Genomic DNA, 922,746 nt, shown 5'->3' on the forward strand with positions numbered 1-922,746 from the left:
TGAAATGTTGGGTTAAGTCCCGCAACGAGCGCAACCCTTATCCTTTGTTGCCAGCGGTCCGGCCGGGAACTCAAAGGAGACTGCCAGTGATAAACTGGAGGAAGGTGGGGATGACGTCAAGTCATCATGGCCCTTACGACCAGGGCTACACACGTGCTACAATGGCGCATACAAAGAGAAGCGACCTCGCGAGAGCAAGCGGACCTCATAAAGTGCGTCGTAGTCCGGATTGGAGTCTGCAACTCGACTCCATGAAGTCGGAATCGCTAGTAATCGTGGATCAGAATGCCACGGTGAATACGTTCCCGGGCCTTGTACACACCGCCCGTCACACCATGGGAGTGGGTTGCAAAAGAAGTAGGTAGCTTAACCTTCGGGAGGGCGCTTACCACTTTGTGATTCATGACTGGGGTGAAGTCGTAACAAGGTAACCGTAGGGGAACCTGCGGTTGGATCACCTCCTTACCTTAAAGAAGCGTACTTTGCAGTGCTCACACAGATTGTCTGATGAAAATGAGCAGTAAAACCTCTACAGGCTTGTAGCTCAGGTGGTTAGAGCGCACCCCTGATAAGGGTGAGGTCGGTGGTTCAAGTCCACTCAGGCCTACCAAATTTGCACGGCAAATTTGAAGAGGTTTTAACTACATGTTATGGGGCTATAGCTCAGCTGGGAGAGCGCCTGCTTTGCACGCAGGAGGTCTGCGGTTCGATCCCGCATAGCTCCACCATCTCTGTAGTGATTAAATAAAAAATACTTCAGAGTGTACCTGCAAAGGTTCACTGCGAAGTTTTGCTCTTTAAAAATCTGGATCAAGCTGAAAATTGAAACACTGAACAACGAAAGTTGTTCGTGAGTCTCTCAAATTTTCGCAACTCTGAAGTGAAACATCTTCGGGTTGTGAGGTTAAGCGACTAAGCGTACACGGTGGATGCCCTGGCAGTCAGAGGCGATGAAGGACGTGCTAATCTGCGATAAGCGTCGGTAAGGTGATATGAACCGTTATAACCGGCGATTTCCGAATGGGGAAACCCAGTGTGTTTCGACACACTATCATTAACTGAATCCATAGGTTAATGAGGCGAACCGGGGGAACTGAAACATCTAAGTACCCCGAGGAAAAGAAATCAACCGAGATTCCCCCAGTAGCGGCGAGCGAACGGGGAGCAGCCCAGAGCCTGAATCAGTGTGTGTGTTAGTGGAAGCGTCTGGAAAGGCGCGCGATACAGGGTGACAGCCCCGTACACAAAAATGCACATGCTGTGAGCTCGATGAGTAGGGCGGGACACGTGGTATCCTGTCTGAATATGGGGGGACCATCCTCCAAGGCTAAATACTCCTGACTGACCGATAGTGAACCAGTACCGTGAGGGAAAGGCGAAAAGAACCCCGGCGAGGGGAGTGAAAAAGAACCTGAAACCGTGTACGTACAAGCAGTGGGAGCACGCTTAGGCGTGTGACTGCGTACCTTTTGTATAATGGGTCAGCGACTTATATTCTGTAGCAAGGTTAACCGAATAGGGGAGCCGAAGGGAAACCGAGTCTTAACTGGGCGTTAAGTTGCAGGGTATAGACCCGAAACCCGGTGATCTAGCCATGGGCAGGTTGAAGGTTGGGTAACACTAACTGGAGGACCGAACCGACTAATGTTGAAAAATTAGCGGATGACTTGTGGCTGGGGGTGAAAGGCCAATCAAACCGGGAGATAGCTGGTTCTCCCCGAAAGCTATTTAGGTAGCGCCTCGTGAATTCATCTCCGGGGGTAGAGCACTGTTTCGGCAAGGGGGTCATCCCGACTTACCAACCCGATGCAAACTGCGAATACCGGAGAATGTTATCACGGGAGACACACGGCGGGTGCTAACGTCCGTCGTGAAGAGGGAAACAACCCAGACCGCCAGCTAAGGTCCCAAAGTCATGGTTAAGTGGGAAACGATGTGGGAAGGCCCAGACAGCCAGGATGTTGGCTTAGAAGCAGCCATCATTTAAAGAAAGCGTAATAGCTCACTGGTCGAGTCGGCCTGCGCGGAAGATGTAACGGGGCTAAACCATGCACCGAAGCTGCGGCAGCGACGCTTATGCGTTGTTGGGTAGGGGAGCGTTCTGTAAGCCTGCGAAGGTGTGCTGTGAGGCATGCTGGAGGTATCAGAAGTGCGAATGCTGACATAAGTAACGATAAAGCGGGTGAAAAGCCCGCTCGCCGGAAGACCAAGGGTTCCTGTCCAACGTTAATCGGGGCAGGGTGAGTCGACCCCTAAGGCGAGGCCGAAAGGCGTAGTCGATGGGAAACAGGTTAATATTCCTGTACTTGGTGTTACTGCGAAGGGGGGACGGAGAAGGCTATGTTGGCCGGGCGACGGTTGTCCCGGTTTAAGCGTGTAGGCTGGTTTTCCAGGCAAATCCGGAAAATCAAGGCTGAGGCGTGATGACGAGGCACTACGGTGCTGAAGCAACAAATGCCCTGCTTCCAGGAAAAGCCTCTAAGCATCAGGTAACATCAAATCGTACCCCAAACCGACACAGGTGGTCAGGTAGAGAATACCAAGGCGCTTGAGAGAACTCGGGTGAAGGAACTAGGCAAAATGGTGCCGTAACTTCGGGAGAAGGCACGCTGATATGTAGGTGAGGTCCCTCGCGGATGGAGCTGAAATCAGTCGAAGATACCAGCTGGCTGCAACTGTTTATTAAAAACACAGCACTGTGCAAACACGAAAGTGGACGTATACGGTGTGACGCCTGCCCGGTGCCGGAAGGTTAATTGATGGGGTTAGCGCAAGCGAAGCTCTTGATCGAAGCCCCGGTAAACGGCGGCCGTAACTATAACGGTCCTAAGGTAGCGAAATTCCTTGTCGGGTAAGTTCCGACCTGCACGAATGGCGTAATGATGGCCAGGCTGTCTCCACCCGAGACTCAGTGAAATTGAACTCGCTGTGAAGATGCAGTGTACCCGCGGCAAGACGGAAAGACCCCGTGAACCTTTACTATAGCTTGACACTGAACATTGAGCCTTGATGTGTAGGATAGGTGGGAGGCTTTGAAGTGTGGACGCCAGTCTGCATGGAGCCGACCTTGAAATACCACCCTTTAATGTTTGATGTTCTAACGTTGACCCGTAATCCGGGTTGCGGACAGTGTCTGGTGGGTAGTTTGACTGGGGCGGTCTCCTCCTAAAGAGTAACGGAGGAGCACGAAGGTTGGCTAATCCTGGTCGGACATCAGGAGGTTAGTGCAATGGCATAAGCCAGCTTGACTGCGAGCGTGACGGCGCGAGCAGGTGCGAAAGCAGGTCATAGTGATCCGGTGGTTCTGAATGGAAGGGCCATCGCTCAACGGATAAAAGGTACTCCGGGGATAACAGGCTGATACCGCCCAAGAGTTCATATCGACGGCGGTGTTTGGCACCTCGATGTCGGCTCATCACATCCTGGGGCTGAAGTAGGTCCCAAGGGTATGGCTGTTCGCCATTTAAAGTGGTACGCGAGCTGGGTTTAGAACGTCGTGAGACAGTTCGGTCCCTATCTGCCGTGGGCGCTGGAGAACTGAGGGGGGCTGCTCCTAGTACGAGAGGACCGGAGTGGACGCATCACTGGTGTTCGGGTTGTCATGCCAATGGCACTGCCCGGTAGCTAAATGCGGAAGAGATAAGTGCTGAAAGCATCTAAGCACGAAACTTGCCCCGAGATGAGTTCTCCCTGACCCTTTAAGGGTCCTGAAGGAACGTTGAAGACGACGACGTTGATAGGCCGGGTGTGTAAGCGCAGCGATGCGTTGAGCTAACCGGTACTAATGAACCGTGAGGCTTAACCTTACAACGCCGAAGCTGTTTTGGCGGATGAGAGAAGATTTTCAGCCTGATACAGATTAAATCAGAACGCAGAAGCGGTCTGATAAAACAGAATTTGCCTGGCGGCCGTAGCGCGGTGGTCCCACCTGACCCCATGCCGAACTCAGAAGTGAAACGCCGTAGCGCCGATGGTAGTGTGGGGTCTCCCCATGCGAGAGTAGGGAACTGCCAGGCATCAAATTTAGCGTGCTGATATGGCTCAGTTGGTAGAGCGCACCCTTGGTAAGGGTGAGGTCCCCAGTTCGACTCTGGGTATCAGCACCACTTTTTAGGTTAAAGTTCGGCAGATTAGAAAAGAATTTGTCTGGCGGCAGTAGCGCGGTGGTCCCACCTGACCCCATGCCGAACTCAGAAGTGAAACGCCGTAGCGCCGATGGTAGTGTGGGGTCTCCCCATGCGAGAGTAGGGAACTGCCAGACATCAAATAAAACAAAAGGCTCAGTCGGAAGACTGGGCCTTTTGTTTTATCTGTTGTTTGTCGGTGAACACTCTCCCGAGTAGGACAAATCCGCCGGGAGCGGATTTGAACGTTGCGAAGCAACGGCCCGGAGGGTGGCGGGCAGGACGCCCGCCATAAACTGCCAGACATCAAATCAAGCGAAAGGCCATCCGAAAGGATGGCCTTTTTGCTTTTCGAACTAACATTCAATTAATGGATTACCTGCGATAAAAATGCCCTCGTACGCTCTGATTTAGGATGCGCAAAAAATTCATCAGGTGCAGCTTGCTCCACTATTTCCCCACGATCCATAAAAATTACCCGGTCAGCGACGGTTCGTGCAAACCCCATCTCATGTGTTACACACAACATTGTCATACCCGACTGCGCCAGCCCAATCATCGTATCCAGCACCTCTTTCACCATCTCAGGATCGAGCGCCGACGTTGGCTCATCAAACAACATAATTTTCGGCTTCATACACAGCGAACGCGCAATGGCAACGCGTTGCTGCTGACCACCTGAAATCTGTCCGGGAAACTTATGCGCATGTTCGGCAATTCTCACCCGCTCTAGGTAATGCACCGCCAGATCTTCAGCCTCTTTCTTAGGCATCTTGCGTACCCAAATCGGTGCCAGGGTACAGTTCTGTAAAACGGTCAGATGAGGGAAGAGATTGAAATGCTGAAAGACCATTCCCACTTCCTGCCTGACGCGCTCAATATTGCGGATATCTTCATTAAGTTCGATGCCATCTACCACGATCCGTCCCTGTTGATGTTCTTCCAGATGATTAATACAACGAATGGTTGTCGATTTACCGGAACCTGAAGGGCCACACAGAACGATCCGTTCTCCCGGTTGCACGGTTAAATTTATATTTTTCAAAACATGGAATTGTCCATACCATTTATTGACGTTTTCCAGCGTAATCATCGCGTTAGCAGGTTGCAGTAAAATTTGGCTCATAGTGTCCTCAATGCGGTGTACGCCCGGTGTTAAAACGTTTTTCCAGATACTGGCTATAGCGCGACATGCTGAAACAGAAGATCCAGTAGATCAGCGCGGCGAAAACATACCCTTCCGTCGACATACCCAACCAGGCGGGATCAACGGTTGCCTGCTGAACGCTACTGAAAAGATCGAACAACCCGATAATGATCACCAGGCTGGTATCTTTGAAGAGTGCGATGATGGTATTTACCAGCCCAGGAATTACCAGCTTCAACGCCTGTGGCAGAATAACCAGCCCCTGAGTTTTCCAGTAACCCAACGCCAGCGACTCTGCCGCTTCATATTGCCCTTTAGGCAGCGCCTGTAATCCACCTCGCACGACTTCCGCAACATATGCTGACTGAAACAGGATCACGCCAACCAGCGCGCGGATCAATTTGTCGATACTGGTGCCTTCTGCCATAAACAACGGCAGCATGACCGAAGACATAAACAGAACGGTAATCAGCGGCACGCCGCGCCAGAATTCGATAAAAATGACCGATAAGATACGCACAATCGGCATATGGGAGCGGCGACCTAACGCCAGTAAGATCCCCCACGGTAGCGCCCCCGCAATCCCAACTGATGCAATAATTAAAGTTAGCGTCAGCCCGCCCCATTGCCGGGTTTCAACCCGCTCAAGAGCAAAAAAACCGCCATACATCAGCCACCAGACAATCAGTGGGTAAATCACCGCCCAGGCCGCAATATAGCGACCGCGATGCGGGAGTATTTTCCAGAACATTGGTGCGATCGACACAAGCCCAATCAGTAATGCGAGGTTAATTCGCCAGCGTTGGTCGTGTGGGTAAAGCCCATACATAAACTGACCAAATCGTTCGTGGATGAAGACCCAACAGGCACCGGCTTTTGTGCAGTCGGCACGCGTTGAGCCAACCCAGTTAGCCTGCAAAAATGCCCAGTTCAGCAACGGTGGGATCAGTTCCCACATCAACCATATGCAGCCAATAGTCAGCAGGCTATTGCTCCAGCTGGAGAACAGATTTTTTCGCACCCACACCATCGCGCGGCTTGAGTTATGGCTCGCCGGGCGCGGGGGATGAGACAGCAATACTTTTGTCATCATGACTCCTTAGCGTTCAACGATCGCGATGCGGCGGTTATAGATATTCATCAGCAGCGAGATAGTCAGGCTGATAATCAGATAGACCGACATGGTCATGGCTATCGTCTCGATGGCTTGCCCCGTCTGATTCAGCACGGTGCCGGCAAACAGCGAAACCATATCGGGATAGCCAATAGCGGCGGCAAGAGAGGAGTTTTTGACGATGTTGAGATACTGGCTGGTTAACGGTGGAATAATCACCCGCAATGCCTGGGGAATAATGACCTGGCGTAGCGTAACCGGGTTGGGTAATCCCAGTGACCGAGCCGCTTCATGTTGACCATAAGGCACTGCCTGGATCCCAGCGCGGATAATCTCGGCGATAAATGCAGATGTATAAACCGAAAGTGCCAGCGTTAAGGCTGCCAGTTCAGGAATTAAAACCATCCCGCCGCGGAAGTTAAAGCCTCGTAGGGCTGGGACATCCCAGTGTAGTGCTGCGCCAAAAAGCCATTGCGCCAGTAAAGGCAAACCAATGATCAACACTGCGGCGATCGGCCAGGTGCGGCGCAGTTGTCCGGTCTTTATCTGGTATGTTTTATTAAAGCGGAATAGCCCAACAGAAAGGACTATAGCCATAACAACAGCCAGGATAAACGCAATAAATCCGTCTCCCAGCTGCGGTGACGGAATATAAAGCCCACGATTGCTCAAAAAGGCCAGATCAAACGCGCTCACAGCCTGGCGTGGTCCGGGCAAATTGCGCAACACGGCAAAGTACCAGAAGAAGATTTGCAGCAGCGGGGGAATATTACGGAAGATCTCAATATAAATTGTGGAAAGCTTTCGTAGCAGCCAGTTATCCGAAAGTCTCGCCAGACCGATAAAGAAGCCCAAAACAGAAGCGAACACAATACACAATGCAGAAACCAGTAGCGTATTGAGTAAGCCGACAATAAAAACGCGTCCGTAGGTGTCGCCCTGCTGGTAATCGATCAAATGCTGGACAATACCGAAGCCAGCGCCGCGATCCAGAAAGGCAAAACCTGAAGTAATGCCACGATTATTGAGATTCGTTACAGTGTTGTGAAATAACCAACCAACAATGCCGACAACAGCAACAACGGCAAGGATCTGGAATAACCAGGCGCGAACCGTAGGGTTGGCAAAAGAGAGTGAGCCTTTAACGGTTGAGCGGCGATGAGACATAGAAACCTCGGAAAGCATAACGCTGAAGAGAGCGCCGCCGTAGCGACGCTCGTTACCTCACACCGACTTAACGCACGGGCGGTGCGTACTGAATACCGCCGTTATTCCAGAGATTATTTTGCCCACGTTTAATTTTCAGCGGGCTTTCTGAACCTACGTTACGCTCAAAAATTTCCGAGTAGTTACCCACCTGTTTGATGATGTTATAGGCCCATTTATTATCCAGCTTCAGATCCTTGCCGTAATCGCCTTCTTTACCCAGCAGATGTGCCATATCAGGCGTTGCTGGATTAGCCGCTTTTTCATCGACGTTCTGGGAATTGATGCCCATCTCTTCAGCATTCAGCATGGCGAAAAGCGTCCAGCGTACAATCGAGAACCATTCATCATCGCCACGACGAACTACCGGACCAAGCGGTTCTTTTGAGATAACTTCCGGTAAGACAATCCATTCAGCTGGGTTGCTTAATTTGATGCGCAGGGCATACAGTTGTGATTGATCCGAGGCCAGCGTATCGCAGCGACCAGATTCCAGTGCCTTCGCTGATTCGTCAGAGCGATCGAAAGTCACCGGTGTGTACTTCATATTGTTTGCCTTGAAGTAGTCGGCGACGTTGAGTTCGGTATCAGTACCCGCCTGAATACAGACGGTAGCGCCATCCAGTTCTTTCGCGCTTTTTAGCCCCGCTTTATCGTGCGTCAGGAAGCCAATGCCGTCGTAATAAGTGACGCCGGTAAATGCCATTCCCATCCCGGCATCGCGAGATGAAGTCCAGGTCGTATTACGGGAGAGCAAATCCACCTCCCCTGACTGTAAAGCGGTGAAGCGTTCTTTTGCAGTGAGCGGGGTATATTTCACTTTCGTGTCGTCACCAAATACAGCAGCGGCAACACCACGACAAATATCAACATCAATACCTGAAAACTTACCGTCAGCATCGGCATAAGAGAACCCAGGTAATCCATCACTGATCCCGCATTGCACAAAACCTTTTTTCTGAACGGCATCAAGCGTCGCGCCAGCAGCGCCTGATTTGCAACGGCAAGCAGCACGCTGGCGGCAGCCAGTGTGGCTATCATCATCTTTTTCATAATGCTTCCTGTGAGGCGAAAATTATCGTTATAGGACGTTTGGGAAACGTCTTTTACCTGTCTGTGGCCATCCTCTTATAAGCAAAAGTAGTGCCAGCTTTTGCGCACGATTTCGCGTCGCAATAAGCTGAGTGTAGACAGGAAATAATAAAAACAGCGCCCCGCAATGGTGCGAAAATGAAACATGCGCCACATTTTGGCGCAAAATATTTACGCGTGTTTTACTAAGCAGAATAATGATTGTTAGCGTGAGTATATTTCTGGTGGGAAGTGTGAAAATTAAATTGATGCGTTATTTCGAAAGCAGCGAAATAACGCGATGTAACATGCTAAATCAGCAGGGAATTACCCAGCAGAATATAGCAATATTTTATCTTATGGAGAGATACTGTATCGTTAAAAAGAGCGCGGAACTCCGCGCCCTGTTCAGTTATTTCGATAGAGCGATGATCCCCATCGTCAGGCCAGCAACAGCAGCTGCCCCGCCGGCAATAGCCCCAGCCGTTTCCCAGTTATCCTGAGTCGTGCCTTTCATACAGGTATTGGTGTGAACCAGACGACCCTGATCGTCATAAACCGGAACGCAGGGCGAATCGTGAGCACAGCCCGCCAGCAATGCGGTGAGCAATGCCACAGGAATTAATCTTTTCATGGTGTTACCTCAGTAATAAACGCTAACGCTTAATAAGTTAACTCTCTTATTAACGAGCTGAATGCCATTTTATCACCGGAGGTTATAAATCTTGCGGAATGAATAATGACAAATTATGTGAATTGTAAAAATAGTGAAGGGAGCGGGAACTATAGAAAGCTTTTAAAGAGTGAGCAGAAGAATATCTTATTAATTTTTATGGGTTTCACTGGAAATAATAAAGGCACCCGAAAGCGCCTTTATGTTTCTGATTTATCCTTTAAAGCAACGGCGGATCACCACAAAGAACACCGGTACGAAGAAGATTGCCAGCAACGTTGCAGAGACCATTCCTCCCATTACCCCGATACCCACAGCGTTCTGCGCGCCACTGCCGGCACCGTTACTGATAGCTAGCGGTAATACGCCGAGAATAAAGGCGAGAGAGGTCATCAGGATAGGACGCAGACGCATACGTACTGCCATCAGTGTCGCTTCAACAACACCTTTACCCTCTTTCTCCATGAGATCTTTAGCGAACTCAACGATCAAAATAGCGTTTTTGGCCGACAAGCCAATTGTCGTTAGCAAGCCCACCATAAAGTAGACGTCATTTTTTTGATTAAAGAGTGTCGCCGCCAGCAGCACGCCGACAATCCCTAACGGCACTACCAACATAACCGAGACAGGAATTGACCAGCTTTCATAGAGTGCAGCAAGGCACAGGAAAACAACCACAAAGGAAATTGCTACCAGAGCGGGAGCCTGGTTTCCCGATAAGCGTTCCTGATACGACATACCCGTCCAGTCATAACCAATGCCCGCAGGTAATTTTGACGCAAGGTTTTCCATCAACGCCATGGCATCGCCGGAACTGGTTCCTGGCGCGGCTTCCCCCTGAATCTCCATTGACGGCAGACCGTTGTAGCGTTCCAGTCGCGGAGAGCCATACACCCAATGTGAAGTGGTAAAGGCCGAGAATGGCACCATTTCGCCGTTGGCGCTGCGGACATAAAGTTTATCGACATCTTCTGGCAGCATACGGAATTTGGCATCCGCCTGAACATACAACTTTTTCACGCGGCCACGGTCGATGAAGTCGTTAACGTAAGTCCCACCCAGCGCCGTTGAAATGGTCTGATTGATGTCAGAAAGTGAAACACCTAATGCCTGCGCCTTTTCCTGGTCAACTTCCAGTTTAAACTGCGCGGTGTCTTCCAGGCCATTAGGGCGCACGCTGACTAAGCTGGCAGGATGTTGCGCCGCCATACCAAGCAACTGGTTACGGGCCTGGGTTAGGGCATCGTGACCCAGCCCAGCCTGATCAATTAACTCAAAGTCGAAACCCGTTGCCGTGCCCAGTTCAACAATGGCTGGCATATTGAATGGAATGACAAAACCGTCGCGGATCTTGCCCAATTCCATTTTGGCACGATGGATTACCGCTTCCGCACTGTTTTCGTCACCATTACGCTCTTCCCACGGTTTCAGACTGACGAAGGCCATACCGGCGTTTTGTGCCTGGCCGCTGAAGCTAAAGCCGTTAACCGTAAAGACACTTTCAACGTTCGCTTTCTCGTTCTTCAGATAGTAATCCGTAACTTGATCCAACACTTTTTGCGTCCGCTCTTGCGTCGCGCCAGCGGGTAACTGAATCATGGTCAGAAAGACACCCTGATCCTCTTCAGGTAAGAAGGAAGACGGAAGACGTAAAAACAACACCACCATTCCTGCAACAATCAGCGCATAGATCAGTAAATATCGTCCTGTGGATCCGAGGATTTTGCCGACGCTGTTGGTGTAGTGGTTAACGCTATGATCGAAGGTGGTATTAAACCAACCGAAGAAACCGCCCTTATTTTCGTGATGCTCAGCAGAGACGGGTTTAAGCAGCGTTGCACATAACGCAGGGGTAAGAATCAATGCCACCAGAACAGAAAGCGCCATTGCCGAAACGATGGTGATAGAGAACTGGCGATAAATTGCCCCAGTAGAACCGCCGAAGAATGCCATCGGAATAAATACCGCTGACAGCACCATCGCGATACCCACCAGTGCGCCCTGAATTTGCGACATCGATTTTTCCGTCGCTTCTTTTGGCGGGAGCTTATCCTCCATCATCACGCGCTCGACGTTCTCCACCACCACTATCGCATCATCGACGAGCAGCCCGATGGCAAGCACCATCCCGAACATCGTTAGTGTGTTGATGGAGTAACCAAAAGCGGCGAGGATGGCAAACGTCCCTAACAACACCACGGGTACCGCAATGGTGGGGATCAGCGTTGCTCGCATATTCTGCAAGAACAGATACATCACCAGGAACACCAGCATAATGGCTTCGAACAGCGTTTTTACCACTTCGTGAATAGAAAGCTGGACGAATGGCGTGGTGTCATAAGGGTAGAGAACCTTCATTCCCTGCGGGAAGAATGGCTGTAATTCCGCCAGTTTTGCCTTAATGGCTTTCGCGGTATCGAGAGCATTCGCGCCGGTTGCCAGCTTAATCCCCAGGCCCGCCGCCGGTTTTCCGTTGATACGAGCGATAACGTTATAGTTTTCACCGCCAAGTTCAACCCGTGCGACATCTTTCAGGCGTACCACCGAGCCGTCACTGTTTACGCGCAGGGTCACTTTGCCGAATTCTTCCGGATTTTTAAACCGCGTCTGAGCAATAATCGAGGCGTTCAATTGTTGCCCTGGTAACGCTGGCGTTCCGCCCAACTGTCCGGCAGCGATCTGATCGTTCTGTACCTTCAACTGGTTAATCACATCAACCGGTGTCAGTTTATATTTGTTTAGCAGATCGGCATCCAGCCAGATACGCATCGCATACTGTGCGCCGAAAAGCTGTACGTCACCGACGCCATTCAGACGGCTAAGCGTATCTTTAACGTTAGAGGCCACATAGTCCGAGATATCGTCCTGTGTGGTGCCTGGGTTATCAGAGACAAAGCCCGCCACCATCAAATAGCTGCTACTGGACTTTTCAACACTGATCCCCTGCTGCTGAACCTCCTGCGGCAGCAACGGCGTGGCGAGCTGGAGTTTGTTCTGCACCTGCACTTGCGCGATATCAGGATCGGTCCCGGACTGGAAGGTAAGGGTAATTGTCACGCTACCGGCGGAATCGCTGGTGGAGGACATATACATCAGGTTATCGATACCGTTCATATTCTGTTCGATAACCTGCGTCACCGTATCCTGCACGGTCTGCGCATCAGCGCCCGGATAGTTTGCTGAAACAGAAACCGCAGGCGGTGCAATTGTTGGATACTGAGCGACGGGCAATTGTAGGATCGCCAGTGCGCCCGCCATCATCAGAATAATGGCCAGCACCCATGCAAATATCGGTCGTCGAATAAAAAAGTTTGCCATGTCAGATTACCTTACTTCGATGCAGTATCTGCGGGGGTATCGGTAGTGGCTTTAACCTGCTCTCCCGGACGCGCTTTTTGCAGGCCGCTGACAATGACTTGATCGCCAGATTTCAGTCCTTCACTAATCAACCATTTATCGCCAATCGCCTGACTGGCAACGACAGGGCGCGCTTCAACCTGACTTTTATCGTTAACAATCAGCACGGTTGCATCACCACGCGGTGTGCGGCTAACGCCTTGTTGCGGGATAAGAATGGCGTCAGGTTGGACGCCTTCATCAATCCGTGCACGCACAAACATACCCGGCAAAAGCGTATGTTGCGGGTTAGGGAAGACAGCACGTAGGGTTATGGAGCCGGTGCTTTCATCAACGGTCACATCGGAGAATTGCAGCGTACCTTTCAGGGGATAGGTTTGACCGTTTTCCATGACCAACTCTACGTTGCTGGTGGCGTTTTCCTTATGCAAATTTCCTTGCTCTACGGATTGCTTCAGCCTCATAAAATCGTTGCTGGATTGGGTCACATCAACGTAGATAGGATCGAGCTGCTGGACAGTCGCCAGTTCAGTCGTTTGCCCATTAGTGACAAGAGCGCCTTCGGTCACAGTCGATTTGCCGATACGTCCGCTAATTGGCGCAGTGACTTTGGTATAAGCAAGATTGATGCGAGCGCTTTCGACTGTGGCTTTTGCGGCAATCACGGCGGCATCGGCCTGACGAGCATCAGCAATGGCCTGGTCGTACTCCTGCTGGCTGATGTATTTCGTACCCACGAGCGGAACGTAACGTTTTACCGTCAAATGCGCGATGGCGGCGGCGGCTTCACTTTTCGCCAGTTCGCCTTTCGCGCTGTCATAATTTGCCTGATAGGTCGCGGGATCGATCTGGTACAGGGACTGGCCTGCTTGCACATCGCTGCCTTCAGTGAAATTGCGATTCAGTACGATCCCGCTAACCTGTGGGCGAACTTCGGCTATACGATAAGCATTGGTGCGGCCTGGTAATTCAGTCTTAACTTCTAACGGGGCCGTTTTTACAATATGAACGGTAACCTGCGGTTCACCGACGTGAGCTTTCTCTTCTCCCTTATCGTTACAACCGGCGATTAAAGCCGCGGAGATCAGAATAAAGGAGGGCAGGAGGAAAAACCTGGCATGTTTCGTCATTACTATTCCTCAAAAAACCAAAAGCGCGTTATTTACCCAAAAAGGCAACGCGTTAACTCGCAGAAAGAAAAATACAGTTCGCTATCCTACAAATTATCATTCGTCGATGTAAGGAATAGTTATGAATACAGGCATCTCAAGGCACATAAACACAAAAAAAGATTAATATTCTACTGTTTTATTTTGACGCGGGTTGAAAGAGGCAGAATTAAAACCTCGTAAATTGAAATATATATTGATGTAGTGAATGTATCTTAGGTAAATAATATATATTATTTATTTAACGATTTATAGCAACTCAATATTAGCCTCTCGTATAAATACACATTAGGTGATAGATTAACCTTCGCTATTTTCTCACTCTGTGTCGAATATATTTATTTCCTGAATAATTAATCATGGCAAAAAGAACCAAAGCCGAAGCTCTGAAGACCCGGCAAGAACTGATTGAAACTGCCATCGCCCAGTTTGCGCAGCATGGCGTAAGCAAGACGACGCTCAACGACATTGCCGACGCCGCTAACGTTACGCGTGGCGCTATCTACTGGCACTTCGAAAACAAGACTCAACTGTTTAATGAGATGTGGTTGCAACAGCCTTCATTGCGGGAGTTAATCCAGGAACACTTGACGGCTGGATTAGAGCATGACCCGTTTCAACAATTGCGTGAAAAATTGATTGTCGGCTTGCAATATATTGCCAAAATTCCCCGCCAGCAGGCGTTGCTGAAAATCTTATATCACAAATGTGAATTTAATGATGAGATGCTGGCCGAGGGAGTGATACGCGAAAAGATGGGCTTTAATCCGCAGACTCTCCGCGAAGTATTGCAGGCGTGTCAGCAACAAGGTTGTGTAGCAAATAACCTCGATTTAGATGTTGTGATGATTATTATTGATGGTGCCTTCAGCGGAATTGTTCAAAACTGGTTAATGAATATGGCGGGTTATGATCTTTATAAACAAGCCCCCGCTCTGGTCGATAACGTATTAAGAATGTTCATGCCAGATGAAAACATAACGAAATTAATTCATCAAACGAATGAATTAAGTGTCATGTAAATTCACATTCTGTCCTGAAAATTCAGTTCGTCACAGTTAACCAGTTTTAGTGGATTAACTGAGTTCATATTGCGGCATTTGTCTGTTTCTGTTGCCAGCAGTTCAATCCACTGCATCAGTAAAGTATCAAACAGAAAAACGAAGACAGCGAAAACGACGAGCCACCAATACTTGCGAATCATTACCTGAGCCTGTGCATGTTTAACCAAGTCTGGCAGGAAATATACACGAAATGAATAATCTGAAAACCAGGCTTACACATCCTTTACTTTGTAATGAGATCGGGGTCAACTTCGCTTAACCGGCTTCGTTTTGACAGGTTGCCGGTCTTTCTTTTTTTCACTTTCGCCAGTTCTTCCGCAGAGTAATGCGACGCGACATCCAGCCGTCGAAGCCCCATTTTGATGTACTCGCTGTTGATCTCAATACCAATGAATTTTCGTCCGCTGGCGATGGCTACGGCACCGGTAGTAAAGCTACCAGCAAACGGGTCGAGAACGATATCGCCTGGGTTGGAAGAGGCGAGAATAATGCGTTTCAGTAAGGCTTCCGGTTTTTGCGTCGGGTGGTTTTCATATTCATCCATCAAATAACGCACGCGCGGAAAATCCCAAACGTTACCCGGTACTTTTTGATGATTGTAAGGCTGTGGAGGATTTTTGCGATAATCGATCAACGCGCGCTGCGATCCGGTTTTGGCTTCTACCAGAATAGCATCACCGTTGAATGTGTAGTTCTTTGCGTCTTTCACCATCATCAGGATGGGTTCGTACATGGAGCCGTAGTGTTTTTTCGCCTGCACTCCAGAACTGTCATATGACCAGACGATGCGACTTTTGATGGTAAAAAGCTTGCGGCACTGGAGATCGATAAAGGGCATGTTTTCCGTACTGTTCATGATGTACATGCTGCCCTGCTTTTTCAGAACGCGGTGGCACTCTGCAATCACTTCAAACAGCCAGTCGATAAACAGATCTTCTTTCCAGGCTTCGATCAGACCATCAAAATTTTTACCGATGTTATATGGTGGGTCGGCAAAGATCAGATCGACACTTTCGGCGGGGATCTTTTTAAGTTCGGCAAGCGCATCACCGTGAATAATGGTCTTAGCTTCATTACCAAACCGGGTCGGTTCACATCCTGTTCTCATGGTCACTCCCTTTGTGACACCTATAAAAAAGGCGCTTCCCCATGCCGAGTAGCGCCTTTTTAATCAAGCATTTAGCTAACCTGAATTAGTTCATGCCGTATTTTTTCAATTTTTTACGCAGCGTACCACGGTTGATGCCCATCATCAGCGCAGCACGGGTCTGGTTACCACGGGTGTATTGCATCACCATGTCCAACAGGGGCTGTTCTACTTCAGCCAGTACCAGCTCATAGAGGTCATTCACATCCTGACCATTCAGTTGAGCAAAATAGTTCTTCAGTGCCTGTTTAACCGAGTCACGCAGGGGTTTTTGGGTTACCTGATCCTGAGAGTTAACGGTAGAAACGGTCAGTACGTCAGAATTTACGCGTTGTTCGAACATAGTTCTGTCAGCTCTTTATTTCTGTTTACGCAAAATTTTCGAAGTATGCCTCCAACGCCTCCAGCTGTTCGCTGGCATCCTCAATGGCGTTGAATGTGCGCCGAAACTGGTCATTTGGAGCGTGTTCCTGGAGATACCAGGAAACGTGTTTACGTGCAATTCGGTACCCTTTTGCCGGACCATAAAAGTCATGCAGTTCCCGAACGTGCGCGCAAAGCAAGCGCTTAACCTCTGCCAAAGGCAGCGGGGGCAGCAACTCCCCAGTGTCCAGATAATGCTGGATTTCCCGAAAGATCCAGGGTCTTCCCTGAGCTGCGCGGCCTATCATCAGGGCATCCGCCCCTGTATAGTCGAGCACAGCTCTGGCTTTAAGCGGGTCAGTAATGTCGCCATTCGCGATAACCGGAATGGAAACTTTCTGCTTAACTGCCCGAATACTGTCGTACTCAGCTTCTCCATTGAACAAACAGGCGCGTGTACGGCCATGAATGGTCAGAGCCTGAATGCCACAGTCTTCAGCCAGTTGGGCAATCTCTTCGCAGTTACGGTGTTCCGGTGCCCAGCCGGTGCGAATCTTCAGGGTAACAGGAACGTCCACTGCATTGACGACCTCGGTAAGGATCGATTTAACGACATCCGGGTACTGCAAGAGGGCTGAACCTGCGAGCTTGCGATTCACTTTTTTAGCCGGGCAACCCATATTGATATCAATAATCTGGGCACCGCTTTCCACGTTAATACGTGCTGCATCTGCCATTTCTTTCGGATCGCTACCAGCAATTTGCACGGTGCGAATACCGGGTTCATCAATGTGCACCATCCGTAAACGAGATTTGTCGCTTTCCCAAACCTGTGGGTTAGAAGACATCATCTCGGATACTGTCAATCCGGCTCCCATCTCGTAGCACAACGTCCGAAAAGGTCTGTCTGTAATGCCAGCCATGGGCGCTGCGATCAGGCGATTTCTGAGCTGATATTGTCCGATGCGCATGAGTTAAGAAATGACCATACTGTGACTGCAAGGCGGCGTATATTACGCATTTTTTGCACGAGATGAAAGGCCAAACTTTGACCAATCCTCTGAGATGGATCAAAGAATTGCATTTAAAATGAGCGTGGTGCGATAATTACTCATAAAAATCATCATATTAGAAAATAGTGACTAAAATTTACACTCAAAGAAATTTGAGTAAGTTCTCAATTTTTCTTTATGAATGAAAATTTTGGCACGCAAATTTGCGTAAATAATCGGCAAATTTACGTGCCTTTTGTGAGCTTGCTCGCACTTCGCCCCGCGTCACCCTACGGCGATGCGAAGGTTAATTCTTACGACCGGTAATACGGCACCACTCTTCTTTTTCCACGACCGGGTCCAGTGCGAAGCTATCGGCATAAGCTTCACAAACGCTCTCTGCCTGGCTTGCCAGAATACCGGAAAGGCCCAGCAAACCGCCTGAAACCGGCAGGACGCTGATTAACGGTGCCAGTTCACGTAATGGGCCTGCAAGGATGTTAGCGACCACCACGTCGGCTTTCATTTCTTCTGGCTGATCTTTCGGTAAGTAGAGTTCCAGACGGTCAGAAACGCCATTACGTTCGGCGTTATCGCGGCTGGCCTGAATCGCCTGCGGATCGATATCAATACCAATGGCTTTTGCTGCACCCAGTTTCAGCGCCGCGATCGCCAGAATGCCGGAACCACAGCCAAAGTCGATGACTGTTTTACCGGTTAAATCGAGGCTGTCGAGCCATTGCAGGCACAGAGAGGTGGTTGGATGGGTACCCGTACCAAACGCCAGCCCTGGATCTAACATCACGTTGACGGCGTTTTCGTCCGGCACATCACGCCAGCTAGGGCAGATCCACAGTCGTTCACCAAAGCGCATCGGGTGGAAATTATCCATCCATTCGCGCTCCCAGTCTTTATCTTCTAGTTGTTCGATTTTATGCGCGAAGCCTGCGCCGAGCAGCGGATGGTTTTCCAGAATCGCCACCACGTCGTTCATATCGGTTTCAGCGTCGAACAGACCAATCACATCGGTGTCGCCCCACAGGCGCGTTTCGCCCGGCAGCGGTTCAAATACTGGCGTATCGTGGGTATCCTGAAAAGTGATAGAAACGGCACCCGCTTCCATCAGCGCATCGCTAAGATCTTCCGCGTTCGCGCCGGTGGTGTTCAGTTTCAGTTGGATCCAAGGCATGGCAAAACTCTTTATTTATCAGTAGTCAAAACGGTAGCTTGCGGGACGGATGTACCGAAACGGTTTCCGACCAGGAAAGCCAGCAAACTTAGTAGTAACGAGGGCACGATAGGGTGGAAGCCCAGGTACTGAATATTCAGCGTCGCGAGTACGGCATACAGCACGCCGCCAACGATCATCGCACTTAGCGCGCCTTTGGCGTTGGCGCGTTCCCAGTAAAGACCCAGCACCAGCGGCCACAGGAAAACGGCTTCCAGCCCACCGAAGGCCAACAAATTCAGCCAGATGATCATTTCTGGCGGCTTCCAGGCGGCAAGCAGCAGCAACGCGCCGAGAACTAACGTAATTACCGCCGACATCCGCTTCAGACGCGTCTCGTTTTGCATTTGATCCGGACGGATATTCAGATAGAGATCTTTAATGATCGTAGCGGAACTTTGCAGCAGTTGGGCGTTAATTGTCGACATGATCGCAGCCATCGGTGCAGCCAGGAAGATCCCGGCAGCAAACGGTGGCAGCACTTTTACCATTAACGTTGGGATCACCAGGTCCGGTACGGTGAGATCGGGGATCACCGCCCGACCTAACGCTCCGGCCAGGTGCATACCGAACATCAGAATTGCGACCACAATCGTACCGATGATGATCCCCCGATGTACGGCTTTGCTGTCTTTATAAGAGATACAGCGCACCGCAGTATGCGGCAGGCCAATCACGCCAAAACACACCAGTACCCAGAACGACGTCATAAAGGCAGGCGACAGAATATCGTCAGCGCCTTGTGGCGTAACCAGTTGCGGATCGATGGTTTGCAAGGTCTGTACTGCGTTACTTAAGCCGCCAGCGGCATGTACTACGCCAATAAGCAGCACAACGGTGCCAATCAGCATCACAAGCCCTTGCATGGTGTCGTTCAGCACGCTGGCGCGAAAGCCACCAAAGGCGGTATATAACGCAATGCTGATACCAAAAATCAGCAGCCCGGTTTCATAAGGAATACCCGCCGCGGTTTCCAGCAGGCGCGCACCGCCGATAAACTGCACGGTCATCGCACCAACGAACGCAACCAGCAAACTCAAACTCGCCAGCCACACCAGAAGACGACTCTGGTAGCGGGCAAACAGCATATCGTTCAGCGTCACTGCATTGTAGCGGCGCGCAAGAATCGCAAACTTCTTGCCGAGAATACCGAGTGAAAGCCAGACTGCAGGAAGCTGAATCATCGCCAGCAATACCCAGCCCAGCCCGTATTTATAAGCAGCTCCTGGCCCGCCGATAAACGAACTGGCACTGATATAGGTCGCGGTGAGCGTCATCGCCAGCACAATACCGCCCATAGAGCGGCTGCCGAGGAAATACTCATTAAGGAAGGTGCCGGTGCTCCGTTTACGCATCGCATAAACCGAGATACCGAACACCACCACCAGATAGGCGACCAGCGGTAGAATTACTTCAAGCTGCATCGTCATCCTCCAGTGGGATATCGCGATAGATAAATTTCACCATCGCCCAGCACAGTCCAATAAACAGCAGCGGCGTCAGGATGCAGGCCATCTCAAACCAGCGCGGAAAGCCGGTAAAACCGGGGGCAACGCCAGATAAGTAAGCGGCTACTAACCAAACTGCCAGATACAAAAGGGTCAGCCCCAGCGCCCAGCGCGCCTCTTTATGGGCCTGAACAAAACGAGTGTCCATTTTTTGTCCCTGATGGGTGAAGAAAGCGGGGATTGTACCTTATGGGGGTTGTCGATCCCCAGTAATAAAAAAGGCCGGAAAATCCGGCCTTTTGACGCTTTAGCAGTCTTATTTTTCCTGAAGACCGAGTTTTTTCTCCAGATAGTGGATGTTAGTGCCACCATGCTGGAAGTTCTCGTCATTCATGATGCGGATCTGCAGATCAACGTTGGTTTTGATACCGTCGATGATCAGCTCCTGCAGCGCATTCTTCATGCGGGCAATCGCCACGTCACGGTTTTCACCGTAGCAAATCAGCTTACCGATCATTGAGTCATAGTACGGCGGTACGGTGTAGCCCGCGTAGATATGAGACTCCCAACGTACGCCAAAACCGCCAGGTGCGTGGAAACGGGTGATTTTGCCCGGACTTGGCAGGAAGGTGTTCGGATCTTCGGCGTTGATACGACATTCCACCGCATGGCCGCGAACGTGAACTTCTTCTTGCTTGATCGACAGCGGTTGACCGGCAGCGATACGCAGCTGTTCTTTGATCAGGTCAACGCCGGTGATCATTTCTGTAACCGGGTGTTCTACCTGAATACGGGTGTTCATTTCGATGAAATAGAACTCGCCGTTTTCGAACAGGAACTCGAAAGTACCTGCACCGCGATAGCCGATATCAACACACGCTTTAGCGCAACGTTCGCCGATGTAGCGACGCAGTTCCGGGGTAATGCCCGGTGCTGGCGCTTCTTCGACCACTTTCTGGTGGCGGCGTTGCATGGAGCAGTCACGTTCCGCCAGATAGATAGCGTTGCCCTGACCGTCAGCCAGTACCTGAATCTCGACGTGGCGAGGATTTTCCAGGTATTTCTCCATGTAAACCATATCGTTGCTGAAAGCAGCTTTCGCTTCCGCACGGGTCATGGAGATGGATTGTGCCAGTTCAGCGTCGCCGCGCACTACGCGCATACCGCGACCGCCGCCGCCGCCGGAGGCTTTGATAATCACCGGATAACCAATGCGTTTAGCAATGGCACGGTTTTTATCCATATCGTCGCCCAGCGGGCCGTCAGAACCCGGTACGCAAGGGACGCCCGCTTTTTTCATCGCCGCGATTGCGGATACTTTGTCGCCCATCAGGCGAATGGTTTCTGCTTTCGGGCCAATGAAGATAAAGCCGGAGCGTTCAACCTGCTCGGCAAAGTTGGCGTTCTCGGAGAGGAAGCCGTAACCCGGATGGATTGCTACTGCGCCGGTGATTTCAGCGGCGCTGATGATTGCCGGGATGTTCAGATAACTTTTTACTGACGGAGCAGGGCCAATACAGACCGTTTCATCTGCCAGTAATACGTGTTTTAGATCGCGATCCGCGCTGGAGTGCACAGCGACAGTCTTGATGCCCAGTTCTTTACAGGCACGAAGAATACGCAATGCAATCTCGCCGCGGTTGGCAATAACAATTTTATCCAGCATGTTCGCCTCGTTACTCGATGACGACCAGCGGCTCGTCAAATTCTACCGGTTGTCCACTTTCGACCAGAATTGCTTTCACGGTACCGGATTTGTCCGCTTCGATCTGGTTCATCATTTTCATGGCTTCAACGATGCACAGGGTATCGCCCACGTTGACTTTCTGACCCACTTCGATGAACGCTTTTGCGTCCGGGCTTGGGGTGCGGTAGAAAGTACCAACCATCGGGGAACGTACGATGTGACCACTGATTTCCGCTGCTGCTGGCGCTTCCATGGAAGGAACGGTCGCCGGAGCGGCTGCGTTAGATTGAGCTGGCTGCTGCATCATTGGTGCAGCGTAAGCTTGTTGCATCACAGGGAAACTTGCGGCAGGAGCTGCACGGCTAATGCGTACTGACTCTTCGCCTTCAGAAATTTCCAGTTCGGAGATGCCTGATTCTTCAACCAGCTCGATCAGTTTTTTAATCTTACGAATATCCATGAGTGGGTTCCGTACTCTTTGTTTAGTGTGATTGTGACAGGCGTTTCACCGCCGTCTGTAAAGCGTATGCCCCGACAGCTGTATGCATAGCGATAAATTCCAGCAGGCCGGGACGCCGGTCTATTTTGCCCCAGAGTGTCAATGTTAGACTTGACGGACATTGTGCAGCGATCTGCTGCTATCCTCCGGCAAAAAACAAAATATACCTTCGTTGCGCCAATGTCACCTTTTCCGCAGCGCAAAAACTGCGTCAGGGAGGACGAGGTCGCACATTATAACGATTTCGTAGCAATTGGCAGCTAAATACTGGTCTTATCAGGGAAGATAATCAACAGCTAACATGTAAATAACCTTCAACACCGTGTAATTTGCAACAAGCCGCACAATTCACGAAATTAGCGCCATCATCGACGGAACTTCTTATAACGTAAGGTGAAAAGCTGAAAAGCCAGCCCTGCGAAGATGAGGGGCTGCAATGAGATAATCTTCACAGACCACAAATAATGTAGGGATGCCAGGATCGCGACAAGATAGACGACATTACGCAGCGGTTGCTGGGGATTACCCAATTTTCACTGCATCGTCTGGATAGATGTGAATGCTAAAGCACGCAAAATTAACCGATTGACAATGCTCAGCATTAAATAGGTTCGAGTGATTAATTTGTAGTCAAACAAAATCAGATTATTCACCCCATGGTACCAGAAATAAGTAAGGGGCTAAGCGTAGCGTCGCCCAGGCAAAGCAACATAAACCTAACAGGCGACGGAGGCGTATCAATAATAGCTGTTTAGTGGAGTATCAATGCGCATCAATTTGTGGTCAGTCGAAATCATGACTTTCCAGTTTGGATGATGTTGTATAACTTCCTGACCAAGGTGTTCGACGAAAGCTGTCCGGCTAACCGCTTTTCCCGTTAACCGATTGAATAATGATTTCAAAATGAGTTCCCTCTCTTATTATTCCCTGCTAAATGGTTAGTTAACCTTCACCAGCGTGCGACCCTGGATCTGGTTATTAATGATGGCCTCGGCAAAGTTCGGTGCCTCTGACAGAGATATCTCTTTTGCCGCCTGGGTATAGAATGATTCCGGTAAATCGGCGACCAGTCGCTGCCAGGCTTGTGCGCGGCGTTCTGGTGGCGTCATTACTGAATCCACCCCTTGCAAACGGACATTACGCAGAATAAATGGCATGACCGTGGTTGGCAGAGTAAAACCACCCGCCAGACCACAGGCCGCCACGCAGCCGCCGTAATTCATTTGCGCCAGCACTTTTGCCAGCACTTTGTCGCCAACGGTGTCAATTGCCCCAGCCCAGACTTGTTTTTCCAGAGGACGGGATTCGGCAAACTCATCACGAGGGAGAACACGGCTAGCACCTAAACTTTTCAGATATTCATGGGTACTTTCGCGACCGGAAACGGCAACGACCTGATAACCCAACTTATGCAGCAGCGCCACGGCGGTACTGCCGACGCCACCACTGGCACCCGTCACGACAATCTCCCCGTCCTGCGGGCGAACACCGGCATCTTCCAGCGCCATCACACACAGCATGGCGGTAAAACCGGCAGTACCGATAATCATTGCTTTACGCGCGTCCAGCCCTTGCGGCATGGCAACCAGCCAGTCACCTTTCACTCGCGCCTGCTCCGCCAGCCCACCCCAGTGGTTTTCACCAACGCCCCAGCCAGTGAGTAACACCTCCTGACCGGCATGAAAACGCGGATCTTCGCTGGTGCGTACAGTTCCGGCAAAATCGATCCCAGGAATCATCGGAAAATTACGGATGATTTTTCCCTTACCGGTAATCGCCAGCGCATCTTTATAGTTCAGGCTCGACCAGTGAACATCGACCGTGACATCGCCCTCCGGCAGGCGACTTTCGTCCAGAGTCTGTACTGATGCGAGAGTTTTGCCGTCCTGCTGTTCTAAAAGTAACGCCTGCATAAGTGGTCCTCATGTGCATGATGGATTGGAAAATAATTTCTGAAGACTATACTCGCTAATGGAAAAGCAAAGCCGATGAAGCGCAATAAATTGCGAGATAAATCTGATTTGCTAGTATGCCCGCTTCCTCACTATCGGAGTTAACACAAGGATGAGATTAACGACGAAATTTTCGGCCTTTGTTACGCTGCTCACCGGGTTAACAATTTTTGTGACTTTGCTGGGCTGTTCGCTAAGTTTCTACAACGCCATTCAGTATAAGTTTAGTCATCGCGTTCAGGCGGTGGCGACGGCGATTGATACCCACCTTGTGTCGAATGACTTCAGCGTATTAAGGCCACAAATTACCGAATTAATGATGTCGGCAGATATCGTTCGTGTAGACCTGCTCCATGGTGATAAACAGGTTTATACCCTGGCCAGAAATGGTAGTTATCGTCCAGTTGGCTCCAGCGATCTGTTTCGCGAACTGAGCGTTCCGTTGATAAAGCATCCGGGGATGTCGTTGCGTCTGGTTTATCAGGATCCGATGGGCAACTATTTCCATTCGTTGATGACCACCGCGCCGCTCACGGGGGCGATTGGCTTTATCATTGTTATGCTCTTCCTGGCGGTACGCTGGTTACAACGGCAACTTGCCGGGCAAGAATTGCTGGAAACCCGGGCTACTCGTATCTTAAACGGTGAGCGTGGCTCTAATGTGTTGGGAACCATCTATGAATGGCCGCCCAGAACCAGCAGTGCGCTGGATACGCTGCTTCGTGAAATTCAGAACGCACGCGAACAACACAGCCGTCTTGATACGCTGATCCGCTCTTATGCCGCCCAGGACGTGAAAACCGGCCTCAATAACCGACTCTTTTTCGATAATCAGTTAGCAACGTTACTGGAAGATCAGGAGAAAGTAGGTACCCACGGGATCGTGATGATGATTCGTCTGCCGGATTTCAATATGTTGAGCGATACCTGGGGGCACAGCCAGGTTGAAGAACAGTTCTTCACTCTGACGAATCTGCTGTCGACATTTATGATGCGCTACCCTGGCGCACTGCTGGCGCGTTACCACCGCAGTGATTTTGCTGCGCTGTTACCGCACCGGACGTTAAAAGAGGCAGAGAGCATCGCCGGTCAGTTAATCAAAGCCGTTGATACCTTGCCGAACAATAAAATGCTCGATCGCGACGATATGATCCACATTGGTATCTGCGCCTGGCGTAGTGGTCAGGATACCGAGCAGGTAATGGAACATGCAGAGTCTGCCACGCGTAATGCGGGATTGCAGGGCGGCAATAGCTGGGCTATTTACGATGACTCGTTGCCTGAAAAAGGACGCGGTAATGTTCGCTGGCGTACGCTTATCGAGCAAATGCTCAGTCGCGGCGGCCCGCGCCTTTATCAAAAACCGGCGGTTACTCGCGAAGGTCAGGTTCATCATCGCGAACTCATGTGCCGCATCTTCGATGGTAATGAAGAGGTTAGCTCGGCGGAGTATATGCCGATGGTCTTGCAGTTTGGCTTATCGGAAGAGTATGACCGTCTGCAAATCAGCCGTCTTATTCCACTATTGCGTTACTGGCCAGAGGAAAATCTGGCGATTCAGGTTACCGTTGAGTCGCTGATTCGCCCGCGTTTTCAGCGTTGGCTGCGCGATACGTTAATGCAATGTGAAAAATCACAACGAAAACGCATAATTATTGAACTTGCAGAGGCCGATGTAGGTCAACATATCAGTCGTTTACAACCTGTTATTCGTTTAGTGAATGCTTTAGGGGTACGGGTAGCCGTCAACCAGGCTGGTTTGACGCTGGTAAGTACCAGTTGGATCAAAGAACTTAATGTTGAGTTACTCAAGCTCCATCCGGGGCTGGTCAGAAACATTGAGAAGCGAACGGAGAACCAGCTGCTGGTTCAAAGCCTGGTGGAAGCCTGCTCCGGGACCAGCACCCAGGTTTACGCCACCGGCGTGCGTTCGCGAAGCGAGTGGCAGACCCTGATTCAGCGCGGTGTTACAGGCGGGCAAGGGGATTTTTTCGCGTCCTCACAGCCACTTGATACTAACGTGAAAAAATATTCACAAAGATACTCGGTTTAACCTGCCGTTTAATCCGTTTTCACGTAGAATAATGCGCGCTGCGTCTCATGGGAGTGTGCTTGTCTGCTCGCCAGATTGTTGCAGCACATATGCAGATGAATGACCTTACGCGGTTGCAAACAGGCGAGGAATGCTGCTGATGCATTAAGCCTTTCTGGACTCAGGCAGAGATTTGTAACAAAGGAAACGAACTGCACTAATTTTCACCGTAGCAGATGATTTTTGCGCCTTGTCGCTGCTGCGTGTGGTTGGTAAAGTAAGCGGATTTTCTTTTCCGCCCCAGCTTTCAGGATTATCCCTTAGTATGTTGAAAAAATTTCGTGGCATGTTTTCCAATGACTTGTCCATTGACCTGGGTACTGCGAATACCCTCATTTATGTAAAAGGACAAGGCATCGTATTGAATGAGCCTTCCGTGGTGGCCATTCGTCAGGATCGTGCCGGTTCACCGAAAAGCGTAGCTGCAGTAGGTCATGACGCGAAGCAGATGCTGGGCCGTACGCCGGGCAATATTGCTGCCATTCGCCCAATGAAAGACGGCGTTATCGCCGACTTCTTCGTGACTGAAAAAATGCTCCAGCACTTCATCAAACAAGTGCACAGCAACAGCTTTATGCGTCCAAGCCCGCGCGTTCTGGTTTGTGTGCCGGTTGGCGCGACCCAGGTTGAACGCCGCGCAATTCGTGAATCCGCGCAGGGCGCTGGTGCCCGTGAAGTCTTCCTGATTGAAGAACCGATGGCTGCCGCAATTGGTGCTGGCCTGCCGGTTTCTGAAGCGACCGGTTCTATGGTGGTTGATATCGGTGGTGGTACCACTGAAGTTGCTGTTATCTCCTTGAACGGTGTGGTTTACTCCTCTTCTGTGCGCATTGGTGGTGACCGTTTCGACGAAGCTATCATCAACTATGTGCGTCGTAATTACGGTTCTCTGATCGGTGAAGCCACCGCAGAACGTATCAAGCACGAAATCGGTTCGGCTTATCCGGGCGATGAAGTCCGTGAAATCGAAGTTCGTGGCCGTAACCTGGCAGAAGGTGTTCCACGCGGTTTTACCCTGAACTCCAATGAAATCCTCGAAGCACTGCAGGAACCGCTGACCGGTATTGTGAGCGCGGTAATGGTTGCACTGGAACAGTGCCCGCCGGAACTGGCTTCCGACATCTCCGAGCGCGGCATGGTGCTCACCGGTGGTGGCGCACTGCTGCGTAACCTTGACCGTTTGTTAATGGAAGAAACCGGCATTCCAGTCGTTGTTGCTGAAGACCCGCTGACCTGTGTGGCGCGCGGTGGCGGCAAAGCGCTGGAAATGATCGACATGCACGGCGGCGACCTGTTCAGCGAAGAGTAATCGGATGCAGGCAGGGGAAGTGTCTGTTTACCCTGCCTGGTCTGATACGAGAATACGCATAACTTATGAAGCCAATTTTTAGCCGTGGCCCGTCGCTACAGATTCGCCTTATTCTGGCGGTGCTGGTGGCGCTCGGCATTATTATTGCCGACAGCCGCCTGGGGACGTTCAGTCAAATCCGTACTTATATGGATACCGCCGTCAGTCCTTTCTACTTTGTTTCCAATGCTCCTCGTGAATTGCTGGATGGCGTATCGCAGACGCTGGCCTCGCGTGACCAATTAGAACTTGAAAACCGGGCGTTACGTCAGGAACTGTTGCTGAAAAACAGTGAACTGCTGATGCTTGGACAATACAAACAGGAGAACGCGCGTCTGCGCGAGCTGCTGGGTTCCCCGCTGCGTCAGGATGAGCAGAAAATGGTGACTCAGGTTATCTCCACGGTTAACGATCCTTATAGCGATCAAGTTGTTATCGATAAAGGTAGCGTTAATGGCGTTTATGAAGGCCAGCCGGTCATCAGCGACAAAGGTGTTGTTGGTCAGGTGGTGGCCGTCGCTAAACTGACCAGTCGCGTGCTGCTGATTTGTGATGCGACCCACGCGCTGCCAATCCAGGTGCTGCGCAACGATATCCGCGTAATTGCAGCCGGTAACGGTTGTACGGATGATTTGCAGCTTGAGCATCTGCCGGCGAATACGGATATTCGTGTTGGTGATGTGCTGGTGACTTCCGGTCTGGGCGGTCGTTTCCCGGAAGGCTATCCGGTCGCGGTTGTCTCTTCCGTAAAACTCGATACCCAGCGCGCTTATACTGTGATTCAGGCGCGTCCGACTGCAGGGCTGCAACGTTTGCGTTATCTGCTGCTGCTGTGGGGGGCAGATCGTAACGGCGCTAACCCGATGACGCCGGAAGAGGTGCATCGTGTTGCTAATGAACGTCTGATGCAGATGATGCCGCAGGTATTGCCTTCGCCAGACGCGATGGGGCCAAAGTTACCTGAACCGGCAACGGGGATCGCTCAGCCGACTCCGCAGCAACCGGCGACAGGAAATGCAGCTACTGCGCCTGCTGCGCCGACACAGCCTGCTGCTAATCGCTCTCCACAAAGGGCTACGCCGCCGCAAAGTGGTGCTCAACCGCCTGCGCGTGCGCCGGGAGGGCAATAGTGGCGAGCTATCGTAGCCAGGGACGCTGGGTAATCTGGCTCTCTTTCCTCATTGCGCTGTTGCTGCAAATCATGCCCTGGCCGGATAACCTGATTGTTTTCCGGCCAAACTGGGTGTTACTCATCTTGTTGTATTGGATCCTGGCCTTGCCTCATCGCGTAAATGTGGGCACAGGTTTTGTGATGGGTGCCATACTGGATCTGATCAGCGGCTCGACGCTTGGCGTACGCGTATTGGCGATGAGCATCATTGCTTACCTGGTGGCGCTGAAATACCAGCTTTTCCGCAACCTCGCATTATGGCAGCAGGCGCTGGTCGTCATGTTGCTTTCGCTGGTGGTGGATATTATTGTTTTCTGGGCAGAGTTTTTAGTGATTAACGTCTCTTTCAGACCGGAAGTGTTCTGGAGTAGTGTAGTCAATGGGGTGCTCTGGCCGTGGATTTTCTTGCTGATGCGCAAAGTCCGTCAGCAGTTTGCAGTGCAATAAAGGTTTCTATGACTTCTCTGTATTTAGCTTCCGGTTCTCCGCGTCGTCAGGAGTTACTTGCGCAACTTGGCGTGACCTTTGAACGTATTGTTACGGGCATTGAGGAGCAGCGTCAGCCGCAGGAGAGCGCGCAGCAGTATGTTGTGCGTCTGGCGCGCGAGAAAGCACGGGCAGGTGTCGCGCAAACGGCGAAGGATCTCCCGGTGCTGGGTGCGGATACTATCGTTATCCTGAACGGAGAAGTGCTGGAGAAACCGCGCGACGCAGAGCATGCGGCGCAGATGTTGCGCAAATTATCGGGTCAGACCCATCAGGTGATGACAGCAGTGGCGTTGGCCGACAGCCAGCACATTCTCGATTGCCTGGTGGTCACCGATGTGACTTTCAGAACGTTAACAGACGAAGACATCGCGGGCTATGTCGCCAGCGATGAACCGTTAGATAAAGCAGGTGCATACGGTATTCAGGGGCTGGGTGGCTGTTTTGTCAGGAAGATAAATGGCAGCTATCACGCCGTAGTCGGCTTACCGCTGGTTGAAACGTATGAATTATTAAGTAATTTTAACGCACTGCGTGAGAAAAGGGATAAACATGACGGCTGAATTGTTAGTAAACGTAACGCCTTCGGAAACGCGAGTGGCGTATATTGATGGCGGTATTCTGCAGGAAATTCATATTGAACGTGAGGCGCGACGCGGAATAGTAGGCAATATCTACAAGGGTCGTGTAAGTCGTGTACTTCCGGGTATGCAGGCGGCTTTTGTAGATATTGGGCTGGATAAAGCCGCGTTTCTTCATGCATCCGACATCATGCCGCACACCGAATGTGTGGCGGGTGAAGAACAAAAGCAATTCACGGTGCGCGACATCTCGGAACTGGTTCGTCAGGGGCAAGATCTGATGGTGCAGGTGGTGAAAGATCCGCTTGGCACTAAAGGTGCGCGCCTGACCACCGATATCACGCTCCCTTCTCGCTATCTGGTGTTTATGCCAGGGGCTTCTCACGTTGGGGTTTCCCAACGTATTGAAAGCGAATCAGAACGTGAACGCCTGAAAAAAGTGGTCGCAGAGTATTGCGACGAGCAGGGCGGGTTTATCATCCGTACCGCAGCGGAAGGGGTTGGCGAGGCTGAACTGGCCTCCGATGCCGCTTATCTGAAACGCGTCTGGACCAAAGTTATGGAGCGTAAAAAACGCCCGCAGACCCGTTATCAGCTGTACGGCGAACTGGCGCTGGCGCAGCGTGTTCTGCGTGATTTCGCCGATGCCGAACTGGACCGCATTCGCGTTGACTCACGCCTGACTTACGAAGCGTTACTTGAGTTCACCTCGGAGTACATTCCCGAGATGACAAGCAAGCTGGAGCATTACACAGGACGCCAGCCGATTTTCGATCTCTTTGATGTCGAAAACGAAATCCAGCGAGCGCTGGAACGCAAAGTAGAACTGAAATCCGGTGGTTATCTCATTATCGACCAGACCGAAGCGATGACCACCGTGGACATCAATACCGGAGCGTTTGTCGGTCATCGCAATCTGGACGACACCATTTTCAATACCAATATTGAAGCGACGCAGGCTATCGCTCGCCAGTTACGGTTGCGTAATCTGGGCGGGATTATCATTATTGATTTCATCGATATGAATAATGAAGATCACCGCCGCCGAGTGCTGCACTCGCTGGAGCAGGCGTTGAGCAAAGACCGGGTGAAAACCAGCGTTAATGGTTTTTCGGCGCTGGGGCTGGTGGAGATGACGCGTAAACGCACCCGCGAAAGCATTGAGCACGTACTGTGTAACGAATGCCCAACCTGCCACGGTCGCGGAACGGTGAAAACCGTGGAAACGGTATGCTATGAAATCATGCGCGAGATTGTTCGTGTCCACCATGCTTACGACTCCGACCGTTTCCTGGTCTATGCTTCTCCGGCAGTAGCTGAAGCCTTGAAAGGCGAAGAGTCACACTCGCTGGCGGAAGTGGAAATTTTCGTTGGCAAACAGGTTAAAGTACAAATTGAACCGCTCTATAACCAGGAGCAGTTTGACGTCGTAATGATGTAAACAGATGCTGGGCCGCCATCCGGCAAAGGGTTTTTGAGTCACATTTTTAGCAGACAAGGAGTGACGGGTGAGGCGATTGCCGGGGATTTTACTGCTTACTGGAGCCGCGCTCGTTGTGATCGCTGCCCTGCTGGTTAGCGGCCTGCGTATTGCTTTACCGCATCTTGACGCCTGGCGTCCGGAAATCCTCAACAAAATAGAATCCGCGACTGGCATGCCGGTAGAAGCCAGTCAGCTCTCAGCCAGCTGGCAGAATTTTGGCCCGACGCTTGAAGCACACGACATCCGTGCAGAACTAAAAGATGGCGGCGAATTTTCGGTTAAACGCGTTACTCTGGCGCTGGATGTCTGGCAGAGCCTGTTACATATGCGCTGGCAGTTTCGCGACCTCACTTTCTGGCAGCTGCGCTTTCGCACCAACACTCCTATCACCAGCGGTGGTAGTGATGACAGTCTGGAAGCCAGTCACATCAGCGATCTGTTTCTTCGTCAATTTGACCATTTCGATCTTCGCGACAGTGAAGTCAGTTTCCTGACGCCATCCGGTCAGCGCGCCGAGCTGGCGATCCCACAACTCACCTGGCTGAACGATCCACGTCGACACCGTGCGGAAGGCCTGGTAAGCCTCTCCAGCCTTACCGGACAGCACGGCGTGATGCAGGTGCGCATGGATTTGCGCGATGATGAGGGGTTGTTAAGCAATGGTCGCGTCTGGCTCCAGGCGGATGACATCGACCTGAAGCCGTGGCTCGGTAAATGGATGCAGGACAATATTGCGCTGGAAACGGCACAGTTCTCCCTTGAAGGCTGGATGACGATCGACAAAGGCGATGTAACCGGCGGTGACGTCTGGCTGAAACAGGGCGGTGCCAGCTGGTTGGGCGAGAAGCAAACGCATACGCTGTCGGTGGATAATCTGACCGCGCATATTACGCGTGAAAATCCGGGCTGGCAGTTCTCTATTCCCGATACACGGATCACGATGGACGGCAAACCCTGGCCGAGCGGAGCATTGACGCTGGCCTGGATACCGGAACAGGACGTTGGCGGCAAAGACAATAAACGCAGTGACGAACTCCGGATTCGCGCCAGTAATCTGGAGCTGGCAGGCCTGGAGGGCATACGCCCGCTGGCCGCGAAACTTTCACCTGCACTGGGTGATGTTTGGCGCTCCACACAACCGAGCGGCAAGATTAACACTCTGGCGCTGGATATCCCGCTTCAGGCGGCAGACAAGACCCGTTTTCAGGCATCGTGGAGCGATCTGGCCTGGAAGCAATGGAAATTATTACCGGGTGCGGAACACTTCTCCGGGACGCTTTCCGGCAGCGTTGAAAATGGTTTGCTTACCGCGTCGATGAAGCAGGCAAAGATGCCTTACGAAACGGTATTCCGTGCGCCACTAGAAATCGCCGACGGCCAGGCAACTATAAGCTGGCTGAACAATAACAAAGGTTTCCAGCTGGATGGGCGTAATATTGACGTTAAAGCCAAAGCCGTCCATGCGCGCGGCGGTTTTCGTTACCTGCAACCTGCTAACGATGAACCCTGGCTGGGTATTCTGGCTGGCATCAGTACCGATGATGGTTCACAAGCCTGGCGCTATTTCCCGGAAAACTTGATGGGTAAAGACCTGGTTGATTACTTAAGTGGCGCGATTCAGGGCGGTGAAGCGGATAACGCGACGCTGGTTTATGGTGGCAATCCGCAACTCTTCCCCTATAAACACAACGAAGGTCAGTTTGAAGTGCTGGTGCCGCTGCGCAACGCGAAGTTTGCCTTCCAGCCGGACTGGCCTGCATTAACTAACCTTGATATTGAACTGGACTTTATTAACGACGGTTTATGGATGAAAACCGATGGCGTTAATCTGGGCGGCGTGCGCGCGAGTAATCTTACCGCAGTGATCCCTGACTACTCAAAAGAAAAACTGCTGATTGACGCTGACATTAAAGGTCCGGGTAAAGCCGTTGGCCCTTACTTTGATGAGACACCGCTGAAAGATTCTCTGGGTGCGACCCTGCAAGAACTCCAGCTCGACGGCGATGTGAATGCTCGCTTACATCTTGATATCCCGCTGAACGGCGAACTGGTAACCGCGAAAGGTGAAGTGACGCTGCGTAATAACAGTCTGTTTATCAAACCACTCGACAGCACCCTGAAAAATTTGAGCGGTAAATTCAGCTTTATCAATAGCGATCTGCAAAGTGAACCACTGACAGCAAGCTGGTTTAATCAGCCGTTGAACGTGGATTTTTCCACCAAAGAAGGGGCAAAAGCCTACCAGGTAGCGGTAAACCTCAACGGTAACTGGCAACCGGCGAAAACCGGCGTTCTGCCTGAAGCGGTGAACGAAGCATTGAGTGGCAGCGTGGCGTGGGATGGTAAAGTGGGCATTGATCTGCCTTATCATGCTGGTGCGACCTATAACATAGAGCTGAACGGCGATCTAAAGAATGTGAGCAGTCACTTACCTTCACCGTTAGCCAAACCTGCGGGTGAACCACTAGCGGTAAACGTTAAGGTTGATGGCAATCTCAACAGCTTTGAATTAACCGGACAGGCTGGTGCGGATAATCATTTCAATAGCCGCTGGTTGCTCGGTCAAAAGCTGACGCTCGATCGTGCTATTTGGGCGGCAGACAGTAAAACGCTCCCGCCGTTGCCGGAACAAAGTGGCGTTGAACTCAATATGCCGCCGATGAATGGTGCCGAGTGGCTGGCCCTGTTCCAGAAAGGCGCTGCGGAGAGTGTCGGTGGTGCAGCGAGTTTCCCACAACACATAACGTTACGTACGCCTATGTTGTCACTGGGAAATCAGCAATGGAATAACCTGAGTATTGTTTCGCAACCGACGGCAAATGGCACCCTGGTTGAAGCGCAAGGGCGTGAAATCAACGCCACGCTAGCGATGCGTAATAACGCGCCGTGGCTGGCGAATATCAAATATCTTTATTACAACCCGAGCGTGGCGAAAACTCGTGGTGATTCAACGCCGTCATCACCTTTCCCGACAACGGAGCGCATTAACTTCCGTGGCTGGCCGGACGCCCAAATACGATGCACAGAGTGCTGGTTCTGGGGGCAAAAATTCGGTCGCATTGACAGTGATATCACCATTTCTGGCGATACGTTAACGCTGACCAATGGACTGATTGATACTGGTTTCTCGCGGCTTACTGCCGATGGTGAATGGGTTAATAATCCGGGGAATGAACGTACCTCGCTGAAAGGAAAACTGCGCGGGCAGAAAATTGATGCCGCCGCAGAATTTTTTGGTGTCACGACGCCCATACGCCAGTCGTCATTTAATGTGGATTACGATTTACACTGGCGCAAAGCACCCTGGCAGCCAGATGAAGCGACGTTGAATGGCATCATTCATACTCAACTGGGTAAAGGCGAAATTACCGAAATCAATACCGGACATGCCGGGCAATTGCTGCGCTTATTGAGCGTAGATGCCCTGATGCGTAAGCTGCGTTTTGATTTCAGAGACACTTTTGGCGAAGGGTTCTATTTTGACTCCATTCGCAGCACCGCGTGGATTAAAGACGGCGTTATGCACACCGACGACACGCTGGTGGATGGCCTGGAGGCGGATATCGCCATGAAAGGGTCGGTAAATCTGGTACGTCGCGACCTGAATATGGAAGCGGTTGTCGCACCAGAGATTTCTGCGACGGTGGGCGTGGCTGCGGCTTTTGCGGTTAACCCCATTGTTGGCGCGGCAGTGTTTGCCGCCAGTAAAGTGCTGGGGCCGCTGTGGAGCAAAGTCTCCATTTTGCGCTATCACATTTCGGGTCCGCTGGACGATCCGCAAATCAACGAAGTGTTGCGCCAACCGCGTAAAGAAAAAGCGCAATGATTTGACGAGGGCGCGTAATTGCCCCAATCTCATAGGATAATCGTTGCCAAAGGCCAACGAGCCAGAACATAACCGTAGGTCGGATAGGGCGTTCACGCCGCATCCGGCAGCCGTTGCCTGATGCGACGCTGTGCGTCTTATCAGGCCTACAAACGGAACATAACCGTAGGTCGGATAAGGCGTTTACGCCGCATCCGGCAGCCGTTGCCTGATGCGACGCTGTGCGTCTTATCAGGCCTACAAACGGAACATAACCGTAGGTCGGATAAGGCGTTTACGCCGCATCCGACAGCCGTTGCCTGATGCGACGCTGTGCGTCTTATCAGGCCTACAAACCGGAACATAACCGTAGGCTGGATAGGGCGTTCACGCCGCATCCGGCAGCCGTAAAAAATCCTCTACTGCAGTAACTAACGAGTAGCAAAAACGATGAGTCTTAACCTGGTAAGTGAACAATTGCTAGCGGCGAACGGCCTGAAACATCAGGACTTGTTCGCGATCCTCGGTCAACTGGCCGAACGTCGCCTTGATTATGGCGATCTCTATTTTCAGTCGAGCTATCACGAATCCTGGGTTTTAGAAGACCGCATTATTAAAGATGGTTCTTACAACATCGATCAGGGCGTTGGTGTGCGTGCAATCAGCGGTGAAAAAACCGGATTTGCTTACGCTGACCAAATCAGCCTGCTGGCGCTGGAACAGAGTGCGCAAGCGGCGCGCACCATCGTCCGTGATAGTGGTGATGGTAAAGTACAGACGCTGGGCGCGGTAGAGCATAGCCCGTTGTATACCTCGGTAGATCCGCTGCAAAGCATGAGCCGTGAAGAGAAGCTGGATATCCTGCGTCGCGTCGATAAGGTTGCCCGCGAAGCGGACAAGCGCGTACAGGAAGTGACTGCCAGCCTCAGTGGTGTCTATGAATTAATTTTGGTTGCGGCCACCGACGGCACGCTAGCGGCGGATGTCCGTCCGCTGGTGCGTCTTTCCGTGAGCGTTCTCGTCGAAGAAGATGGCAAACGCGAACGCGGTGCCAGTGGCGGCGGCGGTCGTTTTGGTTATGAATTCTTCCTTGCCGATCTCGACGGCGAAGTCCGTGCGGATGCATGGGCAAAAGAAGCAGTGCGTATGGCGCTGGTCAATCTTTCTGCCGTTGCTGCACCAGCGGGCACCATGCCGGTAGTACTTGGCGCAGGTTGGCCGGGCGTGCTGTTGCATGAAGCGGTTGGTCACGGTCTGGAAGGCGACTTCAACCGCCGTGGCACTTCAGTATTTAGTGGACAGGTCGGGGAGCTGGTGGCTTCAGAACTGTGTACCGTGGTTGATGATGGCACGATGGTCGATCGCCGAGGTTCGGTGGCGATTGATGACGAAGGTACGCCAGGCCAGTACAACGTGCTGATTGAGAACGGCATTCTGAAAGGCTACATGCAGGATAAACTCAACGCGCGTTTGATGGGGATGACGCCGACTGGCAACGGTCGCCGTGAATCCTACGCCCATCTGCCCATGCCGCGTATGACCAACACCTATATGCTGCCGGGTAAATCGACCCCGCAGGAAATTATTGAATCCGTTGAGTACGGTATCTATGCACCGAACTTTGGTGGCGGTCAGGTGGATATCACCTCCGGCAAATTCGTTTTCTCCACTTCAGAAGCATATCTGATTGAAAACGGTAAAGTAACGAAGCCGGTGAAAGGCGCAACGTTGATTGGTTCCGGTATCGAAACCATGCAGCAGATTTCGATGGTTGGCAACGACCTGAAACTGGATAACGGCGTGGGTGTCTGCGGTAAAGAAGGGCAAAGTTTGCCGGTTGGCGTGGGCCAGCCAACGTTGAAAGTCGATAACCTGACTGTTGGCGGTACTGCGTAATAATTTCACTATTTTCAGAAGGATAATTAATCTTTCTACGTGCACGAACGGTCCCCTCGCCCCTTTGGGGTGAGGGTTAGGGTGAGGGGAACCCGTTGGCACAGGTTTGTACAACGTAACAGTACAATATGAATTACTTCTCTTTCCCGCGCCCGTGCATCTCCTGAAACAATTTACCGACCTCAACAAAATAATCCGTCAGCGAGTTGATCACGACCTGTACCTTCAGCGGCAGCTTATCTTTTTCGGTATATAACGCATAAACCGGGCGTGGATCTGACTGGTAACGCGGCAGCAGGATCTCCAGCTCCCCACGATTGATCTCGTTGATCACCCACATCAGCGGCACGTAGGCGATCCCGGCACCCGCCGTCAGCCAGCGCACCAGCGTCATCGGATCATTAGTCACAAATCTTCCTTGTGGGATCAGGCGAGTCGAGATCCCTTCCGGTGCGATCAGTTCAAATTCATTGTCGGGCCGCACGCTGTATTCAAGCCATGAATGACTACTCAAATCGGCGGGTTTTTCCGGTATGCCGTATTGTGTGAGATAGCTTTTCGCGGCGCACACCACCATTGGCATCGCGCCCAGACGGCGGGAAAACAGGCTGGAATCCTGCAACGCGCCGACGCGGATCACCACATCCAGACCGTCGGCAATCAGGTCGGGGGCTGGAATTCCGGTAACCAGATTGACGCTCAAACCTGGGTATTCTTTCAGCATTTTGGCTGTCAGCCCGGCGAGAACATTTTGTGCCATAGTTGAAGAACAGCCAATGCGTAGCGTCCCGATGGGGGTGTTATTGAAGGCATACAGTTGCTCATGAACATCCTGCACTTCATGAAGCATACGACGGCAGCCCTGGTAGTAAATTCTACCGGCTTCGGTCAGGCCAATGCTGCGTGTGCTACGGTTTAACAGCTTTACCTGCAACTCATCTTCCAGTTTTGATACCGTCTGACTGATGGACGAAACGCTCATCTGTAGCTGTCTGGCGGCGGCGGTAAAAGAGCCAAATTCAACTACTTTGGCAAACACCGACATGCGTTTTAGTCGTTCCATTATTCACTCTGACTTAAAAGTGATTTAGATCACATAATATAGATAACAGCATAACAGTTACGCTAATATATTAAATATCAATCTACAGCAATGTTGCTCTCGCCCGGCTTTCCATGCCCTTCTCTGCGGCGACAGATGCTGAAAATAATAACGCCTGCTCTCTCTTTACAACCAAGGTCAACATGAGTCTGTTTCCCGTTATCGTGGTGTTTGGGCTGTCCTTCCCACCGATATTTTTTGAATTGCTTTTATCACTGGCGATTTTCTGGCTGGTGCGCCGGGTACTTGTGCCAACAGGTATCTACGACTTTGTCTGGCATCCGGCGTTGTTCAACACCGCGCTCTATTGCTGCTTGTTTTATTTGATATCGCGACTGTTCGTTTGAGGTTGAAGTGAAAACACTAATAAGAAAATTCTCCCGTACGGCCATCACGGTCGTATTAGTCATTCTGGCCTTCATCGCAATTTTTAATGCCTGGGTCTATTACACCGAATCCCCCTGGACGCGTGACGCGCGCTTTAGCGCTGACGTCGTTGCGATCGCGCCGGACGTTTCTGGACTCATTACCCAGGTGAATGTTCATGATAACCAGCTGGTGAAAAAAGGACAGATACTGTTCACCATCGACCAGCCGCGCTATCAAAAGGCGCTTGAGGAAGCGCAAGCCGATGTTGCTTATTATCAGGTACTGGCACAGGAGAAACGCCAGGAGGCCGGACGTCGTAACCGTCTCGGTGTGCAGGCGATGTCTCGCGAAGAGATCGACCAGGCCAACAACGTACTACAAACGGTTCTGCATCAGTTAGCGAAAGCGCAGGCGACCCGCGATCTGGCAAAACTGGATCTTGAACGCACGGTGATCCGCGCGCCAGCAGATGGCTGGGTGACCAACCTCAACGTCTATACCGGTGAGTTTATTACTCGAGGATCAACGGCGGTTGCGCTGGTGAAACAGAACTCCTTCTATGTACTGGCCTATATGGAAGAAACTAAGCTGGAAGGGGTGCGTCCGGGGTATCGTGCAGAGATCACGCCGCTTGGCAGTAACAAAGTGCTGAAAGGGACTGTTGATAGTGTTGCCGCAGGGGTCACCAACGCCAGCAGCACGCGTGACGACAAAGGGATGGCGACTATAGACTCTAACCTTGAATGGGTGCGTCTTGCGCAACGTGTTCCGGTTCGTATTCGTCTCGACAACCAGCAAGAGAACATCTGGCCTGCGGGCACCACTGCTACAGTGGTGGTCACTGGCAAACAAGATCGCGACGAAAGCCAGGATTCGTTCTTCCGTAAAATGGCCCATCGCCTGCGTGAGTTTGGTTAATCACGATGGGTATTTTCTCCATTGCTAACCAACATATTCGCTTTGCGGTAAAACTGGCGACCGCCATTGTACTGGCGCTGTTTGTTGGCTTTCACTTCCAGCTGGAAACGCCACGCTGGGCGGTACTGACAGCGGCGATTGTTGCCGCCGGTCCGGCCTTTGCTGCGGGAGGTGAACCGTATTCTGGCGCTATTCGCTATCGTGGCTTTTTGCGCATCATCGGCACATTTATTGGCTGTATTGCCGGACTGGTGATCATCATTGCGATGATCCGCGCACCATTATTGATGATTCTGGTGTGCTGTATCTGGGCCGGTTTTTGTACCTGGATATCCTCGCTGGTACGAATAGAAAACTCGTATGCGTGGGGGCTGGCCGGTTATACCGCGCTGATCATTGTGATCACCATTCAGCCGGAACCATTGCTTACGCCGCAGTTTGCCGTCGAACGTTGTAGCGAGATCGTTATCGGTATTGTGTGTGCGATTATGGCGGATTTGCTCTTTTCTCCGCGATCGATCAAACAAGAAGTGGATCGAGAGCTGGAAAGTTTGCTGGTCGCGCAATATCAATTAATGCAACTCTGTATCAAGCATGGCGATGGTGAAGTTGTCGATAAAGCCTGGGGCGACCTGGTGCGACGCACCACGGCGCTACAAGGCATGCGCAGCAACCTGAATATGGAATCTTCCCGCTGGGCGCGGGCCAATCGACGTTTAAAAGCGATCAATACGCTATCGCTGACGCTGATTACCCAATCCTGCGAAACTTATCTTATTCAGAATACGCGCCCGGAATTGATCACTGATACTTTCCGCGAATTTTTTGACACGCCGGTAGAAACCGCGCAGGACGTCCACAAGCAGCTCAAACGCCTGCGGAGAGTTATCGCCTGGACCGGGGAACGGGAAACGCCTGTCACCATTTATAGCTGGGTCGCGGCGGCAACGCGTTATCAGCTTCTCAAGCGCGGCGTTATCAGTAACACAAAAATCAACGCCACCGAAGAAGAGATCCTGCAAGGCGAACCGGAAGTAAAAGTAGAGTCAGCCGAACGTCATCATGCAATGGTTAACTTCTGGCGAACCACACTTTCCTGCATTCTGGGCACGCTTTTCTGGCTGTGGACGGGCTGGACTTCCGGCAGTGGTGCAATGGTGATGATTGCGGTAGTGACGTCACTGGCAATGCGTTTGCCGAATCCACGCATGGTGGCGATCGACTTTATCTACGGGACGCTGGCCGCGCTGCCGTTAGGGCTGCTCTACTTTTTGGTGATTATCCCTAATACCCAACAGAGCATGTTGCTGCTGTGCATTAGCCTGGCAGTGCTGGGATTCTTCCTCGGTATAGAAGTACAGAAACGGCGACTGGGCTCGATGGGGGCACTGGCCAGCACCATAAATATTATCGTGCTGGATAACCCGATGACTTTCCATTTCAGTCAGTTTCTCGACAGCGCATTAGGGCAAATCGTCGGCTGTGTGCTCGCGTTCACCGTTATTTTGCTGGTGCGGGATAAATCGCGCGACAGGACCGGACGTGTACTGCTTAATCAGTTTGTTTCTGCCGCTGTTTCCGCGATGACTACCAATGTGGCACGTCGTAAAGAGAACCACCTCCCGGCACTTTATCAGCAGCTGTTTTTGCTGATGAATAAGTTCCCAGGGGATTTGCCGAAATTTCGCCTGGCGCTGACGATGATTATCGCGCACCAGCGCCTGCGTGATGCACCGATCCCGGTTAACGAGGATTTATCGGCGTTTCACCGACAAATGCGCCGCACAGCAGACCATGTGATATCTGCCCGTAGCGATGATAAACGTCGTCGGTACTTTGGCCAGTTGCTGGAAGAACTGGAAATCTACCAGGAAAAGCTACGCATCTGGCAAGCGCCACCGCAGGTGACGGAACCGGTAAATCGGCTGGCGGGGATGCTCCATAAGTATCAACATGCGTTGACCGATAGTTAAGTCAAAACCGACGCCAAAAGCGTCGGTTTTTTCATGGCTATACTTAGCGATGCACGGCAGAACTCGCCGCGAAACGTGACGGTGGCAACAGATGAATATTTATACCTTTGATTTTGATGAGATTGAGAGTCAGGAGGATTTTTATCGTGACTTTAGCCAAACCTTTGGTCTGGCGAAAGATAAGGTACGCGATCTCGACTCACTATGGGATGTGTTAATGAACGATGTCCTGCCGCTACCACTTGAGATTGAATTTGTTCATCTGGGAGAGAAAACGCGTCGCCGTTTTGGCGCGTTAATATTGCTGTTTGATGAGGCAGAGGAAGAGCTGGAAGGGCATTTGCGTTTTAATGTTCGTCATTAGCGCAAAAAAAAGCCCCCGAACCGGGGGCAATATCGTCGGACAAGACGATGAGGGTTTATTTGTACAGTTCAGCCGTAGCGTGCCAGGTGTCACCGCTACGAGCTTCAGTAATCTGGTAGGCCGTTGCGCCTTTCTCTTCCGCTTTTTTGTTCAGCATTTCACGCATATCCATTGGCGAAGACGCCACACCACTTACGGATACGGTCCCGATTGCTTCACGATTTTGTGCTTGTGCAGCATCAATGGAGTCGGCAGCGAATGCACCGAAAGAGAGAACAGAAAGTACGCTTAATGCAGCAACAGTGGTTTTGATTTTCATGATTTTTACCTCGACATAATCTTTTAGCTGGGCCTTTGTTTCGTGACCCATATCACAAAATCAAGTATACACTAATTATTGAGCTAATTAATACCGCGCTAACTGTTTCAGTTGATACTAAGTGTTAAAAATGTGAATTTTAATAACAAAAAAGAATTAAAAATACGGTTATTTATCGTTAATTCTAGTTTTTTCAATTAGATAATGAATTTTGCATAATGTGCTTTTTTTACCTTATGTATTCATTGTGTGAATGACATGTCGCAGTAAAACGCACTATTCGTTAAATTAATCGCAGGGGAAAGCAGGGGGTTGAGAGGGATAAGCAACATTTTCCCCGCCGTCAGAAACGACGGGGCAGAGATTAAAGCTCCTGGTCGAACAGCTCTAAAATCGCTTCGTACAGGTCTTTGACTGTGAAACCGTTAGCAGGGGTGGTAAAGATGGTGTCATCGCCAGCGATGGTGCCCAGAATACCTTCTGCTTTGCCCAGTGAGTCCAGCAGGCGAGCAATTAACTGCGCCGCGCCAGGGCTGGTATGAATCACGACAACTGCATCGTTGTAGTCGATATCCAGCACCAGATTCTTCAATGGACTGGAGGTGGTTGGTACACCCAGTTCAGCTGGCAGGCAGTAAACCATTTCCATTTTGGCATTGCGTGTACGTACAGCACCAAACTTGGTCAACATCCGCGAGACTTTAGACTGATTAATATTGTCAAAGCCTTGCTCCTGCAACGCGGCGACGATTTCGCCCTGGGAGCTAAATTTCTCTTCTTTAAGTAATGCTTTAAATGCTTTAACTAGTTCTTCTTGCTTAGCCGAGCTTCGCATAAGTCACCCGATATGGTGGTTGATACAACATTATTGTGCATACAGATGAATTTTTATGCAAACAGTCAGCCCTGAAGAAGGCTGAAATAATGTTATGAAAGAGCGGGATTTTATCAAATTTCGTTATTGAGAAACATGCCTGCGTCACGGCATGCAAATTCTGCTTAAAAGTAAATTAATTGTTATCAAATTGATGTTGTTTTGGCTGAACGGTAGGGTATATTGTCACCACCTGTTGGAATGTTGCGCTAATGCATAAGCGACTGTTAATTACGTAAGTTAGGTTCCTGATTACGGCAATTAAATGCATAAACGCTAAACTTGCGTGACTACACATTCTTGAGATGTGGTCATTGTAAACGGCAATTTTGTGGATTAAGGTCGCGGCAGCGGAGCAACATATCTTAGTTTATCAATATAATAAGGAGTTTAGGATGAAAGTCGCAGTCCTCGGCGCTGCTGGCGGTATTGGCCAGGCGCTTGCACTACTGTTAAAAACCCAACTGCCTTCAGGTTCAGAACTCTCTCTGTATGATATCGCTCCAGTGACTCCCGGTGTGGCTGTCGATCTGAGCCATATCCCTACTGCTGTGAAAATCAAAGGTTTTTCTGGTGAAGATGCGACTCCGGCGCTGGAAGGCGCAGATGTCGTTCTTATCTCTGCAGGCGTAGCGCGTAAACCGGGTATGGATCGTTCCGACCTGTTTAACGTTAACGCCGGCATCGTGAAAAACCTGGTACAGCAAGTTGCGAAAACCTGCCCGAAAGCGTGCATTGGTATTATCACTAACCCGGTTAACACCACAGTTGCAATTGCTGCTGAAGTGCTGAAAAAAGCCGGTGTTTATGACAAAAACAAACTGTTCGGCGTTACCACGCTGGATATCATTCGTTCCAACACCTTTGTTGCGGAACTGAAAGGCAAACAGCCAGGCGAAGTTGAAGTGCCGGTTATTGGCGGTCACTCTGGTGTTACCATTCTGCCGCTGCTGTCACAGGTTCCTGGCGTTAGTTTTACCGAGCAGGAAGTGGCTGATCTGACCAAACGCATCCAGAACGCGGGTACTGAAGTGGTTGAAGCGAAGGCCGGTGGCGGGTCTGCAACCCTGTCTATGGGCCAGGCAGCTGCACGTTTTGGTCTGTCTCTGGTTCGTGCACTGCAGGGCGAACAAGGCGTTGTCGAATGTGCCTACGTTGAAGGCGACGGTCAGTACGCCCGTTTCTTCTCTCAACCGCTGCTGCTGGGTAAAAACGGCGTGGAAGAGCGTAAATCTATCGGTACCCTGAGCGCATTTGAACAGAACGCGCTGGAAGGTATGCTGGATACGCTGAAGAAAGATATCGCCCTGGGCGAAGAGTTCGTTAATAAGTAATTGATTAGCGGATAATAAAAAACCGGAGCACAGACTCCGGTTTTTTGTTTTGAGCGCACGACTTAATTGGTTGCCGGATATTCCTGAATGGTGACCTGCAGCGTTAACTGCTTATCATCACGCATCACTACTACAGGGATCACCGAACCAGGGCGAATTTCCGCCACCTGATCCATCGTCTCCAGAGCAGAGATGGCCGGTTTGTTATCCACCGAAATAATCAGATCGTTGACCTGAATACCCGCATTCGCCGCCGGGCCGTCAGGTGACACTTCATTAACCACGATCCCTTGCAGTTGATCTATACCACCGCCCTGCGCGTGCAGTGGTGCGATCTCACGTCCGCCGATACCAATGTAGCCGCGGATCACGCGACCATCGCGGATCAGCTTATCCATAATTTTGGTTGCTAACTGGAAAGGAATCGCAAAGCCGATACCTTCCGGCGTTTCGCCATCGTTACTCTTATCAAACGACAGCGTATTAATGCCCATCAGTTCGCCCAGCGAGTTCACCAGCGCGCCGCCAGAGTTACCGTGGTTAATGGAAGCATCGGTTTGGAGGAAGTTTTGCCGCCCGGTCGGGTTCAGACCGATTCGACCCGTGGCACTAATAATCCCCTGGGTAATGGTCTGCCCGAGGTTGTACGGGTTACCGATCGCCAGTACTACGTCGCCAATGTGCGGTACGCGACGTGCATTAATTGGAATGGTAGGTAAACCGCCAGTGGCATTAATTTTAAGTACCGCCAGATCGGTTAGAGAGTCAGATCCCACCAGCAATGCTTCAAATACACGTCCATCCTGTAAGGCGACGATGATCTGATCGGCGTCGTTGATGACGTGTTTATTGGTGATGATATAACCGCGTTGATCCATGATTACACCGGATCCCAGGGTGCGGATCTCAAGCTGGTTGTGAGAGTTGGTGTTCAAACCACGGTTGTAAACGTTAACCACCGCTGGCGCGGCGCGGCGAACCGCCAGATTATAGCTGGCAGGCGTCTCATCGGTACTGTCAAATTGCGGAGTGGAAAGCGGGTTAAGGCTGCGCAGCGAAGGCATGGCAACCAGCAGAATAGCGCCGACAATTAATCCAATCGCAACGGAACGTAAGAGCTTCACAAACATGATGGAGGCGTCATTAAAAAAGGGAACGGCAGCAGCATACCACGAGTTAACCGGACATCACACGTAAGCCTGATGCCCGGTTTACGACATTAACGCATCAGCAGATAGATGCTTTCATTGCCGCGTACAATTTGCAGGGCGATGATGGCCGGTTTTGCCGCCAGCACTTTACGCATTTCAGCAATCGAGTTCACCCGATCGCGGTTGACGCCAATGATCACATCGTCTTTTTGCAAGCCAGCCTGAGCAGCTGGGCTTCCTTTGACAACTTCATCGATTTTAATACCTTTGCCGCCATCTTTTAGCTGACCATCGCTCAACGTTGCACCTTCCAGCGCTGGCGTGATCATTTCAGCGCTGGCCGACGAAGAGGTGCTGGTATCGAGCGTCACTTCTACTTCCAGTGGTTTGCCGTTACGCAGCAGGCCAAGCTTCACTTTCGTGCCCGGCTCGGTGGTCGCGATACGAGAGCGCAACTCAGCAAAGCTATTCAGCGGTTTGCCGTTGAGGCTGGTAATAATATCGCCCGCTTTGACGCCCGCTTTTGCCGAGCCAGAACCTGGCAACACTTCGCTGACAAACGCGCCACGCTGCACGTCAAGGTTGAAGGCTTTGGCGATATCGGCACTCATCTCGGTGCCTTTGATGCCTAACAAACCGCGTTTGATTTCACCAAAGTCGATAAGCTGCTGCGCCAGTGTTCGCGCCATATTACTGGGGATGGCAAATCCAATCCCGACGCTCCCGCCGCCAGGCGCAAGGATTGCAGTGTTGATGCCAATTAACTCACCGTTAAGGTTTAATAGTGCACCGCCGGAGTTACCGCGGTTAATGGAAGCATCTGTCTGGATAAAGTTTTCCAGACCTTCAAGATTCAACCCGCTGCGGCCTAATGCGGAAACAATGCCAGAGGTGGCGGTTTGCCCAAGGCCAAATGGGTTACCGACCGCTACGGCAAAATCACCGACGCGCAATTTATCGGAGTCGGCAATAGCGATTTGCGTTAATTTGCTCGGGTTTTGAATTTGTAACAGGGCGATATCGCTCTGGTCATCGCTACCAATCAGTTTTGCATCAAACTCGCGCCCATCATTGAGCTGAATACTGATTTTCTGTGCCTGATTAATCACATGGTTGTTGGTCAGCACATAGCCTTTACTGGCGTTGATGATGACACCGGAGCCTAAACCTTCGAAGGGTTGTGCAGGTTGATCCGGTAAATCATCACCAAAAAACTTTTTGAATTCTTCCGGGATTTTCTGTCCCTGACTGGCCGTTCCTTCCACCCGTACGCTCACCACTGCCGGAAGCACTTTTTCCAGCATTGGAGCCAGACTGGGGAGAGGGGCCTGATCGGCAACCTGGCCTGGAATCGACGCGACGGCCTGAAATGACGCCGAGAGAGTTAACCCGACACTTAACGCTAATGCACTCAACAGCTGGGTTTGTTTTTTCATTATTCCTGCTCTCGTACCTGAATGATAAGAAAAGAGATTCAAAACAGTTTGATGTTATTGAATTTTCAGACGGCTAACAATGAGACACCAGATTAAATGATAGTCGGGGAGGGAGAGAAGAGGAGGGCGCAATGGCTGCGCCCGAAAAATAAATTAGTCGCGCTTCGCGCCAGTACGCAGCAGGCCGGATGCGCCTTCAGAATAGTCGCGAGGCATCTGCACCGGTGCCTGATCGTTGCTGGCTTCAGACTCTGCCAGACGATTACGGAACGGGTTTGCTTCAGCAGACAGTTCCGGCAGCAGGCTGCTGGAGCTTTTTGCCATGTGCTGATACAGCTGGCGATAGTCGTGCGCCATGGTATCCAGTAATTCCGCGCTGCGGGCAAAGTGGCTAACCAGCTCTTCGCGATACTCGTCCAGTTCAGCTTTATTCTTTTCCAGTTCGTACTGCAACGCCTGTTGCTGGCGTAGTTTACGATTACCAAAACGCATGGCCACAGCACCAATAATGATGCCGACGACTAACCCAATTAGCGCATATTCCCAGGTCATGAACATCTCCCGTTGTCTTTTGTTTCCGTAGGGTGTTGGCTTCAGGCTCCATGCCTGCGGCTGATTATGCCACTATAACCGTTAATTCCACAGAAGTGGAATCCCGACTGCATATCGCGTAGTGTAGAACGGCCTTTTTTTCGTCAACCGTGAACAACGGCGCACCGATTATTCAAGGAATAACAATAAGATCATGCAAAGCGTTACCCCAACATCGCAATACCTGAAGGCGCTTAATGAAGGCAGCCATCAACCCGACGACGTTCAAAAAGAGGCCGTCAGCCGCCTGGAAATTATTTATCAGGAACTCATCAATAGCACGCCACCAGCCCCCAGGACGAGTGGGCTAATGGCGCGGGTCGGTAAGCTGTGGGGTAAACGCGAAGACACAAAGCATACGCCAGTGCGTGGCTTATATATGTGGGGCGGTGTAGGACGCGGGAAAACCTGGCTGATGGACCTTTTCTATCAAAGCCTGCCGGGAGAGCGGAAACAGCGCCTGCACTTTCACCGTTTTATGCTGCGGGTGCATGAAGAGCTAACTGCCTTACAGGGGCAGACCGATCCGCTGGAAATTATTGCCGATCGCTTTAAAGCCGAAACTGACGTGCTCTGTTTTGACGAATTTTTTGTTTCTGATATTACCGATGCCATGCTACTTGGCGGTCTGATGAAAGCCCTGTTCGCTCGCGGTATTACCCTGGTAGCGACGTCAAATATTCCGCCGGATGAACTTTATCGAAATGGCCTGCAACGTGCGCGTTTTCTGCCTGCAATCGATGCCATTAAACAGCATTGTGATGTAATGAACGTGGACGCTGGTGTTGATTATCGTCTGCGTACACTCACTCAGGCGCATCTGTGGCTTTCGCCACTTCACGATGAAACCCGGGCGCAAATGGATAAACTATGGTTGGCGCTGGCGGGGGGGAAACGAGAAAATTCACCGACGTTAGAAATCAACCATCGGCCATTAGCAACAATGGGCGTCGAGAACCAGACGCTGGCGGTCTCTTTTACTACGCTGTGCGTCGACGCCCGCAGTCAGCATGACTATATTGCGCTCTCACGTCTCTTTCATACGGTCATGTTGTTTGATGTACCAGTTATGACGCGGTTGATGGAGAGCGAAGCGCGGCGCTTTATTGCGCTGGTGGATGAGTTTTACGAGCGCCATGTCAAATTAGTGGTGAGTGCAGAAGTGCCGCTGTATGAAATTTATCAGGGCGATCGGCTGAAGTTTGAGTTCCAGCGTTGCCTGTCACGTCTGCAAGAGATGCAAAGCGAAGAGTATCTGAAGCGCGAGCATTTGGCGGGTTAAAACCTGTCACAAATCACAAAAAGGGGTCGATCTTTGACCCCGACTTCTCTATAATCCTGCGACCCCACGTTACAAGAAAGTTTTTTTCCCAAAACTTTTTGTGTGCTGGCATAGGCTATTCGAAGGGGTAGGTTTGCCGGACTTTGTCGTGTGAACCTCAACAATTGAAGACGTTTGGGTGTTCACCAACGTGTAACTATTTATTGGGTAAGCTTTTAATGAAAACTTTTACAGCTAAACCAGAAACCGTAAAACGCGACTGGTATGTTGTTGACGCGACCGGTAAAACTCTGGGCCGTCTGGCTACTGAACTGGCTCGTCGCCTGCGCGGTAAGCACAAAGCGGAATACACTCCGCACGTAGATACCGGTGATTACATCATCGTTCTGAACGCTGACAAAGTTGCTGTAACCGGCAACAAGCGTACTGACAAAGTGTACTATCACCACACCGGCCACATCGGTGGTATCAAACAAGCGACCTTTGAAGAGATGATTGCTCGCCGTCCTGAGCGTGTGATTGAAATCGCGGTTAAAGGCATGTTGCCAAAAGGCCCGCTGGGTCGTGCTATGTTCCGTAAACTGAAAGTTTACGCGGGTAACGAGCACAACCACGCGGCACAGCAACCGCAAGTTCTTGACATCTAATCGGGATTATAGGCAATGGCTGAAAATCAATACTACGGCACTGGTCGCCGCAAAAGTTCCGCAGCTCGCGTTTTCATCAAACCGGGCAACGGTAAAATCGTAATCAACCAACGTTCTCTGGAACAGTACTTCGGTCGTGAAACTGCCCGCATGGTAGTTCGTCAGCCGCTGGAACTGGTCGACATGGTTGAGAAACTGGACCTGTACATCACCGTTAAAGGTGGTGGTATCTCTGGTCAGGCTGGTGCGATCCGTCACGGTATCACCCGCGCTCTGATGGAATACGACGAGTCCCTGCGTTCTGAACTGCGTAAAGCTGGCTTCGTTACTCGTGACGCTCGTCAGGTTGAACGTAAGAAAGTCGGTCTGCGTAAAGCACGTCGTCGTCCGCAGTTCTCCAAACGTTAATTGGCTTCTGCTCCGGCAGAAAACAATTTTCGAAAAAACCCGCTTCGGCGGGTTTTTTTATAGCTAAAATCTGAATCAGCGTAAAAACTGGAAAGTTGCTTTTTGCTGCCACCTGACAGACAGGTAAAACAAAAACCACATCGCCAATAAGGGACTAAGTCAACTATTTCAGACTAAAGCGCATCTCTTTTTCCCCATTTCCGGCATCGACTCACCACAATGGTCGCAAAATCTGGTAAACTATCATCCAATTTTCTGCCCAAATGTCGGGTATTGCTCATTTTTTGTTTGATTTTCGAACAAAGAGAGTCGTTCCTTATTGGGTAACACAACTTCTGACTGGCCACCTGGTGGCTGGTAGCAGTAAAAATTCTGACTATACCTGGAGGTTTTCATGGCTGTCGCTGCCAACAAACGTTCGGTAATGACGCTGTTTTCCGGTCCTACTGACATCTATAGCCATCAGGTCCGCATTGTGCTGGCTGAGAAAGGTGTAAGTTTCGAGATCGAACACGTGGAAAAGGACAATCCGCCTCAGGATCTGATTGACCTCAACCCGAATCAGAGCGTTCCGACCCTGGTGGATCGTGAGCTGACCCTGTGGGAATCTCGCATCATTATGGAATATCTGGATGAGCGTTTCCCGCATCCGCCACTGATGCCTGTTTACCCGGTAGCTCGCGGTGAAAGCCGTCTGTACATGCATCGCATCGAAAAAGACTGGTACACGCTGATGAACACCATCATCAACGGTTCAGCTTCTGAAGCAGATGCCGCACGTAAGCAACTGCGCGAAGAACTGCTGGCGATTGCGCCGGTCTTCGGTCAGAAGCCGTACTTCCTGAGCGATGAGTTCAGCCTGGTCGATTGCTATCTTGCTCCGCTGCTGTGGCGTCTGCCGCAACTGGGCATCGAGTTCAGCGGCCCGGGTGCGAAAGAGCTGAAAGGCTATATGACCCGCGTCTTTGAGCGTGACTCTTTCCTTGCTTCTTTAACTGAAGCAGAACGTGAAATGCGTCTGGGCCGGAGTTAATCTGTATGGATTTGTCACAGCTAACACCACGTCGTCCCTATCTGCTGCGTGCATTCTATGAGTGGTTGCTGGATAACCAGCTCACGCCGCACCTGGTGGTGGATGTGACGCTCCCTGGCGTGCAGGTTCCTATGGAATATGCGCGTGACGGGCAAATCGTACTCAACATTGCGCCGCGTGCTGTCGGCAATCTGGAACTGGCGAATGATGAGGTGCGCTTTAACGCGCGCTTTGGTGGCATTCCGCGTCAGGTTTCTGTGCCGCTGGCTGCCGTGCTGGCTATCTACGCCCGTGAAAATGGCGCAGGCACGATGTTTGAGCCTGAAGCTGCCTACGATGAAGATACCAGCATCATGAATGATGAAGAGGCATCGGCAGACAACGAAACCGTTATGTCGGTTATTGATGGCGACAAGCCAGATCACGATGATGACACTCATCCTGACGATGAACCTCCGCAGCCACCACGCGGTGGTCGACCGGCATTACGCGTTGTGAAGTAATACAAAACAGGCCCAGGCGGCCTGTTTTGTCTTTTTAATGACTTAATAAAATAGCGTGATTGTGGCAATCATATTCACCACGAAACCGACTGCCATGGGGATCGCTGTCCGCTTCACCACCGCAAAAGGCGAAACGCCTGCAATTCCTGACGTAACGACCACCACCGCAGTAATCGGCGAAACCGCGCGCGCTAGCGTCGTGGCAAAATGCATCGGCATAATCATTACAACCGCTGGTACATGTAGTCCGGCTGCGATATTCGGAATAAGACTGGCAAATGACATAAACGGCGCATTGCCAGAGCCCATCACAATGGCACAAATGGCAATGACCAGCGCCATAATAATCATCACGCCAATACCGCCCAGACCAGAATGCTCCGCCCCCCTGATAACCGCATCGACAGTGCCAATCGTCGTTAAGCCTTTCGCAAATATTTCACCCGCGACCACCAGCGTTACCACGTTGGCAAACTGCGTACCCATGCCGTCAAAAAACGCCTGCACATCGTCCATTGTTTCGCGCAAGTTATGCTTGCGGAAGAACTCAACAAACATCGTCACAGTCAAACTCAGTAACATCACCACCACCAGATGCAGTTCTGACTGCATCAGCCCGACGTGGGCGAGGAACAGCGAGCCGAGCATCAGGATTAACGGCATCACAGGTAAAATGGCGTAATAGAGCGGCGGGACATTATCGAGAGCTTTTTGCTCTGCCTGTTCGTGATTGATATTTTTATCTTTTTTGTCAAAAGCGCGTTGCACGAAAAAGTGGGAGATCGCCACCGAGATAATGACGCAAGAGGCGACCGGAAGCTGGTAGTGGAAGAAGTATGTGGCAATTTTCATTCCCGCTACCTGGGCAGCAAAAATGGAGTTCGTTTCCAGAATCCCCCACTCAATGGACATCGTGGTTGCGATAACTGCCACCGCAGAGAGACGACTTACTCCCAGACTCACCAGCGTCGGAAATAAGGTGACCATCAGCAACATACCCAGACCGGAGGCGCTGGTAATAAACTGCGCCATGATTTGGCCGATGACGTAAGTTGCCGACAGAATAATATACGGCGAGCGAATGAGTTTTAACGGGCGGCTTAACAAGCTCACCATCGCGCGACTGGCCCCTATGCGCTCCATGTAGCGGGCATAACCGCCCACCGCCATAATCGACAGCCCCAATCCGGCAATGCGGTTGGACAGCATGCGCAGGATTTCATTATAAATATCGACGATCAAGTAGCCGCTGCTTTTGGTGGGATCGAGTACACCACCGAACCCTAACCAGACACCGCACATCATCAGGAAGATACCTGCGGCAGCCAGCACCACCTGAGGTTTGTAGTTTTTCAGGATCAAATAGCCCATCGTAATTAATACGATGACAGATATAATTATGCCGAACATTGTTGAACTCCGTGTCAAAAGAAAACGGTCAATCCCATAAACGGCAGATTGAAAACAACGATGTTATATTTTTTGCAAGGCTATTTATGGTGCGGATGTCGTGTTTTTAATTGTAGGTGAGGTGATTTTTCATTAAAAAATATGCGCTTATGATTATTTTGTAAGAACACATTCATAATATTCATAATGCTCGTGAATAGTCTTATAAATAATTCAAACGGGATGTTTTTATCTGCGTTACATTAATTTTTCGCAATAGTTAATTATTCCGTTAATTATGGTAATGATGAGGCACAAAGAGAAAACCCTGCCATTTTCCCCTACTTTCAATCCTGTGATAGGATGTCACTGATGATGTTAATCACACTGACCTTACAGAATGGGCCTTATGAACGCATTTGATTCGCAAACCGAAGATTCTTCACCTGCAATTGGTCGCAACTTGCGTAGCCGCCCGCTGGCGCGTAAAAAACTCTCCGAAATGGTGGAAGAAGAGCTGGAACAGATGATCCGCCGTCGTGAATTTGGCGAAGGTGAACAATTACCGTCTGAACGCGAACTGATGGCGTTCTTTAACGTCGGGCGTCCTTCGGTGCGTGAAGCGCTGGCAGCGTTAAAACGCAAAGGTCTGGTGCAAATAAACAACGGCGAACGCGCTCGCGTCTCGCGTCCTTCTGCGGACACTATCATCGGTGAGCTTTCCGGCATGGCGAAAGATTTCCTTTCTCATCCCGGTGGGATTGCCCATTTCGAACAATTACGTCTGTTCTTTGAATCCAGTCTGGTGCGCTATGCGGCTGAACATGCCACCGATGAGCAAATCGATTTGCTGGCAAAAGCACTGGAAATCAACAGTCAGTCGCTGGATAACAACGCGGCATTCATTCGTTCAGACGTTGATTTCCACCGCGTGCTGGCGGAGATCCCCGGTAACCCAATCTTCATGGCGATCCACGTTGCCCTGCTCGACTGGCTTATTGCCGCACGCCCAACGGTTACCGATCAGGCACTGCACGAACATAACAACGTTAGTTATCAACAGCATATTGCGATCGTTGATGCGATCCGCCGTCATGATCCTGACGAAGCCGATCGTGCGTTGCAATCGCATCTCAACAGCGTCTCTGCTACCTGGCACGCTTTCGGTCAGACCACCAACAAAAAGAAATAATGCCACTTTAGTGAAGCAGATCGCATTATAAGCTTTCTGTATGGGGTGTTGCTTAATTGATCTGGTATAACAGGTATAAAGGTATATCGTTTATCAGACAAGCATCACTTCAGAGGTATTTATGGCAACGAATTTACGTGGCGTAATGGCTGCACTCCTGACTCCTTTTGACCAACAACAAGCACTGGATAAAGCGAGTCTGCGTCGCCTGGTTCAGTTCAATATTCAGCAGGGCATCGACGGTTTATACGTGGGTGGTTCGACCGGCGAGGCCTTTGTACAAAGCCTTTCCGAGCGTGAACAGGTACTGGAAATCGTCGCCGAAGAGGCGAAAGGTAAGATTAAACTCATCGCCCACGTCGGTTGCGTCAGCACCGCCGAAAGCCAACAACTTGCGGCATCGGCTAAACGTTATGGCTTCGATGCCGTCTCCGCCGTCACGCCGTTCTACTATCCTTTCAGCTTTGAAGAACACTGCGATCACTATCGGGCAATTATTGATTCGGCGGATGGTTTGCCGATGGTGGTGTACAACATTCCAGCCCTGAGTGGGGTAAAACTGACCCTGGATCAGATCAACACACTTGTTACATTGCCTGGCGTAGGTGCGCTGAAACAGACCTCTGGCGATCTCTATCAGATGGAGCAGATCCGTCGTGAACATCCTGATCTTGTGCTCTATAACGGTTACGACGAAATCTTCGCCTCTGGTCTGCTGGCGGGCGCTGATGGTGGTATCGGCAGTACCTACAACATCATGGGCTGGCGCTATCAGGGGATCGTTAAGGCGCTGAAAGAAGGCGATATCCAGACCGCGCAGAAACTGCAAACTGAATGCAATAAAGTCATTGATTTACTGATCAAAACGGGCGTATTCCGCGGCCTGAAAACTGTCCTCCATTATATGGATGTCGTTTCTGTGCCGCTGTGCCGCAAACCGTTTGGACCGGTAGATGAAAAATATCTGCCAGAACTGAAGGCGCTGGCCCAGCAGTTGATGCAAGAGCGCGGGTGAGTTGTTTCCCCTCGCTCGCCCCTACCGGGTGAGGGGAAATAAACGCATCTGTACCCTACAATTTTCATACCAAAGCGTGTGGGCATCGCCCACCGCGGGAGACTCACAATGAGTACTACAACCCAGAATATCCCGTGGTATCGCCATCTCAACCGTGCACAATGGCGCGCATTTTCCGCTGCCTGGTTGGGATATCTGCTTGACGGTTTTGATTTCGTTTTAATCGCCCTGGTACTCACCGAAGTACAAGGTGAATTCGGGCTGACGACGGTGCAGGCGGCAAGTCTGATCTCTGCAGCCTTTATCTCTCGCTGGTTCGGCGGCCTGATGCTCGGCGCTATGGGTGACCGCTACGGGCGTCGTCTGGCAATGGTCACCAGCATCGTTCTCTTCTCGGCCGGGACGCTGGCCTGCGGCTTTGCGCCAGGCTACATCACCATGTTTATCGCTCGTCTGGTCATCGGCATGGGGATGGCGGGTGAATACGGTTCCAGCGCCACCTATGTCATTGAAAGCTGGCCAAAACATCTGCGTAACAAAGCCAGTGGTTTTTTGATTTCAGGCTTCTCTGTGGGGGCCGTCGTTGCCGCTCAGGTCTATAGCCTGGTGGTTCCGGTCTGGGGCTGGCGTGCGCTGTTCTTTATCGGCATTTTGCCAATCATCTTTGCTCTCTGGCTGCGTAAAAACATCCCGGAAGCGGAAGACTGGAAAGAGAAACACGCAGGTAAAGCACCAGTACGCACAATGGTGGATATTCTCTACCGTGGTGAACATCGCATTGCCAATATCGTAATGACACTGGCGGCGGCTACTGCGCTGTGGTTCTGCTTCGCCGGTAACCTGCAAAATGCCGCGATCGTCGCTGTTCTTGGGCTGTTATGCGCCGCAATCTTTATCAGCTTTATGGTGCAGAGTGCAGGCAAACGCTGGCCAACGGGCGTAATGCTGATGGTGGTCGTGTTGTTTGCTTTCCTCTACTCATGGCCGATTCAGGCGCTGCTGCCAACGTATCTGAAAACCGATCTGGCTTATAACCCGCATACTGTAGCCAATGTGCTGTTCTTTAGTGGCTTTGGCGCGGCGGTGGGATGCTGCGTAGGTGGCTTCCTCGGTGACTGGCTGGGAACCCGCAAAGCGTACGTTTGTAGCCTGCTGGCCTCGCAGCTGCTGATTATTCCGGTATTTGCGATTGGCGGCGCAAACGTCTGGGTGCTCGGTCTGTTACTGTTCTTCCAGCAAATGCTTGGACAAGGGATCGCCGGGATCTTACCAAAACTGATTGGCGGTTATTTCGATACCGACCAGCGTGCAGCGGGCCTGGGCTTTACCTACAACGTTGGCGCATTGGGCGGTGCACTGGCCCCAATCATCGGCGCGTTGATCGCTCAACGTCTGGATCTGGGTACTGCGCTGGCATCGCTCTCGTTCAGTCTGACGTTCGTGGTGATCCTGCTGATTGGGCTGGATATGCCTTCTCGCGTTCAGCGTTGGTTGCGCCCGGAAGCGTTGCGTACTCATGACGCTATCGACGGTAAACCATTCAGCGGTGCCGTGCCGTTTGGCAGCGCCAAAAACGATTTAGTCAAAACCAAAAGTTAATCCTGTTGCCCGGTCTATGTACCGGGCCTTTCGCTAAGGGAAGATGTATGTCGTTACTTGCACAACTGGATCAAAAAATCGCTGCTAACGGTGGCCTGATTGTCTCCTGCCAGCCGGTTCCGGACAGCCCGCTCGATAAACCCGAAATCGTCGCCGCCATGGCATTAGCGGCAGAACAGGCGGGCGCGGTTGCCATTCGCATTGAAGGTGTGGCAAATCTGCAAGCCACGCGTGCGGTGGTGAGCGTGCCGATTATTGGAATTGTGAAACGCGATCTGGAGGATTCTCCGGTACGCATCACGGCCTATATTGAAGATGTTGATGCGCTGGCGCAGGCGGGCGCGGACATTATCGCCATTGACGGCACCGACCGCCCGCGTCCGGTGCCTGTTGAAACGCTGCTGGCACGTATTCACCATCACGGTTTACTGGCGATGACCGACTGCTCAACGCCGGAAGACGGCCTGGCATGCCAAAAGCTGGGAGCCGAAATTATTGGCACTACGCTTTCTGGCTATACCACGCCTGAAACGCCAGAAGAGCCGGATCTGGCGCTGGTGAAAACGTTGAGCGACGCCGGATGTCGGGTGATTGCCGAAGGGCGTTACAACACGCCTGCTCAGGCGGCGGATGCGATGCGCCACGGCGCGTGGGCGGTGACGGTCGGTTCTGCAATCACGCGTCTTGAGCACATTTGTCAGTGGTACAACACAGCGATGAAAAAGGCGGTGCTATGACCACACTGGCGATTGATATCGGCGGTACTAAACTTGCCGCCGCGCTGATTGGCGCTGACGGGCAGATCCGCGATCGTCGTGAACTTCCTACGCCAGCCAGCCAGACACCAGAAGCCTTGCGTGATGCCTTATCCGCATTAGTCTCTCCGTTGCAAGCTCATGCGCAGCGGGTTGCCATCGCTTCGACCGGGATAATCCGTGACGGCAGCTTGCTGGCGCTTAATCCGCATAATCTTGGTGGATTGCTACACTTTCCGTTAGTCAAAACGCTGGAACAACTTACCAATTTGCCGACCATTGCCATTAACGACGCGCAGGCCGCAGCATGGGCGGAGTTTCAGGCGCTGGATGGCGATATAACCGATATGGTCTTTATCACCGTTTCCACCGGCGTTGGCGGCGGTGTAGTGAGCGGCTGCAAACTGCTTACCGGCCCTGGCGGTCTGGCGGGGCATATCGGGCATACGCTTGCCGATCCACACGGCCCAGTCTGCGGCTGTGGACGCACAGGTTGCGTGGAAGCGATTGCTTCTGGTCGCGGCATTGCAGCGGCAGCGCAGGGGGAGTTGGCTGGCGCGGATGCGAAAACTATTTTCACGCGCGCCGGGCAGGGTGACGAGCAGGCGCAGCAGCTGATTCACCGCTCCGCACGTACGCTTGCAAGGCTGATCGCTGATATTAAAGCCACAACTGATTGCCAGTGCGTGGTGGTCGGTGGCAGCGTTGGTCTGGCAGAAGGGTATCTGGCGCTGGTGGAAACGTATCTGGCGCAGGAGCCAGCGGCATTTCATGTTGATTTACTGGCGGCGCATTACCGCCATGATGCAGGTTTACTTGGGGCTGCGCTGTTGGCCCAGGGAGAAAAATTATGATGATGGGTGAAGTACAGTCATTACCGTCTGCTGGGTTACATCCTGCGTTACAGGACGCGTTAACGCTGGCATTAGCTGCCAGACCGCAAGAAAAAGCGCCGGGTCGTTACGAATTACAGGGCGACAATATCTTTATGAATGTCATGACGTTTAACACTCAATCGCCCGTCGAGAAAAAAGCGGAATTGCACGAGCAATACATTGATATCCAGCTGTTATTAAACGGTGAGGAACGGATTCTGTTTGGCATGGCAGGCACTGCGCGTCAGTGTGAAGAGTTCCACCATGAGGATGATTATCAGCTTTGCAGCACCATTGATAACGAGCAAGCCATCATCTTAAAACCGGGAATGTTCGCCGTGTTTATGCCAGGTGAACCGCATAAACCAGGATGCGTTGTCGGCGAGCCTGGAGAGATTAAAAAGGTTGTGGTGAAGGTTAAGGCTGATTTAATGGCTTAAAACTTAGTTCGTTTTAAAGATTCTGCAGACACTGTCTGCAGAATTCGAAACCGCTGAAATTAACGGCGTCTATAGCCTTCCTCTAGCACCGCCTGTGTTCGAACGAGTTCATCTGCGAGTCGTTTCTCATCAGGTAGTTGCATCTTATATTCGCTTGCCAGAACGGTGTTAGGCAAACCTGCCAGAGCATAATGCGCTTCTCCGGCTCCTTTCTCTGCACAGAGAACCAGACCGATGGGCGGATTTTCATCCGGTAGCGTCCAGTGCTCTTTGGCGTAGTTGAGATACATATTCATCTGTCCGGCATCGCTATAGCTGAATTTGCCCACTTTTAGATCGACGATTAGCAGGCAGCGTAAACGGCGGTGGAAAAACAGCAGATCGACACGAAACCAGTTGTCATCAATGCGTAACCTTCGCTGCCGACCAACAAAGGCAAAATCATCCCCAAGTTCCAGCATGAAATCCATCAGGTGGTTGATCAGCGCCTCCTCAAAATCGGATTCTGAATATTCATCTTTCAATTCCAGAAATTCGAGCACAAAGGGATCGCGTATCGCCTGTTGCGGAAGAATATGCGTCTCGGCAGGAGCGTGTTGTTGCAGCATGGCTGATTTGTCATGTGACAGTAGTGTCCGCTCATAAAACTGGGTCGCAATTTGCCGCTCTAGCTGGCGAACAGACCAGCCACAGCGGAGCGTCTCTTTTTCATAAAAGCTGCGGGCGTCAGCGTTTTTAACGGAAAGTAAACGGACGTAGGTGGACCTGGGCAAGGGGAAAGATTTGGCAGACAGCGTCTGCCAAATCTTTGCCGATGGGAATTCTGCAGACGGTGTCTGCGGAATTCCCAATGGTGTTAATTCGCCAGACATTGTCTGGTGAATTTCAACATGTTGAAAAAAGAGGTAAAAAAGCCTCATTTGGCGTAAGTTTTTTGCAGAGAACCCACGCTTATACCTTAGACATAAATCCTTTGATAGTCGCTTGATTAGCTGCGCACCATACGCAGCCCTGGCCTCGCCACCTTGTTCAAATTCGACAATTCGTCGGCCAATTTCCTGGTACGTCGCGGTCATTAACGCGTTAACGCTACGTACCGTTTCCGTCCGGGCGCTATCGACCAGATGAATAATACCGTCGTGGATTTGCTGGTAGCCTGCTGTGGTTCCTTCTGAGAGCGATTCCATTATCTGTCCCTTTATATGGAGCTAAGTTGAATAATGGAATGAGCTATACTCTGGGGGGTGAGCACTGAACAATTAAGAACAGCGTATTACATTTACTTTCCCCAAGATATGCGAAGAGCTTTCCTGAAACATTAACCGATCGTATAAAACGAATGCCTGATAGTACTCCTGTCCGGCATTGTTATCACAAGTAGACTACGCTTATCACAGCTTTCCCATCAAGTTCGATTTTTTCTGAACCGCCTAAATCATTCGCGATAGATGCGCTCACCTGAAGCGGTATAATGGCGTTCGTTACAGGAGTTGGGGTTGTTTCACCTGGTTTTACAAAGGTGTAATAATAGCTTTGATCGACTGCAAGCGGATAAGCGGTGAGCGTTTGCCATGCTCTTTTTTGCCCTGTTATGACGGCATCTGCACCTGCTATTGATACAGCTAACGTCTGGCTACCATTGCTGGCACTAATGTTGTTGCTATCAATTAACACGGCATAACTACCGATATTTTTATTATCTTTTGTTTTCCCTAAGCCGAATAAGCGCGTTGTCTGGCTAATATAACCTCCGCCATTTAAGGTATATTTTACACCACTCTGACCCCCACTATCTTTTCCGGTGGTCATACTATCCATTCGTGTATCACGAGCGGTAATCGCAATGCCGGTAGCGGATTCGCAAGTTATAGTCATATTAATATTACGTGTTCCAATCTGTGTGTAGTGCTGCGTTGAAAGTCTATTGACTGAATGACTACCGAAGTTAACAACTCCGCCGTTGCTTAGTATTGGAGTACAAGCTGCAGCTTCCAGAGTCACCTTAACGTCAATTGATACTCTATCAGCGGCTTGCGCTGACATGGCAAAAAAGGCACTTCCGGCAATCAGTAATTTTACATTGTTCATTTTGCCTCCACCAGGACCGTCAGATTGCCTGTAATATCTGTCATGTCGGTTAGTTCCCCTTCATCCTTAAAAGCTGGAGCCATTGTCAGTGTGAGGCTAACGCTTTTACCGCTATCAATTACCACTTCTTGACCATTTTGCATAAACACCAGCCAATTATTGGGGGAAGTACTAAGGAAGGTGCGAACAAGTCCCTGATATGAGATCATGTTTGTCATCTGGAGCCATAGAACAGGGTTCATCATGAGTCATCAACTTACCTTCGCCGACAGTGAATTCAGCAGTAAGCGCCGTCAGACCAGAAAAGAGATTTTCTTGTCCCGCATGGAGCAGATTCTGCCATGGCAAAACATGGTGGAAGTCATCGAGCCGTTTTACCCCAAGGCTGGTAATGGCCGGCGACCTTATCCGCTGGAAACCATGCTACGCATTCACTGCATGCAGCATTGGTACAACCTGAGCGATGGCGCGATGGAAGATGCTCTGTACGAAATCGCCTCCATGCGTCTGTTTGCCCGGTTATCCCTGGATAGCGCCTTGCCGGACCGCACCACCATCATGAATTTCCGCCACCTGCTGGAGCAGCATCAACTGGCCCGCCAATTGTTCAAGACCATCAATCGCTGGCTGGCCGAAGCAGGCGTCATGATGACTCAAGGCACCTTGGTCGATGCCACCATCATTGAGGCACCCAGCTCGACCAAGAACAAAGAGCAGCAACGCGATCCGGAGATGCATCAGACCAAGAAAGGCAATCAGTGGCACTTTGGCATGAAGGCCCACATTGGTGTCGATGCCAAGAGTGGCCTGACCCACAGCCTGGTCACCACCGCGGCCAACGAGCATGACCTCAATCAGCTGGGTAATCTGCTGCATGGAGAGGAGCAATTTGTCTCAGCCGATGCCGGCTACCAAGGGGCGCCACAGCGCGAGGAGCTGGCCGAGGTGGATGTGGACTGGCTGATCGCCGAGCGCCCCGGCAAGGTAAGAACCTTGAAACAGCATCCACGCAAGAACAAAACGGCCATCAACATCGAATACATGAAAGCCAGCATCCGGGCCAGGGTGGAGCACCCATTTCGCATCATCAAGCGACAGTTCGGCTTCGTGAAAGCCAGATACAAGGGGTTGCTGAAAAACGATAACCAACTGGCGATGTTATTCACGCTGGCCAACCTGTTTCGGGCGGACCAAATGATACGTCAGTGGGAGAGATCTCACTAAAAACTGGGGATAACGCCTTAAATGGCGAAGAAACGGTCTAAATAGGCTGATTCAAGGCATTTACGGGAGAAAAAATCGGCTCAAACATGAAGAAATGAAATGACTGAGTCAGCCGAGAAGAATTTCCCCGCTTATTCGCACCTTCCCTAATTGATGCTGTTCCTGTGCTGCCCGGATTGTCATTTTTGCCACTGGCTAACGCCAGGTCGAGATTGTTACTACCTGAAAATGCATCGCTGGCGATCAGATTTAATGAACCATTCGGGCCAAATCCAAATCCGTTGTTGGAAATATTAGCGGTATTCAACTGAACACGAATATGAGCGTCCTGATCGCATTGCATTACCAGCGTGATTGTTCTGTCTGCTAATTGTGTTGTTTTACCCCGGTCAACTTGGCGCATGGCAGCACTTCGTTTGCCATAGTCGATATTTTGTATGCTACTGGAGATATTACACTCTGCCTGAGCGGCCATGGCGAAGTTCAGCAGCAGGCATCCTGTTATTATCCGTTTCATTGGCACTCTCCTGTTGCTGTCTCATAGAACACATCTTTTGGTGCATCTTCTGGGAATGTAAGGTGAATACGGCATGATTGCTGCTCATCTTTTATATCTAGCACCATGTCCGGTTTGATGTTATTGAGGAATACAACACCGTCATCCACTGATGTTGTCAGATAGTTGCCTTCACTATCTTCAATCGCAACGCCTCTGGGCAGTTTTTTGCCGTCGGAAAGTGTGATATTGAGTAATGCACGGCGTTGTGTTATCGCACTGAATCCGACTTTCCCTACTGCACCACGGCCTTGTTTGATCATTTTTGTGCCGTTACCGATATCGACATTTTTTGGCAAGCTGGCGGTATCGATCTCAACTCCTGATGTTCGCCACGGCTGGATTGATGGAATGACGGCATTACCCCGAAAATCTGTCCATACTGGGCCTGCCTGAGATGTAATTCTGACACCTGCAATATTGTTATCCATTTTTGCGATGGCGAAAGTGTCATTGATAGTCCACGGTGAAAAGGTCACTCCCTGATCATGTACGGCAATACCACCTGACATCGTACCGTTGTAAGTACGGCTATCACTGCCGCTTGCTCCTGCGGCAAGGCTGACTTGGGTGTAATGGAGATTGGAACTGATACTGCCGTTCAAGCTCGTTTCACGTTCGTCGTGATCTCGTTCAGCATTCACATAGTAGGACATCTCATCTGAGACGACTCCCATGACACCAGTACCATAGTGGGTTTTATGATCGTCATGGCGAGTATACAGTGTGGCGGTGTTTGATCTGCCAAATGGAATACTGATGTTGACGTAGAACAGATCACCATCGTCTTCATTATTTTCTGAAGCACTAAGTTGATGCTGCCAGTTGACGGAAACCGTGGCGTGTTTGAACGCTTTGTTCCAGTTAATATTAAGGTTGCTTGAGTCATTGTCACCGTCGTAACTATATGTTTTATAGCCACTGATGTTGAAACCACCCAGAATGGAGTTAGACCAGTTTAAACCAAGCGCATAAGTGCTTTTAGTCGGATCGGTATAATCATCATCAATCGCTTCAGACAGTTCGCGATAATGGCGATCAGATCGAGTGAGGCTGGTTGTTAGCCCAAGTGAAAATGGGAGATTGTAGTTCGCGTCAAGACGATATTTCTGTCCTTGCAGTGAGTCTTTCGTATCCTGCGATGTACTAATTTGGCTGCTCACTGTTAAATCGGGCAGGGGAACCAGACTCGACCGGATTGATGCCGCCTGATAATTTTCTGCTACGATAACGCCGCCGTTCATTGCACTCCAGCGTGTCAGATTCCATCCGCTCGATGCACTAATTACCCAAGGTGATTCGTCATAGTCATCGTCTACCCGCCCTATCGCGAAGCGATAACCCTGGAAGCTTTCTACATGCTGATTAAACAGGGTGGAGGGAACAATATAGTTGTGCGAACTACCGTCTGTTTCGACAACGGTGACATTAAGATCACTATTACCATTGCGAACAGGTACATCAGGGATAGTGAATGCGCCCGCAGGAACCAGAATGGAATGAATTAAAACTCCTTGTTGACGAATCTCGACACGAGCCTGAGAGGTGTTGGCTATACCAGTAACTTGCACACCACTGCCGCTGGTTTGCAATGCGTTGTCCGGTGCGATTTCGATACCGTAAATACTGGCTCCTTCCAACACGCTATTATTGAGGTTAACTTCACCTGCTCGCATGAGTGTTTTAAGATCTGTAAAGGTACGTTGAAGGTAGGTTGACGAGTTCTGGTTACTGAATGTGCCATTTGTTTGTGTAAGGAACTGATGGCTGCGTAACATCCAGTCATTAATATTAATCCCGCCTTCAAGTGCAGCCTGGGAGTAGTCCGAACTCCCATTAGAAAATTCTGCACGGCTGCTCATCAGAGAGTAGTTTAGCAGCGCAGCTGTTCCACCAGTTGCTGCGTTTGTGAGATCCAACCCTATGGGAATGATCGCCTGTGGTGAAACGATAATATCTAACGCTTCCTGGTTAGGTAATGGTGTGATTGTGGTACCCGGGTAGGACAATATATAGTCGTAACAGCCATTTTTTTCTTCAGAAGGAATTTTTAAACCGGCTTGTTGCAGAAATGCCTGATCAAGACAAATGTCGCCATTTTCATCAAAGCGCGTAGCAATGTTGCCTTTTTTTTCGCCATTTACTGATACTATCAGTGAATATTCACCTGGCAAAAAACGGGCTGAACGGGAAAAATAATGCGATATATTAGGATCTACACCTAGTGATTTTAATGTTTCCCGATCAAAATCAACAGCGGCAATCTCTATACCATCTGCATTGGCTGGGGGAGAAAAGGCAAAACCAATGGTGTAGGCCAGTAACGTTTTTTTTAACATCCTTGTCGCTCCAGGCAAAGTTATTTTAAGTCAGTGACATATTTATTACCGCGATAACCATATCGGCTGGCTGGGTAAAACTCGACTTTTGTATCCGTAGCGTTTGTTAATGCAGTAGTTGTACTGGTGTGTGGTAGAAAATAGGTCTTATTTATAGCCCCCGTTTTTCCTGAAGGGAGCGTTTTAAATTGTAAGGTCATACGAACGACATAATTACTGGGGTTGCTAATCTCAATTTGGTCGCCATTTTTACGCCATTCCAGGAATTTCCAGGTCTCTCGCTCTTCCGGCAGGGAAGCCGGGTGGATCAGTACAGGTAGATCCTGACGAATTGAAACAGTAACTCTGCTGCTCTTGTCATCTTTTGGTGGAATACCTTCGAACGTTACGCGTTTCAGCTCTTCTGATTGCAGAGGAACAGTCGCCTGAAGTAAAAATCGAACCTGTTGTACTTGACCGGCTTCAACACGAATAACGGGCTGAGTCGGGATTAAACGAATTGATTTATTGCTTTCAGGCAAATCAACAATGGTGGTGTAAAGCAATGAAGGATGATCATCTGTATTCTTAATATTAATACTAGCTTCACCACGCTTTTCATCAACCAGCAATACTGATGTTTCAGGAACCATCCCTGTGGCTAAGGTATTCATTGATGTTGTTATAAATACAGTGAATGTAATGTGTCTGAGCATTTAAATTAAAACTCCTGTAATAATGATAAATAACGCAGAAACATATTGTTAATATATGTTATGCACTGTTTGCGATGAGATTGATTAAGACAGACCATGTCATAGGGCATAATCTGTCCGAGTTATAGCTAACTGGTTAATGCGTAAAAATAAAAACTGTATTACAAGTTCTTATAAATACTGAACGCTGATAGTGACGTTACCATCCAGTTTGATCGTTTCATCAGAACCAAGAATAGTATTGTCATTTACCGCAGCATCAATCAGTAACGGGAAGGTGACCGCTGTAATAGCAACAGGTGTCAGTTCCCCTGTTTTTGCAACAGAATAACCGCGCTCGATTGCTGAGCAACTTGTCAGCGAGCAGAATGCGCCATTAGATGAGGCTTTCCATGTGGGGGTCGCTGCTGACCAGTGGTCAGTTTGAATCAGGTCGACAGGAATTTCACCTGTATCGTCCGCCGCGTGAATCCCACCATTAGACCTGTCAATACCAATGGATGCAGCGCCAATTTTTTGTCCATTAGGCGCAGAACCTAAACCAAAGGCGTTTTTCGTTCCCTTCATATCTACGAGAGTATCATAAGCTTTTTCAATATAGGATGTGTCGTTTAACGCTACAATGGTCGACTGACGGTTATCCTTGGAGGTTACAGCAATTAGCGTTGGTGCTGTGCAGGTTATATTTAATGTGCTGTTTTTGCGGCCCAGTTGAACCAGTTTATTACTTTTACCGGTCGGATTCAGCGCACTGTTATGATGTTTCCCATAGTCAACAATGCCGCCGCCCGTAACAACTGGGGTACATGCACCAGGGGTATACTCGCCGATGATAGTTAATTCTGTATCAGTTGAATCTGTTGCCATGGCACTGAATGCTGCAACAGAAAGTGCTGCACAAATAGCAGCTGTTGTGAGGTTCTTTTTGAAAAACATATGAACATATCCTTAATAACAAATTTATTTTTTAAAATAAAAAGCTGAAGCAGTATATATATCTGTTTGTGAATGTAAATAAATAACTCGTTCAGAAATAGCCAACTTGCTGGGATGTATTTATTTAATGAATTTTATAGTTACGATCATGTGAATAATAAGGTGCTGGTGAGGTGGTTTGTGGTGATAATTATTCATTACATGAATGTTTGCGCTGAAAAATAGGAAAATATATAGATAATTAAGGATAATATATTGGTTTTTTATATTCATATTTTGTATATTAATATCGAGACAATTTACATGGAATGAAAAGACTGAATAGCTTGCAGAATCGGTATTGTCAGAGGTGTTAACAAGTAATTGAGACGGATTGTAAATGAGAAATTGCTTGATGTGCTTCACTCATCAGACTTGGTGAACAAAGCACAATTTATTGAAAATTATCCCTATTATAGGAAAGGTCAAACGCTCATGCCGCATTTGCCAGAAAACAACGCGCACTTCGTCAGTAATTTGATTCGCCAGACACAGTCTGGCGAATTCATTGTTACCTCGCTTAAACTTCCAGCCAGTTCATAATACCGTCTGCCGCCTTACGACCTTCGGCAATAGCGGTCACCACCAGATCGGAACCACGGACGATATCGCCGCCAGCAAAGATTTTCGGGTTGCTGGTCTGGAAGGCGTTGTCGCTGCCTTCCGGGGCGATGATGCGGCCTTGTGAATCCAGCTCGACGCTGTGTTTTGCCAGCCATTCCATGTTGTGTGGACGGAAACCAAACGCCATGATCACCGCATCTGCCGGAACGATATGTTCGGAACCTGCAACGATCTCCGCGCGGCGACGGCCTTTGGCGTCCGGTTCGCCCATTTCGGTACGCACCATTTTTACGCCGCTGACTTTGCCGTTACCGTTCACTTCAATACCCAGCGGCTGGACGTTGAATTTGAACTCTACGCCTTCTTCCCGCGCGTTTTTCACTTCGCGGCGGGAACCCGGCATGTTCTCTTCATCACGACGATAGGCACAGGTAACGTGCTTCGCTCCCTGGCGCACGGACGTACGCACGCAGTCCATCGCAGTGTCGCCACCGCCAAGGACCACCACGCGTTTGCCTTCCATGCTGACGAACGGTTCGTCGCGGGTTTCACCAAAGCCCATTAACTGTTTGGTGTTGGCGATGAGGAACGGCAGCGCTGCGTACACGCCATCGGCGTCTTCGTTTTCCAGCCCGCCGCGCATTGACTGATAAGTCCCGACGCCAAGGAACACGGCATCGTAATCACTCAGCAGATCGTCCAGCTGTACGTCGCGGCCCACTTCGGTATTGAGTTTGAATTCAATACCCATGCCGGTGAAGATTTCACGGCGACGCGTCATTACCTCTTTTTCCAGCTTGAAGGCCGGAATACCGAAGGTCAGCAGCCCGCCAATTTCTGGATGACGGTCGAAGACAACGGCTTTTACGCCGTTACGCGTCAGGACATCCGCACACGCCAGACCTGCCGGGCCTGCGCCGATAATCGCCACTTTTTTACCGGTCTGTTTCACACCAGACATATCCGGACGCCAGCCCATCTCGAACGCTTTATCGTTGATATAGCGCTCAATGTTGCCGATGGTCACCGCGCCAAACTCATCGTTCAGAGTGCAGGAACCTTCGCACAGACGGTCTTGCGGGCAGACTCGTCCGCAAACTTCCGGCAGGGTGTTGGTCTGGTGCGACAGTTCCGCCGCTTCAAAAATACGCCCCTCGTTGGCGAGCTTCAGCCAGTTCGGGATGTAGTTGTGTACCGGGCATTTCCACTCGCAGTATGGGTTGCCGCACGACAGGCAGCGGTCAGCCTGCGCTTTGGCCTGGCCTTCGGAAAACGGCTCGTAAATTTCAACAAACTCAATTTTGCGGATCTTCAGCGGTTTCTTTGGCGGATCAACGCGCTGCAGGTCGATAAATTGATAAACATTCTGACTCATTGTTGCTACCCCTTACTGCGCCTGCACGCGCAACTCAGCTGCGCTACGACTACGGTGACCCAGCAGTGCTTTTACATCACTGGACTTCGGTTTAACCAGCGCAAATTTAGTGGCGAAGGTTGACCAGTTCGCCAGAATCTCTTCACCGCGCTGAGAGCCGGTATGCTGCACATGCTCGGTGATAAGACCACGCAGATGCTCTTCATGGATCGCCAGAGCGTCAACGCTTAAGACCTCGACCAGTTCCGGGTTAACGCGTTTGCGGAAATCGCCGCTTTCATCGAGAACGTAAGCGAAACCGCCGGTCATGCCCGCACCGAAGTTAACGCCGGTTTTACCCAGAATGCAGACGATACCACCCGTCATATATTCACAACCGTTGTCGCCAATGCCTTCTACCACGGTGATAGCACCGGAGTTACGCACGCCGAAACGTTCACCCGCGCGGCCTGCGGCATACAGACGACCACCGGTCGCGCCATACAGGCAGGTGTTGCCGATAATGCTTGCTTCATGGCTGCGGAAGGCGGAACCAACCGGAGGACGAATGGCGATTAAGCCGCCCGCCATGCCTTTACCGACATAGTCGTTGGCATCACCGGTCAGGTACAGTTCCACGCCGCCCGCGTTCCACACGCCGAAGCTCTGGCCTGCGGTGCCGTTGAAGTACGCTTTGATAGGATCGGCTGCCAGCCCCTGATCGCCGTGCGTCTGGGCGATATAGCCTGAAAGCGACGCGCCGACAGAACGGTCGGTGTTGCGAATATCGAACCAGAAGGTTTTGCTCTGGCGCTCATCGACAAACGGTTTCGCCTGTTGCAGCAACTGCGCGTTCAGCAGGCCGTTATCAAACGGCGGGTTGTTTTCGGTGCAGTAGAGTGCCTTACCTGGATGCGGTTCGGCAGTCTCCAGCAGCTTCGACAGCGCCAGCTTCTGCTGTTTGGCGGTGAAACCGTCCAGCTCTTTCAGCAGGTCGGTGCGACCAATCAGATCCACCAGACGTGTTACGCCAAGCTGTGCCATCAGCTCGCGGGTTTCACGGGCGATAAACTCAAAGTAATTCGTCACCTTGAATGGCAGGCCGTGATAGTGGTTCTTACGCAGTTTGTCATCCTGAGTTGCTACACCCGTTGCGCAGTTGTTCAGATGGCAAATACGTAGATATTTACAGCCGAGCGCCACCATCGGGCCAGTGCCGAAGCCGAAGCTTTCTGCGCCGAGAATCGCCGCCTTGATGATATCGACACCCGTTTTCAGGCCGCCATCGACCTGCAAACGGATCTTGTGACGCAAGCCGTTAGCAACCAGCGCCTGCTGGGTTTCAACAAGCCCCAGCTCCCACGGACAGCCTGCGTATTTCACCGATGAAAGCGGACTTGCGCCGGTGCCGCCGTCATAGCCTGCGATGGTGATCAAGTCCGCATAAGCTTTTGCCACGCCAGTCGCGATGGTGCCTACTCCCGGTTCGGAAACCAGCTTCACGGAGATCATCGCTTTCGGGTTAACCTGCTTGAGGTCGAAAATGAGCTGCGCTAAGTCCTCGATAGAGTAGATATCGTGGTGCGGCGGCGGGGAGATCAGCGTCACTCCGGGCACCGAATAGCGCAGTTTGGCGATGTAAGGCGTGACTTTATCACCCGGCAACTGACCGCCTTCGCCTGGCTTCGCGCCCTGGGCGACTTTAATCTGAATGACGTCGGCATTGACCAGATACGCCGGAGTAACCCCAAAGCGACCGGAAGCCACCTGCTTGATGCGCGACACTTTGTTGGTGCCGTAGCGCGCCGGGTCTTCGCCGCCTTCACCGGAGTTCGAATTACCGCCGATGCTGTTCATCGCTTCCGCCAGCGCCTCGTGGGCTTCCGGGCTTAACGCGCCGATAGACATCGCGGCGGTATCAAAGCGTTTAAACAGTTCGCTTGCCGGTTCAACATCAGCAATGTTGACCGCGTTTTCACCCGGCGTAATTGCCAGCAGATCGCGCAGCGTGGTTGCCGGACGCTCATTAACCAGCTTCGCGTATTCCTGATAGTCGCTGTACTCGCCGCTTTGTACCGCTTGTTGCAGCGTGCGCACCACGTCCGGGTTGTAGGCGTGGTATTCGCCGCCGTGGACGTATTTCAGCAGACCGCCCTGGCTGATGGGCTTACGCGCCAGCCAGGCACGTTTCGACAGATTCAGCAGATCCTGCTGGAAGTCTTCAAAGCTTGCTCCACCAATGCGGCTGACCGCCCCCTGGAAGCACAGGCCCACTACATCATCGTGTAGACCGACCGCTTCAAACAGTTTCGAGCAGCGGTAAGAGGCGATGGTGGAGATGCCCATTTTGGACATGATTTTGTACAAGCCTTTGTTGATGCCGTTACGGTAGTTGAGCATCACGGTACGATAATCTTTGGCAATCGCATGGGTGTCTACCAGGCGGCCCAGCGTTTCATAGGCAAGGTATGGATAAATAGCCGTCGCGCCGAAGCCCAGCAACACGGCGAAGTGGTGCGGATCGCGGGCGCTGGCGGTTTCGACGATGATGTTGGCATCGCAACGCAGGCTTTGATCGACCAGACGGGTCTGGATCGCGCCAACCGCCATCGGGGCTGGAACCGGCAGGCGATCTTTAGCGATATTCCGGTCGGAGAGCACCAGCAGCACGGTGCCGCTACGTACCATTTTTTCGGCTTTGTCGCACAGCTCTTTGACTGTCGCTTCGAGCGTGGTTTTAGTGACGTCAAAGGTGATATCCAGCGTATCTGCGCGGTAGTGCTCCTCTTTCATCGTCGTGAGCTGTTTGAAATCGGAGTAGAGCAGAATCGGCGATTTAAAGCTTAAACGGTGCGCCTGGCCCTCTGCTTCGCAAAAGACGTTCATTTCACGACCGATACTGGTGGCGAGCGACATAACATGCGCTTCACGCAGCGGGTCGATTGGCGGGTTAGTCACCTGGGCAAACTGCTGGCGGAAGTAGTCGTAAATAATGCGCGGCTGACTGGAGAGCACGGCGAATGGGGTATCATCGCCCATCGAACCGACCGCTTCCTGACCGTTTTCGCCCAGTACGCGAATTACGGAGTCCAGCTCTTCCGCGCTGTAGTTAAACTGTTTCTGGTAGCTGGCAAGCGTGTCGTCGTCCAGTTCGCGGCTACCCACTTCTTCATCGGGCAGATCTTCAAACGGTACCAGTCGGCGGACGTTTTTCTCCATCCACTCTTTATATGGATGGCGGCTTTTCAGATCGTCATCGGTTTCTGCCGAGTGCAGAATACGCCCACTGCGGGTGTCGATAACCATCAGTTCGCCTGGCCCGACGCGGCCTTTTTCGACCACTTCGTCAGGCTGGTAATCCCAGATACCGACTTCAGAGGCGCAGGTGATGAGCTTATCTTTGGTGATGACGTAGCGCGCCGGACGCAGACCGTTACGGTCGAGGTTACAGGCGGCAAAACGACCGTCGGACATCACGATGCCCGCCGGGCCATCCCACGGCTCCATATGCATGGAGTTAAAGTCAAAGAAGGCACGCAGTTCCGGGTCCATATCCGGGTTGTTCTGCCAGGCGGGTGGTACTAATAGACGCATGGCGCGGATGATATCCATCCCGCCTGCCAGCAGCAGTTCCAGCATGTTATCCATCGAACTGGAGTCAGAGCCGGTTTCGTTGACGAACGGTGCGGCGTCGTGCAGGTCAGGGATAAGCGGTGTCTGGAATTTATAAGTACGCGCACGCGCCCATTGGCGGTTACCGGTGATGGTGTTGATTTCACCGTTATGCGCCAGATAGCGGAACGGTTGCGCCAGCGGCCAGCGCGGTACGGTGTTAGTGGAGAAGCGCTGGTGGAACAGGCAAATGGCCGATTCCAGACGCAGGTCCGCAAGATCCAGATAAAAGCGCGGCAGATCCGTCGGCATACACAGACCTTTATAGATGTTCACCAGATTCGACAGGCTACAGACGTAGAAGTCTTTGTCGGCTTCGAGACGCTTTTCAATGCGGCGGCGGGCGATAAACAGACGGCGCTCCATATCGCGTGGACGCCAGCCTGCCGGGGCGTTCACAAAAATTTGCTCAATGCGTGGCAGAGAGGAGAGGGCGATTTCACCCAGCACGCCTTCGTTAGTGGGGACATCACGCCAGCCCACAATCGACAAGGTTTCGCGTTGCAGTTCTTCTTCAACGATGCGGCGTGCGGCAGCGGCGAGTTCAGGATCTTTATTCAGGAAGAGCATCCCGACAGCGTAGTTTTTTGCTAAACGCCAGCCGCGCTCCTGCGCAACGATGCGAAAAAAGCGATCCGGTTTTTGTAACAGCAAGCCGCAACCGTCGCCGGTTTTACCATCGGCGAGAATCGCGCCACGGTGCTGCATGCGGGCCAGTGCGTGTATTGCAGTACGCACTACCTTGTGGCTAGGTTCGCCTTCTATGTGGGCGATCAGGCCGAAACCACAGTTATCCCTCTCAAGGGATTTATCGTACAACATATCGTGAACCTCCCCCAGGCTCTGCGGGAACCCCACTTCCGAACCGCTGCGCACGGGCACAGAAAGAGCGTGGCGACGGGGTTTGCGTGTCATACGCGCGCCTCGCATTCGCCCCCTTGTTGTCCTTTTCGCATCGGTTAATACGGTGAAGAGGGGATCTCAATTACTGCATAAATATGATGAGCAGGCTGCTCATCCAGAAAGCTTCCAGCGGATTTCCAACTTATCGGGAAAGCTGATACAGGTCAAATGGCAAGCTTATTGGTACAGAAATGTGCTTTAGCGCAAAATTCTTTATTAAATGACTGAAATTAAAATGGATTTTATCTTTAAGGCTAAAAGGGAAGTCGTTAGAGAAACAGTCAATTCCTGACTGTCATAAAGGTGTGTTAACCCTTATCCTGCCTTGAACTGACGACAAAACCAGCATTTTATACTGCCTTAATTGGTAATGACGTTTCATGCTACTGTTTTTGCCTAAAATCCATCAGGAGATAAAAAAATCTGACACAAGATAAGCAAAAGTGATTTATGTGATTATGCATGAAATTTCGGTAATTTTGATTGATTATGCAGTTGATAAAAGCAGGCCGGGACGATTGATCCAGGTCATCGCCGAATTGAGCTAAAAATGGCAGGCTTTGGCCTCTTTTCAAGGCGCGGTCTATCAGATTATGCAGTTACAGAAATTAGTCAATATGTTTGGTGGTGATCTCACCCGTCGTTATGGGCAAAAGGTGCATAAGCTGACGCTGCACGGCGGTTTTAGCTGCCCTAACCGTGACGGTACCATCGGGCGTGGTGGCTGCACATTCTGTAATGTTGCCTCGTTTGCCGATGAAGCGCAGCAGCATCGTTCCATTGCCGAGCAACTGGCGCACCAGGCGAATTTAGTTAACCGCGCTAAACGCTATCTGGCCTACTTTCAGGCGTATACCAGCACCTTTGCGGAAGTTCAGGTGCTGCGTTCTATGTATCAGCAGGCGGTGAGCCAGGCCAATATTGTCGGTTTGTGTGTGGGTACCCGCCCGGACTGCGTGCCGGATGCGGTGCTGGATCTGCTTTGCGAATATAAGGACCAGGGTTACGAAGTGTGGCTGGAGCTGGGGCTACAAACCGCCCACGACAAAACACTGCATCGCATCAACCGCGGCCATGATTTTGCCTGTTATCAGCGTACAACCCAGCTGGCACGTCAGCGCGGGCTGAAGGTGTGTTCCCACTTAATTGTCGGCCTGCCTGGCGAAGGGCAGGCTGAATGTTTGCAAACGCTGGAGCGAGTGGTTGAAACCGGCGTGGACGGCATAAAGCTGCATCCGCTGCATATTGTGAAAGGCAGCATTATGGCGAAAGCCTGGGAAGCGGGGCGTTTGAACGGTATTGAACTGGAGGATTACACGCTCACTGCCGGAGAAATGATTCGCCATACGCCACCGGAAGTGATCTACCACCGCATTTCCGCCAGCGCCCGTCGCCCGACGCTGCTTGCTCCGCTGTGGTGCGAAAATCGATGGACGGGAATGGTCGAGCTGGATCGCTATCTGAATGAACATGGCGTACAGGGATCGGCGCTGGGACGTCCGTGGCTACCTCCAACGGAGTAGGTCGTTGAGGGGAATTCCGCATTTCTCACACAATTTATAACGTAACTGTCAGAATTGGGTATTATTGGGGCAGGTTGTCGTGAAGGAATTCCCTAATGAAGCAAATTCGTCTGCTGGCGCAGTATTATGTTGACCTGATGATGAAGTTAGGTCTGGTGCGCTTCTCAATGTTGCTGGCGCTGGCCCTCGTCGTTCTTGCCATTGTGGTACAAATGGCGGTAACCATGGTGCTGCATGGTCAGGTCGAAAGCATTGATGTTATTCGTTCTATCTTCTTTGGTTTGCTGATTACGCCGTGGGCGGTCTACTTTCTATCGGTGGTCGTCGAGCAACTGGAGGAGTCACGACAACGTCTGTCACGGCTGGTGCAAAAACTGGAGGAGATGCGCGAGCGCGATTTGAGCCTCAACGTTCAGTTAAAAGATAATATTGCCCAGCTAAATCAGGAAATTGCCGTTCGTGAAAAAGCGGAAGCAGAACTGCAGGAAACCTTCGGCCAACTGAAAATTGAAATCAAAGAGCGCGAAGAGACACAAATTCAGCTCGAGCAGCAATCCTCATTCTTACGTTCCTTCCTTGATGCTTCACCCGACCTGGTTTTTTATCGTAACGAAGATAAAGAGTTTTCCGGCTGTAACCGCGCGATGGAGCTGCTGACCGGAAAAAGCGAAAAACAACTGGTTCACCTGAAACCTGCTGATGTTTACTCACCGGAAGCCGCCGCAAAAGTCATTGAAACCGATGAAAAAGTGTTCCGTCATAATGTGTCACTGACCTATGAACAGTGGCTGGATTACCCGGACGGGCGCAAAGCCTGCTTTGAAATCCGTAAAGTGCCGTACTACGACCGCGTGGGTAAACGTCACGGTTTGATGGGCTTTGGTCGCGACATTACCGAGCGTAAGCGGTATCAGGATGCGCTTGAACGGGCCAGCCGCGACAAAACGACGTTTATCTCCACCATCAGTCACGAATTGCGTACACCGCTGAACGGTATCGTCGGTCTGAGCCGCATTCTGCTGGATACCGAACTCACCGCCGAGCAGGAAAAATATCTCAAGACCATCCATGTTTCGGCCGTCACGCTGGGGAATATCTTTAACGATATTATCGACATGGATAAGATGGAACGGCGCAAGGTCCAGCTTGATAATCAACCGGTTGATTTCACCAGCTTCCTTGCCGATCTGGAAAATCTCTCCGCATTGCAGGCGCAACAAAAAGGATTGCGCTTTAACCTGGAGCCGACGCTGCCATTACCGCATCAGGTCATTACCGACGGGACGCGTTTACGGCAGATCCTGTGGAACCTCATCAGTAACGCCGTCAAATTCACCCAGCAAGGCCAGGTTACCGTGCGCGTGCGCTACGATGAAGGCGATATGCTGCATTTTGAAGTGGAAGACTCTGGTATCGGCATTCCGCAGGATGAGCTGGATAAAATTTTCGCCATGTATTACCAGGTGAAAGACAGTCATGGCGGTAAACCTGCCACCGGCACCGGTATTGGTCTGGCCGTTTCTCGTCGTCTGGCGAAAAATATGGGCGGCGATATTACGGTTACCAGCGAACAGGGCAAAGGTTCAACCTTTACGTTGACGATCCACGCACCGTCGGTAGCAGAAGAGGTCGATGATGCGTTTGATGAAGACGATATGCCTTTACCGGCGCTGAATGTGCTGCTGGTGGAAGACATTGAACTGAACGTGATTGTTGCGCGTTCTGTGCTGGAAAAATTAGGTAACAGCGTTGATGTCGCCATGACCGGCAAGGCGGCGCTGGAGATGTTTAAACCGGGCGAATACGACCTGGTGTTGCTGGATATTCAGTTGCCAGATATGACCGGGCTGGATATCTCTCGTGAACTGACGAAACGTTATCCGCGCGAGGATTTACCGCCGCTGGTGGCCTTAACCGCTAACGTGCTGAAAGACAAACAAGAGTACCTCAATGCTGGAATGGATGATGTGCTGAGTAAGCCGCTTTCTGTTCCGGCGCTAACCGCGATGATCAAGAAATTCTGGGATACCCAGGATGATGAGGAGAGTACGGTGACGACAGAAGAGAACAGTAAATCAGAAGCATTGCTCGATATTCCCATGCTGGAACAGTATCTCGAACTTGTAGGACCGAAGCTGATCACCGACGGGTTAGCGGTGTTTGAGAAGATGATGCCGGGCTATGTCAGCGTGCTGGAGTCGAATCTGACGGCGCAGGATAAAAAAGGCATTGTTGAGGAAGGACATAAAATTAAAGGTGCGGCGGGGTCAGTGGGGTTACGCCATCTGCAACAGCTGGGTCAGCAAATTCAGTCTCCTGACCTTCCGGCCTGGGAAGATAACGTCGGTGAATGGATTGAAGAGATGAAAGAAGAGTGGCGTCACGACGTAGAAGTGCTGAAAGCGTGGGTGGCAAAAGCCACTAAAAAATGACCCCGGCTAGACCGGGGTGCGCGAATACTGCGCCAACACCAGGGAAATCTTGGCTGCGCCGTAAATTATTATGATGAGTTACAAGGGCACAGCACTGTTTTTCAGGCCGCACGCAGTTAAGATAGCAAAACTTGGTGATGCTGCCAACTTACTGATTTAGTGTATGATGGTGTTTTTGAGGTGCTCCAGTGGCTTCTGTTTCTATCAGCTGTCCCTCCTGTTCAGCTACTGACGGGGTGGTGCGTAACGGCAAAAGCACCGCCGGACATCAGCGCTATCTCTGCTCTCACTGCCGTAAAACATGGCAACTGCAGTTCACTTACACCGCTTCTCAACCCGGTACGCACCAGAAAATCATTGATATGGCCATGAATGGCGTTGGATGCCGGGCAACAGCCCGCATTATGGGCGTTGGCCTCAACACGATTTTACGTCACTTAAAAAACTCAGGCCGCAGTCGGTAACCTCGCGCATACAGCCGGGCAGTGACGTCATCGTCTGCGCGGAAATGGACGAACAGTGGGGCTATGTCGGGGCTAAATCGCGCCAGCGCTGGCTGTTTTACGCGTATGACAGTCTCCGGAAGACGGTTGTTGCGCACGTATTCGGTGAACGCACTATGGCGACGCTGGGGCGTCTTATGAGCCTGCTGTCACCCTTTGACGTGGTGATATGGATGACGGATGGCTGGCCGCTGTATGAATCCCGCCTGAAGGGAAAGCTGCACGTAATCAGCAAGCGATATACGCAGCGAATTGAGCGGCATAACCTGAATCTGAGGCAGCACCTGGCACGGCTGGGACGGAAGTCGCTGTCGTTCTCAAAATCGGTGGAGCTGCATGACAAAGTCATCGGGCATTATCTGAACATAAAACACTATCAATAAGTTGGAGTCATTACCCAAAACTTAAATGATTTGTTACATGAATCAGTTAAATGTGTGATGCGTACCATTTTTATTAAAAAAATTAATGTGTTTCAGTCAATTGCGAAAGGATGATCACAATGAAGAAAATTGGCGTAATTCTGAGCGGATGCGGCGTCTATGACGGTTCTGAAATTCATGAAGCGGTGTTGACGTTGTTAGCTATTTCACGCAGCGGTGCGCAGGCGGTCTGCTTTGCACCGGATAAGCAGCAGGTTGATGTTATCAACCATTTAACTGGCGAAGCGATGACGGAAACGCGCAATGTGCTGATTGAAGCGGCACGAATAACGCGCGGTGAAATCCGTCCTCTGGCCCAGGCCGATGCCGCTGAACTGGATGCGTTGATTGTGCCGGGGGGGTTTGGCGCGGCGAAGAATTTAAGCAATTTTGCCAGTCTTGGTAGCGAATGCACCGTTGACCGTGAATTAAAGGCGCTGGCACAAGCGATGCATCAGGCCGGAAAACCGCTTGGTTTTATGTGTATTGCCCCGGCGATGCTGCCGAAAATTTTCGATTTCCCGCTGCGTTTGACCATCGGTACTGATATCGATACCGCAGAAGTGCTGGAAGAGATGGGCGCGGAGCATGTGCCGTGTCCTGTCGATGATATCGTGGTTGATGAAGACAATAAGATTGTCACCACCCCAGCATATATGCTGGCGCAGAACATTGCAGAAGCGGCGAGCGGCATTGATAAGCTGGTTTCCCGCGTGCTGGTTCTGGCTGAATGAGTAAAAGCCGCTTAACGGTGTTTAGTTTCGTTCGCCGTTTTCTTTTGCGGTTAATGGTTGTCCTCGCCGTTTTCTGGGGCGGGGGCATCGCGTTGTTTAGCGTTGCGCCTGTTCCCTTCTCAGCGGTAATGGTCGAGCGACAGGTCAGCGCCTGGCTGCATGGCAATTTTCGTTACGTGGCACATTCTGACTGGGTCAGTATGGATCAAATCTCGCCGTGGATGGGACTGGCGGTGATTGCCGCAGAAGATCAGAAATTTCCTGAGCACTGGGGCTTTGATGTCGCTTCCATTGAGAAAGCCCTGGCGCACAACGAGCGCAATGAAAACCGTATTCGCGGTGCTTCAACGATTTCTCAACAGACAGCCAAAAATCTCTTTTTATGGGATGGGCGTAGCTGGGTTCGAAAAGGGCTGGAAGCCGGATTAACGCTGGGGATAGAAACGGTCTGGAGCAAAAAGCGTATCCTGACGGTTTACCTGAATATCGCCGAATTTGGCGACGGTGTGTTTGGCGTCGAAGCTGCGGCACAACGTTATTTCCACAAACCCGCGAGCAAACTTACCCGGTCGGAAGCTGCATTACTGGCAGCTGTATTACCTAATCCACTTCGTTTCAAAGTCTCCTCGCCATCGGGCTACGTGCGTAGCCGTCAGGCGTGGATTTTACGGCAGATGTATCAGTTAGGCGGTGAGCCGTTTATGCAACAACACCAGCTGGATTAAGCTTCGCGCGAAGTGAGGGCCAGCGTTTTGCTCTCACGAGGTTGCAGATCTTTCTGCAGGGCAATAGCCAGCGCCGGTTGGGCGATAAATCGTTTCCATAACCGCTCTTGCTTACGCAGACAACACCACTTCGACCAGGTCGCCAGTGGAATCAATGTGCTTTCACCAATGTTGTCGCAGACGACCGGGATAACCTCTGACTCACTGATGCGGTGACAGAGGATATTCTGCGGCTTCAGCGACATCGTCACGATACGGTTATCCTGCAAATAACGCTTCAGCTGTTTCAGTAGCTGGCGCAGTTGTGCAATGTCTTCTTCGTAACGGCATTGTTCAGCAAATTCGGTCAGCGTAATGGAAGGCTTGCCGTCAAAATCTGCAATCACATCGTAGACATAACCGGTTCCGCAATCCGTCTCAACGGTACCGTGATAGCGCGGTATTCCACTCCAGTCTTTTAACCGGCGACCAAGATGCGCGTAGTACTTTAACTCACGGCGGATCTCTTTATCGCCACCATCGCCACGATGGTAGACAATCTTGATACAGCGTTGGGCATCTTCCGGATGCGCATAACATTTCCGATGTCTTCCGGTGCCCAGGGGACTTTGTTCAGATAAGCGAATCATGCCATCTCCTGGAAATATTTTCTGACGATCTCCAGTATGGTCGATTAACTTAAACAAAACCTAAACAATGCCTCTTAAGGTTTTCTTAAGGTTCTTCTGAAAGTGAAAAGCGCACAAAATGTACAAATGACGTTGATTGAGAACGATTTCAGTACGTGATTTTCTTATTGTCGGGGGGAGTTTGAAGGGAGTTGTATGTCAAAGTGATGAAGATTAATCTTCATCAAAACCAGAATTAAAGAGGGCGATAACGGCGGCCAGTGCTTCCTCTTCCTGTGGACCGGTCGCTTCAACTTCAATCTGCCGTCCTTTGGCAGAATCCAACATCAGCAGCGCAATAACGCTGTTGGCTTCAGCCTCGGTGCCTTCGTCATTACGTAAGAGCACTTCAGCGTCAAAACCCTGCATTAATTCAAACAGCTTCATTGCAGGCCGGGCATGCATGCCCAGCTTGTTTGTGATTTCAACAGTTTGCTTGACGGTCATGGTTTACGTTTTTCCAGCGTACGATGGCGTGACTGGACGTTTTTACCGCGCGAGCGGAAGTAGTCTGCCAGTTGCTCTGCAATATACACCGAACGGTGCTTCCCGCCGGTACAACCAATGGCGACCGTCAAGTAGCTACGGTTGTTGGTTTCCAGCATAGGTAACCATAGCTCAAGATAGCTTCGCGTCTGGTAGATAAAATTGTGTACTTCTGTGTGGCGGTCGAGGAACGCGGCGACAGGTTTATCAAGACCTGTCATTGGACGCAGTTTCGGATCCCAGTGCGGGTTCGGCAAGAAGCGCACGTCAAAGACGTAATCTGCATCGATAGGGATACCGTGTTTGAAGCCGAAAGACTCAAAGACCATGGTCAGTTCGCGTTCACGTTTACCCAGCAGACGGGTACGCAGCATTTCAGCCAGCTCGTGAACGGACATTTCTGAGGTATCGACAATCAGATCCGCTCGCGAACGCAGAGGCTCCAGCAAATCGCTTTCTTTGTCGATAGCACTTTCCAGCGACAGGTTTTTGCTGGAAAGCGGATGCAGTCGGCGCGTGTCACTGTAACGACGAATTAAGGTATTACGGTCGGCATCCAGGAACAGGAGTTGCGGTGAGAAAGCGTCAGGCAGGTTACTCATCGCCTGTTCGAATATTTCTGGTGACTCCGGCATATTACGAACATCAATGCTGACGGCGGCAGAAATCTCGCGATCGGCCAGGGTTCGAGCCAGATCGGGTAACAACACTACGGGAAGGTTATCCACGCAGTAAAAACCCATATCTTCCAGCGCACGCAGGGCGACAGATTTACCTGAACCTGAACGTCCGCTGACGATCATCAGTACCATGTACTGTTTCTCCTCACAACGTCTAAAAGAGACATTACCGAATAACTACGCTTCATCCGGAGTACCTTCGGTATCCGTAATGATTTGATACAGCTCTTCATCGCTCTGGGCTGCGCGTAAACGGCGGCAGATGGTTTTGTCCGCCAGACGTTTCGCCACCAGCGACAGAGTATGCAGGTGCGTTTTAGTTTGGTCTGCCGGCACCAGCAGGGCAAAAAGTAAGTCCACCGGTTGGTTGTCGATGGCATCGAAAGCTATAGGCGTTTCGAGCTGAACGAAAACGCCAACGGCGCGCAGAGTATCTTCTTCCAGTTTGCCATGCGGAATGGCAATACCATTGCCGATACCGGTACTGCCCATTTTTTCCCGCGTCAGGATAGCTTCAAAAACCACCTGAGGCGGCAGGCTAAGTTGTTTCGCCGCCAGCTCGCTGATGATTTCCAGGGCGCGTTTTTTGCTCTGACAGTGGACGCGGCTTCGCGTACATTCCCTGTTAAGAACACTGCTAAGCTGTAGAGTTGTATCATTATTTGTCATAATTTCACCTAAGAACCTGCCCACTCAAACAGTGGAACAGGCTCGGAGCATTAACCGTACAAATGGCCCGTTGTGCCGCACAACAGACCGCCATGCACATGCTAATTGCCCGGACAATTAGTGTTGTTTCAGTTTATCTTTATGTTTGGTCAACTGGCGTGCCAGCTTATCAATTAAGCCATCAATGGCAGCGTACATGTCCTGACCTTCCGCGCTGGCATGAATTTCACCACCGTTTACATGCAGTGTTGCATCTGAGGTGTGGGTGACTTTCTCCACTTTCAGAACAACATAGACCTGGTTGATTCGGTCAAAATATTGCTCAAGTTTGGCAAATTTGGCTGTAACAAATTCGCGCAGTGCCTCGGTGATCTCGACGTTATTTCCGGTAATGTTGAGCTGCATAGTGTCTTCCTTATCGGTTGGGTCAAACGAGTTGTTTACGCTGGTTTGACGGCGGAATGGATAAAGACTCTCGGTACTTCGCAACAGTGCGGCGTGCCACCATGATACCTTGTTCCGACAGCAAAGAGGTTAACTTGCTGTCGCTCAACGGTTTCGCTGGGTTTTCCGCCGCGATTAATTTCTTCACCAGCGCACGAATCGCCGTGGAGGAAGCTTCGCCGCCGCCCTCGGTATTGACGTGACTGGAAAAGAAATACTTCAGTTCAAAAATGCCTCGTGGACTATGCAGGTATTTTTGCGTGGTCACGCGAGATATCGTCGATTCATGCATTTCGACAGCCTGGGCGATATCGGCCAGTACCATCGGTTTCATATATTCTTCACCTTGCTCAAAGAAGGCTTGCTGCTGTTCAACGATACAGCGACTCACGCGCAGTAGCGTATCGTTACGGCTTTCCAGACTCTTGATCAACCATTTGGCATCCTGCAGATTGCTGCGGATAAACTGGCTGTCACCATCGTTGCGCGCGTTATTGCACATCGAGGCGTAGTGCTGGTTGATTTGCAGACGCGGAATGCTGTCACTGTTGAGTTCTACCGTCCAGTGACCGTTATGCTTACGCACCAGCACATCTGGAATGACATACTCAGGTTCGCCAGTCTGGATCGACTGCCCGGGGCGCGGATCGAGCGACTGGATCAGATTGACGGCTTCTTTCAGCACATCTTCTTTCAGACGCGTGACGCGCATTAAAGTGCGGAAGTCGTGATTGGCTAACAGATCGAGATGATCGCTAATGATCAGTCTGGCCTCTTCCAGCCACGGCGTGGTCTTATCGAATTGGGAGAGTTGGATCAGCAGACAGTCACGCAGATCTTTTGCCGCCACACCGACCGGATCAAACCGTTGGATCCGCTTAAGGACGGCTTCAACTTCGTCGATGTCGATCTCTTCATCGCCTATACTTTCGAGAATATCTTCCAGCGGGACAGTCAGATAACCGGTTTCATCAACGGCATCGACGATAGAGGTAGCAATAGCGCGGTCAGTGTCGGAAAACGGTGTCAGCTCAACCTGCCACATCAGGTAATCCTGCAAGGTCTGCGTCGTTTCGCCCTGGTAGACCGGCAGCTCGTCGTCAATGTAGTCACCGCTGGTGCCGGATGGTGTACCAGCGGTGTAAATGGTGTCCCAACTGGCATCGAGCGGCAGCTCTTCCGGCATCTCTTTTTGTTCGAGCGCGTCGGCGGTGTCCAGCGTTTCACTGTCTTGCGTTTCGCGGGTGTCGATTTCTTCATGAGTGTCGATTTGCTCAAGCAGCGGATTACTCTCCAGCGCCTGCTGTAGCTCCTGCTGAAGTTCCAGCGTCGACAACTGCAACAGACGAATTGCCTGTTGGAGCTGTGGCGTCATCGCCAGTTGTTGGCTAAGCCTGAGTTGCAAACCTTGCTTCATGTTCAGAATCGTACTCTCCTGCTAAAACGTCGCAAACTTCTACCCTATCAGAGTCTGAAGTCTTCCCCAAGGTATACACGCTTAACGTGTTCGTCTTGTAAGATTTCTGTAGGCGTGCCGTGGGCGATCAAATGCCCCTGACTGACGATATAAGCGCGTTCACAAACCGCCAGTGTTTCACGCACGTTGTGGTCAGTGATCAGCACGCCCAGGCCGCTGTCGCGCAGGTGCTCAATGATGCGTTTAATGTCGATAACCGAGATCGGGTCAACCCCGGCAAACGGTTCGTCGAGCAGAATAAATTTCGGATTCGCAGCCAGTGCGCGGGCAATTTCTACACGGCGACGTTCACCCCCGGAGAGTGACTGCCCCATGCTGTCACGCAGGTGCTCAATGTGAAACTCTTCCATCAGCTCGTTCGCGCGGTCTTCACGTTGTTCAGCAGACAAGTCGTCACGAATTTGCAGTACCGCCATCAGGTTATCGTAAACGCTGAGGCGACGGAAAATGGAGGCTTCCTGTGGCAGATAGCCGATACCGCGGCGCGCGCGTGCATGCAGAGGCAGCAGACTGATATCGTCATCATCAATAATGATGTTGCCCGCATCGCGCGGCACAATGCCTACAACCATGTAGAAAGTGGTGGTCTTACCGGCACCGTTTGGCCCCAGCAGACCGACAATTTCCCCGGAGTTGACGGTCAGGCTGACGTCTTCTACCACGCGACGGCCTTTATAGGCTTTTGCAAGGTTCTTTGCAGTTAATGTTGCCATAACGAATTAATTACCCTTCTTCTGTGCCGGGGTCTGGCCTTTGTTGTTTTTGTCCTGCAGCTGCGACGGCACCAGAACGGTTGTTACGCGCTTGCCTTTGTCGCTGAAAGCCTGCATTTTCTGCTCTTTCACCAGGTAAGTGATCTTATCGCCCTTAATGTTGCTATCGACCTGCTGCAGATAAGCATTACCCGTCAGAACGACAAAATCTTTTGCCAGTTCGTAGTGCATCTGGGAAGCGTGACCTTCAACGGGTTTACCGTTGTCCTGCATCTGGTAGAACGTTGCCGGTTTACCGTAGCCGTCAATCACTTCTTTACCTTGTTCGCCGCCCGGACGGGTAACGACCACTTTGTCGGCATTAATTTTGATGGTGCCCTGGGTGACGATGACATTACCGGTAAAGGTAACCACGTTGCCTTGCATATCAAGAGATTGCTGGTCCGATTCAATGTGGATCGGCTGATCAGTGTCTCCGGTTACGGCAAATGCCGGAATGCTGGCGGCCAGAAGTGAGCTGGCAAGCACAAGATTAAGGCTGAGTTTGTTTGTTTTGAATTTCATAGGATGTTCTAACCTTTTCAATCAGCTCGGCGTTCTTGCTGCGTAAGTTGCCGCGCATTTTCAGACCGCTGGAGTTAAATGTTGTTCCGTATAACGTGACGAGGTCTTCAGAGGTAACATCCTGCGTCACCAGATTGATCTGCGCGTTATCCGTCGTGATTCTGCGAAGTTGAGAGTCTGGCACAAGTGCGTTGACTTCAACGTGTCCATATAAATAGAGCATCCGGTCATTGGTCAGCTTGGCTTTATCTGCTTTTACGGACCATGTCGGGATTTTATCCTTATCAAACGTGGTAAGTACCGGCTGCGTAAACCACGAAACGGCCTGATCGGAATAATATTCAACGTGTTGAGCAATCAATCGATAGCTTAGTGCCCCTTCTGGGTTATAGACGAGCGTGTCCGTATGCTCGCTTTTATAGGTGGGATCATTGTTGTTGACGACCACCTGGGCGGTATCGTCTTTTTCGGCCATATTAATGCCGATCATCACCAGAACCGCCAGTGATAGCACAATGATAACCCAACGTCTGGCTTTACTCATATCGATTGCCCTTTGGCTTCATCCAGTTTGCCCTGCGCCAGGAGTAATAAGTCGCAAACTTCGCGCACTGCGCCACGACCGCCAGCAATGCGCGTCACGTAATCGGCGCGCGGGATCAACAGTGGATGCGCATCGGCCACGGCGACGCTTAAACCCACTTTTTCCATTACCGGCCAGTCGATGAGATCATCGCCGACATAAGCCACATTTTCCGGGGCAATCGCCAGTTTTTCCAGCAGATCGCTAAAGGCGATCAGTTTGTTTGACTGCCCCTGATACAAGTGAGTGATCCCCAATGTGGCACAACGATCTTCTACCAGTTTAGCCTTTCGCCCGGTAATGATAGCGACTTCAATATCAGAGGTGAGCGCACAACGAATGCCATAACCGTCACGAACATTGAACGCTTTCAGCTCTTCGCCATTATTGCCCATATAAATCAGGCCATCTGACAGTACGCCATCGACATCGAGGATCAGCAGACGAATGTTCTCTGCTTTTGCTATAACGTCGGCGCTGACAGGGCCGTAACAGGTCGCAAGCGACGCACCTGCTTTGCTCATTGTTGTTTATCCTTGAATCTTTACACTACGCCTGCACGCAGTAAATCATGCATATGTAACACACCGAGTAAATGGTCGCCATCGGCAACCATCACGGAGGTGATATGGCGGGACTGCATTAAGTTCAGTGCCTCAACGGCCAGAATGCCAGGGCGCACACGTATTCCCCCCGGCGTCATCACATCGGCAATACTTAACTGACGAACATCCACGCCCATATCGAAGACACGGCGTAAATCACCGTCGGTAAAGATGCCTTCAATCATCATATTGTCATCGCAAATGACAGTCATACCAAGATTTTTGCGGGTAACTTCCAGCAACGCGTCACGCAGACTGGCCGTTTTCTTAACATGCGGGATCTCATCGCCCGTATGCATAATATCGTTTACGCGCAGCAGAAGTTTACGACCCAGTGCGCCGCCTGGGTGTGAGAGCGCAAAATCTTCAGCAGTAAAGCCGCGTGCTTTTAACAGCGCGACAGCGAGGGCATCGCCCATAACCAGCGTGGCGGTGGTGCTGCTGGTCGGTGCCAGCCCTAACGGACAGGCTTCTTTCGCTACTTTAACACACAGATGCACATCTGCGGCGCGCGCCATGCTGCTCTCCGGGCGACCGGTGATGCAGATTAACGGTACGTGAAGACGCTTAAGCACTGGAATTAAGGCCGTGATTTCGCTGGATTCACCAGAGTTAGAGATAGCAATCACCACATCCTGTGGGGTAACCATGCCTAAATCACCATGCGCGGCTTCACCAGGATGGACGAAAAATGAAGGTGTACCGGTGCTGGCAAACGTTGCCGCCATTTTTCGCCCAATATGCCCCGATTTTCCCATCCCCATGACGACAACTTTCCCTTTACACCAGAACATCTTTTCACAGGCAAGCGTGAAATTCTGATTGATGTATTGATCAAGCTCCGCCAGGCATTCACGTTCAATCGCCAGGACTTCTTTACCTGCTTGCTGAAAGTCAAAACCCGGTTGTAACTCTACGTGCGACATAATGCGTTTCCAGTTATTCAACGAGTATTGGCGATAACCAGTACAACATCGCCAGCCATACGATAAATCCGCCAGTTAATAATACCCCTACACCACGGCCCGGTTGCGGGGAGCGCCGCCAGCACAGCAACGCAAAAATAATGCTCACCAGCAACATCACGCTGTAGTCACGACTGTACGCCAGTGGATCAATCTCTCCTGGCGTTATCAGCGCGGGTAAACCCAACACGATGACAATATTAAAAATGTTTGCGCCAATGATATTTCCGACAGCAATGTCGTTTTCACCTTTGCGAACCCCCGCTATTGCGGTTGCCAGTTCCGGCAGGCTGGTTCCGATAGCAATTGCCGTCAGACCCATCGTCAACTCGCTGATGGCAAAGTAATTCGCCAGCACCGTGGCGTTATCAACCACCATCCGCGTGGCCACTGGCATGATGATAAGCGCAATGCCGAGCCATAAAAACGCGACGGGCAATCCGCCGTCACGCGGCAGCTCTGCAAGCTGCTCTCTGGTCAGGCTGTCAGTCCCCTGACGTTCAGCCTGACGTGCAAGTTTAACAATGAACAGCAGCCATAGCACAGCCAGAAAGAGGAGAAAGATACCATCGCTGCGACTAAGTTGTCCGTCATAGAGTACGGAACCGGCCACCACGCTGACCAACAACATTAAGGGTAATTCACGGCGTAGAACATCAGAATGGACGGTAAAAGGACGAACCAGCGCAGCCAGACCGAGGATCAGCAATATATTGATAATGTTTGAGCCGAGGGCTGTACCAACGGCTAAATCGCGTTGTTCGTGCAGAGACGCGGCAAGCGAGACGATGACTTCTGGTAACGATGTACCAATACTGACCACCGTCATGCCGATGATCAGCGGCGGGATGCCAAAGGTTCGGCAAAGAATAGACGCGGCAAAAACCAGGCGGTCGGCACTGTAAACGACCAAAAGTAAACCAACAATTAACAGTGCCGTAGCTAAAAGCATCTAACGTCCTTTCTTCAGGTATACTCGCCGGTCCGCTGAAGATTTTCAGAAAGCCGTAACGGATGCTTAATTTTGACTTTATGCGGCTAAAAAGTAAAACAAATGCCAGCTTTCGCTAACCACGGCGGGTAATATTCTGTAAATATGTTGGGTTCAAGGTTAAATTGAGCGCCATGCTTAGAAAATCAACGCAAGACGAAGGGTGAATTATGGAGCAGTCTGTGGCGAATTTAGTCGATATGCGCGATGTCAGTTTTACGCGTGGCAATCGCTGCATCTTCGATAATATTTCCCTGACCGTGCCGCGAGGGAAGATCACGGCGATCATGGGGCCATCGGGCATCGGTAAAACGACGCTACTCCGTCTGATTGGCGGGCAAATCGCACCAGATCATGGTGAGATCCTTTTCGATGGTGAGAATATTCCGGCGATGTCTCGTTCGCGCCTGTATACAGTGCGCAAACGGATGAGCATGTTATTTCAGTCCGGGGCGTTGTTCACTGATATGAACGTATTTGACAACGTCGCCTATCCACTGCGCGAACATACCCAACTTCCCGCGCCATTGTTGCATAGTACGGTGATGATGAAGCTGGAGGCCGTGGGGCTGCGTGGAGCGGCTAAACTAATGCCTTCTGAACTTTCCGGTGGGATGGCGCGGCGTGCAGCGCTGGCGCGTGCGATTGCGCTGGAGCCGGATCTCATCATGTTTGATGAACCTTTTGTTGGGCAAGATCCCATCACCATGGGCGTACTGGTGAAGCTGATTTCTGAGCTGAACAGCGCGCTGGGCGTGACTTGTGTGGTGGTTTCTCACGATGTGCCGGAAGTGTTAAGTATTGCGGATCACGCCTGGATCCTGGCGGACAAAAAAATTGTCGCTCATGGCAGTGCCCAGGCGTTGCAGGCGAATCCTGATCCGCGCGTACGTCAGTTTCTGGACGGGATAGCTGACGGGCCTGTTCCGTTCCGCTATCCTGCCGGCGATTATCACGCTGATCTTTTACCAGGGAGTTAAGCCACTCATGCTGTTAAATGCGCTGGCGTCGCTCGGACATAAAGGGATTAAAACCCTGAGAACGTTCGGGCGGGCCGGGTTAATGTTATTCAATGCGCTGGTCGGCAAACCGGAATTTCGCAAACATGCGCCGCTGCTGGTGCGCCAGCTCTATAATGTCGGCGTCCTGTCGATGCTGATTATTGTGGTTTCTGGCGTGTTCATCGGAATGGTGTTGGGGCTGCAAGGTTATCTGGTTCTGACCACTTATAGTGCGGAAACCAGTCTGGGTATGCTGGTGGCGTTATCGCTACTGCGTGAACTGGGGCCGGTGGTTGCCGCGTTGTTGTTTGCCGGGCGTGCTGGTTCGGCGCTAACCGCAGAAATCGGCCTGATGCGCGCTACAGAGCAACTCTCCAGTATGGAGATGATGGCGGTGGATCCGCTGCGTCGGGTTATTTCTCCCCGTTTCTGGGCTGGGGTTATTTCATTACCACTGTTGACGGTTATTTTCGTCGCCGTGGGGATCTGGGGCGGATCTCTGGTCGGCGTCAGTTGGAAAGGCATTGATAGCGGGTTCTTCTGGTCGGCAATGCAAAATGCCGTCGACTGGCGTATGGATCTGGTCAACTGTCTGATTAAGAGCGTGGTGTTCGCCATCACGGTGACGTGGATTTCGTTGTTTAACGGCTACGACGCCATCCCGACGTCTGCCGGGATTAGCCGGGCAACCACTCGCACCGTTGTCCACTCGTCTCTGGCTGTTCTGGGGCTGGATTTTGTGCTGACCGCATTGATGTTTGGGAATTGAGTTCATGCAAACGAAAAAAAATGAAATTTGGGTGGGTATCTTTTTATTAGCAGCACTGCTGGCGGCGCTGTTTGTTTGCCTGAAGGCGGCGAACGTGACGTCCATACGTACTGAACCGACCTACACGCTTTATGCGACGTTCGATAACATTGGCGGCCTGAAAGCGCGCTCTCCGGTCAGTATTGGTGGCGTTGTTGTGGGTCGGGTGGCGGATATTACGCTGGACCCGAAAACCTATCTGCCGCGCGTAACGCTGGAAATTGAACAACGTTATAACCACATTCCAGATACCAGTTCGCTGAGCATTCGTACTTCCGGCCTGCTGGGGGAACAATATCTGGCATTAAACGTCGGTTTTGAAGACCCGGAACTGGGGACTGCTATCCTGAAGGATGGCGATACAATTCAGGACACTAAGTCTGCGATGGTGCTGGAAGATCTCATTGGTCAGTTCCTTTACGGTAGTAAAGGCGATGACAATAAGAATAGTGGCGATGCGCCAGCTGCTGCGCCAGGTAATAATGAAACCACTGAACCTGTGGGTACAACGAAATAATTTCAGGAGAACCGACGCATGTTTAAACGTTTAATGATGGTCGCTTTGCTGGTGATTGCACCTCTGAGTGCGGCAACCGCGGCAGACCAGACCAATCCGTATAAGCTGATGGACGAGGCGGCGCAGAAAACGTTCGATCGCCTGAAGAATGAGCAACCGCAAATTCGGGCCAACCCGGATTATCTGCGTACCATTGTTGATCAGGAACTGCTGCCATACGTACAGGTGAAATACGCCGGTGCGCTGGTGCTGGGCCAGTATTACAAGAGTGCGACCCCTGCTCAACGTGAAGCCTACTTTGCCGCTTTCCGTGAGTACCTGAAGCAGGCTTACGGTCAGGCGCTGGCGATGTATCACGGTCAAACCTATCAGATTGCGCCAGAACAGCCGCTGGGCGATAAAACCATTGTGCCTATTCGCGTTACCATTATTGACCCGAATGGCCGTCCGCCGGTGCGTCTGGACTTCCAGTGGCGTAAAAACTCCCAGACGGGCAATTGGCAGGCTTACGACATGATTGCTGAAGGCGTCAGTATGATCACCACCAAACAAAACGAGTGGGGAACGCTGCTGCGTACCAAAGGTATCGACGGCCTGACTGCGCAACTGAAATCGATTTCTCAACAGAAAATCACTCTGGAAGAGAAAAAATAATGAGCGAGTCACTGAGCTGGATGCAGACGGGTGACACGCTGGCGTTATCCGGAGAGCTGGATCAGGACGTTTTGCTACCGCTTTGGGAAATGCGTGAGGAAGCGGTGAAGGGGATTACCTGCATCGATCTTAGCCGTGTCTCCCGCGTGGATACGGGGGGACTGGCACTGCTGCTCCATCTTATCGATCTGGCGAAAAAGCAGGGCAACAATGTGACGCTTCAGGGGGTAAACGACAAAGTGTATACCCTGGCGAAATTGTATAATTTGCCTGCTGATGTTCTGCCTCGTTAAATTTTTTCAGGCCGGATATGGCGTTAACCGCCTGTCCGGCAAACCTGCCTGCAAGTCGAGCCTTGTCTGATTTATCAGCGAGGCTTTTTGCTTATTTATGCCAGCGCAACTTTGCTCTAAGATGTTTCGCTGGTTTATTAACTGATGATTGAAGATCCCATGGAAAATAATGAAATTCAGAGCGTGTTGATGAACGCTCTCTCCCTCCAGGAAGTCCACGTTTCCGGCGATGGCAGCCACTTTCAGGTTATTGCCGTGGGTGAGTTGTTTGACGGCATGAGTCGGGTTAAAAAACAGCAGACGGTCTATGGTCCGCTGATGGAATATATTGCGGATAACCGCATTCATGCTGTGTCGATCAAAGCGTATACCCCTGCGGAGTGGGCGCGCGATCGCAAACTGAACGGCTTTTGAGCTATGGGCGATTCGCCGGTAGCGGATATGAATTGTTAACTGAGAACAAACTAAATGGATAAATTTCGTGTTCAGGGGCCAACGAAGCTCCAGGGCGAAGTCACAATTTCCGGCGCTAAAAATGCTGCTCTGCCTATCCTTTTTGCCGCACTACTGGCGGAAGAACCGGTAGAGATCCAGAACGTCCCGAAACTGAAAGACGTCGATACATCAATGAAGCTGCTAAGCCAGCTGGGTGCGAAAGTAGAACGTAATGGTTCTGTGCATATTGATGCCCGCGACGTTAATGTATTCTGCGCACCTTACGATCTGGTTAAAACCATGCGTGCTTCTATCTGGGCGCTGGGGCCGCTGGTAGCGCGCTTTGGTCAGGGGCAAGTTTCACTACCTGGCGGTTGTACGATCGGTGCGCGTCCGGTTGATCTACACATTTCTGGCCTCGAACAATTAGGCGCGACCATCAAACTGGAAGAAGGTTACGTTAAAGCTTCCGTCGATGGTCGTTTGAAAGGTGCACATATCGTGATGGATAAAGTCAGCGTTGGCGCAACGGTGACCATCATGTGTGCTGCAACCCTGGCGGAAGGCACCACGATTATTGAAAACGCAGCGCGTGAACCGGAAATCGTCGATACCGCGAACTTCCTGATTACGCTGGGTGCGAAAATTAGCGGTCAGGGCACCGATCGTATCGTCATCGAAGGTGTGGAACGTTTAGGCGGCGGTGTCTATCGCGTTCTGCCGGATCGTATCGAAACCGGTACTTTCCTGGTGGCGGCGGCGATTTCTCGCGGCAAAATTATCTGCCGTAACGCGCAGCCAGATACTCTCGACGCCGTGCTGGCGAAACTGCGTGACGCTGGAGCGGACATCGAAGTCGGCGAAGACTGGATTAGCCTGGATATGCATGGCAAACGTCCGAAGGCTGTTAACGTACGTACCGCGCCGCATCCGGCATTCCCGACCGATATGCAGGCCCAGTTCACGCTGTTGAACCTGGTGGCAGAAGGGACCGGGTTTATCACCGAAACGGTCTTTGAAAACCGCTTTATGCATGTGCCAGAGCTGAGCCGTATGGGCGCGCACGCCGAAATCGAAAGCAATACCGTTATTTGTCACGGTGTTGAAAAACTTTCTGGCGCACAGGTTATGGCAACCGATCTGCGTGCATCAGCAAGCCTGGTGCTGGCTGGCTGTATTGCGGAAGGGACGACGGTGGTTGATCGTATTTATCACATCGATCGTGGCTACGAACGCATTGAAGACAAACTGCGCGCTTTAGGTGCAAATATTGAGCGTGTGAAAGGCGAATAATCGTCTGAGAGCTGGCAGCCCCGTTCGCGGGGCTACCGCCAGACCACTCATTTTTTCGGTTTAGTGTAGCTACGCATCAACTGCGTTCTGTCGATAAACTCATGGGTCTGCGGATCATGGTAGCGTGATGGCCAGATAACCCAGGGGTCAGTTCCCAGGGCTTTCGCAATAATCATCTCTCCTTTCGGCCATGGGCGCGATAATGCATTCGCCAGCGTTGAGGAACTCAAACCATTTCTGCGAGATTCCGCCGCCATTGACGTTCCCTTCTTGCGCAAACCCGCAATGATGTCAGCGGGATGCCAGTCAATGAAATTACTTTCCATTTTTCCTCACTCCTTAAGTTAGTCGCTTTCATTCAGAACACTTCTTCTGTCGAGCATCACTATACTCCTGATGGCCTATTGCTCTAAAAAGTTCCTGTAAAGAGTGTGAATATTCAGAATATATAAAGATGCACATCCCTATTTTTCAGGTGTTATAGAGCTGAATAAGTGTTTTTATGGAACTTACTGGAACCATCCCGCGCGCTGCGCGGGATGAGGGGAGGGGATTAACGATCGCGTTGAACAGCGATGTGCGCGAGGCCGATGAGTGCTTCTCGCCAAGGGGTGTCCGGGAGCACCTGTAACGCTGCGATGGCTTTGTCTGCTTCTTCCTCGGCACGCTGACGCGTCCATTCAAGAGATCCACAAGCGTTCATTGCTTCCAGAACCGGTTCCAGAAGATGGCGACCGTTACCCTGTTCGATGGCGGTACGGATCATCTGTGCCTGTTCTGGTGTGCCATGATGCATCGCATGCAGCAGCGGCAGCGTCGGTTTACCTTCGTTCAGATCGTCGCCGACATTTTTACCTAACTGTTCGCCATCGGCATTGTAATCGAGTAAATCGTCGATCAACTGGAAAGCAGTGCCGAGATAGCGCCCATAATCCTGCAGGCCTTTCTCCTCCTCCGGCGTACAGCCAGCCAGAATCCCGGAACACTGCGCGGCAGCCTCAAACAGACGCGCGGTTTTGCTATAGATAACGCGCATGTAGTTTTCTTCAGTGATGTCCGGATCGTTAACGTTCATCAGTTGCAGAACTTCACCTTCTGCGATGACGTTTACGGCTTCTGACATGACTTCCAGCACTTTGAGCGAACCGAGGCTGGTCATCATCTGGAAAGCGCGGGTATAAATAAAATCGCCTACCAGCACGCTGGCGGCATTGCCAAATGCGGCGTTGGCGGTAGCTTTACCCCTGCGCATATCTGATTCATCCACAACGTCGTCGTGTAGCAGAGTCGCCGTGTGGATAAACTCGATCAGGGCAGCAATGGTGACATGCGCATTTCCCTCATAGCCAACAGCTCGTGCAGCCAGTACAGCAATCATCGGACGAATACGTTTACCGCCGCCGCTGACGATGTAATAGCCTAACTGATTGATCAGTTGGACGTCGGAATTAAGCTGCTCAAGGATTGCCGCATTAACACCCGCCATATCTTGCGCGGTTAACTCATTGATTTTTTCTAAATTCATCGCAAAAGCCGGGCTTTTCGCCCCGATTACCTTACTGTGAACAAAGGCAACTTAGGGTTTATGGTTAGGAATATAGGGTGATTGTACTGAAAAAATGGCACAGATAAACGTTACCGTACAAGTTGTGTTTTTTTTCTTCGTGTATTGACTGTAGCACTTGTCAAAGGCGTGCGTTTTGCGTAATATTCGCGCCCTATTGTGAATATTTATAGCGCACTCTGAATCATTGAAAAGGTGTGCGCGGAAGCGGAGTTTTATATGTACGCGGTTTTCCAAAGTGGTGGTAAACAACACCGAGTAAGCGAAGGTCAGACCGTTCGCCTGGAAAAGCTGGACATCGCAACTGGCGAAACTGTTGAGTTCGCTGAAGTGCTGATGATCGCAAACGGTGAAGAAGTCAAAATCGGCGTTCCTTTCGTTGATGGCGGCGTAATCAAAGCTGAAGTTGTTGCTCACGGTCGTGGCGAGAAAGTTAAAATCGTTAAGTTTCGTCGTCGTAAACACTATCGTAAGCAGCAGGGCCATCGTCAGTGGTTCACTGATGTGAAAATTACTGGCATCAGCGCCTAAGACCTGAGGAGAGATTTCAAATGGCACATAAAAAGGCTGGCGGCTCCACACGTAACGGTCGCGATTCAGAAGCTAAACGCCTGGGCGTTAAGCGTTTCGGTGGCGAATCCGTTCTGGCGGGTAGCATCATCGTTCGTCAACGTGGTACCAAATTCCACGCTGGCGCTAACGTAGGTTGCGGTCGTGACCACACTCTGTTTGCTAAAGCAGACGGTAAAGTGAAATTCGAAGTTAAAGGCCCGAAAAACCGTAAATTTATCAGCATCGAAGCTGAATAAGTTTTTCGCGTCCCGGTAACGGATGAAAGCCCCGCAACACGTTGCGGGGCTTTTTACATTCGATAACCGGTAAAAATGCGCATGGTGCGACGTTAATCCGCAAATGCGCTTTGCAGGGAATACGGTATGAAGCAGCAGGCAGGCATTGGCATTCTTTTGGCGCTCACCACAGCAATTTGCTGGGGGGCGTTGCCAATCGCAATGAAGCAGGTGCTGGAGGTGATGGAACCTCCGACAATCGTGTTTTACCGTTTCTTGATGGCGAGTATTGGCCTGGGTGCCATTCTTGCGGTGAAGAAGAGGTTGCCGCCATTACGCGTGTTTCGTAAGCCACGCTGGTTGATTTTGTTGGCAGTGGCGACCGCCGGGCTGTTTGGGAACTTCATCCTGTTCAGCTCATCCTTGCAATACCTGAGTCCGACCGCTTCGCAGGTGATTGGGCAACTCTCGCCAGTTGGCATGATGGTTGCCAGCGTATTTATCCTCAAAGAGAAAATGCGCAGCACTCAGGTTGTAGGGGCATTGATGCTCCTGAGCGGCCTGGTGATGTTTTTTAACACCAGTCTGGTCGAGATATTTACAAAGCTCACCGATTACACCTGGGGAGTTATCTTTGGGGTCGGTGCGGCGACGGTTTGGGTGAGTTATGGCGTGGCGCAAAAGGTTTTATTGCGTCGGCTGGCCTCACCGCAGATCCTGTTTTTACTGTACACTTTATGTACAATTGCGCTCTTCCCTCTGGCAAAGCCTGGAGTGATAGCGCAGCTTAGCCACTGGCAGCTCGCATGTTTAATTTTTTGCGGACTGAATACCTTGGTAGGATATGGCGCCCTGGCGGAAGCGATGGCTCGCTGGCAGGCAGCGCAGGTGAGCGCGATCATCACGCTCACCCCACTGTTTACGCTGTTTTTTTCAGATCTTTTATCACTGGCCTGGCCCGATTTCTTCGCCAGACCGATGTTAAACCTTTTAGGTTATCTCGGTGCGTTTGTCGTGGTTGCGGGCGCGATGTATTCCGCCATTGGTCATCGTATTTGGGGCGGATTACGTAAGCATACAACGGTGGTATCGCAACCCCGCGCAGGCGAATGATTTACGGAGAATAAAATGAAGTTTGTTGATGAAGCATCGATTCTGGTCGTTGCAGGTGATGGCGGTAATGGTTGCGTGAGCTTCCGCCGCGAAAAGTATATTCCGAAAGGCGGCCCGGATGGCGGCGACGGCGGTGATGGTGGTGACGTATGGATGGAAGCCGACGAGAACCTGAACACGCTTATCGATTATCGTTTTGAAAAATCTTTCCGTGCAGAGCGCGGTCAGAATGGCGCAAGCCGCGACTGTACCGGTAAGCGCGGTAAAGACGTGACGATTAAAGTGCCGGTAGGTACGCGTGTAATCGACCAGGGTACTGGTGAAACCATGGGCGATATGACCAAACACGGTCAGCGTCTGCTGGTTGCTAAGGGCGGCTGGCACGGTCTGGGCAATACCCGTTTCAAATCGTCCGTTAACCGTACACCGCGGCAGAAAACCAACGGCACGCCGGGCGATAAGCGCGAGCTGCTGCTGGAGCTGATGCTGCTGGCTGACGTCGGTATGTTGGGGATGCCAAACGCGGGTAAATCGACCTTTATTCGTGCGGTATCGGCGGCTAAACCGAAAGTGGCGGATTATCCGTTTACCACTCTGGTGCCAAGTCTGGGTGTGGTACGAATGGACAACGAAAAGAGCTTCGTTGTTGCCGATATTCCAGGACTGATTGAAGGCGCTGCGGAAGGCGCAGGTCTGGGCATTCGCTTCCTGAAGCACCTGGAACGTTGCCGCGTCCTGTTGCACCTCATCGATATCGATCCGATTGACGGCACCGATCCGGTTGAAAACGCGCGTATTATTATCAGCGAGCTGGAAAAATACAGCCAGGATCTGGCGACGAAACCGCGTTGGTTAGTGTTCAACAAGATCGATCTGCTGGATAAGGTAGAAGCCGAAGAGAAAGCGAAAGCGATCGCTGAGGCGCTGGGCTGGGAAGATAAATATTATCTGATCTCTGCGGCGAGTGGACTGGGCGTGAAAGATCTCTGCTGGGATGTGATGACCTTTATCATTGAAAACCCGGTCGTGCAGGCTGAAGAAGCGAAACAGCCAGAGAAAGTCGAATTCATGTGGGATGATTATCATCGCCAGCAGCTTGAAGAGATTGCTGAAGAGGATGATGAAGACTGGGATGACGACTGGGACGAAGACGACGAAGAAGGCGTTGAGTTCATTTACAAGCGTTAATCACTGATGATAAACGCCAAATCAGCCTGATGCGCTACGCTTATCAGGCCTACAAGAGAATTGCAATATGTTGAATTTGCACGATTTTGTAGGCCGGATAAGGCGTTTACGCCGCATCCGGCATAAACAAAGCGCACTTTGTCAATAATCTGAAGCCCCGGCCATGTGCCGGGGTTTCTTTTTGACTAATTGTTCTGATAAATATCTTTATACAAACGGCTTTCAAAACGCACTAACGGAATACGGCGATTACGCTGATCCGCAGGTTCTACTGCATAGCCAGAAAGATATTGCACAAACGCCATTCGTTGCCCGCTCGCTGTGGTAATGAATCCCGCCAGGTTATATACCCCCTGCAACGAACCGGTTTTCGCTGAGACTTTTCCATCCACGCCCGCCTGATGCAGACCTGCACGGTACTGCAAAGAGCCGTCATAGCCCGCCAGCGGCAGCATGGAGATAAAGTTAAGTTCATTGTCGTGTTGGGCAATGTATTGCAGCACCTGCATCATGGTGGCGGGGGCAATCAGGTTATGCCGCGAAAGCCCTGAACCATCGGCAATAATGGTGTTTCCAATATCGACACCGGCTTGCTGGCGCAGGATCTGACGCACGGCGTCCGACCCGGCCCGCCATGTTCCAGGCACATTGAAGCGCGCATGGCCTATCATGCGGAAAACCGTATCGGCGATCATGTTGTCCGACTTTTTCAGCATAATCTTAAGCAGATCGTGCAGCGGGGCCGACTGTTTACTGGCAACTACCGTTCCAGGTTCGTTAACCTGAGTCTGGCGCAGCAGTGTTCCGCTCCAGGTGATACCCGCCTGTTTTAACTCATATTTCAGAATTGCACCGGCATAGCTGGCTCCATCCTGCACGGCAAAAGCCAACGGGAGCGGCTCAGAACGTTGTGGCAGGCATCCCGTCAGCGTAAAGCGGTTCAGGTCGCCTGGCACCACATCCAGTTCGCAGTATTGCGCTTCGGCAGAACCACGGGGGAGGGTGCGTACCTGGCTGAACATCGTAACGGGGTAATAAGATGCCACGCGTATAAAAGCCATATCACCAGGCTTTGGGGCACTGTAGAGCGAGACGGAGAAACAGTTGCGGTCAACTATGGCGGCGGCAGGCGGAGCGCTAAAGCATTGTGTCATGTCATTCCATGGCCAGCCGGGGGCTTTATCGTGGCTGGCGAAAATGGAGGTATCTATCAACACATTGCCATCGATTTGGTTGACGCCAGATTTTTTCAAAGTCGCGACCATATTGCGAATATCCTGACGTTTTAACGTCGGATCGGCACCAAATCGCGCCACTAAGTCACCCTTAAGTACGCCGTTTTCCACATTGCCTTTGGTTTCAAGCGTCGTGGTAAAACGAAAATCGGGGCCGAGTTGAATCAACGCCGCCAGCGCAGTAATCACTTTCTGGGTACTGGCAGGCAGCGCCATCTGCTGACTGTGGTAATCAATAGCGGGGGCCGACGCGCCGACTTTTTGCACCATCAGGGCAAGGTTGGCACCAGCGGGGAGTTGAGTAATGTACTCATCAACATTTGCGGCCTGAACACTGAACGCTATACAGCTGGTCAATCCGATGATAAATCTGGAAAATCGCATAATCTCGCGCTAACAACCTGGAATCGAGCCGTCATACTACGGCGCAACGCCCTATAAAGTAAACGATGACCCTTCGGGAACTTCAGGGTAAAATGACTATCAAAATGTGAATTGTAGCTGACCTGGGACTTGTACCCGGGTCGGTATTTTTTTGCTTCTGGTCCCGGTAAGGAGTTATGCCGGGCAGGCCGAACAGCCGGGGTGGGTGAAGACTTGCCCTATCAGGAATATTCAAGAGGTATAACAAATGCAAGCTATTCCGATGACCTTACGCGGCGCTGAAAAATTACGCGAAGAGCTGGATTTTCTGAAATCTGTGCGCCGTCCTGAAATCATTGCTGCTATCGCGGAAGCGCGTGAGCATGGCGACCTGAAAGAAAACGCCGAATACCACGCAGCTCGTGAACAGCAGGGTTTCTGCGAAGGCCGTATTAAAGACATCGAAGCCAAGCTGTCGAACGCGCAGGTGATTGATGTCACCAAAATGCCCAACAATGGGCGCGTTATTTTTGGTGCTACCGTAACGGTGCTGAATCTGGATTCTGACGAAGAACAGACTTATCGCATCGTTGGCGATGACGAAGCTGACTTTAAACAAAACCTGATTTCTGTAAACTCGCCTATTGCTCGTGGCCTGATCGGCAAAGAAGAAGATGATGTTGTGGTCATCAAAACGCCGGGCGGCGAAGTAGAATTTGAAGTAATTAAGGTGGAATACCTGTAAGAATTACCCAATACTCAAGATGTTGATGTATTGTAAAGAAAGGAAAAAGGCCGCTATGCGGCCTTTTATCAACGAACAGAGCGTGGCATTTTGCTCTCCTGCCTGCGGAAAACCCCTCGTTTTACACAGCAAATGTGTGTAACTTTAGGATAATCTTAGCGTGGCAGCGAGATTTTACGTTCTTTAGTTGGGCGATAAAGCACCAGCGTTTTACCGATGACCTGTACATTACAGGCGCCGGTTTCGCGCACGATAGCTTCCACGATCAAGGTTTTAGTTTCGCGATCTTCGGTGGCGATTTTCACCTTGATGAGTTCATGGTGCTCTAACGCTTGTTCAATCTCGGCCAGCACCCCTTCGGTCAAACCATTACTGCCAAGCAGAACAACTGGCTTGAGCGGATGTGCCAGACCTTTCAGGTGCTGTTTTTGTTTAGTACTCAGATTCATCGTATTTTTTGCTTACGTTGGGATTGAAAACGGGTCATTCTACCGCCATCTCCCATATATCACCAAATAGGCGCGTAAAAATTTACGCAATTGGTTACGATGAGTTATCCCCATGGGAAAGTTAAATGACAGGTAAGAAGCGTTCTGCCAGCTCCAGCCGCTGGCTTCAGGAACACTTTAGCGATAAATATGTTCAACAGGCACAGAAAAAGGGGTTACGTTCCCGTGCCTGGTTTAAACTTGATGAAATACAGCAAAGTGACAAACTCTTTAAACCGGGAATGACGGTTGTCGACCTTGGTGCTGCTCCGGGTGGTTGGTCACAATATGTGGTCACCCAAATTGGCGGCAAAGGCCGCATCATCGCTTGCGATCTTTTACCTATGGATCCTATCGTTGGTGTGGACTTTCTTCAGGGCGATTTTCGTGATGAACTGGTGATGAAAGCACTGCTGGAGCGCGTTGGCGACAGCAAAGTCCAGGTTGTCATGTCCGATATGGCACCAAACATGAGCGGAACACCGGCGGTGGATATCCCCCGTGCCATGTATCTGGTGGAACTGGCGCTAGAAATGTGTCGTGATGTATTAGCGCCAGGTGGCAGTTTTGTAGTGAAGGTGTTCCAGGGCGAAGGTTTCGATGAGTATCTAAGGGAAATTCGCTCCCTGTTTACGAAGGTCAAAGTTCGTAAGCCGGACTCTTCTCGTGCACGTTCGCGGGAAGTGTATATTGTAGCGACCGGGCGTAAACCCTAACCGGGAGATTTCAGACGAAAGTTTGAAAGATGCTGGATATAGAGTATCCTGACGCTGTTTTTAACACAGTTGTAATAAGAGGTTAATCCCTTGAGTGACATGGCGAAAAACCTAATACTCTGGCTGGTCATTGCCGTTGTGCTGATGTCAGTATTCCAGAGCTTTGGGCCCAGCGAGTCTAATGGCCGTAAGGTGGATTACTCTACCTTCCTACAAGAGGTCAATAACGACCAGGTTCGTGAAGCGCGTATCAACGGACGTGAAATCAACGTTACCAAGAAAGATAGTAACCGTTATACCACTTACATTCCGGTTCAGGATCCGAAATTACTGGATAACCTGTTGACCAAGAACGTCAAGGTTGTCGGTGAACCGCCTGAAGAACCAAGCCTGCTGGCTTCTATCTTCATCTCCTGGTTCCCGATGCTGTTGCTGATTGGTGTCTGGATCTTCTTCATGCGTCAAATGCAGGGCGGCGGTGGCAAAGGTGCCATGTCGTTTGGTAAGAGCAAAGCGCGCATGCTGACGGAAGATCAGATCAAAACGACCTTTGCTGACGTTGCGGGCTGCGACGAAGCAAAAGAAGAAGTTGCTGAACTGGTTGAGTATCTGCGCGAGCCGAGCCGCTTCCAGAAACTCGGCGGTAAGATCCCGAAAGGCGTCTTGATGGTCGGTCCTCCGGGTACCGGTAAAACGCTGCTGGCGAAAGCGATTGCAGGCGAAGCGAAAGTTCCGTTCTTTACTATCTCCGGTTCTGACTTCGTAGAAATGTTCGTCGGTGTGGGTGCATCCCGTGTTCGTGACATGTTCGAACAGGCGAAGAAAGCGGCACCGTGCATCATCTTTATCGATGAAATCGACGCCGTAGGCCGCCAGCGTGGCGCTGGTCTGGGCGGTGGTCACGATGAACGTGAACAGACTCTGAACCAGATGCTGGTTGAGATGGATGGCTTCGAAGGTAACGAAGGTATCATCGTTATCGCCGCGACTAACCGTCCGGACGTTCTCGACCCGGCCCTGCTGCGTCCTGGCCGTTTCGACCGTCAGGTTGTGGTCGGCTTGCCAGATGTTCGCGGTCGTGAGCAGATCCTGAAAGTTCACATGCGTCGCGTACCATTGGCACCCGATATCGACGCGGCAATCATTGCCCGTGGTACTCCTGGTTTCTCCGGTGCTGACCTGGCGAACCTGGTGAACGAAGCGGCACTGTTCGCTGCTCGTGGCAACAAACGCGTTGTGTCGATGGTTGAGTTCGAGAAAGCGAAAGACAAAATCATGATGGGTGCGGAACGTCGCTCCATGGTGATGACGGAAGCGCAGAAAGAATCGACGGCTTACCACGAAGCGGGTCATGCGATTATCGGTCGCCTGGTGCCGGAACACGATCCGGTGCACAAAGTGACGATTATCCCACGCGGTCGTGCGCTGGGTGTGACTTTCTTCTTGCCTGAGGGCGACGCAATCAGCGCCAGCCGTCAGAAACTGGAAAGCCAGATTTCTACGCTGTACGGTGGTCGTCTGGCAGAAGAGATCATCTACGGGCCGGAACATGTATCTACCGGTGCGTCCAACGATATTAAAGTTGCGACCAACCTGGCACGTAACATGGTGACTCAGTGGGGCTTCTCTGAGAAATTGGGTCCACTGCTGTACGCGGAAGAAGAAGGTGAAGTGTTCCTCGGCCGTAGCGTAGCGAAAGCGAAACATATGTCCGATGAAACTGCACGTATCATCGACCAGGAAGTGAAAGCACTGATTGAGCGTAACTATAATCGTGCGCGTCAGCTTCTGACCGACAATATGGATATTCTGCATGCGATGAAAGATGCTCTCATGAAATATGAGACTATCGACGCACCGCAGATTGATGACCTGATGGCACGTCGCGATGTACGTCCGCCAGCGGGCTGGGAAGAACCAGGCGCTTCTAACAATTCTGGCGACAATGGTAGTCCAAAGGCTCCTCGTCCGGTTGATGAACCGCGTACGCCGAACCCGGGTAACACCATGTCAGAGCAGTTAGGCGACAAGTAAGTTCCCGCATCAGATGACTGTATTTGTACCGAAAACCCCGGGGCGTGCTCCGGGGTTTTTTCTTATCAATTCATACCAGGGATAACATCATGAAACTCTTTGCCCAGGGTACTTCACTGGACCTTAGCCATCCTCACGTAATGGGGATCCTCAACGTCACGCCTGATTCCTTTTCGGATGGTGGCACGCATAACTCGCTGATAGATGCGGTGAAACATGCGAATCTGATGATCAACGCTGGCGCGACGATCATTGACGTTGGTGGCGAGTCCACGCGCCCAGGGGCGGCGGAAGTTAGCGTTGAAGAAGAGTTGCAACGTGTTATTCCTGTGGTTGAGGCAATTGCTCAACGCTTCGAAGTCTGGATCTCAGTCGATACATCCAAACCAGAAGTCATCCGTGAGTCAGCGAAAGTTGGCGCTCACATTATTAATGATATCCGCTCCCTTTCCGAACCTGGCGCTCTGGAGGCGGCTGCAGAAACCGGTTTACCGGTTTGTCTGATGCATATGCAGGGAAATCCAAAAACCATGCAGGAAGCTCCGAAGTATGACGATGTCTTTGCAGAAGTGAATCGCTACTTTATTGAGCAAATAGCACGTTGCGAGCAGGCGGGTATCGCAAAAGAGAAATTGTTGCTCGACCCCGGATTCGGTTTCGGTAAAAATCTCTCCCATAACTATTCATTACTGGCGCGCCTGGCTGAATTTCACCATTTCAACCTGCCGCTGTTGGTGGGTATGTCACGAAAATCGATGATTGGGCAGCTGCTGAACGTGGGGCCGTCCGAGCGCCTGAGCGGTAGTCTGGCCTGTGCGGTCATTGCCGCAATGCAAGGCGCGCACATCATTCGTGTTCATGACGTCAAAGAAACCGTAGAAGCGATGCGGGTGGTGGAAGCCACTCTGTCTGCAAAGGAAAACAAACGCTATGAGTAATCGTAAATATTTCGGTACCGATGGGATTCGTGGTCGTGTAGGGGATGCGCCGATCACACCTGATTTTGTGCTTAAGCTGGGTTGGGCCGCGGGTAAAGTGCTGGCGCGCCACGGCTCCCGTAAGATTATTATTGGTAAAGACACGCGTATTTCTGGCTATATGCTGGAGTCAGCACTGGAAGCGGGTCTGGCGGCAGCGGGCCTTTCCGCACTCTTCACTGGCCCGATGCCAACACCGGCCGTGGCTTATCTGACGCGTACCTTCCGCGCAGAGGCCGGAATTGTGATATCTGCATCGCATAACCCGTTCTACGATAATGGCATTAAATTCTTCTCTATCGACGGCACCAAACTGCCGGATGCGGTAGAAGAGGCCATCGAAGCGGAAATGGAAAAGGAGATCAGCTGCGTTGATTCGGCAGAACTGGGTAAAGCCAGCCGTATCGTTGATGCCGCGGGTCGCTATATCGAGTTTTGCAAAGCCACGTTCCCGAACGAACTTAGCCTCAGTGAACTGAAGATTGTGGTGGATTGTGCAAACGGTGCGACTTATCACATCGCGCCGAACGTGCTGCGCGAACTGGGGGCGAACGTTATCGCTATCGGTTGTGAGCCAAACGGTGTAAACATCAATGCCGAAGTGGGGGCTACCGACGTTCGCGCGCTCCAGGCTCGTGTGCTGGCTGAAAAAGCGGATCTCGGTATTGCCTTCGACGGCGATGGCGATCGCGTGATTATGGTTGACCATGAAGGCAATAAAGTCGATGGCGATCAGATCATGTATATCATCGCGCGTGAAGGTCTTCGTCAGGGCCAGCTGCGTGGTGGCGCTGTGGGTACATTGATGAGCAACATGGGGCTTGAACTGGCGCTGAAACAGTTAGGAATTCCATTTGCGCGCGCGAAAGTGGGTGACCGCTACGTACTGGAAAAAATGCAGGAGAAAGGCTGGCGTATCGGTGCAGAGAATTCCGGTCATGTGATCCTGCTGGATAAAACTACTACCGGTGACGGCATCGTTGCTGGCTTGCAGGTGCTGGCGGCGATGGCACGTAACCATATGAGCCTGCACGACCTTTGCAGCGGCATGAAAATGTTCCCGCAGATTCTGGTTAACGTACGTTACACCGCAGGTAGCGGCGATCCACTTGAGCATGAGTCAGTTAAAGCCGTGACCGCAGAGGTTGAAGCTGCGCTGGGCAACCGTGGACGCGTGTTGCTGCGTAAATCCGGCACCGAACCGTTAATTCGCGTGATGGTGGAAGGCGAAGACGAAGCGCAGGTGACTGAATTTGCACACCGCATCGCCGATGCAGTAAAAGCCGTTTAAAGCGTTAGATAACTGGCTAAAAAGGCGGCGATTGTCGCCTTTTTTCTCAGCGAACACATCGGTTTTGCTGTTTTTTTCCGCAGTTGATACAATGCGATAAAATTGCCCTTGCGAAGGTCATTCGCTTTGGTTAGTATTCACACCCGCTTCAGTGGGAAAGATTAAAAACTCCCGCTTTATTGGTTGAAGCATTGGTACGCGGCAACTCCGCAAGGAACAGGTTGATTATGTATGAAGCTCTTTTAGTAGTTTTCCTTATTGTGGCAATTGGCCTTGTTGGTCTGATCATGCTGCAGCAAGGTAAAGGCGCTGATATGGGAGCCTCCTTCGGAGCAGGCGCTTCCGCTACGCTGTTTGGTTCAAGTGGTTCTGGTAACTTCATGACCCGCATGACGGCGCTGCTGGCAACGTTATTCTTCATCATCAGTCTGGTGCTGGGTAACATCAATAGCAACAAAACCAATAAAGGTAGCGAATGGGAAAATCTGAGTGCACCGGCGAAAACCGAACAAACTCAGCCAGCTGCTCCGGCTAAGCCGACCAGCGATATCCCGAACTAAAAAGTAGTATCCGTGCCGAGGTGGTGGAATTGGTAGACACGCTACCTTGAGGTGGTAGTGCCCAATAGGGCTTACGGGTTCAAGTCCCGTCCTCGGTACCAAATTCCAGAAAAGAGACGCTGAAAAGCGTCTTTTTTCGTTTTGGTCCTGGTCTGAGGAATGGTTGTCAGGTATCTGTATCTCGTCCAGTTGCTTTACTCGTAGCTGGTACCTTGAAACGATGGTGCCGGTACGCCTTAGTTATAAATTTTTCCCTTCTACTGACATAATTGGCACTTTATTGTGTCAACTCCAGTTCCGGTACGAATACGGATATGTTTACTTCTCGATAAACCATCCTGCTCCTGTCAGTATAACGACTGATGGCTACGTTCTGCGTAATGTTTAGAGACGCATTGATAATGTTATTTAATTACTGAGAACGCAATGGCCGCATCATTTAAAAAGAAAAAACTAACAGTGTTTCGTTCTGATATGGATCAGAGTTGAAAAACATGTCTGATATAAAATTAAACATTGTTGATAATTGTTTATATTGGTTGTGAACTTGGATTTCTGGATGACAGTATTCAACAAATTTGCTAGAACTTTTAAATCTCATTGGTTGTTGTATCTTTGTGTTATTGTTTTTGGTATTACGAACTTAGTCGCTTCTTCCGGAGCGCATATGGTTCAGCGCTTGCTGTTCTTCGTTCTGACCATCCTGGTTGTAAAACGTATATCATCCCTTCCGCTTCGCCTGCTTGTTGCCGCACCATTTGTGTTACTGACTGCGGCAGACATGAGTATTAGCCTCTATTCATGGTGTACCTTTGGTACAACTTTCAATGATGGATTTGCGATTAGTGTGCTCCAGAGTGATCCGGATGAAGTTGTCAAAATGCTGGGGATGTATATCCCTTATCTATGTGCCTTTGCTTTTTTATCCCTTCTTTTTTTGGCAGTAATAATAAAATATGATGTTTCCTTGCCGACAAAAAAAGTGACAGGAATATTATTGCTGATTGTCATTTCGGGCAGTTTATTTTCCGCTTGTCAATTTGCTTATAAAGATGCAAAAAATAAAAAAGCGTTCAGTCCATATATACTAGCGTCGCGATTTGCTACCTATACGCCGTTTTTCAATCTCAACTATTTTGCTTTAGCAGCGAAAGAGCATCAAAGATTACTCTCAATTGCAAACACGGTGCCGTATTTTCAATTATCAGTCAGGGATACAGGTATTGATACCTACGTGTTGATTGTGGGGGAGTCTGTACGTGTCGACAATATGTCTTTGTATGGATATACACGCTCTACGACACCGCAAGTTGAAGCACAAAGAAAACAGATCAAACTGTTTAATCAAGCAATAAGCGGCGCACCTTACACTGCGCTGTCGGTTCCCCTTTCTTTAACTGCTGATTCTGTTTTGAGTCATGACATTCATAATTACCCCGACAACATTATTAATATGGCTAATCAAGCAGGATTTCAGACTTTCTGGCTAAGCTCGCAATCCGCTTTTCGGCAGAATGGTACAGCAGTTACCAGTATCGCCATGCGCGCCATGGAAACAGTTTATGTCAGAGGATTTGATGAATTGTTGTTGCCGCATTTATCGCAAGCATTACAGCAAAATACGCAGCAAAAGAAACTGATTGTTCTTCATTTAAATGGAAGCCATGAACCGGCTTGTAGCGCCTATCCGCAATCCAGCGCCGTGTTTCAACCGCAGGACGATCAGGATGCCTGCTATGACAACTCCATTCATTACACAGATAGTTTGCTAGGTCAGGTTTTTGAATTATTAAAAGATCGCCGCGCCTCGGTCATGTATTTTGCCGACCACGGCCTGGAACGTGACCCTACGAAGAAGAACGTCTATTTTCATGGAGGCAGGGAGGCTAGCCAGCAGGCATATCATGTCCCGATGTTTATCTGGTATAGCCCCGTTCTTGGGGATGGCGTGGATCGCACAACGGAAAACAACATCTTTTCGACAGCTTACAATAATTACCTTATTAATGCGTGGATGGGGGTAACAAAGCCGGAACAGCCGCAAACGCTTGAGGAAGTGATTGCACACTATAAAGGAGACTCACGGGTTGTGGATGCAAACCATGATGTTTTCGATTATGTGATGCTCAGAAAGGAGTTTACAGAGGATAAGCAAGGTAACCCCACCCCTGAAGGGCAGGGTTGATGTCGAATTACTGGCCTTTGTTTTCCAGATTCTCCACCTGCGGCACGCCTGAAGCGGCAGAGGAGGAAAGCAGGCCAGTTTTGGCATAACCGAAAAGTTTCTCGCGGGTATCAGTGATATCCAGGTTACGCATGGTCAATTGACCAATACGATCATCTGGCGAGAACACCGAGTCGCCTTTTTCCATCGTCAGACGCTCTGGCTTGTAGGTCAGGTTCTCTGAGACGGTATTCAGGATTGAATAATCGTTCCCACGGCGCAGCTCCAGGGTAACTTCACCAGTGATCTGGCTGGCAACCCAGCGTTGCAGAGAGTCACGCAGCATCAGCGCCTGGGAGTCAAACCAACGCCCCTGGTACAGCAGACGGCCCAACTGACGACCATGCGCGTGATACTGCTCAATGGTGTCTTCGTTGTGAATACCGGTCAACAGGCGTTCATACGCAATGTGCAGCAGTGCCATCCCCGGAGCTTCGTAAATACCACGGCTTTTCGCTTCGATGATACGGTTTTCAATCTGGTCGCTCATGCCCAGGCCGTGACGACCGCCGATGCGGTTAGCTTCCAGCATCATTTCTACGTCGTCGCTAAAGGTTTTACCGTTCAGCGCCACCGGATGACCTTGTTCAAAGCGTACTGTGACTTCTTCTGCCGGGATCTTCACGCTCTCATCCCAGAATTTCACGCCCATAATCGGGTTGACGATTTTGACGCTGGAGTTGAGGTATTCCAGATCCTTCGCTTCATGCGTTGCACCAAGCATGTTGGAGTCTGTGGAGTAGGCTTTTTCGACAGACATTTTGTAGTCGAAACCGCAGGCAATCATAAATTCAGACATCTCATGACGGCCGCCCAGTTCATCAATAAAGTCAGTATCAAGCCACGGTTTGTAAATCTGCAGTTCAGCATTGGTCAGCAGACCATAACGATAGAAACGTTCGATATCGTTTCCTTTGTAGGTGCTACCGTCACCCCAGATATTCACGCCATCTTCTTTCATCGCAGCAACCAGCATGGTACCAGTCACGGCGCGGCCCAGCGGCGTCGTGTTGAAATAGGTCAGGCCGCCGGTGGTGTTATGAAATGCGCCACACTGAATAGCGGCAATACCTTCGGCCACCAGTTGTTTGCGGCAGTCGATCAGACGTGCGTTCTCCGCGCCGTATTCCATGGCACGACGAGGGATCGCATCATAATCCTCTTCGTCTGGCTGGCCCAGGTTTGCAGTATATGCATAAGGAACCGCTCCCTTTTGTCGCATCCACAGCAGTGCGGCACTGGTGTCCAGACCGCCAGAAAAAGCGATACCAATACGTTGACCTACCGGGAGATGCTTGAGAATCGTCGTCATAAAATAACACCCTGCTTAATTAACTGATGATGAGCCTGGATTTCCGCTCTCACTGAATTTTTATGCAAAATAAATGAGTTTTCATTTAATCATCTTTTATCGGAGACAGGAAGAGTTTAGTGTGTTTTTTGTAAAATAATGCGCTTAAGGGAGAGCAGGAGAAGGCAAAAGTATTCAACAAATGAAAGTGAACTGGATATTCATTCACATGATTAGCAATAAACGTTGACAAAATGTGGCGTGGATCACTATAATGCCTGCAGATTTTACGTCCCGTCTCGGTACACCAAATCCCAGCAGTATTTGCATTTTTTACCCAAAACGAGTAGAATTTGCCACGTTTCAGGCGCGGGGTGGAGCAGCCTGGTAGCTCGTCGGGCTCATAACCCGAAGATCGTCGGTTCAAATCCGGCCCCCGCAACCACTTTCCCTTAGAGTCCTTTTTCAAATATACTGTGAAGACTTCGGCCTTCGTAGTGGGATTTGAAAAAATCCTTCTGGAAAGTGCTCCAGACCGCAGTTGCGGTTATAGGGTTCAGTTATATAAAGCCCCGATTTATCGGGGTTTTTTGTTATCTGACTACAGAATAACTGGGCTTTAGGCCCTTTTTTTATGTCTTGGGGGTGGGCTTGTCCACATTAGAGCAAAAATTAACAGAGATGATTACTGCGCCAGTTGAGGCCCTGGGTTTTGAACTGGTTGGCATCGAATTTATTCGCGGTCGCACATCCACACTGCGCATCTATATTGATAGTGAAGATGGCATCAATGTTGATGATTGTGCTGATGTGAGCCACCAGGTAAGTGCTGTGCTGGATGTTGAAGATCCCATCACCGTTGCTTATAACCTGGAAGTCTCCTCACCGGGTCTCGATCGCCCACTGTTCACGGCTGAACACTACGCCCGTTTTGTCGGAGAAGAGGTGACTCTGGTTCTCCGTATGGCGGTACAAAACCGTCGTAAATGGCAGGGCGTTATCAAAGCGGTAGACGGTGAAATGATCACAGTTACCGTCGAAGGTAAAGATGAAGTGTTCGCGCTGAGTAATATCCAGAAGGCGAACCTGGTTCCCCACTTTTAATAGTCTGGATGAGGTGAAAAGCCCGCGATGAACAAAGAAATTTTGGCTGTAGTTGAAGCCGTATCCAATGAAAAGGCGCTACCTCGCGAGAAGATTTTCGAAGCATTGGAAAGCGCGCTGGCGACAGCAACAAAGAAAAAATATGAACAAGAGATCGACGTCCGCGTACAGATCGATCGCAAAAGCGGTGATTTTGACACTTTCCGTCGCTGGTTAGTTGTTGATGAAGTCACCCAGCCGACCAAGGAAATCACCCTTGAAGCCGCACGTTATGAAGATGAAAGCCTGAACCTGGGCGATTACGTTGAAGATCAGATTGAGTCTGTTACCTTTGACCGTATCACTACCCAGACGGCAAAACAGGTTATCGTGCAGAAAGTGCGTGAAGCCGAACGTGCGATGGTGGTTGATCAGTTCCGTGAACACGAAGGTGAAATCATCACCGGCGTGGTGAAAAAAGTAAACCGCGACAACATCTCTCTGGATCTGGGCAACAACGCTGAAGCCGTGATCCTGCGCGAAGATATGCTGCCGCGTGAAAACTTCCGCCCTGGCGACCGCGTTCGTGGCGTGCTCTATTCCGTTCGCCCGGAAGCGCGTGGCGCGCAACTGTTCGTCACTCGTTCCAAGCCGGAAATGCTGATCGAACTGTTCCGTATTGAAGTGCCAGAAATCGGCGAAGAAGTGATTGAAATTAAAGCAGCGGCTCGCGATCCGGGTTCTCGTGCGAAAATCGCGGTGAAAACCAACGATAAACGTATCGATCCGGTAGGTGCTTGCGTAGGTATGCGTGGCGCGCGTGTTCAGGCGGTGTCTACTGAACTGGGTGGCGAGCGTATCGATATCGTCCTGTGGGATGATAACCCGGCGCAGTTCGTGATTAACGCAATGGCACCGGCAGACGTTGCTTCTATCGTGGTGGATGAAGATAAACACACCATGGATATCGCCGTTGAAGCCGGTAACCTGGCGCAGGCGATTGGCCGTAACGGTCAGAACGTGCGTCTGGCTTCGCAGCTGAGCGGTTGGGAACTCAACGTGATGACCGTTGACGACCTGCAGGCTAAGCATCAGGCGGAAGCGCACGCAGCGATCGACACCTTCACCAAATATCTCGACATCGACGAAGACTTCGCGACTGTTCTGGTAGAAGAAGGCTTCTCGACGCTGGAAGAATTGGCCTATGTGCCGATGAAAGAGCTGTTGGAAATCGAAGGCCTTGATGAGCCGACCGTTGAAGCACTGCGCGAGCGTGCTAAAAATGCACTGGCCACCATTGCACAGGCCCAGGAAGAAAGCCTCGGTGATAACAAACCGGCTGACGATCTGCTGAACCTTGAAGGGGTAGATCGTGATTTGGCATTCAAACTGGCCGCCCGTGGCGTTTGTACGCTGGAAGATCTCGCCGAACAGGGCATTGATGATCTGGCTGATATCGAAGGGTTGACCGACGAAAAAGCCGGAGCACTGATTATGGCTGCCCGTAATATTTGCTGGTTCGGTGACGAAGCGTAATAAACTGTAGCAGGAAGGAACAGCATGACAGATGTAACGATTAAAACGCTGGCCGCAGAGCGACAGACCTCCGTGGAACGCCTGGTACAGCAATTTGCTGATGCAGGTATCCGGAAGTCTGCTGACGACTCTGTGTCTGCACAAGAGAAACAGACTTTGATTGACCACCTGAATCAGAAAAATTCAGGCCCGGACAAATTGACGCTGCAACGTAAAACACGCAGCACCCTTAACATTCCTGGTACCGGTGGAAAAAGCAAATCGGTACAAATCGAAGTCCGCAAGAAACGCACCTTTGTGAAACGCGATCCGCAAGAGGCTGAACGCCTTGCAGCGGAAGAGCAAGCGCAGCGTGAAGCGGAAGAGCAAGCCCGTCGTGAGGCAGAAGAATCGGCTAAACGCGAGGCGCAACAAAAAGCTGAACGTGAGGCCGCAGAACAAGCTAAGCGTGAAGCTGCTGAACAAGCGAAACGTGAAGCTGCGGAAAAAGACAAAGTGAGCAATCAACAAGACGATATGACTAAAAACGCCCAGGCTGAAAAAGCCCGCCGTGAGCAGGAAGCTGCAGAGCTCAAGCGTAAAGCTGAAGAAGAAGCGCGTCGTAAACTCGAAGAAGAAGCACGTCGCGTTGCTGAAGAAGCACGTCGTATGGCGGAAGAAAACAAATGGACTGATAACGCGGAACCGACTGAAGATTCCAGCGATTATCACGTCACTACTTCTCAACATGCTCGCCAGGCAGAAGACGAAAGCGATCGTGAAGTCGAAGGCGGCCGTGGCCGTGGTCGTAACGCGAAAGCAGCGCGTCCGAAGAAAGGCAACAAACACGCTGAATCAAAAGCTGATCGTGAAGAAGCACGCGCAGCAGTACGTGGCGGTAAAGGCGGAAAACGTAAAGGTTCTTCGCTGCAGCAAGGCTTCCAGAAGCCTGCTCAGGCCGTTAACCGTGACGTTGTGATCGGCGAAACTATCACCGTTGGCGAACTGGCGAACAAGATGGCGGTTAAAGGCTCTCAGGTCATCAAAGCGATGATGAAACTGGGCGCAATGGCAACCATCAACCAGGTTATCGATCAGGAAACCGCACAGCTGGTTGCTGAAGAGATGGGCCATAAAGTTATCCTGCGTCGTGAAAACGAGCTGGAAGAGGCGGTAATGAGCGACCGTGACACGGGTGCTGCGGCTGAACCGCGCGCGCCGGTTGTGACCATCATGGGTCACGTTGACCACGGTAAAACCTCTCTGCTGGACTACATTCGTTCAACGAAAGTGGCCTCTGGCGAAGCGGGCGGCATTACCCAGCACATTGGTGCATACCACGTTGAAACTGAAAACGGCATGATCACCTTCCTGGACACCCCGGGGCACGCCGCGTTTACTTCAATGCGTGCTCGTGGTGCGCAGGCAACGGACATCGTAGTCCTGGTTGTTGCTGCCGACGACGGTGTGATGCCGCAGACCATCGAAGCAATCCAGCACGCGAAAGCGGCGCAGGTACCGGTGGTGGTTGCAGTGAACAAGATCGATAAACCAGAAGCTGATCCGGATCGCGTTAAGAACGAACTCTCCCAGTACGGCATCCTGCCGGAAGAGTGGGGCGGTGAAAGCCAGTTCGTACACGTATCTGCGAAAGCGGGTACCGGTATCGATGAACTGCTGGACGCTATCCTGCTGCAGGCGGAAGTTCTGGAGCTGAAAGCGGTACGTAAAGGTATGGCGAGCGGTGCGGTTATCGAATCCTTCCTCGATAAAGGTCGTGGTCCGGTTGCTACCGTTCTGGTACGTGAAGGTACTCTGCACAAGGGCGATATCGTTCTGTGTGGCTTCGAATACGGTCGTGTTCGTGCGATGCGTAACGAACTGGGTCAGGAAGTGCTGGAAGCGGGTCCGTCCATTCCGGTGGAAATCCTCGGCCTGTCCGGCGTACCGGCTGCGGGTGATGAAGTTACCGTTGTACGTGACGAGAAGAAAGCGCGTGAAGTTGCACTCTATCGTCAGGGTAAATTCCGCGAAGTTAAACTGGCGCGTCAGCAGAAATCTAAACTCGAGAACATGTTCGCCAACATGACCGAAGGCGAAGTTCACGAAGTGAATATCGTCCTGAAGGCAGACGTACAGGGTTCTGTCGAAGCGATCTCCGACTCCTTGCTGAAACTGTCTACTGACGAAGTTAAAGTGAAGATCATCGGTTCTGGCGTAGGTGGTATCACCGAAACCGACGCCACCCTGGCTGCGGCGTCCAACGCCATCCTGGTTGGCTTTAACGTACGTGCTGATGCCTCTGCACGTAAAGTGATTGAAGCGGAAAGCCTGGATCTGCGTTACTACTCCGTCATCTATAACCTGATTGACGAAGTGAAAGCGGCGATGAGCGGTATGCTGTCTCCGGAACTGAAACAGCAGATTATCGGTCTGGCGGAAGTTCGTGACGTGTTCAAATCGCCGAAATTTGGTGCCATCGCAGGCTGTATGGTTACCGAAGGTGTGGTTAAACGTCACAACCCGATCCGCGTTCTGCGTGACAACGTGGTTATCTACGAAGGCGAGCTGGAGTCCCTGCGCCGCTTCAAAGATGACGTTAACGAAGTCCGTAACGGTATGGAATGTGGTATCGGCGTTAAGAACTACAACGACGTCCGCACTGGCGATGTGATCGAAGTATTCGAAATCATCGAGATCCAACGTACCATTGCTTAAGGTTTTTAGGGTTCCATGCGGGATAAGGCGTTTACGCTGCATCCGGCATGGATTGCCTGATGTGACGCTGGCGCGTCTTATCAGGTCAACGTGAACAGCCCTTCCACCTGAAATTAATTTTAAAAAGGGGCTAACAGCCCCTTTTTTGTCAGGAGAATTTATTATGGCGAAAGAATTTGGTCGCCCGCAGCGCGTAGCGCAGGAAATGCAAAAAGAGATCGCTCTCATCCTGCAGCGTGAAATTAAAGATCCTCGCCTGGGCATGATGACCACCGTTTCCGGTGTCGAAATGTCTCGCGACCTGGCGTATGCCAAAGTATATGTGACGTTCCTCAACGACAAAGATGAAGACGCGGTTAAAGCGGGCATCAAAGCGTTGCAAGAAGCTTCTGGTTTCATCCGCAGCCTGCTGGGGAAAGCGATGCGCCTGCGTATCGTGCCGGAACTGACCTTCTTCTACGACAACTCTCTGGTTGAAGGGATGCGCATGTCAAACCTGGTGACCAGCGTGGTCAAACATGACGAAGAACGTCGTGTTAACCCGGACGACAGCAAGGAGGACTAATGAGTCGTCCTCGTCGTCGCGGTCGCGACATTAACGGCGTTTTGTTGCTGGATAAACCTCAGGGTATGTCCAGCAACGATGCGCTGCAAAAAGTGAAACGTATATATAACGCCAACCGTGCCGGGCATACCGGTGCGCTGGACCCGCTGGCGACCGGCATGTTGCCGATTTGCCTCGGGGAAGCGACGAAGTTTTCCCAGTATCTGCTGGACTCCGACAAACGCTATCGGGTCATTGCGCGTCTTGGACAGCGTACCGATACTTCTGATGCCGACGGACAGATCGTTGAAGAACGTCCGGTAACCTTTAGCGCAGAGCAGCTGGCAGCGGCACTGGATACTTTCCGTGGCGATATCGAACAGATCCCTTCGATGTATTCAGCACTGAAATATCAGGGCAAAAAACTGTACGAATATGCGCGTCAGGGCATTGAAGTTCCGCGTGAAGCGCGTCCGATTACCGTTTATGAATTGCTGTTTATTCGCCATGAAGGCAATGAGCTGGAGCTGGAAATTCACTGCTCAAAAGGCACTTATATCCGCACCATCATTGATGACCTGGGTGAAAAACTCGGCTGTGGCGCGCATGTTATTTACCTGCGCCGTCTGGCGGTAAGTAAATATCCGGTTGAACGGATGGTGACCCTGGAGCACCTGCGTGAACTTGTTGAGCAAGCTGAACAGCAGGATATTCCAGCCGCGGAGTTACTTGATCCATTACTGATGCCAATGGACAGTCCAGCTTCGGACTATCCGGTGGTGAATCTTCCGTTAACGTCTTCTGTTTACTTCAAAAATGGTAACCCGGTTCGTACATCTGGTGCGCCACTGGAAGGACTGGTTCGCGTCACGGAAGGTGAGAACGGCAAATTTATCGGTATGGGCGAAATTGACGATGAAGGCCGCGTTGCGCCTCGTCGCCTGGTGGTTGAATACCCGGCGTAATGTTAACCGTCTTGCGATAACAGGTCGCTACGAGTAGAATACTGCCGCTTAACGTCGCGTAAATTGTTTAACACTTTGCGTAACGTACACTGGGATCGCTGAATTAGAGATCGGCGTCCTTTCATTCTATATACTTTGGAGTTTTAAAATGTCTCTAAGTACTGAAGCAACAGCTAAAATCGTTTCTGAGTTTGGTCGTGACGCAAACGACACCGGTTCTACCGAAGTTCAGGTAGCACTGCTGACTGCACAGATCAACCACCTGCAGGGCCACTTTGCAGAGCACAAAAAAGATCACCACAGCCGTCGTGGTCTGCTGCGCATGGTTTCTCAGCGTCGTAAACTGCTCGACTACCTGAAACGTAAAGACGTAGCACGTTACACCCAGCTCATCGAGCGCCTGGGTCTGCGTCGCTAATTCTTGCGAGTTTCAGAAAAGGGGGCCTGAGTGGCCCCTTTTTTCAAGCTGACGGCAGCAATTCACTGGAAACTAATGTATTGTTGCTATGAATGATCTTCCGTTGCAGAGGTTCGCGCGGCTAATGAGAGGCTTTACCCACATAGAGCTGGGTTAGGGTTGTCATTAGTCGCGAGGATGCGCAGAAGATCGGGTATTAACACCAGTGCCGTAAGGTACTGTCTAAGAAAGAGAAAGGATATTACATTGCTTAATCCGATCGTTCGTAAATTCCAGTACGGCCAACACACCGTGACTCTGGAAACCGGCATGATGGCTCGTCAGGCTACTGCCGCTGTTATGGTTAGCATGGATGACACCGCGGTATTCGTTACCGTTGTTGGCCAGAAAAAAGCCAAACCAGGTCAGGACTTCTTCCCACTGACCGTTAACTATCAGGAGCGTACCTACGCTGCTGGTCGTATCCCGGGTAGCTTCTTCCGTCGTGAAGGCCGCCCAAGCGAAGGCGAAACCCTGATCGCGCGTCTGATTGACCGCCCGATTCGCCCGCTGTTCCCGGAAGGCTTCGTCAACGAAGTTCAGGTTATCGCCACCGTGGTTTCTGTTAACCCGCAAGTTAACCCGGATATCGTCGCGATGATTGGTGCTTCCGCAGCGCTGTCTCTGTCTGGTATTCCGTTCAATGGCCCGATTGGTGCTGCCCGCGTAGGTTACATCAATGACCAGTACGTACTGAACCCGACTCAGGACGAGCTGAAAGAGAGCAAACTGGATCTGGTTGTTGCCGGTACTGAAGCCGCTGTACTGATGGTTGAATCTGAAGCTCAACTGCTGAGCGAAGACCAGATGCTGGGCGCAGTAGTGTTCGGTCATGAACAACAGCAGGTTGTTATTCAGAACATCAATGAACTGGTGAAAGAAGCCGGTAAACCGCGTTGGGACTGGCAGCCGGAGCCGGTAAACGAAGCGCTAAACGCGCGCGTTGCTGCACTGGCTGAAGCTCGCCTGAGCGATGCTTACCGCATCACCGACAAACAAGAGCGTTATGCGCAGGTTGATGTCATCAAATCTGAAACCATCGCGACGCTGCTTGCTGAAGACGAAACCCTGGACGAAAACGAACTGGGTGAAATTCTGCACGCGATCGAGAAAAACGTTGTTCGTAGCCGCGTACTGGCAGGCGAACCGCGTATCGACGGTCGTGAAAAAGATATGATCCGTGGTCTGGATGTGCGTACTGGCGTGCTGCCGCGTACTCACGGTTCTGCGCTGTTCACCCGTGGTGAAACGCAGGCGCTGGTTACCGCAACGCTGGGTACTGCTCGTGACGCGCAGGTTCTTGATGAACTGATGGGCGAACGTACCGATACCTTCCTGTTCCACTACAACTTCCCTCCGTACTCCGTAGGCGAAACCGGCATGGTCGGTTCTCCGAAGCGTCGTGAAATTGGTCACGGTCGTCTGGCGAAGCGCGGCGTGCTGGCAGTCATGCCGGATATGGACAAATTCCCGTACACCGTACGTGTTGTGTCTGAAATCACTGAATCCAACGGTTCCTCTTCTATGGCTTCCGTGTGCGGCGCGTCTCTGGCGCTGATGGACGCAGGTGTGCCGATCAAAGCTGCCGTTGCGGGTATCGCAATGGGTCTGGTGAAAGAAGGCGACAACTACGTTGTACTGTCTGACATTTTGGGCGACGAAGATCACCTGGGCGATATGGACTTCAAAGTTGCAGGTTCCCGCGACGGTATCTCTGCACTGCAGATGGATATCAAAATTGAAGGTATCACCAAAGAGATCATGCAGGTTGCGCTGAACCAGGCTAAAGGTGCGCGTCTGCATATCCTGGGCGTAATGGAACAGGCGATCAACGCGCCGCGTGGCGATATCTCTGAGTTCGCACCGCGTATCCATACCATCAAGATCAACCCGGACAAGATCAAAGATGTTATCGGTAAAGGCGGTTCTGTAATCCGTGCTCTGACCGAAGAAACTGGCACCACCATCGAAATCGAAGATGACGGTACTGTGAAGATTGCAGCGACCGACGGCGAGAAAGCGAAACATGCTATTCGTCGTATCGAAGAGATCACTGCAGAAATCGAAGTGGGCCGCGTCTACACTGGTAAAGTGACCCGTATCGTTGACTTTGGCGCATTTGTTGCCATCGGCGGCGGTAAAGAAGGTCTGGTCCACATCTCTCAAATCGCTGACAAACGCGTTGAGAAAGTGACCGATTACCTGCAGATGGGTCAGGAAGTACCGGTGAAAGTTCTGGAAGTTGATCGCCAGGGCCGTATCCGTCTGAGCATTAAAGAAGCGACTGAGCAGTCTCAACCTGCTGCAGCACCGGAAGCTCCGGCTGCTGAACAGGGCGAGTAAGGTTGCCATTTGCCCTCCGCTGCGGCGGGGGGCTTTTAACCGGGCAGGACGCCTTGTTAGCAACCGGGAACAGGACGTTCATTCAACCGTGGTCTTCGGGAGTGGGAAATGAAGCCTTTTTTGCGCTGGTGTTTCGTTGCGACAGCACTTACGCTTGCAGGATGCAGTAATACTTCCTGGCGTAAAAGTGAAGTCCTCGCGGTACCATTGCAACCGACTTTACAGCAGGAAGTGATTCTGGCACGTATGGAACAAATCCTTGCCAGTCGGGCTTTAACCGATGACGAACGCGCACAGCTTTTATATGAGCGCGGAGTGTTGTATGATAGTCTCGGTCTGAGGGCATTAGCGCGTAACGATTTTTCGCAAGCGCTGGCAATCCGACCGGATATGCCTGAAGTATTCAATTACTTAGGCATATATTTAACGCAGGCAGGCAATTTTGATGCTGCCTATGAAGCGTTTGATTCTGTACTTGAGCTTGATCCAACTTACAACTACGCGCACTTGAATCGCGGGATCGCATTATATTACGGCGGTCGTGACAAGTTAGCGCAAGATGATCTGCTGGCGTTTTATCAAGACGATCCCAATGATCCTTTCCGTAGTCTGTGGCTTTATCTCGCCGAGCAGAAGCTCGATGAGAAGCAGGCTAAAGAAGTGTTGAAACAGCACTTCGAAAAATCGGATAAGGAACAGTGGGGATGGAACATTGTCGAGTTCTACCTGGGCAACATTAGCGAACAAACGTTAATGGAAAGGCTCAAGGCGGACGCAACGGATAACACCTCGCTCGCTGAGCATCTCAGTGAAACCAACTTCTATTTAGGTAAGTACTACCTAAGTCTGGGGGATTTGGACAGCGCCACGGCACTGTTCAAACTGGCGGTTGCCAACAACGTTCATAACTTTGTTGAGCACCGATACGCATTGTTGGAATTATCGCTCCTGGGCCAGGACCAAGATGACCTGGCAGAATCGGACCAGCAATAGCTGACGTACACATCAGCCCGTAATCTTTTTTGATTGCCATCACCTTAACGGGTGAGGGCGTTGTTGTTCGTTAATACACCTACTTTGAGCCGGTTCACACTTTTCAATGAAAATTGCTGATCAATTTCATGATGAGTTATGTAGACTGGCCGCCATTAATTTTGAGGCACACGTACTACATGGCTGAATTCGAAACCACTTTTGCAGATCTGGGCCTGAAGGCTCCTATCCTTGAAGCCCTTAACGATCTGGGTTACGAAAAACCATCTCCAATTCAGGCAGAGTGTATTCCACATCTGCTGAATGGCCGCGACGTTCTGGGTATGGCCCAGACGGGGAGCGGAAAAACTGCAGCATTCTCTTTACCTCTGTTGCAGAATCTTGATCCTGAGCTGAAAGCACCACAGATTCTGGTGCTGGCACCGACCCGCGAACTGGCGGTACAGGTTGCTGAAGCAATGACGGATTTCTCTAAACACATGCGCGGCGTAAATGTGGTTGCTCTGTACGGCGGCCAGCGTTATGACGTGCAATTACGCGCCCTGCGTCAGGGGCCGCAGATCGTTGTCGGTACTCCGGGCCGTCTGCTGGACCACCTGAAACGTGGCACTCTGGACCTCTCTAAACTGAGCGGTCTGGTTCTGGATGAAGCTGACGAAATGCTGCGCATGGGCTTCATCGAAGACGTTGAAACCATTATGGCGCAGATCCCGGAAGGTCATCAGACCGCTCTGTTCTCTGCAACCATGCCGGAAGCGATTCGTCGCATTACCCGCCGCTTTATGAAAGAGCCGCAGGAAGTGCGCATTCAGTCCAGCGTGACTACCCGTCCTGACATCAGCCAGAGCTACTGGACTGTCTGGGGTATGCGCAAAAACGAAGCACTGGTACGTTTCCTGGAAGCGGAAGATTTTGATGCGGCGATTATCTTCGTTCGTACCAAAAACGCGACTCTGGAAGTGGCTGAAGCTCTTGAGCGTAACGGCTACAACAGCGCCGCGCTGAACGGTGACATGAACCAGGCGCTGCGTGAACAGACACTGGAACGCCTGAAAGATGGTCGTCTGGACATCCTGATTGCGACCGACGTTGCAGCCCGTGGCCTGGACGTTGAGCGTATCAGCCTGGTAGTTAACTACGATATCCCGATGGATTCTGAGTCTTACGTTCACCGTATCGGTCGTACCGGTCGTGCGGGTCGTGCTGGCCGCGCGCTGCTGTTCGTTGAGAACCGCGAGCGTCGTCTGCTGCGCAACATTGAACGTACTATGAAGCTGACTATTCCGGAAGTAGAACTGCCGAACGCAGAACTGCTAGGCAAACGCCGTCTGGAAAAATTCGCCGCTAAAGTACAGCAGCAGCTGGAAAGCAGCGATCTGGATCAATACCGCGCACTGCTGAGCAAAATTCAGCCGACTGCTGAAGGTGAAGAGCTGGATCTCGAAACTCTGGCTGCGGCACTGCTGAAAATGGCACAGGGTGAACGTACTCTGATCGTACCGCCAGATGCGCCGATGCGTCCGAAACGTGAATTCCGTGACCGTGATGACCGTGGTCCGCGCGATCGTAACGACCGTGGCCCGCGTGGTGACCGTGAAGATCGTCCGCGTCGTGAACGTCGTGATGTTGGCGATATGCAGCTGTACCGCATTGAAGTGGGCCGCGATGATGGTGTTGAAGTTCGTCATATCGTTGGTGCGATTGCTAACGAAGGCGACATCAGCAGCCGTTACATTGGTAACATCAAGCTGTTTGCTTCTCACTCCACCATCGAACTGCCGAAAGGTATGCCGGGTGAAGTGCTGCAACACTTTACGCGCACTCGCATTCTCAACAAGCCGATGAACATGCAGTTACTGGGCGATGCACAGCCGCATACTGGCGGTGAGCGTCGTGGCGGTGGTCGTGGTTTCGGTGGCGAACGTCGTGAAGGCGGTCGTAACTTCAGCGGTGAACGCCGTGAAGGTGGCCGTGGTGATGGTCGTCGTTTTAGCGGCGAACGTCGTGAAGGCCGCGCTCCGCGTCGTGATGATTCTACCGGTCGTCGTCGTTTCGGTGGTGATGCGTAATCATCGCTGAACAGCGAACACAATCTGTAAAATAATATATACAGCCCCGATTTTTACCATCGGGGCTTTTTTTCTGTCTTTTGTACTCGTGTACTGGTACAGTGCAATGCATAACAACGCAGTCGCACTATTTTTCACTGGAGAGAAGCCCTCATGGCAACACTAACCACCACCCAAACGTCACCGTCGCTGCTTGGCGGCGTGGTGATTATCGGCGGCACCATTATTGGCGCAGGGATGTTTTCTCTGCCAGTGGTCATGTCCGGGGCGTGGTTTTTCTGGTCAATGGCGGCGCTGATCTTTACCTGGTTCTGTATGCTGCATTCCGGCTTGATGATTCTGGAAGCTAACCTGAATTACAGAATCGGTTCGAGTTTTGACACCATCACCAAAGATTTGCTGGGCAAAGGCTGGAACGTGGTCAACGGCATTTCCATTGCCTTTGTGCTCTATATCCTGACCTATGCCTATATTTCTGCCAGTGGTTCGATTCTGCATCACACCTTCGCAGAGATGTCACTAAACGTCCCGGCACGGGCGGCGGGTTTTGGTTTTGCATTGCTGGTAGCGTTTGTGGTGTGGTTGAGCACTAAAGCCGTCAGTCGCATGACAGCGATTGTGCTGGGGGCGAAAGTCATTACCTTCTTCCTCACCTTTGGTAGCCTGCTGGGGCATGTGCAGCCTGCGACATTGTTCAACGTCGCCGAAAGCAATGCGTCTTATGCACCGTATCTGTTGATGACCCTGCCGTTCTGTCTGGCATCGTTTGGTTATCACGGTAACGTGCCAAGCCTGATGAAGTATTACGGCAAAGATCCGAAAACCATCGTGAAATGTCTGGTGTACGGTACGCTGATGGCGCTGGCGCTGTATACCATCTGGTTGCTGGCGACGATGGGTAACATCCCGCGTCCGGAGTTTATCGGTATTGCAGAGAAGGGCGGTAATATTGATGTGCTGGTACAGGCGTTAAGCGGCGTACTGAACAGCCGTAGTCTGGATCTGCTGCTGGTCGTGTTCTCAAACTTTGCGGTAGCGAGTTCGTTCCTCGGCGTAACGCTGGGTTTGTTTGACTATCTGGCAGATCTGTTTGGTTTCGACGACTCGGCTGTGGGCCGCTTGAAAACGGCATTGCTGACCTTTGCCCCGCCAGTTGTGGGGGGGCTGTTGTTCCCGAACGGATTCCTGTACGCCATTGGTTATGCTGGTTTAGCGGCTACCATCTGGGCGGCAATTGTTCCGGCGCTGTTAGCCCGTGCATCGCGTAAACGCTTTGGCAGCCCGAAATTCCGCGTCTGGGGTGGCAAGCCGATGATTGCGCTGATTCTGGTGTTTGGCGTCGGCAACGCACTGGTGCATATTTTATCGAGCTTTAATTTACTGCCGGTGTATCAGTAATCAGCGGTGCCTTATCCGACATTTCTGCTGCCTACACAATGCCTGATGCGCTTCGCTTATCAGGTCTATGTAGGACAGCGTTGCCAGCTCGGATAAGGCTTCCCGCGTTAAGACACACTATCCCAACAACTCTTCCTTAACATCCATCGCCAGCTCAAACGAATGCAGCCGCGCCTGGTGGTCGAAAATCTGCCCGTTGACCATAATCTCATCGGCGTCGGTTTCGCGCAGGATCGACTGCAAGCCATGACGCACTTTCGCTTTATCACCTACCAACGACATACTCAGCGCCTGCTGCACGCCATACTGCTCAGACGGTGACCAGAACTGATCCATATTTTGAATCGGCGGCGGCAGTTGCCCGGTTTCGCCACGGCGCAGCTTCACAAAGGCTTGCTGCATTGAGGTAAACAGAAATTCAGCGTCGCGGTTGCTGTCGGCGGCGATAATATTGATGCACACCATCGTGTATGGTTTTTCCAGCCGTGCTGACGGTTTGAAGTTGCTGCGATAAAGATGCAGCGCCTGGAACAGCATATCCGGCGCGAAGTGTGAGGCAAACGCAAACGGCAGACCAAGCTGCGCCGCCAGTTGCGCGCTGTAAAGGCTGGAGCCTAACAACCACACGGGGATTTTCTCGCCATAGCCTGGTACCGGGCGCACATGCGGATTGGGATCGCGGGCGTCAAACCAGTCCACCAGCTCCGCCACATCGCGGGGGAAATTATCAATATCGCCGCTCATATGACGACGTAGCGCCATCATTGTCCGTTGGTCACTACCCGGAGCACGACCCAGCCCCAAATCGATTCGCCCCGGATAGAGTGTATTAAGCGTGCCGAACTGTTCTGCAATGACCAACGGTGAGTGGTTAGGCAACATCACGCCGCCAGACCCCAGATGCAGCGTGGTGGTATTCGCCGCCAGATAGCCGATCAATACCGACGTGGCAGCACTGGCAATGCCAGTCATATTGTGGTGTTCTGCCAGCCAGTAGCGATGATAGCCGCGCTTTTCAGCCAGACGGGCGAGATCGAGAGAGTGGGAGAATGCTTCTCGCGCTGAAGAACCTTCGGGAATGGGGGCCAGATCGAGTAGCGAAAACGCAATGGTTTTATCAGTCATAACAGCTCACTTTGTTACCGATTAATCTTTAATACTGCATTAAAGAGTAGTTAAAGTTGTTAACAAAGTGAGCTATTTACTTAGGCTTGCAGCTCCAGTCCTGCCAGCCGCCGCCAGTAGCCGTTACAGTCGCTGTTCGCCGTCAACGGCAGTGGTGCAGCGCCATTTTCATTAGCGCGGAAGGCGTCGAGCATCGCGAAAGTGTCAGTACCCTGCGGTGACAGGCGGACCACATCAACCAGGCCCTGCATGGATGCCAGCTCGTTACCGAGGTTGTAAACGTAGCCGCTCATGGTCTGAATGCCATTGAGTACAAACACTTGTTGGTTTTCCTGCGACAGCACGTTGCGCCCGTTCGGATACTTAATGCAGCAGGTTTCACACTCATCTTTCGGGCGGTCTTCCGAACGCGCGGTAAAGCAGCGGGCGGAGTAGGCCAGCGGCAGATGACCGTAGCTCAGGACTTCCACTTCAAACTGGTTACGAATGCCCAGCTCATCGCACTGATTAAGCAGATTCACCAGCCAGTCGCGGGAAAGCTCCACTGGCATACACCAGCGCATCATGCCCTGTTTGAGCAATATTTTCAGTGTCACCGCGTTGTAGCAGTTCAGCGCGTGCCCGGCGACGAACGGCAGTTTGCGTTCAGCGCACATATTCACCACGCCGAGATCGCTGGCTTCAATCAGAAACTCACCGTTCTCAACATAGCGTTTCAGTTCGCCCAGTTCAGATGATGCCTGCACCAGCGCCAGCGTGGAGAGCACAATCTGCTTACCACTCCCGGCGAGCGATTTTGCCATCTCCAGCCAGTCGCCAACTTTGGTTGCCCGACGCTTGCTGCATACCGCTTCACCAAGATAAATCACGTCGGCGCTGCTGGTGGCGGCCTGCTGATAAAATTCTTCCAGCGTCTCTTTTGGCCAGTACCACAGCACTGGCCCTAAGGAATATTTCATTGCTTTTCTCACTGCCATTTACGGTGATATGCGCCAAGAGTGGTTTGCGTGCCTTCGGACATCGACCCGAGCGTCTCCATCCACGCGCTTTGCGGTACAAAGTTTTGCGGATCGGCCTTACAACGGTCGATAGCCTGACGCCAGACTTTCGCCACCTGGCTGACATACGCCGGGCTACGCTGGCGGCCTTCAATTTTCACCGAAGCAATATTCGCCGCCATTAACTCCGGCAGCAGTTCCAGGGTATTGAGACTGGTTGGTTCTTCCAGCGCGTGATAGCGCTCGCCGTCCACCAGATAACGCCCTTTACATAGCGTCGGATAACCTGCGTTTTCGCCGTCCTGATAACGGTCGATCAGCACTTCGTTCAGGCGGGATTCCAGCCCCTGCGGCGTTTGTTGCCAGCGCACGAAACGGGCCGGAGAACACGCGCCTATGGTGTTGGGCGACTCACCCGTCAGATACGACGACAGATAGCAACGACCTTCCGACATAATGCACAGGCTGCCGAAAGCAAAGACTTCCAGTGGTACAGGTGTGACCCGTGCCAGTTGTTTCACCTGATGAATCGACAACACGCGCGGCAGCACCACGCGAGCAACGTCAAAATGGCGATGATAAAAGTTAATCGCCTCTTCATTGGTCGCCGAAGCCTGCACCGATACGTGGCGCTCAATATGCGGATAACGCTCGGCGGCGTACTCCAGCATGGCGAGGTCGGCGAGGATCAGCGCGTCGGCACCCAGCTGCGCCGCCATATCCACGGCGCGCTGCCAACGGGCGTAACCGTCCGGATGCGCAAAAGTGTTAATCGCGATGTGAAGTTTGCGGCGATGTTGATGGACAAAACTCACCGCTTCCTGCAATTTTTTCTCGGTAAAGTTAAGGCCGGCGAAGTGACGGGCATTGGTATCATCTTTTAGCCCGATATAAACAGCATCTGCGCCGTTTTCGATGGCCGCCTTAAGCGCCGGGAGATTTCCGGCAGGGCAGAGCAGCTCCATAATTTTTCCTGAAGGTTGCGCTATCAAAACGCAAAAATGTTAACGAACTGGGATTTTAGTTAACCTTGCTGCGACAATTTTTGATTTAAGGCAGTTAAAGTTGTATTGGTGGTAGCAGCAATTTCATATGGAATTGTTGATTTATACCGCTATGTTATTTTTCTGATATGGCAAAATAGGATGATTGTTGAAACAGGGAGTAAAACTCGTGTTGGATAAACTGCGTTCCCGTATTGTGCATTTGGGGCCATCTCTGTTGAGTGTACCGGTAAAACTGACGCCATTTGCGCTAAAACGCCAGGTTCTTGAGCAGGTCTTAAGCTGGCAATTCCGCCAGGCGCTGGATGATGGCGAGCTGGAGTTTCTTGAAGGCCGCTGGTTAAGTATTCATGTGCGTGATATTGACCTGCAATGGTTTACCTCGGTGGTGAATGGCAAACTGGTCGTTAGCCAGAACGCGCAAGCTGATGTGAGTTTTAGTGCCGACGCCAGCGATCTGCTGATGATTGCGGCGCGTAAACAAGATCCGGATACGCTCTTCTTCCAGCGTCGGCTGGTGATTGAAGGCGATACGGAGCTGGGGCTGTATGTGAAAAACCTGATGGACGCCATTGAACTGGAGCAAATGCCGAAAGCCTTACGCATGATGCTGCTGCAACTGGCGGATTTTGTTGAGGCGGGAATGAAAACCGCGCCTGAAACCAAACAGACATCGGTAGGTGAACCATGCTAATTCGAGTAGAAATTCCCATTGATGCGCCGGGTATTGATGCCCTGCTGCGTCGCTCATTCGAAAGTGATGCGGAAGCGAAGCTGGTTCACGATCTGCGTGAAGATGGCTTTCTGACGCTGGGGCTGGTGGCGACAGATGACGAAGGTCAGGTCATTGGCTATGTGGCATTTAGTCCGGTTGATGTGCAGGGCGAAGACCTGCAATGGGTCGGCATGGCACCGTTGGCGGTTGATGAAAAATACCGTGGACAGGGGCTGGCACGCCAACTGGTCTATGAAGGACTCGATTCGCTTAATGAGTTCGGCTATGCCGCAGTGGTGACGCTGGGCGATCCGGCGCTGTACAGTCGTTTCGGCTTTGAACTGGCGGCGCATCACGATCTGCGTTGCCGCTGGCCGGGCACTGAAAGCGCCTTCCAGGTACATCGTTTAGCGGATGACGCGCTGAATGGCGTTACCGGCCTGGTTGAGTATCACGAGCATTTCAATCGCTTTTAATCTCCGGGGTTTGCAGACTGCTTAACAGCTCTGCAAACCCTGCGCCTTCCGCTACCAGACGCTCTTTTTGCCGTTTGGTCAGTTGCTTAACGCGATATTCCGCCCGTAACGCCAGCGAACGATCGCCCACTGGCGCGGAAAACACCAGCGTTAGTTCTCCTTTCCCGCGCAGTGCTTTCGCCCCTTTGCCGCTTTGGTGCTGCTGATAGCGGCGTTCGACATCCGTGGTGATCCCGGTATAAAGCTTATTGTCGGCGGTACGGATCAAGTAAAGAAACCAGGGTGTCATCGTCTGCGTCGCATGTTAAGGTCAGGCCCACAGTATAAAAGAGAACAGCAATGGAAACACTCATCGCCATCAGCCGTTGGCTGGCAAAACAACATGTTGTCACTTGGTGTGTGCAGCAGGAAGGGGAACTCTGGTGCGCTAATGCCTTTTATCTTTTTGATGCGCAGAAAGTCGCCTTCTACATTTTGACGGAAGAAAAAACGCGCCACGCGCAGATGAGTGGGCCGCAGGCTGCGGTTGCCGGAACGGTAAACGGTCAGCCGAAAACGGTAGCGTTAATTCGCGGTGTGCAGTTTAAAGGTGAGATCCGCAGGCTGGAAGGTGAGGAAAGCGACCTCGCGCGCAAGGCGTACAATCGTCGCTTTCCGGTTGCCAGAATGCTGTCGGCCCCGGTGTGGGAAATCCGGCTCGATGAAATCAAATTCACCGACAACACGCTGGGCTTTGGTAAAAAAATGATTTGGCTACGCGACTCAGGCACCGAGCAGGCGTAACGCCTCGCGGTTAAACGCTGGCAGATCGTCCGGTGTCCGGCTGGTAACCAGCTGATCTTTATCAACCACGACTTCCTGATCGTAAAATTCCGCGCCCGCATTTTTAACATCAATAATGATCGGTTTAACTGCGGTCAGTTTGCGCCCCCGAATCACATCGGCGCTGATCAGCAACTGCGGGCCGTGACAGATGGCAAACACCGGTTTGCCACTATTCACAAAATCACGGGTAAAGGTGACAAAACGGTTGTCCCCACGCAGATAATCCGGTGAATGGCCGCCCGGTAGCAGCAGGGCATCAAACTCCGCAGGCGTCACTTCATCGATGGATTTATCGATGGTCACGCTGGCTTCTCCTTTTTTGCCTTTCACCGTTTTACCCGCTTGTTTTTCAATGGTAATCACTTCGTGTCCGGCTTTACGGAACTCGTCTGCGGGTGAAGTAAATTCTGAATCCTCAAATTCATCAGTGATTAAAACGGCAATTTTCTTACTCATGCTTCCTCCGCGTTGTTGCATTGGATGAGGCGAATTTCCCACAATCGGGGATAATTACCTCATGGTCTATTAAGCCTGGTGCATGAGCCGTGGAGCGCAAGGCAGACAATTCTGTAAAGGAGCGAAGATGAGTCAGGTACTGATTACAGGCGCAACGGGGCTGGTGGGCGGTCACCTGCTGCGGATGTTGATTAACGAACCGAAAGTTAACGCCATTGCTGCGCCGACGCGACGTCCGTTGGGCGATATGCCCGGGGTGTTTAATCCCCATGATCCGCAACTGAGTGACGCGTTGGCGCAGGTCACCGATCCCATCGACATTGTGTTTTGTTGTCTCGGCACCACGCGGCGAGAAGCGGGGAGCAAAGAGGCGTTTATTCATGCCGATTACACGCTGGTAGTGGATACCGCATTAACCGGGCGGCGACTGGGCGCGCAGCATATGTTGGTAGTCAGTGCGATGGGTGCCAATGCCCACTCGCCGTTTTTCTATAACCGCGTCAAAGGGGAGATGGAAGAAGCATTAATCGCCCAGAACTGGCCGAAATTGACCATTGCTCGCCCGTCGATGTTACTGGGCGATCGTAGCAAACAGCGGATGAACGAAACGCTTTTTGCGCCGCTGTTCCGTTTGTTACCAGGTAACTGGAAATCCATTGATGCGAGAGACGTGGCGCGGGTCATGCTGGCAGAGTCGATGCGGCCTGAGCATGAAGGCGTGACGATTTTAAGCTCTTCAGAATTACGCAAAAGAGCTGAATAATTATTCCCAAGAATTGATAGTGAGCGTAATATTCACGCGCTCAATTATCATAACTTATTCCTGGGGAATGCTATGACTGGTCAGTCTTCATCTCAGGCGGCAACGCCCATTCAGTGGTGGAAACCCGCGCTTTTCTTTCTCGTTGTCATTGCCGGTCTCTGGTATGTGAAATGGGAACCTTACTACGGCAAAGCGTTTACTGCTGCCGAAACCCACAGTATCGGTAAATCTATCCTTGCGCAGGCGGATGCTAACCCATGGCAGGCGGCGTTGGATTACGCGATGATCTATTTCCTCGCGGTATGGAAAGCGGCGGTGCTGGGGGTGATCCTCGGTTCGTTGATTCAGGTGCTGATCCCGCGTGACTGGTTGTTGCGTACGCTTGGGCAATCGCGCTTTCGCGGCACGCTGCTGGGAACGCTGTTTTCGTTGCCGGGCATGATGTGTACCTGCTGTGCGGCTCCGGTCGCGGCGGGAATGCGTCGCCAACAGGTGTCGATGGGCGGTGCGCTGGCATTCTGGATGGGCAATCCGGTGTTAAACCCGGCGACGCTGGTGTTTATGGGCTTTGTCCTCGGCTGGGGTTTTGCGGCGATTCGTCTGGTGGCCGGGCTGGTGATGGTGTTGCTGATTGCGACGCTGGTGCAAAAATGGGTGCGTGAAACACCGCAAACGCAGGCACCGGTCGAAATTGACATACCGGAAGCACAGGGCGGGTTTTTTAGCCGCTGGGGCAGGGCGCTATGGACGCTTTTCTGGAGTACGATCCCGGTTTACATCCTTGCAGTACTGGTGTTGGGTGCCGCTCGCGTCTGGTTATTCCCCCATGCCGATGGTGCTGTCGATAACAGCCTGATGTGGGTGGTGGCGATGGCGGTAGCAGGATGCTTGTTTGTCATTCCCACGGCAGCAGAAATTCCGATTGTACAAACGATGATGCTGGCAGGTATGGGAACCGCTCCGGCGCTGGCATTGTTGATGACGCTCCCGGCAGTGAGTTTGCCGTCACTGATTATGCTGCGCAAAGCGTTCCCGGCGAAAGCCTTATGGCTGACAGGGGCGATGGTGGCAGTGTCTGGTGTGATTGTCGGCGGGCTGGCGCTGTTGTTCTGATTTGAGGGAAAACATGTCGGATGCGGCGTAAACGCCTTATCTGACCTACGGTTTGTATCGTTGTAGGCCTGATAAGACGCGGCAAGCGTCGCATCAGGCATTACAAGGGGCTGCTATTTAATAAACGTAAACGCCGTAGTTACCCGCTTCACGCCGCTCACCCGGCTGGCAATATCTGCCGCCGCTTTCGCTTCACGTTCAGTCACCAGCCCCATCAGGAACACTTCACCGTTTTCGGTGGTCACTTTCACGTTGGACGATTTCACCAGGTCGCTGGTTAAGAGCTGCGAACGCACTTTGGTGGTGATCCACGTATCGTTAGATGCTTCGCCCAGACCAATCGGCTGGCCCTGACGAATCTCGTTATACACTTCGTTGGCACCGTCTACGCCCATAGCAATCTGTTTGGCGCGAGCCGAAAGTTCAGCATTTGGTGACTGCCCAACCAGCAGCACTTTGCCCTGATAGGCCGTTACATTAATGCGCGCTTCTTTCTTAATCTGTTCGTCTTTCGACAATGCGCTGTTCACGCGCACTTCCAGGGTACCATCGTCCACCTGGGTGCCGACACTGCGTGGGTCAGTTGCGGCTTTGGTACCCACAGCAGCGGTACCCACTACGGCAGCGGCAACACAACCTTGCAACAGCAGCGCGGAAATAAGGACTGCGATTGGCGATAATGCCTTCATGTATTCTCCTTAATCATCCTGGTGAGGGAAAAGCGTGTTATCGATCAGATCGCACAGGCAATTTACCGTCAGCATATGCATTTCCTGAATGCGAGCACTACGATGCGAAGGAATGCGGATCTCCACATCCTGTGGCCCTAACAAACCTGCAAGTTCGCCGCCGTCATAGCCGGTCAATGCCACAATGGTCATATCACGCGTAACGGCGGCTTCAACTGCTTTAACAATATCGCGGCTGTTGCCACGGGTGGAAATGGCTAACAATACATCTCCCGCATGACCCAGCGCCCGCACCTGTTTTGCATACACTTCATCATGTAAGCGATCGTTGGCAATCGCCGTTAAGACAACATTATCAGTATTTAGTGCAATGGCAGGTAAGCTGGGCCGCTCCGTTTCGAAACGGTTGATCATGCTGGCAGCAAAATGCTGTGCATTGGCAGCGGAAGTTCCATTACCACAACAGAGGATTTTGTTGCCATTGAGCAGAGACTGAACCAGCGTCATGGCTGCACGGGAGATGGCATCCGGAAGCGCCTCTGCCGCCGCAATTTGAGTTTGAATGCTTTCAGTGAAGCAAGCTTTAATTCTTTCTTGCACGCTAATCCTTAAACCTTAATTATGAGTGGTCATTAAAGGCATCCTTAATCCACTCAACCTCATTCCCGGTGAAGGCTACCACATCGAACCGGCAATCCACAGTATCAAAACTCCCATTATGACGCGCGAGCCACAAGCGGGCAGTCTGTAATAATTTGTGTTGTTTGCTGCGGGTCACACTGGCTGCCGCGCCGCCATAAAGCGCAGAGCGGCGATAGCGTACCTCGACAAAAATGGTGGTCCGGCCTTCACGCATTATCAGATCGATCTCGCCGCCACGCTCGTTCACGTTAGCGGCGATAAACCGCAGTCCTTTGCCTTCCAGCCAGCGACGCGCTTGTGCTTCCCACGCATCGCCGGTCTGTTTGGTGGTTAACTGACGGGGACTACCTGACCTTGTTGGTACTGTAGCCATGATAAGTTCCTGTTAATCACGCAATCCGGGTTAGCCGTCAGGCTTCCGGTATTACCGTTGATTTCAAAACCCTGAACCTGGCGCATTTGTGAGAAATGATTTGCCAGCGACCAGGCATCGACGCCCATCGCATACATGCGAGCCAGTGAATAATCGTTATTCACCGCGCTGAGTGCCTGCTGCATTAACGGTAGATTACCGCCTGCCAGCATCGGGATTTCGCTGTACTGCAAGCCTTCCATCTCCAGTCGGAAATCCGGGCCAGCGGTCCCTTGCGCACTGCGGGAGCTGGCGTACAGCGTTGCACCGCTCTGGCTACCGTTACGCATGGCGATCATCGGTTTGATAAAAGCGATTTCACCCGGCGTTGCCACAATGTACACCGCATCGACACGACCGCCATTATTGGTGAACTGGTCATCGGTTGGCGTGGTTTGCAGCGTTGGATTGTTGGTCGTCATGCCGGAGTCGGTTGTCGCTCTGAGAGTAATCGGGCTACCCGTTAAAGCAATACCAGAACCGCCGTTAACACCCGCGCGTAATTCGCTGGTGGAACCAAATTTTTGTTGCAGAACGGTGCCGCCGCCCAGTTTCTGCCACTCTTGCGCAAACGCATTGGCTACGCGATCGCCCAATGAACTGCGTGGGATCAGCACCAGCGGCGCTTGTTTACCCTGGTCACGAATATGACGCGCTGCATCGCGCGCTTCGTCTTCCGGTGAAAGCGCGAAGTAACAAATATTGACGCGATTTTCGATATTCTCCGGCTGGTTCAGTGCCAGTACGTTCAGCGGAGTGTTGCTCTTCAGCAACTCTTCAACGTTATTTTTCAGCAACGGACCGACCACAATACTCGCGCCATCCTGCTGAACCTGGCTTAAGATCTGGCTAAGTGGTTGTGATGAGGTATCGTAGATTTTCAGCTCTGCGGATGGATTTGCGGGTGCGCTTACCGCTGCGGTGCTTGTCGCCGGGGCGCTTACAGGCACCGGCTGGGCTGCAGGCTGTTCACCGGTCAGATCGCTAACCGAGGCTTGTGCCGGGCTGGCAACGCCATCCACGGTTTGCGGCTGAGGTTGTTCAGCTACGTCTGCGGCAGGTGCGGCAGCTACCTGAGCTGCCACTGGCTGAGTGCCGATATTTTTCGCCGCTTCAAAGCCTTGCTGAATAGTGCGACCAAATACCGCTGCCTGGCCATTCAGTGGCAACAGCAGGGCGATTTTGTTGGTCGAGGCTGGTTTAAACGCTTTTACGTTAACCAACTGCGTTGGCAGCATTTTCGCGCCCGGATTGTTCGGATAACGTTTCTGCCAGTCGGCGATCCCGGCTTTCATCATGTCGGGATCGTTACGGTTATCAAACCAGACGCGCTGCAGATCCAGCCAGCCTTGCAGAATATTTTCGTCGGCGTTGATCACCAGCGTATTCGCCTGTTCCTGAGTCATGGAGGAGAGCGCCTGCCAGGTGGCATCAATATTCTGCTGTTTTTCTTTCGCGCCAAGCAGCGGTTCCTGAGCAATTAACGCGCGCAGTAAATCAATGGAAGGACGCCCCTGGCTGGCATCGATTTTTGCCTGCCAGTAACGCGCTTGCTGGTTTTGTTCTAAATCGGCAGGTGTGATTTTCGCCAGCAAGTTTTGCGCGCCAGCAAAATCTTTCTGCGCCAGTTTAATCTCTACCGCCAGCAGTGTTTTCTCGCGACGCTGAGCATCGTTCAGTTCTTGCGGTAGTTGGTTAAACAACTCAACCGCCTGCCCGGTTTTACCTTCTTTCACCAGTGCACGAATGGCGAGTAATTGCCAGTTGATCCTGGTATCATCAGAGCTTTGCTGCATCTGCTGAAGATAAAAGGCAGAATCAGCCTGCGCCGTGCCCTGCATATAAGCAGTGGACTGATCGGGAGTATGGGTGCCACAACCGGCGAAAATCAGGGCTGCCAGAACAACAGGCAGACAACGCGCGGCTTTCAAACGAGAAAATGTTGAGGGTACCATAATGTATCCAGTGATATTTTTTTTACGCAATGCTCAATATTAAATCGGCAATACGGACGACACAATGAAACAACACCAATCGGCGGATAATTCTCAGGGCCAGCTTTACATTGTACCGACGCCAATCGGCAATCTGGCGGATATCACCCAGCGTGCGTTAGAGGTATTACAGGCCGTTGATCTGATTGCCGCCGAGGATACTCGTCACACCGGTTTATTGCTGCAACATTTTGGGATTAATGCCCGGTTGTTTGCGCTGCACGACCATAACGAACAACAAAAAGCTGAAACGCTGCTGGCGAAGCTGCAAGAGGGGCAAAACATTGCGCTGGTTTCCGATGCCGGAACGCCGCTAATTAACGATCCTGGCTACCATCTGGTGCGTACCTGCCGTGAAGCGGGGATCCGCGTGGTGCCGCTACCCGGGCCGTGTGCTGCTATCACTGCGTTAAGCGCAGCGGGTTTACCCTCTGACCGTTTCTGTTACGAAGGCTTTTTACCTGCCAAATCAAAAGGCCGCCGTGATGCGCTAAAAGCCATTGAAGCGGAGCCGCGCACGCTGATTTTTTATGAATCTACCCACCGTCTGTTAGATAGCCTGGAAGATATCGTTGCGGTATTAGGCGAATCCCGCTACGTGGTTCTGGCGCGTGAGCTGACCAAAACCTGGGAAACCATTCACGGCGCGCCCGTTGGCGAGCTGCTGGCGTGGGTAAAGGAAGATGAAAACCGTCGCAAAGGCGAAATGGTGCTGATTGTCGAAGGTCATAAAGCACAGGAAGAAGACTTACCCGCCGATGCCCTGCGCACGCTGGCGCTGCTACAGGCAGAACTGCCGCTGAAAAAAGCGGCGGCGCTGGCCGCAGAAATTCACGGCGTGAAGAAAAATGCGCTGTATAAGTATGCGCTGGAGCAGCAGGGGTAACAGTGCCGAAGCGTTGCGTTAATCAAAACGCAACGTCTTCTTTTACCGCACGATGACGGTAATGGTGGCTGTGCCCTGAAATTTTCCTGTTTCCAGCTCACCACCGACCAGATTAACTGGCCAGGCGCGCATATTGACGGTGCCATGCCCGGAAGGATCAACGGGAAGGATACCGTTCTGAAAAGGAATATTTGCAACTCCGCCGCCGAGATTTTCAATACGAATACCGACATCGGGCACATTGTCTGAACTTCTTCGCCTGGCGACCAGGTTGTACTGGTCTACTACCCCAGTTGTACCGTCGATGCGCATTTGCAACGAGTTTTTAATCTTTGAAGTATCACCACAGTCATAAGTGATATCAAAGTCTACTGGAGTAAAACCGTCTGGCATGGCATTGCGGGTGGTAAACTTCTGACCATTGATGAATCCAAAATTAACCTTAATAACATCGCCCTGATTAATTTTGCACGACTGTGGGGCGGTGAGATTTCCCTGAATCGATAACTTGACTAAATCATGGAAGTCACCTGTAGACGGGCTTCCCATTCCATCGACCCACGCGCCTTTAATGACGGCAATATCCGTTTTCGGAATGGTCATCGAGCCGAGAAATGGCTTGGTGACATACAGGGTAAAGGTGGTGTTCGCACCAATATTAACGGGTCCATAACGAGACGTATCACCCTGGCAAACACCCGTTTGGGTTGCAGCAGAATATACCGTGTTGTTTTTTATCTGTGTGAATCGGGTGTTAACAGAGACAACCTGGTCGGTTGTGAGTCCTGGAATGTCGTTTGCCTGTAATGTGGTTTTAATATCCAGGCTGTCATTGAGTTTGTAATATCCTGTCTGATGTCCAGTGGTGGTAAGTACGGGGCTGACCATATAGACAAGTTTAACTGCCTTACCCGCAGAGCAGGAACAGGCGTATTGCCAGTTAGTGCTACTTAGCGTTGCAGAGGTAAACTCCCGTCCTGTCACGTTATCTGTCTGGTTCACCGTAACATCATCAACCACACTGCTGTAATTTGTCGCACCGCTAGTGCTGTCGGCTCCACACCCTCCTGAGGAGGCATAAGCGCAGGATGTGGATATCAACAAAAGACCTGTTATAAGAGGCGCTCTTTTCATTTTTTTATCCTTAATGGCACTGCGCTGTGCCTTGTAATACAGAGGTTGTAGGTTCTGAATCCGGTGTACTGAAAGCAAACTGACATTGTTGATCTGCCTGATTTCCCCAGCGTACAGTCCAGCTTTGTGATTTACTCGATATCCCAGAGAGATATAGTATGCCGCCCTCATCGACGATACTTTGTTGCCCCGTATCATCGTTGCTGGCAAGAGCGCCAAAGGGCAACGGTTTACCGTTGCGATCGCTGACTGTAACAAGTACGCGATAACCGATATTGGCGTTGAAACGCGCCGCTACCATTGCACCTCTGTTGGGCACCACAAACTGTGTTGTTTGTTCAAGATCGACGTTATCGGGCAGCTGCGTAGTATCTACCGAGAGACGGTTTTCCTGATAAGTTGTGAGATAAGGAACCACTGCATAGCCAAAAGGATCGGTAGCAATCCCCGGATAGTTTTGTATCCTCACGCCAGATGCTCCGTTAGCATCGATAAGCGCAAAAGCGTTGCCCAGATATTGCGAGAGCGTCACGCCATGAGGATGGATAACCACGCCGCCGGTAACGCCGTAATTGTATTGGCTGCTGTCATTACCGTAGCTGTATCCGGCACTGAAGGTGCCATAAGGTGAACGGTAACTGGCGTTCAGGCTACTGTTATGGTTGTTATCGTCATCCAGACTTTGTTCCAGGCTATAGCTCAGGCGACCATCATCCAGCAGTGAGCCATCAAGACGCATTTCATGTTGGGTTGGGCGATCTTTCTGGCTGGTCATCTGATAGGAAACCCGGCTACGCGGTAACCAGCGTTCTAACGGAATACTGAGATTCAAAGAGAGTGCGCGGTCATTATTTTGATCAGTGTAGCGGCTGTATTGATAATTCAGGCTGTAACCAACTCCCCATTGCTGGCCGGAAACCCCAACAGAGATATTCCTGTTTTTATCGTTATTGCCCCAATAGTCTTGCTGCGAACCGGAGGCATACAGACTTACCCCATCAAATATTGTCTGGCTGATGTTGAATTGAATTTCACTTTTTTGGCGACTGTTATAGTCCCAATTGCGGGTATTGGCTTCATTAAAACTAAAATAGCCATCGTTGGTATAGCGATAGTAGCTGACAGCGATATTGGTGTTGGTTTCCGGGATATCTTTGATGTACTGCGTACGCCATTGATAGCCATGAAAAGAGTGCTGGTTATCGAATTGGGTGTCAGCTCTGTTGATATCCATCGACAACGCGCCCAGTGCGCCAAGTGTGCCGCCGATACCGATCCCCAGCGCATAATAATCTTCAGAACCGAGCAGGCCGCCATACAGCGTAAAAGTATTATTCAAACCATATATTGCCGTGGCTTCAGCAAATTCGGGTTCCTTGCTATCACTGTTTGCATCAGCGCGATAGCGTCCAGCGGTCGCGCTATACTTTAGATGCCCAGGTCGCTGCATCATGGGTAATGAAGAATAAGGCTGGATAAAGCGACGTTGTGTACCGTCACTTTCTTCAATCGTGACTTCTAAATCGCCGCTGTTGGAAGAGGGGTAGAGATCGTTAATTTCAAAGGCACCCGCTGACACGTTGCTTTGATAGATCACATAACCATTTTGCCTGATAGTCACGATTGCACTACTGTTTGCGATACCGCGTACCGTTGGGGCAAATCCGCGCTGGCTGTTTGGCAACATATTATCGTCGGAAGCGAGTTGCACGCCAGTAAAGGTGTAGCTGGAAAAAATACTGCCGCTGGTGGCGCTTTCTCCCAGAAGCAACTGAGACTTCAACGCCTTGATATCACGTTGTAAATAACTACTGATGGTATTCCAGCTTGATGTCTGATCGTTGCGTGTCCATGTGGAATAGTTGCGTAATCGCCAGGGGCCAAAATTAGCACCATTTTGCATATTCAGGTACTGTCGTTGGCTACGATTGCCCTGGCGGTAACGGTTATCAGAACCTGTAAACGAGTAGTTGGTAAACAGCGTTGGTATACCATCGTCCCAACGAGAAGGGGAGACGTAACCTCTTGCATCACGGTACAGTGCAATTTGGGGAATGCTCAAATTAAGTTGCTGATGATTGAAATCAAATTCAGCAGCTGTACCGGGAATGATTTGTTCAAGCGAGTTGATCACGCTATCGTCATCTTTTTCAGCCAGCGCCGGGATTTCATCCACCTTAATACCCAGCTCACGTAGTTGTTCTACCGTAAACTGTGGCTGCAGAAGTTGCTCTGCATTGGCGGTAAATGTAATTTTTTTCTGTGAAACCTTCTTTTTATTCAGCCAGATATCAACCTGATAAGTTCCTGGTAGTTGTGCATATTTTTTTGAAAAACGCGACAGATCGGTTGTTTGCATACCACTTTTTGTGGTTTCCAGCATAATGGGGTCGAAATAATACTCTTCGGCGTTAGCGGTAGTGCAAAGCATGCCGCTGCCAGTGAGCACCATCGGCAAACAACGTTTGATGATGAGCGCCAACTGTTTCGGTGTGCGTTTATGTCCCTGGTGGTGTCGTTGTGGCATTCCCTGATGACCTGTGTTTTTATATTTTTTATTGCAGTGGACGAGTTTCTGTCCCGGAACTGCCGCCATAATCATTGATCGCAGCCCATTTCACGTTCTTTCCGCCAGATGCAGGAAGTGGTAACTGTTTATGTTCTCCGGGCGCGATATATTCAATTTTGCTTGTGAGATCGGTTTTATCGACTGCCAGTCCGGCAAATACGACGTAATATTCAGTTGGGTTATATATATTGAGTGAATGGTCACTACGTTTAAATTCCAGTGATTTCCACGCATCGTTTACCCGTCCCTTCAGGTGTGCGGGGCGATAAAACATTTTGATCCGTGTTTTAAATATCAGCGTCAACTCGTTAGCATTAACATCATCTGATTTTTTCTTTGCTGGAATGGCACGAACATTAATGTAGAACAGCGACTCTTTATTTTCAGGCAGGTTATCAGCTGTTTTAATAATTCGCAGTGATGAGTCATCGCCAGCCTCAAGACGAAATAGCGGTGGGGTTATAATAAATGGGGCACGGCTTTTACCATCTATATTATCTACCCATGATTGCAGTAAATAAGGCGTTTCTGCGCCTTTGTTTGCGACAGGTAACGCAGCCTCTTTGCGGCTGGCATCATAGATCACTCGCGTTCGCTGTAAAACGATTCCTCCTGCAAGCGCCTGGCCAATACAGAAGCTACACAACAAGGTTAATATCACCGCGAATGTTCGTTTTGACATAGTTATTTTTCAACCTGATACAACGAGAAAGAGGAAGGAAAAGGGCGTTATCTGACAGGTCAGATAACGCCCTAACGTATTAACGGTAATCCAGCGTTACGTTAACGATAGCGTCTGCTTCCCCTGGGGTGATTTCTGATGGAACTACGGTTGATACGTAGTAAGCGATGAGGTCAACATTGACAATACCATTGGATTCCGCCGGGATCTGATAAACCGTGTTATCATTGCCCATAGCATTCAGTGGCATAATGTTTCCGCTTTCCGCATCGTCAATACGGATACCCACACCTGTTGCCGCTATGCCAGCAAAAGAGCCTACTTTTGCCAGATTAGGGAAGTTAGGGACGGTGCCATTATCTCGCGTTTCCAGCCATAGACGGAAAGACGCTTCAACGTTGCCGTTATCGTGCTCCCACCCAGTCATTGGGCAGTTAACTAAAGGAATAGTGAATGGAATTTTTGGGCTACGCTCGCCAATATTACGAAACTGTTCGGCATTATAGTGACCAAGAGCAACTTCAATTTTCTTATCAGAGTCATTGATTTCACAAGCGGATTTTAAAATCTCGCCATCAAAAACTATTTCACCATCGGTTGCAGCGGCATTACCTGCGAAAAGCGCAAGTAAGCCCGCAATAGCTGTTTTTGTAACTTTATTCATATATAACCTTATCCTTGTAACAAGTACATAATCATATTTAATGTGAATATATGTTCAACATCTTTAAAGATTATACAGGCAGAAATATTTCATTGAACATTAAATAGACTGAACTTTAAGATTATATTTATATGCAAATATTTGATATTTTCATTATATTGATATCAATTTTCTATGTATTCAAAAGAGTATAAATGCCTGACTTTGCTGCGCCAGGGGGCGAGTCAGAATACGAGGTGATTTATTAATAGAACAAGTTATATGTATATCTAAAATTAAATTGTTGAACATAACTCCTTTTGCTATCGGCGTTATGTTCAACCCAGTCAAATGTTATTTAATATAATGCGTGACTGTTACATAAGTTAATTTAAACATTTTGAGCAAATTTTTCATCTGGTTAGGTGTTAATTAAACAAATAAAGTTACTGTGCAGCCATAAAAATGAAGCCGGGATAGCGGTAGAGACTTTAGCCGTGAGAAAACGATCTGTCGCATCCTGCTTTCCTTCGCCAGTCACCAGTAACAAAACTTCGCGGGCATTGAGAATATCCTTCAGGCCTAAGGTGATCCCACGAGTCACGGGGCGACCCGCGGTTTTTAACATCTCATGTTGCTGTGTTCTGGCATCAAGTTGACTGATATGGCAGGCCGGTTGCAGGCTTTCTCCCGGTTCGTTCAGCCCAAGATGACCGTTTTTCCCCAATCCGAGAACGCATAAATCCAGACCGCCTTTGCGCGCAATCAGGTTCGTTACCCGTTCGCACTCTGTCTCATTTATCTCTTCGGAGCGAAAGCTGATGAGCTGGTCTTCACGTAGCCCCAGCGGCTGCACGATATGCTGTTGCAGGAAAGTTTCGCAGGTGCCTGGCATCGTTAATGGCAGATCCACCCATTCGTCGAGCTTCACGAAGGTGAGCTGGCTGACATCAACCTGCTGCTGGTGGATTTTTTCTACCAGATAATGATACGTCAGTAATGGCGTGGCTCCGGTCGCCAGGCAAATCACGGCATTCGGTTTGCTACGGATCACGGCCAATAAATATTCGCTGGCACGTTCACTTAACGCCGTATAGTTTTCAACTTGCTGAAGGGTTTGCACAGGATGAAATTCCTTAAGTAAAGAGGCACCACCAGACGCAGTGCCTCGTTCCATTTACAAAATGCCGAATGCGGAACAAACAATAGAGAGCACAAAAGTCACGCCGATTAACAGCACCGGATGCGCTTTTTTCACCCGCAGGAAGTAATACATCAGCAGGGTGTAGGCCATCGGTAAAATGTTCGGGAAGACTTTATCGAAGAAATCCTGCTGCAGCGCAACGCTGTGGGTATTGTCGATGGCAAACGATGTCACCACGTTAATATGCACATACGAAGCGATCAGCCCGCCGATTACCGTGATCCCGAGGATGGTTGCCGAACGGGCAATCATCTGCGAGTTCTCTCGCACTTTATCGATCGCCTTCACGCCGACTGAATAACCGACGTGGGTCCAGCCGACGCGCAGGAAAAAGATAAGCAGGTAAACGGCGAAAAATAGAATCGGCCCCAGCAGGTTTCCCTGGCTGGCAAATGATGAGCAAATTCCCGCCATAATCGGCAACAAAGTAAACCAGAAAATCGCATCGCCAATCCCGGCGATTGGGCCAAACAGTGCCACTTTGAGGCCTTTAATGGTGTCGCGGTTTTCTCCTTTTTCTTCCATCGAAATTAATAACCCCATCAGGAATCCGACCAGATTCGGGTGGGTATTAATAAATTCGAGGTTATCTTTCATCGCCGCGCTTAAGCCCGGTTTGTCGTCCTTATAAATCTTTTTCAGGATCGGCAACATCGCCCAGGTAAAACCGCCCGCCTGCATCCTTTCGTAGTTAAAGCTCGCTTGCAGCAGCGACGAACGAAAGCCCAGACGGGTGATATCTTTTTTACTGATTTCAGATCCCATTGCTGTAGTCCTCTTCTTCATTTTTACTGGCAACGGGCTGCGGTTGCGCTTGCTGCCGGGATTTCGCATTGAAAAACTCATACACCGCAAAGCCTGCGCCCAGTACGGCAACCGGCAACAGGTTGCTGACCTGGATGTAGCAAACAAACAGGAAACCGGCGATCAGGTAAGGGATATATTGCGCTTTGAACATTACGCGCAGCAGCAAGCCAAAACCAACGGCAGGCAGAATACCGCCAGCCACTTCAAAGCCGTGGGTCAGCCAGGCGGGCATCGCTTTCACCAGCGCCTGCATCGCCCCCTGTGCCAGGTAAGTACAGAGGAAAGCAATCACCGCATACGCTGAAGCGACGATGAGCATCGTTGTCCAGTTAAGCCGGGAAAACGCTGCCGTATCCGCCTCTTTCGCGCATTTATCGGCTTTGGTCATAAATAATGAGAAAGCGGAATAGAAGAACAGAATGACGTACTGCATTAACAAACTAAACGGCAGGCCAAGACCAATTGCTGTTTTGGCATCAACGCCCGTAGACCATGCAATGACGGTGGTCATCAGACCCGCCATAATCGGGTTGGGCGGCTGAACACCACCTGCAGGGGTTAATCCGGCGAAAGCCAACTCTGTCAGACCACCGGTAATTAAGCCAGTCTGAATATCACCGAGAATAGCGCCAGTTAGGGTACAAACGATTATCGGGCGGAATAAAAATAAGGCTTCCAGCCAAAAATCAATCCCCAGAACAAAAACTAACGCCGCCAGGGATAATCCCTGAAGTAGGGTTATTTCATGCATTTTTATTACCTCAAACCAATATTAAGGCGATTTTAGATTTAGTCAGGGATTTGTTCTTTTTGATCGCCAGGGACGTCCTGAATGAAAACATTCACGCCACGTTGTTTAATAAAACGTAAGTCCGTGAGATCCTGGTCATCGACATAAACTTTACTGCTGATTTGCTTTTTCCCTTCCGAGAAATGCATATTGCCGACGTTGACATCTTTCAGGTCAATACCACCTTCTACCAATTTACGTACCGTTTGTGGCGTACGGCAAATCAGGAAGATCTTCTGATGTGGTGCAGCTTTGCCGATGACGTTAATGGTTTTTTCGATAGTAAAGAAACGAATGCCAAAGCCGTAGGTTTCCGCGGTAATACCCATTAATTTCTGTTGAATATCATCGTTAGCGACAACATCATCCACGACTACCAGCAGATTTGCACCGATGGTGGATGTCCAGGTCACGCCAACCTGACCGTGAACCAGACGGTTATCAATACGGGTTAAGAGAATATTTGGACTGGTCATTGTGTAATCCTCACCATAAAGTTGAATAATATAATTTTTTTAAATATATTATTGTTGCGATATTGTAGTGATGTATTTATTAAGGTTTAGTTATCTCCTTTTCCATTAAGGCACTCCCCGATATTAATCGGGAAGTACATTGGGATAAATCATAAAAAACTAATGATTATGCTGAAATTCGATTCGCTGAACCACAGACATTAATTTTATTTCTGACAACTTCTTTCATCGCATCCATTCCGACGCGCATATAATAACGAGGATCATTACCCTGCGGATTTTCCGCAAACCAGGCTTTAACCGCGCCAGCGAAGGCTATTTTTAATTCTGTGGCAACGTTCACTTTTGTGACGCCAAGTTCAATAGTGCGACGGACAAATTCATCCGGAACATCGCTGGCACCATGCAGCACCAGAGGAACATCCACCACTTCACGAATTTCCGCCAGCCGCTGGAAATCAATCTTCGGCGTTTTGCTGTATAAGCCGTGCGCCGTACCAATCGCTACCGCCAGGCTGTCGACGCCAGTCAGTTCGACAAAGCGTTTAGCTTCTTGTGGATCGGTCAGGAATGCACTTTCGGCGTCAACGCTCATGTCATCTTCAACACCGCCCAGGCGGCCCAGTTCTGCTTCCACGCTGCAATCTTGTGAGTGGCAGAAGTCAACAACCGATTTCACCAGCTTCACGTTCTCGGCAAACGGGAAGTGGCTGCCGTCGATCATCGCACTGCGCACACCTGCGTGGACTTTACGGCGAATATCATCCAGCGATTCGTGGTGGTCGAGATGCAGCGCCAGTGGCATGTTGTAGGTTGTGGAATAGGCGCTACACAGGGCGTAGATCTCTTCCAGCGCGATGTGTTTAAAGGTCCCCGGCGTTCCGGCGAGGATCACCGGCGATCGCATTTCACTGCACACTTCGAGGATCGCTTGGATCGTCTCGGCGTTATGAATGTTAAAAGCAGGCACCGCGTAGCCATTGGCCTGGGCGTCCTGTAACAGATATTTAGTGGAGATAATGCTCATAATGCGATCCTCTTATGCCTGCCACGGATGAATGATTACGCCTTGCACCACGCGGTTAACGGTGCCACTGGCTGATGGGGTATCCGGCGTATTGCCCATGTGCAGCGACTGCATCAGTGCAAACGTCTGGGCGTACATCAGGAAGCAAAATGCCTGCTCAACGTCGATAAAGTGACGTGACGGTGGCAGGATGATATGTGGACCGGCAGCGACGATGTCGCTGCTTTCCGCGGCGATGGCGATTACACGCATTGCCTGGTTGTCACGGCGAAGTTCAGCCAGCAGATCAAGATCATACTGACGGGTGTAAGGGTGGCTGGAGACAAATACCACCACCAGCGTTTCGTCATCGACCAGCGATTTTGGTCCATGACGGAATCCGGTTGGAGAATCATAAAAGGCCGCCAGTTTACCCGCCGTCAGTTCCAGCACTTTCAGCGCCGACTCGCGTGCTGCGCCCTGTAAGCCACCGCTACCGAGATAAACGATCCGTTTCCACGGTGCGTAACCAAACACACCTTCGCTGAAATCGCCCAGTGAGGTCAGGATCGCCTGGCAACGATCCGCCACGTCGCGGAAGGTTTGGCTGTTGATCGTCTCAGGTGCGAAAACCGCGAGGCAGCTGGCCATCATGGTGGTAATGCTGCTGGTCATCGCAAAGCCGCGATCGTGCGTTTCTGCGGGCATCAGCAGGGCAAACGCGTTATCGCTGTTGATCGCGTTTTGGTAAAGAGCGCCCGCTTCGTTGCAGGTGATCGGCAGGTGATAGCATTCCGGTACAAATTGATTTGCCAGTTCCACGGCTGCGACGCTTTCCGGGCTGTTGCCGGATCGACCGAAGGAGATCAACAGCAGCGGATGAGCTGGGTTCAGGTAGTCCATCGGATTGGTGACCAGATCGGTGGTCGGTACGGCGCTGAAGTTTTTACCGGTATGGCTGGCGAGCCACGGCGCGATGATGTCACCGATAAATGCCGACGTTCCGGCTCCGGTCAGGATGATCCGCAGATTCTCTTTGCGCAGTAACGGTTCAAGGAAGTTATTGAGCGCGGAACGTAGCGCGTCGATGTTGGTGAGTGAACGGATCCATGCGCGAGGCTGATGGCGGATCTCTTCTTCAGTCCATGTACCGGTTGCGGCGGCAGCAGGGGTGTAATTTTCTGGCATAACTCAATCCTTAGTCTGATGAACTTGACGTCGGGCGTTGTCGCTTTCACTTGCCTTTCGTTTCATTTCACTTGGTGATGTCTTTCGTTGATTAAAATCTATAGAAAAGAAACTGAAAGTTCAATGGAGAAAAAAGAAATAAAACGAAATTTGTGATCGTTGAAAGAAAAGATAAAGGAAGCAAAAGGGATTGCTGGATGCGGCGCAAACGCTTTATCCGGCCTTGCGGTCACCAACTGTAGGTCGGATAAGACGCGTTAGCGTCGCATCCGACACCGCTGCACAGATCAAAACGAAAGAAAAAGAAAGGCCTTACGGGGGAAGTGAAGGCCCAATAAAGGAGCAAACTATCAAAACGAAGCTAATTGACCCTGAATCCAGATTTGTTGCACATGTAGCCCGCTATCCAGCGCAACGACGCTGGCGCGTTTGCCCGGTTTAAGCGATCCCAGAACACCATCAACACCCAGCATTCGCGCCGGATGCAGCGACGCCATATGGATGGCTTCCGCAGGCGTTACGCCCGTCAACTCGACCATATTGCGCACTGCCGCATCAACAGACAGCGTACTGCCCGCCAGCCCACCAGACGCGGTACGGACAACGCCACCGTGCATCTGCACTTCTTCACCACATAACGTATAGCGACCATCCGGCATCCCAGCTGCCTGCATCGCGTCGGTGATCAGTACGATTCTCTCTTTCGCACAGCAACAACACAGCGACATTGCCGCCGGATGCACATGATGACCATCGGCTATCAGTTCCAGCCAGGCGCGCTTGTCCGTTAATCCCGCGCCAACCATTCCCGGTTCGCGGTGATGTAAACCTGTCATCCCGTTATAGCAATGCACCAGGCCGTCGGCACCAGCATCAAATGCGGCGCGGGTTTGTTGCCAGGTCGCAGCGAGACATCACGCCGGACATCACCGAGAACAGGAAGGTAATCCCCATCTGTACTGCGACAGCGAAAGGTACGGCGACACCTACTGCGACATCGGGTTTCACGCCAGTAGTAATGGCAAACGCCGTGCCGACGATAGTACCGATAATCACGTTAGGCGGCTGTGCGCCCGCCAGCGGGGCCAGCCCCATCCACACCAGTTCCAGCGTACCGCCGGTTAAAATTCCGGTATGCAGATCGCCAAGTACCAGCCCGACCAACGGGCCGAGGACCACCGGGCGGTGCATATGGGTTAGGCCGTTAAACATATCCAGGCCAGCGATAAAGGCGATAATGCCCAACGCAAATGCCTGCAACAGGCTGATTTCCATGATGAATCCCTCAAAGTAATTTAAAGAGGTCCACAGCAGGCTCTGTCGGGACGCCCTGAACGAAGCATTCCACCCCAGCGGTTTTCAGGTCGTTAAATGCTGCGATATCGCCCGCATCCACAGAAACCGTTTTGGCGATTTGTTGTTTGCCATTGGCGTAGTGCATATTGCCAACGTTAATGCGATTCACCGGAACGCCACCTTTCACCAGCGTCAGGAAATCGGCGGGTGTTTTACAAACCAGCAGGATTTTCTGTCGATCGGCGGCGCGATGAATGTTGTCGATAACTTTTTGCAGCGTCCAGAAACGTACGGCGATCCCTTCTGCCAGTACCATTTCCATCAGGTTTTGTTGTACCGGATCTTCGGCAACCTCATCGTTGGCTACCAGCACCAGATTTGCCCCCGCAAATCCGACCCATTGAACGCCGACCTGACCGTGAATCAAGCGTTCATCAATCCGGCTTAAAACAATATTTGGCATAGCGTGTTCCTCTTTGTTTTGCTTATTGGCCTTCACAGGCTGTGTGGTACTGCGCCAGGATGTCCTGAATATGGTTGATAATGAGTTCCCGTGGCGTTGGCTGCAGCTCGCCGGAGCGAACTTTCACGTACTGCAGCGGCAGATACTGGCTGATCAGCGGCAGCGGAATTGGTGAATCCGCCAGATTACGTACCAGATGAGCGAAAGCGTCATCAATCTGGCTGTCCGGCCAGTAATAGCGCACGCGATCCGAGTAGCTATAACCACGCGCCAGACGACGCGCGTTGCCGTCACCGTGGTAGTGGCTTTGCCAGTATTCCGGGCGGTCGAGCATCACGTCTTCCAGCACCTGACGCAGACCAGAACAGGCTTTCGCTGGCACCAGTTCTTCTTCAATCGCCGCCAGAGAGAACAGAGCTTCACGCAGGGCGAAGGTCAGCGCTGGGCCAACTTTCAGAATGGCAAAGTGGTCAATCACCAGCTGGCGCAGCGATTGCGGCGTTTGATAATCGGTAGAGTGCGCTTCGAAAATCAGCGTTTCGTAGTTTTCGACCATCTGGCTTAAGGCGCTCGCTTTGGCGGGCTGATAATCAATAACGTTGGTGTGATCGAATTCGACGCCGGGTTGAACCACCAGGGCAATGATGCGTGGCCAGATGGCATTCAAACCTTGCTTTTCAAAGGCGTGACGATGGGCTTCCAGCGTGGCGCGGGCGGCATCCGGCGTGGTGACCGCCAGCTCGCTTAAGGTTTCATGCGCGCCGCCAGGTACCGGCACTTCGGTACCAATGACATACTCCAGATCGGCTTCGCCAAAGTGTTCAAGACAGGTTTCTTCCGCCACTTTCGCCAGACGGGCGGCGCGTTCAGCCACGATGTCATCAGTTAAGGGAATCGGATCGTCCTGACAGGACATGCTGCAATCAAGGTGGATTTTTTTGAATCCTGCCGCAACGTAGCTTTTAATCAAATCATCGGCATTGGCCATTGCCTGAGCGGCCGGCAGGTTTTGCCAGCGGTTTGGCCCCAGATGGTCACCACCCAGAATCAACGCATCCTGCGGGAAATTCAACGAGTCGGCGAGCTGACAAACAAAGCCGCGAAAATCGGCGGGCGTCATTCCGGTATAACCGCCGAACTGGTCTACCTGATTGGAGGTTGCTTCAATCAGTAACGGCGTTTGGTTTGCACTGGCGTAGCGGATTGCAGCTTCCAGCACCAGCGGATGTGCGGAACAAACGGCATAAATTCCATTTGTTTTGCCCGCTTTGTGCTGTCTCACCATTTCTGTCAGATGTTTCACTTTCCTCTCCAGTTCAGATTACTGCGATATTAATCTTTCGTTTTGTTTCAGTTGATACTGCGTCATGGTGAGATAAAAATAAAACGAAAGATAATGGTTTTCTGATCTGATTCACAAAAGAAACATAATGAAAGTCACTGAAACGAGAGTAGCTTGCGTCAATGGGCAAGGTGGGCTTGCATTTGCTTAATAGAAAGGCGTTAATAGGCAAAACGAAATGAAACGAAAGTTTTACGAAAGGACTTACTATGAGTAATACCGACGCTTCAGGTGAGAAGCGAGTGACTGGCACCAGCGAGCGACGAGAACAGATCATTCAGCGTCTGCGACAGCAAGGGAGTGTGCAGGTTAACGATCTGTCGGCATTGTATGGCGTATCTACTGTGACGATCCGCAACGATCTGGCGTTTCTGGAAAAGCAGGGGATCGCTGTGCGTGCCTATGGTGGCGCGTTGATCTGCGATAGCACGACGCCGTCAGTCGAGCCATCAGTGGAAGATAAAAGCGCACTGAACACCGCGATGAAACGCAGCGTTGCGAAAGCTGCCGTTGAGTTGATTCAGCCAGGTCATCGGGTTATCCTCGATTCCGGGACCACCACTTTTGAGATTGCTCGTCTGATGCGCAAGCACACTGACGTAATTGCGATGACCAACGGTATGAACGTGGCTAATGCGTTGCTGGAAGCGGAAGGCGTTGAGCTGCTGATGACCGGCGGGCATTTGCGCCGTCAGTCGCAATCTTTTTACGGCGATCAGGCTGAGCAATCGCTGCAAAATTACCACTTCGATATGCTGTTTCTTGGTGTAGATGCGATCGATCTGGAGCGCGGCGTCAGCACACATAATGAAGATGAAGCTCGTTTAAACCGTCGGATGTGCGAAGTTGCGGAACGGATCATCGTGGTCACCGATTCCAGTAAGTTCAATCGTTCCAGTTTACATAAGATCATTGATACTCAACGTATCGACATGATCATTGTTGATGAAGGCATTCCTGCGGATAGCCTGGAAGGACTGCGAAAGGCTGGGGTTGAAGTGATTCTGGTCGGGGAGTGAGAAAGGATGCCCGCTGGTCAACACGAATGCGTTCGGCGGGCATTGTGAACACCATCAATGGGTTTCTTCTGTTTCTCGGGTGAGGGTTTCCCAGTCGGCAGGAGGATGTCCTCTTTTTAACATTTTGCTGAATACGGTATAGGCATCTGTTTTTTTACCGTAGGTGCGCAGAGTGTTTTCATCGTTCATCCATCCCAGAATGATGACTTTCTCTTTTTCACTATAACGAAAGAAGAGACGATAACGACCAGCACCAAATTTTACCCGTGACCAGTCTTTATTTTTCCCAGAGCCTAACGACTTGCCATGACGGAATGCCGGTGATGATGGATTGACCGTGATATGCTCCTCAATCACTTTATGGACTACCGCCAATAACTTTGTGGCGGCTTTTCTCTGATAATTTTCAGGATCTTTTCCCTTTAATGTCTCGACTTCGGCAACTAAAGCGTCGTAGGTTTCCTGAAAACAGGGATGAGCATATAGCGCCCAACCATTAACCCTTTGTGGAAAATCCATTATTCGTCGTCGCCAATCTCATCATCAATGTTGACGTCCATGCCAGCGACAAGTTTCTTTCCTTGTTGAATGTTGAATGGACGAGTTTTTTGCGGGTTGTTCTGGATATCTGCATCCAGAAAACGCAAAAATGCATTCATAGTATGATCCTCCTGTTCATCTCCCAGTCGGCACATAAATACTTGCCCACCAGGCAGAATTTCGTAATGAATGCTGTCCTGGCCTGGCTTCAGTTTTAAGGCCTCACGCACTGGCGCGGGGATAGTTGTTTGTCCGCGTATCGTGACCTTTGATTCAGTGGTCAGTACAGCGTGAGAGCGAGCATTAGCGGGCATGATTCACTGTCCTTTTACAGCCTGTTTTCTGCTCAAATTATAAGCTTGAACTAAGGTAATGCAAATGCATTATTAATGGACGTGGGGGCTTTAAACAATAAAAACATGGCACTAAGGCCATGTTTTGCGAGGGACGTTCCAAAAGAAATCAGGTCACCGGTGCCGGGTTAAACACCGCCAGCTGGTTATGCAGCCCCCATTGATCCGAGAAGGTTTTCTTCTTCCCGCTGGCGACGTCGAGAATAAAGTGGAACAACTTCCAGCCCACCTCTTCAATAGTTTCTTCGCCGGTAGCGATGGTGCCCGCATTAATATCCATTAAATCAAACCAGCGGTTCGCCAGCTCGGTGCGGGTTGCCATTTTAATGACGGGTACCGCCATCAGGCCGTACGGCGTACCACGACCGGTCGTAAACACTTGCACTGTGATACCCGAAGCCACCTGTTGCGTGCCACAGACAAAATCGCTGGCTGGCGTCGCGGCGTAAATTAATCCGCGTTTAGTCGGGCGTTGACCGGGCGACAGCACTTCAACAATTGCGCTTTTACCCGATTTAGCAATGGAGCCGAGTGCCTTCTCTACCACGTTTGCCAGACCGCCTTTCTTGTTGCCCGGCGAAGGGTTGGCGCTGCGGTCGGTTTTTCCCATATTGAGATAGTTATCGTACCACTCCATCTCCTCCAGCAGCCGTTTGCCGACCTCTTCGTTCACTGCGCGTGGTGTCAGCAGATGGATCGCGTCACGCACTTCCGTTACTTCTGAAAACATCACCGTTGCGCCGCAGCGCACCAGTAGATCAGACGCATAGCCAACCGCCGGGTTTGCCGTTACACCAGAAAACGCATCGCTGCCACCGCACTGCATACCAACGACCAGTTCTGAAGCCGGGCAGGTTTCTCGCTGCCGTTGATTCAGTTTTTGTAGATGGCGTTCGGCGATCTGCAAAATATCCTCGACCATGGACTGAAAACCGACATGCTTTTCATCCTGCAAACTGACAATGCTGGCGCTTTCTACTGGAATAGCTTGCACATCATCCGTTCCAGTCAGCAGGCGCTCAGGCTGCAACTTTTCACAACCCAGGCCAATCACCATTACTTCGCCGCCAAAGTTAGGATTCAGCGAAATATTGTGAATGGTACGGATAGGTACAACTGCCGCCGGTGCGTTAATCGCCACGCCACAACCGTACAAATGATTCAGCCCCACCACGCCATCGACGTTCGGGTATTTCGGTAGCAGATCGCGTTCAATGATTTTTACTACATAGTCCACCACGCCTGCCACACAGTGGACGCTGGTGGTGATACCGAGCAGGTTTTTGGTGCCCACGCTGCCATCGGCATTGCGATAGCCCTCAAAGGTGTATCCTTCCAGCGGCGGTAAGGGTTCCGGGACTTTGGTTGCCAGTGGCAGCGTGTGTAACGGCGGCGCTTCCGGTAGTACAACCATTGATTCGTCGATCCAGCTTCCGCGTGGGATTGCACGCACGGCGTAACCAATCACTTCGCCATAACGAATAATTTCACCATTAGCCGGAATGTCCAGCAATGCGACTTTATGCCCCTGGGGAATATGTTCAATTAATTCCAGCCCATCCGGAAAACGCGTTCCTGCTTTCAGGCCATTATCATTAACAATAATTGCCACATTATCTGTGTCGTGAACTTTTATATAAAACGCAGTTGGCGTTTCTTGTCTGATTTCGATGTTGGCCATTGTGCAATATTCTCCAGCCAGGGGTTATTAAAATGAGGACCTGGTCTCATTTAAAAATAAATGACTTCATTGGGTGAAATAAGAATGTCAGGAGTTTAAACGCAGAAATGTGATCAATGTCAATCATTTCAGGGATTGCAGTGCCGCCCGGTAAGGTAAAGCGCAAATCTGTGCTTTAGCGCGCAACCTTATGTGCATATGCTCAAAATAATATTTAAATAGTATTAATTAAATTAGCATTTGCACAATGATTATTATTCTCGCGCTGCTTATACTAATTCCCGAGTTCATTGTCGTTACGGCATAAATGAAACTCATAAATAACACCTTCCCCATAATAATAAAAATCAGCATAAGTACCCGAGGTAAATAAAATGATTCTGGACACCGTTGACGAAAAAAAGAAAGGCGTGCATACCCGCTATTTAATATTACTGATTATTTTTATTGTTACCGCCGTTAACTACGCCGATCGTGCAACGCTGTCTATTGCTGGTACCGAAGTGGCAAAAGAGTTGCAGTTAAGTGCGGTTTCGATGGGTTACATCTTCTCCGCTTTTGGCTGGGCCTACTTGCTGATGCAAATCCCCGGCGGCTGGCTGCTTGATAAGTTTGGCTCGAAAAAAGTTTACACCTACAGCCTCTTTTTCTGGTCGCTATTCACCTTCCTGCAAGGCTTTGTTGATATGTTCCCGCTGGCCTGGGCAGGGATCTCCATGTTCTTTATGCGCTTTATGCTCGGCTTCTCGGAAGCGCCATCATTCCCGGCGAACGCCCGAATTGTCGCCGCCTGGTTCCCGACGAAAGAACGTGGTACTGCCTCCGCCATCTTTAACTCGGCGCAATATTTCTCGCTGGCGCTCTTTTCGCCGCTGCTTGGCTGGCTGACTTTCGCCTGGGGCTGGGAGCACGTCTTTACCGTTATGGGGGTGATTGGTTTTGTGCTGACGGCGCTGTGGATCAAGTTGATTCATAACCCGACAGATCACCCACGTATGTCTGCGGAAGAGCTGAAGTTTATCTCTGAAAATGGCGCGGTGGTCGATATGGACCACAAAAAGCCGGGCAGTGCGGCAGCAAGCGGACCCAAACTGCATTACATCAAGCAATTGCTCTCTAACCGCATGATGCTGGGCGTATTTTTCGGACAATATTTTATCAACACCATCACCTGGTTCTTCCTCACCTGGTTCCCGATTTATCTGGTGCAGGAAAAAGGCATGTCGATTCTGAAAGTGGGTCTGGTCGCCTCGATTCCAGCACTGTGTGGTTTTGCGGGCGGCGTGCTGGGAGGTGTCTTCTCGGATTATCTGATCAAACGCGGTTTATCCCTGACCCTGGCACGTAAGCTACCGATTGTGCTGGGAATGTTGCTGGCTTCCACCATCATCTTATGTAACTACACCAACAACACCACGCTGGTGGTCATGCTGATGGCGCTGGCTTTCTTTGGCAAAGGATTTGGTGCGCTGGGCTGGCCGGTGATTTCTGACACCGCGCCGAAAGAGATTGTTGGCCTCTGCGGCGGCGTCTTTAACGTCTTTGGCAATGTTGCCTCCATTGTCACTCCACTGGTGATTGGCTACCTGGTAAGTGAACTGCACTCCTTCAATGCAGCACTGGTTTTCGTGGGATGTTCAGCGCTGATGGCGATGGTCTGCTACCTCTTCGTAGTTGGCGACATTAAACGTATGGAATTGCAGAAATAAGCAAAGGTATAAGCGATGAATAACGATGTTTTCCCGAATAAATTCAAAGCCGCACTGGCTGCGAAACAGGTACAAATTGGTTGCTGGTCAGCACTCTCTAACCCGATTAGCACTGAAGTTCTTGGTTTGGCTGGGTTTGACTGGCTGGTGCTGGATGGCGAACATGCGCCAAACGATATCTCCACGTTTATTCCGCAGTTAATGGCCTTGAAAGGCAGCGCCAGCGCGCCAGTAGTGCGAGTGCCGACCAACGAGCCGGTAATTATTAAGCGTCTTCTGGATATCGGTTTCTATAACTTCCTGATTCCTTTTGTAGAAACAAAAGAGGAAGCAGAGCTGGCGGTGGCATCAACCCGTTACCCACCGGAAGGCATTCGCGGCGTCTCCGTTTCTCACCGCGCCAATATGTTTGGCACCGTGGCGGATTATTTCGCTCAGTCGAACAAGAACATCACTATTCTGGTCCAGATAGAAAGTCAGCAGGGCGTAGATAACGTCGATGCCATTGCCGCTACCGAAGGCGTAGACGGCATCTTCGTCGGCCCCAGCGATCTGGCCGCGGCATTAGGCCATCTCGGCAATGCATCACACCCGGATGTACAAAAAGCAATTCAGCACATTTTTAACCGTGCCAGCGCGCACGGCAAACCCAGCGGTATCCTCGCGCCGGTCGAAGCCGATGCGCGTCGTTATCTGGAATGGGGCGCGACGTTTGTGGCTGTCGGCAGCGATCTCGGCGTCTTCCGCTCTGCCACTCAGAAACTGGCTGATACCTTTAAAAAATAACCACCACCGCAACAAGAGAGATGATTGATATGACTATGAAAGTTGGTTTTATTGGCCTGGGGATTATGGGTAAACCAATGAGTAAAAACCTTCTGAAAGCAGGTTACTCGCTGGTGGTTGCTGACCGTAACCCAGAAGCTATTGCTGACGTGATTGCTGCAGGTGCAGAAACAGCGTCTACGGCTAAAGCGATCGCTGAACAGTGCGACGTCATCATAACCATGCTGCCAAACTCCCCTCATGTGAAAGAGGTGGCGCTGGGTGAGAATGGCATTATTGAAGGCGCGAAGCCAGGTACGGTATTGATCGATATGAGTTCTATCGCACCGCTGGCAAGCCGTGAAATCAGCGAAGCGCTGAAAGCGAAAGGCATTGATATGCTGGATGCTCCGGTGAGCGGCGGTGAACCGAAAGCCATCGACGGTACGCTGTCAGTGATGGTGGGCGGCGACAAGGCTATTTTCGACAAATACTATGATTTGATGAAAGCGATGGCGGGTTCCGTGGTGCATACCGGGGAAATCGGTGCAGGTAACGTCACCAAACTGGCAAATCAGGTCATTGTGGCGCTGAATATTGCCGCGATGTCAGAAGCGTTAACGCTGGCAACTAAAGCGGGCGTTAACCCGGACCTGGTTTATCAGGCAATTCGCGGTGGACTGGCGGGCAGTACCGTGCTGGATGCCAAAGCGCCGATGGTGATGGACCGCAACTTCAAGCCGGGCTTCCGTATTGATCTGCATATTAAGGATCTGGCGAATGCGCTGGATACTTCTCACGGCGTCGGCGCACAACTGCCGCTCACAGCTGCGGTTATGGAGATGATGCAGGCACTGCGAGCAGATGGTTTAGGAACGGCGGATCATAGCGCCCTGGCGTGCTACTACGAAAAACTGGCGAAAGTCGAAGTTACTCGTTAATGACGTCGTGCCCGGATGGCGTATTGCAATCCGGGCCTGGAATCCAGGCCGAATAAGAGAAACGCCCTCCGGCGTCATGTGGTAACAGGCATAGGTATGAAAATCGTAATCGCCCCAGACTCTTATAAAGAAAGTTTATCTGCCAGCGAGGTTGCGCAGGCGATAGAAAAAGGATTTCGGGAAATTTTTCCTGATGCACAGTACGTTTCTGTTCCGGTTGCCGACGGTGGCGAAGGAACGGTGGAAGCGATGATTGCAGCCACCCAGGGGGCTGAACGTCACGCCTGGGTTACAGGGCCGCTGGGCGAGAAAGTGAATGCCAGTTGGGGGATCTCCGGCGATGGCAAAACCGCGTTTATTGAAATGGCGGCGGCCAGTGGGCTGGAGCTGGTACCTGCGGAAAAACGCGATCCACTCGTGACCACTTCACGCGGCACAGGCGAGTTAATCCTGCAGGCGCTGGAGAGCGGTGCGACAAACATTATTATCGGCATTGGCGGCAGCGCTACAAATGATGGCGGCGCAGGCATGGTACAGGCGCTGGGGGCGAAATTATGCGACGCCAACGGCAATGAAATTGGTTTTGGCGGCGGTAGTCTTAATACTCTGAATGATATTGATATTTCCGGCCTCGATCCGCGCTTAAAAGATTGCGTCATTCGCGTCGCTTGTGATGTCACCAATCCGCTGGTGGGCGATAACGGCGCATCGCGCATCTTTGGCCCACAAAAGGGAGCCAGTGAAGCGATGATTGTTGAGCTGGACAATAACCTCTCTCACTATGCCGAGGTCATTAAAAAAGCGCTGCATGTTGATGTGAAAGATGTCCCCGGTGCAGGAGCTGCGGGTGGTATGGGCGCGGCGCTAATGGCGTTTCTTGGTGCGGAACTGAAAAGTGGTATTGAAATCGTCACTACGGCGCTGAATCTGGAGGAACATATTCACGATTGTACGCTGGTGATCACCGGTGAAGGGCGTATTGACAGCCAGAGTATTCACGGGAAGGTACCGATTGGTGTCGCAAACGTGGCGAAGAAGTACCATAAACCGGTGATTGGCATTGCGGGTAGCCTGACCGATGATGTTGGCGTTGTACATCAGCATGGCATTGATGCGGTCTTCAGCGTATTGACCAGCATAGGTACGTTGGACGAAGCATTCCGCGGGGCTTATGACAATATCTGCCGTGCTTCACGTAATATCGCCGCGACACTGGCGATTGGAATGCGCAACGCGGGGTGACAAGGGCGCGCAAACCCTCTATACTGCGCGCCGAAGCTGACCAGACAGTCGCCGCTTCGTCGTCGTCCTCTTCGGGGGAGACGGGCGGAGGGGAGGAAAGTCCGGGCTCCATAGGGCAGGGTGCCAGGTAACGCCTGGGGGGGAAACCCACGACCAGTGCAACAGAGAGCAAACCGCCGATGGCCCGCGCAAGCGGGATCAGGTAAGGGTGAAAGGGTGCGGTAAGAGCGCACCGCGCGGCTGGTAACAGTCCGTGGCACGGTAAACTCCACCCGGAGCAAGGCCAAATAGGGGTTCATAAGGTACGGCCCGTACTGAACCCGGGTAGGCTGCTTGAGCCAGTGAGCGATTGCTGGCCTAGATGAATGACTGTCCACGACAGAACCCGGCTTATCGGTCAGTTTCACCTGATTTACGTAAAAACCCGCTTCGGCGGGTTTTTGCTTTTGGAGGGGCAGAAAGATGAATGACTGTCCACGACGCTATACCCAAAAGAAAGCGGCTTATCGGTCAGTTTCACCTGGTTTACGTAAAAACCCGCTTCGGCGGGTTTTTGCTTTTGGAGGGGCAGAAAGATGAATGACTGTCCACGACACTATACCCAAAAGAAAGCGGCTTATCGGTCAGTTTCACCTGTTTTACGTAAAAACCCGCTTCGGCGGGTTTTTACTTTTGGAGGGGCAGAAAGATGAATGACTGTCCACGACACTATACCCAAAAGAAAGCGGCTTATCGGTCAGTTTTACCTGATGTACGTAATAAACCGTTCCGGCGGGTTTCAGATTGTTGAGTGCGCTTTATTCATGCCGGATGCGGCGTGAACGCCTTATCCTGCCTACAAAAGCACGCAAATTCAATATATTGCAGAGATGGCGTAGGCCTGATAAGCGTAGCGCATCAGGCATTTTTGCGGTTGCCATCAGTTTCAAACCCGCGTCAGTGAGTTTTTGCTTTTGGTGCACAGGGTAAGATGAATAAATATCTACGGTATTAATAATAGACTTTGTAAGAAGTTATTAAGTCTATATTGCATTTAAAAGGTCGTAATCATACGTATAGTCCTCTCTGGTAAAATATTGCTTCTCTGAGTTATATGCTTCATATGTGTTATATTCCCCGACCTCAAAGCCATTGTCCGGAGAATTTTCGTCTTTCTCGAGGGTATTATCTGAAAGTAACTCTTCTGAGCTAGAGTCTTCTATGTTTAAATCCATAGTATAATTAATTTGGGGGACGACCAGATAAGCATTTTCTTTGGTATTTTCATAATCTTCAATGATTATATCGATGTAATCATATATTTTTTCTGATGAGAATTCTTTCATCTCTGTTAATTTAATTCTGTTCAAGCAATTGATGATTTTCGATGAGCTTTTATATATTTCTTTTGTTAATTCATTTTCTAATTTATCTGTAAGAGTTGCCCTTGGTATAGATTTTATAATTGCAAATCTCATAATTTTTAATTGTTCTTCGGTAATGTCTCCAGGCTCATTTAAACAACTTTCGACAAACTTGATTTTTTCTTCAGAATACATATCGCTAATGCTTATTAAAACAGGCGTTATTTTTAGTAAATAATCCCAGGAGATTGTGGCGTTTTGTGTTGAACTAACAAAATTAACCTGAAACATGTTGGCATTAGTAAAATTTGTTGAATTCAATTTAAAAGGATTTAAAATAGTATTAGCCATATGTTTATCTGTGAAATCATAATAATCTAAATCGACATTACGTAAGTCCAGAGAGGATAGATCAACGATATCTCCAGTCCCACAACTAAAAATTACGTTTAACCTCCTGATTTCATTGTAAATATCTTTTAATGGGCAATTAATATTGATATTACCTGTGGATATTTCCTGGTTTTTTAACGGTTCATTAATGGTAAGTTCACAAGTATTGTCCGATCGTTGAATAATTTGGGCGTTATAACCTAAAAAATCCAGACGAAGAGACGAGACATTATAAAGAATTACATTTTGTAAGTACGCTAATTCTTTTTGAAAATCACCAGTGATAATGCATTTTCCACCAGGTTGTAACGTGTTAAGTAAAGTGACCATTTCAATAGAGGTCTGTTTTAGTTTTTCTATACCTGGTGCTAGTGCTTCGAGGTTATTTCCTGTTGGGCTTTCAGGAAGGTCATTCATTTTTCGACGGACTAAATCACTACTAATATCATTACCAATTGATGAAACAGGGAACATTATTTTATCCTTTATAAATAATCAATAAAAATCATTATTAAAATGATCGGGTGAAAAAAAGAGAATTTGCCAACAATCTGAAGTAATGCTGGTTTTATTAAAGTGCACAAGGGGGGTTAAGATGGCTTCTTTTCGGGTGAATTTTGCACAATACTTAGAAATCGTCTCCTTAATACATTCCAGCTCTTTTTTATTGACGGCTGAGCAAGTACATTGTTCACCAAAAGGTGCAAAAGTGCCTACATCTAATGTTTGTATGATATAATCATCATGTTCTCCTGTAGAAATATCTATAATGAATGGACTCATATTTTCCGGTTGGATTCGGATCATGACAGAAGGAACATCGCCATGATAGAAATTCAATGCAGTTATTGCAGATAATACTCTCCGCAGTTCATTACTTATACTGTAAATTTTATTAACGTCATTGGTGGAGACAATTTCTGCAAACTTTCTTTTTACCGTCCAATAATCAATATTTCTATTGTGATTGTTAACCACTGCGTGCATTGGCGGGATTGAAGGGTGAAAAATATGCGCAATTGGGAAGCCTTTCATTGATGCCTGCCTTGTCATCATGACAAACAATAATAGATGCTTATTTTCCTCGCAGGGTTCTTTCGCACTATCAAAAAACGCTCATTTACCCGGCGTTACAGTAAACGAAGCAACATTCTGTGGCCTACGCCGATCAAAAGCTCTGTGAAAATTTCCCTTGTTGTCTTTGTCTGACCTTATCGCGGCGATCAGCAATTATTCGTTTTGTGATCCTCAACACAAAATGCTATTCGTCGCCTATGAGGGGAGAAGAATTTATGGAAAACGATTGCATTCACAAAATGACGTCCTGTCAGAAGAGAAAAAGTTGACGTTAATCAATTGTTCGAGATGATCAATACATGTATTCGAAATTTTAAAATATTGATAAAATAAATGTTTGTTCTCCAACAAATAGCGTGAAAAAATGTGACATGCCGCATTATTTATCACTGAAAATGGTTTATTTATAATAAAATTTGAGAACTTGCTCATTAAATTTAACTCAAATTTTGCCTGGTAATTATCCGGTAATTGCTTGAAATATGGTCTCAGCCCCTTTTTTGTATTAACCACATAACGAATGATGTTATCGCCATAAAATATGGTTATCCCCGTCATTTTTTTTGACAAAAATCAGGGTTTATGCTGATTTTTATACTTTAACTTGTTGATATTTAAAGGTATTTAATTGTAATAACGATACTCTGGAAAGTATTGAAAGTTAATTTGTGAGTGGTCGCACATATCCTGTTCATTTCATTTTGATACACTTCATGCCGTCAATGAGGTAATTAACGTAGGTCGTTATGAGCACTATTCTTCTTCCGAAAACGCAGCACCTGGTAGTCTTTCAGGAAGTCATTAGAAGTGGTTCTATCGGCTCGGCTGCAAAAGAATTAGGGTTAACTCAACCGGCCGTCAGTAAAATCATTAACGATATTGAAGATTATTTTGGTGTGGAATTAGTGGTGCGGAAAAATACCGGTGTAACATTAACACCTGCCGGTCAATTGTTACTCTCCCGTTCCGAATCCATTACCCGTGAAATGAAAAATATGGTTAATGAGATAAGCGGTATGTCTTCTGAGGCGGTGGTGGAAGTCTCATTTGGTTTTCCTTCATTGATTGGTTTTACTTTTATGTCAGGGATGATCAACAAGTTCAAAGAGGTGTTCCCGAAAGCGCAGGTTTCTATGTATGAAGCGCAACTGTCTTCGTTCTTACCGGCAATCCGCGACGGTCGACTGGATTTTGCGATTGGTACGTTAAGTGCAGAAATGAAGCTTCAGGATTTACATGTTGAGCCGCTGTTCGAGTCCGAGTTTGTGCTGGTAGCCAGTAAGTCCCGAACATGCACCGGCACCACCACGCTGGAGTCGTTGAAGAACGAACAGTGGGTGTTGCCACAAACTAATATGGGGTACTACAGCGAACTGCTTACTACGTTACAAAGAAATGGCATCAGTATTGAAAACATCGTTAAAACCGACTCAGTCGTGACAATTTATAATCTTGTTCTCAATGCTGATTTCTTAACTGTAATTCCTTGTGATATGACGTCACCTTTTGGTTCTAATCAATTTATTACTATTCCGGTTGAAGAAACATTACCTGTGGCACAATATGCCGCGGTATGGTCGAAAAATTATCGTATTAAAAAAGCAGCATCGGTTTTGGTGGAATTAGCCAAAGAGTATTCATCTTATAATGGGTGTAGACGAAGGCAATTAATAGAAGTTGGTTAGTTATTTGTTTTTATTTAAACATAAATAATCCACCTGTCTGTCTTGCAGGTGTCGGTTACGGTTACCTACATATTTAATTCAGGCGAAGAGGTTTTATAATGCATATTACATACGATCTGCCGGTTGCTATTGATGACATTATTGAAGCGAAACAACGACTGGCTGGGCGAATTTATAAAACAGGCATGCCTCGCTCCAACTATTTTAGTGAACGTTGCAAAGGTGAAATATTCCTGAAGTTTGAAAATATGCAGCGTACGGGTTCATTTAAAATTCGTGGCGCATTTAATAAATTAAGTTCACTGACCGATGCGGAAAAACGCAAAGGCGTGGTGGCCTGTTCTGCGGGCAACCATGCGCAAGGGGTTTCCCTCTCCTGCGCGATGCTGGGTATCGACGGTAAAGTGGTGATGCCAAAAGGTGCGCCAAAATCCAAAGTAGCGGCAACGTGCGACTACTCCGCAGAAGTCGTTCTGCATGGTGATAACTTCAACGACACTATCGCTAAAGTGAGCGAAATTGTCGAAATGGAAGGCCGTATTTTTATCCCACCTTACGATGATCCGAAAGTGATTGCTGGCCAGGGAACGATTGGTCTGGAAATTATGGAAGATCTCTATGATGTCGATAACGTGATTGTGCCAATTGGTGGTGGCGGTTTAATTGCTGGTATTGCGGTGGCAATTAAATCTATTAACCCGACCATTCGTGTTATTGGCGTACAGTCTGAAAACGTTCACGGCATGGCGGCTTCTTTCCACTCCGGAGAAATAACCACGCACCGAACTACCGGCACCCTGGCGGATGGTTGTGATGTCTCCCGCCCGGGTAATTTAACTTACGAAATCGTTCGTGAATTAGTCGATGACATCGTGCTGGTCAGCGAAGACGAAATCAGAAACAGTATGATTGCCTTAATTCAGCGCAATAAAGTCGTCACCGAAGGCGCAGGCGCTCTGGCATGTGCTGCATTATTAAGCGGTAAATTAGACCAATATATTCAAAACAGAAAAACCGTCAGTATTATTTCCGGCGGCAATATCGATCTTTCTCGCGTCTCTCAAATCACCGGTTTCGTTGACGCTTAATTAATTCGTTGAGGATAGGATATGAGTACTTCAGATAGCATTGTATCCAGCCAGACAAAACAATCGTCCTGGCGTAAATCAGATACCACATGGACGTTAGGCTTGTTTGGTACGGCAATCGGCGCCGGGGTGCTGTTCTTCCCTATCCGCGCAGGTTTTGGCGGACTGATCCCGATTCTTCTGATGTTGGTATTGGCATACCCCATCGCGTTTTATTGCCACCGGGCGCTGGCGCGTCTGTGTCTTTCTGGCTCTAACCCTTCCGGCAACATTACGGAAACGGTGGAAGAGCATTTTGGTAAAACTGGCGGCGTGGTTATCACGTTCCTGTACTTCTTCGCGATTTGCCCACTGCTGTGGATTTATGGCGTTACTATTACCAATACCTTTATGACGTTCTGGGAAAACCAGCTCGGCTTTGCACCGCTGAATCGCGGCTTTGTGGCGCTGTTCCTGTTGCTGCTGATGGCTTTCGTCATCTGGTTTGGTAAGGATCTGATGGTTAAAGTGATGAGCTACCTGGTATGGCCGTTTATCGCCAGCCTGGTGCTGATTTCTTTGTCGCTGATCCCTTACTGGAACTCTGCAGTTATCGACCAGGTTGACCTCGGTTCGCTGTCGTTAACCGGTCATGACGGTATCCTGATCACTGTCTGGCTGGGGATTTCCATCATGGTTTTCTCCTTTAACTTCTCGCCAATCGTCTCTTCCTTCGTGGTTTCTAAGCGTGAAGAGTATGAGAAAGACTTCGGTCGCGACTTCACCGAACGTAAATGTTCCCAAATCATTTCTCGTGCCAGCATGCTGATGGTTGCAGTGGTGATGTTCTTTGCCTTTAGCTGCCTGTTTACTCTGTCTCCGGCCAACATGGCGGAAGCCAAAGCGCAGAATATTCCAGTGCTTTCTTATCTGGCTAACCACTTTGCGTCCATGACCGGTACCAAAACAACGTTCGCGATTACACTGGAATATGCGGCTTCCATCATCGCACTCGTGGCTATCTTCAAATCTTTCTTCGGTCACTATCTGGGAACGCTGGAAGGTCTGAATGGCCTGGTCCTGAAGTTTGGTTATAAAGGCGACAAAACTAAAGTGTCGCTGGGTAAACTGAACACTATCAGCATGATCTTCATCATGGGCTCCACCTGGGTTGTTGCCTACGCCAACCCGAACATCCTTGACCTGATTGAAGCCATGGGCGCACCGATTATCGCATCCCTGCTGTGCCTGTTGCCGATGTATGCCATCCGTAAAGCGCCGTCTCTGGCGAAATACCGTGGTCGTCTGGATAACGTGTTTGTTACCGTGATTGGTCTGCTGACCATCCTGAACATCGTATACAAACTGTTTTAATCCGTAACTCAGGATGAGAAAAGAGATGAATGAATTTCCGGTTGTTTTGGTTATTAACTGTGGTTCGTCTTCGATTAAGTTTTCCGTGCTCGATGCCAGCGACTGTGAAGTATTAATGTCAGGTATTGCCGACGGTATTAACTCGGAAAATGCATTCTTATCCGTAAATGGGGGAGAGCCAGCACCGCTGGCTCACCACAGCTACGAAGGTGCATTGAAGGCAATTGCATTTGAACTGGAAAAACGGAATTTAAATGACAGTGTGGCCTTAATTGGCCACCGCATCGCTCACGGCGGCAGTATTTTTACCGAGTCCGCCATTATTACCGATGAAGTCATTGATAATATCCGTCGCGTTTCTCCACTGGCACCCCTGCATAATTACGCCAATTTAAGTGGTATTGAATCGGCGCAGCAATTATTTCCGGGCGTAACTCAGGTGGCGGTATTTGATACCAGTTTCCACCAGACGATGGCTCCGGAAGCTTATTTATACGGCCTGCCGTGGAAATATTATGAAGAGTTAGGTGTACGCCGTTATGGTTTCCACGGCACGTCGCACCGCTATGTTTCCCAGCGCGCACATTCGCTGCTGAATCTGGCGGAAGATGACTCCGGCCTGGTTGTGGCGCATCTTGGCAATGGCGCGTCAATCTGCGCGGTTCGCAACGGTCAGAGTGTTGATACCTCAATGGGAATGACGCCGCTGGAAGGCTTGATGATGGGTACCCGCAGTGGCGATGTCGACTTTGGTGCGATGTCCTGGGTCGCCAGCCAAACCAACCAGAGCCTGGGTGACCTGGAACGCGTAGTGAATAAAGAGTCGGGATTATTAGGTATTTCCGGTCTTTCTTCGGATTTACGTGTTCTGGAAAAAGCCTGGCATGAAGGTCACGAACGCGCGCAACTGGCAATTAAAACCTTTGTTCACCGAATTGCCCGTCATATTGCCGGACACGCAGCTTCATTACGTCGCCTGGATGGAATTATATTCACCGGCGGAATAGGAGAGAATTCAAGCTTAATTCGTCGTCTGGTCATGGAACATTTGGCTGTATTAGGCTTAGAGATTGATACAGAAATGAATAATCGCTCTAACTCCTGTGGTGAGCGAATTGTTTCCAGTGAAAATGCGCGTGTCATTTGTGCCGTTATTCCGACTAACGAAGAAAAAATGATTGCTTTGGATGCCATTCATTTAGGCAAAGTTAACGCGCCCGCAGAATTTGCATAATTTAGTTGAAGTATTGTAGAGAGATTATTTTTCATGAAGGTAGATATTGATACCAGCGATAAGCTGTACGCCGACGCATGGCTTGGCTTTAAAGGTACGGACTGGAAAAACGAAATTAATGTCCGCGATTTTATTCAACATAACTATACACCGTATGAAGGCGATGAATCTTTCCTCGCCGAAGCGACGCCTGCCACCACGGAATTGTGGGAAAAAGTAATGGAAGGCATCCGTATCGAAAATGCAACCCACGCGCCGGTTGATTTCGATACCAATATTGCCACCACAATTACCGCTCATGATGCGGGATATATTAACCAGCCGCTGGAAAAAATTGTTGGCCTGCAAACGGATGCGCCGTTGAAACGTGCGCTACACCCGTTCGGTGGCATTAATATGATTAAAAGTTCATTCCACGCCTATGGCCGAGAAATGGACAGTGAATTTGAATATCTGTTTACCGATCTGCGTAAAACCCATAACCAGGGCGTATTTGATGTTTACTCACCGGATATGCTGCGCTGCCGTAAATCTGGCGTGCTGACCGGTTTACCAGATGGCTATGGCCGTGGGCGCATTATCGGTGACTATCGCCGCGTAGCGCTGTATGGCATCAGTTATCTGGTACGTGAACGCGAACTGCAATTTGCCGATCTCCAGTCTCGTCTGGAAAAAGGCGAGGATCTGGAAGCCACCATCCGTCTGCGTGAGGAGCTGGCAGAGCATCGTCATGCGCTGTTGCAGATTCAGGAAATGGCGGCGAAATATGGCTTTGATATCTCTCGCCCGGCGCAGAATGCGCAGGAAGCGGTGCAGTGGCTCTACTTCGCTTATCTGGCGGCAGTGAAATCGCAAAATGGCGGCGCGATGTCGCTGGGCCGCACGGCATCGTTCCTCGATATCTACATTGAGCGCGACTTTAAAGCTGGCGTACTCAATGAGCAGCAGGCACAGGAACTGATCGATCACTTCATCATGAAGATCCGTATGGTACGCTTCCTGCGTACACCGGAATTTGATTCGCTGTTCTCCGGCGACCCAATCTGGGCGACGGAAGTGATCGGCGGGATGGGGCTGGACGGTCGTACGCTGGTGACCAAAAACTCCTTCCGCTATTTGCACACCCTGCACACTATGGGGCCGGCACCGGAACCTAACCTGACCATTCTTTGGTCGGAAGAATTACCGATTGCCTTCAAAAAATATGCCGCGCAGGTGTCGATCGTCACCTCTTCCTTGCAGTATGAAAATGACGATCTGATGCGTACTGACTTCAACAGCGACGATTACGCGATTGCCTGCTGCGTCAGCCCAATGGTGATTGGTAAGCAAATGCAGTTCTTTGGTGCACGCGCTAACCTGGCGAAAACGCTGCTCTACGCAATTAACGGCGGGGTGGACGAGAAGCTGAAGATTCAGGTCGGGCCGAAAACAGCACCGCTGATGGACGACGTGCTGGATTACGACAAAGTGATGGACAGCCTCGATCACTTCATGGACTGGCTGGCGGTGCAGTACATCAGCGCGCTGAATATCATTCACTACATGCACGACAAGTACAGCTACGAAGCTTCGCTGATGGCGCTGCACGATCGTGATGTCTATCGCACTATGGCATGCGGCATCGCGGGCCTGTCGGTGGCGACGGACTCCCTGTCTGCCATCAAATATGCCCGCGTGAAACCAATCCGTGACGAAAACGGCCTGGCGGTGGACTTTGAAATCGACGGTGAATATCCGCAGTACGGCAACAACGACGAGCGCGTAGACAGCATTGCCTGCGACCTGGTTGAACGCTTTATGAAGAAAATTAAAGCGCTGCCAACCTATCGCAACGCCGTCCCTACCCAGTCGATTCTGACTATCACTTCTAACGTGGTGTACGGCCAGAAAACCGGTAATACGCCGGACGGTCGTCGCGCCGGAACACCGTTCGCGCCGGGCGCTAACCCGATGCATGGTCGTGACCGCAAAGGTGCCGTGGCCTCATTGACGTCGGTGGCGAAACTGCCGTTCACCTACGCCAAAGATGGGATCTCGTACACCTTCTCAATCGTTCCTGCGGCGCTGGGCAAAGAAGATCCAGTACGTAAAACCAACCTTGTCGGCCTGCTGGATGGGTATTTCCACCACGAAGCGGATGTCGAAGGCGGTCAACACCTCAACGTCAACGTAATGAATCGGGAAATGCTGCTGGATGCCATCGAGCACCCGGAAAAATATCCTAACCTGACAATCCGTGTCTCTGGCTACGCCGTGCGCTTCAACGCACTGACCCGTGAACAGCAACAGGATGTTATTTCACGTACCTTTACCCAGGCGCTCTGACGCCGGAGGATGTATGAAAAAGATTATCGAAACGCAACGTGCCCCAGGCGCAATCGGCCCTTATGTTCAGGGCGTTGATTTAGGCAGCATGGTCTTCACCTCCGGGCAAATACCGGTTTGCCCACAGACCGGTGAGATCCCGGCTGATGTGCAAGATCAGGCGCGTTTAAGCCTCGAAAACGTCAAAGCGATCGTGGTTGCTGCCGGGCTGAGCGTGGGCGATATCATCAAGATGACCGTGTTTATCACCGATCTGAATGATTTTGCCACCATCAACGAAGTCTATAAGCAGTTCTTCGATGAGCATCAGGCGACCTATCCGACCCGGAGCTGTGTGCAGGTCGCGCGTTTGCCGAAAGATGTGAAGCTGGAAATTGAAGCCATCGCAGTACGTAGTGCGTAAAGCCTCGTGAGCGGGACGGTCGTAAGGTCGTTCCGCTCCACTTCACTGAACGGCAATCCGAGGGTGTGGATATGATTAGTGCATTCGATATTTTCAAAATTGGGATTGGTCCCTCCAGTTCGCATACCGTGGGGCCAATGAATGCCGGAAAAAGTTTTATTGATCGGCTGGAAAGTAGCGGCTTATTAACCGCGACGAGCCATATTGTGGTCGATCTGTACGGGTCGTTGTCACTGACGGGCAAAGGCCATGCCACGGATGTCGCCATCATCATGGGACTGGCAGGAAACAGTCCGCAGGATGTTGTCATTGATGAGATCCCTGCATTTATAGAGTTAGTAACGCGCAGCGGGCGGCTGCCAGTGGCATCTGGTGCGCATATTGTTGATTTTCCTGTAGCAAAGAACATTATCTTCCATCCCGAAATGTTGCCTCGCCATGAGAACGGAATGCGGATCACTGCCTGGAAGGGACAGGAAGAGCTATTAAGTAAAACCTATTACTCTGTCGGCGGCGGGTTTATTGTCGAAGAAGAACACTTCGGCCTGTCGCACGATGTCGAAACGTCCGTACCTTACGATTTCCACTCAGCAGGTGAACTGCTGAAAATGTGTGATTACAACGGCCTGTCTATATCTGGTCTGATGATGCACAACGAGCTAGCGCTGCGCAGCAAAGCGGAAATTGACGCCGGTTTTGCCCGTATCTGGCAAGTGATGCATGACGGTATTGAACGTGGGATGAACACTGAAGGCGTGCTGCCTGGTCCGCTCAATGTGCCGCGCCGTGCCGTAGCGCTGCGTCGTCAGCTGGTTTCCAGCGATAACATCTCTAACGATCCGATGAATGTCATCGACTGGATCAACATGTACGCGCTGGCGGTTAGTGAAGAAAACGCAGCTGGCGGGCGCGTGGTAACGGCACCGACTAACGGTGCGTGCGGCATTATTCCGGCAGTACTGGCTTATTACGATAAGTTCCGTCGTCCGGTAAACGAGCGGTCAATTGCCCGCTATTTTCTGGCCGCGGGGGCTATTGGCGCGCTGTATAAAATGAACGCCTCCATCTCTGGCGCGGAAGTCGGCTGTCAGGGGGAGATTGGCGTGGCCTGTTCAATGGCGGCGGCAGGGTTAACTGAACTACTGGGCGGCAGTCCGGCGCAGGTATGCAATGCGGCGGAAATCGCGATGGAGCATAACCTTGGGCTGACCTGCGATCCGGTTGCCGGACAGGTACAAATCCCGTGCATTGAACGTAATGCCATTAATGCCGTGAAAGCAGTAAACGCCGCGCGGATGGCGATGCGCCGCACCTCGGCACCGCGTGTTTCACTCGATAAAGTGATCGAGACGATGTATGAAACCGGCAAAGATATGAACGATAAATACCGCGAAACATCACGCGGAGGACTGGCCATTAAAGTGGTCTGCGGCTGACATTGCTGTCAGCTTTCATCCTTGGGTGCACAAATGTGCACCTTTTTTTTGTGATCTGCCGCAAATAGAGAATGAATATTCTCCTGCGATTAATTTAGTAGAAAATTCTTATCCATCTCCGTTATTTCAAAGTCTTGATTGTGAAGATTTTCTCTGACCTCGCGCGTATCATTTCTTTATTCTAATAACTCGCCTGCAAAAACGTAGACCGCATATCGCCTTGATGCGGCTCGGAAAAAAATAATAAGCCCTACAAAATATTGAGCGAGAAATTATGGAAATTGCATCGAATAAAGGCGTCATTGCAGACGCTTCGACCCCGGCGGGTCGTGCTGGAATGAGTGAGAGCGAGTGGCGAGAAGCGATCAAATTCGACAGTACTGACACCGGCTGGGTGATTATGAGTATCGGGATGGCGATTGGCGCGGGGATTGTTTTTCTCCCGGTGCAGGTCGGTTTGATGGGATTGTGGGTATTTTTGCTCTCATCGGTGATTGGTTACCCGGCAATGTATCTGTTTCAGCGATTGTTTATTAATACGCTGGCAGAATCACCAGAATGTAAAGATTACCCGAGCGTCATTAGCGGTTATTTAGGTAAAAACTGGGGCATCCTGTTAGGTGCGCTCTATTTCGTAATGCTGGTGATTTGGATGTTCGTCTATTCCACCGCCATCACCAACGATAGTGCTTCCTACCTGCATACCTTCGGCGTGACGGAAGGGTTGCTGTCAGACAGTCCCTTTTATGGTCTGGTACTGATTTGCATTCTGGTGGCGATCTCCTCACGCGGCGAGAAATTGTTATTCAAAATTTCGACCGGCATGGTGCTGACCAAGCTGCTGGTGGTCGCGGCGCTGGGCGTGTCGATGGTGGGAATGTGGCATCTGTATAACGTCGGTTCGCTACCGCCGCTGGGGCTGCTGGTGAAAAACGCCATTATTACGCTGCCGTTTACCCTGACGTCGATTCTGTTTATCCAGACGTTAAGTCCGATGGTGATCTCTTATCGCTCGCGGGAAAAATCAATTGAAGTGGCGCGGCATAAAGCATTGCGGGCAATGAATATCGCGTTTGGCATTTTGTTTGTCACCGTCTTTTTCTACGCCGTGTCGTTCACGCTGGCGATGGGACATGACGAAGCGGTAAAAGCCTATGAGCAGAATATTTCCGCGCTGGCGATTGCCGCACAGTTTATTAGCGGTGACGGCGCAGCGTGGGTGAAAGTGGTCAGCGTCATTCTCAATATCTTTGCTGTCATGACTGCATTCTTTGGCGTCTATTTAGGCTTTCGCGAAGCAACGCAAGGGATCGTAATGAACATCCTGCGTCGCAAGATGCCTGCCGAGAAGATTAACGAAAATCTCGTTCAGCGCGGCATCATGATTTTCGCCATTTTGCTGGCCTGGAGCGCCATCGTACTGAACGCACCGGTGTTGAGCTTCACCTCTATCTGTAGCCCGATTTTCGGCATGGTAGGGTGCCTGATCCCGGCGTGGCTGGTTTACAAAGTACCAGCATTGCACAAATACAAAGGGATGTCTCTGTACCTGATTATCGTCACTGGTTTGTTGCTGTGTGTTTCTCCGTTCCTGGCATTTTCTTGATTTACCTGAAATTTTAAGGTTTTTAATATGTTTGATTCGACTTTAAATCCGTTATGGCAGCGTTACATCCTCGCCGTTCAGGAGGAAGTAAAACCGGCGCTGGGATGTACTGAACCGATTTCACTGGCGCTGGCGGCGGCGGTTGCTGCGGCAGAACTGGAAGGTCCGGTTGAACGTGTAGAAGCCTGGGTTTCGCCAAATCTGATGAAGAACGGTCTGGGCGTCACCGTTCCCGGCACGGGAATGGTGGGGCTGCCGATTGCGGCGGCGCTGGGGGCGTTAGGTGGAAATGCCAACGCCGGGCTGGAAGTGCTGAAAGACGCAACAGCGCAGGCAATTGCCGATGCCAAAGCACTGCTGGCGGCGGGGAAAGTCTCCGTTAAGATCCAGGAACCTTGCGATGAAATCCTCTTCTCACGCGCCAAAGTCTGGAACGGTGAGAAGTGGGCGTGTGTCACCATCGTCGGCGGGCATACCAACATTGTGCATATCGAGACGCACGATGGTGTGGTGTTTACCCAGCAGGCGTGTGTGGCAGAGGGCGAGCAAGAGTCTCCGCTGACGGTGCTTTCCAGAACGACGCTGGCTGAGATCCTGAAGTTCGTCAATGAAGTCCCGTTTGCGGCGATCCGCTTTATTCTCGATTCCGCGAAGCTAAATTGTGCGTTATCGCAGGAAGGTTTGAGCGGTAAGTGGGGGCTGCATATTGGCGCGACGCTGGAAAAACAGTGCGAGCGCGGTTTGCTGGCGAAAGATCTCTCTTCATCCATTGTGATTCGTACCAGCGCGGCATCCGATGCGCGTATGGGCGGCGCTACGCTTCCGGCTATGAGTAACTCCGGCTCGGGTAACCAGGGGATTACCGCAACAATGCCTGTGGTGGTGGTAGCAGAACACTTCGGAGCGGATGATGAACGGCTGGCGCGTGCGCTGATGCTTTCGCATTTGAGCGCAATTTACATCCATAACCAGTTACCGCGTTTGTCTGCGCTGTGTGCCGCAACGACCGCAGCAATGGGGGCCGCCGCCGGGATGGCATGGCTGGTGGATGGGCGTTATGAAACCATCTCGATGGCGATCAGCAGTATGATCGGCGATGTCAGCGGCATGATTTGCGATGGTGCGTCGAACAGCTGCGCGATGAAGGTTTCGACCAGTGCTTCGGCTGCGTGGAAAGCGGTGTTAATGGCGCTGGATGATACCGCCGTGACCGGCAATGAAGGGATTGTGGCGCATGATGTTGAGCAGTCGATTGCCAACCTGTGTGCGTTAGCAAGCCATTCGATGCAGCAAACGGATCGGCAGATTATCGAGATTATGGCGAGCAAGGCCAGATAAACGCCAGGTTTTGGGGATCGTGCCGGATGCGATGCTGGCGCATCTTGTCCGGCCTACGGGTTGTTTAATTCGTTAATGTTGTTGGATTTTGTAGGCCGGATAAGGCGTTTTCGCCGCATCCGGCAACCTGTCTTTACGCGGTAGCTTCATCCTCGGCTAAACGCGTTTCAGCATCCGCGACGATAGCTTCCAGCTCGCTCAACATCTCTTCATAGCCAAAATTTTTGGCGGTGCGAGCAGGTTCTTTCGCCACCACGGGCTTCACCGGCTGGCGCTTTTTGGCCAATTTTTTACTCATCATCATCTCCCTGTAAAAACAACTAGACAGGCAAATCTATCAGCAAAGCGCGCAGTGGGGAATCGGCAACCAGCGTAATGTTAGCCTCGTCACGAATAAACGCCCCATCACCGCAGGTCAGCGCCGCTTTCTCTTCATGATGCGTAAGCGCATGAAATTTCCCGTGAATCGATTGCAAATACGCGCGTGGCCCATGCAACTGGAAATTCGCACTTTCGCCTTTGTCGAGCACGATATGGTGCAGCCACACTTGCTGGCGTAATTGCAGGCTTCCCATCGCACCCTCTGGCGAGGCGATTAATTGCTGCTTGCCCATATTAAGCGCCAGCTTTTGAATCAGCGGATTCTCTCGCTGCGGGCAGGCGTCCAGCCAAAGCTGCATTCGCGTTAACGGTTTGTCTTTGCTGAGATTGTGTTCGCTATAGCTGACACCCGGCTGGGTAGAGAGCAGCAACGCCTCTCCGGCGCTGGCCTGAACATGATTGCCTTCGCTATCGCGATACTCTGCTTCTCCATCCAGAATCACATTTAAAATATCGACTTTGGGATAGGTTCGCGGCTGAAAGGCGGCACCTGGGGCCAGCACTTCCTGGTTAAGCACACGCAGGGAGGCATAGCCTAACAATTTCGGGTCGAAGTAGTGTCCAAAGGAAAAAGTATACCGGGCCTGCAACCATCCGTAGTCTGCTTGTCCACACTGCCTGGCAGTTCGGGTAGTAATCATAATTCTTGACCTCTCTTTACTTCCTTTTATGGTAAGGGGCTGGACGCTACATTGTTAGCCAGATATTCTGCCCGGTATGTTCAAATTTCCTGAATGAGAACGAAATGGCCAAAGAAAGGGCATTAACGCTGGAAGCACTACGGGTTATGGATGCGATCGATCGCCGGGGCAGTTTTGCGGCGGCGGCGGATGAGCTGGGACGCGTGCCTTCCGCACTTAGCTACACCATGCAAAAACTGGAAGAAGAGCTGGATGTGGTGCTGTTTGACCGCTCGGGCCATCGTACCAAATTCACCAATGTCGGGAGGATGTTGTTGGAGCGAGGGCGCGTTTTGCTGGAAGCCGCAGATAAACTGACTACTGATGCGGAAGCTCTCGCGCGCGGTTGGGAAACGCATCTCACCATTGTGACCGAAGCGCTGGTACCGACACCTGCCTTTTTCCCGTTAATCGACAAACTGGCGGCAAAAGCCAATACCCAACTGGCAATCATCACAGAAGTGCTGGCGGGGGCGTGGGAACGGCTGGAGCAGGGGCGGGCGGATATTGTTATCGCGCCGGATATGCATTTTCGTTCCTCGTCGGAGATCAACTCGCGCAAGCTCTATACGTTAATGAACGTCTACGTTGCCGCGCCTGATCACCCGATTCATCAGGAGCCGGAACCGTTATCTGAAGTGACGCGTGTGAAATATCGTGGAATTGCGGTGGCGGATACCGCTCGTGAGCGCCCGGTGTTGACCGTACAGCTGCTGGACAAACAGCCGCGCTTAACGGTGAGCACGATTGAAGATAAACGTCAGGCATTACTGGCGGGGCTTGGCGTGGCGACGATGCCGTATCCTATGGTCGAAAAAGATATTGCGGAAGGGCGGTTGCGTGTCGTCAGCCCGGAATCGACCAGCGAGATCGATATTATTATGGCCTGGCGTCGTGACAGTATGGGGGAAGCGAAATCCTGGTGTCTGCGGGAAATTCCCAAACTTTTTAACGGAAAATAATATTTATTATTGTTAATAAAAAGGGGCGAAATATCGCCCCAATTCTAAGATTAATTTGAACCAAACTTCGGATCGTTTCCGTAACGATTGCTGCCAGAAGTACCTTCTGTGCAGAAAAAAACCAGAAGCACGAGCCAGCCAATAAACGGAACAAAAAAGAGCAAGGCCCAGGCACCTGAACGGTCGGTATCGTGTAAGCGACGGATAGCAAGCGCAAGGACGGGAAGGAAGGTTGCCAGCAAATAAAGCATAGACAGATATGGAAGCTCCAGACCTAAAATCAATTGAATGACATTGATAATAGCGCCGACGATGGCGTTAATCAGAGTAAACATCCAGTACTCTTTACGACGTGCGCGACCAGAGAAACCAACATAATTTTTTAATACGGACAAATACCACTGCATAAAAACATCCCTTTAATTAAAAGTGACGAAAGTCTATTCCGGGTATTGTGTAAATGCTATTCGTATCTTTCTTTTTCGGATGTTATAAAGGTTTTGATATTTAAGATAAATACATGGTTATTTTTTATAGGTAATTTATATAACGACATTGAAATATTTTAAATAAACATTAGTAAATTATTCATTCATCAACATAATGATAAAAGCCGGATGAGTCAGACATCCGGCGAGCAGATTTGTTTTAAGGTTCCAGTTTTGGATCTGGTCCAAAGCGGTTTTCGCCTGGCGTACCCGCCTGGCAGTTAAAGACGATGATAATAAGCCAGCCGATAAACGGGATTAAGAATAGCAGTGCCCACCACGCCGAGCGGTCGGTGTCGTGCAGGCGGCGGAACTGAACCGCCCACCACGGTAAAAACACCAGAATACCGTAGATTGTCGTCAGGATGCCTTCGCCACCAGCGCGTTGCCAGCCTAACATTTTATCCAGCAGCCCCAGCACGAACGTAAAGATGATGTTGACCAGAATAAACATCCAGTACTCTTTGCGCCGCGCACGACCCCGGAAACCGACATAATTTTTTAGTACTTTCAGATACCAGTCCATTTTTGCCTCAATTTTGCTCAATCACTTGTTTTTAAAGCAGCAAATTAAGAATAGACGTGAATGAAATGGCAGTAAATATTCGTTCAAGGAATTAATAAAGTGCCGTGAAGGCGCGCTAAGACTGATGACAAGCGCAAAATCGCCAGATGCGCTACGCTTATCTGGTCTGCGCGGGTTATGCAATCTATTGAATGTACAATGTTTTGTATGTCAGATAAGGCGTTCATGCCACATCCGACATGAACAACATGCACTTAGCTAATTATCAGAGGCACCTCGTAAGGTGCCTTTTTTTAACCGAAGCGAACATCTCGTCCATGCGGTTCATCGAGATCCTGCCACGGACCAATTGAAATAATCCCCGTAGGGTTGATGGTCTTATGGCTGCGGAAGTAATGATTACGGATATGATCGAAATTGACTGTTTCGGCGATCCCCGGCATCTGGTAGATATCGCGCAGAAAACCGTACAGATTCAGGTAATCGCTGATGCGGTGCTTATCACACTTGAAGTGGGTCACATACACCGGATCAAAACGCACCAGCGTAGTCCACAGGCGAATATCGGCTTCGGTTAGCTGGTTGCCGGTCAGGTAACGATGCTGGCCTAAAATCTGCTCCAGTCGTGCCAGCGATTCAAACACTTTCGCCACCGCCTCGTCGTAAGCTTCCTGGCTGGTGGCAAAACCAGCTTTATACACGCCGTTGTTAACGGTGTCATAAATCCAGCCGTTAAGTTCGTCAATTTTTGTTTGCAGGGCTGGAGGGTAGTAATCACCCGCTTTCGCGCCCAGCGCATCAAACGCGGTATTGAACATGCGGATGATTTCTGCTGATTCGTTGCTGACGATGGTGTGGTTCTTTTTGTCCCACAGCACGGGAACAGTAACTCGTCCGCTGTAGTGTGGATCGGCGTGGAGATAAAGCTGATACAGAAATTCATTTTGATAGAGCGTGTCTCCGGTTGCTCCCGGAAAACTGTCATCAAAGGTCCAACCGTTTTCCAGCATCAGCGGGTTCACTACGGAAACGGAAATAAACGGTTCCAGTCCTTTGAGTTTGCGCATGATCAGCGTGCGGTGCGCCCACGGGCAGGCGAGTGAAACATAGAGATGATAACGATCTTTCTCTGCGATAAAACCGCCTGTGCCAGTGGGGCCAGGAGCGCCATCGGCAGTGAGCCAGTTACGAAATGCGGAAGCTGAACGTTGAAATTTACCGCCGGTAGATTTGGTATCGTACCAGGTGTCATGCCAGACGCCGTCAATCAGTTGACCCATTTTTCTCTCCTCCAATAGCAAAAACGAGGAGCTTCCTCCTCGTTTTTTATCGTTAAGTATAGCGCGTGCTTACCACTTTTTATTCAGCAGGCGGTCGATGCTATACGCGCCCGGACCGGTAATTGCCAGCAGCAGGAATCCGCCAGAAATTGTCAGGTTTTTCATGAACATCAGCGAGTTGACGCCTTCAGCAAAGTTGCTGTGAAATAAAAATGCCGTCAGCAGCGTAAAGCCCGCAGTAAACAGGGCTGTGGTGCGAGTCAGGAAACCGAACAGGATTGCCAGACCACCACCAAACTCAAGCAGAATCACCAGTGGCAGCATAAAACCCGGGACGCCCATTGCTTCCATATATTGTTGGGTACCCGCGTAGCCAGTAATTTTTCCCCAGCCAGCGGTAATAAACAGAATCGGCATTAAAATGCGCGCTACCAGTACACCAACATCTTCTAATTTTTTCATCATACTCTCCACTGCGCCACTCAGGCTGCTGATTGTTTTTTTGTGCAATGGCGCGGTATTAGCGTCGTTGCTGTCGATGGAGAGAATCATAAACGTGGTGAATGATGATTGTTAGCAAGGAAAACTGTCAAAAATCTTCAAAAAATTTGAGGGATAAGGCCGGAATGGCTCCGGCCAGAGGGAAGTTAACCGCGAAGCTGTTGCTGCTTGAGGGTCGTTTTAACCAGACGCCAGGCGCTCCATACGCCAAAACCGCGTCTGGCCCAGCGGACCAGCATATTAGGATGGCGAATCGTCCAGATCGCCATCACGCTACTGCCAACCAGCGCCCAGGAGCGCAGACTTAGCAGCATATTCCAGCGACGATCGTAAGCGCCTGTTGTCTCCAGCCATTCACGACGACTGGCGGAAAGATCCAGCCGTTGTTGCTGGATCTGGCTAAGCAGTTGCGCCTTACGTCGTTCACGTTCGACTTTACTGCTCACGGGACTCCTCCTCGAGCAGCTGCCGATCGTTTGCTAACTCATGGCGTGTATGGCGCAGCAACGTAGACTTACGCGATTTACGTAGCGTCCAGATACCGCCAATCAGTGCCAGTAGCAGCAACACCACGGTGGTGGCAATCATCGCATTCAGGCGATATTGCGGGTCAACCGCCCAAATAATTAGCACCATCAGGCTCATAAGACCAAATGCAGCGAAAAGCATCGTCAGGCCCAGCATCAGTAAAAGTTGAAAGAGATTCGCTTTTTCCTCTTCCAGCTCCACCACCGCCAGCCGCAGACGTGTCTCTACCATTTCAACCATGATAGAAACAATTCGCTGCCCGATGCCCAGAACGCTTTTACCGGGCCCTTGTGCGTGATGAGTGTCCGCCATAATTAACGACGCGACAGCAGAACGCCGAGCACTACACCGATTGCAGCGCCAATGCCCACGCCCGTCCACGGATTTTCGCGCACATACTCATCGGCACGCGCCGCCGCGACACGGGTTTGTTTGGCAATGGCATCACCGGTTTCACCCAGGCGATAACGGCTCTGTTTCAGTGCCTGCTCCGCTTTGCTACGAATCTTACTCAACTCTTCTTTCGACTTCTCGCCAGATGAGCTAAGCACCTCTTCCAGCGTATCGGAAAGGGATTTCAACTCAGCACGCAGATGTTCCGTAGTGTGTTCTTTCGACATAGTTTTCTCCAGGTGAGTAAGTAGTGACTATTGTGAGTTAGTAGTCGCGCGCTTCCAGCTTTTTCAGCTCTTCCTGCGCTTCTGCCAGTTTCCGTTCGCGTTTGGCAATCTTATCGGCATCGCCTTTTTGCTTCGCCTCGGCTAAATCTTGCTGGCGTTCCGCCACCTCATCTTTCTGCTTTGCGATTTTCTTCTGATGATCGGCACGCAGCTGGCTATCTGAACAGTTGGCCCGGACTTCACTCAGGGCTTTATTCAGACCGTCAATACGATTCTGGTTTTGGTGTTTTTCGGCATAGCTGATCTCCTTAAGGATATTTTGCTCCTTTTCCTGACACAGGGTAGTGGCATAACTACCGGCACTAAGAGCAAAGAGAGAAACAGCTAAAGCGATGCGGTATTTCATTCTTGAACCTTCCATTGTGATTCGGACCTATTACAAAGGAACGATTGTCCAGACAACGAAGCGGTAGTGTTAACCACCGCCTCATTAATCATAGACAGTTACGGTGAAATCACCAAAGTGAGTGATATGTTTCGGATAACAGGAAGTTATCCGAAGCGATGAGAGTTATCCCGTAACCGGGTCAGCCACTGCATAGCCTGACTGTTATTGTCCTGCTGCGCAATGATGTAGCCATGGGGCAATGTTCTGTCGAGGACCGCTTTTGCGGCGGCGCTCTGGTCGCTGGAGTCAAATGTAATTAACAGAGTGTCGTTTTTGGGGGTGATACTTTTGAAAGGAATGCCATGAGCGTCAAGGTGATGCCAGATTGAAAAACCGTCTGGCATCGTTGTGCCTTGATGAACGGCACGAATCGCCAGCGTAGACTCTTGCTGGCGAACCGCGGACCAGGCCAGCAACAGCGTGCCGACCAGAAGTAAAACAGCGCCGGACCAGGCTAGCTGGCGAAGCGACATGCGAGGTATTTGCATCCCTTACCCCCGATTTCCATATTTCTTTTTCCATAACACGACCAGAGAACCTGCCAGGACAAACACCAGCAGCACCACCGGGAGCAGCATCAGGCATGACATCAGCTGGTCCTCGTACTTTAAAAATACCGGCGTTTTGCCGAGCATGTAACCCAGAGTTGTCAGGATCAATACCCACAGCAGACCGCTCATCCAGTTGAAAAACTGAAAGCGCGCGTTATTCAGCCCTGATAACCCGGCAATCGTCGGCAGCAGTGTTCTGACAAACGCAATAAAGCGACCAATTAACAGCGCCGATAAACCGTGTTTATGAAAAAGATGGTGTGCGCGTTGATGATAATGCGCGGGTAAATGAGATAGCCAGTTTTGTACGGTGCGGGTATTGCCCAGCCATCGCCCCTGAATATAGCTGACCCAGCAGCCGAGGCTGGCGGCAACGGTCAGCAGCAGAATCGTTTGCGGATAGCCCATCGCGCCTTTCGCAATCAACACGCCGACCAATACCAGTAAACTGTCGCCCGGTAAAAAGGCCGCCGGAAGCAAGCCGTTTTCAAGGAACAAAATTACAAACAAGACAAAATACAACATGCCAATCATCGATGGATTGGCCAGGGTTTCAAAATCCTGCGCCCACAGGGCTTGCAGCAATTGGGTCAAAAGTTCCATTCATTATTCCTGGTGAATCGGTTAACGCCACGCTGGTTTTAAAAGATGCACTACCGCAATGTTATTGCTGTTTTGGTATGTTCTGCGGGTTTGATACATCAACACAGCCTGAACTATTCCCTGTTAAATCGTGAGATAAGAAAGCATTCAAAAACATAAATTCAAATTGAATCTAATTGTAACAAAGGTCAACGTTGTTCGTTATCAAAATTACATGTCCGTGGAGTCTGATTTTGCTGAATGCAGGGGAGGGTGGCGAGAGGATTTACACAGGCTGACACTTTATACTTTTCGCTTACCGACGAGACAAACAGGCGCATTGCAGCGCCTGTCGGACAGGAATTTCATTTACTGCCGCTGGTGGCTGTATCGAGATGCACCACCGGGTTTTCGGCGAATAGATAGCGGTCGGCATTGAACTCGAAGTCGTCGCTGGTTTCGTTAAATAACATGATCTTGGTGTTTTCCAGATGCTGCCACATTGCCAGCTTAGCAGCATGAGGATCTTTGCGAATCAGCGCCTTGAGGATTTGATCGTGGTCATCACACCAGTTATCGACGGTACGGGAATCAATGTGTTCGTGCAGTTTTTTCCAGTACGGGTTATGACTACGCTGGGTCCACATTTTTTCCACGATAGCCGCCAGGGCGGAGTTCTGCGTCGCCAGAGCGACCTGAATGTGGAACTGCAAATCCCACTCGGAATCACGGAAGCATTGTTCGCCGCGCGCCTGTTCCTGAATGGCCATCAGTTTCATGATGTCCTGTTTCGTTACCTGAGTTGCCGCGAATTCGGCAATATTACTTTCGATGAGCTGGCGAGCCTGAAGCAACTCAAACGGACCGTAATTGGCGAATTCCATATTATTGTCAGCCGCCTGCTGATGGCGCGGCTGGTTGGAAACCACATGAATACCTGAACCTTTACGCACTTCGACATAGCCTTCAACTTCCAGCATGATGATGGCTTCACGAACTACCGTACGGCTGACGTTCTTTTCATCGGCAATAAAGCGTTCTGCAGGCAGTTTATCACCCACCAGATAGACGCCCTGTTCGATGCGCTCTTTCAGGTCAGCGGCAAGTTGTTGATACAAACGGCGTGGTTCAGTGATTTCCATATGCGCTCCAGGCATGATACGGCAGACTATATTTGTTATACCACTTTTGCGAGTTTAGCTCTACTCGCAGTGATGAAAAAGCCGCCTGAGAAGGCGGCTTTGAAGGGAAACTAAAACTTACACGAAACGTTAATGTTGCGGTGCGGGATCGTTATGTGTTTCCTGCGCCACCTCAATCGCCGGTTTGTTCTGCAACACGGTCCAGATAACCAGCGCACCTAACAGGTCGAACACTGCCAGAACTGCGAACAGCGGGCTGAAGCCGATGGTGTCAGCCAGTGCACCGACAACCAGCGCAAACAGCGTACTTGCCAGCCATGCGGACATCCCGGTTAAACCGTTTGCCGTTGCCACTTCGTTACGACCAAACACATCGGAAGAGAGCGTAATCAGCGCGCCAGACAGTGCCTGGTGGGCAAAACCACCGATACACAGCAGCATAATTGCGACATACGGGTTGGTGAACAGGCCGATCATACCCGGGCCAATCATCAGCACTGCACCCAGCGTTACGACCATCTTACGGGAAACGATCAGGTTCACACCAAACCAACGCTGGAACAGCGGCGGCAGGTAACCACCGAGGATACAACCGAGGTCAGCAAACAGCATCGGCATCCAGGCGAACATCGCGATCTCTTTCAGGTTAAAGCCGTAAACTTTAAACATGAACAGCGGGATCCACGCGTTAAAAGTACCCCAGGCCGGTTCTGCCAGGAAACGCGGCAGCGCGATACCCCAGAACTGACGGTTACGCAGGATCTGACCAACGGACATTTTCTTCGCCGTGCTCACCTGGTGCTGGGCTTCCTGACCATTAATAATATAGTCGCGTTCTTCATCGGTCAGATGCTTCTGGTCGCGCGGATGTTTATAGAAAATCAGCCATGCCATCGCCCAGATAAAGCTCAATGCACCGGAGATGATAAATGCCATCTGCCAGCTGTGCATTACGATTGCCCATACCACCAGCGGCGGCGCAATCATCGCACCAATCGAAGAACCTACGTTAAAGTAGCCTACTGCGATGGAACGCTCTTTCGCCGGGAACCATTCGGAGCTGGCTTTCAGACCCGCCGGGATCATCGCTGCTTCCGCGGCACCGACCGCACCACGAGCAACAGCCAGGCCACCCCAGCTACCTGCCAGCGCGGTTGCACCACAGAACACGGCCCACAGCACAGCAAACATTGCATAACCGATTTTCGTACCCAGCACATCCAGTACATAACCTGCTACCGGTTGCATGACCGTATAAGCAGCAGAATAGGCTGCGATGATATAGGAATACTGTTGGGTGGAGATGTTTAACTCTTCCATCAGAGTTGGCGCAGCTGCCGCCACAGTGTTACGCGTCAGGTAACCAAGCACGGTGCCGAGCGTCACCAGTGCGATCATATACCAACGTAACCCTTTAATTTTACGCATGTAAAACCTCATCGTTTTGTTATATCCGCAGGAAGCGCGGCCATCATCCCGCCAGAGGCTGAAGATGTTAGTTACGACCGGGTAACCGAAAAAAAACCGGCACGCCCCGAACGTTGCCATGAAAGTTTCGTGCTAATTCGGCTTCCGTACCGGTTAACCCGATTCATCTAACAAATGAATGAATCGGCAATTTGCATTCCGTCGACTTATGATTTGCGACGGCAGAAAGATAACTTGTCATACAACTTTAAAAGGTGAGAGCCATCACAAATGTGGGAATATTTGTAGGGACATTACCTGACGACAGCAAGGCCAGTACTGGCGCGGCCTGCAGCGAGATTTACCACTTTGAGAGTAATTTTTTTAACTACGTTTATTGATCTAACTCACGAAAATATCTTCGGACTCTGGAAATTGGTGTGATAACTTTGTCAGCATCGCACCATAAGCAAGCTAGCTCACTCGTTGAGAGGAAGACGAAAATGACTCCGTTTATGACTGAAGATTTCCTGTTAGATACCGAATTTGCCCGCCGTCTGTATCACGACTACGCAAAAGACCAGCCGATTTTCGATTACCATTGCCATTTGCCGCCGCAGCAGATTGCGGAAGACTATCGTTTTAAAAACCTGTATGACATCTGGCTGAAAGGCGATCACTACAAATGGCGCGCTATGCGTACCAACGGTGTGGCCGAGCGTCTGTGTACCGGTGATGCGTCTGACCGTGAAAAATTTGACGCCTGGGCGGCGACTGTTCCGCACACTATCGGCAACCCGTTATACCACTGGACGCACCTCGAACTGCGCCGTCCGTTTGGTATCACTGGCAAATTGCTTTCTCCGTCAACTGCCGATGAAATCTGGAACGAATGTAACGAACTGCTGGCGCAGGATAACTTCTCCGCGCGCGGCATCATGCAGCAGATGAACGTGAAAATGGTCGGCACCACCGATGACCCGATCGATTCTCTGGAGCATCACGCAGAGATCGCCAAAGACGGCTCTTTCACCATCAAAGTGCTGCCGAGCTGGCGTCCGGACAAAGCCTTCAACATCGAACAGGCGACCTTTAACGACTACATGGCGAAGCTGGGCGAAGTTTCCGATACCGACATTCGCCGCTTTGCTGACCTGCAAACTGCCCTGACCAAACGTCTGGATCACTTCGCCGCTCACGGCTGTAAAGTGTCTGACCACGCGCTGGATGTGGTGATGTTTGCTGAAGCGAACGAAGCGGAACTGGACAGCATTCTGGCGCGCCGTCTGGCTGGCGAAACCCTGAGCGAGCACGAAGTGGCGCAGTTCAAAACTGCGGTACTGGTGTTCCTTGGTGCCGAATATGCACGTCGCGGCTGGGTACAGCAGTACCACATTGGCGCGCTGCGTAATAACAACCTGCGTCAGTTCAAACTGCTGGGGCCGGATGTAGGCTTTGACTCCATCAACGACCGTCCGATGGCGGAAGAGCTGTCTAAGTTGCTGAGCAAGCAGAATGAAGAAAACCTGCTGCCGAAAACCATTCTGTACTGCCTGAACCCGCGCGATAACGAAGTGCTGGGCACCATGATCGGTAACTTCCAGGGCGAAGGTATGCCGGGCAAAATGCAGTTCGGTTCCGGCTGGTGGTTTAACGATCAGAAAGACGGTATGGAACGTCAGATGACCCAACTGGCGCAGCTCGGTCTGCTGAGCCGCTTTGTCGGTATGCTGACTGACAGCCGTAGCTTCCTGTCATACACCCGTCACGAATACTTCCGCCGCATTCTGTGCCAGATGATCGGTCGCTGGGTGGAAGCGGGCGAAGCACCGGCGGACATCAACCTGCTGGGCGAGATGGTGAAAAATATTTGCTTTAACAATGCGCGTGACTACTTCGCCATTGAACTGAACTAAGGTCTGGGGTTGATATGCAATACATCAAGATCCATGCGCTGGATAACGTCGCGGTCGCTTTAGCAGATTTGGCTGAAGGCACAGAAGTCAGTGTCGATAACCAGACTGTTACGCTGCGCCAGGATGTTGCTCGTGGACATAAATTTGCGTTAACGGATATCGCAAAAGGGGCCAATGTCATCAAATATGGCCTGCCGATTGGTTATGCATTGGCGGATATTGCGGCAGGTGTTCACGTTCACGCCCACAATACGCGCACGAATCTGAGCGATCTGGATCAGTATCGCTATCAACCTGATTTTCAGGATCTGCCTGCGCAAGCGGCAGATCGTGAAGTGCAGATCTATCGTCGCGCTAACGGCGATGTCGGGGTGCGTAATGAGCTGTGGATCCTGCCAACCGTGGGCTGTGTCAACGGCATCGCGCGGCAGATCCAGAACCGTTTTCTGAAAGAGACCAACAACGCCGAAGGTACTGACGGCGTGTTCCTCTTCAGCCACACCTACGGCTGCTCACAGCTGGGCGACGATCACATTAATACCCGCACCATGCTGCAAAACATGGTGCGCCACCCGAACGCAGGCGCAGTGCTGGTGATTGGTCTGGGCTGTGAAAACAACCAGGTTGCCGCATTCCGTGAAACGCTGGGCGATATCGATCCTGAACGCGTTCATTTCATGATCTGCCAACAGCAGGATGATGAGATCGAAGCCGGAATCGAGCATTTGCATCAGCTGTATAACGTGATGCGCAACGATAAACGCGAGCCAGGCAAACTCAGCGAACTGAAGTTTGGTCTGGAGTGCGGTGGTTCTGACGGTCTTTCTGGTATTACTGCTAACCCGATGCTGGGGCGTTTCTCTGACTACGTGATTGCTAACGGCGGTACTACCGTACTGACCGAAGTGCCGGAGATGTTTGGCGCAGAGCAGTTGCTGATGGACCATTGCCGCGACGAAGCAACGTTTGAAAAACTGGTCACCATGGTCAACGACTTCAAACAGTACTTTATTGCCCATGATCAGCCGATCTATGAAAACCCATCGCCGGGGAACAAAGCGGGCGGTATCACCACGCTGGAAGACAAATCACTTGGCTGTACCCAGAAAGCGGGTTCCAGCGTCGTGGTTGACGTGCTGCGTTACGGCGAGCGTCTGAAAACGCCAGGGCTGAACTTGTTAAGTGCGCCGGGTAACGATGCCGTAGCGACCAGCGCCCTGGCGGGTGCGGGCTGCCATATGGTGCTGTTCAGTACTGGTCGTGGCACGCCGTATGGTGGATTTGTGCCGACGGTGAAAATCGCCACCAACAGTGAACTGGCGGCGAAGAAAAAACACTGGATCGACTTTGACGCGGGTCAGTTGATCCACGGTAAAGCGATGCCGCAGTTGCTGGAAGAATTTATCGACACCATCGTTGAGTTTGCCAACGGTAAGCAAACCTGTAACGAGCGTAACGACTTCCGCGAACTGGCGATCTTCAAAAGCGGCGTAACGCTATAAAGTCGAAATGAGTTGTTAATAAAAAACGGCGTTTCATAATGTGAAGCGCCGTTTGCTTTTCCATACCTGCTAAGGATTTATCATGACCGCGTATTGGCTGGCCCAGGGCGTGGGTGTCATCGCCTTTCTGATTGGTATCACAACATTTTTCAATCGTGACGAACGTCGCTTCAAAAAGCAGCTTTCGGTCTATAGCGCCGTTATTGGCGTACATTTTTTTCTTCTGGGCACCTATCCCGCTGGTGCCAGTGCCATCCTTAATGCCATTCGTACATTGATTACCTTACGCACGCGCAGCTTATGGGTAATGGCGATTTTTATTGTGCTGACTGGCGGAATTGGCCTCGCGAAGTTCCATCATCCTGTCGAACTATTGCCGGTTATCGGCACGATTGTCAGTACCTGGGCGCTATTCTGCTGTAAAGGGCTGACCATGCGCTGCGTAATGTGGTTTTCAACGTGTTGCTGGGTGATTCACAACTTCTGGGCGGGGTCGATAGGCGGCACGATGATTGAGGGTAGTTTTCTGCTTATGAATGGCCTGAATATCATTCGTTTCTGGCGGATGCAGAAAAGGGGAATTGATCCGTTTAAAGTTGAGAAAACCCCTTCCGCCGTAGACGAAAGGGGTTAAACAATTAATTACGCAGGGCGCTATTTGCCAGACGATCGTCTTCTGCCTGGCAAGCTGCCGCAGTGAACAGCACGTCAGTTGAAGAGTTCAGCGCGGTTTCGCAAGAGTCCTGCAATACGCCGATGATAAAGCCGACGGCAACCACCTGCATGGCGATATCGTTCGAAATACCGAACATATTACAGGCCAGTGGGATCAGCAGCAGAGACCCCCCCGCCACGCCGGATGCGCCACAGGCACACAGAGAAGCCACCACGCTCAACAGCAGCGCCGTGGGCAGATCGACCGGAATACCCAGCGTATTAACCGCAGCCAGCGTCAACACGGTAATAGTGATTGCTGCGCCCGCCATATTGATGGTGGCTCCCAGCGGAATAGAAACGGAATAGGTATCGCGATCCAGATTCAGCTTTTCACACAGCGCCATATTCACCGGAATGTTCGCTGCAGAGCTGCGGGTGAAGAAGGCATACACACCGCTTTCGCGCAGGCACAGCAGCACCAGCGGGAACGGGTTACGACGAATTTTCCACCACACCAGCAATGGGTTAACCACCAGCGCCACCAGTAACATACAGCCAACCAGCACGACCAGCAGTTGCGCGTAGCCCCACAGTGTGGAGAAACCGGTGGTTGCCAGGGTAGAAGAAACCAGCCCAAAAATACCAATCGGTGCGAAGCGAATGACCAGTTTCACCATAAAGGTAACGGCATTCGACATATCGTTAACCAGGTTTTTGGTGGTCTCGTTACCGTGACGCAGTGCGAAGCCGAGGCCGATCGCCCACACCAGAATCCCGATGTAGTTACCTTTCAGCAGCGCGTCGATGGGGTTGGAAACCATGCTCATTACCAGCCCGCGCATCACTTCGACAATGCCTGACGGCGGCGAAATATCACCCGCGCTACTGGATAAATGCAGGGTAGAAGGGAAGGCAAAGCTGAAGACTACTGCGGCCAGAGCAGCAGAGAAGGTGCCCAGTAGATAGAGGAACAAAATAGGGCGGATATTGGTTTTCTGCCCGTGCTGGTGGTTAGCAATAGATGCCATCACCAGCATCAACACCAGGATGGGGGCAACGGCTTTCAGTGCGCCGACGAACAAAGTACCTAACAGACCAACAGCTTCCGCCGCGGGTTTTGAGATCCATGCCAGAAGAATCCCCAGAACAAGGCCGACCAGGATTTGTTTTACCAGGCTGCCATGAGCCAGACGCCGGAATAGCCCCGGTGAACGTTGCGTAGTCATTTTTCGATCCTTTCATTGTGTTGTCGCACATCCCTGGTGCGTTCTGTCGACGCATCTTTCAGGATGTAACAAAGTGTTTGCAAGGTCGAGTATAAGGAAAGTTACAGCTTCGGGAAGCGAAAAATGCTGGATTTTAAAGAGAGGTCATATTTTGAAACTTAATGGTTACATTTCTTTGACATAAAAATAAAGCCAACGTGCGGCTTCCAGACTGATGACAACATCAAAAAAGGACTCGGTCAGTCCCCTCGCCCCGTTTGGGGAGAGGGTTAGGGTGAGGGGAACAGGCCAGCATCGGTGCGAAAAATTACCCTCACCCCGACCCTCTCCCTGGAAGGGAGAGGGAGAAAACGGTGCTCATGTTAATGACAGGGTACACGGCTTAGGCAGATTAAAAATTATCCACCCCGCTGCTTATCATGCCGATAATTCACCCAGGCGTTGATAATAAACGTCATCACCAGAATGCCAAACACCACGCCCAGCGAGACGGCGATTGGAATATGGTAGAAGTCGACAATCAGCATCTTGATACCGATAAACACCAGAATCACCGCCAGGCCATATTTGAGCATCGAGAAACGCTCTGCTACGCCCGCCAGCAGGAAATACATCGCACGCAGGCCGAGGATCGCAAACAGGTTTGAGGTCAGCACAATGAACGGGTCAGTGGTCACGGCGAAGATAGCCGGAATGCTATCCACGGCGAAAATCACGTCGCTCAATTCCACCAGAATCAGTACCAGCATCAGCGGTGTGGCGTACAGCAATCCATTCTTACGCACAAAGAAATGCTCGTTGTCGATGGTGTCGGTCATGCGCAAATGACCGCGTAGCCAGCGCACCAGCGGCTTGTCGCCAATGCCTGATTCATCTTCATGGGCGAGCGCCATCTTCACGCCGGTAAACAGCAGGAAGGCACCGAAGATATACAGGATCCAGTCGAACTGCGAAATTAGCCAGCTGCCAGTGAAGATCATGATGGTACGCAGAACAATCGCCCCGAGCACGCCATACACCAGCACGCGGCGTTGTAATGCCGCCGGAACAGAGAAATAGCTGAACAACATCAGCCAGACAAAGACGTTATCGACCGCCAGCGATTTCTCAATCAGATAACCTGTGAGAAAGGCCAGTGCCTGTGGATCGGCAACGGCGCGACCTTCGGTTTGCACCAGATACCACCAGAAAGCGGCGTTAAACAGTAACGACAGCGTCACCCAGACCAGCGACCAGGCCGCAGCCTGTTTCATGGTCATGGCATGTGCCCCACGACGCCCCTGCAACAACAGGTCGATAGCCAGCATAATGGCGACAACAACAGCGAATCCGCCCCATAGCAACGGCGTGCCGACAGTATTCATAGAAGTTCCTTACACATAAAAAAACGGCCAACGTCGGAAGACGTCAGCCGCTGCTTTTTATGCATAGACCTCGCCTTCCGGCAAGGTCTCACTTACAACAAAAAAGGAATACGTCTGCGTATTCCTTTCGGGTTGCCCGGTGACCGGATGTGTTTTTTCACACATCGTAATGACGATCGACCGGCAATGAAGTTACTCCCCTTTGCAGGTAACAAAGTATGACAGACCATTCAGCCAGTCAATGGTCTGTTACATACCTTTTACACTGTTTTACTTTGGCAATTATAGTTTTACGCTATCTGCCGGAAAAATCACCCCAGTCTGGCGGCGGATCTCGGTCAGCAGTTTGGCGGTGATGCGACTGACCGCCAGCCCTGGATGATCCACCAGATGCTCATCCACCAGGGTAGCGAACAGCTCTGCTTCGTAGAGCATGGTATTAATATGCTGCGGCTGGGTGAGATCCTGCATTTGGCTGCCACGCGGCACGAAGCACACTTTCTGGCATTCAGACAGTTTTTCAATCACCAGCGATCCTGCTTCGCCCTGAATCTCGCTCGCCAGGACAGAATCACTGACTTTTGAGTGCTGCAAGGTGACGCTGAAATCACCGTAATCCATCACCACCACGCCCTGGGCGTCAACGCCGCTTGCCAGCAAACTGGCGGTTGCCTGCACGCTTTTCGGCTCACCAAATAACGCCACCGCCGACGCCAGACAGTAAAAACCGATATCCATAATTGAACCGTTAGAGAATGCCGGATTAAAGGTGTTGGGATTCTCACCATCCAGGTAACGTTGATACCGCGAGGAATACTGGCAATAGTTGAAAAAGACTTTCCGCAGTTTGCCGACTTTCGGCAGCGCCTGGCGCAACAAATGAAAGTTCGGCAGGCAGGCGGTTTTAAATGCCTCAAACAGCACCACCTGATTTTCCCGCGCACAGGCAATGGCGGCATCCACTTCCGCCAGATTCGACGCCAGCGGTTTCTCGCAAATCACATTAATTTTATGGCTAAGGAAAAGTTGTGTCTGGGAAAAATGCAGGGAATTCGGGCTGGCAATATACACCGCGTCAATGGCATCGCTTTCCGCCATCGCTTCCAGCGAGGTAAACAGATGCTCGACAGAAAAATCATTGGCGAAGTGCTGGGCCTGTTCAAGGCTGCGGGAATATACGGCGGTTAACTTGTATTTACCGCTCTCATGGGCGGCCTCGACGAACTGGCGAGTGATCCAGTTCGTACCAATCACAGCGAAACGTATCATAACGCGTGGATACTCCATAAAGGGATTCTGTCGTCAATGTAGCACGCCTTTTTCATCTTCGACGTGCGCAGATACGCATTATTTCTGCGCCGGACAGCCATGCTCACTAAACGGCCCAATCATGACCGAAGGCCCGAGATATTTCGGCTGGCGATGGAGGATTTTGGCGTCAATCACGGCGCTGACACGAGCGAGTTTCTCCCGCAGTTGAGTATAAAAACCGTGCTTCATATTGAGGTCTGGCGCGTTAAAACCGATAGCGTCGATGCCGTACTGTTTTGCCAGCCAGATGGCGCGTTGATTATGAAATTCTTGCGAGATAATGGTGATATGGTTTTCACCAAAAACCTTTTTGGCACGCACTACCGAATCCAGCGTTGAGAATCCGGCATAGTCGCAGAAGATCACTTTTGCTGGTACGCCTTTAGCGATCAAAGCCTGCTGCATACCTGATGCTTCATCGTAATTTTTACGTCCGTTATCGCCACTTACCAGCAGCCATTTCACTTTTCCGGCGTGGTACAACGCTGCTGCGGTATCAATACGTCGGGTAAAGTAGCGATTACCCGGCCTCGCCCCCAGCAATAAACCCACGTTACGCGCCGGAACGGCGTTGACATCGCTCCAGGTCAGCTGTTTGCTGGCGTTGACCATTACGCGATCGGCGATAAGGATGGTCGCTCCTGCCACAAGTAACAGTAAGCAGGCAATCTTTAGAGTCCGGCGAGAAAAACAAATACGGAGAAGAAGGCGGGCAAATGCGCGCAGCATGGTCGTTATCCTTAACGAAAGGGGGGAGGTCGATTTTAGGCGCTAAAGAAAGAAAAGATAACGCCTGACATCATTTTCAGATTTTGTTCTGCCCAAGCGACAACTGCGTTAGCCACAGTCGGGTGTCGAACTCAAGCTGGTGGTACTGGGGTTCCATATGACAACACAACTGGTAAAACGCTTTGTTATGCTCTTTCTCCTTCAGGTGCGCCAGCTCGTGCACCACGATCATGCGCAAAAACGGTTCCGGCGCGTTGCGAAACACGGTAGCGACGCGGATCTCCACCTTTGCTTTCAGCTTGCCGCCCTGCACACGAGAAACAGCGGTATGTAACCCGAGCGCGTTTTTTAGCACATGGATCTTATTGTCATACATCACTTTATTGATCGGCGGGGCATTACGCAGAAACTGATTTTTCAGATCCTGAGTATATTGCCAGAGGGCTTTATCGGTGGCGTAGTCGTGTGTTCCCGGATAGCGTTTTGCCAGCACATCGCCCAGACGCTGTTCGTTAATCAGTGTTCGCACCTGGGAAAGTAGCTGCTCGGGATAACCCTGAAGATAAGTAAGATTGCTCATAACCGCCCACGAAAAAGAGAAAAAGGGTATACTCACGCACCCTTTTCAGGGGCAATGTCGAAATTTTATCATTCAGGAGGGCCGATGAGCCACTTAGACAACGGTTTCCGTTCACTGACACTACAACGTTTTCCGGCGACGGATGACGTTAACCCGCTACAGGCGTGGGAAGCGGCGGATGAATATTTGCTGCAACAGTTGGACGACACAGAAATCCGCGGCCCGGTGTTGATCCTGAATGATGCCTTTGGTGCGTTAAGCTGCGCACTGGCGGAACATAAGCCGTACAGCATTGGCGACTCATACATCAGTGAACTGGCGACGCGCGAGAATTTACGCCTCAACGGGATTGATGAGTCGAGCGTGAAGTTTCTCGACAGCACCGCCGACTACCCGCAACAGCCGGGTGTGGTGCTGATCAAAGTGCCGAAAACACTGGCATTGCTGGAACAGCAACTGCGTGCGCTGCGCAAAGTGGTCACGTCGGATACACGTATTATTGCCGGTGCCAAGGCCCGTGACATTCACACTTCCACGCTGGAACTGTTCGAAAAAGTGCTCGGCCCAACCACCACCACGCTGGCATGGAAAAAAGCGCGCCTGATTAATTGCACTTTCAATGAACCGCAGCTGGCCGATGCGCCGCAGACCGTTAGCTGGAAGCTGGAAGGTACTGACTGGACTATCCACAACCATGCGAATGTCTTCTCCCGCACCGGGCTTGATATCGGCGCGCGCTTCTTTATGCAACATCTGCCAGAGAATCTCGAAGGGGAGATTGTCGATCTCGGTTGCGGTAATGGCGTTATTGGTCTGACGCTGCTTGATAAAAACCCGCAGGCGAAAGTGGTGTTTGTCGATGAATCGCCGATGGCGGTTGCTTCCAGCCGTTTGAACGTTGAAACCAACATGCCAGAGGCGTTGGATCGCTGCGAGTTTATGATCAACAACGCGCTCTCCGGCGTGGAGCCTTTCCGCTTTAATGCTGTGCTCTGCAACCCGCCGTTTCACCAACAACATGCGCTGACCGATAACGTCGCCTGGGAGATGTTCCACCACGCCCGCCGCTGCCTGAAAATCAACGGCGAGCTGTATATCGTTGCCAACCGTCACCTGGATTACTTCCATAAACTGAAGAAGATTTTCGGCAACTGCACCACTATTGCGACGAATAATAAATTTGTGGTACTGAAAGCGGTGAAGCTGGGACGTCGTCGGTAAGATTGGGAGTTACCTGCCGGATGCGGCGTAAACGCCTTATCCGGCCTACGTTCAGCACGTTACTCCAGGCCGGATAAGACGCGGCAAGCGTCGCATCCGGCAATGTCTGCCCAGTTCTGGAATCGCGCTTCCATAAAACAAAAAATCCCTGTCACCATCGTCTACATTCTCTTGTTTAGCGTTTTTCTACGTTTATTCTTCCGTCACACAGATAAATTCATCCGTTGCCAATCTGGCAACGGATGTTATCATATTGCCAATTTGTCAACGGACGTGATGAAGAATGCACCTGATAACTCAAAAAGCATTGAAAGATGCTGCGGAAAAATACCCGCAACATAAAACGGAGTTGGTGGCTCTGGGGAACACGATTGCTAAGGGATATTTCAAAAAACCTGAGTCATTAAAAGCAGTATTCCCATCTCTGGATAACTTCAAATATCTGGATAAGCATTATGTTTTCAATGTTGGGGGCAATGAATTACGTGTTGTAGCAATGGTCTTTTTTGAATCGCAAAAGTGCTACATACGTGAAGTTATGACGCATAAAGAATACGATTTCTTTACCGCTGTTCATCGTACTAAGGGGAAAAAATGATTGCGATTGCCGACATCTTGCAAGCAGGAGAAAAGCTAACTGCTGTGGCACCTTTTCTGGCGGGTATTCAGAACGAGGAACAATACACCCAGGCGCTGGAACTGGTAGATCATCTGCTGCTCAACGATCCTGAAAACCCCTTGCTGGATCTGGTGTGTGCCAAAATAACCGCGTGGGAAGAATCAGCGCCCGAATTTGCGGAATTTAATGCCATGGCTCAAGCCATGCCTGGCGGTATAGCCGTGATTCGTACCCTTATGGATCAATATGGTTTAACCCTTTCCGATCTGCCGGAAATTGGCAGTAAATCTATGGTGTCACGCGTTTTGAGCGGGAAGAGGAAATTAACGCTGGAACACGCTAAAAAATTGGCAACGCGATTCGGCATTTCTCCCGCCTTGTTTATTGATTAACGCGACGTGCCGGATGCGTTGCATCCGGCGCTTCAAATAACGATTTAAATCTCCAGCGCCAGCCGTGTTCCCTGGGCAATTGCCCGTCGTGCGTCCAGCTCCATAGCCACATCGCAGCCGCCAATTAAATGCACCGTTTTCCCGCTATCAATCAGCGGTTGCGCCAGCGCGCGGTTTGGCTCTTGCCCTGCGCAGATCACCACATTGTCCACTGCTAATACCTGCGTTTCGCCGTTGATCACCACATGCAGCCCGTCATCGTCAATCTTCTGATAACTTACGCCTGGGATCATTTTCACACCCCGCGAGAGCAGGGTGGTGCGATGGATCCAGCCGGTGGTTTTGCCTAACCCCTGTCCTGGTTTGCTGGCTTTGCGCTGGAGCATCACAATCTGCCGTGGGCTACGGGGGATCTGCATTCCCTGCGGGCTTAAGCCACCAGCCTGTTGTAGGCTACTGTCGATCCCCCATTCATTACAGAACCCGGCGATATTCTGGCTGGTGGATTCGCCCGGCTGACTTAAATACATCGCCGTATCAAAACCAATCCCGCCACAACCGATGATGGCAACTTTGTTGCCAACCGGCGCTTTGTCGCGCAGTACATCGAGATAACTCAATACCTTCGGATGATCGATCCCGTCGATGGGCGGAGTGCGCGGCACGATCCCACTGGCGAGGATCGTTTCATCGAAAGCCTGTAACTGATCCGCCGTCACGGTGTGATTGAGTTTTAGCGTCACGCCCGTCACTTCGATCATCCGGCGGTAATAGCGCAGCGTTTCGTAAAACTCCTCTTTGCCGGGGATCTGTTTGGCGATATTAAACTGCCCGCCAATCTCGCTATGAGCGTCAAACAATGTTACCTGATGCCCACGCGCCGCCGCGTTAATGGCAAACGCCAGCCCAGCAGGTCCCGCACCGACCACCGCCAGATTTTTTTTCTGCACGGCGGGAAGGATTGGCATTTTGGTTTCGTGGCAGGCGCGAGGATTCACCAGGCACGAGGTGACTTTGCCAACGAAGATTTGATCGAGACAGGCCTGATTGCAGCCAATACAAGTGTTGATCTCATCGGCTCGTCCCGATTGCGCTTTTGACAGCAGCTCCGCATCAGCAAGAAACGGTCGCGCCATCGATACCATATCGGCATCGCCGCGCGAGAGAATATCGTCGGCAACCTGCGGATCGTTAATCCGGTTGGTGGTTACCAGCGGCAGCGAGACGTGGCCTTTCAGTTTGCGCGTGACCCAGCTAAATGCGCCGCGCGGCACGGGCGTGGCAATGGTCGGAATACGTGCTTCATGCCAGCCAATGCCGGTGTTGATAATGGTCGCGCCCGCCGCTTCAATGGCCTGCGCCAGCTCTACCGTTTCGGCAAAAGTCCCGCCGTCTTCGACCAGGTCGAGCATCGACAGTCGGTAGATAATAATGAAGTCGTTGCCGACGCGTTCGCGCACCGCACGCACTACTTCTACGGCAAATCGCATCCGGTTGCGGTAATCGCCGCCCCACTGGTCACTACGCTGATTGGTGCGCAGCGTCAGAAATTCGTTGATCAAATACCCTTCGGAACCCATCACCTCTACACCGTCGTATCCTGCCTCCCGCGCCAGTTGCGCGCAGCGGGCGAAATTGTCGATCAGTTGCAGGATCTCTTCATGGCTTAACTCATGGGGCACGAAACGGTTGATGGGGGCCTGCAATGCGGACGGGGCGACCAGATGCGGTTGGTAGCTGTAGCGCCCGGTATGCAAAATTTGCAGGGCTATTTTGCCGCCTTCCTGATGTACCGCTTCGGTAATGGTGCGATGGTGTGGGATCTGGCTGGCGTCGTTGAGCATTGCGCCACCTTCCATGCCAACGCCTGTTAAATCTGGTGCAATGCCGCCGCTGACAATCAGCGCCACGCCGTGACGGGCGCGTTCGGCATAAAACGCTGCCAGCCGCTCGGCACCGTCCGGGTATTCCTCCAGCCCGGTGTGCATTGAGCCCATCAACACGCGGTTTTTTAACGTGGTAAAACCTAAATCCAGCGGGGCGAACAGCGACGGGTAGCTCATAAAATTGTCCAGTATGTAAAATAATTGTTATGTGGTCGGATGAGTTCTAATTTAGCCGTCGCCGGAGAAAAGGGAAAAGGGGAGTGCGGGGTTTGTGATGGGATTCAAAAAGAATACGCCCGGTGATAACGCCGGATGCGACGCTTGTCGCGTTTTATCCAGGTTACGGAATTGCACATGTAGGGCGGATAAGGCGTCCACGCCGCATCCGCCAGTGGCGCGGTGCAGATGCCGGATGCGACGCTTGTCGCGTCTTATCCGACCTACGGGAACACACATGTAGGGCGGATAAGGCGTTCACGCCGCATCCGCCAGTGGCGCGGTGCAGTTGCCGGATGCAACGCTTGCCGCGTTTTATCCGGCCAGGAGGATTGCACATGTAGGGCGGATAAGGCGTTTACGCCGCATCCGCCAGCAGTTGCAAATTATTGCTTACGGAAAAAATCGTTATACAACATATACAAATGCGCGGCACTCCAGGAGAAATTTGGTGCGCCTTGCTGTGCGCCTGTCAGCGGGTTGTAATTTTCCTGAATTGGTCCATCGGCGGTTAACCCTTTGGCGTGCCGGAAGAACGTATCCGCCAGCTTCAGGGCATCATCACGATAACCGTAACGCTCCATCCCTTTCAGACCAAACCAGAACTGATCCACCCATACGCGCCCACGCCAGTAGATATCAGCGCCAAAAGCCGGATTGGTTAACGCCGCCGTTCCCAGCGGGACAAAGGTGTTGAACTCTTTAGGATCGAGCATCACCTTCACCACCGCGTCGGCATTGGCCTGCGTTGCCGCACCGTTAAACAGCGGCGACCAGCCTTCCGGCCCTTTACCGCGCTCAACAATCGGTTTGCCCGCGCAGCCGTTCGCCAGTGGTTTATCTTCAATACGTACGTCATAGTAGAACTGGGTAGTCGGGTCGAACATACAGGTGTTGATGTAGTCCGCGAGCTGCTGTGCCAACTGGCGATAGCGTTTGGCCTCTTCTGGCTTACCGAGGATGGTTGCCATCTCCGCCAGATAATGGTTATCGCTGTACATATAGCTGGCCTGATCCACCGACTCCTGCAATAGCGAGTAGCCCAGCAACGTTCCGTCCTGACTGCGGTTTTCGGCGAATTTCACCGTCCAGTCGCTACGTTTGCCGCCATTAGCGACATATTTATCCAACTGTTCTTTGTCGATAAACCCAAAGACGGCGGCATCATCACGCCCCGATTCCCACGATGCAGCAACCTGTGCCGGAATTTCCAGACTGTCGTACTGGCCTTTCTCCACCACGCGGGCGTAGTTGTTCAGCCCAGACTGCGTCTCTTCTTTATCGCCTTTTTTCACCGTAAACAGCATCTCGCCGCTCTCAGTGTTGTGGGCTTTGTCGCGGGTCGCGCCATATTCCGGCACGCCGTTGCCGTTGTGATCGCGGTTACGTAACCACCAGTCGTGATAGGCCACCAGTTTCGGGTACATCTCTGCCACCCAGGTTTTATCTTGGGTGACGTTATACACTTCCATCACCGACCAGGCGGCAAGGCTGGGTTTGGTATTACGTTCGTTCCAGTTGCCGCCATCGCCACCACGCTCGGGGCTAAGGTTCCACGCTATCAGGTCGGGGACAAAGCCCACATCCTGCGGACGCACGCTATCGCCAGGCTGGATCTGCCAGGAGAAGACCGCGCGGATATTCTCTTTGGCGATGTCCGGATTGAAATGCGCCATCGCAAACGCCTGCTTCCAGGTATCCCACGGCCAGGTCTGATTGCCGGAGAACCAGCGCCCGGTCACCGACGGTGTAACGGTGTTAAATTTCACCGCACCGCCCGGTGAGCGCCAGTTACCGTTGAGCGTTTCGATCGCTTTCACCGCGACGCGCGTCTGTTCCGGCGTCGCATCCGGATTGGTTAACCCTTTCTTCAGGTATTCTTCCCAGCGTTGCTGCGAGGCGGTGAGATAAAACGCCGGACGCGCCAGAATATCGCGGATCTGCATTTGCTCTTTGCTAACTTCCTGAGCGGTCAGCAGATGGGAATAGGTGGTGTAGAGCGTGGTCGAACCGTTGATATGCGCCTTACTGGTAAAGCGATTACCGTTGATTTCAGTCTGCACCGGCAGGGATTTATGCACCTGATATTCCGATTCGCCGGAGGTCAGCAGATCCCAGGTGGCGCGCACTTTGCCAAAGGTGACTTTCAGGCCATCACGGGTGGCGCTGATTTTGCGCTGATAGTCAGGGTATTCGCCAGCAATGGTTTTATCGGAAAGCGGTTTCCCTTCTTTCGCTTCCAGTTTTTCCAGCAGTTCGCCGTCCCACACCAGATCCAGCGGTTTATTGCTGGTGATTTTGGTTTCCAGTAGTGACGTGCGCGGCGTGGCGAAGCGCAGAGTCATTTCGACTTGCACATCTTTTGCTGTCAGTTTTTGCACCAGCGCACCGGGAATACTGTATGCCTCCAGCGTAAAGTCGACTTTCTTGCCGTCCTGCCAGACGGTCAGGCGGTCGAAATTGCTGGCCATAAAGTTGATGTACTCTTCCGTCAGCAGCGCAACGCCCGGAAAGCCGCCCATGGTGTTAGGGCCGTCTGGCAACAGATGACCATGCCAGGCTCCGAGATCGAAAAACGGATTAAAACGCTGGTGATCGTCGTAATCGTAATCCTTCATGTACTGCGGCGCGCCAGTACGGTTAATCACGTTTTTATAATTGTCGGCGTTAGCGGCATGGGCGGAAAAACTTATCAGCAGAGCGCAGGTTACTGGCGTTAAAATAGTTTTTATTTTCATGAAATTACAGTCCTTATTACCAGTAGAAATATTGCATCAGGAAGATTTGGTCGCTGGGATCGTGAGAGGCATTTTTCATGTAGAAGCGGCTATCAAAAGCCGTGGCGAAACGTCCGCCGCCGTATTCGTACCAGATACCAAACTGCATGAAAGAGGTGGTTTCATCGTCAGCGTGGTCAGGGCGATGTTTGGCGTAGGTGTAAGCGGTGGAGAGATAAACGCCCTTTAACGCTTCATACATGGCGCTCACCATCATCCCACTTTCACTTCCCGGTACGTCCAGCCCGTCGGCGCGTCCGGTATGGTGCCAGGCGCGAGCGGCAAAGTTAGGAGTTAGCAGGCCCGTGAGATAGAGCTGTCCTGTGCCGTCGGTGATTTCCAGACCGTTCATCCAGGTGATGCCTTCGGCAAGGTCATACTGGATGTAACCGTTCATCATTGCCGGATAGGTGTATTTGTCGTCATAGCGATCGTATTTGCCAAAATGTAGCCAGGCTTTGCTTTCATCATGATGTCCGGCAGGAGTCGCGGTGACGCTATAACGAAAGTTGCCGCTTAAGTTCTGTACCTTCAGCGCAGTCATAATGTCGCGGGTATTGGGAATGACGTAGCCCAGATCGGGGGTGAAATCGCCCCACCATTGCAGGTCATCCAGCGAGGAATCCTGACGCAGACTGAGCATGATTTCGGTGCCATCATTGGTACGATAACCGCCATAGAAACGGTTAATTCCGCCCTCGAAACCACCCCAGCTATGGTCTGGCACCCAGGCATTGCCGTCGTGGTCGGCCTGCACGGTCCAGCCTTCGCCGTAAATCAGGCCGAACCAGGAGCCGTACTTCATCTCCAGGCCACCTTCAATATAGGTACCGTCGCTGTATTTATGTTTATTCTCACCCTCTAAATCCATATATCCACCAACCCCTAATTCGCCGTAAAAACGAAATGAAGGAGAAGATGTCGAGGTAATTGCGGGTGTTTTTGTGTCGTCATGTTCTGCCGGACGTGCTTCTTCTCCTGCCGCAGAAAAGGCGTAGCAAAACGGCAGAGCAAGTAATGCTCTGCATGGTGCAGTGATTAATTTCATTGTGTTAATCCATGAGCTAAAGAAAAAGTACAGCCTTTTATCGTTGTAATTATAAAAATATAAAGGCAGAAACTATTTTCCCTCTCCTCATCCAGGAAGAGGGAAAATGCCTGCTCATTTTTTATTATTCTGCTTAATCAACATTGCTGGCTGGCGTCGCTTCAATATGGCGCTCTTCAGCCGTTAATCCCTTTATATATTTACTGTATTTCCACCACGCAAAGCCAAGGAAGATAACAATACCGCCGACGTTATAAAAAATGATGGTCAGAATATTCGCGCCAGTCGGGAATGTCGAAGCGACAAACCCTACGGCAAATATCGCAATCAGCATTGAAACAACGATAATACCGGTGCGGCGGGAGCCCATACGGAAATCGCGTGGCAGGTGATCTAATTTGGCGCGTAAATTCAGGTAAGCCAGCATGATGAATAACGGCGGAAGCATGGACGCTGCGGCGGTCATATTAATAATAGTATTCATCAGATCCTGCACGGTATTGGAACCGAGCATCGGGATAATCATCAGCGGGATGACGATCAGGAACTGGATCCACGCTGCGCGCGCCGGAACGCCGTTTTCGTTCAGTTCGACGGTTTTCTTACCAAAGATGCCTTCCGGGATTTCGGAGAAGAAAATTTTCACCGGCGTTGCGGTCCACATCAGCAGGGAACCGAACATCGCGGTAAAGGACACCAGACCGACAAAGCGATTCATCAACGCTTCCGGTAGACCAAAATACGCCGCCATGCCGTGGAATACCTGCACCGATCCGCCGGTAAATTTCAACTCTTTGCTGCTGACGAAGACGTTAATCAGCACCGAGGAGACGGAATACAGTACGCCGATAAAAATCCCGGCGAGGATGATCACTTTAACGAACGATTTCGAACCGCCTTTGACGTCGTTAACGTACACAGCGACGGACTCCGCGCCACCTGCGGCCATAAAGATCCAGGTGGTAACGCCGAGGAACGCCCAGTTGAAGTTCGGGATCATCGCGTCAACGGTGATGGCGTCAGCAGGCTGTACGCCGCCAACCAGCGCCGTACCTGCCAGTAAAATGTAGGAGAGCGTTAACAGCAGCATCAGCGTTGAAGTGACGGAGGTAATTGGCCCCAACATTTTCGCCCCGTTGGTGGAAACCCAGGTGGAGAAGGCGAACAGCACCATACTGATAATGGTGGTGGCAACCGGCGTCATAATATATTCGTATCCGAGGAAGGCATACGAAGCATAAGCAATAACGCGCGGCAACAGTGAGGTGAAAAAGAACAGGTTTACGAACCAGTAGGTATAGGCAGTAATAAATGCCCAACGTCCGCCCAGCGAACTTTTTACCCACGCGTAGACACCGGCTTCTGAGTTTTTATTTAACGAAACAAATTCTGCGATGATCAGACAGAAGGGAATAAAATAAAAAATCGTCGCGAGGAAAAACATCGGTGCCGAGGCCAGTCCAAGCTCAATATTATTATTGATAACGTTGTTAAAGCTGTAAACGGCGGCAAAAGTCAGCGAGAGCAAGCCGAATTTGCCGATTGTATTACGTTTGGTATCAGACATAACACATCTCCGAAAATGAGTAGGGTAGCGGTGGCGGCAAACTCCTTTTGCCGCCGTAGTTGTTATTTGTTATGGAAATAACCATCTTCGATGGTGACTTTGAGAACCACTTTTTTGACCGCGTTATTGCAGATAAACCGATACGCTTCATGGATATCGCAAATAACGATTTGCCCTTCGTGGACCTCAACGGTTTCTCCGCAGCCTTTTAAATATTCACGGTCAGTTTCATCACGATAATATTCCACTACCTGTAATGTCTCTTTCGGCGCATATTCAATTTTTTGCTGCCCTTGCAGGTAGTAATGCACTTCAAAATAGCGTCGATGCCCGGTAAATAGCGCATCGGTCGCGGAGTCTGTCTCCACGCGGTAAGTCAATGAGTCACCGATGGAGTGGGCGACGCCAGGCTGAATGTTGTCGATATTTTCAATCGCTTCAACGCAGCGTTGCCACTTCTTGCCAGAGGCGTAAATCTGGCGGAACTGTTCTAAGTTATCGATGATCCTCATTGCTTATTCTCGCTGTGCAAATTCGTGGAAAAGAACCCTGCGCCGAACTCATACGACGCCAGGCTTTGCGCGGTAGCTTCTCCGCCAGAAACCGGCAGCAACGTAAAGCCGTAGCTGAAGTCACGGAACCAGACGCGCCAGGAGTCCAGCACCTCGCTGCCCCAGGAGTTGGAGCCGAGGCCAAGCAGCTGGTGATCGAGGTTCAGGGTGATGTCATCACTGCGCTGCAGCTCGTTACAGTGCTGGGCAGCGTGGATGTTTTCCTGGGTATAGTGCCAGGCGCTGAAGTTAATTGGGCGCTGCGGAACCACCAGCAGACCGTTACCGTGGCGGTTAGTCAGTGCCGTCCAGCGGACATGCTGACGGTTACCGTTGTTCTGCGGGAAGGGATAGTTCTCGAACATGGCATCGACGGTGCTGCGCCAGATATCGATGATGTTAGCCTGCTGGCTGTCGGCGTAGTTTTCGCCCGGTCCACGACCGTAATACGCCACCTGATCGTATTCGCCGTTAATTCCCATGGTGAAACCGATGCACGGAATGATGTGCGGATAGTCGCCGTAACGCTCGCCGGAAAGCGCCACGTTAACCTGGCCATCGGCAGCGATGCGCCAGATGTAGGTGCAGCGCATCCCGAAGTCAAACACCGGCGGGGCAATAACTGTGCGGCTGATGATCAGCACTTCACCATCGCTCTGTTCTACGGCAAAGTCGCGCAGATGTTCCTGCATGATCTGCAAATGATTCGGTTGCCACAGCCCTTCGTACTCCTGCTTGTGGTTGTCGATCATCGGCTTGAAGAAGTTGATCTTTGGCTCGCGAGTCAGCAGCGATTCGCCATTCACCTGCCAGGATGTCGGTTTGCCACTCATTTTTGAGAAGGTGATCGCGAAGTTGTAGCCGCGAACGGTGCAGCTCAAACGATCGTCTTCCAGCGTCAGCGGACGCGCATTATTTGGTGCGAAAGGCACTGGCTGCGCGGTGTTTTCCTTCAGCGGGAACTGATAAGTGGCGATAGGGTGTCCGGCTTCGCTGTAGCGGGTGCGGGAATCTTTGGTCACCGTAATGTTGAGGAACGCTTCGCGGGCGTCCAGCTGCGGCAGCGTGATCTGCAAGGGGGCTTCGCTGTTCGGCGCAACGTCGCGCAGTTTAATCTGCTGCGTCGCGAGCGTTTCACCTTCGGCGCGCACCTCTGCGTGCAGGGTGTAGTCATCAAGCGTGGTAAACCACAGTTTATTTTCGACTTTCAACTCGCCGCGAGTCAGATCCCGCGCGTGGATTTTTACCGGCGCGATAACCTGTTTGTACTCTTTCAGGCCCGGTCCCGGCGTCTGATCGGAATAGATCAAACCATCAAGACAGAAGTTATAGTTGTTGGGATAGTCGCCGTAGTCGCCGCCGAATTTATACCAGACATTGCCGTGGTCGTCCTGTGCCTGGATCCCGTGGTCGCACCACTCCCAGACATAATGACCCTGAATGCAATCGTGCTTATAGAAGACGTTCTGGTACTCCGTCAGCCCGCCCGGTCCGTTCCCCATCGCATGAGCATATTCACAGATGATGCGCGGCTTCGGATGCGGGTATTCACCAAACTCATTCATCAGCGGCACGCGGGTGTACATGGTGGAAATAATATCGACCACTTCAGCATCGCGATCTTCTTCGTAATGCACCAGTCGCGTGTCATCCAGCGCTTTCGCCGCATGGTACATCGCGCGGATGTTACAGCCATAGCCGGATTCATTGCCCAGCGACCAGATGATGATCGACGGATGGTTTTTCTGCGCGTGGATATGGCGAACAATGCGCTCGACGTAGACTTTTTCCCACTGCGGATCGTCGGTAATACGGCTAATATCGCCGACATTAGCAAAGCCGTGCGATTCGACGTCGGTTTCCGCCATCACAAACAGGCCGTAGATATCACACAGTTCGTAAAAACGCGGATCGTTCGGGTAGTGAGCGGTACGCACGGAGTTGATATTGTGCTGCTTCATCAACTGGAGATCTTTCTCGACGCGATCCATTCCAACGGCGCGGCCTTTGCGATGATCGTTGTCGTGACGGTTGACGCCGTGCAGCATCACATAACGGTTATTGATCCAGAACAGACCGTCGCGCACTTTGATATCACGGAAGCCAACGCGTTGTGGCACCACTTCCAGAACGTTGCCGTTGGCGTCTTTCAGCGTCATGACCAGATGGTAAAGATAAGGGGATTCTGCTGACCATTGCTGCGGCTGTTCGACAGTAAAAGCAAAGCTGGCGCTGGTCAGTTTTTCAATTGCCAAATGATCAATGGCGCTGCTGTGCACCACGCGTTCGCCATCAAACAGGGTATATTCCAGCGTCGTGACGACAGGGGAGGCGGCGAGATTTTCCAGCACCACTTCGCAGGAAAGCGTGGCATCGCAATAGGCTTCGTCAAAGTCGGTACGCACAGTGAAATCGTTAATATGCGTTAGGTGTTTTCCGACCAGATAAACATCGCGGAAGATCCCCGCTGACCACCACATATCCTGGTCTTCCACGTAGGTAGAGTCCGCCCACTGCATCACGCGCACACACAACAGGTTGTCGCCGGTTTTAACCATCGCGCTGATGTCAAACTCTGCGGTCAGGCGACTGCCCTTGCTGAAACCCACATACTGACCGTTAACATAGACTTCAAAATAGGTTTCGACGCCGTCAAATTTAATCAGCGTCTGTTTACCCTGCCAGCCGTCGCTGAGGGTGAAAATACGTTGATAGGCACCGGTTGGGTTATCGCTGGGGACAAACGGCACATCGATGGGGAACGGAAAACCTTCGTCGGTATATTGCAGTTTGCCGTGACCTTCCATTTGCCACATGGCGGGGACGGTAATATGCCCCCAGTCAGCCATTAACTCAGAGGTGAAGGCTTCTGGTACTTGCAGCGGATGGTCAAAAAAGTGGAAATTCCACTGACCGCTTAAGGGCAGAAACAGGCTGCTGGTTTCGCGGGCAAAGGTACGCGCTTGCGCAACAGAATCATATGAAAAAAAGTACGCACGCGGCGCAAGTCGGTTTTCGTGGGTGAGCTGAATGTTTTCCCAGCGATTCATAGGGCCTCCCGGTAGAGAGAAATCGGAACCATTCATGGTGATGGTAGTTTGTGTAATTGCTGGGGAGTTTAGTAAAATTTTTACTAAAAAGTAGCAGGTAAATGCATTTACTTTAACTGGATCACGAAAATAAACGGCAGCACTGTCCGGCAAAAACGATTGCCGGACAGTGTGTAAGGGGATTTAACGGGTCGTGCCGCGCAGTTTTAATTTGCTGGGAACGAAGACTAACAGCGGCAGCGCGCGACCATCGCGGGCTTTTTCATACACCAGGTTAACGCCCTGACTTCCCATCATCTCGGAATGGATGCGCACGGTGGAGAGCGGCGGAAAGGTAAATCGCGCGGTGGGGATATCGTTAACGCTGATAAGCGAAATATCCTGTGGGATGTTCAGGCCTCGTTCATGAATTGCCCGCAGTACGCCGATAGCAATGGAATCGGAAGCAACAAACAGTGCCTTCGGATAGTCTTCCCGCGCCAGCATTTGTTTTGCCAGTTCATAACCCGACGAACTGGAAAAACCGCCGCGCCAGATATCCTCTTCGCGTACCACTTGTTTCAGTCGGCCATATTCCGCAAAGGCGACCTCACGAATATCCGCCTTGCCAGGCTCATCTTCACCGCCAATAAAACCAATACGATTAACGCCCTGGTTGATATAGAAGTCGATGATTTCTTTACTGATGCGTGCCAGATCGATATCCACCGCATCGTAACCGCTGCCGGGTTCGTGAAAGTCGATAAAACAGATATTGTCGGTCAACGCGCTGGCAGCGGCGCGCAGGGCGGGCGTGGGTTTGCCGACAATTAAAATACCGGTGACGTTTTTAATGTCTGGTAAGCCGCTGTGTTCATAACAGTTGGTGAGCTCGATGCCCAGCTTTTCGCACTGGGTTTCAATGCCGTGGCGGATCGCCAGATAGTAAGGATCGTTGATCTCCAGCTCCTGCTGGTAGCTGTAGATAGCCAGAATATGGTGTTGGTTGACTGCACCTGTCTGGAGTTTACGGGCACTACTGGTCTTGTACTCCAGCTTTTCGGCGATCTCGAGAATGCGATGTTTCGTCTCTTCTTTCACATTCAATGTCGGATCGTCATTTAAGACCCTGGATACTGTCGCCAGGGATACGCCAGCTTCGATTGCGATGTCTTTTAGTGTTGCCATGTTTACCTTTTTTACTTTCCCTGATGTGCGCCCCCATTGTAGAGGAAGTGCTTATCGGGTCACCTGTTTTCAGTAAATAAAGCGCGTTTCTTTGACGCTGTAACGGTAACACAGCGGCTCACGAATGTGATCACGCCTGCATTCTCCATTTTTAGCCTACAGGATTGAGAAAAACTTTTGCTATAGTTTAGTAAAATTTTACCCTAAGGGAGGAAGCAATGGAAACCGTGGCTTACGCTGATTTTGCACGTCTGGAAATGCGCGTCGGAAAGATTGTGGAAGTGAAACGCCATGAAAACGCCGACAAGCTGTACATCGTACAGGTTGATGTGGGGCAAAAAACGCTGCAAACCGTGACCAGCCTGGTGCCGTACTACAGCGAAGAAGAGCTGATGGGGAAAACGGTGGTGGTCTTATGCAATCTGCAAAAAGCGAAAATGCGTGGTGAAACGTCGGAATGCATGCTGTTGTGTGCGGAAACCGATGACGGCAGTGAAAGCGTGCTGTTAACGCCGGAGCGGATGATGCCTGCGGGCGTACGCGTCGTATAAAAAGATCGGATGGCGACGTCGTATCGCCATCCGATTTGATATTACGCTTCTTCGACACTTACTCGCATGGCCGCCAGCGCCTTACGCGCCGCTTTGATCACCAGTTCACACTGTTCAATGGTCAGTGTCAGTGGCGGTTCAATGCGGATCGTTTTGGCGTTATTGAGCGTTCCGGCCACCAGTACGCGCTGGCGGAACATCTCGCTGGCAAAGTTATAGCCGATTTCGTTATCAACAAACTCAATCGCCATCAACATCCCTTTACCACGCGCTTCCTGTACCAGATCGGGATATTCCCGCGCCAGTTGACGGAAACCGTCCAGCAACATATCGCCTTTTTGCTCAGCCTGAGCCGGTAAGTTCTGCTCCAGCAACACATTGATGGTCGCCAGCGCCGCCGCACAGGCCAGCGGGTTGCCGCCAAAGGTGGTGGTATGCAGGAATGGGTTGTCGAACAGAACTGAAAACACCTCTTCAGTGGCGATGGTCGCGCCAATCGGCATCACGCCGCCGCCGAGCGCTTTGGCAAGGCAGAGGATATCCGGCTGTACGTTCTCATGCTCGCAGGCGAACATCTTGCCCGTGCGCCCCATGCCCGTTTGTACTTCATCGAGGATCATCAGTGCGCCGAACTCATCGCATAGCTTACGTACGGCGGTGAGATAGCCCGGCGGCGGCAGAATTACGCCACCTTCACCCTGAATCGGTTCGAGGATCACCGCAGCCACATCATCACCGGTTTTTTTGCACTCGTTAAGAGCCGTGCGCATGGCTTCGATATTGCCAAACGGCACATGACGGAAGCCCGGCAGTAACGGCATAAACGGTTTGCGGAAGGTCGATTTCGCCGTGGCCGACAGCGCGCCAAGTGATTTACCGTGGAACGCGCCGCTGGTGGCAATAAAAGTAAACTTGCCGCGCGGTGACTGGTAAGCTTTCGCCAGCTTCAGCGCTGCTTCAACGGACTCGGTGCCGCTATTACAGAAGAAGCTGTATTTCAGTTTACCGGGCGTTAGCGCAGCAAGGGTTTTCGCCAACATCGCCCGTAACGGATCGAGCAGCTCCTGGCTGTGCAGCGGTTGTTTCGCAAGTTGATTCTGTACGGCGGAAACCACAACTGGATTACGGTGCCCCACGTTGAAAATTCCAAAACCTCCCAGGCAGTCGATAAACTCCTGGCCCTGGGTGTCGACAAGCGTATTTAAACTTCCCGCTTGCCACTCTACGGCTCCGTAATCCCCGCCGGCGGTAACAGATTTGCGATACTCTAAAAACCCCGGATTGACATGCTCTTTGAAGTATTCAATCACCTCTCGGTTAAGTGCTTTCATCTCCTCATGATCCAGCGTTCGCTTCTCAATGAGATTCAGGGCGTGGGCGCTGCACGCTAAAGCCGATGCGCTCGAAGGTAACCTGTTCAAAATATGCTCCGGAGGCTCGCGTATCACATGATACCGATTTAAGTATTGCAGGGATTGCGCCACTCCGGCTGCGATCGCGAAAATCGGGATAAACACAAATTCGGTTATCATTTGTGCAATATTTAATGCTATCTGTTAACATTTGTTGTTATTTTGCACGGTTTTTGTCGGGTATGGATTTGATGATTGCTGCGCAAATGCACGTTTTCAGGGCAATAATTGCCTGATTTTTGGGCAAGATAATTAACGTTTTCGTATAGTAACAGAGTGAAAGTATTTTAAATCAAGGAATTAGATTTGTGTTTAAATCGCAAATTGCGATCTAAATCAAATTAATCGGTTAAAGATAACCGCAGCGGGGCCGACATAAACTCTGACAAGAAGTTAACAACCATATAACCTGCACAGGACGCGAACATGTCTTCTCATCCGTATGTCACCCAGCAAAATACCCCGCTGGCGGACGATACCACTCTGATGTCCACTACCGATCTGCAAAGCTATATCACTCATGCTAATGACACTTTTGTGCAGGTGAGCGGCTATACCTTGCAAGAGTTACAAGGGCAGCCGCACAACATGGTGCGTCACCCGGATATGCCAAAAGCGGCGTTTGCGGATATGTGGTTCACCCTGAAAAAAGGGGAGCCCTGGAGCGGCATCGTGAAAAATCGCCGCAAAAATGGTGACCATTATTGGGTGCGGGCCAATGCGGTACCGATGGTGCGCGAGGGAAAAATCAGTGGCTATATGTCGATTCGTACCCGGGCGACGGATGAAGAGATCGCGGCGGTGGAGCCGCTGTACAAAGCGTTGAACGCCGGACGTACCAGTAAGCGTATTCATAAAGGCCTGGTGGTGCGTAAAGGCTGGCTGGGTAAACTGCCTTCATTACCGCTTCGCTGGCGGGCGCGTGGAGTGATGACCCTGATGTTTATCTTGCTGGCGGCCATGCTTTGGTTTGTTGCTGCCCCGGTGGTGACGTATATCCTCTGTGCGTTAGTGGTATTGTTGGCAAGCGCCTGTTTTGAATGGCAGATTGTGCGCCCGATAGAAAATGTTGCCCATCAGGCACTGAAGGTGGCGACCGGAGAACGTAATAGTGTTGAGCATCTGAATCGCAGCGATGAGCTGGGGCTGACATTACGTGCGGTAGGGCAACTTGGCCTGATGTGCCGTTGGCTAATTAACGATGTCTCAAGCCAGGTGTCCAGTGTCAGAAATGGCAGTGAGACGCTGGCGAAAGGCACCGATGAACTGAACGAACATACCCAGCAGACAGTTGATAACGTTCAGCAAACGGTGGCGACCATGAACCAAATGGCGGCGTCGGTGAAACAGAACTCTGCCACGGCGTCGGCTGCCGATAAACTGTCAATCACTGCCAGTAATGCGGCAGTGCAGGGTGGGGAGGCGATGACCACGGTGATCAAGACAATGGACGATATCGCCGACAGTACCCAGCGCATTGGCACCATTACTTCGCTGATTAACGATATTGCGTTTCAGACCAATATTCTGGCCCTGAATGCGGCGGTGGAAGCGGCGCGTGCCGGCGAACAGGGCAAAGGTTTTGCAGTGGTGGCAGGGGAAGTGCGTCATTTAGCCAGCCGCAGCGCTAATGCTGCCAACGATATTCGCAAGCTGATTGATGCCAGTGCTGATAAGGTGCAATCCGGTTCGCAGCAGGTACACGCCGCCGGACGGACGATGGAAGATATTGTGGCACAGGTGAAAAACGTCACCCAGTTGATCGCCCAGATTAGCCATTCAACGCTGGAACAGGCCGATGGGCTTTCCAGCCTGACCCGTGCAGTGGATGAGCTTAACCTGATCACCCAGAAAAATGCCGAGCTGGTGGAAGAGAGTGCGCAGGTGTCGGCGATGGTGAAACACCGCGCCAGCCGACTGGAAGACGCGGTGACGGTACTGCATTAATCGGTATGCCGGATCCGGCGGTTGGAGCACAATGCCTGATGCGATGCTGGCGCATCTTATCAGGCCTGCGGGGTGTGTAGCGGGTGTAGGCCGGATAAGGCGCGTCAAGCGTCGCATCCGGCAATTGCACCGCGCCACTGGCGGATGCGGCGATTAATCCAGTTGCGTAATATCAAAAGCGGCGCGGTCGATCACCGCAATGATCTTTTTTATTTGTGCATCACTGATATCGCTCTGGTTGACGCGTAAATCCAGCACCGCTTTAAAATTATCCAGCGCCCGCTTCATTTGCGGGTTCTGGCGCAGCGCCGCGCCAACGCAACGCGCTTTGATGCGTTCTTCAATCATCTCCACCTGTTCGCGGTTTTCTTCCAGCCACTGCGCGCCTTGTTCGGTCAGCGCAATCTGCTTCTTACCTCCTTCCTCTTCGCGGATGGTAATCAGCGACTGCTCCTGCAGAAAATCCAGCGTTGGGTAGATGACGCCCGGGCTTGGGGTGTAATTCCCCTGGGTTAGATTCTCAATCGCTTTAATCAATTCGTAACCGTGGCTGTCATCGCGCGAGAGAATATCCAGAATCACCAGACGTAATTCACCGTGACCAAAGAAACGTTGCCGACGACCGCCGCCGCGACCGTGGCGACCACCGCAGCATTGACCGTGTTCATGCTGGTGACCGTGTCCGCAGTGCTCGTGTTCTGACTTCTCACCTTTGCAGCAGCCCTCATGGCGTGGCTGGCCTTCATGTTTACAACACCCTTCGTGATGATGGCTCATATCAGCCTCCTTTTGCTTAATTAGATATATCTAATTTATATCTGATATGAGCGTTCTTGCAAGTGTAAAAATGATTTTTAAACGTGGACTCATCTCACACGTAGGCCGGATAAGGCGTTCACGCCGCATCCGGCGTTGAGTAATGATGCCTGAGAAGAGGCGGTTCGTCTTATCAGACTATAGACATATCAGTTCTACAAATCGCTTGCATTTATCATGATTAACAATCATTATCATTTGCGAGTTTTATTTAGATATATCTGATTACCATCACGAAGGCGATAACAATGAATAACACCCCCCGCTACCCGCAGCGCGTTCGCAATGATCTGCGCTTCCGTGAACTGACTGTGTTACGCGTTGAGCGCATCAGCGCCGGTTTTCAGCGCATTGTCCTCGGCGGCGAGGCGCTGGACGGTTTTACATCGCGTGGCTTTGACGATCACAGCAAACTCTTCTTTCCTCAACCTGACGCTCACTTTGTGCCGCCAACGGTAACGGAAGAGGGCATCGTCTGGCCGGAAGGACCACGCCCACCGTCGCGTGACTATACGCCGCTGTATGACGAACTACGCCATGAACTGGCGATTGATTTCTTTATTCACGACGGTGGGGTCGCCAGCGGCTGGGCGATGCAGGCGCAACCGGGCGATAAACTTACGGTGGCAGGTCCGCGCGGTTCGCTGGTGGTGCCGGAAGATTACGCGTATCAGCTGTATGTCTGCGATGAATCCGGAATGCCTGCATTGCGCCGCCGCCTGGAAACGTTGAGCAAACTTGCCGTTAAACCGCAAGTTAGTGCGCTGGTTAGCGTGCGGGATAACGCCTGTCAGGATTATCTCGCGCACCTTGATGGTTTTAATATCGAATGGCTGGCACATGATGAGCAGGCGGTAGATGCGCGTCTGGCGCAGATGCAAATCCCTGCCGATGATTACTTCATCTGGATAACCGGCGAAGGTAAAGTCGTTAAGAATTTAAGCCGCCGCTTTGAAGCGGAACAGTATGACCCACAGCGGGTACGTGCAGCGGCTTACTGGCACGCAAAGTAACTGATATATAAAAAGAAAAAGGCTGACGATTTCTCGTCAGCCTTTGCTATATCTGGTGGCCCCTGCTGGACTTGAACCAGCGACCAAGCGATTATGAGTCGCCTGCTCTAACCACTGAGCTAAGGGGCCATGGTAGCGGATTATAAAGTAACTCCGTGTCGCAATCCAGCCATTACCGCGCGCCTGCTGTTTTTATAAACAATGTATTTTCAATCCGTTATACTTTTCCTGGTGATGTTAGAAAGGAGTAAATATGGTTGAGGATATTTTGGCTCCAGGGTTACGGGTCGTGTTTTGCGGTATCAACCCTGGGCTTTCATCCGCCGGGACTGGTTTTCCCTTTGCTCATCCGGCAAATCGCTTCTGGAAGGTGATATATCAGGCCGGGTTTACCGACCGTCAGTTGAAGCCGCAGGAGGCACAGCATCTGCTGGATTATCGTTGTGGCGTCACCAAACTGGTAGACCGTCCAACGGTGCAAGCCAATGAAGTTTCAAAGCAGGAGCTACACGCAGGCGGGCGTAAGCTGATTGAAAAAATTGAAGATTATCAGCCGCAGGCGTTGGCGATTCTGGGCAAACAAGCATATGAACAGGGATTCAGCCAGCGCGGTGCACAGTGGGGGAAACAAACGCTCACCATTGGTTCGACGCAGATTTGGGTGCTGCCAAATCCCAGCGGTTTAAGTCGCGTTTCACTGGAGAAACTGGTTGAAGCGTATCGCGAGCTGGACCAGGCGCTGGTAGTGCGTGGGCGATAAAAAACGCCACCGAAAAGGTGGCGTTTGTGCAGAGGGCCTAGTGCCGGGTGCGGCGTAACGCCTGATCCGGCCTACCGATTAATCGTCCAGGAAGCTACGCAGCACTTCAGAACGGCTCGGGTGACGCAGTTTGCGCAGCGCCTTCGCTTCGATCTGACGGATACGTTCGCGGGTAACGTCGAACTGTTTACCCACTTCTTCCAGCGTGTAGTCGGTGTTCATATCGATACCGAAACGCATACGCAGAACTTTTGCTTCACGCGCGGTCAGGCCAGCCAGCACGTCGTGCGTTGCCGCACGCAGGCTTTCGGTGGTCGCAGAATCCAGCGGCAGCTCGAGGGTGGTATCCTCGATGAAATCCCCCAGATGCGAATCTTCATCATCACCGATCGGCGTTTCCATGGAGATTGGCTCTTTGGCGATCTTCAGCACTTTGCGGATCTTGTCTTCCGGCATCAGCATACGTTCAGCCAGTTCTTCCGGCGTCGGTTCACGGCCCATCTCTTGCAGCATCTGGCGAGAAATACGGTTGAGCTTGTTGATGGTCTCAATCATATGCACCGGAATACGGATGGTGCGCGCCTGATCCGCGATAGAGCGGGTGATCGCCTGACGGATCCACCAGGTTGCGTAGGTGGAGAACTTGTAACCACGGCGGTATTCGAATTTATCAACCGCTTTCATCAGACCGATGTTGCCTTCCTGAATCAGGTCAAGGAACTGCAAGCCACGGTTGGTGTATTTCTTAGCGATAGAAATAACCAGACGTAAGTTCGCTTCAACCATCTCTTTCTTCGCACGGCGGGCTTTCGCTTCACCGATGGACATACGACGGTTGATATCTTTAACCTGCTCGATGGTCAGGCCGGTTTCTTCTTCAATCTGCTGCAGTTTTTGCAGGGCGCGATGCACTTCTTCAGAGACATCGTGCAGTTTTTCCGACCACGGCTTGTTCATCGCAATTGCCGCGTTGAACCAGGTATCGCTGGTTTCGTTGCCGGTAAACAGGGTAATGAAGTTTTTCTTCGGCATTTTGCACTGCTCAACGCAGAGCTTCATGATCAGACGTTCTTGCGTACGAACGCGGTCCATCATGACGCGCATGCTGTTGACCAGGTAGTCAAACTGCTTCGGCACCAGGCGGAACTGTTTGAATACTTCAGACAGTTTCAGGATCTCTTCCTGAGCGGTAGCGTGACTGCGACCTTTCGCTTTGATGGTGTCACGCGTTACAACGTACTGAGCGCGTAGTTCCGCAAATTTTTCGCGAGCCAGTTCCGGGTCGATGCTGTTGTCATCATCGGCGCTGTCGTCATCGCCATCTTCTTCGTCTTCATCTTCGTCATCGTCCAGATCTTCCTGGGAAAGCTCAGAACCGACGTGAGTGGCGGTAGGTGCCAGATCTTCTTCTGCGTTCGGGTCAACAAAGCCGGTGATCAGATCGGACAGACGCGCTTCTTCTGCTTCAACACGATCGTACTGTTCCAGCAGATAGGTGATCGCTTCCGGATATTCAGCAACGGAGCATTGAACCTGGTTGATCCCGTCTTCAATACGCTTAGCGATGTCAATTTCGCCTTCGCGGGTCAACAGTTCAACGGTGCCCATTTCACGCATGTACATGCGTACCGGGTCAGTCGTGCGCCCGATTTCAGATTCCACGCTGGAAAGCACCTGCGCGGCGGCTTCGGCAGCATCTTCGTCCGCGGTGTTTTCAGCCAGCATCAGATCATCGGCATCCGGTGCTTCTTCCATCACCTGAATGCCCATGTCGTTGATCATTTGGATGATGTCTTCGATCTGATCTGAATCGACGATATCTTCCGGCAGATGGTCATTGACCTAGGCATAGGTCAGATAGCCTTGCTCCTTACCACGGGTGACAAGAAGTTTCAGCTGTGACTGCGGGTTTTGCTCCATAAGACGGTATCCACACTTATTTCATGAGGTTGGTGTTGGGCGATTGACCCGATGTCCTTCAGCCGTTAACGCTGAAATCCAACGGTTGTTTACCGCCAACGATAATTACGAGGGCGTACTTATATATTTGCCGCTGCCTCTCAGTGCGGCTGTCGGGGGCTTCCCGATCGCTCTTCGGCACTTAAGCCGTTAAATCACTTTTTCGCCAGCTCCTGGTTTAATGTCCAGAGCTCCAGGCGTTCTTCGTTGCTTAAACCATGCGTGCGCTCACGAGCGATTAACTCTTCCTGGCGCAGTTCAAGCAGCGAATCAAACATATGGTTGAGTGAGTCGGTGAAGGTTTGCTCAGCAATATTCTTATCTGCTATATCGTCCCACATCGACAGTTTTTCAAGGGTGGCAGCATTATTTGTACCACGATAGTGCTCTAAAAGTTGCCCGGTGGTCAGACCTGGCTGGGAGAGACAAGTGTTGACCAGTTCTCTGAATAAGCCAAGTCCAGGGAGCTTATTTTCATCCAGATTCTCAAGCGGCGGGACCAACGTCGCTAATTCTGGATTTTGCACCAGCAACCCTATAAGTATACGCATGGTCGTGCGTTTTAGCTGCGGAACAGGGCGAGAAACGCCGCTCTCTGCCGCTTTTGGCATTAATCGTTCAAGCTGGCTGTCATCAAGTATGCCTAATTTGTTGCCTAATTCCTGACGAAGATATATTCGCAGCGTTTCGCCCGGCACTTGCGATATCAATGGTAGTGCCAGCGTACTCAAACGTGCGCGCCCGTCAGGGGTACTCAGATCAACTTGCGGCATCAGACTGTTAAACAGAAATGCGGAGAGTGGCATCGCCTGCTCCATCCGCGCTTCAAACGCTTCTTTACCTTCTTTTCGTACTAGCGTGTCAGGGTCTTCGCCATCAGGCAAAAACATAAAGCGTAGCTGACGGCCGTCTGTCATGTAAGGCAGCGCCGTTTCCAGCGCTCGCCAGGCGGCATCGCGGCCTGCACGGTCGCCGTCATAACAGCAAATGACATTGTTGGTCGCGCGGAACAACAGTTGTATGTGATCGGCGGTGGTTGACGTACCTAACGACGCAACGGCGTAATTAATGCCGTATTGCGCCAGCGCCACCACGTCCATATAGCCTTCGACCACAAGCAGACGATTGGGTTCAGCGTTATCCTGCTGCGCTTCATAAAGACCGTAAAGCTGGCGGCCTTTATGGAAAATGTCTGTTTCCGGCGAGTTCAGGTATTTGGGGGTATCGTTGCCCAGCACGCGCCCGCCAAAACCAATCACCCGACCGCGTTTATCGCGAATGGGGAACATCACCCGCTCGCGGAAACGATCGTAACTGCGTCCCTGATCGTTAGTGACCAACATCCCCGCATCAATCAATGACTGGCGATTTTCTGGATTGCCGCCAAACCGCTTCAGGACGTTGTCCCAGCCGGGGGGCGCAAAACCAATCGCAAAGCGAGCGATAACCTCGTGGCTTAATCCGCGTTTTTCCAGATACTGGCGCGCAGACGTGGCAACAGGTTGTTGTAAAGATTGTTGGTAAAACGTATTCAGACCGTCCATCAACTGATAAAGCGTTTGCCTCTGATGGCGCTCGATCTGGCTGGGGCCGCTGCCTGCTTCAAATGGCACTTCAAGATTGTGCATTGCTGCCAGCTCTTCGACCGTTTCGACGAACTCGAGCTTGTCGTAGTTCATCAGGAAGTCGATCGCGTTGCCGTGCGCGCCACATCCAAAGCAGTGGTAAAACTGTTTCTCACCGTTAACGGTGAAGGACGGGGTTTTCTCGTTGTGGAATGGACAACACGCGTGGAAATTCTTGCCCTGCTTTTTCAGCTTCACACGGGCATCGATCAGATCGACGATGTCAGTGCGTGCCAGCAGATCATTAATGAATACGCGTGGGATTCGTCCAGCCATAGGCCCCGATTTTTAGCAATTCATAAACGAAAATAAGCCGCGCATTCCTTTCGGAAGCACGGCCTTACAACTACAACTCGGTCTGATCGGAGAGCAACGCTCTCGGGGAATTAGTACAGACGAGTGCGGCGTGCGTTTTCGCGAGCCAGTTTCTTCGCGTGACGTTTCACTGCAGAAGCTTTAGCGCGCTTACGTTCGGTAGTCGGTTTTTCATAGAACTCACGACGACGAACTTCCGCCAGAACACCTGCTTTTTCGCAGGAACGCTTGAAGCGACGCAGAGCTACGTCGAACGGCTCGTTTTCACGTACTTTAATTACCGGCATGTGCCTCTCACCTTTGATTAATTCGGTTTGCCGCTGGCATCAACGCCAGCTTATTTCAAAATGGTGCGGAATTTTACTGCAATTGCTGCTGCTTTGTAAAGCACCGCGGCCTTTTTTGAAAGGGACTTTTATAAGGGTGAGGAGTATACACGAGGCTTTCTCCAGGGGCGAACAAAGTTTTACATCAACCCGCATTGGTCCTACACTGCGCGGTAATAAAGCGAGGTAAAACAAGTCATGCGTGTACTGGGTATTGAAACTTCCTGCGATGAAACCGGCATCGCCATTTACGACGATGAAAAAGGTTTGTTAGCCAACCAATTGTATAGTCAGGTGAAATTGCACGCTGACTACGGCGGCGTCGTGCCTGAACTGGCCTCCCGCGATCATGTGCGTAAAACCGTACCGTTGATCCAGGCGGCGCTAAAGGAGTCTGGTTTAACGGCAAAAGACATTGATGCTGTGGCCTATACCGCAGGCCCTGGATTAGTCGGCGCGCTACTGGTTGGCGCGACCGTGGGGCGTTCTCTGGCGTTTGCCTGGGACGTTCCGGCGATCCCTGTACACCATATGGAAGGGCATCTGTTAGCGCCGATGCTGGAAGATAACCCGCCGGAATTTCCGTTTGTTGCGCTGCTTGTTTCCGGCGGTCATACGCAGTTAATCAGCGTGACTGGCATTGGTCAGTACGAGCTGCTCGGCGAGTCTATCGATGATGCCGCCGGGGAAGCGTTTGATAAAACCGCGAAGCTGCTGGGGCTGGATTATCCTGGCGGGCCGTTACTGTCGAAAATGGCGGCTCAGGGTACTGCCGGGCGCTTTGTCTTCCCGCGTCCGATGACCGACCGTCCGGGGCTGGATTTCAGCTTCTCCGGCCTGAAAACCTTCGCGGCAAATACCATTCGTGACAACGGCACCGACGACCAGACGCGTGCTGATATCGCCCGCGCCTTTGAAGATGCGGTGGTCGATACGCTGATGATTAAGTGCAAGCGGGCGCTGGATCAGACGGGCTTTAAGCGACTGGTCATGGCGGGCGGCGTGAGTGCTAACCGTACGTTACGGGCGAAGCTGGCTGAAATGATGAAAAAACGCCGCGGCGAAGTGTTCTACGCGCGTCCGGAATTTTGTACTGATAACGGCGCGATGATCGCCTATGCCGGAATGGTGCGGTTTAAAGCAGGCGCGACGGCGGATCTCGGCGTTAGCGTGCGTCCGCGCTGGCCGCTGGCGGAGTTACCGGCTGCGTAAAACTATTGGGTGCCGGAGAGCAATTTCCGGCACCGTCCTCACTTAAAGCAACACCACGGGCATCCACAGTAAGCCGGTAATCACCAGCAATACGAGGAATATCAGCCCAAAAATCGCCCCCAGTCGCCAGTAATCCGCCGTTGGCAGATAACCACTGCCGTAGTAAATCGGACTGGGGCCGGTGGCGTATGGTGTAAGAATGCTCCCCAGACCAATTGCCGCACCAACCATCAGGCAGAACACCGGCAGCGGGATTTCCGGCATCGCCAGCGCAGCAGCAATCATCATCGGTGCGAGAGCGGAGGTATACGCCGTGGCGCTGGCGAAAAAGTAGCGCAGTAGATAAAACACCACAATCAACGCCACCATCACCATCGTTGGCGAATAACCGCTTAAGCTGCCTGCTAACAGTTTGCCAAACCAGCTAATAAAACCGGTGTTGTTGAGTCCGGTGGCGAGGGTGATAAGCGAGGCCAGCCAGAAGAAAACGTTCCACGCCGCTTTATTACTGACAATGTCGTCCCAACTGATAATGCGCAGAAGCAGCATCAGTGCCACCACGCTGTAACCGACCATCGCGGCATCGATATAATCACCGCCGAAAATCCACAGCACCAGCGCGCCTACCATCAGCCCCAGCATCCGTTTTTCACGCGAACAGAGCGGGCCCATTGCCTGCAGTTCCGTCTCTGCCCAGCGCGGCACCTGATCGCCAGACTTCAGTACCGGCGGGTACAGCACGTAAGCCAGCCAGGGAACCAGCAGAACCAGTAAAATGCTGAGCGGCAACATCCCGAGGAACCAGTCGCCCCAACTCAGCGTGGCGTGAGATGCGCTTTTCATCAGTCCAATTAACAGCAAGTTTGGTGCCATCGCCGTCAAGAAAATGGCGCTGGTCACGCAGTCGGCAACAATCCCCATCCACATGATGTACGAGCCAATGCTGCGCGAACTGCTGTCGTTTGGTTGTGATTGATAGAGCGGTGGCAGGTTACGGATGATGGGATAGATAATCCCCGCACCACGCGCCGAGTTGGACGGTGTTACAGGTGCGAGGATCAGCTCGGAGAACATCACCGCATAGCCGAGAAACAGCGTGCGATGTCCCATCTTTTTCACCAGAATCAGCGCAATGCGGCGTCCAAGCCCGGTTTTTTCATAGCCTGTGCCAAACATAAAGGCGGCGAAAATCAGCCAGATAACCGAATTAGAAAAACCGGAAACGGCCCACGAGAGGGATTTTGCAGTGAATTTAAAGCCTGGCTGAGCGAGCTGCTCCGGGCTGAACAGCAGCCAGGGAGAGAGTATGGCGATGATGGATATACCCACCATCGCCACCACGGCACCCGGCACGGGTTCGAGGATCAGTCCAACGATCACGCCAGTAAAAACGGCAAAGTAGAGCCAGGTATGGTTCTCCAGCCCTGCGGGAACCGGAAGTAGAGCAATAATGGCGATGACCGCCAGCGGCGCAAGATATCGCCACCATTCAGTGGAAGGTTTCATCGTGTTATGCCTGCGAAAAAGGAGAGGGGTGAGCCTCTCCGGGAGGGTTATTTGATGTAATGGACGTGCTCGCAGATCTCTTCCACGATGGGATCGCGGCGTTCGGCGAACAGCTTTTTGTTTTCGGCTATCAGGTTGTTGCCGTGGGTATCAATAGAGACAATCAGCGGGCCGAACTCTTTGACCCGGCAGACCCACAGTGACTCCGGCATTCCGAGCTCTGTCCAGTGCACTTCTTCAATCTCTTCCACCTGGGTTGCCGCCAGCACCGCGCAGCCTGCCGGGAAAATCACATGTAGCGCCTTGAATTTCTGGCAGCCTTCTTCGGTCAGCGGCCCCATACCACCTTTGCCAACCACCAGTTTCACGCCGGTCTGCTCAATAAATTCACGTTCAAAACTTTCCATACGCATACTGGTTGTCGGGCCGACGGAGACCATCTCCCATTTGTCGCCGTTTTTGCGCACGATGGGGCAGCGTGGAAAATCGCTTTGCCGTTGAGATCGTAAGGGATCGGACGTTTCAGTTCGATCAAACGGCGGTGACAAACGTCGCGGCAGGTCACCAGCGTACCGGTCAGGTAGATCACATCGCCGACGCGAATATCTTGCAGATCTTCAGCTTTGATCGGGGTTGTCAGGATCTTTTTCATAACGCGCTCCGGGTGTGAGACAGATTTTCAAAGGTGAGATCGGCATGAACCAGCAGCGTGCCGCGACGATGCGCCCAGCAGCCGGTAGAGACAGCAACGCCGATGGTTGACGGATGGCGGGCGGCAGATTCGATATGTACGCCCATCACTGAACTGTTGCCGGTCAGCCCTTGTGGACCAATCCCCAGACGGTTGAGTCCTTCTTCCAGGCGTAGCTCCAGTTCTGCCGCTTTTGGATTGGGATGGCGGCTGCCAATCGGGCGCAAAATGGCTTTACGCGAGAGTACGGCGGCGGTTTCCACCGAGGTGGCGATGCCCACGCCCACCAGTACCGGTGGACAGGCGTTTACGGCGAGGGTGGAGATATTTTCGAAGACGAATTTCACCACGCCTTCGTAGCCTTCTGACGGCATTAACACTTTCGAGCGGCCAGGTAGCGTGCAGCCGCCGCCTGCCATGTAAACTTCGATTTCCGCATCGTCATTGTCGGGGATGATGTCCCAGGTGACCCACGGTACGCCGCTACCGGTATTTTTGCCGGTGTTTACTTCGTCAAAAATTTCTACCGCATTGTGACGTAGTGGCGCTTTGACGGTTGCCTCTTCCACGGCTTGTTTGAGTATGCTTTGCAGCTCGCCAAGCAGTGGGAAGCGGGAACCGACTTTAACGAAGAACATAATCTCCCCGGTGTCCTGACAGGCAGGACGATTCAGGTCAATCGCTTTTTGCATGTTGTCGAACATCGTATGGTAGATAATTTTCCCCATCGACGACGTTTCGGCATCCTTTAGCTGTTTTAGTTTATCCACCACGTCATCAGGCATTCGGGTAGAAATCATGGCGGTAAAGTTAGCGACAATCTCTGTCAACTTATTCACTGCCTGTTGCTTATTACTTTCGCTCATCATGGCAACTCCAGTTTTTGTATTTGTCTGGAAAAATTCACCGCCACAAACTACCACTAAAAATGTGGTTTTATATTTTTTGCCACCGTGAATATGTAATTAACAGTTCGTGAATCAACGCGAAAATAAGAATGAATATTGCGCCAGAGCAGGGAATGGCAATGTTTTGCGAAATACACTGCGCTTATCACAACTGCGGATAATTAACGATGCTGAATAGCTGGCCTTTAGCCAAAGACTTGCAGGTACTGGTAGAAATCGTTCACAGCGGGAGTTTTAGCGCCGCAGCGGCGACGCTTGGGCAGACGCCTGCATTTGTCACCAAGCGGATCCAAATCCTTGAAAATACGCTGGCAACAACGCTGCTGAACCGCTCCGCTCGCGGCGTGGCGCTGACTGAAAGTGGCCAACGTTGTTACGAACATGCGTTGGAAATCCTCACCCAATATCAGCGACTGGTCGATGACGTCACGCAAATCAAAACGCGCCCGGAGGGGATGATTCGTATTGGTTGCAGTTTTGGTTTTGGGCGCAGCCATATTGCGCCAGCTATTACCGAACTGATGCGCAATTATCCTGAGTTACAGGTGCATTTTGAATTGTTCGATCGGCAAATTGATTTAGTGCAGGATAATATTGATCTGGATATTCGTATTAATGACGAAATTCCTGATTATTATATTGCGCATCTTTTGACAAAAAATAAAAGAATATTATGCGCAGCACCTGAGTATCTGCAAAAATATCCGCAGCCACAATCCCTACAGGAATTAAGTCGTCATGACTGTCTGGTGACCAAAGAGCGCGATATGACCCATGGAATATGGGAGTTGGGGAACGGTCAGGAGAAAAAATCGGTGAAGGTAAGCGGGCATCTTTCCTCCAATAGCGGCGAGATTGTGCTGCAATGGGCGCTGGAGGGCAAAGGGATTATGCTGCGTTCCGAGTGGGATGTGTTGCCGTTTCTGGAGAGTGGCAAACTGGTGCAAGTATTGCCAGAGTATGCACAAAGCGCCAATATCTGGGCTGTTTACCGGGAGCCGCTCTATCGCAGCATGAAATTACGTGTCTGCGTGGAATTTCTGGCGGCATGGTGCCAGCAACGGCTGGGCAAGCCCGATGAAGGCTATCAGGTCATGTAGATCCACCAGAAATCACTCGGGATCCTTTTCGCGCTTTCTTTTGAATTTCGTCCAGATTTTTGTCTCCTGACGACGCCACAGACGTTGGATGTTGTCATGATGACGCAGCAGGATCAGGCAAGAGAGCATCGAAACCGGGAAGGTGAATTGTGGCTTAAACCACCAGACATAAAACGGAGCAATCAGTGCACTGACAATCGCTCCCAGCGACGAGTATCCGCTCAATAGCACGGTCAGTAACCAGGTTCCCGCCATTACTCCGGTGAGATCCCAGCCAATGGGTGCGATGGCACCAAAAGCGGTAGCAACGCCTTTTCCTCCTTTAAATCCGAAGAAAACGGGCCAGATGTGTCCAAGACAGGCGGCGATGGCAATTAAGCCTAGCCAGAAGGGGCTGACACCTAATTCATACGCGCCCCAGACGGGCAACATTCCTTTCAGAACGTCGAAAATCAGTACTGCTACGGCTGCTCCCTTGCCACCGATACGTAACACATTGGTTGCGCCTGGATTGCCGGAGCCGCTGGTTCGCGGATCGGGCAGCCCACACAAGCGGCAAACCAGAATGGCACTGGAAATGGAGCCGCAGAGGTACGCGATGAGGATCATTCCAGGCGCGATTGCACTCATAAGCTGTTCCGTTTTGAAAATTCGTGTTCAACGATGAATCTGTGGATAATACGCACATTTCGCCGGAAGTGGTATCCGGTTAGCCAAAAAGCAGGCAGGACGTGATGGATATTGTATTTATAGAGCAACTTTCGGTAATCACCACTATTGGTGTTTACGACTGGGAACAGACCATCGAACAGAAGTTAGTGTTCGATATCGAAATGGCGTGGGATAACCGTAAAGCGGCGAAAAGTGATGATGTGGCGGATTGCCTCAGTTACGCTGACATTGCAGAAACGGTGGTCAGCCACGTCGAGGGGGCGCGTTTTGCGCTGGTGGAACGCGTGGCTGAAGAGGTGGCGGAGCTGCTGTTAGCACGCTTCAACTCGCCGTGGGTGCGTATCAAACTCAGCAAGCCAGGCGCAGTGGCGCGGGCGGCGAATGTTGGCGTAATCATTGAGCGTGGCAATAATCTGAAAGAAAATAATTAATTTTACAGCTGTTAAACCAAACGGTTATAACCTGGTCATACGCAGTAGTTCGGACAAGCGGTACATTTTAATAATTTAGGGGTTTATTGATGAGCGATATGCACTCGCTGCTGATAGCGGCAATATTGGGTGTGGTCGAAGGATTGACAGAATTTCTGCCGGTATCCAGCACGGGCCATATGATTATTGTCGGTCACTTGTTGGGGTTTGAGGGCGACACGGCGAAAACCTTTGAAGTTGTGATCCAGTTAGGATCAATTCTGGCGGTAGTAGTGATGTTCTGGCGGCGTCTGTTTGGCCTGATTGGCATCCACTTTGGCCGCCCGTTGCAGCACGAAGGTGAAAGCAAAGGTCGTTTAACGCTGATCCACATTTTGCTGGGGATGATTCCGGCGGTGGTATTGGGGCTGTTGTTCCACGACACGATTAAGTCATTGTTTAACCCGATAAATGTGATGTATGCGCTGGTCGTTGGCGGTTTGTTGCTGATTGCCGCCGAATGCCTGAAGCCGAAAGAGCCGCGTGCGCCGGGTCTTGATGATATGACCTATCGTCAGGCATTTATGATTGGCTGTTTCCAGTGTCTGGCGCTGTGGCCGGGTTTCTCCCGTTCCGGGGCGACCATTTCAGGTGGGATGCTGATGGGGGTGAGCCGTTACGCTGCTTCCGAGTTTTCGTTCCTGCTGGCGGTGCCGATGATGATGGGCGCAACGGCGCTCGATCTCTACAAAAGCTGGGGCTTCCTGACAAGCGGCGATATCCCGATGTTTGCCGTTGGGTTTATCACCGCTTTTGTGGTGGCGCTGATAGCGATTAAAACCTTCCTGCAATTGATTAAGCGCATTTCGTTTATCCCGTTCGCCATTTATCGCTTTATTGTGGCGGCTGCGGTGTATGTCGTGTTCTTTTAATTGAGGAATAGTGTCGGATGCTTGGCGTTGTCAACGATTGCGTAGGCCGAATAAGGCGTTCACGCCGCATCCGGCAATCAACGCCTGATGCGACGCTTGCGCGTCTTATCAGGCCTACAACTGTCGTTGACATGTAGCCGGATAAGGCGTTTACGCCGCATCCGGCAAAATGCCCAATACTCATTCAGGCTTTGGGCAACGTTGTTCCTTCCAGCTGGCTACCGCCGCAATCCGCCGTCGGGTCAGCTCCTCGCGAATCTCCACACCTTTAAATCCCGCTTCAACGACGGCTTTTGTCGGCACTGACTGCGCCACTTCCCAGGCTTCGCGCAACCAGCGGCCTTGCGGGTAGTCCGCTGATTCAAAACCGGTTCTGCCGCGCACGTCAGCCTCGCTGGTCAGCGCCAGTTGCTCGACACGCTGCGGTTTACGCCAGGCATCGATGGAATCAAATAATTTGACGATGGTTTTTGGGTTCAGCATTGGGAAGGTGTGGATGAGATCGTGAAACTCAGCCACCAGTCTGGCTAAATCGCGAATTTCATTTGGCACGCGCAGACGCTGGCATAGTTGTTCCACTAACTTAACACCCGCCGGGCCATGACCATGATGACGCGGCCAGAGTTCTGGCGGCGTCAGCCCTTTACCGAGATCGTGGCATAAAGTTGCGAAACGGACATCGACCTGCGGACTCAGCATCGCCGCCATTGAGAGCGTCATTAAGGTATGAATACCCGTATCGATTTCCGGATGCCACTTGGCAGGGGCCGGAACGCCAAACAGTGCGTCAATTTCCGGGAATAAAACGCGCAGTGCGCCGCAATCGCGCAGTACCTGGAAGAACACCTGTGGATTGCGGGTGGTGAGGGCGCTTTCCGTCTCTTTCCATACCCGTTCAGGCGTCAGGTGTTCCAGTTCACCCGCATGGGTCATCTCGCGCATCAACGCCAGAGTTTCATCGGCAATACGAAAACCGAGGTGGGCATAACGCGCAGCAAAACGCGCCACGCGCAATACGCGTAACGGATCTTCGCCAAAAGCGGGGGAAACATGGCGCAACAGACGATTTTGCAGATCGCCCAGACCGTTGTACGGGTCGATAATCTCGCCGTTATCGTCCTGGGCCAGCGCATTAATGGTCAGATCGCGACGCTTAAGATCATCTTCCAGCGTGACATCCGGTGCGGCATAGCAAGTAAAACCGGTGTAACCGGAACCGGATTTCCGTTCGGTACGTGCCAGCGCATACTCTTCATGCGTTTGCGGATGCAGAAACACAGGAAAATCGCGGCCTACCTGCTGGTAGCCCGCGTCGAGCATCTCCTGTGGCGTACTGCCGACCACCACCCAATCTCTGTCTTTGACCGGTAGCCCTAACAATGCATCCCGAACAGCACCACCGACCAGATAAATCTTCACGCCATCATCCCTTCGTCAAATACACAATTCCTAATAATAAGACAGTGCAACGAAGAAGGCGATTTAGTTCATCCAGCGATCTTTGCGTTTGCGGCTTGGGATCAGGTGCGGCAGTACCAGACCGAGCAGCAAGCCAAGCCCCAGCACGCCACCGCCATACATAAACCATTGCATGATGATGGTGCGCTGTTTGTCATCCAGCTGTACGCTGGCGGCATCGACCTTTTTCTGCGCGACAATCAGCTCGTTTTTCAGTTTCTGATTTTCTTCTTTTAACCCGTTGATCACGCTGTCGCTCTGCGCCACTTTTTGCTGCATTTCTGCGGTGCGCTGATTCCAGGTGTTATCGATATTGGTGAGTTTATCGGTCAGGGTTTTGACCTGATTTTCCAGATCTGGCACACGGGAGCGCAGGCTTGGCTCAGTGCTAAGTTGTTTCAACGGGATCCAGGCGGTACGGCCAGAGCTGTCTTTCACCTGGGCATAATTGGTGTTGGCGTCAGTTTGTAATAAGGTCACTTCCTCGCCGGCGTTAACCGTGCCCACGAGGCGATAATGATCTCCCGGACCGCTGCGGACCCAGGTATTCAGTTCGTCGGAAACATAGCGCGTTTCTTCAGCGTGTGAGACGGCAGTCGCGCTAAGTGCGAGTAAAGTTAATCCGATCAGGCGTAATTTTGGCATCAGGCTGTCGTTATTGTCATGGAAAGTGGAACGATAGTAGTGGCATCAGTGTCGCTACGCAAAGCATTCGACATCAATCGGAATCCTCTGTGTCAGGTCTTGCCACTGCTTCAAACTTTTACGCCCGTCAAATTGCCCGTTGCATGGCAATTTGGCGCAAAATACTATCTACTGACAAAAAAGATCGCATTAAGTTCGCCGTTCATCGTCACTTATGTGACATAACCGATAAGTAAAGGCCATGGCTCAGGAAATCGAATTAAAGTTTATTGTTAATCACAGTGCCGTTGAGGCGTTGCGTGACCATCTCAATACGCTGGGCGGCGAGCACCATGACCCCGTGCAGTTGCTGAATATTTACTACGAAACGCCGGATAACTGGCTGCGTGGGCACGATATGGGCTTACGTATTCGTGGCGAAAACGGTCGCTATGAGATGACCATGAAAGTTGCAGGAAGAGTGACAGGCGGCTTACATCAGCGCCCGGAATATAACGTGGCGTTGAGCGAACCGACGCTCGACCTGGCGCAGTTACCGACGGAAGTCTGGCCGAACGGCGAATTGCCCGCCGATCTCGCCTCCCGCGTGCAGCCGCTGTTCAGCACCGATTTTTATCGCGAAAAATGGCTGGTGGCGGTCGATGGTAGCCAAATTGAAATCGCCCTCGACCAGGGGGAAGTGAAAGCGGGTGAATTTGCTGAACCTATCTGTGAGCTGGAACTGGAACTGCTTAGCGGCGACACGCGCGCGGTGCTGAAACTGGCGAACCAACTGGTATCGCAAACCGGATTACGCCAGGGCAGCCTGAGCAAAGCGGCGCGTGGCTATCATCTGGCGCAGGGCAATCCGGCGCGTGAAATCAAACCGACCACCATTTTGCATGTTGCGGCAAAAGCCGATGTGGAACAGGGGCTGGAAGCGGCGCTCGAGCTGGCGTTAGCGCAATGGCAGTATCATGAAGAACTGTGGGTACGCGGCAACGATGCGGCGAAAGAACAGGTGCTGGCAGCCATTAGCCTGGTCCGTCATACGCTGATGCTGTTCGGTGGTATTGTGCCGCGTAAAGCGAGCACTCACTTACGTGATCTGCTGACTCAATGCGAGGCGACCATTGCTTCTGCGGTGTCTGCCGTGACGGCGGTCTACTCTACCGAAACGGCAATGGCGAAGCTGGCGTTGACCGAATGGTTGGTAAGCAAAGCATGGCAGCCATTTTTAGATGCCAAAGCGCAGGGCAAAATCAGCGACTCCTTCAAACGCTTTGCCGATATCCATCTTTCCCGCCATGCCGCTGAACTGAAAAGCGTTTTCTGCCAGCCGTTAGGCGATCGCTACCGTGACCAGTTGCCACGCCTGACGCGTGATATTGACTCAATACTGTTGCTGGCGGGTTACTATGATCCTGTCGTCGCGCAAGCCTGGCTGGAGAACTGGCAGGGGCTGCATCACGCTATTGCGACCGGGCAACGCATCGAAATTGAACATTTCCGTAATGAGGCAAACAATCAGGAACCGTTCTGGTTGCACAGCGGAAAACGTTAATCAGGCAAGGATAAAATCGCTTATGAAGCCGCTCTCTTCACCGTTACAGCAGTACTGGCAGACCGTTGTTGAGCGGCTGCCAGAGCCTTTAGCCGAGGAATCACTTAGCGCACAGGCGAAGTCAGTACTTACTTTTAGTGATTTTGTGCAGGACAGCGTGATTGCGCATCCAGAGTGGCTGACGGAACTGGAAAGCCAACCGCCGCAGGCCGACGAATGGCAGCATTACGCGGCATGGTTGCAGGAGGCGCTCTGTAATGTGAGTGACGAAGCCGGGTTAATGCGCGAGCTGCGGCTATTCCGGCGGCGCATTATGGTGCGCATCGCCTGGGCGCAAACGCTGGCACTGGTTACTGAAGAGAGCATATTGCAGCAGCTCAGCTATCTGGCGGAGACGCTGATTGTTGCGGCGCGTGACTGGCTGTATGACGCCTGCTGCCGCGAGTGGGGAACGCCGTGCAATGCGCAGGGCGAAGCGCAACCGCTGCTGATTTTAGGCATGGGTAAGCTGGGCGGTGGGGAGCTGAATTTCTCCTCTGATATCGATCTGATTTTTGCCTGGCCGGAACATGGTTGTACGCAGGGTGGACGCCGGGAACTGGATAACGCGCAGTTTTTTACCCGCATGGGGCAGCGGCTGATTAAAGTGCTGGATCAACCAACGCAGGATGGCTTCGTCTATCGCGTGGATATGCGGCTGCGTCCGTTTGGCGAAAGTGGCCCGCTGGTGCTGAGCTTTGCCGCGTTGGAAGATTATTACCAGGAGCAGGGGCGCGACTGGGAGCGTTACGCGATGGTCAAGGCGCGGATTATGGGCGATAGCGAAGGCGTCTATGCTAACGAGTTGCGTGCGATGCTGCGCCCGTTTGTTTTCCGTCGTTACATCGATTTCAGCGTGATTCAGTCGCTGCGCAACATGAAAGGGATGATTGCCCGTGAAGTGCGTCGACGTGGTTTGACCGACAATATCAAACTCGGCGCAGGCGGCATTCGCGAAATTGAATTTATCGTTCAGGTGTTCCAGCTCATTCGCGGCGGACGCGAACCGTCGCTGCAATCGCGCTCTTTACTGCCAACGCTCAGCGCCATTGCCGAGCTGCATCTGCTTTCTGAAAACGATGCTGAACAATTGCGAGTGGCGTATCTGTTCCTGCGGCGTCTGGAAAACCTGCTGCAAAGCATTAACGACGAACAAACCCAGACGCTTCCTTCTGATGAGCTTAATCGTGCGCGGCTGGCGTGGGCGATGGACTTTGCTGACTGGCCGCAACTGACCGGGGCGCTGACCGCACATATGACCAATGTGCGCCGGGTGTTTAATGAATTGATTGGCGACGATGAAAGTGAAACTCAGGAAGAGTCGCTGTCGGAACAGTGGCGTGAGCTGTGGCAGGATGCGTTGCAGGAAGATGACACTACGCCAGTGCTGGCGCATCTTAGCGAGGATGATCGCAAACAGGTGCTAACGCTGATTGCCGATTTCCGCAAAGAGCTGGATAAGCGCACCATCGGGCCGCGAGGACGTCAGGTGCTCGACCATCTGATGCCGCATCTGCTAAGTGATGTCTGTGCGCGTGAAGACGCTGCCGTTACGCTGTCGCGCATTACCGCCTTGCTGGTGGGGATTGTTACCCGCACCACCTATTTAGAATTGCTCAGTGAATTCCCCGCGGCGCTTAAACATTTGATTTCTCTGTGTGCCGCGTCGCCGATGATTGCCAGCCAGCTGGCGCGTTATCCATTATTGCTGGATGAATTGCTCGATCCAAACACCCTTTACCAGCCGACGGCGACCGATGCCTACCGCGATGAGTTGCGCCAGTATTTGCTGCGCGTGCCGGAAGATGACGAAGAGCAACAGCTTGAGGCGCTGCGTCAGTTCAAACAGGCGCAGCTGTTACGCATCGCCGCAGCGGATATCGCCGGTACGCTACCGGTGATGAAAGTGAGCGATCACTTAACCTGGCTGGCGGAAGCCATGATAGATGCCGTCGTTCAGCAGGCGTGGGTTCAAATGGTTGCCCGCTACGGTAAGCCGAATCACCTGAACGAACGCGAAGGGCGTGGTTTTGCGGTGGTCGGCTACGGCAAGCTGGGCGGCTGGGAGTTAGGCTACAGTTCCGATCTTGACCTTATCTTCCTCCATGATTGCCCAATGGATGCGATGACTGACGGTGAGCGGGAAATCGACGGGCGGCAGTTTTATCTGCGTCTGGCGCAACGCATTATGCATCTGTTCAGTACGCGTACCTCTTCCGGCATTTTGTATGAAGTGGATGCTCGACTGCGTCCGTCCGGGGCGGCGGGAATGCTGGTGACATCCGCAGAAGCATTTGCCGATTATCAGAAAAACGAGGCCTGGACGTGGGAACATCAGGCGCTGGTGCGTGCGCGTGTAGTGTACGGCGATCCGCAGCTCACCGCGCACTTTGACGCAGTGCGTCGCGAGATTATGACGCTGCCGCGTGAAGGTAAAACTCTGCAAACGGAAGTGCGGGAAATGCGCGAGAAAATGCGCGCTCATCTCGGCAATAAACATCGCGATCGCTTTGATATCAAAGCTGATGAAGGGGGAATTACCGATATCGAATTTATTACCCAATATCTGGTGTTGCGCTACGCTCATGAAAAACCGAAGTTAACGCGCTGGTCAGACAACGTGCGTATTCTGGAACTACTGGCGCAAAACGACATTATGGAAGAGCAGGAAGCGATGGCGCTGACCCGTGCTTACACTACGCTTCGCGATGAACTTCATCATCTGGCATTACAGGAATTGCCGGGCCATGTGTCGGAGGATTGCTTCACCGCAGAGCGTGAACTGGTGCGGGCAAGCTGGCAGAAGTGGCTGGTGGAAGAATGAAGTATGGTATTATCGCGCGCAAATTTTGAATCTCTCAGGAGACAGGAATGAAAGTAACGCTGCCAGAGTTTGAACGTGCAGGAGTGATGGTGGTTGGTGATGTGATGCTGGATCGTTACTGGTACGGCCCCACCAGTCGTATCTCGCCGGAAGCGCCGGTGCCCGTGGTTAAAGTGAATACCATCGAAGAACGTCCGGGCGGCGCGGCTAACGTGGCGATGAATATCGCTTCTCTCGGTGCTAATGCACGCCTGGTCGGGTTGACGGGCATTGACGATGCAGCGCGCGCGCTGAGTAAATCTCTGGCCGACGTCAACGTCAAATGCGACTTCGTTTCTGTACCGACGCATCCGACCATTACCAAATTACGGGTACTTTCCCGCAACCAACAGCTGATCCGTCTGGATTTTGAAGAAGGTTTCGAAGGTGTTGATCCGCAGCCGCTGCACGAGCGGATTAATCAGGCGCTGAGTTCGATTGGCGCGCTGGTGCTTTCTGACTACGCCAAAGGTGCGCTGGCAAGCGTACAGCAGATGATCCAACTGGCGCGTAAAGCGGGTGTTCCGGTGCTGATTGATCCAAAAGGTACCGATTTTGAGCGCTACCGCGGCGCTACGCTGTTAACGCCGAATCTCTCGGAATTTGAAGCTGTTGTCGGTAAATGTAAGACCGAAGAAGAGATTGTTGAGCGCGGCATGAAACTGATTGCCGATTACGAACTCTCGGCTCTGTTAGTGACCCGTTCCGAACAGGGTATGTCGCTGCTGCAACCGGGTAAAGCGCCGCTGCATATGCCAACCCAAGCGCAGGAAGTGTATGACGTTACCGGTGCGGGCGACACGGTGATTGGCGTCCTGGCGGCAACGCTGGCAGCGGGTAATTCGCTGGAAGAAGCCTGCTTCTTTGCCAATGCGGCGGCTGGCGTGGTGGTCGGCAAACTGGGAACCTCCACGGTTTCGCCGATCGAGCTGGAAAATGCTGTACGTGGACGTGCAGATACAGGCTTTGGCGTGATGACCGAAGAGGAACTGAAGCTGGCCGTAGCGGCAGCGCGTAAACGTGGTGAAAAAGTGGTGATGACCAACGGTGTCTTTGACATCCTGCACGCCGGGCACGTCTCTTATCTGGCAAATGCCCGCAAGCTGGGTGACCGCTTGATTGTTGCCGTCAACAGCGATGCCTCCACCAAACGGCTGAAAGGGGATTCCCGCCCGGTAAACCCACTCGAACAGCGTATGATTGTGCTGGGCGCACTGGAAGCGGTCGACTGGGTAGTGTCGTTTGAAGAGGACACGCCGCAGCGCTTGATCGCCGGGATCTTGCCAGATCTGCTGGTGAAAGGCGGCGACTATAAACCAGAAGAGATTGCCGGGAGTAAAGAAGTCTGGGCCAACGGTGGCGAAGTGTTGGTGCTCAACTTTGAAGACGGTTGCTCGACGACCAACATCATCAAGAAGATCCAACAGGATAAAAAAGGCTAACCGGAAAGCGGTTCACAGATCTCGCTTCGTACATGGCAGGCCTATTGACGCTGTTGTTTTTTCAACCTAGAGTAAAGGAACAAGGGTAAGGGAGGATTTCTCCCCCCTCTGATGAGTTGTTAGTAAGTCGGGAAACTTAACAGTAACAACACAACCAGTATGATGACGAGCTTCATCATAACCCTTTCCTTATACAAGGCCCCTTCTTCGGGAGGGGCTTTCCCGTTTCAGCCCCTTGCTGCCCCCCGATTGTTGATGAGCGCCGGACCCCGCGCAATGCTTTCCCAGAGGCAATTTTGCCTTCCCCGAGCGGTCACGCAAAACGCTGCAACGTCCTGAGCATTTGCACCTTTTAGCGGAACGCAGATATAAAAAATCCCCGGCTTTTTGGGCCAGGGATATGTGTTAATGAAACCTTCTTGACGCTGATTTTTTTTCAACCTAAAGTAAAGGAACAAGGGTGAGGGAGGATTTCTCCCCCCTCTGATTGGCTGTTAATAAGCTGCGAAACTTACGAGTAACAACACAATCAGTATGATGACGAGCTTCATCATAACCCTTTCCTTCTGTAAGGCCCCCTTCTTCGGGAGGGGCTTTCCCGTTTCAGCCCCCTGCTGACTCCCCGATTGTTGATGAGCGCCAGACCCCACGCAATGCTTTCTCTGATGCAGTTTTGCCTTCCCCGAGCCGTCACGCAAAATGCTGCAACAACCTGATCATTTGCACTTTTTAGCGGAACGCAGATATAAAAAATCCCCGGCTTTTTGGGCCAGGGATTATTCCTGGAAGAGGGTTTACTCTGCTTTTTCTTCGACGGGAGTTGTTGAGGTTAAGGGTGAAGTCAATGCCGCCAGTGAGCCGCCTGAAACGCCAATTTCATTGAGCAAGGAGTCAATCAGCGGTGCCTGTGTGCGGTAAGAGAGAGCGGCTGATAATGCTTGTTCCGCCAGGTTTCCGCCCCCCACATTACCCGTGTTTGCATCACCCGCAGCGCCGCCACGATTCAGACCATCGACCTGAATAATCTTGATACCGTCGATTGACTTCATCGGCTCAACGGATTTCTCTATTACCGCAGGCAGCGCCTGCAACAAGGCCAGTTTGAATTTAAGGCTGGTTTGTTCATCAGAAAGTACGTTGATAGCATCGTTCAGCGCACGTTGTGCTTCTGCTTCCGCCAGACCCTTTTTACGTGTAGCTTCGGCTAACTCAACGATAGCCGCCGCCTGCATCTCTGCGGCTTCTTTTTCTGCTTTCGCCCGCACGGTCAGTTCAACCGCTTTGGTTTCTGCATCCTGCGCGGCAGCGATTAGGGCAACTTGTTTAGCACGATCGGCTTCGGCAGTCTGGCGAGTGGTTTCTACGTTTTGTTGGGCGCTTACCGCTTCTGCAAGTGCGAGATTAGCACGCGCTTCTGCCTGGGACTGTTGTTCCGATTTGGCGGCAATAGCGATCGATTTCGTCTGGTTAGCGATTTCGGTGACCTGCTGCTGTTCGATCTCTTTAATGCGAACTTCACGTTCAGCTTCAACCTTTCTTGAGCGGACGGCCTGTTCGCGGTCGATTTCTGTTTCCTGAATCTGTCGTTCAGCCAGAATTCGTGTCTGCTCTGCTTCACGACGACGTTCAGCTTCAAAAGCCGCAATACGTGCATTCTGTTCGGCAGTACGGGTTTTAACCTGCTGCTCCTGCTCAAGCGTCATAAACGCTTCTTGCTGTTCAATCTCCAGCTTGCGCGATAGCGCATCGCGATTTTTTTCACGCACCGCAACTTCTACATCCTGTTCAACTTCGTTACGTTCGCGGCGACGGCGCTCTGTTTCCTGAGTCAGTTTGGTTAAACCTTCGGCGTCAAAGGCATTGTTCGGATTGAAATGTTCTTTCGAGGTCTGGTTAAAGTTGGTAAGTGAAACGCTCTCCAGTTCCAGACCGTTTTTCGACAGGTCTTCTGCCACTGTATTTTGCACCCCCTGCACAAAGTTCTCGCGGGTATCCTGTAACTCATGCATGGTCATTTGCGCAGCTGTTGCACGGAGGGCATCGACAAATTTATCTTCAACCAACATACGTAAGTCTTCAGGCGACAGGGTGCGTTGCCCCAGCGTCTGGGCAGCGGTGGCAATCCCTTCTACTGAAGGTTTTACCCGCACAAAGAAAGCGACTACTACATCGACGCGCATACGATCTTTCGTAATCAGGCTATCAATGGTTGAGCGGCTGACTTCCAGCTTCAGAGTATTCATATTGATGGGGATTATTTCATGAAAGATCGGCATCACGATTGCGCCACCGCTCATTACCACTTTTTGCCCACCTAAACCAGTACGAACAAAAGCTTGCTCTGCCGAAGCGCGACGATAGAGCCTGGCGAAAATAATTCCAATAATAAACAGAATGCATACGGCAATAATTGCGGTAAACATCCAGGAGGGCACAGAATTAACAATATCATCCATTATTAAATTTCCTTTTGATTAATAAATTACAATATTTGGGGCCAGGGATTATTTTCCGCCAAATATCGCGTTGCAGAAAGTCGGCAAATAATTAACACTTTGTCTCCTTTAGTGAAAATTTTTCCTTCTTCAGGCTCCAGTAGTAAATAATGTATTTGGCCAAATTGATCGGTGAGTTTTCCTTCGCAGGGATTACCTGAAGTGGCTTGATGACCGGTAATTAACGCCATGCTACCAATATATTCTTCTTCTGTAATAGCTGAACTATGGTCGCGTGGAATCCAGGGCGCAACTATTTTACCGGTATAATGCACCGCAATAATCGTAAACAGTAAACTGACAGGAACCACGAACAGGTTCGACAGTGGTGATTGCCAGACCATGATGCAGGCATGCTGCAACAGGATGCCAATAAGACCAAAAAAACCAGCCAGTAAGCAGAGAACGACGAGAGCTGGCAATCTTCCAATATTGAGATAATGAAGTGCCTGGCTAATATGACCTGTGGTTATAGAATCATAATGGTCAAGATGTGCATCAAGAGCACCGGAGAGCATGTGACCGCAGATAAGCGCAAAAATTTCTAACAGGCCGATCAACAGTACAAAGGAAATAGCGAAAAGATAAGGGGTGTTATAGTCGGCGAATAAAATCATATATCACTCCAATGTCCATTTAGTGACGCAATATTTACTTTGTAATAGTTTCCTTGCTTACATTTATCTGTGTTAATAATAACACAGGTTAGAGAAGTTCTGGAAGAGAAAGTCTTTTAATATGGTTTTTTATTTTTCACTAAAAAGTGTGATCGGGGACAATATATTTACGCACGTTATGTTTAAAGGCACTACACTGATTGGGGAATACTGAAATCAGAAAAAGCATATGGCCTTAAAAGGTATGCGATAACCGGAGGATGTGCTTATGGATCATAGTCTTAATTCTTTAAATAATTTCGATTTCCTGGCGCGTAGTTTTGCCAGAATGCACGCAGAAGGTCGCCCGGTCGATATTCTGGCCGTTACTGGTAACATGGATGAAGAACATAGAACCTGGTTTTGCGCACGTTATGCCTGGTATTGTCAACAGATGATGCAGGCAAGAGAGCTGGAGTTAGAGCACTGATATAACGGGCCTGATGGCCCGTTTTAGTGTTTGTATTAGATACTAGTTATAGGTGATTTTCAGGATTACGTCTTTACTAAACGGTCCCTCAACAACCGTTTCTGCCGGGTTCGCACTCAGTTCTGCCCTGAATGGTGCGGTGACCGAAGGCGCACTAGACGATGAAAAAGAAGCAAATTGTGAGAAGCGGTTAAATTCCGTTGCTGTTCCATCGTTATGAAATATCTTCAATAGCAGACCATTACCTATATCCAGATGGCTATAATCACTCAAAATATCCGTAGTGAAAAAACTCCCTAAAATATTAAACTGCTCAGTACAGGCCGCACCCGGATCTTTGGTCATGACTACGCTAAACGTCTCACTCACGCTGGTATTTTTAATTGTTCGGGAATTTATTTTACCAAAGTCGACAACGCCATCAGCTGGTTCCAGATCAACATTAACAAAGCAGTCAAGGACATGAATGTTATTTAATCCGCGAATCCTGAAGGTCAGATTTTTATCTACTTCTATAGCACCTGCTCCGCTCATACCTTTAAATTCAAGTGCTATATATTCGTCAGGTAATACAAGTTTTTTATTTACTTTATTGGCATTTTTAGCTAGCTTAATATATAGCTGCACTCGTACTGGAAAAGTTACTGATAATTGCGGTTCAGGACCGCCACTACAGACTGCGGGCTTTTTGTAGCCATTCCCGAAGGTTCCGGCTCCCTTTATATCAATACATACAGGTGCTGCAATAGGTAGTGGAGATGTAGAATCATAATCAACCCCATTATAAGTTACACCGAAAGTATAAGAGTTTTGATTATAAAAGTCTTGACCTGATGCTAACAACATCATTATATTTGCCCATGCAGATGGGTATTCTTCTCCTGGAGATGGGCCTGGTAGTGCATTATTACAGAAAACATTCATAAAATATTCACTGCTTTGCCAGATTTTATCACCTTTTTTACCATCGCTGGGGATAGAGATTCTTGGTACGTAACCAATGACAACGGTATTTCCACCTTCATGTTCAGCATAGCAGTCCATTGCCCATGCAGGTAATGAACTAAAACCCATAAAAAAAGTAATAACAATTAACAAGTAGCGCATATTATTGATCTCGGTTGGCTACAGAAATATTACAAATGTTATTTACTACAGGGCAGTTTATTTCATAAAAACTTAATCCACCAAAGTCATTGATATAACCCACCTGAAAAGTTGACGGAACATTTTTAAACTGCGTATTTGCATAGCTAAAAGGGGTTACCATTAAGCTTTGCGTTTGTGGTAACATCGTTACCCCATTTGTTCCGATATAACCCAGCGTAACGTGATAAGGCATCTTATTGTTAAAGCGGATCGAACCGTCATTTCTACGAATGATTTCAACTTTTTCGTAAGTCATTACCCCATCGTCTTCTAATTCAATGGCTTTTGGCCGCCAGAATAGTTTCAATGCGTGCTGCATAGTGACTTGCATCACATTTTTTTTATCTGTTTTGGGCGGTATTTCTCGCACGTTAAAATAGAAGAGCGTTTCTCTGTCTTTAGGAAGTTGAGCAATTTTTTCCTGAGTTATCATTCTTATTTGAATTTGCTCACTGGGATTTAAACGCACCATTGGAGGAACAGTGACAATAAAGTCACGCGATTTATTGCCTTTCGTATCTTCTATCCATGTTTGGGCCAGATAGGGCAGGTTTTTACTTTGATTAGTAAGTTTTAATGCTTCGCCTTTATCTGACTCATTCATTATGATACGGGTACGATCCGGGATGATGGCACCCCAGGCAATGCTGCTCATACAGGAGAGTAATACTCCTGCTGCAATGATATTCTTTGTATTTAAGTAGCGCATTAGTTTCATCCTGAATTAATTTTGGCTAATACACGGTAAAATAGCCGTTCCGGTGGTTAAGTTGCTGCTATTGGGTGGTTGAATAAAACAAGATTTGTCACCCCAGCGTAAAGCAAGTTTGTTATCATCCTGAATGCCGTTGAGGTATACAAAGCCGCCATCAGCAACCAGTCCTAATTCTTTGTGGCTGGTTTCATCTTTTACGCTAATCCCCAGTGGTGGATGACTACCATCTGCCAGGCGAATAACCCCTATGATTTGGTAGCCCTTGCGGGTATCAAGTTTGGCGTAGCCAATAGCACCCTCGGTTAAGGTGGTGGTGATAACCGAGTTTTCGATATCCACATTTTCTGGCAGATTTCGGGTATCAACACTTAATGATGTTGTTATGTAACTGCTGACTGATGGAATAACTCCGATGCCATACCGATTAGTTACCGCGCGTTTATTGTTCAACGGAATATCTTCAGTGCCGTCTGCGTCGATCATAAAACGCGAGTCAGCACTACCGCTATAGTCGTGGAAAGCGGCACCGTGGCGAGTCGCAGTGAATGAACCATTCCAACTGGCATTCAGAGAATAATAACTGTCTCGCTGTGATGTACCGGAGAGGTAGAGTCGACCGTTCTCGGTATTATGCTGATAACTGGCGCGTAGTGACGCTTTCATATCTTTGAATTCATCATTGTCGCCTGAAGCAGAAACGCTCCAGGAATTATTTCGATCGGAAGAGTCATACCACGAAGCAGTATGCGAAATCTCATTATCCTGATTTCGTTGCATACCATAGCTCAATGTTCTACTAGTTCCCCAGGGAATCGAAATATTTAGGTACAGTTGATCCTGGTTGTCTTCTTCCCAGTTTATTCGGCTAAATGTTAGAGAAGTGGAGACGTTTTTTAATGGCCCGATATCAAAATCGCGGCTAAGTGATAATGAATAATTCACATTACTGCTGGCGTCCCAGTAAGTATTACGAGCCAAACTTACGTATGTATTTAACCTTAATGATTCAAGATACTGGTTAAACGTGACAATATAACTCTCTTTTTCATTCTGATAATTCGTGTAATGGTTAGTGTCATTGATATATTCATTCATTGTCACAAAGTTTTTATCAGAGAAACGGTAACCAGCGAAAGTGAGCTGGCTACCGGTAGATTCAAAACGTTTTGAATAGTTAGCGCGGTAGCTATAACCCGTTTCTTTATCCTGATTATGCAACTGAGCATCAGATCGTGTGACATCAAAAGATAATGAACCTAATGAGTTAAGATTAAAACCAACGCCGGCAGCCAGAGATTGATAATCACGGTTTGTTAAAACTGAACCACCATACAGGGATACATTGTTCAGCCAACCCCATGAGAATTCACCAGTCCAGAAGAAGGGTTGTTGTAAGGAATCACCACCAACGCTGGTCGGTTTACCCATAGCAGTGGTGTAGCGAATCTGCCCTTTACGCGTCAGATAAGGAATACTATTAGATGCAACTTGCCATTGCGTAACGCGTCCGTCCTCTTCTTCAACCTTGACGTCAAGTTGCCCCTGTAATGTATTGAATAAATTGGTAATAGCAAATGGGCCTGGAGGAACATTTTCTTGATAAATAATACGGTTGTTCTGTGAGACAGTGACCTTTGCATTCGTTTGTGCGACACCCGTGATTTGCGGTGCGTAACCACGTAGGTCTGGCGGTAACATATTCTCATCGCTTTTCAACGAAATGCCAGAAAAATGGAAAGAGTCGAAAATAGAGGATTCAGTATCGTATTGACCTATAGTTAGTTTTGCATTCATTGCTGGGATTGGGCGAAACAAATAAATACGCGGAAAATCCAGGTTGGTCGCCTGGCTTTTGCCATTGTTAAATGACTGATCGTACTGGTAATCAGTACGCAGGCGCCAGGCCCCAAGATTAACCCCAGCCTGCCCATAGGAACTTATATTTTGCGAATTATCGCCCTGATGTGGTGCATAATGAGAGGCATATAAATTGTAGTCAAGAAATGCCCCAGCAATACCATGATTCCAAAGTTCAGGAGGCGTCCAGTTTGCATCTTTGTATTTTAACCATGCCTGAGGTGCAGATATGGATAATTGCATTTTCCCTTTATCGAGATAAGTTGTAATTTGTTTTTCTTTTTCGATAGGGTAACAACCATCGATCAGGTTTTGCTGAGTTTTTTCAATAAATTCATCAGTAAATCCTAATAATGTTAATTGCTCTGGTGTCACGCAAACTGCAGTTTGGTTATCAATTAATACCCATTGGAGGTCAAGGTGGATTGGCGTCCTCTTATTATTAATCAGAGTGCTTAGTGAATATTTGCCGACGGGTAATTGGCCATCAGTTTCAAATTGGGAAAGGTTAACGTTTTCACGATCTTCGGCTTCGATTAAATCTTTGTTGAATTCAACGGCATAAGCTGACGCACAACCAATGATGATAACTGGATTTGCCCCTATATTTCCAGACATCTGTTATCACTTAACCCATTACAAGCCCGCTGCCGCAGATATTCCCGTGGCGAGCGATAACCCAGCGCACTATGCGGATGCCATTCGTTATAATGCTCGAACGCCTCTGCAAGGTTCTTTGCTGCCGTTAACCCGTCTGGTTTGGGCATGATACTGATGTAGTCACGCTTTATCGTTTTCACGAAGCTCTCTGCTATTCCGTTACTCTCCGGACTCCGCACCGCCGTGTTCTTCGGTTCAAGTCCCAACATCCGGGCGAACTGGCGTGTTTCATTAGCCCGGTAGCATGAACCATTATCCGTCAGCCACTCCACTGGAGACGACGGAAGATCGTTGCCGAAGCGGCGTTCCACCGCTCCCAGCATGACGTCCTGTACTGTTTCACTGTTGAAGCCGCCGGTAGTGACCGCCCAGTGCAGTGCCTCACGATCACAGCAGTCCAGCGCGAACGTGACACGCAGTCTCTCTCCGTTATCACAGCAGAACTCGAACCCGTCAGAGCACCATCGCTGATTGCTTTCTTTCACGGCCACTCTGCCTGTATGTGCCCGTTTCGATGGCGGTACAGCAGGTTTTCGCTCAAGCAACAGCGCATTCTGGCGCATGATCCGGTAAACACGTTTGGCATTGATCGCAGGCATACCATCAAGTTCTGCCTGTCTGCGAAGCAGCGCCCATACCCGACGATAACCATACGTTGGCAGCTCTCCGATAACATGGTGTATACGGAGAAGCACATCCGTATCATCAGTGTGACGACTGCGGCGGCCATCCATCCAGTCATCGGTTCGTCTGAGAATGACGTGCAACTGCGCACGCGACACCCGGAGACAACGGCTGACTAAGCTTACTCCCCATCCCCGGGCAATAAGGGCGCGTGCGCTATCCACTTTTTTGCCCGTCCATATTCAACGGCTTCTTTGAGGAGTTCATTTTCCATCGTTTTCTTGCCGAGCAGGCGCTGGAGTTCTTTAATCTGCTTCATGGCGGCAGCAAGTTCAGAGGCAGGAACAACCTGTTCTCCGGCGGCGACAGCAGTAAGACTTCCTTCCTGGTATTGCTTACGCCAGAGAAATAACTGGCTGGCTGCTACACCATGTTGCCGGGCAACGAGGGAGACCGTCATCCCCGGTTCAAAGCTCTGCTGAACAATTGCGATCTTTTCCTGTGTGGTACGCCGTCTGCGTTTCTCCGGCCCTAAGACATCAATCATCTGTTCTCCAATGACTAGTCTAAAAACTAGTATTAAGACTATCACTTATTTAAGTGATATTGGTTGTCTGGAGATTCAGGGGGCCAGTCTAATAACGGATAATGAACAATAAATATTTTTAATCAATTCGCTTATTGTGGTTAATTTTAATTTTTTATACATCTGATCCACTTATCATTAATCCGTTAATGATGTGGCCGGGCGAACCCGGCCAAATGCGATTACTCGTAAGCAATCTTGTAGTCAGCCTGAGCGTAAACGTTGCCCGGGGTGGCATCTTTGCTTGGGGATTCCATACGAGCTTTGAAATTCAGTTCCTGATAGCTGTTGGTATTGTTGAACGTAATTACTACCGGAGTACCTAAAGTTACTTCGCCGCTCTGGCTGTCCAGAATACGTACGCCAACGCCAGTGGCGCCGCCGATTTCAGTTTCTTTGGTATTTTTCAGAAGATCAGACTGACCCGTCATGGTATTTGCTGTAGTGAAAGTAACCTTCGCTTTTGAATAAGTAGTTCCACCCTGACTCAGCATGCAGTCCTGCAGGTGAATAGTGAAAGGTTCAGCCAAAGATTTCTGATCGCTTTTCAGTACGGTATCTGCTACTTCACCCAGATTTACAGTTAAATCTTCGTCACCTGGTTTAATAGAACATGGAGCAGAGATAACTTCACCTTTAAATTTAACAATACCGTGACCTTCATCAGCAAACACGTTATTGGAAAGAATCATTGCTACGCCAGCAACAAGAAGTGACTTTTTAAAAGCGGACATAATATTCCTTTATATAAAGATAAGTAGAAAAGAGAATGATTAGTAACTGTTATTTAAGGACTACTAATCATTGAAATATGATATTTTATTTTGTGTTTTTTATAAAATTAGTTTATCTAAATATCGATTAAGTAAAACTTAAAAAATACATTGCAATTATACTTTCAATTGTACTCATTCATTTTTGTGATGGTTTTCTGAATGGGATTACGCGATAAGGTAATAGAAAGCACTATAAATTAGAGGATTAATTCATAATTTACAGTGCATTAAAGACGAATGTTTACAGCGTTGGGGGGAGAGTCTCTGGATCTGGCTGCTTTTTGATCTCAGTACTGCGATTTTCCAGTTCGCTGATTCTTTGTTCAAGCAGCGCCAGTTTTTCACGAGTCCGTAACAGGACTTGCGTTTGGACGTCGAACTCTTCACGGCTTACAAGGTCGAGGCGCGTCAGCTGCGCTTGTAGGGTTTGGCGGATTTTTTTCTCCACATCTTCCCCGAACTCCCTGATTCCTTTAGGCATTGATTCGTGAACCTGGCGAGCGATTTGCTCAATTTTTTTCGGGTCAATCATTGTAGTTTCCCTGTACTGATAGGTGTTGAGTGCCATTGTAGTGCGATAAGGGTAAGTCATAAACCAGAATTATGTGAAGCTATGCGTTGCTGCCGCTAATCATTAGCGTTATAGTGAATCCGCTTATTCTCAGGGCGGGGCGAAATTCCCCACCGGCGGTAAATCAACTCAGTTGAAAGCCCGCGAGCGCTTTGGGTGCGAACTCAAAGGACAGCAGATCCGGTGTAATTCCGGGGCCGACGGTTAGAGTCCGGATGGGAGAGAGTAACGATTCTGTCGGGCATGGACCCGCTCACGTTATTTTGGCTATATGCCGCCACTCCTAAGACTGCCCTGATTCTGGTAACCATAATTTTAGTGAGGTTTTTTTACCATGAATCAGACGCTACTTTCCTCTTTTGGTACGCCTTTCGAACGTGTTGAAAATGCACTGGCTGCGCTGCGTGAAGGACGCGGTGTAATGGTGCTTGATGATGAAGACCGTGAAAACGAAGGTGATATGATCTTCCCGGCAGAAACCATGACTGTTGAGCAGATGGCGCTGACCATTCGCCACGGTAGCGGTATTGTTTGCCTGTGCATTACTGAAGATCGCCGTAAACAACTCGATCTGCCAATGATGGTAGAAAATAACACCAGCGCCTATGGCACCGGTTTTACCGTGACCATTGAAGCAGCTGAAGGTGTGACTACCGGTGTTTCTGCCGCTGACCGTATTACGACCGTTCGCGCAGCGATTGCCGATGGCGCAAAACCGTCAGATCTGAATCGTCCTGGCCACGTTTTCCCACTTCGCGCTCAGGCAGGTGGTGTACTGACGCGTGGCGGTCATACTGAAGCAACTATTGATCTGATGACGCTGGCAGGCTTTAAACCGGCTGGTGTACTGTGTGAGCTGACTAATGACGATGGCACGATGGCGCGTGCACCAGAGTGTATTGAGTTTGCCAATAAACACAATATGGCGCTCGTGACTATTGAAGACCTGGTGGCATACCGTCAGGCACATGAGCGTAAAGCCAGCTGAAAACCGCTGCTTAATTTACTGCCTTAATCAAGAAACCGAAGTTGTAGCAGGCTTCGGTTTTTATTTTTCCCTGCTATGCAAGATGTTAATTCCGCTTCTCTTTCTATGAGAAAATTTCATTAATATCAGGCATTCTTTTTCATTATGATCAAAATCATATAATTGTTCCGTTATTATGCGACCATATGAATATATCCGAAAAAGGATATGTGAAATTTATACGCTAAATGTTTAGTATTGTTAAATATTAAGGGTAAAAGGATGTTTATCGCCTGGTACTGGATTGTATTGATTGCTCTGGTTGTGGTGGGTTATTTCCTGCATTTGAAACGTTATTGTCGGGCGTTTCGCCAGGACAGAGACGCACTGCTTGAAGCGCGGAACAAATACTTAAACAGTACGAGAGAAGAGACAGCCGAAAAGGTAGAATAAGGCTTTCGTGAAGCTGGCAGAAGTTGTCCATGCGCTGGACAACTTCTGATGTTGTTTTTAACCAATTCCCGCCGTTTGTAGCAGCACTAAACTGAATCCCATCACTGACATTCCACATAGTACGCCATAGCTGGGGTTATTATTAGGGTCAATCTCTTTGGCGAGCGGCATTAATTCATCAACCGAGAGCGCCACCATAATTCCTGCAACCGCCGCCATGATTGCCGCCATGACCACCGGGGAAATCATGCTACCGAGGATTAACCACGCCAGCACACCACCAAGAATTTCTGCTAGTCCAGAAATCCCCGCCCACAGAATCGCGGTGCGTTTAGACCCCGTTGCCGCATAAACCGGGCCTGCCACTGCCAGACCTTCAGGGATATTGTGCAACGCGACGGCCAGTGCGATGCCAAATCCCAGCTCCAGGTTGCTGCTCGCCGTGACAAAGGTGGCAATCCCTTCCGGGAAGTTATGCAGACTGATGCCGAGAGTGAGCAGAATGGCTGTGCGCTTGATCGATTTTGGCAACGGCTGCACCGATTTTTGCATTAAATCCTGCGGATGAGCATGTGGCAACATGCGGTCCAGGCCAAAATAGCCAAGCAGACCGAAGATAAACATTCCATAACCCAACACAGGCGACATTCCTTCAGCTGCTAGTGCGGCAGGAAGCATTTCCATTAATGAGATGAGCAACATGATCCCCGCCGCAAAACCTAGCGAAAACGCCAGTAAGCGGTTCGAGGGTTTTTGCCCGAGAACGCCGAGAAACGCGCCAATAAACGTGGCTGCCCCCGCCAGTATGGTCAGAATGAGAGGTACTGACATCGACAACTCCTTATAAATCTTCACCTTCAGGCAGATCGTCAAAATAACTGATGATCATCATCATTGTTATCCGGGTTCTTACTCCGCCGAACAAGCGTATTGTGAGGATATCAAAATGACACCTTTAGTTAAGGATATCATCATGTCTTCAACACGTATGCCAGCATTGTTTTTAGGTCACGGTAGTCCGATGAACGTGCTGGAAGATAATTTGTATACCCGCAGCTGGCAGAAGTTGGGGATGACATTGCCACGCCCGCAAGCGATTGTGGTGGTTTCGGCTCACTGGTTTACCCGTGGAACAGGAGTGACCGCGATGGAGACGCCGCCCACGATTCATGACTTTGGTGGCTTCCCGCAGGCGCTGTACGATACGCATTATCCTGCTCCGGGTTCGCCTGCGCTGGCACAGCGTCTGGTTGAGCTGTTAGCGCCGATCCCGGTGACGCTGGATAAAGAAGCCTGGGGCTTTGACCACGGCTCGTGGGGCGTGCTGATTAAGATGTATCCTGACGCTGATATCCCGATGGTGCAGTTGAGTATCGACAGTAGCAAACCTGCCGCCTGGCATTTCGAAATGGGGCGCAAACTGGCAGCGCTGCGAGATGAAGGAATAATGTTGGTCGCCAGCGGTAACGTGGTGCATAACCTGCGCACAGTGAAGTGGCACGGTGATAGTTCACCGTATCCGTGGGCGACGTCGTTTAATGAGTATGTGAAAGCGAATCTGACGTGGCAAGGGCCAGTGGAACAACATCCTCTGGTGAATTACCTCGACCATGAAGGTGGCACGTTATCGAACCCAACGCCAGAGCATTATTTGCCGTTGTTGTATGTGTTAGGTGCGTGGGATGGGCAGGAGCCAATTACCATTCCGGTTGAGGGTATAGAAATGGGCAGCCTGAGTATGCTGTCGGTGCAGATAGGCTAACAATTACCGGATGGCGAGTGCCATCCGGTATCGTGGCTTATTCAACAAAAATATGTGGATAAAACCGAGACATATCCTGGGTGATCAATGCACGGTCTTCACGAATGCCAATTCCGGCGGGTTGATCGTTCACCAGCCAGCTACCAATCAGCATATAGCTGTCGCCGAATTTCGGTAACGGGTGGAATTGCTGAACAATCATCCCTTCTTCGCCATACGGACCTTCCGCTGCTTCAATGGTTTTGCCGTTCTCAATGATCGACACGTTTGCGCCTTCACGGGAGAAGATCGGTTTAACCACATATTTTTCCATTTGCGGATGATCATCTTCCGCAAAATAAGCGGGCAGCAGGTTCGGGTGATTCGGGAACATCTCCCACAGTAGCGGTAGAAGTGCCTTGTTGGAGATAATGCTCTTCCACGCCGGTTCCAGCCAGCGTACGCCTGCATCCTCCAGCTTGGTTGAGAACATCTCACGCAACATAAATTCCCACGGATACAGTTTGAACAGGTTGGAAATTACCTGATCCTGTAAATCCGTGAACTGACCTTTTTCACCTAACCCGATATCATCGATGTAGAGGAACTCAGTAGCAATTTCAGCTTCCGTTGCGCAGTCCTGCAAATACTGAATGGTTCCGCGATCTTCCACCGTGTCGCGACAGCAGGTGAGATGCAGCAACTGGAAGCCATACTGTTCACGCAGCTCAACGAAGCGATCGATCAGTTTTTCTTGCAGACTGTTAAACTGGTCGCTGCCCTCCGGCAAGTTACCGGCGTTAAGCTGATCTTCCAGCCAGATCCACTGAAAGAACGCCGCCTCGTATAGTGACGTTGGCGTATCGGCGTTATTTTCCAGAAGTTTAGGTTCACCAGTGCCATCCCACGCCAGATCAAGACGCGAATAAAGCGATGGCTGGTGCGTCAGCCATGACTGGCGCACAAAACTCCAGGTGTGTTTTGGAATGCGGAATTTGGTCATCAGCTCATCGCTGGCGATCACTTTTTCCACCACTTTCAGGCACATCTGGTGCAGTTCGGCGGTGACTTCTTCCAGCTTTTCAACCTGGGCGAGGGTCAACTTGTAGTAAGCATCTTCACACCAGTACGGCTCGCCGTACATGGTGTGAAAATTGAAACCGTATTCGTGGGCTTTCTCACGCCAGTCCGGGCGCTCGGTAATACTGACTCTTTCCATCGGTATCAGCCACCCATTGAACGAGAAGAGGTACCGGTTGCACTACGCTGCATAGTGCTTTGTTTGGCAACAGATTCACCAAAACCGCCACGGGTAACGGTAGTGGTGGTCGCCGGTTTTGGTGCCATTGCCGTCTTCGGTACGGTCATGGTGCGGCCTGGCTGGGCTGCGCCATAGTTTTTACCCGTCGCGTCGGTATATTTACCGTAAGCCGGACTGGCTGGGTTTTTCGAGGAGAACAGCGGCTGCTGTGCAAATCCCGCGCCGCCGCCCATCAGACGCCCCATCATGTAACCGGCCATCAGCGGCATCCAGAAACTCCCGCTGGATTGCTGGGCCTGCGCCTGGTTTTCTGGTGCCATGCCAGCCTGGGCTGGTGCCTGCTGGCACTGACCTTCACCAAATTCAGCAACACAGTCTTCACGGGTGGCGTATTTCGGCGCAGTACGTTCGGCTTCTTTCAGCGCATTGTTGTACGCGGTGGTACATTCGGCGCTTTTGCCTGGGTTTGCAGCTGAACAGTCGTCAGCATTTTGATAGAGAGACACTGTTTCATCACTCTTTTCACAGCCAGCCAGCATAAAAACAGTGGCAACCGCGAGAGCGACTGGTGTCAGATGGCGTGCGCTCCAGTTTTTGCGGAACGATGCGTGGCGTATGGATTTTGTCCGTTTCATTTTTGTCTTCCGGGACCAGTGGTAAATACCCATCAGAATAGAGGATGGCTGGTCGAAATTGAAGCGAGAAGGGGGAAGAATGCGGCAGATAACCCGTATCTTTACGTTGCCTTACGTTCAGACGGGGCCGAAGCCCCGTCGTCGTCATCAGTTACGGAAAGGGTTATGACCGTTACTGGTGGTAGTGCGTGCGGATGTTTGCTGAACGACTGGTGCCGGGCTATCAGGCGCATAACCATCAGCAATAGCATTCTGTTCCGGCGTTTGCGGTGCAACGTTTTCCGGATTAGTGGAAACCGGTTTGCTCAGCGCATTGTTCAGTGCCAGCAGATCCTGCTCGTTCAACGTACCCAGAGCTGACTTAATATTCAGCTGATTAATCAGGTAGTTATAACGCGCATTCGCCAGCTCTTGCTTGGCGTTGTACAACGTGGTGGTCGCATCCAACACATCAACAATGGTACGCGTACCGACCGAGTAGCCCGCTTCCATCGCGTCTAATGAGCTTTGAGCGGAAACTACGGCTTGTTTGTAGGCGTTAATGCTACTGATAGATGCATTAATGTTGTTGAAGGAGGAACGCACGGTCTGCACGACGCTACGATGGGCACTTTCCAGTTGCTCGCTGGCACCGACAAAGTTGTACTGTGCCTGTTTCACCTGCGAGTTAACCATTCCGCCCTGATAAATCGGCAGCGAGAAGCTCAGGCCAACTTTGTTCTGGCCCATATTGCTATCGTCATACTGGGTACCAGCGGCACCACGGGTTTTCGAACCGCTATAAGAGGTGTCAGAAATCCCGGTAGAAGCCGTTAAATCCAGAGTCGGTAAGTGACCATCCTGCGCCTGGCGAATTTGCTCGCGCGCCAGGTCCTGGCTCAAGCGTGCCTGTAACAGCGACAGGTTGCGTTTTTCGGCTTCTTTCAGCAGCGCGTTAACCGGCTGTGGTTTGTCGGTTTTAAAGTTTTCGACATTCAGCGCAGCCAGTTCCGGATAGTAGTTACCGGTGATCTGGCGCAGCTGCTCTACCGCGTTATCAAGGTTATTACGTGCGGTCACTTCGTTCGCCAGCACGGTATCGTACTGTGCGCGGGCGTTCTGCACGTCGGTGATCGCTACCAGGCCCACGTTAAAACGTTGGGTGGTTTGATCTAATTGACGGTAGATCGCTTCTTTTTGTGCCTGTGTATAGGAAAGAACGTCAATAGCATTCAACACGTTGAAATAAGCGGTCGCGGTGTTGAGGATCAAGGTTTGCTGATCGGTCTGATACGTGACGTCCTGAATCCCTGCTGCTTTTTCCTGCAGCGTTAACGCACGCCATTTCGACATATCAAAAATGGATTGAGTTAACTGCAAGGACGCACTGGTCGCGTTAGAGTTGATGCCGTTCGCGTCGCGGTAGCCGTTGCTATAGGTGTAATCTGCACCTAAACCTAGCTGTGGCAGTAATGGACTGCGCGCTTCATTAATTTTTTCAAAGGCAGCATCACGATCGGCGGCAGACTTACGCAATTCCGGGTTACTAAGGCGTGCTTGCTGATAAACTTGCATCAGGTTCTCGGCCTGGCTCAACGAACTGAACCCAGAAAGGCTCAGGCCGATAAGAATGGGGAGCAATTTCTTCATTTGCATTCCTTGTGGTGAAGCAGTATTTAGCGCGATCAAACTGTAAAATTATTGCGGATTCTAGCAGAAGCCGCTACCGCAAAAGGTTGGCGTTACGTGCCATAGGGCGTTAATGTGCCTCAATTTAACACATGACTGCTCAAACGGCAGTCAAACGTCGCTGAAATTCACATTTAATTCACTATTAGTGCCAGGACATTAACAATGCTTAAGCCAGACAACCTGCCCGTTACATTTGGCAAAAACGATGTAGAAATTATTGCACGAGAAACACTTTATCGCGGCTTTTTTTCATTAGATCTTTATAGATTTCGTCATCGTCTATTCAACGGGCAAATGAGTCATGAGGTGCGGCGGGAAATTTTTGAGCGCGGTCACGCCGCAGTCTTGCTACCCTTTGACCCAGTGCGTGATGAAGTTGTGCTGATTGAGCAGATTCGGATTGCCGCGTACGACACCAGCGAAACCCCTTGGCTACTGGAGATGGTTGCCGGGATGATTGAAGAGGGTGAAAGTGTGGAAGATGTTGCCCGTCGCGAAGCGATTGAAGAGGCGGGACTGATAGTCAAACGGACCAAACCGGTGTTAAGTTTCCTGGCAAGCCCGGGGGGCACCAGTGAGCGTTCGTCAATTATGGTGGGCGAAGTGGACGCCACGACCGCAAGCGGTATTCACGGTCTGGCTGATGAAAACGAAGATATTCGCGTTCATGTGGTAAGCCGGGAACAGGCATACCAGTGGGTAGAAGAGGGGAAAATCGACAACGCAGCGTCGGTCATCGCTTTGCAATGGCTGCAGCTGCATCATCAAGCGTTAAAAAATGAGTGGGCATAAATGAAGCGTTACACACCTGACTTTCCTGAAATGATGCGCCTGTGCGAGATGAACTTTTCACAATTGCGCCGTTTGTTACCGCGCAATGACGCACCCGGCGAAACTGTAAGCTATCAGGTGGCAAACGCACAATATCGGCTGACGATTGTGGAATCGACCCGATACACTACCCTGGTGACAATAGAACAGACTGCGCCCGCGATCAGTTACTGGAGCCTTCCGTCAATGACGGTGCGTCTGTATCATGACGCGATGGTGGCTGAAGTGTGTTCAAGCCAGCAGATTTTTCGCTTCAAAGCGCGGTATGATTATCCTAATAAAAAGTTGCATCAACGCGACGAAAAGCATCAAATTAATCAGTTTTTAGCGGACTGGTTGCGATACTGTTTAGCACATGGAGCGATGGCGATTCCGGTTTATTAGCGTCGTGAAACCTAAGGACACCATTTGGAAAGCCTGTTAACCCTTCCTCTGGCTGGTGAGGCCAGAGTCAGGATTTTACAAATTACCGACACTCACCTGTTTGCACAAAAGCACGAAGCCCTGTTAGGGGTAAACACCTGGGAGAGTTACCAGGCGGTGCTGGAGGCGATTCGGCCACACCAGCACGAATTCGACCTGATTGTCGCGACAGGTGATTTAGCGCAGGATCAATCCTCTGCGGCCTATCAGCATTTCGCTGAAGGCATCGCAAGTTTTCGTGCGCCCTGCGTCTGGCTGCCGGGCAACCACGATTTCCAGCCCGCGATGTACAGCGCGTTACAGGATGCGGGTATCTCCCCGGCGAAGCGCGTGTTTATTGGTGAGCAATGGCAAATCCTGTTGCTGGATAGCCAGGTGTTTGGCGTGCCGCACGGTGAGCTGAGCGAGTTTCAGCTTGAGTGGCTGGAACGTAAACTGGCCGATGCGCCAGAACGCCATACGTTGCTGCTGCTGCATCATCATCCGCTACCTGCGGGTTGTAGTTGGCTCGATCAACACAGTCTGCGTAACGCGGGCGAACTGGATACCGTGCTGGCGAAGTTTCCGCACGTCAAATACTTGCTGTGCGGTCATATTCATCAGGAGCTGGATCTCGACTGGAATGGTCGCCGCCTGCTGGCAACGCCGTCGACCTGTGTGCAGTTTAAGCCGCACTGTTCCAACTTTACGCTGGATACCATCGCGCCCGGCTGGCGTACTCTCGAGTTACATGCTGATGGCACGCTGACCACCGAGGTGCATCGCCTGGCGGACACACGTTTCCAACCTGATACCGCTTCAGAAGGCTACTGATGTCTACGCTTCTTTATTTACACGGTTTCAACAGCTCGCCGCGCTCTGCAAAAGCGAGCTTGTTAAAAAACTGGCTGGCGGAACATCACCCTGACGTTGAGATGATCATTCCGCAGTTGCCGCCGTATCCTTCCGACGCGGCAGAGCTGCTGGAATCCATTGTCCTGGAACATGGCGGTGATTCGCTGGGTATTGTCGGTTCGTCACTGGGGGGATATTACGCCACCTGGTTGTCACAATGTTTTATGCTGCCCGCAGTGGTGGTAAACCCGGCGGTGCGCCCGTTTGAACTGCTGACGGACTATCTCGGTCAGAACGAGAACCCCTACACCGGGCAGCAATATGTGCTAGAGTCACGCCATATTTACGATCTTAAAGTCATGCAGATTGACCCGCTGGAAGCGCCGGATTTGATCTGGCTGCTGCAACAGACGGGAGATGAAGTGCTGGATTACCGCCAGGCGGTGGCGTACTACGCTTCCTGCCGCCAGACTGTCATAGAAGGCGGCAACCACGCATTCACGGGCTTCGAAGATTATTTCAACCCGATCGTCGATTTTCTTGGTCTGCACCATCTCTGACGATCAACTCGAATTACTAACTTAAACCATGACGCAAACTTATAACGCTGATGCCATTGAGGTACTCACCGGGCTTGAGCCGGTTCGCCGCCGTCCGGGGATGTATACCGATACCACTCGCCCTAACCATTTGGGGCAAGAAGTCATTGATAACAGTGTGGATGAAGCACTGGCGGGTCACGCAAAACGCGTGGACGTTATTTTACATGCTGACCAGTCGTTAGAAGTTATTGACGATGGGCGCGGGATGCCGGTGGATATTCACCCGGAAGAGGGTGTACCGGCGGTTGAACTGATTCTTTGCCGTCTGCATGCAGGCGGTAAATTCTCTAACAAAAATTACCAGTTCTCTGGCGGCCTGCATGGCGTGGGGATTTCGGTGGTTAACGCCCTGTCGAAGCGCGTAGAAGTTAACGTGCGCCGCGATGGTCAGGTTTATAACATCGCCTTTGAAAATGGCGAAAAGGTGCAGGATTTACAGGTTGTCGGCACTTGCGGTAAACGCAATACTGGTACCAGTGTGCACTTCTGGCCGGATGAAACCTTCTTTGACAGCCCGCGATTTTCTGTTTCACGCCTGACGCATGTGCTGAAAGCCAAAGCGGTATTGTGCCCTGGCGTTGAGATCACTTTTAAAGATGAGATCAACAATACCGAACAACGCTGGTGCTATCAGGACGGTCTGAATGATTACCTGGCGGAAGCGGTAAATGGTCTGCCGACGCTGCCGGAAAAACCGTTTATCGGTAATTTCGCTGGTGATACTGAAGCTGTGGACTGGGCGCTACTGTGGCTGCCGGAAGGCGGTGAACTGCTGACCGAAAGCTACGTCAACCTTATCCCAACGATGCAGGGCGGTACCCATGTTAATGGTCTGCGTCAGGGCCTGTTGGACGCGATGCGTGAGTTCTGTGAATACCGCAATATTCTGCCGCGCGGTGTAAAGCTGTCGGCGGAAGATATCTGGGATCGCTGCGCCTATGTGCTGTCAGTAAAAATGCAGGATCCGCAGTTTGCCGGGCAGACGAAAGAGCGTCTCTCTTCGCGTCAATGCGCGGCATTCGTTTCTGGCGTGGTGAAAGATGCCTTTATCCTGTGGCTGAACCAGAACGTTCAGGCGGCTGAACTGCTGGCGGAGATGGCGATTTCCAGCGCCCAGCGCCGTATGCGTGCGGCCAAAAAAGTGGTGCGTAAAAAGCTGACCAGCGGCCCGGCGTTGCCTGGCAAACTGGCTGATTGTACCGCGCAGGACCTTAACCGTACCGAGCTGTTCCTTGTGGAAGGTGACTCCGCAGGCGGATCTGCCAAGCAGGCGCGCGATCGCGAATATCAGGCGATCATGCCACTGAAAGGTAAGATCCTTAACACCTGGGAAGTCTCTTCCGACGAAGTGCTGGCTTCGCAGGAAGTGCACGATATTTCGGTAGCGATCGGTATCGATCCTGACAGCGACGATCTGAGCCAGCTTCGTTATGGCAAAATCTGTATCCTCGCGGATGCGGACTCTGATGGTCTGCACATTGCCACGCTGCTCTGCGCTTTGTTCGTAAAACATTTCCGCGCGTTGGTGAAACACGGTCACGTTTACGTCGCACTGCCACCGCTCTACCGTATTGATCTCGGGAAAGAGGTTTATTACGCGCTGACGGAAGAAGAGAAAGAGGGCGTACTTGAGCAATTAAAACGCAAGAAAGGCAAGCCGAACGTCCAGCGTTTTAAAGGTCTGGGGGAAATGAACCCGATGCAATTGCGCGAAACCACGCTTGATCCGAACACTCGCCGTCTGGTGCAGTTGACTATCGATGATGAAGACGATCAGCGTACTGACGCGATGATGGATATGCTGCTGGCGAAGAAACGCTCGGAAGATCGCCGCAACTGGTTGCAAGAGAAAGGCGACATGGCGGAGATTGAGGTTTAAAGGAAAGAACATTGCCCGGTCAGGATGGCCGGGCAAACAAGGCAGGATTAAATCCCTGGCTGCAGAATACGGATATTCATCTCCAGCACGTCACCTTTTACGGCTTCGCTATACGCCTTCATGTGCGGGGTTTGCAGATGCGCTTCAAGATGCGCGATGCTTTCCCACTGCTCAATCATCACGATAGAATCCGGTGCCATAGACTGGAAACTCACGCCAGCTGCGCAATCCACCATTGGCGCATAGCCGTGGCAACCTTCTTCTTTCAGTACGGTTGGAACGATTTTAGCAAACTGATCCAATACCGCCTGACGGTGATGTTGACCAGGACGAGTACGGATTTCTGCGATTACGGTAAGCATGGTTAACTCCTTCTAAAGCCTGAGCTCTAGTTAACCAAAAATTTCCACAAGATGCTTGCGATATTCTTCAGTATAGCGGGGAACATCAGGCATTTTTATCACGTCATTAGCGATAAATGTCGGCAGCGGTTCCATACCGAGGAATTGGTTTGCTTTATGGAACGGCAGATACACACCGTCAACGCCAACGCCGTGGAAGAACTGATCTTTTTCGGTGAAGGCTTCCATTGGTGCGTTCCAGGTCAGAGAAAGCATATATTTTTTGCCCTGTACCAGGCCGCCGGAACCGTATTTTTTCGACGGATCTTTGCGGGTACGACCATCGCTGGCATACAGCGTCCCGTGACCTTCGGTGAATACATCATCAATGTATTTTTTCACTGTCCACGGCGCGCCCATCCACCAGCCTGGCATCTGCCAGATCACCACATCAGCCCAGAGAAAGTTTTGTACTTCCGCTTTGACATCGTAGTCGCTGTCGGCGCGAACGATGCGGACATCATGCCCAAGGTCGCGCAGTGTGCCATCCGCGACTTCGGTCAGGGTGTCGTTCAGTTGACCATTGGAGTGGGCGAATTTTTTCGCGCCGTTGATAATCAGGATGTTGCTCATTTTTTAACCTCAAGGTGAGACGTTTGCCGACTATAGTACGTCACAGAGCGGTACGGTGAAATTAGCAAAATGTGCAAAGTCTTTTGCGAATTTAGCAAAAGTCTGATCTTACTCTGACTCACCGATGCAGGATAAATATTTTCTGAAAATGACAATACTGATAGCCATTCCTCATAATTCTTACTCGCACCGGAATAATTTACACGTTTGGTTCGGTTTTTTTGGGGATTGAAAATATGGCTTTGAATAAGTAAAAGATGAAAGTATCAACGTGTCATGTTGATAATTATAAATGGATTTTTATGAGCGTACTGATATATGTTAAAGCAGAAAATTAAAACAATATTTGAAGCATTGCTATATATAATGCTTACTTATTGGTTAATAGATTCTTTTTTTGCTTTCAATAAGTATGACTGGATGCTTGAGTCGGGAGGAAATATTTGCAGTATACCTTCCGTTTCAGGCGAAGATCGTATATTGCAAGCAATGATTGCAGCATTTTTTCTTCTTACGCCACTTATTATTCTTATCTTAAGAAAACTCTTTATGCGGGAAATGTTCGAGTTTTGGGTATATGTATTCTCGCTCGGTATTTGTCTGGTTTGTGGTTGGTGGCTTTTTTGGGGACGGTTTATATTTTGCTATTAGTAAAATCTATGAGAGTCGTTTTAACGGCTCTCATAGACAGAGAAGTTACCAGCTTACCTTCGCCTCAAATCCACCTTGTTCCGCATTCCCAAATTCAACATTCATGCCATGCAATTTGGCGATTCGCTGGACAATCGATAGCCCAAGCCCGCTGCCGGTAGCGGTTTGTCCGGGTGGGCGATAGAAGCGTTCGCCAATTCGCGCCAGTGCCTCTGGTGTCACACCGGGGCCGTTATCCCTCACGATGAAATTATCAGCATTCAGCGTGACGTCTACCACGCTGCCCTGTGGACTGTAGCGCACGGCGTTATCCAGCAAATTTCGCACCAACAAACTTAGCAATAGCGGTTGCCCGGTGCGTTTGATGCTGTGGGCATTGAGTGTCAGTCGCACGTCAATTTTCGCCTGCTGCGCCGTGTGGTAAATATCCATCACCGACGATTGCAGGAGATCTTCAAGCGGGATCTCCGCGACGTCCTGAAGGTTATCCAGTGAGTCCAGCCGCGATAGCGTGAGCAGTTGATCAACCAGACGAGTAGCGCGATCGATCCCGGAATGTAATTGGAGCAGTGCTTTTTTCCGCGCCTGCGGATCATCGTCAGAGAGCTGCGCAACTTCGGTTTGCACTTTCAGCGCCGTTAACGGGCTACGAAGTTCGTGAGCTGCGTCGGAGGTAAAGCGTCGTTCACGAACCATCATCGCATGTGTGCGGGCGAACAGTTGATTTAGCGACTCAACCAGTGGCCGCACTTCGCTGGGTACGCCAGTCGCGTTTAGTGGTTTTTCCGAGTCAGGGTCACGCATACGTAGTGCCAGCGCCAGTTTGTTCAGCGGCGCGAGTTCACGACCCAGTAGTACCATCATGATGATTAACATAATCGGCAGTGCGACCAGCCACGGGATCAATTGCCCGGCAACAATCGCCAGCGCCATGTCTTCACGGTATTCCCATTCCTGGCCAACAACGATGCGATATTTGCCATCAGGTGAGGTCATCCAGACAAAACGCCAAGGATCGTCTTCACCGACCAGTTGCCCGTCAGCAAAACCTTCCCGTTGATAGCTATAGGGAATATCTTCTCCGTTATCGCCATCATTAAGGACCATTCTGCCGTCGTGGGTAAAGATGGCAAAGGTCAGCGCATCGTCATCAACATGACCGTGTTTTAATCTATTTGGCGTCTGTGCCATGCGATCCGCCGCGTTGATTTCGTTGAGATCGAGCGTACTTAACCGCTTGGCAAACAGCATCAGTTGGGTGTCGAACAATTCATCGACGTTATCCGTTGTTTGTTTCCAGGCGACAAAGCTGGAAAGCAGCCAGGTCACCGAGGCCAGAATTAAAAAGATTAGCGTCAGCCTGACGCGCAGACTAAGACGTTGGGTAAATTTCATTTCTCACCTAATGTGTAACCAATACCATGCACGGTACGAATAAAATCACTACCGAGTTTGCGTCGCAGATGATGCACATGCACTTCAACGGCATTACTGGTGACCTCTTCGTCCCAGGTATACAGTTTCTCTTCAATCAGTTTGCGCGACAGTACCCGACCAGCGTTACGCATCAGTAATTCCAGCAGGGCAAATTCTTTTGGTTTCAGTGTTAAGGGTTCGCCAGCCAGCGTGGCGATACGTTTGCCGGGGTCGAGCATGACGTTACCGTGGCGCAGCTCGTTGCTGGCCTGGCCGTTGGTTCGGCGCATCAGAGCTTCCAGCCTGGCGGCGACTTCTATCAACGCAAAAGGTTTACACAGATAATCGTCAGCTCCCAGACGCAGCCCTTCTACACGTTCCGCCAGCGCATCGCGCGCGGTCAGGATCAGTACCGGCTCACGCTGACCTTTTTCTCGCCATTCGCGCAAAATATCGCGACCATCCATGCCTGGTAAGGTTAAATCCAGGATCACCGCATCATAAGGTGCGCTATAAAGCGCCTCTTTTCCCTGACGACCTTGTGTAAACCAGTCGACGCTAAAACCCATTTTACTAAGGCCCGTTTTGATGCCGTCGCCAATCAGCATGTCATCTTCTATCAGTAAAATTCGCATTTTTTCATCCCTGCGATAACCGTATTTGCTGCCAGTAAACCGTGTTGTAACGCGCTCTGTACAGCACTAAATTTTATTTTTTTCCCTTAAGAAGTTGTTAAGGACTATCTTGTTAAATGCTCGGAAACAGACATTAAAGGGAGTAATAAACATGAAAAAATTCGCAGCAGTAATCGCAGTAATGGCCCTGTGCAGCGCACCGGTGATGGCAGCAGAGCAGGGCGGTTTTTCTGGCCCATCGGCAACGCAAAGTCAGGCCGGAGGATTCCAGGGGCCGAACGGCAGCGTAACGACTGTAGAAAGCGCAAAATCCCTGCGTGACGACACCTGGGTAACCCTGCGCGGCAATATCGTTGAACGCATCTCTGACGATCTCTACGTGTTCAAAGATGCCAGCGGTACTATCAATGTTGATATCGACCACAAACGCTGGAACGGCGTGACGGTGACGCCGAAAGATACGGTTGAGATTCAGGGTGAAGTCGATAAAGACTGGAATTCTGTTGAAATTGACGTCAAACAGATCCGCAAAGTAAATCCGTAATTGTTACCGCTCCCGGGACGCGTTCCCGGGAATAATTTCGCAGGGAGGCAAAATGACAAACCTGACACTGGATGTAAACATTATCGATTTCCCATCAATACCTGTGGCGATGTTGCCGCACCGCTGTAGCCCTGAATTGCTCAACTACAGCGTGGCGAAATTTATCATGTGGCGTAAAGAGACGGGGCTTTCTCCTGTTAACCAAAGCCAGACTTTTGGCGTCGCCTGGGACGACCCTGCCACCACCGCACCGGAAGCGTTTCGCTTTGATATCTGCGGCAGCGTTAGCGAACCGATTCCCGATAATCGTTATGGTGTGAGCAATGGTGAACTTACCGGTGGACGTTATGCCGTGGCCCGCCACGTTGGCGAGCTGGACGATATTTCACACACGGTATGGGGCATCATTCGCCACTGGCTGCCTGCAAGCGGCGAGAAAATGCGTAAAGCACCGATTCTGTTTCACTACACCAATCTTGCCGAAGGGGTGACAGAGCAGCGACTGGAAACGGATGTTTATGTGCCGTTGGCGTGATGCCTGACTCCAGCTTCCCTTATAAATTCCTGCTTCAAACTGGCGCTACTAATGCGCCACTTTCTTATATGGTCAATCACTTTCCTTAAAGAATACGTTTTGTGTGGTCACTATCTCCGTACATCTAACTAACCTTTTAGGTGCTTTTTCATTGCTGTAATTAACCTTTTAGGTTATAACTAAAGTAACAGGGAGGCGGGGGTTATGGAAAAACGCACACCACATACACGTTTGAGTCAGGTTAAAAAACTTGTCAATGCCGGGCAAGTTCGTACAACACGTAGTGCCCTGTTAAATGCAGATGAGTTAGGTTTGGATTTTGATGGTATGTGTAATGTTATCATTGGATTATCAGAGAGCGACTTTTATAAAAGCATGACCACCTACTCTGATCATACTATCTGGCAGGATGTTTACAGACCCAGGCTTGTTACAGGCCAGGTTTATCTTAAAATTACGGTAATTCATGACGTACTGATCGTCTCGTTTAAGGAGAAGTAATATGAAATGTCCGGTTTGCCACCAGGGAGAAATGGTTTCTGGCATTAAAGATATTCCATACACCTTCCGTGGACGAAAAACAGTATTGAAAGGTATCCACGGTTTATATTGTGTCCATTGCGAAGAGAGCATCATGAATAAAGAAGAGTCAGATGCTTTCATGGCGCAAGTAAAGGCATTTCGGGCTTCGGTGAATGCCGAAACAGTGGCACCTGAATTTATAGTGAAGGTTCGAAAAAAGCTCTCTCTTACCCAAAAAGAGGCAAGCGAAATTTTTGGGGGAGGTGTAAATGCGTTTTCGCGTTACGAAAAAGGCAATGCCCAACCTCATCCTTCCACAATCAAACTTTTACGTGTTCTGGATAAGCATCCAGAACTATTGAATGAAATCCGTTAATTAATGGAAAAGCGGGGGCAACTCGCTTTTTTCTTTACCGGAGTGTGAGCCAAATCACTCGCGATAAGTTTGAGCGAACAATGCCACAGGCGTATTGTTGTTGGGCTTATAATTTCTCCGGTAAGGAATACCATGTATACGCGAAATTTATTATGGCTGGTCAGCCTGGTAAGTGCGGCTCCTCTCTACGCTGCTGACGTTCCCGCCAACACACCGCTCGCCCCGCAACAAGTCTTTCGTTACAACAATCATAGCGACCCAGGTACGCTCGACCCGCAAAAGGTGGAGGAGAATACTGCCGCGCAGATTGTGCTGGATCTGTTTGAAGGTCTGGTATGGATGGACGGTGAAGGCCAGGTGCAGCCCGCTCAGGCTGAACGCTGGGAGATACTGGACGGCGGCAAGCGCTATATTTTCCATCTGCGTAGCGGTTTGCAGTGGTCCGACGGTCAGCCTCTGACGGCAGAGGATTTTGTCCTCGGCTGGCAGCGCGCGGTTGACCCGAAAACGGCAAGCCCTTTTGCTGGCTATCTGGCACAGGCGCACATTAACAATGCCGCAGCTATTGTTGCGGGTAAAGCAGATGTTACATCGCTGGGTGTCAAAGCGACGGATGATCGTACTCTTGAAGTTACGCTTGAGCAGCCGGTTCCTTGGTTCACGACGATGCTCGCCTGGCCGACGCTGTTCCCGGTTCCTCATCATGTCATCGCTAAACATGGCGATAGCTGGAGTAAGCCAGAGAACATGGTTTACAACGGTGCCTTTGTGCTTGATCAGTGGGTAGTTAACGAAAAGATTACTGCACGCAAAAATCCAAAGTACCGCGATGCGCAACATACAGTATTGCAACAGGTTGAGTATCTGGCGCTAGATAATTCGGTCACCGGCTATAACCGCTATCGCGCGGGAGAGGTCGATCTCACCTGGGTTCCGGCGCAGCAAATTCCCGCCATTGAAAAATCACTGCCTGGCGAGCTACGAATTATTCCGCGTCTGAACAGCGAATATTACAACTTCAACCTTGAGAAACCGCCATTTAACGATGTGCGAGTGCGTCGGGCGCTATATCTTACGGTTGATCGACAGCTTATTGCGCAAAAGGTACTGGGGTTGAGAACGCCCGCAACCACGCTGACGCCGCCAGAGGTAAAAGGCTTTAGCGCGACGACGTTCGATGAACTGCAAAAGCCAATGAGTGAGCGCGTCGCGATGGCAAAAGCCTTGCTGAAACAGGCGGGATACGACGCCTCTCATCCGCTACGCTTTGAGCTGTTCTACAACAAGTACGATCTGCATGAAAAGACCGCGATAGCGTTGTCTTCCGAATGGAAAAAATGGCTGGGTGCACAGGTGACGCTGCGCACAATGGAGTGGAAAACCTATCTTGATGCCCGACGAGCCGGTGATTTCATGCTGTCTCGGCAGTCGTGGGATGCGACGTACAATGATGCTTCCAGCTTCCTGAACACGCTCAAAAGCGATAGTGAAGAAAACGTCGGTCACTGGAAAAATGCGCAGTATGACGCCTTACTAAACCAGGCCACGCAGATCACTGATGCGACAAAGCGTAATGCGTTGTATCAGCAGGCAGAAGTGATCATCAACCAACAGGCACCGCTGATTCCTATCTACTATCAGCCGTTAATCAAACTGCTTAAACCCTACGTTGGCGGTTTTCCGCTGCATAATCCCCAGGATTATGTCTACAGCAAAGAGTTGTATATCAAGGCACATTGATGCCTTTATCGCCGTCGGAGCACGTCCGGCGGCGCTATTCACGTTGATCTCCTGTGACTCGACGCGGCAGATAATGTAGTATCTCCGGCAATATTGCCCCTTTGAAGGCTGGCGAATAAGTTGAGGAATCAGAATTAATGAGCGATATGGCAGAGCGCCTTGCGCTACATGAATTTACGGAAAACGCCTACTTAAACTACTCCATGTACGTGATCATGGACCGTGCGTTGCCGTTTATTGGTGATGGTCTGAAACCTGTTCAGCGCCGCATTGTGTATGCGATGTCTGAACTGGGCCTGAATGCCAGCGCCAAATTTAAAAAATCGGCCCGTACCGTCGGTGACGTACTGGGTAAATACCATCCGCACGGCGATAGCGCCTGTTATGAAGCGATGGTCCTGATGGCGCAACCGTTCTCTTACCGTTATCCGCTGGTTGATGGTCAGGGGAACTGGGGCGCGCCGGACGATCCGAAATCGTTCGCGGCAATGCGTTACACCGAATCCCGGTTGTCGAAATATTCCGAGCTGCTATTGAGCGAGCTGGGGCAGGGGACGGCTGACTGGGTGCCAAACTTCGACGGCACTTTGCAGGAGCCGAAAATGCTACCTGCCCGTCTGCCAAACATTTTGCTTAACGGCACCACCGGTATTGCCGTCGGCATGGCGACCGATATTCCACCGCATAACCTGCGTGAAGTGGCTCAGGCGGCAATCGCATTAATCGACCAGCCGAAAACCACGCTCGATCAGCTGCTGGATATCGTGCAGGGGCCGGATTATCCGACTGAAGCGGAAATTATCACTTCGCGCGCCGAGATCCGTAAAATCTACGAGAACGGACGTGGTTCAGTGCGTATGCGCGCGGTGTGGAAGAAAGAAGATGGCGCGGTGGTTATCAGCGCATTGCCGCATCAGGTTTCAGGTGCGCGCGTACTGGAGCAAATTGCTGCGCAAATGCGCAACAAAAAGCTGCCGATGGTTGACGATCTGCGCGATGAATCTGACCACGAGAACCCGACCCGCCTGGTGATTGTGCCGCGTTCCAACCGCGTGGATATGGATCAGGTGATGAACCACCTCTTCGCTACCACCGATCTGGAAAAGAGCTATCGTATTAACCTTAATATGATCGGTCTGGATGGTCGTCCGGCGGTGAAAAACCTGCTGGAAATCCTCTCCGAATGGCTGGTGTTCCGCCGCGATACCGTGCGCCGCCGACTGAACTATCGTCTGGAGAAAGTCCTCAAGCGCCTGCATATCCTCGAAGGTTTGCTGGTGGCGTTTCTCAATATCGACGAAGTGATTGAGATCATTCGTAATGAAGATGAACCGAAACCGGCGCTGATGTCGCGGTTTGGCCTTACGGAAACCCAGGCGGAAGCGATCCTCGAACTGAAACTGCGTCATCTTGCCAAACTGGAAGAGATGAAGATTCGCGGTGAGCAGAGTGAACTGGAAAAAGAGCGCGACCAGTTGCAGGGCATTTTGGCTTCCGAGCGTAAAATGAATAACCTGCTGAAGAAAGAACTGCAGGCAGACGCGCAAGCCTACGGTGACGATCGTCGTTCGCCGTTGCAGGAACGCGAAGAAGCGAAAGCGATGAGCGAGCACGACATGCTGCCGTCTGAACCTGTCACCATTGTGCTGTCGCAGATGGGCTGGGTACGCAGCGCTAAAGGCCATGATATCGACGCGCCGGGCCTGAATTATAAAGCGGGTGATAGCTTCAAAGCGGCGGTGAAAGGTAAGAGCAACCAACCGGTAGTGTTTGTTGATTCCACCGGTCGTAGCTATGCCATTGACCCGATTACGCTGCCGTCGGCGCGTGGTCAGGGCGAGCCGCTCACCGGCAAATTAACGTTGCCGCCTGGGGCGACCGTTGACCATATGCTGATGGAAAGCGACGATCAGAAACTGCTGATGGCTTCCGATGCGGGTTACGGTTTCGTCTGCACCTTTAACGATCTGGTGGCGCGTAACCGTGCAGGTAAGGCTTTGATCACCTTACCGGAAAATGCCCATGTTATGCCGCCGGTGGTGATTGAAGATGCTTCCGATATGCTGCTGGCAATCACTCAGGCAGGCCGTATGTTGATGTTCCCGGTAAGTGATCTGCCGCAGCTGTCGAAGGGCAAAGGCAACAAGATTATCAACATTCCATCGGCAGAAGCCGCGCGTGGAGAAGATGGTCTGGCGCAATTGTACGTTCTGCCGCCGCAAAGCACGCTGACCATTCATGTTGGGAAACGCAAAATTAAACTGCGCCCGGAAGAGTTACAGAAAGTCACTGGCGAACGTGGACGCCGCGGTACGTTGATGCGCGGTTTGCAGCGTATCGATCGTGTTGAGATCGACTCTCCTCGCCGTGCCAGCAGCGGTGATAGCGAAGAGTAATATGCCGGGGAGGGCGCTGTTTCCTCCCGCTTGCAAGGAACGCCGGATGAAACGTTAAGTCGTCATCCGGCAGCGTATTCAACCCCCGGAAACGATAAAAATTCCCTTGAAACCGTTGTTTATTCATGCGTTGCGATTAACAATACGCTTTTCCAGAGAGCGGCTTTTAACAATGCCCTAACCTGATTTCAGGTGACGTACAATGCCAGTCTCTCAGACCTTCAGAGGGTGTTATGCTATATATCTTTCGTCTTATTATTACCGTGATTTACAGCATCTTAGTCTGTGTATTCGGCTCCATTTACTGCCTTTTCAGCCCGCGTAACCCGAAACATGTGGCCACCTTTGGGCATATGTTTGGCCGTCTTGCGCCGCTGTTTGGCCTGAAAGTTGAGTGCCGTAAACCTACAGACGCTGAAAGCTACGGCAATGCTATCTATATCGCTAACCACCAGAACAACTATGACATGGTGACAGCATCGAACATCGTGCAACCGCCGACGGTGACGGTAGGTAAAAAGAGCTTGCTGTGGATCCCCTTCTTCGGGCAGTTGTACTGGTTAACCGGCAACTTATTGATCGACAGAAACAATCGCACTAAAGCTCACGGCACCATTGCGGAAGTAGTGAATCACTTCAAAAAACGCCGTATTTCCATCTGGATGTTCCCGGAAGGAACCCGCAGCCGTGGTCGCGGCCTGCTACCGTTCAAGACTGGAGCATTTCACGCGGCAATTGCGGCGGGCGTCCCGATTATTCCCGTGTGCGTCTCTACAACTTCGAATAAGATTAATCTTAATCGACTGCACAACGGTCTGGTGATTGTCGAAATGCTGCCGCCAATTGACGTCAGTCAGTATGGCAAAGATCAGGTTCGTGAGCTGGCTGCCCATTGTCGTTCGATAATGGAACAAAAAATCGCCGAGCTCGATAAAGAAGTCGCAGAACGCGAAGCCGCCGGAAAAGTTTAAGTCGGCAATCTGTATTTTTGCGGGGAACACTTTCCTGCACGGTATTACTTTAGCCAGTTTTACATGGAGCAAATATGTCACTCAGTCGGCGTCAGTTCATTCAGGCATCGGGGATTGCACTTTGTGCAGGCGCTGTTCCCCTGAAGGCCAGCGCAGCCGGGCAACAGCAACCGCTACCCGTTCCGCCGCTACTTGAATCTCGCCGTGGGCAACCGCTGTTTATGACTGTACAACGTGCGCACTGGTCATTTACGCCAGGGACACGCGCGTCGGTCTGGGGAATCAATGGTCGTTACCTGGGGCCGACTATCCGCGTCTGGAAGGGCGACGATGTTAAGCTTATTTACAGCAACCGCCTGACAGAAAATGTCTCAATGACGGTGGCCGGGCTACAGGTACCAGGCCCGCTGATGGGCGGTCCGGCACGGATGATGTCGCCAAACGCTGACTGGGCACCCGTACTGCCCATTCGCCAGAACGCAGCTACTCTGTGGTATCACGCCAATACTCCCAACCGCACGGCTCAGCAGGTCTATAACGGCCTTGCCGGAATGTGGCTGGTGGAAGATGAAGTCAGCAAGTCGCTGCCTATCCCCAACCATTATGGTGTGGATGATTTTCCGGTCATTATCCAGGATAAACGGCTGGATAACTTTGGTACGCCAGAATACAACGAACCGGGAAGCGGCGGCTTTGTTGGTGATACGCTGCTGGTTAACGGTGTACAAAGCCCGTACGTTGAAGTCTCGCGTGGCTGGGTGCGCTTGCGACTGCTGAACGCGTCGAACTCTCGTCGCTATCAACTACAGATGAACGATGGTCGCCCGTTACATGTGATTTCTGGCGATCAGGGATTCCTGCCTGCTCCTGTATCGGTGAAGCAACTTTCGCTGGCACCGGGCGAGCGCCGCGAGATTCTGGTGGATATGAGCAACGGCGATGAAGTGTCGATCACCTGTGGCGAAGCGGCGAGCATTGTTGATCGTATTCGTGGCTTCTTTGAGCCATCCAGTATTCTGGTTTCTACCCTGGTGCTAACGCTGCGCCCAACCGGCCTTCTGCCGCTGGTCACAGACAGTCTTCCGATGCGCTTGCTGCCAACTGAAATCATGGCTGGTTCGCCAATTCGCAGTCGCGATATCAGTCTGGGTGATGACCCGGGTATTAATGGACAGCTGTGGGACGTCAACCGTATTGATGTCACCGCGCAGCAAGGAACGTGGGAACGCTGGACGGTACGCGCGGACGAGCCGCAAGCGTTCCATATTGAAGGCGTAATGTTCCAGATCCGTAACGTGAATGGCGCGATGCCGTTCCCGGAAGACAGAGGCTGGAAAGATACCGTTTGGGTTGACGGACAAGTGGAGCTGCTTGTTTATTTCGGTCAGCCTTCCTGGGCGCACTTCCCGTTCTACTTCAACAGTCAGACGCTGGAAATGGCGGACCGTGGCTCGATTGGGCAACTGTTGGTCAATCCGGTACCGTAATCTTCATACTCGCCCGAGGAGGGCGAGTATGGAATACCTTTCGATTTCTCTTTCGTTCCGGCTTATAATCCCCGGCCTTTGATTATTTTTTTATCATTTCTGGAAGCAAAATGAGCTCTATCTCCCTGATCCAACCGGATCGCGACCTGTTCTCCTGGCCGCAGTACTGGGCCGCCTGTTTTGGACCGGCACCGTTTTTGCCGATGTCTCGTGAAGAGATGGATCAACTTGGCTGGGATAGCTGCGACATCATTTTGGTTACTGGCGACGCGTATGTCGATCACCCAAGCTTCGGGATGGCGATTTGCGGTCGTATGCTGGAAGCGCAGGGCTTTCGCGTCGGGATCATCGCCCAGCCGGACTGGAGCAGCAAAGACGACTTTATGCGTCTGGGTAAACCGAATCTGTTTTTCGGTGTTACTGCTGGCAACATGGATTCGATGATCAACCGTTATACCGCCGATCGCCGTTTACGTCATGACGATGCCTACACGCCGGATAACGTCGCGGGTAAGCGCCCGGATCGCGCCACACTGGTTTATACCCAGCGTTGTAAAGAGGCGTGGAAAGATGTACCGGTGATCCTCGGCGGTATTGAGGCTAGTCTGCGCCGTACCGCGCATTATGATTACTGGTCCGATACCGTGCGCCGTTCCGTGCTGGTGGATTCGAAAGCCGACATGCTGATGTTTGGTAACGGTGAGCGTCCGCTGGTGGAAGTGGCGCATCGTCTGGCGATGGGCGAGCCAATTAGTGAAATCCGCGATGTGCGTAATACCGCGATTATCGTGAAAGAGGCGCTGCCTGGCTGGAGCGGCGTGGATTCCACCCGTCTTGATACCCCTGGAAAAATCGACCCAATCCCGCATCCGTATGGTGAAGATTTGCCGTGCGCGGATAACAAACCGGTGGCACCGAAAAAGCAGGAAGCCAAAGCCGTAACCGTGCAGCCACCGCGCCCGAAACCGTGGGAAAAAACCTACGTGTTGCTGCCTTCTTTCGAGAAAGTGAAGGGCGATAAAGTGCTGTACGCCCATGCTTCGCGTATTCTGCACCACGAAACCAACCCAGGCTGTGCCCGCGCATTGATGCAAAAACACGGCGACCGCTATGTGTGGATCAACCCGCCTGCTATTCCGCTTTCTACCGAAGAGATGGACAGCGTTTTTGCGCTGCCATACAAGCGCGTGCCACATCCGGCCTATGGCAATGCCCGTATTCCGGCTTACGAAATGATCCGTTTTTCGGTCAACATTATGCGTGGCTGCTTTGGCGGCTGCTCTTTCTGTTCTATCACCGAGCACGAAGGGCGCATTATTCAGAGCCGTTCCGAAGATTCGATCATTAATGAGATCGAAGCGATCCGCGACACCGTTCCAGGTTTTACGGGCGTGATTTCCGATCTTGGTGGGCCAACTGCCAACATGTATATGTTGCGCTGCAAATCGCCACGCGCTGAACAAACTTGTCGCCGTTTGTCGTGCGTTTATCCGGATATTTGTCCGCACATGGACACGAACCACGAACCAACGATCAACCTCTATCGCCGTGCGCGTGATCTGAAAGGCATTAAAAAGATCCTGATTGCCTCTGGTGTGCGTTATGACATAGCCGTAGAAGATCCGCGCTATATCAAAGAACTGGCGACCCATCACGTCGGCGGTTATCTGAAGATTGCCCCGGAACATACCGAAGAAGGGCCGTTATCGAAGATGATGAAGCCGGGCATGGGCAGCTATGACCGCTTTAAAGAGCTGTTCGATACTTACTCAAAACAGGCAGGTAAAGAGCAGTATCTGATCCCCTATTTCATCTCCGCGCACCCCGGTACGCGTGATGAAGATATGGTGAATCTGGCGCTGTGGCTGAAAAAGCACCGCTTCCGCCTCGACCAGGTGCAGAACTTCTATCCGTCGCCGCTGGCGAACTCAACCACCATGTATTACACCGGGAAAAACCCGCTGGCGAAGATTGGTTATAAGAGCGAAGACGTCTTCGTACCGAAGGGCGACAAACAGCGTCGTTTGCATAAAGCGTTGTTGCGTTACCACGATCCGGCAAACTGGCCGTTAATCCGCCAGGCGCTGGAAGCGATGGGCAAAAAGCATCTGATTGGCAGCCGTCGCGATTGCTTAGTGCCTGCGCCAACCATTGAAGAGATGCGTGAAGCTCGTCGCCAGAACCGCAATACCCGTCCGGCGTTGACGAAACATACGCCGATGGCGACCCAGCGTCAGACGCCTGCTACGGCAAAAAAAGCGTCGTCTACGCAATCTCGTCCGGTGAATGCTGGTGCGAAGAAACGGCCTAAAGCGGCGGTTGGACGTTAAAAAATATCCCCGGCAACTGACACGCTACCGGGGATTTTTTTATCATTCTGCGTACATACGCAAGCAGCGCAGGCAATCAAAATAGTCCTGAGCATCAAGACGCGTATTGGCTCTGTTAGCTTCGGATTTGGCAGCATAGATTTGTGGGCGTAGTGCTTTCATATCCTGCTCAAGCCGGGCGATTTTGGCATTTAATGTTTGCACATTGCTCGCCAGCTGATTGACCTTTTGCTCATTGACGCAGCCACTGAGCAAGCAGGTTGCCAGAACAACAGCTCCCACGGTGAAAATCGTTTTCATATAGTGTTCCCTTTTATTTATTGTTCCGGCTAATTGTTATTTAATTCAGCTCATTGCTTTAATCTGGCGGCAGTTTTTGCCTCAATCTGCTTAAGTAGGCTGCCGCTGTTCGGGCGGATAAAATCAGCGATTTCCCACTTGCCTTCGCGCCGCTGTAAAACCAGTTCTTGCTCTTCGTTGTTGCCATTGGTCAGCGTAAAACGAACATGAATGCGGGCGGAATCGGCGGTTTTCTCCAGGACTCGAATTTCATCAACGCGTGAAAATAGCGACTCTTCGCCAAAACAGATCGGATTGTCGTAAATAAATTGCCGTTCTATTTGCATATCTTCATCGGGATTATTGGCCGTCTTGAAGGTGGTTTTATAGAAGGCATTAACCGCCTGGCGGTAAGAGTCGGAAACCACCCACGTCCACGGCCAGCTATAATCAGCAATATGTTCAAAGAGTTCGGCAACAAAGGCTTCCGGCTGTTCTTTTTGCAACGAAGCTAAAGCGGCCAGCGTTTTTTCATTCTCGCTATTAACTGCTTGTAAGACGCTGCCATGATTGCTGACAATATCGTCAATGACCCAACGACCATTTTCCGCCACCATTTTCAGTGTCTGCGTGGTCTTTTCTTTATCATCTTTAAAGATACGAAAGCGCACAACGGCATCGGCATGATCGGCGTCAGTTTGGGTTATCGCAACGCTTTCTAGCACCAGATCGCCAAAATCCTGACAATCACAAACCGGATCATAATCCAGCCAGCCAATATTGCCCGGCAGCGTAAGATTGTCGTTCAGGGTAAGCGCCTGTTGAATACGCGCAGAAGTTATCGCCCGCTCTCCGGTTTCACCAAAATAAGGGGCAGTGGCATCTGATTTATAGTTCTGATAAATATGCCGGACTGTTTGTTCTACGGTCTGTGAGGGGGGCTGTGCGTGTACGGTAAAACTTGCCAGGGCTGCTAAAAACAGAAGTATTATTTTCATCTGTTTTTCACCTCTCCGTTGCGTTTATCCCGGATATAGATGAGTTGTTCTTTTAAGAGCTTCCGGCTCTGCATGATGATGTCCTTATATTTGGCATTCCTGAACAAGGAAGAGTAACAACGGGCGGGACGCGAGGGGAATAAATGATTTCTGAAAAGTCCGGTAGCGGAACATTACCGCCACCGGGAGAATTTGCATGTTAGCCGCCGAACTGGTCAGGATCGGGACCGAGACGCTTGCCCTGATCGAGTTTTGCAATTTCGCCGAGTTCGTCTTTGTCGAGACGGAAATCCCAGACATCAAAGTTTTCGGCAATACGTGAAGGTGTGACCGATTTCGGGATCACCACCAGGCCGCTATCCAGATGCCAGCGGATAACAATCTGCGCCGGGGTTTTGCCGTATTTATCTGCCAGATCGCGAATGACTTTCTGATCGAAAACGCCTTTCCCTCCTTGCGCTAATGGGCTCCAGGATTCGGTCTGGATTTTGTGTGTCGCGTTCCAGGCGTGTAGCTGGCGTTGTTGCATCAGCGGATGAAGTTCGATCTGGTTTATCACAGGCGTCACGCCAGTTTCATCAATCAGGCGTTGCAGGTGATGGATCTGGAAGTTGCACACGCCGATGCTTTTGATTAATCCCTCTTTTTGCAATTCGATCATGCCTTTCCATGCTTCGACATAATGGTCGATAGCGGGAACGGGCCAGTGCATTAAGTAGAGGTCGATATAATCAAGCTGGAGTTTTTTCAGGCTGTCGAGCAGGGCTTCGCGGGGGCGCTTGTGGTCGTCGTTCCACAGCTTAGTGGTGATGAACAGTTCTTCTCTGTTGACTGAGGCATTTTTCAGGGCTTTGCCGACACCTTCTTCGTTCTTGTAGGCCGCGGCGGTATCAATCGAGCGATAACCCACTTCTAACGCTTTTTGAATGGCGGTGATTACTTCCTCATTACTTGCTTGCCAGACGCCCAGTCCCAGCTGGGGCATGACATTGCCATCCTGTAGCTTAATAACGGTTGGATTAGCCATACGTTCCTCCTTTATATGAACTCACCGGAGCAGGCTCCGGTGAGGTGTTGTGAACTTAAGTCTGGACGAAATGCCCGAAAACGAAAGTTTGAGGCGTAAAAAGCTTAGCGGGCGGCTTCGTATATACGGCGGCTGACATCCAACGTAATGTCATGATTTTCGCCCAGTTGGGTCATGCCGTGCTCTTCCAGTTTTTTCAGCAAAGCCGGGATGGAGCTGCCGTCCAGACCGTAGTCGGAGAGGTGGGTCGGCACGCCTAATTGCTCAAAGAAATTGCGGGTTGCGGCAATCGCGGCGTCAATACGCTCATCATCGGAACCTTCAGTGATGTTCCAGACGCGTTCAGCATATTGCAGCAGCTTAGCGCGCTTGGTATCGCGTTTTTCATTCCACAGTGCAGGCAGGACGATAGCCAGTGTTTGCGCGTGATCCAGACCGTGCATCGCAGTCAGTTCGTGGCCCAGCATATGCGTTGCCCAGTCCTGCGGTACGCCAGCGCCAATCAAACCGTTCAGCGCCTGAGTCGCCGCCCACATGACGTTGGCGCGCACATCGTAGTTTTCTGGCTCTTTCAGGGCTTTCGGACCATCTTCGATTAGCGTCAGCAAAATGCCTTCTGCGAAACGGTCCTGAATTTTGGCATCAACCGGTTTGGTAACATACTGTTCCACGGTGTGTACAAAGGCGTCCACTACGCCGTTAGCCACCTGACGCGGCGGCAGGGTGTAGGTATAAACCGGATCGAGCACGGCAAATACCGGCTGAACATGGGCAGAATGGAACGCCTGCTTGTCGCCTGTGGTTTTACGGGAGATCACCGCGCCTGCGTTGGATTCTGAACCGGTTGCTGGCAGCGTCAGCACACAGCCCATCGGGATGGCGCTTTTAATCTCTTTACCGCCCGTTTGCAGAATGTGCCACGGATCGATATTTTCCGGATAGTTAGCCGCTGCGGCGATAAATTTGGTGCCGTCCAGTACAGAACCGCCGCCAACCGCCAGCAGGAAAGTCACTTTCTGTTCGCGAACCAGTTTCACGGCGTTCATCAGCGTTTCATAAGCCGGGTTTGGCTCAATACCGCCAAATTCCAGCACGTCCATGCCTTTCAGGGCATCCAGAACTTGATCGAGAACGCCGGTTTTTTTCACGCTGCCGCCGCCGTAGGTAATCAATACGCGAGCATCGTGAGGAATTTGTTCGCGTAAACCAGCGATTGCGCCTTTACCAAACAGAATGCGGGTTGGGGTGTGCAGATTAAAGTTGTTCATTACTTGCTCCCTTTGCTGGGCCAATATGAGGGCAGAGAACGATCTGCCTGATGTTTTTCATTGTGATCGCCAGCGCCCTGGCTCTCAATGCTCATTTCTGCCAATGTCTTGCCTATTTCTCCAGAGTGCTGGAGAAATGCTACAAAATTGCGCACAATCAAATTGCCGCATTATTCCTAAGAAATTACGCGATATGAAACGTGAAGAGATTTGCCGCTTGCTGGCGGATAAAGTTAATAAACTGAAAAATAAAGAAAATAGTTTGTCAGGACTGTTGCCCGATGTGCGTTTGTTGTATGGCGAGACGCCTTTCGCACGTACACCGGTGATGTACGAGCCTGGCATCATAATTCTCTTTTCCGGGCATAAAATCGGTTATATCAATGAACGCGTGTTTCGTTATGATGCCAATGAATACCTGCTGCTGACGGTGCCGTTGCCGTTTGAGTGCGAAACCTATGCCACGTCAGAGGTGCCGCTGGCAGGGTTGCGTCTCAATGTCGATATTTTGCAGTTACAGGAACTGTTGATGGACATTGGCGAAGATGAGCATTTCCAGCCGTCGATGGCAGCCAGCGGGATTAACTCCGCCACGTTATCAGAAGAGATTTTATGCGCGGCGGAGCGGTTACTCGACGTGATGGAGCGACCACTGGATGCGCGTATTCTCGGCAAACAGATCATCCGCGAAATTCTGTACTACGTGCTGACCGGACCTTGCGGCGGCGCGTTACTGGCGCTGGTCAGTCGCCAGACTCACTTCAGTCTGATTAGCCGCGTGCTGAAACGGATTGAGAATAAATACACCGAAAACCTGAGCGTCGAGCAACTGGCGGCAGAAGCCAACATGAGCGTATCGGCGTTCCACCATAATTTTAAGTCTGTCACCAGTACCTCGCCGTTGCAGTATTTGAAGAATTACCGTCTGCATAAGGCGCGGATGATGATCATCCATGACGGCATGAAGGCCAGCGCAGCAGCGATGCGCGTCGGCTATGAAAGCGCATCGCAATTTAGCCGTGAGTTTAAACGTTACTTCGGTGTGACGCCGGGGGAAGATGCGGCAAGAATGCGGGCGATGCAGGGGAATTAAATACGTTCCCGGTACAGCAACCGGGAACGGGGAAAATCGTCAGGCGTTACAGTATTTTTTTTTAATCACCACAAACAGCGTGCCTAACAAGCCAGCGGTTAACAAGGCAATTGGCAGGATCATCAGGAACGTCATTACCTGATCTTCATGGCGTTTAACGAACGGAATCATACTTAAGGCATAGCCAAAACTGGTTACCACGCTGACCCACAGCAATCCACTTAACCAGTTGAAAAACTGGAAGCGGCGGTTTGGCAGACCGGAAATTCCCGCCATGGTTGGCAGCAGCGTACGGACAAATGCAAGAAAACGTCCAGCCAGCAGCGCCAGCAGACCGTGGCGGTCAAACATGCAGGTGGCGCGCTGGTGATATTTAGCAGGAAGCTGTGCCAGCCAGCCTTTCACCGTTTTGGTATTCCCTAACCAGCGCCCCTGAATATAACTTAGCCAGCAGCCCAGACTTGCTGCGGCGGTCAGAATCGCAATCGTAGGCAGAAAATCCATAACCCCCTGGGCAATCAATGCGCCTGCCAGTATCAACAAGCTGTCGCCTGGCAAAAATGAGGCGGGCAGCAGGCCGTTTTCTAAAAACAGCGTGGCAAACATGACAAAGTAAACAACGCTAACAATATGAGGATCCGCCAGCGCGGCAAAGTCGTGTTGCCAGAGCGCAGCGATGATATCTTGAATAACAGCCATGGACTTTCCTGTGGAACAGCGTTTAAGCCTTTATCTGCCTATTGTACTCCTGAATCGTCCGGGACGCCTTGATCCCGGACGCAACAATTTAAGACTTTTCACAATAAAATGTCTGCAAAATTGTCCAAAAGTGGCAATGTTATACAATTCGCGCAAAACCGGCGTCCAGATCGGCAATCAGATCGTCGACATCTTCCAGACCAATATGCAGGCGAATCAAGGTCCCGCTAAAATCGATCTCGCCTTGTGGGCGAATGGCGGCGATATGTTCTGGTTGATTTGCCAGGATCAACGATTCATACCCGCCCCACGAGTAGGCCATGCTGAATAAACTGAAGTTATCCAGATAGTTCGCCAGCTCTTCATTATTGAGTTTTTTCTTAAGCACAAAGGAAAATAGCCCGCTGCTGCCTGTAAAGTCTCGTTTCCAGAATTCGTGACCTTTACTGCCAGGCAGAGCAGGGTGGTTAACTCGCGCAACTTGCGGATGTTCTGCCAGCCATTCAGCCACTTTCAGACTGCTTTCATGATGTTGACGCAAACGCACACCTAATGTGCGCAGGCCACGGCTGGTTATATAGGCGGTATCGGCATCGACCATCTGGCCCATCAGATAGGCATTTTCCCGTAGCTGCTCCCAGCAACGGGCATTGCACACGGCAGTGCCAATCATCGCATCTGAATGCCCAACCAGATATTTGGTGGCGGCTTGAATAGAAACATCGATGCCAAAATCCAGCGCCTTAAACAGCACACCGGCTGCCCAGGTGTTGTCGATCATAATGATGGCATCCGGCACCACACTGCGTACGGCGGCAACAATCGCCGGAACGTCGTGGACTTCCATGGTGATGGAGCCTGGCGATTCCAGAAACACGATTTTAGTGTTTGGCTGCAGATGCTTAACGATATCGGCACCAATCAGCGGATCAAACCATGATGTCGTTACGCCCAGTTTGCTGAGGATTTTGCTACAGAAATCCTGACTCGGTTCATAGGCGGTGTTGGTCATCAACACATGATCGCCCTGTTCGATAAAAGCAAGAATGGAATTAGCAACCGCTGCCGACCCGCAGGGAAATAGCACGCAGCCTGCGCCACCTTCCAGTTCACACATCGCTTGTTGTAAGGAGAAATGGGTTAACGTTCCGCGCCGTCCATAGAACAACTCTCCATTGGCGCGATTACGTGTCGCGTGTTTTTTGGCTTCTACACTGTCAAAGACCAGCGAAGAAGCGCGCTGAATCACGCTATTTACCGCGCCGAGAGTGTATTTTTTGCTGCGTCCTGCATTCACCAGTTGAGTATCAAGCTTTTTGTCCGCCATGTCGGGATTCCTGTTTTTATACGTCTGGATGTCTAAACTAGCATGAATATTCGCGGGCGCATCCTGAAGAATTGGCATAAAGCAGAAAATTTTCGCAAATGGCGTGCTGGTGACTTTTTTACTGCGTAAACGCAAGGAAAAGAAAGCAAAGGTACGGCAGTATGCAAATAGTAATGAGAACGACTATCAATTCGACGTCGTTTTGATATTATTATGCGCAGATTTTGTGACTTGCGTCCTGGAGATACACAGTGGGTAATAATTTAATGCAGACGGACCTTTCCGTCTGGGGTATGTATCAGCACGCCGATATTGTCGTTAAGTGCGTGATGATTGGGCTTATTTTGGCCTCCGTAGTCACCTGGGCAATCTTCTTCAGTAAGAGCGTAGAGTTCTTCAATCAGAAGCGTCGCCTTAAGCGCGAGCAGCAACTGCTGGCTGAAGCGCGTTCCTTAAACCAGGCCAACGATATCGCCGCTGATTTTGGTAGCAAAAGCTTAAGCCTGCATTTGCTCAATGAAGCGCAGAATGAGCTGGAACTGTCAGAAGGCAGCGACGATAACGAAGGTATTAAAGAACGTACCAGCTTCCGTCTGGAGCGTCGGGTCGCCGCAGTGGGTCGTCAAATGGGCCGCGGTAACGGCTATCTGGCAACCATCGGCGCGATTTCTCCGTTCGTTGGTCTGTTTGGTACGGTCTGGGGCATCATGAACAGCTTTATTGGTATCGCGCAAACGCAGACCACTAACCTGGCAGTCGTTGCGCCGGGTATCGCAGAAGCTCTGTTAGCAACGGCAATCGGCCTCGTGGCAGCGATTCCTGCGGTCGTTATCTATAACGTATTTGCACGCCAGATTGGCGGCTTTAAAGCGATGCTGGGTGATGTTGCAGCGCAGGTATTGTTGCTGCAAAGCCGTGACCTGGATCTGGAAGCCAGCGCCGCTGCGCATCCGGTTCGTGTCGCACAAAAATTACGCGCAGGATAATATCCGATGGCAATGCATCTTAACGAAAACCTCGACGATAACGGCGAAATGCATGATATCAACGTGACGCCGTTTATCGACGTGATGTTGGTTCTGCTGATTATCTTTATGGTGGCGGCACCGTTAGCGACGGTAGATGTGAAGGTGAACTTGCCTGCTTCTACCAGCACGCCGCAGCCGCGCCCGGAAAAACCGGTTTATCTGTCGGTGAAGGCAGACAACTCGATGTTTATCGGTAACGATCCGGTCACCGATGAAACAATGATTACGGCGTTGAATGCGTTAACCGAAGGCAAGAAAGACACCACCATCTTCTTCCGAGCGGACAAAACCGTCGATTACGAGACGTTGATGAAGGTAATGGATACGCTGCATCAGGCGGGTTACCTGAAGATAGGTCTGGTCGGCGAAGAAACCGCCAAAGCGAAGTAAAGTAGAATTGCCTGATGCGCTACGCTCATCAGGCCTACAAAATCTATTGCAACATGTTGAATCTTCGTGCGTTTGTAGGCCGGATAAGGCGTTCACGACGCATCCGGCATTAGGTGCTCAATGCCTGATGCGCTACGCTTATCAGGCCTACAAAATCTATTGCAACATGTTGAATCTTCATGCGTTTGTAGGCGGATAAGGCGTTTTCGCCACATCAGGTAAGAGTGAATTCACAATGATGCCCGGTTGCTTTTCACAACCGGGCATTTTTTTAACCTAAATGCTCGCCGCCGCACACGCCGTGCACTTCTGCGGTGACGTAGCTCGACTCCTGACTTGCCAGATAAACATATACAGGGGCCAGTTCCGCCGGTTGCCCCGCACGTTTCATCGGCGTTTGCTGACCAAACTGCGGGATCTTATCCTGCGTTTGTCCGCCGGAAATTTGCAGTGCTGTCCAGATCGGGCCTGGCGCGACAATATTCACCCGAATACCTTTCTCCGCGACCTGTTTTGCCAAGCCACGGCTGTAGTTCAGAATCGCCGCCTTCGTAGCCGCATAGTCCAGTAAATGCGGACTTGGCTGGTATGCCTGGATTGACGAAGTGGTGATGATACTTGCACCTTTCGGTAGCAGGGGGATCGCTTCCTGGGTTAGCCAGAACAGCGCGAAAACGTTAATGGCAAAGGTCTTTTGAAACTGTTCGCTGGTGAGGTCTGCAATATCCGGAATGGCAACCTGTTTCCCGGCGACCAGCGCCATAATATCCAGCCCGCCTAACGCCTTGTGCGCTTCGTGAACCAGCGAACGGGCAAATTTCTCATCGCTTAAATCGCCTGGCAGCAGAACGGCTTTGCGTCCGCATTCTTCAATGATCTTTTTCACATCCTGAGCGTCTTCTTCTTCCACGGGAAGATAACTGATCGCCACGTCAGCCCCTTCACGCGCGTAAGCGATGGCGGCAGCGCGACCTATTCCGGAATCGCCCCCTGTCACCAGTGCTTTACGATCTTTCAGGCGACCGCTACCAACATAGGTTTTCTCGCCGCAATCCGGTACCGGTGTCATCTTCGCCTGGATGCCTGGCGTCGGTTGTTTCTGTTTGGGATATTCACCAGTGTAATACTGCGTGGTCGGGTCTTTTAAATGAGACATCGTTTTTCTCCCTTCAGGTTCAACGTCCTTTAAGGGTAGACGTTCTCGATGCGTTGATAAGGGAACCAGGAAGATCCCTAAACCTCAGAATTATGCGACAAAGGTTTAACGTATATGTTGATTTGCTGTTGCGTGCTGTTTACTCAATTGCGATATACTGTTGCCCGTTTTAACTACACGACAGGAATGTATGGAACGTTTTCTTGAAAATGCAATGTATGCTTCTCGCTGGCTGCTTGCCCCCGTGTACTTTGGCCTTTCGCTGGCGTTAGTTGCCCTGGCGCTGAAGTTCTTCCAGGAGATTATTCACGTACTGCCGAATATCTTCTCGATGGCGGAATCAGATTTGATCCTCGTGTTGCTGTCGCTGGTGGATATGACGCTGGTTGGCGGTTTGCTGGTGATGGTGATGTTTTCCGGTTATGAGAATTTCGTCTCACAGCTGGATATCTCCGAGAACAAAGAGAAGCTGAACTGGCTGGGGAAAATGGACGCAACGTCGCTGAAAAACAAAGTAGCAGCGTCGATTGTGGCAATTTCTTCCATTCACTTACTGCGCGTCTTTATGGATGCGAAAAATGTCCCGGATAACAAACTGATGTGGTACGTCATTATCCATCTGACGTTTGTGCTTTCTGCATTTGTGATGGGCTATCTTGACCGACTGACTCGTCATAATCACTGATCTGATTCGGGCGCGGTTCGCGCGCCCGTTATTAACAGGTCATTTATCGGAAGACGCCTGCCACAGATTCAGCTCGCCATCGGCGATATGCTGATCAATCTGCGCCAGCTCCTTGGTGCTAAATGTCAGATTATTCAGCGCCTGCACGTTCTCCTCTAGTTGCTCCGCGCGGCTGGCACCAATCAATACCGACGTCACGCGATCATCTTTCAGCAACCAGCTTAACGCCATTTGCGCCATTGATTGTCCACGCTGCTGTGCCATTTCATTCAATAAGCGCAGGCTGTTGAGGTTGGCTTCGGTAAGCATTTTCGGTGTCAGACCACGAACTTTATTCCCTTCACGATGCATCCGTGAATCTTGCGGAATGCCGTTGAGATATTTTCCGGTCAGCAATCCCTGAGCCAGAGGAGTAAAGGCAATACAGCCCACGCCGTTATTTTGCAGGGTATCCAGCAGGCCGCTTTTATCCACCCAGCGGTTCAGTAAATTGTACGAAGGTTGATGAATTAACAGCGGAATTTTCCACTCGCGCAGCAACTCGACCATTTTTTGCGTCCGCTCTGGCGAGTAAGAGGAGATCCCGACATACAGCGCCTTACCGCTTTGTACCGCATGAGCCAGCGCAGAGGCGGTTTCTTCCATCGGCGTATTTTCATCGACGCGATGAGAGTAAAAGATATCGACATACTCAAGCCCCATACGCTTCAGGCTTTGGTCGAGGCTGGCGAGCAGGTATTTACGTGAACCGCCAGAGCCGTAAGGGCCGGGCCACATATCGTAGCCAGCCTTGGTAGAGATAATCAGTTCATCGCGATAAGCGGCAAAATCCTCCCGCAGCAGGCGACCAAAGTTCTCTTCTGCGCTTCCTGGAGGCGGCCCGTAATTGTTGGCTAAATCAAAGTGCGTAATGCCCAAATCAAACGCTTTACGCAGGATCGCACGCTGTGATTCCAGCGCGTTAACGTGACCGAAATTGTGCCATAAACCGAGCGATAACGCGGGCAGGCGTAAACCACTTTTTCCGCAATAGCGGTATTGCATCTGCCCGTAACGTTCGGGATTCGCTAACCAGACCATGACCTCTCCTTTCCACCGTTCAATTTCGAAACAATGTTTCTAGTTTAGCGATTCGCCAGCGCGTATCCCGTAGTCTGGCTCACAGAGTGACGAAAAACTGGGCAAAAATACGTGCTTATGCTTTGCTTAAAAAAACACCAACTGAGGAGTGCAACGATGCCGCGTTTAACCGCCAAAGATTTCCCACAAGAGTTGCTGGATTACTATGACTATTACGCTCACGGGAAAATCTCGAAACGTGAGTTCCTCAACCTTGCGGCGAAGTGCGGTAGGCGGGATGACGGCATTAGCGTTGTTTGATTTGCTCAAGCCAAATTATGCGCTGGCGACTCAGGTAGAGTTTACCGACCCGGAAATTGTTGCTGAGTACATCACGTATCCTTCGCCAAATGGTCACGGCGAGGTGCGGGGTTATCTGGTGAAGCCCGCAAAGATGAGCGGCAAAACGCCAGCCGTAGTGGTGGTGCATGAGAATCGTGGACTGAATCCGTATATCGAAGATGTGGCACGGCGAGTGGCGAAGGCGGGGTATATCGCCCTGGCACCTGACGGCTTAAGTTCCGTTGGAGGTTATCCGGGAAATGATGATAAAGGTCGTGAGCTGCAACAGCAGGTTGATCCAACAAACTGATGAATGATTTCTTTGCCGCAATTGAGTTTATGCAACGCTATCCGCAAGCGACAGGCAAAGTGGGTATTACCGGATTTTGCTATGGCGGTGGCGTATCGAACGCGGCGGCTGTCGCGTATCCGGAACTGGCCTGCGCGGTGCCGTTTTATGGTCGTCAGGCACCCACTGCCGATGTGGCGAAGATTGAAGCGCCTTTACTACTCCACTTCGCGGAACTGGACACCCGAATCAACGAGGGCTGGCCTGCTTACGAGGCGGCGTTGAAAGCCAATAATAAGGTTTATGAGGCGTATATCTATCCGGGGGTTAATCACGGATTCCATAATGATTCCACGCCCCGTTATGACAAATCTGCCGCCGATCTTGCCTGGCAAAGGACACTGAAATGGTTCGATAAATATCTCTCCTGATAGGTTTATCTCTTACGGGATTACGTCTTAAACAAGCATGAAAAAATAGCGTGCGCAAAAGTCGTTCTTTGCCTAAAATATCGCTATATATGACAATATATAGCGAATGAGGTGAACGATGAATAACCATTTTGGTAAAGGCTTAATGGCGGGATTAAAAGCAACGCATGCCGACAGTGCGGTTAATGTGACAAAATTCTGTGCCGATTATAAACGCGGTTTTGTATTAGGCTACTCACACCGGATGTACGAAAAGACCGGAGATCGCCAGCTTAGCGCCTGGGAAGCGGGTATTCTGACGCGCCGCTATGGACTGGATAAAGAGATGGTAATGGATTTCTTTCGTGAGAATAATTCCTGTTCTACGTTGCGCTTTTTTATGGCCGGTTATCGCCTCGAAAATTGATCAAACATACGTATTATCTTGCTTTAATTAATTACACTAATGCTTCTTCCCTTCGTTTTAGCGCCCCGCCGCAGTATCATGATATCGATAACCATAATAAATGTGTGGTAAATGGCGCATCGATCGCATTATTGATTTTGCGATTGAGGCAAAATATATGCCAGGTCTTCGCAACGGAATAACTATAAATGACTGGAGATAACACCCTCATCCATTCTCACGGCATTAACCGTCGTGATTTCATGAAGCTTTGTGCAGCATTAGCCGCCACCATGGGGTTAAGTAGCAAAGCCGCTGCAGAGATGGCCGAATCGGTTACTAACCCGCAGCGTCCGCCAGTTATCTGGATTGGCGCGCAGGAGTGCACCGGTTGTACGGAATCTCTGCTTCGTGCAACGCATCCAACGGTAGAAAACCTCGTACTGGAGACTATCTCTCTGGAGTATCACGAAGTGCTTTCCGCCGCCTTCGGTCATCAGGTCGAAGAGAACAAACATAACGCTCTCGAGAAGTACAAAGGGCAGTATGTGTTAGTGGTGGATGGTTCCATCCCATTAAAAGATAACGGTATTTATTGCATGGTTGCCGGTGAGCCGATTGTGGATCACATCCGCAAAGCGGCGGAAGGCGCAGCAGCCATTATCGCTATCGGTTCCTGCTCTGCGTGGGGCGGTGTTGCCGCAGCTGGAGTTAACCCAACTGGCGCAGTCAGCCTGCAAGAAGTTCTGCCAGGCAAAACCGTTATCAATATTCCGGGCTGCCCGCCGAACCCGCACAACTTCCTCGCGACCGTTGCGCACATCATCACTTACGGCAAACCGCCGAAACTGGATGACAAAAACCGTCCGACCTTCGCCTATGGCCGTCTGATTCACGAACACTGCGAACGTCGCCCGCACTTCGATGCTGGTCGTTTTGCCAAAGAGTTCGGTGATGAAGGCCACCGCGAAGGCTGGTGCCTGTACCACCTCGGCTGTAAAGGGCCAGAAACTTACGGCAACTGCTCAACGCTGCAATTCTGCGATGTTGGCGGTGTGTGGCCGGTGGCGATTGGTCACCCTTGCTATGGCTGTAACGAAGAAGGTATCGGCTTCCATAAAGGCATCCATCAGCTTGCCAACGTCGAAAATCAAACTCCGCGTTCACAGAAACCGGATGTTAACGCTAAAGAGGGCGGCAACGTCTCTGCAGGCGCTATTGGTTTGCTCGGCGGTGTGGTTGGGTTGGTTGCCGGTGTCAGCGTGATGGCGGTGCGTGAACTGGGTCGTCAGCAAAAGAAAGATAACGCTGACTCACGGGGAGAATAACCGTGAACAGACGTAATTTTATTAAAGCAGCCTCCTGCGGGGCATTGCTGACGGGCGCGCTGCCGTCTGTCAGTCATGCGGCTGCTGAAAACCGCCCGCCAATTCCGGGATCGCTGGGGATGTTGTACGACTCGACCTTGTGCGTAGGCTGCCAGGCTTGCGTCACCAAGTGTCAGGATATCAATTTCCCTGAACGTAACCCGCAAGGGGAACAGACCTGGTCGAACAACGACAAACTGTCGCCGTATACCAATAACATCATTCAGGTGTGGACCAGCGGCACAGGGGTCAACAAAGACCAGGAGGAGAACGGCTACGCGTACATTAAGAAACAGTGTATGCACTGCGTCGATCCGAACTGTGTCTCTGTGTGCCCGGTCTCTGCACTGAAAAAAGATCCGAAAACCGGCATTGTCCATTACGACAAAGATGTGTGCACCGGCTGCCGTTACTGCATGGTCGCCTGTCCGTACAACGTGCCGAAGTACGACTACAACAACCCGTTTGGTGCGCTGCATAAGTGCGAGCTGTGCAACCAGAAAGGTGTGGAACGTCTCGATAAAGGCGGTCTACCTGGCTGCGTAGAAGTGTGCCCGGCGGGCGCGGTGATTTTCGGTACGCGTGAAGAGCTGATGGCGGAGGCGAAAAAACGTCTGGCGCTGAAGCCTGGCAGCGAATACCACTATCCGCGTCAGACGCTGAAATCTGGCGACACTTACCTGCATACGGTGCCGAAATATTATCCGCATCTGTACGGCGAGAAAGAGGGCGGCGGTACTCAGGTTCTGGTACTGACGGGTGTGCCTTATGAAAATCTCGACCTGCCGAAACTGGACGATCTTTCTACCGGTGCGCGTTCCGAAAATATTCAACACACCCTGTATAAAGGCATGATGCTACCACTGGCTGTGCTGGCGGGCTTAACCGTGCTGGTTCGTCGCAACACCAAAAACGACCATCACGACGGAGGAGACGATCATGAGTCATGATCCACAACCGCTGGGCGGCAAAATCATCAGTAAACCGGTCATGATTTTTGGACCGTTAATCGTCATCTGTATGCTCCTGATTGTGAAGCGTCTGGTGTTCGGTCTGGGCTCTGTCTCTGACCTGAACGGCGGCTTCCCGTGGGGCGTGTGGATCGCGTTTGACCTGCTGATTGGCACCGGCTTTGCCTGTGGCGGCTGGGCGCTGGCGTGGGCGGTATACGTCTTTAACCGTGGGCAATACCATCCGCTGGTGCGTCCGGCGCTGTTGGCGAGTCTGTTTGGTTACTCACTGGGTGGCTTGTCGATCACTATCGACGTGGGTCGCTACTGGAACCTGCCGTACTTCTACATTCCGGGTCACTTCAACGTGAACTCGGTACTGTTCGAGACGGCGGTCTGTATGACCATCTATATCGGCGTGATGGCACTGGAGTTTGCTCCGGCACTGTTTGAACGTCTGGGGTGGAAGGTGTCGCTACAGCGACTAAACAAGGTGATGTTCTTCATCATCGCGCTCGGTGCGCTGCTGCCGACCATGCACCAGTCTTCAATGGGGTCGCTGATGATCTCGGCGGGCTACAAGGTGCATCCGTTGTGGCAGAGCTATGAAATGTTGCCGCTGTTCTCGCTGCTGACGGCGTTCATCATGGGCTTCTCGATTGTCATCTTTGAAGGTTCGCTGGTGCAGGCGGGTCTGCGTGGCAACGGTCCGGATGAAAAGAGTCTGTTTGTTAAGCTGACCAACACCATCAGTGTGTTGCTGGCGATTTTCATCGTGCTGCGCTTTGGCGAGCTTATCTATCGCGACAAGCTGTCGTTAGCGTTTGCCGGTGACTTCTACTCCGTGATGTTCTGGATTGAAGTCCTGCTGATGCTCTTCCCGCTGGTCGTTCTGCGTGTGGCGAAGCTGCGTAATGATTCCCGCATGCTGTTCCTGTCAGCACTGAGCGCACTGTTAGGTTGTGCAACCTGGCGTCTGACCTATTCGCTGGTGGCATTCAACCCGGGCGGCGGTTACGCCTACTTCCCGACCTGGGAAGAACTGTTGATTTCTATTGGTTTTGTGGCTATTGAGATTTGCGCTTACATCGTACTCATTCGTCTACTGCCGATACTTCCTCCTTTAAAACAAAACGATCATAATCGTCATGAGGCGAGCAAAGCATGAGCCAGAGAATTACTATTGATCCGGTAACCCGTATTGAGGGGCATTTACGCATCGATTGCGAAATCGAAAATGGCGTCGTTTCGAAAGCATGGGCTTCCGGTACCATGTGGCGCGGCATGGAAGAGATCGTGAAAAACCGCGATCCGCGCGATGCATGGATGATTGTGCAACGTATCTGTGGCGTATGTACTACCACTCACGCGCTGTCTTCCGTTCGTGCGGCAGAAAGTGCGCTGAATATCGACGTTCCGGTTAACGCGCAATACATCCGTAACATCATTCTGGCTGCGCACACCACGCATGACCATATTGTTCATTTCTATCAGCTTTCGGCGCTGGACTGGGTGGACATCACTTCTGCACTGCAAGCTGACCCAACCAAAGCCTCCGAAATGCTGAAAGGCGTTTCGACCTGGCACCTGAACAGTCCGGAAGAGTTCACCAAAGTTCAGAACAAGATCAAAGATCTGGTTGCCAGCGGTCAGTTGGGTATTTTCGCTAATGGCTACTGGGGTCATCCGGCGATGAAACTGCCGCCGGAAGTGAACCTGATTGCGGTAGCGCACTACCTGCAAGCGTTGGAGTGCCAGCGTGACGCTAACCGCGTCGTGGCGCTGCTGGGCGGTAAAACGCCGCACATTCAGAACCTGGCGGTAGGTGGTGTCGCGAACCCGATCAACCTCGACGGTTTGGGCGTGCTGAACCTTGAGCGCCTGATGTACATCAAGTCTTTCATCGACAAACTGAGCGACTTTGTTGAGCAGGTTTATAAGGTTGATACCGCAGTTATTGCCGCGTTCTACCCGGAATGGCTGACACGCGGTAAAGGTGCGGTGAACTACCTGAGCGTGCCGGAATTCCCGACCGACAGTAAAAACGGCAGCTTCCTGTTCCCGGGCGGCTACATTGAGAATGCGGATCTGTCCTCGTATCGTCCGATCACTTCTCATTCCGATGAATACCTGATCAAAGGCATTCAGGAAAGCGCGAAGCACTCCTGGTATAAAGACGAAGCGCCGCAGGCACCGTGGGAAGGCACCACCATTCCGGCTTATGATGGTTGGTCTGACGACGGGAAATATTCCTGGGTGAAATCACCGACTTTCTACGGCAAAACGGTAGAAGTGGGGCCACTGGCTAATATGCTGGTGAAACTGGCGGCAGGTCGCGAATCTACCCAGAACAAACTGAATGAAATCGTTGCGATTTATCAGAAACTGACTGGCAACACGCTGGAAGTGGCACAGCTGCACTCCACGCTGGGCCGTATTATTGGTCGTACCGTTCACTGCTGTGAATTGCAGGATATCCTGCAAAACCAATACAGTGCACTGATCACCAATATCGGCAAAGGCGATCACACCACCTTTGTGAAGCCGAACATTCCGGCAACGGGTGAATTCAAAGGTGTTGGCTTCCTCGAAGCGCCGCGCGGTATGCTCTCTCACTGGATGGTTATTAAAGACGGTATCATCAGCAACTACCAGGCGGTTGTTCCATCAACCTGGAACTCTGGTCCGCGTAACTTCAATGATGACGTCGGTCCTTACGAGCAGTCGCTGGTGGGTACACCGGTTGCCGATCCGAATAAACCGCTGGAAGTGGTGCGTACCATTCACTCCTTTGACCCGTGCATGGCCTGTGCGGTACACGTAGTGGATGCTGACGGCAACGAAGTGGTTTCAGTGAAGGTTCTGTAATGCGTATTTTAGTCTTAGGGGTCGGCAATATTTTGCTGACCGATGAAGCCATCGGTGTGCGGATTGTCGAAGCGTTAGAGCAACGATACATTCTGCCGGATTATGTTGAGATCCTCGATGGCGGCACGGCGGGAATGGAGCTGCTTGGCGACATGGCAAATCGCGATCATTTGATTATTGCGGATGCCATTGTCTCGAAAAAGAACGCGCCGGGAACGATGATGATCCTGCGGGATGAAGAAGTTCCGGCGTTGTTTACCAACAAAATCTCTCCGCATCAGCTTGGCCTGGCCGACGTCTTGTCGGCCCTGCGCTTCACCGGCGAGTTTCCGAAAAAGCTGACCCTGGTCGGCGTGATCCCGGAATCGCTGGAGCCACACATCGGCTTAACGCCGACGGTTGAAGCAATGATTGAACCTGCGCTTGAGCAGGTTCTGGCTGCGCTGCGTGAATCTGGCGTGGAAGCCATCCCACGGGAGGCGATTCATGACTGAAGAGATAGCAGGTTTCCAGACCTCCCCGAAGGCGCAAGTACAGGCAGCGTTTGAAGAAATTGCCCGGCGTTCGATGCACGATCTCTCTTTTCTGCATCCTTCAATGCCGGTGTATGTTTCTGATTTTACGCTGTTCGAAGGTCAGTGGACGGGGTGTGTGATCACCCCGTGGATGCTGAGTGCAGTTATCTTCCCCGGCCCGGATCAACTCTGGCCGCTGCGCAAAGTGAGTGAAAAAATTGGTCTGCAACTGCCGTATGGCACTATGACCTTTACCGTTGGCGAACTGGACGGTGTTTCGCAATATCTCTCCTGTTCGCTGATGTCGCCGCTTTCGCACAGCATGTCGATTGAAGAGGGCCAACGCCTGACGGATGACTGCGCACGAATGATCCTTTCGCTGCCAGTCACGAATCCGGATGTACCACACGCAGGGCGTCGCGCCCTGCTGTTTGGTCGCAGGAGTGGCGAAAATGCATGAGTTGTCTCTTTGCCAGAGCGCCGTTGAAATTATCCAACGGCAGGCGGAGCAGCACGATGTTAAGCGCGTCACCGCCGTGTGGCTGGAAATTGGCGCGCTCTCCTGCGTTGAGGAGAGCGCCGTCCGTTTTAGTTTTGAAATTGTCTGCCACGGAACGGTGGCGCAAGGGTGCGATTTACATATCGTCTATAAACCCGCCCAGGCTTGGTGCTGGGATTGCAGCCAGGTGGTGGAGATTCATCAGCACGATGCGCAGTGTCCGCTCTGTCACGGCGAGCGGTTGCGTGTCGATACCGGCGATTCGCTGATCGTCAAAAGTATTGAAGTTGAATAACCGGAGTTAATAATGTGTATTGGCGTTCCAGGCCAGGTGCTGGCTGTCGGTGAAGATATTCACCAGCTTGCGCAGGTTGAAGTATGTGGTATCAAGCGCGATGTGAATATCGCCCTGATTTGTGAAGGTAACCCTGCCGATCTACTGGGCCAGTGGGTGCTGGTACACGTCGGATTTGCCATGAGCATCATCGACGAAGATGAAGCCAAAGCCACATTAGACGCACTGCGCCAAATGGATTACGACATTACCAGCGCGTGATGATTAGCTTTCGTAGGCCTGATAAGACGCGGCAGCGTCGCATCAGGCATTGTGCACGATTGCCGGATGCGGCGTGAACGCCTTATCCGGCCTGGATGGCTTGCTGCGACGAACACCAACCCTTACCCCTGACGCTTATCTTCCGTATTCGTCTCGAAATCACTGGCGTCATGGCGCTCATGCAACTGCTCATTCAGCGGTCCGTTGGTGCGGTTAACAATACGCCCACGTTTCACCGCCGGACGTTCGCCTACTTCTTTCGCCCAGCGTTGTACATGCTTATAACTGCCCGCATCAAGAAACTCAGCGGCATCATACACACCACCTAACACCACGTTGCCAAACCACGGCCAAATCGCCATATCCGCAATGGTGTACTCATCGCCCGCAACAAACTTATGCTGCGCCAGTTGCTTATCCAGCACGTCGAGCAGACGTTTGGCTTCCATGGTAAAGCGGTTGATGGCGTACTCAATCTTTACCGGTGCGTAATGGTAAAAGTGACCAAAACCACCGCCGAGGAACGGTGCCGCGCCCTGTAACCAGAACAGCCAGTTCATCGTTTCAGTACGCTTTGCCAAATTCTGCGGCAGGAAGTAGCCAAATTTCTCCGCCAGATAAAGCAGGATCGAACCAGATTCAAACACGCGGATCGGCGGATTATGCGTATGATCGCGCAGCGCCGGGATCTTCGAGTTTGGGTTCACTTCGACAAAGCCGCTGGAGAATTGATCGCCATCGCCAATACGAATCAGCCAGGCGTCGTACTCTGCACCAGTAACGCCCAGCGCCAGCAGCTCCTCAAGCATAATCGTTACTTTCTGACCGTTCGGCGTTCCCAGCGAATAAAGTTGCAATGGGTGTTTGCCAACGGGCAGCGTTTTTTCATGCGTCGGACCAGAAACCGGGCGATTGATATTGGCGAACGCGCCGCCAGCGGATTTATCCCACGTCCAGACTTTCGCGGGCTGATAAGTATTGTCTGTCATAGTGAGTTGCCTTCTGAGTGGTAGTGTTGAAGCAGTGTAGCAGGTCACTTGCTGTACAGAATGTGAATTTTTTAACCCTTTGCGCCAGCCGCTGCGATGAGGTGTATGATTAGTCTGACCTCTGTCCGGTTAATGTCGCTGAGCAGGTAATCAGAGCACAACAATTACGCCAACTGCTTAGGTTGTATTGTTAAAGGTAAAGTGATGAGCAAAGGAACGACCAGCCAGGATGCCCCGTTCGGGACATTATTGGGCTACGCCCCAGGTGGGGTAGCAATCTACTCTTCAGATTACAGTTCTCTCGATCCGCAGGAATACGAAGATGACGCCGTATTCCGTAGCTATATCGACGACGAATATATGGGCCACAAGTGGCAATGCGTTGAATTTGCTCGCCGTTTTCTCTTTCTGAATTACGGTGTGGTCTTTACTGACGTGGGTATGGCGTGGGAGATTTTCTCGCTGCGCTTCCTGCGAGAAGTGGTTAATGACAACATCCTGCCATTGCAGGCATTTCCTAACGGCTCGCCGCGTGCGCCGGTCGCGGGTGCGCTTCTTATCTGGGATAAAGGCGGTGAATTTAAAGACACTGGCCATGTCGCCATCATTACCCAATTGCATGGCAACAAAGTCCGTATTGCGGAACAGAACGTGATTCATTCCCCGTTGCCGCAAGGGCAACAGTGGACGCGCGAGCTGGAGATGGTGGTCGAAAACGGCTGCTATACCCTGAAAGACACTTTTGATGACACCACCATTCTGGGCTGGATGATCCAGACGGAAGATACTGAATACAGCTTACCGCAGCCGGAAATTGCAGGCGAGCTGCTGAAAATCAGCGGAGCGCGCCTGGAAAACAAAGGCCAGTTTGACGGTAAATGGCTGGATGAAAAAGATCCGCTGCAAAACGCCTATGTACAGGCCAACGGTCAGGTGATCAATCAGGATCCTTATCATTACTACACCATTACCGAGAGTGCCGAGCAGGAGCTAATTAAAGCCACCAACGAGCTGCACCTGATGTATCTTCACGCAACCGACAAGGTGCTGAAAGATGACAACCTGCTGGCGCTGTTCGACATCCCGAAAATCCTCTGGCCACGTTTGCGTCTCTCCTGGCAGCGTCGCCGTCACCATATGATCACTGGTCGTATGGATTTCTGCATGGATGAGCGTGGCCTGAAGGTTTACGAGTACAACGCCGACTCCGCCTCCTGTCATACCGAAGCGGGCTTGATCCTCGAACGTTGGGCGGAGCAGGGCTATAAAGGCAACGGCTTCAATCCGGCGGAAGGGCTGATTAACGAATTGGCTGGTGCCTGGAAACACAGTCGTGCACGTCCGTTTGTCCATATCATGCAGGACAAAGATATCGAGGAAAACTATCACGCGCAGTTTATGGAGCAGGCGCTGCACCAGGCGGGCTTTGAAACGCGTATCTTGCGTGGATTGGATGAACTGGGCTGGGATGCTGCCGGGCAACTGATTGATGGGGAAGGGCGACTGGTTAACTGCGTGTGGAAAACCTGGGCGTGGGAAACCGCGTTTGATCAGATTCGTGAAGTTAGCGACCGTGAGTTTGCTGCGGTGCCAATCCGTACCGGTCATCCGCAAAACGAAGTGCGTCTTATCGACGTATTGCTGCGCCCGGAAGTGCTGGTCTTTGAGCCGCTGTGGACGGTGATCCCCGGCAACAAAGCGATTCTGCCGATCCTCTGGTCGCTGTTCCCGCACCATCGTTACCTGCTGGATACCGATTTCACTGTTAATGATGAACTGGTGAAAACAGGTTACGCAGTGAAACCGATCGCCGGTCGCTGTGGCAGCAATATCGACCTCGTCAGCCATCATGAAGAGGTGCTGGACAAAACCAGCGGTAAATTTGCCGAGCAGAAAAACATCTATCAGCAACTGTGGTGTTTGCCGAAAGTGGACGGTAAATACATTCAGGTATGTACCTTCACCGTTGGCGGCAACTACGGTGGGACGTGTTTGCGCGGTGATGAATCACTGGTCATCAAAAAAGAGAGTGATATTGAACCGTTAATTGTGGTGAAAAAGTAATACATGTTGTAGCAACCCCGTACTGATTATGAAGAATAATCAGTACGGGGATTAATCAAAATATTCAATATTTATATATTCCAATATTTATTCATTTCATATGTGAATATATTAACCAGTGGAATACCTGTGTTTTGATTATTTCTAAAGGTTTTGAATGAATGCTTATTGTCTGATACACAAGAAATAACACTCTTTTTATCGTTAAAAAATGATATTTCACTTTGCCCATGCCGTTAAAGTCACTGATAATGCGTCCGTTCGTAAATTCAAAATGGCGTAATCTAATATATGCTAAATTTATTTGTTGGCCTTGATATATACACAGGGCTTTTGTTATTGCTTGCTCTGGCATTTGTGTTGTTCTACGAAGCAATCAATGGTTTTCATGACACGGCGAATGCGGTGGCAGCCGTTATTTATACTCGTGCCATGCAACCACAACTTGCTGTGGTGATGGCGGCATTTTTTAACTTTTTTGGCGTGTTATTGGGCGGACTTAGCGTTGCCTATGCCATTGTCCATATGTTGCCAACCGATTTGTTGCTGAATATGGGGTCAACCCACGGCCTGGCGATGGTCTTTTCCATGCTGCTGGCGGCGATTATCTGGAACCTGGGAACGTGGTTCTTCGGTTTACCGGCCTCCAGTTCGCACACCTTGATTGGTGCGATTATCGGCATCGGTTTAACCAACGCGCTGTTAACCGGCTCATCGGTGATGGATGCGTTAAACCTGCGTGAAGTGACCAAAATTTTCTCCTCGCTGATTGTTTCCCCTATCGTCGGCCTGGTCATTGCGGGAGGCCTGATATTCCTGCTGCGACGCTACTGGAGCGGGACGAAAAAGCGTGACCGTATTCACCGCATTCCGGAAGATCGCAAAAAGAAAAAAGGCAAACGTAAACCGCCATTCTGGACGCGTATTGCGCTGATTGTTTCCGCTGCGGGCGTGGCGTTTTCGCACGGCGCGAACGACGGACAAAAAGGGATCGGCCTGGTAATGCTGGTACTGGTGGGGATTGCCCCTGCTGGCTTCGTCGTCAATATGAATGCGTCCGGCTATGAAATTACCCGTACCCGCGATGCCGTTACCAACTTCGAACACTACCTGCAACAGCATCCTGAACTGCCGCAGAAGTTGATTGCGATGGAACCTCCATTGCCTGCAGCATCGACTGATGGCACGCAAGTAACAGAGTTTCACTGTCATCCGGCAAATACCTTTGATGCTATTGCGCGCGTTAAAACGATGCTGCCAGGCAATATGGAAAGTTACGAGCCGTTAAGCGTGAGTCAGCGCAGCCAGCTGCGCCGCATTATGCTGTGCATCTCTGATACCTCCGCGAAGCTAGCGAAACTGCCAGGCGTCAGTAAAGAAGACCAGAACCTGCTGAAAAAACTTCGCAGCGATATGTTAAGCACCATTGAGTACGCTCCGGTGTGGATCATCATGGCGGTAGCACTGGCGCTCGGCATTGGCACCATGATTGGCTGGCGTCGTGTAGCGATGACCATCGGTGAGAAGATTGGTAAGCGCGGCATGACGTATGCGCAAGGCATGGCGGCACAAATGACGGCGGCAGTGTCTATCGGTCTTGCCAGTTATATTGGGATGCCCGTCTCCACAACACACGTCCTCTCGTCTGCAGTTGCAGGGACGATGGTGGTGGACGGCGGTGGGTTACAGCGTAAAACGGTAACCAGCATCCTGATGGCGTGGGTATTTACTTTACCGGCGGCAATTTTTCTTTCTGGTGGGCTGTACTGGATAGCATTGCAGTTGATTTAACCTTCCTGAAAATGCCCGGTCCTGGCGATCGGGCATTTCCATTTTTGACTAGTGATAACCACGCGCGGTCATAAAATCCGTAATCGCTTTTTCTGCATCAACCAACACCTGTTCCAGTGGCTGATTGGCATCGATATCAACCAGTTGTGCACCACCAAAGGTTAACTGTGGCGTTATGGCAATCTTCCTCGCCAGCGATTCCCGTTTATGGTCGGGTTTACGTGCACAGGCAACTTCAAGGTCAACATTGAGTTTGATGACCAGATCAGGCTTATGGCTCGCCATCCAGTGAAACGCTTTACGTTCCTGGCTTGCCAGCCATGAGACAAAACGACCACCTTCAACGTTAGGTGGGAACACCGTACCATCGTAAGCGCCAGGAATTTGGTCCTGAGGATAACGGTCGGTTAGAACAATTAACCCGCGACGACGACAGGCAAGCATATGACGAAAGCGCAGTAAGCGACGGGCGACAAACGCTGTAATTACCAGCGCCGGAACTGGTCCAGGCAATTTTTTTGCTGTTTTCACCTGATTTCGTTCAATTGTTTTATGTAAGGATTTTCCCATCAACGGTAATTTTGTCACTGCACGACCGACATTTCCGGCCTGTTTTCCTAAATGAACTCTTTCGGCAGCACCATATTTTTCGACAACGGTAATAAGATGTTCACACACCGTTGACTTGCCTGAACCATCGCTACCAATAACGGCAATTAATGGAGGTGTTATTGACTGCATGAATATATCCTTTAATTTAAATATCCATTAAAAATATTTATTTGGTTAATATGTTTTTATGAAAGCGTAATTCAGGTCAATGTCACAATTAACCATTGTCACAATAAGGTTGAACGGATATTCTGAGCACGGACCACGTAATATTCAATACATTATTTACTGCCGGGTTTTTCGTGAATCAACGTAATATGTCAATAATTAATTCCACGCCAGTGCGTGTTATTGCCATTGTAGGATGTGATGGTTCAGGTAAATCGACCCTCACGGCAAGCCTGGTAAATGAACTGGCAGCAAGAATGCCAACAGAACACATTTATCTCGGGCAATCGTCCGGGCGAATTGGCGAATGGATTTCACAGCTCCCTGTTATTGGCGCACCTTTTGGGCGTTATCTGCGAAGTAAAGCGGCACATGTGCACGAAAAGCCCTCAACACCGCCTGGCAATATTACTGCACTGGTTATCTATCTGCTTTCCTGCTGGCGGGCGTACAAGTTTCGCAAAATGTTGTGTAAAAGCCAGCAAGGCTTTCTGCTCATCACCGACCGCTACCCGCAGGTTGAAGTGCCGGGGTTTCGCTTTGATGGCCCGCAATTGGCAAAAACCACGGGCGGTAACGGTTGGATAAAAATGTTAAGGCAGCGCGAGCTGAAGCTGTACCAATGGATGGCATCTTATTTGCCCGTATTGTTGATTCGTCTTGGCATTGATGAACAAACCGCGTTTGCGCGTAAACCTGACCACCAACTGGCAGCGTTACAGGAAAAAATCGCCGTTACGCCGCAACTGACATTCAATGGCGCAAAGATCCTTGAACTGGATGGGCGACACCCCGCCGATGAAATTCTGCAAGCGTCACTACGCGCAATTCACGCCGCGCTTTCCTGATCACCAAAATGGATAGGGGATGATTTAACGAATGGATGCACTACAAACTCAAACTGTTAATAGTACAACCGCGCCGCAGCCCAACTACATTCCGGGGCTGATTGCGGTGGTCGGGTGTGATGGCACCGGTAAATCCACACTGACCACCGACCTGGTGAAATCGCTGCAACAACACTGGCAAACCGAGCGGCGCTATCTGGGGCTGCTCTCCGGCGAAGACGGCGACAAAATCAAACGATTGCCGTTGGTTGGCGTCTGGCTGGAACGGCGACTGGCGGCCAAATCCTCGAAAACCCAAAGCATGAAAACCAAATCTCCGGCGCTATGGGCGGCGGTGATTATGTACTGCTTCTCGCTGCGAAGAATGGCGAATCTACGCAAGGTTCAGCGACTGGCGCAAAGTGGCGTTCTGGTGGTCAGCGATCGCTTCCCGCAGGCTGAAATTTCGGGCTTTTATTATGATGGACCGGGGATTGGCGTCGAACGTGCGACCGGGAAAATCAGCATGTTTCTGGCGCAGCGCGAACGGCGTTTATACCAACAAATGGCGCAATATCGCCCGGAATTAATTATTCGCCTGGGCATTGATATTGAGACTGCCATCTCCCGCAAGCCTGACCATGACTATGCCGAGCTGCAGGACAAAATCGGTGTCATGTCGAAGATTGGCTATAACGGCACAAAAATTCTTGAGATTGATTCCAGAGCGCCCTACAGCGAAGTGCTGGAACAGGCACAGAAGGCGGTTTCTCTGGTTGCCATCGTTTCTGACCGCCGAAGTTTAACTTAAGGCTGGCGGGATACTTTTTACTATCAACGATAAGGTCAGGCTGAATTGGCGGGTTTTAACATCAAACATTGGTTTGCAGATGGCGCGTTTCGCACCATTATTCGCAATAGCGCCTGGTTAGGCTCCAGTAATGTCGTGAGCGCCTTGCTGGGTCTGTTGGCGCTCTCGTGTGCCGGTAAAGGGATGACGCCCGCCATGTTTGGCGTACTGGTGATTGTGCAATCGTACGCCAAGTCGATCAGCGATTTTATTAAGTTTCAGACATGGCAACTGGTGGTTCAGTACGGAACACCAGCATTAACCAACAATAATCCGCAGCAATTCCGCAATGTCGTCTCATTTTCCTTCTCGCTGGATATCGTCAGCGGCGCGGTGGCGATTGTCGGTGGCATTGCCTTACTGCCATTCCTTTCCCATTCATTAGGTCTGGATGACCAAAGTTTTTGGCTGGCAGCGCTCTATTGCACGCTCATTCCTTCAATGGCTTCCTCCACGCCGACCGGCATTCTGCGTGCGGTAGATCGCTTCGATTTAATTGCTGTACAGCAGGCGACGAAACCTTTTCTGCGCGCAGCGGGGAGCGTCGTAGCCTGGTATTTTGACTTTGGTTTTGCGGGTTTTGTTATTGCCTGGTACGTGTCGAATCTGGTTGGCGGCACCATGTACTGGTGGTTTGCCGCGCGCGAATTACGCCGCCGAAATATCCATAACGCCTTCAAATTGAATCTGTTTGAGTCTGCCCGATACATTAAAGGCGCGTGGAGTTTTGTCTGGTCAACCAACATTGCCCACTCCATCTGGTCGGCGCGTAACTCGTGCAGCACAGTGTTGGTGGGGATCGTGTTAGGACCCGCTGCCGCCGGGTTATTTAAAATCGCCATGACATTCTTCGACGCCGCCGGAACGCCAGCGGGTTTGCTGGGTAAAAGTTTTTACCCAGAGGTGATGCGTTTAGATCCGCGCACCACCAGACCGTGGTTGTTAGGTGTGAAGTCCGGTTTACTGGCGGGCGGAATCGGTATTCTGGTGGCGCTCGCGGTGTTGATCGTCGGCAAGCCGCTCATTTCGCTGGTGTTTGGCGTTAAGTATCTCGAAGCGTATGACCTGATTTAGGGAAGGTGCGAATAAGCGGGGAAATTCTTCTCGGCTGACTCAGTCATTTCATTTCTTCATGTTTGAGCCGATTTTTTCTCCCGTAAATGCCTTGAATCAGCCTATTTAGACCGTTTCTTCGCCATTTAAGGCGTTATCCCCAGTTTTTAGTGAGATCTCTCCCACTGACGTATCATTTGGTCCGCCCGAAACAGGTTGGCCAGCGTGAATAACATCGCCAGTTGGTTATCGTTTTTCAGCAACCCCTTGTATCTGGCTTTCACGAAGCCGAACTGTCGCTTGATGATGCGAAATGGGTGCTCCACCCTGGCCCGGATGCTGGCTTTCATGTATTCGATGTTGATGGCCGTTTTGTTCTTGCGTGGATGCTGTTTCAAGGTTCTTACCTTGCCGGGGCGCTCGGCGATCAGCCAGTCCACATCCACCTCGGCCAGCTCCTCGCGCTGTGGCGCCCCTTGGTAGCCGGCATCGGCTGAGACAAATTGCTCCTCTCCATGCAGCAGATTACCCAGCTGATTGAGGTCATGCTCGTTGGCCGCGGTGGTGACCAGGCTGTGGGTCAGGCCACTCTTGGCATCGACACCAATGTGGGCCTTCATGCCAAAGTGCCACTGATTGCCTTTCTTGGTCTGATGCATCTCCGGATCGCGTTGCTGCTCTTTGTTCTTGGTCGAGCTGGGTGCCTCAATGATGGTGGCATCGACCAAGGTGCCTTGAGTCATCATGACGCCTGCTTCGGCCAGCCAGCGATTGATGGTCTTGAACAATTGGCGGGCCAGTTGATGCTGCTCCAGCAGGTGGCGGAAATTCATGATGGTGGTGCGGTCCGGCAAGGCGCTATCCAGGGATAACCGGGCAAACAGACGCATGGAGGCGATTTCGTACAGAGCATCTTCCATCGCGCCATCGCTCAGGTTGTACCAATGCTGCATGCAGTGAATGCGTAGCATGGTTTCCAGCGGATAAGGTCGCCGGCCATTACCAGCCTTGGGGTAAAACGGCTCGATGACTTCCACCATGTTTTGCCATGGCAGAATCTGCTCCATGCGGGACAAGAAAATCTCTTTTCTGGTCTGACGGCGCTTACTGCTGAATTCACTGTCGGCGAAGGTAAGTTGATGACTCATGATGAACCCTGTTCTATGGCTCCAGATGACAAACATGATCTCATATCAGGGACTTGTTCGCACCTTCCTTAATAAAAATGACCTTAAGGCATTTATCGCTTTTCCGTCATCACTTTATCCCGACGATCCAAACTGGATACCCCCTTTATTCATTGAACGCAACGAGCATTTGTCTGCGAAAAATCCGGGGACGGACCATATCATCTGGCAGGCGTGGGTGGCAAAAAAAGCGGGGCAGATAGTTGGGCGTATTACCGCGCAAATAGATACCTTGCACCGCGAGCGTTACGGCAAAGATACCGGTCATTTCGGCATGATTGACGCCATTGATGATCCGCAGGTTTTTGCCGCGTTGTTTGGCGCAGCGGAAGCGTGGTTGAAGTCACAAGGTGCAAGTAAGATCAGCGGTCCTTTCAGCCTGAATATCAATCAGGAAAGCGGATTACTGATTGAAGGTTTTGACACACCACCCTGTGCGATGATGCCACACGGCAAACCGTGGTATGCCGCGCATATTGAACAACTGGGTTATCACAAAGGCATTGATTTACTGGCGTGGTGGATGCAGCGAACCGATCTCACTTTCTCTCCGGCGCTAAAAAAACTGATGGATCAGGTGCGCAAAAAGGTGACCATTCGCTGCATCAATCGTCAGCGGTTTGCCGAAGAGATGCAGATCCTGCGTGAGATTTTCAACTCTGGCTGGCAGCACAACTGGGGATTTGTGCCGTTTACCGAACATGAATTCGCGACCATGGGCGATCAACTTAAATATCTGGTGCCGGACGATATGATCTATATCGCTGAGATTGATTCTGCACCCTGCGCGTTTATTGTCGGCTTGCCGAACATCAACGAGGCGATTGCCGATCTGAACGGATCGCTCTTTCCCTTCGGCTGGGCAAAATTGCTGTGGCGTTTGAAAGTCAGCGGTGTGCGAACTGCGCGAGTACCGCTGATGGGCGTGCGCGACGAGTATCAGTTCAGCCGCATCGGCCCGGTGATTGCGCTGTTATTGATTGAAGCCTTACGCGATCCGTTTGCCCGCCGGAAGATCGATGCGCTGGAGATGTCATGGATCCTCGAAACCAATACAGGCATGAATAACATGCTGGAACGCATTGGGGCGGAGCCGTACAAGCGTTACCGATTGTATGAAAAGCAGATTTAATACCAGCTAACTCAGGTTCATCTCCAGCGGCACCGCCGAGCGAATCAAATGGTGGCCTTCCAGCTCGATATCGTGGAGATTCTTTTTCACGGTCCGCACATGATCGCGTGCTGCGCGCTGGGCGACGTGCGGCAGCCGCTGCAACACCGCGTTGTAGATCCGCGCATGCTGGCGATCGATCTGCTTTTTTTGCTGTGGTCGATGGTAGAGATTATTTACGCTGGCAAACACTGAATTAAACATCAGATCGGTCAATGATTGCAGCGTAAACACCAGCACCTGATTGTGAGAAGCCTGACAAATGGCGAGATGGAAAGCGTGATCCAACTGCGCATGTTCGATCAGCGAAATCTCTTTGTTGTTCTCACTGGCGGCGAGCATTTTTTCATAACAGCGGGTTATCACAACAAAATCAGCCTGCGTTCCCAGCGTTGCCGCCAGCCTTGCCGATTCGCCCTCCAGTAATGCGCGAACGTCGAGCAGATCGTACAGCGTTCGCGGCTGCGTACTGAACAGATGGATCAGCGGGCTGGTGTCCTGCACCCGATTAAGCCGTGCGACACGAGAATCGCGACCCTGCGCCGTTTCAATAATCCCGCGCCCGCGCAGCACGGTCAGCCCTTCACGCAGTGCGGAGCGTGAGAAGCCGAGCTTTTCACACAGTCGACGTTCCGAGGGAAGCGGCTGACCGACCTTCAGTACGCCGTCGATAATTAACCGTTCGATACTCTCTGCAACCACTTCGCAAATAGGGCGACGTTCATCTTTCATTCCCGGACCTCGTGCACAGGTAGGACCAATTTTTCTGTTCTTAACTCGCAAAACACGCACATCACGTAAGTGATTATGTTACATCAATTTAACATTGAGTTAACCAAGACAAGGTCACAGAGCTGGAAAAAAAATGGTCTGACCGGTAGCTAAAGAGATAGACGAAAACGAAAAGCCCGCTTAATAACTGTTCACAGAAGCAGCGCGCAAAAATCAGCTGCCACACAACACAACAAAGCGAAGCCTACTCATGAGCATCTTGTACGAAGAGCGTCTTGATGGCGCTTTACCCGATGTCGACCGCACATCGGTACTGATGGCACTGCGTGAGCATGTCCCTGGACTTGAGATCCTGCATACCGATGAGGAGATCATTCCTTACGAGTGTGACGGGTTGAGCGCGTATCGCACGCGTCCATTACTGGTTGTTCTGCCTAAGCAAATGGAACAGGTGACAGCGATTCTGGCTGTCTGCCATCGCCTGCGTGTACCGGTGGTGACCCGTGGTGCAGGCACCGGGCTTTCTGGTGGCGCGCTGCCGCTGGAAAAAGGTGTGTTGTTGGTGATGGCGCGCTTTAAAGAGATCCTCGACATTAACCCCGTTGGTCGCCGCGCGCGCGTGCAGCCAGGCGTGCGTAACCTGGCGATCTCCCAGGCCGTTGCACCGCATAATCTCTACTACGCACCGGACCCTTCCTCACAAATCGCCTGTTCCATTGGCGGCAATGTGGCTGAAAATGCCGGCGGCGTCCACTGCCTGAAATATGGTCTGACCGTACATAACCTGCTGAAAATTGAAGTGCAAACGCTGGACGGCGAGGCACTGACGCTTGGATCGGACGCGCTGGATTCACCTGGTTTTGACCTGCTGGCGCTGTTCACCGGATCGGAAGGTATGCTCGGCGTGACCACCGAAGTGACGGTAAAACTGCTGCCGAAGCCGCCCGTGGCGCGGGTTCTGTTAGCCAGCTTTGACTCGGTAGAAAAAGCCGGACTTGCGGTTGGTGACATCATCGCCAATGGCATTATCCCCGGCGGGCTGGAGATGATGGATAACCTGTCGATCCGCGCGGCGGAAGATTTTATTCATGCCGGTTATCCCGTCGACGCCGAAGCGATTTTGTTATGCGAGCTGGACGGCGTGGAGTCTGACGTACAGGAAGACTGCGAGCGGGTTAACGACATCTTGTTGAAAGCGGGCGCGACTGACGTCCGTCTGGCACAGGACGAAGCAGAGCGCGTACGTTTCTGGGCCGGTCGCAAAAATGCGTTCCCGGCGGTAGGACGTATCTCCCCGGATTACTACTGCATGGATGGCACCATCCCGCGTCGCGCCCTGCCTGGCGTACTGGAAGGCATTGCCCGTTTATCGCAGCAATATGATTTACGTGTTGCCAACGTCTTTCATGCCGGAGATGGCAACATGCACCCGTTAATCCTTTTCGATGCCAACGAACCCGGTGAATTTGCCCGCGCGGAAGAGCTGGGCGGGAAGATCCTCGAACTCTGCGTTGAAGTTGGCGGCAGCATCAGTGGCGAACATGGCATCGGGCGAGAAAAAATCAATCAAATGTGCGCCCAGTTCAACAGCGATGAAATCACGACCTTCCATGCGGTCAAGGCGGCGTTTGACCCCGATGGTTTGCTGAACCCTGGGAAAAACATTCCCACGCTACACCGCTGTGCTGAATTTGGTGCCATGCATGTGCATCACGGTCATTTACCTTTCCCTGAACTGGAGCGTTTCTGATGCTACGCGAGTGTGATTACAGCCAGGCGCTGCTGGAGCAGGTGAATCAGGCGATTAGCGATAAAACGCCGCTGGTGATTCAGGGCAGCAATAGCAAAGCCTTTTTAGGTCGCCCTGTCACCGGGCAAACGCTGGATGTTCGTTGTCATCGCGGCATTGTTAATTACGACCCGACCGAGCTGGTGATAACCGCGCGTGTCGGAACGCCGCTGGTGACAATTGAAGCGGCGCTGGAAAGCGCGGGGCAAATGCTCCCCTGTGAGCCGCCGCATTATGGTGAAGAAGCCACCTGGGGCGGGATGGTCGCCTGCGGGCTGGCGGGGCCGCGTCGCCCGTGGAGCGGTTCGGTCCGCGATTTTGTCCTCGGCACGCGCATCATTACCGGCGCTGGAAAACATCTGCGTTTTGGTGGCGAAGTGATGAAAAACGTTGCCGGATACGATCTCTCACGGTTAATGGTCGGAAGCTACGGTTGTCTTGGCGTGCTCACTGAAATCTCAATGAAAGTGTTACCGCGACCGCGCGCCTCCCTGAGCCTGCGTCGGGAAATCAGCCTGCAAGAAGCCATGAGTGAAATCGCCGAGTGGCAACTCCAGCCATTACCCATTAGTGGCTTATGTTACTTCGACAATGCGTTGTGGATCCGCCTTGAGGGCGGCGAAGGATCGGTAAAAGCAGCGCGTGAACTGCTGGGTGGCGAAGAGGTTGCCGGTCAGTTCTGGCAGCAATTGCGTGAACAACAACTGCCGTTCTTCTCGTTACCAGGTACCTTATGGCGCATTTCATTACCCAGTGATGCGCCGATGATGGATTTACCCGGCGAGCAACTGATCGACTGGGGCGGGGCGTTACGCTGGCTGAAATCGACAGCCGAGGACAATCAAATCCATCGCATCGCCCGCAACGCTGGCGGTCATGCGACCCGCTTTAGTGCCGGAGATGGTGGCTTTGCCCCGCTATCGGCTCCTTTATTCCGCTATCACCAGCAGCTTAAACAGCAGCTCGACCCTTGCGGCGTGTTTAACCCCGGTCGCATGTACGCGGAACTTTGAGGAGCAGGCTATGCAAACCCAATTAACTGAAGAGATGCGGCAGAACGCGCGCGCGCTGGAAGCCGACAGCATCCTGCGCGCCTGTGTTCACTGCGGATTTTGTACCGCAACCTGCCCAACCTATCAGCTTCTGGGCGATGAACTGGACGGGCCGCGCGGGCGCATCTATCTGATTAAACAGGTGCTGGAAGGCAACGAAGTCACGCTTAAAACACAGGAGCATCTCGATCGCTGCCTCACTTGCCGTAATTGTGAAACCACCTGTCCTTCTGGTGTGCGCTATCACAATTTGCTGGATATCGGGCGTGATATTGTCGAGCAGAAAGTGAAACGCCCACTGCCGGAGCGAATACTGCGCGAAGGATTGCGCCAGGTAGTGCCGCGTCCGGCGGTCTTCCGTGCGCTGACGCAGGTAGGGCTGGTGCTGCGACCGTTTTTACCGGAACAGGTCAGAGCAAAACTGCCTGCTGAAACGGTGAAAGCTAAACCGCGTCCGCCGCTGCGCCATAAGCGTCGGGTTTTAATGTTGGAAGGCTGCGCCCAGCCTACGCTTTCGCCCAACACCAACGCGGCAACTGCGCGAGTGCTGGATCGTCTGGGGATCAGCGTCATGCCAGCTAACGAAGCAGGCTGTTGTGGCGCGGTGGACTATCATCTTAATGCGCAGGAGAAAGGGCTGGCACGGGCGCGCAATAATATTGATGCCTGGTGGCCCGCGATTGAAGCAGGTGCCGAGGCAATTTTGCAAACCGCCAGCGGCTGCGGCGCGTTTGTCAAAGAGTATGGGCAGATGCTGAAAAACGATGCGTTATATGCCGATAAAGCACGTCAGGTCAGTGAACTGGCGGTCGATTTAGTCGAACTTCTGCGCGAGGAACCGCTGGAAAAACTGGCAATTCGCGGCGATAAAAAGCTGGCCTTCCACTGTCCGTGTACCCTACAACATGCGCAAAAGCTGAACGGCGAAGTGGAAAAAGTGTTGCTTCGTCTTGGATTTACCTTAACGGACGTTCCCGACAGCCATCTGTGCTGCGGTTCAGCGGGAACATATGCGTTAACGCATCCCGATCTGGCACGCCAGCTGCGGGATAACAAAATGAATGCGCTGGAAAGCGGCAAACCGGAAATGATCGTCACCGCCAACATTGGTTGCCAGACGCATCTGGCGAGCGCCGGTCGTACCTCTGTGCGTCACTGGATTGAAATTGTAGAACAAGCCCTTGAAAAGGAATAACAAAATGAAAACTAAAGTCATTCTTAGCCAGCAAATGGCGAGTGCAATTATTGCCGCAGGTCAGGAAGAGGCGCAGAAAAATAACTGGTCTGTTTCCATTGCTGTTGCCGATGACGGCGGTCATCTGCTGGCGTTAAGTCGCATGGACGATTGCGCGCCGATTGCGGCTTATATCTCCCAGGAGAAAGCGCGTACCGCCGCGCTGGGGCGTCGTGAAACTAAGGGCTATGAAGAGATGGTGAACAACGGACGTACCGCGTTCGTGACTGCGCCGTTATTAACGTCGCTGGAAGGCGGCGTACCGGTTGTTGTGGATGGGCAAATTATTGGTGCCGTGGGCGTTTCTGGTTTAACCGGAGCACAGGATGCGCAGGTCGCGAAAGCGGCAGCAGCGGTGTTGGCGAAATAAGCGAAAACGAGGAGATAAACAATGAGTCAAACCATAACCCAGAGCCGTTTACGCATTGACGCCAATTTTAAACGTTTTGTGGATGAAGAAGTTTTACCGGGAACAGGGCTGGACGCTGCGGCGTTCTGGCGCAATTTTGATGAGATCGTTCATGATCTGGCACCAGAAAATCGTCAGTTGCTGGCAGAACGCGATCGCATTCAGGCAGCGCTTGATGAGTGGCATCGCAGCAATCCGGGGCCGGTAAAAGATAAAGCGGCCTATAAATCTTTCCTGCGTGAACTGGGCTACCTGGTGCCGCAACCGGAGCGCGTGACGGTGGAAACCACGGGCATTGACAGCGAAATCACCAGCCAGGCGGGGCCGCAGCTGGTGGTTCCGGCAATGAACGCCCGCTACGCGCTGAACGCGGCGAACGCTCGCTGGGGCTCACTGTACGATGCGTTATACGGCAGCGACATCATCCCGCAGGAAGGGGCGATGGTCAGCGGCTACGATCCGCAACGCGGTGAGCAGGTTATCGCCTGGGTTCGGCGTTTCCTCGATGAATCTCTACCGCTGGAAAACGGCAGCTATCAGGATGTGGTGGCGTTTAAGGTGGTTGATAAACAATTACGCATCCAGTTGAAAAATGGTAAAGAAACCACGTTACGTACTCCAGCACAGTTTGTCGGTTACCGTGGCGATGCCGCTGCGCCGACCTGCATTTTGCTGAAAAATAACGGCCTGCATATTGAGCTGCAAATCGATGCCAATGGGCGGATTGGCAAAGACGATCCGGCGCACATCAACGATGTTATCGTCGAAGCTGCTATCAGTACCATTCTCGACTGCGAAGATTCGGTCGCGGCGGTTGATGCGGAAGATAAAATCCTGCTGTACCGCAACCTGCTGGGCCTGATGCAGGGGACTCTGCAAGAGAAAATGGAGAAAAACGGTCGGCAAATCGTGCGTAAACTGAATGACGATCGTCATTACACCGCCGCCGATGGCTCTGAAATTTCTCTGCACGGACGCTCGCTGCTGTTTATCCGCAACGTGGGTCATTTGATGACCATTCCTGTGATTTGGGACAGCGAAGGCAATGAAATCCCGGAAGGCATTCTTGATGGCGTCATGACTGGCGCGATTGCCCTCTATGATTTAAAAGTGCAGAAAAACTCGCGCACTGGCAGCGTCTATATTGTGAAACCGAAAATGCACGGTCCGCAGGAAGTGGCGTTCGCCAACAAACTGTTTACCCGCATTGAGACAATGCTCGGTATGGCACCGAATACCCTGAAAATGGGCATTATGGATGAAGAACGTCGGACCTCGCTGAACTTGCGTAGCTGTATCGCTCAGGCGCGCAACCGCGTGGCGTTCATCAATACCGGTTTCCTCGACCGTACCGGCGATGAAATGCATTCGGTGATGGAAGCTGGCCCGATGCTGCGTAAAAATCAGATGAAATCGACGCCTTGGATCAAAGCCTACGAGCGTAATAACGTGCTTTCCGGTCTGTTCTGTGGGCTGCGCGGTAAAGCGCAAATTGGTAAAGGCATGTGGGCAATGCCGGACCTGATGGCAGACATGTACAGCCAGAAGGGCGACCAACTGCGTGCCGGGGCAAACACAGCCTGGGTTCCGTCACCAACCGCTGCTACGCTCCATGCGCTGCACTACCACCAAACCAACGTACAGAGCGTACAAGCCAACATTGCCCAGACCGAGTTCAATGCTGAATTTGAACCGCTGCTGGACGATCTGCTGACTATTCCGGTTGCTGAAAACGCTAACTGGTCGGCGCAAGAGATCCAACAAGAGCTGGATAACAACGTGCAGGGGATTCTGGGGTACGTGGTGCGCTGGGTGGAGCAGGGGATTGGTTGTTCAAAAGTGCCGGATATTCACAATGTGGCGTTGATGGAAGACCGCGCAACGCTGCGTATCTCCAGCCAGCATATCGCCAACTGGTTACGTCACGGTATTCTGACCAAAGAACAGGTGCAGGCGTCGCTGGAGAATATGGCGAAAGTGGTTGATCAGCAAAACGCTGGCGATCCGGCTTATCGTCCGATGGCGGGGAATTTCGCTAACTCGTGTGCTTTTAAAGCTGCCAGCGATTTAATCTTCCTCGGCGTGAAACAGCCAAACGGCTATACCGAACCGTTATTACACGCCTGGCGTTTACGCGAAAAAGAAAGTCATTAATAGCGTCAAAAAAGCCCCGGCAAGTTTTATTGTCGGGGCTATGATAGTAACTGCGGTAGTACATTTATCCCGGAAATAACCGGAGCGATTATCAGGGTTTAACAATATTAAATACCCGTAGCGCATTACTAGCGGGCCTAAAACAACAATATGGACATCTTAACGATACTCTGCGTCTGCGTGTGCGGAACAGAAACCCTTACCCGATATACTTGTTATGCCAGAGGTAGCAATTGCGTTAGCGGCGTACTGTTGCTGTAAAGTATAACGCCTATATTTTACAGTTCAGTCCTCTTTTGCTTATTACAACCTTAAGTATATCAAGCATATAAAGATAATAAGAGACTGAACAATATGGTTACCTGGACCCAAATGTATATGCCGATGGGAGGACTGGGGCTATCCGCTCTGGTCGCCCTGATCCCGATAATATTCTTCTTCGTTGCACTCGCGGTATTACGTCTGAAAGGACATGTCGCTGGAGCAATAACCCTTATATTATCTATCCTGATTGCAATATTCGCCTTTAAAATGCCGATTGATATGGCATTTGCTGCTGCGGGCTATGGCTTTATTTATGGATTATGGCCAATAGCGTGGATTATTGTCGCGGCGGTGTTCCTGTATAAATTAACCGTTGCCAGCGGGCAGTTCGATATTATCCGCAGCTCGGTTATCTCCATCACCGACGATCAGCGTTTGCAGGTGTTACTGATTGGTTTCTCCTTTGGTGCGTTGCTGGAAGGAGCGGCTGGCTTTGGTGCGCCGGTGGCGATTACCGGTGCGCTGCTGGTGGGCCTGGGCTTCAAACCGTTATACGCGGCGGGGCTGTGTCTGATTGCCAATACTGCGCCGGTGGCGTTTGGTGCGTTGGGCGTGCCGATTCTGGTCGCCGGTCAGGTAACGGGAATCGATCCGTTCCACATTGGCGCAATGGCGGGACGTCAGTTACCGTTCCTGTCGGTTCTTGTGCCGTTCTGGCTGGTAGCAATGATGGACGGCTGGAAAGGGGTGAAAGAGACGTGGCCAGCGGCGCTGGTTGCTGGGGGAAGCTTCGCTGTCACTCAGTTCTTTACCTCTAACTATATTGGTCCGGAACTGCCGGATATTACTTCGGCGCTGGTGAGTATCGTCTCACTCGCTTTATTCCTTAAAGTCTGGCGGCCGAAAAATACCGAAACGGCAATCAGCATGGGACAATCCGCAGGTGCGATGGTGGTAAATAAGCCATCTTCTGGCGGTCCCGTGCCTTCAGAATATAGTCTGGGGCAAATCATTCGAGCGTGGTCACCGTTTTTAATCTTAACGGTGCTGGTCACCATCTGGACCATGAAGCCGTTTAAAGCGTTATTTGCTCCGGGCGGCGCGTTTTATTCACTGGTGATTAATTTCCAGATCCCTCATTTGCATCAACAAGTGTTGAAAGCGGCACCCATTGTCGCCCAACCAACGCCAATGGATGCGGTGTTTAAATTCGACCCCCTCTCGGCTGGCGGCACCGCTATTTTTATTGCGGCGATTATCTCTATCTTCATCCTCGGTGTGGGGATCAAGAAAGGTATTGGCGTCTTTGCCGAAACGCTAATTAGCTTGAAGTGGCCGATACTGTCGATTGGCATGGTGCTGGCGTTCGCCTTCGTCACCAACTATTCTGGCATGTCCACCACGCTGGCGCTGGTACTGGCAGGTACAGGCGTGATGTTCCCGTTCTTCTCACCGTTTCTCGGCTGGCTGGGCGTATTCCTTACCGGCTCGGACACCTCCTCTAACGCCCTGTTTGGTTCACTGCAATCGACCACGGCGCAGCAAATCAACGTCTCTGACACCCTGCTGGTGGCAGCAAACACCAGCGGCGGCGTAACTGGCAAGATGATCTCCCCGCAATCTATCGCCGTGGCCTGCGCCGCGACGGGCATGGTGGGCCGAGAATCTGAACTGTTCCGCTACACCGTGAAGCACAGTCTGATTTTTGCCAGCGTTATCGGCATTATCACCCTGCTGCAGGCGTATGTGTTTACCGGGATGTTAGTCTCGTAAATCAATAAAGCCGGATGATCGTTAATATCATCCGGCTTCATTTACATTATTCTGTCTTATTAATTGAAAATCATTTCTCGCTTTATTATCCATGCAGCAATAATGTTTTGCGTTCAGATAACCTGCTAAATAATTAAGAGCGTGAGAACATCTATTTTTTTATCACGCAAAACAAGTCTGTATTAATTATGTTCGCTTGATGAGCAAACACCGTTCTATCTGTTGCTTTTGCAATCTTAATCGTTAAAACTACCAACAAATTTATATAGTTACGTTGTGAAATGTTGTTAATTTTTTGTTTGTTGAAATTTCGTAAAAATAGCCAGATAGACATCGTATAGGGGTTATTCTTATAAATTTCACCTGTTTTCTATCAATGATGTCGTTTTCTTAAGAATGGAGGAAGTTATTAGAGAAGATAAAGCATAAAACTATTTCTCCCAGTTACGAATTTTTTAACATTGTTTTGTCACTTGCGTTATTAATGAATAAGAAATTTAAATATAAGAAATCGCTTTTAGCGGCTATTTTGAGCGCAACCCTGTTAGCCGGTTGTGATGGCGGTGGTTCCGGATCTTCCTCCGATACGCCGCCTGTAGATTCTGGAACAGGGTCTTTGCCGGAAGTGAAACCTGATCCAACACCAAACCCGGAGCCGACGCCTGAGCCAACGCCGGACCCAGAGCCTACGCCAGAACCGATACCTGATCCTGAACCAACACCAGAACCGGAGCCAGAACCTGTTCCTACGAAAACGGGTTATCTGACCCTGGGCGGAAGCCAGCGGGTAACTGGTGCTACCTGTAATGGTGAATCCAGCGATGGCTTTACATTTAAACCTGGCGAGGACGTTACTTGCGTGGCGGGTAACACGACAATTGCCACCTTCAACACTCAGTCAGAAGCTGCGCGTAGCTTGCGTGCGGTTGAAAAAGTGTCGTTTAGCCTTGAGGACGCGCAAGAACTGGCGGGCTCCGATGACAAGAAAAGCAATGCGGTTTCGCTGGTAACGTCCAGTAACAGCTGTCCGGCGAATACAGAACAGGTTTGTCTGACGTTCTCCTCGGTGATCGAGAGTAAACGCTTCGACTCGCTGTATAAGCAAATCGATCTGGCACCGGAAGAGTTCAAAAAGCTGGTCAATGAAGAGGTGGAAAACAATGCTGCGACCGATAAAGCGCCATCCACTCATACTTCACCGGTCGTGCCCGTCACCACGCCGGGAACAAAACCGGATCTGAACGCTTCCTTCGTGTCGGCTAACGCGGAACAGTTTTATCAGTATCAACCCACTGAAATCATTCTCTCTGAAGGTCGACTGGTCGATAGCCAGGGATATGGTGTTGCTGGCGTCAACTACTACACCAATTCAGGCCGTGGCGTGACAGGGGAAAATGGTGAATTTTCCTTTAGCTGGGGCGAAACCATCTCCTTTGGTATCGATACCTTTGAACTGGGTTCAGTGCGCGGCAATAAGTCGACCATTGCGCTGACTGAACTGGGTGATGAAGTTCGCGGGGCGAATATTGATCAGCTTATTCATCGCTATTCGACGACCGGGCAAAATAATACCCGTGTTGTTCCGGACGATGTACGCAAGGTCTTTGCCGAATATCCCAACGTGATCAACGAGATTATCAATCTCTCGTTATCCAACGGTGCGACGCTGGGGGAAGGTGAGCAAGTCGTTAATCTGCCTAACGAATTTATTGAGCAGTTTAATACGGGTCAGGCCAAAGAGATCGATACCGCGATTTGTGCGAAAACCGATGGTTGTAACGAGGCTCGCTGGTTCTCGCTGACGACGCGCAATGTTAATGACGGCCAGATTCAGGGCGTTATCAACAAGCTGTGGGGCGTGGATACGAACTACAAATCTGTCAGCAAGTTCCATGTATTCCATGACTCCACCAACTTCTATGGCAGCACGGGTAATGCGCGCGGTCAGGCGGTGGTGAATATCTCCAACGCGGCCTTCCCGATTCTGATGGCGCGTAATGATAAAAACTACTGGCTGGCCTTCGGCGAAAAACGCGCCTGGGATAAAAACGAGCTGGCGTACATTACGGAAGCGCCTTCTCTTGTTGAGCCGGAAAACGTTACGCGCGATACCGCCACCTTTAACCTGCCGTTTATTTCGCTGGGGCAAGTCGGTGAGGGCAAACTGATGGTTATCGGTAACCCACACTACAACAGCATTTTGCGTTGCCCGAACGGTTACAGCTGGAACGGGGGCGTTAATAAAGATGGGCAGTGTACGCTCAACAGCGACCCGGATGACATGAAGAACTTCATGGAGAACGTGCTGCGCTATCTGTCCGACGATAAATGGAAGCCGGACGCGAAAGCCAGCATGACCGTAGGCACCAACCTGGATACTGTCTATTTTAAACGTCATGGTCAGGTTACAGGAAACAGCGCTGCGTTCGACTTCCATCCGGATTTTGCGGGCATCTCTGTTGAGCATTTAAGTAGCTATGGCGATCTCGATCCGCAGGAAATGCCGCTGCTGATCCTTAACGGCTTTGAATATGTGACTCAGGTGGGTAACGATCCTTATGCAATCCCGCTGCGTGCAGATACCAGCAAACCGAAGCTGACTCAGCAGGATGTGACCGATCTGATCGCCTATCTGAACAAAGGTGGATCGGTGCTGATCATGGAAAACGTGATGAGCAATCTTAAGGAAGAGAGCGCGTCTGGTTTTGTGCGTCTGTTGGATGCCGCAGGTCTGTCGATGGCACTGAACAAGTCGGTAGTAAATAACGATCCGCAAGGGTATCCGAACCGCGTTCGTCAGCAGCGCGCAACGGGCATTTGGGTCTATGAACGTTATCCTGCCGTAGATGGTGCGCTGCCGTACACCATCGATAGTAAGACAGGGGAAGTTAAGTGGAAATATCAGGTAGAAAACAAACCTGATGACAAACCGAAGCTGGAAGTTGCCAGCTGGCTGGAAGATGTAGATGGCAAACAGGAAACGCGTTATGCCTTTATTGATGAGGCCGATCATAAAACAGAGGATTCTCTGAAGGCTGCGAAGGAGAAAATTTTCGCCGCGTTCCCGGGGCTGAAAGAGTGTACTAATCCGGCATATCACTATGAGGTCAACTGCCTGGAATATCGTCCTGGCACGGGGGTTCCGGTTACTGGTGGCATGTATGTTCCACAGTATACGCAACTAAGCCTTAACGCCGACACTGCAAAAGCGATGGTGCAGGCTGCGGATTTAGGCACCAACATTCAGCGTCTGTATCAGCATGAGCTCTACTTCCGGACCAATGGTCGCAAAGGTGAGCGTCTGAGCAGCGTCGATCTGGAACGTCTGTACCAGAACATGTCGGTCTGGCTGTGGAACGATACGAGCTATCGTTATGAAGAAGGCAAAAATGACGAGCTGGGCTTTAAAACGTTCACCGAGTTCCTGAACTGCTACGCCAATGATGCCTATGCAGGCGGCACCAAGTGTTCTGCAGATCTGAAAAAATCGCTGGTCGATAACAACATGATCTACGGTGACGGTAGCAGCAAAGCGGGCATGATGAACCCGAGCTACCCGCTCAACTATATGGAAAAACCGCTGACACGCCTGATGCTGGGCCGTTCCTGGTGGGATCTGAACATCAAAGTTGATGTCGAGAAGTATCCGGGAGCAGTATCGGAAGAGGGACAGAACGTTACTGAAACCATCAGCCTGTACTCGAATCCGACCAAATGGTTTGCAGGTAACATGCAGTCAACTGGCCTGTGGGCACCGGCTCAGAAAGAGGTCACCATTAAGTCCAATGCGAACGTTCCTGTGACCGTCACCGTGGCGCTGGCTGACGACCTGACCGGACGTGAGAAGCATGAAGTTGCGCTGAACCGTCCGCCAAGAGTGACTAAAACGTACTCTCTGGACGCTAGCGGTACGGTGAAGTTCAAGGTGCCTTACGGTGGCCTGATTTATATCAAGGGCAATAGCTCTACCAATGAATCTGCCAGCTTCACCTTTACTGGCGTGGTAAAAGCACCGTTCTATAAAGACGGCGCATGGAAAAACGATCTGAACTCACCGGCTCCGCTGGGTGAGCTGGAATCAGACGCTTTCGTCTATACCACACCGAAGAAGAACCTGAATGCCAGCAATTACACTGGCGGACTGGAGCAATTCGCTAACGATCTGGATACCTTTGCCAGCTCGATGAATGACTTCTACGGCCGTGATAGCGAAGACGGTAAGCACCGGATGTTTACCTATAAAAACTTGCCGGGCCACAAACATCGTTTCACCAACGATGTGCAGATCTCCATCGGTGATGCGCATTCGGGTTATCCGGTAATGAACAGCAGCTTCTCGCCGAACAGCACCACGCTGCCGACGACGCCGCTGAACGACTGGCTGATCTGGCATGAAGTCGGTCATAACGCCGCAGAAACGCCGTTGACTGTACCGGGTGCAACTGAAGTCGCTAACAACGTGCTGGCGCTGTACATGCAGGATCGTTATCTCGGCAAGATGAACCGTGTCGCTGACGATATTACCGTCGCACCGGAATATCTGGAGGAGAGCAACAACCAGGCATGGGCACGCGGCGGTGCGGGTGACCGTCTGCTGATGTACGCACAGCTGAAGGAATGGGCAGAGAAAAACTTTGATATCAAGAAATGGTATCCAGATGGCACTCCTCTGCCAGAGTTTTACAGCGAGCGTGAAGGGATGAAAGGCTGGAACCTGTTCCAGTTGATGCATCGTAAAGCACGCGGCGATGAGGTCAGCAATGACAAGTTTGGCGGCAAGAATTACTGTGCTGAATCCAACGGTAACGCAGCGGACACGCTGATGCTGTGTGCCTCCTGGGTCGCCCAGACGGATCTTTCGGAGTTCTTTAAGAAATGGAATCCGGGCGCGAATGCTTACCAGCTGCCGGGGGCGAGCGAGATGAGCTTCGAGGGCGGTGTGAGCCAGTCGGCTTACAACACGCTCGCGTCACTCGATCTGCCGAAACCGGAACAGGGACCGGAAACCATTAATCAGGTTACCGAGCATAAGATGTCTGCCGAGTAAGCCCGTAGGCCGGATAAGGCGCTCGCGCCGCATCCGGCATGAAATAAGGCGCACCGGGTTAACACATTTGCCCGATGCGCCTGCTTATCGGGCCTACAGACGGGGAAAGCCGCGATTATTTGCGCTGGCAGACACCCGTAGGACGGATAAGGCGTTTTACGCCGCATCCAGCAAGTTACAACAAACAACCTTTAACCATGCTTTTTGATGTTTTTCAGCAATACCCCACGGCGATGCCCGTCCTGGCAACCGTCGGAGGATTGATCATCGGCAGTTTTTTGAATGTGGTGATTTGGCGTTACCCAATCATGCTGCGCCAACAAATGGCGGAGTTTCACGGTGAAATGTCGAGTGCGCAGTCAAAAATAAGCCTTGCGCTACCGCGTTCGCACTGCCCACATTGTCAGCAGACCATCCGGATACGTGACAATATTCCGCTGTTCTCCTGGCTGATGCTCAAAGGGCGCTGCCGCGACTGTCAGGCGAAAATCAGCAAGCGTTATCCGCTGGTGGAGTTATTGACAGCACTTGCTTTTTTGCTGGCGAGTCTGGTCTGGCCAGAAAGTGGATGGGGGCTGGCGGTGATGATATTATCCGCCTGGCTGATTGCCGCGAGTGTCATCGACCTCGATCACCAATGGCTGCCCGATGTTTTTACTCAGGGCGTATTGTGGACAGGACTGATTGCGGCATGGGCGCAGCAGAGTCCGCTCACGCTACAAGATGCAGTCACCGGCGTCCTGGTGGGATTTATCACTTTTTACTCTCTGCGTTGGATAGCCGGAATAGTTCTGCGTAAAGAAGCATTAGGCATGGGCGATGTATTACTTTTCGCCGCGTTAGGTGGCTGGGTGGGGGCATTGTCGCTGCCCAATGTTGCTTTAATCGCCTCATGCTGCGGCCTGATATATGCCGTTATTACAAAAAGAGGATCAACCACACTGCCTTTTGGACCGTGTTTAAGTCTGGGCGGTATAGCAACACTTTATCTACAGGCATTGTTTTAATGATAACCACGTCATTATCAAAGTGACATTTTAACTCTTATTAATAACCTTAGAGATTATTTACCATGTCGATAAAACAAATGCCAGGGAGGGTATTAATATCGCTATTGTTGAGCGTTACAGGATTATTAAGTGGCTGTGCCAGCCATAATGAAAATGCCAGTTTACTGGCGAAAAAACAGGCGCAAAATATCAGCCAAAACCTGCCGATTAAATCTGCGGGATATACCTTAGTGCTGGCGCAAAGTAGCGGCACAACGGTAAAAATGACCATTATCAGCGAAGCGGGTACACAAACCACGCAGACGCCTGACGCCTTTTTAACCAGCTATCAACGACAAATGTGCGCTGACCCGACGGTGAAATTAATGATCACTGAGGGAATTAATTACAGCATAACGATTAATGATACACGTACAGGTAACCAGTATCAGCGGAAACTGGATCGTACCACCTGTGGAATAGTCAAAGCATAACGTCGGGTAGATATAAATTGGCGCGGGTTGTTTTTCGTGACGCACGAATTTATCTCATTCAATGGCTGACAAAAATTCGTCACACTCTTAACCAGAGACAATCTCTTAATACAGACAAAGAGCATCTGCGAAAAATTGCACGCGGGATGTTCTGGCTGATGCTGCTTATTATTTCTGCAAAAATGGCGCATTCACTCTGGCGCTATATCTCCTTTTCTGCGGAATATACGGCGGTTTCTCAACCGGTGAATAAACCGAGCCGTGTGGATGCAAAAACGTTCGATAAAAATGACGTGCAATTAATCAGCCAGCAAAACTGGTTTGGCAAATATCAGCCTGTCGCCGCGCAGGTAAAACAACCCGAACCTGTGCCTGTGGCAGAAACGCGTCTTAATGTGGTGCTGCGTGGGATCGCCTTTGGTGCCAGACCCGGCGCGGTTATTGAAGAAGGCGGTAAACAGCAGGTCTATTTGCAGGGTGAAACGCTTGGCTCTCACAACGCGGTGATTGAGGAAATCAACCGCGACCATGTGATGCTGCGTTATCAGGGAAAAATAGAGCGTCTGAGTCTGGCAGAAGAGGAACGTTCCACTGTTGCTGTGACCAACAAAAAAGCCGTCAGTGACGAAGCAAAGCAAGCTGTTGCTGAGCCTGCTGTCAGTGTGCCAGTTGAGATCCCGGCTGCCGTGCGTCAGGCACTGGCGAAAGATCCGCAGAAAATTTTTAACTATATCCAGCTTACGCCTGTGCGTAAGGAGGGGATTGTCGGTTATGCAGCGAAGCCGGGGGCAGATCGTTCTCTGTTCGATGCCAGCGGTTTCAAGGAAGGCGATATCGCCATTGCGCTAAATCAGCAGGATTTCACTGATCCACGAGCAATGATTGCTCTGATGCGGCAGTTACCTTCAATGGATTCCATTCAACTTACGGTTTTACGCAAGGGTGCGCGCCACGACATTTCCATCGCGCTGCGCTACCGACTATTCTGCCCGCCTTACTGGAAGAAGAGCTGAACCAGGATATCGATGAACTGCATTTCGCCCCGTTGAATATCGACCAGCAACTGGCAACCGTAGCAGTGATTCACCAACAGCATATGCGCAACATTGCGCAGTGGTTGCAGGAAAACGGCATCACCCGCGCTACCGTCGCGCCGGACTGGATGTCCATTCCTTGTGGGTTTATGGCTTGCGATGCGCAACGGGTTATCTGCCGCATCGATGAATGCCGGGGATGGAGCGCCGGGCTGGCGCTGGCTCCGGTCATGTTCCGCGCCCAGCTCAATGAGCAGGATTTACCGCTTTCGCTAACCGTAGTCGGCATTGCACCGGAAAAGCTATCAGCATGGGCTGGCGCAGACGCTGAACGCCTGACCGTTACAGCTCTGCCCGCCATTACCACTTATGGCGAACCGGAAGGGAACCTGCTGACAGGGCCGTGGCAGCCTCGCGTCAGCTACCGAAAACAGTGGGCGCGCTGGCGGGTGATGATTCTGCCGATATTGCTGATTCTGGTTGCGCTGGCAGTGGAGCGGGGCGTGACGTTATGGAGCGTCAGCGAACAGGTGGCGCAAAGCCGCACCCAGGCGGAGGAACAGTTCTTAACGTTGTTCCCGGAGCAGAAGCGGATTGTGAATTTACGCTCTCAGGTGACGATGGCGCTGAAAAAATATCGCCCACAGGCCGACGATACCCGGCTGCTCGCCGAGTTGTCAGCGATAGCCAGCACCCTGAAATCAGCGTCACTTTCCGACATCGAAATGCGTGGTTTTACCTTTGATCAAAAACGCCAGATACTTCACCTCCAGCTACGGGCCGCGAACTTTGCCAGTTTCGACAAACTGCGTAGTGTACTGGCAACCGATTATGTTGTGCAACAGGACGCGTTACAGAAAGAGGGTGATGCGGTTTCCGGCGGCGTAACGTTGCGGAGGAAATAACATGTTACGCGATAAATTTATTCACTATTTTCAGCAATGGCGTGAACGCCAGTTAAGCCGTGGCGAACACTGGCTGGCACAACACCTGGCGGGGCGTTCTCCGCGTGAAAAGGGCATGTTACTGGCAGCGGTGGTGTTCCTGTTTAGCGTCGGATATTACGTCCTCATCTGGCAGCCGTTGAGCGAACGGATTGAGCAACAGGAGACAATATTGCAGCAGCTGGTGGCGATGAACACCCGACTGAAGAACGCCGCGCCGGATATTATTGCAGCGCGAAAATCTGCCACAACAACGCCTGCGCAGGTATCGCGGGTCATCAGTGACAGTGCTTCCGCGCACTCGGTGGTCATCAGGCGGATAGCCGATCGTGGGGAGAATATTCAGGTCTGGATAGAACCTGTGGTGTTTAATGACCTGCTGAAATGGTTAAACGCACTGGATGAAAAATATGCGCTGCGGGTGACACAAATTGATGTCAGTGCTGCTGAGAAGCCTGGGATGGTGAATGTGCAGCGGCTGGAGTTTGGACGGGGGTAAAGTATCAGGAGATTAATATCAATAAAATTACTCTCGTTAACGTGGCGAGAGTAATTCCCCCAGACTTTATAAGCTAATTTTTTTCGTGAAGGTTATTGTCAGATCCAAAAGCAAAAACCCGCCTTGTGGGCGGGTTCTTAAGAATTAGTGGTGCCCGGACTCGGAATCGAACCAAGGACACGGGGATTTTCAATCCCCTGCTCTACCGACTGAGCTATCCGGGCAACGGGGCGCATTAAACCTGATTCGCCTCGTCTCGTCAATCAAATTTCTTCAATTTACTGCAGACTGCACAATCTATCATCACTTTGCCGATATTGCACGCATTGTCAGGCAAACCAGGCGGTCCAGGCGGCGGAAAGCGGCATTGCCAGAAGGAGTGCTGGAAGCATGTTGACCACCGGGAACATTTTAATGCCACAGATGCGTAATCCGGTTGCCAGCAGCAATAAACCGCCTACGGCGCTGAAGTCTGCCATCATCGACGGTGTGGTCAGCGGTAAAATCAGCGCGGCAGCCCACGCCAGCGTTAACTGGATGATCAGTAATGGGATACTAATCACCGATACCGCAATACCCAGCGAGCAGGCGAAGATCATCGCCGTAAAGAAATCAAGAAATGACTTGGCGATTAAAATACTCGGATCGCCGGTCATCCCTTCGTTCATCGCCCCGAAGATCCCGGTGCCGCTGGCGCAAAACAGGACAATAATCGCGACATAATTCTGAATAAAAGATTCATGCGCTGGCTTCTTACGTGAGTGACGAAACAGATTTTGTGCTTTGGCGACTGCTGTATTGACACCTTTCTCCAGCAAACAAATTTCGCCAATTAGAGCGCCAAGTAGCGTAGCTAAAACCATCGCTGGAAGGTTGGCACATTTCACCACCAGTAAAATACCAATCCCCAGCGATGCCAGACCAAAAATTGATGTCATGGAGACGCGGATACGTTCCGGTAAGCGTTGGCTGAGCAGTGCGCCGAGAACGCCACCCAGTAAGACTGCACTAGCGTTGATAAAAGGGCCGATGACCACAAGAGTTCCTGTTAGCTGTATTGTTTGATTTTCTTATTATGACCGTTTGGTGCCGTCGATGGCTTGTTTGTTCGCAAAGTCCTGGCTTGCACGCTTTAGCGAAAGGTGCCATGATTGCGCGAATTTTCTCCTCTCTGTACGGAGTTTGCCCGATGCACGCCATCTCCTTACATTCTCTCGCTTATCGCCGTTTCGCGCGAAACGTTTCCCTTTCTATGTTACTGCTCATGCGGTGAAGTTAACGCACGCTCACTGCAGGACAACAGTAAAATCAGAGCGTTTCTGCTTTTACTGATGTCTGGCGGTCGGAGCTGGTGACCAGTTTGACCCATATCTCATGGGGCAGGGTTTTCCACCTTGTCCGGTATTCTTACTTCCCCGAAACGGGTTTGCGCTTATGAAATCAATGAATATTGCCGCCAGTAGTGAACTGGTATCCCGACTTTCTTCTCATCGTCGCGTGGTGGCGTTGGGAGATACTGATTTTACGGACGTCGCGGCAGTCGTCATTACCGCTGCGGATAGTCGCAGTGGCATTCTTGCGTTGCTTAAGCGCACCGGTTTTCATCTACCGGTGTTTTTGTATTCCGAACATGCTGTTGAATTACCTGCGGGCGTTACGGCGGTAATCAACGGCAACGAGCAGCAGTGGCTGGAGCTGGAATCCGCAGCCTGTCAGTATGAAGAGAATTTGCTGCCACCGTTTTATGACACGCTGACGCAGTACGTTGAGATGGGCAACAGCACCTTTGCTTGCCCTGGACATCAACATGGTGCGTTTTTTAAAAAGCATCCTGCCGGACGCCATTTTTACGATTTCTTTGGTGAGAACGTCTTTCGCGCCGATATGTGTAACGCTGACGTAAAATTGGGCGATCTGCTTATTCATGAAGGATCGGCGAAAGATGCGCAGAAATTCGCAGCCAAAGTCTTTCATGCCGATAAAACCTATTTTGTGCTGAACGGCACATCGGCAGCGAATAAAGTGGTGACGAATGCGCTGTTAACGCGTGGCGATCTGGTGCTCTTCGACCGTAACAACCATAAGTCGAATCATCACGGCGCGCTGATTCAGGCGGGGGCGACGCCGGTCTATCTGGAAGCTTCACGCAACCCGTTTGGTTTCATTGGCGGTATTGATGCGCACTGTTTTAATGAAGAGTATCTGCGCCAGCAAATTCGCGACGTTGCGCCAGAAAAAGCCGACCTGCCGCGCCCGTATCGCCTGGCGATTATTCAGCTGGGAACCTATGACGGCACTGTCTATAACGCCCGTCAGGTGATCGATACCGTTGGGCATCTGTGTGATTACATTCTGTTTGATTCCGCGTGGGTCGGTTATGAACAATTTATCCCGATGATGGCGGATAGCTCGCCGCTGCTGTTAGAACTTAACGAAAACGATCCGGGGATCTTTGTGACTCAGTCGGTGCACAAACAGCAGGCGGGATTCTCACAGACGTCGCAGATCCATAAAAAAGATAACCATATCCGCGGACAGGCGCGTTTTTGCCCGCATAAGCGGTTGAATAACGCCTTTATGCTCCATGCTTCTACCAGCCCTTTCTATCCGCTGTTTGCTGCACTGGATGTTAACGCCAAAATTCATGAAGGGGAGAGTGGGCGTCGGCTGTGGGCTGAGTGTGTTGAGATAGGGATTGAAGCGCGCAAGGCTATTCTTGCGCGCTGTAAGCTGTTCCGCCCGTTTATCCCGCCCGTTGTTGATGGCAAATTGTGGCAGGATTATCCGACATCAGTGTTAGCCAGCGACCGCCGTTTTTTCAGTTTTGAGCCGGGGGCGAAGTGGCACGGCTTTGAAGGATATGCCGCGGATCAGTATTTTGTTGATCCGTGCAAGCTGTTACTCACTACACCAGGTATCGATGCCGAAACCGGCGAATATAGCGACTTTGGCGTTCCGGCGACGATTCTGGCGCACTATCTGCGTGAGAACGGCATTGTGCCGGAGAAGTGCGATCTCAACTCCATTCTGTTTTTATTAACTCCGGCGGAAAGCCACGAGAAGCTGGCACAACTGGTGGCGATGCTGGCGCAATTTGAACAGCATATTGAGGATGACTCGCCGCTGGTTGAGGTGTTGCCGAGCGTTTATAACAAGTATCCGGTGCGCTATCGCGACTACACCCTGCGCCAGTTGTGTCAGGAGATGCACGATCTGTATGTCAGTTTCGACGTCAAAGACCTACAAAAAGCGATGTTCCGCCAGCAGAGTTTCCCGTCAGTGGTGATGAACCCCCAGGATGCGCATAGCGCTTATATTCGCGGTGACGTGGAGTTGGTGCGGATTCGTGATGCCGAAGGGCGAATTGCGGCAGAAGGGGCGTTGCCTTATCCACCTGGCGTGCTTTGCGTGGTACCCGGGGAAGTCTGGGGTGGGGCGGTTCAACGTTATTTCCTTGCACTGGAAGAAGGGGTGAATTTGTTGCCGGGATTTTCGCCGGAGCTGCAAGGTGTTTATAGCGAAACCGATGCGGATGGCGTGAAACGGTTGTACGGTTATGTGTTGAAGTAAGAATAAAAAAAACGGGTCACCTTCTGGCGACCCGTTTTTCTTTGCGTAATTAGTGGCTAACCGTCTGTGTGCCTGTCGGGACACGAACGTGTTTATATTTGAACATCGCCATGAACGCGAAGGCCAGAACCACGGAGTAACCAGCGAAAATCAACCATACGGTCTGCCAGTCGGTAATGCCGTTTTGGGTGTACATCTCAACAACTTTACCGCTCACGATGCCGCCGAGGATACAGCCGAAGCCGTTAGTCATCATCAGGAACATCCCTTGTGCACTGGCGCGAATTGCCGGGCTAACTTCTTTTTCGACAAACACCGAACCAGAGATGTTGAAGAAGTCGAATGCGCAACCGTAAACGATCATCGACAGTACCAGCAGTACAGTACCGAACGGAGTCGGGTCGCCGTAAGCAAACAGCGCAAAACGCAGGATCCACGCCACAATACTGATCATCATTACGTTCTTAATACCGTAGCGGCTTAAGAAGAACGGGATGGTCAGAATGAACAGGGTTTCAGAGATCTGCGAAATCGACATGATGATTGACGCATGCTGCACAATAAAGCTGCTGGCAAACATCGGATCTTTGTCGAAGCTGTGCAGGAAGGTATTACCGAACATGTTGGTAATCTGCAGTTCCGCGCCCAGCAGCATTGAGAAGATAAAGAAGATTGCCATACGCTTGTTTTTAAACAGCGCGAATGCATCGAGGCCCAGCAGGGTTGTCCAGCTCTGATTCGCTTGCTGTTTAGCAACCGGAATATGCGGCAGAGTCAGGGTAAACAGAACCAGAATGGCGGAAAGTGCTGCGCCAATATACAGCTGCATGTGGCTTAATTCGAAGCCAGACAGGCTCACCACCCACATTGCCATGATAAAGCCGATGGTGCCCCAGATACGGATTGGCGGGAAGTCAGTAACGATATCCATCCCGGCATTTTGCAGGCGATAGTAAGAGATGGTGTTGATTAACCCAAGCGTTGGCATATAAGCAAACGAGTTAATCAATATCACAAGGAACATCGCTTCCGGTGTCGTGACCTGTGCCGCCATGAACAGCGTGATAGCGCCAATGGTGTGGCAAATGGCATATACCCATTTCGCACTTAACCATTTGTCGGCCACAATCCCCAGCAGCGCAGGCATAAAGACCGCTGCGATACCCAGTGAGCTATAAACTGCGCCAATAGAAGCACCGTCAAACTTCAGGGTAACAAACATATAGGAGCCGAGGGTCGTCAGCCAACTTCCCCACAGACAGAACTGCAGAAAAGAGAGGATTTTCAGCTGCAGCTTAAGATTCATGTTAATTTCCTCACATCGTGATGCGGATGAGTGTTTGAAAAAGCACATTTGACCGTGCGAGATGATGGGATTCTATCAACTTCGCGGACTGGTTTTTTGTTACCTGTGGCAAATAATTGCAAACATTCCCAATTTGCAAAACGAAATTGTGATGTGGATAACATTTTTGCCCCTGAGCATCGTCAGGGGCGGTTAATGGAATTATCGGCGGCGGTAGGATTTTTGCGCGGTATTCACTTTATAAAGATAACGGCGAGATTCCGCAGAGGGATGGCGGGTCGTCAGCGTCTGATAAACATCGCCCGGCGTCATGGTGTTAATAATATTGGCAGCCTGAATCTTATCATTCGAAAAGACTCGCAGCACGCTGCCTGCGCCGCCGTTATAGGCGGTGATGACGGCATAACGCCGCGATGTTGGGTTATCAATTCCGCCGAGATAAACATTGTTCAGCATCGCCAGATACGCGGTGCCGGTATCAATATTGCTGGCAGGATCAAACAAGAAACTGCGGCTCGGCGTGCCGGATTTCCCCTGCGAGCGGAACACATCTTTCCCGGCAGTATGTTGTACCACCTGCATTAATCCCAGCGCATCGGAACGGCTGACCGCATACGGGTTAAAGGAAGATTCGGTCTGCATAATTGCCAGAATCAGCGACTCATCAACGCCATATTTCCGTGACGCCTGGCGGACCATGCCGAGATATTTGTGCGCACGTTTATCAAGGTGGTTCGGCACCATGTTAATGGTGACGCTGTAGATGATACGCAGCCCGTTGCTGCGGCTCTTCAGACGGTTTTTCAGCAGATAATCCGCGAAGTTGCTTGCGCGACCTTCCCAGCGAATCGGCTGCCCGGTGTTGTCCACCACCTGACCGTAAAGGAAAGGTTCTTTCGAAATCGTAATATCATCAACGTCGGAATAGAGATCGACCGAACTCGGATCGTCACCCATCAATAACGTTTTGATAATTGCCCGGCGCAAATGCGCGGCAGGTTCTGTCCCGGCGATGGTTTCGATAGTAATCGTACCGTCATCGAAGTTGATGTGGCTGCGGGTCTGATATTGATCGGTGTATTTCACGTAGTCCTTAGGACCAGCGATCACCACCTCTTTGAAGCCCCAGATGTTCTCAATATTGTGGGCAAATTGCCCCATCAGAATATCAAAACCGTTGGTATCTTTGACCCAGGCTTCGTTATAGGTATCGCCTTTTTTGGTCGTCGAACAGGAGATGAGCAACGGCGCAATCAAAGCCAGCGCGAGATATTTTTTCATCATTCCGGGTGCGTGTTGTGTTTGTTTTTATGCAAGTTGCCGGAGGCGTGCTCCGGCACTGTTTTTATTTTTTATCTTCCGGCGTATAGCCCTCGATATGCACCTCTTTACCCTCGAACAGGAAGTTGACCATCTCCTGCTCAAGCAGCTTGCGGTGCTCGGCATTCATCATGTTGAGTTTCTTTTCATTAATCAGCATGGTTTGCTTGTGCTGCCACTGCGCCCAGGCTTCTTTGGAGATCTCGTTATAGATGCGTTTTCCCAGCTCGCCGGGGTACAGCTGAAAATCCTGACCTTCTGCTTCACGTTGCAGGAAAGTACAAAAAATCGTTCTGCTCATAAATCATCCTCTTTATCGACTCACGCGCTAAACCGGCGCGCCAGTGCGTAACTGCTGTAACAAACGCTCCACGGGAGCCGCTAGGCCAACTGACGGCGGTTGCGCTAAGTTATACCAGAGCGCATTGCCTTCATCCATGCAGCCGGTGAATGACGACACGGGAAGCCACATAGGCACAATATCTTAGTGGAAATGGCTGAAGGTATGCCGAAACGCGGTCAGTTGCGTCAGGTTATCGGCAGCAATCTGCCGTTGCGCCAGCCACTGCCGCAAACTTTCTTCGTCGGCAAACTGCGGGAAACAGTATAAACCGCCCCACAATCCGCTCGGCGGACGCTGCGCCAGCAATACTTCATCTTCGTGCTGTAATAGCAAAAAGTAGCCGGTGCGCTCCGGCAGCGTCTGTTTCGGTTTTTTGCCCGGATAAAGCGCCCAGCTATTGTTGGCGGCGGCAATACATCCGTTTTGTAGCGGACAGAGCGAACATTTCGGTTTCGAGCGCGTACAAATCATCGCACCCAAATCCATCATCGCCTGATTAAACCGTTCCACGCCAACCGCGGGCGTCACCTGCTCGCTCAAACTCCATAATTTATTCTCGACCTCTTTTTTCCCAGGCCAGCCGCTTACAGCATAGCAGCGCGCCAGCACGCGTTTGACGTTACCGTCGAGAATCGGAAAGTGCTTACCCAGAGAAAGCGAGAGAATCGCGCCTGCGGTGGAACGCCCGACGCCCGGCAGTGCTGCAACTTCCTCAAAGGTTTCCGGGAATTTACCGCCGTGTAAGGTCGCCACTTGTTGTGCCGCTTTATGCAGATTGCGCGCGCGGGCGTAATAGCCAAGCCCGGTCCACAAGTGGAGAACTTCGTCGAGCGGCGCATTGGCGAGATCGGTCACCGTCGGGAAGCGCGCCATAAAGCGTTCAAAATAGGGGATAACGGTCGCAACCTGAGTTTGTTGCAACATCACTTCTGAGAGCCATACTTTGTAGGGCGTCTTGTCAATTTGCCAGGGCAGAGTTTTTCGCCCGTATTTATCGTACCAGTCCAGAACCTGGGCTGAAAATTGCGACGCTTGCATGGTCACCGAATTCACTGTTGTTGGGGGCAAGATTGCAGCACAGCGACGGCAGGGTGTAAACCGGAACTTTCCGCAGCCACGGCCTTATCATGCTTGCATCCGGCAACTAACTTTGGATAATGCCCGTTTTCAGAACACTTTCACAAGCGACTAAACCTTTATGAAAAACGACGTCATTTCACCGGAATTTGATGAAAACGGCCGCCCACTGCGCCGTATCCGTAGTTTTGTGCGCCGCCAGGGGCGACTGACCAAAGGCCAGGAACATGCGCTGGAAAACTACTGGCCGGTGATGGGCGTTGAGTTCAGCGAAGATATGCTGGATTTCCCCGCGCTTTTTGGCCGTGAAGCGCCGGTGACGCTTGAGATTGGTTTTGGCATGGGGGCGTCGCTGGTGGCAATGGCTAAAGATCGCCCTGAGCAGGACTTCCTCGGCATTGAAGTGCATTCACCGGGCGTTGGTGCGTGCCTGGCTTCTGCGCATGAAGAAGGTTTAAGCAACCTGCGCGTGATGTGTCACGATGCGGTTGAAGTGCTGCATAAAATGATTCCTGACAATTCATTGCGCATGGTGCAGCTCTTTTTCCCTGACCCGTGGCACAAAGCGCGCCATAATAAACGCCGTATCGTTCAGGTGCCGTTTGCCGAACTGGTAAAAAGCAAACTGCAGCTGGGGGGCGTATTCCATATGGCGACCGACTGGGAACCTTATGCGGAACATATGCTTGAAGTGATGTCTTCTATTGACGGTTATAAAAACCTGTCAGAGAGCAATGATTACGTACCGCGTCCGGCATCACGTCCGGTGACGAAATTTGAACAACGTGGTCATCGTCTTGGTCACGGAGTATGGGACTTAATGTTCGAGAGGGTGAAATAATGGCAAAGAACCGTAGCCGTCGTCTGCGTAAAAAAATGCACATCGACGAATTCCAGGAATTAGGATTTTCGGTGGCATGGCGATTCCCGGAAGGTACATCGGAAGAACAGATTGATAAAACCGTTGATGATTTTATTAACGAGGTTATCGAACCGAACAAACTGGCCTTTGACGGCAGCGGTTATCTGGCCTGGGAAGGTCTGATCTGCATGCAGGAAATCGGCAAATGCACCGAAGAACATCAGGCGATTGTGCGTAAGTGGCTGGAAGAGCGCAAACTGGATGAGGTACGCACCAGCGAACTTTTCGACGTTTGGTGGGACTAAGAAAGCATACGGGCGATGACAAATGCAAAACTGCCTGATGCGCTACGCTTATCAGGCCTGGAAAGATGCACGATCGAGTAGGCGGGATAAGGTGTTTACGCCGCATCCGGCATGGAAAACGCGTACTTTGTTATCAATCTGGGGCCAGCAAATGCTGGCCTGATTTTTTCTTGAGGGAAGACTATGATGCGCAAAATGCTGCTGGCGGCAGCACTTTCAGTGACGGCAATGACCGCTCACGCCGACTACCAGTGCAGCGTCACGCCGCGTGACGATGTGATTGTCAGCCCGCAAACCGTGCAGGTGAAGGGCGAAAACGGCAATCTGGTGATCACGCCAGACGGCAACGTGATGTATAACGGTAAGCAATATTCCCTGAATGCCGCCCAGCGCGAGCAGGCGAAGGATTATCAGGCTGAACTACGCAGCACGCTGCCGTGGATTGATGAAGGCGCGAAAAGCCGCGTCGAGAAAGCCCGTATTGCTCTGGATAAAATTATCGTTCAGGAGATGGGCGAAAGCAGCAAAATGCGCAGCCGTCTGACCAAACTTGATGCGCAGCTGAAAGAGCAGATGAACCGCATTATTGAAACGCGCAGCGATGGCCTGACGTTTCACTATAAAGCCATTGATCAGGTTCGCGCCGAAGGCCAGCAATTAGTGAATCAGGCAATGGGTGGAATTTTACAGGACAGCATTAATGAAATGGGCGCGAAAGCGGTGCTGAAAAGCGGCGGTAACCCATTACAGAATGTGCTGGGAAGCCTGGGGGGGCTGCAATCCTCAATCCAAACCGAGTGGAAAAAGCAGGAAAAAGATTTCCAGCAGTTTGGCAAAGATGTTTGTAGCCGCGTTGTGACTCTGGAAGATAGCCGCAAAGCCCTGGTCGGGAATTTAAAATAATCCTCTATTTTAAGACGGCATAATACTTTTTTATGCCGTTTAATTCTTCGTTTTGTTACCTGCCTCTAACTTTGTAGATCTCCAAAATATATTCACGTTGTAAATTGTTTAACGTCAAATTTCCCATACAGAGCTAAGGGATAATGCGTAGCGTTCACGTAACTGGAGGAATGAAATGGAGTTTTTCAAAAAGACGGCACTTGCCGCACTGGTTATGGGTTTTAGTGGTGCAGCATTGGCATTACCCAATATCACCATTTTAGCAACCGGCGGGACCATTGCCGGTGGTGGTGACTCCGCAACCAAATCTAACTACACAGTGGGTAAAGTTGGCGTAGAAAATCTGGTTAATGCGGTGCCGCAACTAAAAGACATTGCGAACGTTAAAGGCGAGCAGGTAGTGAATATCGGCTCCCAGGACATGAACGATAATGTCTGGCTGACACTGGCGAAAAAAATTAACACCGACTGCGATAAGACCGACGGCTTCGTCATTACCCACGGTACCGACACGATGGAAGAAACTGCTTACTTCCTCGACCTGACGGTGAAATGCGACAAACCGGTGGTGATGGTCGGCGCAATGCGTCCGTCCACGTCTATGAGCGCAGACGGTCCATTCAACCTGTATAACGCGGTAGTGACCGCAGCTGATAAAGCCTCCGCCAACCGTGGCGTGCTGGTAGTGATGAATGACACCGTGCTTGATGGCCGTGACGTCACCAAAACCAACACCACCGACGTAGCGACCTTCAAGTCTGTTAACTACGGTCCTCTGGGTTACATTCACAACGGTAAGATTGACTACCAGCGTACCCCGGCACGTAAGCATACCAGCGACACGCCATTCGATGTCTCTAAGCTGAATGAACTGCCGAAAGTCGGCATTGTTTATAACTACGCTAACGCATCCGATCTTCCGGCTAAAGCACTGGTAGATGCGGGCTATGATGGCATCGTTAGCGCTGGTGTGGGTAACGGCAACCTGTATAAATCTGTGTTCGACACGCTGGCGACCGCCGCGAAAACCGGTACTGCAGTCGTGCGTTCTTCCCGCGTACCGACGGGCGCTACCACTCAGGATGCCGAAGTGGATGATGCGAAATACGGCTTCGTCGCCTCTGGCACGCTGAACCCGCAAAAAGCGCGCGTTCTGCTGCAACTGGCTCTGACGCAAACCAAAGATCCGCAGCAGATCCAGCAGATCTTCAATCAGTACTAATCGCCTCGCCCCGGTATCGTGCCGGGGCTTTTTCACTTCAGACTCACGTCCATTGCCAATTTTAATTACCCTAATGATAATCACCGGAATAAATTATTCCGCGTGAGGTTTTTCGGGTGAAAAAGCAATGGATTGTTGGCACGGCACTGCTTATGTTGATGACTGGTAATGCCTGGGCAGATGGCGAACCGCCAACTGAAAATATCTTAAAAGATCAATTCAAAAAGCAGTATCACGGCATTCTCAAGCTTGATGCTATCACCTTAAAAAATCTTGATGCTAAGGGTAATCAGGCCACCTGGTCAGCGGAAGGCGATGTCTCTTCCAGTGACGATCTCTATACCTGGGTCGGTCAGTTGGCAGATTACGAACTGCTCGAACAGACCTGGACGAAAGATAAACCGGTAAAATTCTCGGCGATGTTAACCAGTAAAGGAACGCCCGCGTCTGGCTGGTCGGTGAACTTTTACTCTTTTCAGGCGGCAGCCAGCGATCGTGGGCGGGTGGTCGACGATATCAAAACGAATAATAAATATCTGATCGTGAATAGCGAAGATTTCAATTATCGCTTTAGTCAGCTTGAATCTGCGTTGAATACCCAGAAGAACTCGATTCCTGCGCTGGAAAAGGAAGTGAAAGCGCTTGATAAGCAAATGGTGGCGGCGCAGAAAGCAGCGGATGCATATTGGGGAAAAGATGCAAACGGTAAGCAAATGACCCGCGAAGACGCCTTTAAAAAAATTCACCAACAGCGTGATGAGTTTAATAAACAGAACGATAGCGAGGCGTTCGCGGTTAAATATGACAAAGAGGTTTATCAACCGGCGATTGCGGCATGTCATAAACAGAGTGAAGAGTGTTATGAAGTGCCGATTCAGCAGAAACGAGATTTCGATATCAACGAACAACGGCGACAGACTTTTCTGCAATCACAAAAACTTAGCCGTAAATTGCAGGATGACTGGGTAACGCTCGAAAAAGGGCAATATCCGTTAACGATGAAAGTTTCAGAAATAAACAGTAAAAAAGTCGCGATTTTGATGAAAATTGACGATATCAACCAAGCTAATGAACGCTGGAAAAAAGATACCGAACAACTGCGGCGCAATGGGGTGATTAAGTAAGTTTGATATAGTGCACGATTTGTAGCAGGATGCGGCGTTGACCCCGCATCCGGCAATCAACGTCTGATGCGACGCTTGCGCGTCTTATCAGACCTACAACCGCTGCCACATGTCGGCTGGATAAGGCGTTCACGCCGCATCCGGCAATACAAGTTTACTCAGCCAGAAAAAGCTCCAGCAGCGAATTTAAAAACAGCTTCCCATGTTCCGTTATCTGCCAGTAATCCGCACATTCGGTGAGATAACCCTGGGCAATCGCCTCGTCTAACTGTGGGCGAATCACATCTTCGCAAAGCCCGGTATACGCAATAAACTCCACGCGCGGCGCGGCCTCCAGCAGACGGAAGCGATTCATAAAGAACTCAAACGGCTTATCTGTGGCTTCGACATCACGCTGGCTTTCCAGATACCTTCCTTGCATAAAACCACGCGGATGACGCGTTTTGGTGGTACGCAGAATGCGCCCATCCGGGAAGGTCACTTTGCCGTGTGCGCCGCAGCCAATACCGATGTAGTCACCAAAGCGCCAGTAGTTGAGATTGTGCTGGCACTGATAACCGGGTTTGGCGTAAGCGGAAGTTTCATATTGCTGATAACCCGCTGCGGTTAATAACTGATGCCCCTGTTCGAATATATCCCACAACGCGTCATCGTCCGGCAGCACCGGTGGTCGCGAACCAAACAGCGTATTGGGTTCGATGGTCAGTTGATACCAGGAAAGATGCGGCGGATTCAGTTCAATGGCCTGGCGTAGATCGCCAAGCGCCTCTTCCAGTGATTGATCCGGCAGCCCATGCATCAAATCAAGGTTAAAGCTACGTAACCCTAAACCGCTCGCCAGCTTCGCCGCGCGTTTCGCTTCTTGCGGGCCATGAATACGCCCAAGTCGTTTCAGCTTTTCTTCGCTAAAACTCTGCACACCAATAGAGATGCGGTTCACACCAGCACGCTGATAATCGACAAAGCGATCGGCTTCTACCGTGCCAGGGTTCGCTTCCATAGTAATTTCTGCATCCGCTGCCAGCGGCAAACGCGCACGCACGCCGTCCAGCAGCGTTTGCATCGCCGGGCCGGAAAGCAGGCTCGGCGTACCACCGCCAATAAAGATTGTCTTTACTTCACGGCCCTGAGCGTAAGCCACATCGTTGTCCAGATCGTTAAGCAGATGCTGAACATAATCGTCGTGCGGCACTTCTCCTTTCAACGCGTGAGAGTTGAAATCGCAGTACGGGCATTTCTGCACGCACCACGGGATGTGAATGTAGAGACTCAGCGGAGGTAATTTAACCATTACGTAAAGCGTCCAGCAGCAGTTTCAACGCCTGACCACGGTGGGAAATGGCGCTCTTTTCTTCGCGGGTCAGTTCGGCGGCGGTTTTCCCTTCGGAAGGTACGAAGAAGATTGGATCATAACCAAAGCCACCAGTGCCCGCTGGTTCACGAGTAATCACGCCCGGCCAGCTACCGTGGCATACCAGCGGAGTGGGATCTTCCGCGTGACGCAGATATACCAGCACGCAGTGGAAACGCGCCTGACGTTGGTCGTCCGGTACGTCTTTCATTGTTTCCAGCAGTTTTTGCAGATTCTTTTGATCGGTCGCGTCTTCACCGGAATAACGCGCGGAGTAAATGCCCGGCGCGCCGCCAAGCACATCTACCGCCAGACCAGAGTCGTCGGCAATTGCCGGTAAAGCGGTCACTTTTGCCGCATGGCGCGCTTTCAGAATCGCGTTTTCGATAAAGGTCAGGCCGGTTTCTTCAGCGGAATCAACGCCGAGGTCTGTTTGGGCCACGATATCAAGACCGAAGTCGCTAAGCAGCGACGCCAGCTCACGCACTTTACCGACATTGCCGGTTGCGAGGACAACTTTTTGCATAGGATACCTAATTAATTAACGCCGCGATTTCTGGCGGGATTTGTTGCGGATTAATGATTTTAATTTGTTTGTGGCGGCCAAGTTCGCCTTTTTCAATCACCACCTGGCTTTTGGCAACCCGGAATTGCTTACCGAGAAACTTCACCAGATGACTGTTGGCCTGGCCGTCAACCGGCGGCGCGGTAATGGCGACTTTAACTTCGTCGCCATGTAAACCGACAATAGAATCACGGCTGGCTTTCGGCTGAATATAGAGCCGTAAAACCAGACCGTCATCATTAACTGTTACGGCATTCATAACGCCATCCACAGCCCTGGCAGCAGCATATTTCCGGTTGCCTGTAATACTTCTGCGACACCCATATTGATGACATACAGCAGCAGAACGAGGATCATCGGCGAGAAATCAATCCCACCCATTGCCGGTAGCAGGCGGCGAATCGGGCGCAGCAGCGGATCGGCCAGCTGAATCAGCACGTATTCAATCGGGCTACGCCCCTGGCTTACCCAGCTCATAATCGCCATCACCAGCAGGACCCAGAAAATCAGCAGGCCGATGGTTTTCAGCAGAATCAGTAAACCGGCAATCCAGATGATTGGCAGGAAGGTCACCACTTTAAACAGCACGATGGCTTTGATAAAACTGAGAATATAGGCAACCAGCAGCGAGGCGCTGTCAATTGGCCCCATTGCCGGAATAACGCGGCGCAGTGGCCCGATAATTGGCTGCGTTACCTTCACTACAAACTGTGAGAAGGGGTTGTAAAAATCACAATGAGCCCACTGCATCCAGATGCGTAATAACAGCACCATGGTATACAGCTCAATGACCGTTGAAAGCAGGAAAGTCAACGTATTCATGGCGTTCCTTTAATTCCTTATTTTTTAGAGTAATCACGCGCACCAAAAATTGCAGTGCCGATACGAACCATCGTGCTACCTGCCGCAATGGCGGCTTCCATATCGTCCGACATTCCCAGAGAGAGCGTGTCGATATGCGGGTAGCGCGTTTTCAGTCCGGCAAATGCTACAGCCATTTGGCGTGCAACTTCAAACTGCCTTACATATTCTGACTCAGGCGCAGGGATTGCCATCAACCCGCGCAGACGTAAACGCGGTAGTTCAGCGACCGCAGCTGCCAGCTCGTCCAGTTCAGCCAGTTGAATCCCGGACTTACTGTTTTCATCACTAATGTTAATTTGAATCAGAACGTTAAGAGGGGGAAGTTCTGCCGGGCGCTGGTCGTTGAGACGGGTAGCGATGCGCAAACGGTCGATGGTATGACACCAGTCGAAATGCTCTGCCACCAGGCGGCTTTTATTAGACTGCAACGGGCCAATAAAATGCCATTCTAATCCTGTTACGCCCAGTTCCTGAAAGTGGCGAATTTTATCTACCCCTTCCTGAACGTAGTTTTCACCAAATTGACGCTGCCCGGCATCAATGGCTTCTGCGATGGCGCTCGCAGGTTTTGTTTTACTGACTGCAAGCAGCGTAATTTCTTCTGGAGAACGGCCGCAACGCGTTGCAGCCGCTGAGATTTTGTCCCGGACCTGTGCCAGGTTATGCGCAATATCGTTCATTTTCCGAGGATCTTAGTATGAATATGGAAGAAATTGTGGCCCTTAGTGTAAAGCATAACGTCTCGGATCTACACCTGTGCAGCGCCTGGCCCGCACGATGGCGCATTCGCGGCAGAATGGAAGCTGCGCCGTTTGATACGCCGGACGTCGAAGAGCTACTGCGGGAGTGGCTGGATGACGATCAGCGGGCAATATTGCTGGAGAATGGTCAGCTGGATTTTGCCGTGTCGCTGGCGGAAAACCAGCGATTGCGTGGCAGCGCATTCGCGCAACGGCATGGCATTTCGCTGGCGTTACGGCTGTTACCTTCGCACTGCCCGCAGCTCGAACAGCTTGGCGCACCAACGGTATTGCCGGAATTACTCAAGAGCGAGAATGGCCTGATTCTGGTGACGGGGGCGACGGGGAGTGGCAAATCTACCACGCTGGCGGCGATGGTTGGCTATCTCAATCAACATGCCGATGCGCATATTCTGACGCTGGAAGATCCTGTTGAATATCTCTATGCCAGCCAGCGATGTTTGATCCAGCAGCGGGAAATTGGTTTGCACTGTATGACGTTCGCATCGGGATTGCGGGCCGCATTGCGGGAAGATCCTGATGTGATTTTGCTCGGAGAGCTGCGTGACAGCGAGACAATCCGTCTGGCACTGACGGCGGCAGAAACCGGGCATTTGGTGCTGGCAACATTACATACGCGTGGTGCCGCGCAGGCAGTTGAGCGACTGGTGGATTCATTTCCGGCGCAGGAAAAAGACCCCGTGCGTAATCAACTGGCAGGTAGTTTACGGGCAGTGCTGTCACAAAAGCTGGAAGTGGATAAACAGGAAGGACGCGTGGCGCTATTTGAATTGCTGATTAACACACCCGCGGTGGGGAATTTGATTCGCGAAGGGAAAACCCACCAGTTACCGCATGTTATTCAAACCGGGCAGCAGGTGGGGATGATAACGTTTCAGCAGAGTTATCAGCACCGGGTGGGGGAAGGGCGTTTGTGACGTTGCCATGCCCGATGCGCAAGCTTATCGGGCCTACAAAGGCAATAAATGTCTGATGCGACGCTAACGCGTCTTATCAGACCTATAGCCGCTGCCAGATGTGTGCTGGATAAGGTGTTCACGCCGCATCCGGCAATAAGACGCGATGATATTATTTACACTCCGCCAGGCGTTTAAATCGCCTTAATATCCCTGCTCGAAATAGCTTTCGAGAATAATAACCGCAGAGGCAGAGTCAACTTTGCCTTTGTTGAGCGCCCGATAGCCGCCCTGTTCAAACAGACCGGAACGGGCTTCCACAGTGCTAAGACGCTCGTCATGGAGCTTTACTTCAACACCGAAACGGCCATGAATACGGTTGGCAAATTTACGCGCTCTGGCAGTCAATGGTTGCTCGGTGCCGTCCATATTCAGCGGCAAACCGACGATGATTTCGTCCGGCTGCCACTCTTTCAGTAAACGCTCGATAATGTTCCAGTCCGGCGTACCGTCCTGTGCTTTAATTGCAGGCAAAGGGCGAGCGGTGCCGGTAATGCGTTGGCCGACCGCTACGCCAATGCTTTTGGTGCCGAAGTCGAAGGCGAGTAAGGTTCCACTCATCAGGCGTGTCCTGCCACACCAGGCATGGTGAGAATATCCACACCAATCAGTTTTGCCGCCTCGCGCCAGCGGTCGGCAATCGGCGTTTTGAACAGAATATTCAGATCTGCCGGGGCCGTTAGCCACGCGTTATCGAGAATTTCTTGTTCCAGTTGACCTTTCTCCCAGGAGGCATAACCCAGAGCCACCAATACGTCAGACGGTTGTTTATCGGTGCCGAGCGTTTCCAGCACATCGCGGGAAGTGGTCATTACCGTGTTGTCTGAAATGCGAATGCTGGAAGCAAAATTGGAGGGCGGAGTATGCAAAATAAACCCGCGATCTTCAGCCAGCGGACCGCCGAGCATAACCGGTTTATCCAGACGGATTGATTCATCACGCGGCTCCGGCGTGATCTTCAGCTTTTCCAGAATCCCTTCAATTTTGAGATTTTCCAGCGGCTTGTTGACGATGATCCCCATTGCACCATTGGTATTATGTTCGCAAATGTAGACCACGGAACGACGGAAAATCGGATCCTGGAGAGCAGGCATGGCAATAAGAAAGTGATGCTGTAAATTCATTGTCAGAGGTTCTGTTTCCTGGTTCAAAAAAGCAACAGCGCCCAGTATGCGTGGAAAGAAGGGCGCTGTCACTCAGAGTCTCAACGAGATCCTTCTCGCTAAGGTGGGTTACTGCTGCTGTAAACGTGCTTCGATGGCATCCATTAACATTCCGGTGATCGACACCGGAAACTCTGCTTCAATCTCACGAATACAGGTTGGGCTGGTGACGTTAATTTCAGTCAGACGGTCGCCGATGATATCCAGACCAACAAAAATCAGCCCTTTTTCTTTCAGCGTCGGCCCGATCTGACGGGCGATTTTCCAGTCACTTTCCGTCAGCGGACGAGGTTCACCGCGACCACCGGCAGCCAGATTGCCACGGGTTTCGCCCCCCTGCGGAATACGCGCCAGGCAGTACGGTACCGGCTCGCCATCCACCACCAGCACGCGTTTGTCGCCATCTTTAATGGCTGGCAGGTAATTTTGCGCCATGCAGTAGCGAGTGCCATGCTCAGTCAGGGTTTCGGCAATCACGCCGAGGTTTGGATCGCCTTCTTTCACGCGGAAAATCGACGCGCCGCCCATACCGTCCAGCGGCTTAAGAATGATGTCGCTGTGTTTCTCCCAGAACGCTTTTAGCTGCGCTTTATTGCGCGTAACCAGCGTTTCTGGCGTTAAGTCAGAGAACCAGGCGGTAAACAGTTTCTCGTTACAGTCGCGCAGGCTCTGCGGCTTGTTAACGATCAGCGTCCCTTTCTCTTCGGCACGTTCCAGAATATAGGTCGCGTAGATAAACTCGGTATCAAACGGCGGGTCTTTACGCATCAGGATCACATCGAGATCGGCCAGCGGCAGATCCTGTTCACCGACGAACGAAAACCACTCTTCGTAGTTCTGCTTCACGTTCAGCGTGCGGGTATGGGCGCGGGCTTCACCATTGATCAGATACAGATCGCCCATCTCCATATAGTGAAGTTCGTAACCACGACGCTGTGCTTCCAGCAACATAGCAAAACTGGAATCTTTCTTGATGTTGATGTTTGCGATGGGGTCCATCACGATGCCGAGCTTGATCATTATTCTTCTCCGTTAGCCCAAATCGCCAAATCGTACTTGTAGCGCGGTAATGGCGGTGAGCGCAGTTGTCTCTGTACGCAAAACGCGAGGTCCCAACAGGATATCAGTAAATTGATAGCGGGCAGTCATGGCAATTTCATCTGCCGATAAACCGCCTTCCGGGCCAATCAGCAGGCGGACGCGTTCAACCGGTAACGGCAACGTATTGATGCTGTTACTGGCGCGCGGGTGAAGATTCAGTTTCAGTCCTTCATCCTGCTCTGCACACCAGGCTTCCAGATCCATCGCTGGACGGATTTCCGGCACCCGGTTACGACCACACTGCTCACAGGCAGCAATTGCAATCTTCTGCCACTGCTGAAGCTTCTTGTTCAGACGTTCACTATCCAGTTTAACGCCGCAGCGCTCAGAAAAAAGTGGCGTAATGAGGCTTACACCGAGTTCGATCGATTTCTGGATAGTAAATTCCATTTTTTCACCACGCGACATCACCTGACCGAGGTGAATATGCAGCGGAGATTCGCGATCGTCGATCTGGCCTTCCAGCACCTTCACTTCCACGCTTTTTTTGCTGGCGCTGGTAATTTCGGCGTCAAAGACCTGGTTGCTACCGTCAAACAATTGCAACGCCTGCCCCGGCCCCATGCGCAGTACGCGCCCGATATGGTTGGCGGCATCTTCGCAAAGCGCGATGTGAGAATGGCTGGTCAGTGGTTCAGGATGATAAATGCGGGGGATACGCATAGTTAAAAATCCGCGTCGTCTCCCCACGCGGTTGTACGCGTGGGGTAGGGGTTAACAAAAAGAATCCCGCTAGTGTAGGTTAGCTCTTTCGCGCCTGGCAAGCGCGTTGCACATACGGGTTATGATTGCCCTGCACCTTCGCGATGCGTTCATCGCGCTCGCACTCCCAGTCGGTAACCGGATACATCTTGTTCCATGCGTTGAACAGCTGCGTTTGCTGGCGAGAGAGTGTCAGGTTGTATTGGTCGCGCATATAGAAGTAGGTGCGCGCAATGGCACCGCGTGCACGCGCTGGTGGTTCGGCAGCTTTTTCTTTGAAATCGACCTTCATGGCGCATTGACCGTACTGGCCTTCACCGCCATTCCACTGGCTGTACATAAAGTTGCCGCGATCGCCATTCACCTCACCGACTGACGGCTGCAGGTTATGCATATCGCTTTCCATCTTGCGATAGACCGGATCTTTAGCGCAGTTTTTACGTCCACCGTCCTGCCAGCACTGGCGCTGGTGACCGAACTGCCAGGCGGGAACGACATGTTCCCACTCTACGCGGCTGGCGCGGTTTTCATTTTTGCGCACCTGATAGCCGCACGATTGCAGATCAACAACGCCTTTTTTGCCCTGCCAGTTAATTTTACATCCGCAATAAAACGTACCGGGCGCGTCAGCGTGGACTTTTACCGCCGCGGCTTTCGCCTGAGAAAAACTATTGATACCTTCGGCCAACGCCGGGCCGGAAAATGCTGCGCTCAGTACCACCGCAGCAATAGACAAATAACGGTACATCACTTACTCCGTGTTAAAACGAGCCAGCAACGTAGCGAAAGCTGTTTTGGTATGCAATCAGCCAGATCAGGAAAGTTCCTGATAGTTCAGATGGTTATTTCGCAACCAGCTGTTCACCGCAGTGAACACAGCGATAGACGGCCTCGCCACGAACTACGCGATTATGGCGGCGTACGGTAAGCTGATGCTCCTGGCACTTGCAGCGGTAGGGGAAGGTGTTGCGACGCACGGATTGCAGTTCGAACTGATGCGTACGACGGGCGGGAACACCCAGCACGTTTTCCATCATCCACTTCCACTCTTTGCCATGTGGCGCTACGCGGCCGAAATGTTTCCATACCAGCAAATGTGCCAGTTCGTGCGGTACCACTTCTTCAATAAAAGCTTCACTGTTTTCCAACAGCAAAACGGGATTGAGGCGAATTTCATAGCTTTCCAGCCAGGCCGTTCCGGCGGAGGTTCCGCGCTGGGTGTAAGAGAGTTTTGGCTCCGGGTAGTTACGCCCTAGCTTCAGGTTGGCCTGGGCGAGTTTTTCCCGCAGGCGACGCATAACGGCCTGTTGGATGGCGATAGGGAGACGGGATGTTTTCATAGCGGCAGAGGATAGAGCGAAGAAAAGATGACTGCAAGAGGTGGCTTCCTCCGCGATGGGAGGAAGCTTGGGGAGATTAATCGTGAGCGCCTATTTCGCGCAGTTTACGACCTTTCATCAGATTACGTTCAATATGTTCCAGCGAAACGTGTTTGGTTTCCGGTACCAGCCACAATGTCAGCAGGATAAACAGTACGTTCAGAGCCGCATACACCCAGAAGGTGTTGGCGTTACCCAGCGTGTTGAGCATGGTCAGGAACGTTGCGCCAACGATCATGTTGGCAATCCAGTTGGTGGCAGTGGAGCAGGTGATGCCAAAATCGCGGCCTTTCAGCGGCTGAATTTCGGAGCACAGTACCCAAATCAGCGGACCGGCACTCATGGCAAAACCGACAATAAACATCAGCAGCATGGCGATGGCGAAATACTGCGCCGACGGAGAGTGAATACCGATATGCATCATTGTACCGAGTACGCCCATGCCAGCAGCCATCACCAGGAAGCCCAGCGTTAGCGTTGGTTTACGTCCCCAGCGGTCAACAAGGCCGATTGCGATAAAGGTGGCAAGTACGTTGGTCAGGCCGACAATCACGGTCCCCCACATTTGCTCGGTAGTGTTGGTATAACCCGCCAGTTCGAAGATTTTCGGCGCGTAATACATGATGACGTTCATCCCGGTGAATTGCTGCATTACCTGCAACAGTACGCCAAGGAACACCGCGCGGCGGAAGTTGCTGTTCTCTTTAAACAGCGCCCAGCCACTCTGTTTAACCTGCAAACTTTCACGGATTTCATCCAGTTCGCGTTTCGCTTCCGCGCTGGTGTCACGCAGGCGTAGCAGCACGCGTTCGGCATCAACAAAACGGCGTTTGGCGGCAAACCAACGTGGGCTGTCTGGCAGGAAGAAGACACCAATCAGCAGCAAAATTGCCGGGATGATAATCACACCCAGCATCCAGCGCCATGCACCGGTGTAGCTGAAGGCGGTATCAGAAAGATAAGCACCGAGGATCCCGATAGTGATCATCAACTGATACATCGAGATCATACTGCCACGAATTTTTTCCGGCGCAATTTCAGAGAGGTACAGCGGTGCGGTATAAGAGGCCACACCCACCGCCAGCCCCAGTAGAACGCGGGAAAGAATCAGTACTTCAACGTTTGGCGCAGCCGCAGAGAACAGCGAACCGGCAACAAACAAAATTGCGCCGATCATCAGGCTCTTTTTGCGCCCGAGTTTAAAGGAGAGCCAGCCGCTGCCCACCGCACCGACTGCCGCACCGAACATCATGGAGCTTACGACCCATTCTTGCGTGTGCGAAGTAATCTGGAATTCATCTGCAATAAACGGCAGTGCGCCAGCAATTACACCGATATCCAGGCCAAAGAGTAATCCCGCCAGAGCGGCAAGGAAGCAGACGAAAAACGTCATTGCCTTGTTTGACCGCCCCTGTTTTTTAGCGTCAGGCATGATGCCCTCCAATATGGTTATTTTTTATTGTGAATTAAGATAGGTGAGTACGACGTAAAAAGATGTGAAGCAAATCACATCAGTGTAATCGCTTACACTAACATTTATCTTAGTTATGATTTAAGTGCATGAAAATAATTGAGTTATATCATCATAGATTAAACGCTGTTATCTGCAATTAAGACTTTACTGAAAAGAAATGTAACAACTGTGAAAACCGAATAATAATATGAAAATATTACAAATCTTTGTCTGTTGTGGTTGGTGTAATCGGTTTCAGTTGTGATGATAATCTGCGGTGAAACGTGATCAGGAAGAATGATGTTATTGTGCGGGCGGTTTTTTTGCCGGATGCGGCGTGAACGCCTATCCAAAAGAAAAAGGCCAGCGCGAGGCTGGCCTTTGAACGCAGGTGAAGAAAGATTACTTCAGACCGGCAGCATCGCGCAGCAGCTGCGCTTTGTCGGTTTTTTCCCACGGGAAATGTTCACGACCAAAGTGACCGTATGCTGCGGTTTCTTTGTAGATCGGGTGCAGCAGATCCAGCATCTGAATCAGACCGTATGGGCGCAGGTCGAAGAACTCACGTACCAGCAGGGTCAGTTGTTCAGAAGGCACTTTCTCAGTACCGAAAGTTTCTACCATGATGGAGGTCGGTTCAGCCACGCCGATTGCGTAGGAAACCTGAATTTCACAACGATCGGCCAGGCCAGCAGCAACGATGTTTTTCGCGACATAACGTGCTGCGTAGGCTGCGGAACGGTCCACTTTTGATGGATCTTTACCAGAGAATGCACCGCCACCGTGACGCGCCATGCCGCCGTAGGTATCAACGATAATTTTACGACCAGTCAGACCGCAGTCACCCATTGGGCCACCGATAACGAAACGACCGGTCGGGTTGATGAAGAATTTGGTGGCAGAAGTCAGCCATTCAGCGGGCAGAATTGGCTTGATGATCTCTTCCATTACCGCTTCTTGCAGCGATTTCTGGTCGATCTCTTCAGAGTGCTGAGTGGAAAGCACGACAGCATCGATACCAACGATTTTGCCGTCGTCATACTGAAAAGTCACCTGGCTTTTCGCGTCCGGGCGCAGCCACGGCAGAGTGCCGTTTTTACGCACTTCAGCCTGACGCTGTACCAGACGGTGTGCATAGGTGATAGGTGCTGGCATCAGCACGTCGGTTTCATTAGTTGCGTAGCCAAACATCAGACCCTGGTCACCCGCGCCCTGTTCCAGCGGATCGGCACGGTCAACGCCCTGGTTGATGTCAGGAGACTGTTTGCCGATAGCGCTCAGAACCGCACAGGAGTTAGCGTCAAAGCCCATGTCGGAATGCACATAGCCAATTTCGCGAACGGTGTTACGGGTGATCTCTTCGATGTCTACCCAGGCGCTGGTGGTGATTTCGCCGCCAACTAAAACCATGCCGGTTTTTACGTAGGTTTCGCAAGCAACGCGTGCTTTCGGATCCTGTTCGAGGATCGCGTCTAAAACGGCATCAGAAATTTGGTCAGCAATTTTGTCAGGATGCCCTTCAGAGACGGACTCGGACGTAAAAAGGTGTTTTGCCATATTTAATATCACCTAAAGAGAATTTGGTTAGCTCAAACTGTTGTGTGGATTTTCTGTGGTAGCGGATCCTACCACGACTCTGCAGGTTAAAAACACTGGCAGTCTGAGTGTTAATCGGTATGGATGGATTAACATCTGGATGGCTATTTTAGGTCAATTCTTCACCCTATTTCCACTTTTTTTTGAATCGTGTCTCATTCTGTTAAAAACGTGGCTGGAAATTTTTCCTGACAATGCCGGCATTCTGCGTATTTATCTTTTGCAATTTTCTGCCATTGTGGGGTATAAAACGCGGCGCGCGGCTTAAATAAAAAGCACACGACGTTTCTTTCGTGTTGCCACTTCCAGCCGGGTTGAAATCAGAGTTTTGGCTTGTGGGTTCGTCTTAACAGGCGGCCGTGGAGGTGATACGAAATAATGAACCGTTGTCTGCTGCTTAACCTGTCTCACCGTTCTGGTGAAGATTCGTTCCCCGCACTCTGCATCTCTGCTTTGCATACCTGCCGATGTTATACCCATCTCGGCGCTTCTCAGGATTCAAGAGCTGGTTACAGTTACTGAGGACTGAACAAGGGCGCTCTTGTAAAAACAAGAGTTTTCTCGTGGTTTCGCCGAACTTTCACACTTACGTTCGGTTATGTGCTTAATAATGTTATGAAAAAGAAACCGGTTGCGCAGTTGGAGCGTCAGCATTCACTGCTGGAAAATCCATGTGCTTATGGGTTGTTATCGCAGTTCCAGGCTGCGATAGTCGTTAACTGTTTTACACTTAATAAAATAATTTGAGGTTCGCTATGTCTGACGACATGTCTATGGGTTTGCCTTCGTCAGCGGGCGAACACGGTGTACTACGCTCCATGCAGGAGGTTGCAATGAGCTCCCAGGAAGCCAGCAAGATGCTGCGTACTTACAATATTGCCTGGTGGGGCAATAACTACTATGACGTTAACGAGCTGGGCCACATTAGCGTGTGCCCGGACCCGGACGTCCCGGAAGCTCGCGTCGATCTCGCGCAGTTAGTGAAAACTCGTGAAGCACAGGGCCAGCGTCTGCCTGCACTGTTCTGTTTCCCACAGATCCTGCAGCACCGTTTGCGTTCCATTAACGCCGCGTTCAAACGTGCGAGGGAATCCTACGGCTATAACGGCGATTACTTCCTTGTTTATCCGATCAAAGTTAACCAGCACCGCCGCGTGATTGAGTCCCTGATTCATTCGGGCGAACCGCTGGGTCTGGAAGCCGGTTCCAAAGCCGAGTTGATGGCAGTACTGGCACATGCTGGCATGACCCGTAGCGTCATCGTCTGCAACGGTTATAAAGACCGCGAATATATCCGCCTGGCATTAATTGGCGAGAAGATGGGGCACAAGGTCTATCTGGTCATTGAGAAGATGTCAGAAATCGCCATTGTGCTGGATGAAGCAGAACGTCTGAATGTCGTTCCTCGTCTGGGCGTGCGTGCACGTCTGGCTTCGCAGGGTTCGGGTAAATGGCAGTCCTCCGGCGGGGAAAAATCGAAGTTCGGCCTGGCTGCGACTCAGGTACTGCAACTGGTTGAAACCCTGCGTGAAGCCGGGCGTCTCGACAGCCTGCAACTACTGCACTTCCACCTCGGTTCGCAGATGGCGAATATTCGCGATATCGCGACAGGCGTTCGTGAATCCGCGCGTTTCTATGTGGAACTGCACAAGCTGGGCGTCAATATTCAGTGCTTCGACGTCGGCGGCGGTCTGGGCGTGGATTATGAAGGTACTCGTTCGCAGTCCGACTGTTCGGTGAACTACGGCCTCAATGAATACGCCAACAACATTATCTGGGCGATTGGCGATGCGTGTGAAGAAAACGGTCTGCCGCATCCGACGGTAATCACCGAATCGGGTCGTGCGGTGACTGCGCATCACACCGTGCTGGTGTCTAATATCATCGGCGTGGAACGTAACGAATACACGGTGCCGACCGCGCCTGCAGAAGATGCGCCGCGCGCGCTGCAAAGCATGTGGGAAACCTGGCAGGAGATGCACGAACCGGGAACTCGCCGTTCTCTGCGTGAATGGTTACACGACAGTCAGATGGATCTGCACGACATTCATATCGGCTACTCTTCCGGCATCTTTAGCCTGCAAGAACGTGCATGGGCTGAGCAGCTTTATTTGAGCATGTGCCATGAAGTGCAAAAGCAGCTGGATCCGCAAAACCGTGCTCATCGTCCGATTATCGACGAGCTGCAGGAACGTATGGCGGACAAAATGTACGTCAACTTCTCGCTGTTCCAGTCGATGCCGGACGCATGGGGGATCGACCAGTTGTTCCCGGTTCTGCCGCTGGAAGGGCTGGATCAAGTGCCGGAACGTCGCGCTGTGCTGCTGGATATTACCTGTGACTCTGACGGTGCTATCGACCACTATATTGATGGTGACGGTATTGCCACGACAATGCCAATGCCGGAGTACGATCCAGAGAATCCGCCGATGCTCGGTTTCTTTATGGTCGGCGCATATCAGGAGATCCTCGGCAACATGCACAACCTGTTCGGTGATACCGAAGCGGTTGACGTGTTCGTCTTCCCTGACGGTAGCGTAGAAGTAGAACTGTCTGACGAAGGCGATACCGTGGCGGACATGCTGCAATATGTACAGCTCGATCCGAAAACGCTGTTAACCCAGTTCCGCGATCAAGTGAAGAAAACCGATCTTGATGCTGAACTGCAACAACAGTTCCTTGAAGAGTTCGAGGCAGGTTTGTACGGTTATACTTATCTTGAAGATGAGTAAGTCCTGTGTTACTTGAATCCGCTTAATTTAGCGGTGATAATCCGCCACAATTTATTGTGACAAATCCAACCCTTCCTCGTCGGGCCTAACGACGCGGAAGGGTTTTTTTATATCGACTTTGTAATAGGAGTCCATCCATGAGCACCTTAGGTCATCAATACGATAACTCACTGGTTTCCAATGCCTTTGGTTTTTTACGCCTGCCGATGAACTTCCAGCCGTATGACAGCGATGCAGACTGGGTGATTACTGGCGTGCCGTTCGATATGGCCACTTCTGGTCGTGCGGGTGGTCGCCACGGTCCGGCAGCGATCCGTCAGGTTTCGACGAATCTGGCCTGGGAACACAACCGCTTCCCGTGGAATTTCGACATGCGTGAGCGTCTGAACGTCGTGGACTGCGGCGATCTGGTATATGCCTTTGGCGATGCCCGTGAGATGAGCGAAAAGCTGCAGGCGCACGCCGAGAAGCTGCTGGCTGCCGGTAAGCGTATGCTCTCTTTCGGTGGTGACCACTTTGTTACGCTGCCGCTGCTGCGTGCTCATGCGAAGCATTTCGGCAAAATGGCGCTGGTACACTTTGACGCCCACACCGATACCTATGCGAACGGTTGTGAATTTGACCACGGCACTATGTTCTATACCGCGCCGAAAGAAGGTCTGATCGACCCGAATCATTCCGTGCAGATTGGTATTCGTACCGAGTTTGATAAAGACAACGGCTTTACCGTGCTGGACGCCTGCCAGGTGAACGATCGCAGCGTGGATGACGTTATCGCCCAAGTGAAACAGATTGTGGGTGATATGCCGGTTTACCTGACTTTTGATATCGACTGCCTGGATCCTGCTTTTGCACCAGGCACCGGTACGCCAGTGATTGGCGGCCTGACCTCCGATCGCGCTATTAAACTGGTACGCGGCCTGAAAGATCTCAACATTGTTGGGATGGACGTAGTGGAAGTGGCTCCGGCATACGATCAGTCGGAAATCACTGCTCTGGCAGCGGCAACGCTGGCGCTGGAAATGCTGTATATTCAGGCGGCGAAAAAGGGCGAGTAAGCACCAGATGCGATGCGCACGGGTAAAACGTGCCATTAATGTCGGATGCGGCGTGAACGCCTTATCCGACCTACGTTCGGCACCCGTAGGCCGGATAAGATGCGCCAGCATCGCATCCGGCAATGCGCACAAGGTAACAAATGTGCCATTCATGTCAGATGCGGCGTGAACGCCTTATCTGACCTACGTTCGACACCACCAGGCTTTACTTAATCCCATCCGCGCTCATGCGATCGCGAATATGCTGGGCGCGTTCGGCGGATGCAGGATGGTCGTCAAACATTGAGCTTTGGCGACCTTCTTCCAGTTTTGCCAGTTTTTCAAAGCTGGTGGCAAGACCTGCCGGGCTGATGCCGCGTTGGCGCAGAAGATCGTAAGAATAATCATCGGCTTCTGCTTCCTGGCGCTGGGAGAATTGCGAATTGACTAATTTCTCGCCCAGATTACCAAGTTGTGATTGAGATAAACTTCCGACAATCCCGCCCGCAGAGGCCGCAGCTACTCGCACGGCATTTGTACCAAGTGCCACCTGCATTCCTTTTTTCACATGGCCTAACGCCACGTGCCCCATTTCGTGACCGATCACCGCTTCGACTTCGTTATCCGTCATCATATCCATCAGCCCGCTATAGACGCGGATACAGCCGTTAGCCATTGCAAAGGCGTTCACATCCTTCGCCATATACACTTTGTAATTTACCGGCTGACCGTTGATATTGTTGCCTAGCGCATTGGCAATAGTTGTCAGACGTTTAGCGTATTCGCTATTGGCTGGCGCAATCGTCGCCTTGCTGTCCATCTCCTGACATGCCTGATCGCTCAGGGTTTTCACCTGCGCATCACTCAAACTGTAAGCCTGAAAAGCTTCCGCTCCTGATGAGAGCAGTCCGTTGGAGTCCATATTCTGGCAACCAGTCAGTACCGTTGCCACGCTCATTGCTACCAATAAGGCGCGAATTTTCATGTTTTCTCTTCCGCACAAGGTCAGGATTATTCTAAAAATGCGCCGTTTGCAGGTGAATCGACGCTCAGTCTCAGTATAAGGAAAAGCGCAGCGGACGGGCGAGTAGATTGCGCAACATGCGAGCATGATCCAGAGATTTCTGAAGCGGCAAAAGGATGTTCCATGTACATGACGCGCGGCTTGCGGTAAATTGTTGGCAAATTTTCCGGCGTAGCCCAAAACGCGCTGTCGTCAAGTCGTTAAGGGCGTGCCCTTCATCATCCGATCTGGAGTCAAAATGTCCTCACGTAAAGAGCTTGCCAATGCTATTCGTGCGCTGAGCATGGACGCAGTACAGAAAGCCAAATCCGGTCACCCGGGTGCCCCTATGGGTATGGCTGACATTGCCGAAGTCCTGTGGCGTGATTTCCTGAAACACAACCCGCAGAATCCGTCCTGGGCTGACCGTGACCGCTTCGTGCTGTCCAACGGCCACGGCTCCATGCTGATCTACAGCCTGCTGCACCTCACCGGTTACGATCTGCCGATGGAAGAACTGAAAAACTTCCGTCAGCTGCACTCTAAAACTCCGGGTCACCCGGAAGTGGGTTACACCGCTGGTGTGGAAACCACCACCGGTCCGCTGGGTCAGGGTATTGCCAACGCAGTCGGTATGGCGATTGCAGAAAAAACGCTGGCGGCGCAGTTTAACCGTCCGGGCCACGACATTGTCGACCACTACACCTACGCCTTCATGGGCGACGGCTGCATGATGGAAGGCATCTCCCACGAAGTTTGCTCTCTGGCGGGTACGCTGAAGCTGGGTAAACTGATTGCATTCTACGATGACAACGGTATTTCTATCGATGGTCACGTTGAAGGCTGGTTCACCGACGACACCGCAATGCGTTTCGAAGCTTACGGCTGGCACGTTATTCGCGACATCGACGGTCATGACGCGGCATCTATCAAACGCGCAGTAGAAGAAGCGCGCGCAGTGACTGACAAACCTTCCCTGCTGATGTGCAAAACCATCATCGGTTTCGGTTCCCCGAACAAAGCCGGTACCCACGACTCCCACGGTGCGCCGCTGGGCGACGCTGAAATTGCCCTGACCCGCGAACAACTGGGCTGGAAATATGCGCCGTTCGAAATCCCGTCTGAAATCTATGCTCAGTGGGATGCGAAAGAAGCAGGCCAGGCGAAAGAATCCGCATGGAACGAGAAATTCGCTGCTTACGCGAAAGCTTATCCGCAGGAAGCCGCTGAATTTACCCGCCGTATGAAAGGCGAAATGCCGTCTGACTTCGACGCTAAAGCGAAAGAGTTCATCGCTAAACTGCAGGCTAATCCGGCGAAAATCGCCAGCCGTAAAGCGTCTCAGAATGCTATCGAAGCGTTCGGTCCGCTGTTGCCGGAATTCCTCGGCGGTTCTGCTGACCTGGCGCCGTCTAACCTGACCCTGTGGTCTGGTTCTAAAGCAATCAACGAAGATGCTGCGGGTAACTACATCCACTACGGTGTTCGCGAGTTCGGTATGACCGCGATTGCTAACGGTATCTCCCTGCACGGTGGCTTCCTGCCGTACACCTCCACCTTCCTGATGTTCGTGGAATACGCACGTAACGCCGTACGTATGGCTGCGCTGATGAAACAGCGTCAGGTGATGGTTTACACCCACGACTCCATCGGTCTGGGCGAAGACGGCCCGACTCACCAGCCGGTTGAGCAGGTCGCTTCTCTGCGCGTAACCCCGAACATGTCTACATGGCGTCCGTGTGACCAGGTTGAATCCGCGGTCGCGTGGAAATACGGTGTTGAGCGTCAGGACGGCCCGACCGCACTGATCCTCTCCCGTCAGAACCTGGCGCAGCAGGAACGAACTGAAGAGCAACTGGCAAACATCGCGCGCGGTGGTTATGTGCTGAAAGACTGCGCCGGTCAGCCGGAACTGATTTTCATCGCTACCGGTTCAGAAGTTGAACTGGCTGTTGCTGCCTACGAAAAACTGACTGCCGAAGGCGTGAAAGCGCGCGTGGTGTCCATGCCGTCTACCGACGCATTTGACAAGCAGGATGCTGCTTACCGTGAATCCGTACTGCCGAAAGCGGTTACTGCACGCGTTGCTGTAGAAGCGGGTATTGCTGACTACTGGTACAAGTATGTTGGCCTGAACGGTGCTATCGTCGGTATGACCACCTTCGGTGAATCTGCTCCGGCAGAGCTGCTGTTTGAAGAGTTCGGCTTCACTGTTGATAACGTTGTTGCGAAAGCAAAAGAACTGCTGTAATTAGCATTTCGGGTAAAAAGGTCGCTTCGGCGACCTTTTTTATTACCTTGATATGTCCGTTTGCGGACAAGCAATAGATAAGGCGTGTTGTAGATCACAAATATTTATATGCAATAAATATCAATTATGTAATATGCATCACGATATGCGTATTGACATTTGTTGTTATATCTATAACTCAATGTTATATAAGAAATTAATAATTCACTGTTTTCAAAACACCGGTTTCCCTGCTCAATTGCTTTCATTAAACCGCACGAGTATTTTATTTTTACCGCCGGACGGTACCCTAAAAATAAAATAAGGATAATTTATGCGGCTTAGTGATTATTTTCCAGAATCATCAATCTCAGTTATACATTCAGCAAAAGATTGGCAGGAAGCTATCGATTTCTCGATGGTATCATTGCTGGATAAAAACTATATCAGCGAGAATTACATTCAGGCAATTAAAGATTCCACCATTAACAATGGCCCTTATTATATTCTCGCACCAGGCGTGGCAATGCCTCATGCGCGACCGGAATGTGGGGCGCTTAAAACCGGGATGTCTTTGACATTACTTGAACAAGGTGTTTATTTTCCGGGGAATGACGAACCAATTAAATTACTCATCGGACTCTCTGCTGCCGATGCCGATTCGCACATTGGCGCTATTCAGGCGTTAAGTGAATTACTGTGCGAAGAAGAAATACTCGAACAACTCTTAACAGCATCATCAGAAAAACAATTAGCGGACATTATCAGCCGCGGATAATTACTCTCTCCTCTACAGGATAATATTATGGAAAACAAGTCTGCTCGTGCAAAGGTCCAGGCTTTTGGGGGCTTTTTGACTGCAATGGTCATCCCCAATATTGGTGCTTTTATTGCCTGGGGTTTTATTACTGCGTTATTTATTCCCACCGGTTGGCTGCCTAACGAACATTTCGCCAAAATTGTCGGCCCGATGATTACCTATTTATTGCCCGTGATGATTGGTTCTACAGGTGGTCATCTGGTCGGCGGTAAACGCGGGGCGGTCATGGGCGGAATAGGTACTATTGGTGTGATCGTTGGCGCAGAGATCCCGATGTTCCTTGGCTCAATGATCATGGGGCCGCTCGGTGGGTTGGTCATAAAATATGTCGATAAGGCACTGGAAAAACGCATACCTGCCGGTTTTGAGATGGTTATCAATAACTTCTCATTAGGTATCGCGGGGATGCTCCTTTGTCTGCTGGGTTTTGAAGTTATCGGCCCGGCGGTGTTAATTGCCAATACTTTCGTCAAAGAGTGTATTGAGGCGCTGGTACATGCGGGTTATCTGCCATTGTTGTCAGTCATCAATGAACCGGCGAAAGTGCTTTTCCTCAATAATGCGATCGATCAGGGCGTCTATTATCCGCTGGGAATGCAACAGGCTTCGGTTAACGGTAAATCCATCTTCTTTATGGTGGCCTCTAACCCAGGTCCGGGCCTGGGGCTGCTGCTGGCGTTTACCTTGTTTGGTAAAGGGATGAGTAAACGTTCTGCGCCCGGGGCGATGATTATTCACTTCCTCGGTGGGATCCACGAACTGTATTTCCCGTATGTGCTGATGAAGCCGCTGACCATTATTGCCATGATTGCGGGCGGTATGTCTGGCACCTGGATGTTTAACTTACTGGACGGTGGTCTGGTGGCTGGCCCAAGTCCGGGGTCTATCTTTGCTTACCTGGCACTGACGCCGAAAGGCTCGTTCCTGGCGACAATTGCCGGTGTTACGGTAGGTACCCTGGTGTCCTTTGCTATTACTTCGCTGATACTGAAGATGGAAAAAACGGTGGAAACGGAGAGCGAAGATGAGTTTGCTCAGTCAGCCAATGCGGTTAAGGCGATGAAACAAGAGGGTGCATTCTCGTTAAGCAGGGTTAAGCGTATCGCCTTTGTTTGCGATGCGGGGATGGGCTCCAGTGCGATGGGCGCGACCACCTTCCGTAAACGCCTGGAAAAAGCGGGGCTGGCAATTGAAGTAAAACATTACGCCATAGAAAACGTGCCTGCGGATGCGGATATCGTCGTTACTCATGCCAGTCTGGAAGGGCGCGTGAAACGTGTGACGGATAAACCACTGATATTGATTAATAACTATATTGGCGATCCAAAACTCGACACTTTATTTAATCAATTAACCGCCGAACATAAACACTGATTACAGAGGTAAAAATGAAAACCAAAGTTGCTGCTATTTATGGCAAGCGGGATGTCCGTCTGCGCGTATTTGAACTGCCAGAAATTACCGATAATGAATTACTGGTGAGTGTAATTTCTGACAGCGTCTGTTTATCGACCTGGAAAGCGGCGTTACTCGGTAGTGAACATAAACGCGTACCCGACGATTTAGAAAATCATCCGGTCATTACCGGGCATGAATGTGCCGGGGTTATTGTCGAAGTGGGTAAAAATCTCACTGGCAAATATAAAAAAGGCCAGCGTTTTGTATTGCAACCGGCGATGGGGTTACCAAGCGGATATTCAGCGGGCTACAGCTACGAATATTTTGGCGGCAATGCCACTTATATGATTATTCCCGAAATCGCCATTAATTTGGGCTGCGTATTACCGTATCACGGCTCTTATTTTGCTGCGGCGTCGCTGGCAGAGCCTATGTGCTGCATTATTGGTGCTTATCATGCCAATTATCACACCACGCAATATGTTTATGAGCATCGCATGGGCGTCAAACCTGGCGGCAATATTGCACTGCTGGCGTGTGCAGGTCCGATGGGCATTGGCGCTATCGATTACGCCATTAACGGCGGCATACAACCGTCGCGGGTGGTGGTGGTCGATATCGACGACAAACGTCTGGCGCAGGTACAGAAGCTGCTGCCGGTGGAACTGGCGGCCAGTAAAGGCATTGAGCTGGTGTATGTGAATACCAAAGGGATGAGCGATCCTGTCCAGATGCTGCGGGCGCTGACAGGAGATGCCGGGTTCGATGACATTTTTGTTTATGCGGCGGTGCCTGCTGTCGTTGAGATGGCTGATGAATTACTGGCGGAAGATGGCTGTCTGAACTTCTTTGCCGGGCCGACGGATAAAAACTTCAAAGTGCCGTTTAATTTCTACAACGTCCATTACAACAGCACGCACGTCGTCGGTACATCTGGCGGTTCAACGGACGACATGAAAGAGGCGATTGCCCTTAGCGCCACTGGGCAGTTACAGCCGTCGTTTATGGTGACCCATATCGGTGGCCTGGATGCGGTGCCAGAAACCGTGCTCAATCTGCCGGATATCCCTGGCGGTAAAAAACTCATTTATAACGGCGTGACCATGCCGCTCACTGCCATTGCCGATTTTGCCGAAAAAGGCAAAACCGATCCGCTGTTTAAAGAGTTGGCGCGGCTGGTTGAGGAAACGCACGGCATCTGGAATGAACAGGCCGAGAAATATCTGCTGGCACAATTTGGCGTTGATATCGGGGAGGCCGCGCAATGATGTCCCTGGCGTGGCCATTATTTCGCGTTACGGAACAGGCAGCGTTGGCTGCCTGGCCGCAAACCGGATGTGGCGACAAAAATAAAATTGATGGCCTGGCGGTCACCGCGATGCGCCAGGCATTAAACGACGTCGCTTTTCGTGGACGAGTGGTTATCGGCGAAGGAGAAATTGACCATGCGCCGATGCTGTGGATTGGCGAAGAGGTGGGCAAAGGCGATGGGCCAGAAGTCGATATCGCGGTTGATCCCATTGAAGGCACGCGGATGGTGGCGATGGGGCAGAGCAATGCGCTGGCGGTCATGGCTTTCGCCCCTCGAGATAGCCTGTTACATGCGCCCGATATGTATATGAAAAAGCTGGTTGTTAATCGGCTGGCGGCGGGCGCGATTGATCTGTCTTTGCCTCTGACGGACAACCTGCGCAACGTGGCGAAAGCGTTAGGCAAACCGCTGGATAAGCTGCGCATGGTTACGCTGGATAAACCGCGCCTGAGTGCCGCGATTGAGGAAGCAACACAGCTGGGCGTGAAGGTTTTTGCCCTGCCGGATGGCGATGTCGCCGCCAGCGTGCTGACCTGCTGGCAGGATAATCCTTACGATGTGATGTACACCATCGGCGGTGCGCCAGAAGGCGTGATTTCTGCCTGTGCCGTTAAAGCATTAGGCGGGGATATGCAGGCCGAGCTGATTGACTTTTGCCAGGCTAAAGGGGATTACACGGAAAATCGGCAGATTGCAGAGCAGGAGCGCAAGCGTTGCAAGGCAATGGGCGTTGACGTTAACCGTGTGTACTCGCTCGATGAACTGGTGAGGGGGAACGATATCCTCTTTAGCGCTACGGGCGTGACGGGCGGTGAGCTGGTGAACGGTATCCAACAGACGGCGAATGGGGTGCGGACGCAGACATTACTGATCGGCGGCGCGGACCAAACGTGTAATATAATAGACTCCCTGCATTGATGGTGATCTATCGGAAGACCAATGGCGACGCTGACAGAAGATGATGTGCTTGAGCAACTGGATGCACAGGACAATTTATTTTCATTTATGAAAACTGCGCATACCATTTTGCTCCAGGGGATACGCCAGTTTCTGCCGTCGCTGTTTGTCGATAACGATGAAGAGATCGTGGAATATGCAGTGAAGCCGTTACTCGCCCAAAGCGGCCCGCTTGACGATATTGATGTTGCACTGCGTTTGATTTATGCGTTGGGGAAAATGGATAAATGGTTGTACGCCGATATCACGCATTTTTCCCAGTTCTGGCATTACCTGAACGAACAGGATGAAACGCCCGGATTTGCCGATGACATGACCTGGGATTTTATCAGCAACGTCAATAGCATAACCCGCAATGCGATGCTCTATGACGCGTTAAAAGCGATGAAGTTCGCTGATTTCTCCGTCTGGTCAGAGGCGCGTTTTAGCGGAATGGTCAAAACGGCGCTGACGCTGGCAGTAACGACCACCTTAAAGGAATTAACGCCGTGAAAATTGAATTAACGGTGAATGGGCTGAAGATACAGGCACAGTACCAGAACGAAGAGATTGAAAATGTACATAAACCGTTGCTGCACATGTTGGCGGCCTTACAGACGGTAAATCCGCAGCGGCGTACGGTGGTTTTTCTTTGCGCTCCGCCGGGGACGGGTAAATCAACCCTAACCACCTTCTGGGAATATCTCGCGCAACAAGACCCGGAACTGCCCGCTATTCAGACGCTCCCGATGGATGGTTTTCACCATTACAATAGCTGGCTGGATGCGCATCAATTGCGCCCCTTCAAAGGCGCACCAGAGACATTTGACGTTGCGAAACTGACGGAAAATCTGCGCCAGGTCGTGGAAGGGGATTGTACGTGGCCGCAGTACGATCGACAAAAGCATGATCCTGTTGAAGATGCGTTGCACGTTACCGCACCACTCGTCATCGTCGAAGGAAACTGGTTGTTACTGGATGATGAAAAGTGGCTGGAGTTGGCATCTTTCTGCGATTTTTCTATTTTTATTCATGCACCTGCTCAAATTCTGCGGGAGCGCTTGATTAGTCGTAAAATTGCGGGAGGATTAACGCGGCAAGTAGCCGAAGCATTTTATGCCCGCACCGATGGCCCCAATGTCGAGCGTGTGCTGATGAATAGCCGTCAGGCCAATCTGATAGTAGAGATGACTGAAGAAGGCCGGTATCACTTCACAAGCTGACAATTTATTCCAGTTATTGTAGGGTTATTATTACGCCAGCCTGGAATAAAGCTTCCCACAAAAGGGGATAAAAGTGTGATGTGAGTCAGATAAATGTCTTCTTCGGCTGGACAAACATTCCTTTTATTCCACGTTTCGCTTATCCTAGCTGAAGCGTTTCAGTCGATTAAATGTTCGACAATTAACCAATCAGTCGCAGTTTGCGACAGGTAAGGTTTCCCCGGACGATTTGCTGGATTACTCTGTCTGGCAAATTTGCTCAGGGAAAACCTTGCAGGAGATCTATGACCGTACGCGTAGCGATAAATGGCTTCGGTCGCATCGGGCGTAATGTGGTTCGTGCTTTGTATGAATCCGGACGCCGGGCGGAAATTACCGTGGTGGCAATCAACGAACTGGCGGATGCTGCGGGCATGGCGCATTTGTTGAAATATGACACCAGCCATGGCCGTTTTGCATGGGAAGTACGACAGGAACGCGATCAACTTTTTGTTGGTGATGACGCCATCCGCGTATTGCATGAACGTTCACTGCAATCGCTCCCCTGGCGTGAACTTGGCGTTGATGTAGTCCTCGACTGCACCGGCGTATATGGCTCCCGCGAGCATGGCGAAGCGCATATTGCCGCCGGGGCCAAAAAAGTGCTCTTTTCACATCCTGGCAGTAACGATCTCGACGCGACCGTTGTTTACGGCGTCAATCAGGATCAACTTCGTGCGGAACACCGCATCGTTTCTAACGCTTCCTGTACCACGAATTGCATAATTCCCGTCATCAAATTGTTAGATGATGCGTACGGTATTGAGTCCGGCACTGTGACCACAATTCACTCCGCCATGCACGATCAACAGGTTATTGATGCATACCATCCTGACCTGCGTCGCACCCGGGCAGCCAGCCAGTCGATCATTCCGGTCGATACTAAACTGGCCGCCGGTATCACACGATTTTTTCCGCAATTTAACGATCGCTTTGAAGCGATTGCGGTACGTGTGCCAACCATAAATGTGACGGCAATCGATTTAAGCGTGACGGTGAAGAAACCTGTAAAAGCCAATGAAGTCAACCTGTTGCTGCAAAAAGCAGCACAAGGTGCATTTCATGGTATAGTTGACTATACGGAATTGCCGTTGGTCTCTGTAGATTTTAACCACGATCCGCACAGTGCCATTGTCGATGGCACCCAAACCCGGGTCAGTGGCGCACACCTGATCAAAACGTTGGTCTGGTGCGATAACGAATGGGGCTTTGCTAACCGAATGCTCGACACGACGTTAGCTATGGCTACTGTTGCTTTCAGGTAAGACGCAAGCAGCGTCTGCAAAACTTTTAGAATCAACGAGAGGATTCACCATGTCTGTAATTAAGATGACCGATCTGGATCTTGCTGGGAAACGTGTATTTATCCGTGCGGATCTGAACGTACCAGTAAAAGACGGGAAAGTAACCAGCGACGCGCGTATCCGTGCTTCTCTGCCGACCATCGAACTGGCCCTGAAACAAGGCGCAAAAGTGATGGTAACTTCCCACCTGGGTCGTCCTACCGAAGGCGAGTACAACGAAGAATTCTCTCTGCTGCCGGTTGTTAACTACCTGAAAGACAAACTGTCTAACCCGGTTCGTCTGGTTAAAGATTACCTCGACGGCGTTGACGTTGCTGAAGGTGAACTGGTTGTTCTGGAAAACGTTCGCTTCAACAAAGGCGAGAAGAAAGACGACGAAACCCTGTCCAAAAAATACGCTGCACTGTGTGACGTGTTCGTAATGGACGCATTCGGTACTGCTCACCGCGCGCAGGCTTCTACTCACGGTATCGGTAAATTCGCTGACGTTGCGTGCGCAGGCCCGCTGCTGGCAGCTGAACTGGACGCGCTGGGTAAAGCACTGAAAGAACCTGCTCGCCCGATGGTGGCTATCGTTGGTGGTTCTAAAGTATCTACCAAACTGACCGTTCTGGACTCCCTGTCTAAAATCGCTGACCAGCTGATTGTTGGTGGTGGTATCGCTAACACCTTTATCGCGGCACAAGGCCACGATGTGGGTAAATCCCTGTACGAAGCTGACCTGGTTGACGAAGCTAAACGTCTGCTGACCACCTGCAACATCCCGGTTCCGTCTGATGTTCGCGTAGCAACCGAGTTCTCTGAAACTGCACCGGCTACCCTGAAATCTGTTAACGATGTGAAAGCTGACGAGCAGATCCTGGATATCGGTGATGCTTCCGCTCAGGAACTGGCTGAAATCCTGAAGAATGCGAAAACCATTCTGTGGAACGGTCCGGTTGGCGTGTTCGAATTCCCGAACTTCCGCAAAGGTACTGAAATCGTGGCTAACGCTATCGCAGACAGCGAAGCGTTCTCCATCGCTGGCGGCGGCGACACTCTGGCAGCAATCGACCTGTTCGGCATTGCTGACAAAATCTCCTACATCTCCACTGGCGGCGGCGCATTCCTCGAATTCGTGGAAGGTAAAGTACTGCCTGCAGTAGCGATGCTCGAAGAGCGCGCTAAGAAGTAAAAAATCACAGGGCAGGGAAACCTGCCCTTGTTTCAGCGCGCTTTTAGAGCACGCAATTTTTCATACTCTAAATAATTCGAGTTGCAGGAAGGCGACAAGAGAGTGAATCCCCAGGAGCTTACATAAGTAAGTGACTGGGGTGAGCGAACGCAGACGCAGCACATGCAACTTGAAGTATGACGAGTATAAGGCCCGACGATACAGGACAAGAGACATGTCTAAGATTTTTGATTTCGTAAAACCTGGCGTAATCACTGGTGATGACGTACAGAAAGTTTTCCAGGTAGCAAAAGAAAACAACTTCGCACTGCCAGCAGTAAACTGCGTCGGTACTGACTCCATCAACGCCGTACTGGAAACCGCTGCTAAAGTTAAAGCGCCGGTTATCGTTCAGTTCTCCAACGGTGGTGCTTCCTTTATCGCTGGTAAAGGCGTGAAATCTGACGTTCCGCAGGGTGCTGCTATCCTGGGCGCGATCTCTGGTGCGCATCACGTTCACCAGATGGCTGAACATTATGGTGTTCCGGTTATCCTGCACACTGACCACTGCGCGAAGAAACTGCTGCCGTGGATCGACGGTCTGTTGGACGCGGGTGAAAAACACTTCGCAGCTACCGGTAAGCCGCTGTTCTCTTCTCACATGATCGACCTGTCTGAAGAATCTCTGCAAGAGAACATCGAAATCTGCTCTAAATACCTGGAGCGCATGTCCAAAATCGGCATGACTCTGGAAATCGAACTGGGTTGCACCGGTGGTGAAGAAGACGGCGTGGACAACAGCCACATGGACGCTTCTGCACTGTACACCCAGCCGGAAGACGTTGATTACGCATACACCGAACTGAGCAAAATCAGCCCGCGTTTCACCATCGCAGCGTCCTTCGGTAACGTACACGGTGTTTACAAGCCGGGTAACGTGGTTCTGACTCCGACCATCCTGCGTGATTCTCAGGAATATGTTTCCAAGAAACACAACCTGCCGCACAACAGCCTGAACTTCGTATTCCACGGTGGTTCCGGTTCTACTGCTCAGGAAATCAAAGACTCCGTAAGCTACGGCGTAGTAAAAATGAACATCGATACCGATACCCAATGGGCAACCTGGGAAGGCGTTCTGAACTACTACAAAGCGAACGAAGCTTATCTGCAGGGTCAGCTGGGTAACCCGAAAGGCGAAGATCAGCCGAACAAGAAATACTACGATCCGCGCGTATGGCTGCGTGCCGGTCAGACTTCGATGATCGCTCGTCTGGAGAAAGCATTCCAGGAACTGAACGCGATCGACGTTCTGTAAGATATTCCTTTCTGCTTATCTCAAGGCCCGCTCTGCGGGTCTTTTTTTCGCCAAAAGCAAAATTGCCTGATGCGCTACGCTTATCAGGCCTACACGTATCCTGCAATATATTGAATTTGCAGGTTTTTGTAGGCCGGATAAGGCGTTCACGCCGCATCCGGCATGACAAAGCGCACATTGATATCTGTCTGAGCCCCGCTCTGCGGGGATTTTTTCGCCAAAAGCAAGGTGATTCAGATGAGAAATCTGTGATCTATTTGGCAAAATTATGCTTTATTGTTTACCCTTGTCAGACTGCCCGTCATAAGGCGGCGGAGTGTATTTCTCCATTTTGAGTCAGTTGAAAAGGAATATTGAATGGAAGATTTGAATGTTGTCGATAGCATAAACGGCGCGGGAAGCTGGCTGGTAGCTAACCAGGCGCTGCTGCTAAGTTATGCAGTAAACATCGTGGCGGCACTCGCGATCATCATCGTTGGTTTGATTATCGCGCGGATGATTTCCAACGCGGTGAATCGCCTGATGATCTCCCGTAAAATCGATGCCACTGTTGCTGATTTTCTTTCTGCATTAGTCCGTTACGGTATTATCGCCTTTACGCTAATCGCTGCACTGGGACGCGTGGGTGTACAAACCGCGTCAGTCATTGCTGTACTCGGTGCCGCAGGCTTAGCTGTTGGTCTGGCTTTGCAGGGGTCACTGTCTAACCTGGCCGCTGGCGTGTTACTTGTCATGTTCCGCCCGTTCCGTGCCGGAGAATATGTTGACCTGGGCGGCGTAGCCGGTACTGTGCTGAGTGTGCAGATTTTCTCCACCACCATGCGTACTGCAGACGGTAAAATTATCGTTATTCCGAACGGTAAAATTATTGCCGGAAATATTATTAACTTCTCCCGCGAGCCAGTTCGCCGTAACGAATTTATTATTGGCGTGGCGTATGATTCCGATATCGATCAGGTTAAGCAGATCCTGACCAATATTATCCAGTCTGAAGATCGCATTTTGAAAGATCGCGAAATGACTGTGCGCCTGAACGAACTTGGTGCATCGTCGATTAATTTCGTGGTCCGCGTCTGGAGCAACAGCGGCGATCTGCAAAACGTGTACTGGGATGTGCTGGAGCGTATTAAACGTGAATTTGATGCCGCCGGTATCAGCTTCCCGTACCCGCAAATGGATGTGAACTTTAAGCGGGTGAAAGAAGACAAAGCTGCGTAATCAACGCTGAGGCCAGATAATACTCTCTGGCCTCTCTCTTATTAGTTTTTCTGATTGCCAATTAATATTATCAATTTCCGCTAATAACAATCCCGCGATATAGTCTCTGCATCAGATACTTAATTCGGAATATCCAACGTGTTTTCTTATTACTTTCAAGGTCTTGCACTTGGGGCGGCTATGATCCTACCGCTCGGTCCACAAAATGCTTTTGTGATGAATCAGGGCATACGTCGTCAGTACCACATTATGATTGCCTTACTTTGTGCTATCAGCGATTTGGTCCTGATTTGCGCCGGGATTTTTGGTGGCAGCGCGTTATTGATGCAGTCGCCGTGGTTGCTGGCGCTGGTCACCTGGGGCGGCGTAGCCTTCTTGCTGTGGTATGGTTTTGGCGCTTTTAAAACAGCAATGAGCAGTAATATTGAGTTAGCCAGCGCCGAAGTCATGAAGCAAGGCAGATGGAAAATTATCGCCACCATGTTGGCAGTGACCTGGCTGAATCCGCATGTTTACCTGGATACTTTTGTTGTACTGGGCAGCCTTGGCGGGCAACTTGATGTGGAACCAAAACGCTGGTTTGCACTCGGGACAATTAGCGCCTCTTTCCTGTGGTTCTTTGGTCTGGCTCTTCTCGCAGCCTGGCTGGCACCGCGTCTGCGCACGGCAAAAGCACAGCGCATTATCAATCTGGTTGTGGGATGTGTTATGTGGTTTATTGCCTTGCAGCTGGCGAGAGACGGTATTGCTCATGCACAAGCCTTGTTCAGTTAGGCGCTATCTGATGGAAAAATAAAACAGAGGCGCTAAGCTTGCCTCCAGAGGTCCTGAATTTTGGGCAAGTCAATTAACACGGAGAGACTAACGTGAAGTTCAAAGTTATCGCCCTGGCGGCATTAATGGGTATTAGCGGGATGGCAGCGCAGGCTAACGAATTGCCGGATGGACCGCATATTGTCACCTCCGGTACGGCAAGCGTGGATGCGGTGCCAGACATTGCCACTCTTGCGATTGAAGTTAACGTGGCCGCGAAGGATGCCGCTACTGCCAAGAAACAGGCAGATGAGCGCGTCGCACAATACATTTCCTTCCTTGAACTCAATCAGATCGCGAAAAAAGATATCAGCTCAGCGAACTTACGCACCCAGCCAGATTATGATTATCAGGATGGTAAAAGTATCCTTAAAGGCTACCGCGCTGTGAGAACGGTGGAAGTCACGCTCCGTCAGTTAGACAAACTGAATTCCTTGCTGGATGGCGCGCTGAAGGCGGGTCTTAACGAAATTCGTTCTGTGTCGCTGGGCGTGGCGCAGCCGGATGCCTATAAAGACAAAGCGCGTAAGGCAGCGATTGATAACGCGATTCATCAGGCGCAGGAACTGGCGAACGGCTTTCATCGTAAACTGGGGCCGGTATATAGCGTGCGCTACCATGTTTCCAACTATCAGCCCAGCCCAATGGTGCGGATGATGAAAGCCGATGCCGCGCCGGTGTCCGCCCAGGAAACTTACGAGCAGGCCGCTATTCAGTTTGATGATCAGGTCGATGTGGTCTTCCAGTTAGAACCTGTGGATCAACAACCCGCTAAAACACCTGCAGCACAATAATATTTGTAGCCCGACGTATTCGTCGGGCTAATGCCTTTACCCGATATTGCCTCCTTTTTCTGTAATTTTCTGTAAAACCATGACGTAATCACCTATCTTTGCTCGCGGTTTCATCAAGGATAGGCTGACTGAAACGGTTAAGCGGACAAGGATGCGGGGGAGGGGGATGGACATTTTTATTTCGAAAAAGATGCGCAATTTCATTTTATTAGCGCAAACCAATAATATTGCCCGGGCGGCAGAAAAAATCCATATGACGGCTTCGCCATTTGGTAAAAGCATTGCCGCGCTGGAAGAACAAATTGGCTATACGCTATTTACCCGCAAAGATAATAATATCAGCCTCAATAAAGCCGGACAGGAACTGTATCAAAAACTGTTCCCGGTTTATCAACGGCTTTCTGCGATTGATAATGAAATCCATAACTCAGGGCGTCGTTCACGAGAAATTGTGATTGGCATAGATAATACTTATCCGACAATTATTTTCGATCAGTTGATTAGTCTCGGAGATAAGTATGAAGGCGTGACCGCCCAGCCAGTTGAGTTCAGCGAAAATGGCGTTATCGATAATCTTTTTGACCGCCAGTTAGATTTTATTATCTCCCCACAGCATGTATCTGCACGAGTTCAGGAACTGGAAAACCTGACTATCAGTGAACTACCACCGCTGCGATTAGGCTTTCTCGTTTCTCGCCGTTATGAAGAGCGACAAGAGCAAGAGCTGCTTCAGGAGCTGCCCTGGCTACAAATGCGCTTTCAGAACCGGGCCAACTTCGAAGCAATGATTGATGCGAATATGCGACCTTGTGGGATCAATCCAACCATTATTTATCGTCCCTACAGTTTTATGGCCAAAATCAGCGCCGTGGAGCGCGGACATTTTCTGACGGTGATCCCGCATTTTGCCTGGCGACTGGTGAATCCGGCAACGCTGAAATATTTTGATGCACCGCACAGGCCGATGTATATGCAGGAATATCTTTATTCAATCAGAAATCATCGTTATACCGCCACGATGCTTCAGCATATTGCTGAAGATCGTGACGGGACGAGTCATTAACCCAGCATCGAGCCGGTTGCAATTAAATTACGGTGTAAGTCGAAGACGTGGCTAAGATCGTGGTGAATATGTCCGCCAGGCGCATTTTCCAGATAGCGATGCAGATAATCCCGATACATAGGATGTGCACAATTATCAATGATAGTGCGGGCGCGTTGAAGCGGGGAAAGACCGCGCAGATCGGCGATCCCTTGTTCGGTGATGATCACTTTGACGCTGTGTTCGCTGTGATCAACATGGCTGCACATTGGCACGACGGTTGAGATCTTGCCTTCTTTAGCAATCGACGGGGCCATAAAGATCGACAGATACGCGTTGCGTTCAAAATCACCGCTGCCGCCGATGCCGTTCATCAGATCGACCCCGGCTACGTGTGTTGAGTTGGCATGCCCGTAAATATCAAACTCCAGGCCGACGTTCAGAGCGATGACGCCCAGACGACGGATGATTTCCGGGTTATTGGAAATCTCCTGCGGACGCAACACAATGCGGCTGGCAAAGTAATCCATATTGTCGTAAATCTTGCGCAGGGAATCGGCCGAGATTGTCAGGCTGGAGGCGCTGGCCCCGCTGATTTTGCCGGTTTCCAGTAAATGCACCACCGATTCCTGTAGCACTTCCGAATACATCATAAACGGAGGAATTACCGGGTTTTCCCCCAGACGCGCCATTACCGCATTATTGATATTGCCCACGCCACTTTGCAGCGGCAGAAATTCCGGCGGAATACGCCCATGCGCCATTTCCTGCAATAAGAACGTGACCACGTTATCGGCAATCTGCTGGCACATGGGATTTTGCTTATCCAGCATATTACCGGCGTCGGGCAAGTTGGTTTCCACGACGGCGACAATCTTTTTCGGATCGATTTGCACATAGCGGGTACCGACGCGATCCATTGCATGGAAGATCGACACGCTATTGCGCCGCGGTGGCGCGCCAGGAATCACAATATCCGCCAGTTCTGCAACGCGCGGATCGTGATAGTGATTGAGTTCAATGATCACTTTCTTCGCCCGCAGCAGCCAGGTCGGCGCATTACCGATCCCGCTGGTTAACCAGACTCGACCATCCGGTGCCAGTGCCGATGCTTCAATGACGGCAACATCAATGTCGCCGAAGAAACCGTAATTGACCATTTGCGCCACTTCGCTCAAATGCAGGTCAACGAAACTCACCGCGCCCTGATTGATCTTTTTACGTAAACCGGACGATGTTTGATATGGCGCACGCCAGGAAACAGCATCGGCGTCAGAAAGTACATCGTCAGCGGCGGCGCTGATTGACGCACCCGTCAGAAGGCGAATTTGATACGGCTTTTTGGCCTCATGCTGTTCGTTAGCTCTGCGGGCAATCGCGGTGGGTAGGGCTTTCGGCGAACCCGCCGGGGTAAAGCCGCTAAATGCCACCATGTCGTTATGCTGGATAATTTCTGCCGCTTCATTGGCGGTCATCCTTGTCCACTGAGTTTCCATTTTTACTCCTTCGTTCGCAGGGATTAATGACCAACGAAATTAGGTTTACGTTTTTCGAGGAAAGCGTTCATCCCTTCCTGGTAATCTTCGCTGTCATACACCGCGCGGCGCATCCCCTGAATACGTTCAAATTCATCGGAGTTCATGGTGTGTGCTTCGCCCAGTACACGCAGCTCTTCTTTGATAACGGCAATGGCTAACGGCGCTTTCTCAGAGATGTGGTGCGCCATTTGTAAGGTGAAATCTTCCAGTTCTTCCACTTCCACAACATGGTTGAGGATGCCGACAGCCAGCGCGCGCTGGGCGGTGATTGGCGAAGCGGTAAAAATCAGCTCTTTGACAATGTGGAAGCCCGCGTCGCGGGTCAGGTTGTGAATGCCGACCAGGTTATACGGGACGCCGAGGTTTACAGGCGTCATTGAGAAGGTTGAGGTACTGGCGGCGATGATCAGATCGGAACTCATGATCATTTCAAATGCGCCACCCCAAACACTACCTTCCACCATCGAAATGATCGGTTTCGGGAATTTTTGGATCATGCGGGTGATTTGACGCAATGGATCATCATAGGAGAGCGGATCGCGACCGCCAGACGGCAGTTCGTGAATATCGTGACCTGCGGAGAAGACTTTGGATCCACTCGGTGCGCGCAAAATGATACAGCGAATTTCCGGCCGGTTGAGATCGCTTAACGCCTGCATAAGATCATCAATAAAGACTTTACTTAAGGCATTAAGTTTTCGGCCATAGTTAAACTCAATGACCGCCACTTTGTTGATAGTGACAACGTTAACATACTGATAAGACATAAAAATTCCTTTAATCAAAATATTGCGTCTGGATAAATTCACTGAGCTGCCGCAGGCCGGTGCGCGGTGAGAGCGTATTGTTTTTGACCGCTAAAAGCGTCTGGCGGTAATAGCGATCGAAATCTTCATTCGCGAACAGGTGATTCAGTACTTCTTCTTCGGTCTGCTTACGCAGCCATTCCACCGATTGTTGTTGCCGCACTTGTTGTAAACGACCACTGGCAGTTAGCGCGGTTTTGAAGTCGATGATGGCGTGCCAGATCTCATCGATTCCACGTTTTTCCAGTGCGCTACAAGTCAGAACCCGTGGCTGCCATTCGTCGTATTTACGTCGCAGAATATGCAGGGCACTCTCGTACATATGCCGGGCAATGGCGACATTGGTATGGTTATCGCCATCGTCTTTGTTGATAACGATCAGATCAGCCACTTCCATCAGCCCTTTTTTAATGCCCTGCAGATCATCGCCGCCACCGGCAATTTGCAACGAGATAAAACAGTCCACCATGCGGGCGACTTCTGTTTCCGACTGCCCGACGCCAACCGTTTCGACAATCACTACGTCATAACCCGCTGCTTCGCATAACAGCATTAATTCCCGCGCTCGCTGACTGGCACCGCCCAGATGACCGGAGGATGGTACCGGGCGAATAAACGCCGCTTCGGCACGCGCCAGGTCATTCATGCGGGTTTTATCCCCGAGAATGCTACCGCCAGTGACCGGGCTGCTGGGATCGACCGCAATAACCGCGACCTTTAATCCCTCTCGAATCAACAACATGCCAAAGGCCTCAAGAAAGGTACTTTTCCCCGCGCCGGGGGTGCCGGTAACGCCCAGTCGCAGGGTGTTACCGCAGTACGGCATAATGGCATCAAGCAGCTGCGTACTTAGTGCCTGATGACGCGGGTGACGGCTTTCCACCAGCGTCATGGCCTGGGCGAGTGTGGCACGCTCACCCTGACGTAAGCGGCGAATACTTTCTGCCAGCGTGGCTTCATTAATCATGATGCTGGCTTATCAGATTCAGTACGTCGCGCACACTGTCGAGCATAGGTGTACCTGGACCATAAATCGCCGCCACGCCGCGCTCTTGCAGGAAGGCGTAATCCTGCGGCGGAATGACGCCACCCGCGACCACGCAGATATCTTCGCGTCCCCATTTTTTCAGCGCTTCGACCAGTTCCGGGATCAGCGTTTTATGACCGGCAGCCAGTGAGGATGCGCCCACTACGTGAACGTCGTTTTCTACGGCCAGGCGGGCGATCTCTTCAGGTGTAGAGAACATCGGGCTTAAATCTACGTCGAAACCGAGATCGGAATAGGCGCTGGCGATCACTTTCGCGCCGCGATCGTGTCCATCCTGGCCCATCTTAGCGATCAGAATGCGCGGGCGACGACCATTGTCGGCAAGGAACTGCTCCGTTTGCGCAACAATGGCATCGAACTCGGAGGCCGATTTCTCAGACTGATGATAGCTTTGCGCAATCACGCCGGTAACACACTGGCTTGGCACCAGATAACGGTCGAAAGCGACTTCCAGCGCATCGGAAATTTCACCCAGGGTGGCGCGAACGCGAGCGGCATTAACAGCGGCAGCCAGCAGGTTTTCGTTATGCTGTGCGGCGTGAGTCAGGGCGTTCAACGCGGCGGTTACGGCGGCATCATCACGGGTGGCGCGAATGCGTTCCAGCGAAGCAATTTGCTCGTTACGCACCATCACGTTGTCGATCTCAAGTACATCGGTTTCGTCTTCGTGATCCAGTTTGTACTTGTTGACACCAACGATGACACGCTTGCCCTGGTCGATCAGCGACTGTTCGCGCGCTGAGGCCTCTTCGATCATTCGTTTTGGCAGACCTGCTTCGATCGCTTTCGCCATGCCACCGGCTTCGTCGATCTGTTGGATAATAGCTCTGGCTTGTTTGACGATTTGATCGGTCAGCGACTCAATGTAATAGGATCCGGCCAGTGGATCGACGGTGCGGCAGAGTTCTGATTCTTCCTGGATGATGATCTGGGTGTTGCGGGCAATGCGTGCTGAGAAATCGGTAGGCAAACCAAGCGCTTCGTCAAAGGCGTTGGTATGCAGTGACTGAGTACCGCCCAGCGTCGCAGCCAGCGCTTCAATGGTGGTGCGGATAACGTTGTTATACGGATCCTGTTCAGTCAGGCTCCAGCCTGAGGTCTGGCAGTGGGTACGCAGCGCCAGTGATTTCGGGTCCTGTGCGCCAAATCCACTGACCGCTTCGCTCCATAAATAACGTGCCGCACGCAACATGGCGACGTTCATAAACAGATCCATGCCGATGCCGAAGAAGAACGACAGGCGAGGAGCGAAGTCATCAATTTTCAGTCCGGCAGAGATTGCTGCTTTGATGTACTCAATCCCATCAGCGAGCGTAAATGCTACCTGCTGCACGCAGTTGGCACCCGCTTCACCCATGTGGTAACCGCTGATACTGATGGTATTAAATCGCGGCATGTTGCCGGAACACCAGGCGATGATGTCGGCGATAATGCGCATTGACGGTTTTGGTGGGTAAATATAGGTGTTGCGGCAGAGGTACTCTTTGAGAATATCGTTTTGAATGGTGCCGGTCAGTTTATCAGGTGTAACACCTTGCTCTTCTGCGGCGACGATATAAAACGCCAGTACTGGTAGCACTGCGCCATTCATGGTCATCGAAACCGACATTTTATCCAGCGGGATCTGGTCGAACAGGACTTTCATATCTTCCACGGTGTCGATAGCGACGCCCGCTTTGCCGACGTCGCCCGCCACGCGCGGGTTATCGGAGTCGTAGCCACGGTGGGTGGCAAGGTCAAACGCAACGGAAAGACCTTTTTGCCCGGCGGCCAGGTTACGGCGATAAAAAGCGTTGGACTCTTTTGCTGTTGAAAAACCAGCATACTGACGGATGGTCCACGGTTGGGCGGTATACATAGTGGCACGCGGGCCACGAACGTAGGGCGGCAAACCAGGAAGGGTACCTGTCACCTCCAGATTATCGAGATCGGCTTCGGTATACAGCGGCTTGATGGCGATCCCTTCCGCGGTTTGATGAACCAGCGAGTCGACAGTTTTCTCCCGACGGCTCAATTCCTTGTTGGCAAGCTGTTGCCACTCCTGCACGTTAGACATTATTTGCTCCGTAAAACGCAATCAAAATGAGGGTATTTGCGCCTACGGTGAGCTTTTTACGTGGGTTTGTCGCCAGCAAAAAAAATGCATTCAGACGTCGTTTTTTGCCGCCTGAGATTTGTCTATTTTGTGATGTGATTCAAGGAATACAAAAAGAAGTGAGGACAACGCCTGATATGTGCTATCAGGCATTATTTGATGGATTAATCCTGACGAAGGACTTTGTGACCATAATCGAGTAACGCATCAGTGACTTTACGCATCATGCGGCTTTCAGGAGCAAAGCGGTGCCAGTAGAGCATCCGTCGTTGAAATAGCCCAGGCGTTAAGTCAATCAGTTCACCGCTGGCCAGCTCTTTCTCGATTTGCAGGTGCGGGATCATACAGCAGGTGGTGCCCTGGCGAGCAAGTTGTACGAACGCTTCTGAAGAATTAACGATATGGCAGGGCACGCTGCCTGGAGGCAGATCGAAGTTTTGCTGCAAAAAGGCCTGGTGCATATCGTCAAGATGGTCAAACGCGACCACTGGCGCTTTCAGTAATGCCGAACGCGTTACGCCGTTAGGGAAATATTTTTCGGCAAAGGGTTTTGAGCTGACGAACAGATAGTCGAGCGCACCAAGTTTATCGACAAGACAACTCGGCAGCGCCTGATGTTGAATACTCACCGCGCCGACCACTTCGCCGCGGCGCAGACGTTCCTGAGTGCGGGTTTCATCTTCTACCTGCAAGTTGAGGCGGATAGGCGAATCAGCCAACACAGGAGCCAGTGCAGGAAGCAACCACGTCGCCAGACTGTCGGCGTTGACCGCCAGTGAAAGCAGCAGCGGAGTCGAACCGGTTTGTTCATCGCCCAGCCACTCTTCTTCCAGCAACTCCACCTGGCGCAGCAGTGCCAGCAGTTTTTGCCCTTGTTCCGTCGGGCGCGGCGGTACGGTACGCACCAACAGCGGCTGCCCGAACATATTTTCCAGTTGCTTAATGCGCTGTGAGACGGCTGATTGTGTAATGCACAGCTTTTGTGCCGCGCGCTCAAATCCTCGTTCACGTATCACCGCATCCAGTGCCTGTAATGTTCTGTAGTCCGGGCGTTTCATTGCTGTTGTCTGCTCCTGGTAAATGCTTTTTCCTGCACTATGACACAATTTTGTGTCAGGTTGCATATACCGAAGCCGTCGGCGGGTAACATTTGTATCCGTGGTTAAAAGCGCAGCTTAAAAGATCAGGGATTTGCGCTAATGCATTTCGCTCAGCGAGTTCGCGCCCTGGTTGTGTTGAATGGCGTGGCGTTATTGCCTCAATTTGCCTGTAAACAGGGGCTTGCGAACGGTGAACTGGTGCGCCTGTTTGCACCGTGGAGCGGCATACCCAGACCGTTGTATGCTTTATTTGCGGGGCGAAAGGGGATGCCTGCCATTGCGCGATATTTTATGGATGAGTTAACCACGCGGCTTGCCAACGGGGTCTGAATCGCTTTTTTTGTATATAATGCGTGTGAAATTTCATACCACAGGCGAAACGATCATGACGCAGGATGAATTGAAAAAAGCAGTAGGATGGGCGGCACTTCAGTATGTTCAGCCCGGCACCATTGTTGGTGTAGGTACAGGTTCCACCGCCGCACACTTTATTGACGCGCTCGGTACAATGAAAGGCCAGATTGAAGGGGCCGTTTCCAGTTCAGATGCTTCCACTGAAAAACTGAAAAGCCTCGGCATTCACGTTTTTGATCTCAACGAAGTCGACAGCCTTGGCATCTACGTTGATGGCGCAGATGAAATCAACGGCCACATGCAAATGATCAAAGGCGGCGGCGCGGCGCTGACCCGTGAAAAAATCATTGCTTCGGTTGCAGAAAAATTTATCTGTATTGCAGACGCTTCCAAGCAGGTTGATATTCTGGGTAAATTCCCGCTGCCAGTAGAAGTTATCCCGATGGCACGTAGTGCAGTGGCGCGTCAGCTGGTGAAACTGGGCGGTCGTCCGGAATACCGTCAGGGCGTGGTGACCGATAATGGCAACGTGATCCTCGACGTCCACGGCATGGAAATCCTTGACCCGATAGCGATGGAAAACGCCATAAATGCGATTCCTGGCGTGGTGACTGTTGGCTTGTTTGCTAACCGTGGCGCGGACGTTGCGCTGATTGGCACACCTGACGGTGTCAAAACCATTGTGAAATGATCTGACGGGGGAACCTCCCCCGTTAAAAAAATTCTCTTCATTAAATTTGGTGACATGTGTCACGCTTTTACCAGGCAATTGTCGATTGCTCTAAATAAATCCTCTAAACCAGCATATTCATCCAAGAATTACCTTTGCGTGATATTTCCTCAACATCGCGACGCAAACGTTCATATTGCCGCAATATTATTTTTTGATATGTTGAAAGGCGGATGCAAATCCGCACACAACATTTCAAAAGACAGGATTGGGTAAATGGCAAAGGTATCGCTGGAGAAAGACAAGATTAAGTTTCTGCTGGTAGAAGGCGTGCACCAAAAGGCGCTGGAAAGCCTTCGTGCAGCTGGTTACACCAACATCGAATTTCACAAAGGCGCGCTGGATGATGAACAATTAAAAGAATCCATCCGCGATGCCCACTTCATCGGCCTGCGATCCCGTACCCATCTGACTGAAGACGTGATCAACGCCGCAGAAAAACTGGTCGCTATTGGCTGTTTCTGTATCGGAACAAACCAGGTTGATCTGGATGCGGCGGCAAAGCGCGGGATCCCGGTATTTAACGCACCGTTCTCAAATACGCGCTCTGTTGCGGAGCTGGTGATTGGCGAACTGCTGCTGCTATTGCGCGGCGTGCCGGAAGCCAATGCTAAAGCGCACCGTGGCGTGTGGAACAAACTGGCGGCGGGTTCTTTTGAAGCGCGCGGCAAAAAGCTGGGTATCATCGGCTACGGTCATATTGGTACGCAATTGGGCATTCTGGCTGAATCGCTGGGAATGTATGTTTACTTTTATGATATTGAAAATAAACTGCCGCTGGGCAACGCCACTCAGGTACAGCATCTTTCTGACCTGCTGAATATGAGCGATGTGGTGAGTCTGCATGTACCAGAGAATCCGTCCACCAAAAATATGATGGGCGCGAAAGAAATTTCACTAATGAAGCCCGGCTCGCTGCTGATTAATGCTTCGCGCGGTACTGTGGTGGATATTCCGGCGCTGTGTGATGCGCTGGCGAGCAAACATCTGGCGGGGGCGGCAATCGACGTATTCCCGACGGAACCGGCGACCAATAGCGATCCATTTACCTCTCCGCTGTGTGAATTCGACAACGTCCTTCTGACGCCACACATTGGCGGTTCGACTCAGGAAGCGCAGGAGAATATCGGCCTGGAAGTTGCGGGTAAATTGATCAAGTATTCTGACAATGGCTCAACGCTCTCTGCGGTGAACTTCCCGGAAGTCTCGCTGCCACTGCACGGTGGGCGTCGTCTGATGCACATCCACGAAAACCGTCCGGGCGTGCTAACTGCGCTGAACAAAATCTTCGCCGAGCAGGGCGTCAACATCGCCGCGCAATATCTGCAAACTTCCGCCCAGATGGGTTATGTGGTTATTGATATTGAAGCCGACGAAGACGTTGCCGAAAAAGCGCTGCAGGCAATGAAAGCTATTCCGGGTACCATTCGCGCCCGTCTGCTGTACTAATTCCCCTTCTCTGAAAATCAACGGGCAGGTCACTGACTTGCCCGTTTTTTTATCCCTTCTCCACACCGTTGCCGCGTTGCGCATTCTACTTTGCGAGTCTGCTCCAGAAAATAAATCAAAGTCAGATCAATGCGTTGTGTTTATTTAATGGGGATTTACGATGGCAGGGCAGCATGGGGCTGTAACGGTAAAGCCCTCACCGAAGCGAGGGCTTGAAGGAGAAGGGTTATGATGCGACTTGTCATCATACTGATTGTACTGTTACTCATAAGTTTCAGCGCTTATTAACAGTCAGTCTCAGGGGAGGAGCAATCCTCCCTTACCCTTACTCACTAAATTAGGTCAAAGAATCAACGATGTCAATCAGGGCGATGCGGGTGTATCGCCCTTACCACTCCCAGACTTTCGACGGTGTAACCACCGCAGGAAGAGGGATATCCCACTCTTCAACGGGGAGTTTTTCCACCAACTGACAATCATGCGCATAACCCACCGGTTGCGTTTTATAGTGCTGCCAGTTTTGTAAGGTCCGATCATAAAAACCACCGCCCATTCCCAGGCGCTGACCGTACTCATCAAAGGCGACCAGCGGTGTGATCAGCACGTCTAATCGGGAAAGGGGTAGCACGTCACGCACATCCAATTTTGGCTCATGGATCTTCAACCTGTTCATCACCAGTTCGCTTTGCGGATGGTAATTCAGGAACAGCAAATTACCGGCACTAAAGGGATGCAAAACTGGAAGATATACGCGCTTACCGGCGCGCCAGAGTTGTTCTATGAGTGGCTGGGTGTCGAGTTCGCCATCAAAAGAGAGGAATACAGCGACCGTATGTGCCATCACCACCGGGGGATAAGTCATCATCCGGGTAGCGGCTTGTTGACCCATTTCCTGCTGTTGTTCCGGCGTTAACGCACGACGACGTTGCCGAATCATTTTGCGGATTTCTTGTCGGGATAATGTCAGTGGGAGTTCTGGTAGTTGCGTCATGGCTGGTGCCAGATAAGAAGGGAATCTCCGAGATGCCGCCGCAGGCTGTAACCCTTGAACCCTTGGTTCAAGGTGAATGTGTCGTCGCAGTTTTAAGGCTTCTCGGACGGACCGAGCATGCTCACCAACCGCGGAGCGCCACATTCTTGTGGTATGAAATATCGGCTCAGGGGACTGGCCCGCTTGCGAACATCTCAGAGAAATTTTGTCTTCACGGTTACTCTACCACAGTAAACCGAAAAGTGTCATTCAAAGTTTTGGTTAGTTTTTTCGGTGATGCGACCTTGTTCAAGTAACGCTTGTTCTATGGTCTGCTGCAGCATCCGAATACGCTGTTCCATACTTGCCGCGTAGTCACGAGTCTTTGCTTTTTCTTGCGCTAACTCATAGCTGATATTCAATGCGGCAATGAAGACCAACTGTTCAGTATTTGTGACTCTAGTGCGTTCTTTCAGATCTTGCAACCGTTGGTTCAGATCGTCCGCTGCCTGATTCAACGCATCCCTTTGGTCAGGCGGGCAGTTCACACGCAGTGAACGGCCAAAAATTTGGATATCGACGGGTTGTGCAGACATGCCACCTTCCTGCTGATTGACTGCGCTGCCTTCGTCTTTAGACCCATGGTCTGCGAAGGGGCGACACTATAGCTACCCTGATGAGAAGAGACAAGCCCTTTTCTGGTCCACCAGGGCCCAAAGTGGTAGCATATCATGAATATTCCTCCCTTTGACGACGAATGCTTATGTCTATACAGAACGAAATGCCTGGTTACAACGAAATGAACCAGTATCTGAACCAACAAGGGACGGGTCTGACCCCAGCTGAGATGCATGGTTTAATCAGCGGGATGATATGTGGCGGTAACGATGACAGCTCATGGCTACCGCTACTTCACGACCTGACGAACGAAGGCATGGCTTTCGGTCATGAGCTGGCACAGGCACTGCGTAAAATGCACTCTGCCACCAGCGATGCCCTGCAGGATGACGGCTTCCTTTTTCAGCTTTATCTGCCTGATGGCGATGATGTCAGCGTTTTCGATCGGGCTGATGCATTGGCAGGTTGGGTCAATCACTTCCTGCTTGGTCTTGGCGTTACGCAACCGAAGCTGGATAAAGTGACCGGCGAAACCGGTGAAGCTATCGACGATCTGCGTAACATTGCGCAACTGGGTTACGACGAAGACGAAGATCAGGAAGAGCTTGAAATGTCGCTTGAAGAGATCATCGAATACGTTCGTGTTGCCGCGCTGTTATGCCACGACACCTTTACTCATCCGCAACCGACCGCGCCAGAAGTACAAAAACCGACTCTACACTAAAAACAAAAAACGTAAGGAGAGTGTTATGAGTGAGATATCCCGGCAAGAGTTTCAGCGTCGCCGTCAGGCCCTGGTGGAGCAAATGCAACCCGGCAGCGCCGCGCTGATTTTTGCTGCACCAGAAGTAACACGTAGCGCCGACAGCGAATACCCCTATCGTCAGAACAGTGACTTCTGGTACTTCACCGGCTTTAACGAACCGGAAGCGGTGCTGGTGCTGATTAAAAGCGATGACACTCATAACCACAGCGTTCTGTTTAACCGCGTTCGCGACCTGACGGCGGAGATCTGGTTTGGCCGTCGCTTAGGCCAGGATGCCGCGCCAGAGAAACTGGGCGTTGACCGCGCACTGGCATTCAGCGAAATCAATCAGCAACTTTATCAACTACTTAACGGCCTGGATGTGGTTTACCATGCCCAGGGCGAATATGCATATGCTGATGTAATCGTGAACAGTGCGCTGGAAAAACTGCGTAAAGGTTCGCGGCAAAATCTCACCGCACCGGCAACGATGATCGACTGGCGTCCTGTTGTTCATGAAATGCGCCTGTTCAAATCGCCAGAAGAGATTGCCGTACTCCGCCGCGCGGGAGAAATCACCGCCATGGCACATACACGGGCGATGGAAAAATGCCGTCCGGGAATGTTCGAGTACCATCTGGAAGGCGAAATTCACCACGAATTTAACCGCCACGGTGCGCGCTATCCGTCCTATAACACCATTGTCGGCAGCGGTGAAAACGGCTGCATTCTGCACTACACCGAAAACGAGTGTGAAATGCGCGACGGCGACCTGGTGTTGATTGACGCGGGTTGTGAATACAAAGGTTACGCTGGCGATATTACCCGCACCTTCCCGGTCAACGGCAAATTCACCCAGGCCCAGCGTGAAATCTACGACATTGTGCTGGAGTCTCTCGAAACCAGCCTGCGCCTGTATCGTCCGGGAACTTCCATTCTGGAAGTCACTGGTGAAGTGGTGCGCATCATGGTTAGCGGCCTGGTAAAACTCGGCATCCTGAAAGGTGATGTTGATGAACTGATCGCTCAGAACGCCCATCGTCCTTTCTTTATGCATGGCCTTAGCCACTGGTTAGGACTGGATGTCCATGACGTGGGTGTTTATGGTCAGGATCGCTCGCGCATTCTGGAACCGGGCATGGTACTGACCGTAGAGCCAGGGCTGTATATTGCGCCGGATGCAGAAGTGCCAGAACAATATCGCGGTATCGGCATTCGTATTGAAGACGACATTGTGATTACCGAAACCGGTAACGAAAACCTCACCGCCAGCGTGGTGAAAAAGCCGGAAGAAATCGAAGCGTTGATGGTTGCTGCGAGAAAGCAATGAGCGTAATCATCGTCGGTGGCGGCATGGCGGGCGCGACGCTGGCGCTGGCTATTTCCCGGTTAAGTCACGGGGCGCTGCCGGTACATTTGATTGAAGCGACTGCGCCAGAGTCACATGCTCATCCGGGCTTTGATGGACGAGCGATAGCGCTGGCGGCGGGTACCTGTCAGCAACTGGCGCGCATCGGCGTCTGGCAATCTCTGGCGGATTGCGCAACTGCCATCACCACCGTGCATGTCAGCGATCGTGGTCACGCTGGATTTGTCACCCTCGCCGCAGAAGATTACCAACTGGCGGCGCTGGGACAGGTTGTCGAATTGCACAATGTCGGGCAACGGCTGTTTGCATTGCTGCGTAAAGCACCTGGCGTAACGCTGCATTGCCCTGATCGCGTGGCTAACGTTGCCCGTACTCAGAGTCACGTTGAAGTGACGCTGGAGAGTGGCGAGACGCTGACGGGCCGCGTGCTGGTAGCAGCTGATGGCACCCATTCAGCGTTAGCCACCGCGTGCGGCGTTGACTGGCAGCAGGAGCCTTACGAACAACTGGCCGTGATTGCCAACGTTGCTACTTCCGTTGCGCATGAAGGGCGCGCTTTTGAACGCTTTACGCAACATGGCCCGCTGGCGATGTTGCCGATGTCTGACGGACGCTGTTCGCTGGTCTGGTGTCATCCACTGGAACGGCGCGAAGAGGTGTTGTCGTGGAGTGACGAGAAGTTTTGCCGTGAACTCCAGTCGGCCTTTGGCTGGCGACTTGGGAAAATTACCCACGCTGGTAAACGCAGTGCTTATCCGCTGGCGTTAACCCACGCCGCCAGATCTATTACCCATCGTACCGTGCTGGTGGGCAATGCGGCGCAAACTCTGCACCCGATTGCCGGGCAAGGGTTTAACCTCGGTATGCGAGATGTGATGAGTCTTGCGGAAACCCTGACTCAGGCGCAGGAGCGCGGAGAAGACATGGGGGATTACGGCGTATTGTGCCGTTATCAGCAGCGTCGACAGAGCGATCGCGAAGCAACCATTGGCGTCACGGACAGCCTTGTACATCTTTTTGCCAACCGTTGGGCACCGCTGGTTGTCGGGCGCAACATCGGGCTGATGACGATGGAATTATTCACCCCGGCACGCGATGTGCTGGCGCAGCGCACCCTCGGTTGGGTGGCGCGTTGAAGGCGGTTTTAAGGAATAAACAATGCAAAGTGTTGATGTAGCCATTGTTGGCGGCGGCATGGTGGGGCTGGCGGTTGCCTGTGGCTTACAGGGGAGCGGCTTACGCGTTGCCGTACTGGAGCAGCGCGTACAGGAACCTCTGGCGGCGAATGCACCACCACAACTGCGCGTTTCGGCTATCAATGCCGCCAGCGAAAAATTACTCACCCGTCTTGGCGTCTGGCAGGACATTCTCTCTCGTAGGGCCAGCTGTTATCACGGTATGGAAGTGTGGGACAAAGACAGCTTTGGTCACATTTCGTTTGACGATCAAAGCATGGGCTATAGCCATCTTGGGCATATCGTTGAAAATTCAGTGATTCACTACGCGCTGTGGAACAAAGCGCATCAGTCGTCAGATATCACTCTGTTAGCCCCCGCAGAATTACAGCAGGTCGCCTGGGGAGAAAATGAAACCTTCCTGACGCTGAAAGATGGCAGCATGTTAACGGCGCGTCTGGTGATTGGCGCGGACGGCGCTAATTCCTGGTTGCGCAACAAAGCCGATATTCCGCTGACTTTCTGGGATTATCAGCATCACGCGCTGGTAGCGACCATTCGCACGGAAGAACCGCATGATGCGGTGGCGCGGCAGGTTTTCCATGGCGAAGGCATTCTGGCCTTTTTACCGCTTAGCGATCCGCATCTTTGCTCGATTGTCTGGTCACTGTCGCCAGAGGAAGCGCAGCGGATGCAGCAGGCAAGTGAAGACGAATTTAATCGCGCGTTAAATATCGCTTTTGATAATCGCCTGGGCTTATGCAAGGTTGAGAGCGCGCGTCAGGTGTTCCCACTGACGGGGCGTTATGCGCGCCAGTTTGCCTCGCACCGTCTGGCGCTGGTGGGCGACGCCGCACATACCATTCACCCGCTGGCGGGGCAGGGGGTAAATCTCGGCTTTATGGATGCTGCAGAGCTGATTGCCGAACTGAAACGGTTGCATCGTCAGGGGAAAGACATCGGGCAGTACATTTATCTGCGTCGCTATGAGCGTAGCCGCAAGCACAGTGCGGCGTTGATGCTGGCTGGTATGCAGGGATTCCGCGATCTGTTTTCCGGTACCAATCCGGCGAAAAAACTGCTGCGTGATATTGGTTTGAAACTGGCCGACACGCTTCCTGGCGTTAAGCCGCAACTTATCCGCCAGGCAATGGGATTAAACGATTTGCCTGAATGGCTGCGTTAAAAATTTCTCCTCTGTTGTTTATTTGATACCCATCACACTTTCATCTCCCGGTTTTTTCGCCGGGAGATTTTCCTCATTTGAAATAAACTAATTTCACCTCCGTTTTCGCATTATATTTTCTAATGCCATTATTTTTTGATTTAGTGTTTTTTGACATTTTTTTAGCTCTTAATATTGTCTTATTCAAATTGACTTTCTCATCACATCATCTTTGTATAGAAACTGGTGTATTTTTTGGTTTTTTATTCTGTCGCGATTTTTGCATTTTTTAACCATAAGCTAATGTGATGATCAATTTTACCTTATGGTTAACAGTCTGTTTCGGTGGTAAGTTCAGGCAAAAGAGAACGATTGCGTTGGGGACCGGGAGTGGCTCCGATGCTGGGTTTCGTGGTGATAATTTCACCATGAAAAAGTTGTCAGCCCCGCTTATTCAATGAGGACAAGATGGCACAACAGACTCCTTTGTACGAACAACACACGCTTTGCGGCGCTCGCATGGTGGATTTCCACGGCTGGATGATGCCGCTGCATTACGGTTCGCAAATCGACGAACATCATGCGGTACGTACCGATGCCGGAATGTTTGATGTGTCACATATGACCATCGTCGATCTTCGCGGCAGCCGCACCCGGGAGTTTCTGCGTTATCTGCTGGCGAACGATGTGGCGAAGCTCACCAAAAGCGGCAAAGCCCTTTACTCGGGGATGTTGAATGCCTCTGGCGGTGTGATAGATGACCTCATCGTCTACTACTTTACTGAAGATTTCTTCCGCCTCGTTGTTAACTCCGCCACCCGCGAAAAAGACCTCTCCTGGATTACCCAACACGCTGAACCTTTCGGCATCGAAATTACCGTTCGTGATGACCTTTCCATGATTGCCGTGCAAGGGCCGAATGCGCAGGCAAAAGCTGCCACACTGTTTAATGACGCCCAGCGTCAGGCGGTGGAAGGGATGAAACCGTTCTTTGGCGTGCAGGCGGGCGATCTGTTTATTGCCACCACTGGTTATACCGGTGAAGCGGGCTATGAAATTGCGCTGCCCAATGAAAAAGCGGCCGATTTCTGGCGTGCGCTGGTGGAAGCGGGTGTTAAGCCATGTGGCTTGGGCGCGCGTGACACGCTGCGTCTGGAAGCGGGCATGAATCTTTATGGTCAGGAGATGGACGAAACCATCTCTCCTTTAGCCGCCAACATGGGCTGGACCATCGCCTGGGAACCGGCAGATCGTGACTTTATCGGTCGTGAAGCCCTGGAAGTGCAGCGTGAGCATGGTACAGAAAAACTGGTTGGTCTGGTGATGACCGAAAAAGGCGTGCTGCGTAATGAACTGCCGGTACGCTTTACCGATGCGCAGGGCAACCAGCATGAAGGCATTATCACCAGCGGTACTTTCTCCCCGACGCTGGGTTACAGCATTGCGCTGGCGCGCGTGCCGGAAGGTATTGGCGAAACGGCGATTGTGCAAATTCGCAACCGTGAAATGCCGGTTAAAGTGACAAAACCTGTTTTTGTGCGTAACGGCAAAGCCGTCGCGTGATTTACTTTTTTGGAGATTGATTGATGAGCAACGTACCAGCAGAACTGAAATACAGCAAAGAACACGAATGGCTGCGTAAAGAAGCCGACGGCACTTACACCGTTGGTATTACCGAACATGCTCAGGAGCTGTTAGGCGATATGGTGTTTGTTGACCTGCCGGAAGTGGGCGCAACGGTTAGCGCGGGCGATGACTGCGCGGTTGCCGAATCGGTAAAAGCGGCGTCAGACATTTATGCGCCAGTAAGCGGTGAAATCGTGGCGGTAAACGACGCACTGAGCGATTCCCCGGAACTGGTGAACAGCGAACCGTATGCAGGCGGCTGGATCTTTAAAATCAAAGCCAGCGATGAAAGCGAACTGGAATCACTGCTGGATGCGACCGCATACGAAGCATTGTTAGAAGACGAGTAACGGCTTTATTCCTCTTCTGCGGGAGAGGATCAGGGTGAGGAAAATTTATGCCTCACCCTCACTCTCTTCGTAAGGAGAGAGGTTCACAATTCACTGCACGTTTCAGGAACCATCGCTCATGACACAGACGTTAAGCCAGCTTGAAAACAGCGGCGCTTTTATTGAACGCCATATCGGACCGGACGCCGCGCAACAGCAAGAAATGCTGAATGCCGTTGGTGCACAATCGTTAAACGCGCTGACCGGCCAGATTGTGCCGAAAGATATTCAACTTGCGACACCACCGCAGGTTGGCGCACCGGCGACCGAATACGCCGCACTGGCAGAACTCAAGGCTATTGCCAGTCGCAATAAACGCTTCACGTCTTACATCGGCATGGGTTACACCGCCGTGCAGCTACCGCCGGTTATCCTGCGTAACATGCTGGAAAATCCGGGCTGGTATACCGCGTACACTCCGTATCAACCTGAAGTCTCCCAGGGCCGCCTTGAAGCACTGCTCAACTTCCAGCAGGTAACGCTGGATTTGACTGGACTGGATATGGCCTCTGCTTCTCTTCTGGACGAGGCCACCGCTGCCGCCGAAGCAATGGCGATGGCGAAACGCGTCAGCAAACTGAAAAATGCCAACCGCTTCTTCGTGGCTTCCGATGTGCATCCGCAAACGCTGGATGTGGTCCGTACTCGTGCCGAAACCTTTGGTTTTGAAGTGATTGTCGATGACGCGCAAAAAGTGCTCGACCATCAGGACGTCTTCGGCGTGCTGTTACAGCAGGTAGGCACTACCGGTGAAATTCACGACTACACTGCGCTTATTAGCGAACTGAAATCACGCAAAATTGTGGTCAGCGTTGCCGCCGATATTATGGCGCTGGTGCTGTTAACTGCGCCGGGTAAACAGGGCGCGGATATTGTTTTTGGTTCGGCGCAACGCTTCGGCGTGCCGATGGGCTACGGTGGCCCACACGCGGCATTCTTTGCGGCGAAAGATGAATACAAACGCTCAATGCCGGGCCGTATTATCGGTGTATCGAAAGATGCAGCTGGCAATACCGCGCTGCGCATGGCGATGCAGACTCGCGAGCAACATATCCGCCGTGAGAAAGCGAACTCCAACATTTGTACTTCCCAGGTACTGCTGGCAAACATCGCCAGCCTGTATGCCGTTTATCACGGCCCGGTTGGCCTGAAACGTATCGCTAACCGCATTCACCGTCTGACCGATATCCTGGCGGCGGGCCTGCAACAAAAAGGTCTGAAACTGCGCCATGCGCACTATTTCGACACCTTGTGTGTGGAAGTGGCCGACAAAGCGGGCGTACTGACGCGTGCCGAAGCGGCTGAAATCAACCTGCGTAGCGATATTCTGAACGCGGTTGGGATCACCCTTGATGAAACAACCACGCGTGAAAACGTAATGCAGCTTTTCAACGTGCTGCTGGGCGATAACCACGGCCTGGACATCGACACGCTGGACAAAGACGTGGCTCACGACAGCCGCTCTATCCAGCCTGCGATGCTGCGCGACGACGAAATCCTCACCCATCCGGTGTTTAATCGCTACCACAGCGAAACCGAAATGATGCGCTATATGCACTCGCTGGAGCGTAAAGATCTGGCGCTGAATCAGGCGATGATCCCGCTGGGTTCCTGCACCATGAAACTGAACGCCGCCGCCGAGATGATCCCAATCACCTGGCCGGAATTTGCCGAACTGCACCCGTTCTGCCCGCCGGAGCAGGCCGAAGGTTATCAGCAGATGATTGCGCAGCTGGCTGACTGGCTGGTGAAACTGACCGGTTACGACGCCGTTTGTATGCAGCCGAACTCTGGCGCACAGGGCGAATACGCGGGCCTGCTGGCGATTCGTCATTATCATGAAAGCCGCAACGAAGGGCATCGCGATATCTGCCTGATCCCGGCTTCTGCGCACGGAACTAACCCCGCTTCTGCACATATGGCAGGAATGCAGGTGGTGGTTGTGGCGTGTGATAAAAACGGCAACATCGATCTGACTGATCTGCGCGCGAAAGCGGAACAGGCGGGCGATAACCTCTCCTGTATCATGGTGACTTATCCTTCTACCCACGGCGTGTATGAAGAAACGATCCGTGAAGTGTGTGAAGTCGTGCATCAGTTCGGCGGTCAGGTTTACCTTGATGGCGCGAACATGAACGCCCAGGTTGGCATCACCTCGCCGGGCTTTATTGGTGCGGACGTTTCACACCTTAACCTACATAAAACTTTCTGCATTCCGCACGGCGGTGGTGGTCCGGGTATGGGACCGATCGGCGTGAAAGCGCATTTGGCACCGTTTGTACCGGGTCATAGCGTGGTGCAAATCGAAGGCATGTTAACCCGTCAGGGCGCGGTTTCTGCGGCACCGTTCGGTAGCGCCTCTATCCTGCCAATCAGCTGGATGTACATCCGCATGATGGGCGCAGAAGGGCTGAAAAAAGCAAGCCAGGTGGCAATCCTCAACGCCAACTATATTGCCAGCCGCCTGCAGGATGCCTTCCCGGTGCTGTATACCGGTCGCGACGGTCGCGTGGCGCACGAATGTATTCTCGATATTCGCCCGCTGAAAGAAGAAACCGGCATCAGCGAGCTGGATATTGCCAAGCGCCTGATCGACTACGGTTTCCACGCGCCGACGATGTCGTTCCCGGTGGCGGGTACGCTGATGGTTGAACCGACTGAATCTGAAAGCAAAGTGGAACTGGATCGCTTTATCGACGCGATGCTGGCTATCCGCGCAGAAATTGACCAGGTGAAAGCCGGTGTCTGGCCGCTGGAAGATAACCCGCTGGTGAACGCGCCGCACATTCAGAGCGAACTGGTCGCCGAGTGGGCGCATCCGTACAGCCGTGAAGTTGCGGTATTCCCGGCAGGTGTGGCAGACAAATACTGGCCGACAGTGAAACGTCTGGATGATGTTTACGGCGACCGTAACCTGTTCTGCTCCTGCGTACCGATTAGCGAATACCAGTAATTCACTGATTCGACTATTTTCTAAAGGCGCTTCGGCGCCTTTTTAGTCAGATGACAAAGTACAAAAGTGCTCAGACAGTCCCCTCGCCCCTTTGGGGAGAGGGTTAGGGTGAGGGGAACAGGCCGGCACTGGCGCGAATATTTACCCTCACCCCGGCCCTCTCCCTGAAAGGGCGAGGGGGAAAAGCGTGCCAACATTGAAGATTGAGCCAGTTTGTTAGCAATCTCAAAGATACGTCAACGAATTAATTTTTCTCGGAAAAACAAATGGCTATAGCACTTGTGACTGGTGGCAGTCGCGGCATCGGGCGGGCAACTGCATTACTGTTGGCGCAAGAAGGGTATACGGTGGCGGTTAATTATCAGCAAAACCTCCACGCGGCGCAGGAAGTGATGAACTTAATAACGCAAGCCGGTGGCAAAGCATTCGTGCTCCAGGCGGATATCAGCGACGAAAACCAGGTCGTTGCGATGTTTACAGCAATCGATCAGCACGATGAACCGCTAGCAGCGCTGGTCAATAACGCCGGGATCTTGTTTACCCAGTGCACCGTTGAAAACCTTACCGCAGAGCGAATCAACCGAGTACTTTCCACCAACGTGACGGGATATTTTCTCTGCTGCCGCGAGGCGGTAAAACGCATGGCGCTTAAAAATGGTGGCAGTGGCGGCGCTATCGTCAATGTCTCTTCGGTGGCCTCACGGTTGGGTTCGCCAGGGGAATATGTTGATTACGCGGCATCGAAAGGGGCGATTGATACGTTAACCACCGGACTATCGCTGGAAGTCGCCGCGCAGGGGATCCGCGTTAACTGCGTGCGGCCAGGGTTTATTTATACCGAAATGCACGCCAGCGGCGGCGAGCCTGGACGCGTCGATCGCGTTAAGTCGAACATCCCCATGCAGCGTGGTGGACAGGCAGAAGAGGTCGCGCAGGCCATTGTCTGGCTACTAAGTGATAAAGCCTCTTACGTCACGGGAAGTTTTATCGATTTGGCGGGCGGGAAATAAAACAGGGAAGTTGTCTGACCGGATGCAACAAGTATTGCATCCGGTACTTCATCGACTTAAAGCTTCTCGCCGTTGCTGGCAATCACCTCTTTGTACCAGTTAAAGCTCTTCTTACGTGAACGCGACATATCGCCAGTACCGTCGTCATGTTTATTCACATAGATAAAGCCGTAGCGTTTGCTGTACTGCCCGGTGGTGAACGACACGCAGTCGATGCAGCCCCACGGTGTGTAGCCCATCAGATCCACGCCATCGTAAGTCACCGCTTTTTTCATCTCTTCGATATGGGCGCGCAGGTAGTCAATGCGGTAGTCGTCGTTGATGCTGCCATCTTCTTCCACTTTGTCGTAAGCGCCAAAACCGTTTTCGACAATAAACAGCGGCCTCTGATAACGCTCATACAGTTCGCAAAGTGCATAGCGCAGACCTACTGGATCAATCTGCCAGCCCCAGTCAGATGCTTTAACATACGGGTTTGGTACGCTGCCTTCAAAACCAGAGATCGCATCGCCGGTGCCGCCTTCGGCCTTCACTGCATTGGTCATGTAATAGCTGAAACCAAGATAATCGCAGGTGCCTTCACGCAGCACATCCAGATCGCCGTCTTCCATTTTGATGTTAAATCCGCGACGCTCCCACTCGTTCAACACATAGGACGGGTAATAGCCGCGTAGCTGCACATCGGTAAAGACGTAGCGTTCGCGCATCGACTCCTGAGCGAACATCACATCGTCCGGGTTACAGGAGTAAGGATAGAGCGGCACCATCGCCAGCATACAGCCGACTTTCATCTCCGGGTTAATGCGACGCGCAGCTTTCACCGCCAGGGCGCTGGCGACAAACTGGTGATGCAGCACCTGATACATCGTCTCTTCCGGGTTTTCATGCTCGGTATACACCACGCCGGAGCAGCAGTAACCGAACAGCGGTGCACGCCAGTTACGCTGGTTGTTAATTTCGTTGAAGGTCATCCAGTATTTGACTTTGTGCTTATAGCGTTCAAATACCACTTCCGCGAAACGTACAAAGAAATCAACCACTTTACGGTTGGTCCAGCTACCGTATTGCTGCACCAGATGCAGCGGCATTTCAAAGTGGGAGAGGGTGATCACCGGTTCGATGTTGTATTTCAGCAGTTCATCGAACATATCATCGTAGAACTTCAGCCCTTCTTCGTTTGGCTGAGCTTCATCGCCTTTTGGAAAAATGCGCGTCCAGGCAATGGATGTACGAAAACATTTGAAGCCCATTTCGGCAAATAGCTTGATGTCTTCCTTATAGTGACCATAAAAATCAACGGCTTCATGGTTTGGATAGTATTTTCCTGGCAAGACTTCTTTGGTGATTTCGCGCGGCACGCCGTGTGCGCCACCGGTCAGAACGTCACAAATGCTCGGCCCTTTTCCGCCTTTGTTCCAGCCGCCTTCGACCTGATGAGCGGCAACTGCGCCGCCCCATAAGAAATCTTTCGGTAAGGTGAGTTTTTTCACTATCATAGGCTCCAGATGAGTCAATTCTTACAGGAAATAGTACCATGCAGCCAAACGACATCACTTTTTTTCAACGTTTCCAGGATGACATTCTGGCTGGGCGTAAAACCATCACCATCCGCGACGAGTCTGAATCGCACTTCAAAACGGGTGATGTGCTTCGTGTCGGACGTTTTGAAGATGACGGTTATTTTTGCACGATTGAAGTCACCGCAACCTCAACCGTAACGCTGGATACGCTGACTGAAAAACATGCAGAGCAGGAAAATATGACCCTGACTGAACTGAAAAAAGTCATTGCTGACATCTATCCCGGTCAGACACAATTTTATGTGATTGAATTTAAATGTCTTTAAATTGAACTCACGCCTGTTAGTTGAAATTTCGCATTTAATTTCATGATTTTTAGGAGATTAGTCTCAAATCAGAATTTATTTTAGCTAACAGGTGTTCACTGGAACTATTCTCAGTTACGCTGGAGAGGTATACATGTGCGTGTACGTTTCTCCGGAGTAAGTTATGGTTCAGAAGCCCCTCATTAAGCAGGGATATTCACTGGCAGAGGAAATAGCCAACAGCGTCAGTCACGGCATTGGGTTGGTGTTTGGTATCGTTGGGCTGGTGTTGCTACTGGTTCAGGCGGTGGATCTTAATGCCAGCGCCACAGCGATAACCAGCTACAGCCTCTATGGCGGCAGTATGATCCTGCTGTTCCTCGCTTCGACGCTCTATCACGCCATTCCTCATCAACGGGCAAAAATGTGGCTGAAGAAATTTGACCATTGCGCTATTTACCTGTTGATTGCCGGAACCTACACGCCGTTTTTGCTGGTGGGGCTGGATTCTCCGTTAGCGCGCGGGTTGATGATTGTTATCTGGAGCCTGGCATTGCTGGGTATTCTGTTTAAACTGACCATCGCGCACCGATTCAAAATTTTATCTCTGGTGATCTATCTGGCGATGGGCTGGCTGTCGCTGGTGGTAATTTATGAAATGGCAGTTAAGCTCGCGGCGGGCAGCGTTACCTTACTGGCGGTAGGCGGCGTGGTTTATTCGCTCGGGGTGATTTTCTACGTCTGCAAACGCATTCCATACAACCATGCCATCTGGCACGGCTTCGTGCTCGGCGGTAGTGTGTGCCACTTTCTGGCGATCTATTTGTATATTGGGCAGGCGTAATGGGTATGCCTTTGTAGGCCTGATAAGACGCGCCAGCGTCGCATCAGGCATCGGAGCACAACTGCCGGATTCGGCGTGAACGCCTTATCCGATCTACGGGCCTCGTCCCTGTTGTGATAAAGGCATCAAATCCCAGACATGATAAGACGCGCCAGCGTCGCATCAGGCGATAAATGCCTGATGCGATAAAGAGATTTACTCTTCGAGCGAATACGGCAGCGGCTCGATATGCAATGTATTCGCATCGTCGCGTACGCGGAAGATGCTATCCGGTTCCATATCGTTATTCATGACGACCTGTACCACGACCTGACCATCTTCCAGTTTTACCGCAGCCAGTACCGTACCGGTACGACGCCAGTTCTCGCCCATTTTCAGCTCTAAGTCTTCACCAGCTTCCGGCAGTCGGCTGGCGCTACCTGCCAGCAACCAGAGCGCACGTTTATTGGCACCACGGAATTTTGCTCGCGCCACCATCTCTTGTCCGGTATAACAGCCTTTCTTAAAGCTGATACCGCCCAGCGCCTGGAGATTGGTCGCCTGTGGGATAAACTGCCCGCTGTTGGCGGCATCAATCACCGGGAAACCCGCTTCAATGTTTAATGCCAGCCACTGTTGGCTATTGTTCAGTTCCGCTTCACCGCGCAGTTTATCGGTCAGCATATTAGCAGTAGCTTCATCGGTTACGATCAGGAAACGTTCTGCCGGGTGTTCAAACCATAGCAAAGTGGTCGCGCCTTCTTTGACTACCTGTTTTTCTTTCGAAGGCAGTTCGCTAAAGAGATTTGCCAGCGCGGCGCGCGCCTGAAAACCGGCAACACCAAGCAGCACACGCTCGTCGTCTGGCGCGATGGTCACTTTAGAGAATACCGCATATTTTTTCAGTTCAGTCAGCTGCGGTTCACGCACGCTGCGCCGTTCAATCCATGCAAAGCCATCGCCGTCGCGGAACAGACGTAAATTGCTCCACATTTTACCTTTGGCGTCGCAATGGGCGGCGAGCAGGTGCTGATCTTCTGCCATCTGGCTGACATCTGCTGTCACCTGACCCTGCATATATTTTTCGCTGTCCGCGCCAGTAATGGTGGCAAGCGCCCAGTCATCAAGCGTCATCAGCGTCAGCGGTAAACGGGCAGAAGCCGTAGGCTGACGGGGAGGAAAAGGTGTAAAAGCCATAATAGAGTCCTGAGTTGCTTAACGGCGTATTAATGACTAATGGTAAAAGAGCTATGAGGCAATGCAAGTGCTTTCACTACGCGATCTGTGCCTTCTGCGAGGCGACTTCCAAAAAAATGAAGCCATTGAATTGTTGTGAATTAATTTCGCGATCGCGATGGTGTTTACTGATATTCCCGTAAAAGAAGGCGAAAAACACGTTACAATAGCCGGGTACTGGATTTTCGTGAGACAGGAAGAAGATGGACATTAACAACAAAGCCCGCATTCATTGGGCATGCCGCCGTGGTATGCGCGAACTCGATATTTCAATCATGCCGTTTTTCGAACATGAGTACGACAGCTTAAGCGATGACGAAAAACGCATCTTTATTCGTCTGCTGGAATGTGACGATCCGGACCTGTTTAACTGGCTGATGAATCACGGTAAACCGGCCGATGCAGAACTGGAAATGATGGTCCGACTCATCCAGACACGGAACCGGGAACGTGGTCCTGTGGCAATCTGATTTGCGCGTCTCCTGGCGCGCACAGTGGCTTTCCTTGCTGATTCATGGGCTGGTTGCCGCTGTTATTTTACTCATGCCCTGGCCACTCAGTTACACCCCGTTATGGATGGTGTTACTTTCGCTGGTGGTGTTTGATTGCGTTCGCAGCCAGCGGCGTATTAATGCTCGCCAGGGGGAAATTCGCTTGTTGATGGACGGGCGTTTGCGTTGGCAAGGGCAGGAGTGGAGCATCGTCAAAGCACCGTGGATGATTAAGAGCGGCATGATGCTGCGTTTACGTTCTGATGGCGGTAAACGGCAACATTTATGGCTGGCAGCCGACAGCATGGACGAAGCTGAATGGCGGGATTTACGGCGGATTTTGTTGCAACAAGAGACGCAAAGATAAAGATGACGGCAAAGCATATGCGCTAAGCCGTCAGTGAGATCAGGCGTAATGCTCTGCCATTTCGTTGAGGATTTGCTCGCACCAGCTCTGAATACGCTCGTCGCTAAGGTCATACTGGTTAGTTTCATCCAGCGCCAGACCCACGAACAGTTGCCCGTCAGCAATCACCGGTTTCGGGCTGGTAAATTCATATCCTTCCGTTGGCCAGTAGCCGACGAACTTCACGCCTTTGGTCGAGAGTTTGTCATGCAGCATACCGAGCGCATCGAGGAACCACTCGCCGTATCCCAGTTGATCGCCAAGCCCATACAGCGCAACAATTTTACCTTCAAGGTTCAGGTCGTCGAGCTGATCCCAGACGGCTTCCCAGTCTTCCTGGATTTCACCAAAATCCCAGGTCGGGATACCCAGAATGAGCACATCGTACTGCTCCATTAATTTCGGGGAGTCGTCCTTGAGGTTATGTAAGGTCACCAGTTCTGGGCCGATAATATCGCGGATTTTTTCTGCCGCCATTTCGGTGTAACAGGTGCTGGAACCGTAAAAAAGACCCATATTCATAACGTAAGCTTCTCGATTCTGCTGTGGCTTTTGCGGCTAGTGTATCAGAATCGCTTTAGTCACGGCACAATAAGGCATAATGGATCAAATGAGTGACCATAAGGGGCGCAAGTGAAACAGGATCTGGCACGCATCGAGCAGTTTCTTGATGCTCTGTGGCTGGAAAAAAATCTGGCTGAAAATACGTTGAACGCTTACCGTCGCGATCTGTCAATGATGGTGGAGTGGTTGCATCACCGCGGGTTGACGCTGGCGACGGCGCAAAGTGACGATTTGCAGGCATTACTGGCAGAACGGCTGGAGGGCGGGTATAAAGCCACCAGCTCAGCGCGTTTGCTGAGTGCAGTGCGCCGATTGTTCCAGTATCTTTATCGCGAAAAGTTTCGTGAAGACGATCCCAGTGCGCATCTCGCTTCACCGAAATTGCCCCAGCGTTTGCCAAAAGATTTAAGCGAAGCGCAGGTCGAACGTTTATTACAGGCACCATTAATCGATCAGCCACTGGAGCTACGCGATAAAGCCATGCTTGAAGTGTTGTATGCTACCGGGCTGCGTGTCTCTGAACTGGTCGGACTGACAATGAGTGATATCAGCCTGCGTCAGGGCGTGGTACGGGTCATTGGTAAAGGCAACAAAGAGCGTCTGGTGCCGTTAGGTGAAGAGGCGGTTTACTGGCTGGAAACCTATCTGGAACATGGGCGTCCGTGGCTGCTGAATGGTGTGTCAATTGACGTGTTGTTTCCCAGCCAGCGTGCGCAGCAGATGACGCGACAGACCTTCTGGCACCGTATTAAACATTATGCTGTGCTGGCGGGTATCGACAGCGAAAAGCTGTCACCGCATGTGTTGCGTCACGCTTTTGCCACTCATTTATTAAATCATGGTGCGGATTTACGCGTGGTGCAGATGCTACTGGGCCACAGCGATCTCTCCACCACGCAAATTTATACGCATGTCGCTACCGAGCGTCTGCGGCAACTTCATCAACAGCATCACCCGCGGGCGTGATGTCTGAAAAGAACGGGAAGATTTATGAAGAAAGGTTTTATGTTGTTTACTTTGTTAGCGGCGTTTTCAGGCTTTGCTCAGGCTGATGACGCGGCAATTCAACAAACGTTAGCCAAAATGGGCATCAAAAGCAGCGATATTCAGCCCGCGCCTGTAGCTGGCATGAAGACAGTTCTGACTAACAGCGGCGTGTTGTACATCACCGATGATGGTAAACATATCATTCAGGGGCCAATGTATGACGTTAGTGGCACGGCTCCGGTCAATGTCACCAATAAGATGCTGTTAAAGCAGTTGAATGCGCTTGAAAAAGAGATGATCGTTTATAAAGCGCCGCAGGAAAAACACGTCATCACCGTGTTTACTGATATTACCTGTGGTTACTGCCACAAACTGCATGAGCAAATGGCAGACTACAACGCGCTGGGGATCACCGTGCGTTATCTTGCTTTCCCGCGCCAGGGGCTGGACAGCGATGCAGAGAAAGAAATGAAAGCTATCTGGTGTGCGAAAGATAAAAACAAAGCGTTTGATGATGTGATGGCAGGTAAAAGCGTCGCACCAGCCAGTTGCGACGTGGATATTGCCGACCATTACGCACTTGGCGTCCAGCTTGGCGTTAGCGGTACTCCGGCAGTTGTGCTGAGCAATGGCACACTTGTTCCGGGTTACCAGCCGCCGAAAGAGATGAAAGAATTCCTCGACGAACACCAAAAAATGACCAGCGGTAAATAATTCGCGTGAAACAACAGATACAACTTCGTCGCCGTGAAGTCGATGAAACGGCAGACTTGCCCGCTGAATTGCCTCCCTTGCTGCGCCGTTTATACGCCAGCCGGGGAGTACGCAGTGCGCAAGAACTGGAACGCAGTGTTAAAGGTATGCTGCCCTGGCAGCAACTGAGCGGCGTCGAAAAGGCCGTTGAGATCCTTTACAACGCTTTTCGCGAAGGAACGCGGATTATTGTGGTCGGTGATTTCGACGCCGACGGCGCGACCAGCACGGCTCTAAGCGTGCTGGCGATGCGCTCGCTTGGTTGCAGCAATATCGACTACCTGGTACCAAACCGTTTCGAAGACGGTTACGGCTTAAGCCCGGAAGTGGTCGATCAGGCCCATGCCCGTGGCGCGCAGTTAATTGTCACGGTGGATAACGGTATTTCCTCCCATGCGGGGGTTGAGCACGCTCGCTCGTTGGGCATCCCGGTTATTGTTACCGATCACCATTTGCCAGGCGACACATTACCCGCAGCGGAAGCGATCATTAACCCTAACTTGCGCGACTGTAATTTCCCGTCGAAATCACTGGCAGGCGTGGGTGTGGCGTTTTATCTGATGCTGGCGCTGCGCACCTTTTTGCGCGATCAGGGCTGGTTTGATGAGCGTAACATCGCAATTCCTAACCTGGCAGAACTGCTGGATCTGGTCGCGCTGGGGACAGTGGCGGACGTCGTGCCGCTGGACGCTAATAATCGCATTCTGACCTGGCAGGGGATGAGTCGCATCCGAGCCGGAAAGTGCCGTCCGGGGATTAAAGCGCTGCTTGAAGTGGCAAACCGTGATGCACAAAAACTCGCCGCCAGCGATTTAGGTTTTGCGCTGGGGCCACGTCTCAATGCTGCCGGACGACTGGACGATATGTCCGTCGGTGTGGCGCTGTTGTTGTGCGACAACATCGGCGAAGCGCGCGTGCTGGCAAATGAACTCGATGCGCTAAACCAGACGCGAAAAGAGATCGAACAAGGAATGCAAATTGAAGCCCTGACCCTGTGCGAGAAACTGGAGCGCAGCCGTGACACGCTACCCGGCGGGCTGGCAATGTATCACCCCGAATGGCATCAGGGCGTTGTCGGTATTCTGGCTTCGCGCATCAAAGAGCGTTTTCACCGTCCGGTTATCGCGTTTGCGCCAGCAGGTGACGGTACGCTGAAAGGTTCCGGTCGCTCCATTCAGGGGCTGCATATGCGTGATGCGCTGGAGCGATTAGACACACTCTACCCTGGCATGATGCTGAAGTTTGGCGGTCATGCGATGGCGGCGGGTTTGTCGCTGGAAGAGGATAAATTCAAACTCTTTCAACAACGGTTTGGCGAACTGGTTACTGAGTGGCTGGACCCTTCGCTATTGCAAGGCGAAGTGGTATCAGACGGTCCGTTAAGCCCGGCCGAAATGACCATGGAAGTGGCGCAGCTGCTGCGCGATGCTGGCCCGTGGGGGCAGATGTTCCCGGAGCCGCTGTTTGACGGTCATTTCCGTCTGCTGCAACAGCGGCTGGTGGGCGAACGTCATTTGAAGGTGATGGTCGAACCGGTCGGCGGCGGTCCACTGCTGGATGGTATTGCTTTTAATGTCGATACCGCCCTCTGGCCGGATAACGGCGTGCGCGAAGTGCAACTGGCTTATAAGCTCGATATCAACGAGTTTCGCGGCAACCGCAGCCTGCAAATTATCATCGACAATATCTGGCCAATTTAGCGTCATCTTCTCTATAAAAAAGAGCGTGGATTGGGTACAATCCCGCTCTTATCACCGCATTTTGACTAGCTCAATAAAAGAAATCAGACCATGTTTGAAATTAATCCGGTAAATAATCGCATTCAGGACCTCACGGAACGCTCCGACGTTCTTAGGGGGTATCTTTGACTACGACGCCAAGAAAGAGCGTCTGGAAGAAGTAAACGCCGAGCTGGAACAGCCGGATGTCTGGAACGAACCCGAACGCGCACAGGCGCTGGGTAAAGAGCGTTCCTCCCTCGAAGCCGTTGTCGACACCCTCGACCAAATGAAACAGGGGCTGGAAGATGTTTCTGGTCTGCTGGAACTGGCTGTAGAAGCTGACGACGAAGAAACCTTTAACGAAGCCGTTGCTGAACTCGACGCCCTGGAAGAAAAACTGGCGCAGCTTGAGTTCCGCCGTATGTTCTCTGGCGAATATGACAGCGCCGACTGCTACCTCGATATTCAGGCGGGGTCTGGCGGTACGGAAGCACAGGACTGGGCGAGCATGCTTGAGCGTATGTATCTGCGCTGGGCAGAATCGCGTGGTTTCAAAACTGAAATCATCGAAGAGTCGGAAGGTGAAGTGGCGGGTATTAAATCCGTGACGATCAAAATCTCCGGCGATTACGCTTACGGCTGGCTGCGTACAGAAACCGGCGTTCACCGCCTGGTGCGTAAAAGCCCGTTTGACTCCGGCGGTCGTCGCCACACGTCGTTCAGCTCCGCGTTTGTTTATCCGGAAGTTGATGATGATATTGATATCGAAATCAACCCGGCGGATCTGCGCATTGACGTTTATCGCACGTCCGGCGCGGGCGGTCAGCACGTTAACCGTACCGAATCTGCGGTGCGTATTACCCACATCCCGACCGGGATCGTGACCCAGTGCCAGAACGACCGTTCCCAGCACAAGAACAAAGATCAGGCCATGAAGCAGATGAAAGCGAAGCTTTATGAACTGGAGATGCAGAAGAAAAATGCCGAGAAACAGGCGATGGAAGATAACAAATCCGACATCGGCTGGGGCAGCCAGATTCGTTCTTATGTCCTTGATGACTCCCGCATTAAAGATCTGCGCACCGGGGTAGAAACCCGCAACACGCAGGCCGTGCTGGACGGCAGCCTGGATCAATTTATCGAAGCAAGTTTGAAAGCAGGGTTATGAGGAACCAACATGTCTGAACAACACGCACAGGGCGCTGACGCGGTAGTCGATCTTAACAATGAACTGAAAACGCGTCGTGAGAAGCTGGCGAACCTGCGCGAGCAGGGGATTGCCTTCCCGAACGATTTCCGTCGCGATCATACCTCTGACCAATTGCACGCAGAATTCGACGGCAAAGAGAACGAAGAACTGGAAGCGCTGAACATCGAAGTCGCCGTTGCTGGCCGCATGATGACCCGTCGTATTATGGGTAAAGCGTCTTTCGTTACCCTGCAGGACGTTGGCGGTCGCATTCAGCTGTACGTTGCCCGTGACGATCTCCCGGAAGGCGTTTATAACGAGCAGTTCAAAAAATGGGACCTCGGCGACATCCTCGGCGCGAAAGGTAAGCTGTTCAAAACCAAAACCGGCGAACTGTCTATCCACTGCACCGAGTTGCGTCTGCTGACCAAAGCACTGCGTCCGCTGCCGGATAAATTCCACGGCTTGCAGGATCAGGAAGCGCGCTATCGTCAGCGTTATCTCGATCTCATCTCCAACGATGAATCCCGCAACACCTTTAAAGTGCGCTCGCAGATCCTCTCTGGTATTCGCCAGTTCATGGTGAACCGCGGCTTTATGGAAGTTGAAACGCCGATGATGCAGGTGATCCCTGGCGGTGCCGCTGCGCGTCCGTTTATCACCCACCATAACGCGCTGGATCTCGACATGTACCTGCGTATCGCGCCGGAACTGTACCTCAAGCGTCTGGTGGTTGGTGGCTTCGAGCGTGTATTCGAAATCAACCGTAACTTCCGTAACGAAGGTATTTCCGTACGTCATAACCCAGAGTTCACCATGATGGAACTCTACATGGCTTACGCAGATTACAAAGATCTGATCGAGCTGACCGAATCGCTGTTCCGTACTCTGGCACAGGATATTCTCGGTAAGACGGAAGTGACCTACGGCGACGTGACGCTGGACTTCGGTAAACCGTTCGAAAAACTGACCATGCGTGAAGCGATCAAGAAATATCGCCCGGAAACCGACATGGCGGATCTGGACAACTTCGACTCTGCGAAAGCAATTGCTGAATCTATCGGCATCCACGTTGAGAAGAGCTGGGGTCTGGGCCGTATCGTTACCGAGATCTTCGAAGAAGTGGCAGAAGCACATCTGATTCAGCCGACCTTCATTACTGAATATCCGGCAGAAGTTTCTCCGCTGGCGCGTCGTAACGACGTTAACCCGGAAATCACAGACCGCTTTGAGTTCTTCATTGGTGGTCGTGAAATCGGTAACGGCTTTAGCGAGCTGAATGACGCGGAAGATCAGGCGCAACGCTTCCTGGATCAGGTTGCCGCGAAAGACGCAGGTGACGACGAAGCGATGTTCTACGATGAAGATTACGTCACCGCACTGGAACATGGCTTACCGCCGACAGCAGGTCTGGGAATTGGTATCGACCGTATGGTAATGCTGTTCACCAACAGCCATACCATCCGCGACGTTATTCTGTTCCCGGCGATGCGTCCGGTAAAATAAGCATTACGTTATGCTCACAACCCCGGCAAATGTCGGGGTTTTTTTATTTAAGCTGGGTAAATGCAGATAATCGTTTTCTGGCTTCGCGATTTGTCGCCTGCATCACCATCCACGGACTGAACGCCCACGGCGTGGCATCAATACCGTGTAATACATCTGCTAAATCACACCATTGATAATCCATCACTTCATCATCATTGATCTGTAACGCACTAGTGGTGCGTGCGGCAAATACCGGACACACTTCATTTTCCACAATGCCACTCGGATCGGTGGCGCGGTAGCGAAAGTCAGGATAGATAGATTCAGGAGGCGTAATTTCCACGCCAAGCTCATAACGGCAACGGCGGATCACTGCGTCTTCGTTGCTTTCTCCCAGTTGTGGGTGCCCACAAACCGAGTTAGTCCACACGCCAGGCCATGCTTTTTTGCTCAGTGCGCGGCGGGTAACTAATAATTGTCCTTTGGCATTAAACAGCCAACTGGAGAACGCGAGATGTAAGCGGGTGTCTGCCGTGTGTGCGGCATACTTTTCCAGCGTACCCGTGGGAACTCCCTGTGCATTCAATAAAATGACGTGTTCCGTTTGCATAATTTCTCACATGTAATTCTGATCACTCATCATTATAGATAATTGAAGAGTGAAATGATTAACCAAGTGAGCGTTTATCGACAACCGCCCGTTTTGAGCGGATGCCGACAGGTAAAAACCATTTAAAAAAGTAGCATCATATATTTGAAGCGACTTTCAATGGCCATTGCAACACAGTCAGAAATGACAGGAATAGAGAGAGTAAAAAGCAACAACAGACTGAATATAGCGCGCATTAAAAAATTCATATTATTCTCCATGCTCATTTTTCTTCAGCTTGCGCATCAGAAGCCACATACGTACTGTCCTGACTTTTAAATCTTTATCAGAGACGGATTCCTTCACCAGGTCAGCATGATGCTGATAGCCATTAAAGAAGACGTTCAGCACAACGGCGCTAAGGGTTGCGAGCATAATGCCGCTATGTAGCAGCGGTTGCAGTACGGCCGGTAACTTAGAAAAGAAATCGTGAGAGAGCGTCGGAGTCATGCCAACGCCGAGACTGATCGCCACAATATAGAGGTTGTAACGGTTGGTGGTGTAGTTACAGCGCGACAGAATTCGAATCCCTGTCGCCAGTACCATGCCGAACATCACTAGACCAGCGCCGCCCAGCACAAATTGCGGAATGGAGGCTACCAGCACCGCCATTTTTGGCACCATGCCAAACAGGATTAATATAATTCCCGAAGAAATACACACCCAGCGGCTATGAACGCGCGTCACGCTAACCAGGCCAACGTTTTGAGAAAATGACGTGTGGGGGAAGCTGTTAAACGTGCCGCCTATCATTGTCCCTACGCCATCGACACGCAGCCCGCGAATAATATCGTGCGAAGAGAGTTTACGACCGACTATTTCACCCAGTGCCAGGAACATCCCCATTGACTCGATAAACACGATGATTAACACGGCAGTCATGGTCAGAATGGAAACGGGATCGAAAATCGGCATACCAAACGACATCGGCGTAACAATCGCAAACCATGAAGCATCATGTAGCCCGGATAAATTGACTTCATTCATCATCCACGAAAGTAAAAAGCCAAATACAATCCCCAGTAATACGGCGACGTTGGACATAAATCCTTTCGCATAGCGAGTAATGAGCAAGATAAAAATTAAGACGGCAAAGGAGATACCTAAATAAACGGGATTACCATATTGCGGATTCCCTTTACCTCCGGCGGCCCAGTCAATACCCACCTGAATGATGCTAAGCCCGATAGAAGTAATAACCACACCGGTAACCAGTGGCGGGAATAAAGGCATCAAGCGACCGATAAGTGGCGCTAATAATGTGGTGATAAAACCCGCGGCGATAGTGGCACCAAATATCCCCAGCAGGCCGATATCCGGGTTCATCCCAATGGCTATCATTGGTGTTACAGCAGCAAAGGTCACCGACATAATCACCGGCAGGCGGATCCCCATAAAGCGGCCGATACCGATACATTGCAATAATGTGACGATCCCGCAGCAAAAGAGATCCGAGCTAATGAGCATCGCAATAGCTTCTTTTGAGAGGCCCAGTCGGTCACCAATCATAAGAGGAACAGCGACTGCACCTGCGTACATGACAAGGACGTGTTGCAGACCGAGTATGATCAGCTTTCCTGGTGATAATATGCGGTCAACCTCATCAGTTGGGCGGTCTTGCCCAGAAGATGAGGGAAGTTGGGAATCTATGGCGCTCATCAGTGTTTCTCCTTTCGCCCGCCAGAGTAAAAAGCAACCGTTTACGTTAATGAAACTGTCTAAACACATGCTCGTGGAGTGCCAGTTTTTGCGAGGAAGGGGAGTTAGAGACAGGAATTGCGGAGGCAATCACATAATCGTGGTTAAACCACGAAAATGAGAAGAGAACCTGACAATGGAATTATCTGTAATTTTCTCATATTGATATTTCATTAATCATTCTGGCATGTCGCACTCTCGCATTTAATCGTTTTTATCTGGATAGCGCTCTTTTGATCGGCAATGTTGAAATAATGAAAGCGGCATAGATTGAGGGGCAATAATTTGAACTCAGTCGCAAAATTATAATTAAAACGGTCATGCTACCTAATATATGCCCGTTTATTGCATCGCGAAATTTGAGAAGACATAACTCATTAAATGAAAGGGATGCAAATGAATAAGTTTATTGCTGCTGAAGCTGCGGAATGTATAGGCTGTCATGCTTGTGAAATTGCCTGTGCGGTGGCACACAATCAAGAAAACTGGCCGCTGAGTCACAGTGACTTTCGACCGCGTATCCACGTTGTAGGGAAAGGCCAGGCTGCGAATCCGGTGGCCTGCCATCACTGCAACAATGCCCCTTGCGTTACGGCTTGTCCGGTTAATGCTCTGACTTTCCAGTCCGATAGCGTACAACTGGACGAGCAAAAATGTATTGGTTGTAAAAGATGCGCAATCGCTTGCCCCTTTGGCGTCGTTGAGATGGTCGATACGATTGCGCAGAAATGCGACCTTTGTAACCAGCGCAGTTCCGGCACGCAAGCCTGTATTGAAGTTTGCCCAACACAGGCGTTACGACTGATGGACGATAAAGGGTTGCAGCAGATAAAGGTGGCCCGCCAGCGCAAAACGGCAGCAGGAAAAGCGTCATCAGACGCTCAGCCATCTCGCAGTGCAGCGTTGCTCCCCGTTAACTCGCGTAAAGGCGCAGATAAAATTTCAGCGAGTGAACGGAAAACCCACTTTGGCGAAATATATTGCGGGCTGGATCCACAACAAGCGACTTATGAGAGTGACCGCTGTGTTTATTGTGCCGAAAAAGCTAACTGCAACTGGCATTGCCCGCTGCATAACGCTATTCCGGATTACATCCGTCTGGTACAGGAAGGAAAGATTATTGAAGCGGCAGAACTTTGCCACCAGACCAGTTCCTTACCAGAAATTTGCGGCAGGGTATGTCCACAGGACCGTCTTTGTGAAGGCGCATGTACTTTGAAAGATCACTCGGGCGCAGTCTCTATCGGTAATCTGGAACGCTACATCACCGATACCGCGCTGGCGATGGGCTGGCGTCCCGATGTCAGCAAAGTTGTTCCCCGTAGCGAAAAAGTGGCGGTGATTGGCGCTGGGCCTGCAGGGTTAGGGTGTGCTGATATTCTGGCGCGCGCAGGAGTTCAGGTCGATGTCTTTGATCGCCATCCAGAAATTGGCGGTATGCTGACTTTTGGCATTCCTCCTTTCAAACTCGATAAAACGGTATTAAGCCAGCGGCGAGAGATATTCACCGCAATGGGAATCGACTTTCATCTTAACTGTGAAATTGGCCGCGATATTACCTTTAGCGATTTAACTTCTGAATATGATGCAGTTTTCATCGGCGTGGGGACTTACGGGATGATGCGAGCAGATCTGCCGCATGAAGATGCGCCCGGTGTCATTCAGGCTCTACCGTTCCTGACTGCCCATACCCGCCAGCTCATGGGATTGCCGGAGTCTGAAGAGTATCCGCTGACGGACGTGGAAGGTAAGCGAGTCGTGGTATTGGGCGGTGGCGATACGACAATGGATTGTTTGCGGACTTCCATCCGCCTCAATGCCGCCAGCGTGACCTGCGCGTATCGTCGTGATGAAGTCAGTATGCCGGGCTCGCGCAAAGAGGTGGTTAATGCGCGCGAGGAAGGTGTCGAGTTTCAGTTCAATGTTCAACCGCAATATATCGCTTGTGACGAAGATGGGCGTTTAACTGCGGTGGGCCTGATTCGTACCGCCATGGGTGAGCCGGGGCCGGATGGTCGCCGTCGTCCTCGTCCGGTAGCGGGTTCAGAGTTTGAATTGCCCGCCGATGTTCTGATTATGGCCTTTGGTTTCCAGGCGCATGCCATGCCGTGGTTGCAGGGCAGCGGAATTAAACTCGATAAATGGGGCCTGATTCAAACCGGTGACGTCGGGTATTTACCTACCCAGACGCATCTGAAAAAAGTCTTTGCTGGTGGTGATGCAGTTCATGGCGCGGATCTGGTTGTCACTGCAATGGCCGCAGGAAGGCAGGCGGCGCGCGATATGTTAACTCTGTTTGATACGAAGGCATCGTGATGAAATCGTTAATTATCGTTAATCCGGCTGACTGTATTGGCTGCCGTACTTGTGAAGTAGCCTGTGTGGTCGCTCACCCTTCAGAACAGGAGTTGAATGCCGATGTCTTTTTACCCCGGCTGAAGGTACAGCGACTGGACAGCATCAGTGCGCCGGTGATGTGCCATCAGTGTGAAAACGCCCCTTGTGTTGGCGCTTGCCCCGTGGGGGCGCTGACGATGGGCGAGCAGGTGGTGCAGACCAATTCTGCCCGTTGTATTGGCTGTCAGAGTTGCGTCAGTGCGTGCCCGTTTGGAATGATCACCATTCAGTCGTTGCCGGGGGATACCCGACAACAAATTGTGAAATGCGATCTCTGTGAACAGCGGGAAGAGGGGCCAGCCTGCGTTGAATCTTGCCCAACACAGGCGCTGCAGTTGCTTACTGAAAGAGAACTCAGGCGAGTCCGCCAGCAGCGTATTGTTGCCAGCGGTGAGAATCCTCTCTGAAAGAAATCTCCGCGCTGAAAGGCGCGGAGAATCTATTAGATTGCCCAACCACCCGCGTAAAATGCGACCAGTGCGGCAGTAATGATCACCGTACCAATATTCAGCTTTTGCCATTCGCGTGCAAAGACGCGGCCTACGACCAGTGTCACAAAGCCCAGCATAATACCGGTAACGATATTACAAGTCAGAACGATGAACACGGCACACACCAGGCCAGCCATAGCGTCAATAAAATCATTGAAATCCAGCTTCGAGACGTTACTTAACATCAGCAAACCTACGTACATCAGAGCGGGTGCAGTGGCGTAACCAGGGATCAAAAATGACAGCGGTGATAAAAACAGAATTAACAGGAATAACGCCCCCACTACGGTTGCGGTTAAACCTGTTTTACCCCCGGCGGCGGTTCCTGCCGCTGATTCGATATAAACCGCTGCGGGCGCTGCGCCCACCAGGCCGGAGAATATTGAACTTACTGAGTCACTGGTCAGGGCTTTGCCGCCGTTGATGATCTGGTTGTCTTTATCCAACAAATTCGCCTGACCGGCGACGGCACGGATGGTGCCAGTAGCGTCGAACACTGCGGTCATCACCAATGCCAGTACACTCGGAAGTACAGTTGGCTGGAGTGCACCCATAATATCGAGGCTGAAAATCAGAGACTTACCATCTTCGCCAGTCAGGCTTGGCATCGCCACCAGACCGTGGTATTTCACCGCTGGGTCAAAGATTAAGCCGATGATCGAAATTGCAATAATCACCAACAAGATCCCGCCGGGTACGCGACACTTCTCCAGGCCGAAGATGACCGCCAGCCCCAGCAAGCTCATCATCACCGGGAAGGAGGTAAACGCACCGAGCGCCACTGGCAAGCCTTCAATCGGGTTTTTGATAACCATACCCACACCGTTAGCAGCAATCAGCAGCAGAAACAGCCCGATACCGATACCTGTACCGTGAGCGATACCCATCGGCAAATTACGTAAGATCCAGGTACGCACACCGGTTACGGAAATGGCGGTGAAGATGACGCCCATCAGAAATACCGCGCCCAGTGCGACAGGAACGCTAATTTGTTGCCCGAGTACCAGACTGAATGCGGTAAACGCCGTCAAGGAAATCGCGCAACCAATCGCCATTGGCAAATTAGCCCATAATCCCATCAGCAACGAGCCGAAGCCCGCGACCAGACAGGTGGCAACAAACACAGCTGCGGGAGGAAAACCTGCTTTGCCCAGCATTCCCGGAACGACGATAACGGAATAAACCATGGCCAGAAAGGTCGTTAAGCCAGCCAGTACTTCCTGACGAACGGTACTGCCACGAGCGGTAATTTTAAAATAATTATCCAGCGCGCCCTGTGGCTTTGGTGCGTCCGGTGTTTGTAGGATGTCTCCAGACATAATGATGTCCTCACGAGGATGTTAAAGTTTTATTATTAGTTGCGTTCGTACACCAGACGACCATCAACGTAGGTGCGGTAGATCGAACGGTCATCGCCCAACGTCATCATCACGAACAATTTGTCGACTAAAGAAACAGAGTTGTCATAGCGCAGCTGCTGTAGCGGAGTGGCGGTGGGTTCCATCACCACGAAATCAGCCTCTTTGCCAGGTAAAAAGTTGCCAATCAAATCGTCAAGGCCCAGAGATTTCGCTCCGCCGAGCGTGGCCAGGTAAAACGCTTCATATGCCGAGAGGCGATAGCCTTGTAATTGCAATACTTTGTAGGCTTCGTTCAGCGTTTGCAGCATGTTGAAAGTGGTTCCGGCACCGATATCCGTTCCCATGCCCACTTTAACTTTCTTCTGCCATGCTTTTTTCAAGTTGAATAAGCCGCTGCCGAGGTAAAGGTTGGAGGTCGGACAGAAAGCAATGCTGGATTTGGTTTCGCTGAGACGATCCCACTCTTTTTCTTCGAGATGGACGCAGTGAGCAAAGACACAGTTTTTACCGGTCAGGCCGTACTGATGGTAAACATCCAGATAACCATCATGGTCAGGATAAAGCGATTTCACCCAGGCAATTTCATCTTTGTTTTCACAGAGATGGGTATGTACCCACGTATCCGGATATTCTTCTTTCAGGCGTTGCGCCATCGCCATCTGTTCAGGAGATGAGGTCGGGGCGAAGCGTGGCGTAATCGCATATAGCAGACGACCATTTTTGTGCCAGCGTTCGATCAGTTCTTTGCTTTGGTGATAGCTGCTTTCGGCAGTGTCGAGCAGATAATCCGGTGCGTTGCGGTCCATCATCACCTTACCGGCAATCATACGCATATTGATATGACTGGCGGCTTCAAACAGCGCATCAACAGATTGCGGATGAACAGTGCCAAACACCAGCGCCGTGGTGGTTCCGTTACGTAAAAGCTGCTTGATGAAGAACGCCGACATTTCGCGGGCGTACTCTAAATCCTCATAACGACGTTCAGTAGGGAAGGTGTGTTTATTCAACCACTCCAGCAATTGCTCACCATAGGCCCCCACCATTTCACTTTGCGGATAATGGATATGTGTATCGACAAAGCCCGGTACTATCAGTTTGCCGCGATAGTCGCGCACGCGAATGGTGTCAGGAATTTGATGCTTTCCGTTTTCCCATTCGCCAAACCATTCCACTTTTCCCTGTTTAATGAGTAATAAACCATCCTCAATAAACCGCAGCGCAGAGGCAATCTCTTCCGGGTTATCGATCGTACGGGTGACATCAATAAAACTGCCTCGTACCGCTTTTAACGTGTGTTCTCCTGACATCATTGACTCCTTTACTGTTAATCCATCTCTTCCGCTGAGGTAATACCAGGCAGAACGTTTTCCTGTCGGTAGCCACCAGGGAGGATAATATTTAATAAAATCGCAGTTAACCCGCCAGCACAAATAGGGTTTTCAACTAATACATAAATAGAGGCTGGCAATATTTTAAAAATTTCGGGATCGTAGGAGACGCCAAGCCCTAAACCTAAAGAAGTGGCGACAATAAGTGTTTCACGGCGCTTTAAACCGTTGGTGATGATGATGCGAATCCCTGCGATGGCAATCATGGAAAACATCAACGTCATTGCGCCTCCCAGAACTGCCGAGGGAATGGTCGTGAAGAAGCCGCCAATCATCGGAAATAAGCCGAGGATAACCAGCATTACCGCGATGGTTCGCCCGACATAACGTGAAGCGACGCCAGTCATCTGAATAACCCCATTATTTTGCGCAAACGTGGTTAATGGTAATGAACCGACAGCGGAGGCGATAACAGAAACCAGACCATCTGCCAGCACGCCGCCTTTCAGCCGGGACTGATACTCTTCCCCCTGAATGGGGCGGCGGGAAACCATTGCCGTGGCGGTGATATCGCCGACTGCTTCCAGCACGCTAAGCAGATAAATCGTGCCAACCACCAGGAACTGATGGAAGCTAAAACTAAAGCCGTATTTGAACGGATGCGGGATGGTGATTAACGGCAAATTGCGCATACTGCTGAAATCCACCATGCCCAGGCATAACGATGCGATATAGCCGACACATAGCCCAATGGCGATCCCTCCCATGCGTAGCAACGGACTGCGACAGCAGTTAAAGCCGATCACCACAATTAAAACCAATAAACCAACGCCGAGATGTTCGTAATTGCCGAACGTACCGCTGCTTTTGGCTGCAAATCCTCCACCAAAATCGATAATGCCGACTTTAATCAGGCTTAAGCCGATCATCAGTACCACAATACCGCTGACGGTAGGCGTAATAACCCGACGTAAATAGGGCAAGATAAATGAAGATCCGACAACCAGAAATGCGCCAACGAAGGAGACGCCGAGAAGCGACGACATGATTAACTCTTCGTGAAAACCGTCGCTTTTCATGCTGCTGCCCAGCGCAATCATGACCGTAACAAATGAAAAATTGACTGACTGAATTGAGAGTAGGCCAGAACCGACGATGCCGTAGCGGTTTACTTGTAACCAGGTACCAATACCAGAGGCGATCATCGCCATAGAAACAAGATAGGCAGTTGTTTCAGCGGAAAGCTGTAAGGCCGCACCCACGATTAACGCGGGGGTTACCATCGGAACGAAAATTGCCAACAGATGGGTAATGGCACCAACGAGAGCCTGATGAAAGGGAGGGCGATCCTCCAGTTCAAATATAAGGTCAGAACCTGCATGGTTTATATCAGACATCCCTTCACTCCTTTTAAAGTAAATTTGATCATCTGAATTAGTAAAATAAATTCCCACGAATTTGGGGCGCAGGACGCCTTGAGAACGGCTTATCTCATTTTCGCAGTCACTATTTAGTCATCGTTCAAACAGAGAAACAGGCCGCCGAAGCGGCCATTTATTATTTATATTTTTTCCAGCGCAGTGAGTATTTTCTCCGGTGTGAAATGCCATTCGCGTAACCAGATGCCGCATGCATCGTGAATTGCGGTAGCAATCGCCGGAGCTGCGCCATTTACACCGATTTCCGAGATCGATTTCGCCCCGAACGGGCCGACTTTATCGTCGCTCGGCACCAGCACAGCGCGGAAATCACGCGGAATGTCACCAATTTTCGGTGCGCCGTAACTGCGTAAATCACGCGTTAACGGGTGACCTTCGGCGTCATAAATGATCTCTTCGCTCATACTGTGGCCGATAGCACGCAGGGTGGCACCGTAGATTTGTCCCAACGCTAACTCTGGATTGACCGGTGTACCGCAGTCCAGCAAGGCGTAGAATTTATCCAGGCGGATTTCACCCGTACGCGTGTTGACGGCAACTTCAGCGAAGTTTGCGCCATACGGGAAGGCGAAATCAGGCGTGATATAACTGCCAGTTCCCACCAGTGAACCAAAGCCGGTGCCGGTTTCGCCTTTATGGGCAATATCCCCGAAACTAACTTCGCCTTTCTTGCCGCGCACGACGCCCGGCGTTGCCAGTTGAACATCTGCCACTGGCTCACCCAACATTTGCGCGCCGTGGAACAGAATTTTCTCCCGTAGATTTTCCGCTGCCAAACGCGCCGCGTTACCCGAGAAGCAAGTACCGGACGAGGCATATGCGCCTTTATCAAACAACGCATGATCGGTATCACCGGAGATAACATGCACGTCCTGCGGTGGGCAGTGCAGCACTTCTGCTGCCAGTTTCGTCACTACAGTATCCAGACCAGTACCAATATCCGCACCGCCAGAATGAACGATAAAGGTGCCGTCCGATTCCAGTTTGATCATGCAGTTAGCCTGATCGATATCCGGGATACCCGATTTCTGCATGATAATGGCGACGCCGCGACCGATGTGCCAGTCACCATTTTGCGGTTTCGGTGACGACCATTGGATCATCTCGCGACCCTGACGCAGGATCTCTTCCAGTGCACAGCTGGCGGCGGAAGGAACGGAGGTCGGCGCTTTACCTTCACCGATTGCACCGAGAATTTTCAGCTCTTGCCCTTCGTGTACCCGGTTACGTTCGATAATTTCCAGTTGGTCGATCTGTAACTGTTCAGCCAGTTCCGCTAATGCCATGGTGATAGCGAAGTTACCTTTCGGTGCGCCATAACCCTGATAAGCACCATTTGGGCAAATGTTGCTGTAGTAGGTGGTGACCTGGAAATCGACGTTATCGCACGGATATAACGGCAGCGACAGCGCCGGTCCGTTACACGGTACGGTGAGTGAGTGGTTGCCGTAAGGGCCAGTGTTGGCGCGGAAATCCATCTTCACTGCCGTCAGGCGACCATCTTTTTTCGCTCCCAGTTTGACGGTGACTTTCGCGACGTGACGAGAGGTGTTAGCAATAAACTCTTCTTCACGGGTGTAGCGGAACAGTACCGGACGCCCGGTCACGCAGGTTGCCCAGGCGCACACTTCTTCCAGCAGGATGTCCTGTTTGGAACCAAAACCGCCGCCAACTCGCTCTTTAATGACATGAACTTTATGCTGTTTCATGCCCACGAGGCGCGCGACCTGGCGGCGTAAGTGCCATGGTACCTGGGTGGAGGCGTGGATAACCAGACGATCGCCGTCCATACGAGTAAAGCAGATATGTGTTTCAGTCGGGCACTGCTGCGCTTGCGTTGAGTTATAGGTTCGCTCAATGATCACATCGGCATCGGCAAAGCCTTTGTCCATATCGCCAATATGACCATGAATACTGGCGGCGATATTTTTGCGAGGGCGAGAACCGATCGGGAAGTTGATGATCATATGCTCGCCGCGCTGGGCTGCATGGCTGTTATCGTCTTCCAGAGTATCTGGCGCACCAGCAACATACACCACCGGTTCATCGTGCACGACAGGCGCATCTTCCGCCATTGCTTCGTCGATCGACATTACCGGCTTAAGCACTTCATATTCAACGTCGATGAGCTTCAGTGCTTCGAGCGCAATTTCTTCACTTTCTGCGACGACCGCAGCAACACGATCGCCGACGTGACGCATTTTCTTGCCGAACATACGGCGGTCAAGCGGTGACGGTTCCGGTGCGCTCTGACCACCCGGGGTATAGTAGATATCCGGGCAATTCAGGTGAGTAATAACGTGAACGACGCCCGGTAAGGCTTCAGCTTTGCTGACATCCAGATGAGTAATCAGTGCGTGAGCGTGTGGGCTACGTAACATTTTAATGACGCAGGCGTCAGCCGTTACGCGGTCTTCAACATAGCAGGGTTTCGCCTGCACCATTTTCGCGGCATCAGTTTTAGGATAATGCTTACCAATGACTTCTAGGTCGTCACGGAAAGTCGGAGCGATATCAATGGTGGCCTGCGGATTATTTTTACGTGCAACCGCCAGTTCAATGACCTGATAGTATTGCTGCCAGCCAGCATCGCGGCTGAACAAACCAGAAAGCGCGTCGTCGATCTCTTCGCGGGTAGGTGCGGCGATGCGATCGAGAAGATCGGTGATAATCAGAGCTGCAGCTGGATCGTTATAACCAGACTGCACCACGCCAACATCAACCATTGCCTGTTGAACCAGACTTAACTCGTTCCATTTGCCCAGAGATTCTGCGGTACGAATATCTGCCTTCTCTAACTGTGCGGCAATAAGCAAGGACGCGTTAACGATATTACCGTTAAAGATTATTGCGTCAGAACCGGCAAACCCGAAACCATCATCACTGTTGCGTACAGAGTGCATTCCCATGTTAAACAACAGCTTTTGCACGTTTTCGCCTGGATTAACGGTTAGCTCCTGAGGCGCGCCATTTAAAGTAAAGTGGATGATCATACGGCTTCCTCCCCAGCCTGTTGGCAGTCGGCATACAGGTCGGCTACCAGAACTCCCGTGATATAGCGTTTATAGGCCACGCTGCCCCGCAAATCTTCCTGCGGGAAAATGGCGTTGGCGACAGCCTGTTCAAGTGCATTGCCTTCCAGATTTTGTTTTTCGACATCATGCAGACGCAGTGCTTTACTGGCGACGCCATCCAGCGCAATTCGCATACCGTCGTGGTCTGTCATTGCAACGGCTGCCGTCACGACGGTTAAACCTGCCTGAGAACGGCTAATTTTGCGGGTCGCACAGGTGCGATACGGATCTTTAATGATAATTTCGGTTAGCAGGCGATCGCATGGGCAGGCCAGGTAGTCCTCGATTGACAGCGTTTCGCCGTTGCCAAAAACCAGTTCAGCATCCAGTGCCAACAGGACGGGAAGCAGCACCGACTCTTCCTGGCGGGCGGCGATTTCACCACCAATGGTCGACTGATTACGAACATGGCGTGAGTAAACAAAACCGAGGGCTTCACGCAGCGCTGCAGGAATAAATCGCGCATCACGCAGTGGCTGCAAGCGAGACATTGCGCCAATCCGCAGTGCACCGTTATCCCAGTCAACCCAGTCCAGTTCCAGATCCTGTAAGGAAATGGCAATCTTTTTATCGGTACGGGTTGGTGTAGCATTGAGTTTGCTGCCCCCGGCGAACCAGACGGCTTCATCCTGGTAGCGGCGCTTCAGTTCCAGCGCCTGTTCGACAGAGTCGGGCCTGAAAAATTGTTCAATCATCTTCTTTCCTTATTTAACCCTCTTCCCTGCGGGAAGAGGGCATCTGTCATTTATGCCAGCGCATCCATCCGACGCCACATACTGGCAGCGGCTTTTCTGGCTTGTGCATAAATGGAATCGCAATCGAAGTTAAACTGACGGTCTTCATAGACCATCACACCATTGACCATCACGCTGTGAACGCTGCCTGAGCCCATACCGAAAGCGATATGCCCGGCGATATTGTCTGCCAGCAGCGGCGTCGGCGAGTTGTAATCGCAAATGGTTAAATCAGCTTTGTAACCGGCTTCCAGAAGCCCAAATTTCGCGCCAAAGTTGCGGCTCATCAGTTCGTTACCGTTAGTCAGGGCTTTGGCAAAACTGTCAGGCCACAGCGGACCACCCGCATCGCGATGTTTAAAGAAGGCAAATTTCATCTCTTCAAACATGTCCGAACCAATGCCGTCCGTTCCCAACGCCAGATTGCGGATGTCGCTAAGGTGATGGTTGTAGCCGACATGGTTGTTCATGTTTGAACGGGCGTTATGCACCAGGAACGCATCGCGCTGATTGAGTAGGGTGATGTCATCTTTCGACAAGTACAGCCCATGAGCGACCAGCGTTTTGCTGTCGATGAGATCGAATTGCGCCAGTCGTGCCAGCAGGTCTTTGCCGTACCAGTGGTGACTGTAGGAAACGTCGTAAAGGTCTTCCGCAGCGTGAATATGCAAACCACGGCCTGTGGCTTTCACGGCTTCACGCAGCATCTCCAGACCGGCATCCGGCACGGTAAACGGCGCGTGAGCACCGATATGTGCTTCCACCAGATACGGCTCGCTTGTCGCTTTCTTCGCCTCATCAATCAAACGGGCGAAACGGATGTTTTCTTCTACACCTTCCTGCAACTCTTTGATGCCGTTGTTACGGTCAGTAGTTTCAAAACAGGTCATCGCGCGCAGGCCAACTTTTAAAAATGCGTCGCGCAATGTGGAGAGCGACCCGCCGATATACGCCGGAGAGGCATGGTGATCGATAACCGATGTACATCCGCTCTTAATCGCTTCCAGGGAACAAATCAGTCCGCTGTAATAGAGCGACTCTTCATCAAGGGCGCGATCGAGCCGCCACCAGAGATTTTTCAGCGTTGAGATGAAATCCGGGCAAGGGGCGATGTTTGCCATAATTCCGCGGGAAAGCCCCGAGTAAAAATGGTTGTGCGAGCAGACAATCCCTGGCATCACAATCCGGCCATGCATCTCTTTGAAGCTGGCGTCGGGGTAGCGTTGCGTCAGGGCATCGCCGATAGCGACAATCACATCGTTTTCGATGGCGATATCAACGCCTTCCTGCACTTTTGCCGGGTGTAGCTGTACCGCAGTGACATTCTTCAGAATCAACATGATTACACCTCCACGCGGCCCAGCAGATAATGATGATGCTGGTGGACATGGCTGATGATGCGGCACATATCGTTCAGCTCCGGTGGTACGTTGTTAAACTGACCTTTGCTGTCGATGTTTAACACCCAGCTTTGGTTATTCAGACGTACTCGTACCCGGCAATCTTCCACAAGAAAGCCTGGGTTGCTGCTGTTATCAAAGTCTTGCGCCAGGCTGAAGACGGTGATTTTGTCTTTGTACGGTTTACCGTTCCACGGACAGAACTGAGCGCAGTTGCCGCATTCGTTACAGTAAGCGTCGAGGTGCAGCGTCTGGAAACGGTTCTGGAAGCCTGGGACCGCAATGGAGACGTTGGCGCGGTTCGGGCAGACATCCACACACTTGCTGCAAACGTAGTTACATTCGAGGCAGCGAGCGGCTTCCTGGGCGACAAACGCGTCACGATCGTCACTGTTCACCAGCGTGATAGAGATATCGCCTTTACGTTGATAGATTTCCGCTGGATTGACGTTGTTCCAGTATTTATCGTTCTGGTGGGAACGGATATTTTCCCGACTAAGGATGGCATCGGTCGCCCGACGCGCGGTTCCGACAGCAGCGACAATGGAGGATGGTCCGCGCTGTACGTCGCCGATCATAAAGACGTCAGTCAGACGAGTTTCGCCATTATGGTCGACGTCTGGCCAGCCGTTTTTGTCCAGCGGCACGCCCATCGCATTCAGGGCTTCAGTATCCTGCTGTTCACCAATGGCGGTGATCAGGCTGTCTACAAGCAGTGTTACTGTTTCATTGGTTTCAACCGGACGACGACGACCTTTCTCATCCGGTTCGCCAAGCGACATAACGCGCAAGGTTAAGGTGCCATCAGCATCGAAACGTTCCGGATTATTCAGGAAACGGAACTCTACGCCGTCGTGCAACGCTTCTTCATACTCTTCGCGCCATGCGGGCATCTCTTGTAGTGAACGACGGTAAACGATCGTTGCTTTTTCTACGCCTGGAACGCGTAACGCCGCACGAGCGCAGTCCATTGCGGTGTTACCCGCCCCGACAACGACCACATGTTTGCCCAGCTTGAGCGCTGTACCCTTGTTGTATTCACGCAGGAAGGGGAGTGATTTCCAGACATTTTGGTTGTCGCCCGCCAGTTTCACACCGCTATTTTTATCAGTGCCGGTGGCAATCAGAACATAGTGGAAGCCCTGATTTTTTAACTGCTCAATGGTTAAATCGGGTGAGCAGCCATACTCAAATTTCACGCCGTGAGCGGCAACAAAATCGATATCGTGCTGAATTAACTCTGCAGGAATACGGAACTGAGGAATGATATTTTTCACCACGCCGCCCGCATTGGCTTCGCGTTCAAACAGCGTAACCGGATGGCCCGCTCTGGCAAGGAAGTAACCTGCTGCCAGACCCGCCGGACCTGCACCAATCACGGCAACCGGATGGCGTGAACCAGAACCGGCTGGTTTGTGCCAGCGTTGCTTATATTCATCCCAACCTTTTTCCAGCGCGACTTTTTTCAGTTCGCGGATATTCAGCGCACTGTCGTAATCCAGGCGGGTACAGTTGTATTGGCACTGGTGATCGCAAATATGACCGGTAATGGCGGGCAGAGCGTTGCGTTGGTAGATGAGTTCCAGCGCGTCGGCATAGCGGTGTTCGCCAAGCAGACGGATGTATTCCGGAATATCTTGCTTGATAGCGCAGGCAGTAACACAGGGGGCAACGTAGCAGTCGGTCAGCGGCAGGTCTTCTGCCACTTCAATACGCTCTTCTGGCTTCCAGTGTTTCTGGGTGTATTCCATGGTTAACGCATCTGCTGCCAGTCTGTTCAGTCGTTCGACGTCAACATGGTCAAGTCCCCAGGCGTCGGAGCCTTCCAGCTCGCGCATGCAGGCACTTAAGCGCAGATAGCCGCCAGGTTTCAGCAGGTCGGTTGCCATAGTAATAGGGCGAATACCTGTATCAAAAATATCGCGGATAGTCAGCTGACTGGCACCACCGGAATAAGAAATGGGCAGTTTGCCGTCAAAGGCGCGAGAGAGAACTGCTGCAACATTGATGGAGAGCGGGAACAGCGCACGGCCTGACATATACATCTCTTCACCAGGCAGTGCGCCTTTATTGTTGATGGTGCCGAGAGTGTTAGTCAGTTTTACGCCAAAGCCGAGTGATTTTTCTTTTGCCAGTGCCATCAGGCGTTCCAGCATTTCCAGTGCTTGCGTCAGCTTGAGGTCGTGATCAAATGACTCTTCTTTTAAGCCTATGTAACCGAAACCGCAGACATCGAGGATCTCACGAACACGCGCGTACCCCAGTAAGGTCGGGTTAAGTTTCACAAAGGTGTTGAGCCCTTTTTCTTCCAGCATGTAGCGGCAAATGGCTTCGATTTCATGCGGAGGACAGCCGTGCATGGTGGAGAGGGTGACGCCATGCACCATACTGGTGGGGATGCGAGCGGGTAAGGCTTGCAAGCTTTCGCGTTTTTCCTGCAATCCGTGGCGAGCTAAAAATGCGTCATCCTGGAGTAATTTATTCAGCGTATCGCGATATTGAGCGAATTTCGGATGGTCAGATGCGTCCATCATATTGTCGATGAACTGTTGCATCGGCGGTTGCTTAATACCTTCGAGGTTGTAACCGACGCTCATATTAAAGATGAACGATTTACCGGAATCAGAAGGCTGGAACATCGCTTCGAGAAGGTGCAGGGCAAACCAGGCTTTGAGGTATTCATCCCAGGCTTTAAGCAGGGTAAACTCGGTAGACCATTCGGTGTTAAAGCACTCGTCTTCGGCATCGATACAGGGCTTTTCCAGCTCCAGGCGGTCAAGAATTTGGACGGTTTTTAGTTCGATGAAGCGTCCGCCAGTCAGCCAGGAAGTGACAATATTTTGCGCGAGCTGCGTGTGCGGGCCAGCGGCAGGGCCGACGGGAGTGGCACAGGTTTCACCGAAGACGCTAACAGTTTTACCTTTTACAGGTGAGTAAAACTGTTGCTCGGGAATACCAAAGATTGAGCGTTGTTGTTGGTATTCATCAAATATGCGCGTCAAAAGTTCCTCAAACGGAATGGGACGCATAATATCCCCCATAACCCTCTCCTTAGCTTATACAGATATCATTGAGTGACCGGTGTTGAGAAATCCGGTGGTTTAGGGGGATAGAGCAACAATCGCACCACTCTTGCCAGGTTTGGCGGGAAATATAAAAAAATGTGAGGCGGCTCGAAACTTAAGGGCTTTTTGTGAATGAACTCACAGGTGCTAAATGAGAATTAAAATCACTCCTGAAAATTATTATTGCCAGCCCATTTATCAATTTTTCTCTTTTCTCAAAATCAGTGATTCCTTATCATTATGATAATGAGTGCCGGAAGGATTAAATATTTGAACGCAATCGTTTAACTACGTTTTCTAAATTTCAGTATACCTTTCCTTCGCTGTAATAAAGTCGTCCGGAGTATCAATATCTAAAATTATTTCTGCATTTTCTATTTCGACGGAATAATGATCTCCCATAAGGAGTGCCTGACGCATATTGGTGACATTGGGTCGTTGGATTGCCTGCATCAGGCATGGTTTTGACACTAAAATCGGATGGCCGGGGATGCCATTATGGAGTGGCAGTATTGCGCCATCATTTCGTAACGACCAGATTTTTCTAAAAATATCGATGGTGAGGGTTGGCATGTCACCGTGGGTGAGAAAACAATGTTCTGTTTGCACTGCGGGTACTGCGGCCTTGACGGATGTTAGTAAACCCTGCGCATAATCTGGGTTGTGAATAATAGTGATATTGCTCTGGTTCGCATAACGTTCGTGCAGTTCATTACCACGATAGCCGGTGACTAAAATAATTCGGCTACAAAACTGCAACGCATTTTTGATACTTGTATCAAGAATTGTTCCCTGTTCCCAGGGTAACATCATTTTCCATTGCCCCATTCTTGATGATAATCCGGCAGCGGTAATTATACAGTCGATGGCTGACATAGTGGTTCCATTATTTATAGGGGCTAATAACGCCTGATAATTGCGTTACTTCCTGATGGATTAAGTTGGGGATAATTTATCCCAGAGAGGTCATAAAGACTCGTGAAAAGTATAGTTGACCCATCGGCATTAGTCATTGATTTAGGTGCGCAGAAACGTCCCACTGTGATTTCTGTTGTTGGTGCTGGGGGGAAAACCAGCTTGCTTTTTTGGCTGGCAGAACTGCTCCAGGCTAGCGGCAGGCGTGTGTTAATCACGACGACGACACATATGTTTATGCCAACGTCTCACTGGCCCGTGGTTTTCTGTCGTGATCCCGCCATGCTTCCTCATGCGTCTCTTACATCCCCCATTTCATTTTGTTTTCACAGCTGGAAAGCGAACCAGGGAAAAGTGCAGGGATTTACGCCAGAAGCGATTGATGCACTGGTGCAACGACCAGAGTGTGACGTAATTCTCATTGAAGCAGATGGCTCGCGTGGAATGCCGTTAAAAGCGCCTGATGAGCACGAACCTTGCATACCCAAAAGCAGTTGCTGCGTGATTGCTGTGATGGGAGGACATACTTTGGGCGCGAAAGTGAGCACAGAAAATGTCCATCGCTGGTCGCAGTTTGCTGATATTACCGGGTTAACACCTGATGCAACCTTGCAACTGAGCGATCTCGTTGCGCTGGTTCGCCACCCTCAGGGGGCGTTTAAAAACGTACCGCAAGGTTGTCGGCGAGTCTGGTTCATTAACCGTTTTTCTCAATGTGAGAATGCGATTGCACAAAGCGAGCTCCTTCAACCGCTGCAACAACACGACGTAGAGGCAATCTGGCTGGGCGATATACAAGAACATCCTGCAATCGCGCGCAGATTTGTGAATTAGCGGCCCGGGTATTCCGGGTTACTGAAAGGATATCCATTGAGGTTGGTATGAATATTTTCACAGAGGCTGCAAAACTCGAAGAGCAAAATTGTCCGTTTGCTATGGCGCAAATTGTTGATAGCCGAGGCTCGACTCCCCGCCATTCTGCACAAATGTTAGTGCGCGCCGATGGTTCTATCGTCGGTACAATTGGTGGCGGAATGGTTGAGCGGAAGGTGATTGAAGAGTCGCTTCAGGCATTGCAGGAACGTAAGCCGCGATTATTCCATGGACGTATGGCTCGTAACGGTGCGGATGCTGTCGGGTCAGATTGTGGAGGTGCAATGTCAGTATTTATCAGCGTCCATGGTATGCGTCCACGTCTGGTGTTGATTGGCGCGGGGCATGTCAACCGGGCGATAGCCCAGAGTGCGGCGCTATTAGGATTTGATATTGCCGTTGCTGATATTTATCGCGAAAGCCTCAATCCTGAACTATTCCCACCATCAACCACGCTTCTCCATGCTGAGTCGTTTGGTGCGGCAGTGGAAGCACTGGATATTCGCCCTGATAATTTTGTCCTGATTGCCACGAATAATCAGGATCGTGAAGCCCTCGACAAACTCATTGAACAGCCCATTGCATGGTTGGGGTTGCTGGCAAGTCGTCGCAAGGTTCAGCTTTTCCTGCGTCAATTGCGTGAGAAAGGCGTGGCTGAAGAACATATTGCCCGTTTACATGCGCCCGTTGGTTACAACATAGGTGCGGAAACGCCGCAGGAGATCGCCATCAGCGTGCTGGCAGAAATATTACAGGTGAAAAATAACGCGCCGGGTGGGCTGATGATGAAACCTTCTCATCCTTCCGGACACCAGCTGGTGGTGATTCGCGGTGCGGGAGATATCGCCAGTGGTGTGGCGCTACGTCTGTATCATGCGGGTTTTAAAGTGATCATGCTGGAAGTGGAAAAACCGACAGTGATTCGTTGTACCGTGGCGTTTGCCCAGGCCGTGTTCGATGGCGAAATGACGGTCGAAGGCGTCACTGCTCGCCTGGCAACCAGCTCTGCGGAAGCGATGAAACTTACCGAACGCGGATTCATTCCTGTGATGGTAGATCCCGCCTGTTCATTGCTTGATGAACTGAAACCGCTTTGCGTGGTGGACGCTATTCTGGCGAAACAGAATTTGGGAACGCGGGCAGATATGGCACCAGTAACAATCGCGCTTGGGCCGGGCTTTACTGCTGGGAAGGATTGTCATGCGGTAATTGAAACAAATCGCGGGCACTGGCTCGGTCAGGTGATTTACTCTGGTTGTGCGCAGGAGAATACCGGTGTTCCTGGCAATATTATGGGGCATACCACCCGACGGGTGATCCGTGCTCCTGCTGCAGGCATTATGCGATCCAACGTGAAATTAGGCGATCTGGTGAAAGAGGGCGATGTGATTGCCTGGATTGGTGAGCATGAAATTAAAGCACCGTTGACGGGGATGGTGCGTGGCTTGTTGAACGACGGCCTGGCAGTGGTTGGTGGTTTTAAAATTGGTGATATCGATCCTCGTGGTGAAACCGCTGATTTCACCAGCGTTTCTGATAAAGCCCGGGCGATTGGCGGCGGCGTACTTGAGGCGTTAATGATGTTGATGCATCAGGGCGTGAAAGCGACAAAAGAAGTGCTGGAAGTGGCTTAAATGAAAATGGCCGGATGGTATTACCCACCCGGCCTGAGACTGATGACAAACGCCAAATTGCCTGATGCGCTACGCTTATCAGGCCTACAAGTGCATTGCAATCTATTGAATTTGCGATGTTTTGTAGGACGGATAAGGCGCTCGCGCCGCATCCGGCATCAACAAAGCGCACTTACTTGACAATCTTTGGCCGGATGGTATTACCCACCCGGCCTTTAAATTACTGACAAATCACCGTTCCTGTTTTGCCTTCAATCCCTTCTTTCGCTTTGCTCAATACGGTAATCAGTGCTTCACGACCTGCGCGAGAGCGAGCAAACGAGGCGGCAGCTTCCACTTTAGGCAGCATAGAACCTTTCGCAAAATGACCTTCTTCGATAAAGCGTTCAGCATCACTTAATGACAGGCGATCGAGCCACTGTTCATTCTCTTTACCGAAGTTAATGGCCACTTTTTCTACCGCAGTCAGAATGATCAGCATATCGGCATCAATCATTTCTGCTAAACGGGCGCTGGCCCAGTCTTTATCGATAACCGCGCTGGCACCACGCAGATGGTTACCTTCACGAATAACAGGGATACCACCACCGCCAACGGTGATCACCACCTGACCTGCATCTACCAGAGCTTTAACCGTTTCTTTTTCAATGATATCAACCGGTTTTGGCGAGGCAACAACACGGCGATAGCCGCGACCAGCATCTTCTTTCAGAGTGTAACCCTGTTTTGTCAGTTGCTCTGCTTCTTGCTCGGTAAAGAACGAACCGATCGGCTTGGTCGGGTTGAGGAATGCCGGATCGTTAGCGTCGACTTCGACCTGAGTAACCAGCGTTGCTACAGGTTTATTAATGCCCCGAGAAAGCAGTTCTTCTCTTAAAGCGTTTTGTAGATCGTAACCAATATAACCCTGGCTTAATGCAACACAGACAGACATCGGCAGCATTGGCGAGTGCGCTTCAGTTTTTGCGGCAGCTTCAAAGGCCTGGTTAATCATGCCCACCTGCGGCCCGTTACCATGAGTGACGATAACTTCATGTCCCTGGGCAATTAAATCAACAATTGCCTGAGAAGTAATTTTTACCGCTTTCATTTGCCCGGCCAGGTCATCGCCCAGCGCATTCCCGCCCAGGGCGAGAACAATTTTCTTACTCATTTTTCCTCACTCATCATTCTTGATTGTGTATAGATCCCTGGCAGTGGTTAGAGCACGGGAGGGACAAACGGTTTGCGTCGCAGGAAACGACCTCGCCCGGCTTTGCCTGTAAAGGTGCCGTCACAGAAAATCGTTTCACCACGGGATAAGGTTCTGACAATCGCGCCCTGACAGGTAAAACCCTCCCATGGCGAGTAGTCGGCGTTGTCGTGGAGATGGCGATGCTGAATTTGTTGGCTCTGACGTGGGTCGATAATCACCACGTCGCCGTCGGAACCGGGCGCTAATAATCCTTTTTGCGGCCACAGGCCAAACAACCTGGCGGGCATTGCGCTGGTTAATTCAACAAAGCGTTCCGGTGTTATACGTCCCGTCATCACGCCACTGGAAAACAGTAACTGCATGCGGTTTTCCACACCGGGTAAGCCATTTGGGCAGCGACTGAAATCGCCTTTAGAAATTTGCAGGCGTTGAGCCATCGAGAAGGTGCAGTGATCGGTTGTCACCACGTCAATCGCACCATCGCTGATGCCACACCACAGTTTGTCCTGCTCGCGTACGTTACGCAGCGGTGGGCTAAGAATGAACTTCATGCCATCTTCTGTATCGTAACTGCGTTCGTCCAACAGGAGATATTGTGGGCAGGTTTCAACCCAGACTGGCTGGTGATTCGCACGGGCAAGACGCAGATAATCCAGACCTAAGCCGTTAGACAGGTGCACGATATAGAGCGGGGCGTTACCGGCAATTTGTGCCAGGTTAATCATGCGGGCGATGGCTTCCGCTTCGCATTCCAGAGGGCGACTCAAGGCATGATAGCGCGGCGCGGTTAACCCTGCGGCGATAAATTCCGCCCGCTTGCTGGCGATAGCCGCATCATTTTCCGGGTGCACGGTGGTCAGCGCGCCGGATTCATGCAAGCGGCGTAATGCCTGCAAAACCTCGTCATCGTTGAGTTTGTATTGATAGGTTAAATAGAGTTTAAAACTGCTCAGTCCTTCCTCGACTATCATCGGGATTTCGTCGAGGATTGCGTGATTAATGTGCTGGATCACACCGTGAAAGCTGTAATCGATGACCGCTTTATGGGCGGCATAACCACGATAAACCTCCAGTTGATGGCGTAACCGACAGCCGTTTGGGCCAAATCCCATATGGTCAATAATGGTTGTTGTACCGCCACACGCAGCTGCGCGGGTACCGGTAAAAAAATCATCACAACTGCGCGCGATGCCGACATCAATATTGAAATGCGTATGGACATCCACGCCGCCAGGGAAAACGTAACAGCCAGTGGCATCAATTTCTTCATACGGGAGCTGCGGCGAAATATTGTTGCCCAACTGGCGAACAATCCCGCTTTCAATCAGCAAATCCTGTTTGGCTTGTCCATCTGCGTTAACGACAGTGCCGTTTTTGATCAATACGCGCATAGCAAACTCCAAAAACCCTCCGGCGAACCGGAGGGGAATAAGTGAAGAGTAATTACTCTGTTGCCAGCCAGCTTAACGGGATTGCAGCGTACATCGCGGCACAGGTCACCAGGTGAGATTTCCAGGTTTTTTCGTTAGGTGCATGCGCTTCAGGTTCTTTACCCGGGCCAAAGCCGATCACCGGAATGCCGTGACGGCCCATGATAGATACGCCGTTAGTTGAGAAGGTCCACTTATCAACAACCGGCGCTTTGCCAAACAGCCCTTCGTAGGCATTCACCAGTGCTTTAACGGTGAAGTGATCTTCTTCCACTTTCCAGGTCGGGAAGTAGCATTCGGTTGGGTAAACCAGGCCAGTCCAGGACGGACGGTCGTAGTTGTACATAGAAACAACCGCGTTAGCTTTCTGTACTGCAGGCAGGGCGCGGATTTCGTCCAGCGCGCCTTCCCAGGTTTCGCCCCAGGTCAGACGACGGTCGATTGAAACTGCGCAGCTGTCTGCTACAGCGCAACGGCTTGGGGATGTGAAGAAGATTTCAGAAACGGTGAGGGTGCCTTTGCCGAGGAATTCGTCATAACCCAGACGTTGGGAGAGTTCTTGTAATTCGCCAAGAATCGGACCCATTTTGAAAATGGCGTTATCACCGCGTTCTGGTGCAGAACCGTGGCAGCTAACACCCTGAACATCAATACGAATTTCCATACGACCGCGCTGACCACGGTATACCTGGCAGTCGGTTGGTTCGGTACTGACCACAAATTCCGGGCGAATGCCGGATTGTTCAATAATGTACTGCCAGCACAGACCGTCGCAGTCTTCTTCCTGCACCGTACCGGTAACCAGCAGGGTATATTCATCTTCCAGACCGAGGTCTTTAATGATTTTACCGGCATAAACCATAGAGGCCATGCCACCTTCCTGGTCGGAAGTACCGCGACCACCAATCAGTTCATCAGTTTCCATGCCTTCGTACGGATCGAAGTCCCAGTTTTTGATGTTGCCAATGCCGACGGTATCGATATGAGCGTCCATTGCCACCAGACGCGGGCCGTGGCCGATATAACCGAGAACGTTGCCCATCGGGTCGATTTCAACTTTATCGAAGCCGACTTTTTCCATCTCTTCTTTAATACGATGTACTACGCGTTTCTCGTCGCAGCTTTCACTGGGAATAGCAACCATGTCGCGCAGGAAGCGAGTCATATCCGCCTGGTAATCTTTTGCTTTTTCAAGAATCAGTTTGAATGGAATATTCTTAGCCATTATTTTTCTCCAGATTTTTTACTCCCCGTTTTGCAGGGAGCAGTTCCAATAGGGTGATTAAGGTGCTACAGCGTGTTTGCCTTCCCAGACAACTTCGCGGTAGTGCTTCACGTCGGTGTCGCCTTCAGTGCTGATAACCAGCACCACGGCATCTTTGTTCAGCGCCAGTTTTTCCATCAGGCTTTGACGTTGCGGGTGATAATGAACCGCTGCGAGAACGCCCAAACCGACAGCGCCGGATTCACCGGAGATGATGCGCGGGTCGTTGCCGTACGGATTACCCAGCACGCGCATACCTAATGCGGCAACGCTGTCCTGGCAGGAGATGAATTGGGTGGCGCAGTTACGTAGGATTTCCCAGCCCAGCGGGTTAGGTTCGCCACAGGCCAGGCCTGCCATGATGGTGGCCATATCACCGCCAACGTTGACGATGTCGCCTTTGACGCCGGAGCGATAAATACAGTCAGCTTTGTCAGGTTCAACAATAATGCTGTGCAGATTTTGCGGGCTATAGACGTCGACCAGATAACCCAGCACACCACCGGCCATTGCTCCGACACCGGCTTGCAGCAGAACGTGCGTCGGGGTTACGCCCATTTCACGCATTTGCTCGACGGCTTCATCTGCCAGGGTTGCGTAGCCTTGCATGATCCAGGTTGGGATTTTGGTGTAACCTTCCCATGCCGTGTCCTGTACCACTTCCCAGCCGTGCTGCTGCGCGTGTTGCATGGTCAGGCGAACGGTATCGTCATAGTTCATATCCGTGACGATGCACTCGGCACCGAGGTTCAGAATGGCGTCAACGCGTTCCTGAGCAGAACCTTTCGGCATGTAAATCACCGCATTCTGTCCGAGTTGCTGTGCTGCCCACGCCACACCGCGCCCGTGGTTGCCGTCGGTGGTGGTCGCGAAAGTCATTTTTTCGCCGATGGCATTTTTCAGGTGCTCAAATGACAGCGTTTCGATATCAAGATGATATTTTTCACACAATAATTGAGCGATGGCGTACGCACCGCCAAGCATTTTGAAGGCGTTCAGACCGAATCGTTTTGATTCGTCTTTGACGAGAATTTTCTTCACACCAAAAAGGTTTGCGAGATCGTCCAGCGCACAAAGCGGTGTTGGGCGATAACCAGCTATTTTCTGGTGGAACTGGCGCGCCAGTTTGGCCTGGCTTTGCGAAAAGAGCGGTGATGTTTCGCCGTTGAAAAATTTGTTATCGGCGATATCAATCTTCAATGAGAAAACGGACATATCCTATCCTTTTGGCCTCTGGAAATAGAGGGCCGACCAGCTGATCGGCCCGAGGGGTTATTTCACGCGTTCTTGCGCTTCTTTCAGCAGTTGCTCGAGCAGTGCACCTGGTTTGGCGTATTTACGGGACAGGATCATCGCGGCGATGATATAAGGCTTCCAGCTGGCTTCTTTGTAGGTAGCGATACGGTATTTTTCGAATACGCCTTCAGTCACTTCACCTTCTTTACAGGATACGCCGCTGATATCAGCTGGCAGGCAGTGCATGTACAGGGCTTCGCCATCACGGGTCAGTTCCATCATCTCTTCAGTACAATGCCAGTCTTTGTGTTGCGCGTTCTGTGCCAGACACTGTTTTTCCAGTGCTTTTAAGCCTTCGTGATCGTTCGCACGCAGCAATTCAGTACGCTCTTCCATCACTTTGTAAGGTGCCCATGACTTCGGATAAACGATGTCTGCGTCTTTGAAGGCTTCTTCCATGCTGGTGACCTGACGGAAGCTACCACCGGAGGCTTTAGCATTGTTTTTCGCCACTTCAACCACATCCGGGATCAGGTCGTAGCCTTCCGGATGGGCCAGGGTGACATCCATACCGAAGCGAGTCATCAGACCGATGATGCCTTGTGGTACAGAGAGCGGTTTGCCATAGCTTGGAGAGTAGGCCCAGGTCATGGCGATTTTTTTACCTTTCAGGTTTTCCAGTGAACCAAAGTGTTCACGTAACCACGCGAGGTCAGCCATTGACTGAGTCGGGTGGTCAATATCGCATTGCAGGTTCACTAAAGCCGGACGCTGTGGCAGTACACCCTGCTTGTAACCGTCATCAAGTGCAGCGCCAACTTCACGCATATAGGCGTTGCCTGCGCCCAGATACATATCGTCGCGAATACCAATAGCGTCGGCGCAGAAGGAGATCATATTGGCGGTTTCACGCACGGTTTCGCCGTGAGCGATTTGTGATTTGCCTTCGTCGAGATCTTGTTGTGCAAGGCCGAGCAGGTTAAGCGCGGAAGCATAAGAGAAGCGGGTACGGGTGGAGTTGTCGCGGAATACGGAAATACCTAATCCACTATTAAAGACTTTGGTTGAGATGTTTTCAGCACGCAGTGCTTTTAATGCTGCGGCAACGTCCAGTACTTGTTTCAGTTCATCTGGCGTCTGTTCCCACGTTAACAAAAAATCTTTCTCGTGAAGGTGAGAGGTCAGCGAATTGATATCCTTAATCAGCTCATTAACAGTTTTCATCATAAAGTCCCGGTAGTGGAATGACAGGCAAAGTGGTTTATTTCACTGTGACTTGCCAAAGTGATTGGTGTTTTCACAGCTATACCTGGGACTAACAATAAGTGTGCCAGAATTATCCGCGCGGCTGCAAAAGACTAATTTGACGGATAATGTGTGGGGTTGATCACAAATTGATGCCAGCTTCTGGTTGTTTGTAAAATACGAAAACGTTTGGCTTTTTTTATCGCGTTATTTATTTGCTGCTAAGTATCAGAAATAAGATAAAGGGGCAGGCTATCTCTCTTCAGTTTGATAAACTCACCGCCGTAATTCTCATATTGATATAGAAATGTGATATCTCTTCCATAATTTCATTAGAAAATGATAAAAATCTTATGTTTTTATCAAAGCCAATTTCGCCTGAGTTAATATCATCATGATCTGTGAACCATCAACGTCTTCAATGATCGACTTTTAAGTAAGTCTGGAAGGTAAAGCTATGGAGCTTGCTACTACGCAGTCAGTATTGATGCAAATTCAACCGACAATTCAGCGTTTTGCCAGAATGCTTGCCAGCGTTTTGCAGCTTGAGGTTGAGATCGTTGATGAAAACTTGTGTCGCGTTGCCGGAACGGGCGCGTATGGGAAGTTTCTTGGTCGCCAGTTGAGCGGCAACTCACGCCTGCTCCGCCACGTCCTGGAAACGAAAACTGAAAAAGTTGTGACACAGTCTCGCTTCGATCCCCTTTGCGAAGGTTGCGATAGTAAAGAAAATTGCCGCGAAAAAGCATTTCTGGGTACGCCTGTCATTTTACAGGATCGTTGTGTTGGGGTGATAAGTTTGATTGCCGTTACCCACGAGCAACAAGAGCATATCAGTGATAATTTACGCGAATTTTCTGATTATGTTCGCCATATATCCACCATTTTTGTTTCGAAACTTCTGGAGGATCAGGGGCCAGGAGATAACATCAGTAAAATATTTGCGACCATGATCGATAATATGGATCAGGGCGTATTAGTTGTAGATGATGAAAATCGGGTTCAGTTTGTTAATCAGACTGCCTTAAAAACACTTGGTGTTGTGCAAAATAATATTATTGGGAAACCTATCCGTTTCAGACCATTAACATTTGAGAGTAATTTTACCCATGGACATATGCAGCATATTGTTTCATGGGACGATAAAAGTGAATTAATCATTGGTCAATTGCATAACATTCAGGGCCGACAATTATTTTTAATGGCGTTTCACCAATCGCATACCAGTTTTTCTGTAGCAAATGCACCTGATGAACCGCATATTGAACAATTGGTTGGCGAGTGCCGTGTTATGCGGCAATTAAAACGACTCATTAGCCGTATTGCACCCAGCCCATCCAGCGTTATGGTGGTTGGTGAAAGCGGCACGGGTAAAGAAGTCGTCGCCCGTGCAATCCATAAGTTGAGCGGAAGACGGAATAAACCCTTTATTGCTATCAACTGTGCCGCGATTCCGGAGCAGCTTCTGGAGAGCGAACTGTTCGGTTATGTTAAAGGTGCATTTACTGGCGCTTCTGCCAACGGTAAAACAGGGTTGATTCAGGCGGCGAATACGGGCACGCTGTTTCTCGATGAAATAGGTGATATGCCATTAATGTTGCAGGCTAAATTACTGCGCGCTATTGAGGCACGTGAAATTCTGCCGATTGGTGCCAGTAGCCCAATACAAGTCGACATTCGCATCATTTCTGCAACTAATCAGAATTTGGCCCAGTTCATTGCCGAAGGTAAATTCCGCGAAGATCTCTTCTACCGACTTAATGTTATCCCGATAACTCTGCCACCGCTGCGTGAACGTCAGGAAGATATTGAACTATTGGTGCATTACTTTTTACATCTGCATACCCGTCGTCTGGGATCGGTTTATCCTGGCATTGCTCCCGATGTCGTCGAAATATTGCGTAAGCATCGTTGGCCCGGAAACCTGCGCGAGTTAAGCAATTTGATGGAATATCTGGTTAACGTGGTTCCTTCAGGTGAAGTTATCGACAGCACGCTATTGCCGCCAAATCTGCTGAATAATGGCACAACGGAGCAAAGTGATGTAACAGAGGTCAGTGAGGCGCACCTGTCACTCGATGATGCGGGCGGCACGGCGCTGGAGGAGATGGAAAAGCAAATGATCCGCGAGGCGCTTTCACGTCATAACAGCAAGAAGCAAGTTGCTGATGAACTGGGCATCGGCATTGCTACGCTCTATCGCAAGATTAAGAAATATGAGTTGTTAAACACATAACCTCAGTGAATCCGGCCTGAATTCAGGCCGGATATCCTTTTACTTCGTTTTCTCGCAATCCAGAACTGTATTTACAATCATCTGATACCCCGTGCAGCGACAAAGATTTCCCGCCAGTCCGCGACGAATTTCCGTAATGGTTAATGGCTTCTCGCGTGGTTTCGCCAGCATTGCCGTGGTAGCCATAATCAGGCCAGGCGTACAAAACCCGCACTGCACTGCGCCGGATTTCGCATAAGCCTGCTGAACATGAGAAAGTTTTCCGCCTTTCGCTTCACCTTCCAGCGTGCGGATCTCTTTTCCTTCAGCCCAGGCGGCAAGGTATAAGCAACTGTCTATTGCTGTGCCGTCGACCAACACCGTACAGGCACCACATTCACCCACGCAGCACCCTTGTTTGACACTTAGCAGTCCTTGTTCGCGGAGTAATTCCGAGAGCGGCGTGCCTGGTGCGGCGTGAAGCTGAAAAGGCATCCCGTTAATGGTGCATTCGATGGTAATTGTTTCGCTGTGATTCATTGCAATTTTCCCCCCGCCGCGGCGACGGCTTCGCTAATCACTTTTTTGGTCATCGTCTGGATGAGATGCAGACGAAACTCTTTACTGGCCCGCCATGAAGAACGCGGGGCGACATCTTGCAGGACAGATTCGCTGATAGCTTCCAGCGTTTGCAGGTTTAATGGCGCATTTTGTGCAGTCTGTTCGGCATGTTGGCAGCGAATCGGCGTTGGCGCGGCAACACCAAATGCCAGGCGTAATTCGCTGAAATTGCCGTTATCCAGTCGGCAATGTGCGGCGCAGCCAATCGTTGAAATATCCATTGCGTCGCGCATGGCATATTTAAAATGCGCGCTGCCCGCGTGTTCTTTCGGCTGTGGCGGAAAATGAAAGGCGACGAGGATTTCGTCATGCTCAAGAGACACTTTGCCCGGCCCGGTGTGAAAGCCATTAATCGGGACGAAACGAACACCGCGCGGGGAGTGGATCTCCAGTTTCGCGTCATAAATTAGCGTTGGCGTGGCAGAATCTGCGCTGGTGGCACCGTTGCAAATATTTCCACCGTAGGTAGCGACGTTACGGATCTGCGGTCCAGCAATGGACGTGGCCGCAGCACATAACGCCGGGAGATGACGTTGAGTTATAGGATCTTCTATTAGCTGGGTAAATGTCGTTGCAGAGCCGATACGTAGCGAGCCATCTTCCGCCAGCGTAATTCCCCGCAGCTCCGCCAGATTATGAATATCAACAATATGGCGATAACGGTCATTGTGATGGTGGAGCTGAATCAGTACGTCAGTGCCACCGGCGAGCAGTTTGGCCTGCGGGTTGTCAGCCAGCAGGTTGATGGCATCGGCAAGGGTTGCTGCGCGATGGTAAGAAGCAAAATCAAACATGATGTTATCCTCAAATCAATCCTGCCAGATGGAACTCTTCATATAACCGTTTTGGCGTCAGCGGCAGTGTATTGATTGCAACACCGGTAGCCATCTTCACCGCGTTACGAATAGCAGCGGCAACAGGAATTATTGGTGGCTCACCCAGTGACTTATGTCCGTATGCGGATTGCGGCTCATTGATTTCGACGAACGCGCTTTCCAGTTGTGGCAGATCCGGCATGGTCGGCATTTTGTAATCCAGCAGATTGGGGTTACGGACCACGCCGCTTTTAGCATCGATGATCATCTCTTCAAATAGCGCCCAGCCAATGCCCATTCCCATTCCGCCGTGTACCTGACCTTCTGCCAGCAGTGGATTAAGAATATGCCCTGAATCATGAACGTTGAGGATGCGGTTGATGGTGACTTTGCACAGCGCAATATCGACCGTCAGATCAACAAAGGTACAGCCAAACGCCGGTGGGTTAGTGGTGGTTTTGATGGAGCTTTCAGCAGAGAGCTGCCCGCCGCGTTCAGGGTGGTAGAAAGCGTCCATCGCCAAATCTTTTAACGACATTAACGGCTCTTCCGGTCGTTCAACCAGCACGATATGGCCTTTTATCAGGGTCAGATTCATCGCTGACTGATGTAGCATGACTGCGGCGTGAGCGATGATTTTCTCTTTTAATAATAGTGCCGCACTGCGCAGCGCAGGCGCGGCAACATAGCTCTGGCGTGAGGCAAATGCGCCGGGATCGAACGGCGTAACGTCGGTATCTTGAGTTGAAATAACGCGAACGTCGCTGACCGGAACCCCCACGGTTTCTGCCACCATTTGCGAGAAGACGGTGTCGGCACCCTGACCGATTTCCGTCGCGCCGCTTTGCACGTTGATGGTTCCATCCTGATTCATCAGAAGGCGCGCGCCTGCTATTTCTACGCCGACAGGCCAGGTGTTAGAGGTGTAGCTAAAACAGGCGACGCCAACGCCGCGGCGCAAATTGCCTTGCTGGTTCTGGCATTCTGCACGGCGTTTTTCCCATTCAAAGATTTTCCGGCCTTTTTCAAGACACTCCGGCAACCCTGCGCTGTAAATACGTTTGCCCGTGAGCGGATTAGCATCTCCTTCGCGGGCGGCGTTGCGTAAACGAATTTCAACAGGATCAATACCTAACGCTGTCGCGGCGTCATCAAGCATAGACTCAACGGCAAATACGACTTGTGGCGCGCCATAACCACGCATCGCACCAGCCGAGGGGAGGTTGGTATAGCAGGTCTTTGAACTGTAAGCGTAGGCACAACGAGGATAAAGGTAAGCGACTTTATTCCCCCCCGCAGAAGCGATGGAGTGCCCGTGAGATGCATAAGCGCCGGTGTTAGACAGAACATCCAGACTATAACCTTTCAATGTTCCGTCGCGGTTCACGCCCATTTGCCCGTCAATGGTAAAAGCGTGGCGGGTACGGGTTGCGAGGAAACACTCTTCACGGCTAAGGGAAACTTTCACCGGAATGCCGCCAAGCTTGCTGGTCAGGAATGCCGCCATTGGCTCTTCCAGTACATCCTGTTTATTACCAAAACCGCCACCGACAAATGGTTTGATGACTCGTACGCATGACCAGGGAATATCCAGCGCCTGACCAACCACGCGGCGAACAATGTGCGGGATCTGGGTGCTGGAAACGATGGTAATTCGCGAGTCATCCTCCATCCACGCCAGCGATGTTACGCTTTCCATGTGACAATGTTGAATAACGGGGGTCTGATAGTGCCCCTGTACCTGGTAGTCGGCGGCATCGATTGTTTGTTGGACATTACCCGTCGACATCGTGCTTTGTTTCAGTAAATTGCCACCGTTATGGATTGGTGCAGCGTCTTCTGCCAGCGCCGCTTCTGGCGTGGTGATAACGGGTAATTCTTGCCACTCAATGCTGACCAATTGCGCCGCTTTTTCTGCCGTGAGTTCATCGCGGGCCACGACGATGGCAACGGCGTCACCATGATGACGAACATGGCGAGTTAGCAGTGCGCGATCGGCGGTATCGCGCTTGTTTTCGTCAAGTGTCCAGGCATGCCCAGCTGTAGCGAATGGAATATCAGGCACATCTTCCCAGGTAAAAATCGCCAGTACGCCCGGCAAACTTCTGGCTTGTTCATCATTAATACTTACGGCATAACCATGTGCGATAGGGCTACGTACATATTTCGCATAACACATGCCCGCCATAACATAATCGTCAGTATATCGTGCCCGCCCGGTGACCTTAGCAATGGCATCGACGCGCATGCATGATTCACCCGTAGCGGTTGCTTCCCGCGCTTCCATAGAAATCCCCTCGATTTGAACATTTGGTTCTTATGGCAAAGATTTAGTCTAAGCAGGCAAGATTTACGCCAGAAACGACGATAAGCGTTAGGGGAGGTAGGAAGTGTGATGACGTTAAAAAAACACAGATATGATACGAAACAGGACTCTGAATAGGGGCAGTGATACGTATCAATATGAGTGGCGATAAAATCAATGTGATAAATTGGGATTATTACGCATCAGGATGGGAAATAGGGTAAAAAGTCAGGAAGTTCGATACCTCTACAGCGAATATTTTGCTGATGATACTTCCCTTTGCCAAATGAAATTAACCTCTTTCTCTATTACCACGTTTTTCCAGAAGCAAGAGATTGGGTATCAAGAGGCTGGCTGCTATGATAAGGCGTCTTGTTTTTTAAGCGAGGAAAGATTTTGAGTGCGGGACGCCTGAATAAAAAATCTCTGGGTATCGTGATGTTGTTATCGGTTGGACTGCTTTTGGCGGGCTGTTCGGGTAGCAAATCATCCGATACAGGAACGTATTCCGGCTCCGTTTACACCGTGAAACGGGGGGATACGCTATATCGTATTTCGCGCACCACGGGAACCAGCGTAAAAGAACTGGCGCGACTGAACGGCATTTCCCCCCCTTACACCATTGAAGTTGGTCAGAAACTAAAACTGGGTGGGGCGAAAAGTAGCAGTATTACACGTAAATCAACCGCCAAATCAACGACCAAAACCGCATCGGTTACACCGTCATCAGCGGTACCGAAATCATCCTGGCCGCCAGTAGGGCAACGTTGTTGGTTATGGCCAACGACAGGGAAAGTTATCATGCCGTATTCGACAGCAGATGGCGGCAATAAAGGGATTGATATCTCAGCTCCACGGGGTACACCTATTTACGCCGCGGGTGCAGGAAAGGTGGTGTATGTGGGCAACCAGCTGCGTGGCTACGGTAATCTCATCATGATTAAACACAGTGAAGATTACATTACGGCTTACGCCCATAATGACACGATGCTGGTAAATAATGGGCAAAGCGTGAAGGCTGGGCAAAAAATCGCCACTATGGGGAGCACGGATGCGGCATCTGTTCGCCTGCATTTCCAGATTCGTTACCGTGCAACGGCAATTGATCCGCTACGTTACTTGCCGCCTCAGGGCAGCAAGCCAAAATGCTGATGGCGAATTAATCAGCAGTCAGCAGCGTGGCACTTGCTAAGGAGAGCGTAAGGTTTATAATGCCTTACGCATCTCGAAGCGGGCGTAGTTCAATGGTAGAACGAGAGCTTCCCAAGCTCTATACGAGGGTTCGATTCCCTTCGCCCGCTCCAATTTATCTTCGCCGTAATACTTCCCCATTTTGTTGTAAATAAAAAGCGTTTACGCAATGCAATCCTTTTGTAACAACCCAGGTAAAACACCTTATTTTCAAGTTGTTAAATAAGTGGTTATCTACGCTTTTAACAAACGATTGATGGAATATTTTATGAAAGGGAAATCTGCATTAACTCTTCTGCTCGCTGGTATATTTTCGTGCGGCACATGCCAGGCGACAGGGGCAGAAGTGACGAGTGAATCTGTATTTAACATTCTTAATTCCACGGGGGCAGCAACAGATAAAAGTTATTTATCGTTAAATCCAGATAAGTATCCTAATTATCGTCTTCTGATTCACTCAGCCAAATTACAAAATGAAATAAAGAGCCACTATACCAAAGACGAAATTCAAGGATTGCTAACATTAACAGAAAACACACGAAAGTTAACGTTGACGGAGAAACCCTGGGGAACGTTTATTCTTGCTTCTACTTTCGAAGATGACAAAACAGCGGCAGAAACCCACTATGATGCTGTCTGGTTGAGGGATAGTTTATGGGGCTATATGGCATTAGTATCAGATCAGGGAAATAGTGTAGCCGCAAAAAAGGTTCTGCTCACCCTGTGGGATTATATGTCTACGCCCGACCAGATTAAGCGGATGCAGGACGTCATTAGCAACCCAAAACGACTGGATGGAATTCCCGTGCAAATGAATGCTGTGCATATCCGATTTGACAGCAACTCCCCCGTGATGGCAGATGTGCAGGAAGAAGGCAAGCCGCAGCTGTGGAACCATAAACAAAATGATGCTTTAGGTCTTTACCTTGATCTCCTTATACAAGCAATCAACACTGGTACTATTAACGCTGAAGATTGGCAAAAAGGTGACCGATTAAAGTCGGTTGCGCTGCTGATTGCTTATCTGGATAAAGCCAATTTCTATGTTATGGAAGATTCCTGAGCATGGGAAGAAGATGCCCGATTAAACACATCTTCCGTTGCACTGGTGACCTCTGGACTGGAACGTTTGTCAAACCTACTCTCGAAGAAAGACTCTGTTTTTGTCTCTGATTTACTACGCGAAGCTAAAGTCAATGAACTGGATGAAACTCTTTCAACAACGAGGTTGAACCACCTCATAGATAAAGGTTATGAAAGAATAACGTTACAGCTTGATTTAGGGGGAGAATCCCCAGGTTATCTGGAAAAAGATAAACATTACAGAGAAGCCGATGCGGCTTTACTTAATGTTATTTATCCTACAAATCTTTCAAAGATAAACACCAGAAGAAAAGAGCAAGTTTAGACTGGCCCCCTGAATCTCCAGACAACCAATATCACTTAAATAAGTGATAGTCTTAATACTAGTTTTTAGACTAGTCATTGGAGAACAGATGATTGATGTCTTAGGGCCGGAGAAACGCAGACGGCGTACCACACAGGAAAAGATCGCAATTGTTCAGCAGAGCTTTGAACCGGGGATGACGGTCTCCCTCGTTGCCCGGCAACATGGTGTAGCAGCCAGCCAGTTATTTCTCTGGCGTAAGCAATACCAGGAAGGAAGTCTTACTGCTGTCGCCGCCGGAGAACAGGTTGTTCCTGCCTCTGAACTTGCTGCCGCCATGAAGCAGATTAAAGAACTCCAGCGCCTGCTCGGCAAGAAAACGATGGAAAATGAACTCCTCAAAGAAGCCGTTGAATATGGACGGGCAAAAAAGTGGATAGCGCACGCGCCCTTATTGCCCGGGGATGGGGAGTAAGCTTAGTCAGCCGTTGTCTCCGGGTGTCGCGTGCGCAGTTGCACGTCATTCTCAGACGAACCGATGACTGGATGGATGGCCGCCGCAGTCGTCACACTGATGATACGGATGTGCTTCTCCGTATACACCATGTTATCGGAGAGCTGCCAACGTATGGTTATCGTCGGGTATGGGCGCTGCTTCGCAGACAGGCAGAACTTGATGGTATGCCTGCGATCAATGCCAAACGTGTTTACCGGATCATGCGCCAGAATGCGCTGTTGCTTGAGCGAAAACCTGCTGTACCGCCATCGAAACGGGCACATACAGGCAGAGTGGCCGTGAAAGAAAGCAATCAGCGATGGTGCTCTGACGGGTTCGAGTTCTGCTGTGATAACGGAGAGAGACTGCGTGTCACGTTCGCGCTGGACTGCTGTGATCGTGAGGCACTGCACTGGGCGGTCACTACCGGCGGCTTCAACAGTGAAACAGTACAGGACGTCATGCTGGGAGCGGTGGAACGCCGCTTCGGCAACGATCTTCCGTCGTCTCCAGTGGAGTGGCTGACGGATAATGGTTCATGCTACCGGGCTAATGAAACACGCCAGTTCGCCCGGATGTTGGGACTTGAACCGAAGAACACGGCGGTGCGGAGTCCGGAGAGTAACGGAATAGCAGAGAGCTTCGTGAAAACGATAAAGCGTGACTACATCAGTATCATGCCCAAACCAGACGGGTTAACGGCAGCAAAGAACCTTGCAGAGGCGTTCGAGCATTATAACGAATGGCATCCGCATAGTGCGCTGGGTTATCGCTCGCCACGGGAATATCTGCGGCAGCGGGCTTGTAATGGGTTAAGTGATAACAGATGTCTGGAAATATAGGGGCAAATCCAATAAACAATTGGAATTTACTTCCATTGATCTGTTTACTCAGTGGTTGTCACTTTTATCGAGAAAGGTTTGCAGAACGCGGGTTTTTTTATAAGGTTCCTGATGTACTAAGGGATTATTTATCAGCTATACCGCTGGAAATAAATGAAAAGGCACGATACAAACCCGGCATCGCTAACTATCACAATATCATCACATGTGGTTTTTCAACGTTGTTACCCTATATAAGGCAACAACCATTGGCAATGCAGCAACGATTTAATTTATTATTTCCTGATTTTGTTGACCACATACAATCGCCGTTACCACTTGCATCAACACTTTTAGAGAGAATTACATTTTATGCGAAAAAAAATAGAGATGAGCTTGATAAAATCTCCTGCAAATGGTGTTGTGATTAAAAGAAAAATTTCTGATGGATTGAAAGAAATAGTTTCTCTTAAAGAAAAAATCCTTCTTGAAACCACCGCAAAAATTCAGAGTATTGAGGAAAAGAGAGAAGAAAAATTTATTCAAGGTTATTATGATGGCTATACAAAAGGCATTATTGATGAGATGGATAATTTTATACCCTTGATAAGCTTGCTATGCTCAGAACTTGAAAAAAAAGAATAAACATGATAAACGATCTGAAGAGTATATTGTTAAAACCTTCAGAAGAAGTTGATGTTTTTATCAAAATTTTTGAAAGTTGGGTAACAAAATTACCATCAATATCAGGTCCTGTAAATCTCCATATACCTACCAGTTTCAAAGATAAGTCTCTTGAAGTAGAGTCATATTTTGTCGACAAATCAATATGGAATGTCCATATTACATTTCATGATGATAAGCGTTTTGTGTTTTTTACCGATCAATTTATTGCTGAATTTAGTCCGCAGGAATTTGTGGATAATTGTGAGCAATATTTAATTAATAATCATTGTTTCTCCCCTGACAAGGTTAACGAAATCTGCGAACAAGCCAGACATTATTTAGTTGAAAAAATGTTTGAAACACATTCTTTGGATATGAATAATTCTGTTTTGGCAAGCCCTGAGGACTTATAGCTCCCTGGCTCAAGTTTAATGATTTGAATATAATCTAATTGTAATATTTTAATCATCTCATGATTTTTTAATGCCTGTGGTATTTTTTTACGCAAAAATTTTATTTTTAATTATATTTCATTATTATTTCATCAATGTATTCTTTGGATTTTGCTTATAATAATAATGGAAGGGATGATTATAAATGAATGCGTTAAAGCATTTACACTCAGGATGAATATATGGGAAAAATTAAAATTGTAGTTTCAGATCAGCAGCCGTTTATGATTGATGGGATAATTGGATTTCTCGGACATTATCCTGATTTATATGAGGTTGTTGGGGGCTATAAAGATCTGAAGAAAGCTATAGCGGAGTGTAACAAATCTACAGCCTAAATATTTATTTTAGGAGAATTTGCAGGTGGAATGATGGGGGCCGAACTCGTAAAATGGGTTAAATCGCATAAGATAGATGCTCATATTATTACATTTGTAGCAAAGATGCCGTATATTGATTCAATAAAATTGCTTGAAGCAGGTGCGAAAGGATGCGTATGGAAAACCAGTCACCCGGCGAAACTAAATCGTGCTATTGATTCGATTAGTAATGGTTACACTTATTTTGATAGTGTACATATGGATTGTGAAAAAATATCTTCCAGGTATTCCTCTGATAATCAACTTACAAATCGTGAGTCAGAAATATTACAACTCATAGCTGATGGTAAAACAAACAAAGAAATCGCTAATTTCTTGCAGTTAAGCAGGAAAACAGTCGAAACTCATAGACTCAATATCATGAAGAAATTAGATGTTCACAGTGGTATCGAGTTGATCAAAACAGCTTTACGTATGGGTGTTTGCACTATATAAAAAAAAGAGGCTTTAGGCTCATTTTGCTGAAGCCTTACGATTGTCTAGTTCATTAAGCCTGGTATATACAATATATATTTTGGGGCATATTGCTGTCTCTTTTTTTGGTTATCCATTGCAAAACCCGCATTATAAGTCCCCAGGCATTGCCACGTTACTCCACAACGTGAAAAATGGTTATATAAAATCTCGGTTCCTATTTTAATGTTCAGACAAGGGTTATCTAACAAATCTCGTTCATCTTTTATTATTCCACGTTTTTTTAACAGGGGAATATGCATCTGGTTTATCTGCATTAACCAATAATCTAAACTCTTTATATTGTTATTCTTATCTCTGTTCTTGCCTATGCTATCCTTTTTTAGATTGCTTTCAACAAGAGCGATAGCTTTAATTAAATTTGGTTCGATTCTGAACATTGTTCCTGCTTCATTAGAGCAAGAGTTGCTGGCGAAAGACATTTTTGTAATAAATATACAAAACGTGAAGATGGTTAAGAATTTAACTTTTGGTGAGCGCATATTTTTTCATGTGTGAGGATTGAATGAAAGGAACGAGATACTATTATAAAAGTATCTCGTTATGATTTATTTGGTCAATCGTCTACCACTCAATTTTATAGTAAGGTGAGATAGGATTATCTTCTGAATACATATCATTTTGAAAAGGCGCCATCCATGTTGAAACTATAAATGCTTGTATTTGATCTGTATCAGTAGCACTGGTGTTGATGTGTTTATCTAATGATACGACTTCATCACCCGTTGCATTCGCTATATTTGAACTTTGAGATAAATTATTGATACCGATTGGATTAGTCATAAAGCTCCCTTTTTTAATTGTCCAGGCCAATGGTCTTTACATCATACTTTTAACTCTAGAGCATTTTAAATATCTTGCAATAAGGTGAATATCTTAGATATTTTTATCTCTGTTGTTTAAATAACAAGTTGCATACATCTAAATAATAAAATTGCGTCAATAAAAATTTATCGCATACAAATTCTCGTCAGCTGCTTTAATTTCAAAATGTTGTCAATTATAACTCGATGGCTTTCACTCTCAGTTTCTTTATAGTAGAGTTTAATGTTGTTTTTGAGCGGGTTAGGCACATACATATCTACACATTCTTTTATCACAACTGCTTTTCGTCTTCTGGGTTCGAGTTGTAGTGATTTGTCTATACAAATCCTTGCCTCTTCAATTTTTTCATTATGAAAGTGGACTAGTGCCCTATAGTAGTAGAGAGAGGCTATATCAGTTGAGTGTATCTTAGCCTGTTCAAATAAGATATGAGATACTTTTGCTTGTCCAGACAGACCAGTTATCAGTCCCATAATAGCTAAAATTTTTCCATCGACAGTGGTTATGTCTGATACATAATCTAAAAGCTCTAATGCTTTTTGAGCAGCAAGTTCAAGTTCACTTTTTCCATGAAGTGCCAAAGACATATGGCATTCCGCTAGAAGGCAATAACATTCTGTTTTTAGCGTCTGTATATCACTTTTATTTTGTAATCTATCAAATATAGTCATGGCCCTGTAAATGCTTTCAGGGGTGAAGTCGTAAAGTTCTTTCTTTCCGGCTAACATTTCATCTGATAAATAATGATTCTTATATCCTTGGTCCTGCTTAGCTAATCTTACAGATCGTTCTGGTTTATGTACCGTTTGAAGGATATTATCTATAATAAATTGTGATGTATTATGTAGTTCATCAACAGGGAGATGATTACTGGCGATGAGGAAAAGGTTTTTAGCGTCGATCAACTCAATGTATAAAGTGTTCACTGCATTATTCTGGTTTATTCTTCCTGTAACGAAATAATCTGGCTTGAATCTGCTCAAGAATGAATTTTGAGATATGTGATCATTACAAAAATTTGTCGCAGCCATCGGATAGGTATAGAGACCATCGATTTTTTTATTTGAAATGATTTGCACTAATTCCTGATTAAGTATTAATGGATCCAGTGTATTCAATGAAGTAGTGAAAGGGAATATAGCTATGGAATAGTCTGAAGTATTATCTTCATTAATTTTAGTTTTGAAAACCTGCCCGCTGAAACGATAACCTTTCCGGTAGATTGTTTCTATGCAACGATCATAGCCAATTTTTTCAAAAATGCAGCGCAAAGAATAGATACATCTTGTCAGGGACTCGTCACTAACAATAATATTTTTCCATACTGATTCGATGATCATATCTTTCAGTACAACATGACCAGCGGATTCAAGTAATACTATTAATACACCTAACTCTTTCTGTGGAATATAAACTTGCTCATTTCCTTGAGTAAGAATTCCATCTTCCGTGAGCGTTAATCCCTCAAGAAAATGATATGAGAATTTATTTTCTAAGTCCATTAGTTAACCTCTATGAAAAAATTGGTTTCTTGCATCCTGCTTAAGCAATAGAAATTATGGCTATTCATATTTATGTGTCATTAACGCTACAGGAAATTACATTTGACATATCTATGGTTGTGTTCACTAATTTATCTTAGGAATTCAGTGATGTAATCTGAAATAGCCTTATTCAATTTTGATAAAGTAGATTGTTCTCTAACGCATTGAAAAATAATGATTTATAGTATGCTCTTAACTGTTTTAAGATGCTGATTTAAGAAAACATAAGAGGTGCTGGTTATAGTGGTTAACTGCACTATAACCAGCAAATTTAACCAAATGATTGTAATGCTTAGCCATTATCTTCTGAATTATCGTTTAAGAGTTCAATATATGCCTGCGCTTTACTCTTAACACTATCATCCTCACAATTGTTAATAATGTGATAGAAACATTGCATTGCGTTATCGATATTTTTAGCCCCAATCTGACATTGACCCATACGATAAATAACTGAATAGTCATCATACGGGAAGTAATTGTAACTTAGTTTGTAAAGGTCATATGCTTGTTGATATTTCTTTTTGGGCTGACATACTGATGCAAAATCTTTTAGATACTCATGATTTTCGAACGCATAAATGCACAAGAATTTATAATAAATTTCTGCGTCCGTTATATTACCCTTTTCATGGTAGTCGAATGCATATGCATATATTCTATCAAGGATATCAGGAGTTAAACCATGTAGTAATGCCAGATTTTCTCCTTTCGATAATGCGTGTTTTAGTTGATTTGCCCATTCATCACTATTATTGAATATTTCAATTGTTTCTGTGCTCATAATATTCCTCTGTGATGTGTCTCGTGATGCCAAATTATTATTGATTGACTCATTGATATTTTTATATTTATCTTTTTTAAATTATGAGTTTTAAGCTTGCATTGCTTATGGTATATTTTTCATTATTGGTAAAAGTACTGTTCACTACAAACTAATAACATCATTAGTTGTTTTACTAATATTCACCTTATTAGTTATCTTAATTACGACATTACATAAATGCCTTAATGTGTATGACCTGGATTCATAGTATCAATTGCCATTTTTTCAATGAAAATTAAAAAGGGGATTTTTGAGAAGGGTAGAATGTCGTTTGTTTTTTTCTTTATTATGTCTGGTGACGCGGGGGGATAGAACGTCTGTGCATATAGTAGTGAATTTATTCAGGTCTACATTATTCTCTATTTTGGTCAGTTTTATGAGTTCATTTACAGCCATACTCATTAAATCATCTGTTATCGAAAATTTATATATGCTCATAGCAGATAATATTGCTTGCTGAATTATCTCTTCAGAAATATCCGCTATCTTTATTGACAAATCATGTGTTAGATATTTTCCTCCAAGAGATTCTTGTTCAATATAATTTAAACCAGACCCCATTGTGATTTTAACTGGATTAACGGATTTCTCTTCATTTTTCTTATTTTTGTTCTCCTGATCAGGAACTAATGGTTGCAGTGGTAGGCTATTATTAATATTTCGTGGCTTCATTTTACATTTCTCTCATTTGATTAGAGCAAAATCCGAATTCGCAGCTTCTGATAATGTCAAATATCACCTTATGGAGACGTTACGTAGAATGACTATATTTGTTATCGGCACATTAGGGGTATTAATTTTAGTATTGATGGAAGGTGATTATTGAACAGTAACATCGAGTCACGGTAAAAATGTGAGGTATACAATGGACATTGAATTTTCGCAGATTCATGAAATGGTCTATATGCATGATATTGTAAATTCGGACTCGAAAAAGAAACCAAGGATTCCGTTAAAAAAATTCCTTAATGCTGAGAATGTTCTCACGCAAACAACATCATGGACATTAAATTCAAGATATGTGAATGTTAATTCTGTCAATAAAGTCAACGTAAAGAGTAAAGTTAAAAACAGTTATATCTCACGATCTGTCAATGATGAGTTTAGTTTAACAGATGATGAAATCAATTCTTTTAAAGAAACGTTAGTCCTTTCCTCTATTGATTCACTGAGTAAACTGGTTCTTAATAATCCTCTTTCTGTATTGTTTACATCGACTGTACGAAGGAATAATAATCGAGCTAAGATGAATGTCGAGTTCGACTCATGGATTTGCATCAGATGTTGTTGATACATGATATTTTACATTGCAAGGAGATGTCTAAAATGAAAGATGTTGATCAAATCTTTGATGCTTTAGACTGCCATATACTGCGAGAATATTTAATTTTATTGTTTTATGATTAACGAGGTTCCATCTTTTTGTTATCTATTTTAGTTTACCTTGCACAATGCATTATTGCTCTGTTACCAATGCTCAAAATAAAAGCATGCTTACCTTGCTTTAGTATATTATAGCTTACACTTTTTTCTGGAAAGACATAAAAATCAGGAATAAGTTGTGCAAGTCTATCATCATCAACTTGATCCATAATCTCAAACTTATTAACTTTCTTTGATGTTAAATGGGCTGTGTCATAGTTTTCAATCCATGTGTATTCAATATTTCGCCGTATTGATTTACTTTCTCTGTTACCTTGTTGCCAGGTTCCACTCAACGCAACAGTTCCTGTTTTATTTTTTTTGTTATACATAAAGTCGATGGTAAGATTTGCTCGTCCCTGGTCATTAAAAATTACCCAATTTGCAGTGCATGTTTCGTTATATATCATTTTTTCTGCAGTGTAAGAATAGACAGTGAAGAGAATAAACCCACTGATAAAAACTAAAATAAATAATAAGTTTTTTTTATAATCAATCACGATTAACCTCACGGTAAGACAGGGTTAAACAGTTTGCCACTTCATGTTGGTTATAGTTTTTATTGCATGCCATAACAATCATCCCCGGTGAGGATTTTGCAAGAGGGAAGTATAACCACGGATGTTTTTTACAGTTAATCCCCGAATCCAGTATCCGTGTTTTATATTTATCGAACTCTTTCAACCCATCAATTGTATCTTCTGTTACATTAAAATGGCAGCCATTAATTTCCGCAACAGTCTTGTAATCCTTGAAAAATGGCTTCGGTTGATTATTATTCCATAGCCAATATGCAGAATATGCGCCTATGACAAATGCGCTCAACATAATTAGATGACTTTTTATATGTTTGAGGATTTTGTTATTGAAATTCTTTGCGCCACCAATGCTCTCTTTGTATCCCGCATTAACTTTTATGGCAGGTGGGGCATTGTGTGTATGTGCGTCTGTTGACGAGTTTATTACATGATTTTGTATGTTAATGTCATTATGGATCTTGAATCCTCTTCTCGGCACGGTTGCAATTAGCGAGTGGGTAGTATCACCAACAGCGCGAAATCCGCGTCTGATAATGGATATGTTCTGATATAACGTGTTAGTAGGCACACGCATACCTTCTTCTTCCCAGACTCTGGTGAAAAAATCTTGTTGTGCAACCACATCAGGAAAAGCTTCAAGTAGAAGTGATAAACATCGACTGGCTGGCGTTGTCAGAACGACGTTAAGATCGGCGTTATGTACCGATATTAATTTTCGGTGCTCAGGCCAGAACTCGATATTATCGTTAATAATCCAGTACATACGTCAATAAACACTAAATCAATCGAAATGGAGATCACATAGTTTGCTAAGTATATTGGTATTTACGGCATAAATATATATTAATTTTATATTTATCATGATGATTGAAATGAGGCTTTAATGTTGCAACGTAAAACTTTACGTAAATTAACATGGTTAACATTTATGCCACTATTGTTTGTAAATTCATATTTCGTAATGCTTCTGAATTTTTCGTGTGATGGTTTTAAATACTATGGTGTTTACTCTTGAGGGGACGGCCTATTTATAAAATACGGACATTTCAATAAATGCCCGTATAAACAGAGTATGATTCTGGCTGGTCGTTGAGTATCAATGTTGGACCGAATGTGAACGAATAAATAATTCGTTTATTTTACCACCCATTCTCTTTTCGATTCGTTGCTTGTACGCGTAGATGCTACGGATATCCATATCCAGAACTTCAGCAATCTGATATGGATTATAACCAGAAACCATATACCCCATTATGGTGAATTCCATCTGAGTTAATGTGTTACCTCCGGTAAATGATAAATAACGACCAATAAATAGTTGTCTGATCTTTTCATTGGCAACATCAAGACCATCATCATTATATATGACAGCAGATATTGCTGAGTTGTGTTTTCGCCAGTAATTAGCTAACGATTGCATATTGCGGTCGCTGACTAAAACAATCCCCATGTCAGTACTTGCAAGATAGTCAATCCAGTCTTTTTCAAGGAATAGACGTAAAAAACTTACTGAAAAATCGACAAAAATATATCCGCTTAATCTCGCATTGTGGTTTTTTGTTAAGATACCTTCTACCACACCACGATTAAAATATGAACTTTCTTCGGGCCACATACAAAAACACGAGTTTGCGCAATACTGCAAACGCGGTGACTCTTCTGGCATTATTTGGCAATGCATTGAGCAACTATTGCATGTAAGACTTTTATAACGACTACAAAGCCCCATGTTAAGAACCTCCCTATCCGTATATAATTGCATAATTTCATTGGTTATTGATGATGTCAATACACCATGATTTTGTAATTTTGCCGGGAAAAATTGCGATTAATCTGTATTTGCTATAATTCTGAGTAAGGCATTTAAAAATGCATTTCTCGTTATCAAATATGATTATGTTTCACTGATTTAATCTTGCATGGTTGAGAGCGGTCCAGATAACTATCTCATGGTATAAGAATATCTATATCGCAAATTGTTTTTGAATGACCAGAAGATATCTTGCGAATCTAAGTTATGCATCTTAAATAGTCTTATTTAAGATGTTCAGATCTCTTTGTGTGTTTAACTAACTGATAATACTAGGATATGACGAGAGAAGTGATAGGGTGGAATAATAACAAATGAATATTATGAAAAATGGAATGGTTCAAAATTGTAGCAATTTTGAACCATCCACAACTGATATTAGCTAAAGAACATTACCGATACGCACAGGATACCCACGATCAGCGTAATCAGATTTCCGATGGAACGCCAGGGTTTAAGCGCCGGGATGAGATACGTTGACAGCGTAGGCATGATGAAAAGTATCATGGCAATGAGCGGGCCGCTGATCGCGTAAATCATCGAAATCGCGTTCGGGTTAATGCAACAAACAATGAAGGTAATCAGCGATACCAACATAATTGATAGTGCGCGGTTAAATGCACGACTTTTCTTTACACCAACCTGCTGTAGTGTTGTTTTGACGACCTCTGTGGCACCTTCAATAACGCCAAAGTACGTACCCAGGAATGATTTCGACATCGCAACTACTGCGACAATAATCCCGGAAATTGACAACCATGCTGGGGCGTTCGGCAGCATAGAAAGCGCCGATAAAATGGTGACCCCTTCTTCTTTAGCAGCTTCAATATACGAAGGTGGAATAGAAAGCAGGCAGCTAAAGACAAAGAACAGTACACTTATGCAGATGATGAGATAAGCGACTTTCATAATTTTTTTGCATTTATCCATAGCGTGTTCGCCATATTTTTCACGTCTGTCTATGGCAAACGTAGAAATAATGGGCGTATGGCTAAAGGCGAAAACCATCACGGGAATCGATATCCATATCTGGTGAAGGGTATTCTGATTGAACTCTACCTGGGTTGTTAATAGATCAGGTTGCCAACTACCGACAAGGTAAATGGAAAGAAATAAGAAATAGGCAATCAATGGGAATACCAAAAATCCCATTACCCGAATAGTGGCATGACGTCCCATCAGAAAAATGAGATTCAGAATTAATACAACACCCAGACTCACCAACATACGGATGCGAAGATCAATAACCATATGCTTTGCCAGCTGTTCCGTAAGTGAGTTGGTAATTGCCACTGCATATATCAACACGACGACAAAAAAGGCGATGAAGTACAGCGTGGTAATCAGATTACCAATCTTCTTGCCATAGTAGTGTGTTACCGCGCCCGTTATCCCTTCACCTGCTGATGTTTTTGATGAGAGGATGAACTGGCACAAGGCTTTATGTGGCCAATATGTTAAAGGCCAGGCGACCAGAGCAGTAATAAACAGGACCACAGCCCCTGCCGAACCTAACTGAATAGGAAGGAAGAGCGTGCCTGCACCAACGGCTGTGCCGTAGAGCGCGAAACTCCACAGAGTTTCTTCTTTAGACCAAATATTAGACATTATCTGAACGTATCATCTACAAATTAAACAAAATGGAGGGCAATTTACCATAAACCAGGTTAAGTATGGGAGATTAACGCCCTATCTACCCCTCTATTGGTGGGTTAGTGGTTGCAAACCTTACGTGCCAGTTATGTCTCTGACTGCTGCTCAGGCATATTTCCTTTGTGATAAAAATCACTTTTTTTAAACAATTAAGATAACTGTAATTAACAATCATTTACTATTGCACTGTTAATTGGTGCGAGGTTGTGATGAAAGACGTTGTGATTGTCGGGGCGTTACGGACACCTATCGGCTGCTTTCGTGGTGCGTTAGCGGGTCATTCCGCCGTGGAACTTGGTAGTCTGGTCGTGAAAGCGTTAATAGAACGTACCGGCGTTCCTGCATATGCGGTGGATGAAGTAATTCTTGGTCAGGTGTTGACTGCAGGGGCAGGGCAGAATCCGGCAAGGCAATCGGCTATTAAAGGTGGTCTGCCTAATAGCGTTTCTGCAATCACTATTAATGACGTTTGCGGTTCCGGGCTTAAAGCACTGCATCTGGCTACTCAGGCGATACAGTGTGGCGAGGCTGATATTGTCATCGCCGGTGGCCAGGAAAACATGAGCCGCGCACCACATGTTCTGACTGATAGCCGCACCGGTGCACAGCTTGGCAATAGCCAGTTGGTTGACAGTCTTGTGCATGATGGGTTGTGGGATGCCTTCAATGATTATCATATTGGTGTCACCGCCGAAAATCTGGCTCGCGAATATGGCATCAGCCGTCAGTTGCAGGATGCTTACGCACTTAGCTCGCAACAAAAAGCGCGAGCGGCGATTGACGCCGGACGATTTAAAGATGAGATCGTCCCGGTAATGACCCAAAGTAACGGGCAGACGTTGGTTGTTGATACCGATGAACAGCCACGCACTGACGCCAGCGCAGAAGGCTTAGCCCGTTTAAATCCTTCATTTGATAGTCTCGGTTCTGTGACAGCGGGTAATGCATCATCCATAAACGATGGCGCAGCTGCGGTAATGATGATGAGCGAAGCCAAAGCACGAGCGTTGAATTTACCCGTGCTGGCCCGCATTCGCGCATTTGCCAGCGTTGGTGTAGATCCGGCATTGATGGGAATTGCGCCGGTGTATGCGACCCGCCGTTGCCTGGAGCGTGTAGGCTGGCAGTTGGCTGAAGTCGATCTTATCGAGGCTAATGAAGCGTTTGCTGCACAGGCGCTTTCGGTTGGCAAGATGCTTGAGTGGGATGAGCGTCGGGTCAATGTCAATGGTGGCGCGATCGCACTCGGTCACCCGATAGGCGCTTCCGGTTGCCGAATCCTGGTTTCTCTGGTTCATGAAATGGTGAAACGTAATGCCCGCAAAGGACTGGCAACGCTTTGTATCGGCGGGGGCCAGGGTGTGGCATTGACCATTGAACGTGACGAATAGCTCTGCATTTCCTCCTTACCGATAAATATCTGCCGTCATTAATCTGTTGAATAATGATGGCTGGCAAGTCGACATACATTTTCTGGGCTCCCTCATTTTTCCATTCTCATGACATATTCGTGATCGACACTGCACTTTTTTTAATCCTTAACTTAAAAATGAAACATTGTTTTATTTTTAATTGAAAACCCTAGCCCATGGGCATATCATCCCTTTATAGAGAAAACGAAACAGTGTTTCACTATCGTTTTCTATTTTCACGCTTCACTGATTATCGGAGGTTGATGTGGACGTAAGACAGAGCATCCACAGTGCGCACGCAAAAACGCTGGATACCCAAGGGCTGCGCAATGAATTTTTGGTTGAAAAGGTATTTGTCGCCGATGAGTACACCATGGTTTACAGCCACATTGACCGAATTATTGTTGGCGGCATTATGCCGATAACTAAAACGGTTTCCGTTGGCGGGGAAGTTGGTAAACAACTCGGCGTAAGCTATTTCCTTGAACGTCGCGAGTTAGGTGTTATCAATATTGGCGGTGCCGGTACGATTACTGTCGATGGCCAATGCTATGAAATCGGTCACCGCGACGCCCTGTATGTTGGTAAAGGTGCAAAAGAAGTTGTCTTTGCCAGTATTGATACCGGCACTCCGGCGAAGTTTTATTACAATTGCGCACCCGCGCATACGACGTATCCCACCAAAAAAGTCACACCGGACGAAGTATCTCCAGTCACGTTAGGCGATAACCTCACCAGTAACCGTCGCACGATTAACAAATATTTTGTCCCGGATGTACTGGAAACCTGCCAATTGAGTATGGGGCTGACGGAGCTGGCTCCGGGTAACTTGTGGAACACCATGCCGTGTCACACCCACGAGCGCCGGATGGAAGTTTATTTCTATTTCAATATGGATGATGACGCCTGCGTTTTCCACATGATGGGGCAGCCGCAAGAAACGCGTCATATTGTGATGCATAACGAGCAGGCGGTGATCTCCCCGAGCTGGTCGATCCATTCCGGTGTCGGAACCAAAGCTTATACCTTTATCTGGGGCATGGTCGGTGAAAACCAGGTCTTTGATGATATGGACCATGTGGCCGTTAAAGATTTGCGCTAGTTGTGGGCATAAACGAATAAGGTATTGTTATGATTTTAAGTGCATTTTCTCTCGAAGGTAAAGTTGCGGTCGTCACTGGTTGTGATACTGGACTGGGTCAGGGGATGGCGTTGGGGCTGGCGCAAGCGGGCTGTGACATTGTTGGCATTAACATCGTTGAACCGACTGAAACCATCGAGCAGGTCACAGCGCTGGGGCGTCGTTTTTTAAGCCTGACCGCCGATCTGCGAAAGATTGATGGTATTCCAGCACTGCTGGATCGCGCGGTAGCGGAGTTTGGTCATATTGATATCCTGGTGAATAACGCCGGATTGATTCGCCGCGAAGATGCTCTCGAGTTCAGCGAAAAGGACTGGGACGATGTCATGAACCTGAATATCAAGAGCGTATTCTTCATGTCTCAGGCAGCGGCGAAACACTTTATCGCGCAAGGCAATGGCGGCAAGATTATCAATATCGCGTCAATGCTCTCCTTCCAGGGCGGGATCCGTGTGCCTTCTTATACCGCATCAAAAAGCGGCGTGATGGGTGTGACGCGATTGATGGCGAACGAATGGGCTAAACACAACATTAATGTTAATGCGATAGCCCCGGGTTACATGGCGACCAACAATACTCAACAACTACGGGCAGATGAACAACGTAGCGCGGAAATTCTCGACCGCATTCCAGCTGGTCGTTGGGGACTGCCGAGTGACCTGATGGGGCCGATAGTGTTCCTTGCCTCCAGCGCTTCAGATTATGTGAATGGTTATACCATTGCCGTGGATGGCGGTTGGCTGGCGCGTTAATTCATTCTTCTTACTTTTATGACCCTGCCGCATGGCAGGGTTTTTTATACCTGTAGATCATCATAATCCATATCATGGTTATGAAATAATCCATATTAATTATCAATTAATGAACTTTATGAATTTTATCTGCTGTAAAATTAGGTGGTTAATAATAATCTCAATAATTCAACTTAATTTGAAAATTGGAATATCCATCACATAACGACATGTCGCAGCAATTTAATCCATATTTATGCTGTTTCCGACCTGACACCTGCGTGAGTTGTTCACGTATTTTTTCACTATGTCTTACTCTCTGCTGGCAGGAAAAAATGGTTACTATCAATACGGAATCTGCTTTAACGCCACGTTCTTTGCGGGATACGCGGCGTATGAATATGTTTGTTTCGGTAGCTGCTGCGGTCGCAGGATTGTTATTTGGTCTTGATATCGGCGTAATCGCCGGAGCGTTGCCGTTCATTACCGATCACTTTGTGCTGACCAGTCGTTTGCAGGAATGGGTGGTTAGTAGCATGATGCTCGGTGCAGCAATTGGTGCGCTGTTTAATGGTTGGCTGTCGTTCCGCCTGGGGCGTAAATACAGCCTGATGGCGGGGGCCATCCTGTTTGTACTCGGTTCTATAGGGTCCGCTTTTGCGACCAGCGTAGAGATGTTAATCGCCGCTCGTGTGGTGCTGGGCATTGCTGTCGGGATCGCGTCTTACACCGCTCCTCTGTATCTTTCTGAAATGGCAAGTGAAAACGTTCGCGGTAAGATGATCAGTATGTACCAGTTGATGGTCACACTCGGCATCGTGCTGGCGTTTTTATCCGATACAGCGTTCAGTTATAGCGGTAACTGGCGCGCAATGTTGGGGGTTCTTGCTTTACCAGCAGTTCTGCTGATTATTCTGGTAGTCTTCCTGCCAAATAGCCCGCGCTGGCTGGCGGAAAAGGGGCGTCATATTGAGGCGGAAGAAGTATTGCGTATGCTGCGCGATACGTCGGAAAAAGCGCGAGAAGAACTCAACGAAATTCGTGAAAGCCTGAAGTTAAAACAGGGCGGTTGGGCACTGTTTAAGATCAACCGTAACGTCCGTCGTGCTGTGTTTCTCGGTATGTTGTTGCAGGCGATGCAGCAGTTTACCGGTATGAACATCATCATGTACTACGCGCCGCGTATCTTCAAAATGGCGGGCTTTACGACCACAGAACAACAGATGATTGCGACTCTGGTCGTAGGGCTGACCTTTATGTTCGCCACCTTTATTGCGGTGTTTACGGTAGATAAAGCAGGGCGTAAACCGGCTCTGAAAATTGGTTTCAGCGTGATGGCGTTAGGCACTCTGGTGCTGGGCTATTGCCTGATGCAGTTTGATAACGGTACGGCTTCCAGTGGCTTGTCCTGGCTCTCTGTTGGCATGACGATGATGTGTATTGCCGGTTATGCGATGAGCGCCGCGCCAGTGGTGTGGATCCTGTGCTCTGAAATTCAGCCGCTGAAATGCCGCGATTTCGGTATTACCTGTTCGACCACCACGAACTGGGTGTCGAATATGATTATCGGCGCGACCTTCCTGACACTGCTTGATAGCATTGGCGCTGCCGGTACGTTCTGGCTCTACACTGCGCTGAACATTGCGTTTGTGGGCATTACTTTCTGGCTCATTCCGGAAACCAAAAATGTCACGCTGGAACATATCGAACGCAAACTGATGGCAGGCGAGAAGTTGAGAAATATCGGCGTCTGATTTCACGGGCCGGATGTGCTGTACATCCGGCCCTTTTTTCGTTAATAGAGATTGGGCACTTGGCCGTTGAGGCGTTTGTCTCGTTCCTTATTCAGCCTTGTTGCGGTAACACACATCAGGAGAGAGGAATGAAAACAATTGGTTTGCTGGGAGGAATGAGCTGGGAATCCACCATTCCTTACTATCGTTTGATAAATGAAGGCATTAAACAGCGGCTTGGTGGGCTTCACTCTGCGCAAGTGCTGCTACATAGCGTCGATTTTCATGAAATAGAAGAGTGCCAGCGTCGCGGGGAATGGGATAAAACCGGGGACATTCTGGCTGAGGCGGCGCTTGGCTTACAGCGGGCGGGCGCAGAAGGTATTGTGCTATGTACCAATACGATGCATAAAGTGGCGGATGCCATTGAGTCACGTTGCACTCTGCCTTTCTTACACATTGCGGATGCCACCGGACGTGCAATTACCGGGGCCGGAATGACTCGTGTGGCGCTGCTGGGTACGCGTTACACCATGGAACAGGATTTTTATCGCGGGCGGCTGACGGAACAATTTTCCATCAATTGTCTTATTCCTGAAGCGGATGAACGGGCGAAAATTAATCAGATTATTTTTGAAGAACTGTGTCTGGGGCAATTTACCGAAGCGTCACGCGCTTATTGTGCGCAAGTGATTGCTCGCCTTGCAGAACAGGGCGCACAGGGCGTCATTTTTGGCTGCACAGAAATTGGTTTACTGGTGCCAGAAGAGCGCAGTGTTTTGCCTGTGTTTGATACCGCGGCGATCCATGCCGAGGATGCTGTCGCTTTTATGCTGTCGTAGCTGACGACAAAATAGCGTCAAGAGAAGTGACCAGTTTCGGTAACCCCGCTTGTAAATGCCCACTAAACGCCTGAACCAGCGCTGATGACGGGCGGTGCAGGGGGCGGATCAGGCTGACGGTGAACGGAACCGCAATACTGAACCGCCGCACCACTAAACCGCTTGCCGCATAATCTAGTGCGGTGAGCGGGTTAACCACCGAAATACCTACCCCCGCCCGTACCATTGCGCAGACTGACGCGGCGCTGTGGGTTTCTACGATCATGCGTCGTTTAACCTGATGTTCAGTAAATAGCTGATCCAGCAACTGGCGATAGCTGTCAGTACGGGAAAGGCTGATGTAGTTCTCACCCTGAAAATCATCCGGCGTTAATACCTTTTTTACCGCCAGCGGATGACCCGGAGGTAACACACACACTTCATCTAAAGAGAGTAATTCGGTACGTTCTGTTCCCGCAGGCGTATGGAGCGTTTCAGTGAGTCCTAAATCATGACGCTGGGCCGAGAGCCACTCTTCAAGTAGCGGTGATTCCTGGGGCACGATATTTAAGCTGACATCGGGATAACGTGCCAGAAAGGGTTGCAGGAGCTGCGGTAAAAAAGATTGCGAAAAGACCGGCAGGCAGGCAATAGACAGTTCTCCCTGGCGAAACTCGCGCAGACTTTCTGCGGCGCTGACAATGCGATCCAGTCCGTACCAGGATCGTTGCACTTCTTCAAACAGACGCAGTCCTTGCACGGTAGGATGTAATCGCCCACGTACGCGCTCAAACAATTTCAGCCCGATCACCTTCTCAAAGCGCGCAAGTTCGCGGCTGACGGTTGGCTGTGAGGTGTGTAGCAGGTGTGCCGCCTCAGTCAGGCTTCCGGCGGTCATTACCGCATGAAAAATTTCAATATGACGTAAGTTAACGGCGGCCATTAGCGCTCTCTCGCAATCCGGTAATCCATATCATTTTTGCATAGACTCGACATAAATCGATATTTTTTATTCTTTTTATGATGTGGCGTAATCATAAAAAAGCACTTATCTGGAGTTTGTTATGCCACATTCACTGTTCAGCACCGATACCGATCTCACCGCCGAAAATCTGCTGCGTTTGCCCGCTGAATTTGGCTGCCCGGTGTGGGTCTACGATGCGCAAATTATTCGTCGGCAGATTGCAGCGCTGAAACAGTTTGATGTGGTGCGCTTTGCACAGAAAGCCTGTTCCAATATTCATATTTTGCGCTTAATGCGTGAGCAGGGCGTGAAAGTGGATTCCGTCTCGTTAGGCGAAATAGAGCGTGCGTTGGCGGCGGGTTACAATCCGCAAACGCACCCCGATGATATTGTTTTTACGGCAGATGTTATCGATCAGGCGACGCTTGAACGCGTCAGTGAATTGCAAATTCCGGTGAATGCGGGTTCTGTTGATATGCTCGACCAACTGGGCCAGGTTTCGCCAGGGCATCGGGTATGGCTGCGCGTTAATCCGGGGTTTGGTCACGGACATAGCCAAAAAACCAATACCGGTGGCGAAAACAGCAAGCACGGTATCTGGTACACCGATCTGCCCGCCGCACTGGACGTGATACAACGTCATCATCTGCAGCTGGTCGGCATTCACATGCACATTGGTTCTGGCGTTGATTATGCCCATCTGGAACAGGTGTGTGGTGCTATGGTGCGTCAGGTCATCGAATTCGGTCAGGATTTACAGGCTATTTCTGCGGGCGGTGGGCTTTCTGTTCCTTATCAACAGGGTGAAGAGGCGGTTGATACCGAACATTATTATGGTCTGTGGAATGCCGCGCGTGAGCAAATCGCCCGCCATTTGGGCCACCCTGTGAAACTGGAAATTGAACCGGGTCGCTTCCTGGTAGCGCAGTCTGGCGTATTAATTACTCAGGTGCGGAGCGTCAAACAAATGGGGAGCCGCCACTTTGTGCTGGTTGATGCCGGGTTCAACGATCTGATGCGCCCGGCAATGTACGGTAGTTACCACCATATCAGTGCCCTGGCAGCTGATGGTCGTTCTCTGGAACACGCGCCAACGGTGGAAACCGTCGTCGCCGGACCGTTATGTGAATCGGGCGATGTCTTTACCCAGCAGGAAGGGGGAAATGTTGAAACCCGCGCCTTGCCGGAAGTGAAGGCAGGTGATTATCTGGTACTGCATGATACAGGGGCATATGGCGCATCAATGTCATCCAACTACAATAGCCGTCCGCTGTTACCAGAAGTTCTGTTTGATAATGGTCAGGCGCGGTTGATTCGCCGTCGCCAGACCATCGAAGAATTACTGGCGCTGGAATTGCTTTAACTGCGGTTAGTCGCTGGTTGCATGATGACTTGCCTCCAGCGACGGAGTTGACACTGAATGACGACGTACCAGCGTCGGACTAAAGACATTAGTGATTTCCGGGAGAGGGCGATTATCCGCCAGCGCCAAAGCCAGTTCGGCAGCCTGGGTCGCCATCGTCACGATTGGGTAACGCACGGTGGTCAGGCGCGGACGCACATAGCGTGACACCAGCACATCATCAAAGCCAATTAACGAAATCTCACCCGGTACATCAATACCATTATCATTGAGAACGCCCATCGCACCCGCCGCCATTGAATCGTTATAACAGGCTACCGCAGTGAAATTTCTTCCTCGTCCCAAAAGCTCGGTCATTGCCTGTTCGCCGCCGCTTTCGTCTGGTTCGCCAAATGTCACCAGCCGGTCATTGGCCGCAATACCACTTTCAGCAAGGGCATCGTAATACCCTTGCAGACGATCTTCGGCGTCAGAAATAGAGTGGTTAGAGCACAGATAACCAATGCGGGTATGACCTTGCTGAATTAAATGACGCGTTGCCAGCCAGGCACCGTAACGATCGTCCAGAGCAATACAACGGTTTTCAAAGCCAGGCAGGATACGGTTGATCAGCACCATACCGGGCATTTGTTTCATTAATGAGGCTAAATCAGCATCCGGGATCATTTTGGCATGGACGACCAACGCAGCACAGCGATGGCGGATCAGTTGCTCAATGGCCTGACGCTCTTTTTGTTCGTTGTGGTAACCGTTGCCAATCAATAAAAAATTACCGGTGTGATAAGCCACCTGTTCGACCGCTTTCACCATTGCACCGAAAAACGGATCGGAAACATCACCAACGACCAGACCGACCGTTTCAGTGGTCTGCTGCGCCAGCGCACGGGCGTTGGCGTTCGGGTGATAGCTAAGAGACTCCATTGCACTATGCACAGCCAGCCGGGAAGCTTCGCTGGCTTTGGGTGAATTATTAATGACGCGGGAAACGGTGGCGACTGAAACGCCTGCCAGTCGGGCTACATCCTTTATGGTCGCCATGAAAATACCTTAGTGGGTAAACGCTTACATTCTTTCAGTGTTACGGAAAACGCCCGTTGGTTCAAGGGGTGGCGTGTTTTCATCGTGGGAATGTGAGCCAAACGCAAATAAGTAAGACAAAAAAAGAGATTGCAAACCTTTGGTTACACTTTGCGAAACGCTGTTGCGATTGACCGCTGGTGGCGTTTGGCTTCAGGTTGCTAAAGTGGTGATCCCAGAGGTATTGATAGGTGAAGTCAACTTCGGGTTGAGCACATGAATTACACCAGCCTGCGCAGATGCGCAGGTTTTTTTTGCCGGTCATCAATCTGTAACAGTAACCGACAATTTACACACCTCGTTGCATTTCCCTTCATTCCTTTGCGTTTTCTCGCTGGCGAAGAGTCGTCGTGCAGACCACAATCAAGATCCCAGAGGTATTGATTGGTGAGATTATTCGGTACGCTCTTCGTACCCTGTCTCTTGCACCAACCTGCGCGGATGCGCAGGTTTTTTTTCGCACCTAATTTACTGTCGCTCGCGTTCTTTATCTCGTGTAATCTCCCTCCATTCGCTTTTACTGAATCAGAGCAAAGGGAGTTGGAATGCTTTTTAGCTTTTTTCGAAATTTGTGCCGTGTTTTGTATCGCGTTCGCGTTACGGGTGACACCCAGGCACTGAAGGGCGAGCGCGTTCTAATTACGCCTAATCACGTCTCTTTTATTGATGGCATTTTGCTTGGACTGTTTTTACCTGTGCGTCCAGTGTTTGCCGTTTACACCTCAATAAGCCAACAGTGGTATATGCGTTGGCTGAAATCATTTATCGACTTTGTTCCTCTCGACCCGACGCAACCTATGGCTATTAAACATCTGGTACGTCTGGTGGAACAGGGCCGACCAGTGGTGATTTTCCCTGAAGGACGCATCACCACGACAGGCTCGCTGATGAAAATCTACGATGGCGCGGGTTTTGTCGCGGCGAAGTCTGGTGCAACGGTTATTCCTGTGCGTATTGAAGGGGCGGAACTTACGCACTTCAGCCGCCTGAAAGGTCTGGTTAAACGTCGCTTGTTCCCGCAAATTACTCTGCATATTTTGCCACCAACGCAGGTGGCGATGCCGGATGCGCCGCGTGCCCGTGACCGTCGCAAAATCGCTGGCGAAATGCTGCATCAAATAATGATGGAAGCGCGAATGGCGGTGCGCCCGCGTGAAACGCTGTACGAATCTTTACTGAGTGCAATGTACCGCTTCGGAGCCGGGAAGAAATGTGTCGAAGACGTCAACTTTACCCCAGACTCCTATCGCAAATTGCTTACGAAAACGCTGTTTGTTGGACGCATCCTTGAAAAATACAGTGTTGAAGGCGAACGCATCGGCTTAATGCTGCCCAATGCAGGCATCAGTGCGGCAGTGATTTTTGGGGCCATCGCCCGTCGCCGCATGCCCGCAATGATGAACTACACTGCCGGGGTAAAAGGGCTGACCAGTGCTATTACGGCGGCTGAAATCAAAACCATCTTCACTTCCCGCCAGTTTCTCGATAAAGGCAAACTCTGGCATCTGCCGGAGCAACTTACTCAGGTGCGCTGGGTCTATCTGGAAGATTTAAAAGCAGATGTCACCACTGCCGACAAAGTATGGATCTTCGCTCATTTGCTGATGCCGCGTCTGGCACAGGTTAAACAGCAGCCGGAAGAAGAGGCGCTGATCCTTTTTACCTCCGGTTCTGAAGGCCATCCGAAAGGCGTCGTCCATAGCCATAAAAGCATTCTGGCGAATGTCGAGCAGATTAAAACGATTGCCGACTTCACCACCAACGATCGCTTTATGTCGGCGTTACCGCTGTTTCACTCCTTTGGGCTGACGGTAGGCCTGTTTACGCCACTGCTTACAGGTGCAGAAGTGTTCCTTTATCCAAGCCCGCTGCATTACCGCATTGTGCCGGAGTTGGTGTATGACCGCAGTTGCACCGTGTTGTTCGGCACCTCGACTTTCCTCGGTCACTACGCGCGTTTCGCCAACCCGTATGACTTCTATCGTCTACGCTATGTGGTGGCAGGCGCAGAAAAATTACAAGAAAGTACCAAACAGCTTTGGCAGGATAAATTTGGCCTGCGCATCCTTGAAGGCTACGGCGTGACCGAATGCGCGCCTGTCGTTTCTATCAACGTACCGATGGCGGCGAAACCCGGTACGGTAGGGCGTATTCTACCAGGAATGGATGCGCGCCTGTTGTCGGTCCCTGGTATCGAAGAGGGCGGACGCCTGCAACTGAAAGGGCCGAACATAATGAACGGCTATCTGCGGGTGGAGAAGCCAGGTGTACTGGAAGTGCCCACCGCCGAGAATGTTCGCGGCGAAATGGAGCGCGGCTGGTATGACACTGGCGATATTGTGCGTTTTGACGAGCAGGGCTTTGTGCAGATTCAGGGCCGCGCAAAACGCTTTGCCAAAATTGCAGGCGAAATGGTGTCGCTGGAAATGGTGGAACAACTGGCACTTGGTGTTTCGCCAGATAAAGTCCATGCCACTGCGATTAAGAGCGATGCCAGCAAAGGCGAGGCACTGGTGCTTTTCACCACAGATAACGAACTGACGCGCGATAAGTTGCAACAGTATGCCCGCGAGCACGGCGTGCCGGAGCTTGCTGTACCGCGCGATATTCGCTATCTGAAACAGATGCCATTACTTGGCAGCGGCAAACCTGACTTTGTCACGTTGAAAAGCTGGGTAGACGAAGCGGAACAACACGATGAGTGAGTCAGTGCACACTAACACTTCGTTGTGGTCGAAGGGGATGAAAGCGGTTATCGTGGCGCAGTTTCTCTCTGCGTTTGGCGATAATGCCCTACTGTTTGCCACTCTGGCGTTACTGAAAGCGCAGTTCTATCCGGAGTGGAGCCAGCCCATCCTGCAAATGGTGTTTGTAGGTGCTTACATTCTTTTTGCGCCGTTTGTCGGGCAGGTGGCGGATAGCTTCGCCAAAGGCCGGGTGATGATGTTTGCCAACGGCCTGAAGCTGCTGGGCGCAGCCAGTATCTGCTTTGGTATCAATCCGTTTCTCGGCTATACGCTGGTGGGTGTTGGTGCTGCAGCCTATTCACCGGCGAAATACGGTATTCTCGGCGAATTAACCACGGGTAGTAAGTTAGTGAAAGCTAACGGTTTAATGGAAGCTTCTACCATAGCGGCGATTTTGCTCGGTTCCGTAGCCGGTGGTGTGCTGGCTGACTGGCATGTCCTCGTCGCCCTGGCCGCATGCGCACTGGCCTACGGTGGTGCGGTCGTTGCCAATATCTACATTCCCAAACTGGCGGCGGCGCGTCCGGGGCAGTCCTGGAATCTCATCAACATGACCCGCAGTTTCCTGAATGCCTGCACCTCGCTATGGCGCAATGGTGAAACGCGTTTTTCGCTGGTGGGCACCAGTTTATTCTGGGGAGCGGGTGTCACGCTGCGTTTCCTGTTGGTGCTGTGGGTACCGGTGGCGCTGGGCATTACCGATAACGCTACGCCCACCTATCTCAACGCGATGGTAGCGATTGGTATCGTGGTTGGCGCAGGTGCGGCAGCGAAGTTAGTTACGCTGGAAACCGTGTCACGCTGTATGCCAGCCGGGATTTTGATTGGCGTGGTGGTACTGATTTTTTCCCTGCAACACGAGCTGCTGCCAGCCTATGCCTTGTTGATGCTGATTGGCGTGATGGGGGGCTTTTTTGTCGTTCCGCTCAATGCGTTGCTACAGGAGCGGGGTAAAAAAAGCGTCGGGGCGGGGAATGCGATTGCAGTACAAAACCTTGGCGAAAACAGCGCCATGTTGTTGATGCTGGGCATTTACTCGCTGGCGGTAATGATAGGCATCCCGGTCGTGCCCATTGGCATTGGCTTCGGTGCGCTGTTTGCGCTGGCAATAACGGCGCTGTGGATCTGGCAGCGCCGTCATTAATATTTAACGCCGGTTTTAACCGGCGTTAATCTTATGGTGCCGGATAAGTATAAACCTGATGCACCGCTTCAATTTCAGCTAATACGTCTTCGCTTAACTCCAGATGCAAACTTTCGATGTTAGTTTTCAGCTGATCCATCGTGGTTGCGCCCAGCAGAGTGCTGGCAACAAACGGTTGACGGCGTACAAACGCGAGCGCCATCTGAGCAGGGTCCAGGCCATGACGTCTGGCGATATCAACATACGCCGCGACGGCTTTTTGCGTTTGCTCACCGCTATAGCGGGTGAACCGACTAAAGAGCGTATTACGTGCGCCAGCGGGTTTTGCACCATTGAGATATTTCCCGGTCAGCGTGCCGAAACCCAGGCACGAATAGGCCAGCAGTTCGACCCCTTCATACTGGCTGACTTCTGCCAGACCTACTTCAAAACTGCGGTTTAACAGACTGTAAGGGTTCTGAATGGTGACAATACGCGGCAGATCGTGTTTGTCCGCCAGATGCAGGTAGCGCATTACGCCAAATGCAGTTTCGTTCGACACGCCGATATAACGAATTTTTCCCGCGCGTTGGTACTCTGCCAGTGCGTCCAGCGTATCCAGCAGCGAAACCGCAGGCGCAGAATCCGTCCAGCTATAACCGAGTTTGCCGAAGCAGTTGGTCGGGCGCTGCGGCCAGTGCACCTGATAAAGATCGAGGTAATCAGTCTGTAGGCGCTTGAGGCTGTCATGCAGCGCTTCGCGGATATTCTTCCGATCCAGCGCCTGATCCGGGCGGATGCCCTTGTCATTATTGCGCGACGGTCCGCTCACTTTGGAGGCGATAATTAACTTTTCGCGGCTGCCATGTTTCGCCAGCCAGTTGCCGACGTAGGTTTCGGTTAACCCTTGCGTTTCGGGGCGCGGAGGTACTGGGTACATTTCGGCAACGTCGATAAGGTTAATGCCCTGAGCGACGGCATAGTCGAGTTGTGCGTGGGCGTCGGCTTCGCTGTTCTGTTCACCAAACGTCATCGTGCCAAGCCCCAGCGTGCTGACTTCCAGCGAACTGTGGGGTATACGGTGATATTGCATAGCCGTTTCCTTTTTATAATCACGACATAAGGAATATAAAAATGGCAGAGGGAAGGGAAAAGGGAAAGAGAAAAATCTTAAGGCCAGCCGGATGCTGACCTTATTTGTTAACGTTCAATAATTTGCGAAACATCATCACGGTTAATTTGCATCGCGTTACCTTGCTGATCGTGATAACTCACCAGCCCGGTATCATCATCAATTTCAGGTTTTCCATCGGTCAAAATCATACGGCCATCTTTGGTCGCCATGACGTAATCACTGGAACACCCGGAAACAGCAAACGCCAGTCCGACTGCAGAAATTATTACTGCCCATTTTTTCATCCGGTTATCCTCATTTGGCCTACCTATGATAATAGTCTGTTTATAAACCGACGTTATATATCTTGAAAGCAGGAAAATCTTAAACTGTGAGGGTAAAAGGAGTGAGTACGCCCTCCCGCAGGAGAGCGTACGGAGTATCAGAGCGGATTCTTTTTGTTGCGAATCAAGTTGAGGCTTTCAACCGCAATAGAGAAGAACATCGCGAAGTAGATGTAACCTTTCGGTACGTGGATGTCGAAACTTTCCAGAATCAGGGTAAAGCCCACCAGAATCAGGAAAGAGAGCGCCAGCATTTTTACCGAAGGATGGCGTTCGACAAAATCACCAATCGAGCGCGCGGCGAACATCATCACGCCTACGGCAATCACCACGGCTGCCATCATAATAAACAGGTGATCTGACAGACCCACAGCCGTAATCACCGAGTCGAGGCTAAAGATAATATCCAGCAGCATAATCTGCACGATAGCGCCGAGGAATGATGAAACGCGTGTTTTCAGCCCTTCTTCTTCACCTTCAATGGATTCGTGGATTTCCTTGCTGGCTTTCCAGATAAGGAACAAGCCACCCAGAAGCAGAATCAAATCACGGGCAGAAATTTCCTGACTGAATATTGTAAAAAGCGGATTTGTCAGGCGCGTAACCCAGGCGATTGATGCCAGCAGCGCCAGACGCATAACCATGGCTCCCGCCAACCCCAGACGGCGCGCATGAGCACGTTGTGCTGTGGGAAGCTTTGCCACCACCAGAGAAAGGAAAATAATATTGTCGATCCCAAGAACGATCTCCAGCAGCGTCAGCGTACCGAGCGCAAGCCAGGCGTTAGGATCGGTTATCCATGCAAATAACATCTAAAAAGCCCTGCCAAAAAAATGAAGCGGTAATTATATGCCCGGAAAGCGGCAGGTCAAAGCGATGGCTACTGGATCAGAAAATGACGGGCCAGTAGTGCACTGGTGAAATTCTTCTTCAAATAAAAGCCGCGTGGCAGCGTCAGAATCCGTTCGCCCCGGGCACCAATGGCTTCGGTAAGCGCTTTCGCATTCGCTGCTTTCGGTCGTATCTGTAAATACTCCCCGTGACGAGCGGTAATCCGCTCAACCTGACCGAGAACAATCATATCCATTAATTCTTCCCAGTCTTCGCGTAGCTGCCGGTCTTCCTCTTCATTCGGGCTCCACAGCAACGGTGATCCAACGCGACGCTGCGCCAGCGGGATGCTGCGCTCGCCTTCAACCGGTATCCACAGTACGCGTTTGAGTTTGTGGCGCACGTGGCTGGTTTCCCAGGTCACCCCGCTATTGCCCGTTAACGGGGCAACACAAACGAATGTTGTTTCCAGCGGACGACCAAGACTATCCACAGGGATAGTTTTAAGTTCCACGCCCAGAGCAGCAAAATCTTGCTCAGGTTTACTCCCTGCGCTGGCACCTAGCCAGATCTCCAGTAACACGCCAATCCAGCCTTTATCGCGTTTTAAATTCTCTGGCGTAACCAGCCCGACAAGTGCCGCCAGTTCTCCCAATGTATAACCAGAAAGTTGCTGTGCTTGCGCTAACAACTGTTCTTCAGTTTCGGGAGGAGAGAGCAGTGGGCGAGGTTGGGACATGTCATGATACCTTGATTAAAAAACAAACAGCAATTATGTGCCGAATATTCGCAGTGTAACTTTTTCCACATGCGTTGTTCAATTCTCTGATTTATATTGCTTTTTAGGTTGCCGGTAATCGAGTTGCGCAACACTGCAACGGGTTTTCCAAATCTGGTCACTGAAAATAAACAGGATCTTACACCATGTTATCCACAGAAAGCTGGGATAACTGTGAAAAACCTCCACTACTGTTTCCATTTACAGCCTTGACGTGCGACGAAACTCCAGTTTTTAGTGGTTCAGTGCTTAACTTAGTGGCACATTCTGTGGATAAATACGGCATTGGTTGATCTTTCGCCAACCCGTAAATGAGAGGTGTGACCTGGGTCACGAATTACTCTTTTTCATTACTAAAATTACATGTAATGCATTGACTGATAATGAATATTTTAAAATGTCTATATCGGGCTTATTCAGAATGCTCCGGGTTTTCCCGTAGTAATTCCGTAGTTCTTCACAACTCTATCCACAGAAAAGGTGAATAAAAACGGCTATCCACCCCTTCCTCTGTTTATAACTCTGCACATAACTGTGAGTTATTCAATTGTTATTAGTGTGTAATGCCCTGCAGAGAGTGGTTTACCGTCTTCCTGGAGTATGAAACAATCATTCGTATATAAAGCTTTATTTTGAGGTAGTCCGGTGATTGATGACGATGGCTACCGCCCAAACGTAGGTATCGTGATTTGTAATCGCCAGGGGCAGGTAATGTGGGCCCGGCGATTTGGTCAGCACTCCTGGCAATTTCCGCAAGGCGGAATCAACCCCGGAGAATCCGCAGAGCAGGCGATGTACCGTGAATTGTTTGAAGAAGTAGGATTAAGCCGCAAAGACGTTCGAATCCTTGCTTCAACGCGTAACTGGTTGCGCTACAAATTACCGAAACGTTTGGTGCGTTGGGACACGAAGCCGGTTTGTATCGGCCAAAAACAAAAATGGTTTCTCTTGCAGCTGGTGAGCGGCGATGCAGAAATCAATATGCAAACCAGCAGTACACCAGAGTTTGACGGCTGGCGATGGGTAAGTTACTGGTATCCGGTCAGACAGGTGGTGTCATTTAAACGTGATGTCTACCGTAGGGTAATGAAAGAGTTCGCGAGTGTGGTGATGTCACTGCAGGAAAATACGCCAAAACCACAAAACGCATCTGCTTATCGACGTAAAAGAGGTTAAGTCACGCCAATTATGCTCACTCGCCTGCGCGAAATAGTCGAAAAGGTAGCCAGCGCACCACGCCTGAATGAGGCGTTAAATATTCTGGTTACCGACATCTGTCTTGCGATGGATACCGAGGTCTGTTCGGTCTACCTGGCCGATCATGATCGACGTTGTTACTACCTGATGGCGACCCGGGGGCTGAAAAAACCACGCGGTCGCACTGTAACGCTCGCGTTTGATGAAGGGATCGTCGGCCTGGTTGGCAGGCTGGCGGAACCGATAAACCTTGCAGATGCGCAAAAGCACCCCAGCTTCAAATACATCCCCTCCGTAAAAGAAGAACGTTTCCGCGCGTTTTTAGGCGTACCAATTATTCAACGTCGCCAGTTGCTTGGTGTACTGGTGGTACAGCAACGAGAGTTGCGCCAGTATGACGAAAGTGAAGAATCCTTCCTGGTGACGCTTGCCACCCAGATGGCAGCTATTCTTTCTCAGTCGCAGTTGACTGCCTTGTTTGGGCAATATCGCCAGACGCGAATCCGCGCATTACCGGCAGCACCTGGTGTGGCGATTGCCGAAGGCTGGCAGGATGCCACGTTACCTTTAATGGAACAGGTGTATCAGGCATCAACGCTGGATCCGGCTCTGGAACGCGAACGACTGACCGGGGCGCTGGAAGAAGCGGCAAACGAGTTTCGCCGCTACAGCAAACGCTTTGCCGCCGGTGCACAAAAAGAAACGGCGGCTATTTTCGATCTTTACTCGCACCTGCTTTCGGACACCCGGCTGCGTCGCGAATTGTTTGCCGAGGTTGATAAAGGCTCGGTGGCAGAGTGGGCGGTAAAAACGGTCATTGAAAAATTTGCCGAACAGTTTGCCGCGCTAAGTGATAACTATCTCAAAGAGCGGGCTGGCGATTTACGTGCGCTGGGTCAGCGATTGCTGTTTCATCTTGATGACGCTAATCAAGGGCCGAACGCCTGGCCGGAACGTTTCATTCTGGTGGCAGATGAACTGTCAGCGACAACGCTTGCTGAGCTGCCCCAGGATCGCTTAGTCGGTGTTGTCGTGCGAGATGGCGCAGCCAACTCCCATGCTGCGATCATGGTACGTGCGCTGGGGATCCCTACCGTGATGGGCGCGGATATTCAGCCTTCGGTGCTGCATCGTAGGACGCTGATCGTTGATGGCTATCGCGGTGAATTGCTGGTCGATCCGGAGCCGGTACTGCTGCAAGAATATCAGCGGCTAATTAGTGAAGAGATTGAGCTTAGCCGTCTGGCGGAAGATGACGTCAATTTACCCGCGCAGTTAAAAAGCGGTGAGCGTATAAAAGTCATGCTCAATGCTGGTTTAAGCCCGGAACATGAAGAAAAACTGGGCAGCCGTATTGATGGCATCGGTCTTTATCGCACTGAAATCCCATTCATGCTGCAAAGTGGTTTCCCGTCGGAAGAAGAACAGGTGGCGCAGTATCAGGGGATGCTGCAAATGTTCAATGATAAACCCGTCACCTTGCGTACGCTGGATGTCGGAGCAGATAAGCAGCTGCCTTACATGCCGATCAGCGAAGAGAATCCATGCCTGGGTTGGCGTGGGATTCGCATTACGCTCGATCAGCCGGAGATCTTCTTGATCCAGGTGCGGGCGATGCTGCGTGCTAATGCCGCTACGGGCAACCTGAATATTCTGTTGCCGATGGTCACAAGCCTCGATGAAGTTGATGAAGCACGCCGCCTGATTGAACGTGCCGGACGTGAAGTCGAGGAGATGATCGGTTACGAAATTCCCAAACCACGTATCGGCATCATGCTGGAAGTGCCGTCAATGGTATTTATGCTGCCGCATCTGGCAAAGCGGGTCGATTTCATCTCTGTTGGCACCAACGATCTGACTCAATACATTCTGGCCGTTGATCGCAACAATACCCGGGTGGCGAACATTTATGACAGTCTTCATCCTGCAATGTTACGAGCTCTGGCGATGATCGCCCGGGAAGCGGAAATACATGGAATCGATCTCCGTTTGTGCGGTGAAATGGCGGGCGATCCCATGTGCGTGGCAATCCTCATTGGGCTTGGGTATCGCCATCTGTCTATGAACGGACGTTCTGTAGCGCGGGCAAAATACCTGCTGCGGCGCATTGATTATGCCGAAGCAGAAAATCTTGCGCAGCGTAGTCTGGAAGCGCAACTGGCGACCGAAGTTCGCCATCAGGTTGCAGCCTTTATGGAGCGTCGCGGCATGGGCGGGCTGATTCGCGGAGGGTTATAGCGCGGATCATATACATATCTTTTAACGGTATCCGGCAACCAGCCAGGTCCCCTTGTGCTATTATTCGCACCTTTGGAGCGCCTGAAACCTGCGGCGCGCATTTCAATCGCTGTTCTCTTTCAGCGAAATAACAAGAACTTGTGGTGACAGATGACCAGTAGCTATCTGCATTTTCCGGAGTTTGATCCGGTCATTTTCTCAATAGGACCCGTGGCGCTTCACTGGTACGGCCTGATGTATCTGGTGGGTTTCATTTTTGCAATGTGGCTGGCAACACGACGGGCGAATCGTCCGGGCAGCGGCTGGACCAAAAATGAAGTTGAAAACTTACTCTATGCGGGCTTCCTCGGCGTCTTCCTCGGGGGACGTATTGGTTATGTTCTGTTCTACAATTTCCCGCAGTTTATGGCCGATCCGCTGTATCTGTTCCGTGTCTGGGACGGCGGCATGTCTTTCCACGGCGGCCTGATTGGCGTTATCGTGGTGATGATTATCTTCGCCCGCCGTACTAAACGTTCCTTCTTCCAGGTCTCTGATTTTATCGCACCACTCATTCCGTTTGGTCTTGGTGCCGGGCGTCTGGGCAACTTTATTAACGGTGAATTGTGGGGCCGCGTTGACCCGAACTTCCCGTTTGCCATGCTGTTCCCTGGCTCCCGTACAGAAGATATTTTGCTGCTGCAAACCAACCCGCAGTGGCAATCCATTTTCGACACTTACGGTGTGCTGCCGCGCCACCCATCACAGCTTTACGAGCTGCTGCTGGAAGGTGTGGTGCTGTTTATTATCCTCAACCTGTATATTCGTAAACCACGCCCAATGGGAGCTGTCTCAGGTTTGTTCCTGATTGGTTACGGCGCGTTTCGCATCATTGTTGAGTTTTTCCGCCAGCCCGACGCGCAGTTTACCGGTGCCTGGGTGCAGTACATCAGCATGGGGCAAATTCTTTCCATCCCGATGATTGTCGCGGGTGTGATCATGATGGTCTGGGCATATCGTCGCAGCCCACAGCAACACGTTTCCTGAGGAACCATGAAACAGTATTTAGAACTGATGCAAAAAGTGCTCGACGAAGGCACACAGAAAAACGACCGTACCGGAACCGGAACGCTTTCCATTTTTGGTCATCAGATGCGTTTTAACCTGCAAGATGGATTCCCGCTGGTGACAACTAAACGTTGCCACCTGCGTTCCATCATCCATGAACTGCTGTGGTTTCTGCAGGGCGACACTAACATTGCTTATCTACACGAAAACAATGTCACCATCTGGGACGAATGGGCCGATGAAAACGGCGACCTCGGGCCAGTGTATGGTAAACAGTGGCGCGCCTGGCCAACGCCAGATGGTCGTCATATTGACCAGATCACTACGGTACTGAACCAGCTGAAAAACGACCCGGATTCGCGCCGCATTATTGTTTCAGCGTGGAACGTAGGCGAACTGGATAAAATGGCGCTGGCACCGTGCCATGCATTCTTCCAGTTCTATGTGGCAGACGGCAAACTCTCTTGCCAGCTTTATCAGCGCTCCTGTGACGTCTTCCTCGGCCTGCCGTTCAACATTGCCAGCTACGCGTTATTGGTGCATATGATGGCGCAGCAGTGCGATCTGGAAGTGGGTGATTTTGTCTGGACCGGTGGCGACACGCATCTGTACAGCAACCATATGGATCAAACTCATCTGCAATTAAGCCGCGAACCGCGTCCGCTGCCGAAGTTGATTATCAAACGTAAACCCGAATCCATCTTCGACTACCGTTTCGAAGACTTTGAGATTGAAGGCTACGATCCGCATCCGGGCATTAAAGCGCCGGTGGCTATCTAATTACGAAACATCCTGCCAGAGCCGACGCCAGTGTGCGTCGGTTTTTTTACCCTCCGTTAAATTCTTCGAGACGCCTTCCCGAAATTTTGCAACGTCCTGCAACGGCGTAAATAGTCCGGAAGATGCGCCGAAGAAATAGAAACTGGCCCTCGTCTTTTTTTCTCCTCGCTCCATACTGCCGGCATGAAAACACAACGTGGTTATACGCTGATTGAAACGCTGGTCGCGATGCTGATTTTGGTCATGCTAAGCGCAAGTGGACTCTATGGCTGGCAATACTGGCAGCAGTCGCAACGGCTATGGCAAACCGCCAGCCAGGCGCGGGACTATTTGCTCTATTTACGTGAAGATGCCAACTGGCATAACCGCGACCACAGTATCAGCGTTATCAGGGAGGGGACGTTATGGTGCCTTGTGAGTTCCGCTGCTGGGGCCAATACCTGTCATGGCAGTTCACCATTGGTCTTTGTGCCACGCTGGCCCGAAGTCGAAATGAGCGACCTGACACCTTCGCTTGCTTTCTTTGGCCTGCGCAATACCGCATGGGCCGGGCATATTCGCTTCAAAAACTCAACGGGCGAGTGGTGGCTGGTGGTTTCGCCGTGGGGAAGACTCCGGCTTTGTCAGCAAGGAGAAACAGAAGGATGCCTGTAAAAGAGCAAGGTTTTTCTCTGCTGGAAGTGTTGATTGCTATGGCGATCAGTAGCGTATTGTTGCTGGGGGCGGCACGCTTTCTGCCTGCGTTACAGCGTGAAAGTTTAACGAGCACCCGTAAGCTGGCGCTGGAAGATGAAATCTGGCTGCGGGTATTTACCGTCGCGAAGCATCTCCAGAGGGCGGGTTATTGTCATGGCATCTGTACCGGCGAAGGGCTGGAAATTGTCGGACAGGGTGACTGTGTCATTGTGCAGTGGGATGCGAACAGTAACGGTATCTGGGATCGCGAACCGGTAAAAGAGTCCGACCAGATTGGATTTCGTCTGAAGGAGCATGTGCTGGAAACGCTACGCGGTGCGACATCCTGTGAAGGTAAGGGCTGGGATAAAGTCACTAATCCGGATGCCATCATTATCGACACTTTTCAGGTCGTACGTCAGGATGTCAGCGGCTTCTCGCCGGTGTTGACGGTTAATATGCGTGCTGCCAGTAAGTCTGAACCGCAAACCGTGGTGAATGCCAGCTATAGCGTGACAGGATTCAACCTGTGAACCGCGAAAAGGGTGTTTCGTCACTGGCTCTGGTCCTGATGCTGCTGGTTTTGGGTAGTTTGCTATTACAAGGAATGAGCCAACAGGATCGCAGTTTTGCCTCTCGCGTGAGCATGGAAAGTCAGTCATTGCGCCGCCAGGCCATCGTTCAGTCGGCGCTGGCGTGGGGAAAAATGCACTGCTGGCAGACGCAGCCAGCAGTTCAGTGCTCGCAGTACGCTGAAACCGATGCCCAGGTTTGTTTGCGTTTACTGGCAGATAATGAAGCCTTATTGATTGCCGGTTATGAAGGCGTTTCGTTGTGGCGAACAGGCGAAGTCATTGATGGAAACATTGTTTTTTCGCCACGCGGCTGGAGCGATTTTTGTCCGCTGAAAGAGAGGGCGTTATGTCAGCTTCCCTGAAGAATCAACAAGGCTTTAGCCTGCCGGAGGTAATGTTGGCGATGGTGTTGATGGTGATGATTGTCACTGCGTTATCGGGTTTCCAGCGAACATTAATGAACAGTCTTGCCAGCAGAAACCAGTACCAACAGCTCTGGCGGCATGGCTGGCAGCAAACGCAACTGCGCGCGATTTCGCCACCTGCCAACTGGCAGGTCAACCGAATGCAGACATCGCAGGCGGGATGTGTCAGCATCAGCGTTACGCTAGTTTCACCCGGGGGCAGAGAAGGCGAGATGACCCGCCTGCATTGCCCGAATCGTCAGTAGTCAGGAGCCGCTATGTTAAGGGTCTACCATTCCAATCGTCTGGACGTGCTGGAAGCGTTGATGGAGTTTATTGTCGAACGCGAACGGCTGGACGATCCTTTCGAACCAGAGATGATTCTGGTGCAAAGTACCGGTATGGCACAGTGGCTGCAAATGACCCTGTCGCAAAAGTTTGGTATTGCGGCAAACATTGATTTTCCGCTGCCAGCGAGCTTTATCTGGGATATGTTCGTCCGGGTGTTACCGGAAATCCCCAAAGAGAGCGCCTTTAACAAACAGAGCATGAGCTGGAAACTGATGACTCTGCTGCCGCAATTGCTGGAGCGCGAAGACTTTACCCTGTTGCGGCATTATCTGACTGACGATAGCGACAAGCGAAAACTGTTCCAGCTTTCCTCAAAAGCGGCGGACCTGTTTGACCAGTATCTGGTCTATCGTCCGGACTGGCTGGCACAGTGGGAAACAGGACATTTGGTTGAAGGGCTGGGAGAAGCACAGGCCTGGCAAGCCCCGTTGTGGAAGGCGCTGGTGGAATATACCCATCAACTCGGGCAACCGCGCTGGCACCGCGCCAATCTCTATCAGCGCTTTATCGAAACGCTGGAGTCCGCGACGACCTGCCCGCCGGGGTTACCTTCGCGCGTCTTTATATGCGGTATTTCCGCGTTACCGCCTGTTTATCTCCAGGCGCTACAGGCGCTGGGTAAACATATTGAAATCCATCTCCTGTTTACCAACCCCTGCCGTTATTACTGGGGCGATATTAAAGATCCTGCTTATCTGGCGAAACTGCTGACCCGTCAGCGTCGACACAGTTTTGAAGATCGCGAATTGCCGCTATTTCGTGATAGCGAAAATGCCGGGCAGCTCTTTAACAGCGATGGTGAACAGGATGTCGGCAACCCGCTGCTGGCTTCATGGGGTAAGCTTGGGCGCGACTACATTTATCTCCTTTCTGACCTGGAGAGCAGCCAGGAGCTGGACGCCTTTGTCGATGTCACGCCAGATAACCTGCTGCATAACATTCAGTCTGACATTCTGGAACTGGAAAACCGCGCCGTTGCTGGTGTGAACATCGAAGAGTTTTCCCGTAGCGATAACAAACGCCCGCTTGATCCACTGGATAGCAGTATCACCTTCCACGTTTGCCATAGCCCGCAGCGTGAAGTTGAAGTTTTACACGATCGCCTGCTGGCGATGCTGGAGGAAGACCCGACACTTACTCCGCGCGACATCATCGTGATGGTGGCTGATATCGACAGCTACAGTCCGTTTATTCAGGCTGTGTTTGGTAGCGCACCTGCGGATCGTTACCTACCTTACGCCATTTCCGACCGTCGTGCGCGGCAGTCACATCCGGTACTGGAAGCGTTTATCAGCCTGTTATCACTGCCTGACAGTCGTTTTGTGTCAGAGGATGTGCTGGCGTTGCTGGATGTGCCGGTGCTGGCGGCGCGGTTTGACATCACCGAAGAAGGGCTGCGTTATTTACGCCAGTGGGTCAACGAATCCGGCATTCGTTGGGGCATAGATGACGACAACGTTCGCGAGCTGGAACTCCCCGCCACCGGACAACACACCTGGCGATTTGGCCTGACGCGTATGTTGTTGGGCTACGCGATGGAGAGCGCGCAGGGCGAGTGGCAATCGGTTCTACCTTATGATGAATCGAGCGGCTTAATTGCAGAACTGGTGGGGCATCTGGCTTCACTGCTAATGCAGCTAAACATCTGGCGTCGCGGGCTGGCACAGGAGCGTCCGCTGGAAGAGTGGTTGCCGGTTTGTCGCGATATGCTCAACGCCTTCTTCCTGCCGGATGCGGAAACCGAAGCGGCGATGACGCTGATCGAACAACAATGGCAGGCGATTATCGCCGAAGGTTTAGGTGCGCAGTATGGCGACGCGGTGCCGCTGTCACTATTGCGTGATGAACTGGCACAGCGTCTGGATCAAGAACGTATCAGCCAGCGTTTTCTCGCCGGACCGGTTAACATTTGTACTCTGATGCCAATGCGTTCAATTCCGTTCAAAGTGGTTTGCCTGCTGGGAATGAACGACGGCGTTTATCCACGTCAGCTTGCGCCATTGGGCTTTGACCTGATGAGCCAGAAACCGAAGCGTGGCGACCGTAGCCGTCGCGATGACGACCGCTATCTGTTCCTGGAAGCGTTAATTTCCGCGCAGCAAAAACTCTATATCAGCTATATCGGTCGTTCCATTCAGGATAACAGTGAGCGTTTCCCGTCGGTACTGGTGCAGGAACTGATCGACTACATCGGGCAAAGTCATTATCTACCGGGCGATGAAGCGCTCAACTGTGATGAAAGCGAGGCAAGGGTAAAAGCGCATCTTACTTGCCTCCATACCCGGATGCCGTTTGATCCACAAAACTACCAGCCAGGCGAACGACAAAGCTATGCTCGTGAATGGCTACCTGCGGCCAGCCAGGCTGGTAAAGCACATTCTGAATTTGTTCAGCCGCTGCCGTTTACCTTACCGGAAACCGTGCCGCTGGAAACGCTACAACGATTCTGGGCACATCCGGTGCGGGCATTTTTCCAGATGCGTTTGCAGGTGAACTTCCGTACTGAAGACAGCGAAATCCCCGACACCGAGCCATTTATTCTGGAAGGACTTAGCCGTTATCAAATCAATCAGCAGTTATTGAATGCACTGGTTGAGCAGGATGATGCCGAACGCTTGTTCCGCCGCTTCCGAGCGGCAGGGGATTTACCGTATGGCGCTTTTGGTGAAATTTTCTGGGAAACACAGTGCCAGGAGATGCAGCAGCTTGCCGACAGAGTCATTGCCTGTCGCCAGCCGGGGCAGAGTATGGAAATTGATCTCGCCTGCAACGGTGTGCAGATAACTGGCTGGTTGCCGCAGGTGCAGCCGGATGGCCTGTTGCGCTGGCGTCCCTCTTTATTAAGTGTGGCCCAGGGAATGCAACTTTGGCTGGAACACCTTGTCTACTGTGCCAGCGGTGGTAATGGTGAAAGTCGCCTTTTTCTACGCAAAGACGGCGAGTGGCGTTTTCCGCCGCTTGCAGCCGAACAGGCTTTGCATTACCTCTCACAACTGATTGAGGGGTATCGTGAAGGAATGTCCGCGCCATTGCTGGTGTTACCTGAAAGTGGCGGCGCGTGGCTAAAAACCTGTTATGACGCGCAAAACGATGCCATGCTGGATGACGATTCCACGTTGCAAAAAGCCCGTACGAAATTCCTTCAGGCTTACGAAGGCAACATGATGGTGCGTGGCGAAGGTGATGATATCTGGTATCAAAGGCTCTGGCGGCAATTAACACCAGAGACAATGGAGGCCATCGTTGAACAGTCGCAACGTTTCCTGTTACCGCTGTTTCGCTTTAATCAGTCATGAGTGCTGTATAAAAATTGCGCAATCTATCCGCTTACTTTATGATGCGCACCAGTCACGGACTGATGGTTATATAAACATAGGCTGACTCGTGCAGCACAAGATTAAATTCTGGCAGATGATTTGCGTTAACGTGTTGAATCTGGACAGAAAATTAAGTTGATTATGAGGTCCGTGAATGCCCCGCAGCACCTGGTTCAAAGCATTATTGTTGTTAGTTGCCCTTTGGGCACCCTTAAGTCAGGCAGAAACGGGATGGCAGCCGATTCAGGAAACCATCCGTAAAAGTGATAAAGATAACCGCCAGTATCAGGCTATACGTCTGGATAACGGTATGGTGGTCTTGCTGGTTTCTGATCCGCAGGCAGTTAAATCGCTCTCGGCGCTGGTGGTGCCCGTTGGGTCGCTGGAAGATCCCGAGGCGTACCAGGGGCTGGCACATTACCTTGAACATATGAGTCTGATGGGGTCGAAAAAGTACCCGCAGGCTGACAGTCTGGCCGAATATCTCAAAATGCACGGCGGTAGTCACAATGCCAGCACTGCGCCGTATCGCACGGCTTTCTATCTGGAAGTTGAGAACGACGCCTTGCCTGGTGCGGTAGACCGCCTGGCCGATGCTATTGCTGAACCTTTGCTCGACAAGAAATATGCCGAACGTGAGCGTAATGCGGTGAACGCTGAATTAACCATGGCGCGTACGCGTGACGGGATGCGCATGGCACAGGTCAGCGCAGAAACCATTAACCCGGCACACCCCGGTTCAAAGTTTTCTGGTGGTAACCTCGAAACTTTAAGCGACAAACCTGGTAATCCGGTGCAGCAGGCGCTGAAAGATTTCCACGAGAAGTACTATTCCGCCAATTTGATGAAGGCGGTTATTTACAGTAATAAACCGCTGCCGGAGTTGGCAAAAATGGCGGCGGACACCTTTGGTCGCGTGCCGAACAAAGAGAGCAAAAAACCGGAAATCACCGTGCCGGTAGTCACCGACGCGCAAAAGGGCATTATCATTCATTACGTCCCTGCGCTGCCGCGTAAAGTGTTGCGCGTTGAGTTTCGCATCGATAACAACTCAGCGAAGTTCCGTAGTAAAACCGATGAATTGATTACCTATCTGATTGGCAATCGCAGCCCAGGTACACTTTCTGACTGGCTGCAAAAGCAGGGATTAGTTGAGGGCATTAGCGCCAACTCCGATCCTATCGTCAACGGCAACAGCGGCGTATTAGCGATCTCTGCGTCTTTAACCGATAAAGGCCTGGCTAATCGCGATCAGGTTGTGGCGGCAATTTTTAGCTATCTCAATCTGTTACGTGAAAAAGGCATTGATAAACAATACTTCGATGAACTGGCGAATGTGCTGGATATCGACTTCCGTTATCCGTCGATCACCCGTGATATGGATTACGTCGAATGGCTGGCAGATACCATGATTCGCGTTCCTGTTGAGCATACGCTGGATGCAGTCAATATTGCCGATCGGTACGATGCTAAAGCAGTAAAGGAACGTCTGGCGATGATGACGCCGCAGAATGCGCGTATCTGGTATATCAGCCCGAAAGAGCCGCACAACAAAACGGCTTACTTTGTCGATGCGCCGTATCAGGTCGATAAAATCAGCGCACAAACTTTCGCCGACTGGCAGAAAAAAGCCGCCGACATTGCGCTCTCTTTGCCAGAGCTTAACCCTTATATTCCTGATGATTTCTCGCTGATTAAGTCAGAGAAGAAATACGACCATCCAGAGCTGATTGTTGATGAGTCGAATCTGCGCGTGGTGTATGCGCCAAGCCGTTATTTTGCCAGCGAGCCCAAAGCTGATGTCAGCCTGATTTTGCGTAATCCGAAAGCCATGGACAGCGCCCGCAATCAGGTGATGTTTGCGCTCAATGATTATCTCGCAGGGCTGGCGCTTGATCAGTTAAGCAACCAGGCGTCGGTTGGTGGCATAAGTTTTTCCACCAACGCTAACAACGGCCTTATGGTTAATGCTAATGGTTACACCCAGCGTCTGCCGCAGCTGTTCCAGGCATTGCTCGAGGGGTACTTTAGCTATACCGCTACGGAAGATCAGCTTGAGCAGGCGAAGTCCTGGTATAACCAGATGATGGATTCCGCAGAAAAGGGTAAAGCGTTTGAGCAGGCGATTATGCCCGCGCAGATGCTCTCGCAAGTGCCGTACTTCTCGCGAGATGAACGGCGTAAAATTTTGCCCTCCATTACGTTGAAAGAGGTGCTGGCCTATCGCGACGCCTTAAAATCAGGGGCTCGACCAGAGTTTATGGTTATCGGCAACATGACCGAGGCCCAGGCAACAACGCTGGCACGCGATGTGCAAAAACAGTTGGGCGCTGATGGTTCAGAGTGGTGTCGAAACAAAGATGTAGTGGTCGATAAAAAACAATCCGTCATCTTTGAAAAAGCCGGTAACAGCACCGACTCCGCACTGGCAGCGGTATTTGTACCGACTGGCTACGATGAATACACCAGCTCAGCCTATAGCTCTCTGTTGGGGCAGATCGTACAGCCGTGGTTCTACAATCAGTTGCGTACCGAAGAACAATTGGGCTATGCCGTGTTTGCGTTTCCAATGAGCGTGGGGCGTCAGTGGGGCATGGGCTTCCTTTTGCAAAGCAATGATAAACAGCCTTCATTCTTGTGGGAGCGTTACAAGGCGTTTTTCCCAACCGCAGAGGCAAAATTGCGAGCGATGAAGCCAGATGAGTTTGCGCAAATCCAGCAGGCGGTAATTACCCAGATGCTGCAGGCACCGCAAACGCTCGGCGAAGAAGCATCGAAGTTAAGTAAAGATTTCGATCGCGGCAATATGCGCTTCGATTCGCGTGATAAAATCGTGGCCCAGATAAAACTGCTGACGCCGCAAAAACTTGCTGATTTCTTCCATCAGGCGGTGGTCGAGCCGCAAGGCATGGCTATTCTGTCGCAGATTTCCGGCAGCCAGAACGGGAAAGCCGAATATGTACACCCTGAAGGCTGGAAAGTGTGGGAGAACGTCAGCGCGTTGCAGCAAACAATGCCCCTGATGAGTGAAAAGAATGAGTGATGTCGCCGAGACACTAGATCCTTTGCGCTTGCCCTTACAGGGTGAGCGCCTGATTGAAGCCTCTGCCGGCACAGGCAAAACCTTTACGATTGCGGCGCTCTATTTGCGCCTGTTACTTGGACTAGGCGGTTCCGCCGCCTTTCCCCGCCCGCTGACCGTTGAAGAACTGCTGGTGGTCACCTTTACCGAGGCTGCCACGGCAGAATTGCGCGGTCGTATCCGTAGCAATATCCACGAGTTGCGCATCGCCTGTCTGCGTGAAACCACCGACAATCCACTGTACGAACGCCTGCTGGAAGAGATCGACGATAAAGCGCAAGCCGCGCAGTGGTTGTTGTTAGCCGAACGGCAGATGGATGAAGCGGCAGTCTTTACTATTCACGGCTTTTGCCAGCGCATGCTCAACCTGAATGCCTTTGAATCCGGCATGCTGTTTGAGCAGCAGCTGATTGAAGATGAGTCTCTGCTACGCTACCAGGCCTGCGCCGATTTCTGGCGTCGCCACTGCTACCCGCTGCCGCGTGAAATAGCCCAGGTCGTCTTTGAAACCTGGAAAGGGCCGCAGGCGTTGCTGCGCGATATTAATCGTTATCTGCAAGGCGAAGCGCCGGTTATCAAAGCACCGCCGCCCGATGATGAAACGCTGGCTTCCCGTCACGCGCAAATTGTGGCGCGTATTGATACGGTAAAACAGCAGTGGCGCGACGCAGTGGGTGAACTGGATGCGCTGATCGAATCTTCTGGTATTGATCGACGCAAGTTTAACCGTAGCAATCAGGCTAAATGGATCGACAAGATCAGCGCCTGGGCAGAAGAAGAGACAAACAGTTATCAGTTGCCGGAGTCGCTGGAAAAATTCTCCCAGCGTTTCTTAGAAGATCGCACGAAGGCCGGGGGGGAAACCCCGCGACATCCACTGTTTGAGGCGATCGATCAACTGCTTGCAGAACCATTGTCGATCCGCGATCTGGTGATCACCCGCGCATTGGCTGAGATCCGCGAAACAGTAGCGCGTGAAAAACGCCGCCGTGGCGAATTGGGTTTTGATGACATGTTAAGTCGGCTCGATTCCGCGCTGCGTAGCGAAAGCGGTGAGGTGTTGGCAGCGGCGATCCGTACGCGATTCCCGGTGGCAATGATCGATGAATTTCAGGATACCGACCCCCAGCAGTACCGAATTTTTCGCCGTATCTGGCACCATCAGCCGGAAACCGCATTGTTGCTAATTGGCGACCCGAAGCAGGCCATATATGCATTCCGGGGTGCGGATATCTTCACTTATATGAAGGCGCGTAGCGAAGTTCACGCCCACTACACTTTAGACACCAACTGGCGTTCCGCACCAGGAATGGTGAACAGCGTGAATAAGCTTTTCAGCCAGACTGATGACGCGTTCATGTTTCGCGAAATACCGTTTATTCCAGTGAAATCAGCCGGGAAAAATCAGGCGTTACGTTTTGTATTTAAAGGTGAAACACAGCCTGCGATGAAAATGTGGCTGATGGAAGGCGAAAGCTGCGGCGTTGGCGATTATCAAAGTACCATGGCGCAGGTATGTGCTGCGCAAATCCGCGACTGGCTACAAGCCGGACAGCGGGGCGAAGCGTTGCTGATGAACGGCGACGACGCGCGTCCGGTGCGTGCTTCGGACATCAGTGTGCTGGTGCGCAGCCGCCAGGAGGCCGCCCAGGTGCGCGATGCCTTAACGTTGCTGGAAATCCCTTCCGTTTACCTTTCGAACCGCGACAGTGTTTTTGAAACTCTGGAAGCGCAGGAAATGCTTTGGTTGTTGCAGGCGGTGATGACGCCCGAACGTGAGAACACCCTGCGTAGTGCGCTGGCAACGTCAATGATGGGGCTGAACGCGCTGGATATCGAAACGCTGAACAATGACGAACATGCGTGGGATGTGGTAGTCGAAGAGTTCGATGGTTATCGGCAAATCTGGCGCAAACGTGGCGTTATGCCGATGCTGCGGGCGCTGATGTCGGCGCGTAACATTGCTGAAAACTTGCTGGCAACGGCAGGCGGTGAGCGGCGTCTTACCGATATCTTGCATATCAGCGAACTGCTACAAGAAGCCGGAACGCAGCTGGAAAGTGAACATGCGCTGGTACGCTGGTTATCGCAACATATCCTCGAGCCAGACAGTAATGCCTCCAGCCAACAAATGCGTCTCGAAAGTGATAAACATCTGGTGCAGATTGTCACGATCCACAAATCGAAAGGGCTGGAATATCCATTGGTCTGGCTGCCGTTTATCACCAATTTCCGCGTCCAGGAGCAGGCGTTTTATCACGATCGCCACTCGTTTGAGGCAGTTCTGGATCTTAATGCTGCGCCAGAAAGCGTCGACCTCGCGGAGGCCGAACGTCTGGCGGAAGATCTGCGTTTGCTTTACGTGGCGCTGACACGTTCGGTTTGGCATTGCAGTCTCGGCGTTGCACCGCTGGTGCGCCGTCGTGGCGATAAAAAAGGTGACACCGACGTCCACCAAAGTGCGCTCGGGCGTTTGCTGCAAAAAGGGGAACCGCAAGATGCGGCAGGGCTTCGCACCTGTATTGAAGCGTTATGCGATGATGATATTGCCTGGCAAACGGCACAAACTGGTGATAACCAACCCTGGCAGGTTAATGATGTTTCTACAGCAGAGCTGAATGCGAAGACGTTACAACGATTGCCCGGCGATAACTGGCGCGTCACCAGCTACTCTGGTTTGCAACAGCGTGGTCACGGTATCGCCCAGGATTTGATGCCTCGGCTGGATGTCGATGCTGCAGGCGTTGCCAGCGTCGTTGAAGAACCGACGTTAACACCACATCAGTTTCCGCGCGGTGCGTCACCGGGGACGTTCTTGCACAGTTTGTTTGAAGACCTGGATTTTACCCAGCCGGTTGACCCGAACTGGGTGCGGGAAAAACTGGAACTCGGCGGCTTTGAATCGCAGTGGGAACCGGTATTGACCGAGTGGATCACGGCTGTCCTCCAGGCACCTCTCAATGAAACCGGCGTAAGCCTGAGTCAACTTTCCGCCCGCAATAAACAGGTGGAGATGGAGTTTTATCTGCCGATTAGTGAACCGCTTATCGCCAGTCAGCTTGATACGTTAATCCGCCAGTTTGACCCGCTATCCGCAGGCTGCCCGCCGCTGGAGTTCATGCAGGTACGTGGCATGTTAAAAGGCTTTATCGACCTGGTGTTCCGCCACGAAGGGCGTTATTACCTGCTCGACTATAAATCCAACTGGTTGGGTGAAGACAGTTCGGCTTACACCCAACAGGCTATGGCAGCGGCAATGCAGGCACACCGCTATGATCTGCAATATCAGCTTTATACCCTGGCGCTGCATCGTTATCTGCGCCATCGCATTGCTGATTACGACTATGAGCACCACTTTGGCGGCGTTATTTATCTGTTCCTGCGTGGCGTTGATAAAGAACATCCGCAACAGGGGATTTACACAACCCGACCCAACGCCGGGTTGATTGCCCTGATGGATGAGATGTTTGCCGGTATGACCCTGGAGGAGGCGTAATGAAATTGCAAAAGCAATTACTGGAAGCTGTGGAGCACAAACAGCTACGCCCGCTGGATGTGCAATTTGCCCTGACCGTGGCGGGAGATGAACATCCTGCCGTCACCCTCGCGGCGGCACTGTTAAGTCATGATGCCGGAGAGGGACACGTTTGTTTGCCGCTTTCACGACTGGAAAATAACGAGGCGTCGCATCCGCTGTTGGCGACCTGTGTCAGTGAAATCGGTGAGCTACAAAATTGGGAAGAATGCTTGCTGGCTTCTCAAGCGGTCAGCAGGGGAGATGAACCCACGCCGATGATCCTCTGTGGCGATCGTCTTTATTTGAATCGCATGTGGTGTAACGAGCGCACAGTGGCACGCTTTTTCAACGAAGTGAATCATGCCATTGAGGTTGATGAAGCTCTACTGGCGCAAACCCTGGACAAACTTTTTCCAGTAAGCGATGAAATTAACTGGCAAAAAGTTGCGGCGGCAGTGGCGCTGACGCGGCGGATCTCGGTGATTTCCGGCGGCCCTGGCACCGGTAAAACGACCACCGTAGCGAAGTTGCTGGCAGCGTTAATTCAAATGGCCGACGGCGAACGCTGCCGTATCCGTCTGGCTGCACCAACGGGTAAAGCTGCCGCGCGCTTAACCGAATCTCTCGGCAAGGCTTTGCGACAGTTACCGCTGACCGATGAACAAAAGAAACGCATTCCGGAAGATGCCAGCACTTTGCACCGATTGCTGGGCGCGCAGCCGGGTAGCCAGCGTTTACGTCATCATGCCGGTAACCCGCTGCATCTTGATGTGCTGGTGGTAGATGAAGCGTCAATGATCGATCTGCCTATGATGTCGAGACTGATCGACGCCTTGCCCGATCATGCGCGAGTGATCTTTCTCGGCGATCGTGATCAACTGGCCTCGGTTGAGGCTGGGGCTGTGCTGGGCGATATCTGCGCTTATGCCAACGCGGGCTTTACCGCCGAGCGTGCCAGGCAGCTAAGCCGCCTGACGGGGACTCACGTTCCGGCAGGAACCGGCACAGAAGCGGCATCTTTGCGCGACAGTCTCTGCCTGCTGCAAAAAAGCTATCGTTTCGGCAGCGATTCTGGCATTGGTCAGTTAGCTGCGGCGATCAACCGTGGTGATAAAACGGCAGTGAAAACCGTTTTTCAGCAGGATTTTACTGATATCGAAAAACGGCTTTTACAGAGCGGCGAAGATTATATTGCGATGCTTGAGGAAGCTCTTGCGGGTTACGGACGTTATCTGGATCTGCTGCAAGCGCGTGCCGAGCCGGATTTAATCATTCAGGCGTTCAATGAGTACCAGCTTTTGTGCGCCCTGCGGGAAGGGCCGTTTGGCGTGGCTGGACTGAATGAGCGAATTGAGCAGTTTATGCAACAGAAGCGCAAAATTCATCGTCATCCGCACTCTCGTTGGTACGAAGGTCGACCGGTGATGATTGCCCGTAATGACAGCGCGCTTGGGTTGTTTAATGGCGATATCGGTATTGCGCTGGATCGCGGGCAGGGGACGCGCGTCTGGTTTGCGATGCCGGACGGCAATATTAAGTCTGTGCAACCGAGTCGCTTGCCAGAGCACGAAACTACGTGGGCGATGACGGTACATAAATCGCAGGGATCGGAGTTCGACCATGCGGCGTTGATTTTGCCGAGCCAACGCACGCCGGTAGTAACGCGAGAGCTGGTTTATACCGCGGTGACCCGCGCGCGTCGCCGTCTGTCGCTGTATGCCGATGAGCGCATATTAAGTGCGGCAATCGCCACTCGTACTGAGCGGCGCAGTGGTCTGGCGGCGTTGTTTAGTTCACGGGAATAAACGTAATTGCCGGATGCGACGTACGAGTGTTACGCATGTCGCATCCGACGATTTTCATCGCTTACCCTAAATCCGCCATCAACACTTTGGATTTACGCTGGTAGTTGTACAACTGCTTTTTGCTCTCGGGCAGTAAATCAATATCCACTGGGGTAAATCCACGTTCCTGGAACCAGTGAATACTGCGCGTGGTCAGCACAAACAATTTGCTTAAGCCGCTCTGCTTCGCCTGAGCGGCAATGCGTTCCAGCAGAACTTCACCCCTTGATGAACTGCGGTAATCCGGGTGAACTGCCACACAGGCCATTTCCCCAATCTTCTCTTCCGGGAACGGATAGAGCGCGGCGCAGGCAATAGTCGTGTTATCGCGCTGAATAATGGTGAATTTGTCGATTTCCATCTCCAGCTGCTCGCGAGAACGGCGTACCAGAATACCTTGCTGCTCCAGTGGGCGAATCAACTCCAGAATACCGCCAATATCGTTGATTGTTGCGCGACGAATCTGCTCGGCGCTTTCCATCACAATCTGCGTACCGATACCGTCGCGTGAGAACAACTCTTGCAACAGCGCGCCATCTTCCTGATAACTGATTAAATGACAGCGACGCACGCCGCTGCGGCAGGCTTTCACTGCGCCACGCAAAAAGCGCACCGTACCGGAGTTGTAATCGCCTTTCTCTTCCTGGGCTTCTACCCGCGCTTGCGCTTCGTTAGGGAAAAGTTCGGAGACAATATCACCGTCGTCATTAGTGACGCCCTGGGAAGAGCAAAAACCAATCATCTTTTCAGCTTTCAGTTTGATGGCCAGTTGAGTGGCAATCTCTTCCGAGGTCAGGTTAAAGCTCTCGCCAGTGACTGAAACAGCGACCGGCCCCATTAGCACTATTGCACCGCTGTCCAGTTGACGATGGATCGCGTCTTCATCAATCCGCCGGATACGCCCGCTATGGCAGTAATCCACGCCGTCATCGACGCCCAGCGGCTGGGCAATAATAAAATTGCCACTGACGACGTTGATATGCGCGCCCTGCAGCGGCGTGTTATTGAGACTCATCGACAGGCGAGCAGTAATATCCAGTTGCAATGTTCCCGCAGCCTGCTTCACCAGTTCCAGTGTTTTGGCGTCGGTCACACGTATATTCTTGTGATACAGCGGTTCGTGGTGATGCGCAGCCAGATTTGCGTCGATCTGCGGACGTGCGCCATAGACCACCACCAGACGGATGCCGAGGCTGTGCAACAACCCGATATCATTAACGATACTGGAGAAATTCTCATGCTCAATGGCTTCACCGCCGAGCATGATGACAAACGTTTTTCCCCGGTGGGTATTGATATAGGGAACCGAATGGCGGAATCCCTCGACCAACTCGGTTTTACGTTCCTTTACCACGGCACACCTCTTTGCATGATTATTCGAAATTAGTGTATTTTTATTCTGTTTTTTCGCAGGGTGCAAGTGTAAATTTTATGCGAGAGCGACTTTTTTATCAGTAATGCCGTGAATATAAAAAGAATGTTTACCGTTTATTAGATGACAGATTATGCGTCTTTCGCTAAAGTTTCCGGTCAAATTAGTCGTTTACTTGTTACACAGCTTAGATTTCTTTTGCTCGGGAGAGGCATGTCAGGATCCAACACTGCAATCAGCCGTCGTCGTTTACTGCAAGGCGCGGGTGCCATGTGGCTATTGAGCGTAAGTCAGGTCAGTCTGGCTGCGGTCAGCCAGGTCGTGGCGGTGCGCGTCTGGCCTGCGTCCAGCTACACCCGCGTGACGGTGGAATCAAATCGTCAGCTGAAATATAAGCAGTTCGCGTTGAGTAACCCTGAACGCGTGGTGGTGGATATCGAAGATGTAAACCTGAACTCGGTACTCAAGGGGATGGCGGCACAAATTCGTGCAGACGACCCGTTCATCAAGTCGGCGCGCGTCGGGCAATTTGACCCGCAAACCGTACGGATGGTTTTTGAATTAAAGCAAAACGTAAAACCGCAGCTGTTTGCCCTTGCGCCGGTCGCCGGGTTTAAAGAGCGTCTGGTGATGGACCTCTATCCGGCCAATGCACAGGATATGCAGGACCCGCTGCTGGCGCTGCTGGAGGATTACAACAAAGGCGACCTCGAAAAGCAGGTGCCGCCAGCGCAAAGTGGTCCACAACCGGGTAAAGCAGGGCGCGATCGTCCGATTGTCATTATGCTTGACCCTGGCCACGGTGGCGAAGACTCCGGTGCGGTGGGGAAATACAAAACGCGCGAAAAAGATGTGGTATTGCAAATAGCTCGCCGTTTGCGCTCTCTGATCGAGAAAGAGGGCAATATGAAGGTGTACATGACGCGCAATGAAGACATCTTCATTCCATTGCAAGTGCGCGTAGCAAAAGCCCAGAAACAGCGTGCTGACCTGTTTGTCTCTATCCATGCCGACGCCTTTACCAGTCGTCAGCCGAGCGGTTCCTCTGTGTTTGCGCTCTCAACCAAAGGTGCAACCAGTACTGCGGCAAAATATCTGGCACAAACCCAGAACGCCTCGGACTTGATTGGTGGCGTGAGCAAAAGCGGTGACCGCTATGTCGACCACACCATGTTCGATATGGTACAGTCGCTGACCATTGCCGACAGCCTGAAGTTTGGTAAAGCGGTACTGAATAAGCTCGGTAAAATCAACAAGCTGCATAAAAATCAAGTTGAACAGGCCGGGTTTGCCGTACTAAAGGCACCAGATATTCCCTCCATTCTGGTCGAAACGGCGTTTATCAGTAACGTTGAGGAAGAGCGTAAACTGAAAACGGCGACTTTCCAGCAGGAAGTTGCGGAGTCTATTCTTGCGGGGATTAAAGCGTATTTTGCCGATGGGGCGACGCTGGCGAGAAGGGGATGATAAAAAGGCGCTGAATGGCGCTTTTTTATGGGAGACCAGAAACAAAAAAACACCCGTTAGGGTGTTCAATAATTGGTTGCGGGGGCCGGATTTGAACCGACGACCTTCGGGTTATGAGCCCGACGAGCTACCAGGCTGCTCCACCCCGCGTCACCGTACTGCTTTTACTTCATCAAATTTGATTGGTTGCGGGGGCCGGATTTGAACCGACGACCTTCGGGTTATGAGCCCGACGAGCTACCAGGCTGCTCCACCCCGCGTCACCGTACTGCTTTACTTCATCAAATTTTAATTGGTTGCGGGGGCCGGATTTGAACCGACGACCTTCGGGTTATGAGCCCGACGAGCTACCAGGCTGCTCCACCCCGCGTCCGTGGATGCGCACTATACTCCGCTCGCGTTTTCATGCAACCTTTTTTTTACCCCGATCACGGATTTGGCATGATTTTGAACAAAAACAAATCACTAAAGCCTATTTTTTGTGCAAAATTTGCGTCAGGGAGAGGCTGCTCATTTCATTAAACGCGGCGGTTTGTTATCTTCGTTGCGCCTTATTTTTTAACCTGAAGAAGAGAACAATGAAAGGACGTTGGGTAAAGTACCTTCTTATGGGCACGGTTGTGGCAATGCTTGCCGCCTGCTCTTCCAAACCAACCGATCGCGGACAGCAATATAAAGACGGGAAATTTACCCAGCCTTTCTCTCTGGTGAACCAGCCAGATGCCGTTGGCGCGCCGATTAACGCCGGTGATTTTGCCGAGCAAATTAACCATATCCGTAATTCGTCACCGCGTCTGTATGGCAACCAGAGTAATGTTTATAACGCGGTGCAAGAGTGGCTGCGCGCAGGCGGTGATACCCGCAATATGCGCCAGTTCGGCATTGATGCCTGGCAGATGGAAGGTGCCGACAACTATGGTAACGTGCAGTTTACCGGTTATTACACGCCGGTAATTCAGGCGCGCCATACCCGCCAGGGCGAGTTCCAGTATCCTATTTACCGTATGCCGCCAAAACGTGGTCGTCTGCCGTCTCGTGCGGAGATCTACGCGGGGGCATTGAGTGATAAATATATTCTCGCTTACAGTAACTCCCTGATGGATAACTTCATTATGGATGTGCAGGGTAGTGGGTATATCGACTTTGGTGATGGCAGTCCGCTTAACTTTTTCAGCTATGCAGGGAAAAACGGTCATGCCTATCGCAGCATTGGTAAGGTGCTGATCGACCGTGGCGAAGTGAAAAAAGAAGATATGTCGATGCAGGCGATTCGTCACTGGGGCGAAACACACAGTGAAGCCGAGGTTCGCGAGCTGCTGGAACAGAACCCGTCTTTCGTCTTCTTTAAACCGCAATCTTTTGCTCCGGTGAAAGGGGCAAGTGCGGTGCCGCTGGTTGGTCGCGCGTCAGTTGCCTCTGATCGTTCCATTATTCCGCCAGGTACTACCTTGCTGGCAGAAGTGCCGTTGCTGGATAATAACGGCAAATTTAATGGTCAGTACGAACTGCGTCTGATGGTGGCGCTGGATGTCGGTGGTGCAATCAAAGGCCAACACTTCGATATCTATCAAGGGATCGGGCCGGAAGCCGGACACCGCGCAGGTTGGTACAACCACTATGGACGTGTCTGGGTGCTGAAAACCGCCCCGGGCGCAGGTAACGTCTTTAGCGGCTGATGTGATATTCTGTATGCCGTTTTTACGGATATGACAGGGTGAGGGGTAACCTCACATCCTGATTATTGACTAAGTGCGCGTTGTTCATGCCGGATGCGGCGTGAACGCCTTATCCGGCCTACAAATCATGCAAATCCAAAATATTGCAGGAGTTATGTAGGCCTGATAAGCGTAGCGCATCAGGCATTTATGCGTTTAGGGTGAGGGATAACCTCGCCCTTTTTAATTCTGAGGTGCTATGTCTGTGGTAATTAGTGATGCATGGCGTCAGCGTTTTGGTGGCACAGCGCGTCTGTATGGTGAAAAAGCGTTGCAACTGTTTGCTGACGCGCATATTTGTGTGGTTGGTATCGGTGGTGTCGGTTCCTGGGCGGCGGAAGCGCTGGCGCGCACGGGGATTGGCGCAATCACGCTTATCGATATGGATGATGTGTGCGTCACCAATACCAATCGGCAAATTCATGCCCTGCGCGATAACGTTGGGCTGGCAAAAGCGGAAGTTATGGCGGAGCGTATTCGCCAGATTAACCCGGAGTGCCGTGTAACGGTGGTGGATGATTTCGTGACGCCGGATAACGTAGCGCAGTATATGAGCGTGGGTTATTCGTACGTGATTGATGCCATTGATAGTGTACGGCCCAAAGCGGCGCTGATTGCTTATTGTCGGCGCAATAAAATCCCACTGGTCACAACCGGTGGCGCGGGTGGGCAGATTGATCCGACGCAGATTCAGGTTACCGATCTGGCGAAAACGATTCAGGACCCGCTGGCGGCGAAGTTGCGCGAGCGCCTGAAAAGCGATTTTGGCGTAGTGAAAAACAGTAAAGGTAAGCTCGGCGTGGATTGCGTGTTTTCTACTGAAGCGCTGGTGTACCCGCAGTCAGACGGTACGGTGTGTGCGATGAAAGCCACGGCAGAAGGGCCGAAGCGGATGGATTGTGCATCTGGATTTGGCGCGGCAACGATGGTGACCGCCACCTTTGGGTTTGTTGCGGTTTCTCATGCGCTGAAGAAGATGATGGCGAAAGCGGCGCGTCAGGGTTAAACAATCAGGTCGGATGAGACGCGAACGTCTTATCCGACCCGGTTCTGTGCTTAAACCTGCTTCGTCGCAGCGATAATCGCCTCGCTTAACGCATTTAACCCCTGGCTGCGTGAGGCGCTAAGCTGCGCACGTAATCCCAGCTCATCAAACAATGCCAGTGGTGACTGTGCCTGCAACTCGGCGGCGGTTTTCCCCTCAACGGCAGTCAACAACACCGCCAGCAGGCCGCGCACAATGCGCCCTTCGCTGTCGCCAAAGAAATGCATTTTGCCGTTTTCAGCCACTGTATATCCCAGCCAGACGCGGTTTTCGCATCCGGCAATCTCTTTAGCCTGCGCTTTTAACTCGTCTGGCAATGCCGGAAGCTGTTTCCCCAGCATGATCAACTGGCGATATTTATCTTCCCATTGCGTCAACGGTGCGAAGGTATTGCGTAACGTTTCTGCGGTTACGGTTGTGCCGAACGGATGTCCGGCGAATTGCGGGTTTGTCATTAATCCACCAATAATTCCAGCGCGCGGTCAACGGCATTCACCAGCGCATCCACATCACTCTTTGTATTATATGGCGCAAAAGAGGCGCGCAGTGTGCCGGTTACGCCTAATTCTGCCAGTAGCGGCTGAGCGCAATGCTGCCCGGCCCGCAGGGCAATACCGTACTCCGCCAGCAGCGTCACCATATCGCTATGATGAACGCCAGCAAAATCAAAGGCCAGCAGGCTGGAATCCTGGCAGCGGAATGAACGAAAGCCGGGACGTTTCGCCAGCGCATCTTCCGCCAGCGTTGCTAAGCTACGGCTCCAGCTTTCGGCCTGGTTGATATCGTAATCTGCCAGCCATTCCAGCGCCGCGCTTAATCCTATGACACCAGCGACATTTGGCGTTCCAGCTTCCAGTTTCCACGGCGCAGATTGAGTCGTGAAGCCGTCAAAACTCACTTCGTGAACCATTTTGCCGCCGCCCAGCCAGGGCGACATCGCCTCCAGCAGTTCTGATTTACCATACAGCACGCCGATACCTGTCGGGCCATACAGTTTGTGACCTGAAAAAGCATAGAAATCAATATCCAGTTGCTGAACATCCGCGGGGAAATGCACTGCCCCCTGAGCACCATCAACCATCACCACCATCCCGGCTGAATGAGCAAAGGTAATCGCTCGCGCCAGATCCGGGCAACCGCCAGTAACGTTCGACATCTGACCCAACGCCAGAATCCGACTACGGGGAGTAATCAGTTCTGGCAACAAATCGACATCCGGCAGTCGCTGCGCATTAAGCGGCAATTTCACCACTTTGGCTCCAGTTTGTTGGGCGACCATCAGCCAGGGGACGAGGTTGGCGTGGTGTTCTGCCACGCTGACAATAATCTCATCGCCCGGTTGCAGACGCGGACGCGCATAGCATTGTGCCACCATGTTGATGGATTCAGTGGTGCCGCGCGTCCAGACGATAGTTTTATCATCCGGTGCATTCAGTAATTGCGCCACTTTCTCTCGTACAGCTTCATAACGCGCGGTCAGGCGTTGGGCTTCGGCAAACTGGCTGCGATGGACGTTTCCGGCGCTCAGACTGTAAAACTGTTGGGTGGCTTCAACCACGGCTTCAGGTTTAAGCGCGGTCGCGGCGCTGTCGAGATAGACGCCCGCATCCTGTAGTGCGGGAAACTGGGCGCGAAACTGCGCGGGATTAAAAACGTTCATGGTACTCCTCGGCTTGATGCACCGATCGTGACGCAAAATTCACTTTGATACAAGGAGAGTGCTAACCATCAGAATTATCTGGATATCCTGGCGAAGCCGCGTAAGTAACATATGCTGAATAGTGTTAGGCGTTAATTTTAGCCTGTTAATCAATACTATTAAGATTTATTAATCGCTTTAAGGAGAAGATGATGAAAAAGACTGCCGCAATTATTTCTGCCTGTATGCTGACTTTTGCCCTGAGCGCCTGTTCCGGTTCGAACTATGTGATGCACACCAATGACGGACGTACCATCGTCTCTGACGGCAAACCACAGACTGATAACGATACCGGTATGATTTCGTATAAAGACGCTAATGGCAACAAACAGCAGATCAACCGTACTGACGTGAAAGAGATGGTCGAACTGGATCAGTAATTCGCGATCGCAAGGTAAAAAAAAGCACCGCAATTAGGCGGTGCTACATTAATCACTATGGACAGACAGGGTAAATGTACAGGAAGTGAAAAAAGGTAGCTTTGCTACCATGGTCTGAATCGCAGACCAATTGCAAACACAACAACACAACATCACAACCGTAAGCCAAAAGTTCACCAGAACACGCATTCCGATAAAACTTTTCGTTCCGGCTCAGGAAGTGCCGCCACTATAGGTATTTGCTGGTAGAAGCTCAACGGACAATTTATAATGGCTCAGATTAAAAAAACTAATAGGTTACATAGTGTGATCTAATTGTTAAATTCATTTAACATCAAAGTTTAATAGCCATGTCTAAACGATTACCACCGCTAAATGCCTTACGAGTTTTTGATGCCGCAGCACGCCATTTAAGTTTCACTCGCGCAGCAGAAGAGCTTTTTGTGACCCAAGCCGCAGTAAGTCATCAAATCAAGTCTCTTGAGGATTTTTTGGGGCTAAAACTGTTCCGCCGCCGTAATCGTTCACTCCTGCTGACCGAGGAAGGGCAAAGCTATTTCCTCGATATCAAAGAGATATTTTCGCAATTAACCGAAGCGACGCGTAAACTCCAGGCCCGTAGCGCCAAGGGGGCGTTGACGGTCAGTTTACTCCCCAGTTTCGCCATTCATTGGTTGGTTCCGCGACTTTCCAGCTTTAATTCAGCTTATCCGGGAATTGACGTTCGAATCCAGGCGGTTGATCGTCAGGAAGATAAGCTGGCGGATGATGTTGATGTGGCGATATTTTATGGTCGGGGCAACTGGCCGGGGCTACGGGTGGAAAAACTGTACGCCGAATATTTATTGCCGGTGTGTTCGCCGCTACTGCTGACTGGCGAAAAACCCTTGAAGACACCGGAAGATCTGGCTAAACATACGTTATTACATGATGCTTCGCGCCGTGACTGGCAGACATATACCCGACAGTTGGGGTTAAATCATATCAACGTTCAGCAAGGGCCAATTTTTAGCCATAGCGCCATGGTGCTGCAAGCGGCTATCCACGGGCAGGGAGTGGCGCTGGCAAATAACGTGATGGCGCAATCTGAAATCGAGGCCGGACGTCTTGTTTGCCCGTTTAATGATGTTCTGGTCAGTAAAAATGCTTTTTATCTGGTTTGTCATGACAGTCAGGCAGAACTGGGTAAAATAGCCGCCTTTCGCCAATGGATCCTGGCGAAAGCCGCTGCTGAACAAGAAAAATTCCGCTTTCGTTATGAACAATAATTTACGTAGGGTACGACCATGACCAGCCGTTTTATGCTGATTTTCGCCGCCATTAGCGGCTTCATTTTTGTGGCTCTGGGCGCTTTTGGCGCGCATGTGTTAAGTAAAACCATGGGGGCCGTTGAGATGGGCTGGATCCAGACCGGCCTCGAATACCAGGCGTTTCATACGCTGGCGATCTTAGGTCTGGCGGTGGCAATGCAGCGTCGCATCAGTATCTGGTTTTACTGGAGTAGCGTTTTCCTCGCGTTAGGCACGGTGTTGTTCAGCGGCAGCCTTTATTGCCTGGCGCTGTCCCATCTGCGTTTGTGGGCGTTTGTCACTCCGGTTGGCGGCGTGAGCTTCCTCGCGGGCTGGGCGTTAATGTTAGTTGGTGCTATCCGTTTAAAGCGCAAGGGCGTAAGTCATGAATAAGGTTGTATTGCTGTGCCGTCCGGGCTTTGAAAAAGAGTGCGCCGCAGAAATTACCGATAAAGCCGGCCAGCGGGAAATTTTCGGTTTTGCCCGCGTGAAAGAGAATGCGGGTTATGTCATTTATGAATGTTATCAACCTGATGATGGCGATAAGTTAATCCGTGAGCTGCCGTTCAGTTCATTAATTTTTGCCCGCCAGTGGTTTGTGGTGGGGGAACTCCTGCAGCATTTGCCGCCAGAAGATCGTATTACCCCCATTGTCGGCATGTTACAGGGCGTAGTAGAGAAGGGCGGTGAACTGCGTGTTGAAGTTGCCGATACCAACGAAAGCAAAGAGTTACTGAAATTCTGCCGTAAATTTACTGTTCCGCTACGCGCTGCCTTGCGCGATGCCGGGGTGCTGGCGAACTATGAAACGCCGAAGCGTCCGGTTGTGCATGTATTCTTTATTGCACCAGGCTGCTGCTATACCGGTTACTCATACAGCAACAATAATTCGCCGTTCTATATGGGCATTCCGCGCCTGAAATTTCCGGCAGATGCGCCGAGTCGTTCCACGCTCAAACTGGAAGAGGCATTTCATGTGTTTATTCCTGCGGATGAGTGGGATGAACGCCTGGCGAACGGGATGTGGGCGGTGGATTTAGGCGCTTGCCCTGGCGGCTGGACCTACCAACTGGTGAAGCGCAACATGTGGGTTTATTCCGTCGACAACGGCCCGATGGCGCAAAGTCTGATGGATACCGGACAGGTGACGTGGCTGCGGGAAGACGGTTTCAAATTCCGTCCGACGCGCAGCAATATCTCCTGGATGGTATGCGATATGGTTGAAAAACCGGCGAAAGTTGCGGCATTGATGGCGCAGTGGCTGGTTAATGGCTGGTGCCGTGAAACCATTTTCAACCTCAAACTGCCGATGAAAAAACGCTACGAAGAAGTGTCACACAATCTGGCGTATATTCAGGCACAGCTTGATGAACATGGCATAAATGCTCAGATTCAGGCGCGGCAGTTGTATCACGATCGCGAAGAAGTGACGGTGCACGTCCGCCGCATCTGGGCTGCGGTGGGTGGTCGTCGCGACGAGCGATAACAGGCAAGGCCGGGGCGTCGTCTCCGGCCTGCTACCCTTTCCGTCAGGCTGTTACCAAAGAAGTTGCAACCTGGCGCTCATCAGAAATAATGTGCGTTACCTCATCCAGATGCCCGATGCGGGCTTCCCCTGAACGATTAAATTTACTTTTATCAATCAATAACAACGATTGCGCGGCACGTTTTAATAGCATCGATTTGTAATCAGCGTTGATCGCATTGGAGTCCCACAGTGCGCCGCTGCTATCGATCCCTTCACAAGAAAAAATAAACAGATCGATTTCCAGCGATTTAAGTTGGGAAATCAGCGAGGGATTGACGTAACAGCCATATTTGCGCTCAAGTGTGCCGCCGGAACTGATCAGTTGAATGCGTTCGCGTTTACCGAGTTCATGGCAAATCGGATGGCTATTGGTGAAGACCTGAATGTTGATGTCAGGCAACTGGCGTGCCAGATACCAGCAAGTTGAACTGGCGTCTAAGGCTATCACCATCCCTTCTTCAATCCACGCGAGCGCCTCGCGCGCGATATCTGCTTTATGCGCATAATGGCTTTTCAGCCTGATGTGAAAGGGATCGCCACTGTCTTGATTTTGACGGTGGATATATTTAGCGCGTCCATGATTGCGCAGAATTTTACCCTGCGTCTGTAATTCATTGAGATCGCGACGAATGGTTTCTTTACTGACCTTTAGCTGTTCAGAGAGAGCTTCCGTGGTCAGGCTGGTATGGTTCAGCAGCAGGTCGACTATCGCTTGCTGGCGTGCCGCTTTCATATTTTTCACCCCATCATTCGATAACCGCCCGCGTCATGCGGGCGTACCGGTATGAGATTACGGTGTTACCCCTTTTTTTAAAAGAATATTCCCGTACTTCGCTCGTTCGCCTGTGATAACGATCGCAAAGGCTTTTTGCGCCCGTTCATAAAACGCAAAACGATTGATGCGGATGATGTCAGGACACGGGGCTTGTAGTGAAAGCGCATTACGGTAACGTCGTTCTACTTCAGGATCGAGAGTGTCACCTTCTACCGCCGCCATCATCACCAGCGGCGGTGCATAACTGTCCAGTTCAAATAACGGGATAATCGCCTGGAGCAAGTCGCTCACCAACAGGCCATCAGCGCGGATCACCTGCGGTCCCATCGAATGGGCGGGAAAGTGAGCATCGGAAAAAATAATTTCATCTCCATGTCCCATCTCTGCCAGCACTTTCAATAGTTCGGGAGAAATTAACGGCGAAATTGTTTTCAGCATTTCACACTTCCTCTATAAATTCAGGTTCAGTTTGCGGGTAGAAATAACGGTACTGATAATGAATCTGTGCGCGGGCTTCTTCCGGGCTGTTAAATTCCCCTACGCCATACCAACCGAACAGCGCAGCTCCTGCGACGGTCGTTTCGGCGTCGTCGAGAACTTTTACCGGAATATCAAGCATATTGGCTTTAATCTGATTCCACAATGTGTTGCGACTTCCTCCACCGACTAACAATAATTCAGAGGCCTTAAAGTGCCCGATTTTTTCCAGCATCTGTAGATTGCGCTGTAATTGCGCAGTTAACCCTTCCAGCGCCGCGCGATAGAAATGCCCCCGCGTGGTATTAAGCGTCACTCCTTGCCAGCCAGCGTTCTGACACGACAATAAATCACACTGCATTTTTACGCCATCCGCGCCAGGCGCGATCAGACGAGCTTCTTCAATCAACATTTGCCAGGGTGTTTCAGCCGTCCAGAACAGTTTTCTCACCCATTCCAGCACGCCGGATGCCAGCCATTGCATACCTGGGTTATACAACCCTGCCTGGCTATCCAGTTCGCAGGTGGAACCGGCGTACTGACTTAACAGCGAAGTATCAACCTGGGCGCTGCGAACCATTAAAATTTCCCATGTACCGGAAGAGAGCACGGGTTCATTTTGTTCAGCACCAGCGCCAAAAAGGGCGAACTGGGTATCGTGACCTGCGGAAATCACCGGTATGCCAACGGGTAAGCCGAGCATTGCTGCGGCGCTGTTCTGTAGCGTACCAATCTGTTCACCCGCTTCCACCAGACGAGGGAAGAGTCGGCGTGGAATACCGGTGGCTTGTAAAATTTGCGGACTGAAATCGCGTTGCTGGATATCCAGCATCTGGCTGGTTCCGGCCATCGTGATATCAGTAGTGAATTCGCCGGTTAAACGGTGGTTAATCAGCGACGAAATAAAGAGCCAGGCGTGCGCGCGTTCCAGCAGTTGTGGATGATTTTCTTTCAACCACACCAACTTATATAACGTATTGAAACTAAAGGCTCCGACGCCAGAAATAGCCTGCAACCGCTGTGCGGAGATTAACCGTTCAATATTGTCCATAACCGCTGCTGTTCGCGGACATTTCCAGCTAATAATCGGATAGAGCAGATTGCCTTGCTTATCTACCAGAGCGCCATCCACACCAAAGGTGGTGACGGCGATACCGCGGATGTGGCATTCAGTCAGTTCACTATTGATTTGCCGACAGCAATCAGCAAAGCGTTGCAAAATGGCGTCTAAAGACCACTGGTGCCAGGTGTTGTTTTCCATCGCGATATCGCTGGCATTAGGCGTTGAGGCGCGGGCAACAATTTTGCCCTGCCGATTAACCGCGATGGCCCTGACATTGGTCGCGCCACAGTCGAGTACCAGGATAACTTCTTGTTTCATAATCGCTCCTGCAATATAGCCGGATAACATTGCTTATCCGGCTAACCACTCTTGCTTGTTCAGGCCCGGTAGCCGGAGCGACCGGGCATCACATCAGGGAGTAATGTATTAACGCTTGTACAACGGACCGTAGTTCTGGCAAGCGCGGTAATCCTGGCCTTCAATATCCATGCCGTGCGCAGCCCAGGCAGAAGGACGATACACTTTGGTCTCTTCAACGTTGTGCATACATACCGGGATACGCAGCATGGAGGCGAGAGTGATAAAGTCTGCGCCAACGTGGCCGATGGTCAGAACCCCATGGTTAGCGCCCCAGTTCGCCATTACCGAGTACACATCCGTAAACGGCCCTTTACCGGTGAGGCGCGGTGCAAACCAGGTGGTTGGCCAGGTTGAGTTGGTGCGTTTGTTGAGGATGTCATGCACATCCTTCGGCAATTCCACGCTCCAGCCTTCCGCGATTTGCAGTACCGGTCCCAGGCCTTTGATGATGTTGACACGAGTCATGGTGAACGGGACGCCGCCTTCGGTAAGGAAGCGGGAAGAGTAACCGCCGCCACGGAAGTATTCGTGGATCGCCGGGCACCATTCGGTAGCGGCGAGGCAAGCGTCAGCCTCTTGCTGAGAGATTTCCCAGTGTGGCTTCATCGTCGGGTTACCTTCGCTGTCGCGTTGTTTACAGGAACCGTCCAGCGCAGCAGAACCGGAGTTGATCAAATGGATGATGCCGTGTTCTGCCAGTCCATCCAGTTTATGCCCCGTTACACGCTCAATTGCTTCTGGTGACCAGTAGGTACGCACATCGGCAAATACCTGAGCGGTGCCGGTGAGCTGGTGACCCATTAGCATTGCCACGCCGTTAAGACTGTCGTTTTCGGTCGCCACGACAAAGGGTTCGCGCACGCCATTCCAGTCAAATGAACTGTTGAGGATCGCTTCGGCGGTGTCACCATTGGGATATTGATCGGTCCAGTGACGTTGCCCCTGGAAGCCCGCAGCGATGGCGTTGTAGCCAAGTGATTCTTCCACGCGACCAATATCGGCCAGTTTGCTGTTGCCTTGCATCATGTCGCGGATACACATCGCCATCAGTAAACTTTCGCGCAGAACTGCGCGGCTTTGCTCGGCATTACGTTGATACTGTTTGTTATTTTCATCTTCGCCATAGCGGAAGTTTTTATCAGCCCAGGCCAGTGCCATTTCCAATTCGGCTTCGTCGTAAATCTTCTGATCGATACGGCGACGCAGTTCGGTCATATCCACCGCCTGGACTTTCATTCCCAGCCAGGATTCAAAGAAGTTGTGATCAACAATGGAACCGGCGATACCCATCGAAACGCCGCCCAGCGACAGATAGCTTTTACCTTTCATGCTGGCGACGGCCAAACCGGCGCGGGCAAAGCGCAGCAGTTTTTCTTCAACATCGGCAGGAATCGATGTGTCATCGGCATCCTGAACGTCATGACCGTAAATGGAGAATGCTGGGATGCCTTTCTGGCTGTGAGCTGCCAGAGCCGCTGCCAGGTAAACAGCGCCGGGGCGTTCAGTGCCGTTAAAGCCCCAAATGGCCTTCGGGCGGGTTGGATCCATGTCGATGGTTTCACTGCCATAGCACCAGCAAGGCGTTACCGTAATGGTGAGGCCTACATTCTGACTGCTGAATTTTTCTTCGCAAGCAGCGGCTTCAGCCATACCCGCGATACAGGTATCGGAAATGACACACTCGACGGCAGCTCCGCAGGCATGGCGCAGTTTCTCGGTCAGCAGTGCGGCCGTAGCTTTCGCCATATTCATTGTTTGTTCTTCAAGCGACTCACGAACACCCATGCGACGACCGTCAATAACCGGGCGGATACCAATTTTCGGTAAGCTGATTTTTTTCATTACAGATTCCTCACTTTATTCGGAAAATATGTTCAGTTAGTTGCCGTTTGAGAACGGAAACGGGCAAAGATAAAGATGACCGCGAAGCAGAGTGCGGGGATCAGTTCAGCAGTGGGGATGTTGCCCGCCGCGTCACTGACAAAACCCATGACCGGAGTGACAATACCGCCGCCAATAATGGTCATAACGATGAAGGACGAACCATATTTGGTGTCCTGGCCGAGATTCTTAATGCCCAGCGAGAAGATTGTTGGGTACTGAATCGACATAAAGGCGCTGCATAAAGTCAGGGCTATTAAGCCCACATGACCGCCAGCGAAGGCTGAGATCAGGCACAGTGCCATAGCGATTAATGCGTAGGCGGCCAGGACTTTGTGTGGTGCGAAGCGACTGATGAGCCAGGTACCGGTGAAACGACCAATAAAGAAGCACACCATGGTTCCGGTTAAATAGTTAGCGGCAAAGCCTGCAGTCATACCTGGAATTTCTTCTACAGCGTAGCGAATCAAATAGCTCCAGCAGGCCGTTTGTGCGCCGACATAGCAGAATTGCGCTAATACCGCCCAGCGCCAGTGGCGAATACGCGCCAGGCGAGAAAGCGATGCGGAGAACGATCCTTGTTTGGCGTCACTGTGATTATCACTCTGCAATGCCGGGAATTTCGTCAGCATGATCAGCAGGGCGACCAGTAACACGATAGCCACGATGATCATATAAGGTGTCTGTACCGATAATACCAGGCTGTGTTTATACGCACTCAATTGCTCTGGAGACATTTTATCGAGAACGTCTTGCGATTGATGTGGCACGTTAGACAAAATAAGACTTTGCCCAAAGACAACCGCGATAATTGCGCCAAACGAGTTAAATGTTTGCGCAAGATTTAAGCGGAAGTGACCACTACTTTCCGGCCCTAATACCGTAACAAAAGGGTTTGCGGCAGTTTCCAGACAACCTAATCCGGCTGCAATAATAAATAGGCCAACTAAAAACAAGGTGTAGTTCATTATTTCTGCGGCGGGCCAGAATAATGCAGCACCCAAGGCATATAAAAATAACCCGGTAATAATCCCTGCTTTATAACTGAGTTTTTTCATCAATATCCCAGCAGGGATTGGGATAATGAAATAACCAAAGTAAAAGGCCGATTGGATCAGGCCAGCCTGGAAATTTGTCAGCGTAAAAGCCTGCTGGAATTGAGGTAATAAAATGTCGTTAAGGTTATTGGCTACCGCCCAAAGAAAAAACAGTGAGCACAGCAGCGCGAATGGAATAATGTAACTTCTGCTTTGCCCTGCATCTTTATCTACCGCACGGTAACTCTGCGTTTGTATTGATGTGTTTCCCATAGCATCCTCTTAGGTTCAGAAGCTTAAGCACGTAATCGGTTATGTTTTCAAAAGTGCAAAACCAGCGAGTTCGGGCTTCATATCAGTGAATATTTGCCTGTCTGAAATGAACTCATGGATTCATTTTCAAATAAAAAACGCTCTGTAATATGACGGCGGTCACACTTATTAGCTAGAAGGTGACTTTATGTGACTACCATCACTTTAATAATCGAAATTTCATGCCCGTTTCAGAAAATAAATCATAAAAAACACAAATCAGATGACCGTATTAATTGTTTGTGCCGAAAACGGTCATTCCGGGCTTGGAGGAATAGAAAAATGACCGTTTTGATAAATATTTTTAAGAGCGGTCATTTTTAATGGGGTTATAAAAAGAGAACTTGCAGTTATTTACTGTGATTAGTTGAACCAGGTCACAAAATATAAGCTTGTGAATTTCTTTCTTGTTAATCAGGAAGAAGATGGTGGGTAATTAAACGGCTAATTCAATAGTGTGAAAGGAACAACATTATTGCCCTGTTTTGAATCAGAGAGAGGTAGCTAATGGAACGAAATAAACTTGCTCGTCAGATTATTGACACTTGCCTGGAAATGACCCGCCTGGGACTGAACCAGGGGACAGCGGGGAACGTCAGTGTACGTTATCAGGATGGGATGCTGATTACGCCTACAGGCATTCCATATGAAAAACTGACGGAGTCGCATATTGTCTTTATTGATGGCAACGGTAAACATGAGGAAGGAAAGCTCCCCTCAAGCGAATGGCGTTTCCATATGGCAGCCTATCAAAGCAGACCGGATGCCAACGCGGTTGTTCACAATCATGCCGTTCATTGCACGGCAGTTTCCATTCTTAACCGATCGATCCCCGCTATTCACTACATGATTGCGGCGGCTGGCGGTAATTCTATTCCTTGCGCGCCTTATGCGACCTTTGGAACACGCGAACTTTCTGAACATGTTGCGCTGGCTCTCAAAAATCGTAAGGCAACTTTGTTACAACATCATGGGCTTATCGCTTGTGAGGTGAATCTGGAAAAAGCGTTATGGCTGGCGCATGAAGTTGAAGTGCTGGCGCAACTTTACCTGACGACCCTGGCGATTACGGACCCGGTGCCAGTGCTGAGCGATGAAGAGATTGCCGTAGTGCTGGAGAAATTCAAAACCTATGGGTTACGAATTGAAGAGTAATTTCGTAAAGCAACAAGGAGAAGGATGATGGCTAACAGAATGATTCTGAACGAAACGGCATGGTTTGGTCGGGGTGCTGTTGGGGCTTTAACCGATGAGGTGAAACGCCGTGGTTATCAGAAGGCGCTGATCGTCACCGATAAAACGCTGGTGCAATGCGGCGTGGTGGCGAAAGTGACCGATAAGATGGATGCTGCAGGGCTGGCATGGGCGATTTACGACGGCGTAGTGCCCAACCCAACAATTACTGTCGTCAAAGAAGGGCTCGGTGTATTCCAGAATAGCGGCGCGGATTACCTGATCGCTATTGGTGGTGGTTCTCCACAGGATACTTGTAAAGCGATTGGCATTATCAGCAACAACCCGGAGTTTGCCGATGTGCGTAGCCTGGAAGGGCTTTCCCCGACCAATAAACCCAGTGTACCGATTCTGGCAATTCCTACCACAGCAGGTACTGCGGCAGAAGTGACCATTAACTACGTGATCACTGACGAAGAGAAACGGCGCAAGTTTGTTTGCGTTGATCCGCATGATATCCCGCAGGTGGCGTTTATTGACGCTGACATGATGGATGGTATGCCTCCAGCGCTGAAAGCTGCGACGGGTGTCGATGCGCTCACTCATGCTATTGAGGGGTATATTACCCGTGGCGCGTGGGCGCTAACCGATGCACTGCACATTAAAGCGATTGAAATCATTGCTGGGGCGCTGCGAGGATCGGTTGCTGGTGATAAGGATGCCGGAGAAGAAATGGCGCTCGGGCAGTATGTTGCGGGTATGGGCTTCTCGAATGTTGGGTTAGGGTTGGTGCATGGTATGGCGCATCCACTGGGCGCGTTTTATAACACTCCACACGGTGTTGCGAACGCCATCCTGTTACCGCATGTCATGCGTTATAACGCTGACTTTACCGGTGAGAAGTACCGCGATATCGCGCGCGTTATGGGCGTGAAAGTGGAAGGTATGAGCCTGGAAGAGGCGCGTAATGCCGCTGTTGAAGCGGTGTTTGCTCTCAACCGTGATGTCGGTATTCCGCCACATTTGCGTGATGTTGGTGTACGCAAGGAAGACATTCCGGCACTGGCGCAGGCGGCACTGGATGATGTTTGTACCGGTGGCAACCCGCGTGAAGCAACGCTTGAGGATATTGTAGAGCTTTACCATACCGCCTGGTAAATGCGCTGATGTGATAATGCCGGATACGACGTTTGCGGCGTATCCGGCTCGCCGTTACCGTACCAACCGCAATTGCTGTAAATTGCCGTCGATATGCAAATCGGTTTGTAAGCGGGCAATATCGCGGCACAGAAACGCCATCTCTTTATGGGTTTCTAATTTTTTGCGCCACTTTTCGGCAACCGCATCCAGATTCTCATATATCCCTTCCAGACTCTGAAACTCGACCAGCAGCTGCGTGGCGCTTTTTGGTCCGATTCCCGCAACACCCGGTACCTTTGAACTGCTGATCCCCGCAAGTCCCCAGTAATCGGGCAACTGCTGCGGTTGAACGCCAAATTCTTTATCGATAAATGGCGCATCCAGCCAACGTTTCTGGAAGTAATCACGAATACGTAATGTCGGTGAAAGTAACTGACAGTAGCCTTTATCTGTCGAAACAATCGTTGCCTGATGCCCGGCCTGTGTCACTTTGACCGCCAGCGTGGCGGCTAAGTCATCGGCTTCGTTGCCGCTGGTTGACCAGCACGGGACGCCGCGTTGCTCAAAGGCGGCGCGTAATGCAGGCATCTCGTCGTGCAACTCTTCCGGCATTGGCGGTCGACCCGCTTTGTAATCTGGTAAACGCTGATGACGCCAGCCGCTACTGCGGTTTTCATCATCAAAAACGGCGACCGCGTGGGTTGGCTGGCTGTGCATAATGAGCTGATCGAGCGCATGCTGGCAGGTTTCGACACAGGGCGACCCCTGAACGGCATGAATGCGACGAATAAGATTCAGTGCATCGACAATAAGCAAATGAACAGCCACGATAACCCCCTTAAAGATCAGGCGATAAGGGTAACATTCGATGCCGGAACAGGCTACGGCTGGATGAGAAATCGGGAAGAGGCCTCGCAAAACGAGGCCTTTGGAGAGCGATTAATCGCAGGCAACGATCTTCATTGCCAGGCCGCCGCGAGAGGTTTCGCGGTACTTGGCGTTCATATCTTTACCTGTTTCGTACATGGTTTCGATAACTTTATCGAGGCAGACGCGCGGCTCGCTGGTACGGCGCAGCGCCATACGTGCGGCGTTCACCGCTTTTACTGCCGCAATGGCGTTACGCTCGATGCATGGCACCTGTACCTGTCCGGCGACCGGGTCACACGTCAGACCGAGGTTGTGCTCCATGGCGATTTCCGCCGCGATGCACACCTGCGCCGGGCTTGCGCCTAATAGTTCTGCCAGACCAGCCGCCGCCATTGAGCACGCCACGCCAACTTCACCCTGGCAACCCACTTCAGCACCAGAAATCGACGCGTTCATCTTATAAAGAGAACCAATGGCGCTGGCTACCAGCAGGTAACGAGCCAGTGAGTTAGCGTTCACTTCGCGGATAAACTTGTCGTAGTACGCCAGAACTGCCGGGATAATCCCGCACGCACCGTTAGTCGGCGCAGTCACCACGCGACCGCCAGCAGCGTTCTCTTCGTTCACTGCCAGTGCAAACATGTTGATCCAGTCAACAACCGCCATCGGGTCAGTGGTGGTTTTATCCTGGCTGACCAGCATCCGGCGTAGTGCCGCAGCACGGCGTGGAACGCGCAGTTTGCCAGGCAACACGCCTTCGGTGGAAATACCGCGCTCAATACCGCCGCGCATGACTTCCCAGACGTTCGCCAGGTGCTGTTCCAGCTCTTCTTTGCTGTGCAGCGCCAGCTCGTTTTTCATCATCAGGCCAGAGAGTGACAGCCCGGTTTCCTGACAATGTTTTTGCAGATCGGCTGCTGAACTGTACGGATAAGGAACTTCAACCGGTGCGCTATCCTGCTGGCCAAAATGCTCTTCATCAACGATAAAGCCACCGCCAATAGAGTAGTAAGTCTGGCTGTAAACGACTTTATCGCCCGCCAGCGCGGTAATGCGCATACCGTTTTCATGCAGAGAAAGGTTGTCGGCGTGGAAGTTCATGCACTGATCAACCGGGAACTCCACTTCATGCTGACCGTTTGCCAGCATCAGGCGACCATGAGTATTCACATCCTGAATAAAACTGGGGATGGAATCGATATCCACGGTATCCGGCAGGTTACCCGCCAGGCCCATAATAATGGCGATATCAGTGTGGTGGCCTTTACCGGTCAGAGAGAGCGAGCCGTACACGTCAACCACCACGCGGGTCACGTCTTTAAGCAGGTTACGGGCAATCAGATCGTCGGTAAATTGTTTACCCGCTTTCATTGGTCCAACGGTATGAGAACTGGAAGGGCCAATGCCGATTTTGAAAATATCGAATACGCTAATCATAGGAAATACATCGCGTTAAAACGGAGGAAGCGCCGCCCGAAAGCGGCGCGAAAGGACTTAGCTGAACAGAGAGTAGAAGATTGCGGAGATTGCAATCAGACCCATCACGACAACGAATACGTTGCTGATGTGACCGCTGTACTTACGCATTGCCGGTACTTTCTGAATTGCGTACATCGGCATCAGGAACAGGATCATCGCGATGATTGGACCGCCCAGGGTTTCAATCATACCCAGGATGCTCGGGTTCAGGGTGGCAACAATCCAGGTCGTTACCAGCATGAACAGCGCAGTGATACGGTTCAGCTTGTTGATTTCGATAGACTTACCTTTACCACGCAGAGATTTAATCACCATACCGTTGAAGCCTTCACGTGCGCCCAGGTAGTGACCGAGGAAGGATTTGGTGATAGCGATAATCGCGATAATCGGAGCCATCCACGCGATAACCGGTGCGTTAAAGTGGTTAGCCAGGTAAGACAGAATCGAGATGTTCTGCTCTTTAGCCGCAGCCAGGTCTGCCGGAGTCAGGCTCAGTACACAGCTGAAGACGAAGAACATTACGGTCAGCACCATCATGATGTGTGCGAATGCCAGGATCTTCGAGCATTTCTGTTCTGCCATATCGCCGTACTCTTCACGCTTCGCAACGGCGAAAGAAGAGATGATCGGAGAGTGGTTGAACGAGAACACCATTACCGGAATTGCCAGCCACAGGGTCATCCACAGACCGTTTCCGGTTGCAGATGCAGTGTCCAGAGACAGCGTTTCCAGTGCAGCGCCGTTCCACTGCGGGATCAGGTACAGAGCCAGCAGCATCAGTACGCCAACAAACGGGAATACCAGAATACTCATCGCTTTAACGATCATCTGCTCACCGAAGCGAACGATGGTCATCATACCCACGATCAGGATCAGCGACAGAATCGCACGCGGCGGTGGCGTCATACCCAGCTGGTGAGACATGAAGCTTTCAACGGTATTGGTGATTGCCACGCTATAAACCAGCAGGATCGGGTAGATAGCGAAGAAGTAGAGCAGGGTAATCAGTTTACCTGCGCCAATACCAAAGTGTTCTTCTACAACCTCGGTGATGTCTTCGCCCGGGTTTTTACCAGACAGTACGAAGCGAGTCAGGCCGCGGTGAGCAAAAAACGTCATCGGGAACGCAAGGATAGCCATGATGATCAGCGGGATCATACCGCCAACACCGGCGTTGATTGGCAGGAACAGCACGCCCGCGCCGATTGCCGTGCCGTAAAGGCCCAGCATCCACATGGTGTCTGTCTTGCGCCAGGCACTACGAGAGTCTTTCGACGCAATCGTGCTGGTTTGAGTCGTTTCCATCTATTTCTCCTGGAGGAATGCAAATAATTCAGCTTTTAGCCAGTTCAGCCCGGGAAGGTGCCTGACCGTAAAAATGAAATCTGTCTATCGGCGATGGCTTAATCATTTACCGCCGTAATAATTTGAGGGCGGAAAGATACACACAAGTTATGTATCTATCAGTGATCTTGATCTCAAATACAATAATCTACTTGGAAGATAGATTATCCCAACGCTTTACTCTGTAAATCAAAAGTAAAAGAGAATTTAAGGGCAATATTTGCCCATTAAACGACATCTGACTTCTTCCGGGGCGCGCAATATATGTAGGTTGAACTGAAAAAATCAATACTTTTAGTTAATCATGGCGATAATTTCTTTTTCATAGCGATAAAATACGGTTTATGAAAATAGGGAAACGTTTGCGTTGCAACATAAATTGTATGACATATTAACTGTGATGATATTTGTCGCGTGAGGGTGGTAAGAAACATTCATATAACAAATGAAATGAGTTGATGAGTAAGTGACCAAAAACGAGAAAACCCGGCAACAAACGTCACCGGGGGAGCGGAGATTACGTGCAGATTTCGTAGCAAGGGATGTAGGCTGAGCCTGGCAACTTCATACGATGCTGGGCAACAAAACCCTGTAGCAGGTCGTCCATACGACGCATAATCTCTTTATCGCCGTTGATTTTGTAAGGACCAAACTCTTCAATGGCGCGAATACCGACTTCTTTTACGTTACCCGCCACAATACCGGAGAACGCACGGCGCAGGTCGGCAGCCAGCACTTCAACAGGTTGATCCGGGTAAAGCTTCAGATTAGCCATATTCTCGTGAGACGGCTCAAACGGCATTTGCAAATCTGGCGCAATGCGCATTGACCAGTTAAAGCTGTAGGCATCGCCTGTATCACGGCGATTTTCTTTCACCAGCGGCATCGATTTTTTCATCTGACGAGCGACTTCAGCGGCGTCATCAATGATGATGCGGTAATGGCGGCGCGCGTTTTCACCCAGCGTATGCACGACAAACTCGTCCAGTACGCGGAAGTAGTCGGCGCTCTCTTTCGGGCCGGTGAGGATCAATGGTAAAACCTGATCTTTGTTGGCCGGGTTCATTAAAATTCCCAGCAAATAGAGCAACTCTTCTGCCGTACCCACACCGCCAGGGAAGATAATGATACCGTGAGCGATACGGACAAACGCTTCCAGACGTTTTTCGATATCTGGCATGATGATCAATTCGTTGACCAGCGGGTTAGGCGGTTCAGCGGCGATAATCGACGGCTCTGTCATACCAATAAAACGACTGTCTTTGTAACGCTGCTGCGCGTGTCCGACCGCAGCACCTTTCATCGGCGCTTCCATCGCTCCCGGACCACAGCCGGTGCAGATATTCAGCTCACGCAGGCCCAGCTGGTTTCCGACGCGACGGGCATACAAATACTCGTTTTCGTTAATTGAGTGACCTCCCCAGCAGACCACCATATTTGGCGCTTCACCCACATGCAGCGCGCGAGCGTTACGCAAGATGGAAAAGACCAGGTTAGTGATGTGGACGGAGTTGTCGAGATTCAGGTTGGGAAAACGAACGGTGTTATGGATTTGCCCGTAAACGAAGAGAATGTCACGCAGGACCGCGAACAAGTTGGCCTGCAAAGCGCGAATAATTCGCCCATCGACAAAAGCCTCTTCCGGGGGATTAATCAGTTCCAGCTTTACGCCGCGTTCACGGCGCAAGACGTTAATATCGAAATTTTCAAAACGAGACAGCAATTCTTTGCTGTTATCGGTCAAACTACCGGAGTTCAGTACGGCAAGTGAACAGTTGCGAAACAGTTGATAGAGGTCGCTGCTGGCGGTGCGTTTAAGCATATCCACTTCCAGCTGCGACAACATATCCATGGAGCCAAGCGGGCTAATATGTGTAATCAAGAAAAACTCCTTATGGGACGAATATCGTCATTCCCTTTGATTACAATAGCCCTGCCTGATGACCTTTCACAACCTTCTGCGTGAATCCAGCACGCAAAATTGAGAAAAAATTTATTGCCGAACCAGTCTTGTGGTCGATGGGACAAAATCGCTATTACTGCGCCACGGGTTAATGTCCAGACCGCCACGACGGGTATAACGTGCGTAAACGCTCAATTTTTCTGGCTGGCAGAAGCGTAACAGGTCATTAAAGATGCGTTCCACGCACTGTTCGTGGAACTCGTTGTGATGACGGAATGAGACCAGGTAACGCAGCAGTTTTTCTCTGTCAATTTGGCGTCCACGATACTGAATTTGGAGCGAACCCCAATCTGGTTGATGGGTGATCAGGCAGTTTGATTTCAGCAGGTGGCTGACAAGCGTCTCTTCCACTACTTTTTCACCACAGGTGGCATTCTCCAGATAGTCAGTAGTGAATTCATAGTTATCGATAGTGATATCCTGGTCATCAATGCAAGTGCCATTAAAATGACCTATCGGCTGGCCTTCCAGTTCATCAAGACGATATAACGCCACGCTAATCTTACCCTGAGCGCAAGTGCTTAAGTCGCGCTCCAGCGTCTGGCGCACCTCATCCCAGTTATTAAAACGCGTCTGGTTAAAACTGTTGAGATAGAGCTTAAAACTCTTCGACTCAATCAGATTTACGCTGGTGTAATCAAGTTCAACATGACCGACAGCGACCTGCGGCAAACCTTTCGCATTCAGCCAGGAAAGTTCATACAGCGTCCAGATATCCGTACCGTGAAAAGGCAGGTTATCCGCTTTCAGACCCAGCGGGTCGCGATTCAGGCTGCGTGGAACGCCTTGCAGTAGGCTGGCGTCATAGGTATCCCGGTAATCGGTTGATTTTCCAAGAGTCAGGCCCGCAAGTGCCTGATGGTTTGCATAAGAAGACATGTTTCACCGTCATAAACCAGATAAACTAAACGACAAGTGTATCTGGTTTAAGTGAAGAGAGAAATTAGTGGACGATTTGACCGCACAAGCCCTGAAAGATTTTACTGCACGCTACTGCGATGCGTGGCATGAAGAGCATAAAAGCTGGCCGTTAAGTGAGGAACTGTACGGTGTTCCTTCACCGTGCATTATTTCAACTACCGAAGATGCCGTATACTGGCAACCCCAGCCGTTTACCGGGGAACAAAATGTAAACGCGGTTGAACGCGCTTTTGATATTGTGATACAACCCACAATTCATACCTTTTATACGACTCAGTTTGCCGGGGATATGCACGCGCAGTTTGGCGATATCAAACTGACATTGCTGCAAACCTGGAGTGAAGACGACTTCCGTCGGGTGCAGGAAAATCTGATTGGTCATCTGGTGACTCAGAAAAGGCTAAAACTGCCGCCCACACTATTTATCGCGACGCTGGAAGAAGAGTTAGAGGTCATCTCGGTGTGTAATCTCTCCGGTGAAGTGTGCAAAGAGACGCTGGGAACACGTAAACGGACGCATTTAGCCTCAAATCTTGCGGAATTCCTTAATCAACTTAAGCCTCTTCTGTAATCCAAATACCCCATCTGGTTGTGAGAGATCTCTTACAGACTCTGTAGGAGATCGCCAGGAAATAAGCGAATACTTAAAAAGATAAGAATCGTTATTTTCATTTAAAATCAAAATGTTGATTGTTAATTCTTAACTTTCATATGAAATTTTCCTTAAGGCATTGTCTGTAAGCGCCTTGTAAGACTTCGCGAAAAAGACGATTCTATCTTCGTCGACAGGGAGTCAGACAACGAAGTGAACATCAGGATGATGACACTTCTGCAGGACACACCAGGATGGTGTTTCAGGGAAAGGCTTCTGGATGAAGCGAAGAGGATGACGCAGGACGCGTTAAAGGACACCTCCAGGATGGAGAATGAGAACCGGTCAGGATGATTCGGTGGGTCAGGAAGGCCAGGGACACTTCAGGATGAAGTATCACATCGGGGTGGTGTGAGCAGGAAGCAATAGTTCAGGATGAACGATTGGCCGCAAGGCCAGAGGAAAAGTTGTCAAGGATGAGCAGGGAGCAACAAAAGTAGCTGGAATGCTGCGAAACGAACCGGGAGCGCTGTGAATACAGTGCTCCCTTTTTTTATTCCTGCTATCCTTCGCGGCAGTTTTTCTTATTGAGGTTGCTTTATGACCACTCATGACCGCGTTCGTCTCCAGTTGCAGGCGCTTGAAGCGTTACTGCGTGAACATCAGCACTGGCGAAACGATGAACCCCAGCCGCATCAATTTAATAGTACCCAACCGTTCTTTATGGACACCATGGAACCACTGGAGTGGTTGCAGTGGGTGCTGATCCCGCGAATGCACGATTTGTTAGATAACAAACAGCCGTTACCGGGCGCTTTTGCCGTTGCACCCTATTATGAAATGGCGCTGGCGACGGACCATCCGCAACGCGCGCTTATTCTGGCTGAGCTGGAAAAACTGGATGCTCTTTTTGCGGATGATGCGAGCTAATGCTGGAAATACTCTATCAGGATGAATGGCTGGTTGCGGTAAATAAACCCTCCGGCTGGCTGGTTCACCGCAGCTGGCTGGATCGCGACGAGAAAGTAGTGGTCATGCAAACCGTGCGTGACCAGATAGGCCAGCATGTTTTTACTGCTCATCGTCTGGACCGACCCACTTCTGGTGTGTTGTTGATGGGATTATCCAGCGAGGCCGGACGGCTGCTGGCACAACAGTTTGAACAGCACCAAATCCAGAAACGTTACCATGCGATTGTGCGCGGCTGGTTGATGGAAGAAGCGGTGCTGGATTATCCACTGGTGGAAGAACTGGACAAAATCGCTGATAAATTTGCCCGCGAAGATAAAGGCCCGCAGCCAGCAGTGACGCATTATCGCGGTCTGGCGACCGTAGAAATGCCGGTAGCGACCGGACGTTACCCGACCACGCGCTACGGCCTGGTGGAACTGGAGCCGAAAACCGGACGCAAACATCAGCTTCGCCGACATCTTGCCCATTTGCGTCATCCGATTATTGGCGATAGCAAACATGGCGATTTACGCCAGAATCGCAGCGGTGCTGAGCATTTTGGCCTCCAGCGGTTAATGCTACATGCCAGTCAGTTGTCATTGACGCATCCTTTTACTGGCGAGCCGCTGACTATTCACGCGGGCCTGGACGACACCTGGATGCAGGCGTTATCACAATTTGGCTGGCGCGGTCTGCTTCCTGAAAATGAAAGGGTTGAGTTCAGTGCGCCATCGGGTCAGGATGGAGAGATAAGTTCCTAATCCAGGGAGAAAACGGTATGGCGGAAATTGGTATTTTTGTCGGCACCATGTACGGGAATTCACTGTTAGTGGCCGAAGAAGCGGAAGCGATTCTGACCGCGCAGGGCCACAAAGCAACGGTATTTGAAGATCCTGAATTAAGCGACTGGCTGCCCTATCAGGATAAGTATGTTCTGGTGGTTACGTCCACGACCGGGCAGGGCGACCTTCCTGATAGCATTGTGCCACTCTTTCAGGGAATCAAAGATAGTCTGGGCTTCCAGCCGAATCTGCGTTATGGCGTGATTGCGCTCGGCGACAGTAGTTATGTGAATTTCTGCAATGGCGGCAAACAGTTCGATGCCTTGTTGCAGGAACAGAGCGCTCAGCGGGTTGGCGAAATGCTGTTGATTGACGCCAGTGAGAACCCGGAACCGGAAACGGAATCAAATCCGTGGGTCGAACAGTGGGGCACGCTGTTGTCCTGATATGTTCAGCGAGCGGTAAATGTCGTTTTAGCGGTGCTGAATCGAATCTTTTCAGGCAAATGCCAGTAAAAACTGCTTCATAGCGCGGATTTTTACTGGCGTTTGCCTGGAGTCAAGCGATCCATTTCATACTCTTCTTTATTTCTTCGTTTTAACCCTTCCTTTCTTGTTCTTGTTTTCATTTCCGTGAAGTGGATTCCACCGTCCAGGGCTAATGCCAAAATCGGGCCTCATTGAACGCATTAATGTTGTGTTGTTGCACGGTGAGCCGCTATGGCGCGCTTTTTATACTGCTATTGCCAGATATAAACACGCGCCGTATTCGGCGAACGACCTATAAAAACGGCAAAAAACACCCTACGTCACCTCTGATTTCCTGGCGATGTCGCAGTCCAGAGTGAGCGTGGCTAACGCGAATTTTCAGGAGTGCAACAATGAGTTCTTTAAGTCAGGCTGCGAGCAGTGTGGAAAAACGCACAAATGCTCGTTACTGGATAGTGGTGATGTTGTTTATCGTCACATCCTTCAACTACGGCGACCGCGCTACGCTCTCTATCGCCGGTTCGGAAATGGCCAAAGATATCGGCCTTGATCCCGTGGGAATGGGCTATGTGTTCTCTGCTTTCTCATGGGCTTATGTTATCGGGCAGATCCCTGGTGGCTGGTTGCTGGACCGTTTTGGTTCAAAACGCGTCTACTTCTGGTCGATCTTTATCTGGTCGATGTTTACCTTGCTGCAAGGCTTCGTCGATATCTTTAGTGGATTCGGCATTATCGTTGCCCTGTTTACGCTGCGCTTCCTGGTCGGGCTTGCTGAAGCGCCATCTTTCCCCGGCAACAGTCGCATTGTTGCGGCCTGGTTTCCGGCGCAGGAAAGGGGAACGGCGGTGTCGATTTTTAACTCCGCTCAATACTTCGCAACGGTGATCTTCGCGCCGATTATGGGCTGGCTGACGCATGAAGTGGGCTGGTCACACGTCTTCTTCTTTATGGGCGGTCTGGGGATTGTCATCAGCTTTATCTGGTTGAAAGTCATCCACGAGCCAAATCAACATCCGGGGGTAAATAAGAAAGAGCTGGAGTACATCGCCGCGGGTGGTGCGCTGATCAATATGGATCAGCAAAACACCAAAGTTAAAGTGCCGTTCAGCGTGAAGTGGGGGCAGATCAAACAGCTGCTAGGGTCACGGATGATGATCGGCGTTTATATCGGTCAGTACTGTATCAACGCCCTGACTTACTTCTTTATTACCTGGTTCCCGGTTTATCTGGTGCAGGCACGCGGGATGTCGATTCTGAAAGCGGGCTTTGTGGCTTCCGTTCCGGCGGTTTGCGGTTTTATCGGCGGTGTGCTGGGTGGGATTATTTCCGACTGGCTGATGCGCCGCACGGGATCGCTGAACATTGCGCGTAAAACACCGATCGTAATGGGCATGTTGCTGTCGATGGTGATGGTGTTCTGCAACTACGTCAACGTTGAGTGGATGATCATCGGCTTTATGGCGCTGGCCTTCTTCGGTAAGGGCATCGGGGCGCTGGGTTGGGCAGTAATGGCAGATACCGCGCCAAAAGAGATCAGCGGTCTTTCCGGTGGCCTGTTCAACATGTTCGGTAACATTTCTGGCATCGTCACGCCAATCGCAATTGGTTATATCGTTGGCACGACTGGCTCGTTTAATGGGGCGCTGATTTATGTTGGTGTTCATGCCTTAATCGCGGTACTGAGCTACCTGGTGCTGGTGGGCGATATCAAGCGTATCGAGTTGAAACCTGTTGCGGGGCAATAAGATGGCGACACAATCCAGTCCTGTTATTACTGATATGAAAGTCATTCCGGTGGCCGGGCATGACAGCATGTTGCTTAATATTGGTGGGGCACATAACGCATATTTCACCCGCAATATTGTGGTACTCACCGATAACGCCGGGCATACCGGCATTGGTGAAGCGCCGGGCGGAGATGTGATTTATCAGACGCTTGTCGATGCTATTCCGATGGTTCTGGGCCAGGAAGTTGCGCGACTGAATAAAGTGGTCCAGCAGGTGCATAAAGGTAATCAGGCCGCCGATTTTGATACCTTCGGTAAAGGTGCCTGGACCTTTGAATTACGCGTTAACGCCGTGGCGGCGCTGGAAGCCGCTTTGCTTGACCTGCTAGGTAAGGCGCTGAATGTTCCGGTCTGCGAACTGTTAGGGCCAGGCAAGCAACGCGAGGCTATTACCGTCCTCGGTTATCTGTTTTATATCGGTGATCGGACCAAAACCGATCTTCCTTATGTGGAAAATACGCCGGGCAACCATGAGTGGTATCAGTTGCGGCATCAGAAAGCAATGAACAGCGAAGCCGTTGTGCGTCTGGCGGAAGCCTCACAGGATCGCTACGGCTTTAAAGATTTCAAACTTAAGGGCGGCGTGTTACCTGGCGAGCAAGAAATCGACACTGTTCGTGCATTGAAGAAACGCTTCCCGGATGCGCGGATTACCGTTGATCCCAACGGTGCATGGCTGCTTGATGAAGCCATTTCTTTATGCAAAGGGCTGAATGATGTTCTTACCTATGCCGAAGATCCATGCGGCGCAGAACAGGGCTTCTCCGGACGTGAAGTGATGGCGGAATTTCGACGGGCGACCGGCTTGCCCGTCGCGACTAACATGATCGCCACCAACTGGCGCGAAATGGGTCATGCGGTGATGCTCAATGCGGTAGATATTCCACTTGCCGATCCGCACTTCTGGACGCTTTCCGGTGCAGTCCGTGTGGCGCAGCTTTGCGACGACTGGGGGCTGACCTGGGGCTGCCATTCTAATAACCATTTCGATATCTCTCTGGCGATGTTTACCCATGTGGGCGCGGCGGCACCGGGTAATCCTACCGCTATCGATACCCACTGGATTTGGCAGGAGGGCGATTGTCGCCTGACCCAAAATCCGCTGGAGATTAAAAACGGAAAAATTGCCGTTCCTGATGCGCCCGGTCTGGGCGTGGAACTGGACTGGGAACAGGTACAAAAGGCACATGAGGCCTATAAACGTCTGCCTGGCGGTGCGCGTAACGACGCAGGTCCGATGCAGTACCTGATCCCCGGCTGGACCTTTGACCGTAAACGTCCCGTTTTCGGCCGTCATTGATTCTGAAAAAGGACATAAATATGAGTTCTCAATTTACGACGCCTGTTGTTACTGAAATGCAGGTTATCCCGGTGGCGGGTCATGACAGTATGCTGATGAATCTGAGTGGTGCACACGCACCGTTCTTTACGCGTAATATTGTGATTATCAAAGATAATTCTGGTCACACTGGCGTAGGGGAAATTCCCGGCGGCGAGAAAATCCGTAAAACGCTGGAAGATGCGATTCCGCTGGTGGTAGGTAAAACGCTGGGTGAATACAAAAACGTTCTGACGCTGGTGCGTAATACTTTTGCCGATCGTGATGCTGGTGGGCGCGGTTTGCAGACATTTGACCTACGTACCACTATTCATGTAGTTACCGGGATAGAAGCGGCAATGCTGGATCTGCTGGGGCAGCATCTGGGGGTAAACGTGGCATCGCTGCTGGGCGATGGTCAACAGCGTAGCGAAGTCGAAATGCTCGGTTATCTGTTCTTCGTCGGTAATCGCAAAGCCACGCCGCTGCCGTATCAAAGCCAGCCGGATGACTCATGCGACTGGTATCGCCTGCGTCATGAAGAAGCGATGACGCCGGATGCGGTGGTGCGCCTGGCGGAAGCGGCATATGAAAAATATGGCTTCAACGATTTCAAACTGAAGGGCGGTGTACTGGCCGGGGAAGAAGAGGCCGAGTCTATTGTGGCACTGGCGCAACGCTTCCCGCAGGCGCGTATTACGCTCGATCCTAACGGTGCCTGGTCGCTGAACGAAGCGATTAAAATCGGTAAATACCTGAAAGGTTCGCTGGCTTATGCAGAAGATCCGTGTGGTGCGGAGCAAGGTTTCTCCGGGCGTGAAGTGATGGCAGAGTTCCGTCGCGCGACAGGTCTACCGACTGCAACCAATATGATCGCCACCGACTGGCGGCAAATGGGCCATACGCTCTCCCTGCAATCCGTTGATATCCCGCTGGCGGATCCGCATTTCTGGACAATGCAAGGTTCGGTACGTGTGGCGCAAATGTGCCATGAATTTGGCCTGACCTGGGGTTCACACTCTAACAACCACTTCGATATTTCCCTGGCGATGTTTACCCATGTTGCCGCCGCTGCACCGGGTAAAATTACTGCTATTGATACGCACTGGATTTGGCAGGAAGGCAATCAGCGCCTGACCAAAGAACCGTTTGAGATCAAAGGCGGGCTGGTACAGGTGCCAGAAAAACCGGGGCTGGGTGTAGAAATCGATATGGATCAAGTGATGAAAGCCCATGAGCTGTATCAGAAACACGGGCTTGGCGCGCGTGACGATGCGATGGGAATGCAGTATCTGATTCCTGGCTGGACGTTCGATAACAAGCGCCCGTGCATGGTGCGTTAAGACAGAAAACCAAAACCGGCTCTATCTGGAGCCGGTTTGAGACTGATGCTAAACGCAAAATAGCCTGTTGTGCTATGTATCAGGTCTACATCATTTTTTAATTCATTGAATTTAATTGGTTTTGTAGGCCGGATAAGGCGTTAACGCCGCATCCGGCATAAACACAGGCACTTTGTCACCAATCTGAAACCAGCGTCATAAAAAGCCGATTGCTACTCGACAAGACATCCATTACCCGAGAATTTTGCTGGCTTCGCGCGCGACATTATCCATCTCGTCCAACAGTTCCAGCAGCTCCGGTTCCAAATCTTCTTCTTTAGTACCGCTACGTAGCTGTTGTTCGATCAGTTGGCAGAGATTCTTCATACGTGGCACACCGCTATAGCCGCAACTGCCATGCAGTTTATGAATCAAATCAACCAGGCCTTCCGGGTTTTCTCCAACCAGCTGTTCCTCAACTTTGTTGCGAACTTCAGGCAGGAAATCGAGTAACATTTGCAGCATATCGCGCGCTAAATCGGTTTTTCCTGCTGCCTGGCGTAGTGCCAGTTGCCAGTCGAGGGTCGCATTCGGGTTCACCACAATTTCGTTGACTTCGGGCGTCACGACGCGAGAGGAAATACCGCTGCCAGGCTTGTAGCGCAACAACAAATTATGCAATCGCTCTTCTTCAATCGGTTTCGCCAGATAATCGCTCATCCCTGCGCCAAGCAGCTTCTCTTTTTGCCCGGCCATTGCATGCGCCGTTACCGCGATAACCGGCGTTTGTTGCTGATGCGGGAGTTGGTGGATGAGTTCGCAGGCCCGAATGCCATCCATGTCCGGCATTTGAATATCCATTAAGATCAAATCGAACGGCATCTGTTTCGCCCGTTCAACCGCCTGATGCCCGCTATCGCAAAGTTCCACATGTTGCACCATATCTTCCAGCAATGCGCCGATAAGTTTCAGGTTAGCGGGGTTGTCATCAACCGCCATGACTGTCATTGCCAGCTTACTTTCATCGGTTACAGGCAAAAGCGTGTTTTGTTTGTGATGACAAAATTCCGTCAGGGCAGGCAACAGGCGTGTAGGTGTTAATGGTTTCAGCAGACACGCGCCGATACCATCTTGCTTGAGTTTTTCAGCATTGACTTGTGCATGGCAAGGAAGTGCCAGCATCAGGAAATCGGTCATCGATACCGCTTTCGCTAATCGCTCATGTTGCATTGTTAGCGGCTCGCGGAAGGTCACCGCGATGCCTAACAACATCATGTCGTAATGCGCGGGAGGCAGCGCGGAGAACGTTGGGCTATAAACCACTTCCAGCGGCGTTTCACTTAAAATATCCAGCGTGCATTGCGCTGCTGCGGAGTTTGGTTCGACATAGGCCAGGCGCTTACCTGCGAGGCACTGGGTGGATGGCCCTTCGATAATAATGTTCGGGTTCAGATCGAGATTAATGTGGAACCAGAAAGTTGAACCGCGATTCGGCTGGCTATGGAACGAAATATCGCCGCCCATTTCATTAACCAGTTTTTGTGTAATCACCAGCCCCAGCCCGGTGCCACCATGACGGCGGGAAATACTGGCATCAGCCTGTCGGAAGGCCTGGAATAAGCGCGATTGATCGCGTTCAGGAATACCAATGCCGGTATCCCGAATCTGCACTTCAATCTGCACTTTGGTATTACTCAGCGCACGTTTTTCTACCAGAATATCAATGTTGCCATTCTCGGTGAATTTAATTGCATTCCCCACCAGGTTAGTGATGATTTGCTGTAATCGCAGCGGGTCGCCGATCACGTTATCAGGCACGTCGCTTTTAATATTGAGCGTCAGTTCTAACCCTTTATCGTGAGAAGAATGTGCCAGCAGAGTAACGACTTCATCCAGCGTGCTGCGTAGTGGGAATGGAATACTTTCCAGAATCAGCTTACCTGCTTCCAGTTTCGAGAAGTCGAGAACATCATTAATAATTGCCAGCAAATTATTTGCCGAACGTTCAATCGTATTCAGGTGATCGCGCTGCGTTGGTGTTAATTCTGTTTTCAGCGTCAGGCGGGTAAAGCCAATAACACCATTCAGTGGTGTACGCAGCTCGTGTGACATATTTGCCAGAAACTCGGATTTAATACGCGCCGCTTCCTGGGCGCGCTTTTTCGCCAGATCTAACTCAACGTTCTGAATTTCCATCTGCTCCAGCGTTTCACGCAGATCGGACGTCGCCTGGTCGATATTGTGCTGCATCTCTTCGTGATAAGCAGCCAGCGACATTGCCATCGAGTTGATACCGTTTTTCAGCATATCCAGCTCGCCGAGCATAAATCCTTCCACCCGGCTGTCGAGTTGCCCGCGACGGATGCGGTCGACGGTATTCACCATGTTGCGAATCGGACCGGTTACATCGCGCATTAAGCGCCAGCCAAAAATAAGCGCAATACCGATACAAAACAGCATCATCACGCTGGAAATAAAGATCTCTTTATATTGCTGCAAGCGAACCGATTTAAGATCCAGCTCCAGCGCAATATATCCCAACATATTTTGACTATTTTTGGCATCGCTACTGGGCGATTCGTCGGGGGAGTAACTCTCAGAAATAATCGGCGTGCGGAGGATCATAATATCGCCGTCACGAGTGACAGTGAGCTGGCGAGGAAACGGCACGTTGCTGCCGAGCTGCATTGATGAGGGATCAAGATGAAAATTGGAGGTGACAAAGAGTCGGTTATTTTCATCATAAACCGAAATCGCGCGAACAATATCGGAATGGCGACGATGCAGTACGCTTATTAACTGACCGATAGATTCGCGATTTTGCAGGCTCATGCCATATTCAGTAGAAACTGCAAGCGGCTCAATAATGCTGGCACCGGCATCTTCCAGTTGACGCTGCAAGTCGTTATAGCGATGCACGACGAAAAAGATACTCAGCAATAAACCAATAAGGACGGTCGGTGCCAGGATCAGAATCATCATGCGTGCGCGCAGGCTGTAGTTGGTCATGGAGTTCCGTTATGGGACAATTAAGGTCACACTGTTAAATTGAGAAAGTCTCGCCAATGGCGCAATTCTACTCTGCAAAACGACGCACGACGACGCGTCAGATCATAACCGTTTCAGTCAACGACCTCGACTCTTTTGGTCAGGGCGTGGCGCGACATAACGGCAAAACGCTATTTATCCCCGGATTATTGCCGCAGGAAAACGCGGAAGTTACTGTTACTGAAGATAAAAAACAGTATGCCCGCGCTAAAGTCGTACGCCGGTTAAGCGATAGCCCGGAACGCGAAACGCCACGCTGTCCTCATTTTGGCGTATGCGGTGGCTGTCAGCAACAACACGCCAGCGTGGATTTACAGCAGCGAAGCAAAAGTGCGGCACTCGCCCGATTAATGAAACACGATGTCTCTGAAGTGATCGCCGATGTTCCCTGGGGCTATCGCCGTCGCGCGCGTTTAAGTCTGAACTACTTACCGAAAACACAGCAACTTCAGATGGGGTTTCGCAAAGCGGGCTCCAGTGACATTGTCGACGTCAAACAATGCCCCATTTTAGCGCCCCAACTTGAAGCATTGCTGCCCAAAGTCAGGGCATGTCTGGGCAGCTTACAAGCTATGCGCCATCTTGGTCATGTTGAACTGGTACAGGCAACCAGCGGCACGCTGATGATTTTGCGCCATACCGCACCGCTAAGTTCGGCAGATCGCGAAAAACTGGAACGCTTTTCGCATTCTGAAGGCCTGGATCTGTATCTCGCCCCCGATAGTGAGATACTCGAAACCGTCTCTGGTGAGATGCCCTGGTATGACTCAAACGGGTTGCGCTTAACTTTTAGCCCGCGCGATTTTATTCAGGTCAATGCGGGTGTGAACCAAAAAATGGTAGCGCGTGCGTTGGAATGGCTGGATGTGCAACCTGAAGATCGCGTACTGGATCTGTTCTGCGGTATGGGCAACTTTACACTGCCATTGGCGACACAAGCTGCCAGTGTGGTCGGTGTAGAAGGTGTTCCGGCGCTGGTGGAAAAAGGCCAGCAGAATGCGCGTCTTAATGGCTTACAGAATGTGACGTTTTATCACGAAAATCTTGAAGAAGATGTCACAAAGCAGCCGTGGGCGAAAAACGGCTTCGATAAAGTGTTGCTGGACCCGGCGCGAGCAGGTGCCGCAGGTGTTATGCAGCAAATTATAAAACTGGAACCTATTCGTATAGTTTATGTATCCTGTAACCCTGCAACGCTGGCTCGGGATAGCGAAGCGTTATTAAAAGCAGGATATACCATTGCGCGACTGGCGATGCTGGATATGTTCCCACACACGGGACATCTGGAATCGATGGTACTTTTCTCGCGCGTTAAATAGTTGCGATTTGCCGATTTCGGCAGGTCTGGTCCCTAAAGGAGAGGACGATGGTTGCGGTAAGAAGTGCACATATCAATAAGGCTGGTGAATTTGATCCGGAAAAATGGATCGCAAGTCTGGGTATTACCAGCCAGAAGTCGTGTGAGTGCTTAGCCGAAACCTGGGCGTATTGTCTGCAACAGACGCAGGGGCATCCGGATGCCAGTCTGTTATTGTGGCGTGGTGTTGAGATGGTGGAGATCCTCTCGACATTAAGTATGGACATTGACACGCTGCGGGCGGCGCTGCTTTTCCCTCTGGCGGATGCCAACGTAGTCAGCGAAGATGTGCTGCGTGAGAGCGTCGGTAAGTCGGTCGTTAACCTTATTCACGGCGTGCGTGATATGGCGGCGATCCGCCAGCTGAAAGCGACGCACACTGATTCTGTTTCCTCCGAACAGGTCGATAACGTTCGCCGGATGTTATTGGCGATGGTCGATGATTTTCGCTGCGTAGTCATCAAACTGGCGGAGCGTATTGCTCATCTGCGCGAAGTAAAAGATGCGCCGGAAGATGAACGTGTACTGGCGGCAAAAGAGTGTACCAACATCTACGCACCGCTGGCTAACCGTCTCGGAATCGGACAACTGAAATGGGAACTGGAAGATTACTGCTTCCGTTACCTCCATCCAACCGAATACAAACGAATTGCCAAACTGCTGCATGAACGGCGTCTCGACCGCGAACACTACATCGAAGAGTTCGTTGGTCATCTGCGCGCTGAGATGAAAGCTGAAGGCGTTAAAGCGGAAGTGTATGGTCGTCCGAAACACATCTACAGCATCTGGCGTAAAATGCAGAAAAAGAACCTCGCCTTTGATGAGCTGTTTGATGTGCGTGCGGTACGTATTGTCGCCGAGCGTTTACAGGATTGCTATGCCGCACTGGGGATAGTGCACACTCACTATCGCCACCTGCCGGATGAGTTTGACGATTACGTCGCTAACCCGAAACCAAACGGTTATCAGTCTATTCATACCGTGGTTCTGGGGCCGGGTGGAAAAACCGTTGAGATCCAAATCCGCACCAAACAGATGCATGAAGATGCAGAGTTGGGTGTTGCTGCGCACTGGAAATATAAAGAGGGCGCGGCTGCTGGCGGCGCACGTTCGGGACATGAAGACCGGATTGCCTGGCTGCGTAAACTGATTGCGTGGCAGGAAGAGATGGCTGATTCCGGCGAAATGCTCGACGAAGTACGTAGTCAGGTCTTTGACGACCGGGTGTACGTCTTTACGCCGAAAGGTGATGTCGTTGATTTGCCTGCGGGATCAACGCCGCTGGACTTCGCTTACCACATCCACAGTGATGTCGGACACCGCTGCATCGGGGCAAAAATTGGCGGGCGCATTGTGCCGTTCACCTACCAGCTGCAGATGGGCGACCAGATTGAAATTATCACCCAGAAACAGCCGAACCCCAGCCGTGACTGGTTAAACCCAAACCTCGGTTACGTCACAACCAGCCGTGGGCGTTCGAAAATTCACGCCTGGTTCCGTAAACAGGACCGTGACAAAAACATTCTGGCTGGGCGGCAAATCCTTGACGACGAGCTGGAACATCTGGGGATCAGCCTGAAAGAAGCAGAAAAACATCTGCTGCCGCGTTACAACTTCAATGATGTCGACGAGTTGCTGGCGGCGATTGGTGGCGGGGATATCCGTCTCAATCAGATGGTGAACTTCCTGCAATCGCAATTTAATAAGCCGAGTGCCGAAGAGCAGGACGCCGCCGCGCTGAAGCAACTTCAGCAAAAAAGCTACACGCCGCAAAACCGCAGTAAAGATAACGGTCGCGTGGTAGTCGAAGGTGTTGGCAACCTGATGCACCACATCGCGCGCTGCTGCCAGCCGATTCCTGGAGATGAGATTGTCGGCTTCATTACCCAGGGGCGCGGTATTTCAGTACACCGCGCCGATTGCGAACAACTGGCGGAACTGCGCTCCCATGCGCCAGAACGCATTGTTGACGCGGTATGGGGTGAGAGCTACTCCGCCGGATATTCGCTGGTGGTCCGCGTGGTAGCTAATGATCGTAGTGGGTTGTTACGTGATATCACGACCATTCTCGCCAACGAGAAGGTGAACGTGCTTGGCGTTGCCAGCCGTAGCGACACCAAACAGCAACTGGCGACCATCGACATGACCATTGAGATTTACAACCTGCAAGTGCTGGGGCGCGTGCTGGGTAAACTCAACCAGGTGCCGGATGTTATCGACGCGCGTCGGTTGCACGGGAGTTAGGCCGAAATTTGCTCGTATCTACAATGTAGATTGATATATACTGTATCTACATATGATAGCGGTTTGAGGAAAGGGTTATGATCCACAGTAGCGTAAAGCGTTGGGGAAATTCACCGGCGGTGCGGATCCCGGCTACGTTAATGCAGGCGCTCAATCTGAATATTGATGATGAAGTGAAGATTGACCTGGTGGATGGCAAATTAATTATTGAGCCAGTGCGTAAAGAGCCCGTATTTACGCTTGCTGAACTGGTCAACGACATCACGCCGGAAAACCTCCACGAGAATATCGACTGGGGAGAGCCGAAAGATAAGGAAGTCTGGTAATGGTAAGCCGATACGTACCCGATATGGGCGATCTGATTTGGGTTGATTTTGACCCGACAAAAGGTAGCGAGCAAGCTGGACATCGTCCAGCTGTTGTCCTGAGTCCTTTCATGTACAACAACAAAACAGGTATGTGTCTGTGTGTTCCTTGTACAACGCAATCAAAAGGATATCCGTTCGAAGTTGTTTTATCCGGTCAGGAACGTGATGGCGTAGCGTTAGCTGATCAGGTAAAAAGTATCGCCTGGCGGGCAAGAGGAGCAACGAAGAAAGGAACAGTTGCCCCAGAGGAATTACAACTCATTAAAGCCAAAATTAACGTACTGATTGGGTAGTGTTACTAACTCACTTCTATTCTGGTCACAGGTTTCCACCTGACAGACCCGCAATTTTCAGGACAATTCAATGAATCAAATCGACCGTTTGCTCACTATTATGCAGCGCCTGCGCGATCCGGAAAACGGCTGCCCGTGGGATAAAGAGCAGACATTTGCCACCATTGCGCCTTACACCCTTGAAGAAACCTACGAAGTGCTGGACGCCATCGCCCGTGAAGATTTTGACGATCTTCGCGGTGAACTGGGCGATCTGCTATTCCAGGTGGTGTTTTACGCGCAAATGGCTCAGGAAGAAGGGCGCTTTGACTTTAATGATATTTGCGCTGCTATTAGCGATAAATTAGAGCGTCGCCATCCGCATGTTTTTGCTGATAGTTCTGCCGAAAACAGTAGTGAAGTGCTTGCCCGTTGGGAGCAAATCAAAACCGAAGAGCGCGCGCAGAAAGCGCAGCATTCGGCGCTGGACGATATTCCTCGTAGTTTACCGGCTTTAATGCGTGCGCAAAAAATCCAGAAACGTTGCGCCAACGTTGGCTTCGATTGGACGACGCTTGGTCCGGTAGTCGATAAAGTCTACGAAGAGATCGACGAGGTGATGTACGAAGCGCGGCAGGCTGTTGTCGACCAGGCTAAACTGGAGGAGGAAATGGGGGACCTGCTGTTTGCCACGGTTAATCTGGCTCGCCATTTAGGGACGAAAGCAGAAATCGCATTGCAAAAAGCGAACGAAAAATTCGAGCGTCGTTTTCGCGAAGTGGAGCGTATTGTTGCCGCGCGTGGACTGGAAATGACAGGTGTTGACCTCGAAACAATGGAAGAAGTCTGGCAACAGGTAAAACGGCAGGAAATTGATCTCTAAGGGAATTACGCGGTCAAGCGCCATTTGTGTCATTTTTTAAATGACAAGCGCTTGATTTGCGTCAAAAACATTTACCCCAAAGGGGCTATTTTCTCACTCCTGATTTCAATAGTGCGCTGGCGAAGAGGAGGGATAATGAAAGTTTGTGGCACAGGTCATGTTCGGGTATACTGCTTTCCCGTCTTGGTTATTCCATCGTCTTTTCAACCTAACTTCTCAGGTTCAGCATGACAACGAACTATATTTTTGTGACCGGCGGGGTCGTATCCTCTCTGGGTAAAGGCATTGCCGCAGCCTCCCTCGCAGCCATTCTTGAAGCCCGTGGCCTCAATGTGACCATCATGAAACTGGATCCGTACATCAACGTCGATCCAGGTACTATGAGCCCAATCCAACACGGGGAAGTGTTCGTTACTGAAGACGGCGCTGAAACCGACCTGGACCTGGGGCACTACGAGCGTTTCATTCGTACCAAAATGAGCCGCCGCAACAACTTCACCACGGGTCGTATCTACTCTGACGTTCTGCGTAAAGAACGCCGCGGTGACTACCTCGGCGCAACCGTGCAGGTTATTCCGCACATCACTAACGCAATCAAAGAGCGCGTGCTGGAAGGTGGCGAAGGTCATGACGTAGTACTGGTAGAAATCGGCGGTACAGTAGGTGATATCGAATCCTTGCCGTTCCTCGAAGCGATTCGCCAGATGGCTGTTGAAATTGGCCGTGAGCACACTCTGTTTATGCACCTGACGCTGGTGCCGTACATGGCAGCGTCTGGTGAAGTCAAAACCAAACCGACTCAGCACTCTGTAAAAGAGCTGCTCTCCATCGGTATCCAGCCTGACATCCTGATTTGTCGTTCAGATCGCGCTGTTCCGGCGAACGAACGTGCGAAGATTGCATTGTTCTGTAATGTTCCGGAAAAAGCGGTTATTTCTCTGAAAGACGTCGATTCCATCTATAAAATTCCGGGCCTGTTGAAATCTCAGGGGCTGGACGATTATATTTGTAAACGATTCAGCTTAAACTGCCCGGAAGCGAATCTGTCCGAATGGGAACAGGTTATCTTCGAAGAAGCGAACCCGGTAAGTGAAGTCACCATCGGTATGGTCGGCAAGTACATTGAACTGCCGGATGCTTATAAATCAGTGATCGAAGCACTGAAACACGGTGGGCTGAAGAATCGTGTCAGCGTCAACATCAAACTGATCGATTCACAAGATGTTGAAACGCGCGGCGTTGAAATCCTTAAAGGTCTGGACGCAATCCTCGTACCTGGCGGTTTCGGCTATCGTGGCGTAGAAGGCATGATTACGACCGCGCGTTTTGCGCGTGAGAACAATATTCCTTATCTGGGCATTTGCCTGGGTATGCAGGTGGCGTTAATTGATTACGCTCGCCATGTTGCCAACATGGAGAACGCCAACTCTACGGAATTTGTGCCAGACTGTAAGTACCCGGTTGTGGCGCTGATTACCGAGTGGCGCGATGAAAACGGCAACGTTGAAGTTCGTAGCGAGAAGAGCGATCTCGGCGGTACCATGCGTCTCGGCGCACAGCAGTGCCAGTTGGTTGACGATAGCCTGGTTCGCCAGCTGTACAATGCGCCGACAATTGTTGAGCGTCATCGTCACCGTTACGAAGTCAACAACATGCTGTTGAAACAGATTGAAGATGCAGGTCTGCGCGTTGCGGGCCGTTCCGGGGATGATCAGTTGGTCGAGATCATCGAAGTTCCGAATCACCCGTGGTTCGTGGCTTGCCAGTTCCATCCGGAGTTTACTTCTACTCCACGTGATGGTCACCCGCTGTTTGCAGGCTTTGTGAAAGCCGCCAGCGAGTTCCAGAAACGTCAGGCGAAGTAAGTAAAAAAGTTAGAGCGGCAACGCGTACCCTGGGTACGCGTTGTTTGTCTGGAGTTTCAGTTTAACTAGTGACTTGAGGAAAACCTAATGTCCAAAATCGTAAAAATCATCGGTCGTGAAATCATCGACTCCCGTGGTAACCCGACTGTTGAAGCCGAAGTACATCTGGAGGGTGGTTTCGTCGGTATGGCAGCTGCTCCGTCAGGTGCTTCTACTGGTTCCCGTGAAGCTCTGGAACTGCGCGATGGCGACAAATCCCGTTTCCTGGGTAAAGGCGTAACCAAAGCTGTTGCTGCGGTAAACGGCCCGATCGCTCAGGCGCTGATTGGCAAAGATGCTAAAGATCAGGCTGGCATTGACAAGATCATGATCGACCTGGACGGCACCGAAAACAAATCCAAATTCGGCGCGAACGCAATCCTGGCTGTATCTCTGGCTAACGCCAAAGCTGCTGCAGCTGCTAAAGGTATGCCGCTGTACGAGCACATCGCTGAACTGAACGGTACTCCGGGCAAATACTCTATGCCGGTTCCGATGATGAACATCATCAACGGTGGTGAGCACGCTGACAACAACGTTGATATCCAGGAATTCATGATTCAGCCGGTTGGCGCGAAAACTGTGAAAGAAGCCATCCGCATGGGTTCTGAAGTTTTCCATCACCTGGCAAAAGTTCTGAAAGCGAAAGGCATGAACACTGCTGTTGGTGACGAAGGTGGCTATGCGCCGAACCTGGGTTCCAACGCTGAAGCTCTGGCTGTTATCGCTGAAGCTGTTAAAGCTGCTGGTTATGAACTGGGCAAAGACATCACTTTGGCGATGGACTGCGCAGCTTCTGAATTCTACAAAGATGGTAAATACGTTCTGGCTGGCGAAGGCAACAAAGCGTTCACCTCTGAAGAATTCACTCACTTCCTGGAAGAACTGACCAAACAGTACCCGATCGTTTCTATCGAAGACGGTCTGGACGAATCTGACTGGGACGGTTTCGCATACCAGACCAAAGTTCTGGGCGACAAAATCCAGCTGGTTGGTGACGACCTGTTCGTAACCAACACCAAGATCCTGAAAGAAGGTATCGAAAAAGGTATCGCTAACTCCATCCTGATCAAATTCAACCAGATCGGTTCTCTGACCGAAACTCTGGCTGCAATCAAGATGGCGAAAGATGCTGGCTACACTGCAGTTATCTCTCACCGTTCTGGCGAAACTGAAGACGCTACCATCGCTGACCTGGCTGTTGGTACTGCTGCAGGCCAGATCAAAACTGGTTCTATGAGCCGTTCTGACCGTGTTGCTAAATACAACCAGCTGATTCGTATCGAAGAAGCTCTGGGCGAAAAAGCACCGTACAACGGTCGTAAAGAGATCAAAGGCCAGGCATAAGACTGACTTTATCTGATTTAAAAATGCCAGCCTCCGGGCTGGCATTTTTTATGGTTGAGTTACCAGCGGCCGGATGCGCCGCCACCTCCAGAAGAACCGCCCCCGCCGCTAAATCCGCCGCTATCTGAGCCTCCAGCGGAACCGCTGTTGTCTGAATGATAACTTCTACCAGATGCTCTTTTCTGAAGTACACATAAACAGGTAAAGACCATAAATATGGTGAAAGTAAAAAAGAAGGAAAATACAGCAATGGAAAAAATTTTATCGGAGAACAGGAATAAATCTAAAAGATAGATTGCTGAAATACAGACTCCACTTTTACATGCGCGACAAAAATTACTGCCTTGATGAAAAAACCAGAAAGGGAAGAACATCACTGCAAATACCCAAAAAATAGCAAAGTAATAATGATCACTGGAAGACGCTGATTCACTTTCTGAAGGATTAGTCGGATATTGGTGTTGTGAAGTGAGTTGGTTATTCAAAGCGTTTATAGCTAGCTCTAATCCCTTAGCTAATTTTTGTTGTTTAAATGCGGGTATCATGTTGCTACGGATGATATCTCCAGCCAGAGCATCGGTTACCTTTTCTTCCAGCCCATAACCTACCTGGATGCGGACAGTGCGATCCGACCAGGCAACAACGATCAGTATCCCATCATTACGTTTGGCATCTCCTAAACGCCAATTGTCAAAAACTCTTGTAGCATATTGTTCAATTGTCTCGTCTTTGGTTGTGGGAACAATTAATACGGCAATTTGCACTTGGGTATTATTGAAAATAGATTCTAACTTGTGCGTCAGTTCTTTCTTTTCTTGTGAGTTTAAGCTACTCGTAAGATCCGTAACTTGTTGCTGTAATTGTGGGACAATAGTTGGTTGGGCTGCAACAAAGGAACATACGAAAGTGAACATTAGTATGAAATAGCGCATTATAAATTTCTCATTAAATCTGGATAAATAAATTGACGGCGGCATCGGTAATTTTATATTCGTTATCATTAAAAACTAATACAGAAAAAATAAATATAATTTTGGTGAATGTTTTGACATGATTAAATCCATTTTCTTTATTTTCTTCTGACATAATACGTTACTCCCTTTAATTATTAACGATATGTTTCGCATTTTTCTTTAAACCTGCCTGTAACAGAATGTTAATAAGACATGATTGTTGTGGCAGGATCTGCAATAATTAACAATTATCCACTTCACAGAGAATGCTATGCAGTACCCGATTAACGAGATGTTCCAGACCCTGCAAGGTGAGGGTTACTTTACCGGCGTTCCCGCCATTTTTATTCGTTTACAGGGATGCCCGGTTGGCTGTGCCTGGTGCGACACCAAACACACCTGGGAAAAGCTTGAGGATCGGGAAGTCTCCCTTTTCAGCATTCTGGCGAAGACCAAAGAGAGTGATAAGTGGGGGGCTGCGAGCAGTGAAGATTTGCTGGCTGTCATTGGTCGCCAGGGATACACCGCGCGGCATGTGGTGATTACGGGTGGTGAGCCTTGCATTCATGATTTGCTGCCACTGACTGATCTGCTCGAAAAGAACGGTTTTAGCTGCCAGATCGAAACCAGTGGTACTCATGAGGTACGCTGCACACCGAATACCTGGGTTACCGTATCGCCAAAGCTGAACATGCGCGGCGGCTATGAAGTGTTGTCACAGGCACTGGAGCGAGCCAACGAAATCAAGCATCCAGTGGGGCGCGTACGCGATATTGAAGCACTGGATGAACTACTGGCAACGCTGACCGATGATAAACCGCGAGTCATTGCACTGCAGCCGATTAGCCAAAAGGATGATGCCACACGTTTGTGCATTGAAACCTGCATTGCGCGTAATTGGCGTTTGTCGATGCAAACACATAAATATCTAAATATTGCCTGATTAAACATTTATAAGCGTTATAAATGGGTGGAACCTGTAAAGACTTCTACTCATTTATATTGTTTGTCGCCTCTGAAAACTCCTCCATTTTACCCATCCAGGGCTAATCATTAGCATTCTCTACAAATTCTGTGGCATTAATTTTTCGCTGGAGTGAAAATTATTGCGGTAAAGTTTGGTAGATTTTAGTTTGTATAGAGTTATTTTAAATATTTACCTTTTTAATCAATGGATTAAGTGCTCTTTAACATAATGGATGTGTTGTTTGTGTGATACTATAAAGTTGGTAGATTGTGACTGGCTTAAAAAATCATTAATTAATAATAGGTTATGTTTAGAGTGTTCCCCGCGCCAGCGGGGATAAACCGGCAAAAACCGGGCAATCGCAAAAAGGCGTAATGTGTTCCCCGCGCCAGCGGGGATAAACCTGTGTTTGCGGCATTAACGCTCACCAGCATTTCGTGTTCCCCGCGCCAGCGGGGATAAACCGACGTGGTCATGGGTGCTGCTGTTGCAGAGCCAGTGTTCCCCGCGCCAGCGGGGATAAACCGAGCAGATACACGGCTTTGTATTCCGTGCGCCCGTGTTCCCCGCGCCAGCGGGGATAAACCGAATAGCAATAGTCCATAGATTTGCGAAAACAGGTGTTCCCCGCGCCAGCGGGGATAAACCGGAGCCTGACGAGACTACTGAGGCCGTTCTGTCGAGTTCCCCGCGCCAGCGGGGATAAACCACCATATAACCCGTTATCTCTTTCTCAAGTTTTTATATTAGCAGTACTTGTAATAAGCAACATATCCACGTAACACCTCATGTTCAAAATAGTTCTCCATGCCAGAGAGGTTCACAATTATCGATACAAAAAATTAAATTTAATCAAAGTGTTATTTGTATGATTCTTAAATCGTTAAGAAATTTTAATCTATTATTTTTTTAATATTGAATTAATGCCTGTTAATTTTTTCTTTAGAATAACAGTATATTTTTTAAGCTTGTTATTCATTGGTTAAGTAATAAATCTGGAAGTTTGTCTTTGTTTTGAGGCTAATGAGTGGTTTTACATAACCGCCTCTATACGCTGTTGATGAATAGTTCTTATGAATAAAGATATCCAGTTCATACTTTAAGTGAAAATTGATAAAGTGCGATTCGTATTGTCTTTTATTCTAAAGACATCGAGTGTAGTTAATATTCCTTGTAAAAACAGGGATAAACCGAACTAGTTAAAGTTTTTATTATGTTCCCTGCATCAGCGGGGATAAACCGGACTTGTTATCATTTTTTAAGTTGTCGAACTTATGTTCCCCGCGTCAGCGGGGATAACCATTCAGGTATGTTCAGGCCGGGCAGTTTCCCGCCCGGCCTTCCTCACTTACGCATTCGACCAGCTCTGGATCGAATCCACATTCCCCAATTCCCCATGCATCACTTCATACGATTTTTTCAGGATCACATCAGTATGTTTGGTTAGGTCTTTGAAAATGCCTTTATTCATCGCGTCGTAGCGTTTGGCATTGCTCTCAATCGGTATAAAGATATCTTTCACGCGAACCATGTTATCGACAGCCGTTGCGTAATCCGGGTATAGCCCCAGACCTACCGCTGTATTAATCGCTGCCCCCAGGCTTGCACAACCGTTAATGGCGTTACGTCGTGCCGGAAGGTTGAACACGTCGGCAAAAATCTGCATAAACAGATCGCTGTTCGAACCGCCGCCAGTAATGATCACATGCTTCGCAAAGTGATTCATTTCATTACACATATTGTCGTAATTGTTCTTCAGCGTCAGCGCCACGCTTTCCAGTATCGAACGATATATCCATGCGTAATCCATGCTGGAATCAAAGCCGATCATAATCCCGCGTTTGTACGGTTCCCACGGATTGGTCAGCCAGTCCAGCACCGTCATCAGACCATTACAGCCTGGCGGCACACAAGAAGCTTTTTTGTTGAGTAAATCTTCCGGTGAAAGATCCTGCGCCCTGGCATCCTGAATTAACGACTCGCCTAGCATGTCGCGCAGCCAGCTCACCGTCCACATGCCTTTGCGAATACCGTAACCTTCATACAGCAATGTTTGCGGAATAGAAGACATAATCGGCCAGTACGCTACTGGATCTTTCGGCAGTGCTTTGCCGTTCATCATCAATGCGATGTAAGTGCCAAGAGAAATTACCGCCGTTTCATCATCCAGTAATCCGGCCCCCAGAGCTTCTACCGGTTTATCACTGGTGGTACAAACAACCGGCAGTCCTGCCGGGAAATGTGTCGCCAGTGCGGCTTGTGGTGTGATATGTCCGAGGACGGTGCCAGGCATTTGCACATCAAACAGCATATGACGGGGGATATTAAACTTATCCATTACCGCAGCATCTTCGCTCCATGCCCAGCTCTTATAATCCACCGGCCACTGACCAAAATAGTTGGCGATATTGTCTTTAAACTCGCCGGTTAAGCGATGCGTCAGATAACCCGAAAAAGAGGTGACATATGCCACGTCAGGGTTAGTGTGTTCGTAAGGGCGTGTAACGCGTGCATCCTGCCAGCTAATCAACGGCGCAGCAGGCGTGCCATCGGCTTTCAATAACGCACGGCAGCAACGGATGGATCCCAGACCAATACCGACAATATCTTCTTTATTCCCGGCAAACTGACTCATCAAATCGTGACCGGCAAAACATAATGATGCCCATAAATCGTCGTCAGGATGTTCTGCAGTATCGGCATCTGGCGTGTGCATCGGCTGTAATAAGCCTTTGCCTTCGCAAACCACGTTACCTTCCAGATCGTACATCACCACTTTTGTGCTCTGACTTCCGCCATCAATCCCTATGATGTATTTTTTCGACATGATTTTTCTCCTGTAATTTTCCTGGCTTACTTGCTGCTAGCCATTGCGGGGGCGCTATCAGCAGTACGAATTTTTTGGAACAGCAAAAAGGTAAAGACAATCACCATGCCAAGCGCCGCCATGCCCATCAGCCACATATTGCGGTAGGCTTCTGCAGCGGGCAGGGTGTCTTGCCAGTGGCCGATAATTGGGTAAACGAAGACATCCGGCAGGAATCCAATCACCGAACAAATACCTACCGTGGTGCCCATAATGTAAGACGGTGTTCTCGCTTCGCCAGGGCAGGCCCAGTACAGCCCGCGTGAGGCGTAACAGGTGAATCCCAGCAGTAAAATCAGGCCAATCCCCATCGCGACCGATTGCGGGTTAGAGTTCGTGACGAGCAGGGCAGTTAACGTCAGCAGGCCGAGTACGGAAAGGATTTGGATCACGCGGGTAGGGGATTTCACTTTGCTGTAGGTGGTGATTATGCCGCCAAGTGGGCCGCACAGCGCGCGGAATATTTTGTTGATCACAATCCCCATGTAGCTCGCCGCCACCAGCGACATGCCATACATTTCGGTCAGATAGTTGGTGGAGTAACTCAGAATGGCGTAGATGGTGAAGACGCCAAAAATCACCATGCTGCAATACCAGGTGGTGCTGATACGCAAAACGGCCAGGATGTCGCTAAGCTGGAATGACTGTTTTTCTTCGTTATTGGCACTGCGCAGGTTGTTGTTATCGCTAACAAAAAACCAGCACAGAATCCCCAACAAGATGTAAACCACACTATAGATGATAATGACCGTTTTCAGGCTGGTGCTGTCATCCGGTGCAAAGCGAGAAAAGACCCACATGGTAAACACCGCCAGCGACATTACACCGACGCCGCGCAGCCCTTCCATCCAGCCCATAATTTTCCCTTGCTCGCTATGATCGCCAAGCAACGATGCAGCTTTAATCGACACCGACCACAGCATTAAAATCGTCGTTATCGCAAAGGCGATCTGAATACAGAGCATTACCCACAGCGGTGGATACGTTGCCATTAACAGACCCAGTAATCCGGTAATGATCATCGCGGAAGTAATCATTTTGCGGTGTGAAAATTTATCGGCAATAACGCCGCTGGGGGCATAAAGAATAATGGCCGCAATACCAAAGGTACTCATTATTAAACCTATCTCGGTATTGCTGAATCCCATAAATTTCGCCATGGGAATTTGATAAATATAACGTAAATAAGCCAGGTCGAAACTAACGCCGCCGCTAAAACTAATTATCGCGAGGGTTATCCAACGGCGATATGAGTTGTGTTGCATATCGTATTCCCATTTGTAATAGACAAAAAAAAGAGAAAAGTAAGCCGCCCTTTCAGGTGGATTACTTTTCTCAGGTCTCTAGTAATTGAAATAATAAATAACATGGAAAGCAGAGGTGTTGTGTGAGAGTAATCACGCTTCTGCTTTTTAAAATTATTTGACAATACGAATATCACACTGTGATTACGATCACATTAGCAGTTATGCCCTTATGCTAAAAATTATCTCCAGTTACCAGAGATAATGAGAAAGGTAACTTCCCTCTCGCGGGGGAAGTTACCTTTCTTTTTTTTTGCCTTACGGAAATTGGAGCTAACTATGTCAATCGAATCTCTCAATGCGTTCTCAATGGATTTTTTCTCCCTGAAAGGTAAAACCGCAATTGTTACCGGTGGGAATAGCGGTTTAGGCCAGGCATTTGCCATGGCGTTGGCCAAAGCTGGCGCAAATATCTTTATTCCTAGTTTCGTCAAAGATAACGGCGAAACAAAGGAAATGATTGAAAAACAGGGTGTTGAGGTGGACTTCATGCAGGTGGGTATCACCGCAGAAGGCGCGCCGCAGAAGATTATCGCTGCTTGCTGTGAGCGTTTCGGTACAGTTGATATTCTGGTTAACAATGCCGGTATTTGTAAGCTGAATAAGGTGCTGGACTTCGGTCGTGCCGACTGGGATCCGATGATTGATGTGAACCTGACCGCCGCATTCGAGTTAAGCTATGAAGCTGCAAAAATTATGATCCCGCAGAAAAGCGGCAAAATTATTAATATCTGTTCATTGTTCTCTTACTTAGGTGGACAATGGTCACCTGCATATTCTGCCACTAAACATGCTCTTGCCGGGTTCACCAAAGCTTATTGTGATGAACTAGGTCAATATAATATTCAGGTAAATGGTATCGCCCCTGGCTATTATGCAACAGATATTACGCTGGCGACACGCAGTAATCCAGAAACCAATCAGCGCGTTCTTGATCATATTCCGGCAAACCGTTGGGGCGATACTCAGGATTTAATGGGCGCAGCCGTATTCCTCGCAAGTCCGGCATCGAATTATGTCAACGGGCATTTATTAGTGGTTGATGGCGGTTATTTAGTGCGCTAACCCATAACGGTGGTTTCTGTTTTCTCTTATTAATGATTATTCCATTTTTATTATCAGGAAGGAATTACTATGTCTTTATCTCGCGCAGCGATTGTCGACCAGCTAAAGGAAATTGTTGGTGCAGATCGCGTAATTACCGATGAAACAGTATTAAAGAAAAACAGTATTGACCGTTTTCGTAAATTTCCGGATATTCATGGCATTTATACTTTGCCGATTCCGGCAGCGGTCGTAAAACTCGGTTCCACAGAGCAAGTATCCCGTGTGCTGAATTTTATGAATGCGCACAAAATTAACGGTGTGCCGCGTACCGGTGCTTCCGCCACCGAAGGTGGGCTGGAAACTGTTGTAGAAAACTCGGTGGTGCTCGACGGCTCCGCCATGAATCAAATCATTAATATTGATATTGAGAATATGCAGGCGACGGCGCAATGTGGTGTTCCGCTGGAAGTGCTGGAAAACGCGTTGCGTGAAAAAGGTTACACCACGGGGCATTCTCCGCAGTCAAAGCCGCTGGCGCAGATGGGCGGCCTGGTAGCAACCCGAAGTATCGGGCAGTTCTCCACACTCTACGGCGCAATCGAAGATATGGTCGTTGGTCTGGAAGCAGTATTGGCTGATGGCACCGTCACACGCATTAAAAACGTGCCACGCCGCGCGGCTGGCCCGGACATTCGTCACATCATCATCGGCAACGAAGGTGCATTGTGCTATATCACTGAAGTAACAGTGAAAATCTTTAAATTCACCCCGGAAAACAACCTCTTCTACGGCTATATCCTGGAAGACATGAAAACCGGCTTCAACATCCTGCGTGAAATCATGGTGGAAGGGTATCGTCCGTCAATCGCTCGTTTGTATGACGCTGAAGATGGCACCCAACACTTCACCCATTTTGCCGACGGAAAATGCGTGCTGATCTTTATGGCTGAAGGTAACCCTCGCATTGCGAAGGTGACGGGCGAAGGGATTGCGGAAATCGTTGCCCGCTACCCGCAATGCCAGCGCGTGGACAGCAAGCTGATCGAAACCTGGTTTAACAACCTGAACTGGGGACCGGATAAAGTGGCTGCCGAACGTGTGCAGATCCTCAAAACCGGCAACATGGGCTTTACCACCGAAGTATCCGGCTGCTGGAGCTGCATCCACGAAATCTACGAAAGCGTTATTAACCGTATTCGTACTGAGTTCCCGCACGCCGACGACATCACCATGCTGGGCGGTCATTCCTCTCATAGCTATCAGAACGGCACCAACATGTACTTCGTCTACGATTACAACGTCGTTGACTGTAAGCCGGAAGAGGAAATCGACAAGTACCACAATCCGCTCAACAAGATCATCTGTGAAGAAACCATTCGCCTCGGCGGTTCGATGGTGCACCACCACGGTATCGGTAAACATCGCGTTCACTGGAGCAAACTGGAACACGGCAGCGCGTGGGCGTTGCTGGAAGGGCTGAAAAAGCAGTTCGATCCTAATGGCATTATGAATACGGGTACTATCTATCCGATTGAAAAATAATGTGTCAGGCAGCGTTCCGCGATGACGGGGCGTTGCCTTTTCGGCTTCTCAGGCGAGAAGCCGTTCTTATTACCGGACAATGAAGGGGTAAAGATGAACACTTCACCGGTGCGAATGGATGATTTACCGCTTAACCGTTTTCACTGCCGCATTGCTGCGCTCACTTTCGGCGCACACCTGACCGACGGTTATGTTCTCGGCGTCATTGGTTACGCCATTATTCAGCTTACGCCCGCCATGCAACTGACGCCGTTTATGGCGGGAATGATCGGCGGCTCGGCGCTCCTTGGTTTGTTCCTTGGCAGCCTGGTTCTTGGGTGGATCTCCGACCATATTGGTCGGCAAAAAATCTTCACCTTCAGCTTTTTGCTGATTACGCTTGCTTCGTTTTTACAATTTTTTGCCACCACGCCAGAGCATCTTATTGGACTGCGCATTTTGATTGGCATTGGTCTGGGAGGCGATTATTCAGTAGGTCACACCTTGCTGGCTGAATTTTCCCCGCGCCGCCATCGCGGTATTTTGCTGGGCGCATTCAGCGTGGTGTGGACCGTAGGCTATGTGCTGGCAAGTATTGCCGGACATCACTTTATTTCCGAAAACCCGGAGGCCTGGCGCTGGCTACTGGCATCGGCAGCTCTGCCCGCGTTGTTGATTACGTTATTACGCTGGGGAACGCCAGAATCACCACGCTGGCTACTGCGCCAGGGGCGTTTTGCAGAAGCTCACGCTATCGTGCATCGCTATTTTGGTCCCCATGTTTTACTGGGCGATGAAGTGGTAACGGCGACCCATAAACACATCAAAACCTTGTTCTCTTCGCGTTACTGGCGGCGCACGGCGTTTAACAGCGTCTTCTTTGTCTGCCTCGTAATCCCATGGTTTGTGATTTATACCTGGCTGCCAACTATCGCCCAGACTATTGGTCTGGAAGATGCGCTGACTGCCAGCCTGATGCTTAATGCGTTGTTAATTGTGGGCGCGCTGCTGGGATTAGTTCTGACGCACCTGCTGGCACATCGCAAATTTTTGCTGGGAAGTTTTTTGCTGCTGGCGGCAACGCTGGTAGTCATGGCCTGTTTGCCTTCCGGCAGTTCATTAACGCTGCTGCTTTTTGTTCTCTTCAGCACCACCATTTCGGCAGTCAGTAATCTGGTGGGCATTTTGCCTGCGGAAAGTTTTCCTACTGACATTCGCTCGCTGGGCGTCGGTTTTGCCACTGCCATGAGTCGACTTGGCGCGGCGGTAAGTACTGGCCTGCTGCCGTGGGTGCTGGCGCAGTGGGGAATGCAAGTCACCTTATTGCTCCTGGCGACAGTGTTGTTGGTTGGTTTTGTTGTGACCTGGCTATGGGCACCAGAAACTAAAGCCCTCCCGCTGGTGGCGGCGGGAAATGTAGGAGGTGCGAATGAACATTCTGTTAGCGTTTAAAGCCGAACCGGATGCCGGAATGCTGGCGGAAAAAGAGTGGCAGGCGGCGGCTCAGGGTAAAAGCGGACCGGATATTTCGCTACTGCGAAGTTTACTCGGTGCTGATGAACAGGCCGCTGCCGCGCTGCTGTTGGCGCAGAGAAAAAACGGTACGCCGATGTCTTTAACCGCGTTGAGCATGGGGGATGAACGGGCATTGCACTGGCTGCGCTATCTCATGGCTCTTGGGTTTGAGGAAGCTGTATTGCTGGAGACGGCGGCAGATCTGCGCTTTGCGCCGGAATTTGTCGCTCGCCATATTGCCGAATGGCAGCATCAGAATCCGCTGGATCTGATAATTACCGGCTGCCAAAGCAGCGAAGGGCAGAATGGGCAAACGCCATTTTTGCTGGCGGAAATGCTGGGCTGGCCCTGCTTCACCCAGGTGGAGCGTTTCACTCTCGACGCGCTGTTTATCACCCTCGAACAGCGTACTGAACATGGGTTGCGTTGTTGCCGGGTTCGCTTGCCTGCGGTGATTGCCGTGCGTCAGTGCGGTGAAGTGGCCTTGCCAGTACCGGGAATGCGCCAGCGAATGGCTGCGGGGAAAGCAGAAATTATCCGTAAAACTGTTGCTGCCGAAATGCCAGCGATGCAGTGTCTGCAACTGGCAAGAGCAGAGCAACGACGCGGAGCGACGCTGATTGATGGGCAAACGGTAGCAGAAAAAGCTCAAAAGCTATGGCAGGACTATTTACGCCAAAGGATGCAGCCATGAATATCGCAATTGTGACAATAAATCAGGAGAATGCCGCAATAGCAAGCTGGCTGGCGGCGCAGGATTTCAGCGGTTGTACCCTGGCGCACTGGCAGATTGAACCTCAGCCTGTAGTGGCGGAACAGGTGCTGGATGCGTTGGTGGAACAGTGGCAGCGAACGCCTGCGGACGTTGTTCTCTTTCCGCCGGGAACGTTTGGCGATGAACTGTCGACCCGGCTGGCCTGGCGTTTACATGGTGCAAGCATCTGCCAGGTGACTTCGTTAGATATTCCAACCGTAAGCGTGCGCAAATCCCACTGGGGAAATGCGCTAACGGCGACGCTGCAAACAGAAAAACGCCCGCTATGCCTTTCCCTGGCGCGTCAGGCGGGAGCAGCGAAAAACGCCACGTTGCCCTCTGGAATGCAACAACTGAACATTGTCCCGGGTGCGCTTCCGGACTGGCTGGTTAGCACAGAGGATCTGAAAAATGTTACCCGCGACCCATTAGCTGAGGCCAGACGGGTGCTGGTGGTGGGGCAGGGCGGAGAGGCAGATAACCAGGAAATCGCTATGCTGGCAGAAAAGCTGGGAGCCGAAGTGGGCTACAGTCGGGCGCGAGTGATGAACGGTGGCGTTGATGCTGAAAAAGTGATTGGTATTTCCGGACATCTGCTGGCACCTGAGGTGTGTATTGTTGTTGGCGCTTCTGGCGCAGCAGCGTTAATGGCGGGCGTACGCAATAGCAAGTTTGTGGTGGCGATTAATCATGACGCCAGCGCTGCGGTATTTTCACAGGCAGATGTTGGCGTGGTTGATGACTGGAAAGTGGTGCTGGAGGCACTGGTGACAAACATTCACGCAGATTGCCAATAACGTGTTGCCGGATGATCCTGCCTACGGTTCTGGCCTGGGGACTTGTAGGCCTGATAAGACGCGTCAAGCGTCGCATCAGGCGCTGAATGTCGGATGTGGCGTGCGGCCTACAAATCAAACCAAATTCAATTGGTTACGATTATCCCGTCAAAGTAATTTTTTCGCTAACGTCCAGACCCCGGTATTCGTGGTGGAAAGCGCCACGACACCCGCGTTAATCGCATTACGCGCATCTTCTTCATCGCACACCAGCCCACCGGCAATCAGCGGTTGGCGGATTTTCTCTGTCACCCAGCCCAGCACTTTGGGCATACAGCCTGGCAGGATCTCAATACAATCCGGATTCGATTGCGCAACTTGCTTATCAATGTTGTGAAACGAAATTGAATCAACAATAAACAGGCGATGAATACAGAAAAAACCTTCCGCTCTTGCCGCTTTCAACATTGAGGCTTTGGTACTGATAATGCCGTCCGCCTCGGTCACCAGTTTCAAAAACTGAATAACGACTTCTTTATTTGACGCGCCTTCCAGCAAATCAACATGAATAAAAGCATATTTCCCGGCGTTCTTAATCTTTTTAACGATATTACTGATGGTGCAGATATTGCCGTACAACACGGAAATAAATTGGCATTCAGAATCGATTGCCAGTTGCAGGCTGGCATTATCTTTAACGGCAGCAATCACCGGATTCTGGCGGAGCAGGTGTAAGAGGGGCATAAATTATCCTTATTATTTATCCAAAGCGGTAGGTGATGCCGAATCCGGAAGGCGGATAGCGCCACTGTTGTAGTGTTGATTCGTCGCACAGCAAACGGCAGGTGCCACACTCCAGGCAACTGCGATAGTCAATACGTAAGTTACCTTCCGGTGTGAGCGAAAAAAGACCTGCCGGACAGGCGTTAATCAACCGTTCTGCCGTCTGGCGCTCAACGGAGTCAGCCGGAACAATGTGCGGCGCATCAGCAACGCGCCAGAGATTACGGGCTACAGACATCGCAGACTCCTGATAACATCGCCCGCCAGATGCCACAGGCCGTGACGACGTAAATGATGCCAGAATAACTGGCGCAGCGGTGGAACAGGTTTATCACCCTGATCCCATAAATCGCGGGAAATATCCTGCATTAACGCAGGCCACGTACGGTACCATCCCGGGCGTTGCAAAAGCGCCGGAACATGCTGATAACGCTGTAGAACATCCCACAGCAGGCTGCGCTCTACGTTGTGATGATAAAGCGGAAACAGATTTTGCGGCTCGCGGTGCTGGCAGGCGCTTATCAGCGTTTGTGCCGCCGCCTGCGCGCCAGTCAGCGCCATATCCATGCCGCGCACGGAAATTCCGGTATTGACGCAACTGCGCAACGCATCGCCCACCAGCAGCCAGCCGTTACCGGCGTATTGCACCGGCATACTGTGCAAGCCACCTTCTGGCACCAGATGCGCACCATACTCCAGTGATTCCGTGTTTTTGATAAGCGGGCGCACTGCCGGATGCGCTTTAAAGCGAGTCAGCAGCTCGCTTGCCGGAACACGACTTTGCGTAAGGGAAGAGAGCGGGCAAACAATCCCTAACGAGAGCGTTTGTTGATTAGTATAAAGAAATGCGCCGCCGGGTAAGTCATCACAGATCCTGCCGCTGAACAGCAACGCTGCGCCTTCGTTATTCTCCAGATGAAAACGTTCTTCAATAGCGGATGTTTCCAGCGACAGCACTTCTTTGATCCCCAACGCCATCGCTTCGCCAGCAGGACGAGTCACTAACCCGTGACGTTCAGCCAGGACGCTGTTGGCACCTTCTGCCAGCACCACATAACGGGCGCGGAGAATATCGTCACCACAAATAACGCCACAGACTCTGCCGTTTTCTTCATACAGTGCATCCACCGTCGCTCCGGGGATGCATTCGACACCTTCTTTTTCGGCTTCGGCAACCAGCCACGGATCGAATCGTGCACGTAATACACTCCAGGATTCACCGCCGGGCTGTAAGCTGGAAAACGTCGTTACGCCATCGGGCGTTAACAGGGAAAGGCTTTCGTGAGTGATGCGTCGTTCAAGAGGCGCGGTCAGATGAAATTGCGGGAGGAGTTCCGCGAGTGCATGGGTATATAACCGCCCGCCGGAAAGATTTTTGCTGCCGGGGATTTCAGCGCGTTCCAGTAACAAAACGGATAAACCCGCTCGCGCGCAGCGTAACGCGCAAGCGGTGCCTGCAATACCGGCACCAATAATAATAATGTCGCAGTCGTCTTCCATGTCATGCCCCAGATATCCAGAACACAACACCCTAACATAGCGTTACTTAAGGGAAATTGACCGCCGACACACTCTTATCATTCGCCGCGATAGATACAACCTGCGGTGCAGGTTTCTTTTACCATCACCGCACTTAACAGCGGCACAACGGGTTTAACCTGATCCCAAATCCATTTTGCTAAAACCTCGCTGGTTGGGTTTTCCAGACCTGGAATATCATTGAGATAATGGTGATCGAGGCGCTCGTAGGTTGGTTTAAACGCCGCTTTTAGTTCAGCGAAATCGATAATCCAGCCCGTATGCGGATCGACTTCCCCGGTAATTTCCAGTCGCACCATAAAGGAATGCCCGTGCAGGCGACCACATTTATGCCCTTCCGGGACGTGTGGTAAGCGGTGAGCGGCTTCGAAGGTGAAATCTTTAAATAACGTGGTGGACATCATAATTTCTCTACAGGACGATAAAACCGCCGTAGAGTACCGGAAAGGCTGTTTTTTCGCATTATCTAAAACGACTTTGTTGCGCAAAATCGCTGATTTATCTTAATGATTGGCTAAATTCATTTGTTTTTCATTAGGTTGGTTAATCTATTTTGTTGTTAAAGACTATTGCTAAAACAGGTTAGTCGATTTGGTTATTAGTTATCGCTATCCCGTCTTTAATCCACACCGTTTGCCCCGTTAACCTTACCTTCTCTTCTGTTTTATGGGCGCTGACAGGGCGCAGAAACAGCTTTGCTTACTGGAACATAACGACGCATGACGACACAGGTCCCACCTTCCGCGTTGCTTCCGTTGAACCCGGAGCAACTGGCACGCCTTCAGGCGGCCACGACCGATTTAACTCCCACCCAGCTTGCCTGGGTTTCTGGCTATTTCTGGGGCGTACTCAATCAGCAGCCTGCTGCGCTTGCAGCGACGCCAGCGCCAGCCGCAGAAATGCCGGGTATAACTATTATCTCCGCCTCGCAAACCGGCAATGCGCGCCGGGTTGCTGAAGCATTACGTGATGATTTATTAGCAGCAAAACTGAACGTTAAGCTGGTGAACGCGGGCGACTATAAATTCAAACAAATCGCCAGCGAAAAACTGCTCATCGTAGTGACGTCAACGCAAGGGGAAGGGGAACCGCCGGAAGAAGCCGTCGCGCTGCATAAGTTCCTGTTCTCCAAAAAAGCGCCAAAGCTGGAAAACACCGCGTTTGCCGTGTTTAGCCTCGGCGATAGCTCTTATGAATTTTTCTGCCAGTCCGGGAAAGATTTCGACAGCAAGCTGGCGGAACTGGGTGGTGAACGCCTGCTCGACCGTGTCGATGCCGATGTTGAATACCAGGCTGCTGCCAGCGAGTGGCGCGCCCGCGTGGTTGATGCGCTTAAATCGCGTGCGCCTGTCGCGGCACCTTCGCAATCCGTCGCTACTGGCGCGGTAAATGAAATCCACACCAGCCCGTACAGCAAAGACGCGCCGCTGGTGGCTAGCCTCTCTGTTAACCAGAAAATTACCGGGCGTAACTCTGAAAAAGACGTTCGCCATATCGAAATTGACTTAGGTGACTCGGGCATGCGTTACCAGCCGGGTGACGCGCTGGGCGTCTGGTATCAGAACGATCCGGCACTGGTGAAAGAACTTGTCGAACTGCTGTGGCTGAAAGGCGATGAACCTGTCACCGTCGAGGGCAAAACGTTGCCTCTGAACGAAGCGCTACAGTGGCACTTCGAACTGACCGTCAACACCGCCAACATTGTTGAGAATTACGCCACGCTTACCCGCAGTGAAACACTGCTGCCGCTGGTGGGCGATAAAGCGAAGTTACAGCATTACGCCGCGACGACGCCGATTGTTGACATGGTGCGTTTCTCCCCGGCACAGCTTGATGCCGAAGCGCTAATTAATCTGCTGCGCCCGCTGACGCCGCGTCTGTATTCCATCGCCTCCTCGCAGGCGGAAGTCGAGAACGAAGTACACGTCACCGTTGGTGTGGTGCGTTACGACGTGGAAGGCCGCGCCCGTGCCGGTGGTGCCTCCAGCTTCCTCGCTGACCGCGTGGAAGAAGAGGGCGAAGTCCGCGTATTTATCGAACATAACGATAACTTCCGCCTGCCAGCCAATCCAGAAACCCCGGTGATTATGATTGGCCCAGGCACCGGTATTGCGCCGTTCCGCGCCTTTATGCAGCAACGCGCCGCCGACGAAGCGCCAGGTAAAAACTGGCTGTTCTTTGGTAATCCGCACTTTACGGAAGACTTCCTGTACCAGGTGGAGTGGCAGCGCTACGTCAAAGATGGCGTGCTGACACGTATCGATCTTGCCTGGTCGCGCGATCAAAAAGAAAAAGTTTACGTACAAGACAAACTGCGCGAACAGGGCGCGGAGCTGTGGCGCTGGATCAATGATGGTGCCCACATTTATGTCTGCGGCGACGCTAATCGCATGGCGAAAGACGTTGAGCAGGCACTTCTGGAAGTGATTGCCGAATTTGGTGGCATGGACACCGAAGCGGCGGATGAATTTTTAAGTGAGCTGCGCGTAGAGCGCCGTTATCAGCGAGATGTCTACTAATGAGCGAAAAACATCCAGGGCCTTTAGTGGTCGAAGGAAAACTGACAGACGCCGAGCGCATGAAGCATGAAAGCAACTACCTGCGCGGCACCATTGCGGAAGATTTAAACGACGGTCTGACCGGCGGCTTTAAGGGCGACAACTTCCTGCTGATTCGCTTCCACGGCATGTATCAGCAGGATGACCGCGACATCCGCGCCGAACGTGCTGAACAGAAGCTGGAGCCGCGCCACGCGATGCTGCTTCGCTGTCGTCTGCCGGGTGGGGTGATTACCACTAAACAGTGGCAGGCGATCGACAAATTTGCCGGTGAAAACACCATCTATGGCAGCATTCGCCTGACCAACCGCCAGACGTTTCAGTTCCACGGCATTCTGAAAAAGAACGTCAAACCGGTGCACCAGATGCTGCACTCGGTCGGTCTTGATGCGCTGGCGACAGCTAACGACATGAACCGTAACGTACTCTGCACCTCGAACCCTTACGAGTCGCAGCTGCACGCGGAAGCGTACGAGTGGGCGAAGAAGATTTCTGAGCATCTGTTGCCTCGTACCCGCGCGTATGCGGAGATCTGGCTCGACCAGGAAAAAGTCGCCACTACTGATGAAGAACCGATCCTCGGCCAGACCTACCTGCCGCGTAAATTCAAAACCACGGTAGTGATCCCGCCACAGAACGATATCGATCTGCACGCCAACGACATGAACTTCGTGGCGATCGCCGAAAACGGCAAGCTGGTGGGCTTTAACCTGTTGGTGGGCGGTGGGCTTTCCATCGAACACGGCAACAAGAAAACCTACGCCCGCACCGCGAGTGAGTTTGGCTATCTGCCGCTGGAGCATACGCTGGCGGTGGCCGAAGCCGTCGTGACAACTCAGCGTGACTGGGGTAACCGAACCGATCGTAAAAATGCCAAAACCAAATACACGCTGGAGCGCGTGGGGGTTGAGACGTTTAAAGCGGAAGTGGAGCGTCGCGCGGGGATCAAATTTGAACCGATCCGTCCATATGAGTTCACCGGACGAGGCGATCGTATTGGCTGGGTTAAGGGCATTGATGATAACTGGCACCTGACGCTGTTTATCGAAAATGGTCGCATCCTTGATTATCCGGCGCGTCCGCTGAAAACCGGCCTGCTGGAGATCGCGAAGATCCACAAAGGCGATTTCCGCATTACGGCGAACCAGAATCTGATCATCGCCGGTGTACCGGAAAGCGAGAAAGCGAAGATCGAGAAGATCGCCAAAGAGAGCGGGTTAATGAATGCCGTCACGCCGCAGCGTGAAAACTCGATGGCTTGCGTGTCATTCCCGACTTGCCCGCTGGCGATGGCGGAAGCAGAGCGTTTCCTGCCGTCTTTTATCGACAACATCGATAATTTAATGGCGAAACATGGTGTCAGCGATGAGCATATCGTGATGCGTGTAACAGGCTGCCCGAACGGTTGTGGTCGCGCGATGCTGGCGGAAGTGGGCCTGGTGGGTAAAGCGCCGGGTCGCTACAACCTGCATCTTGGCGGCAACCGCATTGGGACACGTATCCCACGGATGTATAAAGAAAACATCACCGAGCCGGAAATCCTGGCGTCGCTTGATGAACTGATAGGGCGCTGGGCGAAAGAGCGCGAAGCGGGTGAAGGCTTCGGCGACTTTACGGTGCGTGCGGGCATCATTCGCCCGGTGCTCGATCCGGCGCGTGATTTGTGGGATTAACCATCAGCCCGGTCTTGTAGGCCTGATAAGAACGCGTGAGCGTCGCATCAGGCAAGGCAAACAGTGAGGAATCTATGTCCAAACTCGATCTAAACGCCCTGAACGAACTGCCGAAGGTAGATCGCATTCTGGCGCTGGCGGAAACTAACGCCGAACTGGAAAAACTGGACGCTGAAGGCCGCGTAGCCTGGGCGCTGGATAATCTGCCCGGTGAATATGTACTTTCTTCCAGCTTTGGCATTCAGGCGGCGGTGAGCCTGCATCTGGTGAATCAAATTCGCCCGGATATTCCGGTGATCCTCACCGATACGGGTTACTTGTTCCCGGAAACCTACCGCTTTATTGACGAGTTAACGGACAAACTCAAGCTCAACCTGAAAGTGTACCGTGCTACCGAAAGCGCAGCCTGGCAGGAAGCACGCTACGGAAAACTGTGGGAGCAGGGCGTTGAAGGCATTGAAAAGTACAATGACATCAACAAAGTCGAACCGATGAACCGGGCTCTGAAAGAACTGAATGCGCAAACCTGGTTTGCTGGCCTGCGCCGTGAACAATCCGGCAGTCGTGCCAATTTACCGGTGCTGGCAATTCAGCGTGGCGTATTTAAAGTGCTGCCGATTATCGACTGGGATAACCGAACTATTTATCAGTACCTGCAAAAACATGGCCTGAAATATCACCCATTATGGGATGAAGGATATTTATCGGTGGGCGATACCCATACAACCCGTAAATGGGAACCCGGCATGGCGGAAGAAGAAACGCGTTTCTTTGGCTTAAAAAGGGAATGTGGGTTACACGAAGGGTAAATATTGCCGGACAAATTAAACGCCTCTGTCAGAAATGATGGGGGCGTTTTTATTTTGCGAGCAGCATTCCTGATTTTAAACGTGAACGCCGCGGGAAGAATTATCAGGTATAGAATGGCGTCGGGTGCTTGAGGCTGTCTGGCGTTAAGCATTCGCGAGGTTCCAGATGGACAAAAGCCCCAGGCGATATTTCTATCAACCTGAGGCCAGCGTTCGAACCCAAACAATTCGAATGTTAGTCTCTTCTTTGCAGGGAGGCAAGACATGTGTATATCACTGTAATTCGATATTTATGAGCAGCATCGAAAAATAGCCCGCTGATATCATCGATAATACTAAAAAAACAGGGAGGCTATTAATGGAACCTTTTAAATATATATGCCATTACTGGGGAAAATCCTCAAAAAGCTTGACGAAAGGAAATGATATTCATCTGTTAATTTATCATTGCCTTGATGTTGCTGCTGTTGCAGATTGCTGGTGGGATCAATCAGTCGTACTGCAAAATACTTTTTGCCGAAATGAAATGCTATCAAAACAGAGGGTGAAGGCCTGGCTGTTATTTTTCATTGCTCTTCATGATATTGGAAAGTTTGATATACGATTCCAATATAAATCAGCAGAAAGTTGGCTGAAATTAAATCCTGCAACGCCATCACTTAATGGTCCATCAACACAAATGTGCCGTAAATTTAATCATGGTGCAGCCGGTCTGTATTGGTTTAACCAGGATTCACTTTCAGAGCAATCTCTCGGGGATTTTTTCAGTTTTTTTGATGCCGCTCCTCATCCTTATGAGTCCTGGTTTCCATGGGTAGAGGCCGTTACAGGACATCATGGTTTTATATTACATTCCCAGGATCAAGATAAGTCGCGTTGGGAAATGCCAGCTTCTCTGGCATCTTATGCTGCGCAAGATAAACAGGCTCGTGAGGAGTGGATATCTGTACTGGAAGCATTATTTTTAACGCCAGCGGGGTTATCTATAAACGATATACCACCTGATTGTTCATCACTGTTAGCAGGTTTTTGCTCGCTTGCTGACTGGTTAGGCTCCTGGACTACAACGAATACCTTTCTGTTTAATGAGGATGCGCCTTCCGACATAAATGCTCTGAGAACGTATTTCCAGGACCGACAGCAGGATGCGAGCCGGGTATTGGAGTTGAGTGGACTTGTATCAAATAAGCGATGTTATGAAGGTGTTCATGCACTACTGGACAATGGCTATCAACCCAGACAATTACAGGTGTTAGTTGATGCTCTTCCAGTAGCTCCCGGGCTGACGGTAATAGAGGCACCTACAGGCTCCGGTAAAACGGAAACAGCGCTGGCCTATGCTTGGAAACTTATTGATCAACAAATTGCGGATAGTGTTATTTTTGCCCTCCCAACACAAGCTACCGCGAATGCTATGCTTACGAGAATGGAAGCGAGCGCGAGCCACTTATTTTCATCCCCAAATCTTATTCTTGCTCATGGCAATTCACGGTTTAACCACCTCTTTCAATCAATAAAATCACGCGCGATTACTGAACAGGGGCAAGAAGAAGCGTGGGTTCAGTGTTGTCAGTGGTTGTCACAAAGCAATAAGAAAGTGTTTCTTGGGCAAATCGGCGTTTGCACGATTGATCAGGTGTTGATATCGGTATTGCCAGTTAAACACCGCTTTATCCGTGGTTTGGGAATTGGTCGAAGTGTTTTAATTGTTGATGAAGTTCATGCTTACGACACCTATATGAACGGCTTGCTGGAGGCAGTGCTCAAGGCTCAGGCTGATGTGGGAGGGAGTGTTATTCTTCTTTCCGCAACCCTACCAATGAAACAAAAACAGAAACTTCTGGATACTTATGGTCTGCATACAGATCCAGTGGAAAATAACTCCGCATATCCACTCATTAACTGGCGAGGTGTGAATGGTGCGCAACGTTTTGATCTGCTAGCTCATCCAGAACAACTCCCGCCCCGCTTTTCGATTCAGCCAGAACCTATTTGTTTAGCTGACATGTTACCTGACCTTACGATGTTAGAGCGAATGATCGCAGCGGCAAACGCGGGTGCACAGGTCTGTCTTATTTGCAATTTGGTTGACGTTGCACAAGTATGCTACCAACGGCTAAAGGAGCTAAATAACACGCAAGTAGATATAGATTTGTTTCATGCGCGCTTTACGCTGAACGATCGTCGTGAAAAAGAGAATCGAGTTATTAGCAATTTCGGCAAAAATGGGAAGCGAAATGTTGGACGGATACTTGTCGCAACCCAGGTCGTGGAACAATCACTCGACGTTGATTTTGATTGGTTAATTACTCAGCATTGTCCTGCAGATTTGCTTTTCCAACGATTGGGCCGTTTACATCGCCATCATCGCAAATATCGTCCCGCTGGTTTTGAGATTCCTGTTGCCACCATTTTGCTGCCTGATGGCGAGGGTTACGGACGACATGAGCATATTTATAGCAACGTTAGAGTCATGTGGCGGACGCAGCAACATATTGAGGAGCTTAATGGAGCATCCTTATTTTTCCCTGATGCTTACCGGCAATGGCTGGATAGCATTTACGATGATGCGGAAATGGATGAGCCAGAATGGGTCGGCAATGGCATGGATAAATTTGAAAGCGCCGAGTGTGAAAAAAGGTTCAAGGCTCGCAAGGTCCTGCAGTGGGCTGAAGAATATAGCTTGCAGGATAACGATGAAACCATTCTTGCGGTAACGAGGGATGGGGAAATGAGCCTGCCATTATTGCCTTATGTACAAACGTCTTCAGGTAAACAACTGCTCGATGGCCAGGTCTACGAGGACCTAAGTCATGAACAGCAGTATGAGGCGCTTGCACTTAATCGCGTCAATGTACCCTTCACCTGGAAACGTAGTTTTTCTGAAGTAGTAGATGAAGATGGGTTACTTTGGCTGGAAGGGAAACAGAATCTGGATGGATGGGTCTGGCAGGGTAACAGTATTGTTATTACCTATACAGGGGATGAAGGGATGACCAGAGTCATCCCTGCAAATCCCAAATAACTTCGGGAATGATTGTTATCAATGACGATAATAAGACCAATAACGGTTTATCCCTACTTAAGTAGGGAAGGTGCACAATGTACATCTTCTTTTAATTTCCCGGTATGAGATTTTATATTCACAGTATGAATATTTTATGTAATAAAATTCATGGTAATTATTATAACTAAAAGTTTCTTTAATAATAAAACGAATAACTTGCAGATTTGAAATGCATGCATTATTGTCTTTAAACAATTCAACACATCTTAATATATGTATAGGTTAATTGTATTAAACCAATGAATATATTTTTGCAGTGAATGTGATTATTGAATTAATTACGCCGTATTTTTTCTTTGTTTTTACCGATAACGGAAGTGTGCCGACGTATAGAAATGCAGGAGAAATGTCGGAGCATATGAAGGAGAACAAATGAATTTGCTTATTGATAACTGGATCCCTGTACGCCCGCGAAACGGGGGGAAAGTCCAAATCATAAATCTGCAATCGCTATACTGCAGTAGAGATCAGTGGCGATTAAGTTTGCCCCGTGACGATATGGAACTGGCCGCTTTAGCACTGCTGGTTTGCATTGGGCAAATTATCGCCCCGGCAAAAGATGACGTTGAATTTCGACATCGCATAATGAATCCGCTCACTGAAGATGAGTTTCAACAACTCATCGCGCCGTGGATAGATATGTTCTACCTTAATCACGCAGAACATCCCTTTATGCAGACCAAAGGTGTCAAAGCAAATGATGTGACTCCAATGGAAAAACTGTTGGCTGGGGTAAGCGGCGCGACGAATTGTGCATTTGTCAATCAACCGGGGCAGGGTGAAGCATTATGTGGTGGATGCACTGCGATTGCGTTATTCAACCAGGCGAATCAGGCACCAGGTTTTGGTGGTGGTTTTAAAAGCGGTTTACGTGGAGGAACACCTGTAACAACGTTCGTACGTGGGATCGATCTTCGTTCAACGGTGTTACTCAATGTCCTCACATTACCTCGTCTTCAAAAACAATTTCCTAATGAATCACATACGGAAAACCAACCTACCTGGATTAAACCTATCAAGTCCAATGAGTCTATACCTGCTTCGTCAATTGGGTTTGTCCGTGGTCTATTCTGGCAACCAGCGCATATTGAATTATGCGATCCCATTGGGATTGGTAAATGTTCTTGCTGTGGACAGGAAAGCAATTTGCGTTATACCGGTTTTCTTAAGGAAAAATTTACCTTTACAGTTAATGGGCTATGGCCCCATCCGCATTCCCCTTGTCTGGTAACAGTCAAGAAAGGGGAGGTTGAGGAAAAATTTCTTGCTTTCACCACCTCCGCACCATCATGGACACAAATCAGCCGAGTTGTGGTAGATAAGATTATTCAAAATGAAAATGGAAATCGCGTGGCGGCGGTTGTGAATCAATTCAGAAATATTGCGCCGCAAAGTCCTCTTGAATTGATTATGGGGGGATATCGTAATAATCAAGCATCTATTCTTGAACGGCGTCATGATGTGTTGATGTTTAATCAGGGGTGGCAACAATACGGCAATGTGATAAACGAAATAGTGACTGTTGGTTTGGGATATAAAACAGCCTTACGCAAGGCGTTATATACCTTTGCAGAAGGGTTTAAAAATAAAGACTTCAAAGGGGCCGGAGTCTCTGTTCATGAGACTGCAGAAAGGCATTTCTATCGACAGAGTGAATTATTAATTCCCGATGTACTGGCGAATGTTAATTTTTCCCAGGCTGATGAGGTAATAGCTGATTTACGAGACAAACTTCATCAATTGTGTGAAATGCTATTTAATCAATCTGTAGCTCCCTATGCACATCATCCTAAATTAATAAGCACATTAGCGCTTGCCCGCGCCACGCTATACAAACATTTACGGGAGTTAAAACCGCAAGGAGGGCCATCAAATGGCTGATGAAATTGATGCAATGGCTTTATATCGAGCCTGGCAACAACTGGATAATGGATCATGTGCGCAAATTAGACGTGTTTCAGAACCTGATGAATTACGCGATATCCCTGCGTTTTATAGGCTGGTGCAACCTTTTGGTTGGGAAAACCCACGTCACCAGCAGGCTCTTTTGCGCATGGTGTTTTGCCTGAGCGCAGGAAAGAATGTCATCCGACATCAGGACAAAAAATCGGAGCAAACAACAGGTATCTCGTTGGGAAGAGCTTTAGCCAATAGTGGAAGAATTAACGAGCGCCGTATCTTTCAATTAATTCGGGCTGACAGAACAGCCGATATGGTCCAGTTACGTCGATTACTTACTCACGCCGAACCCGTACTTGACTGGCCATTAATGGCCAGGATGTTGACCTGGTGGGGAAAGCGCGAACGCCAGCAACTTCTGGAAGATTTTGTATTGACCACAAACAAAAATGCGTAAGGAAACCTTTCTATGTCTAACTTTATCAATATTCATGTTCTGATCTCTCACAGCCCTTCATGTCTGAACCGCGACGATATGAACATGCAGAAAGACGCTATTTTCGGCGGCAAAAGACGAGTAAGAATTTCAAGTCAAAGCCTTAAACGTGCGATGCGTAAAAGTGGTTATTACGCACAAAATATTGGTGAATCCAGTCTCAGAACCATTCATCTTGCACAATTACGTGATGTTCTTCGGCAAAAACTTGGTGAACGTTTTGACCAAAAAATCATCGATAAGACATTAGCGCTGCTCTCCGGTAAATCAGTTGATGAAGCCGAAAAGATTTCTGCCGATGCGGTTACTCCCTGGGTTGTGGGAGAAATAGCCTGGTTCTGTGAGCAGGTTGCAAAAGCAGAGGCTGATAATCTGGATGATAAAAAGCTGCTCAAAGTTCTTAAGGAAGATATTGCCGCCATACGTGTGAATTTACAGCAGGGTGTTGATATTGCGCTTAGTGGAAGAATGGCAACCAGCGGCATGATGACTGAGTTGGGAAAAGTTGATGGTGCAATGTCCATTGCGCATGCGATCACTACTCATCAGGTTGATTCTGATATTGACTGGTTCACCGCTGTAGATGATTTACAGGAACAAGGTTCTGCACATCTGGGAACTCAGGAATTTTCATCGGGTGTTTTTTATCGTTATGCCAACATTAACCTCGCTCAACTTCAGGAAAATTTAGGTGGTGCCTCCAGGGAGCAGGCTCTGGAAATTGCAACCCATGTTGTTCATATGCTGGCAACAGAGGTCCCTGGAGCAAAACAGCGTACTTATGCCGCTTTTAACCCTGCGGATATGGTAATGGTTAATTTCTCCGATATGCCACTTTCTATGGCAAATGCTTTTGAAAAAGCGGTTAAAGCGAAAGATGGCTTTTTGCAACCGTCTATACAGGCGTTTAATCAATATTGGGATCGCGTTGCCAATGGATATGGTCTGAACGGAGCTGCTGCGCAATTCAGCTTATCTGATGTAGACCCAATTACTGCTCAAGTTAAACAAATGCCTACTTTAGAACAGTTAAAATCCTGGGTTCGTAATAATGGCGAGGCGTGAACATGAGATCTTATTTGATCTTGCGGCTTGCTGGGCCAATGCAAGCCTGGGGGCAGCCGACCTTTGAAGGAACGCGACCTACCGGAAGATTTCCGACCCGAAGCGGGTTATTAGGGCTACTCGGGGCTTGTCTTGGGATCCAACGTGATGATACTTCTTCATTACAGGCGTTATCAGAGAGTGTGCAATTTGCAGTGCGCTGCGATGAACTCATTCTTGACGATCGTCGTGTGTCTGTAACGGGGTTGCGTGATTACCATACAGTCCTTGGAGCGCGAGAAGATTACCGTGGTTTGAAAAGTCATGAAACGATTCAAACATGGCGCGAATATTTATGTGATGCCTCCTTTACCGTCGCTCTCTGGTTAACACCCCATGCAACGATGGTTATCTCAGAACTTGAAAAAGCAGTATTAAAGCCTCGGTATACACCTTACCTGGGGCGGAGAAGTTGCCCACTAACACACCCGCTTTTTTTGGGGACATGTCAGGCATCGGATCCTCAGAAGGCGCTATTAAATTATGAGCCCGTTGGCGGCGATATATATAGTGAGGAATCAGTTACAGGGCATCATTTAAAATTTACGGCGCGCGACGAACCGATGATCACCTTGCCTCGACAATTTGCTTCCCGAGAATGGTATGTGATTAAAGGAGGTATGGATGTATCTCAGTAAAGTCATCATTGCCAGGGCCTGGAGCAGGGATCTTTACCAACTTCACCAGGGATTATGGCATTTATTTCCAAACAGACCGGATGCTGCTCGTGATTTTCTTTTTCATGTTGAGAAGCGAAACACACCAGAAGGCTGTCATGTTTTATTGCAGTCAGCGCAAATGCCTGTTTCAACTGCCGTTGCGACAGTCATTAAAACTAAACAGGTTGAATTTCAACTTCAGGTTGGTGTTCCACTCTATTTTCGGCTTCGGGCAAATCCGATCAAAACTATTCTCGACAATCAAAAGCGCCTGGACAGTAAAGGGAATATTAAACGCTGTCGGGTTCCGTTAATAAAAGAAGCAGAACAAATCGCGTGGTTGCAACGTAAATTGGGCAATGCGGCGCGCGTTGAAGATGTGCATCCCATATCGGAACGGCCACAGTATTTTTCTGGTGATGGTAAAAGTGGAAAGATCCAAACGGTTTGCTTTGAAGGTGTGCTCACCATCAACGACGCGCCAGCGTTAATAGATCTTGTACAGCAAGGTATTGGGCCAGCTAAATCGATGGGATGTGGCTTGCTATCTTTGGCTCCACTGTGATTGAGGTGTAATAAAATGACCTGGCTTCCCCTTAATCCCATTCCACTCAAAGATCGCGTCTCCATGATCTTTCTGCAATATGGGCAGATCGATGTAATAGATGGCGCGTTTGTACTTATCGACAAGACAGGGATCCGCACTCATATTCCTGTTGGCTCGGTTGCCTGCATCATGCTGGAACCTGGTACACGGGTTTCGCATGCAGCTGTACGCCTGGCTGCGCAAGTTGGAACATTGTTGGTATGGGTGGGGGAAGCGGGCGTTCGTGTTTATGCTTCTGGTCAGCCTGGAGGTGCGCGTTCAGATAAGCTGCTCTATCAGGCAAAACTTGCTCTGGATGAAGATTTGCGTCTGAAGGTCGTACGTAAAATGTTTGAACTTCGGTTTGGAGAACCTGCGCCTGCCCGGCGCTCCGTAGAGCAACTCAGAGGTATAGAAGGCAGTCGCGTGCGGGCAACCTACGCACTTCTGGCGAAGCAATACGGCGTGACATGGAATGGACGTCGCTACGATCCGAAAGACTGGGAAAAGGGCGATACGATCAACCAATGCATTAGCGCTGCAACTTCCTGTTTATACGGCGTAACTGAAGCGGCGATACTTGCAGCTGGTTATGCACCAGCTATTGGGTTTGTGCATACAGGAAAGCCTCTTTCCTTTGTTTACGATATTGCAGACATCATTAAATTTGACACTGTTGTACCGAAAGCTTTTGAGATAGCGCGTCGTAACCCTGGTGAGCCGGACCGGGAAGTCCGTTTGGCGTGCAGGGATATTTTTCGCAGTAGTAAAACATTAGCCAAATTGATTCCGCTTATAGAGGACGTGCTTGCCGCTGGAGAAATACAACCGCCGGCCCCACCTGAAGATGCACAGCCTGTTGCCATTCCGCTTCCTGTTTCACTGGGAGATGCAGGCCATCGGAGTAGCTGAAATGAGTATGTTGGTCGTGGTCACTGAAAATGTACCTCCGCGCTTACGAGGCAGATTAGCCATCTGGTTGTTGGAGGTACGTGCAGGGGTATATGTAGGTGATGTATCCGCAAAAATTCGTGAAATGATCTGGGAACAAATAGCTGGACTGGCGGAAGAAGGCAATGTAGTGATGGCATGGGCAACGAATACGGAAACGGGATTTGAGTTCCAGACATTTGGGTTAAACAGGCGTACCCCGGTAGATTTGGATGGTTTAAGGTTGGTGTCTTTTTTACCTGTTTGAAAACAAAGAATTAGCTGATCTTTAATAATAAGGAAATGTTACATTAAGGTTGGTGGGTTGTTTTTATGGGAAAAAATGCTTTAAGAACAAATGTATACTTTTAGAGAGTTCCCCGCGCCAGCGGGGATAAACCGCTTTCGCAGACGCGCGGCGATACGCTCACGCAGAGTTCCCCGCGCCAGCGGGGATAAACCGCAGCCGAAGCCAAAGGTGATGCCGAACACGCTGAGTTCCCCGCGCCAGCGGGGATAAACCGGGCTCCCTGTCGGTTGTAATTGATAATGTTGAGAGTTCCCCGCGCCAGCGGGGATAAACCGTTTGGATCGGGTCTGGAATTTCTGAGCGGTCGCGAGTTCCCCGCGCCAGCGGGGATAAACCGCGAATCGCGCATACCCTGCGCGTCGCCGCCTGCGAGTTCCCCGCGCCAGCGGGGATAAACCGTCAGCTTTATAAATCCGGAGATACGGAAACTAGAGTTCCCCGCGCCAGCGGGGATAAACCGGACTCACCCCGAAAGAGATTGCCAGCCAGCTTGAGTTCCCCGCGCCAGCGGGGATAAACCGCTGCTGGAGCTGGCTGCAAGGCAAGCCGCCCAGAGTTCCCCGCGCCAGCGGGGATAAACCGGGGGGCGCATGACCGTAAACATTATCCCCCGGGAGTTCCCCGCGCCAGCGGGGATAAACCGGGAGTTCAGACATAGGTGGAATGATGGACTACGAGTTCCCCGCGTTAGCGGGGATAAACCGCCCGGTAGCCAGGTTTGCAACGCCTGAACCGAGAGTTCCCCGCGCCAGCAGGGATAAACCGGCAACGACGGTGAGATTTCACGCCTGACGCTGGTGTTCCCCGCATCAGCGGGGATAAACCGGGCGCACTGGATGCGATGATGGATATCACTTGGAGTTCCCCCGCCTCTGCGGTAGAACTCCCAGCTCCCATTTTCAAACCCATCAAGACGCCTTCGCCAACTCCTTCACCAGAGGTAGCATTATCCGCATAACGTCACGGCAGCGACGTTCTATTCTTCCAGGAAGAGCCTTATCAATATGTTGGTGATTATCCAGTCTTACGTCATGCCAGCTATTTCCCGCCGGGAAGGCAGGTGTTTTTGCGCGTTGCTGATAACCATCCTTATTCCCAAGATTCCAGTTAGTCGCTTCCACCGAAAGTACAGCAATGCCCGCTTTGTCGAATATTTCTGCGTCATTACAACACCCAGTGCCTTTCGGATAATTTTTATTCAAACCCGGATTGGTCGTTGCGGCTATTCCGTGACTGCGCGCAATTGCCAGCGCCCTGTCGCGCGTTAATTTCCTTACTGCCTCAGGGGTTTTTACACCGCTGTTGAAATACAATTTATCGCCAACAATTAAGTTATCGAGATTAATCACCAGCAGCGTATTTTTCTTTTCGGTGTCACTCATCCGCTTGAGTAAATTCTCAGCGCCTAATTTCCCTTCCTCTTCGCCGCTGGTCGCCACAAATCGAATACCATACTCGGTAGGCGTATTTTTCAGGCGTTCTGCCAATTCCAGCATGACACCTAAACCTGCGGCGTTATCATCCATTCCTTGTAACGTCAGCCCGCCGAGATTGGCATCGGCGTCAGCATCGCTCAGCGGGGCGTAAGTATCCAGATGCGCCATAATGATGATCTGCTGCGGCGCTTTGCCTTCATGAGCGGCAATCACCGTACTTCCCGTCACGTTATGCCAGCTCTTACGATTATCGCGGGCGGTATAAATATACCGACTATTAAATGTCCGAATATCACTGCGATAACCCATTTGCTGAAACTGTTGGCGAATATAATCGGCAGATAACATTTCTGCAGGAGTTCCGGTCATGCGTCCCGGAAAGAAAGTAGCAATATGTCGTGCCTGAGTATTAGCAAAATCGCCAGGTTTAGGTGACGAGGCGTGTACGGGGAGAATAAAGCATACGCCGAGCGCCAGGGCAGCGGTACGGTGGCGCAATGCGGAAAACATAGTGAGTCCTTAAATACCATGCAAATTTTTTTACCGCCATAGTATGAAACTGCCGCTGCGCTAAAACAATTTCAAATCTTCCTAAACGCCCGAAATCCGGTGCCTTAAGCACTTTTTGATATTAGCTTTGCCAAATCGTTATTCCGTTAAGGAACTACTCATTCTAATTGGTAATTTCATTCGTTCTCTTACGCTCCCTATAGTCGAAACATCTGATGGCAAGAAAATAGCGGTATTGCAAAGGAACGGTTATGGATCAAATACGACTTACTCACCTGCGGCAACTGGAGGCGGAAAGCATCCACATTATTCGCGAGGTGGCGGCAGAATTCTCAAATCCGGTGATGCTCTACTCTATCGGTAAAGATTCCAGCGTCATGCTGCATCTGGCGCGCAAGGCGTTTTATCCAGGTACGCTGCCTTTCCCGTTGCTGCATGTCGATACCGGCTGGAAATTCCGCGAGATGTATGAGTTCCGCGATCGTACTGCTAAAGCCTACGGCTGCGAACTGCTGGTGCATAAAAACCCGGAAGGCGTGGCGATGGGGATTAATCCATTCGTGCACGGCAGCGCGAAACATACCGATATTATGAAAACTGAAGGCCTGAAACAGGCGCTGAACAAATACGGTTTTGATGCCGCCTTCGGTGGTGCGCGCCGTGACGAAGAGAAATCCCGCGCTAAAGAGCGAATTTACTCTTTCCGTGACCGCTTCCATCGCTGGGATCCGAAAAATCAGCGCCCGGAGCTGTGGCACAACTACAACGGGCAAATTAACAAAGGCGAAAGCATCCGCGTCTTCCCGCTCTCTAACTGGACCGAGCAGGATATCTGGCAATACATCTGGCTGGAAAATATCGACATTGTTCCGCTATATCTCGCTGCGGAACGTCCGGTTCTGGAACGCGACGGTATGTTGATGATGATTGATGACAACCGTATCGACCTGCAACCGGGCGAAGTGATTAAAAAACGGATGGTGCGTTTCCGTACGCTGGGCTGCTGGCCGCTGACCGGTGCGGTGGAGTCAAATGCACAAACACTGCCGGAAATCATCGAAGAGATGCTGGTTTCCACCACCAGTGAACGTCAGGGCCGCGTGATTGACCGCGACCAGGCGGGGTCTATGGAGCTGAAAAAACGTCAGGGGTATTTTTAAGATGAACACCGCACTTGCACAACAAATCGCCAATGAAGGCGGCGTCGAAGCCTGGATGATTGCGCAACAACATAAAAGCCTGCTGCGTTTTCTGACCTGTGGTAGCGTCGATGACGGCAAAAGTACTCTGATTGGTCGTCTGCTGCACGATACCCGCCAAATCTACGAAGATCAGCTCTCATCGCTGCATAACGACAGTAAGCGTCACGGCACCCAGGGCGAAAAGCTGGATCTGGCTCTGCTGGTGGACGGCCTGCAAGCTGAGCGCGAACAGGGCATCACCATTGACGTGGCCTACCGCTATTTCTCTACCGAGAAGCGTAAATTTATTATCGCCGACACCCCAGGGCACGAGCAGTACACCCGCAATATGGCGACTGGCGCATCGACATGTGAACTGGCGATCTTACTGATCGATGCCCGTAAAGGCGTGCTCGATCAAACCCGTCGTCACAGTTTTATCTCCACACTGTTGGGGATCAAACATCTGGTCGTGGCGATCAACAAAATGGATCTGGTGGATTACAGTGAAGAGACGTTCACCCGTATTCGTGAAGATTATTTGACCTTTGCCGGGCAGCTGCCGGGTAATCTGGATATCCGCTTTGTGCCGCTCTCTGCACTGGAAGGCGACAACGTGGCATCGCAAAGTGAAAGTATGCCGTGGTACAGCGGTCCGACACTGCTCGAAGTGCTGGAAACCGTGGAGATCCAGCGAGTGGTGGATGCTCAGCCAATGCGCTTCCCGGTGCAGTACGTTAATCGCCCGAATCTCGATTTTCGTGGTTACGCCGGAACGCTGGCATCCGGTCGCGTGGAAGTCGGGCAACGTGTCAAAGTGCTGCCCTCTGGTGTGGAATCAAACGTCGCGCGGATCGTGACTTTTGATGGTGATCGCGAAGAAGCCTTTGCCGGAGAAGCGATCACCCTGGTGCTGACGGATGAGATCGACATCAGCCGTGGCGATCTGCTGCTGGCGGCAGACGAAGCGTTACCGGCGGTGCAGAGCGCGTCGGTGGATGTGGTATGGATGGCGGAACAGCCGCTTTCTCCAGGGCAGAGTTACGACATCAAAATTGCCGGTAAGAAGACGCGCGCGCGTGTTGATGGCATTCGCTATCAGGTTGATATTAATAACCTTACCCAGCGTGAAGTTGAAAACCTGCCACTGAATGGGATCGGCCTCGTGGATCTCACTTTTGACGAGCCGCTGGTGTTAGATCGTTATCAACAAAATCCGGTGACGGGTGGGCTGATTTTTATCGATCGCCTGAGCAATGTGACCGTGGGTGCCGGTATGGTGCACGAGCCAGTTAGCCAGGCAACTGCTGCGCCATCTGAATTCAGTGCATTCGAACTGGAATTGAATGCTCTGGTTCGTCGCCACTTTCCGCACTGGGGCGCGCGCGATTTGCTGGGGGATAAATAATGGCGCTGCATGACGAAAACGTCGTCTGGCATAGCCATCCGGTCACTGTGCAACAACGCGAGCTACACCACGGTCATCGTGGTGTAGTGCTGTGGTTTACCGGCCTCTCCGGGTCCGGTAAATCAACGGTCGCCGGGGCGCTGGAGGAGGCGTTACATAAACTCGGCGTCAGTACGTATCTGCTGGATGGCGACAATGTTCGCCACGGATTATGCAGCGATCTCGGTTTTAGCGATGCCGATCGTAAAGAGAATATCCGTCGCGTCGGTGAAGTGGCGAATTTGATGGTTGAAGCCGGACTGGTGGTGCTGACCGCATTTATCTCGCCACACCGCGCCGAACGCCAGATGGTTCGCGAACGCGTAGGAGAAGGGCGCTTTATCGAAGTGTTTGTCGATACGCCGCTGGCGATTTGCGAAGCCCGCGATCCCAAAGGCTTATATAAGAAAGCGCGTGCCGGTGAACTGCGCAACTTTACGGGAATAGATTCCGTTTACGAAGCGCCTGAATCGGCAGAAATTCATCTCAATGGTGAACAATTAGTAACAAATTTGGTACAGCAATTATTAGATCTGTTGAGACAGAACGATATTATCAGATCCTGAGACACCACCGGGTTTCCATGCCCGGTTCGTCAAAGTAACAGGATCAAATATGCGTAATAGCCATAACATTACACTAACAAATAACGACAGCCTTACTGAGGATGAAGAAACCACATGGTCACTGCCTGGTGCCGTGGTCGGTTTTATCTCCTGGTTATTTGCGCTGGCGATGCCGATGTTGATTTATGGCTCTAACACGCTGTTCTTCTTTATCTACACCTGGCCTTTCTTTCTGGCGCTGATGCCCGTCGCGGTAGTGGTGGGGATTGCGCTGCATTCATTGATGGACGGAAAGCTACGCTACAGTATTGTTTTCACCCTGGTGACAGTAGGCATTATGTTTGGCGCACTGTTTATGTGGCTACTGGGCTAATTTGTACTTTCCCGTCTCCTCTGTTCATAATTCAAACCGTAACTAATAATGAGATTATGTTCTGCACGCCCTGGGTATACGTAACAATGGACAAATGTGGTACATTTGCCCGCGTTGTCGCGGTATCCCCAACAGAGGATGTAGAGTCGTCTTCGGATGCATGGGATGATGATGCCGTTTTTCAGGGGGCAGGATGGGTAAACTAACGCTGCTGTTGCTGGCTATTCTGGTCTGGCTACAGTATTCGCTGTGGTTCGGTAAGAACGGTATACATGACTATACCCGCGTCAATGATGATGTGGCGGCACAGCAAGCTACAAACGCGAAACTTAAAGCGCGAAACGATCAACTTTTTGCCGAAATTGACGATCTCAATGGCGGCCAGGAGGCGCTCGAAGAGCGTGCGCGTAATGAACTCAGCATGACCAGGCCGGGCGAAACTTTTTATCGTCTGGTGCCTGACGCGTCGAAGCGCGCACAGTCTGCGGGGCAAAACAATCGATAAATCAGCCCGGGAATTAACATGGCAACCACTCATTTGGATGTTTGCGCCGTGGTTCCGGCGGCCGGATTTGGCCGTCGAATGCAAACGGAATGTCCTAAGCAATATCTCTCAATCGGTAATCAAACCATTCTTGAACACTCGGTGCATGCGCTGCTGGCGCATCCCCGGGTGAAACGTGTCGTCATTGCCATAAGTCCTGGCGATAGCCGTTTTGCACAACTTCCTCTGGCGAATCATCCGCAAATCACCGTTGTAGATGGCGGTGATGAGCGTGCCGATTCCGTGCTGGCAGGTCTGAAAGCCGCTGGCGACGCGCAGTGGGTATTGGTGCATGACGCCGCTCGTCCTTGTTTGCATCAGGATGACCTCGCGCGATTGTTGGCGTTGAGCGAAACCAGCCGCACGGGGGGGATCCTCGCCGCACCAGTGCGCGATACTATGAAACGTGCCGAACCGGGCAAAAATGCCATTGCTCATACCGTTGATCGCAACGGCTTATGGCACGCGCTGACGCCGCAATTTTTCCCTCGTGAGCTGTTACATGACTGTCTGACGCGCGCTCTAAATGAAGGCGCGACTATTACCGACGAAGCCTCGGCGCTGGAATATTGCGGATTCCATCCTCAGTTGGTCGAAGGCCGTGCGGATAACATTAAAGTCACGCGCCCGGAAGATTTGGCACTGGCCGAGTTTTACCTCACCCGAACCATCCATCAGGAGAATACATAATGCGAATTGGACACGGTTTTGACGTACATGCCTTTGGCGGTGAAGGCCCAATTATCATTGGTGGCGTACGCATTCCTTACGAAAAAGGATTGCTGGCGCATTCTGATGGCGACGTGGCGCTCCATGCGTTGACCGATGCATTGCTTGGCGCGGCGGCGCTGGGGGATATCGGCAAGCTGTTCCCGGATACCGATCCGGCATTTAAAGGTGCCGATAGCCGCGAGCTGCTACGCGAAGCCTGGCGTCGTATTCAGGCGAAGGGTTATACCCTTGGCAACGTCGATGTCACTATCATCGCTCAGGCACCGAAGATGTTGCCGCACATTCCACAAATGCGCGTGTTTATTGCCGAAGATCTCGGCTGCCATATGGATGATGTTAACGTGAAAGCCACTACTACGGAAAAACTGGGATTTACCGGACGTGGGGAAGGGATTGCCTGTGAAGCGGTGGCGCTACTCATTAAGGCAACAAAATGATTGAGTTTGATAATCTCACTTACCTCCACGGTAAACCGCAAGGCACCGGGCTGCTGAAAGCCAATCCGGAAGACTTTGTGGTGGTGGAAGATTTGGGCTTTGAGCCTGATGGTGAAGGTGAGCATATTCTGGTTAGAATCCTCAAAAACGGCTGCAATACCCGTTTTGTGGCGGATGCACTGGCGAAATTCCTGAAAATTCATGCCCGTGAAGTCAGCTTCGCTGGGCAAAAAGACAAACATGCTGTTACGGAACAGTGGTTATGCGCTCGCGTGCCGGGCAAGGAAATGCCCGATCTGAGCGCCTTTCAACTGGAAGGCTGCCAGGTGCTGGAGTATGCGCGGCACAAGCGCAAGCTGCGTTTAGGCGCGCTGAAAGGTAACGCCTTTACCCTGGTTCTGCGCGAAGTGAGCAATCGCGATGACGTTGAACAACGTCTGATCGATATTTGCGTAAAAGGTGTACCGAACTACTTCGGTGCCCAACGTTTTGGGATTGGCGGTAGCAACTTGCAGGGGGCGCAGCGCTGGGCGCAAACCAATACTCCGGTGCGCGATCGCAATAAACGGAGTTTTTGGTTGTCGGCAGCCCGCAGTGCGTTGTTTAATCAGATTGTTGCTGAGCGCCTCAAAAAAGCAGACGTTAATCAAGTTGTTGACGGCGATGCGCTACAATTAGCCGGACGTGGTAGCTGGTTTGTCGCAACCACCGAAGAACTGGCGGAATTACAGCGTCGCGTCAACGATAAAGAGTTGATGATAACCGCCGCATTGCCAGGCAGTGGCGAATGGGGAACTCAGCGTGAAGCGCTGGCATTCGAACAAGCAGCTGTCGCCGCAGAAACTGAATTACAAGCTTTACTGGTGCGCGAAAAAGTTGAAGCCGCGCGCAGAGCGATGCTGCTGTATCCGCAACAATTAAGCTGGAATTGGTGGGATGACGTCACCGTAGAGATCCGTTTCTGGCTTCCGGCGGGTAGTTTTGCAACCAGCGTTGTCAGGGAACTTATCAACACAACAGGTGATTATGCGCATATTGCTGAGTAATGATGACGGGGTACATGCACCCGGTATACAAACGCTGGCGAAAGCCTTGCGTGAGTTTGCTGACGTTCAGGTGGTCGCCCCCGATCGTAACCGCAGCGGCGCTTCAAATTCTCTGACACTGGAATCCTCCCTGCGCACGTTTACCTTTGAAAATGGTGATATTGCTGTGCAAATGGGAACCCCGACCGATTGCGTCTATCTTGGCGTGAATGCTCTGATGCGTCCGCGCCCGGACATTGTTGTGTCCGGAATTAACGCCGGGCCGAATCTGGGGGATGATGTTATTTATTCCGGTACGGTAGCCGCCGCGATGGAAGGCCGTCATTTAGGTTTTCCGGCGCTTGCCGTCTCGCTTGACGGGCATAAACATTACGACACTGCCGCGGCGGTAACCTGTTCAATTTTGCGCGCACTGTGTAAAGAGCCGCTGCGCACCGGGCGTATTCTTAATATTAACGTTCCGGATTTACCCTTGGATCAAATCAAAGGTATTCGCGTGACGCGCTGCGGTACACGACATCCGGCAGATCAGGTGATCCCGCAGCAAGATCCGCGCGGCAATACGCTGTACTGGATTGGCCCGCCGGGCGGTAAATGTGATGCTGGTCCGGGGACCGATTTTGCTGCGGTAGATGAGGGCTATGTCTCCATCACGCCGCTGCATGTGGATTTAACTGCGCATAGCGCGCAAGATGTGGTTTCAGACTGGTTAAACAGCGTGGGAGTTGGCACGCAATGGTAAGCAGACGCGTACAAGCACTTCTGGATCAATTACGTGCGCAAGGTATTCAGGATGAGCAGGTGCTGAATGCACTTGCCGCCGTGCCGCGTGAAAAATTCGTTGATGAAGCGTTTGAACAAAAAGCCTGGGACAATATCGCTTTGCCGATAGGTCAGGGGCAGACAATTTCGCAGCCATATATGGTGGCGCGAATGACCGAATTACTCGAGCTGACGCCGCAGTCGCGGGTGCTGGAAATTGGCACCGGTTCGGGATATCAAACGGCAATCCTGGCGCATCTTGTCCAGCATGTTTGCTCGGTTGAACGGATTAAAGGCTTGCAGTGGCAGGCACGTCGCCGCCTGAAAAATCTTGATTTACATAATGTTTCAACCCGTCATGGCGATGGATGGCAAGGTTGGCAGGCACGTGCGCCGTTTGACGCTATCATTGTTACGGCGGCACCGCCGGAAATTCCAACTGCGCTAATGACGCAGCTGGACGAAGGCGGGATTCTCGTCTTACCCGTAGGGGAGGAGCACCAGTATTTGAAACGGGTGCGTCGTCGGGGAGGCGAATTTATTATCGATACCGTGGAGGCCGTGCGCTTTGTCCCTTTAGTGAAGGGTGAGCTGGCTTAAAACGTGAGGAAATACCTGGATTTTTCCTGGTTATTTTGCCGCAGGTCAGCGTATCGTGAACATCTTTTCCAGTGTTCAGTAGGGTGCCTTGCACGGTAATTATGTCACTGGTTATTAACCAATTTTTCCTGGGGGATAAATGAGCGCGGGAAGCCCAAAATTCACCGTTCGCCGCATTGCGGCTTTGTCACTGGTTTCGCTATGGCTGGCAGGCTGTTCTGACACTTCAAATCCACCGGCACCGGTCAGCTCCGTTAATGGCAATGCGCCTGCAAATACTAATTCTGGTATGTTGATTACGCCGCCGCCGAAAATGGGGACGACGTCTACAGCGCAGCAACCGCAAATTCAGCCGGTGCAGCAGCCACAAATTCAGGCTACTCAACAACCGCAAATCCAGCCAGTGCAGCCAGTAGCTCAGCAGCCGGTACAGATGGAAAACGGACGCATCGTCTATAACCGTCAGTATGGGAACATTCCGAAAGGCAGTTATAGCGGCAGTACCTATACCGTGAAAAAAGGCGACACACTTTTCTATATCGCCTGGATTACTGGCAACGATTTCCGTGACCTTGCTCAGCGCAACAATATTCAGGCACCATACGCGCTGAACGTTGGTCAGACCTTGCAGGTGGGTAATGCTTCCGGTACGCCAATCACTGGCGGAAATGCCATTACCCAGGCCGACGCAGCAGAGCAAGGAGTTGTGATCAAGCCTGCACAAAATTCCACCGTTGCTGTTGCGTCGCAACCGACAATTACGTATTCTGAGTCTTCGGGTGAACAGAGTGCTAACAAAATGTTGCCGAACAACAAGCCAACTGCGACCACGGTCACAGCGCCTGTAACGGTACCAACAGCAAGCACAACCGAGCCGACTGTCAGCAGTACATCAACCAGTACGCCTATCTCCACCTGGCGCTGGCCGACTGAGGGCAAAGTGATCGAAACCTTTGGCGCTTCTGAGGGGGGCAACAAGGGGATTGATATCGCAGGCAGCAAAGGACAGGCAATTATCGCGACCGCAGATGGCCGCGTTGTTTATGCTGGTAACGCGCTGCGCGGCTACGGTAATCTGATTATCATCAAACATAATGATGATTACCTGAGTGCCTACGCCCATAACGACACAATGCTGGTCCGGGAACAACAAGAAGTTAAGGCGGGGCAAAAAATAGCGACCATGGGTAGCACCGGAACCAGTTCAACACGCTTGCATTTTGAAATTCGTTACAAGGGGAAATCCGTAAACCCGCTGCGTTATTTGCCGCAGCGATAAATCGGCGGAACCAGGCTTTTGCTTGAATGTTCCGTCAAGGGATCACGGGTAGGAGCCACCTTATGAGTCAGAATACGCTGAAAGTTCATGATTTAAATGAAGATGCGGAATTTGATGAGAACGGAGTTGAGGTTTTTGACGAAAAGGCCTTAGTAGAATAGGAACCCAGTGATAACGATTTGGCCGAAGAGGAACTGTTATCGCAGGGAGCCACACAGCGTGTGTTGGACGCGACTCAGCTTTACCTTGGTGAGATTGGTTATTCACCACTGTTAACGGCCGAAGAAGAAGTTTATTTTGCGCGTCGCGCACTGCGTGGAGATGTCGCCTCTCGCCGCCGGATGATCGAGAGTAACTTGCGTCTGGTGGTAAAAATTGCCCGCCGTTATGGCAATCGTGGTCTGGCGTTGCTGGACCTTATCGAAGAGGGCAACCTGGGGCTGATCCGCGCGGTAGAGAAGTTTGACCAGGAACGTGGTTTCCGCTTCTCAACATACGCAACCTGGTGGATTCGCCAGACGATTGAACGGGCGATTATGAACCAAACCCGTACTATTCGTTTGCCGATTCACATCGTAAAGGAGCTGAACGTTTACCTGCGAACCGCACGTGAGTTGTCCCATAAGCTGGACCATGAACCAAGTGCGGAAGAGATCGCAGAGCAACTGGATAAGCCAGTTGATGACGTCAGCCGTATGCTTCGTCTTAACGAGCGCATTACCTCGGTAGACACCCCGCTGGGTGGTGATTCCGAAAAAGCGTTGCTGGACATCCTGGCCGATGAAAAAGAGAACGGTCCGGAAGATACCACGCAAGATGACGATATGAAGCAGAGCATCGTCAAATGGCTGTTCGAGCTGAACGCCAAACAGCGTGAAGTGCTGGCACGTCGATTCGGTTTGCTGGGGTACGAAGCGGCAACACTGGAAGATGTAGGTCGTGAAATTGGCCTCACCCGTGAACGTGTTCGCCAGATTCAGGTTGAAGGCCTGCGCCGTTTGCGCGAAATCCTGCAAACGCAGGGGCTGAATATCGAAGCGCTGTTCCGCGAGTAAGTAAGCATCTGTCAGAAAGGCCAGTCTCAAGCGAGGCTGGCCTTTTCTGTGCACAATAAAAGGTCCGATGCCCATCGGACCTTTTTATTAAGGTCAAATTACCGCCCATACGCACCAGGTAATTAAGAATCCGGTAAAACCGAGAATGGTCGTTAACACTGTCCAGGTTTTCAGACCGTCTGCTACCGACAACCCCAGATATTTGGTCACAATCCAGAACCCTGAGTCATTAATATGTGACGCACCAAGCCCACCAAAGCAGGCTGCCAGCGTCACCAATACGCACTGAATCGGATTCAATCCCATCACCGCTTCTGAGAGTAACCCGCCGGTTGTCAGTATTGCTACGGTTGCTGACCCCTGCGATGCACGCAGCGCCAGTGAAATAATAAATGCGGCTGGTAACAGAGGCAGGTCAATCATTTGTAGCATGTTGGCAAGGGCTTTGCCGACGCCCGATTCCACCAGCACTTTGCCAAATACCCCTCCAGCACCAGTAACCAAAATCACTACCGCCGCAGTAGGAAGCGCTGAGCCCATAATGTCGCTGGTGTGTTGTAAGCTCCAGCCGCGACGTAAAGCCAATAACCAGAATGCCAGCACCAGCGCAATCATTAGAGCTACCATTGGTGAGCCGATCAGCTGTAGCGTACCAAGCAGGGGATGCGAAGGCGGCATCAGTGTTGCGGAAACCGTACCCGCCATGATAATCGCGATAGGAATAACAATTAGCGAGGTGACCAGCGCGACGCCCGGTGGATTTATTTTATCGCTTAATTTTGTCGCGCCTTCCTCACTGGCCGGAGCCAGTTGCATCTGTTCCAGTACTTCTACTGACATCGCATATTGGCGCTTATTGATTATTTTCGCTGCAAAGTAGCCAACAACCCCTACGGGAATAGAAATCGCAATACCGATGATGGTTAGCCAGCCGATGTCTGCGTGGAGTAACCCCGCTGCGGCGACAGGGCCTGGATGCGGCGGTACCGCCACGTGAACAGTGAGCATGATCCCAGCGACAGGCAGGCCAAATTTGAGTGGCGATATTTTGGCAACCTTGGCAAAACCGTAAATGATTGGCGCAAGAATAATAAAGCCGACATCAAAGAAGACGGGAATACCGAGGAAGAACGCTGCCAGAGTCAGCGCAGCGATAGTTCGTTTGTCACCTAACTTGCGACTGAAATAATTAGCCAGTGACTCTGCACCACCAGAGTGTTCGATCATACGCCCCAGCATAGCGCCCAGACCAATAATAATAGTGACGGAACCAAGCACACCGCCCATCCCGGCGATCATCACTTTACCCACTTCGCCCGCCGGTATACCTGCCGCAAGTGCGACTAACAGGCTGACGAGGAGCAAAGCAACGAATGGTTGTACCTTTGCCTTGATGACCAGCAGCAACAGCATGATTACGCCAGCTAACGCAATGCATAACAATGTAATTGTGGACATGGGAAACCCTGTCTGAAAGTTATAGTTAACCTACCCCATCCGTAGATGGGGGGATGTATGGGTACGTTGTAATTAGGGATTTAACGAATTAGCGCCAGGCGTCAAACCAGCCAAGCCCTTCTTCGGTGAGGCCACGAGGTTTATATTCACAACCGATCCAGCCCTGATATCCCACCTCATCGAACAGGCGGAACAGCCACGGATAGTTGATTTCTCCATCGTCCGGTTCATGTCGATCAGGTAGTCCGGCAATTTGTACGTGCGCATATTTCCCGGCGTAGTCGCGGATTAAATGCGTCAGGTTGCCATCTACTTTTTGCGCATGAAAAGTATCTAGTTGAATAAACACGTTATCTCGCGCAACCTCTTCAACAATAGCCAGTGCCTGATACTGGCTGGAGAAGAGATAATGAGGCTTAACGCCGGGGCTGAGTGCTTCAACTAATATTCGCTTGCCGTGTGGCGCAAAGCGGTCGGCAGCGTAGCGGATATTATCGATAAATACTGCCCGGTACCGTTCAGCATCTTCGCCAGCGGGCACGACGCCTGCCATCACATGGACTTGTTCACAATTGAGCGCCAATGCATATTCCAGTGCCAGGTCGATGTCTGCGTGTGCTTCGTGCTCACGTCCGGGAAGGGCGGATAATCCCCATTCCCCCGCATTAATATCTCCGGGAGCGGTATTGAACAGCGCCAGTGTCAGATGGTTTTGCTCCAGTTGCTTTTGGATTTGCAGGGTGGAGTAGTTATAGGGAAACAGAAATTCCACAGCATCGAACCCGGCTTTTCGCGCTGCGGCGAAGCGTTCAATAAAAGGCACTTCGGTGAACATCATGGATAAATTAGCTGCAAAACGAGGCATTGCATTAACTCCTTAATTCCGCAATTTCACCTGCGGTCAGATAACGGATCGGGCGGTCACCGAGAATAAAAATCAGCTTTGCCGTTTCCTCCAGCTCTTCCATATTGTTGGCGGCTTCTTGCAGGCTTTCACCGCAAACCACTGGGCCATGATTTGCCAGTAAAAAAGCCTGATTGTCTGCTGCCAGTTCCGCCAGATCCTGTGCGATGCGTTTATCGCCCGGTCGGTAATAAGGCACCAGCGGGACATTTCCCATCCGCATCACCACGTATGGTGTGAACGGACGAATAACGTTGCTGCTGTCCAGCCCTTGCAGGCAGGAAAGCGCCGTCGACCATGTGCTGTGCAAATGCACCACCGCTTTACAGCGCGGATTGTTGCGATACAGCGCCAGATGAAAGAGCACCTCTTTCGAGGGTTTGTCACCACTTAACCATTCGCCATCCGCGGCGACTTTGGAAAGCCGCTGCGGATCGAGATTGCCCAGGCATGAACCTGTCGGTGTCGCCAGTAAATTCCCGTCAGGTAAAAGCAGCGACAGATTGCCAGCCGAACCGGTTGCATAGCCGCGCTGAAAGAATGAACTGGCAATCCGCGTCATCTCCTCTCGCAAAGACTGCTCTACTTTTGCGAAATCGCTCATGATAAAAACTCTCTTTGGGCTCGTGAAAAAAAGGCGTCATCACCGAAGTTGCCAGATTTAAGGGCGAGTGAGACAGGCTTATCCAGTGCGTTTACCCACGGCACGCCGGGGAAATGGTTGGGCCAATATGAAACCCTTTTATTCCCAGGCTCTGTGTGACTACGCCGGAGGTCTCACCGCCTGCGACAATAAAGCGTGTCACGCCTTCCGCTGCTAACCGCGCCGCTAGTTGAGAAAACAGTGTTTCTACTGCCTGACTGGCTTTTTGTGCACCGTATTGCTGTTGAATTGCTGCCAATGCGTCAGTGCTGGCGGTGGCAAAAACCAGTGGAGCAAGTACACTTTCCTGGCCCAGAACCCACTCTGCCAGTTCGTGTGCATAAGCGGCCAGAGTTTCAATTGAGAGGCAGCGTGCCACATCAACTTCACGGGCTGGTGCAATTTGACGGTAATGTGCTACCTGGCGGTTGGTCATTTGAGAGCATGAACCGGAGAGCACTACGCCGCGCCCAGCGAGCGGACGCCCTGCTTTGCGAGCCTGGTTACCGTTTTCTTGCGCCCACTGCCGGGCCAGGCCAATCGCCAGACCAGAACCGCCCGTTACCAGTGGGGCATCGCGCAAGGCTTCTCCCTGAATTTCCAGATGGTGTTCGGTCAGCGCATCAAGCACCGCGTAGCGGTAGCCCTCTTGCTGTAAGCGAGCCAGCTCTTGACGAACGGCATCCACACCTTGTTCGAAAACATGTGCCGAAACGACGCCGCAGCGCCCTGTGGATTGCGCTTCAACCAGACGGGGAAGATAGCTGTCGGTCATGGGATTTACCGGGTGATGGCGCATCCCGGATTCGGCCAGCAGTTGATTCATTACGAACAAATACCCCTGATAAACCGTACGTCCGTTGACCGGCAGGGCCGGAGAGAAGACCGTAAACGGCGTGTCGAGAGCATCCATTAAGGCATCGGTAACCGGGCCAATATTACCTTTCGCCGTACTGTCGAAAGTAGAGCAGTATTTGAAATAGATCTGTTTGCAACCTTGCTGTTGCAACCAGCTCAGAGCCGCCAGCGATTGCTGTGTGGCTTCAACCACTGGACAGGAGCGCGTTTTCAGGCTGATCACCAGTGCGTCGATTGCTTCCGGCATTTTACCTGTTGGAACACCGTTAATTTGTACCGTTGGTAGACCGTTTTCCACCAGAAAACTGGCGATATCCGTCGCGCCGGTAAAATCATCGGCGATAACGCCAATCTTGATCATGATTTCGCTCCCGGTAGAGTGATGCCAGAGAAAATCTTGATAACTGCGCTATCGTCTTCTTTCCCGTAACCCGCGTTACTGGCGCTGGTGAACATATTCAATGCTGTTGAGGCCAATGGCAGCGGGAAGTGCAGGGCTTTGGCTGTATCGGCAACCAGACCAAGATCCTTAACAAAAATATCGACGGCTGAATGCGGGGTGTAATCGCCATCCACCACATGACGCATCCGGTTTTCGAACATCCAGGAATTTCCGGCGGCATTGGTCACGACGTCATACATCACATCCAGCGGGATCCCCGCACGGGCTGCAAGTGCCATCGCTTCGGCTCCGGCAGCAATATGTACGCCCGCTAACAACTGGTGAATAATTTTTACGGTCGAACCTAGTCCCGGTTCTGCACCTATGCGATAAACTTTTCCGGCAACGGCTTCCAGCACGGGTGCCAGTCGTTCAAAGGCAATATCGCTACCGGAGGCCATGACAGTCATTTCACCGTTAGCGGCTTTTACTGCACCACCAGAAACTGGCGCATCCAGCATTTCCAGATCGAATCCAGCCAGAGCGGTAGCAATTTCTTGCGCATCAGCACTAGCGATAGTGGAAGAAACCATTACTGCCGTACCGGGTTTCAGATGTTGTGCAACGCCTGTTTCACCAAACAGCACCTGTTTAACCTGGGCCGCATTGACCACCAGCACCAGCAGTGCGTCCAGTTTTTCGGCAAACGTCGCGGCGTTATCAGAAACCCCGCAAGCACCTGCCTCTTTCAACGTAGCGCAGGCATTGCTGTTCAGGTCTGCGCCCCAGGTAGAAAGACCTGCGCGGACATATGACAGTGCTGCTCCCATTCCCATTGACCCTAAGCCAACGATACCGACATGAAACTCAGATCCCGTTTTCATCTGCTCTCCTTGTTAATTTAAGTGATATTTTGTTTGATATTGTGAATATAAGCGCTGGAAGATAACGGTATGGTGATCTGATTCACATAAATTAACATTGTGTGTTATTTTATGTGAACTAAGCGTTAGTTGCGCCGCGCACGTTTCGCAGGCAAATAGCGTAGAATGTCAGCAGGACAAAGGAAGGAGCAAAAGTTGATACCCGTAGAGCGTCGCCAAATCATCCTTGAGATGGTAGCTGAAAAAGGCATTGTCAGTATTGCTGAACTAACGGACAGAATGAATGTGTCACATATGACCATTCGTCGGGATTTACAAAAACTGGAGCAGCAGGGAGCCGTTGTGCTGGTGTCCGGAGGCGTCCAGTCTCCGGGACGCGTGGCGCATGAACCTTCTCATCAGGTAAAAACTGCGCTGGCAATGACGCAAAAAGCGGCTATTGGCAAGCTGGCGGCAAGTCTTGTTCAGCCGGGAAGTTGTATCTATCTGGATGCGGGAACGACCACGTTAGCGATAGCACAGCATCTGATTCACATGGAGTCACTGACTGTGGTCACAAACGATTTCGTTATTGCGGACTACTTGCTCGACAACAGTAATTGCACAATTATTCACACTGGCGGTGCAGTGTGTCGGGAAAACCGTTCCTGTGTCGGGGAAGCCGCTGCGACCATGCTGCGCAGCCTGATGATTGATCAGGCTTTTATTTCTGCATCGTCATGGAGTGTGCGGGGGATTTCTACGCCAGCGGAAGATAAAGTCACGGTGAAACGGGCGATTGCCAGTGCCAGCCGCCAGCGAGTTTTGGTCTGTGATGCGACGAAATATGGTCAGGTGGCGACATGGCTGGCGTTACCATTAAGCGAGTTTGATCAGATTATTACAGACGACGGTTTGCCGGAGAGTGCCAGTCGCGCGCTGGTGAAGCAGGATCTCTCTTTGCTGGTAGCGAAAAATGAATAATGGCCTGCAATAACACCGGGTTACTCATGCTTCACAGAAGAAGCATGAGACTACTTTATTTTATAAAATGACAGCCGCCCGCTGTTCGGCGATCCGGTATCAATATAAATCTGGTTAGCGAACGTCTGAATGTTATCAAACATCATATGTCCAAATATAAAATAATCAGCGCCGTTTATTTGTTGTAACTCGCCATTAAGCGATTTCTGCACACGATCAACAGGCCAGAGTAATTCGCTCTCCGCTATTTCTTTACCAAAGAGATATTCACTCCCCGGATAATCTGCATGTGCGATGGCATATTTTATGTTGTCGTTAGTGATTTCAATAATATGTGGAAGGTGATGGAATTTCAGCAACAGATCTATTGCCTCTTGTTGCTCTGAATCATTTAAATCGAAAAACCAGTCACCACCGCTGGCAAGCCACATATTGCCATCGCCAGTTTCGAATGCCTCAAGCGCCATCGCTTCGTGGTTGCCTTTAACCGACGTAAACCAGGGTTGGTTTAGCAGGCGCAGGACGTCAAGACTCTCCGGTCCACGATCAATATTATCGCCGACAGAAATAAGTAAGTCGATTTTGGGGAAAAAAGAGAGTTGATGTAAGCGGGATTGTAATAACTGATATTCACCATGAATATCACCAACGACCCATATATGGCGATAGTGATGGGCATTGATTTTTTGATAGCGTGTAGATGGCATGGTTTTACCCTGTAAAATAAGCTTTCCTATTATACAGGGTGTTTTTATTTTATTCGTCAGTTGTCGTTAATATTCCCGATAGCAAAAGACTATCGGGAATTGTTATTACACCAGGCTCTTCAAGCGATAAATCCACTCCAGCGCCTGACGCGGGGTGAGTGAATCCGGATCAAGATTTTCCAGAGCTTCGACCGCAGGCGAAGTTTCTTCTGGTACTGACAGCAAAGACATTTGCGTACCATCCACTTGCGTAGCGGCGGCGTTCGGCGAAATGCTTTCCAGCTCACGCAGCTTTTGCCGTGCGCGCTTAATAACCTCTTTTGGCACGCCTGCCAGAGCTGCAACCGCCAGGCCGTAGCTTTTGCTCGCCGCGCCATCCTGCACGCTGTGCATAAAGGCAATGGTGTCGCCGTGCTCCAGTGCATCGAGATGCACGTTAGCGACGCCTTCCATTTTCTCCGGTAACTGGGTCAGCTCGAAATAGTGGGTAGCAAATAACGTCAATGCCTTAATCTTATTCGCCAGATTTTCCGCGCACGCCCACGCCAGCGACAGACCATCGTAGGTGGACGTTCCACGCCCGATCTCATCCATTAACACCAGACTGTATTCGGTGGCGTTATGTAAAATATTGGCGGTTTCAGTCATCTCCACCATAAAGGTTGAGCGCCCGGACGCCAGGTCATCTGCCGCGCCTACGCGGGTAAAGATGCGATCGATAGGTCCAATCTCGACTTTTTGTGCCGGTACATAGCTGCCGATGTAGGCCATCAGCGCAATCAGTGCGGTCTGGCGCATATAGGTACTTTTACCGCCCATGTTCGGACCGGTGATGATCAACATGCGGCGCTGCGGCGACAGATTCAGCGGGTTGGCGATAAATGGCTCATTCAGTACTTGTTCAACTACCGGATGGCGACCTTCGGTAATGCGAATGCCCGGTTTATCAATGAAGGTCGGGCAGGTGTAGTTCAGGGTATAGGCCCGTTCCGCCAGGTTAACCAGCACGTCGAGTTCCGCCAGCGCGCTCGCGCTCTGTTGCAACGCTTCCAGATGCGGCAACAGCAGGTCGAACAGCTCTTCATAAAGCTGTTTTTCCAGTGCCAGTGCTTTGCCTTTTGAGGTGAGAACTTTATCTTCGTACTCTTTTAGCTCTGGAATGATGTAGCGCTCGGCGTTTTTCAGCGTCTGGCGACGCATGTAGTTGATGGGTGCCAGATGGCTTTGCCCACGGCTGATTTGAATGTAGTAGCCGTGCACCGCATTAAAGCCAACTTTCAGCGTGTCCAGGCCGGTACGTTCACGCTCGCGGACTTCCAGACGCTCCAGATAATCGGTCGCGCCGTCAGCCAGCGCGCGCCACTCATCCAGCTCTTCGTTATAGCCCGATGCGATAACACCACCGTCGCGTACCAGCACCGGCGGTGTGTCGATGATTGCTCGCTCCAGCAGATCGCGCAGCTCGGCAAACTCGCCCATCTTCTCACGTAGCGCCTGTACCGGTGCACTATCGACAGTTTCTAACTGCGCACGCAGCTCCGGCAGTTGCTGGAAAGCGTGGCGCATACGGGCCAGATCGCGTGGGCGAGCAGTTCGTAAAGCCAGACGTGCCAGAATACGTTCCAGGTCGCCGACCTGACGCAGTACCGGCTGTAGCCCGGCGGTGAAATCCTGCAATGCGCCAATAGTTTGCTGGCGCTCAAGCAACACGCGGGTATCGCGCACTGGCATATGCAGCCAGCGTTTCAGCATACGGCTGCCCATCGGCGTGACGGTGCAGTCGAGCACAGAAGCCAGCGTATTTTCCGCACCACCCGCCAGGTTCTGGGTGATTTCCAGATTACGACGCGTCGCGGCATCCATAATGATGCTGTCCTGCTCACGTTCCATGGTGATGGAACGAATATGCGGCAGAGTCGTACGTTGGGTATCTTTCGCATACTGCAACAGACAACCGGCAGCACAAAGTCCGCGCGGCGCGTTCTCGACGCCAAAACCGACCAGATCGCGGGTCCCAAATTGCAGATTCAACTGCTGGCGCGCGGTGTCGATTTCAAACTCCCACAGCGGGCGACGGCGCAGGCCGCGACGGCCTTCAATTAACGACATTTCAGCAAAATCTTCTGCATACAGCAGTTCCGCAGGATTAGTGCGTTGCAGTTCTGCCGCCATCGTTTCGCGGTCAGCCGGTTCGCTCAGGCGAAAACGCCCGGAACTGATATCCAGCGTCGCGTAGCCGAAACCTTTGCTGTCCTGCCAGATAGCCGCCAGCAGGTTGTCCTGACGCTCCTGCAACAGGGCTTCATCGCTGATGGTGCCTGGCGTAACGATACGCACAACTTTGCGCTCAACCGGACCTTTGCTGGTCGCCGGATCGCCAATTTGTTCGCAGATGGCAACGGACTCTCCCTGATTCACCAGTTTGGCGAGATAGTTTTCCACCGCATGGTAGGGAATCCCCGCCATCGGGATCGGCTCTCCCGCCGAAGCACCGCGTTTGGTCAGTGAAATATCCAGCAGTTGCGACGCGCGTTTTGCGTCGTCATAAAACAGTTCATAAAAATCACCCATCCGGTAAAACAGCAGGATCTCGGGATGCTGGGCTTTCAGCCTGAGATACTGCTGCATCATGGGCGTATGGGCGTCGAAATTTTCTATTGCACTCATGGGGTTATGTCCGGTTCCCTGATATTAAATGGGGTGTGATGGTTTTTATTTTCGTTGTAATCACATAAGGCGCACATGATACCGGAGTTAATCATTTCAGGGGAAGAAGCGAACGGCGAGTTCTTGATGCTGGTTCCGGGAAAGATGCTGTTTTGCAGCTTTTGCGTGATGCTTATGAAGCAAGTACGCAAAATTGTATCGGTTGGCTAACCCTTCTTCTTTGGAGTCATAGTGCCCTTTAAGATTAAGATGTAATATAAATACATCTTAATGAGGTGGAGGCAGCATGTCCGGCAAGCGTATCTCTCGTGAAAAACTGACGATTAAAAAAATGATCGATCTTTATCAAGCGAAATGCCCGCAGGCGTCAGCGGAGCCGGAGCATTACGAGGCGTTGTTTGTTTACGCGCAAAAGCGGCTGGATAAATGTGTGTTCGGCGAAGAGAAACCAGCCTGTAAGCAGTGTCCGGTGCACTGTTACCAGCCTGCAAAGCGTGAAGAGATGAAACAGATTATGCGTTGGGCCGGGCCGAGAATGCTGTGGCGTCATCCGATCTTAACCGTGCGTCATCTCATCGATGACAAGCGTCCGGTGCCAGAACTGCCGGAAAAATATCGTCCGAAAAAACCTCATGAATAGTATGCCGGACAGGCAGATCTGTCCGGCAATTTGCAGTTAAATCAATGCCGATTTATCAATTCCCAGCCGCTTCATCCGTGACAGCAGGGTCGTGCGTTTCAGCCCCAGACGTTGCGCAGCGCCTTTAGGCCCGGCAACCACGCCGTTGGTTTCTTTCAGCACGCGCACAATCAACTGATATTCATCTTCGCCCTCCAGGGCGACAACCGTTGCGGCAGGCGGCGTTTCAGGTTCCGGTAAAACAATATCTGGCAATGACAGCTGCAGCACGTTACCGCGTGTTAGCAATACCGCGCGCTCAATGACGTTTTCCAGTTCGCGTACGTTACCCGGCCACTCCATGTTGCTCAAGGTGCGCAGCGTCTCGGCAGGAATGCTGTCGATATTGCGCCCCAGACGACGGGCAATTTTGAAGGTAAAGGCTTTCGCCAGCAGCGGAATATCTTCCGGACGCTCGCGTAGTGGCGGCAGGTGAATCGGGAATACGTTCAGGCGGTAATAGAGATCGCTACGGAACTCACGGTCGGCGACCATTTTTTTCAGATCGCGGTTAGTCGCGGCGATTAGACGCACGTCCGTCTGAATGATTTTGTTGCTGCCGAGACGTTCAAACTCCTGTTCCTGCAATACACGCAGCAACTTCGGCTGTAACTCCAGTGGCATATCGCCCACTTCGTCGAGGAACAGGGAGCTTTTATCCGCCAGTTCAAAACGACCGATACGCTGGGCGCTGGCACCGGTAAAAGCCCCACGCTCATGACCAAACAGATCGCTTTCCAGCAATCCGGCAGGCATCGCCGCGCAGTTCATTTTGACCATGCGGCGATTATTACGCCCACTGAGATTATGGATCGCACGGGCAATCAGCTCTTTACCCGTGCCAGTTTCACCGAGGATCAGCACGGTACTGTCACTTTGCGCCACCATTTCAACTTGTTTAAGCACGCTGTACATGGCTTCGCTGCGGCCAATAATCTCGCCAAATTCACTATCAACATTGTTGAGCTGCTCGGTCAGGGCGAGGTTTTCATCAACCAGCCGTTCTTTCAGACGATGGATTTCCTGATAGGCGAGGGCGTTATCGACAGCGATTGCCACACGTTCGGCAATCTGGCGCAGTAAATTCAGATTGGTAGTGGTAAACACTTTCTCTTCGCATTGCGCCAGTTTCAGCACGCCCAGCATGGTGTCGCCAGACATCAGCGGTAACAGGCACAAGGTTTGAATCTGGTTGCCCCAGGTGTCGAACAACATGCGTTCATAGGGGGCTAAATCGTCCCGCTCGTGGAGATTGATCAGCAGCATCTCTTTACTTTTGAACACGCGTTCGGTGAGGGTTCCGGCTTCATCGACTTCGCTCTGTTCGTGGGCGGGATGCTGTTTATCAAGATAGTGAGTGGAGTAGATGTTGAGTTTGTTTTTACGGTGGCTGCGTAAGACGATACTGATATCGTCAATGTCGAAATAGTAATGGATTTCTTTGGCGACTTCGCTGACCAGTTCGTCCATATCCAGGCGGGAAAGCACCGCGTTGGTGATGGCGACCAGGATGCGGAAGTTATCGCGTTCCCGGCATAACAACTCATAGTCGACATTGTTAACGACGCGGCTCTGGATTTGTTCGGTGACGACAGAAACGATCTGCGTAAATGTTTGCAGACGATTGAACTCTTTTTCGCTCCAGGGGCGATCGTCATAACGAATAAATTCACAGCCACCAAAAATATGCCCTTCCGCCGCCAGTGGCATCAGGCAATAGTGACCAAATTTTGGGTATAGCCCACCTGCGTCCAGCTGCGGCCAGGTTTCACAAAATTCTTCGTAACTGCAATGCAGCGTATCAGGGCGCGACAAAATGCTGCGTACCGGACCGTGTGCCAGAACAGTTTCGTCTTCATATTTAATGGGGGTGTCTTTTTCACGCGACGCGTAATAAGACGCACGTTGAGTCTGCGCTTGCCACAACACAATAGCCGCGTTGTCGGCGAGCGCAGAACGCTTTACCAGTTGCGAAAGAGCCTCACACAGCGAGGCCAGATCGGGCTGCTGCAATAGTGTCCGAGTGATGTCGAACAACCCTTGTTGTCCGAGATCACTCATCGGTGTATATGACATTTTGTTCTTCCAGGAAAGCACCGCAAAGCGGTGCAAAAGGTCATTGACTAACTATAGGAGATTTAGAATTTTATTAGCATATACGCGGAAGCGGTTCGGCGTGTGGTAAATCGAGGGTTCGTTTCACGCCATACAGACCGGCAAGACGAACACCTTTACGTTCCACCACTTCACCAATCAGCGCCGCGTCTTTCCCCAGTGGATGGGAATGTAACGCTGCCAGCACTTGCTCTGCCGCGTTGCGTTCAACAGCTATTACTAGTTTGCCTTCGTTGGCAAAGTTCAGGGCGTCCAGTCCCAGCAATTCGCAAACGCCACGCACGGCAGGTTTAACAGGCAGTGCCGCTTCTGAAAGTTCAATACCACAACCGCAGGCTGCCGCGAACTCATGAACCACCGCGTTTACACCACCACGGGTGGCATCACGCAGCGCTTTCACGCCGGGAATGTCACGCAGCGTCTGAATAAGCGGCGTCAGCACCGCGCAGTCGCTGACCAGTTCGCCATCCAGCCCCAGCTGCTCACGCAGGTTAAGGATAGTCGCCCCGTGGTCGCCGAGTGTACCGCTCACCAGCAATACATCGCCTGCGGTTAGCGTCTGTGCGCCCCAGTGAATATTCGCCGGAATTGCGCCCATGCCAGCGGTGTTGATAAACAGTTTATCTACCGCGCCGCGCTGCACCACTTTAGTATCGCCAGTAACGATGGCAATGCCTGCCGCGCGGGCGGTTTCTGCCATGCTGGTCACTACGGCTTTCAGTGTCTCCATCGGCAATCCTTCTTCGAGGATAAAGCCACAGGAGAGATAGCGCGGAATAGCGCCACTGACCGCAACGTCATTGGCTGTGCCGCAAATCGCCAGCTTGCCGATATTACCGCCAGGGAAGAACAGCGGGTCAATAACGTAACTGTCGGTGGAGAACGCCAGACGGTCGCCTTCCGCTACCAGCTGCGCCAGATCAAGACGTGCCTGATCTTCCTGCTCTGCCAGCCACGGGTTGGCAAAGGCTTCCATAAACAGGCTGTTGATTAATTGCTGCATCGCCTGGCCGCCGCTACCGTGGGCGAGTTGGATATTATTCACGCTTCACTCTCCTGCTGACGATACTGATACCACGCGGCGCACGCTCCTTCGGAGGAAACCATCAGCGCACCAAACGCGGTTTGAGGATTACAGGTGTTACCAAACAGCGGGCATTGATGCGGCTTACATTTGCCCGTTAATACCTCACCACAACGCGCGCGCGGGTCATCGCAGACCTGCTGCGGTGCCGGGCGGAAATGTGCTTCGGCATCGAATCGTTGATAATCCGGCGTCAGGTGCACGCCAGAAGATTCAATCACGCCTAAGCCGCGCCATTCGCTGTCGCCGTTGACACAGAACACATCGGCAATCGCCTGTTGCGCCAGCAGGTTACCGGCATCCGGTACCACTCGACGATACTGATTCTCTACCTTGCTGTGGGCCGCTATTTTCTGCTGCACCAGCATGACCACGCCTTGTAGTAGATCAAGGGGTTCGAATCCAGCAACCACCAGCGGACGATGAAAATCGCTGGCGATAAAATTATAGGCGTCGGTGCCGATAACCATACTGACGTGACCCGGCGCGAGGAACGCATCGATACCGTTATCCGGCTGTTCCAGCAAACTGCGCAACGTCGGGATAAGCGTAATGTGCTGGCAGAAGAAGTAAAAATTCTGCACATCACGCGCTTTCGCCTGTTGCAGAGTGATAGCGGTGGTCGGCATAGTGGTTTCAAAACCTAAGCCGAAGAACACCACTTTGCGGGTTGGATTCTCCTGCGCCAGTTTCAACGCATCCATCGGCGAGTAAACGATGCGCACATCGGCACCGCGTGCTTTTGCCTGCAACAGCGATCCCTGTTTCCCCGGCACGCGCATGGCGTCGCCAAAGGTACAGAAGATGACTTCCGGATGGCTGGCAATCTCCACGCAGGTGTCGATTCTACCCATCGGCAGTACGCACACCGGGCACCCCGGACCGTGGATAAACTCAACGTTTTCCGGCAGTAACTGGTCGAGGCCGAATTTAAAGATAGCGTGGGTATGACCGCCACACACTTCCATAATCCGCAGAGGGCGTTCGGCGGTGTAAGAGAGATGTGAAGCACGTTCGCGCAGATGCTCAATTAACTGCATCACCTGTTCCGGCGCGCGATATTCATCAACAAAACGCATTATTTTTCCTCGCCATACAACAGCGCGCCGACATCCGGCTCAACGTCAAACATGTTTTGTAAGGCGTCGAGAGTGTCGCGTGCTTCGGCTTCATTAATTACGCTCATGGCAAAGCCAACGTGTACCAGTACCCACTGGCCCACGCGCGGCTGACCGTTTTCATCGCAGCTGCCGACTAACGTTAAATCGACATCGCGCTGAATGCCGCAGACGTCGACTTTCGCCTGGTTGCCGTCAATGGTGCGGATCTGGCCGGGAACGCCTATGCACATCGCTGTGTCTCCAGCCAGTTCAGCCACTGGTCCATCCCTTCGCCGCTGGTGGCGGAAATAAGGATGATTTCAATTTCTGGATTGACTTCGCGGGCGCAGGCGATGCACTTTTCAACGTCAAAGTTGAGATACGGCAACAGGTCAACTTTGTTGAGCAGCATCAGCGAGGCGGCGGCAAACATATGCGGATATTTCAGTGGTTTGTCTTCACCTTCGGTAACGGAAAGCACCGCCACTTTGTGTTTTTCACCGAGATCGAAGCTGGCCGGGCATACGAGGTTGCCAACGTTTTCGATAAACAGAATACCGTTATCGTCCAGTGGCAGACGCGGTGCGGCGTCGGCAATCATCTGTGCGTCAAGATGGCAGCCTTTACCGGTGTTCACCTGAATCGCTGGTGTGCCGGTAGCGCGAATGCGTGCGGCATCGTTCACGGTTTGCTGGTCGCCTTCAATAACTGCGCACGGAACGCTGTCTTTCAGGCGCATTAGGGTTTCCGTCAGCAGGGTGGTTTTACCGGAACCAGGGCTGGAAACCAGGTTGAGCACCAGTTGCTTGCGGGCAGCAAAGCGCGCGCGGTTGCGTTCAGCCAGACGGTTATTTTTGTCCAGCACGTCAATTTCGACTTCCAGCATCCGACGCTGGCTCATGCCCGGTGCGTGAGTGCCCGCTTCGCCATGACCGTAATGCAGGTCGCCTTCTTCAGTCTGGCTGGGGGTAAATTCAGGCGCTTTAATGCCGGTGATTTTCATCTTCGGGCGTGCCGCCGGGGCAAATGGCGCGCTACGAAACGCGGAATGAGGGTTATGTTCATCACCCTCGATATACAGGTTGCCTTCACCGCAACCGCATGTTGTACACATCGCTCACTCCTGGTCTATTTCTATCCGCCGAATCTGTAAACCGTCGTCTGCCACAATCTGCAGCATGTCACCATGACACTGTGGACAGCGGCGGACGCGCTGGGTCAGTAGCGTCACATACTGTTGGCATGTTTCACACCAGCATTCGGCCTCTTGTTCTTCGAGGTGCAGTTTACAACCTTCCGCCACGCTGCCGCGGCAAACCAGATCAAAACAAAAGGCAAGAGAGCTGGTTTCGACACAAGAAAATGCGCCAATTTTGAGCCAGACCCCAGTTACGCGTTTTGCGCCGTGTTTTGCGGCCTGCTGTTCGATCAATTCCAGTGCCCGTTGGCAGAGGGTTATTTCGTGCATATCGCCTCCCATTAACTATTGCCAGCTACAAGCAATAATTGTGCCAGTGTTGATTATCCCTGCGGTGAATAATGTCGATGATGTCGAAATGACACGTCGACACGGCGACGAAATTCATCTTTAGCTTAAAAATCTCTTTAATAACAATAAATTAAAAGTTGGCACAAAAAATGCTTAAAGCTGGCATCTCTGTTAAACGGGTAACCTGACAATGACTATTTGGGAAATAAGCGAGAAAGCCGATTACATCGCACAGCGGCATCGTCGCCTACAGGACCAGTGGCACATCTACTGCAATTCGCTGGTTCAGGGGATCACGTTATCGAAAGCGCGCCTGCATCACGCCATGAGCTGCGCGCCGGACAAAGAACTCTGTTTCGTCCTTTTTGAACATTTTCGCATTTACGTCACCCTGGCGGATGGCTTTAACAGCCACACCATCGAGTATTACGTCGAAACAAAAGATGGCGAAGACAAACAGCGGATTGCGCAGGCGCAACTGAGCATTGACGGCATGATTGATGGCAAGGTCAACATCCGCGATCGCGAACAGGTTCTGGAACACTATCTCGAAAAAATCGCTGGCGTTTACGACAGCTTATACACCGCTATTGAAAACAATGTGCCGGTGAATTTAAGCCAACTGGTAAAGGGACAAAGCCCGGCAGCATGAGCTGAGGCTTTGCCCGTTTTGCAGGCGTTACGCCTGTTTGGGGATGGGCGTGTCGATGAGTGTCGAAAATGACATTTCATCGGCATGTTTTCGTCAAAAATGACAATCACCTGAGGAATGCCTGGTGAATCGTTTTGTAATTGCTGACTCCACGCTCTGTATCGGCTGCCACACTTGTGAGGCCGCCTGTTCAGAGACGCATCGCCAGCACGGCCTGCAATCAATGCCGCGCCTGAGAGTGATGCTGAATGAAAAAGAATCTGCGCCGCAGCTCTGTCACCACTGTGAAGATGCACCCTGCGCGGTGGTCTGCCCGGTTAACGCCATCACCCGCGTCGATGGGGCCGTGCAGTTGAATGAAAGCCTGTGCGTAAGCTGCAAGCTGTGCGGCATCGCCTGCCCGTTTGGCGCAATTGAATTTTCCGGCAGCCGTCCGCTGGATATTCCGGCAAACGCCAATACCCCGAAAGCGCCACCGGCACCGCCTGCTCCGGCGCGTGTCAGCACATTGCTTGACTGGGTGCCAGGTATTCGCGCGATCGCCGTCAAATGTGACCTTTGTAGCTTTGATGAACAAGGTCCGGCCTGCGTGCGGATGTGCCCGACTAAAGCCCTGCATCTGGTGGATAACACCGATATCGCCCGCGTCAGCAAACGTAAGCGTGAGCTGACCTTTAACACGGACTTTGGCGATCTCACCTTGTTTCAGCAGGCTCAAAGTGGAGAGGCTAAATGAGCGCAATTTCCCTGATCAATAGCGGCGTGGCGTGGTTTGTCGCCGCCGCTGTTCTGGCATTTCTCTTTTCTTTTCAAAAAGCGTTAAGTGGCTGGATAGCTGGAATTGGCGGCGCGGTTGGTAGTCTGTATACGGCAGCCGCGGGCTTCACTGTACTGACTGGCGCGGTTGGCGTGAGCGGTGCGCTGTCGCTGGTAAGCTACGATGTGCAAATCTCTCCGCTTAACGCGATTTGGCTGATTACGCTCGGTCTGTGCGGTCTGTTTGTCAGCCTCTACAACATTGACTGGCATCGCCACGCGCAGGTGAAGTGCAACGGCTTGCAGATCAATATGTTGATGGCTGCCGCCGTCTGCGCCGTCATTGCCAGCAACCTCGGCATGTTCGTGGTAATGGCCGAAATCATGGCCCTGTGCGCGGTGTTCCTCACCAGCAACAGCAAAGAGGGCAAACTGTGGTTTGCGCTGGGGCGTCTTGGCACTCTGCTGCTGGCGATTGCTTGCTGGCTGCTGTGGCAGCGTTACGGCACGCTGGATCTGCGCCTGCTGGATATGCGTATGCAACAGCTGCCGCTCGGTTCCGATATCTGGCTGCTCGGAGTGATTGGCTTTGGCCTGCTGGCCGGGATTATTCCGCTGCACGGCTGGGTGCCGCAGGCACATGCGAACGCCTCTGCGCCAGCTGCCGCGTTGTTTTCTACGGTAGTCATGAAAATTGGCCTGCTGGGCATTTTAACCCTGTCACTGCTGGGCGGTAATGCACCGCTGTGGTGGGGGATCGCGCTGCTGGTGCTCGGCATGATCACCGCGTTTGTCGGTGGTCTGTATGCGCTGGTGGAGCACAACATCCAGCGCCTGCTGGCTTACCACACCCTGGAAAATATCGGCATCATCCTGCTGGGGCTGGGCGCTGGCGTAACGGGTATCGCGCTCGAACAACCGGCGCTGATTGCTCTTGGCCTGGTCGGTGGTCTGTACCATCTGCTTAACCATAGCCTGTTCAAAAGCGTACTGTTCCTCGGGGCGGGGAGCGTCTGGTTCCGTACCGGTCATCGCGATATCGAAAAACTCGGTGGTATTGGCAAGAAAATGCCGGTTATCTCCATCGCCATGTTAGTCGGGCTGATGGCAATGGCTGCGCTGCCGCCGCTGAATGGTTTTGCCGGGGAATGGGTTATCTATCAATCATTTTTCAAACTGAGCAATAGTGGCGCGTTTGTTGCCCGTCTGCTGGGGCCGCTGCTCGCTGTGGGGCTGGCAATTACCGGTGCGCTGGCGGTGATGTGTATGGCGAAAGTCTATGGCGTCACGTTCCTCGGCGCGCCGCGCACCAAAGAAGCCGAAAACGCCACCTGTGCGCCGCTCCTGATGAGCGTAAGCGTAGTGGCACTGGCGATTTGCTGCGTAATTGGCGGTGTTGCTGCGCCGTGGCTACTGCCGATGCTCTCTGCTGCTGTACCTCTGCCGCTGGAGCCTGCTAACACCACCGTTTCTCAACCGATGATCACGTTGCTGCTGATTGCCTGCCCGCTGCTGCCATTCATCATTATGGCGATTTGCAAAGGCGATCGTTTGCCATCGCGTTCCCGCGGTGCGGCCTGGGTGTGCGGTTACGACCACGAAAAATCAATGGTGATTACCGCTCACGGTTTTGCCATGCCGGTGAAACAGGCGTTTGCGCCGGTGCTGAAACTACGCAAATGGCTGAATCCGGTGTCTCTGGTGCCGGGCTGGCAGTGCGAGGGGAGTGCGTTGCTGTTCCGCCGGATGGCGCTGGTTGAACTGGCGGTACTGGTGGTGATTATTGTTTCACGAGGAGCCTGAGAATGAGTGTTTTATATCCGTTAATTCAGGCGCTGGTGTTATTTGCCGTTGCGCCGCTGCTCTCCGGTATAACCCGCGTGGCGCGCGCCCGCTTGCATAACCGTCGCGGGCCGGGCGTGTTGCAGGAGTATCGCGACATTATCAAACTGCTGGGGCGTCAGAGCGTCGGCCCGGATGCCTCCGGCTGGGTGTTCCGCCTGACGCCGTATGTGATGGTGGGCGTCATGCTGACTATCGCTACTGCGCTGCCGGTGGTGACCGTCGGTTCTCCGCTGCCGCAACTGGGTGATTTGATCACCTTACTGTATCTCTTTGCCATCGCGCGTTTCTTCTTTGCCATTTCTGGTCTGGATACCGGTAGCCCGTTTACCGCTATCGGCGCGAGCCGTGAAGCGATGCTTGGCGTGCTGGTCGAACCGATGCTGCTGCTTGGTCTGTGGGTTGCCGCACAGGTTGCCGGTTCCACCAACATCAGCAACATCACCGACACCGTTTATCACTGGCCGCTGAGCCAGAGCATCCCGCTGGTACTGGCGCTTTGTGCCTGTGCGTTCGCCACCTTTATCGAAATGGGCAAACTGCCGTTCGACCTGGCGGAAGCCGAGCAGGAGCTGCAGGAAGGCCCGCTCTCTGAATACAGCGGCAGCGGCTTTGGCGTCATGAAATGGGGTATCAGCCTGAAACAGCTGGTGGTGTTGCAGATGTTCGTCGGGGTGTTTATTCCGTGGGGACAAATGGAAACCTTCACCGCCGGTGGACTGCTGCTGGCGCTGGTGATTGCCATCGTAAAACTGGTGGTCGGCGTCCTGGTTATCGCGCTGTTCGAAAACAGCATGGCCCGTCTGCGTCTTGATATTACTCCGCGCATTACCTGGGCTGGATTTGGCTTTGCATTTTTAGCGTTCGTCTCCTTGCTGGCGGCGTGATTAAAGAGAGTTTGAGCATGTCTGAAGAAAAATTAGGTCAACATTATCTCGCCGCGCTGAATGAGGCATTTCCGGGCGTCGTGCTGGACCACGCCTGGCAGACCAAAGATCAGCTGACTGTCACCGTAAAGGTGAACTACCTGCCGGAAGTGGTGGAGTTTCTTTACTACAAACAGGGTGGCTGGCTGTCGGTGCTGTTTGGTAACGACGAACGCAAACTGAATGGTCATTACGCCGTTTACTACGTGCTGTCGATGGAGAAGGGCACTAAGTGTTGGATTACGGTTCGCGTCGAAGTTGACGCCAACAAACCGGAATATCCGTCCGTGACGCCGCGCGTTCCGGCGGCGGTGTGGGGCGAGCGTGAAGTGCGCGATATGTACGGTTTGATTCCGGTTGGTCTGCCGGATGAACGTCGTCTGGTGCTGCCGGATGACTGGCCGGATGAACTTTATCCGCTGCGTAAAGACAGCATGGATTATCGTCAGCGTCCGGCACCGACCACCGATGCTGAAACCTACGAGTTCATCAACGAACTGGGCGACAAGAAAAACAACGTCGTGCCGATTGGTCCGCTGCACGTCACTTCTGATGAACCGGGCCACTTCCGTCTGTTCGTCGATGGCGAAAACATTATCGACGCCGACTACCGTCTGTTCTACGTCCATCGCGGCATGGAAAAACTGGCGGAAACCCGTATGGGTTATAACGAAGTGACCTTCCTCTCTGACCGTGTGTGCGGGATCTGCGGCTTTGCCCACAGCACCGCCTACACCACGTCGGTGGAAAACGCGATGGGTATTCAGGTGCCAGAACGTGCGCAGATGATCCGCGCCATTCTGCTGGAGGTAGAACGCTTGCACTCGCATCTGCTCAACCTTGGCCTGGCCTGTCACTTTACCGGCTTCGACTCCGGCTTTATGCAGTTCTTCCGCGTGCGTGAAACCTCCATGAAAATGGCAGAGATCCTTACCGGTGCGCGTAAAACCTACGGCCTGAACTTGATCGGCGGGATTCGTCGCGATCTGCTGAAAGACGACATGATCCAGACCCGCCAGCTGGCACAACAGATGCGTCGTGAAGTGCAGGAGCTGGTGGATGTGCTGCTGAGCACTCCGAACATGGAACAGCGCACTGTCGGCATTGGTCGTCTGGACCCGGAAATCGCTCGCGACTTCAGTAACGTCGGCCCGATGGTCCGTGCCAGCGGTCACGCCCGTGATACCCGCGCCGATCACCCGTTTGTCGGCTATGGCCTGCTGCCAATGGAAGTCCACAGCGAGCAGGGCTGCGACGTTATTTCCCGTCTGAAAGTGCGTATCAACGAAGTCTATACCGCGCTGAACATGATCGACTACGGTCTGGATAACCTGCCGGGTGGCCCACTGATGGTGGAAGGCTTTACCTACATTCCGCACCGCTTTGCGCTGGGCTTTGCCGAAGCGCCGCGCGGCGATGATATCCACTGGAGCATGACCGGCGACAACCAGAAGCTGTACCGCTGGCGCTGCCGTGCCGCGACCTACGCGAACTGGCCGACCCTGCGCTACATGCTGCGCGGCAACACCGTTTCCGATGCGCCGCTGATTATCGGTAGCCTCGACCCTTGCTACTCCTGTACCGACCGCATGACCGTGGTCGATGTGCGTAAGAAGAAGAGCAAAGTGGTGCCGTACAAAGAACTCGAGCGTTACAGCATTGAGCGTAAAAACTCGCCGCTGAAATAAGGAATCGCCATGTTTACCTTTATCAAAAAAGTCATCAAAACCGGCACGGCGACCTCGTCTTATCCGCTGGAGCCGATTGCGGTTGATAAAAACTTCCGTGGTAAGCCAGAGCAGAACCCGCAGCAGTGCATCGGCTGCGCGGCCTGCGTCAATGCCTGCCCGTCAAACGCCTTAACGGTTGAAACTGACCTCGCCACAGGAGAGCTTGCCTGGGAGTTTAATCTTGGGCACTGCATCTTCTGTGGACGCTGCGAAGAAGTCTGCCCGACGGCGGCGATCAAACTGTCGCAAGAGTACGAACTGGCGGTGTGGAAGAAAGAAGACTTCCTGCAACAGTCCCGCTTCGCGCTGTGCAACTGCCGCGTCTGCAATCGTCCTTTCGCCGTCCAGAAAGAGATCGACTACGCCATTGCGCTGCTTAAGCACAACGGCGACAGCCGCGCGGAAAACCACCGCGAAAGCTTTGAGACTTGCCCGGAATGTAAGCGCCAGAAATGCCTGGTGCCGTCCGACCGTATTGAACTGACTCGCCATATGAAAGAGGCCATCTGATGAGCAATTTATTAGGCCCCCGTGACGCCAACGGCATTCCGGTCCCCATGACGGTGGATGAATCCATCGCCAGCATGAAGGCGTCGTTACTGAAAAAAATCAAACGTTCTGCCTATGTTTACCGCGTGGACTGCGGCGGCTGCAACGGTTGCGAAATCGAAATTTTCGCCACGCTTTCGCCGCTGTTTGATGCAGAACGCTTCGGCATTAAAGTCGTTCCTTCACCGCGTCATGCGGATATTTTACTGTTTACCGGCGCGGTCACCCGTGCAATGCGATCCCCTGCGCTGCGTGCGTGGCAGTCCGCGCCGGACCCGAAAATTTGTATCTCCTACGGTGCCTGCGGTAACAGTGGCGGGATCTTCCACGATCTCTACTGCGTGTGGGGCGGTACGGATAAAATTGTCCCTGTGGATGTTTATATCCCTGGCTGCCCGCCAACGCCTGCCGCCACGCTGTACGGCTTTGCAATGGCGCTCGGCCTGCTGGAGCAGAAAATTCACGCCCGTGGGCCGGGTGAACTGGATGAACAACCGGCGGAGATCCTGCATGGTGATATGGTGCAGCCGCTGCGCGTGAAAGTGGATCGCGAAGCACGTCGCCTGGCGGGTTATCGTTACGGTCGTCAGATTGCCGATGATTACCTTACACAGTTAGGGCAGGGCGAAGAACAGGTTGCACGCTGGCTGGAAGCGGAAAACGATCCGCGTCTGAACGAGATTGTCAGCCATCTGAATCATGTTGTTGAAGAGGCGCGTATCCGATGAGTGAAAAGGTGGTGTTCAGTCAACTGAGCCGTAAATTTATTGATGAGAACGATGCCACGCCCGCCGAGGCGCAGCAGGTGGTCTATTACAGCCTGGCGATTGGTCACCACCTTGGGGTTATCGATTGCCTGGAAGCGGCGCTCACCTGCCCGTGGGATGAATATCTGGCATGGATTGCCACTCTGGAGGCAGGCAGTGAAGCCCGCCGCAAAATGGAAGGCGTGCCGAAATATGGTGAGATCGTCATCGACATTAACCATGTGCCGATGCTGGCCAACGCATTCGATAAAGCCCGGGCAGCGCAAACTTCGCAGCAGCAGGAATGGAGTACAATGCTGTTAAGTATGCTGCATGATATTCATCAGGAAAACGCCATCTATTTGATGGTGAGGAGACTGCGTGACTGACGTTTTACTCTGTGTTGGCAATAGCATGATGGGCGATGATGGCGCAGGTCCGCTGCTGGCGGAAAAGTGCGCCGCCGCGCCGAAAGGTAACTGGGTGGTGATTGACGGCGGTAGCGCACCGGAAAACGACATCGTCGCTATCCGTGAACTGCGCCCGACACGACTGCTGATTGTCGACGCCACGGATATGGGGCTAAACCCCGGCGAGATCCGCATCATCGACCCGGATGATATCGCCGAGATGTTTATGATGACTACCCATAACATGCCGTTGAATTACCTTATCGACCAGTTGAAAGAAGATATTGGCGAAGTGATTTTCCTCGGCATTCAGCCGGATATCGTCGGCTTTTACTACCCGATGACCCAGCCGATTAAAGATGCGGTAGAAACCGTTTATCAACGACTGGAAGGCTGGGAAGGAAATGGCGGCTTCGCGCAGTTAGCGGTGGAAGAAGAGTAGTTTTTCATTAAGGAATCAGGACAGGGATGTTCTTGATGGGGTGAACCAGCTCTGATGCCAAATGCTAAATTGCCCGATGCGCTGCGCTTATCGGGCCTTCATGGTTCGTGCGACATGTAGGCCGGATAAGGCGTTCACGCCGCATCCGGCACTGTTACCTACTCTAAATCTTCCCCATTACTGGCAATCACTTTTTTATACCACCAGAATGATTTCTTACGCGTGCGCGTCAGCGTACCGTTGCCTGCGTCGTCACGGTCAACAAAGACAAAGCCGTAGCGTTTGCTCATTTCACCCGTAGAGGCGGAAACTAAATCAATACAGCCCCATGTGGTGTAGCCCATCAGCGGAATGCCGTCTGCAATCGCTTCGCCCATTGCGCGGATATGTTCGCGTAAGTAGCTGATGCGATAGTCGTCGTTAATCTCGCCATTGGCAGCAAATTCATCTTTTGCGCCCAGGCCGTTTTCCACCAGAAACAGCGGCTTCTGATAACGATCGTACATCATATTCATGGTGATACGCAGACCGAGTGGATCAATTCCCCAGCCCCAGTCGCTCACCTGTAGATACGGATTACGCAGCGATTTCACCACGTTCGCCGCACTGCTGTTGTTGGCGTTCATCTCCGCCGAGGCGCAGCGCGAGGCGTAATAGCTGAAAGAGACAAAATCGACGGTGTTTTTCAGGATTTCATCATCGCCCGGTGCTTTGTTGATGGTTACCCCTTTTTCGCGGAATACGCGGGCAGAGTAAGCCGGATACGTGCCCCGCGCCTGCACATCGATAAAAAACAGGTTTTCCCGGTCTTTCTCCAGCGCCGCCCAGACATCTTCCGGCTTGCAACTGTAAGGGTAGAAGTTACCGCCCGCCAGCATACAGCCCACCTGATTTTGCGGGTTAACCTCATGGGCGATTTTGGTGGCTAGCGCACTGGCAACCAGCTGGTGATGCGCGGCCTGATATTTCACCTGATCCTGATTTTCACCTTCTTCAAACACCAGACCCGCGCCGGAGAACGGGCTATGCAACATAATGTTGATTTCATTGAAGGTTAGCCAGTATTTCACCAGACCATCAAATGCTTCAAAGCAGGTTCTGGCGTAGCGGCTGAAAAACTCCACCAGCTTGCGGTTACGCCAGGAGCCATATTCGGTGACCAGATGCATCGGCACATCGAAGTGGCACAACGTGACCAGCGGTTCGATACCGTACTTTTTACACTCTTCAAAGACAGAACGATAAAAAGCAATGCCCTGCTGATTGGGCGTGATTTCATCGCCCTGCGGAAAGAGACGGCTCCAGGCAATTGAGGTACGGAAAACCTTGAATCCCATCTCTGCCATCAGGGCGATATCTTCTTTATAACGATGATAAAAATCCGTCGCCTCATGGCTGGGATAAAACTCGTCATCTCGCAACTGAAAACGTTTTTCCAGCCCCAGTTTCACCGCCATTCGATGCTCGCCGTGTGGGATCATATCGACAGTGGTCAGACCTTTGTCACCTTCACGGAACGCACCTTCAGACTGGTTGGCGGCAAGCGCGCCGCCCCATAAAAAACTTTCTGGAAATACTGACATTTTCATCCTCAATTAAGACTTACTTCTTTGGCGACGGTCGGTTGTACGCTCTGATACTTTCGCGCCTGGGCAGCCGCTTCCTCAACAGGAATATCCTCAAAGCCGAGCAACAGTGTGAGGATAAACGACAGCACCACCGCCAGCGCCATGACCGCGAACACCCAGACGATGCTCATTGGATTCGCCGGATCGAAGAACTGCACGCTGGTAAATAGCCCCGGCGCTGCCATTGAGTGGCTGGCAAGCCCCGCCATACCGGCAACCGCGCCGCAAATAAAACCGCTGATAAGACTGGCGATAAGCGGACGTTTCAGGCGGATCGCCACGCCATATAACGCCGGTTCGGAAATCCCCGCCATAATGGCTGATGCCGCCGCAGCCAGCGCCGTCTGACGCAGTTCCGGGTTTTTCGTTTTCCACGCCACTGCCAGTGATGAACCGCCCAGCGACAGGTTAGCGCCGATCTCTGACGGCATGACCATCCCTTCTTTGCCGGTTTCGGCAATGGTCTGAATGATGGTTGGCGTAAAGACGCGGTGCATCCCGGTCATTACCAGCAGAGGCCACAGCGCGCCCATAATGGCGACTGAAAGCCAGCCCAGATAACCATGAATGGTGTAAACCAGCGCCGAAATGGCGCTACCGATCCAGATACCAATCGGGCCAATCAGCAGGATTGCCAGCGGTGCGGCAATCAACACAATCAGCATTGGTTTGAGGAAGTTTTTGGTCACCGCCGGTGTAATGCTGTCCACCCAGCGTTCGATATATGACAGGCACCAGGTCATCACCAGCGCCGGGATCACCGTGTAGGTGTATTTCACCGCGGTGACCGGAATCAGGGCAAATTCGACATGTTCACCCTGGGCCGCTTTCGCCATCAGTTCAATAAAACTCGGATGTACCAGCACACCCGCGATGGCAATCGCCAGCGACATATTGGTTTTAAATTTGATGGCGGCAGATGCCGCGACCATCAGCGGCAGGAAGAAGAAAGCACCGTCACCAATCACATTCAGAATGGTTAAGGTCGGCGATCCTTTTGTCAGCACGCCGCTCATCTCGAGGATCATTGCCAGCAGTTTGACCATCGATCCGCCGATAATCGCCGGGATCAGCGGTGACATGGTGCCGATCAGCGCATCGAGGATCCCCGCACCAATGCGACGTAGCGTGAGTTTGGGTTTACCCACGGGCTGTGCGGGCTGCATATCTCCCGGCAGCAGGCTGACGACTTCCTGAAAGGCTTGTGAAACGGTATTGCCGATAATCACCTGACACTGGTTGTCACTACGTACCACGCCGAGCACGCCGGGGATGGTTTTTAACGTCGGGCTGTCGATAAGTGCATCATCTTTGATAACAAAGCGCAACCGCGTCATACAGTGCGTGACCGCCGAGATGTTATCAACGCCGCCCAGTGCCGCTATCACCGAGCGTGCCAGCGCCGCATAATTTTTGGCCATCGGATTTTATCCTGTTATCAGTAGGGTAGATGTAGTTGTTATCAGTCGACGTGACGGAAAAATGCCGATGCTGAAACGGAATTAAGAAACCGGTTTCACAAAATCATGAATAGTTGTCACTAAATAAGCAAGAGAGTGAATTGTTCATTTTTTATATTTGTGAAACCGGTCACCTGAATATTTTTCCCGCCGATTGTGCAAGGACAATCGGCAAACGGTGCAGTACACTGCGTTGATTGCGTGTAAAGGGATGAAAATGATGACGACGATGCTGGAAGTGGCGAAGCGCGCCGGGGTTTCAAAAGCGACCGTTTCCCGCGTGCTTTCAGGTAATGGCTACGTCAGCCAGGAGACTAAAGATCGCGTGTTTCAGGCGGTAGAAGAGAGCGGTTACCGTCCAAACTTGCTGGCGCGCAATCTGTCGGCGAAGAGTACTCAGACGCTGGGGCTGGTAGTGACCAACACGCTTTACCACGGCATTTATTTTAGTGAATTACTCTTTCATGCCGCGCGAATGGCGGAAGAGAAAGGGCGGCAGTTGCTATTGGCAGATGGTAAACACAGCGCAGAAGAAGAGCGCCAGGCGATTCAGTATCTGCTGGATCTGCGCTGCGACGCGATCATGATTTACCCGCGTTTTTTAAGCGTGGATGAGATCGATGACATCATTGACGCGCACAGTCAGCCGATAATGGTGCTTAATCGCCGCCTGCGCAAAAACAGCAGCCATAGCGTCTGGTGCGATCATAAACAGACCAGTTTTAACGCCGTGGCAGAGTTGATAAACGCCGGGCATCAGGAGATTGCTTTCCTTACCGGCTCGATGGATTCCCCCACCAGCATTGAACGTCTTGCCGGGTATAAAGACGCGCTGGCGCAGCATGGTATTGCGCTCAATGAAAAACTTATCGCTAACGGTAAATGGACGCCTGCCAGCGGGGCCGAAGGGGTAGAAATGTTGCTCGAACGTGGGGCTAAATTTAGCGCGTTAGTTGCCAGTAACGACGATATGGCGATAGGTGCGATGAAAGCGTTACACGAGCGCGGCGTAGCGGTGCCAGAGCAGGTGTCAGTTATCGGATTCGATGATATCGCTATTGCCCCCTACACCGTTCCGGCGCTCTCCAGCGTAAAAATTCCGGTGACTGAGATGATTCAGGAAATTATTGGACGGCTGATTTTTATGCTCGATGGCGGGGATTTCTCACCGCCGAAAACCTTCAGCGGAAAACTGATCCGCCGCGACTCACTCATTGCTCCTTCGCGATAAACATTGTCATCACATGTCATCGTCACTAGTGTCGATGACATCGTTTTTCCTGCATTACAGAAATTAATTTCCTTAAATAACAGTAAATTAAAAACTGGCATGATTTGTGAATGTATCGGCGCATTAACTGTCATTGCTGGAGAATTTGATGAACCGTTTCATCATTGCTGACGCGAGTAAATGTATTGGTTGCCGTACCTGTGAAGTAGCGTGCGTGGTTTCTCATCAGGAAAATCAGGACTGTGCATCGCTGACCCCGGAAACTTTTTTACCGCGTATCCATGTCATTAAAGGTGTGAACATTTCCACGGCGACAGTTTGCCGTCAGTGTGAAGATGCACCGTGCGCTAACGTCTGCCCGAATGGTGCTATCAGCCGTGATAAAGGGTTTGTTCATGTGATGCAGGAACGTTGCATTGGTTGCAAAACCTGCGTTGTGGCTTGCCCGTATGGTGCGATGGAAGTGGTGGTACGTCCGGTGATCCGCAACAGCGGCGCGGGTCTGAATGTACGGGCTGACAAAGCCGAAGCCAATAAATGCGACCTGTGCAACCATCGTGAAGACGGCCCGGCGTGTATGGCGGCTTGCCCGACTCATGCGCTGATTTGTGTCGATCGTAATAAACTTGAACAACTGAGCGCAGAAAAACGCCGCCGTACGGCGCTGATGTTCTAAAAATCTTACAGAACTGTTCTGGCATCAAAGGAATTCCCGGAAATATTCGTAGAATACGGAGCGGGCGGTATCGCCGACCTGTGACTGCCGGATGCGACGCTGTCGTGTCCGGCAGGGCGGGTTACGCAATTCATGATGGCGGGAATAACTCAATGGCAAAAAACACATCTTGCGGTGTCCAACTGCGTATTCGTGGCAAAGTGCAGGGCGTCGGTTTTCGTCCGTTTGTCTGGCAGCTGGCACAGCAATTAAATCTTCACGGCGATGTCTGTAATGACGGCGATGGCGTAGAAGTCCGGCTGCGGGAAGACCCGGAAACGTTTCTTGTTCAATTGTATCAGCACTGCCCGCCGCTGGCGCGTATTGATAGCGTCGAGCGTGAGCCGTTTATCTGGTCACAACTGCCCACCGAGTTCACTATACGCCAGAGCACAGGCGGCACCATGAATACGCAAATTGTTCCCGATGCCGCTACTTGCCCTGCTTGCCTTGCCGAAATGAATACCCCAGGCGAACGGCGTTATCGTTATCCGTTTATCAACTGTACCCACTGCGGCCCGCGTTTCACCATTATTCGCGCCATGCCTTACGACCGCCCGTTTACCGTGATGGCGGCGTTTCCGCTATGTCCGGCCTGTGACAAAGAGTACCGTGACCCGCTCGATCGTCGCTTCCACGCCCAGCCGGTGGCCTGCCCGGAGTGTGGCCCGCATCTTGAATGGGTAAGTCATGGTGAACATGCGGAACAAGAGGCGGCATTACAGGCAGCTATCGCACAGTTAAAAATGGGCAAAATTGTCGCCATCAAAGGGATTGGCGGATTTCATCTTGCCTGCGATGCACGTAACAGTAACGCGGTGGCGACACTTCGGGCGCGCAAACATCGCCCGGCGAAACCGCTGGCGGTCATGTTGCCAGTGGCTGACGGTTTACCAGACGCTGCGCGCCAGTTGCTTACCACGCCCGCCGCGCCGATTGTGCTGGTGGATAAAAAATACGTTCCTGAGCTTTGTGATGATATCGCCCCTGACCTTAACGAAGTCGGGGTAATGTTGCCTGCGAACCCGCTCCAGCATTTGCTGTTACAGGAACTGCAATGCCCGCTGGTGATGACCTCCGGCAACCTGAGCGGTAAACCACCAGCTATCAGCAACGAACAGGCGCTGGCGGATTTGCAGGGCATTGCCGACGGATTCTTGATACATAACCGCGACATCGTGCAGCGGATGGATGATTCGGTGGTGCGCGAAAGCGGCGAAATGCTGCGCCGTTCGCGGGGGTATGTGCCGGATGCGCTGGCTTTGCCTCCGGGCTTTAAAAATGTTCCGCCTGTGCTGTGTCTCGGCGCGGATCTGAAAAATACCTTCTGCCTGGTGCGCGGTGAACAAGCGGTGTTGAGTCAGCATCTGGGCGATTTAAGTGACGATGGCATCCAGATGCAGTGGCGCGAAGCGTTACGCCTGATGCAAAACATCTACGATTTTACCCCGCAATACGTTGTGCATGACGCGCATCCGGGCTATGTCTCCAGCCAGTGGGCGCGTGAAATGAATCTGCCGACGCAAACGGTACTGCATCATCATGCCCATGCAGCGGCGTGTCTGGCAGAGCATCAGTGGCCGCTGGATGGCGGTGATGTCATTGCTTTGACGCTCGACGGTATCGGTATGGGGGAGAACGGCGCTTTGTGGGGCGGCGAGTGCCTGCGGGTGAACTATCGCGAATGTGAGCACCTGGGCGGCTTGCCTGCAGTGGCGCTTCCGGGTGGCGATTTGGCAGCGAAGCAGCCGTGGCGAAACCTGCTGGCGCAGTGCCTGCGCTTTGTGCCGGAGTGGCAGAATTACTCTGAAACAGCAAGTGTGCAACAGCAAAACTGGAGCGTGCTGGCGCGGGCCATTGAGCGTGGAATTAACGCGCCGCTGGCGTCATCGTGTGGGCGTTTTTTCGATGCAGTGGCGGCGGCACTGGGCTGTGCGCCAGCCACGTTAAGTTATGAAGGTGAAGCGGCTTGTGCTCTGGAGGCGCTCGCAGCCTCATGCCACGGAGTGACGCATCCGGTGACAATGCCGCGGGTGGACAATCAACTGGATCTCGCCACTTTCTGGCAGCAGTGGCTGAACTGGCAGGCACCGGTTAATCAACGCGCGTGGGCGTTTCATGATGCGCTGGCGCAGGGTTTTGCCGCGTTGATGCGTGAGCAGGCCACGATGCGTGGTATCACTACGCTGGTATTTAGCGGCGGGGTTATTCATAACCGTTTGCTGCGTGCACGTCTGGCGCATTATCTCGCTGATTTCACATTGCTCTTTCCACAGAGTTTACCGGCGGGTGATGGCGGTTTGTCTCTGGGGCAGGGGGTTATTGCTGCGGCGCGTTGGTTAGCGGGTGAAGTCCAGAACGGATAAAACGTGTTGCATTTGGACACCATTGCCGGATGCGGCGTAAACGCCTTATCCGGCCTACACATGCGTCCCCGTAGGTCGGATAAGACGCGCCAGCGTCGCATCCGACATTTTAGGCACAGTAGCCCACCTACATCGGCAATGTTTTCAACAATCCAAATGCCTCTTTCATCCGATCCTCACTGACCACAAAGGCGCGAAGCTGGTCAGCATCGTCAACGCCGCGCGCCACCATTCCCTGGCGTTCGGTATTAATTTGCCAGCGTAAATCCTGACGCTGGGTTTCGCCTGCCAGATGCAGCGGTAATTCCGGCGTTTTGATTTTCACCAGCATCGCCGGGAGTTTCAGCGGCGTGTTATTGCCGAGAAGATTTTTTGCCAGCACCATCGCGCTAAGTTGAATCGGCTGGAGGAACGGCAATACCTGACCGTTAATTTCCGCGCAATCGCCCAGCGCGTAAATATCGGTATTACTGGTTTGCAGATAACTATCGACGCAAACGCCGCGATTAATCGTCAGCCCGGCGCGTCGTGCCAGGGCGGTTTCCGGGCGCAGTCCGGTGGCGGCAATTACCGCATCCACTTCGATATTGCGCTGGCGGTCCAGCGTTGCCTGAATGCCAGAATCCGTTTTTTCCAGCCCCTGTAACTGAGATTTCAACAGCAGATGAACGCCCATCTCCGTCAACCGATGCTGCAAGCGGCTGCTTACTTCCGGTGGCATTAACGACGCCAGAATACTGGCAGCGTTGTCGATTAGCGTGACCGCTTTGCCTGCACGACAAAAATCCATCGCCAGTTCGCTACCAATCAAACCACCGCCAACAATCAACACGCGTCGGGCATCCCGCAGTTGCGTTTCACAGGCGCGATACTCTTGCTGACTATTTAACGTCAGCATTAACTCACGCCCAGGCACAGGCGGGACAAAGGCACTGGCACCGGTTGCCAGTACTAGCTTGTCGTATTGCCACTGATTATTCTGGCTTTTCACCACACGGGCTTCGGCATCGATATCCGTCACCCAGGTTTGTGGAAACAGGTGCAGATTAAACTGCTCGGCAAATTCACCCGCCGTCTGGCGGGTAAGGTCATCGGCACGTTGCCCCTGACTGATAACATGGCTGAGGTCAGGTTTGTTGTACTCATCCATGCTGTCGGCGGCAATCAGGGTTAATGGAATAGTGGCGTCCTGTTTGCGAATATTTTTCACCAGTTGGCGGGCGGCGAAGCCCGAACCGATGATCACAATGCCGTTACTCATTTTGCCTCCGATGCCAGTTCTTCAAAGACGTCTTTGCCGAGGGAGCATTCCGGGCAGAGGAAGTTATCCGGGACTTCACTCCACGGCGTTCCTGGCGCAACGTCCTGCATTGGCTCGCCTTTTGCCGGATCGTAAATCCACTGGCAGACGCTGCACTGCATCCGTGGGCCGAGGTCAGCCGTCGTGGTGGCAGAGGTTTCTTCTTTAACTACCGTATTCACCGTGCTCTGCGGCAGCGGCGCGAGCGCCCACTGACGGGCGATTTCGCGACCGTGTTCACGGCATAACTTCAGAGCGTCCTGGTCTGGTCGCCATTTCGCTTTCAGGCTAAGCGACATTTCGAAACCCGCATCCTGCAGGCGCGTGGAAAGACGATCCACCGCACCGCCGCTCCAGCCGTGAGAGCCGAAAGCACTGGCGCGTTTGTTACGGAAGCGTAAACCAGTCATCTCCTCCACCAGCCCGGCGATTTTCGGCATCATCACGTTATTCATCGTCGAAGTGCCGACCAGCACGCCTTTTGAGCGGAAGACATTAGTCAGGATTTCGTTTTTATCGCTTCGGGCGACGTTGAAAATTTTCACCGCCACGCGTGGGTCGGTTTCCGCAATCCCCTGGGCGATAGCGTCAGCCATCATGCGGGTGTTATTCGACATGGTGTCGTAGAAAATGGTGATTCTGTCTTCCTGATAATCAGCCGCCCATTTCAGGTACAGCTCGACAATTTGCGTCGGGTTATCGCGCCATACCACGCCGTGGGAAGTGGCTATCATATCGACTGGTAAGTTAAAGCCCAGGATCTCGGTAATTTTCGGTGTTACCAGGCGGCTGAACGGCGTCAGGATATTGGCGTAGTAACGCTGGCACTGCTCGAAAAGCTCCGTCTGATCCACTTCATCGTTGAACAGATGCTCGTCGCAGTAGTGTTGACCGAAAGCATCGTTACTGAACAGCACCGCGTCGCCTGTCAGGTAAGTCATCATGCTGTCCGGCCAGTGCAGCATTGGTGTTTCGACAAAAATGAGCTGTTTGCCGTTGCCGATATCCAGCGTGTCGCCAGTTTTCACCACATTAAAATTCCACTCCGGATGATGGTGATGACCATTTATCGAGTCGATAGCGTTGGCTGTACAGTAGATCGGCGTATCGGGAATTTGTGCCATCAGTTCGGTCAGCGCCCCAGCGTGGTCCTCTTCTGCATGGTTAATCACGATGTAATCGATATCCGCCAGATCGATTTCATTACGCAGGTTCTGCACAAATTCGCGGCTGAATTTATGGTCGACGGTGTCGATCAGCACGTTTTTTTCTTCGCGGATGAGGTAGCTATTGTAGCTGCTGCCGCGCAGCGTTTTATATTCCGTGCCGTGAAAATCACGCACTTCCCAGTCACGTTGACCAACCCAATGAATGTTATTTTTCACCACAATAGACATAGCAACCTCAATTTATTCAGCGTGTTCTAAAAAGATGTCTTGCTAATTGCAGATTGCGTGCCAGTTTTTTATCTGATTGTTTTTACTCTATAAATAAAATTATGCCCATTAATGAGTAGTCAAAATGACTATCAATCAAATGGTCGATATGACAATATCTATAGTCAAATTGACAGTGAGGCAAAGATGAGTTTTTCCGTTGATGTGCTGGCGAATATCGCCATCGAATTGCAGCGTGGGATTGGTCACCAGGATCGTTTTCAGCGCCTGATCACCACGCTACGTCAGGTGCTGGAGTGCGATGCGTCTGCGTTGCTACGTTACGATTCGCGGCAGTTTATTCCGCTTGCCATCGACGGTCTGGCAAAGGATGTACTCGGTAGACGCTTTGCGCTGGAAGGGCATCCACGGCTGGAAGCGATTGCCCGCGCCGGGGATGTGGTGCGCTTTCCCGCAGACAGCGAATTGCCCGATCCCTATGACGGTTTGATTCCTGGGCAGGAGAGTCTGAAGGTTCACGCCTGCGTTGGTCTGCCATTGTTTGCCGGGCAAAACCTGATCGGCGCACTGACGCTCGACGGGATGCAGCCCGATCAGTTCGATGTTTTCAGCGACGAAGAGCTACGGCTGATTGCTGCGCTGGCGGCGGGAGCGTTAAGCAATGCGTTGCTGATTGAACAACTGGAAAGCCAGAATATGCTGCCAGGCGATGCCACGCCGTTTGAAGCGGTGAAACAGACGCAGATGATTGGCTTGTCCCCTGGCATGACGCAACTGAAAAAAGAGATTGAGATTGTGGCGGCGTCCGATCTCAACGTCCTGATCAGCGGTGAGACTGGAACCGGTAAGGAGCTGGTGGCGAAAGCGATTCATGAAGCCTCGCCACGGGCGGTGAATCCGCTGGTCTATCTCAACTGTGCTGCACTGCCGGAAAGTGTGGCGGAAAGTGAGTTGTTCGGGCATGTGAAAGGAGCGTTTACTGGCGCTATCAGTAATCGCAGCGGGAAGTTTGAAATGGCGGATAACGGCACGCTGTTTCTGGATGAGATCGGCGAGTTGTCGTTGGCATTGCAGGCCAAGCTGCTGAGGGTGTTGCAGTATGGCGATATTCAGCGCGTTGGCGATGACCGTTGTTTGCGGGTCGATGTGCGCGTGCTGGCGGCGACTAACCGCGATTTACGCGAAGAGGTGCTGGCAGGGCGATTCCGCGCCGATTTGTTTCATCGCCTGAGCGTGTTTCCACTTTCGGTGCCGCCGCTGCGTGAGCGGGGCGATGATGTCATTCTGCTGGCGGGGTATTTCTGCGAGCAGTGTCGTTTGCGGCAGGGGCTCTCCCGCGTGGTATTAAGTGCCGGAGCGCGAAATTTACTGCAACACTACAGTTTTCCGGGAAACGTGCGCGAACTGGAACATGCTATTCATCGGGCGGTAGTTCTGGCGAGAGCCACCCGCAGCGGCGATGAAGTGATTCTTGAGGCGCAACATTTTGCTTTTCCTGAGGTGACGTTGCCGACGCCAGAAGTGGCGGCGGTGCCCGTTGTTAAGCAAAACCTGCGTGAAGCGACAGAAGCGTTCCAGCGTGAAACTATTCGTCAGGCACTGGCACAAAATCATCACAACTGGGCTGCCTGCGCGCGGATGCTGGAAACCGACGTCGCCAACCTGCATCGGCTGGCGAAACGTCTGGGATTGAAGGATTAAATAATCCCGGCCTGATAGAAATCCTGCAGGTTTATTGCGCCGGTGAGTTTGCCGTTTTCATCCACCACCGGTGCGGCAGTGATTTTGCGCTTCATCAGGATCTCTTTGGCGTCGATGGCGCGACTTTGCGATTGCAACGTGGTGCCGCCGACCGTCATCGCTTCATTGACTGGCGTGGTGAGTGCGCCGCCGCCAACCAGCCAGCGACGTAAATCGCCGTCGGTAAAGACGCCTTGTACCTGTTGTTGAGCGTCACATACCGCCACCAGCCCCAGACCGGTGCGGCTGAGTTCCAGCATCGCATCCATCACGCTGGCGGTTAACGCCACCTGTGGGATGGCATCGTCACGGCGCATCAGATGATGCACTTTATTCAGCAAGCGAGCGCCCAGTGCCCCGGCTGGGTGGGAGCGGGCAAAATCTTCTTCATTAAATCCGCGCGCCTGCATGACCGCCATCGCCAGCGCGTCACCCATCATCAGGGTATTGACGGTGCTGGAGGTCGGCGCAAGGTGCATCGGGCAGGCTTCGCGTTCTACGGAGATATCCAGCACCGCTTTTGCCGCCAGGCCCAGCGGTGACGTCGGTTTGCCGGTCATCGCCAGCAGCGCGATAGATTTATCTTCCAGACGCGGAATAATCAGATCCAGTTCCTTCGCGCCACCGGAGTAAGAGATAAACAGCATCACATCGCGGCTTTCGATCATCCCCAGATCGCCGTGCAGCGCTTCTGCCGGATGGACAAAAAAAGCCGGAGTGCCGGTACTGGCAAGCGTTGCGGCGATTTTCTTACCAATGTGGCCCGATTTGCCAATTCCCGAAACCACCACTTTGCCTTCACAGTGCAGGATGATATTGGCGGCGCGAACAAAATCATCGCCCAGACGTTCCGGTAAACGGCTTGCTTCCTGCAACTCCAGCATTAACGTCTGACGTCCCGCGTTCAGTAGTGCTTCACTCATTGCTCTCTCCGGTTATGATCACATCGATCCCTTTCTCTTCCAGCGCCTGACGAAACGCCGGATCGATACCTGCGTCGGTAATCAGCTTATCGACGCTTTCAAGACTGCAAACTACGTTGGGGCTTTTACGGCCAAACTTTGATGAGTCCGCCATCAAAATCACTTCGCGCGCGGCATTGCACATTGCCTTACTGACGGTATAAACCTCGTTAAAGGTGGTTACGCCCGCATTGAGATCGATGCCGTCGGTGCCCATAAACAATTTATCGAAGGTGAAATGCTCGAAGGCATTCTCTGCCAGTTGCCCGTGAAATGAGGCCGATTTTTTGCGAAACGTTCCGCCTGGCATCAGGATAGTTTGTTCGTTATCCAGTTCGGATAGCGCATTGACGATATGCAGGCTGTTGGTCATCACCGTGATGTTATTAAAGCGCGAGAGCAGGGGAACCATCTGCAAAACGGTACTGCCAGCATCAAGAATGATCGAATCGCCATCATGGATAAAACTAACGGCAGCTTCTGCAATCAGCTCTTTCTTGTGGGTGTTGATGAGTGTTTTATGATCGATAGGCGGATCGGATTCCTCTTTATTCAACACCACTCCGCCATAAGTACGAATGACGGTTCCGGCATGTTCCAGAATGACCAGATCTTTGCGAATGGTTGTGCCTGTGGTGTCAAAGTATTGCGCCAATTCTTCAACCGAGCATTTACCCTGCTTTTGCAGATACTCCAGAATGGCGGCCTGACGCTGACGAGGTTTCATGGGCGTGATTACCTGATTTAGGTTTCAAAATGATAACTTCGCAAGCAAGTAACATTCACAACGAAATTATCCACGTTTCAGTTTAAGCGCCAATGATAGAGCATTCTGTGATAGTGGATCATGGGGAAAGATCACATCGGGCTGTAAATCACCCGCATGCATACCGGTAATTGCGGGAATTTTTTGCGGTCGGGCGAAGACGGTCAGTCCTTTCATAAACAAGGTGTCGACGATGCGCTGCTGATCGTCCAGCGCGATGGCGACCACGACCCGCGGTTTAAAGCGCCCGCTGGAACGGCCCACGCCAACCCGCCCTTGCTGGCATAGTGTGTCGAAGGCACGGTTAAAACGAGAAATTTGCCAGCCGCCTAAGGCCAGTTGCGCACACCAGGCGATAACGGCGACGGTGATGAGTGCGGATACCATAACTTTTCCTTAATGTAGTGGCGGAAGTCCTGTATGCCTGATGAGCGTAGCGCATCAGGCATTCTATAGTCTCACGGAGATCCTTAATGGATCTCCGCTGTTGATCAGAACATCACCTGACCGCCGGTGACATTGATCGACTGTCCGGTGCAGTACGACGCCTTAGGACTGGCGTAGAACAGCAGCATATTCAGCACATCTTGATAATCGCAGCCGCGTTTGAGCGGTACTTTGTCGATGTAATACTGCTCGACTTGATCCGGTTTGATACCCAGCTTGGTCGCGTATTGTGGCAACAGTGACTGGAACATCGGCGATTTCAGCAGGTTACCGAGCATCAGTGAATGCACCGTAATGCCGTACTCCGCCAGATCCAGCGCCAGTGATTGAGTCAGCCCGACGCCACCAAATTTCGCTGCGCTGTAGCCAGAGTTGTGTTTGCTGCCCACTTTGCCGGATTTCGAGTTGATCTGAATAATGCGCCCCTGAATCCCGTCGCGGATCATCAAACGCGAAAATTCACGCGCACACAGGAAATAACCCACCAGATTCACCTGTAGCGAACGGTCAAAATCGCCGAGCTGGAAGTCGCTGATAAAGGCTGCTTTTGCTATTCCGGCGCTGTAGACCAGCAAATCCACGCGACCAAAGATTTCATCTACCCCACGAGAGAGCGCCAGAACGCTTTGCTCGCTAGTGGCGTCAGCACCAAAACCGTACGCCATACTTTCACCATATTCGGCGTTAATTTCTTGTGCCACATTTGCGGCTTTGTCGCTCTGAATATCGACAACCGCGACGCGATACCCCTCGGCAGCCAGACCGTGGCACAGGAACGCGCCTAAGGTTTGCCCACCACCGATGACAACGGCAACCTGATTCATTTTTTACTCCTTAACAGATTCAAACTTCAAAACCGATCCCGGCGCGATATCGTCGGGGACAGGGCCTGCCACATGGACAGTGCCCGGAAATTCCGCTTCGTTTAAACCATCGAAGCGCAGGGTGACATGACCCAGTTCGCGAAGGTTGTCTTCCGCCACGCTGCCAACAGCGGTCACCGGATAGCGATGCTGCCCGAGTGAAAATTGCAAACCGGGATGGAGTGCACCTTTCAACTCGCCGTGGCAATGAATGAAGCAATACTCTTCGAGGTCCGCAGGCGCGCCTTCACGAAAGGTGATGAGCATCTGGTCACTGAGGGCGTCAATGGCACTCGCGCCGATACGGGTGATGGTGGTCTGATAAATAACGGTCATGTTTCAGCCTCTATTGATAGATAAAACCGGAGACAAACCAGGCGATCAGTACAGTCGGCGCGCCGGTTAAAAAGCGGCTCACCAGTACAGAAGGGACACCGACGCGAACCGTGTCCTGACGGGCTTCCGCCAGCGACAAACCGACCGGGATGAAGTCGCAGGCCGCCTGCGCGTTGATGGCAAACAGTGCCGGTAAAGCCAGATGCGGCGGAATATTGCCGAGACCAATCTGCACGCCAATCAATACGCCGATAACCTGTGCGATAACTGCGCCTGGGCCGAGGAAAGGTGAAAGCAGTGGGAAGGAACAGATGAGCGCCAGCATGACCAGACCCAGTGGATGGCTCGCCAGCGGAGCAAGACCGTGGGCAATCCAGTCACCAAGGCCAGAAGCCATAATGATGCCAATGAGCGCCGAGACGAATGCCATAAACGGCAGAATGGTTTTTAATACAGTGTCGATGGTGTCACGACCAGATTGAAACAGCACCGCAACGGTGGACCCCATGCCCATTCCCACCTTCGCCAGTAAACCATCGCTTTGTTCGGTGATTTTCTTACTGGTGTCATAGTCACGGCCCACGGAAGAGGGTTGTGGTGTCGCATCACCTACTACAGTGATGTTTTCTTCTTTTACGCCAGAGACATAAATATCTTCCACAATGTACTGCGCCAGCGGACCGGACTTGCCCGTCGAGTGGATATTAATGGTGGGAATACGTCGTTTCGGATAGATGCCGCAGCGTAATGTGCCGCCACAGTCGATTACCGCGACACCAATTTCCGCCTCCGCGGGTTCACCTTCTTTAAATCCGTCAATAGCCTGCCAGCCAGTAAGCTGTGCCAGTTTGTCAACAATCGCAGGCCGGGTACCGGCGGTGATATAGACGATTTTTTTTCCCGGCGTGGCTTTCAGCTCAAGCGGGCCGCCCCAGCCACCCGTTCCTTTTTCGATCCGAATATGCGTCATGATGTTGCTCCTGCCAGGTGAACTTTTTGTTCAAGTTGAATGCCCATCTTTTTCTCAAAAATGGCGGTGGTCAGATCGGTCACCCAGCCGCGGAAGAAATTGGTGACCAGACCAACCAGCAGATAACTCACCGCCAGTGGGCCAAGTGGCAGGTTCAGCGTTGTCAGACCGCTGGCAATGCCAAGATAAACAAACAGTTCGCCAGGGTTGATATGGGGGAAGAGGCCATTCATTGAGTGGCAGCTATAAGAGGCCGCCGCGTAGTAGCTGGGTTTGTACTTTTCCGGCATAAAGCGACCCAGGCTTAGGGTCATCGGATTGCAAAAGACAAACGTGCCAATGCACGGTAACAGTAGGTAACGGGAAACAGGGTTACCGGCGCAACGTTGAGCAAAACGTTCAATACGATGCTGACCGATAAAATTAATCAGTGCGTTCATGATAACCAGCAGGCTAATCAACAGCGGAAGAATGCCGGTCACCATCCCGGTAAACACCTCTCCGCCCTTTTGGAACAGCCCGATAAACCACTCTGCACCATGAGTAATGGTTTCTATCATTGTTCTCTCCTTCAGGATTTATTGTTTTATTACCAAACGGCAACCTAATCTAATCAGATTGAAAGATTTAAAAGTGTTATTTTGATCGCAAAATGAAAGATAAATATTTTAATTTGAAAGTTTGAATAAAAGGATAGCGAGGGGAATGAGTTGAGTTATGTAAAGTCCGTATCGGGCAGTGACTACCGCTTCCTTGTGCGGGGCGTGATGCTTTACCATACTTGCCCCTGGTTGAATCTGTTAAATGGACCCCTCATGTTCAAGCGTCGTTATGTAACATTGCTTCCCCTTTTTGTGTTGCTTGCCGCCTGTAGCAGCAAGCCAAAACCTACTGAGACTGATACGACCACCGGAACGCCGTCTGGCGGCTTCCTGCTTGAGCCGCAGCACAATGTGATGCAGATGGGCGGCGATTTCGCTAATAACCCGAATGCCCAGCAGTTCATCGACAAAATGGTGAACAAACACGGTTTCGATCGTCAGCAGTTGCAGGAAATTCTCTCCCAGGCGAAGCGTCTGGATTCGGTACTGCGGCTGATGGATAACCAGGCACCAACCACATCGGTGAAACCGCCATCAGGTCCGAACGGCGCATGGCTCCGTTATCGCAAAAAATTTATTACGCCGGACAACGTGCAGAACGGTGTGGTTTTCTGGAATCAGTATGAAGATGCGTTGAATCGCGCGTGGCAGGTGTATGGAGTACCGCCGGAAATTATCGTCGGGATTATCGGCGTTGAAACCCGCTGGGGGCGCGTGATGGGGAAAACTCGCATCCTCGATGCGCTGGCAACGCTGTCATTTAACTACCCACGCCGCGCGGAGTATTTCTCTGGCGAGCTGGAAACCTTCCTGTTGATGGCGCGCGACGAGCAGGACGATCCGCTCAATCTGAAAGGTTCCTTTGCCGGGGCGATGGGCTACGGACAGTTTATGCCGTCGTCTTACAAACAATATGCGGTAGATTTCAGCGGCGACGGGCATATCAACCTGTGGGATCCGGTTGATGCGATCGGTAGCGTGGCGAACTATTTCAAAGCGCACGGCTGGGTGAAAGGCGATCAGGTCGCGGTAATGGCAAACGGTCAGGCTCCAGGCTTGCCAAATGGCTTCAAAACTAAGTACAGCATTTCGCAGCTTGCCGCCGCAGGTTTAACGCCACAGCAGCCGCTGGGCAACCATCAACAAGCCAGCCTGCTGCGTCTGGATGTTGGCACCGGCTACCAGTACTGGTACGGTCTGCCGAACTTCTACACCATCACCCGTTACAACCACAGCACCCATTACGCAATGGCGGTCTGGCAGTTAGGACAAGCCGTGGCGCTGGCGCGAGTACAGTAGCTATTTACAAGAGGGGGGCGTGAGCTTCCCTCTGGCTAATCAGCTTTTTTCTGAATCCTCCTCGTAAAATTGCAACGCCAACACCATCTTCCTGACGAAAGTGCTATCTTGTCCGGCATAAATTTTTGACTGACAGAGGTTGTGATGACTGACAGTGAACTGATGCAGTTAAGTGAACAGGTTGGGCAGGCGCTGAAAGCCCGTGGCGCAACCGTAACAACTGCCGAGTCTTGTACCGGTGGTTGGGTAGCGAAAGTGATTACCGATATTGCCGGTAGCTCCGCCTGGTTTGAACGCGGATTTGTCACCTACAGTAACGAAGCCAAAGCGCAGATGATCGGCGTACGCGAAGAGACGCTGGCGCAGCATGGCGCGGTGAGTGAACCCGTCGTGGTGGAAATGGCGATAGGCGCACTGAAAGCGGCTCGTGCTGATTATGCCGTGTCTATTAGTGGTATCGCCGGGCCGGATGGCGGCAGTGAAGAGAAGCCTGTCGGCACCGTCTGGTTTGCTTTTGCCACTGCCCGCGGTGAAGGCATTACCCGGCGGGAATGCTTCAGCGGCGACCGTGATGCGGTGCGTCGTCAGGCTACTGCGTATGCATTGCAGACCTTGTGGCAACAATTTCTACAAAACACTTGATACTGTATGAGCATACAGTATAATTGCTTCAACAGAACATATTGACTATCCGGTATTACCCGGCATGACAGGAGTAAAAATGGCTATCGACGAAAACAAACAGAAAGCGTTGGCGGCAGCACTGGGCCAGATTGAGAAACAATTTGGTAAAGGCTCCATCATGCGCCTGGGTGAAGACCGTTCCATGGATGTGGAAACCATCTCTACCGGTTCGCTTTCACTGGATATCGCGCTTGGGGCAGGTGGTCTGCCGATGGGCCGTATCGTCGAAATCTACGGACCGGAATCTTCCGGTAAAACCACGCTGACGCTGCAGGTGATCGCCGCAGCGCAGCGTGAAGGTAAAACCTGTGCGTTTATCGATGCTGAACACGCGCTGGACCCAATCTACGCACGTAAACTGGGCGTCGATATCGACAACCTGCTGTGCTCCCAGCCGGACACCGGCGAGCAGGCACTGGAAATCTGTGACGCCCTGGCGCGTTCTGGCGCAGTAGACGTTATCGTCGTTGACTCCGTGGCGGCACTGACGCCGAAAGCGGAAATCGAAGGCGAAATCGGCGACTCTCACATGGGCCTTGCGGCACGTATGATGAGCCAGGCGATGCGTAAGCTGGCGGGTAACCTGAAGCAGTCCAACACGCTGCTGATCTTCATCAACCAGATCCGTATGAAAATTGGTGTGATGTTCGGTAACCCGGAAACCACTACCGGTGGTAACGCGCTGAAATTCTACGCCTCTGTTCGTCTCGACATCCGTCGTATCGGCGCGGTGAAAGAGGGCGAAAACGTGGTGGGTAGCGAAACCCGCGTGAAAGTGGTGAAGAACAAAATCGCTGCGCCGTTTAAACAGGCTGAATTCCAGATCCTCTACGGCGAAGGTATCAACTTCTACGGCGAACTGGTTGACCTGGGCGTAAAAGAGAAGCTGATCGAGAAAGCAGGCGCGTGGTACAGCTACAAAGGTGAGAAGATCGGTCAGGGTAAAGCGAATGCGACTGCCTGGCTGAAAGATAACCCGGAAACCGCGAAAGAGATCGAGAAGAAAGTACGTGAGTTGCTGCTGAGCAACCCGAACTCAACGCCGGATTTCTCTGTAGATGATAGCGAAGGCGTAGCAGAAACTAACGAAGATTTTTAATCGTCTTGTTTGATACACAAGGGTCGCATCTGCGGCCCTTTTGCTTTTTTAAGTTGTAAGGATATGCCATGACAGAATCAACATCCCGTCGCCCGGCATATGCTCGCCTGTTGGATCGTGCGGTACGCATTCTGGCGGTGCGCGATCACAGTGAGCAAGAACTGCGACGTAAACTCGCGGCACCGATTATGGGCAAAAATGGCCCAGAAGAGATTGATGCTACGGCAGAAGATTACGAGCGCGTTATTGCCTGGTGCCATGAACATGGCTATCTCGATGACAGCCGATTTGTTGCGCGCTTTATCGCCAGCCGTAGCCGCAAAGGTTATGGACCTGCGCGTATTCGCCAGGAACTGAATCAGAAAGGTATTTCCCGCGAAGCGACAGAAAAAGCGATGCGTGAATGTGACATCGACTGGTGCGCACTGGCGCGCGATCAGGCGACGCGAAAATATGGCGAACCTTTGCCAACTGTCTTTTCAGAAAAAGTTAAGATCCAGCGTTTTCTGCTCTATCGTGGCTATCTGATGGAAGATATCCAGGAGATTTGGCGAAATTTTGCCGACTGAACGCATACGGTATTTTACTTCCCAGTCAAGAAAACTTATCTTATTCCCACTTTTCAGTTACCAGCCCGGCGGTTAAGACACGCTGGAGCTGGTGGCGATATTTCGTTAGCTTGATTTCAGGATAATTATGAGCAAGAGCACCGCTGAGATCCGTCAGGCGTTTCTCGACTTTTTCCATAGTAAGGGACATCAGGTAGTTGCCAGCAGCTCCCTGGTACCCCATAACGACCCAACTTTGTTGTTTACCAACGCCGGGATGAACCAGTTCAAGGATGTGTTCCTTGGGCTCGACAAGCGTAATTATTCCCGCGCTACCACTTCCCAACGCTGCGTGCGTGCGGGTGGTAAACACAACGACCTGGAAAACGTCGGTTACACCGCGCGTCACCATACCTTCTTCGAAATGCTGGGCAACTTCAGCTTCGGCGACTATTTCAAACACGATGCCATTCAGTTTGCATGGGAACTGCTGACCAGCGAAAAATGGTTTGCCCTGCCGAAAGAGCGTCTGTGGGTTACCGTCTATGAAAGCGACGACGAAGCCTACGAAATCTGGGAAAAAGAAGTAGGGATCCCGCGCGAACGTATTATTCGCATCGGCGATAACAAAGGTGCGCCATACGCATCTGACAACTTCTGGCAGATGGGTGACACTGGTCCGTGCGGCCCGTGCACCGAAATCTTCTACGATCACGGCGACCACATTTGGGGGGGCCCTCCGGGAAGCCCGGAAGAAGACGGCGACCGCTACATTGAGATCTGGAACATCGTCTTCATGCAGTTCAACCGCCAGGCCGATGGCACGATGGAACCGCTGCCGAAGCCGTCTGTAGATACCGGTATGGGTCTGGAGCGTATTGCTGCGGTGCTGCAACACGTTAACTCTAACTATGACATCGACCTGTTCCGCACGCTGATCCAGGCGGTAGCGAAAGTCACTGGCGCAACCGATCTGAGCAATAAATCGCTGCGCGTAATCGCTGACCACATTCGTTCTTGTGCGTTCCTGATCGCGGATGGCGTAATGCCGTCCAATGAAAACCGTGGTTATGTACTGCGTCGTATCATTCGTCGCGCAGTGCGTCACGGTAATATGCTCGGCGCGAAAGAAACCTTCTTCTACAAACTGGTTGGTCCGCTGATCGACGTTATGGGCTCTGCGGGTGAAGACCTGAAACGCCAGCAGGCGCAGGTTGAGCAGGTGCTGAAGACTGAAGAAGAGCAGTTTGCTCGTACTCTGGAGCGCGGTCTGGCGTTGCTGGATGAAGAGCTGGCAAAACTTTCTGGTGATACGCTGGATGGTGAAACTGCTTTCCGTCTGTACGACACCTATGGCTTCCCGGTTGACCTGACGGCTGATGTTTGTCGTGAGCGCAACATCAAAGTTGACGAAGCTGGTTTTGAAGCTGCAATGGAAGAGCAGCGTCGTCGCGCGCGCGAAGCCAGCGGCTTTGGTGCCGATTACAACGCAATGATCCGTGTTGACAGTGCATCTGAATTTAAAGGCTATGACCATCTGGAACTGAACGGCAAAGTGACTGCGCTGTTTGTTGATGGTAAAGCGGTTGATGCCATCAATGCAGGCCAGGAAGCTGTGGTCGTGCTGGATCAAACGCCATTCTATGCGGAATCCGGCGGTCAGGTTGGCGATAAAGGCGAACTGAAAGGCGCTAACTTCTCCTTTGCGGTGGAAGATACGCAGAAATACGGCCAGGCGATTGGTCACATCGGTAAACTTGCTGCGGGTTCTCTGAAAGTGGGCGACGCGGTGCAGGCTGATGTTGATGAGGCTCGTCGCGCCCGTATTCGTCTGAATCACTCCGCAACGCACCTGATGCACGCTGCGCTGCGCCAGGTTCTGGGTACTCATGTATCGCAGAAAGGTTCACTGGTTAACGACAAGGTGCTGCGCTTCGACTTCTCACACAACGAAGCGATGAAACCAGAAGAGATTCGTGCGGTCGAAGACCTGGTGAACACACAGATTCGTCGCAATTTGCCGATCGAAACCAACATCATGGATCTCGAAGCGGCGAAAGCGAAAGGTGCGATGGCGCTGTTCGGCGAGAAGTATGATGAGCGCGTACGCGTGCTGAGCATGGGCGATTTCTCTACCGAGTTGTGTGGCGGTACTCACGCCAGCCGCACTGGTGATATTGGTCTGTTCCGCATCATCTCTGAATCGGGTACTGCTGCAGGCGTTCGTCGTATCGAAGCGGTAACCGGAGAAGGTGCTATCGCCACCGTTCATGCAGACAGCGATCGCTTAAGCGAAGTCGCGCATCTGCTGAAAGGCGATAGCAATAATCTGGCTGATAAAGTGCGCTCAGTACTGGAACGTACGCGTCAGCTGGAAAAAGAGTTACAACAGCTTAAAGAACAAGCTGCCGCACAGGAGAGCGCAAATCTTTCCAGTAAGGCAATTGATGTTAATGGTGTTAAGCTGTTGGTTAGCGAGCTTAGCGGTGTTGAGCCGAAAATGTTGCGTACCATGGTTGACGATTTAAAAAATCAGCTGGGGTCGACAATTATCGTGCTGGCAACGGTAGTCGAAGGTAAGGTTTCTCTGATTGCAGGCGTATCTAAGGACGTCACAGATCGTGTGAAAGCAGGGGAACTGATTGGTATGGTCGCTCAGCAGGTGGGCGGCAAGGGTGGTGGACGTCCTGACATGGCGCAAGCCGGTGGTACGGATGCTGCGGCCTTACCTGCAGCGTTAGCCAGTGTGAAAGGCTGGGTCAGCGCGAAATTGCAATAATATAAGCGTCAGGCAATGCCGTGGACTCGCTTCACGGCATTCGCATTAACGCTATCGACAACGATAAAGTCAGGTTGAAGTTGTGTATATCGGCTAAACTTAGGTTTAACAGAATGTAATGCCATGACTGCTTAGATGTAATGTGTTTGTCATTGCTTACTTTTTGGCGTTATATGATGGATAATGCCGGGATACAGAGAGACCCGACTCTTTTAATCTTTCAAGGAGCAAAGAATGCTGATTCTGACTCGTCGAGTTGGTGAGACCCTCATGATTGGGGATGAGGTCACCGTGACAGTTTTAGGGGTAAAGGGCAACCAGGTACGTATTGGCGTAAATGCCCCGAAGGAAGTTTCTGTTCACCGTGAAGAGATCTACCAGCGTATCCAGGCTGAAAAATCCCAGCAGTCCAGTTACTAATCTTTCCGCGTCTCATCTTTATCGGTGAGACGCACCCTCAAAATTTCTCCTTCACTCTATAGTCTTTTCGCTTTACTCCCGTTCATTCAACTTAAGTCTCCATTTTTTTGCATTACTACTATCTGTCAGACCTCCATTCTTCTGTTGATAAAACACTCTTTTTGACGTTTTTACAGACTAATTGAACGTGAAGTGTGCAAACGATAAAAGTGTAGGAAAAATTGTTTGACTTATAAGTCTCAGAAAGTAATATGTGCGCCACGCAGCGACGATGAGCGATAAACAAGTTCTTCGAAGCACTCGTAAGAGGCGTGTGGTGAGGTGGCCGAGAGGCTGAAGGCGCTCCCCTGCTAAGGGAGTATGCGGTCAAAAGCTGCATCCGGGGTTCGAATCCCCGCCTCACCGCCATTTGCATCCGTAGCTCAGCTGGATAGAGTACTCGGCTACGAACCGAGCGGTCGGAGGTTCGAATCCTCCCGGATGCACCATATTCTACGTACTTTCAGCGATGAAGGTATGGAAGAGGTGGCGGTAATAACCGCAGGCACCAGGGAGGATAACGTTGCTTTAGCAACGGCCCGAAGGGCGAGCCGCAAGGCGAGTAATCCTCCCGGATGCACCATCTCTTACTTGATACGGCTTTAGTAGCGGTATCAAAAAATCTGCAGTAAAGTAAGTTTCCCGATGCATCCGTAGCTCAGCTGGATAGAGTACTCGGCTACGAACCGAGCGGTCGGAGGTTCGAATCCTCCCGGATGCACCATCTCTTACTTGATATGGCTTTAGTAGCGGTATCAATATCAGCAGTAAAATAAATTTCCCGATGCATCCGTAGCTCAGCTGGATAGAGTACTCGGCTACGAACCGAGCGGTCGGAGGTTCGAATCCTCCCGGATGCACCATATTCTCCGAAATCTTCAGCAATGAAGGTATCGAAGAGGTAGCGGAATTAACCGCAGGCACTAGGGATGATAACGTTGCTTTAGCAACGGCCCGAAGGGCGAGCCGCAAGGCGAGTAATCCTCCCGGATGCACCATCTCTTAATTGATATGGCTTTAGTAGCGGTATCAATATCAGCAGTAGAATAAGTTTTCCCGATGCATCCGTAGCTCAGCTGGATAGAGTACTCGGCTACGAACCGAGCGGTCGGAGGTTCGAATCCTCCCGGATGCACCATATTCTCCGTAACCTTCAGCAATGAAGGTATCGAAGAGATAGCGGTATTAACCGCAGGCACCAGGAAGGATAACGTTGCGCCAGCAACGGCCCGAAGGGCGAACGTCAGTGAGTCATCCTCCCGGATGCACCATCTTCTCCAAAAAATTTCCTTCAAAAATATCTCATTTCTAAATAACTCCTTTATCCATTTCCTGAATTTTCTTCTCCTTCGCCATCAGCGACAAAATCAAGCAATTACGCTAAAGTAGCGTCATATTTTTCGACTTGCGAGAAGACCATGTACGAGCGTTATGCAGGTTTAATTTTTGATATGGATGGCACAATCCTGGATACGGAGCCTACGCACCGTAAAGCGTGGCGCGAAGTATTAGGGCACTACGGTCTTCAGTACGATATTCAGGCGATGATTGCGCTTAATGGATCGCCCACCTGGCGTATTGCTCAGGCAATTATTGAGCTGAATCAGGCCGATCTCGACCCGCATGCGTTAGCGCGTGAAAAAACAGAAGCAGTAAGAAGTATGCTGCTGGATAGCGTCGAACCGCTTCCTCTTGTTGATGTGGTGAAAAGTTGGCATGGTCGTCGCCCAATGGCTGTAGGAACGGGGAGTGAAAGCGCCATCGCTGAGGCATTGCTGGCGCACCTGGGATTACGCCATTATTTTGACGCCGTCGTCGCTGCCGATCACGTCAAACACCATAAACCCGCGCCAGACACATTTTTGTTGTGCGCGCAGCGTATGGGCGTGCAACCGACGCAGTGTGTGGTCTTTGAAGATGCCGATTTCGGTATTCAGGCGGCCCGTGCAGCAGGCATGGACGCCGTGGATGTTCGCTTGCTGTGAGTGAAGCGTTATCGCTTTTCTCGTTGTTTGCCAGTAGTTTTCTCAGCGCTACACTATTACCCGGCAACTCCGAAGTCGTGCTGGTGGCAATGTTGCTTTCCGGGATCAGTCATCCCTGGGTTTTAGTTTTAACAGCAACAATGGGTAATAGCCTTGGAGGGTTAACTAACGTTATCCTTGGGCGTTTCTTTCCATTGCGTAAAACATCGCGCTGGCAAGAGAAAGCTACCGGCTGGCTGAAACGCTATGGTGCAGTCACGCTATTATTAAGCTGGATGCCCGTGGTTGGCGATTTACTGTGTCTGTTAGCGGGATGGATGCGCATCTCGTGGGGACCGGTAATCTTTTTTTTGTGCCTTGGTAAAGCGTTACGCTATGTTGCAGTTGCAGCAGCGACCGTTCAGGGCATGATGTGGTGGCACTAATTGTAGGCCTGCACATATGGTCACCATTACAGTTATGCTAATTAAAACGATTTTGACAGGCGGGAGGTCAATTTGATCCCGGACGTATCACAGGCGCTGGCCTGGCTGGAAAAACATCCTCAGGCGTTAAAGGGGATACAGCGTGGGCTGGAGCGCGAAACTTTGCGTGTTAATGCTGATGGCACACTGGCAACAACAGGTCATCCTGAAGCATTAGGTTCCGCACTGACGCACAAATGGATTACTACCGATTTTGCGGAAGCATTGCTGGAATTCATTACACCAGTGGATGGTGATATTGAACATATGCTGACCTTTATGCGCGATCTGCATCGTTATACGGCGCGCAATATGGGCGATGAGCGGATGTGGCCGTTAAGTATGCCATGCTACATCGCAGAAGGTCAGGACATCGAACTGGCACAGTACGGCACTTCTAACACCGGACGCTTTAAAACGCTGTATCGTGAAGGGCTGAAAAATCGCTACGGCGCGCTGATGCAAACCATTTCCGGCGTGCACTACAATTTCTCTTTGCCAATGGCATTCTGGCAAGCGAAGTGCGGTGATATCTCGGGCGCTGATGCCAAAGAGAAAATTTCTGCGGGCTATTTCCGCGTTATCCGCAATTACTATCGTTTCGGTTGGGTCATTCCTTATCTGTTTGGTGCATCTCCGGCGATTTGTTCTTCTTTCCTGCAAGGAAAACCAACGTCGCTGCCGTTTGAGAAAACCGAGTGCGGTATGTATTACCTGCCGTATGCGACCTCTCTTCGTTTGAGCGATCTCGGCTATACCAATAAATCGCAAAGCAATCTTGGTATTACCTTCAACGATCTTTACGAGTACGTAGCGGGCCTTAAACAGGCAATCAAAACGCCATCGGAAGAGTACGCGAAGATTGGTATTGAGAAAGACGGTAAGAGGCTGCAAATCAACAGCAACGTGTTGCAGATTGAAAACGAACTGTACGCGCCGATTCGTCCAAAACGCGTTACCCGCAGCGGCGAGTCGCCTTCTGATGCGCTGTTACGTGGCGGCATTGAATATATTGAAGTGCGTTCGCTGGACATCAACCCGTTCTCGCCGATTGGTGTAGATGAACAGCAGGTGCGATTCCTCGACCTGTTTATGGTCTGGTGTGCGCTGGCTGATGCACCGGAAATGAGCAGTAGCGAACTTGCCTGTACACGCGTTAACTGGAACCGGGTGATCCTCGAAGGTCGCAAACCGGGTCTGACGCTGGGTATCGGCTGCGAAACCGCACAGTTCCCGTTACCGCAGGTGGGTAAAGATCTGTTCCGCGATCTGAAACGCGTCGCGCAAACGCTGGATAGTATTAACGGCGGCGAAGCGTATCAGAAAGTGTGTGATGAACTGGTTGCCTGCTTCGATAATCCCGATCTGACTTTCTCTGCCCGTATCTTAAGGTCTATGATTGATACTGGTATTGGCGGAACAGGCAAAGCATTTGCAGAAGCCTACCGTAATCTGCTGCGTGAAGAGCCGCTGGAAATTCTGCGCGAAGAGGATTTTGTAGCCGAGCGCGAGGCGTCTGAACGCCGTCAGCAGGAAATGGAAGCCGCTGATACCGAACCGTTTGCGGTGTGGCTGGAAAAACACGCCTGACAGAAAAGAAAAAGGCCACTCGTGAGTGGCCAAAATTTCATCTCTGAATTCAGGGATGATGATAACAAATGCGCGTCTTTCATATACTCAGACTCGCCTGGGAAGAAAGAGTTCAGAAAATTTTTAAAAAAATTACCGGAGGTGGCTAAATGCCGTTGTTAGATAGCTTCACAGTCGATCATACCCGGATGGAAGCGCCTGCAGTTCGGGTGGCGAAAACAATGAACACCCCGCATGGCGACGCAATCACCGTGTTCGATCTGCGCTTCTGCGTGCCGAACAAAGAAGTGATGCCAGAAAGAGGGATCCATACCCTGGAGCACCTGTTTGCTGGTTTTATGCGTAACCATCTTAACGGTAATGGTGTAGAGATTATCGATATCTCGCCAATGGGCTGCCGCACCGGTTTTTATATGAGTCTGATTGGTACGCCAGATGAGCAGCGTGTTGCTGATGCCTGGAAAGCGGCAATGGAAGACGTGCTGAAAGTGCAGGATCAGAATCAGATCCCGGAACTGAACGTCTACCAGTGTGGCACTTACCAGATGCACTCGTTGCAGGAAGCGCAGGATATTGCGCGTAGCATTCTGGAACGTGACGTACGCATCAACAGCAACGAAGAACTGGCACTGCCGAAAGAGAAGTTGCAGGAACTGCACATCTAGTCAGTAAACTATCTTCACAATTAATTGAAAAAAGCCAGTTCAAATGAACTGGCTTAGTTGTACTTAGTGCGCACCGCCTCCGCCGCCACCTGCGCCAAATGGCGGTTTAGCAAACCACACCAGCCCCAGCAGGACGAGGAATATCCCGGCTGACATCCAGAAGATCTCATTGGCGGAAATAATCAGCCCCTGATTGGTGATCTGCTGGGCAATCCAGCCTGATGCCTGCTGTTGCGTCATCCCAAGCCCTTCCAGTTGACTGTACATCGCCTGGGCATTCGGGTTGAACGGGTTTACCGACTCAGTCAACTGCGCATGGTGCATCGACTCGCGGTTGGTCCACATGGTCGTGGTTATCGACGTGCCGATAGACCCCGCCAGCGTTCGCGTAAAGTTAGAGAGGCTCGATGCCGCCGCCAGTCGTTCCGGTGGCAAACCAGACAGCGTAATGGTGGTCAGCGGCATAAAGAAGCAGGCCACCGCAAACCCCTGGATAAACTGCGGCCAGGCCGACGCGCCAAAATCCATACCTGGTTCAAAGGTATAGGCACGCCAGTAGAAGCAGACGGCATACATAATAAAGCTGAAGGTTACCAGCCGCCGCATATCCAGTTTATGCGCGAAGCGGCCGATAATCGGCGACAGGATCACCGGAATAATCCCTACCGGCGCAGAGGCCAAACCTGCCCAGGTCGCCGTGTAACCGTAGACCTCCTGCAACAACTGCGGCAGCAGAACAATAGCGCCGAAGTAGAGCATATACGCGAGGCTGATACACAAGCAGCCGATGGTGAAGTTGCGCGACTTAAACAACGACAGATCGACTATCGGGTTATCGTCGGTCAGCTCCCAGACAATCAGGAAGCAGATAGCCACCACCGCCACCACGGTAAGGATGATAATTTCCTGTGATGAAAACCAGTCCAGCTCTTTACCGCGGTCGAGCATAATCTGCAGGCTGCCGATACCAATAACCAGCAGTGCCAGCCCCACGGCATCAATCCGCCGCCGTTCGGTGCGGGTTTCACGTCCGCGCAGAGTTTGCAGTGTCATCAACACCACCGCCACGCCAATCGGCACGTTGATGAAGAATATCCAGCCCCAGTGGTAATTATCGCTGATATAACCGCCGAGGATCGGGCCGCAAATTGGCGCGACAATCACCGTCATCGACCACAACGCCAGCGCGATCGAGCGTTTGGCTGGCGGGTAGTTATTCAGCAATAGACTTTGCGAAAGCGGGATCAACGGCCCGGCGACAATCCCCTGAATCACGCGGAAGAAGATCAGCATATTCAGGCTGCTGGAGACACCACACGCCCACGACGCAATAGCAAAGGCGATGGTGGACCAAAGGAACAGTTTCACTTCCCCGACGCGCTTTGCCAGCCAGCCGGTAAGCGGGATCGAGATGGCATTCGCCACCCCGAAAGAAGTGATTACCCACGTTCCCTGGCTGAGCGATGAGCCCAGATTCCCGGCGATAGTGGGGATCGCCACGTTAGCAATGGTGGAGTCCAGCACCTGCATGAATGTCGCCAGTGACAGCGCAATCGTCATAATGACCAGTTGCGCGCCTTCCAGCGGTTTTTGCTGTTGCATCACACGCACCTCTGGATTAGCCAGCGTTAGCTTTTACGATATCGTCGATCAGTTTATTGACAGGTGCCAGGCTGATTTCACGCGCGGTGCTTACCGCTACCGGAGTGGAACGTACTTTATTTGCCAGTACCTGACCGTCACGGTTAGTGGTATTGACGCTCACCAGCGTGGACAAACCGATACGCAGCGGATATTGCTCCAGCTGTTTCTGGTCCAGTTCGATACGCACAGGCAGACGCTGAACGACTTTGATCCAGTTACCGGTCGCATTTTGCGCTGGAAGCAGTGAGAACGCGCTACCTGTGCCCATATCCAGACCAACCACTTTACCGGTGTATTTCACATCATCGCCGTAAATATCCGTGGTGATAGTGACCGGCTGACCGATACGCATATTGGCAATCTGCGTCTCTTTAAAGTTGGCATCCACCCACATATTGGTGGCTGGAACGACCGCCATCAGCGGCGTCGTTGGGCTAATTTGCGCCCCAGGCTGTACCGCGCGGCGGGAGACATAACCGGTCATCGGACTGATAATACGAGTACGCTCCAGCGCCAGCCAGGCGTTACGTACTTCGGTGGCAGCCTGTTGCACGGCTGGCTGATCTTCCAGTTTAGTCCCCAGAATCATCGCCTGATTGGCATTGTATTGTTGAATCGCGACGTCCAGTTGCGCCTGGGCACTGGTGACGGCGTCGCGGGCGTGTTGCAGCTCTTCGCGACCAATCAGGTTGGCATTGCCCAGCGGCACACGGCGGTTGTAGTCGCTTTGTGCTTTCGCGAGGGCGATTTTCTGCACCTCAATATTCGCCTGCAACTGCTTGCTGTTAATCATCAGCTGGTGGGTTTGGCGAACGCTGGAAGCCAGTGCAGTTTTGGCTTTTTCAAACGCCTGGCGAGCATCTGTCGGGTCGAGAGTGACCAGCACGTCGCCTTCTTTTACAAAATCGGTGTTATCGGCCCAGACTTTCGTCACGCTGCCAGACACCTGAGACATAATTTGAATTTGATTCCCTGCCACGTATGCGTCATCGGTTTCTTCGAAGTGACGCAGTACCAAAAACCAATAAATCCCTATCGCTACGGCAATAATTATAAAGAGCAAGGTGAGAAGGAGGAGCAGACGCTTACGTTTGCCGCTCTTCTTTACCGGTTGCTGCGGGGTTTGAGTCTCCGCATTTGCGCTCATATTGTTCTCCACGATCTTCTTAACTCATCGGCTGAGCCGACCTGCTTGCCAAAAAGGCCAGCATGTTGCGATGCTGGCCAGTCATTTTTTCTTTTATAAATCTGGATTTTTGAGCGAGATGACGCGTTAGCTCATCGCTTCGAGAACCACACCGTCTTGTTCCATCTGGTCGAGACGGGAGAGCAATTTGCGGGTGATTTGCTCGAGCTGATCTTTTTCTGTTGTGCTGAGCGCGGACCAGAGTTGATGCAGGCAGTTATGCTGCGGTGGTAAAACCTCGCGCAAAAACTCGTGACCTTTTTCCGTTAATTGCAGATGCAGGCAGCGGCGATCGTTATCGCTTTCACGACGTTCGATCCAACCGCGTTTTTCCAGTTCATCGGCAATACGCGTCGCGTTGGTACGGGATGATCCAAGAGCACAACTTAATTCAGAAGGCTGAATACTGTGGTTTTCCTGAGACTCCAGCGTAATCAACGCCATAAACAACGTCTCGTTAATCCCCTGAGCCTTCAGCATTTTATTGCGGTTCTCCAGCAGCTTGCTTTGCATGTGCATGCAAAGACGAGTCAGAAGGATCTCCTGATAAGGAAAATCTTCGTGGCGGCTGGCGCGAAATTTTAGCATTTGTTCAATGGGCGTAAACGAACTATCCATTTGGGTATGACCTCATTAATTTCAGCCGATATAGTAACGACAGTGACAAATAAAGTAAATGTATTGTTTTAGAAAAATGATTCTTGTGGGTTATATAATCGCCATCACTTTCCAGGCTAGCCCATAGGCCAGCGCACTAAGCAGTGTTGGGATGATAATGCTGCGTGTTTTATAGAAACTGGCACCCAGTACCGCGAAGCCGACCAGCGTGGGCACGAAACGGCGTGTATCGTGCATCACTTCTGGTGCGGTAGAGACAACCAGCAGAGCGCATATCGAGGCGATGCCAATGGTGTCGAGCAAAATACCTACCGCGCCACGTTTGGTTGGGCGGGCATTACCCACACGCAGGCGCAGCGGCAAATAGCGGAAGCAATAATTCGCCACGCCAACTAGTAACCCAAGCAGCAGAACCTCATAGCTCATCGGGCGCTCCTTGCCAGAATGCCTGGATTAACGCAGTGAGGCAGCCACAGACAATGCCTGCCAGAATGGCGACGGGAATAGAAAATAGCGTTACGCCTGCAAGGGCACCAACTAACGCTGCGGTAACGCAAAGAGATTGTTTGCGCTGGAAAGAGGCGAGCAGGAAACTCATAAAGAGTGCCGGAAGCATAAAACCTAATGCAGCTTCAACGGCGGGATAACCTTGCAGCAAGCCGCTGCCGGAGAATGCCCCTATTACCGTACCAAATACCCACGATGACCATGAACTGAAGGCAATGCCGATCATCCAGTTCTCGCTCCAGCGGCGATTATTGCGTACCAGTTTTGCGGTTGCGGCGGCAAAAACCTCATCCGTCAGGCCAAACGCCCACAGGGCGGTTTTCGATTTTTGCAGACGCTGAATAATACGGCTACGCAGTGACGGGCCATACAACACATGGCGAACATCCATTGCCATGACGGTCAGTGCAGCAATCCACAAACTACTCCCGGCTGCCAGCATCGCGGTAATGACGAACTGGCTCGCGCCTGCATAAATGATGCAGGAGAAAAAAACGCTTTCGAGAGGAGAGAATCCCAGACGGGTCGCATTCAGACCGAACGCAAAGGCCACCGGAATATAACTAATAACAATCGGTAAACTGTCTTTGCATCCTTCCATGAAGGTCGCCGAACCAGGAGCAGGCTGTGGAGTAGGGCTTTCCATAGAGTGTACGCTTAACGATTGTTAATATTATAAATAGACTGAATGAATATCTTAACCTTATCAGACTGATGGGCTTCTTAACACCCTTATAAGTGTAAAGCCACGAAAACGGTTGCTGATTGCTTAATTTGCGGCTTCCTGACGATGAAAACCTCGCCACCAGACCAGTAAGTTAACCAGGGCAATCGTCGCGCCAGCCAGACAAACGCCAGCCCAACCGCCATGTTGCCAGGCTGAGGCTGAAATTAGCGAACCGGCGGCACCGCCAATAAAGTAGCTAGTCATGTAACCTGCGGTCAGGCGATTGCGCGCATCAGGATGTATCCGATAAATTACCGTCTGGTTAGTGATATGCACGCCCTGCACGGTGAGATCCAGCACCAGGATTCCGATAATCAACGCCAGTACGGAAGTGTGACCAAACCAGATCGCCAGCCATGAAAGTAATAGCAGCAGCAGACCGAAAGTTGTGGTGTGGTGCGATTTGCCCTTATCGGCAAAACCGCCCGCCGGACGAGCGCCCAACGCTCCGGCAGCTCCCGCAAGTCCAAACAGACCAATGACACCATCGCTGTAGTTAAAAGGTGGAGCGGCAAGCAAAAAGGCCATTGAGGTCCAGAGAATGCTGAAATTGGCAAAGGTCAGGCAGCCCAGCAACGCGCGGGTACGCAGAATTTTATCGCTGATAAACATACTGAAAACGGAACCCAACAACTGTGGGTAGTTGAGGTGGGTTTCTGATTTCATTTGTGGCAGACCACGCCATAATGCCAGCGCCATCAGTGCCATTAACACCGAAGCAACCCAAAAGACGGTGCGCCAGCCGCCGAGATTCGCCAGCAATCCGGCAACTGTCCGTGCCAGCAAGATCCCCAACAGCAGACCGCTCATAATAGTGCCAACCACTTTGCCGCGTTTATCCGGTGAAGCCAGCGTCGCTGCCAGCGGAACCAGAATTTGTGCCACGACTGAGAATAAACCGGTTAATGCCGTACCGAGGATCATCATCGCCAGCGACTGACTGCTGGCGGTAATCAACATGCCGCCAGTAAGGTCATCGAGACAATCAGGCGGCGGCGTTCAAACATATCACCGAGGGGAACAAGAAACAGTAGACCTGCGGCATAGCCCAACTGCGCGGCGGTAACAATAAAGCCTGCCGAACTGGCGGAAAGGGAAAAGTTACGCGCGATGGTGTCGAGCAATGGCTGGGCGTAATAGTTACTGGCTACCGCCAGACCGGTGGCGATAGACATCAGCACGATCAGCGCCGGGCTAAGCTCATGATTAGGTTTAGTCATTATTTTTGTTCATCAGGTGATGATTAAGCTGGAAATCAATAATAGCGGATGTTGATGAATATGGGATGAAAGATAGATTGTTGAAATGTGCGATGTGGTTTGTAGGCATGATAAGACGCGCCAGCGTCGCATCAGGCATTGTGCACAGAACGGCGGATGCGGCAAAAACGCCTTATCCGCCCGAATAAAAATTACTTCTGCGCTGCCAGCGCCTCATTCACCCAGCCATCGAACTGCTGCTGGTGGGCTTTGATCCAACCATCAACGTGTCCCTGAATATCGCCTTCTGAGGCTTTGCCGTCATGCATAATGGCGTTCTGGGCGTTAATATCTGCCACTGGCAACTGCATAATGGCAAACAGTTTCGCTGCTGCCGGGTTTTTCTCGGCCCAGGCTTTGTTGGCAACGATATGCATGGTGCTGACCGGGAAGCCATAATTCGCACCATTCGGCAGTTTGGTATCGGCGTTTTTATCGCCCGGCAGTGCGGAGAACGGCACCTGCAACCAGACGACATCTTTGCCCGGCTTCAGTTCGTTACTCACCCAGTACGGCGTCCAGGTGTAATAAAACACCGGTTTGCCCTCTTTGTAGCGACTGATGGTGTCGGCCATCATCGCTGCGTAGTTCCCCTGATTATGCGTCACGGTGTTGGTCAGTTCATACGCGGCAAGCTGGTGGTTGATCGCACCTTCGCAGCCCCAGCCAGGGTTACAACCGGTTAAATCCGCTTTTCCGTCGCCGTTGGTATCGAACAGTTTGGCGATCTTCGGATCTTTCAGTTGTGCGATGTTGGTGATTTTGTACTGGTCGGCGGTTTTCTTATCGATCAGGTAACCCTGTGCCGCGCCGTTAACAAATACCCCTTCACGATAAAATTTCTTATCGCCACCGGCAGCTTCGTACATGTTGTCATGCAGTGGCGTCCAGTTCACGGCGGTGAAGGTTGCATCGCCGGAAGCAAGCGAGGTGTAGCCAACGTTGTAATCTACTTCGCTGGGTTTGTTGACGGTATAACCTAATTTCTCCAGCGCACGACTGACCAGCAGCGTCTGGAAGGTTTCTTCAGTGATGGTGCTCTGAACTGGATTAACAGTAATGCCTTTGCCCGGCAGATCGGCAGCAAAAGTTTGTGTAGAGATAAGCGTGGCAAACGCTGTCGCAAAAAGTACGCTATGTCGCATTGTTATTCCTTTTTTTGGCAGGGTGATAATGCCCGGCGTCACCGGGCAAGTGCAGAGTTACTTAATGAATGGGCGGGTCAGCAGACCAACAGGGCCAGTGGTGTACCAGCGACGGTTGCCGCGACTGCGTGAGTCGCGCCCAACGGCCTGCGTCAGACGATCGAGGATAATGGCGAGGATCACAATCCCGACGCCGCCAACGGTGGCAAGCCCCATATCCAGACGACCGATACCGCGAAGTACCATCTGACCCAACCCGCCGACGGCAATCATCGAGGCGATGACCACCATAGAAAGGGCCAGCATCAGCGTCTGGTTAACGCCCGCCATAATGGTCGGCATCGCCAGCGGTAACTGAACTTTGAACAGCATCTGGCGCGGGCTGGCACCGAATGAGCGCGAGGCTTCAATCAGATCCGCCGGAACCTGGTTAATCCCCAGAATGGTCAGACGGATAATCGGCGGCAGAGCAAAGATGATCGTCACCACCACGCCCGGCACGTTACCGATACCAAATAGCATGACGATTGGCACCAGATAAACAAACGCTGGCGTGGTCTGCATGGCATCAAGCAGTGGACGAATAATTTTCGCCGCTCGCGGACTTCTCGCCAGCCATATCCCCAACGGCAAACCGATGACGATACAGAACAGCAGGGCGGTTAACACCAGCGCCAGAGTCACCATTGCCTGCGACCAGGCACCGATTGCGCCGATGGCAATCAGCGAAACCAGCGTCGCCACACCCATTCCGACCCCGGAAATCTGCCAGGCGATGAGAGCGAAAACGATAATCGCCACCGGTGCGGGCATACCCAGCAGCAATTGCTGGAAACCGTTGAGGATATAATCAACCGGAACGCGCACGCCCTGGAAGACGGGACGGAAATGGGTAACGACCCAGTCGATCCCTTCAGTGACCCAACTGTCGAGCGGGATCAGCGTTTTATGGAACGGATCGAGAATATTAAAATGCTCGACGTTTGGCGCAGGCGTACTGGTCAGCCAGTCAGCACCACCGCCGTCAGTCGGTGCAGTCGTCGGTGTACCCCAGGCGTCTGCGGATTGCGCGGCACTGTCCGCCGCTGGCGTGGTATCCCACGGATTATTTTGATCAGCCATTATTTACCCCCTCACGATCTAAAGCGCGCAGCAGCATTCCTTTCGAAATGATGCCGACATACTGTTGGTCCTCGTCGACCACGGGCACCGCACAGGGTGCCTGTCCGACATGAGAGAGCAACTCGCTAAGAGGCGTTTGTGCATCGACTGCTAACGGCGCATCAATCAGCGCCGCATCAAGACCTTGCTGCTGCGTTAACGCGGTTTTAAGCGAATCGATGGAGACTGCGCCGACAAACTTATTACCGCGTTCGATAACGTAGCCATATTCGCGATCTTCATCCTGCAATAATTTCAGTGCCGAACGTGGGCCGAAGCCAGGGGTTTTACGAATTAAGCCATTCGGTGTCCGGCGGGCAATATCTTTCGCACTGAATACCTGACTAATATCAACGCCACGGAAGAAGGTACGGACATAATCATTCGCCGGATTATTGAGAATTTCATCCGGTGTGCCGACCTGTACCACTTCACCATTTTGCATAATGGCAATTCGGTCGCCAATACGCATGGCTTCATCAAGATCGTGGGAAATAAAGACAATGGTGCGCTGATGTTTCGCCTGTAATTTTACCAGCTCATCCTGCATCTCGGTGCGAATTAATGGATCGAGCGCCGAGAAGGCTTCGTCCATTAATAATATATCCGGATTAATCGCTAACGCGCGGGCTAATCCCACACGTTGACGCATCCCGCCAGAGAGTTCATCCGGGTAGCTGTGGGCATAATTTTCCAGCCCGACCTGACGCAGTGCATCAAGGGCTTTTTCCCGGCGTTCTTCGGCATTAATTCCGGCCAATTCCATACCGAACGCAGTATTGTCCAGCACGGTCATATGCGGCATTAAGGCAAAGGACTGGAAGACCATCGCAATCTTTTTTCTGCGCACCTCACGGAGTTCGGCGTCGGATATTTTGGCAATATCCACACCATCAATCAGCACTTGCCCGCGGGTGGGTTCAATCAGGCGATTGAGAAGGCGTACCATTGTGGATTTACCCGAGCCGGATAATCCCATGATGACAAATATCTCGCCTTCTTCAATGGCCAGACTGGCGTCTTTTACGCCAAGCGATAGCCCAGTTTTTTCCAGAATTTGTTCTTTTGAAAGTCCTTGTTCGATATATTTGAACGCTCGCTGTGGATGCTCGCCAAATATTTTATAAAGATTTTTAATTTCTAATTTAATTGCCATGCAATAGAAAGATTCCTTTATTTGTCTATGTCGATATATTACCCAATGGAAATAGTCACTTTTTTCTACCCTAACATACTGAGAATCTGAGGCAACCCCTGATGGCAAATGTGGCATGAATATTGATGCGAGCAAATCGCCGGAATTTCCCGTGATATAAGGGCTGAGAGCAAATCGAGAAAGTTGATATTTTTTGTCAAAGATAGCGAAAAAACGCCTGAATATTGTGGTTTCAGGCGAATAATGCAACAGAGTATCAGTGTAGATCACCACAAATTATTTGCGTGATAAAAAGCTATTTGGCGGGAATTATTTCCCTGCTGCGGGTAGTGATATTTTTGAAAATAACACCCTCAGAAATTCCAGTCTTCATCTTCTGTTTCAACCGCTTTCCCCATCACATAAGAGGAGCCTGAACCGGAAAAGAAATCGTGATTTTCATCGGCATTCGGCGAAAGCGCGGCGAGGATTGCCGGATTCACTTCCGCCATTTCTGCGGGAAATAACGGTTCGTAGCCCAGATTCATCAAAGCCTTATTGGCGTTGTAACAGAGAAACGCTTTCACATCGTCAGCCCACGGGGTTTCGGCGTACAGCTCATCGGTGTATTGCAACTCGTTGTCGTAGAGTTCCAGCAACAAATCGAAGGCGAAACTCTTCAACTCTTCACGTTGTCCCAGAGATATCTTTTCCATGTTTTTCTGATATTTATAGCCTATGTAGTAACCGTGGACTGCTTCATCGCGGATAATCAGACGGATCAGGTCCGCGGTATTGGTCAGCTTTCCGCGGCTGGAAAAATACATCGGCAGCCAGAAACCGGAATAGAACAAAAAAGATTCAAGAAACACACTGGCGATTTTCTTTTTCAGCGGATCATCACCGCGATAATGTTGCTGAATAATCTGAGCTTTTCGCTGCAACGGTGCGTTTTCTTCACTCCAGGCGTAGGCGGCATCGACATCTTTGGTCTGGCATAGCGTCGAGAAAATCGAACTGTAAGAGCGGGCATGAACCGCTTCCATAAAGCTGATATTCGATAATACCGCTTCTTCATGAGGCGTGAGTGCATCGGGCATCAGAGAAGGCGCGCCGATAACATTTTGCAGCGTGTCGAGCAGCGTCAGGCCAGTAAAAACGCGCATCGTCAGTTGTTGTTCTACGACAGTTAATGTCTGCCAGGCAGGAATATCGTTCGACAGCGGCACCTTTTCTGGTAGCCAGAAATTGCTGGTCAGGCGATTCCACACCTCCAGATCTTTATCGTCAGATATCTTGTTCCAGTTGATGGCGCTGATACGTGAGAGTTTCATAGATATTCCTTAAAGTGCACAGGAGACGCAGCCTTCAATTTCAGTGCCTTCCAGCGCCATCTGACGCAGGCGGATGTAATAGAGCGTTTTGATACCCTTGCGCCAGGCGTAAATCTGCGCTTTGTTGATATCGCGAGTGGTGGCGGTATCGGGGAAAAAAAGCGTCAGCGACAGCCCCTGATCGACATGGCGAGTCGCTTCCGCGTAGGTGTCGATGATCTTTTCTGCGCCAATTTCGTAAGCGTCCTGATACAGCGCCAGATTCTCGTTAGTCATAAACGGGGCAGGGTAGTAAACGCGTCCTGTTTTGCCCTCTTTGCGTATCTCTACTTTCGCCACAATCGGATGAATACTCGACGTAGCATGGTTGATATAAGAGATAGAACCGGTTGGCGGCACCGCCTGAAGATTCTGGTTGTATATGCCGTAGCGCATCACGTCGTCGCGCAGCTGCGCCCACATCTCACGGGTAGGTAACGTAATACCGCTACGGGTAAACAGTTCGCCAACTTTCGCCGTTTTCGGCTGCCAGTTCCCTTGCAGATATTGGCTAAAATATTCACCACTGGCATAGCGTGACTGTTTGAACCCGGCGAAGGTTTCACCGCGTTCGCGTGCCAGCAACATCGAGGTACGCAGTGCATGCCAGGTGATGGCATAGAAATAGAGATTGGTGAAATCCAGTGCTTCCGGCGAACCATAAGCGATGCCTTCTCGCGCCAGATAGCCGTGTAAATTCATCTGCCCCAGTCCGATGGCGTGCGAGGCGGCATTTCCGGCTTCGATGGACGGCACGCTGCGGATATGACTCATATCTGATACTGCCGTTAAACCGCGCACGGCAGTCTCTACCGTGCGGGCAAAATCGGGGGAATCCATGGTGTGCGCAATATTCAACGAACCTAAATTGCAGGAAATATCATGGCCTGTGCGGGTATAGTCGAGATTCTCGTCATACTCTGAGGCGCTGTTAACCTGCAAAATTTCTGAGCAGAGATTACTCATATTTATGCGCCCGGCGATAGGGTTAGCACGGTTTACCGTGTCTTCATACATGATGTAGGGATAGCCGGACTCAAACTGGATTTCTGCCAGTCGCTGGAAGAAATCACGGGCGTTGAGGTATTTTTTGCGAATGCGTTCATCGGCAACCAGTTCGTCATAGTGTTGGCTGATGGCCACATCGGCAAACGGCTTGCCATAAACTCGCTCTACGTCATAAGGCGAAAACAGCGCCATCTGCGCATTCTCTTTTGCCAGATGGAAAGTGATATCCGGGATCACCACGCCAAGCGACAGTGTTTTAATGCGGATTTTTTCGTCGGCATTTTCCCGTTTCGTGTCGAGAAAACGCAGAATATCGGGATGATGAGCATGTAAATAGACTGCACCAGCCCCCTGACGAGCGCCGAGTTGGTTGGCATAGGAAAATGCGTCTTCCAGCATTTTCATCACCGGAATTACGCCAGAAGATTGATTTTCAATACGTTTAATTGGCGCGCCCGCTTCTCGCAGATTCGACAGCAAAAATGCTACGCCGCCGCCGCGTTTCGACAGCTGCAGTGCGGAATTTACCGCCCGACCAATCGACTCCATATTGTCTTCAATACGCAGCAAAAAACAGGAAACCAGTTCGCCGCGCTGCTGCTTACCGCAGTTGAGGAATGTTGGCGTGGCTGGCTGAAAGCGTCCTGACAGCATTTCATCGGTCAGTTGCAACGCCAGCGTCTCATCGCCTTGTGCCAGCGTCAGCGCCACCATCGTTACTCGATCGGCAAAATCTTCCAGATAACGTTTACCGTCGAATGTCTTCAACGTATAGCTGGTGTAAAACTTCCATGCCCCGAGGAATGTCTGGAAACGAAAACCGCTGGTGTGTGCGTGGGTAAACAGCGTAATGACAAAGTCGCGAGAGTAGCGATTAAGAACGCTTTCATCATAGTAACCTTCGTTGACCAGCCAGTTCAGGCGCTGCTGCTGGCTACTGAAGGTCACACTGTTCGGACGCACATGCGTCGCAATAAAGGCGTCAACGGCCTGGCGGTCTTTATCGAACTGAATGCGACCTGCGCTATCGTAGAGGTTAAGCATCGCATTCAGCGCGTGGTAATCCATCGTTTCCTGCGTCAGGCATTCTGCGGTTGTCGTTGCCAAAATTCGGTTACTCCTTTACGAACGTTTTCGATATCGCTTTGCGTACCCATGAGTTCAAAACGGTACAGCCACGGCACGCCGCATTTCCGGGCAATCACATCTCCGGCGCGGCCATACGCCTCACCAAAGTTGCGATTACCAGAAGCAATAACGCCGCGAAGCAACGCCCGGTTGTGCTCGTCGTTTAAAAAGCGAATTACCTGTCGTGGCACCGCGCCAGCCGTACCGCCGCCGCCGTAAGAGGGCACGATCAGGATGTAAGGCTCGTCTACCTGAATCCGTTCCCGCTCATTGAGCGGGATGCGCACCGCGGGCAGACCTAAACGTTCGATAAAACGCTGCGTGTTTTCGGAGCTGCTGGAGAAGTAGACGAGCTGGCTCATGCACTGGCCGCGTGTGGCGCTGGATGCAGACGGTTAATCATGTCCGGACGGAAACCAGACCAGCTAAGATCGCCAGCAATCACTACCGGCAACTGACGAAAGCCCTGAGCACGCAACGCTTCTGCCGCTTCAGGAACGCGATCGACATTAATCATTTCAAAATCAAAGCCCCGGTTTTCCATCGCCCGTTTGGTGGCGTGGCACTGAACGCAATCGTTACGAGTGTAAATAGTAATGCGCATGATTCGTATTTCCGTTTAAAATGAAGATACGGCGCGATGATACGCGTCGGGTTGTCTCTCTGTTGATACAGAGATACTAGATGTAGTTGAAAAAAGATTCAACCACACAATATATAGCAAATAGTGGTCGAAATTACCCTGGATATGAGCGTGACGGGGTAGGGGGATTTTTGTGATTCACCAGGCAAAAAGAAACCCCGAAGACAGGCTTCGGGGTCAAAGACGCGTATTTATTATCATTTTTGCACTACGATTTGCGCATGCTTAACAGTGCGCCGATAAAAATACCTACCGCAGCTGCTGTACCCACGCTACACCAGGGTCTTTCACGAACAAAAGAATCCGCGCAGCCAACGGCATCGCGCGCGGCTTGCTGGACGCGAGTACGACCATGCATTCGCGCCCTGGTTTCTTTCAGCAATGCCTGAGCTTTACTGCGTGCGGCTTCAGCTTCCCCTTTGGCGTCGCTGCCCCAGGACTTCAATACAGATTCGAGGCTGTCAGCTAATTGATTGACATCATTCTGGATATCCTGCACGCCATCATCAACGTCGTTGCGGTTCGGTCGGTTAAACATATGATCCCCCATTAGAATTCGATGTAATTTTCAGTGTAGACCATAATTTTCTTAACTGAGGTTCATCGCGGCTTTATGGACTTTTCTGAAAGCGTTGTGAATGCGCAATCAGGTAAGGTAGGCCCGCGGTTGATAATAACGAGGATCAAATATGTATTTACGACCAGACGAGGTGGCGCGCGTACTTGAAAAAGTCGGTTTTACTGTCGATGTGGTAACCCAGAAAGCGTATGGTTACCGCCGTGGGGAAAATTATGTCTATGTTAATCGCGAAGCGCGAATGGGACGTACCGCTCTGGTAATTCATCCAACATTAAAAGAACGCAGTTCGACACTGGCTGAACCCGCTTCCGATATTAAAACTTGCGATCATTACCAGCAATTTCCGCTCTATTTAGCAGGCGAGCGACACGAGCATTACGGTATCCCGCATGGCTTTAGTTCGCGTGTTGCGCTTGAACGTTATTTGAATGGTTTATTTGGCGAAGCCAGTTAAAGACGCGACTGGCGATGCCAGTCGCGAAAAGAAGAGTCAGGCTTTTACCTGCTGGTAACGGCTGACTTTAAACAGTCGGCGGCAATAATCGAGGAAGTAGCCATAAACCGCCCCCATCAACATCGAAACAACGATGTTTGAACTGACCGCCGCCATAATCTGATGCCAGTCTGCGCCCACCACTAACAAGATCGCCACATACACCGGTGACTGGAACGTCACATAAGCCAGGATATCCGCCAGATTTTTTATCCAGCCCGACGGGCTAACTTTGCGTGCCGCGCGCATAAACAGATCACGGTACATACCGTATGGCCATGCAATTAAGATGTTCACCGGAATCGCTACCAATCTGGAATAAAAAGACTGTTCGAAGCTCATTCCGGAGAGGAAAACTTCAATACACATGTTCACGACAGAACAGTAAACAACCATCGCGAACGTATCTGCAACTGCATGACGCAAGCGTGACTGCGGTGAGAACATGCTAATGCTCCTTAATAAAAGCGTAATGGGATGTTAATGGAGATGAAAGCAGTGGATCTCATTGCCATCTGCATTTTCGCATAGCGTATATCGCTGGCTATGACTAATCAATTAGTGAAAAATTTTTATTTAGTCAGTTTTTGTAGATAAAATATTCCGTAACGGCTCGTTTTTTGTACATTGTGGATTTTTACATGCCGATATGATTTATTTTTAATTAAATCAATTAGATATGGCCTTACCTTTAATATCACTAATGAAAGTTTGGGGGTGAGGTAACGCTATAAGCGTAGAGAATTCGGTGTATGTAGTAGCTGGGTCATTTTCAGCATTTTTTATGCCAGACAATGTACATTAACAGCAGAAAGCACCAGTGATGGATGTTTTCTTTTATTCTGTTATATTGCATTTTTATTCACTTTGATTTTGTCAGGCTTGCGGAATTAGCGAGCAGAGAGCGCCGCTCTGTTCACCAATAATCTAAATTACTCATCAAAATGGCTAATATATAATCTTGAAATTATTCTGAGAGTTTCAGAAAATAACAGCTGAAATAATCTCGCGCAGGACTGTAAATAGATTAAATTTTGTGGAAATATAATAAGTGATCGCTTACACTACGCGACGAAATACTTTTTTTGTTTTGGCGTTAAAAGGTTTTCTTTATTATGTCCGTAATGTTACAAAGTTTAAATAACATTCGCACCCTCCGTGCGATGGCTCGCGAATTCTCCATTGACGTTCTTGAAGAAATGCTCGAAAAATTCAGGGTTGTCACTAAAGAAAGACGTGAAGAAGAAGAACAGCAGCAGCGTGAACTGGCAGAGCGCCAGGAAAAAATTAGCACCTGGCTGGAGCTGATGAAAGCTGACGGAATTAACCCGGAAGAGTTATTGGGTAATAGCTCTGCTGCTGCACCACGCGCTGGTAAAAAACGCCAGCCGCGTCCGGCGAAATATAAATTCACCGATGTTAACGGTGAAACTAAAACCTGGACCGGTCAGGGCCGTACACCGAAGCCAATTGCTCAGGCGCTGGCAGAAGGTAAATCTCTCGACGATTTCCTGATCTAATTACTGAGGCCGGATGTCGCTGCTAGGGCGCGTCCGGCGTCGCTTCTCAAGCTCGTTGGTTCCACGGCATCTTATCTAACAACCTTGCCATTCCACAAAAACCGCTGATTCCTGCAAACAGTAACCCGGCACCAACAAAGCCACTTAATAAGAAGAAACCGCTATTTACGGTATAACCCAGTACAACGCCGATTAATATTAAACCACCCGCAGCGATCTGCACCTGGCGCATTAACGGCAAGGGTTGAGATTTATTTACCGCTACTGGCAATCCTGCTTTTTTCCAGCCATCAATCCCATCTTCGAGTAAAAAGATTTCTGCGGGGGCGGCAATCGCTGCTAATTTATCGGCATTATTACTGGTGCGTTTACCTGCCTGGCAGTGGAATATAATTTGCTCGTGACGTAATTTAGCCGGAAGACCTGACTGTTCCAGCACGGATAATGGAGCCAGATCTGCTTCAGGAATATGTTCACGAAGATATTCATCAGCATCACGAATATCGATTAACTTTGCGCCGCGTGCGATTAATTCTTGTGCATCATGCGGCGAAATGGTTGTCAAAGCCATAGTGACTCCTTACGGACAATAGACATTTTTCAGGGTGGCGATAATGGCATTTACCGCCTCATTTTTAATGGAATATAGAATGCGTTGGGCATCCCGTTGGCTGTCGATAAGCCCTTCGTCCCGCATACGAGCGAGATGCTGTGATGTCGCAGAGGCACTCAGTCCGGTAATGCGCGTCAGCTCTCCCGCGCTGGTGCCGGGGGAACCGCTAAGCATGCACAGAATCAGCAATCGTTTAGGGTGGCTCATTGCTTTCAATAAGGCCGCTGCCTGTTCGGCACTGGCCTGTAATTGCGCGAGTTCAGTCATATTTATTTAAGTATTTTCTAAATTAAGTAAACTCTAAACTAAAAATGCAACATATACCAGCCTCAGCAGCGTAAATGAGAGTAAAAGCGTAAGCTGAAACTGGCAGGCTCCGCTAAAATTACTACGCTTAAGAGATAAAATCTCTTTTTAAACAATGAGTAATTTTCTTATAGGGAGTACATATGGGTTTCTGGAGAATCGTCATCACCATCATTCTGCCGCCGCTCGGCGTGCTGCTCGGTAAAGGGTTCGGTTGGGCGTTCATTATTAATATTCTGTTGACACTGCTTGGGTATATCCCCGGTTTGATTCACGCGTTCTGGGTGCAAACCCGCGATTAAACCTGTGCTCATCCCCGCGGCGTTAACGCGCCGCGTTCCTCTGCTACACTTTCTGAGTGTTTCCGTTAACGAATGAGGTAGCTATGGGTCTGTTCAATTTTGTGAAAGATGCCGGAGAAAAACTCTGGGACGCGGTTACAGGTCAGCACGATAAAGACGATCAGGCGAAGAAGGTGCAGGAGCATCTGAACAAAACCGGTATACCGGATGCCGATAAAGTGAATATTCAAATTGCCGACGGCAAAGCGACGGTCACTGGTGACGGCCTGAGTCAGGAGGCGAAGGAGAAAATCCTTGTTGCGGTGGGGAATATTTCCGGTATTGCCAGTGTCGATGATCAGGTGAAAACGGCGACACCAGCCACTGCCAGCCAGTTTTATACCGTTAAGTCTGGCGACACTCTGAGTGCCATTTCCAAACAGGTCTACGGTAACGCTAATCTGTACAATAAAATCTTCGAAGCGAATAAACCGATGCTAAAAAGCCCGGATAAAATTTATCCGGGGCAAGTGTTGCGTATTCCGGAAGAGTAGTTAATTGCCAGCCATCGCCTGCTGGATAATGGGAATTGGCGTCAGTAAATGCTGGCGCATTAACTCACTGGCGCGCGCGGTATCTCGCGCCAGTACCGCCGCAGTCAGGGTCTGGTGCTGATCGTGTTTATCCTCCAGCATTTCCACCGAAAGCACCGTTCGCCGCAGCCAGATAAATCGATAACGCGCCGCCAGATCAAACAACCGTTCACGCATTTGCAGCAAATAGTGAGAACCACAGCCCGCCACAATTGCCGTATGAAACGCCTGATGACGCAGATCCCACTCATCAAGCATTTTCTCGCTGGCGTCACAGGCCTCAAGCTTACTCAGCAGATGCGCTTTTGCGAGAACGTCTGCCTCCCACTCATCGCCACCGCGGGCAATCGCCAGACTCACTAACATCGCTTCCATATTGGCGCGGGCGTCGAAAATATCGAGCAGCTCCTGCTCTGACATAGACGCCACCCGATACCCTTTTTGATTCACCACCGTGACCAGCCGTTCCGCCACCAGTTGCGAAAGAGCTTCCCGTAACGGCCCAACGCCAAGTGCATAACGCGATGTCAGCAAACTCATTCGTAATTTTTCATCCGGTTGAAAATTACCGCGAATAATATCGTTCTTCAGCCAGCGATAGCCATCCAGAGACGTAATGGTCATGGTGTGACTCCTGATCATGATCAGCGCGTATTATGAACGGGTGTTTTTTGCCACAATACCAGCTTTTTCCAGCGAGCCATAATTGGCACGGTACAGATAATCCCTATCGCTAATAAGCCGGTGGAGATCACTTCTAACTGTTGCGCCGGACGGAATAGCATCACTACCAACACAAAGGTAATAAAGCCGATGACTAGCCAGGTGAGCCACGGATAAAGCCACATTCGCAAGCGAATTTCGCTTCCTTCTGCTCGCAGAATTTTGCGCATCCGCAACTGTGAAACGGCGATGACTAAATAAACCAGCAGGGCGATAGCGCCGGAGCTGTCGATCAGAAATTTAAATACCTTCGCAGGCGCGTAATAGTTCACCACCACCGTTAAGAATGCCGCGCCGGTGGAGAGTAACACCGCCACGTACGGGGTTTTACTGCGGTTGATTTTACCCATTACCGCGGGAGCATCACCGCGACGACTTAAGGAGTAGAGCATCCTTGACGCGGTATACAGCGCCGAGTTCAGGCAACTGGTTACGGAAAGTAATATCACGCAGTCCATGATTAATTTCGCATGGGGAATATTGAGCAATTCCAGTACCGAGCGATAAGAACCGACGGCTTTTAGTCCGGGCATATTCCACGGAATTAATGCCACGACGACAAAAATAGAACATAAATAGAAGATAGAAATACGCCAGATAACCGAGTTGGTGGCGCGGACAATATGTTTTTCCGGCGTGTCGGATTCCGCGGCGGCAATGGTGACAATTTCTGCGCCCATAAACGAGAACATGGTGATCAACATCGCGCTTAATACCGCACCGAAACCGTTGGGCATAAAGCCGCCGCTATCCCACAATCTTGAGATCCCGCTCACTTCGGCATACGGGTAAAAACCGCTAATTGCGACTGCACCAAGGAAAATAAAGGCCAGGATAGCGATGACTTTGCACAGCGCCAGCCAGAACTCAAATTCGCCGTAGTTTTTAACGCTTAATAAGTTACTGCCAGTTAAGGCGAGGGTAATGACGAGGGAAAATAACCAGATGGGAATGCCTGGAACCCATGAGTGCAGGATCATGGCGGCGATGTTGGCTTCCAGCGGGATAACCAGTACCCAAAACCACCAGTACAACCAGCCGATGGTATAGCCCGCCCAGCGACCAATGGCTTTATCGGCATAGGTGGAAAACGAACCGGTATCGGGCGTGGCAACCGCCATTTCCGCCAACATCCGCATAATCATAACCACCAGTAGCCCGGCGAACAGATAGGCCAGTAATACCGCCGGGCCCGCTTCGGCGATGGCGACGCTGGAACCGACAAACAGACTTGCGCCGATAACACCGGCAATAGACAACATGGTGACGTGGCGTGACTTCAGCCCGCCGCCTAACTCATGTGGTTGCGATGATTGCCCCATCCTGAATCCTCTCGAAAGTGTGTCACTTGGGAGAGCGCCCCGACATTTCCCGCGCCGGGTCACGCGTATAATTGTTATTGATTCTTTTTGCCGGAGAGCGGCTCCGCCTTACCCGGCCAACATAGATTTCTTCCTGTTCACGTACAGATTGTCGGATGCGGCGTAAACGCCTTATCCGACCTGGATCCCCGTAGGCCGGACAAGACGCGCAGCGTCGCCTCCGGCATAGGAGCGGCGCTACTGCTTCGCCTCATCAAAACACTGGCTGATGATCTCCAGACCCTGACGGATCTGAGCGTCTTCAATGGTGAGCGGTACAAGGATGCGCAGCACGTTGTAATACGGGCCGCAGGAGAGAAGAATCAGGCCTTTATCGCGGGCGCGAGCCACGATCTCGGCGGTGAGTTTGGCGTCCGGCTTGTTGTGATCGCCGTCTTCAAACAGCTCAATGGCGATCATCGCCCCCAGCCCGCGTACGTCGCCGATCTCCGGGTGTTTTTCGGCTATCGCCAGCAATCCGTCTTTCAACTTCTGCCCCAGATCGTTGGCTTTTTGCAGCAGATTTTCCTGCTCAAACACCTTCAACACTTCCAGCGCAGCCACGCAGGCAATCGGGTTACCCGCATAGGTGCCGCCCAGACCGCCTGGAGCGACGGCATCCATTACTTCCGCGCGCCCGGTGACGCCCGCCAGCGGGAAGCCGCCCGCGATCGATTTCGCAAAGGTGGTAAGATCCGGCGCAACGCCCATCTGCTCCATCGCAAACAGCGTGCCGGTACGCCCCGCGCCGCTCTGCACTTCATCGGCAATCAGCATGATCCCGTGCTCGTCACACAGAGCGCGTAAACGCTGCATAAAGGCTGGCGACGAGGCGTAGAAACCGCCTTCGCCCTGAACCGGCTCAATCACGATGGCGGCGATATCTTCCGGCGCGGCATCATTTTTGAAGATCCGGTGGATGCTGGCGATAGCGTCATCCTCGCTTATGCCGTGCAGCGGGCAAGGATAAAGCGCGCGATAAACATGACCCGGCATCAGCCCCATGCCCGCAGAGTACGGATTCACCTTGCCGGTCAGCGCCAGCGTGTAATGCGTGCGCCCGTGATACGCGCCGCTAAAAGCGATGGTGCCGCTACGTTTGGTGGCGGCGCGGGCGATTTTTACCGCGTTTTCCACCGCTTCGGAACCGGTCGTAACCAGCAGCGTTTTCTTGGCGAAATCGCCCGGCACCTTCTGATTCATAATCTCGCACAGCTCCAGATACGGCTCGTAAGCCAGCACCTGGAAGCAGGTGTGCGACAGTTTTTTCAACTGCGCTTCCACCGCGGCCACCACCTTCGGATGCAGGTGCCCGGTATTGAGCACCGCAATCCCGCCCGCGAAATCAAGATACTCACGGCCTTCAACGTCCCACACCCGGCAGTTTTCCGCGCGGTCAGCGAAAATCGGGTGAATTTGCCCAACGCCACGGGGAATCGCCTGACTGCGGCGCTGCATTAACTCTTTATTGCTGTTCATTCGCATTCTCCAGTTAAAGACCGATGCACATATATTTGATTTCTAAGTAATCTTCGATGCCATACTTCGAACCTTCACGACCCAGACCCGAGGCTTTGATGCCGCCGAACGGGGCCACTTCATTGGAAATAATGCCGGTATTGATGCCGACGATGCCGTACTCCAGCGCTTCGCCCACGCGGAAGACGCGGCTTAAATCACGGGCGTAGAAATAGGCGGCAAGGCCAAACTCGGTGTCATTGGCTTGCGCAATCACATCAGCTTCATCTTTAAAGCGGAACAGCGGGGCGAGGGGGCCGAACGTCTCTTCTTTCGACACTTTGGCGTTGGCCGGAACGTCCACCAGAATGGTCGGCTGGAAGAAGTTGCCGCCGCGTTCGTGCGCTTTACCGCCGCAAACCACGCGCGCGCCTTTCTCCAGCGCATCGGCAATATGCTCTTCCACTTTTGCTACCGCTTTTTCATCGATCAGCGGCCCGATGGTGACGCCGTTATCCAGCCCGTCGCCGATGTGCAGTTTGCTCACTGCCTGCTGCAATTTTTCGGCAAAACGGTCATACACGCCGTCCTGCACATACAGGCGGTTGGCGCAGACGCAGGTTTGCCCGGCGTTGCGGAATTTCGAGGCCAGCGCGCCTTCCACGGCTTTGTCGAGGTCGGCATCGTCAAAGACGATAAACGGCGCGTTACCGCCCAGCTCCAGCGACACTTTCTTGATGTCTTTCGCGCACTGTTCCATTAACTGGCGGCCAATTTCGGTCGAACCGGTAAACGACAGTTTGCGCACCAGCGGGTTACTGGTCAGTTCGTTACCGACCGCGCCCGCCGAACCGGTGACCACGTTAAATACCCCAGCCGGAACGCCCGCGCGGATCGCCAGCTCCGCCAGCGCCAGCGCAGAGAACGGCGTCTGACTGGCGGGCTTCAGCACCATGGTGCAGCCTGCTGCCAGCGCCGGACCGGCTTTGCGGGTAATCATCGCCGCCGGGAAGTTCCACGGCGTGATAGCCGCGGTGACGCCAATCGGCTGCTTGATAACAATCAGGCGTTTATCGGCCTGATGACCAGGAATGGTGTCGCCATAAATGCGTTTGCCTTCTTCGGCAAACCACTCAATAAAGGAGGCGGCGTAGCTGATTTCGCCTTTCGCTTCGGCCAGTGGTTTACCCTGTTCGAGGGTCATCAGGCGCGCTAAATCGTCCTGATGCTCCATCATCAAATTGAACCAGTTGCGCAGAATGGTGGCGCGTTCTTTGGCGGTGAGCGCGCGCCAGGCGGGCAGGGCGCGGTTGGCGGCGTCGATAGCGGCGCGGGTTTCATCCGCGCCCATTTTCGGCACGCTACCCAGCTTGTCGCCGTTCGCCGGATTGGTGACGTCGATGGCTTCACCATTGTTGGCGTCCAGCCATTCCCCGTTAATCAACGCCTGCTGGCGGAATAAGTTACTGTCGTTAAGTTTCATCGCTACATCCTGTTTTCAAAGGTTATTGATTAAATGCGGCGTGTAAGGCATCCACACTACGTGCCGCTCGCAGCGTGCGTCCGGGGTTACTCTGGCTTGCCAACAGCGTTTGTACCTTGCTGACAATATGCGCACCAATAGGAATTGCTGATGTCGCTGCCGGGGAGGGCGCATTGCAGGTGTGGATCGTGCGCGGGGTGGTGACAAACAGAAAATCGTCAATCAGCTTGCCGTCCGGCGATACCGCCTGCGCCCGCACACCGGCGGGCCAGGGCTGGAGATCGCTTAACGAAAGCCGGGGACAATACTTTTGCACCAGCCGCAGATAGCCGCTTTTGCACAGCGAGTTTTTCATCTCGCCCAGTCCTGAGCGTAGATGGTTTTGCAGCACCCGGCGAATCCCCGACGAGCCCAAAATCTCCAGCGTGTCGCTAAATGAGAAGTCGCGCTTGCGATAGCCTTCGCGTTTGAAAGCCAGCACCGCGTTTGGCCCGACGGTCACGCTGCCGTCGATCATGCGGGTGAGATGAACGCCCAAAAACGGCATTGCCGGGTCGGGAATGGGGTAAATCAGGTGGTTAACAATCTGGTTATGCTCCGGCGCAAGGCGGAAATACTCGCCACGGAACGGGCAGATGATAAAGCCCGGTTCGAGTCCGAGCATTTTCACCAGCCGGTCAGCCATCAGCCCGGAACAGCTAATCAGCGTTGATGCTTCATATTCGCCGCCCTGACGGGTACGTATCACCACGCCGTTTTTATGCTCATTAAGCCCGCTGACTTCGGCGTTATAGATAATTTCACCGCCTCTGGACTGGAAGATTTTTGCCATCGCCGCCGTCACGTCGCGGTAGCTGACAATGCCGCTGGACGGCACAAAAATGCCGCCGAGCCCGGTGATATTCGGTTCGCGCTCGCGCAGTTCGTCGGCGTTAAGCCATTCGCGCTCGATACCGTTCGCCGCTGTGCGTTCCCATAAGGCGCGCATCCGTTCCATTTCGAGATCGGACGTGGCAACCAGCATCTTGCCGCAGTTGTCGTAGCGAATGCCGTTTTGATCGCAAAAGGCTTTGGTGGCGCGGTTTCCCGCCAGGCAAAACTGCGCCTTCAGGCTGCCGGGCGTGTAATAGACCCCGGCATGGATCACGCCGCTGTTGTGGCCCGTCTGGTGACAGGCCGGGGCGGACTCTTTTTCCAGCAACGCAATGCGGGCGTCCGGATAGACATCAATCAGTTGCATGGCGGTCGACATGCCGATGATGCCGCCGCCAATAATCACAAAATCATACATCCGCTCAATTCCTTTGCGCTTACTGATGCGTCTGGTAGTGGTTAGAGGCGTAAGCGAAATAGCCACGCTGGCGCATCAGTTCACGGCGCAGATCCGGGTGCGGAGTAAAGCGGTCGCGACCGTGCAGCCAGAACAGGTTGTTAATCAACAGGAATTTGCCAACGGGAACGGGCACAGAAAGAATGCCTTTGCTGGTTTCAATGGCGTCGGAAAGCTCGCTCAACCACACGCCTTCTTCGAAGTCTTTCGGCTGGACGAACTGGTCGATATAGCGCATCACCGGGCGACCCTGTTGATCGACGTCGAACACCGGATGAAAAACATCTTTGCTGACGTTTTTACTCGGCGGCGCGGCAAAGCGCATCGGGCGACGCGCCAGCGGGTGGCGGAAATAGTTGTCGAGATGTTCCCAGTCATCGAGATGCAGCAGCAGCGAATTTCCGCCCTGCATGTTTTGCTCGTCGATTTTCATCATCAGCACGTAATCGGTTATCTCTTCGACATACGTGCCGTCGTTGTGTAGCTCCATCACGCGGTGCGGCTGGCGCAGATAGCTGTCTGAGTTATCGACATTTTTCACTACAAAACGCGCGTAATACTGACCGCTCATCGCATCGAAATTGGAACGGCCAATCAGATGCGCCACCGCCGTCGCCAGCTTCACCATCTCATCCGCTTGCTTCACATCATCGACACCCACCGCATTGATCAACAACGCACCTTCAGCGCGGTTTAGCAACGTCTTCAACAGCAATGGTTGCAGCTGGTTCGCACATAGATCGTCAAGAATTTTGGCTACCCGAAAACGCAGAAACGATTTGTACTCCAGCGCCTGCACGGGCCACTCGGCAACCTGCTCAAGAAACTGTTTGGTCGTCTGTTCGGTGAAGGTGAGTTCCAGCAGACGCGGGGATTGCGCCGACGGGGTGAGGGTGAATCCGCTATAGTCCTGGCCTGAATCGACAGCGTTATTTTGTACGGCGGTCAGTGCATTCATCAGAAGCGATCCTCTTATGAGATGTAGGGTGACATGGCGATGCTCATTTCGTAGCCATAATCTAAAAATATCTACATTTCTGAAAAATGCGCACAAAAGCGACATATTGTTTTCTTATTGTGATCAAAAGCAACAAATTAGTAACATTTAACGTAGGGTATTAAGGCAAAGTGAGACAGGAAATGAATAACTAAAGCAACAGGTTAGGGGGAGTTAACATTAGAGAACAGATTATCTGGTCGATAAAAAACAGTAAATGGCTTCACTGCAAAATGACCGTTAGTAAACTAAACATATTATCTGCCCCGTTTTATCGGGGCAGATATAACATTAAATTATAAATAGAGATAGTTCGGCGGTTCTCCTGTTTTCCCTAAAAGAAGAGCGCTACGCCCAGGAATATTGATATTTAGAGTTCCGCCTCTAAGCGTAAATACTTTACCAGGGGGGATAATTTTTCGGGTATTATTAATAATAATGTTAACGCTATTACTCCCCATGTTTTTGTATATTCCAGGTTGCAATTTGTTAGGCCAGGTACCTTCAACTTCTTCGTTTCCTTTATTTATTATAACTAGTCCATCATGAGGAGAGTGATTAATGTTCACAGAATCCCCACGACTAAAGGCCAGAACGTTTTTAGTTGCAGATACACCCTCAAATGCGCTCCATATTCCTGCTTTATCTATATATAATGCGTGGAATTCATTGTAGAGCTGCTGATAGGTAGAGCAACCTTTATTAAGCTACGCCTCACCGCCGACACGCGTGGACCCATCATAATTTTTAATTTCAGTCGTTGATTTTAATACTTGGCCATCCCAGTAAACTAAAGGCCTGCTGAACGGCAGAGCGGCTATATATGCCATTGCTAATTGTTCATCTTGTTGATGGTTAAATAGAAAGTCATTGAAAAGATTACCATTGTTAGGAAAATCGTGGTTAATGTTAATCAATATCCGTCTTTCTGATGGGATACTTGAGATTGTGGAACCCGGTTTTGATGCAAGGGTTTGAAGATCTCCACCAAATGAAAAGGCTTTTATCGTTTTCATGAGCAATGAAAAATCAATGGCGCTTAAATCATCTCTTTCATAAAGCAGTGATGACATTTGTTGTTCATCCAACTGACAAGTTACCAGATATTCCATGTAATTCATAACGGCTTTTTTATGATATTTTGGGTTAAATAAGTTAGTATTGTGTAACCGCTCATTATAATTTTTAAGCGGTGGGGTTATTGATCTTTCTATTTGTTCATGTTTTGAGTGTTTTGCCGCATCATAACGTAAACCTCGTACGCCATATTTTCGCATTTCACGAACGTATTGATTTTGCAACATAATAACCTGGTCACTTTTGGGTGTTGTTTTAGGCATTCCATTTAAACGCTTTTCTTTTAATGCATGGAGGTTTTCCCATTCATCCTTAGAGATGTTATCTTTACTTGCTTCGAAGTCTTTTGCAGTGAGATGTATATCTTCTGGATGGATTTGTTTACGTTCTTTTGTTACTGGATCTTTAATGAATGGAATCAAAACCTGACCTTGCTAATAGCCAGGGATACCACCTTCTATATCTTTACTGATCTTCGCTCGTATATCAGCAGAGGGATAATCCAGGTCATTTTTACCACTACCCCCAATTCCCATAAAGTTAAAGGTATAATCAGGAATGATATCGATACCAAATTTTTTAGCATCTTTAACCAATGCAATAAAATCCTGCAAATCTCCCATTGGATTATGGATGGTACAAAGATCTTCGGGTTGATAAGCATGAAACCAGTAACCCTTTTCTTCTTCGGGAGTTTCTGGTCCGTCGGCGCGGAAAGTTGTCACTGGAGGGATTTGTATATACCCATAATGGCAACGTGCAAATTCAGACATATTTTCTCTGATCTGCTGGTAGGTGGCATTAAAAGCATGAAGAATCGCTTCGCCAGGTTTTTTGGGGGTGATGATTTCACATTGTGATTTCTGAACAGCAGTAAGAGATTTACGTTCAAGTGTTTGCCGTAGATGTTCTAGATTGATTAATATTTTAAATGTTTCTTGCTGTCCGGAAGGTGACGTCACGTTAATATTATATACATCGGCTGCCAGCTCATAGTCAGGAATGTTAATAGCATATGCAACATATTTATCTTTTGGGGAAGGTTTGTCAGATATAATGTGGGTGAAATGTTCAGCACGACCATACTGATAAACACCGCTGTTATCACCTCTTTCAATCATTGTATCTCGTTGATAAACCTATGTTTTTCTTTCTCCTATCCTGTCTGGCGCTGTAATGCTACGCTGTGCTGCTTTATTCAACTCTCGGTAAGTTGTATCTGGAGAAAGGGAAATTTTATAATCGTTTTTTAACAGATCATTAATAACTTTTTCTGCGTGAAAAGTTGATATAATTTCTCTGTCTTTTAATCCTTGAGGGTAAACTCCACAAGAATTAATAATATTTGTTATACAGTTTAGATATTCTAATGTATTTAATTTGGAATTTAGATCCCCGTCAGTAATGTTCCATGATAACAATGTGGGGTTGTCGATAGGTAAATTTCTGGGTCCTGGTTTTATAGAAAACATAATAAAGTTCCTCTAATGGTAGAGTAATATGATGTATACGGAAACATAAAAATGTTTAATTGTTGTGAAAGTAATTGCAAACAGATGTCCTACTTTTATCCAATATTTATATGGAAAAGGATAATGCTTAAATCTGTTTTATTAATTATCGATGTGGTCTGGAGAGGCAACTGTCAAAAATCGCTCATACGAAACTAATGATTAGCAGAATAAGATCTATGAAAGAATATATTGCTATACGAAGTTTATTTTTATGGAGTGAAAAGTAACAGATATCATAATGATGCGAAAACTCTTCAGCTAATGTAATAAAGTTATATTATTAGATACAAAATCATTACAAAGTATCATTGAATCGATGATAACTATAGATAGTGCTAATTATTAACATTTGCTTGTTGACTGCGAGTATCGACTTTGCGAATGGAGGCGGTGTCGGGTTTTATGTCGCGTGTAATCACGACCCAAGGTGAATGGGAACGCATAAAAATCTGTTATTTACATCATATGATCATCATGTTTATTGCGTGGTTTATAAGTATTGTTATTGCACACTCAAGGCCCTTTAGCTCAGTGGTTAGAGCAGGCGACTCATAATCGCTTGGTCGCTGGTTCAAGTCCAGCAAGGGCCACCAAATCATTATTTACGTATCAGGAAGAGTTAAGGGTACAAGGGGTACTCGATGGCGGTCTATATTTCATGACTAACGCCATTTCAAGGAAGAAGTGCGGTGGGTGGTTTCGAATGAGGGCTGGTGTTTTGGTACGTGGCACGCCACTGCAATGTATTTATCCATCAGTACTCATTCAAAAGTACCTGGAAAAAATGCCTGCTATGCCAAGCGGGCAAATTGCTTACATGTGGAATTAAGTAATTAACGATAAAGCCAGAGTATTATCATTTATTATACCCCTTCATTTAATCAGGTTAATTACTCAAATCACTGAACTATTCTCTGTTCGCTCACTGATGATAAGTGAGTACCACAACCAATGTATGTAGAACAATGCCGTAGAGTAAGGATGAAATGTCTCTGCCACGCCTTAAACATCTACTACTGACCAGAACACCCGCCGCAGGCAGATGAGTTTTGTGAGCGTTACAGGAGCGTGGCTATGCTCATTAACCAACGCTATTGAGATATAAATTTCTAACACTTGAAAAACGATTTTCACTAATAAATTATAACGGTTTTTTTTATCATACAGCGAAATAACCTTTTGTTTATTAAATTTAACATTCCTGTGCTAATTTAATTAAAAGTTCCATGCGTAGCAAGTGAAGCAGTTAATGTCAGTAATTGTCTCAAATGAGCGTTTTTTTATAGTGACAAACAGTAATAACATTAAAAATAGCCATGTAGACATTAATTGAGGAATAGACAATGTTAGTTAGTAAAAGCAACGGATTTAACGCTAGCGCAGTTTTGGGTAGTGGAAGTTATAATGAAAATAAATCTTCTAAACACATGGAGCTACTAGCTCATAGTATTTTAAAATTAATTTGTAAGGAAGCTGCATCAGAGACGTATCGCGGTGCTCTTGAAACTTTACAAAAAATGATGTCTGAATGTATATATCAAGAAGGCAACGCCTTTGTCATTATGGGAGCTGGAGAACAATTAAAACGTATTAAATATGAAGTTGGTGAAAATAACTTAAAGGTATTCAACGTACACTTTAATAATAATCACGAGTTAGTTAGTTCTGGTGAGCCTGACGTAATATGTTTAAGCAAGCAGGTCTGGGAAAATCTTCTCATTAAACTAAAGCTGGAAAACAATGAAAATGTGTTTTCTGAAACTAAAAAATTATCGAATAAAAATAATGCCGATCAGTTTTTTGAATGCGCTAAAAGAAATGAATAGAACCTTTTCGATAATATAAGAAAAAGTGATTTTCATGTTGGTTTACTTAAGCCAAGTAGTACGCGTAGTGTTATTTTAGAAACGCCGCCAAATGTCTGTATGGAATCACGTAATTCATATGAAAACAAAATAGATGAGATTTCATCTTTGTCAGAGTCAAAGGAACACCCCATAGATATTCAAGAAAAAAAAGATGCGTTTGTGAATGAGTTCAAGGGGGTATTATTTGATAAAAATACAAGGTCTTCAGAGCTTCTGTTTAATTTTTATGAGTGTTGCTATAAGTTTTTACCAAGAGCTCAGCCTCAAGATAAAATCGATAGCTATAATTCAGCACTGCAAGCTTTTTCCATTTTTTGTTCATCTACGTTGACACATAATAATATAGGCTTTGATTTCAAATTATTTCCTGAAGTCAAGCTGTCTGGAGAACATCTTGAAACGGTATTCAAATACAAAAATGGCGATGATGTCCGGGAGATAGCCAAAATTAACATTACTCTCCAAAAAGAAGAGGGTGGTTTATATAATTTACGTGGATTGGATTTTAAGGGGTGCTTCTTTTCTGGACAGAACTTCAGTAACTATGATATTCAATATGTGAACTGGGGAACGTCATTGTTTGATGTTGATACTCCGTGTATTTTTAATGCGCCTGCTTACAACAAGAGTAATGAAAAATCATTAAAACCTGTGAGCGAAAACGGTTTAAGTGGAGTATTGACTGATCGTAATAATAAAATAAAACTCATCACGGGCGTGGCACCATTCGATGATATTTTATTTATGGATGATGACTTTGATGATAGTTCCTCTGAGGATGATCCCGTTGAGAATAGTCCTGTTGTGACTAGTCCCGTTGTATCAAGTTCTAAAAGCAGTTTTCAATGATTAATAAATGGCAATTTTTACAAAGAGATAATAACGTAGATTGAAACAATATGTATTATTGATTGAGTAAACGGGATTATTCTTCACACTACATCCATTTTAGTGTCACTACCAAAGAAAAAGGGGCTACGTTTTCATGTAACCCCTTGATTTATTTGGTGGGCTGGCAGTGACTGAATTGGTGCTGTAATTGGTTGAAATATTTCATCTAATGTCTGGTTCAACTTTCCTTAGCTGCCTGAAAGTTTTTTGATCTTACCCAGCAATAACAGCGTTACGGTGCACCACGCCTGACTGAAGAACTGCGTGCTCAGGGTTACCACTTCAACGTAAAACCGTGGCAGGAGGTCCGGACTGAAAAAACTGGTCAGGACATCATCGGCAGGGAACGCACTGCTAGTCTGTAAACTGAACCGACTGGGGCGCAGTATGTGGCATCTTGTCGTGCTGTTGGAGGAGCTGTGCGAACGTGGTATTAACTTTCGTGCTCTGGCCCAATCTATATTTGCCCAACAATGGGGGGACGAATGCTGTAAAAGTAAAACAATCTGCGATCTCAAAGTTATTGTGTGATTTTTATGTGAGCAGAAGATATTCATCAGAAACGATTATGTAAATCATTTTATTTTGCCAACGGCCTCATTGTCGAAAGAAAAGAATACGCCCGTATTTCCTGAATGGATTGACTTTTTTATCCAACCACACTTCAGCGCACTGCGTTTAAAAAATGCCTCATTCTTATGCGGAATATCATCATTTCATCATGATGTCTTTGATGAGCGGTGAACACAATACACTTGCGCTGTCTCTTCAGGATGAATCCCCTGGTCTGGTGCCTGTGGGCTGATGTTGCAGCAAAGCTAAGGTCGCTTAAACGCTACTCAGTATTCACTTTTCAGAGGATGAAATTTATGAACAGGACCAGTCCCTATTATTGTCGCCGCTCAGTACTTTCCTTATTGATATCTGCCTTGATATATGCCCCGCCCGGGATGGCTGCCTTCACTACTAATGTTATTGGTGTGGTAAACGATGAGACTGTAGATGGCAACCAAAAAGTGGATGAACGAGGTACAACAAATAACACTCATATTATCAACCATGGCCAGCAGAATGTTCATGGCGGGGTATCTAATGGAAGTCTTATTGAATCTGGTGGATATCAAGATATAGGAAGTCATAACAATTTTGTGGGGCAGGCTAATAATACAACCATTAACGGTGGCAGACAGTCAATTCATGACGGGGGTATTTCCACAGGTACGACAATCGAGAGTGGCAATCAGGACGTTTATAAAGGGGGTATCAGCAATGGAACGACAATTAAGGGCGGTGCTTCACGCGTAGAGGGAGGGAGTGCGAATGGAATACTCATTGATGGTGGTAGCCAGATAGTAAAAGTTCAAGGGCATGCTGATGGTACAACGATAAATAAGTCTGGCTCTCAGGACGTAGTACAAGGAAGTCTGGCAACGAACACAACCATAAATGGTGGTCGACAGTATGTTGAACAGAGCACAGTAGAAACAACAACCATTAAAAATGGCGGTGAGCAAAGAGTATATGAGAGCCGTGCGCTGGACACGACGATTGAAGGCGGAACTCAGTCTCTGAATAGTAAGTCAACGGCAAAAAATACGCATATCTATTCTGGTGGCACGCAAATTGTTGATAACACCAGCACCTCGGATGTTATTGAAGTTTATTCTGGTGGCGTGCTTGATGTTAGGGGTGGTACGGCAACAAATGTTACCCAGCACGATGGTGCAATTTTAAAAACTAACACTAACGGTACGACGGTGAGCGGTACGAATAGTGAAGGTGCATTCTCCATCCACAATCACGTGGCAGACAATGTGTTGCTGGAAAACGGTGGTCATTTAGACATAAACGCATATGGTTCGGCAAACAAGACGATTATTAAAGATAAAGGAACAATGTCAGTTTTAACCAATGCTAAAGCTGATGCGACCCGAATAGATAATGGCGGGGTTATGGATGTTGCAGGAAACGCGACAAATACCATAATTAATGGTGGCACACAGAATATTAATAATTATGGCATAGCCACAGGCACCAATATCAACAGCGGAACGCAAAATATCAAAAGCGGCGGGAAAGCTGACACAACAATTATATCCTCCGGGAGCCGGCAGGTTGTTGAGAAAGATGGTACGGCAATTGGCAGCAATATTAGCGCCGGAGGCTCGCTGATTGTCTATACCGGCGGTATTGCACATGGGGTTAACCAGGAGACGGGCAGTGCTTTAGTTGCCAACACGGGTGCAGGGACTGATATCGAAGGATACAACAAGCTCTCTCACTTCACTATTACCGGAGGGGAGGCTAATTATGTTGTGCTGGAAAATACCGGCGAACTGACGGTAGTGGCTAAAACCTCGGCGAAAAATACTACCATTGATACTGGCGGTAAGCTGATTGTCCAGAAGGAGGCTAAAACAGATAGCACCAGACTTAATAATGGCGGCGTTCTGGAGGTTCAGGACGGTGGTGAGGCTAAGCATGTTGAGCAACAATCCGGCGGCGCATTAATTGCTTCCACGACCTCCGGAACACTTATCGAAGGAACCAACAGTTATGGTGATGCTTTCTACATCAGGAATTCAGAAGCTAAAAATGTAGTGCTGGAAAACGCTGGCTCATTAACAGTCGTCACTGGTTCCCGCGCAGTTGACACGATTATTAATGCCAACGGCAAAATGGATGTTTATGGAAAAGATGTTGGCACTGTACTCAATAGTGCTGGCACCCAAACAATATATGCCAGTGCCACTTCTGATAAAGCAAATATCAAAGGTGGCAAGCAAACGGTATATGGTTTAGCCACTGAAGCAAATATCGAAAGTGGTGAACAAATTGTTGATGGTGGGTCAACAGAGAAAACACACATCAATGGTGGCACGCAAACCGTTCAGAATTATGGTAAGGCAATCAATACCGATATCGTCTCTGGCCTACAACAAATTATGGCAAACGGGACAGCGGAAGGTTCCATTATTAATGGGGGTTCACAGGTAGTTAATGAGGGCGGCCTGGCTGAAAACTCGGTGCTTAATGACGGCGGCACACTCGATGTGCGGGAGAAAGGCAGCGCAACGGGGATACAGCAGAGTAGCCAGGGCGCTTTGGTTGCAACCACCAGGGCGACGCGGGTCACAGGAACACGCGCGGATGGCGTCGCGTTCAGCATCGAGCAGGGTGCGGCGAACAATATCCTGCTGGCAAATGGCGGCGTGTTAACCGTGGAGTCAGACACCTCTTCTGACAAAACACAGGTCAATATGGGCGGACGGGAGATCGTCAAAACAAAAGCCACTGCGACAGGCACGACGCTCACCGGCGGTGAACAAATTGTCGAGGGTGTGGCGAATGAGACAACAATTAACGACGGCGGAATACAAACAGTTTCAGCTAACGGAGAGGCAATAAAAACAAAGATCAATGAAGGCGGTACGCTGACAGTCAACGATAATGGCAAAGCGACAGATATCGTCCAGAACAGCGGTGCCGCTCTCCAGACGAGCACGGCTAACGGTATTGAAATCAGCGGTACTCACCAGTACGGTACTTTTTCCATTTCCGGCAATTTAGCGACCAATATGTTGCTGGAAAATGGCGGTAATTTATTGGTATTAGCAGGTACCGAAGCTCGCGACTCCACGGTTGGCAAGGGTGGGGCAATGCAAAACCTGGGTCAGGACTCCGCCACAAAGGTTAACTCTGGCGGGCAATATACCCTTGGGCGGTCAAAAGATGAGTTTCAGGCTCTGGCCCGGGCAGAAGATCTCCAGGTCGCTGGCGGTACGGCAATCGTCTACGCAGGTACGCTGGCGGATGCATCGGTCAGTGGCGCGACAGGAAGCCTGTCGTTAATGACGCCACGGGATAATGTTACGCCAGTTAAACTCGAAGGGGCGGTCCGGATTACCGATAGCGCGACATTGACTCTGGGAAATGGCGTCGATACCACGCTTGCCGACCTGACGGCTGCCAGCCGGGGCAGTGTCTGGCTTAACAGCAATAATTCCTGTGCAGGTACCAGCAACTGCGAATATAGAGTAAACAGTTTGCTACTCAACGACGGTGATGTTTATTTGTCAGCACAAACAGCAGCGCCTGCCACAACTAACGGTATCTACAATACGCTGACAACCAATGAACTTTCCGGTAGCGGTAATTTCTACCTGCATACCAACGTTGCAGGCTCCCGGGGCGATCAACTGGTCGTCAACAACAACGCCACTGGTAATTTTAAAATCTTTGTTCAGGATACCGGCGTCAGCCCACAGTCTGACGACGCGATGACGCTGGTGAAAACAGGGGGAGGGGATGCTTCGTTTACGCTGGGCAATACCGGCGGTTTCGTTGATCTTGGGACCTATGAGTATGTCCTGAAAAGTGACGGCAACAGCAACTGGAACCTGACCAATGATGTCAAACCCAACCCGGACCCCATCCCAAATCCAAAGCCAGACCCAAAACCCGATCCAAAGCCAGACCCAAATCCAAAACCAGACCCTACTCCCGATCCAACGCCGACACCCGTTCCGGAGAAACGCATTACGCCTTCTACGGCAGCCGTACTCAATATGGCAGCAACATTACCGTTGGTATTTGATGCTGAGCTAAACAGTATTCGCGAGCGGTTGAACATAATGAAAGCGAGTCCACACAACAATAATGTCTGGGGGGCGACGTATAACACCCGTAATAATGTCACCACCGATGCGGGTGCCGGGTTTGAGCAGACGCTGACCGGAATGACAGTGGGGATCGACAGCCGTAATGATATTCCTGAAGGAATTACCACGCTAGGCGCTTTTATGGGCTATTCCCATTCACATATCGGTTTTGATCGCGGAGGACATGGCAGTGTGGGCAGTTATTCTCTGGGCGGCTATGCCAGTTGGGAACATGAAAGTGGTTTCTATCTGGACGGTGTCGTGAAGCTGAACCGTTTTAAAAGTAACGTAGCAGGTAAAATGAGCAGCGGTGGAGCCGCCAATGGCAGTTACCACAGCAACGGGCTGGGCGGTCACATTGAAACCGGGATGCGATTTACCGATGGTAACTGGAACCTGACGCCGTATGCATCGTTAACGGGGTTCACCGCTGATAACCCCGAATATCATTTATCCAATGGCATGAAATCGAAATCAGTCGATACCCGCAGTATATATCGTGAACTGGGCGCAACGCTGAGTTACAACATGCGTCTGGGGAACGGTATGGAAGTTGAGCCGTGGCTGAAGGCGGCTGTGCGCAAAGAATTTGTCGATGATAACCGGGTGAAAGTGAATAGTGACGGTAATTTCGTCAATTATTTGTCGGGCAGACGTGGAATATACCAGGCAGGTATTAAAGCCTCATTCAGCAGTACGTTAAGCGGGCATCTTGGGGTGGGGTATAGCCATAGTGCCGGTGTGGAATCCCCGTGGAACGCGGTAGCTGGTGTGAACTGGTCGTTCTGACCATCAACGAAAAAGCCCACATCTGTGGGCTTTCATGTTACCAGGAGCCGCGGCTCCTTTGCGTATCCTTTTATGTCTCCTCACCGTCTGGTCGGTGTTTTGCTGAGACTTCTAACTTCCTGTTTTTGTTGGTGTTGTCCTTACACCGTCCAATCATGATTGGTGGGCTGGCGGAGTCTGAATTGGTTGTGTAACTTGTTGTTAAATTGATTGTAATCTTCAGTTCAATTTTCATTTTGGTCCCATTGTTGGTCCTAAAAGAAAATGTCAGGTTTTTTCGGGGGAGGGGAGGTTACAGCGGGAGTCTCTTCGTCTATGAGATTAGCATTTTGCTTTCCTTCAGTCTGCTCTGTATTTAAGCGTTTATTTCACATTAGTTTTTAGCAAGCCGGTAGAGCGCCTTGCTCGCAGAATATCTACTACGGAAATATATGGAGACTGTTGTTGCCACGAAAATCCTCTGTGATCGATACGTACCAGTTCGTACTTTTCCACCAGAAAATTGACTGCATCGGCCAGAGTGATACCAGCATCGATATGTTCCTTAATAACAGTTTCATCACTGAACGGCGTGTCGTTCAGTGTCAGGCCATAGTGTTGTTCCAGCAGGCGTGTCAGTAGCATTTGCCAGACAGCCACTGGCGACAGGCAGGGCTTCGCCGCCTGCGAAATTGTAGCAGGTAGAGTGTTCATGCTTGCTCTCGTGAAATTAGTTAGCGTTGAGTGGGGTAAACAGCGATGTATACGTAGCCGCAACTACCAAGAGTATCGGCTTCGCAGGTAAAACCGTTGTGGTACAGGGTGACGCATTGGGCATGGCGGGGATTCAGTTCACCAGTGGTCAGCATCGACTCTATCTGGCTGATAAAATGTGGAAATACCACATCCAGCTTAGGACATTCGGCGTCACTAAACTTACCGGTGATACTGGCCCGGTCAGCCAGATAGTGCAGCTGGTTGCCCTCCTGCACCAGACGTGCTCCCAGGCGCGGCGTGATATCTCGCTGCAGGCCCCATGTGGTGTTGCTCATTCATAACCTCTTTATTGTCAGTTCAGGGTGATACTCATCAGTCAAGCATACGGTCCGCTGCGGTCCTGCGGCGTTCGGCGTACACAGCCAGGACTCCTGTGATATCCGGAACATCCCTGCCGGTGTAATGACAGACGCTACCGTGCCACTGATATTTTCCGGTGCAGTAGCGAAAGATTCGGGACTCAGGATGCTGGCGGTATATCGTCATTGCCCGGCGTTTACTGATAATTCTCATGTAATACCTCAAAGCAGACCGTGTTCTGCGAACGAATAGATTTGCCTGCCACCAACAATCAGATGGTCAGGGACACGGATATCAACGAGCTGAAGCGCCTGCACCAGACGCTGCGTTATAGTCTTATCTGCCTGGCTGGGAGTAGTGTCGCCGGAGGGGTGGTTATGCGCCAGTATCACTGCTGCTGCATTGAAATACAGGGCGCGTTTGACCACCTCACGGGGATGTACCTCGGTACTGCTAATAGAACCGGCAAACAGGGTTTCGTGGGCAATCAACTGGTTCTGCTGGTTCAGATACAGCATCATAAATTCTTCACGCTCCAGCCCCGCCATTTTCAGCTTCAGCCAGTCACGAGCAGCCTGAGTGGAGGTGAATGCCACGCCTGTTTCGCGCAGGTGTCGGTCAAGCAGCGTTAAGGCGCGTTTTACCGTGCGTTGTGCGGTCAGTGGAAGTACCGGTGTCTGTGGGATGAGTGACTGTTCCATCATGAGTATCCTTAATCAATAATGCGCATAATGGCGCTGGATTCAGGGTGCTGCAGAGCGTAATCCCGCAGGCGGTAATAGTGCTCCGTCATGGCATCGCATTCGGTGAGGCAGGCGTGATGGCTATATTCAATCAGGCAGACAGCGATACCTGCGGCTTCCGCGCTCATTTCCGCACCATTGCCATTCATGCCGTTGAGCAAATGCCATTTATCGTCACCGTCAGCATCAGGAGCCATAAACGCTCCGCCATTGCTGAGCGTGTAAAAGGACCAGATACCCCCGCAGTACTCATCACAGAAGCGGTCCATCCAGGCGAAAATGCGCGGTTCCAGCGTTATCCACTGCGGGATGGTGCCAAAGTGCTGCGGCCAGAAGCGGATATGCTGTTCATCGGGTACCTGCGTTACGCTCAACTCAAATTCGGATCCGTTAGCGGGTACGAGGTCGTACTGTGTCTGTGTTGTCATGGGTATGTCTCCGTGAATAAAAAACGCCAGCGGCGATGGCTGGCGTATGAGGTAATAAAGCGCGTTTGGGAAGGTGAAATGTTGCTGGTAAATGATTCGGAGTCAGCGGGGGAAGGTGTCGGTGCGGATGCCTGACCTGTGGATATAGCGGTTAAAACCTTCACCGGCGTCCGGTTCAAAGTTCCATGCCCGCCAACCATCCGACCTTCGGCATCACGAACTATCAGGCGGACGTGAATGCCCTGGTCGTCTTCAATGTTAATGTCGGTGATACCGGCAGATACCAGTGGCCCTGCTACGCAATCAGCCGATGCCCACTGCGGCAGACCAGAAAGCGTTTGCTAAAATGACTACCAACCTTCAGAGTTGCTCATTACTACTCCCCTGAAAAATAATAAAAAAGCGGCAGAATCCTGAGATTCTGCCGTTAATCGGGTATGTTTGTAGAAATGATATATATCTGAATGCTTTTATATTGCTGATAGGCCGTTCTGTGCCAAAAGCGGAAGTTGGAGTGCCAGACGCCCTCTAAAAATAATGGTTCATTTTGTAGGGGCATTTACAGTAGCTATTCACAACTAAATGTTAGATACAAGAGAAGGGATGGGATAGACAGAACCTTTCAGTACGAAAGCCGGTTACGGCACCATTTGCCTACAGTACTCCATTCAACAGCTGCTGGCGCTTCCATGCCGCTGGCTCGGCATATTTCTGGCTTTTCAACCGCTCAGTTCTGGCAGTTAAACAACAGAAAATATAGGTATGGGTAACGACAAAAACGCCACTTTAAAGCAGGTATGAGTGTCCGCTTCACGCTCAAGCCTGCTTTAAAAACAGGCTTAACTTAGGATATTTTAATAAATAGTCATAAAAAGGCTCCAATTGGAGCCAAATGCGTTACAAGAATAAATTTTCATTCACATCATTCTTAAAGTAAGAATGAATGAATTTTATAGAAATTGCTAGCAGACCTAAACCAAATATATACTTTAATATATCCATAATAGAAGAACCAAAAATTTCTAGCTTAGATTGCAAATAAGTTATTTTACGAAGGTTCATTATCTTGTTATCAACAAAAACAAGATCTGCTGTGCCATATATTTTGATTTTTTTGCTTTTATTAACTAGTCCATACAAACTCCCTTCAGAAATAATAATCTCCGATTCTGGCCTTAACGACAAATGTTTCCCGTTGATACTAAACTGGGAGATACCTGTTGCTCTCAGTGAAGATAATTTTCCATTGCTTATGTCATCATATATTTTATCAAGCTTCTGGTATGTTTTTTTATAGAACGCAAAATCAGTCTTGAGTAGTACGGAAGGGCTATTGTTGTAATTAATAATATCATCTGGTTTTAGGACAAGTAAAAAACCCGTTAAGTAATTTGCATTAATGTTATACGTATTTGTTAAATCCGATATTTGCTGGTATTCACACTTCATCTTCTTATTTTTATCAAGCCTAGATAGAGGTGCAACATGATTTTCAATTTTATATTTTTTATCATTTATTATTATATCGTATGTATAATCATGTAAAATACCATTCGTTGTTATTGGCATAAATGCGAAAGCAACCATCAATTGTGCATTGTTTGATTTAAATTTTATTTGAGAGTCAGTAACACTTGAGGCTAGCATAAATTTATCATCTTGCTTGCTCAAACTTAACCTGGATGCTGCTTTAGGCATCACATCAGCGGATTCACCTTGTATGAACCCCATCATTGGAAGTTTCTGTGTGATTTCTAGCTTTTTTACATTCAGAAAAGATTTTTTAGCATCAAGCGGTACATTGCGAAGTAAATCTGGAAGGGCATAACAACCGGAGACAATATAAATATCAGCACCACTTAAACCCTGTGTATCATTATATATCAAACTACCATTTTTGATTACATCCAGATACGTTGGTGTGTCTGTTTTTTTATCATTTAAAAACCCAAATGATTCCTCATTATCTTTTACACCTACATATGCGATGTCTGAACCTTCAGATATATCCATCTCAATCTCTACCGCCTGCCGGGCAAACAATAAATATATAACAGCGGTTATGAGTATGGCTATTATTATTGCGGAAACTAATGGAATCATTGCCGATAAAATCATTGGAATATGTTTTATCTTATTAAGGTGGAAAAGGAGGGAATTTGATAAACACATAAACAGTGACAATAAAATCGCCCCAAAAAGATTATATAGTATATTTAACAAAATATTATTCATGGCTATATTGTCTAAGGCGTGTATTAACGCCACATCTGTTATTGTTAGTACAATCCATGTAATAGCTAATAATGTTAAATAAGCTTTAATTCTATGCTGTATAAAAACAGATGCAATAAATACTGCAACAGCAGATATGAGGTACCATGCGGTTTCCAGTGAAAAATAAAATTGTTTTATGTAATCAAGTTTCATTGAGCATTCATAACAATTACCTTTTGTGAAGGCAGCGGTAAAATATTGAAAGAGAACGCCACTACAAAGAAGAAAAAAAATAGAGGAAATATAGAAAAATGCCAAGATCGTAAAGTCAATTTTTTTGCTAAATATCTTTCTTACAATTTCTCTTTCTGATACAAAAGCCATAGCAAATCCATGTATAAAGCCTTTAAGGTTGATTTTTAATCATACGCAACAAATCATCGACTTTCTAGCAACCAATTTCATTACTCGATACAGTGTTGATGGCTGAAGACTCTATCAACGACAAAGTTCCTACCTAGAGCGCTGTTCACCTGGAAAGTCTTGCTCGGTGCCGCTGTTGATGCGTTGTTTGCCAATGACGGCGCCGCGCTGATCCTGACGCCGATTGTGATTGCGATGCTGATCGCACTGGGTTCAGCCAGGGCACGACACTGGCCTTTGTCATGGCTGCAGGATTTATTGCAGATACGGCCAGCCTGCCGCTCATTGTTTCTAACCTGGTGAATATCGTCTCGGCGGACTTCTTCGGTCTGAGCTTTGCGCAGTACGCCTCCGTTATGATCTCCGTGGATGCGGCAGCGATTGCGGCCACGCTGATTATGCTGTATCTCTTCTTTCGCAGAGTTATTCCGGCAACGTATTAAGTTTCGCTGCTGAAGACGCCTGCCAGTGCGATCAAGGATCTGGCAACCTTCAGGGCGGGCTGGATTGTCCTGTTATTGCTGCTTGTCGGTTTCTTCTTTCTGGAGCCGCAGGGAATCCTGGTCAGTGCGATAGCGGCCGCTGGCGCAGCAGTGCTGTTTGTGGTGGCGAAAAGAGGTCATTCGATCAACACCGGAAAAGTCCTGCGCGGTGCGCCATGGCAGATCGTTATTTTCTCACTGGGCATGTACATCGTGGTCTATGGCCTGCGCAATGCAGGGTTCACGGAGTACCTGTCTGGCGTGCTGAATCTGCTGGCAGACAAGGGGTTATGGGCAGCGACGTTCGGCACCGGCTTCTTGACGGCATTTCTCTCATCAGTGATGAACAATATGCCGACGGTGCTGATTGGTGCGCTGTCGATTGACGGGAGTACGGCGACTGGCGTCGTCAAAGAGGCAATGATTTATGCCAATGTGATTGGCTGTGATTTAGGCCCGAAAATCACCCCGATTGGCAGTCTGGCAACTCTGCTGTGGCTGCATGTGCTTGCCCAGAAAAATATGACAATCACTTGGGGATATTACTTCCGTACCGGCATTGTCATGACTGTGCCGGTGCTGTTTGTCACTCTGGCCGCGCTGGCGTGGCGGCTCTCTGTCACTTTGTAATTAGATACTGATATGAGCAACATTACCATCTATCACAACCCGGCCTGTGGCACCTCACGCAACACGCTGGAGATGCTTCATAACAACGGCAACGAACCGACAATAATTAATTATCTCGATATGCCACCGACCCGTGATGAACTGATTAAACTTATTTCAGATATCTTCAGTGACAAAATCATCGAGTGCATCAGGGAGCAATGTCACCTGATGCCTGCCTTGTCCTTGAATGTGATTGGCCATGTTGATATCCGCAGTATTCATTCATATCTTTTTAATTTTAATGAAAAAGTTAGTCCGTCTCATGGGTTTATCAAGAATGGTTGATCATATGAAACCATCGCTTAGACCAAAAAGTGATCAGGAGTTTTAACACAGCCTGCGCTCACAGCGGAGCTTACAGCCAAAAAAAGATAAATATATCTGAAAAAAACTGACCACTGCGCTCATCGTTCGAAAGTACGTGGCCTACCTCTGGAGATTAAGGAGAAAAAAGAAACCCCCGACCGCCGGAGGCAATCAGGGTTGTTATGGTAGGGAAGGCGCAGCCGTCAGTCGTTAGTGCAGTCCGCTAATGTTGGCAGGACCTTTTGTGCATTCCGAACATCAGGGTTAAACGATCCAACTTTCTGGTCATTGACGTAGACGTCGAACTGCCGGGCCTTACGGATATCCATGATGAAGCTGAACCAGGCATTATCTCCGTTACGCCAGCCAAGGGTTGAGGGAATGGCATATTGCTTATGGTCCATCACCACTGTGATGCCGGTACTGTCATCATGCGAGCTGACCGTTTTATCCCCGGCGAGGATCAGAAAAACCGAGTGCTGGTAAATACCGTTCTGGTCCGGATTTCCCGTGCAGTTGATGGTAAACATCTTTCCGCTGGCATCCGTCACACTGTATTCCGCATTGCCCTGACCGTACCCCTGTTGCCAGAGTCCGGGGACCGCAGAGGCTGTAAAGCTGGCGAACATTGTACTTGCCAGTACAAACCGGCTTAGTGAACGTATTTTCATTTATGTCTCCTTTCTCGTTGTTTTTATTCCCGGTTATCAGGGTTTGACGGTATCAGCAGCCGTCCCATCAGTTTGCCGTCATGGGAATATTCGAAGTATTTTTCTTTCGTATACGGGTCCGTAACTTCGTGGTATTCCAGTTTGATATTGTCGGCAATACAAAGCGCATTCATCAGCGGCTGGACGGTTTTCTCCTCCATATCTACCAGATAGTAGTAACTGCCACCCTCGCAACCATCGGGCGACTCACGGGTACGTAAGACCTGCAGGGTGAGACCGGATGAGAAGCCAACCTGTGACCATTCTTCGCTGACATCATCCTGACGGCTGACCACATCGCTGAAGCGCGGGGGCGTGAGGTCCTTAAATTTACTGATAGCTTTGAGGTCATCACTCCTGTCATCGCAGGCGCTCAGAAACAGAGAGGTGGCAACCAGCGCCAGCAGAGGTAGTGTTTTACGTTTCATTATTTTTTCCCTGAAATCAGACGAACCACTTTGGCAAAGACATAAATTCCCACAAAAATACCCACCGGCACGCCGACGAACGGCGTCAGCGCGACACTGGCAGCACCGGCTGCACCACCTCCCGTCAGTAGTGCGGCAACGGTTGCAAGTGTCAGGGCCGTGAGGCTGTCGGACACTCCGGTTTTGTTCAGAATGATGACGATGATAACAATGGCGATAATGGCAATAACGGGCACTGGGCTCCTCCATGTTGCCGGGTTGATAACAACGCCTGCGCTATTCCGGTGGGCTGTCGGCCGGAACAAACGTAAGCAGTGAATGCTGGATAAAGCGAAAATGGGGTAAGGCCTGAATGAAGACCGGGTCTTCAACCAGGCGACACAGACTGTCATTGCGGCGAAAAGTCTCCTGCAAAGGCTGAATCAGATGGATTTCATCAAGTGTGAATACGGCGATATGCCCTTCGTGTTCAGCCACCAGATACCAGGTCTGCTGGTGGATGAGTAACCGGCAGGGAGCTAGGCGCTCACAGCGTCGCCCCTCTGCAATCAGCGTCACCCGCCTGCGCCCGGTAATGGCCTGAATCAGTCTCCAGAAAGACAATGCTCCTGAAGGCGAAGGAACCGGATTGGCTGGTGCTATCACGCAGGGAGACTCATCGCACATCAGCAGTGCATTCACCAGACGGCGGTCAAGGCCGGGAAAAAGCCCGGCCAGCCCGCTGCGGTGGGCAAAGATAAGCACGTCGGGCACCATCTGCATCTCACTGCCAGCAGTGCGTAAGCGGCAGTATCCGGACTGATACTCCAGGTCCAGATACATCAGTCGTTCACGAAAATCACGCCGCAGCGTGCGCACTGACACGCCAAACTCAGCCGCCAGTTTGCGCACGCTCAACGTTTCACCCGCAACCAGACGGCTGATTATCAGTGACAGCCTGACAGCCAGCCGGTCATGGCGGCGTTCTGCCTGTGTCATGAGAGATTCTCCAGGAAAGTTAACTGACTGAAAATGATGTGATTACTTTAAAGAGGGGGGCGGACAGGGTATGGACAACGCAGAAACTATTTTTTATTTCTGCAAAAGCCAGATGTAACGGGGGTTAAAAGCTATAACCGGGGGATTGAGGCACACGAGCACATAGCGATGCGGACAGGTGGTGTCCGATATTAACAACGTGGCAACATGAAACGTCTACTGCAGTTGCGTGAGCAGTGTTTCTGCCATCACCCACAGCGCACGGTTAAGCTTCACATCCCCGTCAATGCCACGCACGGCACGAGTATGAGTTCGTCCGCCTTTAGCATTACGCCCACTGAGTCCGCCCTTAATCAGGTTTTCTTGAATCCGCTGATAGGTGGTCCAAAGGTCATTGCTCTCATCCTGCCAGCGGCGTGGGGAGAGTATCTGCGATTCAGTAACCGGCTGGTGGTCCTCACCAAAGCGATACGTAAGCGCTGCTTTTGCCAGTGCCTGCTGCACAGGTGGCGGTAAAAGCAACGACTGCATGGCATCCCTCTTTTCTTCCACACGCTCAAAAATCCCCAGCACTTCATACGCCCCCTCAATAACCTGACTCACCACATCCCCCTTGTGTGGCACCCGCACCTCGCCAAACGACTCGCCGCAGACCAGACCGTTCTGGCACACCGCCCTGAACATGCCCGGCAGCATCTGGTACGAACTGGTGCCATCGTGAGAGTTAAGCAGGATAATTTCCGGAACCTGTTTACCGGTAATTTGCCCCTCCCGACGTAGGCGCAGCATATGCTTAGTATGCTCACGACGACGGGGGTCACGTACCCGTGTCTGACAGGCAAAGAATGGCTGGAAGCCTTCCCGCTGCAGGCTGTCCAGCAGGGAAATTGTGGGTATATACGTGTAGCGTTCACTGCGGGATTCGTGTTTATCCTCACTGAATACGCTGGGCACCACGCGAAATAACTCTTCACGGGTTAACGGACGGTCACGGCGAATAAGATTTGCAGCGCCAAAGCGCGAAGCCAGACGGGTCATAAGCAGACTCCTCAGTATGGGTAAAACAAATAAAGAAAGCCCTGCCGCACTTGCGACAGGGCTCGGAGAATAATAGGGCAGAATTAAACACTCAGAAGAAGAAATCCCAGACAGCGCGGGCCACTGACACCACCGAGGAACGCACGGCCTGAATAATGGTCCGCACCGGGGCGGGAATAAGGGGAAAGGTGCTTACCGTATCGAGTATGGCACCTACGGTTTCACCGAAATCGTCACGTGCCTGCTCCCGGGCTACCGTTGTTCGAAAGGGATGTTGCAGTAGCGCTACTACCGGGCTGCTGGCCTCACGCGGCAGACACTTAATCATCCGCTCTGCCATCACCCTTAGTCCCCACTGCAGGCGAACCGACACGGCACACACCGGATGCACGGGCTGGAATAGCTCATGCAGCAGGCAGATTTTGCGGCTGATATTTTGTTTCTGCTCTGTGGAAAGGATATTTCCACCGCTGGTGGGTTCAGCTTTGTCTGACTGGCTGATAACAAACAGCATCTTATGCCGGTATGCTTCGCCAATCACCTGACGGTAAAAATGCTCATCAGTCGCCAGTGCCCGATCATCAGCCTTAATCAGCCACAGAATCAGGTCGAGCCGGGGAAGTTGTTCGCGGTACAGCGCAGCATACTCGGTATCGCGAACGCCACTTTCGCCCACGCCGGGCAGATCCACGATGGTCATAAAGTGTTCTCCAATCTGCAGGCGAAAGCGTAAAGGATCACGTGTACAGGCCGCTACATCGCTGACCGGCGATACTTCACCGGCAAACAGGGCATTGCAAAGGCTACTCTTTCCCGCCCCAGTTTTACCCATGATGCCGATCACTGGCTCGTAGTGGGTTAACTGATTTATCTGCTGCAATATACGTTCAGATACCCATAGCGGTAGACCGGAAAGGGAGTTCTGTAGTGGCTGCAGAACTTCAAAATTTTTCATCACCACTCCTCTGAAAAGTAAAACAAAAACGGCAGAACCGCGAGGTTCTGCCGTTCATCGGATTGTTCAGGAGAATGATATCTATCTGAAGATTTTTTCAATGCACATAGATTGCAGAATCTTTCTGAACTCACAGCACCATTTACCGGGAAAGGCATCATAGGATTTCCAGAAAATTGGTGACATTATTGAGAAGTTTAAAGGGGGGGAAATTTAGTCGTGGGTGCACAGGGGAAAACGTGTTCCCTATGCAGGACGTTGTGAGGGGGGGTTAATGCTATTTGATCATATTGGACAAGTTAATATCATGCCAAAAGGGCGAATTCTATACTGGTTCGTTTAGAAAGAAGAGTTTCAAAAATCCATTGACAGGACTTGGCGTACATCATCGGGAGACAAAACAGAGGCTTCTAGGTACTCAGGATGATTACGTAAAGTAAAAGTCAGTTTGCTCAGGATATGTGTCGGAACGTCCTGCTCATCAATAATTTTGGCCGTATCCAGCATGATCCGGCCATATTTCATTTCCAGCGTAACGAAGCGGTTCCACTCTGGACCGTTAGCGCACAAGAGGTCAAAAAGGATTTCACCAGTGGTCTCACTACCCAGTAGGGCAGAAAGTTTCGTCTCAATTTCATTAACTGAGGACAAAGGGTTCTCGAAGCCGGTCGCCATAACGACAGCTTTTAGAGCCCCTGAGACGTTAATTCCGGTGATTTCAAACAATATATAAGTCCTTGATTATTCCCCACGCTCTAGTGGCTTTACCCATCAACCGGGCCATATCAGAAATCATACGGCTGGCATCGACCACAGTTTCCATGTGGAACAGAGAATGACGTTCCACATTAAAAAAAGTATAGGCTGTGCTGATGATGTTAATCTGTTCCGGTCTAAGAGTAGCTGCAAATTGCGGTTTCAGAATGTAATGAGCAGCAGGTTTATCAAAGTAAGTTCCAAAACCTGCCGGCTGCTGTACTGGCATGCCTAACCCACTCATCTTACTTTTTAAGACACCTTCAATGGTGCGTAGTTCAGGATAAAGTAACATACAGTAGTCAGGCAAATCAGGGGCGGCGAGTTTAACACATAGCCCTGAAACGAGCAATTTTTCGGCAGTCACGTGGAGATGCGGGTAAGCATCGGCCATTACAGTCTGCAAGTAAGTGCGGGCAACCTCCTGTTGAACAATATTAGCTTTACCATCCTCCTGGCGGATTAGCACTTTCTCCAAACCCTGTAAATCAAGCAGGGCTGCCAAGTTAAACGTGAAAACTCTGTAACATGACAGCGGTCGGCCCTGAATCTGGAGCTTACCTGTTGTGATATGCAGGCTCACAGTCAATTCGTCCTGATAGCTGGTGGAAATAATTTTCCACACTACGGTATGAGCGTTACGAGAGTGTTCTCTGAACTCTATATGCGATTCATCTGCTGATAGCTCAAGTACAGGTAGAACGCTTGTCTCTACAAATCCTTGCAGTACCATATTTACCTGCTCAAATTCAGCAGGATTGATGGTTTCAAAAAGATGATCCGCTAACTCTTGGCCCAGAGAACGATTGGCTCCAGTGAGATATTGAATTGTAGTCGAACCGTCCCCGTTATAAAAAATGTCCACAGTTGCCAAGTTAACCCCTGGTCTGGTAAATACGACCCGAAGCCCAGCCCTTGACCCTGGCATAGGACCAATTGATTGGATTGAATAGTTTTTATTTTCAATGAATTGTCTGGATTCAGTCTCGATATTTGCCCTGACCAGATTTAAGTTTTTGTAACTCCTGATTGTCATTTCCTGGATCCCATAGAAACATATGGGGAAACTCTACAATAATACCCCCCTGAAGTGTATTGATTTGCTAAATTTAGCCACCTGAATAGGGGGCACTCCAACTATAGGGCAGGATCGTCTACCGGGGGGGCAGTCCACAAAATGGGGGATGATGTCCATCGTTTCGGTAACCTCTTCCTGATCTCACCAAGCAGCAACTCGATACTTAGTAATTATTCGCCAGCAGACAAGAAAAAATTCTACGTCGAAACAGAACGAGCAGAGAGCCCAAAACAAGCCATCATGATGAGCTATAAGGAGTGGGGTCCGGATGGGCAAGGCATCAACAATATAGAAAGCCATGAACACGCGATGTTGACATTGCTCAAAGAGCATCGAGATATGACCCTACCAACCAGGAAATAATGCGTGCAACTGTGTTTTATAATATCAAGTGTGATTACAATCGCTGGCGGTGCCATAGTGCCATAGTGCCATAGTGCCATAGTGCCATAGTGCCATAGTGCGGTTGGCGGTCTCAGCTCTGAACTATTTGAAAACCAAAACCTTGATTAAGGCTGTGCCTACCTTACGTTAGTTGGGGCAGTATGTTATATAACCAAATTAGACGTCAGGGTTACAATATTTGTGGAATCCTGAAAAGCTTGATACCTGCGACCGAGAATGGCTGTGAAGTATTTAGATCACTGGTGATGATGCAGTGATCCGATTGGACTGTGTCATAACATCTCCTTAATTTTCGCAAAATTGTCACGGATGTCTAAATGGAGTCGAACGATTCAGGCGGAGTAGCCGCCAAGCACGGTTTCTTATTTCAGGACTGCGTAGCCGCTTACCATGTCACCCGAATGCTTCGTGACAAGACTATCCGCAGTGTGCGCTGCGAGGTCACAGACGATATCGACATTGTATCTGATGGATACATCGACTTCGTTCAGGTAAAAAGCACCGGCAAAACACGTTGGAACATTTCGGACATCGTTCAGAATTCAAAAGGTGCTGATAAAAAGACGATCCCCTGCAGTTCAATTTTGCACAAATCAATGCAGTGTGAGTCTGACCTGTCCCTTGGACGTAGGTACTCCATCGTCACAGAGGAAAAGGTCAACAAAACCCTTGAGTACTTGACGATCAGCCCAAACGCCCGACTAGATAAGCCAGGTCGACAGGAACTCATCGATGACCTCAACAAACGCACAGACAATTTTTTAACAGACTCAGGTATAAGCGTTTCAGATTGGATCGATGCGGCTACATGGGAAGTGTTTTCATCCCTGCGCGAACTGGAACTTCTAGGGATCAAGAACATACGGCTGGCCTCCCAAGATCTACATGGGGTCATTCTCAGTTCCGAAACCGTCGCCGAAGACATTTGGTGCCGCATCCTTGATACTGTGACGCGCAAGGGCGAGCATTCTCGACGCATTCACAGTGCTGATGACAAGTCCTACTTACGACCAGACCTACTTGAGTGGTTCAAGCAGCGTGTCGAAGATGACCAATCTCGGTCAGGCCGCAAAATCTACGTCAAACGGGACTTACCCCACATCCTTACGCCATTTAGAGCGCCTATGGCTTCGGTCTGCGCTAAGCGTAAAGGCCAGGTTCTACATCAGCAGTACTCACTTAAGAAATACCGCTACAAGCACATCGCGGATAACGTCTGTCAATGGTTGGATGAGGTTTTTCTCCGACCAAAAGAAATGTCTGATATTCATAAACTGACATTCATTGAAAAGCGAGAACGACTAAAGAATTCCGTCTTCAAATCGCTCCATGACGTCAGCGAATTTTTGGGTCGAGTGCTGTTGCACGCAACGATCCGGCAGCACCACGAAAGCCAGCCTATTCCTTGCATGCTATACGTGGAAAAAGCAGGGGCCGAAAAAATTCTTGAAAACGTGCATATCGTTCGCCGCGATCCAGAAGGTGATCAGCTTTGGATTGGCTTCAGCGAGTTGGTGACTGATATTAACATTGCCGTCAGATTGCCGGAGATACGGGATCAGTTGTACGAGGACATTTCGGATTGCATCGATACCGCGCGCAAAAAAATCCTCGACATTAAAGACGATAACTACCTGCTTCGCCACGACATTGACGAAATTCTTGATGGCAGCCAACCTTTCGATGCTCACCTCGATCGTTTCACGTTTGTTCTGTTCGTGGGCTACGACTCTAATCTACTAACCGAGCCTGAAACGCCGGGGTTCGAGGATGACCTGGAGAAAGAAACAGCGGTGCTGTTCGAAAAATTCGCGGCTGACCTCATCGAGGATTCGCCGTTTGCGAATCTTTGCATCCACGTATTCATTTATCCAGCCCCGAGTCTTGAGCGGTTAACCCAATTAGTTGATGAGAAGGTGAGAGAGGTCGTATGACAGAGATCTATGAACAGGCGAAACATAGCCTGCAGGGTGAGGACTTCTCATCGTTCAATTATCTGTTTGCGGTTAACAAGCTGTTGTCTAACCCTGTTTCGTATGACTTGGGACGGGACTTGATCGTGCGAGCTCTCGATTCGCGCGAGCGGTTTTCCGAGCACACCACAATTTTGAAAAATATGGTGAGAAAATCAGGTTTGTTCCCGTATCTCAAAAAGGAGTTCACCAGCCTGACACCGGATGACCTGAGGGTGCTTGAGCTATACCGGACGCCATTCTCGGATGGTTATGTTTTCCACTCAATGCAGTTCCACATATTCGATCTGCTCAAGTCTGGTCAAAACGTGGTGCTGAGTGCACCTACAAGCATGGGCAAAAGTGCAATCGTCGATTCATTGCTCGGCATGGGAACTTTGAAACGGCTTGTTCTGGTTGTTCCAACCGTGGCTCTTGCCGACGAAACCCGTCGCCGACTGCAAGAGCGATTCGGTGACCGATATCAGATCATCCACCACAGTTCCCAAGTGTGCCATTCCGATCAGGCTGTTTATGTGTTAACTCAGGAGCGAGTGAACGAGCGTGACGACATCGTCGACATTGACCTCTTCGTCATTGACGAGTTTTACAAGTTGGCGTTCCGACAACTGAAAAGCGGGGACATTGATCATCAAGACGAACGAGTCATCGAGCTCAACATTGCGTTAAGCAAACTGCTTAAGGTCTCCAGGCAGTTTTACCTGACGGGACCGTTCGTTAACAGCATTCGCGGTCTCGAAAAACTTGGATATCCGCATACTTTCGTTTCTACCGACTTCAATACAGTCGCGCTAGATGTTAAGACGTTCGGCATCAAAGCGAATGACGACAAAGCCAAGCTCAAAGCGCTGGGGGAAATCGCGCACGCATGTGTCGACGCAACGATCATTTATTGCAAGTCACCAACTGTTGCGGGCCTGGTGGCGCGCGAGCTGATCAGGCTTGGGCATGGCACTCCGACTGAGAATCCCCATGTCGACTGGGTCAGCGAAGAGTTCGATGCCGACTGGGATTACACAGTCGCCCTTAGAAACGGTATTGGCTTGCATTTTGGCGCGCTACCGAGGGCACTGCAGCAATACACTGCCGACCAATTCAATGCTGGAAAACTGCGCTTTTTGCTCTGCACCTCCACGATCATTGAAGGAGTCAACACTATCGCTAAGAACGTTGTGATCTACGACAACCGCGATGGAACTCGCAGCATTGACAAATTCACCCATGGGAACATCAAAGGTCGCGCCGGGCGCATGGGCGTTCACTTCGTCGGCAAAATCTTTTGCCTGGAGGAAATCCCGGAAGACAATCTCAATCAAGAGGTGGATATTCCGCTCGGTATTCAGGGCATTGATACCCCAATCAACCTGTTAGCCAGCGTTCAACCAGACCACTTGTCCGAGTTTTCACAGGATCGCTTTGATGAGGTTTTCATAAACGACCGTGTTTCCATCGACCTTGTGAAGAAGCATTCGTACTTCCGTGTCGAGCAGTTCGAAATGCTGCAAAGCATGTTCGAGATGATGGACGATAACGAATTTTCCTCGTTAGTGTTTCACTGGACTCCCGCGACAAACTTCCTCAAGACCTTTGCAAAGATCATTGCCAGACTGGTTCCCCATACGTTCAGTCGCAATGGGGTCCCTGTTAAGCCTACGGATGTCATGATCGCAAAACTTGCCGGCTATTTAAGTGCTGAAAGTTATTCGGAATATCTGAAAAATCAGATCGATTATGCACGACAGTGGATTTCTGAAGGGGAGAAACGTACTCTTTCCATTGCCCTCAACAATGATTTGAAGCTCATAACCAATACCTTCGGCTATACCCTACCTAAGGTGCTCAGCTTGATGGAGGATGTAGTTAAACACCACGCTGTAAAGCGTGGTATACGCAGCAAAGTCGATTACACACATGTCAAATTGGCGTTCGAAAGTTTCCATCTACCACCAGGTGTCAATGCCTTAGAAGAGATTGGCATTCCCATTCAGACGTTACACCGACTGGTAGACTTGCTGGAATTTTCCGACGAGGCTGATGTGGATGAGTTGAGCCAGTATCTTCGGGATACTCAGGACATTTGGAGTAGATCGATTGGGTACGTTGATCAGATGTTTATCAGGCGCGCGCTCGGTATTAGACGACATTGATTTAGGTACGTTTGTCTACGGAACGCGGGAAAGCGACATTTTTGAATAACTCACATCTTCGGTAGGCTAGGTCGTCTACCAGGACGGGCTTCCAACCATCAAAAGATTACCGATATCTTAATACAAACAAATCAGGCCTTTCCAGCCATAAGAAAGGCCATTGTTGTAAAAAATAAATTACCCGCGACTGCAGCCGAAATTACGGTCTCCGTCACCGACTATTTTAGTCCTTACTTTGGTCATGTAATCCACCCTATTCATCAAATCGCTATAAGTCTGCTCAAAGTTGTCCCTTTTACGATTGAGAAGGTATTTGCCATTTGGCGGGTAATTAACTAACTTCCCCGAGCTATCTATAGGGATGCCAAGTGCACTGTACCAAGCTGTCGTTATCATTGTACGTAACGTGTTACGGTTTAAGTCGTAATCACCTAAATGATAATAAGCATCCTGATTGAAACACAGTATCAAATGGTAATGCCGCTTTCTATTTTTGGTATATTCTCTGACCCATGCGTAACGTAAAGTGGAATGTCGACTATCAGGCCAGTCTTTCCGTTGAGTTTTAATATGCTTATCATGTTTAAGCTTTGCTTTTAACGCACTGGTAAAGCGAGATATAGCACCAGAGTCAACCCTGGGTTGAAAGAATGGGTTATCCATATTTTCTGTATCAATTGGGTCATGCAGATCAACACGTAGAATCATTGAGTTAAGATGTTCGTTTAGGGAGTCATCAATAACCTGTTTGATTCTATCCCGATATAGGGATACATGTGATCCGAATTCACTATCGTATGTCATATAGTATCCTGGCCAATGATATTGGAGTAAGTGATCGTTCTGATGTGTCTATGTACCTATATATTACCTATCAAGATGACAAGCTTTTATCCGAACTGGGTTTAGAGTTTGTTTTTACTCTTAAATTAAGTCCTTTTAGATTGTCATTAAAATCAAAAAACACAATGAGTTATGTTTATTATTTTTGTTTTACCCCATGAAGATATAAATATTTTGTTTTGTGAAATTAAGATTCTAATTAATTCATTTGCCTTGTCACGATTTCTAAATTTATTTGGCCCAAATTGTAAGATAATATTTTTCTTGATGCAGGAAGAAAATTTTTGCGTGCAGTAATCTTTTATCCAACAATAAAGCTCATCTGCTTCTGAAACATCTAAAGAAAACTCTTCTTTTTTAGAGAACAAGCGGATGTATTCTTCAATATACCAAGCCACTATCTCCACTGCTGCTTTTACTGCGGTAACAGATATATCGCCTCCATCACCGCTGAAGTAATGAAGTAAGGCAGCAAGCCTCGCCATGTTCTCCGCCATTTTAGAAGCATAATCCTTAAAATCATAAAGAAGGCCAATCATTCTCATTTCTGACTCGACCTGGTTGTAGAATTCGATCCAATGTCTTTCTGCTTCTGCAGAGAATCGGAGGCAGATGCGATTATTTTCATTAATTTTAATGATGCTCTCATTAACAATTTCCATAAGACGTTGGTGAAATACCGGCAAATGTTCATTTGAAAAAATTGGGTTGGAAATTTTTCTGTTACCTTGTGTTGAAGCAGGCTGGCACATGAGGCACCGTGCAAAAAATCCAATCCCCTTTGCCATATCTCCTTTCCTGTCGATATAACCCTTAAAAACATTAGGCTGGACCATCAGCGACAGTGTTATTCTTGCATCTCTAATTAATTTCTCGGGCTCGTTTTTCCTTTCCACCGTAAATATTGAACCATCCCACATCTTATTGATAAACGGCAGCTCGTTAAGTGTGTAACCATTAAAAATGATCCCAGCTTCATCAGACATGATGCCGACTGATCGCCAGTGCCCACAGAGATGAGCTTTAATAGCTGCAGGTGTGGCATCGTTAAATAAAAATTTGAATCTCACTGGAGCTTTCGGGTTTGTCGTAAGTAGTTCTTTAAGTCTTTCATTTGTTGCCAAGTGATCTTTGTTACGTCGAATATCTGATTTAAGTTTTGACATCAGTGCTTTTTTTTCAATATTAAAAATTGCTTCATCATTTCTCCATGCGGTAAGATCGTGGGTGTATTTTTCAAATAAATCCTCTTCCAGTTGATATAATGGCTTCATCAGCAGTTTATCAACCGTACTCTTACGTTCACCTGATTCAGCCAGAGTCATTAAGAAAAGTGATACCGGGCCACGTAGATTATTCAATCGGCAAACATCAATCCGGTTCTGACAGGCAAGAGAAATTACCCCAAGAGCAGAAGCAGCAATCAAACCTTGAGGGGCCTGCGTATGCTGTTCCACTTCATAAATTGCATTCCTGATAATTTTAGGAAATGCATCTACAGGGAAAGGACGACCATTGAACATGCAATGCCTCTTATTTAATTAAATTAAGAAATTGTTTAGCAAATATGGCTATTCCGCTATTAATGGCGGAAATAGCAGGATGTTTACACTCCGATGACAGCAATTGAGTATGAATTCATGTAACACCCTCAAATAAGTTTACAGCGTTGTGATAACCACTCATCAATCTCGGCCTCAATCCATCCGACAGATTTCACGCCGAGCATTCGCTTTTTGGGAAAGGTGGCATCGTATCGTGGTGATTTGGGGTTCAACCAGTCATAGATGGTGGCCCGTGCCATACCTGTTTTTTGGATAACCGCTGGTAACCGTAGTATTCTAACGGCCGATCGATTGTTCATTCTTGTTGCCTCTCATTGGTTCACTTTGGTTGCAGAGAGATTAATGGGTATCTTTAAGGCAAAAAACCCATGTACCAAAAATACAATTTTTACAACCTCTAATACATTGATTTATGGTGGTTTTATGATTTCTCTGAATGATTTTTATGAACAAATTTGTAGAAAACGACGTGATCTCGCCTATCACATGTCCGAATGCGAATGGGCGGTGGATACTGATGTTCTAGAGGAAGATCATCCGGAAATACGGATTGAGCTAGGCAGAATGCGAGAGCAATTCTGGAGCTCTGAGAAAATAGGTACTCGTGTGAGGTTATATTCCTGCGATGTACCATGGGAAACAAGGCACCATACAGTGAATGGGCAACTGGAGATAAAGGAAGAATACACTGAATTATATGATCCAGCTCAAGAATGCTGGAAAAATCTAAGTTCAAACCTTACCAAGGAAACGTTTTTACCTCTTGTTATCGAGCCATTTTCCATTAATGACATTTTCAAGGCACACCTTATGTTCGCCTCAATCTCTTTTTTCTGGGGAAAATCTATCATGTCTGAAAATGAAAACGTTGCCTTTAAAGCATTTCATCGGGCTGCGGAGTTATTTGATAAGTGCATAGGTATGACTTGGTTTAACATCTCTGTTTGTAATCAAAAAAAATTATCAGAAGTCAGGCGGAGTGCAGGAAAGAAGGGTGGCAAAAGCAAAGCGGAAGTGTACCATATCATTCAACTGAAGTTGGTTGAGCTAATTAATGACTCTGTTCCGAATGATGGGTGGAAAAATAAGGTTGTAGCAGTTAATGAACTTATCGAACCGCTATGGGATTTTATTCAAATGTCAGAGTTTGAGATAAATAATCAAAATAAAAAATATCGTGTAGCAACAATGAGTCAAGATGCTTTGGTTGATACTATTTTAAATCAATGGTCTTTAAAAAATGAAGATGTAAAACAAGCTTTCGATAGCGCTGTTCGTAGAAAAAAAAGAAGTAAATAATTACTACTTGCCATATAGACTAAATAGCTGCGCCTAATACATCTACACTTTCTATTTATTGACAAGTGATACGTTGCAAAAGGAGCAACACCCCACAGACTCGATGACTGCGCAGTCATACAGTGAAATTGCCCTAATGTCTTACCTCTGAAAGGGCTAAACGAAAGTAGAGCACTATTCCGCGTAGCTATTTAGTGCGATCTTTTAGAAATATCAGCCCAGAGAGCTGGGCTGATAAATATTTTATCCGACAAGACGAATTTTGCTCAAATGAGTTAAAACGATGCTACCACTATCTGCTGCTTTTACGAGATCAGCCCACCATTGCATCATCGGACGACGTTGCTCAAGATAATCACTGCGGTTATAAGCGCGACGCACCTCATTTTTGTCTACATGAGCAAGCGCTGCTTCAATGACATCAGGTGGAAATCCTTCCTCATTGAGTGCCGTACTGGCGATAGAACGCAAGCCGTGTGAAACAAGTACACCTCCTAAGCCAGCACGCTTGAGTGCTGCATTCACTGTTTGGCTATTCATTGGTTGGTTGGGCTTGATACGGCTAGGAAAGATAAATTCTCGGCCACCACTGAGAGGCTTCATCATTTCCAGAATAGCAAGAGCCCCATCAGATAGTGGAACCGTATGGTCCCGGTTCATCTTCATTCGAGCTGCAGGAATTTTCCATTCGCTAGCATTGAAATCGATCTCATCCCATCGAGCCTCAGCAGCTTCGGCAGGGCGGGTGATGGTTAGAAGTTGCCACATGAACAGGCATCTTGTGGACATGCTGATACTTGCCGTACGCATGGTGTGCATTAGCTGCGGAAGTTGATCCGGCCGGATGCTTGGCATGTTTTTCTTTTGCGGTTTCTCGAAAGCTTTTCCGATATTTACACTAGGAACAGCATCAATCAGGCCTGTGTTCTGCGCATAAATCATGACTTCGTTAATACGCTGACAAAGGCGGCGAACAGTCTCTAATGCACCTCTGGCCTGAACCGGCTGAACTGCTTTAACCAGAGTATGAGCCTTAATCTCAGTGATACTGATATCACCGATTGCCGGGAAAATATCTCTCTCAAGCGAGCGCCAGATATCGTCGGCATAGTCCTCTGTTACGCTGGTTTTCTTCACATTCCACCAACGCTCGGCAACTAACAAGAAGGTATTGGTTTTGGCCTCTTGAGAATTCCTCACCTGTTCTTTCTGATGTTCCTGAGGATCAATGTCTTTCGCCAATAAAACTTTAGATTCGGCTCTGAGTTTACGTGCATCAGAAAGCGAGACGGCAGGATAGGCACCGAAGCTCTGTTTGGTTCGCTGCTTGGTCAAAGGCCGATAGTAACGGAATTGCCAAAGCTTACTGCCACTGGACTTGATTAACAGAGTAAGCCCGTCACCGTCATAAAGCTGGTAATCGGCATCTTTAGGTTTGGCGGCTTTGATTTCCGTATCAGTTAACGGCTTGGTTTTTCTTGCCATGGGGAGTCTCCCTGCGTTTAGGCCCAACGTAAACAATAGAGCTTTTCGTTGGGCCTATCAATGGGCCTAAAAGGTTCGGATTTAATTAGTTCTCTTCGGACTTCGCGGGACAAATTGAGGGCACAAAAAAGCCCGCAGGGCTTGCGCCGTGCGGGCTCTTAGGACTTCATCGGATGACTCTGGTAATCACCGATGGAGAATTTTGGTGGAGCTGGCGGGAGTTGAACCCGCGTCCGAAATTCCTACATCCTCGGTACTACATGCTTAGTCAGTCTTTACATTCGCTTGCCAGCTGCGGACGGACACGCCACTAACAAACTAGCCTGATTAAGTTTTAACGCTTCAACCCCAGGCAGGGCTTCCACGCGATCTCTTTTGGGTTTGACCTCTCTTGATCCCCGTCCTAAGAGCGGAGGCTAGGGAGAGAGGGCTCTAAGCAGGTTATTAAGCTGCTAAAGCGTAGTTTTCGTCGTTTGCGACTATTTTTTGCGGCTTTTTACGAGGCCAACCGCCCCTCGGCATGCACCTTGGGTTTCGCAAATCCCGTCGAATCCAGAATCAGCCCCAATGTGTAAAGGTAAGTATACCAGATTTATGAGCGCCATGACCAGCCTCAATGGCGTTATCGTTAAAGATTTAGCACCCATGTAGCCTGATTTTTATTCGATTAAGCAATGGGATGGCAACATTTGTGTCGGATGTGATAGCCAATAAGATGTTCATTCGCGCCGCCGGAGAGGGAGGCGCGGTGAGGAACTGGTCAATAATTGGAGTGCAGGTTTAACGGTGGGCGTTTTTCATGATACGTGCTTTATCCACCTGCCATTCGCGCTCTTTGATATCTGAACGTTTATCGTGCTGTTTCTTACCTTTGGCGACGCCGATTTTCACTTTGCACCAGGCATTTTTCCAGTACAGGGAGAGCGCCACTACGGTATAGCCTTCTCGATTGACGCGACCGTACAATGAGTCCAGTTCGCGCTGGTTGAGAAGTAACTTGCGGGTACGGGTAGGATCGCACACCACATGCGTGGAGGCCACGGCCATTGGCGTGATGTTAGCGCCAAACAGAAATGCCTCTCCGTCACGCAGAAGGACGTAGCTGTCGCTGATATTGGCTTTTCCTGCGCGCAGGGATTTAACTTCCCAGCCTTGCAGGGCAAGTCCCGCTTCGAACTCTTCTTCGATAAAGTATTCGTGACGGGCGCGCTTGTTAAGCGCGATGGTCGCTGAACCAGGTTTATGTGCTTTTTTCTTCGTCATAAGCGTCGTGAATCATCGGTAATCTGAAATCGAAAACACCCCATATCAATCCTGCGGGGGACAAGGCTCTATCTTAGCATGAACCCGATGTTACCCAGCGCCGGGATAGCGTTTTTTTTACAGCAGGATAAATGATATTATTTGTTGGATTTTTGTTGATGGAAATTGTTATGCCTCAGATTAGCCGGACCGCACTGGTACCCTACAGCGCGGAGCAAATGTATCAGTTAGTGAATGACGTTCAGTCTTATCCTCAGTTTTTGCCGGGTTGTACCGGAAGTCGGATTCTGGAGTCCACTCCTGGGCAGATGACTGCGGCGGTAGATGTCTCTAAGGCTGGGATCAGCAAAACGTTTACTACCCGCAACCAGTTGACCAGTAACCAAAGTATTCTTATGAATCTGGTGGATGGGCCGTTCAAGAAATTGATTGGTGGATGGAAGTTTACGCCGCTGAGCCAGGAGGCGTGTCGTATCGAGTTTCATCTCGACTTTGAGTTTACCAATAAGTTGATTGAACTCGCCTTTGGTCGCGTGTTTAAAGAGCTGGCGGCTAATATGGTCCAGGCTTTTACGGTTCGTGCGAAAGAGGTTTACAGTGCCAGGTAAAATTGCCGTTGAGGTGGCTTATGCGCTACCTGAGAAGCAGTACCTGCAGCGAGTGACGCTGCAGGAGGGCGCGACGGTTGAAGAAGCTATTCGCGCCAGTGGCTTGCTGGAATTGCGTACCGATATCGATTTAACTAAAAACAAAGTCGGCATTTACAGCCGTCCGGCAAAACTAAGCGATAGTGTGCATGATGGCGATCGGGTGGAGATTTATCGCCCTCTCATTGCCGATCCGAAAGAGCTTCGCAGGCAACGAGCAGAAAAATCAGCGAATAAATAACAGACAGAAAAAAGGTGCTCATTGAGCACCTTTTTTAACGTCTTTGAGAGCAACTTTATTATTAGTTACCACTCAGCGCAGGTTTGTTATCAATATTGGTCAACACACCGCTACTGTTAAAGGTCAGCGTCAGCGTTTGCTGAGTTACACCTTCATGACCTGGTTGCTGGCGGAAGACATAGAACCAGGTATTCGTACCAAATGGATCGGACATCAGCGGTGTACCCAATGCGTACGCAACTTGTTGTTGCGTCATGCCAACACGTATTTTGGATACGTCGTTAGCGGTCAGATAGTTCCCCTGGTTGATGTCAGGACGGTAAACCACTCGCTCCAGAGTGGAACAGCCTGCGGTCAACATCAATAGTACTGCTGCTGCAGCAGTCAGCGTTTTACAGCGCATAGTGATTTGATTCCTTTTCGGGCCCGAGCAGTACGTGGCTCATCTGTAATATGCCGATGATAATAGACCTTTCATCACTTTAAAACCTTTTGCTTTCCGGTCTTACGGCGTTTTGCTGTTTACTCTGACCGTGAAGCAGGAAAAAAGTTTACGCTGCAAGCAGTTCTTTCGCATTCGCCAGTGTATTACGTGTGACTTCACTGCCACCAAGCAGGCGCGCCAGCTCTTGTAACCGCGCTTTTTTATTCAGGGATTGCATATGCGTTTCTGTCATCGCACCATCGGTTTCTTTGCTGACAAAATAGTGTTGATGACCACATCCCGCGACTTGTGGCAGGTGGGTAACACACATCACCTGAGTTGATTCGCCGAGTTGACGCAGCAGTTTGCCGACAACTGCCGCTGTTGGACCGCTAATCCCTACATCCACTTCATCAAAAATCAGTGCCGGGGTTTCCATTTTACGCGCCGTGATGACCTGGATTGCCAGTGCGATGCGGGACAATTCACCACCGGATGCGACTTTGGCAATAGGCTGCATTGGCTGACCTGGGTTGGTGGTTACCCGAAACTCAATACGATCGGCACCGTCAGCGCCCAGGTGATGCTCGTCAAATTTAACATCGATCGTAAACTGCCCATGCGGCATTGAGAGCGCATGCATACTGTCGGTGATCAGCTGTGCAAGTTCTTCTGCATATTGCTGGCGTTGTTGGTGTAATGCGCGCGCGATTTCCAGTGCCTGCTGATGATGTTTCGTTACCGCCAGCGCAAGCGTTTCTTGTGAGTCGGCCTGATCGTCCAGTTGCTGCTGTTCTTCCAGTAGCGACTGGTAATACTGTGGCAATGCCTCAGGGCTGACGTGATGTTTACGTGCCAGCGAAATCTGTTTTGAGATGCGCTGTTCAAGTTCAAATAGTCGGTTGGGATCGAGATCCAGACGATCGCAGTAGTGGCGCAGTTCATCGCTGGCTTCAGCAATCTGGATGGTAGCTTCTTCCAGCATATCAAGTACGCCGGACAGTTTGCTGTCCATGCCAATCAATTCGCTCACCAGTTGTTTAGCCGTGTAAAGCTGACTTTGCAGGTTTGCGTCTTCACCGTCGGCCATTAATGCCAATGCATTCTGGCTGGTGGTCAGCAATTGACCGCTGTTCGCCAGACGTTTGTACTCTTCGTCGATTTGTTCAAACTCTCCGGGCTGCGGATTAAATTCGTTAAGTTCTTTTAATTGGTATTGCAGCAGTTCCGCACGGGCGGCGCGTTCCTGACTTAACTGTTGATGATGCGCGAGGTCACGGCAGCTTTGATGCCACAACTGATAACGTGCGGTCATTTCCTGCAGTAGAGAGGTTTCATTGGCATAGCCATCAAGCAGGAATTTTTGGTGCTCAGGTTTGGTGAGTAATTGATGAGCGTGCTGACCATGGATCTGAATCAGCAACTGACCCAGTTCGCGCAGTTGTGACAGAGGAACAGCTGTACCGTTGATGAAACCACGGGAGCGACCATCGCTGCTGATCACGCGACGAAGCAAACATTCATGCCCGTCTTCAAGCTGGTTTTCTTCCAGCCAGCGCAGAGCCGCTGGCGTATCTTTCAGAGAAAAACGGGCGCACAGGTCAGCGCGAGCAGCGCCGGTACGCACCATGTCGGCTTCAGCGCGACCACCGAGACAAAGACCGAGGGCATCTATTGCAATAGATTTACCCGCGCCGGTCTCGCCAGTTATTACGGTCATGCCGCTATGAAAATCAATCTCAAGCTCACGAACGATAGCAAAGTTGCTGATGGTCAGTTGTGCCAACATAGTCGTTTTCCTGTATGAAAAACCATTACTGTTATTGTGTACAGTATAAACTGGTTTTATATACAGTAAAGAGGCTGGCGTAAAATTAGAATAATTTTTTTGACCAGCCGAGCTTGGTGCTTAATGTGTTGAAATAACTGTAATCTTTCGGATGAATCAGATTCAGATGGTAATCACAGCGACGAATCAGGACATCTTCACCTTCCTGAATCGGCAGTGCTATCTGGCTGTCGCAACTGATTTCCAGGTCGTTACGGCGATGCGAAAAACGCAGACGGATCGTGCTGCTGCTGTTTATGACCAGTGGTCGTGCTGACAACGTATGCGGGAACATGGGCACCAGGGTAATCGCATCCAGAGAGGGGGTCAGAATAGGACCGCCTGCAGAGAGGGAATAGGCGGTGGAGCCTGTTGGCGTCGAAATAATTAGTCCATCAGATCGCTGAGAAAACGCAAAGATCTCGTCGATATACACTTCGAACTCAATCATATGCGCCACTTTGCCTGGATGAAGCACCACTTCATTTATCGCGGTGCTGATGCGTTTCTGGCAATCTTGCTGACAGACTTGCGCTTCCAGCAAAAAACGTTTCTCGCTGATGTAGTGGCCTTCCAGCACATCGGCTAACTGTTGCTGGGCGTTATCGGGGTCAAGGTCAGTCAGGAAACCCAGGTTGCCACGGTTGATTCCAATAACTTTAATATCGTAACGGGCGAGTGTGCGTGCCGCGCCCAGCATATTACCGTCGCCACCAACGACTACCGCGAGATCAGCTAGTTGCCCAATCTCCGCGAGCGTGCCAGTTTTCACATTCTTCAGTTGCAGTTCGTGAGCGATTTGTTGCTCAACGATGACCTCGTAACCTTTTGTGCACAGCCAGCGGTAGAGCATTTCATGTGTTGTCAGTGCAGTGGGGTGCCGTGGGTGTCCCACAATGCCAATACACTTGAAATGATTATTCATTTTTCCGAGGTCCTTGTTGCGAAGATTGATGACAATGTGAGTGCTTCCCTTGAAACCCTGAAACTGATCCCCATAATAAGCGAAGTTAGCGAGATGAATGCGAAAAAAACGCGGAGAAATTCATGAGTAGTAAAGAACAGAAAACGCCTGAGGGGCAAGCCCCGGAAGAAATTATCATGGATCAGCACGAAGAGATTGAGGCAGTTGAGCCAGAAGCTTCTGCTGAGCAGGTGGATCCGCGCGATGAAAAAGTTGCGAATCTCGAAGCTCAGCTGGCTGAAGCCCAGACCCGTGAACGTGACGGCATTTTGCGTGTAAAAGCCGAAATGGAAAACCTGCGTCGTCGTACTGAACTGGATATTGAAAAAGCCCACAAATTCGCGCTGGAGAAATTCATCAACGAATTGCTGCCGGTGATTGATAGCCTGGATCGTGCGCTGGAAGTGGCTGATAAAGCTAACCCGGATATGTCTGCGATGGTTGAAGGCATTGAGCTGACGCTGAAGTCGATGCTGGATGTTGTGCGTAAGTTTGGCGTTGAAGTGATCGCCGAAACTAACGTCCCACTGGACCCGAATGTGCATCAGGCCATCGCAATGGTGGAATCTGATGACGTTGCGCCAGGTAACGTACTGGGCATTATGCAGAAGGGTTATACGCTGAATGGTCGTACGATTCGTGCGGCGATGGTTACTGTAGCGAAAGCAAAAGCTTAATTTCTGCTTTCGTAATAATTCACGGCCCTGCATGCGAATGCCGGGCCGTTTTCGTTACTCCGCCACACTCTCGCGCAGCGGTTTCACAGGAAAAACTTTTACCTGCTTAATCATATTGTCCTGTACGTCGAGAATATCGATATCGTACTCGCCAATACGCACGCGGGTGCCTGCGACAGGGATCTCTTCCAGTGCCTCAAGAATGACGCCATTAACCGTGCGGGCATCATCTTCCGGTAGATGCCAGTTAAAGGCTTTGTTGATTTCCCGCACGTTGGCGGTGCCATCGATAATCACCGAACCGTCGTTTTGCGGCGTGACCTCTTCGGCAAGTGTTGGCGACATCGACGTAGTGAAATCGCCGACAATCTCTTCCAGAATATCTTCAACCGTCACCAGCCCCTGAATGTCTCCATACTCGTTGACGACCAGGCCGACTTTCTTTTTGTTGCGCTGAAACTTTACCAACTGCGTGCTGAGCGGCGTACCTTCCGGCACAAAATAGATCTCGTCCGCGGCGCGCAGCATGGTTTCTTTGGTGAACTCTTTTTTCTCCGACATCAACCGCCAGGCTTCACGTACTCGCAGCATACTGATGGCGTCGTCCAGCGAATCACGGTAGAGCACGATGCGCCCGTGAGGTGAGTGGGAGAGTTGGCGCAGAATCGATTTCCAGTCATCGTTGATATCAATACCGATAATTTCACTGCGCGGCACCATGATGTCATCAACGGTCATTTTTTCCAGATCGAGCACCGACAGCAGCATATCCTGATTGCGACGGGAAATTTGTGAGCGTGATTCGTGCACGATAGTGCGCAACTCTTCTTTGCTCAAAGAGCCGCTAACCACGATATCGGTTTTGATACCCATCATGCGCATCAGCATACGGGTGATAGCATTCAGCAACCAGACCAGCGGCATCATCAAAATTTGCAGCGGAGCCAGCAGAAAACTACTCGGATAAGCGACTTTTTCCGGGTACAGCGCGGCAATGGTTTTCGGCAATACCTCAGCAAATACCAGTACGACAAAAGTCAGCACACCAGTCGCAATTGCCACGCCCGCATCGCCGTACAAACGCATCCCAACAATAGTGCCGAGCGCGGAGGCAAGAATATTGACCAGGTTATTGCCGATTAACACCAGGCTTATCAGGCGGTCTGGCTTACGCAGCAATTTTTCGACGCGTTTGGCCGAGCGATTACCCTGTTTCGCCATATGTCGCAGACGATAGCGGTTGAGGGTCATCATTCCGGTTTCGGACCCGGAAAAATAGGCTGAAATGACCACCATGATGATCAGAATAATGATCAACGTAGTAGTAGAAATGTGTTCCAGGGGAAACTCCTTTTCTGGGTTTAGCTGATTAACTGCTGGACAATTCGGCTGCCGAAGTAGGCCAGTGTCAGAATTACCGCGCCCGCAACGTTAAACCAGACGACGCGGCGTCCACGCCATCCTTCATGATAATGTCCCCACAGCAGCACAATATAGACAAACCACGCCACGATAGAGAGCACAGCCTTGTCGATATTTTCCATGCTAAATAAGTTGTGCATGTAGAACAGGCCAGTGCAAAGCGTGAGCGTTAGCAGCACCACGCCAATCTGCGTGATGTGGAACATTTTACGCTCGATACTCATCAATGGCGGCATTTCCTGGTTAAACGCCAGCTTCTTGTTCTTCAGTTGGTAATCAATCCACGCCAGTTGCAGCGCGTACAGGGCGGCGATAATTAGCGTGGCATAGGAAAAGAGCGATAAGCCAATGTGCACCAGCATCCCAGGCGTAGCTTCCAGATGGGTGATGTATTCATTGGGCATGAAGGTTGCCAGCGCCAGGTTGATAAGCGCAAAGGCATAGACAATGGGTAGCAGCAGCCAGCCACGATTGCGAGAAGCCACAATGGTCATTACCGTACAGATCATCAAACTGACCAATGAACCAACGTTCAGCAGGCTGAGGTTTTGTCCGCTATCACCGTCGGGCAGGATGCGGGCTTCCAGAGCGATTGCGTGGCAGACCAGCGCAATGACCGCAGAAATAATAGCCATGCGCCGCCAGCCGCCGTTTTTTTGCAGCAGACCGGGAACAATCAGCGCAAGACTGACGGAGTAGGCGACAAGCGCGAGCAGAGCAAAAACGGGCATAGTGATGTCGACAGTTTGAGCAATAAGAAAGAGAAGCAGTATAGCGTCAGGTGAACGCTGCTCCAACCGTTGCATAACAACAAAGACGCCTTCATGTTATACTGCGGCAAAATACTGATGATGTGTCGCGATTGCGGCCAACCGTTTCCACCCCAGGCGAGAGACAATGTTTGATAATTTAACCGATCGTTTGTCGCGCACGCTGCGCAATATCAGTGGCCGTGGACGCCTCACTGAAGACAACGTAAAAGATACGCTGCGCGAAGTGCGCATGGCGCTGCTGGAGGCGGACGTAGCTCTGCCGGTAGTGCGTGAGTTTATCAATCGCGTAAAAGAGAAAGCGGTTGGTCATGAAGTTAATAAGAGCCTGACGCCGGGGCAGGAGTTCGTCAAAATAGTCCGTAACGAACTGGTTGCGGCGATGGGCGAAGAGAACCAGACCCTGAACCTGGCTGCGCAACCGCCTGCGGTCGTACTGATGGCGGGCCTGCAAGGTGCCGGTAAAACAACCAGCGTTGGTAAACTCGGTAAGTTCCTGCGCGAGAAGCACAAGAAGAAAGTGCTGGTGGTTTCTGCCGACGTTTATCGCCCGGCGGCAATCAAACAGCTTGAGACGCTGGCAGAGCAGGTGGGCGTTGATTTCTTCCCTTCTGATGTTGGTCAGAAGCCGGTAGATATCGTTAACGCGGCGCTGAAAGAAGCCAAACTGAAATTCTACGACGTGCTGCTGGTGGATACCGCTGGTCGTCTGCACGTTGACGAAGCGATGATGGACGAGATCAAACAAGTCCATGCGTCGATTAACCCGGTTGAAACCCTGTTTGTGGTTGACGCCATGACCGGTCAGGATGCGGCCAATACGGCAAAAGCATTCAATGAAGCGTTACCGCTTACCGGCGTAGTGTTGACCAAAGTGGACGGCGATGCCCGCGGCGGTGCGGCGCTCTCTATTCGTCACATCACTGGCAAACCGATCAAGTTCCTCGGTGTTGGCGAGAAAACTGAGGCGCTGGAGCCGTTCCATCCGGACCGCATCGCGTCGCGTATTCTCGGCATGGGCGACGTACTGTCGCTGATCGAAGATATCGAAAGCAAAGTTGACCGCGCGCAGGCAGAGAAATTAGCCAGCAAGCTGAAAAAAGGTGACGGCTTCGATCTCAACGACTTTCTTGAGCAGCTGCGCCAGATGAAAAATATGGGCGGCATGGCTAGTCTGATGGGCAAGCTGCCGGGCATGGGGCAGATCCCGGATAACGTCAAGTCACAGATGGACGATAAAGTGCTGGTGCGTATGGAAGCCATCATCAACTCGATGACGATGAAAGAGCGCGCTAAGCCAGAAATCATCAAAGGTTCGCGTAAACGCCGTATTGCTGCCGGTTGCGGTATGCAGGTGCAGGACGTTAACCGTCTTCTGAAACAGTTCGACGACATGCAGCGCATGATGAAGAAAATGAAGAAGGGCGGAATGGCGAAGATGATGAGAAGCATGAAGGGTATGATGCCCCCAGGCTTCCCTGGTCGCTAATCGGCCTGGCTTGTTTGCCATTTTGGCACCGGGATGTGCTCGTCATCCTCACGTACTGCGTGTACGCTCCGGTGACTGCGCGCACTCCGGCACCAAACTGGCTGCACCGCCGACGGCCTTTTACAGCAGAGTTAGCAACTGTTGATTGCAATTCCCGCAAAAATGAGTAAAATTTTCGGGCTTTTAATATGACACCGGACTCCGTTCCTCGATGGGGTCCGGTTGTTTTATTCACACAAGAGGATGTTATGGTAACTATTCGTTTAGCACGTCACGGCGCTAAAAAGCGTCCGTTCTACCAGGTTGTTGTCGCTGACAGCCGTAATGCACGCAACGGTCGCTTCATCGAGCGCGTTGGTTTCTTCAACCCAATCGCTAGCGAAAAAGAAGAAGGCACTCGCCTGGATCTGGATCGCATCGCTCACTGGGTTGGCCAGGGCGCAACTATTTCTGATCGCGTTGCTGCGCTGATCAAAGAAGTAAACAAAGCAGCTTAATCTGTCACGGTGGTCATGATGAGCAAACAACTCACCGCGCAAGCACCTGTTGATCCCATCGTTTTGGGAAAAATGGGTTCGTCTTACGGTATTCGTGGGTGGCTCAGAGTGTTTTCTTCCACCGAAGACGCCGAAAGCATTTTTGACTATCAGCCCTGGTTTATCCAGAAGGCGGGTCAGTGGCAGCAAGTCCAGCTGGAAAGCTGGAAGCACCACAATCAGGACATGATCATCAAGCTGAAAGGCGTTGACGATCGTGATGCGGCGAACCTGCTGACGAATTGTGAAATTGTCGTGGATTCATCGCAGCTGCCTCAGCTTGAAGAGGGGGACTACTACTGGAAAGACCTGATGGGCTGCCAGGTAGTAACCACTGAAGGCTACGATCTCGGTAAAGTCGTCGATATGATGGAAACCGGATCTAATGACGTTCTCGTCATTAAGGCAAACCTGAAAGATGCGTTTGGTATCAAGGAACGTCTCGTACCGTTCCTCGATGGGCAGGTTATCAAGAAAGTCGATCTCACTACTCGTTCAATCGAAGTAGATTGGGATCCTGGTTTTTAAACCACCGGATAAACGGTAAAAGACGGCGCTATGTGGATTGGCATAATTAGCCTGTTTCCTGAAATGTTCCGCGCAATTACCGATTACGGGGTAACTGGCCGGGCAGTTAAAAATGGCCTGCTGAGCATCCAGAGCTGGAGTCCTCGCGACTTCACGCATGACCGGCACCGTACCGTGGACGATCGTCCTTACGGCGGCGGACCGGGGATGTTAATGATGGTGCAACCCTTGCGGGACGCCATTCATGCAGCAAAAGCCGCGGCGGGTGAAGGCGCAAAGGTGATTTATCTGTCACCACAGGGACGCAAGCTTGATCAAGCGGGCGTCAGCGAACTGGCAACGAATCAAAAATTGATTCTGGTGTGCGGTCGCTACGAAGGTATAGATGAGCGCGTGATCCAAACCGAAATTGACGAAGAATGGTCAATCGGCGATTACGTTCTCAGTGGTGGTGAGTTACCAGCAATGACGCTGATTGACTCCGTTTCCCGGTTTATTCCGGGAGTACTGGGACATGAAGCCTCGGCAACGGAAGATTCCTTTGCTGAAGGATTGCTGGATTGCCCGCACTATACGCGGCCTGAGGTGTTAGAAGGGATGGAAGTTCCGCCAGTGTTACTGTCGGGCAACCATGCCGAGATACGTCGCTGGCGTTTGAAACAGTCGCTGGGCCGTACCTGGCTTAGAAGACCTGAACTTCTGGAAAACCTGGCTCTGACTGAAGAGCAAGCAAGGTTGCTGGCGGAGTTCAAAACGGAACACGCACAACAGCAACATAAACATGATGGGATGGCGTAAGCCCCCGAGATATCAGTTTACCCAGGATAAGAGATTAAATTATGAGCAACATTATTAAGCAACTTGAACAAGAGCAGATGAAGCAGGACGTACCTTCCTTCCGTCCGGGTGATACCGTGGAAGTGAAAGTATGGGTTGTTGAAGGTTCCAAAAAACGTCTGCAGGCATTCGAGGGCGTGGTTATCGCTATTCGTAACCGCGGTCTGCACTCTGCATTCACTGTTCGTAAAATTTCCAACGGCGAAGGCGTTGAGCGTGTCTTCCAGACTCACTCTCCGGTAGTTGACAGCATTTCTGTCAAACGTCGTGGTGCTGTTCGTAAAGCTAAACTGTACTACCTGCGTGAGCGTACTGGTAAGGCTGCTCGTATCAAAGAGCGTCTTAACTAAGATTTCGCTTAAGCGACATCCTGTTAAGAAGGGCTGGCCAATTGGCTGGCCCTTTTTTATCTGTTTGCTGGTGTTTTAAGGGGTAGTAATCACCACTGCGACGCGGCGGTTCTCGGCGCGGCCCTGGGCGGTCTTGTTACTGGCTATGGGATATTTTTTTCCTAAACCCTGTGTGGTGAGATTGCTGCGTGGAATTTGTCCACCCATAGCCCATGCATCGGCCACGACATTCGCCCGTTTCAATGATAAGCCTTCGTTGTAACTGTCTTCACCATAGTTATCGGTGTGTCCATCCATACGGGCATGTGTTAGCCCTGTCGAGGCCAATTTAGCTGCCATGGTTTGGATCTGTTGCTGGCTTTCCGGGAGCAATTTGTAGTCATTTTTTGCGAACAGAATGGCATCTGATAAGCCCAGCGACCAGTCGCCGGCGGATTCAGTAAATCCATAAGATTGCATAGCGGCGACTTGCTCAGGAGTAAACTTTCCCTGAGGGGACTGGCAGCCAGTCAGTATTAGTGAGGTGAAAACCAGGGGTGCTACCAGGTGCTTTATCATATCGATATATCCTTGTTATCTCACCAGCTTTTCGGCACGCTGGTGTTTGGCCTGATACATATTGTGATCGGCAAGCTCTTGTAATTTTTCCGCAGAGGCGTGCTCAATGGTCATCGCGTAACCAATGCTTAATGTCATGGTGGTCTGATGGCCATTATGAAGATCAAACGGGAGATTAAAGATTTGTGTCAGTGCTGAACATATCTGCTGCACTTCAGATTCCGACTGTACATCATAGAGCACCATAGCGAATTCATCGCCGCCCAGGCGGTATGCTTTATGTCGCAGCCCGCCAAATTCAGCTAACCGTTTTGCGATTTCAATCAAGACTCTATCGCCCGTCGCATGACCCCAGGTATCATTGATGTATTTGAAATTATCGCCATCAAGAAATAGTAACGCCGACGTTTTTCGGGCATCGGAATTGTTCATCAACGTGTTGATGCCGCTACGAAACGCTGCGCGGTTAGCCAGCCCGGTTAATGGGTCATGTAGCGCGGTACGTAGAAGCTGCGCATTTTTAGCCTGTAAACGAAGCTGCCACTCTTCCATTTCATCCAGCAGACTGTTGAAGTCGAGAGCGAAGCGGTGAAACTCAGCGATACGTTCTTCCGAAACTCGTCGGGAAAAATTGCGGTTGGAACGCACATCATGTACGACATCGGTGATATTTTTCAGCGCTTCTACCAGGCCATTGTGCAAATGGCGGGTGAGGGTAATTGCGATGCCTGATGCCAGCAGAATACAACCGGTCAGTACGGCGAGCGAAAACCAGATAAAATGGCTGATTGAACTGTCGCGAGCGGTTAAGCGTACTTCGCCAATGGTTTCACCATTGTGACGAATCGGCTGAATGATGGGGGCAGGGAAGAGCCAGTGGCTTATGAAATTACTGAAAGTATCGCCTGGATCCTTACGGGTGTAATGCCAGGATGCCAGAATATTTTGCTGCTTATCACGTACTTCTGCAGTTGAAAATTGCCCTTGCTGGCCCAGCGCTGCCAGTGTTTCAGTTGCTGCAGGGCCATCGGCAAAAACGACAGCTGCTTCCAGACTGTAAGTCATTGTTGCTGCTGTCAGTGCCAGGTTTTTTTGCGCGTACTGTTTCAGGGTCAGCACCGAGGTCACGGAAAGCAGCAACCAGATCAGCATCATAGTGATAAATATGCTGGTCATACTGATGTTGCGTAATGCTCTTTTAAACGTGGGGCGCTTATTAAGAGAATTATCGTTATCCATCATTTTTCTTCCGTGCGAGCATTAAGACATCCGGGTTGACCTTTACACCGCTACGCGATAAGGCATCCAGGTTTACGGCAAATCTGACGTCATTATTGTGGATGATCAGACAAAAGGCGCTACCAATAATGCACTCGGTATTTTGTTCGGCAATTAATAATAACGCCTTTGACGGATATTGTTCGGTTAATTCCATCTGGAATGTCGGTGACTCGTTGCCAAAATAAAAACCATTGCAGCCTGAAATCATCGCCTCTTGTTGAGTGTGAATGATGACAGGCAGATAAGGCAAAGATGTCGCGGCATTCTCTTGTAGGGCGGTACTAAAACGTGAAGATGAAAAGATACATAACTTTGGTGGCCCTGATAGCGCAGGCCAGCGGGTGTAACTGACAATACCGGAAACCATCATACGCACGTTTTTCGCAACGTCAGAAGGCTCCTGAGCGAGTATTGGTGCTCCCGTCAGCAGGAGAATCAGAAGTAAGAACAGTCGGTGAGAAAAACGCATTCAGGGATCCCCACCATCTTCGCTCGAAATGCATCGATATTTTTTCAGAATGCTCATTAAAATATCATTTTTTCATGCGACCGTCATCAATGTGAGAAATAAAACACAATGAGTAAAATCTTATGTTTAATTTATTTGTGGGGTTTTAATTAATTTAATCGTATTGTGCTGGCATTTTCATCAGCCCCTTTTTGCCATACTTCATGCAGTTGGCTGGCATTTTCAACATTGTTGCAGCTGGCAGGAAAGCTTTTACCGGAAAGTCCTCGGGCATAAGTAAAATCGGTCTGGCAAGTTTTCTTTTGTCCTTCGGCATATCCTTTAAGGTATAGACCGCGATCCGCCTGTGAATCGCTAAATGCATCGTCATCTTTTATGGCGCTGCCCGATATCGCATCTTCCATACCGACATCATACCAGTCGGTGCTGGTCAAGGTTGGCGCGTGAGTATAAGGATCAATCTGACATCCGCTAACCAGTAAAGCCAACAAGGGGGCGATAAACTTTTTCATCATTTCTTTCTCCTTTTTCAAAGCATAGCGGATTGTTTTCAAAGGGAGTGTAAATTTATCTATACAGAGGTAAGGGTTGAAAGCGCGACTAAATTGCCTGTGTAAATAAAAATGTACGAAATATGGATTGAAAACTTTACTTTATGTGTTATCGTTACGTCATCCTCGCTGAGGATCAACTATCGCAAACGAGCATAAACAGGATCGCCATCATGCAAAAAGACGCGCTGAATAACGTACATATTACCGACGAACAGGTTTTAATGACTCCGGAACAACTGAAGGCCGCTTTTCCATTGAGCCTGCAACAAGAAGCCCAGATTGCTGACTCGCGTAAAAGCATTTCAGATATTATCGCCGGGCGCGATCCTCGTCTGCTGGTAGTATGTGGTCCTTGTTCCATTCATGATCCGGAAACTGCTCTGGAATATGCTCGTCGATTTAAAGCCCTTGCCGCAGAGGTCAGCGATAGCCTCTATCTGGTAATGCGCGTCTATTTTGAAAAACCCCGTACCACTGTCGGCTGGAAAGGGTTAATTAACGATCCCCATATGGATGGCTCTTTTGATGTAGAAGCCGGGCTGCAGATCGCGCGTAAATTGCTGCTTGAGCTGGTGAATATGGGACTGCCACTGGCGACGGAAGCGTTAGATCCGAATAGCCCGCAATACCTGGGCGATCTGTTTAGCTGGTCAGCAATTGGTGCTCGTACAACGGAATCGCAAACTCACCGTGAAATGGCCTCCGGGCTTTCCATGCCGGTTGGTTTTAAAAACGGCACCGACGGCAGTCTGGCAACAGCAATTAACGCTATGCGCGCCGCCGCCCAGCCGCACCGTTTTGTTGGCATTAACCAGGCAGGGCAGGTTGCGTTGCTACAAACTCAGGGGAATCCGGACGGCCATGTGATCCTGCGCGGTGGTAAAGCGCCGAACTATAGCCCTGCGGATGTTGCGCAATGTGAAAAAGAGATGGAACAGGCGGGACTGCGCCCGTCTCTGATGGTAGATTGCAGCCACGGTAATTCCAATAAAGATTATCGCCGTCAGCCTGCGGTGGCAGAATCCGTGGTTGCTCAAATCAAAGATGGCAATCGCTCAATTATTGGTCTGATGATCGAAAGTAATATCCACGAGGGCAATCAGTCTTCCGAGCAACCGCGCAGTGAAATGAAATACGGTGTATCCGTAACCGATGCCTGCATTAGCTGGGAAATGACCGATGCCTTGCTGCGTGAAATTCATCAGGATCTGAACGGGCAGCTGACGGCTCGCGTGGCTTAAGAGGTTTATTATGGTTGCTGAATTGACCGCATTACGCGATCAAATTGATGAAGTCGATAAAGCGCTGCTGAATTTATTAGCGAAGCGTCTGGAACTGGTTGCTGAAGTGGGCGAGGTGAAAAGCCGCTTTGGACTGCCTATTTATGTTCCGGAGCGCGAGGCATCTATGTTGGCCTCGCGTCGTGCAGAGGCGGAAGCTCTGGGTGTACCGCCAGATCTGATTGAGGATGTTTTGCGTCGGGTGATGCGTGAATCTTACTCCAGTGAAAACGACAAAGGATTTAAAACACTTTGTCCGTCACTGCGTCCGGTGGTTATCGTCGGCGGTGGCGGTCAGATGGGACGCCTGTTCGAGAAGATGCTGACCCTCTCGGGTTATCAGGTGCGGATTCTGGAGCAACATGACTGGGATCGAGCGGCTGATATTGTTGCCGATGCCGGAATGGTGATTGTTAGTGTGCCAATCCACGTTACTGAGCAAGTTATTGGCAAATTACCGCCTTTACCGAAAGATTGTATTCTGGTCGATCTGGCATCAGTGAAAAATGGGCCATTACAGGCCATGCTGGTGGCGCATGATGGTCCGGTGCTGGGGCTACACCCGATGTTCGGTCCGGACAGCGGTAGCCTGGCAAAGCAAGTTGTGGTCTGGTGTGATGGACGTAAACCGGAAGCATACCAATGGTTTCTGGAGCAAATTCAGGTCTGGGGCGCTCGGCTGCATCGTATTAGCGCCGTCGAGCACGATCAGAATATGGCGTTTATTCAGGCACTGCGCCACTTTGCTACTTTTGCTTACGGGCTGCACCTGGCAGAAGAAAATGTTCAGCTTGAGCAACTTCTGGCGCTCTCTTCGCCGATTTACCGCCTTGAGCTGGCGATGGTCGGGCGACTGTTTGCTCAGGATCCGCAGCTTTATGCCGACATCATTATGTCGTCAGAGCGTAATCTGGCGTTAATCAAACGTTACTATAAGCGTTTCGGCGAGGCGATTGAGTTGCTGGAGCAGGGCGATAAGCAGGCGTTTATTGACAGTTTCCGCAAGGTGGAGCACTGGTTCGGCGATTACGCACAGCGTTTTCAGAGTGAAAGCCGCGTGTTATTGCGTCAGGCGAATGACAATCGCCAGTAATAATCCAGTGCCGGATGATTCACATCATCCGGCACCTTTTCATCAGGTTGGATCAACAGGCACTACGTTCTCACTTGGGTAACAGCCCAATACCTTCATTGAACGGGTGATTTCCCCTAACTCTTTCAATGCTTTTTGCATTTCCGCTGATTCAAGATTGGCCTGAATATCCAGATAGAACATCTCTTCCCATGGATTACCGTGAATCGGGCGTGATTCCAGACGGGTCATAATCAGATTGTGGTTGCGCAGTACCAGCAACGCTTCAACCAGCGCACCGGCTTGTTGCCCGGTCGCCATTAACAACGTGGTTTTCGCCGGAACCTGATCAGACACGTTAATGGCTTTACGCGCCAACACCACAAATCGGGTGAAGTTTTGTCGCTGATTTGCTTCAATACGCTCCAGTACCTGCAAACCGTACAAAGTGCCGCCAGCTTCGCTTCCCAACGCAGCAACATGCGGTGATTTTGCCTGTGCAACCTTTTCCATTGCCGCAGACGTACTTTCGGTATATTCAATCTTCCAGTGCGGATAACGATTAAGGAATTTGCTGCATTGCTGGAATGGCTGCGGATGGCTGTAGACCGTATTGATGGTGGATAAATCAGTAGTGCCGGAGACCAACAAACAATGGTCGATAGTTAACGTCATCTCGCCAACAATCGACAAGCTGGTATGTTGCAGCAGATCGTAAACGTCGTTTATGGCACCGGAGCTGGTATTTTCAATCGGTACGACGGCATAGTCGGCCTGGCCGGTTTCCACCTGATTAAAAATATCGGCAAATTTGGCGCAGCCACTTTCAATGAATTGCTCAAAGTGACGGGCAGCATACTGGCGCGCCGCAAGATGGGAATAAGAACCTTTGGGGCCGAGAAAAGCGATGCGTGCTGAGTGCGGATTAATTTTATTGAGATGTTGTTGGAGCAAAGCCTGCTGAGTTAATACGGAATCTTCAATGATGAGCTGGAACAGGCGAGTAATGTAATGGGCGTCCAGATGGTGCGCTTTACCGAGCGTAATTAATCTTTCCAGCAAATCGCGTTCACGATCAATATCACGTACCGGGCGATGCGAGAGCAGTTTGGCTTTTCCCACCTCGACGGCCAGTTCGCGCCGTTCTGCCAGTAACGCTAATAATTTTTCATCCAGCGCGCTGATTTTCTCTCGCAGCGCCAGTAACGGGTTTTCCGATGTCATAGTGTTGCCTTTTTGTTATCAATAAAAAAGGCCCCCCGATTTGGGAGGCCTTATTGTTCGTCTTCGCATTCTGTTTCACACGACGAAACGCCTCCCATTCAGGGGAAGGTAAAAAAGAATGCGAAGAAAAACGGTATGTGTTTCATGTTTGTTTCCTTAAGTGACTTTAGTACAGTACCCGTACTGTTTTCACGCTGTCAACAAAAAACGCGCCCGAAGGCGCGTTGGCGATACACTCAATATAAAGGACTACTCTTCTTCAACTTCTTCGACGAAGTTGGCGTCTTTCACCGATGTTGCGGCACGACGTGCTTCGCCTTTGTGCTGCAGTTTATTGAGCTGCCGTTCCAGCTTGTTGATCAATTCGTTAATTGCGGTGTACATATCTTCATGTTTACCACTGGCAACCAGAACGCCGTTAGGTGTATTGATTGTGGCGTCAGCAACAAACCCTTGTGGCTCTTTGGACAGAATGATATGTGGATTAATCAGATGTGTTTGCCATTTTTCCAGTTTGGCGAGACGGTCTGCGACATGTTGGCGGATGGCCGGAGTAATTTCCATTTGTTTGCTGGTAATGTTCATTGTCATAAATTTTACCTCTTGTCTTCCCGTCTTGGTGAATTCAGCATACCGTTCCTGATGTCAAAATGTGTGATGAAAATCTCATAATTTTGTCACTTTTTGTCAACGAATCTTTTTTGTGAGAAATCGCAGGAAGAGATGTTTTTTTACTTGAGGAATATCTCAAAGCGAGCCATATTTGATGAGATCGATAGCGACTAAATCGCTTCAGTTTCACAACTGACAGAATAAAAAAACGGCAGCTCAAGGGCTGCCGTTTTGTGTTTCAGGTTTCTGTTATGTATTGCTGCTGTTTGCGGCGATGATTTTCGCTACTTTTTCAGCTTGCGCATTCATCTGCATCTGACGGTATGCATTTTCCATCAGCGGCAGCGCATCACGCGTAGCCTGGGTATCCGGGTAGTCGCGCAACATGCCTTCTACGCGGTTAACGACGGCAACCCATGCGCCACGTTCTGTATAGTACTCGGCCACGGAGTATTCATATTTCGCCAGACGATCTTTCAGGAATACCAGACGTTTGGTGGCATCGGTGGTGTACTGACTGTTCGGATAGCCGCGCACCAGTTTGGAAAAGTCACTAAACGCAGCTCGTGCATGTTGAGGATCGCGATCGCTACGATCGACGCCAAAGAACCCTTGCAGCGCACTGTCATCCAGCGCCATATTGGTCAGGCCACGCATGTACATGACATAATCGATATTCGGATGGGTCGGGTTAAGGCGAATAAAACGATCGATGGCAGCCTGTGCTAACGGCAAATCGGCGTTTTTATAGTAGGCGTAGATGAGATCCAGCTGCACCTGCTGCGAATACGGACCAAACGGATAGCGATTATCTAACGCTTCCAGTTGCGTTATTGCCTGTCTCCAGTTACCGTCCTGCAGCTTTTGTTGTGCAGTCGCGTAAATTTCATTTGGCGGATTATCAGGTACTTCTTCCTTTGACCCCGAGCAACCCGCCAAAAACAGGCTTAGTGTGGCGGCTGCCACCAGATATTTCATGCGCGTCATGACGTTTTGACTTTCCTCAAAATGTAATACGGGAGATTCTCTGTTCCTGCTCCCGGTTAAGACCAGCTACAATAGCACACTATATTAAACGGCAAAGCCGTAAAACCCCAACGATAAACGAAGAAGCAGTATATATGGCACAACGAGTACAGCTCACTGCAACGGTGTCCGAAAACCAACTCGGTCAACGCTTAGATCAGGCTTTGGCCGAAATGTTCCCGGATTATTCACGTTCGCGAATAAAAGAATGGATCCTCGACCAGCGAGTGCTGGTTAACGGCAAAGTTTGTGATAAGCCGAAAGAAAAAGTATTGGGTGGCGAGCAGGTTGCCATCAACGCTGAGATTGAAGAAGAAGCGCGTTTTGAACCGCAGGATATCCCGCTGGATATCGTCTATGAAGATGAAGACATTATTATCATTAATAAACCGCGCGACCTGGTGGTACATCCTGGCGCGGGTAACCCGGATGGCACGGTACTGAATGCGTTGCTTCATTACTATCCACCCATTGCCGATGTACCGCGTGCGGGCATCGTCCATCGTCTGGATAAAGACACCACTGGCCTGATGGTTGTGGCAAAAACCGTTCCGGCTCAGACGCGTTTAGTCGAATCTTTGCAACGGCGTGAAATTACTCGTGAGTATGAAGCGGTGGCGATTGGTCATATGACCGCAGGTGGCACGGTGGACGAGCCAATCAGTCGCCACCCGACCAAACGTACCCATATGGCGGTGCATCCGATGGGCAAACCAGCGGTGACTCACTATCGCATCATGGAACACTTCCGTGTGCACACGCGTCTGCGGTTGCGTCTGGAAACTGGACGTACGCACCAGATCCGCGTGCATATGGCCCATATCACTCATCCGCTGGTGGGCGATCCGGTTTATGGTGGCCGTCCGCGTCCGCCAAAAGGTGCTTCGGAAGCATTTATCTCCACGCTGCGTAAGTTTGACCGCCAGGCGCTACATGCAACCATGCTGCGTCTTTATCACCCGATCTCCGGCATCGAAATGGAATGGCATGCGCCTATTCCACAAGATATGGTGGAGCTGATTGAGGTGATGCGCGCCGATTTCGAAGAACATAAGGATGAAGTGGACTGGTTATGAGTAAGCTGATTGTCCCGCAGTGGCCGCAGCCAAAAGGTGTTGCGGCCTGTAGCTCCACTCGTATCGGCGGCGTGAGCTTGCCCCCGTATGACTCACTCAACCTCGGTGCCCATTGTGGCGATAACCCGGATCACGTTGAGGAGAATCGCAAGCGACTTTTTGCTGCGGGCAATTTGCCTTCTAAACCGGTCTGGCTTGAGCAGGTACACGGCAAAGATGTGCTTAAGCTCACTGGCGAACCTTATGCCTCAAAACGGGCGGATGCCTCTTATAGCAATACGCCCGGCACGGTTTGCGCAGTGATGACTGCCGACTGCCTCCCTGTGCTGTTTTGCAATCGAGCGGGAACGGAAGTCGCCGCCGCTCATGCTGGCTGGCGTGGACTGTGCGCAGGCGTGCTGGAAGAGACGGTTTCCTGTTTTGCTGATAATCCGGAAAATATTCTCGCCTGGTTAGGGCCGGCAATTGGTCCACGCGCGTTCGAAGTGGGGGGGGAGGTTCGCGAGGCGTTTATGGCAGTAGACGCTAAAGCAAGTGCAGCTTTCATTCAGCATGGTGATAAGTATCTGGCGGATATTTATCAGCTTGCCCGGCAGCGTCTGGCGAACGTGGGTGTTGAGCAAATTTTCGGCGGCGACCGTTGTACATATACGGAAAATGAGACTTTCTTCTCTTATCGTCGCGACAAGACCACCGGTCGTATGGCAAGTTTCATTTGGCTGATATAACCTAAAGAATCAAGACGATCCGGTACGCGTGATTTTCTTTTCACATTAATCTGGTCAATAACCTTGAATAATTGAGGGATGACCTCATTTAATCTCCAGTAGCAACTTTGATCCGTTATGGGAGGAGTTATGCGTCTGGATCGTCTTACTAATAAATTCCAGCTTGCTCTTGCCGATGCCCAATCACTTGCACTCGGGCACGACAACCAATTTATCGAACCACTTCATTTAATGAGCGCCCTGCTGAATCAGGAAGGGGGTTCGGTTAGTCCTTTATTAACATCCGCTGGCATAAATGCTGGCCAGTTGCGCACAGATATCAATCAGGCATTAAATCGTTTACCGCAGGTTGAAGGTACTGGTGGTGATGTCCAGCCATCACAGGATCTGGTGCGCGTTCTTAATCTTTGCGACAAGCTGGCGCAAAAACGTGGTGATAACTTTATCTCGTCAGAACTGTTCGTTCTGGCGGCACTTGAGTCTCGCGGCACGCTGGCCGACATCCTGAAAGCAGCAGGGGCGACCACCGCCAACATTACTCAAGCGATTGAACAAATGCGTGGAGGTGAAAGCGTGAACGATCAAGGTGCTGAAGACCAACGTCAGGCTTTGAAAAAATATACCATCGACCTTACCGAACGAGCCGAACAGGGCAAACTCGATCCGGTGATTGGTCGTGATGAAGAAATTCGCCGTACCATTCAGGTGCTGCAACGTCGTACTAAAAATAACCCGGTACTGATTGGTGAACCCGGCGTCGGTAAAACTGCCATCGTTGAAGGTCTGGCGCAGCGTATTATCAACGGCGAAGTGCCGGAAGGGTTGAAAGGCCGCCGGGTACTGGCGCTGGATATGGGCGCGCTGGTGGCTGGGGCGAAATATCGCGGTGAGTTTGAAGAACGTTTAAAAGGCGTGCTTAACGATCTTGCCAAACAGGAAGGCAACGTCATCCTATTTATCGACGAATTACATACCATGGTCGGCGCGGGTAAAGCCGATGGCGCAATGGACGCCGGAAACATGCTGAAACCGGCGCTGGCGCGTGGTGAATTGCACTGCGTAGGTGCCACGACGCTTGACGAATATCGCCAGTACATTGAAAAAGATGCTGCGCTGGAACGTCGTTTCCAGAAAGTGTTTGTTGCCGAGCCTTCTGTTGAAGATACCATTGCGATTCTGCGTGGCCTGAAAGAACGTTACGAATTGCACCACCATGTGCAAATTACTGACCCGGCAATTGTTGCAGCGGCGACGTTGTCTCATCGCTACATTGCTGACCGTCAGCTGCCGGATAAAGCCATCGACCTGATCGATGAAGCAGCATCCAGCATTCGTATGCAGATTGACTCAAAACCAGAAGAACTCGACCGACTCGATCGTCGTATCATCCAGCTCAAACTGGAACAACAGGCGTTAATGAAAGAGTCTGATGAAGCCAGTAAAAAACGTCTGGATATGCTCAACGAAGAACTGAGCGACAAAGAACGTCAGTACTCCGAGTTAGAAGAAGAGTGGAAAGCAGAGAAGGCATCGCTTTCTGGTACGCAGACCATTAAAGCGGAACTGGAACAGGCGAAAATCGCTATTGAACAGGCTCGCCGTGTGGGGGACCTGGCGCGGATGTCTGAACTGCAATACGGCAAAATCCCGGAACTGGAAAAGCAACTGGAAGCCGCAACGCAGCTCGAAGGCAAAACTATGCGTCTGTTGCGTAATAAAGTGACCGACGCCGAAATTGCTGAAGTGCTGGCGCGTTGGACGGGGATTCCGGTTTCTCGCATGATGGAAAGCGAGCGCGAAAAACTGCTGCGTATGGAGCAAGAACTGCACCATCGCGTAATTGGTCAGAACGAAGCGGTTGATGCGGTATCTAACGCTATTCGTCGTAGCCGTGCGGGGCTGGCGGATCCAAATCGCCCGATTGGTTCATTCCTGTTCCTCGGCCCAACTGGTGTGGGGAAAACAGAGCTTTGTAAGGCGCTGGCGAACTTTATGTTTGATAGCGACGAGGCGATGGTCCGTATCGATATGTCCGAGTTTATGGAGAAACACTCGGTGTCTCGTTTGGTTGGTGCGCCTCCGGGATATGTCGGTTATGAAGAAGGTGGCTACCTGACCGAAGCGGTGCGTCGTCGTCCGTATTCCGTCATCCTGCTGGATGAAGTGGAAAAAGCGCATCCGGATGTCTTCAACATTCTGTTGCAGGTACTGGATGATGGGCGTCTGACTGACGGGCAAGGGAGAACGGTCGACTTCCGTAATACGGTCGTCATTATGACCTCTAACCTCGGTTCCGATCTGATTCAGGAACGCTTCGGTGAACTGGATTATGCGCACATGAAAGAGCTGGTGCTCGGTGTGGTAAGCCATAACTTCCGTCCGGAATTCATTAACCGTATCGATGAAGTGGTGGTCTTCCATCCGCTGGGTGAACAGCACATTGCCTCGATTGCGCAGATTCAGTTGAAACGTCTGTACAAACGTCTGGAAGAACGTGGTTATGAAATCCACATTTCTGACGAGGCGCTGAAACTGCTGAGCGAGAACGGTTACGATCCGGTCTATGGTGCACGTCCTCTGAAACGTGCAATTCAGCAGCAGATCGAAAACCCGCTGGCACAGCAAATACTGTCTGGTGAATTGGTTCCGGGTAAAGTGATTCGCCTGGAAGTTAATGAAGACCGGATTGTCGCCGTCCAGTAAATGATAAAACGAGCCCTTCGGGGCTCGTTTTTGTCTATAAGTTAGACGGAAAAGACTATATTTAAGATGTTTTGCCTGAAAAGTGAGCGAACGATAAAGTTTTTATATTTTTCGCTTGTCAGGCCGGAATAACTCCCTATAATGCGCCACCACTGACACGGAACAACGGCAAACACGCCGCCGGGTCGGCGGGGTTCTCCTGATAATCTCAACAGAGAAAAGCAAAGAAATGCTTGACTCTGTAGCGGGAAGGCGTATTATGCACACCCCGCGCCGCTGAGAAAAAGCGAAGCGGCACTGCTCTTTAACAATTTATCAGACAATCTGTGTGGGCACTCGAAGATACGGATTCTTAACGTCGCAAGACGAAAAATGAATACCAAGTCTCAAGAGTGAACACGTAATTCATTACGAAGTTTAATTCTTTGAGCATCAAACTTTTAAATTGAAGAGTTTGATCATGGCTCAGATTGAACGCTGGCGGCAGGCCTAACACATGCAAGTCGAACGGTAACAGGAAGCAGCTTGCTGCTTCGCTGACGAGTGGCGGACGGGTGAGTAATGTCTGGGAAGCTGCCTGATGGAGGGGGATAACTACTGGAAACGGTAGCTAATACCGCATAATGTCGCAAGACCAAAGAGGGGGACCTTCGGGCCTCTTGCCATCGGATGTGCCCAGATGGGATTAGCTTGTTGGTGGGGTAACGGCTCACCAAGGCGACGATCCCTAGCTGGTCTGAGAGGATGACCAGCCACACTGGAACTGAGACACGGTCCAGACTCCTACGGGAGGCAGCAGTGGGGAATATTGCACAATGGGCGCAAGCCTGATGCAGCCATGCCGCGTGTATGAAGAAGGCCTTCGGGTTGTAAAGTACTTTCAGCGGGGAGGAAGGGAGTAAAGTTAATACCTTTGCTCATTGACGTTACCCGCAGAAGAAGCACCGGCTAACTCCGTGCCAGCAGCCGCGGTAATACGGAGGGTGCAAGCGTTAATCGGAATTACTGGGCGTAAAGCGCACGCAGGCGGTTTGTTAAGTCAGATGTGAAATCCCCGGGCTCAACCTGGGAACTGCATCTGATACTGGCAAGCTTGAGTCTCGTAGAGGGGGGTAGAATTCCAGGTGTAGCGGTGAAATGCGTAGAGATCTGGAGGAATACCGGTGGCGAAGGCGGCCCCCTGGACGAAGACTGACGCTCAGGTGCGAAAGCGTGGGGAGCAAACAGGATTAGATACCCTGGTAGTCCACGCCGTAAACGATGTCGACTTGGAGGTTGTGCCCTTGAGGCGTGGCTTCCGGAGCTAACGCGTTAAGTCGACCGCCTGGGGAGTACGGCCGCAAGGTTAAAACTCAAATGAATTGACGGGGGCCCGCACAAGCGGTGGAGCATGTGGTTTAATTCGATGCAACGCGAAGAACCTTACCTGGTCTTGACATCCACGGAAGTTTTCAGAGATGAGAATGTGCCTTCGGGAACCGTGAGACAGGTGCTGCATGGCTGTCGTCAGCTCGTGTTGTGAAATGTTGGGTTAAGTCCCGCAACGAGCGCAACCCTTATCCTTTGTTGCCAGCGGTCCGGCCGGGAACTCAAAGGAGACTGCCAGTGATAAACTGGAGGAAGGTGGGGATGACGTCAAGTCATCATGGCCCTTACGACCAGGGCTACACACGTGCTACAATGGCGCATACAAAGAGAAGCGACCTCGCGAGAGCAAGCGGACCTCATAAAGTGCGTCGTAGTCCGGATTGGAGTCTGCAACTCGACTCCATGAAGTCGGAATCGCTAGTAATCGTGGATCAGAATGCCACGGTGAATACGTTCCCGGGCCTTGTACACACCGCCCGTCACACCATGGGAGTGGGTTGCAAAAGAAGTAGGTAGCTTAACCTTCGGGAGGGCGCTTACCACTTTGTGATTCATGACTGGGGTGAAGTCGTAACAAGGTAACCGTAGGGGAACCTGCGGTTGGATCACCTCCTTACCTTAAAGAAGCGTACTTTGCAGTGCTCACACAGATTGTCTGATGAAAAGTGAATAGCAAGGCGTTTACGCGTTGGGAGTGAGGCTGAAGAGAATAAGGCCGTTCGCTTTCTATTAATGAAAGCTCACCCTACACGAAAATATCACGCAACGCGTGATAAGCAATTTTCGTGTCCCCTTCGTCTAGAGGCCCAGGACACCGCCCTTTCACGGCGGTAACAGGGGTTCGAATCCCCTAGGGGACGCCACTTGCTGGTTTGTGAGTGAAAGTCGCCGACCTCAATATCTCAAAACAGACTGTTAAGTCTTGTTTGATATATTTGCTCTTTAAAAATCTGGATCAAGCTGAAAATTGAAACACTGAACAATGAAAGTTGTTCGTGAGTCTCTCAAATTTTCGCAACTCTGAAGTGAAACATCTTCGGGTTGTGAGGTTAAGCGACTAAGCGTACACGGTGGATGCCCTGGCAGTCAGAGGCGATGAAGGACGTGCTAATCTGCGATAAGCGTCGGTAAGGTGATATGAACCGTTATAACCGGCGATTTCCGAATGGGGAAACCCAGTGTGTTTCGACACACTATCATTAACTGAATCCATAGGTTAATGAGGCGAACCGGGGGAACTGAAACATCTAAGTACCCCGAGGAAAAGAAATCAACCGAGATTCCCCCAGTAGCGGCGAGCGAACGGGGAGCAGCCCAGAGCCTGAATCAGTGTGTGTGTTAGTGGAAGCGTCTGGAAAGGCGCGCGATACAGGGTGACAGCCCCGTACACAAAAATGCACATGCTGTGAGCTCGATGAGTAGGGCGGGACACGTGGTATCCTGTCTGAATATGGGGGGACCATCCTCCAAGGCTAAATACTCCTGACTGACCGATAGTGAACCAGTACCGTGAGGGAAAGGCGAAAAGAACCCCGGCGAGGGGAGTGAAAAAGAACCTGAAACCGTGTACGTACAAGCAGTGGGAGCACGCTTAGGCGTGTGACTGCGTACCTTTTGTATAATGGGTCAGCGACTTATATTCTGTAGCAAGGTTAACCGAATAGGGGAGCCGAAGGGAAACCGAGTCTTAACTGGGCGTTAAGTTGCAGGGTATAGACCCGAAACCCGGTGATCTAGCCATGGGCAGGTTGAAGGTTGGGTAACACTAACTGGAGGACCGAACCGACTAATGTTGAAAAATTAGCGGATGACTTGTGGCTGGGGGTGAAAGGCCAATCAAACCGGGAGATAGCTGGTTCTCCCCGAAAGCTATTTAGGTAGCGCCTCGTGAATTCATCTCCGGGGGTAGAGCACTGTTTCGGCAAGGGGGTCATCCCGACTTACCAACCCGATGCAAACTGCGAATACCGGAGAATGTTATCACGGGAGACACACGGCGGGTGCTAACGTCCGTCGTGAAGAGGGAAACAACCCAGACCGCCAGCTAAGGTCCCAAAGTCATGGTTAAGTGGGAAACGATGTGGGAAGGCCCAGACAGCCAGGATGTTGGCTTAGAAGCAGCCATCATTTAAAGAAAGCGTAATAGCTCACTGGTCGAGTCGGCCTGCGCGGAAGATGTAACGGGGCTAAACCATGCACCGAAGCTGCGGCAGCGACGCTTATGCGTTGTTGGGTAGGGGAGCGTTCTGTAAGCCTGCGAAGGTGTGCTGTGAGGCATGCTGGAGGTATCAGAAGTGCGAATGCTGACATAAGTAACGATAAAGCGGGTGAAAAGCCCGCTCGCCGGAAGACCAAGGGTTCCTGTCCAACGTTAATCGGGGCAGGGTGAGTCGACCCCTAAGGCGAGGCCGAAAGGCGTAGTCGATGGGAAACAGGTTAATATTCCTGTACTTGGTGTTACTGCGAAGGGGGGACGGAGAAGGCTATGTTGGCCGGGCGACGGTTGTCCCGGTTTAAGCGTGTAGGCTGGTTTTCCAGGCAAATCCGGAAAATCAAGGCTGAGGCGTGATGACGAGGCACTACGGTGCTGAAGCAACAAATGCCCTGCTTCCAGGAAAAGCCTCTAAGCATCAGGTAACATCAAATCGTACCCCAAACCGACACAGGTGGTCAGGTAGAGAATACCAAGGCGCTTGAGAGAACTCGGGTGAAGGAACTAGGCAAAATGGTGCCGTAACTTCGGGAGAAGGCACGCTGATATGTAGGTGAGGTCCCTCGCGGATGGAGCTGAAATCAGTCGAAGATACCAGCTGGCTGCAACTGTTTATTAAAAACACAGCACTGTGCAAACACGAAAGTGGACGTATACGGTGTGACGCCTGCCCGGTGCCGGAAGGTTAATTGATGGGGTTAGCGCAAGCGAAGCTCTTGATCGAAGCCCCGGTAAACGGCGGCCGTAACTATAACGGTCCTAAGGTAGCGAAATTCCTTGTCGGGTAAGTTCCGACCTGCACGAATGGCGTAATGATGGCCAGGCTGTCTCCACCCGAGACTCAGTGAAATTGAACTCGCTGTGAAGATGCAGTGTACCCGCGGCAAGACGGAAAGACCCCGTGAACCTTTACTATAGCTTGACACTGAACATTGAGCCTTGATGTGTAGGATAGGTGGGAGGCTTTGAAGTGTGGACGCCAGTCTGCATGGAGCCGACCTTGAAATACCACCCTTTAATGTTTGATGTTCTAACGTTGACCCGTAATCCGGGTTGCGGACAGTGTCTGGTGGGTAGTTTGACTGGGGCGGTCTCCTCCTAAAGAGTAACGGAGGAGCACGAAGGTTGGCTAATCCTGGTCGGACATCAGGAGGTTAGTGCAATGGCATAAGCCAGCTTGACTGCGAGCGTGACGGCGCGAGCAGGTGCGAAAGCAGGTCATAGTGATCCGGTGGTTCTGAATGGAAGGGCCATCGCTCAACGGATAAAAGGTACTCCGGGGATAACAGGCTGATACCGCCCAAGAGTTCATATCGACGGCGGTGTTTGGCACCTCGATGTCGGCTCATCACATCCTGGGGCTGAAGTAGGTCCCAAGGGTATGGCTGTTCGCCATTTAAAGTGGTACGCGAGCTGGGTTTAGAACGTCGTGAGACAGTTCGGTCCCTATCTGCCGTGGGCGCTGGAGAACTGAGGGGGGCTGCTCCTAGTACGAGAGGACCGGAGTGGACGCATCACTGGTGTTCGGGTTGTCATGCCAATGGCACTGCCCGGTAGCTAAATGCGGAAGAGATAAGTGCTGAAAGCATCTAAGCACGAAACTTGCCCCGAGATGAGTTCTCCCTGACCCTTTAAGGGTCCTGAAGGAACGTTGAAGACGACGACGTTGATAGGCCGGGTGTGTAAGCGCAGCGATGCGTTGAGCTAACCGGTACTAATGAACCGTGAGGCTTAACCTTACAACGCCGAAGCTGTTTTGGCGGATGAGAGAAGATTTTCAGCCTGATACAGATTAAATCAGAACGCAGAAGCGGTCTGATAAAACAGAATTTGCCTGGCGGCCGTAGCGCGGTGGTCCCACCTGACCCCATGCCGAACTCAGAAGTGAAACGCCGTAGCGCCGATGGTAGTGTGGGGTCTCCCCATGCGAGAGTAGGGAACTGCCAGGCATCAAATTATGCGAAAGGCCATCCTGACGGATGGCCTTTTTGCATTGGCGCAGAAAAAAATGCCTGATGCGACGCTGCGCGTCTTATACTCCCACATATGCCAGATTCAGCAACGGATACGGCTTCCCCAACTTGCCCACTTCCATACGTGTCCTCCTTACCAGAAATTTATCCTTAAGCTCCTCAATAACCATTTTCCTGCTAACTAAATTCATGGTTAAGGTTGCATAATGATATGCAACAAATGTATAATATTTCCTTTACAAAAAAAATAAACAAAAGCGACCGACAAAAGCATCGGATTACGGCAGGAGACATAATGGCATGGCTGAAAGTACTGTAACGGCAGACAGCAAACTGACAAGTAGTGATACTCGTCGCCGCATTTGGGCGATTGTGGGGGCCTCTTCAGGTAATCTGGTCGAGTGGTTCGATTTCTATGTCTACTCGTTCTGTTCACTCTACTTTGCCCACATCTTCTTCCCTTCCGGGAACACGACGACTCAACTACTACAAACAGCAGGTGTTTTTGCTGCGGGATTCCTGATGCGCCCAATAGGCGGTTGGCTATTTGGCCGCATAGCCGATAAACATGGTCGCAAAAAATCGATGCTGTTATCGGTGTGTATGATGTGTTTCGGATCGCTGGTTATCGCCTGCCTCCCAGGTTATGAAACTATAGGTACGTGGGCTCCGGCATTATTGCTTCTCGCTCGTTTATTTCAGGGATTATCTGTTGGCGGAGAATATGGCACCAGCGCCACCTATATGAGTGAAGTTGCCGTTGAAGGGCGCAAAGGTTTTTACGCATCATTTCAGTATGTGACGTTGATCGGCGGACAACTGCTAGCCCTACTGGTTGTCGTGGTTTTACAACACACCATGGAAGACGCTGCACTCAGAGAGTGGGGATGGCGTATTCCTTTCGCGTTAGGAGCTGTGTTAGCTGTTGTGGCGTTGTGGTTACGTCGTCAGTTAGATGAAACTTCGCAACAAGAAACGCGCGCTTTAAAAGAAGCTGGATCTCTGAAAGGATTATGGCGCAATCGCCGTGCATTCATCATGGTTCTCGGTTTTACCGCTGCGGGCTCCCTTTGTTTCTATACCTTCACTACTTATATGCAGAAGTATCTGGTAAATACTGCGGGAATGCATGCCAACGTGGCGAGTGGCATTATGACTGCCGCATTGTTTGTATTCATGCTTATTCAACCACTCATTGGCGCGCTGTCGGATAAGATTGGTCGCCGTACCTCAATGTTATGTTTCGGTTCGCTGGCAGCCATTTTTACCGTTCCTATTCTCTCAGCATTGCAAAACGTTTCCTCGCCTTATGCCGCTTTTGGTCTGGTGATGTGTGCCCTGCTGATAGTGAGTTTTTATACATCAATCAGTGGAATACTGAAGGCTGAGATGTTCCCGGCACAGGTTCGCGCATTAGGCGTTGGTCTGTCATATGCGGTCGCTAATGCTATATTTGGTGGTTCGGCGGAGTACGTAGCGTTGTCGCTGAAATCAATAGGAATGGAAACAGCCTTCTTCTGGTATGTGACCTTGATGGCCGTGGTGGCGTTTCTGGTTTCTTTGATGCTACATCGCAAAGGGAAGGGGATGCGTCTTTAGTGACGGGTCAGTTGCCAGACGGTATAGCCGGTGCTTGCACCGGCGACATCCCAGGCCAAATCCTTCCAGCTCCAGCCGCTCCCTTCGGGGCGGCTATCCCAAAGCTCTTTTGACGCCCCCAAACTGACAGAGAACATCAATCCAAACATGGCACTGCGATCCCGGCTCATCCCCTGATGCTGTGAATATTCATTTCCGGCGGCGGAAAGCATCGCCGAGGCGATAAAGTGTTGAGCTTTATCCTGCCCGCTCCAGCTATCGTTAGCCATATGGCTGCATCCAGAAAGTAACAATAGCGAACAGACAAAAAGAATACGCAAAACGTGGCCTCCAAAAAACAAACCCCGTACAGGACGGGGTTGTGATTACAGGATGCGGCTAATTAATCGGTCGATGCGGATACGGCGCAAACGGCGGATGAGTTTACGAACCTTCACCGGATAATCGGCAATACTTTGCAGATCGCGATAGTGCTTAACGATGGTGGTATGCTCGCGGATCAGCTCCAGTTCTTTCTCTCGCTGTGGCGCCAGCTCAAGTTGCGGATCGTGGATCAAAATGGCGTTTTCCAGATCCAGACGCCAGGCGCGCGGGTTCAGGTTATTACCGGTGATCAACATCCACTTATCATCAACCCACATCCCTTTCAGGTGATAGGTGTTGTCGTCATCTTTCCATAACCGAACCACTAGCTGGTCAGTATTGACGTAATACTGCAAACGGCTCAGGAAACGACGCAGATTGATCTCATAGAGATAAGGCAATGCGCCAATTATCTTGAAAGGTTCATCTTCCGGAATGTAGAAGTCATTCGCGGTTTTATCACCAACAATAATTTCGACCTTTTTCCCTTCGCGCAGCAACTGGATAATATTGCGCACAAGGATTGCTGGCAGGTTGAAGTATGGCGTACAGATGGTTAGTTTCTGCTCGGCACAAGGCATAAGATGGAAAATGGTCTTGTTCAACAGACTCGATTTCCCCAGCCCCACTAGCGGCGTTACAGAAAGCTGATCGTTGTCGGCATCGCCCTGGAAATGATAAGCGGCATCACGCAGCTCCTGGCGGAACAGACGAATATCGTTCTTGATTTCCGGGCTTTTTGGCCGATTAACATCATCCAGACGATTAACGCCGCGGCCATTCATAATATTCTGTGTAACCCATTCAAACATAATGTCTGACATCTTACGGTTACGGATCAGATGATAACGGTCGTAGCGATATTTATCGTGCTGATGCAGGTAAACATCGTTCAGGCTGGCACCGCTATAAAGTACGCTATCGTCGATGATAAAGCCTTTAAAGTGCAGAACACCAAGGGCTTCACGAGTATTGATTGGAACGCCATAAACCGGAACATCTACGCCCGGATTTTCCTGCGCCATGCGGCAGTACCAGTCAGCGTTAGTGTTAGATGCCGCAGCGCCAATGCGTCCACGTTGTGCACGATGCCAGTCGACCAGCACCCGCACATCCAGTTCCGGACGCTGCCTTTTAGCCTCATACAACGCGTTCAGAATGCCTTTGCCACCGTCATCCTGTTCGAGATACAGGGCGACAATGCAAATGCGCTGCTTCGCGCTGGCTATTTTTTCCAGCAGCGTCTCCCGGAAGTCGGCGGGAGCGTAAAAGAAATCGACATCATCAACTGATTGAGAAATCTTGGGTAGTTGGGCAAGGTGTTGTTGATGTTTATTACGCTTAAATTTTGACAACATCACAGTGCATTTCTTCTCTGTTCATTGAAGGGTCCTCTGTGCAATGCAGACGACATAAGCGGGCAATAATAACACCAGTCCCGATTAAGTGGTCAACATTTCCAGTACCTTACTCATGATTCCTCGCGCTGGGCAAGATTTAGCGTAAGCCCAACGATCCCCTCTTCGAGCTGGATATCAACGTTAAACCCGAGCTTGCGGGCTAGCGCCACCATGCCACGATTGTTTGGCATCGTAATACCATTCAGACGTTGTAGTCCGTGATCTCGCGTATAGGTAATCAACTTTTCCATTAAGCGTCGACCTAAGCCTAACCCTTTGAGATCCGAGCGAACCAGTACAGCAAATTCGGCATCGATGTTATCAGGATCGGAAATCGCACGCGTGACGCCGAGGATCTCTTCCGTTTGATCAATACGTCGTACCGCTACAAACGCCATTTCCCGATCGTAGTCGATCTGTGTCATGTTGGCTAAATCTTCATGGGTAAATTCGTTGATCTCGCTAAAGTAGCGGTAATAAAGATCTTCTTTGGTGACTCGCGAAATGAATTGCTGAAGTTGTGGCTCATCTTCTGGCAAAATCGGGCGGAACAAGCAGCGTTCACCGTTTTTCAATTCTACCCATTCTTCCAGCTGATGCGGATAAGGGCGCACTGCCAGCCGACTCTCGTTATCGCCTTCAAACGGCGAGATATCCAGCGTGACATCCAGCGCGGTAAATTCACTGCCAGAAGCCAGCAAAGGATGAATATCCAGACGCTGAATTTCCGGGCAATCGACAATCAAGTTGGAAACCTGCACCAGAAGCTGGCTCAAGCCTGCAACATCCAATGGGCGTAGCGCACTGCGCGCACGAATCTTTTTACTTTTGATCCCCTGAATAACCAGATAGCGGGCCAGGTTCATGTTCAGCGGCGGCAGTGCGACGACGGCTTGATCTTCAGGACGCCACTCCACACCGCCTTCACCCAGCATGATCAACGGCCCGAAAACCGGATCGTGCTCAACCACAACCCGCAACTCCTGAGCGCCAGCACGGTTAGCCATACTTTGCACCAACAGGCCGTGGACCCGCGCCTGTGGCCAGGCCATTTTTACGCGATCGAAAATAGCGTTCGCCGCTTGCTGGACTTCATTGGCTGTACGCAGGTAAAGCATGACGCCCTGAACTTCCGATTTATGTGGAATATCCGGCGAACGCAATTTCAGCGCCACCGGATAACCAATCTGTTCGGCAATATGCACCGCTTCGGTGCTATCGCTGGCAATCCAGGTAGGGAGCGTGTTCATGCCATACGCTTGCAGGATGGGCTGAACTTCATGGGTATCGAGCGACGTAGCCCCTTCGGCAATCGCCTGTTGCAACAGAAGATGCGCTTCTGCGGTATTGGAAGTCAGATTGCTGGGCAACGCCGGCGTTTCGCGTAGTTGCTTCTGATTACGCCGGTACTCCACCATATGCATAAAAGCAGTGATGGTTCCTTCCGGGGTACGGTAGGTCGGCAGCCCGGCTTCGCTGAATAAACGTCGTGCCTCTTGCGAGGAGTGCTCGCCGCACCAGTTCGTCAGCAAAGAGACATATTTGCTGCGGGGATGATGCTTTACCGCTTCAATTAATACTTGCGCGCTTTCTGTTGCGGGAGCAGCGGCGCTGGGCGAATGAATAACCATCAGCGCGTCAAAATCCTGGCTGTGGAGCAGAATATCCAGCGTTTTAATATAGTGCTCACTGCTGGCGTCATCGCGTAGATCGAGCGGGTTAGATATTGCCACATGTTCTGGCAGTGCATCGCGCAGTTTCTGGCAGGTTTCTTCGCTTAGCGTTGCCAGCTTGCCATTGCGTGACCATAAGGCATCCAGCGCCAGCGCGGCAGGCGCAGCACCGTTGCTGATAATCATCAGCCGGTCGCCACGTAGCGGGCGCATATGGCTAAGGGTTTCCACCGCCGAAAACAGCTCGTGGGTGTCCTGTACCCGCAACAAACCGGCACGCTGAATAGCCGCATCCCATGCCGGGTCCATTCCTGCCGTCGTGTTGAGCAGTCGCTGTGCCGCCGGGCTACGTCCGCTTTTAATCACCAGAATCGGTTTATTACGCGAGGCACTACGGGCCGCCGAAACAAAGCGTCGCGCGTCGCTTAACTGTTCGAGATAGAGCAGGATGGCGCTGGTTTTACTGTCGCGTGCCAGATAGTCAAGCAATTCATCAACGTCGATATCCAGGCTGTCGCCGAGCGCAATAAAGTAGGAAAAGCCCATCTTACGCTGTTGCGCCCAGTCGAGGATGGTGTTGGAGACGGCAGCCGATTGCGAAATAAACGCCAGCTTGCCGCGTTTAATCGGCACAGGCGAAAAGCTGGCATTCAGACCTTGCCAGGGAGCCAGTAAACCCAGACTGTTTGGTCCAAGCAGGCGCATGTTATGGCGCAGGGCGCAGGCGCGGAGATCTTCGTGTTGCGATGCCGGGGCGGAAAGAATAATGCAGGTTTTACAGCCTTTCTCGCCGAGCTCTTCCAGAAGAGCAAGATTACGGCTGGCATTGGTACATAAAACCGCAAGGTCGGGTGTAAAGGGCAAGCTGGCAATATCCGGCCAGGCCAACACACCCAACACCGCTTTCCAGGCTGGCGTCACCGGGAGTACCGGTCCGTTAAAGCCTCCCGCCAGCAGGTTACGCATCATCAGGTAACCTGCGCGATTGGGTTTCATCGACGCGCCAATTACCGCTATCGATTTTGGTCGCAGTAGTGCTTCCAGTCCTCGCTGACTCATACCGGTCTCCCGCAGAAGTGACCGAATGATTTTAAACGCTTTCTAACTGTTCTGCTGTGATGCTACCCAGATGTTGCGTTTTTCCTGCCAGATAGCGTGTTTTAAAGCGGGTAAAATGCTCGCCTAACCCTGCCGCCGCCCCGGTATCGCCGGCCATATCTAACAGTGCGATGGCTACCTCGGCAGTACAATATTGGCCTTCAGCCTGGGCTTCACGCAGGCGATAGGCAGAAAGCCGGGAAAGATCGACGGAAATGACGGGAAGATTATCCAGATACGGACTTTTACGAAACATCTTGCGAGCTTCCGGCCAGGTACCATCGAGCATGATAAACAGCGGTGGCTTACCGGCAGGTGGTGTGAAGATCACTTCCCGTTGCTCATCAGCATACGAAGCGGGAAAGACCACCATTGGCTGATAGTCCGGGTTTTGCACCAACTCCAGCAAATCCTGCGAGGGTTCGGTACGCGACCATTGAAACGCAACGGTATCAGGCAAAATATCAGCAATGAGACGCCCGGTATTACTGGGCTTCATTGGCTCGGTGTCGAACATCAGCAAACAGAAGCGACTTTTTGCTTGTGCTGGGGTAATTGTCGAACAGAGACATAATTTCTCTGGCAAAAGACAGCGTTGGCAGCGACGAACGCGATTACCGCGGGCAAGAAAAGGACGTGTTGCGCGCGCAATACGCTCGGCGCGTAACTGGAGAACAGCGTTTTCGGTCATAAGAGAGCGTCGAAAAAACGCCATTGTCGCAGAGGAGAAAACGGGGCACAAGATGCGCCCCGGTAAGATTAAAGAGATTCGTTCAGCCAGCTATCGAACGGCGCTTTCGGTACTGCGCCATTAAGCATGTCGACAACCTGACCGTTTTTGAAAATCATGATCGTCGGTATACTACGAATTCCAAAGCGACTGCTCAATTCACGTTCAGCTTCGGTATTCACTTTCACAAAGCGCACTTTACCGCTACGCTCTTGCGCGACATCTTCAAAAATTGGTGCGAAATTACGGCAGGGGCCGCACCACGGTGCCCAGAAGTCGATCACCACAGGTAGATCATCCTTCAGCAATTTGTCGAGTGTTTCACCGGTCGCATTAATCACCTCTCCGTCAAACAAGTCGTGACCGCAGCGTCCGCATTTTGCCGCATCTTCGATCCGATCGTCGGGAATGCGATTGATGGCCTGACAATGGGTACAAACGGTATTCATAACTAACCTCGGGATGAGTAAGGAGACTTATCGGCAACGACGCCGGTATGTTTCTAATATGTTACATATTATCGGGGACATTGTTCCAGACAACAATCTGTTTTATTCAATAGGTATGATAGTCGCAGGCTTTGGTACGAAATCATGGCGAACCGCGCGGACTTCGGGTAATCTGCGCGCTTCGCGCAGCGCTGGTGGAGAAAAGCATGAACGATGAAATGAAAGGTAAAAGCGGCAAGGTCAAAGTGATGTATGTCCGCAGTGATGATGATTCTGATAAACGTACCCACAACCCGCGTACCGGGAAAGGGGGCGGGCGTCCAGGAAAATCTCGTGCTGACGGTGGCCGTCGCCCCGCCCGCGATGACAAACAGAGTCAGCCCCGTGACCGCAAGTGGGAAGATTCGCCGTGGCGCACGGTTTCCCGCGCGCCGGGTGATGAGACGCCGGAAAAGGCCGATCACGGTGGCATCAGTGGTAAAAGTTTTATTGATCCGGAAGTGTTGCGTCGTCAGCGTGCGGAAGAAACCCGCGTCTACGGCGAAAATGCATGTCAGGCACTTTTCCAGAGCCGTCCGGAAGCGATTGTTCGCGCCTGGTTTATCCAGAGTGTAACGCCGCGTTTTAAAGAAGCTTTGCGCTGGATGGCAGCAAACCGCAAAGCGTACCATGTGGTGGATGAAGCGGAATTGACAAAAGCGTCAGGCACGGAACATCACGGCGGCGTTTGCTTCTTGATCAAAAAGCGTAACGGTACAACCGTGCAGCAGTGGGTAAGCCAGGCAGGCGCGCAGGATTGCGTTCTGGCACTGGAAAACGAATCTAACCCGCATAACCTGGGTGGCATGATGCGCAGCTGCGCGCACTTCGGCGTGAAAGGTGTCGTGGTGCAGGATGCGGCACTGCTGGAGTCGGGGGCGGCTATCCGTACCGCAGAAGGCGGCGCAGAGCACGTTCAGCCGATTACTGGCGACAACATTGTTAACGTGCTGGATGATTTCCGTCAGGCAGGTTACACCGTAGTGACCACTTCCAGCGAGCAGGGTAAACCGCTGTTCAAAACTAGTCTGCCAGCGAAAATGGTACTGGTGCTGGGTCAGGAATATGAAGGGTTACCGGATGCCGCACGCGATCCGAACGATCTGCGCGTGAAGATTGACGGTACGGGCAACGTTGCCGGGCTGAATATCTCTGTCGCAACCGGCGTTTTGCTTGGTGAATGGTGGCGTCAGAATAAAGCCTGATAAATCAGCCGGGTGGCAACTCTGCCATCCGGCATTTCCCCGCAAATTTACTCACTCTCTGCCGGTAATACTGGCATCCAGTCAATCGGCGTCTCGCCACGTTGTTCCAGCCACTGATTTGCCAGCACAAAATGGTTGCAGCCAAAGAATCCACGATGCGCCGAAAGCGGCGACGGATGCGGTGCTTTCAGTACATGATGGCGTTGCTTATCTATAATCGCCCCTTTCTTTTGCGCATGCGATCCCCACAACAAAAACACCACGCCTTCGCGATGCTGGTTAATCAGGCTGATCACTTTATCGGTGAAGGTTTCCCAGCCGAGGCTGGCGTGGGAATGCGCCTGACCTGCGCGTACCGTCAACACAGTATTGAGTAGCAGAACGCCCTGACGCGCCCAGCTTTCAAGATAACCATGATTAGGGCGGGTGAAGCCCGGAATAGTATTTTCCAGCTCTTTATACATATTCAATAATGACGGAGGAATGGCAATGCCGGGACGAACGGAAAATGCCAGACCATGCGCCTGTCCCGGTCCGTGATAAGGATCCTGGCCGAGAATCACCACTTTAACGTCACCCAACTCTGTAAAGCGGAACGCGTTAAAGACATCTTTTTGTGGTGGGTAGATAGTGACGCCGGACTGCCGCTCGCTGGCGACGGTCTGAAGGGTATTAAGAAAATAGGGTTGCTGCTTCTCTTCAGCCAGCACGTCATGCCAGGTTAATTCGTTAGCCATCTCGCTCTCCTGCGAATCTTCAATCCGCCTAGCTTAACTGCTTCTTTCTACAGAACAAAATCATGCTCATTTTTTAGACTTAAACGAGTGCAAAAAAATGTAAATTGGTAAAATTTCACACCCGCATAAGTTGATGTAAAACAATAAAATCCATTTGCGACCATACTTGATGTGTGGTTTTTATTGATTTAAATCAAAGATTCAAGGGTGTTTGAGGAGTATATATACACTCAAGCAACAATGGTTTTACCAATTGGCCGCGACAGGCTGAACAAATCAAATAATTTTGCCGGGGAGGCATCACATGATTACAGGTATCCAGATTACTAAAGCCGCTAACGACGATCTGCTGAACTCTTTCTGGCTGCTGGACAGCGAAAAAGGCGAAGCGCGTTGCATCGTTGCAAAAGCAGGTTATGCAGAAGATGAAGTGGTTGCAGTAAGCAAACTGGGTGACATTGAATACCGTGAAGTTCCAGTAGAAGTGAAACCAGAAGTTCGCGTTGAAGGTGGTCAACACCTGAACGTTAACGTTCTGCGTCGCGAAACTCTGGAAGATGCAGTTAAGCATCCGGAAAAATATCCGCAGCTGACCATCCGTGTATCCGGTTATGCAGTTCGCTTTAACTCTCTGACTCCGGAACAGCAGCGCGACGTTATCGCTCGTACCTTTACTGAAAGCCTGTAAGGCTTAAGTAGCAAGTTACTAAGCGGAAGAGGGCGACCTCTTTCGCTTTTTTTCGTTAATAGAAAATGCGTACCGCGCAATAGACCAGCAACAGGGCAAGCACGATATTTAACTGGCGACCATACTGGCGAAACAATCGCTGAAACAGATGCCCCGCCAGCGCCCAGCACACATTGCCAAACGTCCCAATCATCGCCAGCAAAACGCTGACGCCAACTACCCAGCTTAACGCCTGTGTTTGCGGCAGAACAAACGTCGACAGTGCCGTAACACCGTACAAAATGATTTTGACGTTCACAAACTGCAAAGCAAAGCTGGCCCAAAAGCTGATTGGTTTTGCCTGAAGTCCGTCTTCCTTTGTTGGGCTGGTGGCGATTTTCCACGCCAGCCAGACAATATATGCCGCCCCCGCCCAACTCAAAAGGTGTACCGCTGCCGGGTCAATCACTGCCAGTGAAAATGAAATGCCCGCACACAGTAACATCACAATCAAAAATCCCAGACTCATCCCTGCCAGCACGCGGGTACTTTGACGAAATCCATGCGACGTAGCAGAGCTAAGGGCGAGAATATTGTTCGGTCCTGGCGTCATAGCGGTAATCAGGGTGTAAGTCCAAAAAGCACTTAAAAGGGTCGGTGTCACTTGTTATCTCCTCTGTTTTGGTAGACAGTACCCGACACGGAACATTTAAAAAAATGAATGTTTTTATATTCTAGATTCGATATTTTCGATAGGTTTGGGGTTATGGATCTGCGCCGTTTTATTACGCTTAAAACCGTGGTGGAAGAGGGTTCCTTTTTGCGAGCTTCGCAAAAATTGTGCTGTACACAATCGACGGTGACTTTTCATATTCAGCAGCTTGAGCAGGAGTTTTCAGTCCAGTTATTTGAGAAAATTGGCCGACGGATGTGCCTTACCCGCGAAGGAAAAAAGTTGCTGCCGCACATTTATGAACTTACCCGAGTGATGGATACGCTTCGTGAGGCTGCCAAAAAGGAGTCAGATCCGGACGGGGAACTACGCGTTGTTTCGGGCGAAACGTTGCTCTCTTACCGAATGCCGCAGGTGTTGCAGCGTTTTCGGCAACGCGCCCCAAAAGTGCGTTTATCGTTGCAGTCGCTGAACTGTTACGTGATCCGTGATGCGCTACTGAATGATGAGGCCGATGTTGGCGTCTTTTATCGTGTAGGGAATGATGATGCTCTGAATCGACGAGAGTTGGGTGAACAATCACTGGTGCTGGTGGCTTCACCGCAAATTGCAGATGTCGATTTTACTGAGCCGGGAAGACATAACGCCTGTAGCTTTATTATCAACGAACCGCAATGTGTCTTCCGGCAGATATTTGAGAGCACGCTGCGTCAGCGGCGGATCACGGTGGAAAACACCATTGAGCTTATAAGTATCGAAAGCATCAAGCGTTGTGTCGCGGCGAATATCGGGGTCAGCTACCTACCGCGCTTTGCGGTGGCAAAAGAGTTGGAGTGCGGAGAATTAATTGAATTGCCTTTTGGCGAACAGTCGCAGACCATTACGGCCATGTGCGCACATCATGCTGGAAAAGCGGTTAGCCCGGCGATGCACACTTTTATTCAGTGTGTTGAAGAGAGTTTTGTGGCTGGATAAAAATAATGTCGGGATTAAACCCGGCATTTAACTTGTCGACAAAGTGCGCTTTATTCATGCCGGATGCGGCGTGAACGCCTTATCCGGCCTACAAGATCGTGCAAATTCAATATATTGCATGAGCCACGTAGGCCTGATAAGCGTAGCGCATCAGGCAGTTTTGCGTTTGCCAGCACTTTTAATACCAGGCTTAAACCTGGCATTGAGATTACTCTTCTGTCGTTTGCGGTGGCACGCCCGTTCCGCTTGGTTTACGGCGCTTACCAATATTTTTGGTGTCGCGATGGCGTTTTTTCACCCGCGGCTTCTCTTTCTCTTTAGCTTTTTTCTTCTCAGCACGTTTAGCCAGTACTTTCTTCGATGGCTTGCCGGTCTGCTTTTCGCTTGGCGCACGCGTTTTCGGGCGTAACTCATCAATAACGCGAGCTTTAATTGGCTCTTCAATATAGCGGCCTACTTTACCCAGCAGCAGATGGTCATGGGCTTCCACCAGCGAAATTGCGGTGCCTTTACGACCGGCGCGCGCGGTACGTCCGATACGGTGCAAATAAGTATCGCCACTGCGCGGCATATCGAAGTTAAAGACGTGGCTGACGTCAGGAATGTCGATACCGCGCGCGGCAACATCGGTTGCGACCAGTACGTTTACGCGACCTTCGGTCAAACGCTTGATCGCTTCGTTACGCTTGCCCTGTACCATCTCACCTTCGAGATAGCAGTTGTTGATGCCCGCTTCGCGCAGCCAGTTTGCCAGCTCATGCACACGCTCACGCTTACGCACAAACACAATTGAGCGGGTCGCTTCCGGCTGTTTTAACAGATGCACCAGCAACGCGGTTTTATGCTCAAGATCATCGGCGCGGTAATACCACTGATGAATTTTTTTGCGCTCACGGGTGGAGGGATTGGCAGAAACTTCCACCGGATCTTCCAGCAGACGCTCGGCAAAGTCCTGAATCGCATCGCCTTCCAGCGTTGCCGAAAAGAGCAGGGTCTGTTTACGCCAGCGCGTTTCGCCAGCAATATGTTCGATATCCTGAGCGAAGCCCATATCCAGCATACGGTCTGCTTCGTCGAGGATCAGCGTTTCAACCGCGCGGCAATCGAAGTTCTCTTCTTTTATGTATTGCAGCAGACGTCCGGTCGTGGCGACCACGATGTCCTGATTTTCGCTGAACACTTCCGCGTGGTTCATATAGGCTACGCCGCCGGTGATGGTGGCGATATCCAGATGCGTATGTTTCGCCAGTTCGCGGGCATGATCGGACACCTGCATCGCCAGCTCGCGAGTTGGGGTGAGGATCAAAATACGCGGCGGACCGGATTTCTTACGCGGGAAATCGAGCAGGTGCTGCAACGCTGGCAGCAGATACGCCGCCGTTTTACCGGTGCCTGTCGGCGCAGAACCGAGTACATCACGGCCATCGAGCGCAGGCGGAATGGCGGCAGCCTGAATGGCGGTCGGGCGAGTGAAACCTTTATCCTGGAGGGCTTCCAGCAGGCTTTCGTCGAGTTCAAGTTCGGAAAAAGTCGTTACAGTCATGTTCTACCTCTGTGTGGGGCGCTGATTATAGACGTTACGGCTGCAATCTTCATCTGTTTGTATGGATATCGCTTCTCGGGTATTGTTCTCACCCGGTGCTATCGCCGTTTTTCCTGCAAGGTTTTATTTTCATGTCACAGTCTACATCCGTGCTTCGTCGTAATGGATTTACTTTTAAACAGTTTTTTGTTGCTCACGATCGCTGTGCGATGAAAGTGGGAACGGATGGTATTTTATTGGGCGCATGGGCACCGGTGGCTGGGGTAAAACGTTGCCTTGATATCGGCGCGGGTAGCGGGTTGCTGGCATTAATGCTGGCGCAGCGAACCGATGACAGCGTGATGATTGATGCAGTTGAACTGGAAAGTGAAGCTGCCGCGCAGGCGCAGGAAAATATCAACCAGTCCCCGTGGGCAGAGCGGATTAACGTCCATACGGCGGATATTCAGCAGTGGATCACACAGCAGACAGTACGCTTCGATTTAATCATCAGTAACCCACCTTACTATCAGCAGGGAGTAGAGTGCTCGACACCTCAACGGGAACAGGCTCGCTATACCACTACGCTTGATCACCCATCGTTGCTGACCTGTGCGGCGGAGTGCATTACCGAAGAGGGATTTTTCTGCGTAGTGCTGCCAGAGCAGATTGGTAATGGTTTTACGGAGCTGGCATTAAGCATGGGCTGGCATTTACGTTTGCGGACGGATGTGGCGGAAAACGAAGCGCGACTGCCGCATCGGGTGCTGCTGGCATTCTCCCCGCAGGCGGGAGAATGCTTTAGCGATCGCTTAGTCATTCGTGGGCCAGACCAGAACTATTCCGAAGCGTATACGGCGCTGACCCAGGCTTTTTATCTGTTTATGTAATGATTGCCGGGGGAAAGGATCGACGGACCGGAATGGGTGAGCAGTTCCGGATAATCCAGCGTGAAATGCAACCCCCGACTCTCTTTACGCATCATTGCACAGCGAACAATCAACTCGGCAACCTGTACCAGATTACGCAGCTCCAGCAAATTATTTGAGACGCGGAAATGGGCGTAATATTCGTCTATTTCTTGTTGGAGCATGGTTATCCGCCGCAGGGCGCGTTCCAGGCGCTTCGTTGTGCGCACAATGCCAACGTAATCCCACATAAACAGACGTAGCTCGTGCCAGTTATGCTGAATTACTACCCGTTCGTCAGGGTTCTCAACGCGGCTTTCATCCCACGGCGGTAACGTACTGATGTCGTGGGCATAAGGCATACGTCTGGTGATATCTTCCGCCGCCGACCAGCCATAGACCAGACACTCCAGCAATGAATTCGAGGCCATGCGGTTAGCGCCGTGTAAGCCGGTATAACTCACCTCGCCAATGGCATACAAGCCCTCGACGTCCGTACGCCCATGATCATCAACCATTACACCACCGCAGGTATAATGTGCAGCAGGCACAATCGGTACCGGTTCTTGTGTGAGATCAATCCCCAGCCCGAGCAGCTTTTCATAAATCATCGGGAAATGCTGGCGAATAAAATCGGCGGGCTTATGGCTGATATCAAGGAACATACAATCTGCGCCGAGGCGTTTCATTTCATGGTCAATGGCGCGGGCGACAATATCGCGCGGGGCCAGTTCGCCGCGCTCATCAAAATCGGGCATAAAACGCGTACCATCCGGGCGCTTGAGATAAGCGCCTTCGCCGCGCAGTGCTTCTGTTAACAGGAAATTGCGTGCCTGTGGGTGATATAGCGCGGTAGGGTGGAACTGATTAAATTCGAGATTGGCAACCCGGCAGCCTGCGCGCCACGCCATAGCAATGCCATCGCCAGAAGAAATATCCGGATTGGTGGTGTACTGATAAACCTTCGACGCACCGCCGGTTGCCAGCACCACCGCTTTTGCGTGGCAGGTTTCCACCGTTTCTTTATTACGGTTCCATACCCACGCGCCAACAACCCGTCGCGTGCCCGGCAGGCCAATTTTGTCAGAAACAATCAGATCAACCGCGTTGCTGCGCTCCAGCACGCGAATATTCGGATGGTTCAGCGCCTTGCTCACCAGCGTGGTTTCTACTTCTCTACCGGTGGCGTCGGCGGCATGAAGAATACGACGGTGACTATGTCCACCTTCACGGGTCAGATGGTAACTTTCTTCGCCATTCGGTTGAATGTGGGTATCAAACAACACCCCCTGGTCGATTAGCCATTGCACACAGGATCGTGCATTGCTGGCGACAAATTCAACTGCATGGCGATCGCAAATACCAGCCCCGGCAATCAATGTGTCTTCCACATGCGAGTCAATGCTGTCAGTTTCATCAAACACGGCGGCAATACCGCCCTGGGCATAAAATGTTGAACCTTCCGTTACCGGGCCTTTACTTAGAACGATGACCTGATGCTGGTCAGCCAGGCGTAGCGCCAGTGAAAGTCCGGCTGCGCCGCTACCGATAATCAACACGTCACATGAATGTTCAGGGAGAGTATTCATTTTCTTTGTTTAATTTACTAAACATGGTTTGGTCAGCATAGCATCATGTTGTGCGGATAAACACCTGCTATTTTAATATTTGTTACAGTTGCTAAACACGCTGACGCAGGGCGGCGAGAAAAAGAGAAGTTACTGGCTGGTGGAGGATTAGGTGGTGAAATAAAAAGGCCGTTGGGTTACTCTTCAGGCAGTTAAATGGGCATTTCTACACAGATAATGCGATGTTCAGATTCTGTAGACTTATAATGATAGATAATGATCCGTCTACAGCATGACAAACAAAAACAGATGCGTTACGGAACTTTACAAAAACGAGACACTCTAACCCTTTGCTTGCTCAAATTGCAGCTAATGGAGTGGCGTTTCGATAGCGCGTGGAAATTTGGTTTGGGGAGACTTTACCTCGGATGAGCGAGCAGTTAACGGACCAGGTCCTGGTTGAACGGGTCCAGAAGGGAGATCAGAAAGCCTTTAACTTACTGGTAGTGCGCTATCAGCATAAAGTGGCGAGTCTGGTTTCCCGCTATGTGCCGTCGGGTGATGTTCCCGATGTGGTACAAGAAGCTTTTATTAAAGCCTATCGTGCGCTGGATTCGTTCCTGGGAGATAGCGCTTTTTATACATGGCTGTATCGGATTGCTGTAAATACAGCGAAAAATTACCTGGTTGCTCAGGGGCGTCGTCCACCTTCCAGTGATGTGGATGCCATTGAAGCTGAAAACTTCGAAAGTGGCGGCGCGTTGAAAGAAATTTCGAACCCTGAGAACTTAATGTTGTCAGAAGAACTGAGACAGATAGTTTTCCGAACTATTGAGTCCCTCCCGGAAGATTTACGCATGGCAATAACCTTGCGGGAGCTGGATGGCCTGAGCTATGAAGAGATAGCCGCTATCATGGATTGTCCGGTAGGTACGGTGCGTTCACGTATCTTCCGAGCGAGGGAAGCTATTGATAACAAAGTTCAACCGCTTATCAGGCGTTGACGATAGCGGGATACTGGATAAGGGTATTAGGCATGCAGAAAGAACAACTTTCCGCTTTAATGGATGGCGAAACGCTGGATAGTGAGCTGCTTAACGAACTGGCTCATAACCCAGAAATGCAGAAAACCTGGGAAAGCTATCACTTAATCCGTGACTCAATGCGGGGTGATACTCCCGAGGTGCTCCATTTCGATATCTCTTCACGCGTGATGGCCGCCATTGAAGAAGAGCCAGTACGTCAACCGGCGACATTGATCCCGGAAGCCCAGCCTGCGCCGCATCAATGGCAGAAAATGCCATTCTGGCAGAAAGTACGTCCGTGGGCGGCACAGCTTACCCAAATGGGCGTAGCCGCATGCGTATCGCTTGCAGTTATCGTTGGCGTCCAGCACTATAATGGACAATCTGAAACGTCCCAGCAGCCCGAAACGCCGGTATTTAATACACTGCCGATGATGGGTAAAGCCAGCCCGGTAAGCCTGGGAGTACCTTCTGAAGCGACCGCAAACAATGGTCAACAGCAGCAGGTACAGGAGCAGCGTCGTCGCATTAATGCAATGTTGCAGGATTACGAACTGCAACGCCGACTCCACTCTGAACAGCTTCAGTTTGAGCAGGCGCAAACCCAGCAAGCCGCTGTACAGGTGCCAGGAATTCAAACTTTAGGAACGCAATCGCAGTAATGAAGCAACTTTGGTTTGCCATGTCATTAGTGACAGGTAGCCTGTTATTCTCTGCTAACGCCTCGGCCACTCCCGCGTCCGGGGCGTTATTACAGCAGATGAACCTGGCCAGTCAGTCACTGAATTACGAGCTGTCATTCATCAGCATCAATAAACAGGGTGTTGAGTCTCTGCGTTATCGACATGCACGCCTCGATAACCGTCCTCTTGCACAATTGTTGCAAATGGATGGCCCGCGCCGGGAAGTGGTACAGCGCGGCAATGAAATCAGCTATTTTGAACCGGGACTTGAACCGTTCACGCTTAATGGCGATTACATTGTTGATTCTCTGCCATCGCTTATCTATACCGATTTCAAACGCCTTTCTCCTTACTACGACTTTATCTCCGTCGGGCGCACGCGTATTGCTGATCGTCTTTGCGAAGTCATTCGCGTGGTTGCCCGAGATGGTACACGCTACAGCTACATCGTGTGGATGGACACCGAATCGAAATTACCGATGCGGGTTGATCTCCTTGATCGCGATGGTGAAACGCTGGAACAATTTCGCGTGATTGCTTTTAACGTCAATCAGGATATCAGCAGCAGTATGCAGACGCTGGCGAAGGCAAATTTGCCGCCGTTGCTTTCTGTTCCTGTAGGTGAAAAAGCTAAATTCAGCTGGACGCCAACCTGGTTGCCACAGGGTTTTAGCGAAGTTTCCAGTAGTCGACGTCCGCTACCGACGATGGACAACATGCCTATCGAATCACGTCTCTATTCCGACGGATTATTCAGCTTCTCGGTAAACGTTAACCGCGCTACGCCATCGAGCACCGATCAGATGTTGCGCACCGGACGCAGAACCGTCAGTACAAGCGTACGTGATAACGCCGAAATCACCATTGTCGGTGAACTGCCGCCGCAAACGGCGAAACGCATTGCCGAGAATATTAAGTTCGGGGCAGCGCAATGATCAAAGAGTGGGCTACCGTCGTCTCCTGGCAAAACGGGCAGGCGCTGGTCAGTTGTGATGTTAAAGCTTCATGCAGCAGCTGCGCTTCACGCGCCGGTTGCGGTAGCCGCGTGTTAAATAAACTTGGCCCGCAAACCACGCATACCATTGTCGTACCCTGTGATGAGCCGTTAGTGCCGGGGCAAAAAGTGGAATTGGGGATCGCCGAAGGCAGCCTGCTTAGCTCCGCATTACTGGTTTATATGTCGCCGCTGGTGGGATTATTCCTTATCGCTTCGCTATTTCAGCTACTCTTTGCTTCTGACGTCGCAGCATTATGTGGTGCGATCCTCGGTGGTATTGGCGGGTTCCTGATTGCGCGCGGCTACTCGCGTAAGTTTGCTGCCCGGGCAGAATGGCAACCGATCATCTTAAGCGTGGCATTGCCGCCTGGCCTTGTGCGATTTGAAACATCTTCGGAAGACGCGAGCCAGTGATTTCACTGGCTTTGTTGCATTTTGCATAACAAATGCGAGGACGTTTCCAGATACCACAATCCATACGGTATGAACATTTCCTCGCCTCAATGTTGTAGTGTAGAATGCGGCGTTTCTATTAATACAGACGTTAAGCTCAGAACAGCGACTTCTAAAAGCCTGGTTAACCGGGCATTAAGGCACAATAATCATACTTTATGAAGAATATACGTAACTTTTCGATCATAGCTCACATTGACCACGGTAAATCGACGCTGTCTGACCGTATTATCCAGATCTGCGGTGGCCTGTCTGACCGTGAAATGGAGGCGCAGGTTCTCGATTCCATGGATCTTGAGCGTGAGCGTGGCATTACCATCAAAGCGCAAAGCGTGACGCTGGACTACAAAGCGTCTGACGGCGAAACCTATCAGCTTAACTTTATCGACACCCCGGGCCACGTAGACTTCTCCTATGAAGTTTCCCGTTCGCTGGCTGCCTGTGAAGGTGCATTGCTGGTGGTCGACGCCGGGCAGGGCGTAGAAGCGCAAACCCTGGCAAACTGCTACACCGCCATGGAAATGGATCTCGAAGTTGTGCCGGTACTGAACAAGATTGACCTGCCGGCAGCCGATCCTGAACGCGTGGCGGAAGAAATTGAAGATATCGTCGGCATCGACGCCACCGACGCGGTGCGCTGTTCAGCGAAAACCGGCGTTGGTGTGCAGGACGTTCTCGAACGTCTGGTGCGCGACATTCCGCCGCCGGAAGGCGATCCGGAAGGCCCGTTGCAGGCACTAATTATCGACTCATGGTTCGACAACTACCTGGGCGTTGTTTCACTTATCCGTATTAAAAACGGCACCCTGCGTAAGGGCGACAAAGTGAAAGTCATGAGTACCGGGCAGACCTATAACGCCGACCGTCTGGGCATCTTCACGCCGAAACAGGTTGACCGCACTGAACTGAAATGTGGCGAAGTAGGCTGGCTCGTATGTGCGATTAAAGATATCCACGGCGCTCCAGTCGGCGATACCTTAACGCTGGCGCGTAATCCGGCAGAAAAGGCGCTGCCTGGCTTTAAGAAAGTCAAACCGCAGGTATACGCCGGTCTGTTCCCGGTAAGTTCCGACGACTATGAAGCCTTCCGTGACGCGCTGGGTAAACTCAGCCTGAACGATGCCTCACTGTTCTATGAGCCGGAAAGCTCCAGCGCGCTGGGCTTTGGTTTCCGCTGCGGCTTCCTCGGCCTGCTGCACATGGAGATCATCCAGGAACGTCTGGAACGTGAATACGATCTGGATCTGATCACCACTGCGCCGACCGTAGTGTATGAAGTTGAAACCACGTCAAGAGAAGTTATCTACGTCGACAGCCCATCCAAGCTGCCTGCGGTAAATAACATCTACGAACTGCGCGAGCCGATTGCAGAGTGTCACATGCTGCTGCCGCAGGCATATCTCGGCAACGTTATTACGTTGTGCGTAGAAAAACGCGGCGTGCAGACCAATATGGTTTACCACGGTAATCAGGTGGCGCTGACGTACGAGATCCCGATGGCGGAAGTGGTGCTCGACTTCTTCGATCGCCTGAAATCTACCTCGCGTGGTTATGCGTCTCTGGATTACAACTTCAAGCGCTTCCAGGCGTCCGACATGGTACGTGTAGACGTATTAATCAACGGTGAACGTGTTGATGCGCTGGCGTTGATCACCCACCGTGATAATTCGCAAAACCGCGGTCGCGAGTTGGTGGAGAAGATGAAAGATCTGATCCCACGCCAGCAGTTTGATATCGCCATTCAGGCAGCGATTGGTACGCACATCATTGCGCGATCCACCGTGAAACAGCTGCGTAAAAACGTACTGGCTAAATGTTATGGCGGCGATATCAGCCGTAAGAAAAAGCTGCTGCAGAAGCAGAAAGAAGGTAAGAAACGCATGAAGCAGATCGGTAACGTCGAGCTGCCGCAGGAAGCGTTCCTCGCCATTCTGCACGTCGGCAAAGACAACAAATAACCCTTAGGAGTTGGCATGGCGAATATGTTTGCCCTGATTCTGGTGATTGCCACACTGGTGACGGGCATTTTATGGTGCGTGGATAAATTCTTTTTCGCACCTAAACGGCGGGAACGTCAGGCAGCGGCGCAGGCGGCTGCCGGGGACTCACTGGATAAAGCAACGTTGAAAAAGGTTGCGCCGAAGCCTGGCTGGCTGGAAACCGGTGCTTCTGTTTTTCCGGTACTGGCTATCGTATTGATTGTGCGTTCGTTTATTTATGAACCGTTCCAGATCCCGTCAGGTTCGATGATGCCGACTCTGTTAATTGGTGATTTTATTCTGGTAGAGAAGTTTGCTTATGGCATTAAAGATCCTATCTACCAGAAAACGCTGATCGAAACCGGTCATCCGAAACGCGGCGATATCGTGGTCTTTAAATATCCGGAAGATCCAAAGCTTGATTACATCAAGCGCGCGGTGGGTTTACCGGGCGATAAAGTCACTTACGATCCGGTCTCAAAAGAGCTGACGATTCAACCGGGATGCAGTTCCGGCCAGGCGTGTGAAAACGCGCTGCCGGTCACCTACTCAAACGTGGAACCGAGCGATTTCGTTCAGACCTTCTCACGCCGTAATGGTGGGGAAGCGACCAGCGGATTCTTTGAAGTGCCGAAAAACGAAACCAAAGAAAATGGAATTCGTCTTTCCGAGCGTAAAGAGACACTGGGTGATGTGACGCACCGCATTCTGACAGTGCCGATTGCGCAGGATCAGGTGGGGATGTATTACCAGCAGCCAGGGCAACAACTGGCAACCTGGATTGTTCCTCCGGGACAATACTTCATGATGGGCGACAACCGCGACAACAGCGCGGACAGCCGTTACTGGGGCTTTGTGCCGGAAGCGAATCTGGTCGGTCGGGCAACGGCTATCTGGATGAGCTTCGATAAGCAAGAAGGCGAATGGCCGACTGGTCTGCGCTTAAGTCGCATTGGCGGCATCCATTAATAGCCATCTTCGTTCACGTTGTCGCCGTTATGGCGACAACGTGAATTATTTATGAGATAAATCTCCCGTGGCTAACGACATCCCCCGTCGTTGTGTATAGAATATTCCCCCGAAGTTTAAGGTTGGCACCTCCAGGTTGCCACGGCACACGAAACAGCGTTGGTCCCCATATACCGGTAAACTGAAACTGCAGCGAAGCAGTTAGCAGAACCATGTATATCAGGTCTGTTTCGTGTGCTGAATTGTTGACGCATTTATTTATTGGTATCGCATGAACCCCATCGTAATTAATCGGCTTCAACGGAAGCTGGGCTACACTTTTAATCATCAGGAACTGTTGCAGCAGGCATTAACTCATCGTAGTGCCAGCAGTAAACATAACGAGCGTTTAGAATTTTTAGGCGACTCTATTCTGAGCTACGTTATCGCCAATGCGCTTTATCACCGTTTCCCTCGTGTGGATGAAGGCGATATGAGCCGGATGCGCGCCACGCTGGTCCGTGGCAATACGCTGGCGGAACTGGCGCGCGAATTTGAGTTAGGCGAGTGCTTACGTTTAGGGCCAGGTGAACTTAAAAGCGGTGGATTTCGTCGTGAGTCAATTCTCGCCGACACCGTCGAAGCATTAATTGGTGGCGTATTCCTCGACAGTGATATTCAAACCGTCGAGAAATTAATCCTCAACTGGTATCAAACTCGTTTGGACGAAATTAGCCCAGGCGATAAACAAAAAGATCCGAAAACGCGCTTGCAAGAATATTTGCAGGGTCGCCATCTGCCGCTGCCGACTTATCTGGTAGTCCAGGTACGTGGCGAAGCGCACGATCAGGAATTTACTATCCACTGCCAGGTCAGCGGCCTGAGTGAACCGGTGGTTGGCACAGGTTCAAGCCGTCGTAAGGCTGAGCAGGCTGCCGCCGAACAGGCGTTGAAAAAACTGGAGCTGGAATGAGCATCGATAAAAGTTACTGCGGATTTATTGCCATCGTCGGACGTCCGAACGTTGGCAAATCCACATTGTTGAACAAACTGCTGGGGCAGAAAATCTCCATCACTTCCCGCAAGGCGCAGACAACTCGTCACCGCATTGTGGGGATCCATACTGAAGGCGCGTATCAGGCGATCTACGTCGATACACCGGGCCTGCATATGGAAGAAAAACGCGCCATTAACCGCCTGATGAACAAAGCGGCGAGCAGCTCTATTGGCGATGTTGAGCTGGTGATTTTTGTCGTTGAAGGCACCCGCTGGACGCCGGACGACGAAATGGTGCTCAACAAACTGCGCGAAGGCAAAGCGCCGGTAATCCTCGCGGTGAACAAAGTGGACAACGTGCAGGAGAAAGCCGATCTGCTGCCGCACCTGCAGTTCCTGGCAAGCCAGATGAACTTCCTCGATATCGTGCCAATCTCTGCCGAAACCGGGCTGAATGTTGACACTATTGCGGCAATCGTGCGTAAGCATCTACCTGAAGCGACTCATCACTTCCCGGAAGATTACATCACCGATCGCTCACAGCGTTTTATGGCGTCTGAAATCATCCGCGAAAAACTGATGCGTTTCCTCGGCGCTGAACTGCCGTACTCCGTGACCGTGGAGATCGAACGTTTCGTCTCTAACGAACGCGGTGGTTATGACATCAACGGTTTGATTCTCGTTGAGCGTGAAGGGCAGAAGAAGATGGTCATTGGCAACAAAGGGGCCAAGATCAAAACCATCGGGATTGAAGCGCGTAAAGACATGCAGGAAATGTTCGAAGCGCCTGTTCACCTTGAACTGTGGGTAAAAGTGAAATCCGGTTGGGCCGACGACGAACGCGCACTGCGCAGTCTCGGTTACGTTGACGATCTTTAAGAGTAACTCCGATGGAAGGCTGGCAGCGCGCATTTGTCCTGCATAGTCGCCCGTGGAGCGAAACCAGCCTGATGCTGGACGTCTTCACGGAGGAATCGGGGCGCGTGCGTCTGGTTGCCAAAGGCGCACGCTCTAAACGCTCTACCCTGAAAGGTGCATTACAGCCTTTCACCCCTCTCTTGCTACGTTTTGGCGGGCGTGGCGAAGTCAAAACGCTGCGCAGTGCTGAAGCCGTCTCGCTGGCGCTGCCATTAAGCGGTATCACGCTTTACAGCGGTCTGTACATCAACGAACTTCTCTCCCGCGTACTGGAATACGAGACGCGCTTCTCTGAACTTTTTTTCGATTACTTGCACTGCATTCAGTCTCTTGCAGGGGTCACTGGTACGCCAGAACCCGCGCTGCGCCGCTTTGAACTGGCACTGCTCGGGCATCTGGGTTATGGCGTCAATTTTACCCATTGTGCGGGTAGCGGCGAGCCGGTAGATGACACCATGACGTATCGTTATCGCGAAGAAAAAGGGTTTATCGCAAGCGTCGTTATCGACAATAAAACGTTCACCGGAAGGCAGTTAAAAGCGTTAAACGCACGGGAATTTCCTGACGCAGACACACTGCGCGCCGCGAAACGCTTTACCCGCATGGCGCTTAAGCCGTATCTTGGCGGTAAACCTTTAAAGAGCAGGGAACTGTTCCGGCAGTTTATGCCTAAGCGAACGGTGAAAACACATTATGAATGATGAGGATTGTCATGGCTGAATTACTGTTAGGCGTCAACATTGACCATATCGCTACGCTGCGCAACGCGCGCGGTACCGCTTACCCGGATCCGGTGCAGGCCGCGTTTATTGCCGAGCAGGCGGGAGCGGACGGCATTACCGTGCATTTACGTGAAGATCGCCGTCACATTACTGACCGCGACGTGCGCATCCTGCGTCAGACGCTGGATACCCGCATGAATCTGGAGATGGCGGTGACCGAAGAGATGCTGGCGATCGCCGTTGAGACGAAGCCACATTTTTGCTGCCTGGTACCGGAAAAGCGTCAGGAAGTAACAACCGAAGGCGGCCTGGATGTCGCAGGGCAGCGTGACAAAATGCGCGATGCCTGCAAACGTCTGGCAGATGCCGGGATTCAGGTTTCTCTGTTTATTGACGCCGATGAAGAGCAGATCAAAGCTGCGGCAGAGGTTGGCGCACCGTTTATCGAGATCCACACCGGTTGCTATGCTGATGCCAAAACTGACGCCGAACAGGCGCAAGAGCTGGCGCGTATCGCCAAAGCCGCGACCTTTGCCGCAAGCCTCGGTCTGAAAGTTAACGCCGGACACGGTCTGACCTATCACAACGTGAAAGCCATTGCCGCCATCCCTGAGATGCATGAACTGAATATCGGTCATGCCATTATTGGTCGTGCAGTGATGACCGGACTGAAAGATGCGGTGGCAGAAATGAAGCGTCTGATGCTGGAAGCGCGTGGCTAATGGCAATATTAGGTTTAGGCACGGATATTGTGGAGATCGCTCGCATCGAAGCGGTGATCGCCCGATCCGGTGATCGCCTGGCACGCCGCGTATTAAGCGATAACGAATGGGCTATCTGGAAAACGCACCACCAGCCGGTGCGTTTTCTGGCGAAGCGTTTTGCTGTGAAAGAAGCCGCAGCAAAAGCGTTTGGCACCGGGATCCGCAATGGTCTGGCGTTTAATCAATTTGAAGTATTCAATGATGAGCTCGGCAAACCACGGCTACGGCTATGGGGCGAGGCATTAAAACTGGCGGAAAAGCTGGGCGTTGCAAATATGCATGTAACGCTGGCAGATGAGCGGCACTATGCTTGTGCCACGGTAATTATTGAAAGTTAAAAATAATACCGTTCTCTTTAAAAAGTAAAACCCCCGAACTGGTAAGGAACGGGGGTTTTACTTTTTAACTTTAATTTTGTGCAGCATGCACCCTCAACAACAGCGATTATGGATCAGTGTACTTATCTTTTACAAGCAACTTGCAATCTTTAGCATAAAAACTCGAGCCTTTACGAAGAAAGCAATATTGATGGAAAGATTAACGTGACCGCCAATTCGTAAGTACATTAAAATTGGCTTCGTTATTGAAGATTTTGCTGTGCTTTACACCATGCCACAGAATTCCCCCATTGAAACGAGTGGTGTCGTCAAAGCTCTGGTGTGGAGTGCAGCATGCACCCTCAATAACTCGCACGTTCAGTTTTGGGGAGATGTAAGGGCTAATCTGAATGGCTGCATTCCTTGTTTAAGGAAAAACGAATGACTGATTGCCGATACCTGATTAAACGGGTCATCAAAATCATCATTGCTGTTTTACAGCTGATCCTTCTGTTCTTATAACACAAGGAAACGTACTTAAGGTGCGTCCGGTGAACCAGTCGGACGCACCTTTAATAACTATAAATAAGTGTCTGGGCAGATACTATATAAATTAACTTAGTGAATGATTATGCTAATGTCATCAATTAAATAAATATAATGGCGTTAAGGCTTCCCAGTAATATAATTAATACTCTACTTCCAGAGTAGAATATTAAATTTTATCCGCGTGGTGCATCAGCACAAATTTATCCCACAACTGTTCTTCTGTCTCGACATGCGCCGGATCTTTCACAATAGTATTGGGGATCGGGCACACCTTCTGGCAGGTTGGTGTCTCGTAGTGCCCTACGCATTCGGTACACTTATCGCTGTTAATCTCGTAGATATGATCTCCCATTGAAATCGCCTCATTCGGGCATTCGGGTTCACACATATCACAATTGATGCATTTTTTAGTGATTAACAACGCCATAAGGAAACTCTCAAAACAACACAAACCGGGCGGGCATTATACGCGCATTCTTTACTCAGACCAGTTTTTTCACCAGCGCTTCACTATGACGAATACGTTCTGGTGCCAGTTCCAGATCCTGCTGAATCAGCGCAATGAACAGCAAATCCGTTAACATTCCCTGAGCGTGACAAGCAGAGATTGAAGCACTGTTTGTCGCTTGTTCTTCGGCAATGGTATACAGGCAATGAGAAGCACGCTGTTGCAGGGCATTCGGAGTAAAGCCGGTAATCGCCAGCACTTTTCCGCCCACTCGCAGCATCTCATCTGCCGCCAGGTTTAACTCGCGTCGTACACCGGTGTAGGAAATGGCTAATAACAGATCGTCAGGGGACGACGCCTGTACTGTTGCGAGTAGCGCATGCATATCGCGCACTGCGGCAGCATTGAAGCCAATCTTCATCAGCTTCCAGGCAAAGTTTTGCGCCACCAGACCCGAAGCGCCAATACCGGTCAGAATTATCCGCCGCGCAGAGCGCAACATTGTTACGCATTCATGCAGTTTCTCTTCACTATTAACGTTTAGCGTTGCGTACATAGCGGCAGTATTTTCTTTAATCAGTTTTTCGCCGACCAGCCGTAACGGATCATCACCGCGGATTTGGTTATGAATGGGCACGGAGGGTGATTCCGGCTGGCTTGCCAGCGCTTCACTCAACGCCAACTTAAGCGCCGGAAAACCTTTATAGCCGAGTTTTTGCGCGAACTTCACGACGCTGGACTGACTGACTCCGGCTTCGTTGGCCAGTTGCTGAGAGCTTAAATGGCGCGCCGTATCAGGTTGTAGCAGCAGATAATCCGCCAGTTTTTTATCACTCTGGGCAAGCCCCTGGTAACGCTGACGGATACGAAGTAAGCCGTTCATATCTTTCCTCGCGATGAAATAGTGGCGACAACAGGCAATATGAGACACACGCGAGTGAATTTTATATTCCATTGCCGCTAATTGCCATGAATTAAAAATTCCAGTTAGCCATGATGCGGTCGATTGTTGCCGGAAAAGTGATGATCTATCTGTTAGGCTATGTAGTAGCGAAAATTAATCAGGATGTTTCAGTCCAGAGGAGTATGGTTTGGCAACTCACGAGCGTCGTGTGGTGTTTTTTGACTTAGATGGAACATTGCATCAGCAGGATATGTTCGGCAGTTTTCTGCGCTATTTACTACGTCGCCAACCGCTGAATGCGTTACTTGTCCTGCCGTTGTTACCGATTATAGCCATTGCGTTATTGATAAAAGGTCGTGCGGCACGCTGGCCGATGAGTCTGCTTCTGTGGGGGTGCACTTTTGGTCACAGCGAAGCACGTTTACAGACGTTGCAGGCCGATTTCGTGCGCTGGTTTCGCGACAATGTTACCGCCTTTCCGCTGGTTCAGGAGCGATTAACCACCTACCTGTTAAGTTCCGATGCTGATATCTGGTTGATTACCGGCTCTCCGCAGCCGCTGGTTGAAGCGGTTTATTTCGATACGCCCTGGCTGCCGCGGGTTAATCTTATCGCCAGCCAAATTCAGCGTGGCTATGGTGGTTGGGTATTGACGATGCGTTGTCTGGGACATGAAAAGGTCGCACAACTGGAGCGCAAAATCGGCACTCCGCTGCGGCTGTACAGTGGCTATAGCGACAGTAATCAGGACAATCCGCTGCTTTATTTCTGTCAGCATCGTTGGCGAGTAACCCCGCGCGGTGAACTCCAGCAACTGGAATAGAGTAAAGCATAGCGTCCGTGTATAATGCGCCGCGCTTTTATAACCGGAGTTTTCTTTTTGTCTGAAGTCGAATTTAGCCACGAATACTGGATGCGTCACGCGCTGACGCTGGCGAAACGTGCCTGGGATGAGCGGGAAGTGCCGGTCGGCGCGGTATTAGTGCATAACAATCGGGTAATCGGCGAAGGCTGGAACCGCCCGATTGGTCGCCATGATCCCACCGCACATGCAGAAATCATGGCCCTGCGGCAGGGTGGTCTGGTGATGCAAAATTATCGTCTGATCGACGCCACGTTGTATGTCACGCTTGAACCATGTGTAATGTGTGCCGGAGCGATGATCCACAGTCGCATTGGTCGCGTGGTCTTTGGTGCGCGTGACGCGAAAACTGGCGCTGCGGGATCTTTAATGGATGTGCTGCATCATCCGGGTATGAATCACCGAGTGGAAATTACGGAAGGAATACTGGCGGATGAGTGCGCGGCGTTGCTCAGTGACTTCTTTCGCATGCGCCGCCAGGAAATTAAAGCGCAGAAAAAAGCGCAATCCTCGACGGATTAATTTTGTTTCTCTTCACTCCCTTTCCTGGAAAACAGCAGAGAGGGAGAATGGGTCAAATAGTTTGATGACGACTGGGAAAGAAACGAGAGAAAAGGAAATTTCTCTTTGCCCAACTCCGTAGGCGATACCGCCGGATAATCCTGCGCCAGTTGCATCGCCGCTTCTGTAGCCTGCTTCTCTTTCTCTTGCAGATAACCCACCAGGCTAATCTGATACTTACGAATATTTTCGACATAAGCGTAGGCTTCATGTCCACGAGCGTAGCCGTAAGTCAGCTTGCTGTAATAGGGTTTCTGGCTAAGTAAAGGCAGACGCTGTTTTACGTCAGCCCAACTGTCAGGATTCCCTTTGGTTTTTGCCGTCAGGGCGCGGGCATCCAGCATATGCGCATAGCCCATATTGTACGCAGCGAGGGCAAACCAGATCCGCTCGTTCTCCGGCACACTTTCCGGCACTTTACTCATCATATCCTGCAAATAACGCACGCCACCGCTGATGCTCTGTTCGGCATCGGTACGATCCGTAATGCCGAGGCTTTGCGCGGTATTTTTGGTTAACATCATCATGCCGCGCACACCCGTCGGTGAAGTGGCCTGTGCATCCCAGTGCGATTCCTGATAAGCAATAGCGGCCAGCAAACGCCAGTCAATTTCTTCGGCGTATTTCTCAAACAGGGGCTTTAACTGCGGCAGTACCGCATCGACGGCGCGTAAAAATGTGCGCGTATCGACGTAATCAAAATCATCGCCATGCCCCAGGTATTTCTCTTCAATGCGTGCCAGCGTACCGTCTTCATTCATTTCGTTGAAGAAGTCGAGCAGGGCGGCGGAAAGGGTATTATCGCCATCTAACGGGCTAAACCAAGTCACCGGTTGTTCATCGGTGATATCGAGCGCTACGGCGAGCTCCGGGTGAACGCGCTGAAACAGGCTGATGGCGACAGAATCAGCAATGGTGTAATCGAGTTTTCCTTCGATGACATCTTCCATTAATTCCGCAGAGCCTTTTTTGTCGTCTACCTTCCAGCTTAATTCCGGGAATTTTGTTTCTTTCAGGGTCTGGAGATCGTTAACCACCACATGACCCGGTGCAACGGTGAGTTGCTCCGCCGTCAGGTTGCCCAGCGTACGTGGGCGATACTGACCCACTTTATAAACCAGTTGTTGTGACACGGAATAATAGGTAGGGCCAGGCTGATAATTTTTTACCCGCTCACTGTTATAGACAAGTCCTGCCGCCAGCAGGTCGGCGTTACCATTATCAAGGTCGTCAAACAGCTGGCTGATATTCTGCCGCACGGTCACTTTCAGTTTTACGCCGAGGTAATCGGCAAACTGTTTCGCCAGTTCGTAATCCAGGCCAAAAGGTTTCCCGTTGATTTCGTTATAAGTCAGGGGAGTATGAATGGTGCTCACACGCAACTCTCCCCGCGCTTGAATGGCGGCGATACGGTTGTCGGCTTTACCAAACCAGGGAATGGATGGCCAGAGAGCGACCGCGAGCAGCAGTGCCAGAATGCCGATGAACAGATAATTAATCTTTAATTTTTTCAATTAGTTAATTCTCTGTGTCGTGCGCGTCCCAGCTTGAAAAAACGTAATAATAGTGAAAGGTTTACTCATAAATGAGCGGCATTTTGCGTAAACCTGCGCCAGATGGCAACTTATTACAGCCATTGGCGGCACGCGTTGCTAATTCACGATGGTGATTTTATTTCCACGCAAACGGTTTCGTCAGCGCATCAGATTCTTTATAATGACGCCCGTTTCCCCCCCTTGGGTACACCGAAAGCTTAGAAGACGAGAGACTTATGATGGAAATTCTGCGTGGTTCGCCTGCACTGTCGGCATTCCGAATCAACAAACTGCTGGCACGTTTTCAGGCTGCCAGGCTCCCGGTTCACAATATTTACGCCGAGTATGTCCATTTTGCTGACCTCAATGCGCCGTTAAACGATGATGAGCACGCACAACTTGAACGCCTGCTGAAATATGGCCCGGCACTCGCCAGCCACGCCCCGCAAGGCAAACTCCTGCTGGTGACCCCGCGTCCTGGCACCATCTCTCCCTGGTCTTCGAAAGCGACCGATATTGCCCATAACTGCGGGCTACAACAGGTAAACCGCCTTGAGCGCGGCGTTGCTTACTATATAGAAGCCGGTACGCTGACCAATGAACAATGGCAGCAGGTTACCGCTGAACTGCACGACCGCATGATGGAAACGGTCTTTTTTGCTTTAGATGATGCAGAGCAGTTGTTTGCCCACCATCAACCGACTCCGGTTACCAGCGTTGATTTGCTGGGGCAGGGCCGTCAGGCGCTGATCGACGCTAACCTGCGTCTTGGCTTGGCTCTGGCGGAAGATGAAATTGACTATCTGCAGGATGCTTTCACAAAGCTTGGTCGTAACCCGAACGACATCGAACTGTATATGTTTGCCCAGGCGAACTCCGAGCACTGCCGCCACAAAATTTTTAACGCCGACTGGGTTATCGATGGTGAACAGCAGCCGAAATCGCTGTTCAAGATGATCAAAAATACTTTCGAAACCACGCCAGATCACGTTCTCTCTGCTTATAAAGATAACGCCGCCGTAATGGAAGGTTCTGAAGTGGGCCGCTACTTTGCTGACCACGAAACGGGCCGCTACGATTTCCATCAGGAACCGGCGCATATTCTGATGAAAGTCGAAACTCACAACCACCCGACGGCGATTTCTCCGTGGCCGGGCGCGGCGACCGGTTCCGGCGGTGAAATCCGCGATGAAGGTGCCACCGGGCGCGGCGCAAAGCCGAAAGCGGGTCTGGTTGGTTTCTCCGTTTCCAACCTGCGAATTCCTGGCTTCGAACAGCCGTGGGAAGAAGATTTCGGTAAGCCTGAGCGCATTGTCACCGCGCTGGACATCATGACCGAAGGCCCGCTGGGCGGCGCGGCGTTTAACAACGAATTTGGTCGTCCGGCACTGAACGGCTACTTCCGTACTTATGAAGAAAAAGTGAACAGCCACAACGGCGAAGAGCTGCGCGGTTATCACAAACCGATCATGCTGGCGGGCGGGATCGGCAACATTCGCGCCGATCACGTACAAAAAGGCGAGATCAACGTCGGTGCGAAGCTGGTCGTTCTCGGCGGCCCGGCAATGAACATCGGTCTTGGCGGTGGTGCAGCGTCTTCTATGGCGTCTGGTCAGTCTGATGCCGACCTCGACTTTGCTTCCGTACAGCGCGACAACCCGGAGATGGAGCGTCGCTGCCAGGAAGTGATCGACCGTTGCTGGCAGCTTGGTGATGCCAACCCAATCCTGTTTATCCACGACGTTGGCGCTGGCGGTCTTTCTAACGCCATGCCGGAACTGGTGAGCGACGGCGGGCGCGGCGGTAAATTTGAACTGCGCGAGATTCTAAGCGACGAACCGGGCATGAGCCCGCTGGAAATCTGGTGTAACGAATCCCAGGAACGCTACGTGCTGGCGGTTGCTGCCGATCAATTACCGCTGTTTGACGAACTGTGTAAGCGTGAGCGCGCACCCTACGCGGTGATTGGTGAAGCGACCGAAGAACTGCATCTTTCTCTGCACGATCGTCATTTTGATAATCAGCCGATCGATCTGCCGCTGGACGTCCTGCTTGGTAAAACGCCGAAGATGACCCGCGATGTACAAACGCTGAAAGCGAAAGGCGACGCGCTGGCCCGTGAAGGGATCACCATTGCAGACGCGGTGAAACGTGTGCTGCATCTGCCGACTGTGGCGGAAAAAACCTTCCTGGTGACCATTGGCGACCGCAGCGTAACCGGCATGGTAGCGCGCGATCAGATGGTGGGGCCGTGGCAGGTGCCGGTCGCTAACTGCGCGGTCACTACCGCCAGCCTCGACAGCTACTACGGTGAAGCGATGGCGATTGGCGAGCGTGCGCCGGTTGCGCTGCTGGATTTCGCCGCCTCTGCCCGTCTGGCGGTCGGTGAAGCGTTAACCAACATCGCCGCAACACAAATTGGCGATATCAAACGCATCAAACTTTCCGCCAACTGGATGGCGGCGGCAGGCCACCCTGGTGAAGATGCGGGCCTGTATGAAGCCGTTAAAGCCGTGGGCGAAGAGCTTTGTCCGGCGCTGGGCCTGACGATCCCGGTGGGTAAAGACTCCATGTCGATGAAAACCCGCTGGCAGGAAGGTAACGAAGAGCGCGAAATGACGTCGCCGCTGTCGCTGGTGATTTCTGCATTTGCCCGCGTGGAAGATGTACGTCACACCATCACGCCGCAGCTTTCTACCGAAGATAACGCACTGCTGCTGATTGATTTGGGCAAAGGCAATAACGCGCTGGGCGCAACGGCGCTGGCGCAGGTTTATCGTCAGCTTGGCGACAAACCGGCAGATGTACGCGATGTCGCGCAACTGAAAGGCTTCTATGACGCGATTCAGGCGCTGGTTGCACAGCGTAAGCTGCTGGCGTATCACGACCGCTCTGATGGCGGCCTGCTGGTAACGCTGGCGGAAATGGCCTTTGCTGGTCATTGTGGCATTGACGCGGATATCGCCACTCTGGGTGACGATCGCCTGGCGGCGTTGTTTAACGAAGAACTGGGTGCGGTGATTCAGGTTCGTGCCGCTGACCGTGAAGCGGTCGAGTCCGTACTGGCACAGCATGGGCTTGCTGATTGTGTCCATTATGTAGGGCAGGCGGTTTCCGGTGACCGTTTTGTGATTACCGCCAACGGGCAGACTGTATTCAGCGAAAGCCGCACCACGTTGCGTGTCTGGTGGGCAGAAACTACCTGGCAGATGCAGCGCCTGCGTGACAACCCGGAGTGTGCCGATCAGGAGCATCAGGCGAAATCTAACGACGCCGATCCGGGCCTGAATGTAAAACTGTCGTTCGATATCAACGAAGATGTGGCAGCACCGTATATTGCCACTGGCGCACGTCCGAAAGTTGCCGTACTGCGTGAGCAGGGCGTGAACTCGCATGTTGAAATGGCGGCAGCTTTCCACCGTGCAGGCTTTGATGCTATCGACGTGCATATGAGTGACCTGCTGACCGGACGCACGGGCCTGGAAGATTTCCACGCCCTGGTCGCGTGCGGTGGTTTCTCCTACGGTGATGTGCTGGGTGCCGGTGAAGGTTGGGCGAAGTCAATCCTGTTCAATGACCGTGTACGCGATGAGTTTGCAACCTTCTTCCACCGTCCGCAAACGCTGGCGCTGGGGGTATGTAACGGTTGCCAGATGATGTCTAATCTGCGTGAACTGATCCCAGGTAGTGAGTTGTGGCCACGTTTTGTGCGCAATACCTCCGATCGCTTTGAAGCGCGTTTCAGCCTGGTTGAAGTAACCCAAAGCCCGTCTCTGCTGTTGCAGGGGATGGTGGGCTCGCAAATGCCGATTGCTGTCTCTCATGGTGAAGGGCGCGTGGAAGTGCGTGATGCGGCGCATCTGGCGGCACTGGAAAGCAAAGGGCTGGTGGCACTGCGCTATGTCGATAACTTCGGCAAAGTCACTGAAACCTACCCGGCTAACCCGAACGGTTCACCGAACGGTATTACGGCAGTCACGACTGAAAGTGGTCGAGTCACCATTATGATGCCGCACCCGGAACGTGTTTTCCGTACTGTCAGCAACTCCTGGCATCCGGAAAACTGGGGCGAGGATGGCCCATGGATGCGCATTTTCCGCAATGCGCGTAAGCAGTTGGGGTAAGTCGTCAGCCCATTGGTTTTGCAGCCCGGATGCGGCATTAAGCACCAACCACTATCATAAGCTCCCAACTCCGGGAGCTTTTTTGTGTCTGTAAATCACGACAATGGGTGGTTTGCCGTGTCGCTTTCTGGCGACACTTAACTCATTGATTTTAATATTATCTAATAAGTTTATCTTAAGTTGTCTCTTTTTAGCGACACAGTGGCTGATTTACATTCAAACAGCGGAGGAGACATAAACCCCTCAAAGCAACGTATAATCAGTACGTTACCAAACTATTTTCTTTATTGGCACAGTTACTGCATAATAGTAACCAGTGGCTCATTCACCGACTTATGTCAGCCCCTTCGGGACGTGCTACATAAAATACGAATGACGCACAACAAGGTGCCTGCCGTCCAACTTCTGATATCAGCGTAGCTATATCAACCATCGGGCGAAACGTCGAGTTAGGCACCGCCTTATTCCATAACAAAGCCGGGTAATTCCCGGCTTTGTTGTATCTGAACTTCCCCTCGGTTAGCATCAGGCTATTCGCGTCTGACGAGAGTAACACCTTGAAACGCTGGCCCGTTTTTCCCCGCTCATTACGACAACTGGTAATGCTGGCATTTTTGCTGATTCTGCTGCCCCTGTTGGTGCTGGCATGGCAAGCCTGGCAAAGCCTGAATGCGCTTAGCGATCAGGCGGCGCTGGTTAACCGCACTACGCTTATTGATGCCCGGCGCAGTGAAGCGATGACCAACGCGGCGCTGGAGATGGAGCGTAGTTACCGTCAGTATTGCGTGCTGGACGACCCAACCCTGGCGAAGGTTTATCAAAGCCAGCGCAAGCGTTACAGCGAAATGCTCGATGCCCACGCAGGCGTGCTGCCGGACGATAAACTCTACCAGGCATTACGTCAGGATTTGCACAATCTGGCTCAACTTCAGTGTAACAACAGCGGTCCCGATGCTGCCGCCGCCGCACGTCTTGAAGCCTTTGCCAGTGCCAATACCGAAATGGTACAGGCCACGCGCACAGTGGTGTTCTCTCGTGGGCAGCAGCTTCAGCGTGAAATCGCCGAACGTGGGCAATATTTTGGTTGGCAATCGCTGGTGCTATTTCTGGTGAGTCTGGTAATGGTACTGCTTTTCACGCGGATGATTATCGGGCCGGTGAAAAATATCGAGCGCATGATCAACCGTCTGGGGGAAGGGCGTTCTCTGGGCAATAGCGTCTCGTTCAGTGGACCGAGCGAGTTACGCTCGGTTGGGCAACGTATTCTTTGGTTAAGTGAGCGCCTGTCATGGCTGGAATCCCAACGCCATCAATTTTTAAGACATTTATCTCATGAATTAAAAACGCCACTGGCGAGTATGCGCGAGGGCACTGAATTACTGGCTGACCAGGTTGTCGGGCCGCTTACGCCAGAGCAAAAAGAGGTGGTGAGCATTCTTGATAGCAGCAGCCGCAATTTGCAAAAACTGATCGAACAACTGCTTGATTACAACCGTAAACAGGCGGACAGTGCGGTGGAACTGGAGAATGTTGAGTTAGCACCGCTGGTGGAGACAGTGGTTTCTGCTCATAGCCTGCCCGCACGGGCTAAAATGATGCATACCGACGTCGATCTCAAAGCAACAGCTTGCCTGGCGGAGCCAATGCTGCTGATGAGCGTACTGGATAATCTTTACTCCAATGCGGTGCACTACGGGGCTGAATCCGGTAACATTTGCCTTCGCAGCAGTTTACATGGTGCGCGGGTTTATATTGATGTCATCAATACAGGCACGCCCATTCCGCAAGAGGAACGCGCCATGATCTTCGAACCCTTTTTTCAGGGAAGCCACCAGCGAAAAGGGGCGGTGAAGGGCAGCGGTCTGGGATTAAGCATTGCCAGGGATTGTATTCGCCGTATGCAAGGGGAACTGTATCTGGTCGACGAGAGCGGGCAAGACGTTTGTTTCCGCATTGAATTACCGTCGTCGAAAAACACGAAATAATGCTAACAGCCTATCCTATCAGGCTATTTTATTTGTCAGTTCGGCCCCGGGCAGTGCTCGAAATCTTCACGTACGATATGTACGCTCCGGTTTCTCCGCGCTGTCCATGTCCAGACTGTCTGCAACAATTACGCCCACTGGGATAGGCTTTAAGTCTGGTGAATATGCGACACATTTTTCAACGATTATTGCCCCGACGGCTGTGGCTGGCAGGGCTGCCATGTCTGGCATTGCTGGGTTGCGTGCAGAATCACAATAAGCCAGCCATTGATACGCCAGCAGAAGAAAAAATTCCGGTTTATCAACTGGCTGACTATCTTTCTACTGAATGTAGCGACATCTGGGCGCTGCAAGGTAAATCAACCGAAACCAATCCGCTTTACTGGCTGCGGGCGATGGATTGTGCTGATCGTTTAATGCCTGCGCAGTCGCGTCAGCAAGCTCGCCAATATGACGACGGCAGCTGGCAAAATACCTTTAAACAAGGGATTTTGCTCGCCGACGCCAAAATTACGCCGTATGAGCGCCGCCAGCTGGTCGCGCGTATTGAAGCGTTAAGTACCGAGATCCCGGCACAGGTTCGCCCACTGTATCAACTCTGGCGCGATGGTCAGGCGCTGCAACTGCAACTGGCGGAAGAGCGCCAACGTTACAGTAAACTCCAGCAGTCCAGCGACAGCGAGCTGGATACATTGCGCCAGCAACATCACGTTCTACAGCAGCAACTGGAACTCACCACCCGCAAGCTGGAAAACCTGACCGATATTGAACGCCAGCTCTCGACCCGCAAACCGGCTGGAAATTTCTCGCCGGATACGCCGCACGAGAGTGAAAAGCCCGCGCCATCCACCCATGAGGTCACTCCTGATGAGCCATAAACCTGCGCATTTATTATTGGTCGATGACGATCCGGGATTGCTGAAACTGCTTGGCCTGCGCCTGACCAGCGAAGGCTACAGTGTGGTCACGGCGGAAAGTGGCGCTGAAGGATTACGGGTACTGAATCGCGAAAAAGTAGATTTAGTCATCAGCGACCTGCGGATGGATGAAATGGACGGTATGCAGCTGTTTGCTGAAATCCAGAAAGTGCAGCCGGGAATGCCGGTAATTATTCTTACCGCGCATGGTTCTATTCCCGATGCCGTTGCTGCAACACAGCAGGGCGTTTTTAGTTTCCTCACCAAGCCTGTCGACAAAGACGCGCTATATCAGGCAATTGACGATGCGCTGGAGCAATCCGCGCCAGCCACCGATGAACGCTGGCGCGAGGCAATTGTCACCCGCAGCCCGCTGATGCTGCGTTTGCTGGAACAGGCGCGGCTGGTGGCGCAATCAGACGTCAGCGTTTTGATTAACGGTCAGAGCGGCACCGGGAAAGAGATTTTCGCCCAGGCTATCCACAACGCCAGCCCGCGCAACAGCAAACCATTTATTGCTATTAACTGTGGCGCATTGCCCGAGCAATTGCTGGAGTCGGAGCTGTTTGGTCATGCGCGTGGCGCGTTTACTGGCGCTGTCAGCAATCGCGAAGGTTTATTCCAGGCGGCGGAAGGCGGAACGCTATTTCTCGATGAAATTGGCGATATGCCTGCGCCGTTACAGGTCAAACTGCTGCGCGTGTTGCAGGAGCGTAAAGTGCGCCCGCTGGGCAGTAACCGCGATATTGATATCAATGTGCGGATTATTTCTGCCACTCACCGTGATCTGCCAAAAGCGATGGCGCGCGGGGAATTCCGCGAAGATCTCTATTACCGCCTCAACGTTGTCAGCCTGAAAATTCCGGCACTGGCGGAGCGCACAGAAGACATTCCGCTACTGGCAAATCACCTGTTGCGCCAGGCGGCAGAGCGACATAAACCGTTTGTCCGCGCGTTCTCTACCGATGCGATGAAACGCCTGATGACCGCGAGCTGGCCGGGTAATGTGCGCCAGTTGGTCAACGTGATTGAACAGTGCGTGGCGCTGACCTCATCTCCGGTGATTAGTGATGCGCTGGTGGAGCAGGCGCTGGAGGGTGAAAATACGGCGCTGCCAACCTTTGTTGAGGCACGTAATCAGTTTGAACTCAACTATTTGCGTAAGCTGCTGCAAATCACCAAAGGCAACGTCACCCACGCGGCGAGAATGGCGGGGCGCAACCGGACAGAATTTTATAAACTGCTTTCCCGACACGAGCTGGATGCAAACGATTTCAAGGAATGAATTGGCGTTATGTGTTACGTTTAGCAGATCAAAAGACAGGCGACCTTTTCAAGGAATAGCATGAAAAAGATTGATGCGATTATAAAACCCTTCAAGCTGGACGATGTCCGCGAAGCACTGGCCGAAGTCGGTATTACCGGCATGACGGTGACCGAAGTGAAAGGCTTTGGTCGCCAGAAAGGCCATACCGAGCTGTACCGCGGCGCGGAGTATATGGTGGATTTTCTGCCGAAAGTGAAAATTGAGATTGTCGTACCGGACGACATTGTCGATACCTGTGTCGATACCATTATTCGCACGGCGCAAACCGGCAAAATCGGTGACGGTAAAATCTTCGTCTTTGACGTGGCACGGGTCATTCGCATCCGTACCGGTGAAGAGGACGACGCGGCAATTTAAACCGCGTCAAGGGTTGCCGGATGTTTCCATCCGGCAACATCAAATTACAGCACCTTATGCGGGCCAAAGCATTCGTAATGAATGTTTTCCTGCTTCACGCCCAGATCCACTAACTGTTTCGCGGTAAACTGCATGAAGCCAACCGGGCCGCAGAGATAGAACTGCATTGTCGGATCGCTGAACGCACCTTCCAGTTTGCTCAAATCCATCAGACCTTCGCTATCAAACTGACCTTTAGCGCGATCGGCTTCGCTCGGCTGACGATACCAGGTGTGCGCGGTAAAGCGCGGCAGTGACTGCCCCAGTTCCTTAACTTCATCGGCAAAGGCGTGAACATCGCCATTTTCTGCCGCATGGAACCAGTTCACTTGTGCTGTGTGGCCTGCTTTTGCCAGCGTGTCGAGCATTGCCAGCATTGGCGTTTGACCAACACCGGCAGAGATTAACGTCACTGGTGTGTCATCTGCGACAGCCATAAAGAAATCACCTGCCGGAGCGACCAGTTTCACGACATCGCCAACATTGGCGTGATTGTGCAACCAGTTGGATACCTGCCCACCCTCTTCGCGTTTCACCGCAATACGATAGCCTTTGCCATCCGGTTTGCGAGTCAAAGAGTACTGACGAATTTCCTGATGTGGGAAACCTTCCGGCTTCAGCCAGACGCCGAGATATTGCCCCGGACGGTATTCTGCCACTGCGCCACCGTCGACCGGCTCCAGTTCGAAGCTGGTGATAAGCGCGCTGCGCGGTGTTTTAGCCACAATGCGGAAATCGCGAGTACCTTCCCAACCACCGGCTTTGCTGGCGTTTTCGTTATAGATTTCCGCCTCGCGATTGATAAATACATTAGCCAGTACACCATAGGCTTTACCCCACGCGTCCAGCACTTCCTGCCCCGGGCTGAACATTTCGTCCAGCGTTGCCAACAGGTGTTCACCGACGATGTTGTACTGTTCCGGTTTGATCTGGAAGCTGGTGTGCTTCTGCGCGATTTTTTCTACCGCTGGCAGCAGCGCAGGCAGGTTTTCAATATTACTGGCGTAGGCGGCAATAGCGTTAAACAGGGCTTCACGTTGATCGCCATTACGCTGGTTACTCATGTTAAAAATTTCTTTGAGTTCTGGGTTATGAGTAAACATACGGTCGTAGAAATGGGCGGTTAACTTTGGCCCCGTTTCCACCAGTAAAGGGATGGTGGCTTTTACTGTAGCGATGGTTTGAGCGTCAAGCATATGGTCTTCCTTTTTTTGCATCTTAATTGATGTATCTCAAATGCATCTTATAAAAAATAGCCCTGCAATGTAAATGGTTCTTTGGTGTTTTTCAGAAAGAATGTGATGAAGTGAAAAATTTGCATCACAAACCTGAAAAGAAATCCGTTTCCGGTTGCAAGCTCTTTATTCTCCAAAGCCTTGCGTAGCCTGAAGGTAATCGTTTGCGTAAATTCCTTTGTCAAGACCTGTTATCGCACAATGATTCGGTTATACTGTTCGCCGTTGTCCAACAGGACCGCCTATAAAGGCCAAAAATTTTATTGTTAGCTGAGTCAGGAGATGCGGATGTTAAAGCGTGAAATGAACATTGCCGATTATGATGCCGAACTGTGGCAGGCTATGGAGCAGGAAAAAGTACGTCAGGAAGAGCACATCGAACTGATCGCCTCCGAAAACTACACCAGCCCGCGCGTAATGCAGGCGCAGGGTTCTCAGCTGACCAACAAATATGCTGAAGGTTATCCGGGCAAACGCTACTACGGCGGTTGCGAGTATGTTGATATCGTTGAACAACTGGCGATCGATCGTGCGAAAGAACTGTTCGGCGCTGACTACGCTAACGTCCAGCCGCACTCCGGCTCCCAGGCTAACTTTGCGGTCTACACCGCGCTGCTGGAACCAGGTGATACCGTTCTGGGTATGAACCTGGCGCATGGCGGTCACCTGACTCACGGTTCTCCGGTTAACTTCTCCGGTAAACTGTACAACATCGTTCCTTACGGTATCGATGCTACCGGTCATATCGACTACGCCGATCTGGAAAAACAAGCCAAAGAACACAAGCCGAAAATGATTATCGGTGGTTTCTCTGCATATTCCGGCGTGGTGGACTGGGCGAAAATGCGTGAAATCGCTGACAGCATCGGTGCTTACCTGTTCGTTGATATGGCGCACGTTGCGGGCCTGGTTGCTGCTGGCGTCTACCCGAACCCGGTTCCTCATGCTCACGTTGTTACTACCACCACTCACAAAACCCTGGCGGGTCCGCGCGGCGGCCTGATCCTGGCGAAAGGTGGTAGCGAAGAGCTGTACAAAAAACTGAACTCTGCCGTTTTCCCTGGTGGTCAGGGCGGTCCGTTGATGCACGTAATCGCCGGTAAAGCGGTTGCTCTGAAAGAAGCGATGGAGCCTGAGTTCAAAACTTACCAGCAGCAGGTCGCTAAAAACGCTAAAGCGATGGTAGAAGTGTTCCTCGAGCGCGGCTACAAAGTGGTTTCCGGCGGCACTGATAACCACCTGTTCCTGGTTGATCTGGTTGATAAAAACCTGACCGGTAAAGAAGCAGACGCCGCTCTGGGCCGTGCTAACATCACCGTCAACAAAAACAGCGTACCGAACGATCCGAAGAGCCCGTTTGTGACCTCCGGTATTCGTGTAGGTACTCCGGCGATTACCCGTCGCGGCTTTAAAGAAGCCGAAGCGAAAGAACTGGCTGGCTGGATGTGTGACGTGCTGGACAGCATCAATGATGAAGCCGTTATCGAGCGCATCAAAGGTAAAGTTCTCGACATCTGCGCACGTTACCCGGTTTACGCATAAGCGAAACGGTGATTTGCTGTCAATGTGCTCGTTGTTCATGCCGGATGCGGCGTGAACGCCTTATCCGGCCTACAAAACTTTGCAAATTCAATATATTGCAATCTCCGTGTAGGCCTGATAAGCGTAGCGCATCAGGCAATTTTTCGTTTATGATCATCAAGGCTTCCTTCGGGAAGCCTTTCTACGTTATCGCGCCATCAAATCTGTCGTAACTGCGCCTCAACATACAAATAGCCAATTCCCAGCACCTGTTGTGCGCGGCTTAATTGCCCAAAGCCAATTTGCGTCGCTTTCACGCTCGGTCCTTCGTCGCGGTCGAACGGGTTAAATCCTGTCTGGCGAATAATAGTATTAAGCCAGTTCTCACCAAAGGCACAACTGCGACCGTACAACCAAATCTGATTAATATTGAGGATGTTGAGGAAGTTATACAGACTCAAACCAATGGCATTGGCAGAGCGATCAACCCAGCTGGTGATCCACGGTTCTCCACTTTGCCAGGCAGCGATTAACTGCGCTGTAGTCAGTTTTTCAGGATCAAGTTGAGTACTAACCGGTTGTGATTTTAGCCATACCCGCGCCTGTTTTTTTAATGCGCTTAACGAGGCGACAGTTTCCAGGCAGCCATAACGTCCACAGTCGCAGACGACGCCATCCGGATTAACGATGGTGTGACCAATCTGTCCGCTACCATACAAACTGCCGCGATAAATTTGCTCGTTAATCACGAACGACGAGCCAATGCCGTAATCAACGTTGATCACGCAGAAATCCCGTTCCTGCGAATTATTTTGCCATTTCTCCGCCAGCGCCAGCATCACGCAGTCATTATCGACCATCACCCGAATGCCGAGCTTCTCTTCCAGCAGATATTTCACCTCCACCGGCGTTGTCCACGGCGCTTGCGGCATGGTTTGCGACACGCCGGTCACAGGATCAACCTGACCGTGGATTGCCAACGCCAGGTTGATGGTATGGTCCGGCCACAATTTACGGTGGCGATGCCAGCATTTTTCGATTTCGGACAGCAGCGCCTGCGGCGTCGGTGCATCAATCTGTAAATACTCAAATTCACCTTTCGGACTTAAACAAGCATTAGCAACCTGACACTCAATACTGGTGGGCGTCACGTTCAGGCACAGCGTCCAGTCACCTTCCGGCGCAATCAGCCATGTACCGCTACTATGCCCGCGCGTCTGGCTTTCATCGTCAATATTCACCACCCGTTTTTCGCTTTCCAGTTCCTGCAAAATATTACTGACTGCCGGAATCGAAATTTGCGCCAGCCGGGCCAGCGTTGATTTATTGGCGCGCTTTTGCCGGTACAGCAGTTCCAGAATCACGCATTTGTTATGGTGGCGAATCTGTTGATTATTAATGCAGGCTCTCATCTTCACTAAACCTTGTTTAGTTAATTGCGTGATTATTCCGCGAAAACATTGCCAGATTGTTCAATACACTGCCACAAATCTTTTAATTCAGTATGTCTTGTTAATATTGAGGGCACCATGACTCCAGTAAAAGTGTGGCAAGAGCGCGTTGAGATCCCGACCTATGAAACCGGGCCGCAGGATATACATCCCATGTTCCTGGAAAATCGCGTTTATCAGGGATCGTCCGGCGCGGTTTATCCCTACGGCGTGACCGATACGCTGAGCGAGCAGAAAACCCTGAAATCCTGGCAGGCGGTGTGGCTGGAAAACGACTACATCAAAGTGATGATCCTGCCGGAACTGGGCGGTCGGGTGCATCGCGCGTGGGATAAAGTGAAACAGCGCGATTTTGTTTATCACAATGAAGTCATTAAACCTGCGCTGGTGGGGCTGCTGGGGCCGTGGATTTCCGGTGGGATTGAGTTTAACTGGCCGCAACATCATCGCCCGACCACCTTTATGCCCGTTGATTTCACCCTCGAAGCCCATGAAGACGGTGCACAGACGGTGTGGGTAGGCGAAACGGAGCCGATGCATGGTTTACAGGTGATGACAGGTTTCACCCTGCGCCCTGACCGGGCGGCGCTGGAAATCGCCAGCCGCGTCTATAACGGGAACGCCACGCCGCGTCATTTCTTGTGGTGGGCCAACCCGGCAGTGAAAGGGGGGGAAGGGCATCAGAGCGTCTTCCCGCCGGATGTAACGGCGGTGTTTGATCACGGCAAACGGGCCGTCTCCGCTTTCCCCATCGCTACCGGCACTTACTACAAAGTGGACTACTCCGCTGGAGTGGACATTTCTCGCTATAAAAATGTGCCTGTTCCAACCTCATATATGGCCGAAAAATCGCAGTACGATTTTGTCGGCGCGTGGTGTCACGATGAAGATGGCGGTTTGCTGCACGTTGCCAACCACCATATTGCGCCAGGTAAAAAACAGTGGAGTTGGGGACACAGTGAATTTGGCCAGGCGTGGGATAAGAGTCTGACCGACAATAACGGCCCGTATATCGAACTGATGACCGGTATTTTTGCCGATAACCAGCCCGATTTTACCTGGCTTGATGCTTACGAAGAGAAGCGTTTTGAGCAGTATTTCCTGCCTTATCATTCTTTGGGCATGGTGCAAAATGCCTCCCGCGATGCGGTGATAAAACTCCAGCGTAGTAAGCGGGGGATTGAGTGGGGGCTGTATGCCATCTCTCCGTTGAACGGATACCGCCTGGCGATCCGCGAAATCGGTAAATGCAACGCGTTACTTGATGATGCCGTGGCACTGATGCCTGCGACCGCCATCCAGGGCGTGTTGCACGGTATCAATCCTGAAAGGCTGACCATTGAGCTCTCCGATGCCGACGGCAATATTGTACTGAGTTATCAGGAACATCAGCCGCAAGCGTTGCCGTTACCGGACGTCGCCAAAGCGCCACTGGCAGCACAAGACATTACCAGTACAGATGAAGCCTGGTTTATCGGTCAGCATCTGGAGCAATATCATCACGCCAGCCGTTCACCGTTCGATTACTACCTGCGCGGCGTGGCGCTGGACCCGCTGGATTATCGCTGTAACCTGGCGCTGGCGATGCTGGAATATAACCGCGCAGATTTCCCGCAAGCGGTGGCGTATGCCACTCAGGCTCTGAAACGCGCACATGCGCTGAACAAAAATCCGCAGTGCGGACAGGCGAGTTTGATTCGCGCCAGTGCTTACGAACGTCAGGGACAATATCAACAAGCCGAAGAGGATTTCTGGCGTGCGGTCTGGAGCGGCAACAGCAAAGCCGGTGGCTATTATGGCCTGGCACGACTGGCGGCGCGTAATGGTAACTTCGACGCTGGTCTGGATTTTTGCCAACAAAGTCTTCGCGCCTGCCCAACCAATCAGGAAGTGCTTTGCCTGCATAATCTGCTGCTGGTGTTAAGTGGTCGTCAGGACAACGCGCGTGTGCAGCGCGAGAAACTGCTGCGCGATTATCCGCTGAACGCCACTCTGTGGTGGCTGAACTGGTTCGATGGTCGTAGCGAATCAGCTCTCGCGCAGTGGCGCGGTCTGTGTCAGGGACGCGACGTTAACGCCCTGATGACCGCCGGGCAACTGATTAACTGGGGAATGCCCACCCTGGCGGCAGAGATGCTGAACGCACTGGACTGCCAGCGCACGCTGCCGCTTTACCTGCAAGCCAGCTTGCTGCCGAAAGCCGAACGTGGCGAACTGGTCGCAAAAGCCATTGATGTCTTCCCGCAGTTTGTCCGTTTCCCGAATACGCTGGAAGAAGTGGCGGCGCTGGAGAGTATTGAAGAGTGCTGGTTTGCTCGCCATTTACTAGCTTGCTTCTACTACAACAAACGTAGCTACAACAAAGCCATTGCCTTTTGGCAACGTTGCGTAGAGATGTCGCCGGAGTTTGCCGACGGCTGGCGCGGGTTAGCGATCCATGCGTGGAATAAGCAACACGATTATGAGCTGGCCGCGCGTTATCTTGATAATGCTTATCAGCTTGCGCCGCAGGATGCACGTCTGCTTTTCGAACGGGATTTGCTGGATAAGTTAAGTGGAGCCACACCGGAGAAACGACTGGCGCGTCTGGAAAATAATCTGGAAATTGCGCTGAAACGCGACGACATGACCGCAGAACTGCTCAATTTGTGGCATCTCACGGGTCAGGCAGACAAAGCGGCGGACATTCTCGCCACGCGCAAATTCCACCCGTGGGAAGGCGGGGAAGGGAAGGTCACCAGTCAGTTTATCCTCAACCAGTTATTACGCGCCTGGCAGCATCTTGATGCCAGACAGCCGCAGCAGGCCTGCGAACTGCTTCATGCCGCGCTGCATTATCCGGAGAATTTAAGCGAAGGCCGTTTACCGGGGCAAACTGATAACGACATCTGGTTCTGGCAGGCGATATGCGCCAACGCGCAGGGCGATGAAACTGAAGCGACGCGTTGTTTACGTCTGGCGGCGACCGGCGATCGCACTATTAACATTCACAGTTATTACAACGATCAGCCGGTTGATTATCTCTTCTGGCAAGGGATGGCGCTGCGACTGCTGGGCGAACAACAAACCGCACAGCAACTGTTTAGTGAAATGAAACAGTGGGCGCAAGAGATGGCGAAAACCAGTATCGAAGCGGATTTCTTTGCCGTCTCGCAACCTGACTTGTTGTCGCTGTATGGCGATTTACAACAGCAGCATAAAGAAAAATGCCTGATGGTGGCGATGCTGGCGTCCGCGGGACTCGGGGAGGTTGCGCAATATGAGTCTGCTCGCGCTGAATTGACGGCGATTAATCCGGCTTGGCCGAAAGCGGCATTATTCACCACCGTGATGCCTTTTATTTTTAACCGCGTTCACTAAACCCTATTAACTGTAATATTTGAGCGGCACGCGCTGCCGCTCATCACAAAATAATTAGAATAAGCCGTTGTTAATAAAAACCCTACAGGAGGCTCTATGCCTACAAAAATGAGAACAACCCGTAATCTATTATTAATGGCTACGCTATTAGGTAGCGCACTATTTGCCAGGGCTGCGGAAAAAGAAATGACCATTGGCGCAATATACCTTGATACTCAGGGATACTACGCTGGAGTGCGTCAGGGCGTTCAGGATGCGGCAAAAGATTCCTCAGTACAAGTTCAGTTAATAGAAACTAACGCCCAGGGTGATATTTCGAAAGAAAGTACCTTTGTTGATACCCTCGTGGCGCGTAATGTCGATGCCATTATTTTATCGGCAGTGTCTGAAAATGGCAGTAGCCGTACCGTTCGTCGCGCCAGTGAAGCGGGCATTCCGGTGATTTGCTACAACACCTGTATTAATCAAAAGGGGGTCGATAAATATGTCTCGGCGTATCTGGTCGGCGATCCGCTGGAATTTGGTAAAAAACTGGGTAACGCTGCCGCTGATTATTTTATTGCCAATAAAATTGACCAGCCGAAAATTGCCGTCATCAATTGCGAAGCCTTTGAAGTTTGTGTGCAGCGACGTAAAGGATTTGAAGAAGTTTTAAAATCCCGCGTTCCCGGCGCGCAAATTGTCGCTAATCAGGAAGGGACTGTTTTAGATAAAGCGATTTCCGTTGGTGAAAAACTAATTATCTCCACGCCGGATCTCAACGCCATTATGGGGGAATCGGGCGGTGCGACACTCGGCGCGGTAAAAGCGGTACGTAATCAAAATCAGGCCGGAAAAATTGCTGTTTTCGGTTCGGATATGACAACCGAAATTGCTCAGGAGCTGGAAAACAATCAGGTGCTGAAAGCGGTAGTGGATATTTCCGGTAAGAAAATGGGCAATGCTGTTTTCGCGCAAACATTGAAGGTTATCAATAAACAAGCCGACGGTGAAAAAGTGATTCAGGTGCCTATCGATCTCTATACCAAAACGGAAGACGGTAAACAGTGGCTGGCAACGCACGTTGATGGTCTGCCCTAATCGCTGATTCGCAGAGGTCCCTATGTTCACGGCAACAGAGGCAGTCCCGGTAGCAAAAGTGGTGGCAGGAAATAAGCGTTATCCCGGCGTCGTTGCGCTGGATAACGTTAACTTCACGCTCAATAAAGGCGAAGTTCGTGCGCTGTTAGGTAAAAACGGCGCGGGCAAATCGACTCTCATTCGAATGCTTACCGGCAGCGAACGCCCGGATAGCGGTGATATCTGGATTGGCGAGACGCGACTGGAAGGTGACGAAGCTACGCTGACTCGCCGTGCCGCTGAACTGGGGGTGCGCGCGGTTTATCAGGAGTTAAGTCTGGTGGAAGGGCTGACAGTGGCGGAAAACCTCTGCCTCGGTCAGTGGCCCCGCCGCAACGGCATGATTGATTACCTGCAAATGGCGCAGGATGCCCAACGTTGCTTACAGGCGCTGGGCGTTGACGTTAGTCCTGAACAACTTGTTTCAACGCTAAGCCCGGCGCAAAAGCAGCTGGTGGAAATTGCGCGGGTGATGAAGGGCGAGCCGCGCGTGGTCATTCTTGATGAACCTACCAGTTCGCTTGCGAGTGCGGAAGTTGAACTGGTGATCAGCGCGGTGAAAAAGATGTCGGCACTGGGCGTGGCGGTGATTTATGTCAGCCACCGGATGGAAGAAATTCGCCGCATTGCCTCCTGTGCCACCGTTATGCGCGATGGTCAGGTGGCGGGCGATGTGATGCTCGAAAACACCTCCACGCATCATATTGTGTCGCTGATGCTCGGGCGCGATCACGTTGATATTGCGCCGGTAGCCCCTCAGGAAATTGTGGATCAGGCCGTGCTGGAAGTCCGTGCGTTACGCCATAAGCCCAAGCTGGAGGATATCAGTTTTACGCTACGTCGTGGCGAAGTGCTCGGCATTGCTGGTCTGCTGGGGGCAGGGCGCAGTGAATTGCTGAAGGCGATTGTTGGGCTGGAGGAGTATGAACAGGGCGAAATTGTTATCAACGGCGAGAAAATCACGCGCCCCGATTACGGCGACATGCTGAAACGCGGCATTGGCTATACGCCAGAAAACCGCAAAGAAGCGGGGATCATTCCCTGGTTGGGCGTTGACGAAAATACAGTGCTGACCAATCGGCAAAAAATCAGCGCCAACGGTGTGCTGCAATGGTCCACCATCCGCCGCCTGACCGAAGAGGTGATGCAGCGGATGACGGTCAAGGCCGCCAGTAGCGAAACACCCATCGGCACGCTTTCTGGTGGCAATCAGCAAAAAGTGGTGATCGGTCGTTGGGTCTATGCTGCCAGCCAGATTTTGTTGCTCGACGAGCCAACGCGCGGCGTCGATATCGAAGCCAAACAGCAGATTTACCGTATTGTCCGTGAGCTGGCTGCCGAAGGAAAAAGCGTGGTGTTTATCTCCAGTGAAGTGGAGGAGTTGCCGCTGGTGTGTGACCGCATCCTGTTATTACAGCACGGCACGTTCTCGCAGGAGTTTCACGCTCCGGTCAATGTGGATGAGCTGATGTCCGCCATTCTGTCTGTGCACTGATGAATTTTACCGAGGAACCTGAAGATGTCTGCTTCGTCATTACCATTGCCGCAGGGCAAGAGCGTCTCGCTCAAACAATTTGTCAGTCGCCATATTAATGAGATCGGTTTGCTGGTGGTGATTGCCATTCTTTATCTGGTCTTCTCCCTGAACGCGCCTGGCTTTATCTCATTGAATAACCAGATGAACGTGCTGCGCGATGCCGCCACCATTGGGATTGCCGCCTGGGCGATGACGCTGATTATTATCTCCGGTGAAATTGATGTCAGCGTTGGGCCGATGGTGGCTTTTGTCTCGGTGTGCCTGGCATTTTTGCTGCAATTTGAAGTTCCGCTGGCGGTGGCGTGCCTGCTGGTGTTGCTGTTAGGCGCGCTGATGGGAACGCTGGCCGGGGTGCTGCGCGGCGTGTTTAATGTACCAAGTTTCGTTGCCACACTGGGGCTGTGGAGCGCCCTGCGCGGAATGGGGCTGTTTATGACGAACGCACTGCCAGTGCCGATTGATGAAAACGAGGTGCTGGACTGGCTGGGCGGACAATTTCTCGGTGTGCCGGTATCCGCGCTGATCATGATTGTGTTGTTTGCGCTGTTTGTGTTCATCAGCCGCAAAACCGCCTTCGGGCGCTCGGTTTTTGCCGTTGGCGGTAATGCTACGGCGGCGCAGTTGTGCGGCATCAACGTTCGTCGGGTGCGCATTCTTATCTTTACCCTTTCGGGATTATTAGCGGCGGTGACCGGCATTTTGTTGGCGGCGCGCCTCGGTTCTGGTAACGCAGGTGCCGCAAACGGTCTGGAGTTTGACGTCATCGCCGCGGTCGTGGTCGGCGGTACGGCACTTTCCGGCGGTCGCGGTTCCCTGTTCGGTACATTGCTTGGTGTGCTGGTGATTACGCTAATCGGTAACGGTCTGGTGCTGCTCGGTATTAACTCCTTTTTCCAGCAGGTGGTACGCGGCGTCATCATCGTGGTGGCGGTGCTGGCGAATATCTTGCTGACCCAGCGAAGCAGTAAAGCGAAACGCTAAACCTTAACGCCCCTGGCGCGGGTGCGGCAGGGATGAAAATTAATCGTATTGTTAATGAGGGATTTATGAAAACGATGCTGGCAGCTTATTTACCAGGAAATTCGACCGTCGATCTGCGGGAAGTTGCGGTGCCGACGCCGGGGATTAACCAGGTACTGATCAAAATGAAATCCTCCGGGATTTGCGGAAGCGATGTCCACTATATCTATCATCAACACCGTGCCACAGCGGCGGCACCCGATAAACCGTTATACCAGGGCTTTATCAACGGTCATGAACCGTGCGGGCAGATTGTGGCGATGGGGCAAGGCTGCCGCCATTTTAAAGAGGGCGACCGCGTGCTGGTGTATCACATTTCTGGCTGTGGTTTTTGCCCGAACTGCCGTCGCGGTTTTCCTATTTCTTGTACTGGCGAAGGAAAAGCGGCTTACGGCTGGCAGCGTGACGGCGGTCATGCCGAATACTTGCTGGCGGAAGAAAAAGATCTGATCCTCCTGCCGGATGCGCTGAGCTACGAAGATGGTGCGTTTATCAGTTGCGGCGTTGGTACAGCGTATGAAGGAATTTTGCGCGGCGAAGTTTCCGGCAGTGATAACGTGCTGGTGGTCGGTCTGGGGCCAGTCGGCATGATGGCGATGATGCTGGCGAAAGGTCGCGGTGCAAAACGGATCATCGGCGTTGATATGCTGCCGGAACGTCTGGCGATGGCAAAACAGTTAGGGGTGATGGATCACGGCTATTTAGCAACCACCGAAGGTCTGCCGCAGATTATCGCCGAACTCACCCACGGTGGCGCGGATGTTGCGCTCGATTGTTCCGGTAATGCCGCAGGTCGCTTGCTGGCACTGCAATCCACCGCTGACTGGGGACGGGTGGTTTACATTGGTGAAACCGGAAAAGTGGAATTCGAGGTCAGCGCCGATCTGATGCACCATCAACGGCGGATTATCGGCTCCTGGGTGACCAGTCTGTTCCATATGGAAAAATGCGCCCATGATCTGACGGACTGGAAGCTGTGGCCGCGTAACGCCATTACCCATCGCTTCTCGCTGGAACAGGCAGGTGATGCCTATGCGCTGATGGCGAGCGGCAAATGCGGGAAAGTTGTGATTAACTTCCCGGATTAAGGAGTTAGCGGATGACCATCTATACCTTATCCCACGGGTCGCTAAAGCTGGACGTTTCTGACCAGGGCGGCGTAATCGAAGGCTTCTGGCGCGATACGACGCCGCTCTTACGTCCTGGTAAAAAAAGCGGTGTGGCAACCGATGCCTCATGTTTTCCGCTGGTGCCATTTGCAAACCGGGTGAGCGGCAATCGTTTTGTCTGGCAGGGGCGTGAGTATCAACTGCAACCGAATGTTGAGTGGGATGCGCACTATCTACACGGCGATGGCTGGCTGGGCGAGTGGCAATGTGTCTCGCACAGCGATGATAGTTTGTGTCTGGTGTATGAACATCGCAGCGGTGTCTATCACTATCGGGTAAGTCAGGCGTTTCATTTAACGGCGGATACGCTGACGGTGACGCTCTCTGTCACCAATCAAGGGGCAGAGACGCTGCCATTTGGTACCGGCTGGCATCCTTATTTTCCGTTGTCGCCGCAAACGCGGATTCAGGCACAGGCGAGCGGTTACTGGCTGGAGCGGGAGCAGTGGCTGGCGGGTGAGTTTTGCGAGCAGCTACCGCAGGAACTGGATTTTAACCAGCCCGCGCCGTTGCCGCGCCAGTGGGTGAACAATGGTTTTGCCGGATGGAATGGTCAGGCCCGCATCGAGCAGCCGCAGGAAGGTTATGCCATCATCATGGAAACGACGCCACCTGCACCGTGTTATTTCATCTTTGTTTCCGACCCTGCGTTTGATAAAGGATATGCGTTTGATTTCTTCTGTCTGGAACCGATGAGCCATGCGCCGGATGATCATCATCGCCCGGAAGGGGGTGATCTCATTGCGCTAGCACCAGGGGAATCAACAACTTCAGAGATGTCGTTGCGGGTAGAGTGGCTGTAATTTATTAAATGCCGGATAAGGCGTTCACGCCGCATCCGGCATCTTTCCTAACGCCGATCGAGAGAAATTGCCCCCGGCCCGGTAATTGCCAATAGCAAGAACGCGCCAGCGATACTGACATTCTTCCAGAAATTAATCATATTTGGCCCAACCGCATCGCCGGTCATATCCCAGTAATGGTGACCAATCACCGCCGTACCCAGCGTGTAGAAAATAAACAGCACCGCCAGCGGACGGGTGAAAAAGCCAAGCACGATTAATATCGCGGCGGGCACTTCCATAACTACCGCAATAATCGCTGCCAGCATCGGCATTGGCGCGCCCAACGAGGCCATATATTGGACCGTACCGTCAAAGCCCATCATTTTGGGAAAACCAAAAATAATGAAAATTAAGACCACGGCGATACGGGCAATTAATAACAAAACGGGGCGGGCAGCTCCAAAATCAAAATAACGTAGTGTGTTCATAACCAATCCCTTTGCAAGATAATGTGATTTAAACGTAATACACACTCTTGCACCTCGCCACGCCCCAGGCATTGAGATATTCGCTAATTATCCTGGTTACAGTGATTTAAGCGCGATGTTCTCATCTATCAGCAGTTTCGCATCAAACGTTTTGCCGCTCTGGATCCATTTGCGAATTGGGCGAATCTCACGCCCCTGATTCAGCGTGACCGCACCGATAAGCACGCCGTTTTGCAGATTAAACCAAATCGCCTTCTGAGTTTCCGGGTTGCCACGACAAAGCCAGTCATCGCCACGCATATCGCCAATAAACTGTAAGTTATCACTGTACTGATCGCTCCAGAACCACGGCGGCGGCAGTAGCGGTAGCGGTAGCCCTAACATTGCGGCAGCGGCAATTTGCGCCTGGTTATTGGCGTTTTCCCAGCTTTCGCAGCGGTGTAGTGCACCATTATCAAGACGAGTGATTGCCACATCGCCACCGGCAAAGATCGCGGGATCGCAGGTGCGGCAAGCCTCATCAATGACAATGCCATTGGCAGTATCAAGGTTGGCCTCGCGAGCCAGTTGCTCGTTGGCGCTGATACCAATACCGTAAATCACCACATCAGCCTGAAGCGTTTCCCCACTTTGCAGCGTCAGTTCTACTTTTTCACCATCGACCACATGTTCAATGGCATTATTGAGCAGAATGCGCACACCAGCCTGCTGGTGGCGCTGTAAAAGATAGCGTTGCACGGGCGGTGGTGCATTACGGCCCATGACGGTTGCCGCCAGTTCAATCACTGTCACCTTACATCTGCGCTGCGTGGCGCTGGCAGCCAGTTCCAGACCAATAGTTCCGGCACCGATAATCACGACTGACCGTTCGGGCTGCAGAACTTCTCGCAGTCTGGCGGCATCACCGGCATGGCGTAGGGTAAAGCAGCGTTCTCCCAGTGCATCAAGCAACGGCAGCGGTCGAGCTGCCGCGCCGGTTGCTATAAAAAGCTGATCCCAGTGCCAGCTTTCGCCGTTGGTTAACACTAACTCTCGTGTGTCGCGACCCAGCGTTTTGATGGTTACACCGGAATGCAGATGAACATTGTTTTCCTGCCACCAGTTAGCGGGTAACACCTGCTGTAACTGCGGGGAATCTTCCAGCAACATGGATTTCGAGAGTGGAGGTCGTTCATAAGGAAGATGTCGCTCATCGGAAAACAGATGCAGCTCACCGGTGAACCCTTGCTGGCGTAGCGAGGCCGCAGCCATTGCCGCCGCTTGCCCGCCACCGACAATAATGATCGTTTTTTCTTTCATCGTGCTTCCTTAAAGATCCAGCCCAGCCGCTACGTGGCGAATGCCGCGAATCGCTAAACCCGCATCAGCGTTGATCATCACACCGCTTAATGCGCGATTATTGCGCCGCGATGTCAACATCACATACGGCCCCGTAAAATCCGCCGGTTGCGGGAAAAATTGCAGCGGTAAAATGGCGGCAATTTTCTCCGGCGTCAGAGACTGCATTATCGAGGTTTCACTTTGCCCGAGCGCCTGTGGGCCGCGCAGGTCGCTGGCCATACCACACGGGCCGACGCCATTCACCCGCACTTTCGGTGCCAGTTCATAAGCCAGTTGGCGAATAAGTCCGGTTGCGGCATGTTTACTGGCGGTGTACAGCGGGCCACCGCCGCCAGGATACCAGGCGGCATTTGACAGTGTGAAAATCATGCTGCCTTCACTGGCGATTAACGCCGGAGCGCAGGCTTTTGCGCCCAGCAGGTAACCGAGAACATTGACGTTAAACAGCTCGTGGAAGCCGGTTTCGAGCGTCTCTGCGGGAGTATTAACCAGTGAGGCATTGTGATCCCAGATGCCTGCATTGCCGATAAAACAATCCAGCTTGCCGGAACGAGTCAGGATCTGATCGACCGCGCGTTGATAATCGGCATAACAGGTCACGTTACCTTCCACCGCCAGAATATGTTCGCCAAATCGCTGACGCAGACTGGCGACTTTTGCCGCCGACAGTTCCAGCGTGGCAACCTGCGCGCCTTCTTCGATAAATCGCTCGACCAGCGCCAGCCCTAATCCCGATCCGCCGCCGGTAATAAAAATGGACTCGTTATGCAGATCGCTCATGGCTGCGCCTCCGGTAAGTCGATGAAAATGTCACCACCTTCAACGTGTACTGGATAAGTGGTGAGCGGATCGGTGGCGGGCAGGCATAACGCTTTCCCCGTTTTCAGGCAAAAACTGGCGGCGTGTAGCGGGCACTCCACCGTGGCGTCATCTTCCAGATACCCTTCTGACATTGACGCATTACCATGGCTGCAACGATCGTTAATGGCATAAAACTCGCCGCCAACGTTGAACAGGGCGATGACGGGCGAGGTATCGATCCGGAGAGCCTCACCCTCCGGCACATCCGCAACGGGACACGCATAAATTCGATTCATCAGAACAGTACACTCAGGTTATGGGAAGTGATTACCGCTTGATCCAGGACGATATCCCGTTCCAGCAAGCGCCAGTTGTCATCTTCCAGACGGCGAACTTTGTCGAAACGCGTTCCAACATAGAATGTTTCATCGCGCTCTTTTTGTGCCCGATAAAGCAGATAATTTACCCGCACAGCAAATACGTTTGGGATGTCGGTTTCGCTTATCTGGCAGTTGCTGATTAAGTGACGGGTGCGTGACGGCGGCTCTTCTGCCCAGGCCATGCCCGTTTCCAGACGGGCGATTCGCCGCTCCAGCTGGTCTTTGGTGTCATTAAAAATCCAGGTTGTCGGTGGCTGGACGCCTTTGCGGCGGTCGCGTGTTTGCGCGTTAACTGTGGTGCGCATGGTGTAACGAATCTCTTCGTCGAGCTGCGCCAGCCAGTCACGAAATTTCCAGTCGTCCAGTAAGCTGGCTTCGTGAAAGAGAAACTGGCTAATGCGGTGATGTAACTCTAGTGAAACTTGCGCACTCATTTCATCACCTCCTGCTGGTAAGCGGCGGTTTTATCGAGCACTTCCTGCCAGCTTTCGCTACTCAGAAGATCGGCCCAGCGTTGGTACATTCCACGAGCGGCAGTTTCTGAAAAGATATAGTTAGTAATGCCAGGAATGCCGTCGTCGCGGCGCTTTTCCTGACCAAGCCCCATTTCCAGACACAGTTTGCTGTTGCGGGCGCGGTGGCCTTTAAGCAATTTCTGGATTTCACACCAGTTCTCCGAGTCATCCTGCTCGAGAAAACCAGCAGGACCAAAAGCACGAGTGGCGCTGTTTTCAAAAGCGGCTTTAACTTCATCGGAGGCGGCTTTGTCAGTAATACAGAACGCCCACACTTCAACTTGATCAGGGCCGCGCGGATGCCAGACGCGGAGTGTGGCAGTGCCGTTTAGCCATGAAAGCGTGGGGAAAATATTGTTATGACCCGCCAGGCGCAGGGCGCGAACTTCACCTAAACGTTGTTCTGCTTCGGCATAGGTTTCGCGGTAATAGCTTGAAACTGCGCCATCGACCCAGACATTAGCATCCGGTTTTTCAGTAAAGAAGAAACCGCTACCGTGACCGTCCTGACCAAATTGCAGCGCATCTTTGGCGGTTTCCCACACCGGGCGGGCGGTTTGTCCATCACCGAGGCGCTTATCGCTGCCATCATCTTTCGCCCCTAATACCTGAACGGCAGAAGCATGGCTGAACAGAGCATGATACTGGTCACTGGCGAACTGCTCTGCCGGGAATTTCCAGTTACAGTTGATCACCCACTTTTGTACGCCGCCGACAATTTCGGTGCCGCCTTCGCGACGATCCAGCATGCCATCCAGATACCAGGCAATGTCACCCAGGTAATCACGCAGGCCCGGTGCGCTGGTATCCCAGTTGCCAAAAATTAGCCCTTTATAACTCTCCACACAAGGAACTTCGTTTAGTCCCCAGTGGGATTTACACAACCCTTGTGGGTAGGCGCGAGGTTCCAGCGGTACATCGATCAACTCGCCGTTAATGCCATAAGACCAGCCGTGATACGGGCAGGTAAAGGCGCGAGTGTTGCCGCAATCTGCATAACTCACACGCATGGCCCGGTGGCGGCATTGGTTGAGAAACGCCTTGATGCTGCCGTCTTTCTGACGCACTACGACAACCGCATCTTCTCCCATGTAGGTGTTAAAGAAATCACCGGGTTTTGGGATCTGGCTTTCGTGGGCGAGAAATAGCCAGCAACGACCGAAAATACGCTCAAGCTCCAGTTGGTAAATATCCGGGTCGGTATAAATACGCGGAGTGACCCGACCATTTTGGGTGTCAATCAGTTGGTAAATGTTCAAATCTGAGGGTGTGGTCATATTTTTTAATCCTGAAAGATAAGATGTATTGACCTTCTATTTTTGTGCCATAAGGATGTTGCTGGTTGGTTGCTAATATGTGAAATAGTTAATTTCTACCAGCTGAGACGTTTTTTCGATAACAAGGGGAAGGTGATGGAACTACGGCATTTACGCTATTTCGTCGCAGTGGCGCAGGCACTGAACTTTACCCGTGCGGCGGAAAAACTGCATACCTCACAGCCTTCGTTAAGCAGCCAGATCCGCGATCTTGAAAACTGTGTCGGTGTTCCGTTACTGGTGAGGGATAAGCGCAAAGTCGCGTTGACGGCGGCGGGAGAATGTTTTCTCCAGGACGCGCTGGCAATCCTCGAACAAGCGGAAAATGCCAAATTACGGGCGCGGAAAATTGTTCAGGAAGACAGACAATTAACCATTGGCTTTGTGCCATCGGCGGAAGTGAATTTACTGCCAAAAGTATTACCGATGTTTCGTCTCAGACAGCCAGACACCTTGATTGAGCTGGTGAGTTTAATCACCACGCAACAGGAGGAAAAAATTCGCCGTGGTGAACTCGACGTCGGCTTAATGCGCCATCCTGTTTATAGCCCGGAGATTGATTATCTGGAGCTTTTTGACGAACCATTAGTGGTTGTGTTACCGGTTGATCACCCTTTAGCACATGAAAAAGAGATCACCGCCGCGCAACTGGATGGCGTGAATTTCGTCAGTACCGATCCGGTGTATTCCGGTTCGCTTGCGCCGATCGTTAAAGCGTGGTTTGCGCAAGAAAACAGCCAGCCAAATATCGTCCAGGTGGCAACGAATATTCTGGTGACCATGAATCTGGTGGGCATGGGGCTGGGCGTCACTTTGATACCCGGTTATATGAATAATTTTAATACCGGACAGGTTGTTTTTCGTCCCATTGCCGGAAATGTGCCTTCCATTGCTTTACTGATGGCGTGGAAGAAAGGGGAGATGAAGCCGGCATTACGCGATTTCATCGCCATTGTGCAGGAACGTTTGGCAAGCGTAACGGCATAATTACGCATTATTTTTGCAACATGCGTCGCGGATCTCAGTTTTTTAGTGCTTGTGAACTGGCGTTACAGACATCGGGAAGCAGGCTCGAATATTCTTATTTTTCAACTTGCACCAACATTCGATTAACCCCAGACTAACGCCTCCTGACGGGAGGGACTCATGGTTTTGCAATCCACGCGCTGGTTGGCGCTCGGCTATTTCACATACTTTTTTAGTTACGGCATTTTTCTACCTTTCTGGAGCGTCTGGCTTAAAGGGATTGGTTTAACGCCAGAAACCATCGGCCTGTTATTGGGGGCAGGTCTGGTTGCCCGTTTCCTCGGGAGTTTGCTCATCGCGCCCCGCGTCAGCGATCCTTCCCGCCTGATTTCCGCCTTGCGCGTGCTGGCACTGCTGACACTTCTCTTTGCTGTCGCCTTCTGGGCGGGGGCGCACGTAGCGTGGCTGATGCTGGTGATGATTGGCTTTAACCTCTTTTTCTCACCACTGGTACCGTTGACCGATGCACTGGCGAATACGTGGCAAAAGCAGTTCCCGCTTGATTACGGCAAAGTGCGACTGTGGGGCTCGGTGGCGTTTGTCATTGGCTCGGCGCTGACGGGCAAACTGGTCACTATGTTTGATTATCGGGTGATCCTCGCGCTGTTGACGTTGGGCGTGGCATCCATGCTGCTCGGCTTTCTCATCCGTCCGACGATTCAGCCACAAGGGGCAAGTCGCCAGCAGGAGAGCACCGGTTGGTCTGCGTGGTTGGCGCTGGTTCGCCAGAACTGGCGCTTTCTGGCCTGCGTTTGTTTATTGCAGGGGGCACATGCGGCCTATTACGGTTTTAGCGCCATTTACTGGCAGGCAGCTGGCTACTCGGCCTCGGCGGTGGGGTATTTGTGGTCGCTGGGCGTGGTGGCGGAAGTCATTATCTTTGCGCTGAGTAATAAACTTTTCCGCCGTTGTAGTGCACGCGATATGCTGTTGATCTCGGCGATTTGCGGCGTAGTGCGCTGGGGCATTATGGGAGCAACTACGGCGTTGCCGTGGTTGATAGTGGTGCAAATTCTGCATTGCGGCACCTTCACGGTCTGCCACCTGGCCGCCATGCGTTATATTGCTGCTCGCCAGGGTAGCGAAGTCATCCGTTTACAGGCGGTTTACTCTGCCGTCGCGATGGGCGGCAGTATCGCTATCATGACCGTTTTCGCCGGTTTCCTGTATCAATATCTGGGCCACGGCGTGTTCTGGGTAATGGCGCTGGTGGCGCTTCCGGCAATGTTTTTGCGCCCGAAAGTTGTTCCCTCATGCTGATTCGAGCATTTTGCGGATCTGCTCCTGTTGATGTGTTGTCAGCGTCAGGTCCGTATAGATCAGCGGTGGTGAAAAGAGCGGTAATGGCATGGTATAAGGCGCAATAATCAGTGCCGCGCCACGCGGAGCGCCTGTCTGCAAAAATGCCTTTACCGACATATGCTTAATGTTGAGCGGCAGTAACGTTAGTTCGCGTAACTGCTGCTCAATCTGCGCTTCTCGCTCGCTATCATTCCCGGTAAGAAGAATAATCTGTTTTTCATGCAGATCGTTTTCCTGCATTAGCCAGGCACCGAAAATCACCGCGACCAGACCACTTTCCTCATCAGAAAGATGGACGCCGTATTCACTTTCAAATCCGGCCAGCGCCGCGCGGGTGGTGCGCACCAGGCGTGGGTACAGTCTGGCGAACTCTTCCGGCAGGGTATTATCAATACCGATGGCAAACAAACTGCGATTTAACGCCTGGGCGAGGTGGGTATAAAGCTGATCACATAACCCCTGTTCATCATAAAAACGAACATTTCCCAGCTCACGAAAATGGTTTACCAGACGTTTGATAGACTGACGCAATTGTCTGTCCCGCTGATGCGCATCCCGCAATGGATCGGGAACCCGCAACATGGAAAAAAGTAGTGCCATAAACAGTGGCTCATCAGGTGGTACAGGCTGGAGCGCCCGACGCTGCCAGTGGCGTCCAATTTCCTGCGCTACCTGAAATTCAAGGCAGGATTCCGCCCAGCGACGTTGGAGCGGATTAAACTGAGGCGTAATTCCAGCGTGGTGCTGCAGCAAACAATATTGCAGATACAGACACAGGAAATGAATATCGCGCGATTCAAAGCGTTTTTGCAGCCGTCGGGAGCAGAGATTCACTAACGCTTGTAGATTGGTATCGTCGTAAAAGTTACGCGCAATTCCGCGCCGCTTCAGTTCACTCTTCAGGGCGGGGGTGAATTGGCTGGTAATAAATGACGGACACAGACGGAAACCACGTCGTAGCCAGTGAAATAAACACAAACGTTGGTTAAGCACTGTACCTTCAACCCGGTAGCTACCGTCATAACCAGTCGTCAGTGTGAGTTGATGATAGCGCAGGATCTCCCGTCCTGTTTCGCTGATATCAAGACTGGCAATATCATCATCCACACCATTAAGCTCGCTGAAGGTTGCCATGGTGGCGGTCAACCCCGGCTGAAAGAGCGTCAGCAAGATCTGGCAGCGGCGCTGGGGAGCCGAAAGGACAGATGGTGGAGCAAGCGTAGGCATCATCTGTAGATCTCCCATAAGCATAATTGATAAGAATAGCTAAAGTTTGCTCAAGGAAATGGCGAAGGGAATGCTAATCATCAGAAATGTTGGCAAGCGTCACAGAATTTTTCTCATCTTAAACTGTTCTGACCAGTGGATTAGCATGTCTTAAGGTGGTTTTGTGAATGATTATCGTGCTAGCGATCATGGGTTAGTTCTGCGGATTCAACGCGCTAAGGATAAAGTCCACCATCTGTTCGCGATAAACATCGCCGTGACGATCGGAAAAAGCATCAATGTGTTCGCCATCCGGGATTAGGATCAACCGTTTTGGCTCTTTTGCCAGGCTATACAACTTTTCGCTGTGCTGCCATGGGATAACGTGATCAGCTTTACCGTGAATGAGTAAAAGCGGGATCGGGCTGACGCTGGCGATATAATTTTCGCCGCTGTAACTCTCATCAAGTAAGTAGCCACTGCCGGGGATCATTTGGTTGGCGATGGTTGCATAAGAGGCAAATGTGGAGTCGAGGATCACCGCACGTATGCCTTCACGATCACCCCGACCAATAACATCCAGAATATTCGCCCCGCCAATACTCTGCCCGAACAGCACCAGACGTTGTGGGTTTACATCACTGCGATGGCGCACCACATTGATGGCACTTTGCGTATCGTCCAGCAATCCGGCCTGGGACGGCGTGCCTTTTGATTTACCAAACCCGCGATAATCAAACATAAAAACGTTGAAATTACGCTCGGGTAACCAACTGACCAGCGGCCAGTGGGCGGACATATTTCCGGCATTGCCGTGAGCATGAATGATGGTTGCGATGGCGTTGTCAGCAGGGCCCGTCGAAGAAGGGATAAACCAGCCTTGCAGACGAGTACCGTCCTTAGCCGTAAATTCGACGGATTCCGCCGACCAGGGATCGGGACCGTAAATTTTATCGTCGGGATAATAGAAGAAGTTGATGGCAACGCGCGGCACTAAATAAACGCAGAAGGCAACAACAAAGAGAATAAACAGAATTTTGGGAACGCGTTTGTTCACTGGCAGTGCCATAACCTTTCCTTGCGACTTCTTTATCATCCATTAATCGGGGAAAGATGGTGGGAGAGTGACGAAAGAAAGTAAAGCAGTGAGGAAGTATTTCGGAATAGCGCCTGAAAGGCGAGGGCGGGTGAGTGATATCACCCGCCTGAGTCATTAACGCTTCAGAGCGTCGCTTAACTCGTCACGCATGTTCGCCAGCATGGCTTTAACAACGCGCGGGTTACCAGCAACGATGTTACCGGTCAGCATGTAGTTATGACCACCGGTGAAGTCGCTGACGATGCCGCCCGCTTCACGAACCAGCAGCTCGCCTGCGGCGAAGTCCCACGGGCGCAGACCGATTTCAAAGAAACCGTCAACACGACCCGCAGCGACGTAAGCCAGATCCAGCGCCGCAGAACCGGTACGACGGAAGTCTGCACATTCGTTGAACAGTTTGCCGACGATGTTGATGTAGGTAGTGGCGTACTGTTTTGCTTTGAACGGGAAGCCGGTCGCCAGAATAGTACCGTCGAGATCGCGAGCGGTGCTGCCGCGCAGTCGGTAGCCGTTCAGCTGTGCGCCCTGACCGCGAGTGGCGGTGAACAGTTCGTTACGCATAGGATCGTATACCACAGCAACTTCGGTGCGGCCTTTGATACGAACAGCGATAGATACCGCGAAGTGCGGCAGACGTTTGATAAAGTTGGTAGTGCCATCCAGTGGATCGATAACCCATTGAACATCCTGATCAGTACCTTCAAGTTCACCGCTTTCTTCGGTGATGATGGTGTGCTGTGGGTAAGATTTACGAATCGTGTCGATAATCACCGCTTCGGCAGCTTTATCTACGTTGGTCACGAAATCGTTACTGCCTTTCTGGCTCGCTTCTACAGCGTCCGGGGTTTCATAGTTTTTGGCAATTAAATTACCCGCCTTGCGCGCTGCGCGCACGGCGATGTTCAGCATCGGATGCATCGGTCTCTCTCACTGGATGTTAAAGAACGGGAAAACGGCGCAGAGTATAGCAGCGAGATCGGCATCTGTCTTCGTTTTATGATAAGATGCGTGAATAATCTTTAGATGAAGAAAGACAATGCTGCAAAATATTCGAATTGTGCTGGTGGAGACGTCACACACCGGCAATATGGGTTCTGTTGCCCGTGCCATGAAAACAATGGGATTAACCAATCTGTGGCTGGTTAATCCACTGGTGAAACCCGACTCCCAGGCGATTGCCCTGGCAGCAGGGGCCAGCGATGTGATTGGTAATGCTCACATCGTCGATACGCTCGACGAAGCGTTAGCCGGTTGTAGCCTGGTGGTGGGCACCAGCGCACGTTCCCGCACGCTGCCATGGCCGATGCTCGACCCGCGCGAATGCGGCCTGAAAAGCGTCGCTGAAGCGGCAAATACCCCGGTGGCGCTGGTGTTTGGTCGCGAGCGCGTCGGCTTGACCAATGAAGAGTTGCAGAAATGCCATTATCATGTCGCGATTGCGGCTAACCCGGAATACAGCTCGCTGAACCTGGCGATGGCGGTTCAGGTTATTGCCTATGAAGTGCGCATGGCCTGGCTGGCAACTCAGGAAAACGGCGAGCAGGTCGAGCATGAAGAGACGCCGTATCCGCTGGTCGATGATCTGGAGCGTTTTTATGGTCATCTGGAACAAACGCTGCTGGCAACCGGTTTTATCCGTGAAAACCATCCGGGGCAGGTGATGAATAAATTGCGCCGTCTGTTTACCCGTGCGCGCCCGGAAAGCCAGGAGTTGAATATCCTGCGCGGGATTCTGGCTTCTATTGAGCAGCAGAATAAAGGTAACAAGGCCGAATAACAGCCGTTGCCTGATGCGACGCGTAATGCGTCTTATCAGGCCTACAGTGAACAGAACCGTAGGTCGGATAAGGCGTTCACGCCGCATCCGACAGCCGTTGCCTGATGCGACGCGTAATGCGTCTTATCAGGCCTACAGTGTACAGAACCCCAGGGCGGATATGGCGTTCACGCCGCATCCGACAACAGGTACAAACGCCACGATAAAAAAATGGCACTGAAGGTTAAATACCCGACTAAATCAGTCAAGTAAATAGTTGACCAATTTACTCGGGAATGTCAGACTTGACCCTGCTATGCAATACCCCCACTTTTACAATAAAAAACCCCGGGCAGGGGCGAGTTTGAGGTGAAGTAAGACATGAGACTGACATCTAAAGGGCGCTATGCCGTGACCGCAATGCTTGACGTTGCGCTCAACTCTGAAGCGGGCCCGGTACCGTTGGCTGATATTTCCGAACGTCAGGGAATTTCCCTTTCTTATCTGGAACAACTGTTTTCCCGTCTGCGTAAAAATGGTCTGGTTTCCAGCGTACGTGGACCAGGCGGTGGTTATCTGTTAGGCAAAGATGCCAGCAGCATCGCCGTTGGCGAAGTAATTAGCGCCGTTGACGAATCTGTAGATGCCACCCGTTGTCAGGGTAAAGGCGGCTGCCAGGGCGGCGATAAATGCCTGACCCACGCGCTGTGGCGTGATTTGAGCGACCGTCTCACCGGTTTTCTCAACAACATTACTTTAGGCGAACTGGTTAATAACCAGGAAGTGCTGGATGTGTCTGGTCGTCAGCATACTCACGACGCGCCACGCACCCGCACACAAGACGCGATCGACGTTAAGTTACGCGCTTAATAAAAAGAATTCAGAATCAGGCCGGAGTGCTAAATACTCCGTAAACACGGTCGTACATCCAGCCGGTAGCCTGATTCCTTGCATTGAGTGATGTACGGAGTTTATAGAGCAATGAAATTACCGATTTATCTCGACTACTCCGCAACCACGCCGGTGGACCCGCGTGTTGCCGAGAAAATGATGCAGTTTATGACGATGGACGGAACCTTTGGTAACCCGGCCTCCCGTTCTCACCGTTTCGGCTGGCAGGCTGAAGAAGCGGTAGATATCGCCCGTAATCAGATTGCCGATCTGGTCGGCGCTGATCCGCGTGAAATCGTCTTTACCTCTGGTGCAACCGAATCTGACAACCTGGCGATCAAAGGTGCAGCCAACTTTTATCAGAAAAAAGGCAAGCACATCATCACCAGCAAAACCGAACACAAAGCGGTACTGGATACCTGCCGTCAGCTGGAGCGCGAAGGTTTTGAAGTCACCTACCTGGCACCGCAGCGTAACGGCATTATCGACCTGAAAGAACTTGAAGCAGCGATGCGTGACGACACCATCCTCGTGTCCATCATGCACGTAAATAACGAAATCGGCGTGGTGCAGGATATCGCGGCTATCGGCGAAATGTGCCGTGCTCGTGGCATTATCTATCACGTTGATGCAACCCAGAGCGTGGGTAAACTGCCTATCGACCTGAGCCAGTTGAAAGTTGACCTGATGTCTTTCTCCGGTCACAAAATCTATGGCCCGAAAGGTATCGGTGCGCTGTATGTACGTCGTAAACCGCGCGTACGCATCGAAGCGCAAATGCACGGCGGCGGTCACGAGCGCGGTATGCGTTCCGGCACTCTGCCTGTTCACCAGATCGTCGGAATGGGCGAGGCCTATCGCATCGCAAAAGAAGAGATGGCGACCGAGATGGAACGTCTGCGCGGCCTGCGTAACCGTCTGTGGAACGGCATCAAAGATATCGAAGAAGTTTACCTGAACGGTGACCTGGAACACGGTGCGCCGAACATTCTCAACGTCAGCTTCAACTACGTTGAAGGTGAGTCGCTGATTATGGCGCTGAAAGACCTCGCAGTTTCTTCAGGTTCCGCCTGTACGTCAGCAAGCCTCGAACCGTCCTACGTGCTGCGCGCGCTGGGGCTGAACGACGAGCTGGCACATAGCTCTATCCGTTTCTCTTTAGGTCGTTTTACTACTGAAGAAGAGATCGACTACACCATCGAGTTAGTTCGTAAATCCATCGGTCGTCTGCGTGACCTTTCTCCGCTGTGGGAAATGTACAAGCAGGGCGTGGATCTGAACAGCATCGAATGGGCTCATCATTAATCGGTATCGGAATCAGGAGAATTTATAATGGCTTACAGCGAAAAAGTTATCGACCATTACGAGAATCCGCGTAACGTGGGTTCCTTTGACAACAACGACGAGAACGTCGGCAGCGGCATGGTGGGGGCACCGGCCTGTGGCGACGTGATGAAGTTGCAGATTAAAGTCAACGATGAAGGTATCATTGAAGACGCGCGTTTTAAAACTTACGGCTGCGGTTCCGCTATCGCTTCCAGCTCCCTGGTCACCGAATGGGTGAAAGGGAAGTCTCTCGACGAAGCGCAGGCGATCAAAAACACCGATATTGCTGAAGAACTTGAACTGCCGCCGGTGAAAATTCACTGTTCTATTCTGGCAGAAGACGCGATCAAAGCCGCCATTGCGGACTATAAAAGCAAACGTGAAGCAAAATAAGAGTTGAGGTTTGGTTATGTCGATTACACTGAGCGACAGTGCAGCAGCGCGAGTAAATACCTTTCTGGCTAACCGCGGTAAAGGGTTTGGCCTGCGTCTGGGCGTGAGAACCTCCGGGTGTTCAGGTATGGCTTATGTACTGGAATTTGTTGACGAACCGACGCCGGAAGACATCGTGTTTGAAGACAAAGGCGTGAAAGTCGTGGTCGATGGCAAGAGCCTGCAATTTCTGGACGGTACGCAGCTGGACTTCGTAAAAGAAGGCCTGAACGAAGGGTTTAAATTCACCAACCCGAACGTCAAAGATGAGTGTGGTTGCGGCGAAAGCTTCCACGTTTGATGCGCATACCGATAACCCCACCGTGGTCGCCTGCGCGTGGGGTTTGTTTTACCTGATTCGCCGTTATCGCGGCGGATCGCAGCCCTGAGAATGTTATGGATTACTTCACCCTCTTTGGCTTGCCTGCCCGCTATCAACTCGATACCCAGGCGCTGAGCCTGCGTTTTCAGGATCTACAACGTCAGTATCATCCTGATAAATTCGCCAGCGGAAGCCAGGCGGAACAACTCGCCGCCGTACAGCAATCTGCAACCATTAACCAGGCCTGGCAAACGCTGCGTCATCCGTTAATGCGCGCGGAATATTTGCTTTCTTTGCACGGCTTTGATCTCGCCAGCGAGCAGCATACTGTGCGCGACACCGCGTTCCTGATGGAACAGTTGGAGCTGCGCGAAGAGCTGGACGAGATCGAACAGGCGAAAGATGAAGCGCGGCTGGAAAGCTTTATCAAACGTGTGAAAAAGATGTTTGATACCCGCCATCAGTTGATGGTTGAACAGTTAGACAACGAGACGTGGGACGCGGCGGCGGATACCGTGCGTAAGCTGCGTTTTCTCGATAAACTGCGAAGCAGTGCCGAACAACTCGAAGAAAAACTGCTCGATTTTTAATTTCTGGAAGCTAAACATGGCCTTATTACAAATTAGTGAACCTGGTTTGAGTGCTGCGCCGCATCAGCGTCGTCTGGCGGCCGGTATTGACCTGGGCACAACCAACTCGCTGGTGGCGACAGTGCGCAGCGGTCAGGCCGAAACGTTAGCCGATCATGAAGGCCGTCACCTGCTGCCATCTGTTGTTCACTATCAACAGCAAGGGCATTCGGTGGGTTATGACGCGCGTACTAATGCAGCGCTCGATACCGCCAACACAATTAGTTCTGTTAAACGCCTGATGGGACGCTCGCTGGCTGATATCCAGCAACGCTATCCGCATCTGCCTTATCAATTCCAGGCCAGCGAAAACGGCCTGCCGATGATTGAAACGGCGGCGGGGCTGCTGAACCCGGTGCGCGTTTCTGCGGACATCCTCAAAGCACTGGCGGCGCGGGCAACTGAAGCCCTGGCAGGCGAGCTGGATGGTGTAGTTATCACCGTTCCGGCGTACTTTGACGATGCCCAGCGTCAGGGCACCAAAGACGCGGCGCGTCTGGCGGGCCTTCACGTCCTGCGCTTACTTAACGAACCGACCGCTGCGGCTATCGCCTACGGGCTGGATTCCGGTCAGGAAGGCGTGATCGCCGTTTATGACCTCGGTGGCGGGACGTTTGATATTTCCATTCTGCGCTTAAGTCGCGGCGTGTTTGAAGTGCTGGCAACCGGCGGTGATTCCGCGCTCGGCGGCGATGATTTCGACCATCTGCTGGCGGATTACATTCGCGAGCAGGCGGGCATTCCTGATCGTAGCGATAACCGCGTTCAGCGTGAACTGCTGGATGCCGCCATTGCAGCCAAAATCGCGCTGAGCGATGCGGACTCCGTGACCGTTAACGTTGCGGGCTGGCAGGGCGAAATCAGCCGTGAACAATTCAATGAACTGATCGCGCCACTGGTAAAACGAACCTTACTGGCTTGTCGTCGCGCGCTGAAAGACGCGGGTGTAGAAGCTGATGAAGTGCTGGAAGTGGTGATGGTGGGCGGTTCTACTCGCGTGCCGCTGGTGCGTGAACGGGTAGGCGAATTTTTCGGTCGTCCACCGCTGACTTCCATCGACCCGGATAAAGTCGTCGCTATTGGCGCGGCGATTCAGGCGGATATTCTGGTGGGTAACAAGCCAGACAGCGAAATGCTGTTGCTTGATGTGATCCCACTGTCGCTGGGCCTCGAAACGATGGGCGGCCTGGTGGAGAAAGTGATTCCGCGTAATACCACTATTCCGGTGGCCCGCGCTCAGGATTTCACCACCTTTAAAGATGGTCAGACGGCGATGTCTATCCATGTAATGCAGGGTGAGCGCGAACTGGTGCAGGACTGCCGCTCACTGGCGCGTTTTGCGCTGCGTGGTATTCCGGCGCTACCGGCTGGCGGTGCGCATATTCGCGTGACGTTCCAGGTCGATGCCGACGGTCTTTTGAGCGTGACGGCGATGGAGAAATCCACCGGCGTTGAGGCGTCTATTCAGGTCAAACCGTCTTACGGTCTGACCGATAGCGAAATCGCTTCGATGATCAAAGACTCAATGAGCTATGCCGAGCAGGACGTAAAAGCCCGAATGCTGGCAGAACAAAAAGTAGAAGCGGCGCGTGTGCTGGAAAGTCTGCACGGCGCGCTGGCTGCTGATGCCGCGCTGTTAAGCGCCGCAGAACGTCAGGTCATTGACGATGCTGCCGCTCACCTGAGTGAAGTGGCGCAGGGCGATGATGTTGACGCCATCGAACAAGCGATTAAAAACGTAGACAAACAAACCCAGGATTTCGCCGCTCGCCGCATGGACCAGTCGGTTCGTCGTGCGCTGAAAGGCCATTCCGTGGACGAGGTTTAATATGCCAAAGATTGTTATTTTGCCTCATCAGGATCTCTGCCCTGATGGCGCTGTTCTGGAAGCTAATAGCGGTGAAACCATTCTCGACGCAGCTCTGCGTAACGGTATCGAGATTGAACACGCCTGTGAAAAATCCTGTGCTTGCACCACCTGCCACTGCATCGTTCGTGAAGGTTTTGACTCACTGCCGGAAAGCTCAGAGCAGGAAGACGACATGCTGGACAAAGCCTGGGGACTGGAGCCGGAAAGCCGTTTAAGCTGCCAGGCGCGCGTTACCGACGAAGATTTAGTAGTCGAAATCCCGCGTTACACTATCAACCATGCGCGTGAGCATTAACAGAGGTTAGTATGGGACTTAAGTGGACCGATAGCCGCGAAATTGGCGAAGCACTGTACGATGCGTATCCCGATCTTGATCCGAAAACGGTTCGATTCACCGATATGCATCAGTGGATTTGCGATCTGGAAGATTTCGACGACGACCCGCAGGCATCCAACGAGAAAATCCTCGAAGCGATTTTGTTAGTCTGGCTGGACGAGGCCGAATAATTTCCGCGTCATGCTTCACGCCGCAGATGCGTTGGCTGCGCTCGTTCACCCCAGTCACATAGTTATCTATGCTCCTGGGGCTTCACTCACTTGCCGCCTTCCTGCAACGCGAATCATTTAGCGGAAAAATCCTGGGGCTGCCAACTGGCGGCCCTTTTACAAAGAAGGATAACTAAAATGACAGAAGCGATGAAGATTACCCTCTCTACCCAACCTGCCGACGCGCGCTGGGGAGAAAAAGCAACTTACAGCATTAATAATGACGGCATTACCCTGCATTTGAACGGGGCAGACGATCTGGGGCTGATCCAGCGTGCGGCGCGCAAGATTGACGGTCTGGGCATCAAGCATGTTCAGTTAAGCGGTGAAGGCTGGGATGCGGATCGCTGCTGGGCATTCTGGCAAGGTTACAAAGCCCCGAAAGGCACGCGTAAAGTGGTGTGGCCGGATCTGGACGATGCCCAGCGCCAGGAACTGGATAACCGCCTGATGATCATCGACTGGGTGCGTGACACCATCAACGCACCGGCAGAAGAATTGGGACCATCGCAACTGGCACAGCGTGCTGTTGATCTGATCAGCAACGTCGCGGGCGATCGTGTGACTTATCGGATCACCAAAGGCGAAGATCTGCGTGAGCAAGGTTATATGGGGCTGCACACAGTCGGACGCGGTTCAGAACGTTCTCCGGTATTGCTGGCGCTGGATTACAACCCAACTGGCGATAAAGAAGCGCCAGTGTACGCGTGCCTGGTAGGTAAAGGTATCACTTTTGACTCCGGCGGCTACAGCATCAAACAGACTGCGTTTATGGACTCGATGAAGTCGGACATGGGCGGCGCGGCAACGGTTACCGGGGCGCTGGCATTTGCCATTACGCGCGGACTGAACAAGCGCGTGAAGCTGTTCCTCTGCTGTGCGGATAACCTGATTAGCGGCAATGCGTTCAAGCTGGGCGATATCATCACCTATCGCAACGGTAAAAAAGTTGAAGTGATGAACACTGATGCCGAAGGGCGTCTGGTGCTTGCCGATGGTCTGATTGATGCCAGTGCGCAGAAACCGGAAATGATCATTGATGCGGCGACCCTCACCGGGGCGGCGAAAACTGCGCTGGGTAATGATTATCACGCGCTGTTCAGTTTTGACGATGCGCTGGCCGGTCGCTTGCTGGCGAGTGCCGCGCAGGAGAACGAACCGTTCTGGCGTCTGCCGCTGGCGGAGTTCCACCGCAGCCAGCTGCCGTCTAACTTTGCCGAACTGAACAATACCGGAAGCGCGGCGTATCCGGCAGGCGCGAGCACGGCGGCGGGCTTCCTGTCGCACTTTGTTGAGAACTATCAGCAAGGCTGGCTGCATATCGACTGCTCGGCGACTTACCGTAAAGCGCCGGTTGAACAGTGGTCTGCGGGCGCTACGGGACTTGGTGTGCGCACGATAGCTAATCTGTTAACGGCGTAAACTAATATGCCGGATGCGGCGTAAACGCCTTATCCGGCCTACAAATTCTGCAAATTCAACAAATTGCGAATCCCTTGTAGGCCTGATAAGCGTAGCGCATCAGGCATTTGCGCCCCGAACGTTGAATGAATTGTGGTTCTTATGTCCGAAACAAAAAACGAACTTGAAGACCTGCTGGAAAAAGCAGCAACTGAACCGGCGCACCGCCCGGCCTTTTTCCGTACTCTACTGGAATCCACCGTCTGGGTGCCTGGTACGGCGGCGCAGGGCGAGGCTGTGGTTGAAGATAGCGCGCTTGATTTACAGCACTGGGAAAAAGAAGACGGCACCAGCGTCATTCCTTTTTTCACCTCGTTAGAAGCACTTCAACAGGCGGTTGAAGACGAACAGGCATTTGTCGTAATGCCCGTTCGCACGCTGTTTGAGATGACACTTGGCGAAACGCTCTTCCTTAATGCCAAACTGCCAACCGGTAAAGAATTTATGCCGCGTGAAATCAGTTTGTTGATTGGTGAAGAGGGAAATCCGCTGAGCAGCCAGGAAATCCTGGAAGGCGGTGAATCGCTGATATTATCGGAAGTCGCAGAGCCGCCAGCACAAATGATTGATTCACTCACCACCTTATTTAAAACCATTAAGCCGGTGAAGCGTGCTTTTATTTGTTCAATTAAAGAGAACGAAGAGGCACAGCCTAATTTACTTATTGGCATTGAAGCCGATGGTGATATCGAAGAAATTATTCAGGCGACGGGAAGTGTAGCGACCGATACATTACCTGGCGATGAACCAATCGATATTTGTCAGGTGAAAAAAGGGGAAAAAGGAATTAGCCACTTTATTACCGAACATATTGCGCCATTCTATGAACGTCGCTGGGGTGGTTTTTTGCGTGACTTTAAACAGAATCGGATAATCTAAAATATGCCGCCCAAAGGGCGGCATTCGGGCTTACTTGCTGCTCTGAAGGTTGTTAACCACCAGTAAATTGTCGCCGGAGAGACTCCGGTTATTATTTACCTCGGTTAACAGCGCACCAGAAACAATAAGTACGATACAAAAGCACCGTATCTTCATTGTGCGGTCCATGCGAAGACCGCATCACGACAGCACCACTGGCGATATTGCCGCGATAGCAAGCGCTGTGAAACACCTGCATTTACGGCCACGGAACATCCTTTCCTAAAGCCAGCGCCCGTTTGCGAGACGGCGGAAAGGGCCGCAGTGGATAATACACTAACAGAACAATAATAACTCTCTTTTGCTTGACAAAAAGAGAGTTACTGGCGAGTATTGTCTCCGCTGAGACGCGCTTGCATTACTACGGTAATACAACCTGCTGGAAAGGCCGCGAACCGGACCAGCAACAAAAAACCGCCTGATTTTGGCGGTTTTTTGTTTTTTAAAGGAAAGTGAATTTACATGTTTAAGTAATATCTTTTACCGGTTAGAATTTTTAATTTTGAGCAGGATTTATTTATATTTGTCTGAATTCGGACTAATAAGCCAGGTTATTTTATTACCGAACACGGCGGAAAGGGCCGGTGTCGATAATACGCTAAATAAACAATAATTACTCTCTTTTGCTTGACAAAAAGAGAGTTACTGGTGAGTATTGTTTTGCTGTGAAGCACCTGCGTTGCTCATGTAACACAAGTCAACCTGCTGGAAAGGCCGCGAACCAGACTAGCAATAAAAAACCGCCAAATTCGGCGGTTTTTTATTGCCTGTAAAATACTTATTTCACTGGCTCAACCGGTAAATCTGCCCGCGCGCCCCATTCACTCCATGCGCCGTCGTACAGTTTCACGTTTGGCACATCCAGCGTCGCGAGTGCTAACAAAACCACGGCTGCCGTTACACCAGAGCCGCAGCTGACGATAATTGGTTTGTCGTAGCTGACGCCGCGACCAAAAAATATCGCATCCAGTTCATCGGTCGTTTTTAGTTCGCCTTCGCGCACCAGTTCCGTCCACGGAACATTCAGTGCTCCGGGAATATGTCCGCGACGTAAACCTGGGCGAGGTTCATCAACTTCTGCGTTAAAACGTGCAGCCGGGCGGGCATCAATAATTTGCGCCGTATTTTCATGGCTTGCCAATAATACATCGGTTACTTTCACCACGGCTTCAGGATTAAACGCGGCGTTAAACTCTCCTTCCGGCAGCTCTACTGCACCTTCTTCTAACAGCAGATCATCGCGCTGCCAGCCTGCAAGTCCACCCCCCAGAATCGACACTTTCTCTACACCAAAGGTGCGCAGCATCCACCATGCTCGTGGGGCTGAGAAAAGATTACCTTCGTCATAGACAATCAGGTGCTTATCCTGGTTAACGCCTAATTCACGCATCGCCACGGCGAACGTTTCCGGGCGCGGCAGCATGTGCGGAAGCGGGGAAGTGTGATCAGAAAGCGCTTCGATATCAAAAAACACTGCGCCGGGAATATGTCCATTCAGATACTCCTGAGCAACGTTACGATCCTCCTGTCCAGGCGACGCCATGCGGGCATCGATAATCTGAATTTCCGGGTCATCAATATGTTCGGCGAGCCAGTCGGCTCCTACAAACCATGTCGTGGACATAGGCATCTCCATTTTTGCCGGGGTTAGGCTAAATTGTCGGATGTTTAGTGAAAAGCGACAAGCAAAAGAGGCTGATTTGGCTGTCTGAGCCACAATTCTCACTAAAATTCGGATTGTATGGGCGTGATACTGAATTACATAACGTAAATTCTCACGCATAATAATTATTCGACGTTGCTAACGGGCCATTGTGGCAGGGATGAAAAATGAAAAAGTTACGCGTAGCCGCCTGCATGCTAATGCTGGCGCTGGCAGGGTGCGACAACAACGATAACGCGCCAACAGCGGTGAAAAAAGATGCGCCTTCTGAAGTTACTAAAGCGGCCTCTTCAGAAAACGCGAGTTCAGCAAAACTCTCCGTGCCGGAGAGACAAAAACTGGCCCAACAGAGTGCCGGTAAGGTGCTGACATTGCTGGATCTCTCTGAAGTCCAACTTGATGGTGCAGCCACGCTGGTGCTGACGTTCTCCATCCCTCTCGACCCGGATCAGGATTTCTCACGCGTTATTCATGTCGTCGATAAAAAAAGCGGCAAAGTGGATGGTGCCTGGGAGCTGTCAGATAATCTTAAAGAGTTACGTTTACGCCACCTCGAACCGAAACGTGATTTGATCGTTACTATTGGCAAGGAGGTCAAAGCACTCAACAACGCAACCTTCAGTAAAGATTACGAAAAAACTATAACTACCCGCGACATCCAACCCAGCGTCGGTTTTGCCAGCCGTGGTTCGCTGCTGCCTGGCAAAGTCGTTGAAGGGCTGCCGGTAATGGCGCTCAACGTTAATAATGTCGATGTTAACTTCTTCCGCGTTAAGCCAGAATCTCTGCCAGCATTCATTAGCCAATGGGAATACCGCAATTCGCTGGCGAACTGGCAGTCAGACAAACTGCTGCAGATGGCGGATCTGGTCTACACCGGACGGTTTGATCTCAATCCTGCGCGTAACACCCGTGAAAAATTATTGCTGCCGCTGGGCGATATCAAACCGCTTCAGCAGGCGGGCGTGTATCTGGCTGTGATGAATCAGGCTGGACGTTACGATTACAGTAATCCCGCGACGCTGTTTACGTTAAGTGATATCGGCGTTTCAGCTCACCGTTATCACAATCGTCTGGATATCTTTACCCAAAGTCTGGAAAACGGCGCGGCCCAGCAAGGAATTGAAGTCTCTTTATTAAATGAGAAAGGGCAGACTCTGACTCAGGCAACCAGTGACGCTCAGGGGCATGTGCAGCTGGAAAATGATAAAAACGCGGCATTACTGTTGGCGCGTAAAGACGGTCAGACAACGCTACTCGATTTAAAACTTCCGGCGCTGGACTTAGCAGAATTTAACATTGCTGGCGCGCCAGGCTATAGCAAACAGTTTTTCATGTTTGGCCCACGCGATCTTTATCGCCCAGGTGAAACGGTAATCCTCAATGGTTTGCTGCGTGATGCAGACGGTAAAGCGTTGCCCAATCAACCCATCAAGTTAGACGTGATTAAACCCGATGGGCAGGTACTCAGGAGCGTCGTTAGTCAGCCGGAGAATGGCCTCTACCACTTTACCTGGCCACTCGATAGCAATGCGGCAACCGGTATGTGGCATATTCGCGCTAACACGGGCGATAATCAGTATCGGATGTGGGATTTCCACGTCGAAGATTTTATGCCAGAGCGCATGGCGCTGAATCTGACCGGTGAGAAAACCCCGCTAACGCCGAAAGATGAAGTGAAATTCTCCGTGGTGGGGTACTACCTGTATGGTGCACCTGCTAATGGTAATACTTTGCAAGGGCAACTTTTCCTGCGCCCACTGCGTGAAGCTGTGTCAGCCTTACCTGGTTTTGAATTCGGCGATATAGCTGCCGAAAATCTTTCCCGCACGCTGGATGAAGTTCAGTTGACGCTGGATGATAAAGGGCGCGGCGAAGTTTCTACAGAAAGCCAGTGGAAGGAAACGCATTCCCCATTACAGGTTATTTTCCAGGGTAGTTTGCTGGAATCGGGCGGTCGCCCGGTGACGCGCCGCGCTGAGCAGGCTATCTGGCCTGCCGATGCATTGCCGGGGATCCGTCCGCAGTTCGCCTCGAAATCGGTTTACGATTATCGTACTGACAGCACGGTGAAACAGCCCATTGTTGATGAAGGCAGTAACGCCGCTTTTGACATCGTTTATAGCGATGCGCAAGGCGTGAAAAAAGCCGTGTCGGGCTTGCAGGTGCGCCTGATTCGCGAACGCCGCGATTACTACTGGAACTGGTCAGAAGATGAAGGCTGGCAGTCACAGTTTGATCAAAAAGATCTGATCGAAAATGAACAAACTCTGGATCTGAAAGCGGACGAAACCGGCAAGGTCAGTTTTCCGGTAGAGTGGGGCGCTTATCGTCTGGAAGTCAAAGCGCCGAATGAAGCGGTCAGTAGTGTTCGTTTCTGGGCTGGCTATAGCTGGCAGGACAACAGCGACGGTAGCGGCGCAGTGCGACCCGACCGTGTCACGCTGAAACTGGATAAAGCCAGTTATCGCCCTGGCGACACCATTAAGTTGCATATCGCCGCGCCAACGGCGGGTAAAGGTTATGCGATGGTCGAGTCCAGTGAAGGGCCGCTGTGGTGGCAAGAGATTGATGTTCGGGCTCAAGGGCTGGATCTGACGATTCCGGTCGATAAAACCTGGAATCGTCATGATCTGTATTTAAGTACGCTGGTGGTACGTCCTGGCGATAAATCTCGCTCCGCGACGCCAAAACGCGCGGTTGGTGTGTTGCATCTGCCGCTTGGCGATGAAAACCGTCGCCTCGATCTGGCGCTGGAAACACCAGCAAAAATGCGTCCCAATCAACCATTAACCGTGAAAATTAAAGCCAGCACTAAAAATGGCGAGAAGCCTAAACAGGTGAATGTGCTGGTGTCTGCCGTTGATAGTGGTGTGCTGAATATTACTGACTACGTCACGCCAGATCCGTGGCAGGCGTTCTTTGGTCAGAAACGCTATGGCGCAGACATTTACGATATTTACGGTCAGGTTATTGAAGGTCAGGGGCGTCTGGCAGCTCTGCGTTTCGGTGGCGATGGTGATGAGCTGAAACGTGGTGGTAAACCGCCGGTCAATCACGTCAATATTGTCGTGCAGCAGGCGCTGCCGGTAACGCTCAACGAACAGGGCGAAGGCTCGGTTACACTGCCGATTGGCGATTTTAACGGTGAATTGCGCGTCATGGCGCAAGCCTGGACGGCAGATGACTTCGGTAGCAACGAAAGTAAAGTGATAGTTGCCGCACCGGTGATTGCTGAACTGAACATGCCGCGCTTTATGGCGAGTGGCGATACCTCGCGTCTGACGCTGGATATCACTAATCTTACCGATAAACCGCAAAAACTGAACGTTGCCCTGACCGCCAGTGGTTTGCTTGAACTGGTCAGCGATTCACCCGCAGCCGTTGAATTAGCGCCAGGTGTGCGTACTACGCTGTTTATCCCGGTGCGAGCATTGCCGGGTTATGGCGATGGAGAAATTCAGGCCACCATTAGCGGGTTAGCGTTACCGGGTGAAACCGTTGCCGATCAGCATAAGCAGTGGAAAATCGGCGTCCGTCCGGCGTTCCCGGCACAAACGGTTAATTACGGTACGGCGTTACAGCCTGGTGAGACATGGGCGATTCCGGCGGATGGATTGCAAAACTTCTCGCCTGTTACGCTGGAAGGGCAATTGTTGTTGAGCGGCAAACCACCGCTGAACATCGCACGTTATATCAAAGAGTTAAAAGCGTATCCGTACGGCTGTCTTGAGCAAACCGCCAGCGGCCTGTTTCCGTCACTTTATACCAACGCAGCCCAACTGCAGGCGTTGGGCATCAAAGGCGACAGTGATGAGAAACGCCGTGCATCGGTCGATATCGGCATTTCCCGTTTGCTGCAAATGCAACGTGATAACGGCGGCTTTGCGCTGTGGGATAAAAACGGTGACGAAGAGTACTGGCTGACGGCTTACGTGATGGATTTCCTGGTCCGCGCAGGCGAACAGGGTTACAGCGTGCCGACAGACGCCATTAACCGGGGTAATGAGCGTCTGCTGCGCTATTTACAAGATCCGGGCATGATGTCGATCCCGTACGCGGATAATCTCAAAGCCAGTAAATTCGCCGTACAGTCTTACGCTGCGCTGGTGTTGGCCCGTCAGCAAAAGGCTCCGCTGGGTGCGCTGCGTGAAATCTGGGAGCATCGTGCAGATGCCGCTTCTGGTTTACCGCTGCTGCAACTTGGCGTTGCGCTGAAAACCATGGGTGATGCGACGCGTGGTGAAGAAGCGATTGCGCTGGCGCTGAAAACGCCGCGTAATAGTGATGAGCGGATATGGCTGGGTGATTACGGTAGTTCACTGCGCGACAACGCGTTAATGCTCTCCTTGCTGGAAGAAAATAAACTGCTACCCGATGAGCAGTACACTTTGCTGAACACACTTTCGCAGCAGGCGTTTGGTGAACGCTGGCTATCGACGCAGGAAAGTAACGCGTTGTTCCTGGCTGCCCGTACGATTCAGGATTTACCCGGTAAATGGCAGGCGCAAACCTCTTTCTCAGCTGAGCAGCTGACAGGCGAGAAAGCGCAAAACAGCAATCTGAATAGCGATCAACTTGTCACCTTGCAGGTGAGCAACAGTGGCGATCAGCCGTTATGGTTGCGTATGGATGCCAGCGGTTATCCGCAATCCGCACCTTTACCGGCGAACAATGTGCTGCAAATCGAGCGTCATATTCTTGGTACTGATGGTAAGAGCAAATCGCTGGACTCGTTACGTAGCGGCGATCTGGTGCTGGTGTGGTTGCAGGTAAAAGCCAGTAACAGCGTGCCGGATGCGTTAGTCGTGGATCTGCTGCCTGCGGGTCTGGAACTGGAAAACCAGAATCTGGCGAACGGTAGCGCCAGCCTGGAGCAAAGTGGTGGCGAAGTGCAGAACTTACTGAACCAGATGCAGCAGGCGAGCATTAAGCACATTGAGTTCCGTGACGATCGCTTTGTGGCGGCGGTTGCCGTTGATGAATACCAACCGGTAACGCTGGTGTATCTGGCGCGGGCGGTGACGCCGGGAACGTATCAGGTACCGCAACCGATGGTGGAATCAATGTATGTTCCCCAATGGCGGGCGACCGGCGCGGCTGAAGATCTGCTGATTGTCAGACCGTAAATGCCTCGCTTGTTAACCAAACGCGGCTGCTGGATAACGTTGGCAGCCGCGCCCTTTCTCCTTTTTCTTGCAGCGTGGGGAGCAGATAAACTCTGGCCTCTACCGCTGCATGAAGTCAATCCCGCACGAGTGGTCGTGGCGCAGGATGGTACGCCGCTCTGGCGCTTCGCCGATGCTGACGGCATCTGGCGTTATCCGGTAACAATCGAAGATGTTTCTCCACGTTACCTTGAAGCGCTGATCAATTATGAAGATCGCTGGTTCTGGAAGCATCCGGGGGTGAATCCATTCTCGGTGGCGCGCGCAGCATGGCAAGATCTCACTTCGGGACGGGTTATTTCCGGTGGCAGCACGCTCACTATGCAGGTTGCTCGTCTGCTTGATCCTCACCCCAAAACATTTGGCGGCAAAATTCGCCAGCTCTGGCGCGCGTTGCAACTGGAATGGCATCTGTCTAAGCGTGAAATTCTGACCTTGTATCTTAACCGCGCTCCGTTTGGCGGTACGTTGCAGGGGATCGGTGCGGCAAGTTGGGCTTATCTCGGAAAATCGCCTGCGAATTTAAGCTATTCCGAGGCGGCAATGCTGGCGGTTTTGCCGCAAGCGCCCAGCCGTCTTCGCCCGGATCGTTGGCCGGAGCGTGCCGAAGCCGCGCGTAATAAAGTGCTCGAACGGATGGCCGTGCAAGGTGTGTGGTCCCGTGAGCAGGTAAAAGAGTCAAGGGAAGAACCCATCTGGCTGGCCCCCCGACAAATGCCGCAACTGGCACCGCTGTTTTCGCGCATGATGCTCGGTAAAAGCAAAAGCGACAAAATCACTACTACGTTGGATGCCGGTCTTCAACGACGTCTGGAAGAACTGGCGCAAAACTGGAAAGGGCGGTTGCCACCGCGCAGCTCACTGGCGATGATCGTGGTTGATCATACCGATATGCGTGTTCGCGGCTGGGTGGGATCGGTTGATCTCAACGATGATTCACGCTTTGGTCATGTTGATATGGTCAATTCGATCCGATCGCCAGGATCAGTGCTCAAACCGTTTGTTTATGGTCTGGCGCTGGATGAAGGCTTGATCCACCCGGCATCACTGCTGCAAGACGTCCCCCGGCGCACCGGTGATTATCGACCAGGTAACTTTGATAGCGGTTTTCATGGCCCGATCAGCATGAGCGAGGCGCTGGTGCGCTCGCTGAACTTACCTGCTGTGCAGGTGCTGGAAGCCTATGGACCGAAACGGTTTGCGGCAAAGTTACGCAATGTTGGATTGCCGTTATATTTGCCCAACGGTGCTGCGCCGAATCTTTCACTCATTCTCGGCGGCGCTGGTGCAAAACTGGAAGATATGGCGGCAGCGTATACCGCGTTTGCTCGCCACGGCAAGGCAGGCAAATTGCGCTTACAGCCTGACGATCCGCTGCTTGAACGGCCTTTAATGTCGTCGGGGGCGGCGTGGATCATTCGCCGGATTATGGCTGATGAAGCGCAACCCTTGCCGGATAGTGCCTTGCCGCGCGTCGCCCCACTGGCATGGAAAACGGGCACCAGCTATGGCTATCGTGACGCCTGGGCGATTGGGGTTAACGCTCGCTATGTCATTGGGATCTGGACTGGCAGACCGGACGGCACGCCCGTTGTTGGTCAGTTTGGCTTTGCCAGTGCCGTACCATTGTTGAATCAGGTCAATAATATCTTACTGTCGCGCAGTGCGAATCTGCCGGAAGACCCGCGCCCGAACTCAGTCACTCGTGGCGTTATCTGCTGGCCGGGCGGACAGTCTTTGCCGGAAGGTGACGGTAACTGTCGCCGCCGCCTGGCAACCTGGCTGCTGGACGGGAGTCAGCCGCCAACTCTATTACTGCCGGAGCAGGAAGGCATTAATGGCATTCGTTTCCCCATCTGGCTGGATGAAAATGGCAAACGTGTTGCCGCTGATTGCCCGCAAGCGCGACAAGAAATGATAAATGTCTGGCCGCTACCGCTGGAACCCTGGCTGCCCGCATCAGAACGTCGCGCTGTGCGCTTACCACCGGCCTCGACAAGTTGCCCGCCATACGGTCACGATGCCCAGCTCCCGCTGCAGCTGACAGGCGTTCGCGATGGCGCGATTATTAAACGTTTACCGGGCGCAGCGGAAGCGACTTTGCCGTTGCAATCAAGTGGAGGGGCAGGTGAACGCTGGTGGTTTCTGAATGGCGAACCGTTAACTGAACGCGGGCGCAACGTGACCCTGCATTTGACGGATAAAGGTGATTATCAATTGCTGGTGATGGATGACGTGGGGCAAATCGCGACAGTGAAATTTGTCATGCAATAGTCTGTTTTGTCCCTGATTGTTGCTAAAACTCATTTTATTTTAAAAAAATGTTACCTTCATCAATAGTCAACGGCCCTGTTGCTCATTATAATCCGCGCCATCTCGTACGCTGGTACAGACAACAACAGAACAATTTACAGAGGTAAAAATGGCTATTGAACGTACTTTTTCCATCATCAAACCGAACGCGGTAGCAAAAAACGTCATTGGTAATATCTTTGCGCGCTTTGAAGCTGCAGGGTTCAAAATTGTTGGCACCAAAATGCTGCACCTGACCGTTGAACAGGCACGTGGCTTTTATGCTGAACACGATGGAAAACCGTTCTTTGATGGTCTGGTTGAATTCATGACCTCTGGCCCGATCGTGGTTTCCGTGCTGGAAGGTGAAAACGCCGTTCAGCGTCACCGCGATCTGCTGGGCGCGACCAATCCGGCAAACGCACTGGCTGGTACTCTGCGCGCTGATTACGCTGACAGCCTGACCGAAAACGGTACCCACGGTTCTGATTCCGTCGAATCTGCCGCTCGCGAAATCGCTTATTTCTTTGGCGAAGGCGAAGTGTGCCCGCGCACCCGTTAATAATTTCGTAAATGCCGCGTGCAAACGTGGCATCCGTGCGCCAGAATTTGTACAATGCAGCGCCCCCGGACGAGCAGCCGCTCACCGGGGCGTTTCTTTTTTCAACCCTCCAGGGGCCATAACGTGTAATAACGAGGCCGGAATAGCATATGTCTGAACAATTAGTCACACCTGAAAACGTCACCACGAAAGATGGAAAAATCAACCTGCTGGATCTCAACCGTCAGCAGATGCGGGAGTTTTTTAAAGATTTAGGTGAAAAACCCTTCCGCGCCGATCAGGTGATGAAGTGGATGTATCACTATTGCTGCGACAACTTTGATGAGATGACCGACATCAACAAAGTGTTGCGCGGCAAACTGAAAGAGGTGGCGGAAATCCGCGCACCGGAAGTGGTTGAAGAACAGCGTTCATCTGACGGCACCATTAAATGGGCGATCGCCGTTGGCGATCAGCGCGTCGAAACGGTGTATATCCCGGAAGACGACCGTGCCACGCTCTGCGTCTCTTCGCAGGTGGGGTGTGCGCTGGAGTGTAAATTCTGTTCCACCGCCCAGCAGGGCTTTAACCGCAACCTGCGGGTGTCGGAAATTATCGGCCAGGTGTGGCGTGCGGCGAAAATCGTCGGCGCAGCAAAAGTCACCGGTCAGCGTCCGATCACTAACGTAGTGATGATGGGCATGGGCGAGCCGCTGCTCAACCTGAACAACGTCGTTCCGGCGATGGAAATCATGCTTGATGATTTCGGTTTTGGCCTGTCTAAACGTCGCGTCACGCTTTCCACTTCCGGTGTAGTTCCGGCGCTGGATAAACTGGGCGATATGATCGACGTTGCACTGGCAATTTCCCTGCACGCGCCGAACGACGAAATTCGTGACGAAATTGTGCCGATCAACAAAAAGTACAATATCGAAACGTTCCTTGCTGCGGTGCGCCGTTATCTGGAGAAATCCAACGCCAATCAGGGCCGAGTCACTATTGAATACGTGATGCTTGACCACGTTAACGACGGCACTGAACACGCGCACCAACTGGCGGAACTGCTGAAAGATACGCCGTGTAAGATCAACCTGATCCCGTGGAACCCGTTCCCGGGTGCGCCGTATGGACGCAGCTCGAACAGCCGTATCGACCGTTTCTCAAAAGTGCTGATGAGCTACGGTTTCACCACTATTGTGCGTAAAACTCGTGGTGATGATATCGATGCTGCCTGTGGTCAGTTGGCGGGCGATGTTATCGACCGTACGAAACGTACCCTGCGTAAACGGATGCAGGGTGAAGCCATCGACATTAAAGCGGTCTGATAGCCATTACGCCACGGTTACTTTATGTACCGTGGCGTAATGTTTTATGAATGAAGTATTAAGTTGCAATTGTCTGGTCAATATTAACGGTGCGTTTTTGCTGACTTTAAGGCAGTATGTAACGATGCAACAGTAAGTTAGCCTTAGTGAATGTGGGCTTTGTCACGAGCACACAGACGGTCTTATACTGTATGATAACGGTTAACTTAACGGATGTTTCGCGGTGTGGGTGAGCATGATGGTTCACCGGCATCTCAATTCTCATTTAAACGTACCTGCAGCGAATGAATACTGAAGCCACGCACGACCAAAATGAAGCACTTACTACCGGCGCTCGCCTGCGTAATGCTCGCGAACAACTAGGACTTAGTCAGCAGGCCGTTGCCGAGCGACTTTGCCTGAAGGTTTCCACGGTACGCGACATTGAAGAAGATAAGGCACCCGCCGATCTTGCTTCAACATTCCTGCGCGGATATATCCGCTCTTATGCGCGTCTGGTACATATTCCAGAAGAAGAACTGCTGCCAGGGCTGGAAAAGCAGGCTCCACTTCGGGCTGCAAAAGTTGCGCCGATGCAGAGTTTTTCCCTCGGTAAACGCCGCAAAAAACGCGACGGCTGGCTGATGACCTTCACTTGGCTGGTGTTGTTTGTGGTTATCGGCCTGAGCGGTGCCTGGTGGTGGCAAGACCGCAAAGCTCAGCAGGAAGAGATCACCACTATGGCCGATCAATCTTCGGCGGAACTGAGCAGTAATAGCGAGCAGGGGCAGAGTGTTCCATTAAATACGTCGACAACTACAGACCCGGCTACAACGTCCACGCCGCCAGCGTCTGTGGATACTACCGCAACCAACACGCAAACACCTGCCGTAACTGCGCCAGCACCAGCTGTTGATCCGCAACAGAATGCGGTTGTTTCGCCTTCGCAGGCAAATGTTGATACCGCCGCGACCCCGGCACCAACGGCAGCAACAACGCCAGATGGTGCTGCGCCGTTGCCAACCGATCAGGCTGGCGTGACCACGCCGGTGGCTGATCCGAATGCGCTGGTGATGAACTTTACTGCCGATTGCTGGCTGGAGGTCACTGATGCTACCGGTAAAAAATTGTTTAGCGGTATGCAGCGTAAAGACGGTAATTTGAACTTAACCGGCCAGGCACCGTACAAACTGAAAATTGGTGCGCCAGCCGCAGTACAGATCCAGTATCAAGGGAAACCTGTCGATCTGAGTCGTTTTATCAGAACTAACCAGGTTGCGCGTCTGACCCTCAATGCCGAACAATCACCGGCGCAGTAACAGACGGGTAACGCGGGAGATTTTTCATGCATAACCAGGCTCCAATTCAACGTAGAAAATCAACACGTATTTACGTTGGGAATGTGCCGATTGGCGATGGTGCTCCCATCGCCGTACAGTCCATGACCAATACGCGTACGACAGACGTCGAAGCAACGGTCAATCAAATCAAGGCGCTGGAACGCGTTGGCGCTGATATCGTCCGTGTATCCGTACCGACGATGGACGCGGCAGAAGCGTTCAAACTCATCAAACAGCAGGTTAACGTGCCGCTGGTGGCTGACATCCACTTCGACTATCGCATTGCGCTGAAAGTAGCGGAATACGGCGTCGATTGTCTGCGTATTAACCCTGGCAATATCGGTAATGAAGAGCGTATTCGCATGGTGGTTGACTGTGCGCGCGATAAAAACATTCCGATCCGTATTGGCGTTAACGCCGGATCGCTGGAAAAAGATCTGCAAGAAAAGTATGGCGAACCGACGCCGCAGGCGTTGCTGGAATCTGCCATGCGTCATGTTGATCATCTCGATCGCCTGAACTTCGATCAGTTCAAAGTCAGCGTGAAAGCGTCTGACGTCTTCCTCGCTGTTGAGTCTTATCGTTTGCTGGCAAAACAGATCGATCAGCCGTTGCATCTGGGGATCACCGAAGCCGGTGGTGCGCGCAGCGGGGCAGTAAAATCCGCCATTGGTTTAGGTCTGCTGCTGTCTGAAGGCATCGGCGACACGCTGCGCGTATCGCTGGCGGCCGATCCGGTCGAAGAGATCAAAGTCGGTTTCGATATTTTGAAATCGCTGCGTATCCGTTCGCGAGGGATCAACTTCATCGCCTGCCCGACCTGTTCGCGTCAGGAATTTGATGTTATCGGTACGGTTAACGCGCTGGAGCAACGCCTGGAAGATATCATCACTCCGATGGACGTTTCGATTATCGGCTGCGTGGTGAATGGCCCAGGTGAGGCGCTGGTTTCTACACTCGGCGTCACCGGCGGCAACAAGAAAAGCGGCCTCTATGAAGATGGCGTGCGCAAAGACCGTCTGGACAACAACGATATGATCGACCAGCTGGAAGCACGCATTCGTGCGAAAGCCAGTCAGCTGGACGAAGCGCGTCGAATTGACGTTCAGCAGGTTGAAAAATAATAACGTGATGGGAAGCGCCTCGCTTCCCGTGTATGATTGAACCCGCATGGCTCCCGAAACATTGAGGGAAGCGTTGAGGGTTCATTTTTATATTCAGAAAGAGAATAAACGTGGCAAAAAACATTCAAGCCATTCGCGGCATGAACGATTACCTGCCTGGCGAAACGGCCATCTGGCAGCGCATTGAAGGCACACTGAAAAACGTGCTCGGCAGCTACGGTTACAGTGAAATCCGCTTGCCGATTGTAGAGCAGACCCCGCTATTCAAACGTGCGATTGGTGAAGTCACCGACGTGGTTGAAAAAGAGATGTACACCTTTGAGGATCGCAATGGCGACAGCCTGACTCTGCGCCCTGAAGGGACGGCGGGCTGTGTACGCGCCGGCATCGAGCATGGTCTTCTGTACAATCAGGAACAGCGTCTGTGGTATATCGGGCCGATGTTCCGTCACGAGCGTCCGCAGAAAGGGCGTTATCGTCAGTTCCATCAGTTGGGCTGCGAAGTTTTCGGTCTGCAAGGTCCGGATATCGACGCTGAACTGATTATGCTCACTGCCCGCTGGTGGCGCGCGCTGGGTATTTCCGAGCACGTAACTCTTGAGCTGAACTCTATCGGTTCGCTGGAAGCACGCGCCAATTACCGCGATGCGCTGGTGGCATTCCTTGAGCAGCATAAAGAAAAGCTGGACGAAGACTGCAAACGCCGCATGTACACTAACCCGCTGCGCGTGCTGGATTCAAAAAATCCGGAAGTGCAGGCGCTTCTCAACGACGCTCCGGCATTAGGTGACTATCTGGACGAGGAATCTCGTGAGCATTTTGCCGGTCTGTGCAAACTGCTGGAGAGCGCGGGGATCGCTTACACCGTAAACCAGCGTCTGGTGCGTGGTCTGGATTACTACAACCGTACCGTTTTCGAGTGGGTGACTAACAGTCTCGGCTCCCAGGGCACCGTGTGTGCAGGCGGTCGTTATGACGGTCTTGTGGAACAACTGGGCGGTCGTGCAACACCGGCTGTCGGTTTTGCTATGGGCCTCGAACGTCTTGTATTGTTAGTACAGGCCGTTAATCCGGAATTTAAAGCCGATCCTGTTGTCGATATATACCTGGTGGCTTCAGGTGCTGATACACAATCTGCGGCTATGGCATTAGCTGAGCGTCTGCGTGATGAATTACCGGGCGTGAAATTGATGACCAACCACGGCGGCGGCAACTTTAAGAAACAGTTTGCCCGTGCTGATAAATGGGGTGCCCGCGTTGCTGTGGTGCTGGGTGAGTCTGAAGTGGCTAACGGCACAGCAGTAGTGAAGGATTTGCGCTCTGGTGAGCAAACGGCAGTTGCGCAGGATAGCGTAGCCGCGCATTTGCGCACGTTACTGGGTTAAGGAAGGAGAAGGACAGCGTGGAAATTTACGAGAACGAAAACGACCAGGTAGAAGCGGTTAAACGCTTTTTTGCTGAAAATGGCAAAGCACTGGCTGTTGGGGTGATTTTGGGCGTTGGCGCACTGATTGGCTGGCGCTACTGGAACAGCCATCAGGTTGATTCTGCACGCTCCGCTTCTCTTGCCTATCAAAATGCGGTTACCGCAGTGAGCGAAGGCAAACCGGATAGCATCCCGGCGGCGGAAAAATTTGCTGCTGAAAATAAAAATACTTATGGTGCGCTGGCTTCTTTGGAACTTGCGCAGCAATTTGTTGACAAAAATGAACTAGAGAAAGCTGCCGCCCAGTTACAACAGGGGCTGGCAGACACGAGCGATGAAAATCTCAAAGCCGTGATAAATCTGCGTCTTGCTCGCGTTCAGGTACAGCTCAAGCAGGCTGATGCCGCGCTGAAAACCCTTGATACCATCAAAGGTGAAGGGTGGGCTGCCATTGTTGCCGACCTGCGTGGTGAAGCATTGCTGAGCAAAGGTGATAAGCAAGGTGCGCGTAGTGCATGGGAAGCAGGCGTGAAAAGCGATGTTACTCCGGCACTGAGCGAAATGATGCAGATGAAAATTAATAATTTGTCCATCTGAGAGGGACCCGATGCAATTGCGTAAATTACTGCTGCCAGGACTGCTTTCCGTTACCCTTTTAAGCGGCTGTTCGCTGTTTAACAGCGAAGAAGATGTGGTAAAGATGTCCCCATTGCCAACCGTTGAAAACCAGTTTACGCCGACCACGGCGTGGAGCACTTCCGTTGGTAGCGGCATTGGCAACTTCTATTCCAATCTTCATCCGGCACTGGCGGACAACGTTGTCTATGCAGCGGACCGCGCTGGTTTAGTAAAAGCGCTGAATGCGGATGATGGCAAAGAAATCTGGTCTGTCAGCCTGGCCGAGAAAGATGGCTGGTTCTCTAAAGAGCCTGCATTACTTTCTGGCGGTGTGACCGTGTCTGGTGGGCATGTCTACATTGGCAGCGAAAAGGCGCAGGTTTACGCGCTGAATACCAGCGATGGTACTGTGGCATGGCAAACTAAAGTCGCGGGTGAAGCACTTTCGCGCCCGGTGGTCAGCGACGGTCTGGTGTTAATCCACACCAGTAACGGTCAGTTACAAGCGCTGAACGAAGCTGACGGCGCTGTCAAATGGACAGTTAACCTCGATATGCCTTCGCTCTCTTTGCGTGGCGAGTCTGCGCCGACAACGGCTTTTGGTGCGGCCGTCGTGGGGGGCGATAATGGTCGCGTCAGCGCAGTGCTGATGGAACAGGGCCAGATGATTTGGCAGCAGCGTATTTCCCAGGCGACCGGTTCTACCGAAATTGACCGTCTGAGCGATGTTGACACGACTCCCGTCGTTGTTAACGGCGTTGTTTTCGCGCTGGCCTATAATGGTAACCTGACGGCGCTTGATCTGCGCAGTGGTCAGATTATGTGGAAACGCGAACTGGGTTCGGTGAATGATTTCATCGTCGACGGCAATCGCATCTATCTGGTCGATCAAAATGACCGGGTGATGGCGTTGACCATTGATGGCGGCGTTACGCTGTGGACACAAAGCGATCTGCTGCATCGCCTGCTGACTTCTCCGGTGCTGTATAATGGCAACCTGGTGGTCGGTGACAGTGAAGGTTATCTGCACTGGATTAACGTCGAAGATGGTCGTTTCGTTGCCCAGCAAAAAGTTGATAGTTCCGGTTTCCAGACTGAACCGGTTGCCGCTGACGGCAAACTGCTGATCCAGGCAAAAGACGGAACCGTGTACTCTATTACACGTTAATCGTCTCTGTCGTTCACTTTGAAAACGGCTCCTGGACAGGGGCCGTTTTCCTGTTTTTAACAACGACGCGAATATAGCGTGCGTTGTCTGATGATTTATAAAAATGAGGCTTTAAACATGGTACCTGTGGTCGCGCTTGTCGGGCGCCCTAACGTAGGAAAATCCACGTTATTTAACCGTCTAACTCGCACCCGAGATGCGCTGGTTGCGGATTTCCCGGGTCTGACTCGTGACCGTAAGTACGGTCGTGCGGAAATTGAAGGCCGTGAGTTTATCTGTATTGATACCGGCGGGATTGATGGCACAGAAGACGGTGTAGAAACCCGCATGGCGGAACAGTCGCTGCTGGCGATTGAAGAAGCGGACGTCGTACTGTTTATGGTGGATGCGCGCGCGGGCCTGATGCCGGCAGATGAAGCGATTGCCAAACATCTGCGCTCCCGTGAAAAACCGACCTTCCTGGTGGCAAACAAAACTGACGGTCTGGATCCCGATCAGGCAGTGGTTGATTTCTACTCGCTTGGTTTAGGTGAAATCTACCCGATCGCCGCGTCTCACGGTCGTGGCGTATTAAGTCTGCTGGAGCATGTGCTGCTGCCGTGGATGGAAGATCTCGCACCGCAAGAGGAAGTCGACGAAGACGCTGAATACTGGGCGCAATTTGAAGCGGAAGAGAACGGCGAAGAAGAAGAGGAAGACGACTTCGACCCGCAAAGTCTGCCGATCAAACTGGCGATTGTGGGTCGTCCGAACGTAGGTAAGTCTACACTCACTAACCGTATTCTTGGTGAAGAGCGCGTTGTTGTTTACGACATGCCTGGCACGACGCGTGACAGCATCTACATCCCAATGGAACGCGATGGACGTGAGTATGTGCTCATTGACACCGCTGGCGTACGTAAACGCGGCAAAATCACCGATGCTGTAGAGAAATTCTCCGTAATCAAAACGTTGCAGGCCATTGAAGACGCCAACGTGGTGATGTTAGTGATTGATGCGCGCGAAGGTATTTCCGATCAGGATCTCTCGCTGCTGGGCTTTATTCTCAATAGTGGGCGCTCACTTGTCATTGTGGTGAATAAGTGGGATGGCCTGAGTCAGGAAGTGAAAGAGCAGGTGAAAGAAACGCTGGACTTCCGTCTGGGCTTTATCGATTTTGCTCGTGTGCACTTTATCTCTGCCTTGCACGGCAGTGGTGTTGGTAACTTGTTTGAATCAGTACGTGAAGCGTATGACAGCTCCACCCGTCGTGTGGGGACCTCTATGCTGACGCGCATCATGACGATGGCTGTTGAAGATCACCAACCGCCGCTGGTACGCGGTCGTCGTGTGAAGCTGAAATATGCCCACGCCGGTGGTTATAACCCGCCGATTGTGGTGATTCACGGTAATCAGGTGAAAGACCTGCCTGATTCCTACAAGCGCTACTTGATGAACTACTTCCGCAAATCGCTGGACGTAATGGGATCGCCGATTCGTATTCAGTTCAAAGAAGGGGAAAACCCGTATGCGAATAAGCGTAACACCCTGACGCCAACCCAGATGCGTAAACGTAAGCGTCTGATGAAGCACATCAAGAAAAATAAATAATTATCCGTAAGTATTTTATCTGCCATTCCCTCTATGAATGTAGAGGGAATGGCTACCGGAGGAATTCATATGGAACTGCATTGTCCACAATGTCAGCATGTGCTTGATCAGGATAACGGCCATGCGCGTTGCCGATCCTGCGGGGAATTTATTGAAATGAAAGCTCTTTGTCCAGACTGCCATCAACCGTTGCAGGTGTTAAAAGCCTGTGGTGCAGTAGATTACTTCTGTCAGCACGGGCATGGCTTGATATCGAAAAAACGCGTTGAATTCGTGCTGGCTTAATGCACCTTTTTACGCGATTTTTTTACTGGCTGGATGTTTTTTACTTCACTTTCTATCCAGCCGTCTTCCAGACGTGTGGTTAGCATTTCACCCGCTTTAACTTGCTTCACTTTTTTCAGTACATTGCCGTCAGTAGCAGTAGTAACGCTGTATCCACGCGCCAGCGTTGACAGTGGGCTTACGGCTTCGAGGTGCGTTACTGCATTACCGAAACGTTCACGCGTGGCGCTAAGCTGTGCGCGCAGGGTTTCTGCTAAACGATATTCCAGTTGCTGAATGCGCGTTTGCGCGCGATGAATCTTCGGCTGTGGATTTTGCTGATTCAGCCGCTGTGTTAACCGCTGCTGCTGTTGCCCGGTACGCTTAAGTTGATTTTCCAGCGCAAAGCTCATTCGCTTTTGCAGGCGCTCAAGCATGGTTTGCTGGCGTGCCAGCCGGAGCTGCGGATGCTGTTGCTGTAATCGGTGATGAATTTGCGTAAAGCGACGTGTGCGGTTGGCGAGATAATAATCCATCGCCATCTCCAGCCGTTGACGGGTCGATTGCACCTGGCGCAGTAACTCTTGCTGATTACGGCTCACTACTTCAGCGGCGGCAGACGGCGTTGGCGCACGCAGATCGGCAACAAAATCGGCAATGGTCACATCCGTCTCATGCCCGACGGCGCTGACAACCGGAATGCGGCTGGTAAAAATCGCCCGCGCTACGCGTTCGTCGTTAAAACTCCATAAATCTTCCAGCGAACCGCCGCCGCGCCCGACGATCAATACGTCGCACTCATTGCGCTGATTCGCCAGTTCAATGGCGCGAACAATTTGCCCCGGCGCGTCATCGCCCTGAACGGCGGCAGGGTAGATGATCACCGGCAGAGAAGGATCGCGACGTTTTAACACATGCAAAATATCATGTAGCGCAGCACCGGTTTTTGAGGTGATCACACCAACGCAATGCGCAGGGGAGGGAAGTGGTTTTTTGTATTGCTGATCGAACAAACCTTCAGCCTGCAACTTCGCTTTGAGCTGTTCGTACTTCTGTTGCAGCAGCCCTTCACCGGCCGGCTGCATACTCTCAACGATTATCTGGTAGTCGCCGCGCGGCTCGTAGAGCGTAATATTGGCGCGAACTAAAACTTGTTGCCCATGCTGTGGGCGGAAGGTCACCCGGCGGTTGCTGTTGCGGAACATCGCGCAGCGTACCTGGGCGGTGTCGTCTTTGAGTGTAAAGTACCAGTGACCGGAAGCTGGTTGCGTGAAATTAGAAATTTCGCCGCTGATCCAAACCTGTCCCATCTCATGCTCAAGCAGCAGACGAACCGTTTGATTCAGGCGACTAACGGTAAAAATTGCAGGGGATTGAGAAGGTAACATGTGAGCGAGATCAAATTCTAAATCAGCAGGTTATTCAGTCGATAGTAACCCGCCCTTCGGGGATAGCAAGCATTTTTTGCAAAAAGGGGTAGATGCAATCGGTTACGCTCTGTATAATGCCGCGGCAATATTTATTAACCACTCTGGTCGAGATATTGCCCATGCTACGTATCGCTAAAGAAGCTCTGACGTTTGACGACGTTCTCCTCGTTCCTGCTCACTCTACCGTTCTGCCGAATACTGCTGACCTCAGCACCCAGCTGACGAAAACTATTCGTCTGAATATCCCTATGCTTTCCGCAGCAATGGATACCGTAACGGAAGCGCGCCTGGCTATTGCTCTGGCTCAGGAAGGCGGTATCGGCTTTATCCACAAAAACATGTCCATTGAACGCCAGGCAGAAGAAGTTCGCCGTGTGAAAAAACACGAATCTGGTGTGGTGACTGATCCGCAGACTGTTCTGCCAACCACGACGCTGCGCGAAGTGAAAGAACTGACCGAGCGTAACGGTTTTGCGGGCTATCCGGTCGTTACCGAAGAAAACGAACTGGTGGGTATTATCACCGGTCGTGACGTGCGTTTTGTTACCGACCTGAACCAGCCGGTTAGCGTTTACATGACGCCGAAAGAGCGTCTGGTCACCGTGCGTGAAGGTGAAGCCCGTGAAGTGGTGCTGGCAAAAATGCACGAAAAACGCGTTGAAAAAGCGCTGGTGGTTGATGACGAATTCCACCTGATCGGCATGATCACCGTGAAAGACTTCCAGAAAGCGGAACGTAAACCGAACGCCTGTAAAGACGAGCAAGGCCGTCTGCGTGTTGGTGCAGCGGTTGGCGCAGGTGCGGGTAACGAAGAGCGTGTTGACGCGCTGGTTGCCGCAGGCGTTGACGTTCTGCTGATCGACTCCTCCCACGGTCACTCAGAAGGTGTACTGCAACGTATCCGTGAAACCCGTGCTAAATATCCGGATCTGCAAATTATCGGCGGCAACGTGGCAACAGCTGCAGGTGCACGCGCTCTGGCAGAAGCTGGTTGCAGTGCGGTTAAAGTCGGCATTGGCCCTGGCTCTATCTGTACAACTCGTATCGTGACTGGCGTCGGTGTTCCGCAGATTACCGCTGTTGCTGACGCAGTAGAAGCCCTGGAAGGCACCGGTATTCCGGTTATCGCTGATGGCGGTATTCGCTTCTCCGGCGACATCGCCAAAGCTATCGCCGCTGGCGCAAGCGCGGTGATGGTAGGTTCCATGCTGGCGGGTACTGAAGAATCTCCGGGTGAAATCGAACTCTACCAGGGCCGTTCTTACAAATCTTACCGTGGTATGGGTTCCCTGGGCGCGATGTCCAAAGGTTCCTCTGACCGTTATTTCCAGAGCGATAACGCTGCCGACAAACTGGTGCCGGAAGGTATCGAAGGTCGCGTAGCCTATAAAGGTCGCCTGAAAGAGATCATTCACCAGCAGATGGGCGGCCTGCGCTCCTGTATGGGTCTGACCGGCTGTGGTACTATCGACGAACTGCGTACTAAAGCGGAGTTTGTACGTATCAGCGGTGCGGGCATTCAGGAAAGCCACGTTCACGACGTGACCATTACTAAAGAGTCCCCGAACTACCGTCTGGGCTCCTGATTCTCTTCGCCCGACTTCATGTCGGGCGATTTATATTATCTGTTTCACTTGCCTCGGAATAAGCGTCAATGACGGAAAACATTCATAAGCATCGCATCCTCATTCTGGACTTCGGTTCTCAGTACACTCAACTGGTTGCGCGCCGCGTGCGTGAGCTGGGTGTTTACTGCGAACTGTGGGCGTGGGATGTGACAGAAGCACAAATTCGTGACTTCAATCCAAGCGGCATTATTCTTTCCGGCGGCCCGGAAAGTACTACTGAAGAAAACAGTCCGCGTGCGCCGCAGTATGTCTTTGAAGCAGGCGTACCGGTATTCGGCGTTTGCTATGGCATGCAGACCATGGCAATGCAGTTGGGCGGTCACGTTGAAGCCTCTAACGAACGTGAATTTGGCTACGCGCAGGTTGAAGTCGTAAACGACAGCGCACTGGTTCGCGGTATCGAAGATGCGCTGACCGCAGACGGTAAACCGCTGCTCGATGTCTGGATGAGCCACGGCGATAAAGTTACCGCTATTCCGTCCGACTTCATCACCGTAGCCAGCACCGAAAGCTGCCCGTTTGCCATTATGGCTAACGAAGAAAAACGCTTCTATGGCGTACAGTTCCACCCGGAAGTGACTCATACCCGCCAGGGTATGCGCATGCTGGAGCGTTTTGTGCGTGATATCTGCCAGTGTGAAGCCCTGTGGACGCCAGCGAAAATTATCGACGATGCTGTAGCTCGCATCCGCGAGCAGGTAGGCGACGATAAAGTCATCCTCGGCCTCTCTGGTGGTGTGGATTCCTCCGTAACCGCAATGCTGCTGCACCGCGCTATCGGTAAAAACCTGACTTGCGTATTCGTCGACAACGGCCTGCTGCGCCTCAACGAAGCAGAGCAGGTTCTGGATATGTTTGGCGATCACTTTGGTCTTAACATTGTTCACGTACCGGCAGAAGATCGCTTCCTGTCAGCGCTGGCTGGCGAAAACGATCCGGAAGCAAAACGTAAAATCATCGGTCGCGTTTTCGTTGAAGTATTCGATGAAGAAGCGCTGAAACTGGAAGACGTGAAGTGGCTGGCGCAGGGCACCATCTACCCTGACGTTATCGAATCTGCGGCGTCTGCAACCGGTAAAGCACACGTCATCAAATCTCACCACAACGTGGGCGGCCTGCCGAAAGAGATGAAGATGGGCCTGGTTGAACCGCTGAAAGAGCTGTTCAAAGACGAAGTGCGTAAGATTGGTCTGGAGCTGGGCCTGCCGTACGACATGCTGTACCGTCACCCGTTCCCGGGACCAGGCCTTGGCGTTCGTGTTCTGGGTGAAGTGAAGAAAGAGTACTGTGACCTGCTGCGCCGTGCTGACGCCATCTTCATTGAAGAACTGCGTAAAGCGGACCTGTACGACAAAGTCAGCCAGGCGTTCACTGTGTTCCTGCCGGTACGTTCCGTTGGCGTAATGGGCGATGGTCGTAAGTATGACTGGGTTGTCTCTCTGCGTGCTGTCGAAACCATCGACTTTATGACCGCACACTGGGCGCATCTGCCGTACGATTTCCTCGGTCGCGTTTCCAACCGCATTATCAATGAAGTGAACGGTATTTCCCGCGTGGTGTATGACATCAGCGGCAAGCCGCCAGCTACCATTGAGTGGGAATGATTTGACCCTGCACTATGAATGAACAAAACCCTCTGTTACTACAGAGGGTTTTTTATCTTCAAGAATTATAGGATTGAAGTTACTAACATCGATTAATTAAACCAGCTGTCCGATTTGTTCTCTTCTGCTTTGCCCACGCTTTTCATCAGATCGCGACCGCCTTCAGTCATATTTCTGTTGGCGTCAGCTTCAGATTGCACCACATCGGTTTGCGCAGCTTTGTGCTTCAGTTCCTGATCGATAAATTCGTTTTCTCGCTTAACGCGGGCTTCTTCTTTCGCCAGCGCCAGTTTTTGTTTCTGAATCTCTAAGCTGCGTAGCTCATCTTCATAACTTTGATCGCGTTTTTTGTCCGCAGAGGCTTCGGCGTCCAGTTTATCCTGACGAGCTTTCTTATTTGCCGCTGCCGTTGCCGCTCTTTTGTTAGCGGCGGCCTGGGCATTTGCGCGACGTTGCTTCTCTTGCTGGATTTCCCTGTTGCGCTCCGCGACCCATTCGTCATGCTGCCTTTGCTCTTCATTTTTACCTTGCTGTTCCGCTTCTGCGACAGCAGAGAGTTGATCCTGCAATGATGAGGCGATAGCCGGATAGCTTAAGGAGGCTAAGATGGCGCAAAGAAAAACTTTCTTCATGACTCCTCCTGATTATTAGCTCTTTTCAGGACATTTGGTATTTGGCTGAATACGCGTTTCGTTATACGTCGTGGTAATAACAACGGCTAAACCTGTCGTAAACTGGCACTCTTTACCCACCTGGGTAGAGGTATACACTTTGGTGCCTTCCTTATAGGTTAAAGAAACACCTTCCACTAAGGTTTTATCATTCACCATAGAACCCGCTGCCGCGCCTACAGCTCCGCCGCCAACTGCACCTGCCGTCGTTCCGGAATTGCTGCCAGACCCGACGTTGTGGCCGATAACACCGCCAGCGACTGCGCCAATAAGCGCGCCGAAGGCTTGTGCGTTCCGTTTATTTTGGGAGTTGTCTACGGCAACTTTTGCGGGAAGAATGGAAATAATATTAACGGTTTTAGTTTCTTGTTTGGTATTCAGTTGATCGGTTTGATAAACATCGGCAGCATGATCGTCAGCATTTGACTGGCATCCTGCCAGAGTGAATGACGCTAACATTGCCACAGGCAGAAGACATTTTTTAAATTTCATCACTATTCCTTGTTATACACATTACGAAAAATAAGACATTTAAGATCATCAAAAGAGGAAAGTAAATGTATTGCGTATAAAGGGATAGATTAAATTTATTAAAATTCACGCAGGGAATAATTTATAAAAATATATCATTACAACATATATATTAATTTTATATTTATTTCGCAGCCAAACAGGATAAACATCAGTCAGGATAAAGACGTAAAATTTAAGATGAAAGAATATCTGCCGCTTTGATAATCCCAAACAGCAAAAGCATCCGACAGCGAAGTGCCGTTATGTTCTGTGAAAGTGGAGAAGGTAACCGCTAACGTTGTACCGGTGATTCGACGGAGAGTGTGGATTGCTGAGCTTCTTTTTTGCTCTGATGGTGCTGCCAGGCACCGACGGACGAGTAGATAAAACGGCCAAAGAAGAAGATAAAGCTGATGAGCAGTACGATACGGGTCATGCGACTGTTAAATCGGTGTCGTTTTCGCATACTGGTTGCCTGACTCACAAAAGGTTCCTTGAAGTATGTCCCACGCTGTGGACGGTACTTACATTAAGGCACAACAGGACAAAATGGTCAATTCTTCGTTATGTAAAAAAGCGTCAGTGGATACATATTTTAATGTTATGGAAGTTAATTTAATTATTTACAATGATGATGTAATAATGATGAATTAACATGATAAACGTAATAATTCATTAATCAGGGTTATTTTGTTTGATATATATCAATTGGTACTTTCATATGACACTTAGAATCAATGCTCTCTATAGTGATGAATAATCATCATTCGAAGTCAGGTGGGATGCCTGTCTGAATACACCTCCTTCAGGATGTGGGGGATTCTGCTGAGCATCTATGAAACTGAATGCAACTTATATAAAAATACGTGATAAATGGTGGGGGCTTCCGCTGTTCCTGCCTTCTTTAATCTTGCCCATTTTCGCCCACATTAATACTTTCGCGCATATTTCTTCCGGTGAGGTTTTTCTCTTTTATCTGCCTCTGGCACTGATGATCAGCATGATGATGTTTTTCAGCTGGGCGGCATTGCCAGGGATCGCCTTAGGGATTTTTGTCCGCAAATATGCAGAGCTGGGTTTTTACGAAACGCTATCATTAACGGCTAATTTTATTATCATTATCATTCTCTGTTGGGGCGGTTACAGGGTCTTTACTCCCCGGCGTAACAACGTTTCACATGGTGATACCCGTTTAATTTCCCAGCGTATATTCTGGCAGATTGTGTTTCCTGCAACGCTGTTTCTGATACTTTTCCAGTTTGCTGCATTTGTAGGATTACTGGCGAGCAGAGAAAATCTGGTCGGTGTCATGCCTTTTAACCTCGGGACTTTAATCAATTATCAGGCCTTACTGGTGGGTAATCTGATCGGTGTCCCGCTGTGCTACTTCATCATTCGGGTAGTGCGAAATCCATTTTATTTACGTAGCTATTATTCGCAATTAAAACAGCAGGTTGATGCCAAAGTCACCAAAAAAGAGTTCGCGCTCTGGCTACTGGCATTAGGTGCTTTATTGTTGCTGTTATGCATGCCGTTAAATGAAAAAAGCACAATTTTTAGCACCAATTATACCTTGTCATTATTGCTGCCCCTGATGATGTGGGGAGCGATGCGCTATGGTTATAAGCTGATTTCGCTGCTCTGGGCGGTCGTGTTGATGATCAGCATCCACAGCTATCAAAATTACATTCCCATTTATCCTGGCTATACCACGCAGCTGACCATAACCTCCTCCAGTTATCTGGTATTCTCTTTTATTGTCAATTATATGGCTGTACTGGCAACCCGTCAGAGAGCGGTAGTCAGACGCATTCAGCGGCTTGCGTATGTGGACCCGGTGGTTCATCTGCCAAATGTTCGCGCCCTGAATCGCGCGTTGCGTGATGCCCCCTGGTCTGCGCTTTGTTATTTACGCATCCCTGGCATGGAAATGCTGGTTAAGAACTATGGCATCATGCTGCGGATTCAATACAAGCAAAAACTTTCTCACTGGCTGTCACCCTTGCTGGAACCGGGTGAAGATGTTTATCAGCTTTCGGGTAACGATCTCGCGCTGCGACTGAATACAGAATCGCACCAGGAGCGCATTACCGCACTGGATAGCCATCTCAAGCAATTTCGTTTCTTTTGGGATGGCATGCCGATGCAACCGCAGATTGGCGTCAGTTACTGCTATGTGCGCTCGCCAGTGAATCATATCTACCTGCTGCTGGGAGAGCTAAATACGGTCGCCGAACTTTCCATCGTGACCAACGCCCCGGAAAATATGCAGCGTCGCGGGGCAATGTATTTGCAACGCGAATTGAAAGATAAAGTCGCGATGATGAATCGACTACAGCAGGCGCTGGAACACAACCATTTTTTCCTGATGGCCCAGCCGATTACCGGTATGCGTGGTGATGTTTACCATGAAATTCTTCTGCGCATGAAAGGTGAGAATGATGAACTGATCAGCCCCGATAGCTTCTTGCCGGTCGCGCACGAATTTGGTTTATCGTCGAGTATCGACATGTGGGTCATTGAGCATACGCTGCAATTTATGGCTGAAAACAGAGCGAAGATGCCCGCTCACCGTTTTGCTATTAATCTGTCTCCAACCTCGGTATGTCAGGCTCGTTTTCCTGTTGAAGTCAGTCAGTTGCTGGCTAAATATCAGATTGAAGCGTGGCAACTTATTTTTGAAGTCACCGAAAGTAATGCTCTGACCAATGTTAAGCAGGCGCAAATCACCTTGCAGCATCTTCAGGAATTAGGCTGCCAGATTGCGATTGATGATTTCGGCACCGGCTACGCCAGCTATGCGCGGCTTAAAAATGTGAATGCCGATCTGCTTAAAATTGACGGCAGTTTTATCCGCAATATTGTGTCAAATAGTCTGGATTATCAGATAGTGGCATCGATTTGCCACCTGGCGCGAATGAAGAAAATGCTGGTAGTGGCAGAGTACGTTGAAAACGAAGAGATCCGCGAGGCGGTGCTCTCTTTGGGGATCGATTATATGCAGGGTTATCTTATTGGTAAGCCGCAGCCGTTAATTGATACGCTGAATGAAATCGAACCCATTCGCGAAAGTGCCTGAATAATGCGGGCCGACATTTCTCGTCGGCCCGCAAAGTATTAAGCGGCGATTTCTGGTGTACTTTCTTCTTCAATTTTCAACCGCCAGCCAGCCACGCCTTCCCAGTATTCTTGCTCCTTTTCCAGATCAAGCAGTACCAGCGCATTCTGACTAAACCAGTCATGCGGGAAACGCAGTGTCCAGTGACTGTCATCAGTAATCAGCGTCAATGTTGGCGGTGTGGTGGTTGCCTGACGTTGATTGTTGAGTAATACGCCAAGGCGCAATAGCTGTATCAGTGGCAGGAACTGTTTCTTCTTAAACAAGGTAAAGCGCGGTAGATCGTCGAGCTTAATCGCTTTACGGTGATAGCGCACCAGTGTCGCCATCATCAGCTGCTGTTCCTGATTAAAACCCGGCAAGTCACTGTTTTGCAGAATATAAGCGGAGTGGCGATGCAAACCGCTGTGGTTGATATTCAACCCGACCTCATGCAGCATGGCGGCCCATCGCAGTAGCGCCTCCAGTTGCGGATGCGCCAGCTTCGGTTGCTGTTCCCGCCACTGTTCGTACATTTGCATAGTGGTATCCAGCACCCGTCGGGCCTGTTCGCTGTCGATGTGATACTGGTTGGCGAGGCTGCTGGCGGTGCGACTACGCACATCCTGATGACGGAAACGTCCTTCCATTTCATACAGTACGCCTTCGCGTAACGCCCCGTCAGAAAGGCGCAGTTCACGGATGGCTAAAGCATCAAACACACCGCATAAAATCGCCAGTCCCGGAACGAAGACTGTTTTCCGCTCTTCGGAAAGACCCGGTAAACTCAGCGATGCGAAATTACGGTGACGTAAAACTTCTTTTACCAGTTTTTCCAGACGTTCCGGGGTAATTATCCCGTCTTTCTCGCCCATTTCCATTAACACTTCATGGGCGGCTTTTATGGTACCGGAAGCGCCCATTGCAACGTTCCAGCCCTGAATACGGAATTGCCAGGTTAAAGTTTCCAGTTTTTGTGCTGCCGCCATGCGAGCGCGCTGAAAATTCTCTTTATTGATGACCCCGCCAGGAAAATAAAGCTGGGCAAAGCTGACACAACCCATCCGGCGGCTTTCAACGAGAATAGGTTCGAAATTTTCACCAATCACCAGTTCCGTAGATCCGCCGCCAATATCAATAACCAGTTTGCGACCTTTTTCCGGTTGGGTATGTTCCACGCCCATAAAAATCAGACGGGCTTCTTCATTACCGGAAATAATTTCAATCGGGTAGGGAATGACCTTTTCCGCGCGTTTCAGAAAGTCAGTGGCGTTCAGCGCCTGACGCAGCGTATGGGTACCAACTATACAGACGCTGGCAGGAGAAAACCCTTGTAGCCGTTCGGCAAACAGCGACAGACAGTTTAAACCGCGCGTCATTGCCTCTTCACTCAACATATTATCTGGCCCCAGGCCGTCCGCCAGATGCACCCGCTGTTTCAGGCGGCCAATAATCTGCATGGCACCATCTACCACACGGGCTATGACCATGTGAAAACTGTTTGAACCAAGATCGACCGCAGCAAACTCCTGCGGACGAGGGGATTTATCGTGTATTGGCATAGGGTTATTCAGGTTGTTCGAGTGATTTGATGTAGTCATAAATCGCCAACTGCGCCCGTACTTTGCGGCGATTGCCGCGGGGAACGTAGCGATTACTGAGTTCTTTATCGATATAACGTGCTTTGACCGTATCGCTGAACAATATGTCGATGATGTCCAGTACCCGCTGCTTCAGGCGCGGATCGAGCAGCGGCGTCGCCACTTCAATACGATAATCAATATTGCGCGTCATCCAGTCGGCGGAAGAAAGGTAGACCTTTTTATCGCCGCCATTTTCAAAAATATAAACCCGGTCATGTTCAAGGTAACGGTCAACAATACTGATGGCACGAATGTTGTCGCTAATGCCTTCCAGATTGGGGATCAGCGAACACATTCCGCGAACCAGCAGATTAACCGGTACGCCGGAGCTGGAGGCCGCATACAGACGATCAACCAGGCCTTTATCGACAAGGTTATTTAGCTTCAGGGTGATACCACTGGGCAGCCCTTGCTGCGCGTTGGCGATCTCGCGGTCCACCATTTCATACAATAGGCGGCGGGAGTTTTGCGGCGATACCATTAAATAATCAAATGTCACCGGACGGTATGGGTTTTCAATAAAGTTAAATACCCGCCGTACTTCGTTGGTGATGCGCGCATCGGCGGTCAGCAACGAATAGTCAGTATAAAGACGCGCGGTTTTTTCGTTAAAGTTCCCGGTCCCGATGTGTGCATAACGCACCACTTCACCGTTTTCTTTACGTGAAATCAGGAACAGTTTGGCGTGAATTTTCAGCCCCGGCGCAGAGAAGATAACGTGCACGCCTGCTTCGGTCAGGCGCTTCGCCCAGTGAATGTTGGCTTCTTCGTCGAAACGCGCCTGTAACTCAACCACCACGGTGACTTTCTTACCGTTATGTGCGGCGTGGATCATCGAGTCGATGATGCGTGAATCTTTCGCCACGCGGTAAATGTTAATTTTAATCGCCAGTACGCTCGGGTCGAACGAAGCCTGACGCAGCAGTTCCAGCACATGCTCAAAGGTGTGATAAGGATAATAGAGCAACACATCGCGTTCGCGAATGGCATCAAAACCATTGCGGAACTGGGCTTTATCAAACCAAATATGGCGTAAACGCGGCAGTGGTTTGTTCACCAGATTGGCTTTGCCGACATTGGGGAAATTAATAAAGTCTTTAAAATTATGATAACGACCGCCGGGGACGATGGAGTCGTAGCGGGAAATAGTCAGTTTTTCGCGTAACACTTCAACCAGCGCATTGGGCATATCGCGCTGATAAACAAAACGCACCGGCTCAGCAGTTAAACGCTGCTTGAGACTGGAAGACATCAACTCCATCAGGCTGGCTTCCATCTCATGCACTAAATCGTATTCGGCATCGCGGGTCATCTTCATTGAATAGGCATTCAGCGCGTCATAATCAAAGAAGCCTTTGAAAATATCATCAAGGCAGTAACGCAGAATGTTATCCAGAAGAATCATCGGCTTGCGTCGACGCGGCGCTTCTGGCGGTAAATTCACAAAGCGCGGCACTTTATCTGATGGGATCTCCAGCAGCGCGTAACGGATGGTATCGCCACGGATAATTTCCACCGCCAGATAGGTGTAATCATCTTTCAGGAACTGCACTAAGTCAGTGTCAGGATTGATTAAAATCGGCGTAATGTGCTGACGCAGATACTGCTTAAAATAATGACGCAGCCAGTTTTGTTGATTGACGGAGAGCTGGCGTTCATTAATCAGGAAGATCTGGTTGCGCGCCATCTCCAGCAATAGCTCGTTGTAGAGGCCGTCGAATTCCTGATCGGCTTTCAGCACCCGGGACTGAATTTTGCCCAGTAAATGGCGGGAATGAGAGTTGGAGCCTTGTTCTTCGCTAATAATGATGCGTCGCTTCAGTTCAGCGAAGCGGACTTTATAGAACTCATCAAGGTTATTGGAATAGATCCCCAGGAAACGCATCCTTTCAATCAGCGGGTTAGATTTGTCCGCCGCTTCCTGAAGCACGCGTTCATTGAACGATAACCAACTGAGCTCTTTTTCGATGTATAGCTTTTCCTGACCCATTACCACTTTTACTCCGTTTTATTCACGGGACACTGCCTGGATATTATGGCGAGCAATATTGGCAGATGTCCAACTATGCCAGAAAAGGGGGAAAAAAACTGCTGGAGCTTGCGATTTACAGGTGAATTGAAAAACGCCAGCGGCAGAGCTGGCGCTTTAATTACGGGGGTATTACTCGTCGGCAGCGTAGCCCTGCGGCGGCAGACGTTGACCATCCAGCCACGCGGCGTTTTCGTGCATTTTCAGACGACCATCGGCAAACCAGCTAATCACCAGTGGATAAATGGCGTGTTCCTGGGTTTGCACGCGGGCGGTGATGTCATCTTCCGAATCACCAGCAAATACCGGGACTTTCGCCTGTAAAATAACCGGGCCACCGTCCAGTTCATCGGTGACGAAATGCACCGATGTACCGTGCTCTTCATCGCCATTTTCCAGCGCCTGACGATGGGTGTGTAATCCGGGATATTTCGGCAGCAGAGAAGGGTGAATGTTCAGCAAACGCCCGGCATAGTGGGAGACAAACGCCGGGCTGAGAATGCGCATAAAACCAGCCAGCACGACCACATCGGGTGCGTACATGTCGATTTCATGAATCAACTCCCGGTCATAGGCTTCACGACTGTCAAACGCGCTGGCGATGAGCGTATGCGTTGCAATACCCGCCTGGCGGGCGCGTTCAAGGCCGAACGCGTCGGCCTTATTGCTGAAAACTGCCCGTACGGTGCCTTTAATTTTGTTGGTTTTACAGGCGTCAATAATTGCCTGTAAATTACTTCCGTTGCCGGAAATAAGCACCACAATATTCATTATTCGATAACCACGCGTTGTTCGGAATCAGAGGCTTTGATGATACCGATTTTCCACGCGTTTTCACCGTTGGCATTGAGCAGGGCGAGGGCTTTGTCCACTTCCGGAGCAGGCAGGGCAATAATCATCCCGACGCCGCAGTTGAAGGTGCGATACATTTCATGGTGCTCAACGTTACCTGCCGTTTGCAGCCAGTTGAACACTTCCGGCCACTGCCAGGAAGATTCATCAATCACTGCCTGAGTATTATCTGGCAATACGCGCGGAATGTTTTCCCAGAAGCCGCCGCCGGTCAGGTGCGCAATGGCATGCACATCGACCTTTTCAATCAACTCCAGCACTGACTTCACGTAAATGCGGGTCGGTGCCAGCAGATGATCGGCTAATGGCTTACCATCAAGTTCGGTGGTTTGCGGATCACAACCGCTGACTTCAAGAATTTTGCGCACCAGCGAATAGCCGTTCGAGTGTGGACCGCTGGAACCGAGTGCAATCAGCACATCGCCGTCGCTGACTTTAGAGCCGTCGATGATTTCTGATTTTTCTACCACGCCAACGCAGAAACCCGCGACATCGTAATCCTCACCGTGATACATCCCCGGCATTTCTGCCGTTTCGCCACCCACCAGTGAACAGCCTGATTGCAGACAACCTTCCGCAATGCCGCTGATCACCGCTGAAGCGGTATCAACATCCAGTTTTCCGGTTGCGTAATAGTCGAGGAAAAACAGCGGCTCTGCACCTTGCACCACCAGGTCATTAACGCACATGGCGACCAGATCAATACCAATGGTGTCGTGACGTTTTAAGTCCATTGCCAGACGCAGCTTGGTACCTACGCCGTCAGTGCCAGAAACCAGCACGGGTTCACGATATTTTTGCGGCAATGCACACAGCGCACCGAAGCCGCCCAGACCGCCCATCACTTCCGGACGACGCGTTTTCTTCACTACGCCTTTGATTCTTCCAACCAGAGCATTACCCGCGTCAATATCAACACCGGCATCTTTGTAGCTAAGAGAGGTTTTATCGGTCACTGCTTGGGTCCCCACGCGTTACTTGCGGTAGAAAAATAAAATTCGGCGCAATTCTAACAGGGAAAGCAAACGTTTGCGAGACTGCTTTACACAACCTTTTTGCACGTCTTTTCCCCAGGCGCGCGGCGAAAGAAGACTTGTGCCAGGGTAAAGGTTAGTTTTCGGATGGAATAATCTTCTTTCATAACCATCTGAATATAAAATAACTTTATCTCAAACCGTTATCATTTTGACTAAAGTCAACGAAAAGAATATTGCCGCCTTGAAGAAAGGAGGTATAATCCGTCGATTTTTTTTGTGGCTGCCCCTCAAAGGAGAAAGAGTATGAAGATCGTGGAAGTCAAACACCCACTCGTCAAACACAAGCTGGGACTGATGCGTGAGCAAGATATCAGCACCAAGCGCTTTCGCGAACTCGCTTCCGAAGTGGGTAGCCTGCTGACTTACGAAGCGACCGCCGACCTCGAAACGGAAAAAGTAACTATCGAAGGCTGGAACGGCCCGGTAGAAATCGACCAGATCAAAGGTAAGAAAATTACCGTTGTGCCAATTCTGCGTGCGGGTCTTGGTATGATGGACGGTGTGCTGGAAAACGTTCCGAGCGCGCGCATCAGCGTTGTCGGTATGTACCGTAATGAAGAAACGCTGGAGCCGGTACCGTACTTCCAGAAACTGGTTTCTAACATCGATGAGCGTATGGCGCTGATCGTTGACCCAATGCTGGCAACCGGTGGTTCCGTTATCGCGACCATCGACCTGCTGAAAAAAGCGGGCTGCAGCAGCATCAAAGTTCTGGTGCTGGTAGCTGCGCCAGAAGGTATCGCTGCGCTGGAAAAAGCGCACCCGGACGTCGAACTGTATACCGCATCGATTGATCAGGGACTGAACGAGCACGGATACATTATTCCGGGCCTCGGCGATGCCGGTGACAAAATCTTTGGTACGAAATAAAGAATAAAAATAATTAAAGCCGACTTTAAGAGTCGGCTTTTTTTTGAGTAAAGCGCCTATAACACATAATACAGAGGATAATACTATGACGCGCCGTGCTATCGGGGTGAGTGAAAGACCGCCACTTTTACAGACAATCCCGCTTAGTTTGCAACATTTGTTCGCCATGTTTGGTGCAACCGTCCTGGTGCCCGTCTTATTTCATATTAACCCGGCGACTGTACTGTTATTTAACGGTATTGGAACGCTGCTGTATCTCTTCATCTGTAAAGGGAAAATTCCGGCTTATCTTGGTTCCAGCTTTGCCTTTATTTCACCGGTATTGTTACTGTTGCCGTTAGGGTATGAAGTCGCGCTGGGCGGCTTTATTATGTGCGGCGTGCTGTTCTGCCTGGTTTCTTTTATCGTGAAGAAAGCGGGGACCGGCTGGCTGGACGTGCTGTTTCCACCTGCGGCAATGGGCGCAATCGTTGCCGTCATCGGTCTGGAGCTGGCGGGCGTAGCTGCCGGTATGGCGGGTTTACTCCCGGCTGAAGGGCAAACGCCAGACTCCAAAACCATCATCATCTCTATTACCACCCTGGCGGTCACGGTTTTAGGTTCCGTGCTGTTTCGTGGTTTCCTGGCAATTATCCCGATTTTAATTGGCGTGCTGGTGGGGTACGCGCTCTCTTTCGCAATGGGAATTGTCGATACCACGCCGATTATTAATGCTCACTGGTTTGCGCTGCCAACCCTCTATACGCCGCGCTTCGAGTGGTTTGCCATTCTGACTATTCTGCCAGCGGCGTTAGTGGTTATTGCCGAACACGTAGGGCACCTGGTAGTAACGGCTAATATCGTCAAAAAAGATCTGCTGCGCGATCCAGGTCTGCACCGTTCGATGTTTGCTAATGGCTTGTCGACCGTGATTTCCGGCTTCTTTGGCTCTACGCCAAATACTACTTACGGAGAAAACATTGGCGTGATGGCGATCACCCGTGTTTACAGTACCTGGGTTATCGGCGGGGCGGCGATTTTCGCTATCCTGCTTTCCTGCGTCGGTAAACTGGCTGCCGCTATCCAGATGATCCCATTGCCGGTGATGGGCGGCGTTTCGCTGCTGCTTTATGGTGTCATCGGTGCTTCCGGTATTCGTGTTTTGATCGAATCGAAAGTGGATTACAACAAAGCACAGAACCTGATCCTGACTTCCGTGATTTTGATCATCGGCGTCAGTGGCGCGAAGGTAAACATCGGCGCGGCGGAGTTAAAAGGTATGGCGCTGGCGACCATCGTCGGTATCGGCTTAAGTTTGATCTTCAAACTGATCAGTGTGCTGCGCCCTGAAGAAGTGGTGCTGGACGCAGAAGACGCGGATATAACAGACAAATAATGTACCGACCGGGCAGTGTTGCTGCCCGGTTCAAACATCATGGGATTCTGTGGTAAACTTCTCGCGATTTTGTGAAATCCTGGTTGAGGTATCTCTGAACACACCGGCACAGCTCTCTTTGCCACTTTATCTTCCTGACGACGAAACCTTTGCAAGTTTCTGGCCGGGGGATAACTCCTCTTTACTGGCCGCGCTGCAAAACGTGCTGCGTCAGGAACATAGCGGTTACATCTATCTCTGGGCACGCGAAGGCGCGGGGCGCAGCCATCTGCTGCACGCGGCTTGCGCGGAATTGTCGCAGCGTGGCGATGCGGTGGGCTATGTCCCGCTGGATAAACGCACCTGGTTTGTTCCGGAAGTGCTCGACGGTATGGAGCATTTGTCGCTGGTCTGTATCGACAACATTGAGTGTATTGCAGGCGATGAGTTGTGGGAGATGGCGATTTTCGATCTCTACAATCGAATTCTGGAATCGGGCAAAACACGGTTGTTGATCACCGGCGATCGTCCACCGCGGCAGTTGAATCTGGGATTACCGGATCTCGCGTCGCGACTCGACTGGGGGCAGATCTACAAATTGCAGCCACTTTCTGATGAAGATAAGTTGCAGGCGCTACAGTTACGCGCGCGTTTGCGTGGTTTTGAACTGCCGGAAGATGTGGGGCGTTTCTTGCTGAAGCGGCTCGACAGAGAAATGCGCACGCTATTTATGACGTTGGATCAGTTGGATCGTGCGTCGATTACCGCGCAACGTAAGCTGACCATTCCGTTTGTGAAAGAAATTCTGAAGTTGTAGATAAGGTGTTTATTGTCGGATGCGGCGCGAACGCCTTATCCGAACTACGCGAAGTTAATCCATAGTATTCGTAGGCCGGATAAGACGTGGCAAGCGTCGCATCCGGCAATGTGCTTCAACTAGCGATGGAGCACATCTTAACCCACGATTTCCAGTACCTGCTCCGGTGGACGACCAATCCGCGCTTTGCCATTCGCGACCACAATCGGGCGCTCCATCAGCTTCGGATTATCCACCATTGCCTGAATCAGCGCCTCTTCGCTAAGCGAACTGTCAGCCAGGTTCAGTTCTTTATAAAGATCCTCTTTCTGGCGCATCAATTCACGGGCGCTATTCATCCCCAGTATTTTCAGCAAATCGCGCAGCGTTGCCGCATCGGCGGGTGTCTCAAGGTAGAGCACCACTTCTGGCTCCACGCCGTTTTCTTTCAGCAGGTTCAGCGTTTCCCGGCTCTTTGAACAGCGTGGGTTATGGTAGATTTTTACCTGTTTGGTCATTGTTCTTCCTTTAATGCGAATTACATCTTGGTATAAGGCTTAAAGCGTTCCTGCAGCTGGCGCAACTGGTCGATGCGCGCATCGTAACGCGCTTGTTGCAGGCTGCCTAATTTCACCTGCGAACTGGCGCTACTCAACAGCGAAATGGCCTGATCGAGTCGTCCGGCGAGCGCATAACCTTCTGCTCGCGCAGCCAGCTCCTGATCGCGGTTATTTAGCGCGGCTTCCGCCTGTGCCAGCAAATCCCAGCCGTTGCTGTCATCTTTATTATTAAAGGTGTAGCGATTCAGAATATTGGCCGCTTCTTGTGGTTGACCGCCTTGCAAATAAGCGTTCGCCAGGTTGAGCTGCAACACCGGATTGGTGCGTAAATCGCGGGCATTTTTCAGACGATTGATCGCCTCATTGGCTTTGTTTTGCCCAAGATCGATATCAGTAGCCAGATCGAGATACCATGCGTTGCCAGGTTCTGCCGCCAGTAACGGTTGCAGCGTTTTACGCGCCTCGTCGTATTTATTGGCTTCCATCGCCTGTAAAGCACGACCATATTGTGCTGCTCGTTGCTGACGAACGTTTCCTTTCGCCCATTCATCCAGCAAATCACTGGTGAGCTGGTTACGTCCGGAATTATACATCCCCAGTGTGCGCGCTTTCGCCAGATAGAAATCTTCCGACGACTGCACCACCATCGGGCGCATCTGATTAGCACGGTTGCGGGCATCTGCCAGACGACTTTCCGGCAACGGGTGAGTCAATAAAATTTCCGGCGGGCGCGAGGAGTAACGCGCCTGATCGAGTAATTTTTCGAGGAAGGTTGGCATCGCCTGCGGATCGAATCCCGAGCGTTGCAGCACCTGAATACCAATGCGGTCCGCTTCCTGTTCATTTTGCTGGGTGAAACTGATCATCCCCTGACGCGTTCCCGCCAGTGTACCGGTCAGCGCCGCCATCCCCGCCTGCGGACTGGCCATCGCCAGTAAAATAGAACCTAACGCGCCGACCCAGGTCAGCGGCGCGCTGCGCTGCTGATCTTCCATCGCTCGCGCCAGGTGACGTTGGGTGACGTGGGAGATTTCGTGCGCCATAACTGAAGCCAGTTGACTTTCGTTATCGGAATAACGGAACAGGGCAGAGTGCAGCACCACGTTGCCGCCAAAGAAAGCAAAGGCGTTAATTTCGTCGTTGTTGATCAGAAAAAAATGAAACGGTGTCTTAACCGAATTGGCATGCGAAACCAGACGCATCCCCAGCGAATTAATATATTGCGTTAACAGCGGGTCATTAATTAACGGCGCGCTGCCGCGTAGCTGGCGGACATAATAGTCGCCCATCTGCATTTCCTGACCAATGGAAAGCGTGCTTCCTGCGGAGGTTCCCATATCCGGCAAGGTGTCTGCGCTGTCGGCAAACGCCGGGGCTACCTGACCAATGGTCATAGCAGCAATGAGGGTTGCAACCAGGTTTTTTTTCAACTGCCTGAACATAACCTCTATCCTGTATTTCTGGAGATAGTCATTTGACCGATACTGTGAAATATCGTTCCCACCGCGCCGCCTTTGAGTGTAACGGCGAAGATTAGCCCACTCAAATGACTTTTCAGTTTCCTGAATCCGTCATAAAAAGCGAAGTCTTTTTTGTGACATTTCGATACAATTGCGGATCGCAATCCCGCTCTTGAGGTTCAGGGAAGGTCTTTATGCTCGAAATGTTGATGCAATGGTATCGCCGCCGTTTTAGCGACCCGGAAGCGATTGCCTTGCTGGTTATTTTAGTTGCCGGATTTGGCATTATCTTTTTCTTTAGTGGCCTGCTTGCTCCGTTGCTGGTGGCTATTGTGCTGGCCTATTTGCTGGAATGGCCAACCGTGCGTCTGCAATCTATTGGCTGCTCCCGCCGCTGGGCGACGTCGATTGTATTGGTGGTTTTCGTCGGTATATTGCTACTGATGGCGTTCGTGGTACTGCCTATCGCCTGGCAACAGGGCATCTACTTAATCCGCGATATGCCGGGGATGCTCAATAAGCTTTCTGACTTTGCCGCCACGTTGCCGCGCCGCTATCCGGCGTTAATGGACGCGGGCATTATTGATGCAATGGCCGAAAATATGCGCAGTCGGATGCTGACCATGGGCGATTCGGTGGTGAAAATTTCCCTCGCCTCGCTGGTCGGTTTGCTGACCATAGCCGTCTATCTGGTGCTGGTGCCATTGATGGTCTTCTTCCTGCTGAAAGACAAAGAGCAGATGCTGAACGCCGTTCGCCGGGTGCTGCCGCGTAACCGTGGGCTGGCAGGACAGGTGTGGAAGGAGATGAATCAACAAATCACCAACTATATCCGCGGCAAAGTGCTGGAGATGATCGTGGTGGGGATCGCCACCTGGCTGGGGTTCTTGCTCTTCGGGCTGAACTATTCGCTGCTGCTGGCAGTGCTGGTCGGCTTCTCGGTTCTTATTCCGTACATTGGCGCATTTGTGGTGACCATTCCGGTGGTTGGCGTGGCGCTATTCCAGTTTGGCGCAGGTACTGAATTCTGGAGCTGCTTCGCGGTGTATCTGATTATTCAGGCGCTGGACGGCAACCTGTTAGTGCCGGTGTTGTTCTCCGAAGCGGTTAACCTGCATCCGCTGGTGATTATTTTATCGGTGGTGATCTTCGGTGGTTTGTGGGGATTCTGGGGCGTATTCTTCGCCATTCCGTTGGCGACGCTGATCAAAGCCGTGATTCATGCCTGGCCCGATGGGCAAATCGCGCAAGAATAATCTTCAGCCCGACGAACTGTTTCGCCGGGCTGATTTTTCAGGGTTCCTGACGTAAATAAATAGCCCGATAACACATACTCACCAGCACCGCACCGCCGATAATATTACCCAGCATCACCGGGAGCAGATTGGCGGTAATAAAATGGCTGACCGTCAGTGCCGGAAAATTGTCTGCGCTACTGTGCGCCAGCTGCCAGAAGGGGGGAGGGGCGAAATGGCGAATGGCAATGGCGAACGGAATCACAAACAAATTGGCGATACAGTGCTCAAAGCCACTGGCGACAAACAGGGTGATGGGCAAAATCATGGCGACGATTTTGTCGCATAACGAACGCCCGCAATAACTCATCCACAGCGCCAGGCAAACCATCAGATTGCACATAATGCCGAGGCTGACAGATTCAGTAAATGTATGATGCATTTTGCCCTCGGCGCAGTGTAAAACCGCGACTCCCCACATCGCGTTTTCACTCATCACCAGCCCGGAAAACCAGATTAACAAACTGAAACAGGCAATACCTGCCAGATTACCGCAGGCCACCAGAAGTGCGTTAATCAGCCAAGTTCGCCAACTAATAACGCCCCGACTTTTTGCCATCACCGTCATTACCGACGAGGTGAACAGGCTGGTGCCGCAAACCGCCAGCAAAATAAAGCCGAGTGTAAAGCAAAGGCCGCCCACCAGATGGGTTAATGCCTGTGAAGACGGGGCATCGGCGATAACGGAAAGGTAAAAAGTAAATCCGATCGCCATAAACACGCCAGCGGACATCGCCATTAAAAAGACCGACACTTTACTGCGGGCAATTTTATGGGCGGCAATCCGTTCAGCGATTGCCGCTTTTCTGGCGCTCAACTGCAAGTCGAAAGAGAGTTTGTTTCTCATGCATACTCCTGCAAAAGCAGATTACAACACCTCGCGAACCGAGATCCCCAGCCGCTGCATTCGTGACAGCAGCGTGGTGCGCTTCATCCCTAATCGCGTCGCTGCGCCACGGGGCCCGGCAACAATGCCATTGGTTTCTCGCAATACCTGAACAATGCGCTGACGTTCTTCTTCGTCATTCTCTGGCGTCGTCGGGTGCAGTAACTGCGCCATTGAACTGCGAAGCGCTGAATCTTCATTTAGCGTCGGCAGTAAACGGCTTTGTCGGACATTTAGATGTAAATTCAGACTGTTACCACGAGTCAACAGTACCGCCCGCTCAATCACGTTTTCCAGCTCGCGCACGTTGCCCGGCCAATCCCACGACATCAACTGGCGTAGTGCCTCGGTCGGGATGGCGTCAATTGCGCGATTCATATGGCGCGCCATTTTTTGCGTGAAATGTTTTGCTAAAAGAGGGATATCTTCCGGACGGTCGCGTAGCGGCGGCAATTCCAGTGGGAAGACATTCAGGCGATAAAAGAGATCGCTGCGAAACTGGCGATCTTCAACCATTTGCCACAAATCACGGTTGGTGGCGGCAATGACTCTGACATTCACCGGGATCGTTCTACTCCCGCCGAGACGCTCAATCTCCCGCTCCTGCAATACGCGCAGCAGTTTAGGCTGAAGTTCTAACGGCAGATCGCCAATTTCATCGAGAAACAACGTGCCGCCATCGGCAATTTCAAAACGACCACGATGGGTATTAATCGCACCAGTAAACGCCCCTTTGTCATGACCGAATAACTCACTTTCCAGAAGACTGGCGGGGATGGCAGCGCAGTTGATTTTGACCAGCGGCTTGTCGCGTCGCGGGCTAAGTTGATGGATCGCTCTGGCGATCACCTCTTTGCCAGTTCCGGTTTCACCACAAATCAACACCGTACTGTCGCTCTTCGCCACAATATCTACCTGCTGGAGCAGGTCTTCCATTGCCTGGCTTTGATAGATAATGTCACCGATGCCCAGATTCGAAAGGAGCTGCTCGCTAAGCTGGTGGTTTTCTTGCTGCAAACTTTCCTGCAAATCGGTCATGCTACGCCAGGCATCGGCATTGCCAACGGCAATAGCGATGCGATCGGCTATGTGTTGTAGTAGCTGGCAGTTTTCCTCACTAAAGAGAGTGGAAGAGGTATGCGCCAGCAACAATGCACCCGGTGTATGGTTGCCAAAGGTAAGCGGTATAAGGAGCGCAGATTCGCAGCCGTTAGATGCAAGTAAGAGTAATAACGGGTCGCGTTGCCAGAGAAACAGATCATCTGCACGGTGCGTCAAGGTCGGTTGTCGGGTTTGTAGCGTTTGTGTCAGCAATACACTTTCGCCAGGCATACAGCGTGGCAGACACGCACAATGTGAGGCAGAAAGATCGCTGCACCACAGGCTGAACTTCTCGTTCTTTCGATGATCGCCCAGTACCATACTGACTGAAGCCAGACCGAAAAAATGATGGATCTCACGAGCGACGTCAGCGATCAGATCGTCGAGATCAAGATGTGACAGCACTGCATTAGTAATATCAACCAGTACCCGATGATGATCGCGATCTTTCTCCAGCAAACGCAGCGCCACCTGCTGTTCTTCATCATTGAGCCATGATTGCAGAACCGGGGTGATTATCCGCGCCAGCCAGTTAAACAGTGTGCAATCCTGGGAAGTAAAACGACTGCCGTGGGTGCGAATAAAGCGTAGCTCCGCCATTCCACTACTGCCGAGAAGGACGGCGTGACGCGAATAATCGACCATCTCGCCCTGATACTCTGTTGTTGCCGTCACATCGCTGCCATCATCATGGTAGCGGTAATAGAAGTTGCTTTTGAGAACATGCAGTTCAATAAGTTGTACCGGGCTGAACGGCGGCGGCAGCGGGATGAAGGCGCGTAATAAAGACGCCTTGCCGTGTTTCTGTGCTAACCGCTCCGCGAGCATTCCGTTTACCGCTTCAATTGTTATTCCTTGTGGCGGGGCAAACATCGCCTCGTCTGACATAGCCATCAACAGTCCTTATTAATGAGAAATCCTTCTCACGCAATTTTTCTGGCCATCAGATAGATGGCCGGTTCCTGCACAATTTCATCCAACAGATGAATGAATTGAATGCTACGCGCCTGCCACACAGACGTCGCGTCATCCGCCAGTGGCGCGAATGCCCGGGTCAACAGGGCGGTGTGGCTGGCGTCAATAACAATCTCACCAAAAGTCATCACCCCCAGCATCTTACGTCGGGCTTGCTCCTCTTCGACCAGTGCAAGCCAATCTTCGTATTCCGTCAGTGGGCAGCGGAAGGCGACATTCAGACAATCAATCACGCCAACGTGATGGCCGATAGCTAGCGAGTAATACATTACCTGAGAGCTGTGTTCCGGCATCTCGTCGCTACTGGCGACAAACTTTTTTCGCAGCGTCCAGAAAACAATTTCCCCGCACTCTTCAGTCATGTAACCCCCGGAGTACGCGAAAGAGTTGCTGAACGATACTATTGAGACGTGGATCGTCGGCATCGCGCAACCAGGTGTTAACCCGATTTCCTGTAGGATCGTCGCTTAAATGGCGCAGGAGCCGATCGCAAATTTCTCGCCCCTGACGATAGCCCGCCAGCCGCCGCGCTTCTCGCTCAATGGCGATACGCTGTGATGGCGGGATCTGCGGCCACAACGGTTGCATAGTCACCCCGGTGGGATCGCGATAATCCACAGCGTGAATCTTCTGTTGCAGCAAACCGAGCGCCACGGCGAAACCGTGAATGGTGGCGGCCGGTGTTGGCGGGCAGCCGGGGATCCAAACATCAATGGGGACAATGGTGTCGCTACCGCCCCAGACGCTGTAGAGATCGTGGAAAATACCGCCGCCGACACCGCACGCGCCGTAGGAAACACAAATTTTATGATCGGGGGCAGACTCATACGCCCGAAGTGCAGGCATACGCATCGCCCGGGTGACTGCGCCAGTAAATAACAAAATATCGGCGTGACGCGGTGATGAAACAACCTTAATGCCAAAACGTTCTGCGTCGAATACTGGTGTAATGGCAGCAAAAATTTCGATTTCACAGGCGTTGCAGCCGCCGCAATCGACGCGATAAACGTAAGCCGAGCGACGGATATCCTGTAGCAAATGCCGCTTCATCTTTTGCGTTTGCTCGTCCAGCGTGATGGGCTGGCTGACATGTTGTGTAAGCACTGGACTCATAGCTGCTCCTTAGCCACCAGCAGTACATCTGTATCGTCGTTGATCAGCGTCGCGCGTTGTTTGCATTCCGGGCAGACGCTCGCTTGCGCCCACAACATTTCGCGGTTTTGTGGCGCATTTTGTTGCTGTGCTAACAATTCAGCAGCCAGTGCGATGGTTTTTTGCGGGGCAAACGGGCGTTCGCAACGGCTGCAACGTTGTAGATGGAACGTCGCGCGGGTATAGAGATCGGCTTTATTGGTGACGGTCAGTTCAAAGTTATTGGTAAGCTGGATGGCTCTGGTCGGGCACACTTCTTCACAACGTCCGCAGTAAATACAACGCCCCAGATAGAGCTGCCAGGTGCGCGAATTTTGCTGGTCGTCGGTCTGGATAGTCAGCGCATTTGCCGGACAAGCACAGGCGCAGGCACCGCAGGCAATACATTGGCTGGGCATCAGGTCCGGTTTTCCGCGAAAGCCAGGGCTGACCTCCAGTGGCGCGAAGGGATATTTCACCGTCGCGGTTCCGGCGCGCATAATAGTTTTCAGTAACTTCAGCATCTTCTGTCCTTACTTCAGCGGCGAACGGTTACGATCAATGCCGTAGCGTTCGATCTCTTTATACGGCACGGTTTTTGACTGGCGCTTGCGCACATCTACCAGCGTCACACGGTCGGTACAGGAGTAGCAGGGATCAAGGCTACCGATAATCAGCGGTGCGTCAGAAACGGTATTGCCGCGCAGCATGTAACGCAACACCGGCCAGTTGGCGTAGGTGGCGGCACGGCAGCGCCAGCGGAACAATTTTTGGTTATCACCGAGCATGCTCCAGTGCACGTCTTCACCGCGTGGCGCTTCAACAAAGCCCAGCGCGAATGCGTGAGGTTTATAGCTAAAGCCTTCGGTCAGCAGTGGGGTATCCGGCATGTTGTCGAGGGCAAATTCCAGCATTGCCAGCGAATCAAACGTCTCTTTGACACGGACCATCACGCGGGAGAAAACATCGCCGCCGGTAAAGGTAAACAGTGTTTTTGGAATATTGCCGTAGTCGGCGTAGGGGTGATCAAAGCGCAAATCACGGGCGATTTGTCGGTCGAGAATGCCAATGCCCTGAGTGCGTTGTTCCATATTCGGCGTAGCAAGCAGCATCTCTACCAGCTCCGACACGTCGGCGCGCATCTCGCGCACCAGTTTCAGCGTTTGCAGACGTTGCTCTTTGAGAATATCGCGGCGAACACCACCAATCAGATTCAGACCGTAGGTTTTACGCGACCCGATCAGCAATTCCGCCATCGTCATCGACTTTTCCCGCACGCGGAAAAATTGCATAAAGCCGGTATCAAAACCAACGAAATGGCAGGAGAGGCCAAGGTTAAGCAAATGACTGTGTAGCCGTTCGACTTCCAGCAGAATCGAGCGAATAGTATGTGCTCGTTGCGGCACCTCAATCCCCAGTGCATTTTCAACCGAATTGGTATAGGCCACACTGTGGGCAAAACCGCAAATCCCACACACGCGGTCCGATAAGAAGGTCACTTCGTTGTAGCCCATCCGCGTTTCTGCCAGTTTCTCCATGCCGCGATGGACATAAAACAGGCGGTAATCAGCATCGACAATTTGCTCGCCATCCACAAACAAGCGGAAGTGACCCGGTTCATCGGAGGTGATATGCAGCGGGCCGACAGGGATCACCCGCGCATCGCTGTTGCCCTCATTGATAAACGGATACGTTTCGGAATCAGTCGTCGGTTCAGGGCGCAGTCGATAATCCATCGCATCTTTGCGCAGCGGATGCATATCTTCCGGCCAGTCATCGGGCAACACCAGGCGACGCTGATCCGGCAGGCCAACCGGAATCAGCCCGTACATATCGCGAATTTCTCGCTCGCCCCAGACCGCGGCAGGGACGCGCGGTGTGACTGACGGAAACTCCCGACTGTCGGCATCGACCAGCGCCTTCACCACAATCCAGCATTTTTCGGCCCCTTCCATTGAAAGGGCATAATAAACCGCGTAATGACCGTTAAGTGTCCGCTCGTCGTTGCCAAACAGGACCGGAAGCCAGCCATCATGTTGATAATAAAGATACTGTACAACGTCAGGCAGCAGATTGATTTTCACCGTAATGGTGACCTGTTCAGGCGTTTGTCGCTCTTCATCCAGCACCGCGCCGGGGAACTGCGTTTTCAGGGCGGCGAGAATCGCTTCGCCACGATTTGACGATGAATTAACGTTCACTGTGTTTCTCCGAAACAGATGCGGTGCCTGAAGGCAAAAAATCATGCCAGGTGCTACGTTGTGCAGGCAGATCGTGCGTCCCTGAGAGGACTATAGTGGAAGCGCCCGCCAGGATCCTGATGACAGGTTGTGGAATATGCGTTCCCATCGCCAGCATCATGACCAGCAGAATCACCATTGGCGAGGTGGTCAACCAGCCGAGATCACCCCGGTTAACGGCCTGCGGCGGTTTCGCCATTAACACCCGCGCAGCCATCCGTACCAGGCCCGCCAGCACCAGCGTTAACAGCAATAACAGCAGGACGATAATCAGCAGGTGATTACGTGCCAGTCCGGCGGTAATGGTCATAAATTCGCTAAGAAAAATGTTGAAGGGCGGCATCCCTGCCAGCGCCAGCGCACCGCCGCCAAACAGCACGGCGGTAAATGGCATGATTTTGAGCATCCCACAGACGACGTTGAGATCGCGCGTGCCGTACTTGAGCAGTACATTGCCGGAACCGCAGAACAGCAGCGTTTTTGCCAGACTGTGGTTTAAGATGTGCAGCAGCGCGGCAAAAATTCCCAGCGGCCCGCCAATGCCTAGCTCCACCGCGACCAGCCCCATGTTCTCCACGCTGGAGTACGCCAGCAGACGCTTAATGTCCCGCTGTACCAGAATGAAAAATGCCGCCACGGCAACCGACAACATGCCGAAGATGAGCAACAACCGGTTGGGGAAATCGCTGCCGATGGCTTGGCAAATAATGATGTAATAGCGAATCAGCACCAACAGCGCGCAGTTCAGCAATACGGCGGAGAGCAGGGCGCTGACCGGACTCGGCGCTTCACTGTGAGCATCCGGCAGCCAGGCGTGCATGGGAAATAGCCCGGTTTTGGTACCAAAGCCAATTAGCAAAAACACAAAGGCCAACAGCATTAATGTTGGGTCAAGCAAGGACGATTGCTTAAGAACCTCGCTCCAGAATATCGCCATTTCTGCCTGCGGCATAACGCTGGCGGCGTTGGCGTATACCAGCACGGTACCGAACAGACCAAAAGCGACACCAACAGTACAAATAATGATGTACTTCCATGCAGCTTCCAGCGATGAACGCTGACCGTAAATGCCTACCAGAAACGCCGAGCTTAAGGTGGTGGCTTCGATCGCCGCCCACATCACAATCAGGTTATTGCTGGTAACAACCAGCAGCATGGTGAACAAAAACAGATGGAAGAAACCGTAGTAATCGCACAGCGTAACGGGTGAAAGCTCGCCGTGTGCCACTTCATGACGCATGTAGCCAATCGAGTAAATACCGGTGAGAAAGCCAATCACACCAAGAATGGCGAGGAACAAACCGCCCAGACCATCAATATGAAGCCACAGTCCCGCAGCGAATATTTCTCCTGCATCAGCGGCAGTTTGGACCACCCAGAGTGCCAGAATCAGCAGCAGTGTGATCCCTAAGCTATGTAATACGGTCACCGTGCGAGTCGCAGAAAGTCTCCGTTTCCGGCAGGCAAAACAGAGCAGCGAAAAAAGCAGCGGCGTGAGCAGGAGTAAAGCGAACATCACAGAATAACTCATCTCATTATCCCTTCAGCGCGGTCAAGTTGTTCACGTCCAGCGTGCCGTGGGTACGCCATATTTTTCTTGCCAGTAACACCATCACAATGACGGCGAAGATGGCGTCGGTAGCGATACCTATTTCCACCAGTTCCGGTGCTCGCCAGGCAAGAAGCGCCAGCACCAGATGGGAGCCGTTTTCCATCAGGCAGTAACCAAAAATTTGCCGCAGGATATTGCGCTGGCTGACAATGCACAGCAGGCCAAGCAGAAAATGACCTAACGCTACCGCCAGCGCCGGTTTCAGCCCGGTAGCCATCGGTAGCTTCACGGGCTGAACGACAAATGCGCAAAGCAGGACAATTAACGCCGCGAGCAGTGCCATCATTGCCGGACCGAATAACGCTTTTTCCGGGATGTTCTGGGGAATATTTCGTGCAGCGTAAGTCATGATTAACGGTACCAGCAGCACTTTGGTGATAAAGGCGCTGGCGGACCAGATCAGCAGTTGCTCTGCGGCGAACAGGCACGAGAGAGTGGCGAAAATAGACACCAGCACCAGTGACTGGCAGGCGTAAAATCCGCATGACAGGCGATAGCTTTTGACGCTAATCACAAACAGCGATGTCAGCATCATCAGTCCCGCCAGATTATTTACGATCATAGAACCGGTCATTCATCATCTCCTTACTGCAACCAGGTCGCGGCGATTACGCTGGAAATCAGCGACATCACAATCAGTACAATCAACACCAGGCGCATTGATCCTGGCAGCGGTGCGGCATCGGCGACGGCCTCGCTCGGTTTGCCAGGCACAACGCGACCAAACCAGCGAATAAACCAGGCGAAACTGGCGACCGATTCAATCATCAGAAGAATCATGGCGGGCAGCAGGATCCAGTACTCCACTGACAACGCAAAACCGGCAGCAAACAGCGGGAATTTACTGAAGAAGCCGTTGAACGGCGGCACGCCGGTAATCGCCAGCGCTGCCACGCAGAAACCCACGCCTGGCAACGGCAGGGTGTGCAATACGCCACGCAGACGCGGCAACAAGCGCGTGCCGCAGCTGTAACTCAGCGCACCTGCTACAAGGAAAAACAGGCTTTTAGCGAACGCGTGGTTGACGATGTAGGCGATGCTGCCCTCCAGCGCCAGCCGCGAGCCGAAGATGGAGAGCGACAAGCCGAAGAACATCCAGCCAAGTTGAGTGATGGTCGACCAGGCTAGCAACCGCTTCATATCCTGCTGTGGCAAATACATCAGAAAGCCATAAAGAATGGTGACCAGTGCCATGACCATGCCAACGCCGCCAATCACATGCGGGATATTGCCGCCGTCGATAATAGCGCGGGCAAAAATGTAAACGCCCACTTTCACCATCGATGCGGCGTGGAGATAGGCGCTGATCGGTGTTGGCGCTTCCATTGCGTCCGGTAGCCACGCTTGCATCGGTAGCTGGGCCGATTTCCCCCACGCGGCAAACAGGATGCCGCCATAAACCAGATAACGTGCGTCGCCGTGTAACTCGCTCATCGCGCTAAGCGCAAACGTTCCGGTCTGCAAAAACAGCGTGGCGGCGGCAAGATACAACCCCAACGAGCCGATATGAGTGATAAGTAACGCTTTTAGTGCTGAACGCTGCGCTTTATCGCTCTGGTAATAACTGATCAACGCCCAGGAGCAGCCGCCTGTAATTTCAAAAAACAACAACTGACCGAGCAGCGTCGAGGAGAGTACCAGTCCCGCCATCGCGCCGATAAACACCAGTAAAAATGCGTAATAACGATTCGTGCCGTTATGCGGGTGTTCGCGATTTTTATCCGTCAGATAACCCGTGGAGTAGATCGTGACCAGCAAACCGAGAAACACCACCACAAACAGAATCAGCGTACTCACGCGATCAATGACCAGGCCAAACAACGCCACATCCCCCACGTTGACCAACGTCAACGTGACGGCAACTTTATCGGCCTGATAAAACGCGGAGATCAGTGACAACATGCACAGCGTGGTCAGCGCGGCGAACAAAACCCCCCATTCGGCGGCCCGACGTTGTGGCGAAAACGAAACGACCAGTGCGCCGATAAAAGGCAGCAATAACGTCGTCAGAGCAAGATTTTCCATATTCCGTCAGTGCTCCTTACAGACCGGTTAACCAGAAGACCCATGCAAGCGCAGCAAGGCTGAAGCCAAGCCAGGTCACATGGTGAATGAGTAAAAAACGCCCGCGTGCCAGCGTGTTTTCTGCGATTGAGGCCAGTACAAAAATCAGCAAAACCTTGAGCAGCGTAACGACAAGTGAAGTCAGCAGGCAGGCGAGAGAAAGTTCTTGCGCGCGCCCAAAGGGCAGAAACAGGGCCACAAACAGTGATGCCATCACGACCTGTTTCAGCCCCAGCCCCCATTTCGCTAGCGCCAGCCCGGCACCGGAATATTCGGTCAGCGGGCCTTCCTGTAATTCCTGTTCTGCTTCAGCAACATCAAAGGGAATTTTTCCCATCTCAATGAAGCAGGCAAAACCACAGGCCAGTAACGCCAGTACGGTGGTTAGCGGCGAGTTCCAGCCCATCGCCAGCGTATTGCTGATCATCTCGATATGCGTGGAACCTGCTATCAGCGCCAATACCAGCAGTGAGAGAATAAGCATTGGTTCGACCAGAATGCCGAGCGTCAACTCGCGACTGGCACCGACTCCCGCAAACGGACTTCCGGTATCCAGCCCGGAAAGAGCAAAGAAAAAACGAAACAGGGCAAGAAGATAGATAAGGGTGATCAGATCGCCGCCGCCCGCAAAAGGGGAAACGGTAATAAACAGTGGTAAGGCCATCGCCAGCACCAGCATGCTGCTGATTAATACCCACGGCATCAGGCGGAACATCAGACCTGAAGATGTCGGCGCAACTTCCTGGCGTTTAAACAGTTTGTGGATATCGCGATAATCCTGCCAGATCCCCGGCCCGCGGCGGGAGTGCATACGCGCGCGTATCTGCCGGGAAATACCCGTAAAAAGTGGGGTTAGCATCAGCAGAATCACGGCCTGTGCTAACGCAAAAATGACCAGATATCCGTCGCAAAGAGTTTGTCTCATGGTGATTTCCTTAGACGGCAATAGCGATTAGCAGCACAACCAGTGCGGCGACCACATACAGGCAATAGAGACGAAAGTCGCCGCTTTGCAGATGCTGTATTTCTTTGGCCAGCCGTTGGGTGGCGCTCACGATGGGGCGGATCACCCGCTCATCCCAGAAGGGTTCTGTGCTCTGAGCCCTGGCGGTGACGTGCGCAAGACCTTTATTTAGCCTCAGCGTAGGGTCGAGCTGTTGTCGTAGACGAAATAGCGCAGAAAAGACCACACGCAGCGGCTGCATCACGCCATTGCCTGACGGGGCCATCGCATTTTCCCAGCCGTAGCCGCATGCCCAGGCATCTCCTGTGCGACGAAACGCTGCGCGGCGCGAACGACACCACAGCCAGTAAAGGCCAGGCAGCAAAGGCATCGCCAGTAGTAACAGCAACAGTAATGAGGGGGTGACCTGTGTATGAAACGTGCCGGGTACAAGTGCTATTCCGCTGGCGACAGTGGCGGGAGGGGTATTGGTAAACGCATGGGCAATATGCATTATCTTCGGTGCCAGCCAACTGGCACTAAGCGCAATTAATACGCAGAGTGCCGCGAGCAGTAGCATGGCGACGATCATCGTATTTGGCACTTCCTGTGCCTCTTCAGCGTGTGTACTGCGCGGCGCACCACAGAAAGTAATACCGTACATTTTTACGAAGCACATTACTGCCAGCCCACCAGTGACTGCCAGCATTACCATAGCAATAGGACCCGCAAGTTGTAGCGCTACGGCTTCCACACGACTTAGTGAGAACAGCGACTGCCAGGTGTACCATTCGCTGATAAAACCATTCAGCGGAGGAATGGCTGATATCGCGAGGCAACCAATCAGGCATGCTGCGGCTGTCCACGGCATCCGTTTCGCTAGTGCCCCCATTTTTTCCATGTCGTGGGTATGCAAACGCGAAATAATCGCTCCCGCGCCGAGAAATAGCAGCCCTTTGAACAGCGCATGGTTGAGCAGATGAAACAGTGCGCCGAGCAGTCCAACCACGGTGAGCAGCGGGTCGTGCAGTGACAGACCGACCATCGCCACACCGACTGCCAGCAAAATAATGCCGACGTTTTCGACGGTACTCCAGGCCAGCAGCCGTTTGATATCCTGTTCCGCCAGCGCATATAGCACGCCCAGGAGCGCGGAGATTGCGCCGATCGCCATCACCAGAATGCCCCACCACAGAGGCAAACCCGTTTGCGCCAGCAGATCCATCGCTACTTTCAGGATGCCGAAAATACCTATTTTGACCATTACGCCAGACATCAACGCCGAAGCGTGCGATGGTGCGGCAGGGTGAGCGCGCGGCAACCAGCTGTGCAACGGCATCATCCCGGCTTTCGCGCCAAAACCGAAAAAGGCCAGCAGGAACACCGCCGACGCCAGCCCCGGAGAAAGTGAAAGCGTGCGGAAACTGGCAAAATCGAGGCTGCCGCTTTCGCGCCCCATCAGCAAGAAGGCGATCATTATCAGCACCGATCCGGCGTGGGCGATAAAAAAGTAGAGCATGCCAGCGTTGATCGACGTTTTATCCTGCCTGGCAATGACCAGAAACCAGGAAGACAGCGACATCATTTCAAACAGCACGATGAACCAAAAAGCGTTGTCCATCACCAGCAGGGCAACCATCGATGCGATGAAAATATTCATAAAGAAGCCCATCGCCGCCGCGCCTTTGCCCTCGTATTCGCGCATATAAGTCAATGAATAGAGAGAACAAACCACCACCAGCAAGGAGATAACCAGCACCATAAATGCCGAGAGGCTATCCATTCGCAGGGTTAAATCGGCAAATTCAAAAGGGGGGGCAAAACGGGCGACTAAAGTTACACCAGCATGTAATTGCGTAATTCCGCTGATGATGCCAATCACGCCGCCCACCAGCGATGTGATGCCGGAAAGCTTAATAGCCAGTCTGTCCAGACCGAGTAAAAACAGCGAAGCCAGACTAGCAAACAGATAGAGAATCAGCGACCAGGTTAATAATTGCAGGGCATCCATTAGCGTTGCTCCTGAGTGAGGGAAAGGGGATCCTCCCCGCCATTGGCAAACCAGCTTGCGGCAAGGCGCTGTTTTTCTTTCATCTGACGTTGCAGGCTATCACCGGTGATCAGCCGTAACGCCTGATTCGGGCAAGCGCGAACGCAGGCCGGACCTTCTGGCAAGAAATCACACAGGTCGCATTTCACCGCGACGGTCTGGACACCAGGTTCCCAGCGCAGCAAAGCATGTTGTGTTGGCGCGTTTTCTTCGCCGTCTTTGAGTGAGCCTTCAGCCTGAAAAACATATTGCGCATGGGCATTCACCGGACGGCTTCCTGAAGCGCTGATTGCGCCAAATGGGCAGACCACGGCGCAAAGCTTGCAGCCAATACAGAGGCTTTCGTTGAGTTGGATCGCATCATCCCTCTGAGAGATGGCATTGACCGGGCAGACCTGCAGGCAAGGGGCTTCCTCACAGTGATGACACACGACAGGGGCAGTGATTGTTGACGTCTTCGCCAGGGCCAGGCGCGGGTGTTGCTGTAAACCTTGCGTTTTATGCACGTCCGAACAGGCAGCGAGACAGGTATTACATCCTGTACACCACAGTGGTTCGGCCACCACAAAGCGGTTCATGTCGGCTCCTTGAAAATGATATGAAACATTGCATTTCATATTGCATAAAGGATGCCATTCTGATTAACTCAATATATTCAATAAGTTATGTATTAACTGGATTCTGAACGGTACAAAAATGATGGTCATTAACGTTCAGCAAAAAATGGATTCGACACCCGTGTCGCAGGGGAAAGCGAGAATGTGATCTTGATCACGAGAAGTGAGGTATGCTGGCCGCAAGCGCAGCCAGCACGGAATGGAGCAAAGTAATCAGGCGTGTTCTTTCAGCCAGTTCAGCACAACGTCGTGGTGATTGCTGGTTTTGAAATCGTCAAAGACATGTTCGATTTTGCCATCAGCGTCAATCAGGAAGCTGATGCGATGAATGCCATCGTAGGTTTTGCCCATGAAGGACTTTTCACCCCAGACGCCGAATTGTTCGCACACCTGGTGGTCCTCATCAGACAGGAGCGTAAAGTTAAGCAGCTCTTTTTCCGCAAAACGGGAGAGTTTTTCGGGTTTATCGGTGCTGATACCCAGCACATCAACGCCCGCTTTTTTCAACTCATCCATGTTATCGCGTAAGCCGCAGGCCTGTACGGTACAGCCGGGGGTCATGGCTTTCGGGTAGAAATAAACCAGAACACGCTGTCCCTGGAAGTCGGTCAAATTAACTTGTTCTCCGTCTTGATCCGGCAAGCTAAATTTCGGTGCGATATCACCGGCTTTCAGTGGATTCATTACTTAACTCCATCCTGTTCATCATGTTGGGAATAATTGACGACGTTAATACTGCCTTGTGCATTGAGTTCTGTACATAGGGCTTTGAACGCTTGCTCAATATTTGCTGCGTCCGCAGATGCGGGGCTGTGGGCGGTTATCTGAATATGCAACTGCGCAGCCCGTTCATTTTCAGCAGGTTGCGTGCGCGACACCAGCTCCGCAATGTTCATATGATGCGCGTCGAAAAGTGCTGTGAAGCGTTCAATTAAATGCGGGGAGTCTGCCACATCGACCTGAACCCAGACAGATGCTGGCATTGGCGGACGCGGACGCGCCGTCGTGCGCTTCATCACGATTAAAAGATCCAGTTCGGCACCTTTCAACGGTAACGTTGATTCAATCAGAGTAATGGCATTCCATGAACCGGAAAGCAGCATAATAAACGTGAACTCTTCTCCCAGCATCGCCAGGCGACTGTCTTCAATATTACAGCCGCAACTACTGACATGACGGGTGATGGTGTTCACAATTCCAGGGCGATCGGCACCCAACGCAGTGATCACCAGATAATGTTGCGATGACAGTGTCAAACTGGTTATTCCTTTAAGGGGTGAGTTGTTCTTAAGGAAAGCATAAAAAAAACATGCATACAACAATCAGAACGGTTCTGTCTGCTTGCTTTTAATGCCATACCAAACGTACCATTGAGACACTTGTTTGCACAGAGGATGGCCCATGTTCACGGGAAGTATTGTCGCGATTGTTACTCCGATGGATGAAAAAGGTAATGTCTGTCGGGCTAGCTTGAAAAAACTGATTGATTATCATGTCGCCAGCGGTACTTCGGCGATCGTTTCTGTTGGCACCACTGGCGAGTCCGCTACCTTAAATCATGACGAACATGCTGATGTGGTGATGATGACGCTGGATCTGGCTGATGGGCGCATTCCGGTAATTGCCGGGACCGGCGCTAACGCTACTGCGGAAGCCATTAGCCTGACGCAGCGCTTCAATGACAGTGGTATCGTCGGCTGCCTGACGGTAACCCCTTACTACAATCGTCCGTCGCAAGAAGGTTTGTATCAGCATTTCAAAGCCATCGCTGAGCATACTGACCTGCCGCAAATTCTGTATAATGTGCCGTCCCGTACTGGCTGCGATCTGCTCCCGGAAACGGTGGGCCGTCTGGCGAAAGTAAAAAATATTATCGGAATCAAAGAGGCAACAGGGAACTTAACGCGTGTAAACCAGATCAAAGAGCTGGTTTCAGATGATTTTGTTCTGCTGAGCGGCGATGATGCGAGCGCGCTGGACTTCATGCAATTGGGCGGTCATGGGGTTATTTCCGTTACGGCTAACGTCGCAGCGCGTGATATGGCCCAGATGTGCAAACTGGCAGCAGAAGGGCATTTTGCCGAGGCACGCGTTATTAATCAGCGTCTGATGCCATTACACAACAAACTATTTGTCGAACCCAATCCAATCCCGGTGAAATGGGCATGTAAGGAACTGGGTCTTGTGGCGACCGATACGCTGCGCCTGCCAATGACACCAATCACCGACAGTGGTCGTGAGACGGTCAGAGCGGCGCTTAAGCATGCCGGTTTGCTGTAAAGTTTAGGGAGATTTGATGGCTTACTCTGTTCAAAAGTCGCGCCTGGCAAAGGTTGCGGGTGTTTCGCTTGTTTTATTACTCGCTGCCTGTAGTTCTGACTCACGCTATAAGCGTCAGGTCAGTGGTGATGAAGCCTACCTGGAAGCGGCACCGCTTGCGGAGCTTCATGCCCCGGCTGGAATGATTTTGCCGGTGACCTCCGGTGATTATGCAATCCCGGTGACCAACGGTAGTGGTGCTGTCGGTAAGGCGCTGGACATTCGTCCACCAGCCCAGCCGCTGGCACTGGTTTCTGGCGCGCGTACCCAGTTCACGGGCGATACCGCTTCATTGCTGGTGGAAAATGGTCGTGGCAATACTCTGTGGCCGCAGGTGGTTAGCGTGCTGCAGGCGAAAAACTACACCATCACCCAACGTGATGATGCTGGTCAGACACTGACCACCGATTGGGTACAATGGAACCGTCTGGACGAAGACGAGCAGTATCGTGGTCGTTATCAAATCTCTGTTAAGCCGCAGGGTTATCAGCAGGCGGTTACGGTTAAACTGCTGAACCTGGAACAGGCGGGCAAACCGGTTGCAGACGCGGCTTCCATGCAGCGTTACAGCACGGAGATGATGAACGTTATTTCCGCCGGTCTGGATAAATCTGCCACTGACGCCGCGAACGCTGCGCAAAATCGTGCCTCCACCACTATGGACGTACAAAGTGCAGCTGATGACACCGGTTTACCAATGCTGGTCGTACGCGGGCCGTTCAATGTGGTTTGGCAACGTCTGCCAGCGGCGCTGGAAAAAGTGGGCATGAAAGTGACCGACAGCACCCGTTCGCAGGGCAACATGGCCGTAACTTATAAGCCGCTGTCTGACAGCGACTGGCAGGAACTGGGCGCGAGCGATCCAGGCCTGGCATCCGGTGACTATAAACTGCAGGTTGGCGATTTAGATAACCGCAGCAGCCTACAGTTCATCGATCCGAAAGGTCATACTCTGACTCAGAGTCAGAACGACGCGCTGGTAGCTGTCTTCCAGGCTGCGTTTAGCAAGTAAAAATACAGGGCTGGAATCATCCGGCCCTTTTTTCTGATATGATACGCAAACGTGTGCGTCTGCAGGAAAACGCGATTTTAGCGGTAATTCGCACGAAATTTGTTTGTCGGACGTAGTTCGGATAAGGCGTTCACGCCGCATCCGACAAAACATCCGGCACACCAGACAGCAAAAGATTTTAAAACGTTAATTCACACCCAGGAGTGATAAAGATGCAAAAGCAAGCTGAGTTGTATCGTGGTAAAGCGAAAACCGTATACAGCACGGAAAACCCGGACCTGTTGGTGCTCGAATTCCGCAATGATACGTCAGCAGGGGATGGCGCGCGCATTGAGCAGTTTGATCGCAAAGGTATGGTGAACAACAAGTTCAACTACTTCATTATGAGCAAACTGGCTGAAGCGGGTATCCCGACTCAAATGGAGCGTCTGCTCTCCGATACCGAATGTCTGGTGAAAAAGCTGGATATGGTGCCGGTTGAGTGTGTCGTGCGTAACCGTGCTGCTGGCTCTCTGGTGAAACGTCTTGGAATCGAAGAAGGTATTGAGCTGAACCCGCCGCTGTTCGATCTGTTCCTGAAAAACGACGCCATGCACGATCCGATGGTCAACGAATCTTACTGCGAAACCTTTGGCTGGGTGAGCAAAGAGAACCTGGCGCGTATGAAAGAGCTGACCTACAAAGCGAACGACGTGCTGAAAAAACTGTTCGATGATGCTGGTCTGATTCTGGTCGACTTCAAGCTGGAATTTGGTCTGTACAAAGGCGAAGTGGTACTGGGTGATGAGTTCTCCCCGGACGGTAGCCGCCTGTGGGACAAAGAAACGCTGGAGAAAATGGACAAAGACCGTTTCCGCCAGAGCCTCGGTGGCCTGATCGAAGCCTATGAAGCCGTCGCCCGCCGCCTGGGTGTACAGCTGGACTGATTTTTCTGTTCATCATCTTGCCGTGCAGCTGGCACGGCAAGACAACCGCTCTCGGAATATATGCATTGAACGCTCATTCCTCCGCCATTTCATCCCGCTTTCCTGTGGTAATCTTCCTCTGAACCACCTACGATCATTTCTATAATGAATATATTGTTGAGGTATCTATGCGTTGGCAAGGGCGACGTGAAAGTGACAATGTTGAAGACAGGCGCAACAGCTCTGGTGGTCCATCTATGGGCGGTCCCGGTTTTCGCCTGCCAAGCGGTAAAGGCGGGCTGATTTTACTGATAGTCGTGCTGGTTGCAGGCTACTATGGTGTTGATTTAACCGGGTTGATGACCGGGCAGCCGGTTTCCCAACAACAATCAACGCGGTCAATTAGCCCAAATGAAGACGAAGCCGCAAAATTCACCTCGGTGATTCTGGCAACCACGGAAGACACCTGGGGACAACAGTTCGAGAAGATGGGTAAGACCTATCAGCAACCGAAGCTGGTCATGTACCGTGGAATGACGCGTACCGGCTGCGGGGCGGGCCAGTCCATAATGGGGCCGTTCTATTGCCCGGCGGATGGCACGGTTTATATCGATCTCTCCTTCTATGATGACATGAAAGACAAACTTGGCGCGGATGGCGATTTTGCCCAGGGGTACGTTATCGCCCATGAAGTCGGTCATCATGTGCAGAAACTGTTAGGCATCGAGCCGAAAGTTCGTCAACTGCAACAAAACGCGACGCAGGCGGAAGTAAACCGCTTATCTGTGCGTATGGAACTCCAGGCCGACTGTTTTGCCGGTGTCTGGGGGCATAGTATGCAGCAGCAAGGCGTTCTGGAAACCGGCGATCTGGAAGAGGCGCTGAACGCGGCGCAGGCCATCGGCGATGACCGTTTACAACAGCAAAGTCAGGGGCGAGTAGTACCAGACAGTTTCACTCATGGCACTTCTCAGCAACGCTACAGCTGGTTTAAACGTGGTTTCGACAGCGGCGATCCGGCACAATGCAATACTTTTGGTAAAAGCATTTAACTTCCGGGGCAGGGATGGCTGAACTGACTGCGCTTCACACATTAACAGCGCAAATGAAACGTGAAGGGATCCGCCGCTTGCTGGTGTTGAGCGGGGAAGAGGGTTGGTGTTTTGAGCATACTCTTAAGTTGCGTGATGCCTTACCTGGCGACTGGCTGTGGATTTCGCCGCGGCCAGATGCTGAAAACCACTGTTCTCCCTCGGCACTACAAACTTTACTTGGGCGCGAGTTCCGGCATGCGGTATTCGACGCCCGCCACGGCTTTGATGCCGCTGCCTTTGCCGCACTTAGCGGAACGTTGAAAGCGGGAAGCTGGCTGGTTTTGTTACTCCCTGTATGGGAAGAGTGGGAAAACCAACCTGATGCCGACTCGCTGCGCTGGAGTGATTGCCCTGACCCTATTGCGACGCCGCATTTTGTCCAGCATCTCAAACGCGTACTTACGGCGGATAACGAGGCTATCCTCTGGCGGCAAAACCAGCCATTCTCGTTGGCGCATTTTACTCCCCGTACTGACTGGTACCCCGCGACTGGCGCACCACAACCAGAACAACAGCAACTCTTAAAGCAGCTAATGACCATGCCGCCGGGCGTGGCAGCGGTAACGGCTGCGCGTGGGCGCGGTAAGTCGGCGTTGGCAGGGCAACTCATTTCTCGTATTGCGGGCAGAGCGATTGTCACCGCGCCCGCAAAAGCGTCAACGGATGTACTGGCACAATTTGCGGGCGAGAAGTTTCGCTTTATTGCGCCGGATGCCTTGTTAGCCAGCGATGAGCAAGCCGACTGGCTGGTGGTCGATGAAGCCGCAGCCATACCTGCGCCATTGTTGCATCAACTGGTATCGCGTTTTCCTCGAACGTTGTTAACCACTACGGTGCAGGGCTACGAAGGCACCGGACGTGGTTTTTTGCTGAAATTTTGCGCTCGCTTTCCGCATTTACACCGTTTTGAACTGCAACAGCCGATCCGCTGGGCGCAGGGATGCCCGCTGGAAAAAATGGTCAGCGAGGCACTGGTTTTTGACGATGAAAACTTCACCCATACACCACAAGGCAATATTGTCATTTCCGCATTTGAACAGACGTTATGGCAAAGCGATCCAGAAACGCCGTTAAAGGTTTATCAGCTCTTGTCTGGTGCGCACTATCGGACTTCGCCGCTGGATTTACGCCGGATGATGGATGCACCAGGGCAACATTTTTTACAGGCGGCTGGCGAAAACGAGATTGCCGGGGCGCTGTGGCTGGTGGATGAGGGTGGATTATCTCAACAACTCAGTCAGGCGGTATGGGCAGGTTTTCGTCGCCCGCGGGGTAATCTGGTGGCCCAGTCGCTGGCGGCGCACGGCAACAATCCACTGGCGGCGACATTGCGTGGACGGCGGGTCAGCCGGATAGCAGTTCATCCGGCTCGTCAGCGGGAAGGCACAGGGCGGCAACTTATTGCTGGTGCTTTGCAATATACGCAAGACCTCGACTATCTTTCGGTGAGTTTTGGTTACACCGGGGAGTTATGGCGTTTCTGGCAACGCTGCGGTTTTGTGCTGGTGCGGATGGGTAATCATCGGGAAGCCAGCAGCGGTTGCTATACGGCGATGGCGCTGTTACCGATGAGTGATGCGGGTAAACAGCTGGCTGAACGTGAGCATTACCGTTTACGTCGCGATGCGCAAGCTCTCGCGCAGTGGAATGGCGAAACGCTTCCTGTTGATCCACTAAACGATGCCGTCCTTTCTGACGACGACTGGCTTGAACTGGCCGGTTTTGCTTTCGCTCATCGTCCGCTATTAACGTCGTTAGGTTGCTTATTGCGTCTGTTACAAACCAGTGAACTGGCATTACCGGCGCTGCGTGGGCGTTTACAGAAAAACGCCAGTGATGCGCAGTTATGTACCACACTTAAACTTTCAGGCCGCAAGATGTTACTGGTCCGTCAGCGGGAAGAGGCCGCGCAGGCGCTGTTCGCACTTAATGATGTTCGCACTGAGCGTCTGCGCGATCGCATAACGCAATGGCAATTATTTCACTGACTCCTTCAATTTTATCTCATGGTCATTGTGAGTCAGCGGCGTAAAATTAATGACATCAGTTAAGGAGTTCGCCATGAAACATGACCATTTTGTTGTTCAAAGCCCGGATAAACCTGCGCAACAGTTGTTACTGCTTTTCCACGGTGTCGGGGATAACCCGGTGGCAATGGGGGAAATAGGCAACTGGTTTGCACCGCTGTTTCCTGATGCGCTGGTGGTGAGTGTCGGTGGCGCGGAGCCGAGCGGTAATCCGGCGGGGCGTCAGTGGTTTTCGGTGCAGGGTATTACGGAAGATAATCGCCAGGCGCGTGTGGATGCGATCATGCCGACGTTTATTGAAACGGTGCGCTACTGGCAGAAACAGAGCGGAGTAGGGGCTAACGCCACGGCGCTCATCGGTTTCTCTCAAGGCGCGATTATGGTGCTGGAGAGCATTAAAGCCGAACCGGGCCTTGCTTCACGCGTCATTGCTTTTAACGGACGCTATGCGAGCCTGCCGGAAACTGCGTCTACAGCCACGACAATTCACCTGATTCATGGCGGTGAAGATCCGGTTATCGATCTGGCGCATGCGGTTGCGGCGCAGGAAGCGTTAATCAGTGCCGGTGGTGACGTGACGCTGGATATCGTGGAGGATTTAGGCCATGCGATCGACAATCGCAGTATGCAATTTGCCCTGGATCACTTGCGTTATACCATTCCGAAACATTATTTCGACGAAGCGCTAAGTGGCGGTAAGCCTGGCGATGATGATGTGATTGAAATGATGTAAAAGACAGATTACCTGGCCTGATAAGACGCGTGAGCGTCGCATCAGGCATCGTTCACCATTGCCGGATGCGGCGTTAACGCCTTATCCGGCCTACGGTTGAGCACTCAGCTTACTTCTTCGGTTGATCCTTTTTCGGCCAGTCGTCGTCATCGTCCCACTTATCGTTGAAATCACGATGCGGGGGAAGCTCCGGCTTGTTGGCGAGAAATTTCTTATGGTCGACGCGCTTGAGATCTTTAATCACGTTCAGCAGGACGCCTACCAAAAAGACAATCACCAGAATCCACCAATATTTAGCCAGCCAGTCCATGCTTATTTCCTCTTGCAGAACCACTCATCAGGCGACGAGCTGTTCCATGATACGTTGATACATACGGGCAAGTAGCTGCAGGTCGGCAGCGTTCACACATTCATTAATTTTATGAATAGTGGCATTGACCGGCCCGAGTTCCACCACCTGCGCCCCCATGCGGGCAATAAAGCGCCCGTCGGACGTTCCGCCTGTGGTCAGTAGCTGCGGTTTAATTTCATTATAGTGCTCAACCGCGTTAACGACCGCATCCACCAGTTTACCGCGCGCGGTCAAAAATGGCTGCCCGGAAAGCCACCAATCCACCGTATAGCGCAGTTGATGTTTTTCAAGCAGGGCAAGCACCTGCGCTTTGATCATCTCATCAGTCAGTTCGGTGCTGAAGCGGAAGTTAAACTGCACAAACAGTTCACCCGGAATAACGTTGTTACTGCCCGTTCCCGCCTGAATATTGGCAATCTGCATACTGGTCGCCGGGAAGAATTCATTGCCCTGATCCCACTCAATAGCCACTAATTCATTAAGGAAAGGTGCTGCGCGATGTACCGGATTGTCAGCCAGATGTGGGTAGGCAACATGCCCCTGAACGCCATGAATGGTAAGGTTGCAGGTTAATGATCCGCGACGACCATTTTTCACCACATCACCTACCACTTCGATACTCGACGGTTCGCCAACCAGGCAGTAATCGAGACGCTCATTACGTGCCATTAACGCTTCGACGACTTTTACCGTACCGTTGTGGGCACTGGCTTCTTCATCAGAGGTGATCAGAAATGCCAGTCGCCCCGTATGGTTGGGATGTTGTGCGACAAAACGTTCTGCCGCCACCACCATCGCCGCCAGCGAGCCTTTCATATCTGCCGCACCGCGCCCGAATAACATGCCGTCACGAATGGTGGGTTCAAACGGGGGATTGATCCAACGATCGGCGTCGCCAGGCGGCACCACGTCGGTATGCCCGGCAAAGGCTAACGTTTCACCCTGCCCACGCCATGCCCAAAAATTCTGCGTATCGGCAAAGTCCATGCGTTCAACGGTAAAACCGATCGCCTGCAAACGTTCAATCAACAAAGCCTGGCATCCTGCATCATCAGGACTCAGGGAAGGGCGGCGAATAAGCTGTTGTGTCAGCTCAATAACCGGGCACGACATAGACTACACCTCATGGAAAAATTGCTGATAACTGGAATCACTGAAACCCAGCAGCATAGGCTTACCGGGCACGCAGAGCAATGGACGTTTGATAATTGCAGGCATTTCAGTCATTAATGCCGCCGCAGAGGCCGCATCGGTGATTTTATTGCGGGTGGTTTCGTCCAGTTTACGCCAGGTTGTACCACGGGTGTTGAGTAACGCTTCCCAGCCTAATTCGTTGATAAAATCGTTCAATAATTCGCTGTCCAGCCCATCGACGCGGTAATCATGAAAACGATAGTCGATGTTATTGGCTTCCAGCCAACGGCGAGCCTTTTTAATGGTGTCACAATTTTTGATACCGTAAAGTGTAACCATAATGAATCCTTTTTCGATTTATGAGAATAAATACTCATTTAAGGGTGAAAACATTTTGCCTGCAAATGATTATCAGGAAATATAACATTATCGAAGTATTCAAATTAACAACTATTAAATAATATTAAACATTTTTAACGTAAACATTAAGAATATTCATCTTGTTATCTGTCTGTATTTTAACCAGAATTAAATCAGTATTAGATGCCGTATGAATATCTCGAAATGTTGCTGTGTATCACATACAAATCATCACCGCAGGACCATAGTATTTACATAAGATTTGTCCCCCGGAGGTAGTCATCGCAGCAATCGAGTAAATTAGCTTCACCACGGTATATTGTTTCCGTAGAATACCCATAATTATAAGAGAGGTTGTTATGATTGAACGTGAACTGGGGAACTGGAAAGACTTTATCGAAGTTATGCTTCGTAAGTAATTCCTGAGACAAAGTACAAACAGCAAGAACCCGCTGAGCAGGTTCTTAATCGGAAAGTTGAAAAAGGCGACACATTGGCATGTCGCCTTTTTTATTGCTTATTCCGGGCGCGGCTTCAGCGGGAAGCGGCGGCGCACCAGCACAAAGAACAGCGGCACGAAGTAAATAGCCAGAATAGTGGCCGAAATCATCCCGCCCATTACGCCAGTACCCACCGCATGCTGACCACCGGAACCGGCACCCGTGCTGGTTGCCATTGGCAATACGCCGAAGATAAATGCCAGCGAGGTCATCAGAATCGGGCGTAAACGCTGACGGCAGGCGTGGAGCGTCGCTTCAAACAGGTCGTGGCCTTTTTGGTTCATCTCGTTAGCAAACTCGACGATCAGGATGGCGTTTTTCGCCGATAAACCAATGACCGTTAACAGGCCCACCTGGAAGTAAACGTCGTTTTCCAGCCCGCGCATCCAGGTTGCCAGCAGCGCGCCGATTACCCCCAGCGGCACGACCAGCATTACCGAGAACGGCACCGACCAGCTTTCATACAACGCAGCCAGACACAGGAATACCACCAGCAAGGAAATGGCGTACAGCGCCGGAGCCTGCGCGCCGGAAAGCCGCTCCTGATACGACATCGCCGTCCACTCCAGACCAAAGCCGTTTGGCAGCTGCTTCACTAACGATTCCATAATATCCATCGCCGTACCGGTACTGACCCCCGGTGCGGCTTCCCCAACAATCTCAACCGCAGAATAACCGTTATAGCGTTCCAGACGCGGCGAGCCTGTTTCCCAGCGTGAGGTCGCGAAAGCAGAGAAGGGCACCATGCCGCCATCTTTATTTCGGACATACCAGAGATTGATGTCATCTGGCAGCATGCGATACGGCGCAGCTGCCTGCACATAGACTTTCTTCACGCGACCGCGATCCATAAAGTCATTCACATAGCTCGAACCCCAGGCGGTTTGCAGTGTGTCGTTAATATCGTCGATAGCAACGCCCAGCGCCTGAGCTTTACGCTGGTCGATATCAATCTGCAACTGCGGACTGTCGTCGAGGCCGTTATGGCGCACACGGGTTAGCTCCGGGTTTTCCGCCGCCAGCGCCAGCAACTGATTACGTGCTGCCATCAGCGCATCGTGACCAGCTCCAGCGTGGTCCTGCAACTCCATATCAAAACCTGCAGAACTACCAAGACCGCTAATTGCTGGCGGGCTGCTGGCGATAACGCGAGCTTCTTTAATTTGGTTAAACGCCTTCGTTGCACGCTCGATAATGGCAAACGAGGTGCCGGTCTTACTGTCGCGTTCGCTCCAGTCTTTCAGGCGGATAAACATTCGCGCCACGTTTTGCCCGTTACCCCCAGGGCCAGAACCAACGGTGGCAAACACCGACATGATGTTGTCTTTTTCATGGGTGAAGTAGTATTTCTCGATTTGCTCAACGACTTTCAGGGTCTGTTGTTGCGTTGAACCGCTGGGCAACTGTACCGAGGTAGTAAACATGCCACGGTCTTCCAGCGGTAAGAACGACGTCGGCAAACGCAGGAACAGGAACACCATGCCGCCAAGCAGCAGGACATAAATCACAATCCAGCGCAGGCTACGGTGGAGAATTTTCGCCACCCCTTTTTCGTAGCGTTCGGCGTTGCGGTTAAACATCTGGTTAAACCAGGCAAAAAAGCCTTTTTGCCCATGATGCTCACCTTTTTTCAGTGGCTTAAGTAGTGTGGCACACAGAGCCGGAGTGAGGATCATCGCTACCAGTACTGACAGCACCATCGCCGCAACAATGGTAATAGAGAACTGGCGATAGATGGCACCGGTGGTGCCGCCGAAGAAGGCCATTGGTACAAATACCGCCGAAAGAACCATCGCAATCCCGACCAGTGCCCCCTGGATCTGCCCCATCGATTTACGTGTGGCTTCGCGAGGAGTGAGTCCTTCCTCACTCATAATACGTTCGACGTTTTCCACCACCACGATGGCGTCATCCACCAGCAGACCGATCGCCAGCACCATCGCGAACATGGTTAAGGTGTTGACGCTGTAACCGAAGGCGTAAAGTACGGAGAAGGTTCCCATCAACACCACCGGCACGGCGATAGTGGGTATCAGCGTGGCGCGGAAGTTTTGCAGGAACAGATACATAACGAGGAAAACCAGAGCGATAGCTTCCAGCAGCGTTTTCACCACGTCTTCAATGGAGGCTTTAACAAACGAGGTGGTTTCATACGCCACCTTGTATTCCAGTCCATGCGGGAAATACTGCGCCAGCTCGTCGAGACGATTGAGCACCAGCTCCGCTGTCGCCATTTCGTTAGCGCCGGAGGCCAGTTTTACCCCCAGCCCGGAGGCTGGCTTACCATTGAAGCGGCTAAGATAATCGTATTTCTCCGCCCCCATTTCGACGGTGGCGACATCGCCCAGCCTTACCTCTGAGCCGTCCTGATTGACCCGCAAGGTGATATCGCGGAACTGTTCTGGTGTTTGCAGCAGTGACTGGGCGTTAATGGTGGCGTTGAGCGCCTGCTTATCGACGGAAGGTGTACCACCAAGTTGCCCAACCGCAATCTGCGCGTTCTGTGACTCAATGGCATCAGTGACATCTTTAGCCGTCATCTGGAAACTGTTGAGTTTCGCCGGGTCCAGCCAGATACGCATGGAATATTGCGAACCATAGGCATCGATATCCCCGACGCCATTCACGCGGCTTAACGGGTCCTGAATATTACTGGCAACATAATCAGCAATATCCTGTTTATCCATCGAACCATCGGTAGAGACGAAGGCAATGGTCAGAATGTTGGTATCGCCGGTTTTACGCACCGTCACGCCCTGATTTTGCACCGCCTGCGGTAACTTTCGCATGGCTGATTGCAGCTGGTTTTGTACTTGCTGCACGGCTTCGTCCGGATCGGTGCCTGCTTTAAAACTTAAAGTGACAGATGCCTGACCGGTGCCACTGCTCTGAGATGACATATACATGAGATTATCGAGGCCGGTCATATTTTGCTCGATAACCTGGGTCACGGTGTTTTCCAGCGTCTGGGCCGATGCGCCGGGATAGTTAGCGGTCACTCGCACATTCGGTGGCGCGAGATCGGGGTATTGTTCAACGGGCAATGAAAAAATCGCCAGGGTACCTGTCAGACACAACAGGATTGCCAGCACCCAGGCAAAAATGGGGCGATCAATAAAGAAATTCGCCATTAAAAGAGGACCTCGTGTTTCTGCGTATCGTTGTAGGCTTGACTTGCTTCACTGTAGCGGCAAGGTACGAGCCAATCGTGGAGAAAAAAAGGAGTTAATGTAAATTATCATGCCCTTTTATACTGAACCTTAAGTGCAAGTATTCTTTGGTCAGTAGGAGGCATTACATTAACTGACTTTCCTCACCCTCCGCAGAGCGAAAGCTAATACTCACTAACGTGCCGCCGCCGGAAGGTTGTGAAAAAGTCAGCGTCCCACCTAGCCGTTCCGCGCGTTCGCGCATGATATTCAGACCATAATGACCTTCGGGTTCTTTCGGTTCACCGATACCAATCCCGTTATCACGGATATAAACCGTGTGATTGCCGTCCGGCGCGGTGACGCAACTGACGGCGATTTCGCTGGCGTTGGCGTGCTTCATCGCATTCAGCACCGCTTCGCGAATAATTTGCAACAAATGCACCTGCATTTGCGCATCCAGTACCAGGGTTGGCAGACGGCAGTCGAGGGTCAGTTTGGCGCTGGTTTGATTTTGTAACGTATCCAGCATTTCCCTCAATGCGGAGGGGAGATCCGCCTGCTGCAGCGTCAGGCGGAAAGTAGTCAACAGCTCGCGTAACTGCCGATAAGCATCATTCAACGCCTGGGAAAAATCGGCCATGATACTTTGTGCGGTGGCGTTATCTTCCGGTATCGAACGCTTCAGTAACGTCAACTGGATACGTAAGTAAGAAAGTACCTGAGCCAGCGAGTCGTGCAATTCGCGGGCGATGGTCGCACGTTCTTCCATCAACAATAATTGCTGAAAATGCTTCTGCGCCTGATTAAAGTACAAACCGCGTCCCAGCATCGACGAAACGCTGTTAAGCAGCGGTTCTGATGATGAAACGTGACTATTTTGCCAGTGCAGTTCGCCGTAAACCGTCTCTTGCATTGTCACCGGTAAAATCTGCATCGGCAATTCCGGGTTTGGTTGCCCTTCGCTAATCCGCCAGTTTTCACCGACATTTAACTCCAGATATTCAGCCGCTTCATTGTCGCGAACAATCTGCAAAATATGGCGGAAACAATGCACATCAATCTGGCTAGTGTTCAGCGCCTGCGAACACTGATACAACACCTCCAGACGACGCTTGGCCTCGTGGAGATCGCGGGTCTTTTCTTCTACTGACGCTTCCAGCGAACGGTACAATTTATGCAGCTCGCTCGACATCTGGTTAAAGGTTTTTGCAAGCAGACCAAGCTCATTCGGCAGGTTGGTATCCAGCGGCGGCGAGTCGAACTGCCCGTGTTCAATACGCTGACTGGCGGTAACCAGCTGATTCAGCGGGGCAACCACCTGATGGCGTATGCGGCGCAAAGTAAAAAAGACCAGCGTGAAAATACCGATGCCGCCAGCCAGGGAAATCGCCACCACCAGCAGCATTTTGCGTTCAGCGTAGTGCTGTAAAGCCAGTACGAACAGGTCTATCTGATTAACATAATTATTAATATTGGCCTGATACCACGGCAAATCGCCCTTGCTGAGCCGATTATTCATCTCCAGCCAGTTGGCATTCAGATGCGCATAGCGAGTTTTTACTGCTTCTGGCACATACCAGACGTTGAGGTTGGTTAATACCGGTGAATGCAGTGCCTGCTGAAATAACTGGCGATGTGCATTGAGTTGTGGACTGCCACTTTGCAAGTCGTAGCCCAGGCGGTAACTCTGCATACGCAGCGATCCGGCAATATTGATAGCCTCAGCGTCGCGCAAACTGCTCGCCAGAGTTAGCAGAGCGATACCCGTGGAAAGAATCGACAGCAGCACAATGTAAAAAAAGGCCCGGGCCAGACTGGCCGAGACGGGTCGTTTAACAATCACACGCGTCTTCTCCACAAAAAATCATTAATGTTCCAGTTCGCTGAAACGCAATTTAGTCAGTGATGGGATTATTTGATCTGCCACAGTTTATAGCGAAATAGTTACTTATTCTGGGCACATGAACATTGCCGATTCCCCTGTAAGTCGGGTAATAACAACACTCATATAAAGAATAAGGTTTTTACAACCAAAAAAGAAGGTCGTTATGAATCGTTTTATTATGGCCAACAGTCAGCAATGTCTGGGTTGTCATGCTTGTGAAATCGCCTGTGTCATGGCTCACAATGATGAGCAACATGTCCTGAGCCAACACCATTTTCATCCCCGAATTACGGTTATCAAACATCAACAGCAACGTAGTGCAGTGACCTGTCACCATTGTGAAGATGCGCCCTGCGCCCGTAGCTGCCCTAATGGCGCAATCAGCCACGTTGATGACAGCATTCAGGTCAATCAGCAAAAGTGTATTGGCTGTAAATCCTGCGTGGTGGCCTGTCCTTTTGGTACGATGCAAATCGTCCTGACACCCGTCGCGGCAGGAAAAGTAAAAGCCACGGCGCATAAATGCGACCTTTGTGCGGGGCGCGAAAACGGTCCTGCCTGTGTTGAGAATTGCCCGGCGGACGCGCTGCAACTGGTCACTGACGTCGCACTCTCCGGCATGGCGAAATCCCGCCGCTTGCGCACCGCGCGTCAGGAACATCAACCGTGGCATGCCAGTACCGCGGCGCAAGAAATGCCGGTAATGAGTAAAGTCGAACAAATGCAGGCAACGCCCGCGCGTGGCGAGCCGGATAAACTGGCGATTGAAGCGCGCAAAACCGGTTTTGATGAAATTTATCTGCCATTTCGCGCCGACCAGGCACAACGGGAAGCCTCGCGCTGCCTTAAGTGCGGCGAGCACAGCGTTTGTGAATGGACCTGCCCGCTGCATAACCATATACCGCAGTGGATTGAACTGGTGAAAGCCGGAAACATCGACGCCGCCGTCGAGCTTTCTCACCAGACCAACACCCTGCCGGAAATTACCGGACGCGTTTGTCCGCAAGACCGTTTGTGTGAAGGTGCCTGTACTATTCGCGATGAGCACGGCGCGGTAACTATCGGCAACATTGAACGCTACATTTCAGATCAGGCGTTGGCGAAAGGTTGGCGTCCTGACTTAAGCCATGTCACCAAAGTGGACAAGCGGGTGGCGATTATCGGTGCAGGTCCGGCAGGGCTGGCCTGTGCGGATGTTCTGACCCGCAATGGCGTGGGGGTGACGGTGTACGATCGCCATCCAGAAATCGGTGGCTTGCTCACTTTCGGCATTCCTTCTTTCAAACTGGATAAATCCCTGCTGGCACGCCGTCGGGAAATCTTCAGCGCGATGGGGATTCACTTCGAACTCAATTGTGAAGTGGGTAAAGATGTCTCTTTGGATTCGCTTTTGGAACAATACGACGCGGTCTTCGTTGGCGTAGGCACTTACCGTTCCATGAAAGCGGGTTTACCCAATGAAGATGCGCCGGGCGTTTATGACGCGCTGCCGTTCCTCATTGCCAACACTAAACAGGTGATGGGGCTCGAAGAGCTACCGGAAGAGCCGTTTATCAATACCGCCGGACTTAACGTCGTGGTACTGGGCGGCGGCGACACCGCGATGGACTGTGTGCGTACCGCACTGCGCCACGGCGCGAGTAACGTCACCTGCGCTTATCGTCGTGATGAAGCTAACATGCCAGGCTCGAAGAAAGAAGTGAAGAACGCCCGCGAAGAGGGGGCCAACTTCGAATTTAACGTCCAGCCGGTGGCGCTTGAGCTGAATGAACAAGGTCACGTCTGCGGGATTCGTTTCCTGCGCACGCGTCTTGGAGAGCCGGATGCCCAGGGGCGTCGGCGTCCAGTGCCGGTGGAAGGCAGTGAATTTGTCATGCCAGCCGACGCGGTGATTATGGCGTTTGGCTTCAATCCGCACGGGATGCCGTGGCTGGAGTCGCACGGTGTAACGGTAGACAAATGGGGCCGCATCATCGCGGATGTGGAAAGCCAGTACCGTTACCAGACCACCAATCCGAAAATCTTCGCTGGTGGTGACGCCGTGCGTGGTGCGGATCTGGTGGTTACCGCAATGGCAGAAGGACGTCATGCGGCACAGGGGATTATTGACTGGCTGGGGGTAAAATCAGTCAAATCTCACTGATAGCCTGCGCAGACAAACCCGACTTCACAGCGTAAGATAATTGTTCATTTCGCGCTGTGGAGTCGGTATGACGCAACAAATCACCCTCATTAAAGACAAAATTCTCTCCGATAACTATTTCACCCTGCACAACATTACTTACGATCTCACGCGCAAAGACGGCGAAGTTATCCGCCATAAACGTGAAGTGTACGATCGCGGCAATGGTGCGACGATCCTCCTGTACAACACGAAGAAAAAGACCGTGGTTCTGATTCGTCAGTTCCGTGTCGCTACCTGGGTTAATGGCAATGAAAGCGGGCAGCTGATTGAAAGCTGCGCCGGGCTGCTGGATAACGACGAACCGGAAGTGTGTATTCGCAAAGAAGCGATTGAAGAGACGGGCTATGAAGTGGGTGAAGTGCGCAAATTATTTGAACTGTATATGTCGCCAGGCGGTGTGACTGAGCTAATCCACTTTTTTATCGCCGAATACAGTGACAATCAGCGCGCTAACGCCGGTGGCGGTGTCGAAGATGAAGATATTGAAGTGCTCGAGCTGCCGTTCAGCCAGGCGCTGGAGATGATCAAAACCGGCGAGATACGTGACGGTAAGACGGTGTTATTGCTTAACTATTTGCAAACGTCACATTTAATGGACTGAAAAATAACAATAATATTTCGTTGTTTATTATTGGCTCAATCCGACAAATCCGATTGAGCCGCGCTACCTGCGCAACGAAGATACGACTTGTGCTGTTTGTTTGAACTTCTGGGGTCGTACCGTCCATGCGCTATCGCATTTTCCTTCTCTTTTTTTTCGCTTTGTTGCCGACGTCTTTGGTGTGGGCGGCACCAGCGCAACGGGCGTTTTCCGACTGGCAGGTCACCTGTAATAACCAAAATTTCTGCGTGGCGCGTAATACGGGCGATCATAATGGACTGGTGATGACCCTGAGCCGCAGCGCCGGGGCGCATACCGATGCCGTTTTACGTATTGAGCGCGGCGGATTGAAGTCGCCGGAGGCGTCAGAAGGGGAGATAGCGCCACGGCTGCTGTTAGATGGCGAGCCGTTGGCGTTAAGTGGTGACAAGTGGCGGATTTCACCATGGTTATTAGTAACCGATGATACGGCAACCATCACCGCGTTTTTGCAGATGATTCAGGAAGGGAAGGCAATCACCTTACGCGATGGCGATCAGACCATTTCTCTGAGTGGCTTAAAAGCAGCGTTGTTGTTTATTGATGCTCAGCAAAAGCGCGTTGGCAGTGAAACCGCGTGGATCAAGAAAGGGGACGAACCGCCGCTCAGCGTACCGCCCGCGCCTGCGCTGAAAGAGGTCGCGGTGGTTAACCCAACGCCGACGCCACTCTCACTCGAAGAACGCAACGATTTGCTGGATTATGGAAACTGGCGGATGAATGGTCTGCGCTGCTCGCTTGATCCATTGCGTCGTGAGGTGAATGTCACTGCGCTGACTGATGATAAAGCGCTGATGATGATTAGCTGTGAGGCAGGGGCCTATAACACCATTGATTTGGCATGGATTGTGTCGCGTAAAAAGCCACTAGCTTCGCGCCCGGTTCGGTTGCGTTTGCCGTTCAACAACGGTCAGGAGACGAATGAACTGGAACTGATGAACGCAACATTTGATGAGAAATCGCGTGAACTGGTGACCTTAGCGAAAGGGCGCGGATTAAGCGATTGTGGCATTCAGGCGCGCTGGCGCTTTGACGGTCAGCGTTTTCGCCTGGTGCGTTACGCCGCAGAACCCACCTGCGATAACTGGCATGGGCCAGACGCCTGGCCCACGTTGTGGATCACCCGTTAAACAAAATGGCGGGACATGTAGGCCGGATAAGACGCTGTAGGCCGGATAAGACGCGTCAGCGTCGCATCCGGCAATCAGCATCCGGCAATCACCATCAGGCACCTTTCACTCCCAGCACCTTATGCGCTTTTGCCACAATATTCTCGGCGGTAAAGCCAAAGAACGGGAACAGCTTATCCGCCGGAGCAGATTCCCCGTAACCCGTCATCCCGACAATTGCCCCTTTCAGACCAACATACTTGTACCAGTAATCGGCAATACCTGCTTCCACCGCCACGCGAGCCGCAACGTTAGAAGGCAACACCGACTCCCGATATTCCTCATCCTGGGCGTCGAAAATATCGGTCGAGGGCAGGGAAACTACGCGTACATTGCGACCTTCTCCTGCTAATTTCTCTGCCGCTTGCAGGGTAATTTCCATCTCTGAACCGGTGGCAATCAGAATAATATCTGGCTTACCGCCGCTGTCTTTCAGCACATAACCGCCACGAGCAATCTCTTTAACCTGATCCGGCGTACGTTCCACCTGGGCCAGATTCTGCCTTGAGAGGATCAGTGCCGTCGGTCCGTTGTGGCGCTCAACCGCCAGCTTCCAGCCCACCGCCGCTTCCACCTGATCGCACGGTCGCCAGGTGCTGAAATTTGGCGTTAAGCGCAGGCTGGCCAGTTGCTCAACAGCCTGGTGCGTCGGACCATCTTCGCCCAGGCCAATTGAGTCGTGGGTATAAACCATAATCTGCCGCGCTTTCATCAGTGCCGCCATCCGCGCGGCGTTACGGGCGTATTCAACAAACATCAGGAACGTCGCGGTATACGGCACAAAGCCGCCGTGGTGCGCGATGCCGTTGGCGATAGCGGTCATGCCAAATTCACGCACCCCGTAGTGAATGTAGTTGCCCGCTGGATCTTCCTTCAGCGAAACAGAACCTTTCCAGATGGTCAGGTTGCTGGGAGCCAGATCCGCCGAACCGCCGAGCAACTCAGGCAGCATCGGCCCGTAAGCGTTAAGCGTATTTTGCGAAGCCTTACGGGTAGCGATTTTCGCCGGATTTGCCTGTAACTCATTGATATATTTCTGAGTCGTTTTCTCCCAGTCCTTCGGTAAACCACCGCTCATCCGTCGGGTAAACTCTTCTGCCAGTTGCGGATGAGCCTTTTTATAGGCGGCAAACTTCTCATTCCAGCTCTGCTGCGCTTTTTCGCCTTTTTCACGGGCATCCCAGGCGTGATAAATCTCTTTAGGGATCTCAAATGGCGGATGGTGCCAGCCCAGTTTTTGCCGTGCCAGCGCCACTTCTTCTTCCCCCAGTGGTGCGCCGTGCGCCTCTTCCTTACCTGCTTTATTCGGCGAACCAAAGCCAATCACCGTACGGCAGATAATCAGCGACGGCTTATCTTTCACGCTTTGCGCTTCAAGGATCGCTTCCTTCACCGCCTGCGGATCGTGACCGTCGATTTCATGGATCACATGCCAGTGATAGGCTTCAAAACGTTTTGCCGTATCGTCGGTAAACCAGCCTTCTGTTTCACCGTCGATGGAAATACCGTTGTGATCGTAAAAACCAATCAGCTTGCCCAGTCCCAGCGTGCCTGCCAGCGAACAGACTTCGTGGGAAATACCTTCCATCAGGCAGCCGTCGCCCATAAACACATAGGTGAAGTGATCGACGATCTCATGGTCTGGCTGGTTAAACTGCGCCGCCAGTGTACGCTCTGCTATCGCCAGCCCGACGGCGTTCGCCAAACCTTGTCCAAGCGGGCCGGTGGTGGTTTCAACGCCTGGCGTATAGCCAATCTCCGGGTGGCCTGGGGTTTTCGAATGCAACTGACGGAAGTTCTTCAGTTCTTCCAGCGGCAGGTCGTAACCGGTCAGATGTAGCAAACTGTAGAGCAGCATCGACGCGTGACCGTTGGAAAGAATAAAGCGGTCGCGATCATACCAGGTTGGGTCGGTAGGGTTATGTTTAAGAAAATCGTTCCACAGCACTTCGGCAATATCAGCCATGCCCATCGGCGCGCCGGGATGACCAGAGTTGGCTTTTTGTACCGCATCCATACTGAGTGCGCGAATCGCATTGGCAAGGTCTTTTCGGGACATATAACACTCCGTGGCTGGTTTATAGTTTGGCGGCAAGAAGATCTTCCAGTTTGCGTTGATCAACGGCGAACAGACGAATGCCTTCAGACAGTTTTTCTACCGCCATCGCATCCTGATTGTGCTCCCAACGGAACTCCGCTTCGCTCATGGGAGCTGGGCGTGGGAACGTCTGAGAAGGTGGGATTAATTTACGTACCACTGGCGAAACTTTTTCCTGCAGCTCCTTCAGTAAATTCGGTGCGATAGTCAGTCGATCGCAGCCGGTTAAGGCGAGGATTTGTTCGGTGCGACGGAAGCTCGCGCCCATCACAATGGTTTCATAGTGGTGTTGCTTATAGTAGTCGTAGATATTGCGCACCGATTTAACGCCCGGATCTTCTTCCACCACATACGGGTCCATCGGCTTGCGTGCCTGATACCAGTCATAAATACGCCCGACAAACGGCGAAATCAGAAAAACGCCTGCTTCCGCACAGGCCCGTGCCTGTGCAAAAGAAAACAGCAGCGTCAGGTTGCAGTTAATACCTTCTTTTTCCAGCTCTTCTGCCGCGCGAATTCCTTCCCAGGTCGAAGCCAGCTTGATCAGAATGCGTGATTTCTCAACGCCTTGTTGCTGATACAAGTCCACCAGATGGCGCGCCTTCTCAATACTCTTTTCTTTATCAAAAGAGAGGCGTGCATCAACTTCTGTTGACACGCGACCGGGTACGATTTTGAGGATTTCAGCACCGAAATTGACCGCCAGTTTGTCACACGCTGCGACCACCTGTTGTTCCTGGGTCTTGCCATTTTTTTTACCCCAGGCGATAGCATCGTCTATTAAATGCTCATATTGTGATAATCCGGCAGCTTTGAGTAACAGCGAAGGATTGGTGGTGGCATCCTGGGGATGATAATGGCGAATGGACTCAATATCGCCGCTGTCTGCCACGACAGTGGTGAACTGTTTGATGCCGTCTAACTCGTTCATAGGAAATACTCCTTGAAAAGTAAAGTGTTAGATGAGTGCGTTAATTCACACTTCTGAGAAATTTCGCTAAACGCATCAAAAAAGCATAGCAGACAGGCATGGTATTGCTGGATTAAGCAGGTAACATCAGTGTTATAGGATTATTACCAAAACATTATATTAATGGTGAGAGTTTGGACTTGCTCAAAGTCTGTAGACTCCGGCAGGGTAATAATGTGCGCCACGTTGTGGGCAGGGGCTGTTGCCCACACACTTTATTTGTGAACGTTACGTGAAAGGAACAACCAAATGGATGACCAGTTAAAACAAAGTGCACTTGATTTCCATGAATTTCCAGTTCCAGGGAAAATCCAGGTTTCTCCAACCAAGCCTCTGGCAACACAGCGCGATCTGGCGCTGGCCTACTCACCAGGCGTTGCCGCACCTTGTCTTGAAATCGAAAAAGACCCGTTAAAAGCCTACAAATATACCGCCCGAGGTAACCTGGTGGCGGTGATCTCTAACGGTACGGCGGTGCTGGGGTTAGGCAACATTGGCGCGCTGGCAGGCAAACCGGTGATGGAAGGCAAGGGCGTTCTGTTTAAGAAATTCGCCGGGATTGATGTATTTGACATTGAAGTTGACGAACTCGACCCGGACAAATTTATTGAAGTTGTCGCCGCGCTCGAACCAACCTTCGGCGGCATCAACCTCGAAGACATTAAAGCGCCAGAATGTTTCTATATTGAACAGAAACTGCGCGAGCGGATGAATATTCCGGTATTCCACGACGATCAGCACGGCACGGCAATTATCAGCACTGCCGCCATCCTCAACGGCTTGCGCGTGGTGGAGAAAAACATCTCCGACGTGCGGATGGTGGTTTCCGGCGCGGGTGCCGCAGCAATCGCCTGTATGAACCTGCTGGTAGCGCTGGGTCTGCAAAAACATAACATCGTGGTTTGCGATTCAAAAGGCGTTATCTATCAGGGCCGTGAGCCAAACATGGCGGAAACCAAAGCCGCATATGCGGTGGTGGATGACGGCAAACGTACCCTCGATGATGTGATTGAAGGCGCGGATATTTTCCTGGGCTGTTCCGGCCCGAAAGTGCTGACCCAGGAAATGGTGAAGAAAATGGCTCGTGCGCCAATGATCCTGGCGCTGGCGAACCCGGAACCGGAAATTCTGCCGCCGCTGGCGAAAGAAGTGCGTCCGGATGCCATCATTTGCACCGGTCGTTCTGACTATCCGAACCAGGTGAACAACGTCCTGTGCTTCCCGTTCATCTTCCGTGGCGCGCTGGACGTTGGCGCAACCGCCATCAACGAAGAGATGAAACTGGCGGCGGTACGTGCGATTGCAGAACTCGCCCATGCGGAACAGAGCGAAGTGGTGGCTTCAGCGTATGGCGATCAGGATCTGAGCTTTGGTCCGGAATACATCATTCCAAAACCGTTTGATCCGCGCTTGATCGTTAAGATCGCTCCTGCGGTCGCTAAAGCCGCGATGGAGTCGGGCGTGGCGACTCGTCCGATTGCTGATTTCGACGTCTACATCGACAAGCTGACTGAGTTCGTTTACAAAACCAACCTGTTTATGAAGCCGATTTTCTCCCAGGCTCGCAAAGCGCCGAAGCGCGTTGTTCTGCCGGAAGGGGAAGAGGCGCGCGTTCTGCATGCCACTCAGGAACTGGTAACGCTGGGACTGGCGAAACCGATCCTTATCGGTCGTCCGAACGTGATCGAAATGCGCATTCAGAAACTGGGCTTGCAGATCAAAGCGGGCGTTGATTTTGAGATCGTCAATAACGAATCCGATCCGCGCTTTAAAGAGTACTGGACCGAATACTTCCAGATCATGAAGCGTCGCGGCGTCACTCAGGAACAGGCGCAGCGGGCGCTGATCAGTAACCCGACAGTGATCGGCGCGATCATGGTTCAGCGTGGGGAAGCCGATGCAATGATTTGCGGTACGGTGGGTGATTATCATGAACATTTTAGCGTGGTGAAAAATGTCTTTGGTTATCGCGATGGCGTTCACACCGCAGGTGCCATGAACGCGCTGCTGCTGCCGAGTGGTAACACCTTTATTGCCGATACATATGTTAATGATGAACCGGATGCAGAAGAGCTGGCGGAGATCACCTTGATGGCGGCAGAAACTGTCCGTCGTTTTGGTATTGAGCCGCGCGTTGCTTTGTTGTCGCACTCCAACTTTGGTTCTTCTGACTGCCCGTCGTCGAGCAAAATGCGTCAGGCGCTGGAACTGGTCAGGGAACGTGCACCAGAACTGATGATTGATGGTGAAATGCACGGCGATGCAGCGCTGGTGGAAGCGATTCGCAACGACCGTATGCCGGACAGCTCTTTGAAAGGTTCCGCCAATATTCTGGTGATGCCGAACATGGAAGCTGCCCGCATTAGTTACAACTTACTGCGTGTTTCCAGCTCGGAAGGTGTGACTGTCGGCCCGGTGCTGATGGGTGTGGCGAAACCGGTTCACGTGTTAACGCCGATCGCATCGGTGCGTCGTATCGTCAACATGGTGGCGCTGGCCGTGGTAGAAGCGCAAACCCAACCGCTGTAATTTTTTTTAACTCTCACGCTTACCCTGAATATTCAGGGTAAGCAGTTTAGCTGCAATATATTAGTAAAGCTTATTACTGAGTTTGCGAATAATAAAAAAAAGCAGTCTATATAATATCTCGATATTATTTTATTTATATTCATGCGTTGCATATGAAAGTTTATGCACCACAGCGAATATCTCTCCATTCTTAGTGATCTACCTCACCTTTTAAACGCGCTTGCCGAATTTTGTTATTTACTCTGACGAAAAATTGTCACGATACACGAAAGTTTTTCACAGGCGGCGACTCATGGATAAAGAACGCATCATTCAGGAATTTGTGCCCGGCAAACAGGTCACACTGGCGCATCTCATCGCGCATCCCGGTGAGGAACTGGCGAAGAAAATCGGCGTTCCGGATGCGGGCGCAATTGGCATTATGACGCTAACTCCCGGCGAAACGGCGATGATCGCCGGTGATTTAGCGCTGAAAGCCGCTGATGTGCATATCGGTTTTCTCGACCGATTCAGCGGTGCATTGGTGATTTATGGCTCGGTGGGCGCAGTAGAAGAAGCGTTATCACAAACCGTCAGCGGTTTAGGTCGCTTATTAAATTATACGCTTTGTGAAATGACCAAAAGTTAATACGAGGCATTCATGAAACGAATTGCGTTTGTGGGTAGCGTCGGGGCAGGAAAAACAACGTTATTTAATGCGTTGCAGGGGAATTATACCCTCGCCAGAAAAACACAGGCCGTGGAATTTAATGATAAGGGCGATATTGATACGCCGGGTGAATATTTTAACCATCCCCGCTGGTATCACGCCTTAATTACCACGCTACAGGATGTAGACATGCTGATCTATGTCCATGGCGCAAATGACCCGGAAAGTCGGTTGCCTGCCGGGTTGCTGGATATTGGCGTCAGCAAACGGCAAATCGCCGTCATCAGTAAAACGGACATGCCAGATGCTGACGTCGCCGCAACGCGAAAGTTATTGCTTGAGACGGGTTTCGAAGAGCCGATGTTCGAGCTAAACAGCCACGACCCGCAAAGCGTGCAGCAACTGGTGGATTATCTGGCATCTCTCACCAAACAGGAGGAAGCAGGTGAAAAAACTCATCACAGCGAATGATATTCGTGAAGCACACGCGCGCGGCGAACAGGCAATGTCCGTGGTTCTGCGCGCCAGCATTATTACCCCGGAAGCCCGTGAAGTGGCGGATCTACTGGGTTTTACCATCACCGAATGTGATGAATCGATCCCGGTAACGGCGTCCGTGCCCGCCAGCGTGCCAGCCGACAAAACCGAAAGCCAGCGCATCCGCGAAACCATCATTGCCCAGCTGCCGGAAGGCCAGTTTACCGAAAGCCTGGTCGCACAGCTGATGGAAAAAGTGATGAAGGAAAAACAGTCGCTGGAGCAGGGCGCAATGCAGCCGAGCTTCAAATCGGTGACCGGCAAAGGCGGCATCAAAGTGATTGATGGCAGTAGCGTCAAGTTTGGTCGTTTCGACGGCGCAGAGCCGCATTGCGTGGGCTTGACTGATCTTGTGACCGGAGACGACGGCAGCAGCATGGCCGCCGGTTTTATGCAGTGGGAGAACGCATTCTTCCCGTGGACCCTGAACTACGACGAAATCGACATGGTGCTGGAAGGGGAGCTGCATGTTCGCCACGAAGGCCAAACCATGATCGCCAAAGCAGGCGACGTGATGTTTATCCCGAAAGGCTCCAGCATCGAATTTGGTACGACATCCAGCGTGAAATTCCTGTATGTCGCCTGGCCGGCTAACTGGCAATCCCTATGAAAGATTTCATCACCGAAGCATGGCTAAGAGCGAACCATACGCTCAGCGAAGGCGCAGAGATCCATCTCCCTGCGGACAGTCGCCTGACGCCCTCTGCCCGGGAGTTGCTGGAAAGCCGCCATCTGCGCATCAAGTTTATTGACGAGCAGGGCCGCCTGTTTGTTGACGATGAACAGCAGCAGCCGCAGCCCGTTCATGGGCTGACCAGTAGCGATGAACATCCGCAGGCGTGCTGCGAACTGTGTCGCCAGCCGGTGGCAAAAAAGCCGGATACGCTGACTCACCTGTCGGCGGAAAAAATGGTCGCCAAAAGCGATCCGCGTCTGGGTTTTCGCGCGGTTCTCGACAGCACCATTGCGCTGGCAGTGTGGCTGCAAATTGAACTGGCGGAACCGTGGCAGCCGTGGCTGGCGGATATCCGTTCGCGTCTTGGCAACATTATGCGCGCCGATGCGCTGGGGGAACCGCTGGGCTGCCAGGCGATTGTCGGGCTTTCTGACGAAGATCTGCATCGGCTTTCTCATCAGCCGCTGCGCTATCTCGACCACGATCATCTGGTGCCGGAAGCCAGCCACGGGCGCGATGCTGCGTTGCTCAATCTGCTACGCACCAAAGTGCGGGAAACCGAAACCGTAGCGGCGCAGGTCTTTATCACCCGCAGCTTTGAAGTATTACGCCCGGACATTTTGCAGGCGCTGAACCGCCTTTCGAGCACGGTCTACGTGATGATGATCCTGAGCGTAACGAAGCAGCCGCTAACGGTGAAGCAGATCCAACAACGACTGGGGGAAACGCAATGATTATTGAACGTTGTCGTGAACTGGCGTTGCGAGCGCCCGCCAGAGTGGTTTTTCCGGATGCGTTAGACCAACGTGTGCTGAAAGCCGCGCAATATTTACATCAACAAGGTCTGGCAACGCCCATTCTGGTCGCCAATCCGTTTGAACTTCGTCAGTTTGCGCTCAGTCACGGCGTGGCGATGGACGGGCTACAGGTGATTGATCCGCATGGCAACCTCGCAATGCGGGAAGAATTTGCTCATCGCTGGCTGGCCCGCGCGGGCGAAAAAACGCCGCCGGATGCGCTGGAAAAACTTACCGACCCTCTGATGTTCGCCGCAGCAATGGTCAGCGCCGGTAAAGCGGATGTCTGTATCGCGGGCAACCTCTCTTCCACGGCAAATGTGCTGCGTGCCGGATTACGCATTATCGGCTTGCAGCCAGGCTGTAAAACGCTCTCTTCCATTTTCCTGATGTTGCCACAGTACAGCGGCCCGGCGTTGGGCTTTGCCGATTGCAGCGTGGTGCCACAGCCGACGGCGGCGCAGCTGGCGGATATCGCGCTTGCCAGTGCCGAAACCTGGCGCGCCATCACCGGAGAAGAGCCGCGCGTGGCGATGCTGTCGTTTTCCAGCAATGGTAGCGCCCGTCACCCCTGTGTTGCTAACGTCCAGCAGGCGACAGAAATCGTCCGTGAGCGCGCACCAAAGCTGGTGGTGGATGGCGAGTTACAGTTTGACGCCGCCTTCGTGCCGGAAGTGGCGGCGCAAAAAGCGCCTGCCAGCCCGCTACAGGGCAAGGCCAATGTGATGGTTTTTCCGTCGCTGGAAGCCGGAAATATTGGTTACAAAATCGCACAACGACTCGGCGGATATCGTGCCGTCGGGCCACTGATACAAGGACTTGCCGCGCCGATGCACGATCTCTCTCGTGGTTGTAGCGTGCAGGAAATTATCGAGCTGGCGCTGGTGGCAGCTGTGCCGCGTCAGACAGAAGTGAACCGCGAAAGCAGTTTACAAACACTGGTTGAATGAACGGTCCCGTTCTGGACCCTGATAAAGAGGAAAGCACAATGGAAGCATTAGGAATGATCGAAACCCGGGGCCTGGTTGCACTGATTGAGGCTTCTGACGCGATGGTGAAAGCTGCGCGCGTCAAGCTGGTTGGTGTTAAGCAGATTGGCGGCGGCCTGTGTACTGCCATGGTTCGTGGTGATGTTGCAGCCTGTAAAGCCGCGACCGATGCAGGTGCCGCAGCGGCACAGCGTATCGGCGAGCTGGTATCTGTACACGTTATCCCGCGTCCGCACGGCGACCTGGAAGAAGTCTTCCCGATCGGCCTGAAAGGCGATAGCAGCAACCTGTAATCACCCTGTGTGACGTCGATTCGGGCGTCACGCTCTCTCCTTTTTCATTTTACCTTCTGCGGAGGGTAGGGGGAGCTTTTACCTGAAATACGCCACGGAGGCGGGTATGAAACTGGCAGTCGTCACTGGACAAATTGTTTGTACCGTACGCCATCACGGACTGGCGCATGACAAATTGCTGATGGTGGAAATGATTGATCCACAAGGTAATCCTGACGGGCAATGCGCCGTCGCCATCGACAATATTGGCGCGGGAACCGGGGAGTGGGTGTTACTGGTGAGTGGCAGTTCCGCCCGCCAGGCGCATAAAAGCGAAACGTCACCGGTCGATCTGTGCGTGATTGGCATTGTCGATGAGGTGGTGTCTGGCGGTCAGGTAATTTTCCACAAATAAGGCAGAACATCATGAATCAACAGGATATTGAACAGGTGGTGAAAGCGGTACTGCTGAAAATGCAAAGCAGTGACACGCCGTCCGCCGCCGTTCATGAGATGGGCGTTTTCGCGTCCCTGGATGACGCCGTTGCGGCAGCCAAAGTCGCCCAGCAAGGGTTAAAAAGCGTGGCAATGCGCCAGTTAGCCATTGCTGCCATTCGTGAAGCAGGCGAAAAACACGCCAGAGATTTAGCGGAACTTGCCGTCAGTGAAACCGGCATGGGGCGCGTTGAAGATAAATTTGCAAAAAACGTCGCTCAGGCGCGCGGCACACCAGGCGTTGAGTGCCTCTCTCCGCAAGTGCTGACTGGCGACAACGGCCTGACCCTAATTGAAAACGCACCCTGGGGCGTGGTGGCTTCGGTGACGCCTTCCACTAACCCGGCGGCAACCGTAATTAACAACGCCATCAGCCTGATTGCCGCGGGCAACAGCGTCATTTTTGCCCCGCATCCGGCGGCGAAAAAAGTCTCCCAGCGGGCGATTACGCTGCTCAACCAGGCGATTGTTGCCGCAGGTGGGCCGGAAAACTTACTGGTTACTGTGGCAAATCCGGATATCGAAACCGCGCAACGCTTGTTCAAGTTTCCGGGTATCGGCCTGCTGGTGGTAACCGGCGGCGAAGCGGTAGTAGAAGCGGCGCGTAAACACACCAATAAACGTCTGATTGCCGCAGGCGCTGGCAACCCGCCGGTAGTGGTGGATGAAACCGCCGACCTCGCCCGTGCCGCTCAGTCCATCGTCAAAGGCGCTTCTTTCGATAACAACATCATTTGTGCCGACGAAAAGGTACTGATTGTTGTTGATAGCGTAGCCGATGAACTGATGCGTCTGATGGAAGGCCAGCACGCGGTGAAACTGACCGCAGAACAGGCGCAGCAGCTGCAACCGGTGTTGCTGAAAAATATCGACGAGCGCGGAAAAGGCACCGTCAGCCGTGACTGGGTTGGTCGCGACGCAGGCAAAATCGCGGCGGCAATCGGCCTTAAAGTTCCGCAAGAAACGCGCCTGCTGTTTGTGGAAACCACCGCAGAACATCCGTTTGCCGTGACTGAACTGATGATGCCGGTGTTGCCCGTCGTGCGCGTCGCCAACGTGGCGGATGCCATTGCGCTAGCGGTGAAACTGGAAGGCGGTTGCCACCACACGGCGGCAATGCACTCGCGCAACATCGAAAACATGAACCAGATGGCGAATGCTATTGATACCAGCATTTTCGTTAAGAACGGACCGTGCATTGCCGGGCTGGGGCTGGGCGGGGAAGGCTGGACCACCATGACCATCACCACGCCAACCGGTGAAGGGGTAACCAGCGCGCGTACGTTTGTCCGTCTGCGTCGCTGTGTATTAGTCGATGCGTTTCGCATTGTTTAAGGAGTAACAGATGGCGCACGACGAACAATGGCTCACCCCACGTCTGCAAACGGCGGCAACGCTGTGTAACCAGACGCCCGCCGCGACGGAATCTCCGCTGTGGCTGGGGGTGGATCTGGGCACCTGCGATGTGGTGTCGATGGTTGTCGACCGCGACGGTCAGCCAGTGGCGGTATGCCTCGACTGGGCCGATGTGGTTCGCGACGGCATCGTCTGGGATTTCTTCGGCGCTGTCACCATTGTTCGTCGCCATCTCGACACGCTCGAGCAGCAATTCGGTCGTCGTTTTAGCCATGCGGCGACTTCATTTCCTCCAGGTACGGACCCGCGTATTTCCATCAACGTGCTGGAATCTGCCGGACTGGAAGTGAGCCATGTGCTGGATGAGCCAACCGCAGTTGCGGATCTGCTGCAACTGGACAACGCCGGTGTAGTGGATATCGGCGGCGGCACTACCGGCATTGCCATCGTGAAAAAGGGCAAGGTGACGTACTCGGCGGATGAAGCCACCGGCGGACATCACATCTCTCTGACTCTCGCCGGAAATCGCCGTATTTCGCTGGAAGAGGCGGAGCAGTACAAGCGCGGTCACGGTGAAGAGATTTGGCCTGCGGTGAAACCGGTGTACGAAAAAATGGCGGACATTGTCGCCCGGCATATTGAAGGGCAGGGCATTACTGATTTATGGCTGGCGGGCGGCTCTTGTATGCAACCGGGCGTGGCGGAACTGTTTCGCAAACAATTCCCGGCGTTACAGGTGCATTTACCGCAGCACAGTTTGTTTATGACCCCGCTGGCGATCGCCAGTAGTGGGCGAGAGAAAGCGGAGGGGCTATATGCAAAATGAATTGCAGACCGCGCTCTTTCAGGCGTTCGATACCCTGAATCTGCAACGGGTAAAAACATTTAGCGTTCCACCGGTGACGCTTTGCGGTCCGGGCTCGGTGAGCAGTTGCGGACAGCAAGCGCAAACGCGTGGGCTGAAACATCTGTTCGTGATGGCAGACAGCTTTTTGCATCAGGCAGGGATGACCGCCGGGCTGACGCGTAGCCTGACCGTTAAAGGTATCGCCATGACGCTCTGGCCATGTCCGGTGGGCGAACCGTGCATTACCGACGTGTGTGCAGCCGTGGCGCAGTTGCGTGAGTCAGGCTGTGATGGGGTGATCGCGTTTGGCGGCGGCTCGGTGCTGGATGCGGCGAAAGCCGTGACGTTGCTGGTGACGAACCCGGATAGCACGCTGGCAGAGATGTCAGAAACCAGCGTTCTGCAACCGCGCTTGCCGCTGATTGCCATTCCAACTACCGCCGGAACCGGCTCTGAAACCACCAATGTAACGGTGATTATCGACGCGGTGAGCGGGCGCAAGCAGGTGTTAGCCCATGCCTCGCTGATGCCGGATGTGGCGATCCTCGACGCCGCATTGACCGAAGGTGTGCCGTCGCATGTCACGGCGATGACCGGCATTGATGCGTTAACCCATGCCATTGAAGCATACAGCGCCCTGAACGCTACACCGTTTACCGACAGTCTGGCGATTGGTGCCATTGCGATGATTGGCAAATCGCTGCCGAAAGCGGTGGGCTACGGTCACGACCTTGCCGCGCGCGAGAGCATGTTGCTGGCTTCATGTATGGCGGGAATGGCGTTTTCCAGTGCGGGTCTTGGGTTGTGCCACGCGATGGCGCATCAGCCGGGCGCGGCGCTGCATATTCCGCACGGTCTCGCGAACGCCATGTTGCTGCCAACGGTGATGGAATTTAACCGGATGGTTTGTCGTGAACGCTTTAGTCAGATTGGTCGGGCACTGCGAACTAAAAAATCCGACGATCGTGACGCTATTAACGCGGTAAGTGAGCTGATTGCGGAAGTTGGGATTGGTAAACGACTGGGCGATGTTGGTGCGACATCTGCGCATTACGGCGCATGGGCGCAGGCCGCGCTGGAAGATATTTGTCTGCGCAGTAACCCGCGTACCGCCAGCCTGGAGCAGATTGTCGGCCTGTACGCAGCGGCGCAATAAATGCCGGATGCGACGCTTGCCGCATCTTATCCAGCCTACGGGATTGCACATGTAGGGCGGATAAGGCGTTCACGCCGCATCCGCCAGTGGCGCGGTGCAATTGCCGGATGCGACGCTTGCCGCGTCTTATCCAGCCTACGGGATTGCACATGTAGGGCGGATAAGGCGTTTACGCCGCATCCGCCAATAAATAACAACTAACAGGGAGTAAAGGCGATGGGAATTAACGAAATCATCATGTACATCATGATGTTCTTTATGCTGATAGCTGCCGTAGACAGGATCCTGTCGCAGTTCGGCGGTTCTGCTCGTTTCCTCGGTAAGTTCGGTAAAAGTATCGAAGGATCAGGCGGTCAGTTCGAAGAAGGCTTTATGGCAATGGGCGCACTGGGCCTGGCGATGGTCGGTATGACCGCGCTGGCACCGGTACTGGCTCACGTTCTCGGGCCGGTAATTATTCCGGTTTACGAAATGCTCGGCGCTAACCCATCGATGTTCGCCGGAACACTGCTGGCGTGCGATATGGGCGGCTTCTTCCTCGCCAAAGAGCTGGCGGGCGGCGACGTAGCCGCGTGGCTATACTCTGGGTTAATTCTCGGGTCGATGATGGGGCCAACGATTGTGTTTTCCATTCCGGTGGCGCTCGGCATTATCGAACCTTCTGACCGTCGTTATCTGGCGCTCGGCGTGCTGGCGGGCATTGTGACCATTCCGATTGGTTGTATCGCTGGTGGTCTGGTTGCTATGTACTCCGGTGTGCAGATCAACGGCCAGCCGGTGGAATTCACTTTCGCCCTGATCCTGATGAACATGATCCCGGTGATCATTGTTGCGATTCTGGTGGCGCTGGGGCTGAAATTCATCCCGGAAAAAATGATCAACGGCTTCCAGATCTTCGCCAAATTCCTCGTTGCATTGATCACCCTCGGTCTTGCCGCTGCGGTAGTGAAATTCCTGCTTGGCTGGGAACTGATCCCCGGTCTGGATCCTATCTTTATGGCCCCTGGCGATAAACCCGGTGAGGTGATGCGCGCCATTGAAGTTATCGGTTCTATCTCCTGCGTTCTGTTAGGGGCGTATCCGATGGTGCTGCTGCTGACTCGCTGGTTTGAAAAACCGCTGATGAGCGTCGGTAAAGTACTGAATATGAACAACATCGCGGCAGCCGGCATGGTGGCAACGCTTGCCAACAACATCCCGATGTTCGGCATGATGAAGCAGATGGATACCCGCGGCAAAGTCATCAACTGCGCCTTCGCCGTTTCCGCTGCTTTCGCCCTGGGCGACCACTTAGGCTTCGCCGCTGCCAACATGAACGCCATGATCTTCCCGATGATTGTCGGCAAGTTGATCGGCGGCGTAACGGCGATTGGCGTGGCGATGATGCTGGTGCCAAAAGAAGACGCGACCGCGACTAAAACCGAAGCGGAGGCACAATCGTGAACACTCGCCAGCTATTGAGCGTCGGTATCGATATCGGCACCACCACCACCCAGGTGATTTTCTCCCGGCTGGAGCTGGTTAACCGTGCGGCGGTGTCGCAGGTGCCGCGCTACGAATTCATTAAACGCGAAATTAGCTGGCAAAGTCCGGTGTTCTTTACCCCTGTCGATAAACAGGGCGGTTTAAAAGAAGCGGAACTGAAAACCTTAATACTCGAGCAATATCATGCTGCGGGTATTGAGCCGGAAAGCGTTGATTCTGGTGCCATCATCATCACCGGTGAAAGCGCGAAAACCCGCAATGCTCGCCCGGCGGTGATGGCGCTCTCTCAGTCGCTGGGCGATTTTGTCGTTGCCAGCGCCGGGCCGCACCTCGAATCCGTGATCGCCGGTCACGGAGCCGGGGCACAAACCCTTTCTGAACAACGGCTGTGTCGGGTACTGAATATCGACATCGGCGGTGGCACCGCGAACTACGCCCTGTTCGATGCCGGAAAAATCAGCGGCACTGCCTGCCTCAACGTCGGTGGTCGCCTGCTGGAAACCGACAGCCACGGGCGCGTGGTTTACGCTCATAAACCGGGGCAGATGATTGTGGATGAGTGCTTCGGTGCAGGCACCGACGCCCGTTCGCTGACCGGCGCGCAGCTGGTGCAGGTGACCCGGCGGATGGCAGAACTGATTGTCGAAGTGATTGACGGAACGCTCTCACCGCTCGCGCAGGCATTGATGCAAACCGGTTTGCTGCCCGCAGGTGTTACGCCCGAAATCATTACGCTTTCTGGCGGCGTGGGCGAATGTTATCGCCACCAGCCCGCCGACCCGTTCTGTTTTGCCGATATTGGCCCGCTGCTGGCAACTGCGCTGCATGACCATCCGCGCCTGCGTGAGATGAACGTACAGTTTCCGGCGCAAACCGTGCGCGCCACGGTGATTGGCGCGGGCGCGCATACCCTTTCGCTCTCTGGCAGCACAATCTGGCTTGAGGGCGTACAACTGCCGCTGCGCAATTTGCCGGTGGCGATCCCGATTGATGAAACGGATCTGGTGGGGGCCTGGCAACAGGCGCTGATTCAGCTGGATCTTGATCCCAAAACTGACGCGTACGTGCTGGCGCTTCCCGCCTCGCTGCCTGTGCGTTACGCCGCGGTACTGACGGTCATCAACGCGTTGGTCGATTTCGTCGCGCGTTTTCCGAATCCGCATCCCCTGCTGGTGGTGGCCGGGCAGGACTTTGGTAAAGCTCTGGGCATGTTGTTGCGCCCACAGCTACAACAACTCCCGTTGGCAGTCATTGACGAAGTGATTGTCCGCGCGGGGGACTATATCGACATTGGTACGCCTCTTTTTGGCGGATCGGTTGTGCCGGTGACGGTGAAATCACTCGCATTTCCTTCCTGAGGGAACGACTTATGAAACTAAAGACCACATTGTTCGGCAATGTATATCAGTTTAAGGATGTAAAAGAGGTGCTGGCTAAAGCCAACGAACTGCGTTCGGGGGATGTGCTGGCGGGCGTCGCAGCGGCAAGCTCACAGGAGCGCGTGGCGGCAAAGCAGGTGTTGTCGGAAATGACCGTAGCGGACATCCGCAATAATCCGGTGATTGCCTATGAAGATGACTGCGTGACGCGGCTGATTCAGGACGATGTTAACGAAACGGCCTACAACCAGATTAAAAACTGGAGCATCAGCGAACTGCGTGAGTATGTGCTGAGCGATGAAACCAGCGTGGACGACATTGCCTTTACCCGCAAAGGGCTGACCTCGGAAGTGGTCGCGGCGGTAGCGAAGATTTGCTCCAACGCGGACCTGATCTACGGCGCGAAGAAAATGCCGGTAATCAAAAAGGCCAATACCACCATCGGTATTCCGGGCACCTTTAGCGCCCGTTTGCAGCCAAATGACACCCGTGACGACGTGCAAAGTATCGCCGCGCAAATCTACGAAGGGCTTTCCTTCGGGGTGGGCGATGCGGTGATCGGCGTTAACCCGGTGACTGACGACGTGGAAAACTTAAGCCGCGTGTTGGATACCATCTATGGCGTGATCGACAAATTCAACATCCCAACTCAGGGCTGTGTACTGGCGCACGTCACCACCCAGATCGAAGCGATCCGTCGTGGCGCACCGGGCGGGCTGATTTTCCAGAGTATCTGTGGCAGCGAAAAAGGGCTGAAAGAGTTTGGCGTGGAGCTGGCGATGCTCGACGAAGCGCGCGCAGTGGGCGCGGAGTTCAACCGTATCGCCGGGGAAAACTGCCTCTACTTCGAAACCGGACAAGGCTCTGCGCTATCCGCTGGCGCTAACTTCGGCGCAGACCAGGTAACGATGGAAGCACGTAACTACGGGCTGGCGCGTCATTACGATCCGTTTATCGTCAACACCGTGGTCGGCTTTATTGGGCCGGAGTATCTCTACAACGACCGCCAGATTATCCGTGCTGGCTTAGAAGATCACTTTATGGGCAAGCTGAGCGGCATCTCTATGGGCTGTGACTGCTGTTATACCAACCACGCTGACGCTGACCAGAACCTCAACGAAAACCTGATGATCCTGCTCGCCACCGCAGGCTGCAACTACATCATGGGGATGCCGCTGGGTGATGACATCATGCTCAACTACCAGACCACCGCATTCCACGATACCGCCACTGTGCGTCAGTTACTCAACCTGCGCCCGTCACCGGAGTTTGAACGCTGGCTGGAAAGCATGGGCATTATGGCAAACGGTCGCCTGACCAAACGGGCGGGCGATCCGTCACTGTTCTTCTGATGACGCGGAGATAACATATCATGGATCAAAAACAGATTGAAGAAATTGTACGCAGCGTGATGGCGTCAATGGGACAAGCGGCCCCCGCGCCGTCAGAAGCAAAGTGCGCCACCACCAACTGTGCGGCACCGGTGACCTCGGAAAGCTGTGCGCTGGATTTAGGTTCCGCTGAAGCAAAAGCGTGGATTGGTGTTGAAAATCCGCATCGCGCAGACGTATTAACAGAACTGCGCCGCAGCACCGTGGCCCGCGTTTGTACCGGTCGTGCCGGTCCGCGTCCACGTACGCAGGCGCTGCTGCGTTTCCTGGCCGATCACTCTCGTTCGAAAGATACCGTACTGAAAGAAGTGCCGGAAGAGTGGGTGAAAGCGCAGGGCTTGCTGGAAGTACGCTCTGAAATTAGCGACAAAAATCTCTACCTGACTCGCCCGGATATGGGCCGCCGCCTGTGTGCAGAAGCTGTTGAAGCGCTGAAAGCGCAGTGTGTTGCCAATCCGGACGTACAGGTCGTTATTTCTGATGGCCTGTCAACTGATGCGATCACCGTGAACTACGAAGAGATCCTGCCACCGCTGATGGCGGGCCTGAAACAGGCCGGGCTGAAAGTCGGTACACCATTCTTTGTTCGTTATGGTCGCGTGAAGATTGAAGATCAGATCGGTGAGATCCTCGGCGCGAAAGTAGTGATCCTGCTGGTGGGCGAACGTCCGGGGTTGGGTCAGTCAGAAAGCCTCTCCTGCTACGCCGTTTACTCGCCGCGTATGGCGACCACCGTTGAGGCCGATCGCACCTGTATCTCTAACATTCACCAGGGCGGCACGCCGCCGGTTGAAGCCGCAGCCGTCATTGTGGATTTGGCGAAACGTATGCTGGAGCAGAAAGCATCCGGCATCAACATGACCCGATAAGGAGGCATCATGCCAGCTTTAGATTTGATTCGACCGTCTGTCACCGCTATGCGGGTGATTGCCTCCGTTAACGCCGATTTTGCGCGTGAACTGAAATTGCCGCCGCATATTCGTAGCCTCGGTCTGATTTCTGCCGACTCCGATGACGTCACCTACATTGCCGCTGATGAAGCGACCAAGCAGGCGATGGTGGAAGTGGTGTATGGCCGCTCGCTATATGCGGGCGCTGCACACGGCCCGTCACCGACTGCCGGTGAAGTGCTGATTATGCTTGGTGGGCCAAACCCGGCGGAAGTGCGTGCAGGTCTGGATGCGATGATTGCGCATATTGAAAATGGCGCAGCTTTCCAGTGGGCTAATGACGCGCAAGATACGGCATTCCTGGCACATGTAGTTTCGCGTACCGGTTCTTATCTCTCATCAACCGCCGGGATCACGCTTGGCGATCCGATGGCGTATCTGGTGGCACCGCCGCTGGAAGCGACCTATGGCATTGATGCAGCCCTGAAGTCTGCCGACGTACAGCTGGCGACCTATGTCCCGCCACCGTCTGAAACCAACTACTCGGCAGCATTTTTAACCGGTAGCCAGGCAGCGTGTAAAGCAGCCTGTAACGCCTTTACCGATGCAGTGCTGGAAATCGCGCGTAATCCAATCCAGCGTGCGTAACGGAGGTTGCCGATGATCAATGCACTGGGATTGCTGGAAGTGGACGGCATGGTCGCCGCGATAGATGCAGCGGATGCCATGCTCAAAGCAGCTAACGTTCGTCTGCTCAGTCACGAAGTGCTTGACCCTGGTCGCTTAACGCTGGTGGTGGAAGGCGATCTGGCGGCGTGTCGTGCGGCGCTGGACGCAGGTTGTGCTGCCGCGATGCGTACCGGGCGTGTCATCAGCCGCAAGGAGATCGGTCGGCCAGACGATGACACCCAGTGGCTGGTTACTGGCTTTAACCGCCAGCCGAAGCAACCCGTAAGGGAACCCGACGCGCCAGTTATCGTCGCGGAATCTGCTGACGAGTTGTTGGCGCTGTTAACATCAGTACGTCAGGGAATGACGGCAGGAGAAGTGGCTGCCCACTTTGGCTGGCCGCTGGAAAAAGCCAGAAATGCGCTCGAACAGCTCTTTTCTGCCGGGACGTTACGTAAACGCAGTAGTCGTTATCGTCTCAAGCCCCATTAACCTGTCGGAGGTGCCGGGTGTCCTACAACACCCGGCATTAACATCATGAAAAAGACCCGTACAGCCAATTTGCACCATCTTTATCATGAACCCTTACCCGAAAACCTGAAGCTCACGCCGAAGGTCGAAGTGGATAATGTTCATCAACGACAGACAACGGATGTCTATGAACATGCTTTAACGATTACCGCCTGGCAGCAGATTTACGATCAGCTGCATCCGGGCAAGTTTCATGGTGAATTTACGGAAATTCTACTCGATGATATTCAGGTTTTTCGTGAATACACCGGTCTGGCGCTGCGTCAGTCGTGCCTGGTCTGGCCGAACTCGTTCTGGTTTGGCATTCCGGCGACGCGCGGTGAGCAGGGATTTATCGGTTCGCAATGTCTGGGAAGCGCGGAAATCGCCACCCGCCCTGGTGGCACTGAATTTGAACTGAGCACGCCGGATGATTACACGATCCTGGGCGTGGTGCTTTCTGAAGATGTCATCACCCGGCAGGCTAACTTTTTGCATAACCCGGATCGGGTATTACATATGTTGCGTAACCAGTCGGCGCTGGAAGTGAAAGAGCAGCATAAAGCCGCGCTGTGGGGCTTTGTCCAACAGGCGCTGGCGACGTTTTGCGAGAATCCGGAAAATCTCCATCAGCCTGCAGTGCGAAAAGTGCTGGGGGATAATTTGCTAATGGCGATGGGGGCCATGCTGGAAGAAGCGCAACCAATGGTGACGGCGGAAAGCATCAGTCATCAGAGTTACCGTCGATTGCTTTCCCGCGCCCGTGAATATGTGCTGGAAAACATGTCCGAACCGGTGACGGTGCTGGATTTGTGTAATCAACTGCATGTCAGCCGCCGCACGCTACAAAACGCGTTTCACGCTATTTTAGGCATTGGCCCGAACGCGTGGCTGAAACGCATTCGCCTGAACGCCGTACGCCGCGAACTGATAAGTCCGTGGTCGCAAAGTATGACGGTAAAAGACGCCGCCATGCAGTGGGGATTCTGGCATCTGGGGCAATTTGCCACGGATTACCAGCAGCTGTTTTCCGAGAAGCCGTCACTGACGCTGCATCAGCGGATGCGGGAGTGGGGGTGAGGGAGTTACACCCAATCCCTGACCTTAATAAACTCACTTAACGCCGCTTCTGGGCTGCCATCTTTTGGCTGATAATCATATTCCCAGCGTACCAGTGGCGGCATTGACATCAGGATAGACTCGGTGCGCCCGCCAGTTTGCAGGCCAAACAGCGTGCCGCGATCCCAGACCAGATTGAACTCGACATAACGACCGCGACGATATAACTGGAAATTGCGCTCGCGCTCGCCGTAGGCCATCGCTTTCCGTCGCTCGACAATTGGTAAATAAGCGTCGGTGTAGCCTTTGCCTACCGCCTGCATAAAGGCAAAACAGCGGTCGAAATCTGGCGTGTTCAGGTCATCAAAGAACAGCCCGCCAATACCGCGCTGTTCGTTGCGATGTTTGAGGTAGAAGTATTCGTCGCACCACTTTTTGTAACGGGGATAAACGTCTTCGCCAAATGGCAGGCACAGGTCACGGGCGGTGCGATGCCAGTGAATAGCATCTTCTTCAAAACCATAGAATGGGGTTAAGTCGAAGCCACCGCCAAACCACCAGACGGGATCGGCACCCGGTTTTTCGGCAATAAAAAACCGCACATTCGCGTGGCTGGTGGGAACATACGGGTTATGCGGATGCACTACCAGTGAAACGCCCATCGCCTCGAAACTGCGCCCGGCAAGTTCCGGGCGATGAGCGGTGGCGGAAGCAGGCATCGCCTCACCGTGGACATGCGAAAAGTTGACGCCTGCCTGTTCGAAAACACCACCATTACGCAACACCCGACTACGCCCGCCGCCGCCAGCTTCGCGCTGCCAACTATCTTCGACAAATTCTGCGCCATCGACGGCGGTCAGCTGCTGACAAATCGTATCCTGAAGGTTGAGCAGAAACTGTTTAACCTGGTGTGCGTCGGGTTTCATAACTTATCGCTTTTTCGAATGTGCTTTCTGGTTGTCGAACCAGTGGAAATAACTGATCACGCCTTCAGCAATCGCTGTGGCGATTTTCTGACGAAACGCCGCCGTGCCTAACAGCCGTTCTTCTTCCGGGTTGGTGATAAACGAGGTTTCCACCAGCACCGAAGGAACCGACGGTGATTTCAACACCACAAATGCCGCTTGTTCGGTGTTGCGGCTGTGCAGTTTATGCACCGGCTTAATCTTCTTCAGAATATGCGAGCCGAGCGTCAGACTATTTTTAATGGTATCTGTTTGCACCAGATCAAACAGCACTTGTTGCAATAGGTGATCCTTGTCAGTCGCCTTTTTACCGGCAACTTCATCGGCGCGGTTTTCGCGTTCAGACAGGTATTTCGCCATTGCGCTACTTGCCCCACGGTTAGAGAGGGCAAATACCGAAGCACCGGCAGCTTTCGGGTTGGTAAAGCCATCGGCATGAATTGACATAAACAGATCTGCGCCATGTTTATGGGCGATTTCAACGCGATCGTAAAGTGGGATAAACGTATCGCCAGAACGCGTTAAACGCGCATCAATCCCATGATTACGCAAAATGGAACGGACGTTTTTAGCAATCGCCAGCACCACATGTTTTTCTTTCGAACCGTTGCGTCCGATCGCTCCGGTATCAATTCCGCCGTGACCTGGATCGAGAACAACGACACGTTTGCCGCCAGATTTTTTGGCTTTCGGCTTGCTGTGTCCGTTGCTGGTTTTTAAAAGTTCGTCTTTGGCGATGGCTTGCGACATTCCTGACAACGTCAGGGCAGCCAAACCGGCTTTCAGCACCTGGCGGCGCGAAGTGAGTGTTTTTAGTGGTTTAAAAGTGCTCATACGGCCTGAGTTGTAATAATAAAGTTCCAGATGTTATATCGTATCGCGTAATCCGTTACGACGGTTTGCTGTTGAGAATTGTTTTACTTTTCATTTCAATAGTTGACAACTCCCCATTATGCCACTTTTTCAACCGATTTTCGTCAGATATTGGCTAATTCGACCGTTCACGCCATAATCAGCCTTTTAACCCGCAAAAAGGTAACGAATACCATGGAGATACGCGTATTTCGCCAGGAAGATTTCGAAGAGGTCATCACCCTTTGGGAGCGTTGCGACTTGCTGCGTCCGTGGAACGATCCGGAAATGGACATCGAGCGTAAGATGAACCATGACGTCAGTTTGTTTTTGGTCGCTGAGGTAAACGGTGACGTGGTCGGAACGGTGATGGGCGGTTATGACGGGCATCGCGGGTCTGCTTATTATCTTGGCGTGCATCCAGAGTTTCGTGGGCGTGGGATTGCCAATGCGTTGCTTAATCGGCTGGAGAAAAAGCTGATTGCTCGTGGCTGCCCGAAAATTCAGATCAATGTGCCGGAAGATAACGACATGGTGCTCGGAATGTATGAACGCCTGGGATATGAACACGCCGACGTGCTGAGTCTGGGTAAGCGTTTGATTGAAGATGAAGAGTACTGAGTTTCATCCTGTCCATTATGATGCGCACGGTCGCCTGCGTTTACCCTTGCTCTTCTGGCTTGTGCTATTGCTTCAGGCGCGAACCTGGGTGCTGTTTGTCATTGCCGGTGCGTCGCGCGAGCAGGGTACTGCGCTGCTAAATCTGTTTTATCCCGATCACGATAATTTCTGGCTGGGGCTGATTCCTGGCATTCCGGCGGTGCTGGCGTTTTTGTTGAGCGGTCGGCGGGCTACGTTTCCTCGCACCTGGCGTGTACTCTATTTTCTGTTGCTGTTGGCGCAGGTGGTTTTACTTTGCTGGCAACCGTGGCTGTGGCTGAACGGTGAATCCGTTAGCGGTATCGGTCTGGCGCTGGTAGTGGCGGATATTGTGGCGTTAATCTGGCTGCTGACCAATCGACGTTTACGCGCTTGTTTTTATGAAGTAAAAGAATAACGGCACTTTTTGGTGAATTTGCACTCCAAGCAACGTTATTGAATAACCAAAGGAAGTGACATGAAATCGCTGCGTTTAATGTTATGCGCTATGCCATTGATGCTGACCGGCTGTTCCACGATGTCGTCAGTTAACTGGTCTGCCGCTAACCCGTGGAACTGGTTTGGGTCGTCCACCAAAGTGAGCGAGCAGGGCGTGGGTGAATTAACGGCGTCCACACCACTGCAAGAACAAGCCATTGCCGATGCGCTTGATGGCGATTATCGCCTGCGCAGCGGAATGAAAACCGCGAACGGCAACGTGGTGCGCTTTTTTGAAGTGATGAAGGGCGACAACGTGGCGATGGTGATTAACGGCGATCAAGGCACGATCAGTCGCATTGACGTGCTGGATAGCGATATTCCTGCTGACACCGGTGTTAAAATCGGTACACCGTTTAGCGACCTTTACAGCAAAGCATTTGGCAATTGCCAAAAAGCTGATGGTGATGATAATCGTGCCGTCGAATGTAAAGCCGAAGGCAGTCAACATATTAGCTACCAGTTCAGCGGGGAATGGCGTGGTCCTGAAGGGTTAATGCCTTCGGACGATACCCTGAAAAACTGGAAAGTCAGTAAAATTATCTGGCGGCGTTAATTTGCGTCTGAACAAACCGCCGCCGCGAAAAAACACGTAAAATAGCGCTCAACAATGCCACGGATTGCGTGGCATTATTATTTTCAGGAGGAACAATGTCTCAGGTTCAGAGTGGCATTTTGCCAGAACATTGCCGCGCGGCGATTTGGATCGAAGCCAACGTGAAAGGGGAAGTTGACGCCCTGCGTGCGGCCAGTAAAACATTTGCCGACAAACTGGCAACTTTTGAAGCGAAATTCCCGGACGCGCATCTTGGTGCGGTGGTTGCCTTTGGTAACAACACCTGGCGCGCTCTGAGCGGCGGCGTTGGGGCAGAAGAGCTGAAAGATTTTCCGGGCTACGGTAAAGGCCTTGCGCCGACGACCCAGTTCGATGTGTTGATCCACATTCTTTCTCTGCGTCACGACGTAAACTTCTCTGTCGCCCAGGCGGCGATGGAAGCCTTTGGTGACTGCATTGAAGTGAAAGAAGAGATCCACGGCTTCCGTTGGGTTGAAGAGCGTGACCTGAGCGGCTTTGTTGACGGTACGGAAAACCCGGCGGGTGAAGAGACGCGTCGCGAAGTGGCGGTTATCAAAGACGGCGTGGATGCGGGCGGCAGCTATGTGTTTGTCCAGCGTTGGGAACACAACCTGAAGCAGCTCAACCGGATGAGCGTTCACGATCAGGAGATGGTGATCGGGCGCACCAAAGAGGCCAACGAAGAGATCGACGGCGACGAACGTCCGGAAACCTCTCACCTCACCCGCGTTGATCTGAAAGAAGATGGCAAAGGGCTGAAGATTGTTCGCCAGAGCCTGCCGTACGGCACTGCCAGTGGCACTCACGGTCTGTACTTCTGCGCCTACTGCGCGCGTCTGCATAACATTGAGCAGCAACTGCTGAGCATGTTTGGCGATACCGATGGTAAGCGTGATGCGATGTTGCGTTTCACCAAACCGGTAACCGGCGGCTATTATTTCGCACCGTCGCTGGACAAGTTGATGGCGCTGTAAGCGTTTCTGATTCATTGATTAAAGGCCAGGCAGTAACATTACTGACTGGCCTCAGATTGTTGACCAAGTGCGCGTTGTACACGCCGGATGCGGCGTGAACGCCTTATCCGGCCTACGAAATCGTGCTAATTCAATATATTGTGGGCTCCACGTAGGCCTGATAAGCGTAGCGCATCAGGCAGTTTTGCGTTTGTCAGCACTCTCAGACCAGCCAGTAACATTACTGACTGGCCTTTTTATTACTTCTGCTTTAACGCCGCATACACCTGATCAACTACCCAACCATAAGTTGCAATCGGCAACTGACCGCTTTCGAACATATTGGGATTCTTTTGCGGATCGGCAACCGGCGAATGTGGCTTGTTGCTTAACATCACAATCGTCATATGATTCACCGGATCGATAACGGTCACCGTTCCGGTCCAGCCAGTGTGACCGTAGGTTTGCGGGCTTGCCAGCGTGCCAAACGTCGGCGTCATGGTGGCATTACCATTCACGCGCCAGCCGAGGCCAAAAGTGGCATCTTCCTTAGAGCTGGTGGTGAACATCTTCACCGTTTCCGCATTGAACAGCTGCACATCACCATAGCCCCCGCCGTTCAGCATCGTTTGCATTAACACCGCAATATCGCCGGTATTGGAAAACAAACCTGCGTGCCCGGAAACGCCGCCCATCGAATAAAAGGCTTTTTCATCGTGCACCTGACCCCAGAGAGTGGAGGTGCGGATATTCGGGAAATGGATCACGCCATCGCGGGTATTGCCGTTCAATTCCGTGGCGGCAATTTGTTGCGGTTTAAAGCCTTTCAGCAGCGGGTTAAATACCGTATGTGTCAGGCCGAGCGGGCGATAAATCGACTCTTCAACATAGCGGTCAAGCGGCTGACCGGTAACCGACTCGACGATAAATCCAAGCAGCATATAATCGACATCGCTGTAGATATGTTTGCTGCCGGGCTGATATTCCAGCGGCGTGCGCTTGATCATCTCCAGCGTCTGGCCTTTATCCTGGGAATATAACGCGCCCGCGACCGCTTTATTCGGGTATTGCGGATCTGCCGGGAAACCGCCGCTGTGATGCAGCAGGTCAGAAATCCGCAGGGTGTTTTTGCCTTTAATGGTGTCATTTGGACTATCGGCAAACCCCGGAATATATTTCGCAATCCGATCGTCAGGATGCAGTTTGCCTTCGCTCATCAGCTTTTGCAGGGCGAAGTTCGTGGCGTACATTTTGGTGTTTGAGGCCAGGTCATACAGCGTCCCGGTGGTGGCTTTGACAGGCTGTTCCATCAACACGCTGCCATCGTACTTTTTCGCCGCTCCCCAGGCTTTGCGATACACAATCTGATTATCTTTAATGATCAGCAGGTTTACGCTGGGATAACCGACATCAACTTGCTGGCTAATCCAGCGATCCATCTGGTTAAGCCGTTCGACGTTAAACCCTGCTTTCTCTGGCGAGCTTTCTGTCAGAACAGGGTATTTTGCGGCGCTGACGCTACAACTAACAGCCAGCAGAGAAAGATAGAGCATTGTCCGTTTCATGATATCAGTCCAGATTGACGTTACGGCAGCCAAAGAGCGTGGTGAAAATAAACCCGCAAACCCATGCCACCAGAATCCCGCCAGCATAAACCGCCATGGCCGGAAGGATGCCTTGTGCGGAAGTCATCAGCGGCAGCGCTACCAGACCAGACGGCCCAAAGGCGCTGTTTAAGCCCATCGGCAGACCCCACCAGGCTATCAGGCCGATAAACAAACCGCCCGCCGCGCCGCCTAAACAGGCGGTAACAAACGGCTTCATGCGGGGCAGGGTGACACCGTAAATCAGCGGTTCACCAACGCCCAGCAGGCCGGGAATAATCGCCCCGCGTACCTGACTGCGTAGCGCACTGTGCGGTTGCGCCCGCCAGTAGAGTGCCAGCGCCGCGCCCACCTGGCCCGCGCCTGCCATTGAAAGGATGGGAAATAAGCTGTTGAATCCCTGGCTGTCCATTAACGCGAGGTAAACAGGAATAAAGCCCTGATGCACGCCAAATACCACGGCGATCAGGAACAGCCCGGCTAAAACCGCACAACCGAACGGATTACTGTTCAGGTGCATAAACAGCCATGACATACCTTCGAATAACCAGCCACCCAGCGGCATAATGATCAGGTACGCAAGCGTAGCGGTGATCAGCAGGGTGATTAACGAGGTCAGCAGCATGTCGAGATCGTCCGGCATAAAGCGGCGCACCATGCCTTCAATGCGGGCGCAGGCCCACGCGGCAATCAGCACGCCGATAATATTGCCGCGCGGATCGATGGGCAGACCAAAGAAATCGTGAAAACCGGCGTAGTAACCGGTGGTCGCTGCGGGGTTATAACCGAGCAAAAAGAGCGCGGCGATAATTGCGCCATTTACGCCCGTGCCGCCAAATGCCTGGGCGGCGTTATAGCCCACCAGAATCACCAGGAAAGTGAACAAACCTTTGCTGAACACCTTCATAAAATTCAGCGCATCGGGTAGTGTTCCCTGAGCATCTGCCGGAACGTGCATCACCGTGGCAATTAACGTCGCTATCCCCAGCAGCAGACCGGCGGCAATAAAACCGGGGATCAGCGGCGTGAAGATGGTGGCGAATTTGGCGAGAAATTGTTGCACGCCGGAGGTTTGTTTGGCTTTTAACTGACGTTTGTTCTGGGCGGCGATTTCTGCGGCATCCTGTACCGGTGCTTCTCCCAGCAGCTCGCTCATCGCTTTTGCGGCACGATGCGCTTTACCAGGCCCAAAAACGACCTGCACCTGGTCGCTGGTCAAAATGACGCCCTTCACGCCTTCCAGCGTTTTGATATTGGGATCAACCAGTGAACTGTCATGTACACCCAGACGCAGGCGCGTCATACAGTTACCACAACTGGCGATATTTCCCGGTCCGCCGACACGGGTAAGAATGGTGTTCAGAAGTTCACTGCTGATCTCTTTGGCCATGGGTTATTCCTTGTCTAAAACCTGACGAATAAAGCCGCCGTGTTGATCCAGGCGTTTTTTAGCTTCTGCGGCATCGAGATTTTTCAGCACCATCACAATGGCCGTTTTACAGTTGCGCTCGCAAGCAATTAACGCCGCTTCCGCTTGCTCTGCGCTACATCCGGTGGCGTTTTTAACAATATTGACCTGTCGCACATGCAGTTTTTCGTTGGTGGCGACCACATCGACCATCAGGTTGCCGAACACTTTGCCGGATTTAATCATCAGCCCGGTGGAAAGCATATTGAGCACCAGTTTCTGCGCTGTACCTGCTTTCATCCGCGAAGAACCGGTAACAACTTCGGCACCTACAATCGGTGTAATGGCAAACTCAGCGGTGGTTGAAACGGCGCTCCCCGGATTACAGGAAATTCCCACTGTGCGGCAGCCGAGCTGGCGTGCGTATTCCAGTCCGGCAATCACATACGGCGTGCGACCGCTGGCAGCAATGCCAACCACCACATCCTGTGCCGTTAAATTAATATTTTTCAGATCATTAACACCGCCTTCCCGGCTATCTTCCGCGCCTTCCACCGCGTGCTGAATGGCATATTCGCCGCCAGCAATCAAACCAACCACCAGACCCGGTTTCACGCCGTAGGTGGGCGGACATTCGCTGGCATCCAGAATCCCCAGACGACCGGATGTTCCCGCACCGAGGTAAATCAGACGCCCGCCGCCGCTTACCTGGGCGTGGATAACATCGATCGCCGCGGCGATATCCGGCAGTACGCGCTCAACGGCAAGCGGTACGGTTTTATCTTCATCGTTGATAATCCGGCACATTTCCAGCGTCGATACGCGGTCAATTTCAGCCGAGGCGGTGTTCGAGCCTTCAGTAATCATCTTTTCAAATTGCATCGGTGGTGACCTTACTATTTACGATCAAATAATTGCAGATGTATGGAATCATATATCCCGAATTGACAGGCTTAAAGGAATCATTGAGTCTACACTCGCAGAGTGTGAAGAGCGTCATAAGAACTTAAGCGGAATTTATGCTGCCAGCCCAGGAGAGTGGAAGATGTTGTACCTGACGAAAATAAGCAATGCGGGGAGTGAATTCACCGAAAACGAGCAAAAAATCGCTGACTTTCTGCAGGCCAACGTGAGTGAGCTGCAATCCGTTTCTTCACGGCAGATGGCGAAACAGCTCGGCATTAGCCAGTCGAGCATAGTGAAATTTGCCCAAAAACTCGGCGCGCAAGGATTTACTGAATTGCGTATGGCGTTAATAGGCGAATACAGTGCCAGCCGGGAGAAAACGAATGCCACGGCACTGCACCTGCACAGTTCGATTACCAGTGATGATTCGCTGGAAGTGATCGCGCGCAAACTGAATCGCGAAAAAGAGCTGGCGCTGGAGCAAACCTGCGCGTTGCTCGATTACGCGCGGCTGCAAAAAATCATTGAGGTCATCAGTAAAGCACCGTTTATCCAGATAACGGGCCTGGGCGGATCGGCGCTGGTGGGGCGCGATCTGTCGTTCAAACTGATGAAAATTGGCTATCGCGTGGCCTGCGAAGCCGACACGCACGTACAAGCCACCGTTTCTCAGGCGTTGAAAAAAGGCGATGTACAAATCGCTATCTCTTACAGCGGCAGTAAAAAAGAGATTGTCTTGTGCGCAGAAGCGGCACGAAAGCAGGGGGCAACGGTGATTGCCATTACTTCTCTGACTGACTCTCCGCTGCGGCGGCTGGCGCATTTCACCCTCGATACCGTTTCCGGAGAAACCGAATGGCGTAGCTCGTCGATGTCTACCCGCACGGCGCAAAATTCTGTTACCGATTTACTGTTTGTTGGCCTTGTGCAACTCAATGATGTGGAGTCATTGAAAATGATTCAGCGCAGCAGTGAGCTAACACAACGCCTGAAATGATGCATAAAGCAGCGACTGGATTGAGATTTTCCTGAATTAGTGAGCTGATCCGCAGCAATATTTTGTTTATCCTGTATTTTCAGAGGGAATGGAGTGTAACGCTCTGTATTAACAAGGAGAGCATTAAAATGGGTAAACTCACGGGCAAGACAGCACTGATTACGGGCGCATTGCAGGGAATTGGCGAAGGAATTGCCAGAACTTTTGCACGTCATGGCGCGAACCTAATCTTGCTGGATATCTCCCCTGAGATCGAAAAGCTGGCGGACGAACTGTGTGGTCGTGGTCATCGCTGTACGGCGGTTGTCGCCGATGTGCGTGACCCGGCGTCGGTAGCCGCAGCTATCAAACGCGCGAAGGAAAAAGAAGGGCGCATTGATATCCTGGTGAATAACGCAGGCGTTTGTCGTCTGGGCAGTTTCCTCGATATGAGCGATGACGATCGCGATTTCCATATTGACATCAATATTAAAGGCGTATGGAACGTCACGAAGGCGGTGCTGCCGGAGATGATTGCCCGCAAAGATGGTCGCATTGTGATGATGTCTTCAGTCACTGGTGATATGGTGGCCGATCCTGGCGAAACGGCGTACGCCTTAACGAAAGCGGCGATTGTTGGCCTGACAAAATCGCTGGCGGTGGAGTACGCGCAGTCTGGTATTCGCGTTAACGCCATTTGCCCGGGATACGTGCGCACACCAATGGCGGAAAGCATTGCCCGCCAGTCGAACCCGGAAGATCCAGAGTCGGTGCTGACTGAAATGGCGAAAGCAATCCCGATGCGTCGCCTCGCCGATCCGCTGGAAGTCGGCGAACTGGCGGCCTTCCTCGCATCGGATGAATCCAGCTATTTAACCGGTACACAGAATGTGATTGATGGCGGCAGCACACTGCCGGAGACGGTTAGCGTCGGTATCTGATTCACCTCTGTTTCCTCCCTGCATTTGTGGGGAGGATTTCGTCTTGAACTAAGTTCACCAGGCTATTTTATTTGTCATTTTGGCCCCGGGCAGTGCTCGAAATCCTCACGTACTATGTGTACGCTCCGGTTTCTCCGCGCTGTTCGTGTCCAAACTGACTGCAACAATTACGCCTGTTGAACCAAGTTCTTATTCCCTTTTCAACTTCCAAATCACCAAACGGTATATAAAACCGTTACTCCTTTCACGTCCGTTATAAATATGATGGCTATTAGAAAGTCATTAAATTTATAAGGGTGCGCAATGGCCGTTAACTTACTGAAAAAGAACTCACTCGCGCTGGTCGCTTCTCTGCTGCTGGCGGGCCATGTACAGGCAACGGAACTGCTGAACAGTTCTTATGACGTCTCCCGCGAGCTGTTTGCCGCCCTGAATCCGCCGTTTGAGCAACAATGGGCAAAAGATAACGGCGGCGACAAACTGACGATAAAACAATCTCATGCCGGGTCATCAAAACAGGCGCTGGCGATTTTACAGGGCTTAAAAGCCGACGTTGTCACTTATAACCAGGTGACCGACGTACAAATCCTGCACGATAAAGGCAAGCTGATCCCGGCCGACTGGCAGTCGCGCCTGCCGAATAATAGCTCGCCGTTCTACTCCACCATGGGCTTCCTGGTGCGTAAGGGTAACCCGAAGAATATCCACGATTGGAACGACCTGGTGCGCTCCGACGTGAAGCTGATTTTCCCGAACCCGAAAACGTCGGGTAACGCGCGTTATACCTATCTGGCGGCATGGGGCGCAGCGGATAAAGCTGACGGTGGTGACAAAGGCAAAACCGAACAGTTTATGACCCAGTTCCTGAAAAACGTTGAAGTGTTCGATACTGGCGGTCGTGGCGCGACCACCACTTTTGCCGAGCGCGGCCTGGGCGATGTGCTGATTAGCTTCGAATCGGAAGTGAACAACATCCGTAAACAGTATGAAGCGCAGGGCTTTGAAGTGGTGATTCCGAAAACCAACATTCTGGCGGAATTCCCGGTGGCGTGGGTTGATAAAAACGTGCAGGCCAACGGTACGGAAAAAGCCGCCAAAGCCTATCTGAACTGGCTCTATAGCCCGCAGGCGCAAACCATCATCACCGACTATTACTACCGCGTGAATAACCCGGAGGTGATGGACAAACTGAAAGACAAATTCCCGCAGACCGAGCTGTTCCGCGTGGAAGACAAATTTGGCTCCTGGCCGGAAGTGATGAAAACCCACTTCACCAGCGGCGGCGAGTTAGACAAGCTGTTAGCGGCGGGGCGTAACTGATGTTTGCTGTCTCCTCCAGACGCGTGCTGCCGGGCTTTACCTTAAGCCTCGGCACCAGTCTGCTGTTTGTGTGCCTGATTTTGCTGCTGCCGCTCTCCGCGCTGGTGATGCAACTGGCCCAGATGAGCTGGGCGCAGTACTGGGAGGTGATCACCAACCCGCAGGTGGTCGCGGCCTACAAAGTAACGCTGCTGTCGGCGTTTGTGGCATCGATTTTTAACGGCGTTTTCGGTCTGCTGATGGCGTGGATCCTAACCCGCTATCGCTTCCCAGGCCGCACGCTGCTTGATGCGCTGATGGATTTACCCTTTGCGCTGCCAACGGCTGTCGCCGGTTTAACGCTGGCCTCGCTCTTTTCCGTAAACGGTTTTTACGGTGAATGGCTGGCGAAGTTTGATATCAAAGTCACCTATACATGGCTGGGGATTGCGGTGGCTATGGCCTTTACCAGCATTCCGTTTGTGGTGCGTACCGTGCAGCCGGTGCTGGAAGAGTTAGGCCCGGAATATGAAGAAGCGGCGGAAACGCTTGGTGCAACGCGCTGGCAGAGTTTCTGCAAAGTGGTGCTGCCGGAGCTTTCTCCGGCGCTGGTGGCGGGCGTGGCGCTGTCGTTTACCCGTAGTCTTGGTGAATTTGGCGCGGTGATTTTTATCGCCGGAAATATCGCGTGGAAGACGGAAGTGACGTCGCTGATGATTTTTGTGCGCTTACAGGAGTTTGATTACCCGGCAGCGAGCGCGATTGCTTCGGTGATCCTCGCGGCATCTCTGCTGCTGCTGTTCTCAATTAACACTCTGCAAAGTCGCTTTGGTCGGCGTGTGGTAGGTCATTAATGGCGGAAGTTACCCAATTGAAGCGTTATGACGCGCGCCCGATTAACTGGGGCAAATGGTTTCTGATTGGCATCGGGATGCTGGTTTCGGCGTTCATCCTGCTGGTGCCGATGATTTACATCTTCGTGCAGGCATTCAGCAAGGGGCTGATGCCGGTTTTACAGAATCTGGCCGATCCGGACATGCTGCACGCCATCTGGCTGACGGTGATGATCGCGCTGATTGCCGTACCGGTAAACCTGGTGTTCGGCATTCTGCTGGCCTGGCTGGTGACGCGCTTTAACTTCCCTGGACGCCAGTTACTGCTGACGCTACTGGACATTCCGTTTGCCGTATCGCCGGTGGTTGCCGGTCTGGTGTATTTGCTGTTCTACGGCTCTAACGGCCCGCTCGGCGGTTGGCTCGACGAGCATAACCTGCAAATTATGTTCTCCTGGCCGGGAATGGTGCTGGTCACCATCTTCGTGACGTGTCCGTTTGTGGTGCGCGAACTGGTGCCGGTGATGTTAAGCCAGGGCAGCCAGGAAGACGAAGCGGCGATTTTGCTTGGCGCGTCCGGCTGGCAGATGTTCCGTCGCGTCACATTACCGAACATCCGCTGGGCGCTGCTTTATGGCGTGGTGTTGACCAACGCCCGCGCAATTGGCGAGTTTGGCGCGGTGTCGGTGGTTTCCGGCTCGATTCGCGGCGAAACCCTGTCGCTGCCGTTACAGATTGAATTGCTGGAGCAGGACTACAACACCGTCGGCTCCTTTACCGCTGCGGCGCTGTTAACGCTGATGGCGATTATCACCCTGTTTTTAAAAAGTATGTTGCAGTGGCGCCTGGAGAATCAGGAAAAACGCGCACAGCAGGAGGAACATCATGAGCATTGAGATTGCCAATATTAAGAAGTCGTTTGGTCGCACCCAGGTGCTGAACGATATCTCACTGGATATTCCTTCAGGTCAGATGGTCGCGTTGCTGGGGCCGTCCGGTTCCGGGAAAACCACGCTGCTGCGCATTATCGCCGGGCTGGAGCATCAAACCAGCGGGCATATTCGCTTCCACGGCACCGACGTGAGCCGCCTGCACGCACGTGATCGTAAAGTCGGTTTCGTGTTCCAGCATTACGCGCTGTTCCGCCATATGACGGTGTTCGACAATATCGCTTTTGGCCTGACGGTGCTGCCGCGTCGCGAGCGCCCGAATGCCGCAGCCATCAAAGCGAAAGTGACAAAATTGCTGGAAATGGTCCAGCTTGCCCATCTGGCGGATCGTTATCCGGCGCAGCTTTCCGGCGGCCAGAAACAGCGCGTGGCGCTGGCGCGCGCGCTGGCTGTGGAACCGCAAATTCTGCTGCTTGATGAACCGTTTGGCGCGCTGGATGCGCAGGTGCGTAAAGAGCTGCGTCGCTGGCTGCGTCAACTCCATGAAGAACTAAAATTCACCAGCGTTTTTGTGACCCACGATCAGGAAGAAGCGACCGAAGTAGCTGATCGTGTAGTTGTGATGAGCCAGGGCAATATTGAACAGGCTGACGCGCCGGATCAGGTATGGCGCGAACCGGCGACCCGTTTTGTGCTCGAATTTATGGGCGAAGTGAACCGCCTGCAGGGAACCATTCGCGGCGGGCAGTTCCATGTTGGCGCGCATCGCTGGCCGCTGGGCTACACACCTGCGTATCAGGGGCCGGTGGATCTCTTCCTGCGCCCTTGGGAAGTGGATATCAGCCGCCGTACCAGCCTCGATTCGCCGCTGCCGGTACAGGTACTGGAAGCCAGCCCGAAAGGTCACTACACCCAATTAGTGGTGCAGCCGCTGGGGTGGTACAACGAACCGCTGACGGTCGTGATGCATGGCGACGATGCCCCGCAGCGTGGCGAGCGTTTATTCGTTGGTCTGCAACATGCGCGGCTGTATAACGGCGACGAGCGTATCGAAACCCGCGATGAGGAACTTGCTCTCGCACAAAGCGCCTGATAGGTTGAGTGAATGTTAAACGCCCGGAGGCGCTTCCCGCGATCCGGGCTTTTTAATGGCAAGGTTTGTAACCTGTAGACCTGATAAGACGCGCAAGCGTCGCATCAGGCAACACCACGTATGGATAGAGATCGTGAGTACATTAGAACAAACAATAGGCAATACGCCTCTGGTGAAGTTGCAGCGAATGGGGCCGGATAACGGCAGTGAAGTGTGGTTAAAACTGGAAGGCAATAACCCGGCAGGTTCGGTGAAAGATCGTGCGGCACTTTCGATGATCGTCGAGGCGGAAAAGCGCGGGGAAATTAAACCGGGTGATGTCTTAATCGAAGCCACCAGTGGTAACACCGGCATTGCGCTGGCAATGATTGCCGCGCTGAAAGGCTATCGCATGAAATTGCTGATGCCCGACAACATGAGCCAGGAACGCCGTGCGGCGATGCGTGCTTATGGTGCGGAACTGATTCTTGTCACCAAAGAGCAGGGCATGGAAGGTGCGCGCGATCTGGCGCTGGAGATGGCGAATCGTGGCGAAGGAAAGCTGCTCGATCAGTTCAATAATCCCGATAACCCTTATGCGCATTACACCACCACTGGGCCGGAAATCTGGCAGCAAACCGGCGGGCGCATCACTCATTTTGTCTCCAGCATGGGGACGACCGGCACTATCACCGGCGTCTCACGCTTTATGCGCGAACAATCCAAACCGGTGACCATTGTCGGCCTGCAACCGGAAGAGGGCAGCAGCATTCCCGGCATTCGCCGCTGGCCTACGGAATATCTGCCGGGGATTTTCAACGCTTCTCTGGTGGATGAGGTGCTGGATATTCATCAGCGCGATGCGGAAAACACCATGCGCGAACTGGCGGTGCGGGAAGGAATATTCTGTGGCGTCAGCTCCGGCGGCGCGGTTGCCGGAGCACTGCGGGTGGCAAAAGCTAACCCTGACGCGGTGGTGGTGGCGATCATCTGCGATCGTGGCGATCGCTACCTTTCTACCGGGGTGTTTGGGGAAGAGCATTTTAGCCAGGGGGCGGGGATTTAAGGATTAATAGCATCGGAGACTGATGACAAACGCAAAACTGCCTGATGCGCTACGCTTATCAGGCCTACAAGGTTTCTGCAATATATTGAATTAGCACGATTTTGTAGGCCGGATAAGGCGTTTACGCCGCATCCGGCATAAACAAAGCGCACTTTTTTAACAGTTGTTGCTGCCGACAAATGCAGTATTTAATTTTCGTGAGGAAACGCCGTAAGGTCATCAATCATTTTTTGAAGTATTGGTGAGTCCTGACCGTCACCCCATTGAAGAATTTTTGCGGTAAGCTGATGACGCGCTAGTGCATTGAGTCCCATCTTTTTAAGTTTATGGGAGATTTTACCCATGACTTTAATCTGACCGAATGCAGTTGCGTAGGTAATCATATTGCTCTGGATAGTGCTCATTTCATCGACTAGTAATTGCGCACGAACATCCTCTTCAAGAATACTGTCCATAGCGATGTATTTCATACCCCACATAGTTTCAATTAACATTTGAGGGAAATCAGCACAGTCCAGATCCGGCTCTTTACGGAGGCTATTTTCAAGAACGTTTAGAGCATCAGCACCTTCATCGCTGCCAAAAGGAGATTCTTCATCCCAGCAACACATATAAAGTGGATCAGTAAAATGGCACTGGAAGTTTGGGTGTGACGTTTTAACATGTAACCCAATTTCTTCATCATCAAAATAGTAGCGATCCATGAAGTTAAACTTTGGATCTTCTTGATAGCCTTTCTTCATTTTTGCGGCAATCAATTTACTGGCTTCTTTCAGACACTGTTCTTCATTATCGAACTCTTTTGTCTGGAATTTACCAATACTACCTACCTTGCCATAGTTGACAGCTAAACTATCCCCTTCGTAATCTATCCACCAAAATTTATTCGATTTTTCATCGTGATAAATAAAGCGTTTTTTCATGTTACCTCCTGTAAATGCCTTCCCAAAGCGGATTAATTTCCTTCCGCAGGCACCGTTTTATCCGTCTGCGCAATTAACGCATGTAAAAAAGGCTGTGCGTTCTCATCGCTCTTACCGGGGATCTTCACAATATACGGCTTCCCAGTAATCGATGACGACGAAGCAACCTTATCAATAAACTGCTCGGCAGTGTCAATGCGGTTACGGGTATTGCCGAGCTTCAGACGCAGATGAGAAACCGCTTCATAGCAGGTATGTTCATCACCGTTGCGCACAAATATCAAATCCTTTTTCTGTGCTAATCCCTCCAGCATGGCGTTGATGCGGGCTTCTTCATGGGCAGTTAACTTCGCGTAAACGGGGAGTGTCATTAGTAGTGTAATGACCAGACAAATGATTTTCTTCATTGAATTACCTTATCCTTGTTTTGTGATAGCCGATTTGACTGCCAGAATCAGGTAAAGTTTCGGTTGGATTACGATGAGGATCATCGGCAAGGAGAAAAAATTAAATGAGTAGTTTGTTGTTGTTTAACGATAAGAGTAGGGCACTGCAGGCGGATATCGTCGCCGTGCAGTCGCAGGTGGTTTACGGCAGCGTGGGCAACAGCATTGCCGTGCCTGCTATCAAACAGAACGGCCTGAATGTCTTTGCCGTGCCGACGGTATTGCTGAGCAATACGCCGCATTATGACACTTTCTACGGTGGTGCGATTCCGGACGAATGGTTTAGCGGCTATTTGCGTGCGCTTCAGGAGCGTGATGCGCTGCGCCAACTTCGTGCTGTAACCACGGGCTATATGGGAACGGCATCGCAAATCAAAATCCTTGCCGAGTGGCTGACTGCGCTACGCAAAGACCATCCTGACCTATTGATCATGGTCGATCCGGTGATTGGCGATATTGATAGCGGAATTTATGTCAAACCTGACCTTCCCGAAGCGTATCGACAATATTTACTGCCGCTGGCGCAGGGAATTACCCCCAATATCTTTGAGTTGGAAATCCTGACCGGTAAAAATTGCCGCGATCTCGACAGTGCCATTGCTGCCGCAAAAAGTCTGCTTTCAGACACATTAAAATGGGTGGTGGTTACCAGCGCCTCCGGTAATGAAGAAAATCAGGAGATGCAGGTTGTGGTGGTCACTGCCGACAGCGTGAATGTCATTTCCCATTCACGGGTAAAAACCGACCTGAAAGGGACTGGCGACCTGTTTTGTGCTCAGCTCATCAGTGGCTTGCTGAAAGGGAAGGCGTTAACCGATGCAGTGCACCGAGCGGGGTTGCGCGTACTGGAAGTGATGCGCTACACCCAGCAGCATGAGAGCGATGAATTGATTTTGCCGCCGCTGGCGGAAGCATAAAAAAATGGCGCCGATGGGCGCCATTTTTCACTGCGGCAAGAATTACTTCTTGATGCGGATAACCGGGGTTTCACCCACGGTTACGCTACCGGACAGTTTGATCAGTTCTTTGATTTCGTCCATGTTGGAGATAACAACCGGAGTCAGGGTAGACTTGGCTTTCTCTTCCAGCAGCGGCAGATCAAATTCAATGACAGTATCGCCAACTTTCACGCGCTGACCTTCTTCAGCAATACGCTTGAAGCCTTCGCCTTTCAGTTCAACGGTGTCGATACCGAAGTGGACGAACAGTTCAACGCCGCTATCAGATTCGATAGAGAATGCGTGGTTGGTTTCAAAGATTTTACCAATGGTGCCGTCTACTGGCGCGACCATTTTGTTACCCGTTGGTTTGATAGCAATACCATCACCAACGATTTTTTCCGCAAAAACGACATCCGGCACGTCTTCGATATTGACGATCTCGCCAGAGAGCGGAGCAATGATCTCAATAGTTCCGGTATCCTTCTTGTCGTCGGAAACCAGAGATTTCAGTTTATCGAACAAACCCATGATCTTCTCCTAAGCAGTAAATTGGGCCGCATCTCGTGGATTAGCAGATTGTTTTTTCTTCAATGAACTTGTTAACCAGCGTCATTAACTCGTCCGTTGTCGGTTGAGCAAGAGCCTGCTCTGCTAACACCTTCGCATCTTCGAAGTTCGTGTTACGGATAATCTTCTTAATGCGCGGGATAGAAATGGCGCTCATAGAGAATTCGTCCAGACCCATCCCCAGCAACAGAAGTGTAGCACGTTCATCGCCAGCAAGCTCACCACACATGCCAGTCCATTTGCCTTCAGCATGAGAAGCATCAATAACTTGCTTGATCAAGTTCAGCACGGACGGTGACATTGGCTGGTAAAGGTGTGAAATCATATCATTACCACGGTCAACTGCCAGAGTGTACTGCGTTAAATCATTGGTGCCGATACTAAAGAAATCAACTTCTTTGGCTAAATGACGTGCAATTGTTGCGGCAGCCGGTGTTTCCACCATTACGCCGATTTCAATTGACTCGTCAAACGCTTTACCTTCGTCGCGCAGTTCCTGTTTGTAGATTTCGATCTCTTTGCGCAGTGCACGCACTTCTTCAACAGAGATGATCATCGGGAACATAATGCGCAATTTACCGAAAGCCGAGGCACGCAGGATAGCGCGGAGCTGATCGCGCAGGATCTCTCTACGATCCATCGCGATACGGATAGCGCGCCAGCCGAGGAACGGGTTCTCTTCTTTCGGGAAGTTCATGTATGGCAGCTCTTTGTCGCCGCCGATGTCCATGGTACGAACGATAACCGCTTGCGAGCCACACGCTTCAGCCACTGCTTTGTAAGCAGCAAACTGTTCTTCTTCAGTGGGCAGTGCGTCGCGGTCCATGAACAGGAACTCAGTACGATACAGACCAACGCCTTCAGCGCCGTTACGCTCTGCACCTTCAACGTCACGAACCGTACCAATGTTAGCGCATACTTCTACCTGGTGACCGTCCAGCGTAATAGCTGGCAGATCTTTCAGTTTAGCAAGCTCTGCTTTTTCAGAAGCCACTTGCTCCTGAACAGCGCGCATTTTATCAATAACTTCGTTGGTTGGATTGACGTAAACCTGATTATTTACGGCATCCAGAATCAGATAGTCGTCATTTTTCACCTGAGAGGTGACGCTACCGGTACCCACGATAGCAGGTAGTTCCAGAGAACGCGCCATGATAGAGGTGTGGGAAGTACGGCCACCCGCGTCGGTGATGAAACCCAGCACCTTCTTCAGGTTCAGCTGTGCGGTTTCGGACGGCGTCAGGTCAGCGGCAACCAGAATGACTTCATCCTGAATGGCGCTCAGGTCGATAATCTTCAGGCCCAGGATGTTGCGCAGCAGGCGCTTACCGATATCACGTACGTCAGCCGCACGTTCTTTCAGGTATTCATCATCCAGCTCTTCCAGGGCAGAAGCCTGACCTTCGATAACTTCATGAGCAGCTGCGTCAGCTGTCATGTGCTTATCTTTAATCAGGGCTATGATTTCCTGCTCCAGCTCCTCATCTTCGAGCAGCATAATATGCCCTTCAAAGATGGCTTCTTTTTCTTCACCGAACGTTTCACCAGCTTTCGTTTTGATCGTTTCCAGCTGGGCTGATGCCTTGGCACGACCGCTCAGAAAACGTTCAACTTCCTGATCAACCTGGTCGGCAGAAATTTTTTTCCGGTCAATGACAATTTCGTCTTCTTTCAGAAGCAGAGCTTTACCGAAAGCGATACCCGGGGATGCTAAAATGCCTGAAATCATAACCCTACCTTACTTGTGACTGATTTTTAAAAGAACCCGGGAAATTACTCGAGTTCCGCCATCAGTTTAACCAGATGTTCAACCGCTTTCTGCTCGTCTTCGCCTTCTGCGGAGATAGTCACAACGGTACCTTGAGTCAGGCCCAGAGTCTGCAGTTTAAACAGGCTTTTCGCGCTGGCGCTTTTGCCGTTGGAAGTCACAGTAATTTCAGAAGTGAAGCCCTTAGCTTCTTTTACAAACTGGGCAGCAGGGCGGGTGTGCAGACCGTTCGGAGCGGTAATGGTAACTTCTTGCTGGAACATTGTATTTCCCCAACTTATAGGTTTAGTGTTGTGGAACTAAAGTCTAGCCTGGCGGTTCGACTTTAGCCTGTATTGTTAGCGCCAGTTTTTAACAGACGCGACGCACGAAGAGCGCAATACAGTCCATTGCTGGCGGGTGTTGACCGCTGACGTTTCGTACGTCATTAAACATTATGCCGCTAAAGGAAGAATTGAACCAAATCATAAAATCGATTCAGCTTTGGCTTTTCCTGTAACGATTAATTTCGCGCATCAAAATAATTAGTCTGGTTAAATACCAGTTCCGACAGGCTGAATCAATGCCAGGAGGGGCGAAAGTTTGAAGCAGGCCACAAAAAAGCACCTAAAAAGGTGCTTTTTTACGCATTTTTAACAAGCTGGCATTACTGTTGCAATTCTTTCTCAGTGAAGAGATCGGCAAACAATGCGGTGCTTAAATAACGCTCACCCGATGATGGTAGAATAACCACAATATTCTTGTTGGTAAAGCTTTCATCTTCTTGTAGTTTCAACGCCGCGGCAACAGCTGCTCCAGAAGAGATACCTGCAAGAATACCTTCTTCTTCCATCAGACGACGCGCGGTAGAAATCGCTTCTTCATTGGTGATGCCAATGACTTTATCGACCAGCTTGAGATCGAGGTTAGCCGGGATAAAACCAGCGCCAATACCCTGAATTTTATGCGGGCCAGGTTTAATCTCTTCACCTGCCAGCGCCTGGGCGATAACTGGAGAATCGGTTGGCTCAACGGCGACAGAGATAAGATCGGTCTTGCCTTTGGTGCCTTTAATGTAGCGGCTGACGCCAGTCAGCGTACCGCCAGTCCCAACGCCAGCAATAAATACATCAACCTGACCGTCGGTATCTTCCCATATCTCCGGACCGGTGGTCTTTTCGTGAATTTCAGGGTTTGCCGGATTGCTGAATTGTTGCAGCAGCAGGTATTTCTCTGGATTGCTGGCGACAATTTCTTCTGCTTTTTGGATTGCGCCTTTCATGCCTTTAGCACCTTCCGTCAGCACCAGGTTTGCACCTAACGCTTTCAGCAGCTTGCGGCGTTCAATACTCATGGTTTCTGGCATGGTCAGGGTGAGTTTGTAACCGCGAGCGGCAGCTACATAGGCCAGTGCAATCCCGGTATTACCGCTGGTCGGTTCAACCAGTTCAACGCCTGGTTTCAGCACGCCGCGCTTTTCGGCATCCCAAATCATGTTGGCACCGATACGGCACTTAACGCTGAAGCTGGGGTTACGAGATTCCACCTTCGCCAGAATGCGTCCGTTACCGATGCGATTCAGGCGAACCAGCGGCGTGTGACCGATAGTCAGCGAGTTATCTTCAAAAATCTTACTCATGGCCTGTCCTTAACTGTATGAAATTGGGATACAACAGGTAGCATACCCGCTCAGAGAATATGCGGAAGTAAGGATTTAGCATATCTATATACAGAAGGGAAATAATGACATGCAAGATGGAATAAGGGGCGGCATAAGCCACCCCTGTTTCACACAAACGGTTTACAAAATAACCGGTAGATTGTTACCGCCACATCGCGTGTTTATCGCGATAGCAATCGACCCACATCGCCGTCGCGCCACAAACGGCAACGGGCATGATGAACAGATTAAGCAGCGGGATCATCGTAAACAGGCTGGTTAAAGCACCAAACTGCATATTGGTGATTTTGCGTGTGCGCAGGGCGGTGCGCATCTCTTTAAACGGCACTTTGTGGTTATCGAAGGGGTAATCGCAATACTGGATGGCTAACATCCAGGCGCTAAACAGGAACCACAGTACCGGCGCGACGGTTTGCCCAATACCAGGGATGAAGTAAAGAATTAGTAATACAATTGCGCGCGGCAGATACCAGGCAAATTTTTGCCATTCGCGTTTCATGATTCGCGGCACATCTTTCATGATACCGAAAATCCCGGTATCTGGCGGTGTAGCGCCAGTCAATCGTGCTTCCAGTTGTTCAGCCAATAAACCGTTAAACGGAGCGGCAATCCAGTTAGCAATCGTGGAGAAGAAATAGCCAAACACTAACAGCACAGAGATGACAGCCAGAGGCCACAACAGATAACTCAGCCATTGTAGCCAGTCCGGAACGTAACTCATGAGAGTCGGGATCCAGACATCGAGCTGTGTAAAGAGCCACCAGAATGCGCCCCCCATCAACAAAATATTGACCAGCAGCGGTAAAATAACGAAACGCCGAATCCCAGGTTGCGAGACGAGCTTCCAGCCTTGCGCAAAATAGTAAAAACCGCTGCGTGGGGCAGATGTGAATGATGAAACCATAATCAGGATGAGCTCCTTTTGACCAATCCCAGGAAAATTCTGCGTATTTTACCGGGTAATTGCGCAATGGACAGTTAGGATATGTTCGAAAAAACAGCAAAAAGCACGATTTCATCTATCTTTGTGCTGTGAAAGTTAATAGTGCACTTGCACTTGAGGTAATCGGCAAATACTCTTAGTGAGTAAATGTTTGCCGTGGTGGCAAGGTGTTAGAACAACAGAGAATATAATGATGCAGGATTTGCGTCTGATATTAATCATTGTTGGCGCGATCGCCATAATCGCTTTACTGGTACATGGTTTCTGGACCAGCCGTAAAGAACGATCTTCTATGTTCCGCGATCGGCCATTAAAACTAATGAAGTCAAAACGTGACGACGATTCTTATGACGAGGATGTCGAAGATGATGAGGGCGTTGGTGAGGTTCGTGTTCACCGCGTGAATCATGCCCCGGCTAACGCTCAGGAGCATGAGGCTGCTCGTCCGTCGCCGCAACACCAGTACCAACCGCCTTATGCGTCTGCGCAGCCGCGTCAACCGGTCCAGCAGCCGCCTGAAGCGCAGGTACCGCCGCAACATGCTCCGCATCCAGCGCAGCCGGTGCAGCAGCCTGCCTATCAGCCGCAGCCTGAACAGCCGTTGCAGCAGCCAGTTTCGCCACAGGTCGCGCCAGCGCCGCAGCCTGTGCATTCAGCACCGCAACCGGCACAACAGGCTTTCCAGCCTGCAGAACCCGTAGCGGCACCACAGCCTGAGCCTGTAGCGGAACCTGCTCCAGTTATGGATAAACCGAAGCGCAAAGAAGCGGTGATTATCATGAACGTCGCGGCGCATCACGGTAGCGAGCTAAACGGTGAACTGCTTCTTAACAGCATTCAACAAGCGGGCTTCATTTTTGGCGATATGAATATTTACCATCGTCATCTTAGCCCGGATGGCAGCGGCCCGGCGTTATTCAGCCTGGCGAATATGGTGAAACCGGGAACCTTTGATCCTGAAATGAAGGATTTCACTACTCCGGGTGTCACTATCTTTATGCAGGTACCGTCTTACGGTGACGAGCTGCAGAACTTCAAGCTGATGCTGCAATCTGCGCAGCATATTGCCGATGAAGTGGGCGGTGTCGTGCTTGACGATCAGCGCCGTATGATGACTCCGCAGAAATTGCGCGAGTACCAGGACATCATCCGCGAAGTCAAAGACGCCAACGCCTGATACACTTAAGGCAAATTAACTCCTCTTCGAACCCCCGCTTGTCGGGGGTTTTTAGCATTGATGGTGCGATATGGAATCAATCGAACAACAACTGACAGAACTGCGAACGACGCTTCGCCATCATGAATATCTTTATCATGTGATGGATGCGCCGGAAATTCCCGACGCTGAATACGACAGGCTGATGCGCGAACTGCGCGAGCTGGAAACCAAACATCCAGAACTGATTACGCCTGATTCGCCTACTCAACGTGTAGGCGCTGCGCCGCTGGCGGCTTTCAGCCAGATACGCCATGAAGTACCAATGCTGTCACTGGATAACGTTTTTGATGAAGAAAGCTTTCTTGCTTTCAACAAACGTGTGCAGGACCGTCTGAAAAACAACGAGAAAGTCACCTGGTGCTGTGAGCTGAAGCTGGATGGTCTTGCCGTCAGTATTCTGTATGAAAATGGCGTTTTAGTCAGTGCCGCGACCCGTGGCGATGGCACCACCGGGGAAGATATCACGTCTAATGTGCGTACTATTCGCGCCATTCCGCTGAAGCTGCACGGAGAGAATATCCCGGCGCGTCTGGAAGTGCGTGGTGAAGTGTTCCTGCCGCAGGCGGGGTTCGAAAAGATTAACGAAGATGCGCGACGCACGGGCGGGAAAGTGTTTGCTAACCCACGTAATGCGGCAGCTGGTTCACTGCGTCAGCTTGATCCGCGTATTACAGCGAAGCGACCGCTCACTTTTTTCTGCTATGGCGTTGGTGTTCTGGAAGGTGGCGAGCTGCCGGATACTCATCTTGGCCGTTTACTGCAATTTAAAAAGTGGGGGTTGCCGGTCAGCGATCGGGTAACGCTTTGTGAATCGGCGGAAGAAGTGCTGGCGTTCTATCACAAAGTGGAAGAAGACCGCCCGACGCTGGGCTTTGATATCGACGGCGTGGTGATTAAGGTCAACTCACTGGCACAGCAGGAGCAGCTTGGCTTTGTCGCGCGTGCCCCGCGCTGGGCGGTAGCGTTTAAATTCCCGGCGCAGGAGCAGATGACCTTTGTGCGTGACGTCGAGTTTCAGGTTGGGCGTACTGGCGCGATTACGCCTGTTGCGCGTCTGGAACCTGTCCATGTTGCAGGCGTGCTGGTGAGTAACGCAACCTTACACAATGCGGATGAAATCGAACGTCTTGGTTTACGCATTGGCGATAAAGTGGTGATTCGCCGCGCTGGCGACGTGATCCCGCAGGTGGTTAACGTCGTGCTTTCTGAACGCCCGGAAGATACCCGTGAGGTTGTATTCCCGACGCATTGTCCGGTATGTGGTTCTGACGTTGAGCGTGTGGAAGGTGAAGCGGTTGCCCGCTGTACCGGTGGCCTGATTTGCGGTGCGCAGCGTAAAGAGTCGCTGAAACACTTTGTTTCCCGCCGTGCGATGGATGTTGACGGAATGGGCGACAAAATCATCGATCAGCTGGTTGAAAAAGAATATGTCCATACTCCGGCAGATCTGTTCAAACTCACCGCAGGCAAACTGACCGGACTGGAGCGTATGGGGCCAAAATCGGCACAAAACGTGGTTAACGCGCTGGAAAAAGCGAAAGAAACCACCTTTGCTCGCTTCCTCTATGCACTTGGCATCCGTGAAGTCGGCGAGGCCACCGCAGCAGGTCTGGCGGCATATTTCGGCACGCTGGAAGCGCTGGAAGCCGCTTCGATTGAAGAGCTGCAAAAGGTGCCTGATGTTGGCATTGTCGTTGCATCCCACGTTCACAACTTCTTTGCCGAAGAAAGCAACCGCAATGTCATCAGCGAGCTGTTGGCGGAAGGTGTTCACTGGCCTGCGCCGATCGTTATCAACGCGGAAGAGATTGACAGCCCGTTTGCTGGTAAAACCGTGGTGCTTACGGGCAGCTTAAGCCAGATGTCGCGTGATGACGCTAAAGCTCGACTGGTCGAACTGGGCGCGAAAGTCGCGGGCAGCGTGTCGAAGAAAACCGATCTGGTGATAGCGGGTGAAGCTGCAGGATCTAAACTGGCGAAGGCGCAGGAACTGGGCATTGAAGTCATCGACGAAGCGGAAATGCTGCGTTTGCTGGGTAGCTGAGATGGAAAAAGAGCAGCTGATTGAAATAGCCAATACGATAATGCCGTTTGGCAAATACAAAGGGCGTCGCTTAATCGACCTGCCGGAGGAGTATCTGCTGTGGTTTGCCCGCAAAGATGAGTTCCCGGCAGGGAAGCTCGGTGAGCTAATGCAAATCACGCTGCTGATTAAAACCGAGGGGCTGACGCAACTGGTCCAGCCCCTGAAGCGTCCGCTTTAAGCTTTATCGGCGCTGCTTTCCTGCTGCGCCTGTAACTGTTCGGTCTGGCGTTTGTATCGACGCGCCAGCACCGCACAGACCATCAATTGGATCTGATGGAAAATCATCAGGGGCAGCACCATCATACCGATCACCGATGTGGGGAACAGAATGTTTGCCATCGGGATGCCATTTGCCAGACTCTTTTTCGAACCACAAAAGACGATAGTAATTTCATCTGCCTTATTGAAGCTCAGTCGGCGTGCCATAAAGACGTTAACTACAATCACGATAGCCAGAAGAACGCAGCTGACCACCACGATAAACAGCAATGATCCCCAGCCAACTTTATGCCAGATACCATTAACGACGGCTTCGCTGAACGCTGTATAAACCACCAACAGAATGGACGTCTGGTCAGTTTTCGCAATCCATTTTTTATTGCGCGACACCCAGTCACCAATCCACGGCCGGGAAAGATGCCCCAACACAAACGGCAGCAGCAGTTGCAGCATAATTTTACCGACCTGCTCAAGGCTGCCCCCTGCACCGTGAACATTCATCACCAGACCAACCAGCAATGGTGAAAGGAAAATCCCCAGCAGGCTGGATGCCGACGCAGAACAAACCGCTGCCGCGACGTTACCGCCCGCCATTGACGTGAAGGCGATTGCAGACTGCACGGTAGCCGGGAGAATGCACAAGTAGAGAAAACCGGAGTAGAGCATCGGGTCGACATTTACCGGTTTCCACCAGGCAAACAGTACACCCAGAATCGGAAACAGCACGAAGGTGCTGCACATTACCCACAAATGCAGTCGCCAGTGACCACCGCCAGCAATAATCGCCTCACGCGACAACTTCGCGCCGTGCATAAAGAACAGCAGGGCAATAGCTGCGGTGGTCAGATTTTCAAAGAAGGGGACGAAATCGCCTCTGGCCGGAAAGAAAGAGGCCAGCAACACCACCGTGATCAGGGTTAAGGTGAAAGGATCGAGGATACGAAAAAGTTTCATAAAGACTCCAGATGATCGATGGTTCTATTGTGCTTCTTCCAGTTTGAGAAATAAAATTGATTTATTGCATCCATTCATGAAGAAAACAGATGAATTATTCTTTAAAACAATTAAAGGTTTTCGTCACAGTAGCGCAGGAGAAAAGTTTTAGTCGTGCAGGAGAGCGTATCGGCCTGAGCCAGTCGGCAGTGAGTCACAGTGTGAAGGAACTGGAAAATCATACTGGTGTTCGCCTGCTGGACAGAACCACGCGTGAAGTGGTGCTTACAGATGCAGGGCAGCAGCTGGCTTTGCGTCTTGAGCGACTGCTGGATGAACTGAACAGCACGTTGCGCGATACCGGGCGTATGGGGCAACAACTGAGCGGAAAAGTTCGGGTCGCTGCCAGCCAGACCATTTCCGCGCATCTTATTCCGCAATGCATTGCTGAAAGCCATCGCCGCTATCCAGATATTCAGTTTGTCCTGCACGATCGTCCGCAGCAGTGGGTAATGGAAAGTATTCGCCAGGGAGATGTCGATTTTGGCATCGTCATCGATCCAGGCCCAGTGGGCGATCTGCAATGTGAAGCGATTCTTTCCGAGCCTTTCTTTCTGCTTTGCCATCGCGATAGCGCTTTGGCCGTGGAAGATTATGTACCCTGGCAGGCATTACAGGGAGCGAAATTGGTGTTGCAGGATTACGCGTCAGGCAGCCGACCGCTGATTGACGCAGCGCTGGCGCGCAATGGTATTCAGGCGAATATTGTGCAGGAGATTGGACATCCGGCGACGCTGTTCCCGATGGTAGCCGCAGGCATCGGCATCAGTATTCTTCCCGCACTGGCGCTACCATTGCCTGAAGGTAGCCCACTGGTGGTAAAGCGCATTACGCCGGTTGTTGAACGCCAGTTGATGCTGGTGCGCAGGAAGAACCGTTCACTTTCCACCGCCGCTGAAGCTTTATGGGACGTGGTACGAGACCAGGGCAATGCGCTAATGGCTGGGCGGGAAGGGGATCCGTTGTATCAGATATAGAGTGAATTCATACTGCCGGGAGCCCCGGCAGTAATCAATCAGAAGTTAAATTTGATGGAGTAGATTATCGCATCCTGGTAAAAATCTTCGCCCAGTTTGTCATCCGCATATCGATACTGAATCCCCGTAGTAATGTGTGATGTTGCATTCCACCACAGTGCAACTGCGCCATTCAGCCCTTCTTTACCGCCATTACCCGCTGCATAGGTAGCGTCACGGTCAAACTCGTACTCGTTCCAGTTGGTAAGAGTGAATTTCTCGCTGCCCAGCATAAAGTTGTAACCTGCAACCCAGCCGGCGACATAGCCGTTGTCGCCAGTGTAATAGGTTTGATCTGTATAACGCTTAGCAAAGAACGGTTTGAACCACCAACCGCTGCCGGTGAAATTGTAGCCGATACCGTACAGGAACATATCGTCGTGGAAATTCACGCGATTCGCAGAACCGTAGGTGCCATACGCATGCAAGTAGAGATTAAATCCGGTGTCACCCAGGTAAATACGGTTGGTATTTTTAAAGGTATAACGCTGCTCGCTACCTGGTTTATTATGGCGACCGTTATAGAAGTTTTCCCAGTCGAAGAACCCGTACATTTCTCCCCAACTAAAGTTAGCGCCACCTTCAAATTCAAGATAACCAAAATCATCTTTGTGTGATTTGGTCGACGATTTTTCGGTAGTCCGGCTGGTCCAGTCCAGATAATGCACGCCGATATCTGCAAAACCGCCTTTAAATTCTGCATGAGATACAACAGGTATCGCTAATATAGAGGAAAGTGTCAGAGTTAAAAGATGTTTTTTCATAGCATAATTCCCTATGCCGATCGTTATTAGTAGATTGCTTAATAAAGTGGTTTGCTAAAAACGACATATTGTTAATGCAAAGGAATTAATATCGCCAATACAGTTTTTACCGTGGATTAATAGAGAAAAGATATAAATCCATCGATATCGAATCGCTATTGAATGCGTGAGAAAAGTGTATTGGTAAGAGCCGGGACAACCTCGCTATAAAAAGGCGTTAGATTCCACCCTACAGAAAAAGGATATGTATGTCTCAGGTTCAATTTTCTCATAACCCGCTGTTTTGCATAGATATTATCAAGACTTATAAACCTGATTTCACGCCACGAGTGGCCTTTATTTTAGGTTCCGGGCTCGGCGCGCTGGCCGATCAGATTGAGAACGCTGTCGCAATTTCCTACGAAAAGCTGCCGGGCTTCCCGGTAAGTACGGTACATGGTCATGCGGGGGAGTTAGTGCTGGGCCATCTCCAGGGCGTACCGGTGGTATGTATGAAAGGTCGCGGACATTTCTACGAAGGTCGTGGAATGACCATTATGACTGACGCAATTCGTACCTTTAAGCTGCTGGGCTGCGAGCTACTGTTCTGCACCAATGCGGCAGGCTCGCTGCGTCCGGAAGTGGGGGCAGGCAGCCTGGTCGCATTGAAAGATCATATCAACACCATGCCCGGTACGCCGATGGTGGGTCTTAACGATGATCGTTTTGGAGAGCGCTTCTTCTCACTGGCAAATGCCTACGATGCGGAATACCGCGCACTGTTACAAAAAGTGGCGAAAGAAGAGGGTTTCCCTCTGACGGAGGGCGTGTTCGTCTCGTATCCGGGGCCGAATTTCGAGACTGCGGCGGAAATTCGCATGATGCAAATTATTGGTGGGGATGTTGTTGGTATGTCTGTGGTGCCTGAGGTTATTTCAGCTCGCCATTGCGACCTTAAAGTCGTTGCGGTCTCTGCGATTACCAATATGGCGGAAGGTTTAAGCGATGTGAAATTGTCACATGCGCAAACGCTGGCGGCTGCGGAGCTCTCTAAGCAGAACTTCATCAACCTTATTTGTGGCTTTCTGCGCAAAATTGCCTGAGAAAAACAATAAGAAACGGCCTCGCGGGTGAGGCCAAATGATGCGACAAGGAAACGATTATGAGCATCGCGATGCGCTTAAAGGTAATGTCCTTTTTGCAATATTTTATCTGGGGGAGCTGGCTGGTTACCCTCGGCTCTTACATGATTAATACTCTTCATTTCACCGGCGCTAATGTTGGCATGGTTTACAGTTCCAAAGGGATCGCCGCGATTATTATGCCTGGTATAATGGGGATCATCGCAGACAAATGGCTGCGCGCAGAACGTGCATACATGCTGTGTCACCTGGTGTGTGCGGGCGTACTTTTTTATGCGGCATCCGTAACTGATCCGGATATGATGTTTTGGGTGATGTTAGTCAATGCGATGGCGTTTATGCCGACTATTGCGTTATCGAACAGCGTCTCTTATTCCTGTCTTGCCCAGGCAGGGCTTGACCCGGTGACCGCTTTCCCGCCCATTCGCGTTTTTGGTACGGTGGGGTTCATTGTCGCGATGTGGGCAGTAAGCCTGCTGCATCTGGAATTGAGTAGTCTGCAGCTGTATATCGCGTCCGGTGCGTCATTGCTGCTGTCGGCTTATGCGCTGACTTTGCCGAAGATTCCGGTTGCGGAGAAAAAAGCGACCACATCGCTTGCCAGCAAGCTGGGTCTGGATGCCTTCGTGCTGTTTAAAAATCCACGCATGGCCATCTTTTTCCTCTTTGCCATGATGCTGGGTGCGGTACTGCAAATTACCAACGTTTTTGGTAATCCGTTCCTACATGATTTCGCCCGTAACCCGGAGTTTGCTGACAGTTTTGTGGTGAAATATCCCTCCATTTTACTGTCAGTTTCACAGATGGCAGAAGTGGGCTTTATACTGACTATCCCATTCTTTTTAAAGCGATTTGGCATTAAAACCGTCATGCTGATGAGTATGGTGGCCTGGACGCTGCGCTTTGGCTTCTTCGCCTATGGCGATCCGTCAACAACCGGATTTATTTTGCTGCTGCTGTCGATGATTGTTTATGGCTGTGCATTCGATTTCTTCAATATTTCTGGTTCGGTATTTGTCGAACAGGAAGTTGATTCCAGCATTCGTGCCAGCGCGCAGGGGCTCTTTATGACCATGGTAAATGGTGTCGGCGCATGGGTTGGCTCGATTCTGAGTGGCATGGCAGTAGATTACTTTTCGGTGGATGGCGTAAAAGACTGGCAAACTATCTGGCTGGTGTTTGCAGGATATGCTCTTTTTCTCGCAGTGATATTTTTCTTTGGGTTTAAATATAATCATGACCCTGAAAAGATAAAGCATCGAGCGGTGACTCATTAAAAGGATTCGCGGCTCTGCTCTTCAGAGCTGCTTTTATGATAAAGGTTAATTAGTGAAAGATATTTTATTTTCTTCCGGCGTTGGTTTTGGTATTGGTGCTTTGTTTACAATCGTGCGCTTGCCTATTCCTGTACCAAATGTATTACCGGGTATATTATCCATTGTGTTTATGTATGTCGGATATCTGGTGGTGAAATACTTTATGCCATGATAATTTAATACGATGTATTTATTATATGGAGCACTTAATTATGGAACGCGTATACAGAACAGATCTTAAGTTGCTCCGTTATTTTCTTGCCGTAGCGGAAGAGTTGCATTTTGGCCGCGCAGCAGCGCGTTTAAATATGTCTCAGCCTCCGCTCAGCATTCATATTAAAGAGCTGGAAAATCAACTCGGCACGCAGCTTTTTATTCGCCATTCGCGCAGCGTCGTACTGACACACGCGGGCAAAATCTTGATGGAAGAATCGCGTCGATTGCTGGTGAATGCTAATAATGTATTGGCTCGGATTGAACAAATAGGTCGGGGAGAAGCAGGGCGGATTGAACTCGGCGTAGTGGGAACGGCAATGTGGGGACGGATGCGCCCGGTTATGCGGCGATTCCTCAGGGAAAATCCTAACGTTGACGTTCTTTTTCGCGAAAAGATGCCCGCGATGCAAATGGCCTTGCTGGAACGCCGCGAACTTGATGCCGGGATCTGGCGAATGGCGACAGAACCACCGACTGGTTTTACCAGCTTACGGTTGCATGAATCGGCGTTTCTGGTGGCGATGCCTGAAGAGCATCATCTCTCATCATTTTCCACCGTCCCGCTGGAAGCGCTACGTGACGAGTATTTTGTTACAATGCCGCCCGTTTACACTGACTGGGATTTTTTGCAGCGAGTTTGCCAGCAGGTGGGATTTTCACCGGTTGTTATTCGCGAAGTTAATGAACCGCAAACGGTACTCGCTATGGTCAGTATGGGCATTGGTATCACATTGATAGCGGACAGCTACGCACAAATGAACTGGCCAGGTGTCATTTTCCGTCCGCTCAAACAGCGCATCCCTGCAGATTTATATATTGTTTATGAAACACAGCAGGTGACGCCCGCGATGGTTAAGCTGTTGGCTGCATTGACACAGTAGGTGAGGAGACAGGAATTGCCGGAAATAGTAGTCTGCTAAGTGAAGCGCATCAGGCAATTTCGCAAATCGCAGATAGCAAAAAAGCGCCTTTAGGGCGCTTTTTTACATTGGTGGGTCGTGCAGGATGACTCGCTTCGCTCGCCCTTCGGGCCGTCGCCGCGAGCGGCTCCGTTGTTTCGCTGCGCTCAACTCAAACCTGCTGCAGGTTCGAATCTTTGAGTATCGCAGATAGTAAAAAAGCGCCTTTAGGGCGCTTTTTTACATTGGTGGGTCGTGCAGGATTCGAACCTGCGACCAATTGATTAAAAGTCAACTGCTCTACCAACTGAGCTAACGACCCGAAGTGGTGGGTGATGACGGGATCGAACCGCCGACCCCCTCCTTGTAAGGGAGGTGCTCTCCCAGCTGAGCTAATCACCCACTTCGGTACTTCACATTTTTACAAGAAATTTAGCTGGCGAGAAAGTGGTGGGTGATGACGGGATCGAACCGCCGACCCCCTCCTTGTAAGGGAGGTGCTCTCCCAGCTGAGCTAATCACCCACTTCTCAATTTCTTGCTACACGGCGGAGACTACATAAAGTAGTTGGTGGGTGATGACGGGATCGAACCGCCGACCCCCTCCTTGTAAGGGAGGTGCTCTCCCAGCTGAGCTAATCACCCCCGCTGTGTGGAGTCGCATTATAGGGAGAGTTCAAAATGAGTCAACGCATTTTCTAAAGAAATTGTTCGTTCGTCGTAAATTTAAGCAAGATGATCGCAAAACAGACCGTGTTGCGCAATTTGTCAACGAAAACAATAATGCGTAAGGTAGAAACCCGAACTACATTGAGGAATCAGGCGGGAGTGATAGAATATCGCCCACTTAATTTTTCCAGGATTTGCCGGTTGTCGGCATCTTTCTAAACGTAAGGCCATTTCATGAAAATCAAAACTCGCTTCGCGCCAAGCCCAACAGGCTATCTGCACGTTGGCGGCGCGCGTACTGCTCTTTACTCCTGGCTTTTTGCACGTAACCACGGCGGTGAGTTCGTGCTGCGTATTGAAGACACCGATCTTGAGCGTTCCACGCCGGAAGCTATCGAAGCCATTATGGATGGCATGAACTGGCTGAGCCTGGAGTGGGATGAAGGTCCGTACTACCAGACCAAACGTTTTGATCGCTACAACGCGGTGATCGATCAGATGCTGGAAGAGGGCACTGCTTATAAATGCTATTGCTCTAAAGAGCGCCTGGAAGCGCTGCGCGAAGAGCAAATGGCGAAAGGTGAGAAGCCGCGTTATGACGGTCGCTGCCGCCACAGCCATGAGCATCATGCTGATGATGAACCGTGTGTTGTACGTTTTGCTAACCCGCAGGAAGGTTCTGTTGTTTTTGACGATCAGATCCGTGGTCCGATCGAGTTCAGCAACCAGGAACTGGACGATCTTATTATCCGCCGTACCGATGGTTCCCCAACCTATAACTTCTGTGTGGTTGTCGATGACTGGGATATGGAAATCACCCACGTTATCCGTGGCGAAGACCATATCAACAACACGCCACGCCAGATCAACATTCTTAAGGCCCTGAAAGCGCCGGTGCCGGTTTACGCGCACGTTTCTATGATCAATGGCGATGACGGTAAAAAACTGTCCAAACGTCACGGGGCAGTCAGCGTAATGCAGTATCGTGATGACGGTTATTTGCCAGAAGCACTGCTGAACTATCTGGTGCGTCTGGGCTGGTCCCACGGCGATCAGGAAATCTTCACTCGTGAAGAGATGATCAAATACTTCACTTTGAATGCCGTCAGCAAATCTGCCAGTGCGTTCAACACCGACAAGCTGCTGTGGCTGAACCATCACTACATTAACGCGCTGCCGCCGGAGTATGTTGCTACTCACTTACAGTGGCACATTGAGCAGGAAAATATCGATACCCGTAACGGCCCGCAGCTGGCTGATCTGGTGAAACTGCTGGGCGAACGCTGCAAGACGCTGAAAGAGATGGCACAGAGCTGCCGTTATTTCTACGAAGATTTTGCTGAGTTCGATGCCGACGCCGCGAAAAAACATCTGCGTCCGGTAGCGCGTCAGCCGCTGGAAGTGGTTCGTGACAAACTGGCCGCGATTACTGACTGGACCGCTGAAAACGTTCATCACGCTATTCAGGCGACGGCGGATGAGCTGGAAGTGGGTATGGGTAAAGTTGGTATGCCGCTGCGTGTCGCCGTAACCGGTGCGGGGCAGTCTCCAGCACTGGATGTTACCGTTCACGCAATTGGTAAGACCCGCAGTATCGAGCGTATCAACAAAGCGCTGGATTTTATTGCTGAACGCGAAAATCAGCAGTAATTAGCGTGTAAAAAGATAAACGGCAGGAGATAATATCCTGCCGTTTTTTATTTATGCTGATTCGTCAATATCGAGACGGGCGAGGAAATTGCGAATTCCTTCACGTGACAAAAATTGCGCGACTTTTTCCTGCTCAATGTCTGTCATATTATCTATCGCGTTGATGATTTGTCGATACGCCGGGGCGCGTGCTCCAGGAGCGTATTCAGCAATTCTCTCTTCAGCTTCCATCAACATTGGTGTGTTATGGAAGGCTGGCGTGTTCTGAATAAACTCGCAAACTTGCGTATCGACCAGAATAAGTCTGGCACGACCGCCTTTCACGCCGGGAAATTTTTCCGTTTTCCAGCCTTTTTCTCTGATCCAACGGTTAACAGTTTGTTTAGCCACACCGAGGCATTCAGCCAGTTCTTCGGTGGTCATTTTATTGCGTAATCTTTTCATATTATTTGCTATCGCGAATCCCTAAGCGTTGTAACAATCCGATAATCCCTTCCCGCAGAAGCAAGGATGTAAACTGTTTTTGTTCAACTGGCGTCATCTCTTTCGCCAGTGTCACCAGCAATACTTCAAGCGGCGCATCACCAGAAAGGGCAGGCGCTTCTCCCTGACCTTCTGGACGTTCAGCATTGCGAATATATTCACGAACCTGTTCATTGACGTGAACCAGTCGGGCTTTGCCACCCTGGACGCCAGGTTTTGGTGACGTTGTCCAGCCTTCCTTGCGTACCCATTTATTAATGGTCTGGCGGCTATAGCCGGTCAGTCTGGCAAGTTCATCTGGTGTCATCCTCTCCTTGAACATAACAATTCCCTGAATGTATGTGGGTCTATTAGTAGTTCATTTTATAACACCACTTTACAGGAAACCGTGACATGAATAACTACTGAATGCGAGCGGTTTTCCAAAATTGTTCATTTGCCTGATTTTTCAGCGATTGAAACTACACGTTGCAATTTGCCGTTGACACATTCGGGCGGAATTCATATGATGCCGCCCGTCAACTCGACAAGCTTTACGTGACGGGGCTATAGCTCAGCTGGGAGAGCGCTTGCATGGCATGCAAGAGGTCAGCGGTTCGATCCCGCTTAGCTCCACCAAATTTTGCACCCAGCAAACTTGGTACGTAAACGCATCGTGGGGCTATAGCTCAGCTGGGAGAGCGCTTGCATGGCATGCAAGAGGTCAGCGGTTCGATCCCGCTTAGCTCCACCAAATTTCCAACCCTCGCTGCAAAGCGGGGGTTTTTTGTCTCTGCTTTTTGCCGCTTTTGTAATACAGTCTACGTCCGGGTTAGTGCCGCCTGGTGAAAGCATCATTGGATGAAAAATCGGCAACAGGCTGGCCCCCTGTTTGCTTCGCGATGCGAATAAACTTATTATTTGTGTGCCTGAAAACCCCGATCAGTGAGAGTAGTGTACTCATGTTTGTGGAGCATAACCTGATAAAAAATATCAAGATATTCACACTAGCGTTTACGCTCACCGTGGTACTTATTCAGCTATCCCGTTTTATTTCGCCACTTGCCATTATCCATTCCAGTTATATCTTTCTGGCGTGGATGCCACTGTGCGTAATGCTGTCAATCTTGTTTATCTTTGGCTGGCGCGGTGTCGTTCCCGTTTTATGCGGGATGTTTTGCACCAATCTGTGGAACTTTCATCTCTCTTTTTTACAGACTGCGGTCATGCTCGGTAGCCAGACGTTTGTCGTGTTGTGTGCCTGCGCAATATTACGCTGGCAGCTGGGGACGCGTTGGCGTTATGGATTGACCAGCCGATATGTCTGGCAACGTCTGTTCTGGCTTGGTTTGGTGACGCCGATCGGCATCAAATGCAGCATGTATCTTGTGGGGAGCTTCTTTGATTTCCCGCTAAAGATATCCACCTTTTTCGGCGATGCGGATGCCATTTTCACGGTCGTTGATTTGCTAAGCCTTTTCACCGCTGTGCTGATTTACAACATGCTTTTCTACTATCTCACTCGCATGATTGTAAGTCCCCACTTTGCGCAGATATTGTGGCGCAGGGATATCGCTCCGTCGTTGGGCAAAGAGAAACGCGCATTTACCTTAAGCTGGCTGGCAGCGTTAAGCGTGCTGCTACTTCTGTTGTGCACACCTTATGAAAACGACTTTATTGCCGGTTACCTGGTACCCGTTTTCTTCATCATCTTTACCCTCGGGGTCGGTAAGCTTCGCTATCCGTTTTTAAATCTCACCTGGGCTGTTTCAACGCTTTGCCTTCTGAATTACAACCAGAACTTTTTGCAAGGGGTGGAAACCGAATATTCGCTGGCATTTATTCTTGCGGTGCTGATTTCCTTTAGCGTTTGCCTGCTCTATATGGTGCGCATTTATCATCGCAGTGAATGGCTTAATCGCCGCTGGCATTTGCAGGCGCTGACAGATCCGTTAACGCTCCTACCCAACTTTCGTGCGTTGGAACAAGCGCCGGAGCAAGAGGCGGGCAAGAGTTTTTGCTGCCTGCGCATTGATAATCTTGAGTTTATGAGTCGTCATTACGGCTTAATGATGCGCGTTCACTGTATCCGCTCAATTTGCCGTACGCTGCTGCCGTTGATGCAGGAAAACGAAAAGTTGTATCAATTGCCGGGTAGTGAACTGCTGTTAGTGCTGAGCGGGCCGGAAACGGAAGGGCGACTCCAGCATATGGTTAACATCCTGAATAGTCGGCAAATTCACTGGAACAATACCGGGCTGGATATGGGCTATGGTGCTGCCTGGGGGCGTTTTGATGGAAATCAGGAAACCCTGCAACCCTTGTTGGGGCAGTTAAGCTGGCTGGCGGAGCAATCCTGCGCACATCATCATGTGCTGGCGCTGGATAGCAGAGAGGAGATGGTTTCCGGGCAGACCACTAAACAGGTGCTATTGCTGAATACCATTCGCACGGCGTTAGATCAGGGTGATTTGCTGCTCTACGCCCAGCCAATTCGCAACAAAGAGGGTGAAGGTTATGATGAGATCCTCGCGCGACTGAAATATGACGGCGGCATTATGACCCCGGATAAGTTTCTGCCCCTTATTGCTCAGTTTAACCTTAGCGCGCGTTTTGATTTGCAAGTGCTGGAATCCTTGTTGAAGTGGCTGGCAACACACCCTTGCGACAAAAAAGGACCGCGCTTTTCAGTCAATTTAATGCCGCTCACGCTGCTGCAAAAGAATATTGCCGGGCGGATTATTCGTCTGTTTAAGCGTTATCACATCTCCCCGCAGGCGGTCATTCTTGAGATCACCGAGGAGCAGGCGTTTTCTAACGCAGAAAGCAGCATGTACAACATCGAGCAGCTGCATAAGTTTGGTTTCCGGATTGCGATTGATGACTTTGGCACCGGATATGCCAACTACGAACGGTTAAAGCGTTTGCAGGCTGATATCATCAAAATTGATGGCGTCTTTGTGAAAGATATTGTCACGAACACGCTGGATGCGATGATTGTGAGATCAATTACCGATCTGGCGAAAGCGAAGTCATTGAGTGTGGTCGCGGAGTTTGTCGAGACGCAACAGCAGCAGGCGCTATTGCATAAGCTCGGGGTGCAATATCTGCAAGGGTATTTGATTGGTCGCCCGCAGCCATTAGCTGATTAACAGGCGTAAAAAAACCGGGGAATTATCCCATAAGCGCTAACTTAAGGGTTGAACCATCTGAAGAATGCGACGCCTCGGTGCCTCGTTAAGACGATGCCTCGCGTTCTTCAATTGCGTTTTGTAGGCTGTCAGGGATACTGTCCCACGAATGGCCACCTGTAAGCTCCAGATGACCATTTTTGTTATTCTCCACAACGAGTTAGTTCTTCTTTTCGGATCCGGCACTTCTGGGGGGGAAATCCAGCGATGGCTGGATTATGTCGTCAATTAAAAATGCGGCGAGTAGATTAGCAAATATCCACGCTTTCGCGAGTTCAGGTTCCTTTGCACGCAAAGCATCCAGGTGCAGCAAACTTTTGAGCCGCTTAAAAGCCAGTTCAATTTGCCATCGCAGACGGTAACAATCAGCCACTTGCTCTGCTGAATATTCATCTTCCGGTAATGATGTTAGCAATAGCACATGGCCCGCTGCTTCCAGCGTTTCCGCCTGAACTACTCGTCCTTTTCGACGATTCTCGCTGAGCAGTCGGGTTTTACTGATTAATGCTTTTTCGGGAGGAAGTGATACGGCAATGAGACGTGCCGGAAAGGGAGCTCCGGCTTTTTTATTACCTGAATTGCCTATCATTACAGTGGTTTCACCGTTCTTACCGCAATCCAGCCCGCGCAGAAAACCCATCATGTCAAAGCGCATTCCTTCTGCAGTTAACCAGCGCAATCCTCGCCAGTGAACCCGGACGATATAATCAGCTTCTCCAAAAGCAAGTGAGCGGATACATTCGGGACGCGAACCGAATCCCCGGTCAGCAATGCGTATCTCGTCTGCCGTTTGCGCAAATCGGTCCAGCCGTTCAGCGTCTCTGCTGTCGGTTAGCTCAAAATCAGTGAACTGACAGGTATGAGGATCATATCCCATATGTAGTCGCCATTCAGCGCTGCCGCCCCCGGGCGCACTGATTGCTGTTCCATCGACAAGACGCAATCTCTTTCCGCTTGTACAACCCGTAACTGCGGCGCGTACAGCAAGTGTTTGTGCGGCAAGTATGCCAAACCAGTCGGCGGCATTCCGCAGCCGCTTCAGGAGAGCCACGTCAGATAATGTTGCAACGTCATGGAGCTGAGCCCATGCAGTGACTTCACGTAATGACATCCCCCCGGGGCCGTAAGCCAGCCCCAGACGTAGCAGAGTTGCAGCATCACGAATTTCGCGGCGGCGGGTTAGAGCCCCGGCATTACGTGCCGAAGTATCCAGTTCTTCGGGCTTACCAATATGGGCCAGAATTGCTGACCAGTTATCGTGAGAGTAATTCATCGGCACGTTAAATCATATCAGGCGTAATACCACAACCCTTAAGTTAGCGCTTATGGGAATTATCCCCGGCTTTTTTATGTATGGTCTTACAGCACCAGTGCTGCGATTGACGCAGACAGCACACTCACCAGGGTAGAGCCGTAAACCAGCTTCAGACCGAAGCGAGAAACCACGTTACCTTGCTCTTCATTCAGGCCTTTAACTGCACCTGCGATAATCCCGATTGAAGAGAAGTTAGCGAAGGAAACCAGGAACACAGAGATGATGCCTTCAGCACGCGGAGAGAGCGTGGAAGCAATTTTCTGCAGATCCATCATCGCAACGAACTCGTTGGAAACCAGTTTGGTCGCCATGATACTGCCCACTTGCAGTGCTTCACTGGAAGGAACACCCATCACCCATGCAATCGGATAGAAGATGTAGCCCAGGATGCCCTGGAAGGAGATGCTGTAGCCAAACCAGCCAGTAACGGTGGCAAACAGTGCGTTCAGCGCGGCGATCAGGGCGATAAAGCCAATCAGCATCGCGGCAACGATAATGGCAACTTTGAAACCTGCCAGAATGTATTCACCCAGCATTTCGAAGAAGCTCTGACCTTCGTGCAGGTTGGACATCTGGATGTTTTCTTCACTGGCATCAACACGGTAAGGATTGATCAGCGACAGCACGATAAAGGTGCTGAACATGTTCAGTACCAGCGCAGCAACGACGTATTTCGGTTCCAGCATGGTCATGTATGCACCAACGATGGACATCGACACGGTGGACATTGCCGTGGCAGCCATGGTGTACATACGATTACGGGAGATTTTGCCGAGGATATCTTTATAGGCAATAAAGTTTTCAGACTGACCCAGAATCAGGGAGCTGACGGCGTTAAAGGATTCCAGTTTGCCCATGCCGTTGACTTTGGAGAGCAGGAAACCAATTGCGCGGATGATCACCGGCAACACGCGAATGTGCTGGAGAATACCGATCAGTGCAGAGATAAAGACGATTGGGCACAGCACTTTCAGGAAGAAGAATGCCAGGCCTTGATCATTCATGCTACCAAAGACGAAGTTAGTCCCTTCGTTGGCAAATCCGAGCAGTTTTTCGAACATTTCGGAGAAGCCTTTCACGAAGCCTAAACCAACGTCGGAGTTCAGGAAGAACCACGCCAGTAACACTTCGATAACAAGCAGTTGAATAACATAACGGATACGAATTTTTTTGCGGTCGCTGCTTACCAGCAGTGCGAGAATCGCAACAACGGCAAGTGCCAGTACAAAATGAAGGACGCGGTCCATATTTGCTCCAAATATGAGGCAGGTTAAATTTCCGTGCACATTCTATGTAACATGGTTAAGGAAAACGAGATCTGACACACACTATAATGACGTCCTGTGACAGGCTTCAAAAATAGTGATCTGTCATACATTTCTGCTATGTTGTGTATGGAAGCTGAAAGTTATGTAAATGTGCTAACATTAAACATAACCATAACATTCAAGTCATCAATCTTTTCGTAGTCATAATCCTGGTCTATCAGAGAAATCACCACAATCCATTTAAATGAATTTGATAATCATTCTCGTTTGGCATAGCATGAAACATAGCAAAGGCTATGTTTTAGAGGCACAAGATGACGAACTATCGCGTTGAGAGTAGCAGCGGACGGGCGGCGCGCAAGATGAGGCTCGCATTAATGGGACCTGCGTTCATTGCGGCGATTGGTTATATCGATCCCGGTAACTTTGCGACCAATATTCAGGCGGGTGCTAGCTTCGGCTATCAGCTACTGTGGGTTGTCGTTTGGGCCAACCTGATGGCGATGCTGATTCAGATCCTCTCTGCCAAACTAGGGATTGCCACCGGTAAAAATCTGGCGGAGCAGATTCGCGATCACTATCCGCGTCCCGTAGTGTGGTTCTATTGGGTTCAGGCAGAAATTATTGCGATGGCAACCGACCTGGCGGAATTTATTGGTGCGGCGATCGGTTTTAAACTCATTCTTGGTGTTTCGTTGTTGCAGGGCGCGGTGCTGACGGGGATCGCGACTTTCCTGATTTTAATGCTGCAACGTCGCGGGCAAAAACCGCTGGAGAAAGTGATTGGCGGGTTACTGTTGTTTGTTGCCGCGGCTTACATTGTCGAGTTGATTTTCTCCCAGCCTAACCTGGCGCAGCTGGGTAAAGGAATGGTGATCCCGAGTTTACCTACTTCGGAAGCGGTCTTCCTGGCAGCAGGCGTGTTAGGGGCGACGATTATGCCGCATGTGATTTATTTGCACTCCTCGCTCACTCAGCATTTACATGGCGGTTCGCGTCAACAACGTTATTCCGCCACCAAATGGGATGTGGCTATCGCCATGACTATTGCCGGTTTTGTCAATCTGGCGATGATGGCTACAGCTGCGGCGGCGTTCCACTTTTCCGGTCATACTGGTGTTGCCGATCTTGATGAGGCTTATCTGACGCTGCAACCGCTGTTAAGCCACGCTGCGGCAACGGTCTTTGGATTAAGCCTGGTTGCTGCGGGGCTGTCTTCAACGGTGGTGGGGACACTGGCGGGGCAGGTGGTGATGCAGGGCTTCATTCGCTTTCATATCCCGCTGTGGGTGCGTCGTACAGTCACCATGTTGCCGTCATTTATTGTCATTCTGATGGGATTAGATCCGACACGGATTCTGGTTATGAGTCAGGTACTGTTAAGTTTTGGTATCGCTCTGGCGCTGGTTCCACTGCTGATTTTCACCAGTGACAGCAAGTTGATGGGCGATCTGGTGAACAGCAAACGCGTAAAACAGACAGGCTGGGTGATTGTGGTGCTGGTCGTGGCGCTGAATATCTGGTTGTTGGTGGGGACGGCGCTGGGATTGTAGTTGAATGAGCGTCGCATCTGGCACTATTGGCGGATGCGGCGTAAACGCCTTATCCGCCCTACGCGTTAAAGAGCCGGTTTGTAGGCCTGATAAGACGCACTAGCGTCGCATCAGGCATTGTGCTCCATTGGCGGACGCGTTTAATGGCGGTGCCCATGACCCCGGCCTTTTCCGCGATGATCGTCACGATCGCGCCAGCCTTCACGATAGCCACGCTCATACGCTTTACGCTTATCCCAGCCACGGTGGTAGCCATTATCATGACGCCACCAACGGTTTTTGCGCCACTCATAATTGCGATGCCAGTAGTCACGGTCGCGCCAGTGACCACCGTCCCAGTAATTACCGTAATGATCGCGATCGCCAATTTGTAATTTGATTGATGGCAGTAGGGTGATTTCACCTGCGTTTGCTGCAAGCGGGGTAAATGCCATCAGGGCGGCCGCCAGAAACAGTGACCTGAACATTGTTATTCTCCTTCACGCTCGAAGCCGTCAGCGGCCTGTTAACGCAATATTACGGGGAGGTAAAGCCCCGTATCATCGCCATAACTCTTAAATCATAAAGGAGAGCATTTTTTGCTAAACGTTATCGTGGGGTGGCTGTTGCTTCGGACGATTGACCATCATCATCGGCTTACCTGCTAATAACAGCCATGCCGGAAGCATGACGATACAGAGCAGCGGTAGCAATGTGGTATTGGGTACAACGACTGCCGCCATAAAAAGACTTAACCAGCCATCGCGTGTTACCACCAGCACGATGCCGAGAATAGCGCAAGAAACGGTTATTGCCGCTGGTACGGCGGGAACGTGCTCATGCAGCATCAACCCTAATGCCACGCCGACAAACACTGCCGGGAAGATTCGCCCACCGCGAAAGCCACTGGCGGCAGCAACGACCAGGGCGGCAAGTTTAATTACCGCCAGCAAAAAGTAATCGCTGGTGCTGAAAGCCTGATTTGCCACCATCTGCTGCATCTCATCCAGCCCTTTAAACAGCGAAACTGGTCCACCAATAACCCCCAGAATACCGAGAATAAATCCGCCAATACCCAGCACGAGCACCGGATTTTTCATTTGATGCATCATCGCGTGCAACCGTGGTAAGCACCATACGGCGACCATCCCTGCTGCGATGGCAATCGCCGCGACAATTGCACCGCTGAGAATATCGGTCATTTCCATCTGTCCGTAATGAGCAATGGGCAGTGAAAAATGAGGATGGAAAAATAATCCGGTAGTAAGTGCACCAGCTGCTGCCGCCATTAACGGCGCAAAGAGACGATCCCATAGCGGAACTTCACTACTGCCATTTAAGGTTTGCGAAAATATCAACGCCGCCGCAACAGGAGTGCCAAACAGTGCGCCGATGGTTCCGGCAGAGGCTAAAATAGTCCACTCCATTCGGTTGACGCGCGGTAACAGACGAGCGCCAATGGCAACCGCAAGGGCGATATTGACGGTCATGATCGGATGTTCCGGCCCCAGGCTGACGCCGCCAGCAAGACCGAGAATTAATGCTACGATAAGTCCAGGTAGCGCAGAGGGCGGAACCGGTGCGCCGATCAGCGGTTCACAGGCGGGGTCTGGTCCGGCATGACCCTGGCTGAAACGGATAACCAACCCCACCGCAATACCCGTTAGCGTTAATACACCGATGATCCAGAGGGGTGAATCCTGGGCTATCCCCAGAGTTCCCGGCAGTCGTTGCCAGAGCAAATTCTGTAATACCGAGGCGATTTTCATCACCACAATCAGAATAAGACTGGACGCAATCCCAATTGCCACGGCGGGGAGCGATAATAACAACATGGTTCTGGCTCGCGGATGGAGCATGTTCTATTCCTTATGCGGGGTCAGATACTTAGTTTGCCCAGCTTGCAAAAAGGCATCGCTGCAATTGGTGCTGAAACGATAAAGTAATTGTGTGACCCAGATCGATATTTACAGGGAGCCTGCCTTTCCGGCGTTGTTGTTATGCCCCCAGGTATTTACAGTGTGAGAAAGAATTATTTTGACTTTAGCGGAGCAGTTGAAGAATGACAAAGTATGCATTAGTCGGTGATGTGGGCGGCACCAACGCACGTCTTGCTCTGTGTGATATTGCCAGTGGTGAAATCTCGCAGGCTAAGACCTATTCAGGGCTTGATTACCCCAGCCTCGAAGCGGTCATTCGCGTTTATCTTGAAGAACATAAGGTCGAGGTGAAAGACGGCTGTATTGCCATCGCTTGCCCAATTACCGGTGACTGGGTGGCGATGACCAACCATACCTGGGCGTTCTCAATTGCCGAAATGAAAAAGAATCTCGGTTTTAGCCATCTGGAAATTATTAACGATTTTACCGCTGTATCGATGGCGATCCCGATGCTGAAAAAAGAGCATCTGATTCAGTTTGGTGGCGCAGAACCGGTCGAAGGTAAGCCTATTGCGGTTTACGGTGCCGGAACGGGGCTTGGGGTTGCGCATCTGGTCCATGTCGATAAGCGTTGGGTAAGCTTGCCAGGCGAAGGCGGTCACGTTGATTTTGCGCCGAATAGTGAAGAAGAGGCCATTATCCTCGAAATATTGCGTGCGGAAATTGGTCATGTTTCGGCGGAGCGCGTGCTTTCTGGCCCTGGGCTGGTGAATTTGTATCGCGCAATTGTGAAAGCTGACAACCGCCTGCCAGAAAATCTCAAGCCAAAAGATATTACCGAACGCGCGCTGGCTGACAGCTGCACCGATTGCCGCCGCGCATTGTCGCTGTTTTGCGTCATTATGGGCCGTTTTGGCGGCAATCTGGCGCTCAATCTCGGGACATTTGGCGGCGTGTTTATTGCGGGCGGTATCGTGCCGCGCTTCCTTGAGTTCTTCAAAGCCTCCGGTTTCCGTGCCGCATTTGAAGATAAAGGGCGCTTTAAAGAATATGTCCATGATATTCCGGTGTATCTCATCGTCCATGACAATCCGGGCCTTCTCGGTTCCGGTGCACATTTACGCCAGACCTTAGGTCACATTCTGTAAATCCTTCCTTTTATATCGGGAGGTAACTCTCCCGATAATCTTTTAAATCATACAGTTTATTCAATTTTTCTTTGTGTCCCCTCACAAGGTCGACCTGCGTCACACTTCCGTACAGCGGGATTAATTCTCCAGTAAATGCATTATTTGTCTGGTAACGGCGATTTGTTTTGCACGTTCATAATTTCACTCGTCAACTATCACTGAACGAGGAATTAACGATGAGTAAGAAACTGATTGCCTTATGTGCCTGCCCGATGGGCCTGGCTCACACCTTTATGGCCGCTCAGGCGCTGGAAGAAGCGGCGGTAGAAGCCGGTTATGAAGTGAAAATTGAAACCCAGGGCGCGGACGGTATCCAGAATCGCCTGACGGCGCAGGATATCGCCGAAGCGACCATCATCATCCACTCCGTGGCAGTTACCCCGGAAGATAACGAACGTTTCGAATCACGCGACGTTTATGAAATCACTTTGCAGGACGCAATTAAAAACGCTGCGGGCATCATCAAAGAAATCGAAGAGATGATTGCCTCTGAACAACAGTAATATTCGACAGGGATAATTGTTATGGCCATTAAAAAACGCAGTGCAACCGTTGTGCCTGGCGCATCCGGTGCGGCAGCGGCAGTTAAGAATCCGCAGGCCTCTAAAACCAGCTTCTGGGGTGAACTCCCGCAGCATGTGATGTCAGGGATTTCACGCATGGTGCCGACCTTAATTATGGGCGGTGTGATCCTCGCTTTCAGCCAGCTGATTGCTTATAGCTGGCTTAAAATTCCTGCTGAGATCGGCATCATGGATGCTCTTAATAGCGGGAAATTCTCCGGTTTCGACCTCTCCTTACTTAAATTTGCCTGGCTGTCGCAGTCCTTCGGCGGCGTGTTGTTTGGTTTTGCCATTCCGATGTTTGCTGCTTTTGTGGCGAACTCTATCGGTGGCAAACTGGCGTTCCCGGCTGGTTTTATCGGCGGGTTGATGTCTACCCAGCCGACGCAACTGCTGAACTTCGATCCCAGCACTATGCAATGGGCGACCTCTTCGCCGGTGCCGTCCACCTTCATTGGTGCGCTGATTATTTCTATCGTTGCCGGTTACCTTGTGAAGTGGATGAACCAGAAAATCCAGTTACCGGATTTCCTGTTAGCGTTCAAAACCACATTTTTGCTCCCGATTCTTTCCGCCATTTTTGTCATGCTGGCGATGTACTACGTCATCACCCCCTTTGGTGGCTGGATCAACGGCGGTATCCGTACTGTGCTGACTGCCGCAGGTGAGAAGGGCGCGCTGATGTACGCAATGGGGATCGCCGCGGCGACAGCAATCGACCTTGGTGGCCCGATCAACAAAGCCGCAGGTTTTGTTGCCTTCAGCTTTACCACTGACCACGTATTACCGGTCACCGCTCGTTCTATCGCTATCGTTATTCCGCCGATTGGTCTGGGGCTGGCGACCATTATCGACCGTCGTTTAACCGGCAAACGCCTGTTCAACGCTCAACTTTATCCGCAGGGTAAGACCGCCATGTTCCTGGCGTTTATGGGGATCAGTGAGGGTGCGATTCCGTTTGCGCTGGAAAGCCCCATCACCGCCATTCCGTCGTATATGGTCGGCGCTATTGTCGGCTCAACCGCCGCTGTCTGGCTGGGCGCAGTGCAATGGTTCCCGGAGTCCGCTATCTGGGCATGGCCGCTGGTCACTAACCTGGGCGTCTATATGGCGGGGATCGCGCTGGGGGCAGTCATAACTGCGCTGATGGTGGTGTTCCTGCGTCTGATGATGTTCCGTAAAGGCAAATTGTTAATCGATAGCCTGTAAGAAGGAAAATCCAGATGACATTACTCGCTTCGCTGCGCGACTGGCTTAAGGCGCAACAACTGGATGCAGTGCTTCTCTCCTCACGGCAGAACAAACAGCCGCATCTGGGGATCTCCACCGGATCAGGTTATGTGGTGATTAGCCGTGAAAGTGCGCACATTCTGGTGGATTCGCGCTATTACGTTGAGGTGGAAGCCCGTGCGCAAGGCTACCAGCTGCATTTGCTTGACGCGACGAACACGCTTACCACTATCGTCAATCAAATCATTGCCGATGAACAGTTGCAAACGCTCGGTTTTGAGGGCCAGCAGGTGAGTTGGGAAACCGCGCACCGCTGGCAGTCTGAACTCAATGCGAAACTGGTTAGCGCCACGCCGGATGTGCTGCGGCAAATCAAAACGCCAGAGGAGGTGGAGAAAATCCGCCTCGCCTGTGGGATTGCTGATCGCGGTGCAGAGCATATTCGCCGCTTTATTCAGGCGGGGATGAGCGAGCGCGAGATAGCCGCTGAACTGGAGTGGTTTATGCGCCAGCAGGGCGCAGAAAAAGCCTCTTTTGACACCATTGTCGCCAGTGGCTGGCGTGGGGCGCTGCCGCACGGCAAAGCCAGCGACAAGATTGTTGCAGCGGGCGAGTTTGTCACTCTCGATTTCGGTGCGCTGTATCAGGGCTACTGCTCTGATATGACGCGCACCTTGCTGGTGAATGGCGAAGGGGTGAGCGCCGAATCTCACCTGCTGTTTAACGTCTATCAAATTGTCCTGCAGGCACAGCTCGCAGCAATCTCCGCGATTCGCCCCGGCGTGCGCTGCCAGCAGGTTGACGATGCCGCGCGCCGGGTCATTACAGAAGCAGGTTATGGCGACTATTTCGGTCATAACACCGGTCACGCTATCGGCATTGAAGTTCATGAAGATCCGCGTTTTTCACCGCGGGACACCACGACGCTACAGCCAGGCATGTTACTGACCGTGGAGCCGGGGATTTATTTGCCAGGGCAAGGGGGCGTGCGCATCGAAGATGTTGTGCTGGTTACCCCGCAAGGCGCAGAAGTGCTCTACGCCATGCCGAAAACAGTGTTGCTCACGGGAGAGGCATAATGGATTTATCGCTATTAAAAGCGTTGAGCGAGGCAGATGCGATCGCCTCCTCGGAACAGGAAGTGCGGCAGATCCTGCTGGAAGAAGCGGATCGCCTGCAAAAAGAAGTGCGATTTGATGGTCTGGGATCGGTGCTGATCCGCCTGAATGAATCGACAGGTCCGAAGGTGATGATCTGTGCGCATATGGACGAAGTGGGATTTATGGTGCGCAGCATCTCCCGCGAAGGGGCGATTGATGTGCTGCCGGTTGGCAACGTACGCATGGCTGCCCGCCAGCTGCAGCCGGTGCGCATCACCACCCGTGAAGAGTGCAAAATTCCAGGCCTGCTTGACGGCGACCGGCAGGGGAATGACGTCAGCGCCATGCGCGTGGACATTGGTGCGCGCTCCTATGACGAAGTGATGCAGGCGGGAATTCGTCCCGGCGATCGCGTCACGTTTGATACCACTTTTCAGGTTCTCCCTCACCAGCGAGTGATGGGGAAAGCCTTTGATGACCGCCTCGGTTGCTATCTGCTGGTGACGTTACTGCGCGAACTGCACGACGCCGAACTACCTGCGGAAGTGTGGCTGGTGGCAAGTTCCAGCGAAGAGGTGGGATTACGCGGCGGGCAAACTGCCACCCGCGCGGTGTCGCCGGACGTCGCCATTGTGCTTGATACCGCCTGCTGGGCGAAAAACTTTGATTATGGCGCGGCTAACCATCGCCAGATTGGTAACGGGCCGATGCTGGTGTTAAGCGACAAGTCGCTGATTGCGCCGCCAAAACTTACCGCCTGGGTCGAAACCGTGGCGGCAGAAATTGGCGTGCCGTTGCAGGCAGATATGTTCAGCAACGGCGGCACGGACGGCGGGGCGGTGCACTTAACCGGCACCGGCGTGCCCACAGTGGTGATGGGGCCAGCAACCCGCCATGGACATTGCGCCGCATCGATTGCCGATTGCCGCGACATTTTGCAGATGCAGCAACTTTTATCTGCCCTTATTCAACGTCTTACGCGTGAGACGGTTGTTCAACTGACGGATTTCAGATGATCTCCTGATTAACCCGGAGCGGTTATGTTAACGATTCAATTTCTCTGTCCTTTGCCTAACGGTCTACATGCTCGTCCGGCGTGGGAACTTAAAGAACAGTGCAGCCAGTGGCAAAGCGAAATCACTTTTATTAACCATCGCCAGAACGCAAAGGCAGATGCGAAAAGCTCGCTGGCGCTGATTGGCACCGGCACCCTATTTAATGACAGTTGCAGCCTGAACATTAGCGGCAGCGATGAAGAGCAGGCGCGGCGCGTGCTGGAAGAGTACATCCAGGTGCGCTTTATCGACAGCGACAGCGTTCAGCCTACGCAGGCAGAACTGACGGCGCATCCGCTGCCGCGTTCATTAAGCCGCCTTAACCCGGATTTACTGTACGGCAATGTGCTGGCAAGCGGCGTCGGCGTGGGTACGCTGACCCTGTTACAAAGCGACAGCCTCGACAGTTATCGGGCAATCCCCGCCAGTGCGCAAGATTCCACCCGGCTGGAGCACAGCCTGGCAACGCTTGCCGAGCAACTGAACCAGCAATTGCGTGAGCGTGACGGCGAAAGCAAAACTATCCTCAGCGCCCATTTGTCGCTGATTCAGGATGATGAATTTGCAGGCAATATCCGTCGCCTGATGACAGAACAGCATCAGGGGCTGGGGGCGGCGATCATCAGCAATATGGAGCAGGTTTGCGCCAAACTTTCTGCCTCTGCCAGCGATTATCTGCGCGAACGTGTTAGCGACATTCGCGATATCAGCGAACAGTTGCTGCATATCACCTGGCCGGAACTGAAGCCGCGCAACAAGCTGGTGCTTGAAAAACCGACCATTCTGGTGGCTGAAGATTTAACCCCAAGCCAGTTTTTGAGCCTTGATTTGAAAAATCTTGCGGGCATGATTCTGGAGAAAACCGGGCGCACCTCGCATACACTGATTCTGGCCCGTGCCTCGGCGATCCCGGTACTGAGTGGCTTGCCGCTGGATGCGATTGCCCGTTATGCCGGGCAACCTGCAGTGCTTGACGCCCAGTGCGGCGTGCTGGCGATTAACCCGAATGACGCGGTGAGCGGTTATTATCAGGTCGCGCAGACGCTGGCGGATAAACGCCAAAAACAACAGGCGCAGGCTGCCGCGCAGCTGGCCTATTCCCGTGATAACAAGCGTATTGATATTGCGGCGAATATCGGCACCGCTCTGGAAGCGCCAGGCGCGTTTGCCAACGGCGCGGAAGGTGTCGGGCTGTTCCGTACCGAAATGCTCTATATGGATCGCGACAGCGCGCCGGACGAGCAGGAGCAATTTGAAGCCTACCAGCAGGTGCTACTGGCGGCGGGCGACAAGCCGATTATCTTCCGCACGATGGACATCGGCGGCGATAAAAGCATTCCTTATCTGAATATTCCCCAGGAAGAGAACCCGTTCCTCGGCTATCGCGCGGTACGTATTTACCCGGAATTTGCTGGCCTGTTCCGCACTCAACTGCGGGCCATTTTGCGCGCCGCCAGTTTCGGCAACGCCCAGTTGATGATCCCGATGGTTCACAGCCTCGATCAGATCTTATGGGTGAAAGGCGAGATCCAAAAAGCGATCGTTGAGCTTAAGCGCGATGGCCTGCGTCATGCAGAGACGATTACGCTTGGGATCATGGTGGAAGTTCCGTCGGTGTGCTACATCATCGACCACTTCTGCGATGAGGTCGATTTCTTCAGTATCGGCTCCAACGATATGACCCAGTATCTGTATGCGGTCGATCGTAATAACCCGCGCGTATCGCCGCTATATAACCCGATTACGCCATCGTTCCTGCGCATGTTGCAGCAAATAGTTACCACTGCGCATCAGCGGGGCAAATGGGTAGGCATTTGCGGTGAACTGGGCGGTGAAAGCCGTTATCTGCCGCTACTGCTTGGGCTGGGCCTGGATGAGCTGAGTATGAGTAGCCCGCGTATTCCGGCGGTGAAAAGCCAGCTTCGTCAACTGGATAGCGAGGCGTGTCGGGAACTGGCGCGTCAGGCATGTGAATGCCGCAGTGCGCAGGAAATTGAAGCGTTACTCACCGCCTTTACGCCGGAAGAAGACGTTCGCCCACTGCTGGCGCTGGAGAATATCTTTGTTGATCAGGATTTTAGCAATAAAGAGCAGGCGATCCAGTTCCTGTGCGGCAACCTCGGCGTTAACGGGCGCACTGAACATCCGTTTGAGCTGGAAGAAGATGTCTGGCAGCGGGAAGAGATTGTTACCACCGGCGTTGGTTTTGGCGTAGCGATCCCGCACACCAAATCTCAGTGGATCCGTCATTCCAGTATCAGCATTGCCCGGCTGGCGAAACCGATTGGCTGGCAGTCAGAAATGGGCGAAGTCGAACTGGTGATCATGCTGACGCTGGGTGCTAACGAAGGGATGAATCATGTGAAAGTCTTCTCGCAGCTGGCGCGTAAACTGGTGAATAAAAACTTCCGCCAGTCGTTGTTTGCCGCGCAAGATGCACAAAGTATCCTGACGCTGCTGGAAACAGAATTAACCTTCTGACGTTAGCCCTGAAAACGGGCGCTGTACTCTCCCGGCGTCAGACCAAACTGACGCCGGAAAACGCGACAAAAATAGTCGCTATCCGGAAAACCGCAACGCTGTGCCACTTCATGAATTGACAGATGATATTTCTGCAAAATCATCCTCGCCTTCGCCATTCGCACCCAACGCACATACTCGATAAAACGCATCGTTCCATGCTGAGCAAACAGTTTTGACAGATGATTGGGCGTGATATTAAAAAACTGCGCCACGCTCTCGCGGGTGAGCGGCTGGGCATAATTATCCTGAACCCAGTTACAAATGCTGTGATAGAGAAAATCGCCGCGCGGCTGCGAATTGCCCGGCGGCATATTCACCACGCTACGGCAAAGATGCAGCAAACTTAACACCAGCGGCTGAATGATATTTTGCTCCAGCGGCGAACGGCTAAGATGGGTGAGGGCGGTAAGCATCGCTTCACCTTCACCGCGTTGCAGGCTGGGAAGCTGGATCTGGCGAGCAGGATGCAACAACGACGTGGTGCGGCTATCGTAAAACGATAACCCAAGCCAGGTCGGAGCGAACACCAGGCTTAACAGCATCACCGGTTTGTTGTTGACCGGTAAATTAGCCGCGCGCGCCGGAATAAACAGCATTTCTCCTTCCACCAAACGTTGCTGCTTTGCTTCCAGCAGATTGCCGTATTCGCCGCGCAGCACGATATCCAGACGGGGAAAATCAATACATAAACTGCCCACCGGCAACGAGGCAGGCTGGCTGGCAAACCAGACGCGCCCCAGTAGTTGCGGGTTAAGCACCAGGCCGCTGAACAGATCGGCGAAAAATTGTTGATCGGCGGGCAAGCCTGGTGCTTTCATGAAAGTTCCCGATTAAAGATGCATTAACTGGCGAAATTCTTTCACTTTGCTGCGGCTGACCGGCACTTCAAAATCCAGATCTTTCAGTCGCAGAATGTAGGTGTTATTAAACCACGGTTCGATTTCGCGTATTTTGTTCAGATTGACACAAAATGAGCGATGGCAGCGGAAAAAATGCGACGGCGGCAGTTTGCTGCAAAATTCGGTAATGTTCATCGGCATTACGTAGGATTCACGCCGCGTATAGACAAAGGTCATTTTCTCGTGCGCTTCGGCGTAATAGATATCGTTAATTGGCGTGACGATTATTCGCTCATCTTTCACCAGATTAATGGTGTCATTCTCACGCGTTACCGTCGCGGCAGGCGTACTGCTGGTCTGCTGTTGTTGCCAGGCCGCTTCCAGTTTTTGCAGCATCCCGGTAATACGTGACTCCTGATACGGTTTGAGAATGTAGTCAAACGCCTCCAGTTCAAACGCTTCTACCGCATGTTCTTTCCACGCGGTGATGAACACAATAAACGGTTTATGGGCGAACTGGCTGATGTTTTGCGCCAGCAACACGCCATCCAGCGACGGAATATTGATATCCAGAAAAATGGCGTCGACGCGGTTATGCTGCAAAAACTTCAACACGTCCAGACCGTCGTCAAAGGTGCCGACAATCTCCATCTGGCTGTGCTCTTTAATTAGCCAGCTCAGTTCCTGTTGTGCCAGGAATTCGTCTTCAACAATGATGACTTTCACAATATCACTCCGGCTCAAAGCAATAACGTAGCCTGTGAGGCGACTGGGGTGCGTTGGTTAGGAATGTAAAACGCAATTTCCGTCCCCGGCTCCAGGCGGCGGATATGCAGCCCCTCGCCATACAATAACTTCACGCGATGATGGACATTCAGCAGGCCAATTTTATTGCCCGGCATTTCATTCGCTTCGACCCGCTCAATCACCTTTGGATCGATGCCGTGCCCGGTATCTCGCACCGCAATGCGTACCCGATTTCCGCACTCTGCAACGCTGATGGTGACAACGCCTTTACCTTTGCAAGGCTGAATACCGTGGACAATGGCGTTCTCCACCAACGGCTGGATCAGCAGGCTGGGAATGCAGCAATTCACCTCTTCATCAATATCATAGATAACCGTCAGCTTGTCACCAAAGCGGGCCTGCTCAATGGCAATATAGTCTTTAATTTGATACAGCTCTTTTTTGATATCGATTTGCTCATCGTCTTTTAATTCAATGTTATAGCGCAGATAACGCGACAGATTAAAGATCAACTGGCGAGCGGTATCCGGATTCAGACGGATTGACGATGAAATAGCGTTCAGAGCGTTAAACAGAAAATGGGGATTAATTTTGCTTTGCAGGGCGCGAAGCTCTGCCTTATTTGCCATTTCACGTAGCTGCTCGGCGCGTGAAACCTCCAGTTGCGTGGAGATGATTTGCGACAGACCGACCGCCATTTCCTGTAATGACGAGGTGATCTGATGCGCGTGGCAGTAGTAAATTTTCAGCGTTCCGGTCACGACCCCTTTCTCCCACAATGGGATCACCAGCATGGAATGAATCTCTGGTGTGCGGTGGGCTTCATCATTGTTTTTAATGATGATTTTTCCGTAATTCATCGCCTGACGGGTAGTCGGGCTAATGAAGTCATCGCCATTCTGATAGTTATGTTCACCCACGCCAACATAGGCCAGCACATGATCGGTATTAGTAATCGCCACCGCATCGGCGTGAATGTCATCGCGGATAATTTCGCAGACCTTGCGTAATGACTCGCTATTGACATGGCGAAACAGCGGTAGCGTTTTGTTGGCGATATCCAGCGCCAGCTTGGCCTGCCGCGCGGCGCTGGCCTCTTTTTCGCCCTCAACGCTTTGCACCAGAAGCACAATAAAGCCGATACAGACGCTACCGAGGATCATTGGAATGCCGATTTTAGAGACGATATCGATCCCCAACGCGGTAGTTGGTGCCCAGACAATTACCAGAATCATGGTCAACGTCTCACACAACATGCCGCCGAGAATACCGACGCGCCAGCGCTGTGCTTTGGGGATTTTCAGGTTGATCCAGCCCGATATACAACCCGCCAGAATGCTGGTGATAAAGCAGGGGATCGCCGTCACGCCGCCGATATCAATTAAATACCGGTGAATACCCGCAATCACGCCGGTAATGATGCCTACCCACGGGCCAAACAGAATCCCGCCGGACATCACCGCGATAATACGTACGTTCACCAGCGAGCCTTCTACGGGAACGCCGGACCAGGTGCTGAACAGGGCGA

The 922,746-nt window shown here is 51.1% G+C and carries 829 protein-coding genes, 24 tRNA genes, 7 rRNA genes, 4 other RNA genes, 27 pseudogenes, 2 CRISPR repeat arrays, 1 riboswitch and 1 other annotated feature (2 of these 895 running past the window's edge); of the genes and pseudogenes, 484 read left to right on the forward strand and 407 right to left on the reverse strand.

Features of this window, described 5'->3' with window-relative positions; all coding sequences use genetic code 11:
* The 7 genes from KXD89_RS02205 to rrf (KXD89_RS02235) all read left to right on the forward strand — a co-directional run.
* Positions 1 to 465 (forward strand): 16S ribosomal RNA (locus tag KXD89_RS02205); it begins 1,077 nt to the left of the window's first position.
* A 68-nt stretch (positions 466 to 533) separates the two neighbouring features.
* Positions 534 to 610: transfer RNA gene (locus KXD89_RS02210), tRNA-Ile, on the forward strand.
* 42 nt (positions 611 to 652) lie between these two features.
* Positions 653 to 728 (forward strand) — tRNA-Ala (locus KXD89_RS02215).
* Positions 729 to 902: 174 nt separating this feature from the next.
* Positions 903 to 3,806: ribosomal RNA gene (locus tag KXD89_RS02220) — 23S ribosomal RNA — on the forward strand.
* A gap of 94 nt (positions 3,807 to 3,900) precedes the next feature.
* Positions 3,901 to 4,016 (forward strand): 5S ribosomal RNA (gene rrf, locus KXD89_RS02225).
* Between the two features lie 14 nt (positions 4,017 to 4,030).
* A tRNA-Thr gene (locus KXD89_RS02230) sits at positions 4,031 to 4,106 on the forward strand.
* 39 nt (positions 4,107 to 4,145) lie between these two features.
* Positions 4,146 to 4,261, forward strand: a 5S ribosomal RNA gene (gene rrf, locus KXD89_RS02235).
* The 16S, 23S and 5S rRNA genes sit together here with 3 tRNA genes alongside, the layout of an rRNA operon.
* A 230-nt stretch (positions 4,262 to 4,491) precedes the next feature.
* On the opposite strand, the gene KXD89_RS02240 is transcribed toward rrf (KXD89_RS02235), so the two are convergent.
* The 7 genes and pseudogenes from KXD89_RS02240 to acrE form a co-directional block, all read right to left on the reverse strand.
* Positions 4,492 to 5,250 (reverse strand): amino acid ABC transporter ATP-binding protein, encoded by a 759-nt coding sequence (locus KXD89_RS02240; protein WP_000078349.1) that lies wholly within the window; start codon positions 5,248 to 5,250, stop codon positions 4,492 to 4,494.
* A 7-nt stretch (positions 5,251 to 5,257) separates the two neighbouring features.
* The gene (locus tag KXD89_RS02245) at positions 5,258 to 6,361 is read right to left on the reverse strand and encodes an amino acid ABC transporter permease (RefSeq protein ID WP_001300681.1); all 1,104 of its coding nucleotides are present in this window, start codon (positions 6,359 to 6,361) and stop codon (positions 5,258 to 5,260) included.
* Positions 6,362 to 6,370: 9 nt separating this feature from the next.
* The gene (locus tag KXD89_RS02250) at positions 6,371 to 7,552 is read right to left on the reverse strand and encodes an amino acid ABC transporter permease (protein ID WP_000019655.1); all 1,182 of its coding nucleotides are present in this window, start codon (positions 7,550 to 7,552) and stop codon (positions 6,371 to 6,373) included.
* Positions 7,553 to 7,619: 67 nt separating this feature from the next.
* Positions 7,620 to 8,644, reverse strand: a pseudogene (locus tag KXD89_RS02255) (amino acid ABC transporter substrate-binding protein).
* A gap of 430 nt (positions 8,645 to 9,074) precedes the next feature.
* Entirely contained in the window at positions 9,075 to 9,296 is a 222-nt protein-coding gene (locus KXD89_RS02260; RefSeq protein WP_000825639.1) for a membrane protein, read from the reverse strand.
* Between the two features lie 252 nt (positions 9,297 to 9,548).
* Positions 9,549 to 12,653 carry a multidrug efflux RND transporter permease subunit AcrF gene (gene acrF, locus KXD89_RS02265; protein ID WP_001273238.1) on the reverse strand — a complete coding sequence of 1,035 codons (3,105 nt, stop codon included), beginning with the start codon at positions 12,651 to 12,653 and terminating at the stop codon, positions 9,549 to 9,551.
* Between the two features lie 11 nt (positions 12,654 to 12,664).
* Positions 12,665 to 13,822 carry a multidrug efflux RND transporter periplasmic adaptor subunit AcrE gene (gene acrE, locus KXD89_RS02270; RefSeq protein ID WP_000160334.1) on the reverse strand — a complete coding sequence of 386 codons (1,158 nt, stop codon included), beginning with the start codon at positions 13,820 to 13,822 and terminating at the stop codon, positions 12,665 to 12,667.
* Positions 13,823 to 14,220: 398 nt separating this feature from the next.
* Here acrE and acrS point away from each other — a divergent pair, with 398 nt between their 5' ends.
* Positions 14,221 to 14,883, forward strand: coding sequence for a multidrug efflux transporter transcriptional repressor AcrS (acrS, locus tag KXD89_RS02275; protein ID WP_001129518.1), 663 nt, complete (start codon positions 14,221 to 14,223; stop codon positions 14,881 to 14,883).
* Positions 14,884 to 14,885: 2 nt separating this feature from the next.
* Here the strand turns inward: acrS and KXD89_RS02280 are convergent, their stop codons facing one another.
* From KXD89_RS02280 to KXD89_RS02325, 10 genes are all read right to left on the reverse strand, one after another.
* Positions 14,886 to 15,065 carry a DUF2556 family protein gene (locus KXD89_RS02280; protein WP_001295275.1) on the reverse strand — a complete coding sequence of 60 codons (180 nt, stop codon included), beginning with the start codon at positions 15,063 to 15,065 and terminating at the stop codon, positions 14,886 to 14,888.
* A gap of 83 nt (positions 15,066 to 15,148) precedes the next feature.
* Positions 15,149 to 16,033 carry an adenine-specific DNA-methyltransferase gene (gene yhdJ, locus KXD89_RS02285; protein ID WP_001258895.1) on the reverse strand — a complete coding sequence of 295 codons (885 nt, stop codon included), beginning with the start codon at positions 16,031 to 16,033 and terminating at the stop codon, positions 15,149 to 15,151.
* An 85-nt stretch (positions 16,034 to 16,118) separates the two neighbouring features.
* On the reverse strand, positions 16,119 to 16,415 hold the full coding sequence (gene fis, locus KXD89_RS02290) for a DNA-binding transcriptional regulator Fis (RefSeq protein WP_000462905.1): 297 nt from the start codon (positions 16,413 to 16,415) through the stop codon (positions 16,119 to 16,121).
* Positions 16,416 to 16,440: 25 nt separating this feature from the next.
* The gene (dusB, locus tag KXD89_RS02295; protein ID WP_001219652.1) at positions 16,441 to 17,406 is read right to left on the reverse strand and encodes a tRNA dihydrouridine synthase DusB; all 966 of its coding nucleotides are present in this window, start codon (positions 17,404 to 17,406) and stop codon (positions 16,441 to 16,443) included.
* Positions 17,407 to 17,734: 328 nt separating this feature from the next.
* The gene (gene prmA, locus KXD89_RS02300) at positions 17,735 to 18,616 is read right to left on the reverse strand and encodes a 50S ribosomal protein L11 methyltransferase (RefSeq protein ID WP_001145827.1); all 882 of its coding nucleotides are present in this window, start codon (positions 18,614 to 18,616) and stop codon (positions 17,735 to 17,737) included.
* Positions 18,617 to 18,627: 11 nt separating this feature from the next.
* Complete coding sequence (panF, locus tag KXD89_RS02305) at positions 18,628 to 20,079, reverse strand: sodium/pantothenate symporter (protein ID WP_001175728.1); 1,452 nt, start codon at positions 20,077 to 20,079, stop codon at positions 18,628 to 18,630.
* Positions 20,069 to 20,311, reverse strand: a complete 243-nt coding sequence (locus KXD89_RS02310) for a YhdT family protein (protein ID WP_000381173.1) — start codon at positions 20,309 to 20,311, stop codon at positions 20,069 to 20,071. Before KXD89_RS02310 ends, panF begins: the two co-directional genes overlap by 11 nt.
* 108 nt (positions 20,312 to 20,419) lie before the next feature.
* Positions 20,420 to 21,769 carry an acetyl-CoA carboxylase biotin carboxylase subunit gene (gene accC, locus KXD89_RS02315; RefSeq protein ID WP_000884639.1) on the reverse strand — a complete coding sequence of 450 codons (1,350 nt, stop codon included), beginning with the start codon at positions 21,767 to 21,769 and terminating at the stop codon, positions 20,420 to 20,422.
* Between the two features lie 10 nt (positions 21,770 to 21,779).
* Positions 21,780 to 22,250, reverse strand: coding sequence for an acetyl-CoA carboxylase biotin carboxyl carrier protein (gene accB, locus KXD89_RS02320; protein ID WP_000354622.1), 471 nt, complete (start codon positions 22,248 to 22,250; stop codon positions 21,780 to 21,782).
* Between the two features lie 977 nt (positions 22,251 to 23,227).
* A complete protein-coding gene (locus KXD89_RS02325) occupies positions 23,228 to 24,202 on the reverse strand; it encodes an MDR family oxidoreductase (protein WP_001148481.1) in 975 nt (324 codons plus the stop codon).
* Positions 24,203 to 24,353: 151 nt separating this feature from the next.
* Between KXD89_RS02325 and csrD the strand changes: the two genes are divergently transcribed.
* The 8 genes from csrD (at position 24,354) to tldD (ending at position 37,103) form a co-directional block, all read left to right on the forward strand.
* Positions 24,354 to 26,294 carry an RNase E specificity factor CsrD gene (gene csrD / locus KXD89_RS02330; RefSeq protein WP_001241469.1) on the forward strand — a complete coding sequence of 647 codons (1,941 nt, stop codon included), beginning with the start codon at positions 24,354 to 24,356 and terminating at the stop codon, positions 26,292 to 26,294.
* A gap of 304 nt (positions 26,295 to 26,598) precedes the next feature.
* Positions 26,599 to 27,642, forward strand: a complete 1,044-nt coding sequence (gene mreB / locus KXD89_RS02335) for a rod shape-determining protein MreB (RefSeq protein WP_000913396.1) — start codon at positions 26,599 to 26,601, stop codon at positions 27,640 to 27,642.
* A gap of 65 nt (positions 27,643 to 27,707) precedes the next feature.
* A complete protein-coding gene (gene mreC, locus KXD89_RS02340) occupies positions 27,708 to 28,811 on the forward strand; it encodes a rod shape-determining protein MreC (protein WP_000802511.1) in 1,104 nt (367 codons plus the stop codon).
* Entirely contained in the window at positions 28,811 to 29,299 is a 489-nt protein-coding gene (gene mreD, locus KXD89_RS02345; RefSeq protein WP_000179409.1) for a rod shape-determining protein MreD, read from the forward strand. Before mreC ends, mreD begins: the two co-directional genes overlap by 1 nt.
* An 8-nt stretch (positions 29,300 to 29,307) precedes the next feature.
* Positions 29,308 to 29,901 carry a nucleoside triphosphate pyrophosphatase YhdE gene (yhdE, locus tag KXD89_RS02350; RefSeq protein WP_000203105.1) on the forward strand — a complete coding sequence of 198 codons (594 nt, stop codon included), beginning with the start codon at positions 29,308 to 29,310 and terminating at the stop codon, positions 29,899 to 29,901.
* Positions 29,891 to 31,360, forward strand: coding sequence for a ribonuclease G (gene rng, locus KXD89_RS02355; protein WP_000123197.1), 1,470 nt, complete (start codon positions 29,891 to 29,893; stop codon positions 31,358 to 31,360). The genes yhdE and rng overlap by 11 nt, the downstream gene beginning before the upstream one ends.
* A gap of 67 nt (positions 31,361 to 31,427) precedes the next feature.
* Positions 31,428 to 35,228 (forward strand): AsmA2 domain-containing protein YhdP, encoded by a 3,801-nt coding sequence (yhdP, locus tag KXD89_RS02360; protein WP_001253618.1) that lies wholly within the window; start codon positions 31,428 to 31,430, stop codon positions 35,226 to 35,228.
* Between the two features lie 429 nt (positions 35,229 to 35,657).
* Entirely contained in the window at positions 35,658 to 37,103 is a 1,446-nt protein-coding gene (tldD, locus tag KXD89_RS02365) for a metalloprotease TldD (RefSeq protein ID WP_000055909.1), read from the forward strand.
* A 133-nt stretch (positions 37,104 to 37,236) separates the two neighbouring features.
* Here tldD and aaeR read toward each other — a convergent pair whose 3' ends face one another.
* A complete protein-coding gene (gene aaeR / locus KXD89_RS02370) occupies positions 37,237 to 38,166 on the reverse strand; it encodes an HTH-type transcriptional activator AaeR (RefSeq protein ID WP_000440317.1) in 930 nt (309 codons plus the stop codon).
* A gap of 182 nt (positions 38,167 to 38,348) precedes the next feature.
* On the opposite strand from aaeR, the gene aaeX reads away from it, so the two are divergent.
* From aaeX to KXD89_RS02390, 4 genes are all read left to right on the forward strand, one after another.
* On the forward strand, positions 38,349 to 38,552 hold the full coding sequence (aaeX, locus tag KXD89_RS02375; protein ID WP_000051841.1) for a p-hydroxybenzoic acid efflux pump operon protein AaeX: 204 nt from the start codon (positions 38,349 to 38,351) through the stop codon (positions 38,550 to 38,552).
* A 7-nt stretch (positions 38,553 to 38,559) separates the two neighbouring features.
* Complete coding sequence (aaeA, locus tag KXD89_RS02380) at positions 38,560 to 39,492, forward strand: p-hydroxybenzoic acid efflux pump subunit AaeA (protein ID WP_000854021.1); 933 nt, start codon at positions 38,560 to 38,562, stop codon at positions 39,490 to 39,492.
* 5 nt (positions 39,493 to 39,497) lie between these two features.
* Positions 39,498 to 41,465, forward strand: coding sequence for a p-hydroxybenzoic acid efflux pump subunit AaeB (gene aaeB / locus KXD89_RS02385; RefSeq protein WP_000510965.1), 1,968 nt, complete (start codon positions 39,498 to 39,500; stop codon positions 41,463 to 41,465).
* 91 nt (positions 41,466 to 41,556) lie between these two features.
* Positions 41,557 to 41,829, forward strand: a complete 273-nt coding sequence (locus KXD89_RS02390; RefSeq protein WP_001029013.1) for a barstar family protein — start codon at positions 41,557 to 41,559, stop codon at positions 41,827 to 41,829.
* Positions 41,830 to 41,884: 55 nt separating this feature from the next.
* On the opposite strand, the gene yhcN is transcribed toward KXD89_RS02390, so the two are convergent.
* Entirely contained in the window at positions 41,885 to 42,148 is a 264-nt protein-coding gene (gene yhcN / locus KXD89_RS02395) for a peroxide/acid stress response protein YhcN (RefSeq protein ID WP_000695690.1), read from the reverse strand.
* Between the two features lie 364 nt (positions 42,149 to 42,512).
* A complete protein-coding gene (gene argR / locus KXD89_RS02400) occupies positions 42,513 to 42,983 on the reverse strand; it encodes a transcriptional regulator ArgR (RefSeq protein ID WP_001257846.1) in 471 nt (156 codons plus the stop codon).
* 434 nt (positions 42,984 to 43,417) lie between these two features.
* On the opposite strand from argR, the gene mdh reads away from it, so the two are divergent.
* A complete protein-coding gene (gene mdh / locus KXD89_RS02405; protein WP_001295272.1) occupies positions 43,418 to 44,356 on the forward strand; it encodes a malate dehydrogenase in 939 nt (312 codons plus the stop codon).
* A gap of 62 nt (positions 44,357 to 44,418) precedes the next feature.
* Here the strand turns inward: mdh and degS are convergent, their stop codons facing one another.
* The 3 genes from degS to zapG form a co-directional block, all read right to left on the reverse strand.
* Complete coding sequence (gene degS, locus KXD89_RS02410) at positions 44,419 to 45,486, reverse strand: outer membrane-stress sensor serine endopeptidase DegS (protein WP_000497723.1); 1,068 nt, start codon at positions 45,484 to 45,486, stop codon at positions 44,419 to 44,421.
* Positions 45,487 to 45,575: 89 nt separating this feature from the next.
* Positions 45,576 to 46,943: a serine endoprotease DegQ gene (gene degQ, locus KXD89_RS02415; protein WP_001295271.1), complete on the reverse strand. Its 1,368-nt coding sequence runs from the start codon at positions 46,941 to 46,943 to the stop codon at positions 45,576 to 45,578.
* A gap of 153 nt (positions 46,944 to 47,096) precedes the next feature.
* The gene (zapG, locus tag KXD89_RS02420; protein WP_001295270.1) at positions 47,097 to 47,495 is read right to left on the reverse strand and encodes a Z-ring associated protein ZapG; all 399 of its coding nucleotides are present in this window, start codon (positions 47,493 to 47,495) and stop codon (positions 47,097 to 47,099) included.
* A 193-nt stretch (positions 47,496 to 47,688) separates the two neighbouring features.
* On the opposite strand from zapG, the gene zapE reads away from it, so the two are divergent.
* From zapE to sspB, 5 genes are all read left to right on the forward strand, one after another.
* Entirely contained in the window at positions 47,689 to 48,816 is a 1,128-nt protein-coding gene (zapE, locus tag KXD89_RS02425; protein WP_001192332.1) for a cell division protein ZapE, read from the forward strand.
* Positions 48,817 to 49,034: 218 nt separating this feature from the next.
* Positions 49,035 to 49,463: a 50S ribosomal protein L13 gene (gene rplM, locus KXD89_RS02430; RefSeq protein ID WP_000847559.1), complete on the forward strand. Its 429-nt coding sequence runs from the start codon at positions 49,035 to 49,037 to the stop codon at positions 49,461 to 49,463.
* A 15-nt stretch (positions 49,464 to 49,478) separates the two neighbouring features.
* Entirely contained in the window at positions 49,479 to 49,871 is a 393-nt protein-coding gene (rpsI, locus tag KXD89_RS02435) for a 30S ribosomal protein S9 (RefSeq protein ID WP_000829818.1), read from the forward strand.
* Between the two features lie 394 nt (positions 49,872 to 50,265).
* Positions 50,266 to 50,904, forward strand: coding sequence for a stringent starvation protein SspA (gene sspA / locus KXD89_RS02440; protein ID WP_000257293.1), 639 nt, complete (start codon positions 50,266 to 50,268; stop codon positions 50,902 to 50,904).
* Positions 50,905 to 50,909: 5 nt separating this feature from the next.
* Positions 50,910 to 51,407: a ClpXP protease specificity-enhancing factor gene (sspB, locus tag KXD89_RS02445; protein WP_000366129.1), complete on the forward strand. Its 498-nt coding sequence runs from the start codon at positions 50,910 to 50,912 to the stop codon at positions 51,405 to 51,407.
* Between the two features lie 42 nt (positions 51,408 to 51,449).
* Here the strand turns inward: sspB and dcuC are convergent, their stop codons facing one another.
* On the reverse strand, positions 51,450 to 52,817 hold the full coding sequence (dcuC, locus tag KXD89_RS02450) for an anaerobic C4-dicarboxylate transporter DcuC (RefSeq protein ID WP_000467018.1): 1,368 nt from the start codon (positions 52,815 to 52,817) through the stop codon (positions 51,450 to 51,452).
* A gap of 379 nt (positions 52,818 to 53,196) precedes the next feature.
* Here dcuC and nanR point away from each other — a divergent pair, with 379 nt between their 5' ends.
* From nanR to nanQ, 6 genes are all read left to right on the forward strand, one after another.
* Positions 53,197 to 53,988, forward strand: a complete 792-nt coding sequence (gene nanR, locus KXD89_RS02455) for a transcriptional regulator NanR (protein WP_000523845.1) — start codon at positions 53,197 to 53,199, stop codon at positions 53,986 to 53,988.
* Positions 53,989 to 54,109: 121 nt separating this feature from the next.
* Positions 54,110 to 55,003, forward strand: a complete 894-nt coding sequence (gene nanA / locus KXD89_RS02460; protein WP_000224714.1) for an N-acetylneuraminate lyase — start codon at positions 54,110 to 54,112, stop codon at positions 55,001 to 55,003.
* Positions 55,004 to 55,111: 108 nt separating this feature from the next.
* Positions 55,112 to 56,602: a sialic acid transporter NanT gene (gene nanT, locus KXD89_RS02465; protein WP_000108454.1), complete on the forward strand. Its 1,491-nt coding sequence runs from the start codon at positions 55,112 to 55,114 to the stop codon at positions 56,600 to 56,602.
* Positions 56,603 to 56,649: 47 nt separating this feature from the next.
* Positions 56,650 to 57,339, forward strand: a complete 690-nt coding sequence (locus KXD89_RS02470; protein ID WP_000054239.1) for an N-acetylmannosamine-6-phosphate 2-epimerase — start codon at positions 56,650 to 56,652, stop codon at positions 57,337 to 57,339.
* Positions 57,336 to 58,211: an N-acetylmannosamine kinase gene (nanK, locus tag KXD89_RS02475; protein ID WP_000209011.1), complete on the forward strand. Its 876-nt coding sequence runs from the start codon at positions 57,336 to 57,338 to the stop codon at positions 58,209 to 58,211. The genes KXD89_RS02470 and nanK overlap by 4 nt, the downstream gene beginning before the upstream one ends.
* Entirely contained in the window at positions 58,208 to 58,672 is a 465-nt protein-coding gene (gene nanQ, locus KXD89_RS02480) for an N-acetylneuraminate anomerase (RefSeq protein WP_000979882.1), read from the forward strand. The genes nanK and nanQ overlap by 4 nt, the downstream gene beginning before the upstream one ends.
* A 59-nt stretch (positions 58,673 to 58,731) precedes the next feature.
* On the opposite strand, the gene KXD89_RS02485 is transcribed toward nanQ, so the two are convergent.
* The 3 genes and pseudogenes from KXD89_RS02485 to KXD89_RS02495 form a co-directional block, all read right to left on the reverse strand.
* Positions 58,732 to 59,859, reverse strand: a complete 1,128-nt coding sequence (locus KXD89_RS02485; protein WP_000445111.1) for a YhcG family protein — start codon at positions 59,857 to 59,859, stop codon at positions 58,732 to 58,734.
* Positions 59,860 to 60,043: 184 nt separating this feature from the next.
* Positions 60,044 to 60,760: a DUF1120 domain-containing protein gene (locus KXD89_RS02490; protein WP_001067008.1), complete on the reverse strand. Its 717-nt coding sequence runs from the start codon at positions 60,758 to 60,760 to the stop codon at positions 60,044 to 60,046.
* Positions 60,757 to 60,936, reverse strand: a pseudogene (locus tag KXD89_RS02495) (YhcE family protein); the annotation flags it as partial. The pseudogene KXD89_RS02495 and the gene KXD89_RS02490, both read right to left, overlap by 4 nt.
* Before the next feature lie 67 nt (positions 60,937 to 61,003).
* Between KXD89_RS02495 and KXD89_RS02500 the strand changes: the two are divergent.
* Positions 61,004 to 61,984, forward strand: a complete 981-nt coding sequence (locus KXD89_RS02500; RefSeq protein ID WP_000019403.1) for an IS5-like element IS5 family transposase — start codon at positions 61,004 to 61,006, stop codon at positions 61,982 to 61,984.
* Between the two features lie 133 nt (positions 61,985 to 62,117).
* Here the strand turns inward: KXD89_RS02500 and KXD89_RS02505 are convergent.
* From KXD89_RS02505 to gltB, 6 genes and pseudogenes are all read right to left on the reverse strand, one after another.
* Positions 62,118 to 62,501 (reverse strand): annotated as a pseudogene (locus KXD89_RS02505) (YhcE family protein); the annotation flags it as partial.
* A complete protein-coding gene (locus tag KXD89_RS02510) occupies positions 62,498 to 64,879 on the reverse strand; it encodes a fimbrial biogenesis outer membrane usher protein (RefSeq protein ID WP_000914994.1) in 2,382 nt (793 codons plus the stop codon). The gene KXD89_RS02510 and the pseudogene KXD89_RS02505, both read right to left, overlap by 4 nt.
* A gap of 20 nt (positions 64,880 to 64,899) precedes the next feature.
* Entirely contained in the window at positions 64,900 to 65,574 is a 675-nt protein-coding gene (locus KXD89_RS02515; protein ID WP_001311157.1) for a fimbria/pilus chaperone family protein, read from the reverse strand.
* A gap of 171 nt (positions 65,575 to 65,745) precedes the next feature.
* Positions 65,746 to 66,510 carry a DUF1120 domain-containing protein gene (locus tag KXD89_RS02520; RefSeq protein WP_000465371.1) on the reverse strand — a complete coding sequence of 255 codons (765 nt, stop codon included), beginning with the start codon at positions 66,508 to 66,510 and terminating at the stop codon, positions 65,746 to 65,748.
* 559 nt (positions 66,511 to 67,069) lie between these two features.
* Positions 67,070 to 68,488 carry a glutamate synthase subunit GltD gene (gene gltD / locus KXD89_RS02525; protein WP_000081674.1) on the reverse strand — a complete coding sequence of 473 codons (1,419 nt, stop codon included), beginning with the start codon at positions 68,486 to 68,488 and terminating at the stop codon, positions 67,070 to 67,072.
* A gap of 12 nt (positions 68,489 to 68,500) precedes the next feature.
* Positions 68,501 to 72,961, reverse strand: a complete 4,461-nt coding sequence (gene gltB / locus KXD89_RS02530) for a glutamate synthase large subunit (RefSeq protein WP_001300352.1) — start codon at positions 72,959 to 72,961, stop codon at positions 68,501 to 68,503.
* A gap of 674 nt (positions 72,962 to 73,635) precedes the next feature.
* Between gltB and KXD89_RS02535 the strand changes: the two genes are divergently transcribed.
* From KXD89_RS02535 to mtgA, 5 genes are all read left to right on the forward strand, one after another.
* Entirely contained in the window at positions 73,636 to 74,565 is a 930-nt protein-coding gene (locus KXD89_RS02535) for a TIGR01212 family radical SAM protein (RefSeq protein ID WP_001299745.1), read from the forward strand.
* Between the two features lie 95 nt (positions 74,566 to 74,660).
* The gene (arcB, locus tag KXD89_RS02540) at positions 74,661 to 76,997 is read left to right on the forward strand and encodes an aerobic respiration two-component sensor histidine kinase ArcB (RefSeq protein WP_000809774.1); all 2,337 of its coding nucleotides are present in this window, start codon (positions 74,661 to 74,663) and stop codon (positions 76,995 to 76,997) included.
* Between the two features lie 188 nt (positions 76,998 to 77,185).
* A protein-coding gene (locus KXD89_RS02545; RefSeq protein WP_094096600.1) for an IS1-like element IS1A family transposase occupies positions 77,186 to 77,883 on the forward strand; the annotation gives its coding sequence in 2 pieces (ribosomal slippage) (positions 77,186 to 77,435 and positions 77,435 to 77,883; 699 coding nt in all).
* Between the two features lie 119 nt (positions 77,884 to 78,002).
* Positions 78,003 to 78,656, forward strand: coding sequence for an isoprenoid biosynthesis glyoxalase ElbB (elbB, locus tag KXD89_RS02550; protein ID WP_001300411.1), 654 nt, complete (start codon positions 78,003 to 78,005; stop codon positions 78,654 to 78,656).
* Positions 78,653 to 79,381, forward strand: a complete 729-nt coding sequence (gene mtgA, locus KXD89_RS02555; RefSeq protein WP_000047091.1) for a monofunctional biosynthetic peptidoglycan transglycosylase — start codon at positions 78,653 to 78,655, stop codon at positions 79,379 to 79,381. Before elbB ends, mtgA begins: the two co-directional genes overlap by 4 nt.
* Here the strand turns inward: mtgA and yrbL are convergent.
* The 12 genes from yrbL to KXD89_RS02615 all read right to left on the reverse strand — a co-directional run bounded on the left by yrbL (position 79,378) and on the right by KXD89_RS02615 (position 88,187).
* Positions 79,378 to 80,010 (reverse strand): PhoP regulatory network protein YrbL, encoded by a 633-nt coding sequence (gene yrbL / locus KXD89_RS02560; protein WP_000620405.1) that lies wholly within the window; start codon positions 80,008 to 80,010, stop codon positions 79,378 to 79,380. The two genes, mtgA and yrbL, sit on opposite strands and share 4 nt — an antisense overlap.
* Positions 80,011 to 80,223: 213 nt before the next feature.
* A complete protein-coding gene (gene npr / locus KXD89_RS02565) occupies positions 80,224 to 80,496 on the reverse strand; it encodes a PTS phosphocarrier protein NPr (protein ID WP_000216791.1) in 273 nt (90 codons plus the stop codon).
* On the reverse strand, positions 80,493 to 81,347 hold the full coding sequence (rapZ, locus tag KXD89_RS02570) for an RNase adapter RapZ (RefSeq protein ID WP_000243741.1): 855 nt from the start codon (positions 81,345 to 81,347) through the stop codon (positions 80,493 to 80,495). The genes npr and rapZ overlap by 4 nt, the downstream gene beginning before the upstream one ends.
* Before the next feature lie 45 nt (positions 81,348 to 81,392).
* On the reverse strand, positions 81,393 to 81,884 hold the full coding sequence (gene ptsN, locus KXD89_RS02575) for a PTS IIA-like nitrogen regulatory protein PtsN (RefSeq protein WP_000183676.1): 492 nt from the start codon (positions 81,882 to 81,884) through the stop codon (positions 81,393 to 81,395).
* A 117-nt stretch (positions 81,885 to 82,001) separates the two neighbouring features.
* Positions 82,002 to 82,289 carry a ribosome hibernation promoting factor gene (hpf, locus tag KXD89_RS02580; RefSeq protein ID WP_001176599.1) on the reverse strand — a complete coding sequence of 96 codons (288 nt, stop codon included), beginning with the start codon at positions 82,287 to 82,289 and terminating at the stop codon, positions 82,002 to 82,004.
* Between the two features lie 22 nt (positions 82,290 to 82,311).
* On the reverse strand, positions 82,312 to 83,745 hold the full coding sequence (rpoN, locus tag KXD89_RS02585) for an RNA polymerase factor sigma-54 (protein ID WP_000809057.1): 1,434 nt from the start codon (positions 83,743 to 83,745) through the stop codon (positions 82,312 to 82,314).
* Positions 83,746 to 83,792: 47 nt separating this feature from the next.
* Entirely contained in the window at positions 83,793 to 84,518 is a 726-nt protein-coding gene (gene lptB, locus KXD89_RS02590) for an LPS export ABC transporter ATP-binding protein (RefSeq protein WP_000224099.1), read from the reverse strand.
* Between the two features lie 6 nt (positions 84,519 to 84,524).
* Positions 84,525 to 85,082: a lipopolysaccharide ABC transporter substrate-binding protein LptA gene (lptA, locus tag KXD89_RS02595; protein WP_000669785.1), complete on the reverse strand. Its 558-nt coding sequence runs from the start codon at positions 85,080 to 85,082 to the stop codon at positions 84,525 to 84,527.
* A complete protein-coding gene (gene lptC, locus KXD89_RS02600; protein WP_000030537.1) occupies positions 85,051 to 85,626 on the reverse strand; it encodes an LPS export ABC transporter periplasmic protein LptC in 576 nt (191 codons plus the stop codon). The genes lptA and lptC overlap by 32 nt, the downstream gene beginning before the upstream one ends.
* A complete protein-coding gene (gene kdsC / locus KXD89_RS02605) occupies positions 85,623 to 86,189 on the reverse strand; it encodes a 3-deoxy-manno-octulosonate-8-phosphatase KdsC (RefSeq protein WP_000030005.1) in 567 nt (188 codons plus the stop codon). The genes lptC and kdsC overlap by 4 nt, the downstream gene beginning before the upstream one ends.
* Positions 86,190 to 86,209: 20 nt before the next feature.
* Positions 86,210 to 87,196, reverse strand: a complete 987-nt coding sequence (gene kdsD / locus KXD89_RS02610) for an arabinose-5-phosphate isomerase KdsD (RefSeq protein WP_001295557.1) — start codon at positions 87,194 to 87,196, stop codon at positions 86,210 to 86,212.
* Positions 87,197 to 87,209: 13 nt separating this feature from the next.
* On the reverse strand, positions 87,210 to 88,187 hold the full coding sequence (locus tag KXD89_RS02615; RefSeq protein ID WP_000922901.1) for a calcium/sodium antiporter: 978 nt from the start codon (positions 88,185 to 88,187) through the stop codon (positions 87,210 to 87,212).
* 209 nt (positions 88,188 to 88,396) lie between these two features.
* Between KXD89_RS02615 and mlaF the strand changes: the two genes are divergently transcribed.
* The 7 genes from mlaF to murA all read left to right on the forward strand — a co-directional run bounded on the left by mlaF (position 88,397) and on the right by murA (position 93,227).
* Positions 88,397 to 89,206, forward strand: a complete 810-nt coding sequence (gene mlaF, locus KXD89_RS02620; RefSeq protein ID WP_000438245.1) for a phospholipid ABC transporter ATP-binding protein MlaF — start codon at positions 88,397 to 88,399, stop codon at positions 89,204 to 89,206.
* Between the two features lie 7 nt (positions 89,207 to 89,213).
* A complete protein-coding gene (mlaE, locus tag KXD89_RS02625) occupies positions 89,214 to 89,996 on the forward strand; it encodes a lipid asymmetry maintenance ABC transporter permease subunit MlaE (protein ID WP_000925795.1) in 783 nt (260 codons plus the stop codon).
* A gap of 4 nt (positions 89,997 to 90,000) precedes the next feature.
* Entirely contained in the window at positions 90,001 to 90,552 is a 552-nt protein-coding gene (gene mlaD, locus KXD89_RS02630; protein WP_001296448.1) for an outer membrane lipid asymmetry maintenance protein MlaD, read from the forward strand.
* Between the two features lie 18 nt (positions 90,553 to 90,570).
* Positions 90,571 to 91,206: a phospholipid-binding protein MlaC gene (gene mlaC / locus KXD89_RS02635; protein ID WP_000476487.1), complete on the forward strand. Its 636-nt coding sequence runs from the start codon at positions 90,571 to 90,573 to the stop codon at positions 91,204 to 91,206.
* Positions 91,206 to 91,499, forward strand: coding sequence for a lipid asymmetry maintenance protein MlaB (mlaB, locus tag KXD89_RS02640; protein WP_000004488.1), 294 nt, complete (start codon positions 91,206 to 91,208; stop codon positions 91,497 to 91,499). The genes mlaC and mlaB overlap by 1 nt, the downstream gene beginning before the upstream one ends.
* A gap of 159 nt (positions 91,500 to 91,658) precedes the next feature.
* The gene (gene ibaG / locus KXD89_RS02645; RefSeq protein ID WP_000429656.1) at positions 91,659 to 91,913 is read left to right on the forward strand and encodes a BolA family iron metabolism protein IbaG; all 255 of its coding nucleotides are present in this window, start codon (positions 91,659 to 91,661) and stop codon (positions 91,911 to 91,913) included.
* Positions 91,914 to 91,967: 54 nt separating this feature from the next.
* Positions 91,968 to 93,227 (forward strand): UDP-N-acetylglucosamine 1-carboxyvinyltransferase, encoded by a 1,260-nt coding sequence (murA, locus tag KXD89_RS02650; RefSeq protein ID WP_000357259.1) that lies wholly within the window; start codon positions 91,968 to 91,970, stop codon positions 93,225 to 93,227.
* 47 nt (positions 93,228 to 93,274) lie between these two features.
* Here the strand turns inward: murA and sfsB are convergent, their stop codons facing one another.
* Together sfsB and ispB are read right to left on the reverse strand one after the other, a co-directional pair.
* On the reverse strand, positions 93,275 to 93,553 hold the full coding sequence (sfsB, locus tag KXD89_RS02655; RefSeq protein WP_000445413.1) for a DNA-binding transcriptional regulator SfsB: 279 nt from the start codon (positions 93,551 to 93,553) through the stop codon (positions 93,275 to 93,277).
* Positions 93,554 to 93,780: 227 nt separating this feature from the next.
* Positions 93,781 to 94,752 carry an octaprenyl diphosphate synthase gene (ispB, locus tag KXD89_RS02660; protein WP_001047336.1) on the reverse strand — a complete coding sequence of 324 codons (972 nt, stop codon included), beginning with the start codon at positions 94,750 to 94,752 and terminating at the stop codon, positions 93,781 to 93,783.
* A 258-nt stretch (positions 94,753 to 95,010) separates the two neighbouring features.
* On the opposite strand from ispB, the gene rplU reads away from it, so the two are divergent.
* The 4 genes from rplU to cgtA all read left to right on the forward strand — a co-directional run bounded on the left by rplU (position 95,011) and on the right by cgtA (position 97,880).
* Entirely contained in the window at positions 95,011 to 95,322 is a 312-nt protein-coding gene (gene rplU / locus KXD89_RS02665; RefSeq protein WP_000271401.1) for a 50S ribosomal protein L21, read from the forward strand.
* 20 nt (positions 95,323 to 95,342) lie between these two features.
* Positions 95,343 to 95,600, forward strand: a complete 258-nt coding sequence (rpmA, locus tag KXD89_RS02670) for a 50S ribosomal protein L27 (RefSeq protein WP_000940595.1) — start codon at positions 95,343 to 95,345, stop codon at positions 95,598 to 95,600.
* 126 nt (positions 95,601 to 95,726) lie between these two features.
* Complete coding sequence (locus KXD89_RS02675; RefSeq protein ID WP_000813037.1) at positions 95,727 to 96,692, forward strand: DMT family transporter; 966 nt, start codon at positions 95,727 to 95,729, stop codon at positions 96,690 to 96,692.
* Between the two features lie 15 nt (positions 96,693 to 96,707).
* Entirely contained in the window at positions 96,708 to 97,880 is a 1,173-nt protein-coding gene (gene cgtA, locus KXD89_RS02680) for an Obg family GTPase CgtA (RefSeq protein WP_000673575.1), read from the forward strand.
* 23 nt (positions 97,881 to 97,903) lie between these two features.
* Here cgtA and KXD89_RS22385 read toward each other — a convergent pair.
* Both KXD89_RS22385 and dacB read right to left on the reverse strand, forming a co-directional pair.
* Positions 97,904 to 98,002 (reverse strand): annotated as a pseudogene (locus tag KXD89_RS22385) (hypothetical protein); the annotation flags it as partial.
* Between the two features lie 63 nt (positions 98,003 to 98,065).
* The gene (dacB, locus tag KXD89_RS02685; RefSeq protein WP_001212622.1) at positions 98,066 to 99,499 is read right to left on the reverse strand and encodes a serine-type D-Ala-D-Ala carboxypeptidase; all 1,434 of its coding nucleotides are present in this window, start codon (positions 99,497 to 99,499) and stop codon (positions 98,066 to 98,068) included.
* 247 nt (positions 99,500 to 99,746) lie between these two features.
* Between dacB and greA the strand changes: the two genes are divergently transcribed.
* Positions 99,747 to 100,223 carry a transcription elongation factor GreA gene (gene greA, locus KXD89_RS02690; RefSeq protein WP_001148001.1) on the forward strand — a complete coding sequence of 159 codons (477 nt, stop codon included), beginning with the start codon at positions 99,747 to 99,749 and terminating at the stop codon, positions 100,221 to 100,223.
* A gap of 155 nt (positions 100,224 to 100,378) precedes the next feature.
* On the opposite strand, the gene yhbY is transcribed toward greA, so the two are convergent.
* Positions 100,379 to 100,672 (reverse strand): ribosome assembly RNA-binding protein YhbY, encoded by a 294-nt coding sequence (gene yhbY, locus KXD89_RS02695; RefSeq protein ID WP_001054420.1) that lies wholly within the window; start codon positions 100,670 to 100,672, stop codon positions 100,379 to 100,381.
* Between the two features lie 125 nt (positions 100,673 to 100,797).
* Here yhbY and rlmE point away from each other — a divergent pair, with 125 nt between their 5' ends.
* The 7 genes from rlmE to KXD89_RS02730 all read left to right on the forward strand — a co-directional run bounded on the left by rlmE (position 100,798) and on the right by KXD89_RS02730 (position 108,474).
* Positions 100,798 to 101,427, forward strand: coding sequence for a 23S rRNA (uridine(2552)-2'-O)-methyltransferase RlmE (rlmE, locus tag KXD89_RS02700; RefSeq protein ID WP_000145975.1), 630 nt, complete (start codon positions 100,798 to 100,800; stop codon positions 101,425 to 101,427).
* A 99-nt stretch (positions 101,428 to 101,526) separates the two neighbouring features.
* Positions 101,527 to 103,461 (forward strand): ATP-dependent zinc metalloprotease FtsH, encoded by a 1,935-nt coding sequence (ftsH, locus tag KXD89_RS02705; protein ID WP_001107467.1) that lies wholly within the window; start codon positions 101,527 to 101,529, stop codon positions 103,459 to 103,461.
* Between the two features lie 89 nt (positions 103,462 to 103,550).
* Positions 103,551 to 104,399, forward strand: coding sequence for a dihydropteroate synthase (gene folP / locus KXD89_RS02710; protein WP_000764731.1), 849 nt, complete (start codon positions 103,551 to 103,553; stop codon positions 104,397 to 104,399).
* Entirely contained in the window at positions 104,392 to 105,729 is a 1,338-nt protein-coding gene (gene glmM / locus KXD89_RS02715; RefSeq protein WP_000071134.1) for a phosphoglucosamine mutase, read from the forward strand. The genes folP and glmM overlap by 8 nt, the downstream gene beginning before the upstream one ends.
* Before the next feature lie 227 nt (positions 105,730 to 105,956).
* Positions 105,957 to 106,289: a preprotein translocase subunit SecG gene (gene secG, locus KXD89_RS02720; RefSeq protein WP_001295556.1), complete on the forward strand. Its 333-nt coding sequence runs from the start codon at positions 105,957 to 105,959 to the stop codon at positions 106,287 to 106,289.
* A 14-nt stretch (positions 106,290 to 106,303) separates the two neighbouring features.
* A tRNA-Leu gene (locus KXD89_RS02725) sits at positions 106,304 to 106,390 on the forward strand.
* Between the two features lie 458 nt (positions 106,391 to 106,848).
* Positions 106,849 to 108,474 (forward strand): phosphoethanolamine transferase, encoded by a 1,626-nt coding sequence (locus KXD89_RS02730; protein ID WP_001333576.1) that lies wholly within the window; start codon positions 106,849 to 106,851, stop codon positions 108,472 to 108,474.
* 7 nt (positions 108,475 to 108,481) lie between these two features.
* Here KXD89_RS02730 and argG read toward each other — a convergent pair whose 3' ends face one another.
* Complete coding sequence (argG, locus tag KXD89_RS02735) at positions 108,482 to 109,825, reverse strand: argininosuccinate synthase (RefSeq protein ID WP_000207680.1); 1,344 nt, start codon at positions 109,823 to 109,825, stop codon at positions 108,482 to 108,484.
* A gap of 347 nt (positions 109,826 to 110,172) precedes the next feature.
* Here argG and KXD89_RS02740 point away from each other — a divergent pair.
* The 12 genes from KXD89_RS02740 to mtr all read left to right on the forward strand — a co-directional run bounded on the left by KXD89_RS02740 (position 110,173) and on the right by mtr (position 123,889).
* Positions 110,173 to 110,249, forward strand: a tRNA-Met gene (locus KXD89_RS02740).
* 206 nt (positions 110,250 to 110,455) lie between these two features.
* Complete coding sequence (gene rimP / locus KXD89_RS02745) at positions 110,456 to 110,908, forward strand: ribosome maturation factor RimP (protein ID WP_001300397.1); 453 nt, start codon at positions 110,456 to 110,458, stop codon at positions 110,906 to 110,908.
* 27 nt (positions 110,909 to 110,935) lie between these two features.
* The gene (gene nusA, locus KXD89_RS02750; RefSeq protein WP_001031057.1) at positions 110,936 to 112,423 is read left to right on the forward strand and encodes a transcription termination factor NusA; all 1,488 of its coding nucleotides are present in this window, start codon (positions 110,936 to 110,938) and stop codon (positions 112,421 to 112,423) included.
* 24 nt (positions 112,424 to 112,447) lie between these two features.
* Complete coding sequence (infB, locus tag KXD89_RS02755; protein WP_000133044.1) at positions 112,448 to 115,120, forward strand: translation initiation factor IF-2; 2,673 nt, start codon at positions 112,448 to 112,450, stop codon at positions 115,118 to 115,120.
* Positions 115,121 to 115,283: 163 nt separating this feature from the next.
* Positions 115,284 to 115,685, forward strand: a complete 402-nt coding sequence (gene rbfA, locus KXD89_RS02760; protein WP_001040205.1) for a 30S ribosome-binding factor RbfA — start codon at positions 115,284 to 115,286, stop codon at positions 115,683 to 115,685.
* Complete coding sequence (truB, locus tag KXD89_RS02765; RefSeq protein ID WP_000089698.1) at positions 115,685 to 116,629, forward strand: tRNA pseudouridine(55) synthase TruB; 945 nt, start codon at positions 115,685 to 115,687, stop codon at positions 116,627 to 116,629. Before rbfA ends, truB begins: the two co-directional genes overlap by 1 nt.
* A gap of 148 nt (positions 116,630 to 116,777) precedes the next feature.
* Complete coding sequence (gene rpsO / locus KXD89_RS02770) at positions 116,778 to 117,047, forward strand: 30S ribosomal protein S15 (protein WP_000059466.1); 270 nt, start codon at positions 116,778 to 116,780, stop codon at positions 117,045 to 117,047.
* A gap of 246 nt (positions 117,048 to 117,293) precedes the next feature.
* Entirely contained in the window at positions 117,294 to 119,429 is a 2,136-nt protein-coding gene (gene pnp, locus KXD89_RS02775; protein WP_001295554.1) for a polyribonucleotide nucleotidyltransferase, read from the forward strand.
* A gap of 108 nt (positions 119,430 to 119,537) precedes the next feature.
* On the forward strand, positions 119,538 to 120,422 hold the full coding sequence (nlpI, locus tag KXD89_RS02780) for a lipoprotein NlpI (protein ID WP_000802080.1): 885 nt from the start codon (positions 119,538 to 119,540) through the stop codon (positions 120,420 to 120,422).
* 106 nt (positions 120,423 to 120,528) lie between these two features.
* Positions 120,529 to 120,609 (forward strand): protein YrbN, encoded by an 81-nt coding sequence (gene yrbN, locus KXD89_RS02785; RefSeq protein WP_010723222.1) that lies wholly within the window; start codon positions 120,529 to 120,531, stop codon positions 120,607 to 120,609.
* Positions 120,602 to 122,491 carry an ATP-dependent RNA helicase DeaD gene (deaD, locus tag KXD89_RS02790; protein WP_001295553.1) on the forward strand — a complete coding sequence of 630 codons (1,890 nt, stop codon included), beginning with the start codon at positions 120,602 to 120,604 and terminating at the stop codon, positions 122,489 to 122,491. The genes yrbN and deaD overlap by 8 nt, the downstream gene beginning before the upstream one ends.
* A gap of 153 nt (positions 122,492 to 122,644) precedes the next feature.
* Positions 122,645 to 123,889, forward strand: a complete 1,245-nt coding sequence (gene mtr, locus KXD89_RS02795; RefSeq protein ID WP_000224351.1) for a tryptophan permease — start codon at positions 122,645 to 122,647, stop codon at positions 123,887 to 123,889.
* 117 nt (positions 123,890 to 124,006) lie between these two features.
* Here the strand turns inward: mtr and KXD89_RS02800 are convergent, their stop codons facing one another.
* From KXD89_RS02800 to KXD89_RS02810, 3 genes are all read right to left on the reverse strand, one after another.
* On the reverse strand, positions 124,007 to 125,014 hold the full coding sequence (locus tag KXD89_RS02800) for an LLM class flavin-dependent oxidoreductase (RefSeq protein ID WP_072647309.1): 1,008 nt from the start codon (positions 125,012 to 125,014) through the stop codon (positions 124,007 to 124,009).
* An 80-nt stretch (positions 125,015 to 125,094) separates the two neighbouring features.
* The gene (locus KXD89_RS02805) at positions 125,095 to 125,973 is read right to left on the reverse strand and encodes a U32 family peptidase (RefSeq protein ID WP_001301318.1); all 879 of its coding nucleotides are present in this window, start codon (positions 125,971 to 125,973) and stop codon (positions 125,095 to 125,097) included.
* 8 nt (positions 125,974 to 125,981) lie between these two features.
* Entirely contained in the window at positions 125,982 to 126,977 is a 996-nt protein-coding gene (locus KXD89_RS02810; protein ID WP_001311152.1) for a peptidase U32 family protein, read from the reverse strand.
* Between the two features lie 208 nt (positions 126,978 to 127,185).
* Here KXD89_RS02810 and KXD89_RS02815 point away from each other — a divergent pair, with 208 nt between their 5' ends.
* Entirely contained in the window at positions 127,186 to 127,710 is a 525-nt protein-coding gene (locus KXD89_RS02815; RefSeq protein WP_001295552.1) for an SCP2 domain-containing protein, read from the forward strand.
* On the forward strand, positions 127,704 to 128,207 hold the full coding sequence (locus tag KXD89_RS02820) for a GNAT family N-acetyltransferase (protein ID WP_000908554.1): 504 nt from the start codon (positions 127,704 to 127,706) through the stop codon (positions 128,205 to 128,207). The genes KXD89_RS02815 and KXD89_RS02820 overlap by 7 nt, the downstream gene beginning before the upstream one ends.
* On the opposite strand, the gene yhbQ is transcribed toward KXD89_RS02820, so the two are convergent.
* A complete protein-coding gene (gene yhbQ, locus KXD89_RS02825; RefSeq protein ID WP_000189333.1) occupies positions 128,194 to 128,496 on the reverse strand; it encodes a DNA damage response exodeoxyribonuclease YhbQ in 303 nt (100 codons plus the stop codon). The two genes, KXD89_RS02820 and yhbQ, sit on opposite strands and share 14 nt — an antisense overlap.
* Before the next feature lie 50 nt (positions 128,497 to 128,546).
* On the opposite strand from yhbQ, the gene KXD89_RS02830 reads away from it, so the two are divergent.
* A complete protein-coding gene (locus tag KXD89_RS02830; RefSeq protein WP_000449030.1) occupies positions 128,547 to 128,990 on the forward strand; it encodes a YhbP family protein in 444 nt (147 codons plus the stop codon).
* Here KXD89_RS02830 and yhbO read toward each other — a convergent pair.
* On the reverse strand, positions 128,970 to 129,488 hold the full coding sequence (gene yhbO / locus KXD89_RS02835) for a protein/nucleic acid deglycase (RefSeq protein ID WP_000037608.1): 519 nt from the start codon (positions 129,486 to 129,488) through the stop codon (positions 128,970 to 128,972). The genes KXD89_RS02830 and yhbO overlap by 21 nt on opposite strands.
* A 127-nt stretch (positions 129,489 to 129,615) precedes the next feature.
* Between yhbO and KXD89_RS02840 the strand changes: the two genes are divergently transcribed.
* Together KXD89_RS02840 and KXD89_RS02845 are read left to right on the forward strand one after the other, a co-directional pair.
* Positions 129,616 to 130,251, forward strand: a complete 636-nt coding sequence (locus tag KXD89_RS02840) for an NAD(P)H-binding protein (RefSeq protein WP_001300423.1) — start codon at positions 129,616 to 129,618, stop codon at positions 130,249 to 130,251.
* Between the two features lie 72 nt (positions 130,252 to 130,323).
* Positions 130,324 to 131,364 carry a permease gene (locus KXD89_RS02845; protein ID WP_000147574.1) on the forward strand — a complete coding sequence of 347 codons (1,041 nt, stop codon included), beginning with the start codon at positions 130,324 to 130,326 and terminating at the stop codon, positions 131,362 to 131,364.
* A 113-nt stretch (positions 131,365 to 131,477) separates the two neighbouring features.
* Here the strand turns inward: KXD89_RS02845 and dolP are convergent, their stop codons facing one another.
* Genes dolP through lpoA form a run of 4 tightly spaced genes read right to left on the reverse strand, consistent with a single transcriptional unit; the run spans position 131,478 to position 135,062 of the window.
* Positions 131,478 to 132,053, reverse strand: coding sequence for a division/outer membrane stress-associated lipid-binding lipoprotein (dolP, locus tag KXD89_RS02850; RefSeq protein ID WP_000646033.1), 576 nt, complete (start codon positions 132,051 to 132,053; stop codon positions 131,478 to 131,480).
* A gap of 9 nt (positions 132,054 to 132,062) precedes the next feature.
* Positions 132,063 to 132,653 carry a DnaA initiator-associating protein DiaA gene (diaA, locus tag KXD89_RS02855; protein ID WP_001158034.1) on the reverse strand — a complete coding sequence of 197 codons (591 nt, stop codon included), beginning with the start codon at positions 132,651 to 132,653 and terminating at the stop codon, positions 132,063 to 132,065.
* Between the two features lie 19 nt (positions 132,654 to 132,672).
* Positions 132,673 to 133,068 carry a YraN family protein gene (locus KXD89_RS02860; RefSeq protein ID WP_000246830.1) on the reverse strand — a complete coding sequence of 132 codons (396 nt, stop codon included), beginning with the start codon at positions 133,066 to 133,068 and terminating at the stop codon, positions 132,673 to 132,675.
* Positions 133,026 to 135,062: a penicillin-binding protein activator LpoA gene (lpoA, locus tag KXD89_RS02865; protein WP_000249104.1), complete on the reverse strand. Its 2,037-nt coding sequence runs from the start codon at positions 135,060 to 135,062 to the stop codon at positions 133,026 to 133,028. The genes KXD89_RS02860 and lpoA overlap by 43 nt, the downstream gene beginning before the upstream one ends.
* 64 nt (positions 135,063 to 135,126) lie before the next feature.
* Here lpoA and rsmI point away from each other — a divergent pair, with 64 nt between their 5' ends.
* Positions 135,127 to 135,987, forward strand: a complete 861-nt coding sequence (gene rsmI / locus KXD89_RS02870; protein ID WP_000809262.1) for a 16S rRNA (cytidine(1402)-2'-O)-methyltransferase — start codon at positions 135,127 to 135,129, stop codon at positions 135,985 to 135,987.
* A 42-nt stretch (positions 135,988 to 136,029) separates the two neighbouring features.
* On the opposite strand, the gene KXD89_RS02875 is transcribed toward rsmI, so the two are convergent.
* The 14 genes and pseudogenes from KXD89_RS02875 to kbaZ all read right to left on the reverse strand — a co-directional run bounded on the left by KXD89_RS02875 (position 136,030) and on the right by kbaZ (position 149,548).
* The gene (locus KXD89_RS02875; RefSeq protein ID WP_000816992.1) at positions 136,030 to 137,121 is read right to left on the reverse strand and encodes a fimbrial protein; all 1,092 of its coding nucleotides are present in this window, start codon (positions 137,119 to 137,121) and stop codon (positions 136,030 to 136,032) included.
* A 10-nt stretch (positions 137,122 to 137,131) separates the two neighbouring features.
* Entirely contained in the window at positions 137,132 to 139,648 is a 2,517-nt protein-coding gene (locus KXD89_RS02880; protein ID WP_001355538.1) for a fimbria/pilus outer membrane usher protein, read from the reverse strand.
* Between the two features lie 28 nt (positions 139,649 to 139,676).
* Positions 139,677 to 140,372 carry a molecular chaperone gene (locus KXD89_RS02885; protein WP_072647308.1) on the reverse strand — a complete coding sequence of 232 codons (696 nt, stop codon included), beginning with the start codon at positions 140,370 to 140,372 and terminating at the stop codon, positions 139,677 to 139,679.
* A 79-nt stretch (positions 140,373 to 140,451) separates the two neighbouring features.
* Complete coding sequence (locus KXD89_RS02890; RefSeq protein ID WP_001045432.1) at positions 140,452 to 141,036, reverse strand: fimbrial protein; 585 nt, start codon at positions 141,034 to 141,036, stop codon at positions 140,452 to 140,454.
* A gap of 400 nt (positions 141,037 to 141,436) precedes the next feature.
* Positions 141,437 to 142,192 (reverse strand): galactosamine-6-phosphate isomerase, encoded by a 756-nt coding sequence (locus KXD89_RS02895; protein ID WP_001311150.1) that lies wholly within the window; start codon positions 142,190 to 142,192, stop codon positions 141,437 to 141,439.
* Positions 142,193 to 142,984, reverse strand: coding sequence for a PTS galactosamine transporter subunit IID (gene agaD / locus KXD89_RS02900; protein WP_000534347.1), 792 nt, complete (start codon positions 142,982 to 142,984; stop codon positions 142,193 to 142,195).
* Positions 142,974 to 143,777, reverse strand: a complete 804-nt coding sequence (gene agaC, locus KXD89_RS02905) for a PTS galactosamine transporter subunit IIC (protein ID WP_000544489.1) — start codon at positions 143,775 to 143,777, stop codon at positions 142,974 to 142,976. The genes agaD and agaC overlap by 11 nt, the downstream gene beginning before the upstream one ends.
* A 38-nt stretch (positions 143,778 to 143,815) precedes the next feature.
* Positions 143,816 to 144,292, reverse strand: a complete 477-nt coding sequence (agaB, locus tag KXD89_RS02910) for a PTS galactosamine transporter subunit IIB (RefSeq protein WP_000203711.1) — start codon at positions 144,290 to 144,292, stop codon at positions 143,816 to 143,818.
* A 166-nt stretch (positions 144,293 to 144,458) separates the two neighbouring features.
* Entirely contained in the window at positions 144,459 to 145,319 is an 861-nt protein-coding gene (kbaY, locus tag KXD89_RS02915) for a tagatose-bisphosphate aldolase subunit KbaY (RefSeq protein WP_000022766.1), read from the reverse strand.
* Positions 145,320 to 145,331: 12 nt separating this feature from the next.
* Positions 145,332 to 146,486: an AgaS family sugar isomerase gene (locus KXD89_RS02920; RefSeq protein WP_001114869.1), complete on the reverse strand. Its 1,155-nt coding sequence runs from the start codon at positions 146,484 to 146,486 to the stop codon at positions 145,332 to 145,334.
* 350 nt (positions 146,487 to 146,836) lie between these two features.
* Positions 146,837 to 147,394 (reverse strand): annotated as a pseudogene (locus KXD89_RS02925) (N-acetylglucosamine-6-phosphate deacetylase); the annotation flags it as partial.
* Positions 147,387 to 147,761: pseudogene (locus KXD89_RS02930) on the reverse strand (PTS sugar transporter subunit IIC); the annotation flags it as partial. The pseudogenes KXD89_RS02925 and KXD89_RS02930, both read right to left, overlap by 8 nt.
* 10 nt (positions 147,762 to 147,771) lie before the next feature.
* Entirely contained in the window at positions 147,772 to 148,245 is a 474-nt protein-coding gene (gene agaV / locus KXD89_RS02935) for a PTS N-acetylgalactosamine transporter subunit IIB (RefSeq protein WP_001336162.1), read from the reverse strand.
* Positions 148,246 to 148,267: 22 nt separating this feature from the next.
* Positions 148,268 to 149,548 (reverse strand): tagatose-bisphosphate aldolase subunit KbaZ, encoded by a 1,281-nt coding sequence (kbaZ, locus tag KXD89_RS02940; RefSeq protein WP_000681920.1) that lies wholly within the window; start codon positions 149,546 to 149,548, stop codon positions 148,268 to 148,270.
* Between the two features lie 248 nt (positions 149,549 to 149,796).
* Between kbaZ and agaR the strand changes: the two genes are divergently transcribed.
* The gene (gene agaR / locus KXD89_RS02945) at positions 149,797 to 150,606 is read left to right on the forward strand and encodes an aga operon transcriptional regulator AgaR (RefSeq protein ID WP_000072187.1); all 810 of its coding nucleotides are present in this window, start codon (positions 149,797 to 149,799) and stop codon (positions 150,604 to 150,606) included.
* Positions 150,607 to 150,660: 54 nt separating this feature from the next.
* Here agaR and yhaV read toward each other — a convergent pair whose 3' ends face one another.
* The 3 genes from yhaV to garD all read right to left on the reverse strand — a co-directional run bounded on the left by yhaV (position 150,661) and on the right by garD (position 153,180).
* A complete protein-coding gene (gene yhaV, locus KXD89_RS02950; RefSeq protein WP_000347273.1) occupies positions 150,661 to 151,125 on the reverse strand; it encodes a type II toxin-antitoxin system ribonuclease toxin YhaV in 465 nt (154 codons plus the stop codon).
* A complete protein-coding gene (gene prlF / locus KXD89_RS02955; RefSeq protein WP_001307405.1) occupies positions 151,125 to 151,460 on the reverse strand; it encodes a type II toxin-antitoxin system antitoxin PrlF in 336 nt (111 codons plus the stop codon). The genes yhaV and prlF overlap by 1 nt, the downstream gene beginning before the upstream one ends.
* Before the next feature lie 148 nt (positions 151,461 to 151,608).
* Positions 151,609 to 153,180, reverse strand: coding sequence for a galactarate dehydratase (gene garD, locus KXD89_RS02960; RefSeq protein WP_001273753.1), 1,572 nt, complete (start codon positions 153,178 to 153,180; stop codon positions 151,609 to 151,611).
* Positions 153,181 to 153,554: 374 nt separating this feature from the next.
* Here garD and garP point away from each other — a divergent pair, with 374 nt between their 5' ends.
* The 5 genes from garP to rnpB all read left to right on the forward strand — a co-directional run bounded on the left by garP (position 153,555) and on the right by rnpB (position 158,246).
* The gene (garP, locus tag KXD89_RS02965) at positions 153,555 to 154,889 is read left to right on the forward strand and encodes a galactarate/glucarate/glycerate transporter GarP (RefSeq protein ID WP_000599636.1); all 1,335 of its coding nucleotides are present in this window, start codon (positions 153,555 to 153,557) and stop codon (positions 154,887 to 154,889) included.
* A 15-nt stretch (positions 154,890 to 154,904) separates the two neighbouring features.
* Positions 154,905 to 155,675 carry a 2-dehydro-3-deoxyglucarate aldolase gene (gene garL / locus KXD89_RS02970; RefSeq protein WP_001058209.1) on the forward strand — a complete coding sequence of 257 codons (771 nt, stop codon included), beginning with the start codon at positions 154,905 to 154,907 and terminating at the stop codon, positions 155,673 to 155,675.
* Between the two features lie 29 nt (positions 155,676 to 155,704).
* On the forward strand, positions 155,705 to 156,595 hold the full coding sequence (gene garR / locus KXD89_RS02975; protein ID WP_001303675.1) for a 2-hydroxy-3-oxopropionate reductase: 891 nt from the start codon (positions 155,705 to 155,707) through the stop codon (positions 156,593 to 156,595).
* A gap of 96 nt (positions 156,596 to 156,691) precedes the next feature.
* Complete coding sequence (garK, locus tag KXD89_RS02980) at positions 156,692 to 157,837, forward strand: glycerate 2-kinase (RefSeq protein ID WP_001300387.1); 1,146 nt, start codon at positions 156,692 to 156,694, stop codon at positions 157,835 to 157,837.
* Positions 157,838 to 157,869: 32 nt separating this feature from the next.
* Positions 157,870 to 158,246: RNase P RNA component class A (gene rnpB / locus KXD89_RS02985), an RNA gene on the forward strand.
* A 613-nt stretch (positions 158,247 to 158,859) separates the two neighbouring features.
* Here the strand turns inward: rnpB and KXD89_RS02990 are convergent.
* The 3 genes from KXD89_RS02990 to tdcR all read right to left on the reverse strand — a co-directional run bounded on the left by KXD89_RS02990 (position 158,860) and on the right by tdcR (position 161,082).
* Complete coding sequence (locus KXD89_RS02990; protein WP_000484600.1) at positions 158,860 to 160,047, reverse strand: YhaC family protein; 1,188 nt, start codon at positions 160,045 to 160,047, stop codon at positions 158,860 to 158,862.
* Between the two features lie 21 nt (positions 160,048 to 160,068).
* Positions 160,069 to 160,608 (reverse strand): protein YhaB, encoded by a 540-nt coding sequence (gene yhaB / locus KXD89_RS02995; protein ID WP_000675733.1) that lies wholly within the window; start codon positions 160,606 to 160,608, stop codon positions 160,069 to 160,071.
* Positions 160,609 to 160,863: 255 nt separating this feature from the next.
* Complete coding sequence (gene tdcR / locus KXD89_RS03000; RefSeq protein ID WP_001301311.1) at positions 160,864 to 161,082, reverse strand: transcriptional activator TdcR; 219 nt, start codon at positions 161,080 to 161,082, stop codon at positions 160,864 to 160,866.
* 314 nt (positions 161,083 to 161,396) lie between these two features.
* Here tdcR and tdcA point away from each other — a divergent pair, with 314 nt between their 5' ends.
* The 9 genes from tdcA to cyuA all read left to right on the forward strand — a co-directional run bounded on the left by tdcA (position 161,397) and on the right by cyuA (position 173,121).
* Complete coding sequence (gene tdcA / locus KXD89_RS03005; protein WP_000104211.1) at positions 161,397 to 162,335, forward strand: transcriptional regulator TdcA; 939 nt, start codon at positions 161,397 to 161,399, stop codon at positions 162,333 to 162,335.
* 98 nt (positions 162,336 to 162,433) lie between these two features.
* Positions 162,434 to 163,423: a bifunctional threonine ammonia-lyase/L-serine ammonia-lyase TdcB gene (gene tdcB, locus KXD89_RS03010; protein ID WP_000548347.1), complete on the forward strand. Its 990-nt coding sequence runs from the start codon at positions 162,434 to 162,436 to the stop codon at positions 163,421 to 163,423.
* 21 nt (positions 163,424 to 163,444) lie between these two features.
* Positions 163,445 to 164,776, forward strand: a complete 1,332-nt coding sequence (gene tdcC, locus KXD89_RS03015) for a threonine/serine transporter TdcC (RefSeq protein ID WP_000107723.1) — start codon at positions 163,445 to 163,447, stop codon at positions 164,774 to 164,776.
* 25 nt (positions 164,777 to 164,801) lie between these two features.
* Positions 164,802 to 166,010 carry a propionate kinase gene (gene tdcD / locus KXD89_RS03020; protein ID WP_001295545.1) on the forward strand — a complete coding sequence of 403 codons (1,209 nt, stop codon included), beginning with the start codon at positions 164,802 to 164,804 and terminating at the stop codon, positions 166,008 to 166,010.
* A gap of 33 nt (positions 166,011 to 166,043) precedes the next feature.
* Entirely contained in the window at positions 166,044 to 168,338 is a 2,295-nt protein-coding gene (gene tdcE, locus KXD89_RS03025) for a 2-ketobutyrate formate-lyase/pyruvate formate-lyase (RefSeq protein WP_000861734.1), read from the forward strand.
* Between the two features lie 13 nt (positions 168,339 to 168,351).
* Complete coding sequence (locus KXD89_RS03030) at positions 168,352 to 168,741, forward strand: enamine/imine deaminase (RefSeq protein ID WP_000719990.1); 390 nt, start codon at positions 168,352 to 168,354, stop codon at positions 168,739 to 168,741.
* Between the two features lie 71 nt (positions 168,742 to 168,812).
* Positions 168,813 to 170,177 (forward strand): L-serine ammonia-lyase, encoded by a 1,365-nt coding sequence (gene tdcG / locus KXD89_RS03035; RefSeq protein WP_000622126.1) that lies wholly within the window; start codon positions 168,813 to 168,815, stop codon positions 170,175 to 170,177.
* A gap of 274 nt (positions 170,178 to 170,451) precedes the next feature.
* Complete coding sequence (locus KXD89_RS03040; RefSeq protein WP_000401598.1) at positions 170,452 to 171,783, forward strand: amino acid permease; 1,332 nt, start codon at positions 170,452 to 170,454, stop codon at positions 171,781 to 171,783.
* Positions 171,784 to 171,810: 27 nt separating this feature from the next.
* On the forward strand, positions 171,811 to 173,121 hold the full coding sequence (gene cyuA / locus KXD89_RS03045; protein WP_000460499.1) for a cysteine desulfidase: 1,311 nt from the start codon (positions 171,811 to 171,813) through the stop codon (positions 173,119 to 173,121).
* A 133-nt stretch (positions 173,122 to 173,254) separates the two neighbouring features.
* On the opposite strand, the gene yhaL is transcribed toward cyuA, so the two are convergent.
* Both yhaL and KXD89_RS03055 read right to left on the reverse strand, forming a co-directional pair.
* A complete protein-coding gene (yhaL, locus tag KXD89_RS03050) occupies positions 173,255 to 173,419 on the reverse strand; it encodes a protein YhaL (protein ID WP_001345966.1) in 165 nt (54 codons plus the stop codon).
* Positions 173,420 to 173,441: 22 nt separating this feature from the next.
* On the reverse strand, positions 173,442 to 174,143 hold the full coding sequence (locus KXD89_RS03055; protein WP_000633576.1) for a pirin family protein: 702 nt from the start codon (positions 174,141 to 174,143) through the stop codon (positions 173,442 to 173,444).
* 104 nt (positions 174,144 to 174,247) lie between these two features.
* Between KXD89_RS03055 and yhaJ the strand changes: the two genes are divergently transcribed.
* A complete protein-coding gene (yhaJ, locus tag KXD89_RS03060) occupies positions 174,248 to 175,144 on the forward strand; it encodes a DNA-binding transcriptional regulator YhaJ (protein ID WP_001041009.1) in 897 nt (298 codons plus the stop codon).
* A 50-nt stretch (positions 175,145 to 175,194) separates the two neighbouring features.
* On the opposite strand, the gene KXD89_RS03065 is transcribed toward yhaJ, so the two are convergent.
* The 13 genes from KXD89_RS03065 to exuT all read right to left on the reverse strand — a co-directional run bounded on the left by KXD89_RS03065 (position 175,195) and on the right by exuT (position 183,238).
* The gene (locus tag KXD89_RS03065; protein WP_001198807.1) at positions 175,195 to 175,551 is read right to left on the reverse strand and encodes a DUF805 domain-containing protein; all 357 of its coding nucleotides are present in this window, start codon (positions 175,549 to 175,551) and stop codon (positions 175,195 to 175,197) included.
* A gap of 241 nt (positions 175,552 to 175,792) precedes the next feature.
* Positions 175,793 to 176,158 (reverse strand): DUF805 domain-containing protein, encoded by a 366-nt coding sequence (locus KXD89_RS03070; RefSeq protein WP_000384145.1) that lies wholly within the window; start codon positions 176,156 to 176,158, stop codon positions 175,793 to 175,795.
* 293 nt (positions 176,159 to 176,451) lie between these two features.
* Positions 176,452 to 177,438, reverse strand: coding sequence for a glutathionyl-hydroquinone reductase YqjG (gene yqjG, locus KXD89_RS03075; protein WP_000531213.1), 987 nt, complete (start codon positions 177,436 to 177,438; stop codon positions 176,452 to 176,454).
* A gap of 69 nt (positions 177,439 to 177,507) precedes the next feature.
* On the reverse strand, positions 177,508 to 177,900 hold the full coding sequence (locus KXD89_RS03080) for a DoxX family protein (RefSeq protein ID WP_000732240.1): 393 nt from the start codon (positions 177,898 to 177,900) through the stop codon (positions 177,508 to 177,510).
* A 185-nt stretch (positions 177,901 to 178,085) separates the two neighbouring features.
* A complete protein-coding gene (locus tag KXD89_RS03085; RefSeq protein WP_000096091.1) occupies positions 178,086 to 178,385 on the reverse strand; it encodes a YqjK-like family protein in 300 nt (99 codons plus the stop codon).
* Positions 178,375 to 178,779 (reverse strand): phage holin family protein, encoded by a 405-nt coding sequence (locus KXD89_RS03090; protein WP_000785722.1) that lies wholly within the window; start codon positions 178,777 to 178,779, stop codon positions 178,375 to 178,377. Before KXD89_RS03090 ends, KXD89_RS03085 begins: the two co-directional genes overlap by 11 nt.
* Before the next feature lie 2 nt (positions 178,780 to 178,781).
* Entirely contained in the window at positions 178,782 to 179,087 is a 306-nt protein-coding gene (locus KXD89_RS03095; RefSeq protein ID WP_000031415.1) for a YqjD family protein, read from the reverse strand.
* A gap of 37 nt (positions 179,088 to 179,124) precedes the next feature.
* Positions 179,125 to 179,493, reverse strand: coding sequence for a DUF1090 family protein YqjC (yqjC, locus tag KXD89_RS03100; protein ID WP_001295543.1), 369 nt, complete (start codon positions 179,491 to 179,493; stop codon positions 179,125 to 179,127).
* Positions 179,494 to 179,639: 146 nt separating this feature from the next.
* Positions 179,640 to 180,023 (reverse strand): EnvZ/OmpR regulon moderator MzrA, encoded by a 384-nt coding sequence (gene mzrA / locus KXD89_RS03105; protein WP_001166760.1) that lies wholly within the window; start codon positions 180,021 to 180,023, stop codon positions 179,640 to 179,642.
* A 3-nt stretch (positions 180,024 to 180,026) separates the two neighbouring features.
* A complete protein-coding gene (gene yqjA, locus KXD89_RS03110; RefSeq protein WP_216685322.1) occupies positions 180,027 to 180,689 on the reverse strand; it encodes a DedA family general envelope maintenance protein YqjA in 663 nt (220 codons plus the stop codon).
* A 21-nt stretch (positions 180,690 to 180,710) separates the two neighbouring features.
* On the reverse strand, positions 180,711 to 180,794 hold the full coding sequence (gene yqiM, locus KXD89_RS03115) for a protein YqiM (RefSeq protein WP_211180508.1): 84 nt from the start codon (positions 180,792 to 180,794) through the stop codon (positions 180,711 to 180,713).
* A gap of 239 nt (positions 180,795 to 181,033) precedes the next feature.
* On the reverse strand, positions 181,034 to 181,810 hold the full coding sequence (exuR, locus tag KXD89_RS03120; RefSeq protein WP_000406488.1) for a transcriptional regulator ExuR: 777 nt from the start codon (positions 181,808 to 181,810) through the stop codon (positions 181,034 to 181,036).
* A 129-nt stretch (positions 181,811 to 181,939) separates the two neighbouring features.
* On the reverse strand, positions 181,940 to 183,238 hold the full coding sequence (gene exuT, locus KXD89_RS03125) for a hexuronate transporter ExuT (RefSeq protein ID WP_001226465.1): 1,299 nt from the start codon (positions 183,236 to 183,238) through the stop codon (positions 181,940 to 181,942).
* 482 nt (positions 183,239 to 183,720) lie between these two features.
* On the opposite strand from exuT, the gene uxaC reads away from it, so the two are divergent.
* The 3 genes from uxaC to KXD89_RS03140 all read left to right on the forward strand — a co-directional run bounded on the left by uxaC (position 183,721) and on the right by KXD89_RS03140 (position 187,269).
* A complete protein-coding gene (gene uxaC, locus KXD89_RS03130; protein ID WP_000187442.1) occupies positions 183,721 to 185,133 on the forward strand; it encodes a glucuronate isomerase in 1,413 nt (470 codons plus the stop codon).
* Between the two features lie 14 nt (positions 185,134 to 185,147).
* Entirely contained in the window at positions 185,148 to 186,635 is a 1,488-nt protein-coding gene (gene uxaA, locus KXD89_RS03135) for an altronate dehydratase (protein ID WP_001199390.1), read from the forward strand.
* A gap of 82 nt (positions 186,636 to 186,717) precedes the next feature.
* The gene (locus KXD89_RS03140) at positions 186,718 to 187,269 is read left to right on the forward strand and encodes a YgjV family protein (protein WP_000128135.1); all 552 of its coding nucleotides are present in this window, start codon (positions 186,718 to 186,720) and stop codon (positions 187,267 to 187,269) included.
* 4 nt (positions 187,270 to 187,273) lie between these two features.
* Here KXD89_RS03140 and sstT read toward each other — a convergent pair whose 3' ends face one another.
* The 5 genes from sstT to KXD89_RS03165 form a co-directional block, all read right to left on the reverse strand.
* Positions 187,274 to 188,518, reverse strand: coding sequence for a serine/threonine transporter SstT (sstT, locus tag KXD89_RS03145; protein WP_000211655.1), 1,245 nt, complete (start codon positions 188,516 to 188,518; stop codon positions 187,274 to 187,276).
* A 398-nt stretch (positions 188,519 to 188,916) separates the two neighbouring features.
* The gene (gene alx / locus KXD89_RS03150; protein WP_001098806.1) at positions 188,917 to 189,882 is read right to left on the reverse strand and encodes a TerC family membrane protein Alx; all 966 of its coding nucleotides are present in this window, start codon (positions 189,880 to 189,882) and stop codon (positions 188,917 to 188,919) included.
* A gap of 282 nt (positions 189,883 to 190,164) precedes the next feature.
* Positions 190,165 to 191,151, reverse strand: a complete 987-nt coding sequence (locus KXD89_RS03155; RefSeq protein ID WP_000617698.1) for a Gfo/Idh/MocA family protein — start codon at positions 191,149 to 191,151, stop codon at positions 190,165 to 190,167.
* 78 nt (positions 191,152 to 191,229) lie between these two features.
* The gene (locus KXD89_RS03160; RefSeq protein WP_000942548.1) at positions 191,230 to 191,922 is read right to left on the reverse strand and encodes a vancomycin high temperature exclusion protein; all 693 of its coding nucleotides are present in this window, start codon (positions 191,920 to 191,922) and stop codon (positions 191,230 to 191,232) included.
* A 76-nt stretch (positions 191,923 to 191,998) separates the two neighbouring features.
* A complete protein-coding gene (locus KXD89_RS03165; protein ID WP_001333820.1) occupies positions 191,999 to 192,502 on the reverse strand; it encodes a M48 family metallopeptidase in 504 nt (167 codons plus the stop codon).
* A gap of 84 nt (positions 192,503 to 192,586) precedes the next feature.
* Here KXD89_RS03165 and rlmG point away from each other — a divergent pair, with 84 nt between their 5' ends.
* From rlmG to higA, 3 genes are all read left to right on the forward strand, one after another.
* Positions 192,587 to 193,723, forward strand: a complete 1,137-nt coding sequence (gene rlmG, locus KXD89_RS03170) for a 23S rRNA (guanine(1835)-N(2))-methyltransferase RlmG (protein ID WP_000018695.1) — start codon at positions 192,587 to 192,589, stop codon at positions 193,721 to 193,723.
* 283 nt (positions 193,724 to 194,006) lie between these two features.
* Positions 194,007 to 194,321, forward strand: a complete 315-nt coding sequence (gene higB, locus KXD89_RS03175) for a type II toxin-antitoxin system toxin HigB (protein ID WP_000550189.1) — start codon at positions 194,007 to 194,009, stop codon at positions 194,319 to 194,321.
* Entirely contained in the window at positions 194,318 to 194,734 is a 417-nt protein-coding gene (gene higA, locus KXD89_RS03180) for a type II toxin-antitoxin system antitoxin HigA (RefSeq protein ID WP_000560266.1), read from the forward strand. The genes higB and higA overlap by 4 nt, the downstream gene beginning before the upstream one ends.
* A gap of 44 nt (positions 194,735 to 194,778) precedes the next feature.
* Here higA and fadH read toward each other — a convergent pair whose 3' ends face one another.
* The 7 genes from fadH to ebgR all read right to left on the reverse strand — a co-directional run bounded on the left by fadH (position 194,779) and on the right by ebgR (position 206,996).
* On the reverse strand, positions 194,779 to 196,797 hold the full coding sequence (gene fadH, locus KXD89_RS03185; protein ID WP_000121433.1) for an NADPH-dependent 2,4-dienoyl-CoA reductase: 2,019 nt from the start codon (positions 196,795 to 196,797) through the stop codon (positions 194,779 to 194,781).
* A gap of 425 nt (positions 196,798 to 197,222) precedes the next feature.
* Positions 197,223 to 199,574 carry an alpha-glucosidase gene (gene ygjK, locus KXD89_RS03190; RefSeq protein ID WP_000695487.1) on the reverse strand — a complete coding sequence of 784 codons (2,352 nt, stop codon included), beginning with the start codon at positions 199,572 to 199,574 and terminating at the stop codon, positions 197,223 to 197,225.
* A 16-nt stretch (positions 199,575 to 199,590) separates the two neighbouring features.
* Positions 199,591 to 200,661, reverse strand: coding sequence for a protein YgjJ (gene ygjJ, locus KXD89_RS03195; RefSeq protein ID WP_000767652.1), 1,071 nt, complete (start codon positions 200,659 to 200,661; stop codon positions 199,591 to 199,593).
* 133 nt (positions 200,662 to 200,794) lie between these two features.
* Positions 200,795 to 202,228: an amino acid permease gene (locus KXD89_RS03200; protein WP_001285432.1), complete on the reverse strand. Its 1,434-nt coding sequence runs from the start codon at positions 202,226 to 202,228 to the stop codon at positions 200,795 to 200,797.
* Positions 202,229 to 202,290: 62 nt separating this feature from the next.
* Positions 202,291 to 202,740, reverse strand: a complete 450-nt coding sequence (locus KXD89_RS03205; protein ID WP_001219954.1) for a beta-galactosidase subunit beta — start codon at positions 202,738 to 202,740, stop codon at positions 202,291 to 202,293.
* Positions 202,737 to 205,829, reverse strand: a complete 3,093-nt coding sequence (gene ebgA / locus KXD89_RS03210) for a beta-galactosidase subunit alpha (protein ID WP_001082856.1) — start codon at positions 205,827 to 205,829, stop codon at positions 202,737 to 202,739. Before ebgA ends, KXD89_RS03205 begins: the two co-directional genes overlap by 4 nt.
* A 183-nt stretch (positions 205,830 to 206,012) precedes the next feature.
* A complete protein-coding gene (gene ebgR / locus KXD89_RS03215; protein ID WP_000212475.1) occupies positions 206,013 to 206,996 on the reverse strand; it encodes a transcriptional regulator EbgR in 984 nt (327 codons plus the stop codon).
* 218 nt (positions 206,997 to 207,214) lie between these two features.
* Here ebgR and KXD89_RS03220 point away from each other — a divergent pair, with 218 nt between their 5' ends.
* Positions 207,215 to 207,547, forward strand: a complete 333-nt coding sequence (locus tag KXD89_RS03220) for a tRNA-binding protein (RefSeq protein ID WP_000450594.1) — start codon at positions 207,215 to 207,217, stop codon at positions 207,545 to 207,547.
* Positions 207,548 to 207,588: 41 nt separating this feature from the next.
* Here KXD89_RS03220 and ygjG read toward each other — a convergent pair whose 3' ends face one another.
* Positions 207,589 to 208,968, reverse strand: a complete 1,380-nt coding sequence (ygjG, locus tag KXD89_RS03225; protein ID WP_001301395.1) for a putrescine aminotransferase — start codon at positions 208,966 to 208,968, stop codon at positions 207,589 to 207,591.
* A gap of 417 nt (positions 208,969 to 209,385) precedes the next feature.
* Between ygjG and aer the strand changes: the two genes are divergently transcribed.
* Positions 209,386 to 210,906: an aerotaxis sensor receptor Aer gene (aer, locus tag KXD89_RS03230; RefSeq protein ID WP_000094721.1), complete on the forward strand. Its 1,521-nt coding sequence runs from the start codon at positions 209,386 to 209,388 to the stop codon at positions 210,904 to 210,906.
* Between the two features lie 153 nt (positions 210,907 to 211,059).
* Here aer and nfeR read toward each other — a convergent pair whose 3' ends face one another.
* A complete protein-coding gene (gene nfeR, locus KXD89_RS03235) occupies positions 211,060 to 211,683 on the reverse strand; it encodes a DNA-binding transcriptional regulator NfeR (protein WP_000018003.1) in 624 nt (207 codons plus the stop codon).
* 287 nt (positions 211,684 to 211,970) lie between these two features.
* Between nfeR and nfeF the strand changes: the two genes are divergently transcribed.
* Entirely contained in the window at positions 211,971 to 212,735 is a 765-nt protein-coding gene (nfeF, locus tag KXD89_RS03240; RefSeq protein WP_001066494.1) for an NADPH-dependent ferric chelate reductase NfeF, read from the forward strand.
* Between the two features lie 53 nt (positions 212,736 to 212,788).
* Here the strand turns inward: nfeF and KXD89_RS03245 are convergent.
* A tRNA-Ile gene (locus KXD89_RS03245) sits at positions 212,789 to 212,864 on the reverse strand.
* A 124-nt stretch (positions 212,865 to 212,988) separates the two neighbouring features.
* On the opposite strand from KXD89_RS03245, the gene mug reads away from it, so the two are divergent.
* Entirely contained in the window at positions 212,989 to 213,495 is a 507-nt protein-coding gene (gene mug / locus KXD89_RS03250; protein ID WP_000228937.1) for a G/U mismatch-specific DNA glycosylase, read from the forward strand.
* A 78-nt stretch (positions 213,496 to 213,573) separates the two neighbouring features.
* On the opposite strand, the pseudogene rpoD reads toward mug, so the two are convergent.
* The 3 genes and pseudogenes from rpoD to rpsU form a co-directional block, all read right to left on the reverse strand.
* A pseudogene (gene rpoD / locus KXD89_RS03255) lies at positions 213,574 to 215,415 on the reverse strand (RNA polymerase sigma factor RpoD).
* A gap of 194 nt (positions 215,416 to 215,609) precedes the next feature.
* Complete coding sequence (gene dnaG / locus KXD89_RS03260; protein ID WP_000918827.1) at positions 215,610 to 217,355, reverse strand: DNA primase; 1,746 nt, start codon at positions 217,353 to 217,355, stop codon at positions 215,610 to 215,612.
* A 110-nt stretch (positions 217,356 to 217,465) separates the two neighbouring features.
* Positions 217,466 to 217,681 carry a 30S ribosomal protein S21 gene (rpsU, locus tag KXD89_RS03265; protein ID WP_001144069.1) on the reverse strand — a complete coding sequence of 72 codons (216 nt, stop codon included), beginning with the start codon at positions 217,679 to 217,681 and terminating at the stop codon, positions 217,466 to 217,468.
* 237 nt (positions 217,682 to 217,918) lie between these two features.
* Between rpsU and tsaD the strand changes: the two genes are divergently transcribed.
* Entirely contained in the window at positions 217,919 to 218,932 is a 1,014-nt protein-coding gene (gene tsaD / locus KXD89_RS03270) for a tRNA (adenosine(37)-N6)-threonylcarbamoyltransferase complex transferase subunit TsaD (protein WP_001264352.1), read from the forward strand.
* A gap of 42 nt (positions 218,933 to 218,974) precedes the next feature.
* On the opposite strand, the gene ttdT is transcribed toward tsaD, so the two are convergent.
* The 3 genes and pseudogenes from ttdT to ttdA form a co-directional block, all read right to left on the reverse strand.
* On the reverse strand, positions 218,975 to 220,438 hold the full coding sequence (ttdT, locus tag KXD89_RS03275) for an L-tartrate/succinate antiporter (RefSeq protein WP_000804973.1): 1,464 nt from the start codon (positions 220,436 to 220,438) through the stop codon (positions 218,975 to 218,977).
* 47 nt (positions 220,439 to 220,485) lie between these two features.
* Positions 220,486 to 221,090 (reverse strand): annotated as a pseudogene (gene ttdB / locus KXD89_RS03280) (L(+)-tartrate dehydratase subunit beta).
* Complete coding sequence (gene ttdA, locus KXD89_RS03285; RefSeq protein ID WP_000986797.1) at positions 221,087 to 221,998, reverse strand: L(+)-tartrate dehydratase subunit alpha; 912 nt, start codon at positions 221,996 to 221,998, stop codon at positions 221,087 to 221,089. Before ttdA ends, ttdB begins: the two are co-directional and overlap by 4 nt.
* A 206-nt stretch (positions 221,999 to 222,204) precedes the next feature.
* On the opposite strand from ttdA, the gene ttdR reads away from it, so the two are divergent.
* Positions 222,205 to 223,137, forward strand: coding sequence for an L-tartrate utilization transcriptional activator TtdR (ttdR, locus tag KXD89_RS03290; protein ID WP_000935206.1), 933 nt, complete (start codon positions 222,205 to 222,207; stop codon positions 223,135 to 223,137).
* A gap of 12 nt (positions 223,138 to 223,149) precedes the next feature.
* On the opposite strand, the gene plsY is transcribed toward ttdR, so the two are convergent.
* Entirely contained in the window at positions 223,150 to 223,767 is a 618-nt protein-coding gene (gene plsY / locus KXD89_RS03295) for a glycerol-3-phosphate 1-O-acyltransferase PlsY (RefSeq protein ID WP_001272796.1), read from the reverse strand.
* A 104-nt stretch (positions 223,768 to 223,871) separates the two neighbouring features.
* Here plsY and folB point away from each other — a divergent pair, with 104 nt between their 5' ends.
* Both folB and bacA read left to right on the forward strand, forming a co-directional pair.
* A complete protein-coding gene (gene folB, locus KXD89_RS03300) occupies positions 223,872 to 224,240 on the forward strand; it encodes a bifunctional dihydroneopterin aldolase/7,8-dihydroneopterin epimerase (RefSeq protein ID WP_001295541.1) in 369 nt (122 codons plus the stop codon).
* Between the two features lie 89 nt (positions 224,241 to 224,329).
* Positions 224,330 to 225,151: an undecaprenyl-diphosphate phosphatase gene (bacA, locus tag KXD89_RS03305; protein ID WP_001281927.1), complete on the forward strand. Its 822-nt coding sequence runs from the start codon at positions 224,330 to 224,332 to the stop codon at positions 225,149 to 225,151.
* 180 nt (positions 225,152 to 225,331) lie between these two features.
* Here the strand turns inward: bacA and cca are convergent, their stop codons facing one another.
* Both cca and KXD89_RS03315 read right to left on the reverse strand, forming a co-directional pair.
* Positions 225,332 to 226,570 (reverse strand): fused tRNA nucleotidyltransferase/2',3'-cyclic phosphodiesterase/2' nucleotidase/phosphatase Cca, encoded by a 1,239-nt coding sequence (gene cca / locus KXD89_RS03310; protein ID WP_000708487.1) that lies wholly within the window; start codon positions 226,568 to 226,570, stop codon positions 225,332 to 225,334.
* A 63-nt stretch (positions 226,571 to 226,633) separates the two neighbouring features.
* Entirely contained in the window at positions 226,634 to 227,254 is a 621-nt protein-coding gene (locus KXD89_RS03315; RefSeq protein WP_001125331.1) for a TIGR04211 family SH3 domain-containing protein, read from the reverse strand.
* A 241-nt stretch (positions 227,255 to 227,495) separates the two neighbouring features.
* Here KXD89_RS03315 and ygiF point away from each other — a divergent pair, with 241 nt between their 5' ends.
* Genes ygiF through hldE form a run of 3 tightly spaced genes read left to right on the forward strand, consistent with a single transcriptional unit; the run spans position 227,496 to position 233,141 of the window.
* A complete protein-coding gene (ygiF, locus tag KXD89_RS03320) occupies positions 227,496 to 228,797 on the forward strand; it encodes an inorganic triphosphatase (RefSeq protein WP_000046281.1) in 1,302 nt (433 codons plus the stop codon).
* A 22-nt stretch (positions 228,798 to 228,819) separates the two neighbouring features.
* A complete protein-coding gene (gene glnE / locus KXD89_RS03325; RefSeq protein WP_001301081.1) occupies positions 228,820 to 231,660 on the forward strand; it encodes a bifunctional [glutamate--ammonia ligase]-adenylyl-L-tyrosine phosphorylase/[glutamate--ammonia-ligase] adenylyltransferase in 2,841 nt (946 codons plus the stop codon).
* 47 nt (positions 231,661 to 231,707) lie between these two features.
* Entirely contained in the window at positions 231,708 to 233,141 is a 1,434-nt protein-coding gene (gene hldE / locus KXD89_RS03330) for a bifunctional D-glycero-beta-D-manno-heptose-7-phosphate kinase/D-glycero-beta-D-manno-heptose 1-phosphate adenylyltransferase HldE (RefSeq protein ID WP_000869178.1), read from the forward strand.
* Between the two features lie 119 nt (positions 233,142 to 233,260).
* Here hldE and ibsE read toward each other — a convergent pair whose 3' ends face one another.
* From ibsE to KXD89_RS03350, 4 genes are all read right to left on the reverse strand, one after another.
* Positions 233,261 to 233,320 carry a type I toxin-antitoxin system toxin IbsE gene (ibsE, locus tag KXD89_RS03335; RefSeq protein WP_010723221.1) on the reverse strand — a complete coding sequence of 20 codons (60 nt, stop codon included), beginning with the start codon at positions 233,318 to 233,320 and terminating at the stop codon, positions 233,261 to 233,263.
* A gap of 315 nt (positions 233,321 to 233,635) precedes the next feature.
* Positions 233,636 to 233,695 (reverse strand): type I toxin-antitoxin system Ibs family toxin, encoded by a 60-nt coding sequence (locus KXD89_RS03340; RefSeq protein ID WP_001387081.1) that lies wholly within the window; start codon positions 233,693 to 233,695, stop codon positions 233,636 to 233,638.
* A gap of 240 nt (positions 233,696 to 233,935) precedes the next feature.
* The gene (locus tag KXD89_RS03345; protein ID WP_001311137.1) at positions 233,936 to 235,597 is read right to left on the reverse strand and encodes a flotillin family protein; all 1,662 of its coding nucleotides are present in this window, start codon (positions 235,595 to 235,597) and stop codon (positions 233,936 to 233,938) included.
* 26 nt (positions 235,598 to 235,623) lie between these two features.
* Complete coding sequence (locus KXD89_RS03350) at positions 235,624 to 236,253, reverse strand: OB-fold-containig protein (protein WP_000599926.1); 630 nt, start codon at positions 236,251 to 236,253, stop codon at positions 235,624 to 235,626.
* Positions 236,254 to 236,521: 268 nt separating this feature from the next.
* Here KXD89_RS03350 and glgS point away from each other — a divergent pair, with 268 nt between their 5' ends.
* Positions 236,522 to 236,722, forward strand: coding sequence for a cell surface composition regulator GlgS (gene glgS, locus KXD89_RS03355; protein WP_000350095.1), 201 nt, complete (start codon positions 236,522 to 236,524; stop codon positions 236,720 to 236,722).
* 42 nt (positions 236,723 to 236,764) lie between these two features.
* Here the strand turns inward: glgS and KXD89_RS03360 are convergent, their stop codons facing one another.
* The 6 genes from KXD89_RS03360 to ubiK form a co-directional block, all read right to left on the reverse strand.
* Positions 236,765 to 237,829: a fimbrial protein gene (locus tag KXD89_RS03360; protein ID WP_001269802.1), complete on the reverse strand. Its 1,065-nt coding sequence runs from the start codon at positions 237,827 to 237,829 to the stop codon at positions 236,765 to 236,767.
* A gap of 1 nt (position 237,830) precedes the next feature.
* Complete coding sequence (locus tag KXD89_RS03365) at positions 237,831 to 238,580, reverse strand: molecular chaperone (protein WP_001269824.1); 750 nt, start codon at positions 238,578 to 238,580, stop codon at positions 237,831 to 237,833.
* Between the two features lie 15 nt (positions 238,581 to 238,595).
* On the reverse strand, positions 238,596 to 241,061 hold the full coding sequence (locus tag KXD89_RS03370) for a fimbria/pilus outer membrane usher protein (RefSeq protein ID WP_000016375.1): 2,466 nt from the start codon (positions 241,059 to 241,061) through the stop codon (positions 238,596 to 238,598).
* Positions 241,046 to 242,274, reverse strand: a protein-coding gene (locus tag KXD89_RS03375; protein ID WP_088895425.1) for an IS3-like element IS2 family transposase whose coding sequence is annotated in 2 segments (ribosomal slippage) — positions 241,046 to 241,959 and positions 241,959 to 242,274 — 1,230 coding nt in all. Because the reading frame shifts where the segments join, the coding sequence is not laid out codon by codon here. The genes KXD89_RS03370 and KXD89_RS03375 overlap by 16 nt, the downstream gene beginning before the upstream one ends.
* Before the next feature lie 221 nt (positions 242,275 to 242,495).
* A complete protein-coding gene (locus tag KXD89_RS03380; protein WP_001272145.1) occupies positions 242,496 to 243,047 on the reverse strand; it encodes a fimbrial-like protein in 552 nt (183 codons plus the stop codon).
* Between the two features lie 283 nt (positions 243,048 to 243,330).
* Positions 243,331 to 243,621 carry a ubiquinone biosynthesis accessory factor UbiK gene (ubiK, locus tag KXD89_RS03385; protein WP_001295626.1) on the reverse strand — a complete coding sequence of 97 codons (291 nt, stop codon included), beginning with the start codon at positions 243,619 to 243,621 and terminating at the stop codon, positions 243,331 to 243,333.
* A gap of 121 nt (positions 243,622 to 243,742) precedes the next feature.
* Positions 243,743 to 243,891, forward strand: a riboswitch (FMN riboswitch).
* Between the two features lie 103 nt (positions 243,892 to 243,994).
* On the opposite strand from ubiK, the gene ribB reads away from it, so the two are divergent.
* Positions 243,995 to 244,648, forward strand: coding sequence for a 3,4-dihydroxy-2-butanone-4-phosphate synthase (gene ribB, locus KXD89_RS03390; protein WP_001076997.1), 654 nt, complete (start codon positions 243,995 to 243,997; stop codon positions 244,646 to 244,648).
* Between the two features lie 261 nt (positions 244,649 to 244,909).
* Positions 244,910 to 245,080 (forward strand): protein YqiD, encoded by a 171-nt coding sequence (gene yqiD / locus KXD89_RS03395; protein WP_000469266.1) that lies wholly within the window; start codon positions 244,910 to 244,912, stop codon positions 245,078 to 245,080.
* Positions 245,081 to 245,137: 57 nt separating this feature from the next.
* Here the strand turns inward: yqiD and zupT are convergent, their stop codons facing one another.
* A complete protein-coding gene (gene zupT, locus KXD89_RS03400) occupies positions 245,138 to 245,911 on the reverse strand; it encodes a zinc transporter ZupT (RefSeq protein WP_001295627.1) in 774 nt (257 codons plus the stop codon).
* 142 nt (positions 245,912 to 246,053) lie between these two features.
* Between zupT and ygiD the strand changes: the two genes are divergently transcribed.
* Complete coding sequence (ygiD, locus tag KXD89_RS03405) at positions 246,054 to 246,842, forward strand: 4,5-DOPA dioxygenase extradiol (RefSeq protein ID WP_001320780.1); 789 nt, start codon at positions 246,054 to 246,056, stop codon at positions 246,840 to 246,842.
* Between the two features lie 37 nt (positions 246,843 to 246,879).
* Here the strand turns inward: ygiD and KXD89_RS03410 are convergent, their stop codons facing one another.
* The 3 genes from KXD89_RS03410 to tolC all read right to left on the reverse strand — a co-directional run bounded on the left by KXD89_RS03410 (position 246,880) and on the right by tolC (position 250,346).
* Entirely contained in the window at positions 246,880 to 248,040 is a 1,161-nt protein-coding gene (locus tag KXD89_RS03410) for a glutathionylspermidine synthase family protein (protein WP_000442860.1), read from the reverse strand.
* Between the two features lie 5 nt (positions 248,041 to 248,045).
* Complete coding sequence (locus tag KXD89_RS03415; RefSeq protein ID WP_000831543.1) at positions 248,046 to 248,717, reverse strand: DUF1190 family protein; 672 nt, start codon at positions 248,715 to 248,717, stop codon at positions 248,046 to 248,048.
* A gap of 147 nt (positions 248,718 to 248,864) precedes the next feature.
* Positions 248,865 to 250,346, reverse strand: coding sequence for an outer membrane channel protein TolC (gene tolC / locus KXD89_RS03420; protein WP_000735278.1), 1,482 nt, complete (start codon positions 250,344 to 250,346; stop codon positions 248,865 to 248,867).
* Between the two features lie 204 nt (positions 250,347 to 250,550).
* Between tolC and nudF the strand changes: the two genes are divergently transcribed.
* The 5 genes from nudF to parE are packed head-to-tail and all read left to right on the forward strand — an operon-like array spanning position 250,551 to position 254,957.
* A complete protein-coding gene (gene nudF / locus KXD89_RS03425) occupies positions 250,551 to 251,180 on the forward strand; it encodes an ADP-ribose diphosphatase (RefSeq protein WP_000917117.1) in 630 nt (209 codons plus the stop codon).
* Positions 251,181 to 251,603: a DUF1249 family protein gene (locus KXD89_RS03430; RefSeq protein WP_000833393.1), complete on the forward strand. Its 423-nt coding sequence runs from the start codon at positions 251,181 to 251,183 to the stop codon at positions 251,601 to 251,603.
* A gap of 24 nt (positions 251,604 to 251,627) precedes the next feature.
* Positions 251,628 to 252,455, forward strand: a complete 828-nt coding sequence (gene cpdA / locus KXD89_RS03435) for a 3',5'-cyclic-AMP phosphodiesterase (protein WP_000444747.1) — start codon at positions 251,628 to 251,630, stop codon at positions 252,453 to 252,455.
* The gene (gene yqiA, locus KXD89_RS03440; RefSeq protein ID WP_000105733.1) at positions 252,455 to 253,036 is read left to right on the forward strand and encodes an esterase YqiA; all 582 of its coding nucleotides are present in this window, start codon (positions 252,455 to 252,457) and stop codon (positions 253,034 to 253,036) included. Before cpdA ends, yqiA begins: the two co-directional genes overlap by 1 nt.
* A 28-nt stretch (positions 253,037 to 253,064) precedes the next feature.
* Positions 253,065 to 254,957 (forward strand): DNA topoisomerase IV subunit B, encoded by a 1,893-nt coding sequence (gene parE / locus KXD89_RS03445; RefSeq protein ID WP_000195296.1) that lies wholly within the window; start codon positions 253,065 to 253,067, stop codon positions 254,955 to 254,957.
* Positions 254,958 to 255,004: 47 nt separating this feature from the next.
* On the opposite strand, the gene KXD89_RS03450 is transcribed toward parE, so the two are convergent.
* Both KXD89_RS03450 and mdaB read right to left on the reverse strand, forming a co-directional pair.
* On the reverse strand, positions 255,005 to 255,319 hold the full coding sequence (locus KXD89_RS03450) for a putative quinol monooxygenase (RefSeq protein ID WP_000958598.1): 315 nt from the start codon (positions 255,317 to 255,319) through the stop codon (positions 255,005 to 255,007).
* Positions 255,320 to 255,349: 30 nt separating this feature from the next.
* A complete protein-coding gene (mdaB, locus tag KXD89_RS03455; protein ID WP_000065430.1) occupies positions 255,350 to 255,931 on the reverse strand; it encodes an NADPH:quinone oxidoreductase MdaB in 582 nt (193 codons plus the stop codon).
* A gap of 318 nt (positions 255,932 to 256,249) precedes the next feature.
* Between mdaB and KXD89_RS03460 the strand changes: the two genes are divergently transcribed.
* Entirely contained in the window at positions 256,250 to 256,582 is a 333-nt protein-coding gene (locus KXD89_RS03460; RefSeq protein ID WP_000917684.1) for a DUF2645 family protein, read from the forward strand.
* A 45-nt stretch (positions 256,583 to 256,627) separates the two neighbouring features.
* Here KXD89_RS03460 and qseC read toward each other — a convergent pair whose 3' ends face one another.
* Entirely contained in the window at positions 256,628 to 257,977 is a 1,350-nt protein-coding gene (qseC, locus tag KXD89_RS03465; RefSeq protein ID WP_000673402.1) for a quorum sensing histidine kinase QseC, read from the reverse strand.
* Complete coding sequence (gene qseB / locus KXD89_RS03470) at positions 257,974 to 258,633, reverse strand: quorum sensing response regulator transcription factor QseB (RefSeq protein ID WP_001221495.1); 660 nt, start codon at positions 258,631 to 258,633, stop codon at positions 257,974 to 257,976. The genes qseC and qseB overlap by 4 nt, the downstream gene beginning before the upstream one ends.
* Positions 258,634 to 258,784: 151 nt before the next feature.
* Between qseB and ygiW the strand changes: the two genes are divergently transcribed.
* The 9 genes from ygiW (at position 258,785) to KXD89_RS03515 (ending at position 269,534) form a co-directional block, all read left to right on the forward strand.
* Positions 258,785 to 259,177, forward strand: coding sequence for an OB fold stress tolerance protein YgiW (ygiW, locus tag KXD89_RS03475; protein ID WP_000712658.1), 393 nt, complete (start codon positions 258,785 to 258,787; stop codon positions 259,175 to 259,177).
* A 52-nt stretch (positions 259,178 to 259,229) separates the two neighbouring features.
* The gene (locus KXD89_RS03480) at positions 259,230 to 259,712 is read left to right on the forward strand and encodes a GyrI-like domain-containing protein (protein ID WP_000183505.1); all 483 of its coding nucleotides are present in this window, start codon (positions 259,230 to 259,232) and stop codon (positions 259,710 to 259,712) included.
* A gap of 204 nt (positions 259,713 to 259,916) precedes the next feature.
* Positions 259,917 to 260,213, forward strand: a complete 297-nt coding sequence (mqsR, locus tag KXD89_RS03485; protein ID WP_000415584.1) for a type II toxin-antitoxin system toxin MqsR — start codon at positions 259,917 to 259,919, stop codon at positions 260,211 to 260,213.
* A 1-nt stretch (position 260,214) separates the two neighbouring features.
* Positions 260,215 to 260,610 (forward strand): type II toxin-antitoxin system antitoxin MqsA, encoded by a 396-nt coding sequence (mqsA, locus tag KXD89_RS03490; RefSeq protein WP_000650107.1) that lies wholly within the window; start codon positions 260,215 to 260,217, stop codon positions 260,608 to 260,610.
* A gap of 132 nt (positions 260,611 to 260,742) precedes the next feature.
* Entirely contained in the window at positions 260,743 to 262,350 is a 1,608-nt protein-coding gene (locus KXD89_RS03495; protein WP_001295629.1) for an ABC transporter substrate-binding protein, read from the forward strand.
* A gap of 137 nt (positions 262,351 to 262,487) precedes the next feature.
* Complete coding sequence (gene parC / locus KXD89_RS03500) at positions 262,488 to 264,746, forward strand: DNA topoisomerase IV subunit A (RefSeq protein ID WP_001281881.1); 2,259 nt, start codon at positions 262,488 to 262,490, stop codon at positions 264,744 to 264,746.
* Positions 264,747 to 264,979: 233 nt separating this feature from the next.
* Positions 264,980 to 265,717, forward strand: a complete 738-nt coding sequence (gene plsC, locus KXD89_RS03505) for a 1-acylglycerol-3-phosphate O-acyltransferase (RefSeq protein WP_000965722.1) — start codon at positions 264,980 to 264,982, stop codon at positions 265,715 to 265,717.
* Between the two features lie 74 nt (positions 265,718 to 265,791).
* Entirely contained in the window at positions 265,792 to 267,204 is a 1,413-nt protein-coding gene (ftsP, locus tag KXD89_RS03510; RefSeq protein ID WP_000059388.1) for a cell division protein FtsP, read from the forward strand.
* A gap of 110 nt (positions 267,205 to 267,314) precedes the next feature.
* Positions 267,315 to 269,534, forward strand: coding sequence for a YgiQ family radical SAM protein (locus tag KXD89_RS03515; protein WP_000095187.1), 2,220 nt, complete (start codon positions 267,315 to 267,317; stop codon positions 269,532 to 269,534).
* A 42-nt stretch (positions 269,535 to 269,576) separates the two neighbouring features.
* Here the strand turns inward: KXD89_RS03515 and yqhH are convergent, their stop codons facing one another.
* The 4 genes from yqhH to yqhD form a co-directional block, all read right to left on the reverse strand.
* Complete coding sequence (yqhH, locus tag KXD89_RS03520; RefSeq protein WP_000848528.1) at positions 269,577 to 269,834, reverse strand: lipoprotein YqhH; 258 nt, start codon at positions 269,832 to 269,834, stop codon at positions 269,577 to 269,579.
* Positions 269,835 to 269,884: 50 nt separating this feature from the next.
* Positions 269,885 to 270,811, reverse strand: a complete 927-nt coding sequence (locus tag KXD89_RS03525; protein ID WP_000691619.1) for a YbjP/YqhG family protein — start codon at positions 270,809 to 270,811, stop codon at positions 269,885 to 269,887.
* A 199-nt stretch (positions 270,812 to 271,010) separates the two neighbouring features.
* On the reverse strand, positions 271,011 to 271,838 hold the full coding sequence (dkgA, locus tag KXD89_RS03530) for a 2,5-didehydrogluconate reductase DkgA (RefSeq protein ID WP_000013149.1): 828 nt from the start codon (positions 271,836 to 271,838) through the stop codon (positions 271,011 to 271,013).
* Positions 271,839 to 271,942: 104 nt separating this feature from the next.
* Complete coding sequence (gene yqhD / locus KXD89_RS03535) at positions 271,943 to 273,106, reverse strand: alcohol dehydrogenase (protein ID WP_001058802.1); 1,164 nt, start codon at positions 273,104 to 273,106, stop codon at positions 271,943 to 271,945.
* A 193-nt stretch (positions 273,107 to 273,299) separates the two neighbouring features.
* Here yqhD and yqhC point away from each other — a divergent pair, with 193 nt between their 5' ends.
* Positions 273,300 to 274,199, forward strand: coding sequence for a DNA-binding transcriptional regulator YqhC (yqhC, locus tag KXD89_RS03540; RefSeq protein WP_001407451.1), 900 nt, complete (start codon positions 273,300 to 273,302; stop codon positions 274,197 to 274,199).
* Positions 274,200 to 274,238: 39 nt separating this feature from the next.
* Here yqhC and yghB read toward each other — a convergent pair whose 3' ends face one another.
* Both yghB and metC read right to left on the reverse strand, forming a co-directional pair.
* A complete protein-coding gene (gene yghB / locus KXD89_RS03545; RefSeq protein WP_000268419.1) occupies positions 274,239 to 274,898 on the reverse strand; it encodes a DedA family general envelope maintenance protein YghB in 660 nt (219 codons plus the stop codon).
* A gap of 139 nt (positions 274,899 to 275,037) precedes the next feature.
* Positions 275,038 to 276,225 (reverse strand): cystathionine beta-lyase, encoded by a 1,188-nt coding sequence (metC, locus tag KXD89_RS03550; RefSeq protein WP_045152743.1) that lies wholly within the window; start codon positions 276,223 to 276,225, stop codon positions 275,038 to 275,040.
* A 251-nt stretch (positions 276,226 to 276,476) separates the two neighbouring features.
* Between metC and exbB the strand changes: the two genes are divergently transcribed.
* Positions 276,477 to 277,211, forward strand: a complete 735-nt coding sequence (gene exbB, locus KXD89_RS03555; protein ID WP_000527844.1) for a tol-pal system-associated acyl-CoA thioesterase — start codon at positions 276,477 to 276,479, stop codon at positions 277,209 to 277,211.
* Positions 277,212 to 277,217: 6 nt separating this feature from the next.
* Positions 277,218 to 277,643: a TonB system transport protein ExbD gene (exbD, locus tag KXD89_RS03560; protein WP_001240712.1), complete on the forward strand. Its 426-nt coding sequence runs from the start codon at positions 277,218 to 277,220 to the stop codon at positions 277,641 to 277,643.
* A gap of 271 nt (positions 277,644 to 277,914) precedes the next feature.
* On the opposite strand, the gene yghA is transcribed toward exbD, so the two are convergent.
* The gene (gene yghA, locus KXD89_RS03565; protein WP_000018760.1) at positions 277,915 to 278,799 is read right to left on the reverse strand and encodes an NADP(+)-dependent aldehyde reductase; all 885 of its coding nucleotides are present in this window, start codon (positions 278,797 to 278,799) and stop codon (positions 277,915 to 277,917) included.
* Positions 278,800 to 278,989: 190 nt separating this feature from the next.
* On the opposite strand from yghA, the gene KXD89_RS03570 reads away from it, so the two are divergent.
* Positions 278,990 to 279,484: a TIGR00645 family protein gene (locus tag KXD89_RS03570; protein WP_000439331.1), complete on the forward strand. Its 495-nt coding sequence runs from the start codon at positions 278,990 to 278,992 to the stop codon at positions 279,482 to 279,484.
* Between the two features lie 39 nt (positions 279,485 to 279,523).
* On the opposite strand, the gene gpr is transcribed toward KXD89_RS03570, so the two are convergent.
* Complete coding sequence (gpr, locus tag KXD89_RS03575) at positions 279,524 to 280,564, reverse strand: L-glyceraldehyde 3-phosphate reductase (protein WP_000262172.1); 1,041 nt, start codon at positions 280,562 to 280,564, stop codon at positions 279,524 to 279,526.
* Between the two features lie 156 nt (positions 280,565 to 280,720).
* Here gpr and yghX point away from each other — a divergent pair.
* The 10 genes and pseudogenes from yghX to hybG all read left to right on the forward strand — a co-directional run bounded on the left by yghX (position 280,721) and on the right by hybG (position 288,745).
* Positions 280,721 to 281,605 (forward strand): annotated as a pseudogene (gene yghX, locus KXD89_RS03580) (YghX family hydrolase).
* Between the two features lie 118 nt (positions 281,606 to 281,723).
* Positions 281,724 to 282,011: a DUF2623 family protein YghW gene (gene yghW / locus KXD89_RS03585; protein ID WP_001059136.1), complete on the forward strand. Its 288-nt coding sequence runs from the start codon at positions 281,724 to 281,726 to the stop codon at positions 282,009 to 282,011.
* 188 nt (positions 282,012 to 282,199) lie between these two features.
* On the forward strand, positions 282,200 to 283,318 hold the full coding sequence (hybO, locus tag KXD89_RS03590) for a hydrogenase 2 small subunit (protein WP_000145410.1): 1,119 nt from the start codon (positions 282,200 to 282,202) through the stop codon (positions 283,316 to 283,318).
* 2 nt (positions 283,319 to 283,320) lie between these two features.
* Entirely contained in the window at positions 283,321 to 284,307 is a 987-nt protein-coding gene (gene hybA / locus KXD89_RS03595; RefSeq protein ID WP_001081870.1) for a hydrogenase 2 operon protein HybA, read from the forward strand.
* The gene (gene hybB / locus KXD89_RS03600; RefSeq protein ID WP_000017703.1) at positions 284,297 to 285,475 is read left to right on the forward strand and encodes a Ni/Fe-hydrogenase cytochrome b subunit; all 1,179 of its coding nucleotides are present in this window, start codon (positions 284,297 to 284,299) and stop codon (positions 285,473 to 285,475) included. The genes hybA and hybB overlap by 11 nt, the downstream gene beginning before the upstream one ends.
* The gene (gene hybC / locus KXD89_RS03605; protein WP_000083065.1) at positions 285,472 to 287,175 is read left to right on the forward strand and encodes a hydrogenase 2 large subunit; all 1,704 of its coding nucleotides are present in this window, start codon (positions 285,472 to 285,474) and stop codon (positions 287,173 to 287,175) included. Before hybB ends, hybC begins: the two co-directional genes overlap by 4 nt.
* Positions 287,175 to 287,669 (forward strand): HyaD/HybD family hydrogenase maturation endopeptidase, encoded by a 495-nt coding sequence (locus KXD89_RS03610; protein ID WP_001221939.1) that lies wholly within the window; start codon positions 287,175 to 287,177, stop codon positions 287,667 to 287,669. Before hybC ends, KXD89_RS03610 begins: the two co-directional genes overlap by 1 nt.
* Positions 287,662 to 288,150, forward strand: a complete 489-nt coding sequence (hybE, locus tag KXD89_RS03615) for a hydrogenase-2 assembly chaperone (RefSeq protein WP_000134014.1) — start codon at positions 287,662 to 287,664, stop codon at positions 288,148 to 288,150. Before KXD89_RS03610 ends, hybE begins: the two co-directional genes overlap by 8 nt.
* Positions 288,143 to 288,484, forward strand: coding sequence for a hydrogenase maturation nickel metallochaperone HypA (gene hypA / locus KXD89_RS03620; protein ID WP_000544953.1), 342 nt, complete (start codon positions 288,143 to 288,145; stop codon positions 288,482 to 288,484). The genes hybE and hypA (KXD89_RS03620) overlap by 8 nt, the downstream gene beginning before the upstream one ends.
* 12 nt (positions 288,485 to 288,496) lie before the next feature.
* Entirely contained in the window at positions 288,497 to 288,745 is a 249-nt protein-coding gene (gene hybG / locus KXD89_RS03625; protein ID WP_000334896.1) for a hydrogenase maturation factor HybG, read from the forward strand.
* A 122-nt stretch (positions 288,746 to 288,867) separates the two neighbouring features.
* Here the strand turns inward: hybG and yghU are convergent, their stop codons facing one another.
* Entirely contained in the window at positions 288,868 to 289,734 is an 867-nt protein-coding gene (gene yghU, locus KXD89_RS03630) for a glutathione-dependent disulfide-bond oxidoreductase (RefSeq protein ID WP_072647370.1), read from the reverse strand.
* A gap of 204 nt (positions 289,735 to 289,938) precedes the next feature.
* Between yghU and gss the strand changes: the two genes are divergently transcribed.
* Together gss and pitB are read left to right on the forward strand one after the other, a co-directional pair.
* Positions 289,939 to 291,798 carry a bifunctional glutathionylspermidine amidase/synthase gene (gene gss, locus KXD89_RS03635; RefSeq protein ID WP_001297309.1) on the forward strand — a complete coding sequence of 620 codons (1,860 nt, stop codon included), beginning with the start codon at positions 289,939 to 289,941 and terminating at the stop codon, positions 291,796 to 291,798.
* Between the two features lie 291 nt (positions 291,799 to 292,089).
* Positions 292,090 to 293,589, forward strand: coding sequence for an inorganic phosphate transporter PitB (gene pitB / locus KXD89_RS03640; protein WP_000933250.1), 1,500 nt, complete (start codon positions 292,090 to 292,092; stop codon positions 293,587 to 293,589).
* A gap of 48 nt (positions 293,590 to 293,637) precedes the next feature.
* On the opposite strand, the gene KXD89_RS03645 is transcribed toward pitB, so the two are convergent.
* Positions 293,638 to 294,330, reverse strand: a complete 693-nt coding sequence (locus tag KXD89_RS03645) for a dTMP kinase (RefSeq protein ID WP_001190781.1) — start codon at positions 294,328 to 294,330, stop codon at positions 293,638 to 293,640.
* 173 nt (positions 294,331 to 294,503) lie between these two features.
* Between KXD89_RS03645 and KXD89_RS03650 the strand changes: the two genes are divergently transcribed.
* The 3 genes and pseudogenes from KXD89_RS03650 to KXD89_RS03660 all read left to right on the forward strand — a co-directional run.
* Complete coding sequence (locus KXD89_RS03650; protein WP_001076243.1) at positions 294,504 to 295,217, forward strand: dTMP kinase; 714 nt, start codon at positions 294,504 to 294,506, stop codon at positions 295,215 to 295,217.
* Positions 295,218 to 295,248: 31 nt separating this feature from the next.
* On the forward strand, positions 295,249 to 296,007 hold the full coding sequence (locus tag KXD89_RS03655) for an ATP-binding protein (RefSeq protein ID WP_000339531.1): 759 nt from the start codon (positions 295,249 to 295,251) through the stop codon (positions 296,005 to 296,007).
* A gap of 45 nt (positions 296,008 to 296,052) precedes the next feature.
* Positions 296,053 to 297,117 (forward strand): annotated as a pseudogene (locus tag KXD89_RS03660) (lipopolysaccharide biosynthesis protein); the annotation flags it as partial.
* Positions 297,118 to 297,266: 149 nt separating this feature from the next.
* On the opposite strand, the gene KXD89_RS03665 reads toward KXD89_RS03660, so the two are convergent.
* Entirely contained in the window at positions 297,267 to 298,247 is a 981-nt protein-coding gene (locus KXD89_RS03665; RefSeq protein ID WP_000019403.1) for an IS5-like element IS5 family transposase, read from the reverse strand.
* 34 nt (positions 298,248 to 298,281) lie between these two features.
* Between KXD89_RS03665 and yghO the strand changes: the two genes are divergently transcribed.
* Positions 298,282 to 299,418 (forward strand): protein YghO, encoded by a 1,137-nt coding sequence (gene yghO, locus KXD89_RS03670; protein WP_000626849.1) that lies wholly within the window; start codon positions 298,282 to 298,284, stop codon positions 299,416 to 299,418.
* Between the two features lie 6 nt (positions 299,419 to 299,424).
* Here yghO and glcC read toward each other — a convergent pair whose 3' ends face one another.
* Positions 299,425 to 300,189: a transcriptional regulator GlcC gene (gene glcC, locus KXD89_RS03675; protein ID WP_001297764.1), complete on the reverse strand. Its 765-nt coding sequence runs from the start codon at positions 300,187 to 300,189 to the stop codon at positions 299,425 to 299,427.
* 250 nt (positions 300,190 to 300,439) lie between these two features.
* Here glcC and glcD point away from each other — a divergent pair, with 250 nt between their 5' ends.
* The 12 genes and pseudogenes from glcD to yghD all read left to right on the forward strand — a co-directional run bounded on the left by glcD (position 300,440) and on the right by yghD (position 317,871).
* A complete protein-coding gene (glcD, locus tag KXD89_RS03680; RefSeq protein ID WP_000026117.1) occupies positions 300,440 to 301,939 on the forward strand; it encodes a glycolate oxidase subunit GlcD in 1,500 nt (499 codons plus the stop codon).
* Positions 301,939 to 302,991 carry a glycolate oxidase subunit GlcE gene (glcE, locus tag KXD89_RS03685; RefSeq protein ID WP_000943100.1) on the forward strand — a complete coding sequence of 351 codons (1,053 nt, stop codon included), beginning with the start codon at positions 301,939 to 301,941 and terminating at the stop codon, positions 302,989 to 302,991. The genes glcD and glcE overlap by 1 nt, the downstream gene beginning before the upstream one ends.
* A gap of 10 nt (positions 302,992 to 303,001) precedes the next feature.
* Complete coding sequence (gene glcF, locus KXD89_RS03690) at positions 303,002 to 304,225, forward strand: glycolate oxidase subunit GlcF (protein WP_001194661.1); 1,224 nt, start codon at positions 303,002 to 303,004, stop codon at positions 304,223 to 304,225.
* A 4-nt stretch (positions 304,226 to 304,229) separates the two neighbouring features.
* Positions 304,230 to 304,634 carry a GlcG family protein gene (locus tag KXD89_RS03695; protein WP_000853256.1) on the forward strand — a complete coding sequence of 135 codons (405 nt, stop codon included), beginning with the start codon at positions 304,230 to 304,232 and terminating at the stop codon, positions 304,632 to 304,634.
* A 21-nt stretch (positions 304,635 to 304,655) separates the two neighbouring features.
* Positions 304,656 to 306,827 carry a malate synthase G gene (gene glcB / locus KXD89_RS03700; RefSeq protein WP_000084131.1) on the forward strand — a complete coding sequence of 724 codons (2,172 nt, stop codon included), beginning with the start codon at positions 304,656 to 304,658 and terminating at the stop codon, positions 306,825 to 306,827.
* Between the two features lie 354 nt (positions 306,828 to 307,181).
* Entirely contained in the window at positions 307,182 to 308,864 is a 1,683-nt protein-coding gene (gene glcA / locus KXD89_RS03705) for a glycolate permease GlcA (protein ID WP_000259302.1), read from the forward strand.
* A gap of 484 nt (positions 308,865 to 309,348) precedes the next feature.
* Positions 309,349 to 313,911, forward strand: coding sequence for a lipoprotein metalloprotease SslE (gene sslE, locus KXD89_RS03710; protein ID WP_001034469.1), 4,563 nt, complete (start codon positions 309,349 to 309,351; stop codon positions 313,909 to 313,911).
* A gap of 197 nt (positions 313,912 to 314,108) precedes the next feature.
* Positions 314,109 to 314,918 (forward strand): prepilin peptidase PppA, encoded by an 810-nt coding sequence (gene pppA, locus KXD89_RS03715; protein ID WP_001333829.1) that lies wholly within the window; start codon positions 314,109 to 314,111, stop codon positions 314,916 to 314,918.
* A gap of 65 nt (positions 314,919 to 314,983) precedes the next feature.
* Positions 314,984 to 315,394, forward strand: coding sequence for a type II secretion system pilot lipoprotein GspS-beta (gene gspS2 / locus KXD89_RS03720; RefSeq protein WP_001324279.1), 411 nt, complete (start codon positions 314,984 to 314,986; stop codon positions 315,392 to 315,394).
* A 17-nt stretch (positions 315,395 to 315,411) separates the two neighbouring features.
* Positions 315,412 to 316,407 (forward strand): type II secretion system protein GspC, encoded by a 996-nt coding sequence (gene gspC / locus KXD89_RS03725; RefSeq protein ID WP_000135077.1) that lies wholly within the window; start codon positions 315,412 to 315,414, stop codon positions 316,405 to 316,407.
* Positions 316,359 to 317,333, forward strand: a pseudogene (gene gspL / locus KXD89_RS03730) (type II secretion system protein GspL); the annotation flags it as partial. The gene gspC and the pseudogene gspL, both read left to right, overlap by 49 nt.
* Before the next feature lies 1 nt (position 317,334).
* Complete coding sequence (yghD, locus tag KXD89_RS03735) at positions 317,335 to 317,871, forward strand: GspM family type II secretion system protein YghD (protein ID WP_000942785.1); 537 nt, start codon at positions 317,335 to 317,337, stop codon at positions 317,869 to 317,871.
* A 148-nt stretch (positions 317,872 to 318,019) separates the two neighbouring features.
* On the opposite strand, the gene KXD89_RS03740 is transcribed toward yghD, so the two are convergent.
* Positions 318,020 to 318,095 (reverse strand) — tRNA-Phe (locus KXD89_RS03740).
* 105 nt (positions 318,096 to 318,200) lie between these two features.
* Positions 318,201 to 318,908, reverse strand: a complete 708-nt coding sequence (locus KXD89_RS03745; RefSeq protein ID WP_000234514.1) for a DUF554 domain-containing protein — start codon at positions 318,906 to 318,908, stop codon at positions 318,201 to 318,203.
* Between the two features lie 152 nt (positions 318,909 to 319,060).
* Between KXD89_RS03745 and yqgH the strand changes: the two genes are divergently transcribed.
* Together yqgH and speC are read left to right on the forward strand one after the other, a co-directional pair.
* A complete protein-coding gene (gene yqgH, locus KXD89_RS03750) occupies positions 319,061 to 319,144 on the forward strand; it encodes a protein YqgH (protein ID WP_211180506.1) in 84 nt (27 codons plus the stop codon).
* Positions 319,145 to 319,305: 161 nt separating this feature from the next.
* On the forward strand, positions 319,306 to 321,441 hold the full coding sequence (gene speC / locus KXD89_RS03755; RefSeq protein WP_001326492.1) for an ornithine decarboxylase: 2,136 nt from the start codon (positions 319,306 to 319,308) through the stop codon (positions 321,439 to 321,441).
* Between the two features lie 49 nt (positions 321,442 to 321,490).
* Here the strand turns inward: speC and nupG are convergent, their stop codons facing one another.
* From nupG to mutY, 4 genes and pseudogenes are all read right to left on the reverse strand, one after another.
* Positions 321,491 to 322,747, reverse strand: a complete 1,257-nt coding sequence (gene nupG, locus KXD89_RS03760; RefSeq protein ID WP_001049791.1) for a nucleoside permease NupG — start codon at positions 322,745 to 322,747, stop codon at positions 321,491 to 321,493.
* A 201-nt stretch (positions 322,748 to 322,948) separates the two neighbouring features.
* Entirely contained in the window at positions 322,949 to 324,028 is a 1,080-nt protein-coding gene (gene mltC / locus KXD89_RS03765; protein ID WP_000760323.1) for a membrane-bound lytic murein transglycosylase MltC, read from the reverse strand.
* A 64-nt stretch (positions 324,029 to 324,092) separates the two neighbouring features.
* A complete protein-coding gene (locus KXD89_RS03770) occupies positions 324,093 to 324,368 on the reverse strand; it encodes an oxidative damage protection protein (RefSeq protein ID WP_000091700.1) in 276 nt (91 codons plus the stop codon).
* A 27-nt stretch (positions 324,369 to 324,395) separates the two neighbouring features.
* A pseudogene (gene mutY, locus KXD89_RS03775) lies at positions 324,396 to 325,448 on the reverse strand (A/G-specific adenine glycosylase).
* 160 nt (positions 325,449 to 325,608) lie between these two features.
* Here mutY and trmB point away from each other — a divergent pair.
* The 5 genes from trmB (at position 325,609) to KXD89_RS03800 (ending at position 329,903) form a co-directional block, all read left to right on the forward strand.
* On the forward strand, positions 325,609 to 326,328 hold the full coding sequence (trmB, locus tag KXD89_RS03780; protein WP_000786911.1) for a tRNA (guanosine(46)-N7)-methyltransferase TrmB: 720 nt from the start codon (positions 325,609 to 325,611) through the stop codon (positions 326,326 to 326,328).
* On the forward strand, positions 326,328 to 326,654 hold the full coding sequence (locus tag KXD89_RS03785) for a YggL family protein (RefSeq protein WP_001107564.1): 327 nt from the start codon (positions 326,328 to 326,330) through the stop codon (positions 326,652 to 326,654). Before trmB ends, KXD89_RS03785 begins: the two co-directional genes overlap by 1 nt.
* A gap of 183 nt (positions 326,655 to 326,837) precedes the next feature.
* Positions 326,838 to 327,557, forward strand: coding sequence for a DUF2884 domain-containing protein (locus tag KXD89_RS03790; RefSeq protein ID WP_000984796.1), 720 nt, complete (start codon positions 326,838 to 326,840; stop codon positions 327,555 to 327,557).
* A 175-nt stretch (positions 327,558 to 327,732) separates the two neighbouring features.
* Positions 327,733 to 328,779 carry an L-asparaginase 2 gene (ansB, locus tag KXD89_RS03795; protein WP_000394140.1) on the forward strand — a complete coding sequence of 349 codons (1,047 nt, stop codon included), beginning with the start codon at positions 327,733 to 327,735 and terminating at the stop codon, positions 328,777 to 328,779.
* A gap of 116 nt (positions 328,780 to 328,895) precedes the next feature.
* A complete protein-coding gene (locus KXD89_RS03800) occupies positions 328,896 to 329,903 on the forward strand; it encodes a DUF1202 family protein (protein WP_000745210.1) in 1,008 nt (335 codons plus the stop codon).
* 154 nt (positions 329,904 to 330,057) lie between these two features.
* Here the strand turns inward: KXD89_RS03800 and hemW are convergent, their stop codons facing one another.
* Genes hemW through yggS form a run of 5 tightly spaced genes read right to left on the reverse strand, consistent with a single transcriptional unit; the run spans position 330,058 to position 333,363 of the window.
* On the reverse strand, positions 330,058 to 331,194 hold the full coding sequence (hemW, locus tag KXD89_RS03805; RefSeq protein WP_000239943.1) for a radical SAM family heme chaperone HemW: 1,137 nt from the start codon (positions 331,192 to 331,194) through the stop codon (positions 330,058 to 330,060).
* The gene (gene rdgB / locus KXD89_RS03810) at positions 331,187 to 331,780 is read right to left on the reverse strand and encodes an RdgB/HAM1 family non-canonical purine NTP pyrophosphatase (protein WP_001174777.1); all 594 of its coding nucleotides are present in this window, start codon (positions 331,778 to 331,780) and stop codon (positions 331,187 to 331,189) included. The genes hemW and rdgB overlap by 8 nt, the downstream gene beginning before the upstream one ends.
* A 7-nt stretch (positions 331,781 to 331,787) precedes the next feature.
* Positions 331,788 to 332,078: a DUF167 family protein YggU gene (gene yggU / locus KXD89_RS03815; protein WP_000994920.1), complete on the reverse strand. Its 291-nt coding sequence runs from the start codon at positions 332,076 to 332,078 to the stop codon at positions 331,788 to 331,790.
* Positions 332,075 to 332,641 carry an osmotic shock tolerance protein YggT gene (gene yggT / locus KXD89_RS03820; protein ID WP_001094831.1) on the reverse strand — a complete coding sequence of 189 codons (567 nt, stop codon included), beginning with the start codon at positions 332,639 to 332,641 and terminating at the stop codon, positions 332,075 to 332,077. Before yggT ends, yggU begins: the two co-directional genes overlap by 4 nt.
* 17 nt (positions 332,642 to 332,658) lie before the next feature.
* Positions 332,659 to 333,363: a pyridoxal phosphate homeostasis protein gene (gene yggS / locus KXD89_RS03825; protein WP_000997795.1), complete on the reverse strand. Its 705-nt coding sequence runs from the start codon at positions 333,361 to 333,363 to the stop codon at positions 332,659 to 332,661.
* Positions 333,364 to 333,380: 17 nt separating this feature from the next.
* Between yggS and KXD89_RS03830 the strand changes: the two genes are divergently transcribed.
* Positions 333,381 to 334,361: a PilT/PilU family type 4a pilus ATPase gene (locus KXD89_RS03830; RefSeq protein WP_001326494.1), complete on the forward strand. Its 981-nt coding sequence runs from the start codon at positions 333,381 to 333,383 to the stop codon at positions 334,359 to 334,361.
* A gap of 183 nt (positions 334,362 to 334,544) precedes the next feature.
* Here the strand turns inward: KXD89_RS03830 and ruvX are convergent, their stop codons facing one another.
* From ruvX to metK, 8 genes are all read right to left on the reverse strand, one after another.
* Positions 334,545 to 334,961 carry a Holliday junction resolvase RuvX gene (gene ruvX / locus KXD89_RS03835; RefSeq protein ID WP_000017106.1) on the reverse strand — a complete coding sequence of 139 codons (417 nt, stop codon included), beginning with the start codon at positions 334,959 to 334,961 and terminating at the stop codon, positions 334,545 to 334,547.
* Positions 334,961 to 335,524: a YqgE/AlgH family protein gene (locus KXD89_RS03840; RefSeq protein ID WP_001053178.1), complete on the reverse strand. Its 564-nt coding sequence runs from the start codon at positions 335,522 to 335,524 to the stop codon at positions 334,961 to 334,963. The genes ruvX and KXD89_RS03840 overlap by 1 nt, the downstream gene beginning before the upstream one ends.
* Before the next feature lie 108 nt (positions 335,525 to 335,632).
* Positions 335,633 to 336,583, reverse strand: coding sequence for a glutathione synthase (gene gshB, locus KXD89_RS03845; RefSeq protein ID WP_000593273.1), 951 nt, complete (start codon positions 336,581 to 336,583; stop codon positions 335,633 to 335,635).
* Positions 336,584 to 336,595: 12 nt separating this feature from the next.
* Positions 336,596 to 337,327, reverse strand: a complete 732-nt coding sequence (gene rsmE / locus KXD89_RS03850) for a 16S rRNA (uracil(1498)-N(3))-methyltransferase (protein ID WP_001222509.1) — start codon at positions 337,325 to 337,327, stop codon at positions 336,596 to 336,598.
* Positions 337,328 to 337,406: 79 nt separating this feature from the next.
* Positions 337,407 to 338,114, reverse strand: coding sequence for a deoxyribonuclease I (gene endA / locus KXD89_RS03855; RefSeq protein WP_000286500.1), 708 nt, complete (start codon positions 338,112 to 338,114; stop codon positions 337,407 to 337,409).
* Between the two features lie 94 nt (positions 338,115 to 338,208).
* Entirely contained in the window at positions 338,209 to 338,706 is a 498-nt protein-coding gene (locus KXD89_RS03860; protein WP_001300769.1) for a SprT family zinc-dependent metalloprotease, read from the reverse strand.
* 76 nt (positions 338,707 to 338,782) lie between these two features.
* Positions 338,783 to 340,177, reverse strand: coding sequence for a galactose/proton symporter (gene galP / locus KXD89_RS03865; protein ID WP_001112301.1), 1,395 nt, complete (start codon positions 340,175 to 340,177; stop codon positions 338,783 to 338,785).
* A gap of 423 nt (positions 340,178 to 340,600) precedes the next feature.
* Positions 340,601 to 341,755 carry a methionine adenosyltransferase gene (gene metK / locus KXD89_RS03870; RefSeq protein ID WP_001062128.1) on the reverse strand — a complete coding sequence of 385 codons (1,155 nt, stop codon included), beginning with the start codon at positions 341,753 to 341,755 and terminating at the stop codon, positions 340,601 to 340,603.
* A 55-nt stretch (positions 341,756 to 341,810) separates the two neighbouring features.
* Here metK and yqgD point away from each other — a divergent pair, with 55 nt between their 5' ends.
* From yqgD to speB, 5 genes are all read left to right on the forward strand, one after another.
* Positions 341,811 to 342,062, forward strand: coding sequence for a protein YqgD (gene yqgD / locus KXD89_RS22395; protein WP_001326496.1), 252 nt, complete (start codon positions 341,811 to 341,813; stop codon positions 342,060 to 342,062).
* Positions 342,063 to 342,172: 110 nt separating this feature from the next.
* Complete coding sequence (gene yqgG / locus KXD89_RS22400; RefSeq protein WP_001297404.1) at positions 342,173 to 342,316, forward strand: protein YqgG; 144 nt, start codon at positions 342,173 to 342,175, stop codon at positions 342,314 to 342,316.
* Between the two features lie 93 nt (positions 342,317 to 342,409).
* Positions 342,410 to 342,541 carry an acid stress response protein YqgB gene (yqgB, locus tag KXD89_RS03880; protein WP_001297406.1) on the forward strand — a complete coding sequence of 44 codons (132 nt, stop codon included), beginning with the start codon at positions 342,410 to 342,412 and terminating at the stop codon, positions 342,539 to 342,541.
* 8 nt (positions 342,542 to 342,549) lie between these two features.
* Positions 342,550 to 344,526: a biosynthetic arginine decarboxylase gene (gene speA / locus KXD89_RS03885; protein WP_001300904.1), complete on the forward strand. Its 1,977-nt coding sequence runs from the start codon at positions 342,550 to 342,552 to the stop codon at positions 344,524 to 344,526.
* Between the two features lie 137 nt (positions 344,527 to 344,663).
* Positions 344,664 to 345,584: an agmatinase gene (speB, locus tag KXD89_RS03890; protein WP_000105566.1), complete on the forward strand. Its 921-nt coding sequence runs from the start codon at positions 344,664 to 344,666 to the stop codon at positions 345,582 to 345,584.
* A 205-nt stretch (positions 345,585 to 345,789) separates the two neighbouring features.
* Here speB and loiP read toward each other — a convergent pair whose 3' ends face one another.
* Positions 345,790 to 346,548, reverse strand: a complete 759-nt coding sequence (loiP, locus tag KXD89_RS03895) for a metalloprotease LoiP (protein ID WP_001326497.1) — start codon at positions 346,546 to 346,548, stop codon at positions 345,790 to 345,792.
* 277 nt (positions 346,549 to 346,825) lie between these two features.
* On the opposite strand from loiP, the gene tkt (KXD89_RS03900) reads away from it, so the two are divergent.
* The 14 genes from tkt (KXD89_RS03900) to KXD89_RS03965 all read left to right on the forward strand — a co-directional run bounded on the left by tkt (KXD89_RS03900) (position 346,826) and on the right by KXD89_RS03965 (position 362,184).
* Complete coding sequence (tkt, locus tag KXD89_RS03900) at positions 346,826 to 348,817, forward strand: transketolase (protein WP_000098614.1); 1,992 nt, start codon at positions 346,826 to 346,828, stop codon at positions 348,815 to 348,817.
* Positions 348,818 to 349,130: 313 nt separating this feature from the next.
* Positions 349,131 to 349,574 carry a PTS mannitol transporter subunit IIA gene (cmtB, locus tag KXD89_RS03905; protein WP_001239650.1) on the forward strand — a complete coding sequence of 148 codons (444 nt, stop codon included), beginning with the start codon at positions 349,131 to 349,133 and terminating at the stop codon, positions 349,572 to 349,574.
* Between the two features lie 27 nt (positions 349,575 to 349,601).
* Complete coding sequence (gene cmtA / locus KXD89_RS03910) at positions 349,602 to 350,990, forward strand: PTS mannitol transporter subunit IICB (RefSeq protein ID WP_000428805.1); 1,389 nt, start codon at positions 349,602 to 349,604, stop codon at positions 350,988 to 350,990.
* 14 nt (positions 350,991 to 351,004) lie between these two features.
* The gene (locus KXD89_RS03915; protein ID WP_000853247.1) at positions 351,005 to 352,282 is read left to right on the forward strand and encodes a zinc-binding dehydrogenase; all 1,278 of its coding nucleotides are present in this window, start codon (positions 351,005 to 351,007) and stop codon (positions 352,280 to 352,282) included.
* A complete protein-coding gene (glpX, locus tag KXD89_RS03920) occupies positions 352,279 to 353,244 on the forward strand; it encodes a class II fructose-bisphosphatase (protein WP_000987283.1) in 966 nt (321 codons plus the stop codon). The genes KXD89_RS03915 and glpX overlap by 4 nt, the downstream gene beginning before the upstream one ends.
* Before the next feature lie 21 nt (positions 353,245 to 353,265).
* Entirely contained in the window at positions 353,266 to 353,775 is a 510-nt protein-coding gene (gene fumE, locus KXD89_RS03925; protein ID WP_000224147.1) for a fumarase E, read from the forward strand.
* Entirely contained in the window at positions 353,772 to 354,485 is a 714-nt protein-coding gene (locus tag KXD89_RS03930) for a nucleoside/nucleotide kinase family protein (RefSeq protein ID WP_000687705.1), read from the forward strand. Before fumE ends, KXD89_RS03930 begins: the two co-directional genes overlap by 4 nt.
* A 284-nt stretch (positions 354,486 to 354,769) precedes the next feature.
* Positions 354,770 to 355,789 (forward strand): erythrose-4-phosphate dehydrogenase, encoded by a 1,020-nt coding sequence (gene epd / locus KXD89_RS03935; protein WP_000218480.1) that lies wholly within the window; start codon positions 354,770 to 354,772, stop codon positions 355,787 to 355,789.
* Between the two features lie 49 nt (positions 355,790 to 355,838).
* Complete coding sequence (pgk, locus tag KXD89_RS03940; RefSeq protein ID WP_000111269.1) at positions 355,839 to 357,002, forward strand: phosphoglycerate kinase; 1,164 nt, start codon at positions 355,839 to 355,841, stop codon at positions 357,000 to 357,002.
* 214 nt (positions 357,003 to 357,216) lie between these two features.
* A complete protein-coding gene (gene fbaA, locus KXD89_RS03945; protein ID WP_000034372.1) occupies positions 357,217 to 358,296 on the forward strand; it encodes a class II fructose-bisphosphate aldolase in 1,080 nt (359 codons plus the stop codon).
* A gap of 357 nt (positions 358,297 to 358,653) precedes the next feature.
* Complete coding sequence (mscS, locus tag KXD89_RS03950) at positions 358,654 to 359,514, forward strand: small-conductance mechanosensitive channel MscS (protein WP_000389818.1); 861 nt, start codon at positions 358,654 to 358,656, stop codon at positions 359,512 to 359,514.
* Between the two features lie 138 nt (positions 359,515 to 359,652).
* Positions 359,653 to 360,288, forward strand: a complete 636-nt coding sequence (gene argO / locus KXD89_RS03955) for an arginine exporter ArgO (RefSeq protein ID WP_000493352.1) — start codon at positions 359,653 to 359,655, stop codon at positions 360,286 to 360,288.
* A 92-nt stretch (positions 360,289 to 360,380) separates the two neighbouring features.
* Positions 360,381 to 361,121 (forward strand): oxidative stress defense protein, encoded by a 741-nt coding sequence (locus KXD89_RS03960; protein ID WP_000669834.1) that lies wholly within the window; start codon positions 360,381 to 360,383, stop codon positions 361,119 to 361,121.
* Between the two features lie 166 nt (positions 361,122 to 361,287).
* Complete coding sequence (locus tag KXD89_RS03965) at positions 361,288 to 362,184, forward strand: LysR family transcriptional regulator (RefSeq protein WP_000350807.1); 897 nt, start codon at positions 361,288 to 361,290, stop codon at positions 362,182 to 362,184.
* On the opposite strand, the gene scpC is transcribed toward KXD89_RS03965, so the two are convergent.
* From scpC to argP, 5 genes are all read right to left on the reverse strand, one after another.
* The gene (gene scpC, locus KXD89_RS03970) at positions 362,181 to 363,659 is read right to left on the reverse strand and encodes a propionyl-CoA:succinate CoA transferase (protein WP_000449965.1); all 1,479 of its coding nucleotides are present in this window, start codon (positions 363,657 to 363,659) and stop codon (positions 362,181 to 362,183) included. The genes KXD89_RS03965 and scpC overlap by 4 nt on opposite strands.
* Positions 363,660 to 363,682: 23 nt before the next feature.
* Positions 363,683 to 364,468 (reverse strand): methylmalonyl-CoA decarboxylase, encoded by a 786-nt coding sequence (gene scpB / locus KXD89_RS03975; protein WP_000122080.1) that lies wholly within the window; start codon positions 364,466 to 364,468, stop codon positions 363,683 to 363,685.
* 10 nt (positions 364,469 to 364,478) lie between these two features.
* A complete protein-coding gene (gene meaB / locus KXD89_RS03980; RefSeq protein WP_000606525.1) occupies positions 364,479 to 365,474 on the reverse strand; it encodes a methylmalonyl Co-A mutase-associated GTPase MeaB in 996 nt (331 codons plus the stop codon).
* Entirely contained in the window at positions 365,467 to 367,611 is a 2,145-nt protein-coding gene (gene scpA / locus KXD89_RS03985; protein ID WP_000073223.1) for a methylmalonyl-CoA mutase, read from the reverse strand. Before scpA ends, meaB begins: the two co-directional genes overlap by 8 nt.
* 203 nt (positions 367,612 to 367,814) lie before the next feature.
* Positions 367,815 to 368,708, reverse strand: coding sequence for a DNA-binding transcriptional regulator ArgP (gene argP, locus KXD89_RS03990; protein WP_000828351.1), 894 nt, complete (start codon positions 368,706 to 368,708; stop codon positions 367,815 to 367,817).
* Between the two features lie 141 nt (positions 368,709 to 368,849).
* On the opposite strand from argP, the gene KXD89_RS03995 reads away from it, so the two are divergent.
* The 4 genes from KXD89_RS03995 (at position 368,850) to ibsC (ending at position 371,571) form a co-directional block, all read left to right on the forward strand.
* Positions 368,850 to 369,080: a LysR substrate-binding domain-containing protein gene (locus tag KXD89_RS03995; protein ID WP_000545308.1), complete on the forward strand. Its 231-nt coding sequence runs from the start codon at positions 368,850 to 368,852 to the stop codon at positions 369,078 to 369,080.
* A 55-nt stretch (positions 369,081 to 369,135) separates the two neighbouring features.
* On the forward strand, positions 369,136 to 369,795 hold the full coding sequence (gene rpiA, locus KXD89_RS04000) for a ribose-5-phosphate isomerase RpiA (protein ID WP_000189743.1): 660 nt from the start codon (positions 369,136 to 369,138) through the stop codon (positions 369,793 to 369,795).
* A gap of 255 nt (positions 369,796 to 370,050) precedes the next feature.
* Complete coding sequence (serA, locus tag KXD89_RS04005) at positions 370,051 to 371,283, forward strand: phosphoglycerate dehydrogenase (RefSeq protein WP_001151604.1); 1,233 nt, start codon at positions 370,051 to 370,053, stop codon at positions 371,281 to 371,283.
* Positions 371,284 to 371,511: 228 nt separating this feature from the next.
* Complete coding sequence (ibsC, locus tag KXD89_RS04010) at positions 371,512 to 371,571, forward strand: type I toxin-antitoxin system toxin IbsC (RefSeq protein WP_010723220.1); 60 nt, start codon at positions 371,512 to 371,514, stop codon at positions 371,569 to 371,571.
* 100 nt (positions 371,572 to 371,671) lie between these two features.
* Here the strand turns inward: ibsC and KXD89_RS04015 are convergent, their stop codons facing one another.
* The 3 genes from KXD89_RS04015 to zapA form a co-directional block, all read right to left on the reverse strand.
* Positions 371,672 to 372,274, reverse strand: coding sequence for a 5-formyltetrahydrofolate cyclo-ligase (locus KXD89_RS04015; protein ID WP_000192748.1), 603 nt, complete (start codon positions 372,272 to 372,274; stop codon positions 371,672 to 371,674).
* A 20-nt stretch (positions 372,275 to 372,294) separates the two neighbouring features.
* A non-coding RNA gene (gene ssrS, locus KXD89_RS04020) (6S RNA) lies at positions 372,295 to 372,478 on the reverse strand.
* A gap of 41 nt (positions 372,479 to 372,519) precedes the next feature.
* The gene (gene zapA / locus KXD89_RS04025; RefSeq protein ID WP_001276008.1) at positions 372,520 to 372,849 is read right to left on the reverse strand and encodes a cell division protein ZapA; all 330 of its coding nucleotides are present in this window, start codon (positions 372,847 to 372,849) and stop codon (positions 372,520 to 372,522) included.
* A gap of 167 nt (positions 372,850 to 373,016) precedes the next feature.
* Here zapA and ygfB point away from each other — a divergent pair, with 167 nt between their 5' ends.
* Genes ygfB through ubiI form a run of 4 tightly spaced genes read left to right on the forward strand, consistent with a single transcriptional unit; the run spans position 373,017 to position 377,346 of the window.
* Entirely contained in the window at positions 373,017 to 373,595 is a 579-nt protein-coding gene (ygfB, locus tag KXD89_RS04030; protein WP_001295378.1) for a UPF0149 family protein YgfB, read from the forward strand.
* 25 nt (positions 373,596 to 373,620) lie between these two features.
* Positions 373,621 to 374,946 (forward strand): Xaa-Pro aminopeptidase, encoded by a 1,326-nt coding sequence (gene pepP, locus KXD89_RS04035; protein WP_001290136.1) that lies wholly within the window; start codon positions 373,621 to 373,623, stop codon positions 374,944 to 374,946.
* Positions 374,943 to 376,121, forward strand: a complete 1,179-nt coding sequence (gene ubiH / locus KXD89_RS04040) for a 2-octaprenyl-6-methoxyphenyl hydroxylase (RefSeq protein WP_000111195.1) — start codon at positions 374,943 to 374,945, stop codon at positions 376,119 to 376,121. Before pepP ends, ubiH begins: the two co-directional genes overlap by 4 nt.
* Before the next feature lie 22 nt (positions 376,122 to 376,143).
* Positions 376,144 to 377,346 (forward strand): FAD-dependent 2-octaprenylphenol hydroxylase, encoded by a 1,203-nt coding sequence (gene ubiI / locus KXD89_RS04045; RefSeq protein WP_001192229.1) that lies wholly within the window; start codon positions 376,144 to 376,146, stop codon positions 377,344 to 377,346.
* A 73-nt stretch (positions 377,347 to 377,419) separates the two neighbouring features.
* On the opposite strand, the gene KXD89_RS04050 is transcribed toward ubiI, so the two are convergent.
* Positions 377,420 to 377,503: a protein YqfI gene (locus KXD89_RS04050; protein ID WP_120795391.1), complete on the reverse strand. Its 84-nt coding sequence runs from the start codon at positions 377,501 to 377,503 to the stop codon at positions 377,420 to 377,422.
* A gap of 290 nt (positions 377,504 to 377,793) precedes the next feature.
* Here KXD89_RS04050 and gcvT point away from each other — a divergent pair, with 290 nt between their 5' ends.
* From gcvT to KXD89_RS04070, 4 genes are all read left to right on the forward strand, one after another.
* Entirely contained in the window at positions 377,794 to 378,888 is a 1,095-nt protein-coding gene (gene gcvT, locus KXD89_RS04055) for a glycine cleavage system aminomethyltransferase GcvT (RefSeq protein ID WP_000068701.1), read from the forward strand.
* 23 nt (positions 378,889 to 378,911) lie between these two features.
* The gene (gene gcvH, locus KXD89_RS04060) at positions 378,912 to 379,301 is read left to right on the forward strand and encodes a glycine cleavage system protein GcvH (RefSeq protein WP_001295377.1); all 390 of its coding nucleotides are present in this window, start codon (positions 378,912 to 378,914) and stop codon (positions 379,299 to 379,301) included.
* A gap of 118 nt (positions 379,302 to 379,419) precedes the next feature.
* Positions 379,420 to 382,293, forward strand: a complete 2,874-nt coding sequence (gene gcvP / locus KXD89_RS04065) for an aminomethyl-transferring glycine dehydrogenase (RefSeq protein ID WP_000195062.1) — start codon at positions 379,420 to 379,422, stop codon at positions 382,291 to 382,293.
* A 266-nt stretch (positions 382,294 to 382,559) separates the two neighbouring features.
* Positions 382,560 to 383,303, forward strand: a complete 744-nt coding sequence (locus KXD89_RS04070) for an SDR family oxidoreductase (RefSeq protein WP_000951964.1) — start codon at positions 382,560 to 382,562, stop codon at positions 383,301 to 383,303.
* A gap of 56 nt (positions 383,304 to 383,359) precedes the next feature.
* Here KXD89_RS04070 and bglA read toward each other — a convergent pair whose 3' ends face one another.
* Positions 383,360 to 384,793 (reverse strand): 6-phospho-beta-glucosidase BglA, encoded by a 1,434-nt coding sequence (gene bglA / locus KXD89_RS04075; RefSeq protein ID WP_001336277.1) that lies wholly within the window; start codon positions 384,791 to 384,793, stop codon positions 383,360 to 383,362.
* 44 nt (positions 384,794 to 384,837) lie between these two features.
* On the opposite strand from bglA, the gene yqfB reads away from it, so the two are divergent.
* The gene (gene yqfB / locus KXD89_RS04080; protein WP_001182957.1) at positions 384,838 to 385,149 is read left to right on the forward strand and encodes a N(4)-acetylcytidine aminohydrolase; all 312 of its coding nucleotides are present in this window, start codon (positions 384,838 to 384,840) and stop codon (positions 385,147 to 385,149) included.
* A 163-nt stretch (positions 385,150 to 385,312) separates the two neighbouring features.
* Positions 385,313 to 385,972 carry a hemolysin III family protein gene (locus KXD89_RS04085; RefSeq protein WP_072647361.1) on the forward strand — a complete coding sequence of 220 codons (660 nt, stop codon included), beginning with the start codon at positions 385,313 to 385,315 and terminating at the stop codon, positions 385,970 to 385,972.
* A 195-nt stretch (positions 385,973 to 386,167) separates the two neighbouring features.
* Here the strand turns inward: KXD89_RS04085 and ygfZ are convergent, their stop codons facing one another.
* Positions 386,168 to 387,148, reverse strand: coding sequence for a tRNA-modifying protein YgfZ (ygfZ, locus tag KXD89_RS04090; RefSeq protein ID WP_000886062.1), 981 nt, complete (start codon positions 387,146 to 387,148; stop codon positions 386,168 to 386,170).
* Between the two features lie 242 nt (positions 387,149 to 387,390).
* On the opposite strand from ygfZ, the gene sdhE reads away from it, so the two are divergent.
* Both sdhE and KXD89_RS04100 read left to right on the forward strand, forming a co-directional pair.
* The gene (gene sdhE, locus KXD89_RS04095; protein ID WP_000354046.1) at positions 387,391 to 387,657 is read left to right on the forward strand and encodes an FAD assembly factor SdhE; all 267 of its coding nucleotides are present in this window, start codon (positions 387,391 to 387,393) and stop codon (positions 387,655 to 387,657) included.
* Positions 387,638 to 388,045, forward strand: a complete 408-nt coding sequence (locus tag KXD89_RS04100; RefSeq protein WP_000244777.1) for a protein YgfX — start codon at positions 387,638 to 387,640, stop codon at positions 388,043 to 388,045. The genes sdhE and KXD89_RS04100 overlap by 20 nt, the downstream gene beginning before the upstream one ends.
* A gap of 39 nt (positions 388,046 to 388,084) precedes the next feature.
* On the opposite strand, the gene fldB is transcribed toward KXD89_RS04100, so the two are convergent.
* Positions 388,085 to 388,606 (reverse strand): flavodoxin FldB, encoded by a 522-nt coding sequence (gene fldB, locus KXD89_RS04105; protein ID WP_001055874.1) that lies wholly within the window; start codon positions 388,604 to 388,606, stop codon positions 388,085 to 388,087.
* Between the two features lie 111 nt (positions 388,607 to 388,717).
* Between fldB and xerD the strand changes: the two genes are divergently transcribed.
* The 5 genes from xerD (at position 388,718) to lysS (ending at position 394,804) form a co-directional block, all read left to right on the forward strand.
* On the forward strand, positions 388,718 to 389,614 hold the full coding sequence (gene xerD / locus KXD89_RS04110; protein WP_000806638.1) for a site-specific tyrosine recombinase XerD: 897 nt from the start codon (positions 388,718 to 388,720) through the stop codon (positions 389,612 to 389,614).
* A 24-nt stretch (positions 389,615 to 389,638) separates the two neighbouring features.
* Positions 389,639 to 390,349 (forward strand): bifunctional protein-disulfide isomerase/oxidoreductase DsbC, encoded by a 711-nt coding sequence (gene dsbC / locus KXD89_RS04115; RefSeq protein WP_000715214.1) that lies wholly within the window; start codon positions 389,639 to 389,641, stop codon positions 390,347 to 390,349.
* Between the two features lie 5 nt (positions 390,350 to 390,354).
* On the forward strand, positions 390,355 to 392,088 hold the full coding sequence (gene recJ, locus KXD89_RS04120) for a single-stranded-DNA-specific exonuclease RecJ (RefSeq protein ID WP_000813200.1): 1,734 nt from the start codon (positions 390,355 to 390,357) through the stop codon (positions 392,086 to 392,088).
* Positions 392,089 to 392,178: 90 nt separating this feature from the next.
* Positions 392,179 to 393,277 (forward strand): peptide chain release factor 2 gene (gene prfB / locus KXD89_RS04125; RefSeq protein WP_010723217.1). Its coding sequence is split into 2 segments (ribosomal slippage): positions 392,179 to 392,253 and positions 392,255 to 393,277, totalling 1,098 coding nucleotides; the frame shifts between segments, so codons are not numbered across the junction.
* A 9-nt stretch (positions 393,278 to 393,286) separates the two neighbouring features.
* Positions 393,287 to 394,804 carry a lysine--tRNA ligase gene (gene lysS / locus KXD89_RS04130; protein ID WP_000003071.1) on the forward strand — a complete coding sequence of 506 codons (1,518 nt, stop codon included), beginning with the start codon at positions 393,287 to 393,289 and terminating at the stop codon, positions 394,802 to 394,804.
* 43 nt (positions 394,805 to 394,847) lie between these two features.
* Here lysS and idi read toward each other — a convergent pair whose 3' ends face one another.
* Positions 394,848 to 395,396, reverse strand: coding sequence for an isopentenyl-diphosphate Delta-isomerase (idi, locus tag KXD89_RS04135; protein WP_001192820.1), 549 nt, complete (start codon positions 395,394 to 395,396; stop codon positions 394,848 to 394,850).
* 54 nt (positions 395,397 to 395,450) lie between these two features.
* Here idi and KXD89_RS04140 point away from each other — a divergent pair, with 54 nt between their 5' ends.
* Positions 395,451 to 395,522 (forward strand): protein YqfH, encoded by a 72-nt coding sequence (locus KXD89_RS04140; protein ID WP_120795390.1) that lies wholly within the window; start codon positions 395,451 to 395,453, stop codon positions 395,520 to 395,522.
* Here KXD89_RS04140 and yqfG read toward each other — a convergent pair.
* Positions 395,519 to 395,644: a protein YqfG gene (gene yqfG / locus KXD89_RS04145; RefSeq protein ID WP_001010156.1), complete on the reverse strand. Its 126-nt coding sequence runs from the start codon at positions 395,642 to 395,644 to the stop codon at positions 395,519 to 395,521. The two genes, KXD89_RS04140 and yqfG, sit on opposite strands and share 4 nt — an antisense overlap.
* Before the next feature lies 1 nt (position 395,645).
* A complete protein-coding gene (uacT, locus tag KXD89_RS04150; RefSeq protein ID WP_001295374.1) occupies positions 395,646 to 397,094 on the reverse strand; it encodes a urate/proton symporter UacT in 1,449 nt (482 codons plus the stop codon).
* A gap of 435 nt (positions 397,095 to 397,529) precedes the next feature.
* On the opposite strand from uacT, the gene ygfT reads away from it, so the two are divergent.
* Together ygfT and KXD89_RS04160 are read left to right on the forward strand one after the other, a co-directional pair.
* Complete coding sequence (gene ygfT / locus KXD89_RS04155; RefSeq protein WP_001350545.1) at positions 397,530 to 399,449, forward strand: formate-dependent uric acid utilization protein YgfT; 1,920 nt, start codon at positions 397,530 to 397,532, stop codon at positions 399,447 to 399,449.
* Positions 399,449 to 399,937: a 4Fe-4S dicluster domain-containing protein gene (locus tag KXD89_RS04160; protein ID WP_000838428.1), complete on the forward strand. Its 489-nt coding sequence runs from the start codon at positions 399,449 to 399,451 to the stop codon at positions 399,935 to 399,937. The genes ygfT and KXD89_RS04160 overlap by 1 nt, the downstream gene beginning before the upstream one ends.
* Before the next feature lie 35 nt (positions 399,938 to 399,972).
* Here the strand turns inward: KXD89_RS04160 and ghxQ are convergent, their stop codons facing one another.
* The 8 genes from ghxQ to mocA all read right to left on the reverse strand — a co-directional run bounded on the left by ghxQ (position 399,973) and on the right by mocA (position 413,301).
* Positions 399,973 to 401,340: a guanine/hypoxanthine transporter GhxQ gene (gene ghxQ, locus KXD89_RS04165; RefSeq protein ID WP_000012163.1), complete on the reverse strand. Its 1,368-nt coding sequence runs from the start codon at positions 401,338 to 401,340 to the stop codon at positions 399,973 to 399,975.
* A gap of 35 nt (positions 401,341 to 401,375) precedes the next feature.
* Positions 401,376 to 402,692, reverse strand: a complete 1,317-nt coding sequence (gene guaD / locus KXD89_RS04170) for a guanine deaminase (protein WP_001336279.1) — start codon at positions 402,690 to 402,692, stop codon at positions 401,376 to 401,378.
* Positions 402,693 to 402,709: 17 nt separating this feature from the next.
* Positions 402,710 to 404,110 (reverse strand): xanthine/proton symporter XanQ, encoded by a 1,401-nt coding sequence (gene xanQ / locus KXD89_RS04175; RefSeq protein WP_001280192.1) that lies wholly within the window; start codon positions 404,108 to 404,110, stop codon positions 402,710 to 402,712.
* A gap of 164 nt (positions 404,111 to 404,274) precedes the next feature.
* The gene (locus KXD89_RS04180) at positions 404,275 to 407,145 is read right to left on the reverse strand and encodes a molybdopterin-dependent oxidoreductase Mo/Fe-S-binding subunit (protein ID WP_000583615.1); all 2,871 of its coding nucleotides are present in this window, start codon (positions 407,143 to 407,145) and stop codon (positions 404,275 to 404,277) included.
* Positions 407,142 to 407,921 (reverse strand): molybdopterin-dependent oxidoreductase FAD-binding subunit, encoded by a 780-nt coding sequence (ygfM, locus tag KXD89_RS04185; protein ID WP_000572462.1) that lies wholly within the window; start codon positions 407,919 to 407,921, stop codon positions 407,142 to 407,144. The genes KXD89_RS04180 and ygfM overlap by 4 nt, the downstream gene beginning before the upstream one ends.
* Before the next feature lie 50 nt (positions 407,922 to 407,971).
* Positions 407,972 to 409,300, reverse strand: coding sequence for a putative aminohydrolase SsnA (ssnA, locus tag KXD89_RS04190; protein WP_000906252.1), 1,329 nt, complete (start codon positions 409,298 to 409,300; stop codon positions 407,972 to 407,974).
* Between the two features lie 2 nt (positions 409,301 to 409,302).
* Positions 409,303 to 412,401 carry a putative selenate reductase subunit YgfK gene (gene ygfK, locus KXD89_RS04195; protein WP_000502395.1) on the reverse strand — a complete coding sequence of 1,033 codons (3,099 nt, stop codon included), beginning with the start codon at positions 412,399 to 412,401 and terminating at the stop codon, positions 409,303 to 409,305.
* Positions 412,402 to 412,722: 321 nt separating this feature from the next.
* Positions 412,723 to 413,301, reverse strand: coding sequence for a molybdenum cofactor cytidylyltransferase (gene mocA / locus KXD89_RS04200; RefSeq protein WP_001272828.1), 579 nt, complete (start codon positions 413,299 to 413,301; stop codon positions 412,723 to 412,725).
* A 102-nt stretch (positions 413,302 to 413,403) separates the two neighbouring features.
* Between mocA and yqeC the strand changes: the two genes are divergently transcribed.
* Both yqeC and yqeB read left to right on the forward strand, forming a co-directional pair.
* Positions 413,404 to 414,174, forward strand: coding sequence for a selenium cofactor biosynthesis protein YqeC (gene yqeC, locus KXD89_RS04205; RefSeq protein ID WP_001298920.1), 771 nt, complete (start codon positions 413,404 to 413,406; stop codon positions 414,172 to 414,174).
* Positions 414,175 to 414,221: 47 nt separating this feature from the next.
* Positions 414,222 to 415,847 carry a selenium-dependent molybdenum cofactor biosynthesis protein YqeB gene (gene yqeB, locus KXD89_RS04210; RefSeq protein ID WP_001020381.1) on the forward strand — a complete coding sequence of 542 codons (1,626 nt, stop codon included), beginning with the start codon at positions 414,222 to 414,224 and terminating at the stop codon, positions 415,845 to 415,847.
* Positions 415,848 to 416,067: 220 nt separating this feature from the next.
* Here the strand turns inward: yqeB and arcC are convergent, their stop codons facing one another.
* The 5 genes from arcC to ygeW are packed head-to-tail and all read right to left on the reverse strand — an operon-like array spanning position 416,068 to position 422,196.
* Positions 416,068 to 417,000: a carbamate kinase gene (gene arcC, locus KXD89_RS04215; RefSeq protein ID WP_000037992.1), complete on the reverse strand. Its 933-nt coding sequence runs from the start codon at positions 416,998 to 417,000 to the stop codon at positions 416,068 to 416,070.
* Positions 417,001 to 417,047: 47 nt separating this feature from the next.
* Positions 417,048 to 418,433, reverse strand: a complete 1,386-nt coding sequence (hyuA, locus tag KXD89_RS04220) for a D-phenylhydantoinase (RefSeq protein ID WP_072647362.1) — start codon at positions 418,431 to 418,433, stop codon at positions 417,048 to 417,050.
* A 52-nt stretch (positions 418,434 to 418,485) separates the two neighbouring features.
* Positions 418,486 to 419,697, reverse strand: a complete 1,212-nt coding sequence (locus KXD89_RS04225) for a YgeY family selenium metabolism-linked hydrolase (protein ID WP_001107125.1) — start codon at positions 419,695 to 419,697, stop codon at positions 418,486 to 418,488.
* A gap of 57 nt (positions 419,698 to 419,754) precedes the next feature.
* Positions 419,755 to 420,951, reverse strand: coding sequence for a diaminopropionate ammonia-lyase (dpaL, locus tag KXD89_RS04230; protein ID WP_000110493.1), 1,197 nt, complete (start codon positions 420,949 to 420,951; stop codon positions 419,755 to 419,757).
* A 57-nt stretch (positions 420,952 to 421,008) separates the two neighbouring features.
* Positions 421,009 to 422,196 carry a knotted carbamoyltransferase YgeW gene (gene ygeW, locus KXD89_RS04235; RefSeq protein WP_000859787.1) on the reverse strand — a complete coding sequence of 396 codons (1,188 nt, stop codon included), beginning with the start codon at positions 422,194 to 422,196 and terminating at the stop codon, positions 421,009 to 421,011.
* 478 nt (positions 422,197 to 422,674) lie between these two features.
* On the opposite strand from ygeW, the gene KXD89_RS04240 reads away from it, so the two are divergent.
* Entirely contained in the window at positions 422,675 to 424,453 is a 1,779-nt protein-coding gene (locus KXD89_RS04240) for a sigma-54-dependent Fis family transcriptional regulator (RefSeq protein WP_000417791.1), read from the forward strand.
* A gap of 39 nt (positions 424,454 to 424,492) precedes the next feature.
* On the opposite strand, the gene xdhC is transcribed toward KXD89_RS04240, so the two are convergent.
* Genes xdhC through xdhA form a run of 3 tightly spaced genes read right to left on the reverse strand, consistent with a single transcriptional unit; the run spans position 424,493 to position 428,155 of the window.
* On the reverse strand, positions 424,493 to 424,972 hold the full coding sequence (xdhC, locus tag KXD89_RS04245) for a xanthine dehydrogenase iron sulfur-binding subunit XdhC (RefSeq protein WP_001016605.1): 480 nt from the start codon (positions 424,970 to 424,972) through the stop codon (positions 424,493 to 424,495).
* On the reverse strand, positions 424,969 to 425,847 hold the full coding sequence (gene xdhB / locus KXD89_RS04250) for a xanthine dehydrogenase FAD-binding subunit XdhB (protein WP_000459182.1): 879 nt from the start codon (positions 425,845 to 425,847) through the stop codon (positions 424,969 to 424,971). Before xdhB ends, xdhC begins: the two co-directional genes overlap by 4 nt.
* 10 nt (positions 425,848 to 425,857) lie before the next feature.
* Positions 425,858 to 428,155 carry a xanthine dehydrogenase molybdenum-binding subunit XdhA gene (gene xdhA / locus KXD89_RS04255; protein WP_000388150.1) on the reverse strand — a complete coding sequence of 766 codons (2,298 nt, stop codon included), beginning with the start codon at positions 428,153 to 428,155 and terminating at the stop codon, positions 425,858 to 425,860.
* A gap of 414 nt (positions 428,156 to 428,569) precedes the next feature.
* Here xdhA and actS point away from each other — a divergent pair, with 414 nt between their 5' ends.
* The 8 genes and pseudogenes from actS (at position 428,570) to KXD89_RS04295 (ending at position 434,001) form a co-directional block, all read left to right on the forward strand.
* Positions 428,570 to 429,325: an amidase activator ActS gene (gene actS, locus KXD89_RS04260; protein WP_001301085.1), complete on the forward strand. Its 756-nt coding sequence runs from the start codon at positions 428,570 to 428,572 to the stop codon at positions 429,323 to 429,325.
* Positions 429,326 to 429,403: 78 nt separating this feature from the next.
* Positions 429,404 to 429,477, forward strand: a tRNA-Gly gene (locus tag KXD89_RS04265).
* A gap of 155 nt (positions 429,478 to 429,632) precedes the next feature.
* Positions 429,633 to 430,427: a protein YgeQ gene (ygeQ, locus tag KXD89_RS04270; protein WP_000676919.1), complete on the forward strand. Its 795-nt coding sequence runs from the start codon at positions 429,633 to 429,635 to the stop codon at positions 430,425 to 430,427.
* A gap of 66 nt (positions 430,428 to 430,493) precedes the next feature.
* Positions 430,494 to 430,772: a hypothetical protein gene (locus KXD89_RS22410; RefSeq protein ID WP_000067507.1), complete on the forward strand. Its 279-nt coding sequence runs from the start codon at positions 430,494 to 430,496 to the stop codon at positions 430,770 to 430,772.
* Between the two features lie 88 nt (positions 430,773 to 430,860).
* Positions 430,861 to 432,089, forward strand: a protein-coding gene (locus KXD89_RS04275) for an IS3-like element IS2 family transposase (protein ID WP_088895425.1) whose coding sequence is annotated in 2 segments (ribosomal slippage) — positions 430,861 to 431,176 and positions 431,176 to 432,089 — 1,230 coding nt in all. Because the reading frame shifts where the segments join, the coding sequence is not laid out codon by codon here.
* Positions 432,090 to 432,100: 11 nt separating this feature from the next.
* Positions 432,101 to 432,499, forward strand: a pseudogene (locus KXD89_RS04280) (type III secretion apparatus protein OrgA/MxiK); the annotation flags it as partial.
* A pseudogene (locus KXD89_RS22540) lies at positions 432,441 to 433,147 on the forward strand (hypothetical protein). The pseudogenes KXD89_RS04280 and KXD89_RS22540, both read left to right, overlap by 59 nt.
* A gap of 221 nt (positions 433,148 to 433,368) precedes the next feature.
* A pseudogene (locus tag KXD89_RS04295) lies at positions 433,369 to 434,001 on the forward strand (LuxR C-terminal-related transcriptional regulator).
* Positions 434,002 to 434,019: 18 nt separating this feature from the next.
* Here KXD89_RS04295 and KXD89_RS04300 read toward each other — a convergent pair.
* The 5 genes and pseudogenes from KXD89_RS04300 to KXD89_RS04320 all read right to left on the reverse strand — a co-directional run bounded on the left by KXD89_RS04300 (position 434,020) and on the right by KXD89_RS04320 (position 437,907).
* Positions 434,020 to 434,522, reverse strand: a pseudogene (locus KXD89_RS04300) (lytic transglycosylase domain-containing protein).
* An 82-nt stretch (positions 434,523 to 434,604) separates the two neighbouring features.
* A complete protein-coding gene (gene ygeI / locus KXD89_RS04305; RefSeq protein WP_000184091.1) occupies positions 434,605 to 434,823 on the reverse strand; it encodes a protein YgeI in 219 nt (72 codons plus the stop codon).
* A 167-nt stretch (positions 434,824 to 434,990) separates the two neighbouring features.
* Complete coding sequence (ygeH, locus tag KXD89_RS04310) at positions 434,991 to 436,367, reverse strand: HilA family transcriptional regulator YgeH (RefSeq protein WP_000362702.1); 1,377 nt, start codon at positions 436,365 to 436,367, stop codon at positions 434,991 to 434,993.
* A 334-nt stretch (positions 436,368 to 436,701) separates the two neighbouring features.
* The gene (locus tag KXD89_RS04315) at positions 436,702 to 437,193 is read right to left on the reverse strand and encodes a tetratricopeptide repeat protein (protein ID WP_000102780.1); all 492 of its coding nucleotides are present in this window, start codon (positions 437,191 to 437,193) and stop codon (positions 436,702 to 436,704) included.
* Between the two features lie 224 nt (positions 437,194 to 437,417).
* Positions 437,418 to 437,907 (reverse strand): annotated as a pseudogene (locus KXD89_RS04320) (hypothetical protein).
* 193 nt (positions 437,908 to 438,100) lie between these two features.
* Here KXD89_RS04320 and yqeK point away from each other — a divergent pair.
* Both yqeK and KXD89_RS04330 read left to right on the forward strand, forming a co-directional pair.
* Positions 438,101 to 438,526, forward strand: coding sequence for a protein YqeK (yqeK, locus tag KXD89_RS04325; protein WP_072647323.1), 426 nt, complete (start codon positions 438,101 to 438,103; stop codon positions 438,524 to 438,526).
* Positions 438,527 to 438,561: 35 nt separating this feature from the next.
* Positions 438,562 to 438,642: a hypothetical protein gene (locus tag KXD89_RS04330; RefSeq protein ID WP_000655820.1), complete on the forward strand. Its 81-nt coding sequence runs from the start codon at positions 438,562 to 438,564 to the stop codon at positions 438,640 to 438,642.
* Positions 438,643 to 438,674: 32 nt separating this feature from the next.
* Here KXD89_RS04330 and yqeJ read toward each other — a convergent pair whose 3' ends face one another.
* The 4 genes from yqeJ to KXD89_RS04350 all read right to left on the reverse strand — a co-directional run bounded on the left by yqeJ (position 438,675) and on the right by KXD89_RS04350 (position 442,614).
* Positions 438,675 to 439,157, reverse strand: a complete 483-nt coding sequence (gene yqeJ, locus KXD89_RS04335; protein ID WP_000568339.1) for a protein YqeJ — start codon at positions 439,155 to 439,157, stop codon at positions 438,675 to 438,677.
* Positions 439,150 to 439,959: a transcriptional regulator gene (locus KXD89_RS04340; RefSeq protein WP_001300710.1), complete on the reverse strand. Its 810-nt coding sequence runs from the start codon at positions 439,957 to 439,959 to the stop codon at positions 439,150 to 439,152. The genes yqeJ and KXD89_RS04340 overlap by 8 nt, the downstream gene beginning before the upstream one ends.
* A 333-nt stretch (positions 439,960 to 440,292) precedes the next feature.
* Positions 440,293 to 440,925, reverse strand: a complete 633-nt coding sequence (locus KXD89_RS04345; RefSeq protein WP_001336169.1) for a helix-turn-helix transcriptional regulator — start codon at positions 440,923 to 440,925, stop codon at positions 440,293 to 440,295.
* 459 nt (positions 440,926 to 441,384) lie between these two features.
* Entirely contained in the window at positions 441,385 to 442,614 is a 1,230-nt protein-coding gene (locus KXD89_RS04350; RefSeq protein WP_000065950.1) for an amino acid permease, read from the reverse strand.
* Positions 442,615 to 442,868: 254 nt separating this feature from the next.
* On the opposite strand from KXD89_RS04350, the gene KXD89_RS04355 reads away from it, so the two are divergent.
* The 5 genes from KXD89_RS04355 to ygeA all read left to right on the forward strand — a co-directional run bounded on the left by KXD89_RS04355 (position 442,869) and on the right by ygeA (position 448,518).
* Complete coding sequence (locus tag KXD89_RS04355) at positions 442,869 to 444,050, forward strand: acetyl-CoA C-acetyltransferase (protein ID WP_000656030.1); 1,182 nt, start codon at positions 442,869 to 442,871, stop codon at positions 444,048 to 444,050.
* A gap of 286 nt (positions 444,051 to 444,336) precedes the next feature.
* A complete protein-coding gene (gene kduI, locus KXD89_RS04360; RefSeq protein WP_000383237.1) occupies positions 444,337 to 445,173 on the forward strand; it encodes a 5-dehydro-4-deoxy-D-glucuronate isomerase in 837 nt (278 codons plus the stop codon).
* A gap of 29 nt (positions 445,174 to 445,202) precedes the next feature.
* Positions 445,203 to 445,964, forward strand: a complete 762-nt coding sequence (kduD, locus tag KXD89_RS04365) for a 2-dehydro-3-deoxy-D-gluconate 5-dehydrogenase KduD (RefSeq protein ID WP_000603502.1) — start codon at positions 445,203 to 445,205, stop codon at positions 445,962 to 445,964.
* A gap of 314 nt (positions 445,965 to 446,278) precedes the next feature.
* On the forward strand, positions 446,279 to 447,697 hold the full coding sequence (gene araE, locus KXD89_RS04370; protein ID WP_000256438.1) for an arabinose-proton symporter AraE: 1,419 nt from the start codon (positions 446,279 to 446,281) through the stop codon (positions 447,695 to 447,697).
* Positions 447,698 to 447,825: 128 nt separating this feature from the next.
* A complete protein-coding gene (ygeA, locus tag KXD89_RS04375; RefSeq protein ID WP_000848659.1) occupies positions 447,826 to 448,518 on the forward strand; it encodes an amino acid racemase in 693 nt (230 codons plus the stop codon).
* On the opposite strand, the gene lysR is transcribed toward ygeA, so the two are convergent.
* Positions 448,505 to 449,440, reverse strand: coding sequence for a DNA-binding transcriptional regulator LysR (gene lysR / locus KXD89_RS04380; protein ID WP_000741825.1), 936 nt, complete (start codon positions 449,438 to 449,440; stop codon positions 448,505 to 448,507). The two genes, ygeA and lysR, sit on opposite strands and share 14 nt — an antisense overlap.
* Before the next feature lie 121 nt (positions 449,441 to 449,561).
* On the opposite strand from lysR, the gene lysA reads away from it, so the two are divergent.
* Positions 449,562 to 450,824, forward strand: a complete 1,263-nt coding sequence (gene lysA, locus KXD89_RS04385; protein ID WP_001120711.1) for a diaminopimelate decarboxylase — start codon at positions 449,562 to 449,564, stop codon at positions 450,822 to 450,824.
* A 6-nt stretch (positions 450,825 to 450,830) separates the two neighbouring features.
* Here lysA and galR read toward each other — a convergent pair whose 3' ends face one another.
* Positions 450,831 to 451,862 (reverse strand): HTH-type transcriptional regulator GalR, encoded by a 1,032-nt coding sequence (galR, locus tag KXD89_RS04390; RefSeq protein ID WP_000201063.1) that lies wholly within the window; start codon positions 451,860 to 451,862, stop codon positions 450,831 to 450,833.
* 584 nt (positions 451,863 to 452,446) lie between these two features.
* Here galR and aas point away from each other — a divergent pair.
* Both aas and lplT read left to right on the forward strand, forming a co-directional pair.
* Positions 452,447 to 454,606 (forward strand): bifunctional acyl-ACP--phospholipid O-acyltransferase/long-chain-fatty-acid--ACP ligase, encoded by a 2,160-nt coding sequence (gene aas, locus KXD89_RS04395; protein ID WP_000899054.1) that lies wholly within the window; start codon positions 452,447 to 452,449, stop codon positions 454,604 to 454,606.
* A complete protein-coding gene (gene lplT / locus KXD89_RS04400; protein WP_000004616.1) occupies positions 454,599 to 455,792 on the forward strand; it encodes a lysophospholipid transporter LplT in 1,194 nt (397 codons plus the stop codon). The genes aas and lplT overlap by 8 nt, the downstream gene beginning before the upstream one ends.
* A gap of 31 nt (positions 455,793 to 455,823) precedes the next feature.
* Here the strand turns inward: lplT and KXD89_RS04405 are convergent, their stop codons facing one another.
* The 4 genes from KXD89_RS04405 to mutH form a co-directional block, all read right to left on the reverse strand.
* Positions 455,824 to 456,864, reverse strand: a complete 1,041-nt coding sequence (locus tag KXD89_RS04405) for an NADP(H)-dependent aldo-keto reductase (protein WP_001199295.1) — start codon at positions 456,862 to 456,864, stop codon at positions 455,824 to 455,826.
* Positions 456,865 to 456,971: 107 nt separating this feature from the next.
* Positions 456,972 to 457,190, reverse strand: a complete 219-nt coding sequence (gene ygdR, locus KXD89_RS04410; protein ID WP_000758655.1) for a lipoprotein YgdR — start codon at positions 457,188 to 457,190, stop codon at positions 456,972 to 456,974.
* Positions 457,191 to 457,327: 137 nt separating this feature from the next.
* The gene (locus KXD89_RS04415; protein ID WP_000895624.1) at positions 457,328 to 458,041 is read right to left on the reverse strand and encodes a TerC family protein; all 714 of its coding nucleotides are present in this window, start codon (positions 458,039 to 458,041) and stop codon (positions 457,328 to 457,330) included.
* A gap of 68 nt (positions 458,042 to 458,109) precedes the next feature.
* On the reverse strand, positions 458,110 to 458,799 hold the full coding sequence (gene mutH / locus KXD89_RS04420; protein WP_000082201.1) for a DNA mismatch repair endonuclease MutH: 690 nt from the start codon (positions 458,797 to 458,799) through the stop codon (positions 458,110 to 458,112).
* Between the two features lie 185 nt (positions 458,800 to 458,984).
* Between mutH and ygdT the strand changes: the two genes are divergently transcribed.
* From ygdT to recD, 13 genes are all read left to right on the forward strand, one after another.
* Positions 458,985 to 459,131, forward strand: a complete 147-nt coding sequence (gene ygdT, locus KXD89_RS22415; protein ID WP_000953278.1) for a protein YgdT — start codon at positions 458,985 to 458,987, stop codon at positions 459,129 to 459,131.
* Positions 459,132 to 459,483: 352 nt separating this feature from the next.
* Positions 459,484 to 460,014, forward strand: a complete 531-nt coding sequence (gene rppH / locus KXD89_RS04425; RefSeq protein WP_000564489.1) for an RNA pyrophosphohydrolase — start codon at positions 459,484 to 459,486, stop codon at positions 460,012 to 460,014.
* Between the two features lie 12 nt (positions 460,015 to 460,026).
* Entirely contained in the window at positions 460,027 to 462,273 is a 2,247-nt protein-coding gene (gene ptsP, locus KXD89_RS04430; RefSeq protein WP_000957910.1) for a phosphoenolpyruvate--protein phosphotransferase, read from the forward strand.
* A 150-nt stretch (positions 462,274 to 462,423) separates the two neighbouring features.
* A complete protein-coding gene (gene lgt, locus KXD89_RS04435) occupies positions 462,424 to 463,299 on the forward strand; it encodes a prolipoprotein diacylglyceryl transferase (RefSeq protein ID WP_000204658.1) in 876 nt (291 codons plus the stop codon).
* Between the two features lie 6 nt (positions 463,300 to 463,305).
* Complete coding sequence (thyA, locus tag KXD89_RS04440; protein WP_000816232.1) at positions 463,306 to 464,100, forward strand: thymidylate synthase; 795 nt, start codon at positions 463,306 to 463,308, stop codon at positions 464,098 to 464,100.
* Positions 464,101 to 464,283: 183 nt separating this feature from the next.
* A complete protein-coding gene (locus tag KXD89_RS04445) occupies positions 464,284 to 464,754 on the forward strand; it encodes a prepilin peptidase-dependent protein (protein ID WP_000857051.1) in 471 nt (156 codons plus the stop codon).
* On the forward strand, positions 464,745 to 465,308 hold the full coding sequence (locus KXD89_RS04450) for a prepilin peptidase-dependent protein (protein ID WP_001144315.1): 564 nt from the start codon (positions 464,745 to 464,747) through the stop codon (positions 465,306 to 465,308). Before KXD89_RS04445 ends, KXD89_RS04450 begins: the two co-directional genes overlap by 10 nt.
* Positions 465,305 to 465,712 (forward strand): DUF2509 family protein, encoded by a 408-nt coding sequence (locus tag KXD89_RS04455; RefSeq protein ID WP_001078376.1) that lies wholly within the window; start codon positions 465,305 to 465,307, stop codon positions 465,710 to 465,712. Before KXD89_RS04450 ends, KXD89_RS04455 begins: the two co-directional genes overlap by 4 nt.
* A complete protein-coding gene (locus KXD89_RS04460) occupies positions 465,697 to 466,020 on the forward strand; it encodes a prepilin-type N-terminal cleavage/methylation domain-containing protein (protein WP_001276460.1) in 324 nt (107 codons plus the stop codon). Before KXD89_RS04455 ends, KXD89_RS04460 begins: the two co-directional genes overlap by 16 nt.
* Positions 466,021 to 466,032: 12 nt before the next feature.
* Entirely contained in the window at positions 466,033 to 469,401 is a 3,369-nt protein-coding gene (gene recC, locus KXD89_RS04465) for an exodeoxyribonuclease V subunit gamma (protein ID WP_000946938.1), read from the forward strand.
* 175 nt (positions 469,402 to 469,576) lie between these two features.
* Positions 469,577 to 472,465 carry a pitrilysin gene (gene ptrA / locus KXD89_RS04470; protein WP_001138201.1) on the forward strand — a complete coding sequence of 963 codons (2,889 nt, stop codon included), beginning with the start codon at positions 469,577 to 469,579 and terminating at the stop codon, positions 472,463 to 472,465.
* Positions 472,458 to 476,000, forward strand: a complete 3,543-nt coding sequence (recB, locus tag KXD89_RS04475) for an exodeoxyribonuclease V subunit beta (RefSeq protein ID WP_001285993.1) — start codon at positions 472,458 to 472,460, stop codon at positions 475,998 to 476,000. Before ptrA ends, recB begins: the two co-directional genes overlap by 8 nt.
* On the forward strand, positions 476,000 to 477,826 hold the full coding sequence (recD, locus tag KXD89_RS04480) for an exodeoxyribonuclease V subunit alpha (protein ID WP_000775955.1): 1,827 nt from the start codon (positions 476,000 to 476,002) through the stop codon (positions 477,824 to 477,826). Before recB ends, recD begins: the two co-directional genes overlap by 1 nt.
* Before the next feature lie 61 nt (positions 477,827 to 477,887).
* On the opposite strand, the gene argA is transcribed toward recD, so the two are convergent.
* Positions 477,888 to 479,219: an amino-acid N-acetyltransferase gene (gene argA / locus KXD89_RS04485; protein WP_000237947.1), complete on the reverse strand. Its 1,332-nt coding sequence runs from the start codon at positions 479,217 to 479,219 to the stop codon at positions 477,888 to 477,890.
* Between the two features lie 231 nt (positions 479,220 to 479,450).
* On the opposite strand from argA, the gene amiC reads away from it, so the two are divergent.
* Positions 479,451 to 480,704 (forward strand): N-acetylmuramoyl-L-alanine amidase AmiC, encoded by a 1,254-nt coding sequence (gene amiC, locus KXD89_RS04490; RefSeq protein ID WP_000016907.1) that lies wholly within the window; start codon positions 479,451 to 479,453, stop codon positions 480,702 to 480,704.
* 73 nt (positions 480,705 to 480,777) lie between these two features.
* Here the strand turns inward: amiC and KXD89_RS04495 are convergent.
* The 3 genes from KXD89_RS04495 to KXD89_RS04505 form a co-directional block, all read right to left on the reverse strand.
* Positions 480,778 to 480,854: transfer RNA gene (locus KXD89_RS04495), tRNA-Met, on the reverse strand.
* 33 nt (positions 480,855 to 480,887) lie between these two features.
* Positions 480,888 to 480,964 (reverse strand) — tRNA-Met (locus tag KXD89_RS04500).
* A gap of 33 nt (positions 480,965 to 480,997) precedes the next feature.
* A tRNA-Met gene (locus KXD89_RS04505) sits at positions 480,998 to 481,074 on the reverse strand.
* 208 nt (positions 481,075 to 481,282) lie between these two features.
* On the opposite strand from KXD89_RS04505, the gene mltA reads away from it, so the two are divergent.
* Positions 481,283 to 482,380: a murein transglycosylase A gene (mltA, locus tag KXD89_RS04510; protein WP_000678646.1), complete on the forward strand. Its 1,098-nt coding sequence runs from the start codon at positions 481,283 to 481,285 to the stop codon at positions 482,378 to 482,380.
* Between the two features lie 238 nt (positions 482,381 to 482,618).
* Complete coding sequence (gene tcdA, locus KXD89_RS04515) at positions 482,619 to 483,425, forward strand: tRNA cyclic N6-threonylcarbamoyladenosine(37) synthase TcdA (RefSeq protein WP_000117728.1); 807 nt, start codon at positions 482,619 to 482,621, stop codon at positions 483,423 to 483,425.
* 50 nt (positions 483,426 to 483,475) lie between these two features.
* Here the strand turns inward: tcdA and csdE are convergent, their stop codons facing one another.
* The gene (gene csdE, locus KXD89_RS04520) at positions 483,476 to 483,919 is read right to left on the reverse strand and encodes a cysteine desulfurase sulfur acceptor subunit CsdE (protein ID WP_000184261.1); all 444 of its coding nucleotides are present in this window, start codon (positions 483,917 to 483,919) and stop codon (positions 483,476 to 483,478) included.
* A complete protein-coding gene (csdA, locus tag KXD89_RS04525; protein ID WP_072647322.1) occupies positions 483,919 to 485,124 on the reverse strand; it encodes a cysteine desulfurase CsdA in 1,206 nt (401 codons plus the stop codon). Before csdA ends, csdE begins: the two co-directional genes overlap by 1 nt.
* Positions 485,125 to 485,315: 191 nt before the next feature.
* Here csdA and KXD89_RS04530 point away from each other — a divergent pair, with 191 nt between their 5' ends.
* From KXD89_RS04530 to rlmM, 4 genes are all read left to right on the forward strand, one after another.
* Positions 485,316 to 485,543, forward strand: a complete 228-nt coding sequence (locus KXD89_RS04530) for a YgdI/YgdR family lipoprotein (RefSeq protein WP_000750398.1) — start codon at positions 485,316 to 485,318, stop codon at positions 485,541 to 485,543.
* Between the two features lie 350 nt (positions 485,544 to 485,893).
* Positions 485,894 to 486,811: a glycine cleavage system transcriptional regulator GcvA gene (gene gcvA / locus KXD89_RS04535; RefSeq protein ID WP_000044401.1), complete on the forward strand. Its 918-nt coding sequence runs from the start codon at positions 485,894 to 485,896 to the stop codon at positions 486,809 to 486,811.
* An 18-nt stretch (positions 486,812 to 486,829) separates the two neighbouring features.
* The gene (locus KXD89_RS04540; RefSeq protein WP_000203905.1) at positions 486,830 to 487,225 is read left to right on the forward strand and encodes a DUF423 domain-containing protein; all 396 of its coding nucleotides are present in this window, start codon (positions 486,830 to 486,832) and stop codon (positions 487,223 to 487,225) included.
* Positions 487,218 to 488,318 (forward strand): 23S rRNA (cytidine(2498)-2'-O)-methyltransferase RlmM, encoded by a 1,101-nt coding sequence (gene rlmM, locus KXD89_RS04545; protein WP_001045520.1) that lies wholly within the window; start codon positions 487,218 to 487,220, stop codon positions 488,316 to 488,318. Before KXD89_RS04540 ends, rlmM begins: the two co-directional genes overlap by 8 nt.
* Before the next feature lie 43 nt (positions 488,319 to 488,361).
* On the opposite strand, the gene fucR is transcribed toward rlmM, so the two are convergent.
* The 5 genes from fucR to fucP all read right to left on the reverse strand — a co-directional run bounded on the left by fucR (position 488,362) and on the right by fucP (position 494,226).
* Entirely contained in the window at positions 488,362 to 489,093 is a 732-nt protein-coding gene (gene fucR, locus KXD89_RS04550; protein ID WP_000642344.1) for an L-fucose operon activator, read from the reverse strand.
* Positions 489,094 to 489,150: 57 nt separating this feature from the next.
* Positions 489,151 to 489,573: an L-fucose mutarotase gene (gene fucU / locus KXD89_RS04555; RefSeq protein ID WP_000920840.1), complete on the reverse strand. Its 423-nt coding sequence runs from the start codon at positions 489,571 to 489,573 to the stop codon at positions 489,151 to 489,153.
* 1 nt (position 489,574) lies between these two features.
* Entirely contained in the window at positions 489,575 to 490,993 is a 1,419-nt protein-coding gene (gene fucK / locus KXD89_RS04560) for an L-fuculokinase (protein ID WP_000808392.1), read from the reverse strand.
* A gap of 108 nt (positions 490,994 to 491,101) precedes the next feature.
* Positions 491,102 to 492,877 (reverse strand): L-fucose isomerase, encoded by a 1,776-nt coding sequence (fucI, locus tag KXD89_RS04565; RefSeq protein WP_000724153.1) that lies wholly within the window; start codon positions 492,875 to 492,877, stop codon positions 491,102 to 491,104.
* A 32-nt stretch (positions 492,878 to 492,909) separates the two neighbouring features.
* Positions 492,910 to 494,226 carry an L-fucose:H+ symporter permease gene (gene fucP / locus KXD89_RS04570; protein ID WP_000528603.1) on the reverse strand — a complete coding sequence of 439 codons (1,317 nt, stop codon included), beginning with the start codon at positions 494,224 to 494,226 and terminating at the stop codon, positions 492,910 to 492,912.
* Positions 494,227 to 494,772: 546 nt separating this feature from the next.
* Here fucP and fucA point away from each other — a divergent pair.
* Together fucA and fucO are read left to right on the forward strand one after the other, a co-directional pair.
* Positions 494,773 to 495,420: an L-fuculose-phosphate aldolase gene (gene fucA / locus KXD89_RS04575; protein ID WP_000440781.1), complete on the forward strand. Its 648-nt coding sequence runs from the start codon at positions 494,773 to 494,775 to the stop codon at positions 495,418 to 495,420.
* Positions 495,421 to 495,447: 27 nt separating this feature from the next.
* The gene (fucO, locus tag KXD89_RS04580; protein ID WP_000013588.1) at positions 495,448 to 496,596 is read left to right on the forward strand and encodes a lactaldehyde reductase; all 1,149 of its coding nucleotides are present in this window, start codon (positions 495,448 to 495,450) and stop codon (positions 496,594 to 496,596) included.
* A 54-nt stretch (positions 496,597 to 496,650) separates the two neighbouring features.
* On the opposite strand, the gene xni is transcribed toward fucO, so the two are convergent.
* The 5 genes from xni to queF all read right to left on the reverse strand — a co-directional run bounded on the left by xni (position 496,651) and on the right by queF (position 503,113).
* Entirely contained in the window at positions 496,651 to 497,406 is a 756-nt protein-coding gene (xni, locus tag KXD89_RS04585; protein ID WP_000268232.1) for a flap endonuclease Xni, read from the reverse strand.
* Between the two features lie 111 nt (positions 497,407 to 497,517).
* Complete coding sequence (gene sdaB / locus KXD89_RS04590; RefSeq protein ID WP_000626422.1) at positions 497,518 to 498,885, reverse strand: L-serine ammonia-lyase II; 1,368 nt, start codon at positions 498,883 to 498,885, stop codon at positions 497,518 to 497,520.
* Positions 498,886 to 498,942: 57 nt separating this feature from the next.
* Complete coding sequence (gene sdaC, locus KXD89_RS04595; protein WP_000450476.1) at positions 498,943 to 500,232, reverse strand: HAAAP family serine/threonine permease SdaC; 1,290 nt, start codon at positions 500,230 to 500,232, stop codon at positions 498,943 to 498,945.
* 556 nt (positions 500,233 to 500,788) lie between these two features.
* Positions 500,789 to 502,153: a nucleotide 5'-monophosphate nucleosidase PpnN gene (gene ppnN / locus KXD89_RS04600; RefSeq protein ID WP_000627995.1), complete on the reverse strand. Its 1,365-nt coding sequence runs from the start codon at positions 502,151 to 502,153 to the stop codon at positions 500,789 to 500,791.
* Between the two features lie 111 nt (positions 502,154 to 502,264).
* Positions 502,265 to 503,113 carry an NADPH-dependent 7-cyano-7-deazaguanine reductase QueF gene (gene queF, locus KXD89_RS04605; protein WP_000100421.1) on the reverse strand — a complete coding sequence of 283 codons (849 nt, stop codon included), beginning with the start codon at positions 503,111 to 503,113 and terminating at the stop codon, positions 502,265 to 502,267.
* Between the two features lie 67 nt (positions 503,114 to 503,180).
* Here queF and syd point away from each other — a divergent pair, with 67 nt between their 5' ends.
* From syd to gudD, 7 genes are all read left to right on the forward strand, one after another.
* Positions 503,181 to 503,726 carry a SecY-interacting protein gene (syd, locus tag KXD89_RS04610; RefSeq protein WP_000342431.1) on the forward strand — a complete coding sequence of 182 codons (546 nt, stop codon included), beginning with the start codon at positions 503,181 to 503,183 and terminating at the stop codon, positions 503,724 to 503,726.
* Between the two features lie 621 nt (positions 503,727 to 504,347).
* Positions 504,348 to 504,677, forward strand: a complete 330-nt coding sequence (locus KXD89_RS04615; RefSeq protein ID WP_000206990.1) for a YqcC family protein — start codon at positions 504,348 to 504,350, stop codon at positions 504,675 to 504,677.
* Complete coding sequence (gene truC, locus KXD89_RS04620; protein WP_000890001.1) at positions 504,677 to 505,459, forward strand: tRNA pseudouridine(65) synthase TruC; 783 nt, start codon at positions 504,677 to 504,679, stop codon at positions 505,457 to 505,459. The genes KXD89_RS04615 and truC overlap by 1 nt, the downstream gene beginning before the upstream one ends.
* Before the next feature lie 17 nt (positions 505,460 to 505,476).
* Positions 505,477 to 505,926 (forward strand): flavodoxin, encoded by a 450-nt coding sequence (locus KXD89_RS04625; RefSeq protein WP_000807753.1) that lies wholly within the window; start codon positions 505,477 to 505,479, stop codon positions 505,924 to 505,926.
* Between the two features lie 434 nt (positions 505,927 to 506,360).
* Positions 506,361 to 507,713 (forward strand): galactarate/glucarate/glycerate transporter GudP, encoded by a 1,353-nt coding sequence (gudP, locus tag KXD89_RS04630; RefSeq protein WP_000097072.1) that lies wholly within the window; start codon positions 506,361 to 506,363, stop codon positions 507,711 to 507,713.
* A gap of 1 nt (position 507,714) precedes the next feature.
* Entirely contained in the window at positions 507,715 to 509,055 is a 1,341-nt protein-coding gene (locus KXD89_RS04635) for an enolase C-terminal domain-like protein (RefSeq protein WP_000235391.1), read from the forward strand.
* A 20-nt stretch (positions 509,056 to 509,075) separates the two neighbouring features.
* The gene (gene gudD / locus KXD89_RS04640) at positions 509,076 to 510,416 is read left to right on the forward strand and encodes a glucarate dehydratase (RefSeq protein ID WP_000098255.1); all 1,341 of its coding nucleotides are present in this window, start codon (positions 509,076 to 509,078) and stop codon (positions 510,414 to 510,416) included.
* Between the two features lie 231 nt (positions 510,417 to 510,647).
* Here gudD and barA read toward each other — a convergent pair whose 3' ends face one another.
* Positions 510,648 to 513,404, reverse strand: a complete 2,757-nt coding sequence (gene barA, locus KXD89_RS04645; RefSeq protein WP_000186450.1) for a two-component sensor histidine kinase BarA — start codon at positions 513,402 to 513,404, stop codon at positions 510,648 to 510,650.
* A gap of 56 nt (positions 513,405 to 513,460) precedes the next feature.
* On the opposite strand from barA, the gene rlmD reads away from it, so the two are divergent.
* From rlmD to eno, 7 genes are all read left to right on the forward strand, one after another.
* A complete protein-coding gene (gene rlmD / locus KXD89_RS04650) occupies positions 513,461 to 514,762 on the forward strand; it encodes a 23S rRNA (uracil(1939)-C(5))-methyltransferase RlmD (RefSeq protein WP_000046812.1) in 1,302 nt (433 codons plus the stop codon).
* A gap of 47 nt (positions 514,763 to 514,809) precedes the next feature.
* Positions 514,810 to 517,044, forward strand: coding sequence for a GTP diphosphokinase (relA, locus tag KXD89_RS04655; RefSeq protein WP_000226815.1), 2,235 nt, complete (start codon positions 514,810 to 514,812; stop codon positions 517,042 to 517,044).
* Between the two features lie 77 nt (positions 517,045 to 517,121).
* The gene (mazE, locus tag KXD89_RS04660) at positions 517,122 to 517,370 is read left to right on the forward strand and encodes a type II toxin-antitoxin system antitoxin MazE (protein WP_000581937.1); all 249 of its coding nucleotides are present in this window, start codon (positions 517,122 to 517,124) and stop codon (positions 517,368 to 517,370) included.
* Complete coding sequence (gene mazF / locus KXD89_RS04665) at positions 517,370 to 517,705, forward strand: endoribonuclease MazF (RefSeq protein WP_000254738.1); 336 nt, start codon at positions 517,370 to 517,372, stop codon at positions 517,703 to 517,705. The genes mazE and mazF overlap by 1 nt, the downstream gene beginning before the upstream one ends.
* Positions 517,706 to 517,775: 70 nt before the next feature.
* Positions 517,776 to 518,567 (forward strand): nucleoside triphosphate pyrophosphohydrolase, encoded by a 792-nt coding sequence (gene mazG, locus KXD89_RS04670; RefSeq protein ID WP_001071648.1) that lies wholly within the window; start codon positions 517,776 to 517,778, stop codon positions 518,565 to 518,567.
* A gap of 227 nt (positions 518,568 to 518,794) precedes the next feature.
* Positions 518,795 to 520,432, forward strand: coding sequence for a glutamine hydrolyzing CTP synthase (gene pyrG / locus KXD89_RS04675; protein WP_000210878.1), 1,638 nt, complete (start codon positions 518,795 to 518,797; stop codon positions 520,430 to 520,432).
* Positions 520,433 to 520,519: 87 nt separating this feature from the next.
* Positions 520,520 to 521,818: a phosphopyruvate hydratase gene (eno, locus tag KXD89_RS04680; RefSeq protein WP_000036723.1), complete on the forward strand. Its 1,299-nt coding sequence runs from the start codon at positions 520,520 to 520,522 to the stop codon at positions 521,816 to 521,818.
* Between the two features lie 59 nt (positions 521,819 to 521,877).
* Here the strand turns inward: eno and KXD89_RS04685 are convergent, their stop codons facing one another.
* Positions 521,878 to 522,750 carry a YgcG family protein gene (locus KXD89_RS04685; protein WP_001268460.1) on the reverse strand — a complete coding sequence of 291 codons (873 nt, stop codon included), beginning with the start codon at positions 522,748 to 522,750 and terminating at the stop codon, positions 521,878 to 521,880.
* Positions 522,751 to 522,763: 13 nt separating this feature from the next.
* A complete protein-coding gene (gene yqcG / locus KXD89_RS04690) occupies positions 522,764 to 522,904 on the reverse strand; it encodes a cell envelope stress response protein YqcG (RefSeq protein WP_001288228.1) in 141 nt (46 codons plus the stop codon).
* A 138-nt stretch (positions 522,905 to 523,042) separates the two neighbouring features.
* Between yqcG and queE the strand changes: the two genes are divergently transcribed.
* Complete coding sequence (gene queE / locus KXD89_RS04695) at positions 523,043 to 523,714, forward strand: 7-carboxy-7-deazaguanine synthase QueE (protein WP_001199973.1); 672 nt, start codon at positions 523,043 to 523,045, stop codon at positions 523,712 to 523,714.
* 339 nt (positions 523,715 to 524,053) lie between these two features.
* Positions 524,054 to 524,447: direct repeats of the CRISPR family, unit length 28 nt; unit sequence GTGTTCCCCGCGCCAGCGGGGATAAACC.
* Positions 524,448 to 525,086: 639 nt separating this feature from the next.
* Here the strand turns inward: queE and KXD89_RS04700 are convergent.
* Together KXD89_RS04700 and KXD89_RS04705 are read right to left on the reverse strand one after the other, a co-directional pair.
* On the reverse strand, positions 525,087 to 526,565 hold the full coding sequence (locus KXD89_RS04700) for an FGGY-family carbohydrate kinase (protein ID WP_000039688.1): 1,479 nt from the start codon (positions 526,563 to 526,565) through the stop codon (positions 525,087 to 525,089).
* 26 nt (positions 526,566 to 526,591) lie between these two features.
* Positions 526,592 to 527,869 carry a nitrate/nitrite transporter gene (locus KXD89_RS04705; RefSeq protein WP_001164544.1) on the reverse strand — a complete coding sequence of 426 codons (1,278 nt, stop codon included), beginning with the start codon at positions 527,867 to 527,869 and terminating at the stop codon, positions 526,592 to 526,594.
* A 318-nt stretch (positions 527,870 to 528,187) separates the two neighbouring features.
* Here KXD89_RS04705 and KXD89_RS04710 point away from each other — a divergent pair, with 318 nt between their 5' ends.
* The 5 genes from KXD89_RS04710 (at position 528,188) to KXD89_RS04730 (ending at position 533,542) form a co-directional block, all read left to right on the forward strand.
* Positions 528,188 to 528,973: an SDR family oxidoreductase gene (locus KXD89_RS04710; RefSeq protein ID WP_000021334.1), complete on the forward strand. Its 786-nt coding sequence runs from the start codon at positions 528,188 to 528,190 to the stop codon at positions 528,971 to 528,973.
* 69 nt (positions 528,974 to 529,042) lie between these two features.
* Positions 529,043 to 530,497, forward strand: a complete 1,455-nt coding sequence (locus KXD89_RS04715; RefSeq protein WP_000059307.1) for an FAD-binding oxidoreductase — start codon at positions 529,043 to 529,045, stop codon at positions 530,495 to 530,497.
* Positions 530,498 to 530,518: 21 nt separating this feature from the next.
* Entirely contained in the window at positions 530,519 to 531,928 is a 1,410-nt protein-coding gene (locus KXD89_RS04720) for an MFS transporter (protein ID WP_000147666.1), read from the forward strand.
* Complete coding sequence (locus tag KXD89_RS04725; RefSeq protein WP_001299652.1) at positions 531,906 to 532,685, forward strand: electron transfer flavoprotein subunit beta/FixA family protein; 780 nt, start codon at positions 531,906 to 531,908, stop codon at positions 532,683 to 532,685. Before KXD89_RS04720 ends, KXD89_RS04725 begins: the two co-directional genes overlap by 23 nt.
* A complete protein-coding gene (locus KXD89_RS04730) occupies positions 532,682 to 533,542 on the forward strand; it encodes an electron transfer flavoprotein subunit alpha/FixB family protein (protein WP_001299097.1) in 861 nt (286 codons plus the stop codon). The genes KXD89_RS04725 and KXD89_RS04730 overlap by 4 nt, the downstream gene beginning before the upstream one ends.
* 147 nt (positions 533,543 to 533,689) lie before the next feature.
* On the opposite strand, the gene KXD89_RS04735 is transcribed toward KXD89_RS04730, so the two are convergent.
* The 4 genes from KXD89_RS04735 to queD all read right to left on the reverse strand — a co-directional run bounded on the left by KXD89_RS04735 (position 533,690) and on the right by queD (position 536,244).
* Positions 533,690 to 534,265 carry a glycerol-3-phosphate responsive antiterminator gene (locus tag KXD89_RS04735; protein ID WP_001130266.1) on the reverse strand — a complete coding sequence of 192 codons (576 nt, stop codon included), beginning with the start codon at positions 534,263 to 534,265 and terminating at the stop codon, positions 533,690 to 533,692.
* A 16-nt stretch (positions 534,266 to 534,281) separates the two neighbouring features.
* Positions 534,282 to 534,542 (reverse strand): ferredoxin family protein, encoded by a 261-nt coding sequence (locus KXD89_RS04740; protein WP_000109529.1) that lies wholly within the window; start codon positions 534,540 to 534,542, stop codon positions 534,282 to 534,284.
* Complete coding sequence (locus tag KXD89_RS04745; protein WP_001301334.1) at positions 534,533 to 535,804, reverse strand: FAD-dependent oxidoreductase; 1,272 nt, start codon at positions 535,802 to 535,804, stop codon at positions 534,533 to 534,535. Before KXD89_RS04745 ends, KXD89_RS04740 begins: the two co-directional genes overlap by 10 nt.
* 77 nt (positions 535,805 to 535,881) lie before the next feature.
* Positions 535,882 to 536,244 (reverse strand): 6-carboxytetrahydropterin synthase QueD, encoded by a 363-nt coding sequence (gene queD, locus KXD89_RS04750; RefSeq protein WP_000108294.1) that lies wholly within the window; start codon positions 536,242 to 536,244, stop codon positions 535,882 to 535,884.
* Positions 536,245 to 536,562: 318 nt separating this feature from the next.
* Here queD and cysJ point away from each other — a divergent pair, with 318 nt between their 5' ends.
* The 11 genes from cysJ (at position 536,563) to cas2e (ending at position 549,892) form a co-directional block, all read left to right on the forward strand.
* Complete coding sequence (cysJ, locus tag KXD89_RS04755; protein WP_000211913.1) at positions 536,563 to 538,362, forward strand: NADPH-dependent assimilatory sulfite reductase flavoprotein subunit; 1,800 nt, start codon at positions 536,563 to 536,565, stop codon at positions 538,360 to 538,362.
* Positions 538,362 to 540,074, forward strand: coding sequence for an assimilatory sulfite reductase (NADPH) hemoprotein subunit (gene cysI / locus KXD89_RS04760; RefSeq protein WP_001290679.1), 1,713 nt, complete (start codon positions 538,362 to 538,364; stop codon positions 540,072 to 540,074). The genes cysJ and cysI overlap by 1 nt, the downstream gene beginning before the upstream one ends.
* Before the next feature lie 74 nt (positions 540,075 to 540,148).
* Positions 540,149 to 540,883 (forward strand): phosphoadenosine phosphosulfate reductase, encoded by a 735-nt coding sequence (gene cysH, locus KXD89_RS04765; RefSeq protein WP_000039850.1) that lies wholly within the window; start codon positions 540,149 to 540,151, stop codon positions 540,881 to 540,883.
* Between the two features lie 358 nt (positions 540,884 to 541,241).
* Positions 541,242 to 543,908 (forward strand): CRISPR-associated helicase/endonuclease Cas3, encoded by a 2,667-nt coding sequence (gene cas3, locus KXD89_RS04770; protein WP_000433152.1) that lies wholly within the window; start codon positions 541,242 to 541,244, stop codon positions 543,906 to 543,908.
* Between the two features lie 414 nt (positions 543,909 to 544,322).
* Positions 544,323 to 545,831: a type I-E CRISPR-associated protein Cse1/CasA gene (gene casA, locus KXD89_RS04775; RefSeq protein WP_001050401.1), complete on the forward strand. Its 1,509-nt coding sequence runs from the start codon at positions 544,323 to 544,325 to the stop codon at positions 545,829 to 545,831.
* Positions 545,824 to 546,306, forward strand: coding sequence for a type I-E CRISPR-associated protein Cse2/CasB (casB, locus tag KXD89_RS04780; protein ID WP_000752800.1), 483 nt, complete (start codon positions 545,824 to 545,826; stop codon positions 546,304 to 546,306). Before casA ends, casB begins: the two co-directional genes overlap by 8 nt.
* Before the next feature lie 12 nt (positions 546,307 to 546,318).
* The gene (cas7e, locus tag KXD89_RS04785; protein ID WP_000064450.1) at positions 546,319 to 547,410 is read left to right on the forward strand and encodes a type I-E CRISPR-associated protein Cas7/Cse4/CasC; all 1,092 of its coding nucleotides are present in this window, start codon (positions 546,319 to 546,321) and stop codon (positions 547,408 to 547,410) included.
* A 2-nt stretch (positions 547,411 to 547,412) separates the two neighbouring features.
* On the forward strand, positions 547,413 to 548,087 hold the full coding sequence (gene cas5e / locus KXD89_RS04790) for a type I-E CRISPR-associated protein Cas5/CasD (protein ID WP_001334996.1): 675 nt from the start codon (positions 547,413 to 547,415) through the stop codon (positions 548,085 to 548,087).
* A complete protein-coding gene (gene cas6e / locus KXD89_RS04795; protein ID WP_000281400.1) occupies positions 548,074 to 548,673 on the forward strand; it encodes a type I-E CRISPR-associated protein Cas6/Cse3/CasE in 600 nt (199 codons plus the stop codon). Before cas5e ends, cas6e begins: the two co-directional genes overlap by 14 nt.
* 15 nt (positions 548,674 to 548,688) lie before the next feature.
* Complete coding sequence (cas1e, locus tag KXD89_RS04800; RefSeq protein ID WP_000220066.1) at positions 548,689 to 549,606, forward strand: type I-E CRISPR-associated endonuclease Cas1e; 918 nt, start codon at positions 548,689 to 548,691, stop codon at positions 549,604 to 549,606.
* A gap of 1 nt (position 549,607) precedes the next feature.
* Entirely contained in the window at positions 549,608 to 549,892 is a 285-nt protein-coding gene (cas2e, locus tag KXD89_RS04805; RefSeq protein WP_001381369.1) for a type I-E CRISPR-associated endoribonuclease Cas2e, read from the forward strand.
* A 105-nt stretch (positions 549,893 to 549,997) separates the two neighbouring features.
* Positions 549,998 to 550,760: a CRISPR direct-repeat array (repeat unit 29 nt; unit sequence GAGTTCCCCGCGCCAGCGGGGATAAACCG).
* Between the two features lie 82 nt (positions 550,761 to 550,842).
* On the opposite strand, the gene iap is transcribed toward cas2e, so the two are convergent.
* Positions 550,843 to 551,880, reverse strand: coding sequence for an alkaline phosphatase isozyme conversion aminopeptidase (iap, locus tag KXD89_RS04810; protein ID WP_000490428.1), 1,038 nt, complete (start codon positions 551,878 to 551,880; stop codon positions 550,843 to 550,845).
* A gap of 251 nt (positions 551,881 to 552,131) precedes the next feature.
* Between iap and cysD the strand changes: the two genes are divergently transcribed.
* From cysD to rpoS, 12 genes and pseudogenes are all read left to right on the forward strand, one after another.
* Complete coding sequence (gene cysD, locus KXD89_RS04815; RefSeq protein WP_000372108.1) at positions 552,132 to 553,040, forward strand: sulfate adenylyltransferase subunit CysD; 909 nt, start codon at positions 552,132 to 552,134, stop codon at positions 553,038 to 553,040.
* 1 nt (position 553,041) lies between these two features.
* Entirely contained in the window at positions 553,042 to 554,469 is a 1,428-nt protein-coding gene (cysN, locus tag KXD89_RS04820) for a sulfate adenylyltransferase subunit CysN (protein WP_001090361.1), read from the forward strand.
* The gene (gene cysC, locus KXD89_RS04825) at positions 554,469 to 555,074 is read left to right on the forward strand and encodes an adenylyl-sulfate kinase (RefSeq protein WP_001173673.1); all 606 of its coding nucleotides are present in this window, start codon (positions 554,469 to 554,471) and stop codon (positions 555,072 to 555,074) included. The genes cysN and cysC overlap by 1 nt, the downstream gene beginning before the upstream one ends.
* A gap of 49 nt (positions 555,075 to 555,123) precedes the next feature.
* On the forward strand, positions 555,124 to 555,447 hold the full coding sequence (locus KXD89_RS04830; RefSeq protein WP_001246104.1) for a DUF3561 family protein: 324 nt from the start codon (positions 555,124 to 555,126) through the stop codon (positions 555,445 to 555,447).
* A 193-nt stretch (positions 555,448 to 555,640) separates the two neighbouring features.
* Positions 555,641 to 555,952: a cell division protein FtsB gene (gene ftsB, locus KXD89_RS04835; RefSeq protein ID WP_000517476.1), complete on the forward strand. Its 312-nt coding sequence runs from the start codon at positions 555,641 to 555,643 to the stop codon at positions 555,950 to 555,952.
* 18 nt (positions 555,953 to 555,970) lie between these two features.
* A complete protein-coding gene (gene ispD / locus KXD89_RS04840) occupies positions 555,971 to 556,681 on the forward strand; it encodes a 2-C-methyl-D-erythritol 4-phosphate cytidylyltransferase (protein ID WP_000246138.1) in 711 nt (236 codons plus the stop codon).
* Complete coding sequence (ispF, locus tag KXD89_RS04845) at positions 556,681 to 557,160, forward strand: 2-C-methyl-D-erythritol 2,4-cyclodiphosphate synthase (protein ID WP_001219242.1); 480 nt, start codon at positions 556,681 to 556,683, stop codon at positions 557,158 to 557,160. The genes ispD and ispF overlap by 1 nt, the downstream gene beginning before the upstream one ends.
* Positions 557,157 to 558,206: a tRNA pseudouridine(13) synthase TruD gene (truD, locus tag KXD89_RS04850; RefSeq protein WP_000568943.1), complete on the forward strand. Its 1,050-nt coding sequence runs from the start codon at positions 557,157 to 557,159 to the stop codon at positions 558,204 to 558,206. The genes ispF and truD overlap by 4 nt, the downstream gene beginning before the upstream one ends.
* The gene (gene surE / locus KXD89_RS04855) at positions 558,187 to 558,948 is read left to right on the forward strand and encodes a 5'/3'-nucleotidase SurE (RefSeq protein WP_001295182.1); all 762 of its coding nucleotides are present in this window, start codon (positions 558,187 to 558,189) and stop codon (positions 558,946 to 558,948) included. Before truD ends, surE begins: the two co-directional genes overlap by 20 nt.
* Positions 558,942 to 559,568, forward strand: a complete 627-nt coding sequence (pcm, locus tag KXD89_RS04860; RefSeq protein WP_000254708.1) for a protein-L-isoaspartate O-methyltransferase — start codon at positions 558,942 to 558,944, stop codon at positions 559,566 to 559,568. Before surE ends, pcm begins: the two co-directional genes overlap by 7 nt.
* Before the next feature lie 184 nt (positions 559,569 to 559,752).
* Entirely contained in the window at positions 559,753 to 560,847 is a 1,095-nt protein-coding gene (gene nlpD / locus KXD89_RS04865) for a murein hydrolase activator NlpD (RefSeq protein WP_306174120.1), read from the forward strand.
* 62 nt (positions 560,848 to 560,909) lie between these two features.
* Positions 560,910 to 561,902 (forward strand): annotated as a pseudogene (gene rpoS / locus KXD89_RS04870) (RNA polymerase sigma factor RpoS).
* 93 nt (positions 561,903 to 561,995) lie between these two features.
* Here the strand turns inward: rpoS and KXD89_RS04875 are convergent.
* The 5 genes from KXD89_RS04875 to ltnD form a co-directional block, all read right to left on the reverse strand.
* A complete protein-coding gene (locus KXD89_RS04875; RefSeq protein WP_000104441.1) occupies positions 561,996 to 563,360 on the reverse strand; it encodes a GntP family transporter in 1,365 nt (454 codons plus the stop codon).
* 88 nt (positions 563,361 to 563,448) lie between these two features.
* Positions 563,449 to 564,225, reverse strand: coding sequence for an HPr family phosphocarrier protein (locus tag KXD89_RS04880; RefSeq protein WP_001136934.1), 777 nt, complete (start codon positions 564,223 to 564,225; stop codon positions 563,449 to 563,451).
* A 4-nt stretch (positions 564,226 to 564,229) separates the two neighbouring features.
* Positions 564,230 to 564,868 (reverse strand): aldolase, encoded by a 639-nt coding sequence (locus tag KXD89_RS04885; RefSeq protein WP_001278994.1) that lies wholly within the window; start codon positions 564,866 to 564,868, stop codon positions 564,230 to 564,232.
* A gap of 91 nt (positions 564,869 to 564,959) precedes the next feature.
* Positions 564,960 to 566,126, reverse strand: coding sequence for a 3-oxo-tetronate kinase (gene otnK, locus KXD89_RS04890; RefSeq protein ID WP_001393459.1), 1,167 nt, complete (start codon positions 566,124 to 566,126; stop codon positions 564,960 to 564,962).
* The gene (gene ltnD / locus KXD89_RS04895; protein ID WP_000848004.1) at positions 566,123 to 567,031 is read right to left on the reverse strand and encodes an L-threonate dehydrogenase; all 909 of its coding nucleotides are present in this window, start codon (positions 567,029 to 567,031) and stop codon (positions 566,123 to 566,125) included. Before ltnD ends, otnK begins: the two co-directional genes overlap by 4 nt.
* 195 nt (positions 567,032 to 567,226) lie before the next feature.
* Here ltnD and ygbI point away from each other — a divergent pair, with 195 nt between their 5' ends.
* The gene (ygbI, locus tag KXD89_RS04900; RefSeq protein WP_001300386.1) at positions 567,227 to 567,994 is read left to right on the forward strand and encodes a DNA-binding transcriptional repressor YgbI; all 768 of its coding nucleotides are present in this window, start codon (positions 567,227 to 567,229) and stop codon (positions 567,992 to 567,994) included.
* 50 nt (positions 567,995 to 568,044) lie between these two features.
* On the opposite strand, the gene pphB is transcribed toward ygbI, so the two are convergent.
* Positions 568,045 to 568,701 carry a protein-serine/threonine phosphatase gene (gene pphB, locus KXD89_RS04905; RefSeq protein ID WP_001141337.1) on the reverse strand — a complete coding sequence of 219 codons (657 nt, stop codon included), beginning with the start codon at positions 568,699 to 568,701 and terminating at the stop codon, positions 568,045 to 568,047.
* Positions 568,702 to 568,806: 105 nt separating this feature from the next.
* Positions 568,807 to 571,368: a DNA mismatch repair protein MutS gene (mutS, locus tag KXD89_RS04910; RefSeq protein ID WP_001272928.1), complete on the reverse strand. Its 2,562-nt coding sequence runs from the start codon at positions 571,366 to 571,368 to the stop codon at positions 568,807 to 568,809.
* A gap of 75 nt (positions 571,369 to 571,443) precedes the next feature.
* Here mutS and KXD89_RS04915 point away from each other — a divergent pair, with 75 nt between their 5' ends.
* Together KXD89_RS04915 and KXD89_RS04920 are read left to right on the forward strand one after the other, a co-directional pair.
* Positions 571,444 to 571,578: a hypothetical protein gene (locus tag KXD89_RS04915; RefSeq protein ID WP_000611932.1), complete on the forward strand. Its 135-nt coding sequence runs from the start codon at positions 571,444 to 571,446 to the stop codon at positions 571,576 to 571,578.
* 76 nt (positions 571,579 to 571,654) lie between these two features.
* Positions 571,655 to 572,008, forward strand: coding sequence for a nitrous oxide-stimulated promoter family protein (locus KXD89_RS04920; RefSeq protein WP_000015497.1), 354 nt, complete (start codon positions 571,655 to 571,657; stop codon positions 572,006 to 572,008).
* A 36-nt stretch (positions 572,009 to 572,044) separates the two neighbouring features.
* Here the strand turns inward: KXD89_RS04920 and flhA are convergent, their stop codons facing one another.
* The 6 genes from flhA to hypA (KXD89_RS04950) form a co-directional block, all read right to left on the reverse strand.
* Positions 572,045 to 574,123 (reverse strand): formate hydrogenlyase transcriptional activator FlhA, encoded by a 2,079-nt coding sequence (gene flhA, locus KXD89_RS04925; protein WP_001301332.1) that lies wholly within the window; start codon positions 574,121 to 574,123, stop codon positions 572,045 to 572,047.
* A gap of 73 nt (positions 574,124 to 574,196) precedes the next feature.
* Positions 574,197 to 575,207: a hydrogenase maturation carbamoyl dehydratase HypE gene (gene hypE / locus KXD89_RS04930; RefSeq protein ID WP_001059922.1), complete on the reverse strand. Its 1,011-nt coding sequence runs from the start codon at positions 575,205 to 575,207 to the stop codon at positions 574,197 to 574,199.
* Positions 575,204 to 576,325 (reverse strand): hydrogenase formation protein HypD, encoded by a 1,122-nt coding sequence (gene hypD / locus KXD89_RS04935; RefSeq protein WP_001212985.1) that lies wholly within the window; start codon positions 576,323 to 576,325, stop codon positions 575,204 to 575,206. Before hypD ends, hypE begins: the two co-directional genes overlap by 4 nt.
* On the reverse strand, positions 576,325 to 576,597 hold the full coding sequence (hypC, locus tag KXD89_RS04940) for a hydrogenase 3 maturation protein HypC (RefSeq protein ID WP_000334881.1): 273 nt from the start codon (positions 576,595 to 576,597) through the stop codon (positions 576,325 to 576,327). Before hypC ends, hypD begins: the two co-directional genes overlap by 1 nt.
* Complete coding sequence (hypB, locus tag KXD89_RS04945; RefSeq protein ID WP_000337665.1) at positions 576,588 to 577,460, reverse strand: hydrogenase nickel incorporation protein HypB; 873 nt, start codon at positions 577,458 to 577,460, stop codon at positions 576,588 to 576,590. Before hypB ends, hypC begins: the two co-directional genes overlap by 10 nt.
* 3 nt (positions 577,461 to 577,463) lie before the next feature.
* A complete protein-coding gene (gene hypA, locus KXD89_RS04950) occupies positions 577,464 to 577,814 on the reverse strand; it encodes a hydrogenase maturation nickel metallochaperone HypA (RefSeq protein ID WP_001299100.1) in 351 nt (116 codons plus the stop codon).
* A gap of 211 nt (positions 577,815 to 578,025) precedes the next feature.
* Here hypA (KXD89_RS04950) and hycA point away from each other — a divergent pair, with 211 nt between their 5' ends.
* The 9 genes from hycA (at position 578,026) to hycI (ending at position 585,888) form a co-directional block, all read left to right on the forward strand.
* On the forward strand, positions 578,026 to 578,487 hold the full coding sequence (gene hycA / locus KXD89_RS04955; RefSeq protein ID WP_000158056.1) for a formate hydrogenlyase regulator HycA: 462 nt from the start codon (positions 578,026 to 578,028) through the stop codon (positions 578,485 to 578,487).
* 124 nt (positions 578,488 to 578,611) lie between these two features.
* Positions 578,612 to 579,223, forward strand: a complete 612-nt coding sequence (hycB, locus tag KXD89_RS04960) for a formate hydrogenlyase subunit HycB (protein WP_001079186.1) — start codon at positions 578,612 to 578,614, stop codon at positions 579,221 to 579,223.
* Complete coding sequence (hycC, locus tag KXD89_RS04965) at positions 579,220 to 581,046, forward strand: formate hydrogenlyase subunit 3 (RefSeq protein ID WP_001274396.1); 1,827 nt, start codon at positions 579,220 to 579,222, stop codon at positions 581,044 to 581,046. Before hycB ends, hycC begins: the two co-directional genes overlap by 4 nt.
* 2 nt (positions 581,047 to 581,048) lie before the next feature.
* Complete coding sequence (gene hycD / locus KXD89_RS04970; protein ID WP_000115224.1) at positions 581,049 to 581,972, forward strand: formate hydrogenlyase subunit HycD; 924 nt, start codon at positions 581,049 to 581,051, stop codon at positions 581,970 to 581,972.
* Positions 581,973 to 581,989: 17 nt separating this feature from the next.
* Complete coding sequence (gene hycE, locus KXD89_RS04975) at positions 581,990 to 583,699, forward strand: formate hydrogenlyase subunit HycE (RefSeq protein WP_001288122.1); 1,710 nt, start codon at positions 581,990 to 581,992, stop codon at positions 583,697 to 583,699.
* Positions 583,700 to 583,708: 9 nt separating this feature from the next.
* Entirely contained in the window at positions 583,709 to 584,251 is a 543-nt protein-coding gene (gene hycF, locus KXD89_RS04980) for a formate hydrogenlyase subunit HycF (protein ID WP_000493781.1), read from the forward strand.
* Positions 584,251 to 585,018 (forward strand): formate hydrogenlyase subunit HycG, encoded by a 768-nt coding sequence (gene hycG, locus KXD89_RS04985; protein WP_000067392.1) that lies wholly within the window; start codon positions 584,251 to 584,253, stop codon positions 585,016 to 585,018. Before hycF ends, hycG begins: the two co-directional genes overlap by 1 nt.
* The gene (gene hycH, locus KXD89_RS04990) at positions 585,015 to 585,425 is read left to right on the forward strand and encodes a formate hydrogenlyase assembly protein HycH (protein ID WP_001291921.1); all 411 of its coding nucleotides are present in this window, start codon (positions 585,015 to 585,017) and stop codon (positions 585,423 to 585,425) included. The genes hycG and hycH overlap by 4 nt, the downstream gene beginning before the upstream one ends.
* On the forward strand, positions 585,418 to 585,888 hold the full coding sequence (gene hycI / locus KXD89_RS04995) for a hydrogenase maturation peptidase HycI (RefSeq protein ID WP_000132961.1): 471 nt from the start codon (positions 585,418 to 585,420) through the stop codon (positions 585,886 to 585,888). The genes hycH and hycI overlap by 8 nt, the downstream gene beginning before the upstream one ends.
* 158 nt (positions 585,889 to 586,046) lie before the next feature.
* On the opposite strand, the gene ascB is transcribed toward hycI, so the two are convergent.
* Entirely contained in the window at positions 586,047 to 587,471 is a 1,425-nt protein-coding gene (gene ascB, locus KXD89_RS05000) for a 6-phospho-beta-glucosidase AscB (protein WP_000110363.1), read from the reverse strand.
* An 8-nt stretch (positions 587,472 to 587,479) separates the two neighbouring features.
* Positions 587,480 to 588,937 carry a PTS cellobiose/arbutin/salicin transporter subunit IIBC gene (ascF, locus tag KXD89_RS05005; protein ID WP_001107828.1) on the reverse strand — a complete coding sequence of 486 codons (1,458 nt, stop codon included), beginning with the start codon at positions 588,935 to 588,937 and terminating at the stop codon, positions 587,480 to 587,482.
* A 259-nt stretch (positions 588,938 to 589,196) separates the two neighbouring features.
* Between ascF and ascG the strand changes: the two genes are divergently transcribed.
* The 3 genes from ascG to hypF all read left to right on the forward strand — a co-directional run bounded on the left by ascG (position 589,197) and on the right by hypF (position 593,288).
* On the forward strand, positions 589,197 to 590,207 hold the full coding sequence (ascG, locus tag KXD89_RS05010) for a DNA-binding transcriptional regulator AscG (protein ID WP_001394680.1): 1,011 nt from the start codon (positions 589,197 to 589,199) through the stop codon (positions 590,205 to 590,207).
* Between the two features lie 148 nt (positions 590,208 to 590,355).
* On the forward strand, positions 590,356 to 590,883 hold the full coding sequence (gene hydN / locus KXD89_RS05015; RefSeq protein WP_001078777.1) for an electron transport protein HydN: 528 nt from the start codon (positions 590,356 to 590,358) through the stop codon (positions 590,881 to 590,883).
* A 152-nt stretch (positions 590,884 to 591,035) separates the two neighbouring features.
* The gene (gene hypF / locus KXD89_RS05020; protein WP_001107704.1) at positions 591,036 to 593,288 is read left to right on the forward strand and encodes a carbamoyltransferase HypF; all 2,253 of its coding nucleotides are present in this window, start codon (positions 591,036 to 591,038) and stop codon (positions 593,286 to 593,288) included.
* Between the two features lie 127 nt (positions 593,289 to 593,415).
* Here hypF and norW read toward each other — a convergent pair whose 3' ends face one another.
* Together norW and norV are read right to left on the reverse strand one after the other, a co-directional pair.
* A complete protein-coding gene (norW, locus tag KXD89_RS05025; RefSeq protein ID WP_000064752.1) occupies positions 593,416 to 594,549 on the reverse strand; it encodes an NADH:flavorubredoxin reductase NorW in 1,134 nt (377 codons plus the stop codon).
* The gene (gene norV / locus KXD89_RS05030) at positions 594,546 to 595,985 is read right to left on the reverse strand and encodes an anaerobic nitric oxide reductase flavorubredoxin (protein ID WP_000029634.1); all 1,440 of its coding nucleotides are present in this window, start codon (positions 595,983 to 595,985) and stop codon (positions 594,546 to 594,548) included. The genes norW and norV overlap by 4 nt, the downstream gene beginning before the upstream one ends.
* Positions 595,986 to 596,171: 186 nt before the next feature.
* Here norV and norR point away from each other — a divergent pair, with 186 nt between their 5' ends.
* Positions 596,172 to 597,686: a nitric oxide reductase transcriptional regulator NorR gene (gene norR, locus KXD89_RS05035; protein WP_000010749.1), complete on the forward strand. Its 1,515-nt coding sequence runs from the start codon at positions 596,172 to 596,174 to the stop codon at positions 597,684 to 597,686.
* Here norR and gutQ read toward each other — a convergent pair.
* The 7 genes from gutQ to srlA all read right to left on the reverse strand — a co-directional run bounded on the left by gutQ (position 597,683) and on the right by srlA (position 602,629).
* Positions 597,683 to 598,648 (reverse strand): arabinose-5-phosphate isomerase GutQ, encoded by a 966-nt coding sequence (gutQ, locus tag KXD89_RS05040; protein WP_001287420.1) that lies wholly within the window; start codon positions 598,646 to 598,648, stop codon positions 597,683 to 597,685. The two genes, norR and gutQ, sit on opposite strands and share 4 nt — an antisense overlap.
* Entirely contained in the window at positions 598,641 to 599,414 is a 774-nt protein-coding gene (gene srlR, locus KXD89_RS05045) for a glucitol operon DNA-binding transcriptional repressor SrlR (RefSeq protein WP_000804550.1), read from the reverse strand. Before srlR ends, gutQ begins: the two co-directional genes overlap by 8 nt.
* Positions 599,415 to 599,480: 66 nt before the next feature.
* Entirely contained in the window at positions 599,481 to 599,840 is a 360-nt protein-coding gene (gene gutM, locus KXD89_RS05050; RefSeq protein WP_000252908.1) for a transcriptional regulator GutM, read from the reverse strand.
* Positions 599,841 to 599,944: 104 nt separating this feature from the next.
* Positions 599,945 to 600,724 carry a sorbitol-6-phosphate dehydrogenase gene (srlD, locus tag KXD89_RS05055; RefSeq protein ID WP_001077358.1) on the reverse strand — a complete coding sequence of 260 codons (780 nt, stop codon included), beginning with the start codon at positions 600,722 to 600,724 and terminating at the stop codon, positions 599,945 to 599,947.
* A 3-nt stretch (positions 600,725 to 600,727) separates the two neighbouring features.
* Positions 600,728 to 601,099, reverse strand: coding sequence for a PTS glucitol/sorbitol transporter subunit IIA (srlB, locus tag KXD89_RS05060; RefSeq protein WP_000216194.1), 372 nt, complete (start codon positions 601,097 to 601,099; stop codon positions 600,728 to 600,730).
* A gap of 10 nt (positions 601,100 to 601,109) precedes the next feature.
* The gene (gene srlE / locus KXD89_RS05065) at positions 601,110 to 602,069 is read right to left on the reverse strand and encodes a PTS glucitol/sorbitol transporter subunit IIB (RefSeq protein ID WP_000148878.1); all 960 of its coding nucleotides are present in this window, start codon (positions 602,067 to 602,069) and stop codon (positions 601,110 to 601,112) included.
* Positions 602,066 to 602,629 (reverse strand): PTS glucitol/sorbitol transporter subunit IIC, encoded by a 564-nt coding sequence (gene srlA, locus KXD89_RS05070; RefSeq protein WP_000573321.1) that lies wholly within the window; start codon positions 602,627 to 602,629, stop codon positions 602,066 to 602,068. The genes srlE and srlA overlap by 4 nt, the downstream gene beginning before the upstream one ends.
* Positions 602,630 to 602,884: 255 nt before the next feature.
* Here srlA and mltB point away from each other — a divergent pair, with 255 nt between their 5' ends.
* The 15 genes from mltB to luxS all read left to right on the forward strand — a co-directional run bounded on the left by mltB (position 602,885) and on the right by luxS (position 614,243).
* A complete protein-coding gene (mltB, locus tag KXD89_RS05075) occupies positions 602,885 to 603,970 on the forward strand; it encodes a lytic murein transglycosylase B (RefSeq protein WP_001295177.1) in 1,086 nt (361 codons plus the stop codon).
* Between the two features lie 144 nt (positions 603,971 to 604,114).
* A complete protein-coding gene (gene pncC / locus KXD89_RS05080; RefSeq protein ID WP_000132231.1) occupies positions 604,115 to 604,612 on the forward strand; it encodes a nicotinamide-nucleotide amidase in 498 nt (165 codons plus the stop codon).
* A gap of 79 nt (positions 604,613 to 604,691) precedes the next feature.
* A complete protein-coding gene (recA, locus tag KXD89_RS05085) occupies positions 604,692 to 605,753 on the forward strand; it encodes a recombinase RecA (protein ID WP_000963143.1) in 1,062 nt (353 codons plus the stop codon).
* 68 nt (positions 605,754 to 605,821) lie between these two features.
* Positions 605,822 to 606,322: a recombination regulator RecX gene (gene recX / locus KXD89_RS05090; RefSeq protein WP_000140508.1), complete on the forward strand. Its 501-nt coding sequence runs from the start codon at positions 605,822 to 605,824 to the stop codon at positions 606,320 to 606,322.
* A 127-nt stretch (positions 606,323 to 606,449) separates the two neighbouring features.
* Positions 606,450 to 609,080 (forward strand): alanine--tRNA ligase, encoded by a 2,631-nt coding sequence (alaS, locus tag KXD89_RS05095; protein ID WP_000047184.1) that lies wholly within the window; start codon positions 606,450 to 606,452, stop codon positions 609,078 to 609,080.
* 234 nt (positions 609,081 to 609,314) lie between these two features.
* Complete coding sequence (gene csrA / locus KXD89_RS05100; RefSeq protein WP_000906486.1) at positions 609,315 to 609,500, forward strand: carbon storage regulator CsrA; 186 nt, start codon at positions 609,315 to 609,317, stop codon at positions 609,498 to 609,500.
* Positions 609,501 to 609,815: 315 nt separating this feature from the next.
* Positions 609,816 to 609,908: transfer RNA gene (locus KXD89_RS05105), tRNA-Ser, on the forward strand.
* Positions 609,909 to 609,911: 3 nt separating this feature from the next.
* A tRNA-Arg gene (locus tag KXD89_RS05110) sits at positions 609,912 to 609,988 on the forward strand.
* A gap of 198 nt (positions 609,989 to 610,186) precedes the next feature.
* Positions 610,187 to 610,263 (forward strand) — tRNA-Arg (locus KXD89_RS05115).
* Positions 610,264 to 610,325: 62 nt separating this feature from the next.
* A tRNA-Arg gene (locus KXD89_RS05120) sits at positions 610,326 to 610,402 on the forward strand.
* A gap of 198 nt (positions 610,403 to 610,600) precedes the next feature.
* Positions 610,601 to 610,677: transfer RNA gene (locus tag KXD89_RS05125), tRNA-Arg, on the forward strand.
* A gap of 280 nt (positions 610,678 to 610,957) precedes the next feature.
* Positions 610,958 to 611,524, forward strand: a complete 567-nt coding sequence (gene yqaB / locus KXD89_RS05130; RefSeq protein WP_000273290.1) for a fructose-1-phosphate/6-phosphogluconate phosphatase — start codon at positions 610,958 to 610,960, stop codon at positions 611,522 to 611,524.
* Positions 611,521 to 611,949 carry a YqaA family protein gene (locus KXD89_RS05135; protein WP_001287454.1) on the forward strand — a complete coding sequence of 143 codons (429 nt, stop codon included), beginning with the start codon at positions 611,521 to 611,523 and terminating at the stop codon, positions 611,947 to 611,949. The genes yqaB and KXD89_RS05135 overlap by 4 nt, the downstream gene beginning before the upstream one ends.
* A gap of 72 nt (positions 611,950 to 612,021) precedes the next feature.
* Positions 612,022 to 613,578: a glutamate--cysteine ligase gene (gene gshA / locus KXD89_RS05140; RefSeq protein ID WP_000611804.1), complete on the forward strand. Its 1,557-nt coding sequence runs from the start codon at positions 612,022 to 612,024 to the stop codon at positions 613,576 to 613,578.
* Between the two features lie 149 nt (positions 613,579 to 613,727).
* Positions 613,728 to 614,243, forward strand: a complete 516-nt coding sequence (gene luxS, locus KXD89_RS05145) for an S-ribosylhomocysteine lyase (RefSeq protein ID WP_001130211.1) — start codon at positions 613,728 to 613,730, stop codon at positions 614,241 to 614,243.
* 63 nt (positions 614,244 to 614,306) lie between these two features.
* Here the strand turns inward: luxS and emrB are convergent, their stop codons facing one another.
* The 14 genes and pseudogenes from emrB to KXD89_RS05215 all read right to left on the reverse strand — a co-directional run bounded on the left by emrB (position 614,307) and on the right by KXD89_RS05215 (position 628,315).
* Positions 614,307 to 615,845 (reverse strand): multidrug efflux MFS transporter permease subunit EmrB, encoded by a 1,539-nt coding sequence (emrB, locus tag KXD89_RS05150; RefSeq protein WP_001295176.1) that lies wholly within the window; start codon positions 615,843 to 615,845, stop codon positions 614,307 to 614,309.
* A 16-nt stretch (positions 615,846 to 615,861) separates the two neighbouring features.
* Entirely contained in the window at positions 615,862 to 617,034 is a 1,173-nt protein-coding gene (gene emrA, locus KXD89_RS05155; RefSeq protein ID WP_001326681.1) for a multidrug efflux MFS transporter periplasmic adaptor subunit EmrA, read from the reverse strand.
* A 126-nt stretch (positions 617,035 to 617,160) separates the two neighbouring features.
* Positions 617,161 to 617,691 carry a multidrug efflux transporter EmrAB transcriptional repressor EmrR gene (gene emrR / locus KXD89_RS05160; protein WP_000378442.1) on the reverse strand — a complete coding sequence of 177 codons (531 nt, stop codon included), beginning with the start codon at positions 617,689 to 617,691 and terminating at the stop codon, positions 617,161 to 617,163.
* A gap of 90 nt (positions 617,692 to 617,781) precedes the next feature.
* Complete coding sequence (gene ygaH / locus KXD89_RS05165; RefSeq protein WP_000119763.1) at positions 617,782 to 618,117, reverse strand: L-valine transporter subunit YgaH; 336 nt, start codon at positions 618,115 to 618,117, stop codon at positions 617,782 to 617,784.
* Complete coding sequence (gene ygaZ / locus KXD89_RS05170; RefSeq protein WP_000445651.1) at positions 618,107 to 618,844, reverse strand: L-valine exporter subunit YgaZ; 738 nt, start codon at positions 618,842 to 618,844, stop codon at positions 618,107 to 618,109. Before ygaZ ends, ygaH begins: the two co-directional genes overlap by 11 nt.
* 123 nt (positions 618,845 to 618,967) lie before the next feature.
* Positions 618,968 to 620,145 (reverse strand): annotated as a pseudogene (locus KXD89_RS05175) (MFS transporter).
* Between the two features lie 191 nt (positions 620,146 to 620,336).
* A complete protein-coding gene (gene proX, locus KXD89_RS05180) occupies positions 620,337 to 621,329 on the reverse strand; it encodes a glycine betaine/L-proline ABC transporter substrate-binding protein ProX (protein WP_001216525.1) in 993 nt (330 codons plus the stop codon).
* Positions 621,330 to 621,386: 57 nt separating this feature from the next.
* The gene (proW, locus tag KXD89_RS05185; RefSeq protein ID WP_000774988.1) at positions 621,387 to 622,451 is read right to left on the reverse strand and encodes a glycine betaine/L-proline ABC transporter permease ProW; all 1,065 of its coding nucleotides are present in this window, start codon (positions 622,449 to 622,451) and stop codon (positions 621,387 to 621,389) included.
* Positions 622,444 to 623,646, reverse strand: coding sequence for a glycine betaine/L-proline ABC transporter ATP-binding protein ProV (proV, locus tag KXD89_RS05190; protein WP_000985494.1), 1,203 nt, complete (start codon positions 623,644 to 623,646; stop codon positions 622,444 to 622,446). The genes proW and proV overlap by 8 nt, the downstream gene beginning before the upstream one ends.
* Positions 623,647 to 623,999: 353 nt before the next feature.
* The gene (gene nrdF / locus KXD89_RS05195; protein WP_000777969.1) at positions 624,000 to 624,959 is read right to left on the reverse strand and encodes a class 1b ribonucleoside-diphosphate reductase subunit beta; all 960 of its coding nucleotides are present in this window, start codon (positions 624,957 to 624,959) and stop codon (positions 624,000 to 624,002) included.
* Positions 624,960 to 624,968: 9 nt separating this feature from the next.
* Positions 624,969 to 627,113, reverse strand: coding sequence for a class 1b ribonucleoside-diphosphate reductase subunit alpha (gene nrdE, locus KXD89_RS05200; RefSeq protein WP_000246534.1), 2,145 nt, complete (start codon positions 627,111 to 627,113; stop codon positions 624,969 to 624,971).
* The gene (nrdI, locus tag KXD89_RS05205) at positions 627,086 to 627,496 is read right to left on the reverse strand and encodes a class Ib ribonucleoside-diphosphate reductase assembly flavoprotein NrdI (RefSeq protein WP_000080947.1); all 411 of its coding nucleotides are present in this window, start codon (positions 627,494 to 627,496) and stop codon (positions 627,086 to 627,088) included. Before nrdI ends, nrdE begins: the two co-directional genes overlap by 28 nt.
* Complete coding sequence (nrdH, locus tag KXD89_RS05210; RefSeq protein WP_001223227.1) at positions 627,493 to 627,738, reverse strand: glutaredoxin-like protein NrdH; 246 nt, start codon at positions 627,736 to 627,738, stop codon at positions 627,493 to 627,495. Before nrdH ends, nrdI begins: the two co-directional genes overlap by 4 nt.
* A 247-nt stretch (positions 627,739 to 627,985) precedes the next feature.
* A complete protein-coding gene (locus tag KXD89_RS05215; RefSeq protein WP_001295174.1) occupies positions 627,986 to 628,315 on the reverse strand; it encodes a DUF883 domain-containing protein in 330 nt (109 codons plus the stop codon).
* A 151-nt stretch (positions 628,316 to 628,466) separates the two neighbouring features.
* Between KXD89_RS05215 and KXD89_RS05220 the strand changes: the two genes are divergently transcribed.
* A complete protein-coding gene (locus KXD89_RS05220; protein WP_000281320.1) occupies positions 628,467 to 628,811 on the forward strand; it encodes a DUF2002 family protein in 345 nt (114 codons plus the stop codon).
* Between the two features lie 36 nt (positions 628,812 to 628,847).
* Here the strand turns inward: KXD89_RS05220 and alaE are convergent, their stop codons facing one another.
* Positions 628,848 to 629,297, reverse strand: coding sequence for an L-alanine exporter AlaE (gene alaE / locus KXD89_RS05225; RefSeq protein ID WP_000492656.1), 450 nt, complete (start codon positions 629,295 to 629,297; stop codon positions 628,848 to 628,850).
* Between the two features lie 668 nt (positions 629,298 to 629,965).
* Here alaE and stpA point away from each other — a divergent pair.
* Positions 629,966 to 630,370: a DNA-binding protein StpA gene (gene stpA / locus KXD89_RS05230; protein WP_000115383.1), complete on the forward strand. Its 405-nt coding sequence runs from the start codon at positions 629,966 to 629,968 to the stop codon at positions 630,368 to 630,370.
* Positions 630,371 to 630,416: 46 nt separating this feature from the next.
* On the opposite strand, the gene ygaP is transcribed toward stpA, so the two are convergent.
* Both ygaP and KXD89_RS05240 read right to left on the reverse strand, forming a co-directional pair.
* Positions 630,417 to 630,941, reverse strand: a complete 525-nt coding sequence (gene ygaP, locus KXD89_RS05235) for a thiosulfate sulfurtransferase YgaP (protein WP_001229442.1) — start codon at positions 630,939 to 630,941, stop codon at positions 630,417 to 630,419.
* 9 nt (positions 630,942 to 630,950) lie between these two features.
* A complete protein-coding gene (locus KXD89_RS05240; RefSeq protein WP_000137280.1) occupies positions 630,951 to 631,250 on the reverse strand; it encodes a helix-turn-helix transcriptional regulator in 300 nt (99 codons plus the stop codon).
* A gap of 182 nt (positions 631,251 to 631,432) precedes the next feature.
* Between KXD89_RS05240 and KXD89_RS05245 the strand changes: the two genes are divergently transcribed.
* On the forward strand, positions 631,433 to 631,591 hold the full coding sequence (locus KXD89_RS05245; RefSeq protein ID WP_000508177.1) for a YqaE/Pmp3 family membrane protein: 159 nt from the start codon (positions 631,433 to 631,435) through the stop codon (positions 631,589 to 631,591).
* A gap of 83 nt (positions 631,592 to 631,674) precedes the next feature.
* Positions 631,675 to 632,124 (forward strand): potassium binding protein Kbp, encoded by a 450-nt coding sequence (gene kbp / locus KXD89_RS05250; RefSeq protein WP_000522415.1) that lies wholly within the window; start codon positions 631,675 to 631,677, stop codon positions 632,122 to 632,124.
* Here kbp and csiR read toward each other — a convergent pair whose 3' ends face one another.
* The 7 genes and pseudogenes from csiR to KXD89_RS05285 all read right to left on the reverse strand — a co-directional run bounded on the left by csiR (position 632,125) and on the right by KXD89_RS05285 (position 642,064).
* A complete protein-coding gene (csiR, locus tag KXD89_RS05255) occupies positions 632,125 to 632,787 on the reverse strand; it encodes a DNA-binding transcriptional regulator CsiR (protein WP_000156811.1) in 663 nt (220 codons plus the stop codon).
* A gap of 20 nt (positions 632,788 to 632,807) precedes the next feature.
* Positions 632,808 to 634,208 (reverse strand): GABA permease, encoded by a 1,401-nt coding sequence (gabP, locus tag KXD89_RS05260; RefSeq protein ID WP_001295173.1) that lies wholly within the window; start codon positions 634,206 to 634,208, stop codon positions 632,808 to 632,810.
* A 237-nt stretch (positions 634,209 to 634,445) separates the two neighbouring features.
* On the reverse strand, positions 634,446 to 635,726 hold the full coding sequence (gene gabT / locus KXD89_RS05265; RefSeq protein WP_001087611.1) for a 4-aminobutyrate--2-oxoglutarate transaminase: 1,281 nt from the start codon (positions 635,724 to 635,726) through the stop codon (positions 634,446 to 634,448).
* A 13-nt stretch (positions 635,727 to 635,739) separates the two neighbouring features.
* Positions 635,740 to 637,188, reverse strand: a complete 1,449-nt coding sequence (gabD, locus tag KXD89_RS05270) for an NADP-dependent succinate-semialdehyde dehydrogenase (RefSeq protein ID WP_000772831.1) — start codon at positions 637,186 to 637,188, stop codon at positions 635,740 to 635,742.
* A gap of 22 nt (positions 637,189 to 637,210) precedes the next feature.
* Positions 637,211 to 638,479, reverse strand: coding sequence for an L-2-hydroxyglutarate oxidase (gene lhgO / locus KXD89_RS05275; RefSeq protein ID WP_000271909.1), 1,269 nt, complete (start codon positions 638,477 to 638,479; stop codon positions 637,211 to 637,213).
* A 19-nt stretch (positions 638,480 to 638,498) separates the two neighbouring features.
* The gene (gene glaH, locus KXD89_RS05280) at positions 638,499 to 639,476 is read right to left on the reverse strand and encodes a glutarate dioxygenase GlaH (protein ID WP_000993126.1); all 978 of its coding nucleotides are present in this window, start codon (positions 639,474 to 639,476) and stop codon (positions 638,499 to 638,501) included.
* 335 nt (positions 639,477 to 639,811) lie between these two features.
* Positions 639,812 to 642,064 (reverse strand): annotated as a pseudogene (locus KXD89_RS05285) (alpha amylase C-terminal domain-containing protein).
* Positions 642,065 to 642,623: 559 nt separating this feature from the next.
* On the opposite strand from KXD89_RS05285, the gene KXD89_RS05290 reads away from it, so the two are divergent.
* From KXD89_RS05290 to ypjA, 5 genes and pseudogenes are all read left to right on the forward strand, one after another.
* A tRNA-Ile gene (locus tag KXD89_RS05290) sits at positions 642,624 to 642,699 on the forward strand.
* 750 nt (positions 642,700 to 643,449) lie between these two features.
* Positions 643,450 to 644,823, forward strand: a pseudogene (locus tag KXD89_RS05295) (DUF5507 domain-containing protein).
* Positions 644,824 to 645,159: 336 nt separating this feature from the next.
* Positions 645,160 to 645,327 (forward strand): annotated as a pseudogene (locus KXD89_RS05300) (recombinase family protein); the annotation flags it as partial.
* 223 nt (positions 645,328 to 645,550) lie between these two features.
* Positions 645,551 to 645,670, forward strand: a complete 120-nt coding sequence (locus KXD89_RS05305) for a hypothetical protein (protein ID WP_001120794.1) — start codon at positions 645,551 to 645,553, stop codon at positions 645,668 to 645,670.
* 64 nt (positions 645,671 to 645,734) lie between these two features.
* Entirely contained in the window at positions 645,735 to 650,315 is a 4,581-nt protein-coding gene (gene ypjA, locus KXD89_RS05310) for an adhesin-like autotransporter YpjA/EhaD (protein ID WP_010723187.1), read from the forward strand.
* Positions 650,316 to 650,678: 363 nt separating this feature from the next.
* Here ypjA and ypjF read toward each other — a convergent pair whose 3' ends face one another.
* The 7 genes and pseudogenes from ypjF to yfjW form a co-directional block, all read right to left on the reverse strand.
* Positions 650,679 to 651,008 carry a type IV toxin-antitoxin system toxin YpjF gene (ypjF, locus tag KXD89_RS05315; protein ID WP_001094400.1) on the reverse strand — a complete coding sequence of 110 codons (330 nt, stop codon included), beginning with the start codon at positions 651,006 to 651,008 and terminating at the stop codon, positions 650,679 to 650,681.
* Positions 651,009 to 651,028: 20 nt separating this feature from the next.
* Positions 651,029 to 651,346 (reverse strand): type IV toxin-antitoxin system YeeU family antitoxin, encoded by a 318-nt coding sequence (locus KXD89_RS05320; protein ID WP_000072690.1) that lies wholly within the window; start codon positions 651,344 to 651,346, stop codon positions 651,029 to 651,031.
* A gap of 37 nt (positions 651,347 to 651,383) precedes the next feature.
* Complete coding sequence (locus KXD89_RS05325; protein ID WP_001395452.1) at positions 651,384 to 651,584, reverse strand: DUF987 domain-containing protein; 201 nt, start codon at positions 651,582 to 651,584, stop codon at positions 651,384 to 651,386.
* A gap of 8 nt (positions 651,585 to 651,592) precedes the next feature.
* The gene (locus KXD89_RS05330; RefSeq protein ID WP_001407480.1) at positions 651,593 to 652,075 is read right to left on the reverse strand and encodes a RadC family protein; all 483 of its coding nucleotides are present in this window, start codon (positions 652,073 to 652,075) and stop codon (positions 651,593 to 651,595) included.
* 8 nt (positions 652,076 to 652,083) lie between these two features.
* Complete coding sequence (locus KXD89_RS05335; RefSeq protein ID WP_000211841.1) at positions 652,084 to 652,542, reverse strand: antirestriction protein; 459 nt, start codon at positions 652,540 to 652,542, stop codon at positions 652,084 to 652,086.
* Positions 652,543 to 652,644: 102 nt separating this feature from the next.
* Positions 652,645 to 652,805 (reverse strand): annotated as a pseudogene (locus tag KXD89_RS05340) (DUF905 family protein); the annotation flags it as partial.
* 634 nt (positions 652,806 to 653,439) lie between these two features.
* Positions 653,440 to 655,143 carry a protein YfjW gene (gene yfjW / locus KXD89_RS05345; protein ID WP_000896263.1) on the reverse strand — a complete coding sequence of 568 codons (1,704 nt, stop codon included), beginning with the start codon at positions 655,141 to 655,143 and terminating at the stop codon, positions 653,440 to 653,442.
* 135 nt (positions 655,144 to 655,278) lie between these two features.
* Between yfjW and KXD89_RS05350 the strand changes: the two are divergent.
* Both KXD89_RS05350 and KXD89_RS22270 read left to right on the forward strand, forming a co-directional pair.
* Positions 655,279 to 656,294, forward strand: a pseudogene (locus tag KXD89_RS05350) (arsenic transporter); the annotation flags it as partial.
* A gap of 12 nt (positions 656,295 to 656,306) precedes the next feature.
* Positions 656,307 to 656,459: pseudogene (locus tag KXD89_RS22270) on the forward strand (glutaredoxin domain-containing protein); the annotation flags it as partial.
* Positions 656,460 to 656,845: 386 nt separating this feature from the next.
* On the opposite strand, the gene yfjT reads toward KXD89_RS22270, so the two are convergent.
* The 8 genes from yfjT to rnlA form a co-directional block, all read right to left on the reverse strand.
* Positions 656,846 to 657,313 carry a protein YfjT gene (gene yfjT, locus KXD89_RS05360; RefSeq protein ID WP_000702495.1) on the reverse strand — a complete coding sequence of 156 codons (468 nt, stop codon included), beginning with the start codon at positions 657,311 to 657,313 and terminating at the stop codon, positions 656,846 to 656,848.
* Positions 657,314 to 657,336: 23 nt separating this feature from the next.
* On the reverse strand, positions 657,337 to 657,780 hold the full coding sequence (locus tag KXD89_RS05365; protein WP_000824222.1) for a YfjS/YafY family lipoprotein: 444 nt from the start codon (positions 657,778 to 657,780) through the stop codon (positions 657,337 to 657,339).
* A complete protein-coding gene (ypjK, locus tag KXD89_RS05370; RefSeq protein ID WP_001144029.1) occupies positions 657,780 to 658,016 on the reverse strand; it encodes a protein YpjK in 237 nt (78 codons plus the stop codon). Before ypjK ends, KXD89_RS05365 begins: the two co-directional genes overlap by 1 nt.
* A gap of 40 nt (positions 658,017 to 658,056) precedes the next feature.
* The gene (locus KXD89_RS05375) at positions 658,057 to 658,758 is read right to left on the reverse strand and encodes a WYL domain-containing protein (RefSeq protein WP_000189409.1); all 702 of its coding nucleotides are present in this window, start codon (positions 658,756 to 658,758) and stop codon (positions 658,057 to 658,059) included.
* 216 nt (positions 658,759 to 658,974) lie between these two features.
* On the reverse strand, positions 658,975 to 659,796 hold the full coding sequence (locus KXD89_RS05380) for a DUF932 domain-containing protein (RefSeq protein ID WP_000197391.1): 822 nt from the start codon (positions 659,794 to 659,796) through the stop codon (positions 658,975 to 658,977).
* 91 nt (positions 659,797 to 659,887) lie between these two features.
* Positions 659,888 to 660,751: a GTPase family protein gene (locus KXD89_RS05385; RefSeq protein WP_000787597.1), complete on the reverse strand. Its 864-nt coding sequence runs from the start codon at positions 660,749 to 660,751 to the stop codon at positions 659,888 to 659,890.
* A 354-nt stretch (positions 660,752 to 661,105) separates the two neighbouring features.
* Positions 661,106 to 661,477 (reverse strand): type II toxin-antitoxin system antitoxin RnlB, encoded by a 372-nt coding sequence (gene rnlB / locus KXD89_RS05390; RefSeq protein ID WP_000461704.1) that lies wholly within the window; start codon positions 661,475 to 661,477, stop codon positions 661,106 to 661,108.
* On the reverse strand, positions 661,470 to 662,543 hold the full coding sequence (rnlA, locus tag KXD89_RS05395) for a type II toxin-antitoxin system toxin mRNA endoribonuclease RnlA (protein WP_000155570.1): 1,074 nt from the start codon (positions 662,541 to 662,543) through the stop codon (positions 661,470 to 661,472). The genes rnlB and rnlA overlap by 8 nt, the downstream gene beginning before the upstream one ends.
* A 141-nt stretch (positions 662,544 to 662,684) precedes the next feature.
* On the opposite strand from rnlA, the gene KXD89_RS05400 reads away from it, so the two are divergent.
* The 3 genes from KXD89_RS05400 (at position 662,685) to KXD89_RS05410 (ending at position 667,110) form a co-directional block, all read left to right on the forward strand.
* Complete coding sequence (locus KXD89_RS05400) at positions 662,685 to 662,948, forward strand: DUF1524 domain-containing protein (protein WP_000502050.1); 264 nt, start codon at positions 662,685 to 662,687, stop codon at positions 662,946 to 662,948.
* A gap of 359 nt (positions 662,949 to 663,307) precedes the next feature.
* The gene (gene abpA, locus KXD89_RS05405; protein WP_000445380.1) at positions 663,308 to 664,924 is read left to right on the forward strand and encodes an anti-bacteriophage protein AbpA; all 1,617 of its coding nucleotides are present in this window, start codon (positions 663,308 to 663,310) and stop codon (positions 664,922 to 664,924) included.
* A complete protein-coding gene (locus KXD89_RS05410; RefSeq protein WP_000136402.1) occupies positions 664,921 to 667,110 on the forward strand; it encodes a DEAD/DEAH box helicase in 2,190 nt (729 codons plus the stop codon). The genes abpA and KXD89_RS05410 overlap by 4 nt, the downstream gene beginning before the upstream one ends.
* A 177-nt stretch (positions 667,111 to 667,287) precedes the next feature.
* Here the strand turns inward: KXD89_RS05410 and KXD89_RS05415 are convergent, their stop codons facing one another.
* The 3 genes from KXD89_RS05415 to alpA all read right to left on the reverse strand — a co-directional run bounded on the left by KXD89_RS05415 (position 667,288) and on the right by alpA (position 669,817).
* Positions 667,288 to 667,914: an inovirus Gp2 family protein gene (locus KXD89_RS05415; protein WP_000220524.1), complete on the reverse strand. Its 627-nt coding sequence runs from the start codon at positions 667,912 to 667,914 to the stop codon at positions 667,288 to 667,290.
* 152 nt (positions 667,915 to 668,066) lie between these two features.
* Positions 668,067 to 669,476 carry a YfjI family protein gene (locus tag KXD89_RS05420; protein WP_000481742.1) on the reverse strand — a complete coding sequence of 470 codons (1,410 nt, stop codon included), beginning with the start codon at positions 669,474 to 669,476 and terminating at the stop codon, positions 668,067 to 668,069.
* Positions 669,477 to 669,604: 128 nt separating this feature from the next.
* On the reverse strand, positions 669,605 to 669,817 hold the full coding sequence (gene alpA, locus KXD89_RS05425; RefSeq protein WP_001065343.1) for a DNA-binding transcriptional activator AlpA: 213 nt from the start codon (positions 669,815 to 669,817) through the stop codon (positions 669,605 to 669,607).
* 43 nt (positions 669,818 to 669,860) lie between these two features.
* Here alpA and yfjH point away from each other — a divergent pair, with 43 nt between their 5' ends.
* Positions 669,861 to 670,817: a protein YfjH gene (yfjH, locus tag KXD89_RS05430; RefSeq protein WP_000510827.1), complete on the forward strand. Its 957-nt coding sequence runs from the start codon at positions 669,861 to 669,863 to the stop codon at positions 670,815 to 670,817.
* Between the two features lie 243 nt (positions 670,818 to 671,060).
* On the opposite strand, the gene KXD89_RS05435 is transcribed toward yfjH, so the two are convergent.
* From KXD89_RS05435 to smpB, 3 genes are all read right to left on the reverse strand, one after another.
* A complete protein-coding gene (locus KXD89_RS05435) occupies positions 671,061 to 672,302 on the reverse strand; it encodes an integrase (protein ID WP_000101723.1) in 1,242 nt (413 codons plus the stop codon).
* Positions 672,303 to 672,505: 203 nt separating this feature from the next.
* Positions 672,506 to 672,868: a transfer-messenger RNA gene (gene ssrA / locus KXD89_RS05440) on the reverse strand.
* 214 nt (positions 672,869 to 673,082) lie between these two features.
* On the reverse strand, positions 673,083 to 673,565 hold the full coding sequence (smpB, locus tag KXD89_RS05445) for an SsrA-binding protein SmpB (RefSeq protein ID WP_000162574.1): 483 nt from the start codon (positions 673,563 to 673,565) through the stop codon (positions 673,083 to 673,085).
* Positions 673,566 to 673,735: 170 nt separating this feature from the next.
* Between smpB and ratA the strand changes: the two genes are divergently transcribed.
* Both ratA and KXD89_RS05455 read left to right on the forward strand, forming a co-directional pair.
* Positions 673,736 to 674,173: a type II toxin-antitoxin system toxin RatA gene (gene ratA, locus KXD89_RS05450; protein ID WP_001300750.1), complete on the forward strand. Its 438-nt coding sequence runs from the start codon at positions 673,736 to 673,738 to the stop codon at positions 674,171 to 674,173.
* Positions 674,163 to 674,453 carry an RnfH family protein gene (locus KXD89_RS05455; protein ID WP_001117838.1) on the forward strand — a complete coding sequence of 97 codons (291 nt, stop codon included), beginning with the start codon at positions 674,163 to 674,165 and terminating at the stop codon, positions 674,451 to 674,453. The genes ratA and KXD89_RS05455 overlap by 11 nt, the downstream gene beginning before the upstream one ends.
* A gap of 61 nt (positions 674,454 to 674,514) precedes the next feature.
* On the opposite strand, the gene bamE is transcribed toward KXD89_RS05455, so the two are convergent.
* The 3 genes from bamE to nadK form a co-directional block, all read right to left on the reverse strand.
* A complete protein-coding gene (bamE, locus tag KXD89_RS05460) occupies positions 674,515 to 674,856 on the reverse strand; it encodes an outer membrane protein assembly factor BamE (RefSeq protein WP_001203437.1) in 342 nt (113 codons plus the stop codon).
* 148 nt (positions 674,857 to 675,004) lie between these two features.
* Positions 675,005 to 676,666, reverse strand: coding sequence for a DNA repair protein RecN (gene recN / locus KXD89_RS05465; RefSeq protein WP_000880910.1), 1,662 nt, complete (start codon positions 676,664 to 676,666; stop codon positions 675,005 to 675,007).
* A gap of 85 nt (positions 676,667 to 676,751) precedes the next feature.
* On the reverse strand, positions 676,752 to 677,630 hold the full coding sequence (gene nadK, locus KXD89_RS05470) for an NAD(+) kinase (RefSeq protein WP_001059169.1): 879 nt from the start codon (positions 677,628 to 677,630) through the stop codon (positions 676,752 to 676,754).
* A gap of 122 nt (positions 677,631 to 677,752) precedes the next feature.
* Between nadK and grpE the strand changes: the two genes are divergently transcribed.
* Entirely contained in the window at positions 677,753 to 678,346 is a 594-nt protein-coding gene (gene grpE, locus KXD89_RS05475; protein WP_001393454.1) for a nucleotide exchange factor GrpE, read from the forward strand.
* Between the two features lie 54 nt (positions 678,347 to 678,400).
* Here the strand turns inward: grpE and KXD89_RS05480 are convergent, their stop codons facing one another.
* Positions 678,401 to 679,687 (reverse strand): HlyC/CorC family transporter, encoded by a 1,287-nt coding sequence (locus KXD89_RS05480; protein WP_010723175.1) that lies wholly within the window; start codon positions 679,685 to 679,687, stop codon positions 678,401 to 678,403.
* A 20-nt stretch (positions 679,688 to 679,707) separates the two neighbouring features.
* Complete coding sequence (locus KXD89_RS05485) at positions 679,708 to 680,499, reverse strand: inner membrane protein YpjD (RefSeq protein ID WP_001338897.1); 792 nt, start codon at positions 680,497 to 680,499, stop codon at positions 679,708 to 679,710.
* 166 nt (positions 680,500 to 680,665) lie between these two features.
* Between KXD89_RS05485 and ffh the strand changes: the two genes are divergently transcribed.
* The 5 genes from ffh (at position 680,666) to rplS (ending at position 684,278) form a co-directional block, all read left to right on the forward strand.
* A complete protein-coding gene (gene ffh, locus KXD89_RS05490) occupies positions 680,666 to 682,027 on the forward strand; it encodes a signal recognition particle protein (RefSeq protein WP_000460035.1) in 1,362 nt (453 codons plus the stop codon).
* 248 nt (positions 682,028 to 682,275) lie between these two features.
* Entirely contained in the window at positions 682,276 to 682,524 is a 249-nt protein-coding gene (gene rpsP / locus KXD89_RS05495; protein ID WP_000256450.1) for a 30S ribosomal protein S16, read from the forward strand.
* A gap of 18 nt (positions 682,525 to 682,542) precedes the next feature.
* Entirely contained in the window at positions 682,543 to 683,091 is a 549-nt protein-coding gene (gene rimM / locus KXD89_RS05500; protein WP_000043335.1) for a ribosome maturation factor RimM, read from the forward strand.
* A gap of 30 nt (positions 683,092 to 683,121) precedes the next feature.
* Positions 683,122 to 683,889: a tRNA (guanosine(37)-N1)-methyltransferase TrmD gene (trmD, locus tag KXD89_RS05505; RefSeq protein WP_000264777.1), complete on the forward strand. Its 768-nt coding sequence runs from the start codon at positions 683,122 to 683,124 to the stop codon at positions 683,887 to 683,889.
* 41 nt (positions 683,890 to 683,930) lie between these two features.
* Complete coding sequence (gene rplS / locus KXD89_RS05510; RefSeq protein WP_000065253.1) at positions 683,931 to 684,278, forward strand: 50S ribosomal protein L19; 348 nt, start codon at positions 683,931 to 683,933, stop codon at positions 684,276 to 684,278.
* A 75-nt stretch (positions 684,279 to 684,353) separates the two neighbouring features.
* Here rplS and KXD89_RS05515 read toward each other — a convergent pair whose 3' ends face one another.
* The 4 genes from KXD89_RS05515 to KXD89_RS05530 form a co-directional block, all read right to left on the reverse strand.
* On the reverse strand, positions 684,354 to 684,836 hold the full coding sequence (locus tag KXD89_RS05515; protein ID WP_000589847.1) for an OmpA family protein: 483 nt from the start codon (positions 684,834 to 684,836) through the stop codon (positions 684,354 to 684,356).
* 15 nt (positions 684,837 to 684,851) lie between these two features.
* On the reverse strand, positions 684,852 to 686,078 hold the full coding sequence (gene dgcN, locus KXD89_RS05520; RefSeq protein WP_000969032.1) for a diguanylate cyclase DgcN: 1,227 nt from the start codon (positions 686,076 to 686,078) through the stop codon (positions 684,852 to 684,854).
* A complete protein-coding gene (locus KXD89_RS05525; protein ID WP_001212391.1) occupies positions 686,068 to 686,586 on the reverse strand; it encodes a YfiR family protein in 519 nt (172 codons plus the stop codon). The genes dgcN and KXD89_RS05525 overlap by 11 nt, the downstream gene beginning before the upstream one ends.
* A 149-nt stretch (positions 686,587 to 686,735) precedes the next feature.
* Positions 686,736 to 687,101, reverse strand: coding sequence for a DUF2799 domain-containing protein (locus tag KXD89_RS05530; RefSeq protein ID WP_000976004.1), 366 nt, complete (start codon positions 687,099 to 687,101; stop codon positions 686,736 to 686,738).
* 209 nt (positions 687,102 to 687,310) lie between these two features.
* Here KXD89_RS05530 and aroF point away from each other — a divergent pair, with 209 nt between their 5' ends.
* Both aroF and tyrA read left to right on the forward strand, forming a co-directional pair.
* Positions 687,311 to 688,381 carry a 3-deoxy-7-phosphoheptulonate synthase AroF gene (gene aroF, locus KXD89_RS05535; RefSeq protein WP_001168037.1) on the forward strand — a complete coding sequence of 357 codons (1,071 nt, stop codon included), beginning with the start codon at positions 687,311 to 687,313 and terminating at the stop codon, positions 688,379 to 688,381.
* 10 nt (positions 688,382 to 688,391) lie between these two features.
* Positions 688,392 to 689,513, forward strand: coding sequence for a bifunctional chorismate mutase/prephenate dehydrogenase (gene tyrA, locus KXD89_RS05540; protein WP_000225229.1), 1,122 nt, complete (start codon positions 688,392 to 688,394; stop codon positions 689,511 to 689,513).
* Positions 689,514 to 689,555: 42 nt separating this feature from the next.
* Here the strand turns inward: tyrA and pheA are convergent, their stop codons facing one another.
* From pheA to bamD, 4 genes are all read right to left on the reverse strand, one after another.
* Complete coding sequence (pheA, locus tag KXD89_RS05545; protein WP_000200120.1) at positions 689,556 to 690,716, reverse strand: bifunctional chorismate mutase/prephenate dehydratase; 1,161 nt, start codon at positions 690,714 to 690,716, stop codon at positions 689,556 to 689,558.
* Positions 690,717 to 690,737: 21 nt separating this feature from the next.
* Positions 690,738 to 690,863: a sequence feature (Phe leader region), on the reverse strand.
* Positions 690,815 to 690,862, reverse strand: a complete 48-nt coding sequence (gene pheL, locus KXD89_RS05550; RefSeq protein WP_010723158.1) for a phe operon leader peptide — start codon at positions 690,860 to 690,862, stop codon at positions 690,815 to 690,817. Its footprint overlaps the feature before it by 48 nt.
* A 102-nt stretch (positions 690,864 to 690,965) precedes the next feature.
* Positions 690,966 to 691,307, reverse strand: a complete 342-nt coding sequence (gene raiA / locus KXD89_RS05555; RefSeq protein ID WP_000178456.1) for a ribosome-associated translation inhibitor RaiA — start codon at positions 691,305 to 691,307, stop codon at positions 690,966 to 690,968.
* Positions 691,308 to 691,577: 270 nt separating this feature from the next.
* Positions 691,578 to 692,315: an outer membrane protein assembly factor BamD gene (gene bamD / locus KXD89_RS05560; protein ID WP_000197686.1), complete on the reverse strand. Its 738-nt coding sequence runs from the start codon at positions 692,313 to 692,315 to the stop codon at positions 691,578 to 691,580.
* 134 nt (positions 692,316 to 692,449) lie between these two features.
* Here bamD and rluD point away from each other — a divergent pair, with 134 nt between their 5' ends.
* From rluD to kgtP, 8 genes are all read left to right on the forward strand, one after another.
* Positions 692,450 to 693,430, forward strand: a complete 981-nt coding sequence (gene rluD, locus KXD89_RS05565; protein WP_000079100.1) for a 23S rRNA pseudouridine(1911/1915/1917) synthase RluD — start codon at positions 692,450 to 692,452, stop codon at positions 693,428 to 693,430.
* Positions 693,427 to 694,158 carry a purine nucleoside phosphorylase YfiH gene (gene yfiH, locus KXD89_RS05570; RefSeq protein WP_000040169.1) on the forward strand — a complete coding sequence of 244 codons (732 nt, stop codon included), beginning with the start codon at positions 693,427 to 693,429 and terminating at the stop codon, positions 694,156 to 694,158. Before rluD ends, yfiH begins: the two co-directional genes overlap by 4 nt.
* A 129-nt stretch (positions 694,159 to 694,287) precedes the next feature.
* Positions 694,288 to 696,861 carry an ATP-dependent chaperone ClpB gene (gene clpB, locus KXD89_RS05575; RefSeq protein ID WP_001235102.1) on the forward strand — a complete coding sequence of 858 codons (2,574 nt, stop codon included), beginning with the start codon at positions 694,288 to 694,290 and terminating at the stop codon, positions 696,859 to 696,861.
* A 442-nt stretch (positions 696,862 to 697,303) separates the two neighbouring features.
* Positions 697,304 to 698,845: ribosomal RNA gene (locus KXD89_RS05580) — 16S ribosomal RNA — on the forward strand.
* Positions 698,846 to 699,016: 171 nt separating this feature from the next.
* Positions 699,017 to 699,092 (forward strand) — tRNA-Glu (locus tag KXD89_RS05585).
* Between the two features lie 184 nt (positions 699,093 to 699,276).
* Positions 699,277 to 702,180, forward strand: a 23S ribosomal RNA gene (locus KXD89_RS05590).
* A 94-nt stretch (positions 702,181 to 702,274) separates the two neighbouring features.
* Positions 702,275 to 702,390 (forward strand): 5S ribosomal RNA (gene rrf / locus KXD89_RS05595).
* Positions 702,391 to 702,714: 324 nt separating this feature from the next.
* Positions 702,715 to 704,013 (forward strand): alpha-ketoglutarate permease, encoded by a 1,299-nt coding sequence (gene kgtP, locus KXD89_RS05600; protein ID WP_000841103.1) that lies wholly within the window; start codon positions 702,715 to 702,717, stop codon positions 704,011 to 704,013.
* On the opposite strand, the gene KXD89_RS05605 is transcribed toward kgtP, so the two are convergent.
* The 5 genes from KXD89_RS05605 to trxC all read right to left on the reverse strand — a co-directional run bounded on the left by KXD89_RS05605 (position 704,010) and on the right by trxC (position 709,726).
* Positions 704,010 to 704,333 (reverse strand): YfiM family lipoprotein, encoded by a 324-nt coding sequence (locus KXD89_RS05605; RefSeq protein ID WP_001300818.1) that lies wholly within the window; start codon positions 704,331 to 704,333, stop codon positions 704,010 to 704,012. The two genes, kgtP and KXD89_RS05605, sit on opposite strands and share 4 nt — an antisense overlap.
* A gap of 45 nt (positions 704,334 to 704,378) precedes the next feature.
* Positions 704,379 to 705,734 (reverse strand): CDP-diacylglycerol--serine O-phosphatidyltransferase, encoded by a 1,356-nt coding sequence (pssA, locus tag KXD89_RS05610; protein WP_000949265.1) that lies wholly within the window; start codon positions 705,732 to 705,734, stop codon positions 704,379 to 704,381.
* Positions 705,735 to 705,847: 113 nt separating this feature from the next.
* Positions 705,848 to 708,508 (reverse strand): protein lysine acetyltransferase, encoded by a 2,661-nt coding sequence (gene pat / locus KXD89_RS05620; RefSeq protein ID WP_000083005.1) that lies wholly within the window; start codon positions 708,506 to 708,508, stop codon positions 705,848 to 705,850.
* Between the two features lie 31 nt (positions 708,509 to 708,539).
* A complete protein-coding gene (tapT, locus tag KXD89_RS05625; RefSeq protein WP_001300438.1) occupies positions 708,540 to 709,238 on the reverse strand; it encodes a tRNA-uridine aminocarboxypropyltransferase in 699 nt (232 codons plus the stop codon).
* A 68-nt stretch (positions 709,239 to 709,306) separates the two neighbouring features.
* A complete protein-coding gene (gene trxC / locus KXD89_RS05630) occupies positions 709,307 to 709,726 on the reverse strand; it encodes a thioredoxin TrxC (protein WP_001098726.1) in 420 nt (139 codons plus the stop codon).
* Between the two features lie 206 nt (positions 709,727 to 709,932).
* On the opposite strand from trxC, the gene KXD89_RS05635 reads away from it, so the two are divergent.
* The gene (locus KXD89_RS05635) at positions 709,933 to 710,970 is read left to right on the forward strand and encodes a tRNA/rRNA methyltransferase (RefSeq protein ID WP_000997403.1); all 1,038 of its coding nucleotides are present in this window, start codon (positions 709,933 to 709,935) and stop codon (positions 710,968 to 710,970) included.
* Positions 710,971 to 711,017: 47 nt separating this feature from the next.
* Here KXD89_RS05635 and ung read toward each other — a convergent pair whose 3' ends face one another.
* Positions 711,018 to 711,707 (reverse strand): uracil-DNA glycosylase, encoded by a 690-nt coding sequence (ung, locus tag KXD89_RS05640; protein WP_001262716.1) that lies wholly within the window; start codon positions 711,705 to 711,707, stop codon positions 711,018 to 711,020.
* Between the two features lie 304 nt (positions 711,708 to 712,011).
* Between ung and grcA the strand changes: the two genes are divergently transcribed.
* Positions 712,012 to 712,395 carry an autonomous glycyl radical cofactor GrcA gene (gene grcA / locus KXD89_RS05645; protein ID WP_000627807.1) on the forward strand — a complete coding sequence of 128 codons (384 nt, stop codon included), beginning with the start codon at positions 712,012 to 712,014 and terminating at the stop codon, positions 712,393 to 712,395.
* A 55-nt stretch (positions 712,396 to 712,450) separates the two neighbouring features.
* On the opposite strand, the gene eamB is transcribed toward grcA, so the two are convergent.
* A complete protein-coding gene (gene eamB, locus KXD89_RS05650; protein ID WP_000189207.1) occupies positions 712,451 to 713,038 on the reverse strand; it encodes a cysteine/O-acetylserine transporter in 588 nt (195 codons plus the stop codon).
* A 102-nt stretch (positions 713,039 to 713,140) separates the two neighbouring features.
* On the opposite strand from eamB, the gene KXD89_RS05655 reads away from it, so the two are divergent.
* Positions 713,141 to 714,022 carry a LysR family transcriptional regulator gene (locus tag KXD89_RS05655; protein ID WP_001300638.1) on the forward strand — a complete coding sequence of 294 codons (882 nt, stop codon included), beginning with the start codon at positions 713,141 to 713,143 and terminating at the stop codon, positions 714,020 to 714,022.
* Between the two features lie 208 nt (positions 714,023 to 714,230).
* On the opposite strand, the gene srmB is transcribed toward KXD89_RS05655, so the two are convergent.
* The gene (srmB, locus tag KXD89_RS05660; RefSeq protein ID WP_000219203.1) at positions 714,231 to 715,565 is read right to left on the reverse strand and encodes an ATP-dependent RNA helicase SrmB; all 1,335 of its coding nucleotides are present in this window, start codon (positions 715,563 to 715,565) and stop codon (positions 714,231 to 714,233) included.
* 131 nt (positions 715,566 to 715,696) lie between these two features.
* Here srmB and trmN point away from each other — a divergent pair, with 131 nt between their 5' ends.
* Positions 715,697 to 716,434, forward strand: coding sequence for a tRNA(1)(Val) (adenine(37)-N(6))-methyltransferase TrmN (gene trmN / locus KXD89_RS05665; protein ID WP_001295363.1), 738 nt, complete (start codon positions 715,697 to 715,699; stop codon positions 716,432 to 716,434).
* On the opposite strand, the gene nadB is transcribed toward trmN, so the two are convergent.
* Positions 716,419 to 718,041, reverse strand: a complete 1,623-nt coding sequence (nadB, locus tag KXD89_RS05670) for an L-aspartate oxidase (RefSeq protein ID WP_001094491.1) — start codon at positions 718,039 to 718,041, stop codon at positions 716,419 to 716,421. The genes trmN and nadB overlap by 16 nt on opposite strands.
* Before the next feature lie 255 nt (positions 718,042 to 718,296).
* Here nadB and rseD point away from each other — a divergent pair, with 255 nt between their 5' ends.
* The 13 genes from rseD to shoB all read left to right on the forward strand — a co-directional run bounded on the left by rseD (position 718,297) and on the right by shoB (position 728,344).
* The gene (rseD, locus tag KXD89_RS05675; protein WP_001303621.1) at positions 718,297 to 718,452 is read left to right on the forward strand and encodes a rpoE leader peptide RseD; all 156 of its coding nucleotides are present in this window, start codon (positions 718,297 to 718,299) and stop codon (positions 718,450 to 718,452) included.
* Positions 718,449 to 719,024, forward strand: coding sequence for an RNA polymerase sigma factor RpoE (rpoE, locus tag KXD89_RS05680; protein WP_072647337.1), 576 nt, complete (start codon positions 718,449 to 718,451; stop codon positions 719,022 to 719,024). The genes rseD and rpoE overlap by 4 nt, the downstream gene beginning before the upstream one ends.
* A 32-nt stretch (positions 719,025 to 719,056) precedes the next feature.
* Positions 719,057 to 719,707, forward strand: a complete 651-nt coding sequence (rseA, locus tag KXD89_RS05685) for an anti-sigma-E factor RseA (protein WP_001168459.1) — start codon at positions 719,057 to 719,059, stop codon at positions 719,705 to 719,707.
* Positions 719,707 to 720,663, forward strand: a complete 957-nt coding sequence (rseB, locus tag KXD89_RS05690; RefSeq protein WP_000812053.1) for a sigma-E factor regulatory protein RseB — start codon at positions 719,707 to 719,709, stop codon at positions 720,661 to 720,663. The genes rseA and rseB overlap by 1 nt, the downstream gene beginning before the upstream one ends.
* Positions 720,660 to 721,139: a SoxR-reducing system protein RseC gene (rseC, locus tag KXD89_RS05695; protein ID WP_000589068.1), complete on the forward strand. Its 480-nt coding sequence runs from the start codon at positions 720,660 to 720,662 to the stop codon at positions 721,137 to 721,139. The genes rseB and rseC overlap by 4 nt, the downstream gene beginning before the upstream one ends.
* A 197-nt stretch (positions 721,140 to 721,336) precedes the next feature.
* Complete coding sequence (gene lepA, locus KXD89_RS05700) at positions 721,337 to 723,136, forward strand: translation elongation factor 4 (protein WP_000790168.1); 1,800 nt, start codon at positions 721,337 to 721,339, stop codon at positions 723,134 to 723,136.
* A gap of 15 nt (positions 723,137 to 723,151) precedes the next feature.
* On the forward strand, positions 723,152 to 724,126 hold the full coding sequence (lepB, locus tag KXD89_RS05705) for a signal peptidase I (protein ID WP_000002541.1): 975 nt from the start codon (positions 723,152 to 723,154) through the stop codon (positions 724,124 to 724,126).
* Positions 724,127 to 724,397: 271 nt separating this feature from the next.
* A complete protein-coding gene (rnc, locus tag KXD89_RS05710; RefSeq protein ID WP_001068343.1) occupies positions 724,398 to 725,078 on the forward strand; it encodes a ribonuclease III in 681 nt (226 codons plus the stop codon).
* Positions 725,075 to 725,980, forward strand: coding sequence for a GTPase Era (gene era / locus KXD89_RS05715; RefSeq protein ID WP_000020749.1), 906 nt, complete (start codon positions 725,075 to 725,077; stop codon positions 725,978 to 725,980). The genes rnc and era overlap by 4 nt, the downstream gene beginning before the upstream one ends.
* Positions 725,981 to 725,991: 11 nt before the next feature.
* Positions 725,992 to 726,720, forward strand: coding sequence for a DNA repair protein RecO (gene recO, locus KXD89_RS05720; protein WP_000399404.1), 729 nt, complete (start codon positions 725,992 to 725,994; stop codon positions 726,718 to 726,720).
* Between the two features lie 11 nt (positions 726,721 to 726,731).
* Positions 726,732 to 727,463 (forward strand): pyridoxine 5'-phosphate synthase, encoded by a 732-nt coding sequence (gene pdxJ / locus KXD89_RS05725; protein WP_001297412.1) that lies wholly within the window; start codon positions 726,732 to 726,734, stop codon positions 727,461 to 727,463.
* A complete protein-coding gene (gene acpS, locus KXD89_RS05730) occupies positions 727,463 to 727,843 on the forward strand; it encodes a holo-ACP synthase (RefSeq protein WP_000986023.1) in 381 nt (126 codons plus the stop codon). The genes pdxJ and acpS overlap by 1 nt, the downstream gene beginning before the upstream one ends.
* A 420-nt stretch (positions 727,844 to 728,263) precedes the next feature.
* The gene (gene shoB / locus KXD89_RS05735) at positions 728,264 to 728,344 is read left to right on the forward strand and encodes a type I toxin-antitoxin system toxin ShoB (RefSeq protein WP_000128776.1); all 81 of its coding nucleotides are present in this window, start codon (positions 728,264 to 728,266) and stop codon (positions 728,342 to 728,344) included.
* A gap of 193 nt (positions 728,345 to 728,537) precedes the next feature.
* Here shoB and yfhL read toward each other — a convergent pair whose 3' ends face one another.
* Positions 728,538 to 728,798: a 4Fe-4S dicluster ferredoxin YfhL gene (yfhL, locus tag KXD89_RS05740; RefSeq protein ID WP_001196283.1), complete on the reverse strand. Its 261-nt coding sequence runs from the start codon at positions 728,796 to 728,798 to the stop codon at positions 728,538 to 728,540.
* A gap of 55 nt (positions 728,799 to 728,853) precedes the next feature.
* Positions 728,854 to 729,702: a MurR/RpiR family transcriptional regulator gene (locus KXD89_RS05745; RefSeq protein WP_001013779.1), complete on the reverse strand. Its 849-nt coding sequence runs from the start codon at positions 729,700 to 729,702 to the stop codon at positions 728,854 to 728,856.
* Between the two features lie 208 nt (positions 729,703 to 729,910).
* Here KXD89_RS05745 and yfhb point away from each other — a divergent pair, with 208 nt between their 5' ends.
* Positions 729,911 to 730,546, forward strand: coding sequence for a phosphatidylglycerophosphatase C (gene yfhb / locus KXD89_RS05750; RefSeq protein WP_000190655.1), 636 nt, complete (start codon positions 729,911 to 729,913; stop codon positions 730,544 to 730,546).
* Between the two features lie 57 nt (positions 730,547 to 730,603).
* Entirely contained in the window at positions 730,604 to 731,107 is a 504-nt protein-coding gene (gene tadA, locus KXD89_RS05755) for a tRNA adenosine(34) deaminase TadA (RefSeq protein ID WP_001297409.1), read from the forward strand.
* On the opposite strand, the gene mltF is transcribed toward tadA, so the two are convergent.
* Positions 731,104 to 732,660: a membrane-bound lytic murein transglycosylase MltF gene (gene mltF / locus KXD89_RS05760; RefSeq protein ID WP_000734212.1), complete on the reverse strand. Its 1,557-nt coding sequence runs from the start codon at positions 732,658 to 732,660 to the stop codon at positions 731,104 to 731,106. The genes tadA and mltF overlap by 4 nt on opposite strands.
* A 257-nt stretch (positions 732,661 to 732,917) precedes the next feature.
* On the opposite strand from mltF, the gene purL reads away from it, so the two are divergent.
* The 5 genes from purL to glnB all read left to right on the forward strand — a co-directional run bounded on the left by purL (position 732,918) and on the right by glnB (position 741,391).
* The gene (gene purL / locus KXD89_RS05765) at positions 732,918 to 736,805 is read left to right on the forward strand and encodes a phosphoribosylformylglycinamidine synthase (RefSeq protein ID WP_000970102.1); all 3,888 of its coding nucleotides are present in this window, start codon (positions 732,918 to 732,920) and stop codon (positions 736,803 to 736,805) included.
* Positions 736,806 to 737,362: 557 nt separating this feature from the next.
* A complete protein-coding gene (gene qseE, locus KXD89_RS05770; RefSeq protein ID WP_001311037.1) occupies positions 737,363 to 738,790 on the forward strand; it encodes a two component system sensor histidine kinase QseE/GlrK in 1,428 nt (475 codons plus the stop codon).
* Positions 738,791 to 738,954: 164 nt separating this feature from the next.
* Positions 738,955 to 739,668: a two-component system QseEF-associated lipoprotein QseG gene (gene qseG, locus KXD89_RS05775; RefSeq protein WP_001215861.1), complete on the forward strand. Its 714-nt coding sequence runs from the start codon at positions 738,955 to 738,957 to the stop codon at positions 739,666 to 739,668.
* Positions 739,658 to 740,992, forward strand: a complete 1,335-nt coding sequence (glrR, locus tag KXD89_RS05780; RefSeq protein ID WP_001295369.1) for a two-component system response regulator GlrR — start codon at positions 739,658 to 739,660, stop codon at positions 740,990 to 740,992. The genes qseG and glrR overlap by 11 nt, the downstream gene beginning before the upstream one ends.
* 60 nt (positions 740,993 to 741,052) lie before the next feature.
* The gene (gene glnB, locus KXD89_RS05785) at positions 741,053 to 741,391 is read left to right on the forward strand and encodes a nitrogen regulatory protein P-II (protein ID WP_000717694.1); all 339 of its coding nucleotides are present in this window, start codon (positions 741,053 to 741,055) and stop codon (positions 741,389 to 741,391) included.
* A gap of 44 nt (positions 741,392 to 741,435) precedes the next feature.
* Here the strand turns inward: glnB and hmpA are convergent, their stop codons facing one another.
* Positions 741,436 to 742,626, reverse strand: a complete 1,191-nt coding sequence (hmpA, locus tag KXD89_RS05790; protein ID WP_000883122.1) for an NO-inducible flavohemoprotein — start codon at positions 742,624 to 742,626, stop codon at positions 741,436 to 741,438.
* A gap of 327 nt (positions 742,627 to 742,953) precedes the next feature.
* Here hmpA and glyA point away from each other — a divergent pair, with 327 nt between their 5' ends.
* On the forward strand, positions 742,954 to 744,207 hold the full coding sequence (gene glyA, locus KXD89_RS05795) for a serine hydroxymethyltransferase (protein WP_000919159.1): 1,254 nt from the start codon (positions 742,954 to 742,956) through the stop codon (positions 744,205 to 744,207).
* 39 nt (positions 744,208 to 744,246) lie between these two features.
* Positions 744,247 to 744,345 (forward strand): annotated as a pseudogene (locus KXD89_RS22420) (hypothetical protein); the annotation flags it as partial.
* Positions 744,346 to 744,404: 59 nt separating this feature from the next.
* Here the strand turns inward: KXD89_RS22420 and KXD89_RS05800 are convergent.
* Positions 744,405 to 745,598, reverse strand: a complete 1,194-nt coding sequence (locus tag KXD89_RS05800) for an ROK family protein (protein WP_001200769.1) — start codon at positions 745,596 to 745,598, stop codon at positions 744,405 to 744,407.
* 117 nt (positions 745,599 to 745,715) lie between these two features.
* Between KXD89_RS05800 and KXD89_RS05805 the strand changes: the two genes are divergently transcribed.
* From KXD89_RS05805 to KXD89_RS05830, 6 genes are all read left to right on the forward strand, one after another.
* On the forward strand, positions 745,716 to 748,997 hold the full coding sequence (locus tag KXD89_RS05805; protein WP_001333903.1) for a DUF5107 domain-containing protein: 3,282 nt from the start codon (positions 745,716 to 745,718) through the stop codon (positions 748,995 to 748,997).
* Positions 748,998 to 749,093: 96 nt separating this feature from the next.
* Positions 749,094 to 750,077 carry a substrate-binding domain-containing protein gene (locus KXD89_RS05810; RefSeq protein ID WP_001142427.1) on the forward strand — a complete coding sequence of 328 codons (984 nt, stop codon included), beginning with the start codon at positions 749,094 to 749,096 and terminating at the stop codon, positions 750,075 to 750,077.
* A gap of 22 nt (positions 750,078 to 750,099) precedes the next feature.
* Positions 750,100 to 751,611 carry a sugar ABC transporter ATP-binding protein gene (locus tag KXD89_RS05815; RefSeq protein ID WP_000493470.1) on the forward strand — a complete coding sequence of 504 codons (1,512 nt, stop codon included), beginning with the start codon at positions 750,100 to 750,102 and terminating at the stop codon, positions 751,609 to 751,611.
* Between the two features lie 24 nt (positions 751,612 to 751,635).
* Positions 751,636 to 752,634: an ABC transporter permease gene (locus tag KXD89_RS05820; protein ID WP_001276670.1), complete on the forward strand. Its 999-nt coding sequence runs from the start codon at positions 751,636 to 751,638 to the stop codon at positions 752,632 to 752,634.
* Between the two features lie 32 nt (positions 752,635 to 752,666).
* Positions 752,667 to 753,761, forward strand: a complete 1,095-nt coding sequence (locus KXD89_RS05825; protein WP_000700787.1) for a zinc-binding dehydrogenase — start codon at positions 752,667 to 752,669, stop codon at positions 753,759 to 753,761.
* An 11-nt stretch (positions 753,762 to 753,772) separates the two neighbouring features.
* Positions 753,773 to 754,645, forward strand: coding sequence for an aldose 1-epimerase (locus tag KXD89_RS05830; RefSeq protein WP_000158547.1), 873 nt, complete (start codon positions 753,773 to 753,775; stop codon positions 754,643 to 754,645).
* 47 nt (positions 754,646 to 754,692) lie between these two features.
* Here the strand turns inward: KXD89_RS05830 and KXD89_RS05835 are convergent, their stop codons facing one another.
* From KXD89_RS05835 to hcaE, 6 genes are all read right to left on the reverse strand, one after another.
* Positions 754,693 to 755,115, reverse strand: coding sequence for a DoxX family protein (locus KXD89_RS05835; protein ID WP_001094726.1), 423 nt, complete (start codon positions 755,113 to 755,115; stop codon positions 754,693 to 754,695).
* A gap of 96 nt (positions 755,116 to 755,211) precedes the next feature.
* On the reverse strand, positions 755,212 to 756,414 hold the full coding sequence (gene hcaD / locus KXD89_RS05840) for a phenylpropionate dioxygenase ferredoxin reductase subunit (protein ID WP_000660788.1): 1,203 nt from the start codon (positions 756,412 to 756,414) through the stop codon (positions 755,212 to 755,214).
* A gap of 9 nt (positions 756,415 to 756,423) precedes the next feature.
* Positions 756,424 to 757,236, reverse strand: coding sequence for a 3-phenylpropionate-dihydrodiol/cinnamic acid-dihydrodiol dehydrogenase (gene hcaB, locus KXD89_RS05845; protein WP_001281379.1), 813 nt, complete (start codon positions 757,234 to 757,236; stop codon positions 756,424 to 756,426).
* The gene (locus tag KXD89_RS05850; RefSeq protein WP_001080102.1) at positions 757,233 to 757,553 is read right to left on the reverse strand and encodes a bifunctional 3-phenylpropionate/cinnamic acid dioxygenase ferredoxin subunit; all 321 of its coding nucleotides are present in this window, start codon (positions 757,551 to 757,553) and stop codon (positions 757,233 to 757,235) included. Before KXD89_RS05850 ends, hcaB begins: the two co-directional genes overlap by 4 nt.
* Complete coding sequence (gene hcaF, locus KXD89_RS05855; RefSeq protein WP_001276072.1) at positions 757,553 to 758,071, reverse strand: 3-phenylpropionate/cinnamic acid dioxygenase subunit beta; 519 nt, start codon at positions 758,069 to 758,071, stop codon at positions 757,553 to 757,555. The genes KXD89_RS05850 and hcaF overlap by 1 nt, the downstream gene beginning before the upstream one ends.
* Positions 758,068 to 759,429 (reverse strand): 3-phenylpropionate/cinnamic acid dioxygenase subunit alpha, encoded by a 1,362-nt coding sequence (hcaE, locus tag KXD89_RS05860; protein ID WP_000211172.1) that lies wholly within the window; start codon positions 759,427 to 759,429, stop codon positions 758,068 to 758,070. Before hcaE ends, hcaF begins: the two co-directional genes overlap by 4 nt.
* A gap of 135 nt (positions 759,430 to 759,564) precedes the next feature.
* On the opposite strand from hcaE, the gene hcaR reads away from it, so the two are divergent.
* Together hcaR and KXD89_RS05870 are read left to right on the forward strand one after the other, a co-directional pair.
* On the forward strand, positions 759,565 to 760,455 hold the full coding sequence (gene hcaR / locus KXD89_RS05865) for a DNA-binding transcriptional regulator HcaR (RefSeq protein WP_000423261.1): 891 nt from the start codon (positions 759,565 to 759,567) through the stop codon (positions 760,453 to 760,455).
* 159 nt (positions 760,456 to 760,614) lie between these two features.
* Positions 760,615 to 761,754, forward strand: coding sequence for a 3-phenylpropionate MFS transporter (locus tag KXD89_RS05870; protein ID WP_000244193.1), 1,140 nt, complete (start codon positions 760,615 to 760,617; stop codon positions 761,752 to 761,754).
* Here the strand turns inward: KXD89_RS05870 and csiE are convergent.
* The 3 genes from csiE to suhB form a co-directional block, all read right to left on the reverse strand.
* The gene (gene csiE, locus KXD89_RS05875; RefSeq protein WP_000982994.1) at positions 761,746 to 763,026 is read right to left on the reverse strand and encodes a stationary phase inducible protein CsiE; all 1,281 of its coding nucleotides are present in this window, start codon (positions 763,024 to 763,026) and stop codon (positions 761,746 to 761,748) included. The two genes, KXD89_RS05870 and csiE, sit on opposite strands and share 9 nt — an antisense overlap.
* 190 nt (positions 763,027 to 763,216) lie before the next feature.
* Complete coding sequence (locus tag KXD89_RS05880; protein WP_001297705.1) at positions 763,217 to 764,071, reverse strand: alpha/beta hydrolase; 855 nt, start codon at positions 764,069 to 764,071, stop codon at positions 763,217 to 763,219.
* A 144-nt stretch (positions 764,072 to 764,215) separates the two neighbouring features.
* A complete protein-coding gene (gene suhB, locus KXD89_RS05885) occupies positions 764,216 to 765,019 on the reverse strand; it encodes an inositol-1-monophosphatase (RefSeq protein WP_000553451.1) in 804 nt (267 codons plus the stop codon).
* A gap of 118 nt (positions 765,020 to 765,137) precedes the next feature.
* On the opposite strand from suhB, the gene trmJ reads away from it, so the two are divergent.
* The 12 genes and pseudogenes from trmJ (at position 765,138) to sseB (ending at position 774,213) form a co-directional block, all read left to right on the forward strand.
* Positions 765,138 to 765,878 (forward strand): tRNA (cytosine(32)/uridine(32)-2'-O)-methyltransferase TrmJ, encoded by a 741-nt coding sequence (trmJ, locus tag KXD89_RS05890; protein ID WP_000940019.1) that lies wholly within the window; start codon positions 765,138 to 765,140, stop codon positions 765,876 to 765,878.
* 360 nt (positions 765,879 to 766,238) lie between these two features.
* Complete coding sequence (gene iscR / locus KXD89_RS05895) at positions 766,239 to 766,727, forward strand: Fe-S cluster assembly transcriptional regulator IscR (protein ID WP_001241357.1); 489 nt, start codon at positions 766,239 to 766,241, stop codon at positions 766,725 to 766,727.
* Positions 766,728 to 766,838: 111 nt separating this feature from the next.
* Positions 766,839 to 768,053 (forward strand): cysteine desulfurase, encoded by a 1,215-nt coding sequence (iscS, locus tag KXD89_RS05900; RefSeq protein WP_001295373.1) that lies wholly within the window; start codon positions 766,839 to 766,841, stop codon positions 768,051 to 768,053.
* Between the two features lie 27 nt (positions 768,054 to 768,080).
* Positions 768,081 to 768,467 carry a Fe-S cluster assembly scaffold IscU gene (iscU, locus tag KXD89_RS05905; RefSeq protein ID WP_000331707.1) on the forward strand — a complete coding sequence of 129 codons (387 nt, stop codon included), beginning with the start codon at positions 768,081 to 768,083 and terminating at the stop codon, positions 768,465 to 768,467.
* Positions 768,468 to 768,483: 16 nt separating this feature from the next.
* Positions 768,484 to 768,807, forward strand: coding sequence for an iron-sulfur cluster assembly protein IscA (gene iscA / locus KXD89_RS05910; protein ID WP_000028953.1), 324 nt, complete (start codon positions 768,484 to 768,486; stop codon positions 768,805 to 768,807).
* 95 nt (positions 768,808 to 768,902) lie between these two features.
* Positions 768,903 to 769,418: a co-chaperone HscB gene (gene hscB / locus KXD89_RS05915; protein WP_000384413.1), complete on the forward strand. Its 516-nt coding sequence runs from the start codon at positions 768,903 to 768,905 to the stop codon at positions 769,416 to 769,418.
* A gap of 16 nt (positions 769,419 to 769,434) precedes the next feature.
* Positions 769,435 to 771,285 (forward strand): Fe-S protein assembly chaperone HscA, encoded by a 1,851-nt coding sequence (hscA, locus tag KXD89_RS05920; RefSeq protein WP_001196613.1) that lies wholly within the window; start codon positions 769,435 to 769,437, stop codon positions 771,283 to 771,285.
* 1 nt (position 771,286) lies between these two features.
* A complete protein-coding gene (gene fdx, locus KXD89_RS05925; RefSeq protein ID WP_001124469.1) occupies positions 771,287 to 771,622 on the forward strand; it encodes an ISC system 2Fe-2S type ferredoxin in 336 nt (111 codons plus the stop codon).
* A gap of 11 nt (positions 771,623 to 771,633) precedes the next feature.
* Positions 771,634 to 771,834 (forward strand): Fe-S cluster assembly protein IscX, encoded by a 201-nt coding sequence (iscX, locus tag KXD89_RS05930; protein WP_000523616.1) that lies wholly within the window; start codon positions 771,634 to 771,636, stop codon positions 771,832 to 771,834.
* Positions 771,835 to 772,011: 177 nt separating this feature from the next.
* Positions 772,012 to 773,295 (forward strand): aminopeptidase PepB, encoded by a 1,284-nt coding sequence (pepB, locus tag KXD89_RS05935; RefSeq protein ID WP_000133592.1) that lies wholly within the window; start codon positions 772,012 to 772,014, stop codon positions 773,293 to 773,295.
* An 8-nt stretch (positions 773,296 to 773,303) separates the two neighbouring features.
* Positions 773,304 to 773,407: pseudogene (locus KXD89_RS22545) on the forward strand (hypothetical protein); the annotation flags it as partial.
* A 29-nt stretch (positions 773,408 to 773,436) separates the two neighbouring features.
* The gene (sseB, locus tag KXD89_RS05940; protein WP_001295479.1) at positions 773,437 to 774,213 is read left to right on the forward strand and encodes an enhanced serine sensitivity protein SseB; all 777 of its coding nucleotides are present in this window, start codon (positions 773,437 to 773,439) and stop codon (positions 774,211 to 774,213) included.
* Positions 774,214 to 774,243: 30 nt separating this feature from the next.
* On the opposite strand, the gene timP is transcribed toward sseB, so the two are convergent.
* The gene (gene timP / locus KXD89_RS22275; RefSeq protein WP_001380605.1) at positions 774,244 to 774,369 is read right to left on the reverse strand and encodes a small toxic inner membrane protein TimP; all 126 of its coding nucleotides are present in this window, start codon (positions 774,367 to 774,369) and stop codon (positions 774,244 to 774,246) included.
* Positions 774,370 to 775,030: 661 nt separating this feature from the next.
* A complete protein-coding gene (sseA, locus tag KXD89_RS05945) occupies positions 775,031 to 775,876 on the reverse strand; it encodes a 3-mercaptopyruvate sulfurtransferase (RefSeq protein WP_000108626.1) in 846 nt (281 codons plus the stop codon).
* 206 nt (positions 775,877 to 776,082) lie between these two features.
* Here sseA and yfhM point away from each other — a divergent pair, with 206 nt between their 5' ends.
* The 11 genes from yfhM (at position 776,083) to KXD89_RS06000 (ending at position 792,771) form a co-directional block, all read left to right on the forward strand.
* Positions 776,083 to 781,044, forward strand: coding sequence for an alpha2-macroglobulin (gene yfhM / locus KXD89_RS05950; RefSeq protein WP_000736312.1), 4,962 nt, complete (start codon positions 776,083 to 776,085; stop codon positions 781,042 to 781,044).
* Positions 781,045 to 783,357, forward strand: a complete 2,313-nt coding sequence (pbpC, locus tag KXD89_RS05955; protein WP_001137675.1) for a peptidoglycan glycosyltransferase PbpC — start codon at positions 781,045 to 781,047, stop codon at positions 783,355 to 783,357.
* 148 nt (positions 783,358 to 783,505) lie between these two features.
* A complete protein-coding gene (gene ndk, locus KXD89_RS05960; protein WP_000963837.1) occupies positions 783,506 to 783,937 on the forward strand; it encodes a nucleoside-diphosphate kinase in 432 nt (143 codons plus the stop codon).
* Positions 783,938 to 784,086: 149 nt separating this feature from the next.
* Positions 784,087 to 785,241, forward strand: coding sequence for a bifunctional tRNA (adenosine(37)-C2)-methyltransferase TrmG/ribosomal RNA large subunit methyltransferase RlmN (locus tag KXD89_RS05965; protein ID WP_000003317.1), 1,155 nt, complete (start codon positions 784,087 to 784,089; stop codon positions 785,239 to 785,241).
* A gap of 284 nt (positions 785,242 to 785,525) precedes the next feature.
* Entirely contained in the window at positions 785,526 to 786,539 is a 1,014-nt protein-coding gene (gene rodZ, locus KXD89_RS05970) for a cytoskeleton protein RodZ (protein WP_001090866.1), read from the forward strand.
* A gap of 26 nt (positions 786,540 to 786,565) precedes the next feature.
* Entirely contained in the window at positions 786,566 to 787,684 is a 1,119-nt protein-coding gene (ispG, locus tag KXD89_RS05975) for a flavodoxin-dependent (E)-4-hydroxy-3-methylbut-2-enyl-diphosphate synthase (RefSeq protein ID WP_000551807.1), read from the forward strand.
* 110 nt (positions 787,685 to 787,794) lie between these two features.
* Positions 787,795 to 789,069 carry a histidine--tRNA ligase gene (hisS, locus tag KXD89_RS05980; protein ID WP_001107167.1) on the forward strand — a complete coding sequence of 425 codons (1,275 nt, stop codon included), beginning with the start codon at positions 787,795 to 787,797 and terminating at the stop codon, positions 789,067 to 789,069.
* Positions 789,070 to 789,086: 17 nt separating this feature from the next.
* Positions 789,087 to 789,707 (forward strand): ancillary SecYEG translocon subunit YfgM, encoded by a 621-nt coding sequence (gene yfgM, locus KXD89_RS05985; RefSeq protein WP_000409205.1) that lies wholly within the window; start codon positions 789,087 to 789,089, stop codon positions 789,705 to 789,707.
* A gap of 10 nt (positions 789,708 to 789,717) precedes the next feature.
* Entirely contained in the window at positions 789,718 to 790,896 is a 1,179-nt protein-coding gene (gene bamB / locus KXD89_RS05990) for an outer membrane protein assembly factor BamB (protein ID WP_001177052.1), read from the forward strand.
* Between the two features lie 117 nt (positions 790,897 to 791,013).
* Entirely contained in the window at positions 791,014 to 792,486 is a 1,473-nt protein-coding gene (gene der, locus KXD89_RS05995; RefSeq protein WP_000249410.1) for a ribosome biogenesis GTPase Der, read from the forward strand.
* Positions 792,487 to 792,555: 69 nt separating this feature from the next.
* Positions 792,556 to 792,771, forward strand: coding sequence for a zinc ribbon domain-containing protein (locus tag KXD89_RS06000; protein WP_001301158.1), 216 nt, complete (start codon positions 792,556 to 792,558; stop codon positions 792,769 to 792,771).
* Here the strand turns inward: KXD89_RS06000 and xseA are convergent.
* Positions 792,768 to 794,138: an exodeoxyribonuclease VII large subunit gene (xseA, locus tag KXD89_RS06005; RefSeq protein WP_000937912.1), complete on the reverse strand. Its 1,371-nt coding sequence runs from the start codon at positions 794,136 to 794,138 to the stop codon at positions 792,768 to 792,770. The two genes, KXD89_RS06000 and xseA, sit on opposite strands and share 4 nt — an antisense overlap.
* 161 nt (positions 794,139 to 794,299) lie before the next feature.
* Here xseA and guaB point away from each other — a divergent pair, with 161 nt between their 5' ends.
* Complete coding sequence (gene guaB / locus KXD89_RS06010) at positions 794,300 to 795,766, forward strand: IMP dehydrogenase (RefSeq protein WP_001299507.1); 1,467 nt, start codon at positions 794,300 to 794,302, stop codon at positions 795,764 to 795,766.
* A 68-nt stretch (positions 795,767 to 795,834) separates the two neighbouring features.
* On the forward strand, positions 795,835 to 797,412 hold the full coding sequence (guaA, locus tag KXD89_RS06015; RefSeq protein ID WP_000138270.1) for a glutamine-hydrolyzing GMP synthase: 1,578 nt from the start codon (positions 795,835 to 795,837) through the stop codon (positions 797,410 to 797,412).
* A 92-nt stretch (positions 797,413 to 797,504) separates the two neighbouring features.
* Here the strand turns inward: guaA and KXD89_RS06020 are convergent, their stop codons facing one another.
* The 3 genes from KXD89_RS06020 to KXD89_RS06030 form a co-directional block, all read right to left on the reverse strand.
* Positions 797,505 to 798,044, reverse strand: a complete 540-nt coding sequence (locus tag KXD89_RS06020) for a DUF5384 family protein (RefSeq protein WP_000755173.1) — start codon at positions 798,042 to 798,044, stop codon at positions 797,505 to 797,507.
* A gap of 15 nt (positions 798,045 to 798,059) precedes the next feature.
* Positions 798,060 to 798,578, reverse strand: coding sequence for a glycine zipper 2TM domain-containing protein (locus KXD89_RS06025; RefSeq protein ID WP_001295476.1), 519 nt, complete (start codon positions 798,576 to 798,578; stop codon positions 798,060 to 798,062).
* 310 nt (positions 798,579 to 798,888) lie between these two features.
* Entirely contained in the window at positions 798,889 to 799,080 is a 192-nt protein-coding gene (locus KXD89_RS06030) for a YfgG family protein (protein ID WP_000076001.1), read from the reverse strand.
* 17 nt (positions 799,081 to 799,097) lie between these two features.
* On the opposite strand from KXD89_RS06030, the gene KXD89_RS06035 reads away from it, so the two are divergent.
* Together KXD89_RS06035 and pdeF are read left to right on the forward strand one after the other, a co-directional pair.
* Entirely contained in the window at positions 799,098 to 799,250 is a 153-nt protein-coding gene (locus KXD89_RS06035) for a hypothetical protein (RefSeq protein ID WP_000017552.1), read from the forward strand.
* Positions 799,251 to 799,431: 181 nt separating this feature from the next.
* Complete coding sequence (pdeF, locus tag KXD89_RS06040; protein WP_000772731.1) at positions 799,432 to 801,675, forward strand: cyclic-guanylate-specific phosphodiesterase PdeF; 2,244 nt, start codon at positions 799,432 to 799,434, stop codon at positions 801,673 to 801,675.
* Positions 801,676 to 801,713: 38 nt separating this feature from the next.
* Here pdeF and ppx read toward each other — a convergent pair whose 3' ends face one another.
* From ppx to purM, 4 genes are all read right to left on the reverse strand, one after another.
* On the reverse strand, positions 801,714 to 803,255 hold the full coding sequence (gene ppx, locus KXD89_RS06045; RefSeq protein WP_001121363.1) for an exopolyphosphatase: 1,542 nt from the start codon (positions 803,253 to 803,255) through the stop codon (positions 801,714 to 801,716).
* A gap of 4 nt (positions 803,256 to 803,259) precedes the next feature.
* Positions 803,260 to 805,326: a polyphosphate kinase 1 gene (ppk1, locus tag KXD89_RS06050; RefSeq protein ID WP_000529576.1), complete on the reverse strand. Its 2,067-nt coding sequence runs from the start codon at positions 805,324 to 805,326 to the stop codon at positions 803,260 to 803,262.
* Between the two features lie 171 nt (positions 805,327 to 805,497).
* Positions 805,498 to 806,136 (reverse strand): phosphoribosylglycinamide formyltransferase, encoded by a 639-nt coding sequence (purN, locus tag KXD89_RS06055; protein ID WP_001028612.1) that lies wholly within the window; start codon positions 806,134 to 806,136, stop codon positions 805,498 to 805,500.
* Complete coding sequence (purM, locus tag KXD89_RS06060; protein WP_001336050.1) at positions 806,136 to 807,173, reverse strand: phosphoribosylformylglycinamidine cyclo-ligase; 1,038 nt, start codon at positions 807,171 to 807,173, stop codon at positions 806,136 to 806,138. The genes purN and purM overlap by 1 nt, the downstream gene beginning before the upstream one ends.
* Positions 807,174 to 807,497: 324 nt before the next feature.
* Between purM and upp the strand changes: the two genes are divergently transcribed.
* From upp to KXD89_RS06075, 3 genes are all read left to right on the forward strand, one after another.
* Positions 807,498 to 808,124 (forward strand): uracil phosphoribosyltransferase, encoded by a 627-nt coding sequence (upp, locus tag KXD89_RS06065; protein WP_001295473.1) that lies wholly within the window; start codon positions 807,498 to 807,500, stop codon positions 808,122 to 808,124.
* An 85-nt stretch (positions 808,125 to 808,209) separates the two neighbouring features.
* Positions 808,210 to 809,499, forward strand: a complete 1,290-nt coding sequence (gene uraA / locus KXD89_RS06070; protein ID WP_000198328.1) for a uracil permease — start codon at positions 808,210 to 808,212, stop codon at positions 809,497 to 809,499.
* A 94-nt stretch (positions 809,500 to 809,593) separates the two neighbouring features.
* Positions 809,594 to 810,295, forward strand: a complete 702-nt coding sequence (locus KXD89_RS06075) for a DnaA inactivator Hda (protein ID WP_001307333.1) — start codon at positions 809,594 to 809,596, stop codon at positions 810,293 to 810,295.
* Positions 810,296 to 810,432: 137 nt separating this feature from the next.
* Here the strand turns inward: KXD89_RS06075 and arsC are convergent, their stop codons facing one another.
* Together arsC and bepA are read right to left on the reverse strand one after the other, a co-directional pair.
* A complete protein-coding gene (gene arsC, locus KXD89_RS06080) occupies positions 810,433 to 810,792 on the reverse strand; it encodes an arsenate reductase (glutaredoxin) (RefSeq protein WP_000166446.1) in 360 nt (119 codons plus the stop codon).
* Positions 810,793 to 810,812: 20 nt separating this feature from the next.
* Positions 810,813 to 812,276, reverse strand: coding sequence for a beta-barrel assembly-enhancing protease (gene bepA, locus KXD89_RS06085; protein WP_000489667.1), 1,464 nt, complete (start codon positions 812,274 to 812,276; stop codon positions 810,813 to 810,815).
* Positions 812,277 to 812,488: 212 nt separating this feature from the next.
* Between bepA and KXD89_RS06090 the strand changes: the two genes are divergently transcribed.
* The gene (locus KXD89_RS06090; RefSeq protein ID WP_000892044.1) at positions 812,489 to 813,550 is read left to right on the forward strand and encodes an AI-2E family transporter; all 1,062 of its coding nucleotides are present in this window, start codon (positions 812,489 to 812,491) and stop codon (positions 813,548 to 813,550) included.
* A gap of 37 nt (positions 813,551 to 813,587) precedes the next feature.
* Here the strand turns inward: KXD89_RS06090 and focB are convergent, their stop codons facing one another.
* From focB to KXD89_RS06160, 14 genes are all read right to left on the reverse strand, one after another.
* A complete protein-coding gene (focB, locus tag KXD89_RS06095; RefSeq protein ID WP_001244734.1) occupies positions 813,588 to 814,436 on the reverse strand; it encodes a formate transporter FocB in 849 nt (282 codons plus the stop codon).
* Between the two features lie 21 nt (positions 814,437 to 814,457).
* Complete coding sequence (gene hyfR, locus KXD89_RS06100; protein WP_001251544.1) at positions 814,458 to 816,470, reverse strand: DNA-binding transcriptional regulator HyfR; 2,013 nt, start codon at positions 816,468 to 816,470, stop codon at positions 814,458 to 814,460.
* 29 nt (positions 816,471 to 816,499) lie between these two features.
* Complete coding sequence (gene hyfJ / locus KXD89_RS06105; protein ID WP_001326580.1) at positions 816,500 to 816,913, reverse strand: hydrogenase 4 assembly chaperone HyfJ; 414 nt, start codon at positions 816,911 to 816,913, stop codon at positions 816,500 to 816,502.
* Positions 816,906 to 817,664: a hydrogenase 4 catalytic subunit HyfI gene (gene hyfI, locus KXD89_RS06110; protein ID WP_000075558.1), complete on the reverse strand. Its 759-nt coding sequence runs from the start codon at positions 817,662 to 817,664 to the stop codon at positions 816,906 to 816,908. The genes hyfJ and hyfI overlap by 8 nt, the downstream gene beginning before the upstream one ends.
* A complete protein-coding gene (gene hyfH / locus KXD89_RS06115; RefSeq protein WP_000916055.1) occupies positions 817,661 to 818,206 on the reverse strand; it encodes a hydrogenase 4 subunit H in 546 nt (181 codons plus the stop codon). The genes hyfI and hyfH overlap by 4 nt, the downstream gene beginning before the upstream one ends.
* 9 nt (positions 818,207 to 818,215) lie before the next feature.
* Positions 818,216 to 819,883 (reverse strand): hydrogenase 4 catalytic subunit HyfG, encoded by a 1,668-nt coding sequence (gene hyfG / locus KXD89_RS06120; protein ID WP_001102321.1) that lies wholly within the window; start codon positions 819,881 to 819,883, stop codon positions 818,216 to 818,218.
* Positions 819,873 to 821,453, reverse strand: a complete 1,581-nt coding sequence (hyfF, locus tag KXD89_RS06125) for a hydrogenase 4 subunit F (RefSeq protein ID WP_000122577.1) — start codon at positions 821,451 to 821,453, stop codon at positions 819,873 to 819,875. The genes hyfG and hyfF overlap by 11 nt, the downstream gene beginning before the upstream one ends.
* Before the next feature lie 4 nt (positions 821,454 to 821,457).
* Positions 821,458 to 822,108: a hydrogenase 4 membrane subunit gene (gene hyfE, locus KXD89_RS06130; RefSeq protein WP_000147987.1), complete on the reverse strand. Its 651-nt coding sequence runs from the start codon at positions 822,106 to 822,108 to the stop codon at positions 821,458 to 821,460.
* An 11-nt stretch (positions 822,109 to 822,119) separates the two neighbouring features.
* Complete coding sequence (hyfD, locus tag KXD89_RS06135) at positions 822,120 to 823,559, reverse strand: hydrogenase 4 subunit HyfD (RefSeq protein ID WP_000429104.1); 1,440 nt, start codon at positions 823,557 to 823,559, stop codon at positions 822,120 to 822,122.
* Between the two features lie 16 nt (positions 823,560 to 823,575).
* Entirely contained in the window at positions 823,576 to 824,523 is a 948-nt protein-coding gene (gene hyfC, locus KXD89_RS06140) for a hydrogenase 4 subunit HyfC (protein WP_001311024.1), read from the reverse strand.
* Between the two features lie 10 nt (positions 824,524 to 824,533).
* Positions 824,534 to 826,552: a hydrogenase 4 subunit B gene (gene hyfB, locus KXD89_RS06145; protein WP_000339455.1), complete on the reverse strand. Its 2,019-nt coding sequence runs from the start codon at positions 826,550 to 826,552 to the stop codon at positions 824,534 to 824,536.
* A complete protein-coding gene (gene hyfA, locus KXD89_RS06150) occupies positions 826,552 to 827,169 on the reverse strand; it encodes a hydrogenase 4 subunit HyfA (protein ID WP_001336048.1) in 618 nt (205 codons plus the stop codon). Before hyfA ends, hyfB begins: the two co-directional genes overlap by 1 nt.
* Positions 827,170 to 827,421: 252 nt before the next feature.
* Positions 827,422 to 827,892 carry a thioredoxin-dependent thiol peroxidase gene (bcp, locus tag KXD89_RS06155; protein WP_001068682.1) on the reverse strand — a complete coding sequence of 157 codons (471 nt, stop codon included), beginning with the start codon at positions 827,890 to 827,892 and terminating at the stop codon, positions 827,422 to 827,424.
* Positions 827,892 to 828,464 carry a glycine cleavage system transcriptional repressor gene (locus KXD89_RS06160; protein WP_000176187.1) on the reverse strand — a complete coding sequence of 191 codons (573 nt, stop codon included), beginning with the start codon at positions 828,462 to 828,464 and terminating at the stop codon, positions 827,892 to 827,894. Before KXD89_RS06160 ends, bcp begins: the two co-directional genes overlap by 1 nt.
* Before the next feature lie 145 nt (positions 828,465 to 828,609).
* Between KXD89_RS06160 and dapA the strand changes: the two genes are divergently transcribed.
* From dapA to ypfH, 6 genes are all read left to right on the forward strand, one after another.
* Positions 828,610 to 829,488: a 4-hydroxy-tetrahydrodipicolinate synthase gene (gene dapA, locus KXD89_RS06165; RefSeq protein WP_001311023.1), complete on the forward strand. Its 879-nt coding sequence runs from the start codon at positions 828,610 to 828,612 to the stop codon at positions 829,486 to 829,488.
* 16 nt (positions 829,489 to 829,504) lie between these two features.
* The gene (bamC, locus tag KXD89_RS06170) at positions 829,505 to 830,539 is read left to right on the forward strand and encodes an outer membrane protein assembly factor BamC (protein WP_001297320.1); all 1,035 of its coding nucleotides are present in this window, start codon (positions 829,505 to 829,507) and stop codon (positions 830,537 to 830,539) included.
* 212 nt (positions 830,540 to 830,751) lie between these two features.
* Complete coding sequence (gene purC, locus KXD89_RS06175) at positions 830,752 to 831,465, forward strand: phosphoribosylaminoimidazolesuccinocarboxamide synthase (RefSeq protein WP_001295467.1); 714 nt, start codon at positions 830,752 to 830,754, stop codon at positions 831,463 to 831,465.
* Between the two features lie 167 nt (positions 831,466 to 831,632).
* Positions 831,633 to 832,496 carry a neutral zinc metallopeptidase gene (locus tag KXD89_RS06180; protein ID WP_001267498.1) on the forward strand — a complete coding sequence of 288 codons (864 nt, stop codon included), beginning with the start codon at positions 831,633 to 831,635 and terminating at the stop codon, positions 832,494 to 832,496.
* Positions 832,497 to 832,510: 14 nt separating this feature from the next.
* On the forward strand, positions 832,511 to 834,526 hold the full coding sequence (gene tmcA / locus KXD89_RS06185) for a tRNA cytosine(34) acetyltransferase TmcA (RefSeq protein ID WP_000829360.1): 2,016 nt from the start codon (positions 832,511 to 832,513) through the stop codon (positions 834,524 to 834,526).
* A gap of 73 nt (positions 834,527 to 834,599) precedes the next feature.
* Positions 834,600 to 835,298 carry an esterase gene (gene ypfH, locus KXD89_RS06190; protein WP_000679799.1) on the forward strand — a complete coding sequence of 233 codons (699 nt, stop codon included), beginning with the start codon at positions 834,600 to 834,602 and terminating at the stop codon, positions 835,296 to 835,298.
* A gap of 109 nt (positions 835,299 to 835,407) precedes the next feature.
* Here the strand turns inward: ypfH and KXD89_RS06195 are convergent, their stop codons facing one another.
* Genes KXD89_RS06195 through KXD89_RS06205 form a run of 3 tightly spaced genes read right to left on the reverse strand, consistent with a single transcriptional unit; the run spans position 835,408 to position 837,123 of the window.
* Complete coding sequence (locus tag KXD89_RS06195) at positions 835,408 to 835,608, reverse strand: YpfN family protein (RefSeq protein WP_000383836.1); 201 nt, start codon at positions 835,606 to 835,608, stop codon at positions 835,408 to 835,410.
* Positions 835,609 to 835,635: 27 nt separating this feature from the next.
* Positions 835,636 to 836,763, reverse strand: a complete 1,128-nt coding sequence (gene dapE / locus KXD89_RS06200; protein WP_001277801.1) for a succinyl-diaminopimelate desuccinylase — start codon at positions 836,761 to 836,763, stop codon at positions 835,636 to 835,638.
* Between the two features lie 3 nt (positions 836,764 to 836,766).
* Entirely contained in the window at positions 836,767 to 837,123 is a 357-nt protein-coding gene (locus tag KXD89_RS06205) for an ArsC family reductase (protein WP_000258236.1), read from the reverse strand.
* 380 nt (positions 837,124 to 837,503) lie between these two features.
* Here KXD89_RS06205 and ypfM point away from each other — a divergent pair, with 380 nt between their 5' ends.
* Positions 837,504 to 837,563, forward strand: coding sequence for a protein YpfM (gene ypfM, locus KXD89_RS06210; protein ID WP_001386977.1), 60 nt, complete (start codon positions 837,504 to 837,506; stop codon positions 837,561 to 837,563).
* A 98-nt stretch (positions 837,564 to 837,661) separates the two neighbouring features.
* Here the strand turns inward: ypfM and acrD are convergent, their stop codons facing one another.
* Positions 837,662 to 840,775, reverse strand: coding sequence for a multidrug efflux RND transporter permease AcrD (gene acrD / locus KXD89_RS06215; RefSeq protein WP_001273151.1), 3,114 nt, complete (start codon positions 840,773 to 840,775; stop codon positions 837,662 to 837,664).
* A 163-nt stretch (positions 840,776 to 840,938) separates the two neighbouring features.
* Positions 840,939 to 842,639, reverse strand: coding sequence for a nitrate/nitrite two-component system sensor histidine kinase NarQ (gene narQ / locus KXD89_RS06220; RefSeq protein WP_001698424.1), 1,701 nt, complete (start codon positions 842,637 to 842,639; stop codon positions 840,939 to 840,941).
* Positions 842,640 to 842,844: 205 nt separating this feature from the next.
* Between narQ and aegA the strand changes: the two genes are divergently transcribed.
* The 3 genes from aegA (at position 842,845) to KXD89_RS06235 (ending at position 846,636) form a co-directional block, all read left to right on the forward strand.
* Positions 842,845 to 844,824 (forward strand): formate-dependent uric acid utilization protein AegA, encoded by a 1,980-nt coding sequence (gene aegA / locus KXD89_RS06225; protein WP_001078880.1) that lies wholly within the window; start codon positions 842,845 to 842,847, stop codon positions 844,822 to 844,824.
* Between the two features lie 67 nt (positions 844,825 to 844,891).
* Positions 844,892 to 845,467, forward strand: a complete 576-nt coding sequence (gene nudK, locus KXD89_RS06230; RefSeq protein WP_001300814.1) for a GDP-mannose pyrophosphatase NudK — start codon at positions 844,892 to 844,894, stop codon at positions 845,465 to 845,467.
* Positions 845,468 to 845,592: 125 nt separating this feature from the next.
* A complete protein-coding gene (locus KXD89_RS06235; RefSeq protein ID WP_001270542.1) occupies positions 845,593 to 846,636 on the forward strand; it encodes a DUF1176 domain-containing protein in 1,044 nt (347 codons plus the stop codon).
* A 94-nt stretch (positions 846,637 to 846,730) separates the two neighbouring features.
* Here KXD89_RS06235 and tkt (KXD89_RS06240) read toward each other — a convergent pair whose 3' ends face one another.
* Together tkt (KXD89_RS06240) and tal are read right to left on the reverse strand one after the other, a co-directional pair.
* Positions 846,731 to 848,734 (reverse strand): transketolase, encoded by a 2,004-nt coding sequence (gene tkt, locus KXD89_RS06240; RefSeq protein WP_000087280.1) that lies wholly within the window; start codon positions 848,732 to 848,734, stop codon positions 846,731 to 846,733.
* A 19-nt stretch (positions 848,735 to 848,753) separates the two neighbouring features.
* Entirely contained in the window at positions 848,754 to 849,704 is a 951-nt protein-coding gene (tal, locus tag KXD89_RS06245) for a transaldolase (protein WP_001003709.1), read from the reverse strand.
* A gap of 288 nt (positions 849,705 to 849,992) precedes the next feature.
* Between tal and maeB the strand changes: the two genes are divergently transcribed.
* The 18 genes from maeB to eutR all read left to right on the forward strand — a co-directional run bounded on the left by maeB (position 849,993) and on the right by eutR (position 867,450).
* Entirely contained in the window at positions 849,993 to 852,272 is a 2,280-nt protein-coding gene (gene maeB, locus KXD89_RS06250) for an NADP-dependent oxaloacetate-decarboxylating malate dehydrogenase (protein WP_000342644.1), read from the forward strand.
* 292 nt (positions 852,273 to 852,564) lie between these two features.
* On the forward strand, positions 852,565 to 852,900 hold the full coding sequence (gene eutS, locus KXD89_RS06255; RefSeq protein WP_000356956.1) for an ethanolamine utilization microcompartment protein EutS: 336 nt from the start codon (positions 852,565 to 852,567) through the stop codon (positions 852,898 to 852,900).
* A gap of 12 nt (positions 852,901 to 852,912) precedes the next feature.
* Positions 852,913 to 853,392, forward strand: a complete 480-nt coding sequence (gene eutP, locus KXD89_RS06260; RefSeq protein ID WP_000820763.1) for an ethanolamine utilization acetate kinase EutP — start codon at positions 852,913 to 852,915, stop codon at positions 853,390 to 853,392.
* Entirely contained in the window at positions 853,367 to 854,068 is a 702-nt protein-coding gene (eutQ, locus tag KXD89_RS06265) for an ethanolamine utilization acetate kinase EutQ (RefSeq protein ID WP_000733906.1), read from the forward strand. The genes eutP and eutQ overlap by 26 nt, the downstream gene beginning before the upstream one ends.
* Entirely contained in the window at positions 854,065 to 854,868 is an 804-nt protein-coding gene (gene eutT / locus KXD89_RS06270; RefSeq protein WP_000651298.1) for an ethanolamine utilization cob(I)yrinic acid a,c-diamide adenosyltransferase EutT, read from the forward strand. The genes eutQ and eutT overlap by 4 nt, the downstream gene beginning before the upstream one ends.
* Entirely contained in the window at positions 854,865 to 855,881 is a 1,017-nt protein-coding gene (pta, locus tag KXD89_RS06275; RefSeq protein WP_000582977.1) for a phosphate acetyltransferase, read from the forward strand. Before eutT ends, pta begins: the two co-directional genes overlap by 4 nt.
* Positions 855,882 to 855,919: 38 nt before the next feature.
* Positions 855,920 to 856,213: an ethanolamine utilization microcompartment protein EutM gene (gene eutM, locus KXD89_RS06280; protein ID WP_000387713.1), complete on the forward strand. Its 294-nt coding sequence runs from the start codon at positions 855,920 to 855,922 to the stop codon at positions 856,211 to 856,213.
* 106 nt (positions 856,214 to 856,319) lie between these two features.
* A complete protein-coding gene (gene eutN / locus KXD89_RS06285) occupies positions 856,320 to 856,607 on the forward strand; it encodes an ethanolamine utilization microcompartment protein EutN (RefSeq protein ID WP_000762196.1) in 288 nt (95 codons plus the stop codon).
* 11 nt (positions 856,608 to 856,618) lie between these two features.
* Complete coding sequence (locus tag KXD89_RS06290) at positions 856,619 to 858,022, forward strand: aldehyde dehydrogenase family protein (protein ID WP_001075716.1); 1,404 nt, start codon at positions 856,619 to 856,621, stop codon at positions 858,020 to 858,022.
* 10 nt (positions 858,023 to 858,032) lie between these two features.
* The gene (eutJ, locus tag KXD89_RS06295) at positions 858,033 to 858,869 is read left to right on the forward strand and encodes an ethanolamine utilization protein EutJ (RefSeq protein ID WP_000929729.1); all 837 of its coding nucleotides are present in this window, start codon (positions 858,033 to 858,035) and stop codon (positions 858,867 to 858,869) included.
* Complete coding sequence (eutG, locus tag KXD89_RS06300; RefSeq protein WP_001326575.1) at positions 858,859 to 860,046, forward strand: ethanolamine utilization ethanol dehydrogenase EutG; 1,188 nt, start codon at positions 858,859 to 858,861, stop codon at positions 860,044 to 860,046. Before eutJ ends, eutG begins: the two co-directional genes overlap by 11 nt.
* 216 nt (positions 860,047 to 860,262) lie before the next feature.
* Positions 860,263 to 861,489 (forward strand): ethanolamine utilization protein EutH, encoded by a 1,227-nt coding sequence (gene eutH, locus KXD89_RS06305; RefSeq protein ID WP_000512372.1) that lies wholly within the window; start codon positions 860,263 to 860,265, stop codon positions 861,487 to 861,489.
* Positions 861,486 to 862,889: an ethanolamine ammonia-lyase reactivating factor EutA gene (eutA, locus tag KXD89_RS06310; RefSeq protein ID WP_001097542.1), complete on the forward strand. Its 1,404-nt coding sequence runs from the start codon at positions 861,486 to 861,488 to the stop codon at positions 862,887 to 862,889. The genes eutH and eutA overlap by 4 nt, the downstream gene beginning before the upstream one ends.
* Positions 862,890 to 862,900: 11 nt before the next feature.
* Entirely contained in the window at positions 862,901 to 864,262 is a 1,362-nt protein-coding gene (eutB, locus tag KXD89_RS06315) for an ethanolamine ammonia-lyase subunit alpha (RefSeq protein ID WP_000769961.1), read from the forward strand.
* Between the two features lie 20 nt (positions 864,263 to 864,282).
* Positions 864,283 to 865,170 carry an ethanolamine ammonia-lyase subunit beta gene (gene eutC, locus KXD89_RS06320; RefSeq protein ID WP_000372316.1) on the forward strand — a complete coding sequence of 296 codons (888 nt, stop codon included), beginning with the start codon at positions 864,283 to 864,285 and terminating at the stop codon, positions 865,168 to 865,170.
* A 9-nt stretch (positions 865,171 to 865,179) separates the two neighbouring features.
* Positions 865,180 to 865,839, forward strand: coding sequence for an ethanolamine utilization microcompartment protein EutL (eutL, locus tag KXD89_RS06325; RefSeq protein ID WP_001111023.1), 660 nt, complete (start codon positions 865,180 to 865,182; stop codon positions 865,837 to 865,839).
* Positions 865,840 to 865,851: 12 nt separating this feature from the next.
* Positions 865,852 to 866,352 carry an ethanolamine utilization microcompartment protein EutK gene (eutK, locus tag KXD89_RS06330; RefSeq protein ID WP_000606257.1) on the forward strand — a complete coding sequence of 167 codons (501 nt, stop codon included), beginning with the start codon at positions 865,852 to 865,854 and terminating at the stop codon, positions 866,350 to 866,352.
* Positions 866,353 to 866,397: 45 nt separating this feature from the next.
* Positions 866,398 to 867,450 carry an HTH-type transcriptional regulator EutR gene (gene eutR / locus KXD89_RS06335; protein ID WP_000753690.1) on the forward strand — a complete coding sequence of 351 codons (1,053 nt, stop codon included), beginning with the start codon at positions 866,398 to 866,400 and terminating at the stop codon, positions 867,448 to 867,450.
* A gap of 5 nt (positions 867,451 to 867,455) precedes the next feature.
* Here eutR and hemF read toward each other — a convergent pair whose 3' ends face one another.
* Together hemF and amiA are read right to left on the reverse strand one after the other, a co-directional pair.
* The gene (hemF, locus tag KXD89_RS06340) at positions 867,456 to 868,355 is read right to left on the reverse strand and encodes an oxygen-dependent coproporphyrinogen oxidase (RefSeq protein ID WP_000801365.1); all 900 of its coding nucleotides are present in this window, start codon (positions 868,353 to 868,355) and stop codon (positions 867,456 to 867,458) included.
* 3 nt (positions 868,356 to 868,358) lie between these two features.
* The gene (gene amiA / locus KXD89_RS06345) at positions 868,359 to 869,228 is read right to left on the reverse strand and encodes an N-acetylmuramoyl-L-alanine amidase AmiA (RefSeq protein ID WP_000102886.1); all 870 of its coding nucleotides are present in this window, start codon (positions 869,226 to 869,228) and stop codon (positions 868,359 to 868,361) included.
* Between the two features lie 213 nt (positions 869,229 to 869,441).
* Between amiA and KXD89_RS06350 the strand changes: the two genes are divergently transcribed.
* The 4 genes from KXD89_RS06350 (at position 869,442) to yfeX (ending at position 871,934) form a co-directional block, all read left to right on the forward strand.
* Positions 869,442 to 869,867 carry a GNAT family acetyltransferase gene (locus KXD89_RS06350; RefSeq protein WP_000405996.1) on the forward strand — a complete coding sequence of 142 codons (426 nt, stop codon included), beginning with the start codon at positions 869,442 to 869,444 and terminating at the stop codon, positions 869,865 to 869,867.
* Entirely contained in the window at positions 869,854 to 870,303 is a 450-nt protein-coding gene (locus KXD89_RS06355) for a DUF2919 domain-containing protein (RefSeq protein ID WP_001350539.1), read from the forward strand. Before KXD89_RS06350 ends, KXD89_RS06355 begins: the two co-directional genes overlap by 14 nt.
* 60 nt (positions 870,304 to 870,363) lie before the next feature.
* On the forward strand, positions 870,364 to 870,939 hold the full coding sequence (locus KXD89_RS06360) for an RpoE-regulated lipoprotein (RefSeq protein ID WP_000838944.1): 576 nt from the start codon (positions 870,364 to 870,366) through the stop codon (positions 870,937 to 870,939).
* A 95-nt stretch (positions 870,940 to 871,034) separates the two neighbouring features.
* The gene (gene yfeX, locus KXD89_RS06365) at positions 871,035 to 871,934 is read left to right on the forward strand and encodes a porphyrinogen peroxidase (protein ID WP_001350538.1); all 900 of its coding nucleotides are present in this window, start codon (positions 871,035 to 871,037) and stop codon (positions 871,932 to 871,934) included.
* Between the two features lie 239 nt (positions 871,935 to 872,173).
* On the opposite strand, the gene pbp4b is transcribed toward yfeX, so the two are convergent.
* The 3 genes from pbp4b to murQ are packed head-to-tail and all read right to left on the reverse strand — an operon-like array spanning position 872,174 to position 875,807.
* Positions 872,174 to 873,478 carry a penicillin binding protein PBP4B gene (gene pbp4b, locus KXD89_RS06370; protein WP_001327042.1) on the reverse strand — a complete coding sequence of 435 codons (1,305 nt, stop codon included), beginning with the start codon at positions 873,476 to 873,478 and terminating at the stop codon, positions 872,174 to 872,176.
* A 4-nt stretch (positions 873,479 to 873,482) separates the two neighbouring features.
* A complete protein-coding gene (gene murP, locus KXD89_RS06375) occupies positions 873,483 to 874,907 on the reverse strand; it encodes a PTS N-acetylmuramic acid transporter subunit IIBC (RefSeq protein ID WP_001040483.1) in 1,425 nt (474 codons plus the stop codon).
* A gap of 3 nt (positions 874,908 to 874,910) precedes the next feature.
* Entirely contained in the window at positions 874,911 to 875,807 is an 897-nt protein-coding gene (gene murQ, locus KXD89_RS06380) for an N-acetylmuramic acid 6-phosphate etherase (protein WP_001159160.1), read from the reverse strand.
* 163 nt (positions 875,808 to 875,970) lie between these two features.
* On the opposite strand from murQ, the gene murR reads away from it, so the two are divergent.
* The 7 genes from murR (at position 875,971) to cysM (ending at position 882,908) form a co-directional block, all read left to right on the forward strand.
* Entirely contained in the window at positions 875,971 to 876,828 is an 858-nt protein-coding gene (murR, locus tag KXD89_RS06385) for an HTH-type transcriptional regulator MurR (RefSeq protein WP_000966470.1), read from the forward strand.
* A 128-nt stretch (positions 876,829 to 876,956) separates the two neighbouring features.
* Positions 876,957 to 877,748 (forward strand): SDR family oxidoreductase UcpA, encoded by a 792-nt coding sequence (gene ucpA, locus KXD89_RS06390; protein ID WP_000517431.1) that lies wholly within the window; start codon positions 876,957 to 876,959, stop codon positions 877,746 to 877,748.
* Positions 877,749 to 878,051: 303 nt separating this feature from the next.
* Positions 878,052 to 879,068, forward strand: a complete 1,017-nt coding sequence (gene cysP / locus KXD89_RS06395) for a thiosulfate/sulfate ABC transporter substrate-binding protein CysP (protein ID WP_000290230.1) — start codon at positions 878,052 to 878,054, stop codon at positions 879,066 to 879,068.
* Positions 879,068 to 879,901 (forward strand): sulfate/thiosulfate ABC transporter permease CysT, encoded by an 834-nt coding sequence (gene cysT / locus KXD89_RS06400; protein WP_000458406.1) that lies wholly within the window; start codon positions 879,068 to 879,070, stop codon positions 879,899 to 879,901. The genes cysP and cysT overlap by 1 nt, the downstream gene beginning before the upstream one ends.
* Positions 879,901 to 880,776 (forward strand): sulfate/thiosulfate ABC transporter permease CysW, encoded by an 876-nt coding sequence (gene cysW / locus KXD89_RS06405; protein ID WP_000852686.1) that lies wholly within the window; start codon positions 879,901 to 879,903, stop codon positions 880,774 to 880,776. Before cysT ends, cysW begins: the two co-directional genes overlap by 1 nt.
* Entirely contained in the window at positions 880,766 to 881,863 is a 1,098-nt protein-coding gene (gene cysA / locus KXD89_RS06410) for a sulfate/thiosulfate ABC transporter ATP-binding protein CysA (RefSeq protein WP_000021036.1), read from the forward strand. Before cysW ends, cysA begins: the two co-directional genes overlap by 11 nt.
* Positions 881,864 to 881,996: 133 nt before the next feature.
* A complete protein-coding gene (gene cysM, locus KXD89_RS06415) occupies positions 881,997 to 882,908 on the forward strand; it encodes a cysteine synthase B (RefSeq protein WP_001336044.1) in 912 nt (303 codons plus the stop codon).
* Positions 882,909 to 883,096: 188 nt separating this feature from the next.
* On the opposite strand, the gene KXD89_RS06420 is transcribed toward cysM, so the two are convergent.
* Together KXD89_RS06420 and KXD89_RS06425 are read right to left on the reverse strand one after the other, a co-directional pair.
* Positions 883,097 to 883,831, reverse strand: a complete 735-nt coding sequence (locus tag KXD89_RS06420; protein WP_000745534.1) for a WGR domain-containing protein — start codon at positions 883,829 to 883,831, stop codon at positions 883,097 to 883,099.
* A 32-nt stretch (positions 883,832 to 883,863) separates the two neighbouring features.
* Complete coding sequence (locus tag KXD89_RS06425; RefSeq protein WP_000719962.1) at positions 883,864 to 884,238, reverse strand: YfeK family protein; 375 nt, start codon at positions 884,236 to 884,238, stop codon at positions 883,864 to 883,866.
* A gap of 104 nt (positions 884,239 to 884,342) precedes the next feature.
* Here KXD89_RS06425 and pdxK point away from each other — a divergent pair, with 104 nt between their 5' ends.
* On the forward strand, positions 884,343 to 885,194 hold the full coding sequence (gene pdxK / locus KXD89_RS06430) for a pyridoxine/pyridoxal/pyridoxamine kinase (protein WP_000096674.1): 852 nt from the start codon (positions 884,343 to 884,345) through the stop codon (positions 885,192 to 885,194).
* Between the two features lie 42 nt (positions 885,195 to 885,236).
* On the opposite strand, the gene crr is transcribed toward pdxK, so the two are convergent.
* From crr to cysZ, 5 genes are all read right to left on the reverse strand, one after another.
* The gene (gene crr / locus KXD89_RS06435) at positions 885,237 to 885,746 is read right to left on the reverse strand and encodes a PTS glucose transporter subunit IIA (protein WP_000522247.1); all 510 of its coding nucleotides are present in this window, start codon (positions 885,744 to 885,746) and stop codon (positions 885,237 to 885,239) included.
* 40 nt (positions 885,747 to 885,786) lie between these two features.
* The gene (gene ptsI / locus KXD89_RS06440; protein WP_000623140.1) at positions 885,787 to 887,514 is read right to left on the reverse strand and encodes a phosphoenolpyruvate-protein phosphotransferase PtsI; all 1,728 of its coding nucleotides are present in this window, start codon (positions 887,512 to 887,514) and stop codon (positions 885,787 to 885,789) included.
* Between the two features lie 44 nt (positions 887,515 to 887,558).
* On the reverse strand, positions 887,559 to 887,816 hold the full coding sequence (gene ptsH / locus KXD89_RS06445) for a phosphocarrier protein Hpr (protein ID WP_000487600.1): 258 nt from the start codon (positions 887,814 to 887,816) through the stop codon (positions 887,559 to 887,561).
* Between the two features lie 383 nt (positions 887,817 to 888,199).
* Entirely contained in the window at positions 888,200 to 889,171 is a 972-nt protein-coding gene (gene cysK, locus KXD89_RS06450; protein WP_000034402.1) for a cysteine synthase A, read from the reverse strand.
* A 184-nt stretch (positions 889,172 to 889,355) separates the two neighbouring features.
* On the reverse strand, positions 889,356 to 890,117 hold the full coding sequence (cysZ, locus tag KXD89_RS06455; protein ID WP_000254839.1) for a sulfate transporter CysZ: 762 nt from the start codon (positions 890,115 to 890,117) through the stop codon (positions 889,356 to 889,358).
* Between the two features lie 229 nt (positions 890,118 to 890,346).
* Here cysZ and zipA point away from each other — a divergent pair, with 229 nt between their 5' ends.
* The 3 genes from zipA to KXD89_RS06470 all read left to right on the forward strand — a co-directional run bounded on the left by zipA (position 890,347) and on the right by KXD89_RS06470 (position 893,639).
* The gene (gene zipA / locus KXD89_RS06460) at positions 890,347 to 891,333 is read left to right on the forward strand and encodes a cell division protein ZipA (RefSeq protein ID WP_072647338.1); all 987 of its coding nucleotides are present in this window, start codon (positions 890,347 to 890,349) and stop codon (positions 891,331 to 891,333) included.
* 70 nt (positions 891,334 to 891,403) lie between these two features.
* On the forward strand, positions 891,404 to 893,419 hold the full coding sequence (ligA, locus tag KXD89_RS06465; RefSeq protein WP_000443661.1) for an NAD-dependent DNA ligase LigA: 2,016 nt from the start codon (positions 891,404 to 891,406) through the stop codon (positions 893,417 to 893,419).
* Position 893,420: 1 nt separating this feature from the next.
* Positions 893,421 to 893,639 (forward strand): DUF3820 family protein, encoded by a 219-nt coding sequence (locus KXD89_RS06470; protein ID WP_000410201.1) that lies wholly within the window; start codon positions 893,421 to 893,423, stop codon positions 893,637 to 893,639.
* Here KXD89_RS06470 and KXD89_RS06475 read toward each other — a convergent pair.
* Positions 893,636 to 894,634, reverse strand: a complete 999-nt coding sequence (locus tag KXD89_RS06475) for a bile acid:sodium symporter family protein (protein ID WP_000765610.1) — start codon at positions 894,632 to 894,634, stop codon at positions 893,636 to 893,638. The two genes, KXD89_RS06470 and KXD89_RS06475, sit on opposite strands and share 4 nt — an antisense overlap.
* Positions 894,635 to 894,723: 89 nt before the next feature.
* Here KXD89_RS06475 and KXD89_RS06480 point away from each other — a divergent pair, with 89 nt between their 5' ends.
* Positions 894,724 to 895,650 carry a LysR family transcriptional regulator gene (locus tag KXD89_RS06480; RefSeq protein ID WP_001109794.1) on the forward strand — a complete coding sequence of 309 codons (927 nt, stop codon included), beginning with the start codon at positions 894,724 to 894,726 and terminating at the stop codon, positions 895,648 to 895,650.
* Between the two features lie 38 nt (positions 895,651 to 895,688).
* On the opposite strand, the gene KXD89_RS06485 is transcribed toward KXD89_RS06480, so the two are convergent.
* Positions 895,689 to 896,453 carry an outer membrane protein OmpK gene (locus KXD89_RS06485; protein ID WP_000716421.1) on the reverse strand — a complete coding sequence of 255 codons (765 nt, stop codon included), beginning with the start codon at positions 896,451 to 896,453 and terminating at the stop codon, positions 895,689 to 895,691.
* Between the two features lie 248 nt (positions 896,454 to 896,701).
* On the opposite strand from KXD89_RS06485, the gene xapA reads away from it, so the two are divergent.
* From xapA to xapR, 4 genes are read left to right on the forward strand one after another with little or no spacing between them, the layout of a single operon-like run.
* Positions 896,702 to 897,535 (forward strand): xanthosine phosphorylase, encoded by an 834-nt coding sequence (gene xapA / locus KXD89_RS06490; RefSeq protein ID WP_000084573.1) that lies wholly within the window; start codon positions 896,702 to 896,704, stop codon positions 897,533 to 897,535.
* Positions 897,536 to 897,594: 59 nt separating this feature from the next.
* Positions 897,595 to 898,851: a xanthosine/proton symporter XapB gene (gene xapB / locus KXD89_RS06495; RefSeq protein ID WP_000020402.1), complete on the forward strand. Its 1,257-nt coding sequence runs from the start codon at positions 897,595 to 897,597 to the stop codon at positions 898,849 to 898,851.
* 52 nt (positions 898,852 to 898,903) lie between these two features.
* Complete coding sequence (locus tag KXD89_RS06500; protein WP_000651752.1) at positions 898,904 to 899,062, forward strand: DUF1427 family protein; 159 nt, start codon at positions 898,904 to 898,906, stop codon at positions 899,060 to 899,062.
* Between the two features lie 40 nt (positions 899,063 to 899,102).
* Positions 899,103 to 899,987: a DNA-binding transcriptional regulator XapR gene (gene xapR, locus KXD89_RS06505; protein WP_000442949.1), complete on the forward strand. Its 885-nt coding sequence runs from the start codon at positions 899,103 to 899,105 to the stop codon at positions 899,985 to 899,987.
* A 108-nt stretch (positions 899,988 to 900,095) separates the two neighbouring features.
* Here the strand turns inward: xapR and KXD89_RS06510 are convergent.
* The 5 genes from KXD89_RS06510 to KXD89_RS06530 all read right to left on the reverse strand — a co-directional run bounded on the left by KXD89_RS06510 (position 900,096) and on the right by KXD89_RS06530 (position 900,649).
* Positions 900,096 to 900,221, reverse strand: a non-coding RNA gene (locus KXD89_RS06510) — RtT sRNA.
* Positions 900,222 to 900,251: 30 nt separating this feature from the next.
* Positions 900,252 to 900,327: transfer RNA gene (locus tag KXD89_RS06515), tRNA-Lys, on the reverse strand.
* A gap of 4 nt (positions 900,328 to 900,331) precedes the next feature.
* Positions 900,332 to 900,407 (reverse strand) — tRNA-Val (locus KXD89_RS06520).
* 46 nt (positions 900,408 to 900,453) lie between these two features.
* Positions 900,454 to 900,529: transfer RNA gene (locus KXD89_RS06525), tRNA-Val, on the reverse strand.
* 44 nt (positions 900,530 to 900,573) lie between these two features.
* Positions 900,574 to 900,649 (reverse strand) — tRNA-Val (locus tag KXD89_RS06530).
* Positions 900,650 to 900,907: 258 nt separating this feature from the next.
* Here KXD89_RS06530 and gltX point away from each other — a divergent pair.
* Positions 900,908 to 902,323, forward strand: a complete 1,416-nt coding sequence (gene gltX / locus KXD89_RS06535; protein WP_000695655.1) for a glutamate--tRNA ligase — start codon at positions 900,908 to 900,910, stop codon at positions 902,321 to 902,323.
* Positions 902,324 to 902,374: 51 nt separating this feature from the next.
* On the opposite strand, the gene KXD89_RS06540 is transcribed toward gltX, so the two are convergent.
* Complete coding sequence (locus KXD89_RS06540; RefSeq protein WP_000826503.1) at positions 902,375 to 902,767, reverse strand: YfeC-like transcriptional regulator; 393 nt, start codon at positions 902,765 to 902,767, stop codon at positions 902,375 to 902,377.
* A 1-nt stretch (position 902,768) separates the two neighbouring features.
* Complete coding sequence (locus tag KXD89_RS06545; protein WP_000472021.1) at positions 902,769 to 903,128, reverse strand: YfeC-like transcriptional regulator; 360 nt, start codon at positions 903,126 to 903,128, stop codon at positions 902,769 to 902,771.
* A 220-nt stretch (positions 903,129 to 903,348) separates the two neighbouring features.
* On the opposite strand from KXD89_RS06545, the gene KXD89_RS06550 reads away from it, so the two are divergent.
* The 3 genes from KXD89_RS06550 to KXD89_RS06560 all read left to right on the forward strand — a co-directional run bounded on the left by KXD89_RS06550 (position 903,349) and on the right by KXD89_RS06560 (position 905,937).
* Positions 903,349 to 903,424: transfer RNA gene (locus KXD89_RS06550), tRNA-Ala, on the forward strand.
* Between the two features lie 39 nt (positions 903,425 to 903,463).
* A tRNA-Ala gene (locus tag KXD89_RS06555) sits at positions 903,464 to 903,539 on the forward strand.
* A gap of 208 nt (positions 903,540 to 903,747) precedes the next feature.
* The gene (locus tag KXD89_RS06560; protein WP_000497400.1) at positions 903,748 to 905,937 is read left to right on the forward strand and encodes a sensor domain-containing phosphodiesterase; all 2,190 of its coding nucleotides are present in this window, start codon (positions 903,748 to 903,750) and stop codon (positions 905,935 to 905,937) included.
* Positions 905,938 to 906,136: 199 nt separating this feature from the next.
* On the opposite strand, the gene KXD89_RS06565 is transcribed toward KXD89_RS06560, so the two are convergent.
* Both KXD89_RS06565 and nupC read right to left on the reverse strand, forming a co-directional pair.
* Complete coding sequence (locus KXD89_RS06565; RefSeq protein ID WP_001300563.1) at positions 906,137 to 907,249, reverse strand: IS4-like element IS421 family transposase; 1,113 nt, start codon at positions 907,247 to 907,249, stop codon at positions 906,137 to 906,139.
* 86 nt (positions 907,250 to 907,335) lie between these two features.
* Positions 907,336 to 908,538, reverse strand: a complete 1,203-nt coding sequence (gene nupC / locus KXD89_RS06570) for a nucleoside permease NupC (protein ID WP_000376337.1) — start codon at positions 908,536 to 908,538, stop codon at positions 907,336 to 907,338.
* 335 nt (positions 908,539 to 908,873) lie between these two features.
* Between nupC and KXD89_RS06575 the strand changes: the two genes are divergently transcribed.
* Complete coding sequence (locus KXD89_RS06575; protein WP_000186369.1) at positions 908,874 to 910,112, forward strand: Nramp family divalent metal transporter; 1,239 nt, start codon at positions 908,874 to 908,876, stop codon at positions 910,110 to 910,112.
* Positions 910,113 to 910,252: 140 nt separating this feature from the next.
* Here the strand turns inward: KXD89_RS06575 and ypeC are convergent, their stop codons facing one another.
* Positions 910,253 to 910,579 carry a DUF2502 domain-containing protein YpeC gene (gene ypeC, locus KXD89_RS06580; RefSeq protein WP_000490072.1) on the reverse strand — a complete coding sequence of 109 codons (327 nt, stop codon included), beginning with the start codon at positions 910,577 to 910,579 and terminating at the stop codon, positions 910,253 to 910,255.
* A gap of 114 nt (positions 910,580 to 910,693) precedes the next feature.
* Positions 910,694 to 911,950 (reverse strand): ion channel protein, encoded by a 1,257-nt coding sequence (locus KXD89_RS06585; protein WP_000903148.1) that lies wholly within the window; start codon positions 911,948 to 911,950, stop codon positions 910,694 to 910,696.
* A 203-nt stretch (positions 911,951 to 912,153) separates the two neighbouring features.
* Here KXD89_RS06585 and glk point away from each other — a divergent pair, with 203 nt between their 5' ends.
* The 6 genes from glk to ptsP (KXD89_RS06615) all read left to right on the forward strand — a co-directional run bounded on the left by glk (position 912,154) and on the right by ptsP (KXD89_RS06615) (position 919,590).
* The gene (glk, locus tag KXD89_RS06590; protein WP_000170346.1) at positions 912,154 to 913,119 is read left to right on the forward strand and encodes a glucokinase; all 966 of its coding nucleotides are present in this window, start codon (positions 912,154 to 912,156) and stop codon (positions 913,117 to 913,119) included.
* 218 nt (positions 913,120 to 913,337) lie between these two features.
* Entirely contained in the window at positions 913,338 to 913,664 is a 327-nt protein-coding gene (locus KXD89_RS06595) for a PTS fructose transporter subunit IIB (RefSeq protein WP_000038456.1), read from the forward strand.
* Positions 913,665 to 913,685: 21 nt separating this feature from the next.
* The gene (locus KXD89_RS06600) at positions 913,686 to 914,933 is read left to right on the forward strand and encodes a PTS fructose transporter subunit IIC (RefSeq protein ID WP_000985359.1); all 1,248 of its coding nucleotides are present in this window, start codon (positions 913,686 to 913,688) and stop codon (positions 914,931 to 914,933) included.
* A 14-nt stretch (positions 914,934 to 914,947) separates the two neighbouring features.
* The gene (gene ypdF / locus KXD89_RS06605) at positions 914,948 to 916,033 is read left to right on the forward strand and encodes an aminopeptidase (RefSeq protein WP_000173288.1); all 1,086 of its coding nucleotides are present in this window, start codon (positions 914,948 to 914,950) and stop codon (positions 916,031 to 916,033) included.
* Positions 916,033 to 917,070, forward strand: a complete 1,038-nt coding sequence (gene ypdE / locus KXD89_RS06610; RefSeq protein WP_000366028.1) for an aminopeptidase — start codon at positions 916,033 to 916,035, stop codon at positions 917,068 to 917,070. The genes ypdF and ypdE overlap by 1 nt, the downstream gene beginning before the upstream one ends.
* Before the next feature lie 24 nt (positions 917,071 to 917,094).
* Positions 917,095 to 919,590, forward strand: a complete 2,496-nt coding sequence (gene ptsP, locus KXD89_RS06615) for a phosphoenolpyruvate--protein phosphotransferase (protein ID WP_000955906.1) — start codon at positions 917,095 to 917,097, stop codon at positions 919,588 to 919,590.
* A 2-nt stretch (positions 919,591 to 919,592) separates the two neighbouring features.
* Here the strand turns inward: ptsP (KXD89_RS06615) and KXD89_RS06620 are convergent, their stop codons facing one another.
* The 3 genes in view from KXD89_RS06620 to ypdA are tightly spaced (at most 14 nt apart) and all read right to left on the reverse strand, a layout consistent with a single transcriptional unit that may run on beyond the window.
* Positions 919,593 to 920,450, reverse strand: coding sequence for an AraC family transcriptional regulator (locus tag KXD89_RS06620; RefSeq protein WP_000646835.1), 858 nt, complete (start codon positions 920,448 to 920,450; stop codon positions 919,593 to 919,595).
* A gap of 12 nt (positions 920,451 to 920,462) precedes the next feature.
* Complete coding sequence (gene ypdB, locus KXD89_RS06625; RefSeq protein WP_001295458.1) at positions 920,463 to 921,197, reverse strand: two-component system response regulator YpdB; 735 nt, start codon at positions 921,195 to 921,197, stop codon at positions 920,463 to 920,465.
* 14 nt (positions 921,198 to 921,211) lie between these two features.
* On the reverse strand, positions 921,212 to 922,746 hold the 3' portion of the coding sequence (ypdA, locus tag KXD89_RS06630) for a two-component system sensor histidine kinase YpdA (protein WP_000544359.1). Its footprint extends 163 nt past the window's final position; 1,535 of the gene's 1,698 nt are visible here — the last part of the coding sequence; the start codon falls outside the window, past its right edge — the gene reads right to left on this strand; the stop codon is at positions 921,212 to 921,214.

Source organism: Escherichia sp. TC-EC600-tetX4 (assembly GCF_019356055.1).
Lineage (GTDB): Bacteria > Pseudomonadota > Gammaproteobacteria > Enterobacterales > Enterobacteriaceae.

Coding starts and splice junctions, on each gene's coding strand:
- KXD89_RS02240 (WP_000078349.1), bottom strand. CDS start 5,250: ATGAGCCAAATTTTACTGCAACCTGCTAACGCGATGATTACGCTGGAA.
- KXD89_RS02245 (WP_001300681.1), bottom strand. CDS start 6,361: ATGACAAAAGTATTGCTGTCTCATCCCCCGCGCCCGGCGAGCCATAAC.
- KXD89_RS02250 (WP_000019655.1), bottom strand. CDS start 7,552: ATGTCTCATCGCCGCTCAACCGTTAAAGGCTCACTCTCTTTTGCCAAC.
- KXD89_RS02260 (WP_000825639.1), bottom strand. CDS start 9,296: ATGAAAAGATTAATTCCTGTGGCATTGCTCACCGCATTGCTGGCGGGC.
- acrF (WP_001273238.1), bottom strand. CDS start 12,653: ATGGCAAACTTTTTTATTCGACGACCGATATTTGCATGGGTGCTGGCC.
- acrE (WP_000160334.1), bottom strand. CDS start 13,822: ATGACGAAACATGCCAGGTTTTTCCTCCTGCCCTCCTTTATTCTGATC.
- acrS (WP_001129518.1), top strand. CDS start 14,221: ATGGCAAAAAGAACCAAAGCCGAAGCTCTGAAGACCCGGCAAGAACTG.
- KXD89_RS02280 (WP_001295275.1), bottom strand. CDS start 15,065: ATGATTCGCAAGTATTGGTGGCTCGTCGTTTTCGCTGTCTTCGTTTTT.
- yhdJ (WP_001258895.1), bottom strand. CDS start 16,033: ATGAGAACAGGATGTGAACCGACCCGGTTTGGTAATGAAGCTAAGACC.
- fis (WP_000462905.1), bottom strand. CDS start 16,415: ATGTTCGAACAACGCGTAAATTCTGACGTACTGACCGTTTCTACCGTT.
- dusB (WP_001219652.1), bottom strand. CDS start 17,406: ATGCGCATCGGACAATATCAGCTCAGAAATCGCCTGATCGCAGCGCCC.
- prmA (WP_001145827.1), bottom strand. CDS start 18,616: ATGCCTTGGATCCAACTGAAACTGAACACCACCGGCGCGAACGCGGAA.
- panF (WP_001175728.1), bottom strand. CDS start 20,079: ATGCAGCTTGAAGTAATTCTACCGCTGGTCGCCTATCTGGTGGTGGTG.
- KXD89_RS02310 (WP_000381173.1), bottom strand. CDS start 20,311: ATGGACACTCGTTTTGTTCAGGCCCATAAAGAGGCGCGCTGGGCGCTG.
- accC (WP_000884639.1), bottom strand. CDS start 21,769: ATGCTGGATAAAATTGTTATTGCCAACCGCGGCGAGATTGCATTGCGT.
- accB (WP_000354622.1), bottom strand. CDS start 22,250: ATGGATATTCGTAAGATTAAAAAACTGATCGAGCTGGTTGAAGAATCA.
- KXD89_RS02325 (WP_001148481.1), bottom strand. CDS start 24,202: ATGCAGGCGTTACTTTTAGAACAGCAGGACGGCAAAACTCTCGCATCA.
- csrD (WP_001241469.1), top strand. CDS start 24,354: ATGAGATTAACGACGAAATTTTCGGCCTTTGTTACGCTGCTCACCGGG.
- mreB (WP_000913396.1), top strand. CDS start 26,599: ATGTTGAAAAAATTTCGTGGCATGTTTTCCAATGACTTGTCCATTGAC.
- mreC (WP_000802511.1), top strand. CDS start 27,708: ATGAAGCCAATTTTTAGCCGTGGCCCGTCGCTACAGATTCGCCTTATT.
- yhdE (WP_000203105.1), top strand. CDS start 29,308: ATGACTTCTCTGTATTTAGCTTCCGGTTCTCCGCGTCGTCAGGAGTTA.
- rng (WP_000123197.1), top strand. CDS start 29,891: ATGACGGCTGAATTGTTAGTAAACGTAACGCCTTCGGAAACGCGAGTG.
- tldD (WP_000055909.1), top strand. CDS start 35,658: ATGAGTCTTAACCTGGTAAGTGAACAATTGCTAGCGGCGAACGGCCTG.
- aaeR (WP_000440317.1), bottom strand. CDS start 38,166: ATGGAACGACTAAAACGCATGTCGGTGTTTGCCAAAGTAGTTGAATTT.
- aaeX (WP_000051841.1), top strand. CDS start 38,349: ATGAGTCTGTTTCCCGTTATCGTGGTGTTTGGGCTGTCCTTCCCACCG.
- aaeB (WP_000510965.1), top strand. CDS start 39,498: ATGGGTATTTTCTCCATTGCTAACCAACATATTCGCTTTGCGGTAAAA.
- KXD89_RS02390 (WP_001029013.1), top strand. CDS start 41,557: ATGAATATTTATACCTTTGATTTTGATGAGATTGAGAGTCAGGAGGAT.
- yhcN (WP_000695690.1), bottom strand. CDS start 42,148: ATGAAAATCAAAACCACTGTTGCTGCATTAAGCGTACTTTCTGTTCTC.
- argR (WP_001257846.1), bottom strand. CDS start 42,983: ATGCGAAGCTCGGCTAAGCAAGAAGAACTAGTTAAAGCATTTAAAGCA.
- mdh (WP_001295272.1), top strand. CDS start 43,418: ATGAAAGTCGCAGTCCTCGGCGCTGCTGGCGGTATTGGCCAGGCGCTT.
- degS (WP_000497723.1), bottom strand. CDS start 45,486: ATGTTTGTGAAGCTCTTACGTTCCGTTGCGATTGGATTAATTGTCGGC.
- degQ (WP_001295271.1), bottom strand. CDS start 46,943: ATGAAAAAACAAACCCAGCTGTTGAGTGCATTAGCGTTAAGTGTCGGG.
- zapG (WP_001295270.1), bottom strand. CDS start 47,495: ATGACCTGGGAATATGCGCTAATTGGGTTAGTCGTCGGCATCATTATT.
- zapE (WP_001192332.1), top strand. CDS start 47,689: ATGCAAAGCGTTACCCCAACATCGCAATACCTGAAGGCGCTTAATGAA.
- rplM (WP_000847559.1), top strand. CDS start 49,035: ATGAAAACTTTTACAGCTAAACCAGAAACCGTAAAACGCGACTGGTAT.
- rpsI (WP_000829818.1), top strand. CDS start 49,479: ATGGCTGAAAATCAATACTACGGCACTGGTCGCCGCAAAAGTTCCGCA.
- sspA (WP_000257293.1), top strand. CDS start 50,266: ATGGCTGTCGCTGCCAACAAACGTTCGGTAATGACGCTGTTTTCCGGT.
- sspB (WP_000366129.1), top strand. CDS start 50,910: ATGGATTTGTCACAGCTAACACCACGTCGTCCCTATCTGCTGCGTGCA.
- dcuC (WP_000467018.1), bottom strand. CDS start 52,817: ATGTTCGGCATAATTATATCTGTCATCGTATTAATTACGATGGGCTAT.
- nanR (WP_000523845.1), top strand. CDS start 53,197: ATGGGCCTTATGAACGCATTTGATTCGCAAACCGAAGATTCTTCACCT.
- nanA (WP_000224714.1), top strand. CDS start 54,110: ATGGCAACGAATTTACGTGGCGTAATGGCTGCACTCCTGACTCCTTTT.
- nanT (WP_000108454.1), top strand. CDS start 55,112: ATGAGTACTACAACCCAGAATATCCCGTGGTATCGCCATCTCAACCGT.
- KXD89_RS02470 (WP_000054239.1), top strand. CDS start 56,650: ATGTCGTTACTTGCACAACTGGATCAAAAAATCGCTGCTAACGGTGGC.
- nanK (WP_000209011.1), top strand. CDS start 57,336: ATGACCACACTGGCGATTGATATCGGCGGTACTAAACTTGCCGCCGCG.
- nanQ (WP_000979882.1), top strand. CDS start 58,208: ATGATGATGGGTGAAGTACAGTCATTACCGTCTGCTGGGTTACATCCT.
- KXD89_RS02485 (WP_000445111.1), bottom strand. CDS start 59,859: ATGGAATCGCTCTCAGAAGGAACCACAGCAGGCTACCAGCAAATCCAC.
- KXD89_RS02490 (WP_001067008.1), bottom strand. CDS start 60,760: ATGAACAATGTAAAATTACTGATTGCCGGAAGTGCCTTTTTTGCCATG.
- KXD89_RS02500 (WP_000019403.1), top strand. CDS start 61,004: ATGAGTCATCAACTTACCTTCGCCGACAGTGAATTCAGCAGTAAGCGC.
- KXD89_RS02510 (WP_000914994.1), bottom strand. CDS start 64,879: ATGTTAAAAAAAACGTTACTGGCCTACACCATTGGTTTTGCCTTTTCT.
- KXD89_RS02515 (WP_001311157.1), bottom strand. CDS start 65,574: ATGCTCAGACACATTACATTCACTGTATTTATAACAACATCAATGAAT.
- KXD89_RS02520 (WP_000465371.1), bottom strand. CDS start 66,510: ATGTTTTTCAAAAAGAACCTCACAACAGCTGCTATTTGTGCAGCACTT.
- gltD (WP_000081674.1), bottom strand. CDS start 68,488: ATGAGTCAGAATGTTTATCAATTTATCGACCTGCAGCGCGTTGATCCG.
- gltB (WP_001300352.1), bottom strand. CDS start 72,961: ATGTTGTACGATAAATCCCTTGAGAGGGATAACTGTGGTTTCGGCCTG.
- KXD89_RS02535 (WP_001299745.1), top strand. CDS start 73,636: ATGCAGTTACAGAAATTAGTCAATATGTTTGGTGGTGATCTCACCCGT.
- arcB (WP_000809774.1), top strand. CDS start 74,661: ATGAAGCAAATTCGTCTGCTGGCGCAGTATTATGTTGACCTGATGATG.
- elbB (WP_001300411.1), top strand. CDS start 78,003: ATGAAGAAAATTGGCGTAATTCTGAGCGGATGCGGCGTCTATGACGGT.
- mtgA (WP_000047091.1), top strand. CDS start 78,653: ATGAGTAAAAGCCGCTTAACGGTGTTTAGTTTCGTTCGCCGTTTTCTT.
- yrbL (WP_000620405.1), bottom strand. CDS start 80,010: ATGATTCGCTTATCTGAACAAAGTCCCCTGGGCACCGGAAGACATCGG.
- npr (WP_000216791.1), bottom strand. CDS start 80,496: ATGACCGTCAAGCAAACTGTTGAAATCACAAACAAGCTGGGCATGCAT.
- rapZ (WP_000243741.1), bottom strand. CDS start 81,347: ATGGTACTGATGATCGTCAGCGGACGTTCAGGTTCAGGTAAATCTGTC.
- ptsN (WP_000183676.1), bottom strand. CDS start 81,884: ATGACAAATAATGATACAACTCTACAGCTTAGCAGTGTTCTTAACAGG.
- hpf (WP_001176599.1), bottom strand. CDS start 82,289: ATGCAGCTCAACATTACCGGAAATAACGTCGAGATCACCGAGGCACTG.
- rpoN (WP_000809057.1), bottom strand. CDS start 83,745: ATGAAGCAAGGTTTGCAACTCAGGCTTAGCCAACAACTGGCGATGACG.
- lptB (WP_000224099.1), bottom strand. CDS start 84,518: ATGGCAACATTAACTGCAAAGAACCTTGCAAAAGCCTATAAAGGCCGT.
- lptA (WP_000669785.1), bottom strand. CDS start 85,082: ATGAAATTCAAAACAAACAAACTCAGCCTTAATCTTGTGCTTGCCAGC.
- lptC (WP_000030537.1), bottom strand. CDS start 85,626: ATGAGTAAAGCCAGACGTTGGGTTATCATTGTGCTATCACTGGCGGTT.
- kdsC (WP_000030005.1), bottom strand. CDS start 86,189: ATGAGCAAAGCAGGTGCGTCGCTTGCGACCTGTTACGGCCCTGTCAGC.
- kdsD (WP_001295557.1), bottom strand. CDS start 87,196: ATGTCGCACGTAGAGTTACAACCGGGTTTTGACTTTCAGCAAGCAGGT.
- KXD89_RS02615 (WP_000922901.1), bottom strand. CDS start 88,187: ATGCTTTTAGCTACGGCACTGTTAATTGTTGGTTTACTTTTGGTCGTT.
- mlaF (WP_000438245.1), top strand. CDS start 88,397: ATGGAGCAGTCTGTGGCGAATTTAGTCGATATGCGCGATGTCAGTTTT.
- mlaE (WP_000925795.1), top strand. CDS start 89,214: ATGCTGTTAAATGCGCTGGCGTCGCTCGGACATAAAGGGATTAAAACC.
- mlaD (WP_001296448.1), top strand. CDS start 90,001: ATGCAAACGAAAAAAAATGAAATTTGGGTGGGTATCTTTTTATTAGCA.
- mlaC (WP_000476487.1), top strand. CDS start 90,571: ATGTTTAAACGTTTAATGATGGTCGCTTTGCTGGTGATTGCACCTCTG.
- mlaB (WP_000004488.1), top strand. CDS start 91,206: ATGAGCGAGTCACTGAGCTGGATGCAGACGGGTGACACGCTGGCGTTA.
- ibaG (WP_000429656.1), top strand. CDS start 91,659: ATGGAAAATAATGAAATTCAGAGCGTGTTGATGAACGCTCTCTCCCTC.
- murA (WP_000357259.1), top strand. CDS start 91,968: ATGGATAAATTTCGTGTTCAGGGGCCAACGAAGCTCCAGGGCGAAGTC.
- sfsB (WP_000445413.1), bottom strand. CDS start 93,553: ATGGAAAGTAATTTCATTGACTGGCATCCCGCTGACATCATTGCGGGT.
- ispB (WP_001047336.1), bottom strand. CDS start 94,752: ATGAATTTAGAAAAAATCAATGAGTTAACCGCGCAAGATATGGCGGGT.
- rplU (WP_000271401.1), top strand. CDS start 95,011: ATGTACGCGGTTTTCCAAAGTGGTGGTAAACAACACCGAGTAAGCGAA.
- rpmA (WP_000940595.1), top strand. CDS start 95,343: ATGGCACATAAAAAGGCTGGCGGCTCCACACGTAACGGTCGCGATTCA.
- KXD89_RS02675 (WP_000813037.1), top strand. CDS start 95,727: ATGAAGCAGCAGGCAGGCATTGGCATTCTTTTGGCGCTCACCACAGCA.
- cgtA (WP_000673575.1), top strand. CDS start 96,708: ATGAAGTTTGTTGATGAAGCATCGATTCTGGTCGTTGCAGGTGATGGC.
- dacB (WP_001212622.1), bottom strand. CDS start 99,499: ATGCGATTTTCCAGATTTATCATCGGATTGACCAGCTGTATAGCGTTC.
- greA (WP_001148001.1), top strand. CDS start 99,747: ATGCAAGCTATTCCGATGACCTTACGCGGCGCTGAAAAATTACGCGAA.
- yhbY (WP_001054420.1), bottom strand. CDS start 100,672: ATGAATCTGAGTACTAAACAAAAACAGCACCTGAAAGGTCTGGCACAT.
- rlmE (WP_000145975.1), top strand. CDS start 100,798: ATGACAGGTAAGAAGCGTTCTGCCAGCTCCAGCCGCTGGCTTCAGGAA.
- ftsH (WP_001107467.1), top strand. CDS start 101,527: ATGGCGAAAAACCTAATACTCTGGCTGGTCATTGCCGTTGTGCTGATG.
- folP (WP_000764731.1), top strand. CDS start 103,551: ATGAAACTCTTTGCCCAGGGTACTTCACTGGACCTTAGCCATCCTCAC.
- glmM (WP_000071134.1), top strand. CDS start 104,392: ATGAGTAATCGTAAATATTTCGGTACCGATGGGATTCGTGGTCGTGTA.
- secG (WP_001295556.1), top strand. CDS start 105,957: ATGTATGAAGCTCTTTTAGTAGTTTTCCTTATTGTGGCAATTGGCCTT.
- KXD89_RS02730 (WP_001333576.1), top strand. CDS start 106,849: ATGACAGTATTCAACAAATTTGCTAGAACTTTTAAATCTCATTGGTTG.
- argG (WP_000207680.1), bottom strand. CDS start 109,825: ATGACGACGATTCTCAAGCATCTCCCGGTAGGTCAACGTATTGGTATC.
- nusA (WP_001031057.1), top strand. CDS start 110,936: ATGAACAAAGAAATTTTGGCTGTAGTTGAAGCCGTATCCAATGAAAAG.
- infB (WP_000133044.1), top strand. CDS start 112,448: ATGACAGATGTAACGATTAAAACGCTGGCCGCAGAGCGACAGACCTCC.
- rbfA (WP_001040205.1), top strand. CDS start 115,284: ATGGCGAAAGAATTTGGTCGCCCGCAGCGCGTAGCGCAGGAAATGCAA.
- truB (WP_000089698.1), top strand. CDS start 115,685: ATGAGTCGTCCTCGTCGTCGCGGTCGCGACATTAACGGCGTTTTGTTG.
- rpsO (WP_000059466.1), top strand. CDS start 116,778: ATGTCTCTAAGTACTGAAGCAACAGCTAAAATCGTTTCTGAGTTTGGT.
- nlpI (WP_000802080.1), top strand. CDS start 119,538: ATGAAGCCTTTTTTGCGCTGGTGTTTCGTTGCGACAGCACTTACGCTT.
- yrbN (WP_010723222.1), top strand. CDS start 120,529: ATGAAAATTGCTGATCAATTTCATGATGAGTTATGTAGACTGGCCGCC.
- deaD (WP_001295553.1), top strand. CDS start 120,602: ATGGCTGAATTCGAAACCACTTTTGCAGATCTGGGCCTGAAGGCTCCT.
- mtr (WP_000224351.1), top strand. CDS start 122,645: ATGGCAACACTAACCACCACCCAAACGTCACCGTCGCTGCTTGGCGGC.
- KXD89_RS02800 (WP_072647309.1), bottom strand. CDS start 125,014: ATGACTGATAAAACCATTGCGTTTTCGCTACTCGATCTGGCCCCCATT.
- KXD89_RS02805 (WP_001301318.1), bottom strand. CDS start 125,973: ATGAAATATTCCTTAGGGCCAGTGCTGTGGTACTGGCCAAAAGAGACG.
- KXD89_RS02810 (WP_001311152.1), bottom strand. CDS start 126,977: ATGGAGCTGCTCTGCCCTGCCGGAAATCTCCCGGCGCTTAAGGCGGCC.
- KXD89_RS02820 (WP_000908554.1), top strand. CDS start 127,704: ATGCTAATTCGAGTAGAAATTCCCATTGATGCGCCGGGTATTGATGCC.
- yhbQ (WP_000189333.1), bottom strand. CDS start 128,496: ATGACACCCTGGTTTCTTTACTTGATCCGTACCGCCGACAATAAGCTT.
- KXD89_RS02830 (WP_000449030.1), top strand. CDS start 128,547: ATGGAAACACTCATCGCCATCAGCCGTTGGCTGGCAAAACAACATGTT.
- yhbO (WP_000037608.1), bottom strand. CDS start 129,488: ATGAGTAAGAAAATTGCCGTTTTAATCACTGATGAATTTGAGGATTCA.
- KXD89_RS02840 (WP_001300423.1), top strand. CDS start 129,616: ATGAGTCAGGTACTGATTACAGGCGCAACGGGGCTGGTGGGCGGTCAC.
- KXD89_RS02845 (WP_000147574.1), top strand. CDS start 130,324: ATGACTGGTCAGTCTTCATCTCAGGCGGCAACGCCCATTCAGTGGTGG.
- dolP (WP_000646033.1), bottom strand. CDS start 132,053: ATGAAGGCATTATCGCCAATCGCAGTCCTTATTTCCGCGCTGCTGTTG.
- KXD89_RS02860 (WP_000246830.1), bottom strand. CDS start 133,068: ATGGCTACAGTACCAACAAGGTCAGGTAGTCCCCGTCAGTTAACCACC.
- lpoA (WP_000249104.1), bottom strand. CDS start 135,062: ATGGTACCCTCAACATTTTCTCGTTTGAAAGCCGCGCGTTGTCTGCCT.
- rsmI (WP_000809262.1), top strand. CDS start 135,127: ATGAAACAACACCAATCGGCGGATAATTCTCAGGGCCAGCTTTACATT.
- KXD89_RS02875 (WP_000816992.1), bottom strand. CDS start 137,121: ATGAAAAGAGCGCCTCTTATAACAGGTCTTTTGTTGATATCCACATCC.
- KXD89_RS02880 (WP_001355538.1), bottom strand. CDS start 139,648: ATGCCACAACGACACCACCAGGGACATAAACGCACACCGAAACAGTTG.
- KXD89_RS02885 (WP_072647308.1), bottom strand. CDS start 140,372: ATGTCAAAACGAACATTCGCGGTGATATTAACCTTGTTGTGTAGCTTC.
- KXD89_RS02890 (WP_001045432.1), bottom strand. CDS start 141,036: ATGAATAAAGTTACAAAAACAGCTATTGCGGGCTTACTTGCGCTTTTC.
- KXD89_RS02895 (WP_001311150.1), bottom strand. CDS start 142,192: ATGGAACGAGGCACTGCGTCTGGTGGTGCCTCTTTACTTAAGGAATTT.
- agaD (WP_000534347.1), bottom strand. CDS start 142,984: ATGGGATCTGAAATCAGTAAAAAAGATATCACCCGTCTGGGCTTTCGT.
- agaC (WP_000544489.1), bottom strand. CDS start 143,777: ATGCATGAAATAACCCTACTTCAGGGATTATCCCTGGCGGCGTTAGTT.
- agaB (WP_000203711.1), bottom strand. CDS start 144,292: ATGACCAGTCCAAATATTCTCTTAACCCGTATTGATAACCGTCTGGTT.
- kbaY (WP_000022766.1), bottom strand. CDS start 145,319: ATGAGCATTATCTCCACTAAATATCTGTTACAGGACGCCCAGGCCAAT.
- KXD89_RS02920 (WP_001114869.1), bottom strand. CDS start 146,486: ATGCCAGAAAATTACACCCCTGCTGCCGCCGCAACCGGTACATGGACT.
- agaV (WP_001336162.1), bottom strand. CDS start 148,245: ATGCCAAATATTGTTTTAAGCCGGATTGATGAACGCTTGATTCACGGT.
- agaR (WP_000072187.1), top strand. CDS start 149,797: ATGAGTAATACCGACGCTTCAGGTGAGAAGCGAGTGACTGGCACCAGC.
- yhaV (WP_000347273.1), bottom strand. CDS start 151,125: ATGGATTTTCCACAAAGGGTTAATGGTTGGGCGCTATATGCTCATCCC.
- prlF (WP_001307405.1), bottom strand. CDS start 151,460: ATGCCCGCTAATGCTCGCTCTCACGCTGTACTGACCACTGAATCAAAG.
- garD (WP_001273753.1), bottom strand. CDS start 153,180: ATGGCCAACATCGAAATCAGACAAGAAACGCCAACTGCGTTTTATATA.
- garP (WP_000599636.1), top strand. CDS start 153,555: ATGATTCTGGACACCGTTGACGAAAAAAAGAAAGGCGTGCATACCCGC.
- garL (WP_001058209.1), top strand. CDS start 154,905: ATGAATAACGATGTTTTCCCGAATAAATTCAAAGCCGCACTGGCTGCG.
- garR (WP_001303675.1), top strand. CDS start 155,705: ATGACTATGAAAGTTGGTTTTATTGGCCTGGGGATTATGGGTAAACCA.
- garK (WP_001300387.1), top strand. CDS start 156,692: ATGAAAATCGTAATCGCCCCAGACTCTTATAAAGAAAGTTTATCTGCC.
- KXD89_RS02990 (WP_000484600.1), bottom strand. CDS start 160,047: ATGTTCCCTGTTTCATCAATTGGTAATGATATTAGTAGTGATTTAGTC.
- yhaB (WP_000675733.1), bottom strand. CDS start 160,608: ATGAAAGGCTTCCCAATTGCGCATATTTTTCACCCTTCAATCCCGCCA.
- tdcR (WP_001301311.1), bottom strand. CDS start 161,082: ATGAGCAAGTTCTCAAATTTTATTATAAATAAACCATTTTCAGTGATA.
- tdcA (WP_000104211.1), top strand. CDS start 161,397: ATGAGCACTATTCTTCTTCCGAAAACGCAGCACCTGGTAGTCTTTCAG.
- tdcB (WP_000548347.1), top strand. CDS start 162,434: ATGCATATTACATACGATCTGCCGGTTGCTATTGATGACATTATTGAA.
- tdcC (WP_000107723.1), top strand. CDS start 163,445: ATGAGTACTTCAGATAGCATTGTATCCAGCCAGACAAAACAATCGTCC.
- tdcD (WP_001295545.1), top strand. CDS start 164,802: ATGAATGAATTTCCGGTTGTTTTGGTTATTAACTGTGGTTCGTCTTCG.
- tdcE (WP_000861734.1), top strand. CDS start 166,044: ATGAAGGTAGATATTGATACCAGCGATAAGCTGTACGCCGACGCATGG.
- KXD89_RS03030 (WP_000719990.1), top strand. CDS start 168,352: ATGAAAAAGATTATCGAAACGCAACGTGCCCCAGGCGCAATCGGCCCT.
- tdcG (WP_000622126.1), top strand. CDS start 168,813: ATGATTAGTGCATTCGATATTTTCAAAATTGGGATTGGTCCCTCCAGT.
- KXD89_RS03040 (WP_000401598.1), top strand. CDS start 170,452: ATGGAAATTGCATCGAATAAAGGCGTCATTGCAGACGCTTCGACCCCG.
- cyuA (WP_000460499.1), top strand. CDS start 171,811: ATGTTTGATTCGACTTTAAATCCGTTATGGCAGCGTTACATCCTCGCC.
- yhaL (WP_001345966.1), bottom strand. CDS start 173,419: ATGAGTAAAAAATTGGCCAAAAAGCGCCAGCCGGTGAAGCCCGTGGTG.
- KXD89_RS03055 (WP_000633576.1), bottom strand. CDS start 174,143: ATGATTACTACCCGAACTGCCAGGCAGTGTGGACAAGCAGACTACGGA.
- yhaJ (WP_001041009.1), top strand. CDS start 174,248: ATGGCCAAAGAAAGGGCATTAACGCTGGAAGCACTACGGGTTATGGAT.
- KXD89_RS03065 (WP_001198807.1), bottom strand. CDS start 175,551: ATGCAGTGGTATTTGTCCGTATTAAAAAATTATGTTGGTTTCTCTGGT.
- KXD89_RS03070 (WP_000384145.1), bottom strand. CDS start 176,158: ATGGACTGGTATCTGAAAGTACTAAAAAATTATGTCGGTTTCCGGGGT.
- yqjG (WP_000531213.1), bottom strand. CDS start 177,438: ATGGGTCAACTGATTGACGGCGTCTGGCATGACACCTGGTACGATACC.
- KXD89_RS03080 (WP_000732240.1), bottom strand. CDS start 177,900: ATGAAAAAATTAGAAGATGTTGGTGTACTGGTAGCGCGCATTTTAATG.
- KXD89_RS03090 (WP_000785722.1), bottom strand. CDS start 178,779: ATGGCGGACACTCATCACGCACAAGGGCCCGGTAAAAGCGTTCTGGGC.
- KXD89_RS03095 (WP_000031415.1), bottom strand. CDS start 179,087: ATGTCGAAAGAACACACTACGGAACATCTGCGTGCTGAGTTGAAATCC.
- yqjC (WP_001295543.1), bottom strand. CDS start 179,493: ATGAAATACCGCATCGCTTTAGCTGTTTCTCTCTTTGCTCTTAGTGCC.
- mzrA (WP_001166760.1), bottom strand. CDS start 180,023: ATGCAAATACCTCGCATGTCGCTTCGCCAGCTAGCCTGGTCCGGCGCT.
- yqjA (WP_216685322.1), bottom strand. CDS start 180,689: ATGGAACTTTTGACCCAATTGCTGCAAGCCCTGTGGGCGCAGGATTTT.
- exuR (WP_000406488.1), bottom strand. CDS start 181,810: ATGGAAATCACTGAACCACGCCGTTTGTATCAACAACTTGCCGCTGAC.
- exuT (WP_001226465.1), bottom strand. CDS start 183,238: ATGCGTAAAATTAAAGGGTTACGTTGGTATATGATCGCACTGGTGACG.
- uxaC (WP_000187442.1), top strand. CDS start 183,721: ATGACTCCGTTTATGACTGAAGATTTCCTGTTAGATACCGAATTTGCC.
- uxaA (WP_001199390.1), top strand. CDS start 185,148: ATGCAATACATCAAGATCCATGCGCTGGATAACGTCGCGGTCGCTTTA.
- KXD89_RS03140 (WP_000128135.1), top strand. CDS start 186,718: ATGACCGCGTATTGGCTGGCCCAGGGCGTGGGTGTCATCGCCTTTCTG.
- sstT (WP_000211655.1), bottom strand. CDS start 188,518: ATGACTACGCAACGTTCACCGGGGCTATTCCGGCGTCTGGCTCATGGC.
- alx (WP_001098806.1), bottom strand. CDS start 189,882: ATGAATACTGTCGGCACGCCGTTGCTATGGGGCGGATTCGCTGTTGTT.
- KXD89_RS03155 (WP_000617698.1), bottom strand. CDS start 191,151: ATGATACGTTTCGCTGTGATTGGTACGAACTGGATCACTCGCCAGTTC.
- KXD89_RS03160 (WP_000942548.1), bottom strand. CDS start 191,922: ATGCTGCGCGCATTTGCCCGCCTTCTTCTCCGTATTTGTTTTTCTCGC.
- KXD89_RS03165 (WP_001333820.1), bottom strand. CDS start 192,502: ATGAGCAATCTTACTTATCTTCAGGGTTATCCCGAGCAGCTACTTTCC.
- rlmG (WP_000018695.1), top strand. CDS start 192,587: ATGAGCCACTTAGACAACGGTTTCCGTTCACTGACACTACAACGTTTT.
- higB (WP_000550189.1), top strand. CDS start 194,007: ATGCACCTGATAACTCAAAAAGCATTGAAAGATGCTGCGGAAAAATAC.
- higA (WP_000560266.1), top strand. CDS start 194,318: ATGATTGCGATTGCCGACATCTTGCAAGCAGGAGAAAAGCTAACTGCT.
- fadH (WP_000121433.1), bottom strand. CDS start 196,797: ATGAGCTACCCGTCGCTGTTCGCCCCGCTGGATTTAGGTTTTACCACG.
- ygjK (WP_000695487.1), bottom strand. CDS start 199,574: ATGAAAATAAAAACTATTTTAACGCCAGTAACCTGCGCTCTGCTGATA.
- ygjJ (WP_000767652.1), bottom strand. CDS start 200,661: ATGAAATTAATCACTGCACCATGCAGAGCATTACTTGCTCTGCCGTTT.
- KXD89_RS03200 (WP_001285432.1), bottom strand. CDS start 202,228: ATGTCTGATACCAAACGTAATACAATCGGCAAATTCGGCTTGCTCTCG.
- KXD89_RS03205 (WP_001219954.1), bottom strand. CDS start 202,740: ATGAGGATCATCGATAACTTAGAACAGTTCCGCCAGATTTACGCCTCT.
- ebgA (WP_001082856.1), bottom strand. CDS start 205,829: ATGAATCGCTGGGAAAACATTCAGCTCACCCACGAAAACCGACTTGCG.
- ebgR (WP_000212475.1), bottom strand. CDS start 206,996: ATGGCAACACTAAAAGACATCGCAATCGAAGCTGGCGTATCCCTGGCG.
- KXD89_RS03220 (WP_000450594.1), top strand. CDS start 207,215: ATGGAAACCGTGGCTTACGCTGATTTTGCACGTCTGGAAATGCGCGTC.
- aer (WP_000094721.1), top strand. CDS start 209,386: ATGTCTTCTCATCCGTATGTCACCCAGCAAAATACCCCGCTGGCGGAC.
- nfeR (WP_000018003.1), bottom strand. CDS start 211,683: ATGAGCCATCATCACGAAGGGTGTTGTAAACATGAAGGCCAGCCACGC.
- nfeF (WP_001066494.1), top strand. CDS start 211,971: ATGAATAACACCCCCCGCTACCCGCAGCGCGTTCGCAATGATCTGCGC.
- mug (WP_000228937.1), top strand. CDS start 212,989: ATGGTTGAGGATATTTTGGCTCCAGGGTTACGGGTCGTGTTTTGCGGT.
- dnaG (WP_000918827.1), bottom strand. CDS start 217,355: ATGGCTGGACGAATCCCACGCGTATTCATTAATGATCTGCTGGCACGC.
- rpsU (WP_001144069.1), bottom strand. CDS start 217,681: ATGCCGGTAATTAAAGTACGTGAAAACGAGCCGTTCGACGTAGCTCTG.
- tsaD (WP_001264352.1), top strand. CDS start 217,919: ATGCGTGTACTGGGTATTGAAACTTCCTGCGATGAAACCGGCATCGCC.
- ttdT (WP_000804973.1), bottom strand. CDS start 220,438: ATGAAACCTTCCACTGAATGGTGGCGATATCTTGCGCCGCTGGCGGTC.
- ttdA (WP_000986797.1), bottom strand. CDS start 221,998: ATGATGAGCGAAAGTAATAAGCAACAGGCAGTGAATAAGTTGACAGAG.
- ttdR (WP_000935206.1), top strand. CDS start 222,205: ATGCTGAATAGCTGGCCTTTAGCCAAAGACTTGCAGGTACTGGTAGAA.
- plsY (WP_001272796.1), bottom strand. CDS start 223,767: ATGAGTGCAATCGCGCCTGGAATGATCCTCATCGCGTACCTCTGCGGC.
- folB (WP_001295541.1), top strand. CDS start 223,872: ATGGATATTGTATTTATAGAGCAACTTTCGGTAATCACCACTATTGGT.
- bacA (WP_001281927.1), top strand. CDS start 224,330: ATGAGCGATATGCACTCGCTGCTGATAGCGGCAATATTGGGTGTGGTC.
- KXD89_RS03315 (WP_001125331.1), bottom strand. CDS start 227,254: ATGCCAAAATTACGCCTGATCGGATTAACTTTACTCGCACTTAGCGCG.
- ygiF (WP_000046281.1), top strand. CDS start 227,496: ATGGCTCAGGAAATCGAATTAAAGTTTATTGTTAATCACAGTGCCGTT.
- glnE (WP_001301081.1), top strand. CDS start 228,820: ATGAAGCCGCTCTCTTCACCGTTACAGCAGTACTGGCAGACCGTTGTT.
- hldE (WP_000869178.1), top strand. CDS start 231,708: ATGAAAGTAACGCTGCCAGAGTTTGAACGTGCAGGAGTGATGGTGGTT.
- KXD89_RS03345 (WP_001311137.1), bottom strand. CDS start 235,597: ATGGATGATATTGTTAATTCTGTGCCCTCCTGGATGTTTACCGCAATT.
- KXD89_RS03350 (WP_000599926.1), bottom strand. CDS start 236,253: ATGATTTTATTCGCCGACTATAACACCCCTTATCTTTTCGCTATTTCC.
- glgS (WP_000350095.1), top strand. CDS start 236,522: ATGGATCATAGTCTTAATTCTTTAAATAATTTCGATTTCCTGGCGCGT.
- KXD89_RS03360 (WP_001269802.1), bottom strand. CDS start 237,829: ATGCGCTACTTGTTAATTGTTATTACTTTTTTTATGGGTTTTAGTTCA.
- KXD89_RS03365 (WP_001269824.1), bottom strand. CDS start 238,580: ATGCGCTACTTAAATACAAAGAATATCATTGCAGCAGGAGTATTACTC.
- KXD89_RS03370 (WP_000016375.1), bottom strand. CDS start 241,061: ATGTCTGGAAATATAGGGGCAAATCCAGTTATCATCATTGGTTGTGCG.
- KXD89_RS03380 (WP_001272145.1), bottom strand. CDS start 243,047: ATGTCCGCTTTTAAAAAGTCACTTCTTGTTGCTGGCGTAGCAATGATT.
- ubiK (WP_001295626.1), bottom strand. CDS start 243,621: ATGATTGACCCGAAAAAAATTGAGCAAATCGCTCGCCAGGTTCACGAA.
- ribB (WP_001076997.1), top strand. CDS start 243,995: ATGAATCAGACGCTACTTTCCTCTTTTGGTACGCCTTTCGAACGTGTT.
- yqiD (WP_000469266.1), top strand. CDS start 244,910: ATGTTTATCGCCTGGTACTGGATTGTATTGATTGCTCTGGTTGTGGTG.
- zupT (WP_001295627.1), bottom strand. CDS start 245,911: ATGTCAGTACCTCTCATTCTGACCATACTGGCGGGGGCAGCCACGTTT.
- ygiD (WP_001320780.1), top strand. CDS start 246,054: ATGTCTTCAACACGTATGCCAGCATTGTTTTTAGGTCACGGTAGTCCG.
- KXD89_RS03410 (WP_000442860.1), bottom strand. CDS start 248,040: ATGGAAAGAGTCAGTATTACCGAGCGCCCGGACTGGCGTGAGAAAGCC.
- KXD89_RS03415 (WP_000831543.1), bottom strand. CDS start 248,717: ATGAAACGGACAAAATCCATACGCCACGCATCGTTCCGCAAAAACTGG.
- tolC (WP_000735278.1), bottom strand. CDS start 250,346: ATGAAGAAATTGCTCCCCATTCTTATCGGCCTGAGCCTTTCTGGGTTC.
- nudF (WP_000917117.1), top strand. CDS start 250,551: ATGCTTAAGCCAGACAACCTGCCCGTTACATTTGGCAAAAACGATGTA.
- KXD89_RS03430 (WP_000833393.1), top strand. CDS start 251,181: ATGAAGCGTTACACACCTGACTTTCCTGAAATGATGCGCCTGTGCGAG.
- yqiA (WP_000105733.1), top strand. CDS start 252,455: ATGTCTACGCTTCTTTATTTACACGGTTTCAACAGCTCGCCGCGCTCT.
- parE (WP_000195296.1), top strand. CDS start 253,065: ATGACGCAAACTTATAACGCTGATGCCATTGAGGTACTCACCGGGCTT.
- KXD89_RS03450 (WP_000958598.1), bottom strand. CDS start 255,319: ATGCTTACCGTAATCGCAGAAATCCGTACTCGTCCTGGTCAACATCAC.
- mdaB (WP_000065430.1), bottom strand. CDS start 255,931: ATGAGCAACATCCTGATTATCAACGGCGCGAAAAAATTCGCCCACTCC.
- KXD89_RS03460 (WP_000917684.1), top strand. CDS start 256,250: ATGTTAAAGCAGAAAATTAAAACAATATTTGAAGCATTGCTATATATA.
- qseC (WP_000673402.1), bottom strand. CDS start 257,977: ATGAAATTTACCCAACGTCTTAGTCTGCGCGTCAGGCTGACGCTAATC.
- qseB (WP_001221495.1), bottom strand. CDS start 258,633: ATGCGAATTTTACTGATAGAAGATGACATGCTGATTGGCGACGGCATC.
- ygiW (WP_000712658.1), top strand. CDS start 258,785: ATGAAAAAATTCGCAGCAGTAATCGCAGTAATGGCCCTGTGCAGCGCA.
- KXD89_RS03480 (WP_000183505.1), top strand. CDS start 259,230: ATGACAAACCTGACACTGGATGTAAACATTATCGATTTCCCATCAATA.
- mqsR (WP_000415584.1), top strand. CDS start 259,917: ATGGAAAAACGCACACCACATACACGTTTGAGTCAGGTTAAAAAACTT.
- mqsA (WP_000650107.1), top strand. CDS start 260,215: ATGAAATGTCCGGTTTGCCACCAGGGAGAAATGGTTTCTGGCATTAAA.
- KXD89_RS03495 (WP_001295629.1), top strand. CDS start 260,743: ATGTATACGCGAAATTTATTATGGCTGGTCAGCCTGGTAAGTGCGGCT.
- parC (WP_001281881.1), top strand. CDS start 262,488: ATGAGCGATATGGCAGAGCGCCTTGCGCTACATGAATTTACGGAAAAC.
- plsC (WP_000965722.1), top strand. CDS start 264,980: ATGCTATATATCTTTCGTCTTATTATTACCGTGATTTACAGCATCTTA.
- ftsP (WP_000059388.1), top strand. CDS start 265,792: ATGTCACTCAGTCGGCGTCAGTTCATTCAGGCATCGGGGATTGCACTT.
- KXD89_RS03515 (WP_000095187.1), top strand. CDS start 267,315: ATGAGCTCTATCTCCCTGATCCAACCGGATCGCGACCTGTTCTCCTGG.
- yqhH (WP_000848528.1), bottom strand. CDS start 269,834: ATGAAAACGATTTTCACCGTGGGAGCTGTTGTTCTGGCAACCTGCTTG.
- KXD89_RS03525 (WP_000691619.1), bottom strand. CDS start 270,811: ATGAAAATAATACTTCTGTTTTTAGCAGCCCTGGCAAGTTTTACCGTA.
- dkgA (WP_000013149.1), bottom strand. CDS start 271,838: ATGGCTAATCCAACCGTTATTAAGCTACAGGATGGCAATGTCATGCCC.
- yqhD (WP_001058802.1), bottom strand. CDS start 273,106: ATGAACAACTTTAATCTGCACACCCCAACCCGCATTCTGTTTGGTAAA.
- yqhC (WP_001407451.1), top strand. CDS start 273,300: ATGAAACGTGAAGAGATTTGCCGCTTGCTGGCGGATAAAGTTAATAAA.
- yghB (WP_000268419.1), bottom strand. CDS start 274,898: ATGGCTGTTATTCAAGATATCATCGCTGCGCTCTGGCAACACGACTTT.
- metC (WP_045152743.1), bottom strand. CDS start 276,225: ATGGCGGACAAAAAGCTTGATACTCAACTGGTGAATGCAGGACGCAGC.
- exbD (WP_001240712.1), top strand. CDS start 277,218: ATGGCAATGCATCTTAACGAAAACCTCGACGATAACGGCGAAATGCAT.
- yghA (WP_000018760.1), bottom strand. CDS start 278,799: ATGTCTCATTTAAAAGACCCGACCACGCAGTATTACACTGGTGAATAT.
- KXD89_RS03570 (WP_000439331.1), top strand. CDS start 278,990: ATGGAACGTTTTCTTGAAAATGCAATGTATGCTTCTCGCTGGCTGCTT.
- gpr (WP_000262172.1), bottom strand. CDS start 280,564: ATGGTCTGGTTAGCGAATCCCGAACGTTACGGGCAGATGCAATACCGC.
- yghW (WP_001059136.1), top strand. CDS start 281,724: ATGAATAACCATTTTGGTAAAGGCTTAATGGCGGGATTAAAAGCAACG.
- hybO (WP_000145410.1), top strand. CDS start 282,200: ATGACTGGAGATAACACCCTCATCCATTCTCACGGCATTAACCGTCGT.
- hybB (WP_000017703.1), top strand. CDS start 284,297: ATGAGTCATGATCCACAACCGCTGGGCGGCAAAATCATCAGTAAACCG.
- hybC (WP_000083065.1), top strand. CDS start 285,472: ATGAGCCAGAGAATTACTATTGATCCGGTAACCCGTATTGAGGGGCAT.
- KXD89_RS03610 (WP_001221939.1), top strand. CDS start 287,175: ATGCGTATTTTAGTCTTAGGGGTCGGCAATATTTTGCTGACCGATGAA.
- hybE (WP_000134014.1), top strand. CDS start 287,662: ATGACTGAAGAGATAGCAGGTTTCCAGACCTCCCCGAAGGCGCAAGTA.
- hypA (WP_000544953.1), top strand. CDS start 288,143: ATGCATGAGTTGTCTCTTTGCCAGAGCGCCGTTGAAATTATCCAACGG.
- hybG (WP_000334896.1), top strand. CDS start 288,497: ATGTGTATTGGCGTTCCAGGCCAGGTGCTGGCTGTCGGTGAAGATATT.
- yghU (WP_072647370.1), bottom strand. CDS start 289,734: ATGACAGACAATACTTATCAGCCCGCGAAAGTCTGGACGTGGGATAAA.
- gss (WP_001297309.1), top strand. CDS start 289,939: ATGAGCAAAGGAACGACCAGCCAGGATGCCCCGTTCGGGACATTATTG.
- pitB (WP_000933250.1), top strand. CDS start 292,090: ATGCTAAATTTATTTGTTGGCCTTGATATATACACAGGGCTTTTGTTA.
- KXD89_RS03645 (WP_001190781.1), bottom strand. CDS start 294,330: ATGCAGTCAATAACACCTCCATTAATTGCCGTTATTGGTAGCGATGGT.
- KXD89_RS03655 (WP_000339531.1), top strand. CDS start 295,249: ATGGATGCACTACAAACTCAAACTGTTAATAGTACAACCGCGCCGCAG.
- KXD89_RS03665 (WP_000019403.1), bottom strand. CDS start 298,247: ATGAGTCATCAACTTACCTTCGCCGACAGTGAATTCAGCAGTAAGCGC.
- yghO (WP_000626849.1), top strand. CDS start 298,282: ATGATCTCATATCAGGGACTTGTTCGCACCTTCCTTAATAAAAATGAC.
- glcC (WP_001297764.1), bottom strand. CDS start 300,189: ATGAAAGATGAACGTCGCCCTATTTGCGAAGTGGTTGCAGAGAGTATC.
- glcD (WP_000026117.1), top strand. CDS start 300,440: ATGAGCATCTTGTACGAAGAGCGTCTTGATGGCGCTTTACCCGATGTC.
- glcE (WP_000943100.1), top strand. CDS start 301,939: ATGCTACGCGAGTGTGATTACAGCCAGGCGCTGCTGGAGCAGGTGAAT.
- glcF (WP_001194661.1), top strand. CDS start 303,002: ATGCAAACCCAATTAACTGAAGAGATGCGGCAGAACGCGCGCGCGCTG.
- KXD89_RS03695 (WP_000853256.1), top strand. CDS start 304,230: ATGAAAACTAAAGTCATTCTTAGCCAGCAAATGGCGAGTGCAATTATT.
- glcB (WP_000084131.1), top strand. CDS start 304,656: ATGAGTCAAACCATAACCCAGAGCCGTTTACGCATTGACGCCAATTTT.
- glcA (WP_000259302.1), top strand. CDS start 307,182: ATGGTTACCTGGACCCAAATGTATATGCCGATGGGAGGACTGGGGCTA.
- sslE (WP_001034469.1), top strand. CDS start 309,349: ATGAATAAGAAATTTAAATATAAGAAATCGCTTTTAGCGGCTATTTTG.
- pppA (WP_001333829.1), top strand. CDS start 314,109: ATGCTTTTTGATGTTTTTCAGCAATACCCCACGGCGATGCCCGTCCTG.
- gspS2 (WP_001324279.1), top strand. CDS start 314,984: ATGTCGATAAAACAAATGCCAGGGAGGGTATTAATATCGCTATTGTTG.
- yghD (WP_000942785.1), top strand. CDS start 317,335: ATGTTACGCGATAAATTTATTCACTATTTTCAGCAATGGCGTGAACGC.
- yqgH (WP_211180506.1), top strand. CDS start 319,061: ATGCACGCCATCTCCTTACATTCTCTCGCTTATCGCCGTTTCGCGCGA.
- speC (WP_001326492.1), top strand. CDS start 319,306: ATGAAATCAATGAATATTGCCGCCAGTAGTGAACTGGTATCCCGACTT.
- nupG (WP_001049791.1), bottom strand. CDS start 322,747: ATGAATCTTAAGCTGCAGCTGAAAATCCTCTCTTTTCTGCAGTTCTGT.
- mltC (WP_000760323.1), bottom strand. CDS start 324,028: ATGAAAAAATATCTCGCGCTGGCTTTGATTGCGCCGTTGCTCATCTCC.
- KXD89_RS03770 (WP_000091700.1), bottom strand. CDS start 324,368: ATGAGCAGAACGATTTTTTGTACTTTCCTGCAACGTGAAGCAGAAGGT.
- trmB (WP_000786911.1), top strand. CDS start 325,609: ATGAAAAACGACGTCATTTCACCGGAATTTGATGAAAACGGCCGCCCA.
- KXD89_RS03785 (WP_001107564.1), top strand. CDS start 326,328: ATGGCAAAGAACCGTAGCCGTCGTCTGCGTAAAAAAATGCACATCGAC.
- KXD89_RS03790 (WP_000984796.1), top strand. CDS start 326,838: ATGATGCGCAAAATGCTGCTGGCGGCAGCACTTTCAGTGACGGCAATG.
- ansB (WP_000394140.1), top strand. CDS start 327,733: ATGGAGTTTTTCAAAAAGACGGCACTTGCCGCACTGGTTATGGGTTTT.
- hemW (WP_000239943.1), bottom strand. CDS start 331,194: ATGGTTAAATTACCTCCGCTGAGTCTCTACATTCACATCCCGTGGTGC.
- rdgB (WP_001174777.1), bottom strand. CDS start 331,780: ATGCAAAAAGTTGTCCTCGCAACCGGCAATGTCGGTAAAGTGCGTGAG.
- yggU (WP_000994920.1), bottom strand. CDS start 332,078: ATGAATGCCGTAACAGTTAATGATGACGGTCTGGTTTTACGGCTCTAT.
- yggT (WP_001094831.1), bottom strand. CDS start 332,641: ATGAATACGTTGACTTTCCTGCTTTCAACGGTCATTGAGCTGTATACC.
- yggS (WP_000997795.1), bottom strand. CDS start 333,363: ATGAACGATATTGCGCATAACCTGGCACAGGTCCGGGACAAAATCTCA.
- KXD89_RS03830 (WP_001326494.1), top strand. CDS start 333,381: ATGAATATGGAAGAAATTGTGGCCCTTAGTGTAAAGCATAACGTCTCG.
- ruvX (WP_000017106.1), bottom strand. CDS start 334,961: ATGAGTGGAACCTTACTCGCCTTCGACTTCGGCACCAAAAGCATTGGC.
- KXD89_RS03840 (WP_001053178.1), bottom strand. CDS start 335,524: ATGAATTTACAGCATCACTTTCTTATTGCCATGCCTGCTCTCCAGGAT.
- gshB (WP_000593273.1), bottom strand. CDS start 336,583: ATGATCAAGCTCGGCATCGTGATGGACCCCATCGCAAACATCAACATC.
- rsmE (WP_001222509.1), bottom strand. CDS start 337,327: ATGCGTATCCCCCGCATTTATCATCCTGAACCACTGACCAGCCATTCT.
- endA (WP_000286500.1), bottom strand. CDS start 338,114: ATGTACCGTTATTTGTCTATTGCTGCGGTGGTACTGAGCGCAGCATTT.
- KXD89_RS03860 (WP_001300769.1), bottom strand. CDS start 338,706: ATGAAAACATCCCGTCTCCCTATCGCCATCCAACAGGCCGTTATGCGT.
- galP (WP_001112301.1), bottom strand. CDS start 340,177: ATGCCTGACGCTAAAAAACAGGGGCGGTCAAACAAGGCAATGACGTTT.
- metK (WP_001062128.1), bottom strand. CDS start 341,755: ATGGCAAAACACCTTTTTACGTCCGAGTCCGTCTCTGAAGGGCATCCT.
- yqgG (WP_001297404.1), top strand. CDS start 342,173: ATGAACCGTTGTCTGCTGCTTAACCTGTCTCACCGTTCTGGTGAAGAT.
- yqgB (WP_001297406.1), top strand. CDS start 342,410: ATGAAAAAGAAACCGGTTGCGCAGTTGGAGCGTCAGCATTCACTGCTG.
- speA (WP_001300904.1), top strand. CDS start 342,550: ATGTCTGACGACATGTCTATGGGTTTGCCTTCGTCAGCGGGCGAACAC.
- speB (WP_000105566.1), top strand. CDS start 344,664: ATGAGCACCTTAGGTCATCAATACGATAACTCACTGGTTTCCAATGCC.
- loiP (WP_001326497.1), bottom strand. CDS start 346,548: ATGAAAATTCGCGCCTTATTGGTAGCAATGAGCGTGGCAACGGTACTG.
- tkt (WP_000098614.1), top strand. CDS start 346,826: ATGTCCTCACGTAAAGAGCTTGCCAATGCTATTCGTGCGCTGAGCATG.
- cmtB (WP_001239650.1), top strand. CDS start 349,131: ATGCGGCTTAGTGATTATTTTCCAGAATCATCAATCTCAGTTATACAT.
- cmtA (WP_000428805.1), top strand. CDS start 349,602: ATGGAAAACAAGTCTGCTCGTGCAAAGGTCCAGGCTTTTGGGGGCTTT.
- KXD89_RS03915 (WP_000853247.1), top strand. CDS start 351,005: ATGAAAACCAAAGTTGCTGCTATTTATGGCAAGCGGGATGTCCGTCTG.
- glpX (WP_000987283.1), top strand. CDS start 352,279: ATGATGTCCCTGGCGTGGCCATTATTTCGCGTTACGGAACAGGCAGCG.
- fumE (WP_000224147.1), top strand. CDS start 353,266: ATGGCGACGCTGACAGAAGATGATGTGCTTGAGCAACTGGATGCACAG.
- epd (WP_000218480.1), top strand. CDS start 354,770: ATGACCGTACGCGTAGCGATAAATGGCTTCGGTCGCATCGGGCGTAAT.
- pgk (WP_000111269.1), top strand. CDS start 355,839: ATGTCTGTAATTAAGATGACCGATCTGGATCTTGCTGGGAAACGTGTA.
- fbaA (WP_000034372.1), top strand. CDS start 357,217: ATGTCTAAGATTTTTGATTTCGTAAAACCTGGCGTAATCACTGGTGAT.
- mscS (WP_000389818.1), top strand. CDS start 358,654: ATGGAAGATTTGAATGTTGTCGATAGCATAAACGGCGCGGGAAGCTGG.
- KXD89_RS03965 (WP_000350807.1), top strand. CDS start 361,288: ATGGACATTTTTATTTCGAAAAAGATGCGCAATTTCATTTTATTAGCG.
- scpC (WP_000449965.1), bottom strand. CDS start 363,659: ATGGAAACTCAGTGGACAAGGATGACCGCCAATGAAGCGGCAGAAATT.
- scpB (WP_000122080.1), bottom strand. CDS start 364,468: ATGTCTTATCAGTATGTTAACGTTGTCACTATCAACAAAGTGGCGGTC.
- meaB (WP_000606525.1), bottom strand. CDS start 365,474: ATGATTAATGAAGCCACGCTGGCAGAAAGTATTCGCCGCTTACGTCAG.
- scpA (WP_000073223.1), bottom strand. CDS start 367,611: ATGTCTAACGTGCAGGAGTGGCAACAGCTTGCCAACAAGGAATTGAGC.
- argP (WP_000828351.1), bottom strand. CDS start 368,708: ATGAAACGCCCGGACTACAGAACATTACAGGCACTGGATGCGGTGATA.
- KXD89_RS03995 (WP_000545308.1), top strand. CDS start 368,850: ATGCATTTCGCTCAGCGAGTTCGCGCCCTGGTTGTGTTGAATGGCGTG.
- rpiA (WP_000189743.1), top strand. CDS start 369,136: ATGACGCAGGATGAATTGAAAAAAGCAGTAGGATGGGCGGCACTTCAG.
- serA (WP_001151604.1), top strand. CDS start 370,051: ATGGCAAAGGTATCGCTGGAGAAAGACAAGATTAAGTTTCTGCTGGTA.
- KXD89_RS04015 (WP_000192748.1), bottom strand. CDS start 372,274: ATGACGCAACTACCAGAACTCCCACTGACATTATCCCGACAAGAAATC.
- zapA (WP_001276008.1), bottom strand. CDS start 372,849: ATGTCTGCACAACCCGTCGATATCCAAATTTTTGGCCGTTCACTGCGT.
- ygfB (WP_001295378.1), top strand. CDS start 373,017: ATGTCTATACAGAACGAAATGCCTGGTTACAACGAAATGAACCAGTAT.
- pepP (WP_001290136.1), top strand. CDS start 373,621: ATGAGTGAGATATCCCGGCAAGAGTTTCAGCGTCGCCGTCAGGCCCTG.
- ubiH (WP_000111195.1), top strand. CDS start 374,943: ATGAGCGTAATCATCGTCGGTGGCGGCATGGCGGGCGCGACGCTGGCG.
- ubiI (WP_001192229.1), top strand. CDS start 376,144: ATGCAAAGTGTTGATGTAGCCATTGTTGGCGGCGGCATGGTGGGGCTG.
- KXD89_RS04050 (WP_120795391.1), bottom strand. CDS start 377,503: ATGTCAAAAAACACTAAATCAAAAAATAATGGCATTAGAAAATATAAT.
- gcvT (WP_000068701.1), top strand. CDS start 377,794: ATGGCACAACAGACTCCTTTGTACGAACAACACACGCTTTGCGGCGCT.
- gcvH (WP_001295377.1), top strand. CDS start 378,912: ATGAGCAACGTACCAGCAGAACTGAAATACAGCAAAGAACACGAATGG.
- gcvP (WP_000195062.1), top strand. CDS start 379,420: ATGACACAGACGTTAAGCCAGCTTGAAAACAGCGGCGCTTTTATTGAA.
- KXD89_RS04070 (WP_000951964.1), top strand. CDS start 382,560: ATGGCTATAGCACTTGTGACTGGTGGCAGTCGCGGCATCGGGCGGGCA.
- yqfB (WP_001182957.1), top strand. CDS start 384,838: ATGCAGCCAAACGACATCACTTTTTTTCAACGTTTCCAGGATGACATT.
- KXD89_RS04085 (WP_072647361.1), top strand. CDS start 385,313: ATGGTTCAGAAGCCCCTCATTAAGCAGGGATATTCACTGGCAGAGGAA.
- ygfZ (WP_000886062.1), bottom strand. CDS start 387,148: ATGGCTTTTACACCTTTTCCTCCCCGTCAGCCTACGGCTTCTGCCCGT.
- sdhE (WP_000354046.1), top strand. CDS start 387,391: ATGGACATTAACAACAAAGCCCGCATTCATTGGGCATGCCGCCGTGGT.
- fldB (WP_001055874.1), bottom strand. CDS start 388,606: ATGAATATGGGTCTTTTTTACGGTTCCAGCACCTGTTACACCGAAATG.
- dsbC (WP_000715214.1), top strand. CDS start 389,639: ATGAAGAAAGGTTTTATGTTGTTTACTTTGTTAGCGGCGTTTTCAGGC.
- lysS (WP_000003071.1), top strand. CDS start 393,287: ATGTCTGAACAACACGCACAGGGCGCTGACGCGGTAGTCGATCTTAAC.
- idi (WP_001192820.1), bottom strand. CDS start 395,396: ATGCAAACGGAACACGTCATTTTATTGAATGCACAGGGAGTTCCCACG.
- yqfG (WP_001010156.1), bottom strand. CDS start 395,644: ATGAATTTTTTAATGCGCGCTATATTCAGTCTGTTGTTGCTTTTTACT.
- uacT (WP_001295374.1), bottom strand. CDS start 397,094: ATGAGCGCCATAGATTCCCAACTTCCCTCATCTTCTGGGCAAGACCGC.
- ygfT (WP_001350545.1), top strand. CDS start 397,530: ATGAATAAGTTTATTGCTGCTGAAGCTGCGGAATGTATAGGCTGTCAT.
- KXD89_RS04160 (WP_000838428.1), top strand. CDS start 399,449: ATGAAATCGTTAATTATCGTTAATCCGGCTGACTGTATTGGCTGCCGT.
- ghxQ (WP_000012163.1), bottom strand. CDS start 401,340: ATGTCTGGAGACATCCTACAAACACCGGACGCACCAAAGCCACAGGGC.
- guaD (WP_001336279.1), bottom strand. CDS start 402,692: ATGTCAGGAGAACACACGTTAAAAGCGGTACGAGGCAGTTTTATTGAT.
- xanQ (WP_001280192.1), bottom strand. CDS start 404,110: ATGTCTGATATAAACCATGCAGGTTCTGACCTTATATTTGAACTGGAG.
- KXD89_RS04180 (WP_000583615.1), bottom strand. CDS start 407,145: ATGATCATCCACTTTACTTTAAATGGCGCGCCTCAGGAGCTAACCGTT.
- ygfM (WP_000572462.1), bottom strand. CDS start 407,921: ATGATTGAACAATTTTTCAGGCCCGACTCTGTCGAACAGGCGCTGGAA.
- ssnA (WP_000906252.1), bottom strand. CDS start 409,300: ATGTTGATTCTGAAGAATGTCACTGCGGTACAGCTACACCCGGCAAAA.
- ygfK (WP_000502395.1), bottom strand. CDS start 412,401: ATGGGGGATATTATGCGTCCCATTCCGTTTGAGGAACTTTTGACGCGC.
- mocA (WP_001272828.1), bottom strand. CDS start 413,301: ATGTCAGCCATCGACTGTATAATTACCGCTGCCGGATTATCATCAAGA.
- yqeB (WP_001020381.1), top strand. CDS start 414,222: ATGAATATTTTCACAGAGGCTGCAAAACTCGAAGAGCAAAATTGTCCG.
- arcC (WP_000037992.1), bottom strand. CDS start 417,000: ATGAGTAAGAAAATTGTTCTCGCCCTGGGCGGGAATGCGCTGGGCGAT.
- hyuA (WP_072647362.1), bottom strand. CDS start 418,433: ATGCGCGTATTGATCAAAAACGGCACTGTCGTTAACGCAGATGGACAA.
- KXD89_RS04225 (WP_001107125.1), bottom strand. CDS start 419,697: ATGGCTAAGAATATTCCATTCAAACTGATTCTTGAAAAAGCAAAAGAT.
- dpaL (WP_000110493.1), bottom strand. CDS start 420,951: ATGTCCGTTTTCTCATTGAAGATTGATATCGCCGATAACAAATTTTTC.
- ygeW (WP_000859787.1), bottom strand. CDS start 422,196: ATGAAAACTGTTAATGAGCTGATTAAGGATATCAATTCGCTGACCTCT.
- KXD89_RS04240 (WP_000417791.1), top strand. CDS start 422,675: ATGGAGCTTGCTACTACGCAGTCAGTATTGATGCAAATTCAACCGACA.
- xdhC (WP_001016605.1), bottom strand. CDS start 424,972: ATGAATCACAGCGAAACAATTACCATCGAATGCACCATTAACGGGATG.
- xdhB (WP_000459182.1), bottom strand. CDS start 425,847: ATGTTTGATTTTGCTTCTTACCATCGCGCAGCAACCCTTGCCGATGCC.
- xdhA (WP_000388150.1), bottom strand. CDS start 428,155: ATGGAAGCGCGGGAAGCAACCGCTACGGGTGAATCATGCATGCGCGTC.
- ygeQ (WP_000676919.1), top strand. CDS start 429,633: ATGAAAGGGAAATCTGCATTAACTCTTCTGCTCGCTGGTATATTTTCG.
- ygeI (WP_000184091.1), bottom strand. CDS start 434,823: ATGACTAATCCAATCGGTATCAATAATTTATCTCAAAGTTCAAATATA.
- ygeH (WP_000362702.1), bottom strand. CDS start 436,367: ATGGACTTAGAAAATAAATTCTCATATCATTTTCTTGAGGGATTAACG.
- KXD89_RS04315 (WP_000102780.1), bottom strand. CDS start 437,193: ATGAGCACAGAAACAATTGAAATATTCAATAATAGTGATGAATGGGCA.
- yqeK (WP_072647323.1), top strand. CDS start 438,101: ATGGACATTGAATTTTCGCAGATTCATGAAATGGTCTATATGCATGAT.
- KXD89_RS04330 (WP_000655820.1), top strand. CDS start 438,562: ATGAAAGATGTTGATCAAATCTTTGATGCTTTAGACTGCCATATACTG.
- KXD89_RS04340 (WP_001300710.1), bottom strand. CDS start 439,959: ATGTACTGGATTATTAACGATAATATCGAGTTCTGGCCTGAGCACCGA.
- KXD89_RS04345 (WP_001336169.1), bottom strand. CDS start 440,925: ATGGGGCTTTGTAGTCGTTATAAAAGTCTTACATGCAATAGTTGCTCA.
- KXD89_RS04350 (WP_000065950.1), bottom strand. CDS start 442,614: ATGTCTAATATTTGGTCTAAAGAAGAAACTCTGTGGAGTTTCGCGCTC.
- KXD89_RS04355 (WP_000656030.1), top strand. CDS start 442,869: ATGAAAGACGTTGTGATTGTCGGGGCGTTACGGACACCTATCGGCTGC.
- kduD (WP_000603502.1), top strand. CDS start 445,203: ATGATTTTAAGTGCATTTTCTCTCGAAGGTAAAGTTGCGGTCGTCACT.
- araE (WP_000256438.1), top strand. CDS start 446,279: ATGGTTACTATCAATACGGAATCTGCTTTAACGCCACGTTCTTTGCGG.
- ygeA (WP_000848659.1), top strand. CDS start 447,826: ATGAAAACAATTGGTTTGCTGGGAGGAATGAGCTGGGAATCCACCATT.
- lysR (WP_000741825.1), bottom strand. CDS start 449,440: ATGGCCGCCGTTAACTTACGTCATATTGAAATTTTTCATGCGGTAATG.
- lysA (WP_001120711.1), top strand. CDS start 449,562: ATGCCACATTCACTGTTCAGCACCGATACCGATCTCACCGCCGAAAAT.
- galR (WP_000201063.1), bottom strand. CDS start 451,862: ATGGCGACCATAAAGGATGTAGCCCGACTGGCAGGCGTTTCAGTCGCC.
- aas (WP_000899054.1), top strand. CDS start 452,447: ATGCTTTTTAGCTTTTTTCGAAATTTGTGCCGTGTTTTGTATCGCGTT.
- lplT (WP_000004616.1), top strand. CDS start 454,599: ATGAGTGAGTCAGTGCACACTAACACTTCGTTGTGGTCGAAGGGGATG.
- KXD89_RS04405 (WP_001199295.1), bottom strand. CDS start 456,864: ATGCAATATCACCGTATACCCCACAGTTCGCTGGAAGTCAGCACGCTG.
- ygdR (WP_000758655.1), bottom strand. CDS start 457,190: ATGAAAAAATGGGCAGTAATAATTTCTGCAGTCGGACTGGCGTTTGCT.
- KXD89_RS04415 (WP_000895624.1), bottom strand. CDS start 458,041: ATGTTATTTGCATGGATAACCGATCCTAACGCCTGGCTTGCGCTCGGT.
- mutH (WP_000082201.1), bottom strand. CDS start 458,799: ATGTCCCAACCTCGCCCACTGCTCTCTCCTCCCGAAACTGAAGAACAG.
- ygdT (WP_000953278.1), top strand. CDS start 458,985: ATGTTATCCACAGAAAGCTGGGATAACTGTGAAAAACCTCCACTACTG.
- ptsP (WP_000957910.1), top strand. CDS start 460,027: ATGCTCACTCGCCTGCGCGAAATAGTCGAAAAGGTAGCCAGCGCACCA.
- lgt (WP_000204658.1), top strand. CDS start 462,424: ATGACCAGTAGCTATCTGCATTTTCCGGAGTTTGATCCGGTCATTTTC.
- thyA (WP_000816232.1), top strand. CDS start 463,306: ATGAAACAGTATTTAGAACTGATGCAAAAAGTGCTCGACGAAGGCACA.
- KXD89_RS04445 (WP_000857051.1), top strand. CDS start 464,284: ATGAAAACACAACGTGGTTATACGCTGATTGAAACGCTGGTCGCGATG.
- KXD89_RS04450 (WP_001144315.1), top strand. CDS start 464,745: ATGCCTGTAAAAGAGCAAGGTTTTTCTCTGCTGGAAGTGTTGATTGCT.
- KXD89_RS04460 (WP_001276460.1), top strand. CDS start 465,697: ATGTCAGCTTCCCTGAAGAATCAACAAGGCTTTAGCCTGCCGGAGGTA.
- recC (WP_000946938.1), top strand. CDS start 466,033: ATGTTAAGGGTCTACCATTCCAATCGTCTGGACGTGCTGGAAGCGTTG.
- ptrA (WP_001138201.1), top strand. CDS start 469,577: ATGCCCCGCAGCACCTGGTTCAAAGCATTATTGTTGTTAGTTGCCCTT.
- recB (WP_001285993.1), top strand. CDS start 472,458: ATGAGTGATGTCGCCGAGACACTAGATCCTTTGCGCTTGCCCTTACAG.
- recD (WP_000775955.1), top strand. CDS start 476,000: ATGAAATTGCAAAAGCAATTACTGGAAGCTGTGGAGCACAAACAGCTA.
- amiC (WP_000016907.1), top strand. CDS start 479,451: ATGTCAGGATCCAACACTGCAATCAGCCGTCGTCGTTTACTGCAAGGC.
- mltA (WP_000678646.1), top strand. CDS start 481,283: ATGAAAGGACGTTGGGTAAAGTACCTTCTTATGGGCACGGTTGTGGCA.
- tcdA (WP_000117728.1), top strand. CDS start 482,619: ATGTCTGTGGTAATTAGTGATGCATGGCGTCAGCGTTTTGGTGGCACA.
- csdE (WP_000184261.1), bottom strand. CDS start 483,919: ATGACAAACCCGCAATTCGCCGGACATCCGTTCGGCACAACCGTAACC.
- csdA (WP_072647322.1), bottom strand. CDS start 485,124: ATGAACGTTTTTAATCCCGCGCAGTTTCGCGCCCAGTTTCCCGCACTA.
- KXD89_RS04530 (WP_000750398.1), top strand. CDS start 485,316: ATGAAAAAGACTGCCGCAATTATTTCTGCCTGTATGCTGACTTTTGCC.
- gcvA (WP_000044401.1), top strand. CDS start 485,894: ATGTCTAAACGATTACCACCGCTAAATGCCTTACGAGTTTTTGATGCC.
- KXD89_RS04540 (WP_000203905.1), top strand. CDS start 486,830: ATGACCAGCCGTTTTATGCTGATTTTCGCCGCCATTAGCGGCTTCATT.
- rlmM (WP_001045520.1), top strand. CDS start 487,218: ATGAATAAGGTTGTATTGCTGTGCCGTCCGGGCTTTGAAAAAGAGTGC.
- fucR (WP_000642344.1), bottom strand. CDS start 489,093: ATGAAAGCGGCACGCCAGCAAGCGATAGTCGACCTGCTGCTGAACCAT.
- fucU (WP_000920840.1), bottom strand. CDS start 489,573: ATGCTGAAAACAATTTCGCCGTTAATTTCTCCCGAACTATTGAAAGTG.
- fucK (WP_000808392.1), bottom strand. CDS start 490,993: ATGAAACAAGAAGTTATCCTGGTACTCGACTGTGGCGCGACCAATGTC.
- fucI (WP_000724153.1), bottom strand. CDS start 492,877: ATGAAAAAAATCAGCTTACCGAAAATTGGTATCCGCCCGGTTATTGAC.
- fucP (WP_000528603.1), bottom strand. CDS start 494,226: ATGGGAAACACATCAATACAAACGCAGAGTTACCGTGCGGTAGATAAA.
- fucA (WP_000440781.1), top strand. CDS start 494,773: ATGGAACGAAATAAACTTGCTCGTCAGATTATTGACACTTGCCTGGAA.
- fucO (WP_000013588.1), top strand. CDS start 495,448: ATGGCTAACAGAATGATTCTGAACGAAACGGCATGGTTTGGTCGGGGT.
- sdaB (WP_000626422.1), bottom strand. CDS start 498,885: ATGATTAGCGTATTCGATATTTTCAAAATCGGCATTGGCCCTTCCAGT.
- sdaC (WP_000450476.1), bottom strand. CDS start 500,232: ATGGAAACGACTCAAACCAGCACGATTGCGTCGAAAGACTCTCGTAGT.
- queF (WP_000100421.1), bottom strand. CDS start 503,113: ATGTCTTCTTATGCAAACCATCAGGCACTTGCGGGCCTGACTCTTGGA.
- KXD89_RS04615 (WP_000206990.1), top strand. CDS start 504,348: ATGACCACTCATGACCGCGTTCGTCTCCAGTTGCAGGCGCTTGAAGCG.
- truC (WP_000890001.1), top strand. CDS start 504,677: ATGCTGGAAATACTCTATCAGGATGAATGGCTGGTTGCGGTAAATAAA.
- KXD89_RS04625 (WP_000807753.1), top strand. CDS start 505,477: ATGGCGGAAATTGGTATTTTTGTCGGCACCATGTACGGGAATTCACTG.
- gudP (WP_000097072.1), top strand. CDS start 506,361: ATGAGTTCTTTAAGTCAGGCTGCGAGCAGTGTGGAAAAACGCACAAAT.
- KXD89_RS04635 (WP_000235391.1), top strand. CDS start 507,715: ATGGCGACACAATCCAGTCCTGTTATTACTGATATGAAAGTCATTCCG.
- gudD (WP_000098255.1), top strand. CDS start 509,076: ATGAGTTCTCAATTTACGACGCCTGTTGTTACTGAAATGCAGGTTATC.
- barA (WP_000186450.1), bottom strand. CDS start 513,404: ATGACCAACTACAGCCTGCGCGCACGCATGATGATTCTGATCCTGGCA.
- rlmD (WP_000046812.1), top strand. CDS start 513,461: ATGGCGCAATTCTACTCTGCAAAACGACGCACGACGACGCGTCAGATC.
- relA (WP_000226815.1), top strand. CDS start 514,810: ATGGTTGCGGTAAGAAGTGCACATATCAATAAGGCTGGTGAATTTGAT.
- mazE (WP_000581937.1), top strand. CDS start 517,122: ATGATCCACAGTAGCGTAAAGCGTTGGGGAAATTCACCGGCGGTGCGG.
- mazF (WP_000254738.1), top strand. CDS start 517,370: ATGGTAAGCCGATACGTACCCGATATGGGCGATCTGATTTGGGTTGAT.
- mazG (WP_001071648.1), top strand. CDS start 517,776: ATGAATCAAATCGACCGTTTGCTCACTATTATGCAGCGCCTGCGCGAT.
- pyrG (WP_000210878.1), top strand. CDS start 518,795: ATGACAACGAACTATATTTTTGTGACCGGCGGGGTCGTATCCTCTCTG.
- eno (WP_000036723.1), top strand. CDS start 520,520: ATGTCCAAAATCGTAAAAATCATCGGTCGTGAAATCATCGACTCCCGT.
- KXD89_RS04685 (WP_001268460.1), bottom strand. CDS start 522,750: ATGCGCTATTTCATACTAATGTTCACTTTCGTATGTTCCTTTGTTGCA.
- yqcG (WP_001288228.1), bottom strand. CDS start 522,904: ATGTCAGAAGAAAATAAAGAAAATGGATTTAATCATGTCAAAACATTC.
- queE (WP_001199973.1), top strand. CDS start 523,043: ATGCAGTACCCGATTAACGAGATGTTCCAGACCCTGCAAGGTGAGGGT.
- KXD89_RS04700 (WP_000039688.1), bottom strand. CDS start 526,565: ATGTCGAAAAAATACATCATAGGGATTGATGGCGGAAGTCAGAGCACA.
- KXD89_RS04705 (WP_001164544.1), bottom strand. CDS start 527,869: ATGCAACACAACTCATATCGCCGTTGGATAACCCTCGCGATAATTAGT.
- KXD89_RS04710 (WP_000021334.1), top strand. CDS start 528,188: ATGTCAATCGAATCTCTCAATGCGTTCTCAATGGATTTTTTCTCCCTG.
- KXD89_RS04715 (WP_000059307.1), top strand. CDS start 529,043: ATGTCTTTATCTCGCGCAGCGATTGTCGACCAGCTAAAGGAAATTGTT.
- KXD89_RS04720 (WP_000147666.1), top strand. CDS start 530,519: ATGACGGGGCGTTGCCTTTTCGGCTTCTCAGGCGAGAAGCCGTTCTTA.
- KXD89_RS04725 (WP_001299652.1), top strand. CDS start 531,906: ATGAACATTCTGTTAGCGTTTAAAGCCGAACCGGATGCCGGAATGCTG.
- KXD89_RS04730 (WP_001299097.1), top strand. CDS start 532,682: ATGAATATCGCAATTGTGACAATAAATCAGGAGAATGCCGCAATAGCA.
- KXD89_RS04735 (WP_001130266.1), bottom strand. CDS start 534,265: ATGCCCCTCTTACACCTGCTCCGCCAGAATCCGGTGATTGCTGCCGTT.
- KXD89_RS04740 (WP_000109529.1), bottom strand. CDS start 534,542: ATGTCTGTAGCCCGTAATCTCTGGCGCGTTGCTGATGCGCCGCACATT.
- KXD89_RS04745 (WP_001301334.1), bottom strand. CDS start 535,804: ATGGAAGACGACTGCGACATTATTATTATTGGTGCCGGTATTGCAGGC.
- queD (WP_000108294.1), bottom strand. CDS start 536,244: ATGTCCACCACGTTATTTAAAGATTTCACCTTCGAAGCCGCTCACCGC.
- cysJ (WP_000211913.1), top strand. CDS start 536,563: ATGACGACACAGGTCCCACCTTCCGCGTTGCTTCCGTTGAACCCGGAG.
- cysI (WP_001290679.1), top strand. CDS start 538,362: ATGAGCGAAAAACATCCAGGGCCTTTAGTGGTCGAAGGAAAACTGACA.
- cysH (WP_000039850.1), top strand. CDS start 540,149: ATGTCCAAACTCGATCTAAACGCCCTGAACGAACTGCCGAAGGTAGAT.
- cas3 (WP_000433152.1), top strand. CDS start 541,242: ATGGAACCTTTTAAATATATATGCCATTACTGGGGAAAATCCTCAAAA.
- casA (WP_001050401.1), top strand. CDS start 544,323: ATGAATTTGCTTATTGATAACTGGATCCCTGTACGCCCGCGAAACGGG.
- casB (WP_000752800.1), top strand. CDS start 545,824: ATGGCTGATGAAATTGATGCAATGGCTTTATATCGAGCCTGGCAACAA.
- cas7e (WP_000064450.1), top strand. CDS start 546,319: ATGTCTAACTTTATCAATATTCATGTTCTGATCTCTCACAGCCCTTCA.
- cas5e (WP_001334996.1), top strand. CDS start 547,413: ATGAGATCTTATTTGATCTTGCGGCTTGCTGGGCCAATGCAAGCCTGG.
- cas6e (WP_000281400.1), top strand. CDS start 548,074: ATGTATCTCAGTAAAGTCATCATTGCCAGGGCCTGGAGCAGGGATCTT.
- cas1e (WP_000220066.1), top strand. CDS start 548,689: ATGACCTGGCTTCCCCTTAATCCCATTCCACTCAAAGATCGCGTCTCC.
- cas2e (WP_001381369.1), top strand. CDS start 549,608: ATGAGTATGTTGGTCGTGGTCACTGAAAATGTACCTCCGCGCTTACGA.
- iap (WP_000490428.1), bottom strand. CDS start 551,880: ATGTTTTCCGCATTGCGCCACCGTACCGCTGCCCTGGCGCTCGGCGTA.
- cysD (WP_000372108.1), top strand. CDS start 552,132: ATGGATCAAATACGACTTACTCACCTGCGGCAACTGGAGGCGGAAAGC.
- cysN (WP_001090361.1), top strand. CDS start 553,042: ATGAACACCGCACTTGCACAACAAATCGCCAATGAAGGCGGCGTCGAA.
- cysC (WP_001173673.1), top strand. CDS start 554,469: ATGGCGCTGCATGACGAAAACGTCGTCTGGCATAGCCATCCGGTCACT.
- KXD89_RS04830 (WP_001246104.1), top strand. CDS start 555,124: ATGCGTAATAGCCATAACATTACACTAACAAATAACGACAGCCTTACT.
- ftsB (WP_000517476.1), top strand. CDS start 555,641: ATGGGTAAACTAACGCTGCTGTTGCTGGCTATTCTGGTCTGGCTACAG.
- ispD (WP_000246138.1), top strand. CDS start 555,971: ATGGCAACCACTCATTTGGATGTTTGCGCCGTGGTTCCGGCGGCCGGA.
- ispF (WP_001219242.1), top strand. CDS start 556,681: ATGCGAATTGGACACGGTTTTGACGTACATGCCTTTGGCGGTGAAGGC.
- truD (WP_000568943.1), top strand. CDS start 557,157: ATGATTGAGTTTGATAATCTCACTTACCTCCACGGTAAACCGCAAGGC.
- surE (WP_001295182.1), top strand. CDS start 558,187: ATGCGCATATTGCTGAGTAATGATGACGGGGTACATGCACCCGGTATA.
- pcm (WP_000254708.1), top strand. CDS start 558,942: ATGGTAAGCAGACGCGTACAAGCACTTCTGGATCAATTACGTGCGCAA.
- KXD89_RS04875 (WP_000104441.1), bottom strand. CDS start 563,360: ATGTCCACAATTACATTGTTATGCATTGCGTTAGCTGGCGTAATCATG.
- KXD89_RS04880 (WP_001136934.1), bottom strand. CDS start 564,225: ATGCCTCGTTTTGCAGCTAATTTATCCATGATGTTCACCGAAGTGCCT.
- KXD89_RS04885 (WP_001278994.1), bottom strand. CDS start 564,868: ATGAGCGATTTCGCAAAAGTAGAGCAGTCTTTGCGAGAGGAGATGACG.
- otnK (WP_001393459.1), bottom strand. CDS start 566,126: ATGATCAAGATTGGCGTTATCGCCGATGATTTTACCGGCGCGACGGAT.
- ltnD (WP_000848004.1), bottom strand. CDS start 567,031: ATGAAAACGGGATCTGAGTTTCATGTCGGTATCGTTGGCTTAGGGTCA.
- pphB (WP_001141337.1), bottom strand. CDS start 568,701: ATGCCATCTACACGCTATCAAAAAATCAATGCCCATCACTATCGCCAT.
- mutS (WP_001272928.1), bottom strand. CDS start 571,368: ATGAGTGCAATAGAAAATTTCGACGCCCATACGCCCATGATGCAGCAG.
- KXD89_RS04915 (WP_000611932.1), top strand. CDS start 571,444: ATGATACCGGAGTTAATCATTTCAGGGGAAGAAGCGAACGGCGAGTTC.
- KXD89_RS04920 (WP_000015497.1), top strand. CDS start 571,655: ATGTCCGGCAAGCGTATCTCTCGTGAAAAACTGACGATTAAAAAAATG.
- flhA (WP_001301332.1), bottom strand. CDS start 574,123: ATGTCATATACACCGATGAGTGATCTCGGACAACAAGGGTTGTTCGAC.
- hypD (WP_001212985.1), bottom strand. CDS start 576,325: ATGCGTTTTGTTGATGAATATCGCGCGCCGGAACAGGTGATGCAGTTA.
- hypC (WP_000334881.1), bottom strand. CDS start 576,597: ATGTGCATAGGCGTTCCCGGCCAGATCCGCACCATTGACGGCAACCAG.
- hypB (WP_000337665.1), bottom strand. CDS start 577,460: ATGTGTACAACATGCGGTTGCGGTGAAGGCAACCTGTATATCGAGGGT.
- hypA (WP_001299100.1), bottom strand. CDS start 577,814: ATGCACGAAATAACCCTCTGCCAACGGGCACTGGAATTGATCGAACAG.
- hycA (WP_000158056.1), top strand. CDS start 578,026: ATGACTATTTGGGAAATAAGCGAGAAAGCCGATTACATCGCACAGCGG.
- hycC (WP_001274396.1), top strand. CDS start 579,220: ATGAGCGCAATTTCCCTGATCAATAGCGGCGTGGCGTGGTTTGTCGCC.
- hycD (WP_000115224.1), top strand. CDS start 581,049: ATGAGTGTTTTATATCCGTTAATTCAGGCGCTGGTGTTATTTGCCGTT.
- hycE (WP_001288122.1), top strand. CDS start 581,990: ATGTCTGAAGAAAAATTAGGTCAACATTATCTCGCCGCGCTGAATGAG.
- hycF (WP_000493781.1), top strand. CDS start 583,709: ATGTTTACCTTTATCAAAAAAGTCATCAAAACCGGCACGGCGACCTCG.
- hycG (WP_000067392.1), top strand. CDS start 584,251: ATGAGCAATTTATTAGGCCCCCGTGACGCCAACGGCATTCCGGTCCCC.
- hycH (WP_001291921.1), top strand. CDS start 585,015: ATGAGTGAAAAGGTGGTGTTCAGTCAACTGAGCCGTAAATTTATTGAT.
- ascB (WP_000110363.1), bottom strand. CDS start 587,471: ATGTCAGTATTTCCAGAAAGTTTTTTATGGGGCGGCGCGCTTGCCGCC.
- ascF (WP_001107828.1), bottom strand. CDS start 588,937: ATGGCCAAAAATTATGCGGCGCTGGCACGCTCGGTGATAGCGGCACTG.
- ascG (WP_001394680.1), top strand. CDS start 589,197: ATGACGACGATGCTGGAAGTGGCGAAGCGCGCCGGGGTTTCAAAAGCG.
- hydN (WP_001078777.1), top strand. CDS start 590,356: ATGAACCGTTTCATCATTGCTGACGCGAGTAAATGTATTGGTTGCCGT.
- hypF (WP_001107704.1), top strand. CDS start 591,036: ATGGCAAAAAACACATCTTGCGGTGTCCAACTGCGTATTCGTGGCAAA.
- norW (WP_000064752.1), bottom strand. CDS start 594,549: ATGAGTAACGGCATTGTGATCATCGGTTCGGGCTTCGCCGCCCGCCAA.
- norV (WP_000029634.1), bottom strand. CDS start 595,985: ATGTCTATTGTGGTGAAAAATAACATTCATTGGGTTGGTCAACGTGAC.
- norR (WP_000010749.1), top strand. CDS start 596,172: ATGAGTTTTTCCGTTGATGTGCTGGCGAATATCGCCATCGAATTGCAG.
- gutQ (WP_001287420.1), bottom strand. CDS start 598,648: ATGAGTGAAGCACTACTGAACGCGGGACGTCAGACGTTAATGCTGGAG.
- srlR (WP_000804550.1), bottom strand. CDS start 599,414: ATGAAACCTCGTCAGCGTCAGGCCGCCATTCTGGAGTATCTGCAAAAG.
- gutM (WP_000252908.1), bottom strand. CDS start 599,840: ATGGTATCCGCACTCATCACCGTCGCCGTTATCGCCTGGTGTGCGCAA.
- srlD (WP_001077358.1), bottom strand. CDS start 600,724: ATGAATCAGGTTGCCGTTGTCATCGGTGGTGGGCAAACCTTAGGCGCG.
- srlB (WP_000216194.1), bottom strand. CDS start 601,099: ATGACCGTTATTTATCAGACCACCATCACCCGTATCGGCGCGAGTGCC.
- srlE (WP_000148878.1), bottom strand. CDS start 602,069: ATGACGCATATTCGGATCGAAAAAGGAACGGGTGGCTGGGGCGGCCCG.
- srlA (WP_000573321.1), bottom strand. CDS start 602,629: ATGATAGAAACCATTACTCATGGTGCAGAGTGGTTTATCGGGCTGTTC.
- mltB (WP_001295177.1), top strand. CDS start 602,885: ATGTTCAAGCGTCGTTATGTAACATTGCTTCCCCTTTTTGTGTTGCTT.
- pncC (WP_000132231.1), top strand. CDS start 604,115: ATGACTGACAGTGAACTGATGCAGTTAAGTGAACAGGTTGGGCAGGCG.
- recA (WP_000963143.1), top strand. CDS start 604,692: ATGGCTATCGACGAAAACAAACAGAAAGCGTTGGCGGCAGCACTGGGC.
- recX (WP_000140508.1), top strand. CDS start 605,822: ATGACAGAATCAACATCCCGTCGCCCGGCATATGCTCGCCTGTTGGAT.
- alaS (WP_000047184.1), top strand. CDS start 606,450: ATGAGCAAGAGCACCGCTGAGATCCGTCAGGCGTTTCTCGACTTTTTC.
- csrA (WP_000906486.1), top strand. CDS start 609,315: ATGCTGATTCTGACTCGTCGAGTTGGTGAGACCCTCATGATTGGGGAT.
- yqaB (WP_000273290.1), top strand. CDS start 610,958: ATGTACGAGCGTTATGCAGGTTTAATTTTTGATATGGATGGCACAATC.
- luxS (WP_001130211.1), top strand. CDS start 613,728: ATGCCGTTGTTAGATAGCTTCACAGTCGATCATACCCGGATGGAAGCG.
- emrB (WP_001295176.1), bottom strand. CDS start 615,845: ATGCAACAGCAAAAACCGCTGGAAGGCGCGCAACTGGTCATTATGACG.
- emrA (WP_001326681.1), bottom strand. CDS start 617,034: ATGAGCGCAAATGCGGAGACTCAAACCCCGCAGCAACCGGTAAAGAAG.
- emrR (WP_000378442.1), bottom strand. CDS start 617,691: ATGGATAGTTCGTTTACGCCCATTGAACAAATGCTAAAATTTCGCGCC.
- ygaH (WP_000119763.1), bottom strand. CDS start 618,117: ATGAGCTATGAGGTTCTGCTGCTTGGGTTACTAGTTGGCGTGGCGAAT.
- ygaZ (WP_000445651.1), bottom strand. CDS start 618,844: ATGGAAAGCCCTACTCCACAGCCTGCTCCTGGTTCGGCGACCTTCATG.
- proX (WP_001216525.1), bottom strand. CDS start 621,329: ATGCGACATAGCGTACTTTTTGCGACAGCGTTTGCCACGCTTATCTCT.
- proW (WP_000774988.1), bottom strand. CDS start 622,451: ATGGCTGATCAAAATAATCCGTGGGATACCACGCCAGCGGCGGACAGT.
- proV (WP_000985494.1), bottom strand. CDS start 623,646: ATGGCAATTAAATTAGAAATTAAAAATCTTTATAAAATATTTGGCGAG.
- nrdF (WP_000777969.1), bottom strand. CDS start 624,959: ATGAAACTCTCACGTATCAGCGCCATCAACTGGAACAAGATATCTGAC.
- nrdI (WP_000080947.1), bottom strand. CDS start 627,496: ATGAGCCAGCTCGTCTACTTCTCCAGCAGCTCCGAAAACACGCAGCGT.
- nrdH (WP_001223227.1), bottom strand. CDS start 627,738: ATGCGCATTACTATTTACACTCGTAACGATTGCGTTCAGTGCCACGCC.
- KXD89_RS05215 (WP_001295174.1), bottom strand. CDS start 628,315: ATGTTTAACCGACCGAACCGCAACGACGTTGATGATGGCGTGCAGGAT.
- KXD89_RS05220 (WP_000281320.1), top strand. CDS start 628,467: ATGTATTTACGACCAGACGAGGTGGCGCGCGTACTTGAAAAAGTCGGT.
- alaE (WP_000492656.1), bottom strand. CDS start 629,297: ATGTTCTCACCGCAGTCACGCTTGCGTCATGCAGTTGCAGATACGTTC.
- stpA (WP_000115383.1), top strand. CDS start 629,966: ATGTCCGTAATGTTACAAAGTTTAAATAACATTCGCACCCTCCGTGCG.
- ygaP (WP_001229442.1), bottom strand. CDS start 630,941: ATGGCTTTGACAACCATTTCGCCGCATGATGCACAAGAATTAATCGCA.
- KXD89_RS05240 (WP_000137280.1), bottom strand. CDS start 631,250: ATGACTGAACTCGCGCAATTACAGGCCAGTGCCGAACAGGCAGCGGCC.
- KXD89_RS05245 (WP_000508177.1), top strand. CDS start 631,433: ATGGGTTTCTGGAGAATCGTCATCACCATCATTCTGCCGCCGCTCGGC.
- kbp (WP_000522415.1), top strand. CDS start 631,675: ATGGGTCTGTTCAATTTTGTGAAAGATGCCGGAGAAAAACTCTGGGAC.
- csiR (WP_000156811.1), bottom strand. CDS start 632,787: ATGACCATTACGTCTCTGGATGGCTATCGCTGGCTGAAGAACGATATT.
- gabP (WP_001295173.1), bottom strand. CDS start 634,208: ATGGGGCAATCATCGCAACCACATGAGTTAGGCGGCGGGCTGAAGTCA.
- gabT (WP_001087611.1), bottom strand. CDS start 635,726: ATGAACAGCAATAAAGAGTTAATGCAGCGCCGCAGTCAGGCGATTCCC.
- gabD (WP_000772831.1), bottom strand. CDS start 637,188: ATGAAACTTAACGACAGTAACTTATTCCGCCAGCAGGCGTTGATTAAC.
- lhgO (WP_000271909.1), bottom strand. CDS start 638,479: ATGTATGATTTTGTGATTATTGGCGGCGGCATCATCGGCATGTCGACC.
- glaH (WP_000993126.1), bottom strand. CDS start 639,476: ATGAATGCACTGACCGCCGTACAAAATAACGCTGTCGATTCAGGCCAG.
- KXD89_RS05305 (WP_001120794.1), top strand. CDS start 645,551: ATGCCTCATTCTTATGCGGAATATCATCATTTCATCATGATGTCTTTG.
- ypjA (WP_010723187.1), top strand. CDS start 645,735: ATGAACAGGACCAGTCCCTATTATTGTCGCCGCTCAGTACTTTCCTTA.
- ypjF (WP_001094400.1), bottom strand. CDS start 651,008: ATGAACACTCTACCTGCTACAATTTCGCAGGCGGCGAAGCCCTGCCTG.
- KXD89_RS05320 (WP_000072690.1), bottom strand. CDS start 651,346: ATGAGCAACACCACATGGGGCCTGCAGCGAGATATCACGCCGCGCCTG.
- KXD89_RS05325 (WP_001395452.1), bottom strand. CDS start 651,584: ATGAGAATTATCAGTAAACGCCGGGCAATGACGATATACCGCCAGCAT.
- KXD89_RS05330 (WP_001407480.1), bottom strand. CDS start 652,075: ATGATGGAACAGTCACTCATCCCACAGACACCGGTACTTCCACTGACC.
- KXD89_RS05335 (WP_000211841.1), bottom strand. CDS start 652,542: ATGACAACACAGACACAGTACGACCTCGTACCCGCTAACGGATCCGAA.
- yfjW (WP_000896263.1), bottom strand. CDS start 655,143: ATGGCTTTTGTATCAGAAAGAGAAATTGTAAGAAAGATATTTAGCAAA.
- yfjT (WP_000702495.1), bottom strand. CDS start 657,313: ATGAAAATACGTTCACTAAGCCGGTTTGTACTGGCAAGTACAATGTTC.
- KXD89_RS05365 (WP_000824222.1), bottom strand. CDS start 657,780: ATGAAACGTAAAACACTACCTCTGCTGGCGCTGGTTGCCACCTCTCTG.
- KXD89_RS05375 (WP_000189409.1), bottom strand. CDS start 658,758: ATGACACAGGCAGAACGCCGCCATGACCGGCTGGCTGTCAGGCTGTCA.
- KXD89_RS05380 (WP_000197391.1), bottom strand. CDS start 659,796: ATGACCCGTCTGGCTTCGCGCTTTGGCGCTGCAAATCTTATTCGCCGT.
- KXD89_RS05385 (WP_000787597.1), bottom strand. CDS start 660,751: ATGAAAAATTTTGAAGTTCTGCAGCCACTACAGAACTCCCTTTCCGGT.
- rnlA (WP_000155570.1), bottom strand. CDS start 662,543: ATGACAATCAGGAGTTACAAAAACTTAAATCTGGTCAGGGCAAATATC.
- KXD89_RS05400 (WP_000502050.1), top strand. CDS start 662,685: ATGGGGGATGATGTCCATCGTTTCGGTAACCTCTTCCTGATCTCACCA.
- abpA (WP_000445380.1), top strand. CDS start 663,308: ATGGAGTCGAACGATTCAGGCGGAGTAGCCGCCAAGCACGGTTTCTTA.
- KXD89_RS05410 (WP_000136402.1), top strand. CDS start 664,921: ATGACAGAGATCTATGAACAGGCGAAACATAGCCTGCAGGGTGAGGAC.
- KXD89_RS05415 (WP_000220524.1), bottom strand. CDS start 667,914: ATGACATACGATAGTGAATTCGGATCACATGTATCCCTATATCGGGAT.
- KXD89_RS05420 (WP_000481742.1), bottom strand. CDS start 669,476: ATGTTCAATGGTCGTCCTTTCCCTGTAGATGCATTTCCTAAAATTATC.
- alpA (WP_001065343.1), bottom strand. CDS start 669,817: ATGAACAATCGATCGGCCGTTAGAATACTACGGTTACCAGCGGTTATC.
- yfjH (WP_000510827.1), top strand. CDS start 669,861: ATGGGTATCTTTAAGGCAAAAAACCCATGTACCAAAAATACAATTTTT.
- KXD89_RS05435 (WP_000101723.1), bottom strand. CDS start 672,302: ATGGCAAGAAAAACCAAGCCGTTAACTGATACGGAAATCAAAGCCGCC.
- smpB (WP_000162574.1), bottom strand. CDS start 673,565: ATGACGAAGAAAAAAGCACATAAACCTGGTTCAGCGACCATCGCGCTT.
- ratA (WP_001300750.1), top strand. CDS start 673,736: ATGCCTCAGATTAGCCGGACCGCACTGGTACCCTACAGCGCGGAGCAA.
- bamE (WP_001203437.1), bottom strand. CDS start 674,856: ATGCGCTGTAAAACGCTGACTGCTGCAGCAGCAGTACTATTGATGTTG.
- recN (WP_000880910.1), bottom strand. CDS start 676,666: ATGTTGGCACAACTGACCATCAGCAACTTTGCTATCGTTCGTGAGCTT.
- nadK (WP_001059169.1), bottom strand. CDS start 677,630: ATGAATAATCATTTCAAGTGTATTGGCATTGTGGGACACCCACGGCAC.
- grpE (WP_001393454.1), top strand. CDS start 677,753: ATGAGTAGTAAAGAACAGAAAACGCCTGAGGGGCAAGCCCCGGAAGAA.
- KXD89_RS05485 (WP_001338897.1), bottom strand. CDS start 680,499: ATGCCCGTTTTTGCTCTGCTCGCGCTTGTCGCCTACTCCGTCAGTCTT.
- ffh (WP_000460035.1), top strand. CDS start 680,666: ATGTTTGATAATTTAACCGATCGTTTGTCGCGCACGCTGCGCAATATC.
- rpsP (WP_000256450.1), top strand. CDS start 682,276: ATGGTAACTATTCGTTTAGCACGTCACGGCGCTAAAAAGCGTCCGTTC.
- rimM (WP_000043335.1), top strand. CDS start 682,543: ATGAGCAAACAACTCACCGCGCAAGCACCTGTTGATCCCATCGTTTTG.
- trmD (WP_000264777.1), top strand. CDS start 683,122: ATGTGGATTGGCATAATTAGCCTGTTTCCTGAAATGTTCCGCGCAATT.
- rplS (WP_000065253.1), top strand. CDS start 683,931: ATGAGCAACATTATTAAGCAACTTGAACAAGAGCAGATGAAGCAGGAC.
- KXD89_RS05515 (WP_000589847.1), bottom strand. CDS start 684,836: ATGATAAAGCACCTGGTAGCACCCCTGGTTTTCACCTCACTAATACTG.
- dgcN (WP_000969032.1), bottom strand. CDS start 686,078: ATGATGGATAACGATAATTCTCTTAATAAGCGCCCCACGTTTAAAAGA.
- KXD89_RS05525 (WP_001212391.1), bottom strand. CDS start 686,586: ATGCGTTTTTCTCACCGACTGTTCTTACTTCTGATTCTCCTGCTGACG.
- KXD89_RS05530 (WP_000976004.1), bottom strand. CDS start 687,101: ATGATGAAAAAGTTTATCGCCCCCTTGTTGGCTTTACTGGTTAGCGGA.
- aroF (WP_001168037.1), top strand. CDS start 687,311: ATGCAAAAAGACGCGCTGAATAACGTACATATTACCGACGAACAGGTT.
- tyrA (WP_000225229.1), top strand. CDS start 688,392: ATGGTTGCTGAATTGACCGCATTACGCGATCAAATTGATGAAGTCGAT.
- pheA (WP_000200120.1), bottom strand. CDS start 690,716: ATGACATCGGAAAACCCGTTACTGGCGCTGCGAGAGAAAATCAGCGCG.
- raiA (WP_000178456.1), bottom strand. CDS start 691,307: ATGACAATGAACATTACCAGCAAACAAATGGAAATTACTCCGGCCATC.
- bamD (WP_000197686.1), bottom strand. CDS start 692,315: ATGACGCGCATGAAATATCTGGTGGCAGCCGCCACACTAAGCCTGTTT.
- rluD (WP_000079100.1), top strand. CDS start 692,450: ATGGCACAACGAGTACAGCTCACTGCAACGGTGTCCGAAAACCAACTC.
- yfiH (WP_000040169.1), top strand. CDS start 693,427: ATGAGTAAGCTGATTGTCCCGCAGTGGCCGCAGCCAAAAGGTGTTGCG.
- clpB (WP_001235102.1), top strand. CDS start 694,288: ATGCGTCTGGATCGTCTTACTAATAAATTCCAGCTTGCTCTTGCCGAT.
- kgtP (WP_000841103.1), top strand. CDS start 702,715: ATGGCTGAAAGTACTGTAACGGCAGACAGCAAACTGACAAGTAGTGAT.
- pssA (WP_000949265.1), bottom strand. CDS start 705,734: ATGTTGTCAAAATTTAAGCGTAATAAACATCAACAACACCTTGCCCAA.
- pat (WP_000083005.1), bottom strand. CDS start 708,508: ATGAGTCAGCGAGGACTGGAAGCACTACTGCGACCAAAATCGATAGCG.
- tapT (WP_001300438.1), bottom strand. CDS start 709,238: ATGACCGAAAACGCTGTTCTCCAGTTACGCGCCGAGCGTATTGCGCGC.
- trxC (WP_001098726.1), bottom strand. CDS start 709,726: ATGAATACCGTTTGTACCCATTGTCAGGCCATCAATCGCATTCCCGAC.
- KXD89_RS05635 (WP_000997403.1), top strand. CDS start 709,933: ATGAACGATGAAATGAAAGGTAAAAGCGGCAAGGTCAAAGTGATGTAT.
- ung (WP_001262716.1), bottom strand. CDS start 711,707: ATGGCTAACGAATTAACCTGGCATGACGTGCTGGCTGAAGAGAAGCAG.
- grcA (WP_000627807.1), top strand. CDS start 712,012: ATGATTACAGGTATCCAGATTACTAAAGCCGCTAACGACGATCTGCTG.
- KXD89_RS05655 (WP_001300638.1), top strand. CDS start 713,141: ATGGATCTGCGCCGTTTTATTACGCTTAAAACCGTGGTGGAAGAGGGT.
- srmB (WP_000219203.1), bottom strand. CDS start 715,565: ATGACTGTAACGACTTTTTCCGAACTTGAACTCGACGAAAGCCTGCTG.
- trmN (WP_001295363.1), top strand. CDS start 715,697: ATGTCACAGTCTACATCCGTGCTTCGTCGTAATGGATTTACTTTTAAA.
- nadB (WP_001094491.1), bottom strand. CDS start 718,041: ATGAATACTCTCCCTGAACATTCATGTGACGTGTTGATTATCGGTAGC.
- rseD (WP_001303621.1), top strand. CDS start 718,297: ATGATCCGTCTACAGCATGACAAACAAAAACAGATGCGTTACGGAACT.
- rpoE (WP_072647337.1), top strand. CDS start 718,449: ATGAGCGAGCAGTTAACGGACCAGGTCCTGGTTGAACGGGTCCAGAAG.
- rseA (WP_001168459.1), top strand. CDS start 719,057: ATGCAGAAAGAACAACTTTCCGCTTTAATGGATGGCGAAACGCTGGAT.
- rseB (WP_000812053.1), top strand. CDS start 719,707: ATGAAGCAACTTTGGTTTGCCATGTCATTAGTGACAGGTAGCCTGTTA.
- rseC (WP_000589068.1), top strand. CDS start 720,660: ATGATCAAAGAGTGGGCTACCGTCGTCTCCTGGCAAAACGGGCAGGCG.
- lepA (WP_000790168.1), top strand. CDS start 721,337: ATGAAGAATATACGTAACTTTTCGATCATAGCTCACATTGACCACGGT.
- lepB (WP_000002541.1), top strand. CDS start 723,152: ATGGCGAATATGTTTGCCCTGATTCTGGTGATTGCCACACTGGTGACG.
- rnc (WP_001068343.1), top strand. CDS start 724,398: ATGAACCCCATCGTAATTAATCGGCTTCAACGGAAGCTGGGCTACACT.
- era (WP_000020749.1), top strand. CDS start 725,075: ATGAGCATCGATAAAAGTTACTGCGGATTTATTGCCATCGTCGGACGT.
- recO (WP_000399404.1), top strand. CDS start 725,992: ATGGAAGGCTGGCAGCGCGCATTTGTCCTGCATAGTCGCCCGTGGAGC.
- pdxJ (WP_001297412.1), top strand. CDS start 726,732: ATGGCTGAATTACTGTTAGGCGTCAACATTGACCATATCGCTACGCTG.
- acpS (WP_000986023.1), top strand. CDS start 727,463: ATGGCAATATTAGGTTTAGGCACGGATATTGTGGAGATCGCTCGCATC.
- shoB (WP_000128776.1), top strand. CDS start 728,264: ATGACTGATTGCCGATACCTGATTAAACGGGTCATCAAAATCATCATT.
- yfhL (WP_001196283.1), bottom strand. CDS start 728,798: ATGGCGTTGTTAATCACTAAAAAATGCATCAATTGTGATATGTGTGAA.
- KXD89_RS05745 (WP_001013779.1), bottom strand. CDS start 729,702: ATGAACGGCTTACTTCGTATCCGTCAGCGTTACCAGGGGCTTGCCCAG.
- purL (WP_000970102.1), top strand. CDS start 732,918: ATGATGGAAATTCTGCGTGGTTCGCCTGCACTGTCGGCATTCCGAATC.
- qseG (WP_001215861.1), top strand. CDS start 738,955: ATGCGACACATTTTTCAACGATTATTGCCCCGACGGCTGTGGCTGGCA.
- glrR (WP_001295369.1), top strand. CDS start 739,658: ATGAGCCATAAACCTGCGCATTTATTATTGGTCGATGACGATCCGGGA.
- glnB (WP_000717694.1), top strand. CDS start 741,053: ATGAAAAAGATTGATGCGATTATAAAACCCTTCAAGCTGGACGATGTC.
- hmpA (WP_000883122.1), bottom strand. CDS start 742,626: ATGCTTGACGCTCAAACCATCGCTACAGTAAAAGCCACCATCCCTTTA.
- glyA (WP_000919159.1), top strand. CDS start 742,954: ATGTTAAAGCGTGAAATGAACATTGCCGATTATGATGCCGAACTGTGG.
- KXD89_RS05800 (WP_001200769.1), bottom strand. CDS start 745,598: ATGAGAGCCTGCATTAATAATCAACAGATTCGCCACCATAACAAATGC.
- KXD89_RS05805 (WP_001333903.1), top strand. CDS start 745,716: ATGACTCCAGTAAAAGTGTGGCAAGAGCGCGTTGAGATCCCGACCTAT.
- KXD89_RS05810 (WP_001142427.1), top strand. CDS start 749,094: ATGCCTACAAAAATGAGAACAACCCGTAATCTATTATTAATGGCTACG.
- KXD89_RS05815 (WP_000493470.1), top strand. CDS start 750,100: ATGTTCACGGCAACAGAGGCAGTCCCGGTAGCAAAAGTGGTGGCAGGA.
- KXD89_RS05820 (WP_001276670.1), top strand. CDS start 751,636: ATGTCTGCTTCGTCATTACCATTGCCGCAGGGCAAGAGCGTCTCGCTC.
- KXD89_RS05825 (WP_000700787.1), top strand. CDS start 752,667: ATGAAAATTAATCGTATTGTTAATGAGGGATTTATGAAAACGATGCTG.
- KXD89_RS05830 (WP_000158547.1), top strand. CDS start 753,773: ATGACCATCTATACCTTATCCCACGGGTCGCTAAAGCTGGACGTTTCT.
- KXD89_RS05835 (WP_001094726.1), bottom strand. CDS start 755,115: ATGAACACACTACGTTATTTTGATTTTGGAGCTGCCCGCCCCGTTTTG.
- hcaD (WP_000660788.1), bottom strand. CDS start 756,414: ATGAAAGAAAAAACGATCATTATTGTCGGTGGCGGGCAAGCGGCGGCA.
- hcaB (WP_001281379.1), bottom strand. CDS start 757,236: ATGAGCGATCTGCATAACGAGTCCATTTTTATTACCGGCGGCGGATCG.
- KXD89_RS05850 (WP_001080102.1), bottom strand. CDS start 757,553: ATGAATCGAATTTATGCGTGTCCCGTTGCGGATGTGCCGGAGGGTGAG.
- hcaF (WP_001276072.1), bottom strand. CDS start 758,071: ATGAGTGCGCAAGTTTCACTAGAGTTACATCACCGCATTAGCCAGTTT.
- hcaE (WP_000211172.1), bottom strand. CDS start 759,429: ATGACCACACCCTCAGATTTGAACATTTACCAACTGATTGACACCCAA.
- hcaR (WP_000423261.1), top strand. CDS start 759,565: ATGGAACTACGGCATTTACGCTATTTCGTCGCAGTGGCGCAGGCACTG.
- KXD89_RS05870 (WP_000244193.1), top strand. CDS start 760,615: ATGGTTTTGCAATCCACGCGCTGGTTGGCGCTCGGCTATTTCACATAC.
- csiE (WP_000982994.1), bottom strand. CDS start 763,026: ATGATGCCTACGCTTGCTCCACCATCTGTCCTTTCGGCTCCCCAGCGC.
- KXD89_RS05880 (WP_001297705.1), bottom strand. CDS start 764,071: ATGGCACTGCCAGTGAACAAACGCGTTCCCAAAATTCTGTTTATTCTC.
- suhB (WP_000553451.1), bottom strand. CDS start 765,019: ATGCATCCGATGCTGAACATCGCCGTGCGCGCAGCGCGCAAGGCGGGT.
- trmJ (WP_000940019.1), top strand. CDS start 765,138: ATGCTGCAAAATATTCGAATTGTGCTGGTGGAGACGTCACACACCGGC.
- iscR (WP_001241357.1), top strand. CDS start 766,239: ATGAGACTGACATCTAAAGGGCGCTATGCCGTGACCGCAATGCTTGAC.
- iscS (WP_001295373.1), top strand. CDS start 766,839: ATGAAATTACCGATTTATCTCGACTACTCCGCAACCACGCCGGTGGAC.
- iscU (WP_000331707.1), top strand. CDS start 768,081: ATGGCTTACAGCGAAAAAGTTATCGACCATTACGAGAATCCGCGTAAC.
- iscA (WP_000028953.1), top strand. CDS start 768,484: ATGTCGATTACACTGAGCGACAGTGCAGCAGCGCGAGTAAATACCTTT.
- hscB (WP_000384413.1), top strand. CDS start 768,903: ATGGATTACTTCACCCTCTTTGGCTTGCCTGCCCGCTATCAACTCGAT.
- hscA (WP_001196613.1), top strand. CDS start 769,435: ATGGCCTTATTACAAATTAGTGAACCTGGTTTGAGTGCTGCGCCGCAT.
- fdx (WP_001124469.1), top strand. CDS start 771,287: ATGCCAAAGATTGTTATTTTGCCTCATCAGGATCTCTGCCCTGATGGC.
- iscX (WP_000523616.1), top strand. CDS start 771,634: ATGGGACTTAAGTGGACCGATAGCCGCGAAATTGGCGAAGCACTGTAC.
- pepB (WP_000133592.1), top strand. CDS start 772,012: ATGACAGAAGCGATGAAGATTACCCTCTCTACCCAACCTGCCGACGCG.
- sseB (WP_001295479.1), top strand. CDS start 773,437: ATGTCCGAAACAAAAAACGAACTTGAAGACCTGCTGGAAAAAGCAGCA.
- timP (WP_001380605.1), bottom strand. CDS start 774,369: ATGAAGATACGGTGCTTTTGTATCGTACTTATTGTTTCTGGTGCGCTG.
- sseA (WP_000108626.1), bottom strand. CDS start 775,876: ATGTCCACGACATGGTTTGTAGGAGCCGACTGGCTCGCCGAACATATT.
- yfhM (WP_000736312.1), top strand. CDS start 776,083: ATGAAAAAGTTACGCGTAGCCGCCTGCATGCTAATGCTGGCGCTGGCA.
- pbpC (WP_001137675.1), top strand. CDS start 781,045: ATGCCTCGCTTGTTAACCAAACGCGGCTGCTGGATAACGTTGGCAGCC.
- ndk (WP_000963837.1), top strand. CDS start 783,506: ATGGCTATTGAACGTACTTTTTCCATCATCAAACCGAACGCGGTAGCA.
- KXD89_RS05965 (WP_000003317.1), top strand. CDS start 784,087: ATGTCTGAACAATTAGTCACACCTGAAAACGTCACCACGAAAGATGGA.
- rodZ (WP_001090866.1), top strand. CDS start 785,526: ATGAATACTGAAGCCACGCACGACCAAAATGAAGCACTTACTACCGGC.
- ispG (WP_000551807.1), top strand. CDS start 786,566: ATGCATAACCAGGCTCCAATTCAACGTAGAAAATCAACACGTATTTAC.
- bamB (WP_001177052.1), top strand. CDS start 789,718: ATGCAATTGCGTAAATTACTGCTGCCAGGACTGCTTTCCGTTACCCTT.
- der (WP_000249410.1), top strand. CDS start 791,014: ATGGTACCTGTGGTCGCGCTTGTCGGGCGCCCTAACGTAGGAAAATCC.
- KXD89_RS06000 (WP_001301158.1), top strand. CDS start 792,556: ATGGAACTGCATTGTCCACAATGTCAGCATGTGCTTGATCAGGATAAC.
- xseA (WP_000937912.1), bottom strand. CDS start 794,138: ATGTTACCTTCTCAATCCCCTGCAATTTTTACCGTTAGTCGCCTGAAT.
- guaB (WP_001299507.1), top strand. CDS start 794,300: ATGCTACGTATCGCTAAAGAAGCTCTGACGTTTGACGACGTTCTCCTC.
- guaA (WP_000138270.1), top strand. CDS start 795,835: ATGACGGAAAACATTCATAAGCATCGCATCCTCATTCTGGACTTCGGT.
- KXD89_RS06020 (WP_000755173.1), bottom strand. CDS start 798,044: ATGAAGAAAGTTTTTCTTTGCGCCATCTTAGCCTCCTTAAGCTATCCG.
- KXD89_RS06035 (WP_000017552.1), top strand. CDS start 799,098: ATGTCCCACGCTGTGGACGGTACTTACATTAAGGCACAACAGGACAAA.
- pdeF (WP_000772731.1), top strand. CDS start 799,432: ATGAAACTGAATGCAACTTATATAAAAATACGTGATAAATGGTGGGGG.
- ppx (WP_001121363.1), bottom strand. CDS start 803,255: ATGCCAATACACGATAAATCCCCTCGTCCGCAGGAGTTTGCTGCGGTC.
- ppk1 (WP_000529576.1), bottom strand. CDS start 805,326: ATGGGTCAGGAAAAGCTATACATCGAAAAAGAGCTCAGTTGGTTATCG.
- purN (WP_001028612.1), bottom strand. CDS start 806,136: ATGAATATTGTGGTGCTTATTTCCGGCAACGGAAGTAATTTACAGGCA.
- upp (WP_001295473.1), top strand. CDS start 807,498: ATGAAGATCGTGGAAGTCAAACACCCACTCGTCAAACACAAGCTGGGA.
- uraA (WP_000198328.1), top strand. CDS start 808,210: ATGACGCGCCGTGCTATCGGGGTGAGTGAAAGACCGCCACTTTTACAG.
- arsC (WP_000166446.1), bottom strand. CDS start 810,792: ATGACCAAACAGGTAAAAATCTACCATAACCCACGCTGTTCAAAGAGC.
- bepA (WP_000489667.1), bottom strand. CDS start 812,276: ATGTTCAGGCAGTTGAAAAAAAACCTGGTTGCAACCCTCATTGCTGCT.
- KXD89_RS06090 (WP_000892044.1), top strand. CDS start 812,489: ATGCTCGAAATGTTGATGCAATGGTATCGCCGCCGTTTTAGCGACCCG.
- focB (WP_001244734.1), bottom strand. CDS start 814,436: ATGAGAAACAAACTCTCTTTCGACTTGCAGTTGAGCGCCAGAAAAGCG.
- hyfR (WP_001251544.1), bottom strand. CDS start 816,470: ATGGCTATGTCAGACGAGGCGATGTTTGCCCCGCCACAAGGAATAACA.
- hyfJ (WP_001326580.1), bottom strand. CDS start 816,913: ATGACTGAAGAGTGCGGGGAAATTGTTTTCTGGACGCTGCGAAAAAAG.
- hyfI (WP_000075558.1), bottom strand. CDS start 817,664: ATGAGTCCAGTGCTTACACAACATGTCAGCCAGCCCATCACGCTGGAC.
- hyfH (WP_000916055.1), bottom strand. CDS start 818,206: ATGCTGAAGTTACTGAAAACTATTATGCGCGCCGGAACCGCGACGGTG.
- hyfF (WP_000122577.1), bottom strand. CDS start 821,453: ATGAGTTATTCTGTGATGTTCGCTTTACTCCTGCTCACGCCGCTGCTT.
- hyfE (WP_000147987.1), bottom strand. CDS start 822,108: ATGACCGGTTCTATGATCGTAAATAATCTGGCGGGACTGATGATGCTG.
- hyfD (WP_000429104.1), bottom strand. CDS start 823,559: ATGGAAAATCTTGCTCTGACGACGTTATTGCTGCCTTTTATCGGCGCA.
- hyfC (WP_001311024.1), bottom strand. CDS start 824,523: ATGAGACAAACTCTTTGCGACGGATATCTGGTCATTTTTGCGTTAGCA.
- hyfB (WP_000339455.1), bottom strand. CDS start 826,552: ATGGATGCCCTGCAATTATTAACCTGGTCGCTGATTCTCTATCTGTTT.
- hyfA (WP_001336048.1), bottom strand. CDS start 827,169: ATGAACCGCTTTGTGGTGGCCGAACCACTGTGGTGTACAGGATGTAAT.
- bcp (WP_001068682.1), bottom strand. CDS start 827,892: ATGAATCCACTGAAAGCCGGTGATATCGCACCGAAATTTAGCTTGCCG.
- dapA (WP_001311023.1), top strand. CDS start 828,610: ATGTTCACGGGAAGTATTGTCGCGATTGTTACTCCGATGGATGAAAAA.
- bamC (WP_001297320.1), top strand. CDS start 829,505: ATGGCTTACTCTGTTCAAAAGTCGCGCCTGGCAAAGGTTGCGGGTGTT.
- purC (WP_001295467.1), top strand. CDS start 830,752: ATGCAAAAGCAAGCTGAGTTGTATCGTGGTAAAGCGAAAACCGTATAC.
- KXD89_RS06180 (WP_001267498.1), top strand. CDS start 831,633: ATGCGTTGGCAAGGGCGACGTGAAAGTGACAATGTTGAAGACAGGCGC.
- tmcA (WP_000829360.1), top strand. CDS start 832,511: ATGGCTGAACTGACTGCGCTTCACACATTAACAGCGCAAATGAAACGT.
- ypfH (WP_000679799.1), top strand. CDS start 834,600: ATGAAACATGACCATTTTGTTGTTCAAAGCCCGGATAAACCTGCGCAA.
- KXD89_RS06195 (WP_000383836.1), bottom strand. CDS start 835,608: ATGGACTGGCTGGCTAAATATTGGTGGATTCTGGTGATTGTCTTTTTG.
- dapE (WP_001277801.1), bottom strand. CDS start 836,763: ATGTCGTGCCCGGTTATTGAGCTGACACAACAGCTTATTCGCCGCCCT.
- KXD89_RS06205 (WP_000258236.1), bottom strand. CDS start 837,123: ATGGTTACACTTTACGGTATCAAAAATTGTGACACCATTAAAAAGGCT.
- acrD (WP_001273151.1), bottom strand. CDS start 840,775: ATGGCGAATTTCTTTATTGATCGCCCCATTTTTGCCTGGGTGCTGGCA.
- aegA (WP_001078880.1), top strand. CDS start 842,845: ATGAATCGTTTTATTATGGCCAACAGTCAGCAATGTCTGGGTTGTCAT.
- nudK (WP_001300814.1), top strand. CDS start 844,892: ATGACGCAACAAATCACCCTCATTAAAGACAAAATTCTCTCCGATAAC.
- KXD89_RS06235 (WP_001270542.1), top strand. CDS start 845,593: ATGCGCTATCGCATTTTCCTTCTCTTTTTTTTCGCTTTGTTGCCGACG.
- tkt (WP_000087280.1), bottom strand. CDS start 848,734: ATGTCCCGAAAAGACCTTGCCAATGCGATTCGCGCACTCAGTATGGAT.
- tal (WP_001003709.1), bottom strand. CDS start 849,704: ATGAACGAGTTAGACGGCATCAAACAGTTCACCACTGTCGTGGCAGAC.
- maeB (WP_000342644.1), top strand. CDS start 849,993: ATGGATGACCAGTTAAAACAAAGTGCACTTGATTTCCATGAATTTCCA.
- eutS (WP_000356956.1), top strand. CDS start 852,565: ATGGATAAAGAACGCATCATTCAGGAATTTGTGCCCGGCAAACAGGTC.
- eutP (WP_000820763.1), top strand. CDS start 852,913: ATGAAACGAATTGCGTTTGTGGGTAGCGTCGGGGCAGGAAAAACAACG.
- eutT (WP_000651298.1), top strand. CDS start 854,065: ATGAAAGATTTCATCACCGAAGCATGGCTAAGAGCGAACCATACGCTC.
- pta (WP_000582977.1), top strand. CDS start 854,865: ATGATTATTGAACGTTGTCGTGAACTGGCGTTGCGAGCGCCCGCCAGA.
- eutM (WP_000387713.1), top strand. CDS start 855,920: ATGGAAGCATTAGGAATGATCGAAACCCGGGGCCTGGTTGCACTGATT.
- eutN (WP_000762196.1), top strand. CDS start 856,320: ATGAAACTGGCAGTCGTCACTGGACAAATTGTTTGTACCGTACGCCAT.
- KXD89_RS06290 (WP_001075716.1), top strand. CDS start 856,619: ATGAATCAACAGGATATTGAACAGGTGGTGAAAGCGGTACTGCTGAAA.
- eutJ (WP_000929729.1), top strand. CDS start 858,033: ATGGCGCACGACGAACAATGGCTCACCCCACGTCTGCAAACGGCGGCA.
- eutG (WP_001326575.1), top strand. CDS start 858,859: ATGCAAAATGAATTGCAGACCGCGCTCTTTCAGGCGTTCGATACCCTG.
- eutH (WP_000512372.1), top strand. CDS start 860,263: ATGGGAATTAACGAAATCATCATGTACATCATGATGTTCTTTATGCTG.
- eutB (WP_000769961.1), top strand. CDS start 862,901: ATGAAACTAAAGACCACATTGTTCGGCAATGTATATCAGTTTAAGGAT.
- eutC (WP_000372316.1), top strand. CDS start 864,283: ATGGATCAAAAACAGATTGAAGAAATTGTACGCAGCGTGATGGCGTCA.
- eutL (WP_001111023.1), top strand. CDS start 865,180: ATGCCAGCTTTAGATTTGATTCGACCGTCTGTCACCGCTATGCGGGTG.
- eutK (WP_000606257.1), top strand. CDS start 865,852: ATGATCAATGCACTGGGATTGCTGGAAGTGGACGGCATGGTCGCCGCG.
- eutR (WP_000753690.1), top strand. CDS start 866,398: ATGAAAAAGACCCGTACAGCCAATTTGCACCATCTTTATCATGAACCC.
- hemF (WP_000801365.1), bottom strand. CDS start 868,355: ATGAAACCCGACGCACACCAGGTTAAACAGTTTCTGCTCAACCTTCAG.
- amiA (WP_000102886.1), bottom strand. CDS start 869,228: ATGAGCACTTTTAAACCACTAAAAACACTCACTTCGCGCCGCCAGGTG.
- KXD89_RS06350 (WP_000405996.1), top strand. CDS start 869,442: ATGGAGATACGCGTATTTCGCCAGGAAGATTTCGAAGAGGTCATCACC.
- KXD89_RS06355 (WP_001350539.1), top strand. CDS start 869,854: ATGAAGAGTACTGAGTTTCATCCTGTCCATTATGATGCGCACGGTCGC.
- KXD89_RS06360 (WP_000838944.1), top strand. CDS start 870,364: ATGAAATCGCTGCGTTTAATGTTATGCGCTATGCCATTGATGCTGACC.
- yfeX (WP_001350538.1), top strand. CDS start 871,035: ATGTCTCAGGTTCAGAGTGGCATTTTGCCAGAACATTGCCGCGCGGCG.
- pbp4b (WP_001327042.1), bottom strand. CDS start 873,478: ATGAAACGGACAATGCTCTATCTTTCTCTGCTGGCTGTTAGTTGTAGC.
- murP (WP_001040483.1), bottom strand. CDS start 874,907: ATGGCCAAAGAGATCAGCAGTGAACTTCTGAACACCATTCTTACCCGT.
- murQ (WP_001159160.1), bottom strand. CDS start 875,807: ATGCAATTTGAAAAGATGATTACTGAAGGCTCGAACACCGCCTCGGCT.
- murR (WP_000966470.1), top strand. CDS start 875,971: ATGTTGTACCTGACGAAAATAAGCAATGCGGGGAGTGAATTCACCGAA.
- ucpA (WP_000517431.1), top strand. CDS start 876,957: ATGGGTAAACTCACGGGCAAGACAGCACTGATTACGGGCGCATTGCAG.
- cysP (WP_000290230.1), top strand. CDS start 878,052: ATGGCCGTTAACTTACTGAAAAAGAACTCACTCGCGCTGGTCGCTTCT.
- cysT (WP_000458406.1), top strand. CDS start 879,068: ATGTTTGCTGTCTCCTCCAGACGCGTGCTGCCGGGCTTTACCTTAAGC.
- cysW (WP_000852686.1), top strand. CDS start 879,901: ATGGCGGAAGTTACCCAATTGAAGCGTTATGACGCGCGCCCGATTAAC.
- cysA (WP_000021036.1), top strand. CDS start 880,766: ATGAGCATTGAGATTGCCAATATTAAGAAGTCGTTTGGTCGCACCCAG.
- KXD89_RS06420 (WP_000745534.1), bottom strand. CDS start 883,831: ATGAAAAAACGCTTTATTTATCACGATGAAAAATCGAATAAATTTTGG.
- KXD89_RS06425 (WP_000719962.1), bottom strand. CDS start 884,238: ATGAAGAAAATCATTTGTCTGGTCATTACACTACTAATGACACTCCCC.
- pdxK (WP_000096674.1), top strand. CDS start 884,343: ATGAGTAGTTTGTTGTTGTTTAACGATAAGAGTAGGGCACTGCAGGCG.
- crr (WP_000522247.1), bottom strand. CDS start 885,746: ATGGGTTTGTTCGATAAACTGAAATCTCTGGTTTCCGACGACAAGAAG.
- ptsI (WP_000623140.1), bottom strand. CDS start 887,514: ATGATTTCAGGCATTTTAGCATCCCCGGGTATCGCTTTCGGTAAAGCT.
- ptsH (WP_000487600.1), bottom strand. CDS start 887,816: ATGTTCCAGCAAGAAGTTACCATTACCGCTCCGAACGGTCTGCACACC.
- cysK (WP_000034402.1), bottom strand. CDS start 889,171: ATGAGTAAGATTTTTGAAGATAACTCGCTGACTATCGGTCACACGCCG.
- cysZ (WP_000254839.1), bottom strand. CDS start 890,117: ATGGTTTCATCATTCACATCTGCCCCACGCAGCGGTTTTTACTATTTT.
- zipA (WP_072647338.1), top strand. CDS start 890,347: ATGATGCAGGATTTGCGTCTGATATTAATCATTGTTGGCGCGATCGCC.
- ligA (WP_000443661.1), top strand. CDS start 891,404: ATGGAATCAATCGAACAACAACTGACAGAACTGCGAACGACGCTTCGC.
- KXD89_RS06470 (WP_000410201.1), top strand. CDS start 893,421: ATGGAAAAAGAGCAGCTGATTGAAATAGCCAATACGATAATGCCGTTT.
- KXD89_RS06475 (WP_000765610.1), bottom strand. CDS start 894,634: ATGAAACTTTTTCGTATCCTCGATCCTTTCACCTTAACCCTGATCACG.
- KXD89_RS06480 (WP_001109794.1), top strand. CDS start 894,724: ATGAATTATTCTTTAAAACAATTAAAGGTTTTCGTCACAGTAGCGCAG.
- KXD89_RS06485 (WP_000716421.1), bottom strand. CDS start 896,453: ATGAAAAAACATCTTTTAACTCTGACACTTTCCTCTATATTAGCGATA.
- xapA (WP_000084573.1), top strand. CDS start 896,702: ATGTCTCAGGTTCAATTTTCTCATAACCCGCTGTTTTGCATAGATATT.
- xapB (WP_000020402.1), top strand. CDS start 897,595: ATGAGCATCGCGATGCGCTTAAAGGTAATGTCCTTTTTGCAATATTTT.
- xapR (WP_000442949.1), top strand. CDS start 899,103: ATGGAACGCGTATACAGAACAGATCTTAAGTTGCTCCGTTATTTTCTT.
- gltX (WP_000695655.1), top strand. CDS start 900,908: ATGAAAATCAAAACTCGCTTCGCGCCAAGCCCAACAGGCTATCTGCAC.
- KXD89_RS06540 (WP_000826503.1), bottom strand. CDS start 902,767: ATGAAAAGATTACGCAATAAAATGACCACCGAAGAACTGGCTGAATGC.
- KXD89_RS06545 (WP_000472021.1), bottom strand. CDS start 903,128: ATGTTCAAGGAGAGGATGACACCAGATGAACTTGCCAGACTGACCGGC.
- KXD89_RS06560 (WP_000497400.1), top strand. CDS start 903,748: ATGTTTGTGGAGCATAACCTGATAAAAAATATCAAGATATTCACACTA.
- KXD89_RS06565 (WP_001300563.1), bottom strand. CDS start 907,249: ATGAATTACTCTCACGATAACTGGTCAGCAATTCTGGCCCATATTGGT.
- nupC (WP_000376337.1), bottom strand. CDS start 908,538: ATGGACCGCGTCCTTCATTTTGTACTGGCACTTGCCGTTGTTGCGATT.
- KXD89_RS06575 (WP_000186369.1), top strand. CDS start 908,874: ATGACGAACTATCGCGTTGAGAGTAGCAGCGGACGGGCGGCGCGCAAG.
- ypeC (WP_000490072.1), bottom strand. CDS start 910,579: ATGTTCAGGTCACTGTTTCTGGCGGCCGCCCTGATGGCATTTACCCCG.
- KXD89_RS06585 (WP_000903148.1), bottom strand. CDS start 911,950: ATGCTCCATCCGCGAGCCAGAACCATGTTGTTATTATCGCTCCCCGCC.
- glk (WP_000170346.1), top strand. CDS start 912,154: ATGACAAAGTATGCATTAGTCGGTGATGTGGGCGGCACCAACGCACGT.
- KXD89_RS06595 (WP_000038456.1), top strand. CDS start 913,338: ATGAGTAAGAAACTGATTGCCTTATGTGCCTGCCCGATGGGCCTGGCT.
- KXD89_RS06600 (WP_000985359.1), top strand. CDS start 913,686: ATGGCCATTAAAAAACGCAGTGCAACCGTTGTGCCTGGCGCATCCGGT.
- ypdF (WP_000173288.1), top strand. CDS start 914,948: ATGACATTACTCGCTTCGCTGCGCGACTGGCTTAAGGCGCAACAACTG.
- ypdE (WP_000366028.1), top strand. CDS start 916,033: ATGGATTTATCGCTATTAAAAGCGTTGAGCGAGGCAGATGCGATCGCC.
- ptsP (WP_000955906.1), top strand. CDS start 917,095: ATGTTAACGATTCAATTTCTCTGTCCTTTGCCTAACGGTCTACATGCT.
- KXD89_RS06620 (WP_000646835.1), bottom strand. CDS start 920,450: ATGAAAGCACCAGGCTTGCCCGCCGATCAACAATTTTTCGCCGATCTG.